This window comes from [Clostridium] innocuum (assembly GCA_012317185.1).
GTDB classification, from domain to species: domain Bacteria; phylum Bacillota_I; class Bacilli_A; order Erysipelotrichales; family Erysipelotrichaceae; genus Clostridium_AQ; species Clostridium_AQ innocuum.
Genome location: CP048838.1, coordinates 2306861 through 3229606 on the forward strand (window position 1 = coordinate 2306861; position 922746 = coordinate 3229606).

The following is a 922746-nucleotide window of genomic DNA, read 5'->3' on the forward strand; positions in this document are numbered from 1 at the left end:
TCGCCAGCAGGTCGAGAATTTCCTCAAACCGCTTGTTTTTCGTCATCATTTTCTTATAGATGCTGTACAAGTGCTTGCTTCTTCCAAAAATGCGATAGCCGATATGATGGGCATCCAGCAGAGAGCTGATATCGGCAATCATGCGCTGCACCTGCTCATCACGCTCTGTCTTGCGCTTTTCTACCAGCTTTGCAATCTCATAATATTTTTCCTTGTTCAAATACTGAAAGCACAGATCCTCCAGCTCGTTCTTGATATCACTAATACCGAGACGGTGTGCAATCGGCGCATAGACCTCCAGAGTTTCAGAAGCTATTTTCTTCTGCTTTTCCGGACGCATATACTGCAGTGTGCGCATATTGTGAAGGCGGTCTGCCAGCTTGATCAGTATAACTCTAACATCCTTTGCCATAGCAATAAATATCTTACGATGATTGCTGGCGAGATATTCTTTTTCATCCTTGAATTTCAGGGCACCAATTTTTGTGACCGACTCTACCAGAGAGGCGACTTCCTCTCCGAACATATCACTCATTTCCTGAATGGTAACGTCACAGTCCTCCACCACATCATGCAGAAAGCCTGCCGCAATCGTCTTTGGTCCTGTACGAAGCATCGTCAGTATGTAGCCGACCTGTATCGCATGAATAATATACGGCTCCCCGCTTTTGCGGTACTGCCCCGTATGATTTTTCTCCGCACACAGATATGCTCTTGTGATCAGATCGATATTTTCTTCTTTTTTGATATATTTTCTGACCTCAACCATCATTTCATCAAAGGTCACGACATTCTTACTTACCATAGTATCACCCGCATTCAAGAAAAGGGGAAGCTCCCCTTTGTTTTTATTATTCGTAAGACATTAAGGAAAATACATTAAAATCCTTTAAATGCTCCCGGCCCTTCAAGCCCGCAAGCTCAATCAGGAACGCACAGCCGGCAACCTCTCCGCCCAGCTCCTGTACGATTTGAATGGTCGCATCCACGGTACCGCCGGTAGCCAGAAGATCATCCACGATCAGCACCCGCTGTCCTTTTTTGATGCCGTCCCTGTGAACATGCAGCTCATTGCTTCCGTATTCCAGATCATAGGATACGCTTACGGTTTCTCTTGGCAGCTTGCCCGGCTTGCGTACCGGTACAAATCCGATTCCCAGCTCATAGGCGACCGGACAGCCGAAGATAAAGCCGCGGGATTCCGGACCGACAATGACGTCGGCTTTCACGGATCTGGCAAAGTCAATCACCTTATCACAGGCCTCCTGAAACGCCTTCCCATCCGCCATCAGCGGTGTTATATCACGAAACAAAACCCCTTCCTGAGGAAAATCAGGAATACTGGCAATATAATCTTTAAAATTCATGTGTGTAGCCTCCTAGCACTTATGCATGTATTATATCAAATTCTTTCTGAAAAAGCATTAGCTAATACGCCTCTGTTACAAAAATATTCACTTTTTTTCTTCCCATAAAGGAATTTATTCGAAGATTTCCAATAAAATTTACATTGTTTTTCTCATGCAGGCGTTCATATGCGTTGCCGCAGCGAAAATACATTGCTTCAAGGCTGTCACTCAGTATCCATTTCGCATGCTCCCGGTTGCCCAGCAACCGGCAGCCCTGCACGCTTGCTTCCTCCAGATAAAACAGCGGTTCTTCAAAGCCGCAGCCAAAAGGTCCCAGCACAGACAGGCTCTCCACCTCTGCCAGTGTAGCCTCCTGAACACGGATGGGAATCACATCATAGCTTTTTTCCTGTTGGAAGTGAATCCCCTCCATGCGGGTATTGACATAGTCCTGCACGATTTGTTTATTCTCATAAGGAAAACCGATACCGGCAGCCGCCTTGTGACCGCCATAAGCGGAAAGCGAAGGCCGGCAGGCATCAAAAAAGGTCGTCAGATCCAGCAGATCCAGTGAGCGGATACTGCCCTTAAACATCTGCTCTCGCTGAGCGGCGACCATGACGGGAAGCTGCAGCTCCTCACTAAGCTTACCTGCCACAAGCCCGGCCATACCTTCATGAAAGGAGTCATGAAACAGCAGCTGAAACCGATATTCCGGGCGTACCAGCGTGCGTGCCACCTTGACCATGTCATCGCTCATCGTTTTCCGGCGATCATTCAGCTCCCGTATCTGCTTTGCCATATGCTGCAGCTGCTCCAGATTCGTACTCAGCAGATACCGCACGGTATTGTTGGCATTTGCAATATCCGCAAGCCGTCCCGTCGTATTCAGCTTTGGCACGATCTGAAAGGCGATCAGCGTTTCATCCCATTTCGGATAACGGTCATTGGCCAGCAGCTGAATCGGCTGACAGATGCCCTGACGGAGGTATTGCAGTCCGAGCTGCACAATTGCCCTTGTTTCCTGACGCAGCGGCATCACATCGGCAATGGCGGCAACACAGGCCAGCACCACATGCTCCTTTACCTCCCCCAGCAGTGCACGGGAAATCTCCAGCGCAACGCCGGCTCCGGACAATGTTTCAAAGCGTTCCCCCATCAGAAACGGATGCAGCAGATACAGACAGGGGAATTCCTCATCCATGGCATGATGATCCGTAACGATTACATCCACCCCTCTGTTTCTTGCCTCCGTGAGCGCATCCAGTGCCTTCACGCCGTTATCAACGGTGATCAGCAGGCTGTACCCCTTTTCATGTGCCAGCTCCACCGTATGCTTCTGCAGACCGTAGCCCTCTGCAAAGCGGTTCGGTATATAAAAACCGGCCTGTATGCCATAGCGGCGCAACGCATCCACAAGAATCGCTGTGGAGCAAATACCGTCCGCATCATAATCTCCGCATACCATAACTCGCTCCTTATTCTGCTTCGCCTGATAGATGCGCTTTGCAACCTCCTGCATTCCGTTTGCCGTAAACGGGTCTGCCAGCTGCGGCTTCTGCAAAAGCTCAGCTATCTGTTCATCCTTTAACCCCCTGGAGGCCAGCACCTTAGCGCACAAGGCACTCACATGATGCATTTCCTGTATCTGTTGCGAGCGTTCGCTCTGTAATTTATGTATCTGCATATTTATCACCGTGAAATATCATACCACACTTTCTCCTCTTTTGCCTTAAGAAAGCAAAAGAGATATCTGCTGTCACAGATATCTCCGTTGTTTTAATAGTCGTTCATGCCCGGAATGATCATTTCCTCCAGTTCATCCTTTTTCTTTTTGCGTTTCTTTTTTACATGCTTTTTCGGATTCTGATGGATACGGATCTGATACCACAGCTGCGCTGCGACAAACAGGGAGCTCCCCGCACCACAGGCGATACCGATGAACAGCGCCAGACAGAAGATACGGATGGCACTGCTTCCGAAGAACAGCAGGCACACAACCGGCAGAATCGTTGTCAGCGTGGAGAGAATGGATCTTGTCGCCGTTCTCTGCAGCGCTTCATTTACGATTTCACGATATTCCGCTTTTGTCGTTGTCGCAAGCTTGCGTCCCTTCATCTCATCACGGATACGGTCAAAGACGACAATCGAGTTGTTAATGGAATATCCGATCACCGTCAGCAGCACGGCGATGATTTCCGTATTAACCTCCAGACGGAAAATCGCACAGGCCGCAAGCACGAAGAAGACATCATGAATCAGTCCGACAATACCGCTGATTGCATAATCCCACTTGAAGCGGATGGAAATATAAATCAGAACGCCGATCCATGCCAGAATGGAGATCAGAATTGCACTGCGCACCAGCTCCTGCCCGATCACCGGGGTTACCACGTTGTCATTGACATCGTGCTGATAGGTTTTCTTCAATCCCGCCTTTACGGTATCCATCTTATGTTCATCAATGGCATCCTTCACAAAGATATTTGCCACATTATCCTTTTCACCGTTGATTTTAATACTGCTTGCATTGATTCCAAGACTCTTCAGCTGATCGTTCAGCTTATCCCTGGAAATCGCCGTATCGCTTTGTACCGTCAGCTTGGTTCCGCTGGTGAAATCAATGCCCCAGTTCAGAATGCCATTGCCCTTCATGCCCTGAAATGCCATACATCCCACACCGATGACAAGCACCGTCACAGAAGCGATGATAAAGTATTTTGCATTTTTAACAAAATCAAAATTCTTGAAGAAGCCGAAATAGAAGCGCTCCTGCCCCTTGCTCACATCCGGAACATGAGCCTTTTTCACGCCGAACCAGCTCAGCTTGTCATTCAGCCAACCGCTGCCAACCAGAAGAGAAAGCAGGAATTTTGTGACGAAGACAATCAGGATGATGGTGGAAATCGTAGATACGATCAGCATGGTCGCAAAGCCCTTCACACTTCCCGTACCCATCATATACAGAATCAGCGCACAGATAAAGGTTGTGACCTGCGCATCGAAAATCGTTATAAAGGACTTGGAGCTTCCCTCATAAAAGGCGGTCTTTACACTTCGTCCGGAATACAGCGCGTCCTTGATTCGCTCAAATGTCAGAATGTTGGAATCGGCCGCCATACCGACACCAAGCACGAGGGCCGCAATACCCGACAGGGTAAAGACTGCGCCCATGGCATTATAGATGAGGAACACGATAAAGACATAGGTTGCCAGCGTGACTGCGGAAATCAGACCCGGCAGACGGTAGTACAGAATCATGAACAGCATGATCAGTGCGATACCGATGCCGCCAGCCAGCATGGTTTCACTGAAGGCGTTGATACCGTAATCGGCAGTCACCGCATTGCTGTATTTCTCACTCATTTTCACAGGCAGCGAACCGGAGTTGATCAGATCCTTCAGCTCGGTTGCCTCCTCCTTGGTGAAGCTTCCGCTAATCTGCGCACTAGTGGAATTGATTCCCTCACTAACAGTGGCGGCAGAGATGAATTTTGGATTTTCCTGGTTCTTTTCCTTGGCATAGGAATCGGTATCCGGATTAAAATCCAGCCAGGCAACCATCAGATTATTGCCGCTTCCCATCTGGGAAACCTTCTGTGTAACTTCATAAAATTTCTTCTGATCAGACAGCTTCAGGCTGACGATCGGCTTGCCGTAATTGTCGTACATCACACTGGCTCCGCCTTCCTGCAAAACGGTGGAATCCATCAGCAGGTTGTCATTGACATCACGGAATGTCAGATTGGCAGTTGAAGAGATGACTCTTCTTGCCTGATCGGCATTTTTTACACCGGCAAGCTGCACACGGATACGATTGTCGCCTTCCACTGTGATTTCCGGTTCATTGACACCCAGAACATCGACACGTTTTTCTACTGATTTTGCGACAGCTGTCATGGAAGGAAGCTTCTTACCCTCCAGTGGACTCACTTCATACAGAATTTCAAAGCCACCCTGTAAATCCAGCCCCAGCTTCATATTCTTGCGAACGGATGGGGTACAGGTCACAATCAGTGTCAGTATGGTCAACACGGTTATCACAAAGACCACGAGACGTGATTTCTTCATTGTTTATCTCCTCCAAATAAATCATCAAAGTCGTTGAGGTTCATACGGGAGCCCATAATCACTGCCTGTGTGGACAGATAGGCCACCACATCGCTTGCACTTAGCTGCTGGATATCCTCCACCGCCTCATGGATGCTTCCGGGCTTGCGAAAGCGCCAATGCTCCTTCAACGAGCTTTCTACATGCTGATATGTCAAGGAAGATAACTCTTCTCGTTTCAACTGATTTGTTTTCAAAGCAATAGCAAGTTTTATGTATTTATCTTCGATTTCACTTTGACCACTCATAAGCTCCTCCTTAATATCATAAACATTATTATAGCTTCAATTATGAATGAAAGCAATGTATTTTTTTATCCCGAATCCGTACTTTGTTTTTTAAAATCATTACATCGCCAATTTTTTTCATGATCTGCAAGCTGGATTGGAGTGATTTATTTGAAGAAAACCGTACTGCAGTCTACTGTGATTCTGGTAATTGTTTCCGTGATAGCCAAGGCTCTTTCTTTCATCGTGCGCATCATGCTTGCCAGAACCCTGAGTCCCTCGGCCATGAACTATTATACTCTGGCAGCACCGACCATGGTCTTTTTCATCACCCTGGCACAGATGGGGATTCCGGGGGCTTTATCCAAGGTGATTGCACAAAGTGACCATCCGCATCAGCCGCTGAAGGTCAGCGTGATTCTTTCTTTGTTGAATAACGCCGTTATTATTTTAACCTTTCTGCTCGTGCTTCCCTTTCTTGCCACCCACATCCTCAAGCAGAAGGAAATCCTGCCTGTCCTGTATGCCATCATACCATTGATTCCACTGGTATCCCTGTCCGGTATCCTGAAGGGATATCTGTTCGGATTGCAGCACCACGTGCAGGCAACCTCCTCCCAGCTGTTTGAAGAGGGCAGCCGTATCCTGTTTCTATTTGTGGTTTTCTATCTGCACCCCTTTACCGACGCGATCACCATGGCCCGTATGGCGATGCTGTCTGTCAGTGTTGGCGAGGCATGCAGCGCATTGTTTATGCTGCTCTCCCTGCGCAGACAAAAAAGAACCCTTTCCAGGATTCCGCGTTTGTTCAGCGATTTGAACCGCCGACAGTTTGATGAGGTGCTGATGGTATCCATACCGATGACAGGAAGCCGTCTTATCGGCTCTTTGACCTACTTCATGGAGCCGATCGTCATGGTGCTGGGTCTTGGTACGGCAGCATCCGCCGCCATGGTAGGCGCCTATGGACAGCTCAACGGCTATGTATTACCCATTATCACCATGCCAAGCTTTATCACCGTAACACTAAGCAATTTTCTATTGCCATCCTTCACCTATTCCTATTCCAGAGGCTATTACGATCATGCACGCCGCCTCTTTTCGATGATCATCGGCTGCTGCTTTCTGGTCGGTCTGGGCTGCAGTGTGATCTGCTATCTGTTTCCGGAGCAGCTGCTTTATCTGTTTTATCACAACACCCACGGTGCCCTGCTGCTCAAGCAGCTGGCCATCCCGTTTGCACTGTATTCCCTGCAGCCTCCCCTGTCCAGCATGCTCCATGCCTTATCCTTAAGCAAGCAGACCGTCGCAGACACCCTGAGCGGCTCTCTGGTACGAATTTTATGTGTTCTGCTTCTAACAAGAACCTGCATGGAGGCCTCCTTGCCCATTGCACTGACAGCCGGAATGCTTATCACTACCACCATGCACGCTGTGCGCCTGTTCATTGCCTTCAAAAACAATTAAAAGAAGGTGTCCTTGGAATTCATTTCCTTTTTGATGACAAACATGCCGTTGTTTTGATAAATACACAAAAACACATCATCCACGCTCTCCACGCCCTCGTTCCTCAGGGCGTTTTTCAGCCATTCCTCATCTCTTGAAAGATCCTGCAGTGCTTTTTTGTTGATCGTTCCATCACTGATTAGAGGATCGGGGTGCTTCACCTTGCATTTGTTTTTCGGCAGAATGGAGAGCTGTCCGTTGTTCTCCAGCACCGCAAAGGCAACCTCATCCGGTGTACACAGATCCTTGCTGCGAATCTGTGACATCAGATCATCAATGTTGTAGCGTTCCCTCTTCATAATGCTCTGATTGATATGTCCGTTATGAATCAGAATCGCATTCTTACCGTCAAATATATCTCTGGTTTTTTTACTTTTCAAAAGCACCCAGGATATCACGATTTGCAAAAAAGCCAACGTAAAAATCGGAACGAGTGATTTCAGGATGCTTTCATGCGCATCTGTAATGGAGATTGCCAGCAGCTCACTCATAACCAGATAAATTACGATATCAAAGACCGAAAGCTCTCCAACTTCCCGCTTTCCCATGATGCGAAGGGCAAAGATTATCACAAAATATACGATAAAGCACTTCACCATCAGATTTATATATTCCTGCATTAAACCATCCTTTCCTGCATAGTTTGTACGTGAATTTCATACAGTAGACTGAGGTGACCACTTATGAAATCCAAACTACAGACCTATGTGCGCTCCATAGCCGTACTGCTTGCGCTCACATTGTTATTCTCTCTTGTATTTGCTGCTTTATACTATTTTCATGCAGTATCGACTTCGACTTTTCACATTTTGAACTGGATCGGCGGTATCATCGCCTATGGAGCAGGCGGAGCATTGCTGGGAATCGGCGTAAATAAAAAAGCGCTGTTTCATGCGCTTCCTGTTGCCGCTGTATTCTTTCTGCTTTCCCTGCTGCTGTCCGGCTTTTCACTGCCTGCACTGCTCGAAAACCTCAGTAAGGCGCTTGTGTATATCGCAGCTGCCGTCATTGCGTTCTCACGCACGCATAAGGGATGAATCAATCCGTGTGTAAAAACAGGCCCTCCCGCAGATCATAACCCAAATGGCGATAGGCCTTCTCCGTCACAACGCGTCCGCGCGGTGTGCGGTTGATAAAGCCGATTTGCAGAAGATATGGCTCATACACATCCTCCAGCGTCATTGTTTCTTCTCCGATGCTGCTGGCCAGCGCTTCCAGACCAACCGGTCCTCCCCGAAAGCGCTCAATGATTCCCTTCAGATACTTATGGTCGACATTATCTAATCCAAGATGGTCGACCTTTAATTTATCCAGTGCCATTTCGGCAATCTGCTTACTGATGATGCCATCGTTCATAACAGTCGCAAAATCACGCACACGGCGAAACAGACGGTTTGCAATTCGCGGTGTGCCACGGGAGCGCAGTGCAATTTCCAGCACAGCCTCTTCCTCGATTTCCGTATCCATGACGCGGGAGGTTCTGGAAATGATCTGCTGCAGCTCCGCAAGCTCATAAAATTCCAGCTGGGAAACGATACCGAAACGATCACGCAGCGGTGCAGTCAGATCACCGGCACGTGTCGTGGCCCCGACAAGCGTGAAGGGCGGCAGCTCCAGCCGTATGCTTCTGGTGGTTGCACTGTCCTTTCCCACAACGATGTCGATACAGTAGTCCTCCATGGCAGGATACAATATTTCTTCGACCTGCTTGGGCAGCCTGTGGATCTCATCGATAAATAAAACATCCCCGGGCTCCAGTGTTGACAGTATGGCTGCCAGATCTCCGCCCTTTTCAATCGAGGGTCCGCTCGTTGTCTTAATGCTGCCACCCATTTCATTCGCCAGTATATAGGACAGAGTTGTTTTTCCCAGTCCGGGAGGTCCGTACAGCAAAACGTGATCCAGCGCCTCATTACGCTGCTTTGCGGCCTCAATAAACACCGACAGGTTTTCCTTCAGCTGTCGCTGTCCGATATATTCACGCAGACTCTGGGGGCGCAGGGATGCTTCCTCATCCATACTCTGCGATTCATTTGATAAAATTCTCTCCATTTGCTAGACTCCTTTTCTCTTCGCCAGAATGCCAAGCCCCTTTCGGATATACTGGTCGCTCGTCATCGCTTCCAGAGTACCCAACTCCTTCTTGATACTGTTCAGCTCCGCATTCTTATAGCCCAGTGCCTTCAATGCTTCCAACGCATCCAGCAGCTGTTCATTTTCCTTAACTTCCAGCTCCGTAACCTCTTCCACGAGCTTCCCCTTCAGATCCAGAACAATCTGACTGGCGGTTTTCGCACCGATGCCCGGCAGTCCCTTCAATGTTTTTACATCATTGCTTTCGATTGCCGCAATCATGTTCCTGGCAGGACAAACGCCCAGCATTCCCAGGGCCGTCTTCGGACCGACACCCTTGACACTGATCAGCTGCAGAAACAGATCATGCTCCTCCATCGTGGTAAACCCGAACAGCGTGATCGCATCCTCGCGTACGTGCTGATAGGTATATAAAATCACTTCGGCATTAAGCCGGACTGCCATCGGATTGGCAACATAGACCCGGTAGCCGATGCCATTGTTTTCAATAATCAAAGAATCATTGCTGTAGCTGTGAATGATTCCCTTAATAAATGCTATCATTTTCATCACCGCACTTATTTTATCATGACTGGACAAATAAAAACAGTGGAAATCCACTGTGTGCTTACCCTGTTTTGAAAAATCATCGGAAATAAGGGAGGAAAAGAGGTGTAATTTCACCTTTTAAAGCAGTGTATTCATAGACTCCGGGAATTCTGCACGCTCAGATGTAACAGAGGCGCTAACCTGCTGATACAGAACCATCCGGTATTTCCGTTTTCTATTAGCAAAACAAGGCAGCAAGGCTGCAATATACAGTCTGCCTTTCAAACGGCTGTCCACAGCTCCTGCTGTGTTAAGCCCCCTTATGAAGCAGAAAACAACCGTCAGAAAGCATGTCGTCCAGAGCCTTTCTCTTCCTTATATCTTATCTTTTATACAATCATTTATGTTATCTTTTATGTCACGTTTTCTGCTTCACAGTATCTGTTTCCTCTTATTTTCGGTTCTATTATTCCTATAAAATAGAGAATCACTATGTACCGCCTTCATCCGAACATATCAAAAAATTCAAAGATGGTATCAAAGGGAATCACCCGTTTGCACAAACCGTATAGAAGCGTCAAAATCAGCAGCTCCGCCGGAAGCAGACACAGCAGAAACGCGATTCCTCCATCCCGCATCCATAGCGGCAGCTTATCCAGCATGATAAAGTATACAGCAAAATATACAACACAGCCCATGCAGATACCGGCAATCACCGTTCTGCGCTTTTTCTCATTTTGCAGCTTTTCCAAAAGGATCTGCTCCAGTCCCATCTTCTCAAGACAAAGCACACTGATTCCATGCAGTGTCTGTGCTGACCTTGTGATAAAAAGAATATGCTTGGTCTTATCCGGAGAACGCCTTGCACGGTCCTTTTCCAGAACGCTTTGCAAATCCGGCCCATAAACGGTGCGGCAGATATATCCATAGGCAGGAAGCTGCTTCAGTGTTTCCTCCTCCCAAACATTCTCCACAAACAAAATTATCTGACGATACTGCTTTGTCAGTACCTCCATGAAATGCTCCGCCTGCGGATCCTGCAAAGCTGCAGCATCCACATAAACATATAGTTTATTTGAGAAATCCATAGTTTCCCTCTTTTCTTATAATTCTTATTTTTCTTATAATTATCATAACATAATCTTCCGTATTTTACAACTACAAAAGCGTTCAGCGAATCCATGCACACCCAGATCCAGATAAAAGTACAGCCTGTATATATGAAAAAAAGAGGCAGCCGCCAGAGTGTATCCTGTGGTTTGCAGCCTCCTTTTCAACAGGGAATGTAAAAGGCTGTCCTAGACAGCCTTCTTATCAAATTCAAGAGATACCGGGCAGTGATCACTGCCATAGATATCCGTGTGAATCCTTGCTTCCCGAATAGCCTCCTTCGCATCCTCGGAAACCAGGAAATAGTCAATCCGCCACCCTGCATTCTTTTCACGGGCTTTGAACCGATAGCTCCACCAGGAATAAATCCCCTCCTGCTCCGGATACAGATATCGAAAGGAATCGATAAAGCCGCTTTCCAGCAAAACACTCATCTTACCGCGTTCCTCATCCGTGAAGCCTGCATTTCTGCGGTTTGTCTTTGGATTCTTTAAATCGATTTCCTTATGTGCGACATTCAAATCACCGCACACCAGCACACTTTTTGTTTCGTTCAGCTTGTGCAGATAGGCACGAAACGCATCCTCCCAGACCATGCGGTAATCCAAACGCAGTAAGCCGTCCTTGGAATTAGGGGTATATACACAAACCAGATAAAAATCCTCGTACTCACAGGTAATGACCCGCCCTTCATGATCGTGCTCCTCAATTCCAAGACCATACGTCACGGAGAGCGGCTTCTGCTTGGAAAACACCATGGTTCCGCTATACCCCTTTTTCTCTGCACTGTTCATATACTGATAGTAGCCCGGTGTTTCGATTTCCAGCTGTCCGGGCTGCATCTTCGTTTCCTGAATACAGAATACATCTGCATCTATTTCCTTAAAGAAATCCATAAAGCCCTTTTGCATACAGGCGCGGATTCCATTTACATTCCATGATACCAATCGCATAACATCTACCTCCCGAATATACCTTAATCATACCGTATCCCATAAAAAAAAGCCAGCCAAACAACCAGCGGGGAAAAGAAAAACCGTCGCATATGCGACAGTTCTTTTTGCCTGAGCCGATATCTGTCTAATGAAGATTGATCAGCCCCTTTTCCGTGCCCCATGCTCCGGTCTGTACCTGCAGCTGCAGATTTTTATCATCAATCGTCGCCTTGGTTACATCGAACACGATTTTACCCTTTAAAGAAGCATCCGGATTGATTTCCTTGGCAAAAATGCTTTCATCTCCCAGATACATAATAGCTGTAGAATCTGTATTGTAGGTCTTGTCTCCCTTTTTCAGCTTAAAGAAGCTGTCCAGTACACTCAAAGCATCATCTCCGTTGTTTTTCACGGTAACCGAAACAATTAGATAGGTTTCCTGTGCTTTCTGATTCAGATACTCATCGCCAATCGTATCCGTAGTTTCAATGCCGTTCACTGTGTATTCCACATCGCCTACCTTCAGCGTATCCTTGATACCATAGGTTTTCTCTTTCGGCTCCTTCTTTTTGTCTTCTTTCTTTTTGTTGTCGGTTTTCTCTGCTGCCGGCTCGCCGTTTTTCTTTTCCTCATCTCCTCCGCCTGCTAGTACTCCAATGACACCGAGCGCAAGAATTACGATAAGTACAATCTGCCATTTCTTTAATTTTTTCATAGGTCCCTCCAGTTTTCTCATCCTGTATTTTGGAATGATTTTATTATACCTTCTGTTCTTTTTGCATTGGTATGCTTTCAGCATACTTTGCTGTAGAGCTGCAGCTTCGGCATGTTATGATAAAATCATTCTGCATCTGCGATATCGTCAGGTAGCGTTCCTCCTGTCTTTTAGCTGCGCTTTTCCGTATGATGGTGAGAAAGATATCCGCTTCGTTATTCCTCCATGCCGTATGTGCACACAATTCCTTCAGCAGAATTCCCATGGAATAAATATCACTTTGTTGATCGGATAAGCCGTAATACTGCTCCGGCGCTGCATAGCCGACACTTCCGGTACGTAGAACATCCTTGCGCGTTGTCATCAGCTTCGCAATCTCAAAATCGATCAGCACCACATGTCCCTTATCGATCAGAATGTTATCCGGCTTGATATCCCGATGAATGATCGGTGGTGTCTGTGCATGCAGATGCCCCACAACCGCAAACAGCTGGAGCATGATCCCGATGCACTCCTCAACCGGCAGCCTTCTTTGACTGAGCTTATATTCCAGTGTACATCCATTTACAAACTCCTCTATCAGAATTGTCTTTTCATGACTGTAGCTGAAATCAATCACATTGGCAAGATATTCATACGGATGGCTCTGCAGCAGCTGATACAAAGAAAGATCCAGCTTTGCACGAACGACCTTTTTCACAAAGAACAGGTTTTCTATCATGTGCTGAACAAGCAGGATATCCTTTTCATCACTGTGAAACAGCATAGCAACATCATCATATACTTCTAATCTCATTTGCACGCTTCCCTCTTTATCACGAACAGAATTATATAAAAAAACCGGAAAGCTTTGGTATGCTTACAGCAGACTTTCCAGTATGGCTGCCAGAATCACCAGCAGACTGATTATGATAAACGCACAGAGAAACCACAGAATCGCACCTTTGAAGAAGCGTATGGATGTCCGTCCATGATCCTGAAGCGGAAGCAGCTCCCGAACATTCCCTGCATTTACCGTAATTGCCGGGATGATCGCCAGGCATAAACCAAAGGCGATTCTCTGACAGATCAGTGAATACGGGGATGGCGGAGGGGTCACGGTCATCGATGCTCCCAGAATTATACAAAGCCCGTAATATGCAAGAAACAGCAGCCGCTTTGCAGCGGAATCCCTTCGTATACCCGGCAGCTGCGTCAGTAAGACAGAAACGGAAGCGTGCGGCAGAGACTTCTCCTCGCAATATCCAAGCGCCTTTTGCAGCTCGCCAACACTTTGATAGCGTTTATCTGGATCCAGCTGCATACAGGTTTCAATGATGTGCTGAAACGGACTGTGGATATCCTTTGCCGTTACATCCTTTTGTACCATCGTTTTTAAGACCGCTCCGATGGCGTATATATCACTGCGGCAGTCACTTTGATGAAACCCGTACTGCTCCGGTGAAGCATAACCGGCACTCCCCATCACACGGGTATCGCGATTTTTATCCTGCTTGAAAACCCGTGCAATTTCAAAATCAATCAGCCGTATCTCCAGATGCTCCAGCACCATGATATTTCCCGGCTTGATATCCCGATGAATAACCGGCGGCTGCAGACTGTGAAGATGCTCAACCGCAGACAGCAGCTGCTGCATGATATGATGAATAGCCGCATCATCAAGTGATCGCTCACTCAGCACGTACTCCAGTGTCGTTCCATTGATGAATTCCTCTACAAGGATGCACGTTTCCCCTCTGCGCGTCGCTTCATACAGCATCGGAATGCCGGGATGGGGATGCTGCATCAGCTGACGGTAAATCTGCAGCTCCGCACAGTCCCGCATTATCTTCTTAATGTAAAATTTCTGATCCAGACAGTTTTTCACCAGCTGCACTGTTTTTTCTTCCGTTTCGGACAATGTACATATATCCTCTAATAAATCCAGACGCATAAATTCTCCTTTAGCTTGCAATAATCGTGATTTGATTATATCATAATATCTGGTGATTGTATGCAGAAACAGAAAACGAAGGATTTGGAAGATATCCTGAAGAAGGCCGGCGCGCTGGAGAAAGATCGTATTTTAAAAGAAATCCGTGATGTATCCTTTGTGGATTACATCAATGAAATCCTGTTGGAAAAGGATTTGGAGAAGTCCGATATCATTCGGGATGCCCAGATTCCAAGAACCTATGCCTATCAGATATTTCAGGGGAGCAAGCAGGCCGGTCGAGATAAGATTCTGCAGCTTGCTATAGCTATGAAGCTGAATCTAGAGGAAACCAACCGTCTGTTGACCGTGGCACATCATAACCATCTGTATGCCAAGCAGCAGCGGGATGCGATATTGATTTTCGGCATCAGCAAGCAGTATTCTCTGATGCAGATCAACGAATTGCTGGATGAGTTCCATCATGAGCTGCTCGGTGATTTCAGCTAGCTTCACATAGCATGTTTCATGTTTTGAAATATTTAACACAGCGTGAAAAGGCTTATCCTATAGAAAAAGACCCGGCAGAGCGTTGATAACTTGTCAGGTCTTCTTTTATTTCGGAATTGAGCATCACCGCCCGCAGGCGTGCTATCATCCGCCTGTACAAAACGATGCATGATTGGGTGGGATAAGCAAAAGCAAAGAAAAAGGCACAGGAACCTCGCTTTAATCGTGTGTTTCTGCGCCTTTGCTTTTTTGCCATGAAGCCAACCCATGTTTCATGAAGGGGAATGTCGGTATGACGTTACTCGACAAATTCAAACTGAATATCACAGATGGTTACGACATCGCCGTCCTTACAGCCGGCTTTGCGCAGTGCTTCATCAATTCCCATTTTCCGCATTTTGCGGGCAAATCGCATGAAGTCCTCTTCATTATCCATCTTGCTCATCTTAAAGCTGCGTTCCAGCTCTTCCCCACTCAGCTCCCAGTTGCCATTTCCCATGTTGTGTACCTCAAAGGCAGGCTGCTCAGGTTCAAATTTGTAAAGCACACCTTCCGCCTCTTCATCACTGGCATCATCGTTATATAACGGAAACTGCGGTGTTGTTTCCAGCAGATCGGCTGCGCGATAGAGAACCGGCTCCAGACCCTCTGCAATAATCGTTGTGGTCTCAAATACCTCAACCTCGGGATAGGCCTTTCTGAAGCGCTTCAGGTTTTCCTGTGCTCCATCCAGATCCATCTTATTCGCAAGAACGATCTGCGGACGCTCCATCAGACGGTATTCATACTGCTTTAGCTCATCATTGATGGTTTTATAGTCCGCAACAGGATCGCGGCCGTCATTCGCTCCCATATCCACAACGTGGATGATAACACGGCAGCGTTCGATATGACGAAGAAACTGGTGTCCAAGCCCCTTTCCTTCACTCGCTCCTTCAATCAGTCCGGGCAGATCCGCCATGACAAAGCTTCTGCCATCCGGAACCTGCACCATCCCCAGATTCGGAGCCAACGTTGTAAAGTGGTATTCCGCGATTTCCGGCTTCGCCTTGGATACAACGGACAGCAATGTGGATTTCCCAACAGATGGGAAGCCAACCAGTCCGACATCCGCCAGCACCTTCAGTTCGACCATAATATCACGTTCTTCCCCCGGTGCGCCCAGCTCACTGTACTGAGGTGCCGTGTTTTTACTGGATTTAAAGTGGAAATTGCCGCGGCCGCCCTTTCCGCCCTTGGCGATGATTTCCTTTTGTCCCTTGCGTGTGAGATCCGCCAGAATTCTTCCGGTTTTCTCATCCTTTACAAGCGTACCCTGCGGCACCTTGATAATGCAGTCTGCCCCATCGGCACCATGCATTTTCTTTGTCTTTCCGTTCCCGCCCGGCTCTGCAGCCATCTTGCGGTTGTAGCGCAGATCCAGCAGTGTTGTCTTTCCTTCATCGACCATAAAAACGACATCACCGCCAGCCCCGCCGTCTCCGCCGCTGGGACCACCGTAGGCAACATATTTTTCACGCCGGAAAGCAACGATTCCATCTCCGCCTTTTCCAGCCTTCACATGTACTTTTACACGATCTATAAACATTCAGGCACCTCCTTGTCTCCTTCTGTTATCCTGCTCAAAAATAAAATCCCCATACCGGGGATTTTTTCATTACGCCTGTGGGTAAACGGACACTTTTTTCTTGTCTTTACCTAAACGTTCGTATTTTACAACACCATTCACTTTTGCGAATAACGTGTCATCTCCACCTTTTCCAACGTTTGTTCCCGGGTGAATTTTCGTACCACGCTGGCGGTAAATGATACTTCCTGCATGGCAGAACTGTCCATCAGCCAGTTTTGCTCCAAGACGTTTGGATTCGGAGTCACGGCCGTTCTTTGTAGAACCAACACCCTTTTTGGATGCGAACAGCTGAATATCTAATACAAATTTCATAATCACACCTCCTGATCGTTTATTGTAATATAGTCTGCATAGCTTTCCTGCATGGTTGACAGCTGATAGTACATTCCCTGTAACAGGATACCTGCTGTAGCATCTGGCAGGATCGTTTCAATTTTGATGTATGCTTCCTTCAAAACGAAGTCGCATGCTTCAGGCACCATCTCATCTAAAGCATTCATCATTCCTACAGCTATGGAACTCACTCCGGCACATACCAAATCCTGACCGGCATCTGCATAGCCTGCATGATCTCTGATTTCCACTTCCTGTATAATACCCTGATGCCGCTTTACATGGACTCTTACCATACATTAAGCCTCGATTGATTCGATTGTCAGTTTTGTGTAAGGCTGACGGTGTCCCTGCTTGCGGTGTGAGCTACCTTTTTTAGCCTTGTATTTGTAGACGATGATCTTCTTTGCTTTTCCCTGCTTTTCAACCTTTGCGTTGACCTTAACTCCCTTTACATATGGAGTACCAACACGAAGAGAACGGTTGCAGTAAGCGACTACCTTGTCAAATACAACAGCTTCGCCTTCCTGAACGTCCAGCTTTTCTACGAAGATTGTGGAACCCTCTTCTACACGGATCTGTTTTCCGCCTGTTTCAATGATTGCGTACATAAATCGCACCTCCTTCTAAATAATTTAAGACTCGCCATGCAAGGTGATGATTTCCATACTTAAACCCTGTTCTGAGCGGTTGTAAATCCGGGAGGACATACAACATGGTTATGTTACCATAAACAGCTTTTTAACGCAACACTTTTTTCATTTTTTTACATGATGCAAACATGCATTGTTACTATTCACCGATACTCATAAAAAATCAAAGCCATCCCTCTTATGATTGAAGGATGGCTTTGATTTCTTCCAGTGTATTTTTCTTCTGTAAGGAACACGTTTGCACTACTGTATGTATTGCCGCAAAATAATTAGCTGTTTCTAGACTGAGACTCTGTCCGCTGATCTTCTTCTTTGCTTTTGTCGGCCGCATCTGTCTCTCTGCTATATTATTATCAGAAGGAACAGTAAAATCCTTGATGAATCTCAGATGTTCTTCTTTATACTCCACCATCCGTTTCATCAATTTTATATATCCCGGTACATATTTGGCTGCTACTTTTTTTGGATGCTCTGAAGCATACTTTTCTAACTCATCATTCAGGATCTCCATATATCTTTCTTCGTATGAGCTGATCTGTTTTTCATCCATCTTCATGATTCTATGTCTAACCAGTTCTTTCTTTTCATGGATCATGTTCTGAATCAGTTCCATCATTCTTGCACACGCTTCATTCTTATCCAGTTCTGCTCCTTCTTTTAAATATCTCAGAATATGTGCATTACATTCTCCATGGTCGCAGCTTTTCAAATCATAATATGCCTTATAATGATCATGGATCAGACATTCTTCATAATCATTCAGTATTCCCAGCGGTCCTTTCTCCGTATCTTTCCGCTTCTCTGTGACAATAAAAAATGCTCTTTGTTCACTTACGATCACATGTAACCATGCACGCGTTCCATTGATTTTCCATCCTGTTTCGTCTACATGCAGGATTCTTTCTTTTCGCAATTCTTTTAGAATCTCATTTTGATAGTTTATACTTTTTTGTTGTAATACTTCTTCCCATTTCACGATGACTGATGCACTGAGATTTATCTTCCCCATACTCATTTCATTGATCATCGTACACAGTCTGTTCAACGGAATCGTCCCTTTGCTGTTCAGATACAGTATCATCGCTTTGAAATCATCATGATAGGACACACTGCTGATTCGATACCTGCGCATTTCTTTTTCCGGAAGCACCTGTCCTTGTACTGCTGTTATATATCTTGTTTCCGTAATCTCCGTTTTCAGTCTTGCATCGATTTCCTGTGTTCTATAGTATAGGAGCTCGTTCTCCGCATTTAAAATAGCCTCTGCTCCTACAGGTGCTTGTCTTACGATTCTATATATGATCTTATCTGCAGTATCTTTCAAGCTGATACGATGTACCGTATGTCCTTTCTGTCCACCTTTTTTCAATCCAGTCTTTGTCCTTGAATTTGCGACTTTTCTGTATTCATCCTTTGATGGGGGAATACTGGAATTACAGGAGTTTTTCTTGCTCATCCTTTTATATCGGTTATTTTCTTTTCTCAGCTTTTCTATCTCTCTTCGTAATTTTTCATTTTCAGTATGTAGTTTATTGTTTTCGTTATAAGAATGCTGGAGTTCGCCTTTTATAATCTTCTCCTGCTTTTTGATCTCTTCTTCAAAATCTTTGATGATATTACTGGCCTCTTCATCTTTTTCTTTCAATTTTTGATTCAGATTATATTGGATCGCCTTCATATCCTTCAGTTTTGCCTGCACATCTTGATTCTTTTTTACGAGGTTCCGGTTACTGACCACGATTCTCTTATATTCCGTGTTCAAATGTACATTTTGATGTTCGAGATATTCTACGATCCCTATCAGTTTATGATCAAAATGTTCCTTATGCAGTAAAATGTTGTTTAATGTAATCCTATCCTTTGTCATCATATTGATATCTTCCTTTTTCTCTGAAGATATTATATCATATGATTTTATACGACTACTGTGGATAACTTTCTTCAAAGCTTTTTTATCATAATATGTATTGCATATCAACGTTGTTGCTTAAAAGCCTTCTATCAGGCTTTGGCAGGCTCTGAGCAATCGTTATATTCGCTGCAAGTCATTTTTTACTCTCTTTTTATTAACATCATTAAAACTGCTTTTAATGTCATATTATTTTTTTTGTTTATTTGCTTTTTCCTCTTGACACCTTTTATTCTATCGGTGAACAGTAACTGGCCACATGCAGCCATATTCGTATGCAGGAGTACTTTCATAAAAATTCGGATACAGAAATTGGAATACGTATAGTAAAAAGCCACAATACCTTCATAGGTTACGATCCATGAGCATATGAGTATTCTGATTTACCTGAAATGATCTATACTATGTGCATGAGAAAAGAGGACATTCACATGAATACACTGGATATATTTTTAAGCCGTATCAACAAAACCTATTCGAATAAAGCTCAGCATACCGAAAATCCCCTGCTGCCACAGGCTGTCCATATCACCACACCGGTGAATGAACGTATCAAAAATCTGCCCGAGAATTTTGAAGATGTCTTTGTTATCGATGAAACCTATTACCATTATGATGATCATGTCACCCAGCTGCATCACCTTTACCGTTATCATGCACAAACAGACGGCAGCATTCAACTGGTGTCCTATGAAATCCCCTGCGAATACGCAAAGCATACATTCGACAGTCAGCATGTACAGCAGCTGCTGTATGATGAGCTTGTTGTAAAACAGGCCTTCACCCCCATCATTTATTCCTTTGAACATGATGTCTTTGCAAGTGAGGGTACCAGTGAAATCGCTCCTGGCATAACACTGCATGTCGTTATGAAGCTGTATCGTGACCATTATACCGTCATAGAAGCATGCTATGCAAATGGAAGACTTGTTTCCGGCTTCGAGGAGCCTGTGCGCTATGAGCGACTGATGAGCAAAAGCCGGAATGACATGCGGTTACAGAGCTTATTCTGATACTGTGCTGAAGCAAAGCTTTCATTGAGGCTTATATAGGCGTTTAGCGTATATTGGAGAATGACTATTTCTTTTTGACTGACATACAAGATGCAAAAAAGATACGATTGGATAAGGTATCAGAGCTGCCTCATTTCCTCGTATCTTTTTATATTTTACTATTCAGGCATGTCTTATTTCAGCACAGCGCCTTCATCCGCACTGGCGACAAGACGGGAATACCGGTACAGCCATCCCTCTTTGATTTTCGGCTCCGGCTTTTCCCATGCCTGCAGGCGCTGCTCGATTTCTGCTGCGTCCACATTCAGGCTGATATTGCCGTTGGGAATATCAATTGTAATGGAATCCCCTTCCTGTATAATGGCAATCGGTCCCTGTGCCGCAGCTTCCGGAGAAACATGCCCGATGGCAGCACCGCGGGTTGCCCCGGAGAAGCGTCCGTCTGTGATCAGTGCCACATCCTTATCCAGCTGCATACCGGCAAGTGCACTTGTCGGATTCAGCATTTCCCGCATACCAGGACCACCCTTCGGTCCTTCGTAGCGGATGACTACAACATCCCCCTTTACAATACTGCCGGCATAGATTGCCTCGATCGCAGCCTCCTCGCTGTCAAACACACGGGCAGGTCCGGTATGAGTCATCATTTTCGGATCCACAGCAGAGCGCTTTACAACACAGCCCTTCGGTGCGATGTTTCCAAACAATACGGCAATACCGCCGGTGGCAGAATTCGGATGCTCGATATCCTTGATGATATTCGTATCCATATTCACGGCAGTCGCGATATTCTCTGCGACTGTCTTTCCGGTAACGGTCATCAGGCCGGTATCAATCAGCTGCTTTCTTGACAGCTCCTTCATGACAGCCTGCACTCCGCCTGCATTATACAGATCCACAATGTGATCCGGTCCGGCAGGAGCCAGCTTGCACAGATTCGGCGTTTTCTGTGAAACCTCATTGATCATATCCAGATCAAGCTCCACCTTGGCTTCCTTGGCAATCGCCAAAAGATGCAGTACCGTATTGGAGGAACAGCCCAGTGCCATATCACAGGCCAGTCCGTTACGTAATGATTTCTCGTTTACGATATCCCTTGGACGGATATCCTTTTCCACCATATCCATAACCGCCATTCCGGCCTTCTTCGCCAGCTGGATTCGTGCGGAATACACTGCAGGAATCGTACCGTTGCCGGGTAATGCAATCCCCAGCACCTCACACAGACAGTTCATGGAATTGGCAGTAAACATACCGGAGCAGGAGCCGCAGCCCGGACAGGCATTCTGTTCGATATGCGTCAGCTCCGCCTGATCGATCAGACCTGCTTTCTTTGCACCGACCGCCTCAAACATGGTGGAAAGACTCATCGCCTTTCCTCTGTCATTTCCCGGCAGCATGGCACCGCCGCTCATGACAACACTCGGCACATTGACACGCAAGGCTCCCATCAGCATTCCCGGAACGATTTTATCACAGTTTGGCACCAGCACAAGACCGTCAAAGCCATGTGCCTTTGCCATTGTTTCCACACTGTCCGCAATCAGCTCACGGGATGCAAGAGAATATTTCATACCGATATGTCCCATGGCGATACCATCGCACACACCGATGGAAGGCACCATAATCGGGGTACCGCCGGCCATGCGGATTCCCGCCTTGACCGCTTCTGTGATTTTATCCAGATGCAGATGCCCCGGAACAATCTCGGAATAGGCGCTGACCACACCGATCAGCGGCCGATTCAATTCTTCTTCTGTCAGTCCCAGTGCATAGAACAGCGAACGCTGCGGTGCACAGGCATCTCCTCGAACGACAGAATCACTTGGTCTACCCATATTGAATGCCTCCTTATTTTTTCAGCCAGCTCATCATTTTACGCAGCTTCTCGCCAACCTTTTCCGATGGGTGTGCTGCATGAACGCGGCGCATTGCCAGGAAGTGGGAGCGTCCTGCGGCCTTGTTTTCCGTAATCCAGTTTCCGGCAAAGGTTCCATCCTGAATCTCTGTTAAAACCTTCTTCATCTCCTTGCGCGTTTCTTCTGTAATCAGACGTTTTCCAGTCACATAGTCACCGTATTCTGCTGTATCGGAGATGGAATAGCGCATCATTGCGAAGCCACCGCTGTTGATCAGATCGACAATCAGCTTCATTTCATGGATACATTCGAAATATGCCATTTCCGGCTCATAGCCAGCTTCTACCAGTGTATCAAAGCCAGCCTGCATCAGCTCGCAGACACCGCCGCATAAGACAGCCTGCTCACCGAACAGATCGGTTTCCGTTTCTTCCTTAAAGGTTGTTTCAATGATTCCGGCACGTCCGGCACCGATACCTCCGGCATATGCCAGTGCATAGTCATGTGCTTTACCGCTTGCATCCTGATGTACGGCGATCAGTGATGGAACACCTCTGCCCTCCTGATACTGACTGCGTACGGTATGTCCGGGACCCTTTGGTGCACACATTGTAACATCGACACCAGCGGGTGCCACGATTTGATTAAAATGAATGGAGAAGCCATGTGCAAACATCAGCATATTTCCTTCTTCCAAATTTGGTTCAATATCTTTTTTATAGATATCCGGCTGATCCTGATCCGGTGTCAGAATCATGATAACATCACCTGCTTTTGCAGCCTCTGCCGTATCCAATACCGTTAATCCTGCTTCCTCTGCCTTTGCACGGCTCTTGGAGCCCGGACGAAGACCGACTACCACATTCACTCCGCTGTCCTTCAGGTTCAGTGCATGTGCATGTCCCTGACTTCCATACCCGATGATTGCCACGGTCTTTCCTTTCAGAAGATCCATATTGCAATCTGCATCATAATAAACTTTTACCATTTTCGTTTTCCTCCTTGTTTTTGGTAATTCCAGTTCTATCAAAACGTAAGTGCTTACGTTTAATAAACAGTTTCCGTACTCAGCTGCAGCGCAGCTCCGCCAGTGCGGCTGATTTCCTTAATGTGATACTCGCGCAGCTCCTCCAGAAAATAATTTACAGAAGCCGGTGTATCCGTCATCTCCACGATACAGCAGCCATCCTCGATAATCTGCGTCCGTCCGTTAAAGTCCTCCACACATTTTTCAAATGCTTCCATCTGATTGACGCGCGGGGCCACCTTAACGAGCATGACCTCCCGGATAAACAGCTGTTCGTCCGGTATTTCCTGGACGATTTTCACATCCTCCAGCTTATCCAGCTGCAGCTTGATCTGATTGACACTCGCTGCATCCCCGCTCGTTGTAATCGTGATACGGGAATAATTTTCATTTTCCGTTTCTCCTACAGCCAGAGAATCTATGTTGAATCCTCTTTGGGAAAACAGATTCGTCACTCTTGTCAGTACCCCGAAGTGATTGGATACCAGAATGGATAATACCGCTCGATTCATGCTCTCATCTCCCTAGTTGCCATATAGAATAATATCCTTACCGCTTTTTCCCGGAGGTATGATCGGATAGACACAGTCATCCTTGTCAATCCAGCAGTCCACAATGCAGGGAACCCTGCTGGACAGCGCCTCCTTCATGACACCTTTAATATCATGCCTCGTTTGGATACGCAATCCCTTTCCGCCAAACGCCTCTGCCAGCTTCACAAAGTCCGTCTGCCGGTCAATCGTCGTATGAGAATAGCGGTGATCATAGAACAGAGTCTGCCACTGCCGCACCATTCCTAAAACATGATTGTTGAAGACAAGCACGACGATGGGAATATTGGCACTGACAGCCGCTGCCATCTCATTCATATTCATATGGAAGCTTCCATCCCCCGTAACCAGAATAACCGGACGGTGCGGATTGGCAACCTTGGCACCGATTGCCGCTCCCATACCATAGCCCATCGTCCCCAGACCGCAGGAGCTGATCCAGCTGCGCGGACGGGAAAACTGATAATACTGTGCCATGATCATCTGATGCTGTCCGACATCGGTAACGATAATCGCATCCTCTCCGACGATTTCATGCAGGGTCAGGGCAAGATCTCTGGGATCGACATTTTCTCCCGGCTTCGGCTTTGGCAGCCCCAGCTTGGTTTTAAAATCCTTAAGTGTTCCCGTCCAGTCATCATGCTTGGTTTCCGGCATGCGCTGTATCATTTTCTTCAGAATATAGCGGGCATCTCCGACGATGGAAATGTCACTGGCTACATTCTTGGAAATTTCAGAGGCATCGATATCGAAATGGATGATTTTCGCCTCTCTGCCGAATTCTTCCCGGTTTCCCGCAACACGATCGGAAAATCTGGAGCCGATCGCGATAATCAGATCGGTATTCAGGGTTGCGTAATTGGAGACCGGTGTCCCATGCATCCCCAGCATACCCATATATAAATCATAGTCATACGGCACACTGCCAAGTCCCATCATGGAACAGCAGATAGGAATATCCATATGCCTGGAAAAATTCATTAGCTCTCTGGTCGCATTGGAGGAAATAATCCCTCCTCCGGCATAGATCATCGGACGCTCGGCCCTGCGGATGACCTCCAGCGCCTGTTCAAATACGACATCGTCCACCTTTGGAAGCTTGCGGATGCGATAGCGCGGCAGCTTGACATATTCGCTGTGCGCTGCGGTAACATCCTTCGGTATATCGATCAGAACAGGACCCTTTCGTCCGGAATTGGCGATGACAAACGCCTTGCGTACCACTGCCGCCAGGTCCTCGACATTCTGCACGATAAAGTTATGCTTGGTGATCGGCATGGTGATCCCCGTGATATTTACCTCCTGAAAGGAATCACGTCCCAGCAGATCATTGGGAACATTGCCGGTAATGGCCACCATGGGAATGGAGTCCATATAGGCTGTCGCAATACCGGTAACCAGATTGGTAGCGCCCGGTCCGCTGGTTGCCAGACAGACCCCGCATTTGCCGGTGCTTCTCGCATAGCCGTCTGCCGCATGGGCTGCCCCCTGCTCATGTGAGGTGATAATGTGACGGATATCCTCACTTCGTTCATATAACGCATCATAGATATTCAGCACCGATCCTCCGGGATATCCGAAGATGGTATCCACACCCTGGTCGATCAATGCCTGTATCAGTATCTGCGAACCATTCATTTTCATAAAACAGCCTCCCTATTCCATCGTTATTTCATATCCCTTTTGCTTTAACACCTTAATCAGTGCCTCCCCATGTTCCTTGCTGCTGACCTCAACAGCCAGATGGAGTATGGTTTCATTCAGATTCAAATCAGCCTGGATACGGTCATACTGTATTTCAATAATATTCGCATTCTGTTCACACAGGATATGCGTGAAATGCTCCAGAGCACCCGGTACATCCAGCATCAGTGTTTTGAATTTCATGTTTCTGCCGCGGCTTACCAGTCCCTTTTCAACAACCTTGTGTATAAAGGAAACATCGATATTCCCTCCGGACAGAACACAGACAACACGTTTTCCCGCAACATTGATTTTTCCGTTGAGCACAGCTGCCAGACTCGCTGCCCCCGCCGGCTCCACGACCTGCTTTTCTCTTTCCAGCAGCAGAAGAATCGTCGCTGCGATTTCACTGTCACTGACACTCACCATCTCATCCACATTTTCCTGAATAAGCTTTACCGTGGTCTTCCCCGGATTCATCACCGCGATTCCATCCGCGATCGTATTTACATGTTTAATCGCACAGTGCTTCTGCTTCTGAAAGCTCTGTACGATGGCATTGGCTCCCTCCGCCTGAACCCCGACGATTTTGATACGCGGATTGATCTGCTTGGCATAAAAGCTGATTCCGGAAAGCAGTCCGCCTCCCCCAGCCGGTACGACGATCATATCCACATTGGGCAGATCATGACAGATCTCATAGGCGATTGTTCCCTGACCGGCTATGACATCCTCATCATCAAAGGGATGAATAAAGGTTGCCCCTTTTTCCTCCTGCAGACGAAGCGCTTCCTGATAGCACTCATCATAATTATCCCCTGCCAGCACCACATCGGCACCATAGCCCTTGGTTGCCAGCACCTTGGCAATCGGTGTGCTCTTCGGCATCACGATGGTTGCATGCATGCCCAGCTTGCTTGCGGCATAGCTGACGCCCTGTGCATGGTTGCCGGCACTGCTGGCAATGACCTCGCTCGTTTTCCCCTCTTCCTTCAGCTTCGCCAGCTTGTTGAAGGCGCCGCGAACCTTGAAAGATCCGGTTTTCTGGCGGTTCTCACATTTCAGAAACAGCTGACAGCTGCTCATTTCCGAAAATGTCCGCGAGCTGGTCACCTTCACATTGTGAATCTGCCCCTGCAGTCTGGCGGCCGCCTTCTCTACATCTTTACATTCCATTCCTCTTCCTCCTGTTTCGTAAAAAAGCAGCATATCCAACGATAAGCTGCTTTTCTTTCTATCCTCACGCCTTAGTGTTTATACAACGAAAGTGTTCTGTTATGGAAATCTCACGTATGAGACTCACTAGAAAGAAAAACAGACTTGCTTAGGACTATGAGAATAATAATAATGACGATAATGTATAGTGCCATCACTTGTCCACTTCCTTTCCAACTGTGATGGTATTAGAATAAAACTTTTTCACACTTTTGTCAATAGTTTTCAGTCATATTTTCATTTATTTTACAATCCTGTTACATACGTTGTGGAAAACGAATATTTATTTTCACAAAACCCTTTTCATTCCGCCATTCCTTCTTTATAATAAAAGGCATAGACAACGGAGGTATCCCCATGTATAAGGAAACAGCAAAACTTATTTTATACCGCAGCTTTGGTGATCACAGTATTTTATCAGAGCTTTCCAAGATATTTCATGACTTTGATGCAAAAACGGCAGAGGATGCAGAACTGATTGAACGTATATACACACAGATCAAGGCACTGCTTGATCTGGCGACCAGCTATGGCTTTGATGAAAATCTCTGGCACAATTATCTGACCTTTCTGCTTCTGATGAATGAAAATTCATTCAGCCTCGTCAGTGAAAAGAGTCCGGTACAGGATGGCAGTGTGCATCATTTCGCCAAAAATGATTTCAGGGTAGTTAAGCGTCTCTTTGATTTTGACTTTCACCCGATTGAAAAAGCACTCGGCATCGACTGCTTCTCAACAATCAGCAATTATAAAGCCGTTGCCAAAAAGGAGCGCATGTACAACAGGAATGTCTCCGCAATGGTACAACGTATCTCCCGCAGCATTGAGACTGCCGCCGATGAGGAGGAAATCTTCCAAATCATCACCACCTTCTATCAGGAGTACGGTGTCGGGATGTTTGGCTTAAACAAGGCGTTTCGCATCCGATCCTGTGAAAACGGGGATGTGGAATTTCTTCCCATCAACAATATGGACAGCGTGATTCTTGATGATCTCATCGGCTATCAGATGCAAAAGGATATGCTGCGGGAAAACACACAGGCCTTTGTTGAGGGACGCAACGCCAACAATGCTCTTTTGTACGGAGACAGCGGAACCGGAAAGTCCACCAGCATCAAGGCCATCGTCAATGAGTACTATAAGGATGGCCTGCGCATGATTGAAATTTATAAGCACCAGTTCAAGGATCTTTCAACCATTATATCGCATATTAAAAATCGCAATTACCGCTTTATCATTTATATGGATGATTTGTCCTTTGAGGAATTTGAAATCGAATATAAATTTTTAAAGGCGGTCATTGAGGGCGGCGTGGAAACAAAGCCGGATAATGTTCTAATCTATGCCACCAGCAACCGGCGCCATCTGGTACGGGAAACATGGAAGGACCGCAACGATATCAATGACGATGACGAGCTGCATCATTCCGATACCATGCAGGAGAAGCTCTCGCTTGTGGCACGCTTCGGTCTCAGCATCTGCTATGAGCGCCCAAATCAGAAGAACTACTTTGAAATCGTCACGGAGCTTGCCAAGCAGTATCCGGAAATCACGCTCAGTGAGGAGGAGCTGCAGGCGGAGGCCAGAAAATGGGGGCTTGGTCATGGCGGAAACAGCGGGCGTGCCGCACAGCAGCTCATCAATTATTTATCCGGACGCTCCGGTCTGAAAACATAAACGGGATATCCTGCGGCTTTCTTCCGGCAGCTTTGCGCTCTCTTTCATATCATAAAAACCTGCAGATACCATTCTTTCCTACGTAGAGGTGCCTGCATAAAGGAGAATTCGAATGGAATTCTCCCTATTTTTTTCACCCGCAATTGAGGAAGAACCACGGATACGCGCAGGCTTCTTTTCATTGCAATATCATTTTTCCATAAGATTGCAGACCTATTGTGTCAGCAGCTGCTCTACAAGAGCGGAGGCATCGTTTGTCCAGATATCCGGCTCTATACCGTAATATTCTTTAGCATAGGAGTCCGAAAACTGCGTCAGCATATTGCCAAAGCTGACCTCCAGACTGGAATGCTTCAGATACACTGTCAGAAAGGAAGAACCACGCAGCATGCCTGCCGTCGGTGTACCGATGAACACAACATGATCAAGGCTGTGCAGCCGATCGATCAAATGCTCTGCTGCGGATGCGGTCTGATCATCCTGTAAGACGAACAGCAGTGTATCATTCTTTATTTGTTTCTCGCTTCTGCGCTCCACCACAGCATGCAGCTCATCCAGCTGCTTCCAGGCTTCTTTCTTTCGCAAATCCGATAAGGACTGTGCGAAGTCTTCTGCATGAAATTTCTCCTCCAGCAAGGGGTTTTCCAGAGGAAGCTTCAACAGTGTCTGCATATGACCGCCCTTTGCAGTCCCCGAGAAGCTGCGATACCAGCTTTCTGCCACCAGCAGATCACCACCGCTGTTTCCCCGCAAATCCAGAATCGCTGCTTTGCTGTCTTTGAACTTCTCTGCCGTTTTTAAAAATGCATCCGCCTTCTCCTGTTCACGTTTTGCATAAAACATCCGTGCCGTATGAACATAGGGAACACCCTGAATCTCCTTTTCAAGAATGGCTTTATCCGAAGGATGTGCTGCAAGAGGCAGTACCTTCTGCCGCTGTGCCGTTTCCTTGGCAAAATGCAGGGTAACTTCTGTTTTCTGCTCGTTTATTTTTTGATAATATACATAGCGTCCCGCATGCAGAGCATCCTCCTTCAGAACAGTCTCCAGCTTTGTTTCTTCATCTATTGCCGTTACCCTTTTATCTTTGAAATAAAATCCGTCTTTTCTCTTTTCAAACGTATCCTGCATCGTAAAGGTTACCATGGGACGTTTCAGCGGCGTCTGGTCAATCAGAAAGTGCTGATCCTCAAGAAAGCGCAGATGTGTTCGAATACAGGAACGATAGCCCGTATAATCCAGCTCCCGAATTCGCTCGATGTCCTGCAGGATTGCCTCCTCTGCCTGCGCAAACGCATCACTCTGATTAAAATAGGCATAGCAGCCATACAGTTCCTTCAGCATTGCAAACAATGCCGTTGTATCCTCGCGCGCCTCTTTCTTCGTCAGTGTGCGGGAGGGTGAGGAGGCATGCTGATTTTCCAAAGCATAGTCCAGTGCCTTCCAGTACTTCTGCAGGCTGGATTTCTCTTTAGGCATTGCCGGCAGTTTGTAGGCTTCCGTTTTTCGAGTCTGATCGATCTGCTCTGCCAGCTGCTCCGTCTTCCAGGGTATTTTCACTTCATCCTGTCCCTTCCTGCACCCCTGCAGCGGAAGAGAAAGCAGAACCACCATAATGATTCTGCCTGCTGTTTTATTCTTTATCAATGACATAATTATCCTTGCCCTGATGTTTAACATCATATAACGCGATATCCGCACGCTGATACAGACTGACAAAATCATCACCGGTGCGACTCAGCGATACCCCGATGCTGATGGTGGGAATCGGCAGTTTGGTGGTTTCTCTTTTATAACGCAGATTCTCTGTCAGAAGCTGACACTTCTCCTTCACCTGTTCTCTGCCACTGATATGCTTCATAAAGACGACAAACTCATCTCCGCCAAGCCGTCCTACAATTGCGGAATCACGGAAGACCTCCTGCAAGGCGGTTGCTGTCTGAATCAGCACCTGATCCCCTATATAATGGCCGTGTACATCATTTACCTCCTTGAAATCATCCAAGTCCATAATGTACAGCGCATGCGGTGTACTCTTTGCATTCAGTACCTCCTGAATCTGCTTCTTCACAGATGCTGCATTCAGAATATCCGTCAGAGAATCCAGCATGCTTATTTTACGCAGCTGTTCCTTTTCCATCTTTTCAGCATGGATGTTCTGCACACGTCCGATTGCGGAAACAGCCTGTGCCCCATCATAAATCACCTTGATATATATATGATACCATAAGGAAGACCCGTGAAAAATCAGATTTACGTCCGCATCCGTATCCACCTTCTTCATCAGCTGTTCATAAAGCGGATTGTTTCCCTTACCATCCACAACCAGAATCTCGGATTGATAGGAAGAAAAATGCTCAATCACTTCAGGTACCTTGAAAATCTCCACAGCCTCACTGGTAAGACGCAGCATATCACTCCTGTAATCATACTCAAAAATTACTTCCTTCATAATTTCCGAGAGATAGCGGTAACGTGTGTTTTCCAGCTCGATCTGCTTTTTCATTTTCATTTGATTACGATAGTACACATATCCAAGCATCAACAGAACCGAGGCAGCTGCCACGATCAGCATCATGAATTTCAGCGGATTTTCCTGAATATATGTCATGAAGGTAAACGGCTTTTGCTGCTGTGCATTTTCATAAATATAGCTTTCCAGCTCACTGGTATCAATGGTACGGATACCCTTATTCAAAATTGTCGCAAGTGTGTTCTCACTGCTGTTGATAATACCCATGCTGTATTTCATCGAGGAGGAATTCGCCTGAGGATAAATAATGTAATGCGTGAAATCATCCCGGTACTGATAGAAGGATGCAGCATAGCTGTCCGTATACGTGTAATCACATATGCCCTCATCGACTGCACGCAGTGCTTCCTCGATGGAATCATAATAGACTGCATTTTTTGTATTCTCATACTTTTCTGTCACATTCCCCTTGTAGATTGCGGCCTTTTTCTCTTTCAATGTCGTTACATCGACATCATTCCCTGCGACAAGCACCCGCTCCGTTTCCAGATATGGTGTGCTCAGCAGCAGGGTACTGTGACTCATCAGATCGTAATCATACTGTATGTTCAATACGATATCTGCTTCTTTATCTGCAATTTTCTTTGCAAAATCATCATAGCTGTCGGTATATATATATTCCAGCCTCCAGCCCGCCTTTTTGCTGATGCTTTTCAAAAGATCATTTGCCACACCTTGTATTTCCCGATTGCCGTTATAATATTGCAGCGGTCCGAACCCGTCCTGTACCAGCACCTTCAACGCAGGATGCTCGTTGATATAGGCTTTTTCCCTGCTGTTTAAGAGCAGCTGGTTGCTTGATTTCGTGAAATATTTATTGTACAGCGTAGACTGCAGCGTTGGATTGACTTCACTTATGCTGACAATGGCCCGATTCAGTTCGGAGATCAATGCGCTGTTGCCTTTTGTGGTCGCAAAATAAAATGGTGTTGGAGAAAATTTTGCAATGGAACGAAAATTATCATCAATGGAAAGATCGACGGTTATAAGAGCATCGGCTTTTCCAGACTCAACGGCCTTTTGCTGTTCCTTCGCATTTTCACACCATACCGTCTTGTATTTCATACCATTCAATTCCGCAAACTGCTCAAATGCTATATTACGATTTTCCGCATCCTTATCCAGCGCAATGCGAAAGTCTTTACTTTCTGTCAGATTATACTCATCAAAGCGCTCATCGTTTGAAAGCACTGCGATAACACTGTATGCATTTCCATAATTCTCTGTCGGATAATCGTATATCTTGGAGAGTCCCTCATTGTAGCTCATGGCTCCAAGTAAATCCAAATCCCCTTTTTTCAGCATATCCAGCATGGTCGTCAGCTGCTCATTCAGATCCCCTTCTATTTCAACGAACTCATACGTCCATCCTGTGTATTGTGAGATTTCCTTCAGATAATCATAGGTGTAGCCTGTATAGGTGCCATCATCATTTTTTACTGTCAGGCCTGGCTGCGTAGGAAAGCCTACTCGTATGACACGCTTGTTTTCCTCTGCCTGCACTGATGGTACTGCCGATAGCAGAAACAGAAACATTACAACAATGCATGCCAGTATTCCCTTTTGCTTCATAATCTCACCTCGATGTCCATATATCTTATATTATACAGTATATAGAAGAAGAAAAGTAAATTTTTTCAAAGAAAAAGGCGTATTATACACCTTTTTGTCTGTTTTTGATTTTTTTTGTATCGGTTAATGCATAAACTTCATCTGCAAGGGATGCAACCACGGGTGAATGTGTGACAAGGATGATACATTTCTGTTCCTCATACGCAAGACCTTTAAAGATTTCCATGATTTCATCCTGCGTATCCTCATCCAGATTACCGGTAGGCTCATCCGCCAGAAGAATTGCGGGATCATACGATACTGCACGGGCGATGGCTACACGCTGCTGCTGCCCACCGGAAAGCTTTAAAATACGGCGTTGGGATTCTTCCTTACTGAGCCCCACCTTTTCCAGCAGTTCCATTGCATATGCACGGTTGTTTTCTTTTTTTACTCCGGCGATGTCCATGGACAGTATCACATTTTCAACGGCAGTCAGATGCATCAGCAGATTAAAGCTTTGAAAAATCACACCTGCATACTGACTTCTGTATAGATACTGATCCACCTCGCTGACATCCAATCCATTGTACAGAATCTTTCCTTCCGTTGGCTTTGTCAGCTGTGAAAGCAGAGACAGCAAAGTGGTCTTACCTGCTCCGGAGCGACCGGTAATCGCGTAGATTCTGCCGTCTTCAAAGCGGTAATTCACATGGCGCAGCACCAATTCCTTACCATTATAGCTGTAGCCGACATTCTGTAATTCCAGCTGCATGTTGCTTCCTCCTATTCTCTGTTCGATAATATATTCAGCGGTTCATAACGCAGAATACGCAGTACCGCCAGGGCGGCGGATAATAGCGTCAGCAATATGGCAATACCGCCCAGCTCCAGCAGGACCTTTCCATTGGCGGCACTGCTGATTTCCTGTATATAGGATACAGTTTCTTTCTCCATTCCCTTGCTCCTGCCGCCAAACTCTATCTGCGGACCGCCTTCCTTTGGAAAATCGGTTTCCTGCGTGGCAGATGTCTGTACAGTCTGTGTCTGCAGCAGTGTGTTGGTCAGCGGTACACTTGCGGCAGCACCGATTCCACAGCCCAGCATAATCGCCATAAGTGTTACTATGAAGATTTCACAGATGAACTGCAAAGCAATCCTGCGCTTGTTCATACCGATGGCCGCCAACACCCCGATTTCATATTTCCGTTCCCGGATGTGATAGATATTGAGCACCACTAGAATCACACCGCCGACCAGCAATACAACCGCCAGAAAATATCCGGCATACGTACTCAGATTTTCCAGCGGGGCAAGGCTTTGTTCATAAGCAGCCACATCCTCAGAGGAAACGGTATACATATCACTCAGCCCAAGCTTTCGGGCCTGTGCTTCAAATTTATCATATGCCTCAACATTTTCAAACACATACGTGCCACGGGTCTGGGCATGCAGGGCAGTATCCGTATCAGCGGTACTCTTTTCAACCATCGCATGCAGAGCCTCATAGGACATATAAATCTGATTGGCAGGATCCATCATATTCATCCCCATAAAGGAATCAGCGGTTTTTGTAGAGGTATAGATACCGACAACCCTGACCTTGTACGTTTCCTTCTCAGCAGCGGGATTGGTAAAGGTAATCGTATCCCCGATGGACAGGTTATTCAGTGTGGCAAGCTCCTGATGGATGATACACGTAAGCGCATCATCACCTTCCGTAAAACGGACTCCCTCACTCAGCTGGGCACTGCCATCCGCAAAGGCCGTCATCGCCGCATAGCTGCTATAGCCGGTTATGGTGAAATCTCCCTGATTTTGCATACCGCCAATGCCCTTCCCCTGTTGGGGAAATCCACGTTCCTGGGATGTGTCTGCCGTGGCTGTATCAGTAGTATCAGAGGAAGTGGAAACCGCTTCTATCGAAGATGCGTTCAGGGAAACACTTTCCGTATAATAGAAATCATGGACGGATTTTGCCTGTGCATAGGTTTTTAATTCCTCCAAAGACAGCTCTTTCATCGAAGACATCCAATCCTTCATACTGCCGCTATCCGGCTGCTCTGTTTCCTCTGCATTCTTACGCATATCCTCCATCATGGACTGGCGGTCCACACGGATGGTTGCGGTGATGTTCAAATCGGATAAGCCGCTTTCACGCTCCCTGTCCGCAGCCTCGCGAATCGACAATGCAAGGCAGGCTGACAGACCTATCACAAAGGCGATACAGCCGATCAGTATATTTCTGCCCTTTGCTCTGGTTATATTCCGCAATGCATTCTTTAAAATGTACATGAGTATTCTCCTTTCACGGTTACAGTATACAGGCGGCATGTGATAACTCTGTGAACAGGCTATGAAGAGCAAAAGAAAACACCCTCTCAGGTGTTTTAGTAAGCAAATCAACTGATTTTATTCAATCGGCCGCTGATAGAATTTCCCCTCAACACTTTCCGTCTTTGTCACATTGACAAAGCTGGTCTGATCAATTTCACGGATTCGGGTGACAAGCCCCTTGACATTCTGAGAATCCACAACTGTGTACAGCATGGTTCTCGGCCGCCCGTAATAGGTACCGATCCCCTCCAGCCGCGTTACGCCGTGATGTGTGGAATTCTGAATTTCCTCAATCACGATATCCGGATTGCTGGTGACGATGAACAGCGTCATCCGCTTGTAACGGGTATGCACAAAATTGATAACCTGTGTGGAGCAGAACTGAAAGATTATGGAATACAGCGCAGCATTCCATCCGAACAGATATCCGGCAGCCACAAGCATTACGGCATTCATAGCCAGGATATAATTCCAGGCTGGCTGATTGGTCCTTTGTGAAATCCACATGGCGATGAAATCCGTTCCGCCGCTGCTGGCATTCCCGCGTAAGGCGATGCCCAAGGCGACACCCTGTAAAATTCCACCGAATATGGTAATCAGCAGAATATCCTCCGTGATATTGGTAACCGGCAGGATTTCAACAAACACACCGGTTAAAACAATCATCACACAGGAATACAGTGTGAATTTCTTTCCTACTGTTTTGTAGCCGATGTAGGCCGGTATGGCATTCAATGCAAAGTTGACGGCAGAATACGGAACCTGCAGGTTCATATATTTTTCCGCGCATCGCTGAATGAATACCGTCAGTCCGGTAAAGCCGCCCGGAAACAAGCCCCCGGCATTGATAAAGGTATTGATATTGATGGCGCAGAGAAGTGATCCGATAATCACACAGCCTACCGTAATCAGATCTCTGACACTTGGTTTTAATCTCATTCTTCTACTCCCTTTTTCCTCTGGTCATGCATAATTATACTATCTTTTTTTCTACATGCAACCGTTTTACGGATGATACCTGTTTACTTTTTTCTATGTAAATTTTCATTCAGCCGTATCAGGTCTTACACGATTTCCAGCAAGCACTTACAGCTGTTTTTTAGCTGAACTGATACTATTGTGCTGTGAAAATTCATACAATGCATATGGAAGGAGAGTTGTTATGAAACAATTTTTAGCCGTAGCTGCCCTAAATGAGGCAGTCAAAAAGCACTGCGATACCCGCAGGGATGTCAAGATATATACCGAGGGCTTCAAAGCTGTACAGCATGAAGCAATGGAATTTTCTGTTATGTGTGATGGGGAGCTGTATCAGCTTGAAAAATTACACGAGGAATTGCGACAGGCTGGTTTTCCTAATCCCTCCAGTATGGAGGAAGCCGTCTTGTATGCCTATCTGCTCTGGGGCGAAAAAGCGATGGAGCATATGGAGGGTGCTTATTCCTTTATTATACGGAAAGGTGATTCCCTCTTCTGTGCCAAGGATCCGCTCGGGCTTCGCCCAATCTATTATCTGATCAAGGACAACTGCATTTGGATCAGCTGCCGGATTCAGCCTCTGCTGGATGCTTCGGATACACCGGCCGTTCTGAATCGCGAGGGACTTTTGGAGCTGTTTGCCTTTGGCCCCAGCATCAGTGAAAATCAGACGCTGTATAAGGATGTCCATGCATTGCCGATGGGCTCCCTGCTTCGTATATCCGCCGGTAAGCTGGAGATAAAAACATATTATAAGCTTTCCGCACATCCGCATACGGATACCTTACAGGAGACCATCACGAAGGTACACGAGTTGATGAGTGCCTCTATCCACGCACAGGCGTCTGGTGCACAGGCAAGCTTTCTCTCAGGCGGACTGGATTCCAGCCTGATAACGAGCGTTGCCGCAAAAAAGAATCCGCAATGGCGTACCTATTCTCTGGATTATGAAGGGAATAAAGAAAATTTCAAGGGGAATATGTATCAGGTTTCTCTGGATGCTTCCTTCATTCAGGATATGTGTGAGTTCTGTCAATGTGAGCATACACCGCTTATGCTGTCACAGCAAGAGCTCTGTGATCTGCTGGAGGATGCTATGCTGGCAAGAGAGGCACCGGGTATGGCAGATGTGGATTCCAGCTTGCTGTGGCTGTGCCGTAAGGTTGCTGAAAAGGAACAGATCATTTTAAGCGGAGAGTGCTCGGACGAGATTTTTGGCGGCTATCCGTGGTTTTACCGGGACGAGTTAAAGGATTTGGATACCTTTCCATGGCTGCGCTCCACAAAAGAGAGAATCTCTTTGCTTCATCCGGATTTGCAGCGTCTTCCGTATGAGGACTATATCGCAAAGCGTTATGCGGAAAGCATACAGGATATTGAATATCTGGATACCGACAGTGAGGAGGACCGCCGTGCGCGTATTCACACCGTGCTGTGTCTGCACTGGTTTATGCAGACGCTGGTTACCCGTCAGGTATGCATGGGAGATGCAGCGCATTTGAATATCCGTGCCCCGTTTGCCAATGTGAAGCTGCTGGAATACGTATATAACATCCCATGGGAGATGAAGTTTCTGAAGCAGGAGGAAAAAGGCATTCTGCGAAAGGCATTTGAACATGAGCTGCCTGAAAGTGTTGCCCATCGGAAAAAGAACCCGTTTCCAAAGACACACAATCCCCGATACGCCGAGCTGGTCAGCAAACGTCTGCAGGAGCGTTATGAGGATCCGACAAGCCCGCTGCATGAGTTGTTTGATGATGTAAAATTAAAAGAGCTGATTGATACAAAGGGGGAAAGCTTTCAGCTGCCATGGTACGGTCAACTTATGAGCGGACCACAGCTGCTTGCCTATCTGTATCAGATTGACCGATGGATCGTTACCAAGCATATCTCGATTGAAAAATAGTATAAGAAAAGCGGCAGAGCATCTCATTCTGCCGCTTCTTCCGTTTCCACCCCTGCCTCCTTCATGACCTTCTGCAACTCCACAAGCTGACTGGTGCGCAGCATGTCCCGAATCTGCCGCAATTCCTTCAGACAGCTTCTCAGTAAATCAACAATGGAAGCAAGCAGAAACAAGGCACCGATAACAGCGCAGTAAGCAAGTATATCCATCCTCATCCTCCCTTTCAGACTCACAGCGATTGAATAAAAAGACGCGATCTCCTATAGCGATTCATGTATTGTCAGACTATCCTGCAATGTCTTTCTGTCAGTCTTTCGTCTCTGTTGACTGCCGTAGCCCACAGCAATAACGAGCCGTATTCTTTTTTTATCCGGTATCTGCAGCAGCTCTTTGATTTTCTTTTCGTGAAAATATCCAATCATGCATGTATCCAAACCAAGCTCAGCAGCCTGCAGGCACAGATATGCACACGCAATACCGATATCCACCTGATGAAATTCCTGATTCTTCATGCGATTCACGATTCGCTCAGAAACCACCGGCTTTTGTTCTTCAACAACGATAAAAGCTGCATGCTTTGTAAAGGGCTGTGTCAGGGCTACCATGGCCGGGTCTTGGATGATGTGAAATTTCCAAGGCTGCGAGTTGCATGCGGATGGTGCCAGCCCCGCGGTTTCCACACATGTTTTCAGCAGCGCTGAATCAATCGCACGCTCTGTAAAGCTGCGGCAGCTGTATCTTGCGATAATCGCTTCCTGTAGTTCCATAAAGTGTCTCCTATTTCCAATCAATTGTTGAATTTCTCTGTAATTGCGAAAGAAACAGGCTATGATTGATTCATATATGTATATCGTTATTCCTGTATTCTAACTCTTCAGATTTAGCATATAGTGGAATTCAACATTTGTCAATATATAGTTTACATCAACGATACTACCAAAAGGTGTCACTGCCGTGCCCTCTTGCGATTCCAGATTTCCTGTTAAGCTATTTCTTTACAGAATCGATCTGTCATTCTTTTTTCATACCGTTTTGAGAACGCGGATTATGCTGCGCTATCCTTCTTTTTATCCAGCTGCACCTCCTGAATCTCTTCAAAGCGCTTCACAATCTTTCCAGCTGTAATCTGCAGCTGCCGCATATCCTGATAGGTTCGCTCAAAATCACTGCCGACTGTCTGATAACGCTTATGAAACCGCTCAAACTCGACCTGCAGATGCTTCAGCTCCTGCTGAATCTGTTCCACATGCTCATTGCGCTGTACGCCCAGATAGATTGCACGTATTGCGGTCAGATATGCCATCAGTGTCGTCGGTGAGACCATATACACCTTTTCTTCATAAGAGTAACGCACGACCTCATCACAGCTCGCATAAATATAGGAAAACACTGCTTCGGCAGGCAGAAACATGCAGGCAAATTCCGCTGTTTCCTGCGGCAGTATATACTTGGAAGCGATGGCGCGGATATGCCTTTTCACATCCTGTACAAACTGAGCATGTGCTCTGGCCTTTTCCTGCGCCGTATCCGCTGACATCAGACGGTTATAATTTTCCAGCGGAAATTTGGAATCAATACAAATCATACGCAGCGGTTCACTGGCGAACAGAACAGCATCCGCAATCGTTCCGTTGCTCAGCTTATACTGCTTCTGATAACGATGCTCATCCGTCCCCATCGCCGTTTCCAAAAGACTGTACAATTCTATTTCACCAAAGATGCCTCTGGTCTTTTTATCATTTAACACATTCTGCAGCTGCAGGATGGATGCAGAGACCTCCCTGATGCTCTGCTGACTTTCATCCAGCCTTCCCATCTGCTGCAGCACCTTGCCGAAAACCTGTGTTGTCGTCTGATAGCCATGGTGCAGATTCTCATTCAGCGTAAGCTCCAGATGGCTCATCCGCTGTTCGACGTTTTCATGCAGAGACTGCAAATCGGTTTTCATCAGCTGGGAAATCTGCGTCTGCAGCATCATCAGCTGATTGTTGAATTGCTGCTGCATGGCTGCCATATCCTCTCGCTGTGCGTTCAGCTCCCGCAGCACTCGTTCACTGTCTGCTGATTTTGCCGGCCGCTGCTGCAGAAACAGAAAGATAAACAGCAGTACAACACACAGAATTAAAAATATCAACACATATAGTTCCATAATGATCTCTGCTACTCAAAACATGGACAAATATATCCATACCGAGATGTTGAAAGTTCTTGTGAACCTTTCTTACTGCTTCACCGTATATGCTTTTGTACTGGATACATCCAGATACTACTCACAAGTTCTTGTATACTCCACAGTCGTAAATTCCCGACGAAAGCCATCGGTACATGCCTACAAGTCCCTGGTTATGCTACTTTGTAGGATATAGCATCTCTTAAATTAAGACTTGCATGATAATCTCTGTTTGCATGACAGCCACATTCACACACGTATTCTCTGTCAGAAAGTTTTAAGTCCTTCTTGATACAACCACATTCATGACAAAGCTTACTGGATGCATACCATCTATCTACAATTCTTAATTCAATCCCTTATTCTCTGCATTTTGCTCCCAGTTTCGCTCTAAATTCATAGAACTTCTGCGAAGCAACTGCTTTGGAAAGATGCCTGTTCTTCATCATGCCAGATATGTTCAAATCTTCAATAGTGATATAAGACGGCTTGGTCTTCACCATCTCATTAACACTTTTATTTATATAATCCGTACGGATATTCTCTATCCTATGATGAAATCCTTGTACCTTTACTACTTGCTCTCGGATATTTTATCGAGTAGCTTTTCCTCCTTCATTTTTATTGCGCTTCTTTAAGCTTTCGTATTTCCTCGAAAGGCAACGCTGTCCTCGTTTTAACTGTTTCTCTACCTTCTTTAATTTTGCAGTTTTATTGATGTTCTTCTTTACAATACCATTGCTGATAACAGCAAAGTCCTTGACACCAAGGTCAATTCCTAATCCGATATCTTTTAACTGTGGACATACCTGTTCCGGTTGTTCAACGAAAACTGACACATACTATCGTCCAGCCTTACATGAAACAGCGCCGCTCTTGATAATGTAAATACTAGAGTCCGTAGGGATATATCCCTTTTCTTTTCATCTTACCCATCCAAGCGTCGGTATTTTCATACGATGTCTTTCGCATGGTATGGTTACTTTAGAATCTGTTTTCACAAACTACATCTTACCATCCGATTTGCCTTTTTTCTTGAATTTGGGAAACCCGGATTGTCCTTTGTAGAATCTCCTGAATTCCCTTTCGAAGTTCATAATACTTTGCTTTACAGATTTTGAACTGACTTCTTTTATCCATACATACTCAGGATTTTCTTTTAAATAGATGTTGTTTAACCATTTTGAGAAGTCCATGCCGGATATGAATTTCTTCTCTTTTTCATAAACTTCTTTATTACGGGCCAGATTAAAGTTATATACAAAGCGGCAAGTACCAATCGTTTTATTGATTTTCTGTATTTGTTCCAGAGTTGGGTTGATTTCCGTTTTGTAACTCTTTAGCAATTTCCTTGTTTTCCTTTATCTGTTTCTTGTATTACCTTAATCCATACAATCTACAACTGAACACATGTAAGATAAATATGATATCCTGCACCAATTCTTCGTTTGGCGAAAGAGATTCATTATTTACAACAATGATTCTAGTATTGAATTTTTGGCAGAGCTTTTCAAACCAATCATAGCCAAAGCGTATAAATCTGTCTTTACTGGAAATTTTATTCTCCATAACTTCTTATACTTCCTTTTGCGTTGCAAAACTGCCTTAAAAAATCAATCTGGTTTTTTAAATCGTCTTTCTGGTTTCCTGTAGACACTCTCGCATATATAACAATATCTCTTATATCATTGTATGTATGTATTTCTTTAAATTGTAAATATTGGTCATGAGTGTAATACCTACGATTTGTTGGAGTGCGATTTGCCTTTCATATCCCCTCCCTATCCCAGCGTTGTAATGTTTTAACAGAAACACCTAATAATTCTGCAAAATCTTTTGGTTTATAATTTGCGGTATTTGATTTGTTCATAATAAGACACCTTTCTCACAAACACATTTTCTATGTTTTTATAATCTTATAATCTCTCCTTGCGGATATCATTATACCATATATATACCTCAGGAATTCAGAAAAGACAAATAGCGTTCACACAGACGCATGCTTCTGCGAATACAGCGGATATCGACTGATAAAGACAATTTACTTTCATCATGAAACTGTACCACACAGCCCTTTTCCAGACGGTGCACCTCATCTACTGCACGGTAATTGATCCAGATACAATCGGGATTGCGCATTGCTTTTGTCGGAAATAATACATCCCGGTAAATCTCTGATAACAGAATCGGCACCTTCTGATGAATATCCAGATTGCGTGCAGCTGCTGCTCTTCTCCCCTCAAAGGTGGAGCCATGACGCATACACAGTCTTTGTAATATGACAAGTACAGGCTCCTGCAGTCGTGCCTGCTGCTGATTCTCCTGCACCATTAAGCAGCTTCTCTCATCAATTCTTTGCAAATAATAAACCATTTCCCCGCCTCCCAAAAAGCATTCACCTAATCGTTATATCACAGGAATCGGAAAATGCACAAAAAGTAATCAAATACGAGAGAATTTCCTGCATAAAAAAAGGAACAGATTTACTCCGTTCCCATATGACCTCTTCTAGCAGCAGCCTCCGTCGCATCCGCCGCCACAGCCTGAGCATCCGCTTTCCTGCGCTGCCATCTGCTGTTCATAAACCAGGGTATCAATCACAATGCATTCGATTTCTACCTTAACATCCTTTGGCAGACGTGCTACCTGCACACAGCTTCTTGCCGGATATGGTTCCTCCAGATAGCTGCCGTATACCTCGTTCAGCTTATCAAAGTCATTCAGATCGCTGACAAAGATCGTCGTCTTAACGATGTGCTTGTAATCAAGCCCCATGTCCGCAAGAACAGCCTTGATGTTCTTCATGACCTGGTGAGTCTGCTCTTCGATTGTCGTTCCTTCTACCTCTCCTGTTTCCGGGTTTAAGGGAATCTGCCCGCTCAGGTAAACAAAGTCTCCCAGCTTCACTGCCGGAGAATAAGGCCCCAGCGCCTTTGGTGCGTTTGCAGGCTTTACTGCTTTCAAAAATACGTTCATAGTATTCCTCCTAGTCTAAATCGTCATCCATTTGTGACAAGATCTGCATTTCGATTCTGGCTGCCATACCATCCTTGGTATCCAGAACCTTGATTTCAAAGTTTTCAAATTCTATTTCACGGCCTTTGCGGACCTTGCGATGGTTATTCAGTTCAAAGATCCAGGCGGCGAAGGTTCTCGCCTTTGTTTTCGGCGCATCCTGATCTTCTACATATGTATCGAAGAAATCAACGAGCGACACATTCCCGTCAATCGTAAAGGTATGGTGTCCGATTTCCACGACGTGATTGGGAAGAGGATCATATTCATCATAGATCTCTCCTACCAGCTCTTCCAATACATCCTCCAGCGTGACAATTCCGACAAACACATGGGAAGTCAAAGATTCCTCAACAATCGCCATATGCTCCCTCGATTTCTGAATATCCTCCAGAACCGCAGGCAGCTTCTTTCGCTGTGTAACGAATACCGGCTCCTGCATCATCTCAGAAATGACGATTTCCTTATCCTCCAGAAGAGCATCCAGTACATCGCGCACGCGCAGAATACCGACAACCTCGGTTGTCTGATAGGAAATCACCGGAAGCCGGGACAGCTTGTGATCATGAAGAACCTGCTTCATCTGCTCATAGGTGGCATTGTCATACAGAAAAACAACCTGATCCTTGGGTACCATGATATCGCGTACATTCTTATCATCAAACTCAATGACGCTTTCAATCAGCTCGCGCTCCTCCTGCTCCAGAACTCCCTCCTGTTCAATCGTTGAAACGATCTCCAGAAGCTCATCCTCCGTTGCCGTAACGTTTTCAATTTCCATTTTCTTTTCCCAGTGCGCTTCGATCGATTCCACAACAAAGGAAATCGGGCGAAACAGCAGCACCATGATGGAAAGCGGCTTTGCCATAAACAAAGCTACGGATTCCGCTTTTGCTTTCGCAACAATTTTCGGCGTAATTTCTCCAAACGTCAGAATCAGAACCGTCATGATTCCTGTGGCAACTGCCACACCGGCACTCCCGAACATCTGTGTAAACAGCTCTGTCGCAATGGAGGTTGCCAGAATATTCACCACGTTGTTTCCAATCAATATTGTTGTAATTGCAGCCGTAAAGTTTTTGGAAATGCTGTACGCTGTACGGGCACGCTTATCTCCGTTTTTCGCCATTTGCTTCAAACGTATCATATTCACAGAGGAATATGCCGTTTCTGTTGACGAAAACAGTGCACTGAAAGCTACCAGTATAAGTAAAACGATGAGAAGACATATTTGCGATCCATCCAAGAATTACCACTCCCTACCGTATGTCCGTTTAGAAAAAGATGGTTAAAGGCTCTTCACCATAGACATTATTATAAACGAAAATCGGAAAATTTCAATGGAAACGACTATATTCTTCTTCAATCTTCACCCAACTCATCACATTTTCCTTGCAATGCCCTCATAATCCATATACACCGGTGCAGAAAGGTAGATTTTGTTGTTGGACCAGCGCAGAAGGCTTTTTCCGCCGCGGGATACGCCTACAGCTATTTTGTGCAGGAGATCGTCATGATATGCCTTGCGATAGACCGGAATCAGTGTTTCTGAGCCCTCCGGCGTACTGAAATGCATAGCATCCTGTATTTCGTAGGCTTCAGGCATGCGGTACGTATCATGCTCCCGGATTTCAAGAGTCACCAGGTTGCGGAAGCATTTCATGCGGCATTCCCGCTCCTGCAACCGGATATTGCAGGTATCCTTCTCAAACTGCTTCATATACCAGAACCCCAGACAGCATACCGCCTCCAAACTGCATAAATTTGCAGTATTTGCATCCTCCACAATCTGAAAGCGGATATCCTCCCTTACAATACTCCCCGCAAAGCTTTGATGCTCCTGCTGCATCTGTTCACTGCACAGTGTAACATCCCGCATGTGCTCTCTTCGCACACTCACCAGCAGATAATTCCTGTCATTCATTTTTAATTTCCAGAATTTCACAGTATCCCTCCTATGTATAAATATGCGATTGGTGTTCACAATAATGTCAGGAGGTAAGAAAAAATGAAAAAAGAAAAAACAAGCAAAAAGACACGTTTCGTTGCAGCTCGTCGTAACAGTGATGGTACATTAAGCGAGTTCAAGGACAACAATGGAAAGACTTACGACTACGAACAGGCTTTAGAGGCTGTTGAACAGGGTATGATCGAAAACGCTCTTCCATTCACAGGACGTGACGGAGCTCGTCACATTCGTGGAATTAACGATGGAGACGAATCCACAAACCTGCGTAACCTGAAAGAGTTCTAAGAAACGCGCACAAAAAAAGAACATGTGCTGCCATCGGCAATCGCACATGTTCTTTTTTTATTTTCTGATATAAGCAGCAGTGGATGCGCATGGGCTGTCTGCCGTTTTCTTGCGCATATCACTTCGCTGATAAAATTCCTGTCATTATTTACGAATACGGTAATAGACACATGTATGCAGATGGCCGCGATAGTCCACCTCTGCTGTTTTCTGTATCCGTTTCATACCGCACTTTTCCATAACGCGGCAGCTTGCAGTATTTTCCTGAAAGGCCCCTGCGCAGATTTCATGATAGCCTTTTTCAAACAGATCTGCTATTACTGCCTGTAACATCTCTGTGGCATAGCCGTGATTATGATGTGCCGGATGGATCACATACCCCAGCTCAATGCAGCTTTTTTCTGCATCCACAGTATTGACAAACCCGATGAGCTGATCACCAAGATAGATTCCACGCTCATAACGCGCTTCCTCATATGACCATTCCTTGAATTGATGAAACAGGCGCTCTGCCATGGATTTTGTTGCAAAATCCGGAATCATAAAGGTTTTCTTAATTTCTTCATTGCACAGCAGATTCACCATGCCGGTACAGTCTGCTTCCTGAAAGGGCTGTATGCTCAGCCGTTTTGTCTTTATCATAAGCTGCCTCCAGTTTCTTGTTCTTCCAATTCTTCTACCCGTATCTGCAATGCCAGATAATAGGATTTCAGCTGCCTGCGTGTATAATAGAATAGAAAGCATAATAGCACCCCGCCAAGAACACACAAAATTCCGCCGATACAGCGGATATAGACGACTGCCTGTGCCAGCGATGTGCTGGAAAGTCCCTGCCAGGTACAGAAAAAGATACCACCTGCCGCAAGCAGTGCGGCACTCAGCACAACGGTCGTACTCCGCTTTTTCTCTACAGCCGGGAAGACGAGCAGAAACAGCAGTGCCGTTACCACCTCAAATGGACGCAGCTCCTTCAGCAGAACTGTGATCGCCTTTGTAAAAGAAAAGGATGCAAGGGAAATCGTATCCAGAATAATACGTGATACATAGGTCTGTGAAATCAGCGGCTCCTTCAGCAACGCGAATACTGAGGGATAATCAGATAGCTGCAGCAGGCGAAGGCCGAGAAACAGATAGGGCAGCACGAGCAGTATGCATGAGGATAAGGCAATTAAATACAATAAATGCCGGCGCTTTGCCCGTGTATCGACGAATTGATCGAGCCATTCAATCATGTTGTCAGCCAATCCTCTCCCTTAATAACCTCAACACCGGAAAGACCCGGATAATCCAGCTGCCGCAAAGCCTCATAGAGGATGATTGCCGCGCAGTTGCTGAGGTTTAAGGAACGCGCATTGGCCACCATGGGAAGGCGCATACAGTGCTCCAGCTGCCGGGAAAGAATCGTCTTGGGAATTCCTGTACTCTCTTTGCCCAGAATAAAATAGATATCGCCCTCACATTTGGTAAAGTCAAACTGCGAAGGTGCTTTTTTGCCGTATCTCGTCATATAATAATAATTATCACTGGGATTTTGCTGAGTGAATTCCTCCCAGCTTTTATAGATTGTATACTCCAGCTCCTTCACATAATCCATACCCGCTCTTTTCAGATGCTGTTCATCCAGTGAAAAGCCCAGCGGCTGTATCAGATGCAGACGGGTGCCGGTTGCCATACAGGTCCGCATCATGTTACCGGTGTTCTGCGGGATTTCCGGTTCATATAGTACAAGGTGCAGCATATCATTTCTCCTTTTCCATAAAGGCTACCAGCTTTGCCAGCGCACGCCCGCGATGGGAAACACGGTTTTTCTGTTCCTCACTCACATTTGCCAGTGTGGTTCCATAAGGCGGATAATAGAAAATAGGGTCATAGCCAAAGCCCTTTGCGCCTTCCATATGGTCTGCCACAATGCCCTCTACGACTCCGGTAAAGACATGCTCACTGCCATCTGCCTGCACATAGGCGATCGCACAGATAAACTGACAGCCCTTATCCTCGGCATGCCTGCATTGATCGATCAGATATTGATTTTTCACATCATAGGAGGTATCCCTGCCCATAAAGCGTGCGGAATAGATACCCGGTGCGCCATCCAGTGCATTGACAGCAAGACCGCTGTCATCCGCAATCACCTCGATTCCCAGACGCTCATGAATTGCCTTTGCCTTAATCAGGGCATTTTCTTCAAAGGTTGTCCCTGTTTCTTCAATCTCGATATCCTCCTTTAGATCGAGCAATGTCTTCACGGTATATCCAAGCGGCCTGAGCATTTCTTCAAATTCCTGCGCCTTATGCGCATTGGCGCTTGCAAGCATGATTTCTTTCATCGTGTCATCTCCTTGATTTCTGTTATTTTCTCATTGATAAACCACTGTCTCGGATATTGCTGGTGACGATTGTACAGCACCAGCTGATAGCCTGCTTCCCCGCAATAGCCGATATCCGCCACACCATAGCGAAACAGCGTATCCTGATTGGCAATCCCCTGCTTCAGGGCAAAGGAAAGCAGCTCCTTTTTTTTCTCCAGCGTTACCCATGGCCGTGTGAAGCGATGCGGCTTCTGTTTAAAATTACGGTAATACTGCATCAGCAGGATGGCATCCACCAGACGTTCATCCTGTGTATTCAGTAACGGATAAAAGCAGCGAAACAGCTCATAGGGCTGATAGGGACGAGGCAGCTTTTCATACTCCTGTCCCAGATCCATAAATAATGCAAATGCACTCTCATACCAGTGCAGCTTCAGGATTGCGGTAATCACACTGCGACAGGCTGCGCTGTTCCAGAATTTTTCAACCGCCTCTGCACACGCATGAATCCGCTGCATCTCCTCTTCCTTCAGCCACGCACTGGCCCGAACATCATAGGGGGCATTTTCCTGAAACACGAAGTGATAGCTTTCCCGCTGACTTCGCAGCTTGGTTCCCTTCAGCAGCTTGAGAATACCAAGCTGCAGCTCACTGGCCTGCAGGGAAAACAGAGTATCAAAGGAGACCTGAAACAAATTCAGATCCTCATAGGGCAGACCGGCAATCAAATCCACATGCATGACAGCACCGCTTGCCTTCAGTCGCTGAATGACCTCTATGAGACGTTCGTTATTCTGGGTGCGTCCAACCGCGTGCAGCGTCCTGGTATGAAAGGACTGCACGCCGATTTCAAAGCGGAAGCGACCGGGAACAGCCTCCTCACAGAAAAACTGCAGCAGCTCCTCACTCAGTGTTTCCGCAACGATTTCAAATTGGAAAATCTGATGAGTACAGTATTCATTCATATAGCGTGCAATCTGCAAAGCGCGCTTGGGATCTGCATTGAAGGTGCGATCCAGCAGCTTCACCTGCGTTACTCTGCTGTCCTTCAGCTTGTGCAGTATCCTCATGATATACTCCATGGAAAACATGCGGACAGCTCGATCGGCGGAGGACAGGCAGTAGGTGCAGCCGTATGGACAGCCTCTGCTTGTCTCCAGATAAAAATACTGCCTGTCCATCCCCGCCTCATCCATTTCCATGAAATACGGTGCTTCAAAGCGCTCCAGCCATGCAAGGTCAGTTTTGCGATATTCCGTATTGGGATACTGCTTTGTGTAAATACCTGAAACCGGATACGCTTTTGCTTCCTCCAGCATGGTGATGTATTCCCATACACTCTGTTCCCCTTCTCCGATACTGATGGCATCCACACCCTCATCCAGCAGATCATAGGACTCGTAGCTGACCTCCGGACCACCAACCAGTATATGCAGATTGCTGTTTTGCTGCTTCAGCAAAACAATGACCCTTCGGATCAGCTGAATATTCCATATATAGCAGCTGAAGCATACCACCTCCGGCTGTACGGATAAAATATCCTGTGCGATCCACTCCTCCTGCTCTTTTATCGTATATTCCCTTATCGTGACGCATTCCTTATGCGGAGCTGTCGTATACAGCCAGCGCAAAGCAAGATTCTTATGTATATATTTAGCATTGCATGTCGTCAGCAGAACTTTTTTCACTTCTTCACCTTCTCGCTATTTATTCTAACAAATTTTACTTAAATATGCTATGATTAAACAGGTGATATGAATGAAAGCAATGGATTTTCTGGATACGCTGTTTTTCGATCCGGATATTACGATACGTGATATGCATAAAGGGCTGACCAATCAGAACTTCCTTCTGGAAATGAATCAGGAAACATATGTCCTGCGCATTCCCCGCGCAGACAGCGAGCATATTGTGAACCGGCATCACGAAACGATGGCTCTGGAGGCTGTGCGGGATGCGGATATCGATGTGGAAACGATTTATTATGATGAAGCAAGCGGCTATAAGGTTACACGGTATCTGCCGGATGCCAGAACCTACAGAGAATGCGAAGACCCCTGCAAGCTGGAACGGACAGCTGCCCTTATGAAACGGTTCCATTCGCTGCAGAAGCGTGTGGATGCCGATTTTGAACCGATTCGTCGACTGCAGGGCTATCGAAACCGCCTCCGGCAGCCGCTGTACGATCTGACCCCGTATGAGGATGCCATACAGGCAGTTTATCATTTAAACAACCCCCGTATCCTCTGTCATAACGACTGGGTGGATGGGAATATCCTGTTTACAAAGGATAAGACCTATCTGATTGATTTTGAATATGCCGCTAACAACGATCCGCTGTTTGATGTCATGTCCTTTCTGAGTGAGAACCAGATAGAGGATCCAGCCCTGCGGGAGCGCTTCTATGCCGTGTATTTCAACGAAATGAATGCTACCGTGCGCAGGCAGCTTGATATCTGGGAGAATTTCCAGAATCTGTTATGGTGCTGCTGGGCGATGATGATGTGGGAAAGCCGCCATGAGAGCGTATACCGCGCAATTGCCCGTGATAAATACGAGGCCTTAAAAAGAAAAAATCCGAACACCTGATACCGTTGTGCCAAAGCTTCTCAACGTTGCTGTGATATGTTGTTTCGCATACGTTGAAGCTGGCTGATGCTGCCGCAGGTGAGCGGATTTTTTATGCTGCATCCTTTTTCCGGAAGATCCAGCGTGTTGCAACATACAGGAGTCCGCAGGATATTCCCAACGTCAGAATACCATTCAGATAGGTATAGGACGTATAGCCGCTGAGAATGTCCACGGGATTGAAATAGGTGAACGGAAGCCATGCATACCATGTCTCGGTATTGGCCGGCTGTGCAATTCCCATGCCAAGCAGCAGAATGGCAAGCGTCAGAACCAGTGATGTCATCTTGTTTCTGCAAATGGCATTAAACAGCATATTCAGCAGCATGCAGAAGAGGATGACAAGCAGCGCCATCAGGACACACCAGCCTGTGAACTGCCACATCGGCAAAAAATCAAATTTGGAATTCGGACTCTGTGTCTGATAAGGAATGGAAAAATACCGCGTAATTCCAAGCGTATATGTCATTGCATTATTTTCTTCTGTTTCCGCCAGGGTGTTCTCCATCTGTTCCAAAGAGGTCAATCCCTGCACATTGGACAACACCGGTGCCTGCATACGCTCATAGTGATCAAAGATGCCGAAGCACAGGGAAAGCAGCAGAAGCGGTATAAAGAATATGGCACACAGCGCCGCAAGATTGGTGCGTATTTTCTGGTGCAGATAACAAATGCGTTTGCGTGGCTGTGACAGCAGTGTTTTGATAACCCCGCTATCCCGGTCCTCATGAATGGAGTCAAAGCACAGAAGCGTGATCAATATAACCGGCAGTATCGGAAACAGGGAGCGCATGAACTGTACGATCAGCGTAGCGCTGTCCGTTGTGGAATAGGTCAAAGTGGCAATCCCCTGCTTTTCCAGCTGATCATAAAACCGGGCGGTGAACTGATAATACGGAAACATCTGAGTTTCATCATTGTCCATGTAGCTGTTCGCCCAATCCTCTGATATTTCACGATCGGAAAATTCCGGAAGCTTTCGTTCCTTGCGCAATGCCTCCAGCGTATCCTCCTTCGTTACATATTCACGATAATACAAATCGAAGTTCCGTGTAGCATACAGAGCGGAAACACGTCTTGCATGCAGCAGATTCACTTCGGCATAATTTTTATTCACAGCCCTCCAGTCCTTATTCTGGATGGCTGATTTTAAGCGCTCACTCTTCTGTGTCAGGGTTTTGAAATACGCGGCATTGTCATCCGTCATCAGCATGAACAGCTGATGCTTCACTTTGTTCTCCGCCTCCAGTGCATCAGCGTAGAGCGCTCTGTGCTCGGTTGCTGCCTTCTCATTCAAATCCACTGCGCTCAGCACACCGCACAGCAGGACACAGACCATGGCAATCCACAGCTTTCTCTTACGCAGCAGTTTTTTTATTTCCAGCATCATCGCATACCTCCTTCCAGGTCGGATCGGTTAATCACGTGTATGGTCCCGACAAATAAAAGCGGCAGCCACAGCGCACACATCATCATACACAGGGTACTGTTCGCTGCATATTCCTGTGCAGCAATTTCCAGCGGATGCAGATAGAAAAACGGAATCCAGGAAAACAGAGGGGACGAATTTCCAAAGATACGCATCATGAAATATATCACAAGCAAAAGGGAGCCGATACACAGCAGCGTATTGGACACCGTCTTCTGCCAAGATGCCAGCCATGCTGCCGCACAATATAGCACAAAACCACAAGCATGGAAAGCGGCACCGCTTTGATCATTAAGGATGACCAGGTACTCACCTCATACGAGCGAACGATGTATGGGTATTGCATGCTTCCCAGTCCATGCTGCAGAAGGGGCAGGATGGAAAACAGCAGCAGAGCAATCGTAAAGGAAAGCAGAATTACAAAGGATGCTGTCAGCAGTTTGGCAATCAGCAGAGTACCTCTGGAGATTGGCATACTGTATATGAGCTTATATGTCCCACTCTCAAAATCATGGCAAATCTGATCCGCCATCAATACGCCAACAACAAGCAGCAGCAACAGCATGGTATCCTGTTGAACTATCTGCATAAGAAAGTCTAACAGTGTCGGCTCATAGGGACTGGTATACGGCTTTATATCATGATTGAGGAAATACGCATAATAGGTATGATCACGGTGCAGCGTATCCTTTGTTATCCCCAGCTCCTTCACCATGTCCATGGATAAACCAAGCTCCTGCAGCTTCTGATAACCCAGTGCACGCTCCTTTGCATAGCGAACGGTATCATGCCAGTCAAAATATTCAGGAGATTGCTGCATATTGGTCCAGGAGGATGTCGCGTATTGGATATCACACCTCAAATACGCCTCCTCCCGCTGCTTCGGGGCTTCCTCCTCTTTCGGTGTACGCTGCAGATTGAACAGCAGTGTCTGACATTGATTATCTGCGACAGGATTTTCATAATGCAGCTGCATGACCAGTGCATCCCCATATGCCCTTTCCTTCTTTAAAGCAATTGCATATACTGCCGCAAAGAAACATAGAAATGCGAGAACGGATACCAGAAACCGCTTTGCTTTCCAGCTTTTCCGTATTTCCGCATACAGCAGAGCCCTCATGCAGTCCCCCTGTCCTGCCGGTATACGCAGAATCGCCGCTTCATGAGCGGACACCACCTTCCAAATCCCGTTTTTCTATGATAAAAATATGCAGCAGGAAAAACACAAGGCTGCCGGCAATGCAGAGAATTGTACACGGAAGCAAGTCCAACGTGAAATCATGCGCAGCGATTTCCATCGGATATATGTAGAAGAACGGTATCCAGGAAAACAGCGGTATGGAATATCCGAATATACGGATGAGGAAGTAAATGAGGATCAGCAGGGAGCCGATACAAAGCATGGTGTTGGATATCGTTTTCTGCCAGGAGGCCAGCAGCGCGGCCACAGTCATATAAAAGAGAATTACAAGAAGGGAGAACGGCAGGATCCGCTGCAGCAGCCATGTCCATGATACGACATCATAGGTATGTACAATGTACGGATATGCACTGCTTCCCATTCCATAGGCCGACAGCGGCACAACGGAAAATACAGCGAGTGCAGCCGGAAGGGTTAACAGAATTACAGCTGCAGCGGCGGATACCTTTGCGATAATAAGCTTTTTTCTGGAAATCAGCTGACTGTATATGGCTTTATAGGTGCCGCTGTCATAGTCATGACAAATCTGATCTGCCATTAACAGTGATACAACAACAATGAGCAGCAGCATCGTATCATGCTGAAACATCTGAAGGATGAAGTTTAAGAGATTGGGCTCATACGGTGTTGTGTATGGCGGTATATCCTGTGCTTCAAAATAACGGTAATACGCCCTGTCCGTTTCCAGGGTTTTCCTTGTGATTCCATAGCCCTTCAGCTCATCGTGGTAGTAACCGCGATCCATCAGCGCAAGAAGGGTTTCGGCACGCCCTATGGCATAGGCATTTGTATTATGCCAGTCGAAATATTCCGGTGCCTGTCGAAGATATGTCCAGCTGGATACATTATCCGTTACTTTGCACCAGCCGTATGCTTCCTCACGCTGACCCGGTTTTTCTTTCTCAACAGGCGTATTCTGCAAGGTGTACATCAAATCTCCACACCTTGTACTTACGATTGCATTCTGGTAGTGCAGCTGCATGATGAGATCATCCTCATATGCCTTCCCCTTTTGCAGACAGTTTACATACACAACCGAGAAAAAGCAGAGAAAGGCCGCAAAAGCCACGAGAACCCGTTTTCCCCTCCAGCTTTTCCTTAATTCTGCCAGAATGATTTTTTTCATGAACCATCACCATATACTTCCCGGTAAACAGACTCGATATCCACATTTTCCTTAACGATATCCATGATATCAATATGCAGACGCAGCAGCTCTTGCAGATAGGCATTCATCCCCTTTTCATTACGAAAATGCGCCTTTATCCCCTGATCAACCCGCTCAAGCTGTGCATCCTCCATATGAATCGCTGCGGCTTCCGCCAAATCCTTTTCCTGCATGTAAAAGGTATATATATATGCATTGTGTATGGCAGACGGCGTTTCCACGATTTCTCCCTGATTGATACAGATGATCCGGTCCGCAACTTTTTCTATTTCACCCAGCTGATGTGAGGATATAAGAATTGACACATCCTCATCATCCGCCAGCTGCCGCAGCTCCTGACGCAGCTCCATGATACCTCTGGGATCGAGTCCGTTTGTCGGCTCATCCAAAATCAGAAATTTCGGATGCCCCAGCAGTGCAATTCCAAGACCCAGACGCTGCTTCATCCCCATGGAATACTGGCCTGCACGCTTATCAAGACTCTTATGCAGACGGGTGAAGGACGCAATTTCTTCTATCCGTTTCTGATCGACATGCTTCAGTCTTGCGAAATACTGCAGATTCTCATAGCCGCTCAGCGTCGGAAACAGCCCCGGTGCCTCAATCATCGCCGATACATACTGTAAAGCGAGCTCCCGCTCCTTTGCGAGATCATGTCCCTCGATAATGATCTGTCCGCTGGTTGGATATATCAATGACGCCATGCATTTCATTGTAGTTGATTTTCCTGCCCCGTTCGGTCCGATAAACCCTACGATCTCATGATCCTGAATCGAAAAGCTCACATTTTTCAAAACCTTATGCTTTCCGAAGGATTTGCACAGATTTCTCACTTCAGCCCTTATCATATGTTCACTCCCTAACTTTTATAAAGCCATTGTAAATGGTTACAAAGGAAATTGCAATAGTATCTCTTTTTTTCAGAAAAAAAGCTGATATCTGAATATCAGCTAACGTACGCTTTCTCCTTCAAAAATCGAGAAGGCAGCCGTCTGTTCCTTAACAGCAGTTTTTTCAATCAATGCATTCATATGCGCTGCGATATCCCTGGCATATGCTGTATAATCATATGCGAGTGCATGAAGAGCAGGTGACATCACGCGGCAAATCTCATGTCCGCCAAAGCTGATTACCGATGCATTCTGCGGAATCGCGATATGATATTCCCTTGCGAATTTGGTTAGGGGAATCGCCATCTCATCACGTTCCAGTAAAAGAAGATCAATTTTCTCCGTAAAGATTTCTTTTATTTTCTCATAGATATCCGCATAGCTGCCAGTACAGAGAATCACCTTGAGATCGATGGGCTGCCGTTTTTCATGATAGCAGTTTCGGATTCCCTGCAGCCGCTGATCCGCGAGCATCTGATCAACCCCGAGATAACGGACAACCAGCTGCTGCTTTTTCAGCATATAGGCTCCCAGCACCTCTCCGGCCTGTACCTCATGCAAACAACAGCAGTTCAGCTGTTCTTTATCCTCGTTCAGGAACAGAACCGGAATCGAGGTCGTACGCATCTGCTTCTGAATAAACTCCACACTGGAACAGCCTTCGATGATGATGCCGTTCACATTTTGTACAATATAGGAGGTAAGATATTTTTCCTCCAGCTCCTCCATTCCATCGGTCACACAGATTGAGAATGTGATGCCCTGCTCCTTCAGCACATCCTTCAATGCATGAATTATATTTCTTGTGCGGGGCAGCGCAATATCCTTAACCAGCACACCGAGCCGGTAATTTTTCTGTTTTACCCTGCCTGTGTGCTTCCCTTTTTCACTCTTTGTCTCCGCCGTTTTGTCATTTGCTTTATCTGTTTTACTTCCTCTGGCAACATAACCGGTTTCTTCAATGGCAGCACGTATCTTCTCTGCTATTTCCTCCCGTACATTTTCCTGTTTGAGATAGCGGGATACGGTTGCTTTGGAAACACCGGCAAGTTCAGCAACGTCCGCAATGGTAGCTTTTTTCATACTTCGAACATCCTTTCCATGAGTCATATAGCTTTATTTTACCTTATTTTCTATAAATTGGAAACCCTTTTTTCAGTAGCAGCCTCCAGAAGCTGTTCCAGCACGTGGGCCACCCCATGCGCTGCATTGCTCAATGTCTGATAGCCGGCGGCTTCCTTTATGATATCTTCGGCATTTGCCATTGCAAAACTGTAACGAAATTCCCGCATCATGGACAGATCATTCAGACTGTCACCGAATACCATCACCTCATCCGGATGCAGCCCCTGTTTTGCGCAGAGCTTTTTCAAAGCCAGACCCTTTTGCGCATCGCTTGCTGTTATTTCTATATTATCGGCCACAGAATTCGTTACCGATGTCTGTTTCATGCCGGAAAGCTGCATCCGCACTGATTGCAGCTGCTGTGCATCATCCCCAAAGGCTTCCAGCTTATAAATAATCGGCTCCTCCATCAGATATTGAAAGGGATCATCGATTTCTCTGTCATACCTTCCAAAGGAGGATGTTTCCATGAGCTCATGAATTTCTTTATCCCGCATCCCCTGCTTGCGCATATGCCGGATAAACATTGCTCTGCCCTGTTTCGGTGTACTGCTCACAATTCCTTCACCGGTATACATATGGTAGGGCAGCGTGCTTTCCTCCAGAATTCGCAATGCTGCCTCAGCGATTCCCGGCGTCAAGGGTGTATGAGACAGCCGTTTTCCATACGCATCTGTAATCAAGGCACCGTTCAGCAGCAGACAGTCACAGTGAATTCCTTCTTTTTTGAACATGGGCGCAACACTTTGATAATTTCGTCCTGTCGCCACCATAAAGTTGATACCTGCCTTATGAAGTCTTTGTATCGCCTGAATATTGCGCTGTGACAGCTGATGGTTTTCATCCAGCAGCGTGCCGTCCAGATCACATGCCACAAGTTTTATCATATAATACCCTCACTTTCACATACCTGTTTATTTTACCATGCATTCGACTTTCTTCACAATGAAAATCGTGCTAGAATAAAGAAAAGACAGGAGTTGATCGATATGCTGGAAACTGGCAGCAAGGCCATTGATTTTACATTACCGGATGAACATGGCAATCCGATTGCTTTACATGACTTCAAGGGAAAGAAGGTCGTTTTGTATTTTTATCCAAAGGATAATACACCGGGATGCACCAAACAGGCATGTGCATTCAAGGCAGCCTACGAGGAGTTTAAACGGGAGGATATCGTCGTAATCGGAATCAGCAAGGATTCCAGTGCTTCCCATATAAAATTTAAAGAGAAGTATGAGCTTCCCTTCCTTCTGTTGTCGGATACAGAACTGAGCGTTATTCAGGCCTACGATGTCTGGAAGGAGAAAAAGCTGTACGGGAAGACCTATATGGGAGTAACACGTTCCACGTATGTCATCGATGAGGAGGGAGTTATCATCAAAACCTTTGAGAAGGCCAGTCCCGCCAATAACGCTGCCGATATACTGCAGTATGTAAAGGATATCAGATAGACATCATTGTACACGCTTCTTTGAACACAGAAAAAAGCAGCTGTGTGCTGCGTATTCCTTAGGTCATGAAGTGGGGAGATTTCCAATCACAAGCTCGGAAATCTCTTTTTTTCTGTGCTTTTCGCTGATGAGGTTCAGCTATTTTCATGAGCTGTATGGATCCCATGCAGAACAGAGAGAACAAGCAGGCGATTCTGTATTCGCCTGCTTTTAACCGGATACTGTCAACTGCTTTCAGCCTTGCACGAAAGAGACTGCAGATATCCTTTCGGGATTCTTACTCATGGCATAATGCAATAGATCGTATTTAACCATAGAATTTGAGGCCCCTGTTCGCAAACACCCTGCAGTAAAAAGGTTCCTTTTATGACAGCTTCGCTCTTATTTTTTCTGCCGTATCCGCAATCGGCTTTTATGCAGCTGTCGCAGTGCTTCACTGCATGCATTTACCTGAAACCACTGTTCAAGCAGACAGAGAAAACACGAAACCATGGAGAACAAAAGAAGGTGCTCCATAATCATCATGCAGATTTCTCTTGTCAGTCCGCTTGTCTGCACGAAATGCAGGTAAAGCAGTGCTGCTCCTGTATACAGCAAGGTGAACAGCTGAAGTGACGCGGTCACGGAAACAAGCTCACCACCGTAAGAAAGCAGCGCTTTTTTTCTTCTTTGAAAGAGCAGGGCAATTACAATGCATCCGATAGCGAAGCCACCGCCCAAAACAGCTCTGCGAAGCAATGCCTCAGCAGTGTCTGCGTGCAGATAGAGCAGAATGCCGTAAAGCGGTAAATCCAGCAGAAGAAAGATCACCAGTGCAGGGATACGGCAAATGAGAAGGCGATGTCTGGCTTGCAGTAGTAAGACGCTGCAGGCACTGCCTGTCAGAAGGATTGCGGCAACATTCAATGCTTGCATTCCATCATCCCTCCCTTCATTTCCGATAACAGCCTCTGCTGATGCAGTACCGCAAGAAGATGCTGCTGCAGCCACAGTAGCAGGTCGCTGCTCATGATGTATACATAATCCTCCTGTAAAAGTCCCACATCCTCATGAAAGCTATAATACTGTATTTTCATCTGATGCAGATCCTGTATGGATATGGTGTTTAACTGATGCAGAGTTAGCAGGACAGCATTGATTGCATGATACCCGGGCTGTTCAACACTTTGTCGCGCAGCCATCATAACGTAACCATCCTCCTTCGCAAAGGGTACCTCCTGATAAAGCTGTATATAGGTGTTCAGATAGGAGAGAACCTCACATACATAGATTCGAATGTCCTTGTGCTGTACCGGAAGCTGTGAAGCCGCAGCATAATACAGCTGTTCCAGCAATTCTTCTTCCGGATCCCCGCCGTGTTTTTTTCTGCCATGCAGTGCTGAGTTGTAACGGTTGATCCAGAAAAACGGCAGAATAGCCGATATGACATCAACCAGCGATGCGATCAGAAAGCAGATCAGCGCTGTATTGCGCGCCGCCTGCGATTGTGTAAAGCGCGAAAATGCAATTACCGTTATATCTGTGAAGGAATGATGCTTCTGATAGCTTTCATCAAGTGTTTTCATAATCCTGTTCACCGCTTCTTTATCCAAGGCCTGCAATACCTTAGCATGCTCTTTTAATGCATAATAGCTGTCGGATATCTGAAGCTCCAGATCGATACGGAATTTCTGATATTCCTCCTGATGCATATTGCGGAATGGCAGAAAGGCACTCAGCAGACTGGAAACCGTGGATCCCTTTTCCTGCTGGTCAGAGCCCAGAATGTTATGTTTCTGCTGCAGCTTTTGAATATCCGTAAGGGTAAGCTTTTGAAATTCACGGTACTGCCCCACCATTTGAATAACCTGATCCAGACTTATATTCAGCGTTTTCAAATCCTTCATGCCTTCCGCATCAGCTTCCTTCAAAAAGGCGTTCAGTGTATCCAGTAAATGATTGTAGGACATCGTCAGATTCTGAAATTCGGTATATGCCTTTTGTGAAGGCTGCTGACGGGTTTCAGCAGACAGCTCATCCAGCTCTTTTTTCATATGCTTCATACTCGTAGAACTGCTTGCGTTCTGCAGCTGCTTGATAGCTGCTTTCAGCTTTTCAGCCTTCTCCTCATTATCTGCAATCTTCTCCAGAGCCCTGGTCAGCTCCTTTTGATCCGTAGTCTGTGTAACACTGCTTCCTCCATCACTCTGCTGTGATGTGGTTACCGAGGTGGAAGGCTGGATGTTCTGAAGCGTACCGGATTTTTTCTGAATGGATGCGATAGCACTGTCCGTGATCTGTATCAGCTGGTTTGCCTGATTCTGCAAAGAATTCAACGCTCGCTCATAGGACACGTAATCTCCATACAGCGTGCGCAGCTCATCCTTGGCTGCTGCAAAGCTGCTCTGATATTCCTTATACTGATTTTTATAATCATTCAGTGGCGATATTGTATTATTGATGATTCCGACATAGGATGTAAGTACGGAAATACAGACAATCATAAGAAATATCATATAGCGTGTCGGCTTCATATGTGCATGCTGTCCGGCCTGTTTACTGAAGTAAAACAACAAAACCTGAACAACCAGCGCAAACAAAAACGGTGCCAGCGGATTGAGATCGAGCAGATAATAGCGAGCGCCGCGATAGGTTGTTGTCAGCGATATCAGCTGCAGAGCAAAGGTCGCAAACAGTATAATCGTTGTTGCATGCTGACCGGTTCTTGCATTTCTGGGAAATAAAATATCCCTTATCTGCTGACTCTGTTCATCCTCCATGCGCAATATCTGTTTTCTGCTTTTCTGATTCTTCTGACGCAGCTGACAATCCTCTATTCGCTCCCATACCCTCTGCTTCAGCAAAGAAGCGAGCACACCTACACCGCGCAAACCCTTTTTCATACTGTTATACAGAGATAGAAACAGCTGTCCGATATCCTGCAGCGGATGAAACCCATGCTGCCTTCGTTCTTTTTTTTCTTGTTCCATAAAGCCTCCTTTTCCCCTATTGGTATTATAAATAACGAAATTTAAGGAACCTGGTAAAAAAAACAAAAGATTTTCTAAAGAAAAGACAGCATACGGTTACTTTTATGAATTTCTGATATAAACAATTACAATAATACACCGCCTAACTAAAGACGACGTATGGATACTGTACAGCTAACCCTGTGTGCTTAACATAAAAAAACTGCTGCGGATATGCGTCCGTACAGCAGTTTTATATCACCATAGCTTGTTCTTAGTACATTGGTCCGGCAGGCATTGGAGGTACCGGTGCCTCTTTTTCCTTAATTGCTGCAACACCAGCTTCTGTCGTCAGGAACAGAGCGGAAATACTTGCAGAATTGAGAAGTGCACTTCTTGTTACTTTTGTAGGGTCAATGATGCCTTCCTTGAACATATCCACCCAGTTTCCATTCTTCGCATCGAAACCGATGTTTTCTTTTGCAGTTTTCTGCTGTTCAACAATCTCTTCCGCATTGTATCCTGCATTCTCTGCAATCTGTGCAATTGGTGCCAGCAGTGCATCCATGACAACCTTGATACCCTTCTGAACATCCACAACATCGGATTTCAGTTCATCCTTTAATGCGATATAAGCTTCAACCAGAGCAGCACCGCCACCGATTACGATACCTTCCGCAACCGCAGCACGTGTTGCATTCAAAGCATCCTCGATACGCAGCTTCTTTTCTTTCAGCTCGCTTTCTGTAGTTGCTCCAACCTTGATGATGGCAACACCATTGCTCAGCTTACCAAGACGCTCTGCATAACGCTTCTTGTCGTAATCACTCTTGCAATTTTCCATCTGTGCACTGATTTCTTTTACACGTGCGTCAATAGCATCTTTAGAGCCGTTACCACCAATCATTGTCGTATTGTCTTTTGTTACAACTACCTTCTTAACAGTTCCCAAATCTTCCAGCTTCATCTCCTTCAGATCCATGCTTAAATCCTTGGAATAGAAGTTTGCGCCTGTCAGAATTGCGATATCCTTCAGAATTTCCTTCTGGTTATCACCGAAGCCAGGTGCCTTGGTAGCTACTACATTAAAGGTACCACGCAGCTTGTTAACAACCAATGTGGAAGTAACTTCATTTTCAATATCATCTGCAATCAGCAGCAGCGGTTTGTTTGTCTGGACAACCTGCTCCAGAACAGGCAGGATTTCCTGTACATTATTGATTTTCTGGTCAGTGATCAGCACATATGCATTTTCCAGCTCAGCCTGCATTTTTTCATGATCGCTTACCATATATGGAGATACATAGCCCTTGTCATACTGCATACCTTCACTGATTTCCAGCTCTGTATCAAATCCATTGGATTCATCAACGGAAATTACACCGTTGCGTCCAACCTTTTCCATAGACTCGGCAATGATCTTGCCAACTTCCTTGCTTCCGCTGGAAATTGCTGCTACGCTTGCAATATCATTACTCGTTTCCACCTTGCGGGATTTTTCCAGAATATGCTTTGCTGCTTCCTTGCTTGCGTATTCAATTCCCTCTCTCATCAGGACAGGATTTGCTCCCTTTTCCACCTGACGAAGACCGTTGCTGATCATGCTCTGTGCCAGAATAGTAGCAGTGGTTGTACCATCACCGGCAGTATCATTGGTTTTGTTCGCAACCTCATATACCAGCTTGGCACCCATATTTTCAAACTTGTCTTCCAGCTCGATTTCCTTTGCGATGCTGACACCGTCATTGGTGATCAGCGGTGATCCGTATTCTTTCTCCAAAACGACATTACGTCCCTTTGGTCCAAGTGTTACACGTACTGCATCTGCCAGTACATTCACACCATTCAGCATTGCTGTTCTTGCATCTTTTGAAAAACGTACTTCTTTTGCCATGTTCCTTACCTCCTGTTATGTTTTATGCTAATACTGCTAAGATATCTTCTGCTTCTATAATAATGTATTCTTCTTCATCCAGCTTTACATTTGTACCAGAGTACTCTTTATATACCACCTTGTCATTCTCTTTGATATCAGCCTTGCTGTCAGGTCCGATTGCTACCACCGTTGCGTAGCTTGGTACATTCTTTGCATTGTCAGTCAGGATAATTCCGCTCGCTGTCGTCGTTTCCTTCTCTGCCTTTTCTTTCTTCAAAATGACGTTATCGTGTAATGGTTTCAACATATAAAAATACCTCCTTGTCTTTTAGCACTCGCAGTTCTCAACTGCTAACACATACTATTATACTCAAAATTAGCACTTTGGCAAGAGGATTGCTAAAAAAAGATGAGAAAATTTTTATTGCGAATTCCGGAGGCTTAGTTTTCTTAGATTTCAGGTAACATCTGTATGGCCCCTGTAAGGGCTGGTTACGCAGTATTCTATGCAGAAGCGCTGCAGCATATGCAAAAAGAACCCGTTGCTCAGAACGGATCCCTTTTATTTGATTTATCTTCAATTCTTTGCTCTTTATAAGTTACAGCACTCAATCACGCATAGCATGTGGTGTCGGATGTTGTCTTACGGAATGAAGGAAGCAATCAAACAAATTATTTTGTATAGGCAGAGTCCTTTAATGTGATGGCAAACTGCTTCAGAAACAATGCAATATCCTTTTGCACATCTGTTGCCTTTTCAAACCGGATATTCTGACGCTTCCATGTTTTCTGTGCAATCTGAACACTTGGAATTCCCAGCTTTTCCACTGTCGCGGTTTCAACAGCCCCGGCAATTGAGGTGTCACCCGCCTTTTTCACAAATGCCTCCGCTTCCTTTCTGTAAGCGGCAACCTTCTCCTCGCTGCCCTTCTTAATAAACAATGCAGCCTGCGGATATCCGCTTTGCTCCATGTTATTTGCTGCCTTATATTCCTTCTGCAGATCCTTCAAAACCTTGAGTTCAATTCCTTTTTCCTTCGCCTTTGCAATGGTTGCAGTAGCAGCAGGCTCTGCCAGAAGACCAACAGTAGCCTTTTTACTCAGCAGCTGTGCCTGCACTTCATTTGCAGAATTGAAATAACGGATTTCAGGAGTAAACGACGATATATCCATACTGCTTTCCAATACCTTCTGCGGAACCGCCTTTTCACCGAAGGCCGCAAACATTCCCTCTTTCTGTAAATCTGCTTCATCACTTCCGATAATATACAGATTGCCCCATGTGACGACAGAGTCCAGAAGATACGCACTCTTATCCTTGGAAAGCAGCGCTGCTCCCAGGTTGATCGGAGCTATGATCGCATCATACTCACCATCCTTTTTCGCAAGCTGTGCACGCAATACATCCGTTCCGTCAACGGTATCGATGGTTACGTTCTGATTACCGTAAAGCCCAAGCACGGACAGAGACGGTGCTCCCATAGGCGCCAGAATTTTGATAGGCTCCTCTTTTTTAGATTTCTTTTCTTCCTGCTTGCTGCTCTGGGTGCTACAGGCTGTCATCGAAACAGCCAGTATTGCTGCAAGCGCCCCCTTAAGCAGCTTCATTACAGTTTTTTCTCCTTCACTGCATTCTCCATCATAGCAATGAAGTCATCCAGTGACATCGTTATAGATTCCCTGCTTTGTGCACGGCGCAGTGTAACACTTCGGTTTTCAATTTCACCGTCACCGATTACAAGCTGGTACGGAATTTTGGAAAGCTGTGCTTCACGAATACGGTATCCCAGTTTTTCGTTTCTTGCATCCAGCTTACTGCGGAAGCCAAGTGCACATAATTTCTCATGTACCTCATTTGCATATCCCAGATGCTTCTCATGATGAACCGGAACCACACTGACCTGCTGCGGTGCCAGCCATACTGGGAAATGTCCTGCGAAATGCTCAATCAGGATACCGATAAAGCGTTCAATGGAACCGAAGATTACGCGATGAAGCATGACCGGACGTACCTTGGAGCCGTCTTTTTCAACATAAGTCAAATCAAATCGCTCCGGCAGATTCATGTCCAGCTGAATGGTACCGCACTGCCATTCTCTTCCCAGAGAATCCTTGATATGGAAATCCAGCTTCGGACCATAGAATGCTCCATCTCCCGGATTCACCTTATAATCCTTTCCTGCATGAACGCAGGCATCTGCCAATGCTTTTTCACTCTGCTCCCAAATCGCCAGATCTCCAATGTATTTCTTTTCCGGACGTGTAGAAAGCTCGATGCGATAGCTCAGTCCGAACACCGAATATACACGGTCGATAAACTGAATCAGCTGCATAACTTCGCTTTCAATCTGATCGGGACGCATAAAGATATGTGCATCATCCTGTGTAAATGTACGGACGCGAAACAATCCGTTTAATGCGCCGCTTGCCTCATGACGGTGCACCTGTCCGAGCTCTCCCATTCGCAATGGGAGATCCTTATAGGAATGCAGCCCGTTCTTAAACACCAGCAAAGAACCCGGGCAATTCATCGGTTTGATTGCGAATTCACGATCATCAACCATGGTCGTATACATGTTCTCTTTATAATTTTCCCAGTGACCACTCACTTCCCACAGCTCTTTGCTCATCATGATTGGTGTTTTGATAAACTGATAGTTTTCCTTTGTGTGCTCTTCATACCAGAAGTTTTCCAGCAGATTGCGGATAATCATTCCGTTTGGCAGGAAAAATGGCATACCTGGAGCGAATTCGCTCATCATGAACAATCCAAGCTCTCTTCCCAGCTTTTTGTGATCACGCTTTTTCGCTTCCTCCAGCAGATGCAGATGCTCCTCAAGCTCCTCAGCTGTCGGGAAACAGATACCGTAGATTCTCTGCAGCATCTTATTGCTGGCATCTCCCTTCCAGTAGGCACCGGAATGCTTCAGCAGCTTGAAATTTTTCAACTGCTTAACTGTATCGACATGTGGTCCCCGACACAGGTCAATGAACTCCCCCTGCTGATAACAGGTGATTGTACCATCCTCCAGATCACTGATCAGATCAATTTTGTAGGGGTCATCTTGGAACATTTCCAAAGCCTCTTCCTTGGAAATCTCCTTTCGTACGATACGCTTGCCGTCCTTGGCAATCTTTTTCATTTCCTTTTCGATTTTCGCAAGATCCTCTTCCTTAATTACTTCATCACCCAGGTCAATATCATAATAGAAGCCCTCACTGATGACCGGCCCTACCCAGAATTTTGCCTGTGGATACAAACGCTTTACCGCCTGTGCCATCATATGTGCACAGGAATGATTCAGCCTGCTTAATTCCTCATGCTCTTTAATATCAATCATATTCATTTCCTCCTATCCAGAATATATCGTAGCATTCATTTGTTTCCGGTATGCGATAGCTTCGTTCCCAGCATCCACCAGCGTGCAGAATCGTTTTTTTCGATGCGATATTATCATCGCGACAACTGACCATAACCGCTTGCAGTCCATATTCCCTTTTTGCAAGTACAACTGCCTGCTTCAGCATCTCTTTGGCGATTCCCTGCCTGCGATATGCCGGAAGCACGCGGTATCCGATGTGCCCGATAAACTTTCTCAGATATGCATTGAGCTCATGCCGCAATACAAGCGTGGCAACGACTTCACCATGCTGCCTGACAACATACAGACTGCTGGAAACAACACCCTCTGGCAGATTTGCACCGATATGCCAATCTGTCTGTGCCTTCAGAAAAGCAGACATATCCGCATACTGAAGGCGAAACGGCAAAACATCTGTTTCCTCTGCATCCTTACAGGCATCCTCATAACGCTGCAGGGCTTCAGCGTCAGAAACTTGTGCCAGTACAAGCTGCATATCATCATCTCCTTCAACAAAAAAAGACTGCATCCAAAGGACGTTCAGTCTTACACGCGGTACCACCTTTGTTCATATGATTCCTCATATGCACTCAAACCCGTAACGCAGGCATGCGGCTTTCCCTTTCGGGTGCTACTCCAAGGTAGTAAGATCAGCATTCCTTCAAAGGACTTTCACCTGCCGTCCTTCTCTCTGCATCAGAATAATGATCCCATGTCCTTTTCCTCGTATTTAACTCCTGTCTATTTTATACACCATTCCAGACGATATGTCAAATACTTCTCCCATAAAAACAAATTCACAATAGTATTCAGAATTTGTAAACATACTTTCAAAATATTCCGTATTTTACAGCTTTTATGTATTGCGCTTACAAATTGGTAAATTTTAACAGTTTAATTTCCACTGAAGTCTAGTATAATTTTCACGAGCATGGAAAGGAGTATGTACATGAGAAAAACTTATGGTTATGTCCGAGTTTCCAGTCAGGACCAAAATGAAGCTAGACAATATCTGGAATTATTGGACATGGGAATTGACAAAAAGTATATTTACATGGATAAACTGAGTGGTAAAGATTTCAATCGGCCTGCGTATCATAAGCTTGTCTATAAGAAACTGAAACAGGGGGATCTGCTTGTCGTAAAAAGTATCGATCGTCTTGGCAGAAACTACAATGAGATTCTGCAGGAATGGAAATACATAACCAAGGACAAAAAAGTGGATATCAAAATTCTGGATATGCCGCTTCTTGACACTGATCAGAAAAAAGATCTGATTGGCACTCTGATTGGGGATATCGTATTGCAGCTGCTCAGCTTTGTTGCGGAAAATGAGCGTGTGAATATCCATCAGCGACAGGCTGAGGGAATCCGTGCAGCGAAAATGCGTGGTGTGCGGTTCGGCCGGCCAAAAATCGCATTACCGGAGGACTTCGAGGAGATTGTGTATTTATGGCAGCAGGGGGAGCTGCAAAGCAAGGAGGCAATCGCTATTTCCGGTTTGAAATATTCAACCTTTTATAAGAAGGTCAAGGAGCTGGAGGACGGTAAGCTGAATTCTGAGACATCAAGATAGCAGCTTTGCGTAACAAGGAAAAGGGAAAAGAAAACAAGTCCGTGAAACGCAAGGACTTGTTTTTTTGATAGGCTTACCAGCTTCCGCCGCCTCCGCCGCCAAAGCCTCCACCGGAGAAACCGCCTCCAGAGAAGCCTCCACCGCCAAAACCGCCAAAGCTACCTCCGCCGCTGCCGCCTTTTGGTGCCGGAACGTATGTAGCTGCAGCTGAAATATCATGAAAGCAGTAATGGAAATGATTCCACCACAGCATAGTGGTAAAAACACCTGTGGAATCATAGCCCTGATACCAGTTTGGTGCTGCCACCGCAATTGTTTCGAATTTTTTAACCCAAACATCACTTACACCAAGAACATACGCGTAAGGAAGAATGGAGAAAAATGCATAGGGATCATCCTTTGCAAGAAGCTCCAGACGGTCCTTCTCACAGGTTAGGATAAAATCCTTCAGACCGAGAATCTGTCCCAGCCAGCGCGTGCCCTGCTCACTGCGCTTGTCCATGAATATCATGATCAGAATCAGTAAAATGGTAATGACGGCATGAAGCAGTACCGCCCACATACTTCCGCCTACCAGCAACTGCAAAACAGCATTCACGGCAATCAGAATTCCATTCAGAAAGACCATAAGGCACATAACCAGCACAAAAGTCGGCTTCTTCATTACATAACGCTTACGCATGATAATAATCCATGGGATACAGGATGCCATCAGTAGCACGGATGGAATAACATAGGGAATTGCGAATAAATTCATTTCGTACTTGGCCTTTGCACTGAAGAAGGATAACAGCAAGCCCGGAAGGCCAATCAATAGGATCATAATCACTTGAAGTACCACAGAGGTATTCGTAAATATGCGTTTCTTGGGATCTTTGTTAAAATAATTCCGCAGCATGCTTTTGGCACTGGCAAGCCCTCTACGCACTTCTTCATTCTTCATTCCCTCTTCCCTGACGATGGTTTCATAAAGAAATATAGAATCAAAAAATGCACGTTCATAGGCATGACTGTTCTCTTTCGTCATATCCTTTAGCTTCTCCAGCTGAAATCCGTCCTTTTCATCATATATTTTTATGAAGCCGCGATTTGCCCAGTCGATGATCAGAGACAGAATATCCTTATTTTCTACGGTATTATCGATCACATAACCCACACCGGCACTGTCCAGACCATCCGGTGCTTTAAATTCAACCGTCGCGATGATCTCATCATCCCGTCCGTATTTCCAGAACAGCGAAAGAGCCGCCAACAGCAGTATGCCGGACGCTATACTCACCGGTATGGAATAATCCTTCGGTTTTGGATAAATAAAATATCCGTTTGGCAGATTAACCTTTATGGTTGCACTTTCATTGGACAAAAGAAGCCTGCCGGTTTCTCCCTTGATATGCAGCTGATCCACCTCATGTGTGAGGTTCGTTGTCGTTTCCCCGAAAGCCCCGCTGTAGGTAAACACCGCATTTTCATCAAAAGCCTTCGGCATTTTTATGTCATAGGACAAATGACGAATCTGAGTATCAAAGCCGGATGCAAGATTCCAATACAATGCCTGCGCATGGTTACTCAAATCCAGATCCTTCGTCTTTACATGATAAGAAATCTCATACTTCTGTTCCCCGTATACCGTCTTATCCGGATCACCGAGCTTAACAACCACCGCATCAGCGTTGCCCTCAAGAGAGCAGGTTCGGTTACAGGTTACTTCACTGACCGGAAAATAATAGCTCTTCTTTTCCAGCTTTCCATCCACAGACCACTCCATATCATAGGAGGTTGGGATATTACGAAAAAATCCATGCTTTGCTTCTGTAAAATTCAGCACATAGGTTTCTGTAATGTCAATACCACCATCCTCATGTACCTCCATAGACACATGCAGATCATCAATAATGAAAGCCTCCTGCGCATCCACCGGTATAAGCGTTGCCGCAAACAGCAAACAGCAGACCGCAATCCATCGTTTAATTTTTTTCATTGTTGTTTCCCTCATAAGAACATGTTGTTGCATGTTTTTCCAAGCGCGCCTTTATGCCGCTTTTCAGCTCACAGTTGTGCATCTGCCTTCAGCTGTTGCACATACTATGCAGCCGGATACCGCCTTATTTTTCAAAGGATAAAAAGGAATAGCTGTGCTATCCCTTTAAAACTGTACCTTTACGTTTTCACGCTGGGCAGCATCCTCGATTTCATACAGCGGCTTCTTCGTCTTATGGAACATGCCGGCAAGCAGATTGCTTGGGAACATTTCCACAAGATTGTTGAATTTCACACATACTGCATTATAGTATTTACGTGAATTTGCAATTTCAGATTCGATATTTTGCAGCTCGTTCTGCAGCTGTGTAAAATGCTGATCCGCCTTTAGGTTCGGATACTGCTCACTGATGGCATACAAAGGCCCCAGCATAGACTGAAAATTCTTCTCGGATTTGATTTTTTCATCCAATGACTGCGCATTTACAGCAAGATTTCGCGCACTGATAACCCTTTCCAGTGTCTCTGATTCATGCTTTGTATAGCCCTTGATGGTTTCCACCAAATTCGGAATCAAATCATAGCGCTTTTTCAGGTATACATCCATCGTAGAAAACGCCTCTTCCACTTTATTCTGCAGCTTTACAAATTTATTATAGGTTGAAATAACCCATAGCAGAATGAGCACGACTACAACAGCAATAATAATCATTATCATAGATATTCCCTCCTTTTATTAGCTAGATTATACCATAGAAGACATAGCTTCACCAGAAATTCTTTTCTCACGGCGTATTTCCATAAAAGCTCCTCTTCCTCGCTATACAAAACACAGATAGAAAAAAGACCGGAAACCCCGGTCTAGAATACAAAATTTCCCTGTTCAAAGACGGCTACCTCGCACCCGTCTTCACAAACTCCGGTTATTTTCATGTCCGGACTGCCAAACATGAAATCCACGTGGGTCATGGAATGATTGGCCCCTGCTTCCTTTAGCTGATCCTCACTCATATCGACACCACCTGCAACATTCATCGGATACGCATCTCCCAAAGCTAGGTGACAGGAGGCATTTTCATCAAACAGCGTATTCAGAAACAGAATACCGCTCTTACTGATTGGAGATTCGTAAGGCACCAGAGCAACCTCACCTAGATAACAGCTTCCCTCATCGAAATGAACGAGCGAGGACAGTGTGTCATATCCCTTCTCGGCGCCAAAATCAATAACCTTTCCATCCTGAAAGAGAAACCAGAAATCCTCAATCAGCGTTCCGTTATAATCCAGCGGCTTTGTGGCAAACACCTTGCCATTTACCCCGGTTTTCTTCGGCATCGTAAAAATTTCCTCCGTTGGCATGTTTGGATTAAACTCTACACCGGCTACTGTTTTTTCACTTCCTCCGGCCCACAGGTGATTTTTAACAAGCTCTACCCATAAATCCGTACCCCCTGCATTTTCAAAATGCAGCTTCTGGAAGCGATGCGTATTTAAGATCTGCTCCCTGCGTGCAAAATTTTCCTGCAGATCGATCCATTCCTGAATTGGATCATTCTCTGCCTCAACATGTACAGCACTGAGGATTCGATCCCACAGTTCCTCTACAGCAGCCTCTTCGCCCTCGAATTCAGGGAAAACCAGATTCGCCCATTCCCTATTCGGAGCCGCGACGATGCACCACTGTGTTTTATTCATCATGGTATATGACTGCAGTTCTTTTCCCGCCTTCGCCATGGCCAGACGTGCCTTGCTGATTTTTTCAGCATCCGCATCCTTTAAAATGCCGGGAATATCACTGATGATATGCAGAATGCAGGCTCCTTCTTTCATATAATCCAGTTTGCAGTCGATCTGCCAGGGCCGTACTGTACACAGGGTTTCCTCGTCCTGATACTGATAATGCTGCTTGGAAACGTAATCATCCTTATAGAAAACGAGTACCTCCTTTGCCCCTGCCTGATATGCTTCTTCCACACAGGCGCGTGTCATCTCCAGCGCTTCCACGGAGGTATTGATAATCAGCGTCTGTCCCTTTTGCAGGTTAACACCCTTGCGCACCGCAAGCTTTGCATATTTCTGTAAACGTGCATCCATTTTCCTACTCCTTTACGTATGCCATCGGCAGCATAGCTGCACCAATAATCCCCGGTTCATCCAGCTCAGCCTCCATAAACACCACAGTCTGCATTCCCTTATGAATCATATTACGGAAATAATTCTCCATCTTATCGAAGAATACATCCTTGCCCTTCATAACACCGCCACCAACGACAAAGACCTCCGGATCCACAACGTGCGCAATCTGGGAAAACATCACTGCCAGATCATACGCCACCGCATCACAGATTTCCAATGCCTTGGCATTTCCCTTGCGCGCCAGATCAAACACATCACCGGCATGCTGAACAGCATCTTCACCAAACGCCGCTTTTCCCTTACGGGTAATCGCCGTACCGCTTGCTTCATTTTCTACGGCTCCGACATTCAGATAATTCACCTTCTCACGGTTTCTGTCAATAATCAGATTGGCAATTTCCCCGGCATGTCCGTTTCTTCCGGCGATCACCTTCTGATTGACAACCAGAGCACCGCCAATGCCCGTGGAGATCGTAACATAGTAAACGATATCTTTTCCTTTTCCAGCCCCCTGCAGTGCCTCTCCCATACCGGCAACATTCACATCATTATCCAGGAATGTCGGTACGTGGAAATGCTCTTCAATTCTGGAGGCGATTGGATACCCCTCAAATCCCGGCAGATTGGTAGCCAGAATCATCTTGCCGTTTTTCGTGTCTACAGGACCCGGCACACCCATGCCAATACCGGCAACTGCTTCATATCCTTCAATACGTTCGATCATGGATATGATTTTACTAACTACCTGCTCCACACCTTTGCCGATTTCAGTAGGTTCCTTTACAATTTGCAGGATGGCACCTGTTTCATCAACTTTTGCCACTCTGACGTTTGTACCGCCCAAATCAACACCAATATACGTTTTCATAAAAAAGCTCCTCCTTTAAGACTTGTCTATATTGTATCATATCTGAAGGAGCTTTTCCTTAAATATAACAAATTTCTCAGCGTGCACTGCTCTCCTTCACATATGTTTTTTCGTAATGAAAAAACGGCATGCGGACACTGCCGGAGGTTATGATCTGATAAATTCGCAAATCATCCTTCACCCCCCTGTTTTCAATACGGACATCGTAATTTGCCGCATGTGTCAGCTGATCGATAACTGCAGGCGAAAAATCACTGCTTTCCAGTTCATGAACAACTCCGTAATGAAAATCATTGAGCTTGGCAATCTGCATCTGCGCTGACATCACGTTGATAAACAAAACACAAACAAAGGTTAGAAATATCATTGATAATGCACTTGTGATACTAATTTTCATAATACCTCCTTAATCCACCAACACCTGAATGTGCTTCACACTCTTCATTCCCAGGGAATTACGGACGACACATCGAACCGTATACACTCCCTTTTTCATCGGGTTTACCTGCCCGTAAAATTCCAGCTTTTCACTGATATCACCATCCATATGGTCAATCGCCCTCACATGATCCCTGATCTGATAGCTGCTGCCCTGCGGTATGCGCTGATTCTGTGCAAGTATCTGTGGAAAGGAATGCTCCAGCAGCATCTGATTGATGTGCAGCTGCGTATTCTCCATCTGTTTACTTTCCTGTTCCATATAGGTCTTTGCACTCAGGCTCCATCCCCCGAATGCGGAAAAAACGACCGTAATGATCAGAATCGTAACCCAGACGGGTACGCTGATTCTGACTGCATTTTCCATTAGAACAGCCTCTCCAGCAGTCTGCTGATGACATCCGTGTACATTGCAAGAGACAGCATTGCCATAACAGAAAAAGCACAAATCAGTTCTACCATCAGTTCCACACTTTCTTTTACTGTCGTATCCATACTAAACTCCCAGCAGCGGCATGGACGTAAACAGATAATAGAATACCGTAAGCATGGCACTTGCACAAAGCAGCATCACTACGACCTCAACAGCCGTTTCTGTCGCATGTTCCATCAGCTCATGATCAGCTGGGATAAAATCAAAGATACAAAAAACATATACATACAGGGAACACTCATCATGATCATTGTCAGCGTATCGGCTGTAAAGAGCTCGCTGCGATAACGTCGCTCGCGCTTATCCCTTTCAATCCTCGAAAGGGCTTTTGTAAGTGCTGCTATCTCATATTTCAATTTATCCTTCGAAAGACTGCGATATTCATACAGCTTCATCATGATATCCCGAAATCCATCGATTTCATACATGGATAGAAAATTTAGATAAGCGTCTTTATCGGAATGATCCAGCGTAATCTGCTGTATGAAGCACTCCAGATCCGGTTTGAGAATTTCCGGTGCAGAAGCATAGGAGAGTGAGATTGCATTATAAATATTGTTTTCTCCAATCAATGCATATAACGTGTTAACCCAAAGAATGATGGCATCACTGATCTGTCTGCAGCGCTGATTGTGTCGAAGCCTGAGCCACAGCCAGGGCAGCTTATAGCCGCCATAGGTAAAGCCTACGGCACAAACTATGCAGACAGGAAGCGAAGAGCGTTTTATAACCGTCAGCAGCACCCCTATCGGTCCCATAAAAAGCATGAAAGCAAAGCGTATGAGCGAATAACGCCATTCCTCTTTATGTTCAAGCAGATAGCCGTATCGCGTCGTATCATGTGTCATCCATTGCATAACCTGATTCATTTATTCATCCCTCCTCAGCCATTTCTTATTCACCAGCGACATATAAACCACCAGAAACAAAAGCATCAGTATCTCAAGCTCAAGAAATGTAAAAAGCTGATACTGCGCATTTTCAATAATGCCTGCCTGCACCTGCGCATCCTGATAGGCAAGTACGGAGTATACACTGATGGCAAAGGAAAGTACCGTCATGAGGAAAAACATATATTTGGCAGATTTTTTCTTTTTCTGAAACATAAGCATGCTGTTTTTCCAGCCATCGTAATCAATCAAATCCAAATTGTAATAGACAGAATCCCCACCCTGCTTCTCTCCGGTTATGAGCAGTGAGTGCAGTCGCTTCAAATAGGTATTTTCGTAGGACTCCTCTATGTAGCCAAGTGCTTTGGCATACTCTCCGCTGTCTTCGATTTCCATAACTGCACGATGAATGCACACGGACATTTGCGAATCATCCGCAAACAGATTGCAGGTTTCCTTCAGCGCTGTATTTAACTTTCCGTATACCTTGAAATACATGCGCATTCCTTCAAAGTAATGACAGTATTCCTCAAAGCGTTTTTTCTCACTTTGATAGATAAAATAAGAGGAGATCACTGCCGGTAGCAGCAGCATTAACGTTGCGATTACCACACATGTATACAGCAGCTGCAGCCTTTGCATATAACAGATTGCCCCCACACATAAACAGGCACCGCCGATGGTAAGCAAAAGATCCCTTTTGGAATAAGCACAGCCATAGGTTTCTATCAGCGGCTTCTTTGTAAAGCTATAGGTTTTCAATACCTTCCCTCCAATCCAGCTGAATATTCTGATTTGCAAAATACTTTTTAAAATACTCCGGCATCGCATATCGAATTGCCTGTTCCTCTCTTTGTTCATAGAGAAGACATTTCTGCGGTACTCTGTCTGCATCATTCCAAAACAGAGCAATCTGTCCGATATAACGGCGCAGCCTTCCGTTTCGCATGACTCTGCAGGGGGTGATGCATACCTGAATATAGTCGTGTATGGTAGAAAGCAGATGATGATCATTCTTGTTTGAAGAAAGCTGTATCATGCGCTGCGGCATTAACAGAGCATCCTTTACATGCAGCGTTGCCGTTACTCTTGCCGAACTGCTAAGCACCAGAAAAAGATCATCCACAGCCTCATCACGAACCTCCTGAAAGCAGACATAATCTGCATTGTCACGCAGAATACACGAGGTTGCCGCAGTATATGACATGATATCATTTATGATATACTGTCGGATATTGCGCTGCGGATACAATTCGAGCATGCGCATTTCATCAATGTCACTAAGCAGAACGATACTCGCCTGATCATCACACATACTCAGCATTGTTTTCATCAGCTGTGTTTTTCCGGTTCCTACCTCACCTCCGAAAATCACGCTCATCCTTGCAATTACACAGGCCCGCAGAAAATCAAATATCGCAGAGCTGCAGTATTTCGTTTTTTTCGCCGTCTTTGGCGTAATCACGAGCTCTATCGGATTTTTCCTTATGCTCAATGTAAAACCGGATGTGGAGAAGGAACGATGTGTCGCATGTATGCGCAAGCCATCTATCTCACCATCCAGCTTCGGATGCTCATAATTAAACTGGTCATTGATTGCGCCGGAATTGCAGAGTCTATTCAACAGCTGCTCCAGATAGCCAGGCTCCAAAAGTGCTGCTCTGCTTTTTCCTTTGTGCACATGTGTTGTATAAACTGTTTTTCCGTTACTGTCAATGTCCGTAATCATAGCATCATTTACAAATGGCTGCAGAATTCCAAAATCAAATGCCATATTAGCTGCCTGCTCCGGTCGAATTGAATAGGTTATTTGTCTGCTCTACGGTTTTATCAGAAACACTTTTTGAGTATTCCTTGCTTGTAGCGATAAAGATACTTCCAACAACGAGTGCCAGTACAACAAGAACAGCTATTTTAGGTGCATTTTCCATTTTCATTTATCCTTTCCGTGGGGTTGCCACAAAAAAAGCACATTACTATGTGCACGCTTTTTGACAGGAAGACATAACCTGCATATGATCAGGGGAGATCATATGCTTCAATAATCATAGTTTTTCGCAGCCTGCGCTGATCTCTGACTCCATTCATATGAACAAAGTCTGCGGTCAGCTCTACATCCAGTAATCCATACCTGCTGATATCCATAATTCGCAGGGTGTAATCCGTATCCGAATTGATATTGGATGCAAATTCACGCAAAAGCTCAGCCTCCATGCCGGATTCATCCACTGCATACATTTTATGGATTCCTACCGCCTTTAGCGAGTTTCGCATACTGATTTCTGCGGCATCCTCCATCTCACTTTTTCTCTGTGATATGGAATTGATATCCATCACAAGCAGAATAGAGACAGAAAAGCAAATCAACAAAATACTATATTTGATAACGGATTTCATACTCACCTCCTAAGATATGAAAATTCTTCCAGAAATGCCTTGTTCTCCTGCGTTGAATACCCGTGCGCTGCATTGAACCTGCGGATTTTCGCAATATCCTCTGCCGTGAGATGCCAGGTGCACTCTGCCTGCGCTGAGGTTTTCTGCAGGGACTGTGTCAGCCTTTGAAATTGTGTTGTCGCTCTCCAATAGCTGTCCGGATGCAGTGTCTGAATATGGCTGGCGGATATTGAGCGAATATATTTTCTGGAGCGATCCTCTTGTGCACGTTTATCCAGAACGATAACCTTGATATTTTTTTCGGAACGATTTCCTGCGCTGTCTTTTACTTCATAGGTTAACTCATAGGTTCCCTGCTTTTTCAGATTCGTCGTATCTTTGAGAACTGTCAGCCGTGCGCTGATATCACCATCCTCCTTATCCTGTGCCTTCGCCCGTTCCAGGCGTATCCGCTGCCATTCCTGCACCGTATACAAGTCCTCAAAGATATGGATATCCTGTGCAGTGATTACCGGTTCCTCATCCCAATAGGCATACAGCGTCATAGAGTTCTTTATAGGCTGCCGGAAGTCGTACCTCACACCTGCAGCCGTATACCAGCCCATAAATTTATTATTCTTTTTTACTGGATCAGCTGGCGTACCTGCTTTATCTCCATAAGTGATGGTCTGAGATGCAACAAAAGAGCCTCCATTGGAATCAAAGGTAACAGTGAAGGTCCGTATTTTGTAGGAGGCAGTAATGGTTCTGTTTCCCGTAACATTGGTATAATCGCCCTTCCATCCCTGAAAAATATATCCTTCTCTGGTCGGCGAGGACGGCGGAGATGCATTTCCGCCATGTGAAACCGCTTGTGTTTTCAACACACGCCCATCCCAATCCAAAAAATTCACAGTATAGGTGTTGGTAGCATATTGGGCTGTTATCACCAAATCCTCACGGACATTTTGAAAGGGCTTGTCCCATCCGGTAAACGTCTTATCTGTTTTATTGGATACCTTCGGAGCTGTTGCGCTCTTATACCTCTCCACTGTTTGTGTCTTCAATACCGTACCGTCATCATCAAGAAATTTGACCGAATAGGATGGCAGAGGAATATTGATGGATTTGGTCACATTCACAACGGTTAATGCTCCGTCCTTAATATCACGAAGCTCAACGACATGTGTTCCTGATTTTATGGTTACTGTTTTTTCTCCGCACAGCTGTGTTTTGTTTGCTATATGCTTATCAATCCAGCTGGAAAAGGTTGCAACCTTTTTATTATCGAGGAAAACACCGACAGGTACTTTTTGATAAATATAGGAACCAGCACTTCCCTTATGTGTTATGTAATATCGAAACCGGTATTTCATTGTCATAGCATCATCGTCAAAGCCAACTAATTCATGAGTTATTGTTTCAAAAAAACTCCCATTATTCCATGATCCGATTTTTGTAAAACCTACAACCTTTTCCTTATTACTCAAAGGCTTAAATGCCTGTGTGGTTAATGCTCCTGCACTTACATAAACCGGCTCTATCATAGGGAATATTACAAATATAAAAAGAAATAACAGTACTGAAAAACGGAATGATTTCTTCATTTCTTGTTCCCTCCTTTCAAATTAAAAAAGCTAGAATTCTAGCTTTTTTAATTATTTAAAGAAATCTACAGTCCAAGGTGTTGTTCCATCACCAGCATTAGCATAGTTACCATCAAATGGTTGTCCTATTTCCATATAATATCCATACCACGGACTGCCTTCTAACTTTACCTGTTCATTCGCCCATGCATATGCCTCATCAAATGTTGCAAAAACACGTCCACTGTTGCCTAATAAATTAGATGGAAAATTATCAACTGTCATAACAGGAAGTTTTTCCTCCGGCGGATACACAGGCTCCTTCTCCGCAGCATTACCGCTTGTTGCTTGCGATGAATCCGGCTTTGGATTCGCATCCTTCGGTTTATCACTGCTCTGGTTACCTGATGTAGAAGATGATGCCTGGCTCTGTTCAGGCTGCTGCACTTTTGTTTCTGTATCTGTTTTATCTGCACCCTTACTTTCTGAAGCCTTTTCACTCTTTTTGTTATCCTTCTTTTTCTCTTTCTTTTTTGTATCCTTTTTTGCTGCTTTTCCCGTATCGATGGAAACCTCTGCGGAAGCATGCTCCTGCTTTAACCCTGATTTCTCCTTACCATCGCTTGTAAACTGCACAAGCAGACTGTTTTTCTCTGACAGATTGCCGCTGCTATCCTTAACCTGCACATCGAAAACGACTTCTTTATCAGACTCTGGAATCCACTTGAGTCCAGCGAACGATTGAAACTTCTTATCATAGTTATCCGTGATAACGGCATTATCGCGAATGGCATCATTCACTTTATCAAGATTTGAACCCAGCTTGAAAATCAAACGCTTCTTTTTCCATTTCAGAATCGGCCTTTCTTTGTCAACAACCTTCACCTTCAGCTTATAATCCTCATTTCCGTAAGCAATGGTGATTGAATAAGTTCCCAGCTTTTGAATATCCAGATTCCCGCTTTTTACCGTCACCTTATCTGTCTTGTCAACGGAATCAAAAAAGCAGGACGCAGACAAATCCAGTTCCTTATGCACAGGTATTTCAATCTCCCCGCTTTTTAATACCGGCGTGGATGAACAGCCCATAAGCAACAGTGTCGTCAGCAAGCCTGCTGAAAAAAAACTCTTCTTCATATCTTCTTCCTCCATTTCATTCCCACGTAATCATTATACTATAGATTTCATGAGACGCAATACCGCTTTTATTCTTACAACCTCCTTTCAAAAAAAAGAAACACGACAGGCTCATGTTTCCTTCAATTCTTTACATTAGTATAATACCATGAAACACCGTGCAGTTCCCACGCAAATTTCAGGCAAAAAACACGCAGCTGCAACGCAAAAAAAGAGCATGATCACTCATGCCCGGTATTCTTCTTATTTTACTTCAATAATCTTCATTGTGTTGGTAGCACCATTTCCTACCGGATATCCGGCAACGATAATGATGGTTTCACCAACCTTGATTCCCATTTCCTTCGCGATCGCTCTAGCCAGCTCACACTCATTGTTCTGATTATTTGCGACCTCAGAAAGTACTGTCGTAACACCCCAGTTCATAGCAAGAGAGCGCTGCGTTTTTTCATCAAAGGTAACGGCGATAACCGGTGCTTCCGGACGGAATTTTGAAATTCTTCTTGCTGTGGTACCACTCTGTGTAAACGCGATAACAGCCGCAACATCCAGTGCCATAGCCGTATCCGCTACTGAAATAGCAATCGCATCATTCTTTGTTCTCTGGCTCGTCTTGATGCTTGCCTTCAAACGGTCTCTGAACGGAATGGTCGGCTCCATCGCCTTCGCAATACGATCCATTGTCTGTACAGCCTCGATTGGATACAGACCTGCAGCAGATTCCCCGCTCAGCATGATTGCATCTGTTCCATCCAGCACGGCGTTGGCAACATCACTCGCCTCTGCACGCGTCGGTCTTGGATTTCCCTGCATAGACTCCAGCATATGCGTAGCAGTAACAACAGGTTTTCCCATGGCATTTGCTGTTTTGATGATTTTCTTCTGATAGATTGGTACCAGCTCAAAGGAAACATCAACACCAAGGTCACCACGAGCTACCATGACACCATCCGCTACCTCCAGAATTTCTTCCAGATTGTCGAAGCCTTCCTGATTTTCAATCTTCGGAATGATCTGGATATCCGGTTTTCCTTCTTCTCTTAAAATCTTACGGATTGCCAGAATATCTTCTTTTCTTCTTGTGAAGGATGCAGCGATATAATCCACGCCCATCTGGCATCCGAAACGGATATCTGCGTCATCCTTCGGAGAGATGAACGGCATACTCAGCTTCACACCAGGCAGGTTACAGCCCTTCTTGCTCTTCAGCTGTCCCGGGTTCTCAATACGGCACTTCAGTTCGCCTTCCCTCTTTTCCAGAATGGTCAGACGCATTTTCCCATCATCAATCAGAATGGTTCCGCCAACTTCAACATCGTCGAAGATTTCCGGACACTGAATGTGAAATTTCTCGTGTGTTCCTAATATTTTTTCACGAACGATGGTAACCATATCGCCCTTCTCGTACGTTTCCACGCCGTTCTCAAATTCGCCCAGACGTACCTCCGGTCCCTTTGTATCCAGCAGAATTGCGATATTTTTTCCTGTTTCCTTAACGACCTCACGGATATTCCTGATACGGTTTCCGTGTTCTTCAAAATCTCCGTGGGAGAAATTCAAACGGATGATGTTCATTCCGTTTTCGACGAGCTTCGTCATCATTTCCTTGCTTTCGGAAGCAGGGCCAATCGTACAAATAATCTTAGTTTTTCTGTTTGCTAACATGTTAATTTCCTTTCCTAATCACCTAATAAAAACTGCGAGAAGCAACCTTCTATACCAGTCTGTCGAATAAATTCTGCAATCTCTTGCGGGATTCTCTTGGCATATTCAACGCCTCTTCGATCGGTACCGATACAATCTGGTTGTCCTTAATGCTGACACACTGGCCTCCTACACCCTGCATCAGCAGGTCCACCGCTTTTTCTCCCATACGGGATGCCAATACTCGATCTGTCGGTGTCGGTGATCCTCCACGCTGAACGTGGCCAAGCACCGTGGCTCTACCTGAAAATCCAGTATTTAAACTTACCTTTTTGGCAAATTGGTGAACATCTGTAATTTTTTCTGAAATGACTACAATCGCATGACGTTTTTTCTTGATTAAATCAAAATCACGCAGTCTCTCCAGCACTTCACCTTCCTCGAAGCCTGTAGAGGATGTAATGACAATTTCAGCACCGCATGCAATTCCTGACCAGATCGCCAGGTCCCCGCAGCGGTTTCCCATAACTTCCACAATCGAACAGCGATGGTGTGAGCTTGATGTATCTCTCAGCTTATCGACTGCCTCTACGATTGTCGTCAGAGCTGTATCAAACCCTATCGTAAAGTCTGTACATGTGATGTCGTTATCAATGGTACCCGGCAATCCGATACAGTTGATTCCCATCTCCGTCAGTGCCAGTGCACCACGGTAAGAACCATCACCACCAATGACTACGATAGCCTCAATTCCACGTTTTTTTAACTGCTGAACTGCTTTATTACGCACTTCAATATCCTTAAATTCGGGAAGTCGGGCAGACCCTAGAATCGTTCCGCCGCGGTCGATGATTTCACCGACGCTGGCTTTTGTCAAAGGCTCAATATAGCCTTCCACCATTCCTTTGTATCCATCGTAAATACCAAAGACTTCGATTCCACTGTTGAGTGCAACCCTTGTGACGGCGCGAATTGCAGCATTCATTCCAGGTGCATCTCCACCGGAAGTAAGAACACCAATACGTTTTACCATAAAAATTCCTCCATTCACGGTTACTATGATACCATTATATTACAATTTTTACTAGCATTATTTTCGTCTTGTTTCGCCTTTTATAAATATTTCACAAGACAAGGCACGGATGCGTTCCAGCAGCCGCTCAGCCGCTACCGGCTCACTGCTTTTACTTGCTGCCGCACACAGGCGCTGCTTCAGCTCCTCCATGGAATAATTGCTCGTAAATATTGTCAGGCGCCGTTTTTCCATACGGGCATCCATCAACGGAAGCAGAATGTCATCCCGGCTCCAGGCCGTAACACTCTCACCGCCGATATCATCAAACACGACAACCTCTGCGTTGCGGATACTGCGAAGCCTTGCCTCCATGGCATCCGGCTCGTGAAACAAAAGCTTCAAATCGGAAATCAGCTTGGGGACATTGACGAACGCCACACGTTTTTCCTGCTTGGCATAATAATTGCACATGCCGGCCGCCAGCCAGCTTTTCCCGGCTCCGGGCTTTCCCCATAAGTATAAACCCTTTTGCGGATGTTCATTCATTAACAGGTCAATAACCTTCGCAACTGCTGTCTTATATTCAACAGCCTCATGTTGCAGGCTCAGGCACGTAACATCCACCAGCAGATAATCCTCCAGCATATCCATCTGCTTATAGAAGCAGCGATGTGCATACTGCTTCTGCTGTTCCTTATAGTATGTACAATGCGATATCTGATTCATCAGCATTCCATCCAGATACAGATCGACGCGTGTCCCCTTTTCCGGCTGTCGGCAGAAATCTAATCCGTGACAGCCTTCACACTTATCCATCACAGCTGTCCAGTCTGCAAATTTCCCACTGTGCTTCCACACAAAGTCCTCGTCGCAGCCATTGCGTTTCAGCCAGGCAAGCACATGGTCGTTTTTCATCAGCCGCGCAACAAGCGCCTCTTTCTTTTTTTTCTGTTCCTCGCTCAGTGTAAATGCAAATGATAATTTCTCCATTTACTCACCTCTCAGTTTCTTCATCTTCTGCAGCAGCTCATCTTCATCAAAATCTTCCACATCCACCTTGATTTCCTCCTGATTGTGATACCAGGACGGCAGCTCTTTTTTCTGAACCGGCTTGCGGCGACTTCCCTTTTCTTCCGTCTCGCGTTGAATATGCGCCAGCGCTTTTTCACTCGTATCGATTTCCAGACGCACCCAGGTGCTTGCCACCTTTTCAACGTATGCCTTCGGAAACTGCTGATTTTTCATTTTCAGCACGTACTCAATCAATACGTTGACAACCTCCGGCTTCATTTTGAAATCGGAAATCAGCGCTTCAATCAGATACTTGTCGCTGCGGCTGACCTCCACGCCATGCTGCAGGTTCTGCAGAAAGCGAACCGGTGGAAGACGATAGGGATCTTTGTTTTCCTCGGCATGAAATTCCGACTTACAGCTGCGCACCTTTTTTTTCAGCTGTTCCACGTTAAGCGTATTGGTTTTCAAATCCATGCTCTGGGAAACCAGCTTGCGCATGGTAATCTCATCGATGCCGTGAATCGTCGCTAGCTCTCCGATGATCCGCAGATTCTTCTCATTGCGGGCAGAGGAGGGAAATACCATCTGCGGCAGACCGGTTAAAAACCGATCATAATTGAAGCTTAAAGGGATATCGTTGTGATGCAGAAGATCCTGCTGTGGCTTCAGCTTGCGGAAATCCTCCTCCTGCACATCCTGCCAGTCCTCCTTCAGAATATTCACAAAGGGAATGGTGATTTCCTGATACGCTGACTTATCCTCACAGGGCTTGGCGAAGCTCAGCTTGTTGAACTCATATACATCCTTCCCCATTTCCTTCAGGTACAGACGCCCGAACACCTCATGTCTGAGAAATTCATTGCCGTCCTTGGGCATGAACACCTGATACAGATAGCTGTTTTTCGCAGCATCATAAAAGGTTTTCACCAACAGATACTGCTCCAGCACATGCCGGCTTTTCTCCATGGCTTCCATGCTCAGCCTACTGATAGTCTGAATCAGAATATGATTGCGAATCTTCTGATTTCTCGTACCGATGCTGACCAGCGTATGATACAGTGCCGCTGCATCGCTGCCGATCAGGGGAACATACAGCATAGTAAAGGAAGCATAGCGCTCCGCTGTCATTTCGCCCTGTACCTCAATACGGCATTTATCCTCTTTTCTGTTCACACGCTCACCTCAACTGCCTCTTCATGTTCAGTATATCACAAATCTGTCTTTTCAGACTTGCCGAATCGCTGTTATTGTAAAAAACGACATCTGCACGCTTTATTTTTTCCTGCTGCGGCAGCTGAAGCCGTAAGCGGCGCAGCGCTTCCTCTTTGGAAATATGGCGATACAGCTTCAGACGGGATAACAGCAGCTCCTCATCACAGGCCACTACCCAGACCTCATCAAAGGCATCCTCCCAGTGTACCTCAAAGAGCAGCGGCACCTCCACAACGACAATAGACTCCTTTGCATGTAATGCAAGCTCTTCAAAAATACGTTTCTTTATCAGTGGATGCAAAATCCCCTCTGCCTGTCTTTTTTTCTCAGGATCGCAAAAGATCAGATCACTCATCCGCTGGTGCATGATATTGCCCTCGTCATTCAGAATATCGGTTCCAAACATCTGAATCAGCGCTGTATAGCCTTCCTCATGCTTTTGCAGCAGCTGTGCATTCACGGCATCACAATCCAGCACGGTAATGCCCTCCTCCTGCAATATTCGAATCACACTCGATTTTCCGGCTCCCATAACTCCGGTCAGTCCAATTGTTCTCATCTTCTTCGCTGGCATGTCGGACAGAAACAGGTTCCCCGTGTTGCGACGACAATCTTTTTGATCGTCGTCCCGCAAACCGGACATGCCTCTCCTTTCTTTGCATGTACCTTCAGCTTCAGCTGAAAGCGGCCATCCACACCAAGCTGGGAGGTATATGAGCGAATCGTCGTTCCTCCGGCACGTATTGCACCGTTTAGGATTCGACGGATATGATAGATCAGCTCCTCAAAGTCCTTTTTCCGCAAATGATTGATCATCGTTTCCGGATGCATATGCATGGCAAAGCAGATTTCGTCCGCATAAATATTACCAATACCGGCGATATAGCGCTGATCCAGCAGCACAGCCTTCAGCGCGGTCTTTTTCTTATGCAGCGTGTGGTACATCCACTCTGCCGTAATACGTTCATCAAAGGCATCATATCCGATATTTTTAAAGCACGGATAGGATGAAACATCCGCACGCTTCTCATACAGATACATCTTGCCGAATTTCCTTGTATCGTGATAGCGCAGCTGCCGTCCGTCACTTAGCTGCAGAATCACATGAACATGCTTATCATAGGGCTCCTGCGGCTGCTGCACATAGAACTTCCCCTCCATCCGCATATGGCAGATCCATTCCATATCCCCCAGGTCAAAACGCATATACTTTCCATGGCGGTAATATCCCTGTATCGTCTTTCCAACGATATCCCTGCAGAAGGTGGCTGCATCCGGATAGCCTATAATATTATTCCAGAACACCTCACAGCCGGTAATCATCACACGATCCAGCTGATGCTCCAATGTTCTGACAACTGTTTCTACCTCTGGAAGCTCCGGCATATCATCACCTACTTTGCATCATACCAGGTCCTGCCGATATTCGCCTCGGCAATCAGCGGTACACGCAGCTTCATCGCATGCTGCATGCCCTCCTCGACAATGGTTCTCATCTGTTCCAGTTCATCTTCCCAGACATCAAAAATCAATTCATCGTGAATCTGCAGAATCATACGGGATTTCACCTGTTCCTCCTGCATTTTCTTATATATATGAATCATGGCGAGCTTGATCAAATCGGCAGCACTTCCCTGAATCGGTGCATTCATAGCCGCGCGCTTTCCGAATTCCCGCATCATATAGTTCTTATCACTGATTTCCTTGATATAACGGCGACGGTTGAATAGCGTTTTCACATACCCATGCTCCTCACAGAATGCTATCGTCGTATCCATAAAGCTTTTGATATTCGGATAGGATGCAAAATACTTATCAATAAAGGCATGTGCCTCCTTGCGGGTAATACCCAGCTGTTCACTCAGTCCAAAATCACTCTGTCCGTAAACAATACCGAAGTTTACTGTTTTCGCACTTCTGCGCATATTGGCATCCACGGCATCGTGTTCCACATCAAATATCTGCATTGCCGTTTTTGTATGAATATCAATGCCATGGTTAAAGGCATCGATCATCACCTCTTCATCGGCCATATGTGCCAGCATACGCAGCTCAATCTGGGAGTAATCTGCAGACAGCAGCACATGTCCCGCACTTGCAACAAATGCCTTGCGAATCTCCTTTCCCTCCTCATCCCGCACGGAAATATTCTGCAGATTTGGTTCCGAGGAGGACAAACGCCCGGTTTGTGTCTGAATCTGATTGAAAATCGTATGAATCTTACCATCCTTCAAAACGTGTTTGCTTAAGCCAACCGCATAGGTGGAATAGATTTTCTGATACTTGCGATGCTCCAGCAGAAGCGGAATAATTGGATGCTGGGATGCCAGCTTTTCCAGTACATCCGCAGCGGTGCTGCGCTTCTTTCCTGCCTTTAAGCCAAGCTCATCATACAGAATACCGGCGAGCTGCTTCGGAGAATTGATATTGAATTCCATACCGGCAATCTCGTATATCTTTGCACTCAGGGCATCGATTTTATCACTGGTCGCCTTTGCGATTTCATCCAGCGTGGAAAGGCTGGTAACAACCCCTTCCTTTTCCATCGCGTACAGCACATGCGTCAGCGGCATTTCAATGGTAGTAAACAGCTCCTTCATTTCCATTTCCCGTAACGCTGTATCCAGTTTGGCAACCAGATCCTGTAAATAATCGGCCTGCGCCATGGCATAGCGGGCAGCCTCGTCACTGTCCACCAGCTTTCCCTTGCCCTTTTTACCGAATACATCATCCTTTAACAGACTGCGGTCAAACTGATACTTCTCCGCCAGCTTATCGTAATCTGACAGCGTTCCATCCACCAGGAATGCCGCAATCATGACATCGAATGTAACATCCGCAAAGGGAATGTTGTTTTTATGCAGGGCGTGATAGAAGTTTTTCGCATCATATACCGCCTTGCCGTTTTCTTCTTTCAGCCATTCCAGAAATGCTGTATCCTGCAAGGCGTCTGACAGCTCTATGTACTCGGTGCGATCCTGCAGACTGATGGCAAAGCCATACAGCTGTGCATCATAATAGCTTTCATTATCCACATTGGCATACACCAGTGCCCCATCCTGTAAAAGATCAGGCGAAATCTGCTTCACAATCGTGCGGCTGCCTTCCTTTTTCACCTCTCTGGTATCCATGGTTTCCTTTACAAAGCTCTTCATTTCATATTTCACAAAGAAATCGTGCAGTTCTTCCCCCGGCTCCTTCAGCATCATATCCGCAAAGGGGAGCGGGATTTCGGCATCCACCTTGATCGTCGCAAGATACTTGGATAAAAATGCCTTTTCCTTATCCGTTTCCAGCTTTTCCTTCAGCTTGCCCTTGATTTCATCGATATGTGCATACACATTATCCACGGTTTCATATTCACTTAAAAGCTTGAGTGCCGTCTTTTCACCGATGCCCTTCACGCCCGGTATGTTATCCGCGGTATCTCCCATCAGTGCCTTCAGATCAATAATCTGTGAGGGTACGATTCCCATGCTTTCCCTCAGCTTTGCCTCATCCATGACTTCCATTTCCGTGATACCCTTTTTCATCAGATAGACATCCGTTGTCGGATCAATCAGCTGCAGCAGGTCACGGTCACTGGATAAGATATGTATTTCCACATCCGGATATTTCTTTGCCATACTTCCGATGATATCATCCGCCTCAATACCCTCGCATTCATAGCGCTTCATGCCATAGGCATCCAGAAATTCACGGGCAATCGGAAATTGTACGATCAGCTCCTGATCCAGTTCTTTTCTGGTTCCCTTATATTCGGTATACGTCTCATGCCGAAAGGTCGGCTTGCCTGCATCCCATGCGACCAGCACCGCATCCGGCTCCACCATGGACAGCGCCTTGTTGATCATCGTAATAAAGCCATATACTGCATTGGTCGGCACACCATTGCTCGTTTTCATCATTCTTCCATATACTGTCGCGTAGTATGCACGAAACAGCATGGAATTTCCATCAATCAGTAAAAGTTTTTTCATTGGGGGTTCCTCCATACGTTCTTATTTTACCACAGTTTTCGCTTCTTAGAAGAAGGATGCCTGATAAATTATCCAACTCAAAAGAAAAAGGTCCGGTTATGACCTTTAGGATGCTATCGATTCCAGTGCTTTTAGGTTATCGTACATAATTGTCAGATAATCCTTGCTGGCCTTTTTATCTTCGCTTGAAATGCTGGAGAGATTGTTCAAATTCACAGGTATCAGTGCCAGCTCATCAATCAGCTGCTGCTGCAGCTTCTCCATATCCTCACTCAGATTCTGTTCAATTGCTATATATCGCACATGATCGCTTTTAATACGCTTTTTCATAGCTGCCAGCTGATCGCTTGTCGGAAGTGCTCCGTATTTGGACAAGGTTACCGGATATACCTTAATACCATAGGATTTCTGCCAGTTTCCAAAGGATGGCGTCATAGAAACAAAGCTGATGTTCATCTTGCCGTCCGGGATAGCCTGAAAGTCTGCCTCCAGCCGGGCCAGATCCAATTCCAGAGCATCGTAGTTCTCATCGAAAATGTCCTTATACTGCGGATACTTCTGTACCAGATAGTCACGAATATCACTCGCCATGCTGGTCATCGCTACCGGATCCATCCAAAGCATGGGGTCTGCATCATAGGTATCCAGATTGGCAAATTCCTCTCCTTCGTAATACGGGCCTTCCGTTCCTGCCGTAATGCCGTCAATCGTTGTTGAGGTATAGCGTTCAAATTTATAAATTGCACTTTTGGTCGCAAGATCCACCATATCCACTCCGGTATCCCGGATATCGTCCACATACAAATCCATATACGGCTCCAAACCACCGATATAAAACAGGGCATCGCTGTCCTTCAATATATCCTGAAAGCTGGATTTGATCTGCGCACGCTGAATCATCGTATTTTCTGTTATATTGCTCACGGTTACATCATCACCGCCGATTCTTTCCACCAGATACTGTACAGGATATACGGTTGTGGCAATGCTTGGATTTTTCTCTTCACAGCCGCTGACAAGAAACAGCGCCAGAACAGATACAAGAAATAGTTTTACCTTCATAGATCCTGCCTCCCTTTCGTTCCATTATACCATTACATGCCCCTGTGGTACAATAGTCTTTACAGCACCTGCCATAAGGGTACCGCATACCCTTTGAGTATATCACATTTCTTTACGGACGCCTACTGTTTTTCTCGCTGCCGAAGCGCTGCGTGAGCCAGTCTTTCTCATCAATCCAGCCTCTGCCGTACTTTATGATATTCCTTCGACCGCGGTATAAATCGAAGGATTCATTCAGGATCGGATCATAAGCTACCGGATGCAGCCTGCGATAATGAAAAAACTGCAGCTGTGTCAGAGGAAGCGAGCGCCAGGACAGGAAAATCTGCAGAATCAGAAAGATCAGTACGATGACAGCACTCACTCCCTGCAGCAAATGAAAGTAAAAAACAGCTGTGATGGAAATAAGGGAGCAAATAAGGGTTGCATATTCCGCTGTACGAAAGCGTAAAAAGCAGTGAAAAAAAGTCTGCATAAGCCGTCCTCCGTCCAGCGGATAGATCGGCAGCAGATTAAACAGCAGAATGGAAGCATTGATCGTATGCAGATAGGATGCAAAGGATGGTGACAGGATCCCCTTTGCCACACAGAATTGAAACAGGGATGGAAACAGAACATGCATCAGCGGGCCTGCGGAAATAATGAGAATTTCCTTCACCAAAGAGCCGTGACCAATATGCGTTATGGTTGCCGCCAGTCCGAAGGGGTATATATTGATTCGTTCAATCGGGTAATGAAAGAGAATGGCACATAACATATGTGCCATCTCATGAATGGTAAGCATGATAAAGATCCATCCGATCAGACGGGCTACAGGCAGATACGGCAGCATCAGCAGATACGGCAGCCAAAGCAGAGATATCCGTATCCGCAGCTTATGAAAATGCATCGCTCACCTTGATTTTCTCATTATCCTTCAATGCGTTGATGGTTACATAGCTGTCAGCCGTCCCCAGAACAGCCTCCTTGAGAATGCGGTCATCCTGCTTTACCTTGACCTCATTGAGATTTCCATAGGTTACCACTGCACCATTGTCCTGCTTTACGGTGACGCTGCTTTTTTTATCCGCCTGCTTCTGCACATGAAGCACGACACCGGCATATCCGCTGCGTGCCTGATTGGTACCGTTGGAATAATGATCGTCCTTCAGCAGTGTATACACCGGTGATGTGGAAACCGGTTCCTCCTTCAGTGAAAACCAGTTTTCAAAGGGCAGCCAGCTTCCCAGATCCTCCAGATGGAACTGCTGTATCACGGCAGGCATTTTTACCAGATTCAGCTTCTGATTGAGCAGCAGAGCCAGTACGACAACACAGATGCACATCATGAGCATGACCGCATGATAGATCATACGAAACAGGATGAACGGACGCTGCTTCTGTTCCTGCGCCCCTGCTCCGTCAAATCTTCGGCCTCTGATTCGTTTTCTAACTCTTCTTAAATCGTCCATATCATCCCTCCTGCTAACACTATATGCGCACGCTGCTGGAAATAGAAGTGCCGCAGCCGCTTTCCAGTCTGTGCTTTTGCACGTGCTGTATAGCGAAATGGAACTGGTATGAGGATGCTGAGATTATTCAGGCAGAAAATCAGGAACACAGAGGCATAACACGCAAATGCCGTTGGCCGCACCTTCCCGCATCTATCTTTCCCACAAGATAAAAAAGCCTGCCAGTGCATACTGACAGGTCTATGGTTATATGTATATTGCGTACCCTTATTTCTGTAATGCCTGCAGGCACTTCACCGCTTACTTTTTATACGTCCGGCTCCACAGCATTATCGTACAGCCTGCGGTCCGTTTTCTGCTCATAAACCTCGATAGCGGTTTTAATGGCGATCGCTGCAGGTACACTCACCATGATGCCAACAGCTCCCATGATGACACCCCCTGCGAACACAGCGAATAAGGTAATCAGCGGGCCCATGGCACTGCGCTTTTCATGAACCAGAGGCGAGATGACATAGGCATCCACATTGGATAAGATCATGATACCGATAATCAAAGCCACGATGTTACTCGGCGGCAGCGTCAGTGCTGTGATGATACCGATGCTGTTGGCAATCGTACCACCCAGGTAGGGAATGATGACACCAAACGATGTCAGCAGGCCGATAATCAGCCAGTCCTGATGTCCGATCATAAAATAAAAGGCAGAGTATTCAATAAATTTAATCAGCATCAGAATAATCAAGGATTTCAGATATACAGTGACATTCTGATCGATTTCATGCAGATATATATCACTGTTTTTGAAAAACAGGTGAACAAATTTCCGCAGACCGCGCTTGATGCGCTCAAAGTCAAACAGCATATAGATTGCAATGATGATAGAGAACAGAACGTTCGTAACGACATTCAAAACCGTATTCATCAGTCCCGGCAGACTGGATACCAGCTGCGGAACCCAGTCATCATAGGATTGCAGGATATTGACAATATTATTGGTGATGCTGTTTACCAGTGAGAAATCCTTCATATTTCCGAGAGTCTTGATCTTATTGGAAATCCAGACAACACCGTCAATCATGCTGGTCATAAATTCATTGATTTTATCATACAGTACCGGCATCAGCATAACAAGCATCACGATTAGAAACACCAGTACGCACACCCATATGGCAATGATGGAAAAATTCTTCGGTATCCCCTTCTTTTCCAGAAATTCCACAAGAGGATGCATCACATATGCAAGGACAAAGCCGATGATAAACGGCTGCAGAATGGATCGCAGCATCCGGTACCAGCTTCCCCATACAACCTGTGTCTTAATCAGCAGGAACAGAATCAGTAACACGCAGATCACCTTGCACAGGGTATAAATAGAAAACCTCTGATCTATTTTTTTCAGAAATCTTTTTAACATAACACCACCATACTTTCACTTTTCTATTCTACCATGCCGAAGGAAAAAAAACCAGCGAAGCATGCTTGAACAAATTCTGAGGATATTGCCTCACTGCCGTGCATTGTGACATATGATGATGTTTCTGCCGAAACTGCTTTGCCATCCAGCGATGCGTATACCGGATATCCTCGGCTTCAGAATTCCTTGCAGAATGCATAAGGCTTCTGACTCACCTTGCTATGCAAGTCAGAAGCCTCTATAAGCCTCAGCAGACAACCGTTCATCCAAACAGCTTCTGCAAAAATTTCCTTTCACGATATTTCGGCAGCGGACAGCGCTGTCCCAGCATACGGCGGACAATGCTGTCAAAGCAGCTGTAGGTCTGCGTTTCCCGCTGCAATACGATCGGCTTGCCATGATTGTTGGAGCGCATCATATTCTCATCATCGAATACGTAGCCGAGAAAATCGATGGACAGCCACTGCTTCGCCTCCTCCAGCGAAACGCTGATACCCCGATCCATATGATGTACGTTCATGCGGTTGACGATAAAGGAAATATGCTCCATTCCCTCCTTCATCAGAATACCGATGATACGGTCTGCATCCTGCAATGCCGTCACATCAAGTGTCGTTACGACAATTGCTCTGCTCACACAGGCAATCGAATGTATAAAGCCGCTTTCGATTCCTGCCGGTGTATCCAGCAGTATGTAATCAAACTGGTTTTTCAGCTCCTCTACGACGATTTTTAAATCCTCACCGTGGAAATACTGTATATGTATCGTTTTGCATGCCGGAAGCAGGTACAGATTATCCTGACGCTTATCACGAATCATCGCATTTGCCAGGGTACAGCGCCCCTCCATCACATCCTTTAAATCATAGATTACACGGTTTTCCAACCCCAGCATAACATCCAGGTTTTTCAAGCCCAAATCCACATCGATCAGACAAACCCTGTAGCCCTTCTGCGCCAGGACCATGCCCATATTGATACAGACGCTGCTTTTTCCAACGCCGCCTTTTCCGGAAGTAATTGCTATTGCCTCTCCCACATTCTCTCCTCCTTATATTCCTTCATTTCCAAATGTCTGTTCTCATAATAGACTTTGCAGGGCGCAAAGGATGTCATATTTTGGAAATGAGTATCACATATCCGCACATTTCCATCGATATGCGAAGCCGCCAGCACGCAATCCTCATGCAGTAAATCCACACTGCCCTGCACACTGCCCAGTACATACAGCGATTCACTGCTTGTCACGAAGGCCTGCTTACGGATATTGCCCAGCAAAAGCAGCGGCTCATGAAAGCGGTAGTGCTCTCCACCCCGCAGCTCCTGTTCCAGAATGCGCCTTGACTTTTCCTGCGGCAGCTCATTGATGCCGGCAATCAGGGTGTGACAATCTGCACAAAGCTGAAACAGCTCCTGCAGATGCTGCGGCTTCAAGCCTTCGATATGAAAAAAAGCCTCAAAATACTGTCCGTTCTTATTCTGACAGAATTTGAGTCTTTCCTTCAGCTGCTGGAAAAACGCAGATGCATCATCATACTGCGCATAAATGTGATAGGTATCGTTTATTCCTTTGATTTTAATCTGAACCATTCGACCTTCTCCCCTTTTCGTATACGGAGTGCTTTCATTTCCAGATAGTCGTCCTTGATACGAATGAGGAATACAATAACCATGACAAGAATCGCATTAGCGAGCAAGGTCATTAGCTCATAACGCTCCGCCCACAGCATCAGCGACATACTGGTAATTCTTTGAAAGTTCATATAGCAGTATATCAGAAGATCCTTGACGAAAATTGTCACAATACAGAGAACCAGCGATTCAATCAGCGTCTCCGTCATATGCTTGCTCCACAGCTGCAGCAGACACGCTATGACGGTATAAATAATCGCATAGAGCAGAAACGTGTTCGCAAAACAGAAATCGTAAATCATACCGCAGCCAAAAGCGAACAGGCAGGAATCCAGAAAACTGAATTTACGAATTGTCAGCACCATGGCACAGAAGCCAAGATTCGGTATGAACAGCAGATCGTTAATCAGATAGCTGTTGGGAAAAATCACGGTAAGTATTTCATCGATCAGAAAGCAGATGATGACAAAGACGATATGCGCCATGCCTACTCATCTCCCTTTTCAACGATGACACTAACAACTGAGAACGTCTGAAAATCATCAATTGGCCGAACATAGATGGTCTGTCCGGTCTGATTGGAGAGCGCCTGCACACTGTCCACGGTGCCGATCAGCAGTCCGCTTGGATAGCCGCCGCCCTTGCCGCTTGTGACGACCTGCATTCCCTTTTTGATTTCACTGCTGTCATCAAACAGCAAAACGATATAGCAGCCGCGCTTGACATCATAGCTCTGCAAAACACCCAGAGAGCTTTTCTTTTCATCCAGCAGAATCTTAATGGATGCTGAATTCAGCTTATCTTCACTGGTCAGCAGCTTGACAACGCTGGTATGAGCGGAAACACTCTTGATCTTTCCAACCATGCCATTCGTACTTTCTACTGCCATACCGGCCTTAATGCCTTCCTTGCTGCCCTTATCAATGGTAATCTCATTGTTCCAGGTAGCCTGATCACGCAGAATAACCTTCGCCCATGTCCGTTTATATGTATCATCACTCGTTTTGATGCCCAATGCTTCCTCAAGCTCTGCATTTTTTTGTTTCTCATTGACATACTTTGCCTTGTAGGAAGGATTTTTGCTCAGCTCATAGCGCAGCCGGTCATTTTCCTCATTCACGCTCCATAGGTTTGCAAAATCACTGAACAGATTTTTTACGGTTTCTGTCGGATAATCAATCAGTGCATATTTCAGCATCGTGACTACATCATAGCCGATATTGCTTGTTACAGAGCCGCTCATACTCCTTAAAAGGATACCTATCATCACAAAGAACGCGATAACGCCTAAGATTATTTTTTGAAAACGATTCAATTTTGACATGCTCTCACCTATTTCTTCATGTTTCCCATATATTATATAGGGGAAAGAAAAATAGTTCAATGACAATCTGGTTTTTGTCAAAATCTTAAGAAAACTTTAGGAAAGTCCCGGCTGCAGCAGTCCCTTCTGTGCGAAGCTGAAATATGTATTGCGGCTGACAATAATATGATCCATCAGTGGAATCGCCGTCATGACGCCGCACTCCTCAATACTTCTGGTCAAAGAGATATCCGCCGAGGATGGCTGCGGATCACCGGACGGATGGTTGTGGACACATAGGATTTTCGCACAGCCAAGCTGCATCGCTTCCCGAAAGATTTCCCTGGGATGCACACTCGCATTGGTCAGGGTGCCGACAAACATCACGCGGCTGCTGATCAGCTGATTTTTCTGATTGAGGAACAATACGAGAAAATGCTCCTGCTGTTCAAAGCCGATCTGCTGATTGACCCATTCCAGAATATCCTGCGGATGATGGATGCCCGGTGCATGCAGCACCTCATCAAAGGCGATTCTGCGTCCCAGCTCAAATGCCGCCAGAAGAGAAATGGCTTTCGCCTCCTTGATTCCCGACAGTCCCATCAGCTCCTGCATATTCGCCTTTCCCAAATCCCCCATGGAGCTCCAGTGCCTCAGCACCTCATCTGCCAGCTCCAGTGCGGACATGGAACGCGTGCCGCTGCGTAATACCAGAGCCAGCAGCTCCCGATTGGAAAGCGCCGCTATTCCGTGCTGCAGCGCCTTTTCTCTTGGACGCTCCTCCTTGTTTAATTCCTTTACTTTCATTTTCCAATCCTTTCCAGTGCCTTGTCATATGCCTGCTCATCAATTAGTTTGACCACATCGGAATTCTCTACGGTAACATCTTTCGGAATGTAGCTGTATTTCAACGCTTTCAGCTTCTGCTGAACCTGCTGACTTTCCTTTTCATCACTGCTTACACCGCAGACGACAGCCGTCAGCTTATCCTGCTTCATCGTATAGCTTTTCAGACCTTCCTTTTCCAGCTTTTCCTGCATATCCTGCACACTCTGTGCCTTTTCATATAATCCCACCTGATTCATATACAGCGTTCGCTTATCATCATTCGCTTTTCCCAGCGTAAAGGAAAACAGCACATAATACATCAGACAGAATACCACGGAAAACAGAATACCGAACAGCATAATCAGCCGTTTATTTTCCACATGCATCACCTCACCCTAACCATATGCATCCCGCATTTGACACATACCTCATTCGACAGGAAAGGATAAAACACCTCCTTACACTATATCTATACGATTTAAAATCGGGAAACTCCTAAAAAATCCGCTAATTCATGTAAATCTTTCTATTATTTCCAATCACAGATGTCAAAAAAGCAGAAAGCTGTGGTACAATTACGCATATGGAGGTACCGATATGAAAAAATGGATTGCACTGCTTGCACTGATGTGTCTTTGTACTGTATCCGGCTGTACAAAAAAAGAAACACCACGGTCCCCTGCGGAAACGACGGCAGCCTTTTTAAACGGCATTCAAAATCAGGACAGTGATGCGGTAAAAGCTTCCAGTGACTGGAAGGATTTCAATATAAAAGCATTTTCAGTCGATGACAGTGATTATATGGATTCTGTTGACAAAAAGCTGCAGAAGCAGACATATGAGAAAATGATGTATTTTGAGCATAAGGAAGGCAAGGAAACCATCCAGGACAATCAGGCAACTGTCACAGTGAAAATCAAGCAGTACGATTTCTCAAAAACTCTGAAATCCGGTATGGAGCAGGCGGAGAAGAAGGTACAGGAGCTTAGCAAAAAGGATGTCAGCGATGCGGAAACCGAAGCAGCCATCGCAACCGTTCTCTTTAAAAGTCTGCAGAAAACAGATGTCATGAAAACTACGGATGTCCAGATACAGCTGAAGAAAACAGAGGATGTCTGGATGGTGAGCAGTGATAATGCGCAGCTGGAAAAGCTGTTGAGTGCAAATCTCAATCTGATGCAGGAGCAGTAACGGACAGGAGCCCTGAGAAGCTTCTGTTTTTTATTTGAAGCAGACCTCTTCCGGGTTGCCAAAGCCATTCGCACAAACGATAAGCGCTAATATGCAGATTAATAAATATGAAGGAATCTGCATACCGCTGTATAGATTCTCTATCAGTATGTAGATTTCGAATGCATACATAGTACAAAATGGAGGTAGTATTAAGCAGCATCACAATACCGTATACTTAAGAACATCACTTCTCCCTGTTCGAACAGTCATCACGCATCGCTCAGGGATACGATAGAGGATACTCCTTTATGTATGAGATTACTGCCAGACGGTATTTTTTTCCTTATCAAAGCTATACTTATAATAAAACGGGCGAACAGCAGCTTTGAATAAACAAAAAAATAGGAAATTATACAATTTATTGTTGACATTTCTTTGAAAATAAGTAAAATAATAGAGGTAACCTTGGAGAGTTGGCCGAGCGGTTTAAGGCACCATCTTGGAAAGGTGGCGTAGTGAAAGCTACCGTGAGTTCGAATCTCATGCTCTCCGCCATTGATAATATACGTCCCATACGGGACGTTTTTTGTTTATGCTTACGCTGACTGAAAATCAGGGTAAAAGATACTTATGCAAAACACAGGCATGCTGTTATCAGAAAACAAGATAATCATATCGAATTATGTTCTGCACAGCATACAAAAAAATGAATAACCGGCACAGTAACTATAAACAAGGTATCAGGCAAAAGCACTGCTACGCTTTTTCGATAGTTAAGAAGTGTCATGTAACACTCCTTTCCAAAAAAAAGCGATTACTATCTGATGACGAATCGCTGATAACCTAATATAATTTCTTAATTTTGTATACTACATCCTTATATTGTATGACGAAACGAAATCATAGGAATGAATGTTAGGTGATGATGACTCATTAACAACGTTCCAGAGAATAGAAGCAGCCTTCCATTTGTCGTGAATCGAGCATTTCTTTGATCCTGGCAAAATCTTTTGAAAATTTATTCCATTCACAAACTGAATGATCATATTTTGCATCATCTGAATTGTTATAATAATTTTTTAAATTATATCACTTTCCAATACCTGTAAACGATTTTCAAACTTAGACCTGATCTTCTATTTCCTGTGTGCCCTGGCGCTGTGAGTTCCGGTTTTTGGTTTCCTTGATCTATATACACAATGAATTTCAGCTTGATAATCGACATCAGGAACTCTTTCTTGAATGTGAATTGCATGCATGAAAAGAGGAAAGCAAACAGATTCCCTGCATAAGCAGTATCATACTTTTTCTAAATTGTTCACCTGAATCAAATGCATAGCAGCCCTATTAAACAGCAGCATGAGCTGCCGGTATCAAAAAGATCAGTAACACATTTCCTCCGGTCTTTCCGCATAGCTGCAGGGGACGATGCGTATATGCTTTGCCATGCAAATTTCACGAAATGCCTCACTCAGTCTTCCGCTGCTTCCCCGCACACTGAGCACATCCCTTGCATCATCCTCCACATACATATGCTGCAGGGCAAGCAGCATCGCCAGCTTGTTATAGGTATGCTGCAGGGAATATCCCGGCTTCATCTGCATATGATGAATATTATCAAAGCCGCTCACTCCGTCAAACAAACGGGAGGTGATCAATGCATACATCATTTCATAATAGCGCCGGTATAAAAATGCCGCATTGTATTTGTCCCAGAGCATCTCCTTTGACTGCGGGTCCCAGGAATATGCAATATTGTCAATAAAGCGAATACATCCCACAAAGCAATCATAGGAATAGGCCGCCTTCATCTGAGATAAAAGTATTTCATGCTGTGTAAAATAATCGACACAGATACCAAATTTCACAGGGATTGGAAACGATTCCCTGCGCATCGCATCTATGAACGCATGATAGTCCATAATGGAACAGATATTCTGTGCCTGATACCATTCCTGCTGGCAGGGATATGTCGCCCTAACCTCTTTATATAAGGAAGCGCACTCAAGAAACATACTGGAAGGCTCCAGAATCACCAGCTGTGACAGCTTTGTTTTCTGCGCCTGCTCCACAAAAGCATCCAGCACATCCTTGCGATAATTCCCCTTTAATGTAATATGTCCATCCATACATTCCCTCCTGGTTTTTATGAAAAAACTCAGTCCGCCTGAGTTCTAATAACGAATTTTCTTAATTCTTCCAAAGCCGATGGTTCCCGGTCCAGTATGTGACATGATGACAGACTTGAAAATCCGCTGTTCAACCGGTTGTCCGCACGCCTCCTCCAATGCTGCCTTCAGCTCATCACTGACCTTTCGATTATAGGCATCAATGATCATCCAGTCATATTCCTTTGGATCGATATCCTTTAAAACAACCTCGATCCCCTCTTTATAAGCTTTTTTCAGGGTTCGCACCTTGTCAACCAGATCAATCGCCCCATGCTCCACCTTCAGCAATGGCTGTATCTTCAATAATCCTGCCAGCGCTGCGGCAGCAGGCGAAATGCGTCCGCCGTTTTTTAATGCGGTCAGAGTTTCCGGAATCAGAATAGCAAACAGCTCACCCTCCTGCTCAATCTTTTCCTTTGCCTGTACACACGTATATCCTTTTTCAAACATATCGCGAGCGGTTAACAGCATATGAACAACCGGATAACACACGAAATCAGAATTCAAAACAAACACGCGATTTTGATACGGTGATTGTTCCGCTATCCCCATCGCAACACGGCAGGTGCCGGATAAGGCCTTTGTCAGCGGTATGTAAAATATTTCATCGTAGCTTTCCAGCAGTTCATCCCACATACGGGTCATCGTACCGATGATCGGCTGTGCCGTTTTAACACTCTTATTCTGACCAAGTGCCTCGATAATATCCTGATCGGAAATTGTTTCTTCCTCGATAAATTCTTTTCCATTTATGGTAATGGGCATCCGTAAAACATGTATCCCAAGCTTTACAGCCTCTTCTTTGGTAATATCTGCGCTGGAATCACACATCAACGCTATTTTTTTCATGGAATCACTCCTTAAAAGGCATTATAACATTTCTACAAAAAAATTCAATAAAAGTATTTACAAAACATAATGAATAGGCTATAATATAACTCGCCTGATAAAATGTCAGGAACGCTATGGCGATTGTGGTGAAGTGGTTAACACAACGGATTGTGGCTCCGTCATTCGTGGGTTCGATTCCCATCAGTCGCCCCATAGAAAACAATCAGGAAGTCAATTGACTTCTTTTTTTATTTATAGGCAGTTGATTACCCCATGATAATGAAGACACAGGCAGACTATGTGAAGATAAGTGCCGGATTCGCAAATAGCTGTTAATCCATCCACAAGCGTGTATCGCAGGCAGCACATACGTAGAAATTCTTTTCACAGAAAAGATTCATACTTTTACAGAAAACGTGTTACAATAAATATAAATAAAAGGAGGCATTTTTTATGAATACCATCAGTGAGGATATTAAGAAAATCATGCTGGCAGGCATTGGTGCCGTTGCCACTACAGCAGAAAAATCAAAGGACGTAATTGATGCTCTTGTGAAAAAAGGTGAATTAACAGTTGAACAGGGTAAAATTCTGAATGAGGAGCTGAAGCATGACCTTCGGGAAAAGCTGAGAACTCCGGCTGATACGGAAAGCATCCGCAAGGATTTGGAAAAGGTCAGCAGGGACGACCTTGCAATGCTGAAGGCCCATATTGAAGAACTCGAAAAAGGCATGGAGAATGAGCAATCCGAATGAAGTGAAAACGCTGAGCAGTAAACGCCGGCTTGCTCAGATTCTGGGAATTCTGAAAAAGCATCATATCACAAAGGGAGTTGATCCGGTTAAGTTTCGGGAAATTCTGGAAGATCTGGGTCCTACCTTCGTTAAAATCGGACAGATCATGGCAAGCCGGCAGGATATGTTCAGTGAACGCTATTGCAAGGAGCTTGTCAAGCTGCGGGATAATGTCGCACCTTTGCCCTTTGCAGATGTACAGCGCGTCATAGAGGAAGAATACGGCTGTCCCATGCAGGAGGTATTCTCCAGCTTTGAGCGTATACCGCTGGGTTCCGCTTCCATTGCGCAGGTGCATAAGGCCTCTTTGCTCGATGGAAGAGAAATCGTTGTCAAGGTGCAGCGTCCTTACATCTATGAGATGATGGAACGGGATATTTCCTTGATTCGTAGAGCTGGAAAGCTGCTGCGTCTGAGTGAGGTGCTGGGGAGCGTCATCGATATCAATATCGTAATGGATGAATTCTGGTTTACTGCAAAGCAGGAAATGGATTTTCTGAATGAGGCGCGCTTTGCCATGGAATTTGCCCGGAATCATCAGTCTATCACCTATATCGGTGCGCCGCTGATTGAGCAGGCCTACACGACCAGCCGGGTGCTGGTCATGGAATACATTGACGGCATTGTCATTGACGATCGCAAAACACTGGAGGAAGGCGGCTATGACCTTCGGGAAATTGCCTCCAAGCTGGCAGAGAACTACATCAAGCAGATCGTGGACGACGGCTTTTTCCACGCTGACCCGCATCCTGGAAATCTTCGCATACGGGATGGAAAGATCATCTGGATTGATTTTGGCATGATGGGAACCCTGCAGCGCAGCGACAAGGACCTTATGAAAAAGGCAGTGCAGGCCATTGGCAGCAATGATACCGAGCTGATGGTCGATGTCATCCTGACGCTGGGAGTTCACGACGGCCGGATTGATTACACACTGTTTTATGATGATATGGAAATCTTCATGAAGAAATATATCCATATGGACCTGAATGAAATCAATCTGGGGGATGCGATTCAGGAGGTCTTTACCATTGCACACAAGCACCGTATATCCATGCCGAAAGGCATCAGCATGCTGGCAAGAGGACTTGTAACCATGGAAAGCACCATGACGCTGCTGGATCCGAAGACGAATATCATTCAGATAGCGGCAGCCCATGTCAGCGAGCATATATTCAAAAAGCTGGATGCCAAAAAGGAAGCGGTAAATGCGGGAAGAAAGCTCTATGAGGCCGGAAAGCGCACACTCGATATCCCCATACAGTTCAGTGAGCTCATGCGGATGATCACCAAGGGACGCATCAAGCTGAATCTGGAAATCATGGATTCCAGCGTACCCTTAAAAACCATCAATCACATGGTCAATAAGCTGGTTGTCGGAATCGTATCCTGCGGCCTGCTCATGGCAAGCTCCCTGATCTGCACAACCGACATGACGCCCAAGGTGCTCGGTATACCCGCCATTGGGTTTATCGGCTATATGACCGCCGTATTTTTGGGCATGTGGCTGCTGTATACCGTGTTAAAGGACAAACGCCGGTAAGCATAAAAAAGCTGTACAGGAATCGGATTTTACACAATCGTGAATACATAAAAAAAGAGAATTCCACACTATTGTATATTATCAATAGCATTCGAATTCTCTTTTTTGCAAGCACCCCAAAGTAAGAAAGAACACAGGAATTGTGACAGACTTTACTTTGATAGTATGCGACAGCTTATCGCCAAAGCTGTTTTTCAGATTTCCTTACTTTATACCAAAACTGCCTCTTTCATGACCTTTCCAATAGCGTCGTGAATAACCAGATCCGCTCTATGATCCATCGCAGTCTCCTCTTTGTTAATCAATATCAGCTTTGATCCCCGAAAATATTGAAGCAGCCCGGCTGCCGGATACACCACAAGGGAGGTTCCTCCGACAATGAGCACATCTGCCTGTGAAAGGAAAAGGATCGCCTCCTCCATGACCTGCATATCCAGACTTTCTCCATACAATACAACCTCCGGCTTCAGGATGCCGTTACAGCTCGGACACCGCGGCACCTGCTTCTTCTGCTTCAGCATTTCCTGCAGATCATACTCTGCACGGCAACGCTGGCAGCGATTGCGGTGTATGCTGCCATGAAGCTCCAAAACCTTTTGATTGCCGGCCTTCTGATGCAGACCATCAATATTCTGCGTGATAACTGCCTTTAATTTTCCCATTTCCTCCAGCTTTGCTAACGCCAGATGCGCATCGTTTGGCTGTGCCCGCTCATAGACCATTTCATGGAAATAAAAATCATAAAACTGCTCGGGATGTTCATGAAAGAACTCACTGCTGATCATCGTTTCTGCACGATACGGATAGGTCTTCTTACTGTAAATACCGCTCTGTGATCGAAAATCCGGAATATTACTTTCCGTACTGACACCCGCACCACCGAAAAAAACGATATTGTCACTCTGTGTCAGTATTTTTTTTAGTTCATCATACATATGCTTCACACCTTTCTGATCTGTACATGACTGCCTTCTCTGCTCTTCTCCACCAGAATACCGGCCGGTATATTTTCCTTCAGCAATTCCACATGGGAAATAATGCCGACATAGCCGCGACTGCTGCTCATGATCTGCAATACAGCCAGTGCATCTGCTATGCTGTGCTCATCCAGCGTTCCAAAGCCCTCATCGATAAACATGGTGTCCAGCTGAATACCGCCGTTTCTTGCCTGTACAACGGCGGATAATGCCAGTGACAGCGCAAGCGAAACCAGGAATTTCTCACCGCCGCTCAGGGAAACGACACTGCGGGTATTGCAGGTAAAGCTGTCATATATGGATAGTTCAAGACCATATTTTCGTGTTCTGCCACTCGCCTCATCACTGCGGAAAATCTGATAGCGTCCATTATGAACAAGCTTTAGCAGCTGATTTGCCTGCTGCGTAATACTGCCGAGCATGATTCCCAGTACATATCGTTCAATCCCCATACCGTTATCACCACGCATGGCTCTGACGAAATGAGCCAGCTCTACAAATGCAGGCTCTTCAACATCCAGCTCCTTCTGAATTTGCGTGATGGAGGCCTGCACCTGTAAATACATCGTTTCATGTGTCGTAATATCCGCAAGCTTTAGTTGCAGCTGCTCCACCTCCTGCATCAGCTGCTCCTGCTGTGCCAGCAATGCCTCCAGATTCTGTTCTGCAATCGCAGCACAGCGCTGTTGAAGATCCTGTATCCTTGTTTTCAGCTGTTCCTTTTTCAGCGCATATTCCTGCATCTGCTGTTCCCGCTTTTGCAGATCCTCTTGCTTTAGCCCCTGCATTTCCTCCTCCTGAATCCTGTTCTGTGCCACCGCCTGCCAAGATATTTCTGCAGCCTGCAGTGCCTGCTTTGCCTGCTGCTCTTCCTTTTGTGCATGCTCATGATCCCGCTGCTGCTGTGCCAGGTTGATTTCCAGCTGTCGAAGCCTTGTTTCCTGCTTTACCACCAGTGCGACTGTGAGGTCGAGCTCCTGCTGCAGCTGTTGCAAACAGTCACTGAGCGTCTGCGGACTGCGCAGCTCACAGGGAATACTGTCCTGCAGTACTGTTCTCTGCTGATCGTTCAACAAAGCCTCCGTATGCAGCTCCTGCAGTTTTTGCTGCAGCTGCTGCAATGCGGCATCCTCCTCCTGCTGCTTCTGCTGTAATCGCTCCTGCTGCTGCAGAAGCTCATGAAGAAACAGGTTCAGCTGTTCAGCCTGCTGCTGTTTCTGCTGCAGTCTGGTAAATTCCGTCTGGGAAAACGGCTGCTGCAAAAGTGTCTGTATGGCTTTCTCATGCTCCTGCATAGCAGTAAGTCTCATTTGTATGGATAATCGCACATGCTCCAGCTGCTGCTGTATTCCCTGCACTGCTTCCTTTTCCTGATCCAAACGTTCCTGCAGCTGCTTTAGCTGCACAACATCCTGATACGCCGCCTTCGTTTCAGCGAGTGCGGGATGCGTCGTACTTCCACATACAGGACAGGGCTCATGCTCCTTTAATAAAGCCGCAAGCTGTACCGCACTGTTGTTCAGATAGGTACGCATTGCTTCATCATAGGCCTGCTGCAGCGGTATCAGCTGCTCTTCCCGCAGCTTTATCTGCAGAATCAGCTCTTTTTCTTCGGCTTCCTCAGCCTTCAGCTTACCGGAATGCTGGATTCTTTGCTGCTCATGGTAATCTGCCTGCCTCCATACCGCAAAGTGCTGCGCAGCATGCTCTAGTCCATCCAGTGTCAGCTGAGCTGTCTCTATTTTCTGTCGAAGCTGCTCCTTGTTGCTGTTCAGCTCGCTGCAATGCTTTTGTTTCTGCTCCACCAGCTGCTGCTGTTTATCCTGCAATTCCCGCAGAGCATTCTCTTTAACAAGCAGCTGCTGCAGCTGTTGAACCAGCGGGCGCAGCTCCTGTGCTTCATGCAGCTTCTGACGCAGATTCTGCTCCTGCCCCTTATACTCCTGCAGCTGCGTTTGCCATAGCGGGGCTGCCTGCTTCTGCTGGTTTAGAAGCTCATGCTGCTTCGCCACAGCATGCAGGTTATCGACGCGCTGTTTCCATATATTGCGGCATTGCTGCAATGTATTCCATTCCGGCAGCACCTTTATCAGCTCCTTCTGTCTTTCCAGATAAACATAGAGCTGCTTCATGTCTTCTTCCTGCTGCAGCAATCGCTCCCAGTCCAGCTCTGCCTGCTGCAAAAGTGTCAGCTGTTCTTTTCTCAGTCGTTGCTGTGCTGCTTCCTGCTTGATTTGCTCCAGCAACTCCTGCTTCTGCTTTACCTCCTGTTCCAGTATTCTGCGCGTGCTTCCGGCATGCTTCAGCCATACTGTGATTTCTTCAGGACTCTGCATTTCTATTCCGCTCAGCAATGCCTCCCTGCGCTGCTTTTTCATATCCAGCTGTTCCCGCTTCTGCTTCATGGTATCGCTGAGAGCCTGATTGATTCCGGTCCAGCGCTCCATCTGGAACAGTGTTTTCAATATTTCCTGCTTTTCTTCACTTTTGCTTGTTAAGAGCTGCTCGAATTTCCCCTGCGGCAGGATCATAACCTGTACAAACTGCGCATAACTCAAACCCAGCAGCTCCACCGCCTTTTCCTCAACATTTTTCAGTTTCGGATTTTCAAAGAAAGGTACAAATTCCCCATCGACTATTTCTCCGGCATCAATCTGCATCTGAGGAGTCAGCTCTTGATTGCGTTTTTTACGCATCGTAATCGTTCGCACAAACCGATAGGTTCGCTGATGAAGCTGAAATTGAAAATCAACGACGGTCGCATCCTGCACCTCGGCAAAACGGGAGCGCATACTATACAGATCCTCCCGTTGAGAACCGCTGCTTTTCCCATACAGCGCATAGGTCATCGCATCCAGCAGCATCGTCTTTCCGCTTCCTGTCTCCCCCTGTATGAGAAACAGATGCTGTTCGTCAAATACATGAAAATTGATGCACTGCTGTTTTACATAAGGACCAAAGGCCTGCAGCTTCAATATTTCAGGTCGCATACATTTCCTCTTTCTCCAGCTTTTGCTGTGCCTGTAAAAACAGCTGCCTCGCTGCTTCACTCAGCTCTTCCCCATAATAATCCTGAAAGAACTGCTGTACAATATCCAAATCGGATATCGTCTCCAAATCCTGTAATCGTATCGTGATATTCGTCTGTTCCTGCTCCATGCTTTTTCCACTCAGCTGCAGAAGATTCTCATAGCCCTGTCGAAAGTAATCCAGCATTTCATAGGATACCGGCAAATCCGTGACCTCAATTTTCACATAGGCATGATCCGGCACTGTATGCTTCAGCATTCTCTCCTTTAAATCCGCATAGCTTCCCTTGCATACCTGCAGTGGATGCAGAGGCTGAATATCCCGTTTTGTTACCGTATCCGTCTGACTGTCATAAATCAGCACACCCTTGGGCTGATCAGCCTCCGAAAAGGAATACGGCAACGGTGAGCCACTGTACCAAACACGCCCACCGGCATGCTGACGGCGGTGCAGATGTCCCATGGCCACATAGGAAAACCCGTCAAATATAGCGGAGGGAACCAGCTCCGCTCCACCCACATTCGCAAATCGGTCACTCTCGCATACCTCGGCATTTGCCAGAAAGCCATGCGCCATGGCAATCGGCCGATATGCATGGTCTGCCGTAGAAAGAATATCCGTACAAATACAGCTGAAAGCCTCCGCCTGTGAATGCACGTCCTTTTGGTAGACCTTTCTTACCTGCTCCACATGGAAATACGGAATCGGGTATATCATACAGTCATCCACCCGGATTCCCTTCACCTTTTCCTTCAGACTTCCGATGATATACAGCCCCATCCCCTCCAGCAGCCTTGACAGGGATGCCAGACGGGTTGCCGAATCATGATTGCCGGCAATTACAATCACCTTTTTTTTCAGCTCCATACACAGCATATACATGATATCATCATATAATTCAATCGCCTCTTTACTGGCCAGGATCGTATCATACACATCTCCCGCCACCAGCACGGCATCGATGCTTTCTTCCTCGATAATCGCTTTCAGCTGCTGCTTAAACCAGCGCTGATCCTCCATCAGCGTCACCTTATATAAATCCATTCCCAAATGCCAGTCTGCCGTATGTAATACTCTCATTCCTGTCCTCCTTACCTGAAAACAGGGCAGATTTATCTGCCCTACTCCGTTGCCTGTTCCACTGCTTTTCCTTTTTCTGCCAGAAAATCCTTACTGTATTGTATATCCTTAAAGGACCAGCGGACATCAAACTGCTGATAGGTGACCACTGCCTCCGGCCAGTTGATCTGATAGGTCGTTTCCGCATACACGCTGCCATCTCTGGTTTTGGTTTGTGTGCCGATATACTTAATTTCCCCGCTGACGATACTGGCATCGGTTATAAAGATGCTCGGCACATCGACAGGATGCACTTTATCATACTGATATTTCAGGGTTACCTCCGTGGCATTGCCAACCTGCCTTACGCTTTGCTCCATACTGATTACATAATTAACAAAAACCTTTGTCTTTTTTTCCACAGTCTTTCCATTTGATAAATTCAGAATCAGGCGAAGCACATTTTCTCCGGTTGCGTAATTGTATGCATCCTTTGAAATCTGATAGCTGCTGTAGTCCGATACATTGTCAACATACGTATTGTTGATGTACAATTCTACACTGTTGATTGTGGAAGAATGCTTTTCATAGCTCCAGGTGACATCGATATATCGCAAATCCTTTCGATATTCTCCTTCAAACTGCGTGATTTCCGCTGTTGTCTTTGCAGGTGCAGGCTCCGGTGTTGTCACCACCGGCTTCACCGGTTCCTGCTGCGCTTGCGTATTTACAAAGATATAGACGGATAAGGCAATGATAATCAACAGTATGACAGTCAGCAAGAAAACAAAGAAGCCGTTCTTTTTCAGATATGTCTTAATGTTTTTCATATGCCCTCCTTATGTACTCTCTATTATACTGTTTTCCATAGTAGAAAGCCACTGATTTTTGTCATATTCATGGGAAATCACATCATTTTACACAAAGAAAACACTTACAATTTCATTTCATCAGCAGGCAGAGAAAAGAAAAGATATAGAATACCGATAAAACCAGCATCTATATCTCTCTTCTTTTATTCGTTTACCGGTACCAGTGGTACAACGATCCCGTTATATTTCTCCTCGATAAACTTCTTTACATCTTCGGTATTCAGCACTGCAATCAAATCCTTGATTTTCTCATCATCCTTGTGAGCTGTCTGTACCGCAATGATATTGGCATAGGTCTGCGCAGCCTCACTATCCTTGGATTCCGTCACCAGCACCTTGTCACTGATTTTTGCATTCAGGGCATTGTTTCCGTTAACAACTGCAAAATCAACATCCGGAAGACTTGTCGCACAGGTTTCTGCCTGCATTTCAATAATTTCCACCTTTTTATTATATGCTTCGATATCCTGCTTCGTCGCATCGACACCCTTGCCCTCTTTCAGAGTAATAATTCCGTTATCTGCCAGCAGCTTCAACGCACGTCCGCCATTGGTAGGGTCATTCGGTACGGAAATTTTCTGTCCGTCAGCAACCTCCTTTAATGATGTATGATTGTTGGAATAGATACCCAGCGGCTCAAAGTGTACCGCAAACACGCTTGTGAGTTTGTCTGAGACATTAGCCTTTTTTGCCCAGTCGACCAAATACGGCTTATGCTGGAAGAAATTCGCATCCAGCTCATCATCGACCAGTGCCTGATTCGGTTTTACATAATCTGTGAATTCTTCGATTTCAACCTTGTAGCCCTTTTTTTCCAGTGCCGGCTTCACATGCTTCAGAATTTCCGCATGCGGTGTTACACTCGCACCGATGCGAATCGTCTTGTCCTCTTTTTCACTTTTGGCATCATCGCCCTTTGCACCGCAGCCTGCCAGCAGTGCAATCGTACATAATCCAACTGCCAATGTTTTTAATTTCATGTTCTTTCCCTCATCTTTCTATATTGTTTTAATTTATGCGTTAGAGCCTGTGTATCTGCATACACACATCTGGCTCCGGATTATTTCTGTCGAATCTGTGAGCCGCACATTCGACAGATCCGGCAATTCTGCTTCAGCATGTGCTTCACAAGTGTCCCTCCCTTACCACATCAATGCGTGGTTTTACGAATCGCAAAATTTCCAATTCCCTGAATGAGTGAAGTGATCAGCAGCAGCACTGCAACACACACATAAATCACATCAAACTGGAAGGAATTATAGCCATAACGGATACAGAAGTCACCAAGTCCGCCGCCGCCAACGACTCCTACCATGGCGATATAGCCAATCAGCGTGATCAGCGTGATCGTTGTTGCACGGATAATGCCCGGTACACTTTCCTTCAGATATACGCGGAATATGATTTCCAGCGGAGAACAGCCCATTGCCTGACTCGCTTCGATCAGTCCGTTATCCACTTCGGATAACGCGCTTTCAATCTGTCTGGCCACAAAGGGGATGGCACCGACTGCCAGTGGAAGCATGGCCCCCCGCAATCCGATGGTCGTTCCAACAATGGCACGGGTCATTGGCGCTATCAGAAAAATCAGTACGATAAAGGGGATGGCCCGGAAGAAATCAATCACCTTTCCAATCAGGAAATAAAGAATTGCATTCTCCAGGATACCTTCCTTTTTGGTTACGACCATAATGACACCGAACAGGGTGCCGATCAACAAGGAAATCACTCCGACGATTCCCAGCATGATGAAGGTTTCCAGAATTGCTGTCCAGAAATCCGGCAGCTTATCCATGATATTCGGTATGAATTGATTCAAAAGCTCTAGCATGATTTCATCACCTCCACGCCTACTTCATGCGCCTTCAAATAGGCAAGTGCCTGATCGATATGTGCTTCCTCCCCGCTTAGGATAACAATCAAATCACCAAGCGGTGTATTTTTGATAATTTCCACATTTCCGAAAATGATGTTGGTATCCACCAGAAATTGTCTGGATATTTCCGAAATCAGCGCCTTGCTTGTGCTGACGGAATCATAGTTCAGCTTCACCAAGCGCTGTCCCTTTTCCAGTCTCGTCACACTGGCACCGGCATCGAGCATTTCCTGCACACGATGGGCATTACTGGTTGAAGCGATGAAATTGCGCGTTACCTCTGCCTGTGGCTTTGAGAAGATGTCGATAATGCTTCCCTCCTCCACAACATATCCGTTTTCCATAACCGCCACACGGTCACAGATTTCCTTGATAACGGCCATTTCATGCGTAATCAATACGATGGTGATTCCCAGCTCCTCATTCACCCTTTTCAACAGCTTTAAAATGCTTTTGGTCGTCTGCGGATCCAGTGCGCTTGTTGCTTCATCACACAGCAGCACCTTGGGATCATTCGCCAGTGCCCGCGCAATCGCCACGCGCTGCTTTTGTCCGCCGCTGAGCTGCGACGGGTAAGCATCGACCTTATCGCTGAGATCCACCAGCTCCAGCAATCTGCGAATTTTCTGATCCATCTCCGCCTTGCTTAATCCGCTTCCCTTTAATGGAAATGCGATATTCTGATAGACGGTACGGCTGCGCATCAGATTGAAATGCTGAAAAATCATACCGATCTTCTTGCGCATCGCTCTTAATTCTTTATCCTTCATTTTTGTGATATCCTGATCATCAATCACGACTGCTCCCCTGCTTGGACGCTCCAGCAGATTGATACAGCGTACCAGTGTTGATTTGCCGGCACCGCTGAAGCCGATAATTCCATAGATTTCCTTATCCTGTATCGTCAGTGTAACATCCTGCACGGCATGCACGTTCCCCGCCCTGCTGTCGAATGTCTTACTGACATGCTCTAATCTGATCATGTCCTCTTCCTCCTGTATTCTACATATAAAAAAGCCTTCATCCCATAGGACGAAAGCTGAATTTCGTGTTACCACCTAAGTTTATTCCCACCTCACAGTGGAAACCTCATCAAGTACGCTTTCCTGAAGGAAAGTTATACCCTATCGCTGTAACGGGCGAACACGTCGCAGCCTACCTTGTTCGACTGCGCGACTCCAAGACCATTTTCAGCAGTTCCTCTTTATTTCCTCTCACCAAACGGAAACTCTCTTTAAAAGCCTACGTGCCTACTCTTCTTTTCTACGTCATTGTTTATCTGCCCATTATGTTACTTTATTTTAATCAAATCGTCAAGTCTTTTTCTCTTTTTTTCTTTTTATGAAACTTTTTCCTGTAAATCAGCCGATTTTATATTTCAGCTTATAGGTCTTGCCTTCACTTTCATCATCAAAATACTCCGTATAGCTCAGCATGATTTTCTTCGCCGAGGAGGAGATGATAAACACCAGACAGCCACTGATTTCCTCCTGCGGCTTCAGGGCATATTCGTCCGGCAGCTGATTGCGGATTCCGAAATTATCCTCAGCCTCAAACGGCCCCTCATTATCAAAGGTTATCATGAAGTCATCCTTATACATTGTCAGGATCTCATTGGTTATATTTCGTATCGTCACATGCAGCATAAGAAATCTGGCACCGTCATCGACGATAAAATCCTTCAGCTCCTTTTCACACAGCTCGATCCGCTGCAGCTTGCATGTAAAAAAAATGGTCTGAAATTCATTGATCATCGCCTGATTCGGACAATAATCCGATGTCAGAAGAATATTATGCTTCTGTTGTTCATGTTGAATGATTTCCATAGTTTTCACCTCTCTACCATACTATATGACAGGAGTAAGGAAAACTGTCGAATTTCCTCATGAAATAAGAATATCCGGAAAGACGCGAATACCTTTTTTTATAACCTGTGCCAGGTATCGGTTGCCCAGCGTATGAAAGAGTGCATGGATATCCGTGTGAGCAAACAAAAGGATATCCGCCTGTGCATTTCTTTGGATATGTCCAAGCTCGCCTCGATCCAGTGCTCTTGCAGGCCATACAGTCAGTGCCTGCAGCAATGTCCATGCATCATAGACCTCCGCCATCCCCATGAGCTGTGCTGCACACAGCTGATCCTGAATCGCATAATTTCCGGCTGCGCTGATACAAAAGCGGCAAAGGCGCTTCTTGTTTTTTTGGAACAGGCTTGCATACGGATACATAACCGGTATGCACGCAGGGTTTGCATCCAGTATCTCAAAGCAGGGCTGTTCACGAAGGGCTGCTGCACCGCCACCCCTGCAGGCAAGTGTCAGCGTCCCGTTTCGCATATACGCCATACCCTCCTCCAGCTGTCTGCGCAGACCATCGCGTATAGAGGCTGTACTCAGCTGCGCCTCTACCTCTATAAAGCCAGGTACTGCAATATGACCTCTGCCATCCAGAATCCGGGTATCCTTATCCGCATATTCCCGCCAGCTGCCGCAGCCGACCGCCAGAATCCGCTCATGGTGGATGGCGATAAAGGCGTGCTGAAAAACAAGCGGATGCTTGTTGACCATATCCATCGTGTAGATCTTTTCCAGATTTATGATAAGCAGCGTAGCTCGTTTCTTCACGGACATCCCTCACATTGACTTCTTTTATTATACGTCAAAAAGCGTCGAATGGGAAAAGAATTATGGTATAATTGAAACAGAAAGGGTGAGAAATATGCTGGATTGGCTGAAACATCTGTTAAAGAAAGAAGAACTGCCGCCTGCCGTACAAAAGCCTGTGATCATCACGATACACGGCTATGGCAGAAGACGCAGAAATGAATTTGATAATTTCGCTGCCTGGGGTAAACAGGACGGCTTTGATATCATACAGTTTGACATGTATGATCTGTTTGATGAACAGGATCATGACTGGATGCAATGGGTCTCCAGAGCGAAGGAGGTCGTAGATTCCTATAGAGACAGCGGTAGAGATATCTATCTTGCCGGCTTCTCGATGGGCGGTGTGATTGCTTCCTACCTGGCTGTTGTATGCCCCGTAAAGCGCCTTCTATTGCTGGCTCCCGCATTCAGCTATATGAATGTTGATATAATCACCGGTGTCCTTACAAAATCCGCATCCTCACTGATGGGAAATGAAAAGAAAGAGGAAATCCAGCTCCCGCGTGCCTTTTACGGCGCCTTTACGGAGCTGGTAAAAAACCTGAAGAAATATATCGGCTTTGTGGAGTGTCCGGTCTTTATCATTCATGGGAATGCCGATGAGGTCATTTCTGTAAAAAGCTCCCTGTGGGCCTACAATAAAATTCCACACAGCCGCAAAAAGCTGATTCTTCTACATGACGGGCATCATCGTCTGCTGATGGATCCGGAGGTCAGCTGGACATGCTATCAGAATATGAAGCTGTTTTTCGAGGGCGTACTCCTGCCGGATAACGAACCGGTGATGGCTGAGGATATCATGGGGGCCCTACTGGAGGAGAAAAAGCGCAGAGAGCGTGAAAAGCAATCACAGGAGCCGGCGTTGAACCCGCTTCGCGTGCAGACTGATGAATCGCAGCATACCGATAGCTGTCAAGCAGATGCCGGTGCGAAAATATAGCTTCCTTCATTGCTTTCATCAACAAACTCTCCACGATATTCATTTTATTACCATACCGCGATTCCCACTGAGAAAGAGTTACTGATTTTACCTGTACACAAAAGGAGTGCTTCCCTTACGCTGCCAAGCGTGAAAAACACTCCTTTTCTTCTATGGTTCTGCGCTAGACTTCTGTCAACGCTTTCTTCGTTTACAGCTTCTGTCCGCATGTACTGCAGAACTTACTGTCGGTCTCCACTTCCCCGCCGCACTGCGGGCAGTATTTCTTCGTGATGAGGGACGTTCCGCATTCACAGCAGAATTTCGCATCCTCCTTGTTCAGCTCTCCGCAGTTGGGACATTTGATACGGATCACTTCCTTAACAACCGGCTCCTGAGGCTGTGCAGCCGTGGTATTCATCTGCTGGGCAAAGGCAAAGCCTGCACCGATACCCGCAATACCCTGGCTTTGCTGCGCTGCATCCCGCATTGCACGCGACTGCTGCCACTGCTGAAAATTCTGCATATTCCCGCTAACAAGATTGATTCCGGACTGCTCATCAATAAATTTCTCAACCTCCTCAGGCAGTGAGATATTTTCAATATTGATCATCAGCAGGCTGATTCCCATCGTTTCCATTTTCTCGTTCGCACTGTCTCTGGCAGCTTCGGATATCTCGCGCAGCTTGCTTGCCAGCTCAACAACACGGATTTTTTCTTCGGCGATCACATCAATCAGGCTTTCAATCACGATCGAACGAACAAACTCGATCACATCATCTGTCTGATAAATCATCTGAACGCCGACCAGCTCCTGCATGAATTTTTCAACATCTACGACCCGCAGCGAGAATGTTCCAAAGCCGCGTACCCGAACCACGCCGAAGGTTGGATCCTCTATGATAAACGGATTTCTCGTTCCCCATTTATTATCTGTCAGTGCCTTTAAGCTGACAAAAAACAAATCACTGATTATCGGTGATCGAAAGCCGTATTTCCAGCTTTGCAGTGTGGATAGAATCGGCATATTCTCCGTATTCAGCGTATAGGAGCCTGCGGAAAACACATCCGCCAGCTCTCCCTTGCTCATAAACACCGCAGCCTGACTTTCTCTGACAATCAGCCTTGCCCCCTGCTTGATTTCATTATCACGGCCGTTTCTCTGATATTTCAAAACGATCAGGTGACTCATATCCTTATCATTTTCAATTACATCGATAAACTGCCCCATCAAAAGATCACTGAATCCCATTAGCGCATCCTCCTATCGTACAATATAATCACCGTTTGCATCCTTAAACTTATTGGTTGCGATCATAAACAGGTCATAGAGCCAGCCAAACATAAGAAATCCCATGGTTACCATGTAGAACAATGCACGTCCCCATCTTCCTGTATAAAAATTATGAAGCCCCAGGGGACCGCTGAACAGGGCTAACAAAAATGTAACCATTTTACTCTTATCACTGTCATAAACCTCGCGTCCTCTCCCCTGTCCGGGTATATTCTGTCTTGCTTCATCCTGCTGTATTGCATCCACTGCTGCATCATAATCCGCATTCTCACTGCCGCAGTACGGACAGCATCTGCTGTTTTCAATTTCTGCACCACATTGCTTACATTTCATAGCGATCTCTCCTTACCTTATTCTATTATACAGGGAACTCGTATGCTGTGCAATTCCTTTTCATCAGGCATTTTCCATATGGCAGCTAAAAAAAACAGAAGCCTTCATCCGCTTCCATTTTTTGTCATCATATTTGTGATGCAGCACCATGTTATACCCCGGTTAACCGAATATTGTCAGATCCTGTCTATTTCCCCGCAATGTTGCGCTCATAAAATTTCTCATAGACATTGGTGAAGAAATTTCCCTTTCCTGTTTTGTGATAGCGCATAATCAGCAGCGTAAGCAGAATCCCTGCCACCGTGGCACACAGGACATCGGTAATCGTATCATGCACGCCCTGTGAATAATGATTGATGCAGTCATTGTTGAAGAAAATCAGCATGGCATATTCATAGAATTCCCAGATTTCACCGACAGCGATATTCACAGCATTGATAAAGACGAGAAATACATGATAATCCTTCTTATCCGGAAATTCATTCGTCTTTTTCAGATAGAAATACAGAATCACCGCCAGCGTTGTGATGAACCAGCCGCTGGAAAAATGCAGGACCTTATCAAAGCCGAGGTAGGAATACCAGTGATAGCTGCTTCCAATCAGGGAGGCAAAATACGTAAAAATCGTAGACACGATGTAGATTTCATACACCGGCTTGAAATGCAGCAGCTTGAAGGCAACCGGTACAATCAGGGGCGTCAGCACAGCGACGAAGGTCATACCGAGTGCATTCATATCCCTGACCGTATAATTGTGATAAAACGCATACAGCAGTGTAACAATATAAACAGCCGCACAGATATACAGAATTCTCTTCAGCAGAATCTCACGGCGCTTCAGCTTATCCTGCATGCTTTACATCCTCCAGCATCTTCAGCTTCAGATCCAGCAGCTGCTTGCTGAGATCGACATAGTAGGTCTGCGGATATTCAAAGCGCAGAATCTCATCCCACATACAGGAAAATTCCTGTTCACTGTACGCACGGATTTCCTGCAGATCCGGAACCTCATACACCAGCTCCCCGTTTAGAAAGATCGGCTCCAGTAAATCACGCAAAACATAGCTGCCGCCTGGAATCGTCTTGTTTTTCCAGCTGTTCATCTGGTGATAGATGGTCAGATCACGATTCGGATCAAGGCTCTCTTTGTGTATGGTCATAAGATCCCCAACAGCCTTGCCGCTTTCCATATCATAAATACGGTAGAGGTCCTTATAGCCGGGATTTGTTACCTTTTCAACATTTTCACTAACCTTGATTTTCGGTATCATGGTATCCCCGTCAAAAATAGAGCTCATTTTATACACACCGCCGAATACCGGCGCGGATTTACTGCAAACCAGATTTTCGCCAACCCCCATGCTGTTGATCTGCGCCCCCTGTGATATCAGGGACTGGATGAGATATTCATCCAGGGAGTTCGAAATTACGATATTACAGTCCTCCATTCCTGCCACATCCAGTGCCGTGCGGATTTTCTTGGATAAATACGCCATATCCCCGCTGTCGATGCGCACACCCTGCAGACGATAGCCGTTTGGCTCCAGATATTCCTTCGCCACACGAATCGCATTCACCAGACCGCTTTTTAAGGTATTATAGGTATCCAGCAGCACCGTACAGCTGTCGGGATACGTTTTTGCATATGCCAGAAATGCATCATATTCACAATCAAAGGACTGTACAAAGGAATGTGCCATGGTTCCCAGAACCGGCATACCGAATTTTTGTCCGGCATAGGTGGTTGCCGTACCTGCCACACCGCCGATAAAGGCAGCTCTGGCACCATAATTCGCTGCATCAAAGTTATGCGCGCGACGGGCACCAAACTCCATAATGGCTCTGCCCTGCGCTGCTTTGACGATACGCTTTGCCTTTGTTGCAATCAGGGTCTGATGATTGACACACAGCAGCATTGCCGTTTCCAGCAGCTGTGCTTCGATAATCTTCGCCTTTACGCGAATCAGCGGTTCATACGGGAACACCGGTGTTCCTTCCTTCACCGCAAAGATATCACCGGTAAAAATGAAATGCCGCAGATATTCCAGAAATTCATCATTAAAGCGGTTCAGCGAACGCAGGTATGCAATATCACTATCCTCAAAATGCAGATTCTGGATATATCCGATAATTTCCTCCAGCCCCGCAAACACCGCATAGCCGCCGCTGTCCGGATTTCTGCGATAGAACAGGTCAAAGGTAACGATGCGATCCTTATGATCGGAATTGAAGTAGCACTGACTCATAGTCAGCTCATAAAAATCCATGACCAGACTAAGGTTCCGCTCATCACGAAAATCAAATTTATAATCCAGACTTTTCATAATCAATCCTCTCTTTCCAGTGAGGAAACGATACAGATACCGTTTGCCTCCATGTTGCGGATACTGAATTCATTGCAGGATACAGCATCATGAATCCCCTCGATATGATAGGTATCCACACAGCTCAGCGGTATGATGATCCGCTGGTCTGTCTTATTATGCTCATTCAGCCATGCATTCAGACATAACGCAAACTGCAGAATGCAGATATCGGTACAGCAGCCGGTGATGACGATATCACGATAGCTGTCCATACGCTCCGTTAAAAAGCTTTGAAAATCCGGACACGTAAAGGTATTCGTGGAATTTTTGCGCATCAGCTCCTGTACATGCGGCTTCAATTCCTGAATGACCTCGCTCTCCGTAGTTCCGATGACACAATGGGTCGGATAGGAATTAAATTCACGCGTCTTTGGCGGATGGGAATCTGCAATAAAAATAACCCGCTGCTGTGCATCCTTGATCAGTGCTTCTATATGCACAGTGACTGCATTGATCGCTTCATCATGCAATGCTCCTTCATGTACAAAGCCCTCAATCATATCTACAACAAATATGATGGGATCCTTCAGCTCTTTCATTGAAAGAGGTTCATATGCTTCTAAAAACTGTTCATTTACTCTAGCCATGGGGAATCTCCTTTAAAATTTTACCTATACGATATTTATTATAGTCTTTTTTTCTTCATTTTGAAACAGAATGCGCATAAATTCCATTCCTTTTCAACCATCTATCCCAATTTTTTACCGTTTATCCCATAATCTTGTAAATCCTATAAAATAGTGTTATCGTTTTTTCAGAAGCTATTCTTTGAAAGGGAGATGCACATTGAAGCATATAAAAACAAAGCGTTCAAAAACAAAACCACAGACCGTAGCGGACAGAATAAGAAGCAATGCGGAAGAACAGGCACAAATTGATCTTAGCCGTATTGCCATATCATATAATTCGCCACAACCAGAAAAAATGCATGCAAATGCCTTTCTACAAAATCATCATATTTATATAAAAGATCAAAATCCGGCAACACTTGCTCATGAGTTTGGTCATATCATACAGCGCTCCCACAACACCATCCCCGTTTCTCAAAGACAGCTGGGAAAATCTGTCAATCAGAACCATGCTTTAGAAAAAGAGGCAGATATGTATGCAGAAGGATTGCTTACAAATACAATAACGTTTCCACAAAAGAAAGGTAATACCCTGCGTGCGATTTCACAAAACGTAATTCAATTTCAGGGGGCTGAAGAACAGGCGATTACCAAAACAGAGGGAATCCCTCGAGCCAATGTCGTTTGTGATGTGGATTTATATAAAATAAATCAGAAAACATTTGAAAAGCTGCGATCTGCCCGCAGAGAATGGGCTTTACAGCTTTATACGGAGCTCATCGCAAAGGAGCCATACCAAAGTGCAAATGCTCAGGATAAAGAAACATATAAAGAGGATATAAATACCATGGTGAGCACCTATGTCACAGAACAAACAGGAGTTATGAAATGTGAAGAGGCTGCTGATATGATCTACACAAATTTAAGGCGTCAGATTAATTTTAAAAAGACGATGTTTTATTATTCTGTCATTCCCTATATAGAAAGCCATCAAAGACCCAGCCTGGAGCACGCAATCATCATAACCTCCAGTAAAGATATCAAACCGTTTTTATCTAAAGCAGATTCATGTGGATATTCTATCCTGACTGATCCGAATGAGATTTTGAAAAATGCCTTGGTTCTGGACGGATGGAGGCATTCCATGTGTTCCTTGACTGCCTTTCTTCAAGGTGCTAATCCATGGACATGTGTACATTCATCGCAAAGTTCATCAACATCAAAGTTATTCTTTAAGGTGCTTACTACCAGAATGGCGGAACCGATGTTTCCTACGTTTTTATTTGAAAGCCAGAAACAATTTCTCGATACACAAATACAATCATTTAACGAAAACAACGACCCCCTCAGAGATAAAAAGATTGCGGATAACAGGAGTGCATATGAACCATACGATTATCATTTGCAGAAGGATGGTATTGTTACCTGGGTAGAGAAGAAACCACGACGAAAACGCAAGAAAGCGTTTTCAATCGTATGAAAAAGGATAAGAAAAATAAAAGGAATCTCAGATAATCTGGCTGCATTTACTACTGGAAGCTCACTGATCTTTTCCTCAATATATTTCCCTTTCCATCCGCTGCGGCTTTCCTACAGCCGTGGTTTCGTCAGTATATGCATAAGTTCATTTCATAAGCAGAGCATCATCCATTATGTGAGTATTTAGCCGCATCAATGGCAAGGACAATCATCAAAGCGAGCAGAGCATGACCTTCCTGCTGAATATTCAGCACGTAGGTATCCGTAAAATGAAAGAGCTCCTTACTGGCATGCATGATCAGACCCTCACGTTCACTGATAACATCATATTCCCATTCCATTAAATCACCATAGATTGCCCAGTCATTGCAGGAGAGATGAGATTTCGGTTTGAAAAAGGAAAGCTCCTTTTCAATCATGCCAAAGCATTCGTCGTTCATATACATACGAAAGCGTGGCAGAAAGGTAAACACCTCTTCCTTGATTTCGCCGATTTCCTCCTTATACGCATTATAAATGACAAGTCTGTGTCCCCAGGACATCTTCCCCTCCACTGTATATACGCTGTTTCCTGCTTCATCATATATATCATAGCTATCAAACCAGGAAAACATACGCTGTTTAAACAATAGTTTCATAGGCCAGTACCTCTTTCCTTTTGTTTCTATTATACAGGAAGCGAAGAAAAATGGAAATCCTCACATATCAGGTTCTTACTCACCTACAAAGAATATATAAAGAGCTTTCAAAATGAAGGATATCTTGCAGTCATGTTTGAAAGCTCCTACATTCGCTGCCTACACACGAAGAAACATTACATATTCACATAGTACAGGTTTTCCATACAGCTGCTATAGAAACAGAGAAAAAAACTGAAAGATAAACAAAGAGGCAAGATAAGGCACGAGCAGCATGACGGCCAGAGAAAGCAGAAGCAGTTTTTTCCCGTATTCATGATATACTGCCTGCAGCGTCATGATACAGGGAATGCTGAGCAGGACATACACCATAAAACTGAACGCGCGGATACCGGCATCAGGAGTTGTCCACAAGCGGCGGATATGCGATACCTGTGCGTCATTTTGCGGCTTTACCGATACATCGGTATGCAGAAAAAAGGTTGCACTTTCCTTCAAGGCACTTCCCCCTCGATGCAGGATTTCGCGTATATCCTTTGCTGCATTGATTGTCGCGCCAGCATTGGACGGCGGTGTCTGCAGGACCGTATCAAAGAAGCCGACAATCGTTTCCTTGGCGATGATGCCCCCGGGCAGTGCCGCCACGCACTCCCAGCGATCACCAAATCCCAGCGGAGCAAATATCGGCTGCACAAGCCTTGCGCCCTGCGCTAGATAGCTGGTTTCTACATTTCCGCTTGGAAAATAGGTAAGCCCCCACAAAATCACCATCGCCCATAAAACGATACCGCATGCCTTTCGCACATAGCTTTTTACTTCCTCCTTCACCTTGTGAAGCACGACGCGCAGAGAAGGAAGCCGATAGGGTGGCAGCTCCAGCACCATCATCGCATCATCGTGAAAAATCGGAAAGCGGGATGCAAGCAGCGCTAAAACCAGGGCAAGCAGGATTCCGATTCCATAGATACTCAGCATCATCAGTGCCGCCTTATCAGGGAAAAAGGCGGAAGCAAACAGTACATATACCGGCAGCCTGGCACCACAGGACATAAACGGCACAAGCAAGGCAGTCAGCCGCTTCTGCTGTTCATTATCGAGTGTCCGGGTCGCATAAATGGCAGGGACATTGCAGCCGAACCCCAGCATGAGGGAGACAAAGCTTTTTCCGCTGAGGTGAAAGGTATTCATCAGACGATCCAGCAGAAAGGCAATTCGCGCCATATAGCCGCTTTCCTCCAATAGCGATAAAACGAAATACAGAAGCGCCATCAGCGGCACAAAGACAAGCACACCGCCGACCCCTGCCAATATTCCCTGCAGCAGAAACTGCCGCACGACGCTCGGCGCCCATTGCAGAGCAAAGGAAACATAGCGTGCCAGTACATCCTGCAGCAGATAGTCGATATAGGCATTAAGCGGCGCAGACGCCTGAAATACAAAGAGCAGAAGGAAGGAAAAGACCACCAGAAACAGCGGAAGCCCCAGCCATTTATGCAATACGAAAGCATCGATACGTTCACTTTTCGCATATCGCTTTTTCGGATCCTGTACCACATTGTGCATCAGGGATTCCACAGCACGGCAATACCCTGCGCGCACGTTCTCTTCGTTCATATCCCGACACAGCTTCTGCAGCACTACCGGATCCATATGCCAGGCCTCCAGTTGCTTCATGACAAGCACGTCCTCCCGCATACAGCCCATGGCAAGATGATGCAGCAGGCGTGCATCAGCCTCTGCATGCGATGGTACATGCTGCTCGATATACGTATACAACGATGTATAGATTTCATCTTCTTCCTCATTCAGCAACGGATGGTAAAACACCGTCCTTTGTTCCACCTGCCTTTGAATTGCCTGACGCACCTCACGATAATGTCTGCGGTCAAAGGCGGAATACGCCAGTATCTCCATTCCAAGGCGCCTTGAAAGGGCTGCTGTATCGATATGAATACCATAGTCTTTAACCTCATCCATGAAATTGAAAATCAACAGCATGGGAATCTGCAGCTCACGCAGAAACAGCGTCAGCATGAGATTTCGCTGAAGATTGGTCGCATCCAGCACATTGACGATCAAATCGACCTGCTGACTTTGAAGATATGCTGCCGTTATGCTTTCCTCATTGCCATTATTCGTCAAGGAATAGGTACCCGGAAGGTCTATAATATGATAGCTGTCTCCTCCCCAGCATACATTGGCTTCTTTTTTTTCAACGGTAACCCCCGGCCAGTTTCCAACCTTGAAATCCGCATTGCTGAGCGCATTGATCCACGCACTCTTTCCCACGTTCGGATTTCCGACAAAGGCCACATGATAGTTCATTCCAGCACCTCCCCTTCGATACAAGCCGCATCCTTATTACGCAGAATCAGCTGATTACCTGCCGCAAAATACAGACACGGATCCTGCATTGGCGCACTGCGCAGCTTGCGTATCTGCATACCCGGATATATCCCAAGATAAAACAGGCGGTTCTTCTCTTTTTTACACATATGGACGTTCGTAACGACCATGGTTTTTCCCACTGCTGCATCACATAGCTTCATAGTTCATCACCTGTTTCTCAGTATAGTATGCATACTGAAAAAACACCGTCATAAAAAGACGATGAAACGCGGTTCTATTTTTCATCTCTTATGAATATATTTTCATTCAAATGAAAAAATTCATTTTTTTATTTTCATTTTGAAGGTTTGCGTATATAATATAAACAGGCTAAAGGAGGAAATTACTATGGCTAAGCTAGATTATGTTAAAGAAGCAGTCGTCAAACGCAATCCGAATGACGCAGAATTCATTCAGGCTGTTGATGAAGTCCTGCTGTCACTGGAAAAAGTCGCAGGTAAACATCCGGAATATATCGAAAAAGGCGTATTCGAAAGAATCGTCGAACCGGAGCGCCAGATCATCTTCCGTGTACCCTGGGTTGATGACAGCGGTAAGCTGCAGGTAAACAGAGGATTCCGTGTGGAATTCAATTCTGCAATCGGACCTTACAAGGGCGGACTTCGTTTCCACCCGAGTGTAAATATCTCTATTATCAAGTTTCTGGGCTTTGAACAGATATTCAAAAACTCTTTGACCGGTCTTCCAATGGGCGGAGGAAAAGGTGGAAGCGACTTTGATCCGAAGGGAAAAAGCGATGCGGAAATCATGCGCTTCTGCCAGAGCTTCATGACAGAGCTGTGCAAGTATATCGGACCGGATACTGATGTTCCTGCAGGTGATATCGGTGTCGGTGGACGTGAAATCGGTTATATGTTCGGACAATACAAGCGCATTCGTAATGAGTTCACCGGTGTTCTGACCGGAAAGGGCTTAAACTGGGGTGGTTCTCTTGCCAGAACACAGGCAACCGGCTATGGTCTGTGCTATTTCACAGAGGCCATGCTGCAGGCGAACGGCACATCCTTCCAGGGCAAGAAAGTCGTTGTCAGCGGAAGCGGAAACGTAGCCATCTATGCTGCGGAAAAAGCAACACAGCTGGGGGCAACGGTAATTGCCATGAGCGATTCCAGCGGTTATATCGTTGATGAAAACGGTGTGAATCTGGATGTGATGAAGGAAATCAAGGAAGTAAAACGCGGACGTATCAGGGAATATGCAGATGCGGTTGCCGGTGCGACTTTCCATGCGTCAGAAAGCATCTGGAATACCCCATGTGACATCGCATTGCCTTGTGCGACACAAAATGAGCTGCATAAGAAGGATGCGGAGACGCTGATCAAAAACGGCTGTATCGCTGTATGCGAGGGTGCCAACATGCCGACAACACCGGATGCCATTGAGGTATTACAGGCAAATAATGTTCTGTATGCTCCGGGTAAGGCAAGCAATGCAGGCGGTGTCGCAACCTCAGGACTGGAGATGTCACAGAACTCCGCTCGTCTGTCCTGGACCTTTGAAGAGGTGGATGCCAAGCTGAAGGACATCATGGAAAACATCTTCCGTACAGTGTCTGATACTGCTATGGAATACGGTCTTGGTAAAAACTATATGGCCGGAGCAAATATTGCAGGCTTCATCAAGGTTGCTGATTCCATGATTGATCAGGGTATCGTATAAGTAAAAAAAGATAGGCGGCTGTCATGAGACAGCTGCTTTTCTTATAGCCATTCCTTTTACTCTTTATTCTTTTCTTACAAACCTTTTACGATTCCATGACATTCAATACTCTCTATGTCATCTGTGCTATACTGTTAACAGCTAAGTAAGCATCCATGCGGAACTTACAGAAAGGATAGATATGAAAAAGAAACGCATTTTGTGGATCATCATCGCTATCTTCCTGGTATATACATGCTGCACGTATAGCGGTGCCATGAAGCTTCGAGCATTCCTAATCACAAAGGATTTATCCGTATACATGAACAGCATCCACGTGTCTGCTTTTGGAAAACTGTATTATGTCTTTCAAAAAGCAATGCTTGCCCATGATACAGGGAATGCGATTGGTGTTTTCGAATGTCACCGGTATACTCTTTTTGTGCATGTGGAATATGTCGGATTTCCATAAAATTATTTTTTAATAACCTCTAAATATCTGAAACTCCTTCTTTCCTTGTCATTGTATCGAGCACTGTGCTATGCTTTATTCAAAAGGAGATCAATATGGCAAATACAACAGAGAAAGATAGGGCCTGGGCAGAGGCAAAGAAACGCTGCCGTTTACATACCCGGGATATTCAATTGGCAAAGCAGTTGGGGATATCACCAAAATCACTTCTGAAAAATATCCCTTCCCCAAAAGAACAATGGAAGCTGCCGGTAAAGCAATGGCTTCATGAGCTGGCAAGAAAAAAAGGTCTGATGAAAGATGATAAACTCCCCTTTTAAAGAAGAAAACACAGAAAATTAAACGCTGTGTTTTTCATTCAATAAAAAACACACTGTATCGTGTGTTTATTCGTCAATCTCCATATGACGCTTAATAATTGTGGAAATCATATCCGCTGCCAGCTGCGGATCATCATTGCATACGATGTACTTGTAATTATTAACCATTTTGATTTCCTTACTTGCCTTGGCTAAACGCTGCTGTACAATTTCCTCCGGCTCACTTCTTCTGCCCCGTATCCGTTTTTCCAATTCCTCCATGCTTGGCGGAATAATGAAGATGGTCAGCGCCTCCGGACATTTTTCACGTACCTGTGTAGCGCCCTGTACCTCGATTTCCAGCAATACATTCTTGCCTTCCTTGCGCAGCTTCTCTACCTGTGACATCGGAGTACCATAATAGTTCCCTACAAATTCTGCCCATTCCAAAAGCTCGCCGTCATGGATTGCCTGTTCAAATTCTTCCTTTGTTGTAAATATGTAATCAACGCCATCTTGTTCACCCTGTCTTGGTGATCTGGTTGTCATGGAAATGGAATACGCCAGCTTTAAGGATTCATCATTCATAAAGCAATTACGCACAGTTCCTTTGCCTACACCGCTTGGTCCGCTGATAATAATCAATAAACCTTTTTTCATGAGCACACCCCTTACTATTCTTACATTTATTTTACTAGTGCAGGCAGGGTATGTCAAACGTGTTTCTGTTTTTTTTAGGCTTTTTGAATAAATTAACTACTTTTTAGCTATAATCGTAAAAAAGATTGCACATTTCTTGATCTTTTCACTTAACAGTCATAAAAAGCATTAGTGAATTCCCTTATCTGGACAAATGTTTTGCTTTTTATGAACCTATTTAGCATATAGAGGTTCCTGCTGTTTCGTATCATACGCAGGAATGGATGCGACAAAAACAAGGCAGTCCTTACCGCCGACAAGCGGTGTTCAGCTGCTGAAAGCTATTTAATAACTGTAAGGAATGAATGAAAGCATAAGAAAAAACGCTTCTAGCAAGCGGTTGAGCTACCGAAAGGCCGGGGCTTTTGCGGATAAATTAGATGTGAATGCAATGTATTATTTATATAGTTTCTCATAGACCGACCTCTCCTTTTTTTGTATTTACAGTGTAGCATATATTCTGTCGAAAAAACAGATTATAAAGAAAATCCTATCTGGAGAAAGAAAAAACACAGATTCTATTTTGGAAATAGTCACACATATCACGCAAGAATTCACTTCGAATCAAAAAAACAGTTCGCAGACAAAGCTTAAAACATAAGAACAGTATAAGAAATAGAAAACCTCACAAGATAGAAAAGCTATTTCGATTTTATGATTGTATTCAAGCTTCGCTATTCCATAAAGCAGCTGCACATGTGTCTCTTCCTATAGTATAATGCTCAATTCTCTATTTATCAGCCGCAAACATATGAAAGTTAGCGCTCAGCATGCCCTTTTGGTATGATATAATGGAGCAGCGAGGTGATTTTATGGCATTAGATGGATTACTGCTTCATCAGGTACAGAAAGAGCTGCAGAGCTTTCTGCCTGCCAAGCTTACAAAGCTGCAACAGATCAGCGATACCGAGATGCTGTTTACAATACGGACACCAAAGGGAACACGACGATTGATGATTTCCTTACACAGCGTATACAACCGTATCAATCTGACTCAGGAATCATATACCACGATGGAGACACCGGGGAATTTTCTCATGCTGCTGCGAAAGCAGATTGACGGAGGAATCCTTCGTTCTCTGAATCAGGTCGGTCTGGATCGCATTTTGCATATGGTGATCGAGGCAAGGGACGAGCTTGGTGATATCCATGACCGGCATCTTTATATCGAACTCATGGGGAAATATGCAAATATGATTCTGGTGGATGAGGAGGGGCATATTCTGGATGCCTTAAAACGCATTCCGCCGTTTGAAAACAACCGCCGCACCATTCATCCGGGAGCGCTTTATCAGCTGCCTGCACCGCATACCGGAAAGCAGGATCCCTATCATTATGAAAAAATAGATCCAAGTGAATCCTTTACCAAACAGTTTCACGGGTTTTCTCCGCTGCTTTCCAGAGAAGTGCAGTATCGTATGGCGCAGGGTGAAAACTTCGATGAAATTCTGGAACAGATTCGTACATCCGATACACTGTATCTGAGTGACGTGCAGGACAAAACCCAGTTTCACTGCATACCTTTGACACATCTGGAGGTGGAAGCACGGCAGTATCCGCTGATGAAGGGTATGGATCTGCTCTTTTTCCAGAAGGAGGAAAAGGTTCGCATCAAGCAGCAGAGTGGTGATCTGTTTCGTGCCGTGCGCAAGGAGCTGCATAAGAATACTTCAAAATACCCAAAACTGCAGCAGACGCTGGAGGAGGCAATGGATTGCGATAAATACAGGGAATACGGTGATTTACTGTTTACCTACATGGGAAGTATCAAGCGCAGGGAAACCGTCACACTCCCCTCTTTTGAAACTGGTAAGGATATCCCTATTCCGTTGGACATGCGCTTTGATATCAAGGGAAATGCCAACCGCTATTATCAGAAATACCACAAGAGCAAGCGGGCACAGGCTATCCTTCAGGAACAGCTTGCCCTATGCGAAAAGGAAATCCGCTACTTTGAATCCATGGAGGTCCAGCTGGAACAGGCGACCGTACAGGATGCTATGGAAATTCGGGAGGAGCTGGCACGACAGGGCTATGTCAAGGCTGTTAAAACCCGCATACGAAAGAAAAAGAAGCAGGAGCTTCCACATTATGAAACCTTTGCATTCGATGACATATATATCTATGTTGGTAAAAACAATCTGCAAAATGATTACGTTACCTGGCGTCTGGGAAAAAAAAGCGATATGTGGCTGCATACCAAGGATGTGCATGGAGCCCATGTGGTAATCACCTGTGAGCAGCCGGATGAGGAGCTTCTGCGCAATGCCGCCATGCTTGCCGCCTGGTACAGCAACGCCCGCTATTCCTCCAGTGTTCCTGTGAATTACTGCACGATTCGCCAGTTGAAAAAGATTCCCGGAAACAAGGGCAGCTTTGTTTCCCTGTCAAATTACAAAACCATTTATATCGATCCGGAACCGGCACAGATTCAAAAACTGATCGACGAACATCTGATTACACAGAAAAAGCACTAAAAGGATGAAGGCAGAAACAACAGCTTTACAGAAGTTCGCATAGATGCCTGTATCCTAAAAGCTTTCCCCATCCCTGTATCCGTATATGCTGATATGGGGTTCTTTCTTCTTACCTGAGGAATGGTCCAGTATCTGCATAAAAGAAGACTGGAATAATGTTAGCTTCTTTCCCGATTGCGGGTAAGCTTAAAACGGGAGGCTTCAACACGATTGGTTTTATCAATAGAAGTTGAATTCTCCCTGTTGCTAAAGTAAGAAAAAACTTAAGTATACATCCTGGCTTTCTGTCATGGAAATCAAACCTATTGCGGATACTCTTTTCTGTGGATACAATTTCATTATCTCAATTATTTTTTTCAATTCTATATTAAGCAGGTTTATTTTCTTCCTGCTTTTCTTATACGAAAAACAGATGAAATCTTTGATACACAGTTGAACTGCAAAACGAATTCATCCTTTTCCATGTACGGCGCAGCTGTTTTTTTCACGATTTCCATATCCTGAGAGAAAGAATCAGCAGTACCTGTTCTCCTAATGATCACATGCTGTTATCGGCTCTGAAAATACAGGCGCAGCCTGTGAATTCCTGCAAACAGTACCCCCTCAGCAAGCACAATACACAATGCGATGCCCAGCAGATCCCAGGGCAATATATACTCCGTATTCGCGCCTGTTAACCCGATATCGGATAATGTAGAAAACATCATTGCACTCAAGACCCCGATGTTAATCAGATAAAGGCCCGCCAGCACCAGCAGCACGACCTGTACCACATCCGGCAGAAATTCCTGCAAAATCAAAAATAAGGTCTGGATGACAGCTCCCATAGCCAGAAACATCAGACAGCCCATCAACACACCATCAAAAAGGAAATAGCCGCGAAGCAGCTCTGCCGCAGCAATACACACTGCCGTCATCAGCATACTGAACATAAATGCTGCTATCATGATTTTCATACGGGAGAGAACCGGCAGCTCCCGTTTGCTGAAAAGATACATGAGCATACAGGTATACAAAACAAAGACCAATGCCGTATTGACAGAATCAGGAAAAAACAGGCTATAGGCGATACAGGCATCAGTAAAATCGATGCGGTAAGCTTTTGTGATTTCTGCATACTGCTTCATCTCCTCTTACATTACTATAAAAGCATATAGATACTATACCACATTGCAATGGTTCTCACAAGCCATCATACATATAGCTTTCCAACATGTAAGAAAGACATCCTCAATTCAGTCATATACCCAAACAGGAATCGTTTTTTGCATTGTGTTTGACCCTTTCATTAATTCTTATATGCTTCAGGGTGCGGGCATCATTGTTGAAAAAAAGAAGTAAATTTCCTCTTGTAAGGGGCTATTACTTCTTTTTTACAGATTCATCTGTTCTCCATTATGACGAAGCACTATGTTCGTCTGTATCCATATCAAATAGATAATGCTTACGGATTTTCTCCAGTACCTTCCATACACAGCTCATATTCGGACGAAAGGTCACAAGATCCCCCCTTGTGAACGCATAGGACTGGCCGTCACTGCCACTCACAACTGCTGTTCCTTCGATTATCAGACATGTTTCACAACGTTCATCATATTCCGCATCCCATTGAGCAGGCTCATGTTCCCAAATCGGACAGGATTCCAAGAGCCTGCGTTCCTTATCATTTGGCTTTCTTATGTATACATCTTTCATCATAATCTCCTTTATAAATTCGGGTAATGCTTAGCCTTTACATCAATCCAGGATACCTTTTGATTATCCGGTACCGGCTGGAAATAAGCCTCCAATCCATCCTGGAACATTTCATCCAGCATTTTTGCATCGTTATCATCAAACGAAATCGGTCCGACAATATTTTTTCGTCCAACACCACCGCCAATTCCACCTACCTGCAGGGTAGCATAGCGAAAGCCTGCCTTATAAGCCTTGTAGGCCATCGGCATATTTTTAAACAGGACGAAAATCGGTTCCAGATCACCTAACCGATCCTGCTGCCATCTCTTTCCGGCTTCCTCTGTCGATATCGTTTCCAGTTCAACACCTACCGGACATGCCATTTTATAAATGCTGGACAAAAAGGAATTGCTCGCACCTTCATCATCAACAATATACACCTTTTTACTATTCGTCCTGTACAGCCACTGCGTACATACCTGCCCATGTATCAAACGACTGTCTATTCTGACTAAACCTATACGTGCCATTTTTCATCACCGCTCCTTAGTTTTCAATTTTGATCCAGTTTTTACCGACAGAACCTGTTACCTTCATATAATCCATCACGCGCTCCTTATAGCCTGCCCACATAATATCGCCTGCCATTCTTGCGCCAATATTCTCTCCGTTCTGATAACGCCCGTCATGGAACAGACAATCCAGTCCATAATTATAAGCATCAGTCCCCATGTTCACCTTCTGTGTACCAATTCGGCAGCATTCCGCAATATTTTCAAACCCTGAGAATGAGCCGCCATGGAATACCAGAGGTACATCCACCAGGTTCTTTATTTCCTTTAATCGCTCAAAATCAATATCCGGTCCCTTTCCGGTATACTCTCCGTGTGCTTCACCAATGGATACCGCTAGACAGTCACAGCCTGATTTCTCAACAAACTCTTTTGCTTTCACAGGATCTGTCAGATATTCATCGCGCTTTTCTTCGTAGTCACAACCATCCGCAATCTGTCCAAATTCCGCTTCCACTGTGATGCCAAGAGGTGCACAGATATTCTTAAACTCCGCGACCTGCCGTGCATTTTCTTCAAAGCTCAATGCACTGCGGTCAACCATGATACCTGTAAACCCGCCATATATCGCTTTTACACAGGCATCGAAGCTGTCTCCGTGATCCAGATTCAGCGCAATTGGAATACGCACTTCATTCGCCATCGAACAAATCAGTTTACCAAAGGATACGATATCCTTATGATTGTCCGGTAAGACATCAATAATAAGAGGTGAATCTAATTCAACTGCAGCTTCTATACAAGCCCTGACAGAATCTTCATTGAAAACATTCGGTGCCAGAACACCATATCCCCCTTCCTTCGCTTTCTCTAAGATTTCCAACATTGATACCAACATAATTTCATTCCTGCCTTTCTTTGCTATGCTCTTCCAGACGCCGGATCAGCTTAAACATGTCCTGCATGACATTCACTGCGGCATCTTCAAACAGCAATTCGTGTTTCTTATGTTCATAATATTTGTAAAAGATGTTCTCTGCACCGGCATATTTCAATTTCCGTATGACGGCATCCAGCTCACGGGTGTAATTGGAAAACACATCCTCATACCCGCTCATAAATAAAATCGGAAGATATACGGGAAGCTGTGAAATCCAGTCCTCCGCCGTATGCAGAGAACACAGTGAAATTCTGTTTAACATATACTGCATGGAGTAAGCAATCTGACAGCAGGCATCCCGTTTCAGCTTTTTCTGTTCACGAGGCTTTGATACTCTCTTTTCCACAAAGGTATCCAGATTATCGATACCATACCGGGAGAGAATATAGGCTTCGGTTTGTTCAGCCGGCTCTGTATTCGTTTTTTTGTGACATTCCTTTGCATATAGTTTCATTGCTTTTCTATACAGAGAGGGAAAACCGTAGTCACCGCATAAGATCAATGCATTGCAATTGCTTGTCATGATCGCATACTGCTTTGCCATCATACTGCCAAAACCAAAGCCGATCAGTGCATGGATACAGGGCTTTTTCCATTCCCTCTTTACCATGGCATCCTTAACAACCAGATAAAACATTGTTTCCGCATCCTCGATAAAGTGTTTATACGTATGCTTCGTGCTGATCTGACCGGGACCATTCACATACACAGACCTTCCATGACCAATCAGATCATGTCCAAAGGCGGCATAACCATGTTCGGCGAAAAACTGAAGCAGGTGCACATAGCGCTCAATATGATCATATAGGTCGTGTAAAATTTGTATATAACCTTTCACCGTGCCGTCCGGAAGCCATGCACAACCATACAGCTCATCCTCGCCATCTCCGCTTAAAAAACGGTATTCCTGCAGCTTCATAAGCCTATCTCCTTAATTTTGCATATTTTTTCTGCATATTGCTTTTTGGTTTTCTAACATGTTTCGAATACAGATTGCGCAGAGCAATGAAGACTAGATATGCTACAATCAGCCAGATCATCCAGGATGATGCAAAATCAAACAAATCAAATGCTTCTCGTTTTTCCTGCAATCCGAAAGAGCTGTCTACAGATTGTGTACCACCCTTGCTGATAAACCAGTAAATTGCGAGTGTGAGCCCTGTTAGCTTAACGAACAGCAGTTTTTTATTCTTCATCACGGAGCCCCTGTTGCATTCCTTCCACATACAATGCAGCAACTACACTTCCCGGATCGACCATACCAATGGAATTTTCCTGCCGGAATGCCAGCCTTCCATGCCTTGCCTGCATCATTTTAGCTTTCTCCACACCTTCTCTTGCGGCAGTGACAGCACATTGTAGGGCTCTTGCTTTCCCTTCTTCTACATGCGCAGCATAGGCACGCTGTGCCGGACAAAGCGCATCAAGAAATGTTTTCTCCCCCTCTTTTGCACCGCCGAGTGCCATGACACCTTCTACCATTGCCTGAAACAATACCGCAAGCTCAGCATCCTTCAGCTCTTCTTTTCCTTTCAGCTGTTTTCCGATCTTCATAAAGCCGCTGGAAATGAGTGTCCCCATGGAAGATGAGGCGATGCTGTTAAATTTTTTTCCTGCCATATATATCATTTTACCAATATCATGTTCATCACTATCCATGACAAATTCATCCGCTATGCGAAATCCATCGCGCATAACAACACCGAGATCTCCATCTCCACCAGCAGAATCCAGCGCAGTCAATTGCTCTACATGCTCCTGAAATATCAAATTCCATGCGTGGAATACACGCTTTATATCCTCAGTTTTCATTTTGACTCTCCAAACTGTGTAAACATCGGGGTATCTGCCGCAGCATCCATCAATCGCTTCAGTTCCTCATCAACCTTCAGTAAAGAGATAGACAAGCCGGTCATTTCCAGTGATGTCGCATATTCTCCAACATACGTTCTATGAACTCGTATTCCCGCATCTTTTAGCAAACGGTGTACCAGCCCAGTGATCAGATACTGTTCTTCTAATGGAGTAGCTCCCAGACCGTTGATCAATACACACACCTCATCATCACGCCGCAGCTGCAAATCCTGCATGACAGGCGGTACAATTTCCTTTACGATATCATCCGCCGAGCAAATCTTTCCTCTGCGAATCCCTGCTTCTCCATGAATTCCCATACCGATTTCCATTTCATCATCCGCTATCGTAAAGCTGGGATGGCCGATTCGCGGGACGGTGCAGGGGCTCAAGGCAACACCCATGGTTGCCACGAGTAGCTTTGTTTTTTCTGCAATCCGGTACACCTCATCCAGTGGCAGCATTTCCGCAGCAGCTGCACCTGCACATTTATACACAAAGAAAATGCCTGCGACACCTCGACGGATATTTTTTTCCTGTTCCTTTGCACGTGGGCCGCTTGCCACATCCTCACCGGCAATCGACAGACGTACTTCGATATCCTCCTCCATCTCTGCCATTTCCGCAGCCATCTGAAAATTAAAGATATCCCCGTTATAATTTCCAAAGATATAGAGAACTCCCGCTCCGGAATCAATGGCTTTTGTGACGTCAAGCATCTGTTCTGAGCTTGGTGATTGAAAGACATCCCCTACACTGCAGCCATCCAGCATTCCTTTACCGACATATCCCAGAAACAGCGGAAGATGACCGCTTCCTCCACCTGTTGCGATTCCTACCTTTCCTGCAATTTTATGCTTGGTTATCAGGCAATGCGCATCCTCATTCACACACGTATAATACGACGGATGTGCCGCATACAGCCCGTACAGCATTTCATCAATAAAGCGCTCCGGCTGATTAATAAATTTTTTCATAGTCAATTCTGCTTCCTCCTTTTTGAATTACACACCCAGAATACCCAGACCTCCAAGTGCGATGGCAATTACCAGCAGTACCAGTGTAACCTTTAATACAGTGCCTCCCTTTTTCAGATAAGTGTAAACACCAAAAACTGCAAGAAGCGAGAGTATACCCGGAGCAATCGGATTAAACAGCAGCTCCTGAATACTGATCATATCCTTTGCCCCATATGGAATTTCATAGATAACAGCTACGTTGACATTTTGTGCAGCCATCGTCCCCATCACAAACAATCCGACAATGGAGAAAAAGGTTACGATTTTCTGTACTGCATTGTTTTGCAGTATATTCATTGCTGAATCGGTTCCCAGCTTATAGCCCATGTTGAACATGAATTTACCTTCCGATACGAGAATGACATAGAGTAGAATATCATCTACAATGGGTGCCCACAGCATCCCCTGCTGCGCAAAGCCCATAAAGAAGGTGGAGATAAGTGGCTTCAATGTCGCATAATTCAGGGTATCACCAACACCGGCAAAAGGCCCCATCATGCCGTTTTTAACACTGTTGATCAGATCTTCGGAAATCAGCTGATCTTCAGGCACCTGATCCCGCTTTTGTATCGCTCTTTGCTCTTCCAGTGATGTAATAATACCGGGAATGATACCACCAATCATATTTTCTGTGATAAAGAACTGCATATGTCGTTTCAATCCTTTGATTTGTTCTTCCTTGTCATCCGGATACAGCTCTTCCAATGCCGGTGCCATGGTTAAACACATCCCCATTGCCTGTAAACGCTCAACATTATCCACATGGCAGACATGCAGGCGCCAGTTGAACCAAACCTTTTTCAAGGTTTTCCTGCTAAGAATATGTGTTGCCTTGGATTCCGCATTTTTGAGATTGAGTAAATCCGCAAACAGGCTTCCATTGTCTGTTTCCTTTTTTGTAAAAATCGTATAGAGCCAGGCAATAAAAATACCAAGCAGACAGCCCGGTACCGCTCCCAGACCGGAATATTGAGCAAAGAAGAAGCCTGCGATAAAGAACGGTATCAGCTGTCCCTTTCCGATGACCAGAATGACCATGGCAAATCCGAGTGCAGGCAGCAGTCCGCCTGCCAGAGAGAACATGTTGTTTGCCCAATCCGGAAGGCCGTTCATCAGAACACCCAGACTGTTTACGCCGTATTTCAATACGATGGTCATCGGCACCAGGAAAATCACCGCACGAATGAGTGGTCCGTAAAGCAGTGAGGTACGGGTAAGCTCTTTTACATTTCCGGTTTCCACTGCTTTATCCGCATGATGTACCGTCCAAACCATAGCCAAACGCTTTACTGTGTGCAGCTGCGCCATGATCAGTGCAGCTGCCGAAGAAATCACCAGACCCTGATCCAGCGATATGCCTGCCGTTATGACCATGGCCGTCGTCACAATACCGGCCGCTTCTTTGTCCACCGGCATAGCGCCTCCAACGGCAGTGAGTGCCAGATACAGCGGCTGAATAGTTCCACCAACAATACAGCCCTTTACCGGATCCCCCAAAATAACACCGGTAAGCAGTGAGATAAGCATTAAATCACAGAAGCAGTAGGTGAACGGTACAAAGATTTCACCTGCTGCCAGCCAATACAGCATCGCAAGTAAGATTGCTTGTAATAATGTCATTTTTTCCTCTCCTTTTTTCTAATGTATGCATACGTCTTCCATCCCTTATGCAGGCAAAATCACATTCTGAATACCTCCTTTCCCTATTTCTACCATGTGCTCTGCCGCTTCTTCCAAAGACATATCATCGAATTGAAATAATACTTCTAAGACCATTCCCAGATTCAAGCCGGCTACCAGACGGTAGCGGCAATGCTGAAATGCCATAAGCAGACTGTTGCAGGGACTTGCTCCGAATAAATCCGCCAACAGCAAATATTCACCATCTCGATCCTCATCGATCAGCTCCTCTGCCTTTTTGATAAATGCCTGCGGATCCATATTCTCCTTCATTCCGATGGCATGAATACAGGACGTCTGTTCTGTTCCGGCTATCATCCGAACAGTTTCTAAAAAGGCCTCTGCCAGATTCCCATGCGCTCCAATAACGATATGTTTCATTTTGACTCCTCCTTTTTGTTTCAAAAGTTTTTAATTAAATCTGTTTTTATGAAATCGTTTCCATTTACAATTACATTGTATATTTTACAGTATATTAGTCAATAGATTTCTTTTTAATTCTGAAATCAAATCTTTTTACTATTGATTCAAAATTTATATCACTTCCGAATTGTTTTGTTTCAAAAATTTGCAAGCACATAAAAAAAAGACATATCATCAGACATGCCCGTATTTCTTTATTCAGTATCAAAACGGTTAACTTCTATGATCTTACCAACCTTTAACTTATGATTAAGATCACGATCAATCTTATCTGTAACCAGAGCATCGAAATCCTGAAACACGCCATATTGATAACGTGATGTTCGTTCAAACTTAACTGCCAGTGTAATCAAGATTTTGCATTTACTTCTTCGCAATATGATTTCATTTAAAAACATCGCGTCTTCTGTCTGTGTTCCGGGACCATCAAATCCAAGACAGCCATCCGTTCCAAAAATCGCAGCATCATAAGAAAACCGACTCGCCATATCGGATACAAACTGCCCCTCTGTACGATTTCCGCTTCGTGAATACTTCCCACCGAGAAAGACTACCTCATTTCTGCTTTCCTTTAATTCATTCATCATTTCAAAACAGTTCGTGATAATCAGTAAATTCTTGCGAAAGCTAAAGAGCTTCCCAAGCGGAAGTGCTGTAGAGCTGGGGTCAACAAAAACAACATCGTCATCGTGAATAAAGTTGATCACTTCCATACAGATTGCCTTTTTTATCTCAATTTTTTCCTGTGTTCGAACATCAATGGGTACATCGGTAAATGAATTACGTAAAACAGCACCGCCGTGCGTACGAAATAAAATGCCTTTTCTCTGTAAGAACTCCAAATCTTTACGAATGGTTTCCATTGTCACTCCAAAGCAGTCGGATAGTTCCTTAACACTTGCCTTCCCATGCGATAGTAAATAGTTTGATATTTCATCAAGCCTTTTTTCCAATCTCTTTTCCATACCCCAACTACGACAGACAACTGTATGCCCGTCATTCTCCTTTCGCAATCAAAATATTATATATTCCCTATCAAGAAATTCCCAATTTCTTATGTCTATATTCATTATACAATGTTTTTTTCATGTCGTGAAGACAGCAATCCTTGCAGAATAAAAAATAGGACACCTTCATGTCCTATAACAATACGATATTATGCTTTTCACATTCCTCCCGCATGGCATCGCTCCACTGGGAAACCTGTACTTCTCCGATATGTGCTTTGTTTAATAAAATCAAACAAATTCTGGACTGACCAATACCTCCGCCAATGGTTAACGGCAGCTCATCCTGCAACAGCATTTTGTGAAACGGCAGATTCTTACGCTCCTCACAGTCTGCTTTTTTCAACTGCTCTGCCAATGCTTTAGCATCCACGCGGATCCCCATACTGCTTATTTCCAGTACGGTATCCAGCACCGGATAATACAGAAGGATATCACCGTTTAATGCCCAGTCATCATAATCCGGGGCACGTCCGTCATGCTTTTCCCCGCTGTTCAGGGTATCTCCGATTTTCATCAGGAAGACAGTTCTATGCTGCTTTACAATCTCATACTCGCGCTCTTTTGGTGTCAGATCAGGAAAGCGGTCCTCCAGCTCCTGTGCAGTGATGAAATACACATCCTCCTGAATAAACGGCATGAGATTTTCATAAACGATATCCAGCTCCTTCTCCGTTTCCTTCAATGCCTTCATAATATTACGTACAGTCATTTTCAGAAACTCCATCGTCCGATTCTCCCGACTGATTATCTTTTCCCAGTCCCACTGATCGACATAGCAGGAATGCAGATTATCCAGCACCTCATCCCGTCGGATTGCATTCATATCGGTATAAATTCCTTTACCTACATTCAGATTGTACCGCTTCAAAGCCATACGCTTCCATTTCGCAAGAGAATGAACAATCTGATAGTCCTCACCCTCAATTTCCATGATATCAAACGCTACCGGACGCTCAGTACCGTTCAAATCATCATTCAACCCGCTGCTTTTGGAAACATACAGGGGTGCGGATATACGCATCAGATTCAAATGATGCGCCAGACGACGTTCAAACAGGTCCTTGACATATTTGATGGCGATTTCCGTGGATATGATATCCAGCTTGTTTTCATAATATTTTGGTATGATCAGATCTTCAACTGCCATAGCTTCACTCCTCTTTCATATACCTTCTTATTATACATGATTTTATTTCCAAAATATATCTTTTTTTGAAATATTTTTCAATATTCTTAACTAATTTACAATTCCTTTCATTTCGATATATACAGAAGGAAGCACACGATTCAATCAGCTTTTCGCATATCGGAGAGATACAAGAAAAGAGGATGTCACACGCTTGGAAATTCAAACGTTCTTTATCCTCTTGCCTACACTATTTCATCCGTTTACATTTTCTCATACACAGCCTGTAAAAGAATACAACACACATGTCCTACTTATACTTTTTAAACATGTACAGCTTTCCGAATTCCTCTCTTTGAAATCCATTTGCCTCCAGCACATGCATGGAAGCGGTGTTGCGTTTTTCAACCAGTGCATAAATGGAGAGCACCTGCAGCGTATCAAAGGCCTCCTCGCACAAAGCACGAACCGCCTGCTGCATGATTCCCTTATGCCAGTAATGTACACCCAGCCAATAGGACAGCTCCGCACTGCTGCTGGTCTTTTTTTCACATTCCAGAAAGCCGCAAACACTGCCGTCCAGCTCCACCGCACGAAATAAATACCGCTGCGGATCTGCATGCTGATAAAAATGAATCGTTGATACGGCATTAAGAAAGGTATCCGGATACAGGAATTTCCAGACTCTTTTTTTTAAATAATACGGATGCATGGACAAGCTGTGCAGCTCCATCGCATCCTCTACATCCCAGGGACGTACCATAACTGTCATATTCATCACCATGATATAGTATGCACCTTTCTGCATGGTGTAAACTCTATTACCTGTTGTTATATGACATTGAGCTTCATTTTGATACAGTATGTAGATATCTCCAACCACAAAACCGATACCGATTCCGGTATATGCCTTCAGTGTTTCCGTATATCAGCCGCAGGATAGATATGCTTAAAGCCTTATAATCATTTCCGTAAGGACCTGTTTTCAGCCGGACAATGCCTCACGTGTTACAAAAATCTCCTTACTAGTCATCATCCTGTGGATCAAAGCCTCCTGTACCTGCAAATTCGATTGATTAGATTTTTTCTTCTTGTTCACATAAATTGAAATTCACTGCAGCGCTATCGTCAGGTAATGGCATGTCCAATACAAAATCCAGCCATTCCTGAAAGCTTTCCATGCCGTCATCACCTCTTTAACATTCGTATAGTATCCTATCTGTCTTCATTATGACTAGACATGGAAAAAGAGTAATGTTTTCATATCGTGCTAAAACGGCATCTTATCCTTATTCTTCCATCGGCTGAAATCCAGAGAAAGCTCATAAATTTTACGGATAATGATATAGGTACATGTTACCATTACGGAACATAAAAATGCAAGGCAGATCTGAATTCTATACATATCAAAACTCTCTCCTGTCAGACCAAGCATAAGCAGTAATAAATCGGCAAATATACCTGCAAGGATTGCAAATGCCAGAAAGGATGCAATTGCCGTTAACAGCACTTTTTTTAAGGATAACATTTCTCACACTCCTCTCTATAAACGTAACTGACTACATTGTAATTCACTTATTTTTGTATTATAATCTTTCTTCGCCATTCATAATACCCCGGTGACAGACTGTACAGTAATATGCAGCTATAGCAGCGGGATACAAGGTTTGCTCTGCCAGCAGCACCTCCTGATCATTTGCAGGCTGCATCCTCACAAGGTGCTTGTTTTCAGAGAAAATACTATTGGAAGCGGCCTGTACAAACCCTGCTTTCATTTCCTTACCGCAATATGGACGAAGCATTTTCATTCCTCCTATTTCGGCAGATGTGAAACTATAGAAGCTTGGCAGTCCTTCTGCCCAGTGGTGTATACGTTCGCTTTTTATTCCTCTATATCCAATGGAACAACTGGCTTCCAAAGTTTGAATATGACCCAGCTCCCATCCATAGCCAGCTCTATCTCCTGATCCCCTATCTGATAGCTGATACCGGTAGCGAAGTTGGATTGATTATCCTTTTTCGGTATTTCTGTCCGCCCTACCATGCTGTCGATTTCTCCATCCATCATACCGCAGCGCAGACTTTCATTATCGGTTTTTTTCGTATTGTAATACAGCTGTCCGTTTACCATAAGCAGCTGCTCACTGCTTTCCGCTTTCACTGTTTTCCCCTGGACGGTCTCAGCCTCTGTATCCTTGCAGCCGCCAAGGATACAGATACTAAACAGAAGAACCATATATCCCCATGTTTTCAACTTTCTCACTCCTTACTTCCATACTACTGTATCTTTAGTCACAGCGAAGAAAGAGCAGTCGCTGAATATCTTCCATATGAGCTTCCTCACATACACGATAGTGTATCCAGCCGCCGTTGCCACAGGGATATCTGTTATCAACATATTCCTTTGCATAAGGCTGCAGCTGCTCATATACCGATGCAAATTGTGTATCCGATAACCGCAGCATGACGGTAAAAGCACCCGCTTCCGGAAACACATTGCACATCAGCTTGTTACGCTTACGATGCGCAATTCCCCAGCCGTAATGGTTACCATAGGGAAAGGTAATCTCCTGCTGCGTTGCAAATGTTTCCATGAGCCATGTATTCAAACCGGCAAACAGCTCCCCACATTCCTTGCAGTGCATACACATTTCGTTATACTGAGGCTGTTCCTGCTTATTCAACATTCTTTCATACATAAACCGATCCTCCTGCCATTCGATTGTTTTTTTCATTATAGCACACTTTCAACCATATGTAATTCTCTGTTCACCGTATTTTCCTTAAAATATGAAAGGAGCATCCTTCATTGCGAAAGAATACTCCTTGACTTCATTGATTAAGCTTTTACCTTAACACAGGTACCATCCGGTCCCGGTGTTGTGTTCAGATATTCAGCGATGGCTGCTTTCTGATCCGGTTTACAAGGCTTGCAGGTACCGACAACAGTGACTTCACCCTCTACCAGTGCCTCGGCAAGTCCGCTGCAGCCCGCATACCCGCAGCTGCCGCAGTTGTAGTTTGGCAGCATGCTGCTGACCTTTTCAATACGCTCATCGACTTCAACGCTTAAGAATCTGTCCGCAATTCCCAGCCCAAGACCAAGAATTGCCCCCAGAACAAGCATCATAACGATTGCAGTTACCATGTGACGACCCCTTTCTATTCCTCATGTGCAGGGTTGTTGCAGCAGGAATGATCATGACAGCCCTTGCACTGTGCTTTCAAATCCTCACATCCCTTGGGAAGCGGTGTTTTGTGATTGAAGTAAAACACCAGCGCATAAACTGCACCGAGTGCCCCCAGATACAGGACGGGAAGTAATGCCTTCATATTAAACCAGACCCATCAGTCCGCTGAAGGCAAGTGCCATGATTGCTGCAACGATCAGGGCAATCGGATTTCCTTTCCAGGAAAGCGGCGTATCACAGGCATCCAGACGCTCACGTATTGTAGAGAAGATGTACAGCACCATCGTGAAACCAACAGGAATCGCAATGGAATATGTCAGCATCTCCGCGAAGTTATAACCGCTGGTGATGTTATTCAGTGTCACATTCAATACGACACAGTTTGTCGTGATCAGCGGCAGGTAGACACCAAGTGCCTTATACAGGGAAGGACTCAGCTTCTTAATGATCATTTCGACCAGCTGAACCAGTGCGGCAATGACCAGAATGAACGTGATCAAATCCATATACTGAAGTCCCAGCGGATCCAGTACCATATAATACAAACCATAGGTAACTAATGATGCAGCTACGATTACAAAGGTAACGGCAGCACCCATACCGATGGCAGAGCTGCTCTTCTTGGATACCCCCATAAACGGGCACATACCAAGGAACTGATTCAGGACGACGTTGTTAATGAAGACAAACGTAATCAGCATCACAAATAAATTGCTCCAGTTCATCGTTTATTTCGCCTCCTTTTCCAGCTTCTTCGCCTTATTCTGCTGGTGAGACTTATAGGCAGCCAGTCCCGCAGCCAGACATGCAAACGTACAGAATGCACCAAACGGCTGAGAGAACATGGAGATTGCAAAGTCTTCCGGAATAATACGGATTGAGAAAATATTCTGTGCAGCATCGAACGGATTGTCAAAGGACAGGATTCCCGTTGCGATAATCTGACGGATTGCGGACATCAGGATGATGGATACGGTGTACCCAAGTCCCATGCCAAGTCCGTCAAGTGCAGAATCAAACACACCGTTTTTGCTGGCAAAGGCTTCCGCACGGCCCAGAATAATACAGTTTACAACAATCAGCGGGATGAAGACACCCAGCGCAGAATCCAGACTCGGCGCATATGCCTTAATCAGCATCTGAATGATTTTTACAAGCGTTGCAATGATAACGATATACACCGGAATACGGATTTCCGATGGTGTAATATTACGAATCAGGGAAATGATCACATTGGACATGATCAATACTACGATAACAGCAACTCCCATACCGATGGCATTGTTCAGCGTGGTCGTAATGGCCAGGGTGGAACAAAGTCCCAGATACAGGGAGAATACAGGATTTTCACGGATGAATCCTGCTGTAAAATTCTCTTTACGGTTCATTCTTCATCCACCTCCTACTTCAGATTCTCAGCCTGATATTTGGCTGCTTCACGGATTCCTTCAATAACCGGCTTACTGGAAACCGTTGCTCCGGTAATCGTATCATCCAGAATCTCTTCACCTGCTGCATCCTTTCCCTTTAAAGATTCACGAAACGGCTTCTCCGTTACCTTGGAGCCGAGCCCCTGTGTATCTCCATTGGAAATCGCAACATAGTCATACACGCTTCCATCCTTGTTCAGAGCCACCAAATAGCTGGTACCGTCCTTATATCCGGTTACCTTCATTTTGAAGATATAGCCCTTTCCTTCCACCTCGAATATTTTCTCAATGGTTTTGGAAGCATTGTCTTTCACCTTTACAAATGCATCATCACTCACATCCGGATAGATTTCCTTCAGTGTCTCCTTTTCCGCAGCCAGCTCATTGGCAGCGATGACAGGAGCCGTCATGTTATTGGCAAACGCCAGCGCTCCTCCGGCCAGGGCAGCAATCAGAGCTAAGAAGACAGTCAGATGTAGTATCTTTTTCATATTCTTACCTCCTAATATCCCAGAGCCTTACGTACCTCTTCAACGGCGCGTACCGTTGATTTGGAAGAGAACGTAGCTTCTGTTACCGCATCATTTTTTTCTACCTCGACATCCTTTTTCAAATCCTGTCCGATAAACTGATCCAGGAATGCAGGATTGTCAATTTTATCACCCTGATACGGTGTATCATTGATTTCCGTCGGTACAACCGTGACGATTTTATCATCCTTCACGGTGATATCGAATTTGTTATAGATGGTTGGATTCTCTGTGGATGCGTACCCCTGTGATTCCACATGATAGGTCACGGTGCCATCGCTGTTTTCTGTCTTTCCACTCAGCTTGGCTTCAAATTTATTGACATCCTTGTCCGCAGTATTCAGCATAACAGCAGGAGCCGGCTCCTTTGCTTCAATAACGCTTCCGGCAAGCAGTACGCTTCCCATACCGACAACTGCAACAATACTGAAGATGATCGTCGCTTTTTTGCGCAGAGCCAGCTGTTTTCCTTCCAGCCCTTTTTCAATCATCGGTGTCAGCATATTCATCATCAGAATGGAATACAGGCAGCCCTCCGGCAGATTTGCCTTTACACGGATCAGCACGGTGATGATGGCAGCTCCAAGCGCAAAGATGCAGCGCCCCTGTGCACTCGTTGGAGAGGTCACCGGATCGGTCAGCATAAACACTGCCCCAAAGACAACACCACCGGTCAATACATGAACCAGCGGATACCAGAGAAAGCCCGGAATGCCGTCATAGCTTCCTACACCGCGCAGCAGTGCGATACCGGCCGCCAGAACAAAGATGCTTCCCAGATACACAGCAGGAACTCTCCAGTCAATAACGCGGCGAATGGACAATACAACACCGACCAGTAGAATGATGATTGCGCTTGTTTCACCGATCGCACCCGGATACCAGCCGGTAAGCAGCTTTCCGATACCGCCGATCTCACTCATCATATCCTTGATCATTTCCGGATTTGTCACCAGCCAGTTAAACTCGCTCGCGATAACGGTTGTCGGTGTTGCTGAGGTGATGACATCCGTCGTTGCCCCCATGAAGGTCGCAAAGACGATGGCTCTTCCCACAGCAGCCGGATTGAAGATATTGTTTCCAAAGCCTCCAAACAACAGCTTCGCAAAGAAGATAGCGAAGAAGGTGGAGACTCCCAGCGCATAGGGGCGGATACTGATGGGACACATCAGCGTTAAGATGATCGCTGTGATCCATCCAAAGGAGCCTCCCATAAACTTCCTGATATACGGCAGATCAAATTTCTGATCCTTCTTCATAAAGAATGCCCAGGCAAGCTCAGTCACAAATGCGACAAGCAGGGATACCGCAAGCAGCTTGATCGCCTGCAGCATATGATCAAAGCTATATGCCTGATTATAATAAATTAGTGAAAATGCAAACACCACAAGTAACCCGATCATCAGCTCCAGCATAATCTGCTGTGTGCTCTGCTTCTGACGTAAGTTCGGTGATGCATGGAATGTAAATTTCATAAAATACCCTCCCTTACTTCTTAGCCAGCATCAGCTGACGCTTTGCACGGCGAACATTCTCCGTCACATCCAGACGGGACGGACAGATGTATGTACAAAGACCGCACTCGATACAATCCATGGCACATAGCTTCTCCATGGCTTTCTTATCGTTTGTTTTTACCGCCTGTGCAATACGCACCGGCTGCAGTCCTGCAGGACAGTGGTCAGAGCATTTCCCGCAGCGCAGACAGGCAATACTGTCAAACGGCTTGTTTTCCAGAATGGTCAATGCATTCATATTGCGGTCGATCACGAATTTGTCGTTGACGATCGTTTTCCCCATCATCGGACCTCCGGCAATCAGCCTTACGTCCTCACAGGTATAGCCGCCGCATGCCGCTACAATTTCTGATACCGGTACACCAACCGGAACCTGTACGTTGACCGGCTTCTTTATCGCATTTCCGGATACGGTCAGCGTCTTGGATACGATTGGCGTTCCTGTTAGCAGTGCATCGCCAAATGCAATCGCCGTTGTCGCATTATTGACAATGGCACCAACCTCACCCGGCAGCTTTTCATATTCTGCATGCATGATTTCACGCACCAAAACACGCTCCCAGCCCATCGGGTACACATCCGGCACAGCCGCTACGCTGAAGCCCTCCATGCCCTTGACTGCTTCTTCCACAAACTGAATCAGATCCGGATGCGTCTTCTTGATTGCGATCACTGCCTCCGGTGCCATCGCCATTTTCTTCATGGCTGCCACACCGGTAACAAATTCTTCCTTGTGCGCCTGAATCATCTTATAGTCCGCAGTGATGAACGGTTCACATTCCACCGCATTGATGATCAGCTTCTTTACATCCTTTGCAAATTTGTACTTGATATATGCAGGGAAGCCTGCACCACCCAGACCGATGATTCCCGCATTCATCATGAAATCGATCAGCGCTGTACGATCAGCGCTCTTATAATCAAGCGGTTCAAACGAACGTACACGCTCATACAATCCATCGTTTTCAATAACAAGATGCTCCACCGGCTTCAGGGAAGAATGCATAAGCTTCTGCGTACCTGCCACAGTACCGGAAACACTTGCAAAAATAGGAACAACATTACGTTCATTGCACTGGGCAACTTTTGTACCAATGGAAACATGGTCACCTTCCTTAACCAGTATTTCCAGATTCACAGAAGGCCCGCAGATCAAAGGGATAAATACCTTGCTGCCGGCTTTCACTTCCATGATGTCTACATGGTCGCTGAGTTCCTTATGGCCCGGAATGTGCTGACGCATCGGTCCTTTAAACAATGACATCACAGTCACCTTACCTTTCTCTTACTTCTTCCATATCATATGTGAATGTGCTGACACATTTTACATATCGGTTTTATTATAGCATTTTCATACCATGATAAAAAGCGGAAATTTAACATTTTCTTAAGGATTTTTCTGGTAGTTTCCCTCCGGTTTCCTTCGCTTTCCATACAGGTAAGGACTTTTGTAAAAATGTTAAATTGTTACTGAAAACGAATGCTTCGCTCTTGTAGGAAATGATAAAGTTTTCTTATGCATCCCGGTTTAAATTCGTGGAAATAATGGTATAATGTCAAACGGTGATAACATGAAAAAAATACTAAGCATTCTGCTGGGTGCGCTGCTGCTGAGCGGCTGCAGTGAAAAGGCACTCCATAAATATTCCATGACGGCAACGGATATCGGTTTTGATACCGTGGTGAGCTTTACCGCCTATACGGAGAATGAAGCTGCCTTCAACAGCTATAGTGCCGAGCTGAAAAAGCAGTTTCGCTATTACGACCGGCTGTTTGACAAATACAACAGCTATGACGGCGTGAATAACATCAAAACCATCAATGACAATGCCGGCAGGCAGCCGGTCGAGGTCGAGCCTGTCATTCTGGATCTTCTAAAGCTGGCAAAAGCCTACGATACCATCAGCGACCATCAGTTTGATATCACGATGGGCAGTGTGTTAAACATATGGCATGATTACCGTGAGGCGGGAACGCTGGCAAACCAGAAGAATAAGGAAAGCAGTATCCCGTCCATGAAGGAGCTGCAGACAGCCGCAAAGCACAGCGGCTGGAAGCATGTACAGATCGACGAAAAAAACAGCACGGTATATATCGACGATCGTGATGTATCTCTGGATGTCGGCGGTGTTGCCAAGGGTTATGCCGTGGAGCTTATTGCCGATCAGCTGCAAAAGGACGGGCTTCAGCATGCCATTATCAACGGCGGTGGTAATATCCGTCTGATTGGCGATAAACCGGATAACGAAGCCTGGTCCGTCGGCATCCAGATTCCAAATCTGAAAGCACAGTCCACCGATTCTTTAATCTCTGTAAAATCCAAGGGCGACACATCCTTTGTGACCAGCGGTGATTACCAGCGCTATTATACGTATAAGGGTAAGATCATGCATCATATCATTGACCCTGATACATTGATGCCGGCTCGGCACAGCCGTTCTGTTACGGTAATCACAGACAACAGCGGCATAGCGGACATCCTTTCCACAACGCTGTATACGATGAGCCATGAGGAAGGCGTAAAGCTGATCAACCGCCTGCAGAAGGAAGAAAACATTCAGGTCAATGCCATCTGGGTGTACGATGATATCCAGAAACCGGAGAATGGTACAGATGCCATCAGTGTTAAGGGGTATCAAATTGTCTTTAGCGACGGTTTAAAGGATAAAATCAAGGAGAGCTGATGGACCGTTACCTGTAGGATTGGTTAAAGTCAAAAAAATCACCCTGTTCCTGTGATTTGAACTGCATGGAGAAAACAGTCTCGTTTATCCAATACTGATTTTCTGCATTCTACATTGAATTGCTCTTTATGATTAGAGTCTGTTGATTTTATTGATTTCGAAGCATTCATAAAATGCCATAAAAAGCAGAAACTTTTTAAATAAAAGGTATAAACATTTTACATAGTATTGTTTCTTATGACATATGGTATATAGATAAGCTTAGGTGAAAATTGCTATTGCTTTCTATCATAATGTTAATTTACTAAAAAACTCACGATAGAGCCGTGAGTTTTTTAGTAAATTCTTTGATTATTCAATTCCCTATATGCTATACATTCATAAAGTTCAATAAATCCATTCGGATGTTGTAAAAGCATAAACCGATTTTGGTTCTTTCCAATATACATTTTTGTATTTCTCTTAATGTGAACCCCTGTATAGTTTCTGCTAGCATATACAGCAATCTCTTCTTTCATCTTACCAACATACTGAAATGAATCTGGAATCGCTTCAAAGATATCTGGTTCAGTTACTGCTGCTGGTAAATAACGCATACCATTATAAATAAAATGTGGTGGATACGAGGCATCCTCAGAATTATTGCTGTCAAATACATTCATCTCTTCGCCAAGTTCCATCTTGTCTGTATAGATAAAATGTAGTATTTTATTATCATGTTTAACGAATAATGAGTTGTCATTTTTTATTACTTTGTCCCCTATATATTTCTTAGCAGATTTTGTTACATTTAGGTTACTTGTTGGAAATTCTTCTCGTGATACACTTTCTTTTATTACACCCAATTCTTGTCCATTTATTTCTTCTTGAGTGTCTACATCACTTTTCCAATAAATCTTGTCTTGATAGAAAATGCCTTCAGGCAACACAAATGGCAAAGTTGCATCCGAATAAACAACCGGAGGTGATTCCTGAGGTGTAGAACACCCAGTGAATGTAATCATGAAAGCGAAAGTCAATAAATATTTTAATTTCATTTTAAAAATACATGCCATAACCACGTGTTTTCATGGTTGTTCCACCCGCAGATTTATAAGTTACTGCATCTACAGACCATTCAGAGTACGAATACCAAGGGTTCCATACCCTTCTTCTGCTTCCCTCTATACCATGAATAAGTAAAGCATGATTACCTCCTCCTGATACATCCATAGACCAATGTACCGGATTGCCCCCCCTTAAATAACCATGAAGAGAAGAATTCATAATAGAGCCTGAGTACCTTCCATCATATGTAACACCCTTTGTTTTACAATACTTCTTCGCATTGTCAACTGATAAGGCTGTCTGTGTGCCTAGATTAAAATAATTAGTTATTGTTGAGGCTCGCACATTCTTACCCTTATAGCGCAAGGCTGTAGCAGTAACATAAGCAAAACTCCAGTTTGTACTTCCCTGCGTTTCAACAATATTTATATTTAGCATATAATTATAACTTGTAGCTCTAGTTTGTGGTTTGACGAAAAAGCTGGTTTTGTCTGAAATATCAACTGGCTTGAAAGCAGAAGCACTTCTAAATTCTGCTTTTGTTCGAAATGCTTCTACACTTCCAGTTTTACTGTTTACAATCGTTGTTCCATTATCACTTATAAACAACTCCTGGTTATTTTGTGGGTCTAAAGATATAATAGGAGCATCTTCTGGAGTATTTCCAGCATATTTAGTTAAATCATCTACAAAATTTTCACTAAAAATACCTGTATAATTTCCTGTTCCATCATCGAAAATTCTATAAACATAAGTTAACTTATTATCAATATAAATAGGATAATAATAAGTTGGGATGCTCTCATTGCTCGTCTCCTGAACATAAATACCCTGACCCATTGTTATTTTCTCATTTAAGATTGGCTTAATTGTGTTTTCAGCAATCAAAAAATCATAAACTGTTTCCTTTGCATATGTATCAGCAACTTCTGATTTAATAGTTTTGAAATACAGCATGTCGTTTTCTTCAGCTTTTGCCCCTGTAAAACTATTCATTGAGAATGCTAATAATGAACAGAATACAACTGATAGAATTTTTTTCATATTTTCCCTCCATCAAGATAATATATCATTAACATTATAATTTTTCTTTCACCTCCACCGAATTATGAGTATCGAATATATCTTATCAAATAGATTATTATATTTAATATACCTATTTGTCAATGCAAATAACAATATTGTATGTGTTTACATTAAATACCACATAAGTATAGTGCTTTTGTGATTTTTCACATGTGGCCTGTAATACAATTGAATTACAGGAAAATAAAAGGTTAAGTCTCAATGTCATTAAGTTAAAGAATCAATCTGCGGCTGTTTTATGCATCCACTGCACAAGGAGTGTCGCGATAAACAAGGCACTTGCCCACAGCAAAACAAAACCCAGATGCTCCACAGCCTGTGCTGTCAGCCCTGCCTCCAGTGATTCACTCAGCTGTAAAACAGCCTTGGTCATCAGCATGGATGCAATGGTATCCAGAATTCCTCCTTCATGAGCCACCTCATAAAAGCCACCCGAGATAATGGATGCCAAAACAGCAAGTGCACTTCCCAGCATATTGGCTGTAACCTTCTGTGCAAACAGCATATTCAAAAACAGGGCGAAGGCTGTCGCAAACAAAGCTAAAACAAACAGCAGACCGGCATAAACCGGCAGGAAAAAGCCGATTTGAGCACCAAACAGCCGGCACACGCAAGCGTCATAAAGGCCGGCAGAATCACAGACAGCATGGTAAATGCAATCATACCACCCAGATAAGAGAAAAAGGATACCAGAGACAGCAGTATCCGCTTCATACGCCACAGCTTCTTATCCTCACCATACTGCATCATATAGACCAGTGACTACATGTATACGCAATACTTCCTTCTAAACTCCTCCTCATCCATCCTTGAACATCCCTATTGTATAAGAAGGCGCAAAAAAAGGAATCAACCGTTGGGATGATTCCTGGTATGATTATTTTACTTCCCGTGTCCAGCCATAGGTATCCGCAACATCGCCCCACTGGATACCGGTCAGTGTATCGTACAGCTTCTGTGTCAGCTCTCCGGTCTTGAAATCATTGATCACCGTGATTTCCCCTTTGAAATTCAGCTCTCCGACAGGAGAAATAACCGCTGCAGTTCCGGTACCAAACGCTTCCTCCAGACGGCCCTCCTTACCCGCCTGCATCAGCTCATCAATAGCGAGATGGCGTTCCTCCACCTCATAGCCCCAGGAGGTTAACAGCTGCAGAATGGAATCTCTGGTAACACCCGGCAATACTGTTCCATCACAGGGTGCCGTAACGATTTTATTATCAATTTTGAACATGACGTTCATCGTTCCGACTTCCTCGACATACTTTCGCTCCACACCATCCAGCCAGAGCACCTGGGTATACCCCAGCTTTTCCGCCTTGACCTGCGCAGCAATGCTGGCCGCATAGTTGCCGCCGCACTTTGTAAATCCGGTGCCTCCCTTGGTAGCCCGCACATATTCATCCTCTACATAGATTTTCACAGGATTTACACCCTCCGGATAATACGCTCCAACCGGAGAAAGCAGAATCATGAATTTGTAGGCATTGCTTGGATGTACCCCAACCGCAGCTTCCGTCGCAAACATAAACGGGCGGATATAAAGTGAGGTACCCTCGGCAGTCGGAATCCAGTCCTTTTCATAATTTACAACCGCAGCTACCGCCTCTACAAACATCTCCTCATCCATTTCCGGCATACACAGACGACGGTTGGAATTGGCGAAGCGGCGCGCATTCATTTCCGGGCGAAACAGCAGCACCCGGCCATCCTTTGTCTTATAGGCCTTCAGCCCCTCAAAGGTTTCCTGTGCATAATGCAGAACCAGACTTGCAGGATCCATGCAGATCGGCGCATACGGCTCGATCTTGGCATTGCACCAGCCCTGCTCTGCTGTCCAATCCATGGTAAACATATGGTCGGTAAAGATTTTACCAAAGCCCAGATCACTGCTCCAGTCAGGTTTTTCTTTTTTCTGTGATGCTTCTATAATTTCGATATTCATATACGAATCCTCCCTAATCACAACTTCTATGTTTCATAGGTTACACCCTTTTTGCAATTTCGTCAACCACATTCTTTCATATTTTTACATTCTCTCTCATTTTTATTTCAAAAGACTGTGCATTTCTCTATTACCGTACCATATTATGATGCTCCCCTTCCAATCAACCCATGCATAGTAATAGCAATAAGTAAAAATGTAACAGATGTAAATCAGCAAAGAGTATTTCATCTCCCTACATTCAAATGTTGACAATCCGTAATCCGCAGTGAGACACAGAATAGTTTCATAACCAAAGGCGAATGATAGATACCAGTTTGATGACCTTTATGGGAGTCAAGGAGCGTCCGAAGCAACACAGCCATTGTGTCGGGATTGCATGCTTCATAAGTGTACCTTTGCCCTGCCGGGGTCTTTGGATGATTCCTGATCGGATGAACACCTTCTGTTCCGGCAAAAAGCTATTTGCGAAAGCGATGAGAAGCCTGCCGGCATGCTGGCTGAATATCAGGCTTAAACATCTCCAGCGCAGATAGAACATCAGTTGTGCATTTATCGGTATCTCTGTGGCATATACGAAGTGATCGTTATGATCTGATGTATATTCTGTTTTTCTTTATTTACGTACACACTCAGTAGCCACGATTATGCAATGTAATAGTAATGGAATTCCATATTTCCGCGTATGGGATGCAATATTATTTTCTACAGGTATTTCGGACAAAAATACTAACTTTTATAAATTTATGCTATACTTTTACTAAACACGGAAGAGGGCACATTATGACAGTAGAAATCAAGCATAACCAAAGCTTCTGGGAGCAGGGTCCCCAGAATGCTGAAGAAATCCATGCCGTACAGCAACTGCAGACCGGACTGTATAATATTCGCAGCGATACCCATATTGGTATCACATGGGAGGAAAACGAACGGGATGCAGTATTTGTATTATACATGCTGGAGGGAGAAATGCAGTTTCAATCCAGCAGTGAAGTCTTTTCCTTAAAAAAGGATGACAGCGCACTGTTTAGCTATGAAGCAACTGCTATTCACGGAATTTCCAAAACACCCTGCCGTCTGATGCTGTTCAGTACGAGCGGCTCCTATCAAAAGGTGAATGCGACCAACGCCTGCTTTGAAAAGCTGCGGGAGGTCGAACTGAAGGATATCTATACGATTGGACACAGCCGACGGGTCAGCAGTCTTTCCATGTCCATTGCATTGCAGCTGGATCCGGGCTATGATATTCTGACACTGGGCGCAGCCGCAACCTTCCATGATCTTGGTAAATATTATACACCAATTGAAATTCTGCAAAAGCCGGGACGATTAACTCCTGAGGAATTTTCCATTATCAAGCTGCATCCCCAGGCTTCCTGGCAGCTGCTGATGGAATCACATGGAGAAATAATTGCAGAGATAGCCCTGCAGCACCATGAACGAATGGATGGAAGCGGATATCCCCGCGGTCTGCACGCAGATGCAATCCGGATGGATGCACGCATCATTGCAGTTGCGGATGTGTTTGATGCCATTACGAGTAAACGCTCCTACAACAATCCCGTCAGCTATGAACAGGCTCTGTCTATCATGGAACAGGAGCGGCAGCTGTACGATTCGGATGTTCTGCATGCACTTCATATTCTGGTAAGGGAAAAGCGACTGTCCATTTCGATATAAGATCACAGTAAAAACCGGCACTTCAAAATTTGCCGGTTTTTTTATGCATTGGAAAGGATACGTACAGGGAATAGCCTTGCGCAGAACAAGCACTCAGCAAGACTTTACGTACCGTAAGAAATGTGAAAAAGGCATCTGCTTTTTTACGAATCATAATATGCAGATGCCCGTTTATAGAAAAGCTATGCTTTCTTCTTCATTTCCTCCAGCTGTTTTTCAACGATCGCATACTGGGAGCGGTAACCCTCCAGCTTTTCACGCTCTGCGTTGACCTTTGCTTCGGGAGCCTTGTTTACGAAATTCGGATTGCTCAGCATGCCCTCTCCGCGTTTGATTTCCTGCTGCAGACGTTTGATTTCCTTGCTCAGCTTTTCGATTTCCTCTTCCACATTGATGATTGCGGCCAGTGGAACATTCAGCGTACCGTTCAGAATCGGACGAACTGCCATTTCCACAGCGCTGTCCTCATCGATCCATGTCGCATGACACATCTTCTGCAGGATGGCATTGATATAGGAAACACTTGGCATATTCTTACCGTTTTCGTCCCGTATGATGACCTCGATGTCCATGCTCGGCTTCAGGTTGTAATCCACCTTCAGACTGCGCACTGCCTCGATCATTGTAATCAGCTGACGAATCGCTGTCATTTCCTCTTCGCTCATCGCCGCATCCACTGCACATGGCCAGGCCTCCAGATTGATGCTTTCCTGAGTATGCGGAATTGCCAGATAGATTTCCTCTGTCACGAACGGCATGAACGGATGCAGCATACGTACGATACCGCTCAGCACCGTTACCAACGTGGACTGTGCTGCCCTGCGCAGTGTTTCATCATCGCTGGAAAGACCTGCCTTGCTCAGCTCGATATACCAGCTGCAGAAATCATCCCAGATAAAGCTGTACAGCTCATTTCCAACCAGCGCATACTCATATTTTTCCATATTCGCCGTCACGTTTTCCAGCACCTCATTGAAGCGCTTCAAAATCCATTTGTCGATCATGGAGGCATTGCTCAAATCAATGTCGGAAACCTCCATATCCTCTGGAATCTGCATGAGGACAAAGCGGCTCGCATTCCATATTTTATTGATAAAGTTCGCACTTGCCTCGACCTTTTCATCGATGTAGCGCAAATCCTGTCCCGGTGTGGAATTCGTTGTCAAAAAGAAGCGCAGTGCATCGACACCGTGATCCGCAATCACATCCATCGGATCAATACCGTTGCCCAGCGACTTACTCATCTTACGTCCCTGCGCATCCCGTACCAGACCGTGAATCAATACATCCTTAAACGGACGGTTTTTCATGCAGTAGCGTGTCTGGAAAGCCATACGGGCAACCCAGAAGAAAATGATATCATAGCCGGTCACAAGCACGTCATTCGGGAAGTAACGGTTCAAATCATCCGTCTCCTTCGGCCAGCCCAGCGTGGAGAACGGCCACAGTGCACTGGAGAACCAGGTATCCAGAACATCCTCATCCTGAATCCAGTTTTCCAAATCCTGCGGATCCTCCATCCCTACATAGATTTCACCGGTTTCCTTATGATACCAGGCAGGAATGCGGTGTCCCCACCACAGCTGACGGGAGATACACCAATCCTCGATATTTTCCAGCCACTGATGGAAGGTCTTTTCAAAGCGCTGCGGATAGAAGTGAATTTTCTGTTCTTCGATTTCCTGATTTTTTAATACCTCTTCAGCCAGCGGCTCCATACGGACAAACCACTGCTTAGAAAGATAAGGCTCCACAATGACACCGGTTCTTTCCGAATGTCCAACCTGATGCATGTGCTGTTCGATATGATCCACAACACCATCCTTTTCAAAATCGGCAACCAGTGCCTTACGGCAGGCAAAACGGTCCATTCCTGCATACTTATGTGCCATTTCATTCATCGTACCATCCGGATGCATACAGATCGGCATTGCCAGATGATATTTTTTCGCCAGAGCAAAGTCATTCGGATCATGTGCCGGTGTACATTTCATAACCGCCGTACCAAAGGACATGTCGATATAATCATCCGCCATGATTGGCAGTTCTTCCCCATTGGCAGGGTTAATAACGTGCATTCCGACGATATTCTTATAACGTACATCCTCCGGATGTACAAAAATCGCCTGATCCGCAAACATGGTTTCCGGACGGGTGGTCGCAATCACCAGCTCTTTTCCGGTTTCCACTACCTTATATTTGAAATAGTACATCGCACCTTCAATTTCCTTGTGAATAACCTCAATATTGGAAAGTGCTGTTTTAGCCTGCGGATCCCAGTTGATGATACGCTCTCCCTGATATATCAGACCATCATTGTATAAGTCCACAAATACTCTGCGTACCGCATCACTCAGTCCCTCATCCAGCGTAAAGCGTTCTCTGGAATAGTCAAGGGACAGTCCCATCTTTGCCCACTGCTTGCGAATCGTGGAGGCATACTCCTCCTTCCATTCCCATGCACGCTCAAGAAACTTCTCACGCCCGATATCATATCGTGAAATACCTTCGGATTTCAGACGCTCGTCAACCTTGGCCTGGGTCGCAATCCCGGCATGATCCATGCCCGGCAGCCACAGCATGTCATAGCCCTGCATACGCTTGTAGCGGGAAACGATATCCTGCAGGGTGGTATCCCATGCATGTCCCAAGTGCAGCTTTCCGGTTACATTGGGTGGAGGTATTACGATGCAGAAGGGGTCCTTGCTCTTATCTCCTGCTGTGAAATAGCCGTGATCGATCCAGCTTTTGTAGTGGTCCATCTCAACGTGAAGATGATCATATTTCGCATCTAATGTTTTTCTCATAACGCACTTCTCCTTTACTTGTCCAAACGGAAGCTTTCTGTAAGAATATCTTCTTTCAGAATGCTCATTAACACCATATCGTGATATCGTCCATCACTCAGCAATGCCAGCTTGCGAAGGATTCCCTCCTGTACAAAGCCGCAATGCTTTAAAACCGCTGCACTCGCCGGATGCTCCACAGCCACATAGGCTTCCATGCGGCGCAGCCCGACATGCGCAAAGCCAGCTTTCACCAGCGCGCTGACAGCTTCTCTCATCAAGCCCTGATTCCAGTAATCCGGATGCATCAGATAACCGATTTCGCCGATATCCCCATCAATGGTATGGATATCCAGATTGCCGATCACCTTGTCATCATGCTTATGTACCATCACCCAGGCCTGCGGTACACCGCGCTTTTCCCAGGTCAGAAAATAACTGCGGATACTGTTCAGTGTCTCTTCTATATCCGTATGAGGATGCAGAGATAAATACCGCATGACCAAAGGGTCGCTGTAATAGGCAAACATATCACATACATCCCCTTCTTCTACAGGACGAAGCAGCAGATGTGCAGTTTCCACACAGGGCATATCCAAGCGCATACCATCACCTCCGAATATAAAAAAAGCGTCCCGCAAAGGACGTTTTCACGTGGTACCACCTTATTTTACACAGCTGTGCTGTGCCTTGACCACGTTAACGCCGTGCTTCACGAATACTCCTACTTCTCTTTCAGAATATCTGCTCCAAGACTACCTTCTCACAGCTTCAGCACTTTCTTCCACCAGCCGAAAGCTCTCTCTACCTGAAAATCTGTGGTACTCCTTCTTTTCTAACGCATTTTACTTTTCTATTATAAACAAAAGTCCAGCGATTTTCAACCTCTTTTTTAGTTTTGCGGGCAGCTGAGGCTTTTAACACCGCACACAGGCATCTCTTGCTGATTATCGGATCAAGGAGCTGTTTCCTTCCTGTAAAGGCTCTTGACCGGCATGTCGTGACAGGTAGTGTGAAAGAACATCCAATTTATGATAAAACAAGAAATTTAAGACAGCATTCATGCCGTGTGTTTCCGCGCGCAAAATGGGGATGAGTTAACGATAATGAAACATTCACAACCTGTACAGAAAATCTGTCAAGTCCTATACACAGGGGCTGCTTATGCTATCCATATATCCCAACTGCACACACGATTCCGGCGACAAAGTCATTCCCTCACATATTCCTGAGCGTGAAAGAAGGCAGACATCTGGTGAAAACCGCAGATATACAAAAAAAAACAAAAGCACCATTTATATTGATGCTTTTGTCCCCGCATAAACTGCTTGCATATTTCATATACTCATGCGTCCGCCAAATTCAGACAGAGGGAAGAATCACCAGCGTACGTTCGTTTACTTCCTTATTGTTATTGGCCAGACGCAAAGCATCTTCCTTCACATCATAGCGCTGTGCTATGGTTCCATAGGAGTCATTCCCTCTGGCGACGACCATACGGTAGGATGTATACGTTGTTTCATCGTCTTCGAACAAATCTTCAAATTCCGACATCGCTGTGGTGTCCGATTCCTGTGGTGTCTCTTCCTCCTGTGCCACTTCTTCATTTTCCTGCGAGCCTGTAGCAGACAGCTGTTCAAGTGTATGCAGGGTATTGTCCTGCATCTCTGGCTGAGCAGGTGCCGGCTGCCGGGATGCTGAAAACTCCGGCTGCACATTGTCTTGTTCAACAACCGTCTGTTGAACAGGTGCCGGCTGCTCCTGCAATCCGTGAATTCCCATAAGAATCGTCAAATTCAAACCGCCATTGGCAGGAACACTCTGATATTCCTGTATATCAAGATAAAAACGATCCTGTGACAGCTTGTGATTCGGTGCAAGTACATCCATATCCAATACTTCCTCATATTCCTGCAGCTCACCCTCATCATTCACATAGCTTCCCTGTACACGCAGGGGACCTACTGCACGAATGCCCTCTGCTTCCTTATGGTATTCCAGTGATTCCCGTACCTGCAGGGAACGCGGCTCCTTGACCTGATCTGCGAACTGCAGCTCTTTTTCTATTTTCATTGTTTTCATAGCGTAGCCTCCTATCATTATGTATGCCGCAGAAACACAAAGTATGCCTGCTTGTACAGATTCCCTGCAGGTCTGCTCTTTGCCAGGCTGCACTACTTCCGCCAGCCTGACTGCCGTTTTTAAATTCTTGGTCTTTTTCTGTCCACAAGTGACAAAATATGATAGAATGGATTGGAAAGAAATGAGGATGTTAACATGATTACCATTGAAAGAACAAGTGTAATGAATTTTGAAAATGCCATTCGCGGTGCCCGTAATCCGATGAACAGCTGGAATCGCATGGATAGCTTTTATGATGAACAGGGAAACTTCATTATGGGACCAAACGATCTGAATCTGGCACAGCGTCTGGCACGTGCAGGCAGTGATCACCGTAAATTCATCCGTCAGATATTTGTTTCTGTCGATTTTACTGCCCCGCTGTACTGGTGGAAGGAATACGATACATACAAGGTGGCAACCGTGGCCAACTCCACCTCCACCATGCACAAGATTGCCAGCAAGCCCTTTACGCTGGATGATTTTTCCCATGAGCGTATGAATACACAGGCACAGGAGGCGCTGGCACATACCGTTTCCGTCCTGGAGGATCTGCGGAAAGACTATCTGGAAACAAAGGATAAGGAAACCTGGTACAGTATGATTCAGCTGCTGCCGAGCAGCTACCATCAGATGCGTACCTGTACGCTGAATTATGAAACGCTGATGAACATTTATTATGCAAGAAGAAACCACAAGCTGGATGAATGGCATACCGTGTGCGACTGGATCGCATCACTGCCCTATGCGAAAGAGCTGATTCTTGCGGTAGAAGAAAAATAATATAGAAATGACAGAATCCTAAAACAGTTCGCCGACCTGCAAACCGTTTAGATTCTGTCTTTTTTCTGTTTCTGATCATAACGATAGGATAGGAATGCCGGAATCCCGACAAAGCCAAACCCAAAAGCAGTTGCCTGAACACCGGTATGGTGCATTGCAAATCCGCACAGCATGAAAAAAGCTGTCGGAAAGCTCATATAGCCGCAGATGCGATGTGCATACCGCCACGTATTTTCATCTGCCGTCGTCCATGGCAGCCGAAGACCAAGATGACGATTAAAGGGAAGCTTTGGTGCAGCGTTTCCATATACCAGTACCAGAAACAGCACCATGGAAAACTGCAGTTTATCTTTTACAGCTTCCTGTAGCTGTCCGCATGCATATAAAGCAGCGATTACCGCCATCATCATAATAAAAAACATGCATACCACAGCCATTTCCTGTACGGTACGGTTCTTCGGATTTGCCTGATCGAGTCCGGTTATCACATCATTCGCAAAATACAGCCGAAGAGCACTGAGGACAGAGAACAGCAGAATTCCCCATTCCGTATAGGGAAGCCATGGTGAGACACACACGCAGAGCAGAATACCTCCACAGCAAAGCATCATCCAGCGATCATTTTTCATGCTTCTGCGCCTTTCCATGAAAGGACATTCCATCAAACACATCCAGAAAGCAGCAGTACATCTGTTCCACAGCAGATGTGTTGATCGCATAAATTACATACTGTCCCTGTTTTTCACAGGTGATTAGCTCACTGGTCTTCAATATATCCAGATGCTTGGATATGGCCGGCTTTGACATTGTGAATTCTTCAGCAATCTCTCCGGCACTTAGATTTTTTTCACTCAGCAGTTGCAGAATCCGCCGTCTTGTCGGATCTGCCATCGCTTTAAACATATCCATATACTTACCTCATAAACAGCAGCATAATGCCCAGCTGAATGATTGTCAGCAGAATTGCAATAGCAAGTCCTGCAATACGGTTATCCGTGCAATCTGTATATAGAAGAATAACAGCCTCCAGTACAGGAATACACCAAATTGCGAATTCCTTATTCATGGTTCGATTTACCTCACCGCTCAAGCTGAACTGCATCGGAAGCTCATTTGGCAGGCGTGAATACAACAGCAGGGAAACAAGCAGTAAGCACACCGGAATACCATAAGCACCGTATTTTTTCAAGAACACCATAAGAATTCCTCCTGTTTCTTTATTTAACTAATTAGTTAAATATATAATAATATGATTCCAGTAAACTGTCAATAGCTGGCAGAACAAATCTAAACCAAGCAAATCTAAATCAATACAGAATCTTCACAATTCACGGCAAGTGCATACCTGTAAAATTCACCTGTTAACAATCAGACTACGATGCAAATGTAAAAGAACGTATCGTATCGCTTTCTGGTTCTTTCTCGATTGTGGGTAAACTTAACATAGGGAGACATCCATACGATTGTAGTTATCAATAGAAGTTGAAGTCTCCCTTTCGCAAACACCCTAAAGTAAGAAAGAACCTGCTTTCTAACAAATGCGATATTTCTTTTATTCTGAAAAACTGTGACAGCAACAAAAGGATGTCCCGAACACACGCAAACACTTACATCCTGCTTCCTGTCTTCGGCTATCAAGTCCATGCAGCATAGCTGCCTGCCAATGTCCCTTACATGGATATACAAATATATTCATATTTTTTAAATACTATCCCTGCAAAAAAGGCGCAAAGCGTGCTGTCACATGCCTTTGCACTCAAAACATTTCTTGCCCCTGTTAGGGTGTTTTAAAGACTACTTCCAATTTTTTCTATGATCAACAATCAGTTTTATCAGGGCTCCCAGCATCAGAACGGAGATACCAAGCATGATCAGACCCTTGAAAAACCCCTCTTTCTTCACAATGATTATGCCTGTCAGAAAGCTGCCCGTAATGATAAAGCCGAAAAACAGCAGCAATACCAAGATCAGCGGTACGCGAATCCAGAGAGAAACTTTCTTGTTTCCTGCAGTATACAATGTTCCTTCCATTACGATTTCCATAATAATTTCCAGTAGCGTTTCCATGGCATCTCCTCCTTCTTCATATTTTTACCGTACATCTGCATGTATCAGGCTTTCCGCTTCGTTGTGATTCTCATATTGCCAATCCCATACTTTTTCATATACAGTTCATAGTTTTCATTCAGTTATACCTGAAGTTCTTCAATAGAGACAGCACGTATAGGATATCTGTCATTGCAATGATATCGAACAGAGGTATTCCTTTCTCACGCAGCAGCGTTTGCAAATCGTCGATTAAAGAAAATGCAGTGGATTCTATCTCGCAGCTTCCCCCATCTGTTTGCTATACGATGAAATTCAAGGTGATATGATATCGGACTCCATACAGACTGCCGTAAGGTATTCGAGAAATTGGCACATCAATATGATCAATGTCACAATAGGGTATACACAGACTGCTTTCATTTCTATGTTGCTGCAAGAAATGTTCAACCCGTATGCTATCCTGATCAAAATAGCATAGCAGGAGCATACCGGACCTTCTATGATGGGCAGCATATTTCCCATCCGCATACACATCACAAGGCAGTATGACAGATTTTGCTATCATCTGTATACATAAGCACTCCTCCATGGGTCGCTCCTATTTATGGTTAACTTCATTATATGACATTCCCTTTACAGTTACAACTTATTATAGGATTTTGCGCATCTTACGCGAATTTCGATATCCAACGCTTACTTTCCTTTTTTACGCTGTTAAAAAAAGAGCCTCCTCTAGTTAGAGAAGACTCCGGGTGCTTCTTATCAGGAAGTGAACAGCGGTATGAGATAGCTCCAGATTTCCTCCATTCCCTGCTTTTCTACAGCTGAGAAAGGAAACAGGGGCTCATCCGCATTCAGCTTCAGTGTCTTACGGATGTTTGCGAAATGATAGGCGCGCTTGGTCGGCGGCACCTTATCGCACTTGGTTGCCACAACTGCAACAGGGATTTCATAATAACGGGCAAATTCCAGCATCGTCATATCATCATCCGTCGGCTTATGTCTGGCATCCACAAGAATCACAACACCTTTTTTCTGCGTTCGTTCAGAGAAATAATCCTCCATCATCTGTCCGAATTTGATCAGCTGTGTTTTCGAGATATTCGCATAGCCGTATCCGGGAACATCTACAAACATATACTTGTCATCCAGATTGAAGAAATTCAGCAGTCTGGTCTTGCCGGGCGTATTCCCGACATAGGCCAGCTTTTTGCGTCCGCACATGGCATTGATGAAGCTGCTTTTGCCGACATTGCTTCGGCCAGCCAGAACAATTTCCGGCAGTGTCGTATCCGGCCATGATTTCTTATCCGGTGCGGAAATGACCAGCTCCGCTTTCTGAAATTGTATCATGCTATTTAACCAGGGCAACATCCAGCACCTGAGACACACGTTCCACAGGTACGAAGTTGACACTTTCCTTTACCGTTGCCGGTACATCATCCAAATCCTTGACATTGGCCTTTGGAATGACGATTGTCGTAATTCCACAACGATGTGCCGCCATGGATTTTTCCTTCAGACCGCCGATTGGCAGGACATTTCCACGCAGTGTGACCTCTCCAGTCATTGCCAGATTGGCTTTGACCGGCGTATCGCTCAAAGAGGATACCAGAGCGGTTGTCAGCGTTACACCGGCGCTTGGTCCATCCTTTGGAACGGCCCCTTCCGGTACGTGGATATGAATATCGTTCTTTTCGAACACCTCCGGCTGGATTTTGTATTTTTTGGCATTGGCGCGTACATAATCATAGGCAATGGTTGCGGATTCCTTCATGACATCCCCTAGCTGACCGGTGATGACCAGTTTTCCCTTACCTTCAAAATGATTGACCTCAACCTGCAGCACATCGCCTCCGAAGGAGGTATATGCCAGGCCGGTAACCGTACCGATCTGATCCTTTGTTTCCCGCTTGCCGTATTCGAATTTCTCATGACCGAGCCATTCCTTCACCAGCTTTTTGGTTACCTTGATACTGCGCTTATTGTCCTTCAGGATTGCCAGCACACTCTTACGGCAGACGGTCGCAATCACACGCTCCAGCTGTCGAACACCGCTTTCTCTTGTATAATATCGAATCAGGAAGCTGATCATTTCATCATCGATTTTCAGCTGCGATGTTTTCAAACCGTTTTCCTTGATCTGCTTCGGCACCAGATGACGCTTGGCAATCTCGATTTTCTCCAGCTCGGTATAGGAGCTGAGCTCGATGATTTCCAGACGGTCACGCAATGCATTTGGTATATTCTCCAGATAATTTGCCGTTGCGATAAAGAGTACCTTGCTTAAGTCATACGGCTCTTCGATATAGTGATCGGAGAAAAGAGAGTTCTGTTCCGGATCCAATACCTCCAGCATGGCACTCGCAGGATCGCCCTTGTAATCACTTGCCATCTTGTCGATTTCATCAATCAGGAAGACAGGATTCACTGTCCCTGCTTTTTTCATTGCCTGAATAAATCTTCCCGGCATACTTCCCAGATAGGTTCTGCGGTGTCCTCTGATTTCAGATTCATCCTTCACACCACCCAGTGATATTTTCACAAATTTGCGGTCGAGTGCTCTTGCGACGGATTTCGCAAGGGATGTTTTACCGACACCGGGAGGACCAACCAGACAGATAATCGGTGCACGAAGAGAATTCGTCATCTGCTTGACAGCCAGATACTCCAGAATACGCTCCTTGATTTTTTCCAGACCGTAATGATCCGCATCCAGAATCTCACTTGCCAGATTCAGATCCTCGTTGTCCCTGGATTCCTGCCACCACGGCAGATCCATCATCCAGTCGATATACGTTTTGATAACACCGGTTTCTCCACTTGCGGCTGGCAGCATTTCATAGCGGGACAGTTCATCTCTGATCTTATCCTTAATGCTGTCAGGGTACGGATTTTCTTCCAGACGCTTGCGAATCGCATCCACATCCTTATCGGTATCCGGCACATCACCAAGCTCTTCCTTGATGGCACGCATCTTCTCCCGCAGGTAGTATTCCTTCTGACTTTCCTCAATTCTTGTTTTTACCTTGTCATTGATTTTATTCTCAATCTGTGATAATTCCTTTTCACTCTCGATTTCCTGAAGAATCAGGTACAGACGCTCATTCACACCTAATGTTTCCAGCAGCTCCTGTCGCTTTTCAAGCGTAAAAGGAAACAGCTGTGCTATCTGATCAGAAAGCACAGGTGCGGAAACGCCCTTTGCCAGTTCATTGATCATTTCTTTCGGAATGGTCTGGGAAACCGCCTCGATTTCTTCAAACTGCTTGGCGATTTTTCTTACCAGAGCAACCTCTTCCATCGGATCCTGCGCAATATCGGTTTTGACTTCCGCCGTTACACTCATCAGTGTATCATCGTTGATGATCGTATGCAGCTCCACACGCTGCATACCTCTGAACTTCACACGCAGATAACCATCCATTCTGCGGATATGCTTGATCTGACAAAGAGTACCATAGGAATATACGTCATTCACATCAGGCTCTTCCAGTGCCAGATCCCGCTGTGCTACCAGAACGACCTGACTTTCGTATTTTTCCTGTGCTTCTTCTACTGCACGCGTAGACTTTTCTCTACCGACATCGATGATGACTTCCTGATTCGGAAACACTACAACACCGCGCGTACAGACCAAAGGAAGCTGTACAATTGGATTTGCATCGTTTTCATTCATGATTCCTACACTCCTTTCCATAGGCAAAAAAGACGCGCTCCAGCGTCTTTTGCAGCATGATTACTTGCCCGTTGCTTCTTTGACAAGCTCTAATGCTTTGCGGATACGTAAATCATACGACACCGCATCGTTGGAAATCAACTGTTTTACCTGCTCAACCGGCATTTGATACATATTGGCGATATTTTCCAGCTCATTGTTGACATCCTCTTCACTTATTTCAATCTTTTCTTCCGCTGCAATAGCTTCCAGAACTAAACGCACTTTTACTTTATTGAAGGCATCCTTGCCCATTTCCTCACGAATCATTTCATCTGTCTGCCCAGTTACCTGCTTGAACTGCTCCAGACCGAATCCCTGAGACTGCAGACGCTGTTCGAAATCACGCACAAGGCTGTCTGTTTCCTCTTCGATCATAACCTGTGGAATTTCCACCTCGGCATTTTCTGTAACGGCTGTCAGAATTTCATTTTCAAATTTCTGCTCCGCCTGGTTTTTCTTGCTTTCTTCAAGGTTTTTACGGGAATATTCCTTGAATGCTTCCAGTGTTTCCACATTTTCGATTTCTGCCTGTTTTACCAGTTCATCATCTGCTTCCGGAAGTACCTTGGATTTGATTTCGTGAACAGTCACCTTAAAGACAACCGGCTGACCTGCAAGCTCCTCTGCCTGATAATCTTCCGGAAAGGTTACATTGATATCCTTTGTTTCTTCAATTCCCATGCCCAGAACCTGTTCTTCAAAGCCCGGAATAAAGCTTCCGCTTCCAATTACGAGCGGGTATGCTTCTCCCTTACCGCCTTCGAATGCAACACCTTCCTTGAAGCCTTCAAAGTCAATCACAGCAGTATCTCCGTTTTCAACCTTGCCTTCTTCTTTCACTACAAGATCCGCAAAACGCTCCTGCAGACGTGTGATTTCCTCTTCAACATCCGCATCGCTTACTTCAACAGCTTCCTTTGTGATATCCAGGCCCTTGTATGCTCCCAGCTTCACCTCCGGCTTTACTGTTACGTTGAATTTGAATGTTACCTTATCCTCATCGATGCTTTCGATATCCAGTGCCGGACGGGAAATCACCCACAAATCATGTTCCTTGATTCCTGCACTTAATGCATCTCCTGCAACCTCATCGATTGCTTCCATCAATATATTCTGAGAGCTGATCTGCTTTCTTACCAGTTTCTCAGGAGCCTGACCCGGACGGAATCCCGGCAGATTTACTTTCTTTGCCAGTTTTCTGAATGCTTTTTTCTGAGCATCCTTCCAGGTATCACCTTCGACAGTCGCTGTTAATTCACCTGTTGATTTTTCTTTTAATTCCCATGTTGAACTCATTGTTCATACCTCCTACGTATCAATCTCTTCGCACACAGCATTACATTTCATGCTTCCTTAATAATAATTCATAACCCCTGTATTGTGCAAGACCTTTTTCTTCCTCAAAGAGCATCCATGCCTCATGTTCCTCATAGGCATGAAACACATAGGCAGTCACAGCAGCAGCCAGCGGCAGTGCCTCATCCTCTTCAATATTGAAGGGCAGACGTAGATACGCCTCCTTCACCAAAGTTTCCACACACATCATCGTAAATGTCGGATTGTCGTTTTCAAACCAGTCCTTCAGATAATTCACCGCTTCCAGTGCCCCCTCGCTTTCCATAGGCGCATCCAGACTGCACGGAGAGAAGGTAACCTCAAGACCGTCGATATCCACACTGACCTCATCGGTAATGTTTTGTTCCATCATGGCTTCGATCATCAGAGAACGAACCAGATAGTGCGGGTTTTGAGACAGATAGTCCGCCACAGCATCCATGTGATTACGAATATTACTTTTTTTCAGCTGTTCAATCGCAAGAAACGCTTCCTCCAGAGAACCTTTCAGCAGAGTTTCAATGTCCTCTTCCCGAACTGCGGTATCTTTCCATTTACACTCACTGCGACACTGGTTATAGTATGCGATCAATGGTTCCTCATATTCCCTTGGAATATACGGCATGGAGAGTTCCTCATCCAGAATGGCATATGCTTCGGCAAACTGCGCATCCTTCATCAGAGTTTCCACCTTTTTTAGAATATCCTCATAATAAGTATCCATGGTTTCTCCTTTACGACTAAACATACACTAATATAGCATAATCGCTCGTTTTTATCAATTATAAAGTAGCTTCTGATCCCATTTTCGTAACATTTCTCTACAGTTTCACATAATCCTGACAAAATCTTCGAAAACACTCATTCGTTTCGCACGTTCGCATAACGCATCGATAGCACACCTTGCTGTGTGAGCATATACAGCTTGATTCCGCCTGCCGTCCCTGAGCAGTCATGAAGCCTCGTCTTGATTCCCACTGTATCCGTATCAGCGCACACATTCCAGGAAACATGCGGAAGCAGCCGGGACGTTTTTTACGATTAACCCCAAAAGCAAGTGAGCATCCACGGCAATTTACCTTCTGAAAACAGATGCCTTTCCTATATATTATATAAGTGACGGTCTAAGCTTCTTTTTCCATATGAAAGCCACCTCAGCGGACAATGTCATTAAGTTAAGAGGATGAAAACAAACAGGATGCGGTTTTATTTTATCTCATTCTGATAGGATTAAGAGTATTCTGAAAAAATGCATGACAAAAAGAAGATTTTTCAAGCAATTTATAAACTTTTGAGTTATAATTATATCGTATTAAGAAAAGCGGTAGTTGAAACATACTAGCGTTTGTGATTTCATAAGCCTCTTACATTTTCGATTTTGGCGGATTGGTAAGATATCTTGTGAAATGAGAGTTTCAAGATCAGGCGGGTGACCGCCTTTTCTTTTATAATGCTGGATAAAATAGCGACAATGATGTATCGCCATTTTTTTGTTTATCGCATAAGAATACTTTTTTTTCTTACCCTTTCCCTTTGGCTTTTTATTTATTATATGATGAGCCATAATAAAAGATATATGATACAGTATCATCCTTGCCCAAATCTCCTGTTGGATGCTTTCTCGTTTTTTCGCATGAACAGCACACAGATCCGCTGAATATTTAAGGTCACGGAACGATAATTCTATACCCCATCGAGTATTGTATATTTCTTTTATTTCATCCTTACTAAATTCATCCCGGCTTAAATTTGTGATGATCGATTCATATTCTTCACTACCATCCAGCTTAAATCGAACTACACGGAAATGAAGTACATACTCAGGATTATGTTCATCAATAAAATCAAACGTAGATGTAGTAGATAAGAAACGATATCTCTCTGGTTGAGATTTTATATCTTTGGTCTGTTTTCTTGTCAATGTGATATGTAAATCCAAATCAAATTCTTCATCTGGCAGATTGAATTTTCTTAAAAGACTGGAAATCGAGTGTATATCTTTCACACGTATCAAAAAGGACTTACCCGACTGTATGATATGTGCCATAGTATTCCAGGTTGCATAATTTCTATCTGCGATAAAAATAGCATTATCATCGTGAAAACGTTCAACTATTTTCCACATGGCTTCGACCTCGTTCTTACTATGAATCCCTTGAACGATCGTATCTAAATAACGATGGTTTAAAACATCATAGCTGACATTAAGATGAAAAGCAGATAGAAATTTTCCTTTCGATGCACTTTTATGTAACGTATCGGGATCACTAAAATCAAGTGGTATTTGCATTTCAGACCCATCGACCGCAATAAGATGATAGCCCTTATATAAATTATCAGGTGGAAATGCTTTATTCAGTTCATTCAAAATATATTGAAAAACACGTGAAGAAATTTTAGAACGTGCCTGGACAAGTGCAGAGGCAGTTGGGGTATTATTTGAGTAATGGAAAAAATCAAGTAGTTCTTCCCGGATAGGCTTACCCGCCATTGATAAGATGAATGAAATAGTATCTTTAAAAGATAGCTTTCTAGATTTACGAGTGAAATCAGAACTTTCATGTGTGACAAAATGTTGATCATATTTCAAACGATCCGCCTTATTTAAAATCTTATCCAAAGAATTGAAAAGTGTTTTATGAATAGAAATCATACCACAATCCCCTCAATTCTTTTATCAGATATGAAGGTAGAACAAGCATTGAAATTATTACTAAGGATCATATAAGATCACCTCCTACACCTTACAAAAGCGCGAAGTGTAACGGAGCGCACGATTTTTCTGATTTTGTCAAGCCTAAATAAAAAAGACACCTATACTTTTTGTATAAATGTCTCTCATCTATTTTTCTTTAACTTAATGACATTGCCTCAGCGGATGGCTTTTTTCAAATATCGCGTATTGCTTGCGGCCCGTTCATACAGCTGACATTTTGACCTGCCCTGCTGCTTCGCCTTATACAAAGCCGTATCACTCTCTCGGATCAAATCATCAATACGCATAACGGGATCTGTAGTATACGAAATTCCGACACTGGCCGACAGATTCATATAATAAGCATTCCTCTCAAAGTGCTTCTGCAGCTCATGAATGAGCCGGTTCCCCTGCCGCAGCAGCTCCTGCGCACTCATGCTTGCTGTCATGGATACCAGAAATTCATCACCGCCCAGACGTGCAATCAGATCCTTTGGAAACATTTTCTTCAGCACCTCTGCACTGATACGCAGCGCTTCATCACCTACCTGATGTCCATAGGTATCATTCACCGTTTTAAAATAATCCAGATCCACATACAATATGGATATCTGCTTAAATTTCCGTAAATCGGCATAATACTCATAAAAATATCTGCGGTTGTATAGACCAGTCAGATAATCGGTATTGGAATTACTGCTCAACTGCTGTTCAAGAAGGTATTCCTCCGTCATATCACGATAGATACACAAATCCCCGACGCGACTTTTGAATATATCATAAATTGTTTCATTGCTGATTTCCAAAATTCTGCGATTCCCCTCAAATGTCAGAATCGCCTTTCCATTCGACTCCTTTTTCAGCTGTTTGCCTTCCCTCAGCAGGGACGAAAACCAGTCATCATATGCTACATCGAGGATGGAAGCTCTGGATACAGCAAAAAATTCAGTAAATTTATCATTGACATTAAGCACAGTCCCCGCCTGATCTCGAATGAGGATGGCAAATGGCATACTGTTTAACAGGATTTCCAGCTCGGTACTCATATTTTCCAAATCGGTGATATCATGCCCGATGCCAACACTGCCAATAATCCTGTTCTGTTTATCAAATAATGGCGATTTATAGGTGCGAAACTGCCGCAGTCCATGCGGGCTTTTCACCAGCTCGTTGAATTGACAGGTTTTCTTTTCCCGTCGTACGATATCCTCTGTCTCGGCACAGTCATCAACATCCACATCCCACACTGCACAGTGATTCTTTCCCTCAATATCCACTCTGCTTTTTCCCACCGTATGACAGAAAGCGCTGTTTACCTTGACATGAGAGCCTTCCTCATCCTTAAACCAAACCAGATCCGGCATACTGTCAATGAGGGTATTGAGATATGTATCCAGCAGCCATGCACGCTCCTTCTGCCGATAGCACTCATATAGACAACGGATACGCTTTTCAAGATATTCCATAGACAGCGGACGGCAAATCACCTCATCTGCAACGTCCCAGCAATCCGCACAGGAAGCAGCATCAGCATCACAGATATACAGCAGATAGGCATCCTCCCTCATTCGGCTGCGAATCGGCTGCAGACTGGACAGAGAAAGCTCACAAAGAATGATGTCACTGCTATTCCAGGCACCATGTGCACCGGATGTTTGAATATGGCAATGCATAAGATCACGGGCAATACCCTGTTCCAGACAGGCCTGTATATCAGAGGTGGTCGTTAAAACAGTTACAGCTACATGTTCATGATACATGGTCCTCTTCCTTTCCATCTGCAATTTTACGGATTCATATTTAACGGCGATTATTGTTATATCTTTATTATATTCTTTTCATGGAAACAAATCCACAAATAAAAAAAACGTTCCTACTTATTATGAAAAGAAATTTTTACCTTTGCTTATACAAGATGTAGCTTTTCTAAGGATGTATCGCATTTACATACAGTTTAAAATCATTTCAATGGTATGGGAATAGATACATGTTATGTCTACTCTTAATAGAAACGTATCGTTTTTCTGTTATAAATGTACAGACCTTGAGACAGAAGAAAAAAACAGAAGCAGCTATCAAATGTGAGCGTCTCTGCTTCTGTATCTGACATATCAGAAAATTTCCCCTTACAGGAGTATATTCAATTCCTGTAAAATGTACTTATACTTATATCCTTTATATTGAGCAAACGTCGCTATCGCTTTAAATTTTTTATTTATAACACTAACGCTCTGCTTCCTTTTCCATTGGTTTACTGTACGTTCCCTGTAACTGCATCTGCATGTTTACACCGCTGTCGACGCAGCTTTTTATGCTGATACAGCTGTTCATCTGCCTGCCTGATCAGAACTGTCATATCCACAGGCTCCTGTGGGCTGAACGCATAACCAAAGGACAGGGTCAAAATCTGTGCTGTCCTTGAGCCCTTATGGGGAATCTTTTGTTCACGGATATCATGCGTAAGTGCCGCCATCGTTTTCCGTACGGATTCCTCTGACTGCCCGATGAAAATAGCAGAAAACTCATCCCCTCCATACCGATAAAACTGAATCTCCCCCTTTTTTTCATACTGCTTCATGCAGCGGCCGATTTTTACCAATGCCTGATCCCCCATCTGATGTCCGTAAATATCGTTATATTCCTTAAAATAATCAATATCCAGCATCGCCACTGCCACAATTTTCTCTTTTTGTAAATCAGTAGCTGTAATATCCTCATTAAAGCAGCGACGATTATAGATATTGGTTAAATCATCGATATTCATGAGCCGTTCTAGCTGCTCATTTTCTTTTTCCAGGAATACCTGTCGTTCCTTCGTACGGTAAAGCTCCAAAGCCGCGGTAAGCCCACTGCTGTTATCCTCCATATCGGTATCCTCAATCGTAAGGATAATGGTATAGAACTCGCGATATGCCTGCAGCAGCTCTTCCTTTGTGCCGAATTTTTCATAATAGCTGACAATTAGCTTCTGAAGCTCTCTTCTGGATTTGATATCATCCTCATCCTCAATAGCCTGCAGAATTTTCAGCAGCCTTTCCGAATACGGCTGATTGTTTATTTCCAGCATTATGGAGCATATATTCTTTAAGATCTGGTAAACAAGTAAACGATTCTCCACCTTCTCCTGTTCAATCAGCAGCTCCTCCATAACAGCCTGCACAGATACAGCTTCATGAAGACGCAGATACATCAGCTTACAGAAAAGATACAAAAGATTCATCGATTCCTCAAAGCTCTGCCGGTCCAGATCTTCAAAGCGGGAAAAGTAAGCACATAATGCTGCAGCGTCCTTTAATCTATACTCACAGTTGCACAGATTTGATAACACGATAGCTTTGGAATAGGCGCTGTTTTTTTCCATAGACTGCAGGAGCTCATAGCATTTTTTATAATAATGAATTGCTTCTGTATAATTGCGTTTTAATTCAAAGCATGTCGCAATATTGTTATATGCGCTTGACATCAGGGTCAGATTCTGACATTTTTCAGCTGCTTCCATTGATTTCAGATATGCCTCCAGGGCTTTGATTTCTTCATAATTCGAATTATAATACATTCCAAAATTGTATATTCTGGCTAGAAGCTCAGTGTATTCCGTGCTTTCACACAGCTTTCTTGCACGCTCCAGATAACGGATGCAATCTTTATTTTTCTTTGAGGCCAGATAAAAATCGCTGATAAAGGTATAGGCAAAGGCCAGTGCATAAACGTCATTGGACAGCTTTGCCTTTTCTGATAATATCATACACAGCTCATATTCCCGCTTCAAATCGATAAGGCGTACATGCATGATCTCAGCTTGTATATCTTCCAGACTCCACAGCTTTCATAATTTTTATCCATAGAAATCCTCTCCCATCGGCTATGCTTCTATTATAAATGCTTTTTATAATTTTACACGCTGTTTTCATATTTTCGAAAAACTTGATGCTGTCAGAAACAGGTTTTATTGGGGCATCTACAGGCGCGAACGCTTTCCTAGCAGGATAAATGCCTCCTGCAAGGGGCACTTTGTGTACACTGTTACAATAAATAAAGGCTTTCCTTAACATGAAAGGAAAGCCCTGTATTTTCGAATGGCGTCCACAGCAGGATTCGAACCTGCGACCGCACGCTTAGAAGGCGTGTGCTCTATCCAGCTGAGCTATGTAGACATCTCAACGCCTAATAATAATAGCAAATTTTCTTTCGGATTTCAACTATTTTTTGCTTTTTTATGTAAAACGCACGAAAGAATTGTTACTATTCACCGATACTCATAAAAAATCAAAGCCATCCCTCTTATGATTGAAGGATGGCTTTGATTTCTTCCAGTGTATTTTTCTTCTGTAAGGAACACGTTTGCACTACTGTATGTATTGCCGCAAAATAATTAGCTGTTTCTAGACTGAGACTCTGTCCGCTGATCTTCTTCTTTGCTTTTGTCGGCCGCATCTGTCTCTCTGCTATATTATTATCAGAAGGAACAGTAAAATCCTTGATGAATCTCAGATGTTCTTCTTTATACTCCACCATCCGTTTCATCAATTTTATATATCCCGGTACATATTTGGCTGCTACTTTTTTTGGATGCTCTGAAGCATACTTTTCTAACTCATCATTCAGGATCTCCATATATCTTTCTTCGTATGAGCTGATCTGTTTTTCATCCATCTTCATGATTCTATGTCTAACCAGTTCTTTCTTTTCATGGATCATGTTCTGAATCAGTTCCATCATTTTTGCACACGCTTCATTCTTATCCAGTTCTGCTCCTTCTTTTAAATATCTCAGAATATGTGCATTACATTCTCCATGGTCGCAGCTTTTCAAATCATAATATGCCTTATAATGATCATGGATCAGACATCCTTCATAATCATTCAGTATTCCCAGCGGTCCTTTCTCCGTATCTTTCCGCTTCTCTGTGACAATAAAAAATGCTCTTTGTTCACTTACGATCACATGTAACCATGCACGCGTTCCATTGATTTTCCATCCTGTTTCGTCTACATGCAGGATTCTTTCTTTTCGCAATTCTTTTAGAATCTCATTTTGATAGTTTATACTTTTTTGTTGTAATACTTCTTCCCATTTCACGATGACTGATGCACTGAGATTTATCTTCCCCATACTCATTTCATTGATCATCGTACACAGTCTGTTCAACGGAATCGTCCCTTTGCTGTTCAGATACAGTATCATCGCTTTGAAATCATCATGATAGGACACACTGCTGATTCGATACCTGCGCATTTCTTTTTCCGGAAGCACCTGTCCTTGTACTGCTGTTATATATCTTGTTTCCGTAATCTCCGTTTTCAGTCTTGCATCGATTTCCTGTGTTCTATAGTATAGGAGCTCGTTCTCCGCATTTAAAATAGCCTCTGCTCCTACAGGTGCTTGTCTTACGATTCTATATATGATCTTATCTGCAGTATCTTTCAAGCTGATACGATGTACCGTATGTCCTTTCTGTCCACCTTTTTTCAATCCAGTCTTTGTCCTTGAATTTGCGACTTTTCTGTATTCATCCTTTGATGGGGGAATACTGGAATTACAGGAGTTTTTCTTGCTCATCCTTTTATATCGGTTATTTTCTTTTCTCAGCTTTTCTATCTCTCTTCGTAATTTTTCATTTTCAGTATGTAGTTTATTGTTTTCGTTATAAGAATGCTGGAGTTCGCCTTTTATAATCTTCTCCTGCTTTTTGATCTCTTCTTCAAAATCTTTGATGATATTACTGGCCTCTTCATCTTTTTTCTTTCAATTTTTTGATTCAGATTATATTGGATCGCCTTCATATCCTTCAGTTTTGCCTGCACATCTTGATTCTTTTTTACGAGGTTCCGGTTACTGACCACGATTCTCTTATATTCCGTGTTCAAATGTACATTTTGATGTTCGAGATATTCTACGATCCCTATCAGTTTATGATCAAAATGTTCCTTATGCAGTAAAATGTTGTTTAATGTAATCCTATCCTTTGTCATCATATTGATATCTTCCTTTTCTCTGAAGATATTATATCATATGATTTTATACGACTACTGTGGATAACTTTCTTCAAAGCTTTTTATCATAATATGTATTGCATATCAACGTTGTTGCTTAAAAGCCTTCTATCAGGCTTTGGCAGGCTCTGAGCAATCGTTATATTCGCTGCAAGTCATTTTTTACTCTCTTTTTATTAACATCATTAAAACTGCTTTTAATGTCATATTATTTTTTTTGTTTATTTGCTTTTTCCTCTTGACACCTTTTATTCTATCGGTGAACAGTAACCATGCATTCATTATATGCGCCTCAAAATAACAGGTTCATCAAGGATACCCTAGAGAGCGCTCCGTTCTGTATGAGATCACTGTCATACGGCAGTTTTGTTTTCCCCTTTACCTCTGCCAATATCTGCAATTCTTAAACGCAAAGCGCACCTTCCCCTTTATGTTGTGATTACAGCTGCACTTCCTGCAGCAGTAAGCAACTCCATGATGCCTGTTCGGTCCGTATCACGCAAAGCACAGCAGCATATCATACCATTCTGCACCGCCGTGAACAGAAGCACTCACTCCCATATTACGATAGCCGAACTGCTCGTAAAAGCCTATCAAATGCTTTTTGCAGGTCAAAACCATACCCGTTCTTCGCTCCTTCTTCGCTGTCTCAATCAAAGCTTGCATCAGCTCCCCTGCATACCCCTGATGCTGATGAGCGGGGTGCACATCCAGACCGAAGACCGTTTGATAGGCGCCATAGGGATCATGCAGGCTTTCATCCTCATACATCGCATCACAGATCACCTGCTGATTGCTTACACAGCCATTGATCATGCCGATGATGACGCCGTCCTTTTTCATGACCAGAAAGCTTTCCGGAAAAGCCTTGGCACGTCTGCGCAGCGCCGCTTCATCCGCCGCCTCCTCCTTTGGAAAGCAGCACGCCTCCAGCTGTGCCAGTCCTGCAATATCCGCTTCCTCTACTGTATCAATGGTTACCATATGCACACTCCTGCTCCTTCATTCCTTTTCTATCCTTGTCAGCTTCTTGACCAGACAGCTGGTTTCCTTGTCCACGATTCCCTCCACATACAGATAATTCCCCTTGACCAGATCATCCGCATGCTGGCGGTATATATTCGGCATACATACAAGATCAAATTTCCCTGTTTCATCACTGCCGATGACGAACATCATCATATCGCCGTTTTTTGTACGGTACTGACGGCAGCGATCCACCAGACAAACAAATTTCACATAGCGTCCCTTGTACTTGGGCAGTGAAATCAAAATCGGAAGCTCCTTTCCCATGCGGCTGCGTACATCTGCAATCGGATGCCGCGACAGATAGAAGCCGATGGCCTCCTTTTCCTTTTCCGCGCGAATCGCTGCATTATCCCTCATCATCGTCATAGCAGGCTTGGATACCAGATCAAAGTCAAACAGCACCTGATCCACATCCTCGATTTTCACAAGATCCGCATAGCGAAGTGCATCCTCCAGTGATGCCATCAGACTCGCACGCCCGACCTTAAAGCAGTCCAGCGCCCCTGCATTAATCAGGATTTCAATGGTTTTTCTACCGATTTTATTCCCATTCATACGTGCGGTGAAGTCGAAGAAATCACGGAATTCGCCCTTTTTATTTCGTTCCTCGACAATCAGTGATGACACCGCACTGCCGATCCCCTTAATGCCGACAAACGGAAAGCGCAGCGCATTGTCCTCGATTCCATATTGATTGTACGAACGATTGACATCCGGCAGCAGAATCTTGATATGCCGCTTACGTGCCTCAAATACATATTCACTTGTCTTTGTCTCCGAACCGATCACACTGTTCAACAGGCTGTTAAAGAAATACAGCGGTGCATTCGCTTTCAGATACGCCAGCTGATAGGCAATCATGCCATAGGCCACGGAATGGGAACGGTTGAAGCCGTAATTCGCAAATTTCATAATCAGGGCATACACCTTCTGTGCCAGAGCCTCATCATAGCCCTTATGCAGTGCCCCCTGTATGAATTCCTCCTGCATTCTGCGCAGCTCCTTTCCCTTTTTCTTGCTGATGGCCTTTCGCAGATTATCCGCCTTGCCAAGGGTGAAGCCGGCCATCGTCTGTGCCACCTGCATGATCTGTTCCTGATAGATCATGATACCATAGGTATTCTGTAAGATTGGCTGCAGGCTGGGATGGATATAATCGACCTTTTCCGGATGCTCTCTGCGATCCAGATATTCCGGAATGTTTTCCATCGGACCGGGACGAAACAATGCAATCGTTGCGACAATATCCTCAAAGCAGTCCGGCTGCATTTTCCGTATCAGATTTTTCATCCCCTCGCTCTCCAGCTGGAAGACTCCCACCGTATCCACCGCGCGTATCAGTGCATAGGTCTTGGCATCATCCAGTGGTATTCGCATGATATCCAGTTTTTTTTCAGCTGTCGCATTGATATGCTGTACGATTTCATCAATGATGGTAAGGTTTCTCAATCCCAGAAAATCCATTTTGATCAGGCCGAGCTCCTCCAGATATTCCATCGTAAACTGTGTGGCGCAAACACCCTCATCCACATCAATCAGCGGACACACCTGCTCAATGGCTTCATCGGAAAACACGATACCTGCCGCATGCAGAGAGGCATGACGCGGCAGTCCCTCCAGCTTTCGGGCAGTCGCATACAGGCGGCGCATCGTTTCTCCACTGTTGATCAGCTCCTTGAAGCGCGCATCATTTTGATATGCATAGTCCAGTGTCACCTTGATTACATTAGGAACCAGCTTGCACAGGCGGTCAATCTGACGGGGATTGATTTCCATCGCCTTTCCCACATCCCGCAGCACCTGCTTCGCAGCCAGTGTATTAAAGGTGATGATATGGGATACCCTGTGCTTACCATACAGCTGCTCCACATAATGAATCACCTCATCCCGGCGGTTATCCGGAAAATCCGTATCGATATCCGGCATGGAAATACGCTCCGGGTTTAGAAAACGTTCAAACAGCAGATGGTAGCGGATCGGATCCACATGGGTGATGCCAAGGCAGTATGCAACAAGGGAGCCGGCAGCACTTCCTCGTCCGGGACCGATATAAATATGCTGTGTTTTCGCAAACCGGATGAAGTCCCAGACAATCAAAAAATAATCGGCATACTGCATGCGGATAATAACATCCAGCTCATAGTCCAGACGCTGCTGGTATACGGATGAAATCGGCTGGTATTGCATACGCTTCTGCAGTCCCTTCTGACAAAGACTGCGTAAGAATTCCTCACTGCTTACGCCGTACTTGTTTTGAAATTTCGGAAGCACAGCCTTTGGCAGCTGCATCTCCACCTGACACTGTGCTGCAATACGATCACTCATCTGCAGCTCCGTCTCCTCATACAACTCCTGCATTTCCTGCGGGCTGCGGAAATAACGGCGCGGACTGTAATTCAGCATTTTATCATGGAGCGATACGCCCTGATTGATGGCACACAGCGTCTTATAGCTCTCCTCATCCTCTTCCCGTTCGAAATAAACGCGGGACAATGCCGTACAGGGAATATCCAGCTCCTCGCACAGCTGCTTTAAGACCGGATTTTTCTTTTCCATCAGGCCGGAATCATTGCGTGCTATGGATACATAAAAATCGGCAAACTGCTTCCTGCACAGCTTCAGCCAGTGGCGCAGAAGATCCAGCTCCTCCTTTACGATAAGAGTTTCCATCTGATTCTGATCGCCGTTTGTCAAAACAATGCAGTCCTTTGCATAATAGGCGAGCGTATCCAAATCCGGTACGCGTCTTTCCTCTCCGGTATTCAGCCAGGTGGACAGCTTCAGCAGATTCTGATAGCCGGCATCATTTTTCGCAAGAACGACAAAGCCATACAGCTCCTCCTGCTCCAGCACGTCCACTTCCATTCCGAAAATCGGCTTGATATCTTCTTTTTTACATGCATGGTAAAACGCCATGGCACCATGCATGACATGCTTGTCAGTCAATGCGACCGCTGTATAACCGCAGCGTTTGGCTGCCGCAACGATTTTGGAAATCGTCAGGGTACTCTGCAGCAGGGTATAGCAGCTTCGCACATGTAAGTGGACACTCATTCTCAACACCTCGTCTCTTTCTTTATTTTATCATATTTTCATGTTTCTTAATACGGGCGTGACCATGGTTTCTGAAGTTTTACGGCGTTCGTGTCCAATGCTAGCCACAGGCACATCTTGTTCTCAATTTCTTTTGGAAGCTTGCGTAAAGAAAACCATGACCTCAGTCACGGTGATGATTCCTTATAATTATCCGCAGCATGGGCGTTGTTTGCAGCGGCCCTTTACTTTCAGCTCACTGATTGCCAGCTTCGATTTTCTTTTGTAATGCTTCCAGCTGCTCCTGCGATTTCCGCTGTGATTCCTCCAGCATTTCCTGCTGTATATTTCGCAGCTCCTCCCGTTTTCTGTCCTCCGCTTCCCGCTGTTCCTGTGCCCGACCTAATAGGGTCGGTATGAGTACAGCAGATAAAGCAGCAAGCAGTACAAGCAGCAGAAGCATCCTTTTTTTTCTGCGATATGCCGGCGGTTCCTCCAGAATTGCTTTACGCAGACTCTGCTTTGCCGGTGTTTCCGCTGTTTCCAGCTCAAAATAAGAAAACAGAAGATTTCTTATCTCTTTTTTATAATGGTGATGTTTTGCATAATAAGATAGCCTTTCCAGCAGATACAGATCCGTTTTATCCAAGCTTTGCTTATGCAGCCATTCTTCCCATACCTCAGCTTCCTTGTCTTCATGGGAGAGCTCAAAGAATTGCAGTGCCTGCTTCTGTACATGGTTCCTCCAGCTAATGAAATTCTGCTGTGTAAAGGAGGCATCCTTACTCAACAGCTGCTTCAGCTTTGCATAGGTTTGTGCGGGGTCCTGTGCGAGATGATCTCGGATATGCAGAAAGGAATAGATCTTCCCCGCCACTGCACTGCTGTGCGCATAGCATTTTTTCATTTCCAGTGCCAGAATTTTTTCCGCTGTCAGCTCATCCACGGTATCCTTTGTCCAGTGTTTGTGGTTCAGAAATTCCAGCCAAGCTTCGCTATCTTCCTCTCTACTATGACAAAGCGCGCGCCATGTTTCCAGCAAATATGCCGTATCTCTTTTGCAGGAATAACGATACGACTGAAAATCCGGTATCCCCTGCCGGATACTGCTTAACAGCTCCTGCTGTGCCGGCTGCAGCTGTCCGGCATCCAGATGAAACGCCTGGATAAGCGTTTGCCGCATCGCATAGGAAAGTAGATTCACTTGATTCTGCAGTCCATCACTCAGCGCAGTTAGAAATGCTGTATCCTGCAACAACGCAAGCCGCTGGGCCGTTTGCAGCTGTTTCTTTACTGCGAGCGTGTTGCCGCTTTGCAGTGCCTGCAGCAGCTCTTCGATCCGCTCATCTGTCGTTTTTGGTGCTGCCTGTACCAGCCCCTCACAGGAAGACACGGATCCCGCAGACACAGCCTCAAACGATTCGTCATTTGATTCTTCTGCTTTCTCCTGCAGCACGTTCATTTTAATGGCATGTCCTGCGTGCTGTGCCTGCGCATACTGCACAGCTTCACGATAGGCTGTCTGCAGCTGCTGAAATACCTGGGGTTCCTCCTCCGGATGATGCAGCTTTACCTGCTTCGCATAGGCTTTTTTTATTGCGGTAATATCCTCTAGATTCGCAAGGTCCAACAACCCTTTAATCTGTTCCAGTTCCATACGCTCTCCTAACTGAAGAAGCTCACAGCATCCACTTCCCACTCATCAAGGGCAGACTTCACCCTTCGAAAGACCTCACGAATATGCTGTGGCTGTTCCTGCTGCAGCGCTGCTTCGAATTCCTCCAGCAGGGCGGCAATCCGCATACGTTTCTCTCCGATGCTTTCAGAATACATGCGCTCTCCGCGTTCCAGCAAGTGCCGGTATACCTCTTTTTCCTGTGATGGCAGCTTATATGCCTGCAGCTCCCGCAGGCGCTGATGAACCTCCTCCTCGCTCATCCGGTTCATGCGGTTCTGTATCACGACACGACTTGCGCTCTCTTCATGGAAGGTATTTGTTTCCACCTCCAGAAGTCCGTTGATATCATAGGTAAACCGGACGGAAATCGGCTGATATTCTTCGCTTGTCTTAGGTACTTTTATACGCACTGTCCGCACGACCAGATTGGCTGCCGCTTTGCGGTGCTCCCCCTGCAGGATCGATGTTTGCAGCTCTCCGCTTGTGCTGCGATAGGAAAACATGCGGTTTACACTGCAGGGTAAGGCCGTGTTGCGTTCAATGATCGGTTCCATCACATAATCCCTCGCTCCATCATCGTAAACAGCCAAACCGAGTGTGAATGGACAGATATCACTCAAGAATACATCCCGTATATCCGAGCAGCGCTCCTTGATGCCTCCCGCTGTCCCACAGCCGATTGCAATAGCCTGATCCGGCTCATGCACCAGTTCTACATCCCGCTTCAGCAAAAACTCCAGATACTGTATAACAACCGGCATACGACAGCTGCCGCCAACCAGAATGACCTTCTGCAGCTCCTGCAGGGATATCTCAGAATCCTTCAGCACCCGCTCCAGCGGTTTTTGCATGCGCTGTAAAAGAGGCATACAGATAGCTGTCATTTTCCCGCGGTTTAATTCCATACAGCAGTTTTTCTGATGCAGGAAAAGCTGCAGGCTGTATTCCTTACGGACACTCAGCAGCATCTTGGCCCTTTCCACCCCGGTTTTCAAAAGTGCCAGCTCCTGCGGGAGCAGCTCCTTTCTCTGCAACCCGTTTTCTTCAAGAAAGCAATCCATGATTGCTTCATCAAAATCACTGCCGCCCAGATGGTTATCCCCGCTGATGGCCCGTATTTCCACGACATTATCAAAAGCCTCGACAATGGAAATGTCCAGTGTTCCTCCACCGAAATCCACAACGAGCGCAAGCATATCCTCTTCCGTTTGCTGGATGTGCTGGGATAAGGCTGCCGCACTGGGTTCATTGATGATACGCTCCACGCGGATACCGGCAAGCTGTCCGGCAATTTTGGTTGCCCAGCGCTGATCATCATTGAAATAGGCCGGAACACTGATGATTGCCTCCTCAATCCTCTCATTCAAGAATACACTGGCATCCTCCACCAGCTTGCGAATCACCATGGCGCTTAAATCCTGCGGATAATACGTTTTTCCATGGACCGTATACACCGTATCCGTTCCCATGCAGCGTTTGAACTCCGCAAAGGTCAGTGAAGGATGCGTATGCAGCCGCTGCTTAGCCCCCTCCCCAACCAGCACCTCTCCGTTTTCCAGAAAGCTGACAACAGAGGGTGTCAGATAGCTTCCAAATGCATTCGGTATCAATATCGCTTCCTTCCCTTTCCATACACAGGCCAGTGAATTGGTTGTGCCCAGATCAATCCCAAGTATGGACATGAGCGCGTCCTCCTTTCTCAGTCATTCCATTCAACTCCTGTATCAACATCAAAGGGGCCGTAGCCCACAGAACCATAGGTATCCGGCTTTACCCTGATGCCGTTTTTATGCTTTTCACTGTAGAGCATATAATTTTTCTTATCCTTTGTCGCAAGCAATCCCCTGTATTCCATAGGCTCCCCGTCCTCCTTCAGCTCTACAATACGCACATGCAGAAAATCTCCGTGGAGAAATTTCCTCTGCGTAACATCATAGATGCGGTCATAGCTCCTGTTATTATATTCTCTTACGGCAAGCAGTGAAGAATAGGTCGGCTCGCTTTCCTGAAAAGGTTGCGTGAAATACAGGGCTCCATCACTGCTGCGCAGCTGACAATTCCCGTCATTGCCCTTGCATACCACCTGATAATCGTAATTCAAATTTTCATCCCATATCATTTCCTGATTGGATACAAGAATGGAATTGATGATGAAAAGGACAATACCTCCCAGCACAACAGCACAGACGGCAAACAGCACCCGCTTTTGCATACGACTCATCTGCTTTCTCATTTCTGGCTGCGGTCTGCATATCTGTCCGTCTTCCTCCTGTCTTTGGGAAACCCCCGGATCTGTATCGGATTGCGTCCGTGTCAAGGTTGGCTGATTCGTTTCCTTGATGCTCCATACACCGCAATGCTGAACAAGTGTATACCTAGATTCTTTTTTCAAAAGAGCAATGCAGGCCGTAATATTTCTTGTGACCAGCAGACAGCAGCCCTCTATACCCGGCTCATACCGCATAAGGGTGAGTCCGAGCGTCTGCAGCTGTTTCGCAAGCTCTAAAAGCGTATCTTTCGCCACACCGGGCTCATGCAGCTGTTCCCAGTGCTGCAAGGATGGATGAAACAGCTCTTTATAGTAACCTCCCATGCAATAGCGAAGGGCAGCAAGCAGCTGTGCTGCCGCATCACTTCGCTCAGCATAAACACAGCAGGTTTCCCAGTTTGTCAGAAGGTGCTGCAGCTTTTCACAAGCATAATCCTGCTCGTCAAAGCGATCGGTTACGCGAATTCCCTGCATACGCAGACTGCGTACAAAGGCAGGCTCCGCGAGCCCGTTTACAGCGACCTGCTTCAGATTTCCAAACTGCTTCAGCTCACGCTCCTTCACGTCCGCGATATCAAACAGGGAATACTCGCCGTCCCACTCCAGCATGATCTGTCCATAAATCTCATTTCCTCCATCCAGTGTCAGAGATTCCACATGCTCTGCCAATGCCACGGGTATCCTTAGCTCCTTGAAATAACGAAGCGCATACAGCAAGGGACCGTGATAACGGAAATCCCCTTCCGGATCCACATGCAGTTCATACAGTTTGTCATAAAGCTCAAAGGAAGGAAGAAGCTTCTGCACATACATCAGCTCCTCTATTACAGCAAGGCGGAATGCAAAGGTGTCAAAATGCAGGAAGCCCTCTATACGCGGCTCTGCCTCTTCCATGAGTTGTTGCACACTTTCTGCCTTATCCGCTGCCATCTCCCCCTCCAGAAATACATCCAGCGGGCGCTTTTGTACACGTGCATCCTGACTGTCATCGTCCAGCCTGCAAATATATACCTGTGTGAGTGCAGCCGATGGCTGGAGTACATCAATATGCGATTGCACCTGCATCATAAAATGAAAGAAATCACTGCTCAATGCATGAAAACGGGGAATATTGTCGTGCGCGTAAAAGAAAACCCCGCCATAGCCATTTTCACGAATACGCAGCACGATATGGTTGCCAAAGGCATCCCCTGCAATACAAAGATAGCCCTGTTCCAGCAGTTCTGTAAACCATAGGCACCTTGACATAGCAGGAAAGCCTGTATCCCCCTCATGAAAGCCGTAAAACTGATCCAGACAATATACGGTTTCCCCTGCATTCTCCATATAGAAATATGTATCCGTTGCAGCACCTCCGTTGTAGCGAATCAAAAAATCACGATAGCAGGCAGGCAGAAGGATTTGCAGTCTGGCTTCAAATGCAGCAACCTGCTGTTCAATTTTCTGTTGTAAAAGAGGCTTAAGATACAGCCTGGTTGCATATAGAGGTGCCTGCTCTGTGAACAAAACCGGTTCTTCCGACTGCGGACTGTCCAAAGCAGCTTCCACACGCTCCTGCCTTTTGCATCGCAGAAACGCTTCCCTGTCCATAGAGGGAATCAGAAAGCCATTCTCTGCATCGTGCACAACCGCCTCCTGCATCACTGCGGATATAACAACACCGGACAATGCCTCCTGCAGGGCATCCAGCATACAGCACCAGTGGGCTGCCGCTGTATATGCTGTTTCACTATCTGCTATTCGAATATGCTCGCTATACAGCAGTGGCACTTCAAAGCAGCGAAACAACGGCAAAGAGCAGGAATCCCCGTTCCATGAAGAGAGCTGTTCCTCTGGGATGCGGTATGCGTCCAGAATCACACGAATCCTCTGTTTTTCTTCTGTACTGAGCGGCTGCTCTCTTCGCAATTCATATGAAAATATCGTATCCATCCAATCCCTCTTTCTTTGTCTTAAATTTTACCATAGCCTGCACCATCTTCACAACCTCTTATAGTCAACTTTCCAAAAGCAAATAAGAAAAAGCAGCATACCCTCGTACACTGCCTGTTTTCTATTCGTTTACACGCTCACAAAGCTCCTGCAGCAGCTCCTGTATCGTTTCCTCATACAAACCTTTTACTCCGCAGGCAAAGCGATGTCCGCCGCCCTGATACCGGTTTGCGATATCATTGATCGTGCGGTTCTTGGAACGAAGACTGCCATTGTAAATACGTCTGCCGTTTTCATCCCGTTCTTTTTCCGTGAACAGCGCCCATGCTTCAAATTCATCCACGCCGCCAAGCACAAACACCTTTTCCTTTGCTTCGTTAAAGGTAAGCTGAAAACGCTCATAGTCCTCGCGGTTAATGATCATATAGGCAACATGTCCCTCCAGCAGGGAAACATTGCTGCGGATATAGTTTTCAAAGCGATAGAGCCGATAGGAGGTGGAGAAATTATCCTCGTTGGCTTTTTTTACATCCACGCCCATTTCCAGCAGATAGGCTGCCGTACGCAGCGTTCTCGGCTTTATGGTCGCAATGGAAAAGCGAAGGGTATCCGCAATAATGCCGCCGTACAGATATTGTGCACAGGTTGCTGACAGCCGCAGCTGCTTCTGTTCAAACATATAGGCCAGCATTTCACACGTTGCCCCGAACAAATCCTCGACAACCTCCACATCCGCAAAGCTCTCAACGACGATGTGGTGATCGATTTTCAGGGTACGTACCGCCTTACTCCAGCGATCATCATCCACACGGGCACCGTTTGCCGTATCCAGAATGATGGCAAGAGAGGCAGCGACGGTTTCATCAGGGACAACGTCCATCTGCGGAAACAGGGACTGCTTGCTGCCGGCATCCCTGCCCAGCGCATACACCTGCTTTTGCGGATATGTTTCCTGTATCCACTGCTTCAGTCCAAACTGTGCACCAAGGGCATCCGCATCGGGAGACACATGGCGGTAAATCGTAATGATATCATACTGTTCGACAAGCTCAAATAAAATGTCGGTATTCATAATTACGCAATCAGACGGTATGTATCACGGGCAATCATGAGTTCCTCATTTGTCGGAATCAGCCATACCGCTACCTTACTTTCCGCAGTGGACAGCAGGACTTCCTTGCCTCTTGTCTTTCCATTCAATACTTCATCCAGCTGGATACCGAATGCCGCTGACAGACGGTCACAGATCATTTTACGCATGTTGGTGTCGTTTTCACCGATTCCTCCGGTAAAGACAATGGCATCCGCACCACCAAGCTGTGCGTAGTAGCCGCCGACAACATTGATGACACGGTTTACATATACCTCTGCTGTCAGAAGTGCTGCCGGATTCCCTTCCTTGCAGCCATCCTCGATGTCACGTGCATCGGAGCTGATGCCGCTGACACCAAGCATACCGGACTGCTTGTTCATGATATCATCCATTTCATCCGGAGTTGCACCAGTCTTTTTCATAATGTATGTTACGATTGCAGGATCGATGTCACCGCAGCGTGTCCCCATCATAACACCCGCAAGCGGTGTGAAGCCCATGGAGGTGTTGATGGATTTACCACCGTCAACTGCTGTAATGCTTGCTCCGTTTCCCAGATGACACGTAATGATTTTCGTATCCTCCACCTTTTTGTTCATCAGCTCTGCGCAGCGCAGGGACACATACTTATGGCTTGTTCCGTGAAAGCCGTAGCGGCGAATCTTGTATTCATCATAATACTTCATCGGCAATGCATAGATATAGGATTCCTTCGGCATTGTGGAATGGAATGCCGTATCAAACACAAAGACGTGCTTGCAGTTAGGCAGATTATTTTTAAATGCATTGTATCCGACAAGACCTGCCGGGTTATGCAGCGGTGCCAAATCGTTTAAGGAAGCAAATTTTTCTACAACGTCTTCCGTTACCGGTACACTTTCCTTAAAAATTTCCCCGCCGTGTACAGCACGGTGTCCCGCACCGGTGATTTCATCCAGACTGTTTACAATCTTATACTCCACCAGCGCTTCCAGCAGCATACTGACTGCCTTTGTGTGATCCGGAATCGGCAGTACCTTCTTAATTTTTTCTCCGTTCACCTTGATGGTAAAGATGGCATCCTCAAATCCGATTTTCTCAACAATTCCGCTTGTCAGAACCTCCTCGCTCGGCATTTCAAATAACTGAAACTTTAATGATGAACTCCCTGCGTTCACTGAAATAATTTTTGACATGTTATCCTCCTAAAGTCATTCTAAATTTTCTAGCTGTTCTACCAGTTTTCGTATCGAATCGTTTCCGACTGTTTTCATTTTATCATAAATCCTGCTTCTTGTTTCATAATTTTGCACAAGATGCAGCTTTTTTTCGTATTCCGCAAGAATATGCGTGCTGCGCTTGATATGATCGTTGACAGCCGCACGGCTGATGTGCAGATTCTCCGCAATCTCGGAAAACGACAAATCCTCCTTGTAATACAGATTCAGGATTTCCCGCTGCTTCTCTGTCAGCAATTGTTCATAGGCATCCAGAAGCGCATTCATCCGTTCCATCTGATCAATCATGCTGTAAAATATCCTCGCACAGACCGTACAGATAGGAATCAATATCAAACGGGCGCAGATCGTCCTCCTTCTCACCGAGTCCGATGTATTTTACCGGCAGTCCCAAAAGATCGCGTATCGCAATGACGATGCCCCCCTTTGCCGTACCATCCATCTTGGTCAGGATAATACCGCTTACCTTCGTTGTTTCCAGAAAAATCTGTGCCTGTGAAATTCCGTTTTGTCCGGTTGTGGCATCCAGCACCAGCCACACCTCATGCGGTGCTCCCGGAATTTCCCGTTCGATAACTCTGCGCATCTTGCTCAGCTCCTGCATCAGATTTGCTTTGTTCTGCAAACGTCCTGCGGTATCCCCGATCAGATAATCCATGCCATGCTCCTTCGCATAGCGGCAGGCATCCACCAGTGCAGCACTCGGATCGCCGCCTTCTCTTCCCTTAATGCAGGTCACACCCAGACGGTCCGCCCATTTTGCCAGCTGGTCAATCGCGCCGGCACGGAAGGTATCCGCTGCCGCAAGTACAACGCTGCTGCCCTCTGATTGAAACAGCTTTGTCAGCTTTGCCGTCGTTGTCGTTTTCCCGCTGCCGTTGACGCCGACCATCAAAATGACCGTCGGACCATCTTCATTTTTATGGAAATCCTCGTCCTCAACACTGGCATACAGTTCATGCATAACCTCAATCAGACACTCACTGATTTCATCAAAGCTCTTCAGCTTCTGATCCATCGCACGGCTTTCGACCTCATCCACGATTTTCTGTGCTGTTTTAATGCCGATATCCGCTTCCAGCAGTACGACCATCAAATCCTCCAGAAACCCCTCATTAACACCGGTAAAGCCAAGTGCCAGCTTCCGAATGCGTTCTGAAAACGACTTTTTTGATTTATCCAGACCGCTCAGATAGCGATCTCCATCCTTTTTGGATGAAAATGTCTGCTTTAATTTTGAAAAAATACCCATTATGCCTTCACCTCTTCCTTATCAATCATGTTGATTGCATCCTGCAGCTTCACCTTCAGCAGCTGGGAAACACCGTTTTGCTGCATAGTTACCCCATACAGGGCATCACACTGCGCCATGGTTCCCGGACGGTGTGTCACGACGATAAACTGACTCTCCCCGCGAAACTGTGCAATGTATTTCGCAAAGCGCTCCACATTTGCCTGATCCAGCGCAGCCTCGACCTCATCAAAAATACAAAGCGGCATCGTTCTTGCCTTCAGAATGGAGAACAGGACACAGATGGCAATCAGACTCTTTTCTCCACCGCTGAACAGACGGATATTCTGTACGGTTTTTCCAGGCGGCTGCACATCGATATCAATACCGGTATTCAGCACATCCTCCGGGTCCACCATGAACAAGCGTGCCTTACCGCCTCCAAACAGCGCACGGAAGACATCATTGAGCTGTGCGTTGATCTTATCAAACATCTCCTGAAACTGCTTGACCATGATATCATCCATTTCATCAATGGCCTCCAAAATCTTATCCTTGGCAGCCATCAGGTCATCCCGCTGTCTGCTTAAGAATTCAAAACGCTCACTGACCTCCTTGTATTCCTGCGGTGCATCCAGATTTACATTCCCCAAGGAGGAGATTTCCTGACGAAGAATCACAACCTGCTTGCGTGCCTCCACGATATCGATCTCCGCCTTCTGACTCTGCGCATATTCAAAGGTCATCTCATAGGTGGAGCTTAAACGTTCCAGCGTGGTTTCCAGCTTTGTTTCCGCCTTCGCCTGTGCCACCTCCACCTCGCGCTGTTCATTTTGCAATATATTAAGATCCCTTCGCAGCTGGCGAATCTGGGCATCCTTGCGTTCCACTTCGCTGCCGGCCTTCATACGGCGCTCCCGCTTGCTTTTCATTGAGGAGCTGACCTCGTCAATGCGGGAATGCACATTGCTCAGCTTAACGACGATATCATCCTCCAGCAGCTCGGCTTTATCCAGATCCTCCTTTGGTGCAATCTGCTCATAATCGCTTTTCAAGCGATCATATTTTGCCCATTTGGCTTTTACAATCGGATCCAGCTGTGCACTGGAAATCTGCATCTGTACCAGATTTGCACTGTTTTGCTCCTTTTTAGCCTGCAGCGCATAGAGCTGATTTTTCAATCCCTCCACCTTCATCTGCTGACCTTCGAGACTCTGCAGCACCTGATTCAATTCCTTCTGTATCGTTAACGGTGTGGAATTGTTTCTTCCCTTACCACCGGTCATGCTTCCTCCGCGGTTGACGATATCGCCTTCCAGCGTAACGATTTTATACTGAAAACGCAGCAGCTTGGCGATCGCATTCGCATGGATCAGATTATCCGTAATAACAACATTGCCGAACAATGCATCCCGCAGGGTATCAAACTGCGTGTCATTTTCTACAAATTCGCTGGCAACGCCCAGAAAACCGACACTGTTTTCCGCCAGCATACGGTGCTCCTTCTGCATATAGCGCGGCTTCATAACCGGCAGCGGAAGAAAGGTTGCACGTCCGGACTGATTCTTTTTCAAAAAGGTGATGGCATGCCGTGCTGCTTCCTCATCCACGGTCACGATATGATACAGCGCACCGCCAAGCGCGTTGGAAATTGCTGTTTCATAATTCATCAGCGGTTTAAACAGCTGAGATACCACACCCAGAATTCCATTCAGACCGGCATCCAATACGGATTTTACTGCCTGCTGATGATTAAACGGCTGCTTTGCCAGATTTTCCAGTACCGCCCTGCGGTTTTCCAGACGGTTCAGAATCGAGGTTGCCTGCGCATTCTCCTGCGTGCAGTAGGATACATCATGCTCCAGCTTGGCCGCTGCCTCCTTTTGCAAAGCAATATCCGTTTCCAGATTTTTTAATCGCTTCGAACGGTCTTCATATTCATAATGCGCCTCTTCCATCATTGCCTTCAGCTCTTTGGCTTTTTCGGCATTGCTCGCAAACTCCAGCGCATACTTTCGTTTTTCATCCATTTCAATTTTCCGGGTTTCCAGCATTCTGGATTCCTCGCTCAGCTTGGCATACTGCTCCTGCAGCTTGTTCACCTCGCGGTCCAGCTGATACATTTCGTTACGCAGCTCGCTGTTTTTTACATCCTCGACCTGGATGGTGGTTTCATGCATGGCCTTTTGGCTGTCCAGATCAAACGCCTTTTTTTTCAGCATGTCGATCTGCTCGCTCAGCTTCTCGATTTCATCCACCAGCACGCTGACCTCAATAACCTCCAGCTGCTTTTTCTTTTCCAGATAGACCTCTGCCTTTTTCGCCTGACGCTTCAGCGGATTCACCTGTCGCTCCAGCTCCATGATGATATCCTCCAGACGACTCAGATTATCCTGTGTCCGGTTCAGCTTTGACAGCGATTCATTCTTGCGCTTTTTATATTTCGCAACTCCTGCCGCCTCTTCAAACAAAGCACGACGATCCTCCGGCTTCGCATCGGCAAACGCAGAAATATTTCCCTGTGATATAATGGAAAGAGAATCTCTGCCTAGACCGGTATCCATTACCAGATTGACGATATCCTTTAAACGGCAGGGAGCCTTGTTTATGAAATACTCCCCTTCCCCGCTCGTCCTGTGCAGACGGCGGGTCACCTCTACCTCCTCAAATTCGACATTCATGATATGACGGGAATTATCAAACACCAGCGTAACCTCCGCCATATTGACTGCCTTGCGTGCTGTAGAGCCGCTGAAAATGACATCACTCATATTATTTCCACGCAGTGACTTCACACTCTGTTCACCGAGCACCCAGCGGATTGCGTCATTGATATTGCTTTTCCCGCATCCATTCGGACCGACAATTCCAATCACATCGGAATCAAAGGTGATGATGGATTTATCCGCAAAGGACTTGAAGCCCTGCAGTTCAATACGTTTTAAAAACATAGATGCCTCCATTCATTTGCCGTAAGCAACAGCAAATACCAATGGTTATTATAGCATAAGTTTATACTGTTCGCATTAAAACTTGTGAAGAATTCAGTCTTTTTAAACTTTTATTCATACCACATGCATATTGCAGTTCGAAATATCAATATTCCACTACGCGGTATTGATTACCACATTATTAAGTTATCATCACAAAATGAGCCTTATTCAGGAAAAAGCATTGCATTCCGTTTGGGATTGTATTATACTGACCACAGGCATAAGATTTACGGAGGTGATACTCATGGAGGAAAAATCCATGCGGGATATGTTCCGACTGGGCTTTGGAGAAGAGGTCGCCAACTGTGTGACTCACGGGATCATGGCGTTTTTATGTATATGCTCTCTTCCGGCAGCAGCCGTATATTCCTATAACAAATCAGGGAGCGAACTGGCGGCCGGTGTGTCGGTGTTCATTCTATGTCTGTTTCTGATGTTTCTGGTATCCACATTGTATCATTGCATGCCGTTTGGTACCACACATAAATATGTTTTTCGCAAGCTGGATCACATCTGTATATACTTTGCAATAGCAGGAAGCTATACACCGATTGCACTGACGCTGATCGGCGGTTGGCAGGGCTATCTGATTCTGGCAATCGAATGGAGCGCAGTGCTTGGCGGTGTGCTGTTAAAGGCAATCAGCTCAAAAAGCTATCCCAAGCTTTCCATGACCATCTATATGATTATGGGCTGGACGGCTGTCTTCTTTCTGCCGACGCTGCTGTCAAAGGCAAGTTCAATGTTTCTCGTACTGATTGTCGGTGGAGGTGTTATGTATACGATTGGCGCCTTCTTTTATGGAAAGCCACAAAAAAAATACTTTCATTCCATCTGGCATGTCTGTATCAATCTGGCAAGTATTCTGCATTTCATCGCCATCGTATTCGTGATGTGAACTCCCAAGTGCGCACAGGTCTTAAACAAAAAAATCACACCAAGGGCACTCCTTTACCGGCTTACAAAGCTTAAAAGATGCAAGGGCATTCCATCCGTGAATGTATTTGCATCTTTTTTCATATCCGACAGTTGGAAGAAGCCACGTCTTGTACAGGATCAATTAAGAAAGCTGTTCTTACACACCATTGAGAATGCCCAACATGGTGAGTTTTTCCTTGCTGCAGCACTTTTTCGAATATGCCTGCTTTACTACTCTTTCCCCGACTGATAGTAGATCATCAAATGAAAAATGCAGCAAGCAATGCGGTCAAACATCCTCGCTGCGATATTTCAGTTTTAGTTTTTCCGATCTGCTGAGCTGCTTGATCTGATATTCTCTACGCATGGCAGCCTGCTTGTCGGCATGGCTTTCAAAGTAGTACAGCTCCAGGGGTCGGCGGGCACGGGTATAGCGTGCCCCCTTTCCAATCGCATGCTGATGGAAGCGATGGCGAAGATTCGTTGTCCATCCAGTGTATAGTGAATCATCCTGACAGCGCAGGATGTAGACATAGAAGCCCTTTGTGTATGGTATCTCAGCCGATGGATTTCGCAAAAGCTCTGGCATTGGCAAGATCCTGTTCATCCGGATGGGACTTTCCGTTTTCATAATTGGCAAGCTGCTGTTTTATATGCTCATCCTGAGGATGCTCAGCAAGCATGCTTTGATAGCGTGCAATCACCGCTTCACCGACAGCACCCTGACACAGAAAATGCCCGAGTATGTGACTGTGTACGGCGTGTGACTCCACCTGCTGCTTCACCCTGTTATAATACTCTGTTTGCTCTGCAGCACCCAGCGTTCCGAACAAAACGATTCGTTTATCCTTCAGCTGAGCAAGCAGACGTAAAGCGGCAGCATCACAATCTCCCTTATCCACCCAGTATCCGATGTAAAACAGATCAAAATTCGCTAGCATCGAAGACTGAAATTCCCTGATGGAAATCAGCTCGCTGTCCTCGGCGACCTCTGCGATTGCTTCTGCAATTTTTTTTGTATTCCCGCTGAGCGAGGAGTATACAATCAGACCCTTCATAAAAACAATCCTTCTTTCTTATTTCAATGGAACAACCCTTGCCAGTCCGCCCAGTGAAGTTTCCCTGAGCTCGATTGGGATTTTCCTGCCGGTATAATTCATGGTGTTGACAACCATGTCAAAGCTGACCTTATGCTCTCTTAAATCGCTGATGCCCTCCGCTAACACTGCGGCATCCATGGCCCGCAGCACACCGACAGCATTTCGTTCAATGCAGGGAATCATAACATAACCGCCTACCGGATCACAGGTAAGACCCAGATGGTGTTCGATCCCTATTTCTGCTGCATATTCAATCTGGCGCATCGTCTGTCCGCGAAGATAGGAAACCATAGCAGCACCCATCGCAACCGCCGCACCGATTTCTGCCTGACAGCCGCCCTGTGCACCGGAAATCGTGGCATTTTCCTTAATCAGATTTCCAAACAGACCTGCCACCTTCAAACCGTTGCGAAGCTGTTCTCTGGACACTCCCAGAATGCGGTGATAATAGCATACCAGAGCCGGCAGAATACCACTGCTTCCCAGCGTTGGAGCGGTGACTGTCATACTTCCCGATGCATTTTCCTCACTTGCACTGTAGGCATAGGCACACAGCAGCAGTTTTTCCCGCTCGGCGGCACTTTTTGCCGTATCCGCCTTCTGCTTCAATTCCTTTGCAATTCGCTTCAGCTTCAGATCTCCCGGAAGCACTCCTTCCCTGGCTAGACCGCCGTCAACCGTCGCCATCATCTGCTGCAGGATGGTATCCATATAATCATCCAGCGGATCGAAGTGATTCACATACTCCCAAAGCGTCATGGAGTGCGTCTTGCAATAAGCTTCGATATCCTTCATCAGATGGTGTGGATAGACATCCGCGCCTTCCTTGCTTTTTTCACCCTCAATCTGAATAGCACCGCCACCTATGGAATAGACCGTCCATACTCCAAGCAGCCGGTCTTCTTCATCATAGGCTGACAGCTGCATCGTATTGGGATGCTTCAGCTCCCTGCGATTCTTAAAAAGCACCACGCATTCCTTCGGCTTCATCGTTTCGATGATGATGTAATCGGTTAAATGCCCTTTTCCTGTCAGCGCCAGTGATCCAAACAGCTCCACCTCATAATGGTGTGCGTTTGGATAACGCTCCTTAAACAAGCTGGCGGCGCGCTGTGGCCCCAGCGTATGTGATGAGGACGGCCCCGGACCGATCCTGTATAATTCCTTTAGTGATTTCATTGTCGCACTCCTTGTATTCCCAGCAAAAACATTTCAAAGCCCAGCTTTTTATCCAGACGCCCGGCCTTCAGATTCTGATCCAGCGTTGCCAGCTGTTCCAGAATATGCATCAGATAACCGATACCCAGCCGCTGCACGGTCTTCATCGCCAGCTGTACACGGTAGGGATGCGCCTTCAGCTCATCCTTGATGGCATCCTTCCCTTTCCCATGCAGCATCAGCGCCTTCACCTCATACAGAAATCGAAACTGTGCGGCCAGCAGGGCGATCAGGTATATGGCATCCTTGTTCAACACACACAGATCCTGCCACATATGAAAGGATTTTCGAAGGTCGCGGTCCACCACTGCATTGACCAGCTGAAAGACATCCTCCTCCAGCGGTCGGGTCACCAGCCTTTCCACCACATCACTGCTGATCACGCCGCCATACAGCTCCAGCTTTTCCATTTCCATCTGTATGGTGCGAATATCCAGCGGTAAGCGACGCAGCAGCGCCTGCATGGCAGAGGGCTCTATCTGAAGAGAACGCTTTTTCACCTGTTCCTGCACATAGCTTTGCTTTCCCTGCTCATCCAGCTTTCGATATTGCAGCACCTTGCATGTTTTCTGCACCTTTTTTACGATTTTCTTTCTGGCATCCAGCTTTTCAAAATCACCGATCAGCACCAGTACGGTCGACTCCAGCGGCTCGTCCAGATAACGCTCCAGCGCTGCAGTATCCACTGCATGCTCATTTGCCGCACTTAGAAAATTCGCATGATAAACAAGAATGATCTTGCAGTCTGAGAAAAACGGAATCGTCATCGCATCCTCCAGAATAACATCCAAATCCGTCGTATCCGCATCATAAACAAGTTTGTTCAACTCATTGGCATCCGGAACATGATTCCTGACGATCCTTGTCAGTGATTCCTGCAGCAGATATTGTTCTTCTCCGTATAACACATAATTCATTCTCATCACCTAGAGAATATTATAAACGAAACCCGCATAGATTACCATGACTTTTCGACATAACTTCCTGTATATTTTCCTTCATAACAGCCCTTGTCCACCTTATGTAAGTTTTTTCCTATTCTGTCTCATGCTTTGCTCATTCCCACAATCCGTGCAGAATACCGATTGCCCCCTCTGCGCTTACATAATAACTGAAATAGCGGCTGAATCGAATAGAAACAGCACCGTCCCTAGCACTCACCAGCGCAGGGATATTCTCCTGCCTCAAACGCTGCATGATTGTTGTACTGGGATGATGATAGCGGTTGTTTCTTCCGGCAGACACCAGCGCCAGCTGAGGCTGCAGTTCATGCAGAAAGGAAAGGGAGCTGGAGGTATCACTGCCATGATGACCGACCTTCAACACATCAACCGCAAGGTCATAGCGTTGTAAAAGGGCCGCCTCCGCCTCTGTGCCGGCATCCCCCATAAACAGCGCCTTCAGCTGATCTGTCTGCATATAGGTGACAATGCTGTTATCATTGGTATCCTTTCCCTTATAGTCTCTGAGTAAAAACACCAGCGGCAGTCCTTTAATCGGCTCTGCCTTATCCTTATGATCGATGATTCGTGTTACATTCAGCTCCTTGAGCAGTTCCTCCTTTCCACCACTGTGATCGAAGTCATCATGCGTGAGTATCAGGGCATCCAGTCTCTGATAGCCTTTTGCCTTTACAATCGGGACAACCACCTCTTTGGGAATATTGCGGTAGCGACTTCCCATGATATCGATCATAACAGCCCCCTGATGAAACGGCAGCGTTATCAGGGTACAGTCCCCCTGTCCCACATCGATCATCAGCACCTCCCCAAAGGGATCAAACCACGAAGAAAAGGGCGCATACAAGAATAGAAGACACAAAACAGCCAGCGGCTTTTTCTGTGCATAGCTGATATAGCACACAGCTCCCTTCCCCCATAGAAAGAGCCAGAACAGCTGTGGAGTATAGTACAGCGTTATCCCGCACTGCTGAAGTGCATCCAGCAGGTCGGCAAGCCGTGTTGTAAACGCAAACAATGCATCAAAGGAACATGGCACACTCAGCAGACAACTTACATACAAAAACGCATAGACATAGCGAAAAACGGGAAACAGCAGCAACTGCAGGGGATTACAGGACTGAAAAAAGAGAAATTGCATCGGAATAAGCAGCAGCAAGCCGGTGAGACGCCTGCTTCGCCTTCTGACATTGAAAAGTGCGAGCATGCGAAAGCCCAGTGGCAGAAGAAACGCCAGCTCCCATGCCATATAGGGAAACAGCAAAAGAACAGCTGCCATACTGATACCCAGCCGATCCTGCGGATTCCTGCTGTGACAGCATAGCGAAACAAGGCGAAACAGCAGTATGCGAATCAGAGAGGAAGAAAACACGGTGACATGTCCGCATAGTCCCAAAAGCAGCAATGCAATCACAGAGGCATTGGCTTGCGAACAGATCATAAGCAGAAGCTTTTGTAGGCATGCCGCAAGTGTTGCGATATGTAATCCGCTGGAGGTCAGAAAATAGGATACATCCTCCTCATGAATACCATAGAGCAGCATATTGAGCCAGCTGCGCTGCTTCCTGTCCGCTATCCCCTGTACATGTGCATAGAGGGTATGGCGCACTCCGCTTCCCTCCTGCAGAAGCTGATAGCATTGTGCCTGTATCTGATAGCGTATTCCACGCCTCTTCAGCCAGTCAGGAAAATAAAAGCGATGAAAATTATGCAGAGATGTAACTGGAGCATAGGTACCCTTTACCTGTACGATATCATTGAAATTTGCATGCTTTAGCCCATAGACCATGACATCCTGCCCCTGTGTATGAGCAATTGCATAGCCTGCCTTGATTTCCCTGATCTGCAATACGGTATCCGTTGGCATTTCCGGTTCCCGCAGAAGCAGCAGCATCCGCCCCTGCAGCAGGAGCAAAAGCAAAACAAACAGCGGATGTATGCGGTAATGGCTGCGATAATACCATAGCAACCCCAGCATCAGCGCCAGAGAAAACCAGATGGAAATCCAGTGTGCCCACAGCAGAAGCAGACAGCACCATCCGCACAGCAGCCAACTGTTTTTCATAGCGTGATCTGTTCCTTTATTTTCGCAAACAGCTTTTCCTTAATGCCCTTCACCTTCATGATATCCTCGATGGTTTGAAAGGGCTGCTGCGAACGATATGCAATAATACGCTGTGCCATGCTTGGTCCGATTCCCGTAAGCGTCTGCAGCTCCTTTTCCGTAGCGCTGTTGATGGAAATCTTCTTTTGCTCCTGCTGCTTCCCAATAACCAGAACACTGTGATCACTCAAATCCTGTGTCTGATTGATTCCGGACACATCCGCCCCCTTCTTCAATCCGCCTGCTTTTTTCAAAACCTCCCCGGTATCCGCATGAATATCCACCGTATACACACCGGGATGCTTCACCTCACCCTTCACCTCAATCTGTTTTGTTTTACGCTGTGTCGTGGTGAGATTCACCGGTTCATAACGCCCGTAAAAGAGCAGAAGCAAACAACATACAATCAGTACTTTTTTCATATAGACAAACACCTCCACTTATCTATACGAAATTCAGCACGAAAACTCCTAAAAAAAGAACAGAATTTTTTCTGTTCTCTTCCTCTATTTCAAATCGATGACTTTTACCTGGTAAGGCTCCTCCGCTGTTTCAATCTCAACGACATCACCGATTTTGTGATCCATCAATGATGTTGCCAGCGGTGTGATATTGGAAAGCTTTCCATTCAGCGGGTCTGCCTCAATGGAACCAACGATATTGTAGGTTTCCTCTTCATTGGTAGACATGTCCAGAATGGTAATCGTAGAACCCAGTGATACGGTTTTCTTGGTCGCTGCCTTCTTATCCTCGGAAATGATTTCTGCATTCGCAATCATAGCCTCCAGATCGCGGATTCTTGCTTCTACACGCGCCTGACGGTCACGGGCAGCATCATAATCCGCATTCTCGCTAAGGTCACCCTGTGCACGGGCTTCCTGCAGCTCACGGATGACTTCATCACGTACGACATGAATCAGATTATCCTGTTCCTTAAGCAGCTCGTCCAAGCCTTCCTTGGTTACTAAAAATTTCTCATCAGCCATGGTTTCAACTCCTATTCGTCCGCTATTATACCACGTTTTCTGAAATAATACTACTGATTTTCGTAATCAGCAAATCAATGGCAACCACGTTGTGGCCGCCCTCGGGAATGATGACATCCGCATAGCGCTTACTCGGCTCAATAAACAGATTGTGCATATCACGGACAGTGGAGGTATACTGCTCCACCACTGACTCCAGCGTTCTTCCCCGCTCGTTCACATCCCGCAGCAGTCTGCGGATAAAGCGGATATCCGCATCGGTATCCACAAAGATCTTGATATCGCACAGATTACGCAGATCTTCATTCTCCAGTACAAACAGTCCTTCAATAACGACAACATCACTCGGTTCGATTTCCTCAATGACCTCACTTCTGGTATGATGTACAAAATCATACGTAGGCTTACAGATGGGCTGACGCTGTAGCAGCCGCTTCAGCTGCGCCACGAGCAGCTCATTATCAAAGGCGAAGGGATGGTCGTAATTCGTCTTGACACGCTCCTCCATCGTCTTCTCACTTTGATCCTTGTAATAATCGTCCTGACGGATAATCACAACAGAATTTGTATCCTCATAATGCTCCTTCAGCTGTGCGGAAATGGAGGTCTTACCGGAAGCACTTCCTCCCGCAATACCGATCAGTATGGTTTTCTTCATGGTCTTCACCTACTTACGCAGATTATACTTATCGATATTCGCTTCCTGCTCATCCAGCGTTCTTGCATAGTACACCTTACCGTCCCCATAGATATCTGCTACAAAATACAGGTAATCATTCGCTTTTGGATGAAGCACAGCCTGGATTGCCATCGCCCCCGGATTCAGAATCGGTCCAATCGGCAGCCCGGCATTTTTATATGTATTGTATGGAGAGTCAATGTGCGTATTGACCTCGCAGTCCTCACCGGATGTCATATCATCATACAGTGCATAACAAACCGTAACGCTGCTGTCCAGGGTCATTCCCTGCTTCAGACGATTCTGGAAAACACCGGCAATCATTTCCATATCTTCCTTCGTGCTTGCCTCGTATTGTACGATGGAAGCAAATGTGATAACCTCCTGCATGCTCATGCCGCTTTTTTTGATATCAGCCGCATACGGGGCAATCGCTTTCTGGAACTGATCCAGGAAGGTTTCTGTTATCTGCTTAGCTGTCGCATCCTTATGGAAGCTGTAGGTCTCCGGATACAGATAACCCTCAAGCTTCACCTTATACTGTGCATTCAAAATATCCTTGCTTAAAAATGAATATTTTTTCAGCAGCGTGTTCAGATAGGCGTCATCGTTCCACAGTGTGAGCAGTTCCTTGGCCTTGACGCCTGTCTGCTTTTCAATCAGAGCAGCCACATCCTTTGCCCACATACCTTCCTTAAAGGTGATTTTGATATCATCCGCATTCGCCTGCTTGCTGTCATTCAGCGTTTCCAGTATTTTCGGAGTGTCCCACCTTGCATCCAGCTTGAAATTACCGGCCTTGATATCGCTGAGTCCATGGAATTTCATATACAGCTTGGCAACGGTTTTATTACGAATCAGCTCCTGCGTTTGCAGCTTATCCAATACCACCTCACTGGTTTCTCCCGGCTGTACCTGGAAAGAGGTTGGCGTTTCCCTGGAGGCCACCGCCTTCAATCCGGTCTTATAGTATATAAATACGGAAAGTGCTGCCGCAAGTACAATGCACACACTGACGAGGGCAATCAGCACCTTCTTATTCTTCAACTGCTTCTTCATCTTCCTGGAAGGCTCCTATCACTTCTTCAATCATCTGCCATTCCGCATCGCTTTCTACCGGAATAAGATTCCCATCATCATCGTAGGCGGAAGCAAACACTTCTCCCTCCTCTTCCTCAGGATCCATGAATACCACATATTTCTTAGCGTGGTTGTCATCCTCAAAGGTAAACAGAATTTCCATCCGCTTTTCGTTTCCGTTTTCATCTGTCACATACAGACTGCTTGAATCTAACATCGCTTTTTCCTCCTATAAAGGGGCTCTTGCAAGCCCCTAGTTTTTACTGTCAAGATAGCTTTGCAGAATTTGTACTGCCGCCATCTGATCAATGATTTTTTTACGTTTCTTGCGCGATACATCCGCAGAGATTAAAATCTTCTCCGCCGCCACCGTTGTCAGGCGCTCATCCCACAATACCACTTCAAGTCCGAGAGCTTCCAGCTTTTCCTTAAACATCAGGGAAATCTCTCCCCGTATGCCTACATCCCCGTTCATGTGCTTCGGCAGACCGAGAACCGCGGTTTTCACCTGAAATTCCTTTATGTATGGTTGTACCTGCTCGCATGCGGCTTCATAATCATCACTTTCAAAACGGATGGTTTCCACCGGGCGTGCGATCATGCCCAGTGCATCACTCACACTGACACCCAGTGTTTTACTGCCAAGATCCAGACCCAGTATGCGCATCACTTATCTTCTTCCAGGTAAGCTCTTACCAGCTCTTCTATGATCTCATAGCGTTCCACACTCTGAATGATCGTACGTGCATTGTTGTGAGATGAAATATATGCCGGGTCGTTGCTGATCAGATAGCCTGCCAGCTGATTCACTGAATTATACCCTCTCTCGTCCAATGCCTCTTTGACTAAGCGTAATACATGCTTGATATTGTCTCTTTTTAAATCATCCGATTTAAAAGACATGGTTTCCGTGATATCTCTCATAGTATTACCTCCTTTTGTTTTCTTCCTTTATTTTATCCTACTTTATACAAAATTGAAAGCCTTATGACAGCATATTTTTGATTAAATGCAGTGCTTCCTCCACCTTAGAAGCATCTTTTCCGCCGGATTGCGCCATATCCGGACGTCCGCCGCCCTTTCCGTCACAGACAAGAGCCGCTTCACGGACAAGATCACCGCACTTGATACCGCCACTTACAGCAGCCTTATCCGCACCGGCAACAAAGGTGACCTTATCGCCATGGACACTCGCAAGGAAAACAACGCAGTTTTCTCTCTGGGAGCGAATATTGGAAACAATATCCTTCATCGCTTTTGCATCCGCACCATCCATGCGCTCAATCAGCACCTGGCGTCCATTCAGCTCCTGCATATGATTGACAAGATCATTCGCCTTCAAGGCAAACATGGATGCCTGCAACGCCGCAAGCTCCTTCTTCAGCTGTACATTTTCCTCCAAAACAGATGCAACCTTTTCTTCCACCTTGGAAATCCCCTTCAGCTTCAGATCGGACGCAACCGCATGCAGCGTGTCATCCTCCTTCGCGAATTCCGCATAGGCATCATACCCTGTCTTGGCCGTGATACGGCGAATACCGGAGCCGATGCTCTCCTCACTGATGATCTTGCAGACACCGATTTCCTGTGTGTTATTCACATGACAGCCGCCGCAGAATTCCTTGGAAACATCTCCCATGCTGACAACGCGGACAACATCTCCGTATTTTTCATCAAACAGTGCGGTCGCTCCGCTTTTCTTTGCTTCCTCAATCGGCATTTCCACCTTGCTGACCGCATAATGTCCACTGATATACCGGTTTACCAGGCGCTCGATTTCCTTCAGCTGTTCCTCGTTCACCTTTTCAAAATGCGTAAAGTCAAAGCGCAGATATTCCTCACTGACAAAGCTGCCGGCCTGCTGTATATGACTACCCACGATCTGCTTCAAAGCACTCTGTAAAAGATGCGTACAGGAGTGATTGCTCGTAATGATATCGCGCTTTTTCTCATCCACCTGCAGCTTTACTGCATCCCCTACACGCAGCTCGCCTTCCTTAATGATGACATGGGACAAATGCTGCTTATGCGGAGCCTTGATTGTCGTATCCACGACAGCCTGTACACCTTCTGCGCATATCGTACCGCTGTCACCAACCTGACCGCCGCTTTTCGCATAGAAGACCGTTGTATCAAACACCGCATCGCCTTCATCACTGATGGCATCCACCTTCACACCGTCCTGAAACAGTGCAATCACCTTCGCAGAGGTATGGCGCACATCGTAGCCGATGAAGCTGCTCTCCTGCGTGAACTCCATCAGATCAATGGACTGGCTTCCCATGGACTCCGCATCTCCGCGGGCAGCACGGGCACGCTCTCTTTGCTGCTGCATCTCGGCGTCAAAGCCGTCCTTGTCCACTGTATAGCCGCTTTCCTCCGCGATTTCCACAGTCAGCTCCAACGGGAACCCATAGGTATCATACAGCTTAAACGCAGTCTTGCCGTCAATGACACGGCTTTCCTTCATTTCTTCCATTACCTGTAACAGCAGTCTTTCCCCATCTGCCAGTGTTGCATGGAAGCGCTCCTCCTCAGCCTTTACAAGACGCGCAATATAATCCAGCTTTTCCTCCATGTACGGATAGAAATCCTTCGTGATATCATAAACGACAGGAACCAGCTTATACATAAATGCTCCCTGAATGTTCAGCTTCTTCGCAAACCGTACTGCACGGCGCAGAACACGGCGCAATACATAGCCTCTGCCCTCATTGGAGAACAGCGCCCCATCTGCCAGCGCAAAGCTTACGGTTCGGATGTGATCGGCAATCACGCGGAATGCCATTTTATGTTGGGCATCTGCATAACGCGCATCGGTATACGCTTCTGTCGCATGAATGATTGGCAGAAACAAGTCTGTATCAAAATTGGTTTCTCCACCCTGTACCAGCGCAACAAGACGTTCCAGTCCCATACCGGTATCAATGTTTTTCTGCGGCAGCTCCTTGTAATCCTTACGGTCAAGCTCCGGCTTACAGTCAAACTGTGAGAACACGACATTCCATACCTCGATGTAGCGATCATTCTCCAGCTCTTCGAAGAACAGACGTTCTCCAAGACCCTCCGGATCATATGCCTCACCGCGGTCATAGAAGATTTCACTGTCCGGTCCGCCCGGACCTTCTCCAATCTCCCAGAAATTATCATCTGTCTTCAAAATGTGGGAAGGATCCACCTTACACACCTCGGTCCAGATCCGGTAAGCATCCGCATCATCCGTATACACGGAAACATATAGCTTCTCCTTTGGAAAACCAATCCATTTCGGACTAGTTAAAAACTCCCATGCAAAAGGAATCGCCTCCTCCTTGAAATAATCTCCGATAGAGAAATTCCCAAGCATTTCAAAGAAGGTATGGTGACGTGCCGTCTTTCCTACATTCTCGATATCATTGGTACGAATGGACTTCTGTGCATTCGCAATCCGATTGTTCTTCGGCTTTTCACTTCCGTCAAAATACTTTTTCAAAGCCGCAACTCCGGCATTGATCCAAAGCAGCGTTGGATCGTTGTGAGGAACCAGGCTTGCTCCTGGCTCAATCATATGTCCCTGACTTTTAAAGTAGTCCAGAAACATCTGACGAATCTGACTTCCTGTCAACTGTTTCATATTTGCATCCTCCTTATAAGCATAAAAAAACGCTCCCGAATCCAGGAACGTATAGTATACGCGGTACCATCCCAGTTCACCCATGTACAGAATTCCACAGGCACACTCACTTACTCTTTTAACGCCAGATACGCGCAGAACTCCAAAGCAGCTTCCATTCTTCACCATGAAAGCTCACACCTGCCGCTTCCTCTCTTGAATGGTTATCCGAATGTACTCCTCTTTTTCATCGTCCTGATGAACGTTATCATTATAACAAAATCCAAAAGACAGTGCAAATCTTTTATCATAATTTAAGCATAATTTAATCATAATTCTCCTCCTGCATCGCCTCATCAAAATCCTGCCAGATATCCTCCCATTCTCCAATCTTATCGCTGGTCTTGGAATGCAGCCAGCTGCGAAAGGCAATCTGTGCAATTGCCGCAAATATCGGTGATAAAATAACACCGACAACCCCAAAGAGAGCTTCGGATAGAAAGATAAAAACAAAGGTTAGGATTGGACGCACATGCATCGTACGGTTGAAAATCATCGGTTGAATGAAATTGGATTCAATCTGCTGTATCGTCCATACGATAGTAAAGGCCAGAAACGGAAAAACCGGATAGCTCAGGGCACCGACAATAGCAATCAGAATCAGACCGAACGTCGCCCCCACATAGGGAAACAGGTTCAGTAATGCAAGAATGACTGCATACAGCAATGCATTGGGAAAGGTAAAGATATAAAGCGTGATACCCACCGTGACAACAATAAACAGGATATCGAGAAAGGTTCCAACCAGATACTGGTATACAATATTACTCATTGTTAGATAAAAGGTGGAAAATTGATGCAGGTTGGGAATCACCTTTTTTGCTGTACGCTTCCAGAAATCCAAATCAATGGATATGAAAAATGCGGTGATGTATGCAATTCCATAATTCGTAGCAGTATGCATCGTATTACGCAAAGAATCGATAACGATAATATAGCCCTCCTGCAAATATTTCTCCTTCAAAGTCTCCAAATTACCGATAGCGATGTGATAGCGATCCAGAAATCCCTCCAGATGTCTCATCCACACCGGCACCACTTCTGCAAAATCCATAACCTGCTTATAAATAATGGGAATCATTCCGATAACAAAGACAGCAAGAACAAGCGCAATTCCAATATATACGAGCATGACGGCAAGCTTTTGAGAAACATGCTGCTGCAAGCGGTCAATCAGAGGCTGCAGCAGAAAGGCAATGACAATCCCCATCAGGACCGGCAGACAGCTTTTATAAATATCAACAATCCAATCATACAGCTGCAGCTGCTTCAACAGTAAAACCAGCAACAGAAAAGCGGCGAGAGGAACAAGCAGCTTCCGGCAGCCACGTGCCAGTGAATCCAGAACATGCGATACTTTCATAAAAGAAAAACCCGCGACGGGGTTAATCCAGATCCATACAATCACACAGGTGATCGTAGGTCTTATGCATTTTTTTCATAACTTTTTTCTTTTTCCTTCTGGATTCACGGCAAAGATCCTCAATGCCCTCTTCCTGACTGTAACCGATATACATACCGACAGCCAGGCCCATCAGGCCTGCGACAACACACTTGTTCATAGTATCACTCCTATCACTGATAGTATGGATACTGTCCTGTCTGTTATCCCATCATTTCTTTTATTTTTTCCTGCAGTGTACTCCTACGCACATGGCGGTCCTCCACGCGCAGCGCATGCAGGAACACCTCCTTATCACCGAGCAGCACCAGACTTCGCTTTGCTCTGGTAACACCGGTGTAAATCAAACGCTTCTGCAGCATATAGCGATAATCCTTTACTATCGGCATAATGACAATTGCATATTCACTGCCCTGTGCCTTGTGGATGGAGGTCGCATAGGCATGCGTGATATTGTAAATCTGTTCCCCGCTGTATTCAACAAGAACACCGTCAAAATCCGCCGTGATGCAGTTTTTCTGATGCACGTTGTCATCGCGGTAGCTGATTTCGATGATTTCTCCGATATCTCCGTTGTACACCTCATCCTCCGGCTGATTCTTCAGCTGCAGAATCTTGTCATGCTCACGGAACAGACGATAGCCTACCTTCAGCTCTTTTTTATATGAATCGGATGGATTCATCATTTTCTGTAGGGCATTGTTCAAAGCATCAATACCGGCAACACCGCCATACATCGGCGCCAGCACCTGTATTTCCTTTGGATCATAGCCCTTGTCCAGTGCATTGGATACCACACTCAGAATCAGATCCCGAACCTCATAATTCTGACAGGGGAAAAATGCGATATCCTTTGCATGGTCCAGAATATCAGCCGAGCCCTCCCGAATCTGGTGTGCCAGTGTCACGACATCACTTCCCTCACTCTGACGGAAAATCTTATTCAGACGTACCAGCGGAAAACAGGCGCTCTCAATCAAATCCTTCAAAACACACCCGCAGCCGACACTGGGCAGCTGATCCTCATCTCCAATCACAACAATTCTTTTCACCATGCGGCAGGCTCTCAACAGGTGATAGAACAGCCACTGATCCACCATGGAAAATTCGTCAATAATCAGTAAATCAGCCTGAATCGGGTCCTTATCGTTCACCAGAAAGGTGTTCGTTTCCAAATCCCACTTCAGCAGGGAGTGAATCGTCGTTGCCGCCGTTGAGCTCAGCTCACTCAGCCGTTTGGCTGCCCGTCCGGTCGGAGCACACAGCGCTATTGTATCGGATGGATAGTAGCGCTGATATAAATCCAGGATACCCTTTACAATCGTCGTTTTTCCGGTTCCCGGTCCGCCTGTCAGAATCAGAAAGGGCTCTTTGAAAAAGGCAGTAATCGCCTCCTTCTGTTTATCTTCATAGCGGATATGAAATTTTTGTTCCATAATCCCGATATCCTCTACATCAAATGAAACTTCCTCTTCTGACTCACGATAAGGAAACCCAGCAAGAAAGGAAGCAATGCCGTTTTGCGCATCATATTGTGTATGATGATATATGCGGCCATCCTCAATCATGATCAGGCGATCCAGCTCCAGCTCCTCCAGATAGGGAGCAATCTCCACAGATGCATCAAATTCCTTACAGAACCGTTTCTGTATCTGTTCCAGCGTTGTATAGGTATCCCCGCTTGCCATACATAAATCCAGCACACAGGATAATATGACAGCCTTGATGCGGTAGGGATGATCCTCCGCAAACGCCAGCTCCTTTGCCAGCTTATCCGCAGTTTTAAAGCCGATCCCGTCGATTTCCTCAATCAGACGGTATGGGTTTTCCTTAACCATGGAAATCATCGCTTCGCCATAGGCAGCCTCCATCTTCATGATGGTTTTGACACTGATTCCCATTCGCGTAAAGAAAACAACAGAGTCATCTGCCTCTTCATGCTCCATGATTCCCTGAATGATGGAGGCACGCTTTCTTGCGTTTAACGTTGTAATCTGTTTCAAAGTCTCCGGATTTTCTTTTATGATTTCGATGGCATCCTCTCCAAGCGCTTCTACGATGGACTTCGCTGTCTGCGCTCCTATTCCGGGAAACAGAGAGCTGGAAAAATAACGGATCAGTGTACTTTCATCGTTCGGCATCATTTTCTCATAGGCCGCAACCTGAAACTGCATTCCATAGCGGGGATGATCCACATAATCCCCATGCAGCTTGTACAGCACATCCTCATTCAGCTCACTGAAATATCCGGTTGCTGTAAAATCTTCTTCATTTGCATCATAGGTAACAAATTTCGCAACGGTATATCCATTGGTATCATTGCGAAAAATTGTATGCAGATGCTTTGCTTTCAATATGATTTCTTCTTCATCCATTCACTTACCTCAGTTATTCTTATAAAAGCATAAAAAGCATGGATATGATATTATTTCCTGCATGTACCATACCGGGTACCAGACAGGAAGAGCTTTTTTCATATCCGTAGGCCAGAACCATTCCGATTCCGGCATATACAAGCAGATAGCTGACATCCACCAGATTTCCTGCAAGAAGTGAATCCACGATATGGATGGACCCAAACAGGATACTGCTGATGATTGCAGCTGTCCAAAATCCGATTCTGCTTCGCAGGCAGGAAAAAGCCCCTGCACGAAACACCGTTTCCTCAATAATCGGCGCAAATACACACGTTGACAAAATTGTCATCAGTGGTAACACTGTACTGGCATTGCGAATCTCTTCCTGATTGACGCTGTTTCCAGTCTGCGTCAAAAGTCCAATCAGCAAAGACAGCAGCATATTTACAGCCAGAATGACCACAATCAGATAGGCACTCATTTTCAGATTCGCCCCTGTATTCCTGCGAAATTTCATCCAGGAATCCCGTAGAACCGGCCACGCAAGCAAGATGGCTACACCGGCAGTAAATACGTAAATCAGGAGCTGCACCCATGGCAGCAGAATCGTTGCCCCAGGTTGAACGGCAAGCGTAATTTTTGTCGCAACGATACGGTATACATACAGATAGCCTGCAAAATAATGCACAAGCAGGGCAAGCATACGCCCAATGGATAAGCTGTAAACAGCTGGTTTAGTTTCCATTATTGACTCTCCCTGCGATACGGTGCTGCAAGCTGATCCCTTCCTTGAATACATCCTCAATCACTCCCCCGCCCAGGCATTCTTCCTTCTGATAAAATACCGCTTCCTGGCCTGCTGTCACAGAGCTGACCATTTGCGGATAGCGCAAAAACACAGTGGTTTCATCTATGAAGCGCAGGATAACATCATTATCCGGCTGCCGGTACCTAAATTTCGCCGTACAAACATAATCCCCCTGCGGCCTTTCAGAGGAGAACCAGTTGACACCGGATACAATGCAGCTATCGGAATGCAGCCAGTCACTTTCACTCCCGTTTGTCACATACAAAATGTTTTTTTGTACATCCTTGCCAACCACAAACCACGGTCCGCGATTGCCTCCAATGCCAAGACCCTTTCGCTGTCCGATCGTATAGTACAACACACCACTGTGTCTTCCAACGACCTCCAGTGTTTCAATATCCATAATATCTCCATCCCGGCTCGGCAAATAGTTCTTTAAAAATTCCTTGAAATTGCGTTCTCCGATAAAGCAGATACCTGTAGAATCCTTTTTCTCTGCAACACTGTTCAACTCCATGCGCTCTGCAATTTCGCGCACCTCTTGCTTTTCCATATGTCCGACGGGAAACATGGAGTGCCGCAGTGCATCCTGCGAAACCTGACAGAGAAAATATGTCTGATCTTTATTATTGTCAGCACCCCTAAGCATGCGGGATTCCTCAGCGCTATGATCCACCTGAGCATAATGACCCGTTGCCAGGGTATCAAAGCCAAGCCTTCTTGCATAGTCCATAAAGGCATCGAACTTTATATACTTATTACACAAAATATCCGGATTTGGTGTTCTTCCTTTCCGATATTCCTCCAGAAAATACGTGAATACATGATCCCAGTATTCCTTTACAAAATCCACGCGAAGCAATGGAAGCCCCAGCTTATCCGCAACCGCCTTGGCATCCAGATAATCCTGTTCCTGCGGACATACATCATCCTGAATCGTAGGATTTCCCATGATATCATTATTTGCAAAGGAATCCCAGTTCCGCATAAACGCACAGGTCACATCATATCCCTGCTCCTTCAGCAGATATGCCGCAACAGCAGAATCTACCCCACCTGATAAACCTAATAACACTTTCTGACTCATATTCATCACCTGTCTTTTCATAATACCATCAGTTTTTATTCTTTTAAATCATGTTCAATAAAAATGATATGTTCTATTATAGCATGGAATTGCTATATTAGTTGAATGTTCCCAATTTTTTTCAATGCTGCTTCCTTGGGATTTCACAATACAGCTTTCCTTAAACCTATATATTTTATACCTACGGTATGCTATGCATTCCTGATACCTGACGCTTATAGCAACAAAGAAATTCCAAACAAAAAAAGACCCATCCAAAGATGAGTCAGATTACCTGGCAGCGTGCTATCTTCACTGGAGCCAGTCCAGATATTGTCGCCGCTGATATGCTTAACTTCTGTGTTCGGGATGAGAACAGGTGTGTCCACATCGCTATCGCCACCAGATCACTTTGAGGTCTACCCCTCAAAACTGAATAACAGTTGACAGTTTCTTTTTGTACCATCTGGTACGTGTGATTAAGTCCTCGACCTATTAGTATCAGTCAACTCCATGTATCGCTACACTTCCATCTCTGACCTATCCACCTCGTCGTCTTCAAGGGGTCTTACTTCGTTTTACGAATGGGAGATCTCATCTTGGAGTAGGCTTCGCGCTTAGATGCTTTCAGCGCTTATCCCTTCCCTACTTAGCTACCCAGCTATGCTCCTGGCGGAACAACTGGTGCACCAGCGGTAGGTCCATCCCGGTCCTCTCGTACTAAGGACAGCTCTCCTCAGATCTCCAACGCCCACAACAGATAGGGACCGAACTGTCTCACGACGTTCTGAACCCAGCTCGCGTACCGCTTTAATGGGCGGACAGCCCAACCCTTGGAACCGAATTCAGCTCCAGGATGCGATGAGCCGACATCGAGGTGCCAAACCTCGCCGTCGATGTGAACTCTTGGGCGAGATCAGCCTGTTATCCCCAGGGTAGCTTTTATCCGTTGAGCGACGGCCCTTCCATTCGGCACCGCCGGATCACTAATCCCGACTTTCGTCCCTGTTCGACTTGTTTGTCTCACAGTCAAGCACGCTTCTGCATTTGCACTCGTCGATTGATTTCCATCCAATCTGAGCGTACCTTTGGGCGCCTCCGTTACTCTTTAGGAGGCGACCGCCCCAGTCAAACTGCCCACCTGACACGGTCCCTCACCCAGTTCATGGGTGCAGGTTAGAACTTCAATCAAACAAGAGTGGTATCCCAACAGCGGCTCCTCGTATACTGGCGTACACGTCTCACAGCCTCCCACCTATCCTGTACATCTTTGATCAAAATTCAATATCAGGCTACAGTAAAGCTCCATGGGGTCTTTCCGTCTAGTTGCGGGTAACCTGCATTTTCACAGGTACTAAGATTTCACCGAGTCTGCTGCCGAGACAGCGCCCAAATCGTTACGCCTTTCGTGCGGGTCAGAACTTACCTGACAAGGAATTTCGCTACCTTAGGACCGTTATAGTTACGGCCGCCGTTCACTGGGGCTTCAATTCATTGCTTCTCCTTGCGGATGACAAATCCTCTTAACCTTCCAGCACCGGGCAGGCGTCACCCCCTATACTTCGTCTTGCGACTTTGCAGAGAGCTGTGTTTTAGTTAAACAGTCGCTTGGGCCTCTTCACTGCGGCTCTCTTTTACAAGAGCACTCCTTATCGCTAACTTACGGAGTCATTTTGCCGAGTTCCTTGGCAACAGTTCTCTCGCTCACCTCAGGATTCTCTCCTTGCCCACCTGTGTCGGTTTTGGTACGGGCCGCTATGGAATTAATACTAGAAACTTTTCTTGGAAGCTGGCATCATGTGCTTCAGTACTTGCCCGAGGGCGTTCCCTTACCTATCACATCTTACATCCCGCTGACGCATTTCACTGTCAGCCTGCTATATGCTTCGACCACAATCCACTAAGTGGCTCACACTAGCCTTCTCCGTCATTCCTTCATTTCCATCGCGGGTACAGGAATATCTGCCTGTTTTCCATCCACTACGCCTTTCGGCCTCGCGTTAGGTCCCGACTTACCCAGGGCGGACGAACCTTCCCCTGGAATCCTTGGGCTATCGGTGTGTAGGATTCTCACCTACATCTCGCTACTCACACCGGCATTCTCTCTTCCATGCTCTCCACTGCTCCTTACGGTACAGCTTCTACGTGCATGCAACGCTCCCCCTACCACTTGCATTACTGCAAATCCGCAGCTTCGGTAGTATGCTTAGCCCCGGTACATTTTCGGCGCAGGGTCACTCGACTAGTGAGCTGTTACGCACTCTTTGAAGGATGGCTGCTTCTGAGCCAACCTCCTAGTTGTCTGTGCATCCCCACATCCTTTTCCACTTAGCATACATTTTGGGACCTTAACTGGCGGTCTGGGCTGTTTCCCTTTTGACCATGGACCTTATCACCCACAGTCTGACTGCCGAGTATGTCACCATGGCATTCGGAGTTTGATTATACTCAGTACCCCGGGATGGGGCCATCGTACATTCAGTGCTCTACCTCCATGCGACTCTACCTCGACGCTAGCCCTAAAGCTATTTCGGGGAGAACCAGCTATATCCGTGTTCGATTGGAATTTCTCCCCTAGCCACAACTCATCCGCCAACTTTTCAACGGGGGTCGGTTCGGTCCTCCATTCAGTTTCACCTGAACTTCAACCTGGTCATGGCTAGATCACACGGTTTCGGGTCTACATCATCGTACTGCCGCCCTATTAAGACTCGCTTTCGCTTCGGCTCCGTATCTTCTACTTAACCTCGCACGATAACGTAACTCGCCGGTTCATTCTACAAAAGGCACGCCATCACCCTTTAACGGGCTCTGACTTCTTGTAAGCATACGGTTTCAGGTTCTATTTCACTCCGCTCCCGCGGTTCTTTTCACCTTTCCCTCACGGTACTGGTTCACTATCGGTCACTTGGGTATATTTAGCCTTGACGGATGGTCCCGCCTGCTTCCGACAAGATTTCTCGTGTCTCGCCGTACTCAGGATACCACTAGGCTTCACATCGCTTTCAGTTACGGGACTTGCACCCTCTCCGGTCGGCCTTTCAATGCCGTTCTCTTAGCCTTGCTCTTGCCATCTCGTGGTCCTACAACCCCCAGATCAAGATCTGGTTTGGGCTCCTCCGCGTTCGCTCGCCGCTACTTACGGAATCATTCTTATTTTCTTTTCCTCCGGATACTTAGATGTTTCAGTTCTCCGGGTACCTCCCTCATGAGCTATGTATTCACTCATGGGTGACAGCTCATTACTGCTGCCGGGTTTCCCCATTCGGATATCGACGGATCTTTGTGTACGTACCACTCCCCGTCGCGTTTCGCCGTTTGTTGCGTCCTTCTTCAGTTCCAAGTGCCTAGGCATCCACCGTACGCCCTTATTCACTTAATCACATTAAGTTCAAAGCGTTCATTTCTTTGCTTAGGTTTTTGCTTGAGTTTTCTGTTTTGTTTAACTTTCTACTCGTGAATATCTATGTTTGTTTACAACTTTCGTTATAGACCTTCATATGTCTTCTGTTATTCAGTTTTCAAAGATCGACTTCTTTTTCGTTTGGAAGATCAGTCTTCCAAAACTGAACAGGAAATGTTCGATAACTCTTCTTTTGTACTTTCTCCTTAGAAAGGAGGTGATCCATCCCCCACGTTCCCGTAGGGATACCTTGTTACGACTTAACCCCAGTCATCGGTCCTACCTTCGACGGCTCACTCCTTACGGTTATGCCACCGGCTTCGGGTATTACTGACTCCCATGGTTTGACGGGCGGTGTGTACAAGGCCCGAGAACGTATTCACCGCAGCATGCTGATCTGCGATTACTAGCGATTCCGACTTCATGAAGTCGAGTTGCAGACTTCAATCCGAACTGAGACGACCTTTATGAGATTCGCTTCTTGTCACCAAGTCGCTGCTCTTTGTGGTCGCCATTGTAGTACGTGTGTAGCCCAGGCCATAAGGGGCATGATGATTTGACGTCATCCCCACCTTCCTCCGGTTTGTCACCGGCAGTCTCGCATGAGTCCCCAACTTGATGCTGGTAACATGCGACAAGGGTTGCGCTCGTTGCGGGACTTAACCCAACATCTCACGACACGAGCTGACGACAACCATGCACCACCTGTGTGATCCATAATTATCCCCCTATCTCTAGGGTATTTGTTTCCATGTCAAGGCCTGGTAAGGTTCTTCGCGTTGCTTCGAATTAAACCACATACTCCACCGCTTGTGCGGGCCCCCGTCAATTCCTTTGAGTTTCACACTTGCGTGCATACTCCCCAGGCGGAGAACTTATTGCGTTAACTGCAGCACTGAATTCCTCCAACACTTAGTTCTCATCGTTTACGGCGTGGACTACTAGGGTATCTAATCCTATTTGCTCCCCACGCTTTCGTGCCTCAGTGTCAGTTACAGACCAGGCGACCGCCTTCGCCACTGGTGTTCCTCCATATATCTACGCATTTTACCGCTACACATGGAATTCCATCGCCCTCTTCTGCACTCCAGCATACCAGTTTCCATAGCTTACAATGGTTGAGCCATTGCCTTTTACTACAGACTTAGTACGCCACCTACGCACCCTTTACGCCCAATGATTCCGGATAACGCTTGCCACCTACGTATTACCGCGGCTGCTGGCACGTAGTTAGCCGTGGCTTTCTGGTAAGCTACCGTCACTCCCATAGCATTTCCTCTATGAGCCGTTCTTCACTTACAACAGAGCTTTACGATCCGAAGACCTTCTTCACTCACGCGGCATTGCTCGTTCAGGGTTTCCCCCATTGACGAAAATTCCCTACTGCTGCCTCCCGTAGGAGTTTGGGCCGTGTCTCAGTCCCAATGTGGCCGTTTACCCTCTCAGGCCGGCTACGCATCATCGCCTTGGTGGGCCGTTACCTCACCAACTAGCTAATGCGCCGCAGGTCCATCCATGTTCACGCCTTGATGGGCGCTTTAATATACTGAGCATGCGCTCTGTATACCTATCCGGTTTTAGCTACCGTTTCCAGCAGTTATCCCGGACACATGGGCAGGTTACCTACGTGTTACTCACCCGTTCGCCACTAAGTCTCTTTGGAAGCAAGCTTCCTTGAAACTTCGTTCGACTTGCATGTATTAGGCATGCCGCCAGCGTTCATCCTGAGCCAGGATCAAACTCTCCATTTGATTTAGCTCTAACGCATGACTTGCGTTTGAATTTCATTTTTGTTATCGTTATACCGAGAATATTGTTTTCTCAAATAATTGACGTTTCCTGTTCAGTTTTCAAAGACCGAAATTTCTATTTCGTTTGCCGCTGTACTCATCAGCGCTCGTATATAATACAACGAATCATACCCTGTGTCAACAGCTTTTTTTTATTTTTTTGACTTTTTTGTCATAAATCAGCAAACTGTGTCACAACGCCTTCGATACGCCGCATGCGACAGCTGATTATCATATACCGTACAAACCTTCCCCATCGCCTATAGGATGGCGGATCCAGTGGAATAAGATCACGGTTTCGTAAGATCCAGTCTACTTTTCATTCACACAGGCGTTCCTTACCTGTTTCATCCGAAATACCACTTCATCACATGCAGCAGGATCACAACGGTAAAATTCTATATCTTTGCCGACTCGTTCCACTGTATCCTGTCTCTGCACTACCTGCTCTTCATCTTGCTTCCATAATTTTTTAAAGAAATCTTTTACCCTCATAGTATCTCTCTTTCCTCTATGTTTTACTGCATCCGTATTCTATATATAGAAGTATACCATACACAAGGCAATACCTATGGTAAAATCAGCTTCTTCCCCAATCTTGTAGTAGATTTTCACAGTTCCCTTTCCCTCTTTTGATGACATAATAAAAGGGCTCCTATACGATTGCTTAATATCCTATAAGAAACCCTTCTATATATCAGAATTGCAGGAAAGCTCTTTGGCATTCATTCCCTCTAACGGTTTATGCTTCCTTTTCCTCCAGTTGTGTTTGCTGCTTTGCTTCTTCCACATGTTCTTCATCCATGTTACGAAACAGCTTTTTGAAGAAGAGCACGAACATCGTTACCGTAGTCAGAACGGCCAGTATATCCGCGATCGGCTCTGCCAGAAATACTGCCATAACCTTATCCTCTATAAACATCGGAAGGATATAAATCAGCGGGATCAAAACGATAATTTTACGAAACATCGCAAGAAATGCTGAGGTTTTTGCGTTGCCAAGGGCAATAAAGGTTTGCTGACAGGCAATCTGTGCGCCAAACAGCAGGCAACCTCCCATATAAATGCGCAAAGCCCACACGGTAATTTCTGTTAGAGCGGGATCACTGGTAAATATCGCCGCAAACATATTCGGCACCACCATGGCAAGCAGCCAGAGTACAGCAGAGTAGGTCAGACAGCTGATCAGCAAAAGACGAAAGGCCTTTTTCACACGATAGGCATTGTTTGCTCCGTAGTTATAGCTGATAATCGGCTGTGCTCCCTGGGTAAAGCCGGATAGTGGCAGCATGGCAAACTGCATAACACTCGATAGTATCGTCATAGCACCGACTGCAAGGTCTCCCCCATACTTCAAGAGGGAAGAGTTAAAGCACAATACGAGAATACTTTCCGTTGATTGCATTATGAAGGGTGCCACACCTAAGGCAAGCGAGGGTAACAGCACCTTTGCTTTTATACGGAAATTGCTCATGCGCAGCTTCAATATCGTCTGCTTTCCCATCAGAAAGCGCATGACCCAAACGGAAGAAATACCCTGTGATATAACCGTGGCGAGCGCAGCACCCTGCACTCCCATATCGAAAACAAAAATCAGTATCGGATCCAAAATGATATTGGTGATTGCTCCGATTACAACGGTCAGCATACTGATTCTGCTGAAGCCCTGCGCGGATATAAAGGCGTTCATCCCAAGCGTAAGCTGGACGAAAATCGTGCCGGCAGCATATATGATCATATAGGACTGTGCATAGCCGATCGTATTCTCACTTGCTCCAAACATATAAAGCAGTGGTGTATGAAAACCGATGACAGCTATGGTAAGCACCAGAGCGGTGATGATCAGGGCACAGCAGCAGTTTCCGAGAATCTTCTCCGCCCCCTTGATATCCTGCTGCCCCATCAGAATAGAAGCACGTGGTGCTCCCCCCATTGCGACAAGTGCCGCAAAGGCGGATATAATCATGATAATAGGAAAGCTGATTCCGACACCTGTCAGGGCCGTTGCACCCACTTCCGGTATATGACCGATATACATACGGTCTACCATATTGTACAGAGCGTTAACCAGCTGTGATAAAATAGCCGGTACTGCCAGCATAAAAAATAATCTGCCAATGCTTTCCTTTCCCAAATCCACTTCTTTTGACATCTTCATTCATCATTCCTCCAATGTATGTTCGTTTGTTTCTATAATATTTTCGATATTCGCATTGATGCGATCAAAGGTCTGTAGGACGATATTTATATGCTCCTGTGGGATCCCCTTCAGAATGTGAGCTTCCACCTCGCTGCGTTTTTTCAAAAGCACCTGAATGACCTCCTGTGCCGCTTCTGTCAGAAACAGGTGCTGTATACGCCGGTCACTATTGTCTGTTTCTATGTATACATATCCCTTTAGCAGCAGGGATTCAATCCCTCTGGCAACCAGCCCCTTGGATATACCAAGAAATGCACTCAGCTCCTTTGCCGTATTGATTGTACGATTGTTGGATAGGAAAATCAGAATATCCACTTCGCTGGGAGAGAGCTGGTAATGCTTCAGCTCAGGCGCACTTATTCTGGCATAAACCTTACGAAAAGCCGCACAACGCTTTACAAGTGTTTCCAGATTGGTATGTTTGAGCATGTCATCACCTCCATTAGTTTACTTGTAAACGATTATAGTATATCATGTTTTCACGAACTTGCAAGCAGCAATATAGAAAATGGTTGACAGCAGCAATATAGAATATACATTGCCAAAGGCATGCTGTATTGATTCTTTACAGCTGATATAGTCCACTACCTTATCAATGCGAAGAAAGAAAATTCATAAATGAAAGGAACCACTGGCGAAGCGGCTGGAAAAGTTTGCTTCGCAGCAATCTCTTCCCGGATTCCATAAGCAGAAACAATCCCTAGCGCCTTTCAACAGAAAATATGTTGAGTTAAAAGCAGCGCATAATCCAAATGCGGACCTCTTGAATGCTAGCTGCTTCTTTTAAGACTGCTTTTATTTAACGGGGCGGTAATTGCCTGTATGATATATTTATTTCCTATTAGACGATACGCCGATTTTGCATATTGCAGGATACTGCCGAAAAGACATAGGCAGGTGTTGTGATATTTGCTTAGAAAGTTAAAAGCAAACCCCGACAGCACCATCCTGGAAACGGATAGAGGTTTATAACAGCCAAAGAATAAAGTGTGAAACAAAACAATTATGCAATATCTGCGCCCGCACAGCGAAATGCAGGGGAAATGGAAAAAGATATGAAATATTTCGATCCTATTCTAAAGGGCATTGAATATCTAAACGGATAGTCAGGACATGTTTTCCTAATTTTGCTGTTCTATCCCGGAATAACAAAAGGGCCTCAGCTTCCATTGGATATCATCCAACAGAATAAGAGTCCCATTCATTTTATAAGCAGATCACAGCTTTACGCAGGTAAGCGTACTGATACAGGAGGTAACCTTTTCTATGCACTGTACGCTTATTTTTCCAGCAGCCCCTCCTGTACCAGAAATTCGTGTGCAACCTCTGCCGGCTCACGTTTTTTTACATCCACCTCATAATTCAGCTTTCGCATCCCTTCGCTGCTCAGATGCTTGCTAAGCTCATTGATCACCCCAACTGCATCCGGATACTCCGTAAGCAGATGATCGCTTACCATAGGTACCCCATAGTATGGAAGAAAATACTGTTTATCATCCTCCAGCACGACCAGATCATAATAGTCGATCAGTCCGTCCGTGGAATATGCATCAATCACATCACTTTCTTTATTGGCCAGAGCTACATAGCGTGTCGCTCCATCCATTGCAATATTATCCTGAAAGTTCATGTTCGGATATTTGCTTTTGATGCCTGGCAGCGCCTCTTTACGATTATTGAATGCCAGGGTTGGTGTGATGGTAAGACGATCGGATACCTTTTCCAGATCACTGACTGTCTTTAAATTGTATTTCTCTGCTGTATCCTTGCGCACAGTAAAGGTATAGGTATCGTTAAACGGCGTCTGATCCAGCAGTGTAAGATTATATTGTTCTTTGATTTTTTCTTTCGCAATGCGATACACCTCATCTGCATTGCTGTTTGATTTCATTTTTAAAATATCGCCATATAATGTTCCGGTATAATCAACATACATGTCAATCTGACCGTTTTGCAGTGCGCTGAAGCATATCTGTACCCCGCCAAGAGAAAGATCTCTTTGTACCTTGTAGTCCGTTTTCGCTTCTATCATATCGGCATACATGTTGCCGAGAATCAGCTGTTCACTCATATCGGAGCTCCCGATATGCAAAGCGTCCTTACTCACGCCCTTCATAAGTCTGCCCCCAACAGAAGCCATCAGCAGGCAAAGACACAGCAGCGATACGATAAGTTTTGTTGATTTGCGTACAGGTCGATTGGTCTGTAAATTTCCAATCGTCAGTCCTTCCGGAACAACCACACGCTCCAGGATTCCCATAAAGGAATCAATAACCAGCGCCAGAATACAGGCAGGAACTGCACCGGCCAGAATCTGCATATTGTTGGATGTTCGGATACCAGAATATACAAGGTAGCCAAGACCTCCTGCTCCGATAAAGGCCGCAATCGTCATCAGTCCGACAGCTGTAACAGCAGAAATCCGTACACCCGCCATAATAATTGGCAATGCCATGGGAATTTGTACCTTTATAAGAATCTGCGCTCTTGTCATACCGATACCCTTAGCCGCCTCCAGTGTCTGATCCGGTATGCTTTGAATACCGGTATACGTATTTTTAATAATTGGCAGAAGCGAATACAGAATAACCATAAAGATGGCGGGCTTGGAGCCGATTCCAAGGAACGGGATTGCAAACCCAAGCAAGGCAAGGCTCGGTATGGCCTGAACGATATTGGCAATTCCCAGAACCGGCTTTGTCAGCTTTTTGAGATAGGAAATTAAAATCCCAAGAGGAACACCAATCGCAATGGCAAGAATCACAGATAACAGCGTAAGCTCCACATGCTCCCAGCTCAACGATAAAATCTGTCCCTGGATGGATTGTACATATTCGAGAAATTCACTCATGCCTGTTCACCTTCTTCCAGATCAAACTGCTTGGAGAAGGTTGTCACCAGAGAGCTTCTGGTAATCAGTCCACGCAGCTTTCCCTGCTCATCCAATACAGGAACATTGTAAAAGTCATGCTGTCTTGTCTGCTGCATAACATCCACAAGGTTATCATCCTCCTGAGCACAGTATGCAGGATTGACCATAATATCACGCACCAGCAGGTGATTGTCCCGCGGCTGTCTGCGAATCATTTTGGCCGTGATCATTCCCTGCAGCATCTGGCTGTGATCAACCACCATCAGCGTATCCACCTTGTTGTAACGCATGTATTCATAGGCACGTACCAGAGAAACACCCGGATAGGTTGTAATGACACGCTTAATCATGATATCACTGGCACGAATCAGCTCCGGCGAATCCCAGATGCGGTTTTTACCGACAAAGCTGCTGACAAATTCGTTAACCGGATGCTTTAGAATTTCCTCAGGTGTATCGAATTGCACAATGTTTCCATCATGCATAATGCAGATACGATCTGCAATTTTAATTGCCTCATCCATATCATGTGTTACGAATACGATCGTTTTTCTCACGTTTTCCTGAATCTGTAAAAGCTGATCCTGCAGTGATGATCGCGTAATCGGGTCCAGTGCGGAAAACGGCTCATCCATCAGGATGATATCCGGATCAAGAGCAAAGGCTCTGGCCACACCGACTCTTTGCTGCTGACCGCCGCTGAGCTCCTGCGGATAGCGTTGGGAAAATTCGGCATAGTCCAGTCCGACCATTTCCATCAGCTCCCTGGTCCTTGCCCTGCGCTGTGCCTGCTCCACATGCTCCAGCTTTGCAATCACCTCCATATTATCCTCTATATTCATATGCGGAAACAAGCCTGTCTGCTGGATGACATATCCCATATTTCTTCGCAGACGAATCACATCCTCATTTCGAATATCACTGCCATTCAAAAGTATCTGACCTTTCGAGGGAGCGATCAAACGATTGATCATTTTCAGGGACGTTGTCTTCCCGCAGCCGCTGGGGCCGATCAGTACAACAAATTCCCCGTCGTGAATCTCCATATTGATATCATGAAGAACCTCCTGATTTTTAAAAGTTTTGGAAACATGCTGAAATTCCAACATCTATATTCCTCCTCTCTTTCCCAAATAGAAAAAACTGTCTGTCGACAGCGTACCGGCGACGTAAGATGAAAGGCGATTTCTGCGTCCCCATCCTTTTTCACCATGTGTAGTTATAAGTATAACACAGTTTAAAAAAAATGTAAAATCCATGGTAAAAAGCAAAGGTTTTTTTCATTTTATTTCAGTCACAGCAATTCTTACATTATCTGCAGGAGCTCACCATTATCCTATGTTTTTCATAAAAAAAGGATTGCAATTCCTAAATAAATACGCTATAATAACAAAGCAATCGCCCGAGTGGTGAAACTGGTAGACGCAACGGACTCAAAATCCGTCGGTAGCAATACCATGCCGGTTCGAGTCCGGCCTCGGGCACCAGTAAACCAGACAACAGATACATCGTATCTGTTTTTTTTTATTTATAAGAATTCCGATTCCATTTTCAATTGATCCGCATTGTACACACCGGCTTATGCGATGGCACAGTCATTGTCTGCTGTTTCAAGCTTCATATATATACCCGCCAGCTTTTTTTGCAAATCATTCCTAAAAAAAGAAAACCATCACAGCAATCAATGAGAGATATATCCTTATTCATCGATTGTGTTGAAGGTTTTTTTATACCTGCTGCTATGCCTTATGCAGACAATGCGTGCTTACTGATTCAGGAATAGCGCTTACTTTTCCACCTGCTTCATGACTGCCGCCTTCTGCTGCTCATCGATCATATTTTCACGAATCATTGCATTCAGTACCTGAATCTGCCGATTTCTGGCTGCGGATTCATGATTACTCAGCTGATAATTTGCAGGAGATTGTGGAAGACCTGCCAAAAGCGTTGCCTCATCCAGCGTCAGATCTTTTGGTTCCTTATGAAAATATCCCTCACTTGCCGCCTTGATTCCGATATAATTATCTCCGTAATTGATCACGTTGACATACAGCTCCAATATTTCTTTTTTGCTCAGTTCCCTTTCAAGATCGTATGCGGTAAAAATCTCACTGACCTTGCGCAGATAGGACGGCTGATAGGTGTAATACATATTTTTTGCCAGCTGCTGCGTGATGGTGCTCCCTCCTCCGCGAATCTGCCCCGCCAGCACATTCTGGTACAGCGCTCTGGCCATGGAACGGTACTCCACCCCATGATGCTCATAAAAGCGCCGGTCCTCGATTGCAACCGTTGCCTGCAGCAGCTCCTCGCTGATTTCATCATACGTTACATAGGACTTTTTATGTTTAATTTCCTCTACCTTTTCACTGATGCTGACCTCATTGGTAGCCTTGACATAATTTACAAAGCCAAGTCCTACAAACAGTGTGAGAGCAATCAAAACGATCAGCAGCAAAATCAGGAACAGTTTTCTTATAATCTTCACTTTATCACCATACTCATTATAGCATACTTATTCCCCTGTGAAGCTAACTTACAGATTCGTTATAAAATCGTCAGGAAACAGAAAGATTCTTCAAAATCAGAATACAAGAAACAAGATAAAATAAAACACGGTCATCACCGTGTATTATCTGTTTGCGTTCACTGACTTCATTATCTGTTTAATCTGAGCCTCAGATGGTTTTCTTCCCATTTGTAAAAACATCGCACGAATCATTTTCTCGTTGATAGGCGGGTTTTCTCTAAGTTCTTTCTCGAATTTCTTTTTTGTGAAATAGAAACCGAGGAATCCCCCAATTGCCAATCCTACAAGGGTAAATAACACAGAGCTTAAAAAATCCATATGTAATCCTCCTTACAATAAGCATATTTTACTATTTTTATGGAGATTTTACAATAGTTTTCGCCCTATTTATCCACTTCTTGGACCAGAAGGCAGCGATATTTTCTTTTCAGCAGCTGATAAAACGGATTCGTGCAATCCTCCATGCATGCCGCTCCCTCCCGTATGTACACCACATATACCCGGGATTTCAAAAAATGATCATAGCTGAGACAGTCCTTTCTGCACTCGATTTCCTTTTGAAAGAAAGCCTCCGCACTCTCTTGCAGGGACTGCATTTCTATCGGAATCTGGATTCTGCTTCTTTGCTGCTCATCCATCCCTTCCAGCAATGCCTGTATGTTCCCACTCTGCTTCATGATATCATAAAAGGCAGGCTGAATCGCATAACACAATTTCATAGATTATCACCCGCTTACATTGTACATCGCCCATTTGTGTGAGATTTGTAGAATTTTGTGGAACGGATTGCTTTTATGGCAGAAACCGCTGCAGCTTGAAGGTGCGGATTCTGGCCGATCAGACACAGCGAAAAACTGGTATACAGCATAAAAAGCCTTCAACGTTAAAAGGCAGGAATCGGGTTACGAATGTCCCGATTCCCACCTCATCATTCTTTATCTGTGTAAATCAATATCCGAGAAATCATATTTCTCAAGGGTAGATGCAATCGTCTTATCCTTGATTGCCAAATTTTCCTTGGTCATGCGTGCTTTCGCTTTCGGCATATTTTCTATAGTCGCCGGTCCGCAGATACAGCCGCCCTGACATGCCATACCCTCCAGAATGTCTGCCTGAAACCGATTCACCTTCATCATGAGCAGCGCTTTTTTGCAGGCATCGCTTCCATCTGCATATTCCGCTGTTACCGCCTCATCATTATTCTCCTTTAAAGCAACGGCAACCGCCTTGGATACACCACCGCCGACAGAGAAGAATCGTCCATAGGCAGAAGCGGTATCCTCTTCCTTCGCAGGAACATTTTCCGGAGAGATATGCCTGGATACAAACATTGCGCCAAGCTCTTCGAAGGTGATACAGAAATCAACCTCACTGTCCTGAACCTCCTGCTTTTTCGCAACACATGGTCCCACGAATACGACCTTGCAATTCGGGTGATGCTTTTTCAGATAGCGCGTTGTCGCAACCATTGGGCTTACCATATGTGAAACACTGCTTTCATATACCGTCGGGAAATGCTGCTTCGCCATGTTTACGAAGGCAGGGCAGCAGGAGGTAGTGATTTTCTTTCCCTCTGCCTTGTGCTTTTTTGCATCTTCCTTTTCATACCATGCCACAGCATCCGCTCCAATAGCCGCTTCGTATACGTCGCTAAAGCCCAGCTCACGCATTGCCTGCATGATCTGCGGCAGCGTTGCGCTGTCAAACTGCCCCTGAATAGCAGGAGCAAACACCGCATAAACCTCTTCTTTTTTCTTCAGCAGCTCGATAACATCCAGCATCCAGGACATATCCTCAATTGCGCCAAACGGACATTTCGCCTGACAGGCACCACAATTTATACATTTTGCCTCATCGATTTTCGCCAGTCCGTCTTCTCCCATACGGATCGCATCGACCGGACAGCTTTTCATGCAGGGACGCTGTGTTTCAACGATGGCATTGAACGGACATGCATTTTTGCAGGCCCCGCATTCCTTACATTTATCATAATCGATAAAAGCGTGATCCTCCCCCATATGAATCGCATCAAATTTACATGCAGACAGGCAGGCCTTTGCCATACACTTCCGGCAATTATCCGTCACCTGTATTTTATGGATGCTGCAGCCGTCACATGCTGCTTCAATCACGCGTACAATCTGACGCTTGTTGTCATTCTCCACCGGTACCGGCGGCTTACCAAGCGCCATTCGCGTCCGCTGGCGTATGATTTCTTTTTCCTTATAAATACAGCAGCGGAATTCTGCATGTTTCCCCGGAATCAACAGATTCGCTACCTCATCACAGACGTCATCATTCAGTTTTCCATCAAACGCACGCTTGCTGACCTCTCTCAGTACGTCGAATTTAAACTGTCTGGCTTCGTGATCAAATAATGACATAATATCCTCCTCTATGCACGAGCAGTATAAACAGCTTGTGCTTTTTTTAACATGATAATTATATCACAAAGCGTACGTATAAAAAAAGCGGTAAATCGTAAAAATTTACAGCTTTTTATGTATTTATACTTTTTTTCTGCAGATATCCTGCTGCTTCTCTTTCTTCTTTCGTCCCGGCTTATATTCAATATATAGAATGGAGGAGAAAATCAGACAGGCTCCGAGTATCATCGGAGGACTCATTACCTCCCCCAGCAGCAGGAAGGAGAAGATGGAAGCAAACAGCGCCTCCATGGACAGGATCAGGGATGCGCTGTTGGCAGTTGTAAATTTCTGCGCAAAGGTCTGCAGCAGATAGGCAAGCAGAGTTGACACAAAAATCAGATAGGCCACATTTCCTGCCGCATGCCAGTTAAAGGAGGTCGGCGGCTGTTCCAGCGTCAATGCACATATCGTGGAAATAACGCCGGCTGTCATCATTTGCAAAGCGGTCATGCACACCGTATCCACATGGGCAGAGTAGCGTTCCAGCGCAATGATATGCAATGCGAAGAACAAGGCGCAGATAAGGGACAGCATATCGCCGAAGCCCAGCATGAGTGCATCCTTTTTCAACGTCAGCAGTGCAATGCCCACAATGCACAGCAATGAAGCAATCAGCTCCTTGCGGGAGGGACGCCGATGCCAAAGCAGCCAGAGCAGATAGGGTACAAACACCACATTGGTAGCGGTCAGAAATGCATTCTTACTCGGCGTTGAATACTTCAAGCCAAAGGTTTGAAAGGCAAACGCCAGAAACAGAAATATCCCTGTCACGATTCCATGTCCAATCGTTGCACGATCCAGCCTGCGCAGCTTTTTCCAGCAGATCAGCAATGGAAAAACAGCAGCCCCTACAAAACGTATCATCATGATATAAAATGGAGACAACGCATCCAGCGCTCCGTCGGTAGCGATGAAACCGCCTCCCCAGACAACGGTAACAACCACCAGTATCATATTTGCGTATATTTTTTTCATAATTCACCTCATTGGTCAACATCATACCACAGCCTTTTCGCTGCCGCAAGTATTCTTTATCAGGAAATATAAGCTTTTTTTCGTATCCTTTTTACAGTCGAAGCACCCGTCCCATGCAAGCAAAAAAAGGATTGCTATTTCTCTATCTCCATATTATAATAATACCCATGAGAAATCAGTCTCGTTTTTTTATACAATTTAAGAGAGAGGAAGCGTTTGTATGAGATTACTGGAAGAATACATAAAAAAATACGGCAATGCTCTGAATGAGGATGTTTTAAAGGTGGATGCTTTTTTGAACCATCAAATTGATGCACAGCTGATGATGGAGCTGGCAAAGGATTTCAAAGAGCATTTCAAGGATAAGCACATCACCAAAATTGCGACAATTGAGACAAGTGGTATCGCACCCGCAGTCATGCTCGGTTACCTGCTGCAGGTTCCCGTTGTCTATTTCAAAAAGGATACCTCCCGGATCATGAAGGACGATCTGTATACCTGTCAGATCCATTCCTTTACCAAAAACAAGGATTATGATATCATCTGCAGTAAGAAATATTTGTCCGCTGATGACCATGTCCTGTTTCTGGATGATTTCATGGCGAATGGTGAGGCATGTCTTGGCGGGATCGAAATACTGAAGCAGGCAAACGCTTTTATCGAGGGCATAGGAATCGTAATTGAGAAAGCCTTTCAGCGGGGGCGCCTGAAGGTAGAGGCGCAGGGGTATCCGGTGTATTCTCAGGCACGCATCGCTTCCCTTTCACAGGGAACGATTACATTCGTTTCCGAAGAGTACGAGGTTGCATAGGCGAATATTATACATAATCCGGACACTGTCCGGTTTTTTTCTGCTTTTGGTATGCCCCACACCCCTGTACATAGTGATTGCGAGACTGTATCTTTTTATTGAAGCTGCACACGCCCCCCTCTGCCGCGCCCTCGCTTATTTCACCGCTGAAATATCCTAAGGATTTTTCAATCTGCAAAGGATGCAATACTTCAATAAAAAAGGAAGACTGCACAGCGATTTCCTAATCGCATACACTCTTCCCTTCTACATATATGAAAGCATACACAGCAGAACTGCCTGTTCGACTGCATCAATCCTCTGCTTTTCTGACCTCCAGCTTTTTCACGACACTCACAAGAAGCGGTATCATCACCAGCTGCAGCACAATGCCGGGTATCGCAGTAACAAAGGCGGCAGTTAAAAATATCTGCATGGTATATGCCTTGTGTGCCATGCTCAGCAGCACCAGGTTGGCAAGTCCGCTGACTGCCCTTCCTGCCAGCATCGTGATAATTAAAGAAGGATACAGCGGCAGCTTTTTAGTCATCCATCCGCTCAAAAAGCCATACGTCGACAGCTCCAAACACATGGCAATTCCGGTCGGCATGAGCGGCGGCATGCCGGTTAATGCACTCGACAGCAGCGGTGTCAGCATGCCAACCAGAGCGCCATAGGCGGGGCCGCACACAAATCCGCACAGCAATACCGGTATATGCATCGGCAGAAAAACTGTGCCTGCCTGCGGTCCAAAGGAATGAAAGGCAAAGGGCAGTACAAGCCCCAGTGCCAGAAAGAATGCTGACAGTGTCAGCTGTTTGACCTGATTACTCATAAAATCCCCCTATTTTGTTACGGCAGAAAACATATCTTCATAGATTTTTTTCAGCTCCTGCGTTTCCTTCTCTGTCATTTTCCGTTCATGCGCATCATGACCATCCACCGTACCAATGTGTCCGGAAACAGCCTTTCCATCCTTTACGACCACGACAAAGGGCACGTAAAGCTGATACTCACCTTGATCATCCTTTTCCATAAACTGCTTTGTATAAGAAATCATCTCCAGCTTCTGCTTTGGTGTATAGAGAAGCTCCTTCTTGTCATCTCTTGTTCGTATGTATAAGATATGCTGCTTATCTGCCTTCGCGACTTCATTCATCACAGGCAGTGCCTCCACACACCACGGACAGCTTGGATATCCGAAATACAGGATTGCACTTTCCTTTTTCTGAAATACGGAAAGAGCCTCCTGCATATCCGAATCTACAAACTGATTTTTTGTTTCCCTGAAATCCTTATATCCGCTCATATCCGCACTTTCGTCAATTCCGCAGGCACTGCTTTTATCTGTTTCATCTGAGCAGTAGGCATCCTTTTTATTCGGTTCTGACTTATCTGCCTCCGTATTTGCACTGCATGCGCATAACAGGCTGACCATGAGCAGCAGAACGATTTTTTTCATAAAATCACCTCATTTGTCTGTGTTGATTATACCATACCTGTCTGTAAAATCACATAAAAACCATATAAAATATATCATCAGGAAAAGAACCGACTCCCTATCCAGTCAGTGGGATACTGTAAATTTCCTTCAGCTCATATCAAGCACAGAGGTAATGTCGTTTTTACTGAACAGTATTATGTATTGCTTTTCACCATATGTTCCAGCGTATCGAAGGGGAAAAGAAAACGGACAGCTTCACCATCCGTTTCTTTCCATCAGTCCTTCAGCAGTGTAACAAGAACCGCCTTTTGCGCATGCAGACGATTTTCCGCTTCGTCGAAGATTTCATCCGCATGAGCTTCAAATACCTTCTCTGTAATTTCCTCTTCCCGATGTGCAGGCAGGCAGTGCAGTACCATGGCATCCGCTTTTGCCACAGCCATGCATGCATCATTGATCTGATAGATGCCCTCAAAGATCTTCCTGCGCTGAGCAGCCTCCTGCTCTTCCCCCATGCTCGCCCACACATCCGTCACCAGTACATCCGCATCCTTCGCGGCCTCCAGCACATTCTGGGTCAGTGTGAAGCGTCCGCTGGCCTGTGCACGCTTCGTGATTTCCTCATCCGGCAGATATTCCAGCGGGCAGGCACATGCCACCTCCATGCCGGCGAGAATTCCACCGTTGATCAGGGAATTCGCCATATTATTTCCGGCACCGATAAAGCACATTTTCAAACCCGTAAGAGTACCCTTGTGTTCCCGAATCGTCTGTAGATCTGCCAGCACCTGACAGGGATGCACATAGTCTGTCAGACCATTGATAATAGGAATGCTTCCATATTCCGCAAGCTCCTCTACATCGGAATGCTTGTACGTGCGAATCATAATGCCGTCCAGATAGCGGGACAGCACACGTGCCGTATCCTTGATTGGCTCTCCGCGTCCCAGCTGCATATCATTGGCATTCAGATACAGTGCAGTGCCACCCAGCTGTGCCATTCCCGTTTCAAAGGAAACACGGGTTCTGGTGGATGATTTGGTAAAAATCATACCAAGCGTTTTATTTCGCAGGTATGGCGTAAACACACCCTTTTTCACTTCTTTTTTCAGACTGTCTGCCAAATCCAGCAGATCATACAGCTCTTCCTTTGTCAAATCTGCAAGTGTCAGTAAATGCTTCATCGTCTTCCTCCTTACGCAATCTGCGTCAGTACAGCTTCCATAACATCCATCGCTTCCTTCAGCTCCTCCAGTGTGATGGTAAGCGGAGGCAGCAAGCGGAGCTTGTCCTTGGCCGTTAAAAGCAATACGCCCTTTTCAATGCATGCAGCCACAACATCCCTGGCTGTAACACCATCCAGAACCACACCACGCATGAGTCCCAGACCATTGACCTGTACGACATGCGGCATTTTGCTCAGTCGCTGCTCTACATAAGCACCCTTTTTTTGAACAGCGTTCAGAAACGCTTCATCCATGCGCTTTAATACAACACATGCACCGGCACAGGCAATGGGATTGCCACCGAACGTTGTACCATGATCGCCGGGATGAAAGGTGTCGGATACCTTTTCCGACAACAGGACACCACCAATCGGAAGACCGTTCCCCAGCCCCTTTGCTGTAGTAACGATATCCGGATGAATCCCATACTGTTCATATGCATACAGGGTACCGCAACGCCCGATACCGGTCTGCACCTCATCCACGATCAGCAGGATGTCCCGCTCTCTGCACAGCTCTGCCACCGCGCTCACAAACGCCGGCTCCAGTGGAAGTACACCGCCTTCTCCCTGAATCATCTCCAGCATGACAGCACAGGTACGCTTGCTGACTTTGCTTTTCAAATCCGCAATATCATTGGCAACCGCATGTACAAATCCGGGTGTAAAGGGATCAAAATGCTGGTGGAAATGATCCTGTCCGGTTGCACTCAACGCCGTAATGGTTCGTCCGTGAAAGGAATTCACCAGCGTGATGATTTCATGCCGTCCAAAGCCATAATGATCACTGGAATATTTTCTGGCAACCTTGATTGCACCTTCATTCGCCTCTGCTCCGGAATTCGCAAAAAACATATTGGTAAAGCCGCATCGCTCACACAGCAGCTCTGCCACATCACTGTCCGGCTGTGAATAATACAGATTGGACACATGCGGAAGCGTGGCCGCCTGGCTCGCAACAGCCTGTACCCATGCATCATCCGCATAGCCAAGTGCATTTACACCGATACCGGCTGTCAGATCCAGATATTCCTTTTCATTTTCATCATATACCCGACAGCCCTTGCCATGCGTCAGCACAACATCAAAGCGTGCATACGTGTGGGCGATATAGCGCTGATCATTCTCTTTTATACCCATATTCTCACTCCTCTACCAGGGTTCCGATGCCTTCTTCACTAAACATTTCAATCAGGATGGAATGCGGAACCCGTCCATCGATAATCACCGCCCGCTGCACAGAGCCCTGTACAGCTGTCACCAGACAGTCCACCTTGGGAATCATCCCGCCGCTGATGACACCATCCTTTTTCAATTCCTCAATTTCGGATAACGTCGCTCTTGGAATCAGCGAGCCTTCATCCTCAGGATTTCGTAAAAGCCCCGGTATATCGCTAACCAGAATCATATTTTCCGCATGCAGCTTAGCCGCAATACTGGCCGCTGCCGTATCTGCATTGATGTTATAGGCATGTCCTGCCGCGTCACAGCCGACACTGGCCACCACCGGAATATAGCCCTTTTCAATGATATCCAGAATCAGCTCCTCATGAATCTCCTCGATTTCACCGACAAAGCCGAGATCGCCCTCATCCACCGTATACTGCCTTGCCTGAATACAATTGGCATCCATTCCGCTGATGCCGACCGCTCTGGCACCCTTCTGGTTGATCAGGGACACCAGATCCTTATTCGTTTTTCCAGCCAGCACCATCTGTACAACATCCATTGTTTCCTCATCTGTATAGCGTAGTCCTGCGACAAAGCGTGACTGCTTACCAACCTTATGCAGCATACCGTTGATTTCCGGCCCTCCGCCGTGCACCAGCACGACATGCACACCGATTTCCGACAGCAATACAATATCCGTCATGACATTTTGCTTCAGCGTTTCATTTTTCATGGCGTTTCCGCCGTATTTAATGACAACGATTTTTCCGTTATACTTCTGTATATACGGAAGTGCCTTGGACAATATGGTCGCTTTCTGTATGGCATCTATTTTCAATGTACTCACATCTCCCTTATCCTATGTTCGATAGTCTCCATTGATTTTCACATAATCATACGTCAGGTCACAGCCCCATGCCGTAGCCTGTGCACTCCCCTGCTTCATATCAATCAGAATATCAATTTCACTCTCACTTAAAATACAAAGTGCCTCTTCCTCATCAAAGCCGCAGCCTGCGCCATCCTTACATACCAGCATACGGCCTGCCTTACTGGCTAGCGTGACATCCACCTTATGAATATCAAAATCCCCCTCTGCATATCCGATGGCACACAGGATACGCCCCCAGTTGGCATCACGTCCGAACATGGCAGCCTTGAACAAAGAGCTTGTGACAACGGATTTTGCAATCGCTTTCGCTGTTTTCGTATCCTTGGCAGAGGCTACCCTGCAGGTCAGCAGCTTGGTAGCTCCTTCCCCGTCCTTGGCGATATTTCGACTGATTTCCACACAGATTTCCATCAGTGCCTGCTTAAAGGCTTCATAATCCTCATTACGCTCACAGATTTCCGGATTCTTTGCCAGACCATTCGCAAGAATACTCAGCATGTCATTCGTTGAGGTATCCCCATCGACACTGACCATATTAAAGGTGTCTGCGACTACCTCATGCACAACGGCATCCAGCAGCTCGGCAGAAATCGCCACATCAGTTGTGAGGAATGCCAGCATCGTTGCCATGTTGGGGTGAATCATACCGCTCCCCTTGGCCATACCGCCGATATGACATACCCTGCCCTGCAGCGTAAAGGTCACTGCGAATTGTTTCTTAAAGGTGTCTGTGGTCATGATTCCCTCACAGGCATCGCTTCCGCCCTTCACATCCAGTGCAGAAACCAGCTCCTGCATGTGCTTTTCAAACGGTGTAATGCTCAGCGGCTCACCAATGACTCCGGTAGAAGCAACGATGATATCCTCTGCGTTTAGATTCAGCTCCTGTGCGCAAAGCTCACACATGCGATTTGCGATTTCCTCTCCATTGGCGTTGCAGGTATTTGCATTGCCGGAATTGCAGATGATCGCCTGGGCATGACCGTCCTGCAGATGCCGCTTTGTAACAGCGATCGGTGCTCCCTTCACCTTGTTTAATGTATATGTGCTGGCAGCCGTACACATGACACTGCTGTAAATCAGAGCCAGATCCTTTTTCGAGCGGTTCCTGCGTATCCCGCAGTGAATTCCAGCAGCCTGAAAGCCCACAGGTGCACAAATACCGTTTTCCATCCAAGTAACCATAATCAATTTCCTTTCCCTAGAAGGAGGCAGGCACATACATCAGCCCGCTGTCCTCCTTACAGTCGAACAGAATGTTCATATTCTGTATGGCCTGTCCGGCAGCACCCTTCACCATATTATCGATGGCCGATACCAGAATCAGGCGGTTATTGCGAGCATCCATATGCAGGGATACATCGCAGAAATTCGAATACTTAATATATTTCAAATCCGCACAGCTGCCCAGAGGCAGTACGCGGACAAAGGGTTCGTCCTGATAGAACAGCCGATACATCGACCAAAGCTCCTCCAGAATTGCTTCATCCGTCAAATCCACATAAATCGTGGAAATGATACCGCGGTTAATGGGCAACAGATGCGGTGTAAAGGTAATGCTGGCTTTACTGTGGCACAGCTCGGACAGAGTCTGTTCAATTTCCGGTGTATGGCGGTGTGCCGCAACCTTATACGGAGCAAAGGCTTCGTTGCAGCGCGGGAAATGTGTGTTATCACTCAGTCCCTTGCCTGCCCCGGTTGTCCCCGACTTCGCATCGATGATGATATGCTGCTCATTGACCAGCCCCAGCTTCATGAGTGGTGCAAGTGCCAGCGCGATGCTGGTTGGATAACAGCCCGGATTTCCAATGATATCCGCCCCTTTGATTTGCGCACGATACAGCTCCGGCAAGCCGTATACAGCCAATTCATGGAGCTCACTGTCATGATAATCCAGTTTGTACCATTCCCTGTAATCCTGCTCATCACGCAGACGGAAATCCGCTCCCAGATCAATGAATTTCACATGAGCATCATAGCATTTGCGTGCCAGCGGCTCACTGAGTCCGTGCGGCAGGGATGCAAATACGATATCCGATGCTGCAATCACCGTGTCCTCATCGCTGAACACCATATCACAGAGCTGGTAAAAGCCCGGATATAATTCACTGATAGGCTTTCCGGTATAGCTTTTGGAGCTGATTGCCGTCAGCTCGGCATATGGATGCATCAGCAGCAGCCGCACAAGTTCTGCACCGGCATAGCCGCTGGCTCCAATGACCCCCGCTTTAATCAATTTCATCTGCATCCATCTCCTTTTGTATCGCTTTCACATGTTCAATATGTGCGGCAACGATTTCCGGAGCCGGTCCGCCGATGACCTTTCGCTGTTTCACACAGGTCTCCAGAGAAATCGCTCCATAGATGTCTTCTTCAAACTGATCACTGAAGCTTTTATACTCATCCAGTGTCAGTGTTTCCAATGTTTTTTCCTGTTCCTGTGCATAGCTTACCAGTCTGCCCAAGACCCGGTAGGCGTCCCGAAATGCCATGCCCTTCTTCGTCAGATAATCGGCGCAGTCGGTCGCATTGATAAAGCCCCTGGCGGCTGCATTACGCATATTATCCTTGCGAATTGCAGCGCTTTTGAGCATCGGTGTAAAGGTGGTCAGACACAGCTGCACTGTATGCAGAGCATCAAAAACTGCCTCCTTATCCTCCTGCATATCCTTATTATAGGCAAGCGGAAGTCCCTTCATCATCGTCAGCAGCGTCTGTAAATCGCCATAGACCCGTCCGGTTTTTCCACGAATCAGCTCTGCCACATCCGGATTCTTCTTCTGCGGCATAATGCTGCTTCCTGTCGCAAAGGCATCGTCCAGCTCCATAAATTTAAATTCCCAGGAGCACCACAGAATCACCTCTTCCGCAAAACGGGACAGATGCATCATAACCATAGAAAGATCGGATGCTATTTCTATACAGAAGTCGCGATCACTGACACCGTCCAGAGAATTCATGCTGATGCTGTCAAAGTGAAGCTGCTCCTTTACAAATTCCCGGTCAATCGGATAGGTGGTAGCTGCCAGAGCACCGCTTCCCAGCGGGAGTGTGCGAATACGCTTCTGTGCCTCCTGCAATCGCTGAAGGTCGCGTAAAAACATCTCCGCATAGGCCATCAGATGATGTGCAAAGGTGATGGGCTGCGCACGCTGCAGATGCGTGTAGCCCGGCATGATGGTTTCCGTATGCTCCTGTGCCTTTTCACACAGGACCGTAAGCAGCTCCTGCAGCTTGTCACATACCGTACGTACCTCATCACTGCAATACATACGGGTATCCAGTGCCACCTGATCATTACGGGAGCGCGCTGTATGCAATCGCTTTCCCGCATCCCCAATCCGTTTTGTAAGCTCCTGCTCCATGAACATATGAATATCCTCGGCTGAGGGATCAATCAAAAGCGCGCCGCTCTCAATATCTCTTTGAATCGCTTCCAGCCCCTGCGCGATGGCAGCACCGTCTGCTTTTGAAATAATTCCCTGCTTTGCAAGCATGGCCGCATGCGCCATGGAGCCTTTTATATCCTGTGTAACCATAAGATGGTCAATGGAAATACTGGAGTTGAAATCATTCAGCCGCTGATCCGCTTCCTTCTTGAATCGTGCATCCCATAAATTCATATGCTCTCATCCTCTCTTTTCCTTGTATGCCAGAAGGCAGTGCAGTCTAAATGCCGCAGCATTTCAACAGACTCCCCTTCTTATCTATATTTATTTCTTCCTTTTTTCATCCATGATCGCCTTTACCTTGATTGGCAGCCCATACAGATTGATAAAGCCTGCGGAATCATTTTGATCATAGGAATCATCCTCACCAAAGCTTGCAATCTGCTCGGAATATAAGGTATATGGCGAGGAAATGCTGGCCGGTGTAAGATTTCCCTTATACAGCTTGATTTTCACCTCACCACTCACGGTTTCACTTGTCTTATCGACAAAGGCACTCAATGCTTCACGAAGCGGAGTGAACCATTGTCCGTTGTAGAGAATTTCACCGAATTTAATTCCTACCCCCTGCTTGTAATGCATGGTTTCCTTATCCAGACAGATGGATTCCAGCCACTGATGCGCCTTATATAAAATGGTTCCGCCCGGTGTTTCATAAACACCACGGCTCTTCATTCCCACCAGACGGTTTTCTACCATATCAATGATACCGATGCCGTTGGCACCGCCAATCTCATTCAGCTTTGTTACCATTGCCTGACCGCCCAGCTTTTCACCGTTTAATGCTGTCGGAATCCCCTTCTCAAAGGTCAGAGTGATATAAGTCGGTGTATCCGGAGCCTGTTCCGGGGTCACTCCCATCTCCAGTATGTCATCATACTGCGGCTCATTCATCGGATCCTCCAGATCCAGCCCCTCATGGCTTAAATGCCACAGATTTTTATCCTTGGAATAATTGGTTTCTCTTGAAATCTTTAACGGAATGTTATGCGCTTCTGCATAATCAATTTCATCATCTCTGGATTTCAGCTCCCATGTTCTCCATGGCGCTATAATCGGCATATCCGGTGCAAACGCCTTGATTGCCAGCTCGAAGCGTACCTGATCATTCCCCTTACCGGTACAGCCGTGACAAATAGCGTCAGCTCCCTCCTGTTTCGCGATTTCCACCAGCTTCTGTCCAATCAGCGGACGTGCAAAGGCTGTTCCCAGCAGATATACATCCTCATAAATGGCATTGGCTTTTAAACAGGGATAGATATAATCCTCCACAAATTCATCCTTCAAATCCAGAATATACAGCTTGCTGGCACCGGTCTTGATCGCTTTTTCCTCAAGTCCATCCAGCTCTGTTCCCTGTCCTACATCCGCAGAAACCGCAACGACCTCACAGTTATTGTAATTTTCCTTCAGCCACGGGATGATAATGGAGGTATCCAGCCCGCCGGAATATGCAAGTATTACCTTCTTAATGTCTTTTGTTTCCATGTTCTTCTCCTCTTCTTTCTGTTATTCTTTCTCTACGTTCATTGTAACACGTTTTCAGCCCTTCTCGTCGTTTTCATCGTCGTTTCATCATATTTTTCATATCCTCACCTCATGTACAAAAAAAACGCCGTTCGATATACTCGAAAGACGCTTGCACGCGGTACCACTTCCGTTGCTCTGTCTGAGACAGAACCCCTTGTTTCATAACGCAGAAAGATCGCGTCCCATGATACTTGATTCCCACAGGCTCTAGCAGGTGCGCTTCCCCATACGTTTCACAACAGCCTTCCACCATCGCTGTCTCGCTTTTGATTCCGGTATGACTACTCTCCTGCATCATCGATTTGTTGAATACATCATACTACTGTGAAAACTCAATGTCAACCTTTAATTTCATAATTTTACATTTCGCTATCATTTCTTTCAATTTTATTACAAAATAAACTTATTTCTTTCATTTCATATCATTTCAAGCAAGACTGCTTTGACAATCCCTGCGGAATACAGTAGAATTTAACCATACATATGAAATAACCGTCAGGAGGGAATTTTATGAACTTCATCTTTATTTCTCCGCACTTTCCGGAAAGCTACTGGCTGTTCTGTCAGGGACTGAAGAACAACGGTGTCAATGTGCTGGCGATTGCGGACACTCCGTACAACTCGTTAAGCACCAATCTGAAGAATTCCATCAATGACTTCTATCAGGTTTCCAGTCTTGAAAACTACGATGAAATGCTACGGGCAGTTGCCTGGTTCACCTATAAGCATGGAAAAATTGACTGGATCGAATCAAACAATGAATACTGGCTTCGTCAGGATGCAGCGCTGCGCAGAGATTTCCATGTTGAAACCGGATTCCCCTGCGAAGCGCTTGACAACTGTCAGAGCAAGCATCGCATGAAGGAGTTTTTCGCGGCTGCCGGATTGAAAACCGCCCGCTGGCAGCTGGCAACCAATCTGGAGGATGCACAGAAATTTACAGAGCTTGTCGGATATCCGATTGTAATCAAGCCGGATATCGGTGTAGGTGCCAGTGATACGCACAAAATCAAAAACGGGGATGAGCTGCGCACTGCCTTTGCTCATGGCTTTAAGGAAGCTATGATTATGGAGGAATACATAAACGGGAGCTGTTTTTCCTTTGACGGTATTACAAACAGTAAAAAGGAGCTGCTGTTTGTGACCTCTCATCAGTACACGGATAGTATTATGGATGCTGTCAATGAACAGAAAAATATCGGCTGTTATTCCTATAAGGATATTCCTGCCGATATCATGGAGGCCGGTACCCGCAGTGTGGAAGCCTTTGATACACGCAGCAGATTCTTCCATTTTGAATTTTTCCGTCTGCTGGAGGATCAGCCGGTTGGTAAAAAAGGCGATATCATCGGCCTTGAGGTCAATATGCGCCCGCCTGGCGGCTTCCTGCCGGATATGATCAACTATGCCAATGACAGCAATGTCTATCAGCTGTGGGCAGACATGATCGTTCATGACACGATCCATTACCAGCAGGTGCGCAAGTATTCCTCCGGCTTCATCGGAAGAAGAGACCGCCTGCACTATGCACATACAACGCAGGATATTCAGGACACCTATCGCGATAGTATTCTGATGATTCGCCGTCTTCCTGCGGCCCTTGCCACTGCTATGGGGGATGAGGTGATTGTGGCACGCTTTAAAACCGAGGAGGAAATCCTTGATTTCTTCCGCTATGTACAGGAATAAAAAACCGATAAAGCAGGATACCCCTTTTATGAAAAAGGTCATAAAAAGAGATTTCTTAAATGATGAGCTTCATTTTTGAAACCTCTTTTTCTATTATCCATACATAATCTGGATGACACAGTGTTCTTTTATTATCTCAAAGGCCTGTAGTCCTATAATGCGGCACGCAGCACAGCCTCCACCTTTTCCTTTGTCGGTACACCCTCCAGCAGCTTAACACCATCCACGAAATAGGTTGGAACATACCAGTAATCCAGAGAATCCGCAAGCTTCTTCTGTTCCTGTTCCTCAATCGCCTCTATGTTTACACCCCGCAGCTCAGGATAGCTGTCCTGCAATTCCTTTACCATTGCGAATGCCGCTTTGCAATGCGGACATCCCTTCAAATACATCATACGTACATGCTTCATGAACATCATCTCCTTTATATTACTATAGCACAGCATGCCCAAAAACCACAGAAATATGCCTACAGCAGCATTGTCAGCGCCAGCAAAAGCTGTGCAGTGTAGTACAGACTCAGATTCCATCGTGTCATGCGCGTTGTGTTGCGATTGCCAAACAGCATAAATGCCAGAATCAAATCGCTCAATACAAAGCACAGGGATGCAATATTCAGGATGCCACCATACAGCATGCCATCCTGCAAATGCCACAGAGCGCACGCTTCCATAAATAAAATAACAGCAGCATACACCGTACTCGGAAGACGCATCTCCTGGAAATCTACCTGTTTTTTCTTCAGAACTGCAATCACGAGCAATGCCAGCAGAATTGAACATATTGCGACCAGAATCCCCGCTTTCACCGGCATGACAAAAAGTGCAGCTACATACGCGAGATGCCCGAACAGGAAAAAAAGCAATCCACCCAGAAAGAAGAGGTTCTTCCTTTTTGGATAGCAAAACGGCAGAGCCAGCAAAACATCCCCAATCGCTCCCGATACAAGTCCTATCAGCATCCATTCACCATAGCGCCTGTCAACACATGCTGCAAATGCGCAGAAGCCGACGAGCAGAAAACAGAAGGAGGAAGCACTTTTCCAGCACAGGGATGTAAATGCGGAGGAATGCTCCTTAAAAATATAATACACAACAACGAAAAGAAACAGCAGACATGCAATTTTGATCATAGCCTCGCTCCCCTTTCTATCCCAATTATAACAAACCCAACATCATCTGACATCATTTTTGTGCTATAATACTGACCATGAGGTGATGGTATGATTGAGAAACGAGATATTTATATCCCCTGCTTTCAGGATATGAGAATGCTGCATATCTATCTGCCGGAGGATTATGAGAAGGAAACAAGACATTACCCTGTCCTGTATATGTTTGACGGGCACAACCTGTTTTATGATGAGGATGCGACATTTGGCAGAAGCTGGGGGTTAAAGCGATGGCTGGATGAGCATACGATGCCTCTCATCGTTGTCGGTGTGGAATGCAACCACGAGGGAAATCGCCGGCTGGAGGAATTTTCTCCCTATGATTTCAGTGATGCGACGGTTGGCTTTATTCACGGACAGGGGAAAGAGCTGATGGAGTGGATGAGCAGCGACCTCAAGCGGTGGATCGATCATGCCTATCGAACATTGCCAGGAAAACACCACACAGCCATCGGTGGAAGCTCTATGGGTGGTTTGATGGCACTGTATGCGGTTGTCCATCACTGTGATATTTACAGTAAGGCGGCAGTCCTCTCCCCTTTCATTTATCGTTTAAAGGATGAGCTTCTAACTGAAATTTGGGCCTGTCCCAAGCTGCGTTCCCATAAAATTTATATCTCATGGGGGAGTGATGAATTTCGCAGCAAGCAGCAGCTGGCGCTTGCCAGTGGCAGAATACTCGAGCTGATGCGCTGTCTTGAGGAGAAGGAGGCAAAGGTATATCCCAACCTCGTTTTCAAGGGACGGCATAATGAGGAAAGCTGGGAACAGGAACTGGATACCGTCCTGACATGGCTGTTTACCGAATAAAAAAGCGGACATTTGAAATCCGCTTTTTCTGTATTCACAGCAGAATATTCGCAATCACCAAAACGAGCATAATCAAGAGGAGCACAGCCAGCAGAATCAGAAAATCTCTGCGATACCGGTTCCAATATGCCTGCATATCATTTCCGTATGCGATATCCTTCTGCAGCCGCTCTCTGACAGCCTTTGTCATCACGATTTTCTTACGTCCTGACATTGCCGTCCCCTCCTTTCTCTATCTATATCATACCATAGGATATGCGGATGTACATACTTCTGGAATAATCAGATGAGTTTTGGGAAAGGTTGTCCGCATACTACTCCGTCAGGGAAATATAATAGGGTACGATATTCACATATGCTCCATCGCTCTGCAAAAAGCCGCCCGGAATCGTGCCCAGAGAATGAAATCCCAGACTCTCATACAAATGCCGTGCGGAAGTATTGCTCTCTACGACTGCGTTAAATTGCAGAATGCGAAAGCCTAAACTTCTTGCGGTCTTCATACAGTCCAGCACCAGCGCTTTGCCGATATGCTTTCCTCTTTGCTTCTGATCCACAGCAAAGCTGGCATTGCATATATGTCCGCACCGGCCGACATTATTCGGATGCAGGATATACAGCCCCACCACAGTATCCTCATCGATGCAGACACGCGTTTTGCTCTGCGAGGAAAAAAAGACATCGCCGCTTTGCTCATCCAGCTGCTCCAGCTGAGGAAAAGCATTTCCCTGGGCGACTACAGCATTCCATATGCGACACATCTGTGACAGATCATTCACTTGATAATCCCGCAGCATCGCTATTCTCCATTGATGATCAGCTCCCTGGTTGTTCGCTTGGGAACATGATGCACATCCTGTGCATCCCGGTAATATGTCGTATCTCCCTGTACATTTACATCCTCAAGTACAATCGTTTCGTCCGGTTTTCCAATAGCCACAACCAGCAGCGGCACGAGATTTTCGCTCAGCTTCAGCACCTCATGCAGGGCATTCTTTTGAAAGCTGCCGATCATACAGCCGCCAAGCCCCAACTCAGCAGCACGCAGCAGCATCGTCTGAGCGACAATACCGACATCCTTCTGATAAGCCTCCAGTGCAGTTGAAATGGCAGTATCCTGACAGATTACAATAAAGGCTCTGGGACAATGTCCCTCATACGGCACCTCTTTCTTTAGGGCTTTTGCCCACGCGGTTAAGGGCTGAATCTGATTCGTCTTTTCCCTCTCACATGCCAGATAGTATTTCAGCGCCTGTTTATTAACGCTTGACGGTGTTAGTCTGGCATGCTCTACCAGATCGATCAGCTCCTCCCTGGTAACCGCTCTTGTTTCAACATATCCCCGATAGCTTCGGTTTTTCAATAACAGATCCTTCAGCATAAAGATCCCTCCTCGTATCCATTATAGCACTGCACATGCACATCTCATAGCTCCTGATTATAGATTTTTGAAACCTGCTTCCTGTTGCGGATAATCAGCAGGAAGATAGCAAGCATCGAAAACGAAGCAAACAGCAGTGCCGTCAACGGGTAGGATACGTATTGTGCAATTACACCTGCGCTGAATCTGGAAGCCATCATAATGAGGGCAACCAGCACCTGAAACAACGCATTCACCCTTGCCCGCATGTGAGAGGGCAAATAGTTTTGTGTACTGGCCTCCCGTATATTCAGGGAATTGATACCCAGAAAGCCGCAGGTAAACCGATTGACAACCATAAGCGGATAAGGAAGAAACAGGAAAACCATATCCAGGGATTCATAAACCGCATAGACACTGACAGCAACCCGGTAGCGTTTCTTCGCCGGAATATGCAGGACATAATGCATCAGACCGCCAGCCATGCGTCCAATGGTATCCGCTGTTGTCAGAAACGCATACATCGTCGTTGTGAGAATGGGAGATGATTGAAACATCGCCATGGTTACCAGATTGATCCCCTCTGCCGAAGCATTGGTTACCGCCATGTAGCCGTAAATGGAACGGATACCCTTTTCTTTTTTCAAATAACGAAAGCCATCCATCAAATCTGCTTTATATTTCTGCAAGGTAAACACCCGCTTTCCGATTGTTTCCTGATAGCGTATGCGCGCTTCAAACAGAGCTGCTGTCAGCAGCAGAATTCCCTCCATCGCACAGATCCAGGCAATCCCCAGATGTACATACAGCAGGGATGCAACCGGTGTGAATAACGCTGTCACACTGGGATAAATCAAGGAGGATACGGAATAGCCCTTCTGCGCAAAGCCCTTGGGAATCAGATCAGGATACAGGGAGGAATATGCCAGAGAATAAATGGCTCCAAAGGATGCGGTAAGCAGGGAAAATATCAGATAGCCCGCATAAGAAAATTCCTGCATAAGCAGAAAGGCGGCAAACAGCAGATACAGAATGCCATTTCCACTATCCAGCATAGCAATCAAGCGCTTTCTGCAGCAGCCATCGACCAGCGGTGCTGCCAGAATGGGAATCAGAACCGTCGGCATCAGGGATATCGCAGTGAAAATTCCGGTCATAAGGGTTGATGAGGTATGGTCGAATACCACAAGCGACAGTGCAAAGCTCATAGCGGTAGAACCGATTGCACTGATCAGTGTCCCCAGTGTTATAATTATAAAATCATGTGACCATAGGGTCTTTTTCATAGGTATCATCTCCTGCGTTTAGTATACCGTATGATACGAATATAAAAAATACCCTATATTTGGGAAAATAGTGTCCAAATATCAGGGTTAAGCCATCATAAATTAGCTTGCTCAGGAAAATTTCGTTTCCTCCATCAGCTTCATGACCTCCTTGTACCTGCGCTTCTTCTTTAACGCAGCAATGAGGTAGGACAGATGAAACTGACAGAAGCCATGGAAATAACGGGAAGTGTCACAGAGCGTATACAGGCAGTCGATATAGACCTCTGCATCCACGGCAGTTCCATAGCGGTATCTTACAAACTGCACGATTTCCCTGCGACCGTCAGCCTCATGTGAATCCAGCTGCCTCTCCATCTCCTGTACATAGCGAAGTCCCTCCTTTTTCTGATTCAGCTGTTCATATAAAAGCGCCAGCTTATGACAGCATAGAAAGGTGTCATCCAGTATCTGATAGGCCTTTAAAAGCAGTGGCAGCGCCTTTTGAAAATCACCCCACTGCTGATATGTGGATCCGATATTATACCACACATGGGCCTGCATCTGCTTGTTTTTGCTGCTGCGGCAAAGATGCTCACAGCGTTCGTAATACATCAGCATGACACCTTCTGCATGCATAGCGGAATAGCAGTTTGCAATATGCATGGACGCATCGATCATACAGGGCAGAAAGCCTTGCTCACATGCAAGGTCATAGGCCTTCAGATGGTGATGCAGCGCCTGAGAATAGTCCCCCATAAGCGCATACACATCTCCCTTCATCTGATATAAAATACTCCACCCTCCATATTTTTGTGCTTCCTGCAGCTGGGCAAGTATCGCTGAAAGAGTTTGTTCCTCCCTGCTTTGAAGTGCCTGTCCCGCACATAGAAAATGATATAAGAACCGCTGTGCATCCTGCATATATGGAAGAAAAACAGACGCAGAGGCCAGCGGCTTATCCGCATGCTCCTTCGTATACAGTGCTTTGATGAGTAGCGCATCAACACAGAGGGGAGAGTTCAAAAGGTTCTCCATCTGCTTTTCCAGCTCATACGCTTCGCGTTGTTCTCCATAAAACCAAGCTGACGCCAGCTCCTGAAGCTTTTCCTTCCAAACAGCAAGCCATTCTTCATTTTCCTGAAACACGATTCCCAGCCTGTGAAACAACGCCTGATAAATTTCATCCGCAGCCTGTACCTTCCCCTGCTCCAGCTTACTGAGATAAGAAACTGCACAAATGCCACGACACAGACCCTCCTGAGAATAATTCCTCTGCAGCCGATGACAGCGCACTAGGAAGCCTCGTAAATCCATAGAATCACCTCATATCCATGCAAAATATTGTAACACATTCCAGTTTTTTCACTTCACAGAAAACAGCAGCCTGCTTTACCTCCTTAATTGCGGTATCCATAACAATGGGAAATCACATCCTATCTGCCTTCAGTCCCTGAGTTTATCCTGGAACATCACTACCTTCTTCATGTTTCCTGCAGGTACTGTCCCAGTACTCCTATACATGGAGTATATCCCTCATTCAATACTTACAAAAGGATGCTATGCGCTTGCCTCTTCTTTACAGCAATCAGAAATATGACATATTTTAAAAAGCATGCTATTCGGCTGTTTATTCACAAAGCAACATATCCTAGACTTCTGTCTTTCCTGGTTATAGGATAGCGCAGAATGTAGAAGTTTACAACGTTTTTCTTGCATGATACAAGGAAATTCTCTATAATTGAGCCAGAGATAAAGGAGGCTGCCTATGTTTGATCGTTCCATTCATTCGTATTCTGTTCTGTCTGATAGCAGAAGAATCATCGCCATTAGTGATATTCATGGCAATCTTCCGGTATTTAAAAAGCTGTTACGTAAAATCGCCTTTGATCCGGAAAAGGATGCGCTGTTTCTCGTTGGCGATCTATTGGAGAAGGGACCCTATAATCTGGAAACACTGTATTATATCATGGAGCTTTCCAGACACCCGCACGTACATCCCATGATTGGAAACTGTGATGTGGTATGCCGCAATGTGCTCTATGATACCCGTCTGGAATTTCTGCAGAACATCCTGTTGAATCGTCCAAACAGCATTCTGCATGAAATGGCACAGCGCGTCGGTCAGCGCATAGACAAAGAGACAGATATGGCTGCTCTCAGCAGGGAGCTGCGAAAAGTATTTCTCAGGGAATTGACCTTTATCGACAGGCTTCCCCATGTGATTGAAACCGAACGCTTTATCTTTGCCCACGCAGGCATACGGGATGAGAAAACCTATGGCCGTGATATGCGTGATATTATGGTACAGGATCTGTTTATGAAGGAGGCCGGCAGCTTTCATAAATACATTGTTGTCGGGCACCTTCCGGTTAGCGAATATCGGAAGGATATCTGCTGCTTCAATCCCATCATTGACACACGCCGCCATATCATATCCATCGACGGAGGAAATGAAGTGAAGTCAGCTGGACAACTGAATGCATTGATCTATGAGCAGGGCAGATTTCAATTCGCATGCAGTGATGATCTGAAAAAAGCACGGATAACAAGAGATATTCTCCCTGTTAACAGGACGCCCTTTTTTATCACCTGGCATGAAGGACAGGTACATATGCTGCACGATGAAGGTGCATGCTGCCTTTGCCGGCATGAAGCCAGCGGCAAAGTAATGCACATCGCAAAGGAATTTTTATTTTACAAAGGTAAGGAGCTGCACGCCTGTGACTTCACCAATTACCAGATACCGGCAAGATGCGGAGATCTCGTAAAAATTGTTTCTCAAACAAGGAATGCTGTATTAGTGAAAAAGCAGGGTCTGATGGGGTGGATTCCAGCAGATGCATTAGCTTTGGAAAGCTGAATCGGCAGCTGCAGTGCAATGCTATGCTATGAAGAGAAACATCAAGCGAACAGGCAAATAAATAAAGCATACCGCAGTCTTCAAATCTTAAAAATAAGATCAAAAGGATTTCATTTTGCTTTTCTTCGCTTACAGATTTATAAAAATCATAAAAAAAGAAATACAGTTCCTAATAAAATTCAGGATTTGTATTTCTTTTTTTCTATGTTACAGCTTTATCAATTCTCCGGCATCATGCAGGTATCTCGCTTCCACTGTTTATTTTCCTACCGCATAATCATGCAGCCATCCCATTTTTCTAGTACCTTAATCAAGGTGTTTTGTGATTACTTCTTATTTCTGTTTTTTCCTTCCGATTGCTTTTAAAAACACATTTCTATCTCTCAGATTCCTGTCCGCTTTCCCGCATCCGTTGAAGAAGACTGTTTAGATATTCAATAAATCGATCCACTTCCTTTTCCTCAGTTGCCCAGGATGTCACAAAGCGCATTGCCGTATGTTCTTCATCCATTGTTTCCCAGACCTGAAACGCATATTCCTTCTGCAGCTCTTCAATCAGCAGGTTGGGCAGGACTGGAAATATTTGATTTGTCGTTGTCTTTATAAGAAACGGCAGCCCAGATGCCTCCATGGCATCCTGCAGCTTCTGAGCCATCCGGTTTGCATGTGCTGCGGTTTCAATATAGCGGTTTCCTTCAAACAATGCCGCAAACTGTACACCCAGCAGCCACCCCTTGGCAAGCATGCCGCCTCGCTGTTTGATCATATAGCGGAAGTCTTTTTTCAATTTATCATTTACAATGATAACCGCCTCTCCGAAGAGAGCACCGTTCTTAGTCCCGCCAAGATAGAAAACGTCACAGTATGTACATAAATCGTTAAAGGATACATCATTGTCCTTTGCTGCCAGAGCAGCTCCCATGCGGGCACCGTCCATAAACAGATACAGACCGAATTCTCTGCAAACTTCCGCAATCTGCTTCAATTCCTCTTTGTGATAGATGGTACCGATTTCCGTTGCGTTCGAAATATAGACCATTGCCGGCTTTACCATATGCTCATCCTCATGGCTAAGTACCGCTTTACGGATTCCCTGCGGTGTGATTTTACCATCGACACCTTCAGCAATCAGCACCTTGTGACCGGTCGCTTCCACAGCACCTGTTTCGTGAACATTGATATGTCCGCTGTCCACAGCAATCACTGCCTCATACGGACGAAGAGCACCCGCAATCACCGTCAGATTGGCCTGGGTTCCGCCGACTAAAAAATGTATATCACAATCCTCACAGTGCAGCTTCGCCTTCAGCTGCCGCTTCGCCCGTTCGCAAAGCGCATCCTCACCATACCCGACATTCTGGCATTGATTCAGTTCCAGCAGGCGCTCCATGATAACAGGATGGGCCCCCTCACTATAATCATTACGAAAACTATACATATGCATTCCTCATTTCTTTTTCACTCTATCATTATAATACAGGCTGAAAGAAAAGGAAACGAAAAGGCGGCCGGAATCTCATCGTCCGTACCGCCCATCGTTTGCCCTGTATTGTCTGTGATTATTTCTACTACCATTGAGACTTCTACATGCTAATGCTACTCACTACAAGCTACCTTATCATTCCAACACAATGCTATGCCAGACAATACAATGGCTGAGTCAGCCTGAGAAGCAATCTCCTTGACCAATGGTCTCCACTGCCTCACCAGCATGAGCTCTATATCATCACTTTCATCAAGTGTGATAATCTTTAACCACCTTCATTATATAAAATACAGCAATAATGTAAAGTGTTTTGGAATTTTTAGCAGAAAAATGGAAAAAAAGGGAATTGCATCCCTTTTCTTTATTCGATTTATGCCTTTAATCCGATCAATTCATCACGGAACAGACGCTCATCCATAGTTTTCAGGTTATCAGCGACAGCAGGCTTGAATTCCATCTGTCCCAGAACATCCTTTTCCAGATCAACGCCAGGTGCGATTTCCGTTAATGTCAGCTTACCGTCCAGCAGCTCGAATACCGCACGCTCCGTAACGTACAGAACCTTCTGTCCTGTTTCGGTTGCGAAATCTGCAGAGAAGGTAATCTGTTCCACTTCCTGTTTGAACTTCTTGATTCTTCCCTCCTGCAGAATGTGCAGCTTACCGTCCTTGACCTCAACCTTGAGTCCGCCTGCAGTAAAGGTACCGCAGTACACAACGACCGGTGAAGTCTGTGTAATATTGATAAACCCGCCGCAGCCTGCAATTTTCGGTCCGAAACGGCTGACATTGATGTTACCGGAGCAGTCGCATTCCGCAAGTCCCAGGAATGCCTGATCCAGTCCGCCTCCGTCATAGAAGTCAAACTGATACGGCTGATCGATGATGGCATCCGGATTTGTACAGGTACCAAAAGCAGTTCCTGCATTCGGTACACCGCCGATTCCTCCAGCTTCCACCGTCAGCTTCAAGCCTGGAAGTCCCTCTTCATTTGCAACATTGGCAATTCCCTCCGGCATACCGATACCAAGATTGATAATAGCTGCAGGATCCAGCTCCATAGCCGCACGACGGCAGATGACCTTGCGCTCATTCAGCTTCATCGGTGCAATGGAATTTACTGGAACCTTCACTTCTCCGCTCAATGCAGGATCATACGGGTTCGCATATGTCTGCCAGTGATTTTCCGGGCGTGCAACAACGATACCATCCACATAAATTCCGGGTATTTTCACTTTTCTTGGATCCAGTGTACCGTTCTGTACCACCTTTTCCACCTGCAGCAACACGATACCACCGGAATTCTTCGCAGCCTGGGCTATGGAAAGAGAGTCCAGAGTAGCTGCTTCCTTTTCCATGGTAGCATTGCCGTCCTCATCACAATACGTGGCACGAATCAGCGCCACATTTAACGGGAAGGATTTATAGCGCAGCCACTCTTCCCCATCGATATGCATCAGCTCAACAAGATCTTCCTTGGAGCGTTCATTCATCTTCGCTCCTTCGATACGAGGATCGACGAACGTTTTCAGACCGACCTTTGTAATCGTACCCGGACGATGTCCGGCAATATCACGGAACATCAAAGAAATGGTACCAAGGGGAAGGTTGTAGCCTTCTACCTTGTTTTCAAAAACCAGCTTCTGCAGTTTTGGAATTAACCCCCAGTGACCACCAATGATACGCTTCAGCAATCCCTCATGTCCCAGCTTGTTCAGACCCAGACGGTCCGTTCCATCACCAATACCGGCAGAAAACATGATAGTCAAATCCTTCGGATGTCCGCTCTTGAGAAAGGATTCCTCGATGCCTACAGAAAATTCCTGAGGATGTCCGGATCCGATAAAACCGCCAATTCCGATAGCAGCGCCATCCGGAATCATGGAAACTGCCTGTTCAATACTTATTACTTTACTCAAATCGATTACCTCCTTTGTATTATCTCCTATTTCCAGTGTACCACAACTGAAAGCGTTTACGGAAATAATAAGCTCAAGAATTTACTTGCTTATTTGTTAGAGAATTTTTTATCCTTCGTTTTTTCCAGGAAGCAGGTCATACCATAGGTCTGATCTTCTGTCGCAAAACAATTGGAGAATTCTTCCACTTCGATTGCAATTCCACCTTCGATATCTGTCTGCAGCCCGTTGTTGATTGCTTTTTTACTGTATGCAACAGCGATTGGCGCATTCTTTGCGATACCGTTTGCCATCTTCATAACAACAGCCATCAGTTCTTCGGCAGGGACAACGTTATTTACCAGAGCGATGGCGTATGCACGCTCTGCTTTGATGTTTCTTGCTGTATAAATCATTTCCTTCGCAATGCCGGTACCGACAAGACGTGCCAGACGCTGTGTTCCACCAAAGCCCGGAGTGATTCCCAAGCCAACTTCCGGCTGTCCGAAGACTGCATTTTCACTTGCCACACGAATGTCGCAGCTCATTGCCAGCTCACAGCCACCACCTAATGCAAAACCGTTAACAGCAGCGATAACAGGGCAGCGGAAGGTTTCAATCTTACGGAATACCTCGTTACCGAATTTTCCATAAGCAGCAGCCTCTTCCACGCTCTTATCCTTCATTTCAGCGATATCTGCACCTGCAACAAAGGATTTCTCTCCTGCTCCGGTAAGTACCAGTGCATATACATCGTTGTTTGCCGCAACTTCATCCAGTGCCTGATTCAGCTCTGTTAAAACCTGTGTGCTTAATGCGTTCAGTGCTTTTGGACGGTTGATTGTGATGGTTGCTACATGTCCTTCATAGTTTACTAAAATTGTTTCCATTGTATTCATCTTCCTTTCCATTTTTAAAAAAGTGAATCCACAATTTCAATGGGTTTCATGTGAAATTACAGATTCACTCGTCATGTGTTGTATGCGTGAATTATTTAGAGTAGTCGTAGAACCCGATACCGGATTTCTGACCGAGCTTACCTCCGCGAACCATTTTGCGGATCAGCGTACAGCAGCGATATTTAGAGTCTTTTGTTTCATTGTAAAGAACATCCATGATAGCTTCCACGATATCCAGACCAATCAGATCACCCAGTGCCAGAGGTCCCATCGGATGGTTGGCACCCAGTTTCATAGCTGTATCGATATCTTCAACAGATGCAATTCCTTCCTGCAGAATGAAGGCAGCTTCGTTGATCATCGGAACCAGGATACGGTTTACAACAAATCCAGGACCTTCTGCAACTTCAACAGGAGTTTTTCCTAAGGATCTAGAGATTTCAATAATAGCTTCCTTTGTTTCAACAGGCGTGTTGATTCCGGAAATAACCTCAACCAGTTTCATACGGTCAGCAGGGTTGAAGAAGTGCATACCGATGACATTGTGTTTGATTCCGGTAGCGATTTCGGTAATGGATAAAGAAGATGTGTTAGAACCAAAGATACAGGAATCTTTACAGATTTCATCCAGTGTTGTGAACAGTTCTTTCTTAACTTCCATTTTTTCAAGAACAGCTTCCACGATCAGATCGCAGTCAGCCAGATCCTTGTATTCTCCAGCCTTCAGATTGCCTTTTACTTCTGCAGCCTTGTCAGCCGTCATTTTTTCTCTGGAAACCAGTTTGTCCAGTTTTTTAGCGATTTTGTCGATTCCGCCCTGTGCCCATTCAATCTTAATGTCACATACGGTTACATCGTACCCATTGGAAGCAAATGCATTTGCAATACCCTGGCCCATTGTTCCGGCACCAATTACACCAACTTTTTTCATGTTTATTATCTCCTTTACTATTTTTGTATACCAAGAGGGGTAGTTTCCCACCCTCTTGTATAAACGTATTTATTACCCCTTTTTCGCAGCGATGATTTCATCCTTAAGCAGAGGAAGGATTTCTTTTACATCACCGATGAAGCCCATGTTTGCAATGCTGAAGATTTCAGCCTGCGGGTCACGGTTGATCGCGATGATCATATCGGATTTTTCCATACCGGCAACATGCTGGCATGCTCCGGAAATACCACATGCGATGTACAGACTAGGACGAACGGTCTTACCGGTCTGTCCAACCTGAATTGCCTTGTCAGCAAATCCATCGTCAACTACGGCACGGGAAGCACACAGCTCTCCGCCCAGTTCTTCAGCAACTGCCTGTACCATATCCAGACAGTCTTCAGCACCACGACCTGCACCTACCAGGATGTCAGCCTTTGTGATGTCAACGCCTTCTACTACTTTAGCAATCACTTCTTTAACGATTACTTTTGGATCTGTATCTGTCCATTCTGGAGTAAATTCTACAACCTCTCCGGTTCTGGAAGCATCAACATCGTCCATTGAGAATACGTTTGGACGAATTGTTGCCATCTGCGGACGAGTATCCGGGCATACGATCGTACCAAACAGGTTACCGCCGAATGTAGGACGGGTAACCAGCAGCAGCGCTTCTCCGTCTTTTGCCTTTTCCTGATCGATTTCGATTTTGGTAGCATCTGCAGTCAGACCGGCATTCAAACGTGCAGCAACACGTGGTGCAAGGTCACGACCAAGTACCGTAGCTCCTGTCAGGAAGCTGTCCGGCTTGAAGCTGTTGATGACCTGTGTCAGGGCATCCGCATAGAACTGTGTGGAATATCCTTCCAGCAGCGCGTCATCCACAACGATTACCTTGTCGGCACCATGTGCAATTACGTCATTCGCCTTGTCTTTGATGTTGTGTCCAAGCAGTACACCGACAACCTGGAAGTTCATCTGAGGAATGGATGCAACCAGTTTTCTAGCTTCGGAAATCAGTTCGTATCCAACGTTGGCAACTTCGCCGTTTTTCTGTTCTACGAATACGTAAATGTCTTTATATCCTTCAAATTTAGCCATTGTTCCTTCTCCTCCTATTTCGTAATAATCTGCTTGTCTTTCAGTGTCTTTGCAATCAGTTTGGCAGCTTCTGCAGCTGGCAGATCGAATGTTTCTGTTTCAGCAGATACTTCTTTGGTGAATGTAGCGTGAACCTTAGTCGGAGAACCTGCAAGACCAACGATGCTCTCATCGATTCCCAGATCATCAAATGTCATAACGTTCACTTCTTTAGAGAAGGAGTCAACGATATCGTTACAGTTCATGTAACGTGGCTCGTTCATTCCACTTAAGGTTGTCAGAACACAAGGCAGCTTCGCCTCAATGATCTCTTCACTGTCTTCCAGTGATTTTCTAACAGTAACAGCAGTATCGCTAAGTTCAATAATGTCGTCTACGTAGGTAACCTGAGGGATTCCCAGACGTTCAGCAGTCTGCGGACCAACCTGTGCAGTATCCCCATCGATAGCCTGACGTCCTGCAATGATCAGGTCGTAGCCTGTTTTGTTCAATGCAGCAGCCAGTGTGCTGGAAGTTGCACATGTATCAGCACCAGCAAATTTGCGGTCTGTGATCAGGATACATTCGTCAACTCCACGAGCGTATAATTCTTTCAGCATTCCCGTAGCCTGAGGAGGTCCCATGGAAATGATAGTAACAGTTGCCCCGTATTTTTCTTTCAGCTGCAGTGCAGCTTCCACACCAGCCAGATCATCTGGATTGATGATACTAGGAACTCCGGCACGAATCAATGTACCAGTAACTTTGTCAACACGGATTTCAGTAGAATCCGGTACCTGTTTTACAAGAACGATAATTTTCATAATCTTCGTATCCTTTCTTTTCTCTCTGTATTACTTCAGCATTGCGCCACTGATAACCATGCGCTGTACTTCAGAAGTACCCTCATAGATTTCAGTGATCTTCGCATCACGGAACATTCTTTCAACCGGATAGTCACGAGTATAACCGTATCCACCCATCAGCTGAATTGCCTTGGTTGTAACTTCCATTGCAACCTCTGCTGCGAACAGTTTCGCCTTAGCAGCTTCGACAGAGTAAGGAAGACCTTTTTCTTTCTTCATTGCTGCATCGTATACCAGCCATCTGGCTGCATCTGTTTTCACCTGCATATCAGCCAGCTGGAACTGTGTGTTCTGGAATTTTGCAATGGAACGTCCGAACTGCTTACGAGCTTTTACATAAGGAACGGTTTCATCAATTGCACCCTGTGCAATACCAAGTGCCTGCGCAGCGATACCGATACGTCCGCCATCCAGTGTCATCATGGCAATCTTGAAGCCTTTGCCTTCCTGTCCGAGCAGGTGGTCCTTGCTTAAACGCACGTTGTTGAAGATCAGCTCACTGGTTGCACTACCGCGGATACCCAGCTTCTTTTCATGCTGACCAACAGTGAATCCCGGCATTCCCTTCTCTACGATAAATGCAGAGATACCATGAGTTCCCTTTGTCTTGTCAGTCATTGCAAAGATTACATAAACATCTGCTTCCCCAGCGTTGGTAATGAAGATTTTTGTACCGTTCAGGATGTAATCGTCACCGTCTTTTACAGCCGTTGTCTGCTGTCCGGCAGCATCTGTACCGGCATTTGGCTCTGTTAAGCCGAATGCAGCCAGCTTCTTGCCTGTACATAAGTCAGGCAGATATTTGTTTTTCTGTTCTTCTGTTCCGAAGTGTTCGATTGGCCATGTTCCAAGAGATGTGTGAGCAGACAATACAACACCTGTTGTACCGCATTTCTTGCTCAGCTCCTCGACTGCCAGAATATAGCTCAGGTAGTCAGCACCTGCTCCGCCGTATTCTCTGCTGAACGGAATCCCCATCATTTTGCAGGCTTTCATTTTTTCGACGTTTTCTCTAGGGAAACGTTCATCTTCGTCTACTTCTGCTGCAAGAGGTTTTACTTCTTTTTCAGCAAACTCAGCGAAAAGTTTCTTCATCATCTGTTGTTGTTCTGTTAACATGAAGTCCATAAGTGTTCTCCTCTCCTTGATTTACTTGAACTTAGGATTGCTTGCATGCGCCTATATAAATATAGTATAAGCAGCGTATTCATCGCGTTGTCGAGAATACATAATCCATCTACATTTTAGACCTCTTTTTTGTTCACGTCAATATGTTTGTTAAAGTTTTAACAAGTTTTTGTTACAAAATTAACAAGTTGACATTTGTTCAGAATATATTCCTACATTCTCGTTTGTTAATTTATTAACAAGTTTCTTGACAAACGTTTTTTCTTCCGTTACCATAGCCTTGACAAAGGGTCCTCTTCCCCTTCCCCAAGGAAGACCAACATAGAAAGCGGAGGTTATTACATGAGAAAAGCATATGTTGTAGCAGCAAAGCGAAGCGCCATCGGAAGCTTCATGGGCGGGCTTACCAACATGCCCCTGGTAGATCTGGGAGCTGCTGTTTTAAGCAGAACCATCGAGGAGGCAGGCATTGATCCTGCCAATATCGACGAGGTGATTGTCGGAAACGTGATTGCGGCAGGTCTTGGTCAAAACATCGGACGTCAGGTCAGCATCAAGGCCGGTGTCCCTGTTGAGGTATGTGCACAGTCCCTGAATATGCTGTGCGGTTCCGGATTAAAGGCGGTTATGGAAGCTACCATGCGCATCCAGTGCGGATTCGGCGATATCTTTGTAGCCGGTGGTGTGGAATCTATGACCAATGCACCGTATCTGGTGCCTAGTAAGGTGCGAAACGGTGTGAAGATGGGTGACATGAAGATGGTGGATTCCATGCTGCATGATGGATTAACAGATGGTATGTATGGGATACACATGGGTGTTACCGCAGATAATATAGCGAAAAAGTATTCCATTTCCCGTGAGGATCAGGACGCCTTTGCCTATGCATCCCAGCAGAAGGCAATCGCTGCCATCGATTCCGGGCGCTTTCAGGATGAAATCGTGCCGGTAGAAGTACCCGGCCGTAAGGGCAGTGTGACGGTATTTGACACCGATGAGCACCCGAACCGTGCCTCCACGCCGGAAAAGCTGGCAAAGCTGCGTCCCGCTTTCACAAAGGACGGTACCGTTACTGCCGGAAATGCTTCCGGTATCAATGACGGTGCCAGCTTTACAATCATCGCCAGTGAGGATGCCGTTAAGAAATATAATCTGACACCGCTTGCGGAAGTCATCGGCATCGGTCAGGGCGGTGTAGATCCACGCGTCATGGGTCTTGGTCCTACGCCTGCGATTCTGCATGCGCTGAAGTATGCTGACCTGTGCATCGAGGACATGGAGCTCGTAGAGCTGAATGAAGCGTTTGCTGCACAGTCTCTGGGTGTCATTCATGAACTGGAGGAAGCAACCGGCATGGATCGTAACGCCTTTATGGAAAAAACCAACGTCAATGGCGGAGCAATCGCACTGGGACATCCGGTCGGTGCATCCGGAAACCGAATTCTGGTGAGTCTGCTTCATGAAATGCAGAAGCGCGATTTGAAAATCGGACTGGCTTCCCTGTGCATCGGCGGCGGACAGGGTGCTGCAGTCATCATCAAACGCGTATAAACAAAAGAACAAGCTCACAAGGGCTTGTTTTTCCTGCTTTTGTGTTTCAAAATCGTAAAAAGAGAAATCCGACAGATGCATTCACTTATGAATTTTTTCACAAGTTATTGACAAATGCATGAATTTTCGTTACTATGTTGATGTATTGAGTGTCGTATGCGACACGTTAAATTGAAAGAAAGACAGGTAGAGAAAAATGAGAAAAACTTATGTTGTTAGCGCTAAACGTAGTGCAATCGGTAGTTTCTTAGGATCTTTAACTACCGTAAAACCAGTTGATTTAGGGGCTACAGTAGTAAAGGCACTGCTGGAAGATGGAAAGGTTGCTCCTGAGCAGGTAGACGAGCTGCTGTGCGGGAACGTGCTGAGCGCTGGTCTGGGACAGAACATCGGACGTCAGGTTGCCCTTGCTGCAGGAATTCCGGAAAGTGTATGCTCACACTCCGTGAACATGGTATGTGGTTCCGGACTTCGTACCGTTATGGAGGGTGTTATGTCCATTCAGACAGGATTTAATGACATTGTCGTTGCCGGTGGTGTGGAATCCATGTCCGGTGCTCCTTACCTGATTCCTGCAAATACACGTACAGGAAACAAAATGGGAGATTTCAAGTGTGTAGACCATATGATCTACGATGCCCTAACAGATGCTATGAACGGTATCCACATGGGTGTTACGGCAGAGAACATTGCCAAGAAATACAATATCACACGTGAAATGCAGGATGCATTCGGTTATGCTTCTCAGCAAAAGGCTATCGCTGCTGTTGATTCCGGACGTTTCAAGGACGAAATCGTTCCTGTTGAAGTGAAGCTGAGAAAAGAAACAATCGTATTTGATACAGACGAGCATCCAAACCGCAAATCCACTCCTGAAAAGATGGCAAAGCTGCGTCCGGCATTCGTTAAGGACGGTAGTGTAACGGCTGCAAACGCATCCGGCATCAACGATGGTGCTTCCTTCGTTCTGCTGGCAAGTGAAGAAGCTGTCGAAAAATACAACCTGACTCCGCTGTGCGAGGTAGTCGGCATCGGTCAGGGTGGTGTGGATCCGTTAACAATGGGTCTGGGACCTACTCCGGCAATCCGTAATGCATTGAAATATGCAGACATGAAGCTGGATGAGGTTGAACTGGTAGAGCTGAATGAAGCATTTGCCGCTCAGTCTTTAGGTGTTGTACACGAGCTGGTAGAGGAGCACGGAATCGATCGTGAAGCATTCCTGGAAAGAACGAATGTAAACGGTGGAGCAATCGCTCTGGGTCACCCGGTTGGTGCGTCCGGAAACCGTATTCTGGTTACACTGATTCACGAAATGATCAAGCGTGATGCGAAATCTGGTCTTGCATCTCTGTGCATCGGTGGTGGACAGGGTACCGCTGTTATCGTAAAGCGCCCATAATATATAAGAAAAGAGGAACTCACACACGGCTCCTCTTTTTTTGTACCCGTTTATTTGAATTTATCTTTCTATAGCATACACACGTGTTCATTTCAAAACATCAAGAATCGGCAGACATAGTTATACCAGCAGAAAGATATGCGCAAGCAGATTGATTCCCATACACAGCAGGATACCAAGTACGGTTGGCAACAGAAAGCTGACGGCAGTCCATTTCCAGCTTTGTGTTTCCTTGCGTATGGTGAGCAGTGTGGTAGCACATGGAAAGTGTACCAGAGAGAACATAAGGGTGCAGATGGCGGTTACCCATGTCCAGCCGTTGTTGACGAACAGCTCCTTTAATACGGCAAGATCACCGATATCCATCATCGATCCATTTGCCAGATACGCCATGATCATGATCGGTACAACGATTTCATTTGCCGGGAAGCCCAGAAGGAAGGCCAGCAGAATGACACCGTCCAGCCCCATCAGATGAGCAAAGGGATCCAGAAACAGCGATATATGCTGCAGCAGGCTTGCATCCTGAACCTGAATATTGGCCAGCAGCCAGATAATTGCTCCGGCAGGTATGGCAACACTCACTGCCCTGCCCAGCACGAACAGCGTACGGTCAAAGATGGAACGCACGATCACCTTGCCAAACTGCGGCCGCCGATACGGAGGAAGCTCCAGTGTAAAGCTCGACGGCACTCCCTTCAGCAGCGTTTTCGACAAAAAGCGTGAGGTGAGAAAGGTCAGGATGACACCAAATACAATAACGCCCGTCAACAGCAGTGTTGACAGAAGACCATTCCACGGTGCCGCCACCACCCCTGCAAAGAACATCGTAATAATACTGATCAGCGTAGGAAAGCGGCCATTGCAGGGTACAAAGGTATTGGTGATAATTGCAATCAGACGCTCCCGCGGACTGTCGATAATACGGGCTCCACTGACCCCGACGGCATTGCAGCCAAATCCCATACACATCGTCAGCGCCTGTTTCCCGCAGGTGCAGGCCTTTTGAAAGAAGCCGTCCAGATTAAAAGCGATTCGCGGCAGATAACCAAAGTCCTCCAGCAGTGTGAACATCGGAAAGAAGATTGCCATCGGCGGCAGCATAACGGAAATTACCCAGCCGCAGGTTTTCACGACTCCATCCACAATAAAGCTGGTGATATATGGATTCATACTCCAGGAGGCAAATAGCTGATGCAGCCATACCTGCAGATCCTCGAACATTCCTGAAAGCATTTCGCTTGGAACATTGGCTCCGGAAATGGTAATCCAAAATATTACAGATAACAATACGACCATCCATACCAGTCCCCAGCCTTTGCTGGTAACAACATGATCAATACGCATATCCCGGTTCTGGTAGGATGCATTGTTAAATATAATACATTCTTCACTGATTTCCCTTGCTCTTTCATGCAGGGCGTGTACTACGATATCTTCAAAGCGTTCATACAAATCCTTATCCTTTAAGCGAGCAATCTGTTTTTCCACCTCTGCCCTTGTTTCCTCCTGGTTCTCAATATCCTCATAAAACAGCGTGCTGTCAACCTCCGGATCCAACAGCTTCAAGGCCGTAAAGCGTGTATTGAGCCGCCGTGTTTTCATAACATCAGCTACCGCAGCAATGGCCTGCTCCAGATCTTTGGCATAACGGACTGCAGCCCCTTGCGTATCGCTTACACGGTTTCCCACCTCTTCAATGGCTTCCTTGACATCCTCAAAGCCCTCATGATTGCGTGCGCTCATTTCTACGACACGAACCTTCAAAAGCTTGGCAAGCTTTTCCGTATCTATCGTAATGTTCTTCTTTTTAGCTTCATCCATAAGATTTAAAACAAGTACGACATGATCTGTGATTTCCATCGTTTGCAGAACCAGGTTCAGGTTACGTTCCAGAACAGTGGCATCACAGATAACCAGGCACACATCGCATGGCTCAAAGCACACATAATTTCGTGTAACCTCCTCCTCACTGGAGTGTGCAAGCAGGGAGTAGGTTCCAGGAAGATCTATCATCTGATTCTGGCGATACCTATGTGTATAGTGTCCCTTCGCAAGCTCCACCGTTTTCCCCGGCCAGTTACCGGTATGCTGATTCATGCCGGTAAGCTCATTGAATACCGTGCTTTTACCGACATTGGGATTTCCAAGCAAAGCAATGGTATATCCCTTGCGCTGCTTCAAGTACATTTCATTGATATTGTCGTTCGCCTGAACGAGCTTTTCAAACAGCATATGCAGCCTCCTTCCCTTTTACCAGAATCCGCTCACTGTCTTCACTGCGTAAAGCGATTTTACAGCCCTTGATCAGATAGGCACGCATATCCCTGCTGGGACTTTCCAAAACCGGTGTCACTCCAGTGCCCGGTACGAACCCAAGATCCATCAGCCTGCGTTTCATCAAAGCTGTATGCTCGATATCTACCACAAAAACCTCTTCGTTGAGAACAGCATCTTTTAAACAGTTCATTTCTACCCTCCTGCACCTATACTATCAACCTGCGGGCAAATGCGCCTCCACAAATGCCTACAACCACCATCTCCCTTTCCGTAAGCAAGCAGAAGCAGCAGTGTCAAAAAGTGGAGTTTCTCAGGTATGCTGCTTACAGGAGACCTGTGCAAATACTTAAAAAATGATAGAGTCATCTCAGCACATATGCAATAAAAGCTGACAGCATAAGAGGCTCTTTTGCTCAGCTTGCTGTCAGTGCCACATAGCTGTAATTTCTGCAATGTAAATTGAAGACTGCATAGAAAGGTTCACTAAAAAAGGAATGCCGCCATGATATCACGCGAACACTCCTGTCTGTATTTATGAGTTGCTTTTCATGCTTACCCAGCTTTGCTCTTAAGAAGCTCCATATCGCTGCTCATATGTGCCAGATCCTCACGTATAGCGATATGCTGTGGACACAGTGCTTCACATTTCCCGCATTTCTTACACTGGCTGCTTCTTTCTTCCTCCTTCATTTCTTCAAAATAACGTTTTCTTGCCACTTCCGTATTTCCATATTTTGCATGCTCATTCCAGATGCGGAAATTCTTTGGAATATCCAGACCAAATGGACACGGCATACAGTACGCACAGCCTGTACAGCCGTTCATCGTTCTCGCCTTGATTTCTTCTGCGATTTCCTTAATCAACCCCTGCTCCGCTACGCTCAGCGGTTTAAAATCTTCAAAGGTTGACAGGTTATCGAGCACCTGCTCCATGGTGGACATGCCACTGAGTACCACCTTAACATTTGGCTTACTGGCTACCCAGCGAAGCGCCCAGGAGGAGATGCTGCTATTGGGTGCAGCCTCCTTTAAGCGTGAAGCAAGATCCTGTGGCAGCTTGGAAAGCGAACCGCCCTTCACCGGCTCCATGATGACCATCGGAATTCCCAGTTTCTCAGCCAGGGCATAGCCGCGATCTCCGGCCTGCTCTTGTGTATCCACATAATTATACTGTATCTGGCAAAAATCCCATTTGCGATAAGTCAGTATCTCTTCAAATACGTCGTATTCATCATGAAAGGAAAAGCCGAAATTCCGTATTTTTCCCTGCGCTTTTAATTCTTCACAATATGCAAGAATGCCCAGCTGCTTTGCTTTTTCCCATTTCGCCTTATCTACCGCATGGAGCAGATAAAAATCCACATACGTTACATCAAGGCGCTTCAGCTGATTTTCAAACATCGCTTTCGCATCCTCCAGCGTATTCAAATCCCAAAGCGGCAGCTTTGTTGTCAGATAGTAGCTGCTTCTATCGTATTTTTTCAGCACACGGCCTACAAACGGTTCACTATCTCCATGATGATACGGAAACGCTGTATCGATATACTTCACACCATGTGCGATTGCGGTATCCAGCATCCGTTCAGCTTCCGCCTCATCAATCTTCCCCTGTGCATCCAGCGGGAAACGCATACATCCAAATCCCAGCAGGGATGGCTGATACTCCTCATTCAGCTCTCTGTATTCCATACTTCAAACTCCTCCTTTAACCAGCATCTTATAATACCTATATTATAAACGCAGAGGAAAAAAAAAGGAAACAGAGCAGGCAAAAATATCTTACAAAAAGCTGTCCGACATTCACAATGCCGTTTCAAAATGCAGGGTACATTTCAGAGAAAGCTATTGTATCCTTTGCAAACTATCCTATTTGAACAATGAAAGCTGCAAATCATCAAAATAACTGAGGCACATCCCTTGCTTGCTATGCTGCCTATGGGGTCTGATTTGTCAATGCTGTGATCTCATAACGAGTATCTGAGAAATAAAAAAGGATAGAAATCATCCAATCAAAGCTTGATTTCTACCCATTCGCTCGGTGACTGCAGATAGATGTTTCGATTAACAGGCTGTTTAAACTCATCGTTCATTGACTTCCTGTATTTTTCAAGAAACGCAGTTCTCTGTGAAAACGGCCTGCACCTTAAGCCTGTTACAACACACAAGGCACTGGATCTCCATGGCATGTATACCCTGTATCATATCAGGATATTATTTCTATTCATACAGACGCTGCAGCCACGTTATGTTCTTGTTTATAAGCACTTAATTCCTGCAGGTCATACGGTGTCATCTGATATACGTAATTCAGCCAGTTGCGATACAACAGATTTGCATGAGAACGCCATGTTAAAACAGGCTCCTGCTGTGGATCATCCTCAGGGAAATAATTAAAGGGAAGCTGAATTTCCTTACCCTGCGAAAGATCGCGGAAATATTCCTGCGCCAGTGTTTCCTTGCCATATTCCAGATGCCCCAGGATATAAATTTCCCGGAAATCTCCGGTCGCAACAATATTGCTGCCGGTTACATCCGAGCGGGATAAAATTTCAAGGGCTTCCTGCTTAGCCAGTGCATGTTCATCAATGGCAGTATGGCGGGAATGCGGAGTGTAATGTATTTCATCAAAGCCATTTGTCAGAAAATTGTATTCATCACATAACGTTTGCGGATAAATACCAAATACCTTCTGCTTCATCAAATGCTTCTGAATATGATAATGATAATACAATCCTGCCTGTGCACCCCAGCAGATATGCAGCGTGGAGTACACATGAGTTTTGCTCCATTCCATGATTTCACATAGCTCGTCCCAGTAGTCGACATCCTCAAATTCCAGATGCTCCACCGGTGCACCGGTTATGATCAAACAGTCATAACGGTTCTTTTTCAGCGTCGAAAAATCATCATAGAACTTCAACAGATGATCTGCACTCGTGTTTTTGGAAACATGATTGCTGACCATCATAAAATCGATATCCACCTGTAATGGGGATTTGGATATCAGACGCAGAATCTGTGTTTCCGTTTCAATTTTTTTGGGCATCAGATTGAGGATAACAATTCTCAGCGGGCGGATATCCTGCTTTCTTGCTACATCCTCTTCCAGTGCAAAGATTTTTTCACTTTCCAGTATCTGCTTGGCTGGCAGGCCATTCGGTATATTGATCGGCATGCTGTTTCATCTCCTATATCTGTGCGAACGCCTGTGTTAAATCTTCCAGGATATCATCAATATGCTCTATTCCGCAGGACAGTCGAATCAATCCCGGTGTGATACCGCAGTTTACCAGCTGTTCATCCGTAAGCTGCCGGTGTGTAGAGCTTGCCGGATGCAGAATACAGGTGCGAATATCCGCAACATGGACTTCCAGAGAAACCATCTTCAAATGATCGATGAAAGCAGCTGCGCGCTCTCTTCCTCCCTTGATGGAGAAGGAAATAACGCCACAGCATCCCTTCGGCAGATATTTCTGTGCCAGGGCGTGATATTTATTCTGCTTGAGACCCGGATAGTTTACAAATTCCACCGCGTCCTGTGATTCCAGAAATTCAGCCGTTCTTTGTGCATTCGCACAATGACGTTCCATACGGACTGCCAGCGTTTCCAGCCCCAGATTCAACAGGAATGCAGAATGCGCAGCCGGATAACAGCCCAGATCACGCATCAGCTGAACTCTGGCCTTGGTGATATAAGCTGCTTCCTTGAAGGTATCCGTATACACGATACCATGATAGGAGGCATCCGGTGTGCTCAGACCCGGGAATTTGCCGTTTGCCCAGTTGAAGGATCCCCCATCAACGATAACACCGCCAACCTGCAGGGCATGTCCATCCATATATTTTGTTGTGCTGTGAATGACGATGTCCGCACCGAAACGAAACGGCTGACACAGGACAGGCGTTGCAAAGGTATTATCGACAAACAGCGGAATATCATGTGCATGTGCGACACTGGCAAATTTCTCAATATCCAGTACATTCATGGCAGGGTTTGCCATAATCTCTCCAAATACCGCTTTCGTATTCGGGCGAATCAGCTTTTCGATTTCCTCTGCAGCCGCATCCGGATCCACATAGGACACTTCGATGCCGAATTTTCGGAAGGTGATAGACAACAGATTGACTGAACCTCCGTAAATGGTAGAGGAAGCAACCAGATGGTCTCCGCTTTCCAGCACATTCATTAAAGCAAGGAAGGTTGCGGACTGTCCGGATGTTGTACAAAGTGCTCCGACACCACCCTCCAGTGCTGCGATTTTTTTCTCTACCGCATCCACCGTCGGATTGGAGATACGGGAATACATGTGTCCCTCCGCTGTCAGGTCAAACAGCTGTCCGACAAAGTCTGTAGAGTCATATTTATAGGTCGTACTCTGGTAAATCGGCAGAACACGAGGTTCTCCGTTTTTCGGTTCATAGCCTGCATGCAGACATTTCGATTCAATTTTCATTACAATTACCTCACCTTTCACTGCGTATTATTTTACTATTTTTATGAAAATTATTCAATCCGTAATGAAAAACTTTCAGAAATTTTAAAGAGATTTCACATATTCCAGAACTTTCATAATTTCCATGCTCTGCCGCTCTCCCAGAATCGGACTCTCCAGCAGCCCCTGCTGTATGCATGCCGCCGCATGCTCCACCTCTCCGGTAAAGTCGGATTTCATGTCAACCTCGATGGGGGTACAGATACCATCCCTTTTTAGAATCGCTCGGGTATTCTTCCAGAAGTTTTCTGTCTCAATGCTTCCCTTACTGCCATACAACACCCCGCGATTATCCATCCACTGCTTCCAGCCGCTGCGCACACTGGCAATTACGCCGTTATCGTAGGTGAGCAACGCCTGTGTGAACATATCATAGCCCCCTGCTGCACAATCCTTGACCGCCTGAATGTCAGAGATACATCCATCGGAAAACCAGTTCGCATAACAGATCGGATACACACCGACATCATAGACGCTGCCGCCTGCTTCTTTAGAGAAGCACCAGTGATCCTCCTTCATTTCTGAAAGATCGATTGGATAGGAATAGCTGCCCTCCACATACCGAAGCTGTCCAATCACTCCTTCCTTCACCAGCTGCTTGAGTTTTCTGTTCAGCGGCGTAAATAATGTCTTTTCTGCTTCCATCAGAAACAGATTGCTGCTGCGTGCCAGCTGAAAGCACTCCTTTAGCTGCTCAGCATTCGCCACCAGCGGCTTTTCACATAAAACATGCTTTCCATGGCGCAAAGCGTTTTGAATATGCTCGAAATGCAAATGATTTGGTGTGCATATATATACCATCTCCACCTGCGGATCCTGCAGGAGTCTTTCATAGCTGTCATAAATTTTTTGAGCTCCATATAGTCTCTGAAATTCCCTTGCTTTTTCTAAGGAGCGTGAGCCAACCGCATACAGCTCTGCGTTTTCTGCATAGCAGATTCCCTTAGCTACTCGATGCGCAATCTGTCCCAGACCCATAATTCCTACATGTATCATCGTATGTCCTCACTTTCTGCTCTAATTTTATCGCACTTTTGTACAATAGAAAAGGTAAATATTTTCCAAATATGATAGAATAAAGATATCATACGACAGGAGGAGATTCAATGAAATATGAAATTATCGGCGGACAGCTGCCGGCCGTTGTCTGCAAGCTGGATCGCGGGGAAAAAATGTTTACTGAATCCGGTGGAATGTGCTGGATGGAAGAAGGGTTCTCTATGGATTCCAATACCCGTGGAGGGCTGCTGAAGGGACTGGGACGTGCCATGTCCGGCGAGTCTATTTTTCTAACCACGTATACCAGCAGTCACGACCATGCGGAAATCGCCTTCGGCTCCAGCTTTCCAGGTAAGATTCTGCCGGTTACCCTGCATGATGGAAAGACGCTCATTGTTCAGAAAAACGCCTTTCTTGCTGCAGAGGACGGTGTGAATCTACAGGCACATTTCCGCAAAAAACTGGGTACCGGATTTTTCGGCGGTGAGGGCTTTGTCTTACAGAAGCTGACAGGAAACGGTACAGCCTTCCTTGAGATAGATGGAGATATCATCGAAAAAACACTGGCTCCCGGTGAAACCTTGCAGGTGGATCAGGGGTATATCGCCGGATTCGAGGAATCTGTACACTTTGATATCACAACGGTAAAGGGATTGAAAAACAAGTTTTTCAGTGGTGAAGGGATGTTCCTTGCGACGTTAAGCGGTCCCGGCAAAATCTGGCTGCAGACAATGCCATTCAGTGTTTTGGCAGACCGTGTAATTTCTCTGGTGCCTAAAAATTAACCAAACACCTTCTCATATGCTGCATAAAAGTGTATGAGAAGGTGTTTTTATCAGGCCGTGGTTGATATCCAAATCTCTTGCAGAATAAACGATGGAAACAGCAAGATAAACAGCTTTTACAGATTTGAAAGGGATATGCGTATATTAGAGCTATCGTAACGAGGTTTCCTTCCGGTAAAAGTAGTGCCTTGGTCAATATTCACCTTGACGTTTGGAGAAACTCAGAAAACCATAACGTGAGTGAGTATCAGTCTATAACAAATCAATCCCCAAGATATCTCTTGTATTTTTACAGGCTCTCACAGAGGAATAGGAGCCTATCGGTAAAAAAAACGAAAAAAACTAAAAAAAGTGTTGCATAATCTAAAAAAATAGTGTATATTATTAGAGCAATCAAGAGATGCGGGTGTAGTTCAATGGTAGAACTTCAGCCTTCCAAGCTGACTACGTGAGTTCGATTCTCATCACCCGCTCCATTATGAGTAAGATTTGTGCTCAGAGCCTATGGCTCTGGGCATTTTTGTTAAATTTTACGAAAAATCGGAAGCGAGTTCGTACGATATGTACACGGGATGTGTAAGGAATATTTCTCCTTATACATCCCTTTTTCTTTTTCCTCCACCATGGTCCATGATCCATGATCTTTGAAAATAAAATAGCGAGCACTAAAACAAGAAGTGAGCGACATCTGATGATACGCCAAGACGGTATTTTTGAATTCAGAAAGAAATCAAGAATACAAGAGCGATCCATATCAGGCAGAAAAAGCGGTCTCGAAAGCCGGTTCGCCAGGACCTTCGTATAATGATACTTATAAATAAAATGCTCCGTGGAGGAGTTGGTGTGAATCCAATGAATGCTAGCGATAGCTGTTTAGTGCTGCCCGGCCGAGGGATGCGAAAGATATCGGTGTTTTGATGATTATAGTTTTATAAACGGGTCTTTGACTCGTTGTTACATAGAACTGCTGAGACTTTTTTGTTTTCGGCAGTTTTCTTGTACCAATAAGTCTTTTCGACTTCGTGGATACGACAATGGAAGGAGGTGTGTTCATGCTATCTAAGGATGAAGATCGTTGCGTCCATGGTACCTGTATTTGGTTCAGCGATGAAAAAGGTTATGGTTTCCTATTATCTGATGATGGTGTTTCCAGTATGGTTCATTACACAGATATAAAAGAACCAGGCTTCAAGAGACTTTACAGAGGTCAAAGAGTCACCTATGAAGAATTGGAAACAGAAAAAGGAAGATCAGCCCGTCGAGTAAAATATGTGAAGGATTTTACTTCTATCGCAGATCATTCATCGCTGTGAGCCATTACTTATTTTTGAAGATCTATCGTGTATAGCGGAAGAAACCGCATGGAGGAAAAACTATTATGAAAACGATCGCAATCTATAACATCAAAGGTGGAGATGGAAAAACGACCACCGCAAAACATCTGGCTGTCGGACTGTCCAAAAAAGGTATCCGTATATTACTTGCTGATGCTGACGGCCAAGCCAACTGTTCAAAGTCTTTCATCGACAAAAAATTAAAACGAGACCCTGCGTATTATGAAAGCAGTCTCGATGGAGATAAAGAAGCAGCCTTCATCCATCGTTATATGAATCAGGATCATGGCGCAACGATCTCTACGATCTTCGAAAGTCCGAAAGCAGTTAGCTCTTGTATCCAACATACATCCTATGCGAATCTGGATATCATCCCCAGTGATCTGACGCTCTATTTGGCTGATACGAAGCTCCGTCTCAGTGATGGTACCAGAGAGAATAAGTTGAAGAGAGCTACGAATTTCATCAAGAACGATTATGACTATATGATCTTCGACTGCTCCCCTGTCAAATCCCTCGTATCGGTCAATGTCCTATATACGGAGCCTTTGGTCATCATCCCAGTCAGTCCTGCAGATGACTCCATGCAAGGTCTGGCATTGACGCTCAATGAAATCAACGCTTTGAAGGATCTGTATGAAGACTTGGATATCGATTACAGGATCTTGATCGTCAAACGGAAGGATAATATCGAATATCGTGAGAATATCGCAGAGATACGCTCTGCTTTCGGAGATAAGGTATTTCAGACGATGATCCGTGATCAAAGCAAGCCGGTAGAAAAAGCAGTCAGAGAAAGAAAGACCGTACTGGATCTCCCATCGTCCTCCATCGCAGATGACTACCGAAACTTTCTTGATGAACTGGAGGTGATGTTACATGACTGATGTCATCGGAGAAATGCTGAACGATACCTCGAAGGATATGCGTTATAAGCGGATCTTTATCTACGACATCGACCCCTGTGAGTATAATATGTATCCGATGCAGGAGATCGAACAGCTCGCACAGAACATAAGCGAATGCGGACTGCTCCACCCTATCACCCTATATCGCAAGGCAGATGGGCGCTATATGATCCTGAGCGGAGAACGACGGTATCGCGCGATGCTGCTAAATTATGAAAAAGGTGATGAACGCTGGGAAGAGATCCCGGCCATCGTCAAAATGCAGGAGCTTACGATGCGTGAGATCCGCAGATTCGTCCGCAGAGGGAATGCAAACCGGGAAACCTTACCAAAAGAGCTGAAATTGCAGATCGTAAAAGAATCGCTGCTGGACTACCAACAAACGAAAGAGGAAGGGCTCATACCTACCGGAACACTCAAAAGAGAGTGGATCGCAATGGATACCGGATTCAGTGCACGTTCCGTTCAGGACTATCTCAATCTATTGGAGGAGCATCCAAATAAGGAGAAAAAAGAATCGCGATCTTTAAAATACGAAGATATACAGAATTCGATGCATGATGTGCTCAGACTTCCAGTGAAGATCACGGACAAGCAGATCAGTATCAAGATAAAGGATGATCTCGATCTTGCGCGCGTCCTCGAGCTGCTGGGGATCGAAACCTTATAACGAACAAAGATATCTTATACTTATAGAAGGAGGAAGAGAATGACATCCAAAAAGAAAAGAAAGAAGAAAAAAGGACCAAGCCCACAAAAAGGGATAACGAATGAAAGACTGGCCGATAAGCTGAAACGGATCCTGCGGGAGAAGAAGATATCGAAAGAAGAATTTGCCAGAAAGCTGGATGAACCATTACCTTATATCCTAGAGGTATTGAAAGGTAGGAGGAGTATCCAGCTTCCTACTCTGATACGGATGTGTAAGGTATTGGGTGTACCTATCTTACATTTTGAAGATTGTATCCGAAAGGATGACGCTGCATGATCTCCGGATCAGCGAAGAAGGTGATGCTCATAGGAGTAGCCTTCTTTCTCGTGATCATGATGTTTGCGGCGGTCGGTATCGGAGGTGGCAGTACCGAAGATGATATCGATCTTTCGACTTCCCTATTGAGTGAAGCAGTCGAAAGATATCGTCCCTATGTGACGAAAAGAGCAGAGGTCTATGACATGGCGGATCATGTCGAATTGATCCTCTGTGTGATGGAAGTGGAATCTCATGGTGAAGGTATGGACCCGATGCAGGCTGCAGAGGGTCCTTTTAACAAGAAATATCCAAAGGTACCCAATGGCATCCGTGATCCTGAATATTCCATAGATTGCGGGATACAGGAGCTGCGCTCCGTATTGAAGAAAGCAGGAGTGAAATCCGGAGAAGATAAGGAAAGGATAAAGGTGGCTTTGGCCGGATATAATTTTGGAAGTGGCTATATCGAATGGGTCGATGCGAACAAAGGTGGAAAATGGACATTAGAGAATGCGAAAGAATTTTCTGCAATGATGGCAGCCAAAATGGGATGGTCTGTTTATGGCGATCCGAACTATGTCGATAAGGTCATGGAATATTACGAAACAGCTGCTATCGGGATCGAAGGAAAAGATGCTTTTTTAGTACCGATGAAGAGTTATACACTGACGAGCAGTGTAGGACAACGAAGTCTCGGAGATTATCACTATGGAACGGATATCGATGGAGGCTATGGCGCAAATATCTATGCACCTGCCGCAGGGATCGTCTATGAGGTATCTAACGATTGTCCGCCAAGCGATGGTTATTTGGGGAATTCCTGTCCCTATAGCGGAGGCTATATCGGTGGTGGAAATTACGTCATGCTGAAGGTCACCAACAAGAAAGAAGATTATTATATCTTCTTATGCTATATGAAAAGGACCCTAGTCAGCAAGGGACAGAAAGTAAAGAAAGGCCAAAAGATCGGCGAACAGGGACATAGCGGTAACAGCACGGCATCGCATCTACATATCGAGATCCACAAAGGGACTGCGCATATCGCAACGAAGGATGGACTCGTCGATCCTGAGAAGATCATGAACTTTAAAAAACGATGAGGAAATGGAAGGTGATCCGAATTGATAAAGAAGAAGGATGTCATCCTATCAGCCGTATGCATCTGTCTGGGTGCAGGAATAGGGTTTGGTACGAAAAGTATGCTTATGGAAGAAAAAGAACAGGAGCCTGCAGTTTCAGAGGTCCAAAAGCAGAGGAACTCTACGAAGGATGATAGTGAAGAAAAGACAAAGCTAGTAGATGCAGAGCAGAAGGAAGCTCCTGAGCGTTATACAGAACCGGCAGTACGATATATCAAGGTGATGAAGAGCGGAAGCTCAACAGATATCTATTACGAGCGTCTGGATAAAGTAAAGGATATACTGAGTGACAGCATGTATGAGACGTTGTCCCCTGAGATGAGCAAGGAGGAAATACAAGCCGAAAAAGAACAGGCTGCAAAGGTAGATAAGGATTCTATCACGAAAACGAAGATCACAGATACACGATACAGTTATCGATGGAAGAAAGAAGGAAGCTACGAAGTCTCTGTGATCTATACACAGCGCGTCACACGAGGAGATTTCAGCGATCAAGAACGATATCTGTGCCGTATGGAGGTTACGAAAAAAGATAAACGATATATCATCACGAACATATATGAAGACAGCGCTTTGTCTGATGGTCTATATTGAATATGACATTTTGATGAATATCAATATATAGAGTGACAGGAGGTGGTTCAGTTGTTTATCAAGATCTGTGAGTATATCTATGAGAATATCGTAATGATATTTATATTAAATAACGGTATATGGCTTTGCCTTCTCTTTGATGATCAGCCAGAGTGGGATCTCGACCTCGGTCCCCGAATAAACAATCTATCTTTTAAAATAGAATACGAAACGAGATGTCCGATCACATATATCTATTCATTCATACGTTTTTTCTATATTTTGATCGTTGTAGTTTGGCTTTTGTATATAGTGTTTAGTATTCTAATCTATATCATAGGTTTGATTTTCTTTTTTCAAGTAATGATGTAAAACGACTATACTTTATCTTAGAACTGAGAATAAAGTTTTTAGTATTTTCATCACTTCATAAATTCCACCCTCGAAGAAAAAGTGTCTCAAACGAAAATACTCGCTACAACGACCGGAAAAGCCTTGTAGAAGGCTTTTCTCATTTTTAGATAAAGATTTATATATATCATGACAAAACGATGCTCTGAAGCTTTGAAATAAAGTTTGAAATTAGAATTAAACTATGAATAAAAGTCTATATAAACAAGTCGCGTACGAGCTTGTGTATAGATAAGAGAGCGCTGCTCTGATAGCGTATGGCAATCTATCAGTGCTATCTTCAGACATAAAAAAATAAAGAAAGGAATCATAAAATGGAACTCGACCAGATGATATTCGATGATCTCATCAAATGCTATAAGTCGAAGAACTATCGTTTCGACTTCGTATCAGACGAACTCTTCGTAGATGGATATTCCAAGGGTGTTTATATCCACTTCTCCCCTTTGAACAGGGATGCTTTTCTGAAGTATATAGAGGATACTCCTTTTTTCTTCGACATGGAGCTTCCCATGCAGAAAGACACCTTTCTTGATGCCTACCTGGATTTCATGGATCATGCCTGCACGAAGAAACGCAATACCCGTTATGCGGTCTCCATCACAGTCCTGTATCCGAAGAAGCTCCAGACCATTGAGGAACGGGAACGCTTCATACGTCAGTACGTCCTGCAGCTGTGTGGTCTGAAACAGCCGATCCCTTATTTCGTTGAAAATATCACCATGGGATGCGGCACTTATGCTAGAATAACCATGATAGACAGGATCTATATCGCCAGGACACAATGGATGGTTTACAAGAAGGATGGCTGGTTCGACAGCAGGACCGGAAGATTCGCAAGTGCGGATTGTCCGGAAAGATACAAGGTGTTGAAATATAGAGCCGGTGACTATCGACTGGATAAGGATGGTAACCGTATCCCATCGAAGGCCATCTTCAGCAATTCCCTGCAGAACTTCGTTTACGGGAAAGACATGCAGAGTGGCCGTAATCTGTGGGATGAATTCATTTGGAAGCTGCGTCAAAAGTTCCTGGACACAGTATTGCGAGTGTGTGGTAAGACGGATCATGTCAAGAAAGGAAAACGGCTCCATAAGACGGAATGCAAGCCGGAGTATCATCGCTATGTACGCAGACGCATCGCTGCATTGAATTTCGCAAAACAGACCATCGAATATACGACGAATTATCTATTGAAGAAGTTTTGCGCAGAGGATATCGTATTCACACACTACAATGAAGCGAAAGGCGGACGGACAGAGCATAGCCGGGCTTATAAACAGGTCTTGTCGATCTTTCACAAATACAGGACCAGGTTTCGTAACGGAGTCTTCCATGATGAGACAGGGAATGAACATCAGCTGGACTATTATCACCAGAACGTCTATGAATTAGATCGCAGTATCCAATGCCTGCTGGATCAGTTCTTTACTGATATACAGGCATTGTAAGAAGATGAGGAAAGAATACATGAAACAAGCGAAACTATTATTTTTACTACGGAATGACCTGGCATCCACTTCACAAAGGATCATCATCGAGATCAGCGAGGAAGACCATGAATACTGTATCGGCCATGGAGATGATGACAGGGAATATGTCCTAAAACAAAACGAGCGATACAGAGTCCTTGAGGATCCGCGTGGGATCCGGGTATTCGGAACGGACGAGGATATCTGTCACTATCTGCTGTTCAAATACTGCAGAGATGTTGCAGCGGATGTAGCATATCCTACAGGATGGCTGAAAGAACTGGAAAAACGATTCGAACAGATCCGCTGTGATGACCTTTCCGTATTCTACAATAAAACAAACGAATAGATATACCTTAACACTGCTTCTCATGCGGTGTTTTATTTTCCTCTCTCAGCTTGATCTTTACTGGGAAAAGGACAAAAACGACCTTTAGCTGGCCCAACAAATACAAAAAGCTGAATCAAAAGACTCTGCCGGCATGAGCGCCGGCGGCTACATGGCAACTTGCCATGTAGCTATGGAATACCGCATGCGCCTACACCGTCAATGACCGGGTCGTATTTTCCTATCGGAAAATCTCCACCCTACGTTCCGTTCCTTGACTGCTCCGGTTCATCGCGGTTCGTAGAAAGTGTAAGGTACGTAGCTTCACGATAGAAGGAAAATATAAGGAGGACAGAAACTATGTTGACGGTTCATTTCAAAAACAAGGAAGAGTTTTATGAGCAGATCGCAGATGGGTCCCTGCAGAAGATCATGATGGAATATTTTAATAGATCGGCAGACATGGGGCTTCCGGTCGAGGAAGATACCCTGTTCTATAACTTTGAAGCAGAATTTGAATGTGTATTAGAAAATGGAAAGCGTTGTATCACGGATGAGGAAGTAGCACATCGACATGGGGAGATTGCCGGAAGACTCCACGATGTGATCCGCAGTGTCTGGAGGAGATATCAGAAAAGTGTCCCTATATCGGGAAAAGGTTTCACTCTTACAGAGCTCAGCACGGATATGTGGCGGTTGGTCTGGATAGATTCGGAGATCCCGAAAAAGAAAGCAGAATACCTCTTTTGGAGGCATCAGATCTTCGTATGCAGTGCATTGGGGAATGCCGTCTTCACCTTCCCTCAGAGAGTGAGCTGGAAGGATGTTTGGACCAAGATGGAGACTTCTCAGTTTGCTGATGCCCTATCTATTGGGGATTTCAAAAGTCATATATGGCTTGGAAGTGCTGCATATGATGACATCATAGAACGTTACCGACAGCGATACCGGAAGGCAGATAAGGAGGGACCGATCTCCCTGATAGAATATGAGCGATATCTGCAGTATGCACAAGAGTCCTCATGCCATGAAGAATTCCTCCTGAGGATCGAGCTGGATGAGGAACTGCCCTACCGTTATGACCGGGAGGAACGATGGCTGCGGACAGAATGCGGGATGCGCCTGAACCCAATCGTTGCGTTTTACTTACATGGGCTTCAAGTCTTCTACAAACGTCAGATCGAGGGCAGATATCCGCTAAACGAAGGGAGCTGAATGATATGAAGAAAATATATAACGATGACACACTACTGAAACGAATCAAAAAACAGATCCGTATATGGGAAGCGTATTACAATGAGACCGGTCATTATCGGGAGGAAACGATCTTTCTGGATACCGGCGATACAGCGGTCTATGATCCTTATGTCAGCGAATGTATGCGATTCAAAGTCGATCCAAAAGCTTATTACGGAGAAGAAGCATACCAAGCATGGCTGGAGAACATGAGATCCTATCTAGGCGGTGATGAACTTGGCAAAGAGAATACTTGATGTTTGTTGTGGATCAAAATTATTTTGGTTTCAAAAACACCATCCCGATGTCGTTTATATGGATATCAGGCAAGAACATGGAGATATCCATGGAAAGCATGTCCATGTCGATCCTGATGTGATCGGAGACTTTCGAAATATCCCATATGATGATGGACGATTCGATATGGTCGTATTCGGTCCTCCACATCTTCGCTGGGCCGGGCCGAATTCTATCATGAAGGCTCAGTATGGTCAGCTCAGTGAGACATGGTCGCAGGATATCGCTCAAGGGTTCAAAGAATGTATGAGAGTGTTGAAATCAGGAGGCTTCTTGATTTTCAAATGGAACGAATGTCAGATCAGAGTCAATGAGGTCTTGAAGCTCATGGATACGACGCCTTTATTCGGAAACAGACGTGGTGATACCCATTGGCTCGTATTCACAAAAAAGGAATGTCAAAATGAAGAGATATCATAAGTGGAATATATACAAAAACGTCATCATGCTGAGATACCTGTTCCGTGGATGTGATGGTCTCCGGCAGCACGTCCAAATGATGAGATGGATCCATAACAAAAGACTTACCGAGGTCTTCGATTTCATAGAGGAACACTTCGAAGAGACCTGGACGATGCCGGTCCAAGAGTTTATTGCGGAGAAGAAACATACCAGGTATGATCGAAGAAGATAAAAGACTATCCAGTCGCGAAATACGATGCCATATCTGCAAGGCGGATCTGAACGCCCTCAGACCGGTGACGGCCGGAGATAAAAGCATAGGAGAATACTTGGGATATATACCATATGAATGTGTAGACGGGAGGAACTATCATGATCAATAGAGTTGTATTAGTGGGAAGATTGACGAAGGACCCTGTATTACGGAAGACGACGAATGGCGCATCGGTCGTGTCTTTTACGGTCGCATGCAACCGGCTTTTCAAACAGGAGGGACAGCCGGAAGCTGACTTCATCAACACTGTCGTCTGGAACAAGACCGCAGACAGTGTAGAGAAGTATACGCACAAGGGCTCTCTGGTAGGTGTAGAGGGCCGTATCCAGACGCGCAGCTATGATGACAAGGATTGCAAGCGTGTATATGTAACAGAGGTGGTCGCGGATAATGTGCGCTTTCTGGACAGCCGGAAAGCAGGAGGTACGGATCATGCTTACGTACCCGGACAGGAAAGCACACAGAGCATCACCACTATGAGCAACAGCACTCCGTCCTTCTCCAGTGAGTTCACAAGCACTGCAGCATTGGATATCTCCGATGACGATCTGCCATTTTAATGAAGGAAACGATACGGATGATCACGCAGAAAGAGATCGATGTGGAGGTGTGGGAACTGGTCGATACGACGAAAAATCTTTATATCTCCAATATGGGAAGAGTCAAGCGTATCTATAAAAACAAAAGAGAGCGGATGCTGAAGCCGTATCTGCGTAAAGGCGTCCCTCCCTACTTCATCAAGATAAACAAGAAAGAAGTCAAGGTCGCGCAGCTCGTATGGAGAGCTTTTCATGGGAATTATGATACGAAGCGCTACAGTTTGATCCACACGGGCCTGAAGACAGATGACAGGCTGATGAATCTGACTCTTTTGTCGAAACAGGAGGCAGGAAGCATGTTCGCAAGCCGCAGCCGACGAAGAGGAATCTATAAGGTAGATCCAGAGAACAGGAACATTCTCGCATTTTATAAAAGCTCCAGAGAAGCAGCGGCAAAGGAATACTGCAGCTACCAGACAATCCTGGACAGCTGTAATGGAAAGACGAGAAGGAATGCGACCGGCTATAGCTTCGTATGGTCTGAGGTCGTAGATGATTCTTCCGGCTGGATATAAGGGACATATCGATACATAGGGAAAGAGGATGAAGGAGGATATAGAAATGGAAGAATATGAAATCAAGCTAAGACTTACAGAAACAGAAGCAGAGCAGCTCGTAAAGGCTGCAGCACAGCACGATCAGAAGGTTTCCGAGCTGCTGGAATCCTTTGTATATGATCTAGTCGCATCTGATGAGCATCGCGGAGGTGATGATGAGACAGAATTGGCCCATCAGTGGTATCAGCGGCGCAATGAAGCACTCTATCCGCATCATGCGACCCCGTTGACAGAGAGCGAATCTCTGAAGCTGGCAGAGACAGATATACAGAAGCACTGTATACAGGAGGCATTCCGGTATACTCCCCTTTACTTCGACTGGATAAAAGCAACGATGAAAGATGATGGAGTGATCATGGAAGATCAGGACCATAAACGTGTATACTTTTCTATCGATGAAGATGGCGATATCGACTTCGATGATACATATGGAAACAGCTGTGATGATCTGAAGCTCGTTCATGAGTCCGATAAGATCACATGGGATGAGGTGGAAGCTCGCCTGCGCAGTTATTCAAAAGAGCATCAACAGGAGTTACAGTATCACTTGAAAGAATGTTTTCAGCGATTACCAAGACAAGGGGAAGGCAGCGACTACGTGCGGATAAAGATGGCAAGCGATATCTATCGTCTGGAGGCGATGCTGCGTGAGATCCTGGAAAGCAGCTGTCATGCATGAAGCTTGTCGAGCGCTCCAAGGTATCATCGGATGAAGTCATACATATATCCGTTTTTTCAGATAAGACCATCGTGAGGAGGGATCATATGAAGAATGAAACATATACAGGATTATCAGAAGCATTGCAGGCGCTAAAGACGAGATACGTGCAGCTGCCGGAGGAAGGAATCGATCAACAGACGCCGGAACCATTCGCATGCCTGATACGAGCATGTGAAGCTGTCCTTCAAGAGGAACAGATACGCAGAGATCGTCAGTTACGAGAGGTACGGAAAGCACGAAGAGACGGGATCATAGGGCGACCAGTCACCCCCTGCAGAGAAGACTTTCTGAAGCTGACGTATCTGCATGATAAAAAAATGGTGACAGCAATGGAAGCGACGAGAATGGATATAGGAGTTGCCATTTCATGCAGAACGAAAAGGAGATATCAGGAGGACGAGGGATGGAAGATATAAGGAAGCTGATCGTATTCCTGATCATCAACATCTCGGCATTCCTCTGTTATCTGCTGGGAAAAGAAAATCGGAGAAAGAGAGAAGATGGACATGAAGAAGAATAAATATTTAAAAGCGAAACTGACTGCAGATACGGAAGAGGACTGTCTGTACAACACTTTCTGGATCTATGTTGCCGGTATATCGGAGCTGTTACTGATCGTCATGCTGCAGGGAGAGCTGAACTACATCAGTATCCCCTGCCTCATCGCAGCCGGCTTCTCTTTAGGTGTCTGCGCATACAAGATGGGACAAAAAGCAAGGGAGCGATAAAACATGACCTTAGAAGATTACTTACCACAGATACAATTACTTACTTTACAGAATTACAACAATACCATCATCGCTTATGCGGCATATGTGCGTTTCGGGAAAAAAGCGATCGCAGACTATTGCAGGGAGAAGATCGGAAAAGAGGTCAGGGTCATCGTAAAGGATGATGATCCTATCAATGAAGATGGGTCGATCAGTCAAAATCGCTCGAAGCCTTCCAGATCGAGAACAGTGATCCTGGAGGTCATCAGCGAATGACGTACGTGGTCGTCACGATCACGTACTTCCTCCTCATCGGATTCCTTCTATGGAAGAATGAGGCGGGGACCTATATCCGGCATATGACGCCGCATCATCTGGTCTGTATCCTGAAGACCTCCTTTTCCATACTGACCGAAGTGGTATTGACGATGTCCCTGACATTCGCATGCGTCTATACGCTTTGCGGCTTACGCAAAGCGCTCCCTGATGAGAAGGAGATCCTGTTGCCGTGTCGGATGGTCCTGTTGTTCATCGTGCTGGTACGCTACTTGTTTCAGAAAGAGGTGAGCTTCCCGTTCCTCCTCTTCTATATGAATGTGACCATCTTTTCCGACCTCCTCTATCAGGGCGCGGATATCCTACGTTCCCTGCTGTATCTGGTGTTTCTCATACTACATGCACTCTTTTGCGTTTGCGATGAGGGAAGGATGGTCCGGTGGGAGGATATTGCCGCTATGAGAAACAAGAATTGCCTCTGTGCATGATACTGTGCAAGTTACTCGCTGGAGATATCGCAGCGAGAAGATATGGGATGCTTGCACAGAAGATGGTCTATTCCGAGCTATCCTCAGTTGACGACCATAACCGGTGTTTCGAACTCCTGCAGCAGATGCCGCGACAGGAGCGCTATACGCTGTATGAAGACTGCCGGAAGCACTGTACACAGGTCCTGTATGCGCACTGGGATCTGGTAGCCCTGATCGCACAGAGACTGCTCAAAGAGAAGAAACTTGAACGACAGGAGCTGGAACTACTCTGGCAGACATACGGGAAGAAAGACGGGATGGACCATGAAGACGATCGGAAAGGAGGTCAGGGTCACAGTGAAACGTAATGCTCTGTTGAGTGTGGAAGAAATGCGAAGCCGGCACTATAAGAACTCTGACGCTCCACTGTGATCTTGGAAATCGAATGAAGAAAAAGAAATATCTGGTACTGAGAAACAAGGAGAACGGGAATATCGTAACCGTCGACAAGACTTGGTTCTATGGTCTGCCTAGGCATATCCAAGCGCTGTATCATGCAAAATGGCAGATCGTGATAAAGTAAGACATCACCTGGCAAGTTGCCAGATGATCGATCCAAACCATAAGGAAGAACAGAAGGTGTGAAAAAAACATGGAGTCATTCAAAAAAAAGTATGAAAAAATTCACTTTTGTAAATATACAACTACTGATCACATGGATAATCATTTGTGATATACTTCTTTCAAAAAGAAAAGAGGTATCTTCCATGGAAATTATAACGATCATGGTTTCGGCGCTTTTGGGAGCAGTACTTACCTGGATTACATCCACAGTGCTCTACAAAAAACAATCTACGATTGAAATGAGATGGACATTATTTCAATCGATACGTGATGAAATGTATGCATCAAAAAAGCTTATTGCAACCTATTTCAATGAATTAGGCAAAATTGCAGCAGATATGCGCGAGGAAAAAGAGGCCAGCGAACATGTGCATATTGATTTTACAAATCTCTCCTCTATACATCAGGAATATTCTGTTCTGACGAATAAATTTCTGGCTTATATGAAAATGTATGAACCTGATACGATCTGCAAAATAATGTCGCATCTGCCCTTTGTATTCAAAAACTCTGCACGAAAAATGAAATTCTATTTTTATCTGGAAACATGGAGAACTGCAATGTACTGTGATTTGAAATATCTGCTCGATGTAGAAAATAAACTACAGGAGATTTTGATTCCCTACCTTGATAAGACAGCTGCTCCAGATATATATGACGAAATATTAACAGTCATAAGCAATGTCCATGCATCCGACATGCAAACGATAGACCTTGATGAAATTGGACTGTATGACTTTATGGCAGAAAGCTTCAGAAAAATCGTCTGATAAATTTAGCTGCATGGCAATCAGATATTCTAAAGTCAACAGAAGAACTGCTGGACGACTATGAGAAAAGTGTTCATCAAAGATTGTCATAAAGTCTCAATAACAATGAATTACTTAGCAAACTGCTATGTAACACAGGAGGGAGAAGCATGATATCGATACTTTTTATAGGGATGATCGTTTCCCTCTTCATCATATTGTCCTATGCTCTTTGCAGAGCGAGTGATGAAGCTGACAGAATGTTCGGATATAAAACCATGAGCAGAGATCATGAGATGACGTATGAAGATGACCATAAATCTTTAGAATGACAAAGGATCTTGTATCTACCTGGCAAATTGCCAGGTAGATAGAAAAGGAGGTGCTTGAAAGCAATGAATGACTTAAAAAGCAGAAAAGGATATATCAATACGAACTGTGAACGTAAGTATCCGGGAGTCAAAGACTATTATCTACGCTGCGTCAGTGACGAGGTCATAGACAGACTGCGAAAAGAATCTTTAGATGGTGTTTGCTTTCTATCTTTATCAGATCTCAGAGAAGCATATGATCTCACTAAGAGTGAAGGGCTAAAAGTGATGCTGTTGATCGATGATGAACCGGATATACAGCGTAAGGGTTGGCATAAGAATCTGGTCGAATATAGAATACAGGATCCAAAGGAAATGAAAAGCATAACAGTCCGGCTTCAGGACGAAGCTATGGATCTCTATGACGAAAAGGACGACGCACTTCAACTGCTCGGGCATAAGTTGCTGCCGGGACTTGTCTATTCCCTTGCGCAGGCACGAAAGATCGCAACGGATCTGGTCAACATTCTCCAGCATAAGGAGATGCCAAAGAAAGTACAGGAAGGACTATTGGAAGCGTACGTACGTGCACATAAAGGTTACACGCTGACAGAAGAGATCCAGGAAGATGGCACCCATCTTCAGGTCCTCTTATATGATGGTCTTCCGATAGCAAAAGGAAGCGGCACTGAGCTCTTGAAGATGATAGGAATCGAAGGTGTCACAGTTTCTGATCTGAACGTATACACGAAGGAAGATATGGAACCTGTCCTATCCCGCTATCACGAATATGTCCAAAAAGGACAGATCAGCGAGATACTGAAGGATCGCTGTGATGAGTGGTTAGCTTCACAAGACCTGGATGAAAACAGTTTGGAGGGAATCATCGATAAAGACGATCTAACACTGGAGCTATGGGACAAACGAGCAGCACTGGACCCTACTCTCCCTTTCCGCCCTGCTTTGAACACGGAGGACATGCGATGGATGCAGGAGGAAGCGGACATACAGCTAGAGCAGATGCTCATTACAGAACTGGAGAAAGAGAAGGTGTTATCCTATGGATCCTGATAGACTAGAGAAGTTCATGAGGAAGGACCATGCACGAATCTCCGGCTTTCACGGAGCGTCGTATACAAAAAAAGTATTATGTCATCTCTTATGGATAACCGTGGGTGTCATCGTACTCATCCTTCTCACGATTATCACACTGCAGTTCCTGTACGATAGTATACGACTTGCGACTCTATTCCTCCTACTGATCATCGTCCTTGCCATAACGTTCCTGCTATATCGAAGGATGAGAAAAGCAAAACAAAGAAAGAAAATGAAAGAAATCGTAGATAGGCAGAGCGGGTAAACACTTGTCTTTGAACTTCTACTATAGTAGAATTTAGTTGGAAAAGAGTGTCTGAACCTGACCTGGCAAGTTGCCAGGTACAGAAATGAGGGAAAAGATCATGAAAACGATCATCAAATTACTATTGTCTTCCTTGCTCGTCCTTTCATCGACAGGCTGTTCACCGCATAGCACGAAGAACGAACAAGATATATCATATATCGATATCTCCGAAATTCCAGCTTACTCCGGTACACCGTATGTGGAAATCGACGGCAATATACCGGCTTTCATGGAAGATGAGCTGTCTACGAAATCGTATGAGAACTACAGTGAGCTGGATGAGCTAGGCCGGTGCGGAGCTGCGATGGCAAACATCGGAAAAGATCTGATGCCTACAGAAGAACGAGGCTCCATCGGAATGATAAAGCCTTCCGGCTGGCATACCGTCAGGTATGATGACCTGATAGATGGGAAATATCTCTATAACCGGTGCCATCTGATCGGATTCCAGCTGACCGGTGAAAATGCCAACGAGAAGAATCTGATAACCGGTACTCGGTATATGAACATGGAAGGTATGCTGCCATTTGAAGATATGGTTGCTGATCATATCCAGGAAACGAATAACCACGTACTGTATCGGGTCACTCCGATATTTGAAGGTGATGACCTCGTAGCATCCGGTGTACAGATGGAAGCGCAGTCGGTGGAAGACCATGGAGAAGGTATCCGGTTCAATGTCTTCGTATACAATGTACAGCCCGGTATTACGATCGACTATATCACCGGAGAGAGTCATTTGGAAAAAGGAGTAGAAAAAGAGCAAAACGATACCGATGTGGAGATACGCGGAAACAAGGATTCGAAGATCTATCACTGTCCCGGCCAACGATCCTATGATGATATGGAGGACTCAAAAAATCTGATCATATTCAACAGTGAAGAAGAGGCACAGGCAGCCGGGTATAGAAGAGCACAGCGGTAGCCAGAAAGAAGGAAGATGCGATGAGTAGAAGAGATGTGCAACTGCAACAGATGCGGGAACAGCAGCTGGTAGAAACGACCAGCAGGATCTATGCATCAACCGTGGCAGAGGTATTATTTGAGGCAGGCGTACCAAAGGAAGATATCGAGTATGTGCTTTCTCAAGTCATGGGCAAAGCAGAGGATCTTTCAAAAGGTTATATCGACGTAGATACGTATGTGGAATCAGTAGAAGAAAAAACAGGAATCACTTTAAAGTGACCTGATATAAAGTAAAAAAACAAGCAAGATCAGCTACCTGGCAAGTTGCCATGTAGGAGTAGACAGCGGAGAGACCGCATGGAGAAAAAATATGAACGAAAACAAAAAAATAGTCGAACATGGACCGACAGGTTTGAAACGGATACCGATCGGTATCTCAGATTATCGAAAATTGAAAACAGGAGATTATTATATCGTCGATAAATCCTTATTGATAAAAGAATTTTTGGATAGTGGCGCAGAAGTAACACTGGTGACCCGTCCTCGACGCTTTGGGAAAACATTGAACATGAGTATGATGGCAGAATTCTTCGACATCACAAAGGATTCAAAGGATATCTTCAAGGATACTGCGATCATGGATACGGAATATATTCGTGAGATGAACCAATATCCTACGATCTTTCTGAGCTTTGCGGATGCGAAAGGCAGTCAGATGAGAATCGTAAAATGTATAAAGGAACAGCTATTGACAGCCTACAGATGTAACGCCCACCTATTGAAAGATCCGGATATGTTCGATAAACCAAAGTTCGACTTGATCATGAAAGGATTATCAAGCTTAGATGATGGAAGCTTAGAAACGATCGACCAGGCGATAGCATATCTCATGGAGAAGTGTCATCAATATTACGGAAAGAAAGTGATGCTCATCATAGACGAATATGACACACCGTTTATAGAAGCGCATGTCGGAAATGTTTATAGCGAGATACACTCCGCACTTGCAGGATTGCTCAGCAGTGCACTGAAAGATAATCCGAATTTGCAAAATGCTATGCTTACCGGGATACAGCGGGTCGCAAAGGAAAATATCTTTTCCGGATTGAACAACCCGGAGGTACGGACTGTAAGTGATAAAGCCTATTCCCAACACTTTGGATTCGTGAAGAAAGAAGTGGATATCCTATTGAAGTATTATGGCTTAGAATGCTCTGATGAAGTGAAGGCAATGTATGATGGCTATAATATCGGTGGAACAGAAATCTATAATCCCTGGTCTATCCTCAATTATGCGAAGAATCATAAGCTGATTCCCTATTGGGTGAACGTAAGCTCTAATCAGCTTATAAAAAAAGCAATGGAGGAAATAAGAAAAAAACCAGAAACACACGGTGAACATAAATCCGGATTCGAAACCAAGTATGAAGAGTTGATAGAAAAAAAACAGGTAGAGACCGTAATGGATCTTCAAAAATGTTTTTATGAAGAATCAGATGCTGTAAGTCTATGGGGTCTTTTCGTAAATGCAGGGTATCTGACAATAAAACAAGAAAAATCGAGCACGTATTTATTGGAGATTCCAAACAATGAGGTCGCAGAGGAGTTTCAGAGACTTACTCTAAATTATTTGAATAAAGACTATGATATTTTCACTATGATGATGAGAGGCTTATACGATAAAGAACCTAATGTGTTCATAGAAAACTACCGAGACTTCCTATTGAATTCTACAAGTTATCATGATCTGATCAGTGAAAACAGTTACCATACTCTTCTATTAGGGATGTGTGCCTGCCTATATGCAGATTATGAGGTAAAGAGTAATCAGGAGGCTGGAAAAGGCAGATACGATATCGTCCTACAAAGCAAGACGAGTAAGTTTCCTTCCTATATCATCGAATTAAAGTATTTAAAGAAAGAAGAATATGACAAGCATCCGAAACTGTTGAAAGAAAAATGTGAGGAAGCTTTACGACAGATCGAAATGAATCGTTATGATATCACATTGAGCGGACAGATCATCCATATCGCATTAACACACAGTGGTAAAGATGTAGAGATGCTTTGGAAAGAGGCTTGACGGACTATGTTTCAAACAACATGGCAACTTGCCATGTTGAAGAAATACTTGGAGGAAAAAGCAGAAGGCTATCTGCTTTCCAACAGGCATATGAAAAAGAAGAAAAATTCGAACGGAAATTCATAAAAAAATATTTTGCAAAACGAAAGAAAAAATAAATCGATAAAAAAGTCTAAATGGGTGATGAGGAGGATTTAGAAAATGAAAAAGTTATTAAGTATGATAGCAGTGGCAGCATTGATATTGACGGGCTGTGTCAAAGACCTACAGGTCAAAACGCCAGAGAAGCTGACTGTAGAGTACGGTGATAAGCTGGATAACGATAAACTATATGACGCAAAGGAGTCAGACGAGAATGTCAAAGTCGACAAGGTTTCCGGATATGATGCAAAGAAAGTCGGAGACCAGACGCTGAAAGTCACATTTACAGATGGTGATAAATCTACAGAAAAGGAAATCAAGATAACTGTCAAAGATACCAAAAAACCAAAAATCGTACTGAAGAAGGATAAGATCACGATCACAGCCGGAGATAAGCTGACATTGAAGGACAATGTAAAATCTGTAAAGGATCCCGTCGATGGCAGCTTGAAGTACAGTGACAAGGAAATCAAGAAATCCGGATACTATATTGACAAGGGCAAGCTGGATACGAAGAAAGCAGGTACCTATGAAGTAGTTGTCAAAGCGTTCGATGCAAATGGAAATACTACAGATAAAACATTCAAGGTCACTGTGAAGAATAAAGTTGAGAAGAAAGCAACGACAGAACAAAATTCTGAGGCCGCAACTTCTCAGAACAGCAGCACTGGCCAACAGACGCAGGCAGTTTCCCCTTCCTCTCCTGCACAATCCAATCAGAGTTCAGGATCCAGTGGACAAAGTGGTACAACATCAGGAGGATCATCTTCAGGAAATTCTGGAACCTCCACACCAGCAGAACAGCCTAATGCATGTGTTTCTGACGGAAATTTTGGTGCTATAGGAAATAGCGGACAAGTGTTTTATTCTGAAGCTGCAGCAGATGCATACGCAAATGAACAATTGAATTATGGTGAAGGACCATGGGGAAAAAAAGGATATGACGGATATCATGCATGGACAGTTTATGATAATTGTGGTGAACGTAATGATGTTTGGACAGTAGACTTTTATTAAAAAGAAATTTATTTTAAATATAAACTATAGTATAATTGAAAGCGAAGATAGTGATAGACCTCAATTTATTGGAAGTAGACCCTTTCGGTTCCAATACTGGAGGTGATTACTTGAATTTAGACTTGTATATCATTCTTCTTATTGTGCTAACAATAAAGGAAACGATCAAGATACTAAAAAAGTAATCGCCCCTTGACTTTTGACCGAGCTCGGGGCGATTACTTTCAAACTATCTCCATTTTCACTGAGATAAGATATCTCATCTATATTATACACAAAAATACCAAAATAGTCACTATTTTGAAAATTTAATAGAGAAATGAAAAGGACAGATTAGAAATCTGTCCTTTATGCGTAGAAAGGAGAAAAGATGAGTTACTATAAGTATGCGTAGAAAGGAGAAAAGATGAGTTACTATAAGGTTGGTAGATTCAGGGCCGTAAGGCCCTATACGAATATAAGATAGTAAAAGGCCAGTCACTGGCCTTTTTTCGTGTTTACAGAAAGTGAGGAAAGCAAATGATACGAAAAATAAAAAATAGAATAAGAGATGCAGCTATAGGTATCTTAACTGTTTTGACTGTATTAACAAATATGCAGTTACCAATCTATGCCGCAGATCACACGGCCACTAAGACATTTATAGATGGTATTTCCTATCAGGTTACTAAAGGCTCTCAATCAGCTTGGGGACAGGGTTTCACATTAAAGATGGATGGAGATGTGGTTTTCTGTATAGATCCACAGGCAGAAGTGATCGCAGGTGGAGGATATGCTGAAAGTGAATTTAATGCCTCCCTTAGACATGAGCTTTCTGTTATAGCATATGAAGGCTATTATAAAAACAGAAACAAATCAGATGTCACATACTATAAATTTACAACGAATTTAATGATTTGGGAAAAGATGGGGTGGAGTGTTACTGCTTCCGGTTTCGACTATAGTGGGTATAAATCTAAAATTCAGAAAGCTGTTGATAGTCATTCCATTCGACCTTCTTTTCACAGGGAAGAAATCACTTTAAATGTCGGGGAAAGTATTACACTCACTGACACAAATGGCGTATTTAATGAATTTAATTTTATAGCTTCTGATGGATTGAAGGTAAAAAAAGATGGTAATAAACTCACCATTACTGCGACGGAAGAATCCAAAGATAATTCTAAAGTAAAATACAATAAAGTTCCAGATGAATGTGTAGGGACCAGCCTTGTATATCAGAAGGCAGGGTCTCAGGATATGGTTAAGTTTTTTGTAAAGGACCCATTGTCTACTTTTATTGATGTCAAAGTTAATAAGTACGGATCACTGAAAATCACAAAGCAGGACGAAGATGGAGCGGTAGTTCCGAATACTTCCTTCAAAGTGTCTAAAAATGCAGACATGTCCTCTCCTATCGGAACTTACAAAACAGGGGGCGATGGTACTGTAACTGTCAATAACCTGTTACCACAGAAATATTATGTGCAGGAAACTGCAGTCCCTAGTCACCTGGTACTCGACACTACCATCCGTGAAGTAACTGTCGAAGCTAATCAGACGACAACCTATACTGCACGTAATAACTGGGTCAAAGGTAAGGTGCAGCTGCGTAAGATCGACCCTAAATCTGGAAAACAGGTCGCAGGTGCTACCTATGCCATCTACAATGATAAAGGCCAGGAGTTAGAAAGACTCGTGACAACTGCCACAGGCTATGTAGAATCGGGTTATCTAAGATTCGGGCAATACACCGTGCGTGAGGTCATCGCTCCATCAGGATATATCTTAAACAAGACTTCCTACCCTGTTACGATCACTAGCAACGAACAAAAGATCACAGTGACTGGTGAAGATGAACGACAGACCGGCCGCTTAGAGCTCACAAAAGAAGACAACGTCACCGGTTCTGCCGCACAAGGAGAAGCTACCTTAAAAGGTGCGGTATATGAGCTGAAGGCAAAAGAAAATATCCTAGATCCTGCCGACGGATCTGTCAAATATGCGAAAGGTGCATTAGTCACTTCACTGACGACGGATGCCAATGCAAAAGCGTCTGTAAGTAATCTTTACTTAGGTAAATATACCCTTCAGGAAAAGACGCCAAGTACTGGATATACGTTAGATCCTACAAAGTATGATGTATCTATCGATTATGCAGGACAAAGTGTGGAAATCGTTACAAAGAAACAAACGGTCAAGGAACGTGTCAAGGCTCAGGCATTCTCCATTATCAAGATATCAGACAATGGTGCCGGTGAAGCTGATAAGCTGGCCGGTGTCGAATTTACCGTTAAATCCAAAAAGGATATAGATGCATACGGAAGTTGGGAAAAAGCTCCTATTGCTAAAAATGCAAAGGGACAGACAGCAAAAGTCCTTGTGACTGATAAAAATGGACAGGCGGTATCTGATGAGCTTCCTTATGCTACGTATGTTGTGCGTGAAACTAAGGTCCCGGATGATCACTATAAAGTTCCTGATTTTACAGTAACTATTTCTGAAGATAGCCGTGATCCTCAGCCTTGGCGTATCTTTAATGATGCAAAATTTCGTGCTGTGGTTAAAGCTGTAAAGGTTGATCAAGAAACTGGTAAAACAATTACACTTGCCGGAACAACTTTCAAGATTAAAAACTTGGATAAAAACGAGTATGTAGAATATTGGGATTGGACCCCTATACCTCATAAGGTCAATACCTGGACGACGGATGGATCCGGTACTGTAATGACTGGAAAAGAATTGGATCCAGGTGATTATCAATTAGAAGAAATCACTGCCCCAAATGGTTATGTTTTGAATATCGCTCCAGTTAAATTTAAAGTATCAAGCAATACAGCATATGAGACACTTCCAGACGGTGCTACACCGGTCATCACTGTCACTAAACAGGATACTTCAGTAAAAGGACGTATCGCAGTCGTAAAACAGGGAGAGGTCCTTACTTCTGCAGAAACTGATGATCATGGCAATACGAAGTTCAAATATGAAATGCGGAAATTGAAGGGTGCTGTGTTCGAAGTCAAGGCAGCGGAAGATATCTCATCTCCAGATAATCAGGGCGATATCCTATATCACAAAGGCGATCTGGTAGATACGATAACGACCGATGCTGCAGGTGAAGCACAGACCAAGCTGCTCCCTTTGGGTAAATATCAAGTTTCGGGAAAAAACTGCTCCAAACGGATTCACGCATTCCGATGATATCAGAGAAGTCGAGCTCGTCTATGAGGATCAGAATACAGCGATCGTATTCGGAGATGCCGGTACTTATGAAAATGAACGTCAGAAAGTTGAAGTACAGGCTGTCAAAAAGGACGCAGATGACCAACAGCTGCTAGTCGGCGCTGAAATCACGCTATATGCAAACAGAGACGTGTACAACTATGACGGCGATGTGATCGTAAAAGCCGGTGAAAAAATTGAAACGGTGGTAACCGGCGAAGATGGTAGAGCCACATTTACTGCAGACCTGCCTAATGATCTTACTCCAGAATATGGTGTAATGCCGATTGAGAAAATCGAAGATGAAGATATAGATCCAGGATTCAGTCAAACAGTCATTGAGGATGTAAGACTCATCGGTGACACCAATAGCCTATTCTATGCAACGGAAACGAAAGCTCCTGCAGGTTATGCGAGTGGTCAGGAAGTGCGTTATTATTTTGATACAAAGTATACGAATCAAAACAATGCAGTCTTGAAATTCACAGCAGAGTATCAGAATGAAACGACAAAGGTCGAGATCTCTAAAGTGGATATCACGAACGAGGAAGAACTTCCGGGCGCTACGCTGCAGATAAAGAGCGAGGCCGGAAAGATCATAGAGGAATGGATATCCACAGATAAACCACATCTCATCGAGATGCTGCCTGTTGGAGACTATGTACTATCTGAAAAGATCCCGGCATCAGGTTATACGACAGCTACCGATGTACCGTTCACGATCAAAGATACTGGTGAGATCCAGAAGGTCGTCATGAAGGATGATATAACGAAGTTACAGATCATCAAGACGGATGAAGAAGGTAAGCAGTTACCAGGCAACAGACTGGCCATCATTGACAAAGACGGAAAGACCGTTGATGAGTGGATCACAGATGAAAAGCCTCATGATATCACCAAGCTGGTTGTCGGACAGGAATATACGTTGCGGGAACTGGAAGCAGCTGCCGGTTATACAAAAGCTGAGGATATCATCTTCATCGTACGTGATACGAACGATGTACAGACGATCGACATGAGCAACAGACAAACAGAGATGCACTTTTCTAAAGTCGATGAGACCGGCGAAAAAGAATTACCCGGTGCTAAACTGCAGATCATTGACAAAGATGGCAATATCATAGATCAGTGGGTATCCACAGAAGAGCAGCACACGATCACAGGACTGAGCGAGGGTCAAACCTATGTAATGAAAGAAATCTCTGCACCATATGGATATGAGATCGCAGAAGAGATCACCTTTACCGCAGGAGACGGCCAGAAGGTCACGATGAAAGATAAAATGATCCGCTCCTATATCAAAGTCAATAAGGTCGATTATTATGATCATAAGGACATCCTGAAGGCCGCAGAGTTTACGCTGTATAGTGACGCAGCATGCACGAAGAAAATCCGCAGTGTAAAGACGGATACGAAGAGCGGAATCGCACTGTTCGATGATCTGATCTACGGTACGTATTTCATCAAAGAGACGAAAGCACCGGCCGGTTATCAGTTATCCGATGAAGTCGTGAAGGTCACGATCGATGACGAATGGGTCAATGGTGATGACAAGCTGCGCACAATCATCTATGCAGATAAACCGTTATCCGGTGGGGTCGTTACAGGGGATACGACAGCGACTGGGATCCTGCTCAGTGTCGTAACACTGTCAGGTGCAGCACTCATCTTCGTGTCTCATAAACGCAGAAAAACGAAGAAATCAGAACAGTAGTCTGCCTTTTCTCAAGGGAGATGCAGATACCTGCATTTCCCTCTTTCATTTGAAGAAGAGGTACATCATCATGGAGCGATCCTTATCGATATGAAGGTCAGAAGGAGTATTGAAATGGTCGAAGACATACTTGACGGCTTTTACAAAAAAGCTCCGGGAATCCTTCCTACTAGCTATTTCCTATCAGAATGCTTATGAAGATCCCCGAATATTGGATTCTAACAGATAGTAATTTCACCACAAAATAAGATTTACATGAAGGATGTGATACATACTTCTTATCCCCTGTCTAAGGTATATGGAAAGGAAGAGAAATATGCAGATTTTAGGTATCATCATAGTCAAATTGATAATATTTTACATTTTGATATTTCTGTTATGTGATATAATATTGATATTCAGAAAACATCTGAGAGAAACAAAGATATATTGGAACTGCGTTGTAATCAATGGAGAAGTCATTATCAAAAATAAAGAGTATCTTGAAATTTACAAAAAGAACTTTTCTGATGATTCTGGCTATGATAAAGATTTTGTGGAAAAATATATCGGACAAGAGGATGTCATAATTAAAATTTATGATGCTCGGGGCAATGGACATCATAGATGCTATTTGATCAGTAAAATGATGTCAGTAGAATATCATTAGTTAGTAGGAGAATTGTATGGGAAGTGCAAAACAACAGTACTTCCCTTTTTCTATTATCAAGTCAACCGAACTATTGACATCCAACACACGATTCCGCTTACCAGTCTATAAAACCTATATAGCGTGATTTACCCCTTGTTTACCTCATAAAGAAAGTGAGTAAAAAATGATAAATATGAATAGAGATAAGAAAGCACAGAATCTAAGTTTGATAAAAGTTATAGGTATCCCCGCTTCATTAGTATATGGAATGCTTGTTTTTGGTAATCTATATATAGCAATTACTTCCTCTAAATTAGCAAATAAAGCTATAATAAGTGGCATATCTTATTTGGGATCATTAGTATTTATTCTTGGATTCACATATATTGTTGAATATATAAAACGAAATATCCCAAATTGGCTGCTGTGGCTAAGGGAAAAGCTGAAAAAACATCAACGCATTCCCTTATGTCTTGAGAAGATAGATTATTTGTATGAAGTGTATTTTGATGAAGTCCTCTTTTTTGGTGATCTATTTAATATTGTGCTTTGCGGTGTATTAAGTTGGAAATTCTCTAATTGTTTAAGAACTATTTTAGCTGTTTTATTGTAGTTTCCAAGCAAAAAAAAAGTGTGAGTCCAAAAGAATAAACAAATATTGCAGGAATCAAAGCATATTGACTATCTGTGATAGCATTATAAATGCCTAAATCATAAAACAAATATATTATGTATAGTAAAGCGATAAGAGACATTGTTAAAAATAACAAAAAGCATATACGATACAATGTAACGATTATCATTTCTCTTAATAAAGGAAATCTATACCCCATTCTTTTTTGATATTTAACATATAGTTTTTGGATTCTATAAAATAGTGTTGTAGCTCTTTTCTCTGCTTCAGAGGGGTTCTTAGAATCTTTCAAAGCTTGTAAGAGTTTAAGAGTTATATTATCAAAATAATTTACTAAATGGTAATTATTTTCTATTGTTTCATTTTAACTTTAAAAATATTTCTAAACAATTCTTATTTTTCACCTTGGAAATTGGATTTTCAATAACTGCATAGTATATTTCACTATATATCATAAACATCTTCTTATCTATTTCTGAAACCATCGGTCTTCTGTCCAATAGATATTTAATGAAAGTATTTAAAATCTGACCTACTGAGAAAACAGAGAGGACAGCAATAATAAAACTTGAATCTATAAATTTAAAAAAATCTTCCATAAATAACTCCTCATTTCTTTATAAGAGAGATTTTATCACGGGAAAGGAGGCGATACATATAAAATAGAAGATTTTTTTATCCTACGAACTGTTACTCTCAAGTAACAGTCAAGATGTAGTATAAGCTTTTTGCACTGTATGAGTGTTTATACAGCGGCTCTATATCCGAAAGAAGACACATCATGTGTCTTTTTTAGTATTAAGAAAGAAAGGAAACGATATACCCTATGTTCAAGAAAAGATTAAAACCGACTCCTGCGACTGCAGGTATCCTCATCGCCTTCTATTCGACGATGACCCCTATATTGGCGAAGCCAAAACCGAATACTGCAGGAGTGAAAAATGAGGCAAAGCCTTGGTTGGATTCCTTTACGGATATCTGCCTATGGGCGATACCTCTCGTTGCTGTCATTGCAAGTGCTGCTCATGGTCTATCGTGGATGGTCAAGGACGAAGATGAGAAGAAACAAAAGCCTGTCTTAAAGATGCTCAAGATCATCTGGGGAATCGCAGTCGTCCTCGAGCTGATCCCGACGATCTATAAAATATACAATATGTAAAAAGGAGGTATCGTATGGATCTAGTAATCGATGGTGTCCGCTGGGTCTTGTGGATACTCGTCAAAGGAAGTATGTTCCTCATCGATAGTGTATATAACATCATACGACCGATCCTTTCCTTCGATATCGGCTCAAATTCAACGGTGTGGCAATGGTGGGACATCCTGATGATGTTCCTCCTGATGTTCACCCTGCTCAGAGCCTTCACGATGTTATTGAAAGCGACTATCGATGAAGAATATGTATGGAAGCTGAGCGGATTACGGATGATCTTCCGTATCATCGCAATCGTTTTCGTCGTTGCCATGACTCCACTGGTGATCAAAGAATTCACCGCTTTTACGAGCGTCGTTATGGATAGTGTTCCGGATTCCTTCGTAGTAGAGAACAATTTCGCGACTACGAAGCCAAAAACAGACAACAAGCTTCAACAGGAGATTGTTGACAAACTGTACAAGGAATATGAAGGGATGCCTTCCCAGATCTTTATCAGTTCCGCAAGCAATGGTCAATATCCTCCCTACCAGCTGATCGATATCAACGCCACGGAAGGCGGTATGGATCATTGGTTCGACGGCGTACCGATTGTAGGAGGCTTCTTCAATATCACCTCTGCATTGATTGGAGCTGATGGTGATTATATCTATTTTCCGGATACCACCATGCTGATCTTTCTGATCGTAGAAGGGGTATGTGGAGCTTATATGTTTCTGCTTATGGCGATACAGATATCACAGAGGATGATCTCCATCGCGGTCAAGATCCTGATATCTCCCTACCCGATTTCCGGTATCATAAATCCGGATGATCGCAGTTTTGGTTTATGGGTCAAACTGATCAGTGCTGATCTGATCTCGAATGTCCTGCAGTATATCATCCTGTTGCTCGTCATGGCTGTCACATCTTCTAAAACGGTACAAAACTTCGGCATCGTCGGCCAGGGGATCTTCTTCCTGGGGGGCATGCTGGCTGTCTTGGTCGGTCCCGGTCAAGTCGCTCAGCTCATCGGCGGGGATGGTATGGGACTCTTCATGACGATGCAGGGCTTCCAGGCGATGAGCGCATTGAAGGGCGTCACACAGGCGATCGGACAAAAAGGAATCGGGATGGCCACTGGAGCGGCAGCTCTGGGGACTTATGGAGCCGGCAGGATGCTGGGCCTGAACTCGCTCGGTAACTATCCGGATGGAGGTGGTATCGGCTCCAACAATCCTATGACAGGAGCATATGATCCGGGAAACGGTCCCGGAAATGGTTCAGGATCCGGAGGTGCAGGAAACATCCCGCCAAGAGCTTTTTCCGAACCACATACAGAGAAACAAGCGCAGGCAGCGAGGAAGTATGGAATCGACATCAGTGATATGAGTAAAGGAGACGCTTCCCTGGCTTTGGAAAAAGCAGGCATGGATAAGAGCTACTGGAGAGGTTCGAATCCGGCAGGTGGTGGCGCATCCGGCACGATCGATAAGAGCAATCCAACCTATGGTTTCGGAAATACGCCGACATCTGTCTCTACAGATGGAAGGTATGATAGGGCGATGGAAGATGGCACAGATATAGGCGCATCCAGTGAAGGCATAGATAGTGGTGAAGGGATCGATATCGGAACTCCTGCCAAAGGAAATGACGGCAGCTCAGGTGGTGCTTCACAGGATGAAGGAGGCATCCGTCTGAGTCGTGAGGGTACGACCGCAAGGCGTGTCGGTGATTCCTCCACCTTCCGTGCGAGAACCGTCTCCAAAGTAGGAAGAACGGCTTATCTGGCCGCAGGTAATCGACTGATGGGACAGAAGAGCATCGTCCGTGGAGGACGCTATGTAACGAAGAATACGCGTGCACAGAATCTTTCGAACATGCATGCCGGTATCCAGGATCTGATCCATCCGAAGCGGATCGACGAGCTGTCTTCCACGCATGCAGAAAAAAGAGATATGCAGGATATGAGAGAAATGGAGGACTTTGAACGATCATGAGATTCTACTCACCGAAGAATTTTAAGAAAGGAAGACATCTGGGAGGCATGTTCCGATGGATCGACATCGTGCTGTTCGGCACAGCGACCCTGCTCTTCATCCCGGCATTCCTTTTCAATATGACAGGAGATACGGTCAACGTCCCGCTCCTCATGTTGACCTTACTGCTCTATGGGATCGTGATCGTGCTCATCCAGCCATTCCCTCCCATCTATCACAACTTCCTGGTGTTCTTCTACCTACAGTATCTGTATCTCAGACGACAGAAGGAATATATATGGGGAGGTATCGTAAAATATGAAGAAAAAGAAGAATAAAGAAAGAAGAGCGGAAAAGAAGGTCGTGAAGCAGGCAGAGAAACAAAAGAAATATTGCAGCACGGCATTGGAATGGTCAGATATCGAGATGATCGACGGAGACGCGATCCATATAAGAGACGGCAGCACACGAGAGCGTATCATCGGTTTGAAAGTCACCCCCAGGAACATCTTCATCGATACAAGTTATGTACAGGCCCGTATCGTGAACAACCTGCGCATCATCTTCAATAAGATCCGTTTCCCCATCTATTGGGGCTACGTATTCGTGCCGGTACAGATCGACGATCATATCTCGATGCTGTTGCGGGAAGAGACGCAGGAAGAGGATCCGCGCATCCGTGCGATGATCCAAAATGATTTTGAAAAGGTCACTTGGTTCCAGGATACACATCGTGAGCTGGAATTCTTTCTGATGCTGCGCGATGAGGATGAAGCGACTCTGATGAAGAACTATGACGAGCTGGTCGCAGAGCTTCAGTATGCCGGGTTTCGGACGAAGGACCTGAACATGCACGATCTCTACGACTATGTCGCTTATATGTATGAGAATCCGCTGATCAATGATTATTATTTCTCACGAGGTGTCTTCAGCTGTCTGGCAGAGGAGAGTGAAGATATCTTCCTATCGAAAGACAACTATCATGAACCGGATTTCGATTATGATGATTATTACAGACTTCGGAAGGAGGGAGAACATGTGGAATAATGACCTGTTGAAGAAAAAAAGTACGTTCCAGCCGATCGGACTGAAGATCCAAAGAGGCCACTACATCCTGGGAGACCGTTATATCAAATCTCTGCTCGTCACCGAGCTCCCCCGACAATTCGAACTCGGTCTCCTGAGCTCCTACGTTTCGAATCCGGAGATCAAGGTCTTCATGCGTACGGAGCCGTTGGATCTGGACTGTGCCGGTATGCTGAAGAAGGAATACAATGATAAGAGCAGAGAATATCAGAAGAGCGGGAACGACCCGACGAGGAGAGAGATCCTGGAGAATGAGCTGATCTCATTGAATACCTACATCAAGGAGATCATCGATAATCACGATGTGACCTGGAACATCACCATCGTCTTCAGCGTCTATGCTGACACAGAAAAGGAGGTGAACAAACGATGTCAGGATCTCAATCTCCGCTTACGGGCAGAGGGCTTCAAGCTGACCAGTGCTCCCGTCATGCAGGAGAATCTGATGCGGGTCGCTTCCCCATTGTTCGTCGACAGTCTCCTCCCTGCTGAAGTGGAAAAGAATATCGGTATCCCGCTCCCTTCACTAGGTCTGGCCGGTCTCTATCCGTTCGTATTCGAAACACTGAAGGATCGTGACGGCTTCCTGCTGGGACATGAGCTGATGAATAAAGGAGCGATCCTATTCGATCAATTCCAATGGCTCGATGACCCGATGAGTGCCCGGGCACTGAATCGCCTGAGTGGGAATCTCGTCATCGTCGGAGGTACCGGATTCGGTAAGTCTACACTGATGAAGCTGTTGATCCGTTTCTACATCCGTACACACAAAAAGATCATCTGGATAGACCCGGAGAACAAGAACAACTCCCTGACGAAGCGTTATGGAGGTACGTTCATCAACTGGGGGCGGCGAGGCCATATCATCAATGTCTTCGATCTGAAGCCGATCTCCGTGGAAGAGGATGAGGACGCCAGCGTCAAATGGGATACAGAGCTTGCCATATACAACTGTGTCGATGATGTCAAGATTATCCTGCGCTATCTCGTACCCTCTATCAGTGATGACACCCTTTCCATCGTAGGAGATCAGATGGTCATGCTGTATGCCGATCATGGATTGACGCCGGAAACGGATTTCCGTGGACTTCCGGCTTCTGCATATCCGACCTTCTCCGATCTCGACGTACGTCTGCAGAAGAGCATAGAGGAGTGTCAGAAGCAGCCGCATGCCGATACGAAGGAGCTGGAGCTGCTGCGGGATCTGCGGCTGAAGATAAAGCCACTGCTCAAAGAATGGTCGATCTACTTCAATGGACATACATCGCTGGGTCAGGAGGACTTATCGAAGGATATCATCGCGTTCGGTACGAAGACGCTGCTGGAGAAGCCGCTGACATTGATCAATGCGCTGAATCACATCATGTACCAATTTGCCTGGTCGTTGTGTCTGGATGAGTCCGTAGAGTCTGCTTTCGTTCTGGATGAGGCGCATACGCAGATACTGACGCCGATGAGTGCGGAAAGAGTAGCACAGTACACGCGAAGATCCAGAAAGTATCACAATGTCTGTACGATCGCGACGCAGGAGCCGAAGGACTTTGCGGGGAAAGACATCCTCGTACATGGAAAAGCGATCTTCAACAACAGCGTCTATAAGATGATCATGCATCTGGAGCGCGACGGGACCAACGATCTGAGCAAGTTCATCACCGTCAATGAGAATGAGAAAGGACTGATCGAGCAGCTGCGTATGGGTGATGCATTGTTCGTCTGTGGAGACCGTCATATCCCATTGCATGTCCTTGCGACAGAGAACGAGTTGAAGGAGATGGCATGACCAAGGAATTGAAGACTAGGCACATGGATCTATTCCCTATCATTCAAACATCAGTTTTCATGACAGGTAGTCCACGAGCGTGATAGATCCATCAGGAAAAGACAGTACCTGGCAACTTGCCAGGTAGCTTTTCACAAAAGATAGGACAATGATGGGAGGTAAGGTCATGGACTTATTCAAACATATCTTCCATGTGATCCGCATAGTTACTGTGAAAGAATATCCTCTTTCAGAAATAAAGCAACAGATCAGAAATAAGGTCATAGGACCAGGTGATCGGATCAGAGTCAAAGGATATCTGAGCTGTTTTGCGCCCATATGTGAACCTGATACATTCGTTCCTAAAATGATAACATATGATCGTAAACATGATGAAGTACATGTGGTATCCTGTTCGCCGGTCGTAAGGAACCTTCAATCGGAAGAATATGGAGTTGCATTTCTCTATCCGCAACAGGAAGGGCGTTTTGAATATGAGCTAGAAAACAGTGCGGAGAGATTGCAGATCACAGATAAGAACAGGTTCATCCCAGTAGTAATGAGAAAACAGGAATATAGAAAATTTTCAGAAAAACAGGTCGAGATGATCTGTTCCATCGAAGATATATGTGTATGTGATCCAAAAGATGAATTCATATTCAAAACACGTGAGTTCAGAAAAGTGAATGATTGGTTCACAGACCTCTATATTCCCCAATATTCAGCATATTGTCTAAAGGCGCAATCCATACTTCCGGATAACAACGGAGATAGAAAAGATCCTGTCATCGTACCGTATGCCATCGAATATCAGGTATCTTGTAAGGATGAAGAAATAGATCTATTCGAAGAGCTCCACACAGCGCTTGTAAAAGCCTTCGTAAACGAAAATAGCCGATACAAGATATGGCACATGGGAGAAGAAAGTCATGACTTCATACTGGCAGAAGATCCGGGTCTAAAAATCGTTTATAAGTTCGACGGGAAAGTCGGCTTTTATCAAAATATAGATATAACAGATACTTTGATCTATGAGCAGCAAATGATGCTATTGGAAGAACGATTATTACAGTTCAAAGACCATTTACATGCTTCGATACATTTGGATCTAGTGTATCTATCCGATATCGGCATGTCAAGGGTCCTAGATATCGGTCGTTATAAGCCAAAGGCAAATTTAGCCTGAAGTCGATAAGGCCAATCTATTTCATAGTCATTCTATTGAAAGGATGCAGATGGCAGGTGATCTACGAACGAGGTATCCCTATCTTAGAAAGCATTACCTGGCAAGTTGCCAGGTAACTTATAAAATTGGAATGAAGAAAGGCTATACCTTGATCGATGATATATGACATTTTCAAAATATGCGGGAGATTTCCCGTTTTTTTGCTCGTCGATCGAAGGCTTTCGATATGGAAAGGAGAATCTGATATGGAAAAGCATACAGAACATAAGCTGCTTCATAAAGCAATCGAAAGAATAAGCTATCGATATCGTCATGAAAAGGCGTTATCGAGCTTCAAAGAAAAGAAACTGCGATACCTCTCCATGAATGAGGATGAATTCCTACTGAGCTATATAGAGATCAGTGCGAGATGTATATGTAAGAAATGGATACTCTTCTTTTCTTCGATGATCTGGCTGATGATGACGATATCTTTGTCTTTCTATGTGAAGAAGCTGCTTGCTGTCCTTCCCACGATAGCTGATCAGGAATATCGAAGCACGATCCTGCTCATATCTGTCAGTGTACCTGCGATGATCCTCCTGCCGTGGCTCATCTGCCTGATACATGCGTTCATCAAGCAATATCGACGGACGAAAGAAAAAATGATCATGGATGAGGTAAGAAGATATCTGCAATAGCTCATGCGAAAAGAAAGGAAGAAACATACATGGCAAGATGGCTGAAAGGTATCGCTCATTTATCTGCATTCGATGCGATCGAACAGATCAAACATGCCGCAGATGAAGAAGAAAAAAAGTGTTTGATCCAGATGGAAAGGGAAAGAAGAAAGAAAAATCGGTATAGGACAAATGTGATAATAGTTGCTGGCTTGATCATAAACCTAGTTACTATTCCAATGCTGTTTCTTAGGATCAAACAACGAATCTTTGATATCTTAATACTGGACTATGCAGTAAGCGTCACCGTATCCGGCTGTACGATATGCATGACAGCGCTGACAGTATTTTATTTAAAGGGTCTTATAAAATCAAATCGTTGACCTTTTTATCCCCCCCAAAAAAAGGAGCTGATACGAACGAAACGAATAGGTAGCATAGCGTTGACCATTCTATTGGTTTTGGTATCCTTATGTTTATGCGGTCATTTCCGGATCTATTGTATCCTGAGTGGTTCGATGGAGCCCACGATATCCACCGGCAGTCTCATACTGGTCGATACCGATGTTGTACTGTATACGGAGGATATCGTTACCTTTCAAAAGCAGGATTCCATCATCACACATAGGATCGTGAGACAGATTGATGATCAGAGATTCATCACAAAGGGAGACGCCAATGACAGCGATGATCCTACACCGCTCTATAAGACGCAGATCATCGGTAAGGTCATCCTGGTCATCCCTTACATCGGCTATATCGTCCTATTCATCAGACGATATCTCTGGCTGCTGTGCGCGGCCTTTTTGGCATGGCAGATCATACGAAAAAGGAAAAGGAGATAAGAAATTTATGGAAATCAGAAACAAGAAAAAAGTAGGCATCCTCTCAATAGCTGTATTGGCAGGGATCACAATCATTGGATCCTCTGTCGCATATTTCACTTCGACGGATACGAAGGACAATCTCTTTACCGTAGGCTCTGTGAGGACCATCCTGCATGAGGACAGATGGGACGATCTCGCAGATACCGACCATAACGGTATCCCCGATATGGCAGAAGATATCATACCGAATAAAACGATCCCAAAAGATCCGACGATCGAGAATACCGGCAAGAACCCTGCCTGGGTCTATCTGGAGGTCAGAGTACCGATCGTAAATATCATCACCGCGCAAGAGGATGGCTCACGGAATCCGAAAGCTGATACAGAGCTCTTCCTCTTCACGCCGGACCTGGATCACTGGCGACAGCTGAGTAAGATCGTTGAAGAGGATACCGATGGCAGGAAGACAGCGGTCTATGTCTTTGGTTATGAATCTGTATTGGATCCGGGGCAGACGACAGCAGAGTTGTTCTCCTCTGTAACCTTCTGCAATGCGATCGAAGAACAGGGGCTGGAGGACAGCGAACAGACGATCACCGTCAAGAGCATGGCCATCCAGCAGGAGGAGACCGGAACAATGGAGGAAGCCTATGGAAGCTTCATCAACCAGGAACATGTTACGAAGGAACCTGCACCGCAGATGCCAGAAGATGGAGAAGCAGCTGTGGATGATGGAGGTCACGATGAATGAAGCACAGGAAGAAATGGTTCCTCGTCTTCCTGTTGGCAGGGATCATCCTTATGATGGTCCCCTTCAGTATCGCCTATCTGACGCATGTGGAAACGAGAGAGAACCGGATAACGATTGGACAGAACGATGTCATGATAGAAGAGGATTTCACACCTCCCAAGCAGTGGCAGCCGGATACGACGTACGAAAAGGACGTGAAGGTCCGCAATACCGGCAGTGTCCCCTGTTATATCCGCGTCTACGCAGCGCTTTCCGATACGACCATCCCTGCGCATATGGACTTCGATACGAAGGACTGGACGCAGGCCGATGACGGCTACTGGTATCATAACAGCATCGTGGAGCCGGGAGCTGTCACCTCCAGTCTGTTCACGAAGGTGACGATCGAGGACATCGAAATAGAGCAGCGGAAGACATTCGACATCATCATCTATGCGGAATCTGTACAGGCGGAGGGCTATCGCGATATACGGGATGCCTTCGCCGGTATACGATGAAGGAGGTATGGAATAGCATGAAGAAAAGAAGATCACTCATCTTATCTCTTGTCGTATCCCTGCTCATCTGCGGACTGATCATGGGGGGATTCCCTCTCTTCCCTAGTACGTTCCTTCCAGCAGCGTTTCATCGCACAGACGGATACCGTGGAGGTGACATTGATCGATGACCTACAGCGTAGTGAACCGATCGTACCGGGAAGCAGGATCCCCCCCTGGATATGGATGTGCAGAACCTGGGAGCTGCCTGTCAGGTACGTTTCAAGGTCTGCGTCTATACCGGTGGAGAACTGCTCCGTGAGCTTACAGAGGCGGAGCTGGAGCTGGCGGATGGCTGGGAACGGAAGAAAGACGGATATCTCTACCATACAGGCATTCTGGAAGAGGATGGCATACTGGAGCTGTATGACGCTGTCATCGCGAGCAGTGACATCATCACGAAAGAAGATCAGACGCTGGTACTGGAGACGACGATCCAGGCCGTACAGAGTGAGCATCTTGAGGTCTCTTCGGATGGCTGGGGAGATACCGAGATCCGACAAACGCTCCGTTCAAGGAATGAGGTGAGATCCGATGCGTAGAAAACTGCTGTTACTGACGATACTGCTGTTGCCCTTCCTCCCTGTAAGGATACAGGCAGAAGGATCAGACAGGTACGACATCCACATCCGGATCACGGAAGCAGGGATACAGAAGACATCGGCAGATGATATCGTGCTGTCACGGATGCTTCCGGGAGATGAACAGACCTATACCCTAAGGGTGGATAACCGAAGCAAGGAGGAACAGGAGCTCTATCTCAAGCTTTGCGCAGGAGAAGGACAGCTTACCGAGATACTGGAGCTGCAGGTGACGCAGGATGGCCACCGCCTCTATGAAGGAACTATGCAGGATGCGCAAAGAGGTATAGCGATGGGGCGCTATACATCACAGGAGATGACGACGATCCGGATCACACTGCGTCTTCCGAAAGAAACAGACAATGCATATTCGATCAGGGAAGCTGCTGTCGATGTCGAGCTCACTGCACTGACGATACAGGAAAGCGTAGCTACAGGAGATCAGACACAGCGGACACTGCTCATATCCAGCACGCTGGCATCCATCTCCTTCCTGATCATCATCGTAAGAAGGAGGCGAAAAGATCATGAAGAAGCACGGTAGTCTACTCATATCGATCCTGTTGCTGTTCCTGCTGATCATCCTTCCCCAGGATGGCCATATCACAGCAGCGACCATCCATGAGGTATCCGGAAGCAGCACCATCATCGATTCCTATTATAGCTTCGCACCGAAGTTCACGCCCGGGGTATCCTGGGCGGAATTCTATGGCTGCAGGAGCTATGATGATAGTGCGCTGTTCCGCAATGAAGGAGCTGCCAGTGGACGACTGCCAACGAACAGTCACCTCGCCCTGTTATCGAGCAATGCGCTCGTGAGAAGTGGCACGATCGGCGTGCGATACAATAACATCGGCCACTATAACGGATCGGCAGTAGATCTAAAGATCATGCTGGTGGACGGAGAGATCCGCACGGCGACTACGACGACGCATCCGGATATTAACATGCCGAGCGTCGCCTTCATGGATAACAGTATCGACATCTACCAGCAATCCTATCAGAGCAGGAATTTCGTTTGGCAGTTCACCTTCTATAGGAGAGGAACGAACACACCGATATCAGTACCCTTCCATGCGAATTTCAAAGATATCGATAACACGGAGATCTTAGGTCATGGCTATAGCGGGATCGATGGCGTCTATGTGATGAGCAGAGGCAGTGGCGGTAATCTGAGCTATAACAGTTCTCAGGTGTATGCACCGTCAGAATTGAGTGGAGATGATGTCCGACAGAACTGGGCTACATTGATAGGAGTGGCCTCGAGCTTCCGGCTGGGGGTATACGAGAAGACTGGATATCGATGTCGAGACATGGGACAAAGGAAGTGATTATCGAACGTTCTATCACTGGAAATGGTCCAACGATTCCCTCGTGAAGTTCGATACACCGGTCCCGACGAAACGCATCAATGGCAGCACTTCGGCATCTATTTACAATGATACTGCTTTTAACTATACGGTAGACTTTGCAGTACCGCCGGAGAATGCGACAACGTATTACACGAGCTTCAAGCTCAATGATACCCTGGCAAGCTGTCTGCAGCTGGCCAATGGAACAAGCAGCATCACCATCCGAGATTCAGCCGGTAACGATGTGACATCGAAATTCGATCGTACCATCAGCGCTCAGTCCATACAGCTGAGCCTTCGTAATGTCGGTGACACTTCGTTCTATGGAAAAAGCTATACCGTCACGCTGAAGTGTAAAAAGAAAAGCGGTCATGACCTGTCCGCCTGGTTCAGCACATCCGGTTCCGGATCTGTCCGCAATACAGCGTCGATAACGACAGATCGAGGGACGAAGACATCGAATGCAGTAACTGTGGGCTTCTATTTCAAGATAACGACATCTGTGACGAACGGGACGATCACGGCAAGCACAGCCTCCCCGCTGCCGAATACGAGCAGGACGATCAGCTACAGCCCTGTGGACAGTGACCACGTATTGGAGAGCGTCACCATCGATGGGAAGGAAGTCGATATCAAGAAATATCCGAAGAGCTATACCTTCAGCGGGATAAAGGAGGACCATACGGTAAGTGTGAAATATAAACGTGTCTACAAGATCGAGACCGGTGCGAGCGGTGGGACGATCACACCCAAGGTGACCGGCATCGACAAGGGAGAAGATAGAACGATCACGTATACAGCGGATAAGGGGTACTATCTGCGCAGACTGCGTGTAGACGGAAAGGAAGTAGACGTGAAGCGATACCCTACCTCGTATACCTTCCATGATATCTCTTCAGACCATGTCATAAAGGCAGAATTCCTGCCGATACCGGAACTGCGGATCACGAAGCGGATCTATGGGGAAGAAATGTATCCGGCGTCGGGAGATCCGACCTTCCTCTTCCATATCGAAGGCACAGACTTCACCGGAGAGAGACAGGAATATACGGAGGTCATCCGATTCACAGCGTCTGACAAGAAAGCGTCCGGAGGCATAGAGAAAACGATCGTCCGGAAGGATATCCCTGCCGGTGAATATGAGATCAGCGAGATCCCGGTATCGAGATATCGTCTGGATAGTATCACGGATGTCATATCCGGCAAAGTAAGTGGCAGTAAGGTGACGCTGGATACCGATGGACAGGATGCGAAGGCGACCTTCGTGAATCGCAGGAAGAGCTATCAGGATTACAGCGATAACGATCTGGTGGTCAATACGTTCCATAGATGAGGAAGCTTACCTGGCAAGCTGCCAGGCAGCTACGCCTACCGTCGATACATTGGAAGAGAGCGAAGATGTATAGATATCATCACGTGAGATATCGCAAATTCCTCGATGAGATAGGGATGGATATACCGGAACAGTGAGACAGCCCCTCACTGTTCCATCCCCTTCATATATTCAAGACGATGCCCGTACCATATCTATTGAATGCGACGGGACTTTTGGTGTAAGATATATGTAGCGGATATGAAAAAGCCCAAGCTATCCTTGTGATGTAAAAGAGGTGGTATGAGTGAAAACGGAAGGATTATCGAAGGCATTGGAGAAGGCCAGGGATAATTGCACACAGCTCGCTGATATGGGAGTAGAAAAAGAAATGCTGGAACCGTTTTGGCAGTTGATGAAAGAGTGTGAAGCGATCATCCGACATGAGGCCGATCATAAGAAAAAAATGATGAAGGGGATAAAAGAGGCACAAAAGAACGGCGTCCGCATAGGGCGTCCTGGGATCCCCTGCAGTGATAAGTTTCTGAAGCTGGCTGTCCTGCAATCCCAACATGCGATCACGGCAGTGGATGCGGCAGCGCAGCTCAACATAGGGAGATCGACCTTCTATAAACTGAAGAAGCTCTATCATAAAGAGATCAAGCGGAAGAAACAGGAAGGATGAGCGGTGACCCCGCGAAAGGAGAAAGAATGGAAGCTGATATCGTATTGAAAGAAGATGAGATCGAGAAGTCATTCGAAGCCGCAAGCAGTGATTTTCTATCGTATCTGGACAAGAGCATCGAGCGGCTGGAGGATGAGCAGGAGCTCACAGGGCAGTATAAAGAGGACATGATCGCAGGAAGAGAGGGCATGGTCATCCTGTTACCGATATTCCTCGATATGTTCCGGGCAGCACTGCATGAGCACGTAAAGACGAGAACGCCATTATTAGCTGTCGAACTCTATGAAGAAATGGACGGCGTGGATACGACCTGGGGGATCGGCCTCATGATAGCCGAAGAGCTGTGCAGGAGAGCCGGCGTCGAACATAAGAAGGTCTCACAGGACATGGAAGCGACAATCTTAGAATTTGAAAAGGTACTTACAGAATATTACAGTATGATGGGAAACGATCCCCAGGCGGACGCTGTGGCTTCTGACATCCCCGATGGTAGATATCAGGCTTGATGGGGATATCACTTCAACTGTATACATAAGAACGGACGCGATGTAACGAAGAGGTATGGCCGGATACACACGAGGTACGACATACGAAGACAGGCTGCTGGAATGGCAGCTTTTTCTCTTTCCTCTCCGGCTGCGCCCCTACATGGCAAGTTGCCATGTGAGCGATCTTCTATAAAAAGTGCAGCGGCACATGTGACGGCTTTCTACATGGCAAGTTGCCAGGCAGCTATGGAATACCGCTTCCGGCTCCTCCGTCAAGGACCGGGTCGTATCTTCCTGACGGAAGATCTCCACCCTGCCTGCAGCTCCTTGACTGCTCCACCTATAGCGGTGTGAAGAAAGTGTAAGGTAGCTACACTTACAGTCGATAGCGGCAGAACCGCACAGGAGGAAAGATATGCATTATTATGAAGTACAGTCACAATTAGTAGTTTTGAATAATGAGGATGCCTATGTAGCATCCGAAAAAGCCCTAAATGAATTTGACCTTTTGGTCATCGATAGTAAGGAACACGGATTCATTACTGTTTCTATCTCTCGGAAACTCACGAATTTTGAGGCGATTTCCATGCCATTCGAAATCAGTACCTATCTCATGAAGATGGATATCGAGGGATATTTGAAAAAGAAGAAAGCGGAAATCAGTGCAGATGTCATCCTTAAAAAGGTGGAACTCAAAGTCAAGGAGATACAGTATATGGAGAAACTGAAAAAATATCAGAGAGACCCGAAAGTAAAAGCATTACTGGATGAATATGATGCTTTACAGAAAGATACACCTATTCAAGCAGAAGCGGAAGAAAATACATATGATGGATTGTCATTGGATGACCTAGTCTAAACAAAGAAATCGGGAGAGACACCTCTCTCGATTTTTCTATCTCATTTTGATATCCGGCATTTGAATCAGTATATTAACTATGGCTGCGCCTCTACATGGCAAGTTGCCATGTAGCTATGGAATACCGCTTACGGTTCCTCAGTCAAGGACCGGGTCGTATTTTCCTTTGGAAAATCTCCACCCTGCCTTACGGCTCCTTGACTGCTCCACCTCCAGCGGTGTGAAGAAAGTGTAAGGTACATATCCTTACGATCGTAAGCGGTGACCCTGCAAGGAAAAGCAATAAAAGAAGATAATAGATAAAAATACATTTACGGGAGGCAAGCATGAATGAGAGTATCGTATTGAAAGGAATACATAACAAAAAAATAAAAAACATATTCATATTAGGACAGCCAAGGACTGGTAAGAGTACAATTGCTAAAAAATTATTGTCATATGGTGCTTTTAGTATCTTAGCAATGGATGAAGTAAGACATGCGTTTTATGCATGTGGGATACAGGATATATATGCAAAGGATAATAAGACCGAGGTGAAGGATACATATTCCACAGCTTTTTTAGAGTTTATAAAAAGCTATATCAAATCTTTTCGTCATAACAATCCGGATATCACCCTGATCATTGAAGGAATGGAAATGACCGTACAGGAAGTGGCTAAGGAATTTCCAGGGGATATCATCGTAGTTTTGGGAATAGATACATCTGATACACAGGTATTTTTTGATTTGATAAGAATGCAGGAACGCACGAACGGACATGCATGGACCAAACATATCACGGACGATGAACTGCATGAATGTATCGAATGTAGTATGCGATATTCTAAAGAAAACGAGAAAGCTGCAAGAAAACTGGGGATCGCATATTTTTCCTGCAATGGTCATCGGACAGAAGATTATGAAAGATCGATCATCGACTATATATTACGATCCATGTCTTCCGATGATATAAGGTCTTACCGTGAACATATGAATTTGATGGATCTATATCTTTTCTTAGATCTTACTGATCGTTTTGAAAACTATAACTATATTAAAAATATTTTGAAAATCGATTATTATCAGATCATCAAGGTAGGTCATCGTGATCTATTAGAGCTTCATGAGCTTCACCTTAGAGTCCCTATCTTATATCATGTCGATGACCTTAGCATATTTGAAAAACAAATATCCAAGCTTAGAGATTTGAGAAATACATCGAAAGATATCGTTATCGATATCTGTGGGAATATCGAAAACTTAGGAGGGATCACGAAATGAAACTGTTTATGATAAGTGGAAGGATAAAGGATATCAGGACAAGGATATCGGCAACCCAGCGAAGCTTTCTCAATATGCATATCTCTTCCAGTGACGGTGCGTCCTATGAAATATCGATATCCTATGAGCACGTATTCGATAACCGCCCTCTGGAGGTTGGCGATAGCGTGATGGCAAAAGGACAGATCATCTCCCATGAGAGTGAGGATGCATCCGGTGAGGTACATCTGTCCTATGAATTCATAGCAGATCACATCACGAGGTATTAGCCTATACTACCTGGCAACTTGCCAGGTAGTTTTCTCATGTACCAGATAGTCGAGAGAAAGGATATAGATAATATGAAATTATTCATTCTGATACAGATACTGTATATCATCTATTTATTATTGCGTATCAAACGGTACAAGAAGGAAATCACATTATATAAAAACCTGCGGCTCATGTATATTGAAATGATACAATGGTTGAATACCAAGCATCTGGAAGATAAAAAATAAGTATGATGACTCATCACGACTAAGGGAGAATGACGAAAAAACTCGATGCCATGAGATAGCTCCAGATCCTGCAATATCAGCGCTTCCCTTTTGGCTGCGCCTCTACATGGCAACTTGCCATGTAGCTATGGAATACCGCATCCGGCTCCTCAGTCAAGGAGCGGGTCGTATTTTCCTAACGGAAAATCTCCACCCTGCCTTGCGGCTCCCTGACTGCTCCACCTCCAGCGGTATGAAGAAAGTGTAAGGTATCCATCCTTACGATCGTAAGCGGTGACCCCGCAAGGAGAAGAATATGAAAAATATAGTGAACACGATCATCGGAAGCAACAACATTATAATCAGAAACAGCACGGTATCCCACATCAGGAATATCGAGACCCTTTCACAAGGTTGGAACTGGGTCGAATCTACAGAGGGCTCAGGCTTCTTACTATCGCCTGAGGGAGATAGCGTCGTCGATTATGTCCTGATCATAGGGACAAGTGATATCCGTTACCGTTTCCGTGATACGGAGTCATGGATGCTGTTCGTAGGAACGGAAAAAGAATTCAAGGATTTCATCTTGAAGAAAGTGAGAGATAGGATATGATCTCCATAAATGAAGATAGAAAAAAGTTGATGGACGATATACTGACACTACAGCAGAAAGAACTTGAAGCCTGTGATGATCTCCGAGCACTCTATATATCAATGCTCAACCATCACAATCATCACAATGACCATAGTTGTACGGAAAAAGGTGTCGATATCCGTGTAGGAGATATCTGTTATATCGATTTCGGAAATGCATTCATCGAAGAGATAGGCTTCCAGCATTTCGGACTCATTTTGAGCCTATGTAAAAATAAAGCGTATGTCGTGCCGATGAGTGGTAATGAACGGGCTTATGCGCAAGCCTATAGTAAGGATACCCTAAACGGCAAAAAACATCTGATGCGCCTGGAAAAGGTCGGTAGGATGAAGAAACGTTCTGTCTTATTCATAAACGATTCCAAATGGATAAATACCGCGAGGGTCATAGACGTAAAAGGACATCTGAAAAGAGACAGCCAGGTCTTTCGAGAAATCATGACCAGGGTCAAAGATATGATATCCTAGAGGAGCTCTCCTCTAGGGTATTTTATATACTGGCGAGCAGTTGATCAAGTAAAAAGATGCCGGATAGCTCTGCCGGCTCAGGTGCCGGCCAACTACATGGCAAGTTGCCATGTAGGTATGGAATACCGCACATGATTCCTCAGTCAAGGAGCGGGTCGTATCTTCCTGACGGAAGATCTCCACCCTGCCTTCGGCTCCTTGACTGCTCCACCTCGTGCGGTGTAAAGAAAGTGTAAGGTAAGTGGCAGCCCCACAGGAGATGGAAAATGAAAAAATTATATTACATGACGTATCATCAGCAGCTTGGTCAAGATACAAGATATCTTGCGGAAGGATTGATCGTGAGTGATGAAGATTTTCAACAAAAGACTCACTTCTCAATAGGTGAAGAATCCTACATCTGTTCGGCAGTTCCTTTGAACGATGCTGAAGATATCTATTATTTCTTACAGGATCTCATCCAGCGAGGTAAGACGACAAATATGCAGACTAAGAGATTACAGACCTTGGCATTACGTGAGTTTCTGAACGATGAAGCCGGAGATCTATATGCGATCCTTTGCGATAAAGTGCAGTACGGTATAACAAGGATACAGATGAAGAGAGAAGCCGGATACTCATTCTATGAGTTAGATGATCATTACGCAGATATCTGTAGGAAATACAACGCAAGCATGCTCGTTGAATTTGCATATCTACGACACACGGCCAACTATTGCTTTGCATTGCATGATGAGCTATTGAACATCGAAGTGATATTCAGTGACAGAGAAGCAAAGCTATCAAAAAGAAGGATATAAGGATATCATCTACAGGTGATAGTTCAAGATGTCAAACATAACAAATCTTGGAGGTGTGACGATGAATAAGGAGATTTTTGAATATGGCGGTCATCATTTTATTCCGGAAAGGCAGTTCACCAGAGAAGAAGATGATTTCTTTGTTATTTCACGCAGGCAGCGGAGAGATAAAGAACTCGGCTTTTGTAAGTCAGGCAATGGTTATGAGAGCAAGTATCCTTATTCTCCTGAGGACTTCTATGCTGTGTCACCGGAAAAGGAGTGTGACCTGTTCCGCTGTATGGAAAACGGAAAGCTATATCTGCCTTGTGAAAATGATCTACAGGAGTATGTGGAGGCAGAGAAATGTAAACTACCAAAATCAACACGACCGAAAGAGCGAATAGAGTAGAGCTGTCATACTCACAGAAACCGGATATCAGGATCCTTGCTGATCGATAGCTGCCGATGATGATGTTATCAGCAGCTTCCCTGATATGTTTAGGTCACCATATTGTAGGGTGATACTCCAAGCAGGAAGATCACTCTTTCTGTTACACGACTACATGGCAAGTTGCCATGTAGGTATGGAATACCGCACATGGTTACTCAATCAAGGAGCGGGTCGTATCTTCCTGACGGAAGATCTCCACCCTGCCTATGGCTCCTTGACTGTTCCACCTTGTGCGGTGTGAAGAAAGTGTAAGGTAGTTATCAAAAAGGAAGGAGTGCTTTTGAAAGGGTTGCGGAAAACGCCTTACGAATGTATAATTTTCTTAGATGGTATACAATAAAGAGAGGAGTAAAGAAATGGAAGAGCAGACAGCACTTGCCAATACGCTGGATCAAAACGAAAAGAACAAACAGCAGGCATACGACAGTTATTGTAAGAATATGTTGAGCAATAAGTCGATATTAGCATATATCTTGAAGAACTGTATCAAAGAATTTCAAAATATCCCCTTAGATGAGATACCAAGCTTCATAGAAAAACAGCCACGGATCGATGAAGTGATGGATGATCGGATCGTTGGAAAGAATGTAGAAGACGCGTCTATCCCCTCTGCAGTCATACGGTATGACATCCTGTTTGAGGCAACACTGCCAAATACAGGAAACACGAAGAAAGAAGAGATCGGTGTCATCATAAATCTCGAGGCACAGAATGAAACAGCGCGTCTGTCATATCCGTTATTGAGCAGAGCGATCTATTACTGCAGCAGGATCTTAGGAAAACAAAAGAACGCAGCGGATGGATTCCAGCATTCTAATTTCGGAGATATGAAAAAAGTATACTCGATATGGTTGTGTTTCCATCATCCAAAGGACATGGACAACGTGATCAACCGATACAGCATGCAGGAAAGCAGCATGATGAACGAGTATAGAGCACCGAAGGAAGATTATGATCTATTGGAAGCCATCATGGTCTACCCTGCCAAAGAATATGACTATGACGATGATGAGCATGGATTCCTGGAATTGTTGAACCTGTTGTTCATAGCCAAGCTATCGGCAGAAGAGAAAAAGAAGAAATTAAAGAATGATTACCGCATAAACATGACGAAGGAAATCGAAGAGGAGGTCGAGATCATGTGTAACCTGAGCCAAGGTATCAAAGAAGAAGGTAGAATCGAAGGACGTGCTGAAGAAAAGCTAACAAGCACGATCATGCATGTCCAGGCCATGTTAGAGAGATTCCCAGATATGACAGCTACAGAGGCGATGGATATCCTCAAGGTAGAAGAAGAACTGCGAGCAAACGTCTTAGAGATATTGAAAAAGGCATAGCATACAAGCGATAAAAGCAGAGGCACGAGCTTCTGCTTTTCTTATGCGATATAGAGCACACTGAGGATATCTTCTATAACATGGCAGATTGCCAGGTATCTTTTAGAATCCGCCTGAAGCCGTCAAGCAGCCTGCATGCGGGCTGGCTTTCTACATGGCAAGTTGCCATGTAGCTATGGAATACCGCTTGCGGCTCCTCAGTCAAGGATCGGGTCGTATCTTCCTGACGGAAGATCTCCACCCTGCCTTACGGCTCCCTGACTGTTCCACCTCCAGCGGTGCGAAGAAAGTGTATGGTAGACAGAGCTTACCAAGAGAGCGGAAGGACCGCATAGGAGGAAATGTAAATGGAAAAGCAAGAAGTGATCTCGATCGAAGAGCTAAAACAAGGTTTCTGTTCAGAAACGATGAAACAAGGATTCTTATGGTCTGGTTATTCAAAGAATCAGTTAGACGATTATTTAAAAACACGTAAGGAACGTGATCTACTTTATCTTGTATACTCTTTAATGAATCGGTGTGATCTTTATTTTAAAAAAATGGTATGTACTTATGATATGTGGATCGTCAACACCCGTCTTTATGGTGAATCATCATTTTGCCTAGTTTATACCATCTATACCATGAACAATAATCATTTAGATAAAAAAGATTCTATAGTTGCTTACTTAGAACATGAAGATGATACTTATGTCCTTGATTTCAAGGAATATAAAATGACAGTTTGTGAGGAAAGAAAAAGACAGCGTGATCATGATATGGAAGTCGGAAGATTCATATTACAGTGCTATGTCGATCTACTGAACGATCTGTTACAGGAAGTGGAGATATAGGGATCACAAACAGCTTTAGAAACATAATCGTTGTATCCCTACCATATCATGCATCCGATCACGATATAGCACTGCATGATGATCTATGACAGCTGCGCTTACAGAAGAAAGTGGTAACCCCGCAAAGGAGGACGGAATGAACTATCATAGGAACGATGAGGAAATGATGAGACAAGCAAAGGGCGATGAGCCGATAACGATCGACAAGCTGAATGACGAATTGGAAAGTCTGCTGGAGGAGCAGGCAGAAATGAGGAAGAGAAATGCATATTACATAAAAAACAAAACGATGATCGGATATGAAGGGCTGAGCGATGATGAGGCGAAAAAGTTAAAAGGCCGACCGGACAGTTACGGCTATTCAGAATTGGTATACTCCAGCCTTGATTTCGCTATCATCAGTGATAAGATAACCAATCTGAGAGTTCATATCAAACATCTGAAATGGACACAGTAGAACTGTGATTCCAAAAGAGAGCGAATCACCTGGCAAGTTGCCAGGTGATCGGATCCTCTATAAAAAGCAGCCGGCACATGAGCCGGCTTTCTACATGGCAAGTTGCCATGTAGCTATAGAATACCGCATCCGGCTCCTCAGTCAAGGACCGGGTCGTATCTTCTTGACGGAAGATCTCCACCCTGCCTTACGGCTCCCTGACTGCTCCACCTCCTGCGGTGTGGAGAAAGTGTAAGGTAAACAGAGCTTACCGAGAGAGCGGAAAGACCGCATAGGAGGAAATTCAAATGGAAACTTTCAAAATCAATATGAACGAAGAATTGAATGGAGTCGAACTGACATTCTCACAGAAACCGGATACCAGGATCCTGACCACATTGAAGGATGCCGGCTTCCGCTGGCATCGGGTCAAAAAAGTATGGTATGCGAAAAGATCAGAAACGACACTACAAGTCATTGCCGAACTGAAAGAAGGTTCCTCTGGAACAATAATAGACGATGGGCCAAAAGCAACGGATGTAGGATCAGAAAAAGAAAATCTTGACGGTGTGAAGGTCGGAGACCTATACGTTGCTTCCTGGGGATATGAACAGACGAACCTTAGCTTCTTCCAAGTCGTGAAGATATCAGCACATAATGCATGGTTCATCGAAGTCGCTCCAGAAATCAAAGAAGAAAGTGATACAGCGTGGGGTTCTCGGACAGTCTCCTTCAGGACAGACGGAGGAATGCTTGCGCCAATCCATAAGCCGACATTCATCAAAGACCAGTTGCATGGAGACCGGAAAAGCACGAAAAACGGAACTATCAAAATGACTGAGTATGCATATGCCCATAAATATAACGGAAGCGAATTATATGAGAGCTGGTATGCATGATCAGTTAGACTCCTGACATATTCACTTTCTTCATTATTCCATAGCTGCCGATGGCAATGCCGGCGGCAGCAGCGCCCATGTGATCCATACCGACAGGAGAAAGATAAATCGAATTCTATATAACCCGGTAAGCTGCCGGGTTATGAGTTCTCTCTGCATAAAGCAAAGCCGGCATATCTGCCGGCAGGCTACATGGCAAGTTGCCATGTAGGTATGGAATACCGCTTCTGCTTCCTCACTCAAGGACCGGGTTGTATTTTCCTAGCGGAAAATCTCCACCCTGCCTTATGGCTCCTTGACTGCTCCGCCTTCAGCGGTGTGAAGAAAGTGTAAGGCAGCTACCTTACATGAAGTGAGTGGTGACCCCACGAGGAGGAATAAAAGCATGACGAATAAAGAATTGAGTATGAAGATAAGAAAATCGCTGAAAGAAGCAGGATACACACAAAAAGATATAAAAGTCTCTGTCCGTTCATCCCGATATGACACAGCCGCAAAAATCACGATCCATAATCCTCATATCGATAGACATCGAATAGAAAAGATCTTACGCCCTGCATATGAAGAGATCGATAGAGATGACATTACCGGAGAGATCCTGCAGGGAGGTAACACGATGCTATTTATCGAATATGAATATGGAATCTTTGAAGAGGTAGCACGGGAATGGATGGCGACTGCGAAAGGACTCATGCAAAGCAAAGCAGAGGTGACAAGAATTTTTGATGGTCTGTATTTGCTCGATCCAGACCACTGCGGAGCGCTGGAGATCAGGCAACAGGACGAGAATACCAGTTGCACATATAGAGTGCATAGCATCTCTCATCTGTGTGAATTCCTCTACAAATTCGCAGAATTCAAAACGATCGCAGTATGATAGAGCGAGAAAGAAAACAGAAAAGATATGTTTGAAATGAAGTCATCGGAAAGATGGCTTTTTTACTTTCTTCATGATTCCATAGCTGCCGATGGCAGTGCCAGCGGCAGCAGCGCCGGTCTGATCTACGCCGGCGGGAAAAAGAGAAAGACACTTCTCTATGACCTGGCAAGTTGCCAGGTCATAGATTCAAGAAGTGATATACAGGAATCGAAATGATGATAAGGAGGGTAAAAAGATGAGGAAGAACAATATGTATCAAGACTTCGATCATGGTAAAAAACACTTGAAGGAGTATCAGAGATGGCTGGCTCCCTCCCGGGAGCCGCCACTTCACTAAAAACGCTGTTTTTAGTGAAGCAGGATAAGGGATTTTGTCCGACAAAATCCGGCGGGACAAACGGTCAACGACCGTTTTCTAAAAACAAAAAAGATGGGAAAATGCTTTATTTATCAGCTATTTTCGTATTTTCAAATCGTAAAATTATTGTAGGACATCTGTCAGACATTTGTCGGACTTTGTAGGACGATTGTCCGACATGTAAAAACACGATAAATAAAGGAGTTTGGAAAAAACTGTAGGACATACGTCCTACGATAAAATAGGGTTGTCCTACAATCGTCCTACACATTTTTATAAGATCTTTTTCTTCATCAAATAGATACCTGGCAACTTGCCAGGTTATAAAATTGGAGGTAAGAAAGTGAAAGAAAGAAAATCATTCCGCTTTAGCTTGGATACATTTCAAAAGCTGGATACTTTACAAGAATTAGAAAAACAGCAAGCAGAAAAATTCAATATTACGCCTAAATCGATTACCGCAATAGTTGAAGATGCGATTGCAGAGTATTATGTTTTGAAGCTGGATAAAGATACCGGGACAGACTATCTCACCAGAATGAATCTGATGATTCAGGATGCTCTGAAACAACAAAACCACCAAAGAGATATGACCCTCAATCATATCCTCCGCTATGCCATGATGTCTTATGAAGCTGCTGTCACCATGCTCAAAAATTTCAGGCTCTCCGATGAGGAACGTCCAAAGGATTTTGAAGATGCCAAGAATCTCGTTCAAAATCTGGACAGTATCTTTGAAGACAGCATCTTTGAAAAAGTTGCGAAAGAGCTTGGCGAGGAGGTCGATTGATCTATGCTTCTCCTTGATGCTTTTGATAGATTGAGTGATCTGCTGGAAAAGGGATTCTCCTGTTATCGAAGGATGCGTGGTTCCGATCCGAACGGCTTCAATTATGACATGCTCGAGAATTCTCTGGACGTCACCAGACGAGCTTATATGGATTGCCTCGAAGTTCATTTCGATCACACCCTGTTGGAACGTATCGAACGACAGTGTCAGAAAAAAGGCCAACAGGTATTCAGTGCTGACTTCTTGAATGATCTCATGGAAGCCTATATGGAGGAACGATTTGCGAAGCAACGATATTTTTTCGATATGGATGGCGTCCTGTTCAAGTTCGATAACACTCTGACTACGCTTGAGCCACTATATGAGGAAGGCTACTTCAGGAACCTTCCTCCTCATCGTCTCGCTGTCCACTGCCTGCAGGAATTATTGACAGAAGCCCCTGATCAGATCTATATCCTATCTCACTATATCGACTCTCCCTTCGCTGAACGTGAGAAGCGAGAGGTATTGCAGGAACTCTTCCCCTCTCTGGATCCACACAACGTGATCCTGGTCCCTTACGGAGAAAACAAGACAGACCATGTTCCGCTAAGAGTCAAAGAGAATGATTTCCTCATAGATGACTATAACCAAAATCTTGTATGCTGGAGAGATGCCGGTGGATATGCGATCAAATTCGTGAATGATATAAACGACAGACACGGATCCTGGAAAGGAAGCAGAGTCGAATATGATGATCCTGAGCTCATCAATTCCTTGAACCATATATTTGAATACGCTGTCACAAGTGAAGATCTGGCAATGACTCTGGAGCCTTATATGCAACAGAAGCTGGAGGTGCTGCGTTCACATGCTGATATCGGTCTTTGATCACATGGCAACTTGCCAGGTAGGAGATATCCGACATGAGTAAGGCTCACGTCATCAGCAAATTCCGCTTCCTGGAATGTGGGAAAGCTCCACCGAAAGGCTCTCGATTCAAAGGTACGATCTCTACTGCATCACTATTGGATTGGTACGAGTATACCGGCAGAGAAAAAGCAGCGGACGATAAGAAGGAACACAGTATGCATGAAGGTGGACTCTTAGGCTATACGAGCCAGGATGATACGACGCGTACCTTCTCCAGCGATGGCTGGCTGACGAAAGACAAGATGCCGGGATTCAAGAAGAAGATAGCCAAGGCATTCCATAAAGACGGCGATATCTGTTGGGATACTGTCATCTCTCTCAAGGACTATCAGGACTCCTTCCAAAGCAATATGTATGATGTCAACGATTATGCTGCGATCGTCTCCAAATCCCTGCCCGGATATTTCAAAAGCATCGGTCTCGACCCGGACAACATGATCTGGTGGATGAACTATCACAACAATAAGAAGAATCCCCATATGCATATCGTGTTCATGGAAAAGGTCCATACCAGAACGCGTGGTAAGTTGGCGCAGAAATACCTGGACAAATATAAAAGCACCTGGTTGAAGGAATTAGGTCTCCGTCAGGAATTCACCAAGAGATACGAAAGAGCTCCAAAGGATGTCTTCAGGGAAAAGGATGCTTTACGTAAAACGCTGATCTCCGGGATCGACATGAGATTCCATGACCAGCTGCTCCATAGCTTCTACACGACGCTTCCGAAGAAAGGAAGACTCTCCTATAACTCCAAGAACATGAAGCCATACAGAAGACAGCTCAACCTGATCATCCGCTCCTTACTGCAGGATGAAGAGATACGACCGGCGTACGAAGAGTGGCTCGGTAAGGTCGAGATGCTGGATGATCTTCAGAACACGCTTGCGAACGAGAAGATCTCCCACTTCAAAAAAACAGAGCTGGACAAGCTCTATACCAGGATCGGGAATATGATCCTGGGACATGCGAAATATAAAGAGACGGAGCATAGACAAGAACATGAGCTATGGTTCTCAAAACAGAATATCCGTTATCAGGATGAACAGATATATCGTATCAAGCTCCAGGATCGTGCTGCTTGTATCGACCTGCCATCCGATGCAGCCCTGTTCCTGGATGAACGGGGCTTTTATCATGTCGAGATCGAACAAGACAAAAGCTACACGCTCCATCGGTATGCAAAAAATCTCGATGCCTGGAAAGATATCTCTGAAACAGATACATTGCAGATCGATAGAGACACCCTCTTCCGCTATATGCATGCGAAGGACATATCGTTATCCGAAGGTGAGCCTAAGATCTTTGTAGGTCAAGATAGCCGTATATCGCTCATGGATGGGACAGATGAGACCGCTGTGCCGCTTCTTACGGACGATCCAAAAGAGATACCTCCTGATCCACAAAAATCCTTGCACGCTCGATCAGAAGGTCCCCCTGCCCGTATGGGGATGAGGAAGAAATCGAAAGTGATCTATAAGCAAAAACTGAGTGCAGTCCTGAAAAAAGGCTCCAAGCGGATCCTACATCAGGACGCGCAGGAAAAAGAAAGAGATCTGGAAAGATTCATAAGAGAATATGAAGAACAACAGATCCGGAGTGAAGAAAGGGGAAAAGAATATATATGATACGAAAACTCATGATCTCTCTGCTCGGAATAGCTCTCGCAAGGATACTCTTCATCCTTGCGGCCATCAACCTGACCAATATGCTCGTATTCGACAGACTGGAGCCATCCTTCGATCTCAGTCTACTGGATCAGATCCCGCAGACAAGGGCGGTCATCGATATACTGACGGTACTCATCGCAGTCTTCATCCTTCTGGGGATGTTTTCGAAAAGTACCAAGAAGAAGCTGGACGATGACAAGAAGAATTTTACACATCTCTCCTCTATCCATGAAGCGAAGCGCAGTCTGACCAGAGTGCAATTTCATGAAGCAGATAAAGGAAAGTCAACCAAAGAAGATATACGATGGGTATTGAACGAAACATCCTTTCTGACGAAAGCCGATCGTATCCTGAACTATCCGAAGCTTCCTTATAATGCACTCCTGACATTCTTCCGGATCGATGACTGGCACAAGCTCAATACCGTAAGACATTGGGAGATAGATGGTAAGCCTGTCACACAGCGTGCCGGCCTCCCCATCTATATGCCGAGATTCCGGAAACAGACGATCTTCGTCGATGCAAACGACAATCATTCTATTCTGATCGGTACGACGAATTCCGGTAAGACCTTCTCTGTCATCCTGCAGATGATCGAGCTCGTCTGTATGTCCGGTGAATGTGCCGTCATCAACGATCCCAAAGGAGAGCTCTACGAATATACGGCAAAGCAATTCGAAGAGGCCGGGTATGAGATCATCAAGCTGAATCTCGTCAATGCGAAGGCTTCCGATGCCTGGGCTCCCTTAGAACTGGCATGGGATACATGGAAGAAGGCCTATATGGATCATCAGGAGGCACTGAAGAAATGGAAAGCAGAAGAGACTACCTTCACACCTGCCGAGAAAGCAGAGTGGCTGGCCAGGATACCGGAGCCTGACTACTCTCAGGCGATCGAATTCCTCAAGGATCTTGCAAACAGTCTCACCTATGATCCGAATGTCAAGGATCCGTTCTGGAACGATTCCGCAAGGGACTGCATCATCGGGATGGCTGCTTTCCTGATGGAGGAAGCCGTCCGGAACGGAGATATGACAGATGGGATCATCAACTTCAAAGCGATCAAGCTGGGATTGAACTATGCAGATGTGAAGCTCACGAAGGAACAACAGAAGGCACTGCAGGTGCGCTCCGACAACATCCTGGGCGCAGTGTTGGAAAAATCAAGAAGGCTGGACGATACCAGTCATATGTATCTGATGGATTATTGTAATGCGCCGGAACAGACGCGGCAGAGCATCAAGAAGGTCCTTGCGACGAAGATCGATATCCTGACGATGAACGAACAGATCATGCGGATGACCTCCTATTCTGATTTCGATATGAAGGCTCTCGGACAGAAGAAGATGGTGATCTATCTGATCGTGCATGATGAGAAGAAGACCTACTATCCACTCGTCACGATCTTCCTAAAGCAGCTCTATGAGGTGATCATCAACGAAGCCAGAGGGAATAAAGGAAGACTCCCCATCCCTGTGAATGTCATATTGGATGAATTCGGTAACTGTCCTCCATTAAAGGATATCCAGAGCATGCTGACCGCATCCCGTTCCCGCGGTGTACGTTTCTCACTGGTCGTACAGGATCTCTCTCAGCTAGGAGAAGTCTATGGAGACAAAGTAGCGACGACGATCCAGAACAACTGCTCCAATACCGTGTATATCTTAGGCTCTCAAATGGATACACTGAAAAGGTTCAGTGAGATGTGTGGTTCCAGACAGATATGGCTGCCATCGAAAAGCTGGTATGAGACGCGTCCTGTCATAAGCATCGATCGTCTACAAAAATTGAATCTTGGTGAAGTCGTCATCCACAGACAGAGGAAATCCCCTTTCATCGCAAGGATGATCCCTTATGACAGATGTAAGTTCTATAGAGGCAAGAATATGGATCCAAACGAAGAGAGATCACCAAAGCCGGCTGTCAGATGGATCGATATGAAGGCTCTATTATCGAATTATGGAGATGTTTTCTAACAACATGGTGATCTGCCATGTGTGTAATGACCATGAACACGATATTACCTGGCAACTTGCCAGGTAATGGAAAAGGAGAAGAAAATGGAGGAAGAACAGATAAAGAGATTCGTACAAACGAATAGTGAGATATCATTGATGGATTTTTACAAAAGCTTGGAAAGACAGCAGCGAGAAGCCGGATATAGTATGCAAAAGACCAGTCTGATCTTTCCGCAGCGCCAGATCATCGAACTGGAAGGAAAGAGCTCCTGTAAGATATTCACTTCTTATTTCGAGAACTGTGAATTCATGAACCTGGAGCTAATGGATACGGCCGGATATAACCAAAGGATATTGGAGGGAAATATCTTCAAAGGCTGCACCTTCACGAACTGTAGAAACATCGCATCTATGAATGCATGTACGTTCATCGACTGTAATTTCAATGCCTGTGATCTCAGGCATACCTCATTCGTCCGCTGCAGGTTTGTAGATACGAGCGCAGGAGACTGCGATTTCCGGATGGCGAATTTCTCCCTCGCCGATCATGCAAAGTTGTATATCGCATATGAGACCTGCAAAGTAGAGGATACTCTGCTGCAGCCGCAGGTATCGGAAGAAGAGAGGAAGCAGACCGGCGATCCGATCAGAATGGATATCTTCCTCGATATGCTGGAGTGTTCCCTGAAACTGCTCCGTGATGCGATCCATCTCGACAGTGATGCGCAGATGACACTCGATCCGATCGCTCACGACCTGAATGCCTATATACAGATGACGCGAAAGGCGATGGAATCAGAAGGAATCCGGGAACGTGAGGAAACGGAGATATTGAACGATCTCGACGTGCATGAAGCATGGGCGAATCAGATCTGCCGCAAGACAGAGGAGATGCCTGTCATCGACTGGACGAAGAGCAATTACAGCAGGATGAACCTGAAGAACCGGAATCTGTCCGGTATCGACTTCACCGGTTCCCTCATGAAGAACTGTGACTTTACAGCCTGTAACCTCACCGGAGTCGATTTCACCGGCTGTAATCTCACCGGTGCCATATTTTTTGAATGCGATCCTTGCGCAGAATACCTTCGATGGCGCAAAGCTGGAGGACATCAAGATCGATCAGAAGAACCTGCAGCTATTCGAAAATGCCGGCATCGCTGTGAATACGGACCAGACCGGCCCCATGAATATCTCTGTCAATCGCAGCGTCTTATCGAGGAAAGGAAATACGGCCGTCTGATGGAAGACAGATACCAACGCTATCAGAACACTGCCTTCACAAGCCAACAATGGTACATCATAAAAAAGGCGATCGATGAAGATATCGAAGTCAAGGATATCGCAGATCCAAGATTCAGCGTCGAACAGCTGACGCTACTCATAGACGCAAGGAGATCCGGTATCGACTTATCCGGATTGACAGATCCGGATATCAAGGAAGAACAGCTCAAACAGATATTGGAAAAGATAGCAAATGAGATGGGACTCTATGATGAGCATTATGAAAAGGTCAGGAGGAAGTGGCTCCGGAACATCACCTGGATGCTTCTCATCGGCTCTGTCCTCACGATCATCGTTTCTCTGCTCTATGTCACGAAGGATGAATGGCTGAAATACTTTGAAGAACTGTACCTGTCCTTCGATCGTGAGACCGTACAACTTGAGGCAGGAGAACCGTTCGAGCCAGCCTCCTACATCCGTTCTTATGATCCCGAAGCAGTGATCACCTTTCCGAATCGTGATGAGATCGATACGAAAAAGCCCGGCACCTATTGGGCAGTCTACCATATCAGCAACGGCAAGAAGGAAAAGGATATGAAGCTGCTCGTGGAAGTGAAGGACACCAAATCACCGGTGATCAGCTTGAACAGATCCAGCATAACTGTGTCTGATCGTTCCGAGCTGAAGGCGGAGGAATATATAGATTCTGTCATCGATATCGTCGATGGCGATCTTCGCAGGAAGACGACGTTCGAAATGACAGAAGACCAGATCGTTTATAAAGTGAGCGACGCACATGGGAACGAAGCACGGAAGACCTTGGATATCCATATAGAAAAGCCAAAAAGTAATGAGACAGAGAGCGTTCCAAAGACAGAAGGACCACAACCAGACACTCCACAGCAACAGGAGCAGGGGGATTCACCAATAGAAAAAGATATACCTGTTACGGCACAGGGCAGATCGTTTCCTTTCATAGAAGGCAAGACCTTCGATCAGACGTATCAGGAATGTATGGCAGCCGGTAATGCAGCAGTAAGCGCAGGCCAGGCAAATACGGCATCCTGTACCGTCTATGATGACGAGAATGGAATCCATAAAGGATACGTTTTAAATTTTGACTGATGATACCTGGCAAGTTGCCAGGTATTTTTTTAGGAGGTAAGGACACATGAAAGAAATCATCAACATCAGTATTCCAAAATCACGCTTCAAACAGAAGATCAAACAGGCGAATGGTACGAAGTACAGCCATCGCGTCATCCTTCCGAAGGAAGCAGGAGCTTATAAATATCATGTACTATTGATCAGTGAGGACTTCGTACAAGAGGATATCGACAATATAGACAACAACGTCCTGCATTTTTATGCAGATCGAGAGATCCAGCTGTCGCAGCATCATCGGACGCCGAACGGAGAGGATGTCTATGAGAAGATCAGAGTCATGCCGAAGGAATTGTACAAAAGCTTCTATGGAGAATACAAAGACAACAGCAGGAAGAGATTCACGAATGAAGAAGTAGAATATCTGAAGAAGAACATATCCGTGATGGATTTCCTACAGGATCGTGCAGGCTTCAGCTTCCAAAGACAGGGACAACATTATTATCGCTGTGATCAGCATAGTTCTCTCGTCATCGATACGAGGAACAACGCTATGTTCTGGAACACCGAGCATATCAATGGATCCGCATTGGAATATTTGAGAAAGGCAGAAGGCAAGACGTTTCCAGAGGCGATGAATATCCTGATCGAATATCATAACGGACTTGCGCCTGACAAGAAGCAGTATATCGCACCGAAATATGAGCAGATAGAATTCAAGCTTCCGGATTCACAACAGAATATCTCGAAGATCTATGAGTATCTATGTGACAAGCGAAAGATCGACCGTGACCTCATCAAGCGATTCGTCGATGACGGTAAGATCTATCTGGATGCAAAAGGAAATTGCGTCTTCGCATGTGAGAACTACAAAGGAAAGGTAGATTCCGCCTTCGTACGTTCGACCTATTCAGGCTTTCGGGGAGATGTCGGTGGAGGAAATAAGTTTACCGGATTCTTCATCGAAATGGATCCAAAGGCTACGAAGCTTGTCCTGACAGAAGCCTATATCGATGGGTTGTCTTATATCACGGCCAAGAAGCAAGCCGGTGAGAAGATAGACTTCAATGTGCTCGCATGCGACAGCTGTAATGTCATGAATGAGACGTTCCGCGTAAATTATCTTACCCGACCTGTCTTGAATCAGAATATCGATACTGTCATACTTGCATCGGATAACGATAAAGCAGGCAGAGCTGCTGCGGAAGAGTTCAAAGCATTCGTCCGACCATTTCATAGGATACAGAATGTCATCGATGATCTTCCATCCCTTGGTTCTGACTGGAATAAGGACCTGCAGAAGATATATGAGAACCCGGAAGCAGTTCCGGAAAAAGCAATCATGTTGAAATAGCTCTTATTTCTCCTAAGATATTGACCCTTATACAAAGGATCTTCAGCATTATGGCGTCGGCCTGCTTATCGTGGAGCCGCACTGGTGGGAGTTCAAAAGCCTATCTATTGTGATTTACAAATCGAGACGAAGTTCATCTGAAGGTGCAGGATAGGTCATAGGAGAAATCTGGAAGCAGATATCCTGTCGGGTCTGACGGACGGTACGGATCGTTAGAGAATAGTGATGGCTTCATCATGATCTCGTAGTCATCCTATCAAACAACGTACGCATTTTTTAATAATCTAGAATTTATATACATATGGATATGTAATATACTTTTTTTTGTTCTCTACTCCTTTCGGAATATATCCCTACAGAGAGTCAGGTAGGTATATTCCGGCTTTTTATTTGTTGTTTCAAAATGATTGCAAAATATTATTAATATGATAAAATAGCATAGGCATTGATATGCTACTGCCTAGGTATCGTACAATGCATAGCCATTTGGCAAAGTCCGGGTAAAACCGGATTTTTTATTGCTTATGACACAAAAATGTTCATAATATGTTTACAAATGTTCATATAAGCAATATAATGATTACGTTGCCGCTCATTGAAAAGAAAGGGATACCTAGGCAGTATTTCGCGGCACTTGACCACCTTAATGGTGGTCTTTTAATTAACCGTTATCAAACGTTTAATCTTTTATCAATAAGTATTATAATAAGCCTAAATAGGCATCTAATTCCTCCATATCATATATTGAGATGCGCAGATGTATCTCAATAACACGTAAGGAGGAAATATATATGTGTAACAGATGTGAATGTAATGATTATGACTTTTATGGCTTTAGCGATTATGATTTCGACAGATTCGACTGGAACAGAGGCTATAGTTGCTATAATGACTATGGCAGAAATGCATTGAATGAAGCGGAGCGAGTAGCTCGTTTTGCAATGCGTCGTGACTGTAGAGAAAATCGCTGCGCACGTCAATTTGTACGCTGCATGAGGAATGCTCGATGCGGATCTAATTGGTAACTAATTTATTATTAACTATTCGTTCACCCTCATTTAGCTTTTAACTGTGTATTTGCGATTTCATCAGTAAAATATGAGAATACTTGTAAATGAATTATCCTACTATTGACTCCTGCCATAAGGTGGGAGTCTTTTTATCTTGAACATAAAAGATAGCTGATGTGTAAATGCGAAAATCACACCCTATATAAAGATAGTTTTGTGCTCTCTGATCATTGGGAGCTTATACTATATAAAATTAACATAATCTGACAGAAAGGTGTGAATGAACGAAGCATGAAAAAGATCAATCTAGATAAAAATGTCTATGAAGCGTTGCTAGAACGTCTTCATTTTATCTTTCAGGAATTTGAAAATATCTATATCTCCTTTTCCGGAGAAAAGATAGTGGTCTTTTATTGATATCCTGTTGGATTTTAGAGACCAGTATTAAATAATAGGAGTTTTCATCAGGACTTTGAAGCACAGCACAATGCAACGACTGATTATAGAAGAGGCCTTTCGGATGCTGGAAAAGCGTTCGCATCTCGGACTTTACTGGGTCTGTCTCCCTGTGCAACACGCTCTGCCTTGAGCAGCTATGAAATGTACTGGTACCCATGGGATAATAAGAAGGAAGATATCTGGATCCGTCCAATGCCTCAGCACGATTATATCATCAACCTAGAACAAATATCATGACATCCTAACACTATAAGATGCATCAGGGGGTCTTACTAAGCAATTTTGCAGATGGTACCGGTTGTCTCATGAAAATAGGAAAACGATCTGCCGGTTGGGGATAAGGGCAGATTAATCCTTGCAGCGATACAGTGGTTTCATCAATAAGAAATATAGCTATAAGCAACGATGCTGGATCACGCAGCAAAGCCGCTTCACCGTTTCAGGACTATGCCAAAGAGGCACTCATCTTTACAGAGTCATCTGTCCTGAAATCTAGGTCAAGCTCATCGGATGTGTCAGAGGAGCATATTTTACTGCTATATATGCTAAGACGAAGGCATTCGGATACCGTCATATAACATTTTCGAAGGGACATACATGCACAGTTCATACTGGCAACATTGCCACCATAGTTGTGTCGCAACTATATCAAAAAATTTAACAATTCCATCTGATTTCGGCATACAGTCGGAGGTGGGCATGAAGCGAAGTTTGAGAGAAATCAAGAATGTGTTTATGTCTATCCTACGGGACATTAAGAAAGAGATAGACAGCGGCGAACAGCCGGGGGAAACTGTCATTGACACCATGTTTTAAAATACCCAGAACGCCGTACAGAAGCAGAAACAGGAATTACATACCGTTGATGATGTGACAGCGTTGATTACAGAGCAGATAGAAAAGGTCATGCTGCTGGAAAAGGAAACTAGCGAACAATTCCAGCAGTTTTTATGTTAGATTTCCGAATTGTTTCCGAAATATTCTCATTTTATTGCCAATTAAAAATGGTATTTCCGTTTTACGAAACGAGTGGAATTGTAGTCCATGGGCGGAGAATTGGAAAACTGATAGGTTTGCCAACGGCAAATCTGAAAGTTGAAATGGACACGGATTTGCCGGAGCCGGCTGTGTATATATCAAAGGTTTTTCTCAAAGAGAAAACGCTCTATGGAATCACGCATATAGGAGCGCGATCAACAGTTGACGATAGTCAAGAAATATCTTTTGAAACACATTTTGAATTTATTATAAGAAATATACGGACTCAAAATGAAAGTACAGTTGTTTTCCAAAATCCGGATTCCACAAAAATCCGACGAATTATCCTTTCTTATAGAGCAGATCAGAAAAGATTGTTTGATCGTACAGAAATACTGGGGAATAAAACAGCTTGCTTCCGATTTTTTATAGATATTAGGAAACACCAAGTAAAGCTATGCAACCATAAAATAATCTTGTCCGCTAAAGAATTTGATGTCCTGTATTTATCATATTCAAATCTAGATGTTGCATTTATGATAAAACAAATCTATGAAGTAGTCTGGCATGATTCGGCAAATGGTATTTATCATGCAGTAAAAAATACAGTTTTTTAAACAAGAAAACGGATTAAAGCATTTTCAGCGAATCATGATTATATAAAGACAATCGTTGGATATGGTTACAAATATAATGCGTAATAGCAAAGTCAGTCGAGTCAATCAGCACAAGATGAGCAGTGCATAAATGTGCTGCCGTTGACAGTCCTGCCCGCCTTTGCTGACAGGCGATCAAGGCAGGAAAGCCCTTAAAATGGTTTCCAACACATTTCAATTTTATAAGAAAAGTTTAAATTTTTTTCTGGATGCAAAAAACCCGCACAAAACCTGGTGTCTGTACGGGCTTAAAGCCATCTTATATTCAATGATTGAAAGGCAAACGATAAAAGAATCTACTGCTCCTCCTATTCGTTTCCCATCTTTCCTTCTTCACTTCAATGTTCATAAAATGATAATCTTTATCTCAGCTGTCAATTCATCCAGCCTGTTTATTTTCTATCTCGTCAGTATATATATCCTGCTGTTGTCTCTGCTCATCTTTCCACTGTTTTCGGATCGGATATGAATATTTATAAAATGTCGAGAGTGCCATTCCAATATTCATACAATATTCTCCCAGAGGGCGCTTGCTATCCAGACATGCCCTGATATTTACTTCAAAATCTTCCGGAATTTGTACACGTGGTCTACCGTATACACCATTTCCTTCCCGTTTCCTCTTTAGTGCATTCTGGATTCCTATTTTTTGACGCTCTTTTAGGCACTGATAATACCAGTCCATGAATTCTCTGCAGAACTGATATACCAGAACAGCATCTGCACTCTTATTCTCCTTGATAAAAACTACATCTTCCTGTGCATACTGTTTCAGTTTTTCCATGACATTATCCCCTAAGCATGTCATGGACAAAAGTTCCATTTTCCTACCTGCCATCGTTTTTTCTTCCCTCCTACTGCAATCTTTTCATTGCTTCTACGATGTTCATTCTCACAATCATTTCAAAAATTCTTTCAAACATGCTGTTAAAAAATAGAGCTGTTACAGGCGCATGATACTATCTTTGACTGTTTTACTGAGAGGTTTCATCAGCTGATACGAGTACCTTTTTGAAATTCCCTCATGCAAAGATCATGTATCTATTATGAAAGGGAAACACGATACCTTCTTCCAGTATCAAAATAACTGTATAGGGAATTGTTTATTTTGATACGAAGTGAAAGCATTGCATGAGACCTGATATAATATGGAAAACAACATGAGAGCTAACAGACGAACTGTATACCTCCCTTGTTGCTTTGTAAATAATCCTCGATTTCTTAAATGACTGGTACCATTTTTGTGACAAAAGATCAAGTATCGTTTTTTAAGTCGAAATATTATTTTATAGAATGCCATTTCTCATTTCTCGATATCAGGTCGCGTATTTCTCTTAAAAGAACTGCTTCCTCAGACGGCTCAACAGCTGCCGGTTCTGGAATGCTCTCTTCTTTCTTTCGGCAGAATTTGTTGATGATCCGGATGATCGTAAAAATCACCAGTGCAATCAGCAGAAAATTGATGATATTCTGGATGAATCTTCCGTAATAAATGGCTGCTTCCGCCATATCTCCTGATGCCGGAGTGATAACATAGCGCAAACTTGTAAAATCGATTCCTCCAAACAGGATGCCGATAGCAGGCATGACGATGTCATTCACAAGAGAGGTCACGATTGCAGTAAAAGCCCCTCCAATGATAACATCGACTGCTAAATCAATCATACTTCCACGAGAAATGAATTCCCGAAACTCGGTAAAAAATCCTTTTGTCTATTTCAAATCATTTTCCACCTTCCCTACAAAATATCTCGGCATAAATAACACGCTATGGGATTACTGTTGTTCTATTTTTTCTTTTAATGCCTTCCCTGGCTTAAATTTAGGTGAAAAGTGCCCCGGTATGATAGTTTTTTCTCCTGTTTGAGGATTTCGACTGCTTCTCTCACTGACAAATCGCGCCTCAAAAGTTCAAAATCCAGCAATCTGTATTTTTTCTCTTTGTGCCATCTTATCTCCAATGAGTTCGATAAACTGATCTATGATCCCCTTTGTAACTTCTGAAGAAATCCCCTGTTTATATGCGATTTCTCTAATAATTTCATTTTTATTCATAAATACTCCTCTTGACATTATAAAGTGTTTTTCCTATCGTTATCTTCTTTGGCTATGAAGTTTTGAATGAAATCAGCACAGCACCCTCTAAGAAGAGTACTGTGCTGAATCAAGTCGTTATGCTATACAATCGTTGTTTCTTTTACTGTTCCTCGTCAACTTTTCTGCGTTTTCTCGCAAAGAATAGTCCGGCAAGGGTCGCAATAGAGCCTATCGCTGCTGCTGTATGCACACCTAGATTTGTAAAGTCGCCAGTCTTTGGTCCAGAAGTTGTGACCTTCGTCACCTTGTTCGTCTGCGTATTCTGCTGATTGTTAACCGGAGTTACTGTACTTGCAGGTTTTTCCACTGTGACTTTCACGGTTACCGTTTCCTTGCTTCCATCAGGATATTGGATTTCTAATGTTCCCTCATATTCTCCAGGTTTATTTGGATCAATAGTTCCCTCTGGAGTGATATCTTTAATTTGGGTTCCTTCTGGAAGGTCATCAAGATTTGTTACATTATCTGTTAAATCAGGGTTTTCTCCCGGCTTTATGATTTCCGGTTTCGTCTCCGGATCGTATTTATCCGCATCTGTACGCGGATCTGTCACATTGACCTTTACTTCCACTTCTTCTGTTGTTCCATCCGGATAAGTTACTACAATGATGCCCGGTGTTTCCCCTGGCTTATCGGTGTTTACCGGTGTCTTCCATTCGTACTTCGTATCCTCTGGAAGGTCATCTTTATTTCTGATTCCATCCTCTGGATTTGGAGTTTCTCCCTTATTGACATTGACTTCCTGTCCCTCTGGAGTATATTTTTCTGCATCTGTCCGGTTGTCATTTACAATAACATCCACCGTGACCTGATCCGTAGAACCGTCTGGATATGTTACAACTACAGTTCCCGATGTCGTACCCGGTGTACTGGTATCTACTGGTGCAGTCCATCCATAGGTTGTATTTGCTGGCAAGTCTGCTTTGTTGGCAATACCATCTGCTGCATTTGGCTGACTTCCTTTGTCGACTGTGATTGCCTGTCCTGCCGGATCATATGCATCTGTTGCCAAGCCATAGTTGACCGTTACAATGACTGTATCGTTTGATCCATCTGCATAGGTCACTTTCACATTCACTGGCTGATTCTGTCCTGTCGTTGGAATCGCATCTACTGCCACGATCGACTGTATCTTCTCGGCTGGTGCATCTGTCGTTACGACACCTATGACTTCATCATTCGTAGCTGTCTGTCCATATGGTTTGTTTACAACTCCCCCCTGTGCTGTATACAGTTCTGTATTGGTCGCATTCTCATTTACAATAACGTCCACTGTTACCTGATCCGTAGAACCGTCTGGATACGTTACTACGATTGTTCCCGAGGTTGTTCCTGGTGTGCTGGTATCCACTGGTGCAGCCCATCCATAGGTTGTATTTGCTGGCAAGTCTGCTTTGTTGGCAATACCATCTGCTGCATTTGGCTGACTTCCTTTGTCGACTGTGATTGCCTGCCCTGCCGGATCATATGCATCTGTTGCCAAGCCATAGTTGACCGTTACAATGACTGTATCATTGGTTCCATCTACATAAGTCACTTTCACATTCACTGGCTGATTCTGTCCTGTCGTTGGAATCGCATCTACTGCCACGATTGACTGTATCTTCTCGGCTGGTGCATCTGTCGTTACGACACCTATGACTTCATCATTCGTAGCTGTCTGCCCATATGGTTTGTTTACAACTCCCCCCTGCGCCGTATACAGTTCTGTGTCAGTAGCCTGTGGTGTCGTGTCAACGACATTGACTGTAACTTCCACTTCTTCCTTGCTTCCATCTGGATAGGTTACTACAATCGTTCCTATGGTTTCTCCTGGTGTATCCGTGTCCACTGGTGTCTTCCAATCATACATTGTTCCTTCCGGAAGATCGTCTTTGTTCTTGATTCCGGCTTCTGCGCTTGGGTCTTCGCCTTTATTGACATCCACCTTCTGTCCTTCCGGAACATAGGCATCCTTTGCTTCCCCGTAAGCGATCGTTACGGTAGCATCTTCCTTGGTTCCGTCTGCGTAGGTTACTTCCACGGTCACGGTCTGGTCTGCACCATCTGCAGTAGGAGTAGGAATCTCACCTTTGATCGCTTTGGATTTCACTTTCTCTGCTGGTGCCGGAGCCTCTTGCCCATCCTTGGTTTCTGTTACTGTGACTTTGTCCAGAATGGCAGCCTCTTCCGCTTTCTTTCCGTAGTCCTGGTTCAGCGTGCCACCCTTTGCATTGTATTTGTCCGCATCTGTTGCCGGATCAACGACATTGACTGTAACTTCCACTTCTTCTTTGCTTCCATCTGGATAGGTTACTACAATCGTTCCTGTGGTTTCTCCCGGTGTATCCGTGTCCACTGGTGTCTTCCAATCATACGTTGTTCCTTCCGGAAGATCGTCTTTGTTCTTGATTCCGGCTTCTGCGCTTGGGTCTTCGCCTTTATTGACATCCACCTTCTGTCCTTCCGGAACATAGGCATCCTTTGCTTCCCCGTAAGCGATCGTTACGGTAGCATCTTCCTTGGTTCCGTCTGCGTAGGTTACTTCCACGGTCACGGTCTGGTCTGCACCATCTGCAGTAGGAGTAGGAATCTCACCTTTGATCGCTTTGGATTTCACTTTCTCTGCTGGTGCCGGAGCCTCTTGCCCATCCTTGGTTTCTGTTACTGTGACTTTGTCCAAAATTGCAGCCTCTTCCGCTTTCTTTCCGTAGTCCTGGTTCAGCGTACCACCCTTTGCATTGTATTTGTCCGCATCTGTTGCCGGATCAACGACATTGACTGTAACTTCCACTTCTTCTTTGCTTCCATCTGGATAGGTTACTACAATCGTTCCTGTGGTTTCTCCCGGTGTATCCGTGTCCACTGGTGTCTTCCAATCATACGTTGTTCCTTCCGGAAGATCGTCTTTGTTCTTGATTCCGGCTTCTGCGCTTGGGTCTTCGCCTTTATTGACATCCACCTTCTGTCCTTCCGGAACATAGGCATCCTTTGCTTCCCCGTAAGCGATCGTTACGGTAGCATCTTCCTTGGTTCCGTCTGCGTAGGTTACTTCCACGGTCACGGTCTGGTCTGCACCATCTGCAGTAGGAGTAGGAATCTCACCTTTGATCACTTTGGTTTTCACTTTCTCTGCTGGTGTCGGAGCCTCTTGCCCATCCTTGGTTTCTGTTACTGTGACTTTGTCCAAAATTGCAGCCTCTTCCGCTTTCTTTCCGTAGTCCTGGTTCAGCGTACCACCCTTTACATTGTATTTGTCCGCATCTGGTGTAGTGAATGTAAATGGGTCTCCCATAATGGGATTGTCTGCATTTGGACTATATGCAACCAGAACAACCTCTGTACCATCTGGCACTACGTTTGCGTTAACATCCAAAGAGAAATTTCCGGCTACCAGATCCTTATATGGAATCTTGACTGTACCATATTCATCAGTGGTGTATGTTTTCGTATTTTTATCATAGCCTTGAAGCTTGACGATTACATTTCCAGCATTTTCATTTGTGATTTGGATCAGTCTTGCCGGGTCTGCTGGATCAGCAATCAATGTCTTTGGAACAGTTCCTTCGATCGTTGTCTTTTTAGTGGAATCGAATGTTGTCGTTGTAGTAGTTGGTTTTGATACTAGATAATCGGCAGCGTTGTTTGGTTCTGTCAGATCTATCATAAATTCCTGTCCATCAGGTACACCATCACCATCTGTATCTACCTTAGTAGTATCGGTACCAATCTTCCATTCAACAAAATCAAATAGACCATCTTTGTCCGTATCATTCGCATCCAGATAAGCATTTGCATACGAATTATTCAACTGCTTTGGAGCATCTCCATTATCATTTGTTGATACACCTTGTTTAGTGTTCAGATAGTCTGCTTCCATCCAGCTATCAAATAAGAAGGATTGTTGATTTTTCTTAATATATTCATTAGCTGCTCTTGCAAAATCGGAAAGAGTTACGCTATCTTTTAGTTTATAGGAAATCGTATAGCTACGGCTTTGTCCAAGCGTTCCAAAAAAGATTCGGTCGATATTCTTTCTTGCTGCATCTAACTGCGCCTTTGTATCATTGCCGATGATGCTTAGTTCTGGAACCTGGCTTGTGTCCACTAAGCCTTGGTCGTTAATTGGAACCGTGAATTCTTCATGATTTTTGTTAATCTTTACGCCATCCAGATCAGAGCAATATATTTTAATATTATCTGTATCAATATATGGAAGCAACTCTGGTGCTATCTGTTCTTTCACATACACAACCCAGCTATAATCTGTCTGTAGGAAATTCTCATCAGGTTTGAAGGTGTGTATAGAACGAATGGTCATATCATCAATATTAAATTTAATTCTTTGATTCGCTTTACCTTTTGTAAACCCTGATTCCTTTTCATTCTCATTCTTCTTATTATTCAGCAAGATATAACCATTAGAAATACTGTTCGAGGCTATAGCTCCTTTATTGGTCGTCAAAACGGAATTAAATCCAATTGGAGTATCTTGTAAATTAAGACTTTCCAATGTCTGTCCATTTTTCAGCGTGATTTTAACAGGCTGGTTACGTGATAAACCTATCAAAGCATAGTTAGGCAGCTTTGTAACTGGCAGAGACCACATTGCGCCATCGTTATGCTTTTCCAGACTAATATCAGCTAAAATAACTTTATCGATCTGTTTATAAAAGGTATTGTTGGTAAAACTCAAAAGATATTTCCCAGCATATTTGTTCGCAGGGTCTGTCCCCCATCCTGCGCTTCCACTAAACCAATATGTAAATGTCATAGATAAACTGTCGTCATCCTCAACTTTATTGAAAACAGTAGAGCTATAACGTAGGTTGGCATTGTTATCAATTCCGGTTGCCGTATAATGTGTTGTAGTATCCAGTCCTCTATTTTCCTGTGCATAGACGGTACCCAAAGACGGCACCATCAACATGACGCCCAGTAATACAGAGCACACGCCAATACTCAATTTTCGTATCGCCCATCTTTGCTGTCTTTTTGCACAGGAAAGAAAACTCGGCTTATTTTTCTCCATAAACGATTTCTCCTTTCTTTTCGTTTCTTTCTAAAATAATTAGAACCAGTTTGGTACCCTCATATTTCCCTTCATTCCATTTCTAGAAGCTCCTGTATGCTTGTTGATAGCAGCATGTGATCCAGATACGACTGTATCTTTTCATAAAAATGACGGACCTGGCAAAAGGAACCGGCATCTCGACTGCAGTAGCGGTCTTTTTCAAGGCACCGGTTGATCTGCATGGTCGTCTCCATTGCTCGAATCACATCATAGATGGGGATGTCTCTTGGATGCTTTACGAGTCGAAAACCGCCATCGATACCAGTAACTGCTTCCAGGATCTGTGCTTCTTTCAAGATACTGGCAACTTTTAAAACATAGCCCTGTGGAATATGCAGCTGTTCCGATAATTCCTTTGACTGAACAAGCTGCCTTTTTTTCGCAAGATAGAGAACGATTCGTACTGCATAATCGGTCGATATTTTTAAATGCATACATCACCCCCTCCTTTTTAATTCTGGATAAATCAGGTTTATAGTATGACTGTACCAGAATATGGACTTATCCTTTTCAAGAAACTGCATAACAATATCATCCATAGAAACCTTGACTAGTGCTGCTTTTTTAGATAACGAAGATCTTTTATATTCACGAATTGCAAACGGCACAGCAATTTATGCATTATCCACCTAAATCAGCACATGATGCTTTTTGATAAATATTAAATTCAGTATATAGTCACATTCTTATCTTTGCGCATGACCGAATATCCATTTCCTTTCTCACATAAGGGTACTATCCTGCTGGTTCATAAACAGAATATACGCATTTATAATAGAAGTCTATTGATATTCTATACTGTAATAAAATAAGATTGTTTAATTAAAATTTTATATCTGATTTTTGATTATCCGCATAAACACTATACTTTCAAACATTTTGAAGTATAGAAAACTATTCATTTTACCACGAATTTACCACGATTGAATGAGCCTTGATATGACACAAAAACAACATGGGAGATAGCACAAATATCTGTGTATCTCCCGTTTTTCATTCATGTAGTATGATTATTTTACTCTGATTTCAAATTTCAAGATTGCTTTCATCATTTCTGTATGGATTTGACCTTTTAATTCTTCATCAACCTGCATAATGATTTTACCACTTTCAGAGTGGTAAAACGGACGCAAGCATAATTTACATATATAAGCGTCATAAAACTTCAAAATCTCTCTTATGGCAGTTTCATTTCCAGCAGACGCTTGACATATTACTTTTAATGTAGGGTAGCCATATTCTTTTTTCATTGGTTCAATTCCTTTCTTTCAATACTGTTTTTAGTTTCTTCAATCCGTTACTTCTTCTGCGATAAATAGCAGAACGTGATACATGATATAATTCGGCTATTTCTTGGTCGCTCATACTTTGAAAATAGCGTAATAGAATTACATCACGCTCTTTATTCGATAACTTATATAAAGCAACAGCAAGTTTCTCATTTGATATTTGAATTGTAAAATTCAAGACTTCAAACGAAATGTAATCACAAGAATAGTTATCCTTAGTTACACATTCAACATTTTTCGTATCTGATAATTCACAGAATAAAACTTCACGCTTAGAACGTCTTGCAAACTGTCTGTTTCTGTTTTTTACTGTGCATTTAATAACAGTCATCATCAAAGCATTAAACTGTATTCTAACGATATGCTCGAAAGAAGATGGGTTCATAATCTCACCTCCTTTCCGCATACGCTGAAATATATAAACGGAGATACCGTCTATATCTTTGGAAAATACAAAAAGAAGAACAAGAAAAAAGTCCGTACAAAATATACCGTCTGTACGAACTTTTAATATTGTAAAATATTTAGTTGTTGATAAAATGCTGTTAGGTAGTGCATAATCGTATAAGATTATTCCTAAAACTTTCCACAGCAGTTACTTTCAATGCTTTTATATCTTGCTTTTTTAGTCCTATCATAAAGTTTTCCATATAACCGCTTAATAATTTGATTACTTGTTAAAATAGTTATAATGCAGGCGACTATGTGACTGATTAAAATCGCTATCCAAACACCATTTAAATTTTCTGCCAGCCAAGATAATAGATAGGCAAAAGGAATACGAATAATAATATAGTAGAATATCATTAGTATCATACTTTTTGTTGGTTTTCCTATACCATTTAAAGTACCTAAGTAGCAACTAGTAATAGTGTAAAGAACATAACCGATACTAACAATTAAAAAATAATGGCTGACAACATTTGTTACAGCTACGTTGGAAACAAACAATTTTGCCAACTGTTTAGAGAAGAAAATAACAACTGCTGATAATACACTTGAAACAACAATACCATATTTTAACGCCAATTTCAGATAATTCTTTGCTCTGTCGATACGTTGTGCTCCAATACATTGCCCTACGATTGAAGTCAACACCATATTAAGAGCCATAGCAGGATAAAATAATATCATTTCTAATTTTCCAGCAACTCCGTAGCCAGCAATAGCAGAAATACTATAAGTACTAACAATAGCAGTTAAAAATGTTGTACTAATAGCAGGAATACTTTGTTGAATGACAGACGGCACAGCATTTTTTACAAACGGCATAATCTCTTTTGTATCAAAATCAGATAGTGAAAGGTTAAATAATTTTTTACGATAAATATAAATGCACATAAACGCCAAACAAATAATCTGTGATATTAAGGTTGCGATTGCCGCTCCGTGAAATCCAATTATGTTAATGAAAATAGGATCTAAAATAGCATTCAATAAAGTAGACACAAGCATTGCAACTGCTTGAAACATAGTATTGCCAAAACTTCTTAAAATGGCTGTAAAGTATAAATACAAATAAACTGCTACATATCCCAAAGCATATATAGATAAGTAATTTTTTGCCATATCAAAAATTTCAGTCGGTGTATTTAAAACTATCAAAATAGGCTCTAAAAAAATCTCCAACACAATTGTCATAAACACTGAAAGAATTATAGATACAAAAAAAGAAGTAACTATAATATTCTTTTTCTTTTGCTCATTTTTCGCACCAATTACCTGTGATAATAGAATGGCTAACCCGTTTGTTGCTCCCATACCAATTGAAGTTAAGATTAAAATAATAGGTGTCGAGTTTGTTAACGCTGCGTATGCCTGCTCACCTAACAAATTTCCAATCCAAAGACTGTCTACGAGATTATATGCCATATTTAAAAACATAGCTATTATCATAGGAACAGTCATTTCAAGTAAACATTTTTTTGTGTTTCCGTTTACAAAATCAATATTTTTGTTCATTTTAATTCCTCCTATTGAATGAAAATTATTCATTTAATTTATTTAAATATTCCCTGCCTTTTGGCAGGGGAAGATTTAAAGCCTAAACAAGTCCCTAAAAAATGCCTTTATCCGTGAACTCTTTTCTTTAATTGATATATCGGTATTTAAAATAATTCCTAGTTGTCCATATATGCAAAAACTGGCATACATTTCAACATCATTGACTTGTATTTCATTTGTGTAATTTGCTCTTTCAATAATTTCAGATACAATAGGAAAAAGTTTTTCACATACATTCAATGTTAATAAATTATGGAAATTTTTATTTTGGTTATTATGAAAAACTGGATAATATGTATCATCTTCTTGTTCTGCAAAAAGTATCATCTTCCGCAAAATATCTTTTAAACTATCCTTTTTTATATTTATATTTTTTGTCATATTGGCGACTAAAATATTTGAATATTCATTGATAGCAGACTGAAAAAGTACATCTTTTGATGGGAAATATCTATAACATAATCCTTGTGCTATTCCAATTTCTTTTGCTATGTCTGATATTGAAGTTTTTTCAAACCCATTTACACTAAATAATTTAATGGCTGTTTCTAAAATTTCTTGTTTACGTTCCTCTGGTTCTTTTGAAATACGCATTGTTTTCTTTCCTTTCTTGCGGTTTAATTATTGTATGCTATAATTAAACAAGATCTTGTGCCAAAAGATTTCCATTCAATTTCGTGGAAGTCTTTTGATAATAATAACAACATTTCCTTTTTTGAATAAATCTTTACATCTCCACTATTGCTGTGTTTCATATAGTAATTCATTATCTGTCTTGCTCCGATTGGTTGCCAACAATCACCGATAATGAAAACTCCATTTTGCTTTAAACACCTAGACACTTCTTTCTCTACAATATCTGGTTGTGGATAATGATGAAATGAGTCATTACATACAATGGCGTCAAAAGAACTATCTTCAAAAGGTAATCTCTCAGAGTCGCCTAAGATAAGTGTTGCATCATTTCCTAGTTTATTTTTTGCAATTTCAAGCATATTGGGAGATATATCTATTCCAAATAGTTGTTCTGCTATATTTAATTCTTTTATTTCTTTAAGTAACGCACCCGTTCCACAACCTAAATCTAATATAGAATGTATATTCTTATTTTTTAAATTTTCTATAATCGGCTTATAGAGTTTTCGAGCATGTTCCCCCTGAATATTTGTATCATAATCGGCAGCTTGCTTATCAAAAGTCTTTTGTGATTTTTGTTTCGTAATATTCATGTAATCAACTCCTTTCACTAAAATTATATCTCGTGAATGAACGATTGTCAATGAATAAAATTCATTGAATTTCATTCATTTCAAAGACGTGTATCTCTGATTTAAAATACACGCCTTTTTGATTACCCTACAATCTTCCAGTTACTATTCCTTATATAGCCCAAATTTGTACCGTGACAATTTCATTGATATTATCCGATTTACCACAAATCAAATTTTATCTTTTCTTCCTCTTGATTACCCTCCACAGAAAAGAAAAAGCCCTGTCAAGAGCCTTGCCACCATTGGTGGTGCTTTGCACTCTTTACTGGGCTTTTTGTTTGCTGTATCTTCTACAAAGAGGGAAAAAGTTATTCGTCCTCATCATCAAAATGGTTATTTTTCAATACTTCCCGTAATAATTCCATATCTTCTTTTGAATTGGGGTTTATCATTTTTACGACTTGATAAGGTGTCCTATATTTATGTCCCTCTATGCTTTCCCCGAACATATCCATGCTGTATAAATCATCATAGCGGTCTAACAGTTTTTGAAACTTCAAATGCTGGATAAATTCTTTGATTGGATAAAGGTCGGACGCTACAATACTTTTCCCGTTGATGTAGTCGGTAATATATTCCCGTAACTTTTCCAACTCATATTCCAGCCATTCTTCCTCGCTGTCAAAGAAGTTGTCATAATGTCCATGTTTTAGTTCTGCATTTAATCGTTCTTCAATTCTTAAAAACTGGCAGACTTCCTTTTCGGATTGATTAACATACTTCCATTCTCCCGATAATAATTCATTGGGCATTACACCCAGCACGTCCATTATCTTTTCTAATGTATCGAAGGTAGGAAAATTCACACCTCGTTCAATCTTGGAAAGGCTCTGCATATTGATACCGATTTTATCCGCAAGTTCCTGTTGTTTCATTCCTCTGTGTTTTCTTATGGTCTGTATGTTCTCTCCTAAGAAACTGATTTTCTTTTCGTAATGCTCCATAACTTAGTATAACCGCTCCTTTCGTTGCTTTTCTTGGTATTTATAAGCATATCATACTTAATCTACATCTAAAAGTCAACAAAAACTTCTTGACAAGTAATTCTAATGGCGTTATTATCGTATCAGATAGAGTGATTAAGCACGATAAGGTCAATCACACGCTTGAGTAAGCATAGAGAAGATACATTTTCACTTTGATAGCATGAATAAGCATGGACTATCAGACCGAAAATAGTGGTTTCCAAAAGGGGCTGGCTGGACGGGGCACGTCCCCCAGACGTGTTCGGACAGACAGTTCCTTTTGGAAAAGGAACGCCTAAAGGCGTTCGCAGAGGGCGTATATGTAACACCGCCCTGCGCATACATGTCATAGTACCTAGAAACTGTGATAAATAAAGGACAAAACACGATTTTTACCCCGCAAAAAAACGGGAAGTACGAAAGGAGTAATGCACTATAACTACACACAAAAATTTATCCGTTAAGATTGATTACATCAGCATTGTATTTGATACTGCAACCGCTGAAGATGTAATCATGCACATTTTAGGTTTACCGACTGACATTTTCAATGTTTATCCAGCAACGATAAAATTCAAGACTTATCAAGCACGCTGGCAGATTGGAGATATTTATGTATCGGGGGACGCAAGAAAGACAGAGGACAACCCACAGGGGCTAGGCTGTTATCTTGTTATGACTGGCAGAGGTTGTGATGATATTTTCCGTATTCTCGATAGTAGGAATTGTACCTTTGGAGATATGTTCCGACGTTGTGAGCGAAGATACGGACTGGATAACTTCCATTTTACAAGACTTGATATTGCCATTGATGATAAGAACGAAAAGCCATTCTTTACCATAGAGCAGATAAAGAAGAAATGCGAAAAAGAGGAATTTATTTCTAATAGTGAGGGCTACCACTTTGACGAAAGCAAGTTTGATGATTTCGACACCGCAAAGACTGTTTATATCGGTGCTGGTAAATCGGGATTGTCCTACCGCTTTTATGATAAAGATAAGGAAGTCTGTTCAAAACATAATAAGACACTTGATGAAGTTGGCAGTTGGAAACGGACAGAAATGCAACTGCGTGATGATAAGGCTCATGCTTTTGCCATGACATTCAAAGACAGACCGCTGGAACTTGGGGAACTGGCTTTCGGGCTATTGGCAAACAACCTACGCTTTGTCGTGCCAAACAGAAATGAAAGTAATAAGAGCAGATGGAAAACGTGTCGGTTTTGGGAACGCTTTTTAGGGGCTGTGGAAGTCTTGAAAGTGCAAGTACCGAAACTACATAATTCTCTTGAAGAAACACAGCAATGGCTCACAGAGGGTGGCGTGATTTCCGCTGTCAAAAGTTTTTACTTCTTAGAAGAACATGACGCATTAGGTGGACTGGAAAAAGTGGGAACTATGCTTGATAAGGCAAGATACAGTAATTCCCTTTCCAGCAAACTAACCGCCCACTTACAGAGGATAAACCGCACCGACCTTATCCCCTATATCCAGTATGACACAAAACAAGGGAAAGGGGGTATCTAATGAATAACAACGATATTCCTGTATGGGAAAAGTACACCCTTACCATTGAAGAAGCGTCAAAATATTTCCGTATCGGAGAAAACAAGTTAAGACGATTGGCAGAGGAAAACAAGGACGCTGGCTGGCTCATTATGAATGGCAACCGCATACAGATTAAACGCCGACAATTTGAAAAGGTCATTGACAAATTGGACGCAATCTAATGCAAATGAGCCTTGTATGTGTTATGATGAACACAAGTCATATCAAGGCTCTTTCCAACAAGGAAAGGAGCAGACACCATGAAAGAAAAAAGACGGGATAGCAAAGAACGTATCCTGCATACTGGAGAGAGCCAACGAACAGACGGAAAATACTTATATAAATATGTGGACGCATTTGGAAACACAAAATATGTGTATGCTTGGAGATTGACACCCACAGACCCGACACCAAAGGGAAAACGGGAAAAACCCTCACTTCGTGAACTGGAACAGCAGATAAGACGGGATATTGAGGACGGTATCGACAGCACAGGCAAGAAAATGACGCTTTGCCAACTCTACGCTAAACAGAACACACAGAGGGCAAACGTGAAGAAAAGCACACAGAAACAACGGGAACAGCTCATGCGGTTATTGAAAGAGGACAAGTTAGGTGCTAGGAGCATTGATACGATAAAACCCTCTGACGCTAAGGAATGGGCATTACGCATGAAAGACAAAGGCTTTTCCTATAACACCATTAACAACCATAAACGCTCGTTAAAAGCGTCATTCTATATCGCCATACAAGACGATTGTGTAAGGAAAAACCCTTTTGATTTCAAGTTAAGTGAAGTCCTAGAAAATGATACCAAAGAGAAAGTCGCATTGACAGAGGAACAGGAACAAGCCCTACTCTCATTCATCAAGACGGACAATGTGTATCACAAGTATTATGATGATGTGCTGATACTGTTAAAGACAGGACTTCGTATCTCGGAACTGTGCGGACTGACAATCATGGACGTTGATTTTATCCATGAGGTTGTGGTTATCGACCACCAGTTACTAAAGAGCAAGGAACAGGGTTATTATATTGAAACGCCTAAGACAAAGAGCGGAATAAGGCAAGTGCCATTAAGCAGAGAAACAATACAGGCATTTCAACGGGTTATGAAGAAACACCCAAAGGCAGAACCATTTGTGATAGACGGACGGAGCAATTTCCTATTTGTCAATCATAAAGGCAAGCCCAAAGTTGCGATTGATTACAACGCCTTATTTGTCCGTATGATAAAGAAATACAACAAGCACCACAAGGACAATCCCTTGCCACATATCACACCGCATACGCTACGCCATACATTCTGCACAAGGCTGGCAAGCAAGAACATGAACCCGAAAGATTTACAGTATATCATGGGGCATTCAAATATCAGTATCACAATGAACTGGTATGCTCATGCGTCCATAGATACCGCAAAATCAGAGGTTCAGCGTCTAATCGCATAAGAAGTATTTACCACGATTTTAACCACGCTTGATAGCGAAAATATAAGAAGATAGACCTAGATATGTGAGGTTTACCACAAAAGAAAAATGCCCGTAGAGCCTATAAAATAAGGCTTTGCGGACATTTAAGAAGATATAAAAAGATAGTCAAAAAGACATATATAATTTTATACAAAGATGTGATGTTTTTATACATTATTCTTATTTGTTATATTTCTAAAATCTCCGTATTCATACGATCTTCTCTGTTGGCAATCAAAGATATTCGTAAGCGGAAGACGCTTCCATCCAGCTATGAAAGAAAAGAACTGTGAAAAGTGATGCTTTATCTGCACCATTTTTCACAGTTCTTTTTGTATGTTTTATCAGCTAAGGTCAATAGAGTTCTTTGTCCAGAAGAAAATTTTCATCAAAATCTCTTTGGGTTGTTCTATTCAAGAATTGCTTTGGTGTAATTCCCTCATATTTTTTAAAGGTCCTATAGAAATGCGAACTGTCAAAAAAACCTAAACGTTTTGAACATTCTGCAATCGGCATCCCCGTGGCTAAAAAAAACTTTGAAATGGCTATCTTTCGTTGATTGGCATATTCTGTGATGCTCATATGTACCTCTCTTTTAAAGTGCCGCCGTAACGCACTTTCTGAAAGAAAAAAATGCTTTGCCACATCAGATGTTTTATATGGTCCGTAAATCTTTAGGTTAATATACTGTATCACAGACAGTATGAAAGGTGAATAAGCACTGTTTGCCAGATTGTGCAGTTCTTTTGTGAAATGGATAATCGCACTATCCCTTACCGCCAGGACATCCACCAGTTTTTCTTTCTGTTCCAGTTTCTTTATGTAAAATTCTCGTAACCGGATCGTTTCCAGTACATCCTTTCCCATATGAAGAGCAAGGGAAGACAGTTTTTCCAGAATAACAATGGTATAGTTTTTTTCTGTGCGTACAGAATCATTATGCCAGGTGGGGATCACGCTGCATCCGATTTTGGCAACCCCCTGTTTCAAAGTATCCAGGTCTCCTTTTGCAACAAGTTCTAGTATTTTATTTTCATAATAGAAGGCATATTGCTCGGATTCAAAATCCTGAAAAAAAGGTCTCTTTAATGCCTGACTTTTTAATTCCAATTCATTCCGATAAACTTCTATATGAAGCCTTCTGGAATAAATTTCTTCCAGGTCGATATTTAAGATTGCCCCCAGCAGTATGACGAAATCACGAATATCCCCTAATGCGTAGATCGGTAGATTTTCATAGTAAGAAAACCACTCCTTCCCTGTGACAGAGGGCTGCGATTTCATTTTATCTCCTTCCACAAGTTTCTCGATTTCTTCCGGCTCCAGATGATTTGTTAAAAACGGACCAAGCGTGATAATAACATCCTTATGCCGGACAAATATAAAGATTTCTTTCAGCCAGCCATACTCATACCAGATAAGATCTCTGCAGTCCGTGTTTTCAGAATGGATACGGGAGAAATCATAAGGGATCTCATACCGGTTCCCGGAACTGTACACTTTGAGCAGCTTGAAACAAAGATCATAGATATGCACAGGTATTTTCGTTGTCACATGGAGTGCTTTTATATTCTGCAATTCTTTTCCTGTAAGTTTCATCAAACTCAATCCTCCTCTATATTGGCGGTTTCTGTCATATGAGGTCAAATCCCGCAAATCACAATAAAAAAGACGAAATTTACTTAAGTATAAAATAGCATAATTAAACGATAAAACACATTTAATTGATAAATAATATTAAAAACGCATCAATTATACAATTAAATTGGCCTTTTATACATTTATCAAATATTTTATTTAGAGATGCAGAATCTACAGAATCCTACCATACTTATACATGCCCTTTTCATCCATTTTGATGTACCGCTATAAAGAAAAAGAACGCAGTTTTGCCGATATTTCTTTTCAAATATATCATGATATGTTTTTTATGTATATTTGATTAAAACAGTAGTATAAAACAACCTTTTTTGTAAAAATACTGTCATAATATTGGATATTTTGGTTTTGTATCTTAGAATAGTCCTAATAGTAGTTTCTTTGACACATCATCAGGAAACAGGAAGACTTTTTATAACGGAAGGGGTGAGCTTGCATTCTGCTGTCTTACAGAAAGAACATGCAGTACATATTATGATAAAAAGATATCTGGATTTGAATGTATATGAAGCCTTATTGGAACGATTCCATTTTATTTTCCAGGAATTCGATTCCATTTATATTTCTTTTTCCGGTGGAAAAGACAGTGGACTGCTGCTGTATCTTCTGCTTGATTTTCGGGATTGGAACTATCCGGATAAAACGATTGGAGTATTCCATCAGGATTTTGAAGCCCAGTATTCAGCCACGACAAGATATGTAGAGGAAACCTTCCAGATGCTGGAAAAACGCCCTCATGTAGAATTGTATTGGATCTGCCTTCCTATGGCTACACGTACGGCACTGAGCAGCTATGAAATGTACTGGTACCCTTGGGATGATAAAAAGGCAGACAGCTGGGTACGTCCAATGCCGGAACATGATTATGTGTTCAATTTGACACATAATCCCATGACGACCTATCACTATAAGATGCACCAGGAAGACCTTGCAAGACAATTTGGCAGATGGTATCGCATATCCCATAACAATAAGAAAACGATCTGTCTTCTGGGAATTCGTGCCGATGAATCCTTACAGCGCTACAGCGGTTTTCTTAATAAGAAATACGGCTACAAAGGACAGTGCTGGATCACCCATCAGTTTAAAGATGTCTGGACTGCGTCCCCTCTGTATGACTGGTCGGTCAATGATATCTGGCATGCCTACTATCGCTTTGATTATCCATATAATGAATTATATGATTTATTTTACAAGGCCGGCCTGACGGTTTACCAGATGCGCGTAGCCTCCCCTTTTCAAGACTATGCCAAGGATTCGCTGAATCTTTATCGGGTCATCGATCCCCAGATATGGACAAAGCTGCTCGGGCGTGTGCAGGGCGCAAATTTTACTTCTATCTATTCAAAAACAAGAGCTATGGGATACCGTAACATCACGCTTCCCGAGGGTCATACGTGGCAATCCTATACCAAATTTTTGCTGGCAACGCTGCCGAAACGCCTGCAGAAAAATTATGTCGATAAGTTTAATAAATCTCTAAAGTTCTGGCATACTGTTGGCGGCGGATTAGAGGAAGAGACCATTCAAGAGCTGATAGAACATGGATACCATATCAAGAGAAACGGCATATCCAACTATACGATATTTAAAAATTCACGCATTATTTTTCTGGATAAGATTCCAGATCATACAGATGATATCAAGTCTACAAAGGATATACCAAGCTGGAAACGGATGTGTTTCTGCATTTTAAAAAACGATCATATCTGCCGTTTCATGGGATTTGGTTTGACACGTGAACAGCAAAAAAAGTTAGATTACTTAAAAGATAAATATAGAACTGTGGAGGAACTAAACGATGACAAAAAGTCCCGTATATGACATACGAGCCGTACCTGTTGAAAAGATTCATCCCAATGATTACAACCCCAATGCAGTAGCACCACCGGAAATGAAACTTCTCTATGACAGTATCAAAGCAGACGGCTATACGATGCCGATTGTATGTTATTATGATAAACCAAACGATGAGTATATCATAGTGGATGGCTTTCATAGATACCGGATCATGAAAGAATATCCAGATATCTATGAGCGGGAACAGGGTCTATTGCCTGTTTCTGTGATCGATAAACCATTAGATCAGAGAATGGCGAGCACCATCCGTCATAACCGTGCAAGAGGTAGTCATGATGTAGATTTAATGAGCAATATCGTCAAAGAACTGCATGAATTCGGACGCTCAGATACATGGATCGCAAAACATCTTGGAATGGATCGAGATGAGATATTACGTTTGAAACAGATTACTGGGTTGGCTGCTTTATTCAAGGAAGTTGACTTTGGAGAATCCTGGGAACCGATAGAAGATCTTCCTTTTGAATCAGACAATATGGAGAAATAATTCCTGTAGGTATGTGAATATCTAAAAATAGTGTTATCAATATTCATATTGTTTCAAGCATTGTATAAAACGTGTTTTTAATGTAATAATCGGGCCAAATGCAATATAGTATACGGTAAACAGCGAGTTATAATTACAGGTGTAGAAATCAAAAGGAGTGAGCCAAATGTCAGACAAAGGATTTACAGACAAAGTAAAAGGTAAAGTAAAAAAAGCTGTTGGTGATGCAACAGGTGACAATTCTGCGTATTTATGCTTTTTGCAAAAGGTGTACTTTTTGATAGTTCAGGAATATAGCAAAAGATGTGTAAATAGTAAAAAGCGGGTAAGAATGTAGATACGAAACATACTTACAGGAGGAAAAATACTATGAACACATCTTTTATTTCGACAAAGCAGATCAAGGACCTTGTGAATGAACAAAAGTTTACATCAACACAGGACATTATGGAGTGCATGAAAGGCATGTTTGCGGATGTATTAGAACAGACCTTACAGGCTGAAATTGATCAGCATTTAGGCTATGATCGCGCTGAAAGAACGACATGTGAAGGCAAGAAAAACTATCGCAACGGATCTGTAAAACGCACAATGAAAACACAGTTAGGTGAAGTGGATGTGAATGTACCACGTGATCGTAACGGTGAATTTGAACCTCAGATTATTGGAAAATATCAGAGAAATGCCGATGGCATTGAGAAATGCATCCTTTCCTTGTATGCTACTGGAATGTCCACAAGAGATATCAGAGACCAGATCAAAGGACTGTACGATGTAGAGATTTCAGAAGGACTGGTAAGCAAGATCAGCGAGCGCATTCTGCCCGAAGTAACAGAATGGCAAAACAGACCCTTAGAAGCCTTCTATCCATTCATATTTATGGATGCGATCCATTATAAAATCAGAGAAGATCATCAGGTCGTGACTAAGGTTGCATACGTTGTTTTGGGCATCAATAACGAAGGAATGAAGGAAGTTTTAGGATTATGGGTAGGAGCCAGTGAATCTGCGAAATACTGGATGGGAGTGCTGAATGAGTTGAAAAGCAGAGGGGTTAAGGATGTTTCCTTATTCTGCGTAGATAGTCTTACAGGCTTCAGAGAAATTATAGGAGCTGTCTATCCAAAGGCACGTATTCAGCGTTGTATTATCCATCAAATTCGCAACAGCACACGCTTCGTGAGTTATAAGCATATCAAGGAGTTCATGAGAGATTTAAAAACTGTTTACCAAGCAAATACAGAGGAACAGGCACTGAATCAGTTAGCAATTTTCAAGGATAAATGGGGCAAGCAATATCCAACCGCAGTACGTAGCTGGGAAGAGAATTGGGATATACTAAGCACATACTATGATTATCCAGTTGAAATCCGCAAAATCATTTACACGACAAATGCGATTGAAGGATTGAACAGACAGTTCAGAAAAGTCACGAAAACAAAGACGGTTTTCCCAAATGATGACAGTTTGAGAAAGATGCTTTACTTGGCTATTCAGAACCTCAGCAGCAAATGGACACAGAGATGTCGAAACTGGGATATGATTCAAAATCAACTTGCCATTATGGAAGCAGTAGAAGCATAATGAGTAATGATAAAGGCATATAAAAATTAGATAATAGAAATCAAGCCTAAATTTCAGAAAATATCACTTCATTATCAGTAGATCACTTGTCTACGACAAAAAGATGGAATCTTCCATTTTTTTAAAAAATATGTATAATATAAATAGGCTATCTTTGAAAGATAGTGTTGTTATTGCACATACTGTAAATGATTTTAGCTAGTTTAGCGGTACATGCAACCTTGGCGGCTTATGAATTTAACGGGTTCAATTGCTGCCTTTTCTTTTGATAAAACTGATTGATGGGATTTACTTTCTTTAACCTTATATTACATGTGACCGCTAAATACAGTAGACATCGTAATTGCTTGTTTCCCTTCTTTGAGATAGATAAAATGATCACCATCCAGTTGTCCTGATTGACTGATATTTGGATCTAAGCCAAGATAAGCTATCAATGCTTCCCGTGTCTTAAATCACTTTATATCACCTATTTCTGCCAATATTCTAGATGCCAGGTTAGGACCGATTCCATCTATGCTTAAAATATGCTTAAAATATGCTTAAAATAAGATAATATTCATTTATCGTTTCCGCTATCTGAATTATTTTCCGTAGGGTTTTATCCGCATCGTTTCTGATCATCTCAACTTTCTCTAACAGGTCCTGTAATATCTTGACTTCAATATTATCATAATCGCATCCAGGGTATGTTTCATTCGCAAAAATCAAGCTTGAGTTTTTTTAGAATGGATACCTTCTTTTCGTTTTCTGGCAGATTCTAGCGGCGAAATGATATATTGTTTGATATCATTTTTTCAAGAAATCTTTGAAGTGGATGTGTGTATACACCTGTAGCTTCATAAACCACACAGACTTTCTCGCCAACTTTATCAGAAAGAATTTTAATATCTGTTTTTAAACGAGCGAATCCTTCAACATCATGGTTGATTTTATGTACTCCTCCAACTTTCTTATTATTCTTCTCAAAAAGAATATAGTGACTGTTTCCATTGGATACATCAATACTAATTATAGGTCCTTCCATCACTAGTTCCTCCTCACTAATATCATAGAGTTTACTTCCTGTATCTTGTTCCATATAGTTTCGTTGTACATACTGACTGAATCATAAACGATCGTCGTTTTAGATATAAGCTTATTCATAAACAAGAATAGGAAGAATGATGTTTTTTATTACTAACTCAAAGGTTTATAAAGCAAGCACGTCATTTCTTCTCTATCGACTTTATTCTGTTTGTATGCAACAAAAAGATAAAGCCAGGAATAATTATACACCCTGGCTTTCTATCATGAATATCAAATTTATAGTTGATTCTCTTTCCTACAGAAATTATTCTTTCTATTTCATATGGGTTATTCAATTCTATATTAAGCAGGTTGTTTTTCTTCCTGCTTTTATTATACGAAAAATCAGTATAACCCTTGATGAATTGGGCATACTGATAATACATAAACAAATGATGATTAGACAAGATTCGTCATCTACTATCTATACCTGTCGATTTTTACTTACACATAATTCTTCACATTCCTAATAGTTCAGTACAGATCATTGCTGTTTCAACAAGCGATATTTATTAAACATCATTATACTAAAAAGACCGTAATACGAGGATTGTTTTATCCAAATATTACGGTTCCTTTTTGAGATTCGAGACCGTTTGTTGAATCAGCAATCACCTATTCCTAGTTACAGCACCTCAGATCATTGATAAAGCGGGTATCACTTTTCATTTAAATTCATGAAAATCACCACGTTCAATCAAATCTGAATGGATTTAAAAGGAATATTCCTGCTCTGCAAGAATCACTTGCTGCATCTCTCCTTATTTCATAGTCTATCGATCTCTCAATGCTTTCTTTTTCTTCCATACCGCCAGGATAGCGATACATACTACACTCATTTCGAACAGAGAGGTATAGAAGCTTATATTGGTTCGATCTCCTGTTTCTACACTACCTGTATCTTTGTTCTGCTCATCCGTATCCGGTTTATTTATATCTGCTTTGAATTCTTTATCCTTTACGGTGATCGTTATCGTCTTCGTTGTGGACGCTCCTTCACTGTCTGTTACTTTATATGTAACTTCATATGTTCCGGCTTTTGTCATGTCTACTGTATTCTTGGCGATCTCGATCTTAGCAGTGAGGTCGCCATCTTCCTTGTCAGTAGCTGTCACATCCTTCTTTGGATCAAATGTGTCTCCTACTGTAAGTGTTTTATCTTCTGCCTGAATAGTCGGAACTTCATTCAATTTTTCCATTTTTGGATTGACAGTGACTGTGATCGTCTTCGTTGTGGACGCTCCTTCACTGTCTGTTACTTTATATGTAACTTCATATGTTCCGGCTTTTGTCATGTCTACTGTATTCTTGGCGATCTCGATCTTAGCTGTAAGGTCGCCATCTTCCTTGTCAGTAGCTGCCACATCCTTCTTTGGATCAAATGTGTCTCCTACTATAAGTGTTTTATCTTCTGCCTGAATAGTCGGAACTTCATTCAATTTTTCCATTTTTGGATTGACAGTGACTGTGATCGTCTTCGTTGTGGACGCTCCTTCACTGTCTGTTACTTTATATGTAACTTCATATGTTCCGGCTTTTGTCATGTCTACTGTATTCTTGACGATCTCGATCTTAGCTGTAAGGTCGCCATCTTCCTTGTCAGTAGCTGCCACATCCTTCTTTGGATCAAATGTGTCTCCTACTATAAGTGTTTTATCTTCTGCGTTGATTTCAGGGACTTTGTTTAATGGCTCCATCCTTTTCTTCCATGTTGCTACATATGTCGTAGAAGCGCTCACAGTCTCACTGATTTCAGGTGTCCATCCGGTAAAGAGATATCCGGTTCTTTCCGGAGTCCCTTTGAAGGAAGGCGTTTCAGCTCCATAGACCAGATCAGTCGTAATCTGATTTTCAAACACTTCTTCATCCTCTACTCCATCTGTATATGTTACAGTATAACGCGTTTTGACACCTTGTCCTGCCGGAATAGGAAAATAAACTTTTTCCCCATCTGCCAGTGTGATATATGTTTTTCCATTGAGTGGATACCATTTTCCTTCATCGAAATCAATAGCATCTGCATTCAAGGTCACTTTATAAGTTAATCGATACGTATAATATTTTTTATTTCCCTCAGTGGATTCTTCTGCATTCTCAAGCTTCCATGTAAAACCTTCTTCATCTTGTACGATCGATTCGGGTAATCCACTTACTGAAACGAATGGCGCAGAACCATCGAATACAGATAATCCTTTACCGTCAAGACCGCTCGTGATCGTTTCTGTAATCGCCTTAAACGCATCCACCAGATCATCAGAATCATCTGCATCATAAGCATTCTTCATTTCACTGGCAATATTGTTTTTTAAATATGCAGAGACTGTTGGTCCTCCCTGATAGGTCATTTCACGACTCGCACCGTAACAGATCGTATAGACAGTTGATTTGCCTTTGAGTGTTTTTGCTTCAGCAGCAGTAGCGTCGTTGATCGTTTCACTTCCTTTATCTCCGTCACCACCTACATGATATCTGGTGTTGGAGATGGTTACATGTGTATAAAAGATACAATTGATATCAGAGGTACAGTTCTTCAAATAATAAGTTGGTGCACCATCTGTCAGTACGATCGTATTCTTGCTCTCAATATCCTGAATCGCAGTATCATCAAATAGTTGGCTAGCCTGTTTGATACCTGCGTGTAGATTTGTTCCGCCATCCGCATATAATTGATTTATAGCATTATCTGCAGACGCTTTCCCATCTGCAGATGAAACATCCGTCCAATTTAAGATAATATTCGTGTTAGTAGCAAAATTCACGATAGCGAGATAACGTCCACTATCCGGCTCATCTCCTGCATACTTTTTAACGAACTCCTTGGCTGTGTTCTTTGCATTTATCAATCGTTGATAATCTCCCATACTTCCTGATGTATCTATCACGAGGATCGTTGCAGATTTCTTCGTGAGCTTGCTTAGATTTTGTTCTGTTACGACTTCCAAAGTAATATCGTAAGTGTTGTCGTCGTTTTCACTTTTGACAGCTGTTTTGTTAACGGAATGGATACCTTCTGGTAATGCTTGATCCAATTCACCCTCAACCCAAGTATTAGACTCGTTATAATAGCCGTTTTTAACTGTATCAGCATCGTTCATTGCCATTAAATCAGTTGGCAAAAACGATAAGCATAGGATACATGTAAGAAAAATACTAAAAAGTTTACTCATTTTCAATTTTCGCATAATTTCCCTCCTTAAATTTATCAATAAGTAGACTTTTTGAAATAAGTTATAAAAAATTATTTATGTATGCCGATATTCTTATTTAAAGATAAAAAAACACTGGTAAAATTTGTAAATTTGTTTTAATATAGATGAAGAGAGGAGGTGTCAAAAGGTCTACTTTATGACACTTTGCTTTTCATCCTATATTCTTTTAAGCGTCTATAAAAGGTTGCTTTACTTATTCCGCATACTTTTAACACCTCCTCTATCGGAAGTTTTTTCTTTTCCCATTCGGAAACGAGTTTTCCAAAATTCTCTGGTAATGCTATTTCTGGTCTGCCAAATTTTATTCCTTTTTCTTTGGCAACGGCAATACCCTGAGCCTGTCTTTTCCTTATATTTTCACGCTCATTCTGTGCTACAAATGATAGTATCTGCAACACAAGGTCAGCAATGAAAGTTCCCATCAAATCTTTTCCATTTCGTGTGTCCAGTAAGGGCATATCGAGCACACATATATCGATTCCTTTCTCTTTAGTTAGAATTCTCCATTGTTCCTGTATATCCAGATAATTTCTGCCTAGACGGTCTATACTCAGAATATAAAGTAAATCGCCGTATTTTAATTTTTTAACAAGTCTTTTGTATTGCGGACGTTCAAAACTTTTTCCAGACTGTTTATCTATGAAAATATTACTAGGAACTACGTCTCTATGTGTTAACTCAACTATTTGTCGTTCCTCATTCTGATCTATACTTGAAACTCTTACATATCCATAACTTTGTGCCATACTTCTTGGTCCTCCTTTTTGATGTAGTAATATATGAAACACTAAAAATAAAAAAACACCTCACCATAAAAGTAAAGTGCTTCGTCAATAAATATTATATTGTTTACAAGGAAAGTTTTTTCAAAGGAAAAACAAAAGAAAAAAGCAAAATGTTCCATCAGAAAATAATTTACTTTTAGAAGACATTATAAAAAAGATGATTAAAAAGGTAAATCAGCAATATAAAATCAGATTTCTGTTTTTCAATTTCTTTCCTTTTTATTATACACAATCATAACGCCATTGCATCTCAGATATTCAAGCAGTTTTCGTGTTTTTTTCTTGTAATCGTAGGTTGCTAATTCATCAGCAATTTCGGCTTCAGCACACTTTTCATATCTTATTTAAGTTATTTGCTTTAAACATTCAGTTTCCATTATCATTGTATTCTCTCCTCAACTATCTAAAAACTCCATGTAATGGCCAAATAGACAAAGTGAAGTGTCATGATGAAATATATGTGTGATAAGAGCTCTCCAATTTTTCTTAAAAAGAGGAGCACGAATAAGCCTTTGTGTCATGACCTTCACAAGTGAAAGCAATTAACTGTATTCTAATGATATGCTAAAAAGAAGATGTGTTCTTAATCTCGCTCTCTTTCCGCAAACGCTGAAATATATAAACGGAGATTCCGACTATACCTTTGGGCAATACGGAAAAAAGAGCAAGAAAATAACCCACACATAACATGAAGAATATATGAGCTAAGATATTAAAATATTCAGTTATGGTAGTACATGGGGCACTGTTTAGTCGTTCTTGAGTTTTTGGTAAATTGCTTAAAACACTTCATACACAATCCCTCGTATAATAGCATATAACCATTACCTTCAAACAATGAATACAACCTAATTTTGAAAACTGATTATTTCTTTTTCCATCATTGGATAAGATATGATTTTATCAGAATCTAAATCTTCCTTAAACATATCCACACCTATAATTTGGTGTCCGTTATACGTTGTGTAATAATATATTCCATTATACAAGTCGCAGCAAGAAGAATAGATGGTATATTCATATTCACCTTCACTCACCTCGCAAAGTCCCTTTTGCTGCTCTACTGATCCAAGGATATGAAAGAACTGACTCAAATCATTTTCGTCGCTTGTTGCATTGGATCGAGTAAAGGCAACACGAACAAATCGAGACGGACTTGATAAATCTCCAGGCAATCCAAATGCACCAAATCCGCGTGAATACGGGGCAAGATTTAAATCCTTTGAAAATGTATTTTCTGGTTGCTTATTGGTCAAATACATGTAGTCATTCAACCTAGAAATCTGTTCTTTAAATGGTGGATTGTTGGTTAAAACATGTGTAGGATTATCATATATATGCATACCATCTTTCATACATTCTATAACAATGCTGTCTGTGTCATCGCTAATCATATAATGCAATTGTGCAGGTGGAAGTTTACTGTTGAAGGCGGTATTCACTACATTAGTATGTTCAAGTAATTCCTTGACTTCTTTAATATTCGCACATTGAGACAATACCCATGGAATAAACTCAAAGGATGTAATGTTATCCCTTCCATCTACATGAGCATTAAAATATGTATTTCCGACAAAATTTAATCCTGCCATTCCTACTCCTTTTTCGTTTATGGCATCGTAGTATAATGGATAATCTCCTACAATATATGCCATACCTATTATAGCATAATGTTTTCCTTGTTTATTAGTATGGCGAAACTTAAAATTATAATTTCTGGGCGAAACGGTAATTTTCTCCCCATAGGAAAATTCGTAGTCTAAATTTCTTCCAAAAAATTGTTTAAATCTCAGTACTGTACACATTGTTGATTCCTCCTTACGCTTAAGCTTAACATATTGAATTAGTACTGCTTACCAGAACTTCAGGGTAGATGAAGTCTAATTGTCTTGGATGCAATAAAATAATAAAACCTCTTTAATATAATGTGATTTTGAAGCCCTAGATTCTTCTTTTCTCAATTCTCCTCAACGTCATTCTGCTTACCATAATCATGTATATCAGCCATACTGACTTATTCTCTTACCATTGAGCGTCTTCCTGAAACACCAGAGGTAATCTAGCTTATGGCTAAGAAGATATGATTAAAAGTAGAGAAAATGGCACAGTCCAGACGGAGCCTGCAATTGTGTCAAAAAATATTTGTGATTTGAATATAAAAATGAAGCAGTTAATATTTCCAAATAACACACCCTATTTTTAAAATATAATGAATTGCTTTTTAATTTTTTTTGTTGTTTCATAAGATAAATCTCCTTTTAGTTCTAATCTCAATTTAAAAGCTGATTTACTACTAACAGGAATTGTTCTCCATAAAAGTTTTAATAACCAAAGGTGTGGTGGCATTAGTATTTACAATATTGTCATTTATATTCAAAGGTAACCAATTACATAAATCAACACTTGAATGGGACAAATATTTTTTGAAAATAGAATCTACTTTCAAAAGTATCTAATTTACTATTTTTACCCTGTCTCAAAGATGATTTGCTTGACATTTTTTCTTAATATTTGTATTATGATGATGTATTCCTTAGAATACACCTACTGGTTAGTTCAATCAAAGCATCCTTGTAGATTCATACGTGGATGCTTTTTTTGTCCTAAAAAGCAAATAAAGGGCGGAGATATATGGAATATAATTTTTCTCTTCATATGTCAAAGGAAGGAACTTTGACATATGAGATAAAAATCATCCTCAGAAAGTGTGTGATATTCTCACACGAAGGAGGAAAAAACTATGAAAGTATTTGGCTATGCCAGAAGAAGTTCGTCAGAAAAAAGTAAATCGAACTACAGCATAGAATCACAAAAACGTGTATGCAATGAGCTTGCTGCAAGAGATAACAGGACGATTGAAAAATGGTATATTGATGAAGGATATTCCGGAACAACCTTTGTTGAGGTAAGATAACGTAACCTTTTTTGCAGAGGGCGTTATCTTACCTCTTTTTGATGTATGTTAGATAGCATAACTCTTTACGTCGGCTCCTATCTGTCTGAAATAGGAGATACTTTCGGTAGGCTTGTCGCCCGTATCAACTCTGCCGACAAAGCTATAAAAGATTTCGATTTTGCGGGTGTTCGTTTCCTTATCCAGTTCGTGAATAAGAATACGGTCAATAAATTCATGGACGTTTTCGTAGGTCAGTTCGGTAATGGCGGTGTATCTGCGTACCAGTGCGACAAACCTTTTTCACGTCCGCGCTGCGCTCGGTGGCGTTGTCGATTTCCTGTGACAGCTCCGCAATCCTCCGGGTCAGCGTCTTTTTTTCTTCATCATAGCCGGAAGTCAGAAAAGCAAACTGTTCATCAGAAAGTTTCCCTAAAGCGTTGTCCTCGTAGAGCTTGCGGAATAAGATGTTCAGCTCGCTAATGCGGCTCTGCGCCTTGTCAAGCTCTTTCCGCTGCTGTGTCAGCGTCTTTTGTACTGCCTTTGCGCTGCACTCGTTGGCGGTTTCGATAAACTCCTGTTCATGCTCTTTCACATAGGACAGCACCCTCTGTAAATCAGCAAGGACAAGTTCTTTAAGGACGCTCTTTCGGATATAATGGGTAGTGCAAAGCTCGCCAGTCCTTATCCTGTTTCGGTACTTTCCGCAAGTGTAGGCGTGTTTGCGTTCCAGTGTCCCGGCTCCCTGTTGCAGATACATTTTATAGCCGCAATCTCCACAAAAGAGAAGTCCCGAAAAAATGTCAATTTCATCAACCTTTGTAGGGCGGTGTTTGGTAGCAATCCGTTTCTGTGCAAGGTCAAAGGTTTCTTCGTCAATCAAAGGTTCGTGCGTGTTGGGGGAAAAAAGTATTGCTTTTCCTCCGGGTTCTTTTTTCGTCTTTTTTCGATTTGTAAGATACCTTATAGCTCTTGCCCGTAATGGTATGCCCCAAATATTCTTTGCGTCCAAGAATATCATACAGTGTCTTATCCGGCCAGTTATAAATACAGGTCGGGTGCGGGCGCGGGTGGCGGCAACTGCCGGAACGACGGTAGCGCAGTTCTGAAACAGTAAGTACCTCATGTTCCCGTAGCCAGTTCTGGATTTCGCAGATACGGTCGCCGCGCACATACATAGCGAAAATCTGTTTTACAATGTGCGCCGTTTCCGGGTCGGGCAATAGATGATTGCGGTCGTTTGGGTCGGCTATGTAACCATACGGCACTTCGCCGTTGACACGCTCGCCTTTCTGTGCCTTTGCCTGTTTAACAGCCCGGATTTTCTTTGAGGTGTCGCGGGCGTAAAACTCGTTGAACCAGTTCCGCAGAGGGGTAAACTCGTTATCTTCCCTCGCTGTGTCTACACCGTCGTTAATGGCAATGTAGCGCACTTCATATTCGGGGAAAACAATCTCTATCAGTTCGCCGGTTTTCAGATAATTGCGTCCCAGACGGGAAAGGTCTTTTGTTATGACGGTCGCCACGTTCCCGGCTTCAACCTCATGCAGCATGGCTTGAAGCCCCTCACGCTCGAAACTCACGCCGGAAAATCCGTCGTCTACAAAAAAGCGCGTATTGAAAAAGTGGTGTTCGTCAGCGTACTTTTGTAAAATCAGCTTTTGGTTCTGTATGCTCTCGCTTTCCCCGGCCTGCATATCTTCCTGGCTCAATCTGCAATATAAAGCGGTAATCTTGTCTGTCTGTAACATTTTGTCCTCCTTTCCGACGACAGACAAGCATGGTATTTGTACTGTCTATATTATACCACATACCGCTGCCTGTGTCATGTATAAAATGTGAAGAAACGCCCTATTTTCAGGCGTTTACGGGGGTTCAGCTCCATGTCTTTGCGAATGAGCTTTTTTATCTTTTTATCCAGTGTGTCCGTTGCGCGTTCACTTGCAGACGAACATACAAGGTAAGTAACTTTTCCGATTTTATGCTCCGTTGTGGTAACGGGCGTTTGGTTTTGCGTCAAAGAAAATCCCCCTTTCTTTCGCAAACATATAATACAGTCTATGAATAGCAGCAAGTCCACTATTCAATAAAACAAAGGCTTTAATCGGACGGTTATTAGCATAACCTCATGGGAATTTCACCCCGGCATGGTTCTCATGCAGCCCTACCCATTGCCTGCGACGCTCTTAACGCTCGGACTGTGGCTGTAAGGAAGTATCATTGTATATTCTGCGTGTCGTTGCCCGCAAACCGCTACACTTGCTTTCCGGCGCGGTGTTGGTCGCTCGGCTGTCCGGGCGGTGATAACCTCGCCCGGATAGCGTCATGGCGCACCCGCCGTATGGCTCGACGCAAAAGGAACGTATCCGATTTGCCCTATGCTGCGCCGCCGTTATCTTGCGCCGCTTTCTTTTTCAAGGTTCAAAATGGCTGTGCTACCCGCGTCAACAGCGGAACGGAAAAGGGGGTGAGAGAAAGCGTCCCGCCGCCGTTGCGGTTATTCCTCTGTCCTAAAGGTGAGGACAGCCATCATCAGTTTTGCTTGCAGCCGTTCCCGAATGTCGTGGTCTACGCCGAAATAGACGTTCCCGCGCTCGTCGTACAGCTTCCGCATGGAGAGGCGGGCTATGTAGCCGCTAAAATGCTGCAAGACAATCTTCATGGCGTCCGGGTCGCCCTTTGTCGCTGCCACAATGACAGGATAGGGAACAAGGGCATTTTCCGGGTAGCCGGGTTCGTTACCATTCGTCCCATTCATCAGCATTTTCCTCCAGATATTTTCTTAATTTCTCAAAAGAGCTTGTCCGCCTGTACTGTATCGTGCTTCTCGATGTATTGAACAACTTCGCAATCTCGGTGTCGTTCATTCCCTCGAAATAGTACAGGAGTACGGCTTTGCGCTTTTCTTCCGGCAAAGTACGGATTGCTTCAAGAAGCAGCTTCGGCGTGATTTTCTTCCCGGCTTTCTCAAAGACGGTTTCGGCGGTTTCCCGTTTGAAATATTCATCAAAGGTATGAAGCTGCCGCGCTTCGTCTAAGGGCAAATCGGAAAAGGTGACTTCCCTTGCCTTATGCCTGTGCAGCTCCCTGTGAGCGTCACACGCTTCATTGTGCAGCACCGTATTACAAAACTTCTGAAAAGCACATTGTTTGTAAAACTCCCTGCTATTAGGTTCCACATTCTCACCTCCTTTCTCGTTGGAAAGTTGGTGGTGCTTCCCCCTTTTCGCGGGGCAATACGGCGTTTTTGAAAAACGCCGAAGATTTTTTGAAATTTTTTCAAAAAATTTTTTGAGCAGCAAAATACGCCTGTCCGAAAAGCCCGGACAGGCGTATAGGTATTGTAAGCAGTATTTAGATGATTAGACAGTTCATAGTCAAGGGTAGAGAGGTTCCCGGCGGTGGTCGGGCTTTTTTTGATATGTCAATGACCGTCGGATTTTGTCGATAGGGTATGTGCTTCATGGCGGCTACCTCCTTTAGCCGCCGCTTTTAACAGTGATACCGCGTCATTTCATTAGAAGATAAAAAGAAACGGCGGCTTTGATTTTTCAAAGCTGCTGCGGAAATCAAAGAACGACAAGCAACAGTTCTGATTTTGCTCCAATATGGTTATTAGGGGCACAAATTAAAATCAAAAAAGAGCCGATAACAGCAGTATTTCAAACTGCATATTATCGGCTCTGCGTCTGTGCGTCTGGCTCTTTTAATTAAATTATTTCTGTTGTTTTTTGGCTTTATTATATGTATTAGCTAACTGTCCACAAGCTGCTTTAATCTCTCTACCATGAGAAACTCTCATGGTAACTTCAAGTCCTGTTTGCTCTAATTGATGTTTGAACGCAACCATTTCTTGTTTTTGTGGTGCTCTAATTTTTGAATTACTCGTCGGGTTGTATTGCAGCACGTTAATCATAACATTTTTGCCCTTAAACCATTTTGCAAGTTGCCTTATATCTGAGGAACGGTCATTTATACCTGGTAAAAGCAAATACGCAAATACCACTTTTCGATTATGCCTTTGAGAATAGGACAATGCTTGCTTAACAACATCTTCAATAGCGTACATGTGCATATGAGGAATGATACAGTTTCTCGCAGCCTGTGTTGCTGCATGTAAAGATATTGTCAACTGAATTTTTAGATGTTCTTCGCGCAATTTTTTTAATTGATTAACTGGACCAACTGTTGATACGGTAATGCCGTCGGTTGGAAAGTTAAGTCCATTTCTATCTCGAAGAATATGGATTGCTGCAATCAAGTTGTCGTAATTGAATAAAGGTTCTCCCATTCCCATAAAAACGATACGATTTACTTTTTGACGTATCAATACAACCTGCTGCACAATTTCAGACGGTGTTAGATTACGAACAAAACCATTGCGTCCGGACTCACAAAAAATACAGCCAACAGAACAACCAACTTGCGTACTTACGCAAACAGTCCCACCATCTCGCCGTTTAATAAAAACCGTTTCAATATACCTGTTATCTTTCAATTCATAAACATACTTTTCAGTATCGCTACTTTTATAGACTTTTTTTGTTGATATTGATAGATTTTCTTTGTGAAATGGCTGTTTATACAATTCCGTATATAAGGCTCTTGCTTTATCCTCTCCAATTACTTCCGACATTTCTTTGTAAGTAAATCCGTATGGGTCATTCAATATTTCCGTAGGTGTACTTTTAGGTAAGTGTTTCATTTAAATATCCTTCCTTTTCAAAAATTAAAAAAGTTTGTTTTTCAGAGTTTTTTGATTATGATTTCTAGTTTTTCAACATCAACGATATGCGTTAATTTACATTTAGGGCAGAAAAGAGGAAAATTTCTTAATACCGTATTATAAAATACTTGAACCCTCGTCTTTCCGTTACAAATTGGACATTTTATCCAATATTTTTCAAGCATAATATTTCTCCTTTTGCGCAAAAAAATGCAGGTCAATTCTCAACATGAGCATTGACCTGCATTTATACATATAATACTACAACAAAATTAAGGCATAGTTTTTATACTATGTCTATACGTCGTTAGTTTTGTTGTATAGCATACGCAAAATAAGCATGACAAAAAAGCCCATATTGAAAATGGGAAAAATCTTTTTTGATTTCAATGCTTATCGAATACGCATGCTATGTAACATAAACATTCCCCCCCTTTTATATAATATTATATACAAAAGCAGCTTGTTGTCAACATATATATATATGAATTATTTTGGCTAACTGATAGAACTATGTAGACATATCCAAGAAGAAAGGGGAACAGTAAAATGTAAGAGGGTGAATAACTATGGCAAAAAGACCAGTACCAAAATACGACTTCAAGGCTTTTGGGGCAGCGATAAAGGCAGCGCGTGAAGGACGCAAGGAAAGCCGCAAGAAAGTAGGCGACGAAATGTTTATCTCGCCGCGCTACCTTGCGAACATTGAGAACAAGGGGCAGCACCCAAGTTTACAGATATTCTTTGAGCTGATACAGCGTTACCATATATCCGTAGACCAATTCCTGTTAGACACGCCCGCTGCAAAGGACACAAAGCGGCGGCAGCTTGACGCGCTCCTTGACGGTATGAGCGATACAGGCATACGGATTGTGACCGCAACGGCAAAAGAGATTTCCGAAGTCGAAAAAGAGGGCGAATAGGAATGTCCGGCTTAAAACTGAACAGGATTTAGAGAGCGTTGTAATCTTTTTTGAGATTGCAGCGTTTTTCTTTTGCGGAAGTTTGGCAAAATCGCTTTTTCTCCGTAGTAAGGGATAAGAGCCTAAAGGATAAAAACATTCGTAGCAAGCATAGGAAGCGGGTACCCACTTCCGTATTTTCGCCCTCCCGCGCTGCGGCGCGTCGGTTGAAAATGGCTTGTTGGGAAGTGTCCCAAACCCTCGGAACGGAAAGGAAAGGAGTGAACACATGGACGGACGGAAAAGGACGGTGCAAATCAAATTCAGAGTGACGGAAGCGGAACGGGATTTAATACTGGAAAAAATGAAGCTCGTACCCACCCGGAACATGGCGGCGTATCTGCGGAAGATTGCCATTGACGGGTATATCATTCAGATAGACCACGCCGATATAAAGGCAATGACAGCAGAGATACAGAAAATCGGTGTCAACGTCAACCAGATAGCACGCCGCGTAAACGCGACGGGGAACGCATACCAAGAGGACATAGAGGAAATAAAGGGGGTGCTTGCAGAGATATGGCGGTTACAAAGATTAAGCCTATTAAAAGCACTCTAAGCAAAGCCCTTGACTATATCGAAAACCCGGACAAGACGGACGGGAAAATGCTTGTGTCCTCTTTTGGCTGCTCCTATGAAACGGCAGATATTGAGTTTGAATATACCTTGTCCCAAGCACTCCAAAAGGGGAACAATTTAGCCTTTCATCTGATACAATCCTTTGAGCTGGGGGAAGTAGATTATCAGAAAGCCCATGAAATCGGAAAGCAGCTTGCCGACGCGGTAACAAAGGGGCAGCATGAGTATGTACTCACGACGCATATTGACAAGGGGCATATCCACAATCATATCATTTTCTGCGCCGTAAACTTCGTAGACCACCACAAATACAATTCCAACAAAAGGAGCTATTACGGCATACGGAACATGAGCGACAAGCTGTGCCGGGAAAATGGCTTGTCCGTCGTCGTCCCCGGCAAGGGCAGCAAGGGAAAGAGCTATGCGGAGTACCAGGCAGAAAAGACGGGTACAAGTTGGAAAGGCAAGCTGAAAACCGCCGTTGACGCACTTATCCCCCAAGTTTCCAGTTTTGAGGAATTGCTAACGCGGTTACAGGCGGCGGGCTATGAGATAAAGCCGGGGAAATATGTATCATGCCGCGCCCCCGGACAGGAACGCTTCACCCGCCTAAAAACCCTCGGCGCAGATTATACAGAGGAAGCCATAAGGGAACGGATAGCGGGCAGACGGACAAAGGCGGCGAAAGCTCCCAGAGAGCAGCGCGGCGTATCGCTGCTTATCGACATTGAGAACAGTATCAAGGCGGCGCAGAGCCGGGGCTATGAACAGTGGGCGAAAATCCACAATCTGAAACAGGCGGCAAAGACTATGAACTTTCTCACCGAAAACAAGATTGAACAGTACGCGGATTTAGTTAGCCGGATTGAGGAAATGGCAGCGGAAAGCGGACAGGCGGCAGACGCATTGAAGAACGCCGAAAAGCGGCTTGCGGACATGGCGGTGCTTATCAAGAATGTTTCCACCTACCAAAAGACAAAGCCCGTCTATGACGCATACCGCAAGGCAAGGAACAGGGAGAAATACCGCGCCGGACAGGAACAGGCGATTATCTTACATGAAGCCGCTGCAAGGTCATTGAAAGCAACGGGCATTGCAAAGCTCCCGAACCTCGCCGCGCTGCAATCGGAGTATGAAGCCCTTCAAGCGCAGAAAGAAGCCCTTTACGCCGACTATGGGAAGCTGAAAAAGAAAGTCCGGGAATATGACATTATCAAGCAGAACATTGACAACATTTTACAGGCAGACAGACAGCCGGAACGGGAAAAGGGAATGGAACACTGATTAAGCAAAAAATGATTTTCGTATAGAAACAGAAAGCGGTATGTGGTATAATAAAATTATCTACAACTTTTGAAAGGATTTGATAGTACATGACAAAAGGAACACCAGCTAATATTAGTCAGCTTGTCAAAGACGCAAACAATAAATCATCATGGAAAATTAGGCTTGCTGCGTTGAATGAACTAAAACAATATGATTGTCAACAATCAAGAGATGTTATTACTCGTCTTGCTCTCCATGACAAAGTTTATAAAGTTAAAGAGGAAGCATTTAGAGCAGCACAAGCTATGGGGATTACTTACCGCGGAAATCCTATTCGCTTAGGACGTAAAGATATTGGTTTTAAGACAAAAGACTTTACTAAAGTTTTTCTACGTATCAAACGTGAAAAATCAATGGAAGAATTAGATTTACAATTATTCAAGGAAGCGTTCAAAACAATCGCGGCAGAAATGTATGATGTAATGGAATTTGAAAAGGGTCAAAAAATTTGATGATTGGATTACAAATACATACAAATGTTTGCCAAAGAAATAAAAGAACAGGGCGCGGAAAGTCAGTATATGACTTCCGCGCCCTGTCTTTTTGTGGGTGCTGTTGTGGTAAATGTTACGCAATAGAACGCCATTTTCGGGGGAAAAGGTATAAAGTATCGCCTATCCGATTTTTCCCGCCCGGAAAGCCTTGCAAATCAAGGGATTTTCCGCGCCTACTGCGTAACAGGGGCGCGTCTTTTCCTCATGCGCTCGGCGGCCTGTCTGCGGGTGATACGCTTCCGGCAGTCGGGGCAGTATTTGACGCTGTTAGAGCTTGACGCAAAGGACGTGCCGCACTCGGTACATTTCTTCCTGTCCCCGGTTTGGTAAAGCTCCGCATAGAGCAGCTTATCAGCGGGAAGCACCGCAACCTTAAACCACTTGCAGAGAAGCGAATAGGAAATGAGCTGCGGACATACGCACTCGTCCCCGTCGTCCAGTAAGATACAGTTTCCATTATCGCAGTTGCAGCACGTCCGGCGCACAAGGGCGTTGACTTTCCGGCTCTGGGGCGGCGTCAGCCGCTTGACCTCGCTCATACTTCATCAGCGGCGTAAATGGGAAGCCCCGCAAACTCCGCTTCGGTCATGGCTTCCACTTTGGAGAGGGTACGGGCAGCAAAGCCCCGCATTTCCCCGTCCATAAAGGGCAGCGCGGCGTTCATGGCGACGATAAGCCCCTGTCGGCTTCCGGTCTTGTAAATGCTCAAAAGGTTTGTTTCTTCTACAGTCAGTTTTGTCATGTTCACACCTCCAAATCGTGATTTTTATTCTTTGCCGCCGCCTTTTTCGGGGCGGTCTTTGCCTTGTCTGTTTTAAGCTGCGCCCGGATAGAGGGGCGGGGCTTCCGTATCTCCCTGTCCCGGTTCTCCCTCTTGTCAATCAGCGCATACGTCCCATGTCTGCCCTCGATTTTGGAAAAGGAAAGGGTCTTGTAGGGCAGCATGGAGAAAAGACGGTCAGTGTCCTTTGTAGCCGCAAGCTGCATGAACGCCGGGGAAAGCTCTACCATGAAATGGGTCTTGTTTGGGCTGTTCGGCGTGTCGTGCCGCTTCATTTCCCACACAATGCGCCGCGCTTCCGTTTCAATCAGCCCGTCCCGCAATGCGGCGATATGCGCCTTGAAATCTCCCGGTGGAAGCTGCTCCCGGCTGCGCCGTTCTTCCTGTAAGAGCGATTGCAGCGCGTCCGGGTCGTTGGGTACGGCTTCAAAGCGTTCAAACTTCCCAAGCTGCGGGTCTGGGGGTTCCGTCAAAATATCTCCCGGCTTTCTGTACCCTTTCCCCACGCTCATAAAACAGCTTCACCGTATCGGCGGGCAGCTCCTTTTCCTTGACGCGCTCATAATGGCGGGAATAGTCAAGCTCATACAGATTGCCCTTGATTTTCCCGCGCTCCTTTCCCGTCAGCTCGATTGCATAGGCAAGTACGCGGTCGCTTGTCTGCTCCATGTAGAAACGCCATGTATTGTGGGGCGCGGTGTCCTTTAGGAAAACGTCGCGCTCCCTAAAGCAATGCGTCCCGGACGGGCGGCAGAACCACAAAAGGGTCTTGTCCTCCCTGTGGGGGCTTGCCGCCGCCTTTGCGATAATCTCCTTGTCAATCTCCAAGTCGCTCTGGTAAAAGCCTGTATTCTGCTTCATAATCGCTTCAAGGGAAGCGAACAAATCCACGTTTTCAAATCTGCTCTGTTCCGGCATGGGTCAGCTCCTTTCCAAGTCCTGTGACTTCTGCTTTGCGTTTTTCTTCTGCGCCTTTTCCTTGTCGGCTCTAAGCTGCGCCCGGATAGAGGGCTTCTTTTCCGGCTTCGCTCCCTTGACGCGCTCCTTGTCGGCTTTGACCGCATTAGCCAGGTCAACAAGGGAAATCGTTTCTCCCGCCTTGACCTTTGCTTCCAGTTCGTCAACGGTAGGGGTGTTGTTGATGATACCGTCAAAGTTGTTGTCGTTCTGCTCTACGGTGTCCTCGACGTGCTTCAAAGGGTTTGCCTTTTCCGGCTGCTCTGCGGCAACGGCAAACGCCCGCGTCCCGTTCCCCATAATCAGATACTTTCCGTCGTCGGATTGATGATGAAAGCCATATCCGGCGGCTTCTATCTGCTCCCGGCTCATGGCGGTTACATGGAAAGTCCCTCTCGGTGTTTTGACAGTTTCGCCCGTTTCCAAGTCGTCCGGGGTAAGCTGTTTCTGCTCCTGTAAAAACTCCGGCACTTGCCGGAAGCCCGCGCTGTCAACATAGTGCGCCGCGTCCTGTCCGTCCTGATGAAGCACTACCACGTCGGAAACGGAAAGGCTGTGTCCCTTAAAGTCTTTGGGGTGGTCGATATTGAAACGGGTATAAATATCTTCAAGGGAAGTCCCCGGCGCAAGGGGCGCGGAATAGACAAGCTCATAGTTCGCCCTGTCAACCACATTCCCCGCCGCCTGCAGGCGGTCGTAAGGCTCAAAGCGCAAGTCCCTTGTTTCGTCCCCGCCTTTTATCTGGTAAATGGAAAAGGTGTCCTTGTCCGGCTCGGCGGTCTTTGCCGTTTCCTGTGCCTTTGCGTAGAGCTGCTTTACGTCGCCCTCGGTCAGCTCCCCGCTTTTGAGCTGCCCCATAAGCTCGCGGCATTTCTCCGGCGTTCCGGTGAAAAGAACGTCGCCCATTTTCGCCCGCCCGTTCTCCTGTGTCACATAGGCTTGCAAGAGGTAGCTGTTTTCCCGGCTGTCGCCGTAAGGGTTCCGGCGCACTCTGTAAATCGTTTCCGGGGTAAAGGCTTCTTTCGGGGCTGCGTCCGCTTTTTCCTGTGCGCCGGATTTCCCCGGTGCGTCTGCTTCCGGCTCCGGCTTCTCTTTCCCGGCTGTATCTGCCTTTTCCGGGGCTTCCGGCTGCGGCTGCTCCGGCGCGGCTGCCTGTTCCTCTCTGGTGGGCTGCTCCTGTCCGGCGGTTTGCTCCTTGTCCTGTGCCTTTTGCAGTTCCGCAAGATTTTCGTCTATGGAATTGATAATCTCGGCGGCTGCGCTGCGTATCGTTTCAAGGGAGCTTTTCAGTTCGGACAGCTCCCGCCCGCTGCTCCACCCGGCGACGTAGCCGAAAGAGTAGTCCGACGTGTCAAGCCCGTAATGTTGGCAGACGGTATAGGCGACGCTTTCCGCTTCGACTTCGCGGGTGCGGCGGTCAATGTGGGGCTGCTGCTCGTCCTTTGGCGCGTTGAGGTCAATGTCGTGCAGCTTCGCATGGGCGATTTCGTGAATAGCGGTCTTTAAGGTCTGTAATTCGCTCATGCCCTCGTTGATAGCAATGCGCTTGTCCTCCAAGTGGTAGTAGCCATGAGAGCCGCCCTCGATATTCTCAAAAGCGATAGGAACGGGGGAAGTCTTTTCAAGGGCTGCGAAAAAATCCTTGTAGCGGTCAACGTCGCCTGTCAGCTCGTCAACCGCAATGTCCGGCAGCTCCTTTCCCTCGGTCTGGGAAACGTCAAAGACGGATACCACCTTGTAGGCGGGTATGGTGATTTCCTTTTCCTCGGTGACGGGCTTTCCGTCCTTGCCGATTATGGGCTTCTGCGTGTGCGGGTCGATTTTCTGCATTTCCTGTTTGATTTTATAGGGCGACGGGGCAATGATTTTAATTCCCTTTTGCCCTTTCATCACGTTTCGCTCAAAGTTGTTCTTCCAAGCGGAAAAGCCCGCCACAAGGGAAGCGTCCGGCTTCTGCATGGCGATAAGGACGGTGTTTCGGAAGCTGTAATTATGGAATTTTGACATGACTTTCAGATATTCCTTGTAACGCTCGCTGTCAAAGAGTTCCGCAATGCCCTGTTCCAGACGGTCGGTAATCTCTTTTAATTTCTCGGCGGGCTTCTCGCTCGTCAGCACGATAGGGATAACCGGGCGCGGCTCCTGTGGCTGCTCTGCGGTCTGCGCGGTTCTCTGCCCCGGCGCGGCTGCGTCCATTTCTACCTTTTCCGGGTCGGGGATTGACCGCTGCGGGGGCTGCGGCGTTACCCGGTATTCCTCCGGCACGTCGCGCCCGTCGTACCATTCTGTAAAGGTGTTGCGGTTGTTGTAGATATAGCCCTTTTCGGTAAACATACCGTCGTCGTTAATGGAAGCGTCGCGCCCATATTCCTCATACATGAAATACTTTTTCGCTTCTTCGGGAAGTTCCGGTTCTTCCAGTTCATCAACCAGATAACGCCCGTATTCTTCTTCATTGTGGACGGACGGATAAATCCAGTAGCAGTCAAGGTTCTGTGCAAGGTTGATAATGTCCTGTAAGCTGTCGGCATGGTCGCCGTATTCAATGGCTGCAATGAATTTCTCCCGGTCGTCGTCAAACTGCATTTCCAAGAGCTTCCCTAAATAGTTCAGCTCGTCGGGGTGGGAATACTCGCTTAAATGCTCCGTCAAGCCGGGGATAGTGGATTGAAATTCTGTGAAATGCCATTCCTCATAGTGCTTGAAGTCAATCCCGATACGGTCAAAGACTTCTTTCAGATGTTCGGCAGTCGTGGGGAATGTCACCCATTCGCCCGCGGGTCTGCCCTCGGTGTACTTCCCAAGATTGGAAAGATAGCCGCTTAAAATCGGTTCTGCCATTTGTTCGCTCCTTTCTTTTTCAATCATGCGGTGCATAAGCTCAAAATCCTCAATGCTCATGCTCCCGTCAAATACATAGGGGTTAAAATCCTCCCGTCCCGGTAGGGGTTTTCGGAAAAGGGAAGCCCCGCTTCATGGGCGGCTGCCCTCGCTTCCTCGATAACCTCCGGGGGAAGCCTGTCGTCATGCGCCCCGATAAAACCGTCAATATCGTTCATGCTGTTTTCGTAGTGGTAGCGCACTCCGGCGGTCAGCTCGTCAAGGCTCATATCCTCGCCTAAATGCCCGCAATAGTAGCCGTTAAGGATAACGGCGGCGGGGTCGGTGCTTTTGATTTCCTCTAACCGGCTCCTGTCCTCCGGGTAGAGCGTATCGTCCATATCAAGATGAAAATATTCCGCGTTCCATGAACGCCCCTGTTTCCAGAACGCCACCCATGCGATACCGTCCCTAAGCTCGTCCTGATAGTCCTTTACGGTGTCCCGTAAACTTGCCATAGTTGAAAAACCTCCTTTCTCTGGGGCAGCGTCATAAGCTGCATTTTTTGGCTGCATAGCCTACTACGGCACACCCGCATTTCTGCCAAAGTTTTTTGAAGATTTTCAGAGGGTGAAGCCCTCCGCAAAAGAGGGTTTGGGAAACTTCCCAACAAGCAAAATCCCCGTCCGGCGCGTCAGCGTCGTAACGGGGATTTACGGAAGTGGGTACCCGCTTCCTATGCTTGCTATTCAAGTTTTTAGTTCTTCTGCACTTCGATACGGTAGTTGACGTATTTCCCGCCAGTATCGGCTAAAACGATAGTTCCGTCGTAGGTCTTGCCTGTTTTCGGGGAATAGAGCTTTTTCACATTCGCCTTGCCGGATTTAAGGAGCGCGGCGGCAATCTTCGCGGAAAAAGCGGTCTTGCGTTCCTCGAAAAAGCGGTCGTTCTTCCACATGACAAAGGCACATTCTTTGTTGCTGCAATAATAGTTTTTCTTCCCCTCATGGACGGGGGAACCGCAACGGGGGCATTTGCCGACAGAGGGCTTTTTCCTCCCGGAACAAATCCTTTTTTCCCGTCCAGTGCTGCGGCGTGTGTCTGCACAAGCTCCCGCGTCATAGCTTCAATGCCGGACAGAAATTCGCCGGGGTCTGCGGCTCCCTTTGCTATCTGCGTCAGATTGTTTTCCCATTCTGCGGTAAGCTGCGGGGAAGTCAGCATATCCGGCAGCACTGATATAAGGGCGGCTCCGTTCTGCGTGGGGATAAGCTGCTTCCCCTTGCGCTCTGCAAAGCCGCCCTTTACCAGTTTTTTCAATGACGGCGGCGCGGGTGGCGGGAGTGCCAAGCTCCCCGGCGTTCCGCGTCCGGGTCGGTGTCCCCGTTCCCGGCTCGCTCCATAGCAGAGAGAAGCGACGCTTCGCTGTGGGGCTTCGGCGGCGTTGTGGTATGCTCCGTTACCTTTGCGGCGGGGTTAGGAAAGCCCTGTCCCTCGGAAAGCTCCGGCAGCGTCACGCCCTCATTTTCCCCGTCCTCTGGGTCGGGTTTATCTTTCAGCGTCGCCCGGTATCTGTGTTCAATCTCTTTCCACCCGTCAGAAAGCACCGTCTTTCCCCGCGCCGTAAACTCCGTATCAGCGCATGAGAAAACCGCCGTAACCGCTTCATAAATATGCGGCTCGGCGGTGGCAAAAAGCAGACGCGCCCCCGCAAGGGTAAGGATATTTTTCTCGCTTTCCGGCAGCGCGTCCGGGTCAGCCTTTGCAAGCTCCATAGTGGGAATGATTGCGTGGTGGTCTGATACTTTTTTACTGTCTGTTACCTTTGCAACCTCCGGCGTGAAGCCCAAGCCCTCCATAAAGGAAAATTTCTCACAAAGCAGCTTGATAATGCCCGCTGCGGTGCCGCCCATGTCGTCAGTAAGAAAGCTGCTGTCCGTCCTCGGATAAGTCAACAGCCGCTTTTCATAAAGGGATTGTGCAAGGTCAAGGGTCTGCTTCGCGGTGTAGCCGAAAATGCGGTTCGCTTCCCGCTGCAAAGAGGTAAGGTCAAAGAGCTTCGGCGGGGCTGCGGTTTTCTTCTCTCTGGTGAGGGAAACGCATACCGCCGTTTGTGTTTCGCAAGCCCCTTTCAGCGCGGCGGCTTCTGCCTTGTCTGAAATCCTTTCACTTGCCGCTTCCGCGCCGGATAAATCAAGGCGAACATGATAATATTTTTCTTTCTGGAAATGGGAGATAGCCGCGTTCCGGTCGGTAAGCATTTTTAAGGTCGGGGTCTGGACGCGCCCCACGTTCAAAGTCTTTCCATACAGGCAGGAGAAAAGCCGGGTGGCGTTAATGCCGATAAGCCAGTCAGCCTTTGCGCGGCAGAGGGCAGACGCAAAGAGCGCGTCATATTCCCGCCCGTCTTTGAGGGAAGCAAAGCCCGCCTTAATCGCCCCGTCCTCCATTGAGGAAATCCACAAGCGGCGCATGGGCTTCTTGCAGCCCGCCGCTTCGTAGACAAAGCGGAAAATCAATTCTCCCTCGCGCCCCGCGTCACACGCATTTACCACTTCGGAAACGTCGGCGCGGTGCATAAGCTCTTTTAGGGTTTTGAATTGCTTCCCCTTGTCCGGGTCAACGGTGTACTGCCATTCCTCCGGCAGAATGGGTAAGCTCTCAAAACTCCATTTTTTATATTGCTCCCCGTAGGCGGCAGCTTCCGCAAGCTGTACCAAATGCCCGACGCACCATGAAATGAGGTAGCCGCCGCCCTCGATAAATCCGTCTTTCTTTTCTTTAACGCCAAGCGCGGCGGCGATAGTCTGCGCCACGCTCGGTTTTTCTGCAATTACAAGTCTAAGTGCCATGAAAAAATCCTCCTTTCAGCATTCCAGCTCACTTGCCTTTTTCTCCTGTACCTGTTTCAGACAGTAGCCCACACAAGGGAGCTGCCCTTTGTACGGGCAGGAAGCGCAAGCCGGGGAATGGGGAACGGGCGGCGCATTGTCACGCCGCCCGCCCGGTCTTTGTATCATCATCTTTTCAAAGGGATTGTCGGTAAACAGGGTCATGCTTCCTCGTCCTCCTGTTCTTCATCAGAAAGCCCGTCCCCCTCGTCCGGCTCCGGCTCGTCCTCGTCGTAGTCGTCAAAATCGAAATCTTCAAGGTCGGTGTCGCCCTTGACGCTCTGCTTCGGCTTCATAAACTTAAAATAATAGAACGCGCCCCCGCCGCCAAGAAGTGCCACGACAAGGAAAAGCACAAGCCCGCCCGCATTGCCTTTTTCTTTGGGCTGCTCCGGCGGTTCTTCGGTTTCCGGCTCCGCTTCCTTGCCGCTGCAAGCGGTCATGTTGTCCTTGCAGACGGGGCAGCTCACATTTACTTTCCCGGCTTTGCATTTATCGGTACAACTGCAAACGGTGGGCGGGGCTGCTTCGGTGCTTCCGTCCTCCATAAGTGCTAAGAGGTCGGCTTCGTCTACTTGATTAAGGAAATGTACAGTATTCTCGCCCTCGTCGTCCCGGTCAATGAGGATATAAAAGTAATTGCCGTTTTTGGTCGTTACGGTGATAAGCTGCTTGTTGCCGCCGAAATCGTCTACAAGGGTCGCGTTCCCGTCCGGGGTAAGGGGTTCTTCCTTTTGGGGTTCCTCGTAGACAACGCCGCTGTCGTCGGTGTCGTCCTCTCCCTCCGGGGTCTGTGCAAAAGCGGTGACGGAAAAGCCGCCCATAAGTACAAGGGCGGCGCAAAGTGCGGTCAGTGTTCTAAGGATTTTCTTATTCATTCTCGGTGTCCTCCATTTCTTCGTTGTCATGGTCTGCGGGTTCTGCGGGGTAGCCCGGCGCGGCTTCCATGCCCGGAATACCGCCCCCGGAAAGCATAGCGGAAAGCTCATGCGGGGAAAGGCGCATGGAGCGCACAAGCTGTACGATTTGCAGGTTTTCCGCTTCGGTTTTCTGCGCTTCAAGCCCCCTTAATTTATTCTGGTACTCGGTGATTTTCTCGCGGGTCTTTGCAATCTCCTTGTCGATACGTTCAATTTTGTTCATAGCCATCAATAAATTTCTCCTTTCAGATTTTCATTTTTTTGTTGTCAGTTCCAATTCATTAAGCCGTAGCCCTTGATACAGCCATAATTGACGGGGTAGCTCTTTATCTTGCAGGCGTCGCCGGAATTGCCCTCGACGGTATAGACGCGCTCCCCGTCCGTCCCGATAACAAGCCCTACATGGTCTGCGCTCCCGTCCCCCGTCCCAGTCGAAAAAGATAGCGTCGCCGGGGGCGATATTCTCATAGCCCCTCGCGCCCCATTGCCCGCGTGACTGGAACCAGGGTACGCCCTGTGACTGGCACCCGGCAAAGCGCGGCTCGCTTTTCCCGGCTTGATTGTAGCACCATGAAACAAAACAGGCGCACCATTCCACGCGGCTGTTAAATCCGTACCAGCTCCAAAAGGGTCGCCCGCCCACGTTGCCGACTTGCCGCTTCGCAAGGTCTACAACGGCAGTGTTGCCGGGGCGTGTGCCGTTTACAAGCTGTACGCCGCTTAAATCCTCGGACGCGCCCATATCGGGGGAGCCGCCGCCGAAAATCAGCGGTTTGTTGCCGCTTGTTTCCAGATAGACGCGGTACATTTCAAGCTGCTGTGGCGTTAGAAGTTCCTCCGCAATCTCGGAAATGGGCTTGTTCGTCAGCTTCACGTTGAGGATATGGTACTCGTAGGGTACTTCCTCGGTGGTCGTTTCCCCGGTTTCCGGGTCTGTGCTTGTTTCTGTGCGGTAGCGGATTTCCGTTTCTTCCGTCAGCGTCAAGGTGTACTGCATGGCAAAGACGCGGTTTAATTCTGCCTGTGCGCTCTGCGGGGTATAGGTCTGTAAAAGTGCGGTGAGGTAGGACGCTAACTCATGGGGGTTATGCCCGATACTGTCAAGGTCATAGCGGTATTCGTCATAGCCGGGGTGGGTGCTTTCGATATTGTCAATCTGCTGCTGAAGCTCGTTTTCCTTTGCGGCATAATTATTTTCCGTCGCCACAAGGTCGCTGTCCTCCGACGTGTAGGAAGTCCCAAGTATGCCGTTCATCAAGCCGGAGAACATGGAGCCGCAAGAGGAAAGCCCCGCCGATACCATGATGAATAAGAGCAGCGCGGCAATGGCGATACATACGCCCGCCGGGTGCCGCCCTACAAAAGCGATTGCCTTTTTTGTTTCCTCGGCGGTCTTTTTTGCCGCCTTGCGGGTGTTCTCTGCGGCTTTCTGCGCCGTTTTTGCGCCGCCTTTCCTTGCCGACTTTGCATACTGCCGCTTGATTTGCTGCTTCTGCATGAAGCGGGAAAGGGGATTGCCCGCAATCTGCGGATTGTCATGCAGGGCTTTATGGTACTGGAAATCCACATTCGCCTTGAACGCCGCTTTCTCTGCCTTTGCCGCCGTCCGGTAGGGTTTGAGCTTGTGGCTGTGGTAGCCCTCCTTGACTTTCCGCGCCCCGTACTTTGCGCCGCGCTCTGCCAGTTCTTCGGATTTGTGCGCCCCCTCAACGCCGGAATTGTCCTTTTCAACGGAATGTATCTTGTTGTGGACGAAAATACCCGCTTCCTGTGCGGGGCGGGATAGCGGGTTATTGTGGGGCTTATTCTTTCCTATGGGCTTTTCCTGTTCCTCAAAAATGTAGGCGGGTCTTGCCTTTCCCGGTGGCTTCATCAAAGGTGCGCTCCCGTACAAGTTTCTTTTCTTTGGGGATAGCCGCCTTTGCCGCGTCCAGACGGTCGGCTGCTTTGTCCGATTTTCGGATATACCTTTCAAGCTCCGGCGTTGCCCGTTCCTCGTCGGTAAACTGCAAGCGGGAAGATTTTTCTTTTGCTGTGGCTTCTGCCTGTGCTTTCCTCGCCGCTTTTTTTACTCGCCTTTCTGGTACGCGCCCCCGTCGATACGCTCCAAGACGCGCTCGGCTGCGGCGGTGTCCTGTTCCCGTTCTGCCCCCCGGCGCATGGGGAAGCGGCGGCGCGGCGGCTGTGGGCGCGGGAGCTGCGCCGCCCGGTATGGTCTGCGCTGCCTGTTCCGGCGGCTGCGGTGCTTCGGTCTTTGCAAAGTCCGCGTCCCTTATCCGCTTGCTGATACGTTTCTTTTTCCCGGTGGCGGCGTTTACCTCGACAGCCCCCTCGCGGGTCATTTTCTGCGTGACTTTTTCACGCGCTTTATATTGTTTTATGTGTCTGTCCCTCCAATCCGCGCCCTTGCAAGGGCGCAATACTCGGCGTTTATCTCAATGCCTATATAATGCCTGTCAAGCTGCCTTGCGGCTGCCCCCGTCGTGCCGCTGCCGAAAAAGGGGTCAAGCACAACGCCGCCTTTCGGACAGCCCGCCTTGATACAGGTTTCGGCAAGTTTTGGCGGGAACGCGGCGAAATGCCCGCCCTTGTAGGGAACGGTATTGATAAGCCACACGTCCCGCCTGTTCCGCATGGTCGGCATGAGGGCTTCGTCGTAGTAGCTGCCGCTTCGCGCCCGGTTAAGCCCCTGTACTTTCCCCTGTCCAGGTATTTCGTCCGCATATTTCTGTCCCGCGCTGCGCCCGGTGCGGTACCGCGCCGCCGTTGTGGGGGCTAACGGCTCGGCTATGGCGGCTGCGTCATAGAAATATTTCTTTGACTTCGTAAGCAGAAAGATATGTTCATAGCAGCGGGTAGGGCGGTCTTTCACGCTCTCCGGCATGGGGTTTTCTTTCTGCCAGATAATGTCGCTCCGTAAATACCACCCGTCAGCGCGTAGGGCAAAGGCTAAAAGCCAGGGAATACCGATTAAGTCCTTTTGTTTGCAGCCGGAAACGCGGTTGTTTCTTGCAATCTGCTGTCCGTTTCTGCCTTTCGGGTTCTTCGGGTCTGCATGGTAGCCTTTATTTCCTGTGCCGCAGTAAGTGTCCGCGATATTCAGCCAGAGCGTACCGTCAGAACGCAGTACCCGGCGCAGCTCGCGGAAAACCTCGGTCAGCCTGTCAATGTACTGCTCCGGCGTGTCCTCCCGCCCAATCTGCATATCAAGCCCATAATCTCTAAGCGCATAGTAGGGCGGGCTTGTGACGCAACAGTGTACGCTTTCCTCTGGAAGCTCCCGCAAGGCATAGAGCGCGTCCCGGTTGATGATTGTGTCAGTTTTCAGCCCGTTCATGCTTCGCCCACTTCCTCCGGCTTCGTCGTCATTACCCGGTAAAGCTCGGTGTCTTTCGGGAAGCGGTCTACAAAGGGCAGCACCACGTTCCCGTAGAAGATAAGCCCCTCGCCCGCTTCGGTGTGGGTGACATATTTCATCTGCTGCGGGGAGATGTTGAGCTGCTTTGCAAGGATAGCCCGGTCGCCCGCCGCTTGATTGAGCATGAGGACAAAATCGCTGTTCTCAAAGATATTCTCCACTTCGCGGGAAGCAAGCAAATCTTTGACGTTCTGTGTAATGGCTGTGGGTATGCCGCCCCATTTACGGAAACGCTTCCAGATTTCAACGGAATAGGCGGCGGTCTGTTCCTCTTTCAAGAGAAGATGAAATTCGTCCATGTAGTAGCGGGTGGATTTCCTCTCTGCCCGGTTGACGGTAACGCGGTTCCATACCTGGTCTTGCACAATGAGCATACCTAACTTTTTGAGCTGCTTCCCAAGCTGCTTGATGTCAAAGCAGACAAGGCGGTTATTCAGTTCCACGTTGGTACGGTGGTTGAACACGTTAAGGCTCCCGGAAACGTAAAGCTCCAACGCCGCCGCGATACGCGCCGCTTCCGGCTCCGGCTGCTTCAAAAGCTCGTCGTACAGGTCGCCCAAAATCGGCATTTTCTCCGGGTCGGGGTCTGCAAGGAAAGGGCGGTACACGTTCCGAACGGCGCGGTCAATGACGGTCTTATCGACGGGCTGCAAGCCCTCCTTGCCGCCGATTACAAGCTCGCAGAGGGAAAGGATAAAGTCGGATTTCAGCGCAAGGGGGCTGTCGTCCTCGCTGTAATTGAGGTTAATATCCATAGGGTTCACATACTGGGGCTTCCCGTCAATGCCCTTGCCCGTAGGCGACAAGCGTATCACTTGCCCGTCAAGCCGCTGCACAAGGGGAAAAAATACTCTGCTTCTGGGTCGCAGATAATAATGTCGTCGTCTGTAATGAGGAAAGCGTTTGTCATTTCCCGTTTGGCGGCAAAGGATTTCCCGCTTCCCGGCGTACCCAAGATTAAGCCGTTGGGGTTCTTTAGCTGCTTGCGGTCGCAGAGTATCATGTTGTTAGACAGGGCGTTTAAGCCGTAGTACAAAGCCGCGCCCGTCTGGAAAAGCTCCTGTGTGATAAAGGGGATAAAGATAGCGGTGCTTGACGTGGTAAGTCCTCTTTGAATGGGGATAAGGTTCTCCCCAAGCGGTACAGAGGACATAAGCCCCGCTTCCTGTTGGTAGTCAAGGCGGGTTAAGGCGCAGTTGTTCTTCTGTGCAATGCCCGCCGCCGCGAATACGTCATTTTCCAGTTTCCGCTTCGTGTCCGCCATGTTCACCACAAGGAACGTCAAGAGGAACATTCTTTCATTCCGGCTCTGCAAGTCCTGTAAGAGGTTCTTCGCTTCGCTGCCGAACGTGGCAAGGTCGGACGGGATTATATCCATGTCGTAGCCGCTGCGTACCGCTTTTTTCTGTTCCTCGATTTTCATTTTGTCAAGGTCGGTGATTTTCCGCTTGATTGTCTTTATGGCTTCGGTCTGGTCGATACTGTGGATATGCAGATTGACGATAACGCCCGTTTCCAAGTCCAGAATGTCGGATAAGATACGGTCGTTTAATTCCGGGGCAAGGACTTCAAGGAATGAAACCGCGCCGATTTTGCGCCCCATGCGGAAATACCGCCCCTCGCCAAAACGGAAAGAGGACGGGGCGATAAAGTCCTTTGTGGAAAGCCCGGACGGGGCAAGCCATGAAAAATCAAAGGAAAACTGCCCGCCCTCCGGGTGGAAAATGCCATGCAGCATTTTAAGGCGTTCATAGCCTGTCATGGGGCGGGCAGACACGCCCAAGAGCTTAAAGTTGTTCAGCACGTCCGTTTCGATACGGGCAAGGCGGGATTTCGCCGCGCCCAGACTGTCGGCTTCAATGGCAAAGGTGATATATTTTGCTTTGACAAGCCCGTTGTTTCCCTTTGCAAGCTGGTTTTTCAGCATATCCCGGTATTCTGTGCGGATAGAGTTGAAAGCGTCCTCCTGTGCCGGGATATTGACCGCCTTTTCCGCTTCGCCGCGCTGCGTCCCTTGATTGATGAAAGAGAGCTGCACCGAAACGGAAGCGTCAAAGTAGTTGAGGAAGTCGCACCAGTTCTCAAAAATGGCGGTCTTGTCGTCTGCCTGTGCAAGCTGATAGTTAATATCTTCAAAGGCGACGGTCTTTGAGTATTTCCGTCCCGTAACCTTGCAGATACCGTCCGGGTACATCTGGATATAGGGGATTGTCTGCTGCGCGGTGTGCGCTTTCCCGTCGCCCTTTGCCTGTCTGATGATTTCCGCAATCTGCTTTTTCTCGGCGCGGGTGAGCTTGCGGGGTGGGTTAGGCTTTGCGCTTCCCGCCGCGCTGTTTCTTCGTGTTTCCTTTTGCAATCGCTGATACCTCCTTTTCAAGTTTTCTCTGCCGTTCTAAGACGGAATAAAAGTTGTCTGTCCTGTATGGTCGTTCTTTGGGGGCTATGAATTTCGTCCGTATGATGTTCTTCACCACCACTTCAAGGGGCTGTCCATGCTTTTCATACATGGCGAACAGGAAACAGGGCAGCATGACGGCAATCATAGCCATAGACGCAAGGCTTGTGCCTGTGCTGTCTTTGAGCAGAAAGAAAAGCGGCAAGCCGAACAGGAGAGCCGCCGCAAAACATACAATCTGCCGTTTGGTAAGGTTGAACGCTACTTTTGTCTTGACTTTGGATAAGTCTTTGGGTACGGGTACATACGCCAAGTGAAAACCTCCTTTCTCTGGGTTTGGTGTTGCTGTAATTTTCCATAAGGGTAATCAAGGCAAAGGTCAATCTATGCCCTTTGCCCGCCCGTATTATATGGGGGTTAACCGCGTCAAGGTCGGGTCGTATTTTCGCCGCTTCGCTCTGAAAATCTCCACCCTGCCCTTGACACGCCGCTAATGCGCGGAAAAAAATCGACTTCGCCAGTGCGCCGGATTTGAACAGGGAGAAACAGAGGATAACGGTGTAGGCTGCAAGGGAGAATATCGCGCTGTGCAGATTGTCCGCTATTATCATGTTGTTCACCAGTACGGCGTAAATGCCGACGCATATCATAATGAGGAAGCCTTGAAAACCGATAGCGAACAGGGATTTTAGGTAGTTGTTTCCTATCTGCCCCCATTCCCGGTTAGTCATAGTTGCAAACGGGATAGGCGATACCGAACAGTAAAGGTAAATTTCTATCATACGCCCGTAGAGGATAACGGTTATCAGTACGGACATGATTTTCATGCACAAGCTCACAAGGCTTGTTTCCATGACAAGTAAGAGCAGTTCGGGGATTTCCATAGCGTCAAGCCCGCTTTGCATGGAAGCAAGGGCGGCGGCAACATCAATCTCTGTGCTGCCGCCGATTACCCCCGCCGCGCCGGAAACAACGTGCTGCGCCATATCGAACACCGCCATAGTGATGTCAAAGGTGTGCGTCACAAGGTAGACTGCCACAAACGCCTTGAACACCCACTTGAAGAACATGGAAGTGTCAACGTCGTGCATATTGTTCTTTTCCGTTACCATGCTGATAAGCTCATAGCATAGGACGTAGGTAATGACAAGCCCCGCAATGGGTACGATTACATTCTCACTAAGCGTCTGTATCATGGAGAATATATTTGCGTTCCACCCTTGCGGGGTCTGCCCTACCTCTGCGGCGATAGTGCCGACTTTCTCGTTCACGTCCCCGAACATAGTTGACAGATTACCGTTTATGGCTCCTATGAGGATTTCCTTTATCCATTCGTTAATCGCGTCAAGTATGCTCTGCATAAGCCTTTACCCGCGCTTCTTAACCGAACAGCCCGGAAAGCAGCGGTACAAGGGTCATGCCAATAAGGGCAACGCCGCCGCCCGCCATGAGCTGCTTCATGCCCTGGCTTTTCGCGCCCGGATTGTCGTTGCCGTAGCCCTCCATCAGATTGATTACGCCCCCAGATACCAAGCCCGGCTCCAAGTGCTACAACAAGGGTCTGCAAAACGTCTACTGCGCTATTGAAAAATGCCATAAATATATCCTTTCTGCCGCGTCTGCGGCTGTCCGACAAGCGGACAAAAGGCGGTCAGCATATGCCGCCGCACAAAAAAACCGCCCTCTGGTAAAGGCGGCTGTCCCCGCGCTGCGTAAGTCCTGCGGCGCGGCGGTATTCAGTTGTAAGGGGTGCGGATTTTGCCGCTGTGTACTGCGCCGGAAAGTGGGGGCGCGTATCATGTAGCCGGTATGGATAGATGTGATTGCTTCAATCGCTCCTTTCTGTGTCCCGCTGTGCTGCCGGACGTTTTTTTCAGACTTGCGGGAAGTGAATAGCTTGCGCAGCAAGGTGTTCGCTTCCCACAAGTTCACAAAGGGGTAGCTGCCGCAAGGCAGCGTAGGGGAAGTGTAGCTTCCCCTGTCCCCCGGCGGTCTGCCATGCTGTCATTGTTGCGGGATAAGCCCCCGGCGCGTGACATACTCCGTTGCAAAGCGGCGGTGTTCCGCTTCCTTTTCCCGCCAATACTCCCATAATGCAGCGTCGGCGGCTTCCGCAACATTCATTAAAAACCGTTCAAGCTGCTTTTGTTTTTCCTCTGCGCTACGTTTCCTCATGGTCTGCGTCCTCCTGTAAGTCTGCTGCGTCAATCTCGTAATAGTCAAAAACCTCGTCGGGCTTGACAATGGCGGGGCGGCGTTTAAGGTGCTTTTCCATGTCAAAGGCGTTCTTCGGGTCTGCGTCGGACAGGTACTTGTATTTCGGGTGCTTCGTTATGTCGAATTTGTCCGAAAAGAACGGGCGCACCCCTCGTAGCTGCAAGATACATTTCCCTCCGTCCATGACTGCGATTTCATCTTCCGTCATAAGCTGCTTTCCCAATTTCTGATAGTTCAGCCCATGCGAAAGCTCCCGCCCCCTTGTTTCGGAAGTGTTGAAGCTGTCTATCGTTTCCTTGCCTAAAATCTCCGATATTTCTTTGAGCGTCGTTTTTTCCTTGCCGCCCAAGAAAAGGGTGGTGTCGCAGTTGCCGACTATGGTATCGGCGTTGTCCTTGTAGATTGCTTTTAGCTGTGACTGGCTCTGCAAGATGATTGACGCGGATATTTCCCGGCTCCGTATCGTTGCAATGAGCTTTTCAAACTTTGGTATCTGCCCGATATTCGCAAATTCATCAAGTAAGCACCGTACATGGACGGGAAGCCGCCCGCCGTATTCATCATCTGCCTTGTCGCATAAAAGGTTGAATAACTGTGTGTAGAGAATACTCACGACAAAGTTAAAAGTATCGTCGGTGTCGCTGATAATGACGAAAAGGGCGGTCTTTCTGTCGCCTATGGTGTCAAGCTCCATTTCGTCGGTTTCCATAAGCTCCCGCAGTTCCTTAATGTCGAATGGGGATAACCTCGCGCCGCAGCTAATCAAAATCGACTTCGCCGTTTTGCCCGCCGCAAGTTTGTATTTGCGGTACTGCTTGACCGCAAAATGCTCCGGGTCTTTTTCTTCCAGACGTTCAAACATGAGGTCAACCGGGTTCTGGAAATCCTCGTCGTCCTCGCGGGCTTCCGACGCATTTATCATTTCAAGCAGCGTCGTGAAGTTTTTCTCGTCCTCCGGGGCTTCATACCAGATATAGCCGATTAGCGCGGTGTAGTAGAGCTTTTCCGCTTTCACCCAGAAATCCTCGCCGGATTTTTCCCCGTCGCCTTTTGTGTTGGCGATAATGGTATTGACTAACTTCAAAATGTCCTTTTCGCTCCGCAGATAGGCAAAGGGATTGTATTTCATGGATTTTTTGAAGTTAATCGTATTTAGCACTTTGATACGGTATTTGTACCGCTGTAACATTTTCCCGGTTTCCAAAATCAGTGTTCCTTTCGGGTCAGTGACGATATACGACGTTGGAAAATCCTTTGACGTACATTGCATGAGCGACGGTTTCACAAAGAACCGGGTCTTGCCGCTGCCGGAACCGCCGATTACAAGGATATTTTTGTTTCTTGCGTATTTCGGCTGCTTCGGGCGGCTGTTCATGGTGAGCCGTTCCGTCTGCGTTAAGGGGATATTGTTCTCAAATACCGGGTCTGTGTACGGCTTTATGTCGTCAGCCCCGCCCCAACGCGCCGAACCGTATTCTGTCCCGCGGCGGTATTTCTTCGCGTTCTTGCCTTTGGTGTAGATAATCAGCCGGACAATGACCGCCCCCGCAATGCCTAAAGCTAAGTCTGCCGGGTAGAAGCTCGGCGCGATACTGGAAAAGGCGGCGGTAAAACCGTCCCCAAGATGTAGCAGCTTTGCGCTCGCGTCCGCGCCGGGGGAGAGCCGGACAGCCGCGCCCACTTTATCAAAGAGCCAGACAAAGAGCAGATACGGGAGATTTAAGATAAGCAGCTTCTTGATTTCCGGCTTCATAGCGATACCTCCCTGTCTTTGTTCTTGACCTTTGCCCGTTCCGCGTTCTTGCCCTGTGCAGCTTCTTTGAGGGTAGAGAGCAGCTTTCGGATTGAGGGCTTTTTCTCCTGTGTCAGCTTTTTTGCGGAAAATTCCTTAAAGGCGGCGGTCAGCACGTCCGCGTCCCGCCCCTTGAAGAAAACCAGATAGCGGGGCGGGCTTTCCGTCGCGTCCTTTTTCAGCGCAAAGTCGATACCGTACTTTTTCGCCGTACTCTCAAAGGCTTTGATATTGCCCTCGGTAATCTCAATGTTGGAAACGCCCGCGTTCTGCTTCATAAGCTGCTTTAAGCTCTGCTTGCCCTGTGGCGGTTTTGCAAGCTGCTTTTTGCCCTTTGACAGTATGGCTTTCATTGCCTTTTGGAGCGTCTGCGCGGTCAGCTTCCCGGTCTTGATGTAAAGGGCTATGGTCTTTTCGTTTACTTCGTCCTGCAATTTGTCGCGTCCTCCTTTCGCGTTTCTTTATGGGGCGGCGGTCAGATACGCACCCGCAGCCCGTTCAAGTCCTCGGCTCTGATACCCACAAGATACCAGTTGTCGCCGTACTCAATCCGGGTCGGCTTCCACTTGCCCCGCACGAATACGTCAAAGCACTCGCCGCAATGCAAGCCCCCGTAGTAGCTGTTTAAGTCAAAGCGGATGTCGTAACGGTCGGTGCGCTCGTCAAATACCAATGCTCCTGTCATTTTCTGTGCCATAATAAAATCCTCCTTTTGTGGTTGTGGGTGGTTACAGGCTTTCGCCCTCATTGCATGAATAATAGTCCGGGTCGCCGTACTGCGGCTTTTTCGGTGACAGTGCGCCGCTTGCCATGTCATGGGCGACAAGGGAAGTGTAATAGTTGCCGATTGTGGACGGGGCGTTGAAAAGGGCGGCTTTCAGATATTGCTTGATGTTGCGGATTTTGGTTGTGTTCTCCCGCATACAGTCAAGCACAAAGCGGATATGCTCGCCGTCTAGTTTCATAAACTTTGACTTCACAAGCTCTGCCGGGTAGTCGTCCCCCGCAATCCGTACCCGCTTTCTGGCGGTGCATACGGTTTCAAGCATGAGGTCTACAATCTCGTCAAGCCTGTCACTGTCAAACTTCATGTCCTGTTTGAGAATGTGGTAGTCGATATTGTCCTTGATGATTTCCCGGTATATATCAACTGCGCTCTGTGCTGTCGCTTCCGTTCCTTTCCGTTCCGGCGGCGTAGCCGCTTCTCTGCAAGGAGAGGGGTTAGGGGAAAGGATAGGAATGGAATGGGTACTTTGTTCATCAGTAATTATTTTTTCTTTTTTTGGTAAGTCAGTTCTTTGTATATCTTTATTTAATTGCGTCGGATTTTCCAACGTAGGTTTTTCCAATGTTGGTTTTTCCTGCGTTGGATTATCCAATGTTGGATTTTCCAATGTAGGTAAATCCGGCGTAGGCGGCTGCGGCTGCTCGAATATCACATAGTCCGCGCCCCGCAAGCGTCCTTTCTCGTCGCGCTCCCTTGACCGGACGATATACCCGGCACGTTCAAGCTCCTTAATGGCTTCGCGGATAGCGTCTATCTTCTCCCGGTTGATAAGGGATAAGCCTTTCAAGGTGTAGTCCCAATCTTCGGGGAGTGACAGCATTTGCGACAGCAGCCCCTTTGCCTTTAAGGAAAGCTCCTTGTTGCGTAGGTGGTGGTTGCTCATTACGGTGTAGCCCTTGTTCCGTTCCACTCTGAAAACTGCCATAGTTCATAGCTCCTTTGCTTTGGATTTGTTACGCAGTAGAAGCGCAGTTTCGGGGGATAAGGTATAAATCCCTTGCCGCGCCAGATACACACCCGGAAAACCGCTTGTAGCAAGGCTTTTTCTGCCCCTACTGCGTAACAAAGGGCATGAAAAAAGCGGCGTTCCTGTTCTCCCATGTAGAGAGTAAGAAACGCCGCTTCTGCGTCGTATTCAGTTTTTAGTACAATACCCTGCTTGTCCGTCGCTCGAAAAACCTTGATTTTCCAGTGTTTTCAAAAGTATCGTTATCTAACGTCAGCTTTAAAGCGTCCCCATATGCAGGAGATGTTGAAGGCCATAGCTGCAGCGGATCAAGAAATAATCATCTATGTCTGGTTAGCATCCAGATTATCCAGAGATGCGAATCATTGCAACTCTCTTCGTTATGTTTTTAGCAAGTACAATGTCACCGTCATCTCTGATAATAGAGATTGGGCTAGTTTAGAAGATATCGAATTACATCCGGATAAGACGATCGGTCCACGGATCATTACACTTTCCGATGAAACAGAAGTGCATCGTGATCGTAAGAGAACACGTATAGGTCTAACCACATCAGCTTACAAAGGTAATTACACAAAAGGAGGAAAGATGCCACCTACCGGATATCTATTTAAGAATAATCCAGGTGAGAATGCTAAAGGAAGAAAAGTAGAAATCGATATTGCATATGTCGAAACGATGCTATATATCCTAACTCAGATTCATGATTACAAAAGATCATTGGACTCACTGGCAATCGAATTAGATTCCAAACAGGCTTGTGGAGTACACTGGTCTTATACAAAAATCTACAGAGCAGTCACGGATCCTATCATATATGGAAGACTCTTGACATCGTATGTTGACATACGAGATCATTCTCCGGCATATTGTTCACAGAAATATTACGAAGAGATACAGAAAATATTGCATGGGAGAAGGAAAGAATATCATTACAAATATCTATTCAAAAATCTAATCAAATGTGAAGACTGTGATTGCTGGTGTAGTGAGATTCCTACGATCCACTATCCGCGCAACGGAAATAGAAAAGGAAGAAGAGTCTATAAATATTATTATTGTCCTAGTTGTAAAAAGAGGATCAACGAACAGATCCTTTTAAATAAAATAATCCATCATATCAATGAAATTCTGGATGAGACTACGAATTTTGAAGTTGTAGAAGGTATCTCCAGAAGGATAGGCAAAATAGGGAAACGATTAAAATTCCTTGACTTTGAATATGAAGAGGGTTACCTCGATGATGATTCTTATATCGCAGAGCGCAAGAAACTGCTATCTAAGAAAAGGAATCTAGATAAGGATATGAAAAGATTGAGAAATAAAGCAATAAAAAAATTCAATGAGTATACATATTTAGAACAAAAACAGATCATCAAAAGATCATTCCTTTGTATTCATTTAGATTTGAATACCAAGACCATCATCAAAATTGAAAAATTAGAGAAGTGAATAACAGAAGGCAGATGCAGATATTGCCATTTTAATTTTTTGAAAAAAAGGTTTACAATTCTATATATAGGGTATAAAATGTAGTTGACCAGAGGTGTCGAGGTCGAGGAGATAATATTTTGTTTTATCATCCGTTCTCCCTCCATATATCAAATAAGTCGATAATTATCGGCTTTTTTTGTGCTTTTTGAAAACTTGACCAACGATTTGACCAACTTTATGGCTGTACTGAAGAACACCTGCGTGTTTTGACAAAAGCGTAGCTTTCTTTACAGTTAAGGGTATTTCTTATTGCCCTTATAGGCTTCCGATTCTATAGCCTCTCAAAAATTACAGAGAACCCTACCGTTTTTTTATACAGAAATATGCAGCATAAGAGAAAGTGCGCAAATGCAGGCTGTCTACATGCTGCCATCGCTATCAATACGCTGATGCACATCTTATTTTATTCTTATATCGCAGAGCTTTAAGATCTAAACTCAAACTATTCTATCCCTCTAAGCGATATGTTCGCCCTTCAGAAAGCGTTTATAAAACAAAGGAGATGCCGTATAATACATTTGAAAATGGTGATAAGTAATCAGCGGGAGTCATGGAGCAAGCTTGATTTTCGCTTTTTCTTATCAGGATGTGCCTTATGAAAAAAACAAAGCGTATTCTTTTATCATAAATCATGGAATACTTTGCGGAATACCAGCAGCAGGTACCATCCTTTTTACGTTTTTCACCTCGAAATAGCCATGCGGTTCCCCGGACAGCATCGCATTATAAAAGCGTATGAATTCCGGTATGCTTCCTCTCTCTACCGTACCGGCTTTCACAATACTCATTGGCACTTCATACATAATCTGGTCAAAGTCTTCGCTGATCTGCGGTGGCAGCGTTAACCTGCATTCCTCAATATCAAAGGTATACATCAGCTGATCCTACTGCTGCCTCCCTTTTACTATATCGAATGTCTGCAGTATTGTATTGCAATGTTTAGGTAATCTGTAATTTATGGAGCTGCAGGACAATCACAAATGGCAAATTTCTCACAGCCATGTCTCTGCTTCTAAACATCAGAAGACCGATCTGGAGAAGGATTCTTAACAGATAAATCCCAGAATCATGAAAAAAGGATCCATATCATCGTAAAAAAGATGAAAGTGACCCTTTTTGTTTATCCTGTTGTTTTTTCGTCAAAGCAGGAAGAGATCTTCAGTAACCCCAATCTTCTGCAGGTTGTGCGAAAGCTTCAACTGCTGATAACTGCTTTCTAAACGTGTATGGACTTATCAGCGAAGCATTGTTTTTGCTGCGACTGCGAGAACCTTTGGATTTTTATGATACGGTGTCACCGGGCACAGCTTCTTCTCAATACCAAGCAGTCCGTAAACTGCCATACGTGCTGCGCGTACAGAATATTCCTCCGTGAATACCATATCCTCCGGAATCTCCACAAATTGTGAAATCATGGCAAAATTGGTAGAGCCGCTTGGGATAACCAGCGGACGATCACTCATCGCTCTTGGCTGGAATTGTGAATCGATATACGGCATCATGCATGGGATGACGTTCACTACGGATTCCATGATATCCTTCGTATTCTCTTCAAAATGCAGATGGTGAATCAGCTCCATCAGAATTTCCTCACCGCTGCACTCCCGCATCGGTTTTTTCACGTAATCACCAAGCGCATCCGTATACAGGCCATAGCCCCAGAAAATTGTTGTATTGGCATCCTGTGCCTTGAAATGTGGCTGTGCTGCCACTACAATGGACATCAGCCAGCTGGAATCCTTAAAGGTCATAAGTGCACCACTGCCCGGAATATTGCCGGAGAACTGCTCAATCATTTTCAGCATCCTGTTCCCTTTCATCGTGACAGTGAAGCTCTCCCAGTTGGTCTCCTCCGGCTTACCAAAGAATGGCGTTGGATCGCCCAAAACCGGCTTCTTTTCTGCAACTCGTTTCCACAGCTGCGCTGAAATCGGATCCTTTGGTTCATAAGGTGCCGGTGTTTTAAAATCACCAAGCGTTGCACAATCTGTCATACAGCCATTTGTCATAATACATAAATCACTGTCCTCCAGATGGATGGTGCGCTGTTTTCCATTTTCCAAGAGATGAATATCTGTAACTGTTACACTGTCTTCCTTAAAATCCAGATCCTCGACAACAGCACGAATGCTGAAATCCACACCAAAGCCCTCCAGATATACCTTTAACGGAAGAATCACAGATTCATACTGGTTGTATGGTGTTCTGGTTACTCCCTCAAGCGTTTCAATGCGTGGAAACTCCAGAATCATACGATTCATATACCGGCGGAATTCAAATGCACTAGACCATTTCTGAAAAGCAAAGGTTGTCTGCCACATATACCAGAAATTTGTAGTGAAGAAATGCGGACTATCCTTAAACCACTGTTCAATGGTTACATCATCCAGCTTTTCTTCCGGTGTTGCAAGCAGCTTTGTCATCAGAAAGCGGTCGGTATTGTTAAACTGCATGCTGCGCACATCCTGAATCACGCCATAACGATCCACCAGTCTTGCCTGCGCATGCGTTGGATGCAGGTGATCAAAATTCAATATTTCTTCGGTCACACTTTTTCCCGGCCAGTCCAGAGAAGGAATGGAGGAAAACAAGTCCCAGAAATTCTCATAGGTTTCCTCATTCAGCATTCTGCCCCCGCGGCAGACAAACCCATTCTGCATCGTCCCTGCACCGTCATTGCTTCCGCCAAGGATGCTCATCCCTTCCATGATATGAATATTCTCTCCATGAAAGCCGCCATCCTGAATAAGGTAAGCCGCTGCCGATAAGGAAGCCAGACCGCCGCCAATCAGATAGGCCTGCCGTTCCCCTTCTCTTCCGCTGCTCACCATGCTCTGGGCACTCTGTTCGCGTTTCTTCGTAACATGACGCACTGCCGTTGCTGCTGCAATACCCGCTGCAGCAGCCGCTGCACCTGCAGCAAGTTTCTTTGTCTGTCTCTTCATACAAATCTCCTCCTATGTTTTGATATACATATGCTACTTCTATCTGGTTTCAGTATAGCGCGTTTTCATGCCTGTGTATTTATACAGTTTTAATACTTTGTCTGTTTTCCTTTAGTATATGAAAAAAAGCGAAAGCCATGCGCCTTCGCCGTCACATATTTAACTTTTTACGCATGCGTTCCGAGTTACTCGCATACATCAGTGCAGCTTCCTTATCAATTCTGCCCTCTTCATACAGCTTCATAAGACTCTCATCCATGGTTATCATGCCCTGATCCCTTCCTGCAATCATGGAATTTTCCAGCTGATGAATTTTTCCTTCCCTGATTTGCGTACGAATCGCCGGATTGACAATCATAATTTCAAAAACAGGTATGATACCCCCATCTGTGGCCGGCACCAGCTGTTCACTGATAACAGCATGCAGCGTCATGGACAGCTGTACGCGAATCTGCTGCTGCTGTTCACTTGGAAATACATCAATCATGCGGTCAATGGTATTGGCTGCCCCCATGGTATGAAGGGTCGATAAAATTAAATGTCCGGTCTCTGCGGCAGTAACTGCCGTATTGATCGTCTCAAGATCCCGCATTTCTCCAACCAGTATGACCTCCGGGGCTTCCCGCAGGGCAGAACGCAGCGCGTTTAAATAATCCTGTGTATCGTGATACACCTCCCGCTGAGAAACAATACTTTTTTTATGGGCGTGCAGATATTCAATCGGATCTTCTATCGTTATGATATGTACGTTGCGGCTTTCGTTGATTTTATCAATGATGCAGGCGAGCGTCGTTGATTTTCCGCACCCAGCCGGCCCGCTTACCAGAATCATTCCCTTTTTCACCGCCGCAAGAGATGTGATGACCTGTGGTATATTCAATTCAACAGGATCAGGAAGTTCAAAGCGGACAACGCGCAGAACCGCTGCCTGCGAATTTCTCTGCAGATAGACATTGCAGCGAAACCGCCCGACATCCGGTATGGAAAAGGAAAAATCATCATCCTTTTTTTTGAGAAAATCCTCATAGGTATTCTGCAGCGCATACTGATAAATTTCCTGAATCAGCTGAGCTGTGTCATTGGGCATCAGCCTGGTTTCCTGCATGGAGTGAATTTCTCCATTGATTTTAAAGGCATATGGATGCCCTGCTACTAAAAATATATCCGAAGCATCCCTTGCGATTGCTTCCTTCAGCATCTGTTCGATTGTCACCATCACAGTGCATCTCCCTTCGTAATTGTTTTCCATGCTTTTATATGAACAGCACTTCCCTGCTTCTGCAATCTCAGCTGCAGCTGCTGTGCATCCTGAACCGGTATTGTCACAAGCAGCTCATCCTGCTCCCAATCCGTTTTCATCGCATATTCCTGCAGCAGCGACTGCACCCTGCTTTGTTTCAGACTTTGCTGCAGGGTTTGCTTTGGATACTGCCGGAGTTCATCAATCAGCAGCTGTGCTCCCGCATCACTTTTGGCAACTGCCTCCTGATACAACTTCTCTCGCTGTGCAATTTTTTCGTTTTGTAATGAGCGTGTGTACGAAAGTACTGACAAGATCATCATACACAAAACGACGAAAATCATGAAGATACTGGATGCTCCCAGACCAATCTGCACGCCGCGCTTTTCAAGCTTCATTTTTGAACGCCCCCTTCCAGCAGAAAGGGAAGACGTACAAGCTCTTTGTCATCGCGGTAAATACAAAGCTCACAAAGTGCCCGACCACTTTTTTCAACCGCTTTCTTCTGTTCAATTTCAACCCGATAATATCCTGCCTGCGAAGATGACCGGTTTCCGTTCTCATCCAAGTAAAAGATTTTCTTCTGCATTGCCTGCTGTACCTGGGGAATCTTTCGCTGTGCCACCAGATTTTCTCCATATTGCAGCGCATTCCGCGTATCTGCAGCCAGATTATTTTTATCCTTTGCCGTTCCCAAAACGAGCACACAAACCGCACTCGCCAGGGTAAAGAAGAAAAGCACAAAGATGAGCTCCATCAGAAACGATATCGATTTATTTGCATGACTCTCCCGCATAGCGCTTCCTCCTTACTCACTCTTCAGCTCCATCATCATACGGCTGGCTTTCCCCTGCTCATCGTGGATGCTCACTTGCAGCAGACCTCCATTTTCCTGTGCTTCAAAGTCATAAACGGTAAACAGTGATGTCCCTGCAGAAAGCATCGGCTTCACTTCCTCACTCGCATACAGCTCCCGCAGCTTTCCCTCATATTCATATATATAGGTAACAGTACGTTCTTTCTTATCGTGTATTACAATCGCATCCGTGTCCTCCAGCTGTCTCACAGATACGGCCCCGTCTTCGTCCGCACTTCTGATTTTTGCGCGTAGATATGCCAGGGGTGTATGCATACGCTCGACCTCTTCCCCCTGCTTAATGATAGCCTGATAGCTTCCGGCCTGAAACAGAAGCACCAGAAACGCACAGATTACAAATACAGTAAATAACGATAGAGAGAACAAAATATCAATGGAATGTCGTTGTCTCATGGCTGTTCACTCCTTGGATACACATCCGTATCCGGCATGATATTTGCCCCGATGTAATGATAGCGGATGCGATAGGCATCCTCCTGTATATACAAACCATAGTGCTGCTTCAGATACTCCAGCGACTGGGGGTATGCGCCCTCGATACTGTAGCATTCCAGTGCTGCCTTCTGAATTGCCTCCTTAGCACGCTGTGCATCCTCCCTGCTGAGTCCGCTGTCAGCTATCGAAAATCCGTAATAGAGCATGACCAGGATTCCCATGAACATAAAAAGCTGCAGACCCAGCATTTTTTTCTTATGTTTCATCATCCGATGGATGACATAATGCTCATCAGCGGCAGCATGACAGAGAGCAGAATGATTCCTACGATTACAGATAAAACAATCACAATGACAGGTTCAATGGTATTCAGGAAGGTTGAGATACTGGTATCCACATCCTTCTCGTACAGGGTGCTCACCTTCTGCATGACCTCATCACTTTTCCCGCTGTGAAAGCCGGTGATGATCATACTCGCATATACTCCCTGATAAAGCGCCTGCTCGCGCAGACATTGCGAAAAGCTTTTCCCCTCCAGCATATCACTGCGGCAGGCATCAATTTTCTTTTGAACCGCCTCATCCCCGACAACATCTCTAAGATACCCCAGCGCCTCCTCCATTTCATACCCGCTCGTAATGAACAGCGACAGGGCATAGGTCATTTTCGCCATGACCATGTTATGGTAGAGCTGCTTTGTCATAAACAGATGGGAAAGGAACGATTTTCCTCCTGATTTTCTAAAGGTCACTGCAAGTAGAATCCCCCCCAGCAGGAACAGTGTCAGTATGATAAAGGAGGCTGTGGCAAACAGCTGTCCAAAGCGCATCATGGAGACGGCCGTCCCCTGAAGGGCAGCTCCCATATGCAAAAGAACCTTTTCAAATATCGGCAGAACCTTCCATACGATAATGCCGACTACCGCCCACATCATCAATAACAGAATCGAGGGATAGGTCAGTGCCTCCTTCAAGGATTGCTTCAGGTCACTGCTGCGCTCATAATATAGCGCCAGCTCCTTCATAACATTATCGAGATGACCGCTGATTTCCCCGATTTCAACCATTTTCTTGGCATACGTGTCGAAATACGGAGCCTCTTCCAGCGCCGCGCTGAAGGAACCCACGACATGTACCTTTTCCAGCAGACATCCGGCTGCCTCCTTCATATGCGGATTCTCCGTATCGTCCCCTATGATTTCCAGCCCCTCCTCGACAGATAGTCCGCCTGCGAGAATCATCGACATCTGGGTACATAAATCAAACATTTCCTCAGAGCGTAATGTTGTATGTGTCATACCGTTTTCCTCCTAGTAGTAATACTTATCTTCATAGTCATCTTCATAATCAATGTCACTGGCATCAAAGGTTGGATCCATACGGCTCCATTTCTTTGCATGCAGCAGAATATCGGGATTGATCCATCCCTTTCCCTCAATATATACCTCAACCCAGGCATGATATTCAATCGTGGTATTTCCCGTTACCAGTCTGGTTGGAATCTGCTGGCTGCGCAGCATCGCCGCAAGCAGAGCCGCATAATCAAAGCATATCCCTTTTTTGCTTTCCAGTGTTTCATCCACGACAGGAAGCACATAAATATCCTCTACTTCCTTCGCCTTTTTGGAATCATAGCTGATGTTATCCACAACATAATTATACAGTGTTGCAATCCGCTTCAATACGGTATCATCATCCTTCGTCAGATCAAAGGCTTTTTTTACAGCTGCTGTATGACTGTCATAGTTCACCGTCTGATTTGGATATAAAAACGGTATCCGCTCATTTTCAAGCTTGACATCCACTGACAGGGTCAATGTGATCGTATAGGTTTTCCCGGAACGATTTTCGAGTACCTTTACCAGATATGTTCCGCTTCCCTGCTCAAAGGGAAAGGTTTCATATTCGTTTTCCTTTGTAAAATCATATGCGATGTTTCCTACACCGTCCTTGGTTATCTGGAGGCGCATCCTTTTTTCAGGCTTGTGCAAAAGCTTGGCCTGCAGATATCCGCTGCTTGTATTGCTGTAATCGATTTGTACCAGTCCGCTGGAATCCACAGCCACCTGCTCTCCGGGGCTGCTGGGCAGATGAAGCTCAGACATTTTCGGACTCGGTGATGGTTCATATTCGCTTGGATACTTCTTACCGTCTTCCTTGCCTGCACAACCGCTGATCAGCAGCAGAGCTGTCAGAAAGCATAGAAAACGTCTGAATTTCATGCTCATACCGCTCTCTCCTTGTTTTGATTATTATAGCATTCTTTTCATCGGGAGAAAAGCTTTCTTACCATATGCCCACAATGAGAAAAGCAGGAGGCAGAAAGTAAAACAGAAACAACTATCTGCATACAGCAAAAAGCTATATTCGCTACCAGAATACAGCTCGTTCCAATTTTCATTGCATTCTGTTTAGGATTATACATTTTGAATATTAATGACAGTATACTATTTTGCCAGTGCATTTTAAAACAGCGCATTCTCCTGATCCGTGTCCTTATTCACCGTTATTGTATCCACTTCACACGATATGTGTCTTAAGACCAGAGTATCCTTAGAAGCAATTATATCTGTTACTTCCGATCTTCTTCTGTTTTATAATAGTGGAAAGCCATGTTTGCTTCCGGCTTATTTATGATATCAAGTCTACATAATCGAATTTAATAAAGTAATCCATATTTTAATTATTTTTCTTTCCCTTCCAAAAGCTTGTTCATGTAACTATCGTGTTTCAATTTGCTCCGCCATCATGTTTGTTTCATCTAACTTTAAACATATACAGAATGTTTCTCATCACTGATATTTTCAATTTTGGCGTATTTATCTCTTAAATCAGGATTTAATTTAATATTAGTCATATATTGTCAAAAAACGATTGATGAATAACATAATTAACCCTTAACACATTTTTTTAAATTTAAGAAAACTATATACAGATTACTCAAATAAATCATCAATCGTTAACAGAATTGCACAATCTATTTCTGCTTGTCGTTTTACTTGTTCCGTATATCCGGATTTACTTACAAAATATAAATATATTTCTTTGATATTTGGAAATGCTTTTGTAGCATTTACGAGATCGGTATATTCTTCAAGAGGCATAGGACTAGATGTGAATTTACACTCCATAAAGATTGCTTTTTTTCCACTTCGATCAATTGCTAAAACATCAACATCATCTTGTGCTTTGATACTTGGATTATTCCCCCACCATTTTCCTATAGAAAATGGAATAAAAGGAAGTTTTCTTTGCTTTGCCTGATGAATTAAATATTCTTTACATACACCTTCAAACACATCACCCATAAGGTTTGAAATATCATTCATAATTTCTTCAGCAGCGTCTTTTGCGCCTAACATTGCATAATAAGCGTTGTTTGTAAATTCATAGCGAAACCAAAATCTTAAGAAGTTATCTTTTATTACATAAATTGATTTTTTAGATTTATCGTTTTCGCCACATGGAACTCTTTTTTCAATCAGGTGTAATGTTTGAAGCGTTGTTAAATACTTAGAAACTTTTGTTTGACTCTCGTATATATAATCTGCAATTTCGATGATTCTGTTTCTTCCATTCGCGATTGCAGAAAGTATGGAATTATAGGTGTTTGTTTCTCGTAAATCTGCTTTCAATAAATTTTCAGGTTCTTCATATAAATAGGAACCATTTCGAATAATTTTAGATGCTATATTTTCTCCAATGGATTTATCAGCATCAAATGCTTCTAAATATCTTGGAATACCACCTAAAACACCATAAGCAATCAACTTATCTTCATTGCTATAGTTAGGAAAGAAATTACTGCTTTCTAAATAATCGAATGGTATTATTTCAAGGGTTGCCGTTTGCCGATCATGTAATGGACTTTTTCTTCCCATGATTTCATTCTCCATGACATTAACTGAAGAACCACAAAGAACTAAAAAGATATTTTTATTCTTCCAGCTATGATCAATGGCATGTTGTAGAAGTGATTTAACAGAAGGGTTTTCTTCAATGATATATGGAAATTCATCAATAATAAGTGCAGTTCGATTCTGTATTTTATTACCAATATACACAAAAGCATCTTCCCAGCTTTTAAATGATGAAATAAATTGCTGATCAAAATAAAGTTGTATTGTTTTTGAGAAATCTTCTAAATTTAATGCATCATTTTTTTCACGTGCAGGAAAAAAGATTGCATTTGTATGTTTTGAAAATTCTTGAAGCAATGTTGTCTTACCAACTCTTCTTCGACCATACATGACTAAAAACTCAAACTTTTCACTTTCGTATAATTCATTCAAATAGTTTAATTCAGCTACTCTTCCTAGCATAGTATCCCTCCTGTTTCGTTTATACACTCATAAACATTATACTCTAAAGTATATAAATATTCAAACGCTATAAACTCTCTTTTTACATAGGACTTCCCTCTTTCCGCATGGTTGTCACCTGTAAGTGCCACTGCGCCCTGATTATTTAAGCCTGTCTACTTGTTCCACCCCTTACGCACGTACCCTCACGAGTTCGTTGGGCTTCCTTTGCGTTTGGCTGCACCCTTAACGCCATAAGTCTTTCACTCATGTAAAGTAGTTATCATCTCCTGATTTTTGAACAGTTCTTCCTATTAGATACGTATTCAATTTGCATCAGAATTACGAAATCTGTATGTGTAACTGCCTGTCACAAGAAAAGCTATATTCGCTACCGGAATACAGCTCGTTCCAATTTTCACTGCATCCTGTTTAGGATTATATATTTTGGATATCAATGACAGTATACTATTTTACCAGTGCATTTCAAAACAGCGCATTCTCCTGATCCGTGTCCTTACTCACCGTTATTGTGTCCACTTCACACGATATGTGTCTTATAGACCAGAGTCTCCTTGGAAGCAGTTATTATATCTGTTACTTCCGATCTTCTTCTGTTTTATAAAAGAGGAAAGCCATGTTTGCTTACAGCTTATTTATAAATACCCATCCACGTTTGTCTGTTTATCATAGGATGTATGGAAAGGAGGCAGATATATGGCAAAGGTTATCATATATAATGTATATACGCAGGCATTGGAAACCTTCTATCTGGAGGAAAATGATCCAATGCCGTATGCATACGATCGAACAATGCTGGTGAGAGAATTCAGAGGATCATCGCGATCCAGTGTTCTATGGACAACAAATGCGGCAATGGAAGCATGGAATGCAACACGAAGAACCTATGGAGCCCCCATACCTTTTCGATATGCATTTAAACGAATCTGGGAAGGCGGACATGGGAAGCAGTCACAGCATTATGCAGGTGTTTCCTTCGATGTGGGACAGGCATTGACGCAGGCAGAGCGTAACAGAATCTGGAATACTGCGAACAATCTTGGTGTCTGGGTTTATGTGGAGCCTATTTACATGACACCGACCTGGGTACACTTCGACAAACGGTATGGCACACCGGCCTGCAGTGCCGGATTCCCTGTTTTACGCAGTGGCAGCCGTGGTGTTTACGTTTTGATTCTACAGGATGCATTAAACGCATTAGGCTACAGTACACAGACCCTTGATGGGGTATTCGGAGGAAATACACGGAATGCATTAGTTGCATATCAGCGTGATAACGGACTCAGTGCAGATGGTGTAGTCGGATGTGGAACCTGGACAAGGATCGTTAATGAGGTAGTAGGAATCGGAAGGACTCCAACGGTTATCGATCCGTAGAAAAAAAAGCGTGGGTATGAGTTTACTCACGCTTGTACATAAGAAGTTTTATTTTCTATGATGGAGAATCCATACAATTTCCATAAAAAAGAAAAAGGATGAAATAACTTCAGACCTGAAGTCTTTGTTCTCTATTTCTTGGAAACTGTAGTCAAAAGGTGGTGTTTACATGGTTCACTCCATTACAGATTAAAGGATAGAATTAAAAAAATGAAAAGCAGAAAATTCCATATTATCTGGATCACTGCCTGTAATACTGCCATGAATGACTCTGATGTAAATTCACTTGTGATTCGTGGGCATAAATTAGATTCAGCCGATATTTTTTCGATTGCAAAAGATGTATATGAGCAACCTGGAAAAAGTAGATGTATATGAAGGCAATGAAATCACTAGAAAAACACCATTATTTTTTTCTTTTATGAAAAAAGGAATTAGATTGGAATGAATTTTTCCTTATGCTGATCCCTTTTATTTCAATCAAACAGCTGTCTGACTGCAAATCTGTAAACTAACAGGAATTGCATACATCAAGGCTTCCACCGGTACTCTATTCACTGACATCGAACTGCCATATTATAAAAAGATTTCAGAACACATCCTCTGAAACCTTTTTCTTACAAACATGATGGCCGATGTCATTTTTTAGGACTACATGTCCCTCTGCTACTCACATGAACCTGAATACCGTTTTTGAGCGGTGCTATAAAAAAACCGGTAATAACACCAAGCAGAAACGCATTCAGTAGATACGACTTCTGACGCTGTTCCATGAAAGCTCCTCCTGTAATCCCCTACAGAATAGCACGAAACATATACAAACGCAAGTCTGATTCCCTATATCCTTATGTATGGAATCGCCAACAGCTCCATCACCACCGGTTCCTGTTCCTTTGAAAACGTGCGGTACACCTGACGGCTGTAAACCTCACCGCTTCGCTTCAGATTATGCTCCCTGAAAAATGAGCGAACGGTTTCCGTTATTCCAGCATCCGTCTTTAAATTGTCAAATGTGCATAAAACAGCATGTGCAGCACTGCGTAAGTGAAAATATGGATTCTCACAATACTGTGCATATTCCGCACAATCCTTATAAATTCCAAACCCCTTCTCACTTCTCCAGACACCATTCTCTTCATAATAATGAACGCTTTGGAAAAAAAGATCCGCATGATTGGAAAAATTGTGAAATCCCTTTGGCTGCTCCTGTGCAAAGGAGGACTGAATGCAATGCTGTGTTGATATGAAATACATATCCGGGCGCATTCCGTAAATGCACCTTCCCTTTGATTGCTCTGCAGTCTGTAGGATATCCAGACAGTTCATCAAATTGCTTGTTTTCATCTGCAGAATTCTCAGTCGCTCCTGCGTTGATTGCAGAGTTTCCGATATCACCTGCTCATAGGAATGCAAAGAACCATTCAGAAACTGCTCCCGTATCAGCTGCAAACTGATTCCCATCTGTGATAAACGTTGTATGTACAGCAGCTGGCTCAGCTGCTCCTCGGTAAAGTATCGGTAATTGGTCTGCGGATCCTTTTCCGGTTTGATGAGTCCCATGCGCTCATAATGTCGTATTGCCTCCGTAGTAACACCCATAACCTTTGCAATATCACCGATTTTATAAATCATAGCATTCACCCCCAGCTATTGTAATCCTCTTTCCATTTTCTGTATAGTAAAATAATCGATTTTAGCTGCTGTAGTCACGATCTGTGCTCATTTCTCAGAAACCGGATTTCACACTCCAGCTCATAGCCGCTATGCTCTTTGACCTCCTGCTGAACTCTGTGAATCAGCTCCAGAAAATCCTGACTGCTGGCAGCCCCGCGATTGATAAGGAAGCCGGCATGCTTTGTGGATACCTGTGCATCATGCACCTCTGTCCCCATCAATCCAGCATCCCGTATCAAAGCAGAAGCATAATTTCCCTGTGGCCGTTTAAATGTGGAACCTGCACTATAGGCATCCAGCGGCTGCTTTTCTCTTCGCCGCCGCATCAGCTCCTCCATTTGTGCCACGATTGCCTCCTGTCTTCCAGGAATTAGTGCATACACAGCTTCCAGTACGATACCTCCATGCTTTGAAAAACGACTATGCCGGTAGGACAGCTCCAGCTGTGCTGCACAGCTTGTATGAAGACTTCCGTTTTCATCCAGCCAAACCACTTCAAGCAAAACATCCTTTGTTTCTCCGCCATACGCTCCTGCATTCATGTAAACGGCCCCTCCGACACTTCCCGGAATTCCACAGGCAAACTCCAGACCGCTCAGAGAATGCGCTGCACAAAATGCACTTACCGCCTTGATGGCAGCCCCGCTTTGTGCACGCACACGATTTTCCTTCTCCAGTCGGATGCTGTTAAAATTCGTTGCCAGGACGATGACCATTCCCTGAAAGCCTTCATCCATTGCCAGAACATTGCTGCCGTTACCAAGCAGAAACCATTCTATGCGATGCTGTTTGCATACTGCCAGACATTGCTGAATCTGTGTAATACTGGATGGCTCCGCCAGAATCTGTGCCTCCCCGCCGATATGCAGTGTCGTATATTGCTTTAATTCAATATGTCTTCTTGCCGCAATCCCTTCATCCTGAAGGAACTGGTATGCCTTTTCAAATATATCCACATATATCATCCTCTCCCCTCTATTATATGTGGAATCTGATAATGTTAAATAGAAATGCCCGTAAAATTCATTCTCATTCCAAAAGAACCACGCCATGCAGGCATTCAGACAACCCGATTGATAACAGTTCCTTCCATATACGCTTCGATATTTGCGGACACCAGCTGTAAAAGACGCTGTCTGGTTTCCAGACCACGCCATCCCATATGCGGTGTAATAATGACATTCGGCATTGTGTACAGTGGATTATCCTCACGCATCGGCTCCTCTTCCTGCACATCCAGTGCCGCTTTGGCAATCTGCTTGTTCTGCAAGGCCGCAATCAGCGCCTGTTCATCAATCAGGGCTCCACGGGCCGTATTGATAATAGCGGCGGAAGGCTTCATCATCGACAGATGCACTTCGTCGATCAGATGTCTGGTTTCAGAGGTAAGCGGACAATGCAGAGAAACATAATCACTTTCCTTTAAAAGCTCTGGCAGGGAAACAAAGCGTACTCCCTCCACATGCTCGCGCGGTGTTCTCGTATACACCAGAATTTTCATATCCAGGACTTTAGCAATACGAATCACCTCCTGTCCGATACTGCCGTAACCGATAACTCCCAGCGTCTTATCATTGACCTCGGTATGCTCCACCAGCATATGGTCTGTGAAATTTCGGTAATCTTTATGTTCCAGCATTTGCAGCTGCTCGCGCATGGAGCTGCTAAGGCTTAAAAGCAGCATAATCGCCGTATGTGCCACACGCTTTGTGGAATAAGCGGGCGTATTGCACACAATGATTCCCTTTTTGCGGCAGGTCTCCAGATCGATATTGTTATAGCCGGTCCCTGCTTCACAGATTAAGCGCACACTGTCCGGAAACTGCTCAATCAGCGCTTTGGAAAGCTCAAGCTCCTTACTGACTACAATTTCACAATCCTGAACACGCTGTAGAATCTCCTGTGGATCACTATCCTCATAAGCAACAACATCTCCCTTTATGCAGCTGATATCAAGCCTATGATCATAATTGATTCGTGCGATATTTAACATACAGATACGATGCTTCATATTTCCCTCCTTGTTATAGCAGCACATTCCGTAAGCTGTTCCTATAACCTTTTCCTTATACGATAATATTTTATCATGTTTTTCAGGAAATCTGTCCCTTTTCACAAAATTGTAGTATCCTTATGCATGTGAGGTAATCTTATGAAGAAATGGATAAAGCAAACAATAAAATATATACCGCTGGCGATGTTTGTTGCCGGCATGCTCTACTTCAATATCAAGGACCATGCTGCGGAAATCTTCGATACGCTGCAGCATTTGCAGCTACGCTATACGCTTGGACTGATACTGCTCAGTGCTTCTGTTTATGTGATAGGAGGAATCGGAATCTGCGTGCTGTGCAGGAAGGTCAATCCTGCTTATCAAATGAAAAGCGGGATATCCAATGCAATGATTTCCCTTTTCCTGATGAATGTCAGTGCCTCCGCTGTAGCAAAGGCGGCGCAGATGCTGTTATTTAAGGTCAGGAACATATCATGGGAGCAGGGCTGCAGTATTCTCGTCATGGATCAGATTCTGTATCAGATATCCTATATGGCGCTCAGTGCATGTGCTGTTTTCATCAGCTGTGATTTTCTGATCCCTTTATTTCCAAAGGAAAGCATCCTGGCGCTCTCCGGCTTTGCAATCAGTATTTTCCCCATCCTTATTGTCGCGCTGCTGTTTCTGTGGCCGGGTGTTTTCGCAGGACTGAGCAAAGGTATCGGCTATCTGATTGACAAACTGCAGCTGCCATTTGACAAGCTGTCCATCCAGCATGCGCTGCAGCGCTTCGCAGATTCTCTGCAGACAGCAAACGGTCTGTATAAAAAGGATTACCGAGTGATGCTAAGGGTTCATCTACTGAACACAGTAAAGCTGAGTATACGGCATTCTCTGCCGCTTCTCATCGCATTCTTTCTGCAAATTGATCTCCGTCTGCAGGATATCCCACTCTTTTTTTCAGCATCCTTTTTTGTAGATCTGATATTATCTGCTCTTCCGGTATATGGCAAGCACGGCGTAGCAGAAACAACCTTTACCCTTATATTTACTCCTCTCGCCGGTGCAGCTCAGGCTGCCAGCATCATGCTGGTATGGCGGGCAATCACCTTCTATACCAATACCGTGCTTGGTGGTATCTGCATGATCCTGTCTCCGGATATCAGCCGCAGCAGTCTGAAGGAAATCAAGCAGAATTCCAAGATGTCAACTTAGCAGGAAGCGTTATAGCTCATGCTGAAACAAATTCAGCAGCTTACAGAAAATGAAGTCACCCATATGTTCGTGATGCTTTGCATTGCCATATCTATGTATATAGCAAATGCATGATCCTATCCGCATGAAAAAGCACGGCTGCATATTTCTAAATGCAGGCAAAAAATCTCGAAGCTGTGCATTTCCTGATGAGTTCCCATTTGTATAAGCTTAAAAACCTGAAGAAAGCAGGCTGTTAGACAAAAACTGAATGCCGTATACAATCCGTCATGAATTCCTGCATCCTAAAAAGCTGTCTGAATCACACGTTTGTCCGTGTATGAATCAGACAGCTTTTCTGCAGCTTGCCTCTTTTCAGCCGTTAGTTTTGTATCATCAGCTTTATGATCTCATCATCCGTTTCCTTCATGCCATCTCTTGCCAGCTGACCGACACCCATGATGGTTTCCTCAATATCGCGGCAAACAATACCCTCTCCGCGATAGAACTGCTTTCCCTTTTGATACATCATACAGCCCATGATGCCGGCATCAACCGCCGTTGCTATTTTTGCGGCACAGGACGGCTTTGCACCGTCACAAATCATACCTGACGTTATTGCGAGTGCATTGACAATGGCATGGCAGATATGATCATAATCTCCGCCCAGCAGATATGCAATCCCTGCACCTGCGCCTGCACCTGCACTGACTGCACCACAATAAGCGGATAGCCGACCGATATATTTTTTCTGATACAGTGTGGAGAGATTGGATATGAGCAAGGCCCGGTACAGCTGTTCTTCACTGGATTGGAGCTCCCTTGCATAGGCGATTACCGGAAGAGAGCAGGTCATTCCCTGATTTCCGCTTCCGCTGTTGATAATAACCGGCAGCTCACAGCCGCTCATTCTGGCATCACTTCCCGCCGCAGCCAGAGCACGGGCACGAATCTGTACACTGTCACCATAGGTAGAGAGCAGCACGGAACCGATATTGGCACCATAGGAATGGGCTAACCCCTCTTCCGCTATGGCGGTATTGCATTGAATCTGTCGATCCAGTATCTCCTTTACATCCGCAAGATCCGCTATTTCTGCAAACTCATAGATACCCTGCATCGAAAACTGCATGGCATCCAGCTGCTCCTGTGTATCCTTGCGTGCCTCTTTGTCCAGCACACACCTTCCATCCTCTTCAATACGTACGATATTGGAATGCTCATTCTGGATACATACCAGTACAGTATGCTGCTCTCCGGTAACTCTGACACCGACCTGCAGGGCACAGCTGCACTGCTCATGATGTACATACACTGCTGTCTTTTCAAGAAAAGCTTCCATTTGCGCGATCTGCTCCGTACGGACATGAGAAATAACCTCCAGTCCGAGGGTTGGATCACCGGCGATAATACCAATAGCTGCCGCACTTTGGATTCCCTTGCGTCCTCCGGTATTCGGCACCGTAACGCTTTTTACATTTTTGATGATATTGCCACTGGCATAAATATCCACCTGTTTTATATCTTCCTTCAGGCGTGCAGCTGCCTGTGCTGCCGCATAGGCAATCGCAATCGGCTCTGTACATCCCATCGCCGGAACGAGCTCTTTTTTCAGCAGGGTCACATATCCTCTGTACTGTGCATCCTGTTTTTTCATAAAATTTCTCCCTTTTCGCATTTTGCGTTGACTTCTCTTTAAATGTATTATATCATCACCATATATTTATGAAAATTTTATATATTTTATAAGATGATTAAATTATCTTTATGGGAGGATTTATGGAATTACGTACACTACGAACATTTCAGCGGGTAGCTCAGCTGAAGAGCTTCTCAAAGGCTGCGGCTGCACTGGGCTATACACAGGCTGCGGTCACCATTCAAATTCAGCAGCTGGAGAAAGAGCTGCACACCCGTCTGTTTGACCGTTTCGGCAAGACGATTTCGCTTACGCAGCAGGGAACTATATTTTATGACTATGCCTGCCGCATCCTCGATGAAAGTGAAAAAGCCAAGCTTGCACTGCAGGAAGCACAGGAGCTGGAGGGACATCTGCGCATCGGCATGACGGAATCCCTGTGTGCATCCTCCTTTCCAAAACTGCTGCATGCCTTTCATACAACGTATCCGCATATCTCCATCAGCGTGGAAACCTCATCACCGGAAATTTTACTGGATATGATGAATCATAATGAGCTGGATATCGTCTATTTCATCGACCGCCGCCAGTATCATCCCGACTGGATCCGCGTCGTTGATGAACCGGAGGAAATCGTGTTTGTCTGCCATCCCTCTCATGCGCTAACAAAACGGAAATCACTGATTCTCAAGGACTTATTACAGGAGGAGCTGATTCTGACGGAAAGTGCAGCCAGCTATCGTTATGAGCTGGATCAGTATGCCCTGTCCATTAAACAGCAGGTGCATCCATACCTGGAAATAGGGAATACAGAATTCATCATACGGGAGCTGTTGAGTGAATGTGAGATTTCCTTTCTTCCCGCCTTCTGTGTGCAGCCCTATGTAGATCAGGGACGTCTGTCCATCCTGCGGCCGCGAGATTTTCAGCTGCGTGTATACCGCCAGATTGTTTATCATAAAAGCAAATGGCTCACACCGCATATGAATGCCTTTTTATCCTTTGCTTCCTAGTGGATCTAAATTTTTAGCGTTCTGAGAGGTCCCTCTGCACCTGTGTCTAGCCTCTCCTGACGCTAATGCACAAGACATTTTAAAAGCATAAAAAGACGGCATCTGCCATCTTTTTTCAGGATCGATTCTCAACTGCCTGCACACCGGTAATGATACCGATGGAATAGATCGTATCCACGCTTGCCCTGCGCGTCAAGATATTGACCGGTTTACGCAAGCCCTGTAAAATCGGGCCAAACATGGTAAAGCCACCCAGCTCGACAGCAATCTTATAGCCGATATTTCCGGCATCGATATTCGGGAATATCAGTGTATTCATCTCCCCGGCGATGGCTGAATGCGGAGCCTTTACCTTTGCGACGATTGGAGAGATTGCCGCATCCACCTGAATCTCCCCGTCAACAGCAAAATCCAGCGGCATCCGTTTCAGATGCTCCGCTACGACGCGCACCTTATCCACACTTGCTCCGCTTCCCGACCCAAACGAGGAATACGATAAAATACCAACCTTCGGTTCAATACCAAACTGCCGTGCTGTTCTGGCACACTGGAGGGTAATCTCCACCAGCTCCTGAACCGATGGATCCACATTCAGTGTACAGTCCCCCATAATGTAATGGATGTTATCCCGCTCCAGCAGAACACAGCTGGAAACGGTTCGCTCATTCTCGGCAGTCCGAATGAGCTGTAAAGCGGGACGCATGGTTTCCGCTGTTGTTGCGATAACACCGCCAACCAGACCGTCAATATAGCCAAGCTCCAGATACATTGTTGAAAAATAATTGATATCCTTTAGTTTATCCTCACATGCTTCCCTGGTCCAGTCACCACGGCGAATCATCAGCATGCGTGACACCATTTCCGCCTTATTCGCAAAGCTTTCCATATCTGCGATTTCCACACCGCTGATATCAGCGCCAAGCTCCTTCGCATGCCGGAGAATTTCCTTTTTATGACCAATCAGCACCGGCAGTATAAAGCCGTTTTCCACATGCCGTATCGCTGCACGGATCACGTCGGGATTCGCTCCCTCCGCAAATCCGATTCTGGGATGCTTACCCAACAGATGATGCTCCAGATTTTTCATATGCCAATCACACTCACCTTTCTTTACAGCTATTCTACCACCTGTGATAACGCTTTCAAATAAAAACTTTATGAATTTTTTCACAACATTTGGAGAACACGGCAGATTTCCTGCTTGCAAGTATATGCCAGGTATCGTACAATGAGCATAAAGACAAGGAGCCAAGAGAAGGAGGTGCTGATATGAACGTGATATTTCACATCGACGAAGAAAAACGCTGGCCGCTTGTACAGAGAAATGTAACCCATATGCTTGCCTATTGCGAACAGCTGCAGCAGGATTTCCATATTGAAATCGTCGTTAATGGAAGAGCCGTCCGGCAGCTGAAGGAGGAGGCCGCAGAGCAGCTGGAATACAAAGCAGTTTTCTGTAATTTTATAAAACGCGGTGTCATCATAGCCGCCTGCCGCAATGCCATGAAGGGGCAGAGGATGGAGGAGCAGGAGCTTTTAAACGGTGTGACAACGGTTGCAAGCGGTGTTGTGGAGCTTGCCGTTAAGCAGCAGGCGGGATATTCCTACATCAAACCGTAATCCGGCGAAGGTCGGATTTTTTATTTGAAATAAATGGAAATCCATACTATAATAAATACCACCTGGAAAGGAGGATGCACATGCTGAAAAAAACGGCAGCCTGGATCAGGGAGCATCCCTATGCGCTGTGCCTTCTTTATTTTATCCCCTATCTGATTTACTTTGAGCTTTTGGAGGCCTTTGCGGTTCCCAAATTTATCATACACTGTCCGCTGGATGACTGGATCCCTTTTCATGAAGGCTTTGTTATACCTTATTTTGCCTGGTTCCCCATGCTTGCAGTCTCTCTTGGTTATTTTCTGTTCCACTCGCGAAGGGATTTTCTGGATCTGTGCTTTATTATGTTCACCGGTATGACAATCTGTCTGCTGATCTATACCGTACTGCCCAACGGTCTACAGCTGCGTCCTGCTGTTGTACGTGACAATCTGCTTGCCCGTATTGCCGGTATGCTGTATGCCATTGATACACCGACGAACGTCTGTCCGTCCATTCATGTTTCCAGTACCGTGGCGATTATGATCATTGTTATGCGCTATCAAAAGTTTTCTCATGCGGCACTGGTCAAAGGCTTTACCCTGTTTTGCGGAATCGCAGTATGTCTTTCAACCGTTGTACTGAAACAGCATTCCGTCATTGATGTCGTTCTCGGAGGGCTTCTCACACTTATCTTATATAAGGTATGTATGCAAACAGACTGGATGAAATATCTGCGCAAACTCCCATATAGGAAGCTTCTATCTCGTAAGTCTTAGGCTTTAAAGCATGCAAAAAGATGCAGACCTTCTGCATCTTTTTATAGGCTCCATGCATACATGCTATCTCTCAGGTAATGCTGGCATCATAAATAGACTGTATGGAGCTTTTCAGTAAGGCTTCAAATTCATCATCACTCTGGGTTACGCAAAGTCCCTGTGATAATGCACGGGAGAAGCTCGCAATCAGTCCCGGATTTCTTGCAAGCCTTACATTCGCTTCATCTCTTGTATACCCTCCGGATAATGCGACTATGCGCAGAACATGCGGATCATTCATCAGCTCTGTGTAGAAACCGTCAACACTTGGAATGGTCAGCTTGAACATAATGATTTCATCTGCCGTCAGCTTCGCCAGATGCTTTTTGATTTCCGCCTTCAGCAATACCTCACAATCCGCCTTGTCCGATGCTGTAATATCTACCTCAGGCTCAAGAATCGGCACCAATCCTGCCGCACAGATACGTTTACCGATAGCGAACTGCTGCTCGACGATAGCGTGGATACCATCCGTATTGCTTTCCCTGATAACAGAGCGCATCTTCGTTCCAAAGATATGGCGCTGTTTTGCACGCTCGAGCAGCTCCTCCAGCTGTGGAATTTCCTTCATCAGCTGAACGCCGTTTTCCAATGGGGCAAGCCCCTTGTCCACCTTCAGAATCGGAAGAATTCCCTTTTGATTCCACAGATAGTCAGCAGTGTACTCGTTGTTCACCTTCCGTTCCATGGTGTTTTCAAACAGAATGGCTGCAAGTATATGCTCGCTTGTAAAGGAAGGGCATGTCATTATTCTGGTTCTCATCTCATGAACCAGATCAAACATCTCTTCATCGCTATGATATGCATCCTCTGCAATACCATACAGTCGAAGTGCTTTCGGTGTACTGCCGCCGCTTTGATCAAGCGCCGCAATAAAACCTTTGCCTGTGTGCATGCGAATACGTTTTGGATCACTCATGATGATACCTCCTTCCATCTATTGTCATCATACCATTTTATGATGCAAAAAAACAGTGCTATTGAGTATTTCAACATATCGGTATGCAGCATAGTCACAGCAGCATCAATGCATTGGATGGAATAAAAAAGGGATATCTAAAGTATCGTAGGAATAAAAAAGCCGGTTCCTCCTATTCAGATGTCCGGCTTTGTGAGTATTCACGAATCATACTGTGCTGTATGTAAAAGCTCATTCGCATGCTTTACGAGTGCTTTGTCCGGAGGCAGGACATCCTTTAGTGCATAGGTATAGCCAAGCTCCTCCCACTTGTAGGCACCCAGTGTATGATATGGCAGAATCTCAACACGCGCTACATTATGCAGAGTCTGCAAAAAGGTATCCAGCTTATGAAGGTCCTCATCACTGTCATTGATACCAGGTACCAGCACATGACGAATCCAGACAGGCTTACCGATATCAGAAAGATATTTTGCCAGATCCAGAATATTGCGGTTGCTTTTTCCCGTCAGTGCACGATGCTTTTTTTCATCATAAACCTTAAGATCCAGCAGGATGAGGTCTGTGACATTCATCAGCTCCTGGAATTTATCAAAAAAGTCCCCTTCACCGGTAAACGGATTTCCCGCCGTATCCAGAACAGTGTGAATGTTTTCCTTCTTCGCCTTTTGAAACAAATCCAGAAGAAAGTCAATTTGCAGCAAAGGCTCTCCCCCGCTGACCGTAATACCGCCGTTTTTGCCCCAGTAGCTGCGATAACGCATCGCACGCTTCAGCAATGCTTCACTGTCTGTATCCGGCTCCCCGCATTTCCAGGTATCCGGATTATGGCAATACTGGCAGCGCATGGCACAGCCTTTTAGAAATATAACAAAGCGCACCCCCGGTCCATCAACGGAGCCAAAGGTTTCAATGGAATGAATCGCTCCTTTTACACTCATAAAATCACCTCCGTAAACGTAGAAAGGCCTGTTTGTATAACAGACCTCTTTTCTTTGTAACTTACAGACTTGCGTGGCAGGTTCTGGAAATAACATCCAGCTGCTGTTCACGCGTCAGGTCAATGAATTTTACAGCATATCCGGAAACACGGATCGTGAAGTTTGCATACTCCTCTTTTTCCGGATGCTCCATGGCATCATGCAGCTTTTCAATACCGAATACATTGACATTCAGATGATGGGCTCCCTGATCAAAGTAGCCATCCAGAACATGTACCAGATTATCGGCACGCTCATCCTCATTGTGTCCAAGCGCATCCGGACTGATGGTCTGCGTATTGCTGATGCCGTCCAATGCATATTCATAAGGCAGCTTGGTTACGGAATTCAAAGAAGCCAGCAGACCGTTCTGTTCTGCACCATAGGAAGGGTTTGCCCCCGGTGACAATGGCTCTCCGGCCTTACGTCCGTCCGGCAGAGCTCCGGTAGCCTTACCATATACGACATTGGAGGTGATAGTAAGAATCGAGGTTGTCGGTTCAGAGTCACGATAGGTATGACGCTTCTCGATTTTCTCCATAAAGGTCTTTAACAGCCACACTGCAATATCATCCGCACGGTCATCATCATTTCCATAGCGCGGGAAATCACCCTCGATTTCATAATCAATAACCAGTCCGTCTTCATCACGAACCGTCTTAACCTTGGCATATTTGATTGCTGCCAGGGAATCTACGACATGGGAGAATCCGGCAATGCCTGTCGCAAAGGTTCTGCGCACATCGGTATCGATCAGTGCCATTAAGGAGCTTTCATAATAATATTTATCATGCATGTACTGAATCAGGTTCAGGATGTTGACATACAGATCAGCCAGCCATTCCATCATATTGTCATACTTATGCATAACCTCATCATAATCCAGATATTCACTGGTAATCGGACGATATTCCGGACCGACCTGTGCTTTCGTCTTTTCATCAATTCCACCGTTAATTGCATACAACAGACATTTTGCAAGGTTAGCACGTGCTCCGAAGAACTGCATTTCCTTACCTGTCTGCGTGGCACTCACACAGCAGCATACCGCATAGTCATCCCCCCATACCGGGCGCATAACATCATCATTCTCATACTGTACGGAGCTTGTCTCAATCGAGATGCGTGCGGAATATGTCTTGAAGCTTTCCGGCAGATGAGAGGAATACAGCACCGTCAGATTCGGCTCCGGTGCCGGTCCCATATTTTCCAGTGTATGCAGGAAACGGAAGTCGGATTTTGTAACCATATGGCGACCATCCATACCCAGACCTGCCAGATCCAGTGTAGCCCATACCGGGTCACCGGAGAACAGCTGGTTATAAGAAGGAATACGTGCAAATTTCACCATACGGAACTTCATCGTCATATGATCGATCAGCTCCTGTGCTTCACTTTCGGTAAGAATTCCTGCCTCCAGATCACGTTCGATATAAATATCCAGGAAGGTGGAAACACGTCCGACACTCATTGCAGCACCGTTCTGTGTCTTGATGGCCGCAAGATAACCGAAATACAGCCACTGAACTGCCTCCTTCGCGGTTGTAGCAGGTCCGCTGATATCAAAGCCGTAAAGTGCAGCCATCGCCTTCATACCCTTTAACGCCTTGATCTGCTCAGCCAGCTCCTCACGCTGACGGATGATGTCATCGCTCATTACACCGCAGCCGCAGTTTGCCTTATCCTTCTGTTTCTGTTCGATCAGATAATCGATACCGTACAGAGCAACACGACGGTAATCGCCAACGATTCGTCCGCGTCCATAGGTATCCGGAAGACCGGTAACGATTTTGTTCCGTCTTGCCAGTCGCATTTCCGGTGTATAGCAGTCAAACACGGCATCGTTGTGTGTCTTGTGATATTCATGGAAGATTTCATGCAGCTTTTCACTTGGCTCATATCCATAGGTCGTACATGCCTCTTCACTCATTTTAATACCGCCGTATGGCATGAAAGCACGCTTCAGCGGCTTGTCTGTCTGCAAGCCGACGACTGCTTCCATATCCTTTAATTCATCCTTGATGTAGCCGGGGCCATAAGAGGTCAAAGAGGAAACGATTTCTGTTTCCATATCGAGAACACCGTTCTTTGCGCGTTCTTCCTTCTGCAGCTTCTGCAGCTCCTGCCACAGCTTGTTAGTTGCTTCTGTCGGTTCAGCCAGAAACGACTCGTCCCCGTCATATGGCTTGTAGTTGTTCTGAATAAAATCCCGAACATTGATTTCCTCTTTCCAGAGGCGGCCTGTAAAGCCTTCCCATTCTTTGCGTTCATTCATCATAAATCCTGCGTCCTCCTGTTTCATTCTGTTATGAAATGGTTTCGTAAGATAAATCATAGGACTGATTCATCCACAAGAAAAGAGCCGACAGTTGTCCCGAGCTCTTCTGCCCAGACGGTCGGCCCCTATACATTATACTCCCTGTGGTCAATTCCACTTCCGTCAGTCATATAACTGAATAAACTGTATCATTTTTTCAGCCGAACGTCAATAGGCTTGCATACAAAATAAGCTTACAAAATAAGAAGGTCACGATTCACAGCAAATCCACGAAAAGAAGGATCAAACAGAAGTATAACAATCACACAGGATGGAAAGTCATTCCCCCGTCAGATTATTACATCTTTTCTTTTTTGAAAATTCGTTTATAAACTGTGAACAGTAACAAAAGCAGACCGCCTGTCCGCCGTATCGTGGAAACAGACAGTCTGATCGTGAAGTCAGATTTGGGCTGGTTGTAAAGTTATAAGGAAAACAAAGAACTGCAATCTCTTTGTTAGTTTAATCTAACTTCATATATAGAATACTCTTTTTTACAGCATCTGTCAATGAAAACATCCTGAACTCTTTATAAAAAAAGAAGCTGATGATGATAAGGTGCGCAACTTCAGAAAATAAAAACGAAAAGGCTTTGAATTCCTCTCCGTCTTTCTTCATATGTATGTTAATAAACAGTAAAACCGCCATCACTTGCGACAATGCTACCGGTGATGTGTCTTGCCTCATCACTGGCAAAATACAGGATCGTCGCTGCCTGCTCCTCACTTGTAGCATTGCGATGCTGCAGAGTTTCCGTCTTACCGGCAATCATGGAATTCTTCATAAATTCCTGCGGGTCTTTTCCCTGTGCCTTCAATTCCGCAATCTTGGCATAAATCTTCTGCTTTGCGGCTTCTGTCAGCGGTGTATCGGTTCCTGCCGGACAGATGGCATTGCAGGTAATGTTTTTCGCAGCGTAATCCATTGCCGTTGATTTTGTCAGTCCGACAACACCGTGCTTGCTGGCAACATAGGCAGGTCCTGCAGGAGTTGCCCGAATACCTGCCACGGATGCGGTATTCACAATACTTCCACCGGTTTCATTGGTAAGCATGTATTTCACTTCCTCACGAATGCAATAGAACATGGCATTCAGATTGGCATTGACAACGCTGAACCAGTCCTCATCTGTCAAATCTTCGATTTTCTTGGAATCTCCGACGATGCCGGCATTGTTAATAGCGATATCGATACGTCCATACACTTCCATCACTTTCGCATACAGGGCGATGATATCTTCTTTTATAGTCACATCACAGCGCACAAACAGTGCCTTGCCTCCCTGATCCGTAATGGTCTTTTCAATCGCCTTTCCGCGTTCCTCATTTCGTCCTGCGATGACAACGGTTGCCCCTTCTGCACCGGCACGGATACAAACTGCTTTTCCTATTCCGGAGGTTCCTCCGGTTACGACCATAATTTTATCCTTAAAACGTTCTGTATTCATAAAAAGCTCCTTTCTGTTTTCTTAGTATTATTATAGCGCTTACAAAGAAAAAATACTACACTTATACAATCTTTATGCAGAGTTGAAAACCGCAGCTGGAAATCCTCCATGCTACGGCTATTTCATTTTATCTATACGCTTTCGTTCCCTTTATTTCTTTATCTCCTTCCTTATGCTTCTTTTTCATACTGCGTTGATGGCTCTAGCATCGCATCCAGTACAAGCTGCGCCATTTCATAATGCAGCTTGCGATAATCCTCCTCACATTCCCATTTCTCGTTCTTGCGACTGACATGAACAGCGAGGCAGTTTGCAGCAGGAATCTGGTATAAGGATGCTAGTATATAAAGTACTGCTGTTTCCATTTCACAATTCATAATTCCCAGACTTGACCATTCTTCAATCATATTGGGAACAGGAAGTGCTTTTCCCTTTATTGAAATACCCCTTCCCTGCCCTATGTAATATGTTTCTGCCGTCAGTCCCAATCCGATATGGATTTTTTTACTGCCGGACAGATGTTTTGCAATCCGACTGACTAACAGCGAATCTGCAACAGCAGGATACGTATCCGGGACATAAGTCGTCATCAATCCTGTTGTTCGTGCCATTCCAGTATTTAAAATGATATCGCCTGGCTCAATATCGTCACGCCATGCGCCGCAGCCTCCGCAACGTACGATTTGTTTTGCTCCATTTTCCAGCAGCTCACTCACACAGATTTCCGTTGAGCCTACACCTATACCGGTAGAACATACGGATACCTTCTGATTTTTATAATAACCATTCATTAAAAGAAATTCACGATTATTAACAATAATACTACGCTTATCAAACGCTTCTGCAAGAAGTGAAACCCTACCAGGATCTCCAACAATTATGGTCGCTTCCCCCAAATCTCCGTGCTTTAATTCTTTCAAATGTATACTCATATTATCTACCTCCTATGCCTGTGTTTCTGCTGGCTTTGGCTTGTGTATCTGTAGCGTTGTCACTGTAATCAGAGATATACAGTATAACACGGTAAGAAATGCCATGGCTACTGTTAGAGAATAGTTATCTAAAAAGAAACCGATAGCGATTGAGGAAAAACCACCAATAGCACGACCGATATTGAAAATAATATTATTTGCAGTTGCACGGATATGTGTTGGATATAGATTACCAACAATTGCTCCATAGCCTGCATTCATACCGTTGGCAAAAAAACCTACAATTGCGCCCCCAACCAAGATCAACATTGCAGAATCTGCAAAGGAATATGCAAATACTGCAATCGCAGATGCAATCAGAAATGATGCATAGGCCGTTTTGGCACCAATCTTATCCATAATCTGACCGAAGACCAGCATTCCTAAAGACATACCGATAATGGTTGCTATCATCCAAATTGATGAACCGGAAATACTAAGTCCGGCTTTGTTTTGCAAAATTGAAGGAAGCCAGTTCATCAGCCCAAAGTATCCGGCAACCTGTACAATCGCCATAATGGTCAGACGAATCGTTGTAAAAGCCCTTCCTTCTGTAAAAAGATCACGTATTCCTGATTTTTTAGTAACCGATTCTTTTTTTACCGCCTTCCATGCTTCAGATTCCGGCAGCTTCCAAAGGATAAAAACAGCCAGGAAAATTGGAAGAGCACCAAATACAAATAAACCTCTCCAGCCGAATGTTGGAATAATCAATGCAGCTCCTATGGCAGCAATGATACTGCCAAGCTGTCCTGCAATTGTTACAAATGAAGTAATTCTTCCTCTTTTACCCTCAGCGAAAGAATCCGCAATGATGGACATAATCACACCATACTCTCCGCCTCCGCCGACACCTACCAAAAAGCGCAGCACATAAATGGCAGTTATGCTTGTAGAACAAGCTGTCAGCCCTGTCGCTATAGAGAAAATAGCGACTGTAATTGCAAAAATTTTTACTCTGCCATACTTGTCTGCCAATGTTCCAAAGATGATACCACCGGCCAGCATTCCCAGATTGGTGATGGTGGATATCGCTCCACCTGCAGTTGAGCTGATTGCAAAATCAGCAATAATAGAGGTCAGTACATAGGATAACAGCATCGTACTACAGCTCTGCATTCCCAGCCCGGCCATTGTGGTACCTAATGCCGTTTTCTGATAGGTACTCATATTCATACGTTCTTGACTCATAAAAAGTCTCCTTTCCTTACACCACCATTTTAGATAGAAAAGCGCATTCTAACAATTGTAGAAAGAGCCCAAAAATTACCAGTGATTTCGTGTATCTACACAATTTACACGTTTACTTCTTGTATGATATCATTCAGTAATAAATAAGGTGTATTGTAACCGCAATCATATTATTTATATACCGGTATGATCTGTATCCAAAAACATCACACGAAATTTGTGAATGGGAGGTGATACCGTATGATCTATTTAAGCACGATCATGAGCAGTGATATCTGGGATCTGAAAGCGCTGTATGAGGGGGCTAATGTACAGCGCTTGGTTGCTTCTGTAACCATTATGGAATCTCTACCCATACGGGAATGGGCGAAGGGTGGTGAACTGCTTCTGACAAGTTCCAGAACATTACCGGAAAATGAGCAGGATCTGCTGGAGTTACTCCATGATATGCAGCGCCTGTCAACCGCTGCTCTTGCGGTAAAATGCAGAGAAACTGACGAGCATATGGCGCGTGTAAAAAGACTTTCCATACTGGCGCAGGAATGGCAGATTCCCATTTTTCTCATTCCGCCTCAGCGAACCTACCTATCCTTAACGAATGCTATCAATCGTCTGCTTTCTCTGGCAGATGAACAGGATACCCTTAAGGAATACCTTATGCGTTATCTGCTATTAAGCACGGATCCTTTCAAGGATTTGATTGTCCGACGCTGTACGCAGTCATTGCAGCTTGCACTGTTTCAGAACGAACTGCAGCTGATTCAGTTTCAAATTGATAGAGAATCTACGAATGCTCAGCTTTCTGAGCAGAAGCGCTATTCGATTTTTCTGCATGTCTGTACGATATATGAGCGTATGAAGCAACAGCATCTGCTTCATGACTTTCTCTTCATGCATACGAACACGGCGATTTATACAGCCGTAATTCTGAAAGCTTCACAGTTTTCTTCAGCCTGTATACAAGAACTTAAGCAGTTGATTCCAGTATATCCAGATCTGCAGATTGGAATCAGCTCAGTTCAGAAAGCAGCTAATATTGCTGAGCTGATGAAAGAAGCTGAATTTTCTGTACACGTTGGTCTGACACTACAGAAACAGCAGATTATCCTTTATCCAAAGGTACAACTGCTGCGAATCATACAGGAGCTTCAGCAGCAGGATAAAACAAATTATTTTCAGCAGACCATTGCACCGCTAAAGGAGTATCCTTTTCTGTTGGATACTCTTATCAAATACTTCCGCAATAACGAGAACCAGAAGCAAACATGTAAAGAGTTGTTTATTCATGTTAATACACTGCAGTATCGGCTGAAGAAAATTGAAGCATTATGTGGTTTACACATGAATGACATGCAGGAGAAAATAAACCTTTATGTATCCTTATTATCACATATGATGGAAAATTGGAGGAATGACAATGACAATGATTGAATTGAAAAACATTTCAAAATGTTTTACGACAGCTAACGGAGAGCGGATACAAGCAATTAAAGATGTATCTCTTGCAATCCATGAACACGAATTCATCTCTATTATTGATCCCAGCGGCTGTGGCAAATCCACATTGCTGCGAATCGTAAGTGAATTACAGGAACGTGACGGTGGAGAAATCGTATTCCATGACAACACGTTAAAAGAAAATCTGGGTTTTGTATTTCAGGATTCAGTTTTATTCCCTTGGAAAAGTGTTTATGAAAATATCATAATGCCATTGGAAATCAAACATCAAAAAACACCGGAATCATTGATGCGTGTAGAGAAATTGCTGGAGTTGATGAAACTTAAGGAATTTCGAAATTCTCTGCCAAAGGAGCTGAGCGGAGGTATGAAGCAGAGAGCTTCCATCGCTCGTTCACTTAGCTACGACCCAAAGCTACTGTTAATGGATGAACCCTTTGGTGCGTTGGATGCCCTGACACGAGATTATTTGAATCTGGAGCTCAGACGTCTTTGGAAACAGACGAAAAAAACCATTCTATTTGTTACACATGACATAGAAGAGGCTGTTTTTCTATCCACACGCGTTGCCGTTTTAAGTAATCGGCCTTCCAAAATTCGCGACATCATCACTATTGATCTCCCACAGGAACGAAGCCTGAAGCTGCGAGAAGCTATAGAGTTTACGGATTATGTATCCAGATTGCGAGGTATGCTGAATGAGCAGGCATAAAAAAGAAGCGATATGGTATACGCTTCTCTCTCTATCTGTATTTATCTTTTTATGGTATGCTTATGTAACTTTTTTCCATATTCCCTCCTTCATCCTACCAACTCCCACTGCCGTTGCTAAGGAAATGGTTTTTCAGCTCACGCAAATGGATTTTTATAAAAATCTGCTATATACCCTGAGCGAGGTTCTGTTTGGCTTCGCACTCTCAGTTTTGTTTGGTATTATAGTCGGTTACTGTATTGGGAAGCATCCACATATCAAACAGCTGAGTATGCCTCTGCTTGTATTTTTTCAGGTATCACCGAAAATTGCCTTAATTCCTATTTTCATTATCTGGTTTGGACTTGGTTATGGCTCCAAATTATTCATCGTTTTCATCATGTCCTTTTTTCCTATCATAGAAGGTGTGCTGCTGGGTCTCGGTCATATCCCAAAAGAAATGTATGCATATATGCAGGTATTGAACGCAGATCGCAGACAGATATTTACTCAGCTAGAGTTTCCGTGCTGCATACCGTATCTTCTCTCTTCCTTCAAGATAAGCATCCTACAGGCTATTATTGGAGCAACTGTAGCGGAATGGATGGCAGGACAGTTGGGTATCGGATATTTGCAATCATTTGCCAGTTCCACCTTTGATAGTCCGCTGCTGATATCAGGTATTCTATTTACCATTTTGCTGGGAATTTTACTGTATGCAGCTGTAAACCTGCTGGAACAACGGTTACAGCGATATCAGGAGGTAAAGCAATGAAAAAATTCTGTTTCATTTTGTTATCTTTATGTTTGTTATCCGGATGTACTGGTTCTTCGTTTCACCCATATAAAAATACAGATGGACTATTTGAAGTTGATATTCAGATTGATGGAGCTGCAACACCTTATTATGCGCCGCTATATCTCGCACAGGAAAAGGGCTATTTCAAGGAGGAAGGACTGCAGGTCAATTTCTATTATGCATCTGCTGCAGAAATTGTTAAAAACGTGGGGGCAGGAAATGTACCCTTCGGTTTTCCTAATGCGGATACTGTATTGTTGGGTCGGGGAAACGGTGTTCCAGTCAACATCATTCATACTACCTATCAGAAGGGGCTGGGAGCAATCATTTACAAAAGCGAATCTGGCATTCATAAAATACAGGATCTGAAGGGCAAAACAATTGCCATTACAAGTTATGGCAGTCCCAATTATATTCAGCTGAAGGTTATTCTGCAGCAGAACGGCCTATCCATCCATGATGTGCAAATCAAAGTGATCGGAACAGGTGCAATTGTGAATGCTCTCGTTTCCAATCAGGTAGATGCAATTTGCTTTTCTAAGCTTCGCACCTATGAGCTTCAGTCTAGTGGAATCGACGTTAAACAGTTTCTCAGCAACGACTATATGCCCTCCTATGGAAATGTAGTAATCACCTCACAGACTTTCTTGAAAGAGCATCCGGAAATATGCAGAGGTTTTACGAATGCCTTGAATCGGGGTATGCAGGATATTATAGAAGGTCAGGTGCAGGAAGCTGTGAATATCGCAAAGGAAAAATTTACACCAAGCATTGCCGGAAGTGAACAGAAATACATAGATATTATTTCGCAGGAATTTGTAAAAAATCTTTGGGTTTCTGAAGATACCGCAGTGTATGGATATGGCTACAGTAATCTCCATGATTATCAGATTTACATTGACCTGCTGCAAAAAAACGGATTATTCAAGACATCCTTTCCTGCAGTTGAGCTCATAGTTCAACCGGGAGGTGCATCATGAAAAAAACAAGAATCTATGTGGAAATGTGCGTACTGCTTACATGCCTGCTGATACTGTGGCAGTTTATCACCATTATATTTCATATCCCCAGCTATTATCTTCCTTCTCCTGTTGATTTTTTCAAATATTTTATACAATTTATGCAAAGCGGCAACATGGGATTGCATATCACAACAACGCTGTATGAAATTTTTATCGGCACCTTCTGGGGTATTATCTTTGGTATGATTCTCGGTTATTTACTTGCGAAAAATAGACTTTTAGAGAATCTGTTTATGCCATTGCTTCTCATCATGCAGATTTCACCGAAAATTTCCATTGCTCCGCTATTCATTTTATGGTTTGGGCTTGGACTGACTTCCAAAATAGCATTGGTTATTCTGGTAGTATCCTTCCCTATCATGGTAGCGGAAAGCAGTTCATTGAAGAAAATCAATACCGGATATATGGACCTCATGAATATATTACAGGCAAATCGATGGCAGATTTTCATACGTATGGAGCTTCCCTGTGCCTTCCATGAGGTCATCAGCGGCAGCAAAATAGCAGTTACACAGGCAATTACAAGCGCTGTCATCGGAGAAATGATGGGAGCAAAAGCCGGTCTTGGCTATCTGCTGACAAACGGTGCAGAAATGTATGATTTAAATATGATTCTCTCTTCAATATTCTTGCTCTCTCTGCTGGGACTTCTTTTATATGAAGCATGTCAGATTGTGGAGCATAAAGTGCTGTATTGGAAATAACAATGCCTTTTTGACAATGCATATGCTTTTTTTCTTAAGGCTGTATATTCAAAAAAGGGAAATCCAAAACTATTGAAATTACTCAATCGTTTGGATTTCCTTTTTCATAAGAACTCGAAGATATAAAACATGCAAATGCTGAATATTTTTTGCCTTATGCTTTTATAACTCTGATAAAGACGTATTTAATACTCCAGCTCATTCATAGAGATGGTCGTAAAGTTTAAAGATTCCAGCACCTTTAGTATTGCATTCGCTGTATCAAAGGAAGTGAAGCAGCTGATATTGTTTTCTGCGGATACCCGGCGAATCAGGAAGCCATCATTGGTTACCTCCTTATCTTCACTGGACATGGTATTGATCACATAATTCACCTTACCCTTACGAATCACATCCAGGACATTCAAATCGCCCTCCTGGGAAATCTTATTGACGGTTTTCACAAACAATCCGTTTCCCTGTAAGAAAGCAGCCGTGCCGCAAGTCGCATAGATACCGTACCCGATGGCAGAGAAACGCTTTGCAATACGCAGGCCTTCCTCTTTGTCATCATCCGCAATCGTCATCAGCACATTACCATGATTCGGAATACGGATACCGCTAGCAAGCAGTGCCTTGTACAGCGCCTTCTCCAAGGTAACATCACCGCCCAGTGCTTCTCCGGTTGATTTCATTTCCGGGCCCAGCACGGTATCTACGCTGCGCAGCTTTGCAAAGGAAAACACGGGAGCCTTGACAAAAACGCGGTTTTCAAACGGACGAAGCCCTTCTGCATAGCCCTGCTCATGCAATGAGTCACCGAGGACGCAGCGCGTTGCGATATGACTCATCGCCACACCGGTTATTTTACTTAGAAACGGCACGGTACGGGAGCTTCGCGGATTGACCTCCAGAACATATACCATTTCCTCATTTCCATCCTTTGGTGCCTCCACGATAAACTGGATATTAAACAAGCCGATAAAATGGAATCCCTTTCCGATACGAATACTGTAATCGACGATGGTGTCCCGCACCTTATCCGATATGGTCTGCGGCGGATAGACACTAATGGAATCACCGGAATGAATACCTGCGCGTTCGATATGCTCCATGATTCCCGGAATATACACATGTTCACCATCGCAGATCGCATCAATTTCCAGCTCCTTACCGACAATGTATTTATCGACCAGAATCGGTGCATCGTGGCTGATTTCCTTAACTGCCGTAGCCATATAAATACGCAGATCATCATCATTGTGCACGATTTCCATTGCACGTCCGCCAAGGACATAGGATGGACGCACCAGCACCGGATACCCGATGCGGTTCGCAATGTTTACGGCTTCCTCTACCTCCACCGCTGTTTCTCCCTTCGGCTGCGGGATATCCAGCGTGTGCAGCATCGCTTCAAATGCATGACGGTCTTCGGCACGGTCAATGTCCTTAAGAGAGGTTCCCAGAATCTTCACACCGCGTTCCACCAGCTTATCTGCCAAATTGATTGCCGTCTGACCGCCAAACTGAACAATCACGCCCAGTGGCTGTTCCAGATCCACAACGTGCATAACATCCTCGATCGTCAGCGGTTCAAAATACAGCTTGTCGGAAATCGAGAAATCTGTCGATACCGTTTCCGGATTGTTGTTGATAACGATTGCCTCATAGCCGCACTCCCGCAGCGTCATGACACAGTGTACAGTCGCATAGTCGAATTCCACACCCTGTCCGATACGAATCGGTCCGGAGCCGAGAACAATGATTTTCTTACGGTCTGTACGGAAGGATTCCGTTTCCTGTTCATAGGTGGAATAGAAATACGGTGTCGCACTTTCAAATTCCGCTGCACAGGTATCCACCATTTTGTATACCGGTATGATGCCGTTTTTCTTCCGCAGCTCATAGACGGAGCGCTCCTTCATCCCCCACTTGCGGGCGATATAGGAATCCGCAAAGCCATTTTCCTTCAACGTACGGAGTACGGAAAGATCCTGTGGAAGTGCCATCATTTCTTCTTCCAGAGAAATGATATTCGCAAATTTATGCAGGAAGAACATATCGATTCTCGTAATTTCATGAATACTTGCCAGAGATTCCCTGCGGCGAATCAGCTCGGCGATGCCAAACATGCGCAGATCGTCCTTTACCGCAATCTTCTCCCACAGCTGCTCTGTGGTACAGGCATTGATTTCCTTATGATCGATGTGATCACATTTCATTTCCAGAGATCGTACTGCCTTCAGAAAGCTTTCTTCAAAATTGCGACCGATGGACATGACTTCACCGGTAGCCTTCATCTGTGTTCCCAGACGGCGGTCGGCACGCTCAAATTTATCAAACGGGAAGCGTGCCAGCTTTGTCACAATGTAATCCAGTGACGGTTCAAAGCAGGCATAACTCGTCCTGGTAATCGGATTGATGATCTCATCCAGCGTCATACCGACCGCAATCTTAGCTGCCAGCTTTGCAATCGGATAGCCGGTTGCCTTGGAGGCAAGCGCAGAAGAGCGGGATACTCTTGGATTCACCTCAATAATATAGTATTTGAAGCTGTTGGGATCCAATGCCAGCTGTACATTGCAGCCTCCGCATATATTCAAAGCACGAATGATTTTCAGACTGGCATTGCGCAGCATCTGATGCTCACGATCGGACAGCGTCTGTACAGGAGCCACAACCATAGAGTCACCGGTATGGATTCCCACCGGATCGATGTTTTCCATGTTGCAGACCACGATTGCATTATTGTTATTGTCCCGCATAACCTCGTATTCAATTTCCTTAAAGCCTGCGATACTTCGTTCAATCAGACACTGATGTACCGGGGACAGCTTTAATCCGTTATCTGCAATGATACGCAGCTCCTCTTCCGTATCCGCAAAGCCTCCGCCGGTTCCTCCCAGTGTATAGGCCGGGCGAACAACAACCGGATAGCCAATGGAATCCGCAAAGGCAATCGCCTCTTCCACGGTATGTACAATATCACTTTCCGGTACCGGTTCATGGATTTCATACATCAGGTTTCGAAACAGCTCGCGGTCCTCCGCCTTGTTAATGGCAGTTAAATCCGTTCCCAGTATCTCCACATCGTATTCCGCAAGGATACCGGATTCAGCCAGCTCAACAACCAGATTTAATCCGGTCTGTCCTCCCAGACTGCCCAGGACGGCATCCGGGCGTTCCTTATAAATGATACGGCTGGCGAATTCCAGCGTCAGCGGTTCAATATAAACACGATCCGCAATCGTTGTATCGGTCATGATGGTTGCCGGATTGGAATTGATCAGGACAACCTCATAGCCTTCCTCACGAAGGGACTGGCAGGCCTGACTTCCGGCATAATCAAATTCCGCAGCCTGTCCAATGACAATTGGTCCAGACCCGATCACAAGTATTTTCTTAATATCCGTACGCTTTGTCATAGTTATGCATTCTCCTTTTCCATCAGTTCCATGAATTGATCAAACAGATAATTGGCATCCTCCGGCCCCGGTGCAGCTTCCGGGTGATACTGTACACTGAATACCGGATAACGTGTATGGCTGACACCCTCCACACTTCGATCATTCAGCGCCTGATGCGTCATGATCAAATCCGTGTCCGCAAGACTTTCTGTTTCCACTGCATAGCCGTGATTCTGTGAGGTGATTTCCACTTTACCAGTCGTCAGATTCAAGACCGGATGATTGCAGCCGCGGTGACCGAATTTCAGCTTAACGGTATTAGCGCCGCATGCCAGAGAGATCAGCTGATGTCCCAGACAGATGCCAAAGATGGGGACATGCTTGATCAGCTCACGGATGACCTCGATAGCACCTGTCATATCCTTTGGATCCCCCGGACCGTTGCTCAGCATCACTCCATCCGGATGCAGGGCAAGAATCGCCTCTGCTGAGGTATTGTATGGTACAACGACAAGATCGCAGTTTCTGCGTGACAGCTCTCGGATGATGCCATGCTTTGCGCCAAAATCCATTAAAACAACCTTTTTTCCACGGGATGGGATGGGAAACGGCTTCTGTGTGGATACACGTGCAACCTGATCATGCAGGAAATCGGTTTCCTTCAACAGCTTTACCACTGCCTGTACATCCGCTCCCTCATCCGCCATGATGGCACGCATCGTACCGCTGCTGCGCAGCTTTTTTGTGATTGCGCGGGTATCCACATGACAAATTCCGGGTATCCCTTTTAGCTTTAAAAATTCATCCAGAGTCAGATTACAGCGAAAATTGCTTGGCTGCTCGCAATATTCCTTTACGACAAAGCCGAACACGGCAGGATCCAGACTCTCAAAGTCATCCCGGTTGACACCGTAGTTTCCAATCATTGGGTAGGTCATCATGACGATCTGTCCGCAATAGGATAAATCGGACAGCACCTCCTGGTAGCCGCTCATCCCGGTATTGAATACAAGCTCTCCCACCTGATAATGATGGGATCCGAAGCCGTGTCCTTCATACACACTGCCATCCTCCAGTATCAGTAAACGTTTTGACATCATATTCATCATATTTGCCTCCATTCTTTCGCTACGCACGAGCATAAATTCTTATAAATTTGATATATGTTCCATCATTTCGTACATTCCGTTTGAGCTTTTACACGGTTTTTCTATGACACAGCATGCAGCAGCACTTTGCTGTTTCGTGTCACAGGAGTGTTCATGTTTTGAACTCCCTGTAAGTCCTTACACTCTGTATTCCCACCAAAAGGGCATAGAATACGATTGTATTCTATGCCCCAATGCACTGTTCTTTCTTCTATTTTTCCATCCAGGATTCATCCTTTGGATCCTGTTTCCAAGCCTTTAATTTCTCAAGGTCACCATCCTTGATATAGTCATTTTCCAATGCCACATCAATCAGAACATCGTAATTGCTCAATGTCTTAAATTCACAGGAAATGCTGTTAAACAGCTCTGTGGATGCCGGTAACAGATAGGTAAAGATCGCCACAACGCCCAGTACCTCGGCACCTGCCTCACGCAGGGATTCTATGACATCCTTGACAGAGCCGCCGGTGGAAATCAGATCCTCTACAACAACAACCTTGGCACCCTGTTTGATGTTTCCCTCAATTTTATTTCCTTTTCCATGACTCTTGTTGGAGCTGCGTACATAACCAAACGGCTTCTCCAGCTTGTCAGCTATCATTGCTCCCCATGGGATTCCGGCAGTTGCCGTACCGACGATAACCTCTGCCTCTGCATATTCCTTCTGAATCAGTTCTACAAAGCCCTGCACAACGACACTGCGTTTTTCCGGAAAAGACAGCACCAGACGGTTGTCACAGTAAATTGGTGATTTGATTCCGCTTGCCCATGTAAATGGATCGTTGGGCTGCAGAGATACTGCCTGGATATCCAGCAGATTCTTTGCGACAGTTTTTTCAATCTTCATTTATTTTCCCTCCATCGTTTTTTCAATTTCATGATAGGTAGCTACCGGATTGGCACTTTTTGTAATACTTCTACCCACGACGATATAGTCACAGCCCTGTTCTTTGGCAAATACCGGCGTTGCCACACGCTTTTGATCATCCTTGGAATCATCCGCAAGACGAATCCCCGGTGTAACTGTCAGAAAGTCAGACCCGCAAGCCTCATGAATTGCCTTTGCTTCATGAACAGAGCACACGACACCGTCCAGTCCGCTTTCCTTTGCCAGCTTCGCATAGGAGATGACAACATCCTTTACATCTCCGGGAATCAGCAGCTCTTCATTCATCGCTTCCTGTGATGTACTTGTCAATTGAGTTACAGCGATACAAAGCGGGCGTTTGCCATTGACAGCTCCCTCTTTTAAGCCTTCGATAGCAGCCTTCATCATGGCACTTCCACCTGCCGCATGCAGATTAACAACATCCACATCCAGCTTTGCCAAATTCTTCATCGCCTGTTTAACCGTATTTGGAATATCGTGCAGCTTCAAATCCAGAAAAATCTGGTGTCCCATCGCCTTCACTTCTCGAACAATTTCAAATCCAAAAGAATACGTAAGCTCCATACCGATTTTTACATAAATCGGTTCCTTAAACTTTAATAAAAATTCATATACTTCCTTACGTGTGGAGAAATCCAACGCAACCATTGTTTTACTCATCAACGAAAACTCCTTCCAACAGCATCAGTCAAGCTGTTATTCCCATATTTCTTCAGGACCTTTGGCAAATCCTCTAGTATTTTAACACAGCACAGCGGATCGATAAAGTTCTGCATTCCCACTTCTACCGCACTTGCTCCGGCATACAGAAATTCCAGTACATCCTCTGCTCTGGTGATACCGCCGACACCGATAATCGGTATATTGACGGCAGATGCCACCTGATACACCATACGAATCGCCACCGGCTTGATCGCAGGACCACTCAGTCCTCCGGTCACATTGGCAAGCAATGGTTTTCCCGTACGCAGATCCATACGCATGCCCATCAAGGTGTTGATGAGCACCAGACCATCTGCACCTGCCTCTTCCACGGCTTTGGCAATTTCCACAATATTTGTTACATTCGGTGACAGCTTCACATAGACCGGCTTTTGTGCCGCTTCCTTTGCCATGCGGGTAACCTTAGCCGCAAGAGCAGGATCGGTTCCCAGACCGATTCCCCCATGCTTTACATTCGGACAGCTGATATTCAGCTCATATGCCTTGACAACATCGCTTTGATTCAGCTTCGTGATGACCTCGACATAGTCCTCTTCACTGGCACCTGCCACATTGGCAATAATCTCCGTATCAAACTGCGCAAGCCATGGCAGCTCCCGTTCCATAATCACATCCACTCCCGGGTTCTGAAGACCAATGGCATTCAGCATGCCTGACGGTGTTTCCGCAACACGCGGTGTCGGATTTCCGAATCGGCTGTGCGGTGTCGCACTCTTGATCGCAATGCCTCCAAGAAGACTCAGATCATACAGCTCGGCAAATTCGCGGCCAAAGCCGAAGCAGCCGCTGGCCGGAATAATGGGGTTCTTCAGATGAAGTCCCGGCAGTTCTACATGCAGATCCATCAGTATTCCACCTTTCCGATCGGGAAAACAGGACCTTCCTTACAAATGCGGTGGTACATGTTTTCTTCCTTCTTATCCTTTGCCACACACGCCATACAGGCTCCGATACCGCATGCCATACGGCTTTCAAAGGACATATAGCCGCGGGTGTAGCGCTCCTCCACTGCTTTCAGCATCGGTCTTGGACCGCAGCTGCAGGTAAACTCTGTTGTGATGCCATGCTCTTTAATCGCATCCATCACCGTTCCCTTTGTCCCATAGCTGCCATCCATTGTCGCTACCGCAACATGGCACCCAAGACGCTGAAACTCATTTTCATAAAATACGCTTTCTTTATCGTTGAAGCCAAGGACCACATACACACGTGCATCCCTGCTGCGATACTGCTTTGCCAGCTCATACAGCGGCGGCACACCCACACCGCCACCGATCAGCAGCACCTCATGCTCTTCTTCATGAATCGGATAGCTACTGCCAAGGGGACCAAACACATCGATAATCCCCTGTGTGCGCAGCGTAGCCAGCTTCGCAGTGCCATCCCCTACCACCTTGTAGATGATGACAAAGCGTGTTTTATCTTCAACGGAGCAGATACTGATGGGGCGGCGCAGCATAAACCCCTCCACCGCTACATTTACAAACTGTCCCGACTTCATATCCTTTGCGATGGATGCCTGTATTTCCATACGGTAGGTATCCTTCGCTATCCTCTTATTACTTAAAATCAGTCCTTTTTCTTCCTGCATCTTATCCCTCCAGTTCATTCATGGAAATGGTGGTAAACGTCTGGGATTCCAGCACACGCAGAATCGCATTGGCGGTATCCAACGATGTGAAGCAGCTGATATTATTCTCAGCGGCAGCACGGCGGATTTCAAAGCCGTCCCGGTTTACCTCACTGGAGATACTCATCGTATTGACCACATAGTTGACGCGTCCCTTACGGATGACATCAATCACATTGTTGTCTGTTTCTTCCTTTACCTTGTCTACGGTTTTTACATAGATACCGTTGGAGGAAAGATACTGTGCCGTTCCCTTTGTCGCATAAATGCCATAACCGATGGCCGAGAAGCGCTTCGCTATCTTCAGCCCCTCCTGCTTGTCATCATCCGCAACCGTAATCAGAACATTTCCATGCAGCGGAATCTTTACTCCACTTGCCAGCAGCGCCTTGTATAATGCCTTTTCCAGCGTTACATCGCCGCCCAGTGCTTCCCCGGTAGATTTCATTTCCGGTCCCAGTGTCGTATCTACACTTCGCAGCTTCGCAAAGGAGAATACCGGTGCCTTGACAAAGACACGCTCCCCTTCCGGATGCACGCCTTCCTCGTAGCCCTGATCCTTTAAAGAATCTCCCAGAACACAGCGTGTTGACACATAGGACATCCCAACATTCGTAACCTTGCTCAGGAATGGTACGGTACGGGAGCTTCTAGGATTAACCTCCAGAACATACACTCTTTCTTCCCCGCTTTTCTTATCGGTTTCCACGATGAACTGTATATTATACAGACCGATGAAATGGAATCCCTTACCGATGCGTGTCGCATAATCGATAATGGTATCCTTTACCTTCTGACTTGCCGTCGGAGCCGGATAGACACTGATGGAGTCACCGGAATGCACACCGGCACGCTCGATATGCTCCATGATTCCCGGAATGTACACATGCTCTCCATCACAGATTGCATCCACTTCCATTTCCTTACCGATGATATATTTATCGACCAGAATCGGTGCATCATGGCTGATTTCCTTCACTGCCGTTGCCATATAGACACGCAAATCGTCATCGTTGTGCACAATTTCCATCGCACGTCCGCCCAATACATAGGATGGGCGCACCAGTACCGGATATCCGATACGATTCGCAATCTTCACTGCTTCCTCAACCTCGACGGCAGTTTCTCCTTGCGGCTGCGGAATATCCAGCTGGTGCAGCATTTCTTCAAACTCGTGACGATCCTCTGCACGGTCGATATCCTCCAGAGAGGTTCCCAGAATTTTCACACCGCGCGCAACCAGCTTATCTGCCAGATTGATTGCCGTCTGCCCGCCGAACTGCACGACAACACCAAGGGGCTGTTCCAGATCGATGACATGCATAACATCTTCAATCGTCAGCGGTTCGAAATACAGCTTATCGGAAATGGAATAGTCGGTTGATACGGTTTCCGGATTATTGTTGATAACAATCGCTTCATAGCCGCGTTCACGAATCGTCTTTACACAGTGTACGGTCGCATAGTCAAACTCCACACCCTGACCGATACGAATCGGACCGGAGCCGAGTACGATGATTTTGCGGTTGTCACTGCATACGGATTCGTTTTCATGCTCATAGGTGGAATACAGATACGGTGTATGCGATACATACTCCCCTGCACACGTATCCACATTTTTATAGACCGGCATAATGCCGTTTTGTTTTCTTGTATCGTAGAGAGCAGCTTCCTCTACATTCCAGCTTCTTGCAATCCAGGAATCCGCAAAGCCCATTTTCTTGGAAGCCTGCAGAACGTTTAGATCCATCGGATGCTGCCGGATAACGGTTTCCTGTGCAACGATGTTTTTAAAGCGGTTCAGGAAGTAGCGATCCATCTTCGTTACTGCAAAGATATCCTCGATATCCGCACCCTTTCGAAGCAATGCGGTTATGACATAGATGCGCTCATCATCACACTGTGCCAGCTTCTTCCATAAGGCATCCTCATTCATCGCGTTGATATCCTTTTGTTCCAGGTGATCCGTCTTCATTTCCAGAGAGCGGATAGCCTTTAAAATCGCTTCATCGAAGGTACGTCCTATGGACATAACCTCACCGGTTGCCTTCATCTGTGTGCCCAGCGTACGATCTGCCTTCGGGAATTTATCAAAGGCAAAACGCGGGAATTTTGTGACAACATAATCGATGCAAGGCTCCACACAGGCATAGCTGGTCGTTGTGACCGGATTGATAATTTCATCCAGTGTCAGACCGACAGCCACCTTCGCCGCAAGCTTGGCAATCGGATATCCGGTCGCCTTGGAGGCAAGGGCAGAGGAGCGTGACACACGCGGATTGACCTCAATGACATAGTAGTTGAAGCTGTTTGGATCCAGTGCGAGCTGCACATTGCAGCCACCGCAGATTTTTAATGCACGAATGATTTTCAATGCAGATGCACGCATAATGCCGCATTCTCTATCCGTCAGCGTCTGAGTTGGCGCAACAACGATGGAATCACCGGTGTGAATACCGACCGGGTCAACATTTTCCATATTGCAGACAACGATAGCATTGTCCGCATTGTCACGCATAACCTCGTATTCAATTTCCTTATAACCGGCGATGCTCTGTTCGATCAGGCACTGGTGAACCGGAGAGATTTTTAAACCGTTATCGCAGATTACCCGCAGTTCTTCCTCACTGTGAGCGAAGCCGCCTCCGGTACCACCCAACGTAAACGCAGGACGTACCACAACCGGATAGCCGTTTTCACATGCGAAAGCCACCGCTTCCTCAATCGTATGTACGATTACACTTTCCGGTACCGGTTCCCCGATTTCATACATCAGCTCTCGGAATTTATCGCGGTCCTCTGCTTTTTCAATGGCATCCAGTGCTGTTCCCAGAATTTCCACGTGATATTCATCCAGAATACCGCTTTCTGCCAGCTCAACAACAAGATTTAAGCCGGTCTGTCCTCCCAGGCTGCCCAAAATAGCATCCGGACGCTCCTTATAGATGACACGGCTCGCAAATTCCAGCGTCAGCGGCTCAATATATACACGGTCCGCAATAACAGTATCCGTCATAATCGTTGCCGGATTGGAGTTGATCAGAATAACCTCATAGCCTTCCTCGCGCAAAGACGTGCAGGCCTGACAGCCGGCATAGTCAAACTCCGCTGCCTGTCCAATGACGATCGGACCGGAGCCAATCACCATGATTTTCTTTATATCGTTTCTTTTCGGCATTCTATTCAGCACTCCTTTCCTTCATTACATTGCAGAAATCATCGAATATATAGGTACAGTCATCCGCACCCGGTGCTGCCTCCGGCTCAAAGGAGTAAGAGTACAGCGGATAGGTTTCATGGGTAAAGCCTTCTATGGAGCCATCATTCAGTGCGGTATAGGTGGTGATCAGTCCGGTTCCCTTTATGGAGTCCGGTTCCACCTCATAGCCGTGATTCTGTGCAGTAAACTCGATTTTCTGTTTCTTCAGATTGCGCACCGGAGAAGAGTTTCCATGGTGACCAACCTTCATTTTTACAACGTTTGCGCCGCATGCAGCCGCAATGACCTCATGTCCCAGACCGATGCCCAGCATCGGCACACTGCCCAGCAGCTCTTTACAGGTAGCTACCGTTTCCGGAATATCTTCCGGTGCTCCCGGTCCGCCGCTGTAGACGATGCCATCCGGATGAATGGCCAGAATATCCTGTGCACTCATATTGTAAGGTACGACAATCAGATCACAGCCGCGCATGTTAAACTCGCGGATCACGGCAAACTTTGTTCCGATGTCCACCATAACGACCTTCTGCCCACGGGATGGAATCGGGAACGGCTTCACTGTAGATACTGCCTGTACACCGTCTTTTGGTAACTCACTTTCCCGCAGCTGCTTCACAATCGCCTCCACATCGGCATCCGCATCCGCCATGATTGCCTTGCATGTACCATGATCTCTGATCTTTCTTGTAATTTCACGCGTATCGATATCCGCAATTCCCGGAATGCCCTTCAGCTTCATAAACGCATCGAGTGTCATATCACTGCGGAAGTTGCTCGGTGTTTCACAGTATTCCTTGACAACAAAGCCGAACATCTTCGGTGAAATACTCTCAAAGTCATCACGGTTGATTCCACAGTTTCCCATGGCAGGATAGGTCATCATGACGATTTGTCCATAGTAGGACAGATCGGAGATAATTTCCTGATACCCGCTCATTCCTGTCTGGAAGATCAGCTCTCCCATCTGATACCGGTCGCCTCCAAAGGCGATTCCTTCATAAACACTGCCGTCTTCAAGAATCAATAGTCGCTTTTTCATTTCAGCAAACCCTCCCTGTTATCGTATACGCAGATTCCATCCACAAATGTCTTCACCGCAAAGCCGCTGCAGACAATACCGTCAAACGGTGTGTTTTTTCCCATGGAATAGAATCCCTGTTTCTCTATCTTTCGTACGCTGTCCAGATCCATCAGTACAAAATCCGAAGCGTTTCCTTCCTTCAGTTTTCCCCTGCGCTCCATTTGAAAGCGTTTGGCAGGCGCCTCGCTCATCCAGTACACCAGCTGTTCCAGCGTGAAGATGCCCTCCTCCTTCACAAAGCGGGTGTACAGCAGTGGAAACGCGGTTTCCAGTGCAACAATACCAAAGGGAGCCTTTTCCATCCCTCTGCTTTTTTCTTCCTCGCTGTGCGGTGCATGATCGTTGGCAATCATATCGATCGTACCATCCAGCAGTCCCTGAATCAGAGCCTGACGGTCCTCCTCGCTGCGCAGTGGCGGGTTCATTTTATGATTGGCATTTTCTACTGCCATTTCATTCAGCAGCAGGTGATGTGCCGTTACCTCACCACTGACATCCAGTCCTTCCTTCTTTGCCCTGCGCAGGGATTCCACACTTTCCTGCGCACTCATATGGCATACATGATAGCGGCAGCCGGTTTCCCTGACAAGTGCCAAATCCCGTTGGAACTGTGCATATTCACAGGCACTGGGAATCCCGGTAAGACCAAGCTGTTTACTGCGGATGCCTTCGTGCATGCAGGCATTCGGCTTGCGATAGCTCATATCCTCGGTATGGGCAACGATGATACCATCAACATCACGGCACTTCTGCATGGCCGCCTTCATCATATCCGCTGTTGCCACACCAACACCGTCATCACTGAAGGCATGAATCCCCATGGCGCTCAGTCCTTCCATATCACTCAGCTTTTGACTCGCCTCCGCCTTTGTGATACAGGCATAGGGAATCACATGCACACGGCTGTCCTGTTTGATTTTCGCCAGATATGTCTTCATCGTTTCCGTATTGTCCGGATACGGGATGACATTGGGCATTGCCATTATGGTGGTAAAGCCGCCATGGGCTGCAGCAGCCGTCCCACTGGCAATTGTTTCCTTATGCGTATAGCCCGGCTCACGCAGATGGGCATGTACATCGATCAATCCGCTCAGCAGTACACAATTCTCTGCCGGTATTACCTCCTGCGCCAATGCAGGATCGATATGCTTTGCGATTTTCACAATCTGTGTTTCATCAAACAGCACATCCATTATCTCTGTTTCATTTCCTTTTGTAAGGATGCGGGCCTGCTGAATCAGTTTCATAACTGCACCTCTTTTCTATGTATTTTTATGTAGCTTCTTATTCAAATTCATATCCCAGTGCGCGTTTGATTACTGCCTTGCGCACAAGAACTCCATTGCTCATCTGCTTAAAGATGCGGCTGTTTTCCGCCTCCACCAGATCGCTGTCGATTTCCACACCGCGGTTGACCGGTGCCGGATGCATGATGATGGCATGCGGCTGCATCATGGCTGCACGCTGTTTCGTCAGACCGTAGCGCTCCAGATATTCCGCCCTGCTCATTGCCATGGTTTCCTTATGACGCTCATGCTGAATGCGAAGCATCATAACAGCATCCGCCCATTGTACTGCCTCATCCACACGCTTGTAATAGGCATCCTTTGCGACCCATTCATCGGGACCGGAGAAGGCTACCTCTCCCCCCAGCATACCAAGTGCTTCCTTGATGCTGTTTGCAACACGGGAATGTGTAATGTCACCAATGACCGCCACCTTAATTCCCTGAAATGTCTGAAATTCCTGATATATGGTAAGCAGATCCAGCAGACACTGGGTCGGATGATTCCCACAGCCATCACCTGCATTCAGGATTGGAATTCGGATATCTTCCAGCTCTTTGAAGTATTCATCCTGACTGTGACGGATGACCACGGCATCATAGCCGATGCTTTCAAATGTCTTTACCGTGTCATACAGGCTTTCGCCCTTTTCCACGCTGCTTCCCTGTGCAGTGAAATTTTCCACACAGGCGCCCAGCTGATGCTCCGCGCTGGCAAATGAGAAATGTGTCCGCGTGCTCGGCTCAAAAAAAAGATTAGCAACCAGCGTTTTACGCGGAAATTGCCAATCTGATTGAGAACTGGAAAAAGCAGCAGCATCCTCAAGAATGTGAAAAATCTCTTCACTCGTTAAGTCACAGATTTTCAGTAAACTGTTCTTGTTCATATGCTTTCCTCCTGCCGGTCCTATCATAAAAGGGTCCGTTTTGATACACAAAAGGACCCTTTCTATACACTTCAGGTTTGGTGTTCGCCTTCATAACCTCTCTGGATTATCTTAAAGGACCTTTTATCACTCAATATTTTACCATATATCTGACGTATTGCAAGATTTTTTTACATGGAGTTCATAAGGATTGGCTTTCCCTGTTCTATATTATATGAAATAAGCGTTTTCAACGAAATAACATGAATATATCAACTGAGCATTCTACAATAGAAAACAGCAGTTTCACAGATCTTCATATACCACGGCAGTTGCTTAGCTGGCTTCTCCGCACGATTCGCGAATACGTAATCTCTTAGTTGTATAAACAAAAAGAGAAGACGAAGAAAAGCAGACAGTACATTTCCATGACATGAATGTTAAATGATGCTATACTATGCTTGAATAGGAGGTTTTCTTATGGCTTTCTGGTTGTTTATGCTCATCATGAATCTTCTGATCCCCTTTTCCATGATAGGATTTGGCTTCTATTTTCAAAAGCATCCCCCAAAGGAAATCAATGAACTTTTCGGATACCGCACACCCCTGTCTATGAAAAATGAAGATACATGGAAAACAGCACATGTACAATTTGGCAGAGTCTGGTTGATCTGGGGTTGGTTCAGTGCTGCGTTTTCTTTTCCTTGTATGCTGTTGCTGTATGGAAAAAGTGATACAGCATGCGGAATCTACGGAGTCATTCTCTGTTTCCTGCAATGTATTGTCCTTCTTTTCACACTGTTTATTGTAGAACGCAGACTGCACAGAATCTTTCATAAGGACGGCACTAGGAAACTAAGATGATGAATTTCAAATCGCATGCAGGAGGAACTCAGCTTATTGTTTACAGAATGCAGTGAATAAGACACATTAAATATAGAAGTAGCTGTTTTTTAAAGAAACGCAGGAACAAAAAGCTTATTTCGGACAACCATACGTTCAAGTAAAGCCCATCATAAATGAATCTGTGCTTTTTCATTACTCACACAGGTACATATAGAAAACCTTTCTTCATAAAAATTCCTATTCCATAGAGTGAAAAAATTCCATACAATGATCATATATAACCAAATGATATGAATAACCACGATAAAAACAGCCCAGGCAACTATCAGGGCTGTTTTTCATATCTCGTTTGATCTGGTAGCTCCAGCACTTTATGCAGCAGGTGTTCATTTACCGTCATGAACTGCTGTAAGCGATGCTGCAGTGTTTCTTCCTTCAACAGCAGCTGATGCAGAATTTCCTGCCGCAAAATCTCATCCTGAAAATCAAATAGAATCTGACTGGCTCCCCGCACACCTTTTAATCCCGCTTCATCACTTAGCTGTAAACGGGATACAGAAGCAAGAAATACAAGCTGTGCATCCAGACAGTGCTGCATACTTTCACTTACTTCCTGCAATACCAGCTTTGCGGCTTTACTTCTTATATATGGATTTCTCTGCAATACGTTTAATGCATCCACTTTTTTCAAGGTGTTCTTCAGCTCCAGAAGATACAGATGCAAAAGCTGAGCCTGCCGCTTAGCCGTTTCCATGCTGCAGCATCCTTTTCAGTATATTCTCCACCATGGTGGCATTGCGGTAAATGAGCAGATATTTCTTTTCAATGACATTCTCGCCCTGTGTGAAGCTAAGGGCTACACTTGGAATCTCTTCGATATCAATCCGCATAGAAATCTTCGTCTGCTCTCTTGGAAGCTCTCTGCCATCCAGAAGGATGCTGTCTTTCTGAATATTGATATGGAAATTACGATCACGCTCCTCCCACAGGCGAAACTGTTCAACAATTTCCGGATACAATCGAACAGGACACTTCAATACGGTATACTGTGAAAAACGCTCCTTCATAATCCGCAGCAGCTTTTCCTGCTGTTTTTGTGCAACTTCGCGCTGCTTTGCCAGCTTACGCTCTACGATTTCCTGTACAGCCTTACGGTCCGGATCCTGCAGCAGGGAAGCCTGATGAATCCGCATGAGATCGGATGCATCTGTCAGGGCATTATGCTCCACTGCCCCTTCTATCGCATAAGCAGTCTTTAAATCATCCAGTGATAAGGTTGCGGATACCAGCACATTCTGATACGTTACCTTTGCTGAAATCTGCTTTTGTAAATCAAGAATTCCTTCAAACAAAGACGGATCGCAATGATGTCGTGCACATTCCTGCAACAGGGTTCTTCGATCATCCGGTCCAAAGCTATACATACGGCAGGAAGAAGATTCCATATAGGGCTGCAGCCATTGCATAAACTGTTTTAAAACATCCGGAAAGCTGTTTGCATTACGGATATCGCTATCCTTTAAATGTGTCATTTTACGTACCACAGAAGTCAGACGCTGAAAGTTTTTAGGACAGACCAGAGAATAAAAGGTTGCCTCCTGCGCATCCTTTTTCAGAACCGCCCCTAGGGATACTACCATCTGACAGTACTTCCCATTGATTTTTACTGCGTCAAATTCTGCATCAATATATATATGAACCATAACTTTACTACCTCATTTATTTCTAGTATGAACAGCTGCCTTCAATTATGCAATCTGAAAGATATAGAACTTCAAATACGATGTTTCCGGTACGTTCCAGAGGATCGGATGATCGCAGCTCTGCTGTCTTGCCTCAATCTGGCGAAGAGATACGCCTGCTGCCAGCGCCGCCTCATGCAGCATGCTTTTAAACAGACCCTCATTCATGAAATGAGAACAGGAACAGGTTGCCAGATATCCGCCTCTTGGTAACAGCTTCATAGCAGCAGTATTGATTTCCCGATATCCCTTTACTGCATGAGAAATCGTTTCTCTGGATTTGGTGAAGGCCGGTGGATCCAGAATGATCATATCATATACACGCGGCTGTTTTTTCAAAGCCTTTAAAAGATCAAATACATCCGCTGTTTCAAAGCTCATCCGCTCCTGTAATCCGTTTATATCCGCATGGTGCTGTGCCATATCAATCACTGTCTGAGAAATATCCACGGCATGTACATGCGCTGCCCCACCCTTTGCGGCATTCAAAGCAAAGCTGCCGGTATGGGTAAAGCAATCCAGAACATGCTTTCCCTTCGCAATGCGTGCAATCGCAGCCCGATTGTATTTCTGATCGAGAAAAAATCCGGTTTTCTGACCATTTTCAACATCCACATCATAGGAAATTCCATTCTCAACTATGCAGGTAAGACAGCTTTCCGGATGCTTCGGCAAAACGGAATGCTCATACCAGCCTTTTGTTTTCTCAAGGCCCTCCAGCTTACGGATTCCCACATCATTACGCTCATAGATTCCTCTGATAGCTACATGATATTCATCTCTCAAAATCTTCACAAGCATGGGAAACAGCATATCCTTTCGCTGCTCCATACCATAGGAGAGTGTCTGCACGACCAGCAAATCATGAAAACGGTCAACTGTCAGTCCGGGTAAATAATCAGCCTCTCCGAAAATCAGGCGACAGGCATCAAAATCCTCTCCCATAACTGTTGCACGGTAGCTGATTGCATGCTGCAAACGGCGGTAAAAAAAATCCTCATCGAATCTGTCATTGGCATTACGGGATAGCAGGCGGATACGGATTCGTGAATTTCCGTTATACAGTCCGCTTCCCTGATAGCTGCCTTTTTCAGAAAACACATCCACAATATCTCCATTTTGTATATTCGCTTCAAGAGCCAGCACCTCTCCCTCATATACCCAGGGATGACCGCTCTGTAGCTTCTTAGTTCCTTTTTTTGTTATCGTAACCTGTTTCCATTCACGTGTAGTTTTCATTTTCTTCTTCCATTTCCTATGTACGGCGACAGCGCATCATACACTAATTCGCTTATTCATATGGACATATTATAGCAAACGCATACTGATTACGCAAACAGAGCAGTGAATGTCCTACCCCTATCCGCTTTCATTACAGTCACTTGAAACATCAGGAATAACTGGCTGCGTGGTAAATTCTTATGAAAGGGAGCAGATGATGCAAGCAAGGATTCCATCAATCCTTTCCGATTTTTTCAAATGGCGAATAAAATCGCAGCATCTGCAGGCATTTCTAAGCTTAATGAACAAGCATTGTGTTCTCCCAGATTAACATTTACTTGCAATTGAAAACAACAGCTTATGTTTGCTATTATTTCTGATGGTAGTAAAAAAAGTATACAAGAATGAATATGTATACTTTTTAGCTCAATGCATACGGTTCATTAACTTCTATAATAAACCAAAGAATGTCCCGATACATGCCAGAATGATTAAACATACAAGAATCGTTGTTGTTTTAACGTTTTTCCCCAACAGCCAATACATGATACCAAAAGCTGTAAGCGGAAGAAGACATGGCATTATTTGATCGATATACGTTTGTATTGGTTCTTTTGCGCCTTTTACACCAATTTCAAATGGTATACTGATGCTGACCGTGGATGCTATCATAGCCCCTATAACCATTAAACCAAGGATAGACGCTGCCTTTGTTATATTCTCAATCATACGGCTGTTCTCACTATCACCAAAAAATTTGACACCGTATTTAAAGCCGGCATGCAGGCAATAATAGCGAGCTAGAAAGCCTGGAATATTGATAATCAATAGAAATGCAATCGGACCAATGATACTTCCTTGTTTTGCAAAGGATACTGAAACACCAATCGCAATCGTCAATAAGGTTCCCCAGAAAAAGGCATCGCCAATTCCTGCCATCGGTCCCATTAACGATGTTTTTACGGCACTGATGCTTGCTGCATCAAAATTTTCATCCTTTGCATTTTCTTCTTCCATAGCGCCTGTAATTCCCATCAGCAAGGTTACAAGATGGGGCGTACATGACATGAATTCCAAGTGTCTGCATAACGCATCTGCCATTTTTTCTTCGTCATTGCCATAAAGTCGCTTTAACACGGGAATCATGGAGTAACAATACATCAAATTCTGTTGACGCTCATAATTCCATGCACTGTCTAATGTACAGGAACGCATAAACACTTTGCGTAAATCACTTTTTGTCAACTTCGCCTCATTAAAATTCGTTGTCATCCACTACTACCTCCCTTTGTTTTTTACTATCATGAAAGAATGTAAGACCGGCAATCACCAAGCCTGCCAGTGCTACACCGAATACAGGCATTTCCATATATGCAGCTAACAGAAATCCAGCTAACAAGTAAGGAGACAATTCTTTTGTAACAATCATCCTTGCCAGCATGGCAAACCCGACAGCTGGCAGAATTCCTGCCGCCACATCCATACCATCAATTATAAATTGCGGAATGACTGCCAATACATCCTTAATGACCGGTACCCCTAAATAAAATGCGACACCAACAACTATTGATAGAATCAATTTATTTCCAATACCTGCAAAACGTGCAACCCATTCTACTTTTTTATAATCTCCTTTTTTCGCATATGAATCCGCCATATGTGTAGCCCATGTTAAGATAAACATCATTTGCAAATTATCAAAAAGCAGAACAAGAGTCGCAACCGGCACTGCTAGTGCAACAGCCGCGCCAACTTCCTGCCCCGTAAGAATTACGAAAGATGTCCCAATGATGGCACCAGAAGTGATATCAGGTGGATTGCTGGCACCAATAGGTACAGCCCCCAAGAAAATAAGCTCTAATGTTGCTCCTACCATGATACCGGTTGTCATATCGCCCAATACCAATCCAACAAGAGGTGCAACGATAATCGGGCGGTTGTTCATCGTAGATCCCCAATAACAATGCATATAACCAATAAACGCAACCAAAGTTATCAGCAGAGCTTGTATCATTAAATTATCACTCATATCTTTCTACCTCTTTCCTCTCTATTTCACAAGATCCAAAGCATTTTGCTTTGAATCACTGGGTACCAGACGGATTTCCAATTCAATTCCTTTATCTCCCAGTATCCTCAGTTTCTCTATGTCCTCTTCACTTACAAATACTGCTTTTGATATTTGCTTGCGATCCTCTCTAGCCTTCATACCGCCAATATTTATACTTTTAATAGCAGGAAAACCGCTCGCCAATCGGTATGCATCTTCTACACTTTCCACAATAATAAAGAGTTTATACTTATCTGTAACACCACTATTCAATGCCTTTATAGAGTCTTCAATGCTTTTCATAACCAGCTTGACACCCGTTGGTTTCGCCATACGCATTGCACTCATTTTCAATTCATCTTTCATTAAATTATCGCTGGCAATTAGAATGCAATCAGATTCCAGAAATTTTGTCCATGAAAACGCAACCTGTCCATGCAGTAAACGATGATCAATTCGCAACAGCTTTATCATATTACTTACCTCTTACTTTCTGAGCAGCCTTCACAATCTCTCTTACATGCTCTTGAGAAACTTCTCCTTCATCCCTATAGTTATCTTTGAAATAACTACCGACAATAGCGCCGTCTGCATATGCAAACTGCTTTGCCATATTTTCGGGAGTTACACCTGCGCCCACAATCAACGGGAAGTCTCCAATACCGTTGCGGAATTGTATAATCTTATCGAGTGAGGTTTCCTGTCCTGTGGCATCCTGTGTAACACAGATAGCATCACATCGCTGCATTGCAATCTGCAAATCCTCTTCAATGCTATTTCGTGATAAAACTGGCTGATATTTAAACCGTACACCGCCTAACACCATCCCCTGATAGCGTTCACGGTACAGTTTGAAGAATGCATCCAAGGTTGCTTCATCACGCGGTTTAACATGTCCGACCACTGAATCCAACTGTACAAAGCTTGCACCATATTTTTCAGCTAATTCAAACCCCATGGGATCTACATTCAGACAATTCACGCCATACGGAATAACAAGGTTTAGCTTTGAGATATAATCAAGCGCCATTTCCATATGCCGATAATTCCCAAAATAATTTTCAACTATAATGCAGTCCACACCATTTTCAGCATAGATTGCAATTTCTTCTTTAAAGCGTCTAACAATATCTTCATCACTTGTCCCTTTCAGATGAAGCATTGCCAATATCGGTTTTTCATTTTTAAATAAATTTAGAAATTTTCTATTCATACTTTCTCCTTTAAAATTCTTCCCTTTCGCATTCTTTTGACTGCTGAGTAAACTGTATACCACTTTTTGCATCATGCAGGATTTGCTCGATATCTGTTTCGTTTAAAGGTGCAGGATGCTCCAAACATACGGAAAGCAGCATGTTTAGATTCATCCCTGAAAATAATCGAACATTATCAAGCTTTGTGCATAAATACATTGCTGTAAAGACACTGGCACCATATAAATCAGTCAAGATTACATATTCTGTATTCATATGTGCGGCAATTTCCTTTTTCAATTTCCTACCGTAGTCCTCTGCAAGACCGCCGGGCTGTAGAGAATAAATCTCAACATCAAATGGAAGCTTTCCAACAATCATTTTTGCTGTATCATATAATCCGCTCGCTAATCCTCCATGTGACGCTAACACAATTTTTCTTTTCATATTCCATCCTCCAGTTGTATTATATTGTATTAACTAACGACATTCTAACATGTCATGTAACCGCTGTCAAGTACTGTATAAAAAAAGGTGACCGCTATATTTAAAAAATATGATGAAATAATACTATCTGTGATTGCGTTCACACGTAGAATTCATTATAATGAACATAGTGTTAAACGGAATGATAGGATTTATAGGAGGGCCCATGCAGGAAATCAAACAATTAAATGCAATCACACTGCAGGAACAGCTATATAATGAATTAGCTACGCAAATAAAGAGTGGAAAGTACAAACCGGGAGATCGCATCCCCCCTGAATTGAAGCTGAGCGAGATATATCGCGTAAGTCGTGTAACTGTACGAAATGCTATACAACAGCTTGTCAACGAGGACCTACTTATCAAAAAGCATGGAAAAGGAACCTATGTGAAAACACAGGTTTACACAGAGGAATTCTTCTCAGGTGGAAGTTTTACAGATACATGCTTGCGAATGAAAGCCAAGCCTTCAACACAGATTATAGAAAGTACCGTATGCCATGATGAAACTGAAATAAATACGATTTTTGGTACAACTGCACCGTTGATTCGAATAAAACGCGTACGTCTTGTGGACGATGTACCATGTATTGTCGAAGTCGATTTTTTTCCCGACTCATTTCAATTCCTATTAAAGAAAAAGCTGGAAAAAACATCTCTTCTACATCTCGTCACAAAAGAAACTGGCATGCATCCGGCGAAGTTTGAGGATTATTTTAAAATTATATTTGCAACCAAGGAATTTGCAAAGCAATTAAATTGTATTGTGGGAACTCCTCTTTTGGAAGTAACCCAGACAGTCTTAACACCTGATAATTCTATTATCTATGTGAATAAGCAATATATATTAACTACGAAATACATTTATGCGGTTCGTTCATTAAAATAACAGACAGCCTATCTGAAACAGGCTGTCTGTTATTTTACTTACGTTTTCTTTACAAACACAGCATTGGCAAAATGCTTTTTTCAATCATCAATTTCTTATTTCCTCCGGGAAAAGCGTTACCACCATTACCTGCGGCCGGTTATTGATCCGCTGCGGTGCCCGACTGTTTCCGAGCCCTCTCGATACGACCATGGTACACCCCTTATGTTCATAGATTCCATCCGTATAGGAAGGAAAGATTCCCTGATCCGGCGCATACAGCGCCCCCAGCTTCGGTACTACAATCTGACCGCCATGTGCATGTCCGCAGAATGCCAGGGATACGCCCTCCTTTGCATAATCCGCAAAATGCTCCGGACGATGAGAGAGCAGGATAGAAAAGGATGTATCTACGGTCTGCATGAGGTTATGCAGATTCATGAAATACCGATCCGATGCATAGGGATAGAATTTTTTATCCTTCAGCCCCAGAATGGATATGCTTTCCTCCTTGCGCGACAGCTCCAGCTTGCTGTTCTCCAATACCTGCACCCCGTAATCCAGCAGCACCTGCTTCAAATGCGGATATATGGGGGAAACCGCTTCATGATTTCCCGGCACATAATACACCGGTGCCACTGTAACCGCCTGTTTTATCAGCTGTACAACCGGCTGCATTGTATTCTTTGCAGTTCTGCGCCGATCGATCAAATCTCCTGTGATAACAATGATGTCCGGTGCACTCATACGGATTTTGCGAAGCAGATGCTTTTGATGATACCCAAAGCGTGTAGTATGCAGATCGGACAGCTGTACAATTCGAAATCCCGCAAAAGAGGCAGGAAGCTTCGCACTGCGCACCCGCAGATGACATACATCCAGACAGCGGTTCTCATGATACGAGAGTGCGAGTGCTGCGGCAGTGAATGCAGCCCCGGCCACCGTATATGTTTTTTTCTTCATATGATTTCCTCCTTGCCTGATTTGCGATATAATACCTGTGGTGATACATATGAAACAGCATATTGCATTCATCGGCTCCAGTGTGGCCGATGTCATCATTAGAATTCCTCATCTTCCTGTACGACAGGAGGATATCAATATCGAATCACAGACGCTTTCCCTTGGCGGCTGTGCCTTTAATGCCGCATGGATGTGCCGTTTGCTTGGTGGTGACCCGCTATTCTTTTCTCCGGTAGGTACCGGAATCTACGGTGACTTTGTCCGCCGCCAGCTACAGGAACACAGGATTGACATTCTGCTGGAAAGCAAGGAAGAAAACGGTTGCTGTTTCTGTCTGGTGGAGTCAGATGGTGAGCGCACCTTTCTCAGCCACCATGGTGCGGAATACCGATTTCAGAAGGAATGGTTCTCCCTGCTGGATTCCTATGGTGTTGATACCGTCTATGTGTGCGGTCTGGAGCTGGAAGAGAAAACTGGCATATACATTCTCGATTATCTGCAAAAGCATCCGCAGCTTATCATCTATTTTGCCCCCGGTCCACGACTGTCCGCACTTTCGCAAGGCTGTATCAAGACGCTGTTCAACCTGCACTGCATACTGCATCTAAATGAAGAGGAAGCCTGCAGCTTTACCGGCTGTCCGACTGCTCAACAGGCCGCAGAAAGTCTCTATGAACGTACACACAATATCGTTATCATCACCCTTGGCTCACGAGGATGTCTGCTGCTGCAGGAAGGAAAATGTACACACATTCCTACAGAAGCGGTTCAAATTCAGGATACAATCGGTGCCGGAGATGCCCATATCGGCAGCATCATCGCGTTGCGCGAGCAGGGCTATAGCTGGCAGGATACGCTTCGCATTGCCAATCGCATTTGCGGATATATCGTTTCCATACCGGGCGCCCTTATACATGAAGATGAGCTGACAGCCCTGTCCCTATTCTGAAACACTGCTCAGCTTGCCACTGGTGGAATCCATCATAAATCCGTAAATACGCACATCCTTTGGTATGAGAGGATGTTTTTTTAACAGCTCCACACTCTTTGCCACACTCACACAGCCATCATCAAAGCCCTCCAGCCAGCGGTCAAAATCAATTCCGCAGTATCGCAGAGATTCAATGGCGTTGTTCGAAATACCGCGCTTACGCATATTCTCCAGCAAATTTTCGGCATCCATATGCTGTACACCGCAATCCGTGTGACCGATTACCAGAATTTCCTCCACACCCAGTTCATAAATGGCAATCAAAAGACTTCGTACAACACTGCCAAAAGGATGTGTAATAACTCCTCCTGCGTTCTTTATAATTTTTGCATCGCCGTTTTTTATACCAAGTGCTGCCGGCAGCAGCTCAATCAGCCGCGTATCCATACAGGTAACGATAGCCAGACGCCGATCCGGATATTTGCTTGTTTGATAAGGCTCATAGCCCTTGTTCTTTACAAATTCCTCATTGTAGCTCAGAAGATCTTCAATCACTGACCTTCCTCCTTTCACATGTGTGAGCATTATACCATGAAATCATCAAGGAATTGTGTGAGACTTTGTTTTCTGAAAAAGTAAATCAGCCAGGCGAACAGACCCAGCACCGCCATGATAAAACAGAAGGCAAAGGTGTAATCCTCCTGCGTTTGTTTAACCGGTTCCAGATGAAGCGTCAGCACATAGCTGCGATTATAGTTGTATGGTGTTATCGCAAAGGTCACATCCTCCTTCAAGTGGTAATCCTTTTCCTTTTCATCCAGATGCAGACGATATGTGCCTATTGGCAGCTTCTGCAGTTCAATACTGTCCCTGTCACTGGTGATATTCCGAAGCTTCTTCCCCTGCTCATCCAGCAGCTCCATGGAAACATGGGATATTTTTTCATCATTCTCCTGCCGGATACGAAGCTTTACCGTCCCCAGCATACGTTCATTTACAACCTTCCAGCTTTGCTTCTTCTCCTGTGTTCCATCATATACAAAGCTGATGCGCTGTTTTGTTTTCTGATAGCCATAATCTGTCTGCGTCTGGATGAGCTGATATTCTCCGTAATCAAGATCATGTAAAACGATTCTGCCCGTTTTATCACTGGTCAGCTCCTGCAGAGGCTCCCCATAGCTGATAAGCTGAAATGCGGCTCCCTCAAGGGGTTTTCCGGTATCATCCTGTACCTGAACCACCCCCTGTACCACTTCTTCCTTAGCCTGCACAGGGGTTAGAAATACAGATATACAAACTCCACACAGGACACATGCTTTGATCATCGCTATCACCTCAATCTATCCTATGTGAGGTGTTCATGTTTTAAGCCTGATTTTCATCGACAAAAAAAGACTGCGGAATATTCTCCCCAGTCTTCTCAGCTCCTCGCTTTTACTCACCTTGCGGTGTTACATCCTGATCCAGCATTGCACGAAGCAGCGCAACGACTTCCTGATTCGTTTTTTCTCTGGCCTCTACGATCTCCAAAATCGGTTTCGTTCGAATGGCAGTCAGCTCCTCATTCAGATCATGCGGTATTTTCTCAATTGCCGAAAATGCCTCCTGCAGATATTCCTTCTGCTGTAAAATTGTATCAATCCTTGTTAGGATATCCTTCTTATTATTTGTCTCCAAAGTCTTTTCCTCCATGTTTTCCGGCGGCGTAAACAGACAGATGCAGGATGCTGTCACATAGTACGCCCTGCCTTTTTTCACCAGTCCTCTTGCTCGGCGCTCATAGGTATTTTGCAGATGAACACCCTGCTCATCAATGACCTCTATACGCTTCATTTTCTCATCCTCTTTGTACCTTCGTCTTTTTATGATGGGTGTCTCCCCCTGTACAGCTTAACCATACCCCGTATACTTTGATAATGCAAGCTTTTTTCTTGTTTTTTTAGCCAACCAGCATCACGGTATAAGAAAACCGCAGACCCAAACAATCTGCGGTTATGTTGCTATTTAAAATACTTCTTTACCAACTCATCCATCTTTCCGTTTTCCTTCATCGTTTTGATGGCTTTGTTGAATTCATCCTTCAATTTGTTGTCCTTCTGGAAAATCATTGCATTACCCGCAAGCTCAGCACCGGCTTCAAACTTGTAGTAGCTCAAATCTTCGTTATCTGCCGCAAGCTCCTCTGCTACTGCTTTTTCAACGACCATGGCATCAATGACTCCCTTTTTCATTTCCAGTACCATATCGGAATAAGCCTTTCTCTTGTCCAGCTTCAGCTTATATTCATCCTGCAGAGAGTTCAGAATGGATTCCTGAATGGTACCCATCTGCGTACCGATTTTCTTTCCTTTGATATCCTCTGTTTTTTTCATACCGCTGCTCTTCATTGTCAGCACATAGTTCTGTGCATCCTCTCCTGCATAGTATACATCAGAGAAATCCACCTGCTTTGCACGCTCCTCGGTATACGTGATGCCTGCAATACCGATATCTGCTTTTCCCTGTTTTACTGAAGGCACGATACCGTCAAAATCAACATCCTCCCATTTCACGGTATAGCCTGCCAGTTTGGCAGCCTCATTCATAACGTCGATATCAAACCCGTACAGATTTCCCTTTTCATCCACCATCTCATATGGCTTGTAGCCGGAATTTGTATAAACGGTCAGCTCCTTCTTCGCCGTATCGCTTCCCTCTCCTGCTCCATCATCCTTGCTGCCGCAGCCCGCAAGTCCAGCCATCATAACAACAGCCATCAATCCAGTCAGTAACTTTTTCATCTTCTATTTCCTCTCTTTCCTTTTCTATATCATTTTTGACAGAAATTCCTTTGCCCTTGCCGTTTTCGGCTCTTCAAAGAACTCTGCTGCCTTACTGCATTCCTCAATATTTCCCTTATCCATGTAGATGACATAATCCGCAACCTTTTTGGCAAAGTTCATCTCATGAGTCACAACAATCATCGTAATACCGGTATGGTTCAAATCCTGAAGAACCTTCAGTACCTCACCGGTCATTTCCGGGTCCAGGGCGCTCGTCGGCTCATCAAACAGCAGGACATCCGGCTCCATCGCCAATGCTCTCGCTATCGCACATCGCTGCTTTTCACCACCGGACAGCTGATGCGGATAAGCGTCTGCACGATGCCGTAAGCCGACCTTTTCCAAAAGGGAGAGTCCCTTCGCTCTGGCTTCCTCCGCGTTCATCTTTTTCACCTTGCGAAGTGCATACGTAACATTGTCAATGGCTTTCATGTGATCAAACAAATTGAAATTCTGGAAAACCATTCCGATTTTTTCACGGACACGTGCCAAATCTGTTTTCGGATCATTGATTTTTGTTTCATTGTAAAATATATCCCCGCTGGTCGGTACCTCCAGCATATTCAGACAGCGAATGAAGGTTGACTTTCCTCCGCCACTGCTGCCGATAATAGCATAGGTTTTTCCATCCTCGAAGGTAAAATTGACATCGAAGAGAACCTTTACACTATCACCGTAATTCTTATATAAATGCTCTACTCTAATCATATTTCAGCTTCCTTTCAATCGCCTTTCCAATGAGGGACAATACCTTATTCATAATATAATACACAAGGAACACAATCAGCAGCGGTTCAAAATCCGCATAGGTCTGATTCTTAACCGCATAGAACCAGTACATCATATCATGCAGACCAATCACAGATACGATGGAGGTTTCCTTGGTCAGTGTGATAAATTCATTGATAACCGCTGGCAGTACATTACGAAATGCCTGAGGGATAATAATATCTTTTCCAATATCTTTACCGGATACTCCCAATGCCTTCGCTGCCTCAATCTGCCCCTTATCAATACCATCAATACCGGCACGCATAATTTCTGACATATAGGCACCGGAATTCAGGGAGAATACCAGAATTCCCGCAACCCAGTTGTTGATATTAAGCCCCGGAACCAGGCTGGGAATACCGAAATAGATAAAAAACATCTGTACATATACCGGTGTTCCACGAAACAGATCAATATACGCCGCAACAATCAGATTGAATACCTTGTTCATCCTTCTTAGAAATACCGTCGCCAGACCAATTAGCGTTCCAAAGAATGCGGAAGCCAGGGACAATCCAAGAATAACCGGCACGCCACTTAACAGCAGCTGCCAGAACCTTTCTATTACTGTAATATCAAAATTCATAAAATCTCCTTCCTCTCTATAAAAATAAAATCGCCCTTCAAAAAATCAAAGGACGATTGCTCGCGGTACCACCTTAATTCCGTCCGTTTGCACAACGAACGACGCTTATGCCTGTAACGTCAGGTAACACGGAACTGCCTCATGCCGCAGCGTTCGACAATCCAACTCCCAGACACGTTCCATCCTGTTTTACTCTCCTGCTCTCACCGGTATGCAGGCTCTCTTTGCAGCATTTCAGATGTACTACTTCTGTTCTCAGTTGTTAATATAACACTATTATACACGGATGCAAAAAGATTGCAACACTTTTCTGTAAATTTTTTGAAAAATATTTCATGTTTTTGTTTCAAGGCATTTTCATCAAATTTATATCATGAAAAGATTGTAAGATGGGCTAGTATATAGGGCGTTTCCCTGCTTTCCCATATACTGTAGGGAAAGGAGATGTTACATGATGATTTCAACAGCCGCATTAAAACCGGGAAGCATCGGAATTGGTGTAAACAAACAGCAGGCATATTTGAATATGATGCAGGAAAAGGGGTTCATCAATACCCGTAATCTGCAGGATGGTGTATATGGCACCAGAACGGAGCAGGCCGTACGGGAATGGCAGCGTTATGCAAACCTTCCGATTGATGGTGAAATCGGCAACGATACCTGGGATTCCATTGTAAACAAGCTTCGTGATCTACAGATTGTCACCAATATTCCTGTCGCAAGCAGCTCTTACTACCTCAGCTCTGGTGCGCAGGGAATTTCCGTCTTTAAAATGCAGGAATATCTGAATGAGATTGCTGCTGTCAACAAATGCTTGCGTCCGATACCGGTAGACGGCATGTATGGTCCAAGAACTACCACCATGGTACAGCAGTTCCAGTATTTATATGACTTAAACATCGACGGTGTCATTGGAAAGGCAACCTGGGATGCCATCGTTAACGAGCGTAATAAGCTGTAGGATGAAATTCACAAAACGATAACGGGAGGATTGTCTTTCCTGCCGTTTTCTACATAGAATATAACAATAATCCACCAGTATTGTGATCTGCTTAACCGACAAAAAAAGTACAGCAGAAGCTATCTGTGCTGCACCTGTGTTTAGGAAAAACGAATGGGGCGGTCAAATTCCAGAACCTCCTGTTCAACATACTTTTCTATTGCATTCAGCTGGTTTTTCTGAAAGATATCAGGCATCCTTCGCTTTTGCAGCAGATAGGTCAGCATGCCCAGCATAATAGACTCCAACGCCGCGATGATGAAATAAATTTTGAGAAACAGTGTTAAAACAAGGAAGACAGCCAGAAACAATATGCCTACGATCATAAGCAGGCGACGGTTGATGCCCCTGTAGGTTTCCTCCAGAAACGCTGTGTAGCGCTCGATAAAAGCATTCATTGCATCACTGCATGCATATCCCTGCAAGTCCAGAAAACGGGGACGTTTTTTTCTGGGATTGCGCATGCATTCCTGTATTGCATACATCCGCATGGCACAATAGCGCGCCGCATTTTTATTTCCCTGCTCCTCATAGCAAAGTCCCTTCATATACATGAGCTTCATATACGAAGCATCGTCCAGCTCCTCCTTAGGATGCGTCATTAAATCATGCAGTGTTTCCTGCACATCCGCACCGGCGTGATTCTGCAGTGCAAAGAAGCGTTCCCACAGTACATTCAGTCTAGCATCAAAAGCTGTTTCACTCATCATCTCATCCATACCCTTTACTCCTTTTTATTTCCATTATTATATCATATCCGTGAAGCAATCACCCGCAAATGTAAACATACGCTCATATATGTATGCTATCCAGCAATGCGTTCCTTCAGCTTTTTCATTTCACTGGTACGAACCCGCTCGATATGCAGGGCAAGATATCCGATTTCTGTTTCCGGAATATCCTTATGATAGACCTTGCGCAGCTCCTCACAGATTTTCTGCGCCGTTTTGTAGGCATAGGGAAACTGCTTCGATACATAATCGCCAACATCCATCTGCAGCTCCTCATCCGATTGCAGCCGCAGCATCAGAAACTTCATATGATTCATCAAACGGGTATAAGACATGGAATTGGTATCGATTGAAATCCCATAGTCCCGCTCCACCTCTTCGATACTGTCGCGTATGATAACCGCTGTCTGCATCGCCTCTGAAACCTTGTCTTCCCCTCTTGCGGAATGCACGTGCAGCGTGATATAGCCGATTTCTCCTTCATTGATCGTATAGCCGCACATTTCCTCGATAATTGCCTTTCCCTGCAAGGCGACCTCATATTCCTCCCGGTAAAGCAGAGCGATTTCACTGGCGAAGGGATTGGAAATATCCATATTTGCCTTCATCCGCTCAATGGAAAAAGCGATATGATCCGCCAGCGGCAGCAATATGTTTTTATCAACCTCATGAAATCTGGCCTGCGCAAGCTGCAAAATTCTGCCTGCGACCTCAATGAAGACTGGATTGACCTCCTGTATGATTTCCATGGCATCCCCATGATCATTTGTTTCCGTGAACCGATACAGCTCCACGCCCGCACCCAGGGTGATGGAATCCCCGTTTTTCTTTCCGAAGCCAATCCCCTTCCCCAGGAATATCATGGATACACCGGATGCATCCTGTACCAGTACACTGTTGTTGTTTAATGTTTTTACAACGGTATACATAAATGTCCCCCTTTCCTAAAACCCGTTTCCTTATACACTTATTCCTTACCTGCCTGACGTAACAGATAATCCTCCAAATCCGATTTTATAATCGTCACACGGGGACCGTAGATAATCTGCAGACCGCGACTTTTCTTATAGATACCGGCAGCTCCGCTTGCCTGCAGCAATATATCATCCATCTGCATTGGATCCTTCATCGCCACATGAAGTCTTGTCGCACAGCAGTCCAGACTTATGATATTGTCCTTTCCTCCAAGTCCTGCACAGATCAAAGAGGACAGGGCATCTGCATCGCTATCTTTTTTCTCTGTTTGCTGTCCTTCATCCGTTTTCTCCACCACAGCAAGCCTCTCGCTGACTTTTATTTCCTGTGATTCGCTTTCTCTTCCCGGTGTCTTGAAATCAAACCTTTTGATCAGAAAGGTGAACAGCACATAGTAGATGATAAAATAGAAAACGCCGACAATGACGATCATAATCCAGTTGGTTTTTGCATTTCCCTGAAGAATGCCAAACAAAAACAGATCAATCAATCCTCCGGAAAAGGTTAAGCCAACACCGACCTGCAGCATATGCATGAGCATAAATGCACAGCCTGCCAGTACACAGTGTATGACATAAAGCAGCGGGGCCGCAAACAGAAAGGTATATTCCAGTGGCTCGGTGATACCGGTCAGCATACTCGTAAGCGCAGCGGAAATCAGCAGTCCTCCGGCAATTTTCTGTTTTTTGGGCAAAGCACAGTGATACATGGCAAGGGCAGCTCCGGGAAGACCGAACATCATCAGCGGAAATTTACCGGACATGAAGCGCGTTGCCTCTACGCTGAAGCGTACGGTATTGGGATCCGCAAGCTGAGCAAAGAAGATATTCTGTGCTCCCTGCACACTGACTCCCGCAATTTCCATCGTACCGCCAACTGCCGTCTGCCAGAACGGAAGATAAAAGACATGATGGAGCCCGAAGGGAATCAGTGCGCGCTCGATCACCCCGTAAAGAAAGGTTCCGTAATACCCGGAGCGTTGCACGATATCCCCAAACATATAAATCCCCTCCTGTAAAACCGGCCAGATATAGAACATCAGAATGCCGACCAGCAGATAGATGATGGAGCAGATGATGGGCACAAAGCGTGTACCTCCAAAGAAGCTCAGAATGCGCGGAAGCTGAATTTTATAAAAACGATTGTGCAGTGCAGCCGTACCAAGCCCTACAAGGACACCGCCAAACATCCCCATCTGTAAAGAGGTGATGCCGGTCACTGAAGTTACAGAGCCTTCCGGAAGCGATGCCGCCATATCCGTAAGCTCCAGCATCGTAGCGATGGAGGTATGCATGATGAAAAAGCTGATCGCGGATGCAAGAACTGCGACCTCCTTTTCCTTCTTCGCCATCCCCAGTGCCACCCCCATAGCAAAAATCAGGGGCAGATTCGTAAATACGATATTGCCGGCATTGCTCATCACCTTGAATATCATATAGAAGAATGTTCCTTCACCCAAAAGCCATTGCAATCCATAGGCAGCGATCATATTGGGATTGCTGAGTGACTCCCCGATTCCCAGCAGCAGACCCGCAACCGGAAGTATGGCAATCGGCAGCATAAAGCTTCTTCCCACCCGCTGCAGAACATTGAGCATACGATCTTTCATATATCTTCTGTATGAGTCGCCCGTATAGCGAATTCATACACTCCTTTCTCCTTACAACCAAACCATATATAATATGGTACCAAGTTTGGAAGATATTGTAAAGGAAAAAAACAACATTCGATTTCCATATTCCGCCTGTATTTCTTTACTATTCACATGTACCCATATGCTGAAAAAGGGAGTCAACATTTCTGTTGAAACCCTTTTTGTAAGCACGCTGTATCAGCAGGATGCCTGATCCTCTTTTTTTCTGTGAACGATGCGTCTGATACTTCGTTTGGTGACATCAAGGAAGCTCAGGGAACGCACCATCCGCTCTTTGTCTACATAGTTTGCGACCGCACGCAGCAGGGCTTTGTTGTCGCGGGAGGAGAAGGAGAATGTACCGCTGCTTTTTGTCATGACTGCAAAGCGTGAAATCTTTCTGCCTTTGAACAATACAGAAGCAACGATGGTATCCACCTCGTCCCAGGGAATCTGAATATAATCCTTAACATTGCGATCATTATAAAACTCGAAGGCCCGATCCCCTACCATGATCTTCCCATACGCTGATAATCCCATATAGGAAATACCCTTGACTGTATAATCCACCGTTGTGTTTCTTGACTGTACCATATCTGATTTCCTCCTCTGCCGCGAAGCTATGCAACCTTTTTAAACGGCTCCTACATCACGCCGCCAAGACGTGCCAGAATACCTACGATGAATAAAGCTATGATAATGATGATCGGTGATACCTTTTTCTTTAACAGCCAGCAGCACAGCAGCGTCAGCAGCAATGCTGCCAGTCCCGGAATCAGCTGATCCAGATTCTGCTGCAGGGTTGTCACCTTTTCCACATTTAAGCCGGTGCTTCCCAGTGCATCATACTGCGTAATAGCCTCACGTACACCGTCAATGCCGCTGGACAGGTTATCCCAGTCAATGAACGCTCCCTTTGACTGTGTAACCGTAGATACAACCGGTGTAAAGGAAATGCTTACCCAGCGCTGTACAAGAGATCCGATGATAAACATACCCAGAATGGATGCCCCGCTTGTTATTTTACCAAGCAGACCACCGGAAAGATCCTTTACAATAGAGGTTCCCACCTTGTAGCCGAACTCCTGTGTATACCAGATAAAGGCCCAGCGGATCACATTCCATGCCACAAAGAACAGCAGTGGTCCGATGATGTTTCCGGACAATGCCAGGGATGCGCCAAGCGCTCCCAGAATCGGACGCAGGGTAAACCAGAATACCGGATCTCCGACACCTGCCAGCGGTCCCATCATACCGACCTTGACACCCTGTATTGCCGCATCATCCACAGACACACCGTTGGCACGCTCCTCTTCAAGTGCCAGCGTTACACCCATAACCGGTGCAGACACATAAGGATGCGTATTATAGAATTCCATATGACGCTTCAATGCGGCAATCTGATCATCCTTATTCGGATACAGCTTTTTAATGGCAGGGATGATGGAATAACACCAGCCGCCATTCTGCATACGTTCATAATTCCAGGAACCCTGAAGGAACTGATGACGCCATGCAACTGACAAACGATCTTTTTTCGATAATGTAATTTTCTCCATGTTTTCTTCCTCCTTCAAGATCAATAATCATTCAATATATCGCCAAGCGGATCACCGGTATTACTGCTTCCTCCGCCGTTATTGGAACCACCGTGCTCCTTCAGTCCCAGATAAATCAGTGCAATGACAACCCCGATTACGCCCAGTGCGATCAGCGTCAGCTGGTTCAGTGCGGCTAGCACAAAGCCCAGAGCGAAGAACGGCCAGGTTTCCTTTGTTGCCATCATGTTGATAACCATGGCATACCCTACTGCGGCAACCATTCCTCCACCGACTGCCATACCACCGGACAGCCAGGATGGCATCTGATTCAAAACATCCGTAACAACACCCGGAGATACAACACACAGGGCGGCAGCAGGAATCGCGATACGTACACCCTGCAGCAGGATAGCAAGCATCTGCCATACCTCCATCATGCGGATATTTCCCTTTTCAGCAGCGGCATCCATAAAGTGAACCATTGGAATCGCAATAGTACGGCAGATCATTGTTAAAAACAGACCTGCTACGGACAGCGGTACGGCAACAGCAATGGAAGTGGAAATTGCGTTATTTACATCGGTTGCTCCACCCTGCAATCCCAATACCATGATGATGGCCGATGCAACAGAAGCCAGGGCGGCATCCGGAGCAATCGCTGCTCCAACGTTTGCCCATCCCAGCGCCATCATCTGCAGGGAGCCTCCCAATATGATACCTTCCTTCATATGACCGCTTACGATACCGATCAGCGTACATGCTACCAGTGGCTGATGAAACTGAAATTCATCCAGTACCCCTTCCATACCAGCCAGAAGAGCAACAAGAACGATTAGTAAAATTGTGATAATTGACATTATGATTTCCTCCTGTTCCTTAAGCCAGCTCTGCTTTGGCTTTCTTTATAATATCGTCCATATTTTCTTTGGAATCGTTTGGTACCTTGCGCACATCAAACTGAATTCCCTTTGCTTTCAGCTTTTCAAAGGTTTTAACATCATCCTTGCCAAGTGACAGCACCTTGCTAACTGCAATCTTTCCGACGGAATGTGCCATGGAGCCGATATTCAGCTCCTTCACATCAACGCCGCCTTCAATGGCACGAAGCGCATCCTGCGGAGTTTCAAACAGCAGCATCGCTTTTGTATTTCCAAAGCGCGGATCCTTAGCGACCTGAATCATTTTATCAACCGGAACAACATTGGCCTTCACACCCGGAGGAGCCGCCTGTTCAATCAGGTTTTTTCGCAGCTCATCCTTTGCTACACCGTCGGAAACCACGATGATACGCGTTGGCTTCACGGTTTTTGTCCATGCTGTGGCTACCTGTCCATGCAGCAGACGGGAATCAATACGTGCCAGCACATATTTGATATGGCCGTCTCCGATTACGGTTCCCTCAGGAATCGCTCCCTGCGGCGTCACCGGCTCAGCTGCCTGTTTTTCCTGTGCAGGCTCCAGTGCCTCCGGAAGCAATCGAACCCCTTCCTTTGCCACCCCATATACATGTGCGGCAATCTCCTGTGCGGATTCCATTGACATTCTGGATGCAAATGCTTCAATCAGCATCGGCAGATTCAATCCTGTAACGACAGCCCATGTGTCTTCATGTCCGTTGATCAGTCCACTTGTCTGATTGAACGGTGTACCGCCCCAGAGGTCTACCATGAACAGGACCTGTTCAGGATTTTCGAATGTAGTGATTGCTTCTTCCATTTTTGCGCGAATGTCATCCGGTCCTTCACTTGGCTGCAGTGTTACTGCTTTTACATCGGGCTGCGTTCCGAAAATCATTTCCCCGGATTGCAGAATGCCTTTCGCAAAATCACCGTGACTTGCAAGAATAATTCCTACCATTTTTTCTCCTACCTTTCTTTTTTTGAATCCTTCGCAATGCAAAAAAAACAGGCATCACTCTTCCAGGCATCACTCTTCGATTGGACAGACTCCGCCTTTACTCGGTAATCCATCTTCTCAAATAGTTAATGCCTGTTATTGATAACAGTAACACACCACGAAGTATTCACTTTTTACGGGTAAATAATATCATTGGTATCGCTTACTGTCAATTCTTTTTTTCATTATTTCTTGTATACAGCCATGAAAGCTGCACACACTATAAACATATCCTGACACCTGCTATGCGATGGCCCTGTCTTCTTGTACACCATTGACGTTTTCCAATGATGAGCACCTCGGGCAATAGATCCATCACACTGTCCCACTGCTTTCACATCCCCTATTGGCGCATGGCTTTTGGTGCATGCAGGAAGGATAGCATACTCATACAGGATAAGGTTCTCATGCGGTGACGATGCTATAAAAACAGGGAAATCCAGTGCTGTGATATGCAGCAACAGCAGCTCGATTCCCCTTTTCAATACGATTGAAAGCCGCGAATGCGAAGACAGCAGCGATAAGATTTCTATATCATACCTGCTGCTTTTCTCCCTGCTGATAGGCCTCATACAGAGCTTGTCCGCTTTTACAGCCTTTTGAACAGCCGCTGCATCCCCCACTGCAGGATTCCTCTTTGCGAATCGACCGCAGTGCAAGGATGATCAGCAGCAGCAAAAGTAATGAAATGATAATGGTAGCCATCCTTCATCAATCCTCTCTTTCTTGGTGTCAGGCATTGACCTTTACTTTTTCAAGATGCACCTGTTTTTTAGATTCCGGACGAAACAGCAGATACAGCATAACCAGCAGGAAAAGCAGAGCGATGATCAGACCGATCCCGAATACGCCGGTTGTAAAGAAGGTTGCGAACTGGAAGATCATAAAGGCAATCACATAGGCGAATACACACTGATAAGCGACAGCGAAGATCGTCCATTTCGCATTGTTCATTTCACGCTTGATCGCACCGATTGCGGCAAAGCATGGTGCGCACAGCAGATTGAATACCAGGAAGGAGTATGCTGCTGCAACCGTGAAGCTTGCTGCCAGCGTTCCCCAGATTTCTGATCCATCCTCTGCCACTTCGGCAAAGCCGTACAGGATACCAAAGGTAGCCACGACATTTTCCTTTGCGACCAGACCGGTAATTGCGGCAACGGATGCCTGCCAGTCTCCCCAGCCCAGCGGTGCAAACAGCGGTGCAATCGCAGAGCCCAGATTCGCCAGGAAGCTTTCGTTTAGCTGCGATTCTTCCAGCATGGTGAAGCCTCCGTTTACGAAGCCGAAGTTGGAAGTAAACCAGATAAAGATCGTAGACAGCAGAATAATGCTTCCCGCTTTCTTGATAAAACTCCATCCGCGCTCCCACATGCTGCGAAGAACATTCAAAGTCTTTGGAACGTGGTAGGCAGGAAGCTCCATGACAAACGGTGACGGATCACCTGCAAACATACGTGTTTTCTTCAACATGATACCAGATAATATGATGGCAGCAATGCCGACAAAATATGCGCTCGGTGCCACCCAGCTTGCTCCGTGGAACAGCGCTCCGGCAATCAGTGCAATAATAGGAAGCTTGGCGCTGCATGGAATGAAGGTCGTTGTCATGATCGTCATACGGCGATCCTTTTCACTTTCAATCGTACGGCTTGCCATGATGCCCGGCACACCGCAGCCGGTTCCGATCAGCATCGGAATAAAGGATTTACCGGATAATCCGAATTTGCGGAAAATACGGTCCATGATAAAGGCGATACGTGCCATATAGCCGCAGTCTTCCAGAATCGCCAGAAACAGGAAGAGCACCAGCATCTGCGGAACAAAGCCGAGAACTGCCCCGATACCGGCAATGATACCATCGACAAGCAGAGAAACCAGCCAGCCTGCAGTTCCAATGCCTTCCAGAAAGGAAGTCACAGCAGGAGGAATGATATCTTCAAACAGCACATCATTTGTCCAGTCCGTCACATACGTACCAACCGTCGTTACGGATACATAGTATACCAGATACATCACCACAGCGAAGATCGGCAATGCGAGCCAGCGGTTGGTAACAAAACGGTCAATACGGTCAGATACATTCATACCGCTGTGCTTTTTCACATAGGTCTGCTTCATCAGCTTAGCGATGTATTCATAGCGTTCATTGGTGATAATGCTTTCGGCATCATCGTCATAGCTATCCTCCAGCTCCTTACGCAAAGCATTTACGATGCTGCTGTCTGTACTGTTTAGCGGTGCGGATGTCATAATTTTCTCATCATTTTCCAGATATTTCACCGCATACCAGAAGCTGCTGGCTCCCTTTGCCTGCACGGCGCTCAGATCAGCAATTTTCAGCAGACAATCCTTCAGCAGTCCTTCGTAAATATTGGTAAAGGCAGTATGTTTGTTACTGAGCATACCGACTGCTTTCTGAATCAGTTCATCCAGTCCGCGGTTTTTCAATGCGGATACCTCCACAACCGGAATATTTAACAGATCAGACAGCTTACATGTGTTCACTTCTGTTTTATTCTGCTGCATCAAATCCATCATATTCAGTGCCGCAACAACCGGAATACCCGTTTCCTGCAGCTGTGTTGTCAGATACAGATTTCTCTCCAGATTTGTTGCGTCGATAATATTGATAATCAAATCCGGCTGTTCTTCCACCAGATAGTTTCTTGCCACCACTTCATCCAGAGAATACGGTGACAGGGAATAGATACCCGGAAGGTCGGTAATCACGATATCTTTATGACCCTTCAGCTTCCCTTCTTTTTTCTCTACGGTTACGCCCGGCCAGTTGCCTACATATTGGTTACTGCCTGTCAGTGCATTGAACATCGTTGTCTTTCCACAGTTTGGATTTCCAGCCAATGCGATTCTGTACATAATCTCCCTCCTCTGTTAGCTTAACCTAACTCAATCTTCAAAAAAAATACATGTTATTCCACTTCGATCAGTGCCGCATCCGCCTTACGGATACTCAGCTCATAACCGCGCACGGTAAGCTCGATTGGATCTCCCAGCGGAGCAACCTTGCGGATATACACTTCCGTGTTTTTGGTAAGTCCCATATCCATCAGCTTTTTCTTAACCGGCCCGGTAGAATTTAGTCTGCGGATCGTGACACTGTTTCCAGGTTTTACTTCCTTTAATGTCATGCTCATTTCCCTCCTATTTCACATGGATGCGGTTGGACAGGCTCTTATCCAATGCAATCCGTGTATCCTTTACATGGATGATGACATTGCCGCTCAGCTCATTCACCACGCTTACGTCAGCACCCTCTACAAAACCAAGTGCCGCCAGATGACTGCGAACCTCATCCTTACCATTCACCTTTGCGATTTGAAAGTTTTTTCCAATCGGTGCAGCTGTCAGTACCATATGTCAACCTCCTTTGTTAGCAAACACTAACCTTTCACACCCAAATATTAGCACAGGCTAACATGCCTGTCAACCAGTTTTTTCCTTGTATGCCCTTTCAGTCTTCGACTGTCAAGGAATATGCCCGAAGATAACTGTAAAGAAACGATTTTATCAAAGGCTTTCTAAACGAAATGCAGACCGAATGATCTGCACACGTTTTTATGCATTGGCGAAGCGTTCTCCCAAGGACTCACAGGCATCCAGGCCGTCAGCATCCGGTGTGTAATTTATAATCAGTCCGTTTTCAAACAGATTGGCTCCGGCTGCTTCCACACGTTCCTCCCAGCTCTGCATCCATTCACCGCTGCCCCATCCGTAGGAGCCAAACAGCGCAACCTTTTTATTCATCAGAGTTCCTTCTGCCTGCATGAAGAAGGGTTCAAATTCTGACTCCTCCAGTACCTCCGCGCCCATGGCAGGACATCCGAAGATAATGTAATCATATGCGGATACATCCGGCTGATCTGCGACATGAACGACATCAGCATGCTTTCCTGCCTTTTCAACGCCCTGTGCAACAGCATTTGCCATAGCCTCTGTATTTCCGGTTCCTGACCAGTATGCGATAAGAATATTCATGTGATTCCATCCTTTCCTAAGCTGTTATCAGCTGTTCCAGAGGAATGCCTTCCTGCAGTTTTTCCAGAGTACATTCCATGCTCTGCAGAAAGCGTGCCGTTGTTTTTCTCGCACGGGAGAGATTGTGATAAATCTTCCAGTATCCGATTTCCTGATAATTTTTTCCGTTGTTCTGTATAAACGACACAACATCATCCAGCGGATATCCGAGAAAGACACCGATTTCATGAGGAAAGCATTCCTTGCACATATGTTCCTGCAGATGATAAAGCGCCTGTCTGGTCGTCACAAAGCCGTATCCGAAAGCAGACAGAAACTGCTGTATATCCTCCTGACACAGATGCGTATCCAGAAGATCCTTGTGATATACGAGGATCAGCTTGAAATCCGGTGAATGCTTCATAATCTGAAGATAAATCCGTTTTGGATTCAGACAGCGGTTATATGCCAGAACAAATTCTTCTACATTTCCAACTTCACTATCTCTGCAGCTGAACAGACAGGAAGGCTTCATACCCTCCAATGTTGGTGCTGCATAGTATGCAATCAGTTCAACAAACGACACGATGTTTCCTCCTTTATGTTAGATTAGTCTAACTATAGTTCTAATAAGAAACAGAGGAATCCCTCTGCCTATTAAGTTATCTTAATCTAACTTATGGAATAAGTATACTTCATCAGGGCTCCGTATGTCAATCTCTTTTGAAGCTTTTTTGCATTCCTTCTTACGACGTTCCTTTTCTGAAAGCATGATTCTTCTTTCTATTTTGTGATCGCTTATCGTATGTGTCCTCTAAAGCCACTTATCGCTCTTTTTACATCCTTTTTTTCTATCCTATGTTTTTGAATGCTTTTATGAGTCCTTGTAAGGCTGCTCTTAGCATATTCTGATAGAGATCGTCGCAGTATGTGAGCGCAGGCAGCTTATAAAAAGAGCATGCTTATCATAAGGAATGCGTTCATCAAGCAGGCAAGCAGAAAATGGATACAACAGGTTTTCGCATCCCCTTCTGCATACGGCAAGAGCGATTGCATACAGGAAATGGCATTGACACATTTTGTTAGCCGTGTTAAACTTTATCTGAAAAAGGGGGTGAGATGATGGCAACCATCATCATACTCATACTACTCGTTTTGTATATTGTCTTTGCCTTCCATCGGTCAAGAAAAAGAATAAAAAACGGCTGCTGCGGTGGCGGCGGACCTGTATTCAGAGACAGCGTACAGACGGATCAATATGCAATACATGAGCAGTATCATATACACGGTATGCATTGTGAAAGCTGCGCGGCAAGCATTGAACACAGACTTAATCAGATGCAGGATACGGCTGCCCTTGTAAATCTTCAAAAGGAAGTTGTCGATGTATACAGCAATCATCCGCTCAATAAAGAGGAGCTGTTTCAAGCCATTCAAGCATTGGGGTATGAAGCGTATGAGTGATATCAGCTATAATCGCCGCGTTCACTATTACATCGCCCTGTATGAGTTGTTTCAGGAGCAGGAATGCCTGCACTGCGTGGATATCGCAAGAAAGCTGTCCATCTCACTGCCGGCTGCCAGCCGTATGCTACAAAAGCTGATCAGTGAAGGTTTGATTGAGAAAAAAAGCTATCAGAGCATCTGTCTTACACAGGCTGGAAAGGGACAGCTGCAGAAAACCTATCACACATATTGCGAGCTGATTTCCTATTTTTCCCGCATACCCACTTTCACCGAGGAGGACCGTCTGGAAAGCTCCCTTCTCTGCCTGGGTTCCTTTCCGCATTCCCGCATCGAAAAGCTGGTCAGGAGTGCAGACTGTATAGGAACAGAAAAAGGGTGTCAAACACTTAGATAACACATAAGTGATGACACCTTTTTTTGTATGCAGATCAGATTTTTATTTTTCTTCCTTGACCGCAAAATACTGATTGGTTGCTGCTGTGATTTCCGTTGCCAGATCACGCTGCTGGAAGCTCTCTTTTCCGCTGTCGCATAACGGGCACAGATAATCATCCGCTTCCTTTGTGAAATCCTCACCGTCATAGGTGTATCCACAAATACTGCACATCCATGTCATATCGTATGTCCTCACTTTCTCTGTGAATTATTATACACAAGAAATGCACATCTGTCATTTTATTTGCCAGCTGATATAGCTGTGAATCCCTGCCGCAGGTCTTCCAGTATATCGTCAATATGCTCAGTGCCAATGGAAAGCCGTACAGTCTGCGGTGTGATTTTAACAGCTGCCAGCTCCTGTGCACTCATCTGTGAATGGGTTGTGGAGGCCGGATGAATTACAAGGGATTTCACGTCCGCCACATTTGCAAGCAGCGAGAAAACGGACAGAGATTCCGTGAAGGTTCTCGCCTGTTCCTCACTTCCCTTTATCTCAAAGGTGAAGATGGATGCGCCTCCCTTTGGATAATAGCGATCATACAGTTCTTTCTCTCTCCCCTGTGCAAGAGAGGGATGATGCACCGCAGCCACCTTAGGCTGCTTCTGCAGAAAGTCAACGACCTTTCCTGCATTTTCTACGTGGCGTTCCACACGCAGAGATAATGTCTCCAGCCCCTGCAGCAGCAGAAATGAATTGAACGGGGACAGACATGCTCCCTGATCACGCATCAATGTAGTCCGGATCTTCATGATATAGGCGATATTCCCCACGGCTTGCGTAAAGACAATGCCGTGATAGGAAGGATTAGGTTTTGACAGCCCCGGGAATTTATCGTTCTGTGCCCAGTCAAAGCGTCCTCCGTCCACAATGACACCGCCCATAACCGTTCCATGTCCGCCGATGAACTTGGTTGCGGAATGGACAACGATATCCGCTCCGTGCTCGAGCGGACGGAATAAAAACGGTGTGGCAAATGTGTTATCGACAATCACCGGAATACCATGACGATGGGCGATTTCTGAAACAGCCTCCAGATCGATGATATCCGCATTCGGATTTCCAAGGGATTCCAGATACACAGCCTTTGTATTATCCTGAATGGCTTCTTCAAAGTTTTTCGGATCACTTCCGTCCACAAACGAAGTCGTGATGCCGCTGTCTGTCAGTGTGTTGGCAAACAGATTATAGGTTCCCCCGTAGACCGTAGAGGAGGAAACGATATGATCGCCGCAGGTCACGATATTGCGGATTGCATAATCGATTGCCGCAGACCCGGATGCCGTAGCCAAAGCCGCAGCGCCATTCTCCAACGCGGCCATCCGCTGTTCAAACACATCCGATGTCGGATTCATCAGACGGCTGTAGATATTGCCCCCCTCACGTAAGGCGAAACGCTGTGCTGCCTGCTCGGAATCCTTGAATACATAGGATGTTGTCGCATAGATCGGTACTGCTCTTGCATCGGTTGCGCTGTCTGGCTCCTCCTGTCCGGCATGCAGCTGCAGGGTTTCAAATTTATATGCTTTCTCTTTCATATTGCTCCCTCTCTTTCAAATACCTAGTGTTTTAGTAGGCTTATTGAAATTATACGGGGTGAATGCATGGATGTCAATAAATTTTCACAGTTTTATGAAAATAATGTCATCAATACTGAAAATTATTTCATAAAGGCGTATTGTCTTTCTAAATAGCCTCTGCATGACAAAATATCATTACTGCGACAGCGACTGTACAGCATATCGCATGGAGAAACCTGCAAATCGCTTCTTTGCTGCTTACCATAAGGAAAGCACATGATACAAGATATCCAGCTTAAGCAAACTGTAAAAAAAGAGTCAGGGAAACCATATTGAATTCCTTGACTCTATCCTTCTTTACTTAATTTGCAGTTCTTTTTTCTTTTTCAAAATCAAGAGGATACCGCCTGCCACAAGAGCACCGAGCATGCCTAATGCGTATATCTGCGCCTGTGTTTTATCACCCGTATCGACACCCTTTTCCGCTTTTTCCACACTTCCCTTATTCTGAGCTTTCTCAGATGTATCTGCCTTTGAAGCATCAAGAGGTGTGTTCTCCTGAGAGTTATCAGGTTTACCCGTATCCGGAATGTCCGGTTTTCCTTCCGGCGTACTTTCCTTGTCATTCTCCTGCGGTTTATTTGTATCCGGAGTTTCTGAAGGCACATTGTTATCACCGGAACCTGCTTTTTCTATCGTAACCGGTGCGATTGCATCCATACCGGATACCTCATTGACCGCATATACATCGTTTACGGTTTTCAGACTGTCTTCGATTACGCTTACTTCCGCCTTAGTTCCAGCGGCAAGCTTCAATTCCACCATTCCAAGATGCAATTCATCCTGTGCATACAGATGCTCATCACCGGAAAGATAGATGGTCAGCCTCCCGGTATCCTCCTGATAGCGCCATTCCTGTACATCGCTTTTGATATCACGGTGAAACCTGAACTGTACATGTTCTTTCAGTACCTTCCCCTGCTTCGCCTTGATCTGAAAGCTCAGTTGTAAGGAACGTATCGTATCCTTGGTATCGGATGGTATGAGTACAGCCTCTACCTGATTCTCCTTCGCGGTAAGGATAATTTTTTCAATCGTATCCGCCTGGATGGCGATGGGACCTGCCAGCAGGCAAATCAGTAACAGGGATACTCCTCGCTGCAGCCATGTTTTCATCAGCCTTCTCCTTTCTTTTCCTTGCTTTTCAGTATTATTTTGTCAATGTGATTTCCGGCAAAATCTCCGGAATCTTGACGAGCAGGGTATCGCTGACCAGCCGCTGTCCCTCATTGGTCAGGGCATTATCTACACGATACAGCTCTGCACGGACTTTTTCAGGCAGCTGCTCACTGTTCAAATCTTTTTCTGCAATCCAGTATACCCAGGTACCCTCGGAAACCTCACCAAGCAATGCATTCTGTGGATTTGGGGCAAAAATAACCTGATTGGCAATCAGAGAACCCTCTGCGTCTGTTCCGCCGATAATATTTCCTGCTTCATCATACAGCATAACGACATTGTAAGCCGGGTTTCCCTTATAAGTTCCTGTAAAAATCAGAGATCCCTTTTCAATCTTCTGTTCCTCATGCGTTTCATCTTTCTCCTGAAGGATAACATCTTCTTTCAGAATACCGATTGACGCTGTCTCTGCCGCTTCCTCATTATAAAATTCGATATTATCACCCGTTGGTCCCAGAATATCCAATTCCGGAATGACCAGTGTGCTGTTTTTCTTGTTTAAGGCAGTGATACGTACATAAACAGCATCATAGGTTACTATCCATGGGTCGTTGTCCGCATTTTGGAAATAGACAGTTGCCACATCATCCTTAAAGTCGAAGGTTCCTTCTTTAAGCTTTTTAAATGTTTTGCCATCCTGACTGATTTCAATCCTGTAATCTGTCATATCATAACGTTCATCCGTACCGCGGTGATAACGCAGGGCTGTCACTTCCGTGGTTTTCCCCATATTGATCGTAATCTGCGAATCCGCATTTGTAGATGCACCGGTATAGGTGTTTTCTTCTGCCGTGCCGTCATCAATCATGCGGTATGCCGCTGATTTCAGCTGTGGAGCACATGGATCCTCGCCTTCTGCCGGCTTCTGTTCATCATCTTTTGACAGCATATTCGTCGTGATGGTCCAGCTGTCCTTAACCTGACTGCCGTCACCCTCTACCTTGACTGGAGAAACCTGTACGGCCGCTGAGCGGTTCAGGAATTTATCAATCGCAGTCACCTTATAGGAAACAGAGCGGTTGCTTACTGGACCCAGCTGATCTGTGAATTTGTTGTCCATGGTAAATCCGACAACCTCGTCCTTTTGCTTTCCCTGATCATAGGTCGTTCTTACAATTTCATAACCGAGAATTGCATCTGCCTGATCTGCAGTATTGCCCAGTGTCAGTGTTACACTGGAGCGATCATTCTTTGAAACAGATGCAGTGGCAACATCCCTGCCGCTGATACCTTCACTTGCGCCATGCTCGATTTCATAGGCACGTGCTTCATCATTTACATAATAGATGGCGCGTGCTTCCTTTTCAAACTGCTGCATATATGCTTTGGTATCCGCATCCATCACCATACCCCAGCGCTGGAAGAAATCACTCAAATCCTTTTCTGCCGCAGCACTCGCCAACCGCATGATATTCTGTTCGGCATCCTTGCCAAGTGTCAGCTTGATACCATTGGGAGCAGGTGCCAATGCTGTATTTCTTGCATAGCTGTCTACGCGCGCAAAGAACAGATTTTTGAATATTTCATCATAATCCGCATAGGTTCTGTAATTATATCCGCGATCATATGCCAGATGCAGCTGCCAGTACATTCCAAGCTGTGTGAATACATTGTCACTCCGCCCCGTTACATTGGATGTTACTTTTTTGTATACATCCTCATATTTGAACCGCACACCGTTATTCGTCTCATCTGCCTGTGCCAGAAGGGAGAAATAATTGTTTGTGATTTCAGCAATTGCATAGCTTCCCTGATTGATGTTATGTCCGATTTCATGAGCAATGCCCCAGCCGAAGTATGTTCCAACCCCGATTTTCTTTCCGTTTTCATCAACCTCTACCGGCTTGCTGTTCACCAGTCCGCGTGTGGAACCCCATTCCACACCGATATGATTGCCGGAAGCATACATAAAGGCGCCGTCAAACATTTTCATGTATCGAATATTCAAATGCTGTGCAGGTAAATGATTCTTGTCCTTCACATTTTGTGCAGTACCTTCCTTAAAGTTATCATTGAGTCCCTTATGCTGATAGAAAAGCGTCATCATGTCATCCATTGCGTTAAGGGAAGCATTCAGCTTTTCAGCGCCTGCCTCTACAGAGCCGTCATTCACCGCATTCCAAACCTGAGATGCCGGTATGGAATACATCATCTGATCCAGCATGATATCCGTGATATTCAAAGCACACGTTTTCTCGTCGTATGCATAGGATACCTGCTCATTGCCCTCTGTTTTATGATCTTTCTCATGCTGCTGCTGCAAATTCGGGACAAAGTCTTGCAGCTCTTCGATGTAGGTACGGATTCTTTTCATCCGTTCTTCTTTATCCTTTACCTGATACAGATCAAGCGTTGGAACCCTTGTGCCTGAGCTGACTCTTACCGCATACTGATCCGTGTCCTTGTTTCCGTTATATTGAAGATAGAGCGCGCCACCCTTTTCAACATCGGTAGAAGTAATCTGCGGAATCGTTATTTCATTTCTGCCGATTTTCAAATTGCCGACCGTCTTGGCAAATCCGCTTGCCTCCGCATGCTGCTGTGTTGCAACAAGACTCAGGGAACTGTTCTGCCCGGTTTTCATTCCCGGATTTCCTACATAAATGACCAGCTCCTGTCCTGCATAAGCACTGATACCCAGCGGCTGCCATGCATTCAGACCACCTACAGAGATACCGGAATCTTTGTTTGAGCGAAGATTGGCATGTACTGCAATCGTATCGTTCAGCGTATCCTGTTCCGCATACAGCTGCTTCGCTGTATCCAGTTCCACCTGCAGTGCTTTTTGATCCGGATGATATTCTCCATGATCCTTGGTGTCAAGACGCTGCTGCAGTGTATTCAGAAGCTCTGTGTCCACATCCTTTGCCAGTGTCAGATGAAGATCATCAGCAAATAATGCCTGAATATCCGATTCCAGAGAATCGTATTGGAAGAAACGGATTTCTGCCACCATGATGTTTCTTACACCGCCGGATGTAGTCAGACCAAAACGCACGCGGCTTGTCTTAATCGGCTTTGCCAGCTTGATCACATAATATTTTCTTCCCTGTCCGTCATCCTTCTGTTGTATGCGAACATTCGATGCCTGTACTTCCTTATTCTGTTCACTGTCCCAATAGTAGATTGCCGCAGCTCCATAGCCGACCGTATCCATCGGTGCAGCCAGTGTGAAGCGATCCATTGTATACTCCTGATCCAGCTGTACGGTAGTCCCCCACTGCCACTGGTGATAGCTGACCGCGTCATCCCAGTCCTCTAAACGATAGTAGGACTCATAGCTGTCATCCACAAGACCGTTGGCACTTTGGGCATCTGTATCCAGACTGCTGTTTACCATGCTTCCGACAACATGCTTTGCAGAGACGATATGCTGTGTGAGCTTTCCTTCTCCGTTGGAATCATTGATCAGCTTATAGGAAGGCATCTGCGCACGCTTTACACTTAGCGTGGATGCCTTAACCTTCATGGAGCCTGGACCCTCTCCCAGTTCATTAACACCCGTGACGTACAGAATATACGTGGTTTCATCCTTTAAACCTTCCAGCGTGTAACTTGTTTTTGTGATATTGCTGATTTTTGTAAAGGAATCTCCGATCTCTTCTTTGTAGAATACATGATAGCCATCTGTATCCTTCATGTTTTTCCAGGATAAGCTTATGGAGCGGTAACCGCCGGACGCCTTTACATCATCCGGTGCTGCCGGCTTACTGCTGGTCTGTGGCGTCAATGTTATCGGTGCAGAATACCCGCTTTTCCAATCACAGTTCACAGACTGTACAGAAACCATATACTCCTTTTTGTTTTCCAGCTTGTCCTTTTTAAATTGTGTGACGGTCACACTTGGTACCGTTGTTTTGACAACCTCACGGTATCCGTCTGCCTCAATTCGCACCTCATAGCCCGTTACGTTTCTCTCCGGAGTCCATGAAACTGTGAATTTTTTATCTCCGGCAGTTCCCTGCAGATTTTTCGGTATATTCATCTCCGGCTCCGGAATACGTGTTTCCATGTCATTTAGAAATTCAACCTTGGAAATCTCGACCAGACTACCCTGCGCCTGTGTCGTTTTGGTTACCTTAATCGTCACCTTTTTCACTGCAATCTGATCACCGAGATGCACAATCAGATTTCCCCTCACATCCATTTCCACATAAGGAGAGGACGCAGCACGACGGGAACGGTAGTAATTTACAATTGGCACCTGCAACGGCTCATCCTGTCCCTCGATTTCAACAAGAATCATTCCATCCGCAATTTTGTTTACACTCTCAAGCGGTGCCTGAATGGTAAAGCCTTCCATGCGGATCGGGTTTTCATTCTGCTGAAAATCAAAGGTCAGCTGCAACGGATGGTCTGTGCTGATCGCCTGTCCGTCGGCATGTTTCAACGTCACAGCAGATTCCGCAGCCAATACATCCTCCAGCTTTCCGGAAACGAGTTGCGTTCCCGCTTCAATGGAAACACCTACAGCGCTTTTTGGAACTCTTCGTTCTATAGCGGAGGTTTGCTGCTTATATTCCCTGCGCTCATCATAGAGCCTCTGTAAATCCGCAAGATCCACCGTTCCATCCTGATTGATATCATAAATGCTGTCCGCACTTCCCCGATCCAGCGCATCTACGAAATCCTTGATTTGTACATTCGATGCCGCATATGCCAGCAATCCCGGCTGTACATCCTCAAACAGCTGCGGTGCTGTACCAAGATACAGCTGAATGCTTTGATCATACCCGTCCATCTGAAATATCTGCTCATATGTTCGATACCCTTTCGCAGCCACCTGCAGCGTATAGGTGCCTTTCGGAAGATTTTCGAAAACAGCAGATACAGCGGAAGCTCCCTGCGCAGCCTCCAGAACAGCAGTTCTTGTTTCCTCCTCACTGCCGTGCTTCAGCGTCAGTTGAAAGCTCTGACGCTCAGACAATCCTTTACCTGTTAAAAAGAAACGGTAATACTGCCGTTGATCTGTTTTCGAACAGGCTCCTCTTTGCCCTCATTGCTATTTTGTTCTATGGGAGTTGTTCGTGGTTTCTCATCTTTTTGATCCTGCGTCTGCGTTTCTTCCTCCGAAACATTCTGTACCGGCTGTTCCTGTTCTACAGCTGCTTCCGGTTGCGGTTCCACATTCTGCACCTGCACTTCATCTGACACTTCTGCAGGTCCTTCAGACTCTGTTTCAGCCTTCATATAGCCGGAAGAAGAACCAAGTGTTAGTTGCATCAGCATACATCCAGCCAGGATCAGGGAAAACCATCGTTTCATAACTCTCCACCCCTTTCTCTGTAAGAGCTGCACAGATAACCATATGCAGCATTACTGTAAAATTATAACCGTTTTTGCTTTCTTAAGGCAATAAAAAAGCTCTTTTTTTATCAAATAGGTTATAATTTAAGCTATAAAACTAACATAAAAAAAACAAATGCTTCGCAAAGGTTATGCTTTATGTATATTTGCTGTGATCAGGAGAGCAGATATATGATGGTATGAGAATTTCAGTCTTTAAAAAAACAATGCACATCGTCAGCCTGATAAAAAAAGCTGCGGGAGTATACTCACACACAGCTGTATTTCTGTTTCATTGAAAATTCTGAAATTCTATATAACAATCAGCTTATTCTGTACGCAGGGCGGTAACCGGATCCTCCTGAGCCGCCTTCTTCGATGGGATCAAACCGCCAATCAGTGTCAGAATGACACTCAGGACAATCAATATGACACCGCCTGCCAGCGGTAAAGCAGCACTGACCTCCACATTTCCTGCCAGATGGTGAATGAGCATATTGCCAGGTATGAGCAGCAGCAGGGTGATTATGATTCCAAGCAGACCTGCCAGCAGACCAATGATGAATGTCTCCGCATTGAATACCTGCGAAATATTTTTCTTGGAGGCACCGATTGCACGCAGAATACCGATTTCCTTCTTTCGTTCCAGTACACTGATATAGGTGATAACACCAATCATGATGGACGATACCACAAGTGAGATGGCGACAAAGGCGATCAGTACATAGCTGATAACATTGATAATATCAGTCACCGAGGACATCAGTGTACCCACATAATCGGTATAGGAAATCACCTTGTCCTCATCCACCTTCTCCATATTTGCATTATAGCCATCCAGTACATCGATCACCTTCTGCTTACTTTCAAAATTCTTCGGATAGATGCTGATGCCGCCCGGCTTATCCAGATCGGCATATCCCAGATTTTTTAAATTACCGTCATAGGAGGAGACCTCTGTGGTCATAAGGGACATCATCAGCTCGGAAAGCTCTTCTTCATTCATATTCATTTTGATTGCCTTGGAAAATACGCTTGCGTCGATCTGAATTGCATCCTGCATACTGCTTGCAAGATTTCCAAGCTGGCTCTGCAGCTGTGTGCTCAATTCCTTTTGCAGCTGTGCTGTGAGTGTGGATGTATACTGTGTCATGATCGTCTGCATCTGCTTCTGCAGCTGTGCTTCAAACTGCCCGGTCAATCCGCTTTGCTGTAGCAGCGTGCTCATTTCCTTCTGAATCAGCGCCTGTGCAGAATCGCTCTGCAGATAGGCAAGGAAATATTCATTCATCCTGGTGGGATCAAGCAGTGCATGCTCGACCATATATTTCTGAAAATCCGTCTGCAATGCCGTTGCCAGCGACTGCAGCTGCTCCTGTGAAATCTGAACATCAAGACTGGACAGGATCCCTTGAAAATCAATCTGCGGCAGCTTGGACATATCCATCTTGATACCACTGAGATCAAGCTTGGACATATCCATATTCAGCTTACTCTGATCAAAGGAAAAGGCCTGCTTCAGCATCTGTGTATCCACCGTGAATAACGAATTCATATCGAATGCTTTGCTGCTTTTGTCTGTAAATGACTTCCCGGTAAATACATCCGTATTCGGCTTTGCCAGCTGTTTCTTCACGATTTCACTGTTCTTGGCCTGTTCGATCACATGCATCGTCAGCTCGGCCGGATAGCCGATTCCTGCCTTCAGCATCGTCGCGGTCGCTGAGCTGCTTGGCTGAACTACACCGACGATTTTTACATCTTCACCGTTTTGAACCAGCTGCTTCATATATTTCTTATCTTCTGTTTTATCCTTATACACATGATAGGTTTTATCATATACATAATAATCAGCGGCATCGACAAGCTTATAGGTGGTTCCCACAAGCTCCTCATAGCTGTAGGAGCGGCTCTCATCCGGAACGTTTACCTTCTCATCTCTGGAGAACTGCTCCACCATTTTGTCAAGCTCCTTATAGTCGCGAAGCCCCAGTGTGTACAGCATAAAATCATTGATATTGCCATTCTTTGTCAGAACGAGTACACATTCATTATACTGCTTCGGCCATCTCCCTGCCTTGATATCGTATTGATCCTCATACAGCCCGGTATCCTGCGGCATCTGATAAAACACATCCGTGCTCATCATGGAGGACATCATGCTGTTGGTGTTGCTGGAGGAGCCAAAGCCCAGTGAGGAAAAGGAGGTATCCGGATGTACCTGACGCACAGTATCCGTTTTCGTGCTGTAAATCTGCGGAGCCACTGTGTAGGTGTATTCAATCGAATTGGTATGTTCCTCGATATCGGTTTTTCCGCTGTCCAGATACTGCTTCAGTGATGTCAGATCATTGGAGCCGATTTTTGAAAACATGTTCGTAATCATTTGAGAAACATGAATTTTGTCTTCCTCATCATCCCCCTGCTTTTGGCCGGGATGGGCATCTGTCATCATGGATGTGATATCAAAGCCTGTACTCTGAATTTGCAGCGGATATTCAGACAGGGTTTCTTCCTCAATGGATTGAATATACTGATTCACACCGTTGGAAAGGGAAAGGATCAGTGCGATTCCGATAATTCCGATCGAACCGGCAAAGGAGGTCAGAATGGTTCTCGCCTTTTTGGTACGAAGATTATTAAAGCTCAGCGACAGTGAGGTCAGAAAGGACATGGAGGACTTCCCCATAGTTTCATGCTTGGGCGGTTCCAGCCCTTCCTCGCTTACTGCATAGGGATTGGAATCACTGCGAATCCTGCCATCCCGCAGCGATACGATACGGGTCGCATAATCCTGTGCCAGCTCCGGATTGTGGGTTACCATGACGACCAGGCGATCCTTGGCAACCTCCTTCAGCAGATTCATTACCTGTACACTTGTTTCACTGTCCAAAGCTCCGGTCGGCTCATCCGCCAGCAGGATATCCGGATCATTCACCAGTGCACGCGCTATGGCAACACGCTGCATCTGTCCGCCTGACATCTGATTCGGCTTTTTATGCCCCTGATTGCCAAGTCCAACCTCCTCCAGAGCCTTTCTGGCCTTTTCTCTTCGCTCGGCCTTGGATATACCGGAAATCGTCAATGCAAGCTCAACATTGGCCAGCACTGTCTGGTGCGGTATCAGATTATAGCTTTGAAACACAAAACCGATGGTATGATTTCGATACGAATCCCAATCTCTGTCACGGTATTTCTTTGTTGAAATTCCGTTGATGATCAAATCTCCCTGATCATAACGATCCAGTCCTCCGATGATATTCAAAAGCGTCGTTTTACCGGAGCCGCTCGGTCCCAGTATAGCGACAAACTCATTATCACGCAGATTCAGGCTAACGCCATCCAATGCCTTCTGGATCAAACTGCCTGTCTGATATTGTTTGTATATATTTTTTATCTGAAGCATAGAAAACATCCTCTCCTTAACAGTCCCCACTTTACACAAAAATAGGTTTGTTATGTGAATTATACCGCAAATGTGGCATGAAATACAGGAAAAGCTTTCAAGAATCATTTAAAATCACAGGATGTTATGATTTTATCAGACAGTTTCTGATCCTGCAGCAGCATGAGCTATGTGCTGAATCATAAGAAAAAGGAATCGATGCTATCCTGATGAAAACACCCGATTCCCTTAGTATACAGCACTTCCTGCTTCAAATGTTTCTATACGCTCAACGGCACTCTGAAAACTGCTTCGTAAATGCGCGATAGCCTTTTGACAGCCGCTTAAGCCCCGTGCGCATAAGTGCATTGGGACAGGCTATGTTGATTCTTATAAAATCCTCTCCGCTTTTTCCATAGGCAGAGCCTTTGGAAACAAGAAGCCCGTGTTCCTTATGCAGAAAATCACAAAACTGATCCACAAAGGGATGCAGTACATGGCAGTCAATCCACAGCAGATACGTCGCCTGCGATTCGACAGCATGCAGCTCAGGGAGCTGTGTTTTTAGATAGTGCTGTGCCGTTTTTTTATTGGCACTGATGTAATGGTTCAAATCCTTCAGCCAGTCCTTCCCCTCCATCCATGCGGCAATGGTTGCTTCACAGGCAAAAACATTTGGTTCCGCCACCTCATCCGTATGGAAGCCGCGCCATATCCGATTGCGTATCCCCTCATCCGCAATCACAACACAGGCAGCCTGTAATCCGGCAAGATTAAAAGCCTTGCTTGCGGACAGACAAGTAATACTGTTTTGCAGACATGATGCATTTACCGCGGCAAAGGGAAGATACTTTTTTCCAGGCTCACAGAGATCACAGTGAATCTCATCACTGATGACGATCACATGATGCTTCCTGCAGAATGCATTGATCTGTGTCAGCTCCTCCCTGCTCCATATTTTACCAATCGGATTATGCGGATTGCACATGATCATCAGTGTTGTAAGCGGATCCTGCAGCTTCTGCTCCAGATCGATAAAGTCAATTTCATAGGTACCTCCCTCATACAGCAGCTCGCTGGCAAGAACCCTTCTGCCGTTGTTCACAATGGAATTATAAAAAATATTATATACTGGAGACAGCACTACCACCTTTTCCGCAGGCTGTGTCAGCCGTCGAACCATGGAAGAAATTGCCGGCACCACCCCGCTGCTGAACATCATCCATTCCCGTTCCATCGCAAAGCAGTGCTCCTGTCTCCACCATTCCTGAATACTTGTATAAAAGGCTTCCGGAACCTCACAATAGCCATAGATTCCTAGAGCTGCAGTATTCTGCATCGCTTTTTGTATACAGGGAGCTGTTCGAAAATCCATATCCGCCACCCACATGGCAATGGTATCCTCCTCTACATTCCATTTTAGAGAATTGGTGTTTCTTCGCTCAATGACGGTATCAAACAACGGATTCATGCACTCAGCTCCTGCACCTCGATCTGTGTTCCCGACGGATCCACATACTCTTTTTCCAATCGAATTTCCTTGATTTCTTTTGCACGAATTCTGCCTTCATATGGATTGGATATGCTTTCGATGGAGGAAGTGATATCTGCCTGTACCGATGAATACTCAAATGCCAGTGTGGTATTGAGGAGTTTACAGTTTTCCAGTACAACATGATCCATATAACACATTCCCTGCAGACTGTCGATGGTGCAATTCACAAAACGCACATTCTTTGCATTCCATCCCAGATATTCTCCGATAATCAATGAATCATAGACGGTTACATCTTCACAATTCCAGAAGGCATCCTTGGATAACAGCGTTGCATGATGAAGCTCCACATGCTTTGCACCGTCAAATGCATAGTTACCGGATAAGGTGAATTCATCAATGGTGATGTTTTCGGCATTCATCGCAAAATAGTCCCCGGCAGCATGTACTCGCTGTAGCCGGATATCGGAACAATTCCAGAAGGTTTCCTGAGCATTGGGAAGCTGTACATTCTCAAGTGTGATATCAGAGCATCTGCGAAATGTTTTCGGTGCCTGAAGAACACAATCCTTCATCGTGACATGTTCACTGTACCAGATACCGGAGCGTGCAGTTTCCATCAGCGTGATATGACTGCATTCTATATCGGTGCTATACCAAAGCGGATATTTCCACTTGAAGATGCTGTTGTGAAGACGAATATTGCGGCTTTCTTTTAACGGGGATTCCCCTTGCGCAAAGGTGCTATCCTCCACCTGTACATCCGATGCGTGAAATAATGCTCTCTCTCCTGTTAAATATGCCTGTTTTATAGTATCCATGCTTACTACCTCCTATTTTATTCAACCTGTGATATTTCCATCACGCTTTTTTTCCCAGCTCATAGGCTTCGTTTAAGATTTCGGGATGTTCAAGTACTGCATCCATACCATCGATCGAGGTACCATATACCACAGCCTTTAACGAACTCTTATCAAAGCAGTCAATCCAGCCCTGTAGACCCTTGATCACCCCGTCCATTGCATGTTGCTCAGAATCAGCGGCTGTCGTTAACAGATAGATATCTTTAAACTTATAAGGAATCGGAAACAACGGATTTGTCCGATCCAGCAAAGTTTTCATCTGTCCGCACATTTCATAGAAATATACCGGTGTTGCAAATGCGATAACATCCGCTGCTGCCATCTTTTGTATCAGGATATCCGCATCATCCGGCATTGCACACTGCCCCTGCCTGCTATGCTGGCATGCCATGCAGCCTGTGCAAAAATGCATAGCACAACCTTGCAGCGAACATTTTTCTACCATATGACCTGCCTCCTTCGCACCCTTTACAAATGCATCCGCAAGACGTTCGGAATTTCCATTTTTTCTTAAGCTCGTACTGATAACGATAATATTCTTCATAAAACTGCCTCCTTCTACCACGTTTGGTAAACTGTTTATGTTACAAATGATTTGGATAGACGATATAGCTTCCTACTCTACGGCATGAGCTTTATGCCTTTCCTTATGTGTGGTAACCTGTATTCTGTTCCTATCTGTTTTTATATCGGCTCCGCTGATGCGGAAGCCTGTTCCTTATACACAGACTTATCACTTGGCATACGTAACTCTAAAGTATGCTTTTTTCGTTCTGCTTCCTTCCTGTATCCTTTGCTTTCTGTTTCACATATCGTTCCATAAAGCATTGTAGTTTTTGTATAGTATACATAAAGACCGGCAAACACAGTGAGTGTATAACAGAGGATTCCAAAAAATGCGGCAATATCCTTCCTTCTCATGTTCCACCTTCTGTATCCGATTTCAGCTCCTGTAAAACAGCATCCAGACAATCCAGCGTTTTCTTTATCCGATGTGCATTCTTCAGATGCTCATCGCGGCGCTCTTGTAACATTTCCTTTCTCAGCGCCCGGGTATCGCCTTCTGATTCTGCTAAGGAACAGTATGCTTTTATCGTTTGTATATCAAAGCCCAGTGCATGCAAACACAAACAGGTTTCCAGTCGCTGTACAGCGAAACAGCAAAGACGACCCCTTTCCAAATCATCTTCAAAGTCCTTCAATAACCCTGCATGAAGGAAGGCTTTGATCACATCCTCCGTCACAGCATACTGCCTGCAAAATTCTTTCATGTTCATATCCTCGCCTCCCTTCAGGAAGAATCTTCCTTATGTTTCGCTGTTCTCAATTTCATAGATCAGATAATCCATGCGGTCAACTGCTTTATATTCCTTTTCTATTTGTTCCTGCAATTGTTTGCAATACATCTCAAGCATAGCAACAGCTTCTTCTCTATGCGGCGATTCTATAAGTTTTTCATATTCCCGGATGATATCCTCTTGACAACCGCATTCCTTCATGTACCATAGTGTGTTTTCAATTCCCTTTTTCATTTTTCAATCCTCTATATAGTTTGTAATAATTTTCTAAATTACAGTAGTGTAAAACGATGATTATGGATACTCTTCGATCCGTAATCGTGACTGCTCTTTTTTCCTGTATGTCACATGCCACGCACTGTGGTATAATGGGGTATAGATTACAGCACCCGAAGAATAAAAAATGAAGCATTTCATTCTTTATGGTAGGTTGTTATAGCGCTATTATGGGAACTGTGCAGCATAATCGAACGGCTCTGCCCCATGATGGGAAACGAAAGTATTTTCTTTCATAACAGTGATCAGGAGGATATCATAATGGAATTAAGAGTACTTCAATATTTTCTTACAATCGCACGTGAACAAAGCATATCCGGTGCAGCAGAATTTCTGCATATATCTCAGCCGACGTTATCCAGACAGATGAAGGATATGGAGGATGAGCTGGGAAAACAGCTGTTTATCCGCAGCAATCGAAAAATCACCTTAACGCAGGAAGGCAGGATTTTAAGAAAACGGGCAGAGGAAATCCTTGATCTGGTAAAGAAGACCGAGGATGAGATCACCTTACAAGATAATGTGACAGAGGGAGATCTTTATATCGGAGCAGGTGAAACACATGCGGTATCCATTTTGATCCATGCCGTTCAGCAGCTGCAAAAGCAGCAGTTTCAGCTCCGCCTGCACATTTCCAGTGGAGATACAAAGGATGTGCTGGATGATCTGGATAAGGGGCTGATCGACTTTGGACTTGTGTTTGGTATTTTTGACAAATCGAAATACGATTATATTGAGCTGCCCTGCAAAGATACGTATGGTATTTTAATGCGAAAGGATAGTGAGCTTGCGGAAAAAGATGTCATCGTGCCAGAGGATTTATGGGATAAGCCTCTGATTTGCAGTCGTAATTCCAAAAATAATGAAGATAATATTTTCCAGTGGCTGCAAAAAGATCCTACTCAGCTGAACATCATCGCAACCTTCAACCTTCTATACAACGGTTCTGTCATGGTGGAAAACGGTATCGGCTATTCCTTTGCTTTAGACAACATCATTCATACATCGGATGAATCCTCCATCTGCTTTAAGCCTTTAGAGCCACCCCTGCGTGTCGGTATGACATTGATATGGAAAAAATATCAGATTTTCTCCAAAGCTTCTGAAAAATTTCTAAAGCAGCTGCAAACCGGAATAGCAAATATGGAGAAGGACACATAGCGGGATGCCGTATCCATCCTGATTCAAATAACGTCAATTTCTCTAATACGTAAATATAACCTCTTTGTTTCCTTCCATGCCTGTGCAAGTGCCTCTGCGTCATCCACCTTTCCAAGGGATGTGTAGGAATATGCAGTGGTAAAATCTTTATAGAACAGCATCGGGCAATCCCTGCCAAACAGCTTTACATCACCGGTATGAATTTTCGTTGCACGCTGTGCATCTGTTGGCAGATTCTCATCCATATATGCGAAAAGCTCATTTCCATTCGGCTCCTGCATCGTTACCGTCATGGGGAAACGCTTTAAAAATGCACGGGCAGATTCAGAATCATGCAAGGATAACGTGAACATCTTTGTACCGATGTGAGCCTTCACACGCTGCTGTTCTTCCTTTACTTTCTGTTTTTTGGATACCGTGTTATTTTTATATTTTGTGATATTTATCATTCCCTGCAACTTTTTGATATTATCCTTTCCGGAAACTGCTTCTCCCAGTGCATACAATGTATCCGAGGGCTGACCATTTTCATAAAACAGGACAATGTTGTTCCATGGCTTGTAATATGCCAGCGTGCCTGAAGAAGCTACAGCCTGTGGTGTATCCTGCATTTCCAGCTCCTTCAAGGGATAAAAGATTTTTTCATTATCGCTGTAGTCTTCCACGTTCACACGCAGCGGCAGCTGTTCGTAAAAAGACTTGGCAGCTGGTGATGAGAACAGCACAAAGCGTACCGTAGTATCGTGTTCGTCCTGTATCATGATTTCCATAGTACTTTCTTCCTTCACGGTGCCTCTGTCAGCGGGATTGTTTTTCCCCGCTGTTTGTCTTTGCCGAGTATAGCCAGCACACAGCAGCAATCCCATGACAGCCAGTATTTTTATAAAATGATCTTTCATATACCAAACCTTGATTTCCAACAGAAATCTCACATACTTTCTTTAAAGATCTGAAGGATTTCATCGCGGTTAAGAATCTTATAACCACCTTCCATAAGCAGTGTGGCATCCACAAGATCTTCCATCATATCCTCATGCACACCAAGCTCTGTAAGATGCATGATCAAACCGAGATCCTTCATCCACTGTTCCATGCGATCAAGACCTTCTTCCGCGATTTCCACTGGCGTTTTTCCTTGCGGATTCACATTCCAAACATTCTGTGCAAAGCGGACGAATTTTGACAGACCATACGAACAAAGGAAACGATAATATGCCATGGACACTGCTGCCAGCGTCATGCCATGCGTCGCATCCGTACAGGCTCCTACCGCCTGTCCCAGCATATGTACCATCCAGTCCGTTGTCTTACCTTTTGCGATCAGTGTGTTCAATGCCCAGGTTGCCGTCCACATGATGTTGCTGCGGGCTTCATAATCCTGAGGATTTTTTATAGCTGCATAGGAGGAATGAAGGATCGAACGCAGCAGTCCTTCACTGATATAATCGCTTGTATTGTCATCTTCTCCGGAAAAATACTGTTCACATATATGATTGAAAATATCATAGATACCGGAAACCATCTGATATTTGGGAAGGGAATACGTATATGTCGGATTCAGAATTGCGAATTTTGGAAATACGTTTTCACCAAACACATGACCGATTTTCAGCTTCTGTTCATGATTGGTGATCACCGCACCGCCGTTCATCTCCGAACCGGTCCCCACCATGGTAAGAATGCAGCCTACTGGAACAATCTCACAGGATACATCCTCCATCCGCAAATAATATTTCTCCCACGGATCTTCTTCGCAATGAATGGAAACAGATACAGCCTTGGCATAATCGCATACGGAGCCGCCTCCAACTGCCAATATGAAATCCACCTGATTTTTTCGTGCAATGTCACAGCCTTCCCGCAGCTTTTCCACGGTAGGATTTGGCATGACTCCGCCATCCTCATAGATTTCTTTTCCATTTGCCCGCAGTATTTCACATACTGCATCATAAACTCCGTTTTTCTTAATCGAACCTCCTCCATATACAAGTAAGATACGGTTGCCATAGTTTGATAACTCCTCATGCAAATGGGAAAGTGCATCCTCACCAAAATAGAGCTTTGTCGGGTTTACATAACTGAAATTTCCTAACATATACTGTCCTCCTTATTGCCCTGATAAGAGCCTCTCGTGTTTTCAACACGTTATGTTATTTTTTGCCACCTTGCTGTTTGTTCATGAGTACGATTCCCGATGTACTGTAGCCTTAGGATGTATGTGGCAGATGCTCAGGAAAGCGTGTTGCCTTATCCATCCCTCCGATTTCTCTACCCCAATCCAAATTTGACATACAGCTTATGATGTATTGATATGCTTTATTTTCTGATCAGCCTCCCTTTCATTTCCTATCATCATCATACCTTCTCTTTTTATATATGACAAATACTTATATCAAATAGTTTTCCATGCTTAAAAGGTATAGATGAGTATTATATCCATTACTTTTAAGGTATAGAAAAAATAAACAGTGCCATCTCACTGTTTAGATACTCATGCTAATAGAATGATATAAATTCTGTGTTGTATTTTTAAAAGAAAGAAGTTTTTCCTCAGCCACGGAAATGACATAAAACGAAACAGGTTTTTCGCCAGCTTATGAGAATGACATGAATCAAAAAATAAGAAATGCTGACTTATACAATCATTTCATCACAAGAGCATCCAAATTTCGCAAATAAAAAGTGCCAGTTTGATTGGCACTTCCTCTGTTTCTTTTATTCGACACCGAGAATGAAGCTGTACACCGGCTGATTACCGCTGTTCACTTCCACTTCAACATCGTATTTATCTTCAATGTAGGAAGCAATTCCCTGTGCTTCTTCTTCTGTGATATCCTCACCATAAATCAGTGTGACGATTTCACTTTCCTCATCCACCATGGCATCGATCAGATGACGTGTCGTATCCAGCTTATCCGGATTCGATACAATGATATCCTTTTCCAGAATACCCATATAATCACCTTCACGGATTTCCATACCCTCAAAGGTGGTATCCTTAATCGCATAGGTTACCTGTCCGGTTTTCACAAGTGCAATCGCATCGCTCATTTCTGAAAGGTTCATATCAAAATCCACTTCCGGATTGAACATGATGCATGCGCTCAGCCCCTGCGGAATCGTCTTTGTCGGAATAACCTCCACATGCTGATCCTCACAAACCGAAGCAGCCTGCTGTGCCGCAAGTACAATATTGGAATTGTTCGGAAGAATGAAGATATGCTCGGCATTCACCTTGTCGATTGCCTGTACAAAATCTTCTGTGGAAGGATTCATCGTCTGCCCGCCACTGATAACATAATCAGCACGAAGCTCTGTAAACATATCCTTTAAACCATCACCGGCCGCAACCGTGATGATCGCATATTTGCTTTTCGGCTGCTGTGGCGCCTCTTCTTTTTCAACTGCAGCATTCATCATGATGTTCTCATGCTGTTCCTGCATATTTTCAACCTTCAGCTTGACAAATTCGCCATAGCGCTGCCCCATGTTCAGGGCATCTCCCGGTGTCAGTGTATGCACATGCACCTTTACAATATCATCATCCTGCACACAGACAATGGAATTACCAATGCTTGCCAGAGAATCACGCAGAGAATCCTCTCTGAAATTTTTCATACCGCGCTCAGACAGGCGAATGATGAATTCCGTACAATAACCGAATTCCTCACTTTCCATGGATGCCTGAACACCCTCGCTTGCTTCGCCAGCTTCCTCTTTCTGAATTACAGTTCCCTTCATTGCAGAAAGGAAGCCTTCAAAAATCGTCACAAGACCGGCACCGCCGCTGTCCACGACACCGACTTCCTTCAGGACAGGCAACAGCTCCGGTGTACGAATCAGAGATTCCTTGGATTCCTCCACCATCTTCTCCATTACCTGCGTTACCGTTACATCCTGTGTAGAGGTTGCATAGGCATACGTATAATCAGCCGCCTCACGCACAACGGTCAGAATCGTTCCCTCAACAGGACGCATAACCGCCTTATACGCAACACGTGATCCCTGTACCAGTGCATTGGCCAGCTGGAATCCGTTGATTTCCTTCATGCCTTCCACACCCTGATACAGACCACGGAAAATCTGAGAGGTGATAACACCGGAGTTACCGCGTGCCCCCATCAGCAGTCCCTTGGACAATACCTTGGCGATTTCACAGACATCATCACTCGGACAAGCCAGCGCATCCTGTACGCCGGCATTGAATGTCAAAGACATATTTGTTCCCGTATCACCATCCGGTACCGGGAATACGTTTAATGCATCGATTTCACTGAATTTGTTGGACAGCAGATTCGCACCGCTGGCCAGCATATCCTTAAATAAACTTCCGTTAATTGTCTCCATATGCAGTACCCTATTTCATAACCTTTACATCCTGCACATAGACATTCACTTTTTTGAATTCCAGTTCCAGGGATTTTTCAAGCATATATTTCACACGTTGCTGCACTTCGTAAACAATCTCACTGATTTTTACTCCATGAGACACTACGATGTACAGGTCCAGCTCCAGATGATCTTCCTTCTGTCGAACCACAACACCTTTTGCGTAATTTTCTTTCTTTAACAGTTCTGCGATACCGTCCTTCAGAAATTTCTGAGAAGCCATTCCGACTACTCCATAGCATTCTGTCACAACACCGCCTGCCAATGAAGCAATGGCATCAATGGAAATTTCGATATTTCCATACTGTGTACTTTTAGAGATTGACATAATATTCCTCCTTACATCTTATTTATTATACCAAAAACCGTATAGATTTCCAAGAATGTTCCTTCTTTTCTTGCCTGTTTATTCTTTTTTACTGCAATTTTCGTTATGTATGGAATGCGTAGCGGCATCCGGCCATAAACAGACATTGCTTTTTTTCAGACGCTTCAGCGTCCCCAGATAATCGTTGAGCAGCGGCATGGACTCATAGGAGGTAAAAATGGTGTTGCCGTCCTGCATGATGATTTTCACCATATGCTTGTCATATGATGTTTCATACGGAACCATTTCCGATATCATCTGCACAATGGAATCCTCCACCTTCTGTTTTCCGCCAAAGCTTTTGGCAAGCTTTTTCCGCTCCGCAGCCGTAAAGCCGTCCACGAGCGGATAATTCACAATCGTATCCAGCATGGTGCTGTCGATTACCAGACTGCTTCCGTCATTCACCAATGCATAGTTTTTCCCATTATCGATATAATATCCGACAATGCTCTTTTCTTTCACTTCAATGGTAATGGCACCATCCAGTTCCTTATGTATAGTGGCAGCTTCAATCAGATCATCCTTCTCCAGCTTCCATTCCAGATAGAAGCGGGGGATGACGATATAGCGGCTGTCATAGGTCAGTCCTGCCTTTTGAAGAACCATTTGTTTCGTATAGAAGGAATTTCCTCTTACATCCAGTGATTTCACCTTTGAAAAATCACTGATAAAGTACAGCGCGGCAAGCGCGAGAGCAACCAGAAGAATCAGCAGTCGTTTCTTTCGTTTTTTCTTCCTGCGGTTCTTTTTCTTATTCTGAAGGGCCAGGTATTTCGCTTCGACGTCATCATAGAGAAGATCGTTTATATCTTCCAATTGAATTTCTCCACTTCCGTAATCAGCTCAACACCAAAACGGTCCTGTACTTCCTTCTGAATGACTTCTACCAGCTGTACTACATCCTCTGCCCTTGCATGATCTTCATTGACGATAAAATTCGCATGCTTTTCTGAAACCATCGCTCCGCCAATCCGTGTACCACGCATACCGATTTCTTCAATCAGCTGCCATGCCTGATGATCCTTAGGATTGCGAAACATACTGCCGGCACACGGCTTGTCCAGCGGCTGGGAATCCATACGGCGCTTTCTTCGGGAATCCATTAAATCACGAATTTCCTTCTGATCCCCCAGTTGCAGCTGCAGTCTTGCCCCCAGGATAATCCAGTCGCGGTGACTCTGAAAAATCGAGTGGCGGTATGCGTATTCCAGCTCCTCGACGCGCATAACAACTATCGAGCGGTCCTTTAAAATGTAAACCTCTTTCAGAATCTGTGATATGTCACTTTTATAAGCACCGGCATTCATGAAAACAGCGCCCCCAAGCGTACCGGGTATGCCACTGGCAAACTCCAGCCCGCTGAAGGATTTTTTCATCGCTTCATGTGCGAGCATGATGATGCTGGCACCCGCCTGTACCAGACAGGAGCCTTCCTCCTCGAAGAAAAAATCAGTAAAATAGCGGTCCAGACAAAGGATCGCCCCTTCATAATCATCGTCGCTGCAAAGGATATTGCTTCCCTTGCCGAATATCCGGTGCGGAATTCCTTCCTCCTCCAGAATGTCCAGTATCCGAAGCAGACACAGCTCATTTTTCGGATAAATAAAATATTTGCAAGTCCCGCCGATACGAAATGTCGTCCGCTTGGACAGCGGCACCCGGCATTCCACATCGCCATAGGACTGTAGTTTCATTTCTATATTCATCTATGTTCACCTTTTCATTTCATCGCACCAGTTCAGTATATCCTCACTCGCATTCGGTTTTCCAAGCGCTAACGAAGCGCTGTGCATGGAAGCACGCAGCAAATCATCCGACATGATGCGATCGATTGCGTTGGATAGTGCCTCCGCATTCAAATCCTTTTCCTCCAGCATGACAGCCGCCTTGTGATCAACCAGTACGCTGGCATTATAAAACTGATGGTTATGGGCAACATAGGGACTCGGCACCAGTATACTCGGTGTACCGAGTGCAGTGATTTCCGCTGCGGTTGTTGCGCCGGCACGACAGACGATCAGATCGACATGCGCCATAATATCCAGCTGTTTTACATAATCGACGACTTTTACATGCGGAGCATGAATCTGCTTACGCATCTCTTCGTAATTGTTTTTCCCTGTCACAAACAGGATCTGATACCGTTCACTCACAGCAGGCAGTGCATCCTTCATGATGGCATTGACCGATGTGGAACCCAATGACCCCATAACAACCAGGATCAGCGGCTTGTGCAGGCTCAGACCGAGTGATAAAAAGTAGTCCCTGTCAAATTTGGCATGGACCGCATTGGTTGCACGGGGATTTCCCAGCAGTCTGGTTTTTTCTCTGCCGAACTCCTCAAAGCATTTTTCATAACAGATGACGATCGCATCCATATACTTAGCAACCATTTTATTAGAAACTCCGACAATGGAGTTTTGTTCATGGATCATGGTAGCTACATGCTTATGATGTGCCGCCAGCATGACAGGTGCACTCACATAGCCTCCAAAGCCAATCGCAATATCCGGTTTAAATTCATCAATGATCCTGCAGGCTTTTCGGTAACAGTTCATCATCAACAGCAGTGCCCTGCACTTGTTGAAGACATTTCCTGTCAGTCCGCTGGCATGCAGTCCCTGAAAGGCGTAACCATGGGACGGTACTTCACTGGCCTCCATTCGATCATCATTCCCCACAAACAATATCTCAATATCCCCATAGCGCTCTTTTGCGGCATCCGCCAGCGCCAGGGCAGGATAGATATGACCTCCGGTCCCTCCAGTGGCAATCAGCATTCTCATGTAATCACTCCTTGTTTTTTATTATACCATAGGAAGACGTGTTACTGCGCAGTAAATTTTATGTTTTTCAGCTTTCATTTGCAATGCTCATCAAGAGCCCCATGCTGCCCATCATGACCACAAGCGAGCTGCCTCCGTAGGATATAAAGGGGAGGGTGATGCCTGTAACCGGAAACAGACCGACAACAACGCCCAGATTGATCATCACCTGAATGGCAAACAGCGAGATCAAGCCGATAGCGACATAGCACAGATAAGGATCACTGCTGTTTTTGGCAATCTTCACGCCCTGATAAATCACCATCAGAAATAAGGTGATAAGGATACAGCAGCCGATAAAGCCGAATTCCTCGGCGAAGATGGCAAAGATGAAATCCGTCTGCGGCTCCGGCAGATAGAAATGCTTCTGCATGCTGTTATCAAAGCCGACACCCAAAATCCCTCCCGGTGAGATGGCAAACAATGACTGTATGATCTGAAAGCCTGCCCCCAGCGGGTCCTTCCACGGATCGATAAAGGAGGTGATACGGGCAAGGCGGTAGGGCGCGGATATGATCAGTCCACCCAGACCGGCAGCCCCCAGCATACCGACTCGCACAAAATAAGAAAGCGGTGAATCCGCCGCCAACACCATGACGACGATGGAACAGACCATAACCATGCCGCTTCCAAAATCCGGCTGCAGCAGAATCAGACCAAAGCCAAGCATGACCAGAAAGGCCGGAAACAGCAGATCGCGCTTAAAGGTTTTGATGCGGTAGCGCTTTGCCAGAAAATCCGCAACGTAAATGATGATGGCAATTTTGAAAAATTCAGATGGCTGAATCAGAAAGGAGCCGACACCAAACCAGCTGCGGCTACCGTTTCGCTGGATTCCTAGCCCCGGAATCAATACCAGAATCAGAGCGATCACACACAGGATAAACAGCTTTTTCCCGTACCTGCGAAGCTTCGTCAGGGAAATACGGCTGGCCACATACATGACAAAGACCCCAATGAGTGCAAACACGGCCTGTCTGCTCATAAAATAGGATGCATCATCGAATTTCGCGGATGCCCATACACGGGAAGAGCTGCCCACCATGATCACGCCGATGACCACCAGCAGCAGAATCAGTACGGTGAGCGTCCTGCACTTTCTGGAAAACATAACTACCACCTCTGACACAGTGTATGCCAGCAAGAAAAAAAGTAGTACCCGACTACTTTTCTCTGTATTTCCCATTCAGGATATCATCCTCGACATGCACCTTGCGTAAATTGATCGTTCCAAAGACGCAGGATACATCTACCGCAAGATCCTGTGAGCCCTCCGGATGATGCTCCACACGGGTGTTTCCGAACACATTTTCACTTTTCACGCGATAATGTATCCTGTCACTGACCAGCAGGTCGATGCTGCCAAACACCGCTTCCAGCTTCACATAGCCGCATTCCGTTAAGTCCGCATCCACAAGATCAATCATCTGCGTTCCGAAAACACTTTCCGCCTTCAGTGAATACACAATACCATGAGCATTCAGCCGTTTGTTGCCGAAATAGGTGGCACTGCGCAAATCACGGCGGCCATCCTCCTCCTGCAGGACACTGTCACTATGTTTAAACCGCAGAAAGCTGTCCCCGATGATCATACGGCAGCCGAGCAGAATCAAGCCGATTGCCACCAGCATTCCCCATGTCAGGCGAATACTGATCCAGTCATTTGCACTGCACAGCAGATATACCCCCAGAATAAAAACACAGCCGTTTCCGAAATGGAAGCCGTCCTCAAAAAAGCTGAATACTGCCGGGATGATCAGAAACAGTGTCCACCAGCCCGGGAAAAAGATGGAGAAATCCCACCAGTCCATGGCGCCTCCCAAATATCCGATTCCAACTGCCAGAAACAGCAGTCCGATAATTCTTGATTTCATATGCATTGCATATTCTCCTTTCAATCCTGAGCATTCCGCTATCCAAACGCAGGATTTGCTTTTTTCTCTTTAAAATGCAGCTGGCTTTATTTCTTCAATGCCCCGTCCCACTTCACAAGTCTGGCGTGCAGCAGGTAGCGCAGCTCGCTGGGCTGTCCGTCACGTTCATAGGAACAGGTGCTTAACGAAACGATGCGATCCTGTCCTTTGACCGATACCTTTCGGTTAAAATCCGAAAGCTCCCTCACCATATCCACATAGCTCTTGAAGTCCGCATCATCCGCATACTGCAGCCGGTAGGAGGCACTCGTTGCACTCGTTGAATACATACTGAATATTTCGCAGCGGTAATTCTGCTGCTCTGTGAAGATATACAGATACGGATGCTGTTCAAAAAATGCCTGCTCCTTAAACTTCTCCAGCTCGGCAAACATGGTACCGTGCTTGACATTGTGTCCGTAGATGATGGTATTGCGATCCTGAAAGGAAGCATCTGCGCCGGCATCCATAAAAATAGCACCGGCATAATTTTCCTTTTTTTCAAAGGTGTGATTCAGATAATAGGAATTATCACTTCCCTGCACAATGGGATAGGATATATCTGTATCAGGGATCAGAATCCAGCCGACAACCTCCGGATTTTTCTCCTTCAATGCCTTCCAGTCAATCGTGAAATCCTCCTTTTCCGGATTTTTGGGAACCTTGGCAACCTCCTGTACCGCATCCTTTTCCTTCCCCTCCTGATAATTCAGATAGTAGATGCTGATCAGCTTATAGGCGGAAAACAGAAAAACGGCCAGAGCGATGACGAACAGTATATCATATATAATTTTTTTCGTTTTTGACATGGGTTTCTTCATGCGGATACCTCCGTTGCTGGTTTTCATTCTACCATAGTTTATACAAAATTACTATCCATACGGAATTTGTTTGACAATCCAATCGTTCTGTTCTATACTTCATTTAGACAGTTATCGAAATGAAAGGGGCGATGCTATGGGATTTCAGGAAACCTTCAAGGCGCTGTCCGATCCGACTCGCAGAGAAATTGTAAATCTGCTAAAGGACGGCAAGCGCAGTGCCGGAGATATCGTTTCACATTTTTCAAGCACAAATGCCACGATATCCCATCATCTTTCCATTCTTAGAAAGGCTGGTCTGATTACGGATGAAAAACAAGGGAAATACATTTATTATGAGCTGAATACCAGCGTGATTGATGAAATCATCGGCTGGATCACATCCCTGAAAGGAGAAGAGCAATGAAAAAGCAAACCCTGAGTATTGCGTTTTTGATTCTGATAACGTTTCTATTCTGTCTTGTAATTCTCCCCTTCCTGCCTGCGCAGATTCCGATTCACTGGAATGCGGAGGGTGTTATCGACAATTGGTGCGACAAGCTTTTTCTGTTCCTGTTTCCTGTGCTGCAGCTCGTGATCAGCGTCGGTTTCCAGTTTGTCAGAAGCACGGATCCACGCAGGAAAAACGTGGAGCGCTTTGTATCTACCTGTAACGTATTTCTAATGGTACTGTGTCTGCTTATTTTCGGCATGTGTCTGATAACTGCTATTTCCGCATGGAAGCCAGATGCTTTGGATGTTCCAATGGCGATCACGCTGGGGCTTGGTTTCCTGTTTGCCGTCATGGGCAATCTAATGCCGAAAATCCGCCAGAATTATTTTATCGGCATCAAAACTCCATGGGCACTGGAGGATGAGGATAACTGGCGCAGAACTCATCGCATGGCTGGACGCTTATGGTTTGCGGCCGGACTGCTCATGATGCTGCTCAGTGTGCTGCCAAAGGAAATTCTGACGGGGTCTATCCTTGGAATTGCATTGGCAATGGCTCTGGCGCCCTATATCTATTCATATTCACTGTTTCGCTCAAAGCGGATGAAAGGAGAAAACAAATGATTGAAATCAAGCATGTAACAAAAATATACGGAGGTACCCACAAGGCTGTGGATGATATCTCTTTGACAATACCTACGGGAGAAATCATCGGCTTTATCGGCCCAAACGGTGCCGGCAAAACCACAACGATCAAAATGATCACGGGTGTGCTCAATCCGGATGAGGGAGAAATCCTGATCAACGGGAAAAACATCGTTAAGGAGCCGCTGGAGGCAAAAAAGGAATTCGGAATCGTTCCGGACAACGCTGATATTTTCCTGCGGTTAAAGGGGCTGGAATACCTGAATTTTATGGGAGATATCTATGAGGTCGACAGCGAGCAGCGCAAGCAGCGCATCACCTCCCTTGCGGAAACCTTCGAGATGAAGGACGCACTCAATGACCGCATTCTTTCCTATTCCCACGGTATGCGGCAGAAAATCGTCATCATGGGTGTGCTGCTTTCCGATCCAAACGTATGGATTCTGGATGAGCCGATGACCGGTCTGGATCCGCAGTCCTCCTATTCTCTGAAGGAAATGATGAAGGAGCATGCCCGCAAGGGAAACACTGTTTTCTTCTCCACCCATGTGCTGGAGGTGGCGGAGCGTTTATGCGATAAGGTTGCCATCATCAACAGGGGACGCATCGTGTTCTTCGGTACACTGGAGGAGCTGAAGCAGCTGCATCCGCAATGTGATTCTCTGGAAGCCCTGTTCATGGAGGTCATTGCCCATGCGTAAATATCTGTCTCTGACACGGGTTCTGTTAAAGAACTCCATGGGGATGATGAGCGATGGCAAATCCAAGAAGGCACTCAACGTGTTCATATATGGCGTGCTTGCAGTCTGTATGATTCCGTTAGGCTTCACGCTGTACATGATGTTCAACACTGCCATGGCACAGCTGCAGCCCCTGCAGCAGGAGGGAGCCGTTCTGGCACTGGGCTTTCACATTTCCTCACTGGTAACCTTTCTGTTTTCCATTTTTCTGATTCCCTCCATCTTTTATTTCAGCAAGGATTCCGAAACCTTGCTGGCGCTTCCGCTGCCGCCGCAGACCATTCTGAGTGCCAAATTCAGTGTGTGTCTTGTGTATGAATATGCCTTTACACTGATCGTCTGCGTACCGCTGTACATCGCCTATGCAAACAATGCTGCGATTGGTATTCCCTATATTCTGCTTGCGCTGGTGATTTTCATTACCCTTCCAATCTATCCCCTCGTGCTGTCCAGCATCATCACGATGCTGCTGATGCGCTTTGTGCCGTTTTTCAAAAACCGCGACCGCTTCAATATGATTGCCGGTATCCTTTCCATCATTCTGGCCTTCGGCTTCAGCTTTGCAATGAACTCCGGTACGATTGCAGAGGATCCCAATGCGCTCATTTCGATGCTGACACAGGGGAATAATTCCATGATTTCCCTGTTCTCCAAAATATTTCCGGCTATCCCCTTTGCCGCAGAAGCACTTATCAGCAGCGATGCACTGCAGCTGGTTTACTATATACTCATCACCTGTGCTGCTCTGGCGGTCCTGGTCATTCTGGGAAAATGGCTGTACTTTAAGGGAGCCATCGGCTTCAGCGAAACAAAAAGCTCCCGCAAGGAGCTGTCCGCAAAGGATTTTGCGCGTGTCAGCCGCCACAGCAAGGTACGCACCTATCTGATTAAGGAGCTGCGTCTGCTTATCCGTACACCGGTGTATGCAATCAACTGTATCGGCATGTGTATACTGATGCCGATCATGCTGCTGGTCATCTTTATAACAGCGGATGCGGATGTCCTGCTGCAGCAGCTTCCGGATATCACACCGTATCTGGACGGCATGCTCCCCTATGCTGTACTTGCCGGCATGGCCTCAGGCTTTCTGTTCAGTAATCTGAACATGATTTCTTCAACCGCCATATCGCGTGAGGGAACAAATATCTCCTTCATGAAATACATTCCCATGTCATTGAAGCAGCAGCTGCAGGCTAAGGTACTCAGCGGTATTCTGATGTCTGTCATCAGCATGCTGCTGACGATGGTCTGTGTATACTTCCTGCTGCCGATTTTCCCGCTTACCTGGTATTTCGCTGCCGCAGCTGCTTCCCTTATCACCATCGTACTTGGCAATTATGCCAGTCTTGCGCTGGATATCCTGCACCCCAAGCTGGTTTGGGAACAGGAGGCAGCTGCTGTTAAGCAGAATATGTCAGGAATCGTGTCCATGCTGGCAGGTATGGCTATGACGGTTGTGACCTGTGTGCTGCTCTTCATCCTGCCGGATGACTATCTTCTTTTCGGTACGGCAGGCATGGTGATTGTATGTATTGCTGTTGATGTGGTATTCTATATGCGACTGGATAGCTTTGCACAGAAGCGCTTCCATCAACTATAGGAGTGAAATGAAATGAAGAGAATACTAATATATTTTGGTGACGAGCAGCAGAAGCAGCCCATTGTGGAACAGGTACTGAAGGACATGCATGCGGATTACCGTATCCTGCAGGATGCTGATCTCAATCAGTGTGTTGCCAATTTGATGGGCCTTCCCGGATTTGATGAGATACCGGATGCGAAGCCTGCTCACCACAGCATTGACCTCATGCTGTTTGAAGATGCTTCGGATGAGGATATTCAAAAGGTGAATGAATGTCTGCAGGCAAAGGGAACTGCCATGCAGCGAAAAGCAATGCTGACAAAGCATAACAAAGGCTGGACTTTTCATGATCTGCTTTCAGAGATCGAACGGGAGCATACCTATTTTCAAACCATGGATGCCATTCGCACCCTGCTTGTCCAAAGCAGCGAGCTGGTGATCGAATCCTGTACCCCCGCTTCCTGGAAGTCCTATGAGCAGGCCTTTTATCAGGCGTATGAATGCATGAACAGAGAATGCTCCATGGAAGAACTCAACGGGGCCTATGAAGCCCTGTCCTCCGCAAAAAAGCAGCTTGAGCCGGCAGAATAAAGCCGTCCGCAAACGGAAGTCTGCATGGAAACGGATAAGCTACAGAAATCCGGATATAAAAATGGTCAATAGATGAAATTGACCATTTTTTATCCTCTGCATGAAAGGATATCTGCATACAGCCAGGAATCCGCAAATTGCGGTTCTATTTCTGCTAATCAAAAATTGTATTGGTATACATATCTTGCAGCTATACGCTCGAATACCGGCTACCCCTTATAAATCCATGCAAATTCGATGTACAACAACAAAATCATCCAGGCCGTATCCAGGCCGATTGTATACCCTAATATACCGATGTATCCTTCCCTACTCTTCAAATCACGATAACCGATAACCGGCATATATATCCGCGAAATTCTTATCAAAATAATACAAATCACCGTCTGGATCACTTTATACCTGCTGTACAAGCACCATTGTGCAAAAAAGCCTGAACCGCGAGATCCTTCCTCATGTACATGGAGCCATGTGAAATTCACACAAAGCAATCACCATTCCGTATGGTATCAAGCATGCAACTGCAAAAGACGATTTGTCAGAATCTCGTGACAAATCGTCTTCTTTATATTTTCTGCTCACAGATTGAAACGTCTGTTTATACTTCCTCAAACTGGGAGTTGTACAGCTTGGTATAGAAGCCATCCGCTTTCATCAGATCCTCATGATTTCCGGCTTCCACAATGTCGCCATCCTTCATAACAAGAATCAGATCCGCATCCCGAATCGTAGACAAACGGTGTGCAATCACAAAGCTTGTACGGTTCTCCATCAGCTTCTCCATGCCCTTCTGAATCAGCACCTCGGTACGCGTATCGACAGAAGATGTTGCCTCATCCAGAATCAGTACCTTCGGATCCGCAAGGAAGGCACGCGCAATGGTCAGCAGCTGTTTCTGTCCCTGCGAAATATTATTGGATTCCTCATTGATCATCGTATCATAGCCATGATCCAGCGTACGAATGAAATGATCGACATAGGCAGCGTCTGCCGCAGCCATGACTTCCTCATCGGTTGCATTCAGACGGCCATAACGCAGATTCTCCATGACAGTTCCGTTAAACAGCCACGCGTCCTGCAGCACCATGCCAAACAGAGAACGTAAATCGCTTCTGCGCATATCCGTCGTTTTAATGCCGTCAATATAGATACTGCCGCTGTTCAGCTCATAAAAGCGCATCAGCAACTTAACGATTGTCGTCTTTCCGGCACCGGTTGGCCCGACGATGGCAATTTTCTTCCCCGGCTTGATATACATGGAGAAATCATTGATAACGATTTTGTCCGGAGTATAGCCAAAGTGCACGTTTTCAAAGGTAACCTGTCCCTTGATATCCGTATGTCCGTTCGCATCAAAGACTTCAACCGGCTGTGCGGTTTCCCTGACCTCTTCCTCTTCTGCCAAAAACTCAAACACACGCTCAGCCGCAGCAGCTGTAGACTGCAGGACATTCATCGTCTGCGCAACCTGAGAAATCGGGTTGTTGAAGTTTCGTACATAGATGATGAAGGACTGGATATCTCCGATTTCGATGACGCCGTTCATCGCCAGCCAGCCTCCCAGAATACACACACCGACATAGCCGATATTTCCGACAAACATGGCAATCGGCTGCATCAAGCCGCTTAGAAACTGTGATTTCCAAGCGGAATCATAAAGCTCGTCGTTGTATTTCGCAAACTGAGCAATGCTCTTTTCCTCTCCATTGAAGGCCTTCATGACAATGTGACCGCTATACATTTCCTCAATGTGTCCGTTCACATTTCCCAAAGAGCGCTGCTGCTTAGCAAAATATTTCTGAGAATGCTTAACAACAGTGGTTACCAGGAACAGGGACAGCGGAATGACAACCAGTGCCATCAGCGTCATCTGCCAGCTAATGGACAGCATCATGACAAGGAAGCCGATAATCTGTACAATGGAGGAAATCATCTGTGCCAGAGACTGACTCAGGGTCTGCTGTACCGTATCAATATCATTGGAAAAGCGTGACAGCACCTCACCATGAGATTGCTTATCAAAATAGGAGAATGGCAGAATGTCGATTTTCGCCGCCATTGTCTTACGCAGATTGAAGGATACCTTCTGTGCCACACCTGCCATCATCCAGTTCTGAATGAAATTACATAAGGTGGAAATCAGATAGATAGCAATCAGAAATAACAGAATCTCCGCAATGCGGTCAAAATTGATGGATCCTGTTCCGTATATTTTAGCGGTAAATCCGCTGACCAGCTCAGTTGTCGCCCTTCCCAGAATCTTTGGTCCGACGACCATAAAGACCACAGACAGTACGGCAAAGAGCATGGATACGATAATATTCAGATAGTAGGGGCGCATGTAGGCAATCAGCTGCTTCATGGTGCCCTTAAAATTCTTAGCTTTTTCTGTAGGAGCACCCGGGCCTCTGTGCCCCATCGGTCCTCGCTTCGCTGCATGTGAAGAACGGTTTTCTTTACTCATTTTCCAGTTCCTCCTTTGATAATTGACTATATGCGATTTCTTTATAGACATCGCATGACTTCATCAGTTCCTCATGGGTACCGATGCCAGCTACCTGCCCCTTATCCAGAACAACGATGCGCTGGGCATGCATGATACTGGAAATACGCTGTGCAACCAGCAGAACCGTGCTTCTGGTTTCCTGGCATAATTCATTCAGTGCCTTTCGCAGGCGGGCATCTGTTTTGAAGTCCAGTGCGGAGAAGGTATCATCAAAGATATAAATTTCCGGTTTTTTGACAAGCGCCCTTGCGATGGACAAGCGCTGACGCTGTCCACCGGAAACATTCGTACCACCCTGTGCAATCGGTGCATCAAAGCGCTCCTGTTTCTCATCAATGAAGTCCAGTGCCTGTGCAATCGATGCGGCCTCTTCCATATCGGCCGTTGTCGCATCCTCATTCGCATATTGCAGATTGCTGGCAATCGTACCGGTAAACAGAGAACCCTTCTGCGGTACATATCCTATTTTTTCACGCAGATCATGCTGAGATACCCTGCGGACATCCACACCGTCCACCAGAATACTTCCCTCTGTTACATCAAAGAAGCGCGGAACCAGATTGATGATGGTTGATTTACCGCTTCCGGTACTTCCGATAAAGGCGGTTGTCTCACCCGGCTGTGCCGTAAAGCTGATATCGTGAAGAACATCCTCCTCAGCGCCCGGATAGCGGAAGCTGACATGATGGAATTCAATACAGCCGCGTTTTGCTTCATCAAAGTGCTCTGCTGTTAACGGATCGCAGATGCTCGGCTCGGTATGCAGTACCTCCATGGCACGCTGTGCAGCCGCACTCGCTCTTGGCAGCATAATGGATATCATTGTAATCATCATGAATGCCATGATAATCTGAATTGCATACTGGATAAACGCCATCATATCACCAACCTGCAATGCTCCGGAATCAATCTGATGGGAGCCGATCCATACGATCAGTATCGAGGCGCAGTTCATAATCAGCATGACCAGCGGCATCAGACATGCCATGGCACGTGTGGTGAACAAATTGGTTTTCAGAATATCACCGTTTGCTTTCGCAAATTTCTCACTCTCACATTTCTGATTATTGAAGGCACGGATGACCGGCATTCCATCCAGAATTTCACGAACGACGGAATTCAGCTTGTCCATCAGCTTCTGCAGCATCTTGAACTTCGGCATAACAAAGGCGAATGCCACCATCATGATACTCAGAATGAGCACAACGACAAGTGCGATGATCCATGTCATGGATACATTGGTATTTACAACCTTGATCACAGCACCGATACCTATGATCGGAGCATAGATGACAATACGCAGAATCATTACCAACGCCATCTGAATCTGCTGGATATCATTGGTGGTACGTGTAATCAGCGTATTCGTGGAGAATTTATTAAATTCAGCACTGGAGAAGTGTTCAACCTTATTGAAAACATCCTTGCGCAGGTTTCTGGATACACCTGCCGCGATACGCGCTGCCAGAAAGCCGACAGCAACTGCCGCAGCCGCAGAGCCAAGCGCTACCGCCAGCATCATAAACCCGTGCTGGAACAGATAGGTATACTGTATGGCATCCACATCAACACCGATGGCCTTGTATTCATTTCGCACATAGGCTGCATTGGCAGTATCTGCGGTTTCTGCCCCCATGGCATCGGTCACCTTATTCATTTCCTGTTTCATATCCATCAGCTGCTTTGATGGCATGGTTTCCAAAACGGTGAAGATGTCCATTCCTTTCGGCAGACTGGATAGCAGCTTCATCATCTTTTTCTGTTCATCCGACAATTCCCTGCTGGATGAGGATTTTCCGCTTTTGGCCTCGGCAGCACTCTGCTCCAGCCCCATGACAGTCGTTTCCGCCTTGCGCAGAGATTCCTTTATGGTATCTCTTGTCGCACTGTCCACATCCTTCAGCTCATATACATTTTCCTTTTTCAGTATCGGATAGGCATCCAGCTGATCGTCAGTTGCTTCTTCACTTATGAGCCTTGTGTAATTGTCTGTAAAGACCTTCTGTTCCTTTTTATCCATGAACAGAACAAGCTTTTTTACTTCACTTTCACGAATTACACTCGGAACACCGTCTTCCACACCACCGGATACGATACCGACATCGACTATACTGGACATATAATCCGGCATCGCCAGCTCACACATCGCCTGCGTGAACAGCAATGCCACAATCGCCAGAATCGATAGGGCAAACGGCTTCAGATATTTACCTAATTTCGTCATTTCTGTTCTCCTTCCTCAAGCTTTTCTTTGCGTTTCTGAGAATATGCCAGTGCCTTTTCCAGTATGCGGACAAACGCATTGGCATCCTCCTCACCGAGTTCCTCAATGAATTCGACAAGACGCTCTGTCATAAAGGCTTCACAGTTTTTCATCATCCGACGGGCATCCTCGCTTACCTGAATATAGACGCTTCTGCGATCTGTATCCAAAAGAATCCGGTCCACCCACCCCTTTTTCTCAAACTGCTTTATAATCTGGGAAATCGCAGCGGGCGTGACCTGAAAATAATCACTCAGCTCGCTCATCTTTACCAGATTGCCGTCATTGAGCTTCATAATGGCATCCAGGACCATGATATCGCGATGCTTCATTTTCGGATGATCATCTTTTTTCAGCAGGTTGTCTCTGCGAAACATGTAAAATAAATGTGTAACCTTCCTGACAATATCCATCTCATCCATTGTATCACCTCTCCAATTAGTTAAGTAACTTAATAATTAACTACCTTAACTATTATATTCAAAAATACAGCGATGTCAACAAAGATACTTTACTTCACACAAAGTTCACAATGTTTCCGCTTTCACCTGAAAATAAAAAAAGAGGATTCTAAAGCGTCCTCTTTCATCTGCATATTATTCCTGTACGGCAGCCTCTGCCTGTTCAATCGTTTTCAGAAAGCTCTGTGCCTTTTCCACGTAATAGATTTTATTACCGTGTGCACATACATAACGGAAGCAGCTTTTCGCTTCCTCCAAGTCCTTCTCAACAAAAGCAATCAGTCCCAGGTAGTATTTGAAATCCACACGCTGAAATTCAAATCCTGCTGTCGGCATCGCTTTTTCAAAAAAGCTGCGGGAGCTGGAGAAGTTTTGATCCATCAGATCCAGCTTGTTCTGAATTCCCTCCAGACACTGTGTTTTAATCATTTGCATCGGTCCGTTGTTTACTCTGGCCCCGGCCTTCTCACACTCATCGTAATGATATTTCACCATACTGCGATCACCCAGCTGGTAATACGCATATGCCATCAGCGAGTGATAGGCGAAGATGAAGTTTCCTCTACCCTGCGCACTGGTTGCCAGCACATCGATTGCCAGATGCGGATCATTCAGATAGACCATGCATTGTGCAAGATGCTGGGGCATCGGAAAGTTCTTTTTCCGCTTTCCTTTTTTTGCATAGGCAAAAATCGCCGTTGCACAGGCCTCGGGATTGCATTGATCATACAGCAGGGAAATAATCGGCTGCATGGACATGTTCTTCCGTTTGGTGAGCTGGAAAAACAGAATAGAATACATCATCATTGCCGCAAAGACCGCTATGAAATTCTCAACATACAGAATCACAAGCAGAACCGCAATCAACCCTGTAAAATACAGCAGGTTCATTTTCAGATTAAAGCTCCAGGCCTTTTTGCCAAGTGCTTCATACTCACTCAGATATGCATGATGCAGGCGGTAAACACGTTCCACCTCCGCAACACTGGTCACATTTTCCTTTGCGAATTCCCTGCGCATGCCTCTGTTGGGAATGCTCAGCATGCCATACAGGCAGACAACAAGTGCCGGAAGCACAGTTACGGTACCAATCAGCTCAACGATGGTGAAGCCGCCCATAAAAAACAGCACCATGATGAGGATAAAGGGAACATTAAAGCGCTGCATGGCATAGCTCAGCAGCATGACGCCGTTGGCAAGACCGGATATGGTCAGACCGCCGATCAGATAATACATATAATCCGCTTTTACAAGCTCCCCTGCCATTTCCGCAGGGATGCTTTGCTGCATCAAAGAAACGATATACTCTCTTTGATAGCCCATAAATCCAAACAGGACTGCACCGGCCGCAAAGCTGACCAGTAAAACCACAAGATGTTTCTTACATTGATATTTCCACATACAATTACCTCTTTTAAATACTGTAACATACTATATCATAAACAAATGAAAAGGAAAAGAAATTTCCCTTTCCTTTCCATAAGTTTTGTATAAATTTACTCGCTTTTGATTTCTCTGCCGTTCATCATCGGTGCACAGACCAGCACGATGATAACCGATATAACGAAGTTCATCGCCAGCGAAATCATCGTCAGCTGCTGCAGAAGCTCCAGTGTAAACTCCCCCCTGCTCAGGAAGAAAATGGTCAGCCCGATACCGGGAGCAGCTGCTGCAACCATGATCAGCATACGCAACATATTCTCCATAATTGCATTGTTACGACTCTTTAAGATACGTACAGACAGCACGCTCGCTGACAGAAACAGCGTTGCATAGCCCAGCAGCATGATGAAATACTGCAGGACACTGGCAATATCTGTCTGATACAGCAAAGCCGCCACAAGAATTGCCGCACTCATCGGCAGCAGCATCTTCAAAAAGGTCGGCAGCAGCACGCATAGCAGCTTTTTCAGCGGGTGATCGGGAATCAGATAAATCTGATAGTTGTTCATATCCTTCATGAAATCGGAATTCTGGACAATGGTGAAGAGCCAGAACATCATCATATACATGAAAAAGCCAAAGCCCATATCCATGATGAGTGTGATAACCAGATAAATACCGATTGTCATAACATCCGTCCAGCGGATATAATCATTGGATTTGCGCAGCAGCAGAACATTTTTGGAAAAGATAGCCATAGCGCCACTGCGAAAGCTCGCCTTAACCTCATGAATCTTACGATCACTCATCCCATCGCGTTTGCCGGCACGCACATCCTTATACAGCGCAGTAAACTCCTGTGCATCCTGCATGGCACGTTCCACAAAGTCCCCCTTATAGCTGCATAGCAGAAGATAGGCTGCAATACAGGAAATCAGAAGTAAGCCGATTCCAAGCAGCATAAGTCCCCATGAGGAAGCGATATAGGATACCAGTATCATTTTGATCCATCCAAACAGCGGCACCAAGTAAAACAGCTCCGTATTCAGAAAAAGTGTTCCACTTCCTGCCAGTGCAAAATCGTTCTGCAGGACGACCATGCCATACACCGCCGCAACCATCAGTACATACAGCAAAGCGGCAACCGCAGGGATATGGCGATAGCTATCCTTTTGAATCGAGAGCAGATACACATAATAATATACAACCAGAAAGACAAAATACACCAAAGAAAAGCAGAGGAATGCAATCAGCAAAAACGGAAATGACAATTCAATCGTGCTTCCCAGCAGAATGACCATAAGCAGGGAAACTGCCCCGCACAGAAAGGCGGAAGCGATATTCTGCAGCATGAGAAAGCGCATGGTCTGTACACGGGTAAAGGGTCCGCTGAACAGATAGAAGGCATCCGCCTCCATAAACAGCGCCTTTTTTTTCTGCAGCAGCATGACGCCGACCATCAGCGCCGTAAATCCGACACCGATCATGATCGCCATATTGGCATCCGTGATATTCTGCATTGACAATGCAATTTCCGGCTTGGAAAGACTCATGACAATCAGTCCGCCGTACAGTAACATCATGAGTATGGCAAAAATCGCGCTTCCCTTACGGGAAAATACATGGCGGATATTCGCCTTCATGCGTGTCAGATACAGCTTATACAGTATGCTCATGTTCATCACCTTCCACAGATGCAAAGAAGATTTCCTTGATACTTTTATCCTTCAGCTCTTCCTTTCGCACATGCGCAACAATTCTTCCATGATCCATAATATAGGCGCTGTCCCATATCGCTTCGATCACATCAATGATATGCGTGGAAATCAGAATGGCAACCCCCTGCTGCTTCAGACGTACAAACAGCTGCAGCGTTTCTTCAATACTTGCCGGGTCCAATCCCACCATCGGCTCATCCACCAGCAGCGTCTTTGGGGAAATGATCAGTGCCAGCAGCATGCTGACCTTCTGCTTCATCCCTTTGGATAGCTCACGAACCGCTTTTTTGCGTTTGTCCTCCAGCTTGAACAGGGTGATATATTCATCTGCAAGCGCACGGTAATTCTCACAGCGGTATGCCTTTCCGATAAATTCCACATGCTCATCTATGGTCAGAAGATCATAGAGCACCGGTGCCTCGGGGATATAACCAAAGCCCTTTTTCGCATCCAGTGAGCTGTTGGCAACACCGTTGATTTTAATATCTCCCTTATACTGCAGCAGATTGGTTATGCTCTTGATAGTTGTCGATTTACCGGCCCCGTTTGGTCCCAGCAGAATGGTCACCTCGCCATCTGCTGCACATAGGGAAACATCATCCACAGCCTTGAATTTCCCATACAGCTTTGTCAGATTCTTTACTTCGATCATAATACACCCTCGTCTTTCTTTTTTATTTGAATTTCTTTTTTATCCCGAAACTGACGATATTGAAAGCACATCCACAGAAAGCCTTCTATCGTACAGACTGTCCCGAGTATCAGCAGCAGACTATGCATGTCCGCAGCCCAGTCAAAGCCAATTGCAAACAGCATACCGGCTCCGGACACAAACAGCAACGCCCCTTTGCGAAAGGTAAGATTCACGATACGAAGACGTCTTCTCTTCATACGCAGCATAATACCGACCACCATCAACAGGCCGACAGCCCCCAGAATCGAACCTGTCATCAAAAGGATCATCGACACCACAGAGCTTTCGAACCACAGCAGGGACAGCAGACAGAGACAGCCGATAACCAGGGCACCGGCGAATATATGCAGAGTCGAACGATATCCCTCCATTCTGGTTTCCACCTCACTGTGCAGGGGTACACAGCCCTCCTCAGCCCAGAAAAAGTAAACATCTTTTCCCTCGGGATTTATGATATGCCAGCCGCTGTTTTCAAACAGCTGAAAGTAGGCTTCCTTTTCATCCTCCTTCAGCTTCTGCATATCGTAGCTGAAGATGCGGTTGACCGGCTCCTGCTTTTGCAGGATGTAGCACATACCGCGAAATTTCTCAAACACCCAGCCTTCCTTTGCATACTGATGCAGCATTTCCATATCCTCACAATCGGAAAAGGCAAGACCACCGCACATCACGCGTTTTCTATCCTTCATATCCGTTTTCCTCCAATATTCGCAATCCGTCCTCCACCATGCGTTTTCGTCGGGCAACCTCATGCAGCAGCACCTGTCTGCCGGTATCGGTAATCTGATATTTCTTCGTCCGATCCGCAGTAACAGAGGTCTGCAGAATCCATTCCGCCCTGCACAGCTTCTTCAGCAGAGTATACAGGGTTCCCGGACCCATGGTGATGCTTTGATTGCTGAGCTCCTCGATATATTTCATAATCGCATAGCCATGGCGCTCGATCATCAGCGACAGCAAAATGTAATACATGGCATCTGTCAGCTGCGCACTCTCCATCGTATTGCTTTTTGACATATTCTCAACCTCCATAATAGATATATCCATTTTAGATATATCTATTACAGATATAATATACCATACCTAAAGATAGGCGTCAACATATTTTGATTTTCAAACTGAAGGAGCTGAAGAAAGCATACAGATGGCGCATGCTTTCTTTATACTACATGCCTTTCAGCGGCTGCAGAATGACCGCGACAAGACAAAGCAGCACTACGAAAACCAGCTTCATTTCCTCATCCCTTCTTTCCTGCACGGATATTTCATATGGTATACGATTTGAAATACCGCTATATTCCTGAAAAAGCATGTAAAAAACAGGTATTTTACGCTTGATTGCACAAAAAAAAGAGCTGTACACAAACGTATACGTTTATGTACAGTGCACAGAGATATTTTATAGCATACTCCCCCATTGCGCAAGAGTCCCATGTAAAATAATGAAATCCTTACCATCCGCCCGTTGCGATTCACCGAGGCATAATGAATCCTCAAGAATACCAAAAAGGTACTACGTTCTTCATGAGGTTACTGCCATACGTTACTGTTTTTACCCTTAATTAAACAATTTCTACCATAAGATTAGTGAATGATAATACTTACCCTTCCATATTGACAGCAAAAATGATAGAGAAGGATACCGGTATGGACAGGCTGTAAAAAAAGACGCGGAATCGTCCTGCAGCTTCCGCAGCCTTCTTACGTTTAATAAAAAATACAGTGCTTTTCCCGTTTATCTTTGGCAGCCAGCCCGATGAAGGTGGAGCCTGCCGGCACATCACTGATCACAACCGCGTTGGCGCCGACCTTGGCATCATCATGAATCGTGATGTTGCCAAGACATTTTGCCCCTGCTCCAATCATCACCCGATCTCCCAGCGTAGGGTGCCGTTTGGCATGCTGTTTACCCGTCCCCCCCAGCGTTACACCGTGATACAGCTGACAGTCATCTCCGATGACGGCAGTCTCTCCGATGACAACCCCCATTCCATGATCAATCAGCAGACCTCTGCCAATCGTTGCCCCCGGATGAATTTCTATCCCTGTCCAATGCCTGGCGATGTTGGAATTCAGCCTTGCCAGAAAAAACAGATGATGCTTGTACAGGAAATGAGAAACCCGATGAAAGGCCAGTGCACGGATATGCGGATACAACAACAGAATTTCCAGCTTGGAATGCGCTGCCGGATCGTTTTGCAGGGAGCGGTTGAGGTTGTGATTGATATCCTTCAACACCCGAAACATATCAGTCAAAATCCAGTACGGAGAGGTATTTTTCTCCACCGTCCGGTGCTACCGTAACGATCTTTTTTCCGGGATAGCGTAAAGATAAACGTTTTGCTAAAGCAATGTTGGCACCGGAGCTGATACCGACCAGAATTCCGGTTTCCTTAGCGAAGCGCACTGTCTCAAAAACAGCCTCACGATCGGATATCAGCAGAATATCATCCGCCAGCTCCCGATCAAAATTAGCAGGAACAAAATTTGCCCCAATACCCTGTATTTTGTGCGGACCAGCCTGTCGTCCACTTAAAACCGCACTCTTTTCCGGCTCTCCAGCCATGCATAAAATCGCGGGATTGTATTCCTTCAGCCGCTTTGCCACCCCGCTGAAGGTACCACCGGTTCCGATGCAGGCAACAAAGATATCCACATCCTGCAGCTGATCCAGAATCTCTTTTCCGGTTGTCTCATAATGCGCATTTGGATTATCGGGATTGTCGAACTGGGAAAGTGAACGATAGTTTGTGTTCTCCTTCATCAGCCTTTCCATTTCATCCATGGCTCCCTGCATTCCCTTTTCCCCCGGTGTCAGCACAAGTGTTGCACCGTAGGCCTTTACCAGCTGACGGCGTTCCATACTCATTGTTTCCGGCATAATGATAATGACCGGGATATGGTAAACGGCACCAAGCATAGCAAGTGCGACACCGGTGTTACCACTGGTGGCTTCAACCAGTACCGTATCCTGTCTGATTTCTCCCTTATTCATGGCAGCGTCCAGCATCCCCAGCACTGTGCGGTCCTTGATGCTGCCACCGATGTTATATTTTTCCAGCTTTACATAAATATTGGTATCCTCTATATGGTACAAAGGGGTGTTTCCAATCAGCTTTACTGTTTCCTTCATCTTTCATGTCCTCCTTTTACAGTTGATATTCTCTATGAACTTGACGATTACAACATCGTTCACGGAGCAGGACGCTTTCGCATTTGAACGTATTCCAGAACAATTTTCCTGCTGCATATGCTTTCATGCGACAAACCTCCTTATCTGCTATAGTATATTCCTTTTCAAAAGGAAAAGACACTATGACGCTTTTATGCTCTTTATTATCCCATACTTATACAAAAAAAGAAACAGTTTGGAGGCATTTTCTGAAAGAAATGAAACTTTGTGTAAGCTGTCATCCAGTGATTGGACCATGCGATTTGCTTTCACTACAGATGGATGGGACTGTAAGGCCACTATGCACAGATTCCCCATGTAGAGGATAACATGGAAATTTGTAAAAAAAATAAAAAATTTAGGAGTTTCGTATGTTTCATACGTATATAAGAGTATATAGGAAAAAAAGGAGGATACTACCTATGGAAAAAGAATATGCAAAGGATTACCCGATCCCCTTTCACAATGATGTTTTCTTCAAATACATGCTGATTGGGGACGATGCAGGCTCTGCATTGCTGAGAAGCAGAATCATCGAAGAAATTTACGGACTGAAGGTCCATGAAACGAAGGTCCTGAACCCGGAGCTGCTGCCGGAAGCTTTTTTTGGCAAACGTGCGGTTTTGGATGTCGTGCTGGAGGATGAAGCCGGCCATTTTTACGATCTGGAAATGCAGGTATCCGGCTATACGCAGAAGGAACAGCTGCGTTTTCAGCAGTATGGCTACCGCCTGGTCGGAAGACAGCTGAAGCAGGGAGACGAATATACAGAGCTGAAGCCGTTTTATCAGATTATCTTTATGAATGATAAGCCCAGGGATGGCGGACGCATGATACGCCACTACAAGGTAAAGGATGAGGATAATCAGGAGGAGCCCAACGGTACACTGAATCGAGCCATCGTGTTTCTACCGATGATCAAACAGCGTGTAAAGGAGGTTGGAGGCGTGGAAAATCTGACAGAGTTTGAAACTTTCTGCTATGTGCTTGCATATAATCCGGATGATGCTATACTAAACATGAAGAGAAGGATGGTGAACGTGGTTATGGAAAAATATAATGAAATGCGTGAGGACGGATCATTGTTCAGCTGGGCGGAATCGGTGGAGTTTGCGGAGCAGGCAGTACAGGCCAATTTGGAGGAGCGAACTGCAGAAGCTGAAAAGCTGGGGCTTGAAAAAGGTCTTGAAAAAGGTCTTGAAAAAGGAAAAAGGACATTGTTACAAACACAGATCATCCATAAGTACGAAATTGACGATAACTGGGTGAATTCCTTATCCGATCAGCAGATAGATGACGCAGTCATCCTTATCCTGAAATGTGATACATATGATGATTTAAAAGAAAAGCTGAAAAAGAACGAACTTAAATAGAAAGAAAAAGGAATGCTGAGTAAATTCGCATTCCTTTTCTTATTCGAAATTCGAACAGTATCTCCAAAAGAAAAAGCCGCAGGTTCCCCTTTGGCTGTTGCATGTCTTATTTCTTTTTTCATTTGCTTTTGGTGCTTTTGGAATCCTTGGCATTTGCCATTTTCGGTGCCTTTGGATCCGGATCATCAAAGTAACGTCCCGGCTTGGATAAGTCAAAATACAAGCGACTGTCTTCACTCATACCGAAGCTCTTATTGCTGCCGTCATCTGTAATTTTATTTAGTGCTTCACAGAACAGTGCATTGTGAGCTTCCTCACGCTCCAGCAGGAACATGATGGTTTCCTTGACATATTTATCATCAATCTGACGATACAAATACTCATATACCACCTTGGCACGCTGTTCACTTGCGATATCCGCAAGCAGATCGGCTGCCAGATCACCTGTCACGGTCACATAGTCAGCAGTCCATGGATTTCCGCTGGAATTTACCAGGGCAGGATTCAGACCGAAGGTAACCATTGTTTCAATCTCACCGGCATCCACCTTCTTATAGTCCACATCACCACCATTTAACAGATTGATGGTTTCTGCCACCATTTCCATGTGGCTCAGCTCTTCGGTACCGATATCCAGAAACAAATCCTTGAAGACCGGGTCCTTTGCGCGAAAGCTTTGTGACAGATACTGCATCGCTGCCTTGACCTCACCGTTGCAGCCTCCCAGCTGTTCCTGCATCAGGACAGCGTATTGCGGATTGGGACGCTCTACCTTTACAGGATGTAATAACTTTTTCTTGTGTTCAAACATATTCTCACTCCTTTGTCATCATTAGTATGGGAAGGAGTGTTTCATTTATACGTGATTTTAAACATCTATTTCTTTGTATTCACTGCCTAGCTGTGCATAATGCGCGGCATTCTCCAGAATTTCCTTTACCTGCTCCTCACTGCATTTGCGTATGATCCGGGCAGGACTGCCCACAGCCAGACTGTTTTCCGGAATCTGCTGTCCTTCCTTTACAAGAGCCCCTGCACCGATGATACTGTGTCTGCCGATATGTGCACCGTTTAACACAATAGCTCCCATGCCGATCAGCACCTCATCCTCAATCATACAACCGTGCAGCACCGCATTATGGCCCACGGTCACCCGTTTCCCTATTTGCAGCAAATGCTTCGGATCCGTATGCAGCGTGCAATTATCCTGTATATTGCTGTCCTCGCCGATATGAATATGATCCTTATCGCCACGCACCACGCTGTGAAACCAGATGGAGCTTCCCTTCTCCAGCGTCACATCACCGATCACGGTCGCATTGCTGGATACATAGGCGCTTTCTTCTATGAGCGGCTGCTTATCTCTGTATGGTAAAATCATGTTCTACACCTGCTTTCCTTACAGCTATACTATACCACACAAGACACCGTTATCATGAAGGAATTTACATACGAAAGTTAAAATTTCAGATGTCAGTACCTTTAGATATTTCTTCCCCTATTTAACGATAAGTCAAAAAAAGAATTCACATTACTATAAATGACAATAGAAATGTGAATTCCTTATCCATAAACAACCGAAGACCAGGCCTTTTTAAAATTACCTGCTTTTTTATTATTCAATTCCAAACACAGGAACAGCAGGTGCAACCTCAGCGAAGCCATAAGCTGTTGGCAAAGCATCCGCACACCTTATTGTATTTCCGCATATCCCATATTTATTCAGGACAGCATACAAGACAGCTCATATATTATTCCTGCTCCTGATCCTTCTTATAATCTTCATACAGGCTGGAAAAGGCAGAGCAGCTGGAGCAGTCACTGTGACAGGAGCCGCAGCCGGAGTCCTTCCCTTTTTTCGGTCTGGTAGCATAAACGATCACCGCAAGTATGGCAAGCAGTACCGCTATTACGATAACATCTGCAATATTCATATTCTCACATCCTGTTCACCTTTAGTATATGCAGGAATACAGGTTTTGTCCAATCAGAAGAACATACTTCCGATCTGAAAGACAAGGAATGCGACAAGATAGGCAACCAGCGTCTGGTAGCCGACAGCTCCCAGCGCCTGCCTGATGGATCCCAGTTCTCTTCTTGTTGCGGCGAAGGCGGCAATGCATGGCATATACAATACCGTGAAGCACAGATATGCAAAGGCGGAAACCGGAGTGAAAATTGTCTGCAAAGCAGCACTCAAACCGGCATCGCTGTTTGTCTGGGTCAGTACACTCAGCGTGGAAACAACACTTTCCTTTGCCGTGATTCCGGTTACAAGCGCGGTACTTGCTCTCCAGTCCTCAAATCCCAGCGGTGCAAAAATATGAGAAATCCAGGTGCCGATGCTGGCAAGCATGGAATCTGCGGAATCCGCAACTGCAGTGAAGGAAAAATCATAGCTCTGTAAAAACCAGATAACGATGCTGGCCACAAAGATGATCGTGAATGCCTTGCGCAGAAAATCCTTAGCCTTCTCCCACATATGCAGCACTACACTTTTTGCACTCGGTATACGATAGGAAGGCAGCTCCATTACAAAGGGCACGCTGTCTCCCTTAAACATTGTGCTTTTCAGCAACAGTGCAGACAGGATTGCCACAAGGATACCAATCAGATATACACTGATCAGGATCAATGCAGTATGCTCAGGAAAAAATGCAGCAGTTATCATACCGTAAATTGGCAGCTTGGCACTGCAGGACATAAACGGAGTGACAACGATAGTCATTTTCCGGTCACGCTCACTGCTCAGTGTACGGGCGGACATGATAGCGGGCACACTGCAGCCAAAGCCAATCAGCATTGGCACAAAGCTTCTGCCCGACAAGCCGATTTTACGCAGCAGCTTATCCATAACAAACGCCACCCGGGCCATATACCCGCTGTCCTCCAGCAAAGACAGGAAGAAAAACAGCGTTACGATCACAGGAAGAAAGGACAGTACGCTTCCCACACCGTTGCAGATACCGTCTATGATCAGCGCCTGCAGCCAGTCACTGACCTGCAAGGACGCCAGCAGGTTAGCCATTTGATCACATGCTACGGCAATCCCATCCTCCAGCAGCGTCTGCATAGTGCCGCCAATCGGACCGAAGGTCAGATAGAAAATGCACAGCATGATCAGAATAAAAATCGGTATGCCAAGATATTTATGGGTCAGCAGCCCGTCAATTTTCTCGCTGCGCACCTGTGCTGAGGATGCATGCCGTTTCACAACACAGTCAGCCACCAGCTCCTCTATATAGGAATAGCGCATATCTGCCAGTGCAGCCTCACGGTCTGTCTGTAAGGCATCCTCCATGCTTTTTACGATTTTTTCTATAATATCGATATCATCCTGATGCAGCTTCAGCTCCCTTTGCATTGGTTCATCTCCCTCCACCAGCTTGGTAGAGGCAAAACGCATGGGAACCTTTGCCTGTTTCGCATGATCCTCTATAATATGGGCTATGGAATGAATGGCACGGTGAACCTCTCCCTTGCAGAAGTCCAAATTTACTGCCTGTTTTCCATCCCGAATCTGCTTTTTCACCACACGGATCAGCTCATCGATCCCCTCATTTTTGCTTGCGGAGATAGGCACGATCGGACAGCGCAGATGCTCACTCAGCGTATGCACATCAATGCTGTTTCCACTCGCCGTCACCTCGTCCATCATATTCAGCGCAATCACCATCGGCTTCTGCAGCTCCATCAGCTGCAAAGACAGATAGAGGTTTCGTTCAATATTCGTAGCATCCACGATATTGATGATCAAATCCGGATCATCCTTTAAAATGAAATCCCTTGTCACCACCTCTTCACTCGTATAAGGAGACAGGGAATAAATTCCCGGCAGGTCGACCAAGGCAGCTTCCTTAAACGATTTGATCTGCCCCATTTTCTTTTCCACGGTTACTCCGGGAAAATTCCCCACATGCTGGTTGCTGCCGGTCAGTCGGTTGAAGAGTGTCGTCTTGCCGCAATTCTGATTACCGGCCAGTGCGATTAGGACATCCTTCATTTCGCCCCCTCCGCATCTACCTCAATCTTTGCGGCATCCTCCAGACGCAGCGTCAGAACATAGCCTCTCAGATTCAGCTCCATGGGATCACCCATTGGCGCCACCTTGTTTACATGCACGTTCGTGCGCGGCGTCAATCCCATATCCAGCAGCCGTCTGCGCAGCGCCCCCTGTCCGCCAACTGCCCGTATAATGCCACCCTGTCCGGGTTTAATGTTATCCAATGTCGTCATAATCAACTACCAACTTTCTAAATGTTACCCTTGGTTAATATCCATATATATCATACTCTAATTCCTTACTTTGTCAATGCTTATCGTGCAGTTTTTCACAAACGCAAACATATTTCCACCACTATTTTCCCCTCGGTGATGATTTTCCACAGACAAGCTCTTTCAAATGCATCATCCACCACCCTTGCCCAGCCGCCCTGAAAGCCGCCAGCTAATAAAATACGATATGAAATATTCTTTCATTTGTTGATATTACAGGCATTCTTTTCAGCAATTTAAAAGAATGCATACTGAATTTTCTTTTCTTATGTGCACTACGCCTTTTTGTGATAAAATGAACATAACAGATATTTCTTAAAACTCAACTTTTATGGTGAAACCAATGAGGAGGTTCCATATGAAACGCAGTTTATTTAAAAAGCATCAGCTGTGGTATGTCGCAGGCTTTCTGATTATCAACTTTGCTGCCTGCATCATCATAGGCAATCATGCCTACCGGCAAATCCAAGCGGATATGAATGCGCATGCTTTGCAGTCACAGGAGGAAGTACAAAGTGTTATGGATGATTACCGGCATTCCTTTCAGCTGTTCACTACCATGCTTGAAAGGGAGGTGGAAGCAGAGCCAAAGCCGGCAGTCATCTGGAAGTATCTGAAAAAGCTGGATAAGCAGCTGCAGGCTATTGAGGGTGATACCTTTGACGGCCTGTATATGTATTATAGGAACTCCTATTTATACAGCTGGGATACGCCCTATGAGCAATATGAAAAAAGCGGATATGATGCCACAACACGTCCGTGGTACCGCAATGCAGTGGATGCGAAGGGTGAAATCGTGTTCACTCCGCCGTATATGAGCTTTGCCAATCATTATATTCTATCCACCATTTCACAGCTGCAGCCGGATCAGAAAACCGTGTTTGCCTATGATATAAAAATGGGAAACATACAGAAGCTTATCGCCTCTTTACAGGCATATGATAAGGAGCAGCTGATCATTTTTGATAAAAAAGGCACCATCATTGGCAGCAGCGAGGAGGATTATCTCGGCGGAAACCTAATGCAGAGCACTGAGGAAAACAGAGAACAGCTGACAGAGGCAAACAACAAGCTGAAGCAGGCCGATTCCTCAATTTCAAAGGAGGATCGAAAGAAGCTGGAGGATGAGGCTTCCTATGCACAGGCCTTCTATGATTTTCAAAACAGCTTTTCCACCGACTTCAACTCGCTTCTGAAGGATAACGGTATGCAGCTGGTTGATTATCAGAATCAGAAATACTTCGGACTGATCCAGCAGGGAAACGAGTTTGATTATCTTATTCTCGTACCCGTATATTCCATGCTGTCCGCAACCCTGCAAATCTGGCTGATTCCTCTGCTCATACTGGAAATCATATTGATTTATGTGCTGAGCCAGATCAGCAGAGAGCTGAAAAACCGTGAATTAAAGGGGGCCTATGTGGAGCTGGGTCAGACACAGAAGCGTTTGGAAATTGCATTACAGGCTGCCCAGAAGGCTGCAGCCATCGATGAGCTGACCGGTATGATGAATATGAAATCCTTCCGCAGTACAGTTAAGCATCACATACAGGGAATGGAGGAGGATGAGAATGGAATCCTGATTATGATTGACGGCGATCATTTCAAATCTGTCAATGATCAATATGGGCATTCCGTCGGTGATGAGGTTATCCGTCTGACGGCACAGATGATTGTCGGTCGAATCCGTACGGTCGATTATGCTTCACGACTCCATGGAGATGAGTTCGCCATCTTCGTATCCAATACGCGTGACTACTGTGTAGCGGAAAAAATCATGGAGGATATCAATCTGTCACTGGCGAAGGAAGCCCAGAAACGAAATATGCCCGCAATCACCTTATCCTCCGGTGCTATTATCGCCTGCCCCAATGATAATTATATGGAGCTGATCAAGGCTGCCGATGAGGCTTTGTACAGAGCAAAGGAAACGCACAACGGTGCCTTTCGTCAGGCTGAGGAGAGGTAAAAAACATACAGCCTGCGTTCTTATGTGCGATACAGTAGGCACGCAATGCATTTGAGACAAAAAGGATCAATTTCATCTTTACGAACCTGATGAAATCGATCCTTTGCTTTTCTATTTCGTACACGGGCAAGCGCCTGTTCTGTCGCAGGGCATCTCCTTTATGAATAGCCGGGCACCGCAATTTCTGCATACCTCTTCCTCTATTTGTTTTGATTACCTTTCTGCGTACATAGGCTAACGCCGCAAACCATGCGACTTTATCTGCACAGATAGATTCCCGGACAGCATCCCCCGCCAAGACACATATTGCATAAGATCAGCTGACAGCAGAAATTTGATCCTCCACCGCCAAAGGGACTCTGCATACTCTGATAGCGGGTTCTTCCGGACTGCATCTGTGCATATAGCTGACGGTATTGCTGATTGGACGGATCCATTTGACATGCTCGCTCTGCCGCCTCCATCGCCGCAATCTGGTTCCCGATACTATAATTGCTGATGGCATACAGATAATACCAGGATGCATCCCGATTCTGAATGCTGTTCAGCACCTGAATCGCCTCCTGAAAACGCCCCATGTTTATATAGCTGACAGCTGCCTGGTAATCATTGGAAAATGACTGCTGATAGGTATTCTGCTGGTAGCCGTTGAAATTCTGTCCGAATGCTCCCCCGTTCTTTTTATAATCCAGTGCCTGCTGATAAGCATTCTGTATCTGCTTGAATTTCTCTTCAGCGTAGGGTTCCTTGTTTACATCGGGATGATATTTCTTCGCAAGCTGGCGATAAGCACGCTTGATTTCATCCTCACTGGCATCCCTTGACACCCCTAATATCTTAAACGGATCATCCATCTTTTTCACCTGTTCTTTTCTTTCTTACCATTTCATATTTCGTCCAGACTCCCGCATACAGGATATTACGCAGTATATCCGCATGCCGCAGAATCGGCAGTGCTTCAAATGCATCGGCGCTGTTGGAAATCATCAGCTCCAGAATGACCTTGACACGTTCATCAAAATCCGTTTGCCCGCTTTTTTCAAGAAACGGATTGAACTGTCCCTTCCTTCGATCGTCTTCCACATCATCATAGGCATCCATGATGTAGATGAACCTTCCCAGATAATCTCCCAGACGATATAGTGTATCATACCATTCATCATGCCGGTAGGTAACGATTTCCGCCATCATCACACCGCTTAAGGAGGAAAGCCTGTCCAGATCACGGCTTTGCGCCTTCTCCAGCTCCGCTGTCTTTTGCAAAACCTCACGGATTGCCTGTATCTTATGGGGATAGGCTTCTTCCATACGCTTCATCGGACGCTTTAAAAGCGATAGCATGCTTCTGGCCTGCAGCCGATGCTCATCCTTCCAGTCATCCTCACACTTCAGATAGGTCAGAATAATCGTCATATCCGCAGCATAGCGAAGATAAGCATTCTCCCGCTTTACATGCCGGTGCATCGGATGAACGACGCATCGCTCCCTGACGAGCTGATCCTCCGGCTCATACAATGCCGTAAGCAGAATCGCCAGAAAGGTGAGATCAAAATTTAAGGTCAGCTGACCTCTGCGACCGAAATCCTCATGGAGTGCTTTGCACATGCCGCAGTAAAAGGATTGATAGGTATCGAAATCCTTTATTTTAAGCTCCGGTTTATTGACAATTACATATCCAAACATGTTACTTTCCCTGCCTTGACAAAAAACTTCATGTGATAAGTTTACCCTTATTATAGGGAAATTTCAAGAGTCGCAGACAAGATAACATAAAAACACACATTGCAAGTCGCTTTTCAGCCTGTTGTGCAGACTATGCATCATGCATATACCAGTTAAAAAAAGCTGCATTATTTCCAAACGCTTACTCAAAAAGAAGATGCATATACATAAAATGATGATGCATTCAAAGGATATTCTATAAAGGGAATACTCAGTCTGGTGAAAAAGGATCCTGTGTATTGGAAGAAAGCCTTTTCATATCAGGAAAAATCTTAACACACCTAAATGACTGCTCTGTATATAAAAAAGCCAGGTGTGCAAACGCAAATCCAACACCTGCCTTTTCATCAATCTAGTTCATGTTTCATTTTACTGTTATCCCTAAGCAGGCAGAAACTCATTTCTATTCTGTCCGATTTTCTTTCATGAGCTCTCCATGGATACATACTCTGCCGCCATTCGAGCATTTTGCATCAAACTGCGTTGCCCGCTGTTCTCCATAATCCAGCGATGCACCATTCAATAATGCATAAACACTTGGATATATTGAATTCCAGAATTCATGACATAGAGGCGGACATAAGTCCTTCACAACAAAGCTGTCTCCCTGTTTACAATACCCGCTGCGGCATGCACTCTTCGTTACGGTCAACCTGACTGTTCTCATAGCTGATGTTCCCTCCATCCTTCAACATAGTAGGATATGCAATTCGACACTCCCCCCACGGTCATCGTTTTCCTTTCATAAAGCTTATCACTTATGATTACACGCTCTTTACTGCCGCAAGAAATGCACGAACCCTTTGCGCACTTACGATTTCATAGTCGGATGCATGCGGCTGTGGTGCATAGGAGAAGCTTACCGATTTACTGATCGTAGTCACATCCTTTTTCCAGTCCTTGCAGGAGGAATGCACCTGACAAATTCCGGTTTCCACCAGAAACTGCTGTACGTTATCAGCATGCAGCCCACTTCCTGCCAGCAGCTCAATGCGGGAACCGTACATGTTTTGCAGCTTCCTCAACAGTGTTAGCGCCTGCATGGCTTTGGGCTGCTGTCCACTTGTCAGGATGCGGTCTACGCCAAGTGCGATCAGCGTTTCTATGGCAGCGAACGGATCCGGTGTACAGTCAAAGGCCCGATGGAATACCGCTGTTTTCCCTGCTGCATGAGCCATTGCAACCAGCCGGGCACTCTGCTGCTCGTCTATAGTTCCATCCGCATGCAGACAGCCGAATACAATACCATCCGCTCCATTTTTCAGCATTTCTTTAGCTTCGTCCAACAGCTGTGCAAAGTCTGCAGTCTCATAACAGAAGCCTCCTCCACGAGGGCGAACCATTGCCATGACGCTTAGCTGCGTATGCTGCTTTACCAACTTTAAAGAGCTGACACTCGGTGTCAGTCCTCCCATGTGTAAGGCACTGTTTAATTCAATACGGAGAGCACCACCCTGCTCTGCCTGCAGTGCATCATCATAGCTGCCACAGCATATTTCTGTTTGTATTTTCATTGTAATCTCCTTTTTTAAAAGCTGATTCCAAGCACACCGGTGTCAGGGCCTTGCGTAATGTATCAATTTCTGTTCAATTCCCGTTTAAAACACCGTCATTCTTAAACAGCTTTGTATTTGCTTCGTTTCCAGTCCGCTTTGCGCACAAAGTGATACTGCTTATCATCTGAGACCGTAGCATCAAAACGATAGCCCAGTCTGCAGAAGCGCTTTACATCATCAAACTGCTGAATATTCTGTTCAGCCAGCCAGCGCACCATTTCACCTCTTGCCATTTTCACATAAACACCCTTTTCTCTGCGCCTGCCCTCTTCTTCTTCCAGAAAGTAGACGCTGACAAAGTGTACATCCGGATCCAAGTGCCGTTTTATGAGCCTGCCGTACTGCTTGCTGGATAAATCCAGAATCTGCTTATCCTCTTCAATCAGCCGTTGATAGGGCTTGCTTCCCCAGAAATCATATAGGCTTGTGCAAAAGGGTGTACGAAAGGGACTGTCCAGTTCAAGACGATAGGGTACGACGCCGTCAAAGGGCTCCAGAATACCATATAAGCCGGATAAAATGCGAATATGCCGTTCTGCATAAACGAAGTATTCATCTGAAAAAAGATCCGGTGCCATATAGCTGTATTGTATACCGTCAAAGCTGAGCAGTGCCGGCACACAGGAGACATTCACATCCATGTGCTGATAGCTGTTGTATGTCCATTCGGCAATGGCATCGCTGCAGTTCAGCATGGCTTTTAATTCCTCCTGCTTCTTTGTTTTCAGATATGTAACAAGCCGTTCACTTTCCGACAGGAAGCAGGGCATGCGTTTGTGATCCATAAAATCAATTGTCGGACGCATACGTTTTGCCGGAGCAATTAATATCAACATGAGGTATCACCATGAACAAGATATCATACTTCAAAGGAAAAAACAACTTTTAAGTAGGCTTGCGGCAGCTAACATACATAGGTCTAATTATAAACTGCTGGACACTTCTGATTTAGTTCTGTTCGCCAGGGAATATGCTATACTTCAAGAAATGCTTCCAGTGCTTTGATAAAGATGACTGCATCTTCCTCTTAACGTTTTGTTTTGAAGATGCAAAGCGATCGTGCTATTTTAGGCAGATTGTTTATCCAGACAGAGGTGGTAATGAAATCATAATGCGCAAGTTCCCACAGTAGCTTCTCTTTATCTCCCGGCGTTGATAGCGCACGAACATGATCAATATACAGCGACTGCAGATCATGATCGATCAGCTGCAGTTCATATTCCTGCTCCTCATCGATCCTATTCATCAGATCTTCATTCGCATCTGCGAAGACTACCTCATACCCGAATGCAAGCAGGCGTTCTCAATAAACAAACCCTCGTCCGATACTGCCGGCTCCAAAATGCACAGCCCTTCTCATTGTTCTCCGTTTTTCATTTTTCTACGGTTGGTACCGTTCACCCTATTTGTTAGCAACCAGCGTGCCACAGCATATGAAAATGCCCTATTTTTTTTGATTTTCATTATTTTCTCCAATATTTCTATATAGATAATGCAGTGTAGAGCTTCATCATAAAAAGAATGCAGAATTTTAATTCAATGAAATTCTGCATTCTTCTATTTCTATTCTGATTTATTCTTTTCCATTTTCTCTTTTAAGGCATCATATGTAGCACAATCCAGAATTTGAACAACAACATCATCCAACTGCTGTTCGCTCAAGGTATCCACCCAATCATCATCAATACCGTACTTATGGATAAGCAGTGCTTTTAACATTGTTCTTTTTCCTTTTACGAGACCTTTTTCAAGACCTTTTTTAAGACCTTTTTCAAGCCCCAGCTTTTCAGCTTCTGCAGTTCGCTCCTCCAAATTGGCCTGTACTGCCTGCTCCGCAAACTCCACCGATTCCGCCCAGCTGAACAATGATCCGTCCTCACGCATTTCATTATATTTTTCCATAACCACGTTCACCATCCTTCTCTTCATGTTTAGTATAGCATCATCCGGATTATATGCAAGCACATAGCAGAAAGTTTCAAACTCTGTCAGATTTTCCACACCTCCAACCTCTTTTACACGCTGTTTGATCATTGGTAAAAACACGATGGCTCGATTCAGTGTACCGTTGGGCTCCTCCTGATTATCCTCATCCTTTACCTTGTAGTGGCGTATCATGCGTCCGCCATCCCTGGGCTTATCATTCATAAAAATAATCTGATAAAACGGCTTCAGCTCTGTATATTCGTCTCCCTGCTTCAGCTGTCTTCCGACCAGGCGGTAGCCGTACTGCTGAAAACGCAGCTGTTCCTTCTGCGTATAGCCGGATACCTGCATTTCCAGATCGTAAAAATGGCCGGCTTCATCCTCCAGTACGACATCCAAAACCGCACGTTTACCAAAAAAAGCTTCCGGCAGCAGCTCCGGGTTCAGGACCTTCGTTTCATGGACCTTCAGTCCGTAAATTTCTTCGATGATTCTGCTTCTCAGCAATGCAGAGCCTGCATCGTCCCCAATCAGCATGTATTTGAAGAAAACATCATTGTGAAAGGGGATCGGGTAATCCTTTGCATATTCTTTTTCCATAGGTAGTATCCTCCTTTTTTTCCTATATACTCTTATATACGTATGAAATATACAAAACTCCTAAAATTTTTTAAAAAATTTACAAAAATGCTTCGTATACCGGAAAACGATGTTCTGACTACCCTGGAAATACAGGAATTCACCTGTGTCCAGTCACAAGCGCGCAAAAAAAAACTGCGCAACCCTGTAACGGGTGTACGCAGCTTTATCAATTTTCAGAATGGGTTATCTCAACTGTATATTCCCCATCTCTGACATCCACACGGATGGTATCGTCCTTACCTGCATTTCCTTCAATCATCCTGCGGGCAATCAAAGTTTCAATATTTCTCTGGATATAACGCTTCATCGGTCGTGCACCATATAACGGATCTACACCCTGTGTGGCAATAGCTCTGTATACAGCATCACTAACCTGTAATGTGATATCCTTATGCGCAAGACGCTGTGTAAGCTCCCTCATGAATTTATGAGCAATCTTACCTAGCATATCATCATTCAATGCATTGAAGACAACGATTTCATCAATACGGTTAATAAACTCCGGTTTAAAATATTTCTTCACTTCATTCATATAATTAGTATCACGATCAGCACCATCAAAGGCGAACTGACTTCCCAGATTGCTGGTCATGATCAGCAGGGTGTTCTTGAAATCCACAGTCACACCCTTGGAATCGGTAATGCGTCCATCATCCAGTATCTGCAGAAGAACATTAAATACATCCGGATGTGCCTTTTCAACCTCATCAAACAGAATAATGGAATACGGATTGCGACGCACAGCCTCGCTCAGCTGTCCGCCCTCATCGTAGCCGACATATCCCGGAGGCGCTCCTATCAAACGGGAAACGCTGTGCTTCTCCATATATTCACTCATATCAATACGGACGATATGGGATTCACTGTCAAACAGCTGCTCCGCAAGTGCCTTGGCAACCTCGGTTTTACCGACACCGGTTGGTCCCAGAAACAGAAAGCTTCCAATCGGGCGATGCTCATCCTGAATCTGAGCCTTACTGCGCAAAATGGCATCACTGACAAGCTCCAGTGCGTTATCCTGTCCTATGACACGTTTCTGTAAGGCTTCCTTCAGATGCAGGAGCTTCTGACGTTCACTTTCCACAAGACGGCTGACCTCCACACCGGTCCAGCGGGATACGATTTTCGCAATCAGCTCCTCGTTGACGGTTTCCTGAATAAGGGCATCCTCCTTCTGTTTGTCGGATTGTTCGCGAATCAGCTTCTCCAGATGCGGTATCGTCGCATACTGCAGCTTGGCGGCATCCTCATAACGTGCTTCATTCTGTGCCTGCTCCAGATCCAGCTTTGCCTTCTCCAGACGAACCTTGGCATCCTTGCTTTCCTCCAGCTCTGCCTTTTCATCCTCCCACTTTGTATACAGGGAGTCCTTTTCCGCCTGCAGCTGTGCAAGCTCTGTACGAATATCCTCCAGACGCTCCTTCGCCTTTTTATCTTCCTCTTTCTTTAATGCGGTTTCTTCAATCTGCAGCTGCATGATTTTTCTCTGCAGCTCATCAAGCTCCTGCGGCATAGACTCCATTTCCACCCGCAGTGTGGCACATGCCTCATCGATTAAATCAATTGCCTTATCCGGCAGAAACCGGTCGGTAATATAGCGGTTGGACATCGTTGCTGCGGCAAGAATCGCCTCATCCAGAATCTTCACACCGTGATATGATTCAAAGCGGTCCTTTAACCCACGCAGGATGGAGATGGTATCCTCCACGCTGGGCTCCTGCACCATAACTCGCTGGAACCGCCGCTCCAAAGCCGCATCCTTTTCAATATACTGCCGGTATTCATTGAAGGTAGTTGCCCCGATACAGCGCAGCTCGCCTCGTGCCAGCATCGGCTTCAGCATATTTCCGGCATCCATGCTGCCCTCTGTTTTACCGGCACCGACAAGATTGTGAATTTCATCGATAAACAGAATGATATTTCCTTCTGCCTGCTTCACTTCCTCCAGAATGGATTTCAGACGCTCCTCAAATTCACCACGGTATTTCGCACCCGCAATCAGAGAACCCATATCCAGCTCAATCAGCTTCTTTTCCTTCAGAGACTGTGGAACATCGCCCTTCATAATACGCCATGCAATACCTTCCACAACCGCGGTTTTACCAACACCCGGTTCACCAATCAGCACCGGATTGTTTTTTGTCTTACGGGACAAGATCTGAATGACACGGCGGATTTCATCATCCCGTCCGATAATTGGATCGATTTTACCGTTTTTGACATCCTCCACCAGATTACGTCCGTATTTACTCAACGCCTCCAGATTGGCCTCCGCATTCGGTGAATCCATCTTCTTACCGCCTCTGCGCTTCAGCTCCTCATCCTTGCAGGTCTTTTCATTCAGATGGAATTCCTTAACAAGCTGCTTGGATATATAGGACTTATTAAACATCAACGCAATCCAAACACTGGCAACACTCAGATAGGTTTCCTGAATACCGGCACTCCACTGCTCCGCCCTGGAAAAGGACTGAGCAACCTCGTTTGACAGCTGTGGATTGACATTGCTGCTGGTTGCCACTCTGTTCATTTCCTGATCGATCAGCGTCAGGGCTCTTGTCTTATCTATATTCAGGCGCTTGAATAAGCCATCCAGCACATCATGTTCAAAGATGGCCTTCAGCATCTGGATGGTGTCAACGGTTGTATGCTGATACGATTTGCAGATTTCCACTGCCTGCATGATAATCTCCTGCAGCTTTTCACTCATTTTATCAAAGTTCATACGATCACGCTCCTTTTTAGCACTCTCACTCTTTGATTGCTAATGCTATTATAGCACAGTTTTTAGCACTGTCAACACTTGAGTGCTAAAAAAGAGAAAGTATAGCAAAAAAGTAGGAATACCTGAGCTTTCGTATTCTTCCTTCTGCTATGTGTCTGCGGTAAACTGCAAATACAGTTAGCCTAAAATTGCAATCGAAAGAAAATGAAGGTCAGTGAATTCTGATCGCAGAAATCATAACAGTTCGTTTTGTATACTCCTTTAGTAGCTGCGATTCTTTCCAACAGATATTCTCTCATATATTATATATACGCTGACCCTGTGTTTTTAAGTCCCTTCTAAATATGCCAGTCGTTTGATATAAGATACAGGTATTGAAAAAAAGCAGGAAATATACCTGCTTTCAACATCATCAAAAGATATATAGGATAGCGCTGCGCATTTTCTTTTAAAACAGGCTTATCAAACAAACCACCTGTTTTCTTAATCGTTAAGATACTTCTTGATTTCCTGCATGTGATGGATTCTGGCATAAGCCTTGCTCTGATCCACGCCATAACGATCATCTGCATAGGCAAGCACGCGCATACCGGCAGCATTACCTGCCGCTATCCCATAGCTGCTGTCCTCTACAGCAATGCATTCCTCCGGCTTCACCTTCAGCTTTTTTGCGGCTGTCAGATAAATTTCGGGATTAGGCTTACTTTCATGAAACATCTCACCACTCAGCAGCTCATCAAAGCAGCCAACCAGATCACAGACATTCTCCATCGTCTGAATCTGATGCATGGCCGAGCTGGATGCAACTGCCGTTTTATAGCCGTGCTCTTGCAGCCAGATCAGCGTTTCCTTTACTCCCGGATTCAATACCTCATCATACCCAAATGCATGAAGCTTACAGTAATCATCCAGCTTTTCCTTAAATTTTTCCATCGGCCAGTCCATATGCATGACCCGCATGCTTTCAGTATATGTATACGTATAGGAGCTGCCAACCAGAGAATGCATAAAAGCATCATCCACCTCTGTCCCATAGCTTTTATAAAATCCTCTCAGCTGCTCCAGGTTTTTTGGTTCACTATCCACCAGCACCCCATCCATATCAAATATTACGGCTTTGATCATAATCTACCTTCTCCTTTTCCTTGCTAATCACCAGTATATCGGGACAATTCTGCTTATTATGCATCGTAATTCTGCACACGCTGAAGCAGCGGCTTTGCAACGCAGCACTCCATGCCAGCAGTGCTTCACTTTCTTCTCTGTTGCAGGCCTGTCCCCAATACAATACCAGAATCAGAATACCATGCTTTTTCAACAGATGCAATGCTTTTGTGGCCGCGCAAAGAGACGTTTTTCGCCTGGTCATGATTTCAGGATCCCCATGCGGCAGATATCCGAAATTAAAAATGCCGAGATCCAGCGGCTCCCGGATATAGATATCACAGCATTCATGTGAATCCAGAATCAGAGTGGCCTTCCCTTCCAGCTGTGCACTCTCCAGCTTTTCTCTGGTCTGCACATACGCCTGCGGCTGAATATCGAATGCATAAATATGAGAACAGTTTTTCTGCTGGGCTAGAAACAGCGTATCGTACCCCTGCCCCATGGTAAAATCCGCACAGATGCTGTTTTCTGTTAATTGGCTCTTCATGATATCATGAACGATTTCAACAACTTTTTTCATGTAATCTCCTTTTTTCATCACTGCATTCATTATATAATAGCAGTAAGGAGAATGCTATGAAAACAATAAACGATTCCCAAATACAATCTGTATTACAGCTCTTTTCGACCATTCATAAGGAAGCATGGCTGGTGGGAGGCTGTGTGCGTGATATGCTGATGGGGCGGGAGCTGCATGATTATGATATCACAACGGATGCCACGCCGTATGAGGTGATGGCGCTGTTTCAAGAAAAGGGCTACCGCGTCATACCAACCGGACTGAAGCATGGTACTGTAACCGTCCTTGTACAGGATGAGCCCATCGAAATCACAACCTATCGTACAGAAAGTGCCTATACCAATCACCGCAGTCCAGAAGCAGTTCACTTCACCCCGGATATCGATGAGGATTTAAAGCGGCGGGATTTCACAATGAATGCCATCGCCTGGCATCCGAAGCGGGGCTTTCATGACCCTTACCATGGACAGGCAGACATCGCCAAAAAAACCATACGCTGTGTCGGAAAGGCTTCCGAAAGAATGCAGGAGGATGCTCTGCGTATTCTTCGTGCCATGCGCTTTCACTGTACACTGCACTTCACCATCGAGGAAGAAACGGTGCAGGCCATACGCACCCATGCCCATCTGCTGTCCTATATCTCCAGAGAACGCATTCGGGAGGAATTCAACCGTATCCTGCTGCAGGATTATCCGGATACGCTGCAGCTGTTAAAGGAAATGCGGGTGCTGGATACAATTGCGGCAGGCTATACGAAGCTGATGAACAAAGAACAGAACAATCCCTGGCATATATATGATGTATTCACGCATACCGATGTGGCACTGAACCATACGAAAGGGATGGCGTTGGAAGGCAAGCTGGCCATCATTTTCCATGACACGGGAAAGCCGGCTTGTGAAACTCTGGATGCAGACGGCATCTCCCATTATTACGGACATGCGCAGAAATCTGTTGAGCTTGCCCGCTGCTGGCTGAAAAAGCTTCACTATGACAATCGGACCATACAACGCGTTTTACGCTGCATTGCATATCACGATTACAATCTCACACCGAAAAAAAGCACTTTGCGCAGATATCTTTCAAAATTTGATAATCAGCTGGAGGATGCCTTACTGGCCCTGGATGTACAGCTCGCAGACCAGCTCGCAAAAAACCCGGAGCCGGCCGCAAACGGTGTCCGGATCATCCGGCAATGCAAAGAGCTGCTACTGCACATGCACGCGGAGGAAGAGCCTCTCAGCTTACAGACACTCGCGGTAAACGGCAGAGACATGATGGGTTTCGGTCTATGCGGCAAACAGATCGGTATCGCACTGCATATGCTTCTGGACTACGCGATGCAGGATCCTTCTCGTAACACAAAAAAGCAGCTGATTGAGGAATTAAACAGGAAATGCCAAAATCTGCACAATGCATAAACCATATGGAAGCACGGTTTTACTCTCTGCTTATGCGCATATTTCAGTATGCAGAGCTTATCTGCATTCCCATCCAAAAAGGAGGCATCCCCATCGGAAAGCCTCCTTTTTCAAGCCTGACAGGTATTCACTACCTGTGCTCATTCACTTAAACGCTTCAGATCATCCACCAGCTTTTCACAAATCTCCTCATCCAGCTGTGACAGGATATACCCCTGATACGTACAGTATTTGGTTTTGATATCCTGAATGGTCTTCAGCTCGGTCTCATTGCGCTCCTTATCCTGTAATTCACTGAGGATTTCCGCAGTAAGGCGAATCGGCTGATCGTATACCATCGTGATATCAGCCAGAGAACTGTTCCTCTGCCCCCGTACCTTGTTCACTGCCTGATTGAGATAGTATTCTATCATGACGGCCTGCTTGTGAATCTGTAATCCGCAACTCATATAGCATCATCCTTTCTGACAATGCTATCGTACTGCTGATTGTTACATCATGCGTGTAACAATCACTAAAATGTAAGACTTCCGCTCAGCAAACCATAACCAACTGCCAGTACACCGCACAGCAGCATGACGGTAATCGGACTTTTTTTATATTTTCTCAACAGAAAGAAGCCCAGTGCAAACAGCAGCACACTTTCCAGATTAACATCTGCAAGCGATATCGCTTTTCCTCCCCAGAAGGCATCGATTCCCAGAGACACCCCTGCAGATGCAATCAAAGCAACCACCGCCGGACGAAGCCCCTTCAGCACTGCCTGAATCGCATCCAGCTGCCGGTATTTATAATACAGAAAGGACAGTGTCAGGACAATGATAAAGCTGGGCAGCACCACACCAAGAGATGCCACCAGTGCTCCCGGCAGCCCCGCAATCTTTGTCCCCACGAAGCTGGCGGCATTGATTGCAATAGGTCCCGGTGTCATCTGAGATATGGTCAGGATATCCGCAAATTCACGCATGCTCAGCCAGCCATGCATGGCGACGACCTGATCCTGAATAATCGGAAGCGCCGCATAGCCGCCGCCAATGCTCAAAAGCCCGATTTGCAGAAAGCTGAACAACAGCTGTAACAGTGTCATTGCAGACCACCCTCCTTCTTTATCGCTCGCTCAATCAGATAGCCCAGTGCACCGCATACGATTATGATGATAAGCAGATTGACATCAAACAAAACATTGCATACAAAGGCTGCCAGCATGATGAGCACATACACCTTCTGCGGCTGGCTCCAGACCTCCCGGCCCATCGTCCATACCACATCACAGATGGTCGCAACCACACCTGCCTGCATTCCAAACAGCATGACCTGTATCCAGCGTATCTGGATAAACGCCTCATAGCAATAGGATATCACCGTTAGGATCACAAGCGGAGGAAGTACTGTTCCGATGACTGCAACGATTGCCCCCGGGATACCGGCACAGCGATAGCCGATACTGATCGAGGCATTGACAGCGATTGCTCCGGGTGAGGATTGGGCGATAGCCACCAAATCCATCATCTCTCCCTCTTCAATCCAATGCAGATCCTCAACAAATTTCTTTCTCATCAGCGGTACGATCACATAGCCTCCACCAAAGGTACAGGCGCTTAACATAAACACGGAAGAAAATAATGTTCCGTACATTTTTGCATTTTTCTCCAATTTCATCACCTTCCCTACTATTATAGTCCTTGTCATTTCATAATGAAAATAGTATTATTATATATATTTAATAACAGTTTATTATGAAAGGAGAATTTCATGACGCTACGACATCTCCGCATTTTTGTTGCGGTATGCACATGGGGAAGTATCACCAGAGCCGCAGAAAAGCTGCATATGGCACAGCCCTCGGTATCCCTTGCCATACGGGAGCTGGAGGAGTATTATCAGCTGCAGCTGTTTGACAGAATCTCGCGCAAATTATATCTGACAGGTGATGGAGAGCGCTTTCTCAAATACGCCAGTCACATCACCTCCCTGTTTGATGAAATGGAAAACAGCATGGAACACTGGAGTGATATGGAAAGCATGTCCATCGGCTCGAGTATTACCATTGCCAACAGTCTGCTTTGTGAATGCCTGCACAGCTATAAGCTGGAGTATCCGAAGCGGCAGATACAGATTCTCATTGAAAATTCCATGATTCTTGAGGAGTCCATCGTTTCCAATCAGCTGGATTTGGCGCTGATTGAGGGAATTCCGACACATGAGCATATTCAGAAACTATCGTTTTTCAAGGATGAGCTTGCCGTCATCTGTGCCAGAGAGCATCCGCTGGCAGAAAAACAGAAGCTGTGTCTGCAGGATATTGCACAGGAACCGTTTTTGCTGCGGGAGAAGGGCAGCGGTACAAGAGAAATTCTGGATTCCATCATGAAGGTGCACGATATTCAACTGCATCCCATATGGGAGAGTGCCAGCACCCGTGCACTGGTTAAGGGGGTGCAGTTCGGCTTCGGTATCTCCATCCTGCCCTATCAGATGGTAAAGGCAGAGCTGGAGGCAGGCATTGTCACCCGTTTGTATTTATCGGATGTTTCCTTTCAGAGGGATTATTATATCATCTATCATGCAAACAAGCATCTGCATGCCGGCTTGTTGGATTTTATCGCAACCTGCCGCCGGGTCTGTGCGAAGATTCAGGCAAAGGAGTAAGCAATAGACATACAAAAACAGGCCTTGCAAGGGCTGCATGAGGTATACAAAAGAAGACTTCACCTTATTGTTTCGGGAAGTCTAACGTGTGTATCTATTCGATTTGAATGAACGCGTAGCAGCATGCCTGTCGCGTAGTTTCCATCATGCCTGCATCCAGGATCGTAATGCTTCCTTCACCTCAGCTACAGCAGAAAATACAGCATTTGCTCCTGTGAGATACCGGTATACATAATTCCATTCCTCAACGGAGAATTTCGTATCCTCTATTTCCAGAATCATATCCGCATATTCCTGAAAAATCATCTTCTGTCGAAGATCAGAAATATAAGCAGCATCACAGTTATCAAATATATAATCCAGCAGTGCATCCTTCATGGCTTCGCCCCATTTCTTGTGTATATCTATAAAATTATACGTAAATAGACAGTGTGTTTTTTTATGATTTTCCCTCTATTTTCTTGAAAAATTGACCCTTTTCGCGAAAAATACGCCTATTTCATAAAGTATGCTTTTTTATATACATCCATTGATATTATAAAAGAATTGCACCTCATTTACAATATTTCCAATACAAAATACGAAAAAAATAGCAATTTCTGGCTTGGATACGACTTTTTTACAGCTTTTTCTATTTTACACAGCTACAGCCAAAGCAAAAGGAAGCAGGGAAATCCTATATGACGATATTATTTAATGATTTCATATGAAGAACAGCCGTTTTGATTATCAACTGTATTTCCATAAACTATATAATGAAACTACTGCAGGCAACTGCACTTAACAGCGGCTTCTTACTGTTCGCTGACTCCCCAAGCGCTTCTCCTGTTTTTGAAACAACTGATTATTCAATTTCATTGCTGAAGAAGAAATCATGCAGTACATATACCATAGCAGGTGATACATAAAAATGCACCATGCTCACAGAGGAACTGCTTATGATTCTGCTTTTTTAATGACTGCATCATCGTTTCCTAGTAATTGCTTTAACCGAATTTCCGATCTGTCTGAGCTTTCATATACAAAAGGAGCGCTTTTGGCCTTAACAACCGAAGCGCTCTTTCCTATATCGAGATTACTTTTATGAATGAACAGCCTATGCCTTCTGATAAGCGATTTCCCCGTTGATAATGGTATAGCGGATAACGTTTTGTGTATCCAGCAAAGAGCTGTCACAGATGATGATATCCCCGTCCTTGCCCTCTTCAATGCTGCCGATGCGTTTCTCCAGTCCAAGGATTTTTGCAGGATTGATGGTGATGGCTTTTAATGCCTCCTCTTCCGGCAGACCGTCCTTCATGGCAAGTGCTGCACATAACGGCAGATATTCCTGCGGTACGACCGGTGAATCCGTCGTAATGGCGATCAGGATTCCTTCCCTGCACAGAACACCCGGCGTTGTAAAGGATTTGTTTGCCAGCTCGAATTTTGATTTATGGGTCAGGGATGGTCCGACGATAGCCGGATATCCGCTTGCCTTCACCTGTGCCTTGATAACCTCCCCATCCGTGCAATGATCCAGTGTCACATTGACATCGAATTCCTTAGCGATACGAATCACCGTCAGGATATCGTCCGCACGATGTGCGTGACATTTTAACGGCAGCTCCTTTTTGATAACCGGAATCATCGCCTCCAGCTTCATATCATAGGCCGGCATTTTCAGTGGATCGTTGTTAGCGGCTTCCTTTTTTGCGATGTATTCCTTGGTCTTTGCCAGCGTTTCCCGCAGCAGCGCTGCAATGTTCATTCTGGTTTTGATACGGCTGTCCTGATAGACACGCTTTGGATTCTCCCCAAAGGCACACTTCATCGCCACCGGATTCTGTATGACCATTTCATCAATGCTGACGCCGTGTGTTTTATAGGCCATGAAGGTACCACCGATGACATTGGCGCTTCCAGGACCTGCGGCCACCGTGGTGATTCCGGCATTGCGGGCATTGATAATCGTTTCATCCAGTGGGTTACAGCCGTCGATGGCACGCACCTGCGGCGTAATCGGATCACTCATTTCATTAACATCATCACCTTCGCCGCGAATGGCGCTTTCCTCCATTCCCAGATGACAGTGGGCTTCAATCATTCCAGGGAACACCTGTTTTCCGGATGCGTCGATGATCAGTTCTCCGGTTTCCTCTTTCAGATTTTCACCGACTGCGGCAATTTTTCCATTTTGCACGCGAATATCCGCCTGTATGGTTCCGGCAGCGGCCATTGTATGAATCCTTCCATTCTTAATTAACATCTTGTCTGCTCTCCTTTGCACTTCCTATGCGTTTGTTATCAGTTCCGCAATCGTATCTCCCATCTGGGAACATGTCCGGTATGTTTTTCCATCCTCCATGATATCCTTTGTGCGATATCCCAGACGAAGTGCCGCTTCCACAGCCTCTTCGATTTCCGCAGCTTCCTGATCCATGTCAAAGGCATATTTCAGCATCATGCCTGCGGCCAGTATCGTGCCGATTGGATTGGCGATATTCTGCCCTGCGATATCCGGTGCAGAGCCGTGAATCGGCTCATACATACCGCGCTTTGTTTCCCCCAGGGATGCACTGGGGATCAGACCGATGGAGCCGGTGATCATGCTGGCCTCATCACTCAGGATATCCCCGAACATATTCTCTGTCACAACGACATCAAACTGGGATGGATCCTTCACAATCTGCATAGCGGCATTATCCACCAGCATATGTGTAAGGGTTACATCCGGATACTCTTTTGCGACTTCACTTACGATTTTACGCCATAAACGGGAGGTGTCAAGTACATTCGCCTTATCGACGGAAATAACACGGCTTCCCCTTTTACGCGCCGTCTGAAATGCCGTATGGGCAATTCTTTCGATTTCATGCGCATAATAGCACATATTGTCACTGGCATAAAGTTCTCCGTTTTTTTCCACCGTGCTTTTTTCTCCGAAATACACACCGCCGATCAATTCCCGAACGACCATAAAATCAATTCCGTTTGCGACGATATCCTTACGCAGCGGAGAGGCATCGGATAGCTCCTTAAAGATTTTCGCAGGACGCAGATTGGCATACAGACCAAGCTCCTTGCGAATGCTTAACAATGCTTTTTCCGGACGGATAGAAGGATCGACATGATCCCACTTCGGTCCGCCGACTGCCCCCAGCAGCACGCTGTCGCTGGCAAGCGCCGCATCCAGGCTTTCCTTTGGCAGTGAGGTTCCGTATTTATCAATGGCGCAGCCTCCGGCATCCACTTCCGTGTAGACAAAGCTGTGTCCGTATTTCTTTGCGATGACATCCAGAACCTTCACCGCCTCTTTGACGATTTCCGGTCCGATTCCATCTCCCGGTATTACCGCAATATGCTTCTCCATTTACTTCCCCCCCTGCTCTTTAATGGCATTTAACAATCCGTTGTGCTGCATGATGTTTTGAATAAACGCAGGAAACGGCTGTGCCTGATAGGTTTCGTTTTTTGTTTTATTTATGATTTCTCCGGTATTGAAGTTGATTTCCACCTCATCCTTATCATCAATACGCTCACTTGCCTCCACACATTCCAGGATTGGCAGACCGATGTTGATCGCATTGCGGTAAAAGATACGCGCAAAGCTTTTTGCGATCACACAGGAAATACCGCTTGCCTTAATGGCGATCGGCGCATGTTCACGGCTGCTTCCGCAACCGAAATTAAAGCCTGCCACCATGATATCGTTCACTTTGATTTTCTTTACAAAGTCCGCATCGATATCACACATGCATTTTTCTGCCAGCTCCTTAGGATCACTGGTATTCAGATATCTTGCGGGAATGATGACATCGGTATCGACATTATCCCCGTATTTATGTGCTGTTCCATTTGCATTCATGCTTACGCTACCTCCTTTGGTGCTGCAATTCTGCCCATAATGGCACTGGCTGCCGCAACAGCCGGGCTTGCCAGATATACCTCGGAATCTACATGCCCCATCCGACCGACAAAGTTCCGGTTCGTTGTCGCTACACAGCGTTCATTTTCCGCCAGTATTCCCATATAGCCGCCCAGGCATGGACCACACGTTGGTGTGGATACCACGCAGCCTGCATCGATGAAGATTTCCGTATAGCCCAGTTGTATGCACTGCTTGTAAATTTCCTGTGTTGCCGGAATGATGATGGCACGCACTCCTTTTGCCACATGCTGTCCCTTCAGAATCTGTGCAGCCTCTGCCATATCGGACAGCCGTCCGTTGGTACAGGAGCCGATGACAACCTGATCAATCCTCACAGGCTCTTTGATTTCATCCATCGTTCTGGTGTTTTCCGGCAGGTGCGGGAAGGCTACTGTATGGGTGATCTGGCTCAAATCCAGATGATACACATTGCAATAGTCTGCGTCCGCATCTGCTTCATAGGTAACATATGGACGGCTTACACGATCCTTGACATAAGCCTCCGTAATCTCATCGAAGGCGAAAATTCCGTTTTTGGCACCGGCTTCGATTGCCATGTTTGCCATGCATAAGCGATCATCCATGCTCAGACTCTGTAAACCGATACCGCTGAATTCCATCGATTTATACAAGGCGCCATCCACACCGATCATGCCGATGATGTGTAAAATGACATCCTTTCCACTGACATGCGGTGCGAGCTTTCCACGCAGATCAAATTTGATAGCTTCCGGAATTTTAAACCAGCATTTGCCGGTAGCCATGCCTGCGGCCATATCCGTACTGCCCACACCGGTGGAGAAAGCGTTCAGCGCTCCGTACGTGCACGTATGGGAGTCCGCACCGATGATGCATTCCCCAGGTCCTACGATACCCTTCTCCGGAAGCAGGGCATGCTCGATTCCCATTTCCCCGACATCGTAAAAGTGCTCGATGTTCTTCGCATAGGCAAAGGTACGGCATGCCTTGCACTGCTGTGCTGCCTTGATATCCTTGTTTGGCGCAAAATGATCCATAACCATGCTGATTTTTCCCGGATCAAACACCTGTGAAAAGCCGTATTTTTCAAATTCCTTGATAGCAACCGGTGATGTAATATCATTTCCCAGTACCATATCCAGATTCACTTCGATCAGCTGTCCTGCCTCCACGTGATCCAGACCGGCATGTGCTGCCAGAATTTTCTGTGTCATTGTCATTCCCATAATGGTTTTCCTCCTGCTGTTATTGTTTAAGCCTCTGCTTCTTTTTCTGCCTCGCGGCGCTGTGCGACTGCCCGGTTGATGGCTGAGAATAATGCCTGTACACTGGATGCGATGATATCATCATGCAGTCCCACACCCCACTGATTCTTTTTGCGGCAGTCGATGATTTTCACATAGGATACCGCTCTGGACGAGGACCCCTTGCTTAACGCATGTTCCTTGTAATCCAGTATGTCAAAGGTCAGATTCATATTGTCACGCAGGGCATTGCTGACGGCATCCAGACGGCCGTTTCCCGTAGCGGTGATAAACTGCGTCTTTCCCTCATAGGTGATGTTCATCGTCACGGTCACGATATCACCCTGACGGACAAAGTGATAATCGTTGAGTGCATAGGGTGCGTTCACGTTCATGTATTCCTTCTGGAACAGATCGTTGATCTCATTTGGCAGCAGCTCCTTGTGCTCATGGTCGGATACATCCTTCATATAATAGCCAACCTGCTCGCGCATATCGGATGGCAGATCATAGCCGTAGTATTCCTCGAGCATGTAGCCGATGCCGCCCTTACCGGATTGCGAGTTGATGCGGATAACATCTGTTTCATAGACACGTCCGACATCTCTTGGATCGATTGGCAGATACGGTACCGTCCAGTGATCAGGATCCTGGGCATCACGGTAATGCATGCCTTTGGCAATGGCATCCTGATGAGAGCCGGAGAAGGCTGCGAATACCAGCTGACCGGCATAGGGCTGACGCATGTGTACCTGCATACGGGTACAGCGCTCATAAACCTCGACAATGTGCGGCATATCCGTGAAGTTCAACTCAGGATCGATTCCCATCGCATACATGTTCATTGCAAGTGTAATAATATCCACATTTCCGGTACGCTCCCCGTTGCCAAACAGCGTTCCCTCGATGCGGTCCGCACCTGCCAGAATACCCATTTCCGTATCAGCAACGCCACACCCGCGGTCATTGTGCGGATGCAGGGATACGATAACATTCTCACGATAGTTCATATGCTTGCACATGTATTCAATCTGCTGTGCGTAAATATGCGGCATACTCATTTCCACAGTCACCGGCAAATTGATGATGACCTTGTTGTCCGCAGTTGGCTGCCATATATCCAATACGGCATTGCAGACCTCCAGGGCATACTCCACCTCTGTTCCGGTAAAGCTTTCCGGTGAATACTCAAAGCGGTAATTGCCGCCGTCCTCCTCTGTCAGCTTCTTTAACAGCTTGGCACCCTCCACAGCGATATTCAGAATTTCTTCCTTTGATTTTTTGAACACCTGCTCGCGCTGTGCCAGAGATGTGGAATTGTATAAATGAATCACTGCATTTTTTGCGCCCTTAACAGCTTCAAAGGTTCTGCGGATGATATGCTCTCTTGCCTGTGTCAGTACCTGAACCGTTACATCCTCCGGAATCAAATCCTCATCGATCAGCTTGCGCAGAAATTCAAATTCCGTCTGACTGGCTGCCGGAAAGCCGATTTCAATTTCCTTAAAGCCAACCTCTACAAGCAGCTGGAAAAACTCGATTTTTTCATCCAGACTCATCGGTATGATCAATGCCTGATTGCCATCCCGCAAATCCACGCTGCACCATTGGGGTGCTTTTTCTATATATTCTTTCCCTGCCCAGTCCATGCATGGCTCCGGTGGTAAAAAATACTGTCGTTTGTACTTCTGATATCCTTCCATCATCCTGTCCTCCTTTTTGTAACAAAAAACTTCCATCTCTATACTAAGAGACGGAAGTTTATCACCAATTCCGCGGTACCACTCTTGTTGAATGATGAAAAGCATCATTCCCCTCACATATCCAGACTTCGAATATGTTCTCACGATAACGTGTGAGCAGACGGTAACGTTTACTGGCATCGTGTGATGTGTTCAGGTTACAGCTTACGGGTGAGTGGATAAGATTTCTGCGCCGCTTTTCACCAGCCAGCGGCTCTCTACAGCAGAAGGTTCCTATGCTGGTCCCGATCCTTGCCTTTGGTTTTGTAGTCACTAACAAAAGGATATAGCATTTTTTGTAAATTGTCAATGTATTTCTGTAATTCCGTTACATTATTTTGTGAAAATATTTTCATCCCTTTTTCATCACGGCTTGCTGTTTTATCACAGAAGACAGCTGTGCTCCTATCATGGAATCACAGGGATACTAATATTCTTCCGGTATTGCGATATAACCGCTGTGCTTGAAGGCCTCCGTCTGCAGCTCCCTGACAATGGATACCCCTGCACTTGTCCCAATACGCAACGCTCCACTGGAAACCATTTTTTTGAATGTACGTGCATCCCGTATTCCTCCGGAGGCTTTTACCTTGACTGCGGTACCGACACACCTGCGCATCAGTGCCACATCCTCTGCAGTAGCTCCTGCGCTTCCAAAGCCGGTTGAGGTTTTCACAAAATCCGGTTTGACAGCCACCGCAATTTTACACATCTGTTTGATTTCATCCTTTGTCAGATAACAGGTTTCCAAAATGACCTTGCACAGCTTTCCATTGTTTCTGCATACCGTGACGATTTGCTGCATTTCCTCTTTTACATACTCCCAGTTTCCGGCCTTAACTTCAGTTAAATTGATCATGTAATCAATTTCATCCGCTCCGTTTTGTATGGCATCCTCCGCTTCAAACACCTTGGCAGCGATTGTTGTCTGTCCCAGCGGAAAGCCGATTGCAGCTCCCACATGAACATCACTGTCCCGTAAGTATTCCGCACATAATGCGGTTTGTGAGGAATTGATGGCTGCCATCGCGAAATGATATTCTCTGGCTTCCTTACACAGCTTTTCCATCTGTTTGCGTGTTGCATCTGCTTTGACATAGGTATGATCAATCATCCCTGCCAGCTCTTCTACTGTCCATCGTTTCATAAGTATCTCCTATCCAGAAAAGTCCTGCCTTTTCTTATTGATATATCACACCCCTGTTGTTACCTAGAAGGAAGGGGGATCCTGTAGATGAAATGCTTACTTCAATGCGATATGCTGATTTCAATTCTTATAAATCTAAGCATTTTACTTCGCCAGCATAATTACGCAGGTTTTCTTATAAAAAGCAATCCCATATCCTATAATATCCGTATATCCTCTTTCCTGTAAACCATCGATATAGTTCATTTCCCTGATCTGATGACATGCTTTTTGTGCGGTTATTTCTATATCCTTTTCTTTTGTTGCAACCTTAACTTCAAGCACAAGTCCTCTTTTTTTCTTATAAGCCGGTAGTACCATGATATCACTACGGCCATTACCGGTTTCCTGATTGGATACGATTTGATAATCACTGAGCATACCGACCAACATTCCATGATAAAATTTTTCATCATAATCGAAATAGCTTATGGATTTAAACAATATGGTATTCAAAACTTCATTTGCGGTTTCCACATCTTCTTTCATGAATGCATCAACCAATGTTCTGCTCTTTGCTTTAACCTGCTCCTGAAACCATTCTTCAAATATCAAGGTATAGATTCGGTTGATTTCCTTATTCGGTATCATAAGCTGATATACTGCTTTATCTTTATCGACACACGCTATCGCTTTCAGATAGCCTGTGAACAGCAGAAAACTGTAAATGTTGTTTATCTGATCCATCTCACGATAGGTTAGTTCATATCTTACCGTTTGTGTAATCCTTCCACCAGATGTCAGCGTATCAAAATCCGTTCTCATTTGTGAATCGGCTTTCTGAATGTATTGATATATAATATCATTCCCACTCGTATTCGCCCAGAAAGATTCCGGTACATCATTTCCCTGCAGGATTTTCAGCACATATTTCAGTACGCTCCATGGATTGTATATCTCTTTGTTTCCAAACAGATAACCGTCACGCCATGGGCGGGCAGCGCCTACCACTCTTTTACGGTTTGTTCATATGATTTTAAATGATAGTACTCTAAAAGCTTTAGTGTTTCTTCCGGTGTGAACCCAAAGCAGGTACTGGATGGTTCTTCCGTAATGGAATACCCATTGAAATTATTTACTCCTGTGAAAATACTCTCTTTCGCAATTCTCAAGCATCCGGTAAGGATTCCCTTCTCCAGAGCATCATTTGTTTTTAAAGCAGCACTGAATATACCGCTTAAAAAGTCTGCCATTTCATCATAATATCCGTTTAAATATGCACTTTGTAATGGAACATCATATTCATCTATTAAAAGAATCACATTCTTATGGTAATGCTGCTTCAGGCATACACAAAGAAATTTTAATGCATTCTGTAAGTCCACATCACTCTGTGTGCGGCGTGAGTAAGCGACAAGCTGCTCTTTATCGAAGGTGCTTACTTCCTCACTATCGAGTAATTCCTTATTATTTCTGACAATCTCCTGAATCAGGATTGCGAACATTGCTTTTTGATTTTCGAAAGAGACTTGTTTCATATCTTTCAGAGTTATGAAGATGACCGGATACTGATTCTGATATCGTAGAATCTCTGCATCCTTTGTGATATGCAGACCATCAAAAAGATAAGCATTCTCCTTCTGCTTTAATGAGAAAAAATAATAAAGCATATTCATATTCAGAGTTTTACCAAAACGTCTGGGTCTTGTATATAATGCGACCTTTTCTTTGCACACATCCTTTATAAACAGTGTCTTATCTACATAATAATATTCACCATCAATCAATTCTTTAAAACTTTCAATGCCAATTGGTATATGCTTCATAGGTATCAGCTCCTGTAGCTATATTATATCACGGCAGCTGTGACAGATAAAAGAGAATTACGTTCTTTATGTTGGTACCACTATATTCTGATAGTAAGATATGCTACAATCTCTGTAGATATGGAAAAGTTAGGAGGTTCTTGTTATGTATATTGTACGTCCCATTACAATGGAAACCCTCTGGGGAGATACACGTCTGCATGCCTATCAGGGAGATCGTGCTGCTCAGACGATTGGCTGTGTGTATACACTGAGTGGAATCGATGGAATCGACTGTGAAATTTATAATGAAAAGGAGGAAACAACCCTTCGCAGGGCAGTCAAGAAGAATCCTGCTGTCTTTGGTCTTGAAGATGGTGAGGAATTTCCTTTGATCATCGCTTTTGATTCCTGTGCACAGGATGTCAGCTTTCAGATTCATCCAACCGATACCTATGCAAAGGAGCAGCTGCAATTGCCCTATGGAAAAAGCGAGGCCTGGTATTTCATAGAGAAGCCAAGTGAAGGTTGGGTGTATGCCGAGAACAAAGCGGGTCACCGAGCAGTTGTTGAAGCTGCGCTGCAAAAGAGAGATTTTCATGGTGTCATCGATCACATACCCGTTTCTGAAAATGACCTTGTGTATATCCGAAGCGGCATGATGCATGCCCTTACCGCAGGGTCCTTGATCTATGAGATTCAACAGTCCACCAACATCACCTACCGCTTATATGATTATGAGCGAAAGGATATGCATGGTCATACAAGACCACTCCATGTGAAGGAAGCACTTGCGAATCTGGATTCCTCCCTGCATGTCCAAAAACAGAACTTTTCAGAAGGAAGCAGCTTCGACCAGCGGGAGTTCTCTTTGCGACACCTCACCTTATCCGGCAGCTATACGAATCCATATTCCATCGCATCCGTGATATCCGTGGTTTCCGGCAGTCTTCAGGTAGATACCTTTACCGTGTTACGGGGTGGTAGTATCCTTGTTATGCCAGAGGAATGCATTCAGCTTACAGGAAGTGCAGAATGCATCATTGCGGCAGCCCATCCGTATTGGAGAGCGCAGGATCAGGAATGAAAGGAGCTACAAAAAACGTGTATATCAGAACTTTGGTTCCAGTATACACGTTTTCGTTTTTTATATTAGACCTCTTATAGCTTTCGCAGATAATAATTCTGATAAAGTGTGCCATCCCAGCCGACCAGCGACTCCTTTGATGGGGAAAATCCCATTTCCAGCAATACAGCCCTGCGTTTTTCTGCTTCCTGTACACATTTGGTTATAACCTGTGTACACTGAAAAAAATCACGGATATGCGGCAGAATCAAAGAAAGGATCTCTTGAAGACAGGATTGTTCTTCATATTTCCTTAAAAGATCAAGACGCAGTACAGCTGTATTGTCATAGGCGCCATTCGCCGAACGTTTAAAAAGCTCCATCGTCCCGATTGCAGTCGAGGAAGTACAATCCAGAATACTCCAGCGAACAAACCCTTCTCTATGGTATTCCATAATCCAGTAATTGATTGCCTGTTCCATTGGTATTCTGCTCGTATAATAAAAATCATCTTCACAATTATCACAATTGCAAAGAGCAACTGTTTTTGGATCGCTGTATACCTTTCATAAATCATTCACATCACTCTGTTTTACGAATCGAATACGATAATTTTCATTTTGATAGATAGGACATTGTCTATATGGATTCATTGCATTCTCCTTTCTGTCACATAATTGTTATGCTTGTGACAAAACCATCATAACAAAAAAACTGCGACAGCGTTATGTCTCAGTTTTCATGAACTTCAGATTATTCACACATTGCATAGTAAATAAACATTATGGAAGTGCTACAATCAAACATGACTTCTTATAAAATGCAATTCCATATCCTACGATATCTGTATATTCTTTCTTTTGCAAACCCTCCAGATACTGCTTTTCCTTTATCTGCTCACATGCCTGAACTGCTGCATGTTCCATCTCTTCCTCTTTTGAGGCTACTTTTAATTCCAGCAGGAACCCCCGTTTCTTCTTATAGAACGGAAGCACCGCAAGATCGAACCTTCCCAACCCGGATTCCTGATTTGAAAGAATCTGATAGTTGTTCATTTGTTTTCAATGCTGCACTGAAGATACCGTCAAGAAAATCAGTCATTTCTTCATAATAAGCATTTAAATACGCATTTTGCAAAGGTACATCACGCCTTGGGCGGGCAGCGCCTATTCATCTATCAGAATAATTACTTTCTTCTGATAATGTTTATATAGACATTGACTTAAAAAGCGCAATCCATTTTTTAAGTCAGCAATGTTCACATCACCTTCCTGATAGCATATGAGAAGTTTTTTATCAATATCATCCAGTCGCTCACTTGTAAGTAAATCCTTATATTTACCTGTCAGCTCCCGTATGATCACTTTGAAAATATCGATCTGATTCTGAAACCTGATATCCTTCATATCCTTAAGTGTTATCAGGATAACCGGATACTGATTTTGATATTGCACTGCAATCTTGTATTTGGTAATGTTTGACCCGTTGAAAAGGTACGCGTTTTCTTTTTGTTTGATTGAGAAAAAATAATAGAGCACGCCTGGGCGGGCAGCGCCTACTCATGTTCAACGTTTTCCCGAATCTTCGCGGTCTAGTATACAGAACAACTTTTTCTTTCAGTACATCCTGAATAAACATGGTTTTATCTATGTAATAATATTGATGATCGACCAATTCTTTAAAGTCTTCTACACCGATCGGCAAACGCTTCATGTCATCAGCTCCTTAATGGTATTATACCAAGTAATTGGAAAATCTCAATCCTGTTACTGGCCTATACTGTACCAAGCACAAGATGAAAGCTCACACTCCCCTGTTCCTGTGTCATAAAAATATCGCCATCCATTTTCTGCATCAGCTGTTTGCAAATATACAAGCCCAGACCGTTTCCTGCATGGTTGTTAACATTGTTTCCCCGGTAAAAGCTTTGAAAGATAGCACCGGCATCACTTTGCTCAATATAGGAGCCGGAATTTTCTAGTTTCAGTATACTGTGATGATCTTCTTCATAAAAGGATACGTGAATCCATTTTCCATCTCCGTATTTCATCGCATTATCAACAATATTGCCAATAACTTCACGTAACCTTGTCAAGTCTGTATAGACCAGCTGATCCTTACAGAGGGATTGCTCATAGGATATCAGTGCCAGTTCAATGCGCTCCTGTTCCCGCCTCAGCAAGACTTCCACATCATGGAGATAGACCTCTTCCATATGTACATCAAAATCAAACAAATCTTCATTGCTCGTATGCATGATTTCCTTTACATACTGATCGATTTTATCACAATTTTCATACAGACGCTCACAGATCAGCTCTTCCGAATACAGGTGCTCCTTCATTGCGTCCGTATACAGGCGGATGTTGGAAAGTGGTGTCTTAATATCATGGGAAAGAGAGGCAATCATTGTCTGCTTTTCCTTCATCAGCGCTGTTTCTTTTTCCTCATGATGGCGCAGCTCCTCCTTCATCACATCAATTGCCCAGATAAATTTGCCGAAGAATCGATGCTTTTGCTGGGGCAGCTCATACGTGAAATCTCTGTTTTTCAAAGCTGTTGCCATAGCCTCCATATTATGGAAGGGCTGTATGATCTGCCGGCGGATATAGAATAGAAGATAGACAACAAGCAATATGACACCAAGCAGGGTGGTATTGATAATCCAGAAGATTGAGGACGGTATGCGCTGTACGCGATAGGTAAAGCGATAGAAGCTGCCCTCCTGCTTTGCCGGAAGAAACACACTTCTTGTACGGGAGCGGTCCATATAGGATTGCATGGAGGTCTTCTTCAGTTCAAGCAGTTCAACCTGAATTTTTGATGAAGCAAGCTCATTCATCCGCTTTCCCTTCTCCAGCTCTTTTGCCATGCGATTGATTTCTACCAGTGCTTCATCCGGTATTGTTTCATCCCGCAGCTGTAAGAGTAGTCCGTTTAATCCTACCAGAAGCAGCAGAAGCAGTGCCGGGACAAGCACGGTCAGCCTATTCCATGCCTTCATAGCGGTAGCCTACTCCCCATACAGTAATCAGCCGCTTTGGATGACGCGGATCGGTTTCTATTTTTTCACGCAGTGTATTGACATGTGTCGTCAGCGTGGACAGCTCACTTTCAGAGGCATCTGTCCAGATTGAGGAAAATATATAGTCCTTACGCAGCGTTGTATGCTTTTTTCTCAGCAGCAGAATCAGCAGCTCAAACTCCTTTACCGAGAGGGCCAGCTGCTTTCCTTTCAATGTCACATTGCGACGCTCGATGTCTACCAGAAGATCATCGTCCTTCAGCACATTGCGCTCCTCCTGCATTTCATAGCCTCTTCTCAGCTGAGCTTTAATTTTAGCCAGCATAACAGCCATGGCGAAGGGCTTTTCTACATAATCATCCGCTCCCAGCTCATAGCCCAGCAGCTGGTCACTTGTCTGTGTTCGTGCACTCATGATGATTATGGGAAGATTGCTGCTTTGTCTGGCCTGCGTACAAATGCGAAAGCCGTCCATGTCCGGCAGCATAATATCTACGAGAAGAAGACGCACCCTCTCCTGCTGTAAAAGAGTAAGTGCGTCATTTCCCTGCTTTACACAGCGTGTCTGATATCCCTCATGCAACAGAAAACGCTCTAATACATCACGCAGCTCATCATTATCCTCAACAACAAGAATATCAATCATACACACGCATCCCTTCTACCAGCCTTTTTCCATCAGCCAGCTGTATACCTTCTTTTCCCGTTCCTTCAGCTCATCCGCATGCCTCAGCACACCGATATCGAGATTGCTTTCAATCTTACCATCATTGATATAGCAGATGCGTTGTGCATAGGAAGCCACCTTCACATCATGCGTTACCATCAGGATTGTCGTCCCCTGTTCATGTACCCTTGAAAACATATCCATGACTTCCTTTGCATTGGAGCTGTTTAACGCGCCTGTCGGTTCATCCGCAAACAGAATCTGCGGTTGGTTGATCATTGCTCTGGCAATACAGGCACGCTGCAGCTCTCCGCCGCTTACCTCCTGAATGCTATGTCCTGCAATTGAGGTGATCTGAAACTTCCGCAGCAGCTCGTCCGCATAGGCATTGATTTCCTTATGCTCCCTTTTCTTTGCCATATAGCCGGGAAGTATCACATTATCATAAATGTTCAGGTTATTTAGAAAATGCATCTGCTGGAAGATAAAGCCCATTTCATGCAGGCGCAGCTTCGCCATTTCCATTTCATTATACCTGCTGATTTCCTTATGGTCAAATTCCACGGTTCCCGAGTTGATATGATCCATACCGCTAATGGTATACAGCAGGGTGGATTTACCGCTGCCGCTTGGTCCCATGACGGCGATGAATTCTCCTTTGTGAATGGAAAGATCCACATTGCGCAGGACATGATTCTGCTTTTTATTTACGACAAAGCTTTTGCATAGCTGTCTGACCTCTATTATTGTTTCCATACATATTCTCCTCCTTATGAATCACTCCGTTGTATTTATATGCTTTTGATACGGTACCGAAAAATTTTATTCCTCACTCAAATCTTTAATATTCCATGCCGGTATGGTACGATTGACAATCCATTGCGCTGCCATGGCTGACAGAATGAACAGCAACGGATACAGAACATACATGTTGAGTGTAGCACTTCTCAGCGCTACGCTCCCCATACCCATGGATTCCAGATAGGCCTCCAGCAGTCCGTTCGTGCAAAAGGTGTGTAACAGAATTCCCAGCACTAGACCGCATAGTATCTGAATCATACAACGAGCAAACAGCCATTTGCGGATATTGCGTTTGGCATAGCCCATACTGCGCATCAGAGCAATCGCTTTTTTTGCACGCAGCATGTGCAGCTTGGAGAACAGTATTGTCAAAGCGAAGGTAATGACCAGAATAATCGCAATAATCAGATTCGACATCATGGTGATCTGCTGCGGCATATTTCCGCTGAAGGATTTCGTCATCTGCCTGCTGTCAATCAGCTTCAACCCCTTATACTCCTTTTTGATAGTTTCTGCGACCTGATGGTTGGTTAATTCCCCCTGTGATAGGTGAATCACCAGATAGCCGGTATAAGCATATTCATATTCAATATCACCTGCGAGGATGTTATTCCCCAGATTCATCATACTGCTGTAAATACCGCTAATGAGGTAGGTGTTTTTCTTCCCTTCGTATTCCATGCTGATGGAGTCGCCGACAGTTTTCCTATAACGCTTAGCCAGTGTAGTAGTCAGGGCAAGCTCATTGGACAACTTGGGAGCCTTGCCGTAATCAAAGGTGATCGTATTCCCATCAGCGCGTTTCATGAGAAATACCGAGGTATTCAGACCATCATCGCTGAGGGATGCACTGGTCATGGTTTCAATATCGACACGGACATGCTCATCGTAGACTTTCAAATCGCGAAGCACCATAGCACGCTTTTCTTCCAGATCCTTTATGGTGTTGCCTCCGTTTTGCTGGGAGTAGAGATCTCCAGATGATATTTTCAGAATCTGCAGAAAGGTATCCTTTTGAAAAGCATCCTTGAGGGTTAGAGGGACGAGTATCAATACCATGCAGAAAGCGTAGATGATGACCATCATGAGGAAGTGCTTTCTCTGTGCCATTAAATCGTTGAAGGCCAGAAAGCTGTGAAGTTGATGAAGGCGGGTTTTGGCAAGTGTGAAATGCGTGTGTTCTTTATAGGTCTCTCCCTCATTCCCTTTGCGAATGGCATCCATCGTGCTTTGTTTTTTCAGCTTTCTCAATACCAGAGTTGTCACGGTATAGATAAGTGCCGGTATCAGGATAACAATAATCAGGGAGAGATAGGTGCCTGTGTTCCCCGGCATAACGGGAACGATGCCAGCCTGCATACCTTCCAGCAGATTAGTAAACGGGATAGAGATAAGGAATCCGATAAAAACACCGATAAGTGAAATACTCATATATTTCATTAGATAGAGCGGTTTTATTTGAGAGTGCTGGAAACCGATTGCTTTCATGATACCGATTTCTGCATAGCTGCTTTCAATCTGAAAGAGGATGGTGAAGCGAATGATCAGAAAGGACATGCATAGCAGAATGATGCCACTCATGAGAAGCATGGCACTGGTGCCGAGGCTGACTCCCATAAAGGAGAGCTCTGCAGTTTCTTTGTCTACGAGAATCGCATTAGGTAATCCGGCCTTCTGCATTTCATATTCCAGCTGCTTTGTGTTTGGCCCGTCGTTTACCGAGAGTACCACAGCATGATCAATGTCCTGCGTGACATCATATTGAATTTGATAATCTGCAGGGTGCAGGATGATGCGTTTTTGTCCCATCATATCAGAACCGTATACGGAATCACGTACAAAGCTGGTGATTTTATAGGTGTAGGTCCTGGTACCGCGCAAAATCTGGAAGGTGTCATTGAGCTGTAGATTCAGCTGATGCTTCATAGATAGCGGGATGCCGACCTCACCCGGTTGGATGTCCGGGGTTTTGTTGTTTTCATCGAATAGAAAATTATAGGTCTTTGGCAAGGTTGTCGCAAAGCAGCCGGAGCTTTCCAGGTCGTTGGTGCCATTGAAGCGCATAACACTCAGCGGCAGGGTGATAGCATGCTCGATTTGATATGCATCAATGTCTTTTGCTTTCATGAAGGCTGTGATTTTCTGTACATCTTTTTTTGTAATATTCATCATGGAAAAGTTATAGTCTGCCACCTTTCCCATATCGTCCATGAAGTAGGATATCTGGTTTTGTGATGAGTAGATCAGGGATATACTGGCACAGGACAGCATGGTGGATACGGCAAGGAATATCATTACCATGAAGTTGGTCAGCTTGCCATGCAGCAGGTCGTTTTTTAGTAGTCGCAGCAACATTTTGATTACCTCTCATTTCTGTATGGTCAGTATATCGCAGGAATTCTAAAGAAATCCTAAAGTGAAAGAAATTATGAGTGAACATGGGTATTATTATACAGGAATGTAGGGATGGATGCTATAAATATGGAAGATGTGATGAGTTCAGAGGTTTGTAATTTATGTAAATTTCTGACAGAATAATCAAGCAAGCGGTCTAAAATCAGCATATGTTCAAAAGAAGAGGCAGATACGCTGGATTAGGTATCTGCCTTCTTTGCTCTACATGATTTCTGCACATCCTAGTGCTATGGCATTAGTCATTCTATCTCATATTTACCTTCCTCTTCTATTTTCGGGAGTTACTATAATAGATAATTTAGGTAACGCCTTGGTATCAAACTGTTTTTCTTAAATATTTCTACTAGGTTGTTCTCGACTGTGCTACTTTTTTCACCATTCACACCTATTAGCATATAAATATAAGCTTCTGACTGTCTTCTATCTGATTACATATCAGTTCCAGTTAATTAATGTATATTTAACCCCTTCCATCATTTTACATTTATGGATTCAATTAATTTTATATCTTATATAAAGGTATACCTTTTTATTAATAAAGGGTATACAAATGCTTATCTCATTCCATTCTACACGCTGCTATTATCAAGATTTAGGAAAGAAATAAACTGTTTACAGAAACTGCTTTCTATCTCTCCAGGAAGAAGTTCAATCCACAGGCTATATGTGTCATGAGTAATGAGTTCATTGCAAATTATCACGATAATGAAGCAGATAGTTAAAAAAATGGAAAGGGAATCTTGTATTGGCTGTCAATGAATCAAAAATCATTCTTCTCAACACAAAGGAAAATGCATCTGCATTCGGAAGAATCTCTGCATCTACAAATCCAACAAAAAATCAATCAAAACCTGTAGGAGGACTTTTATCTACCTTACATGACTGTCTAAACAATACGTTTTTAGATATGCAATTCGGTTCATGTATATTAAGTGAAATGGCACTAGCAGCACAACATATCAAAACTTATTGTGAAAATTATGTTGAAAAGCAATCTTTACCTTTGATTGCGGGTATCCGTCTATGCGACTCATAGATCAACTGTTACAACAAAAACAATACTTTCTATTTCGTGTATCTTCTGTTTTTTTTAAAGCTTATTTGGATCAGGTACAGGATGGTGAAGACAGATAATTTGAAGTAACATTCGATAAACGACAAATCACTATCGAGAGGAAATTGGATTTCGCCAGGATCTAATGAATACCACATATCAGCTTCGGTTCACTAAGATCATCATAGGAAAAGACGAATATGGAGAAGACATTGTGGAATTCCTGATATCTGACCTGCCAATGGATGAATACAGCATAGATGACTTAAAGGAATTGTATCATCTGCGCTGGACGATAGAAACATCCTATAATCGGCTTAAGAACAGGATGAAATTGGAGAAATTCAGTGGATTCAAAGAGATACTCATCTATCAGGATATTTATGCAGATATATGGTTGTATAATTTGATATAACTAAAAAAAATAGAAATTAATGAAAAAGCAGCTATTGAACAAAAGGAAGATGGAGAATGCGTAATCAAGCAAAATTTCAACAAGACAGTGGACATTATGAAAAAAATGTTTATCAAATCATTGGTAATGATAGATGAAGATATCAATAATACTGCAATGCAAGTGATTGAGGAAAATATTATGAACAACGTCATGTGGATAAAAAAAGATCGATCCTATAAAAAGCATATTGATATATATAGCATAGTTGCCCTCATATTTTTTCATAATGCTCTTTTTACTATGTTTCAGGGGTTAAATATGTTTATAAAAAGATTAGACATCTACATTTCATCTCTTGTGCAGACATCTAATCTATTTTTTATTTTGTCAACTTCCTTAACTTATTGGCATTGCTTCTTTAACTACATTTTTTTCTTATTTATTTCTTATTTCATATCTATTAAGGTAATCGTCCGACATGTCCTTCTGATGCGTTATCACGAAAAATTATTTCTGCAGGATTACCAATAACTATAGAATTACTTGGCACATCAAAATTTACGAATGTATTTGGTGCAATTAATACATCATCCCCGATTTTGATATTGCCAACCACTGTTGAATTAGCTCTAATAGCGACTCTATTTCCTATTGTCGGCACACCTTTTCTTTTTCCCCTAATGTCTCTTCCAATAGTAACTCCGTGGGTTACCATAAACTGATCTCCAATTTTTGATTCACCATTAATAACAATTCGACCCCCAATGTCCAATAACAAAACCTTTTCCTATATTTTTTATTTTGTATTTCTAGTCCATATTTATATTGATATTTTTTTTAATCTTAAAGAATAAAAAATATCTCCATATCGTGTCATAATTAGATTGATATTTTCTAAACAATTTTACTGCCTTCAATTCAACCATCATTTTCTCACGTACAGTTAAATCGCCGTCTTTATCTCTGAAAGTAGAAAATGCATAACTATCATTTGCAAATAACTCTTTGTACATTTTAAAATTTGGTATCCAAAATTTGAATGAAATCATTTTTTTTATTCTCATGTTATTAAACTATATATTGTATAAATTTATTTTAGTTTTAACAATATACTTTTTTCCTTTCAACATAATCTTATTTTTTTTATCTTTGATTGTATGCTAACAAACATTTTTTTGGTAACACCTAATGCAAAAGTGTCTTTTAATACGATTAAACCAAGATAATAAATGATTACTCCTAAACATATTTCAATTATTAAAGATAAAATGCTATATACTAAATATTTAGATATAACAATTATAGTCATGAGCATCAAGATTCCAGATATTAACTTCTTTGATATAATTTTAAACATTTGATTAAAGGAAATATACCCATCTGATTGTTTAATATATAAATAAGTAATTATAAATTCTGCTATAACAGACGCTATAATTGCACCTATTCCAGAAAATAATTTTATTAAACAAACATTTAATATACAATTAATCAATGTTCCAAAAATCAGTATTTTTGCACTTTTTGCTCTATTACCTGACGGATTATAATATAAATATCCGATTGTATTACTTATTCCCATAATAGGAATCAATAGTGACATTAAAATTAAAAATATTACGACTCTAGAATAACCTTCTCCAAAAAATACTGGTACGAAACATTTTGACACTGCACACAATCCAAAAAAAGCGCCAAAACTAAGAGTCATTATAAATTCAAGTGCGAAAGATAAGTTAAATTGAATTTCTTTTTTCATATTTTTGCTAAATAAATATGACATTCTTGAACTAAATAAAGTATTCATTGATGTAAATGATATTGTTCTAATGATTGAAATTATTTTTGTTGCTTGTTCATAGCAACCATTCTCTATATTATCTTTTGTTATTATTCCTATCAATGTTTTGTCAACAACTGTGTAAATTGTCGCTGCGATTGTTGGAACAAAATATATAAGCGTGCCTCTACAGTGGGCCAATAGATCCTTTTGTGTAACCTTGGATTTCACTATATATTTTGGCAAAAAAATCCACATACTTGTATTGCCTAAAAATGTTGATAAGGCTAATATTAAAATGTATATAGATAGATCATTAGGAGTTTTTACAAATAAAAATATAAAAATAACTCCCATAATTTTGAAAAATGAATTAATTATTACAGTATGTTTTAATTTTTCTATACCTAAAAAGAACCACGATATATCAAAAATAATTGCTAAAATATAAAATGTTTGAATAAAAAATATAAAACGATATTCGTCATAAAAAAGAACAATAAAAAACCACAAAATCAAACTAACTACAGAAGTTATTACAGTAATTAATTCAATTCCCCAAAATGTTTTACTTCTATCGTAAGTAGAATCTCTGGCCTTAGCGATTTCAATAATTCCATACGAAGCTGTGCCAAGACCTGCTATTAAAACAAAATAAGAGTTAATAGACAAAGTATAACTATAAATTCCAATATTATCTGGACCTAATACCCTTGAAACATATGGAGCAGTTATAAGAGGTGCAATTGTGGACAATATTTGTAAAAAAGTATTAAAAATAAAATTAACCTTCAACGAGGTTTTATTCAACTGCTTTTCCATATATTTATAGCACTCCTAAAGAAATAAGTAAAAACTTAATTTTAGTTTTAAATGAAAAATATGTATCTGGATTAAATCTTATTCTACCATTACATTCTAAACTATCAATTATTTTCATATCGTCTTTATCCAGATTTATTAGTTTAATCTTGTCTAGTTCCATTTCTTTTAGATGATGTTCTTTTGATGTACTTGGAATAGGTATATATCCTTTATTTATATTCCATTTCAGTATAATATTTGCTATAGATGTATTTTCTCTTTCGGAAATATTTATTAAATTAGTATTCTCAAAAAGTCTTTTATCAATTCTAGCGAAAGGTGAATAACTAATAATTTGAATATCATTTTTTTCACAAAATTCAACAGTGTCTTTTTGTTGAAATAAAGGATGAAGTTCGATTTCATTATACATTGGTTTTACCCTACAATTTTTCATTAACTTCATTAATTGTTTTTCGGTAAAATTACAAACACCTATTTCTTTAACTTTACCTGACAAATACAACTCTTCCATTTTATACCATAATTTTTTATATAAAAATGGATATGGCCAGTGAAGTAAATAACAATACAACTCAGTACCATTTTTTTCAATTTTTATCTTAGAGTCATTAAAATGTTGCTCAAAATTTTTAAATTGATCAACGAAAGAGAATTTTGTAAAAACTTTAAAATTATTGTCTCTAACATAGTCACCAACATAATCTTCATTAAAATAGTCATCACTTGTATCTACAAAATCAAAGCCTAATGTAGACGCCCTTGGTAAAACATTTTCCAACTCTTTTTTATACGGAAAACTACCTAATCCAATTATAAATTTTCTCATAATTAATTACTCCTATTTATAACTCTATTAATTTTACTGATTAATTTGCCGAATAAATTATCATTCGACAAAATGTCAATCAACTTAATATTCTTATATGTCATTTTTGTTAAACATTTTCTTAAAAAATGTTTTTTTATTGATTCATTATATGCAGGATTACCTGATACTATATCTTCAAAACTATATTTTTTATGAACAAGTTGTCGCTTTATTTTTTCTAGTTCACATTCCCCATGTTCTGTATTAATAATTATACATGATAATCCTTTATTGTCGTTTAAACTTAAATCAGTTTCCGCTTTACCCCACGCATCAGCAATAGTTATATCTGAGTTACGTCCATCAAGACCTTTAAACTTACATTTATAACATGATGGTCTTATATTCCAAGCATTGATATACGAAGCCATGTATGCATCATCAGTTCTTTCTTTTTCATATAACGCATTTTTTGACTCTATTCTTACTCTCCATAGTTTCCATCCATTAGACTTGTCTTTAAACTTTATATCAATTATTTCATCAATTTTAAAATTATAATTAAGATATTTGTTCCAAATACCTGGCGACGGAACACCGTGGCAGATCAAATCAACTGCAACTAAATTTGTATATGATTTTCTTAAATATGCTTTTAATCCCACTATTTGGCATGGAGTCCCTGAAAAAAGAACTTTCTTACCTTCGTCCAGATCTTTCTTTACTTGAACAAAAATATCACCTACATTACTTTGAGGATATTTTGATCCCTGCAGTAGCTTCAAATCTTCATAATTTGTTACTCTTCTATGCTGAGGAGAAAATTTATCATCAAATGCAACTCCATATACTGATCCACCTTCTAAAATACAATTTCTCCCTAATTCAAAAAAAATGCCACCAGATGTACTATTGAATCTAGATTTTGTATCACGAATATAAGCAATGTATGATTCGATAGGTTTATTGTCATTAAAATAATCAATATTACTCATATTTCTTCATTTCCTCATTATTTAAAGAATAGTTTAAAAATTCATTAGAATTCTCAACATATTTATCAAGTAAATCAGTCACACTCTCCCAATTTATTGGATTTTCATCTAAACCGTTGCTTATATTCCTATTCATTAATTTCAATTTTTTTGCCAAATCTAACAATCTTTCGTTATTATTGTATGATTTTTCAGGAATCTCGAAATAAAATTCTTTTTGAAAATTAATTGAGAAAGCCATTCCATGAAAAGATGTCGTAAATACCACCTCAGCATTTTTTTACTAGATTCAAGAATTCTTCAATAGATGCATAACTAAAATCAATATAATCATCTTTTGTGTTCAATCTATTTAAACTTACTACCTTATAACTATTTTTCTTTGCGTACTCTAACGCTTTTGAAACTAATTCAACTGGTTGATTAACATGATAAACCAGAACGTATTTTTTCTTCTATCAATCTCTTATTATTTATTAGTTCTGACCATTTTTTCATATTTAATAAAAAAGTAGGATCTAAAACATTAGTTGAGTCAATATTTAGATTATTTTTTAGATAAACTTTCAAGTTTTCTTCTCTTACTGAAATATTATTAAACTTGGGAAGATACTTTTTATAAGCATCAATTGCAAACTCATCCACATCAGACACTTTAAAACTTGCAGCATACGAAACTCTTCTAACATCATTTGGAAAATCCAACAAATACGTTGTATCATTTTCCAAAAGTTCTAAATTCCACACTTGATCACTTCCCGCAATGATAGTATCAAATGTGCTTATTAATTCAGAATCTACTGTTTCACTAATTTTTAAATACTTTTTAACAAATTGTTTTAATTCAAATTGTTTTATAGAATTGTTTCTTTGTTGCCTAAATCTTAAGAAGACTTTAATTAAAGATTTCAATTTATTTTTTGTTCCAATTGCTTCCCATGGCTTTAAAGGGTCGAAAAAAACCTTATTAAAATATAGAGGTGTATAGTCTATTACTTCCACATTATATCCTCTTTGTTCTAATGCATTTTGCAATGCATAACATTGCAATATAGCACCATAATTTACTGCATTATGAAATGTTAAAATACCAATTTTCTTATTCATACTTTCTCCCTTCAAAACATTGCTTAGAACATATTAAAAGCGGTTTTACATATTTACTCTTTCCAAATCACATTATTTTTAATTATTCTATTAAGAATTAATAATTGAGTTTTCTTCTGTATTTGAGTGCGAAATTACACTAGCAGCAGCAACTATTGTGTTGTTTTTTAATTCAACCCCCTTCAAAATTAGGCTTCGACAACCAATCCAAACGTTACTACCTATAATAATTTTTTTAGGATTATTAATTTGGTGTTCATCATCTATAGAATATATCTTATGAAAATCTGTATCTAAAATTAAAATATCCCAAGACAATAAGACATTAGATCCAAAATTTATATTAGAAACACATACTATTGCAGAATTTGCCGTAACACAAAAATTATCTCCAAAAACTATTTTCCCACTATTCGAAATTCTAGTTCCTTATCCAAAATGAGCTGAACCTTCAAATTGAAATATACCGTTATTATCCCAAATACTTCTTTCATATTTTTTGTCAAATATACCAACATCTACAAATCCAAAATATACACGACATTTTTTGTTTTTAACAAACACATTACCTGATAAGCGTTTTAATTTAGTATTTTTTGATATAATAATGATAGGATTAACCAACCCCTCCCATCCAAAATATCTATAATTTACTAATAATGTTTTGCTTATACTAATAGATAAGACTTTTTTTATTCTTCTCACTGTAAATGACCTTCAATTTCTGATTTATTGTCATAATTTTCCATAATTTTCTTATAGTCATTAAAACTCATTAAATTTAAATCTTTATCGCTAATAATCAAATTATCTTTTCCACCAATTAACTCGAATGGCCATTCAATCCCAATATCAGGATCATTGTACATAATTCCTGAATCACCTTCTTCAAAAAATACTTCAGTTGCTTTATAACTTACAATTGAATTTTCAATTACTAAATATCCATGTCCAAAATAAGCTGGAACCAGTAATGAATCCATATTTTCTGCTGTCAGATGGAATCCTCTCCATTGACCATATGTTGGAGAATCTGGTCTCAAATCAACAATAACATCATATACATGACCACTTACACAACGTACTAATTTAGGTTGTTGTTTAATTAATTGAAAATGTGATGCTCTAATAACACCCTTCTTTGAAAGAGTATAGAATACTTCTTTCAACTCGTGATTAATGCCATGGTCTTTAAAGACATCAATGTTGTAATCTTTAATTAATCCACCTCTATCATCTGAAGCAAAAAATGGTTTAATTAAATATGCATCTTTTAAATCTAATTCTTGAAAATTCCATTTCTGTACCATACCAAGTCTCCTTAATAATTCTCTAATGTATATTTTAATCCTTCTGTAAAATCTTTTGTTACAAAGTCACCAATGTCATTTAATAAATTTTTAGTGTCAAACATATCGAAAGTGTATTTAATTCCATCATCTTCTCTTACACCAATTCGTATTAAATCACTTTTTTTACACTGTTCACCAATTTCAGCTAAGTATTCTTTTAAAATTCTAGGTTTACCAGAACCAATGAAATAAAAATTTTCATTGAGTTTTGCCTCTCCAAGTCTATATACAGCTTCAATTAAATCCTGAACATAAATAAAATCATATGGTTGCATTGCAGGGCCAAAAGTCGCTTCATTACCTTTTACTAATTCACCTATTGTATAACTAACAAGATTTCCCGTTTTATTTTCAGGACCATATATATTTGAAAACTGCATCCAAACATACTCTAAGTCAATATTCTTACAATATGTTTCAAGAATTAAATGTGCTGATGTTTTTGCAACACCATACATCATCCCACCACTTGTTTTTTTTAGCTTGTTTAATGATTCTGTAGCTCTTTCAGCTATTGTTCCTGCGCATAAGAATCTTTTACAATTTATTTTTTTTGCTATAGTGGCACAATTCAAAGTCATTTCAATATTTTTTAATTGCACATATGGATTAGCTTTATCACCGCCATTTACACCTGCCCAGGCAAAATGATAAAAACAATCATATTTTTTTGAGGAAATTAATTTTTCTATATCTTCTGCATTATCTAAAGATATTTCGATAGCATTAATTAAATCAGACTTAGGTAATTTAGAATTCTTAAAAGATATATCAATTGCAACTACAAAAATATTATTTTGAATTATTTTTTTAATTAATGATGAGCCAATAAATCCATTGGCACCTGTAACTATGACATTTTTCATTCTTGCCTCCATTCTCTCGCTATGCGTGAGCACAAATTTTTATGAAACACCAGCACCATTACAATGCGTTATAATATAGTTAGAGAAGAAATATACTATAGAGCACGTGGAGGTGAGTGATGTTTTCTGTTTTTTAGTTTAACTCGTATTCTTATCTGTGCAGTCATCTGTCCATGCACAAACTTTTGTTCCCTTTGAGGACATACACTTACCAATAAAGTAATCTTGTTATTTGAATCGATATATTTGAGAACACAGATGGCAGTCAATGCTTTTTCTTTCTTTCAAAGGAGGCGGTTTTCATGAGCAGAGTGATGTACCCCATTGCTTGTGGTATTGATGTCACAAAAAGAAATTAGCTTGCACAATCATCATCGCTGAAAGTATGCAGGTGGAACCTGTTTACCATCACCGCAAATTCTCTACTCACAATTATGACCTTGTTAAACTCGTTGACTGGCTTGATCATTATGACTGCCACTGCGTCTGTATGGAATCTACAGGCAAGTATTGAATTCCTGTATTTAACTACCTTGAAGATCGTGATTTTGATATTGTTATCACTCATCCAAAGTATGTTAAATCACCGAAAGGTAAAAAAACTGATTTCTTAGATTCTATTCATATCGCAGAATTATTTCAAATGGGCGAAGTACAACCTTCTTACATGCCCAATTAAGAGTTTCGTCAACTTCATGACTATCTCGTTATCGTTATAAAATTACAAACTTTATATCTTCAGAAAAGAACCGTGTGCAGAATTGTCAAACTGTTTCCAATATTTCTTTGGCATTCGTTGTTTCTGATCCTTTTGGTGTCAGTGCTTCTGCCGTGTTTTCTGAACTTCTCACTTCCAGTGATGTCGATGAAGTCCATATCAGATCTTTACTCCGTGGTTCCTTGAAAAAGAAAAGTGAGGAAATTCTCAACTCCATCAGAGGTTTTCACCTTGATGATGATCAGTCATACAAAACCCTATTATCACTTGGTCACATGCAGTTTCTTGAAGATATGAAGTCCGCACTTTCTATTGAAATAGATAAAAGAACTTCGAAATACCATGTGTATATTGATTTTGCAACTCAATTGCCTGGTATTGGTCACCTTTCTGCGACAACGCTGGTTTCAGAAACCGGTGTTGATATGAGTGTTTTTTTCGACGTAGAACATTTTACTTCTTGGATTGGTCTTACCCCGACAAATAATGCGAGTGCCGATAAAAAGAAATCTGTCTGTATCTCTCATGCTGGAACATACTTACCAATGCTTATCCAATGTGCACTTGCCGCACTTAAAGATAAGTAATATCCTTACTTCAAGATCAAATATAATAAAATCAAAAAGCGCAGGGGTCATAAACGTGCGGACATCGCTGCTACCAGATTGATGGCAGTCTGCCTTTTTCATATGTTCAAATACTTGAAGGATTTCCATCCATCCGATTATGAGGAACTGATGTACCCTAATCCCCCTAAGCCTCGTAAGCAGGATATTTAATATGCTTTAGAGCTTTTACAATCTATAGGAGAATATAAAATTACTCCTATTTTAGCCGCAAGCTAATAATTCTGTCATTTTCGAGCTAAATATAGTTCGCTTTTGTGTTCTTTTTAAGTTGCCCTTTTCTTATTTTATTGCTTCACACTTAAATACCTTCCTTTAAAAATTCATTAATTTCTTTATCCATACATGCTCGAACATCTTCATTATTAATCCAACATTTAGACCACTCACATACTTTTTCGATAGCCGTATCTAGGTTCCAATGTGGTTTCCAATTGAATGTCGCTTTTAATTTTGAACAATCTAATTTTAGAAAATCAGCTTCATGAGGACCGCCGTCATATTGATTGATCCATTTCATGTTATCTCCCCATTTTGAAACAAAAACATCCACAATTGCTCCAGTTTGATAGCAATCAATATCATCTGGCCCTACATTGTAATATCCAGCATATTTGTTATCTTCATATTGCATAGCTGCTATCATTAAATATGCATATAATGGTTCTAATACATGTTGATATGGTCGAGTTGAGAATGGATTTCTAACTACGATATCATCATTCTTAATTGCAGCTCTAACGCAGTCAGGAATAATTCTGTCATTAGCGAAATCACCACCACCAATAACATTACCTGCCCTAGCTGTACTCACTGCAATTCCCATCTCATTAAAAAAAGAATTGATGTATGAATGAGTAACTAATTCAGAACAAGACTTAGAATTAGAATATGGATCGTATCCATCTAATTCTTCATTTTCTCTATATCCCCAATTCCATTCTTTATTTAAATACACTTTATCAGTAGTCACATTTAGGAATGATTTTACAGTTTTAGATTTTCTGACACACTCGCAAATATTGACTGTCCCCATAACATTGGTTTCATATGTATATCTTGGATCATTATAAGAATCTCTTACAATAGGTTGAGCAGCTAAATGAAGAACAATTTCAGGTTGAGCTTCATCAAACACACTTTTAAGAGAATCTAAATATCTTATATCACCTATTACTGAATGAATATCATCTTCAATTTTAGCAATTTCAAATAATGATGGAGAAGTTGGAGGATTTAGAGAATAACCCGTAACTTCTGCTCCAACATTAGTTAAAATTTTACATAACCAAGATCCTTTAAATCCTGTATGTCCAGTAATAAATACTTTTTTTCCTTTATAAAAATTAATATCGAACATGCCTAATCCTCCCATGTTTTCCAAGGTGCTTTACCTGAACTCCATAATTTTTCTAACTGCTGCTTTTCTCTAAGAGTATCCATACATTGCCAATAACCAATATGTGTTCTTGCAATTAACTCATTATTCGCAACCAAGCTATTTAATGGTTCTTGTTCAAAAACAGTATTATCCCCTTCAATTCTTTTGAAAATATCAGGATTCATAACCATAAATCCAATATTGATTAAATCTCCATCCAGATCAGACTTCTCTCTAAATGCATTTACTTTCCCATCTTTAGCTATATCAAGAACCCCTTTATTTTGACCGAAGTTGTATACAGATATTGTTCCAATTTTGCCATGTGCTTTATGGAATTTAATTAAATCGTTAATATCTACATTTCCAACAGCATCTCCATAAGTCATTATAAATGATTCATTTCCAATATAATCCTGTATTTTTTTAATTCTACCACCTGTCATTGTATTTAATCCAGTGTCTACTACTGTTACTTTCCAAGCTTCTGCATGCTTATTATGGACAATCATTTCATTTCCTTTGGTGAAATCAAAAGTAATATCTGATGTATGTAAAAAATAATCTGCAAACCACTCTTTAATAACATGCTGTTTATAACCGGCACAAATCACAAACTCATTGAATCCTTGTTCAGAAAACCCTTTCATAATATGCCATAAAATAGGCATTCCACCAATTTCAATCATGGGCTTTGGCTTGAACGCTGATTCTTCTGAAATTCTTGTTCCATATCCACCCGCTAAAATTACTACTTTCATTATAATATGTCCTCCTTAGACACAATTTTTTCTGCATCCAAATTTCTTAAATAATAGTTAATCATTTGTTTGCTTTTAAATAATAAAAACTTTATTCTTGAATACTTTGTATTAAAATCAAACATTCCTTTATCTCTAATAAGTTCTTTTGTTTCATCTATGTTTCGTTTATAGTTAAACCAATATATTTCATTATAAAAATATTTGTTAAACTGTAATTCCGATTCTTTCAATAAATATTGATTATATTCATAAAAATCTAACTGAGTAAATTTATTTTTTGTAACTCCAGATTCTAATCTATATACTGCCGTTCTATTTTTCATTATGTATACGTTGAATTTTTTTGAAAATTCATATAAAAACACAAAATCCCACGCTTTACCGAATACTTCTTTAATTTCTCCATATTCTTGCAAGCTATCATGTAAAAAACAAATACCGCATGTAGGAGCTAGAAAACAATCTCGCCATGACAATAGAGCATCCTTATAATCTACTTTTGTTAAATATTTTTTATACACTTTTCTTACACAAAATAATAAGCTTAGAGTATTTTTTAAAGCTTTTTTTAAAGATGAATATGATTGTGATAATACATAGCGTGATGGTATAAAACAATCAGCATCTAAGTTATTTTTCTTAGCATATTCAATAGATTTCATCAATTCTTTAAGATGATTTTTTAATAGATAATCATCATCATGTAAAAATAAAACATACTTACCTTTTGCTAAGTTAATACATTGGTTACAATTACCTAACATTCCAACATTTACTTCATTAGAAAAAAAGTAAACATTGTTGTTATCAATATACTGCTCACAAAGTTCCTTCATCTCATCTTGTGGATCATTATTAACCACTATTACTTCATACGAATATTTCTCAATATCATCTTGCATCAACACACTATCTATAGCTTGTTTTAAATATTGAGTTCTCTTATATGTTGGAATGCAAATTGAAAATTCTACTTCACTTCTTTTTCCGCTGATTAATGACTTTGAACTTGTTTTTTTGCACATAACATATCCCCCCTATAAGCAAAAATAAATATTAAAGTTGTTTGTACTATTGTAGATATAAACACGTCGTACATTATCCCAAACACTAATAAGCCTATGCCTAATAAAATTAAAGACATATCTTTTGATTTTATTAACTGAATATACAAATACAAATAAACTAACATACCTATAATCCCATTACCTAGTAAAATAGATGCAAAATCACACTCTATTGCCCAAGCACTAGTCAACATTGTTCGATTGAAATCAAAAAAAGATGCTATGTATTGGCTGTGGTTAAAAACTAACCCTTCCGTTCTAATTCCAACACCTATTAATCTTTCAATTATGTTCAAATCAAAAAACCACGAATAAATAGATAAGAACGGATAACTCATATGTCTACCAGTTCCATAAATATCAGCATCACTATTAAATATAGTAAGAATTCTCCCGAATAATAAATTGATATAATTTTGTACAGAAGGACTATTGTTATACACAACTATCACAGGAAAAAGTAGAATAACAACACCGATAAATGATCTAATAATAACCTTTTGCTTGATTCCATGTCTGTGCTTAACTAAGTATAAAAATAATTCTATACACATTAGCATTGCAATTGAAAACATCCCTACTCTAGATACCGCAAAAATCGTACTTGCAAAATATAATATTTTATATACTTTATTCTTATCAAAACAATAACCAATAAGCATTAGTATTGATAAGAATGCAGCATCACTATTCAATCCAGTTATTCTTAAAAAAATCTGAGTACCAGTGTTTCCATACGCGACTCCATAACTACCAAATATATGTGAAAACATTTGATTAATTAGAATATCTGTTATATTAATACTAATTGTGTTCCATAGCACAAATTGAATGAGAACGTAGATGGCATGAAATCTACATATCTTTATCATTATACTTTTAAATGATGAAAACAAAGCCTTCTTATTACTATATGAAAAAACGAAGAAGGCTATTGGGAAATATATAAATAAATATTGAACCGCATTATTAACTAATCGATCTTCCCATTCTAAAAAAGATATATAATCTCTAAAAGCTAACGATAAGATTGATCCTATTATCTGAATCATGTATAAAACTATAAAAGCTTTAATATATCTGTTACCTTGTATTTTCCCCTTTTTTACATGAAAAATATGATATAAACCATATAACTCTAAAGGTAATAGACCTATTTTATTAAGAGAAATACCAAACACTTGTAGACCAAGCATACTTGAACAAAACAAAGCAAAAGCAATACATAAACTTAGTATAAATGGAGTACTCATACTTAAATTAGATTTATAATTATTTAATTTTAAACTAGACTTTTTTATTTTCATAATTATATCCCTTCACATTGATTGTTATACACTTTGAATAAAAGTGCTTTATGTAAACTTAAATCATATCTAGAATAATCAAAATCAATTTTTCTTTCAGTACTTTTACATTTAATTTTATCTACCCATACTTTCGCAGGTTCATTTAAACTAACTACTTTAACATTTTTTGATAAAATTGCCTCTTCCGGTATTACACTTGAGCAAATACATGGTAAACCATTAATCTGCGCTTCAACAATCGTGATACCTAACCCCTCAAATAATGAAGGAAATACGAAATAATCCATTACATTGTAGTACAATTCAGGTCTAGAATTTGGAGATAAAAAAATCACATTTTCACTTAACTTATAATCATCGCATTGTTTTTTTATCGTACCAAGCATTTCACCATCTCCACATAATAAAAGCTTAGCATTACTATTTTTTTTACAATATTCTTGAAAAATATCAATTATAAACTTATGGTTTTTTTGATCTGTAAAACGTCCAATATGCCCTAATACAAAATCAGTACTTTTTATACCAAGTTCTTTACGGGTTATATCTCTTGTTGATCTTCTAAATTTGAATTGTTCAATATTTATAGCATTTGGTAATACTTGTGACTTCTTCGTAGTTTTACCAAAATAATCAGATACCTTCTCCGAACAAAACAAATTACAAGTCGAATACCTATCGCATAAATTGTTGCATACCGAATATACAATTTGTTTTAGGTGCTTGCCGTTAAAAACATTATGATAATGATTAATTCTGATTTTGATCCCATATTTTCTTGATAAATACAGAATATAAAAATTCATATAACTCATATTTGAATGGACAACATCGTAGTTACCATTTTTTAATATTTTTCTTATTTCAAAAATATTCTTGAGTAAATTTTTCCTTTTATGAGTCACAAACTTGATATTGAATCCAATATTTGAGAAACGTTGTATATCTTTTTCTACGGATATTTCACGTTGTGCAACTATATCAAAAACATATTCGTCTTTATCATAATTATTTAAATAATTAAACAATACTTGTTCTACACCTCCATAGCTCAAGCCGTTAACTACTAAACATACTCTTTTCACTATTAATACCTCCAAATAATGTTTTACTTTAGATTAATCAAGAAGTGCATTAATGAGTTTGTCTGTTTCTAATGCAACTCTTTTTACATCATATTTTTCAAACACATCTTTATATCCCTTTTTGATAATTTTTTTCCTAAATTCATCATTATTTCTTATTTTTGATATAGCATTTGCAGCTTCTTCCTGATTATCCACACTAACCAAAAGACCATTTTGCTCATTTTGAATTAAATAAGATAATGCATCAACATTCGTAGCAACTATTGGCTTTTTGCAAATCATATACTCTGGGATTGCTAGTCCAAATCCTTCCCATCTGCTTAGTAAACAAGCAACATCAAATGTTCCTACATAATCTATCGGGTTGTCAATCCAGCCAGTTATTTTCAATTTGACGTTATTTTCTTTTGCGATTTTTTCAATTTCTTTTCTTTCTTCGTAAGAACCTTCCAATACATCTCCAACTATTAAAAAATATGCATCACTTATAAATTTTGATATTCCTACAAAAATATCAGGTGCCTTTTGTTTGCAAATTCTGCCTACCATACCAATTACGTATGCATCTTCAGGTATACCAAGCTCTTTTCTACTTTTTTCAGGCACTATATTTGTTTCTATTCCATTATAAATTATATGTAATTTATTTATATTTGAAATATTGTTATCTAACGCAGATTTCTTTTCTGCTTCTGATATGCAGACAATTGCATCGCAATACTTTGCCATTAGTCTTTCTAACGCCACATAAATCCAACTTTTTTTACTTTTAATGTTAAACGACCATCCATGAGGATTATATATGACTTTACATTTTACACCCAAGCAAGCAATTCTAGTTATAGCGCCCGCAATACTTGAATGTGCATAAACAACATCTGGGTCATATTTTTTTATAATACTACGTATTTTTTTTGATGATAATATAGTTTTTATTCCAATATCATGAGGTATATTCAATTGTTCAATATGATTGGATATATCTTTATATTCGCTAGCATTATAAAGATGAGATAAAACAACAATAGTTTCATATTTATTACGTTCCGTATATTTTAATAAACTGTGGAGATATTTATCCACACCTCCAATACATTCAGCAACATGTAAAATTTTAATTTTACTTTGTTTTGTCATATACACTCTCACCCTCTTCTTATAAATGTTTTTTAGGTCCACAAGCTAATCAGAAAATCATCTCTAATACTGCTTTTTTACCCAATTGTTTCAAATTGTTTCTTAATCTGTGACAAATTCTTACATGCAAAAAAGCCCGTATTTAAGGCGTTTATTCCTAGCTTGCAAAAATTATAACTAGAATTCCATAAATCGTTACTACAATCCCTTTTCGAAATAGCTTTGGCAACCAACACATAATTGAAGGACCTTCAGCATGATAATGTACAATATCATATCTTCCAAAAGATGCAAAGATTTAAGCAAAAACAGATGACGTTATAGCTGCAAAACCTTTTATTGTAGGTACTGATTTAAAAAGAACTTGCTTATATTTCCTATCATTTTTTCCTTTACCCACTTTTTTGTTTTTGGGATTATAGCAAGTTACATCATTTCCTAAAGCAACCATCCGAACGGCAAGTTCTACTACAACTACTTCGATTTCACCTTTTTTTTTACAAATATAGTATAAAAACTATTGATTTTTAGCAGTGTTTGCTAGAATTGTTATTATGTTTTAAGTGGACAAACCTTAATACATTTTAGACACCTTATACATTTTTTTTCATCGATAATAGGGTATTGAAAACCTTCGTTATCCGATTTCATTTGTATAGCTTTAACCGGACAACATGCATAACAAGCACTACATCCACAGCAATCTTTTTTTTGTTCATATAATATTGGCATATTTATTTTATTCATTTATTATCCCTTCATAATTTTCTCAATAAAATTTGGCAGATAAGACTTTAATTTACTTTTAAAAGATATTTTTTTGTATATACTTCTACGTATCCATCAGTATTCAAGGATGAATAGAATGTATTTCTTATTTCAGGTCGCTTTACTGCTGAAGTAAGGGTTTTATTATATTTTTTTATAATTGCTAAATCTAAATTTATAATCTCAAAATAATATTTAGTTTTAGAAGATAGATTTTTTCCCTTACTCGTATTGAAAATAACATATAATACGCCTTTATTTTCCATAAAATCTGGGTACGCAATTTCCACTCCATTAAACTCCCACAGTAAAATCTGATTTATGATTTCCTAATTTGAATAAACATCTATAACAGCATTCTTTATAATTACACCCCCTTAAAAAAATCAGAATAAAAAGGGTCTGTTCTTACATAGCAATCATGATTATTAAATCTGAAAGTATAAGACATATGTCTTCTATAATATCATCCAAATTTTTTTACACAAAACGTATAAGAACCCCAATGTCATTATTCAGGTAAGTCCTTTTTGATACGTGTGAAAGATATACACTCAATTTCCAGTTTTTTATGAAATTACAATCAGCCAGATGAAGAATTTGATTTGGATTTACATATTACATTGACAAGAAAACAGACCAAAGATATAAAATCTCAACAAGAAAAATATCGTTTCTTATCTACTACATCTACATTTGATTTTATTGATGAACATAATCCTGAGTATGAACTTCATTTCCGTGTAGTTCGCTTTAAACTGGATGGTAGTGAAGAATATGAATCGATTATCACAAATTTAAACCGGGTTGAATTTAGTAAGGATGAAATAAAAGAAATATACAATACTCGATGGTTTAAAGAATTATCGTTCCGTGACCTTAAATATTCAGCGGATCTGTTGCTGTTCATGCAAAAAAACGAGAAAGCATCCAACAGGAGATTTAGGCAAGGATGATACTATATAATATATCTTTTATTATGGCTCATCATATAGTAAATAAAAAGCCAAAGGAAAAGGGTAAGAAAAAAAGTATTCTTATGCGATAAACAAAAAAATGGCGATACATCATTGTCGCTATTTTATCCAGCATCATAAAAGAAAAGGCGGTCACCCGCCTGATCTTGAAACTCTCATTTCACAAGATATCTTACCAATCCACCCAAATCGAAAATGTAAGAGGCATGTGAAATCACAAGCGCAAATATGTTTCAACTACCGCCTTTCTTAACACGATATAATTAAAACTCAAAAGTTTATAAATTGCTTGAAAAATCTTCTTTTTGTCATGCATTTTTTCAGAATACTCTTAATCCTATCAGGATAAGATTATATAAAATCGCATCCTGTTAGTTTTCATCTTCTTAACTTAATGACATTGGATATCATTATCCCTTTTTTATCATAATAATAAATCGCTTTTAAATATTTATGCCGTAAAAATGTTTGTACTTTACAGAAAAACTCTATAGTTTCGATATTCATAGTAAATTCCCTTCTTTTGCATAAATAAACATAGAATTAACATTTATATACGCATCTCATATTTTTTGCCTTAGGATTAGAATTAATCACCTTATTATTTCAGTTAAACTTCCAATAAGAAACAGATATAATTTCCTAATAATCACTTCATGAAAATATGATTGAACTCCCGTGATATAGTCCTCGAAATAATTTCATGTTCATAATATGTTCTTCAATATCTTCTTTATATTTACGATTGCGTTTTCCTTAGGATGCATAACATACAACGGCTGACTACCAAACGAATACGTAGGCAACATATCTCCTGTGCCATCTGCACTGATACTTGTGACCTTCCATGTAGCCATATCATCAATTTGCATCTGTATGAGTGCAGTGATTTCATCCGTTGTCATATTGGTCTGAAACATTCCCTGTACTGCATTCATGATGCTTTCATAATTCTTGATGACATTTGACTTTGTGAATTTCTTCAACATCGCTTCAATTACCTGCTGCTGGTTCTCTCCACGATGACGATCTCCACTTTCATAAGCATACCGCTCTCTCGCAAAAGCTAATGCACAAGCACCATCTACATGTTGATTTCCTTTAACATAGCTGCAATTCTTATTTGTATATGCAGTTAATTCTTTATCAGAATAAATATCTATTCCATCCAATGCATCCACCATGGTCGTCAGCGTATCGAAATTCAGTCGCACATTGTAATTAATCTTAATATCAAACAGCTTACTCAATGTTGCCTGTGATGTTTCCACGCCATAGAGTCCAGCATGTGTCAATTTATCCATCGCACCTGTTTCACAACTGCCATTCGGGCACTGTAAGGGTACATAATAATCACGTGGTATGAATACCAGTAACAACTCTTTCTTTTGCGGATTCACTGCCGCCAGCATATTGACATCACTTCGACTCGTTTTAGATATCGAACCATTCGTATCGATTCCTGAGATATACACGATGAATGGATCCTTTGTGATGTTGTTCGCTTTTAAGTTTTTCAAAACTTCCTTACGATCCAGCGTATAGATAACTCTTGTTTCCTTCTCAAAGCTGCCATCGATGATGTTGAATGCATCCCGCATCCCTTCATTCATGATAATGGCATCCGTATTGCCATCCAGCAATCCCTGCATCTCATCCTTGAATTCCTTATACTCGATTTTGGATATCTCATTTGAAAATTGAGAGCCTAGGCGGTTCAACATAAAGTCCGTATTCTCACGATCAATTGTTTTTAATATACCAAACTGTTTTCCATCCAAATCTTTAACATCCTTATAGCTGCTGTCTTTTTTTACAAGCACAGAAATCTCTGTCGTCTTAATATCGCCGTTACTGACAGCCTTCACTGTTTCCTGTGCCTTATTTATAACCTTAACGTTCATAAACAGGATACATATACAAAGGACTATTGAAAATACACATCCCAGAATCTTGGTAATTTTGTTAGCCTTTTTTCCAAGGATACAATAGATAACTGCACCGACAATCAATAAGATAACAACAAGAATCGGTATATAATATTTCAATGGCAAAATATGGAACCTGTACAGACTCCATAACAAATATGCCGCGGCCAGAACCATCACGATCCAGCATACATGCTTTCCATACTTTTTAATATTTTCCATCTTTTCTCAGACTCCTCTCCAGCTCCTGCTGCTTCCAGGAATCCTTCAGATCCTTGACAAATTTAAAATAGGTAGAACGCTTGAAACCTAACTTCTCCCGATAATCCTCATGCTTCATTTCTTTTCGCATGATTTTTTTGATATTAACTTCAAAATCAGCAGGCAGCGTTATTTTAGGTCGACCGTAATCACCCTCCCCGTTTCGCTTTTTCTCCAGAGCTCTCTGGATTCCCTTCATTTGCTTATCATATATCTGCTTGCGCTGTGTATCTCTGACAAAATCAATCAGAGTCAGCATCTGTTCAGTATTCAAATCTGAATCATCCAAAAGCTTTATCGTTATATCCTTATTCTTTATATATGTTAGATGGACAAAGAGTGTATTTCCATCCGCTGCGATTGACGAAAGCTTATAAACATAAAGTTCATCCTTCATTTCCAGATTAGCAATCAATTGATTCCATGCATCGTACCTATTGTTATCTATGTAAATAGAAGTTTCCTGTATATTCAAATCTGAATGTAATACAATCGTGTGTATGGCTTCGCATTCAGCCTCCGTTGTAGCGTATGCATAGAAATACTTCATCGACTCACCTCATCCCGATCACATGTTTCATTCTTCCATCACTTAGCTATAATTTCCATAATAGCTGTAATAAGACTTCGATGTGATATCAACCTTCGTCAACACACACCCCAATACATTCGCACCATTTCTCTGCAGCATCGTCAACGCATTTTTTGCCTCCTGCTTTGCTGTATCCATTGCGGATACCACAAACAGTGTTCCATCTACAATACTCGAAACCGGAATTGCATCCGCTACCGCATTCAATGGCGGACAGTCGATGATAATGTAGTCAAACATCTCTCGAAATTTTTCAATCAGCTCCTTGAAGCGGTCGCTCGCCAGCAGCTCCTGCGGATTCGGGACAGATTTTCCACTGGTGAGCACATACAGCTTGCCGTCCGTACTGTTATCCTTGAACTTCTGAAAATAACCTCCGATCTCCAGGTCGATCTCTGACTTCTCTTTCATCAGATTACTGATCCCCAGCTTATTCGAAACCTTGAAGATCTTATGCTGTACGGGCTTTCGAAGATCACAGTCAATCAACAGGACCTTCTCGTACTTTGCAATCGCCACCGTTGCCAGGTTGCTTGCGACCGAGCTTTTTCCCTCTGCTGGATTCGAGCTGGTCACACAAATCACTTGGATATCCTTATTGAAGGATGAATATTCTATATTCGTCCGCAGCTGACGATATACCTCCATATTGTCAAACTGACTCTTTTTTGTATGCTTTTTCGGATCACTCCGCTTTGGTGCTATCTTTCGTTCCATTTCATCATCTCCTCCTCATTCGCTGTAGCCAGGATCTTTTCCTTACCGCCATACGTTCCACATCCTCGTCTTGAAGGACATGCTGTGGATTGATGGTACAGAGCAGCTCTGCGCTCGCCGTATCAGTTACCTTTACGATTTCCTGATATACATCGCTCAGCCTGCAGATACGATTTCCACTGGTACGATGTGCATCACTCGCAACGATATGCACCAGTCCTTTCTCCAACAGCCGTCTGGCATTCTTCTGAATCTGCGAACCATGCATTCCCAATAGACTCGTCCGATTCATCTGAATCACATATCCGTTGTTTATCCATTCCTTTACTCGATTTACATCGATATCCTTATGAAAGTACCGCTCCGCATGCGCTATCATGGGAGTCAGTCCTCTGATCGACAATTCATACAGCTGCTCATCCGCATAGCTGTTCTTTTCGATATCCTTGCGGACATCAAACTCACACAGCAGATAGCGGCTCTCATTGATCGTGTTATAATATTTCCCATCGACCATATCCAGATAATCATCATTCAGAAACATCTCACAGCCACTGTAAATCGTGACGCCATATTCCTTGCCAAGCTCCCTCAGCTCCCGGATCCGCTGATCCATCTCTCTTACATCCGCTTCCTTTTGAGCTCCTGGTATGAAATGCGGTGTTGCCGCCAGCTTTACGATTCCATCCACCCTGGCCTGCTGTAACGCCTGTTGTGCTTCTGCACGGCTATCGATACCATCATCGATATCCCATGCCATATGGCAATGCAGATCAATGAAGCTCATTCGCTAATCCTCCAGAAACGGAATCTCTGCCAGTACCGGTATCTCCAAATACGATTCCGCATCTTCCTTCGTATGTAGCCTCTTATCCAGTAGGAACTGTACAGTCACAAAGCCACAGGACACCATGATTCCAAGCAGCGCTCCGATCAAGAGGTTCATCTTTAAGCTCGGCGATACCGGTGTCTCATTCACCTGCGGCGCATCCAGGATCGTCATATTCTTGATATCCAGCTTGTCCTTCATGCTCTCAAAAAACAGATTCACCGTCGTATTCACGATATCCTTCGACATCTTCGCATCCTTCGTCCTAGCACTCACCGTGATGATCTCACTGTCTGCTTCATTGCTGACGCTCAAGGAATTCTTTACCAATGCCTCATTCTCCAGCTTCAGCTTCTCCGCGACATCCTCCAGCAGGCTGTTCCCCTGCAGCATCAGGACATAGTTGTTCACCATCTTGGAATTGGCGGTCAGTGTATTGTAATCGATCATTCCACTTTCCGTGATATTCGGCTTCAGATAGATCCTTGCCATGCTTTCATATTTCTTTGGTATCAGAAACTTCGTCACCAATAAGGATATGATGATCGCGATCACCGTCACTGCGATGATAAAGGACATCTTTTTCTTCAACTGCCGAAACAGTCTTCCCAGATCGATTTCTATTTCTTCATTCTGTTCTATGCTCTTCTGTAAATCTTCCACTAATTTCTCTCCTTTGCTTTCTTCTTTTGAGGCGAGAATCTTACTACATAAAAAGGATACACTCTCCCCTTCCCCCACCTGCAGTGTTGAATGGTTGGCTGTATCCTGAACCTCTCCATAAAGTGCCTCAACAACTATTACTTCTGAGATTCAATCTTTTTCACTATTTCCAGAGAAACGTCCACCTGCAGATCCTGATTGTTCATGCGAACATTCAGGATAGCACGCCGTTTATGTCTGTCAATTCGTATAATATTGCTTTCATAGCCCTTTAACGGACCTTCGGTGATGATGACCTCTCCATCCAGGATCTCACCCTTTGATATTCTAACATTGTGTTCCTCATCCATAAGGCCTTCCAGATACGCTCTTTCTTCCGTGCTCAATGCACTGACGTCATCCTCATACCTCAGTTCCTTCAAGATACCGCGGATCTGTGAACGGTATCGAAGCAGCGCCTGCTGGAACCCGTTCGGATTCAGCTCTGTTTCCACAAACACATACGAACGAAACAACGGTTTCTTCACAATCACTCGCTTCCCCTGTATGCGGTGCACCACTTCCTTTAAAGGAGTGAATGCTTTTATACCATCCTGTTGACTCAAAAGCTCCAATATCCTTTTTTCTCTGCCACCCATCACATACAGCACGTACCACGGCTTCATCATCTTGCCCCATCCCCGTGAAACACGGTCTTGATCGTCTTGACGAGGATCGTCATATCCAGCTTCAGGCTCCAGTTTTTGTAGTAATACTCATCCATCTTCAACCGGTCCGAAAAGCTGATATCGCTTCGTCCGTGTGTCTGCCACATGCCGGTCAGTCCGGGCTTGCAGCCGATCACATAGTCATAATAGATCCCCATATCTTTACGTTCCCCAGGCAGGTACGGCCTTGGTCCTGTCAGGCTCATATCGCCCTTCAGCACATTCAGGAACTGCGGGAATTCATCCAGACTCTTCCGTCGCAGAAATTCTCCGGCCCTTGTGATTCTGGGATCCTTCTTCAGCTTCTTATTCGTCTCGTACTCTTCCCTGATCACGGGATCCTTTTCCATAAGCTCCTGCAGTATGCGCTCCGCATCGGGTATCATCGTCCTGTATTTATACAAAACGAATTTCTTTCCGCCCTTCCCGATTCGCACCTGTTTGAAAAATATGGGATCATGATCATGATTTTTGCTGTTTGATCTCCACACATAGATCGTCAAGGGGATCAGCAGGATACAGCCGGCTATACCGCCGAGAATATCGATGGTCCGCTTGACCACTTTATTGAAGGTCGATATCTTTCCCTTTGCTGTAGATACGAGCAGCTGACCGTCAAAATCCTCGACCCTAGTATCGAAGGTCAAAATCTTGACGGACGGCATATAGCGAATCTTTTCGACTGTCCTAAGCTTCAGCAGGATATCATCGAACTGTGCATTAGTAAGATTCGTTGAGGCGATGACTGCGGAATTTATCTGCAGTCTGGAAACGGCCTGTTCCAGCTCACCCAACGCAAACACATCCTGTTTGATATCCTTCACCACATGACCATCCTGTGTATCTATGTAGCCCTTTACCTTCATCAGCGCAAACCGGTTTTTCTCACAGACCTCTGCAAATGCAAGAGCCTGCCTTCCTGCACCGATGATCAGCACATTGTCCGCACAGCTGTTTCGAAACCAGATGCGCAGATAACGCTGTAATAGGATACTGAAGCAGAGCATAATGCATGAGATCACTGCATTCAGCAAAGCACAATGAGCATTGAAATCCTGCATGGGGTCAAGCAGGATACTGACGATAAAAAAACAGATATGACTTTTTACAAGCAGCTCTATCTCTTCCCAGATCAGCAGCGTCTTCGTCCGATAATGACCAAACAGATACTGAATGACAAAATACAAGGCACAGATGCGCACTGTATAATCACCTGTAAAATCAAAAAGAAAAGAAAGATTGCAAACAACGATTTCCTCCAGCAAACATGCTGTTATTCCTATTTTTTCCCTCATGTACTTACATTCATTAATGAATTCACTACCCTCCCTTTTATAAAATGGAATTTTAAATCTCAAAACGTATACCTTTAAAGATATACTAAATAAAACGAGAATAGTGTTATAAAGTATATTTATATAGACTGAAAAGCGTAAAAAAACAGATGATTTCATATGAAATCACCTGTTTCATTAATTATAAGTATATAGACAGAAAGGTATACCTTTATAATCATAAAGGGTATGCAAATGCTTAGTTCATTCCATTCTACACGTAGCTATTCTACTACAATAGGTCATTACAATCAATGATTTCATGCAAAAAAAGTCCGAATTATTAGAATTTTATTTATTTTACAAAGTAATCATTTATCTCAAAACTGTCACGCTCAAAAATGTTAACGATTACAAAACAAATAAAAAAACGACAGCATTACTGAAATCAGTAACAACTGCCGCAATATTCTTATTTAAAAGCCTTCTTAAATTTATCAAACGGAGACTCATGAGATTTCTTATTGCGAATTTTCTCATACAGCTCCTTTTCGTCGCGTGTAATCTTGGTCGGTACCTCCACCTTGACCTCGACATACTGATCACCCTGATTGCCGCGGGAAGAAGCAGACTTGACACCCTTTCCCTTCAACCGGAACTGCTGTCCGAACTGCGTACCTGCCGGAATCGTCAGCTCCACATCACCGTAAACAGTCGGAACATCCACCTTGCAGCCCAAAATCGCATCCACAGCACTAATCGGTACCGTGATACGGATATCATTGCCATCGCGTACAAATTGCTTGTGACGGCTTACCAGAATCTCGATATACAAATCGCCGTTTGGCCCGCCATTCACACCGCGCTCTCCCTTATTCGGAACACGCACCTGCTGACCGGACTGAATGCCTGCCGGAATCTTGATATCCAGCTTCACACGCTTATGCTCATAGCCCTTGCCATGACATTTCGGACACTTGTTCACAATCGTCTTACCCGTTCCGTTACAATCCGGACACACTGACTGACTCTGGAACACACCAAACGGCGTTCTCTGCTGAGTCGTTACTGTACCGGTACCATTACAATGCGGACAGGACTTAATATCGGACTTACTTTTCGCGCCGCTTCCCATACATTCATCGCACTGCTCATCCACCTCAATCGTAACTGTTTCCGTTTTTCCGAAAATAGCATCCATGAACTCGATGCGCATCTGCATGAAGCGGTCATTCCCCTTACGCGGTCCGTTGCTTGCGCGACGACTTCCACCACCGCCAAAGCCTCCGCCGAAAAAGGAACCGAAGATATCTCCGAAGTCCTCAAAACCGCCAAAGCCTCCGGCACCGCCGCCAAAATTGGCACCATCCATACCTGCATGACCGAACTGATCATACGTCGCTTTCTTCTGCGGATCACTCAGTACCTCATATGCTTCGTTTACTTCCTTGAACGATTCCTCAGCCCCCGGATCCTTATTGACATCCGGGTGATACTTTTTCGCCATCTTCCGATAGGCTCTTTTTATTTCATCATCGCTGGCACCCTTGCTGAGTCCCAGGACCTCATAATAATCTCGTTTGCTCATGTGGATCACCCTCCTAACTTTCCAGACTGTATATGAACTGCTGTATGTCTGCATCTCCGAAAATACGCACTCTCGGCAGCTGCAGCTTATCCATACCGGGTTCTATTTTACCATAATTTGTCGTAAAAGCCATATGCACACCTGCATCTTTCATAATCTGCAGTGCACTGTCTGTAACATCACCATACGGATAACAATACACATTACCTCCGCCGATGATGGAAAACGACTTTTCTGTGTCCGCAACACCCTCATCATGTGCCACACAGCGCAATGCACCGCCATGACCGCCTTCACAGCCGCCGGTATGCATGTCATAGGAATGCGACTGCAACTCCATGCCGTTTTGCTTCATTTCCTGAAAGCTTTGTGGCAGCTTATCATCCTTCAGATGATTCCCGATCAGAAAGAGCGTTGCACTATTACCATATTTCTTCAGCAGCGGATATGCATATTTATATATGGAAGCTGTCCCATCATCAATCGTAATGGAAACACTGTTCTTCGGCAGTTGTACCTTTCCATCCAGAAAATTCTCCACGTCCTGCATGCGCAGCGTCACATAGTTATGCTCCTTCAAATACTTCAGGTGTGCTTCAAAGTCATTAACCTCCAGCCAGTTTCCGTTTTTCGGGACCTCACCATTTTCCCTGGAATAGAAATAATGATACATGAAAACCGGAATCTGTTTTGCGACCGGTTCTCCGGTATTGTCAGCCTGCTTTGTAGCTGCTATTGCGGATTTTGGTATATACACGAGGGCATTCCCTATCTGTACACCATAGCGTTTCTCATCCTTTACATAAATAGGATAAGATGCTTTCCGTGTTACCTCCGCCAGCTTGTCTCCTGCATCATTCTGAATAATATAGCTGTCTTTTGTCACGATATTCTCATTAAACGGCAGATAAACACTAGCCTTTTTGACATTGTTTTCTTCTGTTTGTTCGGGTACCACATGATCAGCCAGGATGTAGCAGTCATCCGTTTGCAGCCTGAAATACTTTTCCTTCATGTTCTGTGCGCTTTGCTTGTCAAGCTTCAGCATTGTCCCCTTAAAGATACGGCCAATCTCTTTGTATTCTCCATCCTTCTTCTCAAACAGCGGTGTTTCCTTATCCACACGCACCGTCTGTGCATAATATGAGGAAACATCAACAGCAGTCTTTTGTCTCTGCATGGGATACATCCAATAGATGACCAGCATCACACAACATACAAAACCTAGCGCAAGCACTAGGAATTGTAGTCGTTTCGTTTTCTTACTTCTTTTCTTCAAATTCAGCGTCTACAACGTTGTCATCGTTGTTTGCACCTGCTCCTGCATTCGGATCCGCACTCTGCTGCTGATACATCTGAGCACTAGCCGCCTGTGCAGCCTTTTCCAGTGCCTCCAGTTTTTCCTTTACAGCATCCATGTCATTTTCATCCAGAGATTTCTGTAAATCGTCGCGCAGCTTCTGTGTTTCTTCCTTCTGCTTTGCATCAATCTTGTCACCGCTATCTGCCAGCATGGAATCAATCTGAGCAATGAAGCCCTCTGCACGGTTGCGCAGATCAATTTCTTCCTTGCGTTTTTCATCCTCAACCTTGTGTTCCTCAGCCTCACGAACCATACGATCGATTTCCTCATCGCTCAGTCCGCTCGTATTCTGAATCGTGATGGACTGTTCCTTACCGGTACCCTTATCCTTTGCAGATACATGTACAATACCGTTTACGTCAATATCAAAGGTAACTTCAATCTGTGGCACACCACGGCGAGCCGGAGCGATACCATCCAGCTTGAACATACCGAGCTCCTTATTGTCATTTGCCATCGGGCGCTCACCCTGCAGAACACGGATATCAACAGCAGGCTGGTTATCCGCAGCAGTTGAGAATACCTGAGATTTGCTTGTTGGAATTGTTGTGTTACGTGGAATCAGCACGGTCATGACACCACCCATTGTCTCAATACCGAGGCTCAGTGGTGTAACATCCAGCAGCAGAACATCCTTTACATCACCGGCGATAACACCACCCTGAATAGCAGCACCCATAGCAACTACTTCATCCGGGTTTACGGATTTGTTAGGTTCCTTGCCCAGAACGCTCTTAACAGCTTCCTGTACAGCAGGAATACGGGTAGATCCACCTACCAGCAGTACCTGGTGGATATCGTTTTTCGTCAGTCCGGCATCGCGCAGTGCGTTTCTTACCGGCTCCATCGTACGATCAACCAGAGATTTTGTCATTTCATCGAATTTTGCACGTGATAATGTAGCCTCGAAGTGCAGAGGTCCATCCGCACCTGCAGAGATAAACGGCAGAGAAATCTGGGTCTGTACAACTCCACTCAGATCCTTCTTCGCTTTTTCTCCAGCCTCTTTCAGACGCTGCATAGCCATAGTATCCTTACGCAGGTCAACACCGTTTTCCTTCTTGAAGGTATCTACCATCCAGTCAACAACAACGTTATCGAAGTCATCTCCACCCAGACGGGTATCTCCGTTTGTAGACAATACCTCAAAGGTTCCATCCGCAAGCTCCAGAATAGAAACGTCGAAGGTACCTCCACCTAAGTCATATACCAGAACCTTCTGTTCTTTTTCAGTTTTATCAATACCGTATGCTAGTGCGGCAGCAGTCGGCTCATTGATGATACGCTCTACTTCCAGACCGGCAATCTTTCCGGCATCCTTGGTTGCCTGACGCTGTGCATCATTGAAATAAGCTGGTACCGTAATAACCGCTTTTTCAACCTTTTCTCCTAGATAGTCCTCTGCATAGGATTTCAGATACTGCAGGATCATCGCACTGACTTCCTGCGGTGTATACTGCTTACCTTCCAGTTCAACCTTTTCATTTGTACCCATCAGACGCTTGATTGAGCTGATAGTGTTTTTGTTTGTAACAACCTGACGCTTTGCGGCATCACCGACGATACGTTCACCGTTCTTGTATGCGACTACAGATGGTGTTGTACGATTTCCTTCCGGATTTGTGATGACCTTGCATTCACCACCGTCCATAACGGACACACAGCTGTTTGTTGTACCTAAGTCAATACCAATAATTTTACTCATAATCGTTATCCTCCTTTTATCTATTCGCTAACCTTTACAAGTGTTGCACGTAATACACGATCCTTCAGCATATATCCCTTTTGCAGGACCTCAATGACCATACCGCTTTCCACGCCATCCTTGGCCTCCTGCATCAGGGCCTGATGGAAGTTTGGATCAAACGGCTTGTCCAGCGCTTCGATTTCCTTTACACCCTCCTGATTCAGGATGTGTACCAGCTGCTGGTAAATCATCTCAAAGCCCTTGGCGTAGTTTTTGACATTCTGATCATCGACCTTAACATCCAGCGCACGCTCCAGGTTATCCAGAACCGGCAGGATTTCCATCGCAAAGCTTTGAATGCGGTACTTGCGCACATTGTCGCTTTCACTCTGCAGACGCTTCTTCAGATTTTCTGTATCTGCATACGCCTTGAAGTAGGCATTCTTGTTTGCTGCCGCCTCTTCCTTCAGCTTTACGATTTCCTCTTCCAGTTCTTCGATTTTTTTCTTCTTACCGAATTTCGCGGATTTTTTATCTTCCTTTTCCGCTTCCTTCGCATCCTTTTTTTCTACCTTGGCAGCATCCTGTGCCGTCTTTGCTTCTTCGCTTTGCTCGGCAGTCTTTGCTTCCTCGTTTACAACTTCTTTTTCTTCCTGCATGATGACCTCCTTATCGATTTTCACTTCTGTATAAATCTTCGATTACTTTGCTCATATATTCCATAAGGGCAACGACACGGCTGTACTGCATGCGGGTAGGTCCCACGATCATCAGTTCCCCTTCTTCATCCTCGTTCAGCTTGAACTTGCTGGATACCACGGCAACATTATTGACCTGAATCAATTCATTGTCTCCGCCGATCTCAATGGCAACATCACCCTCATGATTGGCCAGCTGTCGAAACAAGCTGCTGTCCTCCAGCATCTTCATAAGCTCCTTCAGCTTTTCGATATCTGCGAATTCCGGCTGATACAGCATATTGCTCTGTCCGCTGCAGTATACATGGTCGGTTGCAAACCGCATGAATGCATTAACGAAGGCTTCAAACAGCACCTCGTGACGGGCAATATGGCTGGCCAGCAGCGGCTCAATCTGCTGCATGCGCTCCACCACCTCATTGATCGGTGTGCCGCTCAGCTTGTCATTGAGCAGATTACAGCAGGTTTTGATATCCTCAACGCTCACGGCCGTATTGAAGTGAAATGTCTTATTTTCCGTATGCCCGTGATCGGTAATGAAGACTGCAACCGCACTGGTGTCACTGAGTGGAAACAGCTGTATGTGCTGCAGTGTCTGGTAACGGCTTTCCGGCCCCAGCACCACGGAAGTCAGCGAGGTCATCTGAGATAGAATATCACAGCTTTTCTTAACGATTTCATCCATTGAATAATGACGCTCCTGAAATACAGCCTGCAGAGAATGCTTGACTCCATCATCCAGTTCACGCTCCATCAGATTTTCAACATAGAACCGATAACCGCGACTGCTTGGTATACGACCGCTGGAGGTATGTGTTTTCTCCAGCAGACCCAGATCCTCCAGTGCAGCCATCTCATTGCGAATGGTGGCACTGGAACAGTTGAAATCCAGCAGGTCCATCAGTTTCTTGGAACCGACAGGCTCGGCAGTCCGGGTGAACTCATCTACTATCGTTTTAAAGATCGCCGTCTGGCGTTTTGTAAGCATATGGTTCACTCCTTTCTAGCACTCAACCTCTATGTCTGCTAATAGTATATTCCAATATTTTAGCACTGTCAACACTTTAGTGCTAAAATCCATAAAAATTGTTATCATTTCTGGAAATATTAGGAAAGTGCTCTGTTTTGCCCAGCGTTGGAAAAATGCATATATTCACGCAAATGGATTGCCAAGAGCCGCAGCTTGCTATATACTTTTCCCAGGGCAAACCCGGATACTCACACATATACTATAAATATATAAGAAAGAAAGAAGGAATGATCATATGAATTATATACAATGGAACTACGAGGATGATTTGCTTGCAGGTACGACGCTGCGCGACCCATCCCTGCCGGAAAACAACAATATGGCACTGCACGCCTGTTTACGGAAAGAGGATGTTTTAAATAATCGTGATACTCTGTCAAAAGCACTCCATATAGCATCGTCACAGTGGACCTTCGCTATGCAGACGCACTCCGATCATATCCATGAGGTAACCGCCGCAGATGCCGGCAGAGGCTATCGTGTTTATGAGGAGGGGATTGCGGACTGTGATGCCCTTTACACAAAGGAAAGAAACATCGCAATCGGTGTCTTTCATGCAGATTGCGTGCCGGTACTTCTATATGACCCCTTTACCGGTATCATTGCCGCTATTCACAGTGGCTGGCAGGGAACCGTGCAGGAAATTACACGCAAAACCGTGACCCTGCTCATGCAGAAGGAGCATGTCGATCCTGCTCACCTGATGGCTTATATCGGTCCGGCTATCGCATATCGCAGCTTTGAAATCCAGCAGGATGTCATTGACCGCATCCGGGCAATGAGCTTTGATACCCGTGACTATCTGACAATGCTGCCAAACGGCAGGGCAATCGCAGACAACAAAGGGCTGAATATGCAGATGCTGCTGAATCTCGGTGTTGAACGCGATCATATCACAGTGAATCCAAACGATACCTTTCTGAAAAACGATGCTTTTTTCAGCTATCGAAGAGAGCCTGCATGCGGAAGACACCTCAGCTTCATTCTACGCAAATAATCCAAATAAAAAGGCGGAGTATTCTGATCCTGTTTCATTTGAACAGTTGATCATTCCGCCCTTTTTTATTTCCGGATGCATTATGTGCATGTTCAGACACGTGTTTCCTCCATATGAATTTTGTCAGACAGCATTGCAATGAATTCGGAATTTGTAGGTTTGCTTCGTTCCATGGAAATCGTATAGCCGAAAATCTTATGTATCACATGTGCATTTCCGCGATTCCAGGCCACTTCGATTGCATGCCGTATACCACGCTCCACTCGGGAGGGTGTTGTCTGAAACTCCAGCGCAATCTTCGGATATAATGTTTTGGTAACCTTACCAAGCAGATCCATATCACGGTAGGTCTGCATAATTGCACAGCGTAGATACTGATACCCTTTCAGGTTTGCAGGAACTCCAAGCTCGTGCAGCAGCTCGGTGATCGTTCCCTCCAGATGCTGGTTCTGACTGCGTCCCAGCTTTTTCTGCAGCTCCTCATTCAATGAATAATCCGGCTGATAATTCCTGATGAAATGAATCTTGCGAATCAGATCAGGAATCTCATAGGGCTTCATCATGATGTAGTCGACACAATAGCGGTTGAACTCAGAAAGAATCATTTCACTGAGATATGAGGATATGCAGATAATATGATCCACCTGCAGCCTTCTGCTGCGTATTTCCTCTAATACATAAAACCCATCTTTCTTTGGCAGGATCATGTCCAACACCAGAACATGTACATGTTTCCCCTCCAGCTGTCGGATACATTCCTCACCATCGCTTGTCATTCCGGCCAGTTCAAATTCCTCAACGGAAGAAATGGCCCTTTCTAAAGCAGATAACTGATTTCTATTCTCATCTACTAAAAAAATCAAGCTCTTCATCTTTCATTCCTCCAACTACCTAGGCAGGAACCATCATAAACCCTAAAGTGTTTTTAGAGTCAAGTATTTATTAAAAATATTTAAGAAAAACATTAAATTATTTTATATCACTCTCTTGTAAGGGACCCATATCATATGGCGCATCTGATAATGATGATCCTCGCAGGCACTGTATAAGACCTGAGACAGGATATCCCCGTCAAGCACCAGGTGATGTGCCTCCATAAACTGCAGCAGCTTTTCCTTTTCCTGCAGAATCGTATGCTGGGCATCCGCTTCAAAGCAGTAGGCAAGAGCCGAACATTCGGCATACTGTCTTACCACATCATTTTTCCGAATACCGATGAAATCCCCAATCGTCTCGTACATACAAAAGCCGTAATCAAAGTGCTCCTGTCCGCTGATAAAATCCTTGGCACAGATTCGTCCACTCAGAAACTGAAGCTCGCTGCTTTTCGACCACACCCTGAGTTCCTCATTCAGGAATGCATCATCCGCTAAAATCACATCATCCTGCATGTAGGAAATGCGATACAGGGCAGGTCTTGTTACAAACTGTATGGCATGCTGTGCACGTTCTGCCAGCGCAATGCATTCCAAAGAAAGATGAATGCTGTGAAGACGAAGACTCATCGACACACTTTCCTGCAGCAGCTCCTTCTCCTTTTGTTCCATCAGCTCAAGAAACATATCATTTCCCCTGCTTTCAAACAAATCCATCAGCTCATACAGCGTAAAGCCAAGCTTCTGATACTTCTGCATATTCAGAAGATGGTTGATTTGTGAAGCATCGAAATAACGGTAATTGGATACACTGTCCTTATGCGGCACGATGAGCCCTTTACGTTCGTAGTACCGCAAAGCTTCCGTGCTGAGACCCAGCAGTCTGGCAGCCTCTCCGATTTTGTACATAAAAAAAAACTCCTCCCTTTTCCATTCTTCACAAACAATACTCTTTCCAAATCTGCATACGTATGCATATAGGTCTTTTCTATTTTAGTATACTTTTGTGCTGCGTGCAACCTTATTACCGTCTTATTTTAGATTTTATGGAAAGAACGGATTGCTTCTGTATAAATTTCCATGCTATACTAGGATTAACATTTCCCTGGAGGATCCATTTTGAAAGGACAAACATTCTACAGCAGTCTCTACGATTCGCTTACATCCTTGATCATAACGAGGCGGCTTCCCTATGGGAGCCGTCTTCCATCCGCTAAACAGCTGTGCAGCACCTATCAGGTAGGAATACGTACCGTACAGGACGTCCTGCGCGATATGCGGGATGCCGGCTATATTTCTTTAGAGGCACGCAAGCGTGCACAGGTGATCTGGCAGCCCTCACAGGCGCACGATGAGCAGACGGATTTCTATATTCTGCATACACACCGGCAGATGATTGACGTTTTGGAAAGCATGCGTCTGTGCCTGCCTCCCCTCTGCAGCGGGTTGTGCGATTTACTGCAGGAAAAGGATATCCGTCATTTATATAAAATGCTGTCGACGCTGGAGGATAATAAAAATCTGGAAAAACGCCGACTGCTGATCCGGGATTTTAATGTATATCTGCTGCAGCGTTATCATAATGATATGATTCTCGATTTGTATCTGACGACCTTTTCCTATATTGAATATCCCCTGTTGTATCATACAGATCTGTTTTCCTCCTATCATGGCACTCTGAAGCACGATTATGAGCAGCTGCTTGCCGCCTATACAGATAAAAACTGCCGCTTTGTATATGATTTTTATTATCACACGATCTGCTACACCATACAGCGTATCCGTGAGCACGCAGCGCAGATACAGCTTTGCGGCAACCACTGTATACCGGAAGCAACCCCCTTTTTCTGGCAGCCGAAGCATTCTCATGATTACGTTTACACACTTGTCTTCCGAGACCTTATTCGCAGCATCGCCTGCAAAACCTATGCCGATCAGCAGCTGCTGCCGCCCATAGAGCAGCTGTCCAGAACCTATCAGGTATCCTACGCAACGATTCGCAAGGTTTTGAAGCAGCTGAATGATATCGGGCTCGCAAAGACCTATAACGGTCTGGGGACCCGCATTCAGCTGAATAAGGGGGTTGCACATGCACATCTGGAGGACAGTACAATGATACGTGACGCCGTAAAATTCATCGGGGCTGTACAGTTTATCACCATCACGATCGGCCGCTGCTGCCTGGAATATTTCGACCAGCTGCTCGTGCTTTCCCCTGTTATGGAGGAGCGGATAAAAAAACGGCATTATGATGGCGTCGGTTTCCTTGATGCCCTGCTGGTGATTCTTCCCAAGGCCAATCTGAAACAGATTCTGCAGGAGTTTCGCAGCATTTTGTCATGGGGCTTTTATTTCACACTGCTGCAGCTGGATGAACAACTGGTCGATCTATATTACAAGCGCTGTGAGGAAGCGGTTGGCTTTCTGGTGAAACGGGATGCCGACGGCTATTGCCGCTGTATACAGCAGGTCTACATGCAGCTGTTCCATATCATCATCCATTGTGCCAAACGCATCGGCATCCGTCAATGTGATGCCATTCAGCTGCCCGATATCGATTCCCTTCCTCTGCAGGAAACAAAGAATGTCTGCGCTAACCCTTGACTCCTGATGAAAAGACGGCTGCTTTCTGCAATAAGAATGGTCGGCGGGCGATTCTCACACCACGCCGGTATGACTGAATGCTGTAGCTTCGTAGAAAAACAGATATGGAAGGAAGTGCTTTCCGTCAGGGAAAGCTTTATCGGCAACTCTTTTCCATGGTGACCATATGCGCTTGTGGATAACCGCCTGTACAGAAAAATAACATCGGATTATAAAAAACCTGCAAAACCATATCCACGGGTTTTCTGTGCAGATTAACGGCACTTTCCTATCAGGGATTTCCTGCTATGGGTATGCAGGCATAGACAAATTCCTTTATTGACTGGCTCAACAGGAATACATCAAAATCCACCGGAGTCCGGTGGATATTTTCTATATTCTATTGAATGCGCCTATAAGCTGTCCTGCTTCCCTGCTGTATCTGTATCAGGATAGAAAAGGATTTCTTGTTGCAGATTTCAGGCAGATTCCTGTGAATGGTGGGTCGTATAGGCACGATCAAAGGTAACAACCAGATAGTAATGATCGCCCTTATGCTCCCGGATCCGCTGTGCAAGGGCATCCAGAATCTGCTGATTACTCATTTTAATATGGAAGGGCACGACAACATCGAAAATCATATTCGTATGGGTTTCTCCCGGAACGATACGGAAATCGTGCATGCTCAGGTCTTCATCAATTTCCTTTACGATTGCTGCTGTCAGTGTTCGCAGCTCATTGGTCAGCGGATCGTCAATATTGATGGGATCCATGTGGATAACCATCTCCAGTCCCATATTCTCCTGAAAGTCGCGTTCGATATTATCAATCATATCATGAGATTTCAGTACATCTTCCTTATAATCCACCTCCACATGCACAGATGCAAAGGTACGGTGCGCACCATAATCGTGGATCATGAGATCATGCATACCCAGCACTCCATCATAGCTGTTAATCTTATCCTGAATCTGTTTCACCAGATCCTCATCCGGAGCCTGTCCCAGCAGCTCATCCAGCGCCGATTTGATGATGCCTCCACCCGCCATCAAAATAAAGATGGCAACAACAACCCCCATATAGCCGTCCAGATTAAAATGAATAATAGGAGAGAGTACTGTGGAAACAAGAACAGCTCCCGTCGCCATAACATCACTGATGGAATCTGCAGCGGTCGCCTCCATTATACTGGACTTCAAAAGCCTCCCGTATTTCTTATTATAACTGTACATCCACAGCTTTACGGAAATGGAAAACAGCAGAATAATCACACTCAACCAGCTGAAGGACACTGCCTCCGGTTGAAGAATCTTATGAAAGCTGGTGCGAATCAGCTCAAAGCCAAGCAGCAGGATGGCTACAGCAACGATCATTGATGCAATACATTCGTAGCGCGCATGGCCAAAGGGGTGCTTTTCATCTGCCGGCTTGCTTGACAGCTTAAAGCTGAGCAGGGAAATCACAGAGCTTCCGGCATCGGAAAGGTTGTTGACAGCGTCTGCCGTTATGGACACACTGCGTGCCAGGGTACCGGCCAGAAATTTAAACAGAAACAAAATCACATTGTTTGCAATCCCCACCGTGCTTGTAAGGTTTCCATATGCCTTTCGCACAGCAGGATCTTCCAGCTCGTTATAGTTGTGTATCATTTTTTTCGCAAGATAATTTATCATTATATCACCCACTTCTTTTATGAATATCTAGTTTAACACATTTCACCAAAATGGGAAAGATTTACATGAAAGTTTTCGTTTCATCATATAGTATATCGGTGATAACATGAAAAAATTCACGGGCTTTCTGCTGTTTGGTCTTCTCTTATTGACACTTGGCTTTGGAACCCTGACGCTGCAAAGTGCACAAAACGCACTTTCCATCTGGTTTGAAAAGCTGGTTCCCTCCATGTTTTTATCTATGGTTCTGGTTCGTCTGCTCTATAAGGAGCATGCGTTTGACCATCTTCCCTCTCTAGGTCTGCCTGCTTTGCTGGGGATGGATCAGGGGGCATGGAATCTGGTTTTATGCACGATGTTCCTTGGCTTTCCCACCGGCTCTGTCTTTGTGGATGAAGCCGTACGGGATGGTGTCCTTTCCCGGCAGGATGCTGCACGCCTGCTGTATTGCTGCTGTTTTCCTACACCGGGCTTTGTCATTATCTCCTGCGGTATCGTCTTTTTCAAATCTCTGCACATCGGCATGCTGCTGTTTGCTTTGCAGCTGCTCAGCGGTCTGCTGTTGCTGCTGTTCACCCGCAGACACACGATTCATACCTTTCCTGCAGCTGTTGCTTCCTCACAATCCTTTATGCGGAATCTTAGCAGCGCAGTTACGGAAAGTGGAATTTCTCTCTATATGATTGGGGGATATCTGATGATTTTTATGAGTGTTACCGCTGTGCTGTTTTCCTTTCTTCCGGAATTTCCTGCGCTTATCATACGCAGTCTTGCCGAGTTTTCCAGCGGCATCGTTTTGATCAACGTCACACCGTTTTCCACTATGCAGAGATTACTCCTTACCAGCTTTCTGCTTGGATTTGCAGGCTTCTGTGTACATATGCAGATCATGAGTATGGTGGAGCAGGTTCCTCTGCGTTATCCCGTCTTTCTGCTTTACCGGATTCTGCAGGGGATGATTTCTGTCCTTCTGCTAATCCTTTGCGTGCAGTTTCTATAATCTTCCTGTATAATAATACAAAAGGAAGGTGATCATATGAAGATTGCATGGATTGGCTGCGGCGTGATGGGGACCAGCATGCTGCTGAACCTGAAAAAGGGCGGTCATACGGTGAGTGCCTATAACCGCACCTATGAGAAGGCCGCTCCCCTGCTCGAGCAGGGAATCCGGGTGGAGCGTACCATTCGGGATTGTGTAAGTGATGCGGATGTTGTCTGTACCATGGTCGGTTACCCAAAGGATGTGGAAGAAATCTATGAGGGGGATGACGGTATCTTTGCACATGCCAAAGCGCATGCCGTACTGATTGATTTTACAACCTCTTCGCCCGCGCTGGCAAAAAAGCTGTACACAGCAGCAAAGGCAAAGGGATATGCCATGCTGGACGCTCCGGTATCCGGTGGTGACAGCGGGGCAAAAGCCGCATCCCTGTCTATTATGACTGGCGGGGATGAAGAAGTGTTCGAACAAATGCGTCCGCTATTCTCCCTATTGGGGACGGGAATTCAGTATATGGGAGAAGCAGGAAGTGGTCAGCATACAAAGGCCTGCAATCAGATTGCCGTGGCAGGCGCTGTGGCAGCGATGAGTGAAGCACTGGTATATGCAAGAGCGGTCGGACTGGATGAGCAGAAGATGCTTACCGCTATCGCCAAAGGAGCTGCAGGCAGCTGGCAGATCGACAATACCGCACCGCGTGTTCTTGCAAACGACTTCGCTCCCGGCTTTTATATCAAGCATTTTATTAAGGATATGCACATTGTTCAGCAGGAGATGGAGCAGCAGAACGTCCATCTGGATATGCTGGAGGCTGTCTGCAATATGTACGAAGCACTGGCAGGCATGGGAGAGGAAAACAACGGTACACAGGCACTTGTGCATTATTATAAATGAATATAAAAGCTGTGACAATTTGGCTAGAATCCTGACACCACAGCTTTCTATATATCACGTTTATCGAACATTTACTCAATCAGACTTAAGCTGAAACAGAGTTTCTAAAAATGTATATTGTGCTTACGCATTTTTATGGCTATGTCAAAAATTTTCTGGAATTTGTAGTGGCATACATGACTGTAATGCACTATTCACCGGATGCCATGGAGCAATATAAGCAATCAATCTGCATCCTATTCATATTTATCCGTGCTTTTGAGGTATGGCAAAAAAACACGCTTTCTCTCTATTTGAGCAATGTCATCAACTTAAGGTATCTTGACAAAAAAAGAGTATTCAGTATAGAGAACAATCAATATGTTCCTATAGAGGATACTTTTTTTTGAAAAATAAGTGCGCAAAAAAACACGAATTTGGTACTATCATACTATTTCACACTACATCAATAAGAATAACGATAAGTCATTCTATGTTTATTCAATCGCTTTTTCTGTCTGCTATATATGCTATTTCTGTCTTGGCGTATTGGACAGAGATGACGCATCATCTCTTTATCCATTTTTACTGATGCTTTTTTGGCTAGCTTTGGATGATCATAATACACAAATATCTTCAGTAGATAGTGTTTCAATTTTCCACTCGCATAATTTCTATTAAATGCCATCTCATATTTATATCTTTCCTGTTGTATGGTACTTAAGTTTTCTTTTGAACATACGATATCAGATACAGCATTGTATACTAATGCACATGCGTATATATCCCGCTTTATCAATTGTTCCCGATAACCTGAGAATTCTTCCATCTTTAATTGTGACTTCATGGAGCGATAGCAGGTTTCTATGTCCCAGCGCAGATGATACAGTTCCTTCATACTTTCTGTATCAAAATCAGTTTCAGAAAGATTTGTCAATAATATCTCTGTAGCTGTACTTCCGTCATTGAGTACGATTTGGAATTTCACAAAACGTAAATGGTAGGTAGTATTCATAAGTTTTATCCGAAATGATCTATCCTCACGGAAGTGATTACTCCGCAATCTACCATATATGACATCAATCCATTTATCATCTTCATCATCACGAAGTTCTTCACATTCCCTTTTAAAATCATTTGCTTTTAATCGAAAGACAAAATATTGACCGCTTTCTAACATCTGATCGATCAGCTTAATAGAAGGATATCCTCTGTCAAATATACAAACCATTTTTTGATCCTTGAGGTAAGATATCTCGTGCATAACCCAAATGATCTTCTGCGCTTGATTTCTCACTGTATTTATACGAATTTATAGATATATCTATAATACATTTATTAATGACATCAAAAAATACTGGAAGCAGAACCCATCACAGGATCATTATCGCCATCGTGCAATTTTGTTTTCCAAACCTCTTTATTATCTCTCCATTTAGGTATCAAAAAATCGCTTCCATCAATCGCCATAATATAATAATCATTTAATTTTAATAATTTCTTTTCTGCATATACATCTCTGTTGATATCATGAAGAATTGTACGAAGGGCATCAGGGTTAAATTTCATCCGCGCATTAAAATAACCTGTTTGTGATATTTCTATATTTTCATCAACTTGTTCAATGAAATCAGAAATTTCATTCTTCTGTGATTTTCCGGTTGTGGCAAGCATCTGCATAAAGATATGAGGCAAAAGGATTTTTCTCTTTCTCGTATAAGCATTTTGATTATTTCCACGGATAATATCAATATATTCAGTATCGAGCAGAAAAGCGGTTCTATGAATCCTGTTTAGATAAGATTTTTCACACGACATCATAAGGACTCCTCCGGATAAACCAATAATGGTTTATTCTTAGCATAAGCAGCTTTAAGATAAGGGATCTGATCAAAAGTGACTTCTCCAAGATAAGCAACAGTCTCCTGAGAAACTTTTGTACCATTTCTAGTAGATTTCACAATACTGGCATAGATTTTGGATCCTTTTTTCCAAGTTCTCACATACATAACAGCACCATCGTACACACTACAAATCAATTTAGATATATATTAAATAATGTGTAATCATCCTTTCATTTCACACTACAATTATAGCATAATTAAAGGTGAAATAGATACCCATTTTAGGTAATCATTTCACCTTTTTTCGTTTTCTATACAATAAACCACACATTTGTCAAGATACCTTAAGTTGATGACATTGCTCTATTTGAGTGCATGTTTTTTTATTATCTATGCTAATCAGTTGTGCAGCACCCTTCAGATGGGCGCCTTTTAGATGTTCAGCATGGTGTTGCCCTCACCACACAGCTCCTCGAAATCTCTGGTGAACGCATCCACTGCCAGAACGGCGGCATCGACCTTAATCAGACCTTCGATCACATCCGGAGCAATCGTACTTGCACCAAGACCATACTTGGCAAGCTCCAGTACCTGCTGTGAATTTTTGAAGCTGGCCGCAATCACCTCGGTCTTTAAACCGGCATGCTTCAGCATATCGTGAATATCCTTGGCAACCTGTACGCCGTTATAGCCCAGATTATCAATACGGTTTACATACGGTGCCACATAGGCAGCCCCTGCCATACCGGCAAGATAGCCCTGCATCTGGTTATAGATTGCCGTTCCGGTGATGTTTGCACCCTCTGCATGCAGCAGCTTCATCGCCTTCAGACCTTCCCTGACTACCGGAATCTTGATATAGGTGTTCTTTCCCAGCACCTCCTGAATTTTATGGGCTTCCACAACCATATCCTCAGCTTTCGCACTTACGACCTGTACATGCAGATCGCCGTCCGCACCGATAAATTCACGAATTTCCTTCAATACATCGTATGGATTTCTTCCTGTTCTTTTCAGGATTGTCGGATTGCATGTAACTCCCGTAATCGGAAAATACTCGTAAGCCTTTTTGATTTCCTGAATGTCTGCGTTGTCAATTAAAATTTTCATCTCTATGTCCTCCCTGATTTTTTTATTCTATAATCAGATTGCGGATACCCTGATCTCTTGCAATCCGATAGAATGACTCCATTGCTTCCTTTGTATATAGCTTCGGATTCTCGTCAAAACAATATTCCATATCCAGATAATCATACTTCGCCTTTGCCAGCGGATTATAATTCAGCAGTTCATAACGCACACCTTTATAGCATTGCTGCAGAAACTGTGCTATGGCCGTAATATTTTCACTGCGTGCCGTCATTTCCGGAATCAGCGGTGTGCGGATGATCACACGATCACGAAGCTCCTCACTGCACAGCAGATAGCGGATATTATCCAGAATCTGTGCATTCTCCACTCCAGTATAGGCTTTATGCACCGCACTGTCAAATATTTTCAAATCCGCATAAATATGATCCAGATAGGGCAGCAGCTGCCGCAGCGTATCCTGCGGTGCATACAGGGATGTTTCTATCGTTGTATGTATCCCCTCTGCCTTACATGCCTTTAGAATTTCCAGTGCGAAGTCCGCCTGCAGCAGCGGCTCACCTCCGGATAGGGTAACCCCTCCGCCATAGCGGAAAAACGCACGGTCTTTTTTTACTTCCCGCAGGATATCCGAAACATCATAGCAGGACGCATCATAGCGCAGCGCACCTGTCGGGCAGATATCAATCAGACCTTCCCAGTCCTCAACTGCATCCCGCACAAGCTTTATTCGCCCATCCTGCATAGAAACACCGCCATGGATGGCTGCTGCCGCACAGCTTCCACAATGCATACATTTCGTTTCCATATAGAGAAGCTGCAAAACCGGATGCAGTCCCTCCGGATTCTGGCACCATGCGCAGCGCAGCGGGCAGCCCTTGAGAAAAATCGTTGTCCGGATCCCCTCTCCATCATGCGTAGCGAAGCGCTTGATGTCAAACACATAGCCGCTAGATGCCTTCATAGCTCGTTCTGGCAATGATTTCATTTTGCAGCTCCTGTGCCAGCTCCACAAAATATGCCGTATAGCCGGCAACGCGCACGGTTAAGGATGCATACTGCTCGGGATGCTTCTGAGCAGCCAGCAGATCCTCTTTACGCACAACATTAAACTGGATATGCGGTATTCTCAAATCGACGAAGGTTCGTAAGAATCCGGCAAATTTATCAATGCCCTGCTCATTCTGAAAAAATTCCGGCAGAAATTTCATATTCAGAAGACCGCCGTTGGTCGTGCAGTCACAGGACAGACGGGATACCGATTTCAAAACGGCAGTAGGCCCATGCAAATCTCTTCCATATACTGCAGACATACCGCCATCCGCAAGCGGTGTACCGGCCAGTCTGCCATCCGCACTTGCACCGACATGCTCTCCCATCGGCACATGGGCGCTTACGGTATACATACCGGTATGATACGGTCCCTTGCGGTAATTGGTAAAGGAGCGCAGCTTATCACGGAATGCCGATGCCCACTTCGCCCCCAGCATATCCACCCATTCCACATCGTTGCCATACTTGTCCACCTTGTTCAAAAGACGCTGCCGCAGCATTTCATCCTGTGCAAAATTATGCTCCAGTGCATACTGCAGAGCTTCTCCTGTTACGCTTTTCCTATCATAGACCAGAGCCTTGATCGCCGCCAGAGAATCGGCCAGATTGGCAACCTGGATCATCTGTATACCGCTCAGATTATAATGAGCGCCTCCACGTGTCACATCCATTCCCTGTTCCATGCAGTCATCGATAACGCTGGATAAAAACGGTGAGGGAAGGATGTCAATATGCGCCTTTTCCACCTCTTCACAGGCCGGAATCATGCGCTGCAGAAAATGATCGATCATGGCATCAAATGCACTTTCCAGCTCCTCATAGCTTTCATACGTATCCAGACCGCCCAGATCCGGCCCCAGCTGCTGATTGGTAAGCAGACATCTGCCATGATGCAGCGTCAGCTCCAGCACCTTGTTCAGATTAAACATTGCAGCATCGCTCCAGCCCAGATTATTCCCCTGCGTCGTCAGCTCAACACAGCCGACAATGGCATAATCCATTGCATCCTGATGGGAAATCCCCAGCTTCTCCAGCTCAGCTATAATTGCTTCATCATTGAAAAACTGCGGCATACCGCTTCCCTTTGCCACGACGCGAACAGCCTTCTTTAAAAGAGCATCCCCTGTTCCCCTGTGCAGGCGCACAGACAGATTGGGCTGCGGCAGGCCGATGTGCTCCTGTGCCAGCAAAAACAGAAAGCTCAGCTCATTGCATACATCCTCACCATGGACATCCTGTCCGCCGACAGCGATATTGAAGCCGATTGGAAAGCCGGCAAAGTACTTTGCGCTGTTTTTATTGCGCAGATAGACAATCTGATTGAATTTCAGCCACAGGCATTCAATGATATCCAGCGCTCTTTGCGCATCCAGACGTCCAAGCTCCCTGTCCTTGCGATAATACGGATACAGTATTTCATCCAGACGTCCGGGAGAGAAGCTGGAGGCATTGCTTTCCATATGCAGGACGACAAACAGAATCCACATGGACTGTACCGCCTCATGAAACGTTTCAGCCGGCCGTTTGGACAGCGCCTTACAGATTTCTGCCGTCTCTATCATATCCTGCTTCCAGTCCGGATGCTGCTTTGCTTCCTTTTGCAATTCATCATGATACCGCATCAGAAAGCGGCATACACCATCCATCACAAGAAGAATGCTTTCATAGAAGGGTCTTTGCTCCTCCTTACAGTCCAGCAGGTGCTGCTGTGCCTCCTCTTTCAAGCCGGCCGGCCCCTTTTCCAGCCACTCACGGACATTGGGGCAGATATGTCCCTGTGCATGATCCTTCTGATTAATTTTTACAACCGTTGACAGGGCACTGATTTCTTTTCCATAACGCTTTTTCAGCACATCCTCCAATGATTTCCCCTTCCAGTACGGCTTGATGACCTCGCGAAATGTCTGCACATCCTCAGGACGTACAAGAAACTTATCCTGTGGACGCGTCGGCAGCGTCTCCAGCTCCTGATCCACCCAGGAAATACCGCTTTCAGGAAATACCACCCCATAGCGTACCCCCTTTGTCCGGTTTCCTACAATCAGCTCCTGCGGCTCGATTCCGATTTCCAGCTCGCACAGAGCATCATGGAGTGCATATGCACGTTTTAAAATGACCGGCTCCTCTTCATGCCTCTGATAGGCTCTGGTAATGATCATCGCCTGTTCCATACTCACATAACGCGGCTGGGACAGCATACGTTCCTTTAGAAGATCGATTCGAGCAGTTTTTTTCAGTTCCATGGCAGATACCTCCGTTTACATCTTCATTATAATATGCTTTTACCGGTTGTCAACACTTTTATTATTATTTCTTATTACTTTTTATCAATCAATAGAAAGAAATAAAAAAGCCGGGATTCCATTTCCCGACCTATTCTGCCAGCTGTATACATAGCTGCATGTTTTTCATCAGCTTTTCATTTTCCCTGTCCAGCTTATGATCCGTTATGATTCCGGTAAATTCATCCGCCCCAGCATAGCGGTAATTGCCGATCTGCATGAATTTATCCGATTCACATACCATAAACGCCTGCTTACTGCTGGACAGGATCGCACGCTTTGTCGCCCCGTCATTGGCCATATAGGTATATACGCTGTTATCGTGTACATCAATACCGACAACACCCAGAAAGGATATGTCGAATCGGAATTTCATTATTTGTTCCATTGCCAGACTCCCCACAAAGCCGTCCCTGCCATAATCGAATTCTCCACCGATGAAAATCACAGGAAGACTGCTGTCTGCCAGTATGGATACAACCTCCAGCATATTGGTAACGATCGTTGCCTGCTTCTCCCGTTCCACCAGCTCCCTGGCCACCCGTATATTGACGGTGGATATGTCCAGAAAGACCACATCTCCTTCCTGAATCAGATCCACCGCGGCTTTTGCGATACCACGCTTTTCTTCCTGATTCACGTCCTTGCGCTGCGCCGCAATCTTGCGATGAATATTCTCACGAATCAGCACAGCACCTCCGTATGCCTTTTTCAGCAGTCCCTTTGCTTCCAATGCGCTGAGGTCTTTACGAATCAAGTCCTCACTAACGCAAAACCGCTCACTCAGCTCCTTGACCTTTACCTTTCCATTGGCATGCAGCTCCTCCATAATGGCACTCTGCCGCTCCTCTACAAACATGTGATCGACCTCCTGTTTTTCAATAGTATACCATAGTTTTCATGAATTCTTCGTTTTTCATAAGAAATTGTACGCACAAAGAAAGCATGCAGCGCTTTCTGGCATATACCGGTAGGCTGCACCCTGAACTGGCTGCTGCCTGAATTCTCACGCACAAGAGTCAACTGTGGATTCATTCTCCACGGAAATCCTCCAGGTGCTTATGTAATGCTTTCCTTATTTATACAAAGTGATAAAAAAAGAAGCACGATCCGGTGCTCCTTATTCTCCATAGGTTATGCCTCGATGTCAGTCTTCCATAAACCGTGCAGGTTGCAGTATTCATATACATGCACTTTCCCCTTGTAATCACCAAGCGGGAAGACACCCTCCGGTTTTTCACCGGGCTTCAGGTTTTTACGCATAATGTTGTCTCCGGCCTCAACCAGAATCATTGTGATATAGTGCTCTGCAAGCATCGGATGCTCCATGGAACCAACCTTTACATGCAGATTTCCATCTGCGATTTCAGCAACCGGAACATGTTTTTCCAGTGCGCCGTCTGTCGTATTTGCCTTTAATTCATCCATTGGCTTTCCGCAGCACATTACCGGAACTCCTTTGTCCTCGATCATTTCAACGATGTTGCCGCATACTGAGCATTTTAATAATTTCATGTTTATTTCCTCCTTGTTTTATGTTATCTTCATAGTAGCGTTTGCTGCTATGGATCATCCTTTACAACCAGTTCCTCCTGGCTCGATGCCAGTATAGCATGACCCATATAGGAAATTCTATTCATTTGACCGAAAAATTATGAGGTGATTTTATGAAAATCGAATTGAAAAACAATATACTGCAGTTACGCGGCATTTCCTTTGCGGATACCGATGCTGTTTTCGCATATTTCCATACCGCGAAAAAGAAACGCTATGAATATTATCAAACAAATCGTGTTTCCATAAATAACCGCATCATCCACGGCAATCATATGCTGCAGGAGCAGGATACCGTACGCATCTTTCTTGCGATGGAGGAAGATACGATAGAGCCCTGGTACGAGGATTTGGAGATACTGTTTGAGGATGAACTCTTTTGCATTGTGAATAAGCCTGCGAATCTTCTGGTACACAGTGACGGTATCGAACATGCACACACCGTCTGTAATCTGGTCAAGGCACATTATCTTCTGGAGGGACACAATACCTGTGTTCGCCCGCTTCACCGCCTGGATTACGAAACAAGCGGAGCCCTGATATTCTGCAAAGTTCCCTTTCTGCAGCCACTGCTTGATGCCATGCTGAAAAATAAGCAGATCTATCGTGAGTATGAGGCATTTGCTAGGGGATACATTGCACAGAAGCACTGCACCATCACCCGGGGAATCGCCAGAGATCGACACGATGCGCGAAAGATGCGCATATCCGAGCATGGCAAGAGTGCCAGAACCGATGTGTTTGTAAAGCAGAACTTCATGGATTTCACATGGATTCGCTGCCGGCTGTATACCGGGCGAACGCATCAGATCCGTGTCCATCTGGCCGCAATACAGCACCCCCTGCTCAGTGATCCGCTATATGGAATCCGTGACAGCAGATGTCCCCGCCTCGCACTGCACGCCTGTCGTGTAAGCATCCCTCACCCCCTTTCCAACGATATGCTGCGCGTGGAATGCCCGCTTCCACAGGATCTTCGCCAGCTGCTGGATTAGGCCTGACTTACTTTAAAACACATACCTTATTGCGCCCGGCCAGCTTTGCCTTATAGACACTGCGGTCGGCTCTTTTTAATGCATCCTGATAATCATGGTCACTCTTATAATAATACGCTGCACCGATAGACAGGGTCACCTGCACACGGTTGCCGTCGAAAACAAAATCCGAGCTTTCAATCAGACGGCGCAGACGCTCGATATAGGCATAGATATTTTCCTTGCTGATTCCACTGCAGATGAGCAAAAATTCATCACCGCCCCAGCGAAACAGCATGTCACTGCTTCGAATTTCCTTCTCGATCTGTTCACAGACATGGCGCAGAACATAGTCTCCCATATCATGTCCATAGCGGTCATTGACCTTCTTAAAATCATCCACATCGAAAAATATGATGGTATAAAAATCCTCCCCATTCTGAAATTTCTGAAACGTGGAGACCAGCGTCATATCGCCGCTTCGCCGGTTAAAACAGCCGATGAGCGGATCCCTGCTGGCGCTTGTTTTCAAAAGCTCCTTTTCCGTTATATCATTCATAGTGCCGAGTACGACCTTGATATTGCCGTTTTTATCCGGTAATCCCTTGAAATTCGTCTCAAAAATCAAATCGAAACTGGTTTGAATATTCTTCAGATGAATGACCGCATGCTCCGATAACGCCTTTCGCTCGATACGTTCCAGCAGGACCGGCATCTGGTGTATCTGCAGCAGCTCATTCAGCAGCTCCACCGTATACGAGCGCATGGGAAGTCCCAGCTTGTCGCACAGAGACTGATTCGCGGAAAACTCTCTTTTTCCGACATCGTATTCCCATATATACATATTGGCCATGCTCAGCAGTAAATCGAATTTCTCCTGTTCATGCAGAACACGCTCGATTCGCTCCTCCATCGCCCGTACAGACCTCGTAACACCGATGATATGCAGATTGCCGTTGACCCAGTATGCATGAGCTCCAACCTCATAAAACCGGATTTCACCGCTCCTGCATTCGCGCTGATAGGAAAAATACTCCTTTTCGCTTTCTCCCAGCATGATGCGATGCACAGCTTCCTTGATACGCTTATGGTCCTGCGCATTAACTCCCTGCATAAGCATGCGAAAGGAATTGATGATTACGCGTCCGTCCTGACAGGTTATACTTACCATCTGTGTCAATGGATCAAACTCCCATATATTTTTGCAGGACAGCTGTAACAGTGTACGGTATCTGTCATCCTTATTCTCCGGTTTTTCTTCATCTTTCTGTTTTGTCTGCCGTTCATCCAGCTGCTTCAACAGAATGCGAATCTGATGGAGGAGAAATTGTTCCTGTTCGTCAAGCATCATCCCCACCGACCTTTCTTGTATACGATTTTTTCGCTCATCTCACTATAGTATATCACACCGGAATCACAAAAGAACACCTTTTCAGATAAAGTATTTCTAAATTTCCACTTACTTTTCTATTTTCATTTTTCCTGATTTATCATAGCTGATTTCTGTATTCTTTTCTGTCGTTTTTGCGCGTTTAAAATATCTCTGTTTGTATTTTTGTACAAAACTTTTATACAAACTAGCATTCCGTTTCACTTCCGTTTACTTTCCCTCGTTTCGTGCTATAATTTTAATATATAAGGAGGGTTTTGAAATGCCACAAGCTAATCCATTAAAACAGATTGTTGTTAAACAGAAGGAAGGAAAACCGGTTGGAATTTATTCCTGCTGCAGTGCGAATGACTACGTTATCGAGGCTGCACTGGAATGTGTAAAACGCGATGATTCCTGCGTACTGATCGAGGCAACAGCCAATCAGGTTGACCAGAACGGCGGTTACACCGGAATGACACCAAAAGACTTCCGCGAATTCGTATTAAAGAAAGCAAAGGCGATCGGGGTGGACGAAAGCCGTATATTCCTGGGAGGAGATCATCTGGGTCCTCTGACCTTTGCCGCTTTACCGGAAAAGGAAGCGATGGAAAAGGCAGAAGAGCTGGTACGCTGCTATGTAGCTGCCGGATTTACAAAAATTCATATAGATACAAGCATGAAGGTTGCGGATGATGATCCAAACATTCGTCTGAGTGACGCGGTTATCGCAAAGCGCGGTGCGCATCTGGCACGCATCTGCGAGGAAACCTATCAGGAGTTGCTGAAGCAGAATCCAAATGCCGTACGTCCGGTATACATCGTGGGAAGTGAGGTACCGATTCCAGGAGGTGCACAGGAAGAGGGTGCCGGTATGCAGGTTACCCGTGTTGAAGATTTCAAGGCTACTGTCAAAACCTTTGAAAAGGCCTTTGCGGCTGAAGGGCTTAAGGAAACCTGGAAGGATGTTATGGGTGTTGTTGTACAACCAGGTGTCGAGGAAAAGGATGACGGATGTACCGAGTATGACCGCAGCAAGGCCAGTGATCTGATGGCGTCCATCAAGGAGTATCCAAACCTTATTTTTGAAGGACACTCCACAGATTATCAGACAAAATTCAAGCTGCGCGAGCTGATCGAGGATGGCGTCGGTATCCTGAAGGTTGGCCCGGGACTGACCTATGCCATGCGGGAAGCACTGTTCGCACTCGCAAACATCGAAACGGCCGTATATCATGGAAAAGAAGAAGCGCTCAGCAACTTTATCGATGTTCTGGAAGAAGCGATGATGGAGGATCCGAAGAACTGGAAAAAGCACTATCACGGAGATGACAATGCCCTGTGGTTCAAGCGTAAATACAGCTTCTCTGACCGCAGCCGCTATTATATGCCAAATCCTAAGGTGACCGCAGCCAAGGATAAGCTGATTGCCAATCTGCGTAAGAGCGGTATTCCTTTGAGCGTATTGTCCCAGTTTATGCCGATTCAGTACACAAAGGTTCGCGAGGGACATTTGGAGAATGATCCGGAAGCGCTGATCAAAGACCGTATCGTAAATACGATTGACGAATACCTGTACGCAACGCACCAGGAAACATTATTCTAAAAACGGAAGTGGACTTACAATATTAAGGATAAAAGAAGCAATTGCAGGTCAAAAAGACAGGCGCTGGATATCATTCATATCCACACCTGTCTCTTTTTGTTTTCTCCCTGACCTTCTTCCTGTTTGCACAGCTTTCATGAAAGGGCAGGCAGTTTCCGTAAGGACGTAAGTATAACGGTTTCCTTATATATGCGATTGCGTAAGGAAAGCCTGCAGGCGTTTTTTCACAAATGAGAGGCAGCTTTTGTGAATAAGAAGTAGATCGCATTGCATAGCTGAGTTAGCAGCGTATATCCGCAGTAGCTTGAAATATACAATCGGACTTTGATTTGCACCATAGGCTTTACGAAAAACGCAAACTGTCCACATCAAGAAAGCCTGTATCCCTTCCCCTTATCAACCAGCTGTTCCAGTGCGAACAGAAGATATGCCATGACAAAGGAATCATTCATAAGAAGTGCGACCGCCTCCAGCTCCTTGCGGCTTGCAGCTCCCGCAGTCCGCATATAATAATAGATGGAGCAGATGATTTCCTTTGTGCTCTGCTCCTTTAAAGACGCTGCGGCATCCAGCAGATGCAAGGAGTCACGGTCAGCTCGTTCTGCGATACTCACATGCTTCTGTGCACAGGCAAGCACCTGCTCTGCGAATTTCGGAAAGCTCCAGATGCCGATATCATCTATTTGAAATGCCAGGGCAGTCATTTCCAGCATACGTAAGAACGGCCAGTCATACTCCTGAAAATGAGAAAAGCTGGCAATCATTTGATGGTGGAATGCCTTTTTTACGAGCCTACTCATATAGCGACGGTCCACCAGATCATCTATCTGTTCCAGCTGCATGTGGATTCGCTCCTCAAACGCGATGATGTGCGCCTTGTCCTGTAGAGAAAAGGTATAAATACTTCCCAGACAGCAATCGAATTTCTTTAGGGTGTCCTGATATCCACGCTCCATATTGTGGTGAATCCGCACCTGATCAAACAGCAGAAAGCTGCCAAGGGATACCTGCGGCTCAATGTAAATCACATCCTTCTGCGGCCGGTGTATTTTCCTTTTTCCCACAGACTTCAAATCAACCGCCACGATTTGCTGAGCTCCCATGCTGCGTGCCAGCTCAATGGGAACGTTATCATAATAGCCGCCGTCGACGAAATGCTCCCCCTCGATTTCCTTCATGGGAAATGCAGGAAAGCAGGAGGCAGAGGCAATGATGTAATTCAGCGCCGTATCCCTGCTCATATCTCGGCGATAGACCGGCTGTGGCTGCTTTTTCGTGACATTCACACACATGCAGGCATACTCGATATCCGAAGAGAAAAAGCGCTCCGCATCAAAGTAATGCTGCAGCTTGTTCACAAAGGGGGTGATATCCGCTCCCCTGTTTTTCACATAGCTTTTCAACAGTGTCTTATACTTTCCCTTTTGTGACATCAACAGCTCGATATCCATATCCAGATTCACACCATTGGCAATTATGTCATCAACAGACAGCTGCTCCCACAGCTCTAAGCATCGCTCATACTGCTTCTGCACATACATGGCACCAATCATCGCACCGATACTGGTTCCCGTTACAATATCAAAGGAAATTCCCAGCTCATCCAGAGCCCTCCAGACCCCCAGCTCATAGGCACCCTTACTGCCTCCTCCACCTAGCACAAGTGCACGTTTCATCTGCATCCTCCTCTCATCGCATACCGTTATCTTCACCTTTAACCTTCATAGCTTTTCATGCTTTCGCTTTGATACCACATAATGCCGCTGCTTTTCCGCGCCTACAGCATCCGTTCTTTCCTGTACCTTTTGTCCCTATTATAGCACCATTCCCCTGCCTGCATACAGAAAAAGCCTGCTAACAAGAACAGGCTTTAGTATTTTCCTTTAAAAAATTCCATTAGATTACGCAGTGACTGAATCAGCTCCACCTCTTTATCAAGCTCAAGCTCATTCAACAGACGCTCAATCATTTCCTCATGGAAACGATTATGAATGTCCAGGATACTCACTGCCTTTTCGGTAAGCTTCAGACGCACGATTCTCTTGTCCCGCTCATCCTTAACACGCTCTACATATCCTTTTTTCACAAGCTTGGAAGTTGAAACGGTCAGTGTCCCCTGTGTTACCATCAAACGCTTGGCAATCGCGGACATCATATTGGATTCACTCTTTTCGATTGCTTCCAGAATATGTACCTCGGTCATGGACAGCTTTACTCCCTGATCGCGGAGATTTTTCTCCTCAATCAAGAGAATGTAGTTGAACAGATCTACCAGAAGTTCATTCAAAGTATGACGTGTGTCATCCATAAAGCTTCCTCAATTAAGCTTTTTCTAATGCTGACTTAGCAGTTTCTACGATTTTTGTAAAGCCCTTAGGATCGTGAATAGCGATCTCACTCAGCATTTTACGATTGATCGTAACGTTAGCCAGCTTCAGGCCGTGCATCAGCTTGGAATAAGAAATCTCATTCATTCTGGCAGCTGCATTGATACGTGCGATCCACAGCTTACGCATGTTGCGCTTCAGATCCTTACGGTCATTATATGCATATTTGAAAGAGTGCATAACCTGCTCATGAGCAGTCTTATACAGAATGTGCTTTGCACCATAGTACCCTTTCGCTAACTTTAATACTTTTTTTCTTCTCTGACGTGTTGTATATCCACCTTTTACTCTTGCCATCTCATATTCCTCCTATATTATTTCACTAACATCTCTTTGATACGCTTGTAGTCTGTACTGTGTACCGTACCGGATTTTCTTAAATGACGTTTCTGTTTCTGTGTTTTACCATGGAAACGGTGAGAAGTATATGCATGACTTCTTTTCAGCTTTCCAGATCCAGTCTGTTTAACTCGTTTCGCTAATCCTCTATGTGATTTCATCTTTGGCATAAGTAGTACCTCCTATAATTTATATCTATTTTTTCTTCGGTGCCAAAACGCATGACATCGTGTTACCTTCCAGAATTGGTCTCTTTTCGATAATCGCGATATCTGAGATTTCCTCTGTGAAGCTATTCATAATCTTTTTTCCAACTTCCAGTCTCGTAATCAGTCTTCCTCTGAAGCGCATGTCCACCTTGACCTTCATGCCGTCCTCAATCCATTTGCGTGCATGACGCATTTTTGTATCAAAGTCATGCTTGTCGATAACCGGGGACAGACGAATCGGCTTGATTTCTGTAACATGCTGTTTCTTTTTGGCTTCCTTCGCTTTTTTCTGCTGTTCAAAACGATAACGGCCGTAATCCAGCACCTTACATACCGGCGGTTGCCCTTTCGGAGCCACACACAGCAGATCCAATTCCTGTCTGTATGCAATTTCCAGAGCCTCACGACGCATCTTGATTCCAAGCTTGTCTCCATTGGCATCAATCACCATGACTTCCTTGAAGCGGATTTTTTCATTTACCAGATCGTCGTTTACGTTGTTAGGAATAACTTTCTTGTTTATAATAGACACCTCCAATGTTGCCATAAGAAAAGCGGGTACTCATATGCACCCGCTCAAATATCTCATCAACAATTTCGTCTTTTCGATATGTTGTAGCTTTTACCTATGCCTTCGGACATCAGGTGAGAAGGGGTGCTTCTAACTTTCCACTAACTTTTCTGCTTGGTTATCATATCACAGTTAAAGACCTGCGTCAAGGATATTAACGCATGATATAATCATTTCTGGCATAATAGCCGATTCCCGGTATCATGAGCTCATCCAGAGCATCCCCGTTGTCCATCGCTTTTTGGATAGCCCGGGCATTTGCACTGAAGCTGATCACGTTTTCGACAATGCTGCGATTTACATGATCCTTTTTCAAATGCTCCATAACCGTTTCTTCAATATAGGAGAAGGATTGCAGCTGACTCTGATACAGCTCCCGCGTTTTCTGATCCTTCTGAATCAGAAACAGACGTGATCCGTATTCCACCTTCGGATATGCATATTTACAATAGATTTCCGGAACGAAGGAAAAGATTTCATATGCCAGAGAATCATCCTTGCATAAACGAATCAGCTGTTCACGCAGCTTTCTGTGCTCCTCCTTGCTTCCGCATTTCTCATACCATTTGATAGCCTTACGCGTATACTGACGGATGTTGTCCCCTGTGAAATCCGAGGGTTCATAGCTGCGTTCCTCCTGAATAAGCAGAAAGTTCTGCTTTTCCGTATGATAGCTTCCGATACAGTCCCAGTTTTGTGCATAGGGCAGAAGCAGTTCACTCAGCTCACTGTCTTCCCTGCCGTTGATTCGTACCTCGCACAATACTTTGCTACGGGTTTTGGATGCAAACACCTTGATCCAGTATGCCTTTTTATTGCCAAGACGCAGCTGCAGCTTCTGCTTCAGCATTTCCCAGAAGTCCTGCTCTATCAGACCTTCCCGCTTTCCGATGCCGTGTATCTCATTCCTGTACACCTGAAAGTAATGACGAAGCTGGGTAAAGCCGAAAACAGTTTCCTCCGCCTTTCCCTGCAGAGCCCGCAGATACAGCTGCAGGGTATGCCGGTAAAAATCCTCACATGCCAATGTAACCGCCTCCTGCGCATTTGAACCGCTTGCTGCTACAGATTCCAGAATGGCATCATCCAGCCATTCATGGTGGAGCTGAAAAACGATCTGTGCCACATTATGCTCAACCGATATCACGTCTGCATATATATAGATATCCTGTGCTTCCAGCACAAAGGCATCATCAAGAATCTGTCCTTCCTCACACATATGCTCCAGCTGTTCCAGCACTAGTGCATGAAAATCAATCGATTCCTCTGCTGTGTTTTTATGTTTTTTTCTTCGAAATACCATAGACACCATCTTCCTTTTATTGTCATTGTAGATTGTAAACATTATATAACAAATTTCAGTTTCTTTCCACCTTCCCTTATCGGATACCGTCAGTTTCACATAATTGTTTTTTCTATGTTTACCTTTCTGTTCTATCACCTAAAGGAAATAATCGTATCGTTAGATTCATCTGTATCTGTAGGAACCACTTACACAACTGCTGCCTATCCGGAAACCTGCAGTATTATAAAGAGTCTCGCTTGAAAAAGCTTTACTATATAAGGGCAGGCAAACACAGATCACCTGCATGGGACTTTCACCTGAAGCATAACATGATCTGCACATCCAATAAATTATTTTCATGAACAGGTGTATCAGCTATTTACATAAACAGCAGTATAACCTTTGCATAGTTTATATCGGAGGTGAGTGAAATGACAGGTGCGTTAACAGTTGAGGCCATGGAAGCAAATGGCTCTCCCGTCAATGCGGCAGCTGTACGAGTGTATGGAAGAACAGAGGATACTTCCACATTTATAATGTGCTGTTATACCGATGAAAATGGTTTAAGTGAACCGATTTTTCTTCCTGCCCCAAACAGCATACATTCCATGCAAAGCAATCCGCAGGTATGTCCCTACGCAGCGTATGATGTATATGTTACGAAGGATGATTACGATAAAGAAGTAATTAACGGTGTACAGATATTTCCTGACACGACTTCATCCTTGCGTGTAATTATGCAATGCTGTAATGGCAGACCGCCAAAGACAAACACGATTGATATCGAACACCATAAATTATACGATTATGAATAAACAAAAGGTAAAAAGATACCCTATCCCCCGAGGAATGGCGTAGGTTATCATACGATAGGATTTCTGTAGCACTGAGATACAGCCATAATGGATAACACGCCGGTAGCTGTGAGGGCTTCGCAATCCAGGGAATGAAAGCGAAGCTCAAAGCTATAGCGTGTAAGCGAAGGAAAATGGTTACAGGAAAGCTAGATTTTCAGTCTTCCCATAACCTCGGATATATGCAGGGTTCCTTGATTCAGGGCATCCTGTTATCCGTGCTTTCAGCATTCGAGCATCCTAGCCCGTAACGTTTTGGGCATTGTTTCATCCAAAATGTAAGAGGGATGTGCTGAATCCGGAAAACAACAAAACTGATTTCATAAATTATTAAATAATATACAATAAAGGCTTTCCTCGAAATTGAAGAAAGCCTTTCAAATTTACAATGGTGACCCCTCAGGGAATCGAACCCTGGACCCACTGATTAAGAGTCAGTTGCTCTGCCAGCTGAGCTAAGGAGTCATTTGTAACTTGCTCAATTATAATACCAAATGATTTGAATAATTGCAATACCTAAATTGCAGAAAAATTCATTTTTTTCATTCTTTTTTTAGAAAAGAGCGAAATTCATAGAAAAATATATCAAAATTCCTCATTTTATCCTGTAAATTCCTTTATAGCATTGCAATTAAGAACTTTTATCATCCCACCTGCTCCGCAGATCTAATATATTTTAATGACATTTCTATGAATTCCCGCAATGTCGGCTGTCTGTAATGCAGGGTATGCAGTACCTTCTGCAGCATGACACGATCTCCGGATAATAGGGTTGCCAGAAGTACATGCTCCAGTTCTTCCTCCACATGCGCCACAGTCGTTTTATGCTTGTTCGCAACCACCACATATATGCATTCTATGATACTGCCAAGCAGGTCCGGTTGTTCATAGACGCTCATAATTGCCGTATGTAAAAAGCTGTAGCCTGCAGTGTAATCGGGAACTCCCATACGATCCAGCAATTCGGATACTCTTGTATTCAGATTCACTATCCCATTCATGTTTACATCCCTCCCAAAATCTATAGTGTACATACGGTCCAGCTTTGGCAGAGTCTATATATGTCGAATTTCATAAAATACCTGCATGCCGCCCTTCCTGTGTTGCCGCATATCCTACCTTTCTGATGAGGGTATGGAAATCTCTGCCTCTTAATCCATTATTCGACAGACAACGACACTGTGTGTGATGTCTGTGTGATTATAATGATACCGTTGCCGCCCTGATATAGAAAGATACCTAGGCAGTATTTTGCGGCATGGTCACCCTGCGGTGACTTTTTTTATTATGTATACGTTATACCATCACGATATCTTATCCATGCCCCTTTGTATACATTCATACAGCTATAAAAAAGCGCTGCCATCTGAACAGACTTCCCTTACGACCAGCACCGTACGCAGGCATGGACAGATGCCTCTTTCAAAGCAGTTCACATCCTGCCACAGCCAGCATTCAGGGCAGTCTTTCATCCATATACCGATACCTTGCAGCGCCTCCATTTATCAATACACGGATTACTGACAATCTGCTATCATCCGGAGGTATCGCAGGAAAAGGGATGCTGCAATCAACATCCCCTGCCTAATACATCGAACTAATATCCACTTGGTCGTGTCGGTTCATCATCAATTGCACGATCATTTGTCCATCCGGTACCATCATTAATCAAATACGGATGCTCAGCTCCTTTTATAATACGTGTGATGATACCCTCTTTTACAGCCAGAAGTCTTCTGGGATACCAGTTTCCACCATTTGCCTGTGTCCACAAGCCGGTATAGGTTACCGGAGTTCCAACCTTATACTTCGGATTCTTTGACGGATTCGGTTTTGGATCCGGCTTCGGCTGATCGGGTGCCTTGCCATAGCCGTTCAATCCTTTTTCCTTCATAATGGCCGGATAATCCTTATATGCATAGTCCAGATCCATTCTGCCATTATAGCCATGAATGGAGCCGTCACTGGTAAACTGCCACATTCCGTACGGCTTGCGGTAGGTATTTACACTGGCCCATTGTGCCACCCATTTATCAAAGCGATCCAGGCGGGATGAATTGATATGGTTTGTAAGCCAGTCCAGGTTTGCATAGATACCGGCATAAAAGCCGGCTTTTTCCAATTCCCGACAGGTATAATAGCAGGTTTCCACATTCATGGCATCACTGACTCCGTTACGCCGTTTCCAACCGTCCGCATCCTCCATATCTATATAGCATGGATAGCTCGGTTTGCAGGTTTTACACAATCTGATGAAGCCGGAAGCCTCCTCCCTCATCTGTGCATCATTGGCAACATAGGAATAATGATAGAGTCCATAGGGCATTTTGACACGCTCACATTCCCGTACATTCCTTCGAAACTGCTTATCTTCTTCAAAATGTCCCCAGCTGGAACGGATGATGGCAAATTCTATCCCGCCCTTTTTTATCGCATCCCAATCCAGTATGCCATTATGCTCGGATACGTCAATTCCAAGTCTTCGCATACACACACCTCCTTTCTCTTTCATACTACGCATTTTAAAAGCACCTGTACAGGCGTTCGCCAAAAGAAAAGATGTCACCCGGACATCTCCTTCTGTTTCTGTATCAGCAACTTGTAAACCTGCTCCTGCGGAAGTGGCGCTGCGTAGTAATATCCCTGAATATAGCGGCAGGCACAGTCTCTCACAAAGGCAGCCTGTTCCTCATTTTCAACACCCTCCACCAGCAAAAGCTGATGCACCTCATGAAAAGCCTCACACATTTTGCGCAGAACGACAGCACCTTCAGTAGACACCATCGCTTTCCAAAGCAAACTCTTATCAATTTTGATCGTTTGTATCGGCAGGCTGAGTACATTGGATATATTGGAATACCCTGTTCCAAAATCATCCAAAAGAAATTCAATTCCCTGCTTACGCATACGCTGAATAAAAGCAATGATCATATGGTAATCCCTGCTTAGCATACTCTCCGTGATCTCAATCTGCAGCATATGTGCCGGTATTTTATATTCCTCTATAATCTTCAGAATGTTATTTCCGAGATCCTGCTGTAAAAACATGACGGCAGAGAAATTAACACTGATGCTTTTCAGGGTTGTAGCGGTATGCTGCAGCTGCTGCAGAAATAAACAGGTCTTTCGCAGCACCTGATATGTGATTTCTGTAATCAATCCGTTTTCCTCAGCAAGTGGTATAAACTCATCCGGACCAAGCTGCCCCAAATTATGCGGCGGCAGACGAAGCAGTGCCTCCGCCTTTGTATATGCCTGTTCCTTTACATCGTAAATCGGCTGGTAAACCACGATAAAGCTGTCCTCCCGGATACATTGTCGTAAAAGCTCAAGCACCCGCTCATTCCGATGGAGTCGTTCGATCATATCTGCAGTGCAGACGCAGGTTCTGTTTTCTTCTGAACGCTTGGCCAGCATGACGGCATATTCCAGACCCTTAATGATTTCATCCTTATCGCGGTTATGCGCCTCGACATGCAGAATGCCTATACCATACTGTATCCGAAAATCAAAATTCTCAACAGACCATGACTGCTGCATACGCGCAATCAGCTGCGTATGGCACTGCCTGCATGTTTCTGCATCCTTACAGACAATCGCGAATTCATCACCGCTGAAGCGAAAAATGCGTACCGCCGGCAGCTCCTTTTCAAGGAAGGCACAGATTCTCGTCAACAAAACATCCCCGGCCTTCTGAGAAAAGTGATCATTGATAAAGCGAAAGCCCTTCAGCGACAGCACCATCATGGAATATGGATCTGTATCCTTCATGCGGATTTCCAAAAGACGGTTGAATTCCTGACGGTTTAAAATACCGGTCAGCGGATCTGTAAACAGCTGCTTGTTCTGCAAATACAGATATATAATCAGCAGCGCACTTGTTGCGGCCGTTCCGGTAAGGATATAATTTGGATACAGAAGCTGAAACAGGATGACGGCTGCAGAAAGCACTGGGAAGAAATTCAGAATGATAAAAACAGCGGTGTCCAGATTGCGGCGCTTGGAAATCGTAAAGAATACAGAAAATAATACATAGATATAAAAGACGATGTAGGTCAGAGATACCCAGGATCCCCGCACATAGCCAGCTATCGGATCCAGCGTAAACAGCAGATGCGTCAGCGGATTGCTCAGCAGACACAGCAGATAGAACAGAGCCGGTATCCCTGCAAACAGAATATGCTTTTTGAGCTTATCCGCGTCCTGTTCAAACACAGTAGTCAGTGTATAAATAAAATATACAACCCCCATAAGCGGAGTGGACATATAATTCAGATGCAGCAGCACCTGATTGAGGAGATACGTTGAAGCGGAAAGCTGTGTCAGCAGCAGCGTTGACAGGATATTTGTCAGAATGGAGAGATAGGTTATCAAAAGACAGGCGCGAAAGGCCTGGTTTTTTCGCGAGGGAAGCAGATTCCCCTTCCATGAATATACCATAATGATGTTGAGCATGATGACAGATACACACTCTGCCGAGATATCCCATTCCATAAATTATCACCTATGTAGATATTGTATCACATAACCATCACAAAGGGCTATGCAGGATGGACATCAAATGTGAAAAAGATGAAAAAAAGGCATTGATCGGCAGCTATAGATGTCGTTCCTCATTCTTTTCTTAACATCATCACTGTAAAGAGCGTGGTTTTCTATTTTCCGTCGTCAAGCTCCAGCTGCAGGATGTAGTCATCCATAATAAAGCCTTGCCCGATATCCGTCTGCACAGAATCGATATCCTTGAAGCCCTTCGCACGGTATACATCCAGACTGTGCTGATTGAATTTGTTGCAGGTCAGATAAATGGCTTTTTTATCCTGCTCCCTCGCAAAGGAAATTGCCCGCTTCAGCAGGATACTGGACAGCCCCTTTCCTCTGGCCTTCTTATGCAGATACAGCTTGCTCAGAAACAGACGATCCTTTTCCGGCTTCACACCGCAGAATCCGATCATAGCACCCTCCTCATAAGCCAGAAAATAGGTGTAGTTCTCCTCCTCGATTGCTTTTTTCAATGCCGGATAGCTCTGGAATTTCTCAACCATATAATCAATCTGTTCCTTTGAAATGATGGCTGTAAAATACTCATGCCAGATTTCTGTGGCAAGTGCTGCCAATGCACGGATATCCGCATCGCAGCTGCAGATACGCAGTTCCATATACATTCCTCCCTTGTTTTTTACCATTATAGAGCAAGGCTTACGGTTTGTAAATGTATTTTCGATATGCCAATACGACACTCAGGCAGCCGTCGTTCCCTTTTCAATGCGCTTTTTCCAAGGGAAAGCAGAACCCTTTGCCCTGATCATCATCCATATACAAAGAGTTGTGCATTATACAAAGCATAACAGGGCTCTTGATTTTTATGTTCTGGTTTTCCTTACGGTATCACGGCTTTATGATTTCTTTAGGATATATCAGTAAATAGATAGGATGCTTTTATGCATAGACAGCACCTGAAGCGTCTGCTGTACTTTTTTTCCTGCAGCTTACGCTAACTGTCAGTCAAAGCCTCTCTGTAACAGACGTTTCACTTTATTTTACCGTACCTGGAAACTGCATGGATAAAAAACGCCCTTTACATTCTTGGAATGCATTATGCAAAGAAACAACACAGCGGTGAGGTATGGTTCTTTCTTACTTTAGGGTGTTTGCAAAAGGGAGACTTCCATACTATTGATAACTACAATCGTATGGAAGTCCCCCTATGTTAAATTAACCCACAATCGAGAAAAAATCTGAGATATCATTTGCGTTGTTTTGCAGCATACTTCTCCTGCATGCGTGGTTGATGTACAGAATCTTCCATATGCACGAGCTCTTTGATGCTTGCCTGTCTCCTCACATATCACCCTCATGTTCCATCAGAGCCTGCTTCCACTGCGCAAACAGAACCTCCTCACGGATACTGCGATTTGCATTGCTCGTACTCGGCAGATAGCTGCAGGGCAAAGCGATATCCGGAAAATGCTTCTGATACAGTTCATAGGCTTTTCTGCCGTTGCAGATCACCCTGTGCAGGGTTGGGTACACCGCTGTCAGGTGTGCGATATCATTTACCCTTTCCTTGCGGATTGCACTGTCCAAACTGCCCTCTCGCTCACATTCTCCAATCACATCCCAAAGCAGAATGTGCTGCTGAAACAGAATTTCCTTTTTCTGAGCATAGGTATCAATCGGCATTTCAAATACCGCATGCAGAATCTTCCAGAAACGGTTGTGGCCAAACCCGTAATATTCCTGCTTATCCAGAGAAGTCACACTGGGCATAGAACCCAGAATCATGAGTCTTGGCTTTTCCGGGATGATGGGATCAAAGCCCTTCAGCACACTTCCACACCCTTGAAGTCATGGGGCAGTGCCTCAGTGATCCGCACCTTTACAAAGCTGCCGAATTCGATAAAGCGCTCACTTTTAAACATCACAATGCCGTCCACCTCATCCGGTGCAGAGCTGGCCCCGCGTCCGCGATACACGCCGGTAAGACCTTCCTGATCCTCAACAAGAACCTCAATGATCTCCCCTACCATACGTCTCTGATTCTCCAGTGATATTTCCTCCTGACGCTTCATCAGCTGCGCCAGACGCGCTTCCTTTACATCCTCGTCCACGGCCCCATCCATAGAATAGGCAGGGGTGTCCTCCTCCGGGGAATAGGGAAAGGCTCCCATACGGTCCCAGTGGATATCCTCTACAAACTGCATAAGCTCGCTGAAATCTGTTTCCTCCTCTGTCGGGAATCCGACAATAAAGGTTGTACGCAGGGTTGGATAAGAAAAGGTTTCCCGAATCTTCTTCACCAGAGTGGCAACATCTTCTCTGCTTCCTCTTCGATTCATCAGCTGCAGCATGCGATTGGAAGCGTGCTGCATTGGAATATCAAAATATGGCAGCACCTTTGGCAGCTTTGCCATTCCCTCAATCAGCCGGGCATCGATTTCATCCGGATACATATACAGAATACGGATCCAGTGGAAGCCTTCGATTTCATGCAGCTGCTGCAAGAGATCAAGCAGTGCTCTTCTGCCATACAGATCGACGCCGTATTTTGTCGTATCCTGTGCAATCACCACCAGCTCCCTGACACCGCGCTGCGCCAGCTGTTTCGCCTCTTCCACCAGCTGCTCGATGGGAAAGGACACATTATCCCCGCGAATCAGCGGAATCGCACAATAGGTACAGTGATTGCTGCAGCCCTCGGCAATTTTCAGATATGCCGTCCACGGCTTGCTGGACACCTTCCGCTCACATTTGTCATAGCTTACCAGATCATGCCCGTCCAGCAGCTTTGGTAAGAGTTCATGCAGGTGCGGATATTCGCGAATACTGATCACTGCATCAATTTCCGGGATATCCTGCTCCAGCTGTTCCTTATAACGCTGTGCCAGACAGCCGACAACAATCAGCTTTCTGCACCTGTGCTTTTTATACTCCGCCATCTGAAAAATCGTCTGAATGGCCTCTTCCTTTGCGGAATTGATAAATCCGCACGTATTGATAATGATTGCCTCTGCCTCATCCGCATTGTGAACGAGCTCATGGCCGCCGCTATTGATCATACCCATCATTTTTTCACTGTCTACCAGATTTTTACTGCAGCCCAGTGATATAAACCCAATTTTCATATAAAACACCTCGATTATTACTATACCATGAAGACCGGCTTCATGAAAGCCGCAAATTATGTAAAATTTTGTTATTGTCATGCTGGAATCATATAAATTCTTTCCGTTCTCTGGTATAATTATATACAGACTATCACAGGGAGGTAACGTATGTACGGACGAGTGGAAATCGATGATGAAACGAAAAAGAAGCTGTCGCTTCTATTAAAATATTATCGCAAAAAAGCAAATCTGAACCAGCGTGACTTCATCACTTACAACGGGGCAACGATCTGTTCTGCCGATACCTACAGTAAAATAGAAAATTGTAAAATCATTAAAAGCAATTCCATCTATCATTATCTGCTGGTACAGATTCATGCTGAACTCAATCTTCCTTCCAGCTGGTGGGAGCCCTGGAGCACCTGTTTTCAGGAGCTGCTGGAGCTGGTGACGCGCTATGACCTTGCAGGACTGGCAGAGCGGTGTGCCGTCCTTTTTGCACAGCTCCGGGAAAAAACCGATATCTTTGCGGTTGAGTATCGAGAACTGCTGATGCTGATGGCTTCCTATTATGAACACTGCAGCGAAATGAGTGAGGAGCAGTTTCATAAATATATGGAGCTGCTTCCTATCTTTGATGTGAGCATACAGGAGATTTTAAAGGATATGCTTTATACATATACCGTACACAGACACCGTGATGCCAGAAAAAACGGTGCTGTCTTCACCCGTCTGCACATGGCGGAAAGCACCTCGCTGCTCAATATACTGAACCGCAGCTATCAGGCCTATTATGAGGAACGCTTTCTGGACTGCTTTCGGGATTCCCTGTATCTGGAGCAGACATTTTTGAAGCAGGGTAATTACAACCGTCTGCTGGATGTATACGATGCCATTGTCCTTCTGTATGCAGATGTACAAAAGGATGCGGCCAATCATGAATATGTCGAAAAGCTCTTTGCCATTGTTAAAGAGCATCCCGAACAGCTGCACCGCAATAAATATCTGCAAAGCCTGTATCAATGCGGGATGCTGTATTATGAAATAGGACAATATGAAAAAGCATGCGACTATTTCTGTGAGCTGGCAAAGCAGGACGACTACCATTTTCTGCCGGCAGCACTGCTTGCCTGTATTCTCTGCGAGCAGCTAGAGCGTGTAATCCCTCCTGAAATATTACAGGAGCCGCGCTATCCCGAGCGTTTTCCGAAGCATGTGACCGCTTACCATCAATACTGCCGGTTCAAGCAGAAGGAACGAGATCCCTTTCAGCGGGAGGAGTATTTTTTGAAGTATTTGCTGCCCCAAATATCCAATGAGGATCAACTGATTTGGGAGCCTGCCTGCAGAGAGCTGGAACAGCTGATCCGATCCACACGCCATTATCACCTGAAAAAACGCATACAAAGCAGTTGAATTCAGAAATTATACAATTTTATACCGAATATCTGACAAAAATCACATATTTTTTCTAAATTTCAAATTTGTAATCTTTTCTTCTTTATTTCATGATATAATTTCTACATACAGGATACGTTTATCCTGTGCAATCAATCATTTGATAGGGAGGACAATATGAAAAAATTACTTTGCGCTACATTTGCCGTACTGGTATTAGCAGGATGCTCCGGCGGAGCAAAAACAGAAACAAAGACCTGTTCAATGGAACAGAGCGGTATGAAAATGGATGCCACTTTCACCGCTGAGGATGATAAAATCACTAAAACCTCAGTAAAGGTTACCATGGATCTTTCCGCTGCCGGTCTTGGAGACACAGAGCTGACAGATGATCAGAAAAAACAGCTGGAAACTGCTGTATTAAGCCAGTTGGGTGTTGAAGAAGGAAAAGGTGTCAATGTCAGTGCTGAATTCAAGGACAAGAATATCATCGCAACCGTTGACGTTGATATGAAAGACGGAGATTCAGCTACATTGAAGAAGCTGGGATTCGGTGGAGAAGCAAGTCTGTCCAAGACGCTGGAAGAAGCAAAAGACGGCGGAGCTACTTGTAAATAATCTTTGAAACTCAGGGCTAAGCTCTGAGTTTTGCCATTATAATCTGAAGGAAGGGAAAATACAATGAAAAAATTATTATGTGCTGCTTTTGTGGTTGCCATGCTGGCAGGCTGCTCCGGCGGTAAAGAAGAAACAAAAACAATGACCTGTACGGCAGAACAGAAATCCAATGGTTCCACCATTTCACAGACGATCAAATTTGACTATCAGGGTGACAACATCACCAAGCAGGATCAGAAAACAGTGATTACTGCACCGGATAAAAAAACCTATGAAGCAATGCTGCCGACACTGAAAAGCGCTTCTCTGGAAAGCAAGGCAAAGGGTGTTGAAGGCATGAGCTATAGTCTGACAGAGGATAAAGACAAATTCTCAATTACGGAATCCATTGTTTTTGATATCAAAGAAATCGATCCGAAGGACTACGGTACCTTTACCAACCAGAAGCTGAGCGGTAAAAAAATGGTAATGGATCTGGAAAAGACAAAAGAAAACATCGAAAAAAGCGGATTAACCTGTAAAAAATAAACAGGCCATTACATGATAAGCGCTGAAGAGCTCTCTGTTGGAGAGCTTTTTTTATCTTTCTACATCCAAATCCATGAAAAATAGAAATGGCTGTATCAGAAAGGGGATTTTCAATCTAACTGCACATTGATCAGCCCTTTTATTTTTTATCCCGCCTGAATAATTCTGAAAAGGCAACATTTTTAGTCGAACTTATAGAATATATCTGCTTTTCCCTATCATAAAGTGATATAATTACAATATCAAAAATCATAAGATATACGAACAGACAGCGTGTCCTTTGGCTATCTCAGATGTATCGCGCAATGCAGCACTGCCTAAATCGACGGCTATCAGGCAAACAGGCTCCATAAGGGAGTCTGCCGCAGCAGAATCCCATACACAGCACTGTTTTTTCGGCTATTCACAAAGCGGTGTGATGCAGTATAGAAGCTTGCTTCACGGCAGGAATGAAAAGACAGGAGGTTTACAGTATGCCAATGAAACTTAATGAAAATAATTACAGCTATTATATTTACCGCAATCTGATATGTCTGGCAATCCTTCTGCATTTCGGCTATACATTGCTTATGGGAATTCTGCATTATGGCGTTCCTCTTCTCTATAATATCTGCAGTGTGCTGTTTTACATCGGTATGCTATTGCTGGTTATGAAAAAAAAGCGATATGCGCTGGCCGTTTCCCTGATTCATTTGGAAACCATCTGCTTTGTTGTGTTACACACTGTGCTGTTTGGCTGGAACGCTTCCTTCTTTCTCTTTCTGATTGCAATGGCTTCTCTTGTGTATTTCTGTCCCTACCGCAGTCCCTACATCCCCTATCTGTTTTCCATCCTGCATATGCTCACCTTTTTTCTATTGCATGAACAAACACAGGGAACGACGTTCTCTTCTCTGCCGGCTGCTTCCTTACAGCTGCTATTTCTCTGCAACAGCTTTGGTTCATTTCTCACAATCCTTTATGTTGCCTATGTTTCCAATGCCAGTGCCGATATTGGAAAAGAGGTTTTAAAAAAGCAGAATGAAAGTCTTTTGCAGATTGCTAATTACGATTCCCTCACAGGGCTGTACAACCGTACTTATTTGAAAAAAACAGCATCCCAGCTGTGTCTTGAGAATTGCTGTCTTGCAATTGGTGATATTGATGATTTCAAGCGGATCAATGACACCTATGGTCATTTGTGCGGGGACGCCATATTAAAGCAGCTCGCTGAGCATATGCGAACCAGACTGGATCCCGCGATCTTTATCTGCCGCTGGGGTGGTGAGGAATTTGTCTTCCTTTTTCATGATATCAGGGAGCAGGATGCACTGCAGCAGCTGCAGGATTTCTGTCACTGGATGAATCACACAGAATTTCAATACGGAGAACAAAAGATCCCAGTCACCATGACATTCGGCATCTGCTGTCATCAGCGGCTTTCTCTGGATGAGTTAATCAATAAAGCCGATCAGCTCCTGTACCAGGGGAAACAAAAAGGGAAGCACACAGTCGTAAGCGGGTAAAGCTGCTGCATGAAGCAATGATCCCTGTACCATAATACCAATAGGAGTGGATGCTATGAGAAAACAGATCCTGTTGATAAGTCTATTGCTTCTGTTAAGTGGCTGTTCGAAAAAAGCAGAAGCAGGCATAAGTAAAACGACATGCCGGGGAACCCTGATGGATACCTTTATTGAAACAACCATGGATTCAGAAAATCAACGAATTTCAACACAGAGCATACAGCTGCATACAGACTATCGTACACTTGGCTATAACAAGCAGCAGGCACAGGCCTGTGTTAAACAGTACCAGAAGGATTATGCAAATATCAGGGGCTTGACCTATCAGGCATCCGTGACAGATAAAGAAATGAAGCAGCTGCTCGTTCTAAAGCTGACGGACATTGACACCGCACAGCTGAAAAAGCTGGATTTCATCCAGACCTTAGAAGACGCTGTATTCGATGTACATACCGCGGTAATCGTTTATGAACAGCAGGGACTTACCTGCAGTACGAAGCCGGCGGCATAACGTCAGGGTATCCGATGGATACTGCTAACGCACAGTCAGAGATTTCCTGTACGAAGCATACAGCCTTCATAAGGCACCGGCATTGCTTTCGGCAATACGTGATAAAGAAAGTAAATCAGCAATAAAATCCTTTGTTTCCCCTTATAAGGATACGGTGATTAAACAGACCGTTTCAAACAAGACTGCTTTTTTCTATTCCCGCTGATTCCTTTCCTGCCCCTGTTTTATGCTCATATTATACAGCAGTTCCTTTCTGCCAAAATCATCGATATGAAAAAGATCAGACGATGTATCTGACCCTTTCTGCTGCCTATTCCGGCAGCTTTTTTATGTTGGAATTTCCTTTTATTCCCATGCTTCCCATGTTACAGCGATACGGCGCAGCGCCTCCTGCAGAATCGACTTCTGTGTTCCGATATTCAGGCGCACCCAGCCATAGCCGTCCTGCACAAAATAGCTGCCGACAACCATGGATACATTTGCCCTGATAAAGAAGGCACGCATTTCATCCTCATCCGCAAACACGGAACGCATATCGATCCATGCCAGAAAGCTGGAATCGCTTTTCATGACCTTAGCCTGCGGCATGTGCTGTGCAAACCAGTCATACACCATGGTGAAATTCTCCCCGATATATGCAGTCAGCTGATCCAGCCATTCCTCTGAATCATTATAAGCCGCAATGATGGCAGGAACGGCAAATACATGCGGACTGGTCACATAGACCTTTTGTAAATATGCCAGCAGGCGTTCCCGAATCTGCTTATTCTTAACGATGATGTAGGAGGATTTTAAACCACCCAGATTAAAGCCCTTGTTTGGGGACACACACATAATCGATGCATCCGCAATATCCTCATGCGCATTCCACAGCGTGGTAAAGCTTTCCCGATCAAAAATCACATCACGGTGTATTTCATCACAGACCAGCAGAACATCATGCTTCAGACACAGCGCACTGAGCTGATGCAGCTCCTCCTTCGTCCAGACGCGTCCGCTTGGATTTTGCGGTGAACAGAAGATAAACAGCTTGACATTCTCTTCGACCATCTGACGCTCCATCTCTTCAAAATCAAGATAATAGCGCATATTTTCCAGCTTTAGGGAATTGCAGATCAAACGACAGCCGCCGCGCTCCACCGCTTCAGCGAAGGGATCATAGGCAGGAGTATTGATCATAACAGCATCTCCCTCGTTACAGAAGCACTGTACGATATAATGCAGAGTGCCGCAGGTTCCAAAGGTCAGCTTGATCCATTCCTTTTTAATATCCACATGAAAACGGCGCTTGTTCCAGTCGATCAGCGCATCATAATATGCATCATACGTATACGTATAGCCATAATCTCCCAAAGCGGCACGCTCTATCATCGCCTGCTTGATTGCCGGCGCACATTCAAAATCCAGATCAGCAAGATCCATAGGAATCGCATCCTCATTCAAGCCGAATTTTTCCTTCAAAATGGTATTGTCCCATTTTCTGCATTTTCCAAGCTTTCGATTGATTACATGATCAAAATCATACTTCATATCCGTTACCCTCCAAAATAATGAGTTCCTTTGTTGTGGCATTCAATGGGACACCACGGCCGTTTTCGATAAGGACATCATCCTCAATTCGCACACCGCCAAGTCCCGGAATATAGATACCCGGCTCACAGGACATGATCATGCCTTCCTCCAGCACGGTGTCACTGCCGGCATTCAGCATGGGAAGCTCTCCATCCCCCATGCCCATACCATGACCAAGACCGTGTGTAAAATACTGTCCATAGCCCTGCTCCTGTATGATGCCGCGCACATAGGCATCCACGTCCTTCCCCTTTACACCGGCTTTGATAAAATCAACACCGGCACACTGCGCCTGCAGGACGATATCGTAAATTTTTTTCAGCTTTGGCTGTGGCTCCCTGATACATACCGTTCTGGTCATGTCGGACTGGTAGCCCTGATAGGTGATACCAAAATCAATCGTGATGAATTCATGGGCTTCCAAGGTTTTCTCACTCGGTCGGCCATGCGGCATACATCCGCGTACACCACTTGCGACAATCGTATCGAATGCCATAGCGCTGGCACCGTTTTTAATTGCCAGATACTGCAGCAGCGCACTGACCTCGGTTTCCTTCATGCCGATGCGAATTGTAGAAATCGTTTCCTGAAAGATCGCATCCGTGATTTCACAGGCCTTGCGTACCAGCGCGATTTCCTGCGCATCCTTGCAGCGGCGTGCTTCCTCCAGCTCATGCTCCAAAAGCACGGTTTCCAACCCGTATTCCTGCATGGTCAGATATTCCTTCACGAGAACCTGTCCCGCTTCAATTCCAATGCGGGCATGGCTTCCCAAAATACGGACCACCTCATCCAGATAGCTGCTTCCCTGTTCATGCACCACCATGATAAAGCCGCTTGTTGTTTCCTTTGCCTCATTGCTGTAACGTCCGTCCATAATCTGATACAGCTCATCTCTTGTTACCAGCACCTTGACGCCGCTTCCCGTTAATGCACCGAGATAGCGCTTGTTACTGCGGCTTTTTATCAATATGGCGTCGATTTGCTTTTCCTCCAGAATGGAGCGGATTTTTTGGATTCTCTGCATACTGCTTCCTCCTTTTTATGAAATACCTCTGCACTTGCATTTCTCTTTTTGCGCAGCTGTATGGAAAGCGGCACCCGCAAACGGATGCCGCTGGCTATTGCTAGAAATCAAGATCAAGATCGTTCAGTAAAGCCTCTTCATCATCCGAGAAGATGTTTTTTGCTTCCTCAGCCTTCTTTGCTCTTGCTTCCTCCTCACGCAGCTCCTGACGCTCCATGATTTTAAAGAACGGCAGATAGAGCAGAATCGCCAGAATCAGCTGTGCACCGCAGGCCAGAATAACTCTCCAGTCCCCGTTTGTCAGGAATCCCTCCAGGAAGACGCCGACATAAGGCGGATCGAAGAACGGCTTGTCCAGCAGACCGTAGTGCATCAAGAACATTGGCATGGTACCGATGATGGCACCACCGAATACAAATGGAATAAACATGATCGGATTCAGAATGATCGGAGCACCGAAGAGAATCGGTTCATTGATACCGAACAGTGACGGGAACAATGCGACCTGTCCGATCTTACGATAACGCTTGGATTTGGACAGCATACACGCCACGACGCATCCGATGGTGATACCGGCACCGGTGAATCCAAAGAACGCACTAGAGGTACCAGCCGTATAAAAGTGTGGCAGAGGCTCTCCGGCCTGTCTTGCGATGATATTCTCCGCAATAAAGGTAGCCATGATCGGACGTGTAATCGGTCCGAAGACAGATGAATGGATACCGAAGAAGAAGATCAGACAGATCATGAAATGCAGGAACAACACTGCCCACGGGTTGTCCATGGAACCAACCAGCGGTGCCAGAAACTGTGTCAGAATCTGCGGAGGCAGTGCTCCGAAAATCTGCTGAGAGAAGAAGCGTACAGCAATGAAGGTTCCGGCAACGATGATGGTTGTAGGAATCAGCTCAAAGGATTTGGATACAAAGTCCGGTACCCCCTCCGGCATGCGGACCGTCAGATTTTTTTCCTTACAGAAGCGATACAGTTCCGTAGCAGCCATACCGACCAGCATGGCGCAGAACAGACCCTTTGCCCCGAAATTGGCAATGCTGATACCGCCCTCTACGTTTTCAGCAGCTACAAACAGGAAAGCAAAGGTGGATAGAGTGATACAGCCCGGAATATACAGCTTATAGTGATTTCCCAGATTATATGCAATACACATGGTTACGTATACACTCATCATACCGATGGATAAGGTAACCGGCAGGTCAAGCAGCTCCGCATTGTTCAGAATGAACTGACTGAATGCGTTATTTTCTCCAATCATGTTTGGTAATGCAGGGATAATGGCGAAGAAGCTTCCCAGAATCGTGAATGGTGTCATGGCCACCATGGATGCCTTAATGGCACTCAGATGACGCTGTTTATCTACTTTTTGAGCAATTGGCATCAGCCATTTGTTCATAAATGCCTCAAATTTATTAAACATACTAGATTCCTTTCTATTTATATACGCTCTTAATATATGCTGTCTTCACATGAAGCAAGAAGCGGGCACTCTTAAAGGAAATACGCCTGCTCATCCATCGCATAGCCTGATGAAGTATTATGAGACGGGTCTGAAAATGAAGACGCATAGCATTTTATGATTCTAAATCAGGGATTACTTTCCCATTTCGTGTTTCTTGCGTGTAACCAGAGCGAGCTTTAATACGGTTGCTCCGTCCATCTGTCCGTATACATCCTTGTCAATTACCGCAAACGGAACGTTTTTCGGCTTGCATACAGCCTCGATGAAGTCAATCTTATGCGATACCTGCGGCCCGACCAGAACCACGTCCCAGTTGTCGATTTCCTCCTCCAGAGAGTCAGCGGGAATCGCCGTAAACTTAAAATCCTCTTCATTCAGCTTTGCGCTTTCCTTTACTACCTTTTTCATGTTCTGCATCAGCATATTGGTGGAGAAGCCACCTGCACAGCATAATAAAATTCTCATGTTAGTTTCCTCCTTCTTTTGCTTCAAATACATCTACCAGTGCTTCAATGACGTCTCTTGCCAGCTGGCTGGTCATATAATGATCCTGCGCATGAACCATGAGCAGTGACAGCTCCGGCTTTTCAGCCTCCGGATCCATTTCCGACTGAATCAGCTTGGTCTGGATTTTGTGTGCCTCCAGATCGATTTTTCTGCTTTCCTCAAGCAGTGCGCGAGCTCCCTCATAATCGCTTTCCTTTACCTTGCGAAGGGCTTCAAATGCCTTCCCCTTACTGTCACCGGCAGCGGAAATAATGCCGATGATCTGCTGTTCTAATTCTGTCATGCTAGACTCCTTTCAAAAAATTTGTTGATGTACGATACGCTGCTTCGTCAAAATTGGCAATCAGCTCTGTAAAGATATCGATGGCGTCCGCAATATCCTGCAGATGTGCAACTGAATAGGCACAGTGTCCATAGCGCACAGGCAGGCAGCTGACAGCGGTTGGTTTTCCATCCCGGCTTTTGTGAGCCTCCCCGCCATCGGTTCCTCCTCCATTAAACATATCCAGCTGCAATGGCTTATGCAATGTATTTGCCGTGTCCTTGATACGACGTATCAGGGCACGATTGGGAGCAAGTGTGCGATCGAAGTTTGTCAGCATCATCCCCTTGCCGATTTGGCGCTGATTGGTATGATTGCGAACAAATTCATCGTTAAAGCAGGCAACATCAAGCGGGAATACCACATCCGGATTCACCCTGTATACAGCGGTTTTTGCCCCGCGTATTCCGACCTCCTCACTGGAGGTTCCCACCATGTAAACGGTATTGGGATGATCGATGCTCTGCAGTCGTTTCAATACCTCCCCCATGATGAAGCAGCCAAGGCGGTCATCAAACGCCTTTCCTGCCACGACATTCGGTAAGGCAAAGTGTTCAAATTCTGTCGTATAGGTCACCATATCCCCGACCTGAATGCCCAGATCATAGACCTCCTGTGCAGTCTGTGCCCCCAGATCCACATAGACTTTGGTGGCGGCGTTGTTCTCATAGGTTGCCTGGATGATACCGTGAATCTTCTTACCATCCTCTGTCGTGATACGTACCTTCTGCATAAACTGTGCCAGCGGCTTTACACCGCCCACACTCATCAGCATGACCTGTCCCATATCGGATACACTGCGAACAATGAAGCCGACCTCATCAATATGAGCGCACAGCATGATTTTCGGCCCCCTGTTTCCCTTTTTGAAGATAATACTGCCAAGATGATCCGTGGAAACTTCATCGGCATACTCCTTCAGCTCATCCACCAGAACATCCCGTACCTCCTGTTCATTGGATGCGATGCCGTCCGCATTGGACAGCTTTTCTAAGAATTGTATATTCATAAAGTCCCTCCTTTAAAATTTCAGATGCGATATGCATTTCATGAAATCCTCATAGGATTCTGCACGTCGCAGCTTTTCAATCAGTGCCGTATCACTCATAACCTCAAACAATACTCTGGTTATATTCTGATGCAGCTTCAAATCCCCCTTCTCAAGATCGACCAGAAAGATGACCTGCACCGGCAGCTCGCGAACCACTGCCTCCTGCTTTACAATCCCCACCGACAGAATATTTCCTCTGCCGCACATTTCAAGGGGATGGGGAATTGCTATACCGTTGTTATACACGGTAGATAACACTTCCTCGCGCTGTTTCACGGAAGCTGCATAGCCTGCTTCACAATAGCCTTCCTGTTCCAGCTTTGCAGCCATACAGGAAACCATATCGGCATAGCTTCCTTCCTGAAAGATATGGAATGCGTTTTTTCGAAACAGTGAAGCGAAGGAGCGCTCCTGCAGAACAAGAGATGCATCTGTTTCCAGCATATTCTTGATTTTCTGAATATCCGCATCATCCAGCAGCTCCTTGATGAGAACGATGGGAACATCGAAGGCTTCATCCAGCTGCTTAATGGTGAAGATGATATCCGGCTCATAGGAGCGAACCTCGTCCAGCTCCAGTAAAGAGAAGGTTTCAATATTACTGGAGGAGAAGATCGTTTCCAGCTTCAGCTTGATCAGAAAGGCACTTCCGCCACCGCTGGAACAGATGATGGCAATGCGGTGATACAGATTCAGCTTGTGATGCAGCTCCTTTTCCATATGTGCGGCAAAGTGTGTTGCGATGAATCCGATCTCATCCTGCGTGGTTTTCACATGATATTTCTCCTCCAGCATACCGGCAAAGCGGATACAGATATTGAAAATCACCGGATACTTCACACTGATTTCGTGAACCAGCGGATTGGAGAAGGATATGCTTTGATGCAGCCGGTCCAGCAGCAGGGATACATGTGCCAGAAGACTCTTTTTAAACTCTGCGTCGGCATTGAACTGGGTATGATACTGTTCATCGGCATCCTGCAGAAAGACCTCGATATCCTGAATCAGACCCTCATCGTACAGATAGACATCGCTCGGCTTTGTCTTTTGCTTCAGATAATTGCCGATATCACAGATATCTCCGCTACTCAGCTTCACCTGATAGATTTCCTGAATCACATTTGCCAGCTCGCCTGCCATCTGCTTATGGACACTGCTGTCTATCGCGCCTGCAGCGGATACAATCCCCTTTTCCGCCAAAAGCACCGTGACCTTCAGGAACAGGTCGATTTTTTTCAGCTCAATATAATTGGTGTTCAGCCGATATTGCTTCAGCAGGGTAATCAGCCGCTTTTCCAAATGCTGTATATGCTGCTGGGATAGATAGTGATCCATGATTTTCTTCATATAGGGATTGTCTTTTTCCTGCAGCTCCAGCAGATACAGCTTGCGCATCATGCCCTCACACGATAAGCTGATGCCGTAATGTGCTTTTTTAATCAGGGATATGCTGTGCTCAAACAATGCCTTTTCTACCTTGACCATATCAACCTTTATGATGGATTTGCTGACGGCCAGTGTATCGGCGATTGTTTCCTGCGTAATGTAGTCACTTTGCAGAAGCAGCAGGGCGATGATAGTGTCAACACGCTCCTTACTGCTGATGGTCATACTGTCTTCGTCACTTTGCATATACTGTTTGAATTTCTGGGGTGCCGTGATTTCCAGATAGTAGCCAAAGCGCCGCTTCAGATGGATGCGAAAGCCGTTACGCTCACCATCCTGCATCAGATATTTGATATCATTGCTGATGGTTCTGGTCGATACCTGCAGCTGTCTGGAGAAGTATTCCAGACTGCAATACTGATCTGCATTCATAAGCTCTTCCAGTATTCGTTTTTCTCTCATTTGGCTGTTTCCTCCTTTCCTATGGATGGGGTTGCTGACGCTTAGGTGAAAGCGTTATCAGCTTGCATGGTTAGTATATCGAAAGTTTCTAAAAATAAAAAGATTAACTATTTCACAAGAAATATGAAAAATTTATCCACAAACTGGAAAAGTGCCGAAAAAAAGCGGTAAATAAGCGCTTTTGCGTCTATTTACCGTCTGAATTTTTGTATCTGCTTTTATAAAACGAACGATTTTCCAATGCAAATACACGTTGTGTGAACTCTCCTGCCTGTACCGGCTCCAATGCCTTGTGCAGAGTATTCATCCGTGCATCAATGTTATCGATCATATGCAGCATTTCTGCTTCCGGTATCATTGGCAGCACAGGTGAACCGTATTCATACACCCCGTGATGGGATAAAATCATATGACGAAGCAGCATGGCCTCCTCACAATCCTCCAGACCCAGCTGCTTTGCTTTTGCCAATACCTCAGCCTGCATAATGGAAATATGTCCCAGCAGCTTTCCCTGTGTGGTGTATTCACTGACAATGGCACCGCTCAGCTCCACAGTCTTTCCCACATCGTGCAGGATGACACCGCTGTACAGCAGATCCCTGTCCAGCATCGGGTACAAATGACACAGCTGCTCTGCCAGCTGCAGCATCCCCAGTACATGCGTTGCCAGTCCTGCATAGAAATCATGGTGATTTCGTGTCGCAGCCGGATATTCAAAGAAATCCTTTTCATGATCCTTCAATATCCCGCATACCAGCTGCTTCATAACCGTATTTTCAATTTCATCGATATAAAGCTGGATATTCTCATGCAGTGCCTGCTGGGAAAACGGTCCTTCCTTTACATAATCAGAGATATCCGCTTCTTTCTCCAGCTCCTTCATCTGCTGTACACGAAACTGCAGCTGCTTTTGATGACAGAGCACATCCCCGCTCATTTCCACCAGCATACCGGGTTGAAATTTATGCAGCAGCTCCTCACTTACATTCCAGTATTTCGCATCAATGCTGCCGCTTTTATCCTGAAACACAAAGGACAGGTACGGTGCTCCCTTTGCTGTTACACCGCGGTTCATACTGATAATCAGCGCTGTCAGCTCTCCCTTGTATCCGTCGTATAAATCTTTAATTTTATTGCTCATCACGCCACTCCATTTCATTTAGATGGTTCATGATATCCTCACGCAGAAAGCCCTTCTGCATACAATATACCAGCACCTTGTTTTTCAGCGGCTGTCCGCTCAGCTTGCGGCTGTATGTACGAATTGCCTTAGCAATCGTCTTATTCAGCGCATCACTGTCATCTTCTTCTTCAAAATTCAAGCGTTCCGAGGTACTTCTGGCGATATCACTGTCAAAGCCAAGCGATATCAGCTTTTGTACGATGGTCTGCTTCTTCATTTTTCTGGATTTATCCTTAATGGTTGCCATCAGCTTTTCTGCCATTTTCAAGGCACGCAGACGCTCCTCCTCATCATCCAGACCGGACAATGCCTCATCGACATCCTCCGCAGATATTCCTTTATTGATCAGGGTCCGCCGTATATTCCCCTTGCCACTCAGAGAAAACTGCATCTTTTCGATTTTCTGCTGCATATACAGATTATCATTGATATAACCCTTTTCCTCCAGCTCACTTAACAAGCCCTCCACATCCTCAACGGATAAGCCCGGCTGCCGATGCAGCCAGGTGCCCATTTCCTTGCGGGTATAATCGCGCATACGCAGCTTGCGAATCGCTCCGCGATAGGCCTCCAGCACTATCTCCTTCCGCTGAAAATGCGCAACGGTGTAGCGGTCAAGCATTGTATGCAGACGGATTTTATAGGTGAAGTAATCGTCCAGATCTATCAGAAGCTTCTGCGGCTGATCCTCCTTGTCGTTCTGCACATAGATGCGCACATAATCATCCAGCGTTTTGATTTTGATAACCTCGTAGGCATCCTCAAAGTCATTGATTGCCTGATAATATACACTGAGCACCTTCGAATAGAATACTCTGGAATCGTATTTGACGATTTTACTCAGCGCACGCCGGGAAAAGGCCTTACGTTCATCAGCACTCCGGTGCATGAAGTCCGTCAGCTTCTCTGCAAATTCCTGCGGGGTTTCAAACAGAAAGCCGCTGTCCTCCTCAATGACAAGGTCCTTCAACACATCATCATAGCGGGCAAAGACCGGTAAACCGCACGCCAGTGCTTCAATATAGGTCATCCCCTGTGTTTCTGTCAGAGATGCAGACACGAAACAGTCCGCACATGCATAATAGGCCGGTATTTCCTCCGGCAGCTTTTTATCAGTAAAAATCACCTGCTGCTCCAGATGATAGCGCTGCACCAGCTTCTGCAGCTCCTCCAGCTGCGGTCCTCCCCCGACAATCATCAGCTTGATTTTCGCATCGCTTACATAACGGAAGCCCTCAATGGGTATTTCAATACTTTTTTCCTGTGCAATCCGACCGACAAACACAATCAGGCGTTCATCCTCCTGAATACCATATTGTCTGCGGATTTCCTGCACCTGGGCAGGATCAATATTATCCGGATGAAATTTCTCAAAATTCAGTCCGGTCGGTATGACATAGATCGGTGTCTTCACCCCGTACTTCAACAGCGTTTCCTTCGTTTTTTCACTTGGTGAAATCACTGCCTGCGCACTGTCGGATATCGAACGGGAAAAGGTGGAGACCACCTTCTTCGTCACCTTATCCACCTCGTCGATTTCAAAACGGTTTACATAATGCGTATAATCCTCATACATTGTATGATAGGTTGTCACAACCGGGATATTCAGATATTTTGCAACGATACGGCCAAACATGCCCACACCGAACTCCGTATGCACATGAATCACATCCAGCTGCATTTTCCTGATTTCATCACGGGCACTGAAATGATAGGGTGTAGACAGCTTATAGCCGTACAGCCATTTCAGTTCGAGTCCGGGAAGCCGCAGTACATTGCCTTCCTTTTTCATCGTCATTGCCTTGTGATTGGTGATGACATAAACGTCATGTCCGTTTTTCTCCAGCTCCCTTTGCAGGGTTACAATACTGGAAACCACACCGTTGATATCCGGTGTATACGTATCGGTAAAAAGCCCGATTCTCATGAATCCACCTCCCTGATGTCTTTCGGTTTCTTCCGTCTTCCATATTTTTCATCATCGTAGGTTCGTTTCAAATGCAGAAACACAAATGCCCCTACCAGAATTACAATGTGATACGTGGAAAATCTCCACAGGATCATAATACCGCTGGCCTTGAGTCCGCCGACCAGATATTTGAACAGTTGTACGAATACCAGCTCGGTACCGCCACTTGCCCCAGGTATCGGAATAAATGCATTTGTCATCAGCACGAAGCTGGCCAGCGCCAGACAATCCACGAACTTATCCAGCCCCAGATTCAGGTTCAGCGCATAGGCGATGAAAAACGGCAGGGAAAACTGAACCGTCATACGAATCACATTCCACAGCACGGTTTTGCATATGATTTTCTTTTCGTGCTTCATTTCCTTGATTTCTTTGGTAAAACCTTCAACCTGAATGGTCCAGGCGGCAAGTGTCTTTTCCTTGTTTTTCACGATATGCAGCTTCGCCAGCAGCGTCACGGCATGCCCGCTCAGCTTTACATAGACACGTGGAAACAGCGCCATCGTCCACAGGATACTGATGACACATACATTTACGATATAGCCGATCAGAATCCCCAGAAACGCCGGCCCGATAATTGCCATATAATGCGTATAACGCAAAAGAAACAGAATTGTGACATAGATCATCATGGTCGTCTGATAGACGATAAAATCCGCCCACAGTATACTAGCCCCGTCACTGTATTTGATTCCCTGCTTTTTGAATACGTATGCCTGACCGAACTGTCCGCCGGTGGCACTTGGTGTAATCCCGCTGAAAAACGTTCCGACAAGCGCATTGCTCAATCCCTGCCGGTACGTGTAGTCCTTTTTATAGCGCCGGGCGAAAATCATGATGATCTGCCCTAAAATCATGACATAGATCATTCCCCACAGGAAAATGATGAGCAGCGAGTACCAGGAGATACTGCTGATGAGATGCATGATTTCGTGATAGTTATCCTTCAGTGCAAACCACAGAGAAACAGCGGTCAGTCCGATGATGACTACAAAATTTAAAATATAACTCCGTAATGAACTTTTCATGAACCCTCAACTGCCTTCCTGCCAAAGCGCAACACTAGCGCCTCTCTACCCCCGTTTGCGTTCCTGCAGCTCCTCATATACACGCGTATAAAATTCCTTCCAGATGCTGAGCACATTCTCCTTGGAATAATATTCGCTGATATAGGCACTGTCAGCTGCACAGCGCGCATAGTAGGCCGGATCCTCATGCAGCTTACGAATCAATTCGGCAAAGCTGTCATTATCATCGGCCATCTGATATTTCTTAAATAAGATATCCTCATACAGCTTTAAAGAGCGCAGCACCATCGGCCTGTGCAGATTCACCGCCTCCAGTATCGCCATAGGAAACAGCTCATTATAGGATGGCATAAACAGCACATCCGCCATATTATAGATATCATTCATATCACTTCTCGGGATAATGCCTGGAAACTGTACGTTTGCCGGCGGATTCTCCACAACCTTCTTCAGCTCCTCATAGCCGTCTGTAATTTTTCCAAACGAAAAGCCTCCGCACCAGACAAAGCGCACATCCGGCAGCTTTTTCGCAACATCGACAAAATCCAGCACGCCCTTTCGTGTCTGTACCTGTCCGACACCGATGACGACAAATTCATCCGCTTTGATTCCATATTGCTCACGAATGGCATTGCGCTGCTCTACCGGCTTCACATAAAACTGCTCCTTGGATACATAATTCGGAATATAGATCATCTTCTCCCGAGCAATTCCGTATTTCTCCAGCTCCTCCATAAAAATCGGATTTACAACAATCAGATAATCCGCTGTTTTATAGAAGCTGATCACATATTTTTTAAACACCGAAAACAGTGCCTTAGGAAGCTGTATACTTCCATTGAGCGTGTCCGGTAGAAAATGCACGTAGCATACGTTTGCATTTTTATTATTCTTCATCTTCAGATAATTCTGCGGATCAATGGTATGAGAGTGAATGATATCAGCTTTCTTTCCGCTGTTGATTTCAACGGTAAACAGATCACTCGCACCTTCCTTAACCAGATTTACCTGCTCCAGATAGGCACTCCCCACACCCTGTCCTTCCACCTTGTCGGCACTGGACAGCATATTGATTACGATTTTCTTATCCAAATCCATTCCTCCGCTTCCTGTTCACATGGTTTTCATAACCACCTTAAATTATTATACCATAAACCTGTAGACGTTGAAACTCATAATGCAAGTATTACAAGTTTGTAACTAAGAGCATTCCTTTAAAACCTGCAGATGCAGCAGAGCAGCAAGGTGCAGACAGGCACGGCGAAGCCTTCGATTCAGCGTGCTTTCCACAATGTCTCCCTGATGGCGCAATACCAGCTCCCGTTTCAGGCCTCGCACGTATACATCCAGCAGCAGCTCCTTTTCCTGCTCCTCCAGCTGTAGAATTCCCTGTAAGAGAACATAGGCCCGCTGGTCCTGCTCCATCACCTTTTCCCTTGCTCTTCGCTGACGCTCCATCGCATCCAGCACGGGATCCCTATGTACATATCCGCCGTTTCTCGATGTCTGGACAATGCTGCGGGTATAGTTCAGATAATCACTGAGTTCATCCTCCACCTGCAGTTGTACACAATCCTCTCCATACAGCACGCTGTGCAGACGCAGCGAGGCCGTATACTGCTTCAAAAACAAAAGCTGGCGCTTCATATTGCGAATTGTCTGTGCTTCATCGACACAGGGCTCATAAAAAAATTCAGTCTCCTTCATCCGTTTACCTCCTATATACTCTTATATACGAATGAAAAGTACCGAATTCCTAAATTTTATTAAAATATTTGATTTTTTTCAAAAATACTGAAGACGATTTCCTTTTGTCGTCCATGGGAAGCCCAGCGTGCTGCATTGCCAGCATAGTCATAGGCGTGTCCATTTTCCAGCTTGGATAGGATTGCCCCGAGCAGAATATCGCGAATATTGCGGGTATCGGAGAAATAAGCAAGTCCTTCCCCTCTCATACAGGCAAGAATGGCATCGGGACAGCCCAGCTCCTGTTCACTGTCATCGACGACCTGAAATCCGCGCTCCCAAAGCTGCTGTACGATATCCTGTGACAGACGGCTGTTTTTGTATACGACAGAGGGTGTATTGTCGCATTGTACAGACAGCACTTCGCCATCAGCCGCCGTACACTGCTTCAGCCGATGATATACCCGACAGCCAACCCCTTCCACATACGTGTACATAATATCGCGCTTTGGAAAATAGACAATAGCAAGACGAACATCATGCTCATGAAGAATGGCACTGCAGATCGACCAGGTATCCTTCTGGTGCAAATAGTCCAGAGTTCCATCGATCGGATCCAGTACAAGCGTATAATCATAGTCCTGTTTCAAAAAGCAGGTGCGGCTTGCCGTATCCTCCTCCACATCCAGACTCAGTACAGCCTGATATTCCGGTAATACAGACTGTAACAGAATTTCCTGAACAATTTCATCGGCTCTGGTTTTGGCTTCCCGCATGCGCAGATGGCGTTCATCCTCATCCTCCACCACTTCCACCTGTTTGCCCTCATTGACAATGGTTGCCTGCATCATGTTCGCAACAATGCCGGCAGTTCGTACAGCACAAAACAGGCATTCATACAATTTTTGATAGTTCATTTTTTCTCCCTTCTCCATGACTTATCATCTTATACTTCAGCGTTCAAAGCTATATTTTCATGATTCTGTATGCAGTTCAGTATACTATCGCTTATCGTAAAAAACAAGTCCTCGCGAATGATTGATTTACAATTCCCATCATCTGCTTATCATCGCAGAGGTGGTGGACTTCTGTCTGTTATGAATTACATACAGAAAAGAGCTGTGACTGCACAGCCCCTTTGATTATGCTTGTTATAGCTTTTCAGGATAGATGTAGGGACTACAGAATCGCAGGTCGAATATCATCTTCAACATCCAGTATATTCATAGCGTCCATTGCACTGACATTGATTCTCTGCACCAGTTTTTTAACATGTAGAAGTGTTGCCTCCACGTTCCCTTCTACCTTGCCTTCAGCTTTTAGTAATAAGCCCTGTTCAATACCTCTTTGTTCTATGAAATCACGAAAGTTACACATATCCATAACCTCCTGATCTATCTCCTTCTCCATCAGTATACCATACGTCCTTTGTAATTGTTCCTTTTATCCTCTACTGCGAGATTTTTTATAAACAAAATCTATAATAGTATATAGAGGTACCTGCTGCTTCGTTTCATACGCAGGAACGGATGCAACAAAAACAAGGCAGTCCTTACCGCCGACAAGCGGTGTTCAGCTGTAAGCTACTTAATCATTGTAAAGAATGAATGAAAGCATAAGAAAAAACGCTTCTAACAAGCGGTTGATCTACTGAAAGGCCGGAGCCTTTGCGTATGGATACCATGTGAATGGGTTGTAGTATTTATATAGTTACTCATATACCAGCCTCTCCTTTTTTGTATCTACAGTGTAGCATAAAACCTACCAAACATAAGAAAATAAAATATACATACTTGAAAAGAGCAGACGATTCTTTTTCATTAGGTGCACAGGATTTTGAAAACCGCAGACATATGATAAAAAAAGCCAGCCGCTAGGACTGACTGCTGATACGGTAACGCTTTAAGAATTCTTTGGTACGCTCCTGCCTTGGATGCTCAAACAGCTGCTGTGGAGTACCCTCCTCTGCAATCACACCCTTGTCCATAAATACGACACGGGAGCTGATATCATGAGCAAACTGCATCTCATGAGTCACGACGATCATCGTCAGACCTTCTCTGGCCAGATCCTTCATCACATCCAGAACATCGCCAACCATTTCCGGGTCCAGTGCACTCGTCGGCTCATCAAACAGCAGAACCTCCGGCTCCATGCACAGGGCACGGGCAATGGCTACACGCTGCTTCTGTCCGCCGGACAGCTGCATAGCACTCGCATTCGCAAAGGACTCCATACCGACCTTTTTCAGGAACAGCATCGCCTTTTCCTTCGCATCCGCCTTGCTTCGCTTCAATACCTTGATCTGTCCGAGCATACAGTTTTCCAGCACACTTTTATTATTAAACAGATTGAAGGACTGAAACACCATACCGACATGCGTTCGATGTTCATTGATATTGATTTCACCCTTCAGAATATCCTTGTCATGATACAGGATTTCTCCGGCATCCGGAGTTTCCAGCAGATTGATGCAGCGAAGCAGCGTGGACTTGCCGCTTCCACTGGAGCCGATAATGGTAATAACCTCACCCTTGTCACAATGAAAATCAATGTCATTCAAAACCTCCAGCGAACCAAAATGCTTTTTCAGATGCTTGATTTCTATGATGCTATTCATATACTTCACTCACCCTTTCTACCGGTACGCTCTGAGAAGACGGCCCGGATGATCTCGGCATATTCATGCGCCCCTCAACAAAGGAGAGAAGCTGGGTTGCCAGTGTCGTCAGCAGCAGATACAGAATAGCCGCTACGATAAAGGTCGGTACATACAGCATCAGACTTCCTGCAACGGAGCTGGACTGGAAATACAGTTCAATCACACCGATGACATTCAGCATGGAGCTGTCCTTGATATTGACAATAAATTCATTTCCGATCGAAGGGAAGGAATTGCGTATCGCCTGAGGTAAGATAATGCTCATCATCGTCTGTGTGGAGGTCATCCCCAGACTGCGGGCTGCCTCATTCTGCCCCTTGTCAATCGACTGGATACCGGCACGGATGATTTCTGCCATATATGCCCCTGTATTGATGGAAATAATCGTAATACCGGCAGTTACCGGTGACCAGTTCAGTACCGGACGAAGACCGTGATAGATGATCAGCGCCTGTACCATCATCGGTGTTCCACGAAAAATCCATACATACAGACCGACAAAGCCGTGCAGTATCTTTTTAATTATGCGGGAGGGCAGTGCATCGCGCTCTTCTATACGCACAGCACGGATACCTCCCAGCAGCAAACCGATCAGTAATCCGATCAGTGTACCGCACACCGCCAGAAGCAGTGTTATCTTAATCCCATACCAGAACAGCGGAATGTTGTCCTGAAAAATCCACCAGGCCTGGGCAAACATCCCATCCGGTTTTGCGGATGCTACTATCATCATGGTAATCTCCTATTCTGTTTTGTTATTCTGTTTTCGGCTGACTCTCTCTTGCTTCCTTCATCCACTGATCTCTTGTTTCCTTGGAAATTCCATCCAGTGATTTCTGTACAGCATTGAACAGCTCGGAATCACGGCTTCCCTCTTTCAGACCGACAGATACGGACGTGTCAATATCAAAGCCCTTGCCCTTTGCAAAGTGAACGATCGTTAAATCCTTATTCGCTTCCACGGCACCCTCGGCAACCGGAAGCTCTGCTGTAATGCCATCCACTTCCTTGTTCTGCAGGGAGAGGATCATTTCCGGATACGTTGCCTTTGGTGTCGCATGCTTTACACCCTTGATCTGATCGATAATCGTATCATAGTTCGTGCTCTTCTGCCCGATGATGGTCTTACCCTTGAACTGCTGGATATCATTGAATTTCGCAGCCTTGTCCCCCTTGCGTACAATCATAACCATTTCAGATTCATAGTATGGGGATGTGAAGTCAATTCCGTTTTCACGTGTTTCATCCTTTGTCATACCGGCAATAATCGCATCGATTTCACCGGATTCCAAAGCCGGCTGCAGGCCGTCCCAGGATACCTTTTTGATGACAATCTCACGATCGAGATCCTTTGCAATCTGACGTGCAACACGTACATCATAACCGTCACAGAAGCCGGCACCGCCAATGGAAACACTCGTTTTCGTCTGTTCCTTCGTCTGCCAGTTAAACGGCGCATAATTGCACTCCATACCAACCGTAAAGGTTTCCTTTCCTGTATTCTTTGAAACATTCTTGTCGTCATCACTGCTACCGCATCCAGTCAAAAGCAGTGTCATGGCAAAAGCTGCCGTTACTAATTTTTTCTTCATAAATAGTCCCTCTTTCTTTTTTTCTTTTCACATATACCGCCTGTGTATACACCATCGGTGAAATACCATGGAATAACAAAAAAGCCGTGCTATTACACGACTCTCACACATAAAGCAGAGTTGTTAATAGCTCCTCTTCTTAACGAAGGAGTGCCATGAGTATTTCCCATGACCCCAGAAGTGCATCCGCCAATGCAGCCTCTTCGGCGATGATTACCTTTCAAAGCTATCCCGGTCTGCCGACTCCAGCTTTTACTCTGACGCATCGCTGCCTCTATACGATTTTTCTGTCTTATATACTTTAGCTTAAATCCCGACATTTGTCAATGGCCCCTGAATATTTCATGAAAGTTTTTCAGTTTCTTTCATTTTCCGTCTGCGCTTCAGATATAGAATAAGAGCAAGCAGACCCAGCCCGAGGGCACCACCTGCCGTATCAATCAAAACATCCTTGAGCTGTCCGCTTCTGCCAGGGACAAACAGCTGATGAAATTCATCCGTTGCCGCATAGGCAGCCGTAGCCGCCAGTGCCAGAAGCAGCCACGGCTCCTTTTTGTATTCCCGTATCGTAAGACCAAATAAAATGGCCAGTACCGCATATTCACTCATATGTGCCGCCTTGCGTACCAGAAAGCTTGTCATATCCCGAATGATTTCATTCCTCATGATATCCAGAGAGAATACAGCATCCAGAAGGTGCACAAAGAAATCGCTCATTTCCTGAGAATCATCCGCAACCTGTGCGGAGAACCAGAAAATTACAAGCATCCAGATAATGCACAGGATGGCATAGCAGTGCTTCTTTTTCATGCATATCACCCTGTGCATCATTATAGAATAAGATCGGTAAAAATACCAGTAAATTTTTACCTCAGCATCATGTTTATGGATAGAGTCGTATCATTTCTCCTGAGCATCCGATGGTATGGTATCCACGGTTTTAAAGTCATAGCCAAGATCCTTCATATTTTTGATAAAGGTATCCATCGCTTCATAATTCCCCTTATTGCTCGGATGCAGCAGATAAATCGCCCCCTCATGGTAATGCTCCATCATCGTCTTCAATGCCTCACTGCCCGAAACATCACTTGCATAATCGTAATAGGCATGACTCCAGAAATAATTGCTGTAACCAAGGTCCTTTACCAGCTTCATCGCACGCTCACTGCTTCCGCCCTTCGGAAAACGGAAAACCTTTTTCATCGGCTGCCCGGTAACCTCCATATACGTTTTTTCTGTCTCCGTAATCTCTGCAACAAATTTATCGATGCTGGAGGCATTCGCCAGTGTTGTCATATCGTAATGATGCCAGCTGTGATTTCCGATTACATTGCCATCCTGAACAAGCTGCCGGATGAAATCTGCTTCTGTTTTAATATAATTTCTGGTCAAAAAATAGGTTGCCTGCACATCATTCTTTTTCAGGACCTCCGCAATCTGCTTGATATAGGTGATATCATTGCCGCCCTCATCAAAGGTCAAATAAATTACTTTTTCTTTTGGTCCCTGATAATAGGAATCGTATTTCTTTAACAGCTTTTCATCCTTGGCACCTGTTGTCCGCTGATGATCCTTGCTTTTATTAAACCACCATTCCTCCATGGTGTTGTCATAGCTGTCATGATCATAATACAGCTTTGTATTCGTTGGATCAGCACATACCTGAACACTGCGCTTTACACTTGTGGTATTGCCGCTGGCATCCTTTGCCGTATAGGTCAGCGTATACGTACCCTGTTTTTTCATATTTACACTGCCTTTTCGTTCCACGCTTTTGCTTACATCCCCGTCATAATTATCACTCGCCTGATAGCCCGGCTCCTGAAAGCTTCCATTTTCAAACACTCGGATAGACGAGCCGCCCTTCAAATTGATCTTCGGCGGTGTCGTATCAATGACATTGACCTTGCGCTCCACTGTTTTCTGATATTTATCAAAGGTATAGGTCAGCGTATAGGTCCCCAGCTTCTTTGTATTCAGATTCCCCTCTACCTTTACCTCATCACTGTAATCCGAAAAACGAAACCTTGCCCGGGCCCCCGGATCCTGAAAGCTGGTATTCACTTCCATCTCCATCGTCTTTGCACCGTTTAATGCCAATAGCGGCGTAAACAGTCCGCTGAAAAACAGCAGCTTTATCAGCAGGGCCGCCACCATGACCCCAATCAATCCCATAATTCCATATATAATATTCTTGCAGCGTCTGCTCACATGCATCACCTCTACACTAACGATATGATATGCAGCCGTGATTTATGCCGTATAAAGGTATTGGATAACAATACTTATAGCAGCTGTTTCTTTGACAAATCCAGTCCCATACATTTGTAAGGAAACACACATGCAATATAGGAAAGCATCTAAAACTACATCCTGTAGCTGATGAAAAATATCCGCTCCGCATACTGTATTCTGTAAATAACCATGAAATAATAAAACATATGGCAGGTGATGAGCATGAAGAAAATCCCCATTGGGTTGAAGGATTACCGCAAGCTGAAGGAAGAAAACTATTATGTCGTGGATAAGAGCCTGATGATTAAAGAATTTATGGATCGGGGCAGCGAAGTCACCTTAATCACACGGCCAAGGCGCTTTCACCGAAATATTGCCGATACCTTTGGTATCCGACAAGAGGCGCGCTAGTAACGGGAAAAACAATCAATATGAGTAGGCGCCTGCCCGCCCATGGCGTGCTGGCAGAATTTTTTGATGTCACAAAGGATTCACGGGACATTTTCAAAGACACTGCCATTATGCAAACAGAATATGCAAGGGATATCAATTCATATCCGACTATTTTTCTATCCTTCGCAGATGCAAAGGGTGATAAGGATAATATCGTCATGCAGATGAAGCTCCAACTGTTAAAGGAATATAAAAAAAATGAGCAGGTACTTGAACATATCGATCGGTTTGAAAAGCCCGGATTTGATTTAGTTATGGATGGTATGTCCCATTTACAGGATGGCTCTTTACAGGCAGTTGTAAATGCTATCAGCTTTCTGATGACAAAATGCCATCAATATTACGGAAAACGGGTAATGCTGTTCATTGATGAATAGGCGCTGCCCTCCCATGGCGTGACGGGTACAATATGGGAGGCATCGACATCTACACTGCTAGTGGGCAGAGCCTAATCCATGGTCAGTTATAAATTATCTGGATAGAAAGCAGTTAATTCCTTTCTGGGTGAATACCAGTTCAAATAAAATGATAAAAGCTGCTATGCGTGAGTGTGATAAAACCTTCAAAGAAGGATATGAAGAGCTGATCGAACGTGGGACGGTCACAGCTTTGGTTAATTATGAAGCATCGTTCTACGAAATCAAAAATACCAGCAGCCTTTTGGGATTGTTTGCGCCTCAAGCGGGCAGTGCCTGAACGCCGGTTACCTGACAACAAAAACTACGCTGGATGCGTTAGAAGGCAGATATGTGTTAAGAATACCAAACAAGGAAATAAAAAGAGAATTCCAATCACTGACAGCCTATTATTTTCATACAGACGAAAGCAGTGTAACTATGCTGCTGGAGGATCTGTTACAAGGAAATCTGGAGAAGTTCGCCTTACGCTATCAAGCCATATTGGAGGATACTGCCAGCTATTATGACCTTATGAATGAAAACTCCTATCAGGCCCATTGGCCCGCAGTGCGTACGTTACTTTTAGGTATGCTTATGCCTTTAGAAAACAGCTATAAGATCATCAGCAACCGTGAAAAGGGGCAGGGCAGATTTGATATTTGTTTAGAAAGCAGAAAGCAGGACAAACCATCCTTTCTTTTTGAATTGAAGTATACAAAGGATGATTCTGTAAATCTTAAGAAACTGGCCATGCAGGGATATGAACAGATCTTTGCTAAGCAATATGATCATGGCTCGCATCATGTGATACGAATCGGTCTTGCCCATCGCGGCAAACAGGTGGAATTATACCCAGAGAAATAATCTGTAATAACACGTAAAAACGCAGTCTGAGAGCAGGCTGCGTCTTTTACTTATATCATGAATCTCTATCATGAGGATACTTCTTTCATACTTATGTCTACAAATTTAATCACAAGCAGCTTCTTTTGTATAATGAAACATTGCAATAATCTGCTCTGCACATCGGATACCGTCAATTGCCGCTGAAACGATTCCACCGGCATATCCCGCTCCTTCTCCGCAGGGATACAGTCCGGAAACGGATAGACTCTGCAAATCCTCTTTCCCTCGTTCCAGGCGAACGGGGGAGCTGCTTCTTGTCTCCACTCCGGTCAAAACAGCATCTCCCATCGCAAAGCCCTTCAGTTTATGATCCATAGCAGTGATTGCCTCTTCCATTGCGCTTGTCACATAAGCAGGAAGCACCTCATGCAGATCACAGGGAGTTACACCCAGTGCATAGCTTGGCTGAACACTGCCCATCGCTGTGCTTGCACGATGCTTCAGAAAATCTTCAACCCGCTGTGCAGGTGCACGATATGCTCCACCGCCAAGTACAAACGCTTTCTTTTCCAATGCCTCCTGATAGGCGATTCCATCCAGTGCATGCTCCCCATAATCCTCCGGACGTATCTGTACAAGCAGCGCACTGTTGGCATTTTCCCGGTCACGGGCATGTTCACTCATTCCATTGACGACCACACCGCCTTCCATGGAAGTGGATGGAACGACGCTTCCCCCCGGACACATGCAGAAGGTATAGACGCCACGGCCGTTGGATGCGGTATGTGTTAATCTGTATTCTGCCGCAGAAAGCCGCGGATGTCCGCAAAGCGTCTTATACTGCGCTTCGTTGATCAGCGTCTGTGGATGCTCAATTCTGGCACCGATTGCAAACGCCTTGGGATGCATGGTCACACCGCGCGCATGCAGCAGCCGGTAGGTATCCCGGGCGCTGTGTCCAATGGATAAAATTAACTGATCCACCGGTATTTCCTCATCGTTGACAACAATCCCGCGCAGCTCCCCCTGTTCAATTATCAAATCCTGCAGGCAGCTGGAAAAGTGCACCTCTCCACCCAGCGCTATGATTTCCTCGCGCAGGCGCTTCACAATGTCACGCAGCAGATCTGTTCCGATATGCGGATGTGCCGTATACAGTATATCCTGTGGCGCACCAAAGCGGACAAGCTCCTCCAGAACCTTATGTACACGCAGATCCTTGGAGCGGGTAGTCAGCTTTCCATCGGAAAACGTACCGGCTCCCCCCTCACCAAACTGCACATTGCTCTGCGGGTCCAGCTTACCGTTTTGCCAGAAATCCTCTACCCTCCTGACTCGATCCTCCACACACTGTCCGCGTTCAATAACAAGCGGACAGTAGCCCATCTGTGCCAGCAGCAGTGCCGCAAACATACCGGCAGGACCAAAGCCGACAACTACGGGACGATGCGTTAAGCCGATGACACCCTTTTTCGGATATGCATAACGGTACTCCTGCACGCGACTGACATCCTTAAAGTGCTTTCTAAGCACCTGCTCCTCATGCTTTACTCTGCAATCAATGCAATATGTAAAATGCACATCCTTCGCCCTGCGAGCATCCAGACTCTCCCGATAGATTCTCCATGACAGCAGGTCTTCACTGGAGATATGGAGTTTGTTTATAATTTTAACCGGCAGCTGATCCAGTGATTCTGAAAGTGTCAGCTTGATTTGGTGTATACGCAGCATGATATTCCTCCTATTCAGGCATAAAGATGCTTTAAAAACTTAACTTTTCTGGAACATATAATTATAAAGCAGGACATAATGAGCGTCAGCAGCATAACCAGTCCGTAAACAGCCAGAGAATTCATCAGCGGCCATACCCGAAGCAGCAGATTAACAAACATAATATGCATGACATAAATCAGCAGTGATAAAACACGCAGTGTCTTGTATACCTTGCTTTTCGGCAGATGAATACGAAGCAATCCCAGAAACAGAAAGAACATACATGGCAGCAGCATGGCATACATACTTGTCAAATCATGCATGAAGCCGTTATCTTTCAGTGCGAAGCATTCCGCAAACAGCAGTCCGGCGCTGAGCAGGAATCCCAGCAGTACCTGCCAGTTTTTCAGGTACAGTGTCCGCTGTGCAAACAGGGCCCCCATAGCGATAAACATCACGCCGAAGAACAGGCCGTTGCGTGTTGTGGAAAATACCTGCAGATATGCCTGATATACGCTTTGTATCCCCGGAATCTGCATCAGATAACCACCGTAAACATTACCAGCCATGCCGGTCAGATACAGGAGAAATCCAAAAAGAATCGTTTTGCCAAGACCCAGCTTAAAAAGGCAGATGTAAACAACAGGCACTGCAACCAGCAGCGCAGGCAGAAACCAGAGGTGGTAAAAGCTTCCGGTAAAAAAGAAATCACGAACGTACAGCAGCACACTGTTTACGGTAATACCATCCTGCCCCTTCAACAGCAGATAGGTAAAGGGCAGATACAGAATGGTCCAGATGATATAGATTTTACAGAGCCTCCACAGATAGTGCTTCAGCTTTGCTTTGTTTTCGTAATCATTGTATTCGCGTTTGAAATCCAGCTTACGGAAAAACAGAAAGCCGCTCGCCACAAAGAAGAACGGTACCGCCAGTCTGGCCAGAATCTGTACAAGGATAAAGTTGCCGGTGGCATCCACATCCAGCAGCGGCCCGGTGTGAATGCAGACCACCAGAAATGCACTGATGAATTTAGCAACATCCAGCGCGTAGTAAGTTTTTCGTTCCACGTTAATCATCCATCCCTTCTCTTGAAAAATAGCCACACCTGCTGTGGCTATTTGTATATTCTCGGTACCCGCTGTGAAATCCAGCAGAGTGTTTCATTGTTTATGGTATGTGCAAGTCTGCTGAGTTCATCAACGGAAAGAACCTCATCACCGTCACACCCGATCAGAGTAGCGACATCGCCTTCACTCACACCATCAAGTCCGGTGATATCCACCATCATCTGATCCATACAGATATTGCCGATAATGGGAACACGCCTGCCATGCAGCAGCACACAGGCTCCCTGATTGGATACACTGCGCGGAAAACCATCCGCATATCCGACAGCCAGTGTTGCCACCCTCGTACAGACTTCCGCCTTGAAATGACGGCCGTAGCTGACCGTAACACCGGGCTGAATATCCTTTACCAGGGAAACATTTGCCTTCCATTCCATGATGGGCTGAAACTGCGGTGCCGTGCGAATTGCCAGTGCATCATCGCTGGTAACTCCCATCCATAATAGACCCGGACGTACATAATCATAATGCAGGTTCGGATAATTTAAAATTCCATAGCTGTTCTGCAGATGCGTTGTACCGGGGTCAATCCCTTCTGCACGCAAATCCGCCAGAACACGTTCAAACAACGCAATCTGGTGATTGGTGAAGGCACAATTTTCCTCATCCAGACAGTCACTGACACTGAAGTGGGAGAAAATACCGCAGACATCCAGATGCTCCAGACGGTACAGCGCTTTGATATCCTCGATATGATATGCATGATCCTGTGCGATAATACCGATTCTGGACATACCGGTATCCACCTTGGCATGTGCTTTGACAACAACATTCTGCTCTTTAGCATATGCGTTCAGCTTTTCTGCATACTCCTTTGATACCAGCGTTTGGATCAGGGAAGCCTCGTTCAAATAATGAAAATGAACAGGCGGCGTATACCCCAGCACCAGAATCGGACTTTGGATGCCGTTTTCACGCAGTCGAACGCCTTCGTCAACACTGCTTACTCCAAAAAAGTCAATCCCCTGCTGTTCCATCATTCGGGAGCATTCCACATCGCCGTGCCCATAGCCGTTCGCTTTGACGATTGCCATAATCTTGCTTGTAGAGGGAATCAGCTTCTGTACTTCCTTTATGTTATGTGAGATCCTGGTCAGATCAATTTCCAGCCAGGAACGCGTATTGCTCTTCAGCACATTTTCCACCTTCTTCATTCTTCCATTGCCAGTGCAACAAGCTTGTCAATCAGTTCCGGAAACGGAATACCGGCCTCCTTCATCATAGTCGGATAACGGGAGGTGTCGGTAAAGCCAGGAATGGTATTGACTTCATTCAATATGATGGTATCCTCCGGTGTCACAAACATATCAACACGGGTCATTCCCTTGCAGTTCATGGCACGATATGCCTTTTTTGCGATTTCTCTTGCTTCCTCAAACAGCTTCGGACTGATTCGTGCCGGACAGTAGATATGGGAATCCACCATCTCATATTTCCCCTCATAATCGAAGAAAGGCGCAGCTGTTTCGATTTCATCCACACTGCCCGCAAAAAGCTCCTTGTTTCCCATCACAGCTACTCCGATTTCAAAGCCCTCAATGGTTGTTTCCAAAATAACCTTGCCCTTGCCGTCATGATAGAAGGCATCCTTCATCGCTTCCTCAAAGCCGTCAAAGGACTCCATCCTGTGAATTCCAAAGCTGCTTCCGGCATTGGCCGGCTTGATGAAAATCGGAAGTCCCAGCGTTTCCTTCGCATGTTCGTATACTTTGCGATAATCCAAATCATCAGCCTCATATACACATACAAACGGGGCACACGAAATACCGGCATGCTCCATGACGATATGTGCCATTTCCTTATCCATACAGATCGCACTGCTCATGTGCCCGCAGCCGACGTATGGGATGCCACTCAGCTCAAACAAGCCCTGAATCGTTCCGTCCTCTCCGTTTTTTCCATGCAGAATCGGGAAGATGCAATCCACCTCAATGCGTGTAAAGGTTCCATCCGCATGCAGCTTCAAAAAGCCCCTGCAGCCTTCACTGCTGGACAATACACACGGTGTACAGTGCGCCTCACACAGCCAGGTATCATGCTCGATACCATCCACATCACCATCATATGCATACCATTTCCCATCCTTGCTGATTCCGATGAAAATAAGCTCATAGTGCTCTTTATTGATTTTGTGAATCAGACTTCCCGCAGAATGCAGGGAAACCGGGTATTCACTTGACTTTCCTCCGAATATAATCGCTAATTTTATCTTTTCCATATATATGTACTCCTTACTGTTGTTCCTTTACCAGCTCATCCACCACTTCATCCAGCTTCATTCCGCGGCTTCCCTTCACCAGCAGCATGCATTCCTTATGCATATAGGGTCTCAGGTAGTTCAAAAGCTCTTCCTTATCTGTAAAATGACGCACCAGTGTATGCTCCATATTATCTCTTGCCCCCTGTGCAATATAACATGCCATGTCTCCGATTGTGAGAACCTCCTGCAAATGATAGCTGCTGATATCCTTACCCAGTGTGTAATGAATCATATCACTCGTTTCTCCAAGCTCCAGCATATCGCCCAGCACCGCCAGTTTATAGGGTATGTCAAATTCCTCCATGGTATCCACCGCAGCCAAGGCACTCTGCGGATTGGATTTATAGGAATCATTCAAAATCAGACACTGATTCACCCTGACAAGCTCATTGCGCAGTCCGGTCTTCTCCACGCTTGCAAAGCCCTGCGCTATTTCTTCCTCATCCAGCCCAAGTGCCCTTGCAGCGATCCATGCCGCTGTGGCATTCATCGCCTGATGCTTTCCAATCATGTCCAGGTGGTACACCTGATCTTTGATGGAAAAACACAGACCGTCTGGCAGCTGATGCACCTGATGCACGACTACATCATTTTGCTCATCCTTACCAAACGTACGGATTTTAATGCAGCCCGGTATCTGCTTTTCAATGGCGGCATTGCGCAGAAGCTGCTGATCTCCATTATAAATCAGCAATCCATGCTCCCCAAGCCCCTCTGTAATCTCCATCTTCGCTCTGGCTATATTCTCCATGGTTCCAAGGTTTTCCAGATGTGCAGTACCGACATTGGAAATAATAGCGATATCCGGACGCACGATCTGTGTCAGAAAGGAAAGCTCCTGCAGATTCTCCATTCCCATTTCCACAACCGCAGCCTCACAGTTTTCCGACAAAGAAAGAAGTGTTAACGGTACACCGATTTCATTATTGTAGTTTCCAAGTGTTTTCTGCGTAATAAAATGCTTTGCAAGTACGGAGGCAAGGATATCCTTCGTACTCGTTTTTCCATTGCTGCCGGTAACTCCGACAACCTTCATATTCAGCTGATCACGATAAGCCTTAGCCAGCTGCTGCAAAGCTGCTGTTGTATCATCTACTAGAATGACGACAATCTCCTTGGGAGGATTCGCTTCCCTTCGTTCCCACAAGACAGCCCTCGCACCGTTATAAATGGCCTGCTGCACATAGGCATGCCCGTTGTTGTTCGCTCCATGAATCGGTATATACAGGTTTCCCTCTACCACCTTTCTGGAGTCAATGCAGACACCCTGTATTTTTTCCTCAATATCTGCATTTTCTATGTAATCCGCATCCAGCATGCGGATAATAGCGTCTATCGATCGGATAATCATATGGTTCATCCCTTCTGTTTCCTATTTTCCTAAGCGCTTCTGTTCTCATGAAACGAAATAGGACTATATACACGCTAAATATTATATCATAAGCATCAGAAGTTGAAGCAAAGAATTTCGTAAAATTCATCAGCTTACGTAAATCGTAAGAATGTAAGCCTTTAACGAACTACACGGCAAAAAAACCACCGGAGTCAACACTGCAGCACCGTGGCTTATGAAACAGGGTATTGTGAGAATGGAATCACCCTGCACGCTTTTTTATACCGGCATCCACCCTGTAAGATGCACAGCTGCCTAGCGCTTCATGATCGGAGAATAGATTTCAGTGATATTCTCTTCCATATCTGCCACCTCATCCGGATGCGTGATGTAGACATCATACGGCGGAAGCCGATAGATATAGCCTTCCGTTTCCATCCATTCCTGATGCCTTGCATAGACGGAAGGAATCTGGTGATAGCTTCCTCTGCATACGGTGCGGATACACAGCCCCGGTGAGAAATCACGCGTACCCGTAACCCGCTCCTTTACCGGAATTGCAAATTCCATATCGAAGCCTTCATCCTGATACTCCTTGCTGTGATATATGGAAAGCGGCGCCTTGCAGATGGTCAGCCGTCCTTTGCGAATTTTTTCAAACAGTGGCTCATAAAAAGAAATAAAGCCCTTTGCACAGTCCTCCATATTTACCATGCGCCGTGTCGATAAAAGAAACATCTCCGGTACCTCGACCAGCTGTATATCTATATCATCCAGATATGACATGATCATCTCTTCTTTCTGCACTGTCGCTACATCCGCTTCCAGCTCATGAAGAGTCTGCTGCATCCAGAGTATCTGCTCCTGCAATATTTTGCGATGGGAAAGCAGGGCATTTTGCAATAGCTTTGATTCTCCCTGCTCCTCCCATTTCAGCAGTGTACGGATTTCATCCAGTGAAAAGCCGTATGTCTTCATACGGTTGATAAACAGCATATTCTTCAGCTGTTCGATGGCATAATAGCGGTATCCGCTTTCTGCCTTGATACAAATCGGATTCAAAAGATCAATCGTTTCATAGTATCGCAGCGTTTTGGTGGAAACCTTGCATATTTTGGAAAACTCACCGATTGTCAGCATATTTATTCCTCCTGTTAACCTTTATATTAAACCCTTACCCCGGGGACAAGTCAACCCGCAAAATACGTGCTCACTGAATGGATGAGATGCAGATCTGCCATGCGGATGCACAGATAAGACGCGATTACGTTGTGTTCCCCAAGCCTGCAATCATCGTTATCGTCTGCTGTATGAAAAAGGAAAGCCGGTTATCCTATAGACAGCGACAGCTTTCCTTTTCTACTGGTAAAATAGAATTATATGCTTGATATCAGATTCACCTAACCGGTAGGTCAAAATAACGCATATCTTATCTTACAGCTCCTCCAGATAAGCCTTTAAAAGTGTAAAGGTCGCATCGAAGGATGCCAGATCCAGCGCTTCCTGCGGTGTATGAATATCCTGCATCTTCGGTCCCATGGTAACGATATCCATATCCTCATCCATGGCTTTGAAAACACCGCATTCCAGACCACCATGCACAGCCACCAGCTGCAGCTCTTTTCCCAGCACCTTTTGACATACTGCTTTCAGACATTCACGCATAGGAGAATCCGCACGATAGCTCCATGCCGGATATCTTGCCTCATGCTCGCTGTGAAAGCCGAATACCTCCGCAAGCGCATCCATCTCCATCGCCAGTGTATCCACATAGGATTCCATAGCTCCGCGTAAGGAAGCGTTGATGATGATTGCCTCCTCTTGCGTTGTCACAACACCGATGTTGCTGGACGCTGTACTCAGTCCTTCAATGCTCATGGAATGATGACGCAGACCGTTTGGCAGTGTCATCAAAAGCGTGATCACCTCTTCACTGTCTTCAATGCATAAGACACCGTCACACGCCACTTCCTTTACAGCGACGTCAACACCGGCATCACTGAACTCCAGCTCCTTAGCAAAGATGGTTTTCATTTCCTGTACACAGGCCGCAACTGTTTCCAAATCCGCCTGACACACAAATGCCGCAGATGCTTCCCGAGGAATCGCATTGTCCTTGATTCCACCCTGTATCCAGCTCAGCTGTACACCATACCGACGGTTCAGCGTGAACAAGACCCGTGCCAGCAGCTTATTCGCATTCCCATGCTCCTTGTCGATTTCTCCGCCGGAATGTCCGCCGTGAAGTCCGAACACATCAATCTGATAGCCATTTCCATCATGCGGCACAAGAATGCGTTCCTTTTGCATAATGACATTCACACCCCCTGCACTTGTTGTGCAGGTGGCATTTTCTCCGCCATCATCCAGATTGATCATTCGCTTTGCCTGAAAATATTCCTTTTTCAGTGCCATGGCACCAAAGAGTCCCACCTCTTCCTGTACTGTAAACACGCATTCCAGAGGCGGGTGCTTCGCATCCGGATCGCTGAGCAGAGCCAGCATATAGGCAACACCGACGCCGTCATCTGCGCCAAGTGTTGTTCCCCTTGCCTTTAGAAAGCCGTCTTCAATATACAGCTTCAGTGCATCCTTTTCAAAATCAAAATCCGTATCCTTGTTCTTTTCGCATACCATATCCGTATGTGCCTGTAACAGCACAGGGGCATGATCCTCATAGCCGGCTGAAGCATCTTTATAGATGATGACATTATACAGTTCATCCTGTATCCATTTCAGTCCGTGTTCCTTTGCAAACGCCACCAGATACGCACTGTATGCCTGCTCATGATAAGAGCCGTGCGGAATTGCCGTCATTTCTTCAAAATACTTCTGATGAGCCTTTTCATGATTCAAAATATGTTCCATAGATTACCTCCGTATGTTCCCTGCTATTGTACCACATTTCATGAAGAAAACTCTATTTCACACCCTAAAAAGCCCTGATTTTTAAAACGGCACGGAGCTGCTGAAACTGGAGCTACTGATAGATCCATACGCCAAGCAGACCGGACAGCAGCATCAATGCAATCGGATTGATTTTCCATTTTCTGCTGATCCATAGCACGATGGCAAAAATAGCGACTGCCGCAGGCTGCAAAGAGGTCAGCTTCAAATCCCCGTTTTTGAAAAACGCAATTGCAAGCAGAATCAGTGCGGCGGACATGATCAGCCCCAGCGAGGCTGCCTTCAGGCCCTTCAGTATTTCCATGAAAAAGACGGAGGAGGAAAACCGCTGAAAGATATGATAGAGCACATAGGAAATAAGCACGCCCATACAAATGCAGCCAATGGTGGCTGCCAGTGCTCCGCTGACACCGGCTACCCGCATACCGACAAAGGTCGAGGTATTGACAGCCAGAGGCCCCGGCGTCATTTGCGAAATGGTTATGATATCCGTAAATTCCCGCATGCTCAGCCAGTGATTGGACAGCACCACCTGATCACGAATCATCGGGATGATGGCATAACCGCCACCAATGCTGAACAATCCGATACGGAAAAATGCAAAGAACAGCTGCAGCAGCTTCATATTCGCACACTCCTTCTCTTACAGTAAACACGCACCACACAAAGCAGCGCACTGGCGATGATAAGGATCGCCACGTTGATCTGAAAAAAATAATTCAGCATGCAGACAAGCGGTGTCATGAGTGTAAAAAAGAATTCCTTTTCCTTACAAATCAGTGCGTACATATCCACAATCAAATCCACGATCAGCGCTGCCACACCAGCCTCCATTCCATGCAGAACAGCCTGTACGACCGTATTGTTTTGAATAACGGCATATAGCCTTGAAACTACCGCCAGAATCACTAACGGCGGTAAAATCGCAGCGATACAGCTGATGATCATTCCACTTACCCCTTTGACACGATAGCCTGCCAGGGCACTCATGTTAATTGCAATCGCACCTGGTGAGGATTGTGCAATCGCCGCAATCTTCATGAGCTCACCCTCGTCAAAATAGGCTTTTTTCTCCACATAATATTTTCGTATCATCGGTATCACCACATAGCCTCCGCCAAAGGTAAAGGTGCTGATAAATACATTGATACCAAACAGCCAGACAATATCTTTATAGCTTTTCATTTTTATCACCATGTTTATGATAGCATTTGACACCGGATACATAAAATTATATTATTTTATAAGATAGATAACCAAATGGTTATGGAGGTGAACATGGATATACGCAGATTTCGAATTTTTCAGGCAGTGGCTCAGGAAAAAAGCTTCACAAAAGCAGCACAGAAGCTGTATATGACGCAGCCTGCCGTATCCAAAGCAATTCATGAGCTGGAGGAAGAACTGCAGTTTCCTTTATTTGAACGGTTTCCAAAGAAGACGATTATGACGCCGGTTGGTGAACAGTTTCTCCAGCAGGTACAGCAGCTGCTGCAGCTATATGACAGCATGAAACAGGATGCTGCTTCGTTACAGGAAGCCTCCATATTACAAATCGGCTCCAGTATAACGATTGCCAATGAGCTGCTTTGTCCGCTGATGAAGCAGTTGCAGCAGGCTTACCCAAAGCTGCAAATCCGTGTCACCGTAGCAAGTACCTCAGCGATTCTGGAACAGCTGCAGCAGCATGCGATTGATATTGCGTTTCTGGAGGGTGTCATACAGCAGGATTCTCTAATTGTCCAGCCGCTTTCCTTCTACCAGCTCAAGGCAGTCTGCAGTCCGGATTTTCTTGTCCATCATATGGTAGACAAGCTGAATACCCTGGCAGAGCTTCCTCTTCTCTTACGGGAAAAAGGAAGCGCAATCCGTGAAACCTTTGACAGCTTTATGCTATTGCACGATCTATGTCCGCAAGCCGCTTGGACATCGACCAATTCCACAGTTTTAATGAAGGGGGCACAGGAGGGCTTTGGAATCGCCATATTGCCGGAGCGAATGGTAAGAAAAAAACTGAAGCAGGGAGAATTATGTGAAATCCAATTGCCGCAGCTAAAGCTTATGAATGTCAATCATATTGTCTATAAGAAGCATAAGCATCTCAATGCCCCTATGCGTGAGCTGTTGAAGCTGGCAGAAAAACAGGAAGCTTATATGTAAATTTTACAATATAATACCTGATTGTCATTTAGTCGTGCTTCCTTTCATCAATGTTGACTTTCATTTTCGTGAACTTCCGCCAGCTATAGAGCAAGCGGCTTCTAATGAAAGCTTGCACATTCATCAAAACGTTTTGTTCGTGTTCAGATACACGTAACTGGTACGTTCACCGTACCTCTACTCCATCGCTCTCGCTTTGGCATACATGGATATACTTTTCGTATGATATTACTTGCTCCATTGATATCGGCATTCATGAGAATGCCGTTTTTGCTTCTGTATAATCCTCGCTTGATTCTTTTCCCTGTGAAGGTATGCGCTACATCGTTTCCATAGACTGGTATCTGATCCTCGTCAATGGAACTAGCCTTCGATTGTATTGCTTCTTCACAGACCACGACTCTGATTCCTGCCGCTTCTCCTTTGTATTTGATCATTTCGATCAGCGTACGAAACGGTATCTGCACAAATGTCTGATTGTTCTTCTTCCCCATATGGATACGCTTCTTCCAACCCGCATGATTTCCTACGACGATAACTTCGATTCCTTCCTCCACACATAGATCTATTATTTTTCTTGATGCTTTGTGCAGGATATCCTTTACACGTCGATTTCGCTTTTCGCTGATACGTTTCATTCGTTTTGTTTGATGGATCCCTTTGCTATCCTTCTTTCCAGTTCTTAGCAGTGAGCGATAATGTGCGATCTGTTTGTTATAGAATTGATTGACTGCTTTTATTTCATTTCCTTTTATCAGCACAGGGTGGTGTCCACTCGTAAATGCAATCGCCATCAGATTATCAACACCAATATCAATGCCGGCTACTCTGGTTGCCTCATGGATTGTAATCGTCGGTTCCTTGATTTCTATCTCGCATACGATTTCAAGATTGATAGTATCTCCATTGGGAATCAGACGTACTTCCTTCAGCTTCTGTTCATGCAGATCCATCTTACCAAGATCATATCGATCACGTACACACCCTGCCTGCAGCACTGCCTTAGGAAACTTTACATACCAACCATGTTTGTCTTTTCTCAGTTTGCATATCTGATTGGTAAAGATCAAGGGTTTATAACCGTCTTTGTCTGCATATCGAGGGATATGGGGGATTGCTTCATATTTGTCTGGATGTGCTTTGTAATCAGCTAAAGCAGCAAAAAAGCTTTTCCAGTCACGATACAGCATATGCAAAACATTCTGATTTGCCTGCGCAGGAAGAGCACGGTAATCGATCTGGTCACGCAATTTAAAAAAACCATCCAGATGCTGCATGGAAACAAAGCGATGATCATGATCAATGATGTGGATTGGTGTGCTATGATGCTTTTGACGTATGACATTCAATTCATCAACGACACCATTGAGTTCTTCCAGGACCTGTAACTCATGTGGAAAGCGATCCTCATTTGATTTGATGGAAGCACTGTACGCATTTCTTACATGGAACGAAGCAATGTTGTACAGATTTTTAGCACGATGTGTAAGAGCAGAAAAGCCGGGGGTTTTGCGGGTGATTAGCAGATAGGATACTAGAATATGTACGATATGATTTCATATTGGAAACCCTCCTTTTGTTGGCATCATTATACCACGAACGCAAGAGAAATTTAAGGAAAGATTCGTGAAAAACAGAAAGAAAACAAGGATGAAAAGAAAGATGGCTGCATTCATCACCCACCTGCTCATCGACCACTGAGGTGGGGGTATTCTGCCTGCTTTTTAGATAAAATAAAAGCTCGATTATTTAGAAGCCTCTATATCAAAAGCAAAAGGACTGCATAATCAGTCCCTTTGTACGTACATTCTTGCCTGTTTCCCACAATGCGCCAGTCCTATTTTTATCACCTTCTGCATAGGATAGCCATATTGCTTTTCTGTAATCTGGATACATGCCTGATGTGCTAAATCCTGTAAATCTTTGCTTACATCCTTCGTATATTTTAATTCAATGATGATGGATGGATCTTCTGCATTCCTGTTTTTTAAACAGATATCGAATCTTCCCTCACCCTGTTCCCGATTACTGATAATCTCATAACGGTTATCTAAACGTATGAGCATTCCCAGTAACAGCGTTTGATATGAATTTTCATTGATTAAATCAAAATAGCTCAATGTTTTCATCAGTATTTTCTGATAACCGTCTAAAAATGCATCCCAATTCTGTTGAAGGAATTTATCTAGTAAAATATCCAGACTATTCTTGTCTATATGAAGATAATGTGCTGTAAGCGAACTAAATTCACTTACAATTTCTTTGTTTGGTATCCTTAGAATATATTTCCCCAATAATGGATCAACAACTTTTTCCACTGTTAAATAACCGGCATTCAGGCACTGCCCGCCTGAGGCGCAAATAATCCCCACAGACTGCTTGTTTCTCTGATTTCAAAAAAGGAAGTTTCAAAATTAACGAGAGTATTCACAGTTTCTGTTCTTATCAGCTCTTCATATCCATCTTTGAAAGATGCCTCGCAGTCCTGCATCGCTGATTTTATCATTTTGTTTGAACTGGTATTCCCCCAGTAAGGGATAAGCTCCCCACGATTGACATAGTTGATAATCGACCAGGGATTGGGCTCTGCCCACTAGCAGTGTAAATATCAATTCCTCCCATATTGTAGCCATCACGCCATGGGTGGGCAGCGCCTACATCTGTCGCACTGCATCGTCATATACAAAACCATAGGCTTCCAGCAGTTCCTTAACCTCTTGTTTCGTAAAACCAAAATATTCAGCATATTCTCGATCCTTAACGGTACATACAAGCGGATTATTCAAATCAGAAAAGATGTTTTCTTTTGCAACCCGCTGAATACCTATGAGCATGGCATACTGCAAATCATTGCTTGTTTTCAATGAAGTGTGCAGCATGGATGCAAGTCCACCACGTAATTCATCATAAAAACCAAGAGCATGCGCTTCGATAAACGGTGTATCACGCCATGGGCGGGCAGCGCCTACTCATCGATAAACAGCATAACCTTTTTTCCATAATACTGATGGCACTTTAACATCAGAAAGCTAATGGCATTTGTTAATTTATCTAAACTGACATTTTCCTCCTCCATCAGTCCTGTGGATATCCGCTCAAGCTTTACCCTCTCAAATGTCCTTAATTCCTCATAGACATGTGCATACGTGTCATATGCCGTCATTAGCTGGCTTTTGATCTGATAAATAATGTTCTCCTTTGAACCTTTCGCATCCGCAAATGTTAGAAAAATCGTAGGATACCTATTTATATCATCCGCTGTAGATGTATGCATGACAGCAGTATCTTTGAATATCTCTCTGGAGTCTTTCGTAATATCAAAAAACTCCGCAAGCACGCCATGGGCGGGCAGCGCCTACTCATATTGATTGTTTTCCCCGCTACTAGCGCGCCTTTTGTCGGATACCAAAGGTATCGGCAATATTTCGGGTGAAAGCGCCTAGGTCTTGTGATTAACGTAACCTCACTGCCCCGATCCATATATTCCTTTGTCATAAGGCTTTTATCTACAACATAATAGTTTTCATCCTTCAGCTTTTTTATAATCCTTCAGCCCGATTGGAATCCTCTTCATAACATCACCTGCCATTTTCTTTATTATACCATAGAAATATCAAATCCAGTCCTTCACAGCATGAAAACATAAGGAATCACAGAAATCATCCATTGATAGGACATCAAGCTTACAAAATAAAAAATATCAATAGCGTATCCTCTACATCTATTGATATTTTTATTCATAATCATCTTTTGTATAGAACTTATTTTGTGACAAACAATTTATCATTTAAAACATGTAGGAAATAGAATCTCTTTTTATCCAGCATATCTAAAAATCGCCACTGCAATTCTTAAAAATGCAGTACAGATAACACAACCATCACGGCGACGACCATAAGTATCAGAATGCGATAGATTGCTTTTTTCATGAATTCCACCTCTATTTCGCTATTTTCACTTTAGTCCAGTAATCAGAAATCAGCTTCTTCGTCTTTTCATTATATTCAAAGATCTCGTCCTTCGGATACCCGACACGCGGCATATACGCATTGTTTCCATAAAATTCGCCATCCTTGCCGCTCAGCTCATCCAATACCTCGCCATTGCTTGAAGCATAGCCGACAAACAATGAATTTTTCATACTCTGCTCATATTCCAGAACGAAGTTGATATATTCATTTGCCAGCTTCGGATTTTTGGCATCCTTTGGAATTACCATGGCATCACTCCACAGATTGGTTCCTTCTTTCGGCATGAAATATTCCATATCCTCATTCTCTGACAGTATGAAGGCTGCATCTCCGCTGTATACCAGGGCCAAATCCTTATTGCCGTTGATCATCGCATCGATGACCTCATCTGTCACGATTTCCGGATCCATCGTGGATACGGCTTTCACCAGCCACTCATAGGCCGCATGCAGCTCCTTTTCGCTGGAGGTATTCATGGAATAGCCCAGTGCTTTAAGAGCCATCATGAAGCTGTCGCGTTCCGAATCATACAGATACAGTTTTCCCTTGTATTTTGTATCCTGGAAAATATTGAAGCCCTCTTTTTCCAGATCGGCTTTTGCCACGTTGTTTTTATTATAGACAATACCGACCGTACCCCAGAAATACGGTGCAGAATACGTGTTATCAGGGTCATAGGACAGTCCCTTGACACCGTCTGCCAGCACTGCCAGATTCGTAACAACGCCTTTATCCAGCGGCTGCAGCTTTTCTTCCTTGATCAGACGCTCAATCATATAATCACTCGGTACGAGAACATCATAGCTTTCGCCCCCCTGCAGCTTGGTATACATCAGCTCATTGGAATCAAAGGTATCGTAAATCACCTTTACCCCATACTGCTTTTCAAAAGCCGCATTGACATCCGGATCCATATATTCTCCCCAGTTGTACACCTTCAGCGTATCGCTGCCATATTTCGCAATGGCATCCTCTGTCGAGGTGCTGCCGACACCGCCCTTTAAAGCGAATAAAAGTCCTCCAATCACCAGTACAAAGCACATACCGACAATGCCGCTGACCTTATAGGAAATCGGCTTATTGTTGCGGGCTGCCTTCTCACGCACCAAAGGAACAATGTTCACAATGAGCAGCGTAATGGTAATCATAATGACAATCAGCGTGGATAAGGAGTTGATGCTCGGATTGATCCGCTTACTCATCGTCCAAACCAGTGTGGAAATATTTTTCACTCCGTTGCCGGTCACAAAATATGAGATAATGAAATCATCAAAGGACATCGTAAAGGCAATGAGCGCACCGGATACCACTCCCGGCATGATCTGTGGAACAATGACCTTCCACATTGCCTGCGTCGGTCTTGCGCCCAGATCCATAGCCGCCTCTGCCAGGTTGGGATCCAGCCCGCGAAGCTTCGGCATGACACTTAAGATCACATACGGCGTACAAAATGCGATATGTGCCAGCAGCATGGTCAAAAAGCCCTTTTCCATATGCAGGGACACATAAAACAGCATCAGTCCCACCGCAGTAACGATTTCCGGATTCATGATAGGAAGATCGTTGATCTGCTGTACAACCTCCCGCACGATACGGCGCGATTTGCTCAGCCCGATGGCGGTAATCGTTCCGACAATCGTGGATACAAACGTCGCCACCACCGCGGTAACCAGTGTATAATAGATGGCCTCCATCATATTGCGGTCATTGAACATCTTGTGATACCACTGCAGGGAGAAGCCGTCAAAGCTTGTCAGGGAGCGGCTGCCGTTGAAGGAAAAAATCAACATATATAATATTGGAAAGTAGAAGAACACCATCACACAGCCGAGGATGAGTCTTCTGGAAAGCTTGCTGTTTTTCATTGCACATTCCCTCCCCGTTTTGCACGGACGCTGTCATCTCCCTTATCCAGACGCCGTGTTACATACATACTGATCATGATAATCACTGCCATGATCATGGAAATGGCACTTCCGAAATTCCACTCACCTACCGTAATAAACTGATTTTCAATGACATTTCCAATCATCATGTAGCCGCCGCCACCCATCAGCTTGGGAATGACAAAGCTGGACACTGATGGCAGAAACACAAGCGTAATCCCGGATATCACACCGGGCAGTGATAAGGGAAACGTAATCTTACGAAACCGTTCCACGCGGTTTGCGCCAAGATCATTTGCCGCATCCAGCAGCGAGCGGTCCATTTTCGCCAGCGAGGATTCAATCTGCAGAATCATAAACGGTATAAAGTTGTACACCATCCCAAGCACCACGGCACCATCCGTATACAGCAGCTTCGCAGGCTCCATACCGAAGTAGGTCAGAATGTGATTGATCAGCCCGTTATCTGCCAGAATACCAATCCATGCGTATGTACGCACCAGCATGTTGATCCACATCGGCAATGTAACAAGCAGAATCAGAAGATTGCGCTTGCTGGACTGGGATATTGCATATGCTACCGGATACCCGATCAGCACACACAATACCGTTGTCATTAAGGCAATCCTGAGGGAAAGCCACAGCGTTTTTAAGAAATCAGGGTCTGTAAAGAATTTTTTGAAATGCTCCAGTGTAAACTGCAGCGTTGCCACATCATTTCCCTGCTTCGTAAAGGCATATACGATAATCAGAAGCATGGGAATAACGATCATGGCAGTAATCCATATGATATACGGATATGTTAATCGCTTAAAGGTCTTCATATCAGTATCCCATCTTGCTCATGACATGGATATCCTCCGGATAGAAGCTCAGACCCACTTCGGCTCCTTCCTCGGCGATATCCGTTGTATGAACCTTAAATTCCCTACCCTGTGTGGAGAAGGTTACCTGATAGGTTCCCGCAGTAATGTTATCCGGATCAAAATCATAATCCACATCGGAAATTTCCACATCGCTTTCATCACTCAGCTTCCAGCTCTGTGCATTTGCCCAGGTTTTCAAATCGGTATCAATGGCTGCACTCTCCTTCAGCTCGTCCACGGTTTTAAAGAAATTGAAGGCGGAAATCGCTTCGTTCGCCTTTGGATTCTCCACGTATTTCTGCTGCACCACAAACACCTTGATGGATACACTCGTTCCGGAGCTTGTGGAGAAGGTAACCGGATACGTACCGATCTCCTCCGGTATATCATATTCAATTTTATTGATGGAAATATACTCATCATCCTGCGGGCTCCATGCCTGTGCATCCGCACGGGCGATGATTTCCGCATCGTTGAGCTCCTTCACATCCTCGATATCCACATAGAAGTCATTGGCGGAAATACGCTCTTTGGCATCACTGCTGGAAACGTCGTGCTCCTCCGTTACATTCATCATGACACTAACGGTGGTTCCCGGAACGGTTTCCACCATGATTTCATAATGCACGCCCTTAAACAGCACACTTTTCACGATACCTGTCATTTTGCCGTCCTCTTCCTTCACGATATCCAGATCCTCCGGACGTATGACGACATCCACCTTTTCGTTTTTCTTAAAGCCGAAATCCACGCAGTCAAAGCTGATATCATCAAACATCACCTTGTAATCATCCAGCATAACGCCCGGTATGATATTGCTTTCCCCGATAAAATTCGCAACATAGCGGTTCTCCGGCTCATTGTAAATATCCGTCGGTGTTCCTACCTGCTGTATTTCGCCATCCTTCATGACCACGATTTTATCCGACATCGTCAAGGCCTCTTCCTGATCATGGGTTACATAGATAAAGGTGATGCCAACCTCCTGCTGAATCTTCTTCAGCTCGTACTGCATTTCCTTACGCAGCTTCAGATCCAGTGCACCAAGCGGCTCATCCAGAAGCAGCACCTTCGGTTCATTCACCAGCGCACGCGCAATTGCGATACGCTGCTGCTGTCCCCCGGATAACAAGGTGACATCCTTTTTCTCATAGCCCTCAAGACCGATCAGCTTCAGCATCTTCAGCACCTTCTGCTCAATGACATCCTTACTCATCTTCTTGATTTTCAAGCCGAACGCAATATTGTCATATACATTCATATGCGGAAACAGTGCGTATTTCTGAAATACCGTATTCAGCTCCCGTTTATAAGGAGGCACATCCGTGATATCCTCCCCGTCGAAAATCACATGCCCCTCGCTTTGATTCAGAAATCCCCCGAGAATTCGCAAAAGTGTTGTTTTCCCGCATCCGCTGGGTCCCAGCAGTGTCACAAATTCATTCTCATAAATATCGAGATTGATTCCCTTCAGCACCAGTGTACCGTCAAAGTCCTTTACGATATTCTGAAACTGTATCAGCTTTTTCTCTTCCATTGCTTACGCCTCCTTAAAACAGCGGCGGTGTGGTGATCCACAATACCCGCGCCTCATTCTTTCCGTTGTTTTTCAAATAATGCCGGTATTTCCCGTTAATATAAAAGGTTTCCCCCTTTTTTACAGGATATTCCTTATCGCCGTTCACCAGCGTGATCCTGCCCTCCAGCACGTAGCCGAATTCCTCCCCGTCATGCGGGTCAAATTCCTTGCTGCTGCCCTGTGGGGACAGCTCCAGCAAAATCGGCTCCATTTCATTTTTCTGCGCATTCGGTACGATCCAGTGGATACAATACTCCTCATGCTCATCCACGAAATAATCCTCCTTTTTAAAGACGACCTTGTTCTCCTTGCTGTCTTTAAAAAAAGACGCCAGGTCGGTACCCAGCGCCTCTAAAATATCCTCCAGAGTGGAAACGGAAGGGGAGGTAAGGTTACGTTCAACCTGCGATAAAAAGCCCTTCGTTAATTCACTCCGCGACGCGAGTTCCTCCAAAGTAAGATTGTTCTGTGTTCGCAACTGCCTTATCTTCTGCCCGATATCCATACATACCTCCCTTTGTTTAGTAATACTAAACTTTCCGTATGATATTTGAAACAGGATGATTATATCATAAAACCGGACATATGCAATACCCTGTATGAAAAAAGTTTAATATTTTAAACTTTTTGTTTAATAGAATAACAAAACCAAAAAGTTTCCATTGGTAAACAGGAAAAATTCCGGTTTAATCACATATTTTCACATAATTTACATATCTTTTAACTATATCTTTTTATTATAGTAACTGTGGGCAAAGATATTCTTCGCCTAGATAGAAAATAACTCCCCTAATTATTTTCTATACATTCTATCCCCTTAATAATTTATTGTATTAAGAAAAAAGGCGTATCCCTAGCGCCTTTTTTCTTGTTTCAGCCTTTGCATAAAGGCATATTGCCATTCTATTCATCACAAGCTATGCGGCATTCTCTATACGAAAAGACCGCATTTCGATACAGCAGACATATCCTCCCTCATACAAACACATAATTCATATGCAAAGGGGAATCACCTGCTATGTTAATCGCTTACATCCTAAAAACATGTATCATGCTTATGCAAATATAAACTTTTCATTAACTTGGATTTTTCTGCGGTTATGAGCTTTACAACACGGTGCCTTCCCTCTATAATGTTACTGTTGCCGCCTGTAAAGAAAGATACCTAGGCAGTATTTTTGCGGCATGCCACCAATGGGTGGCTTTTTTTATCTCATGAAGGAAGAGTTGAGCATCCTGCTTTGCATGCAGGGCAAAGGCACTGTACGGATACTTCACCATAAGGGAAACTGCATAAGCAATTCATCCTGAAGCTGTCTGAATTCCTTTTCAGTGAGCATACCGCTGTTTTTTCTAGCCTCCAGAATGCGGCGCTCATACTGCATAACCTCCTCATCCAGAAGCTTTTGGTCATTGGCATATTTCCCAAACCGGCAGACCCTCGCATATTCCTGTCGATGTGCCTTCCAGATTTTTGAGCGATACATGGAATCCCCCTCCCACAATCTGCTTTGAAACCGATACCGTTTTTTTTCCATGAAATCCGGAAATGACAGATAAGCCATACAATCACCTCAATGCTAGTATAGACTATATTGTTACATAATATATGTCACAATAAAAAAACTGCAGAGCTTTATGCATTCTGCAGCGTTTCAGCATCGGATTCTGATGCTACCTCCACCCGTTCGATATAGCCCTCCTGTATCAGAATCTCCTCCATATGATAATCCATCATGATACCGATACCGACATCCATCATTTTTCGCAGACACTTCAAAAGCATTGCTCCGCGGTTTGTCAGCGCATATTCAATCATGGTCGGCTTTTTATGAACATGGACAATCCGGGAAACAAGTCCCAGGGCAATCAGCTCATCCAGTTGCTCCATGATTTCTTTTTTCAGCATGGAGGGGATGGCTTTACACAGCTCCTCCAGCCGTTTTTTGCGTTTTTCCATTTCCCAAAGCACCAAGGCCTTTTCCCGCTCCTGCGCGATATCCACACTCAGGGTCAGCGGGTCTTTATATGCAGTTACCTTCATCATCAACACCTCTTGCGTACATCCTATCAGAAACATGCAGTTTGTGCAACAATGCCTCTGCAACTTGACACTTTTTAGGAAAAAACGGCTTTACAGACAAAAAATGGAAAAAGCCGGTTAAGGGGTTCCGGCTTTTCCAAAAATTATGTTATTTAAGGGGATAGAAAATTGTATGAATTATCATTAGGGAGAATGATGAGTACATACAAGCAAGGTTAACTTCCCTGCTCGTGTAATAGTATATGATATTTATTTGGATAAAAAATGTTTAAAATACGTGAAAATATGTGAAGCATTTTACTAGGAATTAGACAGCAGCTTCTGCTTTGTCATCTCCAGAAATTCCTCCAGATATTCCCGGTTCAGAGAATAGTACAGGCGGTTGTTTTCCTTACGGAATTTAATGAATCCGGCATTCATCAAAGCCTGCATATGATAGCTGATGGTTGGGGTTGTGAGCTGCAGCTCCTTGGCAATCTGCGCCCCATAGGCACATTGCCGGGATACATAGCACAAAATTTCAAACTTGCTTTTATCACTGAGCAGCTTCAGACTGGTGCAGATGGTATCCACAGACATGCCCGCCTTCTTATATTTCAGAAGAGACAGTATATCCAGCCCCCAGATGAGGGTTGCCTTTCCATGCTCATTCAGATCCTGTGTCAGAAAGGACAGGGAACGAAAACCCGAAAAGGCTGGCAGGATCAACAGCTCCTCGGATTTGAACAGAACCTCGTCCAGCTTCATACCAGTAAACTCACTCAGTTCTTTCAGCAGTTCCTCATGATTCTCTATCATATCCTCAAACTGCCTTGCTGCCTCAGCATATTCCTTCTGATACCGGTCCAGCACTGCAAGCAGCTTAATAAAAAGCTCCTCCCATCGATCCAGTACGGCCGTCATATCCTGTGCCTTCATCAACAGCTCCCATTTATCCTCAGCTGATAGAGAGGTGGCATTGAGATCCTGCAGAAGAACCGCATCCTCCACATTTTTATAATCCTTATCTTCATCGAAATTGCTGATATACGCACGAATCAGACAGAGGCGGTCTTTCTCGCAGACCCTGCGCAGCCTCTGCAGCTGCAGCTTCCAGTCTGTTTCCTCCATATCCAGATAACTGATGAAAAAGCTGCGAAAAGGAGTGACTTTCCCGTTTTTCTTATCTTCAAACAAAAGTGACAAATCTTTATAGTCCTGCAGAAATACAGCATCCACCTCGGAACGAATATCGATTAAAACGTCGATATGAGACTGGATACGGTTCTCCTCCTCAATCGGCAGATGCTCTCCCCGCAAGGTCTCCTCATAGCGTTCCTTTCTGAGGCAGTCCTCCAGCAGCTCACAGCATTCCAGCATAGGCTGAAAATGGTTTTTAAACAGGATTTTCACTCTCGCCAACTCCTTTACATTACAGATTTTTCAACTGTTTCAGGAATATCATACCAGTAAACACCACGAAAGTAAACAAAGCAAAGGATGCGAAAATTACAGGGAGAGACACATACAGACAGACAACGCTCATTGCAAAGGAGGTCAGCGGAGTAGCAATGGTTGCCGAAGCATTAAAGATGGCACTGACTCTGGCTAGATAGCACTGCTCCACATGCTTCATAAAAGATATTGTAACGATGTTCATCAGAATAGCGATACAGAACCCGAACAGGAAGGCAGCTACTGCCATTGTGCAATAAATCACCACGGTACCCTGCAGATGTGCAATCTGCGTCAGCGCCAGATAATAAAATCCGGTGGAAACACCGCCAGTTAACAGCAGCGGCCGGTTACGCATATGCTTGTGCAGATACGGATATACGAAGGATCCGATGCCCATACCGACGGAAAGAGCCAAAGAGGATACGGATAATAAATCCGCCCCCTGATGCAGAATTCCGCTGATATAAGGAGCCTGAAAGGAATTATACGGTACCAGAAGCATATTCATCAGCATTGCACAGGCGCAGATGACGATTAACAGCGGCATGCCCTTTACATAACGAAAGCCTTCCTTCAACAGGTATATACTTTTGTGGATATCCACTTCTGCTTTCTCTGTTATTTCCTTGCTGTGAATACAGCAGATGATGAGAGCAGAGAGGAAGAAGGAGGCCACATCAAACAGTATTGCACCCGACAGACCGATTGCCGCAATCAGGATACCACCCATCCCTGTACCGATGAGTTCACAGATTCGGGATGAGGATTGAGAAAAGGATAGACCGAAATCATAATATTCACGTTCAAGAATCAGTGGCGTAAAGGCTGTGGATGCCGGGTTGCGAAAGGATTCCAGTGTGTTGTTCAAAAACGTGATCAGCAGCAGCATCCACGGCTGCAGAGCTGACAGCATATACAATACGGCAATGCCTGCTGTAAGGATTCCCCGTAAAATGTCACAAGCAATCATGATGTTCTTTTTCTCCATACGCTCCACGATCGCTCCTGCGAAGGGCTGAACGAGCACATTTGGTATCATATTCACACCCAGCATAATCGCAGACCAGCTTGCGGAGCCTGTGAGTTCAAATATCAGCCAGGTGAATGCAATCATATCGATGGAGTCACCAAACCGGTTGATAAAATTCGCTCCCGTCATTTTCATAAACTCTCTCTGTTTGAAAATCTGTCGATAACCTTGTTCCATATATATCTATCTCCTTTATTTGATGAATATATAATACAATATAGATAGACGATTGTCAATCAGCATATTAGATATATATCTAATATATATAAATATTTACAAGGAGAGCTCTGCAACAACCAGACTTGCAGATAAACCATATACATATGCGGTATCCGGATGTAGATGCGCTAGGCTTCCTATTTGCGGCAGTCTTCCGAAAAAAAAGACCTGATGAACAGGTCCCTATACCATAAACTGCAAAAAATAATCAATTTGTTTTTTCCACCAGTACCAGTCATGGGATACATCATATCCCCAGAAATCGATCCAGACATCAATATGCTTGTCAGCAAATATCGCCTCCATCTGATGCATGCTGTTTTCCATTTCCTGTTCCCAGGCCCCCTGTCCGCAGCATAAGACGATTTCCGAATTGCGATACAGCTCCATATACGGATGATCCTGCTGCATATTCGGCAGATAATCACTCGGTGAATTGCGATAGGTCAGCTCGTCATGATAATCATGAAAGAAATAATCGGCATGATACAAGCCGCTCATTGCCAGCACCCGATTGAATAAATCCGGTCTTCGCAGGAAGAAGTTCAATGCATGAAAGGCTCCCAGACTGCAGCCGCAGGTCATCATATCGTGCGGCTCTTTTCCGCTGTTCGCATAGGTGCTGATTTCCTGAATGCGGGGGATCAGTTCATCGATGATGTAATGATAATAGCGCTCATGCTGCTCCATACGTTCTCTTGGATTTCCGTCGACATTGCTCCATGTTTCATTATCAATGCTGTCACAGCAGAAAAACTGAATTCTGCCGGCATCCACATACTCATGTGCAGCATCAATCATACCAAAGTTTTCAAAATCATAAAACCGTCCGTTCTGGGCAGGAAATACCAGACAGGGAATGCCTGTGTGTCCATACACCTTAAATTCCATATCCCGATTCAGCTCATGACTCAATTCCTTATAATACTCCACGTTCATAAAGATACCCTCCTTCTTCTTGCGCCATCATCACTTCATTTTTTTTGAGCACTCGCACGCTCCATTTCTTCGCACATTCCATCCGCCCACAGCTGGTAGATATCCGGGTATTCCTTCAGCAATACACATCGATCTGCCCCGCTACGTATGTCCAAAAGCTCCCAATGCCCCTGCCGCTTCCATATCAGCATATGCAGGAAGCCGCAGCTCCACTCATTAGCACACAATTTTGCGCATGCCTCTTGCGCAAACACAGTCAGCTCTTTTTCCTCCTCTTTCGAAATCCGATACTGTTTTCCCCCGGAAAGACGCCCTGCGGCTGTTGCGCGTGAAGCACCTGTATGATCCAGCAAAGCCTCCCATATATAAAGACTTCCCTCCAGCTTTGGCACCCGCAGCTGTTGACATCCATTCCATGCATCCGCAAGCTTCTTGCCATCCTCGTATGCATACAGCTGTTCCTTCTGTACGTTATACAGTGCGCCATGCTTCTGTGCAGATAACAGCTCCTGTGCCTGCGGAAGAGATAACGCCCGTCTTGCCGGAGTGACTGTACACCACATGCCCGGATCCACGCACGCCGTGTCCCGCTGTCCAGGAATCGCTGAACATTGGAAACCGTACATCCGCTCTCTACATGAAAATCCGTACGCAGCCGTGCATCGAAAAACAGTCTTCCTTCCTGAAAGGATTCCATACCGTTTATCCACCCATAGCGATATGTGAAAAACGCCGCTGCCCGCAATGCTGCATCATAGGATTGATATTGTTGTATTTGTATGTAGTCCTGCAACGCATGCCTGACCTCGATCCGCAATTCCTCATACGGTTCATAACCGATTCCCAGGGTATTGATACCGTTCAGCTTCAATCGATCACAAAAGTTCCAGTTTGTCGCAGGAAATAGCGGGGATAGGATAAGAAAATTCATACATTCCCAGCTTTCTCTTTTGATTATTATACCATATAAAAAGCGATTTTGAAAGACATGTATTTTTTTCTTTCTGAAACAGAATGAAAAGAAGGTCAGCTTTTTTCTGATCTTCTTCCTGCCTCCTGCTGATAAGGTGATACAGAAATCGCATCCGCCTATACACAGGGACTGTCGCAGGCACTCATTGGTAACTTCTGTAACAGTCCTGTCATCATAACGGCATATGGATACTGGTTTCCTGATTTCCCTCCGGCCTGTAGCCGGTGCCTCTCTTTACAGCCCAGCTGTCTACGTAAATAACCGCCGTCATCATACTGCCCATGCATATTTCTCTGCAGCCCTCAGGAATGGCGGATATGCCTGCTGTACGTATACAGATCAGACACGGTCACCAGCTGATACCCCTGCTCCTGCAGCCTTGGCACCAGCTCCTGCACAGCAGAGGCTGTAGAGGCGTATAAATCATGCATCAGGATAATGTCTCCGTCCTGTACCTGCTTGAGAACCCGTTCCACCACAACCTTTGCATCACGATCATGCCAATCCCTCGTATCCAGTGACCAGGTGACGATACGTTTTCCCTTTGCACATTCCATAACCGTTTTATTCTTACTGCCGTAAGGCGGCCGTATGACATCCGGATAGCGATGTGTGATATCATAAATGGATTCCTGCGTCGCAATGATTTCCTCCTCGATGTTTTCCTTTGACAGCGTCGTCAGCTGCTTGTGTGAATACGTATGATTTCCGATTTCATTCCCCTCCAGCACCATGCGCTGCAGAATATCCGGAAAATTATCCGCATTGCTGCCAAGGACAAAGAAGGTCGCATTTGCACCATACTCCTTTAAAGCATCCAAAATCGCAGGTGTATAGCGCTTGCTCGGTCCGTCGTCAAAGGTGAGGGCGATCATCGGTTTATTCGGATCGATATTCTTAATGGGCTCATTGAGAATATCCTCATAGGGGACGATTGTCTGCTGTGCCTCATTCTTTAAATCCACGGCATCCCCGAGGCTGTCATAGCCGCATTCAAACGTGGCCGCCTCATCAAACAGGGTTTTTTGTGGAAAGTAGAATACCATACGGTCCTTTTTCAATACAAAACGGTCGAAGTTATCCTCTACTGCGGAAATATGGGTGCGAAAACGGTCATTATCGCATTCCTTGGGAAAGCGTTTCTGAAAATAGTCAGATGCTTTTGCGGAAAGGAGCTGTATCCTATCCGCGTCAAAAATATCGTATAGATGAAGAAAATCCTGTTTCTTTGTATCGTATACGATCGTTTCCACATACTCCTGCTTCTGATAAATGCATTGATAGATCGCAAGCTTTACCGAAACATATCGATCATCCTTATAAAAGGATTGCCAGGTTATATTGAATTCCGCCTTGCGCTTTTCCTTATACGGCTTCACCGCCTCCAGAAAATGCTTCTGATAGGTATCCACCGTATCCTTGATTTTCTTGTCCAGCTTTGCAATGTCTGTTTTCGGATACATGATGCTTTCCAAATAGGTATCCTTATATTGGATATCCTGCACGGTCGTTCCGATTTCCTGATTCGGATTCTTATTCTCATCCAGCTCCTCACTTCTGCAGCCGCAAAGCAGCAGCAGACAAAGGAAAGGGCATACAATACGTCTAACATTCATGAATTATCACCTGCTCCTTCAAGTATATGGAAAAACAGGCGAAAATAATGCATTATTCTGCGAAAAAAATTGTAATTCAGGCGATTTCGTATTATCATTATAGTTGGTCTAAAAGGTGGAATTAAATATGAATGAAAAAGAAAAGATTATAAATATCGCGGTCATTGCCCACGTCGATGCAGGAAAGTCTACTCTGGTAGATGCCTTCCTTCGTCAGAGTGATGTATTTCGCAGCAATGAAGAAGTTGTCGACTGTGTTATGGACAGCAATGATCTGGAACGGGAACGTGGTATCACCATCTATTCCAAAAACTGCAGTGTTATCCATGATGGTGTTAAAATCAATATTGTAGATACTCCGGGCCATGCGGATTTCTCCAGTGAAGTAGAGCGTATCATTAAGACCGTTGATGCCGTTATTCTGCTGGTGGATTCCAGTGAGGGTCCTATGCCGCAGACGCGCTTTGTATTAAGCAAGTCTCTGGAGATGGGGCTTCGCCCGATTCTGTTAATCAACAAGATTGACAAAAAGGACGCCCGTCCTCAGGAGGTTGTGGATGAGGTGTATGAGTTGTTTTTGGATTTGAATGCAACGGATGCACAGCTTGACTTCCCGATTTTATACGGTGTGGCCAAGCAGGGAATCGTTCAGTATGATATGGATACACCAAGTGATTCCATTGAACCGCTGTTCAAGACGATTCTGAAGCATTGTGAAGCCTATCCGGATTTGGATGAGGAGCCTTTGCAGATGCAGATCAGTGCGCTGGCCTACGATGAGTATATCGGGCGTCTGGGCATCGGACGTATTTATCAGGGTGTGCTGAATGCACAGCAAAGCGTTGTCATCTGTGATTCGTTTGGACATGAGCGTACCAATACCACCTCACAGATCTTTGTATACCGTGGATTGGGCCGTGTTTCTGTAAAAGAAGCGAGAAGCGGTGATATCGTTGTGGTAGCCGGTATTCCGGATATCATGATCGGAGAAACCCTGTGTGAAAAGGATCATGTCATGCCGCTGGAAAGCATTCATGTGGAAGAGCCTACCCTGAGCATGAACTTTATCGTCAACAAATCTCCGTTCGCCGGAAAGAGCGGGAAATATGTAACCTCACGTAATCTGAAGGAGCGTCTGGAAAAGGAGCTGGAGGTCAATGTCGGACTGAAGGTGGAGCCGACAGACAGCGGAGACTGCTTCAAGGTCAGCGGCCGCGGAGAATTACATATCTCTGTTTTGCTGGAGCAGATGCGCCGGGAAGGCTATGAGGTAGCCGTAAGCAAGCCAGAGGTTATTCTGCACAAGGATGAAAACGGAAAGACGGTAGAGCCTGTGGAGGAAGTTGTTGCACTGGCTCCGGAAGAATACAGCGGAACCATCATCAATAAGCTGAACCTGCGAAAGGGTGTCATGGTGGACATGGTGGAAGAAAACGGCTATTGCCGTATTACCTATGAGGCACCGACAAGAGGACTTCTGGGATATCGCAGTGAGTTCATCAATGATACACGCGGAGAGGGTACCCTGGTTCGCCGTATCAAGGGATATACGCCTTATAAGGGAGAAATCACACAGCGTGCAAACGGTGCCATGATTTCCACAGAAACAGGTGGTGCTATGACCTATGCCCTCTGGAATCTGCAGGAGCGCGGTTCCCTGTTTATTTCTCCGCAGACCGAGGTCTATGAGGGAATGATCATCGGCGAATCCGCAAGAAACGTTGACATGGATGTCAATCCGTTGAAAAACAAAAAGCTGACAGCGATTCGTTCCAGTGGAAATGATGAGGCAATGCGTCTGACGCCGCCAAGAGATATGACGCTGGAGGAAGCTCTGGAATGGATCAATGATGATGAGCTGGTGGAAATCACACCGGACAGCATCCGTCTTCGCAAGAAGGGGCTGAAGCCGCATGAGCGCCGTCAGTATTATCGTGAAAGAGTATCCGATGAAGTAAAATAAACAAACAGAAAACGCCAGCATCTGGCGTTTTTTTTATGATGCTTTCTGCGGCTTGCGAATACCGGACGATGCATCCAGCCTTATACAAATCCGAACAGTCTGAAAGAGAAACAGCGCTGCTGAACGCGAATACCACCAGAGGAATGCTGCACGGTTCTTCCTTGGTCATGGGAAATAAAGCCTGAATCATAGGTATGGACCCCGGCTTACTAGGCTTTTCCTGTGCGTTCACTAATAAGAATAGAATTGGAAGCACCATGGAAACTCTGTTGATGTCCCTAAAAAGGCTTTATCATAGGTTGAGGGACGCGAGGGTAGGCTGGAAGAGAGCTCAGACTATTCACGCAGGTGAGAATAAGCAGAGAAATGGCTGTTTCTCCCATGAACAAGAAGCTTCCCTCGGGAATCTGCCTGTATGAAAAAAACTGCCGTGAGTATGTTCCTTCGGCAGTAACTGTTACGTACGCTTGTCAAACTTTGTTTTACATTTCGGGCAGGTAATCGTAATAGTACCCCTCCCCTTCGGAACACGCAAACGCTGCTTACAGTTGGGACAGTTGTAATACTTATGTGTCTTGCGATCCTGAAATTCGCGTTTCTTTGTTCTCCATTTATTCTGAATCGGGTAGATCCACCCCATAAATTTCGCATTTTCCTGTGAGCGCTTATATGTATTTCTGCTCAAAATACGAAACCAGCACCATACGATCAGCAGCAGCGCCACATAGCCGATATATGGGATACGGAAAGCAGTGCCCAGAATCGTGATTACAAAATACAGAATCAATAACGCAAAAGACAGCTGATCCACACCGTATCTTCCGCGCATAAAATTCTGAAACCATTTCATATTTCAAAACTCCCTTCGATTGTGACATATTATATCACGTTCCCTTTCCGATTTCCAGCCTGTCGGAATTTTACGACAATATCACACAAAAAGCCCATGTTTTACCAGCTTCCCGCAGGAATTGCACAGCAATCGAGGATTGCGCCTATAGACCACTGTGTGGAAGATGATATACAGCATTGTGTAGTGTGAAAAGCAAACAGATGTATGAAAACACAGGATGTAACCGTCTTTCTCTCAATTGCTTTTTTTACTGAGGGTTCATGAAAAGCTGACAACAGTAAGACCGAAATTACTGACATATAGTTTATGGAGCGTTTGTGTTGACGGAATGAGAAAAGACTGCTATGATATACCCGACAAAAAACTTCAGGGTCGGGTGAAATTCCCAATCGGCGGTATACCCCGCAAGCCATAAGGCAGAACCGTGTGAAACTCCGGTGGCGACAGTATAGTCTGGATGAAAGAAGTTAAGTTTTTTTCGATATGTCCCTAAAGGTTTTTGTTGAAAACCTTTTTTCTTTTGAAAAAAGGCTGACACAGACAGGAGGAATCGTATATGTCAGCATATGTTTCAACAAAAAGCAGGATGAGTGTACAAACCATCGCCAAAATCAGTATTCTGGGAGCACTGGCCTTTCTGGTCATGATGTTTGAAATCCCCCTTCCCTTTGCGCCTGATTTTTATAAGCTTGGCTTTGATGAGGTTATCGTATTGATTGGAGGATTTGCTCTTGGCCCCTGGGCAGCCGTCTGCATTGAAGCTCTGAAAATCGCATTGAATCTGCTCATCGGAGGAACCATTACGATGGGCGTCGGAGAGCTTACCAACTTTCTGATTGGTCTTTCCTTTGTACTTCCGGCCACAATCATCTATCAAAGGGATAAAACGAGAAAGCATGCCCTGTTCGGTCTGATTGCAGGAACGATCTGTATGACGATACTGGGAGGACTTCTGAATTATTTCGTAATGCTGCCGGCTTATTCCTATTTTATGAACCTGCCACTGGATCGCATTATCGAATTTGGCCATGCAGTAAATCCAAACATTAACGGATTGCTTGCACTGGTGCTGATGGCAACCACCCCATTCAATGTGTTAAAGGGTGTCCTGTGCAGCATTGTTGTCTTCTTATCTTATAAAAAGGTATCCCCGGTTATAAAGAAACGGTAACAAGCTTCCGCTTGGTCTGAATTCAGATAAAGCGGAAGCTTGTTTTATTATGCAAGCCATACCCTGATGGAAAGCAGCTGCTATCGATTCATGTATTAAGGGATTACTTCATCCTTTCCAACATACCAAAGGCCTACTCCTCATGCTTTTTGATGATCTTTTTGAAGTTGAGCTGGCGCTTCTCACGCACATAGCCCCTTGCTTCATAAAAGGCATGTGCCCCTGTACGTACTCGCCGGAAACAAGACGAATCATACAGACATTCTGATTTTCTGCCCATTGCTCTACCTCCGCAAGCAGCCTGCTTCCAATTCCCTGCTGCTGGTAATCCGTATGTACTGCAATTCCCAAAATATCTATCATTGGCGCTGCATACAGAATATCATAATCCTGTGCATGCACATAGCCGATAAGCTCCTGCTTTCTTTCAGCCACCACAAGGAGATGCTGCGGCATGTGTAACAGACGATGCAGCTGCTTTTGTGTATCTGACAGCGAACAGTCATAGCCAAGCACATCAGCATTCAAACACTGTAATGCAGCCGCATCCTCCTGCCGTGCAGTCCGCAGATGAATGTGATCCTTCATGATATTTCTCCTTCCCGTTTTTATTATTGCATAGCTTCAATTCCTAAAAAAAGTATTCTCAAAGCAATTCTTCAGACCTTTTGTCCGCCTGCGAAATGAAGCAGAGCATCCATAAGCAGTAAGATCAGTATAATCCATCCGGTCCATGCAAAGACACCGGTCATATCCGAGGTCAGCCTGCATAAATTCATCTGCCGTCCGATCCCCATCGGTACCTGCCCCATGATTTCCGACATGACACCCACCTTAAAGGTCAGCGAAATCCCGTTGGATAACGATGCCTGTATAGAGGAAGAAAGCAGCGGCAGATAGACACGGCGCAGCAAATACCAGCGACTCTCCGGATATAGCTGAACGACTCGCTTCAGGTTTTCATCCATATGCTGCAGACCACTGTACAGACTGCTGTATATCGTTGGGAAAATGATGAGAAAGCTGACGATTGCCGCACTGCTCTCCGAGCCGAACCATAATAGGATAACGATGATGTAGGAAATATTGGGAACACTGCGGGTCAGCAGCAGGATTGGATAAAACAAATCATGGAAGGCAGGCATGCGGTAGGATAGGAATGCACACCACCCGGCCAATACAAATGCCGCCAATAGTCCGCCCCATGAGCGAAGCAGCGTCACCAGTGTACTCTGATAAAATGCCGCAGACTGCAGCTGCGCTCCCATCAGCTTCAAAACATCGAGGGGATAGGGAATGATAAAATCATTATCCATCCAGACAGCCAGCAGCCACCAGAGAAGAAACAGCAGAAACGCCGATGACAAAATTCTGGCCTGCCTCATCGCTCATCCTCATCAAACAGTGACAGCTGGCTGTTTTTAGCCGGTACAGGTGCTTTCCTGTTATCCACTGCCGTAAATGTCAGTCGTTCGTTATCTACCTGAAATTCCAGTTCGTCCTGCAGATACAGCGGAATCTGATCCTCAAGCATCAGAATGGGAGTACGATCATGGATATCCTTCATTTGTCTTACGGATTCCCCTGTCACAATCACGAATTCCTTATGCTCATTATAAATTCCTGCCAGATAAAACAGAGGGGCATCCTCGCGCTGGATCAGTATTTTCTGCTTCTGCTTTCCTACCTTCACCCATTCATAAAATCCGTTGCAGGGAATCAGACATTTCTTAGAAAGCATGGAGCGAAAGGTCTTTTTCTTTTCAATACCTTCACTTCTTGCATTGATCAGCTTACCATACGGTCCCTCGATTCCCCATTTCATCACATCCAGCGAAAAATCCTCCTGTCCGTTGACGAGTACCAGCGCCTGATTGCCGGGAAATACTTCCTCTCTGGCAAACTCAAACAGCGCCTGCTGCTCGATTTTATGCTTCAGCCTTGCGAATGCAGGCAGCTCTTTTAATTCAAAAAAATATCTTCCGCACATATGCAAGCCTCCTGTCCTTATACTTTTTCGTTTCGTTCCTCCAGCAGTCCTTCAAGCTGTGTAATCTCTTTTTTTATCCAATTTTCATTATAGCCCTGCTTCAGGGCTTTCTGATAATGCTCCAGAGCCTGCGCATATTTCTGTTTTTCCGTATACAGCTCCCCAAACGCGGAATGCAGCCAGCCGTCATCCCTTCCCAGCTGACGAGCTTCCAGAAGAAACGATAAGGCCGCATCCAGTTGATTCAGCCGCAGATTACACCAACCCAGCATGGAACAGTTTAACGGATTCTTCGGTTCCAGATCATAGGCCTTCTTAAAGCAGCGAATCGCTTCTTTATAGTCTTCCAGCTGTGTATAATTCCAGCCCAGCTCGCTGAAATTCCAGGCTTCACCTCCGAAGCGCTCAATCCGCTTCTTCAAAACAGCAATGGCTTTCTCCCCCTGAGAGCTTCTTCCCAGATTCCACGCATACAGATCCTGCATTTCCCTGCCTTCCTCTCCATGCTGCAGACAGAACTCACAGGCTGCAATAGCCTTAACATGGTCATGCAGATCACTGTAGCATCGGGCATAATGAAACATCAGCCAAAGATCATCCTTTTTTTCTTCACTGGCACGCTCCAGATATTGAAGCTTTTTTGTCCAGTCCTGCTGCTTATGCGCAATCCAGATCATTTCCTGATAGATCCAATAGGTATCCGTTTCCTTCTGCAATGCCTTTTCAAAGTACTCCAGAGCCGTGTTATACTGCTCATCCGATTCCCTGATACGTTGCAGGGAACGATACACATCTCCCAGCAGCGTTCGCTCACTTGTATCATCTCTTCCCAGCTCCAGAGCCTTTAAAAGATGCAAAAGTGCCTCCTGTGGTTCATCCTTCTGGAAATAAGCAAATCCAAGCTCAAATTCCCTCCAGTCCCGGTAATGCTCATGTTGAATCTCCTGCAGGATTTGAATCTCCTTATCATATTCCCCACAGGCCTTGTAAAACCTCGCCAGATCAAAGCGAGCATCCTCATCCGGCAGGATACGGTAGCTCCTCACATAGTATTCCTCAGCTGTTTCCTTGTCTCCAAGCCCGTAATATGCCTCGGCAGCCTGCGAAAGCAGCCAGACATTTCGTTCATCATCCAGCAAGCCGTTTTCAAAATATGTAATCGCATCTTTCAGATTGCCCAGCTCCTTATAACACCATCCAATTTCACCATGCAGCCAGGGCTCATCAAAGCCAAGCTCCAAAGCCTTCAGCAAAGCATCCAGTCCATCCCTGATATTCCTCTGCCGATCCAGTGAAAAGCCCAGCTGAGAATATATCCAACCATCCTCCGGGAAATAAACAAGCCCTTTTCGCAGAAATACCTCCGCCTCCTGATAGCGCTCCATATGATTCAGAATCCATCCCATATTCCCATAATAAAAAGGCTCCTCACTCGCGTACAGCTTGTGCTTCTCCAGCAGTATACGTGCATCGTCCAGCCTGTTTTCCTCGATCAGCTGTGTAAATTCTTCCTTATAATCCATAGTCTGCACCCCTTTTCACCTATTATACTATACTTTCGGGCTGAAAAAAAGAAGACCATGCTCCCATGGCCTAAAACAGCTGCAATACAATCCCACTTGTGATTGCTGTCACAAAGAGAATGGCAAAGATGCGCAGGATATCCTTTTTGTTGTCATACATACGAAGCAGCACCAGCAGTCCAAGTCCTGCACTGGTAATCAGTCCGGCGGTTAGTGCCCCAAAGGACAGCACGCCGTCCATAAACAGCTGTGCCAGAATTACACTGGCTGCACAATTGGGAATAAATCCTGCCAGAGCCGCAAGCATTGGCTGCAGATAAGAGCCCTGTGCCAATATGGTACGCAGTGTATCCTCCCCAATGTAGTAAATGAAAACAGACAATGCAAAATTTACAGCAAAGACAAAAATAAAGATTTTAATGGTACGAATCATAGCAATATAGACGATGGAATGATGTTCCTCCACACTCTCTTTCTCACACTCCGCATGAATATCATGCAGCGGATGGTTTTCCTTTAACCGGTGTCCGCGTACAAGCAAATCTACAATATATCCAACCAGTACTGCGATAACAAGCTTTACTGCGATAACAGAGAATAGGACATTGATTTGCTTCGGCTGTGCGACCAGAATCGGAATAGCCTCATCACTGGTAGAAATAAAAACAGCCAGTAAGGTTCCAAGTGAAATGGAACGGTTCATATACAAACCGCTTGCCAGCACAGAAAAGCCGCATTGCGGCACAATGCCTAAGATACCACCAATCAGCGGTCCCAGAGCTCTTGCGGATTCCAGCCGCTTCTGGAAACGGTCATTGCTTTTATGTTCCAGGTATTCCATAAGTAGATACGTCAGAAATAAAAACGGCATCATTGGTAACGCATCATGGAATACATCCTGTAGTACATCCTGCATAAAACTCCTCCTTCACATACTAGAGAATTTTACCATTCTTTCGAATTTTATACCAGCAAAACAATCATTCGTCAACGATTAAAAAAGACCCATCCAAAGATGAGTCAGATTACCTGGCAGCGTGCTATCTTCACTGGAGCCAGTCCAGATATTGTCGCCGCTGATATGCTTAACTTCTGTGTTCGGGATGAGAACAGGTGTGTCCACATCGCTATCGCCACCAGATCACTTTGAGGTCTACCCCTCAAAACTGAATAACAGTTGACAGTTTCTTTTTGTACCATCTGGTACGTGTGATTAAGTCCTCGACCTATTAGTATCAGTCAACTCCATGTATCGCTACACTTCCATCTCTGACCTATCCACCTCGTCGTCTTCAAGGGGTCTTACTTCGTTTTACGAATGGGAGATCTCATCTTGGAGTAGGCTTCGCGCTTAGATGCTTTCAGCGCTTATCCCTTCCCTACTTAGCTACCCAGCTATGCTCCTGGCGGAACAACTGGTGCACCAGCGGTAGGTCCATCCCGGTCCTCTCGTACTAAGGACAGCTCTCCTCAGATCTCCAACGCCCACAACAGATAGGGACCGAACTGTCTCACGACGTTCTGAACCCAGCTCGCGTACCGCTTTAATGGGCGGACAGCCCAACCCTTGGAACCGAATTCAGCTCCAGGATGCGATGAGCCGACATCGAGGTGCCAAACCTCGCCGTCGATGTGAACTCTTGGGCGAGATCAGCCTGTTATCCCCAGGGTAGCTTTTATCCGTTGAGCGACGGCCCTTCCATTCGGCACCGCCGGATCACTAATCCCGACTTTCGTCCCTGTTCGACTTGTTTGTCTCACAGTCAAGCACGCTTCTGCATTTGCACTCGTCGATTGATTTCCATCCAATCTGAGCGTACCTTTGGGCGCCTCCGTTACTCTTTAGGAGGCGACCGCCCCAGTCAAACTGCCCACCTGACACGGTCCCTCACCCAGTTCATGGGTGCAGGTTAGAACTTCAATCAAACAAGAGTGGTATCCCAACAGCGGCTCCTCGTATACTGGCGTACACGTCTCACAGCCTCCCACCTATCCTGTACATCTTTGATCAAAATTCAATATCAGGCTACAGTAAAGCTCCATGGGGTCTTTCCGTCTAGTTGCGGGTAACCTGCATTTTCACAGGTACTAAGATTTCACCGAGTCTGCTGCCGAGACAGCGCCCAAATCGTTACGCCTTTCGTGCGGGTCAGAACTTACCTGACAAGGAATTTCGCTACCTTAGGACCGTTATAGTTACGGCCGCCGTTCACTGGGGCTTCAATTCATTGCTTCTCCTTGCGGATGACAAATCCTCTTAACCTTCCAGCACCGGGCAGGCGTCACCCCCTATACTTCGTCTTGCGACTTTGCAGAGAGCTGTGTTTTAGTTAAACAGTCGCTTGGGCCTCTTCACTGCGGCTCTCTTTTACAAGAGCACTCCTTATCGCTAACTTACGGAGTCATTTTGCCGAGTTCCTTGGCAACAGTTCTCTCGCTCACCTCAGGATTCTCTCCTTGCCCACCTGTGTCGGTTTTGGTACGGGCCGCTATGGAATTAATACTAGAAACTTTTCTTGGAAGCTGGCATCATGTGCTTCAGTACTTGCCCGAGGGCGTTCCCTTACCTATCACATCTTACATCCCGCTGACGCATTTCACTGTCAGCCTGCTATATGCTTCGACCACAATCCACTAAGTGGCTCACACTAGCCTTCTCCGTCATTCCTTCATTTCCATCGCGGGTACAGGAATATCTGCCTGTTTTCCATCCACTACGCCTTTCGGCCTCGCGTTAGGTCCCGACTTACCCAGGGCGGACGAACCTTCCCCTGGAATCCTTGGGCTATCGGTGTGTAGGATTCTCACCTACATCTCGCTACTCACACCGGCATTCTCTCTTCCATGCTCTCCACTGCTCCTTACGGTACAGCTTCTACGTGCATGCAACGCTCCCCTACCACTTGCATTACTGCAAATCCGCAGCTTCGGTAGTATGCTTAGCCCCGGTACATTTTCGGCGCAGGGTCACTCGACTAGTGAGCTGTTACGCACTCTTTGAAGGATGGCTGCTTCTGAGCCAACCTCCTAGTTGTCTGTGCATCCCCACATCCTTTTCCACTTAGCATACATTTTGGGACCTTAACTGGCGGTCTGGGCTGTTTCCCTTTTGACCATGGACCTTATCACCCACAGTCTGACTGCCGAGTATGTCACCATGGCATTCGGAGTTTGATTATACTCAGTACCCCGGGATGGGGCCATCGTACATTCAGTGCTCTACCTCCATGCGACTCTACCTCGACGCTAGCCCTAAAGCTATTTCGGGGAGAACCAGCTATATCCGTGTTCGATTGGAATTTCTCCCCTAGCCACAACTCATCCGCCAACTTTTCAACGGGGGTCGGTTCGGTCCTCCATTCAGTTTCACCTGAACTTCAACCTGGTCATGGCTAGATCACACGGTTTCGGGTCTACATCATCGTACTGCCGCCCTATTAAGACTCGCTTTCGCTTCGGCTCCGTATCTTCTACTTAACCTCGCACGATAACGTAACTCGCCGGTTCATTCTACAAAAGGCACGCCATCACCCTTTAACGGGCTCTGACTTCTTGTAAGCATACGGTTTCAGGTTCTATTTCACTCCGCTCCCGCGGTTCTTTTCACCTTTCCCTCACGGTACTGGTTCACTATCGGTCACTTGGGTATATTTAGCCTTGACGGATGGTCCCGCCTGCTTCCGACAAGATTTCTCGTGTCTCGCCGTACTCAGGATACCACTAGGCTTCACATCGCTTTCAGTTACGGGACTTGCACCCTCTCCGGTCGGCCTTTCAATGCCGTTCTCTTAGCCTTGCTCTTGCCATCTCGTGGTCCTACAACCCCAGATCAAGATCTGGTTTGGGCTCCTCCGCGTTCGCTCGCCGCTACTTACGGAATCATTCTTATTTTCTTTTCCTCCGGATACTTAGATGTTTCAGTTCTCCGGGTACCTCCCTCATGAGCTATGTATTCACTCATGGGTGACAGCTCATTACTGCTGCCGGGTTTCCCCATTCGGATATCGACGGATCTTTGTGTACGTACCACTCCCCGTCGCGTTTCGCCGTTTGTTGCGTCCTTCTTCAGTTCCAAGTGCCTAGGCATCCACCGTACGCCCTTATTCACTTAATCACATTAAGTTCAAAGCGTTCATTTCTTTGCTTAGGTTTTTGCTTGAGTTTTCTGTTTTGTTTAACTTTCTACTCGTGAATATCTATGTTTGTTTACAACTTTCGTTATAGACCTTCATATGTCTTCTGTTATTCAGTTTTCAAAGATCGACTTCTTTTTCGTTTGGAAGATCAGTCTTCCAAAACTGAACAGGAAATGTTCGATAACTCTTCTTTTGTACTTTCTCCTTAGAAAGGAGGTGATCCATCCCCACGTTCCCGTAGGGATACCTTGTTACGACTTAACCCCAGTCATCGGTCCTACCTTCGACGGCTCACTCCTTACGGTTATGCCACCGGCTTCGGGTATTACTGACTCCCATGGTTTGACGGGCGGTGTGTACAAGGCCCGAGAACGTATTCACCGCAGCATGCTGATCTGCGATTACTAGCGATTCCGACTTCATGAAGTCGAGTTGCAGACTTCAATCCGAACTGAGACGACCTTTATGAGATTCGCTTCTTGTCACCAAGTCGCTGCTCTTTGTGGTCGCCATTGTAGTACGTGTGTAGCCCAGGCCATAAGGGGCATGATGATTTGACGTCATCCCCACCTTCCTCCGGTTTGTCACCGGCAGTCTCGCATGAGTCCCCAACTTGATGCTGGTAACATGCGACAAGGGTTGCGCTCGTTGCGGGACTTAACCCAACATCTCACGACACGAGCTGACGACAACCATGCACCACCTGTGTGATCCATAATTATCCCCCTATCTCTAGGGTATTTGTTTCCATGTCAAGGCCTGGTAAGGTTCTTCGCGTTGCTTCGAATTAAACCACATACTCCACCGCTTGTGCGGGCCCCCGTCAATTCCTTTGAGTTTCACACTTGCGTGCATACTCCCCAGGCGGAGAACTTATTGCGTTAACTGCAGCACTGAATTTCTCCAACACTTAGTTCTCATCGTTTACGGCGTGGACTACTAGGGTATCTAATCCTATTTGCTCCCCACGCTTTCGTGCCTCAGTGTCAGTTACAGACCAGGCGACCGCCTTCGCCACTGGTGTTCCTCCATATATCTACGCATTTTACCGCTACACATGGAATTCCATCGCCCTCTTCTGCACTCCAGCATACCAGTTTCCATAGCTTACAATGGTTGAGCCATTGCCTTTTACTACAGACTTAGTACGCCACCTACGCACCCTTTACGCCCAATGATTCCGGATAACGCTTGCCACCTACGTATTACCGCGGCTGCTGGCACGTAGTTAGCCGTGGCTTTCTGGTAAGCTACCGTCACTCCCATAGCATTTCCTCTATGAGCCGTTCTTCACTTACAACAGAGCTTTACGATCCGAAGACCTTCTTCACTCACGCGGCATTGCTCGTTCAGGGTTTCCCCCCCATTGACGAAAATTCCCTACTGCTGCCTCCCGTAGGAGTTTGGGCCGTGTCTCAGTCCCAATGTGGCCGTTTACCCTCTCAGGCCGGCTACGCATCATCGCCTTGGTGGGCCGTTACCTCACCAACTAGCTAATGCGTCGCAGGTCCATCCATGTTCACGCCTTGAAGGGCGCTTTAATATACAGAGCATGCGCTCCGTATACCTATCCGGTTTTAGCTACCGTTTCCAGCAGTTATCCCGGACACATGGGCAGGTTACCTACGTGTTACTCACCCGTTCGCCACTAAGTCTTTTTGGAAGCAAGCTTCCTGAAGACTTCGTTCGACTTGCATGTATTAGGCATGCCGCCAGCGTTCATCCTGAGCCAGGATCAAACTCTCCATTTGATTTAGCTCTAACGCATGACTTGCGTTTGAATTTCATTTTAGTTATCGTTATTCCGAGAATATTGTTTTCTCAAATAATTGACGTTTCCTGTTCAGTTTTCAAAGACCGAAATTTCTATTTCGTTTGCCGCTGTACTCATCAGCGCTCGTATATAATACAACGAATCATACCCTGTGTCAACGATAAAATTCACTTTTTTCATCTTTTTTTTAACATTATCAATCGTAAACGGTTACATCCTTTGTTTACAGCTGTTTCTCTATTCTATAGGAGCTTTTCCATCTCCGTTTATAAAATAAAATGCGATGAAAGGTAATAAAAAGCTGTGACAACCTGCCTGAAGACAGTCTGTCACAGCTCTTTTAGTTGCTTCCATTTTGTAAAGCTCTTATGCTTCCTCGCGAACCCTGCCGCAGATCGGATAGTTTGCACAGCTTGGATTACATGCCTGCTGTGCGGTAAGCCGCAGCTTCGCCGGAACAAGTGCCGTAATTTCATCATCGTCATATCCGACAACGAAGCTCTTCTCATTGATCATAATCGGACGCTTCAGAATGGATGGATTTTTCTGTATTATATCCACCAGCTCCTTGATAGAGATATCATCCAAATCTCTATGCAGCTCCTGAAATGCCTTGGAACGCGTGGATATGATATCCTCCGTACCATTCTCTGTTCTCTGCAGAAGGTATTTGATTTCATCCTCCTTCAGCAGTGTTGTAAAAATATTCTTTTCAATGTATTTCATATCATTGTCTTTTAACCATTGTTTCGCTTTTCTACAGCTAGCACACCCAGGCGAAGTATATAAAATAATCATCTTCTCTGCCTCCTTCACATATATCTATTATAATTCATTGTATTTTAATAGGAAAGCAATTTTTGCAGATTTTGCTTTTTTCCTTGTTTTTCATATTTGATAATAGTATGATAATAAGGAATCAGAAATGCAGAGATGAAGATATAGTAGTTTTACGGCAGTTCCTCAACAGAGAGCTGGTATATGGTGCAAGTCAGCAGGAGCCTGTAAAATGAATTGGGTCTTTGGAGCATGTTCCTGCGGGAACCGTAAAAGCCTTTAACGTTACAGGCAAGTGATTCCCTTGTGCGAAAAGCAATGGAATAAGTCGGGTGGTACCACGCTGTCAGCGTCCCTACATGGTACTTTTTTTATTTTATGGAGGTGTTTTATATGAAAAGAATGCTAAGCGGCATCAAACCAACCGGGCGTTTAACACTCGGAAACTATATCGGAGCTATACGGAATTTCGTAGCTTACCAGGACGATTATGAAATGTATGTCTTCATTGCGAATATGCATGCAATCACGGTTCCACAGGAGCGTGCAGAGCTGAAAAAGAACACAAAGGATTTAATTGCCCTGTACCTGGCTGCCGGACTGGATCCAAAAAAAGCTACGATCTTTTTACAGAGCGATGTGCATGAACATGCGGAGCTTGGATGGATAATGACCTGCAATTCCTATATGGGCGAGCTGCAGCGAATGACACAGTATAAGGATAAGACCGCAAAGGGTGAAACAGGTATTACCGCAGGACTGTTTACGTATCCTTCTTTGATGGCTGCGGATATCCTGCTGTATGATGCGGATTATGTACCGGTAGGTCTGGATCAGAAGCAGCATGTGGAGCTGACCAGAAATCTGGCAGAGCGCTTCAACAACCGTTATGGTGATACCTTTATCATTCCGGAACCGCTTGTCAGTAAGGTAGGTGCAAAAATTTATTCCCTGCAGGATCCTACAAAGAAGATGTCCAAATCTGAGGAAAATCCAAAGGGTACCATTGATCTGCTGGATGAACCGGCAGTAGCACGAAAGAAAATTATGTCTGCAGTTACTGATTCATTGGGTATCATTCAGTATGACCCCGAACATCAACCTGGTGTTTCCAATCTGTTAACAATCTTATCATCCTTGAATGGGGAAAGCATCGAAAGCATTGTTGAGCGCTATAAAGGTAAGGGCTATGGCGATTTCAAGAAGGAGGTCGGCGCTGCAGTCTTTGATTTCCTGAGTGAGCTGCAGGCAAAGTACAAAGAGATTCTCTCCAGCGGTATGGTGGAAAAGGTTATTACAGAAGGAAATGAAAAAGCAAGACGCAGTGCGCACAAAAAGCTGATGAAGGTCAAGAAAAAAGTTGGTTTCCAGTTATTTTAAATAAACGCATTGTTTATAATTTTTCAATTGTTCGAATAAGAAGCATTCCCCGTAATGCTTCTTTTCTCTTCCAGCAGCTTATTTGCTGGTTTTCCTGTTAATGTATGATATGATACATATAGAAGGAGGGGGTTGTATGCATAGCTTATTTCTACGCGAAGTATCAATAGATTGGGATGCTGTTAGCGACTATACGCAACATATTGCGGCACTGCACTCCTTTGACCGGCTAATCTTTCAAAAACAGATTACCTTTTTTACAGGAGAAAACGGCTCCGGCAAATCAACGCTTCTGGAGGCGATTGCTGTTGCTTATGGTTTTAATCCGGAGGGTGGTACCAAAAACTACCGCTTTTATACAAAGGATACGCATTCCTCCCTGCACGAGGGGATTCATTTAAGCCGCGGTTTCTGTCAGCCCTCCTGTTCTTATTTTTTACGGGCGGAAAGTTTTTATAATCTTGCGACCAAGGCTGAGGAGTATGCGTCCATCTATCAGGGAAGAGAACTGCATTCCTGTTCCCATGGTGAGAGCTTTTTATCCTTTATACAAAGCTTTCGGGACATCGGCTTGTTTTTACTGGATGAGCCGGAGGCCGCATTGTCCCCACAGCGCCAGCTGACCCTGCTGATACAGCTGTCAACGATGGCTTGGGAGGGCTCACAGTTTCTCATTGCAACAAACTCTCCGATTTTGCTTGGTATTCCCAATGCACAGATTTTAAGCTTTGATGATGGAATCATTGAAGAAATCACCTATGAGCAGACCGCATCCTATCAGATCACCGAAATGTTTATGAATAACCGTGAGTATATGCTCGACAAGCTGTTACGGGAAAACGAGAAATAAAAAGCGATGAATACAAAACAAGCTGCTACCATACAGCAAAGGAGATGTTGATGATAACACTACGCAAGGTTGACAAACGCAATATCTGGTCCATTGTTTGGCTGAAGGTGCATGATGAACAGCAAAGCTTTGTGGCAACCAATACAGAGAGCATGCTGCAGGCATATACAACGATGACAGAAGGTGGTGTTGCTTTGCCGTTTGGCATCTACGATGAGGAAAGTCTGATTGGTTTTGTCATGTTTGGCTACGGACGACAGGAAGAAAGTGATCCGCCGATCGCACAGAATAATTATTCCATTTGGCGGTTTATGATTGATAAAGCCTGGCAGGGAAAAGGACTAGGCAAGCAGGCGCTGCAGACTGCCATTGATTTTGTAAAAACGATGCCCTGTGGTAAAGCAGAGTTCGTATGGCTTTCCTATGAGGCAGAGAATACAGCAGCCGGTGCCTTGTATTATGCAGCAGGCTTTCGTGAAAACAACGAGCTGTGTGACGGTGAAACCGTAGCCGTTTTGCGGCTAAAGGAAGCATAGCAGTATGGAAATACAGAAATTTTGGGAATCCTTTCTGAAAGAGGCGCAAGCTTCCCTTTACCACCACATATCAGGAAGCCTTTCATTTTGAACTGACACAAACGCTTGCGGACAGCCTGCTAAAGCTGGTGCTTGATAACATAAAAAGAGCGACTGCAAGCAGCCTCTATGCATATGAAATACAGCATGAACGGCTGCCGCAGGTCAATGACTTCAATATTCTGATTGACTGGGCAGGCACTCCCTTCTGTGTGATCAAAACCACAACCGTTACGATCCTTCCCTTCCATAAGATAACCTTCGCGCTGTGTATGCGGGAGGGTGAGGACGATACACTGGAATCGTGGCAGAAAACCCATCGTGCCTTTTTCACAAAGGAAGGAAATGCTTTGGGCTATTCGTTTTGTGAGGATATGCCGGTTGTATTCGAGGATTTTGAGGTCGTCTACAGGCGATAGAGAAAAGGGATGCGTCTTTTTGAGGGTTCTTTCTCTATTGCTGGTAAACTTAAACAGGGAGATATCAACACGATTGTATTTATCAATAGAAGTTGATTTCTCCCTTTTTCAAACAGACTAAAGTAAGAAAGAACCCTTTTGAGAAGCATCCTTCTCTATGTACATTATCGTTGCACGGCTTCTGTTTGAGAATAGCATGAGCTGGTAACAAGCCATATCAGACTTTATGCATAAGCAAACAGGGCAGAAGCTGAACCAGCCTCTGCCCTGTATACGATTGGATTAAATTGCACTTAAATTTAATACGCCGAGGAAGTAACAGATCAGCACTGCAACACCTACAACGATTCGATAATAACCGAAGATTTTGAAATCATGGTTGCGGATATAATTCATCAGGAAGCGGATGGCAAACATGGATATCACAAATGCGATAATGCTTGCGACAACGAGCAGTGCAATATTTCCCCCGCTCATGGAGAATCCGTAATGCATGAAGTATTTTAGGAATTTTAATCCGCTGGCACCCGCCATGGCAGGAATTGCCATAAAGAAGGAAAACTCACTGGCCGCAAAACGGGAACACCCCAGTATGGAAGCTCCTAAAATGGTTGCCCCACTCCGTGAGGTTCCGGGAACCAGAGCCGCAATCAGCTGGAACAAACCAATCAGAAAGGCCGTTTGATAGGTGATTTCACCAACCCTACGGTATTTGGGATGATGCTTGGTGCTTTCCAGTACAATAAATCCGATACCGAATACGATCAGTGCAATTGCCACAACAATGGCATTGTTCATATACTTTTCAACATAGTCATTCAGAAAGATACCGATGATGCCGGGAATGGACGCTACCAGCACATGAAACCACAAATCCCAGGTATTGCGCTTTTCACTGATGGATTTTCTTGGTGAAAATGGATTCAGCTTATGAAAATACAAAACACAGACCGCCAGAATGGACCCCAGCTGGATAACTACCAGAAACAATCCCCAAAATGCAAATTCCGGAGTATCCGGTTTGGCCAGCGACGAGCTCATTGGAAAGAAGCTGTTGAACAGAATCATATGTCCGGTGCTGCTGACAGGAAGCCATTCCGTAATCCCCTGAATGATTCCCAGCAGAACCGCTTTTATCATATCAAATAGAAACATAGTGTAATCTCCTTTTTTTCATTCTTTACCATTGTAAACCACGCGGAGGTAAAGCACAACCTTTCCCCTTGAAAAAACAATAACAATTGTGTAAGAAATAAGCTTTTTTCTGGACCAAAACAACTAGGGTGTATGCATAAGCTCCTTTTTCAGACCTATGCCTGCAGCCACTTTCTTACCATTTCCTTAAACAGGGTTCCGCGCACCTCATAGTTTGGAAACTGGTCATAGCTCGAGCAGGCCGGTGACAGCAGGACGATATCCTGTTCCTTACTGTTCGCAATTGCCACATCCAGTGCCTCCTGCATGGTTTCCACAACCTGAACACGGGAGAAGATATCCTGAAACTGCACTCCGGTTTCCCCAAAGGCCACACACAGCTTGACGCGTTCATCATACTGTTTTAAATCCGCAAAGCTGATACCCTTGTCATGCCCGCCGGCAAGCAGAATGATGTTTTTATCAAAGGAGTTCAATGCCGCAGTGACCGCATGCGTATTGGTTGCCTTGGAGTCATTGTAAAATTTTACACCGTTTTTCTCTCCGATATATTCCAGACGATGCTCCACCGGCGAAAAGGCGGCGATCGCCTTTTGAATATCAGAAACGGATACGCCCAGCTTATAGGCCATGCAGGATGCAATCATGGCATTGGACAGATTATAGTCGCCGACGACATGAAAGTTTTTTTCTTCAAACAGCGCAAGCTCATGCAGATATACCGTACCGTCTTTACGATACAAATCAACATCCTGACGTGTCAGGGAAAAATCAATCACTTTACATGGAATATGCTGCGCATACTGCATGACGGTTGCATCATCCACATTGCGCAGGAACCAATCATCCTCTGTACAGTTCTCATAAATGCGCATTTTGCTTTCATAATAGGAATCCACACTCGGCATATAGTCCAGATGATCCGGTGCGAGGTTGCATACCACGCTGACACTTGGCGCAAAGTGTTCAATGCCCAGCAGCTGAAAGTTACTCAGCTCCAAAGCGACATCCTTTTCCTCAGCTTCATAAGCAAGCGCAAGCTCACTCAGCGGCCAGCCGATGTTGCCGGCTACGATTGCCTTTTGATTATATTTCAGCATTTCATACAGCATGGTGGTGATGGTGGTTTTTCCATTCGTCCCCGTCACAGCACCGTACTTGAATTTTGTCGCATACCGGTAGCCGATTTCCACCTCTGTCAGGATCTTCACCTTGTGCTTCACAAAGTAGCGGACAAAGGGAACCGTGTATTTGATCCCCGGATTTTTCACAACGAAGGCATAGTCCTCGCGCTTTAGTTCTTCCGGATGTCCCTTTTCAAACACATGAATGCCCAGAGTCTGCAGCTCATCCAGCTCATGGATCGCATTCATATCCGTAATCGTAACATCAAAGCCATGCCGCTGTAACAGCTTTGCGACCGCAACACCGCTTTTTGCGGCTCCAATTACCAGTACATGTTCCTTCATATTACATTACCCCCAGCCATAAGCCAAGTGCCGCAAGGACAACACCGATGCTCCAGAACATCAGCACCACCTGTGTTTCCTTCATACCGCCCAGCTCGAAATGATGATGCAGCGGTGCCATCCGAAACACTCGCTTCTTTGTCGCCTTATAGCTTGTTACCTGAATGACAACAGACAGCAGCTCCATGACGAAGACACCGCCGATCACTACCAGCAGCAGCTCCTGCTTTAAAATCATGGCGCTTGCCGCAAGCAGACCGCCGATTGCCAGGGAGCCGGTATCCCCCATAAAGATTTTAGCCGGATGCACATTAAAGCGCAGATACCCAAGCAGCGAACCGCATACCGCCAAAAGCAGCATTGCCAGATCCTTATTTCCCTGCAGCAGGGCAAATATCACAAAGGGCGCAATCGCAATGATGGAGGTTCCGGCGCACAGGCCATCCAGACCATCCGTCAGATTGACGGCATTGGATTCACAGGTGAACATAAAGAAGATCAGTACAAAATACAGAATTCCCAGCTCCAGTGAAATATGAACAACCGGAAGAATCAGCGTCGTTTCCGCAATGGAGCGGTAGAACAGATAAAATACGACCGCCAGCACGGACTGCATCAGAAACTTCACAGATGGTTTCAGACCGTCATTGTTCTTTTTCACGACGATCAGGAAATCATCAATGAATCCGATGAGGGCATAGCCCAGATAAGCCAGGACACAGATCAGCATTTCCCCTGAGAAAAAAGCCTTGTAGTCCAGAACCAGCATAACTAGGATCGGGACACTTACAAATACCAGTCCTCCCATCGTCGGGGTTCCCGTTTTCGCCATATGGCTCTGCGGTCCTTCCTTGCGGATGCTCTGTCCGAATTTAATTTTATGTAGAAACGGAATGAGCAGCGGCATTACCACCAGGGTTGCCACCAGACTGATTCCGAATGCAAGCAGATATTTTATTTCCAAAGTAGTTCCTCCTTAGCTAGACGTTCCTTTACGCAGGATCGATCAGAAAAGGGATATTCGTGTCCGAAAGCCGTGATGGTTTCCTCGCTCCCTTTTCCAGCGATTATTATTATATCACTATTTTGTGCTACTTTGATAGTATGTTTTATCGCAAAGTAGCGATTTTCGAAGACTGCTGCGTTGGGAAAGCTCTCACATTTCATGTCAGCAAGGATACGGTCTACACTTTCCCCTCTTGGATTATCACTCGTGAAAACGGCAAGATCACTGTATTTTGCGGCAATGGCAGCCATGGCAGGACGCTTGCTGCGATCCCGTTCTCCTCCACACCCCAAGATGGTCAGAATCCTTCCTTTTTTTACAGAATTGGCAAAGACCAGCAGCTCTTCGACCGCGGCTGCAGTATGTGCATAGTCGATCCAGATGGTGAATCCGCCAACCTCCATAACCTCCATGCGACCGCTGACCGGCAGCAGCTTCTCACAATCCTTACGCAAGCGCTCATAGGAAAAGCCCAGTCGATGGACAACCACAATTGCCTCTGCCAGATTGTATACGTTCACCATACCCAGCAAACGGGCATGAAAATCATAGCCCTGCAGGCGAAAGGAAAGGTCATGATCACTAAGTTCCACATCATGCAGCGGAAAATGTGCTGCCTGCATACCGATGCTGATACAGGCATGCTGGGCAAGGTTGACCAGCTCCTGCATATAGCTGAGGTCACTGTTGTACACAATGGTTCCCTGTGGCTTCAGATAGCGGCGCAGCTTGAATTTGGTATAGCGGTAATGCACTCTGGTCAGGTGATAATCCAGATGATCCTGTGTGATATTCGTATATACGATATCATCAAAATGCAGAAAGCTGATGCGGTTTTGATCAATGGCATGTGAGCTGACCTCCATGACAACATGGGTAATCTTCTCATCGTGCGCTCTCCTGAAATAGTTTGCCAGCTGAAAACAGCCCGGAGTGGTGTTGTGAATTTCAATGACCTCATCCGGATAGCGGACACTCCCGGTGCCGATCTGCAGAACCCGGCATCCTTCCATCTTCAGCAGCTGGGAGATGATGCTGGCAACGCTTGTTTTTCCATTGGTTCCCGTAATGCCGATCACATGCAGATGGGTACATAAATCCCCATAGTACAGCTCCAGCAATGCCTGTGTAATGCGCTCTACATGCGGTGTGTAGTAGACATGCTGCATAGGCAGCATCTGATCGCACAGCACCACTGCCCCCTTGTCCAGCGCCTCCTGTAAAAACGCCGCTCCATCATACAGGCTTCCTTTGCGGCAGACAAAGAGCCAGTCCTTTTTTACGTCGCGGGTATCATCACTGATTCCCTGCAGGATACGCGCATCCTCACAGTCGATATGCAGCAGTGCAAACAACTCATTTAACCTTATCATTTCCAAGATAAATCCAAACCTCCCCTCCCTCAGCACTGAGTGTGGTGCCTGCTTCCGGCATCTGTTCCATTACCGTATCGCCGCTGCCGATAAAGGTAAAGGTGACACCCTCCTGCGCTACATCCTTTTTCTTCTTTCCTCTAAAATCCTGCACCTTGATATTTTCCGTTTCCGGCCAGACCAGCTTCTTCGGAATCTGTTCCTCCGCCTTTTTCACGCCGAGATAGGGCAGAATATCCTCATAGCAGGCCTTTGCGACCGGCGCAATGACCGTTCCACCGTATAGTACGTCATTCTGCGGACTGTCTGCCGCAATATACAGCACGATCTGCGGATCATCAATCGGTGCCGCACTCAGAAAGGACAGAATGTAGTTACTGGTGGAATACACACCGTTTTCCGCAATCTGTGCCGTACCGGTCTTACCACCGATTTTATAGCCCTCGGTATATGCCGGCTTACCGCCGCCATTGGCGACAACGCTTTCCAATGCATAGCGCATCTTCTTGCTGGTATCCTCACTGATCACCTTGCGTTTTGCTGTCGGCTTATATTCCAGTATTGCATCATGGGTAATCGGGTCGTTGATGCTTTTGGTGATATACGGCGTATACAGGGTTCCGCCGTTGATGATGGCAGAGAAAGCGGTAACCAGCTGAATCGGTGTGACACTCAGCCCCTGTCCAAATGCAACCGTCGCCTGTTCCAGCTCTCCCATCGCACTTTTCTTAAACATGATGCCCTTGCTTTCTCCGGGCAGATCAATGCCCGTTTTTTCACCGAAGCCGAATTTTTTTACAAAGTCATATTCATTGTCCAGTCCCATACGCCTCGATATTTCCACAAAGCCAGGATTGGAGGAATTTTCCAGCACCTGCAGGAAGGTCTGCTGCCCATGACCTCCCGCCTTCCAGGATTTGATACGGGCACCGCCGACCATTTCATAGCCGCGGTCGTAATACGTATCCTTAAACATATCAAACAGCTTCAGCTCCAATGCAGAAGCGAAGGTTACGGATTTAAAGGTGGAGCCGGGCTCATAGCTCTTCCAGATTGGCAGATTGCGGTTATATACATCACTGGAATAATCCTTGTAATGATTCGGATCGAAGTCAGGCTTACTGACCATGGCCAGAATTTCCCCGGTATTCGGATTCATCGCCAGAGCCAGTGCGGATTTCGGCTTATAGCGCTTGACCAGATTGTTCAGCTCCCGCTCCACGATATCCTGAATATTGGAATCAATGGTCAGCTGTACATCCATCCCTCTGCCCGGTGCCTCATAGCTTTCCTTATATAATTCAACATTATGCCCCTTGGCATCAAACGGGATGTTCAAAGCACCGCTTTTCGCAGACAAAATATCATTATACTGCAGCTCCAGACCTGCCAGTCCCTGATTATCGATACCGGTAAAGCCCAGCACCTGTGCAAGATAGTTATTATTCGGATAGTTGCGCAGGGAATCCTGCACCAGATAAACGCCTGGTAAATCCATCGCCTCCAGCTTGCGCGCCTTATCATCGCTGATCAAACGTCCCTCCGGCTGCAGCTTCTGGGTGCTGACATGCTTGGTGATGGTAGACAGGATTTTTTTCTTATCCGCCTGTAATACATCTGCCAGCTGCTGGGCTGTCTTGTCGGCATCCTGTATCTGGGCAGGTACGACCATCACCGATGTACTTGGAATATCATGTGCCAGAACATTTCCGTTTTTATCCAGAATGGAACCGCGCAGACCCGCTACGGTAAAGTCACGCTCCCACAGGCTCAGGGCTTTTTCCATAATATCGGTATGATGAAAGATCTGTTCATAACCGAGCTTGCCCAGTATACAGCAAAAAATAAGAATGCAGCAGAGAAAGATAGTGGATATTCTCGTTTTGACCTTTCCTCGAATCATACCGGATCACCTCAATCCATCGTATGAAATCAAGTCCGGTTTTATGATGGAAATCATGCGCAAGCCCTGGCTTCATTCCTAGGATTTCCTTTTTGCAGCAGTGCTCAGTAAATAATATTTTTTTGTTGACTCTCACGCTGCGTGATACTGTATGATGAAAGAGAAGATATGGTAAGCATTGGCGCACGCAAAGTAAAATGACTTACGTATCGAAGACAGGAGTGGTACCATGAAAACAGTAAAAGAGGTCGCAGCGCTGACAGGCATCAGTGTCAGGACCCTGCAATATTATGATGAAATCGGCGTATTCAAACCAACGACACTTACGGAAGCAGGCTATCGCCTGTATGATGAGGAAGCATTGAAAACCCTGCAGCAGATTCTGCTCTTTCGGGAGCTGGATTTTCCGCTGAAGGAAATCAAACGCATTATGACACAGAAGGAATACGATCAGGCAGAAGCATTTCAGAAGCAGAAGGCTTTGCTGATCAAGCGGCGGGATCGGTTAGATCGTCTGCTATCGCTGCTCGATAAATTAGAGAAGGGAGAATCCTGTATGGAATTTGAAGATTTTAAGCTGCAGAGCTACCTGCAGCTGCTGGAGCAATTTAAAGCTGAGCATACCGAGGAAATCATGCAGCAGTGGGGCAGCATTGCCGCCTTTGATGACATTATCGCCCATATACGCGAGCATGAAGCGGATATCGCAAAAACCGCAGTTGAATACTATGGAAGCACTGCGGCGTATACTGATGCCATGAAGTACAATCTGGAGCATTTTTCAGAGATTATGGAAAAGCTGGAGCATATCAGGCAGCAGGATTATGGAAAACGTAATCAACAGCTCATGGAGAAGCTGCTGCAGGATACCACATGTGACCCCGCATCCGCACAGGTGCAGCAGATCATTTACGACATGCAGCATCTGATACCGGAAGAGGAAGCCTGTGGCAGTAATCCAGGTATGCATCAGCAAAAGCTGTTGATTGACAGCTACCTGCACAATGAAGCGTTGATACAGCAGACGGATCAGCGCTATGGCAAGGGAGCATCCAGATTCATGGGAAAAGCGTTGCGCATCTATTTTGACAAGGAGGATGCGGCAAAAAAACAGAGATGAAGAAACAGGCAATGAGAAAGGCAAAGGAATGCATAAAACCCACAGGAACTAACAAAAGCCCTGTGGCTTTTATAAATTGTTTAATCAACAACGTATGCAAGCAAGACTGCAATATGCAAATGGCTGTGCTGGATGACGATATCGCGGATTCCTCTGCATGGGAACACAGCTATTGGAATAACAAAAAGAATGTGTAGAGAATATCCGAATCGTGTCGGTGCAGATGCTGATTATGAGGAGAAGAAGCATTCTTAAGGATGCGCAAGGGTATACGCAAACATCATTTCTCAGAACTTCATGCGTTGTATTGCAGTGACAGAACCGGCAGTGAATGCAGAGCTGGTGCAGCATAGGAAAAAGAATAAATTAGCTTTATCACCTGTTTTTTATGATATGATATAGGTGATAGAAGAACCATTCCGAGGAGGCGCATACTATGAAAATAACAGCTGCTATAACCGCAAATCTAATGGCGATCACCGTGTTTGCTCCCTGTGAAAACGATACTTGTATATTCAGCTGAAAACAAACTCAATCGTGAGAAATAACAAACAAGCAACACAAAGAAAAAAGCCATTAGCTGCCAAGGATGAGCAAGAAAAACTAATAAAAGAAAAATTTACTGAGGAGGAGGTAACAGAGCTGTTAAAGGAAGGATTCACCATGGAACAAATAGCATATGTGGCAAAAGATAAAATAAAAGGTGATAAACAGTGCAGAATCATAGGTATAATTTTTGATATCCTTACATGGTTTATTCCGGATTTTAAATAAGCTAAGCCAGGACACCCGCATGAGATATACCAAAGAGGCTGTTGTTCCAATGCCGGTTATACAACCGTGCTCGTAAAGAAAAGCATGTAAATGACGTACCCCTACGATAATTTGATATCCATTATTTTTAAGGAAGCTTATGTAAGCTTCCTTTTGCGTGCAAGAAGTAAAGCAGCGCGATCATGTTATCCTCTGCTTTTATCTTCCGGATACTTTCTTTATAAGGACATGCTTAAGAGGCATGTGGCATCCTCGTTCGATACATACCACAAGTAGGCAAACGGTTAAGAAATCACACTCTGGGAAGCACCTTTGGTATAGGGGCTCCTGCTCCAGTCAACGGGTTGTGGGAATATGGCGAAACTGCATGGTAAGCTTACACATAATTCTTCACATCCCTATTCCAAAGAAGCTCTTTCTATCCTTGTTCAAGCTGCCCGATTTGAGATTGAAGACAGCCCTGTATACGACTTTTCCTTATGAGTATAGGTTATCAATTTCTATGCACAGGATATCCTGACTTTGAATTATGCACACTGGATATACAGCTTGCATTAACCGAATACTTTTTTACGTATACCGTTCCAGCTGTATTTTCATGCGTATCCTTACCTCTGTTTTTCATCCGCAAGTCCGCAGCTTTTTTCATACATCTGTACAGAAATAAGATACAGCATCAGATCGAACAGGAAGACAACCGCCAGAGTTAAAAGATTGATCGGCAGCAGTGTTTTTGTTCGCATAACCCGTTCAATGGCATGAATGATGAACACACTGGAAATAGCTGTCAGCAGCAGCGGCATGATATAGGTGAAGCCCAATTCCCTGTGGATGGCTTTTTTCATGTCTTGTTTCGATATGCCGATATTTTTCAGAATCTGACAGCGGCCATAATCATCATCCGCATCGTTGCAGGTTTTCATAAAGATCACACCACCACAGGAAACGACGAAGACTAGAAACATGAAGACGCAGGCAGCGTACATAACGCGGACAAATGCCAGATCATCATTTTCGGGATCGACCCCCATAGCTGAAATCTGTTCATCACACAGCGGTGCCAATGTCTTGCGAAGCTCTTTGATATCGACGGCGGTATCCATCTGCACCATTTGCATATGCATATATTGTGTTTTTTCATTGATAACAGCCTGATAGTCCTCATCATTCAGAATGATAAAGTTCATATTGTTTTGCATGATTCCAAAATAATACTCCTCACTCTTTTCCTGAATATGGATAGAGCGTCGAGGAAAGGGAACGATATCCTCTACCTCATCAGCCATGGAAATCAGATATTTCTTTGATAGACGAAGACCGTTTCCCGGCTTCGGTTCCCTGGCGAACACCTGTTTATGAATGCTTTTACAATATGTCTCATAGTCTGTATAGGAAAGCACCATATCTGTATAGATCAGATGGTTTTCATCCTCATAGGTATACGGAAAGCCCTGCAGCACTGCCTGATATTCCATGTTTCCAAAAGCCGCTGCGGCTTTGTTAAGGTCTTTTGTCGGAATAGGCTGTGTATTGAGCAGAATATAGGAGAATTGTCCTTCCCCTGCCGCCATGGCGTCATAGCGCTGCTTAAAGGCCAGCCCTGCATTCAGAGCACTGACGGAGCACAGCATCATAATGGTTACGATGGCATAGGTACGATAATTTTTCTTTACACGAAATACCAGATTGTTGATCCATAATGTCCGCTGCTTTCGATAAAGAAAACCCTTTTTGATAGAAAGCTGCTGTAAAAGATAGGGAAACAGCGAACGATACAGGCCGTATACACCAGCAATGACCAGAACAACAGCAAGCAGCATATAGCTGAAGCTGTCCATTTCCCCAATCTGCATAGCACAGAAGTATCCGCCAATCAGCAGGATGGAAAAGAGAAGAGAAGAAAGCAGAGCACGAAGCCCTGTTGCCCTTACCACCTCACGCTGACGGGTTGCCTCCAGCATATCCCTGATGCTTGTCTTTATGATAGAAAAATACCCTTTTATGGCAAGTAGCAGATATAAAATGAGAAAGGCTGCGGCACATTGCAGAGCGGATACGAAGGAAAACTGCATGGAAATATCCGCTTCCATACCACTCAGCTGAAAAAACAGCATGGCAAACAGCTTAAAGAATACAACACCTGCACCAATACCGGTCAATACGGCACTCAAAGCAGCCAACAGCATTTCCAGCGTATACATACGGGAGATTTCTTTCTGGTCCAGTCCCATGAAAATAAAGGTCCCCATTTCCTTCTTCCGCAAATTCAAAAACACGTTGGTCGCATACCAGAGAAAGCAGAAGACGAAAAACAGCAGCACGACAATCATAGAGACCAGAATCATATCACTGAACTCCTGATTCTTTTTTCCCATGATTTCCAGCAGTCCGGAATCCATTAAGGCAAGAAAGTCATACAGGATAAAGGCGCTGAAGGAAAGAGACAGAATATAGGACAGATAGAACCGGATATTGCGTTTGAAATTTGCAATACTCAGACGCAGTATCTGCATGTTAGTCACCTCCCATGGAAGCGAGCAGCTGCAGGATGCGCTCATAGAATACCGAACGCTCTGCATCCGCATGAAGCGTTGTAAATATCTCTCCGTCCTTCAGCATAAACACCTTGCGGGCGTAGCTGGCACTGAAGGCATCGTGTGTGACCATCAGAATCGTCGCATTGCGCTCCTCGTTGATTTCCTTCAGGCTGCATAAAAGCTCACGGCTGCTTTTGGAATCCAGTGCACCCGTCGGTTCATCCGCAAACACAATGCGGGGATTGCGAATCAGTGCGCGTGCAGCGGCTCCACGCTGCTTTTGACCTCCGCTTAGCTGATGCGGATACTTTTTCAAATGCCCCTCCAGATGAAACAGTCCTGCCATTTCCTGCACACGCTGCTGTATGTTTTTTGCCTTCTCGTTTGATAAAGAAAGCGGCAGGGCAATATTGTCCATCAGCGTCATATTATCCAGTAGATTGTAATCCTGAAAGATAAAGCCGATGTGTTCCTTTCGAAGCTTTGCCAGCTTTTCATTGCGAATGGCTGTCAGCTCCTGTCCATCCAGTATAATGCTGCCCTGTGTCGGCTTGTCAATCGTACTCAGCAGATTCAAAAGCGTACTCTTCCCCGCCCCGCTGGGACCCATGACCGCGATGAAATCCCCTTCCTCAATATCCAGTGACAGATTATTCAGTACTGTCGTTCTTACCTCTTTTTTTCCATAGATTTTCGACAGATTTCTTATTTTCATGATTTCATTCATCTTCAGATTCCTCCTTACAGGTTAAGCATACCATGCCCGTGATAGTAAAATCCTTACCACAGGATGACAGTTTTTATACGTAACCTTACAAATTTGTCAGATGAAAGAAATCGCCGTCATGGGAAAAGGTAATCTGTATATCCGTATAGTCCTGTTCACGAGAGGTGATGGTAACCGTATGTCCCAGAAGGTCTGCAATCTTGCGCACAAAATACAGACCCATCCCCGTCGAACGATAGGCACCATTGCGTTGATTTCTTCCCGTATACCCCCGTTCAAACACCGCTGAAAGCTCCTCCTGACGAATTCCGATGCCATTATCTCGAACGTGCAGAACAGCATATTCCCTTACTTCACAGGAAAAGGTAAGCACGGGGTGCTCTTTGTGGTATTTGACAGCATTGGATATCAGCTGATCCAGCATATAGACAAGCCATTGTTCATCACTGAGGACAAGGATATCCACAGAATCCTCGATTTGAATTTCAAAGCCCTCGTGAATCAGAAAATAGGAAGCATTTTTCACAGCGCTTTGAATGGCTTTTTTCAATTCTATTTTCATAATGCTGCGATCCCCTGCCGGCATCCAGGCTTTGGCGGTGCACAGCATCATATGCAGCTGACGCTCCATTTTCTCCAGCTGCTTTTGCATATCCTTCTGCAAGGCGGCATCGGTATTTCGCTCATTCATCATTCGCAGGGCAGCCAGCGGCAGCTTTATTTCATGCGACCAGCGGGATATGTAGTCCTGCAGCTCCTGCTGCTGCATATAATGCTCCTTTTGTTCCCTGAGGTATTCCTGCTCATTATGTGCAAGCACCGTTTGCAGTTCTCCGGTATCATCCAGCTCCTCAATCAGTACATAGGAGGCTGTCTGCATCGCGTTTTGCCAACCTTCTGTCTTTTTTATCCATCGATACCAATCAGACACCGTACACACTCCGATCACCACGAGCAGCATGAAATCCGCATAAAGCAGTTCGGACAGCTCCATTTTTACAGAGGAAAGCCAGAGAAAATACAGATGGTAAATGATCAGCACCGCTAACAGGATACAAATGCATAAACGCCTGTCCTTCAGCCAGCCCTTCATATCAGCAGATACCCCTGTTTCTTGCGTGTCTGTATCAAATCCTCATCACTGAACAACCGCAGCTTTGCCTTTAAGCGTGAAATGCCGGTAGTCAAGGAGCCATCCGATATAAATTCATCCGTACTCCAAATCTGCATCATCAGCTCCTCACGGCTTACGATACTGCCACGGTTTCGAGCAAGAATCTGCAAAATCTTATGCTCTGTCCTGGTCAGCACAATCTCCTGTGAACCATACTGCAGCACTCCTTTGTCAAGATCGTAGCAAAGAGATTCATGCAGTACAATTACGGTATGTCCGACATATTCATAGCTCCTTCGCAAAAGCGCCTGCAGCTTCGCCATCAGAAGGGGTAAAGAGAAGGGCTTTTGCAGATAATCATCGCCACCGCTCATCATCGCCATGATTTTATCCTGATCCTGATCCCTGCTGGATATGAACAAAATCGGAAGCATGGAACATCTGCGGATGGTTTCACACCAGTAAAAGCCGTCATAGTATGGGAGATTGATATCCAGCAACAGAAGGTCCGGCTTCAGCTGTGCTAGCGTTTCTGCGATTTGCTGGAAATCCTGCACGGTATCCACGGTAAAGCCCCAGCGTGTGCAGGCCATTTGTATTTCTCTTGCCAATACCTCATCATCCTCGGCTATCAGAATTTTCATACGATTCCTTCTTTCTCTTCTTTAGCGTATTTTCTTTTCTTTATTATACCTGAAGAACACGATCAGGTATCTATCAGTTTTGTCATGTAACCGGTAAATACCGCAGTGCTGCCATGCTGTGTAAGGTCGTATTTTCAGGAGCTTCACATCCCTTCAGCGAGCAATTCCACCGGTATCTCGTCTTTATATTTTGCACGTGCAGCTGATGAAAAAAGAAGAACAGCACATCTATCAGCTTCTATCCGCCTTCTAAAGTACGTATAACAGTAAAAAAAAGAAAAGGTGAATTTCCTATCAGGCTGTAAAGCATCATCGGGAATGTATAAAAAAAGAAGATGACAAGCATTCGCTTTGTATCATCCTCTTATTCATCCAAGTTTCATGACTCGCTGTCCCAAGTATGCACTCCTGCTATCATAATCACTTTATAGGATTGTAAAGTCTTATTCCATATTACATTTTCCCTGCTTTATCGGGAGGCATTGTGTATTCCCTGCTTTCATCCTGTATCCGCCGCTATCCGCTCTTTGGCAATCGCATTATTTCATTATCACCTGAATCACAGTATCCTTATTGATCGCCTTTCCTGCTTTTATATTCTGCGAAGCAACCATTCCGGTTCCATCCATTTCCACAGCGATATGTGTCAGCTTCCAGAATGCGGTGATGTCCTTTTTCGTCCAGCCTGTCATATCCGGCATCGTTAAGCGGCCGCCATTACTGAGAAGGAATACTCTCTGATTTGAAATGATGGTTTCCTTTGGCTGTGGAAACTGTTCCATAACCTCACTGCCATCCCCGATGATGATCTGCTCCGTATGCGTGTCCTTCAGCTTATCCAATGCATAGGAAAGTGAATGGTTTCTCAGTACGGGCATTTGCGTTTCTCTGAAACCCTTATATGCTTTCTCTTCATTCAGGGACGCTTTATCGGCAGTGATGTTGGCTGCGACCAATGCAGAGCGCATGACCTCTTTCGCAGGTTCTCTGTCATAGTTCAGATAATCACTCGCCTGAAATGCATAGTAGACCATCACCTTGGGATTCTTTGCAGGAGCTGCCATCATGATGGAATTCGTATACAGACTGCGATCATAGCCTTGCTTGCCATACACCTGTCCGGTACCGGTCTTCGCTATGATATCCACATCCTCCATCCGGTACATTCTTGCCGTTCCATCCTTATCATCCACAACCCGCTTCATCAGCTTTTGTATATAGGTGCTTGTTTTTTCTGAAATCGGCTTCCCCACCACCTTTGGTTCATATTGCTTCACGACAGTTCCGTTGGAACGCTCGATGCGATCCACCACATAGGGCCGCATCATGGTGCCGTCATTGAAAATAGCAGAAAACGCCTGTGCCATCTGTAAAGCATTGACATTGATTGCCTGTCCAAAGCCGGTGGAAAGCTTTTCCAATGCATAGGTAAACTGCATTTCTCCGGGCTTATTGCTGAGATAAGGGGTATCCACCGATTTCAGAAAGCCGAATTTTTCAAGATATTCCTTATAGATCGATGGCTCCATATAGCTTGCCAGTAGCTCACAGATACCGATGTTGCTCGATAACACAAAGCCCTTGTCAAAACTGATCGTCCCGTGCTTGTATCGCTCGGCATCATAGATTGCCTGATCATTCGCATTATTCGTACGATGGATGTTTCCCTTGCTGTCCTCCACAAAATGATACACATCACTGTCAAAGGTTTTGTTATAGGGATAATGTCCGCTGTCTACCGCCGCTGCGTAGGTGATGCCCTTCATGACAGACCCCGGCTCATATAAAAAATCAGAGGGGAGATCCACATAATCCTTAATATCATCCCGGCTGTTCAGATTAAAGGACGGTGAGGAAGCCCAGCCCAAAATCTTACCGGTTTTTACCTCCATGACGATCCCCCAGCCGCGAACACCGCCGCTTGTCTTCTTTACGCTTTTATCCAGCGAGCTCTGCAGGGTCTGCTGCACATTGCGATCCAGTGTCAATACGACATTATCGCCATCCTTCGCATAGGCCTTTGTGTATTCCGTACCCGGCAGTGGATTGCCATCCGCATCCTTCTGATATTCCTTACTGCCATTGGTACCACTCAGCTCCTCATCCAGCGCTGCTTCCAGACCGATTTGACCGGTGATTTTCTTCTTTGCTTCATCATATTGTGCAAAGCCAAGCAGATGCGAGGCAAAGACACTGTTGGGATAGGTTCTTTTCACACTGCTCTGAAATTCTATGCCCGGCAGCTTTAAGGCAGCTATACTTTCCTTGACATTGTTGGAAAGATATTTCCCCTTTTCTCCGAATTCGGTCTGATACATATTCGAATCTCTGGCATCCTGCAGCTTTTTACGAAGAAAGGCCTCCTCCAGACCGAGCTTGGGTGCAAGCAGCCTTGCTGTTTTATCAATGTCCTGTACATAAGCGGGTCGATTACCGATATCCTTTCTAGTCCTGCTGAGAACAGCAATGATTGTATATGTGTCCTCATCCTTTGCAAGAATTTCTCCGCTGCGGTCCAGAATGCTTCCCCTTTTGGCCTTTAAAACCTCGGTTTTTACGATATCGCCATCCTTATATTCTTTTACATTCATTCCGGTACGAAAATGTCTGGCGGAGGTCATGGTATATAAAACATTGGATAAAATGAACAGCGTAATGCATCCCATAGCCATCATCATCATTACCAGTGTGCGGTTGCTTCTCTTCATCTACAATCCCCCTTTACAGGAAATGGCCCCTTAACAGGTGCCACTTCCACTATTCCATCTTAACTTTAATAACGGTATCCTTATTGATTGATTTTCCCGTTTTGATATTCTGTGAGGTCACCCTGCCGGTACCGCTCATTTCAACCTCGATATGCGTCAGCTCCCAGAATGCGGTGATATCCTTCTTTGTCCAGCCTTTCATATCCGGCATGGTGATTTTGGAGCCATCTGTCAGAATAAAGACATTCTGATTGGATATAATGGTTTCTCCCACCTCCGGATACTGCTTGATAACACTGGAGCCGTTTCCGATGATGACCTGATTGGTTGCGGTTCCCTCCAGCTTTTCCTTCGCATAGTCAAGAGAATGATTCAATAAAGAAGGCATATCGGACTGCTTAAAATCCTTATATGTTTTCTGTCCATTATTCGATTCCCCGTCACTGGTGATGTTTGCCGCTACCAGAGCAGAGCGCATGACTTCCTTCATCGGCTCTCTGTCATAGCTGAGAATATCACTTGCCTGAAATGCATAATACACCATGACCTTCGGATCATCCGCCGGTGCCGCCATCATGACAGAGTTGGTGTACAAGCTGCCGTCATAGCCGTTTTTCCCCGCAACCTCGCCGGTTCCTGTCTTGGCAATGATTTCCACATCATTCATTTTATAGGGAGCTGCCGTACCATCCTTATCATATACGACCCGTTTCATCAGCTTTTGCATATACTTGCTTGTTTTCTCTGAAATCGGCTGACCTGCTATCGTTGTGTCATACTGCTTTACAATCTTGCCATTCGCATTTTCAATACGGTCGACAACAAACGGCTCCACCATTTTCCCATCATTGAAGATTGCGGAATATGCCTGTACCATCTGCAGGGCATTAACATTGATTGCCTGTCCAAAGCCGGTGGAGAGCTTCTCCGATGCATAATTAAAGGACATCGTACCTCCTCTATTATTTAAGAATGGCGAATTCACCGGCTTCAAAAAACCAAATTTATCAAGATATTCCTTATAGATTGAGGGATCCATATACTTTGTCAAAAGCTCACAGATTCCAATGTTGCTGGACAATACAAAGCCCTTATCAAAGGTAACCGTGCCGTGATTCTTACCCAATGCATCATATATAGTTAAATCCGAATTACTTGTTCGATAGATTTTCCCCTTGGAGTCCTCCACGAAATGGAAGGCTCCGGAATCAAAGGTCTCATTATACGGATACTTGCCGCTGTCGATGGCCGCAGAATACGTAATGCCTTTCATAACAGACCCCGGTTCATACAGATAGCCTGATGGAAGGTCTATGTAATCCTTCATATCCCGTTTATTCAAATCAAAGGAAGGAGAGGATGCCCAACCGAGAATTTTCCCTGTTTCCACCTCCATGACAATGCCCCAGCCACGGACTCCGCCTGCTGTTTTTTTCACACTCTTATCCAGTGAATTCTGCAGGGTCTGCTGGACATTGCGATCCAGTGTTAAAACGACATTGTTCCCATCCGTCGCATAGGTCTTCGTATATTTGGTACCCGGCAACAGGTTTCCGTCTGCATCCTGCTGATACACCTCCAGACCATCTTTACCGCTTAAATAGTCGTTCAACGCAGACTCCAGCCCCATCTTGCCAACCATTGTATTCTTTTCTTCATCAAATTGCGCATAACCGACCAGATGAGATGCAAATACACTGGAAGGATAATACCGCTTTACCGATTCCTCAAAAGAGATACCGGGCAGCTCCAGCGCTTCGATACTCTCCTTTACCTCCTTGGTCAGATTTTTCCCCTTATCCCCAAGCTCTGTCTGATACAGATTGTTCTTTTGTGCCTTTGTCAGCGTATCGACGATATCCTGTTCATCCATACCTAGCTTTGGGGCGAGCAATCTGGCTGTCTTGGTGATATCCTGCACATAGGCAGGCTTGTTGCCGATTCCCTTACGATTCTTGTTCAGGTATGCAATCAGCTTGTAGGTATCCTCATCCTGCGCAATTACCTCGCCGTTTCGATCATAAATTGTACCGCGCTTTGCCTTCAGGACATTGCTGCTGGAAATGTCGGGATCCTTGTATTCCTTTACATTGGTACCGGTACGCAGATGCTTCTGTGTCACCATAGTAAAAAGGACATTGGATAAAATAACTACCCCAATGATCCCTATCATCAACAGCATATATACTAATGTTCGATTACTTCTTTTCGGGTTCATATCATCACGCCTTTGTTATTTCTTTTCATCTTTATCTACAACAACAACGTTGTCCTGATTCGTTTTGATCCCCTCTTTTTCAGCCATTCCAAGTACGCGGTCGCGATCCTCCAGCTTTGTGATATCCGCCTCCAGATTTGCCACGTCCTCTTTTAATGTGTTTGCCTTCTGCTCGCTTTCCTGTGCCTTCAGCTGAAGCGTTATGTTATAGGATTTCAGTGCAAACTTGGCACCGAAGTATCCGAAAATCGACAGTGTTAAAAGCAGTGTCGCAAGTCCTTCTATACGCAGTCTTCTTTTTCTTTTCACTATTTTCGCCTTCGCCATGTTCATCACCTGATCCTTTCTATACATCTTAGCTTTGCGGAATGAGAGCGCATGTTTTCCCTCAGCTCCTCTTCCGTAGCGGTTATCGGCTTTTTATTGAGAAGCCGATACGGTGCAGCTTCCATATCCTGCGGCAGGATCGGAATGCGCTTATCATATTGCTTCGGCTTGCTGCAGGAGGCAAAGGTATCCTTTACGATCCGATCCTCCAGCGACTGAAAGCTGATGACACACAGCCTTCCTCCGACATGGAGAAGCTCCAGTGCATCCCGCAGCACCAGCTGCAGCTCACCCAGCTCATCATTCACGGCAATACGAATTGCCTGAAACACCTTTTTTGCCGGGTGTCCCTTCTTATTCAGCACCTTCGCAGGCAGTGCAGATTTAATGACATCCACCAACGCAAAGGTTGTTTCAATCGGTTTTACTTCTCTTGCTTTTTCAATTTTTCTGGCAATCTGCTTCGCAAAGCTTTCCTCACCAAACTGAAAAAAGATGCGTACTAGCTCCTGGTACTCCCACTCGTTCACCACCTGATAGGCACTGAGCTTCTGGCTCTGATCCATGCGCATATCCAGTGGTGCATCAAAGCGGTAGCTGAAACCGCGCTGTGCTTCATCAAACTGCGGTGAAGATACGCCCAGATCCAGAACCATACCATCGATGCCGGTAACGCCGCGTGCTGTTAATTCACGCTTCAGATTTGAAAAATTACTATGTATCAGGGTTACATTATCGCCAATCTGCGCAAGCCGTTCCCTGGATTCCTCGATAGCAGAGGCATCACGGTCAAAGGCATATAAATGCCCCTGCGGTATCCGTGCGAGTATTTCCGCGCTGTGACCGCCTCGTCCCAGCGTACCATCCACGTAGATTCCATCGCTATGAATTGCCAGATTGTCAATGCTCTCCTGCAGTAATACGCTGTAGTGTTTCATCATATCATAAACTCCGTTAAGCTCTCGGCTATGTCTTCAAAGGCGTCGTTTGCTTCCTCATCCACCGGCTCCCAGCGTTCTCTGGACCAAATTTCCACATGATTGGCAGCACCGATCACCATGCATTCCTTCACAAGCTCTGCCAGCTTCACAAGGGGAGAGGGAATCAGTACACGACCCTGTGCATCAATTTCACATTCAGCGGCCTTGCTTGTCATCATTCGGACAAACATACGGGCATCCTTCTTCGTTGAAGGCAGCTTCATCAGCTGCTCATAGATGGTCTCCCACTGCTCTTTTGTGTAAACAGCCAGACAGCCGTCCAGCCCGCGTGTGATGATGACATGATCTCCCAGCTCCTCTCGTAACTTTGCAGGAATGATGATACGCCCTTTTTTATCAATATTATGTGCGTATTCACCCATGAACATGCCCTTCACCTCCACTATCTACCACTTTCTGCTACTTTATACCACCATTATACCCTCTGGCTATGGTTTTGTACATAAAGAATTAAAAAAATTAAGGATTTTATCCTGCCGGTTTCGACGGATTTTCCTTAATTTTCCAGTTATGTGACGTATATGGAAGAAATGCATCAAAAGCTGCGTTCTCTGCTATTTCCTCACTTGATGATGAATTTATCAGAAAGCTCTGCACGGGCCAGTTTTGTTATTTCCTCAATACATTCTGTTTTTGCCTGTGTATATCCATCCCGATCTCTGCGATAGGTCTGTGCCAGTTCTTTTTTCAAGGCTGCATATTTGCGACACACCGCATCATGCGTACGCAGGTACTCACAAAAATAAAGCTCTCCCCATGCCGCAGGGTAGCGGACATGCAGATGAAATACTCTATCCGCAAATCCAAGTGCCGTGTAGCCTTTGTTGAAGCATAGGATTTCCCCCTGCTCCTCCTGTTTTCTCGACATCAGGATCCAGCCGTCCCGTGTAAGCGTTTTGATCAGCTTCTGCGGATGGCGGGTATCCGTTTCCAGCAGGATATCCACACAGGGCTTCGCCTCCAATCCCTTTACCGCGGTACTTCCCATATGGGATATTCGTACGATAGAAGCCTTTAGAAGGCTTTGAAGACGAAGACGCTGCGCATCATACCATGCTGTATATTGCTCATTATACGGTCGTATGACAATCGGAAACAGTTCCCAGAGCTGTTCCAGAGAAAGCTTCTGCAGTTCCGTTGCATCCTGATTATCTGTACGATTGAAATCAGACTTCTGTAATCGGTACAGAAGAGGGGTCTTTGCTATGGCAGGATGTTCCTGCTCATATTCGATTCTTTGAAAGCCCAGCTGAACAAGATTTTCCTGCAGCTGCTGCTCCTTTGCATGCACCTCCATCATCACCTGCTCGATATCCCAGCGATACAGGACGTAGAACAGCAGCATATACACATACTGTCGATGCAGCAGTGCAAAATTCTTTCCGATATTCGCCAGCCGCATTGCGATCGTCACCGTGCGTGCAGACTGAAGCGTCACCTGCATATAGCCGGCATAAATGGTATCCAGCAGCAGATACAGCTGCAAAGTGCTGTTCATTAGATTTTCCTGCAGCTGAGGAACACAGGTTGTATCACATACAGGAATACTTCCTTCCGCTTTGCTGCAGATGGTAAAATTTTTATAAACCAGCTTCATAAACGCCTCCATTTTCTTCCTTCGCAAGCATATGTCTTTCCCTGCTTCCAGATTGCGCCGCTTTCATGTCTCTCTTGCATACAGGAACAAGCTGTATGATTTTCTTAGGAGTTCTCCTGTTCATCTGTCTCATGAACCAGCTGTATACCGTATTCCTTCTGCTTCCATACGCTTCATTATTCCAGCTTTGAGCTGCAGCATTTTTCCAGCTGATGCTGAATATAGGGGGCATCCTCATCATCCAGTAAGGCGATTAGCTTATCCCCGGTATGCAGCACAGTACTTCCTTTCGGCAGAAGCTCCTTCCCCTGCCGCTCAATGCTGATCAGCAGGCACTTATTCGGCCACTTCACATCGCATATCGCCTGATCACAGACCGGACTTCCCAGCTCTACAACGGCTTCCACCAGATGGCGCTCTCCATGGAAGGCAGAAAGATTCACACCGTTTTTCACAAGGAGATTGTGCAGCAGGCTTTCATAAATCGGCTCACAGTTCAACAGACTGGCGCACAGATAGCTGATCAGCGATACCACCGCCAGCGGCAGAAGATTCGTCAAGGTACCACTCATCTCTGCTATCAGAATGATTCCGGTGATCGGTGCGCGAACGATAGCGGCAAATGCCCCTGCCATCGCCATAATGATAATATTATTCATATAGCCGGCAGAGAAGCCGAACACCTGTACGGCGATATTCCCGAAAATTGCCCCGGTAAAGCTGCCAAGGACAAGCAGCGGGAAGAAAATACCGCCCGGAGCTCCGGAGCCGAAGCTGATAAGGGAGAACGCAAATTTCACTGCCAGAAGAAGAAACAGTGTGCGAAGCATCATGACAGGATTCTCACTGAGCATTTCGATCATCGCATGTCCGCTGCCAAGCACATCGCTCAGACACAGGGCAAGCACACCGGACAGCAGCATTGCCACCATCACACCGTAATGCTGCAGACCGCTTTTTGCAAACAGTGCCTGCACCTTCATCGTGGATTTGTTATACAGTACTCCAAACAAGCCGCAGACGATTCCCAGCAGAATCAGCATCCAGTAATAGCCAAGCGGAAAGGTGTTCAGGACTTCAAAATGAAATGCCGGAGCCAGACCGAACACATTGCGGGATAGAAAATCTCCGCTCACACTCGCACACATGACGGAAATCAATACCGACACGCTGAAATTTTTATGAATCTCCTCCAGTGCAAACATCACACCGGCAAGGGGTGCGTTAAATGCTGCAGCCAATCCTGCCGCAGCCCCGCAGGTCAAAAGCAGACGCTCTTCCATCTTTACACGGTGAAACAGCTTTGCAATCGCTTTTCCTGCCATCGCTCCCAGCTGTATGCTGGGGCCTTCCCTTCCCAGAGACAGACCGCCGAAGGCACACAGCGTTCCGCCAATCACCTTCGCAGGCAGCACACGCGTCCACTGCTGGTCGATAAAGGACATGATTTCTCCTTCCACCTGCGGAATTCCGCTACCGGAGATCAACGGCTCCGCCTTCAAGAGCTGCGCAACCAGAAATCCCAGTATGAGCAGAAAAGCAAACCACAACACGATATGCGTCCAGTCGGTGCGGATAAATGCAACCGCAGCCGCAACAAAATCCTCCGCGTAGCCCAGAATGATGCGATACAGCACGGCAATCAGACCGGCACAAAGACCGGCCGCAAGCCCTTCCCCAATCAATACGTATTTAAAATTTCCTGCACTATGCAGAATATGAAGCGTACTTCCATGTTTTCTCTCTTTCACAAATCTCATCCTTCTTTCTCTAAAATTATAGCATTCGTATCTCCCTTTTACAAATCACTTCCCGTTGCTACACGATTCTTATACAGCCGAAGCCGTTCAGCAGTCACACCGTTCAGCCTGTACAGGTGCAATTTACGAGTCAATGCTCTTTTATAAGGGCGAAGAAAAACAGGCATATGCCTGTTCATCCTACAACACGGAAGTGCTGTTTTGCGAGTCAAGGATTCCTTAACGCTTAAAAGGAAAACAGAGACATCTGATTTTCATCCTGCATTCCCTCCAGAACTCCCATACTCTCCATCTTCTTCACCAGTGTTCCGCTCAATGCCGTACGCCGCTGTAAATCCTCCTTGGAAAGGAAGGCTCCCTGCTTTCGTGCCTCCACAACCGTATCCGCAACGTTCTCACCAAGTCCGTCGATGCTGGTAAACGGCGGAATGATGTAGTTCGCATTCTCCGGATCGACGATAAACTCACGGGATGCCGAGCGCATGATATCAATATTGGTAAAGTAATAGCCTCGCAGGTTCATTTCCAGAGCAAGCTCCAGCGTATTGAAGGTATCCTTATCCTTTTTGGAAACATCCTTTTTCGTTTCATTATTTTTCAGCATATCGCTGATTTCCTGCATTCTGCGACGGATCGCCTGTTCTCCCTTAATCATCGTTTCAATGTCATAGGCATCGCAACGAATCGAGAAGAACATGCAGTAATATACCTGCGGTCGATGCACCTTGAACCATGCGATACGAATCGCCATCATAACATAAGCCGTCGCATGTGCCTTCGGGAACATATATTTGATTTTCAGACAGGAATCAATATACCAGTCCTCCACACCGTTGGCCTTCATTTCCGGAATCCATTCATCCTTTAAGCCCTTCCCCTTACGTACACTCTCCATGATGGTAAAGGCAAGCTTCGGCCGCAGCCCCTTGTGCAGCAGATAGACCATGATGTCATCTCGACATCCGATGACACTCTTCAGCGTACACGTTCCGTTGTCGATCAGATCCTTCGCATTTCCCAGCCAGACATCGGTACCATGGCTCAGACCGGATATTTTCAAAAGCTCATCAAAGGTGGTCGGGCGCGTCAGCTCCAGTATACCGCGCACAAACGGCGTTCCGAACTCCGGTAATCCGGCTGCTCCGGTTTCCTCACAGGATTTACTCGTATCAATCTTCAGGGCATCCACCTTGGAGAAAACACTCATCGTTTCCGGGTCATTCATCGGAATCGTCGTCGGATCAATCCCGCTCATCCGCTCCAGCATCTTCATTGCGGTCGGATCGACATGTCCCAGAATATCAAATTTCAAAACATTGTCATGGATATCGTGGAATTCAAAGTGGGTGGTCTTCCACTCCGCATACGGGTTGTTGGCAGGGTATTGTACCGGTGTAAAATCATGAACATCCAAATCCAGCGGAATGACGATAATACCACCCGGATGCTGCCCGGTCGTACGCTTCACTCCCTCACAGCCCTTCGCCAGATGCAGGACCTGTGCATTTCGCATACTTCCCTCAATGCCCATTTCCTCCTCATAGCCCTTCACATAACCAAACGCTGTCTGCGTCGCAACGGTACCGATCGTTCCTGCACGGTACACATGATCATCCCCGAACACCTCTTTTGTATAGGCGTGGGCATTGGGCTGATAATCACCGGAGAAGTTCAAATCGATATCGGGAACCTTATCCCCTTCAAAGCCAAGGAAGGTTTCAAACGGAATATCGTGTCCGTCCCCTCGTATGGTTTCTCCACAGTTTGGACAGATGATATCCGGCAGATCAAAGCCATCTGCCACGCTTCCGTCCGTATAAAATTTCACATAATGACACTTCGGACATACATAATGCGGTGCAAGCGGGTTAACCTCGGTTATTTCCGACATCGTCGCAACGAAGCTGGAGCCGACCGATCCACGAGAGCCTACCAGATACCCGTCATTCAGACTCTTTTTAACCAGCAGATGGGAAATATAGTAAACAACGTAGAAGCCGTGTCCGATGATACTTGCAAGCTCCTTTTCCAGGCGCTTTTCCACGATTTCGGGAAGCACCGGTCCGTATTTTTTATGAGCATTTTCATAACAGATATCCGTAAGCTTCTGATCAGAGCCCTCGATATCCGGCGGATACAGACGATCCTTGACAGGCTTCACTTCCCCGATCATATCGGCAATCCGTTTGGTGTTTTTAATAACCATATCATAGGCGCGCTGTTCTCCCAGCCATGCGAATTCCTTCAGCATCTCCTTCGTTGTACGGAAGTGCTGGTCCGGCGCCTTGAATTTCCGACGCTTTTCCTGATTGTAGATATAGAGAGGATGACGGACACCGCCAATCGCCTGTGAGGAAATATAAATATCACGAATCATTTTCTCACCGGGCTGTACATAATGACAGTCTCCGCTGGCAACCAGAAGCTTATCCAGCTTATCGGCTGCATTCACAATGGATGTCAGAATTTCCTTTAACCGCTCCATACTGGAAATGGAATCACGTTCCACAAGGTGGCGGTAGTTTTCCAGCGGCTGCAGCTCTATGTAATCATAAAACTGCATAACCTCCTCCAGTGTCTGTTCATTACGAGTCTGTGCCATGTCAAACACTTCGCCGTTCAGACAGCTGGAGCCAATGAGCAGATTGCCGTTGATACGCCGCTTTTCAATTTCACTTCGCAAAATTCTAGGCTCCGCTACGATATTGTTTGTACTTTTACTGCTGTAGGCAAGATAGCTGGTATGGGAAAGCGTCACCAGCTCAAACAGCTCCTTCAGTCCCGCCATATTTTTCGCCAGTATCGTCACATGCTTGACACGCACCTTGCGAAAGCTCTCTGCTGTCTGCATATCCTGAAGCTCTTGCAGGTTTTTGATATGCTTCAAATCGTTCAGCATATTCATATAGGTCTGCGCAAGAACCTCCGCATCATAATCGGCACGGTGAGCAACATCCTCATCGTATCGAATGCCATAGGAACGGGCAATCTGCCCCAGCCGATAGCCCTTACGGTCCGCCTGCATGCTTCTGGCAAGATCCAGTGTATCAATCACGGGATTCATGATTGGGGGACGTCCGATCCTTGCCAGCTCATCGTTTAGAAAGTTATAGTCAAAGGTCGCATTATGTGCCACCAGGATACTGTCCCCGATAAAGTCGAGAATCTCATCTATGCTGTCCGCAAAGGATTTCGCATTCTTCATATGCTCTTCCGTAATACCGGTCAGCTCCGTGGTAAAGGCACTCAGCGCCACCGGCGGCTTGATAAACAGCTGCAGACTCTTTATACAGGCACGATCCTTAACGATCTGCCCGCCGAATTCGATAATGTGATCAAAACGGCTGGATAAGCCGGTTGTTTCAAGGTCAAATACGCAATAGGTTCCCTTTTCCAGTTCAATGTCCTGAATATTACGAACAATCTGCAGTGCGGGATCCACCATATTCATTTCCAGACCGTAAATCATTTTAAACGGTGTTTCTCTGCCCTTATTGATCGCCTCCACCTTATGCTGTGCCTTTGGAAAGGCCTGAACCACAAGATGATCGGTAATGGCGATGGCATCCATTCCCCACGCATTCGCCTGATCGATGTATTCTTCAATATTGCAGACACCATCCATTTCCGAAAGCTTGGTATGCACATGCAGCTCCACACGTTTTTCCTCTGCTTCATCCACACGCTTTACTTCCGCAACCTTTTCAATCACGTCAGGCATAAAGACAAGCTCCCGGGTATAGGCATCGTATTCCGCCTTACCATAGGCTACGACACAGTCTCCGTTCTTTATTTCCGCCAGTACTTCCTTTGTGACGGCACCGCGTTCAAACCGCTTCATGATGATGGCATCGTCGTCATCCCCGATCCACAGCATCTGGATATCACGTCCATTGCGCAGCGTTCGTGTTTCCGTTTCAAAGATCTTACCATGGATACGGATACCATGGCATTCTTCCGTTATATCATGAATGGAAAACGGCACATACTGGTCCAGTCCCTTTTTCCCCTTCGGCTTAAAATTATAGCTTTTCTTTTCCTCATACACCTTCACCGGCTTCGCTGCCGCCTCACTTTTCACCGTGACCGTCGGAATCGGTGCGGATTTTTTCATTTCCTCAACATGAATTTCCAGCTGAAAGCCGCAGCGCTCCAGAAATTCCTGCAGCAAATGCTTATTCTGGATCGCCCGGTCGCGTTCCTGCTCATCCAGAATCTGATAGACAAGATATTTCTGTTCATTGATGGTCGGCAGTGATTCATGAAATATTTTCAGCTGCATATGCCGGGAGACAAAGCGTTCGATATAGCTGGATACCTCCAACAGCTCCGCTTCGGCCTTTTCAGCTGTGATATGCAAATCCACACTGCAGCGTGTCAGCTTTGTTAAACGCATACAGAAAACATCCCATACCTGAAACGGCAGTGGTTTCGGCAGAGAGATTTCCATTTTGATAACATTGGACTTCTTCATATATACCGGCTTCATGGTAAAGGTACCCTGTTTAAAATACTCCAGATCCGGATTGTTCTGTTCCATTTTTCTCACTAAATCAATCAGTTTCAGTTCCATTGAATCCCTCTTTTCCGCTCCTTATATGATAGCATATTTCGCCCCTTTGAAAAAGTAAAATTATCGCTCATTTTCCGGATGTGTCATATTCAAACCACGCGCGACCATTTTGTTCACGGCGCATGCGATGTTCAGCTGACGCTCCCTTTTTACTGCGTATATCCGCTGCGCTTTTCACAACATCTTGTGCAGGATGCAAAAAGCAATCCTCATGTGCCGTAATGGATCAGGCGCAAGAAATTTTCTTCCCTGCACATAAAAAGGATACATCCCGTCCTTTTCGGATGTATCCGTATATCGCTGTTTAAGCAGTTAGCCGCACTGGCTCATCCCAATCGGACTTTGCGTTCCCCATTCACTGGTGGAATGCAGAAGGCTGCTTTACTGCGGCAGAGCCGCCTTTTTCAGTGCATTCTGTGCCGCCATGCGAATTGCTCTGCTGGATATGGTGGCAGAGGAAACATCATCAACAGCCGTACTGTTTTGCTTCTGAATATCTTCAAGAATACGCTCAGCATCTTTCCCCATACCGTTATCGTGCTGAAGCAGTTCAATTCTCTGTATGGCAGCATTCTGAATCCGCAGCCGCAGCCGTACCTGCACCAGACCAGTCTGACATTCTCCCTCATAGCTGCCATCCTGCAGACGGTTCATATCCACGGCTTCAAATGCGAGCGCATCACTTTGCTGCTTCGTCTGATAGAACTGATAAGCAATCCCTCCCGCGCCAAGAAGAATCAGTACCACCAGAGCCTTGATGAGCTTACGCTTCATGAGTCTGCCCTGCAATGACACTGTCAATCGTATCCCAGCGCAGGCGGTCTACAAGTACAGCGTCTTTATCCTCATACAGATGTTCCTGCTTATTCACCATGCGGATGATTTTTCTTTCCAGAAAGCCCAGCTTCTGAAAGTCCAGTCTGCCGCCGATATTCACAGAAAAGGCAAGCTGCCGATAACATGCTTCTCCCAGATTTTCTGTGATGATTTTTTCCGGTGCAGCATCGCTCATACCGCACAGCAGCATACCGACGCTTTTCCCCGCCAGCTCCTTCGTATTTGCACGAATGCAGGCAAGCAGCTGTTTTGCCAGCCTGCCCGCATAAATGCTTCCAACACATACAATGCGCTCATAGCCTTCCCACGACAGTGCAGGGTCTGCTTCCTGTAAATCTGCGCAAAGCTTTTGCTGCAGATACGCTGCCACCTCTTCCCCGGTGCCATGCTTACTTTTATAAATAATCAGTGTTTTCATTTGTTCTCCATTCCCCTGCTTTCTGCAGGCTGCCTCATAGATCGTGATACTGTCTCTGTCATATGCCTGCATTTCTGACTGCTCTGCATCCTATGCTGTTTCATGCGGTCGCAGAGATGCCATGATCAAATCCAGCACTTCCTCAATGACCTTATCCCGGTATGCAGGCACCGGCTGTTCTATGAGGATACGCTCCAAAAGACCGTATACACAGCACCAGATGCCTTGTGCGCGAAGCTCCACCTGCTCCACACTGAACTCGCCGCATGCAATGCCTTCCTCCAGACAGGTGCACAGCATAGCGATACTTTTTCGATGCTGGCGCAGATTTTCCTGCAAAATTGCAGTCTGCTTTTGTACGGAAGGAAGCTTGCTCTGCATGACGACCTGATAAAGCAGCGGATCCTCCAGCATCCCTCTAACATAACCAAACAACGTGGTTCGCAGCTGGGCAGCGGGAGATTTTTCAGATGCCATGGTCTGCTGTATGATGCACAGGATATTATGATATCCCTCCTGTACGACCGCAAGCATCAGCTCCTCCTTTCCGGAAAAATAATGATAAATAATACCGGGTGTCTGCTGTATCATCGCCGCTATTTTACGAATGCTTAAAGCCTCCATTCCCTGCGTTTCCATGATTTCTCTGGCTGCACGCATGATAAGCGCCCTGCGTGATGCTATCTGTTCCTCATCCTTTACGCGCATGCTTCTCCTCCTTTGCATAAAAGCAGATATGGCGGTCTGCTTTTATTTTCTTTTGCTGCTTGTGAATCGTATGATTCATTTTCAAACACATCAGACGGGCTACAAAGCCTGGGATTTTCATTTCCGCCTGCTTTGAAAGCAAGCTGGCAACTTCCGTTTTATGCTGGACACAGGCAATCAGCTTCTGCAGGCAATGCTCCACCGGTACCGCATTGGGAAGACGCTTCAATGTAACACCGTCAATGATTGCCCCTCCCCCGATAATCAAGCCGCCCATCCATCGTTGCTGCATCGCCTTTGCAAACAGCTCGATATTGCCGATACAGCAGTGATGCGTATGAGTGTATGGCATTCCACCCTGTGCGATTGCATATACATATTTGTTTCTCGACAGCTCTGCCTGATGCAGCTTAGCCAGTACCTCTACTGCATCCCCCGGGATAGCGTTCACATAACAGGGAGTGATAAAAATCCATGTATCTGCCAGCCCTGCAGCTTCCAGAAAGCTGTCCCATGCAGCCTCGATATCCAGACAGCTCCACAGCTGCGTCTGCTCACCGAGCTGCTCCTGCATAAGTCTTCCCAACAGGGCACTGGTTCCAAGCCTGCGCGGACTCAGATTCAAAATCAGTATGGACATAGTGCTGCCTCCTCGCCAATATACTGTACACGCATGAGCGTACCCCCGGTAATACCATGGATCTCCTCCAGCCATTCCTCAAACAATGCCAGCTCCTGTGGCGTCGCCTCTCCGTAAAGAAGAAATTCGATTTCACGCAGCGGTATTTTCCATCCCTTCTTGGTCAGCTCCCTGTTTTTTACGGTATATTCCGGATAGCCAAGCACCGCCATACGATCCAAAATGCGCTTGCACTTCGGACTGCAGCACCCAAAGCTCTGCCGGCATATGAAGACCAGCTTTTCACATTGCGCGATTTTGGGATACAGCATCTGCATATCATCCGCAACTGCACATTCACCACCATGATGTATGCGACGTTCACAGGCCCCACATCCCATACAGCCCTGCAGCTTCAACTCTCTGACATCCACTGTCTCCATCCCCAATTCATCGCAAAACGCATATTCCGTATCATTCAATCGTAATGTTCTCACAGTCATCACCTCTTAATAAATTAAACACTGTTTAATTTATGTTTATCTTATCGTATCCCGGTCATTCTGTCAAGATGGTTTCAGTAGATTAACAAAGCCATTGTCTGTCATTCCTATCCACCACAATCTGCATAACCGTACAAAAAATGAACGCATAAAAGCATATTCGAAAAACAAGCAGGATGATAAATATACAGAAAAAAGATCAGGTACATGATAAAGACGAACCTGATCCTCCTGATTATTCTATTTTCAAAGCATAAAAACCATAGAAACAGGCCATACCCTCCGCTATTTATTACATGGACAGTAAAATGCTTGTGACATAAGAGCCGAGTATCGCCACACTCGCCAACAGAACCAGGGCGCGATGCTTCTTTCCATATATAACCACCAGTGTACAGACCATGGAAAACGCACCAAAGCCGAGCAGATTCATTACCTGCGGTTCATTGACATAAATGCTTCCCTGCGTAAAGAGAACATCCGCAAAGCAGAGTATGATAAAATTGAACAGGTTACTGCCGACGATATTACCGAAGGATGCGTTGAAATTTCCAATCCGTACCAGATTGACAGAAGCACTCAGCTCCGGCAGTGAGGTAGCCACTCCCAGGAAGATTGCCCCGGCAACCGTAGCCCCCAGCTGCAGCTCCTCCGCAAGGCGGTCCGTTACCGTTGTCAGCAGGATACTTACGATAACAAGTCCCACACTGTAACAGATAAACCGAACAGCAATCTGCCTTACACTCAGCGAGATGTACACTTCCTCCTCCACATCACCGCTGTCATCATTCCCCATGAATTTCACATTTACCGCATACACAAGCAGAATGAGAATGGACATCAGGTTGACCTTCAGAAAACTGAACCCAACCTCCTTCGGCATCATGATGGCCGCAAATACCAGGGCATACATGACCAGACCGAACCACAGCGTCTTGCTGTGTGATTTTGACAGTGTGGCTCTTTGATAACGGCGGGATGTAAACAGCATCAGTCCTCCAATGACACAGAGATTGAAGATATTGCTTCCCAGCACATTTCCCTGTACCAGATCCGGCTGATCCAGTGCCAGAACGGCAGTCAGAGATGTAAATAATTCAGGCAGAGAGGTCACAGCCGCAAGCATGACACCTCCAATAAACGCACCGGACAGATTTGTTTTCTTATCCAGGCAATCAACGTAATACGACAGACGTACAGACAAAAACACCACCAGTGCCGCCAATACGATATATTCAAGATACAGCATACCATTTTCCTTTCCTTTTCCAGCAGCCTCCCTCGCAGAAAGCAGCTGCTCTTTTTCTATTTATTCTATAGCTTCCCCCGACACCGCTTTGACAAACCGGCGCATGCATTCTTCAATCAGTGAACGCGGTGCAGCCATATTGATACGCTCAAAGCCCTTTCCCTGCGCACCGAACAGATAGCCTTCATCCAAAATCAGAGACTGCTGTCGCATCCGCTTCTCGAGCTGCCTCTCGTCAGGACAGTACGCACGGACATCCACCCACAACAGATAGGTTCCCTCACAGGGGGAAACAACAGCCTGCGGCAGCTCTTTTACCAGATAGTCACATGCATAGCGAATATTCTGATCGATATAGGAATTCACCTGATTCAACCAGTCTTCACTTTCATTATATGCCGCCTTCGTTGCCGCTAATGCAAAGGAATTGCAGCTGTTCAAAGACAGTCGGTTTCCGACAAACTCCTTCCAGCGCTGCTGATATTCCGGCTTTGTGATGATGATATTGCTGTTTTGCAGACCTGCCAGATTAAAGCTTTTGCTGGGCGCTGTACAGACGATGATTTCATCCTTATATTCCGGAACCAGCGTATGCAGCGGGATATGATGAATCCCCTCCCGTATCAGATCACAGTGAATTTCATCACTGATGATCCATTTTCCATAGGTATGCGCAAGATCAGCCACCTGCTGCAGCTCTTCTTTTGACCATACCCGGCCTACCGGATTATGCGGAGAACACAAAATCATTCCCTTTACCTCATCCGCAGCCAGCTTTTCCTCTAAATCCGCAAAGTCAATCGTGTAGACTCCATCCGTATTGCACAGGGGACTTTCCACAACACAGCGCCTGGTTGCCAGAATCTTATTGCGAAACGGATAATATACCGGCGGCTGAATCAGTATGCTGTCACCCTCCTCACTCAGAATTTCCAAAAGATAGGCGATAGCTGGAACGACTCCCCCTGCATAAAAGATGGAATCTGCCGCAATCGTCCATTGAAAGCGACGCTGAAACCATCCAGTTACACTGTTTCTGTATGCATCATCAAAGCCGCAGGAGTATCCGTAAATCTGTTCCTCCACACGACGGTGCAGGGCCTCCTGTATCTCTGTGCTGCAGGGAAAATCCATGTCCGCCACCCATAGAGACAGCACCGTCTGTTCATCACTGCAGGCAAAGGGCTTATCCCATTTGATACATCCGGTTCCCGTTCTCGACAGAACCGTATCAAAATCATATTTCATATGTACCTCCCAAACAAGATCAATCATGTACTCTCATACTGCATTATTATATCGTGTTTAAAAGCCCTTGAACAGAGAAAATACTGTGGATTTTCCCACTTTTTCGAAGCTGTGTCTGCAATGCTGTGCAAACAATCGCATACTGAAGGATGTTTTGAAGTTTTATAATTGCATGATGCCTTCATCGTACCCTCTTCTTCATATACAGCAATGCAGGACAATCGCATAATGTGCTAAGCTTTTTGCCTGTGTATACTGCTTGTACGAGCCATGGTCCAATAACCTACCGTGCCTTCCATGTGATACGCAACCGTATATGCCCGATAGTGCATACGGGCATAGTCACCGCTTCAGACATAGCTGCTGTACATATTATATACAGTCAGGTCGCAAAATAAAAAAAGATTCCCATTTCGCTGAATGAAAAGCGCAGATGGAAATCTCCTTGATACCTGTATGGTTGAAAAGCAAGCAACTATACTATATAGTAACGGAATTCTTCACGGAACAGTTCATCAATGGATTTTCCTGTTTCCTGACGCACATCCTCTACTTCACTGTTCAAGACAATCTGTCCGTTTTTGATGAAGACAACTGTACTGAAGATACGTTCGATATCCGCAATCAGATGCGTTGCGATAAGAATCGTCTGCTCCGGAGAATAATTTTCCAGAATTGTATCCAGAATCACTTCCCTTGCGGCTGGATCGACACCGCCAATCGGCTCATCCAGTACGATGATCTTTGCCTTGCGACTCATTACCAGAGCCAGCTGAAACTTTTCCTTTGTCCCCTTAGACATCGTCTTGATGCGCATTCCATCATCAATTTGAAAACGCCGCATAATCGTCAGGCATTTATCCAGATCAAAATCCGCATACATATCGACAAAAATAGCCAGTGCATCCTTCACCTTCATCCAGTCTGAGAAATACGGCTCATCCGGCAGATAGGACACCATCGCCTTCGTCTCTGCCCCGATGCATGTTCCATCGATTTTTACGACACCGTCATAATCCTTCAGCAGTCCGGTCATAACCTTTAAAAGCGTTGTCTTTCCACTTCCGTTAGGACCGAGCAGACCGATGATCTGCCCTCCCTCAAAAACCATATCCACATTATGCAGGGCCTGCTTTTTCCCATAGGCTTTGCTAAGCCCGCTTATTTCAATCAGCTTTTCCATTGTGCAACCTCTCTTCCACTGTGGCGATGATGGCTTCATCATCACATCCGTATTGACGGATTTCTTCAATAAACATGTCTGTTTTTCTACAGATTACATCTTCCTTTAGTTTCCGTATCATTTCTGTATCGTTGCAGATAAATCTGCCACTCGTGCGTTCACTCGCCACTAGACCGCTGCGCTCCAGTTCACTCAGCGCACGCTGTACCGTATTCGGATTGACACCAAATTCCACAGCCAGTTCACGGACAGAAGGAATTTTCTGAGAAGGCTGATATACATCTGTAACGATCCATCGCTTTATTTCATCCATAATCTGCAGATAGATCGGCATCTTGGAATCAAAATTCATGCAGGTTCACTTCCTTCCTAATACTCTCCGTTTTTCATTCGTTTCACTGTTTGCAGCACTGCTATGATGATAATTCCCAGCAGCAGTGCTCCTACGATATAGATTGGCCATCCGATTCTGAAATAATCCAGCAGCAGATATCCGGTAAATACATACCAGAACGAGAATAGCAGAATAATCAGTATGATCAGTGCTCTCTCCTTCAGGTCATTCATCATTCTATTTCCAGTTTATGATCCAGGATATATTTGCTTCCGAAGAAGAACAGGCTGAGAAGCAGCAGGGATTTCACAATCATAATGCCCACACCTGCCATGAACTGGTATTCCACCTGCATTCCCATAAACATCCCCATGATCGTGCCGGCAAAATCATCGGAGGCAAGATGAAACGGAGCAAGCAATATCCGATCAAACACAAAGCTGAGTATCCAGGATATCAGAATATAAAGCAGAATGGCAACTGCCGTGCGATATCGCGGTACATAGGTGGTATGCGTTATATTCATAACCAGATAGACCAAGGCCACGGATTCTGCCGTACCGACAATCATATAGAACAGATACAGCAGGGAATCCACTGCAATCACGGTGCTGAAGAATTGCTGCAGCGTCTCTGTAATAGCTGAAAAATCAAAGCCGCTGACACGCAGACCGATAATCAGCATCGACAGAAACAGGACAAACACGGAAACAATGATCCAGAACACCGCACTCAGAATTTTTGTCAACAGCAGCTGTGTGCTTGTGACAGGCAGGGTATGCGTCAGATACGAATTCCTGGAGAACATCGAATTGCTGTAATTCTTAATAATGACGACAACACACATGATGAACATAACCACACTCATGATAATATAGACAATTGCTGCAATGTTGGTTATCATTCCCTCATTCCTAGGATTCATCAGAAGTGCCGCCACCATGACGATGGCATATAAAACAAGAAAGCTTCGATATGAGCATTTCAGCTCATGCTTGCATAATTTCCAGAACATATAATTCCTCCCTCGTAAATGGTTTGTGTATCACTGTATTAACCATCTAATACAATAGTACAGTATCGAGAAAGAATTGTCAAGCAATACATAGAAATATTTATCGAAATTAAGGTCGCCAGCAATCACTTCCCATATAAATAAGTCCTATCCTGCTGTATGCTTCTTTCATCATGGCTATTTATAGGACAACCGATTCAGGGCAGTCAGACAGGGATACACATTTGGATAATCTGCTAATAGAAAAGATCAGGTGCATTATTTTCTACAAGCCCGTACACTTGATTCTTTTCCCTCTGCTAATACTGCAGCTTACCGTTCTCGATCCGGATAGCTCTGAACGATTCCTATTTTTTATAAAAGGCGAACGGACAGGTGAATCCCCCTGCAAACGAAAAAAGTCATCCTTTCGGATGACTGCCGCTTCCTTTGCCTAGGTATCTCTTTCTATTTGAAATAACAGCGGCGATAGTAATATCATAGCACATTATCACACAGATGTCACATATATCAGGAAAAAACCTGATTTTTTTAAGAATAATCTGCTGTTATCCGTGCTTAATGAATGAGAACAGCAGTAAATGATGAAACTGCTTCATTGCTGCATGACAACTACATTTTTCTTAACCCTGATTCTCATGCAAATTCACACATTTTTCTCATTGCAACAGAAACAGGAGTTGCCTTTATCTTCTGATGATCGCATGAACTGGACAAACCTCTGCGCACAGACCGCAATGCAGGCAATTGTTCTGCCGGATATGGCAGGGTTCCCCACACACAATGCACTGCTGCGGACAATGACGAATACAGCTTCCGCATTGGATACAGCTCTCCTGTATCATAAACCCCTTTTTCGGCATCGATGCTTCTCCGATTGTAAAATATCGGCGTTCGATCGGCTGTCTTCCAAGATCAAAGAATTCAAGCTGTGCATCACAAACCACAAAGGCATCCAGTATGCTGAACGAATTACCGGGATAGACGTCCTTCATAGACGGGTTTTCATCAAAAATACGATGAATCCAATACTCCTGCTGTGACAGACGAATCGAGCGCCCCTGCAGGCGCACCATCTGATACGCGCTGTTCATTCCGGTAATCGCGATTTGCGGATGCTGAAGCAGCTGCCTGTGAAAATCCTTCCCTCTTGAAGTACAGAAATACAGCTTTTCATCCTCTACAAGCATAACATCAATGATTCTGACCTGCGGATTCCCCTGTTCATCAACGCTCGCAAAGGAAACATCCTTTATCTCACGCAGAATTTGCAAACAATCTCCAGCCTGCATATGCATTCCTCCTATCTTCAAACCGGACACACCGTTACCGCTTCTTGTGCGCAAAGAGGAAACAACTGCAACAGCAGCTTTTCATATTCCTTTTGCGGCATTGGCTTATAGTAAACATAGCCCTGAATATAATCACAGCGCATATGCTTTAGAATTTCAATCTGTTCCCTGGTTTCAATCCCCTCTGCCACTGTTTTCACACCAAACTGCCGTACAAGCTGAATGATGCTTTCAACCAGCAGCCGATCCTTTTCCTCTGTCTCCAGATTATGGAAAAACAGCGCATCAATTTTCAATACATCCACATTCAGATTTTTAAACATTCCCAGAGAAGAATAGCCCTTCCCGAAATCATCAATGGAGCATGCAAAGCCACAGGAATGCAGCTGATCCACAATGGAGGTCAGCCTCTCCCAGTTGTCAAACATGACGGATTCTGTAAATTCAATTTCCAGTAGGCCGTCGGGAATGGCATAGCTCTTTTTTATGCCTGCATAGGTCTCTACAAAATCCATATTGCAGAACTGCAGACGTGAAACATTGATAGATACAGGAAGCATCGGCTTACCCTCATCCAGAAGCTTTCGCAACCACACACAAACGGATTCGAATACATATTGATCCAGCTGAGGGATGGTACGATTTTTTTCAAAGACAGGGATAAACTGATCCGGCATCAGCAACGTGCCCTTTTGCGTACGCCAGCGCACCAGTGCTTCCGAGCCTGCAATCTCTGCGGTTCGCATACAAACCTTCGGCTGGTAAAACACTTCAAACTGGCGGCTACTCAAAGCTTCCTCCATACTGCTTTCTATCGACTTTTCTTCCAGTAAATGCTGCCGGATGCTTTCATCATAAAAGCAGTAATTGTTTAATTCATGTCCGTTTTTCACCATTTTTCTCGCAAAATTGGCACGGTTCAGCAATTCATTCAGATTCAGCTTTTCATCGACATCCTCCAGACAGCAGATACCGCAGCAAATACTGAGCGCCTGTCTGTCAAGATGAGAGCGCATATAGTCACGAATAGCAGCATCCACGGCAGACTGCCGTTTTGTCAGCTCAGCTCTGCTGTTATAATGACGGAGAATGATAAAATTATCCGCATTGATGCGTCCTACCAGCTCATCATGCTCCTTATCCTTTATCAGCAGCGCCGCATAGTGCTTCAACAGATTGTCTCCGTTCGCATAACCGAAAACATCATTGATATATTTGAAATCCGAAAAATCCACATAGAACAGTGCGTATTTAAAATTCGTATTGCTTTTCATAAGCTGTTCTGCGCGTGTGATGAAATATTCAAGTGTATAGGCTTTGGTTAGGGTGTCTCTTCCCGCCGTATCCTTCAGCTGTCTGTTTGTGGTTTCCAAACGGAGTATTTTACGAATATTTGTTATGAAAATAAAAACCCATAAAGCGAGCACACTCAAAAACATGATAATATCCAGCAGCATCAGGCGCTTTGCATGCTGCTCGGTAAAGGATTCTGCAGCGAAGACCATATCATTGGTTGTCTGAAAGAAATCCTCACTGTCCTGTAGCAGCTGATGCTTCACGTTTTGATCATTCCTGCTTGTCCTGACAGCATAGATTTGCTGTTTCAGCTGTTCCCACGCTTCCTTTGTTTGATGCAGCTCGTCAAGATAGTCAGCATCGTCCGGCAAAGGCAGGTCATAAGCACCGCGTCCGGTACAAAGGCTGTTCACAATATCATCAATATACACTATTAAGTCATCCCCATGAATATCATTAAGCTCCATTTTCACGAGTTTCTGAGAAGCTCCGCGCACGATTCCGGTATAATTGATCAGGCGTCCATGTCGCTGGACACGATGTATGGAATTGATGGTGACTCCGCCAAGTAGTATAAGACATAAAAAAATTCCGAGCAGAGAAAACAACCAGCCTTTTTTCATAAGGTACCTTCTTTCATGTAGTTCAACAGCTGCAGGAATGAAGGTAGAGCTATGCCGCTGCTTCGTATCATGACAGAATACATCATAATCGAAACGGGCTGATTGCAAACCTGCATATGTAATTTATAACACCATTATATACGCTTTCTGTGTGTTAATCAATGTAAGAGCTACCATTCTATTGCAATTCGGAAAGGGACTGTGTAAGAAAAGTGTACACCTTTCACATATGGAACGTTTTTCATGGTCGCTGTCTATGGTAATTTTACCGCACAGCTTCTCACGCAGGCTACAACCTCCTCTGTTACCCATATATCGTTAAGCTATCGCGTGTGAAACGCCTCGCCCCGCAATATTTGCCCATCATGAGGAATCCCCTGTCGAAAACCGGAAGGTGAACGGATAACATCCCAGCTCCTCCGCCGCTGAATAAGAGCAGCCTATTCGAATCAAGGCACCTTCCCCGCAGAGCATAGAAAAAACCACTCATTTCTGAGTGGTTACATTTCGTCAAATGGTGGTCCCGGTCGGAATCGAACCAACGACACATGGATTTTCAGTCCATTGCTCTACCGACTGAGCTACGGGACCATTTGGTTGCGGGGGAAGGATTTGAACCAACGACCTCCGGGTTATGAGCCCGACGAGCTACCAGGCTGCTCTACCCCGCGATGTTTAATGAGCTATTCTTTTTTTGTTGAAGATTTAAATGGCGGAGGAACTGGGATTCGAACCCAGGCGCCAGTTTCCCGACCTACCGGTTTTCAAGACCGGACCCTTCAACCACTTGGGTATTCCTCCAGATGTTCGGTAACATAATGGTGGACCCTGTAGGACTCGAACCTACGACCCACCGGTTATGAGCCGGATGCTCTGACCAACTGAGCTAAGGGTCCAATTAGCAAAATTGGTGGCGGGGGCGAGACTCGAACTCGCGACCTTCCGGGTATGAACCGGATGCTCTAGCCAACTAAGCTACCCAGCCGTGTTTACAATTTTACAATGGTCGGGATGACAGGATTTGAACCTGCGACCCCTTGATCCCAAATCAAGTGCACTACCAAGCTGTGCTACATCCCGAAATAAATGGCGCGCCCAGCAGGAATCGAACCCACAACCTTTTGATCCGTAGTCAAACGCTCTATCCAGTTGAGCTATGGGCGCATCGTTTTTCGTTTTCTATCATCACGCTGTTCTCATCAGCGCTCATATATAATACAACAGAAAGACCATTTATGCAAGACTTTTTTTGAATTTTTTTCGTTTTTTTTATACAGATGCAAAATAGCCTTATAAATAAAGGACTTGTGCCTTTTTCTCCGATTGCTTTCCCCCCCTTTTGCAGGATTAATCGTGTGTCTCATTATATTCTTTACAAAAAATCAGTATTCTGCGAATCAAAGCAAGCGGCAGTTTTTCATGCAGAGGCAGATGAATTGCTGTTTTAGTACATTTATAGGAAGCAAGCTCCTCCTGAAATTCACGAATAGCATCATCGCCCGGATAGAAGCCGATATAGCCCTTGCACTGCCCCACCTGCACCAGATACCCATGATACAGAAATGTTGGCAATCCCCAGCTGATTTTCTCCTCTGCATCCGGCACCAGCTCTCTGCATATTGAAAGTATGTCCTGTATGCGGCCGCGATATTCCTCATCACATCCCTGTACATAGTCCTGTATTGTCCGATACGTAGTCTTTACCATATATTCCTCTCCTTTACATGAACACGTTTCCTTATACCTCTATCTCTATCTCTATCTCTATCTCTATCTCTATCTCTATCTCTATCTCTATCTCTATCTCTATCTCTATCTCTATCTCTAGTATAGCACAGCATCAAAAAAAAGAGCCGCTAAGTTGCGGACTCTTCAGCTTTTCTTCGATCCTTGGTTGCCTTGATGACCTTCTGACGGGAAAACTCCTCCCGCTCCTTTTCCTCAAGTGCATCCGTTATGAACTTGATATTATGTTCAAAATCCGGAATGACGATATTCTTCAAAGCATTGGCACGCTTCTGCGCCTTACGGATTGCATTCGCAAGACGATAGACACTGTTCTCCACCTCTGCCAGAATCACCGTCATTTCCTTAACCTTATAGAAACAGCGGTAGGCATAATCCAGCTTGGAATTTGCATGATCCAAGCCGTATGTCAGCTTATACTCCTGCTTTTCATATTGAATTTTTGGAATCTCCACACCCATAACACTTCGATAGCTGATTTGAATACCGGTATCCACCGGCACTGCTTCCACCATATCACTGATGACACCTAGGGACATATTCGCCTGCTGTAAGGCATAGTAAGCCTTCTGATAGGTAATGGTAATTTTATCACGCAGAAGCTTTACATCATCCAGCAGCGACATCATTTCGCGCGTCAGGATATTTCGTTTCCGATCCATCAATTCATAGCCCATATGAGCCAGATCGTTTGATTTCTTTGTCGCAATCAGATTTCCTTTGGTTGGAAACACCTGTTTATTAGCCATAATCAGTTACCCTGAGATGCCAGTTCCTTGATGATAGGTCCACTCTTCAGCCCAAAGCGTTTCACCGCACGTTCATGATCGTAGTACTCTTCAAGAACCTCGTTATCTACACGATCAAGCTCTGCACGCGGCAGGACACTGAGCAGATCCCAGCCCAGATCCAGCGTTTCCTCAATACTGCGGTTATCATCAAATCCCTGATTCAGGAAATACTCCTCAAATAATGTACCAAAGGACATATACTGCTTGTCGACATCACTCAGCTCATCCTCACCGATAACAGAAGCCAGACTTCTGGCATCCTGCACCTTTGCATAGGCTGCAAACAGCTGGTTGGAAACATCGGAGTGATCCTTTCTTGTGAAGCCTTCACCAATACCGTCCTTCATCAGACGTGACAAAGAAGGCAGAACACCAACCGGCGGATAAACACCCATCTGGTTCAGATTACGATCCAGTACAATCTGCCCTTCGGTAATATAACCGGTAAGGTCAGGAATCGGATGGGTAATATCATCATTGGGCATGGTCAGAATCGGAATCTGTGTTACAGAGCCTCCCGCTCCCTTGACGATACCTGCTCTTTCATACAGCGAAGCCAAATCAGAATACAGATACCCCGGATATCCTTTACGCCCCGGAATCTCCCCCTTACTGCTGGAGAATTCACGTAGCGCCTCACAATAGGATGTGATATCCGTCAGAATAACCAGTACATGCATATCCTGCTCATACGCCAGATACTCTGCAGCGGTCAAGGCACAACGCGGTGTCAGCGTACGCTCAATAATCGGGTCATTGGATAAATTGATAAACATAACAACCTTTTCCATAACCCCAGCTTCCTCAAAGGAACGCTTAAAGTAATCGGCAACGTCATTTTTGACCCCCATTGCCGCAAAGACGATACAGAAATTCTTACCGTCCCCCTCCGATATCTTCGCCTGCTTAACAAGCTGAACAGCAAGCTCATTGTGCGGCATACCGGAGCCGGAGAAAATCGGAAGCTTCTGACCGCGGATCAAAGTCGTCAGGGCATCGATACTGGAGATACCGGTATTGATATAGTTTCTTGGATACACACGGGAAACCGGATTCAACGGCTGTCCGTTGATATCCGCACTCTTCTCCGCATAGATTTCACCCAGACCGTCGATTGGCTGCCCGCTTCCGTTAAAGGTACGTCCCAGCATTTCACGCGACAGGGCAAGCTCCATCGGCTTTCCCATGAATTTTGTTTTTGTATTTTTTAAAGAGATTCCATTGGTTCCCTCGAATACCTGGATGGCTGCTTTTTTACCCTCCAGCTGAACCACTCTTCCCAGACGTGTCGTTCCATCTCCGCATTTGATTTCCACCATCTCTTCATAGCTGGTGTTTTCCACGTTATCCAGGAAGACAAGAGGTCCGTTAATTTCACTCAATCCTACATATTGAAGACTCATGCACTTTCCTCCTTACGCAACCTGTGAGATGGCCGCATCAATCTGCTTGAAATAATCATCCAGCAGCTCGATATGGTCATTCGGCACATCGTATTTCATTTTGGTAACCTTATCGAAAATACCGGAGGTCACAACCTGACTCATCGGTTTTCCCTGTGCTACCAAATCCTTGCAGCGTTTGTACAGATACAGAATCACATCCATCATCTTCAGCTGCTTCTGTAAAGGTACATACGTATCATCCTTATGGAACGCATTCTGCTGCAGATATCCTACCCGGATGACCTTGCAGATTTCAATGACCAGCTTTTGATCCTCCGGCAGTACATCACTACCGATCAGTTTCACGATTTCCATCAGCTTCGCTTCCTCTGCCAGCAGACTCATGATTTCCTGACGGCTGCGCAGGAAACGCATATCCACATTCTTATTGTACCATTTCGTCAAATCCGTCACATATTCGGAATAGCTTTCCGTCCAGTTAATGGCAAAATAGTGACGTGCATAGGCCAGCTGCTTATCCAGCGCCCAGAAGCAGCGGACAAAACGCTTCGTATTCTGGGTAACCGGCTCAGAGAAATCAGAACCCTGCGGGGATACGGCACCGATGATGGATACCGACCCCACCTGATCATTCAGTGTCTTCATATAACCGGCACGCTCATAGAACTGTGAGATACGGCTTGGCAGATATGCAGGGAAGCCTTCCTCGGCCGGCATTTCCTCCAGACGTCCGCTGATTTCACGAAGCGCCTCCGCCCAGCGTGATGTGGAGTCCGCCATAATGGCAACATGATATCCCATATCACGATAATATTCGGCCAGTGTCAGACCGGTGTAAATACTCGCCTCACGAGCTGCAACCGGCATGTTGGACGTATTGGCAATCAGTACGGTACGATCCGTCAGCGGACGGTTGGATTTCGGGTCGATCAGCTCGGAGAATTCCTCCAGAACCTGCGTCATCTCGTTTCCACGCTCCCCGCAGCCGACATAGACGATGATATCGGCATCACACCACTTCGCCAGCTGATGCTGCGTCATGGTCTTTCCGGTACCAAAGCCGCCCGGAATCGCTGCCGTTCCACCCTTGGCAATCGGGAACAGCGTATCGAAAATACGCTGCCCGGTAATCAACGGCACACTGATCGGCAATCGTTCTGCCACAGGACGAGCCGTCTTGATCGGCCATTTCTGTACCAGCGTCAGCTCATGAAGCTTATCCTTTGCATCCTTCACCTTCAGGATGCATTGGTTGATATTGTATTTTCCGCTCTCTGCCGCTTCAACAACCGTTCCATACAGGGTTGGCGGAATCATACAGCGGTGTTCGATCAGATCCGTTTCCGGAAGCGTCGCAAATATCTGTCCGGGAACAACCTCATCTCCCACAGAAACCTTTACTGTCACATCCCATAAAGCCTCTTCATCCAGCGGTGCCACATCGCTTCCGGTCGCAATGAAGGCTCCGGATTCCTTAGCGATTTCCTTCAACGGACGTTCGATGCCGTCAAAGATATTACGCAGGATACCAGGCCCCAGTGTTACAGAAATCGGACTGCCCGTAGGCTCGACTGGTTCTCCCGGCTTTAACCCTGTTGTGGATTCATACACCTGAATCGTCGTTGCCTCTTTGCTGATGGAAATAACCTCTCCCATCAGACGTTTATGACCGACATATACTTTCTCCAGCATGGAGAAGTCGACTGCATTTTTGACCTTTACGACTGGACCGTTGATGGAATATATAACATTTTCACTCACATTATCACCTCAATCATACGGTTTCGTATGCACTTTATTTTATAAACAATCCGGAGTTCGTATAGAACCAGTCTTTCTGTTCATCAATGCCGGTGTCAAAGGTCTCATCTACAACAATTCCTTTTTCCTCACATTCCATGCGAAATCCTCCAAGCAGAATATCTGCATCGCATTTCCCTTCACAGGGCTTTCCATACGCCTCACAAATATCCTTCAAAACAGCCTGATCTCTGTCTGCGACATAAAACACAACCTGTTCATAGGACAGCTGTGCCAGATCGGCAGCTTTTTTCTTCAAAAGCTCCACATAATCCTTACTGACAGCAAAATCCCTCAGCTGCTGTTTTGCGGCCCTGAATACTGCATCGGTAAGCTCACGGCGTTTTTTCATAAGTCTGCGATTCGTTTCCTCATGCGCCTTGCTTAGACGAATGGCATGCTCACTGGCCATTTCCTTCAACTCCTGTTCTCTGGTAAGTCCAGCCTCACGCTGTGCTTCCAGCTCCAGGTCCTCCATGGATTTTTTACGGATTTCATCAATTTCCTGTTCAATACCGGCAATCTCGATGTCGCTAACTCGTTTTATCTCTTCCTCAAAGTACTGCTCCAATTTAATTTTGTCATCTAGCATAGCAAACACCTCATAGTTTCACACCGATTGCCTCAGATACGTAGCGGTCAATGGTTTCTCCGATTTTGGCGGAGCCATGACGGTCGGGAATCTCGACAATCAGCGGTTTCTTCTGTTTCAGTTTTAATTCAGAAATAACCTCGGGGCAGGTTTCAATCAGCTTTGTCGTCATTAAGACGATGGCCACATCCTCCATATGCATCACACGCTCCAGTTCCTGCAGAACCTCGTGACGCTCATGGACGACCACCCCTTCGATACCTGCCAGACGCATCCCCATCTGGGTATCAATGTTATCACTGAGCAGGTAGAATTTCACGAATGATCACCACCCGTTATTACAGCTTCATGAAGATAATGAAGATAGAGATCAGAAGACCGTAGATAGCAACACCTTCACCCAAAGCAACGAAGATCATGGATTTACCGAAGTTCTTTTCGTTTTCAGAGAATGCCCCGATTGCGGCAGGAGCAGCGGCAGCTACGGCAATACCTGCACCAAGTGCAGACAGCCCGGTCGCAAGTGCAGCGGCGATAAAGCCCAGACCCTGACCGATGGAGCCGGCCATCTTCATTGTGACATCATCAGCACCGGCAGCATACGCCTTTGTAGCGCTGAAGAACACCGTTCCAAGTACGATAGCGAAGAAGAAGCAGACGTGCGTAATCATACGGCGTTTTGCTACTGACACGCTCTTCTTTCCACGGAATACATTCACCAGCGGTAAAGAAATCAGCGCGATCAGAATAAGCGGTAATAAAAGTTCAAACATGTTTAACATGATAGTTCCTCCTTTAATCATTCAGTGATTTAAACACAATTCCGTTCCCCGTGAAATAACGGGAGAACATTTCATAGAATTCCAGACGAAGCACCTGGATTCCGACAATCATACCCTCCAGACACATGACGAAGATGTTCCCGAGGATCATCACGATCCATCCTGCACCTCCGGCCATGTCCATAATCAGCATAACGGCCATCATCATACCGGCATGTGACAAGACGAAGCCGCCGACACGCAGATAGGAGATGGTGTTGGTAATAAAAGACAGGCAGATTTCAAACAGCTCGAAGAAGCTCTCCACAAAGAAGCCTCCAAAGCCGTCCGGAAACATTTCCTTTTTCTCCATTTTCCGCTCCAATGCCTCCTTCAGGAAAATCAGTACCAGCGGTACAAGCAGAAAGACAATGGCAAAGACCGGATTGGTTAGGACGCCGGTTCCGCTAATCAGCTGATAAGCGCCTCCTCCAACCAGAGAAATATAAAAGACAAGTCCGGCGATACCGTTTTGTGAAAAGAACAGCTCACCGTAGTTTTTGTTTTTAATCTGCAGATACAGATTGATACCGATGCTGATTATGATCAGAACAGCCCCCAGCCCCACTGCCATAACAAGCAGAACGGGGATGAAGTTGCTGGTCATAACCTCAACCGGCTTTTCGGAAAGACCGAAAACGGTCTTATACAATGGATTCAGCAGCTCCTCGTTACCGAACACGGATCCGTATACAACCCCAAAGATACTGGAGAAGATACCGATGCGCATACCGATTTCCCCAAGACGCATGCCTTTCCATTTATAGAACAGATATCCGACCAGAATCAGGACGATTCCCTGACCAAGATCGCCGAACATGATACCGAACAGAAGAGAATACGTAAACGCTACAAAGGGCGTCGGATCGATTCCTTCATATTCGGGGGTGCCATACATTTCTACAAACATCGAGAAGGGCCTGGCAAACCACCCATTCTTTAATTTGGTCGGAGGCGAAAGTCGCTTGTCGCTATGGGCAGGCCTGACTTCGATTTCCACCTCCTTCAAATTCGAGAATGATTCCTTCAATTTTGGCACATCTTCTTCAACCACAAAACCTGTAATGGAAAATCTCTCACCGAGACCCAGTACATATTTTCTGGCTTCAAAGGTATGGTTTATAAACTCCAGTTCCGCCTTGATATCAGCGAAATTGTCAATACATTCAGCCTTTAAAGCTTCAATTACTTCATTGACATGCTGCAGCTGCTTGAGATCGTTATCGATTTCCTCCTGCAGTGATTCCTTTGCCTGAACCGGATTCCCGTGAACAAATTCCGGAATGCGGATTCGTTCAAAGTAGAGAGAGGAGAAGATATTGTCCACATCTCCCTCGTATTTCGCGGTTGTGAAATATACACACCAGCTGTATGTGTCATCCGTACTGAATGACTTGAATACAAACGGGCGGTTGCGGTAATACTGCAGCTTTTCGACACTGTCGATCGGCAGTCTTCCGAAGCGGATCTTGATATATTTGCACTCAAACAGATCATCCAGATTCAGATCGATACTTTCTATATTGCGAACCTGTGTCAGCGCATCGCGGTTTTCCTGAATAACAGTTTCCAGCTCGCGGCGGATTGCAGCACCGTTTTCGAAGCGCTCGTGGATGGAATCAATATAAGTGCGGATACCTTCCAGATCATATTCCCCGTTTTTCACATCCTTCATCGGAAGAGTCATATCCATGTCCTGCAGCACTTCATTGAAATGCGTCAGCACATCGGTAATCGGGTTTTCATCACTCAGTGTGGTAAGCCCGTGTACACTGTCCACAAACTTGCTGGCAGGTTCCGGATGAAAGTAATCCAGTTCCACGAATTTCAAAAGTACATCATTGAGATATTCATTATCCGCAAGGATGTTGACCAGTTTCATTTTTGAAATTGCCATGAACATTCTCCTTTCTAGTAGATCAGCATGCGCTGCATATCCTCGATAGATACGTGATAACGCACACCTTCAATAATATTGATGATATTTTCCAGCTCACGCTCTGCAGTATACAGATAGCTGGAATATACCAGCGGGGCATCGAGAGAATAGTAAATATTCTTCTTCGCCAGTGCATACAGAAAGGAATCGGTATAATATTCAATATATACATAATCCTTCTCCGTATCCTCAATCCCCAGACGATACGTGCTGCTTTGCAGCAGCTTGATAAATGCACGCGCATTGGGCTGCGCAATCAGCTCTTCCACAAAGGCGGCGGACAGATGCTCATGCACCGGTACCAGGGATTCACGTATGACATCCTCACGGGCATTGAAGTATTTTTTGTAGCGGTAGATCTTCTCAATGTTGCTAAGCTCGATCTGTGTTGCAAAATACTGCTTGACTGCTTTTCTGCTTTTCCCCTTCAGTGTCTTGTCAATCACCTGAAAGGTATGGGTGTAATGCTGCACCTGCAGCTGTGTTTCGATTTTTGTATAATCAATATCATTTTCCTCCCCCTTTTTCACACGGTAAGGAAGAAGTATTGCATAATACATCGTATGTTTCAAAACATCCAGCAGCTCATCGAAGCTGTGAACATTTCCCAGCCGCAGCAGATCAAAGCTGGTGTACGGCTTTAGAAAGATAGGAAATTCCGCAATAGCAGCTTCATACTCCTGAGAAATCAGTACCCGGATTCGAGAAAGAATCAAATCAATTTCAATCTGCTGCATATGCAGCCGGTAATACGGCTTCATGGCCGCATCCGCATAACGGTACAATTTCATGGTTTTCTTGAAAATTTCCTGTCGCAGGATACTTTCCAGCTGACCGCGGTGAATATTGTTCTCACGCACATCCTTCAGGGCAGCGGCATAGGAGGTCTCATGCTTCAGGTAACCGGCGATTTCCGCCACGCTTTTCTTATGCAGCAGCTCCTGATACATTTCTTCACTCAGCGCTTCCCCATGCATGCTTCTGGCCTTCGCCACAATAACACCTTCTGCCATACTCATATACACATCACCTCCCAACGTGTACAGGCGAACACACGGCTACATCGCCAGCGTTCGTTTTACAATCTGTGAAACCCACTCCTCCTTATGCTCCTCATATTTCTGCTGGAGAGCATGGAGCGATTCCTCATAGACTTTTTCTTCCTGCTGCATAGCACTCTGTAAATCCGCGTCCATCTGTTCGCGCTGCTTCGCTATGCAGTCTTCTGTTTCCTTTCGATACTTTTCTCTGATTTCCATACTCTGGTCCTGTATCAGATTCTGGATATTGTGGCGTTCCTGCTGTTTCTGCTCGACACGCGCTCTTGCCTGCTTGTCGGCATCTACAATATTACGAATGATTTCTTCCAAAAAACGACACCTCCTTTATCCTTATTATACCACCGATTCGTTTGGCCGTTCACCAAACTTCTAGAAGTATACACCTTTTTATTTTGGTGTGCAAGCAAAGATTTCACTCCTTTTTTCCCTGAAATCGGTTCCGTAAAACCCCTGTAAAAATTGCGGTTTTCCCTCCTTTTTTCACGTATTTTTTACCTTATGAAAATTTTGTAAACAAAGCTATCCTGAAACCCCTTTTTCTGTACACGGCTGTCGGATGTTGTTTCCGATTTAAAAAGCTGTCTTAAAGCTGCTTTTCTATATGCGGTTTCGGATCCCGTGCATAAAAATTTCAATTATGTAAAATATAAACAAAACATAAATTCTCTTAATTACTATAAATTCAAGTAGAGTGCAAAGCTGAACAAATAGTAAAAATAAAGTCCTAAGCCCTTTAGATAAAGGACTTAAGACCTATTTTTACAGTTATAACCGTACTACGCAAAACCTTTTAAACATCCCAAAGGAGTACATTTTCTCAATCGCATAGAATTAAATTGCAAAGATATCATTTATAGTACCGGATTTTGAAGGTTGCTCAAAGATATAATATTTTACACTGGCATAATAATTGATAATATAGTTACTTGTTATTGATGCGTTTTTTGAATAATACGTAAATCCTCTTACGTTTTCACCAGGTTCAAGAAGTGTAGCATGAATTGTCATCCATTTCCGCGAACTCCAAGGTTCACTGGAACTAGGAGAATACCATGTTGCCAAAACCCCGTATTTAATTTTATAACTATTTAAAGGGGCATCATTAAGGTCATAATATCTAGTAAATTCACCATATGTCGCTGCTCTTGTATTACCTCTTGTTCCTAAGCTCACTCTGGCTTCTGCTGCGTTATAAGTTATATGCTCCGCTTCAGCTACTGCTTGAACATACTCCTCATAAGTTAATTCTCTATACTCATAATCTTTTAATGCTTCCATAATATTATTTGCTTCTGATGTATCTTGCCGGGACTTTGCGCTTATGCTGCCATTTGATAGTGAAAATCCAAATAGCATAGAGATAGATAACATCGCAATAAGTGTCTTTTTCATATTTTTCCCTCCTCACTTTTATATAGCTATCCTCTATTTAAAAAATAACACGTATTTTATAAAATATAAGACTATTTATAAAACACTCTATATGGTATAATTAAATATAATAGTGGAGGAGGGTGAATACTTATGAAACCATATGAAATCAGGAGTGTAATATTGGGCTTTGCTCTTATTTTAATTTCCAGTGAAGAAACTTCTTTTTTAGCACTCATCGGTTTTGTTTTTATCATAGCAGGAGTATTTCCGAAATATGAAAAGAAATAATACCAACAGCTCCATTTCTTTCAAATTTTATTTTAATGTTATTATCGCTGAAAGCATTCCAGTAATGCTCAACTATCAGAAAAGGAGTAATCGGTTCATTTTGAACTATATTACTCCTTTTTGAAAGTCTATGATAATTTCGTGCTTCTTTGAAATAAGCAGGAGCTTGATCTGTACACCTTACAATAGAAACACAGGCTTCTGTTAAACCCACAATACATCAAGCAGTGAAAATCGGATACTTATCAGAAACACCTCTATTGTATATCCGGCTGTAAATGTCTCTTCCGGTTTCAATGACATCATGCCTTCACAATGACTGGATACAGACAAAGAGTAGTCACATGGTATTTCCTGCAGTTCAACCCGCTGTACGGCTTTTTTTCTCGTGGTCAAAAACCAGCTGTTCCATATGCTCGTGTTTTGATAAGCAGAACGTATAATCCTCATACACCTCATCCTCACACAGCGGGCAATTAAAGCCCGGATGCGCCCCCAGCATAAACGGCATATCCCGTTTACCGGTATTCGTGATACGATAGGTGATATTCAAGCAGTTATAATGCAATACATATTCTATTTCATAATGAAACTCAAAGGGATACTTTGCAAGCAACTTGGGATTGCTGTCCAAAACCATAATAATTTTGTCCTTCTGTGTTTTCACTTCTAAGTCTTCATAGCGAACCAGACTATGATTTTTCATATGATAGGTTTTCCCGTCAATGGTATAGTTTCCGTGATCGAAGGTGCTCCTGATCAGGGGAAACAGCGTTGGATTTTTCCCTTTCCAGTAGGTTTCATCTCCCTGCCACATATATTCCATACCTGTTTCTTTATTCTTGAAGCTTTCAATTTCGCCATCCTGCGCTGTAAAGGTGGCGATATAACGTTCATTTTCTAAATGCACGATTGCCTCTTTCTACGAATATATCATTTTTGATATTCACTAGGAGGCATTCCGTTTTTTCCTTGAATTTTTTTTCAACGATTGTAAAAAGAATATCTCGCAGTGCATTTTGCGAACCATGAAAGAGGCACACACAGGCAGAGGGCTCAAGAGATTACTGCTTTTATCCTTTCCACATAGCAGACATTTAATTTGTAATGCTAGCTTGCATCCCCTTGCAATAAAGCATTTCATTCACGCACAGCTGATCATTTCCATGAAGAAAACACGCTGTCTGTACATGGATATCTTACAGGGAATGCGTAAGCTGGTACTGTATGGTCCCAGCAATTACAGCTGCAATGTCAAGCTCATACAGCTGTACAAAAAAAAGCAGACCTCATCCGAATGGATAAAGCCCGCCACGTTGAAGTTTTCGTGGATATTACTTTATATCTATATAGATAAGGCTGCTAATTTGAATTTGCGTGGATCTTCTCTCCTATATTTATAACCGTGGGTATCCTCTTCTATATTTATATAGGAAAGCAATATTGCATGTAATACATCCGATGATTGTCCAACTTCCTGCTCTTTGCACAGCTTGCGAAAGCTATCAGCTCTGCTCCAGCACCTTCTGTGCCAGCTTTTCGTTCTGCTCGATTTTCTCGTAATCTTCAATCAGCTCCGAGGATGCATATACATCCGGGTCATTTTCACGATCCTTAAATACGATTTTCAACAGAATCGGGGTTATCACAGTTGTCAGTACAACCATAATGATAATCGGGCCGAAAAATGCCTCATTCATCAAGCCAACCTTTATGCCCTTGCTGGCGACAATCAGAGCGACCTCCCCGCGGGATACCATGCCGATGCCGATGCGCAGGCTCTGAATATTCTCATATCGGCAAAGCTTGGCCCCCAGACCGCATCCGACAATCTTTGTCAGAATCGCCAGTACCAGAAGCAGTACAGAGAATATCATAATGCTGGTACTCATTTCCGGCAGCACAACCTTTAAGCCGATGCTGGCGAAAAAGACCGGTGATATCAGCAGATAGGATAGTGTTTCAATACGCATCTGTACATAGTTGCAGCGGCTTGTCCCACTGATGATCAGCCCTGCGATAAACGCCCCGGTGATATCCGCAACACCGAAGAACGCTTCTGCAACATAGGCGAACAGCAGGCAGAAGGCAAAGCTCAGAATAGAGAAACGGCGGTGAACCTTTTGATAACGGTCAAACAGCTTCTCGATTCCCTTGCGTGCAAACACGCCAACAACAATTGCCAGTACGAAGAATGCAACGATTTTCAGCATAACCTCTGTTAGCTGTACGGATGTATCCGCCATACCGGTAATGATGGTCAATGCGACAATTCCCAAAATATCATCTATCAAAGCCGCCCCAAGGATGGCATTGCCACTCGGTGTGGACAGCTTCCCCATCTCCTTCAGCGTTTCCACTGAGATACTGACGGAGGTTGCCGTCAGAATGACGCCGATAAACATGTTCTGCAGAAATGCCTCCGGCTCCGTATTGAAGAAGGATGCCAGCACATAACCGGCAATCAGCGGAACCAGTACACCGATAACGGCAATGACAAAGCTGTTTCTGCCGCTTTTCTTCAGCTCGGATATATCTGTTTCCAGACCGGCGGAGAACATCAGTACGATAACACCGATTTCCGCAATATGATCCAGGAATTCCGATTCCTGTACGATATTAAAGCATGCCGGCCCCAGCAGCAGTCCTGCAACCAGCGCCCCAACGACCTGCGGCATTTCGATTCTTCTTGTCAGCAGTCCGAATACTTTCGTACTGAGCAGAATCAGCGCCACGTCCAGCAGGTAACGATAAGATTCCATAAACTCTCTCCTTTTATTTTCAACTTAACTGATTATACACCCCTTTTTCATAAAAGCAAGCGATTTCATTCAAATTCTATCCGGTATTTATTTCCAGTGCTGCGATTCAATGATCAACCAGACAGTGTATATATGAAATAACATACGTTTCTAGCATAGGCCGCAATTTTCATAAAGGTCATGATCCTTTGCCAGTCATTTTATTGCATACTGTTTCCTGCCAATATCTGTGCATGAAGTTCTATTAGAATAAGTCTTGTGCATGCGATTTTACATGAAGCAAGTAAAGATGGGGGGAATGCTACAGGTTCTGTGGGTACACCGGTCTATTTTACGATTTTCAAAGGACCGTATCTATCCGATAACATCCGGCTCGTATCTTTGAAAGAGTCAAAGGATGCCGTTATACCATTTCAAAAAGGTCTTGCGATATCCACAAACTGCCGCTCAATATCGGTATCCTGCAGCTCGAATGCTCTGCCGTTGAGATACTGCAGACAGCACGCATCCCCCTGAAAATGAAATGCCACATGATACGCACAGAGTGCCTGATAAGTCTTCTCTTTTGTCTTCCTCGCCCCGTATTTTACATCGCCCAGCAGAGGATGTCCCAGCCAGCTCATAAGAGCTCGAATCTGATGACTTTTACCGCTGTGCAGCTCCACCTCAACAAGAGAGTAGCGCTCTGCCTCCTGCAAAACACGATAGCCTGTTTCCATGCGGGTATAGCCTTCCCGCTCACGATCGATAACCTCCGCCGTATTTTTCTCATTCTTTCGATGATACAGCACGATATGATCCTGCTTTTTTTTCAATTTTCCCTGTACGATACACAGATATTTCTTTTCCACCTGACGAAGTGCGATTTTTTCATTCATGCAACGAAGAGCCGCAGCTGTTTTAGCCGCAATTACCAGCCCCTGCGTGTTTCGGTCGATACGATGGCACAAGGCAGGGGTAAAGCTTTGTTCAGTGGTTGGATTGTATTCTTTTTTACAATACAGATAATGCAGCAGGCGGTCTGCCAGATTATCCTGCACCTCACTGGTGTCACTGTGTGCGCGAAGTCCCTTGGGCTTGTTAATCAGCAGAACAGCATCATCCTCATAGACCACATCCAGTGCATTCGGGACCTGTAGAAAGCTGCGCATGGTTGCTGCTTCATAAAATTCCTCGGGGATATAGCACTGCATGGTGTCTCCCGCCTGCAGTCGCTGGGAAATCTCACAGCGTTTCCGGTTCACCTTGATTTTCTTATTCCTTATATATTTATACATCAGGCTCTTGGGCATGGTCTTCATCGTTTTCTGTATAAACCTATCCACACGCTGATCCGCATCGTTTTCATTGATAATGAATTCTTTCATACACATTCCTCACCTTTCATGATATCAATTCACAGCAAATCCCTGATAGATCCTGCAGGCTTTCAGAACAGATCCTATGCGGTATCCGCACGAAGAAAGCATTTTTTCATGAATTGTTATCTTTTCCCTGTATATTATACCGTACTTGCATTGCATAATCATAGAAAAACGACTAAAATTACAGTACAGAAGTGAAACAGGAGGAGGGATGCGTATGTATCGATGCAAAATGTCCGTACGCGCTATGGTAGAATCGGTATGGATTGGCGGTGATCTGGTATCCACAGCGCCATCCATCGAACGGGCAAATCTGGGCAGCCGTATTCATCGCATGCTGCAGAGCTCTGCACAGGGAGACTATGAAAGCGAAGTATTTCTGAAGCTGTCCAGTGAACTGGATGATATCCTGTTTGAAATAGAAGGCAGAGCGGATGGTGTTCGCAAGGAGGACGATCAGGTGACGATCGAGGAAATCAAAACAACCGCGATTCCCTTTTCCGAATTGAACGAGCCCGTCATGGTCCATCTCGCACAGGCCTATTGCTATGGCCATATGTATCTGGCTGAGCACGTTGCTCCCTCCATTCGCATCCAGATGACCTATTATCAGATTGATACCGAGGAAATCAAGCAGTTTGACGAGGAGAAAACACGGGAGGAGCTGGCGGCATTCTATATGGATACGCTGCGGCGCTATGTGAAGTGGGCAGCACTCAGCAGAGATTTGAAAATCAGCTCTTCCAGAACACTGAAGGAGCTGAAGTTTCCGTTTCCGGATTATCGCAGCGGACAGCGTGACTTTGCAGTCGCCGTATACAAAACCATTCTGGATCGGGAAAAGCTGTTCGCCTCCGCACCAACCGGTATCGGAAAGACGATTTCCACCCTGTTTCCGTCTTTGAAGGCAATTGGAGAGGGAAAGGCGGAAAAGGTATTTTATCTGTGTGCGAAAAATGTAACGGCCACAGTTGCCTACGATACTCTGCGACTGCTTTACAACCAGGAGGTATCCTTTAAAAGCGTGGCAATCACAGCCAAGGATAAAATCTGCTTTCAGGATGTGCGTAACTGTGACCCCGAGGTATGTCCCTATGCAAAGGGCTATTATGATCGCTGTCAGGATGCCTTGTATGAGCTGCTGCAGGAAACACAGTTCATCGATCGTGAGGCCGTTGAAAAAAAAGCAAAGGAGCATTTGATCTGTCCCTTTGAGCTGAGCCTTGATGCAAGTCTGTATGGGGATGTGATTGTCTGTGATTATAACTATGTATTTGATCCGCGGGTGTATCTGAAACGTTTTTTTATGGAAAAGGGAGACTATATTTTTCTGGTGGATGAAGCACACAATCTGGTGGATCGTGCCAGAAGCATGTACAGCTGTGAGCTGAATAAGTCGGCGTTTCTTGCGGCAGCCCGCAATATCCCAAAGCAACGCAAGCCGCTGCATGCGGCACTGCGCGCTGTCAACCGTGAATTCCTGCGGTTAAAAAAGCAGTGCGAAGAGGAAGGACAGAATTTTATTCACCAAAAGGAACCGATTTCTTCCATCAGGCAGCGTCTGGCAGATGTGATTGAACAAATGGATATCTATCTGCAGAGTGAGCATGAAGATACCTGGGATGAAGAATTACGCGATCTGTATTTTTCATGCATAAACTACAACCGGATTTCCGAGTTTTATGATGAGGATTTTGTCACCTGTTATGAAAAGCAGAGCAGTGATATCGTACTGAAGCAGCTCTGTCTGAATCCGGCACATCCATTAAAGGAAACCTGTGCCATGGGACAAAGCACTGTCTTCTTTTCTGCGACGCTTTCTCCCATTGATTATTATCTCGATCTGCTGGGTGGAACAAGAAAGACCAGAAAGCTGTTTCTTCCTTCTCCATTCCCGGCAGAAAAGCGTAAAATCGTCCTGTGTGACGCCATTTCCACCCGCTATCGAAACCGCGATAGCTCCCTGCACCCGATTGCCGCTATGATTCACGCAGCGGTGCAGGCCAAAACAGGAAATTACATTGTTTTTCTGCCAAGCTATGCCTATATGAAGCAGGTTGCCCAGACCTTTTGTGAACAGTTCCCTGATATTCACGTATCCCTGCAGGAAAGTGGTATGAAGGAAGAAGAGAAGCAGCACTTTCTTGAACACTTCAATACCACACAAGAACTGCATGTTCTGTTCTGTGTATTAGGCGGCATGTTTTCTGAAGGAATAGACCTGAAGGGGGAAAAGCTGATCGGTACGATCATTGTCGGTGTAGGACTTCCGCAGGTCAATCCACAGCAGGAGCTGCTGCGTGAGCACTTTGATGAGGTTAACGAAACGGGGTATGCCTACGCATATCAGGTACCGGGCATGAATAAGGTACTGCAGGCTGCCGGCCGTGTTATTCGCTCGCACAGTGATATCGGTATCGTGTTACTCATTGACGAGCGCTTCACCACACCGTTTTATCAGCGGCTGTTACCAGAACACATGCGGCCGTTTCAAATTATCAATGATCCAACCCGTCTGCATGCGGCTGTAAAACAATTCTGGCAGCAAAACAGCTGATGTAGGCAGCCTGTATTTCCACCTTCAGGATCCTCTCTTATGGGATTGGAGCTGGCATCGTGATTTCACCGTGTATGTCTATCGCAAATTCTATTTTCCATCTAAAAATTTATTTACCCCCTTTACAAATAAAGCATATCGTTTTGTGTGAAAGCAGGCTCTTCCTCATTCCAGACAGTATATATAAACGCTTTCTTTTCAAGGAGTATCGAACAAAGCTGCAATGCTGAATATTTTTCAGCAGTTAAAGTATACAGTCTGATAAGTTTTTCATCCAATGTTTTATTATAAGCATCCTTGCCTGTATATCAGGAAATGGATGTCAACGCATCAACACACCTGCCATTATATTTTTTACACGGCCTACATATATCATCATAGACGGTTAATTTTACATTGATTGTCGGATGATTGATAAGTTCATTTGCGACTTTATAGAAATCATGTCCCATGGTTTCATCCGGTATAAATCGTTCAATACCGGCGCCATACAGCTTTATGATATCTATAAAATGATGCGGCTTGATGATAATTTCATCCCCCCTGCATTCCTACTTCTCCATCTCAGATTCTTATGTTTCTTAAATACATTTTATCACAGCGGACTATGAAAACCCATGCCCTTTCAGAAAACAGCATTCATAAGAATAAAATCGTAGTCTTTGTGTCCGCAGCAGCTAAAGCCCTGCCATTTAATTGTCCGGATAGTTTCTTTTATACATAATAAAAAGGTATCAGCAGCAGAATTCCCGGTTTCATTCCTACAATCCTTCTCTGCAGATACCTTTTGGTGTTTTCGTCAGTACCTTATTTCAATTGTTTTAGACAGCTTGTTCCTATTGTGTTCTTCGGCATGGATACCTCAAAATTATCCGCAATCGTGGCTCCGATCATGGCAAAGGTATCACTTACCGGCAATAGTCCGTGTCCTTCCATACGCGGGCTGTATGCCAGAAACGGAACCATTTCCTTAGTATGATCCGTTCCCTTATAGGTTGGGTCATTCCCATGATCTGCAGTAATGATCAATAAATCATCCTCCTGCAGCTTATTGAGAACAACTCCCAGCAGCTCATCAAAGCGCTCCAGCTCTTCTCCATAGCCGACCGGATTTCTGCGATGTCCCCACAATGCATCAAAGTCTACCAGATTGACGAAGCATAAGCCGTGGAAATCCTGCTCCATGACCTCAATCGTCTGTTCCATGCCATGCACGCTGCTCTTGGATTTATGAGCCTGTGTAATGCCTTCACCATCAAAAATATCCTTGATTTTTCCAATGCTGATTACATCCAGCCCGGCTTCCTTCAGCGCATCCAGCGCTGTTTTCCCATACGGCTTCAATGCATAGTCGTGACGGTTGCTGGTGCGTTTGAATTCCCCTTTTTTACTTCCGGTATACGGACGCGCAATGACTCTTCCCACCATCCACTCCGGACGCATGGTCAGTTCTCTTGCGATCTCACAGTAATGATACAAAGTCTCCACACCCATCGTTTCCTCATTTCCGCAAATCTGCAGAACAGAATCCGCTGAGGTATAGACGATCAGATCCCCGTTTTGTATTTCCTGCTCTGCCAGCTCGTCCAGAATCTCAGTTCCGCTGGCAGACTTGTTTCCGATAATATGACGCCCTGTACGTTTTTCCAGCTCATCGATCAAATCCTGTGGAAAGCCGGTTTCCGTAAAGGTTTTAAACGGTGTCGTGATATGCAGTCCCATCATTTCCCAGTGTCCGGTCATCGTATCCTTGCCGACACTGGCTTCCAGCAGCTTCGTATAATAACCCAGGGGCTCGGCTGCCGGTGCCACATGCTTAAGCGGATGAAGGTTTGCCAGTCCCAGCTTTGCCAGATTCGGAATATGAAACTTCGGCATGCTTGCATCAATATGTCCCAGCGTATCACAGCCCTCATCATCATATTCCGCCGCATTCGGCATCGCACCGACACCGAGAGAATCTATGACGATTGTAAAAATCCTCTTATATGGTTTCATGTTAACCTCCTTGTGTGTTTTATTTATAACCTGCTTTCCTGTCGTATGTTATAATGCCACAGCTGTTTCCAGTGCAACCAGCATCATATCATGGAAGGATGTCTGACGCTCTTGTGCAGTTGTCTCTGCATGTGTAACCAGAGAATCGCTGATGGTCAGCAGGCAGGCAGCGCGCTTGTTTAAAATTTTGGCATTGTGGAATAGAGCAAAGCTTTCCATTTCAACACATACACAGCCATGCTTTTCAAAAAATTCCCGGTGTCCGTCCACGTTGTCCTCATGATAAAAAACATCGCTGGAATGAATTCTTGCCTTTGTCAGCGGTTTGTTCACCCTTGCGGCCGCTGCTTCTATTTCAGCATTCAGCTCAGCACTCGGTGTCTGAATATCACCGTCGACATCCGCCTGTGCCTTCGCGAAGGTGGATTCACTCCATGCACTGTCTGCAAGTACCAGATCAAACAGCTTCAGCGTATCCGTGTAGGCTCCTGCACTACCGATTCGAATAATGTTTTCTACCTCATAAAATTTATACAGCTCATAGGAATAGATTCCAATACTTGCCATTCCCATACCGCTTCCCATGACAGAGATTTTCTTTCCCTTATAGGTACCGGTATATCCGAACATATTGCGGACCGTGTTAAACTGTACCGGATTTTCCAAATAGGTTTCTGCAATGAATTTGGCGCGGAGCGGATCCCCCGGCATGAGTACAGTCTTGGCGATGTCGCCGCTGGCAGCAGCGTTATGTGGTGTTGACATAAATACTTCCTCCTTTACATAGGTTTTACGCAAAGCAGATTCCCATACATCCTGCTTGCTTTTTTTACAATAGTATCATACTATAGGAGCAGTTAATAAAAAAAGGACATCTGTCCTCTTTTTGAAAAGAAGGTGAATTTTATGACTGCCCTGCAGGATTTATTAGAGGAAACAAAGGAATGCCATCACAGTCTGCTGAAGCAGCTGTTTGCCAATTGTCCCGTTGAGGTGCTGCAGCAGATGCAGCTGATCCGTCTACGTAAGAATCAAAATCTGATTTCCACTTACCAGACCAGCAATCCGGTATTTGTGCTGCTGGATGGCCGTCTGCAGGCAATCGAAGAGCGGGTCGTGGATATTCCTTACAGCTTTACGGAGCTGCACCCGGTGGATATCGTCGGCGATTATGAGCTGTTCACCGGCATAGAGGGACACTATGTGACGCTGAAAACGATGGAAGCCTCATGCTGCGCCAGACTGAGTGCTGCCTCCTATCTGCACTGGATGAAGAGTGATGCAAACGCCCTGTTTCTGCGTACGCAGATGCTGATGAAGGAGCTGTCTGTGCAGACGCAGCTTCAGCGGCAGTATTTGTTTATGGATAATCGCACACGCCTGCTTCTGTTTTTGCTGCGTTCCAATGGACAGAGTGGTGGAAGGATTCCTGCGACCCGGGAACGGATTGCAGCTTCCATCGGCTGTAGTGTGCGTACCTGTAACCGCATTATTTTCACCTTGTCACAGGAAGGCTTTGTGGACTGCATCCACGGCAAGCTGCAAATCAGCGAACAGCAGCGCAGTGCGATAAAAAAAGAACTGGAGACCTCCAGTTTCTCTTTCTGATCACGCCATCAGGGATTCACATTGGCGTATCGTATCGACAACTACGCAGCCTGTTTTTTCCAGCTTTCCCTTATCCTCATGTCCGTTGGCAATCAGAATACAACGGCAGCCGGCACCATGGGCAACCTCACTGTCGTGTACACTGTCACCGATAAAGACCACTTCCTGCGGATTCAGACCGCTTTCCTGTACAAAGCGCTTTGCCAGCTCTGCCTTGGATGCCGCATGGATATTATCCAGACCGCGTACCTGCTCAAAATATTGTTCAATATCATAATTATCCAGCTGCTCATGAAGGAAATGCAAATCACTGGCACTCAGCAGATACTGATGCACTCCCTTTTTCTTCAGCTGTGACAGCATATCCGTTACCCCGTCATGCAAAGAGCAGGCCATACTGTGGGGCTGATAATATCGCATATATTCCTTCGCAAGCATGGGGAACGGTGTCTTTTCAAAATCAAAGCCGACTTTTTTGTAATATTCGATAACCGGAAACTGAAAATATTTCCGATACTCGCCTTTATCCAGAACCAGAGGCAGCTGTGCCTTTTTCAAAATGGTGTTCAACGCATCCATACTGACATCAATATCATCCAGCAGTGTACCATTCCAGTCCCAGACGACATGCTTTACATTATTCATAGGAAACCTCCTTCGTATTATTCTATTATATTGCCCCTTATTATATACAAAAGAATATCGCGATGCAACCATTGTGCGTTGAATCTTTACTGTTTCACAAATGAAAAAGAACATCTGTATATATCATAATCGTTTTGAAGCTGCTTTTCTTTCCGTACTTGAAAGATCATGCAGATTGCAAAGAAAAAGAGGAAAATCATCCGGAAAAAACCTTCCAAATTGAATTTCCTCATTTTCCCTCGTCAATTCTGCAGCTGCACGGCTTCTGTTAAAGCCGCTACTTTCCTATTCAGCTTTATGATTGAATTCGCCATATCCTTTAATAAAATCGCATTCATTAAATGATCCTGCGCATGGACCATGATAAGTGAATACTCACTCACACAGCCGCTCGCCTCCTTCTGCAGCAGCCTGGTCTGCAGCTGGTGAGCTGCCACAAGAGATTCATTCCCTGTGTGCAGCTGGACCTCCGCCTCTTCAAAGCATTCATTTTCCGCAGCAGCCACTGCTTTCAGAAACGATGCGGATGCATTCCCGGCTTCACTGATGATCTTAAATGCTTCCAGCATAAGCTCTTCCATGTCTATCCCCCCTTTTGTTCTTTGTTTGCTTTCATGGCATCAAATGCCGCCAGCAATACAGGCACAGCCTCCATTGCACCATAGTGATCCTTATCAATAACCACAACCGGAACATCATAGCCATGATCCAGCGCCACCTTTTTTACCTCTTCCTGCAGCATGGATACCTGTGGTCCCAGCATGATAATGCGGGTATCATCCAGCTTTTCATAATATTCTTCCTTTCCCCATGCCTCGATTACGATGTTTTTATCTCGTAGATTCTTAGATTCAGCAACCGCCGTTTTCATACGATTTACCAGCATCGAGGTGGAAAGACCTCCGTAACACACCAATAATATTTTCATTTTTTACTCCATTCCCCCGCACCTTGCGCACGGGCACAATATTGCATAAATGTTGTTTCAGCTCACTTTTTTATTATCAACCGATATCCATTCACACGTCTTCCTCCTAGAAGTCGAATTCGATATCTTCCAAGGTTCTCGTATCCCTGACCTTACTCTGTTCCGTATCCAATGCCCGTTTCTCTACAATTTTAAAGAATGGATAATACAATGCGACATTTACCAGAATGATGATCACCCAGACAATTAGATATTTCCAGTCCATACAGGCAACCCATGCGCCAAACGGCAACGGAATGTAGGGACCGACCAGACTAAACGGTGCCATAAATCCGCCTTCGATTGCAATCCATCCGATCACCGCAGCCAATGGTGTGGAAATCAGCCACGGAATAAACATAATCGGGTTCAAAATAACAGGAAGTCCAAACAGGACGGATTCACCGATTCCGAAGAATTCCGGAATGATAGAGAGTCTTCCGATGGATTTGAATCGTTTTGCTTTGGAGAAAATCATCAGAATACAGATTGCACCACAGATACCGGAGCCTGTAGTCCCTGCAATATCCCACATGAAATTCGGTGTTAAAACACGAATGGCCTCGCTTGAAGTTCCTGCCGCGATTGCGGCATTGATATCCACATTCGCAAATGCGACAGCCATCCAAACAGGTGCCATGACGGCATAGCCGTGAATCCCGAACCACCATAACAGCTGCTGTATAAATAAGATAAAGACAAGTCCTCCCAGCGTATTTACCGAAGCTGTCAGCGGGGAAAACAGCTTTTCGATCAGCTGTACCATTGCTACACCGCTCACACTCTCAACACCGTATTTAAAGACAATCAGAATCAGGATGGAAAACAGAATCGGCCACTGGTTCTCAAAGCTTCGCAGAATCGGTGTGGGAACGCCATCTCCCAGATTGATGGTAAAATGCAGCTTATTACGGAAGATATGTAATATCTCAACGGAAATCAAACCAAACACGATGGCTGTAAAAATCCCCGTACCTCCGTAATAGGAAGTAATCGTTGCACCGGTTTCGGGATCATACAACGTCCCCATGATGATGAAAGCGATAATGGAAGTTACGATGGATCCGATGTCCCATACCTTCCTTTGCTGAGAATAGTAAAACCCGACAAATGCAGCAACATACAATGCCAGACACCCCATTGTGGCAAATTGCATAGGCTGTGTCACTTCCCCCAGAAATACAGTAGCGTCAACAAACCATTTCGGCATACCGGGTATGGACGGCAGCTGGGAAAAGATTGTAGGAATAGAGCCTACCAGCGTAACCGGAACCAAGGTCATCATACCACGCCGCACAGCAGCAAGCTGCGGATTCTGTTCCAGCTTTGCGGCAATCGGCAACAGCCATTTTGATAATACTTGTTCTAACTTTTTCATACGTTTGCTCCTCTCTTTCTAATCTAATCATAATCCACTCATGCTTCATTATCCAATCTAAAATTGCACCTCCTCCTTGTGCAATCATCCAATTTTTAAAAGAATGCAAATTGCGGAGATATCTGGTATCATATACCTGTACAATCTATATCATACAGGACAAACACGCATTTATACATGATCAGGAAACGGAGGTATTGTCATGGCTTTATTGAAGCGGCAGGATGAAATCCTGATGTACCTTTATACGCAGAACAAATGGATTACAGGAAATGAACTGGCTCAGCTCTTCCATGTGAGCCTGCGAACCATCCGCAATGATATCAGCTTTATCAATACAGAGAAAAGCAACAGCGTACTTTCCAATCGAAACAAAGGATACCATATTGCCAAGGATTTTGTATATAACGAAGCAAATAAAGCCGTTTATATGTCCAATGAACAGCGCATCCATCATTTGCTGGTACTGCTTCTCACGCATAATCAGGAAGCATTTTCGTATTATGATCTGGCGGATGAATTTTACATATCCGAATACACCATGCTGCATGATCTGGAAACCATCAAAACCATTCTGACAGAGTATTCGCAATTCGATATTTTCATCGAGAAAAAGGAAGAATACGTCTATGTCATCGATCATGCCAACAATGCCTCCCTCTTTCTGGATGCCTACTTTCATAGCTTTGATCTTTACGATCATATCATGGATTTTCAATCCTGCTTTTTCCAAATCCGTTTGACATCCATGATAACGCATATGAAGGAACAGATTTCCCCGGCTGTGTATAACCGGTATCTGACCTATAATTCCCTTCTGCTTATCAGCAGTATCGTAACAGAACAGTATTTATGCTATGACGAGATTCCCATCAAGGAAATGGATACGGAATTTCAAGCTTATCTCAATCAATTCGACGCATTCTTTTGCAAGGTGGCTGCAGAATACGATATCCATGATTCCATTCGTCTTAGAACGCTCTTTGATTCACTGATTTCACCCTTCATAAAGATCAGTATGCTGGAGTCCAATATAAAGCATCAGGTGAGCATGCAGGACCCGGATTATCAGACACTGGTTCAGATTTTACAGGAGGTTAAGCAGCAATACTGTCTGGATTTGCTTTCCAATGAAAAGCTGATTCTGGATCTCATGACTCATCTGAAAACCGCTCTCATCCGGATACAAAACGGTATCCACATCAACAATCCCCTGCTTGAGCATATCCGTATGAATTATACCTTTCTTTTCGATGTCGCATATTTCATATCGAATTTGTTTTCCCAGCAGCAATCCCTGCAATTTACCAACGTTGAAATCAGCTATCTGGTGGTTTATCTAATCGGTCCTCTGAAAAATCTGAGGGAGGATCTGTATGCGTCCTTTGCCCTTGATATCCTGTTGTATGTCAATGAAGGCTATGCCATTTTGAACAACCTCAAGGAACTAATCGGCGAATCCCTGCAGGACATCAGCTTCAAGATACAGCCGATCCTGCAATATAGTGAGCTGATACAGCAAACAGAAGCAGCAAGCTTTGATCTGGTTATCACTACGTCCCGAAACATTACACTCCCCGACACGGAAACCCTGTACATATCTTCTTCTTTATCCTCTTTGAACATAGCGAATATACGCAAGGTATGCACTCCGTTATTTGAAATCAAGCAAACCGCATATTTCGAGCGTATATTTCAATATTTTTTTCACGAGAGTATTCTGGATTTTCAAAACACCTGTGAGAGTGTTTCCGATTTCTTTTTGCAGAGCTGTCAAACTTTGCAGGATCTCCATTACGTATCGGATACCTTTTACGATCAGCTGATGGAACGGGAAAGACTGCTTTCCACATCCTTTGAAACAGGCATTGCCCTTCCCCACACCACAGAAAACAACGCAAGGAAATCCGGAATTCTGTTTGCGAAATTCCATACCCCCATGCAGTGGCACAAAAACAAAATCAAATGCGCCTTTCTGATCGTGACCGCAAAGGAGGATATTCACTTACTAAACATCATCTACAAGGTGATTGTGGATATCAGCTCTTCCAACCAGCATGTCAACCGATTATACAAATGTCAGACATCGGAGGATGTAAAAAGACTGATTTTTACGCATTTCAAAAAAATATTGAAATGACCGCATGAAAACAACAGCAAAAACTCAGGATCATCCTTACGGATCACACCTGAGTTTTTTTGTTGTATATGCATACAAGGTGAAGATACAAGGATTTCTCTGCTTCTGCATATCACGACAGCAGGAACGCTGTTGATAGTCTTTTTTCCGAGAGGGTATTTTGCACATTCACGGATTCGACATGCACAAAGCTTCTGCTGCGGCAGATACAACCTAATACAGCTTTCTTAACAAATGTATCAATACTCTCAATAAAAAGGGTATTTTCTTCAGGTTTTTACCTTTCACAGCGCACTGCATTCTCCAAATCAGCCAGCCAAACAGAGCAGCACATAGCAGAGATAGGATACAGGGAACAGGCAGGACAGCAAAAACAGAGCGTATGGCACTATAGAGAAAAACCAGCATCGTACATAGGAATACCACCTGTACATAACGGATAATCTGTTTATATACTGCATCAAATACAGAAACGGACATAGAAATGCCCCCTTTCATTGTCAGCCTTAAGGCGCTGTTTCTTCCGCCTGCTATCACCGGGCTGTCTTCGTGTTATTGAGGATGTTTTACGATAATACGCGAGTTTCATCAGTCCATCTTCCACAGGATAGGCACAAATGCGTTTTATATTTTCCCGGTCCGCTTTTTTCTTCTTTCGGGCAGCTTTTGGCAGACACCTGCTGCCGCTTTGCCTGCCTCGCTAGATACTTTGTGTACTCTGTCCGAATCGTTGGCTGATGTTCCCGGAATAGCCGCCACTTCAGACCTCATAGTCCATGCTTAACTACGCATCCGTATACGCAATAGCACCTCACAGGTTGTATTTCCAGTATCGGTTCCGGGTAAAAGCTATTCTTCACGGCCTTCTCCGATACCATACAGAACCTTGTGTCTGAGATACATATAATGACTGGAATGCAGATATACACTGATCAGGGAGGTATGCGGATGATGTACACTATCAAAGCTCTGAAAATGCTTTCCTATGGTTAATGCATCCCCTCCCAGATAGACACAGGAGTAATTCAGAAACATCTCATCCAGTAATGCATCCTGCAGCAGCAAATGCGTTAATGAGGGTGATTCTACCAGTATGCGCTGCAAGCCCAATGTCTTCAGCATCCGCATCCCCAAAACATTGTCCATAACATCAGCTCCTGTGACGACGATATAGTTTTTTTCCGGCTTGAGCGTCTGTCTGCACGCTTCAAGACTGTCGATGATTTCCACAGGCTTCAGGGAGTTATGAACACAGCGCTGCACTCCCTTTGGCGTAGTGTAAAAAATCACCGGAATTTTCCCGCAGGTAAATTCTATATGATGAAACGGCACATCACTGCCATCCAGTGTTGGAATAATATTCCACGGGATTTCCTGCATCCCCATTCTCACACGGGATTCCTCCAGCGAGGCATCATACACATGTCCGGTTCCGGAAGGCTCATTATGCAAAGTCGCAGCACCAAACAGAATCGCATCTGCACTTGCGCGCAGAACATTCAACGTATACCAGTCCGCAGCACTGCCTTCCTTTGCCAGATAATTTTTGCTTGCGATAAAGGGTCCCTCAGCAGCGTCCGGAAATGCAATCCTGCCATCAACAGAGGTAACAAGAGAGCAATACAAATACGGGCGGTCCTGCGGATGCACCGGAAATTTCAAGGGTGCGGAATATACGGTACGTAAATGCTCATCCTCGATACCGGTCTGCACAAGCGCGATATCCTCGTTTCGATACAGGCATTTCAGCTGCATGCTTTTATAATCAAATGCTGTCTTCAAAAAATCACTCATACCGCAGGTCCTCCGCATACAGGCAGACAGATGCCTGTTATCCAATCCGATTGTGCAGTGCTCAAAAATACGACGCTGTCGACAATATCCTCTGTGGTGCCGATACGCTGCAAGGCATACAGACCTTGGTATTCCTTTTGCAGCTGCTTTGGCTGTGCAGCTGCCGCTAAGCGCTTTTGAATCATAGGGGTATCAATAATGCCCGGCAGTATCGCATTGCAGCGAACCATCGGTGCATATTCCAGTGCAATGCATTCACTCAGCATATTGACAGCCGCTTTGCTTGGATTATAGGCAATTCTGTCCGCAAGCGGCTTAATACTCATATCACTGGAAATGTTCACGATTGTCGATTTCTGTTTTTTCAGATATGGGATTGCTGCTTTGCATATATAAAAGGTACCACAGGTATTTATGCGTAACACACGCTCAAACACCATGGGATCTGTCGTTTCCAGACCTCCCTCATGAACGATTCCCGCACAATTTACTAGAGAATCCAGTTTTCCAAACTCCGTGACTGTCCTGCTAACAGCATCGACACAAGCCGCATAAGCTGTAATATCACCGGAAATATACCGGAAATTTTTATGGTCAATGCCGCATTCCTTTTCCAAAGAAAAGCCGACCACGCTTGCCCCCATGGCAAGAAACCGTCTTGCGACAGCCTCTCCCATTCCACTGGCAGCCCCGCTGACCAGTGCCACACGTCCCTGCATTTGCAATTCTGACATAGCTGTTTTCTCCCTTCCTATACAGCAAAGGCTGCATACTGACGATGTCTTCGCATCTGTAGCTACTCAATCATTCCCGCATTTCCGCTTCCTCTTCCCCGGAAAATCAATACATTTGCTTTCTGCATCTTTTATGAAAGTGCAGGCCCCCAGGAGTCAGACAGCATGCTTGGATGTATGCTTTTCAGCTGTCCATATCCTGCTAATATGTACTGCCTTCCTTATGCTATGCGATTACGGTCATACTCCATGTAATTCCAGGAGCTGTAACCATAGGCACAATCCTCTCCCGCTGCCTTATCCTTGCCCCATGCATTCACGATATTGGCGATGTGTTTGCATTGCTGCATTGCATATTTATTTTCTACGGACGAAAGGATATCCGTTTTATTGGCATAGATCCCCCCCAGCATAAGAGCATCCATCTCATGAAAATAAAATTCCACCGTGGCTTCTACAGACTTTGCCATACTTTTCCAGCGGGCTCCGGTTGTCAAAACAAGGATACCCGCTTTCTGCCATGTATGCTGCTTGTCCCTGCGCACCTCATATCCATTGCGCAGGATATTCAGGCGGGATAGAAATGACATCATCGGTCCGGATACATTTCCGAACCACATCGGTGAAGCAAGAATAATACAATCCGCTGCTTCTATTTGTTCAAGAATCTGCTGAAAATAATCTTCCTGTACACAGACCCTTTCTTTCTTACATGCCTGACAGCCCAGACAAGGCTTAAGCGGCATATAATCATAAATATGGATGATCTCCACATCTCCGTGTATGCTGGCTGTCAGCTCCTTTGTCAAGAGCATCGTCTGTCCACTCTTTTTCGGTGAACCGTTTAATACAAGTACCTTCATAAGTCACCTCTTCCTATTTGATAAACGAACTGCATTCATATACATCCTGCTTCGCTGCAGGATGTTCCTCAATAAGGCTGTATCCATTGCCAAATGCTTTAGAAAATGCTGCGGCAGTTTTTTCCCATTCCCGCTCCATCATCTGTTCCCATTCTTCCATTGACCGCCAGGTGACAATGATATGCAGTACCCGCGGCGCGATATCCTGTCTCCAGATTTGCTTTGAAACAAATCCCTTCTGCTGCTTCAAAAACGTTGTCCATATCTTTGCATCCAATTTCAGAAACGCTTCCACACTCTTTTCCTGCTCCAGCTCGAGCACGAATCGCTTTACCGGATACATGGTTCCCTTTTTTGCTGTATACATAGGCTAATCCTTCTCCAGACGAACATAATTCTCTGATGCATATCCGTACTTATAATAGGCATTGGACTGTTTATCCGAATACCATGTATGCAAAGCCTCGGCTGCCCGCCTGCATTTTACAATATCCTGCATCGCTTCTCCTGCCGCTACCCGATCAACTGCCTGCGCATATACCGTATCCAGAATCAGTGCGTCCAGATGATTGAAAATGAATTCGGCAGTCGTTTCCATCGTTTTCGCCATACTGTGCCACTTTTCCTCTCCACACATCAGAAACACGCCCGCTTTATCAAACTTATGCTGCATATCCTTTCGGTAAATATGTCCGGAGGTGATCGTCTGCAGACGGGAGAAAAATGCCATCATGGGACCGGATACATTTCCAAACCACATAGGGCTGGCAACAACGAAGCAGTCCGCCGCAAAGCTTCTCTCCAGAATATCCGCAAATGCATCGTGATAAATACAGCCGGGATTTTTATGACAATATCCGCAATCAATACATGGCTTGACATCCAGATAGTCAAATACATTGATTATTTCAATGCTGCCCTGCAGATGTGTACAAAGCTCATTTACCAGTGCCATCGTATGTCCGTTACGATTCGCAGAACCAACAAAGATCATAGTTTTCATCGCTCCATCACCTCACAATGTGAAATCTTATAGGTACTGAAATTGTCTTCTATATGTAATCTGGGCCCATTTTTATATGGATAGGGAAAGATTTCGTCGAATCGTTTTCCGATATCCGCCAGAGCCTCCTTGGGAATGGCGAACCAATCCTTCAGGGTTTCCCAGATTATGATAATATGAATCTCTCCCGGATTCGCCTTGTTGAGATAGGATGTGGTGGATACAAAGCCGTCATATTTTGATAATGCGGCTGTCCAGATATCATTCGCTTCTATATATTGAATCGCTTCCTGCTCATTACGACAATAAAAAATCAAATGCTCTACAGGATATTTCTTATGTTCATATTCCATCTGCATACTGCACCCCTTTTCCTTGCTTTTGACTCCGTTTTTTATAAGCTGTCTGCTTCCATACCATATACGCCGCCTCCTTTCCTTACGCCTTCATCATATGTTGAAATCAGCCCGCTTACAAATCATCGTTTGCACTTCCCGCATAGGCAATACGTCCCTTGCAGCAGAGCTGAGTGAATAATCTTGCTCATACGGATACCAAAAAGAAGACCCCTGCATCACATACAGGAGTCTGTTTGTTATATGAATCGCCTGAAAAAGATATCAGCTGTTAATCACCGTATTCTTCGTAGTTTCTATCGGTTTCATCATAGTCGAATGCTTCCGCAAAATTCTCACGCAGATCATCATTACGCAGTCAGCAGTTTCTCATACAGCGGCGATACTGGTCACGGCAGTGATCCTCACAGCTTGGACGCGGCGGACACGATCTTGGCGGGCATGGACGATTATTTCCACAGCCGCAGCCCTGAGAATTTCCGCTGTTTCCACAGCCGCAGTCATTGTTATGATGAGCAGCCATAGCTGCCATGATTTCCACCGCATCCCGGACGGTAGGTGTTGACACAGGAGCAGCGGGAACGGCGTTCCGTATTGTAGCCGGACTGGTTTACCATAATTCTTTCTCCATTGCGTGCACAGGAAGACCCGCGTCCGCTGTTGGAAGAACAATTGCATCTTGAGTTATACATGTAAGATTTTCTCCTTTATATGAGATATCATCCATCTCAATCCACTATATGCAAATGTCTGATGCCCAACATAAGCGTATTACAATGGTGGAGGGAAAATCTGTGTATTTTTCTTACCTGCTTTCCAGCATGGCACGAAACACATCCAGTCTGGTATAGGCGTTTACATTGAAACGCGGCAGTGCATAGGAATCATCACTGTGTTTAGCCTTGCGATTCTCATTGTATCCAAAGGCAAGACGAGTGCCTTTATCCTTCAGAATTTTCTGTATCCTTTTATTATATTTACCATACGGATATGCATAAAAGGTGATAGAGCCCTGCTTTGCGGTCCCATCGCAGTTGCTCATAATTCAGCTGGTTGATTCGAAAGCCATCCCCATCCTTATGATGGTGATCGTAGGAATGTGAATAATACTGCAGTACGCGTTCATCCTGCATATCCTCATGAGAAGCATGCTGGCGTATTTCAGGATGATAGAGACCATGATGCTCATCGATGGCCGAGCCTATCACAAAAACTGAACCGGTAAAGCCGTAGCGCTTCAATACCGGCAGTGCAAATTTCGTTGTGGAATAAAATCCGTCATCAAAGGTGATGGCGATACTCTTCTCCGTTAGCTCCTTTTCCCCCTGCTTCCATGCGTACACATCCTCCAGCGTTACGCTGTGATAGCCCTCCTCCTTCAACAGCTTCATCTACTGTTCGAACTCAGAAAGTGAGACCACCCACATATTGTCCGGGAAGAAGGCCTGCAAATCCCTGTCCGGTATGATATGATGATAGCCGATGATTGGTATGCTTTCCTCATGGTCAAAGGCCTGCAAAGCGCATTTCCCGCATACAGCAGAAGCAGAATGCACAGCAGGCTGATGGATAGTTTCTTCTGGCGCATTCCTACACCTACTTCAGAAACAGGCGAACAAGGCGCTGCTTACAGCCAGTATAAGGATGGTAGCGAAAGGGCAGATCGATCTCAGAGAACTGGATGAAAATGATCCTGAAGTATACAGATCCATTTACTATAAAGAAGTCCCAATCGAGTCAAAGAAGTTATCAGAGACGATGATCGTAACGTATTCGCCTAAATATAAGGCTTATCAAGCAAAGATTAGACAGGGACAGATCGAACGTGCTATGAAGATGATCAATGATAATGGAAAAAAGTTTAAGAAGAATAGACGCAACCCTAATGATCCGGCCAGATTTATAAAAAAGACTGCGATCACTGCGGATGGTGAGGTGGCAGAAGAAGAATATTGTCAGCTCGATCAAGCAGCTATAGATAAAGAGGCGATGTATGATGGGTTCTATGCAGTAACGACAGATATAGAGGGAGATGTATCTGAGATCATCGCTATCAATGAGAGAAGATGGCAGATCGAAGAATGTTTCAGAATAATGAAGACGGACTTTGAAGCACGACCTGTATACCTGCAGAGAGAAGACAGGATAAAGGCCCATTTCCTAATCTGCTTTCTGGCATTGCTGATATATAGGATTCTGGAATTCAAACTGGACAAGAAATATACAACAGAGAATATCATAGATACACTGAAAAGCATGGATGTATGTGCACTTGACGCATATGGCTACATTCCAATTTATAAAAGAACAGATTTGACGGATGACCTTCATGAATTATTTGGTTTCCGTACAGATACTCAGATTATCAAGAAGGCTAAAATGAGAAGTATCATTCATGAGTCTAAGATTGCCAATCAATTACTATATTCCCCTGCAAAACCAAAAACTCAAGATTAACCCTTAACTAAAGGGTTTTCTTGAGTTATTTTTTCCTTAAACTGTCAAAGAAGGGATTATATGATAACCTGTTTAGTTCCAGATGGCAAGCCCTTTTCACAAATTGACTATGATAAGATGATTGACGACATTCCTTTCCATCAATTGTGCTGTTCCTGTGGTGCCCATGGTACTCTCATTAGACATGCTTATTATACAAGGCATTTGAAACTTGTAAATCATACATGCTGCCTGTGTGTTCTTCGTGTTAAATGTAAATCCTGCGCATGCCATCTTGCCATCCTGCTGTGTCCCTTACTCACAGCTGTCATTATCCTGTCAGATCCAGATTCGCTGCACCTTTAATATTCTTTTTCCACAACCCACATAGCCTGCTTCTAAGGTCTTTCATCGTTGCTCGTTCCTTCTTTATATAGACATCATATAATATCTCACGCTCTTTATGAGGCAACTTTTCAATCCTATTCTCTACAAACTCCAAATTGTCGTTGATCCTAATAATATCTCTTTTCAGAAATGATGTATTGATTTCGATATCTTGTGTTTCCAGCAATTTAAGATAACATTCCTTCAATTCTGAATCTGATTGATAACTTTCCAGAATGAATTTCATTGTCATATGTTTTCTAGTATAAAGATAACCATATCTCATGATGTTCACCCTCCTCCTGCAGTTACATCTGACCTTATGAATCATTGATGCAAAAAAACCTCTTGAATTGGATATTCAAAAGGTTTTTAAAATCAATATTTATACTCCTTACGGCAAAAAAGAGCCTTGCAGCTCCTTTCCAACTATATTCATAAGCAGTGATATGCTTTAACATTTTATTCCAATTTACTACAGGAACAGTTAATTTAACAGGATAACAGGAATGCGACAATAATATAGATTCGGTTAAAACTAAAAAATGACAAAAATTCATTTATTCTAGCTGATTTTACTGAATTACCTTGCTTAACCAATTTCGAATTTCTTCTTTGTTTTCAGTACCATTAAAACGATATCCTTCTAACCATATTGAAGTATTTGATGTCAATGATTGAAGATTTACAGCACTTGTTCCCACACTACTACTGTGAGATGTACAAAACGGTATGATTATTTTATCACTGAAATCATAACTTTCCAGGAATGTATTCAATATTTTAGGAGCCTGCCCATGCCAAAACGGATAGCCAATTACAATCGTATCGTATTGACCTATATTGATTGTTCTATCCATCATCTTGGGACGGCTTAATGGATCTTCTTGCTCTCGGTTAGCTCGACAGTTTGTGTTGTAATTCAAATCCTCTTCAGAATAAGGTATTTCTGGCACTATTTCATATATATCAGCAGATAATACTTCTGCGGCGTTTTCTGCTATTTTTCGGGTAGTCCCTGTAGGTGAAAAATACACAACTAGAACTTTCTCTCCTAGACTTGTAATTTCTTTCTCAGTTTCCTTTACTTCTCCTTTGTCTATTGGAACGATATTTTTGTTATTGCTACATGATGTAGCTAATAATCCAATAACAAATATCATTACAAAAGAAGCTATTGTTTTCTTTTTCATGTTACCCTCCAGCTAATTGAATCCTTTAATAGCAATCATGTTTTTCATCACGATTTAATGCATTGATACGCTCCATTTCTGATTTTGATAGCTCAAAATGGTAAATTTCTGTGTTTTCTTTAATATGATCAGGATTACTAGAACCAGGTATAACAACGACACTTTTTTGAAGATTCCACCTTAAAATAATTTGTGCGGATGTAACTTTATGATTTTCTGCAATTTCATTGATGACTTCATCATCTAAAAGCTCTTTTATGTGGCCCCTGCCACCAAATGGATACCATCCCTCTACAACAATATCTTTTTCCTGTATAAAAGGTATGACTTCATTCTCTTGATAATAAGGATGTATTTCATTTTGTACTACAGCAGGCGTAATAGACACTTGTGGTAAAAATGTTTCTAATTCTTCAACATACCAGTTTGATAAACCAATAGATCGTATTTTACCCATTTCCACATAGCTCTCCATGGCTTTATATGCCTTTACATCGTCAACTCCCGGATGATGCAAAAGTAACAAATCGATATAATCAACATCCAGTTTGCCCAAGGCTTCTTCAATAGCTGCCTCTGGATCACTGAACTGATCCGGATAGAGTTTCGTTGTTATAAAAAGATTTTCTCTTGGAACACCTGAGGCTTTTATTGCTTTTCCTATTGCTTCTTCATTGTCATATGCATGTGCTGTATCAATCAGTCTAACTCCAGACGCAAGTGCACTTGATACAGATTGAACACATATTTCATCTTTCAAACTATAGGTTCCCAGTCCATTCAAAGGCATTTCATAACCACTATTTAATGTAACTGTCTTTTCATCGATATCAAAAATAGCATCAGTTTCATTTATGCTATTCATTGTGTTTTATTTAGATTCTGTTAATATATTCATTACATCTTTATTTACTGCGAACCATGTATTTACTTCTTCACTACTTTGACCACCATGATCACTGCCACTACCTCCATGATCTGTCGTAATAATAATCAACCAATCTTCTTCTTGATAACTATCACGCTCATAGATTGCTTGTAAAAGTTTATAACCTTCTCTATCCACTTGCTGCGATGCGCCTACATATTCATCCACATCATTTCCATAACCAATGGAATGTCCTGCATGATCACTATACTCCAAAGTCGCAAAGATGACGTCATAGGAAGAATCGGATGTATCCTGCAACGCTTTTTGCAACGTTTCTAATGTTTCCGCATCACTGTCCATTTGCTGATAGACCGCTTTTCCCTCAGCATTCATAATATCTTCTTGGTAAGTAACATCGAAATGAGGTGCCCAGGAAGCAATAAAAGTAGATGGATATCCCGCTGATACTGCATCATTCAAAAAAGTGGCTGTACCTGCATCCTTTAGACCAGTATTATCTTGAACACCTAATTGATATGCCCATTTGCCGCTCAGTATTGATAACCAACCTGGAGCAGTACTTGTATCTTGGTTTCCATTAGCACCTGCATAACTATGAAATAGTCCGCCTTCCTTAGCTATCCTTTTTACGGCACTCTGTTCCATACCAAATATATTTTCTAACGCATCTTCACGATAACCATCATAGCCCAATACCAGAACTTTTTTTTGCTTACCTTCATTCTTGTCTATAAGAAAATCTGCAACGATGTCATGAATAGCAGTCTGAGGATATCGATCAGTTGATTTATATTTTATTTCTGACAGATCAACTGTGGAATCAGTAAGCACATCATAGCAATTACAGTGTGCATTCACCTCTAAAAATGATGTAGGAAGTATCATTGCTATAACAGCAAGAATAACTTTTGCACTTCTTATCATTTTTCCACGTCCTTTCTTCGTTGCGTAATTCGTATTTTAGCATAGTCTTATATATTCTTCCGTAAATTCTTCGATACCTTCTTTCAGTCTTTTAAGGCCATCCATCATCCGTTCCTGTGGACATGCCACATTAATTCGTATAAAATCCTCACCATTTTTCCCGAAACCGGCACCATCTGAAATTAGCAATTTCTTCTTTTCTCGAAGATACTTACAAAACATATCCACAAATGGATGTATCGTGTGACAGTCAATCCATAAAAGGTAGGTTGCTTCAGACCCGACTAACTGTATTTGTGGTAAGTTTTCTTTGATGAATTGCTTTGCTGCTTTTTTATTTTCGCTGATATAAGTTCTCAATTCATCTAACCATGAGGCACCATCAAGAAAGGCCGCAATCGTTGCCTCACAGGAAAATACATTTGGTTCTGCAACCTCGTCATTGTTTAGCCCTCGCCAAACCTTATGGCGAATTACAGAATTAGGAACTACAACACATGCAGACTGTAATCCCGCTAAGTTGAAAGCCTTACTGGCAGAAATACAGGTAATACTGTTTTGCTTACACTGTTCATTCACTGATGCAAAGGGAGTATAATTGTATCCTGGCTCGGTTAAATCACAATGTATCTCATCACTTACAACAAGTACATGATGTTCATAGCATAGTGCTCCAATTCTAGTCAATTCTTCTCTGCCCCATATTTTCCCAATCGGATTGTGAGGGTTGCATAAAATCATCATCGTTGTCTGTGGATCCTGAAGTTTTCGTTCTAAATCCGTAAAACTTATGTGATAGGTACCATCTTCATATACAATATCTGATGAGATGACTTCCCTTCCATTGTTTAATATTGAATTGTAGAAGATATTATATACCGGCGATTGAACCAATATCTTCTCTGCAGGTGATGTCATCCTTCTAACGATGGATGATATTGCAGGAATTACACCACTGCTGAACATCATCCAATCTTTATCTATTTCAAACTGATGTCGTTGTTTCCACCATTGCTGATAACTCGTGAAATAAGCTTCAGGAAGTTCACTATATCCATAGATACCCAAAGTTGCTTTCTTTTGAATAGCTTGCTGAACGCATGGAGCGGTTTGAAAATCCATATCCGCAACCCACATCGCGATTTCATCTTCTTTTACATTCCATTTCATGGAATTGGTGTTTCTTCTGTCAATTAACGCATCGAAGTTAAATTTCATGCAAGCACTTCCCTTGTTTCAATTTTTGTTTTTGCCGGATCAACATATGCTTCCTCAAAAATAATTTCTTTGATTTCTTCTGCACGAATCATTCCTTCATAAGGATTTGTGATACTGTCAATCGTTGATACAATGTCTGCTTTGACGGTTGAATATTCAAAAGCCAGTGTTGTGTTCAATAGTTTACAGTTTTCAAGTTCAACATTATCCATATAACACATGCCCTGTAAGCTATCAATCGTACAATTGACAAAGCGTACATTTTTAGAATTCCAACCAAGATATTCACCAATGATCAAAGAATCATAAACTGTAACATTTTCGCAATTCCAAAATGCATCCTTTGATAAAAGTTTTGCATTATGAACTTCGATATTCTTCGCACCATCAAAGGAATAGTTTCCAGAAAGGGTAAAGTCTCTGAGTTCATTGCAAAATAGTTTCCACATGCTGTTACATCCTTTAATTTGATATCTTTACAATTCCAAAATGTTTCTTCTGCATTTGGAAGCTGCACATTTAACAAGGTAACACCCTCACATCTGCGGAATGTCTTTGGTGCCTGAATAAAACAATTCTTCATTGTAATATTTTTTGTATACCAGATTCCTGATCTCGCTGTTTCCATCAAGGTTGTGTGAATACAGTAGATATCTTGGCTGTACCATAATGGGTATTTCCACTTAAAAGTACTATTGTTTAATTTTATATTCCTACTTTCCTTCAATGGAGATTCTCCATCTGCAAATGTACAATCTTGTACATCCTTATCTAGTGCATGAAATAATGCTCTTTCACCTGTTAAATACATTTGTTTGATCTGTTCCAATTTGAACTCCTCCTATTTGTTATTTTACTTCTTCGTTATATGTGTTGAAATTTCGTATTTCTCGACAATCAACTTATCTTTTTTTATAGCCCTTGTACAAAATTCCAGATTGTCTATCTTTTTATTTTAACTTATAACTAACACATCACTATAATGCAAAATTACATGACATCTTATCTTTTTAAAATCAAAGATATCGATACATGTTTCTATGAAATCTGACGATATTTCACAATTCTCAATAAAATCAATAAAAAACTCAGTACCAGCAACAACATACCTCCAAAAATTGCATAATTGATTCCCACAGATGTGATGAACAATCCACACATTGTTGTTCCTATCGTTGTTCCTAAATTTGTTGCAGCTAAGAATAATCCATTGCCAAATTCAGGAGAATCAAAGGTTACACTCGTTATCCAATACTGATTGATATTTCCAGCTGCTCCTGCAAGCACACCCCATATGAATGTAAGAATTACCATCGGTATCGTAAGCTCTCCCATGAAAAACAGTACGATATAGACAATTCCGAGGAGAATGGGAAAGTGTCGTACAAAGCGCAAAGGTCTTCTGCTTAATTCTTTACCACCAATCATATTACCTGCAATATTGGCAAGACCGTGTACCAGCAATACGATACTAATGGTATTTTCTGACATCTTAGTTACTGTTCCTAATATTTCTGCAAGGTAACTATAGACACCAAATATAGAACCATTTAGAAATACAACGCCGAGAATTGAAATCCAGGTAATCGGAAATTTCAAGCATTTCAATTGCTCACCATATGTCAAACGCTCTGAAACAGACTGGGTTGGAATGAATAGGAAAGTTGTTACCAAAGCAATTGCATTAACGATTGCAAAGAAGAGCATTCCTACCTTCAATGATGTTGAATTTGCGATAAAGCTAACGATAGGTACTCCAAGTACCATTCCTGCTGATACACCCATCAAAACTTTCGATACTGCTTTTGGTGCTTCTTTTTCCTTCACAGATGATCCAGCAACTGTAAGTGCTAATGATACATAGATTGGATGAAAAAACGCAGGTAATACACGAGCGACTAAAGCAACCATAAAATTAGGCGCGAATGCTGCAATTATATTACAAATTGTAAACATACCTAACACCGTGATCATTGCTTTTTTTCGATTCATTCTTGAGAATAGTAGTGGCATGGTTGGTCCGGCGAATGCTACAACTAGTGCAAATAAGCTTACCAATAATCCAGCATCAGTAATGGTAATACCATAATGGGTTGATATTAGGGGCAAGATGCCAATGATTCCCATCTCTGTATTGATAATGCTAAAAACGCCTAGTGTTAAAATAAATATAATCAATTTATTTTTCATAATATCTTTCCCTTTCCTGTTAACTTTCCCAAAATATTTGAAGACTTCTTTCCTGCTCTTTAGGATATTTTACATAACCTACAGGAATCATTTCACCAGTTGCATGATGCATGAGTTTTGCAAGTTCTTCTCCAAATGCGCCACATACCTCAATAGCTCCAAAGCCTTCCTTTGTCAGCTTCTTTGCTAATTCAATTGCTTGATCCGCTGAACAAACTGTGAATATATGATGCTCAATACCTGGAATATTTAATTGAGTATCTTGTGATGTGAAATCTTCGTTCATCAACATCATTGCATATTTTTTTACTGATCCATTCTTATACATGACTACCCATCTCATATGCCGCCTGTAAGGTTTCTGGATGTGTTAGAATAGCATTCATGGCATCAGATGCCGTCCCATATACAACTCCTTTTAATCTTGCTTCTTCAAAACAGTCGATCCATCCCTGCAATCCTTTAATTGCACCATCCATCGCACTTTTTTCACCATCCGCAGCACTCGTTAACAAATAGATATCGCGGAATTTGTATGCGATTGGAAACAGCGGATTGCTTCGATCAAGTAATGTCTTCATTTGACCACTCATCTCATAGAAGTAGATAGGTGTTGCAAATGCAATCACATCGGCTTCTGCCATTTTCTTTATAATTGCATCGGCGTCATCCTGAAATACACAATGCCCTTGTGTACTGTTCTGACATGCTAGACACCCTTTACAAAAATGGATTGCTTTATCATACAACGTAATTTTTCCAACAGTATGACCAGCATCTTCTGCGCCCTTTATAAATTCATCTGCAAGTTGATCAGAGTTACCTTTTTGCCGCATACTTGTAGATATAACTAATACTTTTTTATTCATAATGTTCCTCCTTGTTTTCTTTACACTTATAGTATAATGCCTTCTTTCATAAATGTTAAATACCTATATCAAATATATTGGCATAACCAAAAAGCATATGTAATTCATTTGTTCAATAGGAGAAGAGACAATGCTATAAAAAGGCATCCAATGAAGAATACCTGTGCTACTGATATAGTTCTTTTCAATCTCTACTAAAAACTTAAAGTCCATGAAAACAATGTTTCATTCTTATCTAATTTTCTTATTTCTTGCATTTCTATATCCGATAATTGAAAATCAAAAATGCTTATATTTTCTATTAGCCTCTCCCCTCTTTTAGATTTCGGTATTACAGAAATACCTCTTTGCGTTAAAAATCGAAGTGCTATCTGCGATGCTGTCTTATGATACTTATAAGCAATCTCCTGTAGTTGTGGATGATGCATGATATCCGCTTTCCCTTGAGCCAGTGGAGACCAAGCCTGCATAGCAGTTCCTTGAGAGTTTAAATAGTTTTGTAGATCCCATTTTTGATAATATAGGTGCGTTTCTACTTGATTTACAGATGGAACAATTGAGCATTGTTTTATCAACGCTTCAAACCATTCTTGATCATAATTAGAAACCCCAATCGCATGAACTTTTCCTTCTCGATATGCTTCTTCCAATGCTTTATACATGTCATTCCCCTCTGCATATGGCTCATGAAGCAATAACAAATCGATATAGTCTAGTCTTAAATTACACAAAGATTCATTGATTGCTTTTTTTGCTGCATCATAACTATTTGTTTTCCGATATAGCTTCGTAGTAACAAACAATTTTTCACGTTCTGTGTTACTTCGTTTGATTCCTTTGCCAACTTCTTTTTCATTTCCATACATCTGAGCAGTATCAATTAAACAATAGCCAAGTTCTATTGCAGTCGCTACTATATTTACACACTCTTGTCCGTTTAAATTCCATGTACCCAATCCAAGCAGTGGCATCTCTATCCCATTATTCAATGTAATATACTCCATCATATATCCTTCTTTCATAATTGTTGTATTATAGAATTTTGAAAATGTATCGTTTCTGAATAATTGATCATCAATATGGTATCAATTATGCTATTTTGCTGTATACAAGCCAATCTATTTTCATTACAATAGTTATCTGTTGTAAAAAAATATGAAGACCACCATATAACAGTATGAAATAACAACACAACCAAAAAAATGATACTACGTCTTTTCTCTTCATAACGCTTCTCCCTTACTTAACAGTCAATTCATATCTGATTTCAATTCATGTAAAACACAGTCAATACAATCCATGACTTTTTTTGTCTTATGGACATTCTCTAGATTTTCATCACGATGTTTCCGTAAGATTTTAATTCTTGCGGAACGAGTATCTTCATCAGATAGTTCCAAAAAAATATATTTTTTTATCGTCTTTACATCAAGTCCCAAAGAATGTAGACATATACAGGAATCTAACCTTTGCACTGCCTCATTTCCATAAACATCATCCTTTATATCTGCTTTTAAATCATCTAAAATTCCTTCCCTTATAAATTGATAGACGAGAGCTATTGGAATACCATACTGCTTACATAACTCCTCTAATTTCATGTTGCTTATCCTCCATTTTATATTCTCAAAAATGATTACCTTCTGGGCAATCTTTACATCATAGGTACCTATAAATATCCCAATTATTTCTTTTTTGAAATTTTCTATAATGTCTTAATACAAACACAACAGCTAAATACGATCAAAATCAAGCCAAACAATACATTTAATCTATACAACCATTTCTCCGTCAATTTCTTTTTCATAAAATTAACAAGTACCACAAGCAATAACCACCAACATAAAGTTCCAAGAAATACTCCAGTGACTAATTGTATTCCATCAATGAAACCAGGTGTACCGTTAATACCGAATACAGAGAATGCAAATAGAAAGGAAATGATTGCTGCTGGATTTGTAATTGCCACTGCAAAAGAAGAAAGAAACATTTTCAAATAATCTTTCACATCAGCTTTCTCAGTAGATAGCATCATTTCTTTTTTTGTGATCATTCTTATCGCTATCAAGATCATCAAATATGCGCCAATCAGATGGATTGGCATTTGGTATGTCAAAAGAAAATCAGAAATCACAGTCAATCCAAAAGCTCCAACACAAGCATATAAAACATCCGCTAAGGAAGATGCTGCTCCACTGATGAAACCAGCGACTACGCCATGATTGATCGTTCGTTGTATACTCATAGCTCCTACCGCACCGATTGGCATACCAAAAACCAAGCCAATCAGCACTCCATTTACGAAATATTCAATAATCATGAATTCCTCCTTCATTTCTTTTTTTCTATTTTATAGATTAAATAATCAATATTATCAATAGATTTACAATCCTCATCTATTTCTCCTTGGAGTTCCTGTCGATATTTATCGAATGTCTGTATCATCCCCACTTTATTTTCTTTTTCATCTGTTTTCGTATACACATCAATAATATCTCTTCTACATCCACATTCTTCCATCTTTAAGATGTTTTTATCTGTTTTCTCAACCATATGACCACTTCCCTTTTTCTTATCAATTGTATCGATCTTAAATATAACCGTAAGACATGTTTCCTATGCTTATGTCACTGTATTGTTTCTTACAATTCTTCCAGGAATCCCTACCACAGTACAATTATCGGGTATATCTTCTAAAACAACTGAGCCTGCACCAATTTTACTATTCTCACCAATTGTTACTGCACCAAGAATTTGTGTACCAGCACCAACCATGACATTATCCTTTAAAGAAGGGTGACGTTTTCCTTTGTCCTTTCCTGTTCCTCCAAGTGTTACACCCTGATATAATGTAACATTATCGCCAAGAACTGCTGTTTCTCCAATCACGATGCCATTTCCATGATCAATAAAACAGCCTTTTCCAATAACAGCGCCAGGATGTATCTCAATGCCTGTTTTCTTAGCTCCATGCTGTGATATCCATCTCGCCATAAAATATCTTTCTTTTAGATATAAACGATGTGCCAAGCGATAATGGAGTAATGCCTTGAAGCCAGGATATAATAATACCTCAATTGGAGAGCGAAACGCTGGATCTCGCCCTTCAATCACATGTATTTCTTCTTTCACGTATGAAATCAATCCCATAAATACACCTCCGTGAACAACTTAATTTACAGGTCGAATCGAAACAATTTTATTGCTCCACCCTTCTACAACTGGATTGTTTTCCACCGCAGACACAAATTCTTGCGTCGCATCAAAAGTTCCCAGTTTTGTATACTCGCCAGTTACAGTTGCATCTTTATAAAACAGCACGATACGATTTGGTGCAGAGTAATAAACTTCTCCAGCCTTCTCAGAAGTGATTGTTTCAGGATTAGAAGGAATTTCATAGCGATCTGGAATATCATAATATTGCATAACTTCATAGTTTTCATAGTCATCATAATGGTAGATTGGAAGATTCCAATCGCTTGTTCCTACATATCTTGATATTGCACGTGCCGTATCATTATCATATAAGTTCATTGTGAATGGTTCTCCATCACGCCCGAAGCTTACTTCTAGTTCTGGTATAAATTCTGTTGGTACTGATGATGATGCATTGGTTGTTGGTGTATTTGCAGATGATGATGACGATGTATTATTATCATCAGAACTACTGCATCCAGCCATTAAAAATCCTGCTGCTAAGATCATACATAATACTCTTTTTCTATTTTTTTTCATAGATGTGTTCTCCTTTCGCATTTGTATATGCGTGTTTATTTATTCAGAAATTAATTCATTGATATTTAATTTTTTTATTTTTCTTGATGTCAGATATGCAAACAGCATGAACAATTCTGAAACGATCATTCCAGGTAGGATGATAGATATCACATCCGGATGGGAAGCAAAGTTACTGATTCCATATAATTTCATTAAGCTGCCAATAAGTGTATCTGTAAACAGAAAACTCATGAATGTTCCAATCATGGAACCTATTCCTGCAATGATTCCATAACGAATCGCGAATGTGAAACGCAATTGTCCTGTCGTAAATCCTAATGCTTTATAAACTGATAGATTTCGTTTTTCTGATATGAATATCTTGTTTCCCGTAAGAATCGTAACAATCAATATAAATACTGCTGTCACTACATACATGAAAATTAGCAGCATCTGCATCGCAGTGATGATACTGAATAAGCCTGGCCATGTGTTTTCATGAAGATAGACATCTCCACCATAAGCTGCTTCCAACGCATCCATCAAACCCTGTTTTTGATTTGCATTCTCCAAAAAATAATGGTGACACCACATATCCGTAGTTATGTTACCAATTCGTTGAAAACCTTCCCTGCTCATTCCAATATTTCCGCCCATTTCATTTGCACACTGATAGATTCCCGCAATGCGATAATCTGCCGTTTGCCCATTATAGGAAACAGTGATTTGATCATCTACATGTAGGTTACGATCTGCCGCTATCATTTCTGTTATTACGATATCATTCGCATTTTGAATCGTAGTACCATTTTGTATATGGAAGCGTTGTGGCTCTGTGATCACATTTGCTGTATAGTCCACACCGTCAACGGCCACACCTGGCATTGCCAGAGCATAACTATCTATGGTTGATGTATAATTTTGAATCAAGTTTTCCATTTCATCTTGTTCATGTTGTCCAAGCAACTGTACACCAATATCAAGATCTGAGGGATTAAATGCATCCATCATGCCTTTTCCATCTGGACCAAGCCACGTATTCATTCTGCCAATCATTGAAATGATGAACACCAGCAACACAGTAGTGACTCCGACACTTAAATATCGCCGTTTTCCACTCAGCAACTGACGCATAGAAATGCTCAACATCAACCAACGCCCACGTAATCTATTTGTTTTCTTGCTAGTAGAGTTCCCATTTGTTTCTTCTTGTATCACCTTTACTGGCGGTATTTTATCAATTTTCCTTGTTTTAAAATGGATAAATCCATAGAAGACAAACAATATACCAAGAAGAATGAAGAACCACAAAAGTATGTGAGGTGTTGCTGGTGTCTGTATACCTGCAAAAGATATCATCATCTTACTAATTACTGGAATCATTGGAAGTGACAGTAATATTCCTACTGATAATCCAATAGCGATGACTAGGAGATATTGCATTTTCATATTCTGTCGAAGTACGCCTCCATTGTAACCAATCGTTTTCAATATAGCCATATTTTTTTGATCCTGCTCGATGACTGCACTGATACTATATCCTACAATAATCATTGATATGATAAGTAGGATCAATGCAAAGGAAAAAAACAATCCTGTAAATGCATTCTGCAATATGAGCATGAATCCTAATATTGCTTCTTTGCTGTGGACAAACTCCGTATACTCACTTAACTGTGTTTCACTATTTAAGTATTGATTGAACTGCATATTGTTTAATATACTTTGATCACTTTGCTTAACATGAATCATTTGCCCTGTTCTGGCAAGTGCATCCATATCCGCCTGATTGATTCTTTCAGCAGCCTCATCATAATCAATCTGACTAATCAAAAATCCTTTCATACCAATCATAGAACTGCCCATGAAAGGATCTTCATACATTCCTTTCACAGTAAATGTTTTTTCATTTCCTGCTCTTCCTATTGCAAAACTTATCTCATCACCAATGGAGATATCAAAGGTAGAACGTAAGGATGGGGATATATAAATTTCACCCGCTTGAATGCTTATAGATTCTTTTTGATATCCATTCATTGTTTCATTGAAGATACGATATGGAAACTCTTGTGGATTGTAGACAATCAACTGTCCTTCACTATCTGATTCTGTGTCATTGATGATGTAATCCGAATAAATCAGCTGTTGTACAGAAACAGATGCAACATCCTGCTGCTGATTGATTTCTTCTAATAATTTATCCTGATCAGGAATGCCTTGTGTCCATACCGTGATATCACCATACTGCAAACGATCCATCTCTGTTGTAACATAGGAATTGGTGTTCAGCCAAAGTGTTAAAACGCTGATCAGCGTAAGGGATACCATCCCCATGATAGCGAATATTCCTATCATCACTGCCTTATGACGTTTACTATTTGCCTTGATCAATATTCTATTTTTCATGCATACACCTCCGCTACCATTTTAAAGATGTAAGCCATTCATGTATCCTTGCTTCTCTTTCTTTCAAATCATCTTTTATCATAGAAGCAAGCTTCATTTCTGCTAAGATTTTTCCATCTTCCATATATAGGATTCTGGTTCCATATGCTGCGGCATGCATATCGTGTGTTACCATCAGAATACTTTGTCCTTGCTCATGCAGTTTCTGCAAAATGGATAATACTTCGTCACTATTTCTCCGATTCAATGCACCAGTTGGCTCATCCGCAAATAACATCTTTGGATCATTGATAATAGCACGAGCAATGGCTGCTCTTTGTGCTTCACCACCAGATACTTTCGATGGTAAGCGATCCATCGCATGTGCTACATCCATCTGTTTCAAAAGTTGTTTTACTTTCTCATCCGTTTCGTTTGTTGTTCTTTTTTTATTTAGATATCCAGCTACCGCAACATTCTCTAACAATGTTAAATTACTGACTAGATTGGTCTGCTGAAACACAAAACCAAATGCATCTGAGCGAAGTTTCGCTTTTTGCTTTTCGCGAAAGGTCGTAATATCATCGTCGTTATACAAGATTTTTCCTTCATCAATCGTATTCATACCACTTAAAGAATAAAGTAGTGTAGATTTTCCAGCACCCGATGCTCCCATAATAACCGTAAAATCACCATCATATAGCTCTATATTTACGTTATTTAAAACAGGAGTATCTGCTTCTTCGAATTTCTTTGTAATTCCGCTGCCTTCCAAAATCACAGGTTTCATATAGTTACTCCTTTTTTTTCTAAAATAATCAGTCGTTTTTTCCCAGTACGGTTATCTGGAAGTATCTCATCTACAAAAGATATAGCAAATTCTACATAGTCAAGCCGCTTTTCTTTTAACATGGATGTTATTGATGTCGTCATCTTTTTTTGTATCGTATCCTTATACTCTTCGTTAGACACTTCGATGTCCAATTCAAAAGAGTGTTCATCCTTTTGGATGAATTGATAATCCAGCATATGTTCCATACAAAATCCTTCGATTGCTAGTGGATGAAGAAATTCTCTGGTTCCCTGTTCATTTTGAAACCACATCAGATCTTCGTTTCTCCCTGCCAGATTTTTAATCTTCGAGAATGGATAATGATCATCACATTCATCAAATACGAGGCGATCTGATAATTCATAGCGAATCAATGGCTGTGCATAATTATATAAAGAGGTCAGATACATTTTGCCATTCTCCACTTCGATATAATTCATATCATCAAACAGATACATTCCTTCCTCTCCATGTAGTTCAACACCTAAAGCAAGGGATTCACTAGCACCATAGAAATTTACAATATCACAATGGAAGATTTGTTCCAGATAGGAGCGAAGATTTGCATTCAATGGTTCTCCACAGGATATGATTCTTTTGATTTGAACGCTTACTTTGCCTGTGGATACCTGTTCTGCAAGTATCTTGATAGCGGACGAATATCCTATTACGATATTTGGCTTAAATTTCTGAATCTGATTGATCCATTCATCCAGCGGTTGTTTAATATCCAAAGACAGCTGTAATGCACGTACACCTTCGATACCTGAACCAACTGCCATAGCACCACCATAACGTCCATCGCATGCTGCAATATAAACGATACGTGGTGTTTTCCATAATAACTTCAAAATATCCCACATACTCATATCCCATAATGCTCCGCGAATAATTCCTAGCAGCATATGATTCCATGCCTGTTCATCATAAATAAAATATCCTGGTTTTCCTGTACTTCCTGAGGAATGAACGACATGATAATTATTTTTAAACGTATCTTCCGTATCCTCAAGTTCATCAAAAACCTGCAACTCACTCTGTTTCACATCATCAACTGTAACTAGTTTATCGAAATGTTTGATAAGCTCTTTTTTATTGATAGAAGGAAACTCTGAAATAGGAGTGATATCAATGGTCTGTTTTGTAATACCTGCTTGCATAAATGCAGTCCTATAATAATCGGAGTGATCGTATGCATAATGAAGAATCTTAGATAACTTTTCCTTCTGTAGCTTTTCCATTTGTATTTTTGTTTTCTTTGTATTATTTTTAAGAGATCGAAGCTCCCATAGTAGTTTAAAATAATTCATATCTGATTCCTCCATCTTATTCGCTTATATGAAATACATAGCGCTGATTATAATTTTCTCTATGATAATAGTGAATTTCCTTTTGATTCAGGTTATAGACAATACTCCACTCTGTAGATTCAAATTCACCAAAGTTATCTTTACTCACGCTATCCAAAGCATCTTTTACTTGCTCCATATTCATTGTTTGATTTGTATCAAGGAGATCCATCAGAATATCGTAACGCTCATGTGATTGGGAAGTGCCGATTCCTTGTTTTTCTCCGGGTGATAAATAGAAGTTTGTTACCGCACGTGTTTCTATCACATTAATTTCATCATTGATATACTCCACAACTACACTTTTGCCTTTTGCATCTGCAATCGCAAAATGAATCATCATCCCCATAGAAGAGTGCATATCATACGCTCGTAATAAAGTTATCGCTTCGTCTACATCGGCAGCCTGATTTAGAATCAACCGTATTGCTGTTGTCGTTGTTAGATCTTGTGTACTTTTGTTTTGTTCGATTATATCAGAATCCTGAATCATATTAACTGAAATAGCCAGTCCTTTTTCATTCATCCCATCTAAGGGAGCATACATAGCAACTTGCGCAAGAAGATCATCCGGTAAGCGATTGATTGAAACAGAGGTACCACTCTGGATAAAATCAAGATTTACAGTAGAAATGGAAGCATATGCATCAATTGGGTGTGATTCCATAATCAGGGCTTCACTGTTTTCCCAATCAAAGTTTCTTCCAAACAGGATATCCTGATGCTCATTGATTGTCTGTATCGTACTGCAACCAAACAATCCTTGTATGATATCCAAATCAGAAACATCCACAACATGATCCATCAAATAATTCAAAACGCCATCATCTGAAGTTGCACCTCCAGCTTCTAAAAAACCTTGAAAGCCATAATCTCCATCATATCGAATAACAGAAAGTCCTTCTTCCAACTGGGTTAAGGAAGCAGTGGGCTTAACATCTGCCATAGTGCCTTGTCCTGTCGTCTGTTGTGTGCGTTTTATCATTGCCTCATCTCTTCCTTTCTGCGTTATAAACCATATATCAGCTATTACTATAAGAAAAATGAAGTTAATAATCAGGTATCTTTTTTTCATTTTATCAGCTCCTTTCCTTTGATACTTGTATTCTATCATTCAAGTTTCACTCATACAAATACTTATATCAAATATCTACCTATGTTTTACAAGCATAGCAAATCGTGTTATAATTTTGATAGATAGGAGGTTCGTACTATGGAATTAAGAGTGCTTCAATATTTTTTAGCTATCGCACGAGAACAGAGCATATCTGGAGCTGCTGAGTTTCTGCATGTATCACAACCAACATTATCCAGGCAAATCAGAGATATGGAAGATGAACTAGGAAAACAATTGTTTATTCGTGGCAATCGTAAAATCACATTGACAGAAGAGGGGATGATTCTTAGAAAACGTTCTGAAGAAATCATAGGGCTAGTAAAGAAAACAGAAGATGAGATTGCGTTGAGCGATGATATTAGTGAGGGAGATATTTATATCGGGGCAGGAGAAACACATGCGATCCATATCCTTACGGATAGCGCAATACAACTACAAACAAGTTATCCAAATATTCGTTTTCATATTGCTAGTGGTGATACAACTGATGTTTTGGAAGAACTGGACAGAGGACTCATTGACTTTGGCCTGTTATTGGGTTCTATTGATAAAACAAAATATGAGTATCTAGAACTTCCAATGAAAGATATCTATGGTATCCTTATGAGGAAGGATAGTGTACTAGCTGAAAAAGAAGTTATTACACCAGAGGATTTATGGGATAAGCCATTGATTTGTAATCGTAATTCAATCAATCATGAAGATGATATTTATAAATGGCTAAAAAGAGATCAATCAGAAATCAATATCATAGCCACTTATAATCTTTTGTATAATGCATCCATTATGGTGGAATCAGGTATTGGGTATGCAATTGCCTTAGATAATATCATCAATGTTACAGGTGACTCTAAACTTTGTTTTCGCCCACTATATCCAAGTTTGGATGCTCGCATGTCATTAGTTTGGAAAAAATACCAGATATTTTCCAAAGCTGCCGAAAAATATCTGATTCAAATGCAAAAGGATCTAAAAAAATGAAACAGAGATTATCCAATGTCATTAAGTTAGAGAGACAAAAAACAAAAGAAAGAAAAAGATTCTTCCTTTTTTAGGATGGTATATACGAAAATTAGGCATGACAAAAATACTTTCACAAGCATCTTTTTTAAAATAGCGTTATAATAAAGTTGCTTTTATGAAAAGCGATAGTTAAAGCACATAACAGATTGTGCACACACATTTCTACGAAACTTGCGATCGGGGCGAATCGGCAATACTTCATTTGAAATGGGGGTTTCAAGATCAGGCGGAATCCCGCCTTTTCTTTTACACCGTCGTATATAATTACGGCAATGATGAATCGTCTCGTGATATTGATCGCATATTTATATTCTGTTTTTCTGTCTTTGTTATTTATTTTTTCATTCTCGACATGCATGATCAGGATGAATGACATATTATATAAAATCATTCTTGCCCATATCTCCTGTTGAATATTCAGACGTTTTTTGGCGTGGATCGCAAATAAGTTCGCTGAATATTTCAGATGCCGGAAGGAGATTTCAATACCCCATTGTTGATGATATAATTCTTTAATATCAGCAGTGCAGAAACGTTCACGATCGAGATTCGTTGCAATAGATTCATATCCCTCACGATTTCCTAATTTGAACCGTACAACACGAAATCTCATTGTAAAGTAAGGATATAATTCATCCAAGAAATCAAATGTGGAAGTCGTAGAGAGAAGACGATATGATTCAGGATGCATCCTTATTTCTTTTGTATGCTTAGTTGTCAGTGAAATGCAGATATCTTCATCAAATTCTTCATCCGGGAAATTGAATTTTTTCAAAATACCCGTATGGGAATGAATATCTTTCGAGCGGATCAAAAAATATCTGTCAGAATTCATGATATAAGCCATATTATTCCAAGTAGCGTAGTTTCTGTCCGCAATAAAAATTGTTTTATTCTCGTGGAAACGGGAAGCCATAGTCCACATTGCTTCCATTTCATTTAAGCTGTAAATACCTTGAATAATCATATCTACATAGCGATGATTGAGAATATCATAACTCGCATTAATATGATAACTGGACAAGTGTTTTCCTTTAGAACCAGAAGTGTATAAAGTATCCATATCATTTTTATCGATAGGGATAAGACGATAGCCTTTATGTGTAAGGGATGAAGGAAAGCTTTTATTGATTTCATCAAAAAGAAAGTGAAAAGCATAGGGAGTGATTTTTGGACGGGCTTGGACGAAAGCAGAAGCAGTAGGGGTATGCTTACCATAATCAAAAAAATCAAGTAATTCTTCACGAATAGGTTTACCCGACATCGACAAAATGCATCTGATCGTATCTTTAAAAGAAAGTTTACGAGCTTTGCGTGAAAAGTCAGAACCCTCACGAGTAACAAAATGAAGTTCATTTTTAAGACGATCTGCATCCTTTAACATACCATCAAAAGTATGTAAGAGTTTACTGGAGAAATAAGACATGAGATGAATACCTCCGTTCTTTTCTGAAAGTGAAACATAAAGAAAGGAAAGCTTTTGTAAGGTTCATATAAGAACAGCTCCTATACATCCTTACAAAAGTGCGAAACGCTCGATTTTTATAGATTTGTCAAGTCATTGCATAAAAAAAGACACCTATATTTGATTTTTATAGATGCCGTTTTTAGATACCTTTTATTTTTTGTCTCTCTAACTTAATGACATTTCAGAGATTACCTGTTTCATTTTTATTTATACAAAACATAACAGAATATTATATTATCTTTTATAGTGTTTCTCCATTACTATAAATTACATTCTCATACCAGTAAGAAGACTGCTTTCTCTTTCTTTCTAACGTGCCGGTTCCATCATCATATTTATCTACATAAATAAGCCCGTAGCGTTTTGCCATTTCTCCCGTTGAAGCACTTACAAGATCAATACATCCCCATGGTGTATATCCAAGCAGATCAACACCATCTTTCACAGCTTCTTTCATCTGTTCAATATGAGAACGCATATAATCAATACGATAGCTATCGTTGATGCTGCCATCAGCTTCTATCTTATCATAAGCACCAAGACCATTTTCTACAACCATTAAAGGTATTTCATAACGTGCATAGATTTCATTCAATGTATAACGTAATCCCTTTGGATCAATCTGCCAACCCCAGTCACTTGCTTCCAGATAAGGATTCTTCAGTCCGCCTGTTAGATTTCCACCTTTGATTTCCGCATCAGAAGTTTCTGCGACACAATTACTCATATAATAGCTGAATGTGTAATAGTCAACACACCCATCCTTTAACGTTTGCTCATCTTCTGATATCTTCTTAATATGAATGTTATTTTCTTCAAAGAATCGATCTGCATAATATGGATATGCTCCACGTACCTGTACATCTGAACAGAACCAATTTGCCATCTGCATTTCTCTTTGCGTCTTCATCATATCATCAGGATTACAAGTCAATGGGTACATAGTAAGAAAACAAATCATATTTCCCATTTTAAAAGACGAATAACAATCGTGAGCCAGCTTTATAACCTTTGCACTTGCTACTAATTGATGATGCAATGCTTGATAACGTACTTCAGGATTGTCTGGGAAATCAAGAATTGCACCTGTAAATCCCTTCACAGTTCCTAAAGATAGTACATTCCCCATTGGCATGGTTCCCGCATTGATTTCATTAAAGGTAAGCCAGTATTTTACTTTGTTCTGATAACGTTCAAATAGCACTTCACAATAACGCTGAAAGAAATCGATGCATCTGCGATCTTCCCATCCATTGAACTCTTCTACAAGGGCGTATGGCATTTCATAATGTGAAATGGTGACAAGTGGTTCAATTCTATATTTATTCAGCTCATCAAAGACCTTGTCATAAAAAGCCAGACCTTCCTCTAATGGCTCTTCTTCCATCCCTGTTGGAAAAATTCTTGTCCATGCAATAGATAGACGATATGTTTTAAAACCCATTTCAGCCATCAATTTTATATCTTCCTTATAATGATGATAGAAATCAGAAGCCTCATGACTTGGATAAAAAGTACCTTCTTCTATTGTATTTGTGATTCTCTTTGGTACCTCATAGGACCCGTTGGTGCACATATCAGATACGGAAGGTCCTTTTCCATCCACATTCCATGCTCCTTCAAATTGATTGGCGGCTGTAGCACCACCCCATAAAAAATCTTTTCTAAACGTTTTATTCATCTTCTTTTCTCCTATCTAACTGTAATCAGTTTATCGCCTACATGAATGGATTCACCAGAAACATCTGGCAATACTTCATGATAACTATTAGAATTTGTAATCACGATTGGTGTCACTACTGAATAGCCAGCTTTTTGAATTTCTTCTATATCAAATTCGAGTAGTAAATCTCCATGAACGACATGATCTCCTGGATTTACCTTAGCATTGAATCCTTTTCCATTTAATTCAACGGTATTCATACCTACATGCATAAGAATCTCAAGACCATCTATCGTTTTGATTCCAATGGCATGACCAGTTGGAAATACCATAGCGATTGTTCCATCGATTGGTGCATATAGTTTCCCTTCTGTAGGAATGATTGCTGCGCCTTGTCCTAGACTTCCACCCCTGAACACTTCATCTTCCACTTCTTTTAAGGCGATAGCTTTGCCATGCATTGGCGAAACAATCGCTGCAGAAACAGCATCTTTCAATTGAGTGGTAAGCTTCTTAACTTCTTTTTCTTTATATGTCAGATAAACCGCTGCAAAACCACCAACCAAAGCTAAGATAGATGCACCAATTGCCCAGATCATGCCTGTAATATTTTGTGTCTGTGTATTCATAAAGGCTGTATAACCAAACACGCCCATTCCTGGTACGATATAATATTTTGCGCCTGAGGCCGCAATGATAGCTCCTGTGATTGCTGATACGATACAGGTAATGATAAATGGTTTCTTCTTAGGTAGTGTAATACCATAGATGGCTGGTTCAGTCACACCTGCTAAACCAGATACAATTGCCGGAATACATAATGACTTTGTTTTCTTATTCCTGCTTCTTAAATAGATTGCAATAACTGCCCCTGTCTGTGCAAAGGATGCACCAAACATTCCGATCATAATCGTGTCGAACCCTAATGTCTGTATGTTATTGATCATCAATGGTGTGATTGCCCAATGTAGACCAAACATAACCAATACCTGCCATAATCCACCTACTATAAATCCCATTAAGATTGGGCTGAACTCATAGATTGCTGTAAATACCATACCTAGCCCATCAGAAATTGTGGATGCCACTGGACCAATGATCCAGAATGTCATACATACTGTCACAAGGCAAGTGATAAAAGGAATCGTAAACAATTTTTGATCGTATCTGGAATAAAGCGTTTATAACGTTTTTCAAACCACGCTGCGAATGCAATCGCACAAATAATTGGAATCACACTACTGGTATAATCGCCAGCAGCCGGCATAGTTACTGGAATACCGAAGATATTTGATATATCCAATTGTCCACCACTCAATAGATTAGGATATACCATTGTGGCACCGATAACCAGACCCTCCAATTCCGAAATACCAAAACGCTTTGCCGCTGTATACCCTAAGATAATTGGCAAGAAATAAAATAGTGAATCTGATAAAGAGTAAAGAAAGTTATATGTTCCACTTGTAGTAGATAAAACTCCAAATGCCACAAACATTGCCAACAAACCTTTTAAGATACCACAGGCACTTAACACACCTAGTATAGGAGTGAAGACACTGGTTACAATACCTACAAAAACGTCCAAAGGCTTTTGTTTTCCTTTACCGTTCTCTTCATTATGTGACATTCCATCATCTACAATATCCTCTAAATGGCCACGCTTTACAACCGCTTCATATACATCTGGAACGTGATTACCAATCACTACCATATATTGCTCACTATTCTGAATCACTGTAACGATACCTTCTGTTTCTTTTAATACATCTGTATTAGCTTTCTTTTCATCTTTTAACTGAAAACGAAGTCGCGTAACACAATGAGTTAATGCTTTTACATTTTCTGTACCACCCACGTTCTGCATAATAATTCTAGCTAATCCGTCGTACTTACTTGCCATGAAATAATTCCTCCTCTCTATTATAAATCTCATGAACAAAATTACACTTTCACACTTGTTCTCTTTGAAACCATCTACCTTCTTCCCTTTTTTGTATCATCGTGAGGCTTCACAAACTCTTTAAAGAAATCATGATAGCTTTTCTTTACAACTTTATTGTAAGCGTAACCGTGTACAACATCAAATACTCATATCAAATACATTCATATAACTATTAAGCATATCAATAGCATGAATAACAAAGATAAAAAAACTGCCTAATCAAAGTTAGACAGCATTTTATAAAATAATCATTCAATTAAACGAAACTGAATTTGAATACTTCCATTTCCTAATGCTTCTGAAAGTCCTTGTGGGTTATTAATGTGTCCCAATGAAGTATAAGAAAAGGAAGTTGGGAAATCCTTATAGAATAACACAAGACAATCATTACCGAAGAGCTTCAAATCGCCAGTATAAATCTGAGATACACTTTGTGCTGAGGATGATAGACCCTCTGAAAAATAATAATATTTTTCATTACCATGTAATTCATCCATTTGCAAAGACATAGGAAAACGTCTTAACAGTTCCCTTACTGTATCATTATCATAAAGTGAAGCTGTAAAAGTCTTTGAACCTATAGCGATTTGGATATGATGCATACCATCACTCTGTTCTATTGAAAAAGTCTCATCTTTTTTTACTGTTGGTTGTGTGTCTTCATTTTGCTTAGCCGTATCATCATCCTGTTTTGTGTTTTCTGAATATTTTGTGATTTCAATTAAACCACTCAATTGGCTAATTTGATCAATGCCAGAGATTGCTTCTCCGAGTGCATATAGACCACTAGCTCCACCGCAATCATCATAATACATAACAACATCTCCCCATGGTTCATAATAGGCGAGTGTACCAATTGGACCTTTTGCCATCGGTGTCTTGCTGGTATCAAGTTTTTTATCAGGATAAAATATTTTTTCATCATCACTATTATCTTCCACATCGATCGTCATTGGAAGCTGATCGTATAAGGAGCTAGCTGCAGTAGAATCATTTAATTGAAAAATAACGGTTTCATCATTTTCTCCTTGTATCTGAATTTGCATATCACTTTCTTCTTTCTTGGTTTCCATAGTATTGGTACTACTCTTTTCATCTGCTTGTTGACGATTACTCTCACACCCTGTTGTGATCGTTAGTAGAAAGCACACCACTAACATTATTGATAAGAATTTTTTCATGCACTGTCCTCCACACATTTTTATTGCTCTAGAAATTCTTTAACCAGTTGCCCTTCTGTTGACGATATAGTAGAAGCAATCCACGTATACATAGTTCACTGGACATAGCAAACCATACACCATGTAATCCCCATCCTTTTACAAGTATAAGGGATAGTGTCAAACGATCTCACCATATGCTGACCAAGTTCATGATACTTGGTATGAAGGTATCTCCTGCACCCCTAAGAGCTCCTGATGCTACGATTGATACAGCATAAAGTGGTTCGGCAAATGACTCTATCCTTAACACTTCCGTTACTAGTTTCTGTACTCGTAGATCATAGGTTAACATCTGAAAAAGAAAAGGACAATCAACGTACATCAATAAACCGATACCTGTCATAAGTAGCGCTCCAAACAATATAGCAATATTAGAATAGCTTTTTGCAAGTTCTTTTTCATTTGCTCCTATACTTTGAAGTCGTAGCTGCTGTTGCTATACCATATCCAGGCATATAACACAGGCTTTCTGTTGTAACCGCAAAAGAATTCGCTGCAATAGCGATGGTACCTAATGGAGCAATGATACGTGTTACGCAAATCATGGCGCCACAAACAGCAGTATGCTCTAAAGCCATAGGAAAAGCTATGTAAATGGCATTTTTTACGATAGATCTATCTATAGAAAATTTCCCAGAGATATTGATTTTTAGAACTTTAGAATGAACAGACAAACCAAAACATCCAACTGCCAATAATGATCTGTGATAAAGCTGTTCCAATAGCCACCCCTAGTACACCATAGAATCGTATTAGAATTAGATTAAATAACAATCCAAGACACACATGATAGCATTTAGTATACTAGGAACTTTCATGTTACCACTGCATTGTAACATGGAACTTGATAATACATTTAATTGTTGAGCAGGTAAGGCTACATAAACTAAAAAATAAAGGAATGCATTTTTATAAATATCATTCGATGCTCCCAACCATCTAGGTAGGGAAATACTAACGCTGATTCCAAATATCGTTAGAAAAATAGAAAAGCTTATGGTTATCAATAATCCGGTATTAAAATCAAACGTGCTTTTTTGTTGTCACCTGCACCTATCTGTTGTGCTCCTTGTACAGAAAAGCCAGATGCCGCCGCAATACATAGTCCACCCAATAGTCATGTACTGGTGGATACGATACCAATCGAAGCGGAAGCATCAGCACCCAATCCGCCTACCATTGCAGTATCAATATACTACATAATGATGGAAGTAAGCTGTGCTGGAATGGCTGGAATGCTCAATTTCCAAACAGCTTTTAGCTTACCTTTGAGAGTGATTTTTCTCTTACTCTGAAATAATGTTGTCATATGTTTCCTAATTTCTTTATTCATAAACATTACATCCATTATAGATGTACTTACATGCTTTCTTTGAATATTCTCAAAATTTCATCATGAGAAAGAACCTTATATCCACCTTCCATAATGATTGTACTATCTGCAAGTCCATTCAACATATTCTCATTAACGCCTAGTTCTTTGATATTCATAACCAATCCAAGTTCTTTCATCCATGTTTCCATTGCAGAAAGTCCTTCTTCAGCGATTTGTTCCTGTGTTTTACCATCTGGTGTAATATTCCATACATTTATTGCGAAACGCACAAACTTTTCTAGACCGTATGGACAGATATGACGGTAGTAAGCCATAGAAACAGCGGATAGTGTCATGCCATGAGTCGCATCGGTGTATGCCCCAACAGCTTGTCCCAACATATGAACCATCCAATCTGTTGTTTTTCCTTTTGCAATTAACGTATTTAAAGCCCAAGTTGCTGTCCACATGATATTGCTGCGAGCTTCATAATTCTTAGAATCTTTCAATGCAATATATGAAGAGTGAACAACAGAACGCATCAGTCCTTCACTGATATAATCACTTGCGCTGTCGTCTTCTCCAGAGAAATATTGTTCACAGATATGATTGAATATATCATAAATACCGGAAATCATCTGGTATTTGGGCAAAGTATACGTATATGTCGGATCTAAAATTGAAAACTTAGGAAATACATTTTCACCAAACACATGACCAATTTTTAATTTCTGCTCATGATTTGTAATAACTGCACCACCATTCATTTCTGATCCAGTACCTACCATAGTAAGCACACAGCCTACAGGGATGATATCACAATCAACATCTTCCATATTTAAATAATATTTCTTCCATGGATCTTCATCACAATTAGCGGATACCGATACTGCTTTCGCATAATCACAGACAGACCCGCCTCCAACTGCTAGAATGAAATCAATCTTATTTTCTTTTGCAACATTACAGCCTTCATAAAGTTTCTCAATTGTAGGATTTGGCATTACTCCAGCATCTTCAAACACTTCTTTTTCTTGAGTTGTCAATATTTTTATGATTTCATCATAAATTCCGTTCTTTTTGATAGAGCCACCACCATAAATAAGCATAACCCTTTTACCATATTTGGGTAATTCTTCCTTTAATCTTGCAAGGGATCCTTCTCCAAAGTATAGCTTGGTTGGATTTACATAACTAAAATTTCCTAACATTCTGTTACCTCCTCTTTTATATTTATAATTGACTTTCCAAAGTCTCTCATTTTATTTAGTATTTCTTCTGACTTATTCTGTTTATCAAATGCTGTAAAAATACCCATATCTTCTAGTTTTAGATATTCTAAAAATGACTTTTGATATTCATAGATTGCGCCATCGTATACCTCATCACTGCCTGAACTTAAAATTAATGCCGCTTTTCTTAGGTTTTGCGGTTTATCTAAAGCATAGATACGATTGATCGCACATTGAAGTTGTCCCGTAAAACTGTGATAGTATACAGGAGATGCCAAAATTATCATTTCAGCTTCTTTCAAAAGAGGGTAGATTTCTTGCATATCATCTTTTTGAATACAGTTTCCTTTGCCTGCCTTATGACAATATTCACAGGCTAGACAGCCGGCTATGTTTTTTTGACAGACATTAACTACGTCAATTTTATGTCCATTTTCTTTTGCACCTGCAACAAATGCTGTAACCATTGCATTTGTATTTCCATTAGGATGAGGGCTACCATTGAATATAATGATATTCATATTCCACCTTTATAGAGACCTTTCAAAAAAATCTGTTATCTTATCGAAAGGTATTTTATCAACTCTATCATACAGATCTATGTGATCAGCATCTTCCACAACATAAAATTCTTTAGGTTCTACAGCCTTTTCATAAGCAAATTTGCTATAGTATTTAGAATGTGCTTGATCTCCTACGATAAATAAAACTGGTCTTGGCGATATCTCATCTATAAAATTCAACAACCTTGTATTCAAAAATGGCATAGAACTCGTGGTAGTGAATCCACCTCTAGCATGAGGATGATGTCCACGTTCCATTCCGTAAAATTTAAACCAGATTTCATCTGTAGCATCCAATCCTTCTGGAATCGATTGTGCTGGTTCTAATGGAAAACCTGGTATATATTCAGGATATCCATTTTCTGCGTCAGTCCATCTCTGCTGAGAAAGTTTATCTTTCAGAGTATACAAATCTTCTTTACTCATCAGGTCTTTTCCACGTGTAGAAAAGCTAATATCATACATACTGTTGGTTGCGACAGCTTTGATTCTAGTATCCACCTGTGCTGCTGATAAAGCAAATCCACCTGAACCACAAATACCAATGACACCTATTTTATTTCTATCCACATTCTTCAGTAAACCTAGATAATCAACGGCAGCACTAAAATTTTCAGTAAAAATCTCAGGTGATGATACATGTCTTGGTTCGCCATTTGAATCTCCCATGAACGTTTGATCAAAGGTCAATACAATAAATCCTCTCTGTGCTAATTCATTCGCATAAACACCAGGGCCTTGTTCCTTTACACCTCCATAGGGCGCGCCTACAATCAACGCAGGGTACTTCTTTGATTGATTCATATCTTTTTGTGTATATAATTCTCCAGATACAACGAATCCATATCTGTTTTTATAGGTAACACTTTCCCTTTGTACTGTTTCAGCCAATTTAAAAATATAATTATCTTTCATGTTTTCTACCTTCTTTCTTTATCTACTAATAACATACTACTTTGCAAGCATTATATCAAATACTTATTATGAATTGTTTGATATGCTTAAAAGTTATATCAAACTTTATTTAACAAATTTTCGATAAATCCCTCATTTTATATAGCTTAATAAACTAAAAAATTAGAGACGAATCCAATGTCATTAAGTTAAAGAAATATAGATGAGAGACATTTATACAAAAAGTGGTTCTTTCTAAACTTTGGATATACCCAAAGTTTAGAAAGAACCCAATATCTGGATGAGTGCTTTTTCGATTTTTAAGTCTGCTTACTCGTTACAGCCCCAATTCATTCAGTTTTATGGGAAAAAGATGAAGAGCACCGGTAGAAAGTTTCTAAGCCGGCCTCCTCATCTTATTTTCCTGCAGCAGTATTGTTTATTTCATAGCTGCTACTTTCTAATTCAGCTTTATAATCGAATTTGCCATATCCTTCATTAGAATCGCATTCATCAAATGATCCTGTGCATGTAACATAATGAGTGCCAAGGTGGAATTTTATATATAGTTGAATAGTCTTTGAAAACGGTTTCTTTATATGAACCTCTTTTTAGTGCATCTTTTTGTATCATCTCTTTACGATTTCCTCTGTTTAATTTCAATTTTCCTCTTGACATATTACCAGAAGGATTTACAGCTTCTAATTTACTTTCTCTTCTTTGTGCCAGAATATATTGCAATACCTGCACATAAAATTGCTATTCCAATCAAAATCCATAATATTGTGTTCATCTGATACCCCTTTGTTTAGTAACGTAATATGAAATATATGACATAAACCGTATAACTAATAACCATAGCTAAAGCACTTCCAAATGTTACTCCAGATTTTACTGTCTTTTCGACAATCGTTGTTTTATTTACTTCCATTTTGTCACCTCCATAGTCGAGTAGACAAGCGATTCACACCGCAAGCCCCTCACAGATCCGTACGTGCGCCTTTCACGCATACGGCTCCTCATAATAACTTTCACTTCTAGAATAACTTAACATATATCTTTGGTTTGGCTAGTGGATACACTTTCAGCATATCTGCAAATCCATCCCATGTGTAGCTTTTCATTTGACTTCGTCTGTTGAGTGCCTTGCATAGATACCGTTGTGTAAAGTGTAGAAAAGAACCAAGCTTCTTGATATTGAATGAAATACCATAGTATCTATAATGCCCTATTAATTTCTTATTCAGCTTCGCTATTAGCTCTTTTACAGGTAAGTCGTTATTGGCATATAACCATTCTTTCATGGCTTTTAATTTTTGTGTATACTTTTTCCTACTGGTTTTCAGTTTTACACAGAAATTTCCATTCTTTTTACCCTTTCCACAGTAGAAGGTGAATCCCAGATAATCAAATGTCTCTGGTTTCCTATCTCCTCTTCGTTTACAGTTACTTTCTGCAAATCTTCCAAACTCAATGAGACGACTTTTGCTTTCCTCGAGTTCAAGATTGAATTTTCGTAGTCTTTCTTTCAACAATGCATAGTATTTCTCCGCATCTGCTTTGTATTGAAATCCCGCAATAAAATCATCAGCATACATTGTTAGAAAACTCTTTCCACTTGTCTCTTTTAGTACCACAAATTTGAACCACAGTGCTAGTACATTGTGCATATAGATATTCGCTAATACCGGACTAATGATATTTCCCTGTGCTGAACCTTCCTCACTATCCTCAAAGACTCCTTCAGTTATTACACCAGCTTTTAAATACTTCTTTATCAGCCATAATAAATTCGTGTCTTTGATATATAGATTGAGAAATTTCATAAGCCATTCATGGCTCATATGGTCAAAGAAACCTTTGATATCAGCGTCTACTACATAGTTAATCCAACCATTTTGTATTCTGTAATGGACTTTCTTTACAGCATCATGACATCCTCTGTTTCTCCTAAATCCATACATACAGTTTAGAAATCTCGGCTCATATATCGCTTCTAATATCTTCTTTACTGCAAGCTGAACTATCTTATCCTCATAGGATGCAATTCCTAGCGGTCTCATCTTGCCATTTCCTTTGGGTATATACACCCTTAAAGATGGTAATGGCTTGTAGGCCTTTTTCTTTAATCGTTCTACAAGATTTGTTATGTTTTCTTCCAGATGTTCCGCATACTCTGCTTTGCTCACTTTATCAACGCCCATTGCTTTATTACCATCTAATTCCTTATGACACTGCAAAAGCATTTCCGCATTTATCAAGTGATACAGAGATGTAAACTCTGGCTTCGGCGTTGTTGCCGATATTTCCGCTATTCTCTCTAATTTCGTTCCCATCATTTCCTCCGTTCCTGAGCACGGTTGATGTGTCCTCAGAGAGATTGTTACCATGTAGCTCCCTTCCCTCCACTGGCATTACCCAGTTTCATCAGTACTATGAAGCTATCCGACTGCCTGCTTCCCATTCAACTTTCTCCATCTTCTAGTTGAAAGTTGTACTTGTTTCCAAGAGACAGCAGGCTCTCCCCAGTTGACAATAACCCACAATGTCAAGCATGATTGGCTCTTTGACCCCGCAGTGCCACACAATTCTTACCTTATCGACCTATGTGATATTGCTTTCCACAAGAATTAACGTGTCAGCCCTCTGAATTTCAACATTTCGAGGCTCAATCGCATTGCAACCCTACTTGCTCGCTGTCTACGCTTCGCAATAATCATTACTGATTACCACGCAAGACTCGCTACTGCTGGTTGGTTAGACCTTAAACAGACAGGATTTCCACCTGTTTGGTTCATTGCCCTTTGCTGGGCGCACAATTCTAATTTGTCTTTCGCTTACTGCTTCGTGTATTTGTTTAATTGTGTGTCAATATCTCGACCACCATACATTACACGAATTATGGTAACGACAGCATTCCCTGCATCTGGAATGTAAAACACACAGTAATTATCTACAGGAATGATGCGCAGGCCTCGGCTGTGCCACGGCTCCTTTTCGTATCCAAGAAAACGCTCCGGCATCTGGTTAAGTCCCATGATGCTCTCCTCCAGTCGGTTAAGTTGACCTGCCGCATTTTCTGGGGACTGAAGTTCAAAAGCAATATCTTATAAATATTTCTAAGATCTCTATCCGCCTGTTCTGAAATCTCAATTTCAAAGATCATAAATTATAATCCTTGCGGATATCTTCAAATATCTTACTTGCTGACTTTGTACGGCCAGTTTTCATGTCCACATAACCTTTCTCTAATTCTTCATTTATCTGTTCTTCTGATAAAATGCTCATATCTAATGGTCTTGCAGAGGGGATTTTGACCTCAAACGGTAATCCTCTGTGAAGTATAATTTGTTTATAAAACATGTTAATTGCATTTGATGCAGGAATGCCAAGAGCAGAAAGTATTCCCTCTGCCTGCTCCTTTACCTCCGGTTCAATTCTGGCATAGTGATTTTCTGATTTTGCTGCCATAGTTATCGCTCCTTTCAAAAACGTATTTCTTCTGTTATAGAATACTCACTTGTAAGCACAATAGCAATACATTTTAAAGTTTTGCAGTCATTCATTAAAATCTGTCGAAGAATCACCTTTTTATACTCCATTATAATATCATCTGGAATAAATCATAAGTCACTGGATATGTTTTCACAGTTAAATCTGCAGCATTTCCTCACTTCTGTATTTTTCGTGAACATCTTCACCCTCCTTTCAGGCTCAACACCTAAAAATTCATGAAAATATGACAGCCGTGCTTTTACGATTTTTTTAATCATCTCTTTTTGAAGCAAAAAAGAGTGAAATACCCTTTATTTATCGGGTTATTTCACTCTTGACAGTCGAACTACTGTCTCGACGGTTGTACCTCCACAAAAATGCCACTTCTAAATTTTTTCTGAAACTTCATATCCCAGTTTAGTGAGTTGAAATATCTCATTTCTATTACCAACCGCCATTATCAACTGATTGTTTCGAAGTTCCTCCACAGCTGCTTTCCATATTGGCAACAGACTTACCAATCTTATCAATATTCATTATCTTATTATTTGTTTGTATGTCTGTTCCTTCAAGCGAATCAATTACTAATATTTGACTGGCAGCATCTTTTGATGCCTCAATTAAAAGCTGCTTTGCTTCCTCTGATAATATTGGTATTCTCACTTCTTCTTTTTCTGCATTAAACATCACATCTATTTCTTCTTCAGAAATAGGTTCCCATTTCATTTGTGTTTGTTCAACTTTTTCCAAAATAGAATTTTGTATTTCTTTTAATTGATTTTGCAAATCTTGAATTCCACTAGAATCTTTCGCTGTCGCAATTGCCTGCTCTGCCTGATCAGCCCTTACCCATCCAGACATAGGTACATCATTTATAATTTCAGGTATTGCCATAGCAATCTTGTACTTTAATTCTACTTCATTAAAATAGAAATCTACTAACCTTCCCGCATCTTTAACGGTACTATGAAAATTCCTTACTCTTTCTCTTTCTTCATCTGTTGCTCCCATTTTAATCACAGGAAGCAAATCAATATTTTGATGTAAAAATGCTAATGTAGGCATTTTCTTAGCGACAGCATACCTATATTCTTTTTCTGTATAACTTATATTTTCCTCAGGATCAATAGAACCATATTTCACTGCTACAATCAAAAGATAATAATCGCTCATATCAATCATCTTTTTAATGTATTCCCATTGACTCAATGAACTTGCTGGAAGTTGCTCCATTCCTACTGAAATACAATTCATATCAAGCAAGCAACTTATTGCTGTTTGTCTCTCTGTCTTCAAATCTTCATATGTAGAACTTATGATTACTTGATATTTTCTTTCCTTTGAGTTTTCCGCTTACATTATTACTCTATCATTCCGTTTTCCAATGTGGGTAAATTATTTAGGCTTACCTTTTCCAATGTCTGTAACTGCTGTACTGCCAACAGTCGGAGTAATTCCATCCGCTCTTTTTGATTCTTTCCCTGATTAATCAGAACAGCGTTATAACTTTCCAAATTTGCCAGTACTAACAACTGATTTAATGCTGCCGCATCTCTCATGTTTCCTTTTGCTGTTGGATTTTCATCTTTCCACTGCTTTGCTGTCTTGCCAAATAAAACAACATTTAACATATCTGCTTCATTAGCATAGGTATACACTACCTGTGCGGGTGTTAATTCCGGTGGAATCAAATTATCCTTAATTGCATCTGTATGTATCCTGTAATTCAGTTTGGAAATTACTCTGTTTAAATTCCAATTCAAAGATAATCGGCTATTCTCATCCGTCTTTAATCTCCTGTAGTCTTTCATAATGTATAACTAAAATTCAGGAGAAATCCAAGTTGCAAAAGACATGGCAATATCACTATGAGCATATGTTCCTCCATAACGTCCCGCTTTTGAAACAATACCGATAGCATCTGTAGCTTCTATCCACTTTTTGGGTGACATTGTAAATGCGTTTGCTCCTGCCTGTTTTCTAAACCCCTCGAATTCGAGGGGTTTAAAATCTGGATTATGCAGTCTTTCCCATAATCCCAAAAATTCTATTACATCTCGATTTCTCATCCAATTTTGTATAACCGCTGTTGGATCATCACTTTTATATCGAGCTATGTCCGTTAATGAAATAAACTCACTTTCAAAATTTGTTGTATAAATACCAATATCAATGCCTTTCGCATGAAGCGTTTCCTTAACTATTCTTCCCATTGTCCCTCTTATAATCATATCATTCGCTTTCTAAATACTCTGTCTATTTCTTTCTTAACTAATATCTTCTACTGAACAGTCATTCATTTTCATCTTTCAACATCTCCCGATATGCAACAATATAAGACTTAATGCAACTCGGATAAGTATAGAAATACCTTCTGCACACCTTTTTATATAACTCCAACATTTTTTCATCACAGGCAAAGTCCAACAAATAATCAAGCAAATAGGATAATTCCTTTTCCGATACTTTTCGCCTACATACATCATCAACTAATGGAAGATAGATATCATAAGCTTTCTTATGGAGTTGCTTTATTTGTTCTGCTATTTGAAATATACTTTCTTCCATCACATCACCTCAAAATATTTAAGTGCAGCTTTTATAGCCTCTACTTTCTCTTTCGGCGGATGCTTTCTTGGTTGCTTCAACTCTTCTACTGCATTTGGAGCATCATACATTGTCAATCCCAAAGACCTTTTTACCTCTGCGATATACGCAGTATGTACCCTAAACCCATATTTCTTTTCGACATATTCCTGTATCATTTTATATGTGATTTTCGGTTTCGGTTGGTATTTCTTTGCCCTCTCTGCAATTGCATCCAAAGGCATCTTCCCATTACCTTATCCAAATTCCACTTTTACATCTATATGGCTATCAGGTGATTTGTGGGACAAGAGTACTATCGTCTCAACGTGACTCGGATAATCGTAACTGCTGTAAGAAAGATACATTTATCCCTTGTTGCTCAGTTTATTTTTTTGAATATTGCTTTTCATACAACTTTTTAAAATCACTTTTTTTCATGAACAGTTAAAGCATGGAAAATAGCAATTTTAATCAAAAATCAGATGAATTAACATTTAGTAGCAGTCACACCCCATTTTTGAGGATCTCAAATTTTGCCTATCAAAAAGAGGGAAATCTCCTTTTTGTATCGGATTATTTGCACTTTTATTTCCTTTGTAGCAGACACACGCATTCAAAACCGCTCGAGTGTTCATAACTGATATATACTGGGTGCAGTTATCCCTTATAGAAAAATGGCATTTTCAAATTACTAGTTGCTATACTTATCTATAGCAGCTTTATAAACATTATTTACTTCATCAATAATTTCATCTTTTCTTGAAATGAATTCAGAAAATTTATTCTCAATATTTTTGTACATAACATTATGAGCTTGATGATTAATTTTATCGGTTTCATATGCATCATATTCGAAGTCTTCATCAAATGCCTTATTTATCAAATACAATAAATCTTCTTTAGTTATTTGATCTAATTCAATATAGTTATTCTCATTATTCATAAAATATACTTTGTTATTTTCTACCTTGAAGTATTTCATATGTTCTTTTCCTTTCTTCAAATGTGTCAATTCCACCTTCCAAGCAATCCATTAAAACCATAAAGTTTTTAATTTCCTCACCTTCAACAGTTTTTAATGTACTTGAAGACGGATGTCCTCCATAAACTTTATACAATGGTTCAGAATCAATAATTTCCCTTTTTGTATAAATAATATAATTTGGTTTAATTGATTCTCCAACAGTATTATTATGAGTCACAACAAAAACAGGTATATCGCTTGCAACTTCTTTAATTAAACTATTAACACTACTATTTAAGAATAAATTATCAAAGGATGACTCTGGCTCATCAATTAATAACATATCGTATTTTTTTGCATCTGTTAATTCGTTTAGTAAGTTAAATTCCGATCTCTCTCCTCCTGAAACGTCTGCACCGTAACGATTTAAAATTTTATAGCTTAATTTAATAAACAACTTATAAAATTCCGTTTCTGGAACCGATTGAATTTCTTTTAATTTACAAAGATATCCATATGGATTTGAAAAATGTTCATAAGCGTCAGCAAACGATACTCTCTTACCATATTCTGCGCCTACTGCTTTAGCATTTTCTAATACTTCGGTAGCTGCAATAATTTTAAAATCATATAAATCGCTACTTGCAATCACTTTAGGAGTTTTAATTAAGGTAACAATCTCATTAAATTTTTTAATTTTTTGATCATCTATGTATAATTCTTTAAATTGACAATCTAGCGGTGCTGTAACACCTGTCTTAATACTTAAGGAGTCTTTTGTTAATCTAACTATTTGATTAACAATCTCCTTCTTTTTATTTTCTAATGTATATTCTTTATATTTATCAATTAAAGCAAACAAGAGATTTCTTAGATTTTCTAATGACAAATGTGTATCTATTATTGACCTATATTCAATATTAGTCATTAATAATTCTGTTGCCTCGATTAATTTCTGCAATGACTCCAACTCTTTTATAGAATACTCTGTTTCTGTAAATAATTTTGTTTTTGAAAAAATATCTCTTTTTTCAAAATCAGCAGCGTATTTCTTTAACGAAGTAATGTATTTCTCAACTGTTTGAGTTTCTTCATTTCTATCTATCTTATTAACATCATCAACAACAACTTTAAATTCAGCCAAATAATCTTCAAATAATTTTGCCTTTTTTGTTTTTATTCTTTTTTTGAATGCTTCATCTTCCTTTTTTTCATCTTTTTCAATCAATGAAAACTGACGAATATATTTTACGTTCTTAAATGCTTTAGAAATGCTATTTAAAGTTACTGTTTTCCCAGAAGATCTTTCTCCTAGAATAACATTTAATCCAGTTGATGCACTAAATCCATTTTCTAAAATCTGAAATAATTCATTTCCATCTTGTAAACTCAAAGAAACTTTACTTTTATCGGAAAAACAAATCTTTAAATCACTCATTTTTAATTCTTCAGTATCAATATACATTTGTCTAAAAGAAAACTCTTCTATGCTATCTGATATTCTTTCATCACTAAATAAAACAGGAACTAATTTCTCAGTATCTTTAATACATTGATGAAATTTTTTCTCGGACTGAACTTCCCCACAAAATATATGTGGTTTTAATAACTCAATAAATTGTGGCTTTAATTCTGGTGATTTAATATAATGTGGAATAACTAAATATTTATCCAGAGAAGTAAATATCCTTGTAAATTGATCAATAGTTAGGGTATCTTTAGGTGTTTTTATTAATTTCTCAACTGCTGAACATTTACTTATGAAATCTGCAATATCCTCATTCTCAGATATAAGTAGAATATGCCCATTTTCTAAATCTACCTCAATACCTGGAAATACAACTATATCTAATTCTTGTTTAATAAGTTTATATTGTTCATAATCAAACAAATTATGATTAGTAATTGCAATACAATCTAATTTTCTAACACTTACATACTCTTTTAATTTCTCTAAAGAAAAATCAAACTCATAATCACTTATACTTTGTTTAGTATGAATATGTAAATCTATCTTTTTCAAAAATAACAACCTCTCTTTCGCTAATTGTACTAATTTTATCTATATTATATCATTAAATAATTTGATTTTATTCATTGCTTCTAAAATATTTAAAATTTTCATAACTGAAAAAAGAATTTGATTATTTTGCATAATTAAGTTCTTTTTTTAATTGAGAAATCTATTCTTTATCGTACTGATGCACTTCCGACTTCTTTATGTACGATTGCTCCAAACTTGAAGTGAATATCAATCGATGCATCATCGAATACAATAATTTGTTCTACCATTTTTCTAATTAAGACATTATCAAATTGTTTTAAATTCATAATACTTTCATCTATATAATCCTTAATATTTTGTATGCGATCATCAGTTTTCTGATCATCTAACATTCTTTGCCGCATCCCTTGTAGTTCTCGTAATTGATTTGCATACTCAATTAGTTTTATATCTATATTCGAATCTTCTTCTAATCCATTCATTCCTTCTGTTATCAATTCGTTCATCTTCAACTTTACTTCTTTTATTTGAGTATCCAATACACTCTTATCAATTTCTTCTCCTGTTCCTATCACCGATTTAATATTATTCAACACAATCTTATTTATACTTTTTTCACTATTTTCCTTTTTTAGTTCATTCATTGCTAGCAATACATTTCTTTCAATATCCGTTTCTCGAAGTGTCGGAGAATTACAGTGCATCCCTTTTGTTATCGCTGATTTACATCGGTAAACAATTACTTTTTGTTCTCCTAATTTCCATGAAATTCTTCTGAATGTATTGTTACATTCTGCGCATCTTAATAATTCAGATAAAACATATTTTCCATGTCTTACTTTTGACGAATGCTCACCATCAATACTGGTCGATATACAATGGCTCTTTTTGCCATTTCTTCTTGAATCTTCATAAAAATATTTAATGGGAGTATTGCAGGCACTGATCCAATAGATTTATATTTCGGTTTCTCCCCTTTATTTTTTGCTCTCTGTTTGGTTAGAAAATCTGTTGTATATGACTTTCCCTGAATTGCATACCCTGCATACTTTCATTTCTTAAAATACTTCCTACTGTGCTAGCACTCCACCGATTTTTTCCTGTAACTGTTTTGATTCCACGCTTATCTAATTCTCTAGCAATTTCTTCCCAACTCATTCCTGATAAATATAACATAGCAATCAACCGTACAATCTTCGCTTGTTCTTCATTAATAACCAAATCTCCATTTTCATCTCGATCAAGGCCTATCTGCTTTTGCTACTTCTTTCGGTTGTTCTGTTGTACATCCTGCCAATAACATCAAGCATACACATAACAAGGTGAATCGTTTCATTTTGCCTCACTCCTTCCTGCTTGTATCATTTGGTTTATATCTGTTTGGATTTCCTCTAAGTAGTTACAATAAATCCTAAGTATCGCATCCACTTCTTTTGATGGGATATCTGTGTCTTTTCTGTTAATACTTGCGGCTGTAACAAATGCTTGCATTGAATCATATAGAATATCTAGTTTTATTTATACATCTTCTAACATATGTATGTACCTCCTTATCAGCAACATACACTATCACACAAGTTTCTACATATCTATCGGAAATGATATATCTTTTCTATATCTTAATTTTATGCCTAATTCCATTTTTTCGTATCCCCTAAAATCTCTTTTTTTCATGAACAGTAAAAACTAGCGGAATAGCATAAGAAAAGCCTGACTTTTACTAAAAATCAGGCGAAATAGCATTTAGTAGCAGTTGCACCCCATTTTTGAGTGCTTCAAGTTTTACTTATCAAAAAGTGTCAAAAAGCCTTTAGTTATCGGCTTATTTGCACTTTCATTTTCTTACTAGCAGACACACGCATTCAACTTGCTCATCATTTTCCAAACTTATATTAAGATCTTCATCAATGATAGGTAGCTTAAAAGTAATGGATTTTAGCCATTGTCCATTAGGCTGCTTTTCTTCATAAATTTGAATTTCTGAAATGAGTGCTTCTATTAACTGCCTGCGTTCAACATCGTTCATGACTTTATAAAGCTTGTCAAAATAAATCAATACTTTATATATGTTATCACCAGTAAGTTTCTCAACCTCTATCGTTTCTTTTTTTGCTTTAGCTTCTATTAACTGACTTTCTAATTCCTCAATTTTATCGTACATACGATAAAGCCTATCATCTAAATCATTTTTTCTTCTCTTATAATGTTTATCCTCTACATCTAAATTATCTATTTCCTCAATAAGCTTATACTTTGTAGAATGACTTTTTCTTAGTTCATTTTGGTAATTATCTATCTCATTTTCAATAGCAGATGTATCAACCTTCATGTTAATTTTTTCTTGTATCATAGATGCAAATTTAGGGTTGCTTACTAACTTGATTATTACCTCAGCAACGGCATCATCTAACAATTCTTCTCTAATTTGTTTATTATAGGTACATTTATGTCCTCTATTCATAAGTCTATGCTTACAACCATAGTAATAGAAGTCTTTATACTTCGTCCCATCTTTTTTATATTTTATAGATTTATTCCCAAACATTCCAGCTCCACATATCGGACACTTTACTATTCCTGATAATAAGTGTGTCCTCATGTTCTTGCCCTTATTTACATGTTCATACTTTTTAGCTTGTGCTTTCAGTTTAACTTGTGCAGCCTGCCACAATTCATCTGGGATTATTGCTTCATGAATGCCTTCTGCTACTAAATAATCGTCCTGCTCTACTTGTCTGTATTCATTCCTTGTACCATGAACTTTTTCTAAAGTTCTTCTTCCAAATGCTATTTTCCCGTTATACACAGGATTCTTTAATATTTTTCTTATAAGACCTGCGTCAAACAATGGATTTTTCCCATTTTGTCTTGGTATTTTCCTTATACCATGATTTTCTAAATATTTAGAAAGACCATTAGCTCCAATACTTGTATTTACATATTGATCAAAAATAGTTCTTATTGCAATTGCTTCTTCCTCATTTATTATCAATTTCCCATCAATAAGTTGATAACCATACGGAGCAAATCCACCATTCCATTTACCCTCTTTTGCCTTTTGAATGCGACCTTCCATTGTTTGGACACGAATGTTTTCTCTTTCTATTTCAGCCACTGCCGATAAAACAGAAATCATCAATTTACCCGCATCTTTAGATGAATCAATTCCATCTTCAACGCAAATAAGATTTACTCCAAAATCCTGCATTATTTGTAAAGTCGAAAGTACATCAGCAGCATTTCTTGCAAATCTCGATAGTTTAAATACAAGAACGAAAGACACTCCATCCTTTCCGGATTTTATATCTTCCATCATACGAGTAAACTGAACTCTACCTTCTATAGATTTTCCAGACTTACCTGCATCTTCGTATTCACCAACAATCTCATAATCATTATAGAGAGCAAAAGCCTTCATTCTTGATTTTTGTGCCTCTAAAGAATAACCATCTATCTGTATGGATGTAGATACTCTTGTATAGAGATATACTTTTATTTTTTCTTTTGACATAGCATTAACCTCAATATCCTTATTATATATTTATATATTTTTACCAATAAAGGTTTGGACTTTAATCTCAAGTATATTATAGCACTTTTATTTCTCTTTCTCAATCCGTGCTTTTAGCTATATCAAATTTATTCTTATCCTCTGTATTTTTTACTGGAGTAGGATTTGGAAGATTCTCTAAATCTAAAACTCCAGCATATTTTGTAATCAGATTTGCTATCAAATCAGCCAATCCATTCCAGTCATTATCCACTAATACACCTCCTCCACTTTAAATTCTTTATAACCAAATATTATTTTTCTTACTAAGTTTTATGACATTGGTAGGTGCATTGGCTGCTACATAGGAATCTCACCTCCGCCCCTTGTTTCAGACGAGGCAGCTTAAACTATTGAAGTATCATTATCACCACTTACATCATCGAAATAAGCTGCCACGCTTATCTTTTATGTATTCCTATCTATCGCTCATTTTCTTCTAACCTCGGCATTATGCCGGTATTCATTTGAACCGATTTTCATCAGCAGAAAAGTCTTGGCGTAGGTCATAACTCTCAGTAAGTAGATAAAGTCCTACCTTGGTCTATTCAGTTGTCAAAGATCAATATTTGAAAGGGACTGTTTTCTTTACATTTTCCTATTTGCCATAAGCAGGCGTATCTCCTAATCAAGAAAGTAAAGGAGGTCAAACTCCCCTTCACTTTACATAAGGAAAATTTGCCCCCTTTGGTTACCAAAGTTTTAAAGTTCTTCGATAAATTTTTTCAGCTTTTCAAGAATTTTGTTTCTTCTTTTGATTAAAGCCGGATGTGTAATACTTTTGAGCTTTGCTACTGAACGAACAGTTTCATCATTGAAATACAAGCGTTCAATAATATCTCTTTCTTCTGCATTGAGCCTTGTTATAGCACTTCTTACTGCTTCAATCATCATCTGTGTTTCAACAATCTTTTCTACATCAACACTTTCATCAACAATATTATCTGTAAAGTGTCCGTCATGATCCAATGCTGAAAAAAAGAGCAAGTGGTTTTTCCTGTCCACCTGCTCTAAATACTTCTCGTGTTCTTTTTCTCGCCAGTAGACTATATATATATCTTCACTGACTTTTACCTTTTGTCCTCTGATATAAAGATAATACTCTTTTGCCATAAAGTTTCCTCCATCTCTTTTTTATCTGCTTGTTTTTCAGATAAAAAAGGAGGACTTCTGCATCTTGGCATAAGAAGTCCTCTGAAATGAAAGAATAAAAATATTTCTTTATATGAACTTGATTGTTTCAATTCGCACCTGAAACAATCATCTACTATACATATTATAAAAAAGAGGAATGTATTGAATTCTAAATATTTCTAACATTAAACGTTTAGATGCTTCCATATTTATTTCCTCCATTTTATCAATAATCTAAATAACCATCATATTCATCTACTACTTATATAATTGAGTTTTATTAAACTTTTTAAGTTTCTATTCTATCAAATATTTAAACAGTCTCTGCATCCGAAAAGACTAACTCATATAGTTTTACTAACAATATTTTCATTAGCGTGTTCAAATCCTGATTTCTTGTATCAATTATTTTCTGTTCACTTTCAATAAGAAAAAAGCCTTTACTTCCATGGCTAATAATAAGTCTCTATTTTTCAATAAATATTGCAAAATTATATCTTGTTTAAGAAAATATTTTAATTTTAAAGATAAAAAATTCTTCATCCTGCAATGCTTTATATTCTATATTGTAATTATTCAGAATATTACTTACAATATATAAACCTAATCCATTACTATTTTCCTTATTTAAATCAAATTTAACATCAAATATTTTATCCATATTCGAAATTTTATTGTTACCGTATGAATTCTCTATATATAACCAATCATTAACTATCCCAATATTAATTACCCCATTTACATCAGTATATTTTACCGCATTACTAATCAAATTAGATAGAATAATCTTTAAAGCTGTTTTTCCTATATAAACATTCTCATCTAATATATAATTATTGACAGTTATTTTCTTTTGATTTGCTAATATTTCATACTTTTTTAATATGTCTTCTAATGTATCATTTATTTTCAAATATTCTTCATCATTATTCAAATTTTCTATAGAATGAACTGATAATATTTGAGAAATATTTTTTGTTAAACTATCAACGATTTCAATACATTCATTAATATAAATATCTCTTTCTTTATATTTTCCAATATTGTATTTCATGTTTTCCAGTATTATTTTAAGACTAGCAAGAGGAGTTTTAAGTTCATGGGATGCACCTTTAAAAAAGTCATATTTTAACTTTTCTAATTTTAAAATTTCTTTATTTTTAAATTCCAAATCGTCAATTGTTCTTAATAAAGTAGAATACAAATCATTAATTTGTTGTTTTAATTCTCCAACTTCATCATTAGAGCTAACTTTTAAACGCGTTTTTTTATCAAGTTTCATCATTTTATCAGTAACAATTTTTATTTCTTGTATATTATTTTTTATTGATTTTGCATAAATTAAAGAAATAATAGCAGAAAATAAAATTGATATTAATAAAGAATATGGTAAAAATTTAAGGCTTAAATCTTTCGCATCTTTTTGCATATCAGCTGTAGAAACAAATTGTAGATTTGTTTTTTTACCATCATTAAGCTTTATTTCTCTTTCTTCAATTATCAAAGAATTACTATCACTTTCTAAATTAACATTTATATTATCTTTGATTTGTATTTCATTCTTATTATTTTTTTCTTTTATAAATGCTTTTATTTCACTACTCTTAGAATAAAGCTCCAAAGTTTGTTCTATATATTTTATTTCTTTTCCATTCATATTACTAGAAATTTCATTTGCCATATTATGAATCTTTTCTTTTCTCGTCTCCAAATATGTTTTAGGAAAGATAAAAAAAACTAATGAATGAACTAATATAATTATTATTCCAAGAACAGAAAATATTTGTATGAACATTTTTGGAAATATCTTTAATTTTTTCATTTTCTCTCCAATTTATATCCTACATTTCTTATAGTAGTTATACAGTCTAATTGTAATTTTTTTCTAAGTTCTTTTATATATACATCTATTACTCGATCATAAGGAGTTTCTTCGCTATCTTTCCATACATAATCAATAATTTGCATTCTTGTTAACACTTGTCCATTATTATCCAATAAACATTTTAATACTTCTAGTTCTTTTGCATTTACATCTATTTCTTCACCATTTATTTTAGCTGTATAGCTATTAAAATTAACCGATAGATCATTATATTCAAACTTCTCTAAATGTCCATAATTCTTCTTAATTAAAGAATCTATTCTAGCCTTTAAGACCGGCAATGAAAATGGCTTTTCTACATATCCGTCTACTAAATTAGTAAATGCATCAATTTTATATTCTTCATCACTAAATGCAGTCAAGATTAGAATTGGTAAATTGCTTTTCTTTCTAATTTCTTTCAACACTTCTAAACCATTTATAAAAGGTATCTGAATGTCTAAGATAACCAAATTTATATCGCTATTAAATTTTGACAAGGCTTCTCTTCCATCTTTAGCTTGAATAACAGTATATCCAAATTCTGAAAGATATTCACTTATTCCCTCTCTTATCATATTATCATCTTCAACAGTTAATATTTTCATATATACCTCCACTTAAGCCTCTACACTTATATTATACAGCATATTATTTGATATTTAAAAGCCAAAAAATTTTTGGTGCTAAAAAGCACCGAAAATTTTAATTATTGTCAATTAATAATTCTTTTGGATTCCTTCTTAATATATTGAATGAAGAAATAATCAATGATACAAGAAGTACTAAACTCATAAATATAACTACATAAATTATGAATTTAGGTAATACATTTATATCTAAACTTGATAATGTCTTGTTAAATCCTTCAGCTTCTGCCCCACCACCTAATTGGCTAGATGCAGATTGTCTAGCTATTTGTTTAGCTATATCACCAGTAACCTTATTCAATATATTATTCCCAAGCTTATCAGCTGTATATTGAGCTAAGAAATAAGAACCAACGAATGCGGGGATTGATATAAATACCATCTCAATTAGGAATTGACCAAAAATTTCTAATTTTGATATACCTAATGATAGTAATACTGCTATTTCTTTCCTTCTAGCATTCATCCATAAGAATAATAATAATGAAACTACAACTCCTGCAAATATTAATGAGCCAACAAATAATTTATTTGAAATTGAGTAGATACCTGATATAGATTGTTGTAATGCAGGGTAATTTGATGAACTTTTAATCAAATTATATTCTCTCCAATTTATATCTAATTTCCCAAGATCTTTTATTACACTATCAAGATTCTTATCACCTTTTACAAAGAATGTTGCATCTTGGTATACAGCTGTATCCTCTGTATTACCATAAACTTTAGCAGCTGTATGAACATCAGTGATTAATGTATTTTCGTATAGTTCTTGTGCTGCACTTACTCCACCGCTATTATGCCCATCGAATAAACCTTTAATTTCTACTTCTACTGTTTCATCTGCACCTTTCTCATTATCAGCATCAAATAAATTAGATTTTATTTTTATCTTATCTCCAACTTTAAGATTATTTTTTTCAGCTAAATCTTTATGCATTAAGATTTTATTTTTATCTTCATTTTCTAAATGCTTTCCTTCTACTAATTTATATGCTTCTGATACAAATTTTGTTTCTTTTGATGAGTCGTTAACCCCAGTTAACATAACTGTTCTTTTAAAATTCTTCGCTCTTTCAGGTGATTGATTCGCAAGAGTCTCTTGAGTTTCAATAATATTATAATCAACTAAATCTGCAACACTGTTTATTCTTTTTACATAGGAGTCTATACTATCTGTTTGAGATATCTTTTTAATATCTTCACCTTTTACATTTCCCCCACCTCTAGGTGTTCCTGGATTTACTTGTCTATTTATCTCCATAGAAAAACTATTTGTTATATTAGCAAATGTTTCTTTTGAAGCTCTGTCCATAGCATCTTTAATAGATAAACTAATGAGACTTAAAGTTGACATAGATAAAATAACTAATATAATAATTAATGATTTTAAGCTTTTTCTAGTTACATAAGCAAATGCATTTTTTATCATTATTCAACCTCCAAATTCATTTTATTTACTTTTTTCAACTTTTTACCACTTAGTTCTAAAATGATATCCGCAGAATCTGCTACTTCCTTACTATGTGTTACAACTATTACACATTTATTTCTATCTTTAGCTAATGTCTTTAATATATTAATTATTTCTCCAGCAGTAACACTGTCTAGGTTACCAGTAGGCTCATCAGCTAGTATTATTGGAGCATCTGATACCAATGCTCTAGCAATAGCTACTCTTTGTTGCTGTCCACCAGATAATTTCATAACATTTCTTTTTATTTGTTTTTTATCTAAACCTAGTTCAAACAAGATACTTTCATCTGCTGATTTATTCACTAATCTAATATTTTCAATTGGTGATAAATAATCTATTAAATTATAGTTTTGAAATACTAAAGATATATTATTTTTTCTATGATTACTATATCCTTTCTTTTGTATATCTTCATTCTTAAACAATATTTTTCCTGTTTGAGGTTTATCAAGTCCAGCAAGTAAGGAAAGAAGTGTAGATTTTCCTGTTCCTGACTTTCCTACTATCGCATAAAACTTCCCAAGTTCAAATTTTTGATTTACTCCTGACAAAACTTTTTCTTTAGAATTTGCATAACTATATGCTACATTCTTTATTTCTAATATATCCATTATTTTCTCCTAACTTATTTTTGATAATATTTCTTTAGGCTTCTTGATTAATATTAATGAAGAAGCAAATACAACTGATAAAACAATAATACTTATTAATATTAAATAACTTTGTCCAAGTGTTGTTATATTTAACATAAAACTACTATTATTTATTAAACTTCCACCGGAAATCATTGAGTTCTCTGAGTTAATGAATCCATCTACAATTACTTTTAGTAATACATTTCCTAAAAATAAGGAAGATATTATACTTGGTATCGATATGAATATTAACTCGAATATAAATTGCATTATAATTTGTATCTTAGATGTTCCAATAGATAAAAATATACCTATTTCATAAATTCTTTCTCTTAACCATAGAATCAAGATTAATGAAAGAACAACCATCCCACCTAACATAATAGAATAAGTCATTATTTTTATTATATGTTTTATTCCACTCACTGACTCTAAAGACTCTTCAAACGCATTAGAATCTTTTTCAACAAAATACTTTGACTCATCAATTTTAAACTCTTTCAATTTGTTTAAGGCTAAGTCTGTAGATTCTGCACTACCAGAATACATTAAAATTTTATTTGCGATTTTATTATTTTCTGATTTATTTAATATCTCTTGGCTTGTTGAATAATCTACAAACACCATATTTTCACTAAAATCAGAAGATAATCCTGTATATGTTTCCTGTTTTTTACCAGAAAAGATCCCTATAATTTTAAATTTATGACTTTTTATTTTTCCACTTTTTTCAATATCTAGTAATTCAAGATCAACTTCATCACCTAATTTTAGATTGTTTTGTTTAGCAAATTCTTCATGAACAATAATTGAATTCTTATCATTTTCTCCTATATTTTTACCTTCTTTAATTGTAAATACTCCACTACTAAATAAAATATTTCTTTTAGTATTATTTGTAGCTTCGAGTGAAACAACATTCTTAAATTCGTCAGATAAATCTTCTCTATTTATTCTTTGTTCTCCGCTAACTACTTTAGCATCTTTTAGTTTTGCTAATCCATCATATTGAATTATTTTTTCTTCAATTTCTTTTAATTTTTCAATATCTTTAAATTGATTAACATTAAAATATTTACCATCTTTTTTTGTTATTGATATTGAAGAATTAGAACTTTCATATAAAGCCTTTTCTATTTCATTGCTTGATTTCATTATTGTTAAACAAGAATACAAGCAAGAAAGAACTATAGTTAATATGATAAAAATTATTAAAGTTCTATTTCTCTTTCTTGTAATATATGCTATAGCATTTTTTATCACTTTCCTAACTACTCCTCTCTATTTTCTTACTCCATAACTAATTGCATCCACTGGACAAGCATTTTTACATCGTCCACATCTGATACACTCCAGATGATTGCAATTCTCAACTGGATCTATATTCATTTGGCAAACTTTTTTACATTTTCCACAATTAATACACTTATCCTTATCCAATCTATATCTAAATATTGAAATAGGGTTAAAAATTGAGTAAATAGCTCCAAGTGGACATATATATTTACAAAAAGGTCTATATATAATTATAGAAAGTAACAAAGTAACTATTAGAATGATTCCTTTCCAATAATACAAGAAACCTATCGCATTTCTCATACTTTTATTTAATAAAACAAGTGGTAATCCTCCTTCCAGCATACCAATCGGACAAATAAGTTTACAAAAATACGGAGAACCCTGACCTAAAATATCAACCAAAAATAAAGGTAATATTATTACAAATACAAGTAATATTATGTATTTCAATTTTCTCAAATGTTTATCAAACTTAAATGTTTCAACTTTTTTAAAAAAGGGAATCTTATGTAGCAAATCTTGAATCAATCCAAATGGACACAGCCATCCACAAACAAATCTTCCCACCAATGCTCCTATAAAAAACAAAATCCCAACTATATAATAACTAATCTTATATTTTGAATTTCCAATTACTGCCTGTAGTGATCCTATTGGACAAGAACCTTTTGCTCCCGGGCATGAATAACAATTCATACCTGGAACACAAATTTTCTTTAAATTCCCACCGTAGATTTTACCAGTCTTAAACCCTTCAAAGTAAGAATTAGTAATTAAAAACCAAACGGATTGAAATAAATGCCTAAAACGATCTCTTATTTTATATTTATCTTTTTTTGTACTACCATTTATAATCTTTTTAATTCTATCCAATTCCAATACACTCCATACAAATTCTTATCGCCTTATCCAAGACAACTTTAGTTTCTCCATTACTATGACCATAGTAAATCATCGCCATACTAATAAAGATAATTAATAAAGACAAGGCACGGCTTTTTAAAAATTTATTAACCATATACCAATCACCGCTTTACTTTTATTTATTTTTTATTTTTTCCAATTCTTTTTCAATTACCTGCTTCCATTCCTTTGCACTCTTTGCCCCAGAATAAGTATCACCTGCAATATTTCCATTACTATCAACAAAGAAAGTCTCTGGCATAGCCTGTATACCATTCAATCTACCATTAAAGTTTGTCTTATCTGGCATTAAGAAAGGATATGAAGCCTTTGTCTTTTCATGTATTAACTTTGACTTTTCAATTGCTTCCTTGTTTTCACCGTTATCATCAACAGTATCTGTAACAACTCCAACGATATTTACACCCTTGCTTTTCATTTCATTCTGAACCTCAACCAAATCAGGAATTTCCTTTACACAAGCTGTACACCAAGTTGCAAATACATTTACCATAGTAAGATCATACTTCTCAAAATCTTTACTTGTAAAATCCTTGCCATTTATGTCCTTTGTTGATAGTTTACGTAAATCTTTAACCGATTCTTTGTTAAATGCTTCTGTATTTTCTAAATCAGTTTTTTCTGATAGCACAAAACCATTTTTAGGACGTTCTTTTTTATCTATAATTTGAATCTCAGTTCTTTTTAATTCATCCAGAAGATTACTTTCAGCTCCGCTATTTGTGCTTAAATAGCAATCGTATTTTCCATCACTTGAAACTCCTATTTTAGTATGAGTATCACATTTTGTAATTTTAGATATTTTTTCTTCTGATGTATTTTTTTCGAATATACCAATAGTCCCAATTCTTTCAAGCTCATTTTGCCAATTTTTATATCCATCGCCCATCTTTTCTATAACTGCATTTTTTTGTTCTTCTGTCATTTTTTCAAATGTCAAAATAGCATACTTTAGTTCTTTATCTATAGGACTTTGATCATCTAACATCGCTATCTTTTTATCAGCTATATAATTTCTAAATTTGTCTGAGAGTTTAAATTTAAGCCCTAAATATTCATAAACATATTCTTTCTTTGCCTCCAATGTATAATCTGATGGCTTAAAAGTTTCATTTTTGCCATTTGCATTAATTGACATGCCTGCCTCTTCAGAACTTATGGATTGTCCTTCTTTAATTTTATTGTTTTCATTACTTTTTTGACACCCAACTGCGTTTAAGCTCAAACATAATGCAAGTAATAGGCATGCTCCTCTTGATACTATTTTTTTCATAAATTATTCCTCCTTTATTTTTTACACAATAGCATTTTATAGCTACTTTCAATAACATTCTACACACCTTTTATGAAACGTTGATGAAATATAATTTTTTATTTTTCCAAACTATGGTATAATAATATAAGTATTATGCTTAAAGTTGTTCTTACACGATTAGTATATGAGCAAGCACAGTAAGTGTACGGACACTTACGAAAAAATTGATGAAGCAGCCCTCTGGGATCTGCTTCTTTTTTTATCAATTTTTAACTTGTTAGGGTGTACCCTAAGACCCCGAAATACATTCAAAGGAGGATTTACCTATGGCAAATAGAATACGAAATGAACGACTTGAAATTAAATTGACAGAAGAAGAAAAGACTCTTTTTGAGGAGAAAAGAAAACTTGCTAAATGCAGAAATATGAGCCATTTCATTCGCAAGTGCGTTTTAGAAAAGGAAATATATCAAGTGGATTTAGAACCGTTTAGAGATTTACAAGGCTTACTTTCCAACGCTACAAGCAACATCAATCAGATTGCAAAGCGTGTAAATTCTACCGGCATAATCTATAAGGACGATATAAACGATATGAAAAAGCAGATTGAATATTTCTCAAAAGAGTTGTGGCAAATACATTCTCTGCTTCTTAACAGAACTTCCGGAGGTGATTAAATTTTATGGCTATTACTAAAATTCATCCTATAAAGTCAACCCTTAATCTTGCCATTTCATATATTGTTAATGGAGAAAAAACAGATGAGCAAATCTTAGTAAGCACTCATAAATGTCATCAGGAAACTGCTCATACTCAATTTTTAAGAACACGAAATGATGCAGGAACAAACGGAACTGTCCTTGCAAGACATCTTATTCAATCCTTTTTACCGGGAGAAACAAGTCCGGAAATGGCACATCAAATCGGTCTTGAACTGTGTAAAAAGATATTAAAGTATGAGTACGAATATATCTTATGTACCCACATAGATAAAGGTCATATCCATAACCATATCATCTTCAATAATGTAAATATGGTAACAGGCAAGTGCTATCAATCCAACAAGAAAAGCTACCACCAAATCAGGTATCAAAGCGATAAGCTATGCAAAGAAAATAACCTTTCTGTTATTGATGAATTCTACGAGAGCTATAAGAGAAAGTACAAAACAAATGGTAAGTCATGGTATGAAAATGAGCAATCTAAGAAAGGTACTTCTTGGAAAAGCAGGATTCAATTTGACATTGATCGTTTGATAAAACAGTCTAAGGATTGGGAAGAATTTCTAAAGAAGATGGCGGAACTTGGTTATGAAATAAAGTATGGAAAACATATAGCCTTTAAGCCAAAAGATAAGCAGAGATTTACAAGGGCTAAGACAATTGGTGAGGATTATACAGAGAAAAGATTAAAAGAGCGTATTACAGAAAATCAAACGATTAAAACCCCACCTGTCAAAAAACGAATCGGAAATGTCATCAATATGAATACCAATGCCAAAGTGAAAGAGAGCAAAGGCTATGAATACTGGGCAACAAAACACAACCTAAATACAATGGCTGAGTCAGTTTTTTTCATCAGAGAACATGGCATTAACTCCGTTAAGCAGCTTGATGAATATATTCAAAAAAGTGCTGAAGAAAGACAAGCTTTACAAGATAAAATCAAAGAAGTCGATAAGGATATGCAGCTACTTTCTGATACGATGGAACAAGTTCACACTGTTAAAAAGTATCGAGTCTACTACAAAGAATATAAAGCAAATCCTTCTGATAAGGCATTTTTTGAGGAGCATAGGGCTGAAATCACACGCTACGAAACGGCTCTTGCAAAACTTAAAAAGTCCTATTCAAGGCTACCTGATTCCAACGATATTTTAGATAAACTTGATAAGCTGCAAGAAAAAAAGAATACCCTAATGCAAGAGTATTCTTCTACAAAATCTACTATGGACGAGCTTTATCAAATACGAAAGAACTATGGAATTTACATGGGTAAGGAGATGGAGAGATAATTTTTTCTCTCCATCATCATTTATTACCAAGTTGATGGTTTATGGTTTATTCCATACTCAATTAAATCTTCAATATTATCTTTAATATCGCTATAAACATATTTACTTGATGAATAGTTAGAGTCAAAACATTTAACATACTTTGAAAGTTTTTCACCTTCTAATGTTAAATAATCAAAAGGATTATTACCCTTATCATCTTGCTCTCCCAGTGAATTCTCCAACTTGTGAATGTAAATTCCCACAATACCTTTATTTAACTCATATGCTTTTTTTATTTCATAATTTATCCATTTTCTGTTCGCTGTTTTTTCTCCAATCAAAACAACCAAACATGAACGCTTATTTAACTGTTCATGAATCCATTCTTTAATTTTACTTTCTGTTTTTTCTTTTACTTCCTCCCAGTCATTATCAGAAAAGGTAGAACTACTGTCTACTTTCCCCATGTTGCGAACCTGTCCTGCCCTCCAATTATCATTATCGTAATGAAAGCTAAAAAATACCTGTCTTTTTGCCATTTAAAATTCCTCCTTATTTAATATTTTAACTGCTTGAACTATGTTTTTAACAGACATATCAATATCGCCATCGCATTGTTTATTTGCCTGTTCAATTGCACTTATTGTATTTTTATCTGTAATTTCTCGAGTTATTTTATTGAATATTTCTTTAGCTGACCCACCAGTATGTTCAATTGGTAAACATACTAACCCATGCTTTTTACATAACTCAAATTCATCTATAACTCCACTTGCAGTATTTTCTGTTTCTTTGTTTCCAAAAATGAATATAGCGGTTCCGCAATTATCAATCATTTGCTCTCTATTTTCTTTATATAGCTTATCTAAATCTATTCCCAATGAGCTATTTTGCGGGAAAGGCATAAGTGTCAAAAAATCGCTTATTTTAGAATTATGATTCAAGCAATAATCTGCAACACCATTTAATATAAATTCGCCTACACCTTTGCCATATCCATTCACAATACGATAACCATTCTTTGATAGTTCAAAAGATAGATTGTGAATAAAATTTTTACCAGTTTCATGAGAATACCCCGGATAACAATACGCGCTACCCGATATAAATATTGTTTTTCTTCTGTATCTATCTACAAGTATACTTAATATGTCAGTAATTTCATTATAGTCATTTACCAAATAGGTAAAAATACCATACCTATTCAAATCTTCTATTTGCAGCTCTTGTCTTACTTTTTTGTACTCATAATCCTCATCAGTATCTTGAACTCTTTTCATAATACAATAATGTTTTCTTGTATTCTTTTCGTCGAGTAATACTCTTAATCTTCCGATTACATAGTTAAAGTTTGGATCTTCAAAGCTAAATCCTAAAAATAGAAATGTTTTGGTAAGCAAATCTCCCTCTAAAACCTCTCTGAATAATTTTCTTTTGTTATATCCAAATTCTTCATAATCGCTTCTTGTAAGTACTGCATCTTCAGGGGATTCTACATCACCATGCAATTTGTATACTATTACATCAAAATTATAATTTGTACCTCTTAGTTGTTCATCCTTTGTTTTTACATAAGGCTTTTTCATATTGGTTTCTAAAGCCTTTTCTATTAACTTATCATAATTTGTTGTCCAAAAAGTTGAAATTGGCAGCTGTGATAAAAGTTTATGATTTTCAGTGGGTTTTACTAATTGAGAAAATTGACCTTTGATTAGATCATCTATTGATGTTCTCTTTTTCGAATTAGAATAATACTGTGCCAAATTAACCAAATCATTTTCTTTTTCAACATCTAATCCAATTTCTTCTGCCGGTTCTTTTAAAAGTTCTTTCCAACTACAAAACCCAGCAGGAATTGATAATCCTGCTCCAATAAATGCTCCTATTTCATCACTTTTAATAGCTTTTTCAATTTCTCTAATCAAATCTTTTTTTGATACTTCGCCTTTAATAATGAGCACCTCCTCATTTATTTTCTCGGTCCTAAGAATTTATCCCCATTTAGATGAATCATATGGTCTGGCATATCCGCAATCCATACTTCCGTTTCCCAAGCTAAAGACTCCGAAAATTTCTTAAATGTTTTAAAGTCTAAAAATGCTGTTACATATATTTTTCCAGCCGAAACATTTTCCGTCATTCCCTCAATTTCTTTTATTCTTTTTGGCTCCATTGCACCTACAGAAGTTACAGACTCAACAAAGTAAATCCAGTTCTTATCTTCTGAATATAAAACAACATCCGGCATTTTGTCATGGAGTGTTATCTCAAAGCCTAATTCTTTTAGTTTCTCCTCATTCTTCACCAAATCCTTTTGAATTGTATCACCAACATACAAACATTCAGAGTTCTCAGCAAATCGTGGAGCAAATTCTTCAATAATAAATTTCTGTAATTGATTGTGTTTACCGGGAGAAAATGTGAACTCGTCCCCGTTTATTTTAACAGGCATTTTTCTTACTGCTTTTTTAGAACTATATAGATCAATTAAGTTCTGATGAGATTTTAAGAAATTATTCTTCTGGTCTTCCCACAGACTTGATTGAAAAGTTTTTACTAATAACAACATTTCATCAGTTAATCGATACCTGTAATTAGGGCTATTTGTTGCTTTCCCATTATCTTCAATAAATGCTGCATTCCTAAAATGATGCATTGCCTGTTTACGGAATGTTTCTCTACTATTCTCTGCATATGAAACCTCATAAAACTCTCTAATAAAGGCAATAACATCATGTATTCTTATCCATTTATTAGTTGCATTAGCCCATTCATCATTCTTTTTAATATCTGCCATTGCCAAAATAACATATCCACATAGATCCGACTGCTGTTTTAGTGGAACTTTCAACTCATTCAAAATATTCTTTGCTTCTTCTAATTTAGACATATATAAATCTCCCTAATATTTCATCACAATTTTCTTCAGACATATCCTTTAATTTAATCAGTTCCTTTCCCATATTCTCAATACAAGTTAGTGGTGGAATTGGCATCGAGTTAATTTCAGTAGCATTAACTTGAGTTGATCCATTTAAAATTCTGTAATAATTATCATAAAGCGTAGAGTTCAATACAACATACAAACCATAAACCAAACAATCTGATAATCCTTGTAAGCCTGTAATAAAATTTATTTTATTCTGTGTGCTAATTGCCTTATATGTTGGAAATTTTTTAGCTAAATAAATTCCACATTGTAATCTACGCTTTTCTTCCTTTGCCGTAAATCTTTTCACAAATAAATAATTAGTGTTCTCCTGCAATAATCCTTTTTGCTCCGTTAATAGATACTCATTTTCTTTTCCAACAGGAAAAATCACTTTACCATCTTTTATATGTTGCGAATAAAATAAAGGAACTGCTTTTTCCTCTGCATCATTTCTTAAAGCCTCTCGATTTCTAAAATCAACTGTCAAACCAGTTTTCATTTTCAAGCCAAGAGTTGGCAAGGTATCATTCCATTCATTTACCTTTTTAATCGTATCAGCTTCTTCTTTATCAGTTATCAAAAAAACATATTTGTGTTCTCCGGAAACAACCATATCGTAAGGAGCTTCAAAAACAGTCTTGCTGCCGAAATCAAAATTATCATTCGTTGTAGTTATAGTAATGTTTTTTAACTTATTTAATTCTTTCTTGGCTTTAATAATCATAGTTTCTTGCAAAACAGACTCTTTATCAAAGACTTTGTCTCTGCTTACAAATAAATGAATGTGCTTCAAAACCACTTCGTTTAAAAACTTCTCACGAAACTTTTTAAAGTACGCTCCAGAAGTCCATGATCTTGGAACGATAAACACCAATTCGCCATTATCAACCAAATTGAAACTTGCCATCTCCATAAAAAGAAAATATAAATTCGGTGATCCATAACAAATATCAGGCATGGATAAAGCTTCATTAGCCATTTTTCCAATCTTTAAATAAGGTGGATTTCCTATAATTACATCGTATTTTTCAGGTTTAGTACTCGCCCCCAACATATTGTTATATTCAAGTGTTTGACTTGTTATATAGTTATCTTTAATCACTTTGTATTCAATTTTTAGTGATGTATTCTTACTTATCCACGATAAATTTGCATTTAACAGCTCTAAAATGTCATCATTGGTTTCATAACAAGTAATTTTTATTGCTTCAATCTTATCAGTATCAATAATTCTTTGAATAAGAGCTGCCGTAAGTATTCCTGAACCCGCTCCCGGATCGAGTATAGAAATTTCTTTTGAAAATGATGATAAATCAAATAATGATGCCATGAAAAGAGCTGTTTCTTTACTTGTGAAAAATTGCCCATTTTTCTTGCGAATTTCTTTTGGCATCTGTTCAATATATTTATTTGTAGATTCAATTACATAATCAATTATTTTCATCATTCACCAACTCCATAATTTCATTTATACCACAGTTCAAACTATCACATATTCTGACAATCACATCAGTAGTGATATTCTCACTATTCTTCATTTTATAAAAAGTACTTCGGCTAACTTCAGCTTTTTTCCATTAACTCAGAGTTTTTCATATCTAAATCTATCATTTTTTTAAATAGCTTTTTATAACTTATTTTTGACACAATTGTCCTCCTATACATCTAGTTTCGTTTTTATCATTATATCATATTTGTTCACTTTTTTCACTACAAACTTCTTTTTACGCAAACATACGACATTTGTATAAAAAAAGAGCCGGTGCAGTCCTAAGACCACACCGACCGTAAATTTATCTCTCAGCTTCTTTTTCTGCAGCTTCTTTCTTTTCTTTCGGCTTTTCCTTATCTTCAGCCTGATATTTTTTGATAGCTCCAAGTACAGATTCTTTCTTTTCTTCCTGTCCTTTCATCTGTTCCTTTGCCTTTAACAGCTTTGAAGAAAGTATCCTGATATTGCTATGCTCCTTACCGTTATCATCAACGGAAATTCTGATTTGTCCAAAGAGCTTAACAAAATCTCCCTGCTTAAAGTCCTTTGGAATATCACTTTTTTCTCCATAAGCTGAGCAATTATGATATACCTTGTTTCCTTCATTATCTTTGGATACTACGGAGAAATTCGCCACCTTAAAGACTTCTCCATTCTTGTTTTCCCTTTCTACTACATCGACCTCTCCAACAATATTTCCGACAATATTGATAAGATTATCCTTTTCTTCCTTAACATAAGGCAGGTCTTTTATCTGCCCCTGTTCCCTTAAATCCTCAATCATATAGTCAAATTCCTCATGCAGTAAATTAAGGCTGTCATTGTCCATATGAGCGTCATATAGCTTGTCCAAAGCACTTTCATCATTGATGCCTTTTTCCATGCTTATAATCGCCTTAATAAAGTCCTTGTGGTTATCATTTACCATATCTTCAATCTGATTTCTCATTGTTTTGTAATTCATGTCTTTATCTCCTTTCATAACAAAAGGGAGGTTGCCCTCCCCTTATCTTAAAAATTCCTGTTCTTTTGTTTTTTGTTTTTCTTCTGTTTTATTTTCTTCCTGATAAGCTCTTATCTGACCTATAATAGATGGCTTATCCTCTGATTTTTGTGCGGTTTCTTCTTTGCTATGAAAATTATTCTCCACATCATAAGTGGACTCAAAATAATCACTGTCCTTAAAGTTATTGTCATATCTATCAGGAATGCCGTCACTATCAAGGTCTTTAGAGAGTGGATCGTAAAAGTTTCCTTCATCATCAATATCAAGTCCCGTTGCTGCTCTTAAATCTTCGGAATCAACATAAACTAAATCGCTAAAAGAGGACATTTCTATTTCATTTTTCATATTCCTTAGAGCTTCATTCTCTCCATTGTTTTCATAATCAAAGCTCTCTGTTTTGATAAGCGTATCATCAATGTACTGTGTCCATATTTTTTCCTCTAAATCAAGCTCATACTGAATACCATGTCTTTCATCCGGTGTATTGGTATAAGCGATACCGATATGTTTTAAATCAGGATACAAGGTATTAAATTCATCATAGCTATGATTTTCTTCATATTCCCTGTTACAAAAATCAATGATTGCCCTTTTTACATCTTCTACAAGAGGATTATCGTTTCTCTTTTCTTCCACTTCTCCCATATCAAGGAGCTTATTCAGTTCTGCCAAGCGAAGCACTTTCATCTTTAACTCATCAGCTTTTTCAAAAGGCTTTTTTAATTCTTCTTTGGCATTTTGAAGTTGTTCCTTTGTGCTGATAAGTTTTTCTTCAAGTCTGTTTAATTTCTCAGGCATTTTCTCAAGAGCGTTGTCCAGTCTTGTAATGTTGCCCTCTGCACTTGTTCCAAGTTCCCCTGAATGCTTTGCAGCACCATTTAAGCTAAAGTTATGCTCATTGGTAAAAAAGTTATAGCTTACCTCTAAATCCATATTTCTATACTTGCCTATAACCTTGCTTTCATTGATTTTCACTTTGGAAATAGCTTCAAGCAGTCTTTCTCCGGCTAATTTCTTGTCGGTAATCTTTTCTCCCGCAATGGTAATGGAAGTAAACTTTTCCTCACCTTCCGCTTTAGGCTCTACACTTGCTATATCTTTCTTAACAGCTTCAATTAGTTTTTCCGTTCTTGCGATTTCTTCAGGATAATTTTTCGCCACCTTATCCTCTAATCTGTAACGATTGGACTTGTAGTTCGCTTCAAGCATTTTAAGTTTCGTAACCTCATTGTCCAAATCCATCTTTTCCTTAATCTTTGGATCTCCTGTGGCAAGAGCTTTAATCTCTGCATAGTTAAGTGAGCTTTCGTCCACATCTTCTGCAACTCTAACTGGAGTTTTACTGGTCATAATCTGAGAAATAAACTTCTGCTTATTTTCGATCGTCTGCCAAAGGTAGGCATCAAAGGTATTCTCTGTAACATAACGATAAATATTTACTTTCTCATTTTCGTTCCCCTGTCTTACAATTCTACCTGCACGCTGTTCAAGGTCAGCAGGACGCCAAGGCACATCGAGGTCATGCAAAGCAATTAGTTTATTTTGCACATTTGTGCCGGCTCCCATTTTCTGAGTCGAACCCATAAGGATACGAATCTCACCTTTTCTTACCTTTGCAAAGAGTTCGTCCTTTTGCTTATCAGTATTGGCTTCATGGATAAAGGCGATTTCTTCTTTCGGTATTCCCATTGCTACAAGTTTTTCTCTAATGTCATCATAGATATTAAATTCTCCATCTCCTTTTGGAGTTGACATATCGGAAAACAGAAGCTGTGTTGACTTACTCTCTTTCGTCTTATCCCAAATAGCAAATACATTTTTCACGCATACATTTACCTTACTATCGGGATTATCAGGAAGAAATGGATTAATTAAACGCTGATCTAAGGCAAGTTTCTTACCATCATTGGTAATCTTCAGCATATTATCTTCATCCGGCTCAACCACCCTATTTCTTACATCGTCTGCTCTTTCAGAAAGGCTCTTTAGGATTTCCTTTTGTTCTTCAGAAGGCTCTGTTTTAATAACCTCATAGTTAGCTTCAGGTGTAGGAAGATTAAGCATATCCGCAGTCTGAATATCTGCTACTTCCTTGAACATACTCATTAGTTCAGGCAAGTTATAGAACTTTGAAAATCTTGTCTTTACCCTATATCCTGTACCTTCAGGTGATAATTCAAAGGAGCTTTGTGTTTCTCCGAAAGTGGAAGCCCAAGAATCAAAATGCTCCAAATTATTCTTCTTTAGGCTCTCATACTGAAGGTAACGCTGCATGGTATAAAGCTCTGTCATAGAGTTACTTACAGGCGTTCCTGTGGCAAATACGATACCTTTCCCTCCTGTCATTTCATCCATGTAACGGCATTTCATGAACATATCGGAGGACTTAAAGGCTTCTGACTGCCCGATACCTGCGACATTTCTCATTTTGGTATAGAGATAAAGGTTCTTAAAGCCATGTGCCTCGTCAACAAAGAGCTTATCAACTCCTAATTCCTCAAAGGTAATCACATCGTCTTTCTTAAAATCATCATTTAATTTCTCAAGCCTTGTTTCCAGTTTTTTCTTTGTTTTTTCAAGCTGTTTTACCGTAAAGTTCTGGTTTCTATCATGCTTGTATTCTTCTACATAGTTTACGATTTCATTAATCTGATTTTGGATATGCTTTTCCTGATATTCCTTACTCATAGGGATTTTCTCAAACTGCGTATGTCCGATAACAACCGCATCGTATTCCCCTGTTGCAATCTTGCCGATAAATCTCTTTCTGTTTTTCGGCTCAAAGTCTTTCTTATCAGCCACCATAATGTTGGCCGACGGATATAGCTGCATAAACTCACGACCGATTTGCCCTGTTAAGTGATTTGGTACAACAAATAAGGACTTACTACACATTCCAAGTCTTTTACTTTCCATTGCGGAAGCTACCATTTCAAAGGTCTTTCCACTGCCTACTACATGAGCAAGCAAGGTATTTCCTCCATAAAGGCTTCTTGCTATGGCATTTCTTTGATGAGGTCTTAAATCAATCTCCGTATTCATCCCCTCAAAAGAAAGATTGCTTCCATCATATTCTCTGTTGCGGATGGAGTTAAAACGCTCGTTATAGAGTTTTACAAGACGGTTTCTTCGTTCTTGATCGTTAAATATCCAGTTCTTAAATTCTTCTTTTAATAGTTCCTGTTTTTGTCCTGCAAGCATGGTTTCTTTTTTATTTAAGACAGAAGTTTTAGAGCCGTCCGGATTTACAATCTGGTCAAATACCTTCGTTTCTTTAAGGTTTAAGGCATCTTCAATCAGCTTATAGGCATTTGCCCTTGATGTACCAAAAGTCATTTCAGCAAGGTCATTTCCTCTGTCCCTGCTTTTTCCTTCTACATTCCATTCGCTTGTAAGGTTTGAAAATTTAACCTTAATATCCCATCTTGCATATCCCGGAGTTTTTAATGTTTCAAAGATGAATTTCTCAATATCTTTAATCGGTATCCAAGTTGCACCAAGACGCACATTGATTTCACTTGCTTCTAATTCTTTTGGAAGAACTTTTGTAAGCTCCGCTTTTTGATATTCCAAACGGTTCATTTCATAGCTTATCAGCTCTTTTTCTTTTCCATTCTCGGCAAAGCCAAGATGAGGAAGCTCTCTTTCCGTTTGCCTTAGTTTTGATAGATAGCTATCTACAATGGCAATCTTGTCCCTAATATTCCCACTTAGGTATTCATCTTTTGTTACATAGCCATATTTATATGAATTGCTACCATTTGCACAGGCAAAAGGTAAATCACCATCCTCCAAGTTAAAGGAAAGTGGTCTGTAAAAGTTTTGTTCTTCTCTGATATTTAAGTAGATTTCCCCTCGAAGCTCCTCAATCAAAGTCGGTCTGTCTTTTTCTGTAAGACTTTCCATATAGTCAAAGTCCACATATCCTTTTTCGGATACCGATAAAACAAGGGCTTCTAAAGAGGTATCCACATGGTCTATGACTTTGGCTTTTGTAATGGTTCTTTTGGAGAAAATATCTCCCTTTGCCTTGAAATTTTCTTCTTCATCAAGGACTTCTATGGAGGAAACAAGTGGGAAGTTACTATCCTCTTTCAAGGCTCTGGTATTGCTTAAATTATTGACAAAGCCATGCTTCTTTGAAAAAATGTCATATGCTTCATTTAGTTTTTCCTGTGAATCCTTGATTTCTTCCTCACTAAAATCTTCCTTCTGCTTGTAAATCACATCTTTTAAGGCAGCATTCAGCTCAAGGTAATCCTTGATTTTTTCTTTGGTTTTATCGTTTACTTCTTTTTTTATAAAAAGCGAGTTTTCTCTGTAATAGACTTCATCATCAATCAGGGTATAAGAGAAGTTTTTTACATCATCGGTTGCAGGAATAGAGGTTATTTCATCATCCAGTAACTCTATTTCTTCATACTTGGCATCTTTTGAAATTCTTTCTCCTGCAATCTCTATACGATCCTTTAATGAAGCCATATTTATCTCTTGCCCTAAAAAAGCTATCGGTTCACAAGTTAGAGTTTTCCCAAATCTTCCGCTTACTTCACACATAGAACCAAGCACCTGCTCAGGATGATCGACAAAGTATTTGTTATATACAAGCCCGTTTTCATCTTCCGCAAGGTGTATCCAATCTTCATATCGCTCTAATACGCTATCTCTTTTCTTTAGGAAGATAATATCCGAAGTTACTTCTGTGCCGGCAACACCCTTAAAGGTGTCGTTCGGAAGTCTGATTGCTCCTAAAAACTCGGCTCTTGCTGCAAGATACCTTCTTACACTTTCGTCTTTTTTATCCATTGTTCCTGAAGATGTAATAAAGGCAATAACACCCCCGTTACGAACCTTATCAATGGACTTGGCAAAGAAATAATCATGGATAAGAAAGTTATTTCGGTTATATTCTCTGTCATTTACCTTGTACTCTCCAAAGGGAACATTTCCTATTGCAACATCAAAGAAGTTATTGGAAAATCCAGTTTCTTCCAGTCCCTTTACCTGTACTTCACTTTCCGGATATAGCAGTTTTCCAATGCGACCGCTTACTGAATCAAGCTCTACACCATAAAATTTTGACTTACTCATTTCATCAGGAACATTACCGATAAAGTTTCCAATACCCATCGATGGTTCAAGGATATTTCCCTGTTTAAATCCCATACCTGAAAGTGTCTTATATATTCCGTCGATGACTGTTTTCGGTGTGTAAAAACTCGTTAAGGTTGATTCTCTTGCAGCTTCATATTCTGATGAAGATAGATTTTCTTTTAAGAATGCTCTTGCCTCTTTCCACTGCCCATCCTTACTTTCATCAAAGACATCGGAAAGTCCACCCCAGCCTACATATTTTGCTAAAACTTCCTGAGCGGTAATATCAAGCTCTCGTTCTCCGCTTTCCACCCTATTAAGCATAGAGATTGCTTCAAGGTTATTATTTAACCTCTCGCTTGGAGATAACTTTGCAGGTAGTGTTTCTTCTGTAATCTTGAAATTGTGAGCCTGATTTTTCTTTATCTCTACTTCCTCAGAAGTCTTTTCGGGATTCACATAAGTCAGATTTTCAAAGATTCTATCAAGCTCACTTTCCTTACGATAAGGAATTACATCGGAGCCTGTAATCATACCGCCAAGATATTCGGTATTATCCTTAACCGTTACAGTCTTTAGGTTATTTCCCATATCATCAAATCTTGTGATGGTATATTCCTTTTCCTTATATCTGACTTCATCACCGATGATAAATTCAGGTCTTTCAAGACTTACTTGTCTTAATAAATCCTCATTATCCGTAAAGGCTACAATCGGTATTTGATGATTCCCTTGCCTTGCAGGATCAAGCCATAAGTCATTTCTTCCTGTGATTTGATTTTTAGAAAGTTTTCTTACCTTGTACTCCTCATGATTTAAATAGACAGTATCGCCTTCTTTAACTGCAAACTCATCTGAAAGGCTGTCCTCTTTTTCATTAAGCTCTACTTCTTCGTTTTTCTTTAGATAATCAAATAAGGTAGCTTGAACAGGTTCTATCTGTATGATTTCTTCTAATTTTTCAGATACTTCAAGTTCTGTATTATTCTCCTCAAAGCTAAGTTCTCCGTTAAAGACATGATAAAGCTCCTGCTCATCCATCTGCTTTTTAAGTTCGCTGTCTTTAAGCTCTCTAAAACTCTTTGGGAAATCCTCTAAAACAAGCCTCTGGGCATTTAATTCCTTTAACTCCTCAAGATTAAAATATCCCCATTCCGGTTCAACTCCTAAGACAAGTCCAAAAGCATCGTTACTTTCCCTGTCATATTCCGTCATATACCAAGTCCAGTTACTTCTAAATGGAATGATGTATGCTGCATGAACCTGTTTATCTGCTAAAGCTACATCCTCTTGTGCATAGAGCTCAGGCATTCGCTCAAGCATTTCATCAGTCATTAGATTATATGGATCATCTTTAGAATAATAACTCGACTCTTTTTGTTCTTCTATCTCTACCTTGCTTTCAATTTTATTTTCTTCAAGATAAAGATTTTTAGAAAGCAGCTCATCTATATGCTTTGCTACATTTGACCACGTAAGAAAAACATCGTTACAATGATTCTTCTGTAATTTCAGTCCCTTTGCATCGTGCCATTCTCCGCTTCCTCTTTCGCCTGATACAGCATGAGATCCTCCGCCGATTCCATATTCATCTTTTAGGAAATTCGCTTTTTCATGAAGTGTGTGGTTTTCTTTAAAATATTTTGTAATTCTCTCTTTTCCTTGAGCAACTCCGCTTCCTCTTGAAATCGTAAAAAGAATTTCATCTTCTGTGATAAAGCCCTGCACCTTTGGAAGTTCGGTAAGGTTAGAAGTATATTCCTTTCTTGGAAGTTCAAGCTCCTGCAATTTCTGATAAAGGCTATCTACCTTGTGATAATGAAACCTTAGTACATCTTTGTTTTCTTTATAACCTTTCAAAAAGCGATTGTATTCGGAAATAACATTTTTTAGAAAGTCAGGATTTTTAAGAGCTTCCGATAACTGCCTTGTTTCTTTCGGAAAGCCTCCGCCCTTTTCTATAAAGTCAAAATAACCATGTGCTTTCCCTTCTTCGCTTAAATCGTGATATAGATACCATAGCGATTCTGAAACTCTATCTCTTTCATAGTCCTGTGCTTCTAAAAGCTCTACATTTGTAGCAAACTCTCCGCTTTCCAAAAGCTCATTTATTCTTCTTGCAGCATCACTCCAGCTTAAAATTTGCGTCATATCTTCTCTTGCAGAAGTACCGTAGGCTAAATGAATGCCTTTATCCGAATACCAGGAAGATACTTCTATTTCATTAAGAGATAAACCGTTTCCGCCTTTGAATGTATCTTTAAGGTATTCTCCTAATTCTTCTAATGTTTTTCCTTTAGAAAATTCAGCAACGATAGGAAGTCTGCCACCATCATGGTTTCCTCCGTTTACAAGAATACTGTCAATTTCATTTTGAGTAAGAGGTATTGTAAGTGTAATTTGTCCTGAGCTGTTTTCAGGCAAAGAAAAAGAAGCCTTGTCAGCTTCTCTTATCTCTTTATTCGTATTTTCTTTTAGATTTCCACTACTTCCTTGATTGTCATTTCTTTGAGGGCTGAAATCATCGCTTTGTACTGCGGATGGCTCTCGTCCTCTATCTTCCAAGCTATCATCAGTTTCGGCTTCTCTGCTCTCATAAATTCTATCGCCTGTTTCTGAGTATCCATCAAGTGCTTGGTCAGTTTTTTCTCCTTGTATAGATCCACTAACATCTCGAAGTGGCTCTGCTCCTCGCTGTTGGAAAGATAATCCAGCCTCATCACTGCGTACACTGGATTCGGATATTCCCTCATAAAGTCCGTCTCTTCCTCTAACTGATTCAGTGTATTCTCTTTGATTTTCTCTATTATCTCGTCCGTACTCTTCATTTCGGAAAATTCGCTCGGTTTCACTAATTCTTTCCTGACCATCTCGTCGAAGTACATTTTCTTCTACCTCCTCTAATTCTTCTTTTATTTTATTATATCCTGCTTCTTTACCTCTTAAAACTTCTTTTTGAAGCTCTAAATCTTTGCTTTTTTGAATGGTTGCATCAATGACTGTTCCGCTAATATCCGATACCGTTTCTCCAAGGCTCATAAGAGAAATGCTGTCAAGCATTGCAAAGTTTTCCTTTAAAAGCTCTTTATCCATAGGATAGTCTAACTTAAATCTTGAAGCTACTGCATAGCTTATCGAATCCCTTACAAATTTAGTAAAGGAAATTCTATCCTCATCAGATATTCTAAGCTCATTCATCAGGCTTTCTATTTTTTCATCACCGTAAAGCCTGCTTAAAGAAAAGATATTTTCTAAGGTGCTTTCGCTTTCTTCATAGCCATCAGCTTTTATCATTTCTTTTAATACATCTGTATGAGCCTCTTTATCAAATCTCCAAAGATTTACCTCATTAACATCTCTGTTCTTTGAAACAGTCTGACTTATATCAAAGATATAGTTCACCTTTTTGTATGTTCCATAATCCTCTAAAATAGGGGTGCCCTTTTCACCTCGCATGACGGTTCTTCCGAAGCGTTCTCTCCAGTAGTCAAACTTGGCACAAGCTATCGCTTCAGGATTTTTATCATAAATACTAAGCTGGCTTCTAAAATCATACCTCTGATTGTTTCCGACAACTTTTAGAAGTTTCAGATACTCTACTTCACTCTGCAAAACATCTTGTTTTACAAGCTCCAAAATGTTATGAAAATCATTTATTCGCATGTTTACCTCCTTCTTTTTTACAAAATAAAAAAGGTGGTTAGATTTTACTCTAATCACCTCTAAATTCTATGTATTGCAACTTACTTCTATTTAAATTAAGTTTAATATGTTCCTGTTAAATATATAGAATTCTATCAGTTAAATCTTAAATGTACAACCAGTGTTCTGTTCCACCTATCCGCAAAGTACATATATATCTTTGTAACCGGCTTTAATCCATAACAATCCTTTAATGCCTTTTGGAAAAACCCATCTACTTCTAAAAAAATGGTGTTCGTAGACTTTGCAAATTCTTTTGGGCTATCTACACTAAAATGCATTTGTGCATTTGTATTTCCCGTTTTCTTCACATATTTGTTAGCAAGCTTTAACCCTTTAGAATTTGTAGCATCAAAGACCAATTCTCCATTTGGAATTTGATCTTTCATACTTTTAATCATCTCTATAACTTTGGATTTATTAAAATATTGATAAACACCTGAAGCAGAAATTAGTGTAGGAAGTGTTGTATCTATTTCTTTAATCCAATCAAGTTTGAACATATCCCCTGAAATAAGATTTTCGTTATTGCCATTTCCAAGCACTCTTTTTCTAATTTCGATAACACTCGGCAAATCTACTTGATAAAAGTTGGCAGTTTTATTTCCTATACGATGATAAGCAGTTTCTAAGCCTGCACCTAAAAACACTACATTTCCATCAGGATTATCTTTAAGAAAACTTATTATCTTTTCATCTATTGTCTGTTGTCTACAAACACTCGCCATATAAAAATATTCGTTGCTGTTTTTGTCTATGCTGTCTGTCGGTATATGTGACTCTAAGGATAAAGCCTTTTCATCATAGAAAAATTCAGGGAACTTTTTTGTTGCATATATTCTTCCTACAAGCGGGATATACAGGGTATCTTCTACACCATTTAGTATGCTTTCAACACTCATCCTTTTACTCCTTTCGACATCTTAATTGGCTGCAAATTAAAGCCTCTCCTATAATATTCCTTTTTCATTCCTCATTTGCTTCTACTTTTTCCTCTGCAATTTCAGTATACTCTTTCAGCTTTTTCTGCAATAAATTTTTATCTATCAGTTTTAAGGTGTATTCCGATACCATTGTTGGTGAAAGACTTCTGCTAAGTGCAAATTCTACAACCTCATCATCTTTTGATGCACAAAGAATAACTCCAACACTTAGATTTTCCGTTTGTTTCTTAACTTCTCTATCCAATGCTTCCAAATAGAGATTCATCTTTCCTATATATTCAGGCTTGAATTCTCCAAGCTTGAGTTCAAATACAACTAAGCATGACAATCCTCTATGATAAAATAACAGGTCGATGTAATAGTCATGGTTTCCAACCTGTACCCTATACTCATTCCCTATAAAGGAAAAATCTTTTCCAATTTCTAAAACAAAGTTCTTCAAGTTCTCAAGTATTGATTTTTGAAAACCTCTTTCATTACCACCCTTTGGTGCATCAAGGAACTCTAAAACATATTTATCTAAAAACAAATTATGTGTTTCTTGTTTTGCTTTTTGAATTGCCGGCAACATATTGCCATTTGAAAGCATAAAGCGTTCATAGTAACCGCTATCCATCTGCCTTTCCAACTCACGCTTTGAATATCTTTCTTTTACTGCCAATTCAATATAAAACCTTCTCTCTTCTTGGCTTTTAGAAGCTGACATTATTTTCAAGTGATTAGTCCAACTCAATTGTGTCACCAGTGGTGACACTTTTTCATCATCTTTATATAACTCGTAGAATTACTTCATTCTGTAAAGTCCTCTACGATTAAATCCCTTCAGCTCAGGATAGTTTGTCGAAAAAAATTCTGCCACATTATCAACAAATCCGGAGCCATAAGATGCTTCCTCAGTTTTTTTACTAATGTATTTCCCTACCTCTTGATACATTAAGATCAGTTCTTCATTAACTTTTCTATATGCACGATCTTTTGCATTTTCTACAATCGTAACAATCTCTTCAAACGGATTGCTGTTTTTTCTGCGTTTATATTTTGCAAAGAAGTCTTTTCTTTATCCATAAGTTCCTCCTATAGATATCTGACATTTATAATTTGTTTCCTACTTTGTATATTATCCTCAATGAAAGTCTTTGAATTAACAATTTGTATTCTCCACTCATCTACAATAAAAGTTACATAGTCCCCATTTTCTAAATTCAAAAGATCTCGTATCCTCTTTGGAATGGTAACTTGCCCCTTGGACATAACTTTTGCAGTATCCATAAATATATCTTTCATGCTTAATTCCTTTCGCCCTACTTTTCCTACAAGAAATTATAGCATTTTTAGAGGATTTTTTCTACTCTGAAATTAGTGCTGTCTTACTTGTGATATGTCAAAACAGCCTCTTTTATCTCATTTTCAATCGCATCTAAAAATTCTTTCTTAGACGATTTGCCTTGAGCAATATCCGATAATTCCATTTCCCACTTTGCTGTCGTTTCTGCCGATTTAAAGGTATCTGCTACAATCGTTACAAGGCTGATTCCTTTATGTGTTGCTACAAGATTTTTCTTATCTCTTTTTACAAAGCCTTTAAAGATTAGATTTTCAATAATCCCCGCTCTTGTTGCAGGTGTTCCAAGTCCTTTTCTTTCTACTTCAATATTTTTATCAAGTGCATCATTTCCTGCAAGCTCCATAGCCTTTAGGAGAAGATCTTCTGTAAAATGTTTAGCCGGTGATGTGTATTTTTCTTTTATCTCTTTATCTTTAATATCAAGACTATCACCAATCTTTACATCAGGAAGCACTGTATCTTCATTTTTCTTTTTTGCATATTCGTTTAGGTATTTGGTAAAGCCCTCATCTACAATCACCTTGCCGCTACTTGTAAATTCAAATCCGTCAAATTCAGCCACAATCTTTGTTGTATTCTCAATTAAAGGATAGCCTACACTTGCATGTAGCTTATTTAAGACCAGTTCATATACCTTCAATTCACTTTCAGGAAGAGAAGCTAAGTCCTCATTCATACTGCTTGCTGTAGGTATCATCGCATGATGGTCTGTAACCTTTTTAGAATTAAATACCGTCTTAATACGCCCTGTATCAAAATCATACTTTCCAATAATGTTGTTGATTGTACCTGTAATCATATCTTCCGTTAAGCATCTACTGTCTGTTCGAGGATAGGTAATTAGTTTTTTCTCGTATAAACTTTGTGCATAATCTAAGGTCTGCTTTGCACTATACCCGAAATATTTATTGCACTCTCTTTGAAGCGTTGTAAGGTCAAATGGCAGCTCAGGTTTTGTTATCTTTTCCTTTTGAATGACATCAGTAATTTCAATGGTGTTTCCTACCAAATTAAGTAATTGCTCCGCAACTATCTTATCGTAAATTCTATCGGTAGAAAGAGAAAAACCGTCTAAATTAAGCTCTACTGTAAAATATTTTTCTTTCTTGAAATTTGCTATCTCATCATCTCTTTTTACAATCATGGCAAGAGTCGGTGTTTGGACTCTGCCCACACTGTAATTTTGCTTGTAAAGACAAGAATACAGCCTACTCAAATTCATTCCCACAAGCCAATCCGCAATCGCCCTTGCTTGTGATGATTCAAAGAGATTATCGTAACAACTTCCATCTTTCAGGTTATCAAAGCCATCTTTAATTGCACTATCTTCCATGGAGGAAATCCAAAGGCGTTTCATCTTCTTTTTACAATTTGCCTGATTATAGACAAGCCTGAAGATTGCCTCTCCCTCACGCCCTGCATCGCAAGCATTTATCACTATGTCTATGTCCTTATCGTTCATCAGCTTTTTAAGAATTGTAAATTGTTTCTTTGTGGACTTTGCGATCTCATACTTATATTCTCTTGGGATAATCGGTAAATCCGCCATATTCCACTTTGCGTACTTTTCATCATAGCTATCAGGATTTGCCATCTGAATTAAGTGTCCAACACACCAGCTTACCTTATATCCGTTTCCCTCATAGTATCCATCTTTCTTTTTTGTTGCTCCAATTACTTTTGCAATGGAGATTGCAACACTTGGTTTTTCAGCAATTACAAGTTTCATATATATTCGTCCTCCTGTTTTTCAATATAAGAGGGCGAAAGATTTTACTCTCTCGCCCTGTGTTTTGCACCCCCCTATTGTACAGTTTTAGGTGCAAATTTACTCTACCTCATTATCTTCTGTTTCTGATTCATCAACTTCATTTTCGGTTTCTTCTGCTGATGAAAAGAAATCATCATCTTCCTCCTCAAAGCCTTCAAGCTCCTTATCTTCTTTTTTCTTAATGACCTTAAAATAATATCCCGCACCTAATGCTCCCAATACTACAAGAATGAGAATCAAGTAAGTTCCTGTATTGCTGCTTTCTTCTTTTTTAACTGGTTTAGGTTCTTCTTTTTGTGGTTCTTCTTTAACGATCTCTTTCTCCGGAGCTTTCTTTTCTACCATATTTAAAAGATCATCCTCAGATACTTCAGTTAGAAGCATGACATTCTCGCTATCCTCGTCATGGTTAATGATTAGATGAAAAGTCTTACCGTTTTTAGTAGTAAAGGTAACAAACTGTCTTGCGTCCGCTGAATATTTATCCGTTTCTTTATTGTCTTTGCTGTCATTATGATGAATTGGATAATCATTGTTTACATTATCCTTATTTTCCGTAACTGCTCCTCTTGCCTTTGATGGGGCTGAAGCAACTCCTTTATTGGTATTTACATTCTTGCTTGAACCATCCAGAGAAGAATCCTGACTACCGTTATTGTCAGGCTGCTTCGGTGTCAGCTTGTTTGGATAACGAACTTGCCTTTCTTTCTCCTTTGATTCATTGCTATTTGTATCTTTTGTATTTGTCCCTTTACTTTCCTGCGTGGCAGAACCTTTACCACTGCTATTTATAGATGTTTGTGGTGATACATTTCCTGTTCCTTGTTTAATTCCGGAGATAGGGCTAGTCGGTGTTACAGTAGGATTATGTGTAACAGGAGCTTTACTGACCTCATTAGCCTTTTTCTCAAGTTCCTTAATCTTATCAGTTAGCTTCTCTATCTCCTTTTTCATATCTGCTGATAAGTCCTTATCGTCTTTGCCCTTTTCAAGTTTTTCCTTCAGCTTATCTATCTTTTCCTCAAGGTCTTTGATTTTGTCCTTTTGCTTATCACTTAGTTTTTCCTTATCCTTAATCTCCTGATTTAGCTTATCAAGTTTTTCTTTAAGTTCTTTAGACTCCTTTTCCATTTTAGAAATATCATCTTTACTAAGCTCTGTTTGAGTCCCCTTATTTTCTGTCTTTGAAGAATTTGATTGAGAGCCTTGCTCAGATTTTGAGCTTTCATTTTCTGTTTGCGTTTCCTTATCCTTAACATCAATTTTTTCTACTTTACGGATAATTTCATCTTTCCCATCAGCCTTAACTTCATAAAATAGAAAATCATCTATAAATTTCATATCATCAGGCAGCATTGGAAGATCTCCACTGTCAAGAAGCTGTCCTTTCTCTGCCTTTATCTTTTCTTCCTTAAAGACTTTTTCATCTTCAAAAATATACTTAACATTAACTTCTACTTCCGTTTGAGCAACAACTTCTATCGGATTTACAAGTGTCGGAAGCAAACTTCCCTGTGCAAATACAATCTTACTACCTGCAAATAAAGAGATTACTACTCCCACAATCAAAAGCATTGCTCCAAGAGCTACTCCCAAAGCCTTTTTATTCTTCATTTTTTTCATTTCCGTTCTCCTTTTTTGTTTCTGCTTTTTCTCTGTTTACTTTTGCCATTAAATCACTGATTGTAATGTTGTTCTTTCTGCAAATGGCAATAATTTCTTCGTTTTCAAGTTCTTCTTCACGAATGAACAAAGGCTCCAATTCTTCATCAATCAGAGCCTTTTTATCTTTTAATTTCTTTATTCTGTTTTTTACTGCTGTCAGTTCTTTTTTCAAATTGCATCCTCCTTATCTGTTTACATTTGGCGGAAAGCCATAACCTACGGGATGGTGCTTACAGAAAGTTGCTATCCAATCATCCAAGGTGGTTACCCTGATTCGTCCGATATTATCTATCACCTTGCCATCACCTATATAAATTCCTACATGACCATAGGTAAGTCCGGCTGTACTTCCGCTACTACTGCTTTCAACTGCAACAAGCATTCCTACTTTGAGTTTTGATTTATCTGATGTAAAGGTATAATTTCGGTACATATCACAGGCATTTCCTCCGATATATCCAAGTCCTGCATTTTGATAGACTTGCGATACCCACATAGCACACCAGCCTGCACCCGGAGATGGCGTAATGTATGCAGCTTTTACAATCTTCTTTTGAACTTCCGTAGAAGCCTCATACTCTTTTCCACCTCCGATACCTCCATTTGAAGCAATAAGGTCTCTATTGCCAAAAGCTTCTCCCATATTACCTTGAGCAAGGAATAAGGCTTCATAGTGTTTCAAGTTATCAGGATAGTTTGCAAAGACTTCCCTTATGATACTGTCCATTTCCCTTTTATGAAGTGTTACAATGAGTTTTTTGTACTCGTAAGGTTCTTCATGGCTTTCTGTATATTCGTTTCCATCTTCATCGGTATATGTTTCTGTAACTGTCCTATATCTGATTTCAATTTCTTCCTTATACTCAAGGTCATACATGGACTTAAAAAGCTCATCTAATACAAAGCTTACTTCTGATACATTTTTTACTTCTCCACACCTTGATGTAATGTAGGATAAAAGCTCATGGACATTATGACCGATGTACTCTGTGTTATTTAGGATGTACTCGTCATATCCGGGATAATTTTCTTTGACATTATCAACCTCGTTTTGCAGCTCCTTTTCCATCCCCGAAAAATTCTCATTGATTTCACTCAGTACATTAGGCTTTGATAAATAACTTGTTGTAAGAACTGTACTTGTAGAGTTCATAAAGCCTGTCATTCCTGTCCCTGCAAAGTTAATAAAGAAAGTTCCCAAAATAATAAGACCTATGAAAATAATCATAAGTCCCTTCGCTTTTCTTAATATAACTTCCTTTGAACTTTTAAGACTGCCGATAAGCCCTTCCTTAATGCGATTTCTAAGCCTTGACTTATTCTGCCTTTTAATGGAATCTTTCATCTGCTTTCGCTTTTGAAATCGCTTAAAGTTATTTGCTTTTTGATACTCCTTTGTCTTTTTCAGTTCCTCTTTGGCATCTCGAAACTCTAATTTAGATTTTCGCTTTCTGATTTTATAGTCCTTATTTGTAAGGTCATATCCTTTCTTTGTTCTTTTCTTATCCGAGTAGTTCTTAATGCCATGAATGAGCTTTGAGCTTGTATCGGCTGTCTTTTCTCCTGCCTCTACACCTTGATTTTCATCGCTTCCATGAGATAAGTAATCTCTTACGGTTTCACTTCCTTTTGCCAAGCCTGATAAAGCAGATACTTTAGAAGCCTTATTCTTAAAAATTGTTTCCTGTTCTTTAGAAAGCCTATTTTTCTTTTCTCTATCAAGGATAGCTTCTTTTCCGCTTTTTTTATTGTCTACCTTTTCCTCTTTGGCTTCATTGTCCTTTTTTCTGGTATAGAGCTTATCGGAATAATTTTTTCTCTTGTAATTTTTCTTTTGAACCTTTTGGCTTTTTGATAAATCTTTTGTATCTTCTGCTTTATGATGAAAATTATCCTCGACATCATAGGTTGACTCAAAATAGTCGCTATCCCTAAAGTCATTGTCATATCTGTCTATGATTCCGTCATTATCAAGGTCTTTTCCTAAAGGATCATAGGTTGTTCCATCCTTAACTTCAGTACCATAATAAGCTTTTCCGATTTCTTCCTGACTTACACTTCCTGTTTCAGAACTTCTATACCTTTCATTTTTTTTAGAATTTCCTCCAATTGGTTCACTGTCAGAGGACATTTTGCTTGTTTTCTCATGTACCTTATCTTGAAATCGGTCTTTATCATGGACAATTTTTCCTCTGTAATCATCATTATGCTTTAGTTTACTTTCTTCAGGCTCTATGCTGCTATTACTTTGCAGCCTTTCCTTTTCAATCCTTGCCCTTTGCCTTTCCTTAAAGTCCTTTTTCAGTTTCTTTCCCATAAGGCTACCTCACTTCTTCAGGCTTGGTTGTCATCTTCTGATAAAGAATAGTATCTTTCGGAAACTTATCAAGGAAAGGAACAATTGTATTTCCAAAAAACAAAAGGCCTTCTCCTGCATTGGAATTGGTTACATATTTTAGCTGTGGCTGTGATATTTTAAGTTTCCTTGCTAAAATTTCTCTATCGCCTGAAGCCTGATTGAGCATTAAAACAAAGTCTGTATTGTCAAAGATATTTTCTATCTCCTTACTCATCAGTAGGTCTTTGACATTCTGTGTAATGCCTGTCGGGATTCCTCCCCACTTACGAAATCTTTTCCAAATCTCTACGGAATAGGAAGCTGTCTGCTCATCTTTTAAAAGCAAGTGAAACTCGTCAATATAGTACCTTGTAGCCTTATTTCCTCTGTTTTGCGATACCTTGTTCCACACCTGATCCTGAATAACAAGCATTCCGATTTTTTTAAGCTGACTTCCAAGCTCCTTAATATCAAAACAAAGTAGCTGCTTATTTAAGTCCACATTGGACTGGTGGTTAAATACATTAAGAGAGCCTGTTACATAAATCTCCATTTCCGTTGCCAGTTTTTTGCCGACTTTTTCTTCCTGATTTTTTAGCATATCGTACAGATTTTGAAGAATAGGCATATTACAAGGCTCCGGATTTTCGAAATACTTTTCATAAATCTTAGGAAGGCATCTGTCTATAACCGACTTTTCTTCTGCTGTAAGACCGCTACCACCTACAACAAGCTCAAGCATAGACATAATAAAGTTCGCTTTATCTTTCAGTGGTGCGTCCCCATCGCCATAGTTCATATTGATGTCAAGGGGATTGAGATAGTCTTTTGACTTACTACTGACCTTTATGACTTCTCCCTTAAACTGACGCACAAGGTTCCCGTACTCGCCTTCCGGATCGCAAATAATCACATCATCATCGGTTGTAAGAATGGCATTTGCCATTTCTCTTTTTGCACTAAAGGATTTACCACTTCCCGGAGTTCCGAGGATTAGACCGTTGGGATTTTTCAGTTTCTTTCTATCTGCCATAATCAAGTTATGACTTAGGGCATTTAATCCGTAGTACAAGCTATTACTTGAATTGATAAAAAGCTCCTCTGTGGTAAAAGGCATAAAAACCGCTGTAGAGGATGAGGTTAGTCCTCTGTCAATTTCAATCTTATTTACCCCAAGAGGAAGTACACTGATTAAGCCCTGCTCCTGTGAGTGGTCAAGTCTTTTTAGCTTGCAATTATGTTTATTGGCAATGGAACTGATTCGAGAAATGGTATTGTCCAGCTTTTGAATTGTCCTTGCAAAGTTCATAAAGATAATGGTTACAACAAACATTCTTTCATCTCTTGTCTGCAAGTCTTTTAAAAGGCTCTTTACATCTTCTCCATAGGTAATTAAATCACTTGGAAGAATGTCCATATCATATCCCGATCTTACCGCTTTTTTGTTTTCCTCAATCTTCATCTTGTCAATATCGGTATTTTTTCTTTTTACCATCTTGATGGCTTCTGACTGCTCAATCGCCTTGATGTGAAAAGAGATATTGATGTTATCGTCAATATCCAAAAACTCGGCAAGCATACGATCTGAAAGCTCACTTGCAAGAATTTGAAAATGGCTTGCTGCTCCGATAAACTTTCCAAACTTAAAATACCTTGATGGTGTAAAGTTAAATTCATCAGGAGCGATATATGTCTTTGTACTTTCCTTTTTCTTCAAGTCCTTATATGAAAATTCAAAGGTCTTATTGGGATTTAAAACATCATGAAGTATCTTTAGCCTTTCCTCTCCGTTAAGGCTTTCTGCTCTTACTCCCATACTTTTAAGACTCGATAATATATCTATCTCCAGTCTTTCCAATTTTGAAGTAGCCTGCTCCAAATTGTCGGCTTCAACCGTAAAGATTACATACTTTGATTTTTTCAGTCCGTTATTTCCTTTTACAATCTGACTTTTCAGCATTTCTCGAAACTCAAGGCGTATATCGTCAAACCCGTCCTTTTTATCAGGCATTTGAATTGCCGTCTTCATTTCTTCATTTCTGCCAAGCTGATTGATATATGAAAACTCTATGCTGATACTTGGATCAAAGGAATTGATAAAGTTTGCAAACTGATTAAAAATCAAATCCCTATCTTCTTCTAATGCAAGCTGATAGTTTATGTCCTCAAAGGCGATACTCTTATTAAAATGCTTCTCATCAATCTGACATATCCCGCTTTTTAAAAGTCTAAGATATGGAATGGTATCTTCGACGGTGTATCTTTTCGGCTCTTTTCTAAAGACAAGATCGAGTAGTCCGCCCTTATCTTTTTTAGACTTTCTCTTATTTTGCTTTAAGTCCTGTTTTTGACTTCTTAAATTCTTTTTGTTTTGCTCTAACTTTAGTTGCTGAATCTTTCTTTTGCCTTTCAAGGTAAACCTCCTTTCTCACTCTTTTCTGTGGCTGATAAAACTTATGAAAGTAAATATACTTAAAATATTTCTCAAAGCTAAGTCCGTCCTTTTCAAAAAGAGTGATGAAAAATATAGGGAGAGTGGACACAATGAGAAAGATGACTGCTATATCATTTGGAACGACCTTTCGCATAAATAAATAGATTGGTATTCCAATAAGTCCTGCAATCGTAAAACCGATAAGCTGTCTTTTCGTCAGGTTAAATGCTACCTTTGTTTTTACCTTCTTTAAGTCTTTTGGGATAGGTACATATGCCATAATTTACCTCCCATCTTCTTTTACCTTTGAAAGTTCTTCTATATGCTCATATACGGAGCCGATTTCTTCCTGAATACTTGCAATCTGTTCATCTGTACTTCTGTTATATCTTTCCTGCATTAAGCAAAAATCATTATGGCAGCGACCGATGTCTTTTATTCTTTCTTCCAAGTCCTCTACCTTACTGTGAAGCCTGATTCTATCCATCACCGCCATAATACCGGCTCCGATTATTACTATAAATACTGTTTTTCTTTTATTCATATTAACTTTCCTTTCTTTTAGTGTGCATTTAATATGCTTTTGGCCAGTGTTCCGCTCTTTAACATCATTAACCCTAGCAAAACCGCATATCCAAGTATCGTAAAGGTACTTGTGTGTATATCTGTTATCTGTATTGTCTTAACTAATACTGTGTATATTCCAAGACAAACCATTAAAAAGAGTCCTTGTAATCCTATGGCAAATAAGCCTTTGATATAGTTTATTCCAATCTGCCCCCACTCTTTATTTCCCATTGTGGCAAATGGAATAGCTGAAACGGATGAGTAAACATAAATCTCAAACATTCTTCCGTAAACCACCAACATAATCACAATAGAGATTCCCTGTATAGCTATCTTTATGAGCGAGGTTTCAAAGAGTATCATGACAAGCTCTCCAAGACCTTTATCTTTTAAGCCATCTACCATTTTTACTATCTGATCTCCTGAGATAACGGCAGAGGTATTGATGACCCCTGCCGCTTTATTTACCATGTGCTGTGCCACATCAAAGACCGCCATAGAAAACTCAAAAGCATGAGACACTAACCATACGGCAATCCACATCTTTATGATGTATTTGAAAAATTCAAAGGTATCCGTATCGTGCATATTGTTCTTTTGCATAACTATATTGATAAGCTCGATACAAAGGACTGCCGTTATGATTAGCCCCGCTATGGGGATGACAACGGAATCGTTAATGCTTTTTATAAAGCTGAAAACCTGTCCGTTCCACCCCATCGGGGTCTTTCCTACATCTGTTGCAATGGCACCAACTTTATCGTTGATGTCAAGAAACATGGACTCAAGATTCGCTTGGATACCGCCCAGTAGAATGTCTTTGAAAAACTCCTCTATCTTGTCGAATATCCCAAACATTTACCTTCTCCTTTTCTTCTTACTTGAGTACATTTGCAAGAAGTGGAATCAGCTTTAATCCAATAAGGACGATACCTCCTCCTGCCATTAACTGCTTAATGCCCTGAGACTTTGCACCCGGATTATCATTACCATAACCTTCCATCAGGTTAATAACGCCCCATGCTCCAAGTCCTGCACCTACTGCCATAACTAAAATCTTTAATACATTTACTGCCTGTGTAAAAAATTCCATTGTTTATTCCTCCTCGTTTTTTTCTTTCGTTTCAATCTTGTTATATGACTTCACAACAAAGTTTTTGTAAGTCTTTCCGTCTTTTTCACGCTTCTTAAAGTAACCGAAAATATGGATTAAATCGCCTTTTTCAAAGGCTTTTACTTTCTCCGCTTTTTCTCCATAGGCTGCACAGTTGATATACTCCTTACCTTTCCCATACTTTTTTACAAGCGTGAAGTTTGCAACCTCAACAGTTTCTCCCTCTTTGTCAAAACTTGAAAAAGTTGGTTCTGCAACTAAGTTGGCATTGATGTTAATCATTTCTTGCTTCATTAAAAATTTCTCCTTTTCTTTTCAATAAAAAAGCGACCGGAGTTTTTTCTTTTCCAATCGCTAATGTTCATACTATTTACTTTTTTCTTAGTGGGGCTTCGTATTCTTATCATCTTACCTCCTGACTTTGAGTAATAAAAAAAGCGGCAAATCTATGTTCTTTAGACTTACTGCACTCTTGTAATAACTGTTTCTCTATTTAGTTTTGCTTTCCCTTTTCGCTTCATATAACTTTCTATATCAAACAAATTTTTCTTATCATAATCCTCAAGTAGCTTATAGTTTTTATGCTTTGTAATATCGAATTTATCCGATAGAAAAGGTCTTACACCTCTAAGCTGAAAGATACACTTGCCACCATCCATTACGGTTATCTCATCTTGACTCATAAGCTCCTTACCTGTCTTTTGGTAATTAAGTCCAAAACTCTTTTGATTACTCCTTGTTTCCGATGTGTTGTAAAGGTCTATGGTTTCTTTTCCCAGTATTTCGGAAAGTTCCTTTAATGTAGTTTTTTCCTTTCCGCCAAGAAACAAGGTACTATCACAATTCCCCACGATTGTGTCAGCATTATCTTTGTAGATTGCCTTTAGTTGAGATTGCGCTTGAAGAATTATACTTGCTGATATTTCTCTGGAACGGATTGTCGCTATTAGTTTTTCAAATTTTGGAATTAAGCCGATATTCGCAAATTCATCAAGTAGACACCTAACATGAATTGGAAGTCTACCACCATATACATCATCTGCCTTATCGCAAAGAAGGTTAAATAGCTGCGAGTACATAATTGACACTACAAAGTTAAAAGTATCATCCGTATCAGAGATAATTACAAAGAGTGCTGTCTTTCTATCTCCAAGTGTATCAATCTCAAGTTCATCTTCTTTCATCAAGTCCCGCAGCTCTTGAATATCGAATGGAGCAAGCCTTGCACCGCAGCTTATAAGGATAGATTTTGCTGTTTTTCCAGAGACAAATTGTCAAGGACTTTTTAATCAAATTCACAAAAAAGCCACAAAAAAAGTGCCAGAAGCAGATTTTAGCTCCTGACACTTTTGCGGATGGGTTATTTGCTCCTGCTTAACAGTTCGTCGCAAAGGTACGCATATTCCGGCAGTTGGCCGATATAGGGTTTCCAGCGCCGCTTAATCTCGGCCAGTTCCAGCGGATCGGCGTCCTCGAAGTCATGGTCGTTTCCGGTCATTCCAAAAACATCCAGTGCTATATCATTCAAGCACTCATAACAAAGGCCAGCAGCGGACTCTATCCAGTTGCCGGTATCAATATAGACTGGGTCGATAGATATTGCCAGCCACACATAGCCGACCTTGTCCGACCAAACCAAATCATAAGCAGTCATTTGTTGGATGTGTTTCTCGAACACTTTACGGACGCGCTCAATCTCATTTTTCTCTTTTTCTGTGTACAGCATTTTCATGTCCTCCTTGGCTAAAAGTTTTGGCGTGTACCATCATCAGTTTAACACAAGGCGGCTTCGTTTATCAGTCTATCACATCTGCTGAATTTCATTCTTGAGCATACGCTTGATTTTATCGCTCATGGTTTCTGTGCTGGTATTGCTGAAATGGACATGAACCTTGTAGGTTGTCTTACCGATTTTCTTTACCATCGCCGGCGTGTTTTCCGGCGCTCTGGACGCAGTAACGGCGTCTGCCACCTGCATAGTACGGGGTTCTTTGTTCATGGCGCTCCTTTCTCCGAACGGGTCTGTGCCGCCCGGTAAAAAATCAGTCGTGCTTACTGTTTACAATGTCTTTTGCTGTCTGTCGGGTAGCACCGGCATTTTCTTCCCGGAAATTCTTCCCGTCAAAAAGAATCGGCGCACACCGTTCCAGAATACGGTCATAGATACGGGCGTGGGCCAGATCAGGCGGGGTTTTCAGCTCGGACAGTTTCAAGTTTGTTGTGATAATCATGGGCCTGCGGCTGCGGTAGCGGCTGTCGATGACGAAAAACATCTGCTCCATAGCATATTCGGTACTGCGCTCTACTCCCAGATCGTCAATGATAAGCAGGTCATACTCGTCAAAGCTGGCGATAAAGTCGGCCCTGTCCTCGGAAAACATTCCCGTCAGACGGTTCAGGATGGTGGGAAAGTTCGTCATCAGCACCGGCACATCCTGGTCAAGCAAAGCGTTGGCAATACATCCGGCGAAGAAAGACTTGCCGGTTCCCACATCTCCAAACAGCAAAAGCCCGATATTGCTCTTATATGCCTCCTTCCAGTTCTCCACATAGGCGCGGGCCTTGTCCATCAATGGGTTTTCGCCGTTGTCGTTGGCAAAGGTGTAGTCATAGAGATAGCGGTCTTGCAAGCCCTGTGCCTTTCGGCGTTTGATACGCTCCATGCGGCGCTGCCGTTCTTCAGCAGCCTTGCGCTGCTCCTCAGCCTCCCGCTGGCACTGGCAGATGCAGCGCGGCATAAAGTAGCCGGATTTCCCGAAGCATGGCACAACGGTCTGCCTCTGGCCGCCGCATTTCTTACAGTGAATGAGGCCGTCTGCCGGGTCTATGTACTCGTCCCCGGCCAGTTCCATACCGACGGCTTCCTTGTCGATCAGCGCCCGGATTTCTGCGGTAATCTCCATCATACGGTTTCATCCTCCTTTACGCTGTAATCCCGGTTGCGGGTGGGCGGGGCCGCCTTTTTCGCGTCTTCACCGGCCCAGCGCCGGATGGTGGCGGCATGGCTCTGATACCGCTTACCGGTAGAGGCCATGTATTCGGACAGCTTTTCGATGTACTGGCCCCATACAGCAGGAAAGCTGACCTGCAAGTCTGCCAGTTCCTCGTCCGTCAGGAAAACATTCTGGTAACGGCCATAGGCGCGGGCGGAGCGTCCCTTCTCTATCTCTCTCTTTATCTCTATCTCTTTCTCTAACTCTATCTCTATCTCTGGTGGACGAATGTCGGACAAATGTCCGCCGTTTGTCCGGGGCGCAGAAAGAGCCTTATTTTGAAGCCTTGCAGCCCGCTTTCGCTCGGCCTCGGTAGAGGACTGGCCGATTAAAAGTTCGATGTTGCTCATGTAGAATGTGCCGCTGTCCAGCACTTCCACAAGACCCAGCTTCAAAAAGATCTGCAAGGCTCTCTCCACAGTGCCGATCTGCTGGCGGGTAATGGTGGCGATCATCTGCGCCGTGTAAGGAATGTCCTCGTCAAGTTGAAGCCGTCCACCATGTTTCAGCGATTTCAGATACAGCTTGAGCAGAATGTTGGAATACAGCACACCATCCTGCATACTTTCCAGCAGCACGATGGAATCATCGTCAAAATAGTTTTCTTTGAGTTTCAGGTAATAATATTTTCGGTTGTCTGACATAGGGTTCCTCCTTGGGGTTTCTCTTGGGATTCTGTACGCATTTTAAGACCGTTTTAGGGGTCAGAGGATAAATCTATCAGCCTGCCTTTGACACCCTCGAAAAAAGCCTTGATTTACAAGGGTTTTTCAGCCCCTAAAGCGTGACATTTCTCCCGTTGTTTCCGCTTGCGCTTTGCGGCGTTGATCCGCTTCATGCGTGCGGCACATTCCGGGCAGTATTTGGCCCGGTTGGAACCGGGGGTAAACAGCGCCTCACATACGGCGCATTTCTTTGCATTCAGCCGGTGGAACAGCGCCGTTTCCAGTTCCTTATCCTGCGGCAATACCGCCGCCCGAAACCACCTGCACAACAGGGAGTAGGAAATAGACTGGACACAGACACATTCCTCCCCATCGTCCAGGGCGATACAGTTTCCGTCGATGTAGTTACAGCACTCATGCACCAGCCTCCGCACTCTGCGGTACTGGCGGTAATCCATGACGGGGATAGGTTCAGACTTATTGTTCTTCATAAATGATTTCTTTCATAAAGTTGGTAACCTCCTTAAATGAATTTATTGTTAAATATTCGTGCAATGTATTGTTTTCTTCGTGCAAATGGCATATACTATAATTGCCAGCAGAAAGGGGTTGATCGTATGGCTGGAAATACCACAAACATCAGTATCCGCATGGACGCAGATTTGAAAGCACAGGCGGACGCACTGTTTACTGAACTTGGCATGAACCTGACTACGGCGTTTAACATCTTTGTGCGCCAGTCGCTTCGTGAAGGCGGCATTCCCTTTGAAGTAAGGCTGGAACAGCCGAACAAAGAAACGGTTGCTGCCATGCTGGAAGCGGAAAGGATTGCAAAAGACCCGTCTGTAAAGGGCTACAATGACCTTGACGAGTTGTTTGCTGACCTGAAAAGATGAAAGAAACCAAATATACCGTCAAGTACACGACCAGTTTCAAAAAGGACTACAAACGAGCCATCAAGCGTGGCTTGAAGATTGAGCTGCTGGAGCAGGTCGTAGCATTGCTGGCAATGGGCGAGCCGCTGCCGGATAAAAACCGCGACCATGACCTGTCCGGCGATTGGGCAGGCCATCGGGAATGTCATATTCTCCCGGACTGGCTGCTTGTCTATCGCATAGAGGATGATGTTCTGGTGCTGACGCTGGCCCGCACCGGCACACACAGCGACTTGTTCGGCAAATAAACAGTCTGCCGCCGTATGGGGAAACCTGTACGGCGGTTTTTCTGTATGCAAAGGTATGTCGTGAAACGCGACGCACTTGACAGGGGTACGCCAAAACGCGGTAGCCTTTACCGCTCCGGCCCACGGTCGTGAGACTTGTCCCTTTCCTGTCGGGACAGCTGCTCGGCGGTTTTGCGGAGCCGTTCCACTGCTTTCAAATCCTCCCTCATGGATTTCATGGCAAGCGTGTCCGTCTGCTTTCCGGCGGTCAGCTGGTCGATCTCCCACTGCCATGCCTTCGGGGTGATTGCCTCGCCGCTGTCTTTCAGTTCTTTCAGATACCGGGCCGCTGCGTCATACAGAATCAGTTCCCGGCTGTGGCGCTGTTCAAACTGTTCCCGTTTTTCCGGCTTTACTTTGGCAAGCTGCTTGTGGATGGACTTGTACTGGTTGTACTGTTCCCACATCTCCCCGCGTTCGGTAAGAATGGCGATCCGGCGCTCAGCCTTGACGATCTTTCCCCGCAGGTCATAGTAACAGCTGTTCATATCAGCGATTTTTTCATGAAGCTGCTGCATAGACTGGATGCCGTTTGCCTGCAAAAAGCTGAATAGTGCAGCGCTTTCTTGCAAAGCCCGGATTTTGCCGGTGCGGGTGCGGGGAGCGTTCAACTGCTGTTGGGCTTCCCACAAGGCGATCAAGCTGCTTTGCTGCGTTTGTGGTTTTTCCGCTTCGTCTTTCGACCAGAGATAAAGACGGGTAATGCGGGCTTTGATTTCTTTCAGCAGCTTGTTGTCGGCGGCGATCTGCCGGTTTACTTCGCCCTTGTCGGTGCGGATGCCGCGCTTTTCCATTTGGCTGGCGGCTGGCCCCAGATGGACAGAGGGGATTTTATCAATGCCCTGCCGCTTGTAGCTGCGGTGGTCAATGCGCTCCGGTCTACCGGCAGATTCCAGCGCCCGGTTGGTGTAGGCTGCCCACGCTGCCCGCCAAATCTCCACATTTCCTTTATCGTTCCAATCGGTTGTATCCTCACGATGATTTTTCCAGCCGCCTTTCCCATCCGGGATACGCTGTCCATTCTCGTCCAGATCGTATGCCTTGCGGCACTTTGCGCCCCACTGTCCATTTTCTTTCAGAGGCCGGAGCGTCAGCATGATATGGACATGAGGGTTGCCGGTTCCCTTGTCATGGATAGCAAAATCGGCGCACATCCCCTTGTCCACAAAGTTGTCCTTCACATAGGACCGGACAAGGGCAAGCTGCTGTTCTCTGGACAGTTCGCGGGGCAGAGCTGCCTCAATCTCGCGGGCAAGCTGGCTGTCCCTTGCCTTCTCGATTTGCTCCACGCTGTTCCAGAGGATAGAACGGTCTGCAAATTCCGGCGGGGCGTAAGCAGGCAGCATGATCTCCGCATGAACAATGCCGCCTTTCCGGGTGTAGTCGTGGGTCATGCCGTCCCATTCATTTGTCAGCTTGGTTCCGCTGCGGTAAGCAGCTGCGGCAACAGCAGAACGGCCTGCGCTGCGCTTGATGATACTGATGGGGATATGACAGAAATCTATGGGGAACACCTCCTTTCAGTGAGGGGATAACAGGCTCTGTGGAGCCGGACAAACGCAAAGTGGGTGTCTGGCTGCGCAGAGCGCACAAGGGGTTTGGGGAGCGTAGCTTCCCATCGTGGACGAAGTACGCAACGCCCCCGGCAGGGCGCACAGCACCGGCAACGGTGTATAAGTGCGCCCTTGTAAACAAGGGACTTATGGCGTGTCCCCGGATTTTGGCAGGTTTGCAGTCAATTCCGCAGCCCCCGGAAGATGGGACAGGGTAATCAGAAATGCTTTGACCTCCGCGCCGGAAAGGTCGGGAGCCAACGGGAAAATCCCCTCCAAAACGGCTCCACGCTCAATCAGGCGGCGGGTGCGAACCCTGCGTTCTTCGTTCCGCTGCTTGTTCTCCAAAATCTTCTTTCGGTTTTCAAGCTGCCGAATCTCCTTCAGGACTTTCTCCCGTTCTTCTTTTTGGGGGTGGGCTGTAATTTTTTCGTTCATGTCAGGCACCTCTTTTCTTTGGAAATACTCATAGATTGACCGTCCATTTCTGTCGAGCAAAGTACCGGCGCAGCCTCCGCAGTGCGGCATGGATGGATTTTCCCGCCTGTGATGGCGTGATACCCTCCATTGCGGCAATATCTTTCACTTTCATACCCAGCATATAGCGGGCATGGACACGGCGAGCCTGCATAGGCGGCAGGAAAGAAATGGCTTCATACAATCGCCGTATCAGTTCTTCGTATTCGGCTAATTCTTCTTTTTCTATCAGGTAGTCCTCCGGCGATGGCTGCGCCCAGCCGATGGCGGCATTTTCGATTCCATCGTTACAATCGAGGGAATAAAACGCCTTATACCGGAACATCTTGCGATCTCTGGCGGCCTCGGCTCTCTTGTCCAGAAGAAACGCTTCGACGATCTCATCGGACACCTCCACAAAAATGTCCTCTTTGCAAAATGGATAATATTGTTTGAGATTGATGGTCTGCATAGGCACGCCCTCACTCTGTTTGGAAAAGGCCATCATAGCAGCGGCGCATATTCCGCAGCCCCCGGTGGATGGCAACGCTGACCTTACTGCTATGGATACCCTCTCTCCGGGCGATTTCCGGCTGCTTGATACCAGCAATGTAGTAGGCGTGAACACGGCGGGCCTGTGTCGGAGTGGCATGAGCCAGAGCCACCGGCAGAGCTGCAATCAGGTATAGGCGGGTGGTCATTTCTTCTCGTTCCAGCAAAATATCTTCCGGCGATCTGCTGTGTTCCAGTGCGTAATTTTCCAGCCAGCTGTATGCGTCCAGAGAGTAGTAGGCGCGGTGGTAGACTTTCCGACGCTCATAGTTCTCCATCTCCCGCTTGGCCTGATACATCGCTGCCCATACCTCGTCCGTAACATCCACAAACTCGTCATGCCGGTAGTGGGGATACATCCACCGCAGATTGATTGTTTTCATAGGCTTACCTCCTGAAAATCGGAGAGGCGGACAGCTCGTCCGCTGTCCGCCCCTCGCTGAGATAAGGGAAATGATCCCTTTCACTTGGTAGCCAGAAAACAGGTCATTCGTTAAGCCTGTTCTCAAAGAAATTTATAAATTTTTTTCTGACCGCCTCCACACTTTGATAAACAGCCACTTTGGAGCAGCTGCACAGCACACCGATCTCTGCAAGGCTCAGCCCGTCAAGCGCATAGAGCAGGAACCGGCGGCGCTGGGCCTCGGTACAGGTGTCCAGAACAGCCATCAGCTCATGCAGCGTTTCCATGCGGCAAAGGTATTCCTCCGGCGTTTCACTGTAAACGCCCACGCCCTCGGTAAAAGCTATGTACTCGTCAAACTCCCGGCCATCCCAATGCCTCCGCTGTTCATGAAACAGGTTCTCCGTTTTGTGATCGGCCCGGTCAAGAAATTCATAGACTTCCAGCGTAACCTCCACGGCCACAGCTTGTCCGTTATAATTGATGGTAACTTCCATCTGCCTTTCCTCCATTCAGATTTTTTTGGTAAATCTGAATGGGGCGGCGGAGAACGGCACTGGGGCCAGGGTTCGGGCCATGCTGGCCCGATGTTACGGCCCCACAGGTATGAAAAAACGCCCGGACAGCAGAAAGCTATTCGAGCGCAAAAACTCCAATATTCACTTACAGAATGACAATTTTCGCACCGGCTGCCAGACGGGCCTGTTCGTTGACTGGGCTTTTTTTGACGGTAGTGAAATATCGTCTGAATTTGTCGGCGGTCAATGTGCTTCATGGCGGTTCCCTCCTAAAGCCGCCGTGTCAGCGTGTAGTCGTCACTCCTTTGTTGAGGGCATAAGGAACGGCGGCCTTGATGTTACTCAAAACCGCCGCAGTACCTGGAAAATCCATTTTGGGCGCACAAAGCTGCCTGCCCTGCAACGGTTTTTTTCTTTCCCCGTCTTGCGGGGCAGGATCGCTTGGCTTATTCGGTTTTAGTTTTGCTCTTGTTCGGCTGCCTCTTTCAGCCGGTCAAAACTCTCATCGCTGATGATGTGTTCAATCCGGCAGGCGTCGGCCTCCTCAGTCTTGGGGTCAACGCCTGCGGAGATAAGCTGCTCAGTAAAGATGCAGTGACGTTTATAGATTTTTTCAGCCACCTCGCGGCCCACATCGGTCAGATGGAGAAAGTGATCTTCGTCCATCATAATAAAGCCGCCGTCCCGCAGGGTAGCCACTGCATGGCACACGCTGGGCTTTGACACCTCCATGTGCCGGGCCACATCTACGGAGCGCACCATACCGCGTTTCTTTTGGAGAACAAGGATGGTTTCCAGGTAGTCCTCCCCGGACGCATGAAGTTTTATATTTAATCACCTTCAAAAGCAAAGAACCTTTGCAGTCGTTCCCTGCTTATTCTGTTCCATCCATCACTCCATAGCACTTTTCCGTTTTCTATAAAGACAAAGTAATTGCAGCACTCCGCAATCAGCTCCGGGTCATGAGTAACAATAAACAAGGTTTTCCCCAACGAACTCAATTCCCGCAAATTCTCTGCCACTTTTTTCATGTGCCGATAATCCAATCCGCTTGTAGGCTCGTCAAAAACAATAACCTGTTTATCAGACGCAATCGCGCTGGCAATCGCTACCCTCTGTTTCTGTCCGCCGGACAACGACATAGGATGGGCGTCTCTAAATTCTGAAATGTGCAGACTTTCCATAATACTTTCTGCCTCATGCGCCGCTTTTTCTTCATCTGAATTATCCAGACTAAGCAAGATTTCATCCATTACACTTTCCGTAAAAAGTTGGTGGTTTACGTCCTGCATAACCATATAGCAGGTCTTAATTCTCTGATTTGCCATATAAGTTTTTCCATTCATGCTCATACAGCCTTTTGCGGTTTTGAGCAATCCGCATAAATTGTTAGCAAAAGTCGTTTTCCCGGCTCCATTGTTGCCGACTACTCCAACCACCGAACCTTGCGGAATCATCAAATCTGATATATCCAGCACCTTCCGCTTTTTCTTCTTACCTCCGGAAGCATTTTTATAAGAAACTTCAAAGTCCCTGATATATAGCTGCTTTGTCGCACACACTGTGCTCTGCATTTTACTAAAATCTTCAGACTGTAAAGTTCTAAGACCCAGCGCGTGCAATTCGCCTGTAGATTTCTTTTTGAAGTCGGAGATGGAAAGGTTTTCTTTTATTTGCCCGCCCTGCATATATAGAATGCGATCTGCAATATCCATCAGGTAATACAGGCGATGTTCCGCAATCACAATCGTTTTCCCCTGTGCTTTCCATTTCCGCAATACATCTTTTAATTCTCTGATTGATTTAATATCCAAATTGGAAGATGGCTCGTCCAGTACGAATATATCCGGTTCCATTGCGGAAACGGACGCACAGGCAACTTTCTGTTTTTCGCCACCGGACAGTGCAAATAAGCTCCTATTCAGTAAATCTTCGATTTTTAACGCGCCTACCGTTTTTTCTATCCGCGAATTGATTTCGTCTGCGTCGATTGCCAAATTCTCACATCCAAATGCAATTTCACTGGTAGTATCCACTGTAAAAAATTGTGTCCTTGGATTTTGAAAAACAGAACCAACCACACCAGACAAAGCATAAAGGGATACATTTTTTACATCTATCCCTTCCACAATCGTCTGCCCGGTAAGCGTTCCTTCGTAATAATGCGGGATAAGCCCATTTATTAAACGTGTGAGTGTAGTCTTTCCGCAGCCGGATTCTCCGCAGATCAAAACAACCTCTCCGTCATGGATAGTCAAATTTATATTTTCGATTTTTCCTTTTGAACTGCCTTGCTCATATTGAAAGGCTACATCCTTAAACTCTATCATTTCAGCCCTCCTAAAAAAGCAGGAACACCAACAGGGCAGCAGTAACAATAATCATAAGCGCAAAATCTTTCCAATGGAAACCGATCTTACAAATGCTTGTACGCTTTTTTCCGTTTCCTAATCCTCTTGTCAAAGCTGCCGCAGACAGGTCATTCCCTATTGTTACTACAGACATCATAAGAGGGACAATTCGATATTCTAATACTGCTTGTGGATTCTTGAAAAAATTTTTCCCCGTGATTCCTCTCATACGCATAGCGTTTCCAATAGATCCCGCTTCTTCGGAAATTGTAGGGAAGAACCGGAACATAACAGAAAACGGGATAATGAATGCTTCTGGTATATGCATACGCTGCATGGCAAGGACAAACTCACTAACCTTTGTAGTCGAGAGAAGATAATAGCCCATCATGGCGCTTGGAAACCATCGTGTTCCAAATTGAGCCAGCAGCGATATTATAATTGTTCCTATTAGTCCCATATACGGAACAAGAAATATGTTCACCATCCATGAAACAACAAAAACAATCAAATAGATGATGGCAACCTTTTTCCTACTGCCCGAAAGCAGGAGGAAAAAGGGTACCAATGCCAGAATCGGCTTTAACCAGAAACTAATACCGTCCGTTTTTCCGTCAATCATTACAATACTGAATATTACCAGCATATATAGCTTTGTTCTTGGATCAAGCCAGAAACGTCGCTCCGAATCAACTGACAGTAATAATTCTGGTTTCATTAAACAATGCCCGCCTTTACAAAATGCTTCTTCAAAATTGCCTTGCCCAAATACGCGCCGATCACTCCGCCAACAAGGCCTAAAACAATGACTACCGGCAGCATCCAGTTAGCGGTAAGGCCCATAACGGCGTTGATGTATTCATCCGTACCTCCTTTGCTTCTGTACGCCTCAAAGAAAGTATCTCTCATAATCCACATAGGCAGCATGGAGCCGACTACCCATTCGGTAAACACGCAATATCCCAGCACAGTATGTTTCCAGCTTTTATATTCGCCAGCCTTGAAGATTAAATCAGCAAGAAAACCGAATACGATTCCAAACGGAATCGAAATCCAGCTTTGTCCCATCAGAAAGCAGAGGACGCTGACCAGCGTACCCATAATAGTTGCTGCACCAAATTTTCCGGTCTTTGTCAGGAACAGCATGAACGGGATGCCGCCCAATATTCCCAGTACAAGTGGAATGATAACTGCAAAGATAGGGATGTAACCCAGCATACCTGTGATAAAGAACATCACAAAGTAGATGACGGTAAAAATACCGATGTTGATAAAGTCTTTTGCGTTCAATTTTTTCTTGTCCATTGTAGGAACTCCTTTCTTTTATGCAAGGCTGTCTGCCTTGATTTTCCAACCGATAGCTTTTTCTCTCATACCAACAAAATCTGCATAAATACCTGCTTGTTTGATAAGCTCGTCATGCGTACCTTGCTGAGAGATTTTACCACGGTCGATAACGATGATTTGATCTGCATTTTTTACAGTTTTCAACCGATGAGCAATCATAATAATTGTTTTTCCCTGTGTCAGCGCCTCAATCGCTCTCTGAAGCTCGGCTTCATTTTCGGGATCAACATTCGCTGTGGCCTCGTCAAGAATAATGATGGGTGCATCTTTCATAATCGCTCTTGCAATAGAAATCCTCTGCTTTTCACCGCCGGAAATGGTTGCACCGCTTTCTCCGATTACCGTCTGGTAACCCTCCGGTAATGCTGAGATGAAGTCATGGCACCTTGCCGCCTTTGCTGCCTTTACGACATCTTCATGGGTGGCGTTAGGGCAGCCGAATTTGATATTGTTCTCAATCGTGTCAGGGAACAGATACACATTCTGGAATACCATGCTGATATTTTTCATCAGGCTGTCCAGCTTATAATCTTTGACATCAATGCCGCCGATACGGACGCTGCCGCTATCAACATCCCAAAAGCGTGCGATTAAATTTACCAGTGTTGTTTTTCCAGAACCCGACGGACCGACAATCGCCGTTGTGGTTCCTTGTGGAATTGTGAGCGATACATGATCGATTACTTTTTTATCCCCATAGGAAAAACTCACATCCTGCATTTCAATGTCCAGCCGGTCTGGGGTCTGTTCTTTGCCGTCAATGTCAATCTGAGGACTTTGGTTGATTTCTTCCACACGGTCAATAGAAGCATCGATCATGGAAAGCATAAAGAACATTTCTCCCGCGCTTTCCAACTGGCTATATACCATGAACGCCGATACTAAGATTATCAGACAATATGTCAATTCCAGCGTGCCGTTTATGAAAAGAGCGATAGAGCAGAAAGCAGCAGCGGCACTGGCAATCCGAAGGACAACCTGCTCGGCAGCTATATAGGGAATTCGCTGTCTTTCAATAAGCTGGTTTTTCCTCTGTGTTTCGTCAATAGATTTTTCCAGTGTGGTATTTGATTGCTTTGCCATGTGGAACGCTCGCACAACGCTCATTCCCTGTATGTATTCCAGTACAGCGTCCATAAATTCTGTTTGTGCATCTAACCGTATGGGAGATAATCTTTTGGAGCAGCGCAGGAGCATTGTGTTAATTACCATGAACAAAATTACGCCAGTTAAAAAAATCAAACTGATCTTCCAGCTAAAATAGCTCATGGCAACAGAAAAGATACTTGCGTGGATTACACCAACCAAAGTCCGTACGATAACAGCAAAGGACATGCTTTCAAGGTCGCTCATAGTCGCTGTTGAAACGGATGTGAGGTTGCCCAGACTATGGCTATTGAAATAACCCATCGGCATATATTTCATACGGTTGCCAATTTGAATCCTCTTATCCTCACACATTCGGTAGCTGCCTTCGCCTTCTTTTCCATGCGCCAGATACCAGAAAATAGCGGTGCCGATCACACTGACCAGCATAATACCGAAGGCTAAAAGCGCAGTCTGTGCGGTGATATTATCATGGACTAATCCGTCCAGCACTACCAGAAGGGCAGCAAATTGCAGAGCCTCTAAAATGCACCGTATGATTTCATACAAGAGTCCTAAATACCAGTTTCGGCTCTGGCGGCCCGCAAATTCAAAAAATTTTCTAAAAGAATGTATCATACTGTTTTCACCTCCTTTGCACCTATATGGGCTGTCCACATCGTATGATAAAGACTGCACTCTTTTAGTAATTCCTCATGCGTTCCCTTCGCTTGGATTGTCCCATCCTTTACAACAACGATCTGGTCGGCATCCGTTATTGTGGACAAGCGGTGAGCAATTACAATCAATGTTTTTCCCTTTGTCAATCGGCTGATGGCCTCCTGTATTACCGCTTCATTTTCTGGGTCAGTATAGGAAGTTGCTTCATCAAGAATCACAATCGGGGCGTTTTTTAGCATAGCTCTGGCAATCGCAATTCTCTGGCGTTCTCCACCGGACAAGTGCCCTCCGGCACCGCCAACCACGGTTTCATATCCATGTTCAAGATTCATAATAAACTCGTGGCAGCCGGAAGCCTTTGCAATCTGCTCCACTTCGGAATCGCTTGCCTCCGGTTTGCCCATACGGATATTGTTACGCACCGTGTCGTTAAACAGATAATTATCCTGCGATACATAGGAAATTAAATCGTTCAGTTGGTCGGTAGAAATTTCTTTTACGCTTTTACCACCAATCGTAATCAATCCCCCGGTCACATCCCAAAAGGACGCGATCAATTTTGCAATCGTTGATTTTCCGCTGCCGGACGGTCCTACAAAAGCTGTAATCTTTCCTTGGGGAATTGTCAGATTAATTCCTTTCAAGACCTCTTTTTCGTCGTATGCAAAATAGACATTTTCCAGAGAAATATCAAGGTTTGGCAAATCGTATTTTCCCTCTGGCCGGACAAGTTCCGGCTGGTTTAATATCCCGTCAATCTCGCCCATTACGGTGCCTATTTTTGCAATATCATCAGTAAAGAACATCGCGGCTACAAGCGGGCCTGCAATTCCCAATGACAGGACAATAACCGTAATAAAGGTAGCGGATGACAGGGAACCATTCATGTAAAACAGGCATCCAACTGGAAGTACACTGATCAGCGCCGCAGGCCATACACTCATCATAATTGCCGAATATTTTTGTGTGTCTTTCATCCAGTCTAAAATCAGGTCTGCGTTTGCATGAACGGCATCTGTAAATTTCTGATAGGAATTATCCGCCTGATTAAACGCCTTAATAACTTCAATACCGCCGATGTATTCTACCGTTGTTGCGCTCATGTGATTTCCGGCTTTTACAACTTCCCCATACTTCTTGGGATATTCTTTCATCATTCCCATGTAGCACATCATTCCAACAGGAATGGTAATCAACGATACTAACGCCATTCTCCAGTCCAGAATGAACAGATAAATGATGATTGCGATTGGTACGAGAAGATTTGAGGTCATTTCCGGAATTACATGAGCAAGGGGAACCTCTAACTGTTCAATTCGTTCCACCATGCCATTTTTTAGCTGCCCGGACGGAGTGTTGAGAATATAGCCCATCGGCACTCTGGTAAGTTTTGAGGCAATTTTCCTCCTTGCCTCGGACAGCACTGCAAAGGTTGCTTCATGGGATGCCCTTGTGGAAATCCCCATCAATATCGCTTTTAGGACAAAGCCACCGCCGGAAATCAAACACCACATCATATAAAATGATAAATCCCGATTCCCGGAGAGCAACTCAATCGTCATTCTGGCTGTTGCAAAATAGGGAACAATGCCAAAGGCAACTCCCAACACAGCAAGAACAACAGAAATGATGTAGCCCGTCTTATGCGGTCTTGCAAACTCTACAAGCCTGCCAAATGGCTTGCCGCCCTGCGACTGATTCATATAAATCCCTCCTTATGTTAGTTTTTACTAACTTTTATTCAAAAAAATAAGCCGATAATCTGTCATGTGATTTACACAAACAAATTATCGGCTCTGCGTCTTAGCGTCTGGCACTACTGATAATCGTATTTTCATGTTGTCAACATCTATCAAACATTCCTGTTTGCATTTGGGACAAAATATTGGAAAGTTCTTTAGTGAAGTATCTGCTCGTATCTTTGTCCGCGTTCTGCATTTACAAAAAGGGCAGTGTATCCATCCGTTTTCGTCCACACAAAAGTCTTTTGTTTTCTGCATTTTCTTCACACCTTCTTTCCTATTTTCGATAGTATTCTTTCCAGCCATTCCCATAAAAAGAGCGCAATTCATTGATATACTTCTTTGCTTCTTCCATCGGCATGTCATGGATTACTACCTCAAAGATGCCGGAGTAAAAAGCACTGGAAACAACGTGTAAAAATCCATCTGTAATGCGTCCCTCTGCCAGAGCTTTACTTCCAGCTTGAATCAAGAATTTTTTTGTGCAGCCCGTATCCAGTTCTACTAATCCTTCTAAAAAATCCTGATAGTAGTTTCCCGGTGCTCTGGTAATCAGCAGCTTAAATTCAGAAAAATACTCATAGATATATGCAATCACGCCTTCAAAACCACGATCTGAATATTCCATGATTTTTTCATTCTGCTCGCGCTCCGTCAAAGAAGAAAAACCATTTAATGACTGCCGCAACAACTCTTTCAGCCCGTTAGCTGCTGGTTCTACAAGAAATCGGAATAATCCCTCTTTATCTGAATACCGCGTATATATTGTGCTGGTGCTGACACCAGCATTTTGGGCAATCGTCCGTATTGAAGCATCCGTATAGCCTTTTTCCAAAAATTCTTCTTTTGCGCAGGCAAGAATTTTCTCGTCAAATTCTTCGATTCTGCTTGCCATTGATTACCTGCCTTTCTTTTAAAACACTGTTTCAAAAACATTGTATTAAAAACACTGTTTTAATTATACCAGAGAAAATGGAATTGTCAAGAGGGGCATATGGATTTCGTGTTTCAGCAAAAATATTGACGCAACCAATGAAATTATAATCCATTTGGTTGCGTCAATGCTTTCATATTTTAGTTATTCAATTTTCTAAAATCAGTTCGGAATAAAGGATTTCCTCCACCTGTGCTTTCAGCGTGTTCATCAGCCCCACCCAACGCATAGGGTCACAGGCTTTCAGTTCTTCCGTGACACCCGCAGTCTCCATCATGTGAGGCAACATAGTGTCCACACGCTCCTGCGCTGTCCGGTCAATCTCTATCAGGTGTGGATACAGCTTCTCGCTCATCAGCAGATGGTTGTAGAGAATGGGGCGATGTTCCTTTAGGTAGGATTTTCGCATTCTGCCGTACTTGCCGATAGAAGTTTCCGGCTGTTCAGAAAGTTTTAGGTTGGGTATATCATAATCTCCACAACGAATGTAAGTCAACTTACTCATATTCATTCTCCTTTGCTTCGTGATGATTAGACTGCTGCGCTGGCTGCTATGCTGCCTTTGTGCGGTTCTTCTTTTGGTAGCTGTCCGACAGTAGAAAAAACACCTTTTTTCATATCCTCAGCCCGGATCAGGGCTTTCTTAGCGTCCATTTCCGCTTTTTTCTTCGCCTTGATTTTGTCCTCATACTGTTTCTGTGCGCCGCTGGCTTTCCGCTTCAAATAATTCTGATGAAGCCTGTCCTTGCGTTCTTCTTTTTTCCGCAGTTCTTCCTGTTCCTCCGGGGTTAAAGGAACCGGCTGTAAGGATGGTGGGATATAGCGCCCTAAAAAATTGAAGTAGATTTCAATTTCCTGCGTGGTGTCCTGGCTGCCTTTTCGGGCGCGTTCGTGGACAAGGATTTTCTCTACAAACTCGTTGAGCATGGTGTTTGTCAGAGTGTCAAAATTCTCATACTTATCAATTAGGGCTATAAATTTCTCTGCGGATTTCTGGCTCTGCTCATAGCCGGTAACAGCCTTTTCCAGCTCTGCAATTTCAATCTCAAGTGCATCCTGCTCTTTGGCATACTGTGCATCAAGCGCCTTATATCGTGCATCCGGCAGCTTGCCGAAGGCGTTGTCCTCATAGATTTTGCAAATCAGTTTTTCCAGTTCTCCGGCTCTCTTTTGGGCAGCAGCCAGACGCCTGCGCTTTTTCGATATATCGGCACTCTGTTGAGCAACCTGCGTCTCCTGAACAGTGTGAATAAATTCCGTCCGGTCATTTCTCGAATATTCAGCGATAGCCCGGAGCGTGTCGGAAACCAATGTCAGGACAGCACTCTCATTGATACGGTGTTGTGTAGGGCATAGTGTCCCACACGGAACTTTGGTATAATTGGAACAGGTATATTGAGAAACCCGCTTGCCATTGTTGGTGCGGTGGACATACATCTTGCCGCCGCAATCGGAACAATAGAGCAAGCCTGTGAGGGGAGCCGCTTCGCCCCAGCCGTTTGGATAACGCCGTACATTGCTGCGGATTTTCTGCGCCAAATCAAAGGTCTGCTGGTCGATAATGGCTTCATGGGTATTCTCAAAGATCGTCCATTCGTCCTCAGAAACATAGTGGCTTTTCTTGTCCTTAAAGTGCTTGCGGGTCTTGAAATTGATGGTATGCCCTAAATACTCTCGTTTTTTCAAAATGTTCACGATGGTAGATGATCCCCATCCATATGGGTCTTTGATCGGCTTTGAACGGTTCACACCCTCGTTGAAGCGGGCAAGGTGTACGACAGGAATTTCAATCCGGTCTGTGGATAATTTGCAGGCGATCTGGTAAGGCCCATATCCCTCCAGCGTGAGGGAGAAGATACGGCGTACCACTTCGGAAGCTTCCTCATCTACCAACCAATGCTCCCGATTTTCATCCCACAAGTAGCCGTAAATCACAGTGCCGGTCAGGTGCTTGCCACTCATGCCTTTTGACTTAAACACAGAGCGGATTTTCCGACTGGTATCACGGGCGTAAAATTCATTCATAATGTTGCGGAACGGGGTAAAATCGTCATCGCCTTTCAGACTGTCCACACCGTCGTTGATGGCAATCAGACGAACGCCTCGCTGCCGCAAAACCTCCATAACTTGACCGACCTTCAGATAGTCGCGTCCTAACCGGCTCATGTCCTTGATGACGATTGCCTCTACACGCCCTGCCTCCACTTCCTCCATCATCGCCAAAAATCCGGGGCGGTCAAAACGGGTGCCTGAGATACCATCATCGGTAAAGTGCGTAGGGTTTGGCAGCCCATTCCGGCGGGCAAAATCCTCTAACATCTGTTTTTGGTTGGATATGGAGTTGCTCTCGCCCTGTAACTCATCGTCCCGGCTCAGGCGCTCGTACAGTGGGGTAATTTTTTCATCTCTCATGGCTGTACCTCCTGAAACAAAAATGCTCTAAGTGATTGCTTCACTAACCATGACAAAATCATGATTAAGAAGTCACTTAGAGCATATATCACCCGCAGCCAATTTGTACTTTTTATATTGCTTAACCGCAAAGTGTGTAGGTTCTTTCTTTTCAAGTGCTTCAAAGAGTCTATCTATCGGATTCATGTAGGCTTCATCATCTTCTCGAACTTCTGAAGCATCTATCATATCAAGAAGCGTTGCAAAGTTCTTTTCTTCTCTTGGAGCTTCATAGAAGATGTAGCCTATAAGTGCTGTGTAATATAGTTTTTCAGCTTTCACCCAAAAATCTTCTCCTGCCTTTTCACCTTCTCCCTTGGTATTTGCAATGATTGTCTGTACTAATTTCAGTATGTCTTTTTCACTTCTAAGATAAGCAAATGGATTGTACTTCATGCTTTTTTTGAAGTTGATGGTATTTAAGATTTTTATCTCATATCCATTATCTTCAAGCATCTTACCACACTCAAGGACTATCGTTCCTTTTGGATCTGTTACACAATAGCTACTGTGCATTTGCATTAGATTCGGTTTCACATAAAATCTTGTCTTACCGGAACCCGAACCACCTATAACCAAAACATTTTTATTTCGAGCATACTTCGGATTTGATGGTCTACCATTCATTGTCAATCGTTCAGTCTGAGTGAGTAGAATGTTGTTTTGAAACTTTTCGTCCATATATGGCTCTATATCTTTTTTATTCCCCCATCTTGCTGATCCATACTCTTTCCCCTGTCTAAACTTTTTCGCATTTTTGCCTTTGGTATAGACGATAATTTTGATTAAAGCTGCTATCCCTACGCCCATTAAAATATCAGTTGGATGAATACTCGGAATAAAGCTCATGGTATTAAGCTCTAATATTCCTTGAAAGATTTTGTCTATCATATCTCCACCAGTATATGCTCTTACATGGTGAGAAAAGATATTTCCAACATAGAAAAATGCAAGATAGGGAATGTTCTGCTTTAGAAACTTTGTCTTATCTTGCACCTTAAATAAGCCTTTTATGTCCTTTAGTATCTTGTCTATCATAGGCTTTGCTCCTTTTGTTTATTCTTGACTTTGTCTTTAGAAACAGAATTCTTTGCCATCTCCTTGAACTTCTCAATATTCTTGTGGATAGATTCTTTCCTTTCCGTTTTCTTTTCCGATTCTGAGAGGGCGTGTTTAAAGGCTTTGTCCATAACTTTCATATCTTTTGCCTGAAAGAATACGGAGTGTTTTTCACTTTCTTTATCTTTCATCACTGAGAACTTAACACCATATCTGTTCAGTTCTTTTTTCAGTTCCTTAAGCTCCGCCTCCTCAACCGGAATTTCTTCAAGCTGTCCTTTTTTCACCATATCTTTTAGCTTTACTTCATTTCCGCTTGTATTAATGAGTTTTTCAAGTCCTCCGATTTTTTCAGCCTCTTTCATCAATTTCTTCAGCAAATTAAGAAGCAGTTTTCCCGTTACTTTAGCAGCTTTCACTTCCATGTTCAGCGTTTTTCTTGCTATTTCTTCATTTATCAAGTTCTTTCACCTCCATTCAGCAGTCTGTTTTTATTTCGATTCAATTTGTCTTTTTGAATAACCTTTCTAAAATCCTCCCCGATTACCATAACAGGAATACACATCTCGATAATTCTTGAGTAAATTCTTTGGTATTCCACACTCTCCGTACAGTTTTCAATTTGGCTGTATGAAAGATTTGTAGTAAAGATTGTCGGTTTATGTTTTAAATACCTGTTATTGACGATGTTATATACCTGCTCTTTTGCATAGCTTGTATCTCTTTCAATTCCTAAATCATCTAAGATGAGAACTGAAGTATTTACAAGGGATTCGATATATGCGTTTTTATCAAGGTCAAATCCGCCTTTTTGAAGTTCGTTGATTATCTGTGAAAAGTTTCTAATCTTAACGCTTATCTGATACTGTTCAATCAGTGCATTGGCAATTGAGCAGGCAAGATAGGTCTTGCCGCTACCCACCGAACCATAGAACAGGAGTCCGATATTTTCTTTTCTCATCAACTCATAGTCTTTTACAAAATTCTTTGCGATGATAAGACTTTGATTTTCTTTTCCCTGATAGTTTTCAAAGGTATATGCCCACTGAATAATGGATGTGAAGCAATTATTTTTTAATCTCTCGATTTCAAGCTGCTCTTGTCTTTCTTTTTCTTTTGCTTCTCTATCTCTATCACATTTACAAGCAGTCTTAAATTTCATCTGCTTTCCGAAAAACTCTAATGCTTTCCCATCTTTTCTTTCATGACACACTTTGCAATAAGCGTGTCCATCTTTGATATACTCTTTTTCAAGATCGTAATAATACTCTACATCTCCTATCATCACTTTTTCTAATTCCTTATTCATAGATGTACTCCTTTGTTATATTCCTCCCATGTAGGGATATTGGATTTTTTCTTACTTCCCTGATCTTTATAAAACCAAGAAAGGATTGTTGCTTTATGGTCTTTATATGTCTTTCCGGTACTTTGAAGATAGGTTGATAATCTCTCAATGTAGTTATCAAGCTCTCCTGCCATTTTAATTTGTAATTCGCCTATATCTTCATCCTTTAAAAAGACATTTTGAAATGTTCCAAGTCCGTTTTCACCAAAACTATATTTTCTCTTACTATACTTACTCTTATTATTCTCTATATAGTTACGGTCAACATTCTTAACCTCTTGACGTTCATTTTCTTTACTTCTGAGGTCAACATCTTTTACTTCTGAAGTAAAAGATGTTAACTTCTGCAAGTCATTTTCTTTTACCACTAATATGCTCATAAAGTCTTTAACATATATGACATTCGGCTTACCAAGTCCAAGCCTTACTCTTTCAATCAGTCCTATCCCTTTTTTGCTATCTAACTCATCTAATGTTTTTATGGCAGTAGGCTTTGAAATATTTCTTCTTTTCATAATTTCCTCGACTGTGAAATAGATAAATACTCTACCTTCCTTGTCTATCCAGTTATTCTTAAAGGACATTCCTGTTCGTTTCAAAAGCATGGAATAAATGATAATTGCTTCGGCAGATAATCCCTTAAATTCTTCTCCATCAACCAATATCTCCGGAACTTTTAAGAAATTAAATCTTTCCGCTTCTCTGTTATAGAAATAGTCAAAGTCCATACAGGATCACCTCCCTCCTTAAAAATTTGCAAAGAAAAAGACGATAGTTTTTTCTCTATCGCCTTTGCTAAACATTTTTATGAAATTTTTAATTTTACAAAAAAAGTAATTTATAATACTATCTTCTTCCATTTTCTGATTTTGGTTCTGAAAGTTCCAAAAGGTGCAACAGTATTCACATGAATAAACTTATATACTTCCCATACTGCTGTTTTAGTCGCTTCATCAGCCCATTGTCTCATATGTGGTTTAAATAATTCTTCCTCACTTAACGAATCAATCATTCCATAAATAGAATTAACATTGTCATGTAATTTGACTTTCAACTCTTGCAGGGATAAATGAGCATAGGTATCTGTGAACCACTGATATAATTCGCCAAGTTGGTTCCATTTAAATTCATCAGATGGTGTCTTAACATGAGATCCCTTTTTTTCACCTTCTTCCCATTTAAGAACTAAGGTTGTCCAACCAACTTGGTAAGCAAGATTTTCAGCTGGAGTTCTATCAACTTCATCAACTCTCTTATCTTTTAAGGTTTCTGGAATATTATCAAATTCTGAAATATACTTCTCAAATGCTTTATTTATTTCAGTTTTGAGTTCTTCTTTATTTTTGTATACTCTCAAAAAATCACCTCCACGTTTTCTAATTATCAGACTTTTTATTTAAACTGATTTTGTTGCTTCATTGATACCTTGTAAAAAAGCTATAACTGCTGCTCCAACCATCGGTATTCCGTATGGGCTTAACAGGAATCCTAATATCAATGCTTCTATGCCTGTTGAAAAATCCTTTTGAAACAATGATACAGCTCCAACAATGACACACATAAGCATTAGCAAATACAGTATTGTTGTTCCTATAGCCAGTAAAAATGTCAGAAATGTAGTGAGGATACTTAACAACAAGCTAATTGGAAACAAAAATATTTTTAATATCCATCTCATAAATACCCTCCATTTCTACTAAATCATTTTAAAATGCCTTAAAGCATCCATGATAGCTTCTTCTTTTTCCGGTGTGCATTGTGGAATAACCTGTTTTTCCTTTTTTGATTTATTATAATGCTCCCTCAGTACAATTCCACATTTCTTTTTAATCTGTGCAATATAGAGTGTCGAAACCTTTAAATCAAACTTTTCCAATATATATTCCTTGATTTGTGCATAAGTCGCTTTACTCTCAGCACTTGTCAAATCAAGCTCATCAAGCGTAACTTCAACATCTATATGTTTATCGACATCAAGTTTGGACAATAATGCTACCGTCTCAACATGCACGGTATGCGGAAATAAGTCCACTGGAACCATCTCCCCCTGCACCCGATACCCCATACGCTCAAACACCTGCAAATCGCGTATCTGCGTCTGCGGATTACATGAGATATACAGTACCTGACTTGGCTTCATCCGCACCAGACTTTTTATAAACTCCTCACTGCTCCCACTCCGCGGAGGATCCATAATCACCACATCCAGCCGCTTCTTCTCAGCCGCAAGCCTTGACATATAGCGCCCTGCATCATCACAGACAAAACGGATATTGTTGATCTGATTGATCTTTGCATTGATTCTGGCATCCTTTACAGCATCGCCGTTAATTTCCACACCGATCACCTGCTTCACGAAGCGTGACACATACATCCCGATTGTCCCGATGCCGCAATAAGCATCCAGCACCGTTTCCCCTCCATTCAGCTTCAGCAGCTCCACCGAACGCTGATACAGCACCTCTGTCTGCTCATGATTGATCTGATAGAAGGACTTTGCAGAAATACGGAAGGTCATGCCACAAAGGACATCCTCGATATATCCGGGACCGTACAACACACGCTCCTCATCCCCTAAAACCACACTTGTTTTTCTGGTATTCACATTCTGCACAATCGTTGTAATCTGAGGATATCGCCTTCTTAATTCCTGTATGAAATTCTTTCTGGCCGGAAACACATCGGAATTCAATACAAGAACGATCATAATCTGCCCGCTCACTGCACCATAACGCATGACGACATGCCGGATAAGCCCTCTTCGCTTATCCTCATCGTACGGTTCAATACGCAGCTTTCCCATCAGCTCAACAATGCCCGCAATGATATCATCACAGACCTCAGGATGCAATAGACAACTCTTATAGGGAATAATACGGTGGGAAAATTCCTCATAAAAGCCTGCCTGAATACGACGCTGCTTATCCCTTTGAAAGCCGATAATCATTTTATTACGGTAATGCCACGGCTCCTCCATCGCTACGATTTCCTCTGCTTTAAGCTTTCCTATCTTCGCCTTTGCACATAGCGTCTGGATGCTGCGGTTTTTAAACTCCTGCTGACCCTTCGCATTCATATGCAGCAGCTGACAGCTTCCACAGCGCTCATAGATCGGACATTTTACCGCGATACGGTAAGGAGATGCTTTTTTTATTTCCACTATCTCTCCGATATATCCCTTCGCTATACGCCTGACAATCCGGACGCGTACCTCCTCCTGCTTCATTACATGGCGTACAAGCACGACGTCCTTTCCGCAACGCAGCAAGCCGTTATGCGCTTCATCCATACCGGATATGACTCCGGTTACCATCTGATCAATTTTTAGCATGACATTCCTCTTTCAACAGCCTCTTCGCTTCTTTGATACATGACACATCACGAAACACTATACCATGAATGCCCAGCAGCTCTGCCTGCCTGACATTTTCCACATTATCATCCAGATAAAGAAGCTCCCCGGCGTTCAGCTCATAGCGCTGCAGCAGTACCTCATAAATATGGGGATCCGGCTTGTTGATTTTCTCCTCATAGGATAATACTGCCCCATCTGCGAGCGAAAAAAATCGCTGGGTTTTCTTCAGAAAATCCGCAGAATCCTGACTGATATTGGATAGGATATATACTCCATAGCCATCATCCTTCACCTGTTTCATAAACGCAATGCTTTCCTGCATCGGCTTCATCAGCTGCAGCCAGTTCTGCAATACGATATTCGTTTCCTCAAGCATATCCGGATATGCTTTGTGATATACTGCATACAAATCCTCCAGCATCCAGATACCCTGATCATACTTCTCCCAGGCCTCATGCGTAAATATGCGGCTGCATATACGATGTGTCCTATCTTCGCTTTGAAACCAGCGTTTAAAATAGGCTTCCGGCGCAAAGCTCATCAATACATTTCCTATATCAAATACAATATGCTTTATCATGTTCCTTACTCCTTGCTCTCTTTCCTATTATACTATAAGAAGCCTCTGCTTCCCAGTCATCTTATACCGATATTACAAAAATCGGTTTGGTTGAAGGCATGACGATATGTGCATACTGCTTCGTATTGCAGCTATCCGGCAACTGCATTTCCTTTCTTAACATACCCGAAAACAAAAAGAGATCCTCACTTTATATAGCGGAGAATCTCTTTTCTATCTCAATCTACAATTTCCACTGTTTCAGCTTTTCCCGCTGTGGAATGCGCCTTCCCCTTGGAGAATCCGGCACGAAGCATAACTGTGGACGTATATACCGTTACACATACAACGATCCATTTCAACACATCCAGCGGCAGAGATTTAATCAGAAGGGATGCAACCAGTGTTGCAATCGATCCGAAAATCGCCATGGAAAGTGCTGATTTTCGATTATATGCGCCCTCCTTGATAAACTTCACAGATGCAGGCGGCATCAGGAAGGCACAGGAGCCCATCATGATTGGAAATGCCACATCCGGTGACATTCCCAGCAGATACACCAGTACCATACAAGGGTTGTACAGGCCGACACCTGCTGTCATCAATGCCCCCAGAATGAAATTAACAAAACCGGCAATTACCAGCTTTCCTCCTGCCAAACCAATGGCGTCGCCTCCGATCGGCATCAAATTTAAGAGGCTTGCCAGCATAATACATGCTGTACATGCCAGAGCAAAGCCCATCACCAGGCGGATTTTTTTCTCTGACATACGGGAAACCACACCGGCTCCGAGTACTGCACCAAGCATTGCGGCAGCCAGCATGACAACGAGTGTCCATGCCTCTACCTTGACAACCGTTGTAAAAATCAGTGCCTGCAGCAACACAGGAATACAGTTAGCAACATTCATCGTTCCCGGAATCAGCTTATCTCGTGTCTGCTTCGTAAATTTCAGCAGTGCTGTCTGTGGAGCAAATGCTCCGATTCCCAGCGGATCAAAGAAATTAACCAGAGCACCGATAGCACCGGTCTTCCACCAGGAAGTATCCCCCTCAAACTCATCCTTGTGTTTGAACAGGTCATAAGCGAAAAATGCAGTGTATCCGATCAACAGTACGATCAGCAATCCAATAATAATAGTAGTAATATCCATAATCTTCTCTTTAACTCCCAATATACGCTCTTGCGTCTTCTCTGTTATTTAACTCCGATACTGCTTGACTGTTCATCACCGACGCGCTGTTCAGCATCCCTCTGTAACAGCACGCCGTCTGAGCTGGAGCAGGTATTGCATGCAAAGACATCCCTGCCCGCCGCAACTCCTTACCATAACCACATTGTGAATCACAGTCTTCATCCAAAATTCTTTTTCTTATTTCGACATCTCTCTCGATTTATCCGCACATGCCTTCATACCCTGCATAATACTGGAGCGAAATCCGCTCTCCTCCAGCTTTGCGACAGCGGCAATGGTTGTTCCTCCCGGTGAACACACCATATCCTTCAGCTCTCCCGGATGCTTTCCGGTTTCCAGAACCATCTGAGCACTTCCCAATACCGCCTGTGCCGCAAATTTATATGCCTGTGGTCTTGGCATACCTTCCACAACTGCAGCATCTGCCATTGCTTCAATCATCATATAAACATATGCCGGTGATGAACCGCTGACTGCAGTTACTGCATCCATCAGGTGCTCTGAAACAATATCACTCTTACCAAAGCTGTTGAAGATGGCCGTAATTTCTTCTGTTTCTTCCTTTGTCACATTCTTTGCAGGTGCAATGGCAGCCATTCCTTCTCCGACAAGCGCCGGTGTATTCGGCATCGTCTTCACGATTTTGATTTCTCTTCCAAACAAATGGGCAACAGCTGCAGAGGATTGTCCGGCAGCGATAACGACGATGATGACAGCCTCCTTTACAACAGCCTTGATCTGATCGATGACTACCGGATACAAAAACGGCTTAACAGACAGCACGATGATATCGCACACCTTTGCCAGCTCTGCATTATCCGTTGTCGTATGAACCCCATAGCTTTCCCTTACGCGGGCAAGGCTATCCTCATTGATGTCGGATACATAAATATTCTCTCTGGCAGTCAGACCGGCTTTGATGATTCCCCCTATCATCGCACCGCCCATATTCCCGCTGCCGATAAATCCAATGGTCTTGTTCATAAATGTTTTTCCTTCTTTCCTAATATTGTTTATGCAAAGCTTTGTTCCGTACGATTGATGATTTCATCCTGCAGCTCCTTGCTCAGATTGCGGAAATGATCGGAGTATCCTGCAACACGTACGATCAGATCCCGGTATTCCGCAGGATTTTGCTGTGCCTTGATCAGTGTTTCACGATCGATGACATTGAATTGAATGTGGTGTCCGTCCATATTGAAGTAGGAGCGGATCAAATCCGCCATATTGCTTAAACCGTCTTCACCTGCAACAACACTTGGTGTAAACTTCTGATTCAGCAGCGTACCGCCGGTGGACAGATGATCCATTTTACTCGCGGAGCGAATAACAGAGGTCGGTCCGTTCACATCCGCTGCCTTTTCCGGAGAGATTCCCTCGCTGACCGGCTTATGTGCAAGACGGCCGTTTGGAGAAGCCAGCATGACCTCACCGAAATATACATGGCAGGTCGTTGGCAGCATATTGATTCTCCACTGACCGTTACGCATATTCGGACGACCTGTAATCGTATTCTTATAGAAGGTGAAGACCTCCTTCATAATCGCATCGGCATAATCATCATCATTTCCGTACTTCGGAGTCTTGCGGGATACCAGATTGAAGATACGCACATGCTCTTCTCCTTCGAAGTTGTCCTGCAATGCCCTCATCAGCTCACCCATGGTGAAATTCTTTTTGTCAAACACATTATATTTAATTGCGGATAAGGAGTCGGTTATCGTTCCGATTCCTACCCCCTGCAGGTAGTTCGTATTATAGCGTGCTCCTCCGGCATTGTAATCCTTACCGTTTGTAATGCAGTCATCCGTGATGATGGAAAGGAATGGTGCCGGCATGTATTTCGCATAGATGCGGGTAATCATATTGCTTCCCTTCACCTTGATATCCGCAAAGTGCTCAATCTGTTTTTTGTATGCGTCAAACAGCTCCTCATAGCTCTTGAAGTCTTCTGCTTCTCCAAGCTTTAACCCAAGCTGCTTTCCACCAACCGGATCAAGTCCGTTGTGCAGTGTGATTTCCAAAATCTTCGGCAGGTTGAAATATCCCTGCAGAATGTATGCCTCACGTCCGAAGGCACCGGTTTCCACACAGCCGGAGGTTCCTCCGCGCCGTGCATCCTCAATGGATTTGCCGGCATTCAGCAGCTCCTGAATGATAGCCTCCGTATTGTAGAAGGCAGGCTGCCCCCAGCCCTTACGGCTGATTTCACATGCTCTCTTGATAAATTTCATCGGTGTCTTTTTGGAAATCTGTACGTTGCTGGATGGCTGCAGCAGCTTCATTTCATCCATAACATCCAGAATCAGATAGGATACATCATTCACCCCGTCTTCTCCGTCCGGTGTGATTCCTCCGGTATTGATGTTTGCGAAATCCGTATAGGTGGAGGATTCCTTCAGCGTGATTCCCACCTTTGGAGGTGCCGGCTGATTGTTGAATTTCACCCACAGACATTCCAGAAGCTCCTTAGCCTTTGTTTTATCCAGACGTCCTGCTTCAATGTCTGCTTCATAAAACGGATTCAGATGCTGATCCAGACGTCCCGGGGAGTATGCATCCCATGGATTCAGCTCGGTTGTCACACCGAGGTGAACAAACCAGTACATCTGAATTGCCTGCCAGTAGGTCTGCGGCTTATGTGCCGGAACGACATCACAATTTACGGCAATCTGCAGCAGCTCTTCCTTACGTACAGGATCACTTTCCGTTTCCGCAAGCTCTCTGGCCAGCGCTGCATAGCGTTTTCCCAGAATCATAATGGCATCGCACATAATGCTCATACCGCGCAGCTCATCGCGTTTTTCGATTGCCTCCGGATCCTTCAGGAAATCGATAGCAGCAATTGCCTTTTCAATGTCCTGCTGGTAATCCAGAAATCCCTTTGCGTAGATTTTCTCAGAACCGACCGTATGACCCGGACCACGCTGCTCCATAAATTCTGTAAATATTCCTGCTTCATAGCAGTCCTTCCATTCCTGTGACATGGAATTGATAATTTTATGACGGATGGAACGTTTTTCCCAGAACGGGATAATCGTTTCCTCCTGCTGCTTCATATCCTCATCACTGACCTTAAAGCAAATCAGCTCACGGTCATTCATAACCTTCATATCCTCCAGCGTGTGGCAGCACAGCTCCGGGAAAGTAGGCGTTGACTGCGGTCCTGCCCCCTTATCTCCGACAATCAGCTCGCCGTCTTCAATCGTGATGGTCTTGCGGGAAAAGATTTCCTTCATCGACAAAGCACGCAGCTCCGGGATCGATACCTCACCCTCGTATTTCTTGTAGGCATCCGTCATGAGCATAGCACGCTCCATAAAGATATGCGGTGTAGTTTCCTCGCTCTGCTTTCTTAGCTTCTTGATTCGATCATTCATTCCTCTGAGTTCCATTGTTTATCCTCCTATCTTCACCTGTTGAAAACCATGTTCCTCAAACAGAGATTTCAGCATTTCCATATGCTCCTGTGCCGGTACTCCCAAATCCGCTGCGGGATAGACACGACCCAGCTTTTCATATTTGCTGCTTCCCGTATTGTGATACGGCAGCAGATTCACCTTGACGATTCCGATACGCTTTTTCAAATATGTAATGATATCCAGCATTGTATCCGCATCACTGTTCACCGGAACAACGACCGGTATGCGGATGTTGATATCCGCACGGCTGTCTGCCAGAAATTCCAGATTCTCCAGTATGACAGCGTTGGATTTTCCCATATACTTTTTATGCTTATCATCATCCAGCGTCTTGATATCGTACAGAAAGGTATCCACATACGGCAGCAAGCGCGCATAGCTTTCCTTTGGTGCATAGCCGCAGGTGTCAATCGCGACATTGTATCCCTTATCCTTCAGCTGTCTGCACAGCTCTTCCAGATAATCGATATCCTGCGTCATGACCTCTCCTCCGGAAAGCGTTACGCCCCCGCCGCTTTCCTCATAGAAATGCGCATCCTTGTTTACGATGGTCATCAGCTCCTTAATGCTGTACTGCTTTCCGACGATTTCACGGTTATTGTGCAGGCAGTAATCCAGACAGTCTGCACATAACACACATTTTTCCGTATCGGTATGTGCTGTTCCATCCTCCTCAATCGTAATGGCTCCATGACTGCACGCCTTCCTGCAATATCCGCAGCCACTGCATTTTTCGCGATTGAACATCAGCTCCGGTGCATACTTCTGACTTTCCGGGTTATGACACCACCAGCAGTTCAGCAGACAGCCCTTAAAGAATATCGTTGTACGGATACCATCTCCGTCATGCACAGAATATTTCTGAATATTGATTATGGTAGGCTCTTTCATAGCTTCTCCCCTGCTTCCTGAAAAAGGTTCGGTGTATTGATGGTGATAAATTTTACAACCTTGTTCGTCTGATTGCTCCAGTTATGCGTTCTTGTTGATTTATAATGGGCACAATCTCCCGGATACAGATCACAGATATCCTCCTCGATTTGCAGAGTCAGAATGCCTTCCAGCACATAGACGAATTCTTCACCCTCATGCGGATACGGCAGCGATTCCTCCACTTCCTTCTGTGGCAAAATCTCGACCAGCTTAGGCAGCATTTCCCCGCGATCAGCCATATTTGTCATTGCATATTCGATGATTGAGCTTCCCTCAATACGCAGAATTTCCCGCTCATAGCTGCGCAATACCGCTTTTTCCTTTGTTTTCGGCTGTTCCATGAAATACGTCATCTCAACCCCAAGCGCCTTTGCGACCTTCTTCAGCGTATCGTGAGCAATGGAGGTCAGTCCACGTTCCAGCTGAGACAGATAGCCGATGGAAAGCTCGGTAGCTTCACTGATATCCTTCAGTGTCATCTTATTTTCTGTCCGCTTCTGTTTGATAAGTTCACCAATATTTTTATTCATATACAGCAATACCTCTTTACATGATTATTATATATTTCACAAGTGAGGCTGTCTATCTTTTTAAGTAAAATTCTCATTAATTTACGTAAATTTTTGAATATACATGCATATTTTAACCTTTTATACAAGCAAAATACCCTATTTTTTACCTTATTCACTAAAATCATTCGGAACTTTTCAACGAAATAGCTGTAACCGTTATCACTTTTTCACAAACAGACCACATGGTCTTTCTATCATAACAAAAAAAAGCCGATATCTATCGACTTATCAAGCTCTCCTCTGTTGTTTGCTTTTCACATTTTTTCACAAGTTGGGATATCTCCTTTCATATACAAGGAAGCTTTTATAACAGGCATGCATACTTGTTATATTGCCGTGCAGGAAGAAGCGCTTCTCAAAAAAACAGCTGCAGCAGGCGAATAAGCGGTGCATGCTCATTCAGCTGCATAGGAGCATGGGGAAACACATAGAGCATTCGCCACAGGTATACTGCAAGCATAGTCCCCAGCAAAAGCACACTCATCACACGAAATACCCTGCCCTTCACAATACCTTCTCTGTTCCTCACAAAAAGCACTACGCACATAGCGGCGTAAGGAAGCAGAAGGAATACAGCCGGATGGAAATACCAGGCGGCAGAAAGATTTCCTTTACACAGCCAGTATATGGCAGAAAACATATTGCAGCCCGGACATGGTATTCCAAATATCCGCTCAATCGGACAGAAGCTTCCGAAAACGAAGAGCACCAGAAACAGGATCACTCCGATTCCCAGTGCATTTTTTATATCACGGCTCATATCAGTACGTGCGATCAATCAAATCATTGATACTGCTTTGCATTATACAGAGCGATATAATCGGCAAGCCGAACACAGCTAACAGAACAGTGATCAGACTGTTATCCTCGGCTCCCATCGCATACAGCTTTTTGGAATATTTCCAGAAACAGAAAATCCCCCAGATTCCACAGGTCACAATGGACAGCAGCAGATCGGTTATGGCGGTATCGTTTTCTCTTGCCCCGTAATTGATATCACTGAATATCTGTACCCATGCAATCAGATAGTAAATACCGCAGGTTATAATGGACAGCACAATAATGCCAAATATACTTCTTCGTCTCATACAGGCACCTCCCTCGTTTATGATATGCTATATCCGGTAAAACCATACCCGTTACCGGAAGTGTTCTAATTGTACCATAGAATCAGGCTTCTGTGTGATAAAACAAATGTTTTCACAGAAATGAGCCATCCTTTGGTGCGTTCACCCAGGGCATGCGGCAATCCTGCCTTCCTTAGCAGAGTACATCAGCTGATAGAACAGCAGGGTGCTTTCCTTTATCCCCTGACCCTGCAGCGTATTCAGCAGTCTTTCTTCCAATATAGCATACAATCTCTCAGATTTCTATTTTCCATTATCATCGTATCCTTTGCGTTCAGCTGATACAGCAGCATATATTTCCACTGGCTGTACGTTGATTCCTTGTCCCTTTCCATGATGCTTCCTGATATACCTCAGAAAGACAGCTTGTTTGTGAGTGCTGCTGATATACATGTATCGCTGCCCGGGATTCTTTATATCTGTAAATATTCCGTCGCGTCATACAGGCTCTTCATCATTTTGTCCTGCTTCGAAATTTTGAAGGAATAAGAAAACCTGTCACAGTGCACAGCTTCACTGAAACAGGTTGTTTCCTTGTTTAAATTTTATAATGCTCTTATTTGCTGGCCTTTACCATGAAATCACAGATTTTCTTAGAGAATTCTGTAGGATTTTCAATCGGGAAGCCCTCAATCAGTAATGCCTGATCGTACAGTAAATCTGCATAATCCTTCACTGCATCCTTATCCTGCTCGTATACCTTCTGCAGGGCATTGAAGATTTCATGCTTCGGATTGATTTCCAAAATGCGGGATGCCTTCATACCATACGGATTTCCTTCCGGCATAGCACTTAACACCTTTTCCATCTCAAAGGACATGCCTTCCTCACTACTCAGACAAACAGGATCATCCACCAGGCGGGAAGAAATCTTAACATCCTTCACCTTATCCCCCAGCACTTCCTTGATACCGCTTAACAGATCCTTATTTTCCTCAGCCTTTTTCTCCAGCTCCTTCTTTTCCTCTTCGCTATCAAGGTCCAGATCGCCCTGAGAAATGTTCTTAAAGGTTTTCTCTTTATAATTCATCAAAGCCTGAAGTGCAAATTCATCCACATTGTCTGTCAGATACAGGATTTCATAACCCTTTTCCTTCACCTTCTTGACCTGCGGCAGATTGTCAATCAGTTCCACCTTATCACCACTCATGAAGTAGATGTGCTCCTGCCCTTCCTCCATGCGGTTGATATATTCATCCAGTGTAACCAGCTTCTGTTCCTTGCTGGAGTAGAACATCAGCAGATCCTGCAGAGTTTCCTTGTTTGCACCGAAATCATTGTATACGCCGAATTTGATCTGCAGACCGAAATTCTTCCAGAACTTCTCATATTCTTCACGATCATTGCGCAGCATCAGCAGCAGCTCGGATTTGATTTTCTTTTCAATACGGTTAGCGATTACCTTCAGCTGACGATCGTGCTGCAGCATTTCACGGGAGATATTCAAAGAGAGATCCTGAGAATCCACCAGTCCCTTCACGAAACGGAAATGCTCCGGAATCAGCTCTTCCGCATTATCCATGATGAAGACACCACGGCTATACAACTGCAGCCCCTTCTTGTAATCCTGAGAATAATAGTTGAATGGTGCCTTACCCGGAATAAACATCAGTGTTGTAAAGGAAACTGCCCCCTCAACACTTGTATGAATCACCTTTTGCGGCTCTGTATAATCATTGAATTTACTCTTATAGAATTCATCATATTCTTCCTTTGTAATCTCGGATTTGTTTCTTTTCCACAGCGGAATCATGGAATTCAGCGTTTTCAGCTCCTTCACGGTTTCATACTTTGGCTCTGCAGGCTTGTCCGTATCCTCGTTTTCACCTTCCGCATCCTCTACGCGCTTACTGGATTCCACCCACATTTCGATTGGGTAACGGATATAGTCAGAATATTTTTTAATCAGACGCTCAATCTCATACTGCTGCAGATATTCATCATAATTCTCATCCTCCGTATTATCCTTCAGATAAAGAACAATCTGCGTTCCATGCTCGTCTTTTTCACATTCATCAATGGAATAGCCGTCTACCGCATTGCTGCTCCACAGATATGCTGTTTCTTCCCCGTATTTCTTCGTCGTTACCTCCACGCGGCTCGCAACCATAAATGCGGAATAGAAGCCGACACCAAACTGTCCGATGATATCCACATCATCATTTTTCTCTGCCTCTTCCATCTCCTGCTTAAACGCCAGAGAACCACTCTTCGCAATCGTTCCCAGATTATCCTCCAGCTCATCCTTGTTCATACCCAGACCGTTGTCCCGGATGGTCAGGGTGCGGTTTTCCTTATCTGCCTCCAGATAAATTTTAAAGCCGGATGTATCCACATCACTCAGGTTATCTGACAGTGCCTGATAATACAGCTTGTCGATCGCATCACTTGCATTTGAAATCAGCTCTCTTAAAAAAATTTCCTTATGTGTATAAATAGAGTTGATCATCAGATCTAATAGACGTTTGGACTCAGCCTTGAATTGTTTCTTTCTCGCCATACGTAATTACCTCCTGTTAGCACTCGCTCTTTAAGTCTGCTAATAGTATATGCCAATATTTTAGCACTGTCAATAGGTTAGTGCTAAAAACCATAATTTTTTCATAGAAAAGCATTTCCTTTTCCTGAGCTACTATACAGATGATCATAAGGCTGCAAATGAAGGGAAGACAAATCAACAGCCATAGGATCTCTCAGAATTTATCCCGTGAACATAAAAAGCCTGCACTGATCATGACAGCATACATAGTTCGCCAAAATGTATACGATAAAACACTCGGCTGCCTGCGGAAGCGGAAGAGTGCAGAGGTATACCTACAGCATTTATCCTGTTATCCGGTGCTTTTAGCAACAATATCCACTGCAACCATAAAATATAATATATAGAAAGCATTGCGTCTTTGATTCTTCTTGGGTATAATAGAAGAAACAATTTTCAAAGGAGTTGTAAATAAATGAAAGATATGAAACAAATTAAAAGAATCGTTGTCAAAGTCGGCTCCTCCACGCTGACACATCCCGGCGGAGGCTTGAATTTTCAACGCATAGATGCTTTAGCTATGGTACTGAGCGATATAAAAAACAGAGGATTGGATGTTGTTCTGGTAAGCAGTGGGGCGGTTGCGGCAGGAGTTGCCAAGATGCAGATGCGCAAGCGTCCGGAGCTGATGCGAGAAAAACAGGCGGCAGCATCCGTAGGACAATGTGAGCTGATGTTTATCTATGATAAATTCTTTTCCCAATACGGTCAAAGCATCGCACAGCTGTTACTCACCAAAACCGTCACCAAAAATGAAGTATTGCGCGCAAACGCCGTAAATACTCTGGAGACACTGCTGGAATATGGTGTCATTCCCATCGTCAACGAGAATGACAGTGTGGCCGTTGATGAAATCGCCTATGGAGATAACGATACACTCAGTGCAGTCACCGCCTATCTGACCAATGCCGATCTGCTGGTGCTGCTATCTGATATCGACGGACTGTTTAACGATGATCCCATGAAAAACAAGGATGCCCGGTTGATTCCGGTCGTAAGAGCTATTGATGATACCGTCTTCCGCATGGCAAAGGGAGCCGGTTCCTCCCGCGGTACCGGAGGTATGGTTACCAAAATATCTGCGGCACAGTTCGCGAATGAGCATGGTATCCCGATGATCATCGCAAATGGACGGCAGCCGTCGATTTTATATGATATTCTGCGTGATGATTACCGCGGAACGCTGTTTACTATGAGGGAGGAAATGTAAATGAAAACACTGACAGAGCTGGGAAAAGCCTGTAAACAGGCCTCACACCAGATTATGAATGCGGACAGGAAGCAGAAGGATGCGCTTTTAAACACGATTGCAAAGCAGCTGGAGCAGGATATCCCTGCCATTCTGGAAGCAAATGCACAAGATATAAAAAACGCAAGGGAAAACGGGATGGCGGAAGGGCTGATCGACCGCATGCTGCTGAATGAAGCGCGGATGCGGCAAATCATAGAAGGGATCCGTCAGGTATGTGCATTACCGGATCCCATCGGTGAAATCACGGATATGCATACCACAGAAAACGGATTGCAGATCGGTACGATGCGTGTTGCACTGGGCGTCGTGGGCATGATTTATGAAGCAAGACCGAATGTGACTGTGGATGCGGCGGTTCTGTCTTTAAAGGCCGGCAATGCAGTCATGCTGAGGGGCAGTAAGGATATTCTGCAAAGCAATCTGGTAATCGCAGGCAGCATGCGAAGAGCTGCGGCTGCATGTGGATTCTCTGCGGATATCATCACGCTTCTCGCGGATACCTCACGGGAAACGGCGACTGCCTTTATGAAGCTACATGCATATCTCGATGTACTGATTCCCCGCGGCGGTGCCGGACTGATCGCCAATACGGTTAAAAATGCAACCGTACCCGTGCTTGAAACAGGAACCGGAAACTGCCATGTCTACGTCGATAAGGATGCAGATACAGCCAAGGTGATTCCTATTATCATCAATGCCAAGACACAGCGGACAAGCGTATGCAACGCATGTGAAAGCATCCTGCTTCATAAGGATATCAGTGACAGTTTCATTCAGGAGCTGCTTGCGGCCCTAAAGCAATATCATGTCAAAATTCATGCCGATTCCCGTATCTGCCGTCTGGATACAGCCTGTATTCCGGCAACGCAGGAGGATTACGGACGCGAATATCTCGATTTGGAAATATCTATCAAAACAGTGTCCTCCATCGAGGAGGCAATCTCCCATATCAACACCTATTCCACGCATCACAGTGAAGCCATCCTTTCCGAAAATTACACATCGGTTAAAAAGTTTTTAAAGGAGGTCGACAGCGCCTGTGTATATGCCAACGCATCCACACGCTTTTCGGACGGATTTGAATTTGGTCTGGGAGCGGAAATCGGAATCAGCACACAGAAGCTGCACGCACGCGGACCGATGGGGCTGCAGGCTTTAACAACCAAGAAATACATTATTCTGGGAGAAGGACAGATACGTCCCTGATCCTTTTCCTCCGTATAGCAAAAAGGACTTCATACGAGGTCCTTTTTTCAATTCTATCAGCTTCACTTTTGCGATTACAACCGGGATACTTCGGCTATCTAGATACCGTAGAGGATTCCCTATGCTGCGCTATTCCCCCCGGCTAGCGCAATCCCTTCTTCCTGCGGCTTACCTTCCTATCCGGCTATGGCCTGTGGCTACTCTGATATCCCTATCTATATCACGCAAACAGAAGCAAGACGTGCAAAGCGTAGTCATTGCGCTTATCATACAGCAGCTTCCCAGACTCCTTCATGAAAGCAGCCGCATCCTACCTGCAGATACGGCTGCTTCTATTTATCTTTATCGCTATTATAATTTTGCTATAACAGCATCACGATATGCTTCCGTTGTAGAATTCCCATGCAGATCAGGTGTCAGATGTTTCTTTTCCATCAGCACCGCATTCACCGCTTTACGAATTTTCGCTGCGCATTCCGCTTCCTGTAAATGCTCCAGCATCATACAGGCAGACCACAGCAGTGCTGTCGGATTTGCGACATGCTTTCCTGCGATATCCGGGGCAGAGCCGTGTACCGCTTCAAACATTGCATATTCTGTCCCCATATTACTGCTCGGAAGAAGCCCCAGACCACCGATCAGACCGCTTGTCAGATCGCTTACAATATCACCGTACAGATTCGGCATCACCAGAACATCAAAGGTTTCCGGACGCATAACCAGCTGCATACACACATTATCCACAATTTTATCATCTGCTTCAATATCCGGATATTCCTTTGCTATTTCCTGAAAAATGGAAAGAAACATGCCGTCACTCATTTTCAGTATATTTGCCTTATGTACGCAGGTAACCTTTTTTCTGTCATTCGCCCGCGCATATGCAAAGGCATCCCGTATGATGCGTGTACTTGCCTTACGTGTAATAATTTTAGTCGCATGCACCGTATCTGCATCAATCTGTTCCTCTACACCGACATATAGATCCTCGGTATTCTCACGGAAGGTCACGATATCCACATGTTCAAACGGTGTCTTGACAGCCGTATTGGATTTGGCGGGCCGTATGTTCGCATACAAATCATATTTGTTTCGGAGTGTAACATTCAGGGAACGAAATCCCTTTCCGATCGGTGTTGTAATCGGAGCCTTCAACAGGATACGGTTTTTCTCAAAGGATGCAAATGCCGCATCCGGAATCAGCTTCCCGTTGCGTTCATATTCCGCTTCTCCGACCGCAAAGCATTCATAAGCAAGCGGTGCCTTTGCCGCCTCCAGAATCCGTATGACCGCATCCACGATTTCCGGTCCGATACCGTCTCCCTTAAATACTGTAATCGTTCTCATTTCATCTGTCCTCCATCTTTACATATTGCTTCACACTGCCGACATATTTCGTTGCCGGACGCATAATTCTTCCATCATATTCCTTGTTTTCAATATTGTGGGCAAGCCAGCCGACGGTTCTTGCCATGACGAACAACGGCGTAAACAAATCCTCCGGTATCCCCATCATGCCATATACAAAGCCACTGTAGAAGTCCACATTACTGGATACATGCACACCCTTAACATCCAGAATGACATCCTTTGCGCACTGCTCAAAGCGCTGATAGAATTCATACTCCTTGACCTTTCCCTTTTTCTCGGCAAGCTTTTCGATATATTCCTGCAATACCTCACTTCGCGGATCACTCAGCGTATAAATAGCATGTCCCATGCCGTATACCAGACCGCTGTAATCGTAAAACTGTTTATGCAGGATGCGGTAAATCAGTGCCTTGATTTCAATATCATTTTCACAATAGCCGATTTCCTCTATAACGGCACGCATCATACCGCTCACCTTCAAATTGGCACCGCCATGCCTTGGCCCCTTCATACTTCCGATTGCCCCGACCATGGAGGAATAAAAATCCGTACCGGTAGAGGAAATCACCACATTGGTAAACGTTGAGTTATTCCCACCGCCATGATCCGCATGTACGATCAGCATCATGTCCAGCAGCTTTGCCTCCAGATCGCTGAATGCATGGTCCTTGCGCAGCATATACAAAATATTTTCCGCAATGGAAAGATGCTCCTGTGCCGGATGGATCACCAGACTTTCCTTATTATATCGGTGCATTTTGCTCTGATAGGCATAACAGATAATGGAGGGCAGCTTGGCAAGAATATTCAACCCCTGCTCCAGTGTATTTTCCACCGATATGTTATCCGGGGCATCATCATAATCATATAAGGCAAGCACTGCCTGCTGCAGACGGTTCATCAGATTTTTTCCCGGCATATGCAGAAATTTGGATTCCAGAAAGTCATCCGGCAGCTCATAATGCGCACGCAGATAGCCGCAGAATTCCTGCAGCTCCTCCTTCTTCGGAAGATAGCCGAAGAGTAATAAAAAGCAGGTTTCCTCATACCCGCAAATCGTTTCATAATTTCTGCCATGGATTATATCCCGCAGCTCTATGCCCCGATAGTACAGCTTTCCTATATCATCCGTTTTTACTTCCTCAACATATTTATAACCGACAACGTCTGCAATTTTCGTAAGTCCGACACGTACACCGGTTCCATCTTCATTACGCAGCCCCTTTTTAATATCGTATTTGCGAAACAGATCATTTGCGATATCATTGTGCTCCCGCGCCTTCTGGTAAAAAGAATTCAAATGCTCATTCATTTCCTCTACCTCCTTTTACAGTATTCTTTCACCATTATATCATAATTTTCATAAATTCAATGAAATATTTTCATTTTTCATGATATAATATTCCATGTATACGAGAAAGGAAGGGAAGTTATGCCAACAATAACCGAGAAAATCATACAGAAGCATCTGGTAGAAGGGGTGATGGAGCGAGGAAAACCCATCGCAATCCGCATCGATCAGACACTGACACAGGATGCCACAGGAACCATGGCTTACCTGCAGCTGGAGGCGATGGGTGTGGATCAGGTCAAAACCGATCTGTCTATCAGCTATGTCGACCATAATACATTACAAAGCGGCTTTGAGAATGCCGACGATCACAAATATTTGCAGACAGTGGCAATGAAGCACGGTGTCCGCTTTTCACGTCCCGGTAACGGAATCTGTCATCAGGTTCATCTGGAGCGCTTTGCGAAGCCGCAAGCCACTCTTTTGGGAAGTGATTCCCATACCCCGACAGCGGGAGGTATGGGGGCCTTGGCCATTGGAGCCGGTGGTCTGGATGTTGCCTGTGCCATGGCCGGCATGCCGTTTCATCTCAATATGCCGAAAATCATCAATGTTCGTTTGCACGGCTCCCTCACAAAGGGTGTCAGCTCCAAGGATATCATATTAAAGGTATTACAAATACTGAGTGTAAAAGGCGGTGTGGGGAATGTGATAGAATACAGCGGAGACGGTGTTCTCAGTCTGAGTATTCCACAGCGTGCCACCATTACCAATATGGGTGCCGAGCTTGGTGCGACGACTTCGATTTTCCCAAGTGATGAAGTCACACGGGAGTTTTTAAAGAAACAGCAGCGCGAGGATGCTTATGAGGAGCTTAAAGCTGATGCGGATGCTGTGTATGATGCTGTCATAGATATTGATTTGAATACGCTGGAGCCGATGATTGCCATGCCGCATTCTCCGGACAATGTCCTTCCCATTCATGAAGTGCTTGGTCTGAAGGTAGATCAGGTTGCCATCGGAAGCTGCACGAACTCCTCCTATATGGATATGATGAGTGTTGCCGGTATTTTGAAGGATAAAACCGTAGATCCGAATGTCAGTCTGGTTATATCTCCGGGCTCCCGGCAGGTATTGCATATGATTTCGCAAAACGGCGGCCTTTCCGATATGATTTCCGCCGGTGCCAGAATTCTGGAATCCACCTGTGGACCCTGCATCGGCATGGGGCAGTCACCGATCACCAATGCGCTCTCCCTTCGTACCTTCAATCGGAATTTCTATGGAAGAAGCGGTACGCTGAGTGCCAAGGTATGTCTGGTTTCCCCGGAAACTGCAGCCGCAAGTGCATTGCATGGTTATATTGTAGATCCGCGAACTGTGAGCTATGATATGCCGCAGGAGCCGCAGTCCTTTACCGTCGATGATTCCATGATTATCATTCCGGATGCAGAAGCAGCTGCCAAAACCGATGTTGTGCGCGGTCCGAATATCAAGCCGCTGCCGATCAATACGCCGCTTGCGGATCGCATTGACAAGCGGGTCATGATTAAGGTAGGTGACAATATCACCACCGATCACATCGCCCCCGCAGGAGCAAAGGTATTGCCTTACCGCTCCAATATCGAAAAAATCAGTGAATTTATTTTCATGAATGTGAAAGAAAGCTTCCATGACGACTGTTTACGCAACGGTGGAGGCTTCATCATCGCAGGTGCCAACTATGGACAGGGCAGCTCCCGTGAGCATGCTGCATTAGCCCCGATGTATCTGGGAATCAAAGCGGTGATTGCCAAGAGCTTTGCACGTATCCACCGTGCCAATCTGATCAATTTCGGTATCATTCCATTTACCTTCTGCAATGAGACGGATTATGATTCCATTGATGAAATGGATGAGTTAACAATGACGCACCTGCATACATTGACAGAAAATACACCGGTAGAGGTCATGAATATCACGAAAAACAGCAGATTTTCAGTCACACACAATCTGACACAGCGTGATATAGAAACAATTTTGGCCGGAGGCACACTGAATTTGATTCGTCAGAAGCAAATCTGATCCATCAGGTATTTCAACACACAAACAAAACAGTTAATGAATGGGTGCAGGCACTTAAAGCTTGCACCTTTTTACAGACTGTTTTCCCCATTCTCGTATGGTAGAGCTTTTATTTGCATATTTTCCAATACAATCTTGAGGCTAGGGGATCTAAATAACAAGTACCCTGTTCCCTTCACGCATACAATCGTATCTAGCCTCTCTTGAGGCTAGTTGATCTAAATAAAAGTTCATGCTTTGCTGATTCGCTAATGTCTTTGTCTAGCCTCTCTTGAGGTTAGTGGATCTAAATATATAAATACCGCCACCATAGGTCTGGTTATACCATCTAGCCTCTCTTCACACTTTTATTTGCTTATCCCGTGATTTCCATTACAATAAAGAAAAGGAATGAAATAAATCATACCCAGGCTTCGTTTATAGGATAGAAAGAAGGGATTACTCATGAAAAAAGCTGTACTCGCCCTATGTGTGCTCCTGCTTCTCGCCAGCTACTCCTCTTTGCAGAAGACAGCTGAGCACAAAGCGGAAAAGCCACAGGAACAGGCAAATCCAAAAATCGCGGCACCTGCCGATATCCGCTACCCGAAAAGTCCTTCTATCGAGGACTATGATGCTCAAATCACCATAAGCGACAATAACCCTATAGATCCTACCATGCTGAACGGCTATGCTGATTTTTCACAGGAAAGCTTTTACGCAATTCTAAAGACCGCTTCTGATAATGTCAGCTATTCCCCGCTGAGTCTGTATTATCCGCTGATGCTGACGCTACAGGCAAGTAAGGGCAATACTGCAGAGCAGCTGCAGACGCTGCTTCATGTAAACCGCAGTGATAATGCGAAAAATATGGGAAATTTATATCGCCGCCTGTATACGGACAATGAAAGCGGACAAATGAAAATTGCGAATTCCTTATGGATACAAAATGCATATCCGGTAAAAGACGAATTTATAGAAGCCGCAAACAAGCAATTCTATGCTGCCGCCTATACTGTGGATTTTTCACAGTCAAAAACTGCTGACCTCATGGCTGCATGGATTCGTGAGCACACCAACGCTAACCTGTCTCCTTCTATAAGGACAGATGGATCCATGCGCATGTCGATTCTCAACGCAATCTACTATAAAGCGCGTTTTCAAACTGTATTTGATAAAAAGAAAACAAAAAAAGGATACCTTTTATGCGCAGGATGGGAAGGTTGCTGCAGATTTCATGCATCAGAACATGGATTCTCATTTCTTTATCGATAACAAGGACTATGCCGCAACTTCTCTGGCATTAAGCAATTCCACCAGCCTGACGCTGGTACTGCCAAAGGAAGGAAAGGATCTCCGCAAGCTGATGGAACAAAAGGGATTTCTACAGAATTTGCTGGAGGATGATGGCGATGGAGCAGAATTCGGTATTGTGAACCTGTCTCTGCCGAAGTTTAAAATCCATTCCAAGCTGCTGCTGGCGGATACCTTAAAGGCCATGGGTGTTACTTCTTTGTTTGATACCGCCGCAGAGCTGGATGGTATAACGGATGAAAAGCCCCTTTTTGTTTCTAACATTCAGCAGGAAACAAGCATCGCCTTGGATGAGGAAGGCGTCGAGGCAAGCGCATATACCGAGATAGGGATGACGGGTGCCGCAAATATCAAGCATCCAAAAATCCTTCATCTAAACCTGAACCGTGAATTTCTTTATGTGATTTCCACCCGCATGGATGGCATTGAGCTTCCCCTGTTTATCGGCGTATGCAGTAATCCTGCTTCTTAAAGAATAAAAATCAATCCCCCTTCTTGCACCTGCATCATATAAAGGACTTTATTGTAGCTTTCCATTGTCAGAAACATTGAAAAAAAGCTGCCTTCCCATAGCATGAAGTCAGCCCTTGCTTATCATCTATTGTGTTTTCTTGTCACTTTTTCTTATGGAATTTCTGTTCGCTTTCCGGGTCCTTGACAAATGCCAGAAACAGCATGCCCAGCAGCATCATCGGAATCAGACCGAGAATACCATATTGTGTTTCTCCGGTAATCATGATAATTGTGGATACCGCCATCGGTCCTAAGATTGCCGAGAATTTGGAAAATACGGAGAAGAATCCGAAGAATTCATTGGAATCAGCTTTATCCGGAATCAGCTTGGCAAAATATGAACGGGAAACGGACTGGATACCGCCCTGAAACATACCGACCAGCAATGCCACCACCCAGATAAAGGACGGGTAGGTCTTAATCAGTGAGCCTGCCAGTACAACACCGACATAGCCAAGGATTCCGACATAAATCATCTTCTTACTGCCTACATGCTCCACCAGCTTTCCAAACAGAATGGAGAACGGACAGGCAACGATATTGATGACAATTACGACTACCAGACTCATGACATCACTGATTCCCATCTCTGTCGCAAGAGAAACCGCCATTTTGATAACCGTATTCACACAGTCAATATAGAAAAAGTAGGATATACAGAACAAAAAGATATTTTTGTTCTTTTTAATATCACGGAATGTGTGATATAAATGGGAAAACGATTCCCGAACGACATGCGGCACCGGTTCATGAAAATTTTTCTGTTTCACATTTTTCAGCATAGGGCGTGAATATACAAGCCACCAAAGCACAGCCATTCCCATCGTAAGACCGCATGCCATCCGATAGCTCAAGGTAAAGGAACCTAGTACCAGATCTCCGGTTTTCGGATCACCGAGCAGGGTTACCAGCGCAAAGGGTATTACAAAAATCAGAAATGGCAATACGGAGCCGATATATCCCCATGCATAGCCGGCAGCACTTACCTTATCCACCCGCTCATCATCACAGACATCCACAATAAAGGCATCGTAGAAAATTATGGAGCCGTTATAGCCGAGCATAGCGATAATGAAAATCACAATCGCCGCACGGTAGTCGATAAAGGGCAGAGCAAGACCAAAGCCGCCGAAGATGCCCATAAACAGGAAAAACTTAAACATCTTCATTTTCTTATCCTTGTAATCCGCCATCGTTCCAAGCACAGGGGATATCACAGCCAGTATAATCGCATAGATTGCATTCGCCCAGCCGACGTACACACTGCTGTCCCCGGGTGTGATTTTCGCAATCAGTAAAGGAAATATGACAGTACAGGTGGTCAGCACCTGCGCTGAATTTCCCACATCATATAAAATCCAGCTGGTTTCCTCTTTGGTAAAGCCAAGTTTTGTCAGAATTTTTGTGAACATATGCTTCGTTCCTTTCTCTTTATAAAGACAGTGTAGCACAGGGATATCGTCTTGGGGATACGGATAACAAAAGCTTAACAATTTTCAATGGCAAGAAGCTCTGCCCGGATACAGCGCCCCTGTACCTCAACCACAGCATAGCCGCTGTGCGGAGTGCCATAGCACACAGAACCCGGATTGATCAAAACTACACCATCGACCTCGGTAAAGCACTGATGATGCGTATGTCCGAAGAACAGCGTGTCGCAGCCCTTACGTTTTGCATAGGCCGCCAGCTTTCCATACAGGGTACGCATACACAGATCCATGATATCATCATTCTGTGTATGCTTCATTGCGAGAACCTCCTGCACGGTTTCATCGTCAAAAATATCTCCATGCAGACAGATAGCCTTGCGTCCCTCCAGCGTCAGCTTCATTTTTTTTGGAAGGCGATGGGAACGGTCATGATTTCCCTTCACAATGGAGCATTCATCAATTTCCTGTAACGGAAAGCCGACATCCCCCAAATGAATTTTCAAATCCGCAGCTGCATGCTCCTGCAAAATTCTTCGTGCAGCCTCTTGTTCTCCATGTGTATCGGACATCAATAGTATTTTCATGTTGTACACCTTCATATCTGTTAGCTATATTATAATATGATTCCCGAAGAATAGGAATAGAAACTTTACAATTCAAAGAAAACACATTCCTCTTCTCCAATTTGTGCATTTGTCCATAGGCTCGTTTCCTTACCTTGCAAAGCCCCACATATCTTTTCTCTGTAATCGCGCGATACGCCTAGCTGGGCTATGCTTATTCACATATCTTATACTGAGATACAAAGATGATCTCAGAAAATAAAAGGAGGATTTTACTATGTGTAACAACTGTGGATGTAACAGAGAATTCGGATTCAACGATGGCTGGGGAAACAACCGTTCTGATTGGAACAGCGGATGCGGATGCAACAACGATTACTACAACGACAACGCTGCGCTGTATGAAGCGGAATGTGTAGCCCGTGCTGCCCTGCGCCGTAGAAACAGAGAAAACCGCTGTGCCCGGGAATTCGTTCGCTGCATGAAAAACGCTCGCTGCGGATTCTAGTCAGGCTTGAAGGGTCTGTGATCCACAGGCCCTTTTTCCATATTTGAATATGCTGTATAGTGATTATCCAGCGTATGGCATATACATAGCTATAAACCTCACAAAGCTCATACAAAGGATTACAGGAAGACAGCAGGCTGCAAAGCGTTTAGCATAGCCGGTGCTCACGAATGCAGAGAGCAGCTTTTGAGGGTACGCTGTCCACAGGATAATCAACTCGCCTTGAGCCTACACGTTGCAATGATTTCTGAAAGGTGTAACTCCTGCTATCCTGCGCTATGACTACAGCTATTCTGTTTTCATACACGAAGAATTGCTTGCAGTTTTTATACCTGTATGCCATAATGAACTGCAATAGCAAGGGAGGATTTCTTATGGAGCATAAAGGAACAGCTGTTATCGCATCGAAGCGACTGCTTCTGCGCCGATTTGTCATAGAGGATGCAGAGGCGATGTTTCACAACTGGGCCAGTGATGAAGAGGTTTGCAGATTTCTGACCTGGCCGCCGCATCAGGATGTAAATGTCACACGGCATATTCTGCAGAATTGGATTGCAAGCTATGCACAGCCGGATTTCTATCAATGGGCCATTACATGGAAGGATCGTCCGCAGGAAGTTATCGGCTGTATTGGCGTTGTCGCTCAGAATGAGGATCTGGATATGGTGCATATCGGCTATTGCATCGGGAAAGCATGGTGGCATCGGCATGTCACCAGTGAAGCATTTACAGCCGTCATCCCGTTTCTGTTTGAAAAGGTGAAAGCAAACCGTATAGAATCAAAACACGATCCCGAAAATCCGAATTCCGGAAGGGTTATGCTGTCCTGCGGCCTTACCTATGAAGGAACGGCAAGAGAGGCAGACCGCAGCAATCGCGGTGTTACGGATGCCTGCTATTACAGCCTTCTGAAAAAGGAATATCCGCAATGGCTTCACAAAAGAGGGATGAAATCAACAGAAATCAGGTAACCGTCTGATCGTATCTGCTTCCCGCCACTTTTGTGTGTTTACAAATATGTGGGAGATGACAAAGCACAGATACTGCTTTGATAAAAAGCTATCCAGTAATGTTTGATACACCACCGATAAAAAGAGCTGGCAGCATCATGGGGCTCTTGCATTTGGGTATCGACCAGCGGTAAAGAAAGAAGAAAGCTCCTGCAAAGCAGGGCTTTTCAGGTTGTGAAGTCGAATCAGGGGAACAGAAAAAGAAGATGACCGGGTGGTAAGCACTCATCATCTTCGTATTCTAATTCCAATCATTCTTCTTACTGTTTTCATGATACCTGATCGAAATCCCCATGATTCCCGCATCATAGGGATTTGCTTCTTCTTTAGCTTTTCATACGTATATCCGTATGCAGTCCTCCAGCATAAAGGCAGCTTCTTTTCCATGCAATTTCCACAGGGTTCAAATCATAGCGTCCAGAATATCCTGCAGAGCCTGCTTTCCGTTCATTTTCCCAAAGGTTTTCATGTCGATGATATAAATAGGAATATCAAAACAATTCAGCTTCTTTTTCATGGAATCCTTCAGATACCGCATCTGCGGTGCAAGCCAGATGGCCTGCATGTGATATTCAAAATGATAACGGCGAATGAATTTTTCATCAATGATTTCCGCTGAGCCGTAAGCCAGAACAAGATCATTCTCCCGCAGGGCATCCTCCAGATGCGTCCCCAGCTCATGAATTTCCTCCACATAAATCTGTTCTCTGCTGCTCGCCTTTTGAATCTGCTTACAAAACATACTACTGGTATTGCCGGTAGCACAGCATATATAAACTAACATACGGGTTCCTCCTTTAGAAAAGCTCGTATCTCCTTCAGAAATGCAGACCTTTGATCTGTGAACACCTCGTGTCCGCAATGCTCATAGAAACGTGTGATTATCGTTTTCCTATCGCAGGATGCGAGCTCATCATACAGCTGCTGCCAGCTGCAGACAGCATCCTGCTTTCCCTGCAAAATCAAAAGCGGCAGCTCGCAGCTGTCAAACAGGCCGTGAAAGCTGTGTTGGAAAAACCACGAGGACATCGCACAGATATGACGAAGCGATTTTGACGGATTGTGTTCACTGTAAATAAAGGCACGAAAATCCTCGCTCGCAAACAATTCCTCCGGTGTCAAATGTACCTCTGCTTCCTGAGGCAGCGTTTGCATACGTACACGAAATGCTGCGGACATGCGTTCAAACTGATCCAGCAGCTGTGAACGACTGAAGCCGATTGCCGGTGAGCTCAGAATACAGCCTGTCAGCTCCTGCGCAAATTTCTCCAGACACAAGGCAGCCAGACAGCCTCCAAAGGAGCCGCCCCATATATACAGGCGCTTTACGCTCCAGCGCTCTTTGGTATCCTGTATTACGCGCTGTACATCCCTTGTAATAGTATCTATGCTTAATCCCTTTTTCAAATCATAATTCGATGCACCGCTTCCTCGCTGATCAAAATGGATACACAGGGCATCCTTTTCCAATGAACGAAACGCCGGCAGCTCCAGAATCGCCTGTGCACCACTGCCAGGACCGCCATGCAGAAAAACGATTGCTGTGTCGCTGTCAAAGCTCCCGCAGGCATACACCTGTAAAAGACAGTCCTTGCTTTGTATTTGATAACGTTCCATAGGTCCCTCCCACTCGTATAAATTCATCATAGCATGCCGCAATCGCTTATGCAAGGCGGAATGTACACATTCGGTTAAGCGGTTACGTAAATATACAAAGCAGTACACTTTATCGGCGACAAGCCTTGACAAAATCCGGCAAGGGATGTGCACATGAGACGGCTGTCGAGCTGCTTTTCAACTGTGCCTGGGGCTCTGCATATCAGGATTTCATTGATCAGATCATTGATTATCTGGTGAAACGCAATACAAAAATCATCTCCGGAATGGGAAAGGATGATGACACGGTATTCAATGCGTGCACGCTGCACTGGCTTACACAGATACAGGTTGAGGCATTTCTGCACATAGTATCTCATCACTACGCGCAGGAACAGGCATTGCAACAGAATCGCATTGTCGTTACCTTTCTGCGAAGCGGATTCGAAGGTCTGTATCAACAAGCTGTCAAGCAGTAAATCAGGGGTATACTCCCCTTTTCTTTTGCGGCATAGCATAACACCGTTATGTGATGGTGAATCAAACCGAGGAGGAAGTTGTATGTATTTGCAAGCAAACAGCGTTGAAAAGTATTATGGTGACAGGAAAGCGCGTGTTCAGGTTTTGAAAGGAATCAGCTGTGAGATAGCACGTCGTATAGAGCAGCTGGAGCTGGGCAGTGCCTTAGGAGGATGCATAATACAACATAATCTGTAAGCTGCAAAGCGCTTCGCATACAGTGAACAGCAACTGCAGGTGATTCCTGTTCATAGAGATCATGGGGCATATACGCTCTTCTGCTAAGCAGAAAAGCAGCGCAGCAGATTTCCTTTGATTAACAATATAGCGATACTGTTGGATAAGCGGAAACCTGTGAACGGGATGGAAACAGGTGTACGCAGGCTGAAAGTGAAACCGCTCTCCCTTTATTTCTAAATGGAATACCGGCATGAGCAGACCTGATAAAGAATATGTATAGATAGAAAAGCCTTTGCGCTCATCGTCCGCGTCAGACTCATTGCAGCTGTTGCCGTGTTTTCAAAAACGGACAGGAGGCTGCAAAAAAAGCATGGCGATTCACCGTATGGCTTCCCTGTTCCAAGAGTACATCAGGCTATGGCAAAGCAACCGTCAGGTTTGTGCAGCTCTTTCGAATTCAATCAAAGAACAGTAACAAAAAAAACCGTCACTACGTATTCCTTCCTGTCTGTCTGATTGCTTTCAAACGTATTCTATGATACAATTTTCATACAGAAAACATCGCATTTATGCTTCAAATATCATCAATTAACAGCAAGATACAGCATCTGAATTCAAATTGCGGATTCAGAAAGTGAGGAACGTAAAGATGAAAAGGAAACACTTGGGAATCGGTATTCTGATGATCGCACTCCTACTGAGTGGCTGCAGCAGACAGAATGCTACGATATATGAACCGGAAACTACACAAGCATCCTCAACGGAAACGAAGCTGACATTTTTCGGCTTTAAATATGAAGCAATCAATGTCGCAGCGATCGAAGACAGTCTGCGTTCCTTCATGCAGAAAAACAACCGTATCTCCATCACCTATGAAGGCATCAAGGGTGTGAATTACTATGAGGTGCTTGACAAGCGGATCAACACCAAAAACGGTGATGACATTTTCATGGTGGATCAGGCCTCTGTGCTGGCACTGAAGAAAAAAGGCGCGCTTGCGGATTTGTCCGACCTTTCAACAATCAATAATTTCAGTGATCTTGTGAAAAATCAAATGAACGCAAACGGCAGCTTGCAATATGTTCCAACCTCCATATCGGCCTTTGGTCTGTATTGTAATGAGAATTTACTGGAGAAGCACGGGCAGAAGATACCAAAGAATCTACAGGAATTCATGGAGGTCTGTGAATATTTCAAGCAGAAAGGAATCACCCCCATCGTGGCGAATAACGATATTTCCTTGAAGACAATCGTGCTGGCAAAGGGACTGTTTCCCATTTATCAGATGCAGGACAAGGATGCGGTAATAAAGCAGTTTAATACAGGGGAACGTGATCTGGCTAAGACACTGGAGCCCGGCTTTGCGCTGGTGGAGAAAATGATTGATCGCGGCTATGTCAATGCGCAGGAGGCTCTGAAAAGCGAAAAAACAAAGGATGACCTGACGCTGTTTGCCAGGGGGGAACAGCCGTTTATGCTGAGTGGGGCATGGGCCGCTCCACGTCTGCGCGACCTGCATCCGGATTTCACCTTTTCCATACATCCTTACCCCGTTCTGGAGGATGGCTGTGCACTGGTTATCAATATCGACACCCGCATCAGTGTCAATGCAGACAGTCCGCATGTGGAGGAAGCAAAGCAGTTTGTGGAGTACCTGACACAGCAGGATGTCCTGTTGAAATTTGTCAACAGCCAGAGCTCCTTCAGTCCGCTGAAGGATAAGCAAGCGGTGCAGGACAGTGCCCTACAGCCAATGGAATCTTATCTCACCAACGGTAGAAGCGTAATAGGAGCCGATGACAATCTGCTCTATCCCATCTGGAATCTCACCCGTGAAAGTACACAAAGGCTATTAAAAAAAGAAGACAGTGCTTCTGTTGTTGCAGACCTTAGCAGGCAGCTTGCACAGATACGAAAGGAAAACAGCTATGAAGACAATAACTAAACGCTCTTTCTTTATCCTGTTCTCCATTGCCTCTGCCATTGGAATCGCGCTGGCTTCCATTGCCTTTGTAACAAATGTGAAATCGCTGCTTTGGGAAAAATCCGTAACCGATATCATCGAGGTAACACAGCAGGGCTCTCATGCACTGGATACCTATATAGAAAAAGACTACGATACTCTGCATCTGTTTGTCCGGGAGCTGCAGGAAACAAATGCAGCAGATCAGAAATCCATCCAGAAAATCATCAACGTATTCAATAAAGACGGAACCTCCTTTTACTGCAGCAATCTTTCCAGCGGTGATACCTACTCCAATCTGCCGGAACAGATACCGCGTATGAGCAAGAAGCAGAGAAACACCTACTCTGCAATGAGCGGAAGCAGTATACGCGACCCGTTTCTTGATGACTATACCGGTGTGAAAACGATCGGTGTATATGAACGCTTTACCTTCCGGGATGGTACACAGGGACTTGCCCAGAAAACAAGGCCGCTGTCTTCCATTACCGAACGCTTTTCACTTTCCTTTTTCAATCAGACCGGATTTTCCTATGTTGTTAATCAAAATGGCGATGTCCTGATCCGCTCGCTGCATAAGGACAGCAACCGCACCTTTCAGAATCTGTTCGATATCATCAATCTGCAGGGAAATGATGAAGCACGACTAGCTTCCTTCAAGCAGCGATTAAAGGAGGCAAAGACGGGGGCGGCACAGTTCCGTTATCAGGATGAGGAATATATATTCTGTTATGTCCCTTTACTTAACGGGGATAACTGGAATATCGTCTCCATTATTCCCAACCGTATTATTATGCAGCAGGCAAACAGTATTATCAGGCAGACAATCGCATTGTGTCTGTCCATCCTGCTGCTTCTGGCCGCGTTTGGCTGTTTCTATCACAGAAATCGGAAAAAGCATCAGAAGGAAATTGAAAAGCTGGCCTTCTATGACAATCTTACCGGCCTATATCGCTACGAAAAATTCCTGCTGGACGGACAGCAGCTTCTGGAGAAAAAGGAGCAGCCATTTGCCGTACTGTATCTGGATATCATGGGCTTTAAGCTTTTGAATGATATGGAGGGCTATAGCTATGGGGATCGTGTGCTGCTGTTTGTTGCGGATATTCTACGCTCACTCGCAAAGCAGCAGGAAATCTCCTGCCGTATCTCCGGAGATGATTTTGTCCTGCTTACCCCGTACAAGCAAAAAGCGGAGGTTCTCGAAAAATGCAGACAGCTTCTTTCTCTCACTGCTGCAGGGATTGACAACAAGCACAACATACCGATTCGAATCGGTATCTGTTTGCAGGAGGATGCCGATATCAATAGCACCATCAGTACGCTTGTGGACAGAGCCCGTATGGCACAGACAGGGATTCACGATGATTCCACAGCTGCATGGCAATTCTATAATCAGGAGATGCGTGAGATTCTGCTGCGCGATGCCGAGATGGAGCAGCATATGGAGCAGGCCTTAAAGGATGGAGAATTCCTGCATGTCATTCAGCCGAAATACGCATTGGACGGCAGCCAGATACTGGGAGGAGAAGCACTGCTTCGCTGGCAGCGCAAGGAACACGGCTTTACAAGTCCCGGTGAATTTATACCATTATTCGAACGAAACGGCTTCATTCGCAAGCTGGACACCTATGTTTTTATATCCGTATGTCAGACCATTCAGAATCGGCTTGCGCAAGGAAAAGCAGTCGTTCCGATTTCTGTCAATGTATCCCGCATCCATTTATATCAGGAGGATTTTGCGGATACCTATATTGCTATCAAGGAACAATATCACATTCCGGATGGCATCATAGAGCTGGAGCTTACGGAAAACATTCTGTTAAAAAACATGAAGGAGGTATTCGCCATTCTGGAGAAGCTTCGCTCTCACGGCTTCTGTTGCTCCATTGATGATTTCGGATCCGGCTATTCCTCTTTGAATGCGTTAAAGGATCTTCCGGTGGATGTGGTAAAGCTGGACAGAGTATTCTTTGACCAAAGCAGTCATGTGGAGCGCAATAAAACGATTTTGAAAAGTATGATCAGCATGGCCAAGGAGCTGGATATGAAGGTCGTTGCGGAAGGCATTGAATGTAGACAGCAGCTGGATATGCTGCAGGATACCGGCTGCGATATGGTTCAGGGCTTCATCTATGCAAAGCCGTGCAGTGAGAATGACTTCTATCACCGTCTGGAAACAGAATAAAGCAATACCTGCAAGGCATCTGGCAGGCTGAAAATAAAAGAGATTTCTATCAAATGGAACTACGTAGGCTGATTGCCGATATCCGCAAATCAGATGCGCCGCTACCCATAGATGAGAAGTCTCTTTTTGTTGGCGAAGGCCTTGCAGGAAATATACCAGTTTTAACAAGCAGCCGCAGAAACAGCCTTATCAGAAGTTCCCTTTTGATGATACTGTAACCCTGCATGGCGCTATAGACTGCGGCAGCTTCACAGCCGGATGCAGCCGGTAAAGGAAAACAGCCTTTAACCGCTGCCTGTACCGATGCCCCATAGAAATGCTGCATTCCCAATTCATACAGGTTCACTTCACAGTATGAAACTGCTTTAGCCATGCAGTATACGCTGCTGCTGAAAGTGGACGGGCGTAATAATAGCCCTGTACCATGTCACAGGTTGTCGTGCGCAAAAACGCCAGCTGCTCCTCAGTTTCAACCCCCTCCGCAACAACTTGCATATGCAGCCGATGTGCCAGCTCTATCAGACAGTGCAGGATATCCTGTGCCTTTTTTTGTTCAATGTCCTCGAAAAAGATACGATCCAGCTTGATTGCATCCACATCAAAGCTTTTTAATAAACCCAAAGAAGAAAATCCTGAGCCAAAATCATCCAGTGAACAACGAAAGCCCAGCTGATGCATCCGATGCACCGCCTGCTTTACCAAAGCAATCTGTTCCTCATTGAAAAAAACAGACTCTGTCAGCTCCAGCTCGATCTGATCATCCCCTATGCCATAGCGTTCTTTGATTTCCGCATATTCCTCAAGAAATGCAGGTTCCTGAAAATGCTGACGGGATACATTGATGGAAATCATCTGCTTTTCTTTACTCACTGCATTGCATGTCTGCAGATATCTGCAAACCTCCTCAAACATGTAACGGTCCAATTCCAGAATATTTCCGTTTTTCTCAAAGACAGGAATAAACGCTGACGGATAGATGATTCCCATTTGTGGATGCTGCCAGCGAACGAGTGCCTCTGCATGTCTGCATTGATTTGTTTTCAGCGTTACCTTGGGCTGCAAATACAGCTGAAATTCATGCTTCCGCAAGGAGTCTTCAAACAGGCTGTTCAGCAATTCCTCGTACTGCATAGCCTCCATTAAGGCAGAATTATAAAATACGCAGCCCTTTCCGCTTACATACTGACGAAGTGCAAGCTTTGCACGATCCAGCAATATGCCAGTGTCCCTTTGCGTGCTGTCAATGAGACAGGCCCCCTGACGCAAGCGGATAATCGGCTGCAGATGGGCGGTCTGTATGTGAACTGCCCTCTGCATTTCATCGATCCGATCCTGAAGCTGCTTCTGATCTTGTGTGAGAAGGAGGAGGAAGAAAGAGTCGCCCTCTCCTCTTGCCAGAAATTCCTCTCTTCCAAGATGCTGCTGCAATACCTTATACACCAGACACAGCACCTCATCTCCAAGCTGCATTCCATAGCGGTGATTGATTCGCTGGAAGTGTTCGATATTCAACAGCACCAAAGCAGCCGCAACGTCCGACTTCTTATCCAGCAGCCGCTTTATTCTATTCTGAAAGTGAACCAGCTTCATCCCCTTTGTTAACGGATCATGCAGAAAAATGCCCTGCCAGATTCCGCGGTTTGCCAGATACGCTCCCGCCAGAAATGACAGAATAAGCAGCAGGAGCATAAACAGCAGGACAAAAGCACCCTGCAGGTCATCCGGTATGATGTTGATGTGACGCATAGCGTAGCCTCCCTAACTCATTTCAGCAAAATTTTATCATGCCCTTTCAAAAAGACAACGAAAAATTTGTGTACATATACATATAGCATGACCCAAAAAAACATGATAAAATATGAATGAGGTGTCAATTATGCAAAGAAAGGAAACCCTTTTTGAATATCTGTATCACAGTCTGCGGGAGGAAATCATCAGTGGCAGAATGCCCTTTGGATCCACACTGCCCTCAATCATGCGATTATGTGAGCTTTATCATGTGGGAATTCGAACCGTGCGGGATGTATTGGAACGGCTGAAGCAGGAGGGCTACATAAAAACCGAAGAGCGAAAGCCAATGCTCGTCATATATCGGCAGGATCAAAGGGAACAGGAAACCGCAGCAGTTACTTATATCGTAAAATATCAGCAATCCTTACGGGATGCTTATGCCACAATGACACTGATCATGCCGCGTATTCTTTCCTTCTCTGTTCAGGTGTGCAGTGATTACACATTGCACTGTATGAAAGAATCAGTTGAGGAGGCTGCAGAGAAAAATACAGAATTACGCTGGAAAACCAATCTGAAAATCTTCAATGCACTGCTGGATCAGACGCACAATATGTTTTTTCGGGACTTATTTTCCAGCCTTACGCTGTATGCAAGACCGATATTCTTCTTTCAGGAAAAGCAGGGCTCAAGCCTTAACCGAGAAAGCTACCGGTTTCAGAATATTTTATGGGTTCAGGAAGCCATGTACAACCGACAGCTTACAGAGAGCATGGTCAGACTTACACAGATGTATACTGCTGTACAAAAAACAGCCGAGCTGCAGATGCAGCGCCTGAGGGAGCAGTATCCGCAAATCGAACAGTCAAAAAAGCCTTTTATATGGCATTCCGATCGGGGATGCGACCACCTGCATGTCCAGATTACACGCGATTTGATTGACAAGATCGGTACCGGAAGAATTACGGTAGGATCACGGCTTCCCTCGGAGGCAAAACTCGCTGCACAATATAAGGTAAGCGTTGCAACGATTCGTAAGGCCCTCGCCTCACTGAATGAGCTGGGCTATGCAAAAACACAGAATGTCAAAGGAACCACAGTCTGCATGCAGGACGAGAATACTGCCGCTAAATGCATGCAGATAAAGGTTTACCGGAAGGACACCCTGCGCTACCTCAGTGGTCTGCAGCTTATGATCCTCCTTATGAAGCCTGCAGCACGCTCAGCGTTCCCTTTTATTACACAACAGGCTCTGTCTAAGCTGCAGTATGATTTACAGCACGAAGAACGGATTCCTTTGGATTGTCTGACGGCGCTTGTACTTCAATATGTACCGCTGGAAACTCTGCGTACCCTGTTGACAGAGCTTGGCCGGATAGTGTGCTGGGGCTATTATTATTCCTTTTATCCCAGTAAACAGCACGGCTCTACCGTATTAAACCGCAAAAGCATGGAAGCTGTGAACTACCTGCAGGCAGGAAATCAGGAGGCATTTTCCACTCAGCTGTGCATATGCTATGCTCATATTCTGGATGTTGTCCGCTCAAATATGATCGATTTACAGCTCTTTGAGGCATCCTATATGAAAACACCGGATGAGGTCTTTTTATAAAAAAACAGCTGATTATACGCCGGTTCTTTCTTACTTTAGGGAGTATGCAAACAGGGAGAGATCAACTTCTATTGATAACTACTATCGTGTTGATTTCTCCCTGCTTTTAATTTGCGTAAGAACCTATGCGCCGGCAGCCGTTTTTCAGTATCCGTGAATTTCGAACACTGTATATTCTTTGTCAAAATGATAGCCGAGCTTCTCCGCCAGATGTACAGAATCCATATTGTGGGCATCCCAGCTCGGATACCAGCCACGCTTCAGGCATTCCAGTATCAGCTTTGCGCATGCTGCAGCTGCCAGTCCCTGTCTTCTGTATTCCTTTTTTGTATCTACCTGAATTTCAATTCCCTCGCGATAGGAGCTGTAGGAGGAGGCGCCGGCAACCGGAAGCTTGTCCTTCAGGACAGCAACTCCAAGCCCAGTTGTGCGATATGTCTCGTAATCCTTATATAAAGAGGTCCATTCCTTGCACCAAGGCTGTTGCCGCGACCAGTTGAATATCGTTTCGTCGATCAGCTTCAGCTCATATTCTGAGCTGAGGTTCTCTACGATATGCTGAAGGTGCCGCAAAGAGAAGATGCCTGCCTCCTTTTTTATGGCATATCGCGTGACCTCCTTGGCGCGTTCCCCATATTGCGCCTGAATGGCAGCTTTTAAAGAGGTGGTATCTGCGCTCATGATGATAAAGGGAATTGTATATGTGTCCGGCTTATATGCAATCAGCTCATGATTGACCTCTCCTGCGAAAAAGCAGAAGACGCCCAAAACCGCCATAGCTGATTTCGGATTTTCAGGATCATCTGCGTAAATATCCCCCATCACATTTTGCAGACAGGAAAGAATCATCGTATCCTGTGCATGTGCAAACAGAGCCTCAGCCCGTTCGGGATGCTTCATTTTATATATCATAATAACGTTCCTCCTAATCAATACAGCATACTACTTCCTGCTGTGATAGCTGCCGCAGGATTTCATCTACAAGAAAACAACAAAGAATGCTTTGCTCCGCACGCAGGATCGGGCTTTCCAGCCGACCGGTTTCCAGACATGCATGAATATGTTCTGCTTCATATTTCATTTCATAGACGCAAGGATGCTGTATCCTTTGCTCTACACCGTCCACTACAAGGAAGTATTCCCGTGCCTTCCAGTAATTCGGAATGCGGATATATCCCTTTTCAAAATAAAACAGTGCCTGCTGCAGGGTTTCCCCGTTCATGGAAATCCTGCTGTTGACAAGAATATCGTCGAACAGGAAATTCATGCTTACCCTGTCAATAGCCCCCAGCACTTCTCTTGTTCCCATAGCAGAAGCATGAATCTTATGCGGCTCTAGCAAATACTGCAAATATTCAATCGTATAGCTGGCGCTGCCATACACCACCCCTCCCTGCAAAGGATCGTGCATCCATGCGGCACGCGGGTTGGGAAAGCTTGCACTCATCGCAACCTGCAGAAGCTTCCCCAGTGTCTGCTTCTGCAGGATATCGCGGATATCCTGTGTGACAGGCAGAAACAGACTTTTTTGTGCTTCCATCAAAAACAGCTGCTTCTGCTTTGCTAAGGCAAACAGCTCCTTTGCTTCCCCGCAGGACAAAGCAATCGGCTTTTCGCATACAACATGCTTGCCATGGTGAAGAGCAGCTTTTATTTCTTTTCCGTGATTTGCATTGTTTACCGCAATATAAACGATATCCACATCCGGATCCGTATATACCTGTTCATATGTCCCATAAGCCTTACGTACCCCATACACCTCCGCTTTTGCCTGTGCCTTTTCCAAAGAACGGGAGGCAATGGCTTCTATCGTATCTCCGGCTTCGATAATGGCATGAAGAAAACGCTCTGTTATTGCAGCTACCGATATAATTCCATAATGCAGCACCATACCATCAACCTCTTTTCATAGTCGTCTGATAGAGAACATTTATTCTATTATGACCATCTTATCCTTTTCTTTCCCTGCTGTCAACACGATTTCCCCGTAGAGAGCTTCACCGCATAAGATACCATAATGATGAGCATTACAGGTTCAGGTACAGCAATTCAACCTTATCTTCCTTTTCGTTTCCTATTTCACCTTATAAAGCGATTGCCGTTAAAAAGACGTTTCTATAAAAGCGCTTGGACAACACAGTGTGACATTTATAAGGACTGCACTTTTTCAGGATTCTTCCGCAATTATGACGGATTGGTGAAGCTTTAGAAAAGGAGCTATAAAGATTAGGAATCATAACCTCTTTCAGCTTTCCCATATATGGCACCCTAATTTGAACTGAAGCTCTTTTCGAACCATTTATATATACAGCAAATGTTGAAAAACACGTATCCTTTGCATAAAACATGATATTTATAGAAAGCCTTTTCATTTTTCTGTATTTCATGCAAAAACATAGCTTTTTCATCCGTTTTTGAATTGCTTTTTTTAGAAAACAAGGTATACTAATAGTGTAATCCTCAGATTACAATACCTCACAAGTTCTGTATACCGACAAAATCGTGAGGGAAAGGGCTGGACATGAACAGCCCTTTTTTTCACCCCTTTTTTAAAATGATATAATTCAAGCTTTATTCAGACGATAAAATGATGGATGTAAAAAATTTTTGATAGACTTTTCTACCTCCAGGTGACATGATGGAACTGAAAGGAGCATGTACATATGGAAATAGGTAAAAAATTAAAAAAGGCGCGCATAGCTTGCGGACTGACACAAGAGCAGGTTGCAGATAAAATCAATGTATCCCGCCAAACGATATCCAACTGGGAAAACGAAAAATCCTATCCGGATATCATAGATAGGATAGATATGAGTAATCTTTATTCTATCAGCCTGGACGAAATATTAAAAGGAGATGATAAATTGATGGAGCATTTAGAAACAAATACGAATGTAGTAAAAAGCAATCAAAAATTAGTTATGGCAATTTTGTTGAATATCCTGTTTGTATTACTCCTTGGAATATGTAATGTGTTTCTATCCGGCAATCTATATTATCTCATAGGTGTATTCTGCTTTGCCATATTGAGCTCGGCGATTTTACTGTATCAGATTATCAAAAAACTTTAAGGAGGAGTATCTTATGAATATCAATACGACAATAACAGCAGTGGTATGCAGCGCAGTTTTTTTTGTAGGTGTCATTGAAATTGTATATCAAATCTATCATATCACCGTCACCGATGCAAATGCGAGAGGTCTGAAGCACCCAAAGCTCTGGGGATTATTAGCCATGAATGGAAATAATTCCAGTGGTTTGATCCTTTATCTGATTACCAGAAGAAACTATCCTTTCGTCGATCTCACTTCAGATGCCCAATCGGAAATCGAGAGAAGAAAGAAAGCCGCTGGTATCGGATTACTCTTCCTAGTAACAGGCGCTATCAGCTTTGTGCTTAGTGCAATGACCTTCATCTAGCAGGCAGTAAAACCTTCCTGTCTATTTCCAATGAAAAAGCCGGGCTATCTCCTGTATAATAAGATAGCCCTTGAGCTGAATGCTTCAACTATATGCAAGCCTTCCCGAACACCAAAAGGCGATGATTACTTTTCCTGGAAAACCTTCCGTAATCATCGCTTTTTATTTGCGATTTGCCCATAGGATAGCTGTATCCAGGTGAAAATCATAAAATGTGAAACACAGGATCCTACATATAAGAGTTAAAAAAACAGGCTACACATTTTCCAAAGCCCTTATTTAAGACCTTTTAACCTTTCGGCAAAATGTATATAACCTGATAATTTCAAATGGTGCGGGCGACAGGACTTGAACCTGCACGCGCGAAGCACTAGATCCTAAGTCTAGCGTGTCTGCCAATTTCACCACGCCCGCAAATGCTTTAATATTATAACATATCCTGTGATAATTGCAATCCTTTCTCTGAAATTTCTTAAAAAAATCAACTAACAATCCTATTCAACTCTATTGCATAACGAGGTACATAAAACTGCAATAAAAGTAAAAAGAAACGGGCTATACTTTATCGACAATCCTGCTATCTCCGTATTTTATGCAGGCTCTCTTAGAATCTGACTGATAATTCGTGACACAGATATCCCATCTTCTTCTATCTCATCCCTCATAGGCCCACACCTTGTCCGTTCAGGAACAGCTTTTTTCATAAATGTCAGCTTTTCCTTATGTAGAAAGAATTATAAAGCTATTATGTGGTATAATGGAGGGGATATAAATCATAACAAGGGAGGATTCCTTCATGAAAAAACTCAGACTCGCAGCCGTTTGTATGCTCCTATTATCTGCTACTGTTTTACAGGGCTGTTCCGCTAATGACCATGGACTGGACCCCGATAAGCCTATCACTCTGACCCTCTGGCATTATTACAGCGGTTCACAGAAGCAGGCATTTGATGAGCTTGTTGATGAATTCAATGAAACACAGGGGAAAAAGCAGGGAATCAGTGTGGATGCTGTCGCAAAGGGAAGCATATCCAACATTTCCGCAGATTTAAAAAGCTCTCTGGAGAAAAAAGTAAATGCTCCGGAGCTTCCGAATATTTTTGCCGCCTATGGAGATACGGCGGAGGATATGGAAAAAGCGGAAAAGCTCGTTTCCATCAATGCCTATATGTCAGATGAGGAAATGGCAGAATATGTCGATGACTATATGAAGGATGGCATTCTGCACAATCATGATGATGTCAATATCTTCCCAATAGCAAAGGCAACGGAGGTCATGGTTATCAATAAGAATAAATGGGATGAATTTGCGAAAAAGGAAGATGTAAAGCTTTCCGATCTGGATACATGGGAGGGACTTGCCCATGTCAGTGAGAAATACTATACATACAGTGGAGGAAAAGCCTTTTTTGCGAGAGATGCCCTCATGAATTATCTCAATGCCGGAAGCGAACAGCTGGGTACACCGCTATTTACCATAACCGGATACTCCGGCTCCTTCACCGTCAGCAAAGAAACCATGCGCAAGCTTTGGAATCAGTATTATGTTCCGTTTGTAAAGGGCTATTATACCAAAAACGGACGGTTTGCCAGTGATGACATGAAAACCGAGGATGTCATTGCCTGTGTTGCCTCCTCTGCAGGAGCAACCTTCTTTCCGAAGGAAATCATCAGTGATGATGGAACAGGCTATGCTGTGAAATATATCGTACGTCAGGTTCCCAACTTCGAGGAAAAAAAGAGCTATGCGATTACACAGGGAGCTGGTATGGCTGTCAGTAAAAGCGATGAAACACACGAATATGCTTCCATTCAGTTCTTAAAATGGTTCACGGAAAAGGAAAGAAATACGCTGTTCTCCGCAGAATCCTCTTATCTGCCGGTGAAAAAGGAGGCAAACTCCTTTGAATCCTGGAACTCCATTACGGAAGCCGAAAAGGTTACTGCGAATCAGCTCGTAAGAGATATCGTCAAAACCTCGATGGAAACTGTCTCAAAGAGTACTCTGACCTCGCAGAAATCATTTAACAAAAGCTTTGAAATCCGCAATTATCTGGAAACAGCACTGAATGAAAAATGCGCCGGGGATGCCCTTAAAATACAAAAGGCAATAAAGCGTGGAGACAGCCGCGAAAAAGCTTGGAAGCAATATCTCAGCGATGAAAATTTCAATACATGGTTTGAACAGATTACAAAGGATATTAACGAAAAGATGAAGGACAGTGATGCATAATGCAGAAGAATTCCCTGTTTCGCAGGCTGCTGATAACGCTCACGCTGACCGGTGCCGCGATCTGTCTGATCTTTATGGGTACGGTTTTTGCCGGTGGTACCATCAGCAATCTGAAGGATATCTCTTATCATCTCTTTCATCAGCGGGTGAAATTCAGGGTATCGGATCTGCAGGAAATCATGGCAACCGATCTGTATCAGCAGGATACCTACAAGGAACTGCTACAGGAATGTGAAAAGGTTTATCATAATGCTGCCGCCTATCAGAACAGCAGGGAGCTGCCGGCATCCGTCCTGAAGCAGATGGATGCCTTCTCCAAGCTGAAATACATCACAGGCTCCTATGTTATATTTGATAAGGATGTCTTTCATACCGATAGCTACCCTGCCTATTATCTGACAGATGGTACCCCCGGTGACACATATAATGATAAAAGCGATATCATTGCACGCTTTGGCAATGCAAGTGCTCTCAAAAAAGCAGGCTACTCTCTGCATTCCGAGTGGAAAACCTTCATGAAGCTATCAGAAAAGGATGAAAACGACGGCTTTTACTTCCGTCCCTATCAGGCGACGGTAAACAATCCAAGGGAAGAAATTAAAAGCTACGGCTATTGGGGTACGAGCATACGTATGCAGGATAATGAAACCGAGTTCATCACCTATTCCTTTCCTCTGATTAGCTCTGAGCATCAGGTGTACGGTGTTGCCGGTGTGGAAATATCCCTTGATTTTCTAAAAAAATATCTTCCCTATGAAGAATTAAACGATGATTCCAGCAATGCCTATCTGCTGGCATGCAAAAATAAGAATACCGACACCTATGAAGTGGTATACAGCAATGGTCCCAACTATCGCAGTCTGTTTCCTATCGGAAAGAAATTCGAGCTGGAGGATGCCGCCGGTGAACGCGGCTCCACCCTGACGGTAAACGATCGATTACTTGTCATGCAGCAGGAACAGCTGCACCTTTATGAAAGCAATACGCCCTTTGTCGAGCAGGAATGGTATCTGATCGGTACGCTGGAATACGACGCACTGTACAGCAGCGCAATTCGTCTTCAGAAAACCATTCTCTGGACAATGCTGGGCTCGATACTGCTCGCCTTCATCATCGCTCTTTTCACAAGCATGAAATTCTCACATCCGATTGCACAGCTTGCCAAGGTATTGAAGAATTTCGATCCGAATGATGAAATGCATCTGCCGAGAGTGAAAGTACTGGAGGTTGATGAGCTTGCTTCCTCCATTGAGGAATTAAGCAGAAATCTGTCCACAGCGGAATCCAGACTTTCCCAGGTCATCCATGCGCTGGATATGCCAATCGGCGCCATTGAGGTCTATGATTCCGGACTCGTTTACTGCACGGAGGAAATTCCCCATCTGCTCTGCTTTCATAACAGAAAACGAACCTCCTATACACATAAGGAATTTGTACAGGAAATCGAGGTTTTCAAAAAGCGTATAGAAATCTTTGAAGAAAAAGAGGAATGGCAGGACGGCAGACAGGTCCACACCTATGTGATCTCGCATCAGCTGGATGAGCATGAAACATGGCTACGCTTCATCCTTTCCCAACATGAGGGAACCCATGTCATTGTCGTTATGGATGTCAGTGATGAAATCCGCGAAAAACGCAAGCTGACCTATGAGCGCGATCACGATGTACTCACGCAGCTCTTTAACAGAAGGGCCTTCCGCAGCCGCGTGGAAGCGATTCTGAGCGGAGATGCCTGCGGAATCTGCGCCATGATTTTATGGGATCTTGACAACCTGAAGGTAATCAATGACACCTATGGACACGACGCCGGTGATCAGCTCATCTGTGCCACCGCCCGCTATCTGCAAAAGCTCTCCTCCTCCCGCTGCATCGTATCGCGTATGGCAGGGGATGAATTCCTTGTCTTCTTCCATCACTATCAAAAGGAAAGTGAAATTCGTACGATTGTTGAGGGTATGCATCGACAGATCAACGCACACAAAATCACCTTTACAGGGAAAGAAGAAATCCGAATTCGCCTGTCTGCGGGGATTGCCTGGTATCCAAAGGATGCGCAGGACTTTGATACGCTCAGTAAATATGCCGACTTTGCCATGTATTCCATCAAGAGTACACAGAAGGGCGGTATTGAGGAATTCCAGCCAAGCACCTATCATAAGGACAAGCTGCTGCTCAGCGGCCGCAATGAGCTGAATGAAATACTGGACCATAATCTGGTCAGCTATGCATATCAGCCGATCGTCCACCTGAAATCAAAAGAAATCTACGCCTTTGAAGCACTGATGCGTCCACGCAGTACGATTATCACATCTCCGGTGGATATCCTGCGCGTTGCCAGATCGCAGAGTCAGCTTTACCGTGTGGAATTCATGACCTGGACGCAGTCAATCGCTCAGTTTGCGGACTTCCACTCTGCCTTTCCCAAGACCCGTCTGTTCATCAACTCCATCCCCAGCATCCCGATGCTGGATGATCTGACACAGAGTCTCGAACAGCAGTATAAAGAGCATCTGCCGTTGCTGGTCATCGAGATGATTGAAACAGATGAAATCGAACAGCATTATCTGGAAACCAAGCAGCAGTTTGCAAAGCGCTGGGACGCACATATCGCGATTGATGATTTCGGAAGCGGCTATAGCAACGATTCCACCCTCTTAAACGTCGCAGCAAACTATATTAAGATTGATATGATGTTTGTACGTGATATTCATAAGGATGAAAACAGGCAGCGACTGGTTGAAAACATGATTACCTTTGCCCATCGCCAGCATATCCGTGTAATCGCTGAAGGTGTGGAAACCAAAGAAGAGCTGCAGCAGCTGATTCGCATGGATGTGGATTTTGTACAGGGCTATTATCTTGGAAAGCCGGCACTTCAGATAAGCGATATCTGCGAAGCAGACATACGCAGAAAGCTCAGTAATCTTTAGCATCGCTATTGCACGGCAGCTAAAAGTATGCTGTGAGGTAAAAAAGGTTGCTTCAGCTCCTACCCGTATCTATTGCTAAAGCTGTTTCTATATCACAAAAGGCGCAGCATCCCTGTGGATCTTCCCCGATATAAATAATGAAAAAAGGAGAATTCAATCCTATTGTATTTCATCAATAGAAATTGAATTCTTCTTTTTATGAACACTGAAAGATGAAACTCCCTGAGACGCTGTACCTTTTTCTGTATACCATTATAAGCAGCGGCTGCATTACGCTTAGAAGTAGCGCAGAACACAGCTGCTTCTGCAAGTTACATGAGATGCGGCAGCTGCTTGCGCAGACACTCCTTCAGCTGCATCAGCTGCTCCTGCAATCGCTCATAGGAGGTATGGACAAAGCCTGCCATACATACCTGACGGATTCCCTTCCCTTCGATATACAGCTGCTTTTTCAGCGCTATCATCGAGATAAAGGATTTGCTGAATCGCTCATCATACAGCACCACCAGCATGCAGTCGCGAAGCAGAAGCCGATGCATGGGAAGCATGGCAGTGAAGTCCTCATACGTACCTGTTTTGCAGTTTTCCTGATAGCATTGAAACAGATACGAAACAAGAGCATCCTCATCAGCGGCATGATGCGCACACATGCTGCAGGATATCGGCTGCAGTGCTGATCGCTGCTGCCGCAGCTGCTTCAGATAAAGCTGGAGCTTTTGAATATCGCTGTCCTGTATCATACTGCTGATCTCCACATTGGGAACCTGTTTATGCAGATAATCGAATGTTATGAAGAAATCAACCTCTGCAGCAGCCGCATCAATTTCATCCTCCGTCAGAATACGCACAATATCAATATTCGGCAGCGCTTCACTGATCCGCATACGGCCATAATATGCCAGCTCCAAGGAGCAGTTGACAATCATTCCCGCACGAAAACGCACCTGCATATCCAGCTGATGAAAATATGGCAGTAAAAGCATGGATAAGCGTGTATATTCGCTCTCGTACAGCTGCAGCCCGCGCAGTTTTTCATCCTTATGAAACAGGCGCATAACACTGAGGAACTCCGCCATGGAATCAAATTTCACCTGTGTATCATTATAATGGAGCACCCGCATGGCATGATGCTTTCGTATCATCGCTGTCTGCAGCAGAATGGAAAAGAGAATCGGAAGCTCCTCATCCGGCTCCCCGTGATATTCCTGCTTCAGCAACGCAAAGAAACGCGCACTCAGCTGCCTGGTTTCCTCATTCACTACAAATTCATGCAGCATGCTTCTATTCCACTGCCGTGCCCCGCTTTCTATCAGCTGTTCCAGAAACCGCATTTCCTCACCGTTAACATCCACATGGAAATAATCCTGAAGCATGGTATGGACCCGTCTGTTTCCCACATAGGGCGTTTGCTCCTGCAGGCCATAGCCCATCTGAATCCGTTTCATCATAACGCCGAGATAAATACTGAAATGATGCAGCGCATTCGCCGTAAAGCGATACCGATAGGCATCCTCGTACAGCCGCAGAATATCGCGAAACAGAGACTGATGCTCCTGCAGAAAAACCGGTTCAATACTCATAATCATCGCCTTATCCGCTCGCTGATAAAAATAGTACAGCACAAACAGACGAAGCTGCCGCTCGTCCCCGTCGATATGCAAATGTGTCCCCTTCGTGATTTTCAGATGAAACATCCGCAGCATACTTTCCCAGCACAGCAAATCTTCCTTCAGCTGAAGACGGTTTGTATACAATTCATCGGCAAGCGTATCCATCGTGTACGGCTCCTGTCGAAACAGCAGTAAGATCATACCGTGATAAAACCTGTCCAAATCCGGCTTGATTTCCAGAACCCTGGATTCCAGCAGATAGCGGACATACTCCTCCTCCCGCTCCATCAGAAGCATCCGTACACCGCTTCCCCGCTTGGTCTGAATCCGTGATGTTACCTCATTCATATGCAGATAGGCATTGATTGCCTTAATATCATTGCGTATCGTTTTCTCACTGAAGCCGAATTCCCCGCATAATTCCTGAATTGGCTGATAATGCTTCTGTGACAGCAGATACAGAAGCAGTTTTCGCTGTCGCTGGTTCATACATCTCCCGCTTTCCTCTTTGTAAAAATTTTACCACAGTTACGGTAATTTTGCTACTTAACAACGCCTTCAACAGGCCTATAATGGACTATGGTATAGAAAGTAAGTATTTGAGGAGGCAATAGCTATGGAAACTGTACTAAAACAAAAGAAACAGATGATATATCTTCCACTGATCGTTCTCATGTTTACACAGATTGGAACCTCAGGGGATAATGCGGTTCTCAGTGTCGCGACAAACGCACTGATATCCGCATTGCATGCAAGTATGAATGACATTCAGCTTGCCAATATGGTGTATTCGCTCTGTGCCGGGGCGTTTATGGTTGCCGGCGGAATGCTGGGAATCATCATCGGCTGGAAAAAGAACTTCCGCATCGGTGTGATTCTTGCCATCATCGGAGAGCTCATGCTGGCCATCTCCACCAATGTTGTTATGTTTACCTGGGGCGGCCGTTTGCTGGTCGGTCTGGGCGCAAGCTTTATGATACCTTCCGTTCTCGGACTGATCCCGGGAATCTACAGTGGTAAGGAACGCGTCTTCGCGTTTGGTGCCATCGGTGCAGCCACCGGGATTGCGGCAGCCGCAGGTCCCATCGTAGCCGGCTTTCTGCTGGATGCATTTGGTTTTCGGGTTGCCTTTGGTGCACTCGCCGTTTACTTTTTCCTGATTCTCATCGGTTCAACGGCAATCCCCGAGGTTGAGCGTTCAACAAAGAATCTGAAAATGGATGTGCGCGGAACGATCGTTGCGGCAATCGGTCTGTTCCTGTTTTTGATCGGTATTTCCAAGATTTCCGTATGGGGACTTATAACACCGCTGCAGGCACCGTTTACGCTTTTTGGAATCTCCCCATCCCTGCCGCTTGCGCTGCTTGGTGTCATCATTCTTGCTCTACTGGTCGTTATGGAAAAAAGCATTGAACAGAAGAACGGATGTGCCCTGCTTCCTTCCTCCTTTCTGAAATCCGCGCAGGTCCGTGCAGGACTGTTCGCCAGCGCCATTGTATTCCTGTATCTGGGAGGTACTGTTATGCTGGTAAATCCCTATCTGCAGGTTGTCGGTGGGTTCAATGCCGTTCAGACAGGGGTTGCGATGATCTGTGTCGGTGCTCCCATGTTTGCGGCATCCATGGGGGTTCCGAAATATGCAGCGCAGGTACATCCGAAAACGATTCTTCGCATCGGCTATATCCTGCTTGCCGTTTCCGTGATCCCTATGGCATTCTCTTTGCAGGAGCACGGAGTATCCATCGGCATGTATATCGGGTTGATCATTGCCGGTATCGGTCAGGGAATGCTGAGTGCACAGGCAAGCAATGTCGTGGCACTGGCTGTCAATGAGCGTGATGCCCAGCAATCCGGCGGCATACAGGCTACCGCAAGAAATGTCGGACAGGCAATCGGTGTTGCGGTGCTTGGCATGGTTATGATTTTCACGATCAATGCCAATCTGGGAAGCAGTATGGAAAAGGATGCATTGCTCTCCGCCTCCCTTGTACAGCAGGAGGAAGCAAAAAATGTCAGCTTTATGTCGGATGAGGCCTTTATCTCTTCCCTGTCGGATCTCACCATGAAGCCGCAGGAGCAGCAGGAGCTTGTCCGTCTGAATGCACAGGCCCGCATGCATTCCACACAGTATGCACTCTATGTACTGGGAATTCTTTCCCTTGTATGTATTTTCAGTACCGGCGGCATTACGATTACAAAAAAAGAACAGGCATAAATTCATGCATCAGTGATAAGGAGATGAGGAAAGATGCAGAAATTATATACAAATGGTACCATCCTTACGATGAAGGAAAACGAATTATACAGTGAGGCACTGCTGATCAGGAACGGAAGTATTCAGGCAGTCGGCACAAGGAAGGATCTGGAGCCTCTATGCGAGGCAGATTGTGAGCGAATCGATTTGCAGGGAGCATGCCTGATGCCCTCCTTTATCGATGCGCACTCCCACATGCTGCAGTTTGCGAACACCCTGAAATTTGTTCCGCTGAAAAGCTGCACCTGTGTTGCGGATATTCAGGAGGAAATCAAACGCTACATTGAAGAGAAACAGCTAGCGGATGGTGAATGGGTGATGGGCTTTGGCTATGACCATAATGCACTTGCTGAGCACCGGCATCCAAACTGCCATGAGCTGGATGCCGCAAGCCGTACGCATCCTATCATTCTTGCACACTCCTCCTTCCACATGGGAGTCTTAAATACCATGGCTCTGCAGGCTTATGGTCTGGATGACAGCGTGAAGAATCCGGAGGGTGGAAGCTATGGCCGTGATGAGCAGGGACACCTGAACGGATATATGGAAGAGGTTACCTTCATGCGCGGTCCCGGAGAACGTGTCATGAGTCTGGAAAACATTGATGCGTATGCCGTCGAGGCACAGAAAATCTATGCCAGCTTCGGTATTACCACAGCACAGGAGGGCTTTGCGCACAGGAGCGAGGTGGATATTTACGAACGCCTTGGCCGCAGCGATCAGATGCTGCTGGATATGGTTGCATACGTGGATATCGTGGAGGACAGCGAGGTTGTTCAGCAAAGAGAGGACCTTAAGGAGTACAGGAACCACTTTCGCATCGGCGGCTACAAGCTGTTTCTGGACGGCTCCCCACAGGGTAAGACGGCATGGATGAGCAAGCCGTATGTAAACAGCGGTGATTATTGCGGCTATCCGATCTATACGGATGAGCAGGTGGACGGCTACGTACAGCAGGCTCTTGATGAACACCGCCAGCTGCTGGTGCACTGCAACGGAGATGCCGCAAGCCAGCAGATGCTGAACGGCTATCATCACAGCAGACAGAAAACCACAGATACCCGTCCGGTCATGGTACATTCCCAAACCCTGCGTCCGGATCAGCTGCCGCAGCTGAAAGAAACCGGCGTGATGCCAAGCTATTTTGTTGCCCATGTATATCACTGGGGTGATGTACACCTTGTCAATTTCGGAAAACAGCGGGCAGAAAATATCTCCTGTACCGCCAGTGCCCTGAAAAATCACATTCCCTTTACCTTCCATCAGGATACCCCGGTTATTCTGCCGGATATGCTGGAAAGTGTATGGGCTGCAGTCAATCGTGTCACGAAGAATGGTGTCGTACTGGGTGAACAGCAGCGCATCAGTGTTCTGGAAGCACTGAAGGCTGTGACCATTAACGCCGCCTATCAGTATTTCGAGGAGGACCGCAAGGGTACACTGGAGGCCGGAAAGCTGGCAGATCTGGTTATTCTAAATGAGGATCCATTAAAGGCTGAGCCGATGAAGCTCCGTGACATTCAGGTCATGGAAACCATCAAGGAAGGCCGTACTATTTATAAAAAAGCAGCATAGCCATAAGCAATATGGGCAATGAAACAGGGACTTAGGCTGATGAAAAGCAGGCAAAATGAAAATTGCCCGCTTTTTTTATTGCCATCCTGAAGCTGCAGCAAAGCTTTCTACTCTTTATCTGCCTTTCAAAGATGCCGTATGCCAGCATTTTCCCTTAAAGCTTCACGCTGCTTTATACGATTCACAGTCCGACAGCTTCTTTATTTATATGTATTATATGTATGATCAGCTGAAGATACCTCCGTTATAGCGATACTGAGCATAGAGCATAACTCCGATTCCCGGAAGCAGACCGCCAAACAACACCGGCAGAAAAAGCACCTTTTGGCACGACAGAATCACTGCAGAGCTGACAAAGCATATCCCCACAACAGCAAGCCCCACTCCCATCAGATGCAGATAGGGTGTGATATCCTCTTCCTTCATATTCTGATAATGATAATCATGCAGAAATGCAATACGCCTTCGCATGCCAATCTCCACTGCAAAATAAAGCATCAGCGCACCCAATGCCAGAAAAATAATAGCTGCCATATCGCTTCCTCCCCTTCTTTTTCATCATTATATGCTATGTATTATTATTTCACAAGACGCAAAACGGCATAAGTTCTCTTGTGCGGATGCTAAACGAAAAAGCCTGCAGGCATCGTTTTCGTGAAGGACTCAATTCACTGCCCGTGTAAAATATGTGAGGCTTCCTCTGATGATGACAAGAGCATAGAAGGTACATGTCCTTCTATCTCTAGTGTTTTACAGCCTTTGCACTGATTATTTAAAGCCCAAAATCATAACGGACTATAGAAAAAAATCATGTTTTTAGCACTCTAGTATTGACAGTGCTAAATTATGTGATATAATAACAGTGAAGATGAGGTAAGGTACCTGTAGGACATGGTTTTAGGAATCGAGGCGATGGATATAGTATTGCTTCCCGCAGATATTTGTACACATCTGAAAAATCTGAATCATACAATACGATAGAAAGAGGTGGACTTTATGATGAGATTTTTACCAGACGTATTTACAGACACATTTGAAGACATGTGGAAGGATCCGTTTTTCACAAAGAGCAACAGCTGCATGAAAACAGATGTTCGTGAGCTAGACGGTAACTATCTGCTGGACATGGAGCTGCCTGGTTATAAGAAGGAAGACATTCATCTGGATTTAAAGGATGGATACCTCAACATTACAGCCGCAAAAAACAGTTCCAACGAAGAGAAGGATGACAAAGGAAACATCATCCGTCAGGAGCGCTACAGCGGTTCCTGTGCTAGAAGCTTTTATGTCGGAAATGCAATCCGTGAGGAGGATATCCGTGCAAGCTTCGACAACGGCGAACTGAAAATCACCTTCCCGAAGGAAGAGAGCCGCAAGGTTGAAGAAAAACGCTTTATTCCTATTGAATAAGTGTGAGAGGATGCGTAAAAAGCATCCTTTTTCTTTTTGCCAACCCGGTTCCATGGTATACTAATATTAGAGGTGAATTTATGACAAGCTGGATCAAAGAAGCAGTATTTTATCACATTTATCCGCTGGGCTTTGTTGGCGCAGCGCAGTATCATGAGGAGGACATCACGCACTCCATAAAGAAGGTGGAGGACTGGATTCCCCATATGAAAAAGCTGGGAGTCAATGCCTTGTACCTGGGGCCGGTTTTTGAAAGCCATGAGCATGGCTATGACACAAGCGATTACCGCTTGCTGGATCATCGCTTAGGTACAAACGATGATTTCAAGAGGGTATGCGACAGCCTGCATGCAGCCGACATCCGCATCGTTTTGGATGGTGTGTTCAATCATGTCGGTCGTGATTTCTGGGCATTTCGCGATGTTCAGGAAAAGAAGGAGAAATCAACCTATTGCGACTGGTTTTCCAACCTGCACTTTCATGCACGCAGTCCGCTGAATGATGATTTTACCTATGATGCATGGGAAGGACACTATAATCTGGTAAAGCTCAATCTGGAGAATGAAGAGGTTGTTCGCTATCTGCTGGATAGTATTGCGATGTGGATGGATGAGTTTCACATCGACGGCCTGCGCCTGGATGCAGCCGATTGTATACGTCCCGAATTTTTTCGCAGACTGAAGGCGTTCTGTAAAGAAAAAAATCCGGACTTCTGGCTGATGGGGGAAATCATACACGGTGATTACAACCGCTGGGCAAATCCCGACATGCTGGATTCCGTTACCAATTATGAATGCTATAAGGGACTGTATTCCTCTCACAATGAAAAGAATTATTTTGAAATCGGATATTCCTTAAACCGACAGTTTGGCAACGGTGGAATCTATCAGGGACTGGATCTGTATAATTTCGTCGATAATCACGACGTAAACCGTCTGGCAAGCACTGTTAAAAACAAAGAGGATCTGTTTAATATATATACCATCCTCTTCACCATGCCGGGAATTCCAAGCATTTATTACGGCAGTGAATATGCAGTTGAGGGTAGAAAGCACAATGGCAGCGATGCCGATATCCGCCCCTGCCTGCAGCTGTGTGAGTTTGATTCAGAAAAGCTCTGTGAGCACCTTGCACTGCTTTCTTTCGTGCATAAGATGAAAGCCTGCAGTCACGGCAGCTATGAGCAGGTACTGCTTCGTAATGAACAGTTTGTATTCTGTCGAAGCTGTGAGCAGGACAGTCTGTATATCGCATGCAATGTGGCAGATGCGGATTATAAAGCAGAGCTGCCTATCCCACAGGGCTGCTGGAAGGATTTTCTGCGTGGCACGACATACAGAAGTGAAGGCGGAAGCCTGCAGCTTACCATTCCCGCAAAGAGCTCCTGCATTCTGTACAAGGATAACGAGAGTGAACAGACTGTGACAGAAGATTGCAGTATTCCGTACGGGGAAGCCCGGGACCTGATGGAGGAAGAACAATCAGCGGTATACGCAGTACCAATTTTTGTAAAGCCGTTAAAGGAAGCAGAGGGTCTTCCGGTGGAAGGCATGGAAGTAAAGCCTGGAAAATACCGCCATTTCAAAGGAAAATGCTACAGCGTGCTGTATGTGGCAACACACAGTGAAACGCTGGAGCGCTATGTTGTATACCGGCAGCTATATGGCAACGAGGAGGTCTGGATACGCCCTCTTGCTATGTTTTGTGAGAGCATTCTGGTTGATGGCGTACTGACACCACGCTTCACCTATATCGGAAAATAAGAGGAAAAAATCACCATAAAGAAAAAGACTTATCCATGGAAGCAGGCTGTTCTGCACTTATCGCATACAGCGATTGTTTCCGGATAAGTCTTTTATTATAGTAAAGCCTTTTTCATGTTTCTGAAGTTAATCCCTGTCTTTTTACACGGTTGTCTGCATAGTCAGCCTCACAACGCCTGCACATAGGCCTGTATAACAGCGTGAATCTGCTCGGACTGCAGCATCGCACTGCTCTCGTTCATCAAAGTGGTTACAGCATCCAGGCCGAGAGGAAGACTGCGCCGCATGCGGTATGCAAACGGCTTTGGAAACAGATGCAGCTGCTTTGCAATCGATCCGATAAGCAGGAACCGGCAATTTTTCTCAACAAAGGACTGCATTGCGCTGGCTTTTGCTGGATAATGATAAAACAACACCTCATGCAGATAGGTATGCAGGCGTTGTGCAAGGCGCAGACGCTGTCTTTTCCCGTGCAGCATGCTGGCAAGTGTATGCTGGCACAGAATGCGATCCTCCTCCATATCCTGTATATCATCTGCCACCTGTAAAAGAAAACCGTAGGCGATACAGAAAAATGCTTCTTTTTCAGAAAGGTCTCCATCCATCAGATAGCCGTCAGCCAAAACAGAGGCTCCCCCCTTGTATATGGATATCCTTCGTATTTCTTCTTCACAAAGTCTGCTATCCTGCTGTACGGACAAGATCTGGCCCTCCTGAATGCGCAGAAGTGCATCATACACATCCGGAAACTGTTGGCGGGGAAAAGTATCCTCAATCATGGAAACAAGGGCATCTACCTGACGATACAGGTCTGCATCCATCGGCCTCTGTTCCCCCTTCAGACGTTCGCTCAGCCAGCTGTTAAACGCCTTTTTCCGTTGTTTGTCGATAGCAGGGTCATCCAGAAAATTATCGGTATACGGATACAGCATACTGTAGGCGAAGATCGCCTTGTGATAGCACAGCTTCCGCTCCAGCATACATTCCAGCAGCAAAATGATCCAGACATTCCGCATTGCCTGCATGATATCATCCAGCTCAAGCGCAGTATCAAAGCACATGGCATCCCGAACGAACTGCTTGGTAATGGATAGGAATTCCTCCTGAACCGCAGGCTTTAACACTGCGAAATTCAGAACGGATTCACTGCGAAGCAAAGCAAGAACACGTCTGTCCATTTCCGTTTTCCACCCTGTATCCTCCAAATTTTCTGCAGCATGCTGTAAAAACGTTTCCCAGTCTGCTTTCAGCGCTACCGCTTTCCTCCTGTTTTCTTTTTGTACCTGTTTTTTCACAGGACTTAGCCTTAATCTGGTACAGCGGCAGTTGAGCCACAGTCTGTCACACTCCCTGACCAGCTCCTCGAAGCTACTCATCCTTCAAACTGCAGATCGATATCCCCCATACTGCTGTGTAGCTGAAGGTAGTTGTCACTCGATCGATTTCCTTCCTCTGCATCACATGACAGCTCCCATTCCCGGTTTTGGATCTGTGTATCTCCCATTGTATTTTTAACCCTGTAGCGATAATCCTTCTGATCTCCGCGAACATGAATCGTGATATCACCCATGCTGCTTTTCACTACGCTGTTTCCATAAAGCTGTCCATCCACCTCAATATCTCCGGCAGATTGCGCAATCGCCAAATCTTTGGAAACGATATGTTCCAGCGTAATATCCCCCAGCTTTTCTTCTATGGTGATATGCTTTGCGGACAGGTTTTTCAGCTGAATGTCACCAAGCTTATCTTCAACGTATATTCGCTCATACTGCTTATCCTTCAACGTAACTATAATCGTATCATTTCGATTCCGATTCCCTTTGCTTATATCCGGATTGTCTACGGTAACCGTTACATTGCCCTTCTCCTGTTTGATGTTCACTTTTTCCTTGCGAATATCGAGGAATGTAATTTTATTTTCCTTTCCCCGTTCAATCCGGACATCTCCCAGACTGACGTCAAGTGACAGCGATTCCACTTCCTGCAGCGACTGATCCCAGCGCTCCTTATAGCTGTGCTTCTCCTCCTCCCAGGATGTAAAATCAAAGCTATCTCCCAACTGTATACCGAAGCTTCCGTTAAACGGCCACCAGTCTACCGTATCCTTGTCAACATGCAGATAGCGCAAATCGCCACCCTTTGCGATCCCCACACCAATACATAAGGATCCCAATACCATCAAAACTACAGACACCACAACCAGTGTACGTATCCCTCTATGCGTTTTCATGCCGTTTTCCTCCCTGTGCCTTATGATACAGCCGTGTCAGTGCATTGGTAAACGCAGGCAGCACGGTACGAATGAGTGAAAAAAACAAAATAGAAAGCAGTAAGCCCAAACCAATACATAAAAATCCGCCACCTGCCGCAATCCATGCATTGGATGGCGTATGGTAGTTTGTAACAGCACTTGCCATCAGAGGTATCCCTGTAATCAATATAGAGGCAAAGGATACAATACCGGCTACGCCCAATGCAAATACGGTAATCACAAGTGCAAACATTACGGCAATAGCCGCAAACAGAAGCGGAAGAGCAATCGGCAGGGCACAGATACCAAGAATGATCATCCCTGCATTTTTCAATGAGCTGTTTGGATTATTTCCTCTGCGATAGTTTCGATGCTGCTGTTCCTGACGTATGGACCTCTCTGCCTTCAGCTGCGCTGCAAACTGTGCCGGTGTCCCTAAATCATCTATGACCTGCTGGTCATTCCCATCCCCTGCTTCTTCAAAATATTCTTCACAATACGAAACTGCATCCTCCACCTCAGATGGTGAAAAATTCGCAAGCCTTCGCTTCAGTTCCGCTATATACTCAGCCTTCTTCATGTTCTTTTCCTCCCTCCAGAATACCACTGATTTTTGTTGAGAATGCCTTCCATTCCTCAACATACTCCCTATATTTATTTCTTCCTGCATCTGTCAATCGGTAATATCTTCGATTTCTGCCCATATGCTGCTGGTCATAGGTTTCCAGATAGCCTTCTCTCATGAGTCTTCGCAGAACAGGATACAGTGTTGACTCACTCACACTCATCACAACCTTTACCTCCTGCGTTAGACGATATCCATAGGTATCCTCCTTGTGCAGCGTTGCCAGCACACAGGCGTCCAGCAATGCAGAGCCAAGCTGAAATGTCATATACATCACCTTTCTTCAATAATATTATACGCCATATAATATTGTAATGCAATCATATATCATAGGAAAGATCAAATAAATGTAACAGCCTGTATCCGCAGCATGCTTTATATACAAAAAGCCGGGATGAATGAACTCCGGCTTTTTTCCTATGGCAGCAAATAACCGCTGCATTTTTTTCCTTTACAGAACAGAAGATTTCCGGATAATCAAAGTACGGGACAAGTTCTGCATGAAAAACCACCCTGCCTGCGACACCTTCAATTCTTCCTGACGCTACCTGTTTCCACCAGCAGCACAGATGCATTATGTTCTCCGCTTCATCTCCAGCATTTCCGCATAATGCTTTACATTAAAAGCCGCAGGGGCATTCTTTTTTAGCAGCTGCAGGTGTTCCTGTTCCTTCCTCATGGACATTAGATTTACAGAATTCACTTGTTCGATCTGTTTCTGTGTGAAATATGTTATTTTCTATACACCTTTTTGCACTGTACACTAACTATTCACATGTATAAACCCTTTTAGTACCCAAAACGGACAATGTAAAATAATTTTGATAGACTTTTTTCCCTAAAGTGACATGATGTATCCGAAAGGAGTACATGCATATGGAGATAGGAAAAAAATTAAAGGAAGCTCGTATCAATTCCGGACTGACACAGGAACAGGTGGCTGAAGATATTAAAGTTACGAGGCAGACAATCTCAAATTGGGAGAATGAAAGATCGTATCCGGATATCATGAACGTTATTGATCTGAGTAATCTTTATTCTCTTAGTCTTGATGATTTATTAAAAGGTGATGATAAAATGATTGAGCATTTAGAAGAAAATACGAATATCGTGAAAAGCAATCGTAAGCTGATAGCCGCTATTATGATCAATGTTTTGCTTGTGATACTCCTTGTGGCCTTCAATATGTTCCTGCGGGATAATCAATATTATTTGATAGGTGTCTTCTGCTTTGCTATCATCAGCTCTGCTGCTTTACTTTATCAGATTATAAAAAAATTATAGGAGGAAAATATGGAAACAAAAATGATGATTTCAGCAGTTATCAGTGGTGCTGTTCTTATTGTAGGAGCATTGGAAATGATCTATCAGATCTATCATATTACTGTGATCGACGCTACAGCAAGGGGATTGAAGCATCCAAAGCTTTGGGGATTTCTTGCAATGAACGGCAATCATACAAGTGGATTGCTTCTTTATCTTATTGGCAGAAGAAACTATCCACTCATTGATCTGTCCCCAGATAGTCAATCCGAGATTGAGCGTAGAAAGAAAGCAGCCGGTATCGGTATAATCTTCCTTGTCATAGGGGCGATTGGTCTAGTCATCAGTATCATGCTCTTTTTTAAATACTTGTAAGTATTTTACTGTCCATACGCAAGCATAAAAGGCACACTACGCTAGGAATGAATACAATTCTAACAGAGTGTGACTTTTATATACAATAAAGAAAAAAACGGATTCCCGAAATCATGGAAATTCGTGCATTATAATAACAGCACTGAACACGCCGGATTTGCAGCAGTCATCACGTTACCTGCATCATGCAGCGGTATCTGCAAAGACACCTCACAGGCACTGTTGTCCACCTTAACACGGCAGGCACGCAAGCCTGTGAAAGCATGAAAGCTAATCAATCTTTGTTCGTATTTTCTTTCTGAGCTTAAATAGCAGACGTCCCGTGTATTTCTCATTTTCCACAAGCTGCTCATAGGCATCCAGCATCCCTGCGGTATACACAAATCCCAAAAGCCCTGCGGCTAAACCCAGAAATATAAAAGCATGGTATTCGCTCCATGGAAGGTAACCGCGCTTCGTGGCAGCCAATGCAACGATTCCCGCAACAAACAGGATGCAGCAGGGAACGGCCACAAATCCATATTTTTTCCGCCGTACCTGATATTCCCTGCAAAGCTCTTTCCTGTATTCATAGTCAAACAGCAGTACCTCCTGCTTCAACACGGCATAGGTGTCCTGCTCATGAAACATACCGATGACAACCGCACAGATTCCAAGGAAAGTGAACTACCGCCAGCTATAGAGCAGGCGGCTTCCAATGAATGCTTGCACATTCATCAAAACTTTTTGCTCGTGTTCAGATACACGTAACTGGTACGTTCACCGTACCTCTACTCCATCGCTCTCGCTCTGGCATACATGGATATACTTTTCGTATGATATTGCTTGCTCCATTGATATCGGCATTCATTAGAATGCCATTTGCTTCTGTACAATCCTCGCTTGATTCTTTTCCCTGTGAAGGTATGCGCTACATCGTTTCCATAGACTGGTATCTGATCCTCGTCAATGGAACTAGCCTTCGATTGTATTGCTTCTTCACAGACCACTACTCTGATCCCTGCCGCTTCTCCTTTGTATTTGATCATTTCGATCAGCGTACGAAACGGTATCTGCACAAATGTCTGATTGTTCTTCTTCCCCATATGGATACGCTTCTTCCAACCCGCATTATTCCCTACGACGATAACTTCAATTCCTTCCTCCACACATAGATTTATTATTTTTCTTGATGCCTTGTGCAGGATATCCTTTACACGTCGATTTCGCTTTTCGCTGATACGTTTCATTCGTTTTGTTTGATGGATCCCTTTGCTATCCTTCTTTCCAGTTCTTAGCAGTGAACGGTAATGTGCGATCTGTTTGTTATAGTATTGATTGACTGCTTTTATTTCATTTCCTTTTATCAGCACAGGGTGGTGTCCACTCGTAAACGCAATCGCCATCAGATTATCGACACCAATATCAATGCCGGTTACTCTGGTTGCCTCATGGATTGTAATCGTCGGTTCCTTGATTTCTATCTCGCATACGATTTCAAGCTTGATAGTATCTCCATTGGGAATCAGACGTACTTCCTTCAGCTTCTGTTCATGCAGATCCATCTTACCAAGATCATATCGATCACGTACACACCCTGCCTGCAGCACTGCCTTAGGAAACTTTACATACCAACCATGTTTGTCTTTTCTCAGTTTGCATATCTGATTGGTAAAGATCAAGGGTTTATAACCGTCTTTGTCTGCATATCGAGGGATATGGGGGATTGCTTCATATTTGTCTGGATGTGCTTTGTAATCAGCTAAAGCAGCAAAAAAGCTTTTCCAGTCACGATACAGCATATGCAAAACATTCTGATTTGCCTGCGCAGGAAGAGCACGGTAATCGATCTGGTCACGCAATTTAAAAAAACCATCCAGATGCTGCATGGAAACAAAGCGATGATCATGATCAATGATGTGGATTGGTGTGCTATGATGCTTTTGACGTATGACATTCAATTCATCAACGACACCTTTGAGTTCTTCCAGGACCTGTAACTCATGTGGAAAGCGATCCTCATTTGATTTGATGGAAGCACTGTACGCATTTCTTATATAGAACGAAGCAACGTTGTACAGCTTTTTAGCACGATGCGTAAGAGCAGAAAAGCCGGGGGTTTTGCGGGTGATTAGCAGATAGGATACTAGAATATGTACGATATGATTTCATATTGGAAACCCTCCTTTTGTTGACATCATTATTCCACGGACGTGAGAGAAACTTAAGGAAAATTTCGTGAAAAATAGAAAGAAAACAAGGATGAAAAGTAATATGGCTGCATTCATCCCCCACCTGTTCATCGACCACTGAGGTGGGCGTATTCTGCCTGCTTTTTAAATAAACACCCCCATACCAAGCAGACGCCATGAGGAATGATTCGGAAACATACAGAATGGAATGCCGGCCAGTGCCCAGAACATAAATCCCACTGCTACGCTTCTGCTTATCCTGCTTTCCTTCATCAGAAACCCCTGCGCCATCTCTTTGCTTACATAATACCCCTTCTCCTCAGTACCCTCTTTACACGTATCATCCTTTAACAGATAATCCACGGACATTCCGAATATATTTGACAGCTGCAACAGCTTTTCCGTTTCCGGATAGCCCTAATTATTCTCCCGCTCTGCGCGCCTTCGGTGCATTTGCTGATTGCCTGCCTGGTCGTTTTGATCTGCTCTGCCAGCGCCTCCTGTGAGAGTCCCTTTTCCTTTCGCAGCTCCAACAGCTTTTCTCCTAAATTCATAAATCTGCCTCCTCACTCAAACACAGGTACATCATACCAAATCTCCATGTTATCTTCCATAGCTTTTCGCTGCACTTGCGCAACGCTGCGTTGCATTTCTGAATTTTGCTGTGATTCTTATAAAAAAACCCTGTCGTTAGATTCGCGTTAGATTCGGCAAGGCTTTTTTACGATCGCTTTATCCTAAATCTGATCGAAATCTTTGCGGCGTTTTCTTTCCTACGGTATGATTTCATCACAGGATACGATAGCCTGCTTCTGCAAGTATCCTCACTGCATTCTCAAACTGCTCCTCCTTCATCAGGATATAATCGGTGTTGTACGTAGATATGGCAAAGATGCCGATGCTGTTTTTCGCAAGCAGCGTTGAAATCTCGGACAGAATGCCGATCAGGGAGAAATCCAGAATTCCCTGTATGCGAAATGCCTTCCAGTGATCTTCACGCTCGATGGTATTTTCCGGTACCTCCTCCTGTAAACAGACAAGTGAATTTTCCTCATCTGTTTTTCCTATAAAGCAATAGGTGCTGTTCAAATTCACCATGGAATAATCCACCACCTTGCATACGGAAAAGCTTCCGTCCAGTTTTTTCAGCTCCATAAAATCTCCTTCTTTGCTTTCTCCAAGCTCACATTGGCTTTAAGTTTTTTTCCAGCCGATCCATCATCCATGCAAGACGCCGGCTGCGACCCGCTTCTGTCTTTGCATCAAGATAAGCACGTGTATATGTCTTTTTCACCGATGCCGGCATCTTCTGAAAATTAGTATAAGCCTGTGCATTTTCCTTTAACAAGGCAGCAACTGCCGCAATCTGTTCCTCGCTGATTGCAGAAGGAGAAGCGGCGTTGTCCCACTGTCCGTTCTTTTTCGCCTCTTCTATTTTCCTGCGTCCGTATTCCGTCATGGCACCGCATGCTTCCAGCTCCTGAACCAGCGCCTTGTTTTTCTGTGACCATTTGCTGCCAGCTCTTCGCGGCGCAAAATACTTCTTGTAGGATGTATCATCCATCTTCTTCATCACGCCGTCAATCCAGCCAAAGCAAAGTGCCTCCAGTAAAGCATCGTTTGCGGACAGTGTTTCCACCTCCTTTGTTTTGCCAAATTCCAGCCACACCCCTTCCCTGCGCCGGCAGTTTTCGCTCAGCCATTCTCTGAATGCTTCCCGTGTTTTAAATCGCAAAAGCTCGCTCATACATTTCCTCCTTTCTTAAGCTGCTGGTTTCAAATCACGTTATCCCAGCAGTTCTTTTTCTGTTATGACTTTTTCAAAGCCCAATTCATGCAGTGTCAAAGTATCATCAATAACCTCATGATAGATGCCCTTCGCCTGAATAAACCCGTTTTTCTCATACAGCCGGATGGCCGGTGTATTGCTGTCCACCGCAAACAGCCGTAAAACATCTGCCTGCCGTTCCTTTGCACAACGCATTGCTTCCCGTATCGCTGCTCTGCCAACACCCTTTCCCATCGCATCCACATGCACACCAAGGCGGTCAAGATACAGGGCTTTCTGTCCTGATAGATGCCAGTCGACGTGCTGTTCCCCCTTATTATGCTCGCATAATGCAAACGCAGCCAGTATCCGGGCATCCTTCTGCAGGACATACATACGCTCCTGTTTAATATCCTCCGGAAAACAAATGCAGGGATACACCGCATCCCATATACAGATTTGCTGTGCATACATATGTGCAATAATAGCTTCATACATAACCTGCAGCTGAGGCAGATCCTGTTTAACCGCTTTTCTAATGATCATACCGAACTCTCCTTACGCTTTTAAAAGTCGCCTGAATGTGTTTCCTATGTAATAACGATTACATATCCTATAAGCCACAGACTTATTTCCCTTACCCAAGCCTTTTCTTACCGTGCTGATCCCGATACAAGCGTCAGGTTTTTCATTATTATAACAAAATCAAACAGAATATGTATCCCTTTCTGCCATTCTTTTCTTTTTTGTGTAATCTAACTGCCTGCTTCATTATGATCAACAGGAATCAAGCAGGGTACATCTGTTGCATTTTGTAAATTATTTACAATTTTTATTGGAAAATCATCTCCCTTTATTCCCTTATAATTAAAAAGAATGTATAATTTTAATGTCGAAATATAGGAGCATATTATGCCACAGGATACATACGATTTTAACCGTATAGATTTGAATGAGATTTACAGTCTGTTTCACACAAAAGATGAACGCAGGCTGGATTCCGTTAAGGAATTCATAGAAGCAGAAAACTATATGAAGGCTATTCATAAACTGAATGAGTTTTCTTCAAGCAATGAGCCCGCTGTCATTTTAAAGGGTATCCTTTTCCTATACCTAGGGGATATGCAGAAGGCCATTTCATTATGGAAGCCATATATCAAAAAGAATAAGGCGCACCCTCTGATGATGAGATACTATGCCATCGCCTGTCATTCCAGTGAAAAGTACAAAAAAGCAGTAAGGGTTTTTAAAACCGTTTATCCAACGGATACCAGAAAGGATGAAATCGTCTTATCGTATGCATCTTCCTTAAAAGAAGTACATAAATACAAGACGGCACGGAATCTTATACTGCCCTTTTATTCCTCCACTGTAGGAGATGACCTTATAGCTGTTATTCAAAATATGGAGTTTACAACCCTTCTTCTGGAGCTTGATGTACTGTTACAGGATGAAGATTCCTTTTCTGCACACTTTGCGCCCTATTTGTCACAGCTTTCCTCTGTTATGATTTTTGAGGATGCAAAGGAATTACTGGCATGCAATATCGTCATTTTGTCGGGTTATATATCCACAAGGCGCTGTGAATGGCTGGCACCGCACTTTTATGAGCTTGTCAGGCTGACAGACAAAAATAACTATTTAAAAGACACGCCATATGAGATCGCCGTAAAGCGCGGCTATACCAGCTGGGAATCCTACTTTTATCAGCAGGATGAGCAGGTGCCAAAACCGTTGAAGGAGATTGGTTTGTACCCTCTTGAAGAATTGGAAATTGATGATGAAGTAAGTCAGAGTGTTATCTGCTGGAATGCCGCAAAGCTCTATCAGACACAGCCGGAATGCTTTCGCTATATGCGCAGCACGTATCCTCACACCTGGAATAAAATAGAATATATCGTGGATAAATTTAAAAGCAAGCCAACGGATTATCAGAAGCAGGTGGAGAAAAGGATCATGCTCTATGTGGATTATTCGCAGCAGGAATTACATGAAGAACTGGAAAGAAGATATAAAAAAGCTTATAAGACTGAGCATGACAGCTGACAGCCTTCTATATATGAAAATACGAGTATTCGCATTTGGTTCATTCTTACCTTAAAGTGTTTAAAAGAGAGGATTCAATTCCTATTGAACTACAGTCATGTTGAATTCTCTTTTTTTAATTTACCCGCTATCGGGCAGAAATCCGCATTTTTATATACCGTTTTTCTATAAAACAAAGTAATTTAAGATAATACGCTCTATGTATCCATTTGATATTGAAATCATCTATGGTATTCAACGCTATATCTGATACAATCATAAGAAAACAGGAAGTATCGTTCACTTCTTGTTTTTTTATATACGCTGAAGCAATCAGCTATTTTCGACTTTGCTGAGAAAGGTTTAAAGGCTGACGTTCAAACCAAACGCTTATCGTATAGTTCACCGGCTGATTCAAGGTATGCCTGCATAACAAATCCTTGGCTATATCATAAATCACGCTTTTTCTCTATCGTGTGCTTTCGTAAAATAAAAGCAGGAAAAAAACAGCCTGCTTACTATAAACTTGAATGTTACATGAAAAATAGCATTTATAAGAAAGAGAATCCGCAAAACTTGATTTTGATCAATTATCTGATACAGATTTTTCTTATTCTATGCTGAATCAATATCACCGGCCTTTTTCTAATACATATTACAAATATTCCTTTTCCACCATGGTGATCAGTGATCTTCGGTTTGCGAACATAGCAAATGTGCCTGTGGTTGTAAAGAAGGTATTCTGAATGCTGTAGGCTCCCTGCACCTCCTCCAGTATGATTGCCGCAGCCGCATAGTCCCAGCATTTCACATGGGCAGACAGATACAGATCACTCAATCCCTGTGCAATCTGTACGATACTCAGGGATGCACAGCCCAGATAGCGATGGGCACGGAATTCATCCTGCATGGTTAACGGATCACTGCCATAGGTTCTTTTTATATAACCCAGAACGTGCAGGCCGGCATCCAGAATACATTCCCTCGCTTCTTTTTTGCGCAGCTGTGCCATCCTCTCCCCGTTTTTCCATGCTCCTTTGCCATGAACTCCAAGGAACAGCTCATCCCGCATGACATCATATACGATGCCGAAGACGGGCTGCTGCTTATGATAATAGGCCAGCGATATTGCGAAATCCCGGTGCCGGCTTACAAAATTCGTTGTTCCGTCGATCGGATCCAAAATCCATAGATGATCTCCGCGTTCCCTGACACTTTCCTCTCCCAGAAAGCTGTGTGTCGGAAATTTTACATTGAGAGCATTGCGAATCTGTTCCTCCATGCTGCGGTCGTATTCCGTTACCAGATCCTGAAAATCCGTTTTATATTCCGGTGTCACTTCGGATACGCGGCGCAGCTGTGCCCCGCAATCTCTTACCAGCTCTATCGCAAATTCTATTACATCCTGCTGCATACACTCACATCCTCATTCTTCATAAAGGGGTTCACCTGCCCAAGCACCGGTTCCTCGCCATAGCGTCCATGGGTATCGCTGCCCCCTGTTTCTATCAGCTTATACCTTTTTGCGATGGCATGCAAGTCATCCACCTGCTTTTGTCCGTGTGAGCTGTGCCAGGTTTCAATACCATCCAGTCCGATCCGGACATATTCGGGGATCGATCCTGTGACGCGTGAGATATAGGGATGTGCAAGCACGGCGATTCCCTGATCCTTATGAATGGCCCGTATCGCCGCTTCTACTGAAACAAAGGAGGCAGGACATACACAGATTCCGTTGTTTTTGAACAGTTTTCGATAGACATCGGAATATATGGTATCACTGTAGCCGTGTCGTATCATGATGTCCATGATGTGCTGCTTGTAGATAGCTGTGGATTGCTGTGCAATGCATTCCACTTCCTTCAGGCTAATCTGATAGCCGTGATCAATCAGCTGCTGCACCTGCCATAGGGAAATCGCTCTTCTCTGACGCAGAGTCGCTTCACACAGGGCATCCACATGCGAGGTGTCTTCTCCGAAGCCATAGCCGAGAATATGCACCTGCCGTTGTGCAACCTCATCAAAGGCACTGATCTCGATCCCCTTGATGAGCGTACAGGGCAGCAGATCGTACGGGATGTGACGGTATGCCGCAAAGGTATCATGATCCGTTATGGATATCATCTGCATCCGGCTTTCTTTAGCAAGGCTGAGAATCTGTGCCACCGTCAGTGAAGAGTCACTGCAAACGCTGTGTATGTGAAGATCAATACGGTTCATGCCATCATTCCCTTTTGCATATTGTACTCCCGATCACACAGCCCCTCCATGAATTCCAGATCATGAAAGATACCGAGCATGGTCGTTCCCTCCAGCTTCAGCTGCTCAATCAGATCACGGACCTTCTGCTTGCTGGTATGATCCAGACTGGCGGTCGGCTCATCCAGCAGCAGTAAACGCGGCTTCTTTACCATGGCAGCCGCAATGTTCAGCCGCAGCTTTTCTCCTCCGGAAAAGGTATTGGGATACATATCCCAGAGGGCCGGCTCCAGCTCGAAATGCTCCAGCATATGCTGTGCCCTGCGACGGGCGGTATCTTCATCCGCCCCCATTTCCAAAACCGCCTGTTCAATAATCTGCCGTGCTGTCGTTCGCGGCATAATGCGCAGAAACTGGGAAACATAGCCGATTTCCTGTTTGCGTAGATAAATCATCTGCCGCTCACTTGCCTGACAGAGGTCTAGCATCCCGAATTTTTCACTATCATACAATATCCTTCCCTTCTGCGGCAGATTGGTTCGGTAAATCCCCTTCAAGATCGTCGATTTC

Annotated in this window: 853 protein-coding genes, 14 tRNA genes, 6 rRNA genes, 50 pseudogenes, 1 riboswitch and 6 other annotated features (2 of these 930 only partly in view); of the genes and pseudogenes, 211 read left to right on the forward strand and 712 right to left on the reverse strand. The window is 43.9% G+C overall.

Features of this window, described 5'->3' with window-relative positions; translation table 11 throughout:
* The 5 genes from G4D54_11145 to G4D54_11165 all read right to left on the reverse strand — a co-directional run.
* On the reverse strand, positions 1–805 hold the start of the coding sequence (locus G4D54_11145; GenBank protein ID QJA02962.1) for a bifunctional (p)ppGpp synthetase/guanosine-3',5'-bis(diphosphate) 3'-pyrophosphohydrolase. Its footprint begins 1397 nt before the window's first position; 805 of the gene's 2202 nt are visible here — the first part of the coding sequence; it begins with the start codon at positions 803–805; the stop codon falls past the left edge of the window.
* Positions 806–851: 46 nt separating this feature from the next.
* Entirely contained in the window at positions 852–1367 is a 516-nt protein-coding gene (locus G4D54_11150; protein QJA02963.1) for an adenine phosphoribosyltransferase, read from the reverse strand.
* Between the two features lie 61 nt (positions 1368–1428).
* Positions 1429–3036 (reverse strand): recombinase RecJ, encoded by a 1608-nt coding sequence (locus G4D54_11155; protein QJA02964.1) that lies wholly within the window; start codon positions 3034–3036, stop codon positions 1429–1431.
* A 92-nt stretch (positions 3037–3128) separates the two neighbouring features.
* The gene (gene secD, locus G4D54_11160) at positions 3129–5420 is read right to left on the reverse strand and encodes a protein translocase subunit SecD (GenBank protein ID QJA02965.1); all 2292 of its coding nucleotides are present in this window, start codon (positions 5418–5420) and stop codon (positions 3129–3131) included.
* Entirely contained in the window at positions 5417–5707 is a 291-nt protein-coding gene (locus G4D54_11165) for a hypothetical protein (protein ID QJA02966.1), read from the reverse strand. Before G4D54_11165 ends, secD begins: the two co-directional genes overlap by 4 nt.
* Positions 5708–5857: 150 nt before the next feature.
* Between G4D54_11165 and G4D54_11170 the strand changes: the two genes are divergently transcribed.
* Positions 5858–7153: an oligosaccharide flippase family protein gene (locus G4D54_11170; GenBank protein ID QJA02967.1), complete on the forward strand. Its 1296-nt coding sequence runs from the start codon at positions 5858–5860 to the stop codon at positions 7151–7153.
* Here the strand turns inward: G4D54_11170 and G4D54_11175 are convergent.
* Positions 7150–7812 carry a DUF421 domain-containing protein gene (locus G4D54_11175; protein ID QJA02968.1) on the reverse strand — a complete coding sequence of 221 codons (663 nt, stop codon included), beginning with the start codon at positions 7810–7812 and terminating at the stop codon, positions 7150–7152. The two genes, G4D54_11170 and G4D54_11175, sit on opposite strands and share 4 nt — an antisense overlap.
* Before the next feature lie 63 nt (positions 7813–7875).
* On the opposite strand from G4D54_11175, the gene G4D54_11180 reads away from it, so the two are divergent.
* On the forward strand, positions 7876–8229 hold the full coding sequence (locus G4D54_11180; GenBank protein QJA02969.1) for a DUF3792 family protein: 354 nt from the start codon (positions 7876–7878) through the stop codon (positions 8227–8229).
* 1 nt (position 8230) lies between these two features.
* On the opposite strand, the gene ruvB is transcribed toward G4D54_11180, so the two are convergent.
* The 7 genes from ruvB to G4D54_11215 all read right to left on the reverse strand — a co-directional run bounded on the left by ruvB (position 8231) and on the right by G4D54_11215 (position 14507).
* A complete protein-coding gene (ruvB, locus tag G4D54_11185; GenBank protein QJA02970.1) occupies positions 8231–9244 on the reverse strand; it encodes a Holliday junction branch migration DNA helicase RuvB in 1014 nt (337 codons plus the stop codon).
* Positions 9245–9247: 3 nt separating this feature from the next.
* Positions 9248–9829, reverse strand: coding sequence for a Holliday junction branch migration protein RuvA (gene ruvA / locus G4D54_11190; GenBank protein QJA02971.1), 582 nt, complete (start codon positions 9827–9829; stop codon positions 9248–9250).
* A 488-nt stretch (positions 9830–10317) separates the two neighbouring features.
* A complete protein-coding gene (locus tag G4D54_11195; GenBank protein ID QJA02972.1) occupies positions 10318–10902 on the reverse strand; it encodes a hypothetical protein in 585 nt (194 codons plus the stop codon).
* Positions 10903–11112: 210 nt separating this feature from the next.
* On the reverse strand, positions 11113–11877 hold the full coding sequence (xth, locus tag G4D54_11200; GenBank protein QJA02973.1) for an exodeoxyribonuclease III: 765 nt from the start codon (positions 11875–11877) through the stop codon (positions 11113–11115).
* A gap of 127 nt (positions 11878–12004) precedes the next feature.
* Positions 12005–12574: a DUF4352 domain-containing protein gene (locus tag G4D54_11205; GenBank protein ID QJA02974.1), complete on the reverse strand. Its 570-nt coding sequence runs from the start codon at positions 12572–12574 to the stop codon at positions 12005–12007.
* Positions 12575–12617: 43 nt separating this feature from the next.
* The gene (locus tag G4D54_11210; protein ID QJA02975.1) at positions 12618–13370 is read right to left on the reverse strand and encodes a protein kinase; all 753 of its coding nucleotides are present in this window, start codon (positions 13368–13370) and stop codon (positions 12618–12620) included.
* A 63-nt stretch (positions 13371–13433) separates the two neighbouring features.
* The gene (locus tag G4D54_11215) at positions 13434–14507 is read right to left on the reverse strand and encodes a serine/threonine protein kinase (GenBank protein ID QJA02976.1); all 1074 of its coding nucleotides are present in this window, start codon (positions 14505–14507) and stop codon (positions 13434–13436) included.
* Between the two features lie 60 nt (positions 14508–14567).
* Here G4D54_11215 and G4D54_11220 point away from each other — a divergent pair, with 60 nt between their 5' ends.
* Positions 14568–14996, forward strand: a complete 429-nt coding sequence (locus G4D54_11220) for a hypothetical protein (GenBank protein QJA02977.1) — start codon at positions 14568–14570, stop codon at positions 14994–14996.
* Between the two features lie 298 nt (positions 14997–15294).
* On the opposite strand, the gene obgE is transcribed toward G4D54_11220, so the two are convergent.
* The 5 genes from obgE to G4D54_11245 all read right to left on the reverse strand — a co-directional run bounded on the left by obgE (position 15295) and on the right by G4D54_11245 (position 19482).
* Positions 15295–16584: a GTPase ObgE gene (obgE, locus tag G4D54_11225; protein ID QJA02978.1), complete on the reverse strand. Its 1290-nt coding sequence runs from the start codon at positions 16582–16584 to the stop codon at positions 15295–15297.
* Positions 16585–16653: 69 nt separating this feature from the next.
* Entirely contained in the window at positions 16654–16938 is a 285-nt protein-coding gene (rpmA, locus tag G4D54_11230; protein ID QJA02979.1) for a 50S ribosomal protein L27, read from the reverse strand.
* 2 nt (positions 16939–16940) lie between these two features.
* Positions 16941–17255: a ribosomal-processing cysteine protease Prp gene (locus G4D54_11235; protein ID QJA02980.1), complete on the reverse strand. Its 315-nt coding sequence runs from the start codon at positions 17253–17255 to the stop codon at positions 16941–16943.
* Between the two features lie 3 nt (positions 17256–17258).
* Positions 17259–17570 carry a 50S ribosomal protein L21 gene (gene rplU, locus G4D54_11240; GenBank protein QJA02981.1) on the reverse strand — a complete coding sequence of 104 codons (312 nt, stop codon included), beginning with the start codon at positions 17568–17570 and terminating at the stop codon, positions 17259–17261.
* 17 nt (positions 17571–17587) lie between these two features.
* Positions 17588–17661, reverse strand: a sequence feature (ribosomal protein L21 leader region).
* Positions 17662–17790: 129 nt separating this feature from the next.
* On the reverse strand, positions 17791–19482 hold the full coding sequence (locus G4D54_11245) for an IS66 family transposase (GenBank protein ID QJA02982.1): 1692 nt from the start codon (positions 19480–19482) through the stop codon (positions 17791–17793).
* Positions 19483–19952: 470 nt separating this feature from the next.
* On the opposite strand from G4D54_11245, the gene G4D54_11250 reads away from it, so the two are divergent.
* A complete protein-coding gene (locus G4D54_11250) occupies positions 19953–20534 on the forward strand; it encodes a hypothetical protein (protein ID QJA02983.1) in 582 nt (193 codons plus the stop codon).
* A 173-nt stretch (positions 20535–20707) separates the two neighbouring features.
* On the opposite strand, the gene ilvD is transcribed toward G4D54_11250, so the two are convergent.
* From ilvD to G4D54_11275, 5 genes are read right to left on the reverse strand one after another with little or no spacing between them, the layout of a single operon-like run.
* Entirely contained in the window at positions 20708–22372 is a 1665-nt protein-coding gene (ilvD, locus tag G4D54_11255; GenBank protein ID QJA02984.1) for a dihydroxy-acid dehydratase, read from the reverse strand.
* 13 nt (positions 22373–22385) lie between these two features.
* On the reverse strand, positions 22386–23381 hold the full coding sequence (ilvC, locus tag G4D54_11260) for a ketol-acid reductoisomerase (protein ID QJA02985.1): 996 nt from the start codon (positions 23379–23381) through the stop codon (positions 22386–22388).
* Positions 23382–23440: 59 nt separating this feature from the next.
* The gene (gene ilvN / locus G4D54_11265) at positions 23441–23932 is read right to left on the reverse strand and encodes an acetolactate synthase small subunit (GenBank protein ID QJA02986.1); all 492 of its coding nucleotides are present in this window, start codon (positions 23930–23932) and stop codon (positions 23441–23443) included.
* A 12-nt stretch (positions 23933–23944) separates the two neighbouring features.
* On the reverse strand, positions 23945–25615 hold the full coding sequence (ilvB, locus tag G4D54_11270; protein QJA02987.1) for a biosynthetic-type acetolactate synthase large subunit: 1671 nt from the start codon (positions 25613–25615) through the stop codon (positions 23945–23947).
* A gap of 12 nt (positions 25616–25627) precedes the next feature.
* Positions 25628–26830 carry a threonine ammonia-lyase gene (locus tag G4D54_11275; GenBank protein QJA02988.1) on the reverse strand — a complete coding sequence of 401 codons (1203 nt, stop codon included), beginning with the start codon at positions 26828–26830 and terminating at the stop codon, positions 25628–25630.
* Positions 26831–27226: 396 nt separating this feature from the next.
* Here G4D54_11275 and G4D54_11280 point away from each other — a divergent pair, with 396 nt between their 5' ends.
* Positions 27227–28546: an ATP-binding protein gene (locus G4D54_11280; protein ID QJA02989.1), complete on the forward strand. Its 1320-nt coding sequence runs from the start codon at positions 27227–27229 to the stop codon at positions 28544–28546.
* A gap of 213 nt (positions 28547–28759) precedes the next feature.
* Here G4D54_11280 and G4D54_11285 read toward each other — a convergent pair whose 3' ends face one another.
* From G4D54_11285 to G4D54_11305, 5 genes are all read right to left on the reverse strand, one after another.
* Positions 28760–30160 carry a peptidase S41 gene (locus G4D54_11285; GenBank protein QJA05190.1) on the reverse strand — a complete coding sequence of 467 codons (1401 nt, stop codon included), beginning with the start codon at positions 30158–30160 and terminating at the stop codon, positions 28760–28762.
* A 19-nt stretch (positions 30161–30179) separates the two neighbouring features.
* Positions 30180–32651, reverse strand: a complete 2472-nt coding sequence (locus G4D54_11290) for a transporter substrate-binding domain-containing protein (GenBank protein ID QJA02990.1) — start codon at positions 32649–32651, stop codon at positions 30180–30182.
* An 82-nt stretch (positions 32652–32733) separates the two neighbouring features.
* Positions 32734–33405: an ABC transporter ATP-binding protein gene (locus G4D54_11295; GenBank protein ID QJA02991.1), complete on the reverse strand. Its 672-nt coding sequence runs from the start codon at positions 33403–33405 to the stop codon at positions 32734–32736.
* Positions 33406–33416: 11 nt separating this feature from the next.
* Positions 33417–34925 (reverse strand): ABC transporter permease, encoded by a 1509-nt coding sequence (locus tag G4D54_11300; GenBank protein QJA02992.1) that lies wholly within the window; start codon positions 34923–34925, stop codon positions 33417–33419.
* Positions 34926–35042: 117 nt separating this feature from the next.
* Positions 35043–35906, reverse strand: coding sequence for a YitT family protein (locus G4D54_11305; GenBank protein QJA02993.1), 864 nt, complete (start codon positions 35904–35906; stop codon positions 35043–35045).
* Between the two features lie 223 nt (positions 35907–36129).
* Here G4D54_11305 and G4D54_11310 point away from each other — a divergent pair, with 223 nt between their 5' ends.
* Complete coding sequence (locus G4D54_11310; GenBank protein ID QJA02994.1) at positions 36130–37851, forward strand: asparagine synthase; 1722 nt, start codon at positions 36130–36132, stop codon at positions 37849–37851.
* 23 nt (positions 37852–37874) lie between these two features.
* Here G4D54_11310 and G4D54_11315 read toward each other — a convergent pair whose 3' ends face one another.
* From G4D54_11315 to G4D54_11355, 9 genes and pseudogenes are all read right to left on the reverse strand, one after another.
* Positions 37875–38060 (reverse strand): hypothetical protein, encoded by a 186-nt coding sequence (locus G4D54_11315; protein ID QJA02995.1) that lies wholly within the window; start codon positions 38058–38060, stop codon positions 37875–37877.
* A gap of 51 nt (positions 38061–38111) precedes the next feature.
* Positions 38112–38618, reverse strand: coding sequence for a nitroreductase (locus G4D54_11320; protein QJA02996.1), 507 nt, complete (start codon positions 38616–38618; stop codon positions 38112–38114).
* A gap of 278 nt (positions 38619–38896) precedes the next feature.
* The gene (gene rmuC / locus G4D54_11325; GenBank protein QJA02997.1) at positions 38897–40000 is read right to left on the reverse strand and encodes a DNA recombination protein RmuC; all 1104 of its coding nucleotides are present in this window, start codon (positions 39998–40000) and stop codon (positions 38897–38899) included.
* Positions 40001–40194: 194 nt separating this feature from the next.
* Positions 40195–41367: pseudogene (gene tnpB, locus G4D54_11330) on the reverse strand (IS200/IS605 family element transposase accessory protein TnpB).
* Positions 41368–41398: 31 nt separating this feature from the next.
* Positions 41399–41891 (reverse strand): annotated as a pseudogene (locus tag G4D54_11335) (recombinase family protein).
* A gap of 89 nt (positions 41892–41980) precedes the next feature.
* Positions 41981–42394, reverse strand: a complete 414-nt coding sequence (locus tag G4D54_11340; GenBank protein QJA02998.1) for a competence protein ComK — start codon at positions 42392–42394, stop codon at positions 41981–41983.
* Positions 42395–42529: 135 nt separating this feature from the next.
* Entirely contained in the window at positions 42530–42997 is a 468-nt protein-coding gene (locus tag G4D54_11345; protein QJA02999.1) for a RidA family protein, read from the reverse strand.
* A 10-nt stretch (positions 42998–43007) separates the two neighbouring features.
* Positions 43008–44282: an HlyC/CorC family transporter gene (locus G4D54_11350; GenBank protein ID QJA03000.1), complete on the reverse strand. Its 1275-nt coding sequence runs from the start codon at positions 44280–44282 to the stop codon at positions 43008–43010.
* Positions 44283–44417: 135 nt separating this feature from the next.
* Complete coding sequence (locus tag G4D54_11355; protein ID QJA03001.1) at positions 44418–44981, reverse strand: hypothetical protein; 564 nt, start codon at positions 44979–44981, stop codon at positions 44418–44420.
* Positions 44982–45044: 63 nt separating this feature from the next.
* Between G4D54_11355 and G4D54_11360 the strand changes: the two genes are divergently transcribed.
* Positions 45045–45290 carry a DUF3892 domain-containing protein gene (locus G4D54_11360; GenBank protein ID QJA03002.1) on the forward strand — a complete coding sequence of 82 codons (246 nt, stop codon included), beginning with the start codon at positions 45045–45047 and terminating at the stop codon, positions 45288–45290.
* A 144-nt stretch (positions 45291–45434) separates the two neighbouring features.
* Here G4D54_11360 and G4D54_11365 read toward each other — a convergent pair whose 3' ends face one another.
* From G4D54_11365 to G4D54_11385, 5 genes are read right to left on the reverse strand one after another with little or no spacing between them, the layout of a single operon-like run.
* Positions 45435–45932: a GNAT family N-acetyltransferase gene (locus tag G4D54_11365; GenBank protein QJA03003.1), complete on the reverse strand. Its 498-nt coding sequence runs from the start codon at positions 45930–45932 to the stop codon at positions 45435–45437.
* Positions 45929–46522 carry a hypothetical protein gene (locus G4D54_11370; GenBank protein QJA03004.1) on the reverse strand — a complete coding sequence of 198 codons (594 nt, stop codon included), beginning with the start codon at positions 46520–46522 and terminating at the stop codon, positions 45929–45931. The genes G4D54_11365 and G4D54_11370 overlap by 4 nt, the downstream gene beginning before the upstream one ends.
* Positions 46519–47028 carry a tRNA (cytidine(34)-2'-O)-methyltransferase gene (locus G4D54_11375; GenBank protein ID QJA03005.1) on the reverse strand — a complete coding sequence of 170 codons (510 nt, stop codon included), beginning with the start codon at positions 47026–47028 and terminating at the stop codon, positions 46519–46521. The genes G4D54_11370 and G4D54_11375 overlap by 4 nt, the downstream gene beginning before the upstream one ends.
* A gap of 1 nt (position 47029) precedes the next feature.
* A complete protein-coding gene (gene rdgB, locus G4D54_11380) occupies positions 47030–47617 on the reverse strand; it encodes an RdgB/HAM1 family non-canonical purine NTP pyrophosphatase (GenBank protein ID QJA03006.1) in 588 nt (195 codons plus the stop codon).
* Positions 47614–49287 (reverse strand): DUF4080 domain-containing protein, encoded by a 1674-nt coding sequence (locus G4D54_11385; GenBank protein QJA03007.1) that lies wholly within the window; start codon positions 49285–49287, stop codon positions 47614–47616. Before G4D54_11385 ends, rdgB begins: the two co-directional genes overlap by 4 nt.
* Before the next feature lie 70 nt (positions 49288–49357).
* Here G4D54_11385 and G4D54_11390 point away from each other — a divergent pair, with 70 nt between their 5' ends.
* The gene (locus G4D54_11390; protein QJA03008.1) at positions 49358–50188 is read left to right on the forward strand and encodes a phosphotransferase; all 831 of its coding nucleotides are present in this window, start codon (positions 49358–49360) and stop codon (positions 50186–50188) included.
* Between the two features lie 91 nt (positions 50189–50279).
* Here G4D54_11390 and G4D54_11395 read toward each other — a convergent pair whose 3' ends face one another.
* The 7 genes from G4D54_11395 to G4D54_11425 form a co-directional block, all read right to left on the reverse strand.
* Positions 50280–51614 (reverse strand): ABC transporter permease subunit, encoded by a 1335-nt coding sequence (locus tag G4D54_11395; GenBank protein QJA05191.1) that lies wholly within the window; start codon positions 51612–51614, stop codon positions 50280–50282.
* Positions 51614–51814 carry a hypothetical protein gene (locus G4D54_11400; GenBank protein ID QJA03009.1) on the reverse strand — a complete coding sequence of 67 codons (201 nt, stop codon included), beginning with the start codon at positions 51812–51814 and terminating at the stop codon, positions 51614–51616. Before G4D54_11400 ends, G4D54_11395 begins: the two co-directional genes overlap by 1 nt.
* A gap of 8 nt (positions 51815–51822) precedes the next feature.
* Entirely contained in the window at positions 51823–52776 is a 954-nt protein-coding gene (locus tag G4D54_11405; GenBank protein ID QJA05192.1) for an ABC transporter permease, read from the reverse strand.
* A 40-nt stretch (positions 52777–52816) separates the two neighbouring features.
* Positions 52817–53983 carry an ABC transporter permease subunit gene (locus G4D54_11410; protein QJA03010.1) on the reverse strand — a complete coding sequence of 389 codons (1167 nt, stop codon included), beginning with the start codon at positions 53981–53983 and terminating at the stop codon, positions 52817–52819.
* A complete protein-coding gene (locus G4D54_11415) occupies positions 53980–54873 on the reverse strand; it encodes an ABC transporter ATP-binding protein (protein QJA03011.1) in 894 nt (297 codons plus the stop codon). Before G4D54_11415 ends, G4D54_11410 begins: the two co-directional genes overlap by 4 nt.
* 102 nt (positions 54874–54975) lie before the next feature.
* Complete coding sequence (locus tag G4D54_11420) at positions 54976–55998, reverse strand: LacI family transcriptional regulator (protein QJA03012.1); 1023 nt, start codon at positions 55996–55998, stop codon at positions 54976–54978.
* 50 nt (positions 55999–56048) lie between these two features.
* Positions 56049–56927, reverse strand: a complete 879-nt coding sequence (locus G4D54_11425; GenBank protein ID QJA03013.1) for a Cof-type HAD-IIB family hydrolase — start codon at positions 56925–56927, stop codon at positions 56049–56051.
* A 102-nt stretch (positions 56928–57029) separates the two neighbouring features.
* Between G4D54_11425 and bcp the strand changes: the two genes are divergently transcribed.
* Positions 57030–57494, forward strand: a complete 465-nt coding sequence (gene bcp, locus G4D54_11430; protein QJA03014.1) for a thioredoxin-dependent thiol peroxidase — start codon at positions 57030–57032, stop codon at positions 57492–57494.
* 381 nt (positions 57495–57875) lie between these two features.
* On the opposite strand, the gene G4D54_11435 is transcribed toward bcp, so the two are convergent.
* The 7 genes from G4D54_11435 to G4D54_11465 form a co-directional block, all read right to left on the reverse strand.
* A complete protein-coding gene (locus G4D54_11435; protein ID QJA03015.1) occupies positions 57876–58409 on the reverse strand; it encodes a hypothetical protein in 534 nt (177 codons plus the stop codon).
* Positions 58397–60463 carry a hypothetical protein gene (locus tag G4D54_11440; GenBank protein QJA03016.1) on the reverse strand — a complete coding sequence of 689 codons (2067 nt, stop codon included), beginning with the start codon at positions 60461–60463 and terminating at the stop codon, positions 58397–58399. The genes G4D54_11435 and G4D54_11440 overlap by 13 nt, the downstream gene beginning before the upstream one ends.
* Positions 60464–60716: 253 nt before the next feature.
* Entirely contained in the window at positions 60717–62336 is a 1620-nt protein-coding gene (gene groL, locus G4D54_11445; GenBank protein QJA03017.1) for a chaperonin GroEL, read from the reverse strand.
* A gap of 22 nt (positions 62337–62358) precedes the next feature.
* Positions 62359–62625 (reverse strand): co-chaperone GroES, encoded by a 267-nt coding sequence (locus tag G4D54_11450; protein QJA03018.1) that lies wholly within the window; start codon positions 62623–62625, stop codon positions 62359–62361.
* Positions 62626–62990: 365 nt separating this feature from the next.
* Positions 62991–63926 carry a hypothetical protein gene (locus G4D54_11455; GenBank protein ID QJA03019.1) on the reverse strand — a complete coding sequence of 312 codons (936 nt, stop codon included), beginning with the start codon at positions 63924–63926 and terminating at the stop codon, positions 62991–62993.
* Entirely contained in the window at positions 63926–65659 is a 1734-nt protein-coding gene (gene thrS, locus G4D54_11460) for a threonine--tRNA ligase (protein ID QJA03020.1), read from the reverse strand. The genes G4D54_11455 and thrS overlap by 1 nt, the downstream gene beginning before the upstream one ends.
* On the reverse strand, positions 65652–66176 hold the full coding sequence (locus G4D54_11465; protein ID QJA03021.1) for a GNAT family N-acetyltransferase: 525 nt from the start codon (positions 66174–66176) through the stop codon (positions 65652–65654). Before G4D54_11465 ends, thrS begins: the two co-directional genes overlap by 8 nt.
* Positions 66177–66629: 453 nt before the next feature.
* Here G4D54_11465 and G4D54_11470 point away from each other — a divergent pair, with 453 nt between their 5' ends.
* Positions 66630–67256, forward strand: a complete 627-nt coding sequence (locus G4D54_11470; protein QJA03022.1) for a recombinase family protein — start codon at positions 66630–66632, stop codon at positions 67254–67256.
* A gap of 73 nt (positions 67257–67329) precedes the next feature.
* On the opposite strand, the gene G4D54_11475 is transcribed toward G4D54_11470, so the two are convergent.
* The 30 genes and pseudogenes from G4D54_11475 to G4D54_11620 all read right to left on the reverse strand — a co-directional run bounded on the left by G4D54_11475 (position 67330) and on the right by G4D54_11620 (position 96041).
* Positions 67330–69234, reverse strand: coding sequence for a DUF2207 domain-containing protein (locus tag G4D54_11475; protein ID QJA03023.1), 1905 nt, complete (start codon positions 69232–69234; stop codon positions 67330–67332).
* 165 nt (positions 69235–69399) lie between these two features.
* Entirely contained in the window at positions 69400–69951 is a 552-nt protein-coding gene (locus G4D54_11480; GenBank protein ID QJA03024.1) for a LemA family protein, read from the reverse strand.
* 143 nt (positions 69952–70094) lie between these two features.
* Positions 70095–71327 carry an aminopeptidase gene (locus G4D54_11485; GenBank protein QJA03025.1) on the reverse strand — a complete coding sequence of 411 codons (1233 nt, stop codon included), beginning with the start codon at positions 71325–71327 and terminating at the stop codon, positions 70095–70097.
* 4 nt (positions 71328–71331) lie between these two features.
* Complete coding sequence (locus G4D54_11490) at positions 71332–72237, reverse strand: ROK family protein (GenBank protein ID QJA03026.1); 906 nt, start codon at positions 72235–72237, stop codon at positions 71332–71334.
* Between the two features lie 76 nt (positions 72238–72313).
* Positions 72314–72634 (reverse strand): hypothetical protein, encoded by a 321-nt coding sequence (locus G4D54_11495; protein ID QJA03027.1) that lies wholly within the window; start codon positions 72632–72634, stop codon positions 72314–72316.
* Between the two features lie 9 nt (positions 72635–72643).
* Positions 72644–73042 carry a pesticidal protein gene (locus G4D54_11500; protein QJA03028.1) on the reverse strand — a complete coding sequence of 133 codons (399 nt, stop codon included), beginning with the start codon at positions 73040–73042 and terminating at the stop codon, positions 72644–72646.
* A 242-nt stretch (positions 73043–73284) separates the two neighbouring features.
* Positions 73285–73977, reverse strand: a complete 693-nt coding sequence (locus tag G4D54_11505) for a hypothetical protein (GenBank protein QJA03029.1) — start codon at positions 73975–73977, stop codon at positions 73285–73287.
* Positions 73978–74760, reverse strand: coding sequence for a hypothetical protein (locus tag G4D54_11510; GenBank protein QJA03030.1), 783 nt, complete (start codon positions 74758–74760; stop codon positions 73978–73980). It abuts the gene before it with no gap.
* Positions 74747–75772, reverse strand: a complete 1026-nt coding sequence (locus G4D54_11515; GenBank protein ID QJA03031.1) for a type II/IV secretion system ATPase subunit — start codon at positions 75770–75772, stop codon at positions 74747–74749. The genes G4D54_11510 and G4D54_11515 overlap by 14 nt, the downstream gene beginning before the upstream one ends.
* A 1-nt stretch (position 75773) precedes the next feature.
* Complete coding sequence (locus G4D54_11520) at positions 75774–75929, reverse strand: hypothetical protein (protein ID QJA03032.1); 156 nt, start codon at positions 75927–75929, stop codon at positions 75774–75776.
* 88 nt (positions 75930–76017) lie between these two features.
* Entirely contained in the window at positions 76018–76395 is a 378-nt protein-coding gene (locus G4D54_11525) for a hypothetical protein (GenBank protein QJA03033.1), read from the reverse strand.
* Positions 76396–76397: 2 nt separating this feature from the next.
* Positions 76398–77903, reverse strand: a pseudogene (locus G4D54_11530) (DUF5011 domain-containing protein).
* 129 nt (positions 77904–78032) lie between these two features.
* Positions 78033–79097: a DUF5011 domain-containing protein gene (locus G4D54_11535; GenBank protein QJA03034.1), complete on the reverse strand. Its 1065-nt coding sequence runs from the start codon at positions 79095–79097 to the stop codon at positions 78033–78035.
* A 243-nt stretch (positions 79098–79340) separates the two neighbouring features.
* The gene (pyk, locus tag G4D54_11540) at positions 79341–80762 is read right to left on the reverse strand and encodes a pyruvate kinase (GenBank protein QJA03035.1); all 1422 of its coding nucleotides are present in this window, start codon (positions 80760–80762) and stop codon (positions 79341–79343) included.
* Between the two features lie 49 nt (positions 80763–80811).
* Positions 80812–81774 carry a 6-phosphofructokinase gene (pfkA, locus tag G4D54_11545; protein ID QJA03036.1) on the reverse strand — a complete coding sequence of 321 codons (963 nt, stop codon included), beginning with the start codon at positions 81772–81774 and terminating at the stop codon, positions 80812–80814.
* Between the two features lie 57 nt (positions 81775–81831).
* Positions 81832–82746 carry an ATP-binding protein gene (locus G4D54_11550; protein ID QJA03037.1) on the reverse strand — a complete coding sequence of 305 codons (915 nt, stop codon included), beginning with the start codon at positions 82744–82746 and terminating at the stop codon, positions 81832–81834.
* Entirely contained in the window at positions 82747–83943 is a 1197-nt protein-coding gene (locus G4D54_11555) for a DNA replication protein DnaD (protein ID QJA03038.1), read from the reverse strand. It abuts the gene before it with no gap.
* A gap of 4 nt (positions 83944–83947) precedes the next feature.
* On the reverse strand, positions 83948–84541 hold the full coding sequence (locus tag G4D54_11560; GenBank protein ID QJA03039.1) for a dephospho-CoA kinase: 594 nt from the start codon (positions 84539–84541) through the stop codon (positions 83948–83950).
* The gene (gene mutM / locus G4D54_11565) at positions 84538–85368 is read right to left on the reverse strand and encodes a DNA-formamidopyrimidine glycosylase (protein QJA03040.1); all 831 of its coding nucleotides are present in this window, start codon (positions 85366–85368) and stop codon (positions 84538–84540) included. The genes G4D54_11560 and mutM overlap by 4 nt, the downstream gene beginning before the upstream one ends.
* Positions 85369–85376: 8 nt before the next feature.
* Positions 85377–87962, reverse strand: coding sequence for a DNA polymerase I (polA, locus tag G4D54_11570; GenBank protein ID QJA03041.1), 2586 nt, complete (start codon positions 87960–87962; stop codon positions 85377–85379).
* 105 nt (positions 87963–88067) lie between these two features.
* Entirely contained in the window at positions 88068–89024 is a 957-nt protein-coding gene (locus tag G4D54_11575; GenBank protein QJA03042.1) for a zinc ABC transporter solute-binding protein, read from the reverse strand.
* A 112-nt stretch (positions 89025–89136) separates the two neighbouring features.
* On the reverse strand, positions 89137–89913 hold the full coding sequence (locus G4D54_11580) for a stage IV sporulation protein FB (protein QJA03043.1): 777 nt from the start codon (positions 89911–89913) through the stop codon (positions 89137–89139).
* Positions 89900–90475, reverse strand: coding sequence for a peptidoglycan DD-metalloendopeptidase family protein (locus G4D54_11585; protein QJA03044.1), 576 nt, complete (start codon positions 90473–90475; stop codon positions 89900–89902). Before G4D54_11585 ends, G4D54_11580 begins: the two co-directional genes overlap by 14 nt.
* Before the next feature lie 307 nt (positions 90476–90782).
* Positions 90783–91892 carry an AI-2E family transporter gene (locus G4D54_11590; protein ID QJA03045.1) on the reverse strand — a complete coding sequence of 370 codons (1110 nt, stop codon included), beginning with the start codon at positions 91890–91892 and terminating at the stop codon, positions 90783–90785.
* A gap of 262 nt (positions 91893–92154) precedes the next feature.
* The gene (gene minD / locus G4D54_11595) at positions 92155–92931 is read right to left on the reverse strand and encodes a septum site-determining protein MinD (GenBank protein QJA03046.1); all 777 of its coding nucleotides are present in this window, start codon (positions 92929–92931) and stop codon (positions 92155–92157) included.
* Positions 92916–93482, reverse strand: coding sequence for a hypothetical protein (locus G4D54_11600; protein ID QJA03047.1), 567 nt, complete (start codon positions 93480–93482; stop codon positions 92916–92918). The genes minD and G4D54_11600 overlap by 16 nt, the downstream gene beginning before the upstream one ends.
* Positions 93455–94009 carry a rod shape-determining protein MreD gene (locus tag G4D54_11605; GenBank protein ID QJA03048.1) on the reverse strand — a complete coding sequence of 185 codons (555 nt, stop codon included), beginning with the start codon at positions 94007–94009 and terminating at the stop codon, positions 93455–93457. Before G4D54_11605 ends, G4D54_11600 begins: the two co-directional genes overlap by 28 nt.
* 2 nt (positions 94010–94011) lie before the next feature.
* Positions 94012–94848 carry a rod shape-determining protein MreC gene (gene mreC / locus G4D54_11610; protein ID QJA03049.1) on the reverse strand — a complete coding sequence of 279 codons (837 nt, stop codon included), beginning with the start codon at positions 94846–94848 and terminating at the stop codon, positions 94012–94014.
* A 96-nt stretch (positions 94849–94944) separates the two neighbouring features.
* Positions 94945–95634, reverse strand: coding sequence for a JAB domain-containing protein (locus G4D54_11615; protein QJA03050.1), 690 nt, complete (start codon positions 95632–95634; stop codon positions 94945–94947).
* Positions 95631–96041: an SPOR domain-containing protein gene (locus G4D54_11620; protein ID QJA03051.1), complete on the reverse strand. Its 411-nt coding sequence runs from the start codon at positions 96039–96041 to the stop codon at positions 95631–95633. The genes G4D54_11615 and G4D54_11620 overlap by 4 nt, the downstream gene beginning before the upstream one ends.
* Positions 96042–96252: 211 nt before the next feature.
* Between G4D54_11620 and G4D54_11625 the strand changes: the two genes are divergently transcribed.
* Complete coding sequence (locus G4D54_11625; GenBank protein ID QJA03052.1) at positions 96253–96846, forward strand: hypothetical protein; 594 nt, start codon at positions 96253–96255, stop codon at positions 96844–96846.
* Between the two features lie 449 nt (positions 96847–97295).
* A tRNA-Ser gene (locus G4D54_11630) sits at positions 97296–97383 on the forward strand.
* A gap of 567 nt (positions 97384–97950) precedes the next feature.
* Here the strand turns inward: G4D54_11630 and G4D54_11635 are convergent.
* From G4D54_11635 to G4D54_11645, 3 genes and pseudogenes are all read right to left on the reverse strand, one after another.
* A pseudogene (locus tag G4D54_11635) lies at positions 97951–98165 on the reverse strand (hypothetical protein).
* A gap of 45 nt (positions 98166–98210) precedes the next feature.
* Positions 98211–98957: a hypothetical protein gene (locus G4D54_11640; GenBank protein ID QJA03053.1), complete on the reverse strand. Its 747-nt coding sequence runs from the start codon at positions 98955–98957 to the stop codon at positions 98211–98213.
* Positions 98958–99002: 45 nt separating this feature from the next.
* Positions 99003–99848, reverse strand: a complete 846-nt coding sequence (locus G4D54_11645; protein ID QJA03054.1) for a DegV family protein — start codon at positions 99846–99848, stop codon at positions 99003–99005.
* 119 nt (positions 99849–99967) lie between these two features.
* On the opposite strand from G4D54_11645, the gene G4D54_11650 reads away from it, so the two are divergent.
* From G4D54_11650 to G4D54_11660, 3 genes are all read left to right on the forward strand, one after another.
* Positions 99968–100043, forward strand: a tRNA-His gene (locus G4D54_11650).
* A gap of 240 nt (positions 100044–100283) precedes the next feature.
* A complete protein-coding gene (locus G4D54_11655; protein QJA03055.1) occupies positions 100284–100586 on the forward strand; it encodes an aspartyl beta-hydroxylase in 303 nt (100 codons plus the stop codon).
* Positions 100570–102168, forward strand: coding sequence for an AarF/ABC1/UbiB kinase family protein (locus tag G4D54_11660; protein QJA05193.1), 1599 nt, complete (start codon positions 100570–100572; stop codon positions 102166–102168). The genes G4D54_11655 and G4D54_11660 overlap by 17 nt, the downstream gene beginning before the upstream one ends.
* Before the next feature lie 209 nt (positions 102169–102377).
* On the opposite strand, the gene G4D54_11665 is transcribed toward G4D54_11660, so the two are convergent.
* From G4D54_11665 to G4D54_11705, 9 genes are all read right to left on the reverse strand, one after another.
* Positions 102378–103103, reverse strand: a complete 726-nt coding sequence (locus tag G4D54_11665; GenBank protein ID QJA03056.1) for an NAD-dependent protein deacylase — start codon at positions 103101–103103, stop codon at positions 102378–102380.
* 5 nt (positions 103104–103108) lie between these two features.
* Entirely contained in the window at positions 103109–106135 is a 3027-nt protein-coding gene (locus G4D54_11670; protein ID QJA03057.1) for an SMC family ATPase, read from the reverse strand.
* Complete coding sequence (locus tag G4D54_11675) at positions 106125–107255, reverse strand: exonuclease SbcCD subunit D (protein ID QJA03058.1); 1131 nt, start codon at positions 107253–107255, stop codon at positions 106125–106127. The genes G4D54_11670 and G4D54_11675 overlap by 11 nt, the downstream gene beginning before the upstream one ends.
* A 41-nt stretch (positions 107256–107296) precedes the next feature.
* Complete coding sequence (locus G4D54_11680) at positions 107297–108064, reverse strand: hypothetical protein (GenBank protein QJA03059.1); 768 nt, start codon at positions 108062–108064, stop codon at positions 107297–107299.
* Between the two features lie 185 nt (positions 108065–108249).
* The gene (locus tag G4D54_11685; protein QJA03060.1) at positions 108250–109086 is read right to left on the reverse strand and encodes a MetQ/NlpA family ABC transporter substrate-binding protein; all 837 of its coding nucleotides are present in this window, start codon (positions 109084–109086) and stop codon (positions 108250–108252) included.
* A gap of 170 nt (positions 109087–109256) precedes the next feature.
* The gene (locus tag G4D54_11690) at positions 109257–109937 is read right to left on the reverse strand and encodes an ABC transporter permease (GenBank protein QJA03061.1); all 681 of its coding nucleotides are present in this window, start codon (positions 109935–109937) and stop codon (positions 109257–109259) included.
* Positions 109931–110965, reverse strand: coding sequence for a methionine ABC transporter ATP-binding protein (locus G4D54_11695; GenBank protein QJA03062.1), 1035 nt, complete (start codon positions 110963–110965; stop codon positions 109931–109933). Before G4D54_11695 ends, G4D54_11690 begins: the two co-directional genes overlap by 7 nt.
* 42 nt (positions 110966–111007) lie before the next feature.
* Positions 111008–111257, reverse strand: a binding site (T-box leader).
* 86 nt (positions 111258–111343) lie between these two features.
* A complete protein-coding gene (locus G4D54_11700) occupies positions 111344–111808 on the reverse strand; it encodes a DUF4352 domain-containing protein (protein QJA03063.1) in 465 nt (154 codons plus the stop codon).
* Positions 111809–111865: 57 nt separating this feature from the next.
* The gene (locus G4D54_11705; GenBank protein QJA03064.1) at positions 111866–112606 is read right to left on the reverse strand and encodes an imidazolonepropionase; all 741 of its coding nucleotides are present in this window, start codon (positions 112604–112606) and stop codon (positions 111866–111868) included.
* A gap of 94 nt (positions 112607–112700) precedes the next feature.
* On the opposite strand from G4D54_11705, the gene G4D54_11710 reads away from it, so the two are divergent.
* Entirely contained in the window at positions 112701–113588 is an 888-nt protein-coding gene (locus G4D54_11710) for a carboxylesterase (GenBank protein QJA03065.1), read from the forward strand.
* 190 nt (positions 113589–113778) lie between these two features.
* On the opposite strand, the gene G4D54_11715 is transcribed toward G4D54_11710, so the two are convergent.
* From G4D54_11715 to G4D54_11735, 5 genes are all read right to left on the reverse strand, one after another.
* Entirely contained in the window at positions 113779–114819 is a 1041-nt protein-coding gene (locus G4D54_11715; GenBank protein ID QJA03066.1) for a hypothetical protein, read from the reverse strand.
* A gap of 12 nt (positions 114820–114831) precedes the next feature.
* Positions 114832–115194 (reverse strand): NINE protein, encoded by a 363-nt coding sequence (locus tag G4D54_11720; protein QJA03067.1) that lies wholly within the window; start codon positions 115192–115194, stop codon positions 114832–114834.
* Between the two features lie 187 nt (positions 115195–115381).
* Complete coding sequence (locus G4D54_11725; protein QJA03068.1) at positions 115382–116047, reverse strand: hypothetical protein; 666 nt, start codon at positions 116045–116047, stop codon at positions 115382–115384.
* Positions 116037–117518 carry a nicotinate phosphoribosyltransferase gene (locus tag G4D54_11730; GenBank protein ID QJA03069.1) on the reverse strand — a complete coding sequence of 494 codons (1482 nt, stop codon included), beginning with the start codon at positions 117516–117518 and terminating at the stop codon, positions 116037–116039. The genes G4D54_11725 and G4D54_11730 overlap by 11 nt, the downstream gene beginning before the upstream one ends.
* Positions 117519–117520: 2 nt before the next feature.
* The gene (locus G4D54_11735) at positions 117521–118147 is read right to left on the reverse strand and encodes a cysteine hydrolase (GenBank protein QJA03070.1); all 627 of its coding nucleotides are present in this window, start codon (positions 118145–118147) and stop codon (positions 117521–117523) included.
* Between the two features lie 199 nt (positions 118148–118346).
* On the opposite strand from G4D54_11735, the gene G4D54_11740 reads away from it, so the two are divergent.
* Positions 118347–119609, forward strand: a complete 1263-nt coding sequence (locus G4D54_11740) for a hypothetical protein (GenBank protein ID QJA03071.1) — start codon at positions 118347–118349, stop codon at positions 119607–119609.
* 163 nt (positions 119610–119772) lie between these two features.
* Here G4D54_11740 and G4D54_11745 read toward each other — a convergent pair whose 3' ends face one another.
* The 3 genes from G4D54_11745 to G4D54_11755 all read right to left on the reverse strand — a co-directional run bounded on the left by G4D54_11745 (position 119773) and on the right by G4D54_11755 (position 122795).
* Positions 119773–120246 (reverse strand): hypothetical protein, encoded by a 474-nt coding sequence (locus tag G4D54_11745; GenBank protein QJA03072.1) that lies wholly within the window; start codon positions 120244–120246, stop codon positions 119773–119775.
* 213 nt (positions 120247–120459) lie between these two features.
* Positions 120460–122571: a ferrous iron transport protein B gene (feoB, locus tag G4D54_11750; protein ID QJA03073.1), complete on the reverse strand. Its 2112-nt coding sequence runs from the start codon at positions 122569–122571 to the stop codon at positions 120460–120462.
* Complete coding sequence (locus tag G4D54_11755; protein QJA03074.1) at positions 122568–122795, reverse strand: ferrous iron transport protein A; 228 nt, start codon at positions 122793–122795, stop codon at positions 122568–122570. Before G4D54_11755 ends, feoB (G4D54_11750) begins: the two co-directional genes overlap by 4 nt.
* A gap of 187 nt (positions 122796–122982) precedes the next feature.
* Here G4D54_11755 and gdhA point away from each other — a divergent pair, with 187 nt between their 5' ends.
* The 3 genes from gdhA to G4D54_11770 all read left to right on the forward strand — a co-directional run bounded on the left by gdhA (position 122983) and on the right by G4D54_11770 (position 125085).
* A complete protein-coding gene (gene gdhA / locus G4D54_11760) occupies positions 122983–124314 on the forward strand; it encodes an NADP-specific glutamate dehydrogenase (protein QJA03075.1) in 1332 nt (443 codons plus the stop codon).
* A 181-nt stretch (positions 124315–124495) separates the two neighbouring features.
* Positions 124496–124765 carry a hypothetical protein gene (locus tag G4D54_11765; GenBank protein QJA03076.1) on the forward strand — a complete coding sequence of 90 codons (270 nt, stop codon included), beginning with the start codon at positions 124496–124498 and terminating at the stop codon, positions 124763–124765.
* A 95-nt stretch (positions 124766–124860) separates the two neighbouring features.
* On the forward strand, positions 124861–125085 hold the full coding sequence (locus G4D54_11770) for a hypothetical protein (protein ID QJA03077.1): 225 nt from the start codon (positions 124861–124863) through the stop codon (positions 125083–125085).
* 66 nt (positions 125086–125151) lie between these two features.
* Here G4D54_11770 and gmk read toward each other — a convergent pair whose 3' ends face one another.
* Entirely contained in the window at positions 125152–125724 is a 573-nt protein-coding gene (gmk, locus tag G4D54_11775) for a guanylate kinase (protein QJA03078.1), read from the reverse strand.
* A gap of 851 nt (positions 125725–126575) precedes the next feature.
* On the opposite strand from gmk, the gene G4D54_11780 reads away from it, so the two are divergent.
* A complete protein-coding gene (locus G4D54_11780) occupies positions 126576–128240 on the forward strand; it encodes a fibronectin/fibrinogen-binding protein (protein QJA03079.1) in 1665 nt (554 codons plus the stop codon).
* 548 nt (positions 128241–128788) lie between these two features.
* Here G4D54_11780 and G4D54_11785 read toward each other — a convergent pair.
* The 25 genes and pseudogenes from G4D54_11785 to G4D54_11905 form a co-directional block, all read right to left on the reverse strand.
* The gene (locus G4D54_11785; protein ID QJA05194.1) at positions 128789–129040 is read right to left on the reverse strand and encodes a hypothetical protein; all 252 of its coding nucleotides are present in this window, start codon (positions 129038–129040) and stop codon (positions 128789–128791) included.
* Positions 129041–129357, reverse strand: a pseudogene (locus tag G4D54_11790) (hypothetical protein). It lies immediately after the preceding gene.
* A gap of 278 nt (positions 129358–129635) precedes the next feature.
* Complete coding sequence (locus tag G4D54_11795) at positions 129636–129935, reverse strand: DUF861 domain-containing protein (GenBank protein ID QJA03080.1); 300 nt, start codon at positions 129933–129935, stop codon at positions 129636–129638.
* Positions 129936–129946: 11 nt separating this feature from the next.
* The gene (locus G4D54_11800) at positions 129947–130447 is read right to left on the reverse strand and encodes a PTS sugar transporter subunit IIB (GenBank protein ID QJA03081.1); all 501 of its coding nucleotides are present in this window, start codon (positions 130445–130447) and stop codon (positions 129947–129949) included.
* A 16-nt stretch (positions 130448–130463) separates the two neighbouring features.
* Positions 130464–131327, reverse strand: coding sequence for a class II fructose-bisphosphate aldolase (locus G4D54_11805; protein QJA03082.1), 864 nt, complete (start codon positions 131325–131327; stop codon positions 130464–130466).
* A 4-nt stretch (positions 131328–131331) separates the two neighbouring features.
* On the reverse strand, positions 131332–132288 hold the full coding sequence (locus G4D54_11810; protein QJA03083.1) for an alpha/beta hydrolase: 957 nt from the start codon (positions 132286–132288) through the stop codon (positions 131332–131334).
* Between the two features lie 4 nt (positions 132289–132292).
* The gene (locus G4D54_11815; protein ID QJA03084.1) at positions 132293–132565 is read right to left on the reverse strand and encodes a hypothetical protein; all 273 of its coding nucleotides are present in this window, start codon (positions 132563–132565) and stop codon (positions 132293–132295) included.
* Entirely contained in the window at positions 132555–133181 is a 627-nt protein-coding gene (locus tag G4D54_11820) for a DAK2 domain-containing protein (protein QJA03085.1), read from the reverse strand. The genes G4D54_11815 and G4D54_11820 overlap by 11 nt, the downstream gene beginning before the upstream one ends.
* A complete protein-coding gene (gene dhaK, locus G4D54_11825; protein QJA03086.1) occupies positions 133178–134200 on the reverse strand; it encodes a dihydroxyacetone kinase subunit DhaK in 1023 nt (340 codons plus the stop codon). Before dhaK ends, G4D54_11820 begins: the two co-directional genes overlap by 4 nt.
* Before the next feature lie 27 nt (positions 134201–134227).
* On the reverse strand, positions 134228–135862 hold the full coding sequence (locus G4D54_11830) for a PTS mannose transporter subunit IIA (GenBank protein ID QJA03087.1): 1635 nt from the start codon (positions 135860–135862) through the stop codon (positions 134228–134230).
* A gap of 45 nt (positions 135863–135907) precedes the next feature.
* Positions 135908–136303: a PTS sugar transporter subunit IIA gene (locus G4D54_11835; GenBank protein ID QJA03088.1), complete on the reverse strand. Its 396-nt coding sequence runs from the start codon at positions 136301–136303 to the stop codon at positions 135908–135910.
* Between the two features lie 236 nt (positions 136304–136539).
* Positions 136540–137310, reverse strand: a complete 771-nt coding sequence (locus G4D54_11840; GenBank protein QJA03089.1) for a DeoR/GlpR transcriptional regulator — start codon at positions 137308–137310, stop codon at positions 136540–136542.
* 175 nt (positions 137311–137485) lie between these two features.
* Positions 137486–138502, reverse strand: a complete 1017-nt coding sequence (locus tag G4D54_11845; GenBank protein ID QJA03090.1) for an aspartate--ammonia ligase — start codon at positions 138500–138502, stop codon at positions 137486–137488.
* A gap of 289 nt (positions 138503–138791) precedes the next feature.
* On the reverse strand, positions 138792–139289 hold the full coding sequence (locus tag G4D54_11850; protein ID QJA03091.1) for a GNAT family N-acetyltransferase: 498 nt from the start codon (positions 139287–139289) through the stop codon (positions 138792–138794).
* A 462-nt stretch (positions 139290–139751) separates the two neighbouring features.
* Positions 139752–140009 (reverse strand): hypothetical protein, encoded by a 258-nt coding sequence (locus G4D54_11855; GenBank protein QJA03092.1) that lies wholly within the window; start codon positions 140007–140009, stop codon positions 139752–139754.
* A gap of 58 nt (positions 140010–140067) precedes the next feature.
* Entirely contained in the window at positions 140068–140283 is a 216-nt protein-coding gene (locus G4D54_11860; protein ID QJA03093.1) for a hypothetical protein, read from the reverse strand.
* Between the two features lie 80 nt (positions 140284–140363).
* Positions 140364–140735, reverse strand: a complete 372-nt coding sequence (locus G4D54_11865; GenBank protein QJA03094.1) for a hypothetical protein — start codon at positions 140733–140735, stop codon at positions 140364–140366.
* A 34-nt stretch (positions 140736–140769) separates the two neighbouring features.
* Positions 140770–141180 carry a DUF3788 domain-containing protein gene (locus G4D54_11870; GenBank protein QJA03095.1) on the reverse strand — a complete coding sequence of 137 codons (411 nt, stop codon included), beginning with the start codon at positions 141178–141180 and terminating at the stop codon, positions 140770–140772.
* Positions 141181–141320: 140 nt separating this feature from the next.
* Positions 141321–141629, reverse strand: a complete 309-nt coding sequence (locus G4D54_11875) for an electron transporter RnfB (protein ID QJA03096.1) — start codon at positions 141627–141629, stop codon at positions 141321–141323.
* Positions 141630–141643: 14 nt separating this feature from the next.
* Complete coding sequence (locus tag G4D54_11880; GenBank protein ID QJA03097.1) at positions 141644–141814, reverse strand: hypothetical protein; 171 nt, start codon at positions 141812–141814, stop codon at positions 141644–141646.
* 1 nt (position 141815) lies between these two features.
* Positions 141816–142397: an RnfABCDGE type electron transport complex subunit A gene (locus G4D54_11885; GenBank protein ID QJA03098.1), complete on the reverse strand. Its 582-nt coding sequence runs from the start codon at positions 142395–142397 to the stop codon at positions 141816–141818.
* A 3-nt stretch (positions 142398–142400) separates the two neighbouring features.
* The gene (locus G4D54_11890; GenBank protein ID QJA03099.1) at positions 142401–143060 is read right to left on the reverse strand and encodes an electron transport complex subunit E; all 660 of its coding nucleotides are present in this window, start codon (positions 143058–143060) and stop codon (positions 142401–142403) included.
* A gap of 14 nt (positions 143061–143074) precedes the next feature.
* Complete coding sequence (locus G4D54_11895) at positions 143075–143593, reverse strand: FMN-binding protein (protein ID QJA03100.1); 519 nt, start codon at positions 143591–143593, stop codon at positions 143075–143077.
* A gap of 11 nt (positions 143594–143604) precedes the next feature.
* Positions 143605–145107 carry an FMN-binding protein gene (locus G4D54_11900; protein QJA03101.1) on the reverse strand — a complete coding sequence of 501 codons (1503 nt, stop codon included), beginning with the start codon at positions 145105–145107 and terminating at the stop codon, positions 143605–143607.
* Between the two features lie 13 nt (positions 145108–145120).
* Positions 145121–146413, reverse strand: coding sequence for an RnfABCDGE type electron transport complex subunit C (locus G4D54_11905; protein QJA03102.1), 1293 nt, complete (start codon positions 146411–146413; stop codon positions 145121–145123).
* A gap of 307 nt (positions 146414–146720) precedes the next feature.
* On the opposite strand from G4D54_11905, the gene G4D54_11910 reads away from it, so the two are divergent.
* A complete protein-coding gene (locus G4D54_11910; protein QJA03103.1) occupies positions 146721–147833 on the forward strand; it encodes an FAD:protein FMN transferase in 1113 nt (370 codons plus the stop codon).
* A 335-nt stretch (positions 147834–148168) separates the two neighbouring features.
* Here G4D54_11910 and G4D54_11915 read toward each other — a convergent pair whose 3' ends face one another.
* The 4 genes from G4D54_11915 to G4D54_11930 all read right to left on the reverse strand — a co-directional run bounded on the left by G4D54_11915 (position 148169) and on the right by G4D54_11930 (position 151911).
* Positions 148169–148837 carry a hypothetical protein gene (locus G4D54_11915; GenBank protein QJA05195.1) on the reverse strand — a complete coding sequence of 223 codons (669 nt, stop codon included), beginning with the start codon at positions 148835–148837 and terminating at the stop codon, positions 148169–148171.
* A gap of 34 nt (positions 148838–148871) precedes the next feature.
* Positions 148872–149621 carry a hypothetical protein gene (locus G4D54_11920; protein ID QJA05196.1) on the reverse strand — a complete coding sequence of 250 codons (750 nt, stop codon included), beginning with the start codon at positions 149619–149621 and terminating at the stop codon, positions 148872–148874.
* A 565-nt stretch (positions 149622–150186) separates the two neighbouring features.
* Positions 150187–150687, reverse strand: coding sequence for a hypothetical protein (locus G4D54_11925; GenBank protein QJA03104.1), 501 nt, complete (start codon positions 150685–150687; stop codon positions 150187–150189).
* Positions 150688–150843: 156 nt separating this feature from the next.
* A complete protein-coding gene (locus G4D54_11930; protein QJA03105.1) occupies positions 150844–151911 on the reverse strand; it encodes a branched-chain amino acid aminotransferase in 1068 nt (355 codons plus the stop codon).
* 783 nt (positions 151912–152694) lie between these two features.
* On the opposite strand from G4D54_11930, the gene G4D54_11935 reads away from it, so the two are divergent.
* The gene (locus G4D54_11935; protein ID QJA03106.1) at positions 152695–153591 is read left to right on the forward strand and encodes an HD domain-containing protein; all 897 of its coding nucleotides are present in this window, start codon (positions 152695–152697) and stop codon (positions 153589–153591) included.
* 182 nt (positions 153592–153773) lie between these two features.
* Here G4D54_11935 and G4D54_11940 read toward each other — a convergent pair whose 3' ends face one another.
* The 3 genes from G4D54_11940 to G4D54_11950 form a co-directional block, all read right to left on the reverse strand.
* Positions 153774–156398, reverse strand: a complete 2625-nt coding sequence (locus G4D54_11940) for a valine--tRNA ligase (GenBank protein QJA03107.1) — start codon at positions 156396–156398, stop codon at positions 153774–153776.
* Positions 156399–156412: 14 nt separating this feature from the next.
* On the reverse strand, positions 156413–156982 hold the full coding sequence (locus G4D54_11945) for a GNAT family N-acetyltransferase (protein ID QJA03108.1): 570 nt from the start codon (positions 156980–156982) through the stop codon (positions 156413–156415).
* Between the two features lie 32 nt (positions 156983–157014).
* Positions 157015–157225 (reverse strand) — a binding site (T-box leader).
* Positions 157226–157739: 514 nt separating this feature from the next.
* Positions 157740–158459, reverse strand: coding sequence for a stage VI sporulation protein D (locus G4D54_11950; protein ID QJA03109.1), 720 nt, complete (start codon positions 158457–158459; stop codon positions 157740–157742).
* A gap of 195 nt (positions 158460–158654) precedes the next feature.
* Here G4D54_11950 and G4D54_11955 point away from each other — a divergent pair, with 195 nt between their 5' ends.
* Positions 158655–159281, forward strand: a complete 627-nt coding sequence (locus G4D54_11955) for a hypothetical protein (protein QJA03110.1) — start codon at positions 158655–158657, stop codon at positions 159279–159281.
* Between the two features lie 47 nt (positions 159282–159328).
* On the opposite strand, the gene G4D54_11960 is transcribed toward G4D54_11955, so the two are convergent.
* From G4D54_11960 to G4D54_12080, 25 genes and pseudogenes are all read right to left on the reverse strand, one after another.
* Positions 159329–159910: an SdpI family protein gene (locus tag G4D54_11960; GenBank protein ID QJA03111.1), complete on the reverse strand. Its 582-nt coding sequence runs from the start codon at positions 159908–159910 to the stop codon at positions 159329–159331.
* Positions 159900–160190, reverse strand: a complete 291-nt coding sequence (locus G4D54_11965; GenBank protein QJA03112.1) for a winged helix-turn-helix transcriptional regulator — start codon at positions 160188–160190, stop codon at positions 159900–159902. Before G4D54_11965 ends, G4D54_11960 begins: the two co-directional genes overlap by 11 nt.
* A 4-nt stretch (positions 160191–160194) precedes the next feature.
* The gene (locus G4D54_11970; GenBank protein ID QJA03113.1) at positions 160195–160479 is read right to left on the reverse strand and encodes a DUF1648 domain-containing protein; all 285 of its coding nucleotides are present in this window, start codon (positions 160477–160479) and stop codon (positions 160195–160197) included.
* A 170-nt stretch (positions 160480–160649) separates the two neighbouring features.
* On the reverse strand, positions 160650–160925 hold the full coding sequence (locus tag G4D54_11975) for a hypothetical protein (protein QJA03114.1): 276 nt from the start codon (positions 160923–160925) through the stop codon (positions 160650–160652).
* 150 nt (positions 160926–161075) lie between these two features.
* Positions 161076–161348 carry a hypothetical protein gene (locus G4D54_11980; protein QJA03115.1) on the reverse strand — a complete coding sequence of 91 codons (273 nt, stop codon included), beginning with the start codon at positions 161346–161348 and terminating at the stop codon, positions 161076–161078.
* Between the two features lie 280 nt (positions 161349–161628).
* Positions 161629–161919 carry a hypothetical protein gene (locus tag G4D54_11985; protein ID QJA03116.1) on the reverse strand — a complete coding sequence of 97 codons (291 nt, stop codon included), beginning with the start codon at positions 161917–161919 and terminating at the stop codon, positions 161629–161631.
* A gap of 173 nt (positions 161920–162092) precedes the next feature.
* A complete protein-coding gene (locus G4D54_11990; GenBank protein QJA03117.1) occupies positions 162093–162683 on the reverse strand; it encodes a YihA family ribosome biogenesis GTP-binding protein in 591 nt (196 codons plus the stop codon).
* A 1-nt stretch (position 162684) separates the two neighbouring features.
* Positions 162685–165009 carry an endopeptidase La gene (lon, locus tag G4D54_11995; GenBank protein ID QJA03118.1) on the reverse strand — a complete coding sequence of 775 codons (2325 nt, stop codon included), beginning with the start codon at positions 165007–165009 and terminating at the stop codon, positions 162685–162687.
* 60 nt (positions 165010–165069) lie between these two features.
* A complete protein-coding gene (locus G4D54_12000; GenBank protein ID QJA03119.1) occupies positions 165070–166347 on the reverse strand; it encodes a trigger factor in 1278 nt (425 codons plus the stop codon).
* Positions 166348–166387: 40 nt separating this feature from the next.
* Positions 166388–167110, reverse strand: coding sequence for a DUF3196 family protein (locus tag G4D54_12005; GenBank protein ID QJA03120.1), 723 nt, complete (start codon positions 167108–167110; stop codon positions 166388–166390).
* Between the two features lie 588 nt (positions 167111–167698).
* The gene (locus G4D54_12010; protein ID QJA03121.1) at positions 167699–169039 is read right to left on the reverse strand and encodes an IS4 family transposase; all 1341 of its coding nucleotides are present in this window, start codon (positions 169037–169039) and stop codon (positions 167699–167701) included.
* Between the two features lie 218 nt (positions 169040–169257).
* The gene (locus G4D54_12015) at positions 169258–170841 is read right to left on the reverse strand and encodes a diguanylate cyclase (GenBank protein ID QJA03122.1); all 1584 of its coding nucleotides are present in this window, start codon (positions 170839–170841) and stop codon (positions 169258–169260) included.
* Between the two features lie 491 nt (positions 170842–171332).
* The gene (locus G4D54_12020) at positions 171333–172871 is read right to left on the reverse strand and encodes a diguanylate cyclase (protein ID QJA03123.1); all 1539 of its coding nucleotides are present in this window, start codon (positions 172869–172871) and stop codon (positions 171333–171335) included.
* Between the two features lie 287 nt (positions 172872–173158).
* Positions 173159–173235 (reverse strand) — tRNA-Arg (locus tag G4D54_12025).
* A 127-nt stretch (positions 173236–173362) separates the two neighbouring features.
* Positions 173363–175056, reverse strand: a pseudogene (locus G4D54_12030) (IS66 family transposase).
* Positions 175057–175569: 513 nt separating this feature from the next.
* On the reverse strand, positions 175570–176058 hold the full coding sequence (locus tag G4D54_12035) for a GNAT family N-acetyltransferase (protein QJA03124.1): 489 nt from the start codon (positions 176056–176058) through the stop codon (positions 175570–175572).
* An 18-nt stretch (positions 176059–176076) separates the two neighbouring features.
* Entirely contained in the window at positions 176077–179157 is a 3081-nt protein-coding gene (dnaE, locus tag G4D54_12040) for a DNA polymerase III subunit alpha (protein ID QJA03125.1), read from the reverse strand.
* A gap of 235 nt (positions 179158–179392) precedes the next feature.
* On the reverse strand, positions 179393–180793 hold the full coding sequence (locus G4D54_12045; protein QJA03126.1) for a hypothetical protein: 1401 nt from the start codon (positions 180791–180793) through the stop codon (positions 179393–179395).
* Positions 180794–180801: 8 nt separating this feature from the next.
* Entirely contained in the window at positions 180802–182496 is a 1695-nt protein-coding gene (locus G4D54_12050; GenBank protein QJA03127.1) for an Hsp70 family protein, read from the reverse strand.
* Between the two features lie 17 nt (positions 182497–182513).
* Positions 182514–185015 (reverse strand): SMI1/KNR4 family protein, encoded by a 2502-nt coding sequence (locus G4D54_12055; protein QJA03128.1) that lies wholly within the window; start codon positions 185013–185015, stop codon positions 182514–182516.
* A gap of 121 nt (positions 185016–185136) precedes the next feature.
* Positions 185137–186087, reverse strand: a complete 951-nt coding sequence (locus G4D54_12060; protein ID QJA03129.1) for a bifunctional oligoribonuclease/PAP phosphatase NrnA — start codon at positions 186085–186087, stop codon at positions 185137–185139.
* 2 nt (positions 186088–186089) lie between these two features.
* A complete protein-coding gene (locus G4D54_12065; protein ID QJA03130.1) occupies positions 186090–187283 on the reverse strand; it encodes an acetate kinase in 1194 nt (397 codons plus the stop codon).
* Between the two features lie 15 nt (positions 187284–187298).
* Positions 187299–187613, reverse strand: coding sequence for a YlxM family DNA-binding protein (locus G4D54_12070; protein QJA03131.1), 315 nt, complete (start codon positions 187611–187613; stop codon positions 187299–187301).
* Entirely contained in the window at positions 187606–188577 is a 972-nt protein-coding gene (gene ftsY / locus G4D54_12075) for a signal recognition particle-docking protein FtsY (protein QJA03132.1), read from the reverse strand. The genes G4D54_12070 and ftsY overlap by 8 nt, the downstream gene beginning before the upstream one ends.
* Entirely contained in the window at positions 188577–191507 is a 2931-nt protein-coding gene (locus G4D54_12080) for a chromosome segregation protein SMC (GenBank protein QJA03133.1), read from the reverse strand. Before G4D54_12080 ends, ftsY begins: the two co-directional genes overlap by 1 nt.
* 286 nt (positions 191508–191793) lie before the next feature.
* On the opposite strand from G4D54_12080, the gene G4D54_12085 reads away from it, so the two are divergent.
* On the forward strand, positions 191794–192447 hold the full coding sequence (locus tag G4D54_12085; GenBank protein ID QJA03134.1) for a hemolysin III family protein: 654 nt from the start codon (positions 191794–191796) through the stop codon (positions 192445–192447).
* A 309-nt stretch (positions 192448–192756) separates the two neighbouring features.
* On the opposite strand, the gene G4D54_12090 is transcribed toward G4D54_12085, so the two are convergent.
* The 26 genes from G4D54_12090 to G4D54_12215 form a co-directional block, all read right to left on the reverse strand.
* Positions 192757–193056: a GIY-YIG nuclease family protein gene (locus tag G4D54_12090; GenBank protein QJA03135.1), complete on the reverse strand. Its 300-nt coding sequence runs from the start codon at positions 193054–193056 to the stop codon at positions 192757–192759.
* Positions 193025–193525 carry a flavodoxin gene (locus G4D54_12095; GenBank protein QJA03136.1) on the reverse strand — a complete coding sequence of 167 codons (501 nt, stop codon included), beginning with the start codon at positions 193523–193525 and terminating at the stop codon, positions 193025–193027. The genes G4D54_12090 and G4D54_12095 overlap by 32 nt, the downstream gene beginning before the upstream one ends.
* Positions 193526–193543: 18 nt before the next feature.
* Positions 193544–194746 carry an L-serine ammonia-lyase gene (locus tag G4D54_12100; protein ID QJA03137.1) on the reverse strand — a complete coding sequence of 401 codons (1203 nt, stop codon included), beginning with the start codon at positions 194744–194746 and terminating at the stop codon, positions 193544–193546.
* Positions 194743–195702 carry a DNA polymerase III subunit delta gene (holA, locus tag G4D54_12105; GenBank protein QJA03138.1) on the reverse strand — a complete coding sequence of 320 codons (960 nt, stop codon included), beginning with the start codon at positions 195700–195702 and terminating at the stop codon, positions 194743–194745. The genes G4D54_12100 and holA overlap by 4 nt, the downstream gene beginning before the upstream one ends.
* A gap of 139 nt (positions 195703–195841) precedes the next feature.
* Positions 195842–197809 (reverse strand): MBL fold metallo-hydrolase, encoded by a 1968-nt coding sequence (locus tag G4D54_12110; protein QJA03139.1) that lies wholly within the window; start codon positions 197807–197809, stop codon positions 195842–195844.
* On the reverse strand, positions 197806–198270 hold the full coding sequence (locus G4D54_12115; protein QJA03140.1) for a ComEA family DNA-binding protein: 465 nt from the start codon (positions 198268–198270) through the stop codon (positions 197806–197808). The genes G4D54_12110 and G4D54_12115 overlap by 4 nt, the downstream gene beginning before the upstream one ends.
* 84 nt (positions 198271–198354) lie before the next feature.
* Positions 198355–198834, reverse strand: a complete 480-nt coding sequence (gene greA / locus G4D54_12120; protein ID QJA03141.1) for a transcription elongation factor GreA — start codon at positions 198832–198834, stop codon at positions 198355–198357.
* Between the two features lie 25 nt (positions 198835–198859).
* A complete protein-coding gene (gene udk / locus G4D54_12125; GenBank protein QJA03142.1) occupies positions 198860–199492 on the reverse strand; it encodes a uridine kinase in 633 nt (210 codons plus the stop codon).
* Between the two features lie 9 nt (positions 199493–199501).
* The gene (gene mltG / locus G4D54_12130) at positions 199502–200572 is read right to left on the reverse strand and encodes an endolytic transglycosylase MltG (protein ID QJA03143.1); all 1071 of its coding nucleotides are present in this window, start codon (positions 200570–200572) and stop codon (positions 199502–199504) included.
* Positions 200550–200810, reverse strand: a complete 261-nt coding sequence (locus G4D54_12135; protein QJA03144.1) for a DUF1292 domain-containing protein — start codon at positions 200808–200810, stop codon at positions 200550–200552. The genes mltG and G4D54_12135 overlap by 23 nt, the downstream gene beginning before the upstream one ends.
* A gap of 36 nt (positions 200811–200846) precedes the next feature.
* Positions 200847–201260 carry a Holliday junction resolvase RuvX gene (gene ruvX, locus G4D54_12140; GenBank protein QJA03145.1) on the reverse strand — a complete coding sequence of 138 codons (414 nt, stop codon included), beginning with the start codon at positions 201258–201260 and terminating at the stop codon, positions 200847–200849.
* A complete protein-coding gene (locus G4D54_12145; protein QJA03146.1) occupies positions 201260–201517 on the reverse strand; it encodes an IreB family regulatory phosphoprotein in 258 nt (85 codons plus the stop codon). Before G4D54_12145 ends, ruvX begins: the two co-directional genes overlap by 1 nt.
* 61 nt (positions 201518–201578) lie before the next feature.
* Entirely contained in the window at positions 201579–204206 is a 2628-nt protein-coding gene (alaS, locus tag G4D54_12150) for an alanine--tRNA ligase (protein QJA03147.1), read from the reverse strand.
* 40 nt (positions 204207–204246) lie between these two features.
* Positions 204247–204445 (reverse strand) — a binding site (T-box leader).
* A 65-nt stretch (positions 204446–204510) separates the two neighbouring features.
* Positions 204511–205608 (reverse strand): AI-2E family transporter, encoded by a 1098-nt coding sequence (locus G4D54_12155; protein ID QJA03148.1) that lies wholly within the window; start codon positions 205606–205608, stop codon positions 204511–204513.
* Between the two features lie 22 nt (positions 205609–205630).
* Positions 205631–205807 carry a hypothetical protein gene (locus tag G4D54_12160; protein ID QJA03149.1) on the reverse strand — a complete coding sequence of 59 codons (177 nt, stop codon included), beginning with the start codon at positions 205805–205807 and terminating at the stop codon, positions 205631–205633.
* A 43-nt stretch (positions 205808–205850) separates the two neighbouring features.
* The gene (locus tag G4D54_12165; GenBank protein ID QJA03150.1) at positions 205851–208022 is read right to left on the reverse strand and encodes an ATP-dependent RecD-like DNA helicase; all 2172 of its coding nucleotides are present in this window, start codon (positions 208020–208022) and stop codon (positions 205851–205853) included.
* A 19-nt stretch (positions 208023–208041) separates the two neighbouring features.
* Positions 208042–208749, reverse strand: a complete 708-nt coding sequence (locus tag G4D54_12170; protein QJA03151.1) for a CPBP family intramembrane metalloprotease — start codon at positions 208747–208749, stop codon at positions 208042–208044.
* Positions 208739–209899, reverse strand: a complete 1161-nt coding sequence (mnmA, locus tag G4D54_12175; GenBank protein QJA03152.1) for a tRNA 2-thiouridine(34) synthase MnmA — start codon at positions 209897–209899, stop codon at positions 208739–208741. The genes G4D54_12170 and mnmA overlap by 11 nt, the downstream gene beginning before the upstream one ends.
* Positions 209900–210171: 272 nt before the next feature.
* Positions 210172–210285, reverse strand: a 5S ribosomal RNA gene (gene rrf, locus G4D54_12180).
* A gap of 67 nt (positions 210286–210352) precedes the next feature.
* Positions 210353–213263 (reverse strand): 23S ribosomal RNA (locus G4D54_12185).
* Positions 213264–213482: 219 nt separating this feature from the next.
* Positions 213483–215032 (reverse strand): 16S ribosomal RNA (locus G4D54_12190).
* The 16S, 23S and 5S rRNA genes sit together here, the layout of an rRNA operon.
* A gap of 351 nt (positions 215033–215383) precedes the next feature.
* Positions 215384–215566: a hypothetical protein gene (locus G4D54_12195; protein QJA03153.1), complete on the reverse strand. Its 183-nt coding sequence runs from the start codon at positions 215564–215566 to the stop codon at positions 215384–215386.
* Positions 215567–215813: 247 nt separating this feature from the next.
* On the reverse strand, positions 215814–217229 hold the full coding sequence (locus tag G4D54_12200) for an MATE family efflux transporter (GenBank protein ID QJA03154.1): 1416 nt from the start codon (positions 217227–217229) through the stop codon (positions 215814–215816).
* 3 nt (positions 217230–217232) lie between these two features.
* A complete protein-coding gene (locus G4D54_12205) occupies positions 217233–217700 on the reverse strand; it encodes a MarR family transcriptional regulator (GenBank protein QJA03155.1) in 468 nt (155 codons plus the stop codon).
* Positions 217701–218550: 850 nt separating this feature from the next.
* A complete protein-coding gene (locus G4D54_12210) occupies positions 218551–220122 on the reverse strand; it encodes an ABC transporter permease subunit (GenBank protein ID QJA03156.1) in 1572 nt (523 codons plus the stop codon).
* A complete protein-coding gene (locus G4D54_12215) occupies positions 220119–221252 on the reverse strand; it encodes an ABC transporter ATP-binding protein (protein ID QJA03157.1) in 1134 nt (377 codons plus the stop codon). The genes G4D54_12210 and G4D54_12215 overlap by 4 nt, the downstream gene beginning before the upstream one ends.
* Before the next feature lie 291 nt (positions 221253–221543).
* On the opposite strand from G4D54_12215, the gene G4D54_12220 reads away from it, so the two are divergent.
* A tRNA-Leu gene (locus G4D54_12220) sits at positions 221544–221630 on the forward strand.
* Between the two features lie 299 nt (positions 221631–221929).
* Here the strand turns inward: G4D54_12220 and G4D54_12225 are convergent.
* The 5 genes from G4D54_12225 to G4D54_12245 form a co-directional block, all read right to left on the reverse strand.
* Entirely contained in the window at positions 221930–222631 is a 702-nt protein-coding gene (locus tag G4D54_12225) for a transglycosylase domain-containing protein (protein QJA03158.1), read from the reverse strand.
* Positions 222632–222775: 144 nt separating this feature from the next.
* A complete protein-coding gene (locus G4D54_12230; protein ID QJA03159.1) occupies positions 222776–222991 on the reverse strand; it encodes a YneF family protein in 216 nt (71 codons plus the stop codon).
* Positions 222992–223056: 65 nt separating this feature from the next.
* Complete coding sequence (locus G4D54_12235; protein ID QJA03160.1) at positions 223057–223392, reverse strand: hypothetical protein; 336 nt, start codon at positions 223390–223392, stop codon at positions 223057–223059.
* A 216-nt stretch (positions 223393–223608) separates the two neighbouring features.
* Positions 223609–225057, reverse strand: a complete 1449-nt coding sequence (locus G4D54_12240; protein ID QJA03161.1) for a 4Fe-4S binding protein — start codon at positions 225055–225057, stop codon at positions 223609–223611.
* A 123-nt stretch (positions 225058–225180) separates the two neighbouring features.
* Positions 225181–226077, reverse strand: coding sequence for a DMT family transporter (locus G4D54_12245; protein QJA03162.1), 897 nt, complete (start codon positions 226075–226077; stop codon positions 225181–225183).
* 220 nt (positions 226078–226297) lie between these two features.
* Between G4D54_12245 and G4D54_12250 the strand changes: the two genes are divergently transcribed.
* On the forward strand, positions 226298–226888 hold the full coding sequence (locus G4D54_12250; GenBank protein ID QJA03163.1) for a xanthine phosphoribosyltransferase: 591 nt from the start codon (positions 226298–226300) through the stop codon (positions 226886–226888).
* Between the two features lie 7 nt (positions 226889–226895).
* Here the strand turns inward: G4D54_12250 and G4D54_12255 are convergent.
* The 10 genes and pseudogenes from G4D54_12255 to G4D54_12300 all read right to left on the reverse strand — a co-directional run bounded on the left by G4D54_12255 (position 226896) and on the right by G4D54_12300 (position 236535).
* Positions 226896–227181 (reverse strand): annotated as a pseudogene (locus G4D54_12255) (hypothetical protein).
* Positions 227181–227702, reverse strand: coding sequence for an ECF transporter S component (locus G4D54_12260; protein ID QJA03164.1), 522 nt, complete (start codon positions 227700–227702; stop codon positions 227181–227183). Before G4D54_12260 ends, G4D54_12255 begins: the two are co-directional and overlap by 1 nt.
* 9 nt (positions 227703–227711) lie before the next feature.
* Entirely contained in the window at positions 227712–228329 is a 618-nt protein-coding gene (locus tag G4D54_12265) for a transporter accessory protein (protein ID QJA03165.1), read from the reverse strand.
* A gap of 257 nt (positions 228330–228586) precedes the next feature.
* Positions 228587–229495, reverse strand: coding sequence for an ornithine carbamoyltransferase (argF, locus tag G4D54_12270; protein ID QJA03166.1), 909 nt, complete (start codon positions 229493–229495; stop codon positions 228587–228589).
* An 11-nt stretch (positions 229496–229506) separates the two neighbouring features.
* Positions 229507–230676: an aspartate aminotransferase family protein gene (locus G4D54_12275; protein ID QJA03167.1), complete on the reverse strand. Its 1170-nt coding sequence runs from the start codon at positions 230674–230676 to the stop codon at positions 229507–229509.
* 4 nt (positions 230677–230680) lie between these two features.
* Complete coding sequence (gene argB / locus G4D54_12280; protein QJA05197.1) at positions 230681–231544, reverse strand: acetylglutamate kinase; 864 nt, start codon at positions 231542–231544, stop codon at positions 230681–230683.
* A 21-nt stretch (positions 231545–231565) separates the two neighbouring features.
* A complete protein-coding gene (gene argJ, locus G4D54_12285) occupies positions 231566–232783 on the reverse strand; it encodes a bifunctional glutamate N-acetyltransferase/amino-acid acetyltransferase ArgJ (GenBank protein QJA03168.1) in 1218 nt (405 codons plus the stop codon).
* A 16-nt stretch (positions 232784–232799) separates the two neighbouring features.
* A complete protein-coding gene (locus G4D54_12290; GenBank protein ID QJA03169.1) occupies positions 232800–233840 on the reverse strand; it encodes an N-acetyl-gamma-glutamyl-phosphate reductase in 1041 nt (346 codons plus the stop codon).
* On the reverse strand, positions 233827–235221 hold the full coding sequence (argH, locus tag G4D54_12295) for an argininosuccinate lyase (GenBank protein ID QJA03170.1): 1395 nt from the start codon (positions 235219–235221) through the stop codon (positions 233827–233829). Before argH ends, G4D54_12290 begins: the two co-directional genes overlap by 14 nt.
* A gap of 90 nt (positions 235222–235311) precedes the next feature.
* Entirely contained in the window at positions 235312–236535 is a 1224-nt protein-coding gene (locus G4D54_12300; GenBank protein QJA03171.1) for an argininosuccinate synthase, read from the reverse strand.
* Between the two features lie 552 nt (positions 236536–237087).
* On the opposite strand from G4D54_12300, the gene G4D54_12305 reads away from it, so the two are divergent.
* Positions 237088–238266: an ATP-grasp domain-containing protein gene (locus G4D54_12305; protein QJA03172.1), complete on the forward strand. Its 1179-nt coding sequence runs from the start codon at positions 237088–237090 to the stop codon at positions 238264–238266.
* 152 nt (positions 238267–238418) lie between these two features.
* Here the strand turns inward: G4D54_12305 and G4D54_12310 are convergent, their stop codons facing one another.
* Both G4D54_12310 and G4D54_12315 read right to left on the reverse strand, forming a co-directional pair.
* On the reverse strand, positions 238419–238676 hold the full coding sequence (locus G4D54_12310; protein QJA03173.1) for a thioredoxin family protein: 258 nt from the start codon (positions 238674–238676) through the stop codon (positions 238419–238421).
* Between the two features lie 59 nt (positions 238677–238735).
* Complete coding sequence (locus G4D54_12315; protein QJA03174.1) at positions 238736–239398, reverse strand: lysoplasmalogenase; 663 nt, start codon at positions 239396–239398, stop codon at positions 238736–238738.
* A 90-nt stretch (positions 239399–239488) separates the two neighbouring features.
* On the opposite strand from G4D54_12315, the gene G4D54_12320 reads away from it, so the two are divergent.
* Positions 239489–240247 carry an alpha/beta hydrolase gene (locus G4D54_12320; protein ID QJA03175.1) on the forward strand — a complete coding sequence of 253 codons (759 nt, stop codon included), beginning with the start codon at positions 239489–239491 and terminating at the stop codon, positions 240245–240247.
* A gap of 34 nt (positions 240248–240281) precedes the next feature.
* Here the strand turns inward: G4D54_12320 and G4D54_12325 are convergent, their stop codons facing one another.
* From G4D54_12325 to G4D54_12345, 5 genes are all read right to left on the reverse strand, one after another.
* Positions 240282–240461: a hypothetical protein gene (locus G4D54_12325; GenBank protein ID QJA03176.1), complete on the reverse strand. Its 180-nt coding sequence runs from the start codon at positions 240459–240461 to the stop codon at positions 240282–240284.
* Positions 240462–240561: 100 nt separating this feature from the next.
* Positions 240562–241044, reverse strand: a complete 483-nt coding sequence (locus G4D54_12330) for a GNAT family N-acetyltransferase (protein QJA03177.1) — start codon at positions 241042–241044, stop codon at positions 240562–240564.
* A 2-nt stretch (positions 241045–241046) separates the two neighbouring features.
* Positions 241047–241628 carry a nitroreductase gene (locus G4D54_12335; GenBank protein QJA03178.1) on the reverse strand — a complete coding sequence of 194 codons (582 nt, stop codon included), beginning with the start codon at positions 241626–241628 and terminating at the stop codon, positions 241047–241049.
* Positions 241629–241672: 44 nt separating this feature from the next.
* Positions 241673–242893: an MFS transporter gene (locus G4D54_12340; GenBank protein QJA03179.1), complete on the reverse strand. Its 1221-nt coding sequence runs from the start codon at positions 242891–242893 to the stop codon at positions 241673–241675.
* A 111-nt stretch (positions 242894–243004) separates the two neighbouring features.
* Positions 243005–244189: a helix-turn-helix transcriptional regulator gene (locus G4D54_12345; protein QJA03180.1), complete on the reverse strand. Its 1185-nt coding sequence runs from the start codon at positions 244187–244189 to the stop codon at positions 243005–243007.
* Between the two features lie 451 nt (positions 244190–244640).
* Here G4D54_12345 and G4D54_12350 point away from each other — a divergent pair, with 451 nt between their 5' ends.
* Positions 244641–245735, forward strand: a complete 1095-nt coding sequence (locus G4D54_12350) for a serine/threonine protein phosphatase (GenBank protein ID QJA03181.1) — start codon at positions 244641–244643, stop codon at positions 245733–245735.
* A gap of 376 nt (positions 245736–246111) precedes the next feature.
* On the opposite strand, the gene G4D54_12355 is transcribed toward G4D54_12350, so the two are convergent.
* The 7 genes from G4D54_12355 to G4D54_12385 all read right to left on the reverse strand — a co-directional run bounded on the left by G4D54_12355 (position 246112) and on the right by G4D54_12385 (position 254022).
* Positions 246112–247173, reverse strand: a complete 1062-nt coding sequence (locus tag G4D54_12355; GenBank protein ID QJA03182.1) for a low specificity L-threonine aldolase — start codon at positions 247171–247173, stop codon at positions 246112–246114.
* Between the two features lie 418 nt (positions 247174–247591).
* Positions 247592–249139, reverse strand: a complete 1548-nt coding sequence (locus tag G4D54_12360; protein ID QJA03183.1) for an acyl CoA:acetate/3-ketoacid CoA transferase — start codon at positions 249137–249139, stop codon at positions 247592–247594.
* Positions 249140–249228: 89 nt separating this feature from the next.
* Positions 249229–250008, reverse strand: a complete 780-nt coding sequence (locus G4D54_12365) for an enoyl-CoA hydratase (GenBank protein QJA03184.1) — start codon at positions 250006–250008, stop codon at positions 249229–249231.
* A gap of 100 nt (positions 250009–250108) precedes the next feature.
* The gene (locus tag G4D54_12370; GenBank protein QJA03185.1) at positions 250109–250948 is read right to left on the reverse strand and encodes a 3-hydroxybutyryl-CoA dehydrogenase; all 840 of its coding nucleotides are present in this window, start codon (positions 250946–250948) and stop codon (positions 250109–250111) included.
* Between the two features lie 72 nt (positions 250949–251020).
* On the reverse strand, positions 251021–252049 hold the full coding sequence (locus G4D54_12375; GenBank protein ID QJA03186.1) for an electron transfer flavoprotein subunit alpha/FixB family protein: 1029 nt from the start codon (positions 252047–252049) through the stop codon (positions 251021–251023).
* A gap of 14 nt (positions 252050–252063) precedes the next feature.
* The gene (locus tag G4D54_12380) at positions 252064–252852 is read right to left on the reverse strand and encodes an electron transfer flavoprotein subunit beta/FixA family protein (protein ID QJA03187.1); all 789 of its coding nucleotides are present in this window, start codon (positions 252850–252852) and stop codon (positions 252064–252066) included.
* A 30-nt stretch (positions 252853–252882) separates the two neighbouring features.
* Positions 252883–254022, reverse strand: a complete 1140-nt coding sequence (locus G4D54_12385) for an acyl-CoA dehydrogenase (protein ID QJA03188.1) — start codon at positions 254020–254022, stop codon at positions 252883–252885.
* 342 nt (positions 254023–254364) lie between these two features.
* Here G4D54_12385 and G4D54_12390 point away from each other — a divergent pair, with 342 nt between their 5' ends.
* Together G4D54_12390 and G4D54_12395 are read left to right on the forward strand one after the other, a co-directional pair.
* Positions 254365–255573 (forward strand): acetyl-CoA C-acetyltransferase, encoded by a 1209-nt coding sequence (locus tag G4D54_12390; GenBank protein QJA03189.1) that lies wholly within the window; start codon positions 254365–254367, stop codon positions 255571–255573.
* Positions 255574–255769: 196 nt separating this feature from the next.
* Positions 255770–256975, forward strand: coding sequence for an acetyl-CoA C-acetyltransferase (locus G4D54_12395; protein QJA03190.1), 1206 nt, complete (start codon positions 255770–255772; stop codon positions 256973–256975).
* A gap of 120 nt (positions 256976–257095) precedes the next feature.
* On the opposite strand, the gene feoB (G4D54_12400) is transcribed toward G4D54_12395, so the two are convergent.
* The 6 genes from feoB (G4D54_12400) to G4D54_12425 form a co-directional block, all read right to left on the reverse strand.
* Entirely contained in the window at positions 257096–259210 is a 2115-nt protein-coding gene (gene feoB, locus G4D54_12400) for a ferrous iron transport protein B (GenBank protein ID QJA03191.1), read from the reverse strand.
* Complete coding sequence (locus G4D54_12405) at positions 259200–259445, reverse strand: ferrous iron transport protein A (GenBank protein ID QJA03192.1); 246 nt, start codon at positions 259443–259445, stop codon at positions 259200–259202. Before G4D54_12405 ends, feoB (G4D54_12400) begins: the two co-directional genes overlap by 11 nt.
* Positions 259446–259807: 362 nt before the next feature.
* Positions 259808–260944, reverse strand: a complete 1137-nt coding sequence (locus tag G4D54_12410) for an aldo/keto reductase (GenBank protein QJA03193.1) — start codon at positions 260942–260944, stop codon at positions 259808–259810.
* Positions 260945–261476: 532 nt separating this feature from the next.
* A complete protein-coding gene (locus tag G4D54_12415) occupies positions 261477–262430 on the reverse strand; it encodes a homoserine O-succinyltransferase (GenBank protein QJA03194.1) in 954 nt (317 codons plus the stop codon).
* Positions 262431–262443: 13 nt separating this feature from the next.
* Entirely contained in the window at positions 262444–263709 is a 1266-nt protein-coding gene (locus G4D54_12420; protein ID QJA03195.1) for an aminotransferase class V-fold PLP-dependent enzyme, read from the reverse strand.
* Between the two features lie 84 nt (positions 263710–263793).
* A complete protein-coding gene (locus G4D54_12425; protein QJA03196.1) occupies positions 263794–264744 on the reverse strand; it encodes a Gfo/Idh/MocA family oxidoreductase in 951 nt (316 codons plus the stop codon).
* A gap of 110 nt (positions 264745–264854) precedes the next feature.
* Between G4D54_12425 and G4D54_12430 the strand changes: the two genes are divergently transcribed.
* The 35 genes and pseudogenes from G4D54_12430 to G4D54_12600 all read left to right on the forward strand — a co-directional run bounded on the left by G4D54_12430 (position 264855) and on the right by G4D54_12600 (position 291604).
* Positions 264855–265532, forward strand: coding sequence for a TIGR00266 family protein (locus tag G4D54_12430; protein ID QJA03197.1), 678 nt, complete (start codon positions 264855–264857; stop codon positions 265530–265532).
* 402 nt (positions 265533–265934) lie between these two features.
* Positions 265935–266008 (forward strand) — tRNA-Gly (locus G4D54_12435).
* Positions 266009–266584: 576 nt separating this feature from the next.
* Complete coding sequence (locus tag G4D54_12440) at positions 266585–266845, forward strand: cold shock domain-containing protein (GenBank protein ID QJA03198.1); 261 nt, start codon at positions 266585–266587, stop codon at positions 266843–266845.
* 65 nt (positions 266846–266910) lie between these two features.
* Positions 266911–267753, forward strand: coding sequence for an AAA family ATPase (locus G4D54_12445; protein ID QJA03199.1), 843 nt, complete (start codon positions 266911–266913; stop codon positions 267751–267753).
* A complete protein-coding gene (locus tag G4D54_12450; GenBank protein QJA03200.1) occupies positions 267746–268444 on the forward strand; it encodes a ParB N-terminal domain-containing protein in 699 nt (232 codons plus the stop codon). Before G4D54_12445 ends, G4D54_12450 begins: the two co-directional genes overlap by 8 nt.
* A gap of 39 nt (positions 268445–268483) precedes the next feature.
* Positions 268484–268762, forward strand: coding sequence for a helix-turn-helix transcriptional regulator (locus G4D54_12455; protein QJA03201.1), 279 nt, complete (start codon positions 268484–268486; stop codon positions 268760–268762).
* The gene (locus tag G4D54_12460; protein ID QJA03202.1) at positions 268759–269844 is read left to right on the forward strand and encodes a peptidoglycan DD-metalloendopeptidase family protein; all 1086 of its coding nucleotides are present in this window, start codon (positions 268759–268761) and stop codon (positions 269842–269844) included. The genes G4D54_12455 and G4D54_12460 overlap by 4 nt, the downstream gene beginning before the upstream one ends.
* A 21-nt stretch (positions 269845–269865) precedes the next feature.
* Positions 269866–270477, forward strand: a complete 612-nt coding sequence (locus G4D54_12465) for a hypothetical protein (GenBank protein QJA03203.1) — start codon at positions 269866–269868, stop codon at positions 270475–270477.
* A 51-nt stretch (positions 270478–270528) separates the two neighbouring features.
* Entirely contained in the window at positions 270529–270828 is a 300-nt protein-coding gene (locus G4D54_12470; protein QJA03204.1) for a hypothetical protein, read from the forward strand.
* A gap of 353 nt (positions 270829–271181) precedes the next feature.
* Positions 271182–272318, forward strand: coding sequence for a hypothetical protein (locus tag G4D54_12475; protein QJA03205.1), 1137 nt, complete (start codon positions 271182–271184; stop codon positions 272316–272318).
* 19 nt (positions 272319–272337) lie between these two features.
* Positions 272338–272688: a hypothetical protein gene (locus G4D54_12480; GenBank protein QJA03206.1), complete on the forward strand. Its 351-nt coding sequence runs from the start codon at positions 272338–272340 to the stop codon at positions 272686–272688.
* Between the two features lie 339 nt (positions 272689–273027).
* Entirely contained in the window at positions 273028–273882 is an 855-nt protein-coding gene (locus G4D54_12485; protein ID QJA03207.1) for a hypothetical protein, read from the forward strand.
* A 5-nt stretch (positions 273883–273887) separates the two neighbouring features.
* A complete protein-coding gene (locus tag G4D54_12490; GenBank protein ID QJA03208.1) occupies positions 273888–274160 on the forward strand; it encodes a hypothetical protein in 273 nt (90 codons plus the stop codon).
* Positions 274135–274620, forward strand: a complete 486-nt coding sequence (locus G4D54_12495) for a class I SAM-dependent methyltransferase (GenBank protein ID QJA03209.1) — start codon at positions 274135–274137, stop codon at positions 274618–274620. The genes G4D54_12490 and G4D54_12495 overlap by 26 nt, the downstream gene beginning before the upstream one ends.
* Entirely contained in the window at positions 274604–274834 is a 231-nt protein-coding gene (locus tag G4D54_12500; GenBank protein QJA03210.1) for a hypothetical protein, read from the forward strand. The genes G4D54_12495 and G4D54_12500 overlap by 17 nt, the downstream gene beginning before the upstream one ends.
* Before the next feature lie 140 nt (positions 274835–274974).
* Positions 274975–275436 carry a single-stranded DNA-binding protein gene (gene ssb, locus G4D54_12505; GenBank protein QJA03211.1) on the forward strand — a complete coding sequence of 154 codons (462 nt, stop codon included), beginning with the start codon at positions 274975–274977 and terminating at the stop codon, positions 275434–275436.
* Between the two features lie 17 nt (positions 275437–275453).
* Complete coding sequence (locus G4D54_12510) at positions 275454–275990, forward strand: hypothetical protein (GenBank protein QJA03212.1); 537 nt, start codon at positions 275454–275456, stop codon at positions 275988–275990.
* Positions 275991–276036: 46 nt separating this feature from the next.
* Positions 276037–276711 carry a hypothetical protein gene (locus G4D54_12515; protein QJA03213.1) on the forward strand — a complete coding sequence of 225 codons (675 nt, stop codon included), beginning with the start codon at positions 276037–276039 and terminating at the stop codon, positions 276709–276711.
* Between the two features lie 86 nt (positions 276712–276797).
* A complete protein-coding gene (locus tag G4D54_12520) occupies positions 276798–277169 on the forward strand; it encodes a hypothetical protein (protein QJA03214.1) in 372 nt (123 codons plus the stop codon).
* Positions 277170–277253: 84 nt separating this feature from the next.
* Positions 277254–277481 (forward strand): hypothetical protein, encoded by a 228-nt coding sequence (locus G4D54_12525; protein ID QJA03215.1) that lies wholly within the window; start codon positions 277254–277256, stop codon positions 277479–277481.
* A 3-nt stretch (positions 277482–277484) separates the two neighbouring features.
* Positions 277485–277739 (forward strand): hypothetical protein, encoded by a 255-nt coding sequence (locus tag G4D54_12530; protein ID QJA03216.1) that lies wholly within the window; start codon positions 277485–277487, stop codon positions 277737–277739.
* Entirely contained in the window at positions 277736–278227 is a 492-nt protein-coding gene (locus tag G4D54_12535) for a hypothetical protein (protein QJA03217.1), read from the forward strand. Before G4D54_12530 ends, G4D54_12535 begins: the two co-directional genes overlap by 4 nt.
* Positions 278224–278577, forward strand: a complete 354-nt coding sequence (locus tag G4D54_12540; protein ID QJA03218.1) for a hypothetical protein — start codon at positions 278224–278226, stop codon at positions 278575–278577. Before G4D54_12535 ends, G4D54_12540 begins: the two co-directional genes overlap by 4 nt.
* Before the next feature lie 77 nt (positions 278578–278654).
* On the forward strand, positions 278655–278792 hold the full coding sequence (locus G4D54_12545) for a hypothetical protein (protein ID QJA03219.1): 138 nt from the start codon (positions 278655–278657) through the stop codon (positions 278790–278792).
* A gap of 184 nt (positions 278793–278976) precedes the next feature.
* Entirely contained in the window at positions 278977–279603 is a 627-nt protein-coding gene (locus tag G4D54_12550) for a hypothetical protein (protein QJA03220.1), read from the forward strand.
* Positions 279604–279752: 149 nt separating this feature from the next.
* Positions 279753–279914 carry a hypothetical protein gene (locus tag G4D54_12555; protein QJA03221.1) on the forward strand — a complete coding sequence of 54 codons (162 nt, stop codon included), beginning with the start codon at positions 279753–279755 and terminating at the stop codon, positions 279912–279914.
* Positions 279915–279977: 63 nt separating this feature from the next.
* Positions 279978–280964, forward strand: coding sequence for a hypothetical protein (locus G4D54_12560; GenBank protein ID QJA03222.1), 987 nt, complete (start codon positions 279978–279980; stop codon positions 280962–280964).
* On the forward strand, positions 280954–281253 hold the full coding sequence (locus tag G4D54_12565) for a hypothetical protein (protein ID QJA03223.1): 300 nt from the start codon (positions 280954–280956) through the stop codon (positions 281251–281253). The genes G4D54_12560 and G4D54_12565 overlap by 11 nt, the downstream gene beginning before the upstream one ends.
* A 100-nt stretch (positions 281254–281353) precedes the next feature.
* The gene (locus tag G4D54_12570; protein ID QJA03224.1) at positions 281354–282220 is read left to right on the forward strand and encodes a DNA/RNA non-specific endonuclease; all 867 of its coding nucleotides are present in this window, start codon (positions 281354–281356) and stop codon (positions 282218–282220) included.
* 20 nt (positions 282221–282240) lie between these two features.
* Positions 282241–282480: a hypothetical protein gene (locus tag G4D54_12575; protein QJA03225.1), complete on the forward strand. Its 240-nt coding sequence runs from the start codon at positions 282241–282243 to the stop codon at positions 282478–282480.
* 91 nt (positions 282481–282571) lie between these two features.
* Positions 282572–284284 carry an AAA family ATPase gene (locus G4D54_12580; GenBank protein QJA03226.1) on the forward strand — a complete coding sequence of 571 codons (1713 nt, stop codon included), beginning with the start codon at positions 282572–282574 and terminating at the stop codon, positions 284282–284284.
* A 201-nt stretch (positions 284285–284485) separates the two neighbouring features.
* Positions 284486–285442 (forward strand): DUF5011 domain-containing protein, encoded by a 957-nt coding sequence (locus G4D54_12585; GenBank protein ID QJA03227.1) that lies wholly within the window; start codon positions 284486–284488, stop codon positions 285440–285442.
* Between the two features lie 519 nt (positions 285443–285961).
* A pseudogene (locus tag G4D54_12590) lies at positions 285962–290360 on the forward strand (head-tail adaptor protein).
* A 316-nt stretch (positions 290361–290676) separates the two neighbouring features.
* A complete protein-coding gene (locus G4D54_12595) occupies positions 290677–291009 on the forward strand; it encodes a hypothetical protein (protein QJA03228.1) in 333 nt (110 codons plus the stop codon).
* A 166-nt stretch (positions 291010–291175) separates the two neighbouring features.
* On the forward strand, positions 291176–291604 hold the full coding sequence (locus tag G4D54_12600; GenBank protein QJA03229.1) for a hypothetical protein: 429 nt from the start codon (positions 291176–291178) through the stop codon (positions 291602–291604).
* Positions 291605–291984: 380 nt separating this feature from the next.
* On the opposite strand, the gene G4D54_12605 is transcribed toward G4D54_12600, so the two are convergent.
* On the reverse strand, positions 291985–292224 hold the full coding sequence (locus tag G4D54_12605; protein ID QJA03230.1) for a hypothetical protein: 240 nt from the start codon (positions 292222–292224) through the stop codon (positions 291985–291987).
* A 227-nt stretch (positions 292225–292451) separates the two neighbouring features.
* Here G4D54_12605 and G4D54_12610 point away from each other — a divergent pair, with 227 nt between their 5' ends.
* The 28 genes and pseudogenes from G4D54_12610 to G4D54_12745 all read left to right on the forward strand — a co-directional run bounded on the left by G4D54_12610 (position 292452) and on the right by G4D54_12745 (position 314418).
* Positions 292452–292784: a hypothetical protein gene (locus tag G4D54_12610; protein QJA03231.1), complete on the forward strand. Its 333-nt coding sequence runs from the start codon at positions 292452–292454 to the stop codon at positions 292782–292784.
* 14 nt (positions 292785–292798) lie between these two features.
* A complete protein-coding gene (locus G4D54_12615) occupies positions 292799–294757 on the forward strand; it encodes a hypothetical protein (protein ID QJA03232.1) in 1959 nt (652 codons plus the stop codon).
* Entirely contained in the window at positions 294754–295074 is a 321-nt protein-coding gene (locus G4D54_12620; GenBank protein QJA03233.1) for a hypothetical protein, read from the forward strand. The genes G4D54_12615 and G4D54_12620 overlap by 4 nt, the downstream gene beginning before the upstream one ends.
* A complete protein-coding gene (locus G4D54_12625; protein ID QJA03234.1) occupies positions 295055–295783 on the forward strand; it encodes a hypothetical protein in 729 nt (242 codons plus the stop codon). The genes G4D54_12620 and G4D54_12625 overlap by 20 nt, the downstream gene beginning before the upstream one ends.
* Entirely contained in the window at positions 295773–297602 is a 1830-nt protein-coding gene (locus G4D54_12630) for a hypothetical protein (GenBank protein QJA03235.1), read from the forward strand. The genes G4D54_12625 and G4D54_12630 overlap by 11 nt, the downstream gene beginning before the upstream one ends.
* A 166-nt stretch (positions 297603–297768) precedes the next feature.
* Entirely contained in the window at positions 297769–298767 is a 999-nt protein-coding gene (locus G4D54_12635) for a hypothetical protein (GenBank protein ID QJA03236.1), read from the forward strand.
* 245 nt (positions 298768–299012) lie between these two features.
* The gene (locus G4D54_12640) at positions 299013–299447 is read left to right on the forward strand and encodes a hypothetical protein (protein ID QJA03237.1); all 435 of its coding nucleotides are present in this window, start codon (positions 299013–299015) and stop codon (positions 299445–299447) included.
* Positions 299448–299476: 29 nt separating this feature from the next.
* A complete protein-coding gene (locus G4D54_12645; GenBank protein QJA03238.1) occupies positions 299477–299809 on the forward strand; it encodes a hypothetical protein in 333 nt (110 codons plus the stop codon).
* 27 nt (positions 299810–299836) lie between these two features.
* Positions 299837–300271 carry a signal peptidase I gene (locus G4D54_12650; GenBank protein QJA05198.1) on the forward strand — a complete coding sequence of 145 codons (435 nt, stop codon included), beginning with the start codon at positions 299837–299839 and terminating at the stop codon, positions 300269–300271.
* Between the two features lie 7 nt (positions 300272–300278).
* Positions 300279–301004 carry a signal peptide protein gene (locus G4D54_12655; protein ID QJA03239.1) on the forward strand — a complete coding sequence of 242 codons (726 nt, stop codon included), beginning with the start codon at positions 300279–300281 and terminating at the stop codon, positions 301002–301004.
* The gene (locus G4D54_12660; protein ID QJA03240.1) at positions 301001–301501 is read left to right on the forward strand and encodes a hypothetical protein; all 501 of its coding nucleotides are present in this window, start codon (positions 301001–301003) and stop codon (positions 301499–301501) included. Before G4D54_12655 ends, G4D54_12660 begins: the two co-directional genes overlap by 4 nt.
* A 17-nt stretch (positions 301502–301518) precedes the next feature.
* A pseudogene (locus G4D54_12665) lies at positions 301519–302082 on the forward strand (hypothetical protein).
* Complete coding sequence (locus tag G4D54_12670) at positions 302075–302665, forward strand: hypothetical protein (GenBank protein ID QJA03241.1); 591 nt, start codon at positions 302075–302077, stop codon at positions 302663–302665. The pseudogene G4D54_12665 and the gene G4D54_12670 overlap by 8 nt, the downstream one beginning before the upstream one ends.
* Positions 302649–304806: pseudogene (locus G4D54_12675) on the forward strand (isopeptide-forming domain-containing fimbrial protein). Before G4D54_12670 ends, G4D54_12675 begins: the two are co-directional and overlap by 17 nt.
* Before the next feature lie 286 nt (positions 304807–305092).
* A complete protein-coding gene (locus G4D54_12680; GenBank protein ID QJA03242.1) occupies positions 305093–305470 on the forward strand; it encodes a recombinase family protein in 378 nt (125 codons plus the stop codon).
* 26 nt (positions 305471–305496) lie between these two features.
* Positions 305497–305976 carry a hypothetical protein gene (locus tag G4D54_12685; GenBank protein QJA05199.1) on the forward strand — a complete coding sequence of 160 codons (480 nt, stop codon included), beginning with the start codon at positions 305497–305499 and terminating at the stop codon, positions 305974–305976.
* A 397-nt stretch (positions 305977–306373) separates the two neighbouring features.
* Positions 306374–306817, forward strand: a complete 444-nt coding sequence (locus G4D54_12690; protein QJA03243.1) for a hypothetical protein — start codon at positions 306374–306376, stop codon at positions 306815–306817.
* Between the two features lie 326 nt (positions 306818–307143).
* Positions 307144–308079, forward strand: a complete 936-nt coding sequence (locus G4D54_12695) for a hypothetical protein (protein QJA03244.1) — start codon at positions 307144–307146, stop codon at positions 308077–308079.
* The gene (locus tag G4D54_12700; protein QJA03245.1) at positions 308076–308348 is read left to right on the forward strand and encodes a single-stranded DNA-binding protein; all 273 of its coding nucleotides are present in this window, start codon (positions 308076–308078) and stop codon (positions 308346–308348) included. Before G4D54_12695 ends, G4D54_12700 begins: the two co-directional genes overlap by 4 nt.
* 72 nt (positions 308349–308420) lie before the next feature.
* Positions 308421–308579 carry a hypothetical protein gene (locus G4D54_12705; GenBank protein QJA03246.1) on the forward strand — a complete coding sequence of 53 codons (159 nt, stop codon included), beginning with the start codon at positions 308421–308423 and terminating at the stop codon, positions 308577–308579.
* 295 nt (positions 308580–308874) lie between these two features.
* On the forward strand, positions 308875–309171 hold the full coding sequence (locus G4D54_12710; protein QJA03247.1) for a hypothetical protein: 297 nt from the start codon (positions 308875–308877) through the stop codon (positions 309169–309171).
* The gene (locus G4D54_12715) at positions 309168–309680 is read left to right on the forward strand and encodes a hypothetical protein (GenBank protein ID QJA03248.1); all 513 of its coding nucleotides are present in this window, start codon (positions 309168–309170) and stop codon (positions 309678–309680) included. The genes G4D54_12710 and G4D54_12715 overlap by 4 nt, the downstream gene beginning before the upstream one ends.
* Positions 309681–309946: 266 nt before the next feature.
* The gene (locus G4D54_12720; protein ID QJA03249.1) at positions 309947–310480 is read left to right on the forward strand and encodes a hypothetical protein; all 534 of its coding nucleotides are present in this window, start codon (positions 309947–309949) and stop codon (positions 310478–310480) included.
* Between the two features lie 61 nt (positions 310481–310541).
* Positions 310542–310871: a hypothetical protein gene (locus G4D54_12725; protein QJA03250.1), complete on the forward strand. Its 330-nt coding sequence runs from the start codon at positions 310542–310544 to the stop codon at positions 310869–310871.
* A gap of 398 nt (positions 310872–311269) precedes the next feature.
* Positions 311270–312250 carry a hypothetical protein gene (locus G4D54_12730; protein ID QJA03251.1) on the forward strand — a complete coding sequence of 327 codons (981 nt, stop codon included), beginning with the start codon at positions 311270–311272 and terminating at the stop codon, positions 312248–312250.
* 347 nt (positions 312251–312597) lie between these two features.
* On the forward strand, positions 312598–313083 hold the full coding sequence (locus G4D54_12735; GenBank protein QJA03252.1) for a hypothetical protein: 486 nt from the start codon (positions 312598–312600) through the stop codon (positions 313081–313083).
* Between the two features lie 136 nt (positions 313084–313219).
* Positions 313220–313540: a hypothetical protein gene (locus tag G4D54_12740; protein QJA03253.1), complete on the forward strand. Its 321-nt coding sequence runs from the start codon at positions 313220–313222 to the stop codon at positions 313538–313540.
* A gap of 287 nt (positions 313541–313827) precedes the next feature.
* The gene (locus G4D54_12745; protein QJA03254.1) at positions 313828–314418 is read left to right on the forward strand and encodes a hypothetical protein; all 591 of its coding nucleotides are present in this window, start codon (positions 313828–313830) and stop codon (positions 314416–314418) included.
* A gap of 33 nt (positions 314419–314451) precedes the next feature.
* On the opposite strand, the gene G4D54_12750 is transcribed toward G4D54_12745, so the two are convergent.
* The gene (locus G4D54_12750) at positions 314452–314661 is read right to left on the reverse strand and encodes a hypothetical protein (GenBank protein QJA03255.1); all 210 of its coding nucleotides are present in this window, start codon (positions 314659–314661) and stop codon (positions 314452–314454) included.
* Between the two features lie 142 nt (positions 314662–314803).
* On the opposite strand from G4D54_12750, the gene G4D54_12755 reads away from it, so the two are divergent.
* The 13 genes and pseudogenes from G4D54_12755 (at position 314804) to G4D54_12815 (ending at position 327729) form a co-directional block, all read left to right on the forward strand.
* Positions 314804–315295, forward strand: a complete 492-nt coding sequence (locus G4D54_12755) for a hypothetical protein (GenBank protein QJA03256.1) — start codon at positions 314804–314806, stop codon at positions 315293–315295.
* 27 nt (positions 315296–315322) lie between these two features.
* Positions 315323–315514 (forward strand): hypothetical protein, encoded by a 192-nt coding sequence (locus tag G4D54_12760; protein ID QJA03257.1) that lies wholly within the window; start codon positions 315323–315325, stop codon positions 315512–315514.
* Positions 315515–315598: 84 nt separating this feature from the next.
* Entirely contained in the window at positions 315599–315820 is a 222-nt protein-coding gene (locus tag G4D54_12765) for a hypothetical protein (protein ID QJA03258.1), read from the forward strand.
* Between the two features lie 179 nt (positions 315821–315999).
* Positions 316000–316446, forward strand: coding sequence for a hypothetical protein (locus G4D54_12770; GenBank protein ID QJA03259.1), 447 nt, complete (start codon positions 316000–316002; stop codon positions 316444–316446).
* Between the two features lie 3 nt (positions 316447–316449).
* Entirely contained in the window at positions 316450–317316 is an 867-nt protein-coding gene (locus G4D54_12775; GenBank protein QJA03260.1) for a hypothetical protein, read from the forward strand.
* A 35-nt stretch (positions 317317–317351) separates the two neighbouring features.
* The gene (locus G4D54_12780) at positions 317352–318983 is read left to right on the forward strand and encodes a hypothetical protein (GenBank protein ID QJA03261.1); all 1632 of its coding nucleotides are present in this window, start codon (positions 317352–317354) and stop codon (positions 318981–318983) included.
* Positions 318980–321001, forward strand: a complete 2022-nt coding sequence (locus tag G4D54_12785; protein ID QJA03262.1) for a type IV secretory system conjugative DNA transfer family protein — start codon at positions 318980–318982, stop codon at positions 320999–321001. The genes G4D54_12780 and G4D54_12785 overlap by 4 nt, the downstream gene beginning before the upstream one ends.
* Before the next feature lie 84 nt (positions 321002–321085).
* A pseudogene (locus G4D54_12790) lies at positions 321086–322226 on the forward strand (pentapeptide repeat-containing protein).
* Positions 322226–323332 (forward strand): hypothetical protein, encoded by a 1107-nt coding sequence (locus tag G4D54_12795; protein QJA03263.1) that lies wholly within the window; start codon positions 322226–322228, stop codon positions 323330–323332. Before G4D54_12790 ends, G4D54_12795 begins: the two are co-directional and overlap by 1 nt.
* A gap of 46 nt (positions 323333–323378) precedes the next feature.
* Positions 323379–324665, forward strand: coding sequence for a DUF3991 domain-containing protein (locus G4D54_12800; protein QJA03264.1), 1287 nt, complete (start codon positions 323379–323381; stop codon positions 324663–324665).
* A gap of 791 nt (positions 324666–325456) precedes the next feature.
* A complete protein-coding gene (locus G4D54_12805; GenBank protein ID QJA03265.1) occupies positions 325457–325690 on the forward strand; it encodes a hypothetical protein in 234 nt (77 codons plus the stop codon).
* Between the two features lie 276 nt (positions 325691–325966).
* Positions 325967–326808 (forward strand): annotated as a pseudogene (locus tag G4D54_12810) (DUF3440 domain-containing protein).
* A 276-nt stretch (positions 326809–327084) separates the two neighbouring features.
* Positions 327085–327729 carry a hypothetical protein gene (locus tag G4D54_12815; GenBank protein ID QJA03266.1) on the forward strand — a complete coding sequence of 215 codons (645 nt, stop codon included), beginning with the start codon at positions 327085–327087 and terminating at the stop codon, positions 327727–327729.
* 418 nt (positions 327730–328147) lie between these two features.
* Here G4D54_12815 and G4D54_12820 read toward each other — a convergent pair whose 3' ends face one another.
* The 12 genes and pseudogenes from G4D54_12820 to G4D54_12875 all read right to left on the reverse strand — a co-directional run bounded on the left by G4D54_12820 (position 328148) and on the right by G4D54_12875 (position 340426).
* Positions 328148–328606: a hypothetical protein gene (locus G4D54_12820; protein ID QJA03267.1), complete on the reverse strand. Its 459-nt coding sequence runs from the start codon at positions 328604–328606 to the stop codon at positions 328148–328150.
* Positions 328607–329049: 443 nt separating this feature from the next.
* Positions 329050–329433 carry a large conductance mechanosensitive channel protein MscL gene (gene mscL / locus G4D54_12825; GenBank protein QJA03268.1) on the reverse strand — a complete coding sequence of 128 codons (384 nt, stop codon included), beginning with the start codon at positions 329431–329433 and terminating at the stop codon, positions 329050–329052.
* A 111-nt stretch (positions 329434–329544) separates the two neighbouring features.
* Positions 329545–329676: pseudogene (locus tag G4D54_12830) on the reverse strand (DNA-binding protein).
* Positions 329677–329679: 3 nt separating this feature from the next.
* The gene (locus tag G4D54_12835) at positions 329680–329823 is read right to left on the reverse strand and encodes a hypothetical protein (GenBank protein ID QJA03269.1); all 144 of its coding nucleotides are present in this window, start codon (positions 329821–329823) and stop codon (positions 329680–329682) included.
* Between the two features lie 142 nt (positions 329824–329965).
* Positions 329966–334876: a YSIRK-type signal peptide-containing protein gene (locus tag G4D54_12840; protein QJA03270.1), complete on the reverse strand. Its 4911-nt coding sequence runs from the start codon at positions 334874–334876 to the stop codon at positions 329966–329968.
* Between the two features lie 71 nt (positions 334877–334947).
* Positions 334948–335352, reverse strand: coding sequence for an Rrf2 family transcriptional regulator (locus G4D54_12845; protein QJA03271.1), 405 nt, complete (start codon positions 335350–335352; stop codon positions 334948–334950).
* Between the two features lie 576 nt (positions 335353–335928).
* The gene (locus G4D54_12850; GenBank protein ID QJA03272.1) at positions 335929–336168 is read right to left on the reverse strand and encodes a helix-turn-helix domain-containing protein; all 240 of its coding nucleotides are present in this window, start codon (positions 336166–336168) and stop codon (positions 335929–335931) included.
* 4 nt (positions 336169–336172) lie between these two features.
* Positions 336173–336613, reverse strand: a complete 441-nt coding sequence (locus G4D54_12855; GenBank protein ID QJA03273.1) for a sigma-70 family RNA polymerase sigma factor — start codon at positions 336611–336613, stop codon at positions 336173–336175.
* 170 nt (positions 336614–336783) lie between these two features.
* Positions 336784–338169, reverse strand: a complete 1386-nt coding sequence (locus G4D54_12860) for an MATE family efflux transporter (protein QJA03274.1) — start codon at positions 338167–338169, stop codon at positions 336784–336786.
* 75 nt (positions 338170–338244) lie between these two features.
* Positions 338245–338805, reverse strand: a complete 561-nt coding sequence (locus G4D54_12865; GenBank protein QJA03275.1) for a TetR/AcrR family transcriptional regulator — start codon at positions 338803–338805, stop codon at positions 338245–338247.
* 23 nt (positions 338806–338828) lie between these two features.
* Positions 338829–339440 (reverse strand): class I SAM-dependent methyltransferase, encoded by a 612-nt coding sequence (locus tag G4D54_12870; protein QJA03276.1) that lies wholly within the window; start codon positions 339438–339440, stop codon positions 338829–338831.
* 350 nt (positions 339441–339790) lie between these two features.
* Positions 339791–340426, reverse strand: coding sequence for a helix-turn-helix transcriptional regulator (locus G4D54_12875; GenBank protein ID QJA03277.1), 636 nt, complete (start codon positions 340424–340426; stop codon positions 339791–339793).
* A gap of 456 nt (positions 340427–340882) precedes the next feature.
* Between G4D54_12875 and G4D54_12880 the strand changes: the two genes are divergently transcribed.
* The 3 genes from G4D54_12880 (at position 340883) to G4D54_12890 (ending at position 343449) form a co-directional block, all read left to right on the forward strand.
* Positions 340883–341974, forward strand: coding sequence for a replication initiation factor domain-containing protein (locus G4D54_12880; protein QJA05200.1), 1092 nt, complete (start codon positions 340883–340885; stop codon positions 341972–341974).
* Positions 341974–342177: an excisionase gene (locus G4D54_12885; GenBank protein ID QJA03278.1), complete on the forward strand. Its 204-nt coding sequence runs from the start codon at positions 341974–341976 to the stop codon at positions 342175–342177. Before G4D54_12880 ends, G4D54_12885 begins: the two co-directional genes overlap by 1 nt.
* Before the next feature lie 78 nt (positions 342178–342255).
* Positions 342256–343449, forward strand: a complete 1194-nt coding sequence (locus G4D54_12890; GenBank protein ID QJA03279.1) for a site-specific integrase — start codon at positions 342256–342258, stop codon at positions 343447–343449.
* A 7-nt stretch (positions 343450–343456) separates the two neighbouring features.
* Here G4D54_12890 and G4D54_12895 read toward each other — a convergent pair.
* Both G4D54_12895 and G4D54_12900 read right to left on the reverse strand, forming a co-directional pair.
* Positions 343457–343618: pseudogene (locus G4D54_12895) on the reverse strand (cobalamin-binding domain-containing protein).
* 206 nt (positions 343619–343824) lie between these two features.
* Entirely contained in the window at positions 343825–345069 is a 1245-nt protein-coding gene (locus G4D54_12900; GenBank protein QJA05201.1) for a YSIRK-targeted surface antigen transcriptional regulator, read from the reverse strand.
* A 534-nt stretch (positions 345070–345603) separates the two neighbouring features.
* Between G4D54_12900 and G4D54_12905 the strand changes: the two genes are divergently transcribed.
* The 4 genes from G4D54_12905 (at position 345604) to G4D54_12920 (ending at position 349060) form a co-directional block, all read left to right on the forward strand.
* Positions 345604–346953, forward strand: a complete 1350-nt coding sequence (locus G4D54_12905; protein ID QJA03280.1) for a DUF3440 domain-containing protein — start codon at positions 345604–345606, stop codon at positions 346951–346953.
* Positions 346931–347476, forward strand: coding sequence for a ParB N-terminal domain-containing protein (locus G4D54_12910; GenBank protein ID QJA03281.1), 546 nt, complete (start codon positions 346931–346933; stop codon positions 347474–347476). Before G4D54_12905 ends, G4D54_12910 begins: the two co-directional genes overlap by 23 nt.
* A gap of 166 nt (positions 347477–347642) precedes the next feature.
* Positions 347643–347813, forward strand: a complete 171-nt coding sequence (locus tag G4D54_12915; protein QJA03282.1) for a hypothetical protein — start codon at positions 347643–347645, stop codon at positions 347811–347813.
* A gap of 32 nt (positions 347814–347845) precedes the next feature.
* A complete protein-coding gene (locus tag G4D54_12920) occupies positions 347846–349060 on the forward strand; it encodes an IS256 family transposase (GenBank protein ID QJA03283.1) in 1215 nt (404 codons plus the stop codon).
* Positions 349061–349515: 455 nt separating this feature from the next.
* Here G4D54_12920 and G4D54_12925 read toward each other — a convergent pair whose 3' ends face one another.
* From G4D54_12925 to G4D54_12945, 5 genes are all read right to left on the reverse strand, one after another.
* On the reverse strand, positions 349516–349587 hold the full coding sequence (locus tag G4D54_12925; protein QJA05202.1) for an IS110 family transposase: 72 nt from the start codon (positions 349585–349587) through the stop codon (positions 349516–349518).
* Positions 349588–349820: 233 nt separating this feature from the next.
* Positions 349821–350087 (reverse strand): IS110 family transposase, encoded by a 267-nt coding sequence (locus G4D54_12930; protein ID QJA03284.1) that lies wholly within the window; start codon positions 350085–350087, stop codon positions 349821–349823.
* A gap of 814 nt (positions 350088–350901) precedes the next feature.
* Positions 350902–353310: a DUF5011 domain-containing protein gene (locus tag G4D54_12935; protein QJA03285.1), complete on the reverse strand. Its 2409-nt coding sequence runs from the start codon at positions 353308–353310 to the stop codon at positions 350902–350904.
* Between the two features lie 161 nt (positions 353311–353471).
* On the reverse strand, positions 353472–354083 hold the full coding sequence (locus tag G4D54_12940; GenBank protein ID QJA03286.1) for a recombinase family protein: 612 nt from the start codon (positions 354081–354083) through the stop codon (positions 353472–353474).
* An 887-nt stretch (positions 354084–354970) separates the two neighbouring features.
* Positions 354971–355927 (reverse strand): choloylglycine hydrolase family protein, encoded by a 957-nt coding sequence (locus G4D54_12945; GenBank protein ID QJA03287.1) that lies wholly within the window; start codon positions 355925–355927, stop codon positions 354971–354973.
* A gap of 935 nt (positions 355928–356862) precedes the next feature.
* On the opposite strand from G4D54_12945, the pseudogene G4D54_12950 reads away from it, so the two are divergent.
* Positions 356863–357018 (forward strand): annotated as a pseudogene (locus G4D54_12950) (recombinase family protein).
* 66 nt (positions 357019–357084) lie between these two features.
* Here G4D54_12950 and G4D54_12955 read toward each other — a convergent pair.
* From G4D54_12955 to G4D54_12980, 6 genes and pseudogenes are all read right to left on the reverse strand, one after another.
* A pseudogene (locus G4D54_12955) lies at positions 357085–358766 on the reverse strand (DUF4368 domain-containing protein).
* 74 nt (positions 358767–358840) lie between these two features.
* Positions 358841–359095: a transposase gene (locus G4D54_12960; protein QJA03288.1), complete on the reverse strand. Its 255-nt coding sequence runs from the start codon at positions 359093–359095 to the stop codon at positions 358841–358843.
* 417 nt (positions 359096–359512) lie between these two features.
* Positions 359513–359773, reverse strand: a complete 261-nt coding sequence (locus tag G4D54_12965; protein QJA03289.1) for a helix-turn-helix domain-containing protein — start codon at positions 359771–359773, stop codon at positions 359513–359515.
* Entirely contained in the window at positions 359754–360194 is a 441-nt protein-coding gene (locus tag G4D54_12970; protein QJA03290.1) for an RNA polymerase sigma factor, read from the reverse strand. The genes G4D54_12965 and G4D54_12970 overlap by 20 nt, the downstream gene beginning before the upstream one ends.
* A 536-nt stretch (positions 360195–360730) precedes the next feature.
* Positions 360731–361720, reverse strand: a complete 990-nt coding sequence (locus G4D54_12975) for a 23S rRNA (adenine(2503)-C(2))-methyltransferase RlmN (protein ID QJA03291.1) — start codon at positions 361718–361720, stop codon at positions 360731–360733.
* Positions 361704–361926 (reverse strand): annotated as a pseudogene (locus tag G4D54_12980) (conjugal transfer protein). The gene G4D54_12975 and the pseudogene G4D54_12980 overlap by 17 nt, the downstream one beginning before the upstream one ends.
* A gap of 384 nt (positions 361927–362310) precedes the next feature.
* On the opposite strand from G4D54_12980, the gene G4D54_12985 reads away from it, so the two are divergent.
* The 4 genes and pseudogenes from G4D54_12985 to G4D54_13000 all read left to right on the forward strand — a co-directional run bounded on the left by G4D54_12985 (position 362311) and on the right by G4D54_13000 (position 365103).
* A complete protein-coding gene (locus tag G4D54_12985) occupies positions 362311–362664 on the forward strand; it encodes a helix-turn-helix transcriptional regulator (GenBank protein ID QJA03292.1) in 354 nt (117 codons plus the stop codon).
* A gap of 268 nt (positions 362665–362932) precedes the next feature.
* Positions 362933–363262: a MobC family plasmid mobilization relaxosome protein gene (locus G4D54_12990; protein QJA03293.1), complete on the forward strand. Its 330-nt coding sequence runs from the start codon at positions 362933–362935 to the stop codon at positions 363260–363262.
* A complete protein-coding gene (locus G4D54_12995) occupies positions 363223–364566 on the forward strand; it encodes a relaxase/mobilization nuclease domain-containing protein (protein QJA03294.1) in 1344 nt (447 codons plus the stop codon). Before G4D54_12990 ends, G4D54_12995 begins: the two co-directional genes overlap by 40 nt.
* Positions 364567–364655: 89 nt before the next feature.
* Positions 364656–365103, forward strand: a pseudogene (locus tag G4D54_13000) (HEAT repeat domain-containing protein).
* A gap of 172 nt (positions 365104–365275) precedes the next feature.
* Here the strand turns inward: G4D54_13000 and G4D54_13005 are convergent.
* From G4D54_13005 to G4D54_13100, 20 genes and pseudogenes are all read right to left on the reverse strand, one after another.
* Positions 365276–365641 (reverse strand): conjugal transfer protein, encoded by a 366-nt coding sequence (locus G4D54_13005; GenBank protein ID QJA03295.1) that lies wholly within the window; start codon positions 365639–365641, stop codon positions 365276–365278.
* Positions 365638–365844 (reverse strand): conjugal transfer protein, encoded by a 207-nt coding sequence (locus G4D54_13010; GenBank protein ID QJA03296.1) that lies wholly within the window; start codon positions 365842–365844, stop codon positions 365638–365640. Before G4D54_13010 ends, G4D54_13005 begins: the two co-directional genes overlap by 4 nt.
* Before the next feature lie 2 nt (positions 365845–365846).
* A pseudogene (locus G4D54_13015) lies at positions 365847–366801 on the reverse strand (hypothetical protein).
* Positions 366802–366804: 3 nt separating this feature from the next.
* Positions 366805–370178 (reverse strand): annotated as a pseudogene (locus G4D54_13020) (DUF4316 domain-containing protein).
* 239 nt (positions 370179–370417) lie between these two features.
* Positions 370418–372512 (reverse strand): annotated as a pseudogene (gene topB, locus G4D54_13025) (DNA topoisomerase III).
* Positions 372513–372527: 15 nt separating this feature from the next.
* Positions 372528–372716 (reverse strand): hypothetical protein, encoded by a 189-nt coding sequence (locus G4D54_13030; GenBank protein ID QJA03297.1) that lies wholly within the window; start codon positions 372714–372716, stop codon positions 372528–372530.
* On the reverse strand, positions 372713–373429 hold the full coding sequence (locus G4D54_13035) for a DUF4366 domain-containing protein (GenBank protein ID QJA03298.1): 717 nt from the start codon (positions 373427–373429) through the stop codon (positions 372713–372715). The genes G4D54_13030 and G4D54_13035 overlap by 4 nt, the downstream gene beginning before the upstream one ends.
* Complete coding sequence (locus tag G4D54_13040) at positions 373422–373700, reverse strand: DUF4315 family protein (GenBank protein QJA03299.1); 279 nt, start codon at positions 373698–373700, stop codon at positions 373422–373424. Before G4D54_13040 ends, G4D54_13035 begins: the two co-directional genes overlap by 8 nt.
* Positions 373701–373738: 38 nt before the next feature.
* A pseudogene (locus G4D54_13045) lies at positions 373739–375483 on the reverse strand (CHAP domain-containing protein).
* 365 nt (positions 375484–375848) lie between these two features.
* The gene (locus G4D54_13050; protein QJA03300.1) at positions 375849–376808 is read right to left on the reverse strand and encodes a site-specific DNA-methyltransferase; all 960 of its coding nucleotides are present in this window, start codon (positions 376806–376808) and stop codon (positions 375849–375851) included.
* Positions 376805–379245: pseudogene (locus G4D54_13055) on the reverse strand (conjugal transfer protein TraE). Before G4D54_13055 ends, G4D54_13050 begins: the two are co-directional and overlap by 4 nt.
* Positions 379196–379597, reverse strand: coding sequence for a PrgI family protein (locus G4D54_13060; GenBank protein ID QJA03301.1), 402 nt, complete (start codon positions 379595–379597; stop codon positions 379196–379198). The pseudogene G4D54_13055 and the gene G4D54_13060 overlap by 50 nt, the downstream one beginning before the upstream one ends.
* A gap of 190 nt (positions 379598–379787) precedes the next feature.
* Positions 379788–380645, reverse strand: a pseudogene (locus G4D54_13065) (hypothetical protein).
* A gap of 19 nt (positions 380646–380664) precedes the next feature.
* Positions 380665–380881 (reverse strand): annotated as a pseudogene (locus G4D54_13070) (conjugal transfer protein).
* Entirely contained in the window at positions 380857–381216 is a 360-nt protein-coding gene (locus G4D54_13075; protein ID QJA00896.1) for a hypothetical protein, read from the reverse strand. The pseudogene G4D54_13070 and the gene G4D54_13075 overlap by 25 nt, the downstream one beginning before the upstream one ends.
* 72 nt (positions 381217–381288) lie before the next feature.
* Positions 381289–381459: a hypothetical protein gene (locus G4D54_13080; protein QJA03302.1), complete on the reverse strand. Its 171-nt coding sequence runs from the start codon at positions 381457–381459 to the stop codon at positions 381289–381291.
* Positions 381446–383254 (reverse strand): type IV secretory system conjugative DNA transfer family protein, encoded by a 1809-nt coding sequence (locus G4D54_13085; GenBank protein QJA03303.1) that lies wholly within the window; start codon positions 383252–383254, stop codon positions 381446–381448. The genes G4D54_13080 and G4D54_13085 overlap by 14 nt, the downstream gene beginning before the upstream one ends.
* A complete protein-coding gene (locus tag G4D54_13090) occupies positions 383251–383727 on the reverse strand; it encodes a PcfB family protein (GenBank protein QJA03304.1) in 477 nt (158 codons plus the stop codon). The genes G4D54_13085 and G4D54_13090 overlap by 4 nt, the downstream gene beginning before the upstream one ends.
* 41 nt (positions 383728–383768) lie before the next feature.
* A complete protein-coding gene (locus tag G4D54_13095) occupies positions 383769–383990 on the reverse strand; it encodes a DUF5348 domain-containing protein (protein ID QJA03305.1) in 222 nt (73 codons plus the stop codon).
* A 31-nt stretch (positions 383991–384021) separates the two neighbouring features.
* The gene (locus G4D54_13100; GenBank protein ID QJA03306.1) at positions 384022–385005 is read right to left on the reverse strand and encodes a helix-turn-helix domain-containing protein; all 984 of its coding nucleotides are present in this window, start codon (positions 385003–385005) and stop codon (positions 384022–384024) included.
* A gap of 234 nt (positions 385006–385239) precedes the next feature.
* On the opposite strand from G4D54_13100, the gene G4D54_13105 reads away from it, so the two are divergent.
* Entirely contained in the window at positions 385240–386499 is a 1260-nt protein-coding gene (locus G4D54_13105; protein ID QJA03307.1) for a recombinase family protein, read from the forward strand.
* A gap of 671 nt (positions 386500–387170) precedes the next feature.
* Here the strand turns inward: G4D54_13105 and G4D54_13110 are convergent.
* From G4D54_13110 to G4D54_13155, 10 genes are all read right to left on the reverse strand, one after another.
* Entirely contained in the window at positions 387171–387416 is a 246-nt protein-coding gene (locus G4D54_13110; GenBank protein QJA03308.1) for a hypothetical protein, read from the reverse strand.
* Positions 387417–387776: 360 nt separating this feature from the next.
* The gene (locus G4D54_13115; protein QJA03309.1) at positions 387777–389486 is read right to left on the reverse strand and encodes an oleate hydratase; all 1710 of its coding nucleotides are present in this window, start codon (positions 389484–389486) and stop codon (positions 387777–387779) included.
* Between the two features lie 151 nt (positions 389487–389637).
* Positions 389638–390702: a PilT/PilU family type 4a pilus ATPase gene (locus G4D54_13120; protein QJA03310.1), complete on the reverse strand. Its 1065-nt coding sequence runs from the start codon at positions 390700–390702 to the stop codon at positions 389638–389640.
* A complete protein-coding gene (locus G4D54_13125) occupies positions 390702–391124 on the reverse strand; it encodes a hypothetical protein (protein QJA03311.1) in 423 nt (140 codons plus the stop codon). The genes G4D54_13120 and G4D54_13125 overlap by 1 nt, the downstream gene beginning before the upstream one ends.
* Positions 391121–391522 (reverse strand): hypothetical protein, encoded by a 402-nt coding sequence (locus G4D54_13130; protein ID QJA03312.1) that lies wholly within the window; start codon positions 391520–391522, stop codon positions 391121–391123. The genes G4D54_13125 and G4D54_13130 overlap by 4 nt, the downstream gene beginning before the upstream one ends.
* Positions 391523–391534: 12 nt before the next feature.
* The gene (locus G4D54_13135; GenBank protein QJA03313.1) at positions 391535–391996 is read right to left on the reverse strand and encodes a DUF4860 domain-containing protein; all 462 of its coding nucleotides are present in this window, start codon (positions 391994–391996) and stop codon (positions 391535–391537) included.
* Positions 391993–392307 carry a hypothetical protein gene (locus G4D54_13140; protein QJA03314.1) on the reverse strand — a complete coding sequence of 105 codons (315 nt, stop codon included), beginning with the start codon at positions 392305–392307 and terminating at the stop codon, positions 391993–391995. Before G4D54_13140 ends, G4D54_13135 begins: the two co-directional genes overlap by 4 nt.
* A complete protein-coding gene (locus G4D54_13145) occupies positions 392304–393335 on the reverse strand; it encodes a type II secretion system F family protein (GenBank protein ID QJA03315.1) in 1032 nt (343 codons plus the stop codon). Before G4D54_13145 ends, G4D54_13140 begins: the two co-directional genes overlap by 4 nt.
* Before the next feature lie 12 nt (positions 393336–393347).
* Positions 393348–394265 (reverse strand): transglutaminase domain-containing protein, encoded by a 918-nt coding sequence (locus G4D54_13150; protein ID QJA03316.1) that lies wholly within the window; start codon positions 394263–394265, stop codon positions 393348–393350.
* Between the two features lie 708 nt (positions 394266–394973).
* Positions 394974–396359 (reverse strand): ATP-binding protein, encoded by a 1386-nt coding sequence (locus G4D54_13155; protein ID QJA03317.1) that lies wholly within the window; start codon positions 396357–396359, stop codon positions 394974–394976.
* A gap of 696 nt (positions 396360–397055) precedes the next feature.
* Here G4D54_13155 and G4D54_13160 point away from each other — a divergent pair.
* Positions 397056–397736, forward strand: coding sequence for a peptidoglycan-binding protein (locus G4D54_13160; GenBank protein QJA03318.1), 681 nt, complete (start codon positions 397056–397058; stop codon positions 397734–397736).
* A gap of 837 nt (positions 397737–398573) precedes the next feature.
* Here G4D54_13160 and G4D54_13165 read toward each other — a convergent pair.
* From G4D54_13165 to G4D54_13175, 3 genes are all read right to left on the reverse strand, one after another.
* Complete coding sequence (locus G4D54_13165) at positions 398574–399368, reverse strand: MerR family transcriptional regulator (protein QJA03319.1); 795 nt, start codon at positions 399366–399368, stop codon at positions 398574–398576.
* A 74-nt stretch (positions 399369–399442) separates the two neighbouring features.
* A complete protein-coding gene (gene murB, locus G4D54_13170; GenBank protein ID QJA03320.1) occupies positions 399443–400375 on the reverse strand; it encodes a UDP-N-acetylmuramate dehydrogenase in 933 nt (310 codons plus the stop codon).
* Positions 400376–400470: 95 nt separating this feature from the next.
* A complete protein-coding gene (locus G4D54_13175) occupies positions 400471–401421 on the reverse strand; it encodes a D-2-hydroxyacid dehydrogenase (protein ID QJA03321.1) in 951 nt (316 codons plus the stop codon).
* Positions 401422–401562: 141 nt separating this feature from the next.
* On the opposite strand from G4D54_13175, the gene G4D54_13180 reads away from it, so the two are divergent.
* The gene (locus tag G4D54_13180; protein QJA03322.1) at positions 401563–402618 is read left to right on the forward strand and encodes a flippase-like domain-containing protein; all 1056 of its coding nucleotides are present in this window, start codon (positions 401563–401565) and stop codon (positions 402616–402618) included.
* A 361-nt stretch (positions 402619–402979) separates the two neighbouring features.
* Here the strand turns inward: G4D54_13180 and G4D54_13185 are convergent, their stop codons facing one another.
* The gene (locus G4D54_13185) at positions 402980–404254 is read right to left on the reverse strand and encodes a serine dehydratase subunit alpha family protein (protein ID QJA03323.1); all 1275 of its coding nucleotides are present in this window, start codon (positions 404252–404254) and stop codon (positions 402980–402982) included.
* A 122-nt stretch (positions 404255–404376) separates the two neighbouring features.
* On the opposite strand from G4D54_13185, the gene G4D54_13190 reads away from it, so the two are divergent.
* Positions 404377–405249, forward strand: a complete 873-nt coding sequence (locus G4D54_13190; protein QJA03324.1) for a LysR family transcriptional regulator — start codon at positions 404377–404379, stop codon at positions 405247–405249.
* A 115-nt stretch (positions 405250–405364) separates the two neighbouring features.
* On the opposite strand, the gene G4D54_13195 is transcribed toward G4D54_13190, so the two are convergent.
* A complete protein-coding gene (locus tag G4D54_13195; GenBank protein QJA03325.1) occupies positions 405365–406336 on the reverse strand; it encodes a phosphotransacetylase in 972 nt (323 codons plus the stop codon).
* 182 nt (positions 406337–406518) lie between these two features.
* Between G4D54_13195 and G4D54_13200 the strand changes: the two genes are divergently transcribed.
* Together G4D54_13200 and G4D54_13205 are read left to right on the forward strand one after the other, a co-directional pair.
* On the forward strand, positions 406519–406869 hold the full coding sequence (locus G4D54_13200) for a hypothetical protein (protein ID QJA03326.1): 351 nt from the start codon (positions 406519–406521) through the stop codon (positions 406867–406869).
* Between the two features lie 80 nt (positions 406870–406949).
* Complete coding sequence (locus tag G4D54_13205; GenBank protein QJA03327.1) at positions 406950–407624, forward strand: phosphatase PAP2 family protein; 675 nt, start codon at positions 406950–406952, stop codon at positions 407622–407624.
* Positions 407625–407694: 70 nt separating this feature from the next.
* On the opposite strand, the gene G4D54_13210 is transcribed toward G4D54_13205, so the two are convergent.
* From G4D54_13210 to G4D54_13235, 6 genes are all read right to left on the reverse strand, one after another.
* Positions 407695–408582, reverse strand: a complete 888-nt coding sequence (locus tag G4D54_13210; protein ID QJA03328.1) for a fructose bisphosphate aldolase — start codon at positions 408580–408582, stop codon at positions 407695–407697.
* A gap of 200 nt (positions 408583–408782) precedes the next feature.
* The gene (gene pflA / locus G4D54_13215) at positions 408783–409523 is read right to left on the reverse strand and encodes a pyruvate formate lyase-activating protein (protein QJA03329.1); all 741 of its coding nucleotides are present in this window, start codon (positions 409521–409523) and stop codon (positions 408783–408785) included.
* 61 nt (positions 409524–409584) lie between these two features.
* Complete coding sequence (pflB, locus tag G4D54_13220; GenBank protein QJA03330.1) at positions 409585–411840, reverse strand: formate C-acetyltransferase; 2256 nt, start codon at positions 411838–411840, stop codon at positions 409585–409587.
* Between the two features lie 664 nt (positions 411841–412504).
* Positions 412505–413326: an SDR family oxidoreductase gene (locus G4D54_13225; protein QJA03331.1), complete on the reverse strand. Its 822-nt coding sequence runs from the start codon at positions 413324–413326 to the stop codon at positions 412505–412507.
* Positions 413327–413496: 170 nt separating this feature from the next.
* A complete protein-coding gene (locus G4D54_13230) occupies positions 413497–414258 on the reverse strand; it encodes a nucleoside phosphorylase (GenBank protein QJA03332.1) in 762 nt (253 codons plus the stop codon).
* A 12-nt stretch (positions 414259–414270) separates the two neighbouring features.
* Positions 414271–415488: an MFS transporter gene (locus tag G4D54_13235; GenBank protein ID QJA03333.1), complete on the reverse strand. Its 1218-nt coding sequence runs from the start codon at positions 415486–415488 to the stop codon at positions 414271–414273.
* A gap of 240 nt (positions 415489–415728) precedes the next feature.
* Here G4D54_13235 and G4D54_13240 point away from each other — a divergent pair, with 240 nt between their 5' ends.
* From G4D54_13240 to G4D54_13260, 5 genes are read left to right on the forward strand one after another with little or no spacing between them, the layout of a single operon-like run.
* A complete protein-coding gene (locus G4D54_13240; GenBank protein QJA03334.1) occupies positions 415729–416919 on the forward strand; it encodes a PucR family transcriptional regulator in 1191 nt (396 codons plus the stop codon).
* Positions 416906–417658 (forward strand): ABC transporter ATP-binding protein, encoded by a 753-nt coding sequence (locus G4D54_13245; protein QJA03335.1) that lies wholly within the window; start codon positions 416906–416908, stop codon positions 417656–417658. Before G4D54_13240 ends, G4D54_13245 begins: the two co-directional genes overlap by 14 nt.
* Positions 417645–418412, forward strand: a complete 768-nt coding sequence (locus G4D54_13250; GenBank protein QJA03336.1) for an ABC transporter permease — start codon at positions 417645–417647, stop codon at positions 418410–418412. The genes G4D54_13245 and G4D54_13250 overlap by 14 nt, the downstream gene beginning before the upstream one ends.
* The gene (locus tag G4D54_13255; GenBank protein QJA03337.1) at positions 418409–419416 is read left to right on the forward strand and encodes an ABC transporter substrate-binding protein; all 1008 of its coding nucleotides are present in this window, start codon (positions 418409–418411) and stop codon (positions 419414–419416) included. The genes G4D54_13250 and G4D54_13255 overlap by 4 nt, the downstream gene beginning before the upstream one ends.
* Positions 419413–420162 (forward strand): ABC transporter permease, encoded by a 750-nt coding sequence (locus G4D54_13260; GenBank protein QJA03338.1) that lies wholly within the window; start codon positions 419413–419415, stop codon positions 420160–420162. Before G4D54_13255 ends, G4D54_13260 begins: the two co-directional genes overlap by 4 nt.
* Positions 420163–420347: 185 nt before the next feature.
* On the opposite strand, the gene carB (G4D54_13265) is transcribed toward G4D54_13260, so the two are convergent.
* The 10 genes from carB (G4D54_13265) to G4D54_13310 all read right to left on the reverse strand — a co-directional run bounded on the left by carB (G4D54_13265) (position 420348) and on the right by G4D54_13310 (position 434414).
* Entirely contained in the window at positions 420348–423566 is a 3219-nt protein-coding gene (gene carB, locus G4D54_13265; GenBank protein ID QJA03339.1) for a carbamoyl-phosphate synthase large subunit, read from the reverse strand.
* Between the two features lie 2 nt (positions 423567–423568).
* Positions 423569–424645, reverse strand: a complete 1077-nt coding sequence (carA, locus tag G4D54_13270; GenBank protein ID QJA05203.1) for a glutamine-hydrolyzing carbamoyl-phosphate synthase small subunit — start codon at positions 424643–424645, stop codon at positions 423569–423571.
* Between the two features lie 262 nt (positions 424646–424907).
* Positions 424908–425546 (reverse strand): orotate phosphoribosyltransferase, encoded by a 639-nt coding sequence (locus G4D54_13275; GenBank protein ID QJA03340.1) that lies wholly within the window; start codon positions 425544–425546, stop codon positions 424908–424910.
* Positions 425547–426248 (reverse strand): orotidine-5'-phosphate decarboxylase, encoded by a 702-nt coding sequence (pyrF, locus tag G4D54_13280; protein QJA03341.1) that lies wholly within the window; start codon positions 426246–426248, stop codon positions 425547–425549.
* Positions 426248–427156, reverse strand: coding sequence for a dihydroorotate dehydrogenase (locus G4D54_13285; protein ID QJA03342.1), 909 nt, complete (start codon positions 427154–427156; stop codon positions 426248–426250). The genes pyrF and G4D54_13285 overlap by 1 nt, the downstream gene beginning before the upstream one ends.
* Positions 427156–427902: a dihydroorotate dehydrogenase electron transfer subunit gene (locus tag G4D54_13290; GenBank protein ID QJA03343.1), complete on the reverse strand. Its 747-nt coding sequence runs from the start codon at positions 427900–427902 to the stop codon at positions 427156–427158. Before G4D54_13290 ends, G4D54_13285 begins: the two co-directional genes overlap by 1 nt.
* A gap of 1 nt (position 427903) precedes the next feature.
* Positions 427904–431119, reverse strand: coding sequence for a carbamoyl-phosphate synthase large subunit (carB, locus tag G4D54_13295; GenBank protein QJA03344.1), 3216 nt, complete (start codon positions 431117–431119; stop codon positions 427904–427906).
* 1 nt (position 431120) lies between these two features.
* On the reverse strand, positions 431121–432200 hold the full coding sequence (gene carA / locus G4D54_13300) for a glutamine-hydrolyzing carbamoyl-phosphate synthase small subunit (GenBank protein QJA03345.1): 1080 nt from the start codon (positions 432198–432200) through the stop codon (positions 431121–431123).
* On the reverse strand, positions 432197–433489 hold the full coding sequence (locus G4D54_13305; protein QJA03346.1) for a dihydroorotase: 1293 nt from the start codon (positions 433487–433489) through the stop codon (positions 432197–432199). The genes carA (G4D54_13300) and G4D54_13305 overlap by 4 nt, the downstream gene beginning before the upstream one ends.
* Before the next feature lie 37 nt (positions 433490–433526).
* Entirely contained in the window at positions 433527–434414 is an 888-nt protein-coding gene (locus G4D54_13310; GenBank protein ID QJA03347.1) for an aspartate carbamoyltransferase catalytic subunit, read from the reverse strand.
* Positions 434415–434873: 459 nt separating this feature from the next.
* Here G4D54_13310 and G4D54_13315 point away from each other — a divergent pair, with 459 nt between their 5' ends.
* Positions 434874–435257 (forward strand): SdpI family protein, encoded by a 384-nt coding sequence (locus G4D54_13315; protein ID QJA03348.1) that lies wholly within the window; start codon positions 434874–434876, stop codon positions 435255–435257.
* Between the two features lie 307 nt (positions 435258–435564).
* Here the strand turns inward: G4D54_13315 and G4D54_13320 are convergent, their stop codons facing one another.
* From G4D54_13320 to G4D54_13355, 8 genes are all read right to left on the reverse strand, one after another.
* A complete protein-coding gene (locus G4D54_13320) occupies positions 435565–435993 on the reverse strand; it encodes a hypothetical protein (GenBank protein ID QJA03349.1) in 429 nt (142 codons plus the stop codon).
* Positions 435980–436942, reverse strand: coding sequence for an exonuclease (locus tag G4D54_13325; GenBank protein QJA03350.1), 963 nt, complete (start codon positions 436940–436942; stop codon positions 435980–435982). Before G4D54_13325 ends, G4D54_13320 begins: the two co-directional genes overlap by 14 nt.
* A 45-nt stretch (positions 436943–436987) precedes the next feature.
* Positions 436988–438220 (reverse strand): class I SAM-dependent rRNA methyltransferase, encoded by a 1233-nt coding sequence (locus G4D54_13330; protein QJA03351.1) that lies wholly within the window; start codon positions 438218–438220, stop codon positions 436988–436990.
* A gap of 432 nt (positions 438221–438652) precedes the next feature.
* Positions 438653–439474 carry a PTS system mannose/fructose/sorbose family transporter subunit IID gene (locus tag G4D54_13335; GenBank protein QJA03352.1) on the reverse strand — a complete coding sequence of 274 codons (822 nt, stop codon included), beginning with the start codon at positions 439472–439474 and terminating at the stop codon, positions 438653–438655.
* The gene (locus tag G4D54_13340) at positions 439458–440231 is read right to left on the reverse strand and encodes a PTS sugar transporter subunit IIC (protein ID QJA03353.1); all 774 of its coding nucleotides are present in this window, start codon (positions 440229–440231) and stop codon (positions 439458–439460) included. Before G4D54_13340 ends, G4D54_13335 begins: the two co-directional genes overlap by 17 nt.
* A gap of 21 nt (positions 440232–440252) precedes the next feature.
* On the reverse strand, positions 440253–440726 hold the full coding sequence (locus tag G4D54_13345) for a PTS sugar transporter subunit IIB (protein ID QJA03354.1): 474 nt from the start codon (positions 440724–440726) through the stop codon (positions 440253–440255).
* Position 440727: 1 nt separating this feature from the next.
* Entirely contained in the window at positions 440728–441465 is a 738-nt protein-coding gene (locus tag G4D54_13350) for a membrane biogenesis protein (GenBank protein ID QJA03355.1), read from the reverse strand.
* Positions 441466–441475: 10 nt separating this feature from the next.
* On the reverse strand, positions 441476–441892 hold the full coding sequence (locus tag G4D54_13355) for a PTS sugar transporter subunit IIA (protein QJA03356.1): 417 nt from the start codon (positions 441890–441892) through the stop codon (positions 441476–441478).
* A 205-nt stretch (positions 441893–442097) separates the two neighbouring features.
* On the opposite strand from G4D54_13355, the gene G4D54_13360 reads away from it, so the two are divergent.
* Positions 442098–442820: a GntR family transcriptional regulator gene (locus G4D54_13360; GenBank protein QJA03357.1), complete on the forward strand. Its 723-nt coding sequence runs from the start codon at positions 442098–442100 to the stop codon at positions 442818–442820.
* A gap of 87 nt (positions 442821–442907) precedes the next feature.
* Here G4D54_13360 and G4D54_13365 read toward each other — a convergent pair whose 3' ends face one another.
* Positions 442908–443762, reverse strand: a complete 855-nt coding sequence (locus G4D54_13365) for a metallophosphoesterase (GenBank protein QJA03358.1) — start codon at positions 443760–443762, stop codon at positions 442908–442910.
* A gap of 49 nt (positions 443763–443811) precedes the next feature.
* Here G4D54_13365 and G4D54_13370 point away from each other — a divergent pair, with 49 nt between their 5' ends.
* Positions 443812–444711: a ribokinase gene (locus G4D54_13370; protein QJA03359.1), complete on the forward strand. Its 900-nt coding sequence runs from the start codon at positions 443812–443814 to the stop codon at positions 444709–444711.
* Here G4D54_13370 and G4D54_13375 read toward each other — a convergent pair.
* From G4D54_13375 to G4D54_13400, 6 genes are all read right to left on the reverse strand, one after another.
* Complete coding sequence (locus tag G4D54_13375; GenBank protein ID QJA03360.1) at positions 444703–445248, reverse strand: carbonic anhydrase; 546 nt, start codon at positions 445246–445248, stop codon at positions 444703–444705. The two genes, G4D54_13370 and G4D54_13375, sit on opposite strands and share 9 nt — an antisense overlap.
* A 29-nt stretch (positions 445249–445277) precedes the next feature.
* Positions 445278–446018 carry a cell surface protein gene (locus tag G4D54_13380; GenBank protein ID QJA03361.1) on the reverse strand — a complete coding sequence of 247 codons (741 nt, stop codon included), beginning with the start codon at positions 446016–446018 and terminating at the stop codon, positions 445278–445280.
* Between the two features lie 109 nt (positions 446019–446127).
* Positions 446128–446526 carry a hypothetical protein gene (locus G4D54_13385; protein ID QJA03362.1) on the reverse strand — a complete coding sequence of 133 codons (399 nt, stop codon included), beginning with the start codon at positions 446524–446526 and terminating at the stop codon, positions 446128–446130.
* Between the two features lie 167 nt (positions 446527–446693).
* Positions 446694–447473, reverse strand: coding sequence for a transporter substrate-binding domain-containing protein (locus G4D54_13390; protein QJA03363.1), 780 nt, complete (start codon positions 447471–447473; stop codon positions 446694–446696).
* A gap of 24 nt (positions 447474–447497) precedes the next feature.
* Entirely contained in the window at positions 447498–448223 is a 726-nt protein-coding gene (locus tag G4D54_13395; protein ID QJA03364.1) for an amino acid ABC transporter ATP-binding protein, read from the reverse strand.
* On the reverse strand, positions 448216–448872 hold the full coding sequence (locus G4D54_13400; GenBank protein ID QJA03365.1) for an amino acid ABC transporter permease: 657 nt from the start codon (positions 448870–448872) through the stop codon (positions 448216–448218). The genes G4D54_13395 and G4D54_13400 overlap by 8 nt, the downstream gene beginning before the upstream one ends.
* Before the next feature lie 45 nt (positions 448873–448917).
* Positions 448918–449138, reverse strand: a binding site (T-box leader).
* A 185-nt stretch (positions 449139–449323) separates the two neighbouring features.
* On the opposite strand from G4D54_13400, the gene G4D54_13405 reads away from it, so the two are divergent.
* Positions 449324–449833: a peptidoglycan-binding protein gene (locus G4D54_13405; protein ID QJA03366.1), complete on the forward strand. Its 510-nt coding sequence runs from the start codon at positions 449324–449326 to the stop codon at positions 449831–449833.
* 140 nt (positions 449834–449973) lie between these two features.
* Here G4D54_13405 and G4D54_13410 read toward each other — a convergent pair whose 3' ends face one another.
* The 13 genes from G4D54_13410 to G4D54_13470 all read right to left on the reverse strand — a co-directional run bounded on the left by G4D54_13410 (position 449974) and on the right by G4D54_13470 (position 461212).
* On the reverse strand, positions 449974–450591 hold the full coding sequence (locus tag G4D54_13410) for a hypothetical protein (protein QJA03367.1): 618 nt from the start codon (positions 450589–450591) through the stop codon (positions 449974–449976).
* 86 nt (positions 450592–450677) lie between these two features.
* A complete protein-coding gene (locus G4D54_13415; protein QJA03368.1) occupies positions 450678–451532 on the reverse strand; it encodes a PRD domain-containing protein in 855 nt (284 codons plus the stop codon).
* A gap of 38 nt (positions 451533–451570) precedes the next feature.
* Positions 451571–453187, reverse strand: a complete 1617-nt coding sequence (locus tag G4D54_13420; GenBank protein ID QJA03369.1) for a PTS transporter subunit EIIC — start codon at positions 453185–453187, stop codon at positions 451571–451573.
* A gap of 222 nt (positions 453188–453409) precedes the next feature.
* The gene (locus G4D54_13425; GenBank protein QJA03370.1) at positions 453410–453805 is read right to left on the reverse strand and encodes a DUF956 family protein; all 396 of its coding nucleotides are present in this window, start codon (positions 453803–453805) and stop codon (positions 453410–453412) included.
* 50 nt (positions 453806–453855) lie between these two features.
* Complete coding sequence (locus tag G4D54_13430; GenBank protein QJA03371.1) at positions 453856–454770, reverse strand: PTS mannose/fructose/sorbose transporter family subunit IID; 915 nt, start codon at positions 454768–454770, stop codon at positions 453856–453858.
* 20 nt (positions 454771–454790) lie between these two features.
* A complete protein-coding gene (locus G4D54_13435) occupies positions 454791–455609 on the reverse strand; it encodes a PTS mannose/fructose/sorbose transporter subunit IIC (protein ID QJA03372.1) in 819 nt (272 codons plus the stop codon).
* A 19-nt stretch (positions 455610–455628) separates the two neighbouring features.
* On the reverse strand, positions 455629–456609 hold the full coding sequence (gene manX, locus G4D54_13440) for a PTS mannose transporter subunit IIAB (GenBank protein QJA03373.1): 981 nt from the start codon (positions 456607–456609) through the stop codon (positions 455629–455631).
* A gap of 573 nt (positions 456610–457182) precedes the next feature.
* On the reverse strand, positions 457183–457353 hold the full coding sequence (locus tag G4D54_13445) for a FeoB-associated Cys-rich membrane protein (protein ID QJA03374.1): 171 nt from the start codon (positions 457351–457353) through the stop codon (positions 457183–457185).
* Between the two features lie 27 nt (positions 457354–457380).
* Entirely contained in the window at positions 457381–459528 is a 2148-nt protein-coding gene (gene feoB / locus G4D54_13450; GenBank protein ID QJA03375.1) for a ferrous iron transport protein B, read from the reverse strand.
* A 53-nt stretch (positions 459529–459581) separates the two neighbouring features.
* Entirely contained in the window at positions 459582–459800 is a 219-nt protein-coding gene (locus G4D54_13455; protein QJA03376.1) for a ferrous iron transport protein A, read from the reverse strand.
* A gap of 13 nt (positions 459801–459813) precedes the next feature.
* The gene (locus tag G4D54_13460) at positions 459814–460026 is read right to left on the reverse strand and encodes a ferrous iron transport protein A (protein QJA03377.1); all 213 of its coding nucleotides are present in this window, start codon (positions 460024–460026) and stop codon (positions 459814–459816) included.
* Between the two features lie 201 nt (positions 460027–460227).
* Positions 460228–460647 (reverse strand): flavodoxin, encoded by a 420-nt coding sequence (locus G4D54_13465; GenBank protein QJA03378.1) that lies wholly within the window; start codon positions 460645–460647, stop codon positions 460228–460230.
* Between the two features lie 16 nt (positions 460648–460663).
* Positions 460664–461212, reverse strand: coding sequence for a DUF3793 family protein (locus G4D54_13470; protein QJA03379.1), 549 nt, complete (start codon positions 461210–461212; stop codon positions 460664–460666).
* Positions 461213–461748: 536 nt separating this feature from the next.
* Between G4D54_13470 and G4D54_13475 the strand changes: the two genes are divergently transcribed.
* Positions 461749–462090 (forward strand): FeoB-associated Cys-rich membrane protein, encoded by a 342-nt coding sequence (locus G4D54_13475; protein ID QJA03380.1) that lies wholly within the window; start codon positions 461749–461751, stop codon positions 462088–462090.
* On the forward strand, positions 462074–462487 hold the full coding sequence (locus tag G4D54_13480; protein QJA03381.1) for a winged helix-turn-helix transcriptional regulator: 414 nt from the start codon (positions 462074–462076) through the stop codon (positions 462485–462487). The genes G4D54_13475 and G4D54_13480 overlap by 17 nt, the downstream gene beginning before the upstream one ends.
* 42 nt (positions 462488–462529) lie before the next feature.
* Here G4D54_13480 and G4D54_13485 read toward each other — a convergent pair whose 3' ends face one another.
* The 12 genes from G4D54_13485 to G4D54_13540 form a co-directional block, all read right to left on the reverse strand.
* A complete protein-coding gene (locus G4D54_13485; GenBank protein ID QJA03382.1) occupies positions 462530–462709 on the reverse strand; it encodes a rubredoxin/rubrerythrin in 180 nt (59 codons plus the stop codon).
* A gap of 59 nt (positions 462710–462768) precedes the next feature.
* Positions 462769–464067 carry an O-acetylhomoserine aminocarboxypropyltransferase/cysteine synthase gene (locus G4D54_13490; GenBank protein ID QJA03383.1) on the reverse strand — a complete coding sequence of 433 codons (1299 nt, stop codon included), beginning with the start codon at positions 464065–464067 and terminating at the stop codon, positions 462769–462771.
* Between the two features lie 339 nt (positions 464068–464406).
* Positions 464407–465225 carry an LPXTG cell wall anchor domain-containing protein gene (locus G4D54_13495; GenBank protein ID QJA03384.1) on the reverse strand — a complete coding sequence of 273 codons (819 nt, stop codon included), beginning with the start codon at positions 465223–465225 and terminating at the stop codon, positions 464407–464409.
* Positions 465226–465259: 34 nt separating this feature from the next.
* The gene (locus G4D54_13500; protein ID QJA03385.1) at positions 465260–470215 is read right to left on the reverse strand and encodes a carbohydrate-binding protein; all 4956 of its coding nucleotides are present in this window, start codon (positions 470213–470215) and stop codon (positions 465260–465262) included.
* 11 nt (positions 470216–470226) lie between these two features.
* Positions 470227–470553 (reverse strand): hypothetical protein, encoded by a 327-nt coding sequence (locus G4D54_13505; GenBank protein ID QJA03386.1) that lies wholly within the window; start codon positions 470551–470553, stop codon positions 470227–470229.
* A 349-nt stretch (positions 470554–470902) separates the two neighbouring features.
* On the reverse strand, positions 470903–473980 hold the full coding sequence (locus G4D54_13510; protein QJA03387.1) for an ABC transporter ATP-binding protein/permease: 3078 nt from the start codon (positions 473978–473980) through the stop codon (positions 470903–470905).
* Positions 473981–474248: 268 nt separating this feature from the next.
* Entirely contained in the window at positions 474249–475430 is a 1182-nt protein-coding gene (locus G4D54_13515) for a pyridoxal phosphate-dependent aminotransferase (GenBank protein ID QJA03388.1), read from the reverse strand.
* Complete coding sequence (locus G4D54_13520) at positions 475427–476275, reverse strand: DUF3737 family protein (GenBank protein ID QJA03389.1); 849 nt, start codon at positions 476273–476275, stop codon at positions 475427–475429. The genes G4D54_13515 and G4D54_13520 overlap by 4 nt, the downstream gene beginning before the upstream one ends.
* A gap of 40 nt (positions 476276–476315) precedes the next feature.
* Positions 476316–476861 (reverse strand): flavodoxin family protein, encoded by a 546-nt coding sequence (locus G4D54_13525; GenBank protein ID QJA03390.1) that lies wholly within the window; start codon positions 476859–476861, stop codon positions 476316–476318.
* Positions 476862–477001: 140 nt separating this feature from the next.
* Positions 477002–477238, reverse strand: coding sequence for a hypothetical protein (locus G4D54_13530; GenBank protein QJA03391.1), 237 nt, complete (start codon positions 477236–477238; stop codon positions 477002–477004).
* Positions 477235–477594, reverse strand: a complete 360-nt coding sequence (locus tag G4D54_13535; GenBank protein QJA03392.1) for a hypothetical protein — start codon at positions 477592–477594, stop codon at positions 477235–477237. The genes G4D54_13530 and G4D54_13535 overlap by 4 nt, the downstream gene beginning before the upstream one ends.
* Positions 477595–477624: 30 nt before the next feature.
* On the reverse strand, positions 477625–477849 hold the full coding sequence (locus G4D54_13540; protein QJA03393.1) for a hypothetical protein: 225 nt from the start codon (positions 477847–477849) through the stop codon (positions 477625–477627).
* Positions 477850–478152: 303 nt separating this feature from the next.
* On the opposite strand from G4D54_13540, the gene G4D54_13545 reads away from it, so the two are divergent.
* Positions 478153–479052, forward strand: coding sequence for a LysR family transcriptional regulator (locus tag G4D54_13545; GenBank protein QJA03394.1), 900 nt, complete (start codon positions 478153–478155; stop codon positions 479050–479052).
* Between the two features lie 23 nt (positions 479053–479075).
* Here the strand turns inward: G4D54_13545 and G4D54_13550 are convergent, their stop codons facing one another.
* From G4D54_13550 to srtB, 10 genes are all read right to left on the reverse strand, one after another.
* Positions 479076–479951: a hypothetical protein gene (locus tag G4D54_13550; protein QJA03395.1), complete on the reverse strand. Its 876-nt coding sequence runs from the start codon at positions 479949–479951 to the stop codon at positions 479076–479078.
* 29 nt (positions 479952–479980) lie between these two features.
* Positions 479981–481147 (reverse strand): iron-containing alcohol dehydrogenase, encoded by a 1167-nt coding sequence (locus tag G4D54_13555; protein ID QJA03396.1) that lies wholly within the window; start codon positions 481145–481147, stop codon positions 479981–479983.
* Positions 481148–481767: 620 nt separating this feature from the next.
* On the reverse strand, positions 481768–483399 hold the full coding sequence (locus tag G4D54_13560) for a DAK2 domain-containing protein (GenBank protein ID QJA03397.1): 1632 nt from the start codon (positions 483397–483399) through the stop codon (positions 481768–481770).
* A 10-nt stretch (positions 483400–483409) separates the two neighbouring features.
* Positions 483410–483769: an Asp23/Gls24 family envelope stress response protein gene (locus G4D54_13565; GenBank protein ID QJA03398.1), complete on the reverse strand. Its 360-nt coding sequence runs from the start codon at positions 483767–483769 to the stop codon at positions 483410–483412.
* Between the two features lie 78 nt (positions 483770–483847).
* Positions 483848–484627: an FtsQ-type POTRA domain-containing protein gene (locus G4D54_13570; protein QJA03399.1), complete on the reverse strand. Its 780-nt coding sequence runs from the start codon at positions 484625–484627 to the stop codon at positions 483848–483850.
* Complete coding sequence (murB, locus tag G4D54_13575; GenBank protein ID QJA03400.1) at positions 484615–485517, reverse strand: UDP-N-acetylmuramate dehydrogenase; 903 nt, start codon at positions 485515–485517, stop codon at positions 484615–484617. Before murB (G4D54_13575) ends, G4D54_13570 begins: the two co-directional genes overlap by 13 nt.
* A gap of 6 nt (positions 485518–485523) precedes the next feature.
* Positions 485524–486597, reverse strand: a complete 1074-nt coding sequence (gene murG / locus G4D54_13580; protein QJA03401.1) for an undecaprenyldiphospho-muramoylpentapeptide beta-N-acetylglucosaminyltransferase — start codon at positions 486595–486597, stop codon at positions 485524–485526.
* A gap of 67 nt (positions 486598–486664) precedes the next feature.
* Complete coding sequence (ftsW, locus tag G4D54_13585; GenBank protein QJA03402.1) at positions 486665–487747, reverse strand: putative lipid II flippase FtsW; 1083 nt, start codon at positions 487745–487747, stop codon at positions 486665–486667.
* A gap of 52 nt (positions 487748–487799) precedes the next feature.
* On the reverse strand, positions 487800–488516 hold the full coding sequence (locus G4D54_13590; protein ID QJA03403.1) for a hypothetical protein: 717 nt from the start codon (positions 488514–488516) through the stop codon (positions 487800–487802).
* 80 nt (positions 488517–488596) lie between these two features.
* Positions 488597–489370 carry a class B sortase gene (gene srtB / locus G4D54_13595; GenBank protein ID QJA03404.1) on the reverse strand — a complete coding sequence of 258 codons (774 nt, stop codon included), beginning with the start codon at positions 489368–489370 and terminating at the stop codon, positions 488597–488599.
* 136 nt (positions 489371–489506) lie between these two features.
* Between srtB and G4D54_13600 the strand changes: the two genes are divergently transcribed.
* From G4D54_13600 to G4D54_13620, 5 genes are read left to right on the forward strand one after another with little or no spacing between them, the layout of a single operon-like run.
* On the forward strand, positions 489507–489776 hold the full coding sequence (locus G4D54_13600; GenBank protein QJA03405.1) for a winged helix-turn-helix transcriptional regulator: 270 nt from the start codon (positions 489507–489509) through the stop codon (positions 489774–489776).
* The gene (locus G4D54_13605; protein QJA03406.1) at positions 489773–490426 is read left to right on the forward strand and encodes a DUF1648 domain-containing protein; all 654 of its coding nucleotides are present in this window, start codon (positions 489773–489775) and stop codon (positions 490424–490426) included. The genes G4D54_13600 and G4D54_13605 overlap by 4 nt, the downstream gene beginning before the upstream one ends.
* Positions 490423–491148 (forward strand): ABC transporter ATP-binding protein, encoded by a 726-nt coding sequence (locus G4D54_13610; protein ID QJA03407.1) that lies wholly within the window; start codon positions 490423–490425, stop codon positions 491146–491148. The genes G4D54_13605 and G4D54_13610 overlap by 4 nt, the downstream gene beginning before the upstream one ends.
* On the forward strand, positions 491141–492787 hold the full coding sequence (locus tag G4D54_13615; protein ID QJA03408.1) for a hypothetical protein: 1647 nt from the start codon (positions 491141–491143) through the stop codon (positions 492785–492787). The genes G4D54_13610 and G4D54_13615 overlap by 8 nt, the downstream gene beginning before the upstream one ends.
* Before the next feature lie 12 nt (positions 492788–492799).
* Entirely contained in the window at positions 492800–493360 is a 561-nt protein-coding gene (locus G4D54_13620) for a DUF3783 domain-containing protein (GenBank protein QJA03409.1), read from the forward strand.
* 598 nt (positions 493361–493958) lie between these two features.
* Here G4D54_13620 and G4D54_13625 read toward each other — a convergent pair.
* From G4D54_13625 to G4D54_13670, 10 genes are all read right to left on the reverse strand, one after another.
* On the reverse strand, positions 493959–495824 hold the full coding sequence (locus tag G4D54_13625; GenBank protein ID QJA03410.1) for an ABC transporter ATP-binding protein: 1866 nt from the start codon (positions 495822–495824) through the stop codon (positions 493959–493961).
* Positions 495817–498090: an ABC transporter ATP-binding protein gene (locus G4D54_13630; GenBank protein QJA03411.1), complete on the reverse strand. Its 2274-nt coding sequence runs from the start codon at positions 498088–498090 to the stop codon at positions 495817–495819. The genes G4D54_13625 and G4D54_13630 overlap by 8 nt, the downstream gene beginning before the upstream one ends.
* Positions 498087–498551, reverse strand: coding sequence for a MarR family transcriptional regulator (locus G4D54_13635; protein QJA03412.1), 465 nt, complete (start codon positions 498549–498551; stop codon positions 498087–498089). The genes G4D54_13630 and G4D54_13635 overlap by 4 nt, the downstream gene beginning before the upstream one ends.
* A 174-nt stretch (positions 498552–498725) precedes the next feature.
* Positions 498726–499991, reverse strand: coding sequence for a hypothetical protein (locus G4D54_13640; GenBank protein ID QJA03413.1), 1266 nt, complete (start codon positions 499989–499991; stop codon positions 498726–498728).
* Positions 499992–500086: 95 nt separating this feature from the next.
* Positions 500087–501649, reverse strand: coding sequence for a hypothetical protein (locus G4D54_13645; GenBank protein QJA03414.1), 1563 nt, complete (start codon positions 501647–501649; stop codon positions 500087–500089).
* Positions 501633–502343, reverse strand: a complete 711-nt coding sequence (locus G4D54_13650) for an ABC transporter ATP-binding protein (protein QJA03415.1) — start codon at positions 502341–502343, stop codon at positions 501633–501635. Before G4D54_13650 ends, G4D54_13645 begins: the two co-directional genes overlap by 17 nt.
* Positions 502340–503074: a DUF2812 domain-containing protein gene (locus G4D54_13655; protein ID QJA03416.1), complete on the reverse strand. Its 735-nt coding sequence runs from the start codon at positions 503072–503074 to the stop codon at positions 502340–502342. The genes G4D54_13650 and G4D54_13655 overlap by 4 nt, the downstream gene beginning before the upstream one ends.
* Positions 503064–503402 (reverse strand): helix-turn-helix transcriptional regulator, encoded by a 339-nt coding sequence (locus tag G4D54_13660; GenBank protein ID QJA03417.1) that lies wholly within the window; start codon positions 503400–503402, stop codon positions 503064–503066. Before G4D54_13660 ends, G4D54_13655 begins: the two co-directional genes overlap by 11 nt.
* Before the next feature lie 690 nt (positions 503403–504092).
* Positions 504093–504632 (reverse strand): serine O-acetyltransferase, encoded by a 540-nt coding sequence (cysE, locus tag G4D54_13665; GenBank protein ID QJA03418.1) that lies wholly within the window; start codon positions 504630–504632, stop codon positions 504093–504095.
* 1 nt (position 504633) lies between these two features.
* A complete protein-coding gene (locus G4D54_13670; protein QJA03419.1) occupies positions 504634–505518 on the reverse strand; it encodes a cysteine synthase family protein in 885 nt (294 codons plus the stop codon).
* 461 nt (positions 505519–505979) lie between these two features.
* Between G4D54_13670 and G4D54_13675 the strand changes: the two genes are divergently transcribed.
* Positions 505980–506930 carry a transposase gene (locus G4D54_13675; GenBank protein QJA03420.1) on the forward strand — a complete coding sequence of 317 codons (951 nt, stop codon included), beginning with the start codon at positions 505980–505982 and terminating at the stop codon, positions 506928–506930.
* Positions 506931–507048: 118 nt separating this feature from the next.
* Here the strand turns inward: G4D54_13675 and G4D54_13680 are convergent, their stop codons facing one another.
* The 5 genes from G4D54_13680 to G4D54_13700 form a co-directional block, all read right to left on the reverse strand.
* Positions 507049–507741, reverse strand: a complete 693-nt coding sequence (locus G4D54_13680) for a manganese catalase family protein (protein ID QJA03421.1) — start codon at positions 507739–507741, stop codon at positions 507049–507051.
* 57 nt (positions 507742–507798) lie between these two features.
* Positions 507799–508311 (reverse strand): gamma carbonic anhydrase family protein, encoded by a 513-nt coding sequence (locus G4D54_13685; GenBank protein ID QJA03422.1) that lies wholly within the window; start codon positions 508309–508311, stop codon positions 507799–507801.
* A 370-nt stretch (positions 508312–508681) separates the two neighbouring features.
* Entirely contained in the window at positions 508682–508864 is a 183-nt protein-coding gene (locus G4D54_13690) for a FeoB-associated Cys-rich membrane protein (protein QJA03423.1), read from the reverse strand.
* Positions 508865–508917: 53 nt separating this feature from the next.
* Complete coding sequence (feoB, locus tag G4D54_13695; GenBank protein QJA03424.1) at positions 508918–510933, reverse strand: ferrous iron transport protein B; 2016 nt, start codon at positions 510931–510933, stop codon at positions 508918–508920.
* Positions 510930–511166, reverse strand: coding sequence for a ferrous iron transport protein A (locus tag G4D54_13700; GenBank protein QJA03425.1), 237 nt, complete (start codon positions 511164–511166; stop codon positions 510930–510932). Before G4D54_13700 ends, feoB (G4D54_13695) begins: the two co-directional genes overlap by 4 nt.
* A 397-nt stretch (positions 511167–511563) precedes the next feature.
* Here G4D54_13700 and G4D54_13705 point away from each other — a divergent pair, with 397 nt between their 5' ends.
* Positions 511564–513174, forward strand: a complete 1611-nt coding sequence (locus G4D54_13705) for a GGDEF domain-containing protein (protein ID QJA03426.1) — start codon at positions 511564–511566, stop codon at positions 513172–513174.
* Between the two features lie 257 nt (positions 513175–513431).
* Here the strand turns inward: G4D54_13705 and G4D54_13710 are convergent, their stop codons facing one another.
* From G4D54_13710 to G4D54_13755, 10 genes and pseudogenes are all read right to left on the reverse strand, one after another.
* Entirely contained in the window at positions 513432–514028 is a 597-nt protein-coding gene (locus G4D54_13710) for a DnaJ domain-containing protein (protein ID QJA03427.1), read from the reverse strand.
* Positions 514021–514857 carry a hypothetical protein gene (locus G4D54_13715; protein QJA03428.1) on the reverse strand — a complete coding sequence of 279 codons (837 nt, stop codon included), beginning with the start codon at positions 514855–514857 and terminating at the stop codon, positions 514021–514023. The genes G4D54_13710 and G4D54_13715 overlap by 8 nt, the downstream gene beginning before the upstream one ends.
* 442 nt (positions 514858–515299) lie before the next feature.
* Complete coding sequence (locus G4D54_13720) at positions 515300–515563, reverse strand: TIGR04076 family protein (GenBank protein ID QJA03429.1); 264 nt, start codon at positions 515561–515563, stop codon at positions 515300–515302.
* 97 nt (positions 515564–515660) lie between these two features.
* The gene (locus G4D54_13725) at positions 515661–516410 is read right to left on the reverse strand and encodes a copper homeostasis protein CutC (protein QJA03430.1); all 750 of its coding nucleotides are present in this window, start codon (positions 516408–516410) and stop codon (positions 515661–515663) included.
* Positions 516411–516511: 101 nt separating this feature from the next.
* Positions 516512–517288: a peroxide stress protein YaaA gene (gene yaaA / locus G4D54_13730; protein ID QJA03431.1), complete on the reverse strand. Its 777-nt coding sequence runs from the start codon at positions 517286–517288 to the stop codon at positions 516512–516514.
* A gap of 191 nt (positions 517289–517479) precedes the next feature.
* Positions 517480–517812 (reverse strand): annotated as a pseudogene (locus G4D54_13735) (mannitol dehydrogenase).
* A gap of 203 nt (positions 517813–518015) precedes the next feature.
* Positions 518016–518978 (reverse strand): transposase, encoded by a 963-nt coding sequence (locus G4D54_13740; GenBank protein ID QJA03432.1) that lies wholly within the window; start codon positions 518976–518978, stop codon positions 518016–518018.
* Positions 518979–519186: 208 nt separating this feature from the next.
* Positions 519187–521745, reverse strand: coding sequence for an AAA domain-containing protein (locus G4D54_13745; protein QJA03433.1), 2559 nt, complete (start codon positions 521743–521745; stop codon positions 519187–519189).
* Between the two features lie 483 nt (positions 521746–522228).
* Positions 522229–522870: an HAD family phosphatase gene (locus G4D54_13750; protein ID QJA03434.1), complete on the reverse strand. Its 642-nt coding sequence runs from the start codon at positions 522868–522870 to the stop codon at positions 522229–522231.
* Positions 522848–523432 carry an rRNA methyltransferase gene (locus tag G4D54_13755; GenBank protein QJA03435.1) on the reverse strand — a complete coding sequence of 195 codons (585 nt, stop codon included), beginning with the start codon at positions 523430–523432 and terminating at the stop codon, positions 522848–522850. The genes G4D54_13750 and G4D54_13755 overlap by 23 nt, the downstream gene beginning before the upstream one ends.
* A gap of 56 nt (positions 523433–523488) precedes the next feature.
* Between G4D54_13755 and G4D54_13760 the strand changes: the two genes are divergently transcribed.
* Positions 523489–524853 (forward strand): HD domain-containing protein, encoded by a 1365-nt coding sequence (locus G4D54_13760; GenBank protein QJA03436.1) that lies wholly within the window; start codon positions 523489–523491, stop codon positions 524851–524853.
* Positions 524854–524993: 140 nt separating this feature from the next.
* Here the strand turns inward: G4D54_13760 and G4D54_13765 are convergent, their stop codons facing one another.
* The 3 genes from G4D54_13765 to G4D54_13775 all read right to left on the reverse strand — a co-directional run bounded on the left by G4D54_13765 (position 524994) and on the right by G4D54_13775 (position 526512).
* Complete coding sequence (locus G4D54_13765; protein ID QJA03437.1) at positions 524994–525302, reverse strand: hypothetical protein; 309 nt, start codon at positions 525300–525302, stop codon at positions 524994–524996.
* A 65-nt stretch (positions 525303–525367) separates the two neighbouring features.
* Positions 525368–525940 (reverse strand): chromate transporter, encoded by a 573-nt coding sequence (locus G4D54_13770; GenBank protein ID QJA03438.1) that lies wholly within the window; start codon positions 525938–525940, stop codon positions 525368–525370.
* Positions 525937–526512, reverse strand: coding sequence for a chromate transporter (locus G4D54_13775; GenBank protein QJA03439.1), 576 nt, complete (start codon positions 526510–526512; stop codon positions 525937–525939). The genes G4D54_13770 and G4D54_13775 overlap by 4 nt, the downstream gene beginning before the upstream one ends.
* 93 nt (positions 526513–526605) lie before the next feature.
* On the opposite strand from G4D54_13775, the gene G4D54_13780 reads away from it, so the two are divergent.
* Positions 526606–527502 (forward strand): LysR family transcriptional regulator, encoded by an 897-nt coding sequence (locus G4D54_13780; protein ID QJA03440.1) that lies wholly within the window; start codon positions 526606–526608, stop codon positions 527500–527502.
* A gap of 144 nt (positions 527503–527646) precedes the next feature.
* Here G4D54_13780 and G4D54_13785 read toward each other — a convergent pair whose 3' ends face one another.
* The 8 genes and pseudogenes from G4D54_13785 to G4D54_13820 form a co-directional block, all read right to left on the reverse strand.
* On the reverse strand, positions 527647–527880 hold the full coding sequence (locus tag G4D54_13785) for a hypothetical protein (protein ID QJA03441.1): 234 nt from the start codon (positions 527878–527880) through the stop codon (positions 527647–527649).
* A gap of 718 nt (positions 527881–528598) precedes the next feature.
* A complete protein-coding gene (locus G4D54_13790; GenBank protein ID QJA03442.1) occupies positions 528599–529750 on the reverse strand; it encodes an amidohydrolase in 1152 nt (383 codons plus the stop codon).
* Positions 529751–529774: 24 nt separating this feature from the next.
* Entirely contained in the window at positions 529775–530854 is a 1080-nt protein-coding gene (gene leuB / locus G4D54_13795) for a 3-isopropylmalate dehydrogenase (protein ID QJA03443.1), read from the reverse strand.
* Positions 530855–531349 (reverse strand): 3-isopropylmalate dehydratase small subunit, encoded by a 495-nt coding sequence (leuD, locus tag G4D54_13800; protein ID QJA03444.1) that lies wholly within the window; start codon positions 531347–531349, stop codon positions 530855–530857.
* A 2-nt stretch (positions 531350–531351) separates the two neighbouring features.
* A complete protein-coding gene (gene leuC / locus G4D54_13805) occupies positions 531352–532617 on the reverse strand; it encodes a 3-isopropylmalate dehydratase large subunit (protein QJA03445.1) in 1266 nt (421 codons plus the stop codon).
* Positions 532618–532643: 26 nt separating this feature from the next.
* A complete protein-coding gene (gene leuA / locus G4D54_13810; protein QJA05204.1) occupies positions 532644–534338 on the reverse strand; it encodes a 2-isopropylmalate synthase in 1695 nt (564 codons plus the stop codon).
* Positions 534339–534381: 43 nt separating this feature from the next.
* Positions 534382–534639: a binding site (T-box leader), on the reverse strand.
* A gap of 165 nt (positions 534640–534804) precedes the next feature.
* On the reverse strand, positions 534805–535524 hold the full coding sequence (deoC, locus tag G4D54_13815; GenBank protein ID QJA03446.1) for a deoxyribose-phosphate aldolase: 720 nt from the start codon (positions 535522–535524) through the stop codon (positions 534805–534807).
* A 144-nt stretch (positions 535525–535668) separates the two neighbouring features.
* Positions 535669–537329: pseudogene (locus tag G4D54_13820) on the reverse strand (AAA family ATPase).
* A gap of 145 nt (positions 537330–537474) precedes the next feature.
* Here G4D54_13820 and G4D54_13825 point away from each other — a divergent pair.
* Positions 537475–538395 (forward strand): mannose-6-phosphate isomerase, encoded by a 921-nt coding sequence (locus tag G4D54_13825; protein ID QJA03447.1) that lies wholly within the window; start codon positions 537475–537477, stop codon positions 538393–538395.
* Between the two features lie 74 nt (positions 538396–538469).
* Here G4D54_13825 and G4D54_13830 read toward each other — a convergent pair whose 3' ends face one another.
* The 8 genes from G4D54_13830 to G4D54_13865 all read right to left on the reverse strand — a co-directional run bounded on the left by G4D54_13830 (position 538470) and on the right by G4D54_13865 (position 545222).
* A complete protein-coding gene (locus tag G4D54_13830) occupies positions 538470–538856 on the reverse strand; it encodes a hypothetical protein (GenBank protein QJA03448.1) in 387 nt (128 codons plus the stop codon).
* A 300-nt stretch (positions 538857–539156) separates the two neighbouring features.
* On the reverse strand, positions 539157–539429 hold the full coding sequence (locus tag G4D54_13835; GenBank protein ID QJA03449.1) for a hypothetical protein: 273 nt from the start codon (positions 539427–539429) through the stop codon (positions 539157–539159).
* Positions 539430–539540: 111 nt separating this feature from the next.
* Entirely contained in the window at positions 539541–539828 is a 288-nt protein-coding gene (locus G4D54_13840) for a hypothetical protein (protein ID QJA03450.1), read from the reverse strand.
* Positions 539785–540087 (reverse strand): AAA family ATPase, encoded by a 303-nt coding sequence (locus tag G4D54_13845; protein ID QJA03451.1) that lies wholly within the window; start codon positions 540085–540087, stop codon positions 539785–539787. Before G4D54_13845 ends, G4D54_13840 begins: the two co-directional genes overlap by 44 nt.
* Positions 540088–540148: 61 nt before the next feature.
* Positions 540149–541378 (reverse strand): HAMP domain-containing histidine kinase, encoded by a 1230-nt coding sequence (locus G4D54_13850; GenBank protein ID QJA03452.1) that lies wholly within the window; start codon positions 541376–541378, stop codon positions 540149–540151.
* Positions 541362–542045, reverse strand: coding sequence for a response regulator transcription factor (locus G4D54_13855; GenBank protein QJA03453.1), 684 nt, complete (start codon positions 542043–542045; stop codon positions 541362–541364). The genes G4D54_13850 and G4D54_13855 overlap by 17 nt, the downstream gene beginning before the upstream one ends.
* 15 nt (positions 542046–542060) lie before the next feature.
* Positions 542061–542822: an ABC transporter ATP-binding protein gene (locus G4D54_13860; protein ID QJA03454.1), complete on the reverse strand. Its 762-nt coding sequence runs from the start codon at positions 542820–542822 to the stop codon at positions 542061–542063.
* 66 nt (positions 542823–542888) lie between these two features.
* Positions 542889–545222 (reverse strand): FtsX-like permease family protein, encoded by a 2334-nt coding sequence (locus G4D54_13865; GenBank protein ID QJA03455.1) that lies wholly within the window; start codon positions 545220–545222, stop codon positions 542889–542891.
* Positions 545223–546027: 805 nt separating this feature from the next.
* Here G4D54_13865 and G4D54_13870 point away from each other — a divergent pair.
* Positions 546028–546318 carry a hypothetical protein gene (locus G4D54_13870; GenBank protein ID QJA03456.1) on the forward strand — a complete coding sequence of 97 codons (291 nt, stop codon included), beginning with the start codon at positions 546028–546030 and terminating at the stop codon, positions 546316–546318.
* A 163-nt stretch (positions 546319–546481) separates the two neighbouring features.
* The gene (locus tag G4D54_13875) at positions 546482–546751 is read left to right on the forward strand and encodes a transposase (GenBank protein QJA03457.1); all 270 of its coding nucleotides are present in this window, start codon (positions 546482–546484) and stop codon (positions 546749–546751) included.
* A gap of 442 nt (positions 546752–547193) precedes the next feature.
* Here the strand turns inward: G4D54_13875 and G4D54_13880 are convergent.
* The 9 genes and pseudogenes from G4D54_13880 to G4D54_13920 all read right to left on the reverse strand — a co-directional run bounded on the left by G4D54_13880 (position 547194) and on the right by G4D54_13920 (position 554469).
* A pseudogene (locus G4D54_13880) lies at positions 547194–547782 on the reverse strand (serine acetyltransferase).
* Between the two features lie 74 nt (positions 547783–547856).
* Entirely contained in the window at positions 547857–549335 is a 1479-nt protein-coding gene (locus tag G4D54_13885; protein ID QJA03458.1) for an oligosaccharide flippase family protein, read from the reverse strand.
* Between the two features lie 4 nt (positions 549336–549339).
* Positions 549340–550167, reverse strand: a complete 828-nt coding sequence (locus tag G4D54_13890; GenBank protein QJA03459.1) for an aldo/keto reductase — start codon at positions 550165–550167, stop codon at positions 549340–549342.
* A gap of 2 nt (positions 550168–550169) precedes the next feature.
* The gene (locus G4D54_13895) at positions 550170–551144 is read right to left on the reverse strand and encodes a hypothetical protein (protein QJA03460.1); all 975 of its coding nucleotides are present in this window, start codon (positions 551142–551144) and stop codon (positions 550170–550172) included.
* Positions 551137–552251, reverse strand: a pseudogene (locus G4D54_13900) (polysaccharide pyruvyl transferase family protein). Before G4D54_13900 ends, G4D54_13895 begins: the two are co-directional and overlap by 8 nt.
* A 90-nt stretch (positions 552252–552341) precedes the next feature.
* The gene (locus G4D54_13905) at positions 552342–552569 is read right to left on the reverse strand and encodes a hypothetical protein (protein QJA03461.1); all 228 of its coding nucleotides are present in this window, start codon (positions 552567–552569) and stop codon (positions 552342–552344) included.
* Between the two features lie 111 nt (positions 552570–552680).
* Complete coding sequence (locus G4D54_13910; GenBank protein ID QJA03462.1) at positions 552681–552956, reverse strand: hypothetical protein; 276 nt, start codon at positions 552954–552956, stop codon at positions 552681–552683.
* Complete coding sequence (gene rfbC / locus G4D54_13915; protein ID QJA03463.1) at positions 552953–553561, reverse strand: dTDP-4-dehydrorhamnose 3,5-epimerase; 609 nt, start codon at positions 553559–553561, stop codon at positions 552953–552955. The genes G4D54_13910 and rfbC overlap by 4 nt, the downstream gene beginning before the upstream one ends.
* A gap of 11 nt (positions 553562–553572) precedes the next feature.
* Positions 553573–554469 (reverse strand): NAD(P)-dependent oxidoreductase, encoded by an 897-nt coding sequence (locus tag G4D54_13920; protein QJA03464.1) that lies wholly within the window; start codon positions 554467–554469, stop codon positions 553573–553575.
* 302 nt (positions 554470–554771) lie between these two features.
* Between G4D54_13920 and G4D54_13925 the strand changes: the two are divergent.
* Positions 554772–556032, forward strand: a pseudogene (locus tag G4D54_13925) (IS110 family transposase).
* Between the two features lie 82 nt (positions 556033–556114).
* On the opposite strand, the gene rfbG reads toward G4D54_13925, so the two are convergent.
* From rfbG to G4D54_13965, 8 genes are all read right to left on the reverse strand, one after another.
* Positions 556115–557188: a CDP-glucose 4,6-dehydratase gene (gene rfbG, locus G4D54_13930; protein ID QJA05205.1), complete on the reverse strand. Its 1074-nt coding sequence runs from the start codon at positions 557186–557188 to the stop codon at positions 556115–556117.
* A complete protein-coding gene (gene rfbF, locus G4D54_13935; protein QJA03465.1) occupies positions 557176–557955 on the reverse strand; it encodes a glucose-1-phosphate cytidylyltransferase in 780 nt (259 codons plus the stop codon). Before rfbF ends, rfbG begins: the two co-directional genes overlap by 13 nt.
* Positions 557955–558983 (reverse strand): glycosyltransferase family 2 protein, encoded by a 1029-nt coding sequence (locus tag G4D54_13940; GenBank protein QJA03466.1) that lies wholly within the window; start codon positions 558981–558983, stop codon positions 557955–557957. The genes rfbF and G4D54_13940 overlap by 1 nt, the downstream gene beginning before the upstream one ends.
* Positions 558953–560332, reverse strand: coding sequence for a hypothetical protein (locus G4D54_13945; GenBank protein QJA03467.1), 1380 nt, complete (start codon positions 560330–560332; stop codon positions 558953–558955). Before G4D54_13945 ends, G4D54_13940 begins: the two co-directional genes overlap by 31 nt.
* Before the next feature lie 2 nt (positions 560333–560334).
* Positions 560335–561420, reverse strand: coding sequence for a glycosyltransferase family 1 protein (locus G4D54_13950; protein QJA03468.1), 1086 nt, complete (start codon positions 561418–561420; stop codon positions 560335–560337).
* Positions 561421–561453: 33 nt separating this feature from the next.
* The gene (locus G4D54_13955; protein QJA03469.1) at positions 561454–562560 is read right to left on the reverse strand and encodes a glycosyltransferase family 4 protein; all 1107 of its coding nucleotides are present in this window, start codon (positions 562558–562560) and stop codon (positions 561454–561456) included.
* 552 nt (positions 562561–563112) lie between these two features.
* Positions 563113–563307 (reverse strand): 4Fe-4S dicluster domain-containing protein, encoded by a 195-nt coding sequence (locus G4D54_13960; GenBank protein QJA03470.1) that lies wholly within the window; start codon positions 563305–563307, stop codon positions 563113–563115.
* Positions 563308–563354: 47 nt separating this feature from the next.
* The gene (locus G4D54_13965; protein QJA03471.1) at positions 563355–563618 is read right to left on the reverse strand and encodes a hypothetical protein; all 264 of its coding nucleotides are present in this window, start codon (positions 563616–563618) and stop codon (positions 563355–563357) included.
* A gap of 225 nt (positions 563619–563843) precedes the next feature.
* On the opposite strand from G4D54_13965, the pseudogene G4D54_13970 reads away from it, so the two are divergent.
* Positions 563844–564558, forward strand: a pseudogene (locus tag G4D54_13970) (transposase).
* Between the two features lie 454 nt (positions 564559–565012).
* Here the strand turns inward: G4D54_13970 and G4D54_13975 are convergent.
* The 12 genes from G4D54_13975 to hrcA all read right to left on the reverse strand — a co-directional run bounded on the left by G4D54_13975 (position 565013) and on the right by hrcA (position 577600).
* The gene (locus G4D54_13975) at positions 565013–566455 is read right to left on the reverse strand and encodes a LytR family transcriptional regulator (protein QJA03472.1); all 1443 of its coding nucleotides are present in this window, start codon (positions 566453–566455) and stop codon (positions 565013–565015) included.
* Positions 566442–567044, reverse strand: coding sequence for a recombinase family protein (locus G4D54_13980; protein QJA03473.1), 603 nt, complete (start codon positions 567042–567044; stop codon positions 566442–566444). The genes G4D54_13975 and G4D54_13980 overlap by 14 nt, the downstream gene beginning before the upstream one ends.
* Before the next feature lie 42 nt (positions 567045–567086).
* Positions 567087–567803: a CpsD/CapB family tyrosine-protein kinase gene (locus G4D54_13985; GenBank protein ID QJA03474.1), complete on the reverse strand. Its 717-nt coding sequence runs from the start codon at positions 567801–567803 to the stop codon at positions 567087–567089.
* A 4-nt stretch (positions 567804–567807) separates the two neighbouring features.
* The gene (locus G4D54_13990) at positions 567808–568590 is read right to left on the reverse strand and encodes a capsular biosynthesis protein (GenBank protein QJA03475.1); all 783 of its coding nucleotides are present in this window, start codon (positions 568588–568590) and stop codon (positions 567808–567810) included.
* 3 nt (positions 568591–568593) lie between these two features.
* Positions 568594–569295 carry a capsular biosynthesis protein gene (locus G4D54_13995; protein ID QJA03476.1) on the reverse strand — a complete coding sequence of 234 codons (702 nt, stop codon included), beginning with the start codon at positions 569293–569295 and terminating at the stop codon, positions 568594–568596.
* A gap of 137 nt (positions 569296–569432) precedes the next feature.
* The gene (gene loaP, locus G4D54_14000) at positions 569433–569963 is read right to left on the reverse strand and encodes an antiterminator LoaP (protein QJA03477.1); all 531 of its coding nucleotides are present in this window, start codon (positions 569961–569963) and stop codon (positions 569433–569435) included.
* The gene (locus tag G4D54_14005) at positions 569960–571420 is read right to left on the reverse strand and encodes an exopolysaccharide biosynthesis polyprenyl glycosylphosphotransferase (GenBank protein ID QJA05206.1); all 1461 of its coding nucleotides are present in this window, start codon (positions 571418–571420) and stop codon (positions 569960–569962) included. Before G4D54_14005 ends, loaP begins: the two co-directional genes overlap by 4 nt.
* Before the next feature lie 328 nt (positions 571421–571748).
* Positions 571749–572864, reverse strand: a complete 1116-nt coding sequence (dnaJ, locus tag G4D54_14010) for a molecular chaperone DnaJ (protein QJA03478.1) — start codon at positions 572862–572864, stop codon at positions 571749–571751.
* A 13-nt stretch (positions 572865–572877) separates the two neighbouring features.
* A complete protein-coding gene (locus tag G4D54_14015) occupies positions 572878–574044 on the reverse strand; it encodes a polysaccharide deacetylase family protein (protein ID QJA03479.1) in 1167 nt (388 codons plus the stop codon).
* Positions 574045–574126: 82 nt separating this feature from the next.
* Positions 574127–575932, reverse strand: coding sequence for a molecular chaperone DnaK (gene dnaK, locus G4D54_14020; GenBank protein QJA03480.1), 1806 nt, complete (start codon positions 575930–575932; stop codon positions 574127–574129).
* Positions 575933–575952: 20 nt separating this feature from the next.
* On the reverse strand, positions 575953–576573 hold the full coding sequence (gene grpE, locus G4D54_14025) for a nucleotide exchange factor GrpE (protein QJA03481.1): 621 nt from the start codon (positions 576571–576573) through the stop codon (positions 575953–575955).
* 10 nt (positions 576574–576583) lie between these two features.
* On the reverse strand, positions 576584–577600 hold the full coding sequence (gene hrcA / locus G4D54_14030; protein QJA03482.1) for a heat-inducible transcription repressor HrcA: 1017 nt from the start codon (positions 577598–577600) through the stop codon (positions 576584–576586).
* A gap of 277 nt (positions 577601–577877) precedes the next feature.
* Here hrcA and pgeF point away from each other — a divergent pair, with 277 nt between their 5' ends.
* Entirely contained in the window at positions 577878–578639 is a 762-nt protein-coding gene (gene pgeF / locus G4D54_14035; GenBank protein ID QJA03483.1) for a peptidoglycan editing factor PgeF, read from the forward strand.
* 92 nt (positions 578640–578731) lie between these two features.
* Here pgeF and spo0A read toward each other — a convergent pair whose 3' ends face one another.
* Both spo0A and G4D54_14045 read right to left on the reverse strand, forming a co-directional pair.
* Positions 578732–579511: a sporulation transcription factor Spo0A gene (spo0A, locus tag G4D54_14040; GenBank protein ID QJA03484.1), complete on the reverse strand. Its 780-nt coding sequence runs from the start codon at positions 579509–579511 to the stop codon at positions 578732–578734.
* A 102-nt stretch (positions 579512–579613) separates the two neighbouring features.
* Positions 579614–580423 carry a MerR family transcriptional regulator gene (locus tag G4D54_14045; protein QJA03485.1) on the reverse strand — a complete coding sequence of 270 codons (810 nt, stop codon included), beginning with the start codon at positions 580421–580423 and terminating at the stop codon, positions 579614–579616.
* A gap of 210 nt (positions 580424–580633) precedes the next feature.
* Here G4D54_14045 and G4D54_14050 point away from each other — a divergent pair, with 210 nt between their 5' ends.
* On the forward strand, positions 580634–582118 hold the full coding sequence (locus G4D54_14050) for a GntR family transcriptional regulator (GenBank protein ID QJA03486.1): 1485 nt from the start codon (positions 580634–580636) through the stop codon (positions 582116–582118).
* Positions 582119–582576: 458 nt separating this feature from the next.
* Here the strand turns inward: G4D54_14050 and G4D54_14055 are convergent, their stop codons facing one another.
* Entirely contained in the window at positions 582577–583770 is a 1194-nt protein-coding gene (locus G4D54_14055) for a cation transporter (protein QJA03487.1), read from the reverse strand.
* Between the two features lie 106 nt (positions 583771–583876).
* Here G4D54_14055 and G4D54_14060 point away from each other — a divergent pair, with 106 nt between their 5' ends.
* A complete protein-coding gene (locus tag G4D54_14060) occupies positions 583877–584770 on the forward strand; it encodes a hypothetical protein (protein QJA03488.1) in 894 nt (297 codons plus the stop codon).
* 36 nt (positions 584771–584806) lie between these two features.
* Complete coding sequence (locus G4D54_14065) at positions 584807–585664, forward strand: NAD(P)-dependent oxidoreductase (protein ID QJA03489.1); 858 nt, start codon at positions 584807–584809, stop codon at positions 585662–585664.
* 445 nt (positions 585665–586109) lie between these two features.
* Here the strand turns inward: G4D54_14065 and G4D54_14070 are convergent.
* The 7 genes and pseudogenes from G4D54_14070 to G4D54_14100 all read right to left on the reverse strand — a co-directional run bounded on the left by G4D54_14070 (position 586110) and on the right by G4D54_14100 (position 593426).
* Positions 586110–587464: pseudogene (locus tag G4D54_14070) on the reverse strand (IS4 family transposase).
* Entirely contained in the window at positions 587461–587652 is a 192-nt protein-coding gene (locus tag G4D54_14075) for a 2-C-methyl-D-erythritol 4-phosphate cytidylyltransferase (GenBank protein ID QJA03490.1), read from the reverse strand. The pseudogene G4D54_14070 and the gene G4D54_14075 overlap by 4 nt, the downstream one beginning before the upstream one ends.
* Before the next feature lie 267 nt (positions 587653–587919).
* Positions 587920–588597, reverse strand: a complete 678-nt coding sequence (locus G4D54_14080; GenBank protein ID QJA03491.1) for a fructose-6-phosphate aldolase — start codon at positions 588595–588597, stop codon at positions 587920–587922.
* Positions 588598–588619: 22 nt separating this feature from the next.
* Positions 588620–589564, reverse strand: a complete 945-nt coding sequence (locus G4D54_14085) for a glycyl-radical enzyme activating protein (protein QJA03492.1) — start codon at positions 589562–589564, stop codon at positions 588620–588622.
* The gene (locus G4D54_14090; protein QJA03493.1) at positions 589527–591872 is read right to left on the reverse strand and encodes a formate C-acetyltransferase/glycerol dehydratase family glycyl radical enzyme; all 2346 of its coding nucleotides are present in this window, start codon (positions 591870–591872) and stop codon (positions 589527–589529) included. The genes G4D54_14085 and G4D54_14090 overlap by 38 nt, the downstream gene beginning before the upstream one ends.
* 130 nt (positions 591873–592002) lie before the next feature.
* A complete protein-coding gene (locus tag G4D54_14095) occupies positions 592003–592770 on the reverse strand; it encodes a DeoR/GlpR transcriptional regulator (protein ID QJA03494.1) in 768 nt (255 codons plus the stop codon).
* A 275-nt stretch (positions 592771–593045) separates the two neighbouring features.
* A complete protein-coding gene (locus G4D54_14100; protein ID QJA03495.1) occupies positions 593046–593426 on the reverse strand; it encodes a desulfoferrodoxin in 381 nt (126 codons plus the stop codon).
* Between the two features lie 152 nt (positions 593427–593578).
* Between G4D54_14100 and G4D54_14105 the strand changes: the two genes are divergently transcribed.
* Entirely contained in the window at positions 593579–594460 is an 882-nt protein-coding gene (locus G4D54_14105; protein QJA03496.1) for an RluA family pseudouridine synthase, read from the forward strand.
* Between the two features lie 7 nt (positions 594461–594467).
* Here G4D54_14105 and G4D54_14110 read toward each other — a convergent pair whose 3' ends face one another.
* On the reverse strand, positions 594468–595787 hold the full coding sequence (locus G4D54_14110; protein QJA03497.1) for a GGDEF domain-containing protein: 1320 nt from the start codon (positions 595785–595787) through the stop codon (positions 594468–594470).
* Between the two features lie 304 nt (positions 595788–596091).
* Between G4D54_14110 and G4D54_14115 the strand changes: the two genes are divergently transcribed.
* Positions 596092–597414, forward strand: coding sequence for a class II D-tagatose-bisphosphate aldolase, non-catalytic subunit (locus tag G4D54_14115; GenBank protein QJA03498.1), 1323 nt, complete (start codon positions 596092–596094; stop codon positions 597412–597414).
* Between the two features lie 368 nt (positions 597415–597782).
* Here G4D54_14115 and G4D54_14120 read toward each other — a convergent pair whose 3' ends face one another.
* The 6 genes from G4D54_14120 to G4D54_14145 all read right to left on the reverse strand — a co-directional run bounded on the left by G4D54_14120 (position 597783) and on the right by G4D54_14145 (position 602223).
* Positions 597783–599090 (reverse strand): patatin-like phospholipase family protein, encoded by a 1308-nt coding sequence (locus tag G4D54_14120; protein ID QJA03499.1) that lies wholly within the window; start codon positions 599088–599090, stop codon positions 597783–597785.
* A 194-nt stretch (positions 599091–599284) separates the two neighbouring features.
* Positions 599285–599722 (reverse strand): MarR family transcriptional regulator, encoded by a 438-nt coding sequence (locus tag G4D54_14125; protein ID QJA03500.1) that lies wholly within the window; start codon positions 599720–599722, stop codon positions 599285–599287.
* Positions 599723–599735: 13 nt separating this feature from the next.
* A complete protein-coding gene (gene rplT / locus G4D54_14130) occupies positions 599736–600098 on the reverse strand; it encodes a 50S ribosomal protein L20 (GenBank protein ID QJA03501.1) in 363 nt (120 codons plus the stop codon).
* Between the two features lie 17 nt (positions 600099–600115).
* A complete protein-coding gene (gene rpmI, locus G4D54_14135; GenBank protein ID QJA03502.1) occupies positions 600116–600310 on the reverse strand; it encodes a 50S ribosomal protein L35 in 195 nt (64 codons plus the stop codon).
* 25 nt (positions 600311–600335) lie between these two features.
* On the reverse strand, positions 600336–600896 hold the full coding sequence (locus G4D54_14140; protein QJA03503.1) for a translation initiation factor IF-3: 561 nt from the start codon (positions 600894–600896) through the stop codon (positions 600336–600338).
* A 178-nt stretch (positions 600897–601074) separates the two neighbouring features.
* Positions 601075–602223: a pyridine nucleotide-disulfide oxidoreductase gene (locus G4D54_14145; protein ID QJA03504.1), complete on the reverse strand. Its 1149-nt coding sequence runs from the start codon at positions 602221–602223 to the stop codon at positions 601075–601077.
* A gap of 413 nt (positions 602224–602636) precedes the next feature.
* Here G4D54_14145 and G4D54_14150 point away from each other — a divergent pair, with 413 nt between their 5' ends.
* Positions 602637–603020 carry a hypothetical protein gene (locus G4D54_14150; protein QJA03505.1) on the forward strand — a complete coding sequence of 128 codons (384 nt, stop codon included), beginning with the start codon at positions 602637–602639 and terminating at the stop codon, positions 603018–603020.
* A 428-nt stretch (positions 603021–603448) separates the two neighbouring features.
* Here the strand turns inward: G4D54_14150 and G4D54_14155 are convergent.
* From G4D54_14155 to rimO, 7 genes are all read right to left on the reverse strand, one after another.
* Positions 603449–603524, reverse strand: a tRNA-Lys gene (locus G4D54_14155).
* Between the two features lie 179 nt (positions 603525–603703).
* Entirely contained in the window at positions 603704–604060 is a 357-nt protein-coding gene (locus tag G4D54_14160; GenBank protein QJA03506.1) for a sporulation protein Spo0A, read from the reverse strand.
* A gap of 596 nt (positions 604061–604656) precedes the next feature.
* Positions 604657–605547, reverse strand: coding sequence for an endolysin (locus G4D54_14165; protein ID QJA03507.1), 891 nt, complete (start codon positions 605545–605547; stop codon positions 604657–604659).
* Between the two features lie 74 nt (positions 605548–605621).
* A complete protein-coding gene (locus G4D54_14170; protein ID QJA03508.1) occupies positions 605622–607553 on the reverse strand; it encodes an EAL domain-containing protein in 1932 nt (643 codons plus the stop codon).
* Between the two features lie 161 nt (positions 607554–607714).
* Complete coding sequence (locus G4D54_14175; GenBank protein ID QJA03509.1) at positions 607715–608218, reverse strand: GNAT family N-acetyltransferase; 504 nt, start codon at positions 608216–608218, stop codon at positions 607715–607717.
* A 682-nt stretch (positions 608219–608900) separates the two neighbouring features.
* Positions 608901–609389, reverse strand: coding sequence for a DNA-deoxyinosine glycosylase (locus G4D54_14180; protein QJA03510.1), 489 nt, complete (start codon positions 609387–609389; stop codon positions 608901–608903).
* Complete coding sequence (gene rimO / locus G4D54_14185) at positions 609383–610684, reverse strand: 30S ribosomal protein S12 methylthiotransferase RimO (GenBank protein QJA03511.1); 1302 nt, start codon at positions 610682–610684, stop codon at positions 609383–609385. The genes G4D54_14180 and rimO overlap by 7 nt, the downstream gene beginning before the upstream one ends.
* 150 nt (positions 610685–610834) lie before the next feature.
* Here rimO and G4D54_14190 point away from each other — a divergent pair, with 150 nt between their 5' ends.
* From G4D54_14190 to G4D54_14210, 5 genes are all read left to right on the forward strand, one after another.
* Positions 610835–612082: a hypothetical protein gene (locus G4D54_14190; protein ID QJA03512.1), complete on the forward strand. Its 1248-nt coding sequence runs from the start codon at positions 610835–610837 to the stop codon at positions 612080–612082.
* A 159-nt stretch (positions 612083–612241) separates the two neighbouring features.
* On the forward strand, positions 612242–612682 hold the full coding sequence (locus G4D54_14195) for a YehR family protein (protein ID QJA03513.1): 441 nt from the start codon (positions 612242–612244) through the stop codon (positions 612680–612682).
* A gap of 63 nt (positions 612683–612745) precedes the next feature.
* Positions 612746–613210, forward strand: a complete 465-nt coding sequence (locus G4D54_14200) for a YehR family protein (protein QJA03514.1) — start codon at positions 612746–612748, stop codon at positions 613208–613210.
* A 473-nt stretch (positions 613211–613683) separates the two neighbouring features.
* Positions 613684–614715 carry a GGDEF domain-containing protein gene (locus tag G4D54_14205; GenBank protein QJA03515.1) on the forward strand — a complete coding sequence of 344 codons (1032 nt, stop codon included), beginning with the start codon at positions 613684–613686 and terminating at the stop codon, positions 614713–614715.
* Positions 614716–614770: 55 nt separating this feature from the next.
* Positions 614771–615226, forward strand: a complete 456-nt coding sequence (locus G4D54_14210; protein QJA03516.1) for a YehR family protein — start codon at positions 614771–614773, stop codon at positions 615224–615226.
* 345 nt (positions 615227–615571) lie between these two features.
* Here the strand turns inward: G4D54_14210 and G4D54_14215 are convergent, their stop codons facing one another.
* The 19 genes from G4D54_14215 to G4D54_14305 form a co-directional block, all read right to left on the reverse strand.
* Positions 615572–616756 (reverse strand): putative C-S lyase, encoded by a 1185-nt coding sequence (locus G4D54_14215; GenBank protein QJA03517.1) that lies wholly within the window; start codon positions 616754–616756, stop codon positions 615572–615574.
* Positions 616746–617825: an aminopeptidase P family protein gene (locus tag G4D54_14220; protein ID QJA03518.1), complete on the reverse strand. Its 1080-nt coding sequence runs from the start codon at positions 617823–617825 to the stop codon at positions 616746–616748. The genes G4D54_14215 and G4D54_14220 overlap by 11 nt, the downstream gene beginning before the upstream one ends.
* A 100-nt stretch (positions 617826–617925) precedes the next feature.
* Positions 617926–619260 (reverse strand): PTS sugar transporter subunit IIC, encoded by a 1335-nt coding sequence (locus G4D54_14225; protein ID QJA03519.1) that lies wholly within the window; start codon positions 619258–619260, stop codon positions 617926–617928.
* A 174-nt stretch (positions 619261–619434) separates the two neighbouring features.
* Complete coding sequence (locus tag G4D54_14230; protein QJA03520.1) at positions 619435–619767, reverse strand: PTS sugar transporter subunit IIB; 333 nt, start codon at positions 619765–619767, stop codon at positions 619435–619437.
* 1 nt (position 619768) lies between these two features.
* Complete coding sequence (locus tag G4D54_14235) at positions 619769–620092, reverse strand: PTS lactose/cellobiose transporter subunit IIA (GenBank protein QJA03521.1); 324 nt, start codon at positions 620090–620092, stop codon at positions 619769–619771.
* 1 nt (position 620093) lies between these two features.
* Positions 620094–621140: an aminopeptidase gene (ypdE, locus tag G4D54_14240; protein ID QJA03522.1), complete on the reverse strand. Its 1047-nt coding sequence runs from the start codon at positions 621138–621140 to the stop codon at positions 620094–620096.
* A 12-nt stretch (positions 621141–621152) separates the two neighbouring features.
* Positions 621153–623030 (reverse strand): transcription antiterminator, encoded by a 1878-nt coding sequence (locus G4D54_14245; GenBank protein ID QJA03523.1) that lies wholly within the window; start codon positions 623028–623030, stop codon positions 621153–621155.
* 187 nt (positions 623031–623217) lie between these two features.
* Positions 623218–624171 (reverse strand): HD domain-containing protein, encoded by a 954-nt coding sequence (locus tag G4D54_14250; GenBank protein QJA03524.1) that lies wholly within the window; start codon positions 624169–624171, stop codon positions 623218–623220.
* Entirely contained in the window at positions 624161–626140 is a 1980-nt protein-coding gene (locus G4D54_14255; protein ID QJA03525.1) for a glycosyltransferase, read from the reverse strand. Before G4D54_14255 ends, G4D54_14250 begins: the two co-directional genes overlap by 11 nt.
* Positions 626137–627210: a flippase-like domain-containing protein gene (locus tag G4D54_14260; GenBank protein QJA03526.1), complete on the reverse strand. Its 1074-nt coding sequence runs from the start codon at positions 627208–627210 to the stop codon at positions 626137–626139. The genes G4D54_14255 and G4D54_14260 overlap by 4 nt, the downstream gene beginning before the upstream one ends.
* 45 nt (positions 627211–627255) lie before the next feature.
* On the reverse strand, positions 627256–628308 hold the full coding sequence (locus G4D54_14265) for a glycosyltransferase family 4 protein (GenBank protein ID QJA03527.1): 1053 nt from the start codon (positions 628306–628308) through the stop codon (positions 627256–627258).
* Positions 628309–628410: 102 nt separating this feature from the next.
* Entirely contained in the window at positions 628411–628917 is a 507-nt protein-coding gene (locus tag G4D54_14270; protein ID QJA03528.1) for an elastin, read from the reverse strand.
* A 59-nt stretch (positions 628918–628976) separates the two neighbouring features.
* Entirely contained in the window at positions 628977–629813 is an 837-nt protein-coding gene (locus G4D54_14275) for an inositol monophosphatase (GenBank protein QJA03529.1), read from the reverse strand.
* 262 nt (positions 629814–630075) lie between these two features.
* Positions 630076–630306, reverse strand: coding sequence for a hypothetical protein (locus G4D54_14280; GenBank protein QJA03530.1), 231 nt, complete (start codon positions 630304–630306; stop codon positions 630076–630078).
* A 463-nt stretch (positions 630307–630769) separates the two neighbouring features.
* Complete coding sequence (locus G4D54_14285) at positions 630770–631516, reverse strand: amino acid ABC transporter ATP-binding protein (protein ID QJA03531.1); 747 nt, start codon at positions 631514–631516, stop codon at positions 630770–630772.
* The gene (locus G4D54_14290; protein ID QJA03532.1) at positions 631509–632291 is read right to left on the reverse strand and encodes an amino acid ABC transporter permease; all 783 of its coding nucleotides are present in this window, start codon (positions 632289–632291) and stop codon (positions 631509–631511) included. Before G4D54_14290 ends, G4D54_14285 begins: the two co-directional genes overlap by 8 nt.
* A 22-nt stretch (positions 632292–632313) precedes the next feature.
* Entirely contained in the window at positions 632314–633150 is an 837-nt protein-coding gene (locus G4D54_14295) for a transporter substrate-binding domain-containing protein (protein QJA03533.1), read from the reverse strand.
* Between the two features lie 342 nt (positions 633151–633492).
* Entirely contained in the window at positions 633493–633960 is a 468-nt protein-coding gene (locus G4D54_14300; GenBank protein ID QJA03534.1) for an acetobutylicum phosphotransbutyrylase, read from the reverse strand.
* Positions 633961–634050: 90 nt separating this feature from the next.
* Positions 634051–635361 carry a DUF5011 domain-containing protein gene (locus tag G4D54_14305; protein ID QJA03535.1) on the reverse strand — a complete coding sequence of 437 codons (1311 nt, stop codon included), beginning with the start codon at positions 635359–635361 and terminating at the stop codon, positions 634051–634053.
* A gap of 246 nt (positions 635362–635607) precedes the next feature.
* On the opposite strand from G4D54_14305, the gene G4D54_14310 reads away from it, so the two are divergent.
* From G4D54_14310 to G4D54_14325, 4 genes and pseudogenes are all read left to right on the forward strand, one after another.
* Entirely contained in the window at positions 635608–635796 is a 189-nt protein-coding gene (locus G4D54_14310) for an AAA family ATPase (protein ID QJA03536.1), read from the forward strand.
* Positions 635797–635816: 20 nt separating this feature from the next.
* A complete protein-coding gene (locus G4D54_14315) occupies positions 635817–636215 on the forward strand; it encodes an AAA family ATPase (protein QJA03537.1) in 399 nt (132 codons plus the stop codon).
* Between the two features lie 20 nt (positions 636216–636235).
* Positions 636236–636534, forward strand: a pseudogene (locus G4D54_14320) (hypothetical protein).
* A gap of 53 nt (positions 636535–636587) precedes the next feature.
* Complete coding sequence (locus tag G4D54_14325) at positions 636588–637100, forward strand: hypothetical protein (GenBank protein ID QJA03538.1); 513 nt, start codon at positions 636588–636590, stop codon at positions 637098–637100.
* Positions 637101–637205: 105 nt separating this feature from the next.
* On the opposite strand, the gene G4D54_14330 is transcribed toward G4D54_14325, so the two are convergent.
* From G4D54_14330 to G4D54_14355, 6 genes are all read right to left on the reverse strand, one after another.
* The gene (locus G4D54_14330) at positions 637206–638813 is read right to left on the reverse strand and encodes a hypothetical protein (GenBank protein QJA03539.1); all 1608 of its coding nucleotides are present in this window, start codon (positions 638811–638813) and stop codon (positions 637206–637208) included.
* A gap of 14 nt (positions 638814–638827) precedes the next feature.
* Entirely contained in the window at positions 638828–639874 is a 1047-nt protein-coding gene (locus tag G4D54_14335; GenBank protein ID QJA03540.1) for an acyltransferase, read from the reverse strand.
* A gap of 38 nt (positions 639875–639912) precedes the next feature.
* Positions 639913–641079, reverse strand: a complete 1167-nt coding sequence (alr, locus tag G4D54_14340) for an alanine racemase (protein QJA03541.1) — start codon at positions 641077–641079, stop codon at positions 639913–639915.
* Positions 641076–642143: a D-alanine--D-alanine ligase gene (locus G4D54_14345; GenBank protein ID QJA03542.1), complete on the reverse strand. Its 1068-nt coding sequence runs from the start codon at positions 642141–642143 to the stop codon at positions 641076–641078. Before G4D54_14345 ends, alr begins: the two co-directional genes overlap by 4 nt.
* A 13-nt stretch (positions 642144–642156) precedes the next feature.
* Complete coding sequence (locus G4D54_14350) at positions 642157–643536, reverse strand: UDP-N-acetylmuramoyl-tripeptide--D-alanyl-D-alanine ligase (GenBank protein ID QJA03543.1); 1380 nt, start codon at positions 643534–643536, stop codon at positions 642157–642159.
* Positions 643537–643833: 297 nt separating this feature from the next.
* Positions 643834–644658 (reverse strand): MerR family transcriptional regulator, encoded by an 825-nt coding sequence (locus tag G4D54_14355; protein QJA03544.1) that lies wholly within the window; start codon positions 644656–644658, stop codon positions 643834–643836.
* 77 nt (positions 644659–644735) lie between these two features.
* On the opposite strand from G4D54_14355, the gene G4D54_14360 reads away from it, so the two are divergent.
* Positions 644736–644906 (forward strand): hypothetical protein, encoded by a 171-nt coding sequence (locus tag G4D54_14360; GenBank protein ID QJA03545.1) that lies wholly within the window; start codon positions 644736–644738, stop codon positions 644904–644906.
* Between the two features lie 46 nt (positions 644907–644952).
* Here G4D54_14360 and G4D54_14365 read toward each other — a convergent pair whose 3' ends face one another.
* The 3 genes from G4D54_14365 to G4D54_14375 all read right to left on the reverse strand — a co-directional run bounded on the left by G4D54_14365 (position 644953) and on the right by G4D54_14375 (position 647622).
* The gene (locus G4D54_14365; GenBank protein ID QJA03546.1) at positions 644953–646386 is read right to left on the reverse strand and encodes an aminoacyl-histidine dipeptidase; all 1434 of its coding nucleotides are present in this window, start codon (positions 646384–646386) and stop codon (positions 644953–644955) included.
* A gap of 112 nt (positions 646387–646498) precedes the next feature.
* Positions 646499–647050: a chromate transporter gene (locus tag G4D54_14370; protein QJA03547.1), complete on the reverse strand. Its 552-nt coding sequence runs from the start codon at positions 647048–647050 to the stop codon at positions 646499–646501.
* Positions 647047–647622, reverse strand: a complete 576-nt coding sequence (locus tag G4D54_14375; GenBank protein QJA03548.1) for a chromate transporter — start codon at positions 647620–647622, stop codon at positions 647047–647049. Before G4D54_14375 ends, G4D54_14370 begins: the two co-directional genes overlap by 4 nt.
* A gap of 81 nt (positions 647623–647703) precedes the next feature.
* On the opposite strand from G4D54_14375, the gene G4D54_14380 reads away from it, so the two are divergent.
* Positions 647704–648585 carry a LysR family transcriptional regulator gene (locus G4D54_14380; protein QJA03549.1) on the forward strand — a complete coding sequence of 294 codons (882 nt, stop codon included), beginning with the start codon at positions 647704–647706 and terminating at the stop codon, positions 648583–648585.
* Between the two features lie 143 nt (positions 648586–648728).
* Here the strand turns inward: G4D54_14380 and tnpB (G4D54_14385) are convergent, their stop codons facing one another.
* From tnpB (G4D54_14385) to G4D54_14470, 18 genes and pseudogenes are all read right to left on the reverse strand, one after another.
* Positions 648729–649934, reverse strand: coding sequence for an IS200/IS605 family element transposase accessory protein TnpB (tnpB, locus tag G4D54_14385; GenBank protein QJA03550.1), 1206 nt, complete (start codon positions 649932–649934; stop codon positions 648729–648731).
* Between the two features lie 438 nt (positions 649935–650372).
* Entirely contained in the window at positions 650373–650957 is a 585-nt protein-coding gene (locus G4D54_14390; GenBank protein QJA03551.1) for a hypothetical protein, read from the reverse strand.
* Positions 650958–651239: 282 nt separating this feature from the next.
* Positions 651240–651464: an AAA family ATPase gene (locus tag G4D54_14395; protein ID QJA03552.1), complete on the reverse strand. Its 225-nt coding sequence runs from the start codon at positions 651462–651464 to the stop codon at positions 651240–651242.
* 86 nt (positions 651465–651550) lie between these two features.
* Positions 651551–651922, reverse strand: a complete 372-nt coding sequence (locus G4D54_14400) for an AAA family ATPase (protein ID QJA03553.1) — start codon at positions 651920–651922, stop codon at positions 651551–651553.
* A 46-nt stretch (positions 651923–651968) separates the two neighbouring features.
* A pseudogene (locus G4D54_14405) lies at positions 651969–652159 on the reverse strand (AAA family ATPase).
* A gap of 366 nt (positions 652160–652525) precedes the next feature.
* Entirely contained in the window at positions 652526–654421 is a 1896-nt protein-coding gene (locus G4D54_14410) for an extracellular solute-binding protein (protein QJA03554.1), read from the reverse strand.
* The gene (locus G4D54_14415) at positions 654418–655266 is read right to left on the reverse strand and encodes an ABC transporter permease (GenBank protein ID QJA03555.1); all 849 of its coding nucleotides are present in this window, start codon (positions 655264–655266) and stop codon (positions 654418–654420) included. Before G4D54_14415 ends, G4D54_14410 begins: the two co-directional genes overlap by 4 nt.
* 1 nt (position 655267) lies before the next feature.
* Positions 655268–656845 carry an ABC transporter ATP-binding protein gene (locus G4D54_14420; protein QJA03556.1) on the reverse strand — a complete coding sequence of 526 codons (1578 nt, stop codon included), beginning with the start codon at positions 656843–656845 and terminating at the stop codon, positions 655268–655270.
* 13 nt (positions 656846–656858) lie between these two features.
* The gene (locus tag G4D54_14425; GenBank protein QJA03557.1) at positions 656859–657392 is read right to left on the reverse strand and encodes a cupin domain-containing protein; all 534 of its coding nucleotides are present in this window, start codon (positions 657390–657392) and stop codon (positions 656859–656861) included.
* 769 nt (positions 657393–658161) lie between these two features.
* The gene (locus G4D54_14430; GenBank protein ID QJA03558.1) at positions 658162–658452 is read right to left on the reverse strand and encodes a hypothetical protein; all 291 of its coding nucleotides are present in this window, start codon (positions 658450–658452) and stop codon (positions 658162–658164) included.
* Positions 658453–658523: 71 nt separating this feature from the next.
* Complete coding sequence (locus tag G4D54_14435; protein ID QJA03559.1) at positions 658524–658934, reverse strand: helix-turn-helix transcriptional regulator; 411 nt, start codon at positions 658932–658934, stop codon at positions 658524–658526.
* A 297-nt stretch (positions 658935–659231) separates the two neighbouring features.
* Positions 659232–660323, reverse strand: a complete 1092-nt coding sequence (locus tag G4D54_14440) for a winged helix-turn-helix transcriptional regulator (GenBank protein ID QJA03560.1) — start codon at positions 660321–660323, stop codon at positions 659232–659234.
* Positions 660324–660342: 19 nt separating this feature from the next.
* Positions 660343–661575 (reverse strand): MFS transporter, encoded by a 1233-nt coding sequence (locus tag G4D54_14445; protein QJA03561.1) that lies wholly within the window; start codon positions 661573–661575, stop codon positions 660343–660345.
* 225 nt (positions 661576–661800) lie between these two features.
* Complete coding sequence (locus G4D54_14450) at positions 661801–662556, reverse strand: esterase family protein (GenBank protein ID QJA03562.1); 756 nt, start codon at positions 662554–662556, stop codon at positions 661801–661803.
* A 35-nt stretch (positions 662557–662591) separates the two neighbouring features.
* Positions 662592–663182 (reverse strand): hypothetical protein, encoded by a 591-nt coding sequence (locus G4D54_14455; GenBank protein ID QJA03563.1) that lies wholly within the window; start codon positions 663180–663182, stop codon positions 662592–662594.
* 50 nt (positions 663183–663232) lie between these two features.
* A pseudogene (locus G4D54_14460) lies at positions 663233–663487 on the reverse strand (hypothetical protein).
* A 158-nt stretch (positions 663488–663645) separates the two neighbouring features.
* Positions 663646–663816 (reverse strand): hypothetical protein, encoded by a 171-nt coding sequence (locus G4D54_14465; GenBank protein ID QJA03564.1) that lies wholly within the window; start codon positions 663814–663816, stop codon positions 663646–663648.
* Positions 663817–663831: 15 nt separating this feature from the next.
* Positions 663832–665145: a polysaccharide deacetylase family protein gene (locus G4D54_14470; GenBank protein ID QJA03565.1), complete on the reverse strand. Its 1314-nt coding sequence runs from the start codon at positions 665143–665145 to the stop codon at positions 663832–663834.
* Between the two features lie 127 nt (positions 665146–665272).
* On the opposite strand from G4D54_14470, the gene typA reads away from it, so the two are divergent.
* A complete protein-coding gene (gene typA, locus G4D54_14475) occupies positions 665273–667108 on the forward strand; it encodes a translational GTPase TypA (GenBank protein ID QJA03566.1) in 1836 nt (611 codons plus the stop codon).
* Positions 667109–667565: 457 nt separating this feature from the next.
* Here typA and G4D54_14480 read toward each other — a convergent pair whose 3' ends face one another.
* Positions 667566–667958, reverse strand: a complete 393-nt coding sequence (locus tag G4D54_14480) for a hypothetical protein (protein ID QJA03567.1) — start codon at positions 667956–667958, stop codon at positions 667566–667568.
* A gap of 361 nt (positions 667959–668319) precedes the next feature.
* Positions 668320–668434, forward strand: a riboswitch (FMN riboswitch).
* Between the two features lie 83 nt (positions 668435–668517).
* Between G4D54_14480 and G4D54_14485 the strand changes: the two genes are divergently transcribed.
* Positions 668518–669132: an ECF transporter S component gene (locus tag G4D54_14485; protein QJA03568.1), complete on the forward strand. Its 615-nt coding sequence runs from the start codon at positions 668518–668520 to the stop codon at positions 669130–669132.
* Positions 669133–669240: 108 nt separating this feature from the next.
* Here the strand turns inward: G4D54_14485 and G4D54_14490 are convergent, their stop codons facing one another.
* The 9 genes from G4D54_14490 to G4D54_14530 all read right to left on the reverse strand — a co-directional run bounded on the left by G4D54_14490 (position 669241) and on the right by G4D54_14530 (position 679353).
* A complete protein-coding gene (locus G4D54_14490; protein QJA03569.1) occupies positions 669241–669720 on the reverse strand; it encodes a GNAT family N-acetyltransferase in 480 nt (159 codons plus the stop codon).
* A gap of 71 nt (positions 669721–669791) precedes the next feature.
* The gene (locus tag G4D54_14495) at positions 669792–670517 is read right to left on the reverse strand and encodes an ABC transporter permease subunit (GenBank protein ID QJA03570.1); all 726 of its coding nucleotides are present in this window, start codon (positions 670515–670517) and stop codon (positions 669792–669794) included.
* Positions 670514–671122, reverse strand: a complete 609-nt coding sequence (locus tag G4D54_14500; protein QJA03571.1) for an SOS response-associated peptidase — start codon at positions 671120–671122, stop codon at positions 670514–670516. The genes G4D54_14495 and G4D54_14500 overlap by 4 nt, the downstream gene beginning before the upstream one ends.
* Before the next feature lie 17 nt (positions 671123–671139).
* Positions 671140–672645: a tetratricopeptide repeat protein gene (locus tag G4D54_14505; GenBank protein ID QJA03572.1), complete on the reverse strand. Its 1506-nt coding sequence runs from the start codon at positions 672643–672645 to the stop codon at positions 671140–671142.
* Between the two features lie 70 nt (positions 672646–672715).
* Positions 672716–673561, reverse strand: coding sequence for a hypothetical protein (locus tag G4D54_14510; GenBank protein QJA03573.1), 846 nt, complete (start codon positions 673559–673561; stop codon positions 672716–672718).
* Between the two features lie 111 nt (positions 673562–673672).
* A 5S ribosomal RNA gene (gene rrf / locus G4D54_14515) occupies positions 673673–673786 on the reverse strand.
* Between the two features lie 67 nt (positions 673787–673853).
* A 23S ribosomal RNA gene (locus G4D54_14520) occupies positions 673854–676762 on the reverse strand.
* A 219-nt stretch (positions 676763–676981) separates the two neighbouring features.
* Positions 676982–678532 (reverse strand): 16S ribosomal RNA (locus G4D54_14525).
* A gap of 389 nt (positions 678533–678921) precedes the next feature.
* The gene (locus G4D54_14530; protein QJA03574.1) at positions 678922–679353 is read right to left on the reverse strand and encodes a Spx/MgsR family RNA polymerase-binding regulatory protein; all 432 of its coding nucleotides are present in this window, start codon (positions 679351–679353) and stop codon (positions 678922–678924) included.
* Positions 679354–679725: 372 nt separating this feature from the next.
* On the opposite strand from G4D54_14530, the gene trpS reads away from it, so the two are divergent.
* The 4 genes from trpS (at position 679726) to G4D54_14550 (ending at position 682556) form a co-directional block, all read left to right on the forward strand.
* Entirely contained in the window at positions 679726–680712 is a 987-nt protein-coding gene (gene trpS, locus G4D54_14535) for a tryptophan--tRNA ligase (GenBank protein QJA03575.1), read from the forward strand.
* A 136-nt stretch (positions 680713–680848) separates the two neighbouring features.
* Positions 680849–681562 carry an AAA family ATPase gene (locus tag G4D54_14540; protein ID QJA03576.1) on the forward strand — a complete coding sequence of 238 codons (714 nt, stop codon included), beginning with the start codon at positions 680849–680851 and terminating at the stop codon, positions 681560–681562.
* 50 nt (positions 681563–681612) lie between these two features.
* Complete coding sequence (locus tag G4D54_14545) at positions 681613–682098, forward strand: GNAT family N-acetyltransferase (protein QJA03577.1); 486 nt, start codon at positions 681613–681615, stop codon at positions 682096–682098.
* Positions 682099–682214: 116 nt separating this feature from the next.
* A complete protein-coding gene (locus G4D54_14550) occupies positions 682215–682556 on the forward strand; it encodes an ASCH domain-containing protein (GenBank protein ID QJA05207.1) in 342 nt (113 codons plus the stop codon).
* A 282-nt stretch (positions 682557–682838) separates the two neighbouring features.
* Here G4D54_14550 and G4D54_14555 read toward each other — a convergent pair whose 3' ends face one another.
* The 5 genes from G4D54_14555 to G4D54_14575 form a co-directional block, all read right to left on the reverse strand.
* Positions 682839–683711, reverse strand: a complete 873-nt coding sequence (locus G4D54_14555; protein ID QJA03578.1) for an undecaprenyl-diphosphate phosphatase — start codon at positions 683709–683711, stop codon at positions 682839–682841.
* A gap of 155 nt (positions 683712–683866) precedes the next feature.
* On the reverse strand, positions 683867–685180 hold the full coding sequence (murD, locus tag G4D54_14560) for a UDP-N-acetylmuramoyl-L-alanine--D-glutamate ligase (protein QJA03579.1): 1314 nt from the start codon (positions 685178–685180) through the stop codon (positions 683867–683869).
* A 1-nt stretch (position 685181) separates the two neighbouring features.
* The gene (locus G4D54_14565) at positions 685182–686144 is read right to left on the reverse strand and encodes a phospho-N-acetylmuramoyl-pentapeptide-transferase (protein QJA03580.1); all 963 of its coding nucleotides are present in this window, start codon (positions 686142–686144) and stop codon (positions 685182–685184) included.
* Positions 686135–687595 (reverse strand): UDP-N-acetylmuramoyl-L-alanyl-D-glutamate--2,6-diaminopimelate ligase, encoded by a 1461-nt coding sequence (locus G4D54_14570; protein QJA03581.1) that lies wholly within the window; start codon positions 687593–687595, stop codon positions 686135–686137. The genes G4D54_14565 and G4D54_14570 overlap by 10 nt, the downstream gene beginning before the upstream one ends.
* Complete coding sequence (locus G4D54_14575) at positions 687543–689462, reverse strand: stage V sporulation protein D (protein ID QJA03582.1); 1920 nt, start codon at positions 689460–689462, stop codon at positions 687543–687545. Before G4D54_14575 ends, G4D54_14570 begins: the two co-directional genes overlap by 53 nt.
* A gap of 229 nt (positions 689463–689691) precedes the next feature.
* Here G4D54_14575 and G4D54_14580 point away from each other — a divergent pair, with 229 nt between their 5' ends.
* The 3 genes from G4D54_14580 to G4D54_14590 all read left to right on the forward strand — a co-directional run bounded on the left by G4D54_14580 (position 689692) and on the right by G4D54_14590 (position 691356).
* Positions 689692–690582: a MerR family transcriptional regulator gene (locus tag G4D54_14580; GenBank protein QJA03583.1), complete on the forward strand. Its 891-nt coding sequence runs from the start codon at positions 689692–689694 to the stop codon at positions 690580–690582.
* Positions 690579–690779 (forward strand): hypothetical protein, encoded by a 201-nt coding sequence (locus G4D54_14585; protein QJA03584.1) that lies wholly within the window; start codon positions 690579–690581, stop codon positions 690777–690779. Before G4D54_14580 ends, G4D54_14585 begins: the two co-directional genes overlap by 4 nt.
* Before the next feature lie 337 nt (positions 690780–691116).
* On the forward strand, positions 691117–691356 hold the full coding sequence (locus tag G4D54_14590; GenBank protein QJA05208.1) for a hypothetical protein: 240 nt from the start codon (positions 691117–691119) through the stop codon (positions 691354–691356).
* Between the two features lie 608 nt (positions 691357–691964).
* Here G4D54_14590 and G4D54_14595 read toward each other — a convergent pair.
* The 43 genes from G4D54_14595 to G4D54_14805 all read right to left on the reverse strand — a co-directional run bounded on the left by G4D54_14595 (position 691965) and on the right by G4D54_14805 (position 733435).
* Positions 691965–693869: an ABC transporter permease gene (locus G4D54_14595; protein QJA03585.1), complete on the reverse strand. Its 1905-nt coding sequence runs from the start codon at positions 693867–693869 to the stop codon at positions 691965–691967.
* 1 nt (position 693870) lies between these two features.
* Positions 693871–694620, reverse strand: a complete 750-nt coding sequence (locus tag G4D54_14600) for an ABC transporter ATP-binding protein (protein ID QJA03586.1) — start codon at positions 694618–694620, stop codon at positions 693871–693873.
* A gap of 85 nt (positions 694621–694705) precedes the next feature.
* Positions 694706–695713, reverse strand: a complete 1008-nt coding sequence (locus G4D54_14605; protein ID QJA03587.1) for a HAMP domain-containing histidine kinase — start codon at positions 695711–695713, stop codon at positions 694706–694708.
* Complete coding sequence (locus G4D54_14610; protein QJA03588.1) at positions 695710–696378, reverse strand: response regulator transcription factor; 669 nt, start codon at positions 696376–696378, stop codon at positions 695710–695712. The genes G4D54_14605 and G4D54_14610 overlap by 4 nt, the downstream gene beginning before the upstream one ends.
* A 539-nt stretch (positions 696379–696917) precedes the next feature.
* Positions 696918–699086: a penicillin-binding protein gene (locus G4D54_14615; protein ID QJA03589.1), complete on the reverse strand. Its 2169-nt coding sequence runs from the start codon at positions 699084–699086 to the stop codon at positions 696918–696920.
* A 49-nt stretch (positions 699087–699135) separates the two neighbouring features.
* Positions 699136–701304, reverse strand: coding sequence for a penicillin-binding protein (locus tag G4D54_14620; GenBank protein QJA03590.1), 2169 nt, complete (start codon positions 701302–701304; stop codon positions 699136–699138).
* A 15-nt stretch (positions 701305–701319) separates the two neighbouring features.
* Positions 701320–701637: a cell division protein FtsL gene (locus G4D54_14625; GenBank protein ID QJA03591.1), complete on the reverse strand. Its 318-nt coding sequence runs from the start codon at positions 701635–701637 to the stop codon at positions 701320–701322.
* On the reverse strand, positions 701637–702572 hold the full coding sequence (gene rsmH / locus G4D54_14630) for a 16S rRNA (cytosine(1402)-N(4))-methyltransferase RsmH (protein QJA03592.1): 936 nt from the start codon (positions 702570–702572) through the stop codon (positions 701637–701639). The genes G4D54_14625 and rsmH overlap by 1 nt, the downstream gene beginning before the upstream one ends.
* Entirely contained in the window at positions 702569–703000 is a 432-nt protein-coding gene (mraZ, locus tag G4D54_14635) for a division/cell wall cluster transcriptional repressor MraZ (GenBank protein QJA03593.1), read from the reverse strand. Before mraZ ends, rsmH begins: the two co-directional genes overlap by 4 nt.
* Before the next feature lie 194 nt (positions 703001–703194).
* The gene (locus G4D54_14640; GenBank protein QJA03594.1) at positions 703195–704229 is read right to left on the reverse strand and encodes a GrpB family protein; all 1035 of its coding nucleotides are present in this window, start codon (positions 704227–704229) and stop codon (positions 703195–703197) included.
* A gap of 176 nt (positions 704230–704405) precedes the next feature.
* Positions 704406–705989, reverse strand: coding sequence for a ClC family H(+)/Cl(-) exchange transporter (locus tag G4D54_14645; protein ID QJA03595.1), 1584 nt, complete (start codon positions 705987–705989; stop codon positions 704406–704408).
* A gap of 226 nt (positions 705990–706215) precedes the next feature.
* The gene (locus G4D54_14650) at positions 706216–710562 is read right to left on the reverse strand and encodes a PolC-type DNA polymerase III (protein ID QJA03596.1); all 4347 of its coding nucleotides are present in this window, start codon (positions 710560–710562) and stop codon (positions 706216–706218) included.
* A 381-nt stretch (positions 710563–710943) separates the two neighbouring features.
* Positions 710944–711336 (reverse strand): FMN-binding protein, encoded by a 393-nt coding sequence (locus tag G4D54_14655; GenBank protein QJA03597.1) that lies wholly within the window; start codon positions 711334–711336, stop codon positions 710944–710946.
* Positions 711326–711817 (reverse strand): hypothetical protein, encoded by a 492-nt coding sequence (locus G4D54_14660; GenBank protein ID QJA05209.1) that lies wholly within the window; start codon positions 711815–711817, stop codon positions 711326–711328. Before G4D54_14660 ends, G4D54_14655 begins: the two co-directional genes overlap by 11 nt.
* Positions 711818–711907: 90 nt before the next feature.
* Positions 711908–712525 carry a TetR/AcrR family transcriptional regulator gene (locus G4D54_14665; GenBank protein QJA03598.1) on the reverse strand — a complete coding sequence of 206 codons (618 nt, stop codon included), beginning with the start codon at positions 712523–712525 and terminating at the stop codon, positions 711908–711910.
* Entirely contained in the window at positions 712509–713165 is a 657-nt protein-coding gene (locus G4D54_14670; GenBank protein QJA03599.1) for an NAD(P)H-dependent oxidoreductase, read from the reverse strand. The genes G4D54_14665 and G4D54_14670 overlap by 17 nt, the downstream gene beginning before the upstream one ends.
* The gene (locus G4D54_14675; GenBank protein ID QJA03600.1) at positions 713153–713641 is read right to left on the reverse strand and encodes a flavodoxin family protein; all 489 of its coding nucleotides are present in this window, start codon (positions 713639–713641) and stop codon (positions 713153–713155) included. The genes G4D54_14670 and G4D54_14675 overlap by 13 nt, the downstream gene beginning before the upstream one ends.
* Positions 713642–713939: 298 nt before the next feature.
* A complete protein-coding gene (locus G4D54_14680) occupies positions 713940–714896 on the reverse strand; it encodes a sodium:calcium antiporter (protein QJA03601.1) in 957 nt (318 codons plus the stop codon).
* Positions 714897–714956: 60 nt separating this feature from the next.
* Complete coding sequence (locus G4D54_14685) at positions 714957–716144, reverse strand: pyridoxal phosphate-dependent aminotransferase (GenBank protein ID QJA03602.1); 1188 nt, start codon at positions 716142–716144, stop codon at positions 714957–714959.
* Between the two features lie 475 nt (positions 716145–716619).
* Complete coding sequence (locus tag G4D54_14690; protein ID QJA03603.1) at positions 716620–717327, reverse strand: ABC transporter ATP-binding protein; 708 nt, start codon at positions 717325–717327, stop codon at positions 716620–716622.
* A complete protein-coding gene (locus G4D54_14695; protein QJA03604.1) occupies positions 717311–717679 on the reverse strand; it encodes a GntR family transcriptional regulator in 369 nt (122 codons plus the stop codon). The genes G4D54_14690 and G4D54_14695 overlap by 17 nt, the downstream gene beginning before the upstream one ends.
* A gap of 17 nt (positions 717680–717696) precedes the next feature.
* Complete coding sequence (locus tag G4D54_14700; protein ID QJA03605.1) at positions 717697–717894, reverse strand: hypothetical protein; 198 nt, start codon at positions 717892–717894, stop codon at positions 717697–717699.
* A complete protein-coding gene (locus G4D54_14705; protein QJA03606.1) occupies positions 717894–718676 on the reverse strand; it encodes a hypothetical protein in 783 nt (260 codons plus the stop codon). The genes G4D54_14700 and G4D54_14705 overlap by 1 nt, the downstream gene beginning before the upstream one ends.
* Positions 718677–719362: 686 nt before the next feature.
* Positions 719363–719968 carry a 4Fe-4S binding protein gene (locus tag G4D54_14710; GenBank protein QJA03607.1) on the reverse strand — a complete coding sequence of 202 codons (606 nt, stop codon included), beginning with the start codon at positions 719966–719968 and terminating at the stop codon, positions 719363–719365.
* Positions 719969–719985: 17 nt separating this feature from the next.
* Positions 719986–721887, reverse strand: coding sequence for an EAL domain-containing protein (locus G4D54_14715; protein QJA03608.1), 1902 nt, complete (start codon positions 721885–721887; stop codon positions 719986–719988).
* 515 nt (positions 721888–722402) lie between these two features.
* A tRNA-Phe gene (locus G4D54_14720) sits at positions 722403–722478 on the reverse strand.
* Between the two features lie 3 nt (positions 722479–722481).
* Positions 722482–722558: transfer RNA gene (locus G4D54_14725), tRNA-Met, on the reverse strand.
* Positions 722559–722597: 39 nt separating this feature from the next.
* A tRNA-Ser gene (locus G4D54_14730) sits at positions 722598–722688 on the reverse strand.
* Positions 722689–722706: 18 nt separating this feature from the next.
* Positions 722707–722783 (reverse strand) — tRNA-Ile (locus tag G4D54_14735).
* Positions 722784–722795: 12 nt separating this feature from the next.
* Positions 722796–722872, reverse strand: a tRNA-Met gene (locus G4D54_14740).
* 18 nt (positions 722873–722890) lie between these two features.
* Positions 722891–722967: transfer RNA gene (locus G4D54_14745), tRNA-Pro, on the reverse strand.
* 7 nt (positions 722968–722974) lie between these two features.
* Positions 722975–723051, reverse strand: a tRNA-Arg gene (locus G4D54_14750).
* A 183-nt stretch (positions 723052–723234) separates the two neighbouring features.
* Positions 723235–723594 (reverse strand): hypothetical protein, encoded by a 360-nt coding sequence (locus tag G4D54_14755; protein QJA03609.1) that lies wholly within the window; start codon positions 723592–723594, stop codon positions 723235–723237.
* 149 nt (positions 723595–723743) lie between these two features.
* Complete coding sequence (locus tag G4D54_14760; protein QJA03610.1) at positions 723744–724382, reverse strand: V-type ATP synthase subunit D; 639 nt, start codon at positions 724380–724382, stop codon at positions 723744–723746.
* Between the two features lie 2 nt (positions 724383–724384).
* On the reverse strand, positions 724385–725827 hold the full coding sequence (locus tag G4D54_14765) for a V-type ATP synthase subunit B (protein QJA03611.1): 1443 nt from the start codon (positions 725825–725827) through the stop codon (positions 724385–724387).
* A 12-nt stretch (positions 725828–725839) separates the two neighbouring features.
* Complete coding sequence (locus G4D54_14770) at positions 725840–727591, reverse strand: V-type ATP synthase subunit A (protein QJA03612.1); 1752 nt, start codon at positions 727589–727591, stop codon at positions 725840–725842.
* A 34-nt stretch (positions 727592–727625) separates the two neighbouring features.
* Entirely contained in the window at positions 727626–728222 is a 597-nt protein-coding gene (locus G4D54_14775; GenBank protein ID QJA03613.1) for a hypothetical protein, read from the reverse strand.
* Between the two features lie 10 nt (positions 728223–728232).
* The gene (locus tag G4D54_14780) at positions 728233–728541 is read right to left on the reverse strand and encodes an ATP synthase subunit F (GenBank protein ID QJA03614.1); all 309 of its coding nucleotides are present in this window, start codon (positions 728539–728541) and stop codon (positions 728233–728235) included.
* Between the two features lie 19 nt (positions 728542–728560).
* On the reverse strand, positions 728561–729004 hold the full coding sequence (locus G4D54_14785; GenBank protein ID QJA03615.1) for an ATPase: 444 nt from the start codon (positions 729002–729004) through the stop codon (positions 728561–728563).
* Between the two features lie 13 nt (positions 729005–729017).
* Complete coding sequence (locus G4D54_14790) at positions 729018–730940, reverse strand: V-type ATP synthase subunit I (protein QJA03616.1); 1923 nt, start codon at positions 730938–730940, stop codon at positions 729018–729020.
* Positions 730941–730954: 14 nt separating this feature from the next.
* A complete protein-coding gene (locus G4D54_14795) occupies positions 730955–732001 on the reverse strand; it encodes a V-type ATPase subunit (protein ID QJA03617.1) in 1047 nt (348 codons plus the stop codon).
* Between the two features lie 39 nt (positions 732002–732040).
* Positions 732041–732352, reverse strand: coding sequence for a stress protein (locus G4D54_14800; GenBank protein QJA03618.1), 312 nt, complete (start codon positions 732350–732352; stop codon positions 732041–732043).
* A 522-nt stretch (positions 732353–732874) separates the two neighbouring features.
* Entirely contained in the window at positions 732875–733435 is a 561-nt protein-coding gene (locus tag G4D54_14805; protein ID QJA03619.1) for a hypothetical protein, read from the reverse strand.
* Between the two features lie 132 nt (positions 733436–733567).
* Between G4D54_14805 and G4D54_14810 the strand changes: the two genes are divergently transcribed.
* On the forward strand, positions 733568–733705 hold the full coding sequence (locus tag G4D54_14810; protein QJA03620.1) for a hypothetical protein: 138 nt from the start codon (positions 733568–733570) through the stop codon (positions 733703–733705).
* Between the two features lie 361 nt (positions 733706–734066).
* On the opposite strand, the gene G4D54_14815 is transcribed toward G4D54_14810, so the two are convergent.
* The 3 genes from G4D54_14815 to G4D54_14825 all read right to left on the reverse strand — a co-directional run bounded on the left by G4D54_14815 (position 734067) and on the right by G4D54_14825 (position 737834).
* A complete protein-coding gene (locus G4D54_14815) occupies positions 734067–734615 on the reverse strand; it encodes a hypothetical protein (GenBank protein ID QJA03621.1) in 549 nt (182 codons plus the stop codon).
* 595 nt (positions 734616–735210) lie between these two features.
* Complete coding sequence (locus G4D54_14820) at positions 735211–736467, reverse strand: cation:proton antiporter (protein QJA03622.1); 1257 nt, start codon at positions 736465–736467, stop codon at positions 735211–735213.
* Positions 736468–736880: 413 nt separating this feature from the next.
* On the reverse strand, positions 736881–737834 hold the full coding sequence (locus G4D54_14825) for an RluA family pseudouridine synthase (protein ID QJA03623.1): 954 nt from the start codon (positions 737832–737834) through the stop codon (positions 736881–736883).
* A gap of 214 nt (positions 737835–738048) precedes the next feature.
* Here G4D54_14825 and G4D54_14830 point away from each other — a divergent pair, with 214 nt between their 5' ends.
* Entirely contained in the window at positions 738049–740388 is a 2340-nt protein-coding gene (locus G4D54_14830) for an ATP-dependent DNA helicase (GenBank protein QJA03624.1), read from the forward strand.
* A gap of 308 nt (positions 740389–740696) precedes the next feature.
* Here G4D54_14830 and G4D54_14835 read toward each other — a convergent pair.
* From G4D54_14835 to deoD, 3 genes and pseudogenes are all read right to left on the reverse strand, one after another.
* Positions 740697–740951 (reverse strand): annotated as a pseudogene (locus tag G4D54_14835) (hypothetical protein).
* Positions 740952–741195: 244 nt separating this feature from the next.
* On the reverse strand, positions 741196–742386 hold the full coding sequence (locus G4D54_14840) for a phosphopentomutase (GenBank protein QJA03625.1): 1191 nt from the start codon (positions 742384–742386) through the stop codon (positions 741196–741198).
* A 48-nt stretch (positions 742387–742434) separates the two neighbouring features.
* The gene (deoD, locus tag G4D54_14845) at positions 742435–743151 is read right to left on the reverse strand and encodes a purine-nucleoside phosphorylase (protein ID QJA03626.1); all 717 of its coding nucleotides are present in this window, start codon (positions 743149–743151) and stop codon (positions 742435–742437) included.
* 141 nt (positions 743152–743292) lie between these two features.
* On the opposite strand from deoD, the gene G4D54_14850 reads away from it, so the two are divergent.
* Positions 743293–743994 carry a Crp/Fnr family transcriptional regulator gene (locus G4D54_14850; protein ID QJA03627.1) on the forward strand — a complete coding sequence of 234 codons (702 nt, stop codon included), beginning with the start codon at positions 743293–743295 and terminating at the stop codon, positions 743992–743994.
* Here G4D54_14850 and G4D54_14855 read toward each other — a convergent pair whose 3' ends face one another.
* The 4 genes from G4D54_14855 to G4D54_14870 all read right to left on the reverse strand — a co-directional run bounded on the left by G4D54_14855 (position 743995) and on the right by G4D54_14870 (position 746984).
* Entirely contained in the window at positions 743995–744639 is a 645-nt protein-coding gene (locus tag G4D54_14855) for an HAD family hydrolase (protein ID QJA03628.1), read from the reverse strand. It abuts the gene before it with no gap.
* Positions 744640–744881: 242 nt separating this feature from the next.
* Positions 744882–745220 (reverse strand): PTS lactose/cellobiose transporter subunit IIA, encoded by a 339-nt coding sequence (locus G4D54_14860; protein QJA03629.1) that lies wholly within the window; start codon positions 745218–745220, stop codon positions 744882–744884.
* A 2-nt stretch (positions 745221–745222) separates the two neighbouring features.
* Positions 745223–745567: a PTS sugar transporter subunit IIB gene (locus tag G4D54_14865; protein QJA03630.1), complete on the reverse strand. Its 345-nt coding sequence runs from the start codon at positions 745565–745567 to the stop codon at positions 745223–745225.
* Positions 745568–745673: 106 nt separating this feature from the next.
* Positions 745674–746984 carry a PTS sugar transporter subunit IIC gene (locus tag G4D54_14870; GenBank protein ID QJA03631.1) on the reverse strand — a complete coding sequence of 437 codons (1311 nt, stop codon included), beginning with the start codon at positions 746982–746984 and terminating at the stop codon, positions 745674–745676.
* A gap of 202 nt (positions 746985–747186) precedes the next feature.
* Between G4D54_14870 and G4D54_14875 the strand changes: the two genes are divergently transcribed.
* Entirely contained in the window at positions 747187–749124 is a 1938-nt protein-coding gene (locus G4D54_14875) for a PTS transporter subunit EIIA (protein QJA03632.1), read from the forward strand.
* A 213-nt stretch (positions 749125–749337) separates the two neighbouring features.
* Here the strand turns inward: G4D54_14875 and G4D54_14880 are convergent, their stop codons facing one another.
* The 10 genes and pseudogenes from G4D54_14880 to G4D54_14925 all read right to left on the reverse strand — a co-directional run bounded on the left by G4D54_14880 (position 749338) and on the right by G4D54_14925 (position 755462).
* Complete coding sequence (locus G4D54_14880) at positions 749338–749604, reverse strand: hypothetical protein (GenBank protein ID QJA03633.1); 267 nt, start codon at positions 749602–749604, stop codon at positions 749338–749340.
* Between the two features lie 369 nt (positions 749605–749973).
* Positions 749974–750918 (reverse strand): hypothetical protein, encoded by a 945-nt coding sequence (locus G4D54_14885; GenBank protein QJA03634.1) that lies wholly within the window; start codon positions 750916–750918, stop codon positions 749974–749976.
* On the reverse strand, positions 750915–751652 hold the full coding sequence (locus G4D54_14890) for an SDR family oxidoreductase (GenBank protein ID QJA03635.1): 738 nt from the start codon (positions 751650–751652) through the stop codon (positions 750915–750917). The genes G4D54_14885 and G4D54_14890 overlap by 4 nt, the downstream gene beginning before the upstream one ends.
* Positions 751653–751873: 221 nt before the next feature.
* A complete protein-coding gene (locus G4D54_14895; GenBank protein ID QJA03636.1) occupies positions 751874–752515 on the reverse strand; it encodes a flavodoxin family protein in 642 nt (213 codons plus the stop codon).
* A 13-nt stretch (positions 752516–752528) separates the two neighbouring features.
* Positions 752529–752882 carry a TIGR03792 family protein gene (locus G4D54_14900; protein QJA03637.1) on the reverse strand — a complete coding sequence of 118 codons (354 nt, stop codon included), beginning with the start codon at positions 752880–752882 and terminating at the stop codon, positions 752529–752531.
* Between the two features lie 3 nt (positions 752883–752885).
* Positions 752886–753518: a flavodoxin family protein gene (locus G4D54_14905; GenBank protein ID QJA03638.1), complete on the reverse strand. Its 633-nt coding sequence runs from the start codon at positions 753516–753518 to the stop codon at positions 752886–752888.
* Positions 753515–753877, reverse strand: coding sequence for a TIGR03792 family protein (locus tag G4D54_14910; GenBank protein ID QJA03639.1), 363 nt, complete (start codon positions 753875–753877; stop codon positions 753515–753517). The genes G4D54_14905 and G4D54_14910 overlap by 4 nt, the downstream gene beginning before the upstream one ends.
* 355 nt (positions 753878–754232) lie before the next feature.
* On the reverse strand, positions 754233–754406 hold the full coding sequence (locus G4D54_14915) for a hypothetical protein (GenBank protein QJA03640.1): 174 nt from the start codon (positions 754404–754406) through the stop codon (positions 754233–754235).
* Positions 754381–754566 (reverse strand): hypothetical protein, encoded by a 186-nt coding sequence (locus G4D54_14920; GenBank protein ID QJA03641.1) that lies wholly within the window; start codon positions 754564–754566, stop codon positions 754381–754383. Before G4D54_14920 ends, G4D54_14915 begins: the two co-directional genes overlap by 26 nt.
* A 113-nt stretch (positions 754567–754679) precedes the next feature.
* A pseudogene (locus G4D54_14925) lies at positions 754680–755462 on the reverse strand (polysaccharide deacetylase family protein).
* A 74-nt stretch (positions 755463–755536) separates the two neighbouring features.
* On the opposite strand from G4D54_14925, the pseudogene G4D54_14930 reads away from it, so the two are divergent.
* A pseudogene (locus tag G4D54_14930) lies at positions 755537–756331 on the forward strand (transposase).
* 310 nt (positions 756332–756641) lie between these two features.
* On the opposite strand, the gene G4D54_14935 reads toward G4D54_14930, so the two are convergent.
* From G4D54_14935 to G4D54_15025, 19 genes and pseudogenes are all read right to left on the reverse strand, one after another.
* A complete protein-coding gene (locus G4D54_14935) occupies positions 756642–756983 on the reverse strand; it encodes a hypothetical protein (GenBank protein QJA03642.1) in 342 nt (113 codons plus the stop codon).
* A 289-nt stretch (positions 756984–757272) separates the two neighbouring features.
* A complete protein-coding gene (locus G4D54_14940; GenBank protein ID QJA03643.1) occupies positions 757273–757890 on the reverse strand; it encodes a flavodoxin in 618 nt (205 codons plus the stop codon).
* 25 nt (positions 757891–757915) lie between these two features.
* Complete coding sequence (locus tag G4D54_14945; protein ID QJA03644.1) at positions 757916–758755, reverse strand: aldo/keto reductase; 840 nt, start codon at positions 758753–758755, stop codon at positions 757916–757918.
* 6 nt (positions 758756–758761) lie between these two features.
* Positions 758762–759706, reverse strand: a complete 945-nt coding sequence (locus G4D54_14950; GenBank protein ID QJA03645.1) for a hypothetical protein — start codon at positions 759704–759706, stop codon at positions 758762–758764.
* Positions 759707–759742: 36 nt separating this feature from the next.
* The gene (locus G4D54_14955) at positions 759743–760924 is read right to left on the reverse strand and encodes a pyridoxal phosphate-dependent aminotransferase (GenBank protein QJA03646.1); all 1182 of its coding nucleotides are present in this window, start codon (positions 760922–760924) and stop codon (positions 759743–759745) included.
* Positions 760921–761753: pseudogene (locus G4D54_14960) on the reverse strand (DUF3737 family protein). Before G4D54_14960 ends, G4D54_14955 begins: the two are co-directional and overlap by 4 nt.
* A gap of 209 nt (positions 761754–761962) precedes the next feature.
* Positions 761963–763114, reverse strand: coding sequence for an MFS transporter (locus tag G4D54_14965; protein ID QJA03647.1), 1152 nt, complete (start codon positions 763112–763114; stop codon positions 761963–761965).
* Between the two features lie 19 nt (positions 763115–763133).
* A complete protein-coding gene (locus G4D54_14970; protein QJA03648.1) occupies positions 763134–763457 on the reverse strand; it encodes a hypothetical protein in 324 nt (107 codons plus the stop codon).
* Positions 763435–763983 (reverse strand): flavodoxin family protein, encoded by a 549-nt coding sequence (locus tag G4D54_14975; GenBank protein ID QJA03649.1) that lies wholly within the window; start codon positions 763981–763983, stop codon positions 763435–763437. The genes G4D54_14970 and G4D54_14975 overlap by 23 nt, the downstream gene beginning before the upstream one ends.
* A 194-nt stretch (positions 763984–764177) precedes the next feature.
* Positions 764178–764987, reverse strand: a complete 810-nt coding sequence (locus G4D54_14980) for an aldo/keto reductase (GenBank protein QJA03650.1) — start codon at positions 764985–764987, stop codon at positions 764178–764180.
* Between the two features lie 246 nt (positions 764988–765233).
* Positions 765234–765584, reverse strand: coding sequence for a MerR family transcriptional regulator (locus tag G4D54_14985; protein ID QJA03651.1), 351 nt, complete (start codon positions 765582–765584; stop codon positions 765234–765236).
* Positions 765585–765688: 104 nt separating this feature from the next.
* The gene (locus tag G4D54_14990; GenBank protein QJA03652.1) at positions 765689–766303 is read right to left on the reverse strand and encodes a LysE family transporter; all 615 of its coding nucleotides are present in this window, start codon (positions 766301–766303) and stop codon (positions 765689–765691) included.
* Between the two features lie 11 nt (positions 766304–766314).
* Entirely contained in the window at positions 766315–766536 is a 222-nt protein-coding gene (locus G4D54_14995; protein ID QJA03653.1) for a hypothetical protein, read from the reverse strand.
* A gap of 69 nt (positions 766537–766605) precedes the next feature.
* A complete protein-coding gene (gene cysE / locus G4D54_15000) occupies positions 766606–767133 on the reverse strand; it encodes a serine O-acetyltransferase (protein ID QJA03654.1) in 528 nt (175 codons plus the stop codon).
* A gap of 21 nt (positions 767134–767154) precedes the next feature.
* The gene (locus G4D54_15005) at positions 767155–767718 is read right to left on the reverse strand and encodes a hypothetical protein (GenBank protein QJA03655.1); all 564 of its coding nucleotides are present in this window, start codon (positions 767716–767718) and stop codon (positions 767155–767157) included.
* Between the two features lie 39 nt (positions 767719–767757).
* A complete protein-coding gene (locus G4D54_15010) occupies positions 767758–770106 on the reverse strand; it encodes an FtsX-like permease family protein (protein ID QJA03656.1) in 2349 nt (782 codons plus the stop codon).
* A gap of 13 nt (positions 770107–770119) precedes the next feature.
* Positions 770120–770875: an ATP-binding cassette domain-containing protein gene (locus G4D54_15015; protein QJA03657.1), complete on the reverse strand. Its 756-nt coding sequence runs from the start codon at positions 770873–770875 to the stop codon at positions 770120–770122.
* Positions 770872–772227, reverse strand: coding sequence for a phenylacetate--CoA ligase family protein (locus G4D54_15020; GenBank protein ID QJA03658.1), 1356 nt, complete (start codon positions 772225–772227; stop codon positions 770872–770874). Before G4D54_15020 ends, G4D54_15015 begins: the two co-directional genes overlap by 4 nt.
* Positions 772228–772243: 16 nt before the next feature.
* Positions 772244–773341 (reverse strand): linear amide C-N hydrolase, encoded by a 1098-nt coding sequence (locus G4D54_15025; protein ID QJA03659.1) that lies wholly within the window; start codon positions 773339–773341, stop codon positions 772244–772246.
* A 138-nt stretch (positions 773342–773479) separates the two neighbouring features.
* Here G4D54_15025 and G4D54_15030 point away from each other — a divergent pair, with 138 nt between their 5' ends.
* The gene (locus G4D54_15030) at positions 773480–774364 is read left to right on the forward strand and encodes a LysR family transcriptional regulator (GenBank protein QJA03660.1); all 885 of its coding nucleotides are present in this window, start codon (positions 773480–773482) and stop codon (positions 774362–774364) included.
* A gap of 127 nt (positions 774365–774491) precedes the next feature.
* Here the strand turns inward: G4D54_15030 and G4D54_15035 are convergent, their stop codons facing one another.
* From G4D54_15035 to G4D54_15205, 35 genes and pseudogenes are all read right to left on the reverse strand, one after another.
* Complete coding sequence (locus tag G4D54_15035) at positions 774492–775832, reverse strand: transposase (GenBank protein QJA03661.1); 1341 nt, start codon at positions 775830–775832, stop codon at positions 774492–774494.
* A 283-nt stretch (positions 775833–776115) separates the two neighbouring features.
* Positions 776116–777555, reverse strand: coding sequence for a family 1 glycosylhydrolase (locus tag G4D54_15040; GenBank protein ID QJA03662.1), 1440 nt, complete (start codon positions 777553–777555; stop codon positions 776116–776118).
* 11 nt (positions 777556–777566) lie between these two features.
* The gene (locus G4D54_15045) at positions 777567–778661 is read right to left on the reverse strand and encodes a PTS transporter subunit EIIC (protein QJA05210.1); all 1095 of its coding nucleotides are present in this window, start codon (positions 778659–778661) and stop codon (positions 777567–777569) included.
* Positions 778658–779440, reverse strand: coding sequence for a PTS transporter subunit EIIB (locus G4D54_15050; protein ID QJA03663.1), 783 nt, complete (start codon positions 779438–779440; stop codon positions 778658–778660). Before G4D54_15050 ends, G4D54_15045 begins: the two co-directional genes overlap by 4 nt.
* A 290-nt stretch (positions 779441–779730) precedes the next feature.
* On the reverse strand, positions 779731–780663 hold the full coding sequence (locus tag G4D54_15055) for a hypothetical protein (protein ID QJA03664.1): 933 nt from the start codon (positions 780661–780663) through the stop codon (positions 779731–779733).
* Positions 780664–780832: 169 nt separating this feature from the next.
* Positions 780833–781117: a hypothetical protein gene (locus G4D54_15060; GenBank protein ID QJA05211.1), complete on the reverse strand. Its 285-nt coding sequence runs from the start codon at positions 781115–781117 to the stop codon at positions 780833–780835.
* Positions 781104–781427: a hypothetical protein gene (locus G4D54_15065; GenBank protein ID QJA03665.1), complete on the reverse strand. Its 324-nt coding sequence runs from the start codon at positions 781425–781427 to the stop codon at positions 781104–781106. Before G4D54_15065 ends, G4D54_15060 begins: the two co-directional genes overlap by 14 nt.
* A gap of 36 nt (positions 781428–781463) precedes the next feature.
* Positions 781464–781712, reverse strand: a complete 249-nt coding sequence (locus G4D54_15070; protein ID QJA03666.1) for a hypothetical protein — start codon at positions 781710–781712, stop codon at positions 781464–781466.
* 188 nt (positions 781713–781900) lie between these two features.
* Positions 781901–782038, reverse strand: a complete 138-nt coding sequence (locus G4D54_15075) for a hypothetical protein (GenBank protein ID QJA03667.1) — start codon at positions 782036–782038, stop codon at positions 781901–781903.
* A gap of 26 nt (positions 782039–782064) precedes the next feature.
* The gene (locus G4D54_15080) at positions 782065–783231 is read right to left on the reverse strand and encodes an iron-containing alcohol dehydrogenase (protein QJA03668.1); all 1167 of its coding nucleotides are present in this window, start codon (positions 783229–783231) and stop codon (positions 782065–782067) included.
* Positions 783225–783773, reverse strand: a complete 549-nt coding sequence (locus G4D54_15085; GenBank protein ID QJA03669.1) for a flavodoxin family protein — start codon at positions 783771–783773, stop codon at positions 783225–783227. The genes G4D54_15080 and G4D54_15085 overlap by 7 nt, the downstream gene beginning before the upstream one ends.
* Before the next feature lie 9 nt (positions 783774–783782).
* Positions 783783–784730: an alpha/beta hydrolase gene (locus G4D54_15090; protein QJA03670.1), complete on the reverse strand. Its 948-nt coding sequence runs from the start codon at positions 784728–784730 to the stop codon at positions 783783–783785.
* A gap of 439 nt (positions 784731–785169) precedes the next feature.
* Positions 785170–785256: pseudogene (locus G4D54_15095) on the reverse strand (PTS lactose/cellobiose transporter subunit IIA).
* Positions 785257–785746: 490 nt separating this feature from the next.
* A complete protein-coding gene (ltrA, locus tag G4D54_15100) occupies positions 785747–787045 on the reverse strand; it encodes a group II intron reverse transcriptase/maturase (protein QJA03671.1) in 1299 nt (432 codons plus the stop codon).
* Between the two features lie 501 nt (positions 787046–787546).
* Positions 787547–787875 (reverse strand): annotated as a pseudogene (locus G4D54_15105) (type II toxin-antitoxin system RelE/ParE family toxin).
* On the reverse strand, positions 787872–788180 hold the full coding sequence (locus G4D54_15110) for a type II toxin-antitoxin system RelB/DinJ family antitoxin (protein QJA03672.1): 309 nt from the start codon (positions 788178–788180) through the stop codon (positions 787872–787874). Before G4D54_15110 ends, G4D54_15105 begins: the two are co-directional and overlap by 4 nt.
* A gap of 468 nt (positions 788181–788648) precedes the next feature.
* Positions 788649–789521, reverse strand: a complete 873-nt coding sequence (locus G4D54_15115; GenBank protein ID QJA05212.1) for a DUF4062 domain-containing protein — start codon at positions 789519–789521, stop codon at positions 788649–788651.
* Between the two features lie 44 nt (positions 789522–789565).
* A pseudogene (locus tag G4D54_15120) lies at positions 789566–790417 on the reverse strand (KilA-N domain-containing protein).
* A gap of 79 nt (positions 790418–790496) precedes the next feature.
* Positions 790497–790772, reverse strand: a complete 276-nt coding sequence (locus G4D54_15125; protein QJA03673.1) for a hypothetical protein — start codon at positions 790770–790772, stop codon at positions 790497–790499.
* The gene (locus G4D54_15130) at positions 790772–791035 is read right to left on the reverse strand and encodes a hypothetical protein (protein QJA03674.1); all 264 of its coding nucleotides are present in this window, start codon (positions 791033–791035) and stop codon (positions 790772–790774) included. The genes G4D54_15125 and G4D54_15130 overlap by 1 nt, the downstream gene beginning before the upstream one ends.
* Positions 791036–791484: 449 nt before the next feature.
* Complete coding sequence (locus G4D54_15135) at positions 791485–791775, reverse strand: hypothetical protein (protein QJA03675.1); 291 nt, start codon at positions 791773–791775, stop codon at positions 791485–791487.
* Entirely contained in the window at positions 791750–793780 is a 2031-nt protein-coding gene (locus G4D54_15140; GenBank protein ID QJA03676.1) for a hypothetical protein, read from the reverse strand. The genes G4D54_15135 and G4D54_15140 overlap by 26 nt, the downstream gene beginning before the upstream one ends.
* A gap of 167 nt (positions 793781–793947) precedes the next feature.
* Positions 793948–794625, reverse strand: a complete 678-nt coding sequence (locus tag G4D54_15145) for a hypothetical protein (GenBank protein QJA05213.1) — start codon at positions 794623–794625, stop codon at positions 793948–793950.
* A gap of 136 nt (positions 794626–794761) precedes the next feature.
* Complete coding sequence (locus tag G4D54_15150) at positions 794762–794983, reverse strand: hypothetical protein (GenBank protein ID QJA03677.1); 222 nt, start codon at positions 794981–794983, stop codon at positions 794762–794764.
* A 613-nt stretch (positions 794984–795596) separates the two neighbouring features.
* Complete coding sequence (locus tag G4D54_15155; GenBank protein ID QJA03678.1) at positions 795597–797273, reverse strand: recombinase family protein; 1677 nt, start codon at positions 797271–797273, stop codon at positions 795597–795599.
* A gap of 100 nt (positions 797274–797373) precedes the next feature.
* Positions 797374–797526: a hypothetical protein gene (locus G4D54_15160; protein QJA03679.1), complete on the reverse strand. Its 153-nt coding sequence runs from the start codon at positions 797524–797526 to the stop codon at positions 797374–797376.
* A 488-nt stretch (positions 797527–798014) separates the two neighbouring features.
* Positions 798015–798425, reverse strand: a complete 411-nt coding sequence (locus G4D54_15165) for a sigma-70 family RNA polymerase sigma factor (protein ID QJA03680.1) — start codon at positions 798423–798425, stop codon at positions 798015–798017.
* Positions 798383–798496 (reverse strand): RNA polymerase subunit sigma-70, encoded by a 114-nt coding sequence (locus G4D54_15170; protein ID QJA05214.1) that lies wholly within the window; start codon positions 798494–798496, stop codon positions 798383–798385. Before G4D54_15170 ends, G4D54_15165 begins: the two co-directional genes overlap by 43 nt.
* A gap of 452 nt (positions 798497–798948) precedes the next feature.
* The gene (locus G4D54_15175) at positions 798949–800268 is read right to left on the reverse strand and encodes a HAMP domain-containing histidine kinase (protein ID QJA03681.1); all 1320 of its coding nucleotides are present in this window, start codon (positions 800266–800268) and stop codon (positions 798949–798951) included.
* Entirely contained in the window at positions 800265–800918 is a 654-nt protein-coding gene (locus G4D54_15180; GenBank protein QJA03682.1) for a response regulator transcription factor, read from the reverse strand. Before G4D54_15180 ends, G4D54_15175 begins: the two co-directional genes overlap by 4 nt.
* 97 nt (positions 800919–801015) lie before the next feature.
* Complete coding sequence (locus G4D54_15185) at positions 801016–802392, reverse strand: ABC transporter permease (GenBank protein QJA03683.1); 1377 nt, start codon at positions 802390–802392, stop codon at positions 801016–801018.
* The gene (locus G4D54_15190; GenBank protein ID QJA03684.1) at positions 802392–803048 is read right to left on the reverse strand and encodes an ABC transporter ATP-binding protein; all 657 of its coding nucleotides are present in this window, start codon (positions 803046–803048) and stop codon (positions 802392–802394) included. The genes G4D54_15185 and G4D54_15190 overlap by 1 nt, the downstream gene beginning before the upstream one ends.
* A gap of 9 nt (positions 803049–803057) precedes the next feature.
* Positions 803058–804335: an ABC transporter permease gene (locus tag G4D54_15195; protein ID QJA03685.1), complete on the reverse strand. Its 1278-nt coding sequence runs from the start codon at positions 804333–804335 to the stop codon at positions 803058–803060.
* 18 nt (positions 804336–804353) lie between these two features.
* Entirely contained in the window at positions 804354–805244 is an 891-nt protein-coding gene (locus tag G4D54_15200) for a 4Fe-4S binding protein (GenBank protein QJA03686.1), read from the reverse strand.
* Positions 805245–805410: 166 nt separating this feature from the next.
* Complete coding sequence (locus tag G4D54_15205) at positions 805411–806568, reverse strand: TlpA family protein disulfide reductase (protein ID QJA03687.1); 1158 nt, start codon at positions 806566–806568, stop codon at positions 805411–805413.
* 308 nt (positions 806569–806876) lie between these two features.
* Between G4D54_15205 and mobC the strand changes: the two genes are divergently transcribed.
* Positions 806877–807227 (forward strand): plasmid mobilization relaxosome protein MobC, encoded by a 351-nt coding sequence (gene mobC, locus G4D54_15210; protein QJA03688.1) that lies wholly within the window; start codon positions 806877–806879, stop codon positions 807225–807227.
* A gap of 5 nt (positions 807228–807232) precedes the next feature.
* Entirely contained in the window at positions 807233–808564 is a 1332-nt protein-coding gene (locus G4D54_15215; protein ID QJA03689.1) for a relaxase/mobilization nuclease domain-containing protein, read from the forward strand.
* 23 nt (positions 808565–808587) lie between these two features.
* On the opposite strand, the gene G4D54_15220 is transcribed toward G4D54_15215, so the two are convergent.
* From G4D54_15220 to G4D54_15345, 26 genes and pseudogenes are all read right to left on the reverse strand, one after another.
* Entirely contained in the window at positions 808588–809085 is a 498-nt protein-coding gene (locus G4D54_15220) for a TIR domain-containing protein (GenBank protein ID QJA03690.1), read from the reverse strand.
* The gene (locus tag G4D54_15225; GenBank protein ID QJA03691.1) at positions 809086–810507 is read right to left on the reverse strand and encodes a USG protein; all 1422 of its coding nucleotides are present in this window, start codon (positions 810505–810507) and stop codon (positions 809086–809088) included.
* An 8-nt stretch (positions 810508–810515) separates the two neighbouring features.
* A complete protein-coding gene (locus G4D54_15230; protein ID QJA03692.1) occupies positions 810516–811436 on the reverse strand; it encodes a restriction endonuclease in 921 nt (306 codons plus the stop codon).
* On the reverse strand, positions 811429–812925 hold the full coding sequence (locus G4D54_15235) for an N-6 DNA methylase (protein ID QJA03693.1): 1497 nt from the start codon (positions 812923–812925) through the stop codon (positions 811429–811431). The genes G4D54_15230 and G4D54_15235 overlap by 8 nt, the downstream gene beginning before the upstream one ends.
* Positions 812909–813125, reverse strand: a pseudogene (locus tag G4D54_15240) (helix-turn-helix transcriptional regulator). Before G4D54_15240 ends, G4D54_15235 begins: the two are co-directional and overlap by 17 nt.
* A 146-nt stretch (positions 813126–813271) precedes the next feature.
* Positions 813272–813934, reverse strand: a complete 663-nt coding sequence (locus G4D54_15245; GenBank protein QJA03694.1) for a DNA-binding protein — start codon at positions 813932–813934, stop codon at positions 813272–813274.
* Between the two features lie 42 nt (positions 813935–813976).
* Positions 813977–822733: a DEAD/DEAH box helicase family protein gene (locus G4D54_15250; GenBank protein ID QJA03695.1), complete on the reverse strand. Its 8757-nt coding sequence runs from the start codon at positions 822731–822733 to the stop codon at positions 813977–813979.
* A 134-nt stretch (positions 822734–822867) separates the two neighbouring features.
* On the reverse strand, positions 822868–823674 hold the full coding sequence (locus G4D54_15255; GenBank protein QJA03696.1) for a class I SAM-dependent methyltransferase: 807 nt from the start codon (positions 823672–823674) through the stop codon (positions 822868–822870).
* 64 nt (positions 823675–823738) lie between these two features.
* Positions 823739–824781 (reverse strand): annotated as a pseudogene (locus G4D54_15260) (DUF1016 domain-containing protein).
* Between the two features lie 9 nt (positions 824782–824790).
* Entirely contained in the window at positions 824791–825000 is a 210-nt protein-coding gene (locus tag G4D54_15265) for an AbrB/MazE/SpoVT family DNA-binding domain-containing protein (protein ID QJA03697.1), read from the reverse strand.
* An 83-nt stretch (positions 825001–825083) separates the two neighbouring features.
* Positions 825084–826790: a DNA topoisomerase III gene (gene topB / locus G4D54_15270; GenBank protein QJA03698.1), complete on the reverse strand. Its 1707-nt coding sequence runs from the start codon at positions 826788–826790 to the stop codon at positions 825084–825086.
* A 99-nt stretch (positions 826791–826889) separates the two neighbouring features.
* Complete coding sequence (locus G4D54_15275) at positions 826890–828455, reverse strand: DUF4366 domain-containing protein (GenBank protein QJA03699.1); 1566 nt, start codon at positions 828453–828455, stop codon at positions 826890–826892.
* Positions 828436–828669 carry a conjugal transfer protein gene (locus tag G4D54_15280; protein QJA03700.1) on the reverse strand — a complete coding sequence of 78 codons (234 nt, stop codon included), beginning with the start codon at positions 828667–828669 and terminating at the stop codon, positions 828436–828438. The genes G4D54_15275 and G4D54_15280 overlap by 20 nt, the downstream gene beginning before the upstream one ends.
* A 12-nt stretch (positions 828670–828681) precedes the next feature.
* Positions 828682–830814: a CHAP domain-containing protein gene (locus G4D54_15285; protein ID QJA03701.1), complete on the reverse strand. Its 2133-nt coding sequence runs from the start codon at positions 830812–830814 to the stop codon at positions 828682–828684.
* A gap of 4 nt (positions 830815–830818) precedes the next feature.
* Entirely contained in the window at positions 830819–833248 is a 2430-nt protein-coding gene (locus G4D54_15290; protein ID QJA03702.1) for a DUF87 domain-containing protein, read from the reverse strand.
* A complete protein-coding gene (locus G4D54_15295) occupies positions 833160–833549 on the reverse strand; it encodes a PrgI family protein (protein ID QJA03703.1) in 390 nt (129 codons plus the stop codon). The genes G4D54_15290 and G4D54_15295 overlap by 89 nt, the downstream gene beginning before the upstream one ends.
* Before the next feature lie 3 nt (positions 833550–833552).
* Positions 833553–833813, reverse strand: coding sequence for a conjugal transfer protein (locus G4D54_15300; protein QJA03704.1), 261 nt, complete (start codon positions 833811–833813; stop codon positions 833553–833555).
* A 17-nt stretch (positions 833814–833830) separates the two neighbouring features.
* On the reverse strand, positions 833831–834694 hold the full coding sequence (locus tag G4D54_15305; protein ID QJA03705.1) for a hypothetical protein: 864 nt from the start codon (positions 834692–834694) through the stop codon (positions 833831–833833).
* Between the two features lie 19 nt (positions 834695–834713).
* Positions 834714–834929 (reverse strand): conjugal transfer protein, encoded by a 216-nt coding sequence (locus G4D54_15310; GenBank protein ID QJA03706.1) that lies wholly within the window; start codon positions 834927–834929, stop codon positions 834714–834716.
* A 3-nt stretch (positions 834930–834932) separates the two neighbouring features.
* Entirely contained in the window at positions 834933–835244 is a 312-nt protein-coding gene (locus G4D54_15315; GenBank protein QJA03707.1) for a single-stranded DNA-binding protein, read from the reverse strand.
* Between the two features lie 167 nt (positions 835245–835411).
* Positions 835412–836215 (reverse strand): annotated as a pseudogene (locus G4D54_15320) (TraM recognition domain-containing protein).
* A 95-nt stretch (positions 836216–836310) separates the two neighbouring features.
* Positions 836311–836676: a hypothetical protein gene (locus G4D54_15325; protein ID QJA03708.1), complete on the reverse strand. Its 366-nt coding sequence runs from the start codon at positions 836674–836676 to the stop codon at positions 836311–836313.
* A 78-nt stretch (positions 836677–836754) separates the two neighbouring features.
* Positions 836755–836949, reverse strand: coding sequence for a hypothetical protein (locus G4D54_15330; protein QJA03709.1), 195 nt, complete (start codon positions 836947–836949; stop codon positions 836755–836757).
* 43 nt (positions 836950–836992) lie between these two features.
* Positions 836993–837856, reverse strand: coding sequence for an ATP-binding protein (locus G4D54_15335; GenBank protein QJA03710.1), 864 nt, complete (start codon positions 837854–837856; stop codon positions 836993–836995).
* Positions 837853–838587, reverse strand: coding sequence for a replication protein (locus G4D54_15340; GenBank protein ID QJA03711.1), 735 nt, complete (start codon positions 838585–838587; stop codon positions 837853–837855). The genes G4D54_15335 and G4D54_15340 overlap by 4 nt, the downstream gene beginning before the upstream one ends.
* Positions 838588–838700: 113 nt before the next feature.
* Positions 838701–839099 carry a hypothetical protein gene (locus G4D54_15345; GenBank protein ID QJA03712.1) on the reverse strand — a complete coding sequence of 133 codons (399 nt, stop codon included), beginning with the start codon at positions 839097–839099 and terminating at the stop codon, positions 838701–838703.
* 126 nt (positions 839100–839225) lie between these two features.
* Here G4D54_15345 and G4D54_15350 point away from each other — a divergent pair, with 126 nt between their 5' ends.
* The gene (locus G4D54_15350; protein QJA03713.1) at positions 839226–839504 is read left to right on the forward strand and encodes a type II toxin-antitoxin system RelB/DinJ family antitoxin; all 279 of its coding nucleotides are present in this window, start codon (positions 839226–839228) and stop codon (positions 839502–839504) included.
* Positions 839501–839791 carry a type II toxin-antitoxin system YafQ family toxin gene (locus G4D54_15355; protein ID QJA03714.1) on the forward strand — a complete coding sequence of 97 codons (291 nt, stop codon included), beginning with the start codon at positions 839501–839503 and terminating at the stop codon, positions 839789–839791. The genes G4D54_15350 and G4D54_15355 overlap by 4 nt, the downstream gene beginning before the upstream one ends.
* 107 nt (positions 839792–839898) lie before the next feature.
* Here the strand turns inward: G4D54_15355 and G4D54_15360 are convergent, their stop codons facing one another.
* The 30 genes and pseudogenes from G4D54_15360 to htpG form a co-directional block, all read right to left on the reverse strand.
* Positions 839899–841344 (reverse strand): MobA/MobL family protein, encoded by a 1446-nt coding sequence (locus G4D54_15360; protein ID QJA03715.1) that lies wholly within the window; start codon positions 841342–841344, stop codon positions 839899–839901.
* A gap of 186 nt (positions 841345–841530) precedes the next feature.
* A complete protein-coding gene (locus G4D54_15365) occupies positions 841531–841821 on the reverse strand; it encodes a DUF3847 domain-containing protein (GenBank protein ID QJA03716.1) in 291 nt (96 codons plus the stop codon).
* Positions 841822–841849: 28 nt separating this feature from the next.
* Positions 841850–842311, reverse strand: coding sequence for a sigma-70 family RNA polymerase sigma factor (locus G4D54_15370; protein ID QJA03717.1), 462 nt, complete (start codon positions 842309–842311; stop codon positions 841850–841852).
* A gap of 10 nt (positions 842312–842321) precedes the next feature.
* Complete coding sequence (locus G4D54_15375) at positions 842322–842774, reverse strand: RNA polymerase subunit sigma-24 (protein QJA05215.1); 453 nt, start codon at positions 842772–842774, stop codon at positions 842322–842324.
* A 103-nt stretch (positions 842775–842877) separates the two neighbouring features.
* Complete coding sequence (locus G4D54_15380; GenBank protein ID QJA03718.1) at positions 842878–843291, reverse strand: sigma-70 family RNA polymerase sigma factor; 414 nt, start codon at positions 843289–843291, stop codon at positions 842878–842880.
* Positions 843292–843768: 477 nt separating this feature from the next.
* Entirely contained in the window at positions 843769–844140 is a 372-nt protein-coding gene (locus G4D54_15385) for a metal-dependent transcriptional regulator (protein ID QJA05216.1), read from the reverse strand.
* Between the two features lie 2 nt (positions 844141–844142).
* Complete coding sequence (locus G4D54_15390; GenBank protein QJA03719.1) at positions 844143–845642, reverse strand: energy-coupling factor ABC transporter ATP-binding protein; 1500 nt, start codon at positions 845640–845642, stop codon at positions 844143–844145.
* 10 nt (positions 845643–845652) lie between these two features.
* The gene (locus G4D54_15395; GenBank protein ID QJA03720.1) at positions 845653–846381 is read right to left on the reverse strand and encodes an energy-coupling factor transporter transmembrane protein EcfT; all 729 of its coding nucleotides are present in this window, start codon (positions 846379–846381) and stop codon (positions 845653–845655) included.
* A complete protein-coding gene (locus tag G4D54_15400) occupies positions 846381–846968 on the reverse strand; it encodes an MptD family putative ECF transporter S component (GenBank protein QJA03721.1) in 588 nt (195 codons plus the stop codon). Before G4D54_15400 ends, G4D54_15395 begins: the two co-directional genes overlap by 1 nt.
* A gap of 18 nt (positions 846969–846986) precedes the next feature.
* Positions 846987–848735, reverse strand: a complete 1749-nt coding sequence (locus G4D54_15405; protein ID QJA03722.1) for an ABC transporter ATP-binding protein — start codon at positions 848733–848735, stop codon at positions 846987–846989.
* Entirely contained in the window at positions 848732–850480 is a 1749-nt protein-coding gene (locus tag G4D54_15410; GenBank protein QJA03723.1) for an ABC transporter ATP-binding protein, read from the reverse strand. The genes G4D54_15405 and G4D54_15410 overlap by 4 nt, the downstream gene beginning before the upstream one ends.
* A gap of 84 nt (positions 850481–850564) precedes the next feature.
* The gene (locus G4D54_15415) at positions 850565–850753 is read right to left on the reverse strand and encodes a conjugal transfer protein (protein ID QJA05217.1); all 189 of its coding nucleotides are present in this window, start codon (positions 850751–850753) and stop codon (positions 850565–850567) included.
* A gap of 43 nt (positions 850754–850796) precedes the next feature.
* Positions 850797–851414, reverse strand: a complete 618-nt coding sequence (locus G4D54_15420; protein ID QJA03724.1) for a TetR/AcrR family transcriptional regulator — start codon at positions 851412–851414, stop codon at positions 850797–850799.
* 187 nt (positions 851415–851601) lie between these two features.
* Positions 851602–851958, reverse strand: a complete 357-nt coding sequence (locus G4D54_15425) for a TnpV protein (GenBank protein ID QJA03725.1) — start codon at positions 851956–851958, stop codon at positions 851602–851604.
* A gap of 26 nt (positions 851959–851984) precedes the next feature.
* Positions 851985–854531: pseudogene (locus tag G4D54_15430) on the reverse strand (DUF4368 domain-containing protein).
* 407 nt (positions 854532–854938) lie between these two features.
* Entirely contained in the window at positions 854939–855424 is a 486-nt protein-coding gene (locus G4D54_15435) for a PcfB family protein (GenBank protein QJA03726.1), read from the reverse strand.
* Complete coding sequence (locus G4D54_15440; protein QJA03727.1) at positions 855421–856272, reverse strand: ATP-binding protein; 852 nt, start codon at positions 856270–856272, stop codon at positions 855421–855423. The genes G4D54_15435 and G4D54_15440 overlap by 4 nt, the downstream gene beginning before the upstream one ends.
* Positions 856269–857039 carry a replication initiator protein A gene (locus tag G4D54_15445; GenBank protein QJA03728.1) on the reverse strand — a complete coding sequence of 257 codons (771 nt, stop codon included), beginning with the start codon at positions 857037–857039 and terminating at the stop codon, positions 856269–856271. The genes G4D54_15440 and G4D54_15445 overlap by 4 nt, the downstream gene beginning before the upstream one ends.
* Positions 857040–857149: 110 nt before the next feature.
* Positions 857150–857668, reverse strand: coding sequence for a ClbS/DfsB family four-helix bundle protein (locus G4D54_15450; protein QJA03729.1), 519 nt, complete (start codon positions 857666–857668; stop codon positions 857150–857152).
* Positions 857669–857707: 39 nt separating this feature from the next.
* On the reverse strand, positions 857708–857989 hold the full coding sequence (locus G4D54_15455) for a hypothetical protein (protein ID QJA03730.1): 282 nt from the start codon (positions 857987–857989) through the stop codon (positions 857708–857710).
* Positions 857990–858289: 300 nt separating this feature from the next.
* Positions 858290–859642 (reverse strand): annotated as a pseudogene (gene rlmD / locus G4D54_15460) (23S rRNA (uracil(1939)-C(5))-methyltransferase RlmD).
* Complete coding sequence (locus G4D54_15465) at positions 859629–860246, reverse strand: HAD family phosphatase (GenBank protein ID QJA03731.1); 618 nt, start codon at positions 860244–860246, stop codon at positions 859629–859631. The pseudogene rlmD and the gene G4D54_15465 overlap by 14 nt, the downstream one beginning before the upstream one ends.
* A gap of 218 nt (positions 860247–860464) precedes the next feature.
* The gene (locus G4D54_15470) at positions 860465–861379 is read right to left on the reverse strand and encodes a sulfite exporter TauE/SafE family protein (protein ID QJA03732.1); all 915 of its coding nucleotides are present in this window, start codon (positions 861377–861379) and stop codon (positions 860465–860467) included.
* Between the two features lie 219 nt (positions 861380–861598).
* A complete protein-coding gene (gene proC / locus G4D54_15475) occupies positions 861599–862405 on the reverse strand; it encodes a pyrroline-5-carboxylate reductase (GenBank protein ID QJA03733.1) in 807 nt (268 codons plus the stop codon).
* Between the two features lie 29 nt (positions 862406–862434).
* Positions 862435–864816 (reverse strand): glycyl radical protein, encoded by a 2382-nt coding sequence (locus G4D54_15480; protein QJA03734.1) that lies wholly within the window; start codon positions 864814–864816, stop codon positions 862435–862437.
* A 3-nt stretch (positions 864817–864819) separates the two neighbouring features.
* A complete protein-coding gene (locus G4D54_15485) occupies positions 864820–865734 on the reverse strand; it encodes a glycyl-radical enzyme activating protein (GenBank protein ID QJA03735.1) in 915 nt (304 codons plus the stop codon).
* Complete coding sequence (locus G4D54_15490) at positions 865731–866306, reverse strand: helix-turn-helix domain-containing protein (protein QJA03736.1); 576 nt, start codon at positions 866304–866306, stop codon at positions 865731–865733. Before G4D54_15490 ends, G4D54_15485 begins: the two co-directional genes overlap by 4 nt.
* Before the next feature lie 397 nt (positions 866307–866703).
* Complete coding sequence (locus G4D54_15495) at positions 866704–867108, reverse strand: DUF2752 domain-containing protein (GenBank protein QJA03737.1); 405 nt, start codon at positions 867106–867108, stop codon at positions 866704–866706.
* A gap of 1 nt (position 867109) precedes the next feature.
* Positions 867110–867436 carry a DUF4234 domain-containing protein gene (locus tag G4D54_15500; protein ID QJA03738.1) on the reverse strand — a complete coding sequence of 109 codons (327 nt, stop codon included), beginning with the start codon at positions 867434–867436 and terminating at the stop codon, positions 867110–867112.
* A gap of 595 nt (positions 867437–868031) precedes the next feature.
* Positions 868032–869975 carry a molecular chaperone HtpG gene (gene htpG / locus G4D54_15505; protein ID QJA03739.1) on the reverse strand — a complete coding sequence of 648 codons (1944 nt, stop codon included), beginning with the start codon at positions 869973–869975 and terminating at the stop codon, positions 868032–868034.
* A 454-nt stretch (positions 869976–870429) separates the two neighbouring features.
* On the opposite strand from htpG, the gene proB reads away from it, so the two are divergent.
* Together proB and G4D54_15515 are read left to right on the forward strand one after the other, a co-directional pair.
* Positions 870430–871224 carry a glutamate 5-kinase gene (proB, locus tag G4D54_15510; GenBank protein ID QJA03740.1) on the forward strand — a complete coding sequence of 265 codons (795 nt, stop codon included), beginning with the start codon at positions 870430–870432 and terminating at the stop codon, positions 871222–871224.
* Positions 871225–872472 (forward strand): glutamate-5-semialdehyde dehydrogenase, encoded by a 1248-nt coding sequence (locus G4D54_15515; GenBank protein ID QJA03741.1) that lies wholly within the window; start codon positions 871225–871227, stop codon positions 872470–872472.
* A gap of 351 nt (positions 872473–872823) precedes the next feature.
* Here G4D54_15515 and G4D54_15520 read toward each other — a convergent pair whose 3' ends face one another.
* Positions 872824–873819 (reverse strand): NAD-dependent isocitrate dehydrogenase, encoded by a 996-nt coding sequence (locus G4D54_15520; protein QJA03742.1) that lies wholly within the window; start codon positions 873817–873819, stop codon positions 872824–872826.
* A 1-nt stretch (position 873820) separates the two neighbouring features.
* Positions 873821–875155, reverse strand: coding sequence for a citrate synthase (locus G4D54_15525; GenBank protein QJA03743.1), 1335 nt, complete (start codon positions 875153–875155; stop codon positions 873821–873823).
* A gap of 120 nt (positions 875156–875275) precedes the next feature.
* On the opposite strand from G4D54_15525, the gene G4D54_15530 reads away from it, so the two are divergent.
* Both G4D54_15530 and G4D54_15535 read left to right on the forward strand, forming a co-directional pair.
* Positions 875276–877198: an aconitate hydratase gene (locus G4D54_15530; protein QJA03744.1), complete on the forward strand. Its 1923-nt coding sequence runs from the start codon at positions 875276–875278 to the stop codon at positions 877196–877198.
* Positions 877199–877642: 444 nt separating this feature from the next.
* Positions 877643–878963, forward strand: a pseudogene (locus tag G4D54_15535) (serpin family protein).
* 142 nt (positions 878964–879105) lie between these two features.
* Here G4D54_15535 and G4D54_15540 read toward each other — a convergent pair.
* Positions 879106–880416 (reverse strand): MFS transporter, encoded by a 1311-nt coding sequence (locus G4D54_15540; GenBank protein QJA03745.1) that lies wholly within the window; start codon positions 880414–880416, stop codon positions 879106–879108.
* Positions 880417–880490: 74 nt separating this feature from the next.
* Positions 880491–881018: a YfcE family phosphodiesterase gene (locus G4D54_15545; GenBank protein ID QJA03746.1), complete on the reverse strand. Its 528-nt coding sequence runs from the start codon at positions 881016–881018 to the stop codon at positions 880491–880493.
* 256 nt (positions 881019–881274) lie between these two features.
* Between G4D54_15545 and G4D54_15550 the strand changes: the two genes are divergently transcribed.
* Positions 881275–881505 (forward strand): hypothetical protein, encoded by a 231-nt coding sequence (locus G4D54_15550; protein ID QJA03747.1) that lies wholly within the window; start codon positions 881275–881277, stop codon positions 881503–881505.
* Positions 881506–881879: 374 nt separating this feature from the next.
* Positions 881880–882476, forward strand: a complete 597-nt coding sequence (locus G4D54_15555) for a GNAT family N-acetyltransferase (GenBank protein ID QJA03748.1) — start codon at positions 881880–881882, stop codon at positions 882474–882476.
* 442 nt (positions 882477–882918) lie between these two features.
* On the opposite strand, the gene G4D54_15560 is transcribed toward G4D54_15555, so the two are convergent.
* Positions 882919–883299, reverse strand: a complete 381-nt coding sequence (locus G4D54_15560) for a PTS beta-glucoside transporter subunit IIB (protein QJA03749.1) — start codon at positions 883297–883299, stop codon at positions 882919–882921.
* Positions 883293–884132, reverse strand: coding sequence for an alpha/beta hydrolase (locus G4D54_15565; protein QJA03750.1), 840 nt, complete (start codon positions 884130–884132; stop codon positions 883293–883295). The genes G4D54_15560 and G4D54_15565 overlap by 7 nt, the downstream gene beginning before the upstream one ends.
* Before the next feature lie 125 nt (positions 884133–884257).
* Here G4D54_15565 and G4D54_15570 point away from each other — a divergent pair, with 125 nt between their 5' ends.
* The 4 genes from G4D54_15570 (at position 884258) to G4D54_15585 (ending at position 888961) form a co-directional block, all read left to right on the forward strand.
* Positions 884258–884590, forward strand: coding sequence for a hypothetical protein (locus G4D54_15570; protein ID QJA03751.1), 333 nt, complete (start codon positions 884258–884260; stop codon positions 884588–884590).
* Positions 884591–884672: 82 nt separating this feature from the next.
* A complete protein-coding gene (locus G4D54_15575) occupies positions 884673–884828 on the forward strand; it encodes a hypothetical protein (protein ID QJA03752.1) in 156 nt (51 codons plus the stop codon).
* Between the two features lie 631 nt (positions 884829–885459).
* Positions 885460–886755, forward strand: a complete 1296-nt coding sequence (locus tag G4D54_15580) for a carbohydrate ABC transporter substrate-binding protein (protein QJA03753.1) — start codon at positions 885460–885462, stop codon at positions 886753–886755.
* Complete coding sequence (locus G4D54_15585) at positions 886739–888961, forward strand: EAL domain-containing protein (GenBank protein ID QJA03754.1); 2223 nt, start codon at positions 886739–886741, stop codon at positions 888959–888961. The genes G4D54_15580 and G4D54_15585 overlap by 17 nt, the downstream gene beginning before the upstream one ends.
* A 49-nt stretch (positions 888962–889010) precedes the next feature.
* On the opposite strand, the gene G4D54_15590 is transcribed toward G4D54_15585, so the two are convergent.
* Together G4D54_15590 and G4D54_15595 are read right to left on the reverse strand one after the other, a co-directional pair.
* Positions 889011–889334 (reverse strand): hypothetical protein, encoded by a 324-nt coding sequence (locus G4D54_15590; GenBank protein ID QJA03755.1) that lies wholly within the window; start codon positions 889332–889334, stop codon positions 889011–889013.
* A complete protein-coding gene (locus G4D54_15595) occupies positions 889304–890707 on the reverse strand; it encodes a bifunctional diguanylate cyclase/phosphodiesterase (protein ID QJA03756.1) in 1404 nt (467 codons plus the stop codon). The genes G4D54_15590 and G4D54_15595 overlap by 31 nt, the downstream gene beginning before the upstream one ends.
* 130 nt (positions 890708–890837) lie before the next feature.
* On the opposite strand from G4D54_15595, the gene G4D54_15600 reads away from it, so the two are divergent.
* Positions 890838–892304, forward strand: coding sequence for a GntR family transcriptional regulator (locus G4D54_15600; GenBank protein ID QJA03757.1), 1467 nt, complete (start codon positions 890838–890840; stop codon positions 892302–892304).
* Positions 892305–892448: 144 nt separating this feature from the next.
* On the opposite strand, the gene G4D54_15605 is transcribed toward G4D54_15600, so the two are convergent.
* A complete protein-coding gene (locus G4D54_15605) occupies positions 892449–893216 on the reverse strand; it encodes a GNAT family N-acetyltransferase (protein QJA03758.1) in 768 nt (255 codons plus the stop codon).
* Between the two features lie 13 nt (positions 893217–893229).
* A complete protein-coding gene (locus G4D54_15610; GenBank protein QJA03759.1) occupies positions 893230–894195 on the reverse strand; it encodes a Gfo/Idh/MocA family oxidoreductase in 966 nt (321 codons plus the stop codon).
* A gap of 772 nt (positions 894196–894967) precedes the next feature.
* Between G4D54_15610 and G4D54_15615 the strand changes: the two genes are divergently transcribed.
* Together G4D54_15615 and G4D54_15620 are read left to right on the forward strand one after the other, a co-directional pair.
* Positions 894968–895375 carry a helix-turn-helix transcriptional regulator gene (locus G4D54_15615; protein QJA03760.1) on the forward strand — a complete coding sequence of 136 codons (408 nt, stop codon included), beginning with the start codon at positions 894968–894970 and terminating at the stop codon, positions 895373–895375.
* Between the two features lie 13 nt (positions 895376–895388).
* On the forward strand, positions 895389–895724 hold the full coding sequence (locus tag G4D54_15620) for a hypothetical protein (protein QJA03761.1): 336 nt from the start codon (positions 895389–895391) through the stop codon (positions 895722–895724).
* A gap of 330 nt (positions 895725–896054) precedes the next feature.
* Here the strand turns inward: G4D54_15620 and G4D54_15625 are convergent.
* A tRNA-Leu gene (locus G4D54_15625) sits at positions 896055–896138 on the reverse strand.
* A 382-nt stretch (positions 896139–896520) separates the two neighbouring features.
* Between G4D54_15625 and G4D54_15630 the strand changes: the two genes are divergently transcribed.
* Positions 896521–897957 carry an extracellular solute-binding protein gene (locus G4D54_15630; protein QJA03762.1) on the forward strand — a complete coding sequence of 479 codons (1437 nt, stop codon included), beginning with the start codon at positions 896521–896523 and terminating at the stop codon, positions 897955–897957.
* On the forward strand, positions 897957–900887 hold the full coding sequence (locus G4D54_15635; protein ID QJA03763.1) for an EAL domain-containing protein: 2931 nt from the start codon (positions 897957–897959) through the stop codon (positions 900885–900887). Before G4D54_15630 ends, G4D54_15635 begins: the two co-directional genes overlap by 1 nt.
* Positions 900888–901198: 311 nt before the next feature.
* Here the strand turns inward: G4D54_15635 and G4D54_15640 are convergent, their stop codons facing one another.
* Positions 901199–902986 (reverse strand): HTH domain-containing protein, encoded by a 1788-nt coding sequence (locus G4D54_15640; protein QJA03764.1) that lies wholly within the window; start codon positions 902984–902986, stop codon positions 901199–901201.
* 127 nt (positions 902987–903113) lie between these two features.
* On the opposite strand from G4D54_15640, the gene G4D54_15645 reads away from it, so the two are divergent.
* Both G4D54_15645 and G4D54_15650 read left to right on the forward strand, forming a co-directional pair.
* Positions 903114–904712 (forward strand): MFS transporter, encoded by a 1599-nt coding sequence (locus G4D54_15645; protein QJA03765.1) that lies wholly within the window; start codon positions 903114–903116, stop codon positions 904710–904712.
* A 33-nt stretch (positions 904713–904745) separates the two neighbouring features.
* Complete coding sequence (locus tag G4D54_15650; GenBank protein ID QJA03766.1) at positions 904746–906326, forward strand: amidohydrolase; 1581 nt, start codon at positions 904746–904748, stop codon at positions 906324–906326.
* A 225-nt stretch (positions 906327–906551) separates the two neighbouring features.
* On the opposite strand, the gene G4D54_15655 is transcribed toward G4D54_15650, so the two are convergent.
* Positions 906552–906860 carry a hypothetical protein gene (locus G4D54_15655; GenBank protein ID QJA03767.1) on the reverse strand — a complete coding sequence of 103 codons (309 nt, stop codon included), beginning with the start codon at positions 906858–906860 and terminating at the stop codon, positions 906552–906554.
* Between the two features lie 462 nt (positions 906861–907322).
* Between G4D54_15655 and G4D54_15660 the strand changes: the two genes are divergently transcribed.
* A complete protein-coding gene (locus tag G4D54_15660; protein QJA03768.1) occupies positions 907323–907736 on the forward strand; it encodes an Hsp20/alpha crystallin family protein in 414 nt (137 codons plus the stop codon).
* Between the two features lie 80 nt (positions 907737–907816).
* Positions 907817–909499: a DUF1653 domain-containing protein gene (locus G4D54_15665; protein ID QJA03769.1), complete on the forward strand. Its 1683-nt coding sequence runs from the start codon at positions 907817–907819 to the stop codon at positions 909497–909499.
* A gap of 167 nt (positions 909500–909666) precedes the next feature.
* Here the strand turns inward: G4D54_15665 and G4D54_15670 are convergent, their stop codons facing one another.
* From G4D54_15670 to G4D54_15690, 5 genes are read right to left on the reverse strand one after another with little or no spacing between them, the layout of a single operon-like run.
* On the reverse strand, positions 909667–910875 hold the full coding sequence (locus G4D54_15670; protein ID QJA03770.1) for a hypothetical protein: 1209 nt from the start codon (positions 910873–910875) through the stop codon (positions 909667–909669).
* The gene (locus G4D54_15675) at positions 910872–911729 is read right to left on the reverse strand and encodes a DUF4097 domain-containing protein (GenBank protein QJA03771.1); all 858 of its coding nucleotides are present in this window, start codon (positions 911727–911729) and stop codon (positions 910872–910874) included. The genes G4D54_15670 and G4D54_15675 overlap by 4 nt, the downstream gene beginning before the upstream one ends.
* On the reverse strand, positions 911716–912330 hold the full coding sequence (locus G4D54_15680; GenBank protein ID QJA03772.1) for a DUF1700 domain-containing protein: 615 nt from the start codon (positions 912328–912330) through the stop codon (positions 911716–911718). The genes G4D54_15675 and G4D54_15680 overlap by 14 nt, the downstream gene beginning before the upstream one ends.
* Positions 912317–912643, reverse strand: coding sequence for a helix-turn-helix transcriptional regulator (locus tag G4D54_15685; protein ID QJA03773.1), 327 nt, complete (start codon positions 912641–912643; stop codon positions 912317–912319). Before G4D54_15685 ends, G4D54_15680 begins: the two co-directional genes overlap by 14 nt.
* 52 nt (positions 912644–912695) lie before the next feature.
* Positions 912696–912950, reverse strand: coding sequence for a hypothetical protein (locus G4D54_15690; protein ID QJA03774.1), 255 nt, complete (start codon positions 912948–912950; stop codon positions 912696–912698).
* A gap of 301 nt (positions 912951–913251) precedes the next feature.
* On the opposite strand from G4D54_15690, the gene G4D54_15695 reads away from it, so the two are divergent.
* Positions 913252–913659 (forward strand): helix-turn-helix transcriptional regulator, encoded by a 408-nt coding sequence (locus tag G4D54_15695; protein ID QJA03775.1) that lies wholly within the window; start codon positions 913252–913254, stop codon positions 913657–913659.
* Between the two features lie 9 nt (positions 913660–913668).
* Positions 913669–914013, forward strand: coding sequence for a hypothetical protein (locus G4D54_15700; protein QJA03776.1), 345 nt, complete (start codon positions 913669–913671; stop codon positions 914011–914013).
* A gap of 270 nt (positions 914014–914283) precedes the next feature.
* On the opposite strand, the pseudogene G4D54_15705 reads toward G4D54_15700, so the two are convergent.
* The 7 genes and pseudogenes from G4D54_15705 to G4D54_15735 all read right to left on the reverse strand — a co-directional run bounded on the left by G4D54_15705 (position 914284) and on the right by G4D54_15735 (position 918498).
* Positions 914284–914673: pseudogene (locus G4D54_15705) on the reverse strand (XRE family transcriptional regulator).
* A 110-nt stretch (positions 914674–914783) separates the two neighbouring features.
* A complete protein-coding gene (gene tnpB / locus G4D54_15710) occupies positions 914784–915953 on the reverse strand; it encodes an IS200/IS605 family element transposase accessory protein TnpB (GenBank protein QJA03777.1) in 1170 nt (389 codons plus the stop codon).
* Positions 915954–916331: 378 nt separating this feature from the next.
* Positions 916332–916547, reverse strand: a pseudogene (locus G4D54_15715) (XRE family transcriptional regulator).
* Positions 916532–916738: a helix-turn-helix transcriptional regulator gene (locus G4D54_15720; protein QJA03778.1), complete on the reverse strand. Its 207-nt coding sequence runs from the start codon at positions 916736–916738 to the stop codon at positions 916532–916534. The pseudogene G4D54_15715 and the gene G4D54_15720 overlap by 16 nt, the downstream one beginning before the upstream one ends.
* A gap of 235 nt (positions 916739–916973) precedes the next feature.
* Complete coding sequence (locus G4D54_15725; GenBank protein QJA03779.1) at positions 916974–917339, reverse strand: ACT domain-containing protein; 366 nt, start codon at positions 917337–917339, stop codon at positions 916974–916976.
* Between the two features lie 28 nt (positions 917340–917367).
* Positions 917368–917931 carry a hypothetical protein gene (locus G4D54_15730; GenBank protein QJA03780.1) on the reverse strand — a complete coding sequence of 188 codons (564 nt, stop codon included), beginning with the start codon at positions 917929–917931 and terminating at the stop codon, positions 917368–917370.
* Positions 917932–917970: 39 nt separating this feature from the next.
* Positions 917971–918498, reverse strand: a complete 528-nt coding sequence (locus G4D54_15735) for a GNAT family N-acetyltransferase (GenBank protein QJA03781.1) — start codon at positions 918496–918498, stop codon at positions 917971–917973.
* A gap of 366 nt (positions 918499–918864) precedes the next feature.
* Here G4D54_15735 and G4D54_15740 point away from each other — a divergent pair, with 366 nt between their 5' ends.
* Complete coding sequence (locus G4D54_15740; GenBank protein QJA03782.1) at positions 918865–919998, forward strand: hypothetical protein; 1134 nt, start codon at positions 918865–918867, stop codon at positions 919996–919998.
* A gap of 634 nt (positions 919999–920632) precedes the next feature.
* Here the strand turns inward: G4D54_15740 and G4D54_15745 are convergent.
* The 3 genes in view from G4D54_15745 to G4D54_15755 are tightly spaced (each overlapping or abutting the next) and all read right to left on the reverse strand, a layout consistent with a single transcriptional unit that may run on beyond the window.
* Positions 920633–921391: an inositol monophosphatase family protein gene (locus G4D54_15745; GenBank protein ID QJA03783.1), complete on the reverse strand. Its 759-nt coding sequence runs from the start codon at positions 921389–921391 to the stop codon at positions 920633–920635.
* A complete protein-coding gene (locus tag G4D54_15750) occupies positions 921376–922197 on the reverse strand; it encodes a PHP domain-containing protein (protein ID QJA03784.1) in 822 nt (273 codons plus the stop codon). The genes G4D54_15745 and G4D54_15750 overlap by 16 nt, the downstream gene beginning before the upstream one ends.
* On the reverse strand, positions 922194–922746 hold the 3' portion of the coding sequence (locus G4D54_15755) for an ATP-binding cassette domain-containing protein (protein QJA03785.1). 149 nt of this gene lie beyond the right edge of the window; 553 of the gene's 702 nt are visible here — the last part of the coding sequence; its start codon lies beyond the right edge, outside the window; the stop codon is at positions 922194–922196. Before G4D54_15755 ends, G4D54_15750 begins: the two co-directional genes overlap by 4 nt.

Coding starts and splice junctions, on each gene's coding strand:
- mutM (QJA03040.1), bottom strand. CDS start 85,368: ATGCCGGAGCTTCCAGAGGTAGAAACAGTTGTCAGAACATTGGAGCAT.
- cysE (QJA03654.1), bottom strand. CDS start 767,133: ATGGGATTGATTTCATACGTGAAAGAAGAAATACATGTGATTGAAGGG.
- G4D54_15275 (QJA03699.1), bottom strand. CDS start 828,455: ATGAAAAAAATGAAGAATAAAAAGGCTTTGGGAGTAGCTCTTGGAGCA.
- feoB (QJA03191.1), bottom strand. CDS start 259,210: ATGCTGTTTGAAAAGCTCGTTCAGGCGAACGACAATATCAATGAAATG.
- G4D54_13405 (QJA03366.1), top strand. CDS start 449,324: ATGATGATTTCAACAGCCGCATTAAAACCGGGAAGCATCGGAATTGGT.
- G4D54_13515 (QJA03388.1), bottom strand. CDS start 475,430: ATGAATCCGTTGTTTGATACCGTCATTGAGCGAAGAAACACCAATTCT.
- G4D54_15190 (QJA03684.1), bottom strand. CDS start 803,048: ATGGATATATTAGAAATAAAGAATGTAGCATATAGTTATGCAAATTCT.
- G4D54_12275 (QJA03167.1), bottom strand. CDS start 230,676: ATGGGTATAAAAGAGAATGATCAGCGCTATATCGCCCACACGTATGCA.
- G4D54_11890 (QJA03099.1), bottom strand. CDS start 143,060: ATGAACCGTAAAGAGAATTTTACAGCAGGATTCATCCGTGAAAATCCT.
- G4D54_12340 (QJA03179.1), bottom strand. CDS start 242,893: ATGAAAAAGACCCTATGGTCACATGATTTTATAATTATAACACTGGGG.
- G4D54_11880 (QJA03097.1), bottom strand. CDS start 141,814: ATGAAGGCATTACTTCCCGTCCTGTATCTGGGGGCACTCGGTGCAGTT.
- G4D54_13425 (QJA03370.1), bottom strand. CDS start 453,805: ATGGTACAGTCAAGAAACACAACGGTGGATTATACAGTCAAGGGTATT.
- G4D54_12745 (QJA03254.1), top strand. CDS start 313,828: ATGGAAACTTTCAAAATCAATATGAACGAAGAATTGAATGGAGTCGAA.
- G4D54_11835 (QJA03088.1), bottom strand. CDS start 136,303: ATGAAACATATCGTTATTGGAGCGCATGGGAATCTGGCAGAGGCCTTT.
- G4D54_15745 (QJA03783.1), bottom strand. CDS start 921,391: ATGCAGCAGGATGTAATAGAATTTGCGATAGAGCTGGTAAGAGATTGC.
- holA (QJA03138.1), bottom strand. CDS start 195,702: ATGAATTATGTGTTATACGGAGAAGAACAATATCTGCTGCAGGAATCA.
- G4D54_13750 (QJA03434.1), bottom strand. CDS start 522,870: ATGATCAAAGCCGTAATATTTGATATGGATGGGGTGCTGGTGGATAGT.
- G4D54_12045 (QJA03126.1), bottom strand. CDS start 180,793: ATGGAACTGGAACAGATTAAAGGGTTGTTGGACCTTGCGAATCTAGAG.
- G4D54_13855 (QJA03453.1), bottom strand. CDS start 542,045: ATGATTGATATTCTTGTTGTTGAGGATAATGATGAGCTGCGTGATGTA.
- argF (QJA03166.1), bottom strand. CDS start 229,495: ATGAAGCATTTACTGACACTTGCAGATTTGACAAAGGAAGAGCTGTAT.
- G4D54_12715 (QJA03248.1), top strand. CDS start 309,168: ATGATCTCCATAAATGAAGATAGAAAAAAGTTGATGGACGATATACTG.
- G4D54_14290 (QJA03532.1), bottom strand. CDS start 632,291: ATGATGATAGTAGCATCCGCAAAACCGGATGGGATGTTTGCCCAGGCC.
- obgE (QJA02978.1), bottom strand. CDS start 16,584: ATGTTTATAGATCGTGTAAAAGTACATGTGAAGGCTGGAAAAGGCGGA.
- G4D54_15020 (QJA03658.1), bottom strand. CDS start 772,227: ATGAATTATTTTAAACTACTATGGGAGCTTCGATCTCTTAAAAATAAT.
- G4D54_14905 (QJA03638.1), bottom strand. CDS start 753,518: ATGAAAACTATGATCTTTGTTGGTTCTGCGAATCGTAACGGACATACG.
- G4D54_14150 (QJA03505.1), top strand. CDS start 602,637: ATGACAGGTGCGTTAACAGTTGAGGCCATGGAAGCAAATGGCTCTCCC.
- G4D54_14645 (QJA03595.1), bottom strand. CDS start 705,989: ATGAGATTTGTGAAAGAGAGAAAACATGGAAGTACGCTTCATATTCTG.
- G4D54_13310 (QJA03347.1), bottom strand. CDS start 434,414: ATGAACAAGAACAGTTTACTGAAAATCTGTGACTTAACGAGTGAAGAG.
- G4D54_12445 (QJA03199.1), top strand. CDS start 266,911: ATGAAAACGATCGCAATCTATAACATCAAAGGTGGAGATGGAAAAACG.
- G4D54_11290 (QJA02990.1), bottom strand. CDS start 32,651: ATGAAGCAAAAGGGAATACTGGCATGCATTGTTGTAATGTTTCTGTTT.
- G4D54_13185 (QJA03323.1), bottom strand. CDS start 404,254: ATGAAAAAACAGGATGCACAGTACAGAGGATATGTGACCCTGCTGAAA.
- G4D54_11975 (QJA03114.1), bottom strand. CDS start 160,925: ATGGACTTGATAGCCGAAGACAGGAAGCAGGATGTAAGTGTTTGCGTG.
- G4D54_12585 (QJA03227.1), top strand. CDS start 284,486: ATGAAAAAGTTATTAAGTATGATAGCAGTGGCAGCATTGATATTGACG.
- G4D54_11940 (QJA03107.1), bottom strand. CDS start 156,398: ATGAGAAAAACATTAGATGCGAAATATGATCATCTTCACGTTGAGATG.
- G4D54_13445 (QJA03374.1), bottom strand. CDS start 457,353: ATGGCTACCATTATCATTTCATTACTTTTGCTGCTGCTGATCATCCTT.
- G4D54_12290 (QJA03169.1), bottom strand. CDS start 233,840: ATGAAATTGATTAAAGCGGGGGTCATTGGAGCCAGCGGCTATGCCGGT.
- ftsW (QJA03402.1), bottom strand. CDS start 487,747: ATGTTTTCCAGAAAGTGCAGGACGCTCACCGTACTGATTCTGCTGCTG.
- G4D54_14055 (QJA03487.1), bottom strand. CDS start 583,770: ATGATAAATTATCTTGCGAAAAAAATGATACACAACTATAACGAGCTG.
- G4D54_12420 (QJA03195.1), bottom strand. CDS start 263,709: ATGAAAATTGAATCGAAATGTCTGCATGCAGGCTATGAACCGAAAAAC.
- G4D54_13715 (QJA03428.1), bottom strand. CDS start 514,857: ATGTTTGGATATGTAATTGTCAATAAACCGGAGCTTAAAATAAAGGAT.
- G4D54_13420 (QJA03369.1), bottom strand. CDS start 453,187: ATGAAAGATCGTATGCTCAATGTTCTGCAGCGGGTGGGAAGAAGCTTT.
- G4D54_15110 (QJA03672.1), bottom strand. CDS start 788,180: ATGGCAGCAAAATCAGAAAATCACTATGCCAGAATTGAACCGGAGGTA.
- G4D54_14085 (QJA03492.1), bottom strand. CDS start 589,564: ATGAAATCATTGCCAGAACGAGCTATGAAGGCATCTAGCGGCTATGTG.
- G4D54_11450 (QJA03018.1), bottom strand. CDS start 62,625: ATGTTGAAACCATTACACGATAACGTCATTTTGAAGAAAGAAAAGGCA.
- G4D54_11795 (QJA03080.1), bottom strand. CDS start 129,935: ATGAAAGATGTATACATAAGAAAGCCAAATGATAAGGAACGCAGGCTC.
- G4D54_14045 (QJA03485.1), bottom strand. CDS start 580,423: ATGTACAAAATCGGAGAGGCTGCCAGACTGCTGGGTCTCAGCACGGAA.
- G4D54_14060 (QJA03488.1), top strand. CDS start 583,877: ATGAAAAAATTCACGGGCTTTCTGCTGTTTGGTCTTCTCTTATTGACA.
- G4D54_12480 (QJA03206.1), top strand. CDS start 272,338: ATGAAACAAGCGAAACTATTATTTTTACTACGGAATGACCTGGCATCC.
- mreC (QJA03049.1), bottom strand. CDS start 94,848: ATGTCAAAATTGAATCGTTTTCAAAAAATAATCTTAGGCGTTATCGCG.
- G4D54_13785 (QJA03441.1), bottom strand. CDS start 527,880: ATGAAGGATGCACTGCTGGATTATATATTTGATAACTGTGATGCTGCT.
- G4D54_14280 (QJA03530.1), bottom strand. CDS start 630,306: ATGGAGAAGGAGATAGATCAGGAGGTTATGGATATGTGTAACTTTCGT.
- G4D54_15680 (QJA03772.1), bottom strand. CDS start 912,330: ATGAAGAAGGCTGAGTATATAGCGGAACTGAAGCGAAGGCTTGCGAAT.
- cysE (QJA03418.1), bottom strand. CDS start 504,632: ATGTTTCGGGTGTTGAAGGATATCAATCACAACCTCAACCGCTCCCTG.
- G4D54_12600 (QJA03229.1), top strand. CDS start 291,176: ATGATAAATATGAATAGAGATAAGAAAGCACAGAATCTAAGTTTGATA.
- G4D54_12975 (QJA03291.1), bottom strand. CDS start 361,720: ATGAAACACTTACCTAAAAGTACACCTACGGAAATATTGAATGACCCA.
- G4D54_12060 (QJA03129.1), bottom strand. CDS start 186,087: ATGAATACCGACATTTTATTTGAGCTTGTCGAACAGTATGATATCATT.
- G4D54_11405 (QJA05192.1), bottom strand. CDS start 52,776: ATGAGGGCTCTGCTGTATGCGGAAATACGGAAAAGCTGGAAAGCAAAG.
- G4D54_12605 (QJA03230.1), bottom strand. CDS start 292,224: ATGGAAGATTTTTTTAAATTTATAGATTCAAGTTTTATTATTGCTGTC.
- G4D54_12160 (QJA03149.1), bottom strand. CDS start 205,807: ATGAACAAGTGTGTTGTCGCAGGCCTGATGGGCCTGGCTGTCGGTATG.
- G4D54_12100 (QJA03137.1), bottom strand. CDS start 194,746: ATGAAATCACTAAAGGAATTATACAGGATCGGTCCGGGGCCGTCCTCA.
- G4D54_13610 (QJA03407.1), top strand. CDS start 490,423: ATGATTGAAATCAAGCATGTAACAAAAATATACGGAGGTACCCACAAG.
- polA (QJA03041.1), bottom strand. CDS start 87,962: ATGAAAAAACTTTTACTGATTGATGGAAATTCCATGCTGTTTCGTGCA.
- G4D54_11875 (QJA03096.1), bottom strand. CDS start 141,629: ATGGTAACTGCAATCGTTATGATGCTTGTTCTGGGGGCAATTCTTGGT.
- G4D54_14435 (QJA03559.1), bottom strand. CDS start 658,934: ATGATGAAGGTAACTGCATATAAAGACCCGCTGACCCTGAGTGTGGAT.
- G4D54_11730 (QJA03069.1), bottom strand. CDS start 117,518: ATGAAAAGTCTGGATTATAAATTTGATTTTCGTGATGAGCGGAACCTT.
- G4D54_13980 (QJA03473.1), bottom strand. CDS start 567,044: ATGAAGTATTTCTATGCATACGCTACAACGGAGGCTGAATGCGAAGCC.
- G4D54_11500 (QJA03028.1), bottom strand. CDS start 73,042: ATGGAAAATGCAGTCAGAATCAGCGTACCCGTCTGGGTTACGATTCTG.
- G4D54_11515 (QJA03031.1), bottom strand. CDS start 75,772: ATGGCATTTGATTTTGGAATTCTGCAGCCATTTGTAAATGATGCTATG.
- G4D54_12090 (QJA03135.1), bottom strand. CDS start 193,056: ATGCCAGAGCTTTTGCGAAATCCATCGGCTGAGATACCATACACAAAG.
- G4D54_11965 (QJA03112.1), bottom strand. CDS start 160,190: ATGGATATGTTTAAAGCGATGGCAGATCCGACAAGACGGCGGATTCTG.
- G4D54_11390 (QJA03008.1), top strand. CDS start 49,358: ATGAAAGCAATGGATTTTCTGGATACGCTGTTTTTCGATCCGGATATT.
- G4D54_14470 (QJA03565.1), bottom strand. CDS start 665,145: ATGAATGTTAGACGTATTGTATGCCCTTTCCTTTGTCTGCTGCTGCTT.
- G4D54_15605 (QJA03758.1), bottom strand. CDS start 893,216: ATGATATATAAAATGAAGCATCCCGAACGGGCTGAGGCTCTGTTTGCA.
- G4D54_14875 (QJA03632.1), top strand. CDS start 747,187: ATGGCTTTATTGAAGCGGCAGGATGAAATCCTGATGTACCTTTATACG.
- G4D54_14465 (QJA03564.1), bottom strand. CDS start 663,816: ATGCATGGGCAGTATGATGACGGCGGTTATTTACGTAGACAGCTGGGC.
- trpS (QJA03575.1), top strand. CDS start 679,726: ATGAAAAGAATGCTAAGCGGCATCAAACCAACCGGGCGTTTAACACTC.
- G4D54_12595 (QJA03228.1), top strand. CDS start 290,677: ATGCAGATTTTAGGTATCATCATAGTCAAATTGATAATATTTTACATT.
- G4D54_13305 (QJA03346.1), bottom strand. CDS start 433,489: ATGAAACTGATTCAGCAGGCCCGCATCCTTACAAAAGGAAATGAAACA.
- G4D54_15265 (QJA03697.1), bottom strand. CDS start 825,000: ATGAAAGATATATTTATGGATACTGCAAAAGTTATGTCCAAGGGGCAA.
- G4D54_11150 (QJA02963.1), bottom strand. CDS start 1,367: ATGAATTTTAAAGATTATATTGCCAGTATTCCTGATTTTCCTCAGGAA.
- G4D54_13210 (QJA03328.1), bottom strand. CDS start 408,582: ATGAGTGATCCAAAACGTATTCGCATGCACACAGGCAAAGGTTTTATT.
- G4D54_13190 (QJA03324.1), top strand. CDS start 404,377: ATGGAATTACGTACACTACGAACATTTCAGCGGGTAGCTCAGCTGAAG.
- G4D54_15050 (QJA03663.1), bottom strand. CDS start 779,440: ATGGCAAGTAAGTACGACGGATTAGCTAGAATTATTATGCAGAACGTG.
- G4D54_12460 (QJA03202.1), top strand. CDS start 268,759: ATGATCTCCGGATCAGCGAAGAAGGTGATGCTCATAGGAGTAGCCTTC.
- G4D54_15010 (QJA03656.1), bottom strand. CDS start 770,106: ATGAAAAATAGAATATTGATCAAGGCAAATAGTAAACGTCATAAGGCA.
- G4D54_15585 (QJA03754.1), top strand. CDS start 886,739: ATGAAGACAATAACTAAACGCTCTTTCTTTATCCTGTTCTCCATTGCC.
- G4D54_13240 (QJA03334.1), top strand. CDS start 415,729: ATGATCTATTTAAGCACGATCATGAGCAGTGATATCTGGGATCTGAAA.
- G4D54_13040 (QJA03299.1), bottom strand. CDS start 373,700: ATGGCTATGAACAAAATTGAACGTATCGACAAGGAGATTGCAAAGACC.
- G4D54_13635 (QJA03412.1), bottom strand. CDS start 498,551: ATGGATGAGATGGATATTGTCAGGAAGGTTACACATTTATTTTACATG.
- G4D54_15565 (QJA03750.1), bottom strand. CDS start 884,132: ATGGAACGTTATCAAATACAAAGCAAGGACTGTCTTTTACAGGTGTAT.
- G4D54_14965 (QJA03647.1), bottom strand. CDS start 763,114: ATGAAAAATAAATTGATTATATTTATTTTAACACTAGGCGTTTTTAGC.
- G4D54_15250 (QJA03695.1), bottom strand. CDS start 822,733: ATGCGAATAAATGATTTTCATAACATTTTGGAGCTTGTAAAACAAGAT.
- G4D54_15660 (QJA03768.1), top strand. CDS start 907,323: ATGATGAGATTTTTACCAGACGTATTTACAGACACATTTGAAGACATG.
- G4D54_15030 (QJA03660.1), top strand. CDS start 773,480: ATGGAATTAAGAGTGCTTCAATATTTTTTAGCTATCGCACGAGAACAG.
- G4D54_13670 (QJA03419.1), bottom strand. CDS start 505,518: ATGAAGGAAACAGTAAAGCTGATTGGAAACACCCCTTTGTACCATATA.
- G4D54_13250 (QJA03336.1), top strand. CDS start 417,645: ATGAGCAGGCATAAAAAAGAAGCGATATGGTATACGCTTCTCTCTCTA.
- G4D54_14650 (QJA03596.1), bottom strand. CDS start 710,562: ATGGAACTGAAACTGATTGATTTAGTGAGAAAAATGGAACAGAACAAT.
- G4D54_12035 (QJA03124.1), bottom strand. CDS start 176,058: ATGGTAACCATTGATACAGTAGAGGAAGCGGATATTGCAGGACTGGCA.
- G4D54_13125 (QJA03311.1), bottom strand. CDS start 391,124: ATGAAGCTTGAAAAGCGCGGCGTGCAGATTGGTCTGGGAGCATCCAGT.
- G4D54_11985 (QJA03116.1), bottom strand. CDS start 161,919: ATGGAGGAGTGCTTATGTATACAGATGATAGCAAAATCTGTCATACTG.
- G4D54_12510 (QJA03212.1), top strand. CDS start 275,454: ATGATCACGCAGAAAGAGATCGATGTGGAGGTGTGGGAACTGGTCGAT.
- G4D54_11525 (QJA03033.1), bottom strand. CDS start 76,395: ATGAAATCCGTTATCAAATATAGTATTTTGTTGATTTGCTTTTCTGTC.
- G4D54_13655 (QJA03416.1), bottom strand. CDS start 503,074: ATGAAGGATAGAAAACGCGTGATGTGCGGTGGTCTTGCCTTTTCCGAT.
- G4D54_13485 (QJA03382.1), bottom strand. CDS start 462,709: ATGACATGGATGTGCAGTATTTGTGGATACACCTATGACGGTGAGGAT.
- G4D54_13335 (QJA03352.1), bottom strand. CDS start 439,474: ATGACAACGAATTTTAATGAGGCGAAGTTGACAAAAAGTGATTTACGC.
- G4D54_12165 (QJA03150.1), bottom strand. CDS start 208,022: ATGGATGAAGAAGAAATCATATTGAAAGCAAAGCATCTGCATACAATT.
- srtB (QJA03404.1), bottom strand. CDS start 489,370: ATGAAGAAACCCATGTCAAAAACGAAAAAAATTATATATGATATACTG.
- G4D54_14840 (QJA03625.1), bottom strand. CDS start 742,386: ATGAAACCATATAAGAGGATTTTTACAATCGTCATAGATTCTCTCGGT.
- G4D54_12800 (QJA03264.1), top strand. CDS start 323,379: ATGAAAGAAATCATCAACATCAGTATTCCAAAATCACGCTTCAAACAG.
- G4D54_12900 (QJA05201.1), bottom strand. CDS start 345,069: ATGAAACTTACAGGAAAAGAATTGCAGAATATAAAAGCACTCCATGTG.
- G4D54_14805 (QJA03619.1), bottom strand. CDS start 733,435: ATGAAAAAGACACTTATTGCGATGTTATCTATCTCTATGCTATTTGGA.
- ssb (QJA03211.1), top strand. CDS start 274,975: ATGATCAATAGAGTTGTATTAGTGGGAAGATTGACGAAGGACCCTGTA.
- G4D54_11345 (QJA02999.1), bottom strand. CDS start 42,997: ATGAACGTATTTTTGAAAGCAGTAAAGCCTGCAAACGCACCAAAGGCG.
- G4D54_14600 (QJA03586.1), bottom strand. CDS start 694,620: ATGAATGAAATCATGAAAATAAGAAATCTGTCGAAAATCTATGGAAAA.
- G4D54_12535 (QJA03217.1), top strand. CDS start 277,736: ATGACGTACGTGGTCGTCACGATCACGTACTTCCTCCTCATCGGATTC.
- G4D54_12500 (QJA03210.1), top strand. CDS start 274,604: ATGAAGAGATATCATAAGTGGAATATATACAAAAACGTCATCATGCTG.
- G4D54_12335 (QJA03178.1), bottom strand. CDS start 241,628: ATGCTGAAGGATCTGTTATTGAAAAACCGAAGCTATCGGGGATATGTT.
- G4D54_14870 (QJA03631.1), bottom strand. CDS start 746,984: ATGAAAAAGTTAGAACAAGTATTATCAAAATGGCTGTTGCCGATTGCC.
- G4D54_12315 (QJA03174.1), bottom strand. CDS start 239,398: ATGATCAAAATTGCATGTCTGCTGTTTCTTTTCGTTGTTGTGTATTAT.
- G4D54_11480 (QJA03024.1), bottom strand. CDS start 69,951: ATGATAATGATTATTATTGCTGTTGTAGTCGTGCTCATTCTGCTATGG.
- deoD (QJA03626.1), bottom strand. CDS start 743,151: ATGTCAACACCACATAACGCTGCTGCCAGCGGCGACATCGCCAAGACT.
- G4D54_14310 (QJA03536.1), top strand. CDS start 635,608: ATGAAGAAAATCCCCATTGGGTTGAAGGATTACCGCAAGCTGAAGGAA.
- G4D54_14765 (QJA03611.1), bottom strand. CDS start 725,827: ATGAGTCTTCAATATGTAGGATTGAGTGAAATTAACGGACCTCTTGTC.
- rfbF (QJA03465.1), bottom strand. CDS start 557,955: ATGAAAGTAGTAATTTTAGCGGGTGGATATGGAACAAGAATTTCAGAA.
- G4D54_12410 (QJA03193.1), bottom strand. CDS start 260,944: ATGGAATACAGAGAGCTGAATGAGGAGTATCAGCCATCCCTGCTGGGA.
- G4D54_11930 (QJA03105.1), bottom strand. CDS start 151,911: ATGAATATCGAAATTATAGAAGCATCACAGAAAAAAGAAAAACCTGAC.
- G4D54_14345 (QJA03542.1), bottom strand. CDS start 642,143: ATGGAAAAGATAAAATTAGCGATTATATTCGGAGGAAAGTCAAGTGAA.
- G4D54_12785 (QJA03262.1), top strand. CDS start 318,980: ATGATACGAAAACTCATGATCTCTCTGCTCGGAATAGCTCTCGCAAGG.
- G4D54_13410 (QJA03367.1), bottom strand. CDS start 450,591: ATGGATGAGATGATGAGTGAAACAGCTTTTGATGCTAGACTGAATGTA.
- G4D54_15550 (QJA03747.1), top strand. CDS start 881,275: ATGTGTAACAACTGTGGATGTAACAGAGAATTCGGATTCAACGATGGC.
- G4D54_13010 (QJA03296.1), bottom strand. CDS start 365,844: ATGACAAAACTGACTGTAGAAGAAACAAACCTTTTGAGCATTTACAAG.
- G4D54_11745 (QJA03072.1), bottom strand. CDS start 120,246: ATGAAACTATTGTTTAAACAGCGTATGTTTTCCTGGTTTGATAGCTAT.
- G4D54_12115 (QJA03140.1), bottom strand. CDS start 198,270: ATGAAAAAAGTACTGATTGTATGTTGTTTGCTTCTGCTCTTTTACGGG.
- G4D54_12705 (QJA03246.1), top strand. CDS start 308,421: ATGAAATTATTCATTCTGATACAGATACTGTATATCATCTATTTATTA.
- G4D54_14545 (QJA03577.1), top strand. CDS start 681,613: ATGATAACACTACGCAAGGTTGACAAACGCAATATCTGGTCCATTGTT.
- G4D54_15545 (QJA03746.1), bottom strand. CDS start 881,018: ATGAAAATACTATTGATGTCCGATACACATGGAGAACAAGAGGCTGCA.
- G4D54_13465 (QJA03378.1), bottom strand. CDS start 460,647: ATGAATATTCTTATCGCATACTGGTCAGGAACCGGAAATACAGAGGCT.
- G4D54_12005 (QJA03120.1), bottom strand. CDS start 167,110: ATGGATACTTATTATGAGGATATTCTAAAAAAGGTGGAAACTCTGATG.
- rfbC (QJA03463.1), bottom strand. CDS start 553,561: ATGGTACAGAAATGGAATTTTCAAGAATTAGATTTAAAAGATGCATAT.
- G4D54_13480 (QJA03381.1), top strand. CDS start 462,074: ATGAAGCGTATGAGTGATATCAGCTATAATCGCCGCGTTCACTATTAC.
- alaS (QJA03147.1), bottom strand. CDS start 204,206: ATGAAACAGTTGACAGGAAGTCAGATTCGTCAGATGTTTCTGGACTAC.
- G4D54_11665 (QJA03056.1), bottom strand. CDS start 103,103: ATGTATGATGAACTAAAAAAAATACTGACACAGAGTGACAATATCGTT.
- G4D54_15220 (QJA03690.1), bottom strand. CDS start 809,085: ATGGCAAAAAGACAGGTATTTTTTAGCTTTCATTACGATAATGATAAT.
- G4D54_12450 (QJA03200.1), top strand. CDS start 267,746: ATGACTGATGTCATCGGAGAAATGCTGAACGATACCTCGAAGGATATG.
- G4D54_13460 (QJA03377.1), bottom strand. CDS start 460,026: ATGGTACTGACAGCTGCACCGATTGGAAAAAACTTTCAAATCGCAAAG.
- G4D54_12230 (QJA03159.1), bottom strand. CDS start 222,991: ATGGATTTTTTAAGCTCTGTGTTATTTACCCTTGTAGGATTGGCAATT.
- G4D54_13400 (QJA03365.1), bottom strand. CDS start 448,872: ATGAATTTTGATATTACAGTAATAGAAAGGTTCTGGCAGCTGCTGTTA.
- G4D54_14225 (QJA03519.1), bottom strand. CDS start 619,260: ATGTTTAATAAATTTGAGGCATTTATGAACAAATGGCTGATGCCAATT.
- G4D54_15305 (QJA03705.1), bottom strand. CDS start 834,694: ATGTTTGGGATATTCGACAAGATAGAGGAGTTTTTCAAAGACATTCTA.
- G4D54_13955 (QJA03469.1), bottom strand. CDS start 562,560: ATGACAAAACAAAGTAAAATTAAAATTTTACATGTTGCTGAATGTATT.
- G4D54_13505 (QJA03386.1), bottom strand. CDS start 470,553: ATGAAACGATGGTTTTCCCTGATCCTGGCTGGATGTATGCTGATGCAA.
- G4D54_11955 (QJA03110.1), top strand. CDS start 158,655: ATGATTACCATTGAAAGAACAAGTGTAATGAATTTTGAAAATGCCATT.
- G4D54_13650 (QJA03415.1), bottom strand. CDS start 502,343: ATGATCGAAGTAAAGAATCTGACAAAGCTGTATGGGAAATTCAAGGCT.
- G4D54_15130 (QJA03674.1), bottom strand. CDS start 791,035: ATGCCTTTGGATGCAATTGCAGAGAGGGCAAAGAAATACCAACCGAAA.
- G4D54_12555 (QJA03221.1), top strand. CDS start 279,753: ATGATATCGATACTTTTTATAGGGATGATCGTTTCCCTCTTCATCATA.
- G4D54_13615 (QJA03408.1), top strand. CDS start 491,141: ATGCGTAAATATCTGTCTCTGACACGGGTTCTGTTAAAGAACTCCATG.
- G4D54_14065 (QJA03489.1), top strand. CDS start 584,807: ATGAAGATTGCATGGATTGGCTGCGGCGTGATGGGGACCAGCATGCTG.
- G4D54_13605 (QJA03406.1), top strand. CDS start 489,773: ATGAAAAAGCAAACCCTGAGTATTGCGTTTTTGATTCTGATAACGTTT.
- G4D54_14115 (QJA03498.1), top strand. CDS start 596,092: ATGCCACAAGCTAATCCATTAAAACAGATTGTTGTTAAACAGAAGGAA.
- G4D54_11855 (QJA03092.1), bottom strand. CDS start 140,009: ATGTTATCCTTAAAAAAAGTGCTGTTAACGGCAATTGCATCCTTTCTG.
- dnaE (QJA03125.1), bottom strand. CDS start 179,157: ATGAGTGTCCACTTACATGTGCGAAGCTGCTATACCCTGCTGCAGAGT.
- yaaA (QJA03431.1), bottom strand. CDS start 517,288: ATGTTGATATTAATTGCTCCGGCAAAACGTATGCGTCCGACAATTGAT.
- G4D54_14380 (QJA03549.1), top strand. CDS start 647,704: ATGGATATACGCAGATTTCGAATTTTTCAGGCAGTGGCTCAGGAAAAA.
- G4D54_13745 (QJA03433.1), bottom strand. CDS start 521,745: ATGAACTTTGATAAAATGAGTGAAAAGCTGCAGGAGATTATCATGCAG.
- G4D54_15400 (QJA03721.1), bottom strand. CDS start 846,968: ATGGACAAGAAAAAATTGAACGCAAAAGACTTTATCAACATCGGTATT.
- G4D54_12570 (QJA03224.1), top strand. CDS start 281,354: ATGAAAACGATCATCAAATTACTATTGTCTTCCTTGCTCGTCCTTTCA.
- G4D54_14940 (QJA03643.1), bottom strand. CDS start 757,890: ATGAAAAAGAAAACAATAGCTTCTTTTGTAATGATATTTGTTATTGGA.
- G4D54_11400 (QJA03009.1), bottom strand. CDS start 51,814: ATGATGCGTATCTTTGGAAATTCGTCCCCTCTGTTTTCCTGGATTCCG.
- G4D54_15035 (QJA03661.1), bottom strand. CDS start 775,832: ATGTCTTATTTCTCCAGTAAACTCTTACATACTTTTGATGGTATGTTA.
- G4D54_11800 (QJA03081.1), bottom strand. CDS start 130,447: ATGGCACGTATAGGTTTAGTCAGAATAGACAGTCGTTTGATACATGGG.
- mnmA (QJA03152.1), bottom strand. CDS start 209,899: ATGAGTCAGAAAGTGTTATTAGGTTTATCAGGTGGGGTAGATTCTGCT.
- G4D54_14660 (QJA05209.1), bottom strand. CDS start 711,817: ATGAAAACACTGATTATTTATAAAAGTAAGCATGGCACCGGGGAAGAG.
- G4D54_12625 (QJA03234.1), top strand. CDS start 295,055: ATGAAGAAAAAGAAGAATAAAGAAAGAAGAGCGGAAAAGAAGGTCGTG.
- G4D54_12845 (QJA03271.1), bottom strand. CDS start 335,352: ATGCATTTAAAAATATCGACCGATTATGCAGTACGAATCGTTCTCTAT.
- G4D54_15165 (QJA03680.1), bottom strand. CDS start 798,425: ATGGCAAAAGAGTATTATCTTTATATCAGAGGACAAAAGGTAAAAGTC.
- G4D54_13675 (QJA03420.1), top strand. CDS start 505,980: ATGGAAAAAGAATATGCAAAGGATTACCCGATCCCCTTTCACAATGAT.
- G4D54_13355 (QJA03356.1), bottom strand. CDS start 441,892: ATGAAAAGAAAAATTGTGTTAGCGTCACATGGAGGATTAGCGAGCGGA.
- G4D54_15695 (QJA03775.1), top strand. CDS start 913,252: ATGGAGATAGGAAAAAAATTAAAGGAAGCTCGTATCAATTCCGGACTG.
- G4D54_14415 (QJA03555.1), bottom strand. CDS start 655,266: ATGAAGACCTTTAAGCGATTAACATATCCGTATATCATATGGATTACT.
- mobC (QJA03688.1), top strand. CDS start 806,877: ATGGCAAATAGAATACGAAATGAACGACTTGAAATTAAATTGACAGAA.
- G4D54_14335 (QJA03540.1), bottom strand. CDS start 639,874: ATGATTAACGTGGAACGAAAAACTTACTACGCGCTGGATGTTGCTAAA.
- G4D54_15015 (QJA03657.1), bottom strand. CDS start 770,875: ATGAAACCTGTGATTTTGGAAGGCAGCGGAATTACAAAGAAATTCGAA.
- G4D54_14275 (QJA03529.1), bottom strand. CDS start 629,813: ATGAACTATCAAAAATTGTATGAATGCCTGTTTTGTGCTGTACGAACT.
- G4D54_12200 (QJA03154.1), bottom strand. CDS start 217,229: ATGAAGATGTCAAAAGAAGTGGATTTGGGAAAGGAAAGCATTGGCAGA.
- G4D54_14295 (QJA03533.1), bottom strand. CDS start 633,150: ATGAAGAAAAAATTAGTAACGGCAGCTTTTGCCATGACACTGCTTTTG.
- G4D54_14120 (QJA03499.1), bottom strand. CDS start 599,090: ATGAAACGTGCACTTGTGCTAGGTGGAGGAGGCAGTAAGGGTGCCTAT.
- G4D54_15440 (QJA03727.1), bottom strand. CDS start 856,272: ATGAATAAGGAATTAGAAAAAGTGATGATAGGAGATGTAGAGTATTAT.
- G4D54_11850 (QJA03091.1), bottom strand. CDS start 139,289: ATGCAGAAAGGTGCATACTATATCATGGTGATGAATATGACAGTTATG.
- G4D54_11645 (QJA03054.1), bottom strand. CDS start 99,848: ATGAAAAAAATAGCGTTGATGTGTGATTCCAGCGCAGATATTACCAAA.
- G4D54_12835 (QJA03269.1), bottom strand. CDS start 329,823: ATGAATAAAAATGAAATTATTAGAGAAATCGCATATAAACAGGGGATT.
- G4D54_12920 (QJA03283.1), top strand. CDS start 347,846: ATGAACACATCTTTTATTTCGACAAAGCAGATCAAGGACCTTGTGAAT.
- G4D54_11375 (QJA03005.1), bottom strand. CDS start 47,028: ATGCTGCACCTTGTACTATATGAACCGGAAATCCCGCAGAACACCGGT.
- G4D54_12860 (QJA03274.1), bottom strand. CDS start 338,169: ATGAACAAAAATATTGATTTTGTAAACGGAAACACAAAAAAATGTTTA.
- G4D54_12170 (QJA03151.1), bottom strand. CDS start 208,749: ATGGAAACTAAACCAGCTGTTTACAGCTTATCCATTGGGCGTATGCTT.
- grpE (QJA03481.1), bottom strand. CDS start 576,573: ATGCAGGAAGAAAAAGAAGTTGTAAACGAGGAAGCAAAGACTGCCGAG.
- G4D54_12080 (QJA03133.1), bottom strand. CDS start 191,507: ATGTTTTTAAAACGTATTGAACTGCAGGGCTTCAAGTCCTTTGCGGAT.
- G4D54_11340 (QJA02998.1), bottom strand. CDS start 42,394: ATGGTTTATTATTTGCAAAGAATTGATGAGAGAAGCTGCTTAATGGTG.
- G4D54_13830 (QJA03448.1), bottom strand. CDS start 538,856: ATGGAACAGGCAATCAATTACTGGATTATGGAATACCATAGAGAAGGG.
- ilvB (QJA02987.1), bottom strand. CDS start 25,615: ATGAAAATGAATGGTTCGCAGATACTGATACAGGCATTGATCGACCAG.
- G4D54_15735 (QJA03781.1), bottom strand. CDS start 918,498: ATGATCATTAGAAAAGCGGTTAAACAGGATCTGCCTCAGCTGCAGGTT.
- G4D54_12765 (QJA03258.1), top strand. CDS start 315,599: ATGGCTGGCTCCCTCCCGGGAGCCGCCACTTCACTAAAAACGCTGTTT.
- G4D54_11675 (QJA03058.1), bottom strand. CDS start 107,255: ATGAGAGTATTACATACGGCAGACTGGCATTTGGGAATGGATTTATAT.
- G4D54_13565 (QJA03398.1), bottom strand. CDS start 483,769: ATGTCAATCTCTAAAAGTACACAGTATGGAAATATCGAAATTTCCATT.
- G4D54_15750 (QJA03784.1), bottom strand. CDS start 922,197: ATGAACCGTATTGATCTTCACATACACAGCGTTTGCAGTGACTCTTCA.
- G4D54_12425 (QJA03196.1), bottom strand. CDS start 264,744: ATGATACATGTAGGAATTATGGGTCTGGGACAGATTGCGCATCGAGTA.
- G4D54_15635 (QJA03763.1), top strand. CDS start 897,957: ATGCAGAAGAATTCCCTGTTTCGCAGGCTGCTGATAACGCTCACGCTG.
- G4D54_14175 (QJA03509.1), bottom strand. CDS start 608,218: ATGGAACTGCGTATCTGCAGCTGCGATGCGGATATCCGTGCATTGGCA.
- feoB (QJA03424.1), bottom strand. CDS start 510,933: ATGAAGGATGTCCTAATCGCACTGGCCGGTAATCAGAATTGCGGCAAG.
- G4D54_15740 (QJA03782.1), top strand. CDS start 918,865: ATGCCACAGGATACATACGATTTTAACCGTATAGATTTGAATGAGATT.
- G4D54_11660 (QJA05193.1), top strand. CDS start 100,570: ATGAGCAATCCGAATGAAGTGAAAACGCTGAGCAGTAAACGCCGGCTT.
- G4D54_11935 (QJA03106.1), top strand. CDS start 152,695: ATGACAGTAGAAATCAAGCATAACCAAAGCTTCTGGGAGCAGGGTCCC.
- G4D54_12405 (QJA03192.1), bottom strand. CDS start 259,445: ATGAACTGTTTAAAAGATGCTGTTCTCAACGAAGAGGTTTTTGTGGTA.
- G4D54_12070 (QJA03131.1), bottom strand. CDS start 187,613: ATGATTGATCAGATGGAACGGATGAATGCGCTTCTGGATGCCTATGAA.
- G4D54_14890 (QJA03635.1), bottom strand. CDS start 751,652: ATGTCAGAATTGCAAATGCAGGGACGTGTGGCACTGGTCAGCGGGGCT.
- G4D54_14410 (QJA03554.1), bottom strand. CDS start 654,421: ATGAAAAACAGCAAGCTTTCCAGAAGACTCATCCTCGGCTGTGTGATG.
- spo0A (QJA03484.1), bottom strand. CDS start 579,511: ATGAAGAGCTTGATTTTTTTAGTAGATGAGAATAGAAATCAGTTATCT.
- G4D54_11435 (QJA03015.1), bottom strand. CDS start 58,409: ATGCAAGCATTGAATGTTGCCGCAATCCTTCTGACAGGCAGTGCCTGC.
- G4D54_11440 (QJA03016.1), bottom strand. CDS start 60,463: ATGGAACAAGAAAAAAAAGAACGAAGGCAGCATGGGTTTCATCCGCTG.
- G4D54_13720 (QJA03429.1), bottom strand. CDS start 515,563: ATGAGAACAGTCAGGTTGACCGTAACGAAGAGTGCATGCCGCAGCGGG.
- G4D54_12805 (QJA03265.1), top strand. CDS start 325,457: ATGTGTAACAGATGTGAATGTAATGATTATGACTTTTATGGCTTTAGC.
- G4D54_14975 (QJA03649.1), bottom strand. CDS start 763,983: ATGAATAAAAAAGTATTAGTTATATCTACAAGTATGCGGCAAAAAGGT.
- G4D54_14300 (QJA03534.1), bottom strand. CDS start 633,960: ATGAAAAAGAAGCACTGCTATGCCATCCTGTGCATTATCTGGATGCTT.
- G4D54_13850 (QJA03452.1), bottom strand. CDS start 541,378: ATGAAGGCATGGAATAGGCTGACCGTGCTTGTCCCGGCACTGCTTCTG.
- G4D54_12050 (QJA03127.1), bottom strand. CDS start 182,496: ATGTCCATACTTGGGATTGATCTGGGCACAACCAATTCACTGGCCTGT.
- G4D54_11395 (QJA05191.1), bottom strand. CDS start 51,614: ATGCTGGAAATAAAAAAACTGCTGCGTAAGAGAAAGCTGTGGATTGCC.
- G4D54_15295 (QJA03703.1), bottom strand. CDS start 833,549: ATGGCATATGTACCTATCCCAAAAGACTTAAAGAAGGTAAAAACAAAG.
- G4D54_14640 (QJA03594.1), bottom strand. CDS start 704,229: ATGAAGCTGGTTTATAAAAATTTTACCATCTGCAGCAAAGCGGAAGGA.
- G4D54_14100 (QJA03495.1), bottom strand. CDS start 593,426: ATGAAATTATTAAAATGCTCAGTATGCGGCAACATCGTTGAAATGATC.
- G4D54_11300 (QJA02992.1), bottom strand. CDS start 34,925: ATGTACATTTTAAAGAATGCATTGCGGAATATAACCAGAGCAAAGGGC.
- G4D54_13975 (QJA03472.1), bottom strand. CDS start 566,455: ATGGAAAATATTAAAAAGTATGGAAAGCATGTATGCTGGATCGTGATG.
- G4D54_15405 (QJA03722.1), bottom strand. CDS start 848,735: ATGATACATTCTTTTAGAAAATTTTTTGAATTTGCGGGCCGCCAGAGC.
- G4D54_13520 (QJA03389.1), bottom strand. CDS start 476,275: ATGGATACTATAAAACAGGCATATTTAACAGGAGAGAGAGCATTATTT.
- G4D54_13205 (QJA03327.1), top strand. CDS start 406,950: ATGCTGAAAAAAACGGCAGCCTGGATCAGGGAGCATCCCTATGCGCTG.
- G4D54_13895 (QJA03460.1), bottom strand. CDS start 551,144: ATGAGTAATATTGATTATTTTAATGACAATAAACCTATCGAATCATAC.
- G4D54_14860 (QJA03629.1), bottom strand. CDS start 745,220: ATGGAAGAGCTTATGCTGGAAGCATTTAAGATCATCAGTGAAGCCGGG.
- bcp (QJA03014.1), top strand. CDS start 57,030: ATGCTGGAAACTGGCAGCAAGGCCATTGATTTTACATTACCGGATGAA.
- G4D54_13115 (QJA03309.1), bottom strand. CDS start 389,486: ATGAAGAGACAGACAAAGAAACTTGCTGCAGGTGCAGCGGCTGCTGCA.
- G4D54_11475 (QJA03023.1), bottom strand. CDS start 69,234: ATGAAAAAAATTAAACGATGGATTGCGGTCTGCTGTTTGCTGTTTGCG.
- G4D54_11215 (QJA02976.1), bottom strand. CDS start 14,507: ATGCGTCTGGATTTATTAGAGGATATATGTACATTGTCCGAAACGGAA.
- G4D54_13560 (QJA03397.1), bottom strand. CDS start 483,399: ATGGAGACAATTAACGGAAGTTTATTTAAGGATATGCTGGCCAGCGGT.
- G4D54_15520 (QJA03742.1), bottom strand. CDS start 873,819: ATGAGAACGATTACAGTATTTAAGGGAGACGGTATCGGACCGGAAATC.
- G4D54_13390 (QJA03363.1), bottom strand. CDS start 447,473: ATGAAAAAGTTACTGACTGGATTGATGGCTGTTGTTATGATGGCTGGA.
- G4D54_11945 (QJA03108.1), bottom strand. CDS start 156,982: ATGCGCTTGGATATGCCCTGTGTGGAAACTGCACATCTGCTGCTTCGT.
- G4D54_14425 (QJA03557.1), bottom strand. CDS start 657,392: ATGGATATCGGGCAGAAGATAAGGCAGTTGCGAACACAGAACAATCTT.
- G4D54_15340 (QJA03711.1), bottom strand. CDS start 838,587: ATGTCAGACAACCGAAAATATTATTACCTGAAACTCAAAGAAAACTAT.
- ruvB (QJA02970.1), bottom strand. CDS start 9,244: ATGGAGAGAATTTTATCAAATGAATCGCAGAGTATGGATGAGGAAGCA.
- ilvC (QJA02985.1), bottom strand. CDS start 23,381: ATGGTAAAAGTTTATTATGATGCAGATTGCAATATGGATCTTCTGAAA.
- G4D54_11485 (QJA03025.1), bottom strand. CDS start 71,327: ATGGATGCACGTTTACAGAAATATGCAAAGCTTGCGGTGCGCAAGGGT.
- G4D54_14755 (QJA03609.1), bottom strand. CDS start 723,594: ATGGTAAAGACTACGTATCGGACAATACAGGACTATGTACAGGGATGT.
- G4D54_12870 (QJA03276.1), bottom strand. CDS start 339,440: ATGAATATTACGAAACAAAAATCACAAAAGACTTTTGATAAGCAAGCT.
- G4D54_13135 (QJA03313.1), bottom strand. CDS start 391,996: ATGAGACAACGACATTCCATTGATATTTTGTTCTCTCTATCGTTATTT.
- G4D54_12930 (QJA03284.1), bottom strand. CDS start 350,087: ATGGAAGGACCTATAATTAGTATTGATGTATCCAATGGAAACAGTCAC.
- G4D54_11305 (QJA02993.1), bottom strand. CDS start 35,906: ATGAGATTAAAACCAAGTGTCAGAGATCTGATTACGGTAGGCTGTGTG.
- G4D54_11950 (QJA03109.1), bottom strand. CDS start 158,459: ATGAAAACAATGAAAATAGAAAAAGAGCTGCAGTTCGCAGATCAGGTC.
- leuA (QJA05204.1), bottom strand. CDS start 534,338: ATGGAAGGATATCAGAAGTACAAACGACAGTATTTTTTACCACCGGAG.
- G4D54_12655 (QJA03239.1), top strand. CDS start 300,279: ATGGAAATCAGAAACAAGAAAAAAGTAGGCATCCTCTCAATAGCTGTA.
- G4D54_11840 (QJA03089.1), bottom strand. CDS start 137,310: ATGGAAAAGAGATTGGAAAAAAGGCTTGATGAAATATCAAACTATTTA.
- G4D54_14850 (QJA03627.1), top strand. CDS start 743,293: ATGACTGCCCTGCAGGATTTATTAGAGGAAACAAAGGAATGCCATCAC.
- G4D54_12890 (QJA03279.1), top strand. CDS start 342,256: ATGAAAGAAAAAAGACGGGATAGCAAAGAACGTATCCTGCATACTGGA.
- G4D54_15370 (QJA03717.1), bottom strand. CDS start 842,311: ATGCAGACCATCAATCTCAAACAATATTATCCATTTTGCAAAGAGGAC.
- G4D54_15355 (QJA03714.1), top strand. CDS start 839,501: ATGAAAGAAACCAAATATACCGTCAAGTACACGACCAGTTTCAAAAAG.
- G4D54_11175 (QJA02968.1), bottom strand. CDS start 7,812: ATGCAGGAATATATAAATCTGATGGTGAAGTGCTTTATCGTATATTTT.
- G4D54_13760 (QJA03436.1), top strand. CDS start 523,489: ATGAAAACAATAAACGATTCCCAAATACAATCTGTATTACAGCTCTTT.
- G4D54_14260 (QJA03526.1), bottom strand. CDS start 627,210: ATGAAAAGTTCATTACGGAGTTATATTTTAAATTTTGTAGTCATCATC.
- G4D54_14530 (QJA03574.1), bottom strand. CDS start 679,353: ATGATTATTTTATATACTTCGCCTGGGTGTGCTAGCTGTAGAAAAGCG.
- G4D54_14170 (QJA03508.1), bottom strand. CDS start 607,553: ATGGAATGGGATATCTCGGCAGAGTGTGTATCTGTCATCATGCTCAAC.
- leuC (QJA03445.1), bottom strand. CDS start 532,617: ATGGGAATGACAATGACACAGAAAATTCTGGCAGCACATGCCGGTCTG.
- G4D54_15285 (QJA03701.1), bottom strand. CDS start 830,814: ATGGGAAAGAAACTGAAAAAGGACTTTAAGGAAAGGCAAAGGGCAAGG.
- G4D54_13435 (QJA03372.1), bottom strand. CDS start 455,609: ATGTCAATTATCACAATTTTACTAATCGTTCTTGTTGCTCTTCTGGCT.
- leuB (QJA03443.1), bottom strand. CDS start 530,854: ATGGAGAAGCATATTGCGGTAATACCGGGAGATGGAATCGGACCGGAA.
- ilvD (QJA02984.1), bottom strand. CDS start 22,372: ATGGGTAGACCAAGTGATTCTGTCGTTCGAGGAGATGCCTGTGCACCG.
- rdgB (QJA03006.1), bottom strand. CDS start 47,617: ATGAAAGAAATCATGCTTGCAAGCGCCAATGCGCATAAGGCGCAGGAA.
- G4D54_14505 (QJA03572.1), bottom strand. CDS start 672,645: ATGGATTATAAGGAAGAATTTACACAGCTGATCGAGGAAAACAGGCTG.
- G4D54_14190 (QJA03512.1), top strand. CDS start 610,835: ATGTACGGACGAGTGGAAATCGATGATGAAACGAAAAAGAAGCTGTCG.
- G4D54_12710 (QJA03247.1), top strand. CDS start 308,875: ATGAAAAATATAGTGAACACGATCATCGGAAGCAACAACATTATAATC.
- G4D54_14970 (QJA03648.1), bottom strand. CDS start 763,457: ATGAGATGGGTAGTCATGTATAAGAATGGATCAGTAAAAAAATATGCA.
- G4D54_15530 (QJA03744.1), top strand. CDS start 875,276: ATGCCAACAATAACCGAGAAAATCATACAGAAGCATCTGGTAGAAGGG.
- G4D54_14985 (QJA03651.1), bottom strand. CDS start 765,584: ATGAAATTAGAGGAGTTATGTAAGCAGTATGGTATTCCAATAGCTCTC.
- G4D54_12995 (QJA03294.1), top strand. CDS start 363,223: ATGGCGGTTACAAAGATTAAGCCTATTAAAAGCACTCTAAGCAAAGCC.
- G4D54_14375 (QJA03548.1), bottom strand. CDS start 647,622: ATGGTGATAAAAATGAAAAGCTATAAAGATATTGTCTGGCTGTTTGGT.
- G4D54_14855 (QJA03628.1), bottom strand. CDS start 744,639: ATGAATAATGTAAAGCATGTCGTCTGGGACTGGAATGGTACACTGCTG.
- G4D54_11505 (QJA03029.1), bottom strand. CDS start 73,977: ATGAATCAGGTTATGCAATGGATGACACATGATACGACGCGATACGGC.
- pfkA (QJA03036.1), bottom strand. CDS start 81,774: ATGGTAAAACGTATTGGTGTTCTTACTTCCGGTGGAGATGCACCTGGA.
- G4D54_11770 (QJA03077.1), top strand. CDS start 124,861: ATGGCAAATACAACAGAGAAAGATAGGGCCTGGGCAGAGGCAAAGAAA.
- G4D54_13385 (QJA03362.1), bottom strand. CDS start 446,526: ATGAAGCGTATAGAGGTCATTGATGAGCAGGGTGTTCATCTGCAAAAT.
- G4D54_11285 (QJA05190.1), bottom strand. CDS start 30,160: ATGGTGGTTCTGCTTTCTCTTCCGCTGCAGGGGTGCAGGAAGGGACAG.
- G4D54_14995 (QJA03653.1), bottom strand. CDS start 766,536: ATGGTTGAGAAAACAGATAAAAACATCTTAAAGATGGAAGAATGTGGA.
- greA (QJA03141.1), bottom strand. CDS start 198,834: ATGGCTGATGAGAAATTTTTAGTAACCAAGGAAGGCTTGGACGAGCTG.
- dnaJ (QJA03478.1), bottom strand. CDS start 572,864: ATGAGCAAACGAGATTATTATGAGGTCCTGGGACTCAGCAAGGGTGCC.
- G4D54_14915 (QJA03640.1), bottom strand. CDS start 754,406: ATGGCAGCTATGGCTGCTCATCATAACAATGACTGCGGCTGTGGAAAC.
- G4D54_15390 (QJA03719.1), bottom strand. CDS start 845,642: ATGATAGAGTTTAAGGATGTAGCCTTTCAATATGAGCAAGGCAGTTCA.
- G4D54_12945 (QJA03287.1), bottom strand. CDS start 355,927: ATGTGTACAGTACTGAGATTTAAACAATTTTTTGGAAGAAATTTAGAC.
- G4D54_13350 (QJA03355.1), bottom strand. CDS start 441,465: ATGAATAGAAAATTTCTAAATTTATTTAAAAATGAAAAACCGATATTG.
- G4D54_14165 (QJA03507.1), bottom strand. CDS start 605,547: ATGCGAAGACTTGGAATTGACGTATCCGAGCATAATGGCATACTGGAT.
- G4D54_15670 (QJA03770.1), bottom strand. CDS start 910,875: ATGAGTAGCTTCGAGGAGCTGGTCAGGGAGTGTGACAGACTGTGGCTC.
- G4D54_15310 (QJA03706.1), bottom strand. CDS start 834,929: ATGGAATTTTTTACACAGGCAGTAAATGTATTAAAGATTTTAGTTATG.
- G4D54_13790 (QJA03442.1), bottom strand. CDS start 529,750: ATGTTAATTAAGAATGGAAGGATTCATACAATGGCCGCTGCCGGAACC.
- G4D54_15075 (QJA03667.1), bottom strand. CDS start 782,038: ATGAATAAAGAAATTAGGAAACATATGACAACATTATTTCAGAGTAAG.
- G4D54_14330 (QJA03539.1), bottom strand. CDS start 638,813: ATGCTGCGTATACACCAAATCAAGCTGACACTTTCAGAATCACTGGAT.
- G4D54_12305 (QJA03172.1), top strand. CDS start 237,088: ATGAACTTCATCTTTATTTCTCCGCACTTTCCGGAAAGCTACTGGCTG.
- G4D54_13415 (QJA03368.1), bottom strand. CDS start 451,532: ATGTATACCGTTGTAAAAACATTAAACAACAACAGTGTACTGGTACAG.
- G4D54_13100 (QJA03306.1), bottom strand. CDS start 385,005: ATGGCAGTTTTCAGAGTGGAACGGAACAAGGGCTACACCGTAATGAGC.
- G4D54_14785 (QJA03615.1), bottom strand. CDS start 729,004: ATGTTAAACATGTTTGAACTTTTATTACCGCTTATTCTGATCGCGCTG.
- G4D54_11680 (QJA03059.1), bottom strand. CDS start 108,064: ATGAAAAACATTAAGACATATCTGAAAAAGAACGGCTTCTTTGTTTTC.
- proC (QJA03733.1), bottom strand. CDS start 862,405: ATGAACAAGACCATTGGATTTATCGGCAGCGGGAATATGGGCGGTGCG.
- G4D54_15560 (QJA03749.1), bottom strand. CDS start 883,299: ATGTTAGTTTATATATGCTGTGCTACCGGCAATACCAGTAGTATGTTT.
- G4D54_15345 (QJA03712.1), bottom strand. CDS start 839,099: ATGAAGAACAATAAGTCTGAACCTATCCCCGTCATGGATTACCGCCAG.
- G4D54_13140 (QJA03314.1), bottom strand. CDS start 392,307: ATGATGAAACATAAGAAAAAAATGCTGGGTCTGCAGCTTTTTATGTTC.
- udk (QJA03142.1), bottom strand. CDS start 199,492: ATGAAGAAAACCATACTGATCGGTATTGCGGGAGGAAGTGCTTCCGGT.
- G4D54_13540 (QJA03393.1), bottom strand. CDS start 477,849: ATGAAAAAGGGAATTGAAAACACACTATGGTACATGAAGGAATGCGGT.
- G4D54_14790 (QJA03616.1), bottom strand. CDS start 730,940: ATGGCAATTTCAAAAATGAAACTGGTCAACATCCTTGCGGATAATGAA.
- G4D54_15555 (QJA03748.1), top strand. CDS start 881,880: ATGGAGCATAAAGGAACAGCTGTTATCGCATCGAAGCGACTGCTTCTG.
- G4D54_11360 (QJA03002.1), top strand. CDS start 45,045: ATGAAAAAAGAAAAAACAAGCAAAAAGACACGTTTCGTTGCAGCTCGT.
- G4D54_12370 (QJA03185.1), bottom strand. CDS start 250,948: ATGAAAAAAGTTGGTGTAATTGGTGCCGGAACAATGGGCCAGGGTATT.
- G4D54_14455 (QJA03563.1), bottom strand. CDS start 663,182: ATGTACGGTTTCCAATGTTCAGCGATTCCTGGACAGCGGGACACGGCG.
- G4D54_14125 (QJA03500.1), bottom strand. CDS start 599,722: ATGGATGACACACGTCATACTTTGAATGAACTTCTGGTAGATCTGTTC.
- G4D54_15350 (QJA03713.1), top strand. CDS start 839,226: ATGGCTGGAAATACCACAAACATCAGTATCCGCATGGACGCAGATTTG.
- G4D54_13835 (QJA03449.1), bottom strand. CDS start 539,429: ATGAACAACTATCAGATTCTTTCAAATCAGGAATCCGGGTTGGGAAGG.
- G4D54_11250 (QJA02983.1), top strand. CDS start 19,953: ATGAATACACTGGATATATTTTTAAGCCGTATCAACAAAACCTATTCG.
- G4D54_15025 (QJA03659.1), bottom strand. CDS start 773,341: ATGAAAAAAAGATACCTGATTATTAACTTCATTTTTCTTATAGTAATA.
- G4D54_13035 (QJA03298.1), bottom strand. CDS start 373,429: ATGAATAAGAAAATCCTTAGAACACTGACCGCACTTTGCGCCGCCCTT.
- G4D54_11455 (QJA03019.1), bottom strand. CDS start 63,926: ATGAAGCTGCTTAAGGGGGCGCTTGCAGCAATACTGGCTGTTTCGATG.
- G4D54_11805 (QJA03082.1), bottom strand. CDS start 131,327: ATGTTGGTATCAATGTTGGAAATCTTAGAGAAAGCGAAGGAAGGGGGA.
- rplT (QJA03501.1), bottom strand. CDS start 600,098: ATGGCAAGAGTAAAAGGTGGATATACAACACGTCAGAGAAGAAAAAAA.
- G4D54_13285 (QJA03342.1), bottom strand. CDS start 427,156: ATGGATCTGCATGTAGAACTGCCGGGACTTCATCTGAAGAACCCCATT.
- murD (QJA03579.1), bottom strand. CDS start 685,180: ATGAAGGAACATGTACTGGTAATTGGAGCCGCAAAAAGCGGTGTTGCG.
- G4D54_11715 (QJA03066.1), bottom strand. CDS start 114,819: ATGGGATTCAGTGATCTTTTGATGGGGCAGTTTATCGATGTAATTGAA.
- G4D54_14670 (QJA03599.1), bottom strand. CDS start 713,165: ATGTCCATACTGATTTTGAATCTGAGTCCGCGCAGGCTTGGAACCAGT.
- G4D54_11520 (QJA03032.1), bottom strand. CDS start 75,929: ATGGAAAATGCACCTAAAATAGCTGTTCTTGTTGTACTGGCACTCGTT.
- G4D54_15615 (QJA03760.1), top strand. CDS start 894,968: ATGGAAATAGGTAAAAAATTAAAAAAGGCGCGCATAGCTTGCGGACTG.
- G4D54_11425 (QJA03013.1), bottom strand. CDS start 56,927: ATGATAAAACTTGTGGCATGTGATCTGGACGGCACGCTGCTGGATGAA.
- G4D54_12260 (QJA03164.1), bottom strand. CDS start 227,702: ATGAGTAATCAGGTCAAACAGCTGACACTGTCAGCATTCTTTCTGGCA.
- G4D54_15700 (QJA03776.1), top strand. CDS start 913,669: ATGGAAACAAAAATGATGATTTCAGCAGTTATCAGTGGTGCTGTTCTT.
- rmuC (QJA02997.1), bottom strand. CDS start 40,000: ATGGAACTATATGTGTTGATATTTTTAATTCTGTGTGTTGTACTGCTG.
- G4D54_11490 (QJA03026.1), bottom strand. CDS start 72,237: ATGAAAACGTATATTGGTGTTGATTTGGGCGGTACAAACGTCAGAGTG.
- topB (QJA03698.1), bottom strand. CDS start 826,790: ATGAAACTTGTAATTGCTGAAAAACCAAGTGTTGCAATCTCCATTGCA.
- G4D54_13990 (QJA03475.1), bottom strand. CDS start 568,590: ATGAGCTTCATTGATCTGCATTGCCATATGGCATGGGATATCGATGAT.
- G4D54_11845 (QJA03090.1), bottom strand. CDS start 138,502: ATGGCAGTTGAAGATCTGATCATACCAAAATATTATGAAAACAAGCTG.
- G4D54_11765 (QJA03076.1), top strand. CDS start 124,496: ATGAAAAAGAAACGCATTTTGTGGATCATCATCGCTATCTTCCTGGTA.
- G4D54_13590 (QJA03403.1), bottom strand. CDS start 488,516: ATGCATATGAAATCAAGAATTATCGGACTGCTGTTTCTGGCAGTTGGA.
- G4D54_11980 (QJA03115.1), bottom strand. CDS start 161,348: ATGGAAACGCTACTGGAAATTATTATGGAAATCGTAATGGAAGGAACA.
- G4D54_15645 (QJA03765.1), top strand. CDS start 903,114: ATGGAAACTGTACTAAAACAAAAGAAACAGATGATATATCTTCCACTG.
- G4D54_11320 (QJA02996.1), bottom strand. CDS start 38,618: ATGGAACTACAGGAAGCGATTATCGCAAGATACAGCTGCCGCAGCTTT.
- G4D54_15180 (QJA03682.1), bottom strand. CDS start 800,918: ATGAAAATATTAACTGTTGAAGATGATAATATGATAAGAGAGGGAATA.
- carA (QJA05203.1), bottom strand. CDS start 424,645: ATGTCAAAACGTTTACTGATACTGGAGGATGGCAGTGTGTATGAAGGA.
- G4D54_15480 (QJA03734.1), bottom strand. CDS start 864,816: ATGGAACTCAGAGGAATGAATGATCGAATCAAGAAGCTAAGAAAGCAG.
- G4D54_11620 (QJA03051.1), bottom strand. CDS start 96,041: ATGCATGTGGAAAATAAACGGCTGATTATGCTGTTCGGTATTCTGTTT.
- G4D54_15335 (QJA03710.1), bottom strand. CDS start 837,856: ATGATGGAGATTACCGCAGAAATCCGGGCGCTGATCGACAAGGAAGCC.
- G4D54_15175 (QJA03681.1), bottom strand. CDS start 800,268: ATGAAAAAATTAAAGATATTTCCAAAAATGTTCATACAAATATTTTCT.
- murB (QJA03320.1), bottom strand. CDS start 400,375: ATGATATATGTGGATATATTTGAAAAGGCATACCAGTTCCTTCAGGAT.
- G4D54_15610 (QJA03759.1), bottom strand. CDS start 894,195: ATGGTGCTGCATTATGGAATTATATCGGTAGCTGCAATAACAGAGCGT.
- G4D54_13195 (QJA03325.1), bottom strand. CDS start 406,336: ATGAAAAATCTGGAGCATCATCTGTTGGGTAAGCATCCCAGAATCGGA.
- G4D54_15675 (QJA03771.1), bottom strand. CDS start 911,729: ATGAAAACGCATAGAGGGATACGTACACTGGTTGTGGTGTCTGTAGTT.
- G4D54_12325 (QJA03176.1), bottom strand. CDS start 240,461: ATGTCAGGACGTAAGAAAATCGTGATGACAAAGGCTGTCAGAGAGCGG.
- G4D54_14820 (QJA03622.1), bottom strand. CDS start 736,467: ATGGAATCTTATCGTTACCTGCTGGACGTGGCGCTGATTCTGCTCAGT.
- G4D54_15725 (QJA03779.1), bottom strand. CDS start 917,339: ATGGAGCTGAAAAAACTGGACGGAAGCTTTTCCGTATGCAAGGTGGTG.
- G4D54_14990 (QJA03652.1), bottom strand. CDS start 766,303: ATGATTATTGAATATTTCGTAAATGGAGTGCTGATTGGCTTGGTTTTT.
- G4D54_12645 (QJA03238.1), top strand. CDS start 299,477: ATGGCAAGATGGCTGAAAGGTATCGCTCATTTATCTGCATTCGATGCG.
- G4D54_11280 (QJA02989.1), top strand. CDS start 27,227: ATGTATAAGGAAACAGCAAAACTTATTTTATACCGCAGCTTTGGTGAT.
- G4D54_13260 (QJA03338.1), top strand. CDS start 419,413: ATGAAAAAAACAAGAATCTATGTGGAAATGTGCGTACTGCTTACATGC.
- G4D54_15230 (QJA03692.1), bottom strand. CDS start 811,436: ATGTCTAAATTAGAAGAAGCAAAGAATATTTTGAATGAGTTGAAAGTT.
- G4D54_11470 (QJA03022.1), top strand. CDS start 66,630: ATGAGAAAAACTTATGGTTATGTCCGAGTTTCCAGTCAGGACCAAAAT.
- G4D54_12485 (QJA03207.1), top strand. CDS start 273,028: ATGTTGACGGTTCATTTCAAAAACAAGGAAGAGTTTTATGAGCAGATC.
- ilvN (QJA02986.1), bottom strand. CDS start 23,932: ATGAATCGAGCGGTATTATCCATTCTGGTATCCAATCACTTCGGGGTA.
- G4D54_11895 (QJA03100.1), bottom strand. CDS start 143,593: ATGAAAAAGATACTACATCTGACTGTCTTCTTAGCTCTGATTGCTGCC.
- argH (QJA03170.1), bottom strand. CDS start 235,221: ATGAATTTATGGGATGCACGATTCAAGAAGGAAGCGGATCAGCGGCTG.
- G4D54_12780 (QJA03261.1), top strand. CDS start 317,352: ATGAGTAAGGCTCACGTCATCAGCAAATTCCGCTTCCTGGAATGTGGG.
- G4D54_15575 (QJA03752.1), top strand. CDS start 884,673: ATGTATTTGCAAGCAAACAGCGTTGAAAAGTATTATGGTGACAGGAAA.
- G4D54_14430 (QJA03558.1), bottom strand. CDS start 658,452: ATGGCTTATCTGTCATTTCCGGATTTCATGGAAAAAAAACGGTATCGG.
- G4D54_14710 (QJA03607.1), bottom strand. CDS start 719,968: ATGCAGGCTGGAGATTGTTTGCAAATTCTGCGTGAGATAAAGGATGTT.
- G4D54_14620 (QJA03590.1), bottom strand. CDS start 701,304: ATGAACCCGAAAAGAAGTAATCGAACATTAGTATATATGCTGTTGATG.
- G4D54_15055 (QJA03664.1), bottom strand. CDS start 780,663: ATGAAAAAATTCTTATCAATAATGTTAGTGGTGTGCTTTCTACTAACG.
- G4D54_14370 (QJA03547.1), bottom strand. CDS start 647,050: ATGAAGCTGCTGCAGCTGTTCTTTGCATTTTTCCGTATCGGATTGTTC.
- G4D54_13555 (QJA03396.1), bottom strand. CDS start 481,147: ATGTTAGGAAATTTCAGTTATGTAAACCCGACAAAGCTCTATTTTGGT.
- G4D54_14220 (QJA03518.1), bottom strand. CDS start 617,825: ATGCAGAGAATCCAAAAAATCCGCTCCATTCTGGAGGAAAAGCAAATC.
- G4D54_14900 (QJA03637.1), bottom strand. CDS start 752,882: ATGTATACAGCAAAAAAGGGAACCATGTATCCGGTAAAGCGATTCGTG.
- G4D54_14235 (QJA03521.1), bottom strand. CDS start 620,092: ATGACAGAATTAGAACAGCAGATCATCGGCATTATTTCCGCTGCCGGT.
- G4D54_15395 (QJA03720.1), bottom strand. CDS start 846,381: ATGAAACCAGAATTATTACTGTCAGTTGATTCGGAGCGACGTTTCTGG.
- G4D54_13845 (QJA03451.1), bottom strand. CDS start 540,087: ATGAAGCGTTTGCCGATCGGTGTAGAAGACTTTAAAGAATTGGTCGAT.
- G4D54_12520 (QJA03214.1), top strand. CDS start 276,798: ATGAAGAATGAAACATATACAGGATTATCAGAAGCATTGCAGGCGCTA.
- G4D54_13920 (QJA03464.1), bottom strand. CDS start 554,469: ATGAAAAATGTCATAGTTACAGGTGCCAATGGATTTATTGGCTCATCA.
- G4D54_12630 (QJA03235.1), top strand. CDS start 295,773: ATGTGGAATAATGACCTGTTGAAGAAAAAAAGTACGTTCCAGCCGATC.
- G4D54_13770 (QJA03438.1), bottom strand. CDS start 525,940: ATGACACTGTTACAGCTGTTGTTCAGCTTTCTGCAAATCGGGCTTTTG.
- G4D54_14355 (QJA03544.1), bottom strand. CDS start 644,658: ATGCTGACAATCGGTGAGTTTTCCAAAATATGCAAGGTTTCCACCAAA.
- G4D54_14250 (QJA03524.1), bottom strand. CDS start 624,171: ATGAGCAATAAAATTAAAGATTTATACGACGGATACAAGGGAGAGCTG.
- G4D54_12385 (QJA03188.1), bottom strand. CDS start 254,022: ATGGACTTCATGTTAACAGAACAACAACAGATGATGAAGAAACTTTTC.
- G4D54_14895 (QJA03636.1), bottom strand. CDS start 752,515: ATGAAGGTACTTGTATTAAACGGTTCACCGAAAAAGAGTGGACAGACG.
- G4D54_14540 (QJA03576.1), top strand. CDS start 680,849: ATGCATAGCTTATTTCTACGCGAAGTATCAATAGATTGGGATGCTGTT.
- G4D54_11365 (QJA03003.1), bottom strand. CDS start 45,932: ATGATAAAGACAAAACGGCTGAGCATACAGCCCTTTCAGGAAGCAGAC.
- pgeF (QJA03483.1), top strand. CDS start 577,878: ATGAATTATATACAATGGAACTACGAGGATGATTTGCTTGCAGGTACG.
- G4D54_14715 (QJA03608.1), bottom strand. CDS start 721,887: ATGAAAAAAGGCTGGTTGTTTTCTCTGCTCGGAATTTTTTTATGTCTT.
- ltrA (QJA03671.1), bottom strand. CDS start 787,045: ATGGGAACGAAATTAGAGAGAATAGCGGAAATATCGGCAACAACGCCG.
- G4D54_12640 (QJA03237.1), top strand. CDS start 299,013: ATGGAAAAGCATACAGAACATAAGCTGCTTCATAAAGCAATCGAAAGA.
- G4D54_15455 (QJA03730.1), bottom strand. CDS start 857,989: ATGAGATGGATATTAAAAATATTTTTGTTTCCAATTAGCTTGTTGTTA.
- G4D54_13150 (QJA03316.1), bottom strand. CDS start 394,265: ATGAGCATGAAATTCAGACGTTTTCTATGCTTTCTGACAGCTCTGCTG.
- G4D54_12560 (QJA03222.1), top strand. CDS start 279,978: ATGAATGACTTAAAAAGCAGAAAAGGATATATCAATACGAACTGTGAA.
- G4D54_13255 (QJA03337.1), top strand. CDS start 418,409: ATGAAAAAATTCTGTTTCATTTTGTTATCTTTATGTTTGTTATCCGGA.
- G4D54_11655 (QJA03055.1), top strand. CDS start 100,284: ATGAATACCATCAGTGAGGATATTAAGAAAATCATGCTGGCAGGCATT.
- G4D54_13175 (QJA03321.1), bottom strand. CDS start 401,421: ATGAAGCATCGTATCTGTATGTTAAATATCGCACGAATCAATTATGAT.
- G4D54_12905 (QJA03280.1), top strand. CDS start 345,604: ATGATAAAAAGATATCTGGATTTGAATGTATATGAAGCCTTATTGGAA.
- rpmI (QJA03502.1), bottom strand. CDS start 600,310: ATGCCAAAGATGAAATCACATAGAGGATTAGCGAAACGAGTTAAACAG.
- G4D54_11180 (QJA02969.1), top strand. CDS start 7,876: ATGAAATCCAAACTACAGACCTATGTGCGCTCCATAGCCGTACTGCTT.
- G4D54_14665 (QJA03598.1), bottom strand. CDS start 712,525: ATGCGCGTAAAGGATGAGGAACAGATAGCATCACGCAGGGCGCTTATC.
- mltG (QJA03143.1), bottom strand. CDS start 200,572: ATGAAGAAGCAGTTGAAGAATAAGAAGGTGCTGATTGCCCTCGTCAGT.
- G4D54_13345 (QJA03354.1), bottom strand. CDS start 440,726: ATGATAAAGCTGTTGCGAATTGATCATCGTTTACTGCATGGACAGGTT.
- G4D54_12235 (QJA03160.1), bottom strand. CDS start 223,392: ATGAAATTGTGTTATGCGATTCAGCCTGCCTTTTATGATATCATGAAG.
- G4D54_12085 (QJA03134.1), top strand. CDS start 191,794: ATGGAGGAAAAATCCATGCGGGATATGTTCCGACTGGGCTTTGGAGAA.
- G4D54_14920 (QJA03641.1), bottom strand. CDS start 754,566: ATGTATAACTCAAGATGCAATTGTTCTTCCAACAGCGGACGCGGGTCT.
- G4D54_14655 (QJA03597.1), bottom strand. CDS start 711,336: ATGAAGCGTAAGCTCATCAAGGCTCTGGTGGTACTGATTCTTCTTGGC.
- G4D54_12695 (QJA03244.1), top strand. CDS start 307,144: ATGAATGAGAGTATCGTATTGAAAGGAATACATAACAAAAAAATAAAA.
- dhaK (QJA03086.1), bottom strand. CDS start 134,200: ATGAAAAAATTTATTAATCAGCCGGAGCGCTTTATTGATGAAATGCTG.
- rplU (QJA02981.1), bottom strand. CDS start 17,570: ATGTACGCAATCATTGAAACAGGCGGAAAACAGATCCGTGTAGAAGAG.
- G4D54_13865 (QJA03455.1), bottom strand. CDS start 545,222: ATGTTGCTGCGACTACTAAAAAACGACCTGCTGCATGGCAAGCTGACC.
- G4D54_11495 (QJA03027.1), bottom strand. CDS start 72,634: ATGAAAATTAGTATCACAAGTGCATTATCAATGATATTTCTAACCTTT.
- G4D54_11310 (QJA02994.1), top strand. CDS start 36,130: ATGAAACAATTTTTAGCCGTAGCTGCCCTAAATGAGGCAGTCAAAAAG.
- G4D54_13530 (QJA03391.1), bottom strand. CDS start 477,238: ATGAGAAGGAAGGATATTGCCGCATTTTTTGGAATCCTCTGTTATACA.
- G4D54_15005 (QJA03655.1), bottom strand. CDS start 767,718: ATGAAAAAAAATAGAAAAAGAGTATTATGTATGATCTTAGCAGCAGGA.
- rpmA (QJA02979.1), bottom strand. CDS start 16,938: ATGAAATTTGTATTAGATATTCAGCTGTTCGCATCCAAAAAGGGTGTT.
- G4D54_11685 (QJA03060.1), bottom strand. CDS start 109,086: ATGAAATTAAAAACATTGGCAGTTGGATTATGTACGATTGCACTGCTG.
- G4D54_14705 (QJA03606.1), bottom strand. CDS start 718,676: ATGTTCTGGAAATTATGCAAGCATGAGCTGAAATGCTCATATCGAAGC.
- G4D54_14315 (QJA03537.1), top strand. CDS start 635,817: ATGAGTAGGCGCCTGCCCGCCCATGGCGTGCTGGCAGAATTTTTTGAT.
- G4D54_11755 (QJA03074.1), bottom strand. CDS start 122,795: ATGAAGCTATGTGATGCAGCAGTGGGAAAAACCATGGTCGTTACGAAC.
- G4D54_15730 (QJA03780.1), bottom strand. CDS start 917,931: ATGAGCGAGCTTTTGCGATTTAAAACACGGGAAGCATTCAGAGAATGG.
- G4D54_12660 (QJA03240.1), top strand. CDS start 301,001: ATGAAGCACAGGAAGAAATGGTTCCTCGTCTTCCTGTTGGCAGGGATC.
- G4D54_14080 (QJA03491.1), bottom strand. CDS start 588,597: ATGAAAATTTTAATTGACAACGCAGACATTCAGGAAATCAAAAAGGCT.
- G4D54_13155 (QJA03317.1), bottom strand. CDS start 396,359: ATGCTAGGAAGAGTAGCTGAATTAAACTATTTGAATGAATTATACGAA.
- G4D54_12195 (QJA03153.1), bottom strand. CDS start 215,566: ATGAGGGTAAAAGATTTCTTTAAAAAATTATGGAAGCAAGATGAAGAG.
- G4D54_12815 (QJA03266.1), top strand. CDS start 327,085: ATGTTAGATTTCCGAATTGTTTCCGAAATATTCTCATTTTATTGCCAA.
- G4D54_12065 (QJA03130.1), bottom strand. CDS start 187,283: ATGTCAAAAATTATTTCAGTGAACGCAGGGAGTTCATCATTAAAGTTT.
- G4D54_11275 (QJA02988.1), bottom strand. CDS start 26,830: ATGGAATGTAAAGATGTAGAGAAGGCGGCCGCCAGACTGCAGGGGCAG.
- G4D54_11535 (QJA03034.1), bottom strand. CDS start 79,097: ATGAAGAAGAGTTTTTTTTCAGCAGGCTTGCTGACGACACTGTTGCTT.
- G4D54_15500 (QJA03738.1), bottom strand. CDS start 867,436: ATGAGACGAAGAAGTATATTTGGCATTATTGTGCTGTCCATTATAACC.
- G4D54_14700 (QJA03605.1), bottom strand. CDS start 717,894: ATGAATGACCTGAAGGAGAGAGCACTGATCATACTGATTATTCTGCTA.
- mscL (QJA03268.1), bottom strand. CDS start 329,433: ATGATTGATTTAGCAGTCGATGTTATCATTGGAGGGGCTTTTACTGCA.
- G4D54_14945 (QJA03644.1), bottom strand. CDS start 758,755: ATGAATAGCATAAATGAAACTGATGCTATTTTTGATATCGATGAAAAG.
- ruvA (QJA02971.1), bottom strand. CDS start 9,829: ATGATAGCATTTATTAAGGGAATCATTCACAGCTACAGCAATGATTCT.
- G4D54_12455 (QJA03201.1), top strand. CDS start 268,484: ATGACATCCAAAAAGAAAAGAAAGAAGAAAAAAGGACCAAGCCCACAA.
- G4D54_14285 (QJA03531.1), bottom strand. CDS start 631,516: ATGAATAGCATCATAGAAATCAAGCATCTGAAAAAGCATTTTGGTTCG.
- G4D54_12985 (QJA03292.1), top strand. CDS start 362,311: ATGGCAAAAAGACCAGTACCAAAATACGACTTCAAGGCTTTTGGGGCA.
- G4D54_15365 (QJA03716.1), bottom strand. CDS start 841,821: ATGAACGAAAAAATTACAGCCCACCCCCAAAAAGAAGAACGGGAGAAA.
- secD (QJA02965.1), bottom strand. CDS start 5,420: ATGAAGAAATCACGTCTCGTGGTCTTTGTGATAACCGTGTTGACCATA.
- G4D54_14555 (QJA03578.1), bottom strand. CDS start 683,711: ATGTTTCTATTTGATATGATAAAAGCGGTTCTGCTGGGAATCATTCAG.
- feoB (QJA03073.1), bottom strand. CDS start 122,571: ATGAACTATCATGTGGCCTTTGTCGGAAATCCGAACGTGGGAAAGAGT.
- G4D54_15620 (QJA03761.1), top strand. CDS start 895,389: ATGAATATCAATACGACAATAACAGCAGTGGTATGCAGCGCAGTTTTT.
- G4D54_11780 (QJA03079.1), top strand. CDS start 126,576: ATGGCATTAGATGGATTACTGCTTCATCAGGTACAGAAAGAGCTGCAG.
- G4D54_15465 (QJA03731.1), bottom strand. CDS start 860,246: ATGATAAAGCATATTGTATTTGATATAGGAAATGTATTGATGAGCTTT.
- G4D54_13945 (QJA03467.1), bottom strand. CDS start 560,332: ATGAAAATAAAAAAGTCTAGTTTAAAATTAAATAATTATAAATCTAAT.
- G4D54_12545 (QJA03219.1), top strand. CDS start 278,655: ATGAAGAAAAAGAAATATCTGGTACTGAGAAACAAGGAGAACGGGAAT.
- G4D54_12775 (QJA03260.1), top strand. CDS start 316,450: ATGCTTCTCCTTGATGCTTTTGATAGATTGAGTGATCTGCTGGAAAAG.
- G4D54_14615 (QJA03589.1), bottom strand. CDS start 699,086: ATGAAGAGAAGCAACCGCACACTGGTAATGATGATGATGGCTATGGGA.
- G4D54_14395 (QJA03552.1), bottom strand. CDS start 651,464: ATGCTGCACACTTCATTGAAAACAAGCAATGATTTGCAGTATGCCATG.
- G4D54_12580 (QJA03226.1), top strand. CDS start 282,572: ATGAACGAAAACAAAAAAATAGTCGAACATGGACCGACAGGTTTGAAA.
- hrcA (QJA03482.1), bottom strand. CDS start 577,600: ATGCTTACAAAACGCCAGACGGCGATCTTTAAAACGATAGTAGATGAG.
- G4D54_15640 (QJA03764.1), bottom strand. CDS start 902,986: ATGAACCAGCGACAGCGAAAACTGCTTCTGTATCTGCTGTCACAGAAG.
- pyk (QJA03035.1), bottom strand. CDS start 80,762: ATGTTAGCAAACAGAAAAACTAAGATTATTTGTACGATTGGCCCTGCT.
- G4D54_14450 (QJA03562.1), bottom strand. CDS start 662,556: ATGAACGTGGAGTATTATAAGGAATTGAGTCATGAGCTGAATCGGGAT.
- G4D54_13550 (QJA03395.1), bottom strand. CDS start 479,951: ATGAAAGATCATTTTATAAAAATACTGGCTGTCATGGGATTGCTGCTG.
- G4D54_12055 (QJA03128.1), bottom strand. CDS start 185,015: ATGGATACGATATTTTCATATGAATTGCGAAGAGAGCAGCCGCTCAGT.
- leuD (QJA03444.1), bottom strand. CDS start 531,349: ATGAATGCAAATGGAACAGCACATAAATACGGGGATAATGTCGATACC.
- G4D54_14480 (QJA03567.1), bottom strand. CDS start 667,958: ATGAAATGGTTTCAGAATTTTATGCGCGGAAGATACGGTGTGGATCAG.
- G4D54_13940 (QJA03466.1), bottom strand. CDS start 558,983: ATGTGCAAAAAAACAAGTTCAAAGTCATTAATCAGCGGAAAAAGAAGT.
- G4D54_12205 (QJA03155.1), bottom strand. CDS start 217,700: ATGCTCAAACATACCAATCTGGAAACACTTGTAAAGCGTTGTGCGGCT.
- G4D54_13320 (QJA03349.1), bottom strand. CDS start 435,993: ATGGAAACGGCTAAGCGGCAGGCTCAGCTTTTGCATCTGTATCTTCTG.
- G4D54_11860 (QJA03093.1), bottom strand. CDS start 140,283: ATGCTTCGTCCATATTGCGGTAAGGAAATGAAAGCAGGGTTTGTACAG.
- G4D54_14245 (QJA03523.1), bottom strand. CDS start 623,030: ATGAGAGAAAAACGAATACTGGAAGAGCTTATGAATGCAGATCAGTAT.
- G4D54_12990 (QJA03293.1), top strand. CDS start 362,933: ATGGACGGACGGAAAAGGACGGTGCAAATCAAATTCAGAGTGACGGAA.
- G4D54_15515 (QJA03741.1), top strand. CDS start 871,225: ATGAAAACACTGACAGAGCTGGGAAAAGCCTGTAAACAGGCCTCACAC.
- G4D54_12865 (QJA03275.1), bottom strand. CDS start 338,805: ATGCGTATTTCAAAAGAACCAGAGGAACGTAAACAAGAAATTTTAGAA.
- G4D54_11415 (QJA03011.1), bottom strand. CDS start 54,873: ATGATAAGGGCTGAAGTGAGAAATCTGTGCAAATCCTTCGGAAAGCAT.
- G4D54_11220 (QJA02977.1), top strand. CDS start 14,568: ATGCAGAAACAGAAAACGAAGGATTTGGAAGATATCCTGAAGAAGGCC.
- G4D54_12375 (QJA03186.1), bottom strand. CDS start 252,049: ATGGCTAAATTTGAAGGATATAAAGACATTTACGTATTCGTAGAACAG.
- rfbG (QJA05205.1), bottom strand. CDS start 557,188: ATGGGAGGATTAGGCATGTTCGATATTAATTTTTATAAAGGAAAAAAA.
- G4D54_12740 (QJA03253.1), top strand. CDS start 313,220: ATGAACTATCATAGGAACGATGAGGAAATGATGAGACAAGCAAAGGGC.
- G4D54_15235 (QJA03693.1), bottom strand. CDS start 812,925: ATGATGAAAATAATTGATTATGTAATTGAATCTACAAATAAATATATT.
- G4D54_14625 (QJA03591.1), bottom strand. CDS start 701,637: ATGAACATGGCGAAGGCGAAAATAGTGAAAAGAAAAAGAAGACTGCGT.
- G4D54_12355 (QJA03182.1), bottom strand. CDS start 247,173: ATGTATAGTTTTCGTAATGATTATAGTGAGGGGGCCCATCCTGTTATC.
- G4D54_12345 (QJA03180.1), bottom strand. CDS start 244,189: ATGGATTTACGAGGCTTCCTAGTGCGCTGTCATCGGCTGCAGAGGAAT.
- G4D54_12415 (QJA03194.1), bottom strand. CDS start 262,430: ATGCCGATCAATATACCGAATGGCCTGCCAGCCAAGCAGATACTGGAA.
- G4D54_14230 (QJA03520.1), bottom strand. CDS start 619,767: ATGAGAATTTTATTATGCTGTGCAGGTGGCTTCTCCACCAATATGCTG.
- G4D54_12760 (QJA03257.1), top strand. CDS start 315,323: ATGTTTGAAATGAAGTCATCGGAAAGATGGCTTTTTTACTTTCTTCAT.
- gmk (QJA03078.1), bottom strand. CDS start 125,724: ATGAAAAAAGGTTTATTGATTATTATCAGCGGACCAAGCGGTGTAGGC.
- G4D54_12245 (QJA03162.1), bottom strand. CDS start 226,077: ATGAAAAAAATATACGCAAATATGATACTGGTGGTTGTTACCGTTGTC.
- G4D54_14810 (QJA03620.1), top strand. CDS start 733,568: ATGAAACCATATGAAATCAGGAGTGTAATATTGGGCTTTGCTCTTATT.
- G4D54_15125 (QJA03673.1), bottom strand. CDS start 790,772: ATGGAAGAAAGTATATTTCAAATAGCAGAACAAATAAAGCAACTCCAT.
- G4D54_15445 (QJA03728.1), bottom strand. CDS start 857,039: ATGGACTTTGACTATTTCTATAACAGAGAAGCGGAAAGATTTAATTTC.
- G4D54_12015 (QJA03122.1), bottom strand. CDS start 170,841: ATGTATCATGAACATGTAGCTGTAACTGTTTTAACGACCACCTCTGAT.
- G4D54_14775 (QJA03613.1), bottom strand. CDS start 728,222: ATGCTAGATGACAAAATTAAATTGGAGCAGTACTTTGAGGAAGAGATA.
- G4D54_14880 (QJA03633.1), bottom strand. CDS start 749,604: ATGTCCGTTTCTGTATTTGATGCAGTATATAAACAGATTATCCGTTAT.
- G4D54_13365 (QJA03358.1), bottom strand. CDS start 443,762: ATGAAGAAAAAAACATATACGGTGGCCGGGGCTGCATTCACTGCCGCA.
- G4D54_13110 (QJA03308.1), bottom strand. CDS start 387,416: ATGTATACCTTTGATATTGAGGAATGCAGGTTAACGCTGCCACCGCAG.
- carB (QJA03339.1), bottom strand. CDS start 423,566: ATGACAAAGCGTACGGATATTAAGAAAATACTTGTGATCGGGTCTGGA.
- G4D54_14490 (QJA03569.1), bottom strand. CDS start 669,720: ATGAAGGATCACATTCATCTGCGGACTGCACGGCAGGAGGATGCGGCT.
- G4D54_12840 (QJA03270.1), bottom strand. CDS start 334,876: ATGGAGAAAAATAAGCCGAGTTTTCTTTCCTGTGCAAAAAGACAGCAA.
- G4D54_14485 (QJA03568.1), top strand. CDS start 668,518: ATGTCAGCATATGTTTCAACAAAAAGCAGGATGAGTGTACAAACCATC.
- G4D54_13225 (QJA03331.1), bottom strand. CDS start 413,326: ATGAATACAGAACGTTTTAAGGATAAAATTATGGTCGTAACCGGAGGA.
- G4D54_12145 (QJA03146.1), bottom strand. CDS start 201,517: ATGAGAGATATCACGGAAACCATGTCTTTTAAATCGGATGATTTAAAA.
- G4D54_12020 (QJA03123.1), bottom strand. CDS start 172,871: ATGCATGTACGCCTTATCGATTTGAAGCGGGAATATGAGCTGTGTATG.
- G4D54_11580 (QJA03043.1), bottom strand. CDS start 89,913: ATGCATTTTCATAAGCTGCGGATACGGATATCTCTGCTTTGGCTGCCG.
- G4D54_13330 (QJA03351.1), bottom strand. CDS start 438,220: ATGAAAACTACACGTGAATGGAAACAGGTTACGATAACAAAAAAAGGA.
- G4D54_14580 (QJA03583.1), top strand. CDS start 689,692: ATGAAAACAGTAAAAGAGGTCGCAGCGCTGACAGGCATCAGTGTCAGG.
- G4D54_13685 (QJA03422.1), bottom strand. CDS start 508,311: ATGATTTTACCATACAGAGATAAGCAGCCGCTCATAGAAGAAAGCGCC.
- G4D54_14210 (QJA03516.1), top strand. CDS start 614,771: ATGAGAAAACAGATCCTGTTGATAAGTCTATTGCTTCTGTTAAGTGGC.
- G4D54_12610 (QJA03231.1), top strand. CDS start 292,452: ATGTTCAAGAAAAGATTAAAACCGACTCCTGCGACTGCAGGTATCCTC.
- G4D54_11315 (QJA02995.1), bottom strand. CDS start 38,060: ATGGATATACTTGCTTACTGCGCTGTTATCGGTGCCTTGTTTCTGCTT.
- G4D54_12250 (QJA03163.1), top strand. CDS start 226,298: ATGAGATTACTGGAAGAATACATAAAAAAATACGGCAATGCTCTGAAT.
- G4D54_12725 (QJA03250.1), top strand. CDS start 310,542: ATGAATAAGGAGATTTTTGAATATGGCGGTCATCATTTTATTCCGGAA.
- G4D54_14980 (QJA03650.1), bottom strand. CDS start 764,987: ATGGAGTATATTACATTGAATAATGGGATAGAGATGCCACTGCTTGGA.
- G4D54_15215 (QJA03689.1), top strand. CDS start 807,233: ATGGCTATTACTAAAATTCATCCTATAAAGTCAACCCTTAATCTTGCC.
- G4D54_12265 (QJA03165.1), bottom strand. CDS start 228,329: ATGAAAAAAATCGTTCTGCTGCTCATGGTCAGCCTGTTATGCGCATGC.
- G4D54_12320 (QJA03175.1), top strand. CDS start 239,489: ATGATTGAGAAACGAGATATTTATATCCCCTGCTTTCAGGATATGAGA.
- G4D54_14195 (QJA03513.1), top strand. CDS start 612,242: ATGAAAAAATTACTTTGCGCTACATTTGCCGTACTGGTATTAGCAGGA.
- G4D54_13680 (QJA03421.1), bottom strand. CDS start 507,741: ATGTTTGAACACAAGAAAAAGTTATTACATCCTGTAAAGGTAGAGCGT.
- G4D54_13640 (QJA03413.1), bottom strand. CDS start 499,991: ATGTGGAAATATCAATGTAAGAAACATCTTGTGGTTTTACTGGTCAGC.
- G4D54_13660 (QJA03417.1), bottom strand. CDS start 503,402: ATGTCAAAAAGCAATACGATGGAGAGTGCGCAGCTGACAGATGCCATG.
- G4D54_12755 (QJA03256.1), top strand. CDS start 314,804: ATGACGAATAAAGAATTGAGTATGAAGATAAGAAAATCGCTGAAAGAA.
- carA (QJA03345.1), bottom strand. CDS start 432,200: ATGAAAAAGCGACTATTGATTCTTGAAGACGGCAGTGTTTATGAAGGA.
- G4D54_13740 (QJA03432.1), bottom strand. CDS start 518,978: ATGGAAAAAGAATATGCAAAGGATTACCCGATCCCCTTTCACAATGAT.
- G4D54_11960 (QJA03111.1), bottom strand. CDS start 159,910: ATGAAAAATGATCGCTGGATGATGCTTTGCTGTGGAGGTATTCTGCTC.
- G4D54_13050 (QJA03300.1), bottom strand. CDS start 376,808: ATGAACGGGCTGAAAACTGACACAATCATCAACCGGGACGCGCTCTAT.
- G4D54_12490 (QJA03208.1), top strand. CDS start 273,888: ATGAAGAAAATATATAACGATGACACACTACTGAAACGAATCAAAAAA.
- G4D54_12240 (QJA03161.1), bottom strand. CDS start 225,057: ATGTCATTATTTGATCACGAAGCCAGACAGTTTAAATTCGACGTACTG.
- G4D54_13860 (QJA03454.1), bottom strand. CDS start 542,822: ATGGAAACAATAATAGAGGTCAGACAGCTATGCAAAAGCTTTGTCGTA.
- G4D54_14365 (QJA03546.1), bottom strand. CDS start 646,386: ATGGAACATATTTTGAATCATGAAAAGGCTCATCAGAAGTATTTTGAA.
- G4D54_11420 (QJA03012.1), bottom strand. CDS start 55,998: ATGAAAAAAGCTACCATTGCGGACGTTGCTGAACTTGCCGGTGTTTCC.
- murG (QJA03401.1), bottom strand. CDS start 486,597: ATGAGAATGCTGATTGCCACTGGAGGGACCGGAGGTCATATCTATCCT.
- G4D54_11575 (QJA03042.1), bottom strand. CDS start 89,024: ATGAAGGTAAAACTATTTCTTGTATCTGTTCTGGCGCTGTTTCTTGTC.
- G4D54_15540 (QJA03745.1), bottom strand. CDS start 880,416: ATGTTCACAAAAATTCTGACAAAACTTGGCTTTACCAAAGAGGAAACC.
- G4D54_15685 (QJA03773.1), bottom strand. CDS start 912,643: ATGACATTTCAGCTTGGCTCTGCATTGCTGGACGCCTGTGTGCTGGCA.
- G4D54_13180 (QJA03322.1), top strand. CDS start 401,563: ATGAAGAAATGGATAAAGCAAACAATAAAATATATACCGCTGGCGATG.
- G4D54_12540 (QJA03218.1), top strand. CDS start 278,224: ATGATACTGTGCAAGTTACTCGCTGGAGATATCGCAGCGAGAAGATAT.
- G4D54_13370 (QJA03359.1), top strand. CDS start 443,812: ATGAAACAGCATATTGCATTCATCGGCTCCAGTGTGGCCGATGTCATC.
- argJ (QJA03168.1), bottom strand. CDS start 232,783: ATGGTTACTTGGATGGAAAACGGTATTTGTGCACCTGTGGGCTTTCAG.
- G4D54_12530 (QJA03216.1), top strand. CDS start 277,485: ATGACCTTAGAAGATTACTTACCACAGATACAATTACTTACTTTACAG.
- G4D54_13360 (QJA03357.1), top strand. CDS start 442,098: ATGCAGGAAATCAAACAATTAAATGCAATCACACTGCAGGAACAGCTA.
- G4D54_14445 (QJA03561.1), bottom strand. CDS start 661,575: ATGGAACAAGGTTATCGACAGATTTTCAAACAGAGAGAGTTTATGAAA.
- G4D54_11830 (QJA03087.1), bottom strand. CDS start 135,862: ATGACATTATTACAAGCAATCTTACTTGCGATGCTGTATTGGCTGGCA.
- G4D54_13430 (QJA03371.1), bottom strand. CDS start 454,770: ATGGAGAAAATTACATTATCGAAAAAAGATCGTTTGTCAGTTGCATGG.
- G4D54_13890 (QJA03459.1), bottom strand. CDS start 550,167: ATGAGAAAATTTATAATTGGATTAGGTAGTTTTCCGTATAAAAAAGAG.
- G4D54_15600 (QJA03757.1), top strand. CDS start 890,838: ATGCAAAGAAAGGAAACCCTTTTTGAATATCTGTATCACAGTCTGCGG.
- G4D54_13245 (QJA03335.1), top strand. CDS start 416,906: ATGACAATGATTGAATTGAAAAACATTTCAAAATGTTTTACGACAGCT.
- G4D54_11720 (QJA03067.1), bottom strand. CDS start 115,194: ATGAAATGTAAGCAATGTGGTGCAGAAATTGAAAACAGCAGATGCTGT.
- G4D54_13095 (QJA03305.1), bottom strand. CDS start 383,990: ATGGCACAGAAAATGACAGGAGCATTGGTATTTGACGAGCGCACCGAC.
- G4D54_13475 (QJA03380.1), top strand. CDS start 461,749: ATGGCAACCATCATCATACTCATACTACTCGTTTTGTATATTGTCTTT.
- G4D54_15255 (QJA03696.1), bottom strand. CDS start 823,674: ATGAGTGTTGAAAGCATACTAAATGGTGTAGAAGATACCCTGTATATC.
- G4D54_13145 (QJA03315.1), bottom strand. CDS start 393,335: ATGACACATACAACATTACGCTCTGAGGAAATGTTTGATTTATGTACC.
- G4D54_15040 (QJA03662.1), bottom strand. CDS start 777,555: ATGAATAAAACGTTTAGAAAAGATTTTTTATGGGGTGGTGCTACAGCC.
- G4D54_13625 (QJA03410.1), bottom strand. CDS start 495,824: ATGAGTAAAGAAAACCGTTCTTCACATGCAGCGAAGCGAGGACCGATG.
- G4D54_11465 (QJA03021.1), bottom strand. CDS start 66,176: ATGCAGCTTGTACTGGCACAAGTTTCTGACGCTGAAGCCCTGCAGCGT.
- G4D54_11235 (QJA02980.1), bottom strand. CDS start 17,255: ATGGTAAGAGTCCATGTAAAGCGGCATCAGGGTATTATACAGGAAGTG.
- G4D54_13235 (QJA03333.1), bottom strand. CDS start 415,488: ATGAGTCAAGAACGTATGAATATGAGTACCTATCAGAAAACGGCATTA.
- G4D54_13080 (QJA03302.1), bottom strand. CDS start 381,459: ATGAGGAAACGTAGCGCAGAGGAAAAACAAAAGCAGCTTGAACGGTTT.
- G4D54_13775 (QJA03439.1), bottom strand. CDS start 526,512: ATGAAATTGGAGAAAAATGCAAAAATGTACGGAACATTATTTTCTTCC.
- G4D54_14690 (QJA03603.1), bottom strand. CDS start 717,327: ATGGAAAAGCTGATTGAAATAAGCGGGCTTAGCAAAGCCTATGGGAAA.
- G4D54_15325 (QJA03708.1), bottom strand. CDS start 836,676: ATGCTGTACACAGAAAAAGAGAAAAATGAGATTGAGCGCGTCCGTAAA.
- G4D54_14935 (QJA03642.1), bottom strand. CDS start 756,983: ATGAGATATGGTTATCTTTATACTAGAAAACATATGACAATGAAATTC.
- G4D54_15135 (QJA03675.1), bottom strand. CDS start 791,775: ATGAAATACTTCAAGGTAGAAAATAACAAAGTATATTTTATGAATAAT.
- G4D54_15185 (QJA03683.1), bottom strand. CDS start 802,392: ATGATAAAAAATGCATTTGCTTATGTAACTAGAAAAAGCTTAAAATCA.
- G4D54_14145 (QJA03504.1), bottom strand. CDS start 602,223: ATGGTATTTCGAAGAAAAAAACATAAAAACACAGCAGAGGAATCGATT.
- G4D54_14605 (QJA03587.1), bottom strand. CDS start 695,713: ATGAAGGGCTGGCTGAAGGACAGGCGTTTATGCATTTGTATCCTGTTA.
- G4D54_14830 (QJA03624.1), top strand. CDS start 738,049: ATGTATCGATGCAAAATGTCCGTACGCGCTATGGTAGAATCGGTATGG.
- G4D54_15410 (QJA03723.1), bottom strand. CDS start 850,480: ATGAATCAGTCGCAGGGCGGCAAGCCATTTGGCAGGCTTGTAGAGTTT.
- G4D54_15690 (QJA03774.1), bottom strand. CDS start 912,950: ATGCATCTGTGCTGCTGGTGGAAACAGGTAGCGTCAGGAAGAATTGAA.
- G4D54_14885 (QJA03634.1), bottom strand. CDS start 750,918: ATGAGTGATTTTTTGAAGACAGCATTTGATTATAAAAGCATGCAGCTG.
- G4D54_11900 (QJA03101.1), bottom strand. CDS start 145,107: ATGAAATTTACATTCCATGCATCACCGAACTTACGTCAGAAGCAGAGC.
- G4D54_11165 (QJA02966.1), bottom strand. CDS start 5,707: ATGAGTGGTCAAAGTGAAATCGAAGATAAATACATAAAACTTGCTATT.
- G4D54_13200 (QJA03326.1), top strand. CDS start 406,519: ATGAACGTGATATTTCACATCGACGAAGAAAAACGCTGGCCGCTTGTA.
- G4D54_12875 (QJA03277.1), bottom strand. CDS start 340,426: ATGGAGCATTACGAAAAGAAAATCAGTTTCTTAGGAGAGAACATACAG.
- G4D54_11820 (QJA03085.1), bottom strand. CDS start 133,181: ATGAAAACTGAGGATATAAAGCGTGTATTCCACGCATGGAATTTGATA.
- G4D54_13395 (QJA03364.1), bottom strand. CDS start 448,223: ATGATTAGAGTAGAGCATTTATATAAGAATTACGGTGATAGTGTAAAG.
- G4D54_13130 (QJA03312.1), bottom strand. CDS start 391,522: ATGCGGGAGAGTCATGCAAATAAATCGATATCGTTTCTGATGGAGCTC.
- G4D54_15420 (QJA03724.1), bottom strand. CDS start 851,414: ATGGCAAGCAGAATCGAAGAATTTGACGAGAAAATTCTTGCCTGCGCA.
- G4D54_12685 (QJA05199.1), top strand. CDS start 305,497: ATGGAAGCTGATATCGTATTGAAAGAAGATGAGATCGAGAAGTCATTC.
- G4D54_15330 (QJA03709.1), bottom strand. CDS start 836,949: ATGAACAAAGAACCCCGTACTATGCAGGTGGCAGACGCCGTTACTGCG.
- G4D54_13985 (QJA03474.1), bottom strand. CDS start 567,803: ATGGAACGAAAGATAGCACCAAAGCGGAGTGATCCGAAAAAGCATACA.
- groL (QJA03017.1), bottom strand. CDS start 62,336: ATGGCAAAAGAAGTACGTTTTTCAAAAGATGCAAGAACAGCAATGCTG.
- G4D54_15090 (QJA03670.1), bottom strand. CDS start 784,730: ATGAAAGATAATTATATTTTTAAATTGGCTGAAACAGTACAAAGGGAA.
- G4D54_13085 (QJA03303.1), bottom strand. CDS start 383,254: ATGAAGCCGGAAATCAAGAAGCTGCTTATCTTAAATCTCCCGTATCTG.
- G4D54_14865 (QJA03630.1), bottom strand. CDS start 745,567: ATGAAAATATTATTGGTGTGTTACGGAGGTCTTTCCACCTCGATGCTG.
- feoB (QJA03375.1), bottom strand. CDS start 459,528: ATGTACAGAATCGCATTGGCTGGAAATCCAAACTGTGGAAAGACAACG.
- G4D54_12820 (QJA03267.1), bottom strand. CDS start 328,606: ATGGCAGGTAGGAAAATGGAACTTTTGTCCATGACATGCTTAGGGGAT.
- carB (QJA03344.1), bottom strand. CDS start 431,119: ATGCCGAAAAGAAACGATATAAAGAAAATCATGGTGATTGGCTCCGGT.
- G4D54_11815 (QJA03084.1), bottom strand. CDS start 132,565: ATGAAGAATAAAAAACTGCTGTTCGTTAAGCTAACAGGGCTCACACTC.
- G4D54_11905 (QJA03102.1), bottom strand. CDS start 146,413: ATGTCATTGTTTAAAGGACCGATGCGTCAGCACATTCCGGGCCATAAG.
- G4D54_13645 (QJA03414.1), bottom strand. CDS start 501,649: ATGAGCATACTGTATAAGCTGTATCTGACACGCATGAAGGCGAATATC.
- G4D54_15245 (QJA03694.1), bottom strand. CDS start 813,934: ATGAATTACAAAACAATGAGAAATCAGATTGAAGATATGGTAAATGAT.
- G4D54_13490 (QJA03383.1), bottom strand. CDS start 464,067: ATGAAAGAGAAAGCATATAAATTTGAAACCCTGCAGCTGCATGCCGGA.
- G4D54_11210 (QJA02975.1), bottom strand. CDS start 13,370: ATGAGATTAGAAGTATATGATGATGTTGCTATGCTGTTTCACAGTGAT.
- G4D54_15380 (QJA03718.1), bottom strand. CDS start 843,291: ATGGAAGTTACCATCAATTATAACGGACAAGCTGTGGCCGTGGAGGTT.
- G4D54_13630 (QJA03411.1), bottom strand. CDS start 498,090: ATGACGAAATTAGGTAAATATCTGAAGCCGTTTGCCCTATCGATTCTG.
- G4D54_13455 (QJA03376.1), bottom strand. CDS start 459,800: ATGACATTAAAGGAAGTAAAACCTGGAAACAGTGTCACGATCCGCAGA.
- G4D54_12365 (QJA03184.1), bottom strand. CDS start 250,008: ATGGAAACAATTTTAGTAAACTATGAAGGACATGTAGCAACCATCACA.
- G4D54_11205 (QJA02974.1), bottom strand. CDS start 12,574: ATGAAAAAATTAAAGAAATGGCAGATTGTACTTATCGTAATTCTTGCG.
- rimO (QJA03511.1), bottom strand. CDS start 610,684: ATGAAAATTGGGTTTATATCACTGGGCTGCAGTAAAAATCTGGTAGAC.
- G4D54_12670 (QJA03241.1), top strand. CDS start 302,075: ATGCGTAGAAAACTGCTGTTACTGACGATACTGCTGTTGCCCTTCCTC.
- G4D54_11810 (QJA03083.1), bottom strand. CDS start 132,288: ATGAAGCTGCAGGAATACCGTTTTTTAAGCGGAGATGGCGAGGATGAG.
- G4D54_14495 (QJA03570.1), bottom strand. CDS start 670,517: ATGAGGCAGGCCAGAATTTTGTCATCGGCGTTTCTGCTGTTTCTTCTC.
- G4D54_12855 (QJA03273.1), bottom strand. CDS start 336,613: ATGCGGAAAGGAGGTGAGATTATGAACCCATCTTCTTTCGAGCATATC.
- loaP (QJA03477.1), bottom strand. CDS start 569,963: ATGATGAAGCCGTGGTACGTGCTGTATGTGATGGGTGGCAGAGAAAAA.
- G4D54_15080 (QJA03668.1), bottom strand. CDS start 783,231: ATGTTAGGAAATTTTAGTTATGTAAATCCAACCAAGCTATACTTTGGA.
- G4D54_12615 (QJA03232.1), top strand. CDS start 292,799: ATGGATCTAGTAATCGATGGTGTCCGCTGGGTCTTGTGGATACTCGTC.
- G4D54_12515 (QJA03213.1), top strand. CDS start 276,037: ATGGAAGAATATGAAATCAAGCTAAGACTTACAGAAACAGAAGCAGAG.
- G4D54_14595 (QJA03585.1), bottom strand. CDS start 693,869: ATGCAGATACTGCGTCTGAGTATTGCAAATTTCAAACGCAATATCCGG.
- G4D54_13230 (QJA03332.1), bottom strand. CDS start 414,258: ATGAGTATACATTTGAAAGAATTAAAGCACGGAGATTTGGGGGAAGCG.
- G4D54_13710 (QJA03427.1), bottom strand. CDS start 514,028: ATGGATGATCCGTTTAAGATATTAGGGGTGTCAAGGGATGCCAGTGAG.
- G4D54_14950 (QJA03645.1), bottom strand. CDS start 759,706: ATGATAAGAAGTGCAAAAGTTATTCTTGCTGTTATAGCAATGATACTT.
- G4D54_15720 (QJA03778.1), bottom strand. CDS start 916,738: ATGAATTTAGGAGAAAAGCTGTTGGAGCTGCGAAAGGAAAAGGGACTC.
- G4D54_15630 (QJA03762.1), top strand. CDS start 896,521: ATGAAAAAACTCAGACTCGCAGCCGTTTGTATGCTCCTATTATCTGCT.
- G4D54_11670 (QJA03057.1), bottom strand. CDS start 106,135: ATGCGACCTGAAATATTGAAGCTGCAGGCCTTTGGTCCTTATGTAAAA.
- G4D54_12730 (QJA03251.1), top strand. CDS start 311,270: ATGGAAGAGCAGACAGCACTTGCCAATACGCTGGATCAAAACGAAAAG.
- mraZ (QJA03593.1), bottom strand. CDS start 703,000: ATGTTCATGGGTGAATACGCACATAATATTGATAAAAAAGGGCGTATC.
- G4D54_11550 (QJA03037.1), bottom strand. CDS start 82,746: ATGGAGAAATTATCATTTGCATTTACACTGAGCGAGGAACAGAAAAAA.
- G4D54_14685 (QJA03602.1), bottom strand. CDS start 716,144: ATGAAATATGATTTTGATACGGTTCTGTCGAGAACGGGAACCGGATGT.
- G4D54_14500 (QJA03571.1), bottom strand. CDS start 671,122: ATGTGCGGAAGATATTTTTTTGAATTAAAAGAGCTGCCTGCATTCGCA.
- G4D54_14575 (QJA03582.1), bottom strand. CDS start 689,462: ATGATTCGAGGAAAGGTCAAAACGAGAATATCCACTATCTTTCTCTGC.
- G4D54_12000 (QJA03119.1), bottom strand. CDS start 166,347: ATGAGTTCAACATGGGAATTAAAAGAAAAATCAACAGGTGAATTAACA.
- G4D54_11625 (QJA03052.1), top strand. CDS start 96,253: ATGAAAAAATGGATTGCACTGCTTGCACTGATGTGTCTTTGTACTGTA.
- G4D54_15595 (QJA03756.1), bottom strand. CDS start 890,707: ATGCGTCACATCAACATCATACCGGATGACCTGCAGGGTGCTTTTGTC.
- G4D54_13005 (QJA03295.1), bottom strand. CDS start 365,641: ATGAGCGAGGTCAAGCGGCTGACGCCGCCCCAGAGCCGGAAAGTCAAC.
- G4D54_15650 (QJA03766.1), top strand. CDS start 904,746: ATGCAGAAATTATATACAAATGGTACCATCCTTACGATGAAGGAAAAC.
- G4D54_12935 (QJA03285.1), bottom strand. CDS start 353,310: ATGCGAAAATTGAAAATGAGTAAACTTTTTAGTATTTTTCTTACATGT.
- G4D54_12635 (QJA03236.1), top strand. CDS start 297,769: ATGGACTTATTCAAACATATCTTCCATGTGATCCGCATAGTTACTGTG.
- G4D54_12850 (QJA03272.1), bottom strand. CDS start 336,168: ATGAAAAAAGAATATGGCTACCCTACATTAAAAGTAATATGTCAAGCG.
- G4D54_13725 (QJA03430.1), bottom strand. CDS start 516,410: ATGAAAATACAAACAGAAATATGCTGTGGCAGCTATGATGATGCACTG.
- G4D54_13535 (QJA03392.1), bottom strand. CDS start 477,594: ATGAACATGAAAGAATTTTGCAGGCAGTATGCTGTGACGGAGGATGTG.
- G4D54_12155 (QJA03148.1), bottom strand. CDS start 205,608: ATGAAAGTATCGCATGTTCTGGATTCACTGGCACGTGGCTGCCGGAAG.
- G4D54_13545 (QJA03394.1), top strand. CDS start 478,153: ATGGAATTAAGAGTACTTCAATATTTTCTTACAATCGCACGTGAACAA.
- G4D54_13120 (QJA03310.1), bottom strand. CDS start 390,702: ATGGTGACAATCGAACAGATGCTGAAGGAAGCAATCGCAAGGGATGCT.
- G4D54_15170 (QJA05214.1), bottom strand. CDS start 798,496: ATGCCAAGATGCAGAAGTCCTCCTTTTTTATCTGAAAAACAAGCAGAT.
- G4D54_14350 (QJA03543.1), bottom strand. CDS start 643,536: ATGATTATCCGATCGATAGACGCTATTATCCGCATGCTGGATGCGGAT.
- G4D54_15580 (QJA03753.1), top strand. CDS start 885,460: ATGAAAAGGAAACACTTGGGAATCGGTATTCTGATGATCGCACTCCTA.
- G4D54_14090 (QJA03493.1), bottom strand. CDS start 591,872: ATGGAACTGAAAAAAACTGCTCGAATCGATCTTCTAAAGGAACGTATG.
- pyrF (QJA03341.1), bottom strand. CDS start 426,248: ATGAGTAAAACAATGGTTGCGTTGGATTTCTCCACACGTAAGGAAGTA.
- G4D54_14585 (QJA03584.1), top strand. CDS start 690,579: ATGAAGAAACAGGCAATGAGAAAGGCAAAGGAATGCATAAAACCCACA.
- typA (QJA03566.1), top strand. CDS start 665,273: ATGAATGAAAAAGAAAAGATTATAAATATCGCGGTCATTGCCCACGTC.
- G4D54_11695 (QJA03062.1), bottom strand. CDS start 110,965: ATGATCAGATTAGAGCATGTCAGTAAGACATTCGACAGCAGGGCGGGG.
- murB (QJA03400.1), bottom strand. CDS start 485,517: ATGAATATAGAAATGAAACTACAGTCCTATGGCGATGTGGAATGCCGG.
- G4D54_12430 (QJA03197.1), top strand. CDS start 264,855: ATGAAATATGAAATTATCGGCGGACAGCTGCCGGCCGTTGTCTGCAAG.
- G4D54_14360 (QJA03545.1), top strand. CDS start 644,736: ATGGATGAGATGCAGATCTGCCATGCGGATGCACAGATAAGACGCGAT.
- G4D54_13275 (QJA03340.1), bottom strand. CDS start 425,546: ATGAAGATTGAAAAAACTGTCGCAAAGAATCTGCTGGATATCCAGGCA.
- lon (QJA03118.1), bottom strand. CDS start 165,009: ATGAATGAAAACGATGCAAATCCAATTGTACAGCTTCCTTTGGTCTGT.
- G4D54_13885 (QJA03458.1), bottom strand. CDS start 549,335: ATGGAAAAGCAGTTGAATAAAACCTCGTTGAAGGTTAATTTTATTTTT.
- alr (QJA03541.1), bottom strand. CDS start 641,079: ATGAAGAAGGTGGAAAATGTGCTGAAGAGCAATACGCGTTCCTGGCTG.
- G4D54_13690 (QJA03423.1), bottom strand. CDS start 508,864: ATGAATATTGCAGATGTTATCGTAATAGCGGTACTGCTTGCCATACTT.
- G4D54_13765 (QJA03437.1), bottom strand. CDS start 525,302: ATGAGTTGCGGATTACAGATTCACAAGCAGGCCGTCATGATAGAATAC.
- G4D54_11690 (QJA03061.1), bottom strand. CDS start 109,937: ATGCTAGAGCTTTTGAATCAATTCATACCGAATATCATGGATAAGCTG.
- gdhA (QJA03075.1), top strand. CDS start 122,983: ATGGCTAAGCTAGATTATGTTAAAGAAGCAGTCGTCAAACGCAATCCG.
- deoC (QJA03446.1), bottom strand. CDS start 535,524: ATGAAACGATGGACAGTAGAAGAGCTGGCAGGGATGATTGATCATACC.
- ruvX (QJA03145.1), bottom strand. CDS start 201,260: ATGCGCATACTGGGTCTGGATCTTGGCAGTAAAACACTGGGTGTCAGT.
- G4D54_14910 (QJA03639.1), bottom strand. CDS start 753,877: ATGCAGATGGAATATGAACATAAGAAATATCCTGTAGAGCATTTGATT.
- G4D54_13875 (QJA03457.1), top strand. CDS start 546,482: ATGAATACCACATATCAGCTTCGGTTCACTAAGATCATCATAGGAAAA.
- G4D54_11885 (QJA03098.1), bottom strand. CDS start 142,397: ATGAACTGGAGCAATTTATTTGTGATGCTGATTACGTTTGTCTTCATT.
- G4D54_11915 (QJA05195.1), bottom strand. CDS start 148,837: ATGATTACATTCACTGGGTGTTCTACACCTCAGGAATCACCTCCGGTT.
- G4D54_11700 (QJA03063.1), bottom strand. CDS start 111,808: ATGGAAATCATTCAACATGAACAACAGAAGCATAATATTCTTCTGACA.
- G4D54_12380 (QJA03187.1), bottom strand. CDS start 252,852: ATGAAAATTATCGTTCTTGTAAAACAGGTACCGGATTCTACTGAAATC.
- G4D54_13525 (QJA03390.1), bottom strand. CDS start 476,861: ATGAAGAATATTATCGTTATCAGTACGAGCTTAAGAAAAAATGGAAAT.
- G4D54_11870 (QJA03095.1), bottom strand. CDS start 141,180: ATGTATGAAAGAATGTTGAATAAGCAGGAACAGCCTCAGTATAACGAA.
- G4D54_15300 (QJA03704.1), bottom strand. CDS start 833,813: ATGAATAAAAGAAAAACAGTATTTATAGTAATAATCGGAGCCGGTATT.
- G4D54_14160 (QJA03506.1), bottom strand. CDS start 604,060: ATGAATGGGATAGTGAATCTGAATACAAGAGTATCCGAATTGCTGGAT.
- G4D54_12910 (QJA03281.1), top strand. CDS start 346,931: ATGACAAAAAGTCCCGTATATGACATACGAGCCGTACCTGTTGAAAAG.
- thrS (QJA03020.1), bottom strand. CDS start 65,659: ATGATTGATATTAAAGAGCATGAGGAATTAAGCAGGCTGAATCATTCC.
- G4D54_11970 (QJA03113.1), bottom strand. CDS start 160,479: ATGGTGTTCTTGAAAAAATACGGTGCTTATGGTATTCCGGTGTGCTTA.
- G4D54_14200 (QJA03514.1), top strand. CDS start 612,746: ATGAAAAAATTATTATGTGCTGCTTTTGTGGTTGCCATGCTGGCAGGC.
- G4D54_15425 (QJA03725.1), bottom strand. CDS start 851,958: ATGAGTAAGTTGACTTACATTCGTTGTGGAGATTATGATATACCCAAC.
- G4D54_12550 (QJA03220.1), top strand. CDS start 278,977: ATGGAAATTATAACGATCATGGTTTCGGCGCTTTTGGGAGCAGTACTT.
- G4D54_11155 (QJA02964.1), bottom strand. CDS start 3,036: ATGCAGATACATAAATTACAGAGCGAACGCTCGCAACAGATACAGGAA.
- manX (QJA03373.1), bottom strand. CDS start 456,609: ATGGTAGGAATTATTCTTGCAAGTCACGGTGATTTTGCGAAAGGCATT.
- G4D54_15665 (QJA03769.1), top strand. CDS start 907,817: ATGACAAGCTGGATCAAAGAAGCAGTATTTTATCACATTTATCCGCTG.
- pflB (QJA03330.1), bottom strand. CDS start 411,840: ATGATGAATGAACGCAAAGAATGGGAAGGCTTTACAGGCCGCCTCTGG.
- G4D54_11195 (QJA02972.1), bottom strand. CDS start 10,902: ATGGATTTCTCAAATAAACTATATGTTTATGTGGATGCTGCAGCTTTG.
- ypdE (QJA03522.1), bottom strand. CDS start 621,140: ATGAATATACAATTCTTAGAAAAGCTGTCCAATGCGGACGGCATCGCA.
- htpG (QJA03739.1), bottom strand. CDS start 869,975: ATGGCGAGAAAGAAACAATTCAAGGCTGAGTCCAAACGTCTATTAGAT.
- G4D54_12110 (QJA03139.1), bottom strand. CDS start 197,809: ATGAAAAACAGTTGGCTGCTGTGCGGATGGTGCTGTCTGCTTCTGCTG.
- G4D54_11725 (QJA03068.1), bottom strand. CDS start 116,047: ATGCAGGATAAGCTGAAGCGCCGTGAGATTCTGCTGAAGAGAATTCTG.
- pflA (QJA03329.1), bottom strand. CDS start 409,523: ATGAGTGTAAAAGGAGCGATTCATTCCATTGAAACCTTTGGCTCCGTT.
- G4D54_12010 (QJA03121.1), bottom strand. CDS start 169,039: ATGATTTCTATTCATAAAACACTTTTCAATTCTTTGGATAAGATTTTA.
- G4D54_15655 (QJA03767.1), bottom strand. CDS start 906,860: ATGGCAGCTATTATTTTTCTGGCATTGGGTGCGCTGATGCTTTATTTT.
- G4D54_11295 (QJA02991.1), bottom strand. CDS start 33,405: ATGCAGCTGGAATTACAGAATGTCGGCTACAGCTATAATGGTAAGGAA.
- G4D54_14265 (QJA03527.1), bottom strand. CDS start 628,308: ATGGATTTGGATAAGAAAATCGTAATCAATATGCTGTCCAGTGCCGAC.
- G4D54_12135 (QJA03144.1), bottom strand. CDS start 200,810: ATGTTAGATTCAAGCAGTCTGTATGTGACAGATGAAAACGGAAACGAA.
- G4D54_11735 (QJA03070.1), bottom strand. CDS start 118,147: ATGGCTAGAGTAAATGAACAGTTTTTAGAAGCATATGAACCTCTTTCA.
- G4D54_12795 (QJA03263.1), top strand. CDS start 322,226: ATGGAAGACAGATACCAACGCTATCAGAACACTGCCTTCACAAGCCAA.
- G4D54_13700 (QJA03425.1), bottom strand. CDS start 511,166: ATGACGACATTGGATAACATTAAACCCGGACAGGGTGGCATTATACGG.
- G4D54_13755 (QJA03435.1), bottom strand. CDS start 523,432: ATGAAAAAAGTTGTTGAAATCGTTCATGATATCATGAAGAGCCAATTA.
- G4D54_13340 (QJA03353.1), bottom strand. CDS start 440,231: ATGAGTGATAATTTAATGATACAAGCTCTGCTGATAACTTTGGTTGCG.
- G4D54_12885 (QJA03278.1), top strand. CDS start 341,974: ATGAATAACAACGATATTCCTGTATGGGAAAAGTACACCCTTACCATT.
- proB (QJA03740.1), top strand. CDS start 870,430: ATGAAAGATATGAAACAAATTAAAAGAATCGTTGTCAAAGTCGGCTCC.
- G4D54_11600 (QJA03047.1), bottom strand. CDS start 93,482: ATGGTTCAGATTAAAATCAAAGGAATAAACGATACCTATCACATTTAT.
- G4D54_11710 (QJA03065.1), top strand. CDS start 112,701: ATGCTGGATTGGCTGAAACATCTGTTAAAGAAAGAAGAACTGCCGCCT.
- G4D54_12440 (QJA03198.1), top strand. CDS start 266,585: ATGCTATCTAAGGATGAAGATCGTTGCGTCCATGGTACCTGTATTTGG.
- G4D54_15590 (QJA03755.1), bottom strand. CDS start 889,334: ATGGCTAAAGCAGTTTCATACTGTGAAGTGAACCTGTATGAATTGGGA.
- G4D54_15470 (QJA03732.1), bottom strand. CDS start 861,379: ATGGATATTACTACTATTATTATTGGATTGCTGATCGTACTGTTGATC.
- G4D54_13325 (QJA03350.1), bottom strand. CDS start 436,942: ATGGTTCATATATATATTGATGCAGAATTTGACGCAGTAAAAATCAAT.
- G4D54_11370 (QJA03004.1), bottom strand. CDS start 46,522: ATGATTGAATGGCTCGATCAATTCGTCGATACACGGGCAAAGCGCCGG.
- G4D54_13600 (QJA03405.1), top strand. CDS start 489,507: ATGGGATTTCAGGAAACCTTCAAGGCGCTGTCCGATCCGACTCGCAGA.
- G4D54_11640 (QJA03053.1), bottom strand. CDS start 98,957: ATGGATGGACATATTACATTAAAGGGGAATTATCGCAAGGATGTGCTG.
- G4D54_11605 (QJA03048.1), bottom strand. CDS start 94,009: ATGGCGCATATCGTCTTTGTCATCATCTGCTTTCTGATCGATGAAATA.
- G4D54_15375 (QJA05215.1), bottom strand. CDS start 842,774: ATGAAAACAATCAATCTGCGGTGGATGTATCCCCACTACCGGCATGAC.
- G4D54_11990 (QJA03117.1), bottom strand. CDS start 162,683: ATGATACAATTTCAGAAAGCGGAGCTGGTCATTTCCGCACCGGATAAG.
- G4D54_14215 (QJA03517.1), bottom strand. CDS start 616,756: ATGAAGTATGATTTTGATCATGTAATCAATCGAAAGCTTGGAAAATGC.
- G4D54_12095 (QJA03136.1), bottom strand. CDS start 193,525: ATGAAGGGTCTGATTGTATACTCCTCGCTCAGCGGGAATACAAAAAAA.
- G4D54_15495 (QJA03737.1), bottom strand. CDS start 867,108: ATGAGCCGTGATATAAAAAATGCACTGGGAATCGGAGTGATCCTGTTT.
- G4D54_14955 (QJA03646.1), bottom strand. CDS start 760,924: ATGAAATTTAACTTCGATGCGTTAATTGACAGAAGAAACACCAATTCC.
- G4D54_13705 (QJA03426.1), top strand. CDS start 511,564: ATGAAACGCAGTTTATTTAAAAAGCATCAGCTGTGGTATGTCGCAGGC.
- G4D54_14420 (QJA03556.1), bottom strand. CDS start 656,845: ATGGAAGAGAAAAAGCTGATACAGTTTCAGAATATCGTAAAGGACTTT.
- G4D54_14015 (QJA03479.1), bottom strand. CDS start 574,044: ATGCAGAGACAAAAGACTGCTGTTGATGTTTCCTCATATTATGCACAG.
- G4D54_14795 (QJA03617.1), bottom strand. CDS start 732,001: ATGAGTATGGCAGAAGGTGTTATTGTGGCGAAGGCCAGAAGCATGCAT.
- G4D54_11410 (QJA03010.1), bottom strand. CDS start 53,983: ATGAAAAAAATCATTCTGGCAGAATTAAGGAAAAGCTGGAGGGGAAAA.
- G4D54_15205 (QJA03687.1), bottom strand. CDS start 806,568: ATGAAAAAAATAGTATCAAGAGGAGCATGCCTATTACTTGCATTATGT.
- G4D54_13030 (QJA03297.1), bottom strand. CDS start 372,716: ATGACCCTGTTTACCGACAATCCCTTTGAAAAGATGATGATACAAAGA.
- dnaK (QJA03480.1), bottom strand. CDS start 575,932: ATGAGTAAAATTATTGGTATTGACTTAGGTACAACAAACAGCTGTGTG.
- G4D54_12965 (QJA03289.1), bottom strand. CDS start 359,773: ATGAATGGGACGAATGGTAACGAACCCGGCTACCCGGAAAATGCCCTT.
- G4D54_14510 (QJA03573.1), bottom strand. CDS start 673,561: ATGCAGGATGTACTACAGGATGTATTCCATGATGCGTTACCAATGATG.
- G4D54_12620 (QJA03233.1), top strand. CDS start 294,754: ATGAGATTCTACTCACCGAAGAATTTTAAGAAAGGAAGACATCTGGGA.
- G4D54_14825 (QJA03623.1), bottom strand. CDS start 737,834: ATGAAAGAATTCATTATCAATGAAAACGATGCGGATCAGCGTGTGGAT.
- G4D54_12390 (QJA03189.1), top strand. CDS start 254,365: ATGAGAAAAGCATATGTTGTAGCAGCAAAGCGAAGCGCCATCGGAAGC.
- G4D54_13780 (QJA03440.1), top strand. CDS start 526,606: ATGACGCTACGACATCTCCGCATTTTTGTTGCGGTATGCACATGGGGA.
- G4D54_14110 (QJA03497.1), bottom strand. CDS start 595,787: ATGCTTGACGAACAGGAACAATTTCTCCTCCATCAGATTCGCATTCTG.
- G4D54_12575 (QJA03225.1), top strand. CDS start 282,241: ATGAGTAGAAGAGATGTGCAACTGCAACAGATGCGGGAACAGCAGCTG.
- G4D54_12915 (QJA03282.1), top strand. CDS start 347,643: ATGTCAGACAAAGGATTTACAGACAAAGTAAAAGGTAAAGTAAAAAAA.
- G4D54_13290 (QJA03343.1), bottom strand. CDS start 427,902: ATGCAGGAAGAAAAAGGACTGATTTTAAGTAATAAGAGGATAGCGAAG.
- G4D54_12300 (QJA03171.1), bottom strand. CDS start 236,535: ATGGAAACAAAAGACATTAAGAAGGTAATACTTGCATATTCCGGCGGG.
- G4D54_13165 (QJA03319.1), bottom strand. CDS start 399,368: ATGATTTATAAAATCGGTGATATTGCAAAGGTTATGGGTGTTACTACG.
- G4D54_12700 (QJA03245.1), top strand. CDS start 308,076: ATGAAACTGTTTATGATAAGTGGAAGGATAAAGGATATCAGGACAAGG.
- G4D54_15485 (QJA03735.1), bottom strand. CDS start 865,734: ATGAAAGAGCCTACCATAATCAATATTCAGAAATATTCTGTGCATGAC.
- G4D54_12215 (QJA03157.1), bottom strand. CDS start 221,252: ATGTTGGAATTTCAGCATGTTTCCAAAACTTTTAAAAATCAGGAGGTT.
- G4D54_14255 (QJA03525.1), bottom strand. CDS start 626,140: ATGAGAATCGGGCTTTTTACCGATACGTATACACCGGATATCAACGGT.
- G4D54_13960 (QJA03470.1), bottom strand. CDS start 563,307: ATGAATAAAATAAATATGCCAATATTATATGAACAAAAAAAAGATTGC.
- G4D54_15085 (QJA03669.1), bottom strand. CDS start 783,773: ATGAATATCATTATATTCAATGGTAGCCCTCATCCTAATGGAAATACA.
- G4D54_14095 (QJA03494.1), bottom strand. CDS start 592,770: ATGTTTGTAGAGGAGCGGCAGAGTGCCATTATGGAGGAGCTGCATGCC.
- G4D54_12565 (QJA03223.1), top strand. CDS start 280,954: ATGGATCCTGATAGACTAGAGAAGTTCATGAGGAAGGACCATGCACGA.
- G4D54_12310 (QJA03173.1), bottom strand. CDS start 238,676: ATGAAGCATGTACGTATGATGTATTTGAAGGGATGTCCGCATTGCAAA.
- G4D54_13495 (QJA03384.1), bottom strand. CDS start 465,225: ATGAAAACATGGCTGCAGCGAGGAGTATCCCTGTTACTGATTTGCCTG.
- G4D54_12475 (QJA03205.1), top strand. CDS start 271,182: ATGGAACTCGACCAGATGATATTCGATGATCTCATCAAATGCTATAAG.
- G4D54_12495 (QJA03209.1), top strand. CDS start 274,135: ATGAACTTGGCAAAGAGAATACTTGATGTTTGTTGTGGATCAAAATTA.
- G4D54_11245 (QJA02982.1), bottom strand. CDS start 19,482: ATGATGACAAAGGATAGGATTACATTAAACAACATTTTACTGCATAAG.
- G4D54_12330 (QJA03177.1), bottom strand. CDS start 241,044: ATGCTGCGGGATTATCAAGTGAATGATCTGTCACAGATGTGTCGCATA.
- G4D54_12940 (QJA03286.1), bottom strand. CDS start 354,083: ATGGCACAAAGTTATGGATATGTAAGAGTTTCAAGTATAGATCAGAAT.
- G4D54_14105 (QJA03496.1), top strand. CDS start 593,579: ATGAAAATCGAATTGAAAAACAATATACTGCAGTTACGCGGCATTTCC.
- G4D54_14270 (QJA03528.1), bottom strand. CDS start 628,917: ATGAAGGAGACTGAATTTTTTTATGAGCCCTGTGTCGATGAAGCACAG.
- G4D54_13315 (QJA03348.1), top strand. CDS start 434,874: ATGGCTTTCTGGTTGTTTATGCTCATCATGAATCTTCTGATCCCCTTT.
- G4D54_13380 (QJA03361.1), bottom strand. CDS start 446,018: ATGATCAAAGCATGTGTCCTGTGTGGAGTTTGTATATCTGTATTTCTA.
- G4D54_13825 (QJA03447.1), top strand. CDS start 537,475: ATGTATATTGTACGTCCCATTACAATGGAAACCCTCTGGGGAGATACA.
- G4D54_13620 (QJA03409.1), top strand. CDS start 492,800: ATGAAGAGAATACTAATATATTTTGGTGACGAGCAGCAGAAGCAGCCC.
- G4D54_12395 (QJA03190.1), top strand. CDS start 255,770: ATGAGAAAAACTTATGTTGTTAGCGCTAAACGTAGTGCAATCGGTAGT.
- G4D54_11590 (QJA03045.1), bottom strand. CDS start 91,892: ATGTTAAAAAGATTTCTGAAAAAAATAGATCAGAGGTTTTCTATTTAT.
- G4D54_14205 (QJA03515.1), top strand. CDS start 613,684: ATGCCAATGAAACTTAATGAAAATAATTACAGCTATTATATTTACCGC.
- rsmH (QJA03592.1), bottom strand. CDS start 702,572: ATGATGAAACACTACAGCGTATTACTGCAGGAGAGCATTGACAATCTG.
- G4D54_13510 (QJA03387.1), bottom strand. CDS start 473,980: ATGCTTCAGATAAAAAATATATACAAACAATATCAGACAGGCAGTTTG.
- ftsY (QJA03132.1), bottom strand. CDS start 188,577: ATGGGTATTTTTTCAAAATTAAAGCAGACATTTTCATCCAAAAAGGAT.
- G4D54_11560 (QJA03039.1), bottom strand. CDS start 84,541: ATGAGAACAATTGGACTGACCGGAGTTATGGGAGCCGGAAAATCGAGT.
- G4D54_14140 (QJA03503.1), bottom strand. CDS start 600,896: ATGGCAACATTGGAGGTGTCTATTATAAACAAGAAAGTTATTCCTAAC.
- G4D54_15490 (QJA03736.1), bottom strand. CDS start 866,306: ATGAATAAAAATATTGGTGAACTTATCAAACAGAAGCGGACAGAAAAT.
- G4D54_12350 (QJA03181.1), top strand. CDS start 244,641: ATGTTTGATCGTTCCATTCATTCGTATTCTGTTCTGTCTGATAGCAGA.
- G4D54_12720 (QJA03249.1), top strand. CDS start 309,947: ATGAAAAAATTATATTACATGACGTATCATCAGCAGCTTGGTCAAGAT.
- xth (QJA02973.1), bottom strand. CDS start 11,877: ATGCGATTGGTATCATGGAATGTAAATGGAATCCGCGCCTGTATGCAA.
- G4D54_12735 (QJA03252.1), top strand. CDS start 312,598: ATGGAAAAGCAAGAAGTGATCTCGATCGAAGAGCTAAAACAAGGTTTC.
- G4D54_11585 (QJA03044.1), bottom strand. CDS start 90,475: ATGGACGATTTAAGAAGAGTTAGAAAACGAATCAGAGGCCGAAGATTT.
- G4D54_15525 (QJA03743.1), bottom strand. CDS start 875,155: ATGAATGAGCATTTGAATTCTTTTTACCAGAAGGCGCGGGAGCACAAT.
- G4D54_14610 (QJA03588.1), bottom strand. CDS start 696,378: ATGAAAATTCTGATAGCCGAGGATGATGAGGTATTGGCAAGAGAAATA.
- G4D54_14680 (QJA03601.1), bottom strand. CDS start 714,896: ATGCTGTATCTTGAATATATCGTATTGGCGGCACTGGTGGTGTTTTTG.
- G4D54_12690 (QJA03243.1), top strand. CDS start 306,374: ATGCATTATTATGAAGTACAGTCACAATTAGTAGTTTTGAATAATGAG.
- G4D54_11615 (QJA03050.1), bottom strand. CDS start 95,634: ATGAAAGTAAAGGAATTAAACAAGGAGGAGCGTCCAAGAGAAAAGGCG.
- G4D54_14075 (QJA03490.1), bottom strand. CDS start 587,652: ATGTATGTGAGAACTTGGAAAAAAGGATCCAAAATCTATGCCAGTATT.
- G4D54_14760 (QJA03610.1), bottom strand. CDS start 724,382: ATGGCTAATAAACAGGTGTTTCCAACCAAAGGAAATCTGATTGCGACA.
- G4D54_13160 (QJA03318.1), top strand. CDS start 397,056: ATGGCAAAGGTTATCATATATAATGTATATACGCAGGCATTGGAAACC.
- G4D54_12210 (QJA03156.1), bottom strand. CDS start 220,122: ATGAGTGAATTTCTCGAATATGTACAATCCATCCAGGGACAGATTTTA.
- G4D54_15315 (QJA03707.1), bottom strand. CDS start 835,244: ATGAAGCAAGAAATGATTAACATCAATGCCAACTTAGTTGCAGAACCA.
- G4D54_11910 (QJA03103.1), top strand. CDS start 146,721: ATGAAAAAAATACTAAGCATTCTGCTGGGTGCGCTGCTGCTGAGCGGC.
- G4D54_12525 (QJA03215.1), top strand. CDS start 277,254: ATGGACATGAAGAAGAATAAATATTTAAAAGCGAAACTGACTGCAGAT.
- G4D54_14695 (QJA03604.1), bottom strand. CDS start 717,679: ATGAATTTTGATTCCAAGATGCCGATCTATCTGCAGATTATGGATGAA.
- G4D54_15155 (QJA03678.1), bottom strand. CDS start 797,273: ATGTCAAAAGAAAAAATAAAAGTATATCTCTATACAAGAGTATCTACA.